This window comes from Pandoraea faecigallinarum (assembly GCF_001029105.3).
In the GTDB taxonomy this organism is placed as follows: domain Bacteria; phylum Pseudomonadota; class Gammaproteobacteria; order Burkholderiales; family Burkholderiaceae; genus Pandoraea; species Pandoraea faecigallinarum.
On sequence record NZ_CP011807.3, the window covers coordinates 807,403 to 1,726,438 of the forward strand.

The following is a 919,036-nucleotide window of genomic DNA, read 5'->3' on the forward strand; positions in this document are numbered from 1 at the left end:
GGGCGAGCGCCTGCACCTGCTCGCCGGGACGCCGGCCGGGATACACGACGCTGACGTCGTTGACGATGAGTTGTTCCATGAAGCCCTTCTCCAGACGATGCAGCGATCGAGGAGGGGTACCGCGCCGCAGACGTCCGGCGCGACGGCCCCGGTACGGCTTACTTCAACTTCAGTGCGGCGTCGACGTAGCGCGACGTAACGTACGGCGTGTAGTCCGCCTTGACGGCGTTGATCTTCTGCTGACCCTTCAGGAAGTCGGCCGTGTCCTTGAGCGCCTTGGCCGCACGGCTGTCCTTGCCGCCGCCCAGCCATTCGGCCGACGCCTGTTGCTGTGCCGACGGATACGCATACAGCGAGAGCGCGCCGGGCACGTCTTCGGGCTTGCCGCCGATCATCTTCACGATGGCTTTGACCTGCGGCGAGGTGGCCGTCCAGGCAGCCTGATTGCCCCGGTAGGCGGCATCGGCGTCGGCGATCACCTTGACGAACTTCGCCATGAAGTCGGCGTTGGCCTCTCCCCACTTGCGGTCGACGGCGATGCCATCGAACGTGGGCTTGCCCTGCTTCGACAATTCGCCGGAGGTGATCAGCACGTGCCCGCTTTGCTTGATCTGCGCGAGCGCCGGGTCCCATACGTAAGCGGCGTCGATGTCGCCACGCTCCCAAGCGGCCACGATCTGGTTCGGCTGCATGTTGAGAACTTGCACTTCCGTGGGCTTGATACCCCACTGTTGCAGCGCAAACATCGTGTGGTAGTGGGTCGTCGAGACGAACGGCACGCCGATCTTCTTGCCCTTCAGGTCGGCGGGCGTCTTGATGTTCGACGCATTGCGCACGACCATCGCCTCGGCCTTGTTGATGTCGTCCAGGATCCAGAACAGTTGCAGATCCAACCCCTGCGAGACGGCGGCGGCCATTGGGCTGGAGCCAAGCACGCCGATCTTGATGTCCCCGGAGGCGAGCGCGGTGGCGACCTTTGCGCCGGATTCGAACTGACGCCAGTGAATCTTGTAACCCGTCGCCTTTTCGAACTCGCCGCTGGCGATGGCGGTCAGCCAGGGATCGACGATCTGCTGGTACGCGATCGTCACCTCCTTTTCCTGCGCCTGCGCCGTGGCAGGCAGCGTCAATCCGAGCGTTAGTGCTGCGGGGAGCGCGGCTGCCGCCAGCGCCGTGGCAGCGAACACCCGTCGCAGCCGGTTCGGAAGTCCAGTCATGGTTCACCTCTAATCGGAAAGTTTTCGGTGGAACACTCGGGTTGACGCATCCATCGAGACAAATCGGCGCCAAGTGACTGCATCATTGCCGCGCACATTTTTGTTCGTTAGAGCCAGTTGGCCGCATTTGATGATGCCAACTGGTCCAGTTACGGCGAAATCGCCTCGCAAGGCGCATGAATGCTCGAATCCGCCGCTTTCTCGCGCCTCTTCGGATAAACCCCAATTCGGAATTAACGTCACCGTCTCATGAGTAATAATTGACGTTCGAGAAGTGACATAGAAAAAGGGGACGCAATGTCGAGCCGGATTTCTGCGGCGATGTGGAACCAGTTGTTTTCCGTATCGGCGCGAGCGGGCATGAGTTTGCAGAGTCAGATTCGCCAGATGCTGGTGTCGGCGATTCTGGACGAGCGTCTGATGCGCGGTGCCGCGGTACCGTCGTCGCGCGAGTTGGCCGAAGGGCTGGGCGTGGCGCGCAACACGGTGGTACTGGCCTATCAGCAACTGGTCGACGAGGGGTATCTGATCGCGCGCGAGCGCCGGGGTTACTTCGTCAATGGCGACATCCTTGCGCCGCGCGTCGGGTCGCACGGTGCGACGAAGCCGGAGGCGCCTGCCGAACCGGTGGCCGCTGGCACCATCGCGCCGCTGGATCCGTCCACGCCGGACTGGGAAGGGCGCTACGTCGTGCGGCCTTCGGCGCAGCGCAACATCGTCAAGCCGATCGACTGGCAGCAGTATCAGTACCCGTTCATTTACGGACAGTTCGACCCAACCATGTTCCCGACGGCCGACTGGCGCGAGTGCTGCCAGAAGGCGCTGACCGTCATGGAGATTCGCGACTGGGCGCCGGACATGATTGCGCGCGACGACGAAACGCTGATCCAGCAAATTCGTACGCGCGTGCTGCCGCGCCGCGGCGTGTGGGCCGACGCCGATGAAATCGTGCTCACCAACGGCGCGCAGCAGGCGTTGTATCTGCTGGCCGACCTGCTCGTCGGTGCGCGAACGACCGTGGGCGTCGAGGATCCGGGCTATCCGGACGCCCGGAACATCTTCGCCATTCGCACCCCGAAACTCATCGGATTGCCCGTCGACGAACACGGCTTGCCGGTGGACGAACGTTTGTCGCAATGCGATTACGTGTACGTCACGCCGTCACATCAGTGTCCGACCACGACGACGATGCCGCTGGCGCATCGCGAGGCGTTGCTGCGTCGCGCCGAGGCCGACGACTTCGTGCTGATCGAAGACGACTACGAGAGCGAGAACAGCTATTCGGACATTCCGATTCCCGCGCTCAAGAGTCTCGATCGCAGCGATCGCGTGATCTATATCGGAAGTTTGTCGAAGTCGTTTGCGCCGGGGTTGCGGCTGGGCTACATCGTGGCGCCGGCGGTGCTCGTCAACGAGCTGCGCGCGCTGCGCAGGTTGATGATCCGCCACCCGTCGGCGTTCATCCAGCGTTCGTTTTCGATGTTCCTCGCGCTTGGCCACCACGACGCCCTGCTGCGTCGTCTGGCCGACACTTACGCGAAGCGTGCCGAGGTATTGAGCGCCGCCCTGAGCACGCATTTGCCGGAAGTCTCGTTCGTGCCGGTAAAGGGCGGAGCGTCGTGCTGGGTGCAGGGGCCGCCGCAGCTCAATGCCAATGTTCTGGCGGCGCGCGCTAAATCGCGCGGGATCCTGATCGAACCGGGCGACGTGTTCTTCATGGGCGATACGCCGCCGCGCAACATGTTCCGCCTCGGTTTTTCGTCGATACGGCTCGAACATATCGAGGCAGGCGTAATCGCACTGGCCGAAGTGCTGCGCGAGACCGTGGCGCACGCCTGAGCATCGTCGACCGTGCCGCCCCTGCTCAGGGCGTGCCGTTGCGGCCATGACGCCGGAAGCCTTCCCGTTCGGACAGACGTTCGTAGTAGGCCGACACGGCTTCCAGCGCAGGGCGTTCGATCGGCACGCTGAACCAGCGGTGCACCGACAGGCCGACAGGAATGTCGGCGAGCGTGAAGGTATCGCCAGCGACGAACCCCTGCGTGGTCTGCAACTGCCGGTCGAGCACCCGCATGAAGTCGTTCCAGCGTGCCGTGTTCGTGGCAACCGCTTGCGGGTCGTCGTAGCCGGGCGCGTGGCGCACGAGCGACAGGAACGGATATTTCCACGCCGGATTCAGATCGGACGATTGCCAGTCGATCCATTGATCGACACGGGCGCGCTCGTGCGGCGCGACGGGATAGAGGTCCGTGCGCTCGCGCGATGTGGCGAGATAGCGCAGGATGCTGTTCGATTCCCACATGACGAATCCGTCGTCGTCGATGACCGGCACCATCAGGTTCGGGTTGAGCGCGGCGAACACCGGGTCGTCGAGCTTGCGCGACGCGTCGCCGTCGCCCCAGGGTTCGTTGACGAACGGGACGCCGAGTTCATGGCCGAGCCACAGCACCTTGCGCACGTTGATGGAAGAGGGCCTGCCGAGAATGCGAAGCATGGGGATCCTTGGGGCAAAGGGAAGCGATGATCCGATTCTAGGCAGGGTTCCCGGTGGATAACAGATACAGATTCCGCGCATGAGGGGCGGAACAGTGGCATTGCGGCTCGCCCCGGCACCGGCGTCACGCAAATGTGGGCACGTGCGGGTGTTTCGTATAATCGCGCGCTGACGACTTTCATTGGCATCGCGCAGGGACACCGCATGAACAGCAGGAACAAGGCGACACTCATTGGCCTGAGCGCGGTGGTGCTCTGGGCGTCCATTGTGGCGTTGATTCGCGGGGTGAGCGAGAGTCTCGGGGCGACTGGCGGTGCGGCGGCAATTTACACGCTCGCGTCGATATTCCTGCTGCTCACGGTGGGATTCCCGAAGCTCGGCACGTTTGCGCGCAGCTATCTGCTGTGGGGCAGCCTGCTCTTCGTCGCCTACGAGCTGTGTCTGTCGCTGTCCATCGGTTATGCGAACACCGCGCGGCAGGCGATTGAAGTCGGCATGGTCAACTACCTGTGGCCGACGTTCACGCTCGTGTGCGCCATCCTCTTCAACCGGCAACGCGCGAACTGGCTGGTCGTGCCCGGCTTTGTGCTGTCGATGCTCGGCATCTGCTGGGTTCTCGGCGGCGATCAGGGGCTCGATCTGCCGGGTATGCTCGTGAACATTGCCGACAATCCGCTGAGCTATGGTCTTGCCTTCGCCGGTGCGATCATCTGGGCGGCGTACTGTACCGTGACCGCCAGAATTGCCGACGGCAAAAATGGCGTGACGCCGTTCTTCATGCTGGTTGCCGTCGCGCTGTGGATCAAGTTCTTCGCAGAAGGCGGCGGCGCGATGTCGCTCGACCTGCATTCGGGCATCTATCTCGTGCTCGGCGCTGCGGCGATGGGGTTCGGGTACGCGGCCTGGAACGTGGGCATTCTGCGCGGCAACGTGACGGTCCTCGTCGGGGCGTCGTATTTCATCCCCGTCCTCTCCGCGGCGCTCGCCGCGCTGGTACTTCGTACCCCGCTGTCCGCACCGTTCTGGTGGGGGGCGTGCATGGTCTGCGGCGGGTCGATCCTGTGCTGGTGCGCCACGCGCGCACGGTGCACGCCTGTCCCGGCGTCCGCGCGAAGAGGCGACAACGCCTGACGCGCCCCGTCCCGAGCGCTGGAGAACTGTCGTGTGCCCCCAAGGGCAACGCGTTGCCCGAAATCCCGATACCCTCGTTGCCGGTCCTGCGCAACACTGATGGGCCTGATCGTATGCCCATTAGCCCGGCAAGGAGACTGTCATGGTCAAGGGAGAGTCCACGTCGGACGATGTTCCGAACGTCGATTTGTCGCTGGTACAGGGCGATCCCGGCTTTCATCTTCAGCGACGGCTGCGGCTCATTCCGGAAACGGGGATGGGCACGGCACGGCGCGCGTTCATCTTCGCCGCCGTCAGTTGGCTGCCGCTCGCGATCTGGGCGCTCGTCACCGGACGCGCATTTTCGCACGGTAATCCCGACGACACGCTGGTCGCCCACTTCGGCATTCACGCCCGCTGCCTGATCGCCATCCCCCTGATGGTCGTCGCCGAAGGCGTCGCGCAAAAACTGATGCCGCCGCTATTTCGATACTTCGTCGAGAGCGGAATCGTGACGCCCGAGACACTCCCCGGCTTCCGCGACAGACTCGCCGCCATGGCGCGCCTGCGCGATCGCACGTTACCGTGGGTGGTGATCCTGGCCGCCACGATGGCGTGGTCCACGGTCGGCGCCGTGGTCGAGCGCGCGGAAGAGATGGCGTGGCTCAATCCGGGCGACGATATCGGCAGCATCACGTTCGGTGGATGGTGGTTCATCCTCGTCATTCGTCCGCTGTTCACGGCGCTGCTACTCGTGTGGCTGTGGCGCGCCTGTCTGTTGTTCGTCCTGCTGTGCAAGCTTGGCAGGATGCCGCTGGCACTGGTGCCGTCGCATCCGGACCGGGTCGGCGGTCTGAGCTTTGTCGAGCGTCTGGCGTTCGTCTTCAGTCCGGTGGCGTTCGCGGTCTCGGCGGTGGTGGCGGCATCGTTCGCCCACGAGGTCGTGTATCACGGCGCGAGCGCGGTGCAGATGAAGACGCTTCTGGTGGCGAGCGCAGCATTGATCTCGCTCGTCTTCCTCATCCCGCTGCTGCCGCTCGCGGTGCCGCTGGGGGCGCTCAAACGCCGCGCCATCTTCGACTACGGCAGTCTCGTTGCGCACCACGACCGGCTGGTGCATCAGCGCTGGATCCTGCATCGCGACATCGGTACGCCCGACATTCTGGACGCACCGGAGCTGGGTCCGGTCGCCGATATCCACGCGATCTATGAGGCGGTGCGCCGCATGCGGTCGATACCGTTTAGCAAGCTGTCCATCGTCGCCATCGTCGTTCCGGCAGCTGTGCCGATGCTCTACGTCGCAGCCATGCAATTGCCGTTGTCCGCCGTGCTGGGCAAGGTCCTCAAGGCATTGGTCTGACGGGGCATATCGTCGTCACGACGCTGGCGACATGGATTGCGGCAGCCGCTCCTCGGCGTTTCTCAGCAACTCCGCGAGCGACGATGCGTTCAGTTTTCGCATGAGGTCGGCCCGGCAGCTTTTGATCGTTCGCTCGCAGAGTCCGAGTTCCGCGGCGATCTGCTTGTTGCGCAATCCCTTCGCGATGCCTTGCAGCACGATGCGCTCGCGGCCGCTGAGTGCCGTATTCGCTTCCTCGCGCGTCTGCATACGCGTATCGACGTCGGTATTGTGCGTCGGCGGCGCTTTCGACGTCGCGATACCGATGGCTGTCTCCACGGCGCCCACGAGCGCGTCGCGTCCGAACGGCTTGACGAGAAAGTCCACGGCACCGGCTTTCATCGCCTCGACGGAACGGGCAACGTCGCCGTATCCGCTCATGAACACGATGGGCAAAGACGAATCCTGACGGCGCAGTGCGCGCTGCAAATCGAGCCCGCTGGGGCCGCCCAGTTCGAGATCGAGCAGCACACAGCCGGGACGCGCATCCGGTTCGCTCACGAGAAACTCTCCCGCGGACGCATATTCCCTCGTCTGATAACCGGACGCCGCAAGTAGACGCGTTAGTGCGGTACGCAGCGAGGCGTCGTCGTCGACGACATGCACCACCGAATCACGACACATGTTCATGGCATCTTCGCGTTGGACGCGCCTCCGTCAATTCCCCCGGGGTACCGATCTCCCACATGTCGATGCAGGAAACCGTCGTATCAAAGATTATTTAAATTATCAAAACGGATATTTGAATCATCGTATTCCGGTGTCAAACGACGAAATAAGCCGAAGTGACATGAAGTCTGGCGCGACTTCCGGAATATCTCGAATATCGAGCGTTGTTGAATTGATAGCACCTCTGAATAAGTTCGTAAAGGCCGTTTGTCGATGCAGTGCCGAGAGTCTTCTCGAAAGCCTTGTAACCGCTGGCCTTCATTCGATTCCCGTTTTATCGAAATCTTTGGGAACGCATTGCGAATGCACACAAACCGGTGTGTTAGAGGGTCATTCGCTTGCCCGAAGGGGCAAGCGTGGTTTGCCCCAAATACCAATATCAAAGGCAATAAGCGGAACGGAGAATAGCCTTCGTGGTTTTGGGGCCGCGATGTCACGCGGTTCACTCACGTTCTTGCGGAGAACCTCATGAAACGCCAGATAGTTGTTGCCCTGATTGCGCTCATTGCCGGGACCCTGACAGGGACTGCGGTGCGAGCGCAGTCCTCTCCCCCGCAGCCGGCTGACGCCACCGCGGCGACGCGAGACGCAAATCAGAAGTTGCTTAATTTTCTGCCCTTCGCGAACAAGCAAGACTTCGAGGATATTGCGCGCGGCTTCATCGCGGACCTGTCCAACCCCGTCATCAAGGGGGCGTCGGGCAACACCGTCATCGACCTCACCCAGTACGACTTCCTGAAGCAGAACATGGGCGGTGAGGCGCCGCCGACGGTCAATCCGAGTTTGTGGCGTCAGTCGCAATTGCTCTCGGCGCACGGCTTGTTCAAGGTGGTGGACGGCATCTATCAGGTGCGCAACGTCGATCTGGCCAACATCACGTTCGTGCGAGGGAAGACAGGCTGGATCGTGATCGATCCGCTGACCTCCGTCGAAACGGCGAAAGCGTCGCTCGATCTCGTGAACAGCAAAGTGGAAAATCTGCCGGTCACGGGCGTGATCTTCACGCACAGCCACGTCGATCACTTTGGCGGGGTGCGCGGTGTCGTCGACGAGAAGGACGTGCGCTCGGGCAAGGTGCCGCTCGTGGCGCCGGAAGGCTTCATGGAAGAGGCCGTCAGCGAGAACGTGTTTGCCGGCACGGTGATGAGCCGTCGCGCGTCGTACATGTACGGCAATCTGTTGCCGAAGAACCCGAAGGGCAATGTCGGGGGCGGTCTCGGGCTGACCACGGCGGCGGGAACGATCACGTTGTTCGAGCCGAGCAAGCTCATCAAGAAGACCGGCGAGACGCTGAACATCGACGGCATCGACATCGTTTTCCAGATGGCGCCGGGTACGGAGGCGCCAGCGGAAATGCTGTTCTATTTCCCGCAGTTCAAGGCAATCGATCTGGCGGAGGATGCCACGCACACGCTGCACAACATCCTGACGCTGCGCGGCGCAAAGGTTCGCAGCGCGCAGAAGTGGGCGCACTATCTCGACGAGACGCTTCGTCTGTGGGGCAAGGATGCCGTGGTGTCGTTCAGCAGCCACCATTGGCCGCAGTGGGGTAATGACCGGGTCGTGGAGCATCTGGAGAAGCAGCGCGATCTCTATCGCTACATCAACGACCAGACGCTGCGCATGGCCAATCAGGGCATGACGATGCATGAGATTGCGGACAAGTTCCAACTGCCCGATTCGCTCGCCAAGGAGTTCTACAGCCGTGGCTACTATGGCAACCTCAAGCACAACGTGCGCGCCACTTACCAGCTCTATCTTGGCTGGTGGGACGGCAATCCCGCGAACTTCGACCCATATCCACCGACCGACGAAGCGAAGCGTTACGTCGATCTGATCGGTGCGGACAAGATGCTCAAGGGCGCCAAGGCGGCATTCGACAAGGGGGATTACCGGTGGGCGGCGGAACTGACCAATAAGGTGGTCTTCGCCCAGCCGACGAATCAGGCGGCGCGCAACCTTGAAGCGGCATCGCTCGAACAACTCGGGTATCAGGCGGAATCCGGGCCGGCGCGCAACTTTTATCTGAGCGGCGCGCAGGAACTGCGTGGTGGCGTGCATAAAGTGGCAACACCGAACACGTCTTCACCCGACATCATTCGGGGTATGACGACCGAGATGTTCCTCGACTTCCTGGCCATCCATCTGAACGGGCCGAAGGCTGCGGGCAAGGCATACGCGTTCAACGTGACCTTCCCCGACACCAAAGAGAAGTATGCGCTGACGGTCAAGAACGGCGTGATGAACTACAGCAAGGACACCGTGCTGCAAAAGGCTGATGCCAACATCACGCTCGATCGTTCGACGCTGGACGACATTGCGCTGGGCAAGCTCAAGCTTGGCAATCTGGCGGACAGCGGTCAGGTGAAGTTCGACGGCGACCGCGCCAAGTTCAAGGAAATGCTGGGGCTGTACGACAAATTCGACTTCTGGTTCACGATTGCCGAGCCGTAAGTCGAACCGCGGTGTGACGCTCTCGACGATGCCCGTACGCGTGACCGCGTACGGGCATCGTTCGTTGCGCGGCGCTCGCGGTTCGTCGCGCCGAACCGTCGCTCACCGGCGCGTTGCAGGCGAGCGGGCCGCTGGGTCGACCGTCGTCAGGTAGTTCGCCGGTCCGCACGCGAACTGTTCGATATCGAGCGCGGACGATCAGTCGTCCCACCTGGCGGCCAGGCCGTCCGGACTGACTTCGCGCCCATTACGCTCAAGGACTGCGATTTGCGCCATGTCGCCGTCCGTCAGACGCAGCGTTTGCGCCAGCAGATTGCTCGCGAGGTTTTCGCGTCGGGTCGAGGACGGAATCACCGAGAAGCCGCGTCGCAGCGCCCATGCGAGTGCCACTTGCGCAGGCGTCGCCCGATGGCGCTGTGCGATGGCGCCGAGGGTGGCGTCGGCGAGTACCTTGCCGTACGCGAGCGTCATGTACGAGGTAACGTGGATGCCCTGCGCCTGCAGGAAGCCGACGAGCTTCGGGTTTTGCAGGTAGGGACTCAGTTCGATCTGATTTGTCGCGATGGCGTCTTTGCCCACCGCGGCAATCGCCTGTTTCGTCAGGTCGATATTGAAATTCGAAATACCGATCTGGCGCGTGAGGCCCCTGGCCCTGACGCCGGCCAGCGCCGTCATGTATTCATCGAGCGGCACGCCGTTGCCCGGGGCGGGCCAGTGAATCAGCGTGAGGTCGACATAATCGGTGCGAAGCTTCCTGAGGCTGTCTTCGAGGCTGGCGGCCAGCTTATCCTTGCGGTAGTTCTCGACCCAGACTTTCGTGGTGAGGAACAGATCCTCACGCGCCACGCCGGATTCGGCGACCGCCTGCCCGACTTCGGCTTCGTTGCCGTAGATCTGTGCGGTATCGATGGCGCGGTAGCCGAGTTCGAGGCCTGTGCGCACGGAATCGATGACGACCTGACCTTGCAGGCGGAACGTACCTAGACCAAATGCGGGAATGTTGCTCATCGTGAGCTCCTGAATGAGTGGGGTGAGTGGGATGAGTGGGTTCAATGGGATGGATGCCCGAGGAATCCCTGGGGGATTTGCACGACGGGCAGTGTGCGCCCTTTACTTTTGCGGAAAAAGTCGCCTATAAACGAAATTATTTTGATTTGAAGTCAACAATGAAGATCACGCTCGACGAATTGCAGGCCTTTGCGACCGTCGTGGACACCGGGTCGATCACGGCGGCGGCGCAGCAACTGGGCCTGACGGTATCGGCGACCAGCCGGACGCTCGCGCGGCTGGAGGAAAAGCTGAAGACAACGCTGCTGCGCCGCACGACCCGCCGGCTGGCGTTGACCGAGGAGGGCAAGGCGTTCTTGCAGAGCGCCCGGGCGATTATCGATTCGGTCGAAAGCGCGCAAGAGCAGATGCTCACGCGGCGCGAGACGCCGTCCGGGCGCCTGCGCATCGATGCGGCCACGCCGTTCATGCTCCACGTGATCGTGCCGCTGGTGCCTGGCTATCGGGAACGGTATCCGGAGGTCGAACTGGAACTGAACAGCAACGAGGGCATCATCGACTTGCTGGAGCGCCGCACGGACGTGGCGATTCGCATCGGCCGGCTCAAGGACTCGACGCTGCACAGCCGTCTGATCGGCAACAGCCGCGTGCGCATGTTCGCGAGCCCGGCGTATCTGGACCGGCACGGGCATCCACGCAAGGTGGAGGATCTCGCCAGGCACACCCTGCTGGGCTTCACACAACCCGATTCGCTGAATGTCTGGCCGATTCTCGGCGTGGACGGCGAGCCGCACCGCATCGAGCCGGACGTCATGTCGTCCAGCGGCGAGACGTTGCGTCAACTCGCGCTCGAAGGCGCGGGCATCGTGTGCCTGTCGGAGTTCATGACGGTGCGCGATTGCGAATCCGGACGTCTGGTGCAGGTGCTGGTGCGTCAGACGCAGGACGTGCGTCAGCCGATCAATGCGGTGTACTACCGCAATACGGCCATCTCGGCACGTATTGCGTCGTTCATCGACTATCTGGTGGCGGAGCTTCGCGCCCGTACGGGCAAGGGGCACGGCATGGGGTGGGTGGCGCGCTGAGGAACGCCCCCGCCAAAGCGCTCCGGACGCATCTTGTCCCTGCCGTTTCGTCAGTTCTTGTCTCTGGCCCGGCCACTACCCGGCGACTAAAGTCGTCGATGGACGACTGTCGGAGAGAACATGAATACACGGCTTACTTTCAAACACCTTGAGACGCCCGGCGAAGTGCGTGCAGCCTATCCCGTCATGAAGGAACTGCGCCCGCACCTGGCAAGCGCGGAGGCCTTCGCGGCGCAGGTGCAGGCCCAGCGCGACGAAGCGTACCGGCTGCTGGGCGCTTTCGATGGCGAACGCCTGCTTGGACTGGTCGGGTATCGTCACATGACGAACCTGATTTACGGGCCGTTCGTATACGTCGACGATCTCGTGGTGGCCGCCGGCAACAAGCGCGCTGGCGTGGGCTCGACGCTGTTGGGGGAAGTGAGGCAGATCGCGCGCGATACGGGATGTGCGCATCTTGTCCTCGACACGGGCCTGCACATGGCGCTCGCGCAGCGTTTTTACTTCCGCAACGGGCTGCTGGCGAAGGGCATGCACTTCCGGCAATCGCTGGATACGGCGCAGGAGACCGGCCAATGACAAGTCTGTTGCTCAACGCCAGCCCGCACGGGGCATCGAGCCGCACTTTCGGCATGGCGCAGACATTTCTCGACGAGCACGCGAAACTGTCCGGCGACGGGGAGATCATCGTGCGCGATCTGGCGACGTTTCCCCTGCCGGCGATTACCAGCGACTATGCGGCCGCTATCACGTCGCGCACGCCGGATCCCGCGCACTTCGCGCTCTCGGAGCATCTGATCGAAGAACTGGAGGCGACGTCGTTTCTCGCGATTGCAACGCCCATGCACAATTTCACGGTGCCGGCGTCGCTCAAGCTGTGGATCGACTACGTGGTGCGCATCGGCCGCTCGTTTGCCAGTACGCCGCAGGGCAAGGTGGGTTTGCTCAAGGACCGCCCGAGCGTTGTCATCGTGGGGTCCGGCGGGTTCCATACGGGAGAAAACGCGCGTCAGCCCGACTTCCTCACGCCATATCTGCGGCATGCGCTGGGTTGCATCGGCATCCACGATGTGACGTTCTTCCTGATGCAAGGTCTGGTCGCCGGTTCGGATGCGGGCGAGCGTGCCCTGGCGGCGTGCCGCAGCGATCTGGCTCGCTATCTGGGACGTTGCGTCGGGGAGCGTTAGAATCTGTCCCATACCGGCAAATCACTAGTATCGGAGGCAGACATGCCAGGATTGCTCCCCGAGGTGGACCGCGACGGACTCCTCGAATATTCCGTCGTCTATACCGACCGCTCCATCAACCATATGTCGCAGCGCTTCCAGGGCGTGATGCGCGACATTTCCAATGGCCTGAAAAAGGTCTACAACGCGAGATCGGTCGTCGTGGTGCCCGGCAGCGGCACGTTCGGCATGGAGGCCGTGGCCCGTCAGTTCGCCACGAACAGGAAATGTCTTGTCATCCGCAACGGCTGGTTCAGCTTCCGTTGGACCCAGATCTTCGACATGGGCGGCATTCCGTCCGAATCGATCGTGCTCAAGGCACGCCCCGTCGAGCAAGGAAGGCAAGCGGCCTTCGCTCCCCCACCGATCGACGAAGTCGTTGCCGCGATCAAGGAAAACAAGCCCGATCTGGTCTTCGCACCGCACGTCGAGACGGCCTCAGGCATGATGTTGCCCGACGCCTATCTGCGCGCGGTGGCCGATGCCGTGCATTCGGTCGGCGGGCTGTTCGTGCTCGACTGCATTGCGTCGGGCACGGTATGGGTCGACATGCACGCCAGCGGCGTCGACGTGCTGATCAGCGCGCCGCAAAAGGGCTGGAGCGCGTCGCCGTGCTGCGCGCTGGTGATGCTCAGCGCACTTGCGCGCGAACGCATCGAGTCGACGACGAGCACCAGCTTTGCCTGCGATCTTCGTCAGTGGCTTCAGATCATGGAAGCCTACGAAAAGGGCGGCTTCGCGTATCACGCCACCATGCCCACGGACAGTCTCGCGAAGCTGCGCGACGTCATCGGGGAGACCGAAGCCTATGGACTGGAAAAGGTACGCGCGCAGCAGATCGAACTCGGCCAGCGCATTCGTGCGTTGTTGAAAGCGAAGGGCTTTCGCAGCGTGGCGGCCGACGGGTTCGAAGCCCCGGGGGTGGTGGTGAGCTATACCGACGACGAGGGCATTCGCTCCGGCAAGAAGTTCGCCGAAGTGGGCGTGCAGACGGCCGCCGGCGTGCCCCTTCGCTGCGACGAACCCGAGGACTTCAAGACGTTCCGCATTGGCCTGTTCGGACTGGACAAGCTCAACGATGTGAACGCGGCAGTGGAGCGCTTCGCCAAGGCGCTGGACAAGGTGCTGTAACGCGCGCTTCGCCTGCGCCCGTTCTGCGCGCGTCCTGCGCCTGTCTTGGGCGCGGGAGACAAGCCTAACGAAGCGCGCGACTTGCTGGCGCCTCGCCGTGAACGTCCGCCTGAGCCGGCGTCTGCGTTTTGGGGAAGTGCATGTCGCGATACTTCACGAAGCGCGAGCCGCGCACCACCCGGTAGCCCGCCCAGATCAGCAGGAACAGCGGAATGCCGATGTAGGTCGCCACCACGCCGCCCCAATCGATCTTGTCCTGAAGAAACGCCTCGTAGTTCTGGCCCAGCGTGATGACGAGGCACAGCACGAACGCGAAGATGGGGCCGAACGGGAAGAACGGCGAGACATACGGCAGATTCGACAGATCGTGGCCCTGCCGCACGTAGCCGCGACGGAACCGGTAATGGCTGATCGCAATGCCGAGCCACGCGATGAAGCCGGTCATGCCGGAGGTGTTGAGCAGCCAGATGTACACGGCGTTCGGGCTGAACACGAACGTGAAGAAGCACAGCGCGGCAACGGCGGCTGTCGCGAGCAATGCCCACGTCGGCACACCGTTGCGCGAGACATGCCCGAACACGCGCGGCGCCTTGCCGTCGCGGGCGAGGCTGTAGAGCATGCGCGTGGCCGCGTACATGCCGGAATTGCCCGCCGAGAGCACAGAAGTCAGCACGACGGCGTTCATGACCGAGGCCGCGCCGAGGAGCCCCGCGCGCTCGAAGATCAGCGCGAACGGGCTGACGCTGATGTCGGTGACGTCGTTGCGCAGCAGATGCGGGTCCGTGTACGGAATGAGCAGGCCGATGACGAGGATTGCCGCCACATAGAACAGCAGAATGCGCCAGAACACCTGACGCACGGCGCGCGGCAGATTGCGCGCCGGATCCTTCGATTCGCCGGCGGCAATGCCGATGAGTTCGGTGCCCTGGAACGAAAACCCCACGACCATTGCCACGCCGATCAATGCCGCGAAGCCGCCGGCGAAGGGAGCGTCGCCAATCGCCCAGTTCGCCACGCCGCCAGTCTCACCGCCGCGAATGATGCCGAGCAGCATCAGCACGCCCATTGCGACGAAGGCCAGCACGGCGACTACCTTGATGAGCGCGAACCAGAATTCGGCCTCGCCGAAGCCGCGCGCCGACAGGGCATTCAGGCCGAACGTGATCGCAAGAAAGAGGGCGCTCCAGTAGACGCCGGGCACGTTCGGGAACCAGTAAGCCATGACGAGCTGGGCGGCAACCAGGTCCACCGCCACCGTGACGGCCCAGTTGTACCAGTAGTTCCAGCCCAGCGCGAACCCGAAGCCCTCGTCGACATAGCGCGCGCCGTACGTCGAGAACGAGCCGGAAACCGGCATGGCGGCGGCCAGCTCGCCGAGGCTGGTCATCAGAAAATAGACCATGAGGCCGATCAGCACATAGCCCAGCAGTGCGCCGCCGGGCCCCGCCTGCGCGACGGTGGCGCCGGAGGCCACGAACAGGCCGGTCCCGATGGAGCCGCCCACTGCGATCATCGTCAGGTGACGGGCGGACAGGGAGCGACGCAGTTCCGACGGGGCGGCGTTCCCCGCCCCGGTGTCCTCGCGCAGCGGGTCATGTTCCGATATTGCCAAAGTCGTGTTCCTCGATAGCCTTATGAGCGAATAGGAGTCCCCCGGGCCGCCTTCGGACCGCGGGCATCGAGCATGGTGGTGCTTCGCGCATCTCCCGGACACCGACCATCGACTTCTAGTTGTGGGTGCCGGGGAAATGGATGCCCGGTTCGCAGACGCCGAACAGGCCGTGGGGGAGGTAATTCAGAGTGGGGGGATTGTACTGCGGGTCTCCCCGGCGAGGCTACTTTCTGCCGATCCCGGCGCTTGCCGATGCCATGGCGCCGAAATTTGTGAGTATCAATGATTTCGCAAAGCCGCAACAACACGTAGAATGCGCGCTACCGACGGCCGGAAGCTGGTGCAAATCCAGCGCGGTCGCGCCACTGTAACTCGTCGTTTCGACGGGAAGTCAGACCTGGCCGTCGGGCTCACCGACCTTTTTTTGGGGCGCGAAACCCCAGGAGACCACGTATGACCCGCACGCTTCGCTTGCTGCGAATCTCCCCGTTCGTCGATTTCTCTCGTGCGCCAGTCGCCGCGCACGCTCGTCTCGCCTTGCCGTTGTCTGCCTGAGCCGGGCTCGCGGCAAGACACATCACCGGACCCGCCCGGCGCCCGGCCTTCCGCCAGTCGCACCGATTCCCGCAACGCCCGGGATGCGGGCGCGCGTCCGCACGAGAAACGCACGATATCGATAAGTCGTCGCCCAGGACGACAGGGGAAGACTCATGCATCGCTCATGCCCGGGGGCCTTCACCGGAGCCCCGGCCACGCGCGGCTTTGCACACAAGCAAACCGCACAGTTCCTCGTCGGCGCATGCTCGCTGTTCGGCGGCGCCTCTACCTGCGCGTTTGCGGACGAGGCGAAGCTGCCGCCCGTTACCGTCAGCGCCCGGCATTCGCGCGACGACGCGCCCCTCTCCACGCCGGGCGACACCGGCTCGCGCCTGAACCTGTCGAGCCTCGACACGCCGGCGAGCGTGGAGTCCGTTACCGCCGCGCAGATCGAAGCGCGCGGTGACCAGACCGTCAACGACGCCGTCACGCGTGCTACCGGCTTCACCAGCACCGCCACCCCCGGCAATGGGGGCACCGCACTCGCCGTGCGCGGCTTCGCCGGCCAGGAATCGGTGATGACGCTCTACGACGGTACGCGGCTCTATCCCGGGGCGGGCACGATGACATTCCCGTTCGACACCTGGCAAGTCGAGCGGATCGACGTGCTGAGAGGACCGGCGTCGGTGCTGTATGGCGAAGGCGCCATCGGCGGTGTGGTGAACGTCATTCCCCGGCAGCCGCAGCGCGAATCCGCCACGACGCTTCAGGCAGGCTTCGGCACGCAGGCACAGAAGCGCTTCGCCCTCGACACGACCGGCGCCCTCGGTCCGATGCTGTCGTATCGCTTCTACGTGAGCGATAACCGCAGCAACGGCTGGGTCGAGCGTGGCGATTCGCATACGACGTCGGTCGGCGGTGCGGTAAAGCTCGACGTCTCGCCGCGACTGTCGTTCACGCTTTCCTACGATTACGCACGCCAGATGCCCGCGACGTACTTCGGTGTGCCGCTCAATGGCGGTGCGCTCGATACCGCGCTGCGCGACAGGAACTACAACGTCGGCAACGCGCTGATTGCCTATTTCGATCAGTCGACCCGGCTCACGGGCGTCTACCGTGCTGGCGACGGCATCACGATCCGCGATCAGTTGTATTACCTGAACACGCACCGGCACTGGCGCAATAGCGAGTCGTACGAGATGGACCCGTCGACGCGTCTGGTCACGCGCAGCGACTACATCGAGATCCTTCAGCACGAGCAGCAGGCCGGCAACCGGCTCGATGCGACGATCGAGCGTAGTCTCGCGGGCCATGCGAACCGCTTCGTGATCGGCGTCGAAGCGAATCGGATTTCGTTCCGTCGCGACAGCAATACGCCATTCGGCGGGTCGTCCGTCGTGAGCGCAGACGGCTTCGATCCGGGCGTGTTCGCCAGCCCCGATCCCACCGTACCCGAGTTCCGGACGCTCACGCATCAGGTTGCGCTGTTCGCCGAAGACCGCTTCGACATCACCTCACGGCTCTCGGCCGTGGGCGGCCTGCGTTACGACTATCTCGACTATTCGCGCCGTCAGCTTGCATCCGGTACGGCCTTCGGAAAGGCGTTCTCGAACGTCGGCTGGCGTCTGGGCCTTGTCTATCAGGTCGGTCCGTCGGCATCGGTTTACGGCCAGTACACGCGCGGCGCAGATAGCGTCGGCTCGCTCGTCACGCTGTCGCAATCGCAGACACAGTTCGAGCTGGCAACCGGCGAACAGTGGGAGGCGGGCTTCAAACAGGAACTGCCGGAGGGACGCGGCTTCTGGACGCTCGCCGTCTATCAGATCGTGAAAAAACATCTGCTGACGAGCGATCCGCTGCATCCGGGCGTCACGCAGCAGGTCGGTCAGCAGTCGTCTCGTGGCGTCGAACTGTCGGGGGCGCTGACGCTGGGCTACGGTGTCTCGGTCGAGGCGAATGCCGCACTGCTGCGCGCCCGTTACGATCGTTTCGACGAAAACGTCGGCGGTATGGCCGTCTCGCGCAGCGGCAACGTGCCGAACAACATTGCGCAGCAAACCGCCAACGTGTGGCTGACCTGCTCGCCGATTCGCGATGTGGTGCTCGGCGCCGGGTTGCGCTACGTCGGCCGCCGCTACAGCGATAACGCGAACACCGCACCGATGCCGTCTTACACCGTATTCGACGCCTCGGTGTCGTGGCGGGCGACCCGGCATATCGATCTCGCGCTCTACCTGCGCAATCTGGGCAATCGCGCGTACGCGGTGACGTCGGAATCGCCCACCGAGTGGTTGCTCGGCCCGTCGCGCTCGGCGCAGGTCGTCGCGACGATGAAGTTCTGAGCCTGCCGTCCGACGATGCGCGGCGAACTTCACATTGCCCATCTCAGCTGGTCGCCCGAAGACCATGCCGAGCTCACGCCGGAGGGCGGAGCGCCACTGCTTCAGTCGATCTCGCTCGATGTCGCGCGCGGCGAATTCGTGGGGTTGATCGGGCCGAACGGCAGCGGCAAGACGAGCCTGCTGCGCTGTGCATTCCGCTACGCGAAGCCGCAGGCGGGCACGGTGACGCTCGACGGCATCGACGTGTGGCGCGAATCGCCGCGCTGGTCTGCGCAGCACATCGCCGTGCTGTTGCAGGAGTTGCCTGACGACTTCGGGCTCGACGTCGAACAGGTCGTGCGGATGGGGCGCACGCCGCACAAACGTCTGCTCGATGCCGATACGCTCGCCGATGCGGCCATTGTCGACAAAGCCCTGCGCGACGTCGACATGACGCTCGCGCGTGCGCGCCCCTTCGCCACCCTCTCGGGGGGAGAGAAGCAGCGCGTGTTGCTCGCGCGCGCTCTCGCGCAACAACCCGACGTATTGATGCTCGACGAGCCGACCAGCTTTCTCGATCTGCATCATCAGGTCGAACTCATGCGCCTGATCCGCGCATTGAAGGTGACGACGCTCGCGACGATTCACGACCTCAATCTGGCCGCGGCGTATTGCGACCGTCTGTATGTGCTGGTCCGCGGCGAGATCGTCGCCTGCGGGTCGCCCGCCGACGTGCTCACAGTCGAGCTGCTCGCGCGAGTGTTCAAGGTCGACGCGCTGGTCGACCGGCATCCCGTCACACGCCGTCCACGTATCACTCTCGTGCATCCGCTATGAAACGCCTTGTCCTGCTCGGCTGCGCGGCCTTCGGTCTGGTGGCGACGTCATCGAACGTCGCCGCCGGGCCGAAGGCCGCCGCTCACTATCCCGTCACGGTGCGAAGCTGCAATCGCACGGTGACCTTCGAGCGCGCCCCCGAACGGGCGGTCAGCAACGATGTCAACCTCACGGAAATGATGATTGCCCTTGGCCTGCGGCCGCGCATGATCGGCTTTACCGGCATCAGCGGATGGAAAACTGCCAACCCCGCGCTGCGCCGGCAACTCGCCGGGTTACCCGAGCTTGCGCAACGCTATCCCTCAATCGAAGTGCTGGTGCAGGCAGGGGCCGATTTCTACTTCGCGGGGTGGAACTACGGCGTGCATGTCGGCGGTCCGGTCACGCCGGCAATGCTCGCGCCCATGGGCATTCGGACGTACGAACTGAGCGAATCCTGCGCTCACGTGATGCCCCGTGGCGCAGCGTCGTTCGACGACGTCTACAACGATTTGCGAAACCTCGGACGCATCTTCGACGTCGAGTCCGCCGCGCACGCGCTCGTCGATCGCATGAAAACGCGGCTTGAGGCGTTGAAGCGCCGAGTGGACGGCGCGCGCGCGCCCGTGCGCACCTTCGTCTACGACAGCGGCGAGGACAGTCCCTTCACGGCGGGCCGTCTCGCCATGCCCACGGCGCTCATCGGCGCCGCGGGCGGACGCAATGTGATGGACGATGTTGCGCAGAGCTGGACGCGCGTGAGTTGGGAGACTGTCGTCGCGCGAAATCCGCAGGCGATTGTCATCGTCGATTACGGCGCCATCACGGCGGCGCAGAAGATCGCGTTCCTGCTCGACCAGCCGGCGCTGCGTCAGGTCGAGGCGATTCGCGCGCGCCGCTTCATCGTGGTGCCCTACGACGAAGCAACACCCGGCATTCGCAACGTGCAGGCCGTGGAGACGATTGCGCGCGGCTTGCATCCGCAGGCGTTCGCGAAGTGATGCGCATGAGACGGCATCGGGCGCGTTTCGCGACGCTCGTGCTGACGCTCGTGCTCATCGCGTCCATCGTGCTCGCGACCGGTTTCGGGCCGAGCGCCATCGCACCGTCGCTGACGCTGCGTATCGTCGTCGCGCATTTGACCGGCTGGGGCGTGGGAATTCCGGCGCAGGGCTGGAGCACGTCGCAGGATGCGGTGGTGTGGCTGATCCGCTTGCCGCGCGTACTGCTCGCGGCCATCGTCGGGGCGGCGCTGGCGATGGTCGGCGTGGCGTTGCAGGCCGTCACGGCAAACCGGCTCGCCGATCCGCACTTGCTCGGCGTGAGTGCGGGCGCCACGTTTGGCGCGGTCCTCGCGACGCTCTTTCTCGGCGCAGTTTTCGGGCCGTTCACGCTGTCGCTGCTCGCGTTCGCGGGAGCGGCGCTGGCGACGCTCGCGGTTATCGGACTCGCGCACCGGCACGGACGGCTCGAGCGCGACCGTCTGCTGCTTGCGGGTGTCGCCGTGTCGTTCGTGATGCTTGCGGCGGCCAATCTGTTGCTGTATCTCGGGGATCAGCGCGCGGCCTCGTCGGTGCTGTTCTGGACCCTCGGCGGACTCGGGCTCGCCCGCTGGGACATGCTCGCGATTCCCGCGGCGGTTGCTCTGGCGGGCGGGGTCGCATTGTTCGGGCGCCGCCGCGAACTGAACGCCCTGATGACGGGGGATCTCGCGGCAGTCACGCTGGGCGTCGATGTGCCGCGCGTGCGTGCCGAAGTGTTCCTGATCGGCGCATTCGTCACGGGCGCGATGGTCGCGGTAAGCGGCGCCATCGGCTTCGTCGGGCTGGTTACACCGCACGCCTGCCGTCCGGTAGTGGGGGCCGAGCACGCCCGCCTGCTGCCCGTCTCTGCCTTGCTCGGCGCCGTCTTGCTGATCTGGGCGGACGTGCTCGCCCGCACGGCGATTGCGCCGGAGGACCTGCCGATCGGTGTGGTGACGGCGCTCGCGGGTGGCGGATGCTTCGTGGTGTTGTTGCGAGCGAGCGCCCGCCGGAACTGAGGCGCGGCCGAACCGCTCGGACACCGCGCGCCCGGGCGCATTCGCCGGCCGGGCGACCCGGCACGAGCGGCCGCTTTTTTCGCGTGAGCGACTGGCCGCCGGGGACTACGCAAAGAACGTGCTAAAATCGTTGATCGATCAAAAATTGATCCATCCAGAAAATGACGCCCAGTCCTAGTACTCCGCATTCGGCGGGGCAGGTATTACCGTTCCGGCAATCGCTCGTGGCGATGCTCGGCCTGTGTTTCTGCACGATGATGGTGGCCCTGGACCAGACGGTCGTCGGCACGGCGCTGCCGACCATCGTCGCGGAACTCAAAGGGTTCGAGTACTACGCCTGGGTCGCAACGTCGTATCTCCTCACCTCCGTCATCACTGTGCCCATCTTCGGGCGCCTCGGCGATTTCTACGGCCGCAAACGCTTCGTGATGGCGGCCATCATCGTCTTTACCGCAGCGTCCGTGCTTTGCGGCGCGGCGAAGAGCATGCCGTTTCTCGTCATCGCCCGCGCCCTCCAGGGGATCGGAGGCGGCATGCTCGTCGGCACGGCATTCGCCTGCGTGCCCGAACTGTTTCCCGATCCTCACGTGCGTTTGCGCTGGCAGGTCATGCTCAGCTCCGCTTTCGGAATCGCAAACGCCATCGGTCCGTCGCTCGGCGGCTTCCTGACCGAGGCCTACGGCTGGCGCTCCGTGTTCTACGTCAACTTGCCGGTCGGGCTGCTCGGTGTCTGGTTCGTCGGGCGTCACCTGCCGCAAATGCGCGCCGAAGAGCACAGCAAGGCGAGCATCGACTGGCTCGGCGCCGTCCTCATCACTGCGGCGCTCGGCAGCTTGCAGATGCTCGTGGAATGGCTGCCCGCGGACGGGCTGTCGCGCGGTGTGGCGACGCTCTTCGTGGTGCTCGCCGTCTCCTCGTTTGCGCTGTATCGATGGGAGCAACGCACCTCGCATCCGATCCTGCCGTTCGAGATGTTTCGCGACAAATCGCTGGCGCCCCTGTTCGTGCTCTCGGTGTTCGCGGGCTTCTCGATGTTCGGCCTGCTGTTCTACGCGCCGCTGCTGTTGCAGGGCGGCTTCGGGCTCTCGCCGCGCGACACCGGTCTGCTCATTACGCCGCTGGTCGTGTGCATCACTGTGGGCAGCATCGTCAACGGACGCCTCATCACGCGTTTGCCGAACCCCAACGTCATGCTCTACGTGGGCTTTCTCCTGCTCGCGCTCGCGTGTGCGGGGGTGATTACCACGCATCGCGGCACGCCGCATCTGCTGATCGCCGCGTATATGTTCCTCGCCGGACTCGGGCTGGGGTTCGTCATGCCGAATCTCACCGTCTTCGCCCAGGAAGTCGCCGGGCGCGCCCACCTGGGGATCGCGACCGCGCTCATGCAATCGCTTCGCATGATCGGTGGCATGCTGGGGACGGCCATCGTGGGTACGCTCGTGAATCACAGCTACGTGGGACGTGTCACCGATGCCCTCGCCGCCAACGAAGGCACCCGCTGGGCGTCGCAGCTTGCCGACCCGCAGATTCTCGTCAACGCGCAGGCGCAGAGCGACTTCCTGACGACGCTCGCCCACATGGGCCAGAACGGGGCGCTGTTCATCGAGTCGGCGCGCACGTCGCTCGTGGCCGCGATTCACAACGGGCAAATGGTGTCGCTCGCGGCAGGTCTCGCCGGGTTGTGGTTCGTCAGACGTGTGCCGCTCATCCGTCTCACGCGAGGCGCGAAGCCGCGGCCGCCAGCAGGGGAGTGACACGATGCCGACGCCACAGAAACGTAACGTCATTCAGCAACTTAGCCTGACGTACCGCGCGATGATGCTCGCCTTCGACGCTCAGGTCGGGCACCCGCTGCCGCGCTGGCGTATCCTCCTCGCGCTGGCCGAGCGGGGCACCTGTTCGCAGAAGTTTCTCGCGGAGCATTGCCGGCTCGATCCGGCGTCGCTCACGCGTCAGTTGCAGTCCATGGAAGCGCTGGGCTGGCTCACGCGCGCGACCGACCCGGACGATAACCGTCTGACGAACGTCACGCTCACGCAGGCCGGGATGGCCGTGTACGACGAGGCGACACCGCGTCGTCAGGCATTTTTCGATGAGACGCTCGAAGGCATGACGCCCGCCGAAATCGCCACGCTGGAGAGCGCGCTCACGCATCTGGAAGCGCAGTTCAAGTCGGTGGCCTCGCGGGCGAAGGCGGGCGCTTCGAGCGACGCCGGCGGCGATGTCACCCCCTCACGCAAACGGCCGCCGCGAAGCCAGCCGTAGGTCTCTGGCCGCCCGCGACCAGCCTGCCATACGCCGCGCCGTCGCTCAGAAAAACGTCTGCACGATTTCGACGACGTTGTAATCGCCATCGACGATGGGCAGATGGCGCCACTTGTCGAACGTCAGGCACGGATGCGAGATGTCGAACGCGATCATGTCGCCCACGCGAATGTCGTCGCCCGGTGCGATGCGCAGATACGCGTGCTGATCCATCATGCCTGTGACTTCCCAGTGTCCGGGTGCCGCCCTGGGGATCCTGCTCTCGCCCGGACGGAATTGCTGCGCCGGTTCCGGCATGCCGGCATCGAAGGCGGCGTCGCGTTTGCCCAGCGCAATGATCGCGCGCTCGGGTTCCGGGATCGATTGCACGTAGGCCCACAGTTGCAGCGCCGGTTGCAGTTGCGAACGCATCTGCTTCGCAATCGGGTTGCGCGTTGCGATCTGCGCCTGCGCCGCCTTGTAGATCCCTACGTCGTGCGTCAGATAGCAGCCGGGGCGCAGCACCACGTCCAGCGGTGCGCCGACGTCCTTTTGCGCGAACTCGTCGGCCACCACGTCGTACCACGCCGACCCGGCACCCGAGAGCACGACCGGCGAGCGATCGACGCGACCCGCGGCGACCAGCTCGCGCGTGATACTCACCGCCCGTTGCAGGAAAGCGCGGATGTCCGCTTCCGTGCCGAGCACGCCCTCGTAGACTTCCACGCCCGCGAGCTTCACGGCGTCGTGGTACTGCGCAAGGGCATCGAGCACGGCTTGCTGTTGCGCCGCGTCGCGCACCCCCGTGCGGCCGCCCGCCACGCCCAGTTCGACCAGGACCTGAATCGTCTGAGCGCGCGCGCGGAAGAACTGGCCCAGATGTGCCACCGCAGCGGCGGAGTCCACCAGACAGAAAAACTCGAATCCGGGGTCTTGCAGCAGCTCGGCAATCATCGTCATGTTGCGCTTGCCGACGAGCTGGTTCGCCATCAGGACACGCCGCACCCCATGGTGGTACGCCGCGCAGGTCTGCTGGGCCGTTGCAAGCGTGATGCCCCACGCGCCGCCGTCGAGCTGACGACGGAACAGCTTCGGCGCCATCGTCGTCTTGCCGTGCGGAGCAAGCTTCACGCCGTACTCGTGCACGAAGCGCTGCATCCACGCGAGGTTGTGGCGGATCTTGTCCTCGTACAGCACCGCCGTGGGCAGGCTCAGGTCTTCATTGAGCAGATTCCAGCCCAGGCCGGTCGTCGACGACGGCGCGAGCGGGGCGTTCAGCGCACCCAGACCCTTGTTGAGGGTATCGATCATGCCATGTTGATAGTTTGTATCACTCATTGGAAATCCTCCACGGTTCAGTGCGCCTGAGACGGCCGGATGACGCCTATAATAGCGTTTAATTACCTGCATTTGACAGTTTTGTTATAAAGTAACAAATCTCGTAAAACTTTCGGAATTCGTTCGGGCGACGCCTCGCGACGCCGTACACACCGGAATATGGCCGAAACCTTCGATATCGTGACGCGCGTTGCCGAGCGCAGCGACGTGCTCAGTCAGGCGGAGCGCAAAGTCGCGCAGATTGTGCTGGAAGACGTGGCGGGCGCGGCGGCGGCGTCGATCAACGTGCTGGCCGAGCGTGCCGGCGTGAGCGAGGCGAGCGTGACGCGCTTCGCCAAAGCAATGGGCTGCCGTGACGTGCGCGACCTCAAGCTGCGGCTGGCGCAGGCGGCGGTCGTCGGCCAGCGCTTTTTCGGTGCCAATGCCGCCAACGGGCAGGACGCCGCCGTCGAGACCATCGACCGGATTGCCGACGATATTCAGACCACGCTGCAATTGCATCGTGGCCTCCTCAAGCCGGAGGTGGTGCAACGCGCGGCCACGCGGCTGCTCGCGGCCCGCATGACCTACGCGTTCGGCATGGGCGGTGGATCGTCGCTCATGGCCGACGAGGCGCGTTACCGGCTGGTGCGACTTGGGCGTCCCGTCGCGAGCTACCAGGACGCCGTGCTGGCGCGCATGGTCGCGGGCACGCTGGGGCGCGACGACGTCGTGCTCGCCTTCTCGGTGAGCGGCCACACGCCGGAGCTGGTGTCCGCGTGCGAAATCGCGCGGGAATACGGCGCTCAGGTGGTGGCCGTCACGGCAACGGGGTCGCCGCTGGCGGCGCTTGCCGACGAGGTGCTGCCGATCCGGGCGCTGGAAACGGATTTCATTTTCAAACCGTCGTCGTCGCGTTACGCGATGCTGCTTGCCATGGACGTGCTTGCCACGGAACTGGCGCTGCTTGCCAAGCCGCAAAGCCAGGCGCTGCTGCGACGGATCAAGTACGTGCTCGACACGCATCGGGGCGGCGGCGATCGCCAGCCTCTGGGAGACTGATATGACTGATCGCCTGGTAGACCGCACGGTCGATACGTTAATCGCCAACGTTCGTCTGGCAGACGGCTCCGGCGCCCCCATGACGGACGATCGCTTCGATGTCGCCGTGCGCGACGGCCGGATCCACACGATTGCGCCGGCCGGTGCGCTCTCGGGCTGGCAAGCGGCGCACCGTGTCGACGGTGAGGGCAACGTGCTGAGTCCCGGTTTCATCGACGTGCACACCCACGACGACACGAACGTCGTGCGTGCACCGGAAATGACGCCGAAGCTCTCGCAGGGCGTGACGACGGTCGTTGTGGGCAACTGCGGCATCAGCGCGTCGCCGGTCACCCTCAAGGGCGAACCGCCCGATCCGATGAACCTGCTCGGCGAGGCGGCCGCGTTTCGGTACCCCACGTTCAAGGCATACGTCGACGCGCTGGAAAAAGCCCAGCCCGCGATCAACGTGGCCGCACTCATCGGTCACACGGCGTTGCGCAACAACCATATGGATCGGCTCGACCGCGCCGCGACCGGCGCGGAAATCGAAGGCATGCGCGCTCAGTTGCGCGAGGCGCTGGCGCATGGCGCGCTGGGGTTGTCGACGGGACTCGCCTACGCCAACGCGAATGCCGCCCCCACCGAGGAAGTCCTGGCGCTGGCCAAACCGCTGGCCGAGGCCGGGGGGCTGTACGCGACTCACTTGCGTACCGAATTCGCGGAGATTCTCGAAGCACTCGACGAAGCGTTTCGCATTGGACGCCACGCACGCGTGCCGGTCGTCGTCTCGCATCTGAAGTGCGCGGGTGTCGACAACTGGGGGCGCAGCACCGAGATTCTCGACGCGCTGGACAAGGCGCGACGCTTTCAGCCCGTGGGCTGCGACTGCTATCCGTATACGGCAAGTTCATCGACGCTCGATCTCAAACAGGTCACCGACGACTTCGACATTCTCGTGACGTGGTCGCAACCGCACCCCGATCAAGGCGGCAAGCTGCTTGCGACGATTGCGGCCGAGTGGGGCGTCGACCTCATGGAGGCGGCAACGCGCCTGCAACCGGCCGGGGCGGTGTATCACTGCATGGAGGAAGATGACGTGCGACGCATCTTGCGCCACCCGGCGACTGTCGTCGGCTCGGACGGCCTGCCGAACGATCCGCTGCCGCACCCGCGTCTGTGGGGCGCGTTCCCGCGCGTGCTGGGCCGCTACAGCCGGGAGCAGGCGCTCTTTCCGCTGGCCGAGGCCGTCCACAAGATGACGGGGCTGTCTGCCGAGCGGTTCGGCTTGAATGAGCGCGGTTTCGTGCGCGAAGGCTACTGGGCCGATCTCGTACTGTTCGATCCGGCCACCGTGGGAGACGCCGCAACCTTTACCGATCCGATGCAACCGGCGTATGGCATTTCGGCGGTGTGGGTGAACGGTGTGCTGTCCTGGCAGGACCGCGGGCCGACGCAGAACGCGCGTGCCGGACGCTTCGTGCGTCGCGGCACGCCCCAGCCGGTGCTTTGAGCCGGTGTTGTCGAGTACGATTCGTTGAAAGGAGCGATGATGAGCATCAAACGATATGGCGTGGAGGGCGGGCAGGGAACGGGCGGTCAGCGCATGCCCTTCGCCCGCGCAACCGAGGCGGACGGCTTCCTGTTCGTGTCCGGCCAGACCCCGATGAAAGACGGCGAAGTGATCGACGGCGGCATCGTCGCCCAGTCGCATCAGGCTATCCGGAACATGATCGCCATCCTGACGGAAGCCGGTTACGGCACCGAGCATGTGATGCGCATCGGCGTGTGGCTCGACGATCCGCGCGACTTCGCGTCGTTCAACAAGGTCTTCAAGGAGTACTTCGGCGATCATCCGCCCGCGCGCGCCTGCGTCGTGTCGAGCATGGTCATCGACTGCAAGGTCGAAGTGGACTGCGTGGCTTACAGGAAACCCGCCGCATAATCCCGAAGCGGGAGGGGCAACACGGCGAGGTCGCCGGCATGATGGCGGGGACCACCGGAATGTGCGTGTGAAGAAGCCGGCGATCCTCGTCGGCTTTTTCGTTTTCAGGCCGCGCGCCGGCGTTGACGGGCACGGCGGTGCCCGTTTCGCGAAGTCTGCGGTTTGCCTTCGATGGCAGGGCAGTTTTGGCGCGCGCAGTCTTGCGCTTCCCAACCTGACAGGAGGCGATGGTGCGACATGACCCTATTGATGGCGCAGGACCGAGTGCGCCGGTGTACCGCGCGGCGATCGAATCGGCCGAGGACGCTCATATCACGATCGATTTTCCGGCTACGCCGGACGATGTGCGGCTGCGCTCGCAGACCATGAGCCGCCTGTCGCAGGCGGGCCGTGTCACCGGCCTCACCGGGCTTGCGGTCACGATCCTCGGACTGGTGGGCGTTGCAGGAAGCGCCTATCTCTGTCTGGAGGCGGCGGCCGAAATCGAGGACACCGATGCTGCCGATCGCAACCGCTGGATCGGTTTCGGTCTGGGCGGTGGCATGGGGACCCTCTCGGCCCTGGCGGTGACGTTCGGCCTCAGTCAGGTGTGTGCGTGCCTGAAGGCGCGCAGGCGTGCCGAGCGGGAAATGGAGACGATGAGCACCCACGTGCACTTTACGACGCCGGGAGGGGGCAGGCGTTATGGTCGCGCATGAGATGACGTTTGATATGAGTCTGAGCGCTGTGCCGTCGTCGGCATCCGTGGCGAAGGAGATCGAGGTGGCGCTGGGGTTGTTGCGCGAGGCGTACGCGCAACGCGAGGCGCTGGGCATGCCGCGTCCCGGCGCGTGGGACGCCAGCCAATGCGACGCCGCTTATCGCTGCGGCTACGGCGCGTTCGAGCGAGGCGACTTCCTGCACGCCATCGAGTGCTTCGCGCCGCTGCTCTCGGCGTGTCCGCTCGAAGCCGACTATGCGGTGGCATTGGCGCTGTCGATGCAACGTCACGGGGAGCCGAAGGCGGCGCTGCCGCTCTTCATGGCGGCGGCGCTCATGGACGAGCAGGCGCCGGGGCCGATGTACCGCGTCGGCGAATGTCTCGTGGAACTCGGGCAATTCGATGCGGCATGCCGCGCCATGAAGGAAACGCTGCATCGCTGCGACGGCGCGCCGGGATACGCCCACGTAAGAGACGCCGCGCTACGGACGATGGCGCGGGTGGGCTACGGCTGACGAGGTCGACGGGAGGGGCGTTCGCCGGCTGTTTCCAGCGTGCGAACGCACTGCGATCGCTACTGACGTGCGGTACGGGCGTTATCCGGCATCGGCAACGTGAAGTTCGTGCGGAAGGGATTGATGTCGAGGCCGCCGCGGCGTGTGTAGCGTGCATACACGGCGAGCTGGCTCGGTTTGCATTGACGCAGCAGGTCCATGAAGATCCCCTCCACACATTGCTCGTGAAAGCCGGTGTGCCGGCGGTACGAAATGACGTACTTGAGCAGGCCTTCCTGATCGATGGGCGGGCCGACATACCGAATCTGCAGGCTGCCCCAGTCCGGCTGACCGGTGACCGGGCAGTTCGACTTGAGCAGATTGGAGACCAGTGTCTCTTCCACGTGCGGCTCGTCGAAGGCGGCGCTCAGCAGCGAGGCGTCCGGCACGTAGACGTCGGTGTCGATGTCCAGACGGTCCACGAGCAGGCCATCGAGTTCGTCGAGCCGGAGCTTGCCGAACCCGCTGGGATCCGTGAGTCGCACCTGCACCGGCGCACCGGCCGCTTCCGACAGATCCTGCTGGATGAGGGCGCGCGCGGCCTCCGGATTGGCCAGCTTCGTTTGCGCAAACGAGCCGAGATACAGCTTGAACGACTTCGACTCGATGATGAACGGGGAGTCGGCGGGCACGACGGCGGTGAGCAGGGCGATCTGCGGCTTGCCCTTTTCGTTGAGCCACGAGAGTTCGTAGCCGTTCCAGATGTCCGCGCCGAAGAACGGCAACGTGTCCGGCACGCCGATTTGCGCGCGCGCCGGCGCACGGGCGATCGGGAAAAGTTGAGACGGGTCGTAGTGCTCGGTGTAGGCAACTTCCTTGCCGAGCGTGGATTGTTCAGGCGTGGTCATGATTGGCGATGCCACTGATGACGTGACCGGTCGGGCTCACCCGGGCGGCCGATTCGCAGTGGCGTGTCTGATCGTCGAAGAAGAAATCGGGCTCGAACTCGCGCAGGAATGCGCCCTTGTCCAGCCCACCCAAAAACATCGCCTCGTTGATGTCGATTTTCCAGTCCATCAGCGTGCGGATCGCGCGCTCGTGTGCCGGGGCGGAGCGCGCCGTCACGAGCGCGGTGCGGATCTTGACCGGCACTTCGTGGCCCGCGAGGGTCTGCAACCGGTGCAGCGCGAGCAGCAACGGCTTGAACGGGCCGGGCGGCAGCGGCGTTGCGGCGCGCTCGATCTCGTGGCGCTGGAAGGCGTCGAGGCCGTTGCGCTGGAACACCTGTTCGGCCTCGTCGGAGAAGAGCACCGCGTCGCCGTCGAAGGCGATGCGAATTTCGTCCGGATGCAGTTCGGCCTTTTTCGCGGAGTCGGGATACACGCGCGCGGCCGGGAAACCGGCGGCCAGTGCGCTGCGCACGTCGCGCTCGTTCGCGGAGAGGAACAGATGCGCGCCCAGCGCGTTCAGGTAGCCGAACGGATCGCGTCCGCGCGTGAATACGCCGCGCTCGATCCTGAGATCGACTTGCCGTGCCGAACGGAACACGCGCATGCCGCTCACGGGATCGTTACGCGAGAGGACGACGACTTCCACGCGGTGCCGGTCATTCGAACCGTTCAGGCCGTTGGTATGGGCCGTACTGCCGCCGCCCCGATTGAACGCGAGCAACTTTTGCACGAGCGGGAAGGCGACGCCCGGCGGCGCGGGCTTGTCGAGGCGGTCGAGCTGGTACTGCATGTACGACCGGTCGTCGCCGCTCGCCACGCCAGCCTCGTACACGCGGTTCTCTTCTTCGAAGTCGAACAGCGCACGCGAGGATATCGCGACAACGAGTTTGTTCTCGAGCGTGATCGGCATGGTAGCGGCGTTTTCCTGTCTGTGGAGGTCGGGTCGGGGGCGGCGACTTACCCGAGGAACAGCTTGTACACGGGGTTGTCGCTCTCATCCCAGTAAGGATAGCCGAGCGTTGCGAGGAAGTCGCGAAACGCGGCCTTCTCGTCGTCCGGTACCTGAATGCCCACGAGAATGTTGCTGTAGTCCGCGCCCTGATTGCGGTAATGGAACAGGCTGATGTTCCAGTTAGGGCTCATGGCCGAGAGGAATTTCATCAGCGCGCCCGGGCGTTCCGGAAATTCGAAGCGGTACAGCACTTCATGGCTGGCGAGTGCCGAGCGTCCGCCGACCATATAGCGGATGTGCTGCTTCGACAGTTCGTCGTTGGACAGATCGAGCGTGGGGAAACCGTGACGCTCGAAACCCGACTTGATGCGCTCACCCTCGTCGCGGTTATGCATCTGGATGCCCACGAAGATGTGAGCGCTGGAGGCTTCGCTAATTCGATAGTTGAACTCGGTCACGTTGCGGCTGCCCACCACTTCGGTAAAGCGCCGGAAGCTACCGCGCGCCTCCGGAATGGTGACGGCGAACACCGCTTCGCGCGCTTCCCCGACTTCGGCACGTTCCGCGACGAAGCGCAGCCGGTCGAAGTTCATGTTCGCGCCCGAGGTGATTGCGACGAGTGTTTCGCCCTTGAGTTTTTCACGTTCGGCATAGAGCTTGGCGCCCGCCACGGACAACGCGCCCGACGGCTCCAGCACGCTGCGCGTGTCCTGGAAAACGTCCTTGATCGCGGCACAAAGCTGGTCGGTGTCGACGCGCACGACTTCGTCGAGATACTCGCTGCACAGGCGGAAAGTCTCTTCGCCGACGTATTTGACGGCGGTGCCGTCCGCGAACAGGCCGACGTCGTTCAGCAGAATGCGCTCACCCGCGTGAATGGACTGCGCCATCGCGTCGGAATCGACGGATTGCACGCCGATGACCTTGATCTCGGGACGCACCGCCTTGACGTACGCGGCCACGCCGGCGGCCAGTCCGCCACCGCCGATCGGCACGAAGATGGCGTGCAGCGGTCCCTGATGCTGGCGCAGGATCTCCATGCCGATGGTGCCCTGACCGGCGATGACGTCGGGATCGTCGAACGGCGGCACGAACGTGAGGCCGCGTTCGGCCTGCAGTGTCATGGCATGTGCGAAGGCATCGCTGTACGAGTCGCCCGCGAGCACGACTTCGACGGCGCGCCCGCCATGCGTTCTGACGGCGTCGATCTTGACCTGTGGCGTGGTCACCGGCATGACGATGACCGCCTTGCAGCCCAGTCGTGCCGCCGAGTACGCCACCCCCTGCGCGTGATTGCCGGCGGACGCGGTGAGCACACCCCGCTCGCGCTCGGCATCGCTGAGGTTCGCCATCTTGTTGTACGCGCCCCGAATCTTGAAGGAGAACACCGTCTGGTTGTCTTCGCGCTTGAGATAAATTCGATTGTGCAGCCGCATGGAGAGCGTGCGGGCCTGTTCGAGTTCGCTCTCGTGGGCGACGTCGTAGACTTTGGCGGTCAGGATCTTCTTCAGGTAATCGGGAGCTGCGTCGGACATGATTTAGGGTTTCTTCAGGTTAGGCACATCAAGGAACGAAAAGGACAATGATAGACCAGCACGTTCGCCGGGGCGGTCGCGCTGGTCTTCCGGGAAAAACGGGAAAGGGGGAGTGCGCGCCCTAGCGTAGGTCGTCGGGGGTGTCGATGTCGCGCACGATTCCGGCGTCGTCGACATCGACGATCGTAATGTGCTCGCTAATCAACAGGTCGCGCGCGCCAACGTCGCCGTCGAGGGCGGCCAGACGCGAGGTATAGGCGGAACCGAACGCGACGGGGTGGCCACGCTGTCCGCGATAGCCCGGGGCGACGATGGCTTCGGGCGACGTGAGGCCGTTCGCGACCGCGCGCAGGGTATTCGGATGAATATAGGGCATGTCGGCCAGCGCAATGAGCCAGCCGTCCAGATGTTCGAGCCCCGGGGGCGGGTCTTCGTCGACGGCGGCATTGATGCCGGCCGCGAGTGTCGCGCCCATGCCGCGCCTGGTGGCGTGGCTCATGACGACTTCGCAACCCGCTTGCAGCAACACGTTCTCCAACTCCGCCGAATCGGGGCGCACCACGGCGATCACGCGCGGCAACGCAGCCAGCAGCGCGTGGGCGCTGGCAAGGGCAACGGGCCGGTTCAGGGGATCGCCGGGCAGCGGCGCGAGCAGCTTGTTCCGGCGCCCCGCCGCGTCGAAGCGGGTACCGAGTCCGCCTGCCAGTAGAATGGCCACGGGCGGCGTCGAGGGTCGGGTCATGGTCCCGCATTATGCGCCAGACTTTTCGTTTCTGCCAAACACGGGTGAACGCCGTCGTAGCGACATTGGCCGACCGTCCGGCCGGTCCGCAATGAGGGCGCCTGTGGCATCTTTCCATCGTTTTTCGCATTTCTTCGGAGTGGCATGACGTCGTTCATCACCTGGCTGCTGGGCGTGTTGGCACTGCCCGGCGTTGGCTTGCCCGCGATTTTCCTCGTGTCGTTTCTGTCCGCCACACTGCTGCCGATGGGCTCGGAGCCGGCGCTCTTCGGCTATGTCGCGCTCAACCCCCACATGTTTTGGGCGGCGGTCGCCGTCGCGAGCGTCGGCAATACGCTCGGCGGCATGCTGGACTGGTGGATGGGGTTCGCGGCACGGCGGGCTTACGTGCGTCTCAAGGCGCGGCGGCGGGCGCACGCGCGGACCATGGCGTCTGCCAGCGGCGTTTCGATGACGATGGAGGCGCCCGCGGGCCGGGAGAGCGGCGAGGCCAACGAACACAAGGCACCGATGAGCGAGCGCTACCGCCGATGGATGCGTCGCTTCGGACCGCCGTTGCTGCTGTTGTCGTGGTTGCCGGTGGTGGGCGATCCGCTATGCACGCTCGCCGGATGGCTGCGCCTGTCCTGGCGCGCCTGTCTCCTCTACATCGCTATCGGCAAGACGCTGCGCTACATCGCCATCACCTATCTGATGCTGTGTGTGCCCGAGTCGTTCTGGCAAGGCATCTTTGCGCCGTTCAAACACTTGCTCGTGGGGTGACAATGCTGCTTTCGCTATACCCGCCAAGGCTCTCATGAAGTGCGCGGGGTTCCGGCACCCCTTTGCGCTGCCGGAACCCCGGCCCGGTTCGGAAAGGGGCCCGATCCGGCATACGGTCATGCTTTCCCGGGACCCCTCTTTCTTACTCTTACGCCGACGTCTTACGCCTGCGCCGTCGTCATATCGAACGGCAACGCGCGCAGACGCTTGCCTGTCAATGCAGCAAGGGCGTTCGCATAGGCCGGTGCCAACGGCGGCAAACCCGGTTCTCCCATGCCCGTGGGCGCGTCGCCCGACGCCACGATATGCACACTGATCGCGGGCATGTCCGTCAAACGCGCCACCGTGTACTGATGGAAGTTGCTCTGCTCGATCTCGCCATCCTTCATGGTGATGGCCGCGCCCGGCAAGGTCGTGCCCAACCCCATCAGCGCCGCACCTTCGACCTGCGCGGCAACCGTCAAAGGATTGACGGCGAAATTGCAATGCACGCCTGCGACCGCACTCACGAGTCGCGGCGCGTTGTTGCGCATCTCCGCGACGACGACGTAAGCGACCACCGAGTCGAACGATTCATGCACGGCCACGCCCCATGCCTGTCCTTCCGGAAGTTTGGTCTTGCCATACCCCGAGCGCTCGACGGCCAGCGCCAACGCTTCACGATGGCGCGGGTGCTTCTCGCCCAGCAACGCGTAACGATAGGCCACGGGATCCTGACCGGCATTCTTCGCCAGTTCGTCGATCAGCGTCTCCATGACGAAGGCCGTATGGGTGTTGCCCACCGAGCGCCACCACAGCACCGGGACGTTGACCTGCGGGCTGTGCAGCGTCAGACGCAGCGGCACCGCGTACGGGGTGCCCGACACGCCTTCCACGCTCGTGCCGTCGATACCGTTCTTGACCAACATCTTTTCGAACGGCGTGCCTTGCAGAATCGACTGACCGACGATGGTGTGATTCCACGCGAGCACGTTGCCCCTGGCGTCGACGCCAATCTCGGCGCGATGCACGTACATCGGACGGTAGTAGCCGCCATGGATGTCGTCTTCCCGGCTCCAGATGACCTTGACCGGCTCACGATGGCCGGCACGACGCCAGGCCTTCGCGACCTGCGCCGCCTCGATACCGTAGTCGGAGGTCGGCACCGCCCGTCGGCCAAAACCGCCACCGGCCATCAGCGTGTGCAACCGGACCTGCTCCGGCTTGAGGTCGAGCGTACGCGCGATGGCGGCCTGATCGACGGTCTGGAACTGGGTGCCGGTCCAGACTTCCGCGCCTTTGTCCGAAAGTTGGACAGTGCAGTTCAGCGGTTCCATCGGCGCGTGCGCCAGATACGGGAAGCTGTACTCGGCCACGATGGTCTTCGGCGCACCCTTGAGCCCGGAGACGTCCGCGTCGATGGCGACGACGCCCGGGGTCCTGGCCAGTTCCCTGAATTTGGCCAGTTGCTTCGTCGTGTCGACGTGTTCGACGCCGCTTGTGTCCCACTCGGCCTTGAGGGCGTCGCGCCCGGTCTTGGCCTGCCAGTAGCCGTCTGCGACGACAGCCACGGCGGTGCCGCCACGATCGTCCGGAATTTCGAGGACGTCGCGCACGCCCTTGACGGCTTTCGCCGCCCTGGCGTCGAACGATTTCACCTTGGCGCCGAACACCGGCGGCCGGGCCACGACGGCCACTTTCATGTTTGGCAGCTTGAAATCCATGCCGTACATCGGCGTGCCGGTGGACTTGGCTTTGGCGTCGAGGCGGCGTGTCGGCTTGCCCAGCAGGCGGAAGGCGGACGGGTCCTTGAGCGCGACGTTCGCCGGCACCGGCAGGGCCTGCGCGCGCGCGGCAAGGCTGCCATACGTGGCGCGCTTGCCGTTCGGACCGATCACGACGCCGTTTTCGGTGCGCAACTGGTCGGCCGGCACCTTCCATTGCTGTGCCGCCGCGGCGATCAGCATGGCGCGTGCGGACGCGCCGATGCGCCGGTATTGCATCCACGAGTGCGCAACGGAGCCCGAACCGCCCGTCATCTGGATGCCGAACATGGGGTCTTTGTACGCATCGCCCGCCGGCGCGAGCTCACCCCGCACCTTGGCCCAGTCGCAATCGAGTTCTTCGGCGACGAGCATCGGCAGCGCGGTCTGCACGCCCTGACCGAAATCGAGACGGTTGACCTGAATGGTGACGGTGTCGTCCGGCGCGATGTGAACGAACGCGGACGGCACGACCGGGACTGCGGTGGCACCCTGTGCGCCGGCGGTGCGCATCATGCCAGGCAGCGACATTTCCAGCATCAGGCCGCCGGCGGCGATGGCGGATGTCTTGAGGAAGCCGCGACGGCTCACGCCTGCGAAGTCGCCCACGGCTACGCCGGGACGTTGGGAGAAGCGAAGTTCACGCATGTCGGTGTCTCCTCGTCTCAGGCAAGCGACGACGCAGCGTCTTTGATGGCCGCGCGAATGCGGGCATACGTGCCGCAACGGCAGATGTTGCCGGCCATGGCCGCGTCGATCTGTTCGTCGTTGGGCGTCTTGTTCTCGCGCAGCAGGGCGGTGGCGGACATGATCTGGCCGCTCTGGCAGTAACCGCACTGGGGCACGTCGTGCTTGACCCATGCGTCCTGCACGGCGCGTCCGACCGGATCGGCGCCCACGTTTTCGATGGTGGTGATCTTCTTGCCCTCGACGGCGGATACAGGGGTCACGCAACTGCGGATGGGGGCGCCGTCCAAGTGCACGGTGCAGGCGCCGCACAGCGCCATGCCGCAACCGAATTTCGTGCCCGTCATGTCGAGCGCGTCGCGCAGGGTCCAGAGCAGTGGCGTGGCGGGATCGACGTCGACCTTCACCGGTTTGCCGTTCAGTTGGAACGAAGCCATAAGTGCACCTCTTGATGGGTGGATGGGGCGGGGGACGGCTAAACATACTCCCATTCCACGGAAATTTCAGTTCAGAAGTGCGTCGCAAGTCGTTGTATCTAAACGGATATAGCGCTCCAACTTGTGATGTGAAAGTGACGAGGCGGGGCGGGAGGGCGGCAGGTCGTGAAGGTGTTGTCAACGCGGCGATGAGGCGCGCGCGATGCCCGGGCAGAGCGGATTTGCGCGTCTGAGCGGCGATTTCGGTGCGGCACCAACGTGTTGCGGTGCAATGAAGTACAATTCGGCCTACATTCCCCTACCAACACTTTCCCAAGCCGGAAGAAAGATCTGGGCATGCGCAACAACGGCCTCACCCCTCTGTGCTTCTGCTCGATGACCGGACACGATTCGTCGTCGACTTCCTTGCACGGCAGTCGTCGATCTCGTTGATCGCAGATCGTCCGTTGCCTGCCCGCGCGCGTCTCACGCGCCAGCGGCCGGCATCTCCAGCGCATACCCGATTTTGACTTTCGGCGCGTCCCGCGAGACGAACGCCGACGGCGGATGCACCGCCGCACTGACGAGCCCGACAAGATGAACGCACCCTTGCCTGCCTTCGAGCCGCACGACGCAAAACATGCCGTAGCCGCCCACCCGCCGCGCCTGCGCGAAATACCCTACAACTACACATCGTTTTCGGATCGCGAAATCGTCATGCGCCTGCTTGGCGCAGATGCGTGGGCCATCCTCGACGAACTGCGCGCCGAACGCCGCACCGGCCGCTCGGCACGCATGCTGTACGAAGTGCTTGGCGACATCTGGGTGGTCCGCCGCAATCCTTATCTGCAAGACGACCTGCTGGACAACCCGAAGCGCCGCAAACTGCTGATCGACGCGCTCGACCATCGTCTGAACGAAATCGACAAGCGCCGGCGTGCCGACGTCGCACAGCACGCCGACGCGCATGGCCGCGAGCGTGCGGCCCGCGTCGAGCAACTCGAAGTGGCCGCGCGCCGCGCCGTGGCGGATTTTGCCGCGGAGTTCGACAAGATGGCGGAACTGCGCCGCCGCGCGAAGAAGGTGCTCGGTCGCACGACGGCCAGCGACAACATCAAGTTCGATGGGCTGTCGCGTGTCTCGCACGTGACGGACGCGACCGACTGGCGCGTGGAATACCCGTTCGTCGTGCTCACACCGGACAGCGAACTGGAAATGGCCTCGCTGGTGAAGGGCTGCTTCGAACTTGGTCTGACGGTGATCCCGCGCGGCGGTGGCACCGGCTACACGGGCGGCGCGATTCCGCTCACGCCGTTTTCGGCCGTCATCAATACGGAAAAGCTCGAACAGCTCGACGAGGTCGAGTTCGTGCCGCTGCCGGGCGTCGACAAGCCGGTCGCCACGATTTTCTCGGGCGCCGGCGTGGTAACGCGCCGCGTGGCGGAAGCCGCCGAGCGCGCCGGGCTGGTGTTCGCCGTGGATCCGACGTCGATCGACGCGTCGTGCATCGGCGGCAACGTGGCCATGAACGCCGGCGGCAAGAAGGCGGTGTTGTGGGGCACGGCGCTGGATAACCTCGCCTGGTGGCGCATGGTCGATCCGCGGGGCAACTGGCTCGAAGTCACGCGTCTCGATCACAACCTTGGCAAGATTCACGACATTCCGGTGGCCCGCTTCGAACTGAAGTGGTACGACGGCAATCAGGCGCCGGGCGCGTCGCTGCTCAAGACCGAACTGCTGGAGATCGAAGGCAAGCGTTTTCGCAAGGAAGGTCTGGGCAAGGACGTCACGGACAAGTTCCTCGCCGGTCTGCCGGGCATCCAGAAAGAAGGCTGCGACGGTCTCATCACCAGCGCGCGCTGGATTCTGCACAAGATGCCCGCGCACACGCGCACCGTGTGTCTGGAGTTCTTCGGTCAGGCGAAGGAAGCGATTCCGAGCATCGTCGAAATCAAGGACTACATGTTCGCGCAGACGGCCGCGGGCGGCGCGATTCTGGCCGGTCTGGAGCATCTGGACGAGCGCTATCTGCGCGCCGTGGGCTATGCCACGAAGTCGAAGCGCAACGCGTTTCCGAAAATGGTGCTGATCGGCGACATCGTCGGCGACGACGACAATGCCGTTGCGCAGGCCACCTCGGAAGTGATTCGCATGGCCAACGGCAAGAGCGGCGAGGGTTTCGTCGCCGTGTCGGCCGAGGCGCGCAAGAAGTTCTGGCTGGACCGCTCGCGCACGGCCGCGATTGCGCGTCACACGAACGCCTTCAAGATCAACGAAGACGTGGTGATTCCGCTGCATCGCATGGGCGAGTACACGGATCACATCGAGCGCATCAACATCGAGCTGTCGCTCAAGAACAAACTGCAACTCGTGGACGCGCTCGAAACGTTCTTCGAGTCGGGAAATCTGCCGCTCGGCAGGACGGACGACGCGAACGAGATTGCGTCGGCCGAACTGCTCGAAGACCGTGTGCAGACGGCGCTCACGATGTTGCGCGAGGTCCGCGCGCGCTGGGAGTTCCTGCGCGATCACTTCGAAATGCCGCTCGCCGAAGCGATTCCGCTGCTCAACCGTCACGGCATTCGCGATCTCGACGTTGCGCTGAACGACCGTCTGAACAAGCAGCCCGAGACGCGCCTCATCGATCTGCTTCAGGACCGCACGGTGCGCGTGTCGTGGAAGCTGGAGATTCGCGCGGAATTGCGCAAGATCTTCATGGGCGGCGAATTCAAGCCGATTCTCGACGAAGCTCAGGCAATCCACAAGCGCGTGCTGCACGGCCGTGTGTTCGTCGCCCTGCACATGCACGCGGGCGACGGCAACGTGCACACGAATATCCCGGTGAACTCGGACAACTACGAGATGCTCCAGGATGCGCACAAGGCGGTCGCCCGCATCATGGACATCGCCCGCTCGCTCGACGGCGTGATCTCGGGCGAACACGGTATCGGCATTACCAAGCTGGAGTTCCTGACGGACGCCGAAATCGGCGAGTTCCGCGCCTACAAGCTGCGCGTGGACCCGGAAGGACGCTTCAACAAGGGCAAGCTTCTCAATCTGCCCGAATTGCCGGCCGACCTGCGTAACGCCTATACGCCCAGCTTCGGGCTGATGGGGTACGAGTCGCTCATCATGCAGCAGTCGGACATCGGCGCCATTGCGGACAGCGTGAAGGACTGCCTGCGCTGCGGCAAGTGCAAACCGGTGTGCGCCACGCACGTGCCGCGAGCGAATTTGCTGTATAGCCCGCGCAACAAGATTCTCGCGACGTCGCTGCTCATCGAGGCCTTCCTCTACGAAGAGCAGACGCGCCGTGGTGTCTCGATCAAGCACTGGGACGAGTTCAACGACGTGGCCGACCACTGCACGGTCTGCCACAAGTGTGTCACGCCCTGCCCGGTGAAGATCGACTTCGGCGACGTGACGATGAACATGCGCAACCTGCTGCGCAAGATGGGCAAAAAGAAATTCAATCCGGGGGCCGCGGCCGGAATGTTCTTCCTGAACGCCACCAACCCGGAGACGATCAACATCACCCGCAAGGTGATGATCGACTGGGGCTACAAGGCCCAGCGCTTCGGTGCCGACGTCTTCAGGAAGATCGCGAAGAAGCAGACGGCGCACCCGCCGGCAACGGTCGGCAAGCCGCCGCTGCGCGAGGAAGTGATCCACTTCGTCAACAAGAAGATGCCGGGCAATCTGCCGAAGAAGACGGCGCGTGCGCTGCTTGACATCGAAGACAACAAGGTGGTGCCGATCATTCGCAACCCGAAGGCCACTACGGTGGACTCGGAAGCGGTGTTCTACTTCCCGGGCTGCGGCTCGGAGCGCCTGTTCTCGCAGGTCGGTCTCGCCACGCAGGCGATGCTCTGGCACGTGGGCGTGCAGACGGTGCTGCCACCGGGCTATCTGTGCTGCGGCTATCCGCAACGCGGGTCGGGCCAGGGCGAGAAGGCCGAGAAGATCGTGACGGACAACCGCGTGTTGTTCCACCGCATGGCCAACACGCTGAACTACCTGGACATCAAGACGGTCGTGGTGTCGTGCGGCACTTGTTACGATCAGCTCGCCGGGTACGAATTCGAGAAGATCTTTCCAGGCTGCCGCATCGTGGACATCCACGAATATCTGCTCGAAAAGAACGTGAAACTCGAAGGGGTGAGCGGCACGCGCTATATGTATCACGATCCGTGCCACACGCCGATCAAGACGATGGACCCGGTCAAGCTCGTGAACCAGTTGATGGGCAGCGAGCACGACGGCTACAAGATCGAGAAGAACGATCGTTGCTGCGGCGAATCGGGTACGCTGGCGGTCACGCGTCCGGACATCTCGACGCAGATCCGTTTCCGCAAGGAAGAGGAGATGCGCAAGGGCGCGGCGAAACTGCGCGCGCACGGCAAGGTGGAGGACGTCAAGATCCTGACGAGCTGCCCGTCGTGCCTGCAGGGTCTGTCGCGCTATAACGACGACACGGATGTCACCGCCGACTACATCGTCGTCGAGATCGCCCGGCACGTGCTGGGCGACCAGTGGCTGGTGGACTACGTGAGGGATGCGAACAACGGCGGTATCGAACGCGTGCTCGTCTGATGTACCTGCTGCCCCAACTGCGCCTGGCGGAGAACGCGGCCGATGCCTGACCGACGGACCACGGAGGTGACATGGAGGTAGTGTACACAGCGCTGATCCTGCTGTTCGTGGTGGCGCTGACCGGCGTGCTGGTCAGCTTCGTCAGATTCCTGCCCGTTCCGCTTGTGCAGATCTCCGTGGGCGCCGCGCTCGCTTATCCGGGCGCGGGGCTGCACATCGATCTCGACCCCGAGATCTTCTTCCTGCTGTTCATTCCGCCACTGCTCTTTGCCGACGGCTGGCGCATGCCCAAACGCGAGTTCTGGCACCTGCGGGTGCCGATCATCGCGATGGCCCTGGGGCTCGTGATCTTCACGGTGCTGGGGGTGGGCTACTTCATTCACTGGATGATCCCGTCGATTCCGCTGGCCGTCGCCTTCGCGCTCGGCGGCGTGCTCTCGCCGACCGACGCCGTGGCCGTGTCCGCGCTCACCGGACGCATGCGCATGCCCACGCGGCTCATGCACGTGCTCGAAGGTGAGGCGATGATGAACGATGCGTCCGGCCTCGTCGCATTCAAGTTCGCGCTGGTGGCCGCGACGACTGGGCTCTTCTCCATCGGCAATGCGACGTTCTCGTTCTTCGTGATTGCGCTGGGCGGCCTGCTTGCCGGGTGGGCGGTGACGTGGCTGTTCACGCAATTCCATCGCCGCGTGATGGACGCCTCGACCGAAGAGCCCGCGACCATTGTGCTGCTCCTGCTGCTCATGCCGTTCGCGGCCTATCTGCTCGCCGAGCATTTCGGCTTTTCCGGCATTCTCGCGGCGGTGGCGGCGGGCATGACGGTCAGTTCCACGGATCTGCTCAATACGCGTACGGCCACGCGCATTCTCGGCAACGGCGTGTGGTCGATGCTGGAATTCGTTTTCAACGGTGCGGTATTCGTGCTGCTCGGCCTGCAATTGCCGGACATTGTGCGCGCGGCGTTGCGTCCGAGCGAGCATCTGTGGGGCACCCTCGTCAATCTGGGCGAGCTGATGTTCTACGTGGGCGCGATTTCGGCGGTGCTCATCGTGCTGCGCTTTTGCTGGGTGTGGGTGGCCTGGCGCGTCATGTACTTCCTCGGCATGCGACGCGGCGAAATCACCATGAAGCCCGGTATGCGGTTCACCGGCGTGACGGCGCTCTCCGGCGTGCGCGGCGCGGTTACGCTGGCCGGTGCGCTCTCCGTGCCGCTGGCGCTGCCCGGCGGTGCGCCGTTCCCAGGGCGGGATCTGCTGATTTTCCTCGCTGCCGGCGTGATCCTGTTGTCGCTGATCGGCGGCAGCCTGGGGTTGCCCGTGCTGCTGCGCGGCGTGCGCTGGCCGGTCGAAGATCCGCGTAACCGCGAGATGGACGAGGCCCGGGTGGCGGCCTCCGAGGCGGCGATTCGCGCCGTCGAGTCGTTGCAGAAAGTGATCGCCAGGTCGGGCGACGAACTCGATACTGCCGTGTGCGCGGAAGCCGCCGCCCGGGTGATGGGACGGTATCGCCGCTCGCTCAACGCGTCGACGGCCACGGACGAGATGCGCGAGCGGGCAGTGCGCGAAGTGGAGGTCGAGCGCCGTTTGCGCGCGGCGGCCTTGCAGGCGGAGCGCGTGGAGTTGTCGCGCTTGCGCATCACCCATCGTATCAACGACGAAACGCTGCGCGAACTGCTCAGCGAAATCGATTTTGCGGAACTGGCGCTGGGGCCGGTCGATCCGGCCACCGGCAAGCGCCGAAAGGGCAGGAAGCACTGACGCGAACCGTCCGCCGGACGATGGGGGCGGTATGCGACAGGCCAATGGAGGGGAGAACGAGCATGGAATGTCCGTTTTGCGCCGGTGACGGCGGTGAGGTCGTGTGGCGTGATCCGGTGCTGCGGGTCGTGCTGGCGAGCGAAGCCGGTTATCCGGGTTTTGCCCGCGTAATCTGGCACGCCCACGTGGCCGAGATGAGCGATCTGCCGCAAGCGGCGCGCGAGCATGTGATGCGCGCGGTGTTTGCCGTGGAGACGGCGCAACGCACGGTGATGTCGCCGCACAAGGTCAATGTGGCGAGCCTGGGCAACATGGTGCCGCACGTGCATTGGCACGTGATTCCGCGTTATCGCGACGACATTCACTTCCCCGGCTCGGTCTGGAGCGCGCGGCAACGCGAGTTGCCGGAGGCCGTGATTGCCGGGCGTACCGCCTGGCTGCCGGCGTTGCGCGAGGCCATCGTGGCAGAATTGGCACGAATCCCGGGGTGGCCGGCGTAGCGGTGGGGGAGGCCCGGCGCGGATCGATGTTCAATCGCTGGCCGTGGCGCGCGGCGCCGGCATGACCGCTCGCGCCCGAGGGGCTATACTGCCGGCCGATGTGCCGCAAGATGTGCCGCCGACAGGCACGCGGCGAATTTTCTGGAGCAAGACCATGGCTGGGCTGGAGAAAGACACGCCGATTCCCGTTTCCCTGACGTTGCATCGCACTTCGAAGGTGCTGGAACTCGGTTATGAAGACGGCAAGACCTACCGCCTGCCGTTCGAATTGCTGCGCGTGCTCTCGCCTTCGGCGGAGGTGCGAGGCCATGGGCCGGGGCAGGAGACGCTGCAAACCGGCAAGCGCGACGTCACGCTCAACGGTCTGGAGCCGATAGGCAATTACGCGGTGCGCCCCGTCTTCTCGGACGGTCACGATACCGGCATCTATTCGTGGGACTTCCTGTATGAGTTGTGCGTGCGCCAGGACGCGCTGTGGCAGGAATACCTCGACAAGCTCGCCGCAGCGGGTGTCGATCGCGACACGCCGATGCCGTCGCCCGCTGCCGGTGGCTGCCACCACCATTGAGCTCCCGGCGAGGCGCCCGCCCGGCGCGCCCGAGGGTGCGCCCGCTTACCTGATTTTGGAGATGTGCAATGGGTGATCAGACCCACTTCGGTTATCAAACCGTCGACGAGAAGGAGAAGGCCGGCAAGGTTGCCGAGGTGTTCCATTCCGTCGCGAGCAAGTACGACATCATGAACGACCTGATGTCGGGCGGCCTGCACCGCATCTGGAAGGCCTTCACGATCGGACGCGCCGCCGTGCGCCCCGGCTTCAAGGTGCTTGACATCGCCGGCGGCACGGGCGATCTCTCGAAGGCGTTCGCCCGTGCGGCGGGCCCGACCGGCGAAGTGTGGCACACCGACATCAACGAATCGATGCTGCGCGTGGGGCGCGACCGCCTGCTCGACGACGGGATCCTCACGCCGTCGCTGCTTTGCGACGCCGAGAAGCTGCCGTTCCCGTCCAACTATTTCGACGTGGTGAGCGTGGCGTTCGGTCTGCGCAACATGACGCACAAGGATGCGGCCCTCGCGGAGATGCGTCGCGTGATCAAGCCGGGCGGCAAGGTCATGGTGCTGGAGTTCTCGAAGGTCTGGCAGCCGCTCGAAAAGGCATACGACGCCTATTCGTTCAAGGTGTTGCCATGGCTCGGTTCGCGTATCGCGGGCGATGCCGACAGCTATCGCTATCTGGCGGAGTCCATCCGCATGCATCCGGACCAGGAAACGCTCAAGTCGATGATGGAAGACGCCGGCCTCGAACGGGTCGAGTATCACAACATGACTGCCGGTGTGGTGGCCCTGCACATCGGCCGGAAATTCTGAGTACGCGCTCACTACGTTTCGCGCAAGTCGCCCCTGACGCCCCGGATCGCGGTATTTCCGCGTCGGGGCGTTTGTCCGATGCCCTAAGTACAAGCTAATTTTGCTGTGGCAGAATCGCCATCGCCTTATCTGGTTTCAGTACGTAAAAAACGGCTGAACCATTTGGGTTGACGTCTGTCAGTAGACAGCAACCTAACACTCCACGGAGAGACCAGAACGATGTTCCAGTTCCTGAAAAACAAGCTGTTGTTGGGCGTTGTGGCCGGCGTAATGGCGGTCGGCATGACGATCGCGGACGCTGACGCCAAGCGCGTTGGCGGCGGCCGGAGCATCGGCAAGCAGTCCAACACCGTGACGCAACGTCAGGCAACACCGCAACAGCCGGCACAAGCCGCCCCGGGCGCCGCCCCGGCTCAGGCAGCGCCGGCTGCCGCAGGCGCCGGTGCCGCCGGCGCGGCCGCAGCCGCCAAACCGGCCAACCGCTGGCTTGGACCGATCGCCGGTCTGGCTGCCGGTCTGGGTATTGCAGCCCTGCTGTCGCACTTCGGCATGGGCGGTGCGTTCGCGAGCATGATGGCCAACGTCATCGTCATCGCGCTGATCGCTTTCGCCGTGATGTGGCTCATTCGCCGTTTCCGTGGCAATAAGTCGCAGTCGCAAACGCCGGCGTATGCCGGGGCGGGCGGCGACGCGTCGAATTCGTTGCGTCAGTCGTGGGATAGCGCACAGGCGGGTCAGTCGCAGCCGGTCCAGCCGGCTCAGCCGGGCGCGTCGGCGCTGCCGCTTGCCGCGGGCGCCGCAGCCGGTGCCGCCACCGAATCGTTCGGCGTGCCGGCCGGCTTCGACACGGAAGGCTTCCTGCGCAGCGCGAAGGTGTACTTCAACCGCCTGCAAGCCGCGTGGGACAAGGGCGATCAGGCCGACATCAACGAGTTCACCACGCCGCAGATGTTCGCGGAAATCAAGATGGACCTCGAAGAGCGCGGCAAGTCGGCCAACCGTACCGATGTCGTGCAACTTGACGCCGAACTCCTCGGTATCGAGCAGTCGGCCAGCGAGTACATGGCAAGCGTTCGCTTCTCGGGCCTGATCCGTGAAACGGAAGGCGGCGCCGCCGAGCCGTTCAACGAAGTGTGGAACCTGACCAAGCCGGTGACCGGTAACGGCGGCTGGGTGCTCGCCGGGATTCAGCAGCTCAACTAAGCTGGCGACGTTTTTGCCGTAACCTGCCTTACAATGAGAGCCCGCGTTTGAAGCGCGGGCTCTTTTGTTTTTGCCGTCCGAAGGTTGTTGCCGGGCGGCGTCTTTCGGTGCGACCGGTGTTCTGCGCCGGCCGGCCGCCTAGCTCATGACCGTAGCCGCCAAAGCCTTTGCCGCCACCGTGAACCATCTGCTTGCCCGCGAACCGTGGGCGCGCGACCGCCTGCGCCATCACATCGGTGCGTCCGCCCGGCTGGCTATGGCGGCAATTGACCTGCGCCTGCGCGTGGGCGAGGACGGCTACCTGGCCGCTGCCGGGGCCGATTACCCGTGCGACGTCAGCATATCGGTGCCGCCGGCGGCGCTGGCCGACTTCGCGGGCGGCGGACAAGCCGCGGTGATGCGTCACGTCAAGATCGAAGGCGACGCCGAGTTCGCCAACACGGTGTCGTATCTGGCGCAGCATCTGCGCTGGGAAGTGGCCGAAGATCTCAGCAAGGTGATCGGCGACGCCGCTGCCCATCGTGTCACCGAGACCGGCAAGGCTGCGGTGGCCGGCGCACGCCGCACGGGCGGCACGCTCGCGCGCACGCTGACCGACTACCTCGTGCAAGAGAATCCGATGCTCGTGGCGCGCCCGCGACTCGATGCGATGCGCGCCGATATCGGCACGCTGCGCGACGACCTCGCACGGCTGGAAAAGCGCCTCGAGAAGCTCGAGCGTCAGGCGGGTTCCGCGACGGCGGTATCCCGCACCAACGGAGGCCGTTGACCGATGCGTCTTCTGCGTCTCATCAAGATTTTCTTCGTCTGCTACCGGTACGGTCTCGACGAGCTGGTGCTCTCGAGCATTCCCCATCCTTTCACGCGCGTACTGCTGCGCGTGCTCACGTTCGGGCGCAGCGGCCTGAAGGCGCCGCGCGGCGAGCGCCTGCGTCTGGCGCTCGAATCGCTGGGGCCGATTTTCGTGAAGTTCGGGCAGGTGTTGTCGACGCGCCGCGATCTGATGCCGCCGGACATCGCTCAGGAACTCGCGCGCTTGCAGGACCAGGTGCCGCCGTTCGATCCGCAGGTGGCACACGCGAGCATCGAGCGCTCGCTGGGGCGCCCGCTCGACGACGTTTTCGTGGAATTCGAGCGCATTCCGGTGGCCAGCGCGTCGATCGCCCAGGTGCATTTCGCGCGGGTGCGCAATGGCGAACATGCGGGCAAGGAGGTTGCGGTCAAGGTGCTGCGCCCGAACATGCTCGGTGTGATCGACAGCGATCTCGCGCTCATGCGCGATCTGGCGGGCTGGGTGGAGCGCCTGTGGCCGGATGGCAAACGACTGAAGCCGCGGGAAGTCGTCGCGGAGTTCGACAAGTATCTGCACGACGAACTGGACCTGATGCGCGAGGCCGCCAACGCGGCGCAGCTTCGCCGTAACTTCATCGATTCCGGCATGTTGATGGTGCCGGAGATCTATTGGGAGTTCAGCTCCAGTTCGGTGCTCGTGATGGAGCGCATGCGCGGCGTGCCGATCAGCCAGATCGACGTGCTTCGCGAAGCGGGGGTCGATCTGAAGAAGCTCGCGCGCGAAGGTGTCGAGATTTTCTTCACGCAGTTCCTGCGCGACGGTTTCTTCCACGCCGACATGCATCCGGGCAACATTCTCGTCAGCCTCGAGCCCGCAACGTTCGGCCGCTATATTGCGCTCGATTGCGGCATCGTGGGGGCGTTGTCCGAATTCGACAAGAATTACCTTGCGCAGAACTTCCTTGCGTTCTTCCGTCGCGACTATCACCGGGTGGCGTCGCTGCATCTGGAGTCGGGCTGGGTGCCGCCCGATACGCGCGTGGAGGAACTGGAGGGCGCGATTCGCGCGGTATGCGAGCCGTACTTCGACCGGCCGCTCAAGGAGATTTCGCTGGGGCTGGTGCTAATGCGCCTGTTCCAGACGTCGCGCCGCTTCAACGTCGAGATTCAGCCGCAACTCGTGCTGTTGCAGAAGACGCTGCTCAACATCGAAGGGCTAGGCCGTCAGCTCGATCCGGATCTGGACCTTTGGAAGACCGCCAAGCCGTTTCTCGAGCGCTGGATGGCCGAGCAGATCGGGCCGCGCGGCTGGCTGGAGCGTCTGAAGGCCGAGGTGCCGCAGTGGAGCAAGACGATGCCGCAGTTGCCGCGTCTCATCCATCAGGCGCTGGCGGCGCATGCGCGCCCTCAGGACGACATGCTGCTGCTGGCATTGCTGCAGGAGCAGCGCCGCACCAACCGTCTCCTGACGGGGGCGTTCTGTCTGGTGGGCGGCATCGCCATTGGCGTGCTGACGGCCTTCGTCTGGCTGTATGGCTGATACGGCAAAATTTGCAAAGGAGCGGCGGTGGTAGACATTCGCAAGCATCGCGTGTTGCATGCGCCGCACGGGCGACGTGAGGCAAGCGGGGGCCACGAGGGCATGACGGGGGATTTGCCGGCACCGTCGACGCCGGCGATGCCGCAGTTCGCGCATCGCGATCCGTCGCAAGCCGCGTTCTGGGACGAGCGCTTTGCGCACGCGTTCATGCCCTGGGATGCCGCCGGCGTGCCGCGCGCGCTGCGCGAGTTCGTCGCTGCCGACAGCGCGCCGCGCGCCACGCTGATCCCGGGCTGCGGCGCTGCGTACGAAGCGGCATGGCTCGACGCGCAAGGCTGGCCGGTGCGGGCCATCGACTTCTCGCCGGTCGCCGTCGAATCGGCCAAGGCGCAGTTGGGGCCGCGCGCCGGACTTGTCGAACAGGCCGACTTCTTCACCTATACGCCCGCGTTCGCGCTCGACATGATTTACGAGCGGGCGTTTCTCTGCGCGCTGCCGCGCAACCTCTGGCAGGACTACGCTGGCCGCATGGCGCAACTGCTGCCGTCGGGCGGCTGTCTGGCCGGGTACTTCTTCCTCAAGGAAACCCCCAAGGGGCCGCCGTTCGGTATCGCGCGCGAAGCGCTCGACGCGCTGCTGACGCCCGGTTTCGTCTGCGAAGACGACCGTCTCGTCGACGACTCGGTGCCGGTCTTTGCGGGTGCGGAACACTGGATGGTCTGGCGGCGACGCTGATCCGGGCCGTTTCGACCCCCCTTGGCGGAGCACGCGACATGCGGGGACTGACGCCAATTGCGCCTAACGTCCGTGCAGTCACCGGGTATTTCCCGATATTTGCCACGAATCCTCGGGGGAATTGTGATTTTTCCCCCGCGCGCCTCCCACGCCGCTATAATCGGCCCAAAATTTTTTCGCCAGGTGGCAAGAACGGGCGCCCCCGAGCGCTGAATCGCATCAGCCCCGTCATGCACGACCTGTGATTTTCTGTTGCCCGGAAGGCTGCGGCCCAAGGCTAGGTTTCGTTGGCTTGCGCGGCGGCTTCATGCGGCCGAATCACGTCCGCCACCGACGATTCCGGCCCGAGACCACCGCCCTGGGGCTTGGCTGGGGCCGCGTTATGCTGATCTGGTTTGTCATTCTGTATTGGGTCATTTCGGTGGCCATCGGGCTGGTGGCCGCCCTCAAGGTCCGCAATACCAAGGATTTCACCGTTGCTGGCCGCCGTCTGCCCTACGGCATGGTCGTGGCGGTGGTGTTCGCCACATGGTTCGGCTCGGAGGCTGTGCTCGGCATTCCGGCCACTTTCATCGGCGAAGGCCTGCGCGGCGTGGTTGCCGACCCGTTCGGCTCGTCGATGTGTCTCGTCCTCGTGGGCATGTTCTTCGCCCGCAAGCTGTATCGCATGAACCTCATGACGATCGGCGACTTCTACAGGCTCAAATACAACCGCACGGTCGAAGTGGTGACGTCGATCGCCATCGTGATCTCGTACCTCGGCTGGGTCGGGGCGCAGATCAAGGCGCTGGGGCTGGTGTTTCATACGGTGTCCGGCGGCGCGATGTCGGAGCCCACGGGCATGATCATCGGCGCGGTCTCGGTGCTCGCCTACACGCTGCTCGGTGGCATGATTTCGGTCGCGGTGACCGACTTCATTCAGATGATCATCATCGTCGTGGGACTGGTGTATATCGCGGTGGTCGTGTCAGGCATGGTGCCGGGCGGAGCGCAAGCCGTGATCGCGCATGCGGCCGAAGCCGGCAAGTTCGTGTTCCTGCCCGAGATGAACCCGGCGGACGTTCTGGCCTTCATAGCGGCGGGCGTGACGATGATGTTCGGATCGATTCCGCAGCAGGACGTGTTCCAGCGCGTGATGTCGTCGAAATCCGAAAACATCGCCGTCTCCGGCTCCGTGACGGGCGGCGTGCTGTACTTCTTCTTCACGTTCATTCCGATCTTCCTCGCATACTCGGCGCTGCTGATCGCGCCGTCGATGGTGCAGAAGTACATCGGCACCGACCCGCAACAGATCCTGCCGCAGTTGGTGCTCACCAGCGTGCCGATCGTCGCGCAGGTGATGTTCTTCGGCGCGCTGCTCTCCGCCATCAAGAGCTGCGCATCGGCGACGTTGCTCGCCCCGTCGGTGACGTTTGCGGAGAACATCATTCGTCCGACGCTCAAAGGCCGCATCGACGACAAGCACCTGCTGCGTCTGATGCGTATCGTCGTGCTCTGCTTCACGGCGCTGGTGCTCGTCTATGCGCTGAACTCGAAGGCGTCGATCTTCCAGATGGTCGAGAGCGCTTACAAGGTCACGCTGGTTTGCTGCTTCGTGCCGCTGACCTTCGGCTTGTACTGGAAGCGTTCGAGCTCGCTGGGCGGCACGCTCGCCGTGTTTTTCGGCTTGATCGTGTGGATCGTCTGCGAAGCCATGGCGCCCGAGGCGCTGGTGCCGCCGCAACTTGCCGGTCTGCTGGCGTCGATTGCGGGGATGGTCGTCGGCTCGCTGCTGCAACCGGCCGCTGAGCGCGGCCAGCCGCCGGAGCAACAGGTCTCCACGATCTGACGCACCCCGGCCTTGATCTTGCGCGAGCGCGGCCCCATATACCACCGGACAAATCCCGAAAGCCTTGTGAAGCGGTTATAATTCAAGGCTTTGCGCGCCTTTTTTCGTCTGAAAGAATCATGCCTATCTATGCCTATCGTTGCGAAACATGCGGTTTCGCGAAGGATGTGCTGCAAAAAATGAGCGATGATCCGCTCTCCCAGTGCCCTGAATGCGGCAAGGACACGTTTCGCAAGCAGGTCACTGCGGCCGGGTTCCAGCTCAAGGGCTCGGGATGGTATGTGACCGATTTCCGGGGCGGGTCGGGCGGTGCCAGCGCAACGGCTTCCGGCCCTGCGGCATCGTCGGCACCTGAGGCGGCCGCAGCCGCCTCAGGTGATGGCGCTTCGTCTTCCCCGGCCGCGTCGGCTTCGGGGGAATCGTCGAGCGCCCCGGCAGCCGGTTGCGGTGGCGGCTGCGCCTGCCATTGAGCGGTTCGCGCCGCGGCGCGAACGCTGCACGGAACCGAATTGCAGGATCCGGCGTGTTGCGCGCACCGCCCGACACGTCGACAGTCGCCGGTAGTATTGAGTACCGCTTTCACGTTTCGCCCCGCTGACCCCAGTAGCCGCCCACATTCGCGAGTCCCTGCCATGAGCGTCAAAAAACCCGCGTTGAAGACGATTTTCCTCACCGGCCTGCTGGTGCTGGTGCCCCTCGCGATCACGCTTTGGGTGCTGGGCCTGATCATCGGCACGATGGATCAGACCTTGCTGCTGCTGCCCGACGAGTGGCAGCCGTCGCGCCTGCTCGGCATGCGCGTGCCGGGCTTCGGGGTCGTGGTCACGCTCGCGTTCGTGTTCGTGGTCGGCCTTCTGGCGCATAATTTCATTGGCCAGAAGCTGGTCGGCTGGTGGGAAGCCATTCTGACGCGCATTCCCATTGTTGGACCCTTGTACGGCAGCGTCAAGCAGGTCTCCGACACCTTGCTCTCGAGCAGCGGCAACGCGTTTCGCAAGGCGTTGCTGGTGCGTTATCCGCATGGAGAATCCTGGACCATCGCCTTCCTGACCGGCGCGCCGGGCGGCGATGTGGTCAATCACTTGCAGGGCGAGTACGTGAGCGTCTATGTCCCGACGACGCCGAACCCGACCTCAGGTTTCTTCCTGATGATGAAGGCGAGCGACGTCATCGAACTCGACATGACGGTCGATGCCGCACTGAAGTACATCGTATCGATGGGCGTGGTGGCGCCCGCCCACAACCCGCGCCAGCAACGTCCCGGCCCGCTCCTGTGAGCCACCGGAATCTGTCGACGCCATTTTTTGAAAATCGGAACAGCAAAATGTCCATGCGTACCTCCTACTGCGGTCTGGTGACCGAGCAACAACTGGGCCAGACGGTCAAGCTTTGTGGCTGGGTCAATCGCCGCCGTGATCACGGCGGGGTCATCTTCATCGACCTGCGCGATCGCGAGGGTCTGGTGCAGGTCGTGTGCGATCCGGACCGTGCGGAGATGTTCAAGGCCGCCGAAGGCCTGCGCAACGAGTTCTGCGTGCAGATCACGGGCCTCGTGCGCAGCCGTCCGGCCGGCACCGAGAACGCAAACCTGACGAGCGGCAAGATCGAAGTGCTGTGCCACGAGCTCCAGGTGCTCAACCCGTCGGTCACGCCCCCGTTCCAGCTCGACGACGAAAACCTGTCGGAAACCACGCGCCTCACGCATCGCGTGCTGGATCTGCGTCGTCCGCAGATGCAATACAACCTGCGCCTGCGTTACAAGGTCGCGATGGAAGTGCGCAAGTATCTCGACGCGCAAGGCTTCATCGACATCGAAACGCCGATGCTCACGAAGAGCACCCCGGAAGGCGCGCGCGACTATCTGGTGCCGTCGCGTGTGAATGCCGGCATGTTCTTTGCGCTGCCGCAGTCGCCGCAGTTGTTCAAGCAGTTGCTGATGGTCGCCGGCTTCGATCGTTACTACCAGATCACCAAGTGCTTCCGCGACGAAGACCTGCGTGCCGACCGTCAGCCCGAATTCACGCAGATCGACTGCGAAACCTCGTTCCTCTCGGAGCAGGAAATTCGCGACCTGTTCGAAAACATGGTGCGTCACGTGTTCAAGGAAGCCATCGGCGTCGAGCTCGACGCGAAGGTGCCGGTGATGGAATACGCCGAAGCGATGCGTCGTTTCGGCTCGGACAAGCCGGACCTGCGCGTGAAGCTCGAATTCACCGAGCTGACCGACGTGATGGCCGATGTGGACTTCAAGGTGTTCTCGGTGCCGGCAACGACCGAGGGCGGCCGTGTGGTCGCACTGCGCGTGCCGGGCGGTGCAGAGATCTCGCGCAGCGAAATCGACGCCTACACCGACTTCGTGAAGATCTACGGCGCGAAGGGGCTGGCCTGGATCAAGGTCAATGAAGTGGCCAAAGGCCGCGACGGTCTGCAAAGCCCGATCGTCAAGAACCTGCACGATGCCGCCATCGCCTCGATTCTCGAGCGTACCGGTGCGCAGGACGGCGACATCATCTTCTTCGGCGCGGACAAGGCCAAGGTCGTCAACGACGGGATCGGCGCGCTGCGTCTGAAGATCGGTCACTCGGAATTCGGCAAGGCCCACGGTCTGTTCGAAGCCGGCTGGCGTCCGCTGTGGGTCGTCGACTTTCCGATGTTCGAATACGACGAGGAAGACGCCCGCTGGGTGGCCTGCCACCATCCGTTCACGAGCCCGAAGGACGAGCACATCGACTACCTCGAGACCGACCCGGGCAAGTGCCTGGCGAAGGCCTACGACATGGTGCTCAACGGTTGGGAAATCGGCGGCGGTTCGGTCCGTATCTTCCAGGAAGAAGTGCAGAGCAAGGTGTTCCGTGCACTCAAGCTGGGTGAGGAAGAAGCCCGTGCGAAGTTCGGCTTCCTGCTCGACGCGCTGCAATACGGCGCGCCCCCGCATGGCGGTATCGCGTTCGGTCTGGACCGCGTCATCACGATGATGGCCGGCGCCGATTCGATTCGCGACGTGATCGCCTTCCCGAAGACGCAACGTGCGCAGGATCTGCTCACGCAGGCGCCGTCGGCGGTGGATGAGCGTCAGCTGCGCGATCTGCACATCCGTCTGCGTCAGACCGAAGCGCCGAAGGCGTAAGACGCTCCGGCGCGGCCGGCTGGATCGACGGGGTTCGTCGGTCTGGTCGGCATGGTCGGCATGGTCGATAGGGTTGGATCCGAAACCCCCTCAGCCGTCAGGCGAGGGGGTTCGTTTTTTGAGGGGCCGTGTGCCGACGGGCAATCATGTCGCGGGTCGATGCCGGACGCAACGTCGGGCGTCGAGACTCCGCAACGCCGCGTGTGCCCTATACAATGCATCATCGCCGCTGTCGAAGCTATCGCCGTCATGAGTCCGCTCTTCGCATGAAGCCCTTCAAGATTCCCGAATCCGTGCTCGTCGTGATCTACACGCCGGCGCTCGACGTGTTGCTCATCGAGCGCGCCGACGCCGGGAATTTCTGGCAATCCGTGACCGGCAGCAAGGACCGGCTCGACGAACCGCTGGCCGAGACGGCCATGCGCGAAGTCTTCGAAGAGACGGGTATCCGCGTCGCGAACGGCACGCCGGTGCCCGAGTCGGCGCTCACCGACTGGCACCATCGGATTGAATACACCATCTATGAGCGATGGGCGCATCGCTACGCCCCCGGCGTGACGCGCAACACGGAGCATTGGTTCGGTCTGTGCGTGCCCGGGAACACGGTCGTGACCCTGTCGCCGCGCGAGCATGTCAATCACATCTGGCTACCGTGGGAGGAGGCCGCCGCACGTTGTTTCTCTCCGTCGAACGGCGACGCCATCCGGCAATTACCTCAGCGCGTTCGTTAGCCATTCATCAGGGCTCCAAATCAGCGTCGATGAGCAAGTACCTGCCGTTCTCGCACGATAACCAGCTGGCGCTGCTCTATCTCGGTGAAAACTACTTCACCGCGCTCGTCGACGCCATCGACAACGCCACTCACGACGTGGCGCTCGAGACGTACATCTTCGAGGCGGACGAGGCGGGAGAGAACGTGTCGGCAGCGCTGCGGCGCGCGGCCGAGCGCGGCGTCAAGGTGCGGGTCATCACGGACGGCGTAGGGACGAGCCGGCGTTTGCCGTACATCGAGGCATGGCACGGGAGCGGCGTAATGCATCGCGTCTACAACCCGCATCTGTTCGGCAAGTTCGGTTTCTCGCGCACGCATCGCAAGATTGCCGTCGTCGATCATGAGGTGGCATTTGTCGGCGGGATCAACATCATCGACGACTACAACGGTGGCGGCGGCCTGCGCATGGACGATCCCCGCTGGGACTTCGCGGTGCAATGCCGGGGGCCTGTCGTCGCCGAGATCGTGATGGCATTTCACATTCAGTGGCTGCGCCTCGCGCCTGGGTATCTGGGCACGCCGTTTCGCCACCGGAGGCGCGGCCAGCGCGCGCGGTTGCACGCGCCTTATGCCGGGCAGGCGGCGTTCGTCGCGCGGGACAATCTCCATAACCGTCGTGCGGTCGAAAAGGCGTATCTGATGGCGCTTGGACGGGCGCGGCACGAGGTCTGGCTCGCCAATCCATATTTCGTGCCCGGACGGCGGCTGCGACGCGCGCTCACGCAGGCGGCCCGGCGCGGGGTCGCGGTGCATCTGCTCATCGGTCGCAAGGAATTCCGCCTGCTCGATACGGCCGTGCCGTGGTTGTACGCCAAACTGCTCGACGCCGGGGTGCGCATCGGCGAGTACGACATGCGGCAACTGCACGGCAAGGTGGCTGTCGTCGACGATGTCTGGGCAACCGTCGGTTCGTCGAATCTCGATGCCTTGTCCCTTTTTCTGAACCACGAAGCGAATGTGGTCGTACTCGATGACCCCGTCGTCATCCAGTTGCGCGATCACATCCGGGCCGCCTTTGCGCAAGCGCGCCGGATCGACCCCGCCCGGTACGGCGAACGCTCGCGGTGGCGGCGCTTCCGGCAGTGGGCCGCTTACCGCCTGTATCGTCTCGTGATGAAGGTCCTCACGCGCGGTACCTACGACTGAGCGGCGTTCGGCCGACGGCTGGCCGCACGTCCGCACGCCCGTAAACCCTCGCCTCCCCCCAATACCGATTAGGTATTCCGGTCTAATAAATTCCTTGTTACCCCATGGACGTTTCTCAATAATAGGACGGCCGTTCGATTTTTTGGTTAGCATCGAAGAACGGATAACCAAAGCGATGCGGAACATATGCGAAAGGGTGAACAGACACGTGCCGCGATCCTGAACGCCGCGCTGGAACTGGCGGGACGCGACGGGCTCGAGGGGCTGACGATCGGCTTGCTGGCCGATCGTATGCAAATGAGCAAAAGCGGCGTCTTCGCGCACTTCGGCTCGCGTGAGGATTTGCAGATCGAAGTGCTGAGGGAATACCACCGGCGGTTCGAGGAAGAAGTGTTTGCTCCGAGCATGGAAGCGCCGCGCGGCCTGCCGCGACTCAGAGCGCTGGTGGATCGCTGGATGGACAAGCGTATTCGCGAAGTCACGACGGGCTGCATCTACATCAGCGGTGCCGTCGAGTACGACGACCGCGCGGCCAGTCCGGTGCGCGAAGCCTTGGTCAAGAGTGTGCGGTTGTGGCGCTCCGCCCTGCTGCGCGCGATCACGCAAGCGAAGGAGGAGGGGCATTTGCGTGCGGACACCGATCCGCGTCTGATGCTCTTCGAAATGTACAGCCTGACACTCGGCCTGCATCACGACGCGCGTTTCCTTCGGGAGCCCGGCGCCGTCGACATGACCCGGGTGGCACTGGAAAAACTGATTTCGTCTTATCAGCGCGGGTGAGGCACGAGCCGCCCGCGATTCGATTCGATTTGTTCGGAGGAGTAGGTCATGGGACAGTACAACGCGCCGCTGCGCGACATGCAATTCGTCATGCACGAACTGCTGGGCGTGGAAAACGAATTGAAGGCGATGCCGAAGCACGCGGACATCGATGCCGACACCATCAATCAGGTGCTCGAAGAAGCCGGCAAGTTCTGTAGCGAAGTGGTGTTCCCGCTGAACCAGGTGGGCGACCGCGAAGGCTGCAAATACGAAGGCGACGGCGTCGTCACCACGCCCACGGGCTTCAAGGAAGCTTACCGGCAATACGTCGAAGCCGGCTGGCCCTCGCTGGCCTGCGATCCGGAATTCGGCGGCCAGGGCCTGCCGCAGGTCGTGAACAACGCCCTGTACGAAATGCTGAACTCGGCCAATCAGGCATGGACGATGTACCCCGGGCTGTCGCACGGCGCCTACGAGTGTCTGCATGCGCATGGCACCCCCGAACAACAAGCCACGTATCTGCCGAAAATCGTCTCGGGCGAATGGACGGGCACGATGTGCCTGACCGAGCCGCATTGCGGCACCGACCTCGGCATGCTTCGCACGAAAGCCGAACCCAACGGCGACGGCTCGTACGCCCTGTCCGGCACCAAGATATTCATTTCCGCGGGCGAGCATGACATGGCCGCCAACATCGTTCACCTCGTGCTGGCGCGCCTGCCGGATGCGCCGCCGGGAACCAAGGGCATCTCGCTGTTCGTCGTGCCGAAGTTCCTCCCGGACGCCAACGGCGCGCCCGGCGAGCGCAACGGTATCAAGTGCGGCTCGATCGAGCACAAGATGGGCATTCACGGCAATGCAACCTGCGTGATGAATCTCGATGGCGCGAAGGGCTGGCTCGTCGGTGAACCGAACAAGGGCCTGAACGCCATGTTCGTGATGATGAACGCCGCGCGTCAGGGCGTTGGCATGCAGGGCATGGGCCTGACGGAAGTGGCTTACCAGAACTCGCTGGTGTACGCGAAGGAGCGTATCCAGATGCGCTCGCTCACCGGCCCGAAGGCACCTGACAAGCCGGCCGATCCGATCATCGTGCACCCGGACGTGCGTCGCATGTTGCTCACGCAAAAAGCCTACGTGGAAGGCGGTCGCGCATTCTCGTACTGGACTGCGCTGCACATCGACAAGGAACTGTCGCATGGCGACGAAGCCGAGCGTAAGGAGGCCGCCGATCTCGTCGCGCTGCTCACGCCGATCATCAAGGCTTTCCTGACGGACAACGCCTTCGAATGCACGAATCACGCCTTGCAGATCTATGGCGGGCACGGTTTCATCTCCGAATGGGGCATGGAGCAGTACGTGCGCGACGCGCGCATCAATATGATCTACGAAGGCACGAACTCGATTCAGGCGCTCGACCTGCTCGGGCGCAAGGTGCTCGGTGACATGGGGGCCAAGCTCAAGAAGTTCGGCAAACTGGTGCAGGACTTCGTCGAAGCCGAAGGCACGAAGGAAGAGATGCAGGAGTTCATCAACCCGCTCGCGGACATCGGTGACAAGGTCCAGAAGCTGACGATGGAAATCGGCATGAAGGCGATGGCCAATCCGGACGAAGTCGGTGCGGCGTGCGTGCCGTATCAGCGCGTGGTCGGCCATCTCGTGTTCGCCTACTTCTGGGCGCGCATGGCACGTATCGCGCTCGACAAGCAAGACAGCGGCGACAGGTTCTACGCGTCGAAGCTCGCCACGGCGCGCTTCTACTTCGCGAAGCTGCTGCCGGAGACCGCGTCGCAAATCCGTATGGCGCGTGCCGGTGCGAAGACGCTGATGGAAGTCGACGTCGACCTGTTCTGAGAGCGGAGGAGATCATTGTGAGCCAAACCAACAAACCCCTGGTCGTACGCAAGGTCGCCGTGCTCGGCGCCGGCGTGATGGGCGCGCAGATCGCGGCGCATCTCGTCAATGCGAAAGTGCCCGTCGTGCTGTTCGATCTGCCGGCCAAGGAAGGCCCGAAGAACGGCATTGTCACGCGCGCCATCGACAGCCTGAAGAAGCTGAGCCCCGCGCCGTTCGCCGACAAGGCAGACGCACAATTCATCGAGGCTGCGAATTACGAGGACGACCTCGAGAAACTCTCCGGCTGCGACATGGTGATCGAAGCGATCGCGGAGCGCATGGACTGGAAACACGACCTGTACAAGAAGGTCTCGCCGCATCTGGCCAAGCATGCGATTTTCGCGTCGAACACCTCGGGGCTGTCGATTACCGAACTCTCGGAAGGCTTCGATGCCGATCTGAAGTCGCGCTTTTGCGGGGTGCACTTCTTCAATCCGCCGCGTTACATGCATCTGGTCGAGCTGATCCCGACCGCGGCGACCGAACCGGCCATTCTCGATCAACTCGAAATGTTCCTCACGTCCACGCTCGGCAAGGGTGTCGTGCGTGCGAAGGACACGCCGAATTTCATCGCCAACCGGGTGGGCGTCTTCTCGATTCTGGCGGTGTTCGCCGAGGCGCAGAAGTACGGCATTCCGTTTGACGTCGTCGACGACCTGACAGGTAGCAAGCTCGGCCGCGCGAAGTCGGCCACGTTCCGCACGGCCGACGTGGTCGGTCTGGACACGATGGCGCACGTCATCAAGACGATGCAGGACGGCCTGAAGGACGATCCGTTCGCCGCGACGTATGCCACGCCGCCCGTTCTCAAGGCGCTGGTGGAGAAGGGCGCGCTGGGTCAGAAGACGGGGGCGGGCTTCTACAAGAAGGAAGGCAAGGTCATCAAGGTGCTCGATCCGAACTCGGGCGAGTACGTCGAATCGGGCAGGAAGGCCGACGAAATGGTCGTGCGTATTCTGAAGAAGGCGCCCGCCGAGCGTCTGCGCCTGCTGCGCGAATCGACCAATCCGCAGGCGCAGTTCCTGTGGGCCGTGTTCCGCGACGTCTTCCATTACATCGGTGTCTATCTGGAGCAGATCGCCGACAACGCCCGCGAAGTCGACTTCGCGATCCGTTGGGGCTTCGGCTGGACGACCGGGCCGTTCGAAGACTGGCAGGCTGCCGGCTGGAAGGACATCGCGCAGTGGGTGCAGGAAGACATCGACGCCGGCAAGGCATTGTCGGGTGTGCCGCTGCCCAAGTGGGTCACGAGCGGTAAGGTCGCGGAGGCCGGTGGCGTTCATACGGCGCAAGGCTCGTACAACCCGGCCACGGACGCGTTCGTGCCGCGCAGCACGCTGGCCGTGTATCAGCGTCAGGTGTTCCCGGCCTCGCTCGTGGGCGACGCCAGCGCCGATCCGCGCAAGTTCGGCAAGACCATCGAAGAGAACGATGCCGTGCGTTTGTGGGTCGACGAGACCCCGGGGCAGGACGACGTGCTGATCGTGTCGTTCAAGACGAAGATGAATACCATCGGGCCGGACGTCATCGACGGCCTGACCCGCGCCATCGACCTGGCCGAACAGCAGTATCGCGGCGTGGTCGTGTGGCAGCCGACGTCGCTCAAGCTCGGCGCCCCGGGCGGCCCGTTCTCGGCCGGTGCCGATCTGGAGGCGGCCATGCCCGCGTTCATGATGGGCGGCGCCAAGGGGATCGAGCCGTTCATCAAGAAGTTCCAGGACGGCATGATGCGCGTGAAGTATGCGCAGGTGCCGGTCGTGTCCGCAGTGTCCGGCATTGCGCTGGGCGGCGGCTGCGAACTGCTGTTGCATAGCGCCAAGCGGGTGGCGGCGCTCGAGAGCTACATCGGTCTCGTGGAAGTCGGCGTCGGCCTCGTGCCGGGCGGCGGCGGCCTGAAGGAAGCGGCGATTCGCGCCGCCGAAGCGGCCACCGCCGCCGGCAGCGTGCAGTACCTCCAGTTCGTGACGAAGTCGTTCACCAACGCCGCGATGGCGAAGGTTTCCGGCTCGGCGCTCGACGCCCGCGACATGGGCTACCTCAAGGCGTCGGACACCATCGTCTACAACGTGCACGAGTTGCTGTCGGTCGCCCGTAACGAAGCGCGTGCGCTGTCGCTGGCCGGTTACCGTCCGCCGCTCAAACCCGCGGGCATTCCGGTCGCGGGCCGCTCTGGCGTGTCGACCATCAAGGCTTCGCTTGTGAACATGCGCGACGGCAACTTCATCTCGGCCCACGATTTCCTGATCGCCTCGCGCATCGCCGAAGCCGTGTGCGGCGGTGACGTGGAGGCGGGCAGCCTTGTGAACGAAGAGTGGCTGCTGGCGCTCGAGCGCCGCGCCTTCATCGAACTGCTGGGCACGTCGAAGACCCAGGAACGCATCATGGGCATGCTGCAAACCGGCAAGCCGGTGCGCAACTAAGCCGATCGGAGACTGACATGAGCAAACAACTGCAAGACGCCTATATCGTTGCCGCCACGCGTGCCCCGATCGGCAAGGCGCCCAAGGGCAGCTACAAGAACACCCGGCCGGACGATCTGCTCGCGACCATCCTCAGGAGCACGCTGTCGCAGGTGCCCGATTTCGATCCGAAGGTCATCGAAGACGCGATCATCGGCTGCGCCATTCCCGAAGCCCAGCAGGGCCTGAACGTCGCTCGTATCGGCGCGCTGCTCTCCGGTTTGCCGAACACGGTGGGCGGTGTGACCGTCAACCGCTTCTGCGCGTCGGGGCTGACGGCGCTCGCGATGGCCGCCGACCGCATTCGTGTGGGCGAAGCCGATGCGATGATCGCCGGCGGTATCGAGAGCATGAGCATGGTGCCGATGATGGGCAACACGCCGTCGCTCTCGCCGTCGATCTTCGAGCGGGACGAGAACGTGGGCATTGCCTACGGCATGGGGCTGACCGCCGAGAAGGTCGCGCAGCAGTGGGGCGTGAGCCGCGAAGCGCAGGATGCCTTTGCGCTGGCTTCGCACCAGAAGGCCATCAAGGCTCAGCAAGCCGGTGAGTTCACGAACGAGATCACGCCCATCGAGGTCGTCGAGCGCTTCCCGGATCTGGCGACGGGCGAAGTGTCGGTCAAGACGCGCACGCTCTCGCTCGACGAAGGCCCGCGTCCCGACACGTCGATCGAAGGGCTGGCAAAGTTGCGCCCGGTGTTCGCCAACAAGGGATCGGTCACGGCGGGCAACAGCTCGCAGACGTCGGATGGCGCGGGTGCGCTGCTTGTCGTCAGTGAAAAGGTCCTCAAGCAGTTCAATCTCACCCCGCTCGCCCGTTTCGTGTCGTTTGCCGTGCGCGGTGTGCCGCCCGAGATCATGGGTATCGGTCCGAAGGAAGCGATTCCGGCGGCGTTGCGCGCTGCGGGCCTGAGCCAGCAGGACATGGACTGGATCGAACTGAACGAGGCGTTCGCGGCGCAGGCGCTCGCCGTCATCAAGGATCTCGATCTGGATACCAGCAAGGTCAACCCGATGGGCGGCGCGATAGCGCTGGGCCACCCGCTGGGCGCCACCGGTGCGATCCGCGCCGCCACCGTGGTGCATGCGCTGCGCCGTCACAACCTGAAGTACGGCATGGTGACGATGTGCGTGGGCACCGGCATGGGGGCGGCAGGCATTATCGAGCGCATGTAACTGGGCGGCCGCCTGCGCGCGGGGCTCGCGTCCGGGCGAATTTCGCGCGGACGCGGCGAACGTGAGCAGGCGAGCGGATCGCGAGGAGACACAAACGATGGAAGACGTATTGGTGCAGCGTCAGGGAGCGGTACAGGTGCTGACGTTCAACCGCGCTCATAAGAAGAACGCGATCACGGCAGACATGTATCAGGCGCTTGCCGACGGCATTGCGCAAGCCGAGGACGATGCGTCGTTGCGCGTGATTCTGATTCAGGGGCAACCCGATGTCTTCTCGGCCGGCAACGACCTCGAAGACTTTCTGAAGCATCCGCCGAAGGACGAAAGCGCGCCGGTATTCCAGTTTCTGCGTGCCATCAGTCAGGCCAGCAAGCCGATCGTCGCGGCCGTGGCGGGTAACGCCGTTGGTGTCGGCACGACGTTGCTGCTGCACTGCGACGTGGTCTATGCTGCCGATTCCGCCCGCTTTTCGCTGCCGTTCTCGCAACTGGCACTTTGCCCTGAAGCCGCATCGAGCTGGCTGCTGCCGCGTGTGGCGGGCTATCAGCGCGCGGCGGAAAAGCTGCTGTTCGGCGAGCCGTTCGACGTGAACGAAGCGGTGGCGATGGGGTTCGTCAACCGCGTGCTGCCCGCCGCAGAGGTTTTCGACTACGCCGCGAAGCGCGCAGCGCAACTCGCCGCCATGCCCGCGGGTTCGCTACGGGTGACGAAGCAACTGATGAAGGCGGACGGCGCGCGCGACGTGCAGGCACGTATCGGCGAGGAAGGCTTGGAGTTCGCGAAACGTCTGCTGTCTCCGGAGGCGCGCGAGGCGTTCACCGCGTTCTTCGAAAAGCGCAAGCCGGATTTCGGCCAGTTCTCATAACTCAGCACCGGGAACTCGGCACGCACCGGCAGCCGGATCGTTCATCGGACTCGCGAGAGAACCAACGCCGCACGCCTCGCTCGGAGGCTGCGGCGTTTTCATTGCGGCGTACGGCGCGAACCGGGCTGTCACCGGTCCCTCCGTCGACCCGCCATCGGCCTCCCTTCAATTCGCCGCTTCGAGCTTGGGCAACGGACGCGGGCGGCGGTCTTCGTCGGTCGCCACATACGTGACCATGGCTTCGGTCACTTTGACGATCTCGTGCGACAGACGCATGCGTTGGGCATAGGCCTCGACGTACACGGTGATCGAGGTATTGCCCGTTTTCACGATAGTCGCGTAGAAGCTCAGCAGATCGCCCACGAACACCGGTTCCTTGAACAGGAACGAGTTCACCGCAATGGTCGCCACCCGGCCGTTGGCCCGTTGAGCGGCGGGGATCGAGCCGGCGATGTCGACCTGCGACATGATCCAGCCGCCGAACACGTCGCCATGGGCATTGGCGTCGGCGGGCATCGGCATCACGCGCAATGCCAGTTCTTTTTCTTCGGGCAGGGCCGTGAGGGCCGGGGTCGGGGTACTCATGATGATCCTTGGTAGAGCGGAAAAGCCAACCGGCGCCGGTCAGGTCGGGAATTCGGCCGAAGATCGTGCCGAAGATTCCGCCGGGCTTTGACCGAGGTTCGGTCAGGCCCTAACGGGCTTCAACTGACCTTCGATCGGCCTTCAGCCGGGCTTCAATCGGGCTTCAATCGGGCTTCAGCATTAGACGCCGGGTTCTGCGAAAATACGCCATCACCGATTCTAGCGGAAAGCCCTCATTCGAGCCGGACGCCGCCACACCCCATCATGAGACGTTTCACTCCGGCCGAGCCTGCGCCGGCGGCATCCGGCGCGCCAAACGGCGGCAAACCCGCACGTGGCGACTGGCAGGTCATCAAGTCCCTGTTCCCGTATCTGCTCGAATTCAAGGGCCGCGTCGCGCTGGCCCTGTCGTGCCTGATCCTGGCGAAGGTCGCCAACCTCGGTGTGCCGGTCATCATGAAGCACATCGTCGACGCGCTCGGCCCGGTGGCATCGCTCTCGGCCACGGCACGCGCCACGAACGATCCGAGCCTGATCGTGGTGGGCGGGCTGGGTCTGCTCGTTATCGCATACGGGCTGGTGCGGTTGTCCACGTCGCTTTTCACCGAACTGCGTGAAATCCTGTTCTCGAAGGTGACGGAAAGCGCTGTGCGCCAGATTGCGCTCAAGGTCTTCCGCCATTTGCATGCCTTGTCGCTGCGCTTCCATCTGGAGCGTCAGACGGGCGGAATGAGCCGCGACATCGAGCGCGGCACACGAGGCATCCAGTCGATGATCTCGTACTCGCTCTACAGCATTCTTCCCACGCTCATCGAAGTGGGGCTCGTGCTGGGCTTTTTCGTCGTGCGTTACGAGGCCTTCTACGCCATCGTGACGCTCGTCGCCCTCGTGTTCTACATTGTGTTCACGGTGAAGGTCACCGAGTGGCGAACGCACTTTCGCCGCACGATGAACGAACTCGACTCGAAGGCCAATGCGCGCGCCATCGATTCGCTCATCAACTACGAGACGGTCAAGTACTTCGGCAACGAGGCGTTCGAGACGCAGCGCTACGACGAGAACCTGAAGCGCTATCGTGCGGCGGCGATCCGCTCGCAGAACTCGCTCTCGATACTGAATTTCGGTCAGCAGGTCATCATCGCCAGTGGTCTGATTCTGATTCTCTGGCACGCCACGCAAGGTGTGATGAGCGGTCGCATGACGCTGGGCGACCTGGTGCTCGTCAACACGTTCATGTTGCAGCTCTACATTCCGTTGAACTTTCTCGGCGTGATCTATCGTGAGCTCAAGCAGGCGATGACGGACATGGACCGCATGTTCACGCTGCTCGACGTCAATCGCGAAGTGGCCGATCCCCCGGGCGCGCAACCGCTCGTGTGCCGTGGCGGCACGGTGCGCTTCGAGCACGTGAACTTCGGTTACGAGCCGTCGCGCCAGATTCTGCACGACGTCGATTTCAGCATCGCGGCCGGAACGACCACGGCGGTCGTGGGACACAGCGGCTCGGGAAAGTCGACGCTTTCACGCTTGCTGTTCCGCTTCTACGATGTCGGCTTTCCGGGTCTCGACGGCGGACGTATCTCCATCGACGCACAGGACATTCGCGACGTCACGCAGGACTCGTTGCGCGCGGCGATCGGCATCGTTCCGCAGGACACGGTGCTCTTCAACGACACGATTTACTACAACATCGCCTACGGGAATCCGTCGGCCTCGCGCGACCAGGTCATCGCGGCAGCGCGCGCCGCGCACATCCATGACTTCATCGAAAGTCTGCCGGCCGGCTACGAATCGATGGTCGGCGAGCGCGGGTTGAAGCTCTCGGGGGGCGAGAAGCAGCGTGTGGCGATTGCGCGGACCCTCCTCAAGAATCCGCATATTCTGATTTTCGACGAAGCGACCTCGGCGCTCGATTCGCGCTCCGAGCAGGCGATTCAGACGGAATTGCGCAATATCGCCCGCGAGCGCACGACACTCGTCATCGCGCACCGGCTCTCGACGGTCGTGCATGCCGCGCAGATCATCGTGCTCGACAAGGGGCGGATCGTGGAGCGCGGCACGCACGAACAGTTGCTGCATGCCGAAGGCCTTTACGCGCAGATGTGGGCGCTGCAACAGCAGCGTCGCGGCGGGGAGGGCGACGCCGAGGCATCGCACTTCGCGACGGTAGTATCCTGATCCCGCTCTGATCCCGCTCTGATTCCGCTGTTTCGCCTTCATCGACCAACGCTGCGCTGGAGCACCGCATGGAAATCAAATGGCTTGAAGACTTCGTGTCGCTCGCCAAGACGAACAGTTTCAGCCGCTCGGCCGAGTTGCGGCATGTGACGCAGCCGGCGTTTTCGCGGCGCATTCAGTCGCTCGAAGCGTGGCTGGGCAGCGAACTCATCGACCGTTCCAGCTATCCGACCCGTCTGACGCCGGCGGGCGAAGTGTTCTACGAGCAGGCGCTGACGCTGCTCGCGCAGGCGCAGGAAGCCCGTTCGCTGTTGCGCGAGCAGCGCTCCGCGGACCACTCGGTGATCGATTTCGCCGTGCCGCATACGCTCTCGATGACGTTCTTCCCGCGCTGGCTCAAGTTGCTGGAAAAGCGTATGGGACTGCTGCGAACGCGTCTGCGCGCGCTCAACGTGCACGACGCCGCCATGTCGCTCACCGACGGCGGCTGCGACTTGCTGATGTGCTACTACCATCCGAGCCAGCCGCTGCAACTCGACGCCGCGCGCTACGAAATGATCGTGCTCGGCAGCGAGCGCTTCAGTCCCTACAGCGCCCCCACACCGCAAAAACGGGGGCGTTTCAAGCTGCCGGGCACGTCAGACACCCCCGTACCGTATCTGGCCTACACGTCGAATGCCTACCTCGGCCGTATGGCGGATCTGCTGATAGGCGACGGGGCCAGTCGGCTGTATCTGGACAAGGTCTACGAGACCGACATGGCCGAGGCGCTCAAGGCGATGGTGCTCGCCGGACACGGCGTAGCGTTCCTGCCGGAGAGCGCCGTGGTGGACTCGGTGGCGCGCGGCGAGCTCATCGATCTGGTGACGGCGGGAAAGGCCGCAGCGCCGTGGCATCTGGACATGGAAATCCGTCTGTACCGCGACCGGCTGGCTTATACGGACGCCAGCAACCGGCGCGAGCGCACCAAGCGCGACGTGGTCGAAGCCTTCTGGCAAGCCGTGCGGGATCAGGTGAAGGGCTGAATGCCGTCGGACGGACCGTTTCAATAGACCGGATATGCGGTAGGGCCTTCACCGCCGCCGCGCAATTCGCAGCGTGCGGGGATTGCGTCATTGACCGGCGATCATGGCGCAATCAAGGCGCAATCGCTGACGTAACGGCGAAAAGCCGGGTCTCTCAAAACTATGCGGGAAATGCATAGATGCATGTTTATTCGGCATTGGATTGTTGTTTGCGGTTCTTTGTAAAGTGCGAGCCATTCGTGTCGCCGGCGCGGTGTGTGCCGGCGGTGCAGATTGAAGCCGGAGAATCCAACGATGTCTCAAACGTCACATGCCTTGCCTTCCTACCTCGACGCCGAGCACCTCGGTCCGTGGGGTAACTACCTCCAACAGGTCGACCGCGTCACCCCCTACCTCGGTTCGCTCTCGCGCTGGGTCGAAACGCTCAAGCGCCCGAAGCGCATTCTCGTGGTCGATTGCCCGATCGAACTCGACAACGGCACCATCGCCCACTTCGAGGGCTATCGCGTGCAGCACAACACGTCGCGCGGCCCGGGCAAGGGCGGCGTGCGCTTCCACCAGGACGTGACGCTGTCCGAGGTCATGGCCCTGTCGGCATGGATGTCGGTCAAGAACGCCGCGGTGAACGTGCCATACGGCGGCGCCAAGGGCGGTATCCGAGTCGATCCGCGCAAGCTCTCGCGTGGCGAACTTGAGCGTCTGACGCGTCGTTACACCAGCGAAATCAACATCATCATCGGGCCGACGAAGGACATTCCGGCACCGGACGTCAACACCAATGAGCAGATCATGGCGTGGATGATGGACACCTATTCGATGAACGAGGGTTCCACCGCCACCGGCGTCGTGACCGGCAAGCCGATCTCGCTCGGAGGCTCGCTGGGCCGCCGCGAAGCGACCGGCCGCGGGGTGTTCGTGGTGAGCTGCGAAGCGGCCCGCCGTCTGGGGATGGACGTGCGCGGCGCGCGCGTGATCGTGCAGGGCTTCGGCAACGTGGGCGGTATTGCGGCCCGTCTGTTCGCGGAGGCCGGCGCGCATGTCGTTGGCGTGCAGGATCACACGGGCACGATCTACAAGCCGGACGGCCTCGATGTGCCGAACCTGCTCAAGCATGTGGCGGAGACAGGCGGCGTGGGCGGCTTTCCTGCCGCCGAGGCCATCAAGGACGACGAATTCTGGTCGCTCGACTGTGAATTCCTGATCCCCGCGGCCCTGGAAAACCAGATCACCGAGAAAAACGCCGACAAGATCCGCGCGAAGGTCGTGGTCGAAGGCGCGAACGGCCCGACGACGACGGCGGCGGACGACATTCTGCGCAGCAAGAACATTCTCGTGGTGCCGGACGTGGTGGCCAACGCAGGCGGCGTGACCGTGTCGTACTTCGAGTGGGTGCAGGATTTCTCGAGCTTCTTCTGGACCGAGGAAGAGATCAACCATCGTCTGGAGCGCATCATGCGCGAGGCGTTCGACGGGGTGTGGCACGTTGCACAGGAACATCAGGTCTCCCTGCGTACGGCGGCGTTCATTGTGGCGTGTACCCGTATCCTGCAAGCGCGTGAAATGCGTGGTCTGTACCCCTGATCGGGCAACGCGCCGAGGCTAAGTAGTAATACGCATTAGTGCGTAAAACGGAATGTTCGGGGCGAGTTACGTTAAAAAAGACGTCCGTTCCGAACATTCGAGAATAAAAAAATAGGCAAATGCAGTGCTAAAATGCACTCGTTTTTGCCAAGGAGACCAAGGAATGACCCTCTCGAAAATTGCGTTGGCGATGTGCTGTGTTGGCCTGATGGCGGGTGCTGCTCAGGCTCAGGAAGCTGGGACGCTCAAGAAGATCAAGGATACGGGCGTCATCGCGCTGGGTAATCGCGAATCCTCCGTGCCGTTCTCGTTCTACGACAACCAACACAATGTTGTCGGTTATGCCAATGACGTGGCTCAGGCCATCGTCGCAGAAGTCAAGAAAGAACTGAAGATGCCGAACCTGAAGGTGACGCAGACCCCGATCACCTCGCAAAACCGTATTCCGTTGCTGACGAACGGTACGATCGATCTCGAATGCGGTTCTACCACCAACAACGCCGAACGTCAGAAGCAGGCCGCTTTCTCGAATACATTCTTCGTCATCGGCACCCGACTGCTTACCAAGAACGATTCGGGCGTGAAGGACTTTGCCGATCTCAAGGGCAAGAACGTTGTGACGACGGCAGGTACGACGTCAGAGCGCCTGCTTCGCAAGATGAATCAGGACGAAAAGATGGGCATGAACATCATCAGCGCCAAGGATCATGGTGAAGCGGCGAATATGCTGCATATCGGCCGCGCTGTCGCGTTCATGATGGACGACGCACTGCTCGCCGGGGAGCGTGCGAAGTTCAAGGACCCCAAGGACTACAGCATCGTTGGCAAGCCGCAATCGTACGAAGCGTATGGCTGCATGCTCCGCAAGGACGATCCGGCATTCAAGAAGCTGGTCGACAAGGCTGTCGCGGATTATCAGAAGTCGGGTCAGGCGCAGAAGGATTACGCCAAGTGGTTCCAGCAACCGATCAAGGCCATCTCCGGTGAACCCAACATGGACTTCCCGCCGTCGGCCGAAATGGCTGCACTGTGGAAGGCGCCGAACGACAATGCCGACGTCCAGGGCGCTGCCAAGTAAGCCGACTGGCTTAGTGGTTTGCCAGACGTAAGTGCATAAATGCGTAATGCTGAAGCGGAAGGAGTCGATCCTTCCGCTTCTTTTTAAGCAAGACAAGTAGAAAAGGGGAGATCATGGCTCTCGGTCTCGATTTCAGTTTTTTCTTCCAGCCGGTGGCTACCGGCGAGAACACCACCTACTTCGGATGGGTGCTCTCGGGCCTCAAGCTCACGCTTGAAGTCGGCCTCGGCGGCTGGATCATCGCGCTCATCGTGGGCTCCGTGCTCGGGGTGATGCGTACCATTCCAAACAAATGGATTTCCGGATTTGCCGCGGCTTACGTCGAGCTTTTCCGGAACATCCCGCTGCTCGTGCAGCTGTTCTTCTGGTACTACGTAGCACCCGATTTCCTGCCGGAATCGATTCGTCAGTGGCTGTTCTCGCTCAATCCGTCGAATGTCTCGCTGCTCACCGGTGTGATAGGCCTGGGCCTCTTCACGGCAGCGCGGGTGTGCGAACAGGTTCGCTCAGGGATCAATTCCCTGCCCAAGGGACAGAAGAACGCGGGTCTGGCGATGGGCCTCACGCTCCCGCAGACCTATCGTTTCGTGTTGCTGCCGGTGGCCTTCCGCGTCGTGATCCCGCCGATCACGTCGGAGTTCGTCAACATCTTCAAGAACTCGGCCGTGATCTCGACCGTGAACTTGCTGGAACTGACGGGCCAGGGCAAGCAGCTCATCGATTACACGGCACATAGCTACGAGTCGTTCATTGTTGTGACGATCGCGTACATGATCATCAACGTCGCGGTGCTGGTGCTCATGCGCTTCATCGAAGCCAAGACCCGCCTGCCGGGCTACATCGGGGGCAAATAATGGGTGAGATCTTCGCATGGGGCGGCGCGCTCGACGCAATGCCGCTGCTCGTCAAGGGCATGGTCACCACGTTGCAGATCACGGCGCTGGCCGTGGTCGTGGGCATCGTCTGGGGCACGTTGCTCGCGATGATGCGTCTGTCGGGCGTGGCGCCGCTGAAGTGGTTCGCGGATATGTACGTGAACGTGTTCCGCTCGATCCCGCTGCTCATGGTGCTGCTGTGGTTCTTCCTGATCGTGCCGCAGGTGCTGCGTTCGCTGCTGGACGTGCCGCCGACCTGGGACATCCGGATGGTCTCGGCGCTCGTGGCCTTTTCGCTGTTCGAAGCGGCGTATTATTCGGAAATCATCCGCGCCGGTATCCAGAGCGTGTCGCGTGGCCAGATGTCCGCGGCATTCGCGCTGGGTATGTCGTACTGGCAGGCGATGGGCCTCGTGGTGCTGCCGCAGGCGTTCCGCAACATGGTGCCGCTGCTGCTCACGCAGGGCATCATCCTGTTCCAGGATACCTCGCTCGTGTACGCGATCGCCTTGTCCGACTTCTTCGGCATGGCGTACTCGGTCGGTCAGCGTGACGGCACGCTGCCTGCCATGATTGTGTTTGCCGGAGCCGTCTACTTCGTGATCTGCTTCACGGTTTCGATGTTGGTTAAACGTCTTCAAAAGAGGTTGGCGAAATGATTACCCTGAAAAACGTCTCCAAGTGGTACGGCCAGTTCCAGGTGCTCACGGACTGCTCCACTGAAGTCAAGAAGGGGGAAGTCGTGGTGGTGTGCGGGCCGTCGGGTTCGGGCAAGTCCACGCTCATCAAGACCGTGAACGGTCTGGAGCCGATCCAGCAAGGCGAGATCATCGTCGATGGCACCTCGGTGGCGGACCCGAAGACGAACCTGGCCAAGCTGCGCTCGCGTGTGGGCATGGTGTTCCAGCACTTCGAACTCTTCCCGCACCTGTCGATCACCGAAAACCTGACGCTCGCGCAGGTCAAGGTGCTCGGTCGCAGCAAGGAAGCCGCGCGCGACAAGGGGCTCAAGCTGCTGGAGCGCGTGGGCCTGAAGGCGCATGCTCACAAGTTCCCGGGCCAGCTCTCGGGCGGTCAGCAGCAGCGCGTGGCCATCGCCCGTGCCCTGTGCATGGACCCGATCGCCATGTTGTTCGACGAGCCAACCTCGGCGCTCGACCCGGAAATGATCAACGAAGTGCTCGACGTGATGGTCGAACTGGCTCAGGAAGGTATGACCATGATGGTGGTCACGCACGAAATGGGCTTCGCCAAGAAGGTCGCGAACCGCGTGATCTTCATGGACCAGGGCATCATCGTCGAAGACGATCAGAAGGACGAGTTCTTTGCGAATCCGAAGTCGGACCGCGCCAAGGACTTCCTGGCCAAGATCCTGCACTGATCGTTGTCATCGACGTCATCGATTGCTGATGTAACCGGCGTCGGAATGAAAAAGCGTGCCGTCGGGCACGCTTTTTTTATGGGCCGCGGCGGCCTCGTCAGGCTTGACGCCGGCGTTACTGGCAGGCCGTGTTCTGTGCGTTGCGCAAACGCACGGCTTCCGGAATCGGCACCACGGTACGCAGCGTCGGTGCGCCCTTCTCGAACAGGATCAGTTCGCCCGGCTCGAACGTCGTCCAGACTTCGTTGTCGGTCAGCGGTGCGGTCGCGATCACGGCGACACGGTCCGCCGGTGTGGTGAACTTGGCGAAGTCGATCTCCCAGTCGGCGTCGATCAGATGGGCCTTGGTGAACGGCCACTGGCGGGCGATGAAGTGCAGACGCGTGGAGCAGTGCGCGATCAGCGCCTGACCGTTCGACAGCACGAAGTTGAACACCCCGTGGCGGGTGATCGTGCGCGTGATGTCCTCGACGGCGTGAAAGAGTTCGTCCAACGGCGGTTGCGAACCGGGGAAGCGCTTGCGCAGGCCCTGCATGATGTCGCAGAAGGCGCGCTCGCTGTCCGTGGTCCCCACAGGTTGATAGACGCCGGAGAGAAACGGGTCGTAATCGTGCAGATCGCCGTTGTGGGCGAAGATCCAGTGACGTCCCCACAACTCGCGCTGGAACGGGTGGCAGTTCTCCAGCTCAACGATGCCTTGCGTCGCTTTGCGGATGTGGGCGATGACGTTCTTCGACTTGATCGGGTACTTCTTGACCAGTTCGGCAATGGGCGAGTTCGCCGCTGCCTGATGATCGATGAACAGACGGCAGGCCTTGTCCTCGAAAAATGCAATGCCCCAACCGTCGGCATGGTGATCCGTGCCGCCACCACGCGCCGCGAAACCGGTAAATGAGAACGTGATGTCGGTCGGTTCCGCGCAATTCATTGCGAGCAGTTGGCACATGGGACAGGCAAATCGATGATTGGCTGCGCACGTCGTGTCGGAGCGCCGCAACCGTTACAATGTGGGGTTACAGAAGCATAGCACCGGCCTCTGTGCACGTACATTCCCGCCCAGGCAGTCCGTCGCGTCGACGCGTCACTACGCCGCATCCCGCAACCACGCTCGCATGGGCCAGCCGTCCCCCAGCCCCGGAAAACGCCATGACCACCGAACTGACCATTACCCGCCCCGATGACTGGCACCTGCACGTGCGCGATGGCGCTGTGCTAGGGAGTGTGCTGCCCGACAGCGCCCGCCAGTTCGGCCGCGCGATCATCATGCCGAACCTGAAGCCGCCGGTTACCACGACCGAACACGCGGCGGCATATCGCGAGCGCATCCTCGCGGCGCGTCCGGCGGGCAATACGTTCGAACCGCTCATGACGCTGTACCTCACCGACAATACGCCTGCCGAGGAGATTCGTCGCGCAAAGGCGTCGGGCTTCGTGCATGCCGTGAAGCTTTATCCGGCGGGCGCGACCACGAACTCGGACGCCGGCGTGACCGATCTGGCCAAATGCCGCGGCGCACTCGAAGCGATGCAGGAAGTGGGGATGCCGCTGCTCGTACACGGTGAAGTGACGAGCGCGGACATCGACATTTTCGACCGTGAAAAAGTGTTCATCGACAAGGTGATGTCGCCGCTGCGCCGCGATTTCCCGGGGCTGAAGGTCGTGTTCGAGCACATCACGACGAAGGACGCCGCCGAGTACGTTGCCGAGGCGGCAGGCCCCATCGCTGCCACGATTACGCCGCATCATCTGCTGTACAACCGCAATGCAATCTTCACGGGCGGCATCCGTCCGCATTACTACTGCCTGCCGGTGCTCAAGCGCGAAACGCATCGCGAAGCCCTCGTGAGGGCGGCCACGTCGGGCAGCCCGCGCTTTTTCCTTGGCACCGATAGCGCACCGCACGCGCGCGGCGTGAAGGAAGCCGCCTGCGGCTGTGCGGGTTGCTACACGGCGTTGCATGCCGTGGAGTTGTACGCGGAGGCGTTCGACAAGGCGGGCGCGCTCGACAAGTTGGAGGCGTTCGCCAGCTTCCATGGTCCGGACTTTTACGAACTCCCGCGCAACGCCGGCAAGGTCACGCTGGTTCGCGAGGACTGGGAATTGCCCGCCGAACTGCCGATGGGCGACGCCACGGTGGTGCCGCTGCGCGCCGGCGAAGTCATCGGCTGGAAGCTCAGGGGCTGAGGTCGCATCGCGTCCTGCCGCGCCGTTGTCGTCCGTGCCGCCGGTGCTGTCCCCCCGAACGCCCGTGAGCGTGCTTCGCGCGGCGTGCAGCCTGCCGGAGATCGACTGGCGCGCGCCATGGTTCGAGGCGGTGGCGGCGCGCGGGCAAGCCGCGCTGGCCGGTCGCGACTGGCGGCATGCCTTGTCGGTGCAGGCGTCGGCCGCGGCTTTGGTGAGCGAGCAGGGACAGGCGCTGCGCTTCGTCGCGCAAGAGGCTCTGCCCGTGGCGACCGCCTACGAGGTGTTCATCGCGGCGACGGGTAGTGTCCCGACGCGCCCCAATCTCCACGACTTCTTCAACGCGCTGATCTGGCTGACGTATCCGCGCGGCAAGGCGGCGCTCAATGCGCGTCAGGCGGGCGCGATTGCGCTCGATGGAGTGCAGGCCACCCGCGGCGCCACGCGCGACGCCGCCACGCTTTTCGACGAAAACGCAGTGCTGTTCGCGTGTAGCGACCCTTCGCTGGGCGCAGCCTTGCGGGCGTTCGACTGGCATACGCTTTTCGTGGGCCGGCGCGCCGATTGGGGGCTCGCCTGCGAAGTCCAGCCATTCGGGCACGCGTTGCTGGAGAAACTGGTCGCGCCGTACAAATCGGTGACGGCGCATGCCTGGATCGTCGACGTTCCCCCGGACTATTTCCTCTGGCACCCGGCGCAGCGCCGTACGTGGCTCGACGCACGGATTGCGCCGGCACTGGCGAGTGCACCGCTCACGACGCGCGATTTCGCCCCGTTGCCCGTGCTCGGCGTGCCGGGATGGTGGCCTGCGAACGAGGATCCGGCTTTCTATCGGGACACCTCGGTGTTCCGGGCGGGGCGTCGGCAAAAGAAGTAAGCGGATGGGGCTGGCGAGCAGGCGTCGGCGTCGATGCGAGGCCCCGTGATACACTGCGGCCCGCAGAGTCGGCCAGACAATCGCCGCCTCCTTTCGGGGAGGGGGAGGAAAGTCCGGACTCCATAGGGCAGGGTGATGGCTAACGGCCATCCGTCGCGAGACGCGGAACAGGGCAACAGAGAACAGACCGCCGATGGCCCCTGGCGCAAGCCGGGGGATCAGGTAAGGGTGAAACGGTGCGGTAAGAGCGCACCGCGGCGTGCGGCAACGCACACGGCACGGTAACCTCCACCCGGAGCAATTCCAAATAGGCAGGTGAGCGGCATGCGCCTCGCGCGTGTGCCGGCAACGGGGCCCCCGGGAGCCTGCGGGTAGGAAGCTTGAGCGGCGTAGCGATGCGTCGCCTAGAGGAATGATTGTCAGGCGCGGCGCGAGTCGCGTTCACAGAATCCGGCTTATCGGCCGGCTCTGCATCCCAACAGCATGCAAAAGGCTCCCATCGGGAGCCTTTTGTGTTTTCGCAACCGGCACGGCCATCGCAATAGGCCCGGGCCGCGCGATCAGCCTTCCACGATTTCCACGGTATGTGTGATCTCGGCCGTCTTGGCGAGCATGATCGAGGCCGAGCAGTACTTGTCGTGAGACAGATTGACGGCACGCTCCACGGCCGTCGGGTTCAGGTTGCGGCCCGTCACGGTGAAGTGGAAGTGAACCTTCGTGAAGACCTTGGGGTCCTCGCTGGCGCGCTCGGCCTTGAGCGTGACACTGCAATCCTTGATGTCGGCACGGCTCTTCTGGAGGATCATCACCACGTCGTACGCGGTGCAACCACCGGTGCCGACCAGCACCATCTCCATCGGACGCGGCGCCAGATTGTTGCCGCCGCCTTCCGGGGCACCGTCCATCGCGACAATGTGTCCGCTACCCGTCTGCGCGACGAAGGACATGCCGCCCGGACCCATCCAGCTAACCTTGCATTCCATATTTCAAAACCCCGATATCACGTTCAAGCGAAAATTGTAGCGGCTTCCGCGAACCTGCGTACGATGCCGCCGCGAACCTGGGGGACCCACGATCTGGGACCCCGGTTGCTGCATCGCAATATTGGCGCTTTTTTGATCGCGTTTTCAGCGGGATAAACCCTAAATTTAGGTGGCTGGCTCTAACCGAGCAGGATCCTGGAAAGCGGTGTTTTCGATAAGCATTTGATTTTTAATAAATTTATTCTTCGATGATAATCTTGCCTGCTTTTCATATTATGGTGTTGCATTTCGCACTATAAATTTTCTTGCGTCGCAGCATTCGGTTTGCTACACTGCAGTCATTGGTTGTTGTGCTTCACAGCAACGCTGCAAGTGTCTCCTCCACCCTCCTCCTTTGGTGGATTTAACCCGGACCCATTGAGGTTCGGGTTTTTTTTTGTGCCGCCGGAAACGCCGTTTACCGGCGGGGCGTTTTTTCTGTATAATCAACGGCTTTTCCGGAAATGCCCACGGAAAAAGCATCAGGGAGAGCCTGCAAGCACAGGACTGCGCTATGTGACCTTGAGTCACCGGGACGCGGCCGGCAGACAAGCAGGAAGTTGGTGTCAATGGGGCAAATGCATTTTATTTGGATCGATCATGAAGACGTTTTCCGCTAAGCCGGCAGAGGTGACGCGCGAATGGTTTGTGATTGACGCGACGGACAAAGTCCTCGGCCGTGTCGCCAGCGAAGTGGCACGCCGTCTGCGCGGCAAGCACAAGCCTGAATTCACGCCGCACGTTGATACTGGTGACTACATCATCATCGTCAATGCTGCCAAGCTGAAAGTCACGGGCGCAAAGCAAACTGACAAGAAGTACTACCGTCACACGGGTTACCCGGGCGGTATCTACGAGACCACGTTTGGCAAGATGCAAGAGCGTTTCCCGGGCCGTGCGCTCGAGAAGGCTGTCAAGGGCATGCTGCCGAAGGGTCCGCTGGGCTACGCGATGATCAAGAAGCTGAAGGTGTATGCCGACGGCAATCATCCGCACGAAGCGCAGCAACCGAAGTCGCTCGAGATCTAAGGGCCACGCCATGTTCAAAAACGATTGGAATTACGGCACCGGCCGTCGCAAGAGCGCTGTTGCTCGCGTGTTCATCAAGGCTGGCAAGGGCGACATCGTCGTCAATGGCAAGCCGATCAAAGAGTATTTTGCTCGTGAAACGTCGCTGATGATCGTTCGTCAGCCGCTCGAGCTGACCAACCACGGCGAAACGTTCGACATCAAGGTCAACGTTTCGGGCGGCGGTGAAACGGGTCAGGCCGGTGCGGTTCGCCACGGCATCACCCGCGCACTGATCGACTACGACGCGACGCTCAAGCCGACGCTGTCGAACGCTGGCTTCGTCACGCGCGATGCCCGTGAAGTCGAACGTAAGAAGGTTGGCTTCCACAAAGCCCGCCGTCGCAAGCAATTCTCGAAGCGTTAATCGTCCGAGTGCTTGTGGGCGTCCACTTCGGTGGATGCAGGGAAAGGCCGCCTCGCGCGGCCTTTTCTCATTTTGGGACACTGCGGGGCACCCTTCGCGGCGCTTTGCGCCGGGGGCGTGGCCGTCCCACAAGTGTCGTCGAAGCTTGATAGAATCGCGGTTCCGATTGAAAGGGGTAGGACATGGTCAAGGTAGGTATCGTAGGCGGCACCGGCTATACCGGTGTGGAGCTGCTCCGCTTGCTGGCGCAGCATCCGGAAGTGAAGTTGACGGCAATTACCTCGCGCAAGGAAGCGGGTACGCCGGTCGCCGACATGTATCCGAACCTGCGAGGCCGTGTCGACCTGGCGTTCTGCACGCCCGACGACGCCCGTCTCACCGACTGCGACGTGGTCTTTTTCGCCACGCCGCACGGTGTGGCCATGGCGCAGGCCCGCGAACTGCTGGCCGCCGGAGTGCGTGTGATCGACCTCGCGGCCGACTTCCGTCTGAAGGACACGGCGACGTTCGAGAAGTGGTACGGCATGCCGCACGCGTGCCCGGACATCCTTGAGGAAGCGGTCTACGGTCTGCCCGAAATCAACCGCGAGAAGATCAAGAGCGCGCGTGTCATCGGCCTGCCGGGGTGTTATCCGACGTCCGTGCAACTGGGTTACGCGCCGTTGTTCGCCGGTGGCCGCAAGCTGGTCGATCCGAAGCATCTGATCGCCGACGCCAAGTCGGGCGCGAGCGGGGCCGGACGCAAGGGCGAGACATCGCTGATCCTCGCGGAGACGGCCGACAACTTCAAGGCGTATGGCGTGAAGGGCCATCGCCATCACCCGGAAATCAAACAGGGACTCGAAGCGATCGCCGGTTACGACGTCGGTCTGACGTTCGTACCGCATCTGCTGCCCACGATTCGCGGCATCCATTCGACGCTGTACGCAACGATCCTGCCCGAAGCACGCGATACCGATTTCCAGGCGCTGTTCGAAACGTATTACGCCGGCGAACCATTCGTGGACGTGCTGCCGGCAGGTTCGATGCCGGAAACGCGCTGGGTGCGCGCGTCGAACTACGTGCGCTTGGCCGTGCACCGTCCAAACGATGGCGACACACTGGTGATCCTCGTAGTCGAGGACAATCTGGTCAAGGGCGCATCCGGCCAGGGCGTGCAATGTATGAACCTGATGTTCGGCTTGCCGGAGAACATGGGGCTGACCCATATTCCCGTACTGCCGTAACGGTATTTATCGTCACTAAACCCTTGATTTTTCGGCCATCGGCACGATTTGGGGAATAGGGCTAGAATGACACCAAACCGATTTATGGAGATTTGCGATGAGCGCACTGCTTGAGGACGCCGTCACGGAAATGCCCGCATTCCTGGTCTTTACCGACAGCGCGGCGGACAAGGTCAAGCAATTGATCGACGAAGAAGGCAACCCGGACCTGAAACTGCGCGTGTTCGTGCAGGGTGGCGGTTGCTCGGGCTTCCAGTATGGTTTCACTTTCGATGAAGACGTCAACGAAGACGATACCGTGCTCGACAAGAACGGCGTGTCGCTGCTGATCGACTCGATGAGCTATCAATACCTCGTCGGCGCGGAAATCGACTACAAGGAAGACATCAACGGCGCACAGTTCGTGATCAAGAACCCGAACGCAACCACGACCTGTGGCTGCGGTTCCTCGTTCTCGGTCTGATCGACGACGCGGCGAGCGCTGCGAACCGAACGGGCGGCCCCAAACGCGTTTGACTCGTTTCGCGGTGGTTGCATGCGCTTCGGTGTCGCGCTGGCCGCCAGAGACAAAAAAACCCCTCATAGCGAGGGGTTTTTTGTGCCGTTGATTGTGCTGATCGCCCGCTTCTGTCCAGTGCGTCCAACAGATCGTTCCTGAGGTCGTCGATGTGCTCGATGCCGACGGCGTAGCGCACCAGATCGTCCGGGATGGTGTCGGCGCCGGCGGTTTGCGCTCTTGTGCCGCCCCACATCGTCGCCACGTGGATGGCGAGGGAGTTCACGCCCCCCAGACTGCCGGCAATCTGCGGGATGCGCAGCCCGGCGACGAGGCGTCTGGCGGCGTGGGCGCCGGCTTTCACCCGGAAGGTCAGTACGCCGCCAAACCCGCGCATCTGCGTGCGCGCGAGTGCGAACTGCGGATGACACGTGAGCCCCGGATATCTCACCTCGCCGACACCCGGATGCTCGCAAAGGCAGCGCGCCAGCGCCAGCGCGTTCCGGTTGATCCGTTCCATTCTCAGCGGGAACGTGCGAATGCCGCGCAACAGTAGCCAGGCATCCATGGGCGAGAGGACCGATCCCACGCCTACGTGTGTGCGCCAGATGCGTTCGACCAACACTTCGCTAGTGCAGATGATGCCGCCCGTCAGGTCGTGATGCCCGCCCAAATACTTCGTGGCGCTGTGAACGACGATATCGACACCCAATGCGTGGGGCTGCTGATTCAGGGGCGACGCGAAGGTGTTGTCCGCGACAGTGAGAATGCCGTGCGACTTCGCCACGAGCGCAACGCCCGCAACGTCGGTCAGTTCGAGCAAGGGGTTGGCGGGCGATTCGAGCACGATGAGTTTTGTGTTTTTCCGAATTGCCCGGACGAAGGCCGCCGTATCCGTCTGGTCCACCAGCGACACTTCGACACCGAAGCGTTTGAGCATGCCGTCCAGCAGATTGGCCGTGCTCATGTAATGCCGCCGCTGGGCGACCACATGGTCGCCGGCGCCGAGCAGCGCGAGCAGCGTCGTGGTGAGTGCGCCCATGCCCGATCCGGTGACGAGGGCGGTCTGCGTGCCTTCGAGCCTGGCCATCACAGCCTTGACCCGTTCATGCACCGGATTGCCGTAGCGTGTGTAATTCCTGGGATGCTGCGGCAGCGTCGACATTTCGAGGAAATCGCGTTCGCACGATGCGGCGAAGACAGCGCTGTAATGAATGGCAGGCGCGACGCCCGGTTCTTCCGTGACGCCGCGATCGCTGACGATGGATGCGGTCTCGATGCGGAGCATATCGGCGCACCCTATCGTTTCGCGCCTTCGATCTTCCCATTGCCGATGAGTGTAGCGAGGTACGCCATTCCCTCGCGGTTGGGCAATTCCTTGTAGCCGGTGATCCACCGGCGACAGCCTTCGGCGCCGCACACGCATCTGAACTGCCGGGCCAGCGTCTCTTCGGTGGACGCGTAGTCCATGGTGAGGAACTCTCCCGCCTCGATATCGCGTAGTGCATAAATATCGAGGCGGTGCATGTCCAACACTACGGAAGGCGAGCATGAGTGCAGCAGCATGCCCGCAAAGTTCGGATCGTAAAGATGGGTTGTCTCGCTGACCTGCAACGTGTGCAACCTGCGCTGATTGCCGAGCAAGCCGGTCATGCGGCTCACGAGTTCTGCGCGAACGAACGGGACCAATGCCCGCACGCCCCGATCTTCTCCCGCGCCATATCGGCAGACCTCGAACTTCGATGGCGACGGATATTCGTCTTCCAGTGATTCGAACAGATAAGAAAAGTGCATTTCGCCCATGATGAATTCCCACTGAGAAACGTCTTAAGAAGCGCAGCGAGGCGCGGAGTCGACGTCGAAACAGTGGCACACGAGCCGATGGCCCGTGACCGAATTCGGTGCGTTTTGGGGGCGGTCCTGCGTATCGCCGTGGATGGAGGTCGCGGCGTAGGCCGACGCCCGCGTGGGACGCGACGCGCTGATTGCCGAGGGAAAGGGGGCGATAGCGGCGTTAAGGGGCGTTAGGTGGCGTTAAGGGCTTGAGGGGCTTGAGGGGCTTAGGGGCTTAAGGGGCGTTCACCCGCTGGGAGGTGCCGTTCAGCGCGGGTAGATTGCGCCCAGAATGCGAGGCCCTCTCGCGCCGGTGACCGATGGCAAATTGCCCGGCTCGCGCGCGACGCAGCGCTCGGCAAGCCACGCGAAAGCGCGTGCCTCGACCTGATGCGGCGGCACGCCGAGCGCTTCGGTCGTCGCCACCGTCACGCCCGGCAGCCGGGCGGCGATGGCCTGCATGAGGGTGCTGTTACGTGTGCCACCGCCACAGGCGTAGAAACCCCGGCAGCCGGGCGCGTAGCGCAGAACGTCGTCGACAACGCACTGCGCGGTGAGTGCGACGAGTGTTGCCTGCACATCCACAGGGCTGACATGCGGGAATGCGCGCAGACGGGCGTCGAGCCACGCCGCGTGAAAGAGGTCGCGCCCCGTGCTTTTCGGCGGCGCTTGCCGGAAGTAGGGCTCACTCAACAACGCGGCGAGCAGGCCGTCGTCGATGTGTCCGGTGGCGCCCCATGCGCCGCCGTCGTCGTAGGGCATTCCGAGATGCCGCGCCGCCCAGCCGTCGAGCAAGGCATTGCCCGGGCCGCAATCGAAGCCGAACACGGGACTGGCGGGATGGGCCGTTTGGGAATCCGGATCGGTTCCGGGCTGGAACGGGGCCGTCGCCGGCAGGATCGTGATGTTGCTGATGCCGCCGAGATTGCAGACGACGCGGGTCTCGTCCACCGCCGCGAACACCGCCTGATGGAAGGCGGGCACGAGCGGTGCGCCCTGGCCGCCGGCGGCGACATCGCGGCTGCGGATATCGGCGACGACGTCGATGCCGGTCAGCTCGGCAAGAAGGGCGGGGGCGTTGAGTTGGCGCGTGTAACCGACGCCGTCGAATTCGCCCGGCCGGTGACGGATCGTTTGCCCGTGCGCGCCGATGGCGGCCACGGCCGTCGCCGGCAAGCTCGCCGACGCGAGCATTTGCGCCACGCACGCCGCGTAGATGCGCACCAGCGCATTGGCCGCCAGTGCTTCCTTGTGCAACTCGTTTTCCGACGGCGCCTGAAGCGCCATCAGCGTCTCGCGCAGCTCGGCCGGGAACGGGAGGTAGGCTTCGGCAAGCACCCGGCCGCCGGCAGACGCCACGAGTACCCCGTCGACCCCGTCCAGACTCGTGCCGGACATCAGACCGATGTAGTGAGCGCGGGCGGGCGTAACCGGATCGGTAGCAGCAGACGTAACCGACGTGATAGACGTAACAGCGGGCGGGCGGATGTCGGTCATGGGCGCAGTGCGGACTCCAGCATGCCTCAATCGCGTTCGGCGACTTGCACGGTGCGCATCAAATCGATGCGCTTGAGCAGGTTTTCGGCGTACATGTCGAACAGCTTCAGGCGATTGCCCGAGAGCGGTGCGACGGCTGCCACGTCCGTGGAGAACGGGTTGCGCGGCACGCCATTCAGGCGCAGTTCGTAGTGCAGATGCGGGCCGGTGGCCCAGCCTGTCTGACCGACGAAACCGATGACCTGGCCTTGCGTCACGCGTGTGCCGGGCTTCATGCCGGGACCGAAGCCGGACAGGTGGGCGTAGCGCGTCTGATAGTTGCCCGCGTGATCGATTTCGACCAGATTGCCGTAACCGCTCTGCATGCCGACGAATTTGACCACGCCGTCGCCTGCCGCGAACACGCGGGTGCCGACAGGGGCTGCCAGATCCACGCCTTCGTGCTTCTTCCACTTGTGCTGGAACGGGTGCTCGCGCCCGCCGAACGCCGACGAAATACGCGAGAACTCGACCGGCGTGCGCAGAAACGCCTGCTTCAGGTTGCGGCCGTCGAAGCCGTAATAAGCGCCTTCGGGCGCCCCTTGCGGGTCAGCGTACCAGATCGCCTGATGCGTCTTGCCCTGATTGATGAACTCGATGGCGAGTACGCGGCCGGTGCGCACCGTGCGGTCCTGCTGCTTGATCACTTCGTATACGAGGCGGAAGCGGTCGCCACGACGCACGTCGCGCTGGAAGTTGATCACGCCGGAGAAAATGTTCACCATCTGCGCGACGACCGCGTCGGGCACGCCCGCATCGTCCATTGCGGTGAAGAAATTGCCGGCGATTGCGCCGGAGCGCATGGCCCATTCGGTGTCGTTCGCCAACTGCTCCATGCGTGCGCGCAGACGACCGTCGTCGTTACGCTCGATGACCAGTTGCTGCGCGGCGGCGCTGCTGGTCGAGAGCACCGTGGAGAGCGTGACGAGCTTGCCGTCGTCGTCGGTTTCGGCCTGCACGACCTGCCCGGCGGGCACGCCGATCAGGCGACGGGCGACGGCATTCTCGCGGATGAACTTCTCGGCGGCGGGGTCCTGAATCGACAGTCGCGAGAGCATGTCGCCGAGAGTCTCGCCGCGGCGCAGCGCCACTTGATGGATAAAGGTCTGGGACTGCGCGTCGAGCTGCTGGATCTGTCGGGCCAGGTCGGGGAAGGTGAGCGGTAAAGTCACGCTCGCGCCGTTGCGTGCCGAATCCGGCACCATCGGTGCCACGCCGAAAGCGGTCACCATTCCCAACGTCAGGGCCGAACCGACCGTTGCCACGATTTGCACCTTTCTGCGACGGTGCTTCGGCTGCGTGGGATCGATCAGGGTCAGCAGTTCACGCGCAAAAAAATCACGGAGTTTTGGCCACATCACGTAAAATTCTGCGCAACTTACGAAAACGCCCGGGCGGAGCGACACGCTTCGTGATTGCCTGCCGGAATTTCCGGGGCAACCCGGCGTCGCTTCGGCCCGAGCCGAGAATTGAGCGGCGATTATAGCAGACCCGCCGCTGCCTCCGCCTTTACTGACTGGATAAGGGGAAACCCCTGAAGCAGTCTGGACAATGATGTTATGACAAGTGAACACGCACTCACCTCGGAAAGGAAGTACCCCGTGACCGATGCCGCCCGTGCTGCGCTGGCCATCGCCAAGCGCGGTTGCGACGAGTTGCTCGTCGAAGAGGAGTTCCTGCAAAAGCTGGCGCGCAGCGAAGCGACGGGCAAGCCGTTGCGCATCAAGCTGGGTCTGGATCCGACCGCGCCCGACATCCACATCGGTCACACGGTGGTGCTCAACAAGATGCGCCAGTTGCAGGATATGGGGCACACCGTCATCTTCCTGATCGGTGATTTCACCTCGCTGATCGGCGACCCCTCGGGTCGTAACAGCACGCGCCCGCCGCTCACGCGCGAGCAGATCGAGGCAAACGCCCGGACCTATTTCGAGCAGGCGGCGCTGGTGCTCGATCGCGAGAAGACCGAAATTCGCTACAACAGCGAATGGTCGATGAAGCTGGGCGCCGACGGCATGATCAAGCTCGCGTCGCGTTACACCATGGCGCGCATGCTCGAGCGCGAAGACTTCACGAAGCGTTTCCAGGGGGGCGTGCCCATCGCCATCCACGAATTCCTCTATCCGCTCATGCAGGGCTACGACTCGGTGGCGCTGGAGTCCGATCTGGAACTCGGCGGCACGGACCAGAAGTTCAACCTGCTCGTGGGCCGCGAATTGCAGAAGCAATACGGTCAGGAGCCGCAGTGCATCCTGACAATGCCGCTGCTCGAAGGGCTGGATGGCGTCGAGAAGATGTCGAAGTCCAAGAACAACTACATCGGGATCAGCGAGAAGCCGAGCGAGATGTTCGGCAAGCTGATGAGCATTTCGGACGACCTGATGTGGCGGTACTACGAGCTGCTGTCGTTCCGTACGCTCGAAGAGATCGCGCAGCTGCGCAGGGATGTCGAAGGCGGTCGCAATCCGCGCGATGTGAAGGTGCTGCTCGGTCAGGAAATCGTGGCGCGCTTCCACTCGCAAGCCGACGCCGAGCGCGCGCTCGAGGACTTCAACGCACGCGCCAAGGGCGGCGTGCCGGACGATATTCCGGAAGTTTCCCTCGACGGCGCACCGTTGGGCATTGCGCAGCTACTCAAGCAGGCGGGGCTGGTGCCCTCCACGTCGGAAGCCAACCGCAACATCGAACAGGGCGGCGTGCGTATCGATGGCGAAGTCGTGTCCGACAAGGGCGCGAAGATCGGCGCCGGCACTTACGTCGTGCAGGTCGGCAAGCGCCGCTTTGCGCGCGTGACGCTCGCCTGAGCGTTGTCTGCGTTCATGGCATTCCTGCCCTTTGCGGTCTTTGTCGCGCGATACCGATGATTGCCCTCATTCAGCGTGTGCTCGAAGCGGCGGTGACGGTCGATGGCCGCACCGTCGGTGCTATTGGACCGGGCCTGCTCGCCCTCGTGTGCGCGGAGCGCGGCGACACCGAGGCGAGTGCGGACAGGCTGCTCGCGAAGCTGCTCGGCTACCGCGTGTTTTCGGATGAAGCGGGCAAGATGAACCGCAGCGTGGCGAGTCTCGACGGCAAGACCGACGGCACCGGCGCCGCGGGCGGCCTTCTGCTCGTCTCGCAGTTCACGCTGGCCGCCGACACCAACAGCGGCACCCGGCCGAGCTTCACGCCGGCGGCCAGTCCGGCCGACGGCAAGCGTCTGTTCGATCATTTCGTCGCGCAGGCGCGAATGCGCCATCCTGTCGTGGAAACCGGCGAGTTCGGCGCACACATGCGTGTCTCGCTCGTCAACGACGGGCCGGTGACGTTCTGGTTGCAGACGCGGCCCGAAGCTGGCTAGGGCCTGCGGGCCGGTGCCCTGCGCCGGTGAGATCGGAATCGTCCTGAAGTGCATGGGCGGCCGCACGCGATTCGCACTGGTGTGATACCGTCGTCGGGTTCTGAATTCACAGCTTGGGAGAATCTGATGAAAGTCTGGAGTGACTCGTTTGCCGACAATGCCGCAATGGACGTGCAATTCGCCTTCGGCAAACCGGATGCACAATCGCACGTTGCGCTGTCGCAGAACAAGAATCCCCATCTGGCCTGGTCGGACGTGCCCGCCGGCACGCGCTCGTTTGTCGTGATCTGTACCGACAGCGACGTGCCGAGCCGGGGCGACGACGTGAACAAGGAAGGCCGCGAAGTGCCCGCGGATCTGCCGCGCGTCGACTTCTTCCACTGGGTGCTGGTCGACGTGCCGGCATCGGTTGGCGAAATTCCGGCGGCCAGCCACAGCAATCACGTCACGCCGCGCGGCAAGTTCGGCCCGGACGCGCTCGACGGCATGCGTCATGGTGTGAACGACTACACCGCGTGGTTCGCCGGCGACGAGTCCATGAAGGGCGACTACTACGGCTATGACGGGCCGTGCCCGCCGTGGAACGACACGATCGTCCACCACTATCACTTCACCGTGTATGCGCTGGACGTCGCGCGCGTGCCGCTCGATGGCCGCTTCGACGGCAACGACGTGCTCGCCGCGATCAAGCCGCACGTGCTGGGCAGCGCGACCGTGACCGGCACTTACTCGCTCAATCCGAAGGTGCGCTGAGCGGCAGGCGGCGGCGCCGCCCGTGTTCCCCATTCCTCCGTAATCGCCATTGCTTCGATGACCCGCACGACCACCACCCTGACCCTGATTCGCCACGGCGAGACCGACTGGAACCGCATCAAACGGATTCAGGGGCATACGGACATTCCGCTGTCGAGCGAGGGGGAGCGTCAGGCGATGTTGCTGGGCGAGCGCATTGCGCGCGAGGTGGCGGCGCATGGCAGCGCGTTCGATCATGTGTTGACGAGCGACTTGCGGCGCGCGGTGCAGACGGCGCAGCCCGTTGCGCATGCGTGCGGGTTGCCGCTCGTACGAACGGAGCGCCTTCGGGAGCGTCACTACGGCGCTTTCGAGACGCGCGTGCCCGACGAGATTCAGGCGGCGTTCCCGCAGGACTATGCGCGCTGGCAGACACGCGATCCGGACTTCGTGATCCCGGGGGGCGAGTCGATGCGTGGCTTCTACACGCGTATTACCGGTTTCATCGCGCAGGTGCTGCGCGACTATGCCGGGCAGCGTGTGGCGCTCGTCGCGCACGGGGGCGTGCTCGACTGCTGCTATCGACTCGCGACGAATCTCGCACTGGCCGAGCCGCGCGCGTACCCGCTGCTCAATGCCAGCGTGAACCGTCTCTCGTACGACGGCGAGCGTTGGCAGGTGCTGAGTTGGGCAGACGTCGGGCATCTGGACGATGCTGTGCGCGACGAAAGCAACGACAAACCGGCGGACGTTGCCGCCGGCGATCGCGTCGATCCGCGCGTGGTGTAACCGACGGCGCGGGTTCGGCCGTGGCCCGACGCCTTTAGCGCTCCCACGAAGGTTCCGTCACGACGACGGCGGGCGTCGCCAATGCGCGGCGTCGTGCGCGATGCGCCACACTGTTGCGCATCGACCAGCGTGCGACCCGAGCCATGTGACGCACGGCAGGACGCACCGTCAGACGACGAATCGTCGCCCTGTCGTCGAAGCCTAGCATCGTCTGCGCCCATTCGGGCAGCAGGTCGACGCCGGCGCGGAACAACAACCCGCTGAACACGCGCGCGCCGGCGAACGGCGCCGGTAAATTGCGCAGCACACGCACCACTTCCCCGGTGCGCTCGCTCGCGCTCAAGGCCGGGCGCATCGCGTCGAGATAGTCGTCGATCTGCGCTACGCTCGTGGGCACCTCGCGGGCACCGAGCGCGACCGCAATGCGTGCGACTTCCGCGTAATAACGATCCTGATCGCTGCGCGAGAACGCAGGTTGTTTGTAGACGAGATAGCTGCGCAGGAAGCTCGATGTTTCGGCGACGTGCACCCACGTGAGCAGATCGGGATCGTAAGCGGCATACGGACGCCCGTCGGGCGCGGTGCCCGTGACCTGACGATGGATACGCCGCACGCGCTCGAGCAGGGCTTGCGCGTCGGCGGTATTGCCGAAGGTCGTGCCGCCGATGAACGTGGCGGTACGGCGCAACCGGCCCATGACGTCCTGCCGGAACGTCGAGTGGTCCCAGACGCCGGCCATGGCCAGCGGATGCAACGATTGCAGCAGCAATGCGCTCACGCCGCCGATCATCATCGAGGTGAAATCGCCGTGAACATGCCAGCACGCGGCATCGGGGCCGAACAGGCCGGGGTCGCCGTCAGGGGTATCGTAGTTCAGACGCGGCGCTCCGGGGCCTGACGTCAGGCTCACGAGCCGCATGGCGATGGCGTGACGCAGACGGCCCGAGACACCCACCACCGGCCCGGCGGGACGCAAGGGCGTTGCCGGGGGCGGTGTGGGGAGATCGTCGTGCGATGCCATTTCGGAGAATCCAGGTATCTGAGTATCGGGGGACCAACCGGGGAGCAACCGGGGACCAACGAGTGGCCAACGGAGGACCAACGTCCCGGCGGGGCCGTGACGCGGTACGCCGCACGCGCGCGGCTACTTGCCGGTCGCGTCCGGCGACCAGAGCGATCCGCTTTCCGGCACGCTGCCGGGCGCCGCAAGACCGAAGTGACGGTAGGCGGCGAGCGTGGCGACACGCCCGCGCGGCGTACGTTGCAGGAAGCCCTGCTGAATCAGGTACGGCTCGATCACGTCCTCGATGGTGTCGCGCTCTTCGCCGATCGCGGCGGCGAGGTTGTCGACGCCGACCGGGCCACCGTCGAACTTGTGCAGTACCGCTTCAAGCAGCTTGCGGTCCATGACGTCGAAGCCGACCGGATCGACGTCGAGCATCGACAGCGCGGCGTCGGCCACCGCGGCCGTAATGCGGCCATCGGCCTTCACTTCGGCGAAGTCGCGCACACGGCGCAGCAGACGGTTGGCGATGCGCGGCGTGCCGCGGGCGCGGCGCGCAATCTCATATGCGCCGTCCTCGGCAATGGCGGCGCCGAGCAGTCCTGCCGAGCGCCGCACGATGCCCGCGAGTTCTTCCGCCGTATAAAACTCGAGGCGAGCCACGATCCCGAAGCGGTCGCGCAGCGGATTGGTCAACATGCCGGCGCGGGTCGTGGCGCCCACGAGCGTGAACGGCTGGAGATCGAGCTTGACGCTGCGCGCGGCCGGACCTTCGCCGATCATGATGTCGATCTGATAGTCCTCGAGCGCCGGATACAGAATTTCCTCGACGACCGGCGAGAGTCGGTGGATTTCGTCGATGAACAGGACGTCGTTCGCTTCGAGATTGGTCAGCAGCGCGGCGAGATCGCCCGGGCGTTCCAGCACCGGCCCGGACGTCTGGCGCAGATGCACGCCCATTTCGCGGGCGATGATGTGGGCGAGCGTCGTCTTGCCCAGACCCGGCGGGCCGAAGAGCAGCACGTGGTCGAGCGGTTCCGAGCGCTTGCGGGCCGCCTCGATGAAGATTTCGAGCTGTTCGCGCACCTTGCGCTGGCCGACGTATTCGTCGAGCAGCTTGGGGCGCAGCGCGCGCTCGAAGGCTTCTTCGTTGGGCGAGACCGGGGTCGGTGCGATGATGCGCTCGGCGGCGAGTTTGTCGGTTTCTATCATGGCTGCATTGTAGCGCTTCGGGCGTCGCTTGCCGGGGCAGTGAGAGCCCGGCAAACGGGGGAGTCCGGCTCAAAATCCGACTCAGCCCACCAGACGCCCGCGTTTCACACGCAGGCCCCTGGTGGCCAGCGCCGCGGAGACCTCGGCCAGCGCCGCGTATGTTTCGCCGTTGTGCGCATGGCAGATAGCCACGCCGAGCGCGTCGGAGGCGTCCTTGCCGGGCGTGCCGGTGAGCGTGAGCAGGCGGGTCACCATCTCCTGCACCTGCTCCTTGCGGGCGCGTCCGTAACCGACGACGGCCTGTTTCAACTGCATGGGTGTGTATTCGAAGACTTCCAGCCCGCCCACCGACAGCGCCGTGATGGCCGCTCCGCGCGCCTGACCGAGCAGCAGCGTGGACTGCGGGTTGACGTTGACGAACACCTTTTCGATAGCGGCCTGATCGGGCCGGTAGGTGTCGACCAGTTCCGCCACGCTCTCGAAGATGATGCGCAACCGGGCGGGCAGGGAGCCTTCGCCGGTACGGATGACGCCGCTCGTCACGTATTGCAGGCGGTTGCCGTGCTTTTCGAGCACGCCGAAGCCGGTGACGCGCAGGCCGGGGTCGATACCAAGGATTCTCATGCGGGGGCCAATGACCGGCGCGCTGCGCCGATGCGGGCAAAAAAGCCAATATGGCCCGTATTCTGGCATACCCGCGCCGGGTCGCGTCGATTTGCCGCAGGCCGCGCGGCATCGGGCGCGCGGTGCTGCGCGTCGCGAGACGGCGGATTGTTGTACATTGCTTGTTGTTCAAGATATTCGACGGCCTGCTGCCGGGCCACCCCTTCCCGATGCTCTGGATCAAAGCGCTTCACATCGTTTTCGTCGCCTCGTGGTTTGCCGGTCTGTTCTATCTGCCGCGCATTTTCGTCAACCTGGCGATGGAAAGCGATCCCCGCGCGACGCAACGTCTGCTGCTCATGGCGCGCAAGCTCTACCGCTTCATGACGATCCTCGCCGTGCCCGCACTCGCTTTCGGACTGATTCTCTGGCTGTACTATGGCATCGGCCGCCACGGCGGCTGGTTGCACGCCAAGCTGCTGATCGTCGTGCTGCTCATCGGTTACCACCACGCGTGCGCAAGCCTGCTGCGCAAATTCGAGAATGGACGCAACACGCGTTCGCACCGCTGGTATCGCTATTTCAACGAGATTCCGGTGCTGGGTCTGCTCGGAGCGGTCATTCTCGCGGTGGTCAAACCGTTCTGACCGAATCGATTGACGAAGGCCCGAATGCCGGGCCATCGCCGTTTCGCGAACGCCACATCGTCATGCATCCATAGCGCCGGTCATCGAGCGCCAACCATCGATAGCAAGAGGAGTTTGCCGTGAGTCTGAGCTGCGAGTATTTCCTGGCGACGCAGTCGCCCTACGTCTACCTGGGGCACGCGCGTTTCGTCGAACTGGCGCGTCGATACGACGTCCGGATCCAGCTCAAGCCGATGGATCTCGGGCGTGTCTTCAACGGTTCGGGCGGTCTGCCGCTCGCCAAGCGCGCGCCGCAGCGTCAGGCGTATCGTCTGGTGGAACTGGCGCGCTGGTCGAAGTACCTCGGTGTGCCGCTCACGCTGGAACCGAAATTTTTTCCCGTGGCGGGCGATCCGTCCGCACGTCTGGTCGTCGCAACACAACTCGCACATGGCACGGACAAGGCGCTCGAACTGATCGGCGCCATCTCGAAGGCGCTGTGGGTCGAAGAGCGCAACATTGCCGACGACGCAACGCTGCAAGCCATCGCCAATGGATTGTCGCTCGACGGCAAGTCGCTGCTCGCGGCATCGGGCGGGCCGAGCGTGCAGGCCGCCTACGATGCGAATACCGATGACGCCGAGCGCGCAGGCGTGTACGGCGCGCCCTGGTTCGTCTTCGAAGGCGAGCCGTATTGGGGGCAGGACCGTCTCGATTTTCTCGAGCGGGCATTTGCCGAAGCCCGCGCGAAAAAGGGTTGAGCCCGCGAGTCCCCATAGCGGAGCGTTTCGGCCGCTGCCCCGCGTTGAGCGCCGCGGCGGCAATCCCGCAGGAGCGAAGAGCATGAGTCGTCCGGAAGTTGTGTTGTACAAGGGCGTGCCGCCGGATGTGCGCGCACGCTTGGCAGAGCATTTTTCCCTGATCGAATTCGACGGGGTGAACGACGGCAATCGCGCCGAGTTCGCCGCGGCGCTCGGCCGTGCCGATGGTGCCATCGGCGTTGGCGTGAACGTCACGCCCGCACTGCTCGACGGTGCGCCGAAGCTCAGGGCATGGGCCACCATCTCGGTGGGTTACGACCAGTTCGACGTGCCCGAGCTTACGCGTCGCGGCATCAAACTGATGAACACGCCCGACGTGCTCACGCAAACCACGGCGGACACAGTGTTCGCGCTGGTGCTCTCGAGCGCGCGCCGTGTCGTCGAACTGGCCGAACTGGTGAAAGCCGGTGGCTGGAAGGCGAGTCTCGGCGAAGAACACTTCGGGACCGACGTGCAAGGCAAGACGCTCGGCATCGTCGGCATGGGCCGCATCGGCGGTGCGGTGGCCCGTCGTGCGGCACTCGGCTTCGGCATGAAAGTGCTGTACAGCAACCGCTCGCGCAACGAGGCGGCGGAGAAGGCGTACGGTGCGCAACACCGTACGCTGCCCGAACTGCTCGCGCAGTCGGATTTCGTCGTGACGCTCGTGCCGCTGTCGCCGGCGACCGAACGTCTGATCGGTGCGGCCGAGTTCGCGCAAATGAAGCGGGGCGCGATCTTCATCAACGCGGCGCGTGGCAAGGTGATCGACGAAGCGGCGCTGGTCGACGCGCTGGCGCGCGGCCATTTGCGCGCTGCCGGTCTGGATGTGTTCGAGCGCGAGCCGGTCCCGGTCGACTCGCCGCTGCTCAGGATGAAGAACGTGGTGGCCCTGCCGCATATCGGTTCGGCCACGCATGAAACGCGTCATGCGATGGCGTCGTGTGCTGCCGACAATCTCATTGCCGCACTCACCGGCAAACCGCTGCAAAACGTCGTGAATCCCTAGTGCCGCATCACTTCCCGTCGTTCGCAGTACGACGGCGATTGATGACTTCCTTCGCGCGCGCGAGTTGCGAAGGAAGCCGGTCCCCGAGCCGTAGCGCCATGCCCACGGCGAGCACGTCGCCGATGGCCAGATGGGCGATACGGGAAGTGAGCGGCGAGTAGACGTCGGTATCTTCGTCGACGTCGGCATACAGCGCGACCGTCGCCTGACGCGCCAGTGGCGAGTTGCTGTGCGTGATGGCAATGACGCTCGCCCCGGCCGAGCGCGCAAGCATGGCGGCTTCCAACAAGTCCTGCGTGCGCCCCGTATTCGAGATCGCAACGACCACATCCCCTCGTCCGAGCAGTGCAGCGGACATGCCATAGACGTGCGGATCGTTGTATGCCACGGCAGGCACGCCGAGCCGGAAGAACTTGTGCTGCATGTCCTGCGCGGCGATGCCGGATGCCCCGGCGCCGTAAAACTCGATGCGATGCGCACGGGCGAGCAGGTCGATGGCCTGTCCGATGCTGTCGGGCGAGAGGTTGTTGCGCACCTGCATGAGGCTGCCGATGGTGCGGTCGAGCACCTTGCTGGCGATGCCGGGCACGGGTTCGTCCGGGCGCACGTCGCGGTGCACGAACGGCACACCCTGGGCGATGCCCTGCGCCAGACGGATCTTGAACTCGCGATAGCCGCTGCATCCGACCGCCTGACAGAAGCGGGCAATCGTCGGCTGGCTCACGTTGGCACGCTCGGCGAGTTCGTTCATCGACAAATCGACGACTTCGCGTGGTGCATCCAGGACATAGGTCGCAAGCTTGCGCTCCGAGGGGCGCAACTGGGTCAGCGTGGCTTCGATTCGGTTAAGCATGGGCAGGCAGGCACCAACAAAAGCAGACGCGCCGCGATGGCCGCAACGCGTCGTTCCCCGTATTGCCGTCGTGACGCGTCGTCGGCCCATGGCCGAAAGCGCGTGACGGACCGGCTTGTCAGGCGCCCACTATAGCACCCGCGTGCGGTATCGCAGGGGCCGTTCACCCGCTTGCCGGACATCGGTAAGTCATCAGAAATGTACAAAAACTACAAAAATACAGTATTTCATATTATGGTGCGGTGTTTCTTGATGCGACATGAATTCGCGTAAGTGACGGAAACAACTCGGTAAAATCCCGAGGGGAGTCGCCTTTCGATTGATGGGATGTAGAATTTCTACTAAACTCCGCTCCCAATTGCCTTATGCGGCATCTCTCCGGAGGCGCCGCCATCCCATTACCGGCGTGACCTTTTCCGCATGATGTCCGAGCCAACGAAGCCCCTGCACCCGACCGTAATGGCCGTCACCGCGCGCATTGTTGCGCGCAGCCGCGACACGCGTGCCGCCTACCTCGCTCGCATCGACGCCAGTGCCGGACGGTTTCCGCAGCGCGGCGCGCTCTCCTGCGCCAATCTCGCGCATGGCTTCGCCGCCATGCCGGTCAACGACAAGTTGATTTTGCGCGAGCAGCGCCGGCCGAACGTCGGCATCGTCACCGCGTACAACGACATGCTCTCGGCGCACCAACCGTACGAGCAGTACCCCGCGCGCCTGCGTGAAGCGGCACGCAGGCTTGGCGCGACGGCGCAGGTGGCGGGCGGCGTGCCGGCAATGTGCGACGGCGTGACGCAAGGCAACGCGGGCATGGAGTTGTCGCTGTTTTCGCGTGAAATCATTGCGATGAGCACGGCCGTCGCGCTCTCGCACAACATGTTCGACGCGGCGCTCATGCTTGGCGTGTGCGACAAGATCGTGCCTGGGCTCGTGATCGGCGCGTTGCAGTTCGGGCATCTGCCGACGATCTTCGTGCCCGCCGGACCGATGGCGAGCGGCTTGTCGAACGACGAGAAGGCGAAGATCCGCCAGTGGTACGCCACGGGCAAAGTGGGCCGCGACGCCCTGCTCGAATCCGAGTCGCAGGCGTATCACAGCGCCGGCACGTGCACGTTCTACGGCACGGCCAACAGCAACCAGTTGCTCATGGAAATCATGGGCTTGCATCTGCCCGGCGCGGCTTTCGTGCATCCGCACACGCCGCTGCGCGACGCGCTGACCGACGCAGCGCTCGCGCGCGTGCTGGCCATCGGCGCGGATACCCCCGATTACACCCCTGTCGGCCATGTGGTCGACGAACGTGCGGTCGTCAATGGCATCGTGGGCCTGCTGGCGACCGGCGGCTCCACCAATCACACGCTGCATCTGGTGGCGATGGCGCGCGCCGCGGGCGTTGTCATCGACTGGGACGATTTCGATGCGCTCTCGGCCATCGTGCCGCTCATGGCGCGCGTGTATCCGAACGGCAAGGCGGACGTGAACCATTTCCACGCGGCGGGCGGCATGGGCTTTCTGATCGGCGAGTTGCTCGATGCCGGTCTGCTGCACGACGATGTGAAGACGGTGGCCGGCCCGGGCCTTGCCCGTTACCGCGCCGAGCCGTGGTTGTCGCCCGAAGGGCTGGCGTGGCGCGCAGGGAGCGCCTACAGTGGTGATCGTGACGTCCTGCGCGGCCATGCCGAACCGTTCGCCCCCGATGGCGGGCTGCGGCTCATGCACGGCAATCTCGGGCGCGGCGTCATCAAGGTGTCGGCGGTCAAGCCGGAACATCGGCGCGTGGCTGCAACGGCACGCGTATTTACTTCGCAGGAAGCGGTCCAGGCCGCGTTCGACGCGGGCGAGCTGCGTCGCGACGTGATCGTGGTGTTGCGTGGCCAGGGGCCGCGCGCCAATGGCATGCCCGAGCTGCATCGCCTCACCCCGCTGCTCGGTGTCTTGCAGGACGAAGGGTTTGCCGTGGCGCTCGTGACGGACGGCCGGATGTCCGGCGCATCGGGCAAGGTGCCCGCCGTGATTCATGTGTCGCCCGAGGCCGCTGGCGGCGGGCCGCTCGCCCGCGTGCGCGACGGCGATCCGATCGTGCTCGACGCGAACGCCGGCATGTTGCACGCCGAAGTCTCGCCGGACGAATGGGCCAGGCGCGAGATAGCGCTGGTGCCGGTTTCGGGCGACGACACCGGGCGTGGGCTCTTCGGCCACATGCGTGCGGCCGTGGGTGCAGCGGAAACGGGCGCTTCCGTGTTCTTCGGTACCGAGTGACGAACCGTCGTCCGCCATCGGCAATCGTCACTGCATTCAAGGAAAACGTAATGAACATCAATGACATCGTTCGTGCCGGCCCCGTGGTTCCGGTGCTCCAGTTCGACAACGTCGAGCAGGGCGAGCAAGTCTCGCGCGCACTGCTCGCGGGCGGCGTGCGAGTTCTCGAAATCACGCTGCGCACCCCGGCGGCGATGGACGTCATCCGTCATGTGGCTGGCCTGTCCGACGAGCTGATCGTGGGGGTGGGCACGCTCACGCACCCTGAAGAAATGGCGCAGGCCGTCGCGGCCGGTGCGCGCTTCGGGGTGTCGCCCGGCTACACGCCTGCGCTGGGCGCGGCCGCGAAGGCCGCCGGTCTGCCGCTGCTGCCGGGCGTGGTCACGCCGTCGGACATTCTCATGGCGCTGGCCGACGGCTTCGATACCGTGAAATTTTTCCCGGCCGAGCCCTCGGGCGGCGTGCCGATGCTCAAGGCGCTGTACGGCCCGTTCCGCAGCGTGCGTTTCTGCCCGACGGGCGGCATCAGCGCGGAGTCGGCGCCGTCGTATCTGGCACAGCCGAACGTGGTGTGCGTGGGCGGTTCGTGGCTGACGCCCAAGGCGCTGGTCGATGCGAAGGACTGGGACGGCATCACGCGTCTGGCGCGCGCGGCGAGTGCGCTGCCGCGCGGCTGAACGCGCTGCGTCGCCGGCTTCATCGAAAAACAGGATTCCAATAAACGGGCGCGAGCCCAACGGGCATCCGCCCATCTAGCCAAACGAGGAGACCCCCATGGTCGCGGTGCAAGGCAACTTGTTGCTGGTGTACGCGCTTGTCGCGGTAATCGCGCTGATCCTGATGATCGCGCGTTTCAAACTGAATCCGTTCATCACGCTGATCGTCGTCTCGCTCGTGCTCGGGCTGGCGGTGGGCATGCCGATGGGCGGCATCGTCAAGGCATTCGAGACAGGCGTGGGCAACACGCTGGGCCATATCGCGCTCGTGGTGGGGCTTGGCACCATGCTCGGCAAGATGATGGCCGAGTCTGGCGGCGCCGAACGTATCGCGCGTACGCTGATCGGGTTCTTCGGTGAGAAGAACGTGCACTGGGCGATGGTCGTGATCGCGTTCATCGTGGGTTTGCCGGTGTTCTTCGAAGTCGGCTTCGTGCTGCTGATCCCGATTGCGTTCAATGTCGCCAAGCGCACCGGAACGTCGATGGTGCTCGTGGGCATTCCGATGGTGGCCGGTCTGTCGGTCGTGCACGGGCTGATTCCGCCGCACCCGGCGGCGCTGCTCGCGGTGACCGCCTACAACGCGGACATTGGACACACCATCATGTATGCGCTGATCGTGGGCATTCCGACAGCCGCCATCGCCGGCCCGCTGTTCGCCCGGCTCATGGCGCGTCACGTGGTGCCCAATCCGGACAACCCGCTGCTCTCGCAGTTCGTGGAAGCCGACCGTCCGATGGACAAGCTGCCGGGCTTCGGCGTTACGCTGTTCACGATCTTGCTGCCGGTCATTCTGATGCTCATCGGCAGCTGGGCCGATCTGTTCTTCGCACCGAAGACGTTCGCCAACGACTTCCTGCGCCTGATCGGCAACTCGGTGATGGCGCTGCTCATCGCCACACTCGTGAGCTTTTTCACCTTCGGCAAGCAGCGCGGATTCAACCGCGAGCAGATTCTGAAGTTCACGAACGAGTGTCTGGCGCCGATTGCCACGATCACGCTGGTCGTGGGCGCCGGTGGCGGTTTCGGGCGTATCCTGATGGATAGCGGCGTCTCGAAGGCCATCGTCGACGTGGCGAACAACGCTCACCTCTCGCCGCTGCTGCTGGGCTGGCTGGTGGCGGTGCTGATTCGCATCGCCACGGGATCGGCCACGGTGGCCATGACCACGGCTTGCGGCATCGTCGCGCCGATTGCGGCGGCCGCCGGCTCGACGGTCAAGCCCGAACTGATGGTGCTGGCCACGGGCGCGGGCTCGCTGATCCTGTCGCACGTGAACGACGGCGGCTTCTGGCTGGTCAAGGAATACTTCAACATGACCGTGCCGCAGACCTTCAAGACCTGGACGGTGTGCGAGACGATCATTTCGGTCGTCGCCCTGTTGCTCACGCTCGGCCTCGCAACGGTGGTCTGAGGCGGCGGAGGCGGGGATGCAGGGCGCACGGCAAGAGCAACACGTCGACGCAGGTCGGCACGGAACAAGGAGACGAGCCATGATCGTCGTGGTAATGGGCGTATCGGGCAGCGGCAAAAGCACGGTCGGGCAGATGCTCGCCAGCCGGCTGGGCTGCGGGTTTTCCGACGCGGATTCGTTTCACAGTCCCGCGAACATCGAGAAGATGCGTCGCGGCGAAGCGCTCAACGACGCGGACCGTGCCCCGTGGCTTGCCGCGATTCGCGAGGCCATCGTCGCGCGCCGTGCGGCGGGGCGTCACCATGTGTTCGCCTGTTCGGCGTTGCGCGCCCGTTATCGCGATGTGCTCGGCGAGCATGACGGCGATGTCGTGTTCGTCTACCTCAAGGGCGCTCCGGAAGTGATCGGCGAGCGCCTGGCGTCCCGTTCGGGGCACTTCTTCGACCCGGCGTTGCTGCAAAGCCAGTTCGATACGCTCGAAGAACCGCGTGACGCACTCGTCATCGACATTCGTGAATCGCCCGACGCCATCGTCGACACGCTTTTGCACAAACTTGCCGCCTGCCCCGGCGGCGCGCCGCTGACGTCCGCAGGGTCGGCACGCGTACAATAGCGGTTTATTCTTCTGCGCCGGCGCTTCGTGCGCCGGTCGTACGCATCAACATGGCCTCCTTCGAATTCTTTGCGCCCTGTCCTCGCGGACTGGAAGAGGCGCTCGCCGCCGAGCTTGCGGAACTGGGGCGCCTGGCCCCGATCTCGGTCGGCAAACAGGTGCCCGGCGGGGTGCATTTCGCTGGTCCGTGGGCGGCCGGCATGGCGGCCAACCTGCATTCGCGCATTGCCAGCCGTGTGCTGCTTCGCGTGGCACAGCAGAGCTACCGCACCGAACAGGACATCTACGAATTCGCCCTGCGCCAGCGCTGGGAAGAGTGGTTCGGCTATCAGCAGACGCTGCGGGTCGACGTCACCGGCATCAAGGCGCCGGTGCGCAGTCTCGAATTCGTGACGTTGCGCATCAAGGACGCCGTGTGCGATCGGCTGCGCGAGAAGACCGGCGCGCGTCCGAACGTCGATACGATGCAACCGGACGTGCGCGTGTTCGCTTTCCTGACAGCCACCGACGTCACGATCTATCTCGATACCTCCGGCGAGCCGCTGTTCAAGCGCGGCTGGCGTCTGGACAAAGGCGCAGCCCCGCTGCGCGAGAACCTTGCGGCGGGTATTTTGCGCCTGGCGGGCTGGCGCGCCGATACGGCGGCCGACATGGTGCTTTACGATCCGATGTGCGGCAGCGGCACGTTCCTGGCGGAAGCGGCGCAGATCGCGCTGGGCATTCCGGCGGGCGCGGGGCGCCGCTTCGGTTTCGAGAAACTCAAGGGCTACGACATCACCGCATGGCAGTCGCTGAAGGTGCAGGCGAGCGACGCGCAGCGCGACGCCCGTGTGCGCGGCGTGCCCAACTCGATCTTCGGCAGCGACATTTCCGGTGACATGCTGGTCAAGTCGCGCGCCAATCTTGAGCGCGCCGGTGTGGGCGACATCGGCCTCAAACAGGTGGATGCCCGCGATATGTCGCCGCCGGTGGATCGTCCGGGGATCATCGTCGCGAATCCGCCCTATGGCGAACGTATCGAAGTGAGGGGCCGTCGCGCGCCGCGCGATGCGCACGACAGTTATTCGCCCGACGTACAGGGCAATCGCGGCGGATTCCAGCGCAACCAGCCCGATGGTGTCGATGCCGAGTTCTTCCGTGCGTTCGGCGATGTGCTCAAGCAGCGCTTCACCGGCTGGAGCGCGTTTCTGCTCACCGCGGACATGAGCCTGCCGGGCCAGATGCGCCTGCGCGAGTCGCGTCGCACGCCGCTGTACAACGGCGCGCTCGAATGCCGTCTGTTCCGTTTCGACCTGATTGCGGGTTCCGTGAGAAAGCGCGGCGGTGATGGTGAGGGCAAACGCGAAGGCGGCGAAGCGTAGGCACGCCGCGCGTATTGTCCGATGTCACGCAAGAAGACCGGCCATGGCCGGTCTTCAGATTGCTGACGAACCCCTCGTTTTTCGGAGCGAGGGGTTTTTGGCTTTTAGGCAAGGGCGAATGGGCAGCGTAAGGGCGCGCACATTGAGAGACAAGCCCTCAGGACGCTCATGAGCCACCGAAACGGGCGCCAGAGGTACGAACGCTCGCCTAAACGCGCCCGTAGGCGCGCCACCAGCATCGCAATTTTCTTGATGTTCTGCGCCGCCGCAGCCAACAAGCACTGCTCGGCCACCTTGCGCAGCCCGCGCATGCGCGCATAGCGATGCCCATGCAGTTGCTTGGCATCGGCGAAGCTGCGTTCCACCGTCTCCTTGCGCCGCGCGTAAATGCGTCGCCCCCACTCGCTCAGCCGCCTCGCATCCACCCGCTCCTTGGCGCGCTCCCAGACATGGCGCGTCACCACCTTCACCGCGTTGGCACTGTTCGTGCACTGTGCTCGTACCGGGCAGCACCGGCATATCCGAGCATCGGATTTGTATTCCCGATAGCCGAGCCGGTTAGTCGTGCTGTACGGCAGCGCCTGTCCCTGCGGGCACACGTACTCGTTGCGGTACGCGTCGTACTGGAACTGCCGTTTGTAGAACAGCCCCGGCTTGTGGTTCGGCGTGCGATAGCCCATCACCCCGGCAATCTCCCGCTCCTCGAGCCCCTGGCACACCGCCGGCGTGAAGTAGCCAGCATCCAGCCCCACCGCTTCCACCTTGAACTCGAAGCGCTCGCGCTGTCGATCCAGCCGCTCCAGATACGGCTGGCTGTCGTGCACCGAGGCCGGCGTCACATGCGTATCGGTGATGATCGCGTGCTTCGCGTCCACCGTGCGGTGGTCCAGATAGAAGAACCCCTTCGGCTTGTCGTCCCGCACCATGTAGCCGCTGTCCGGATCGGTCCGGCTAATCTTGGTGTCCTTGCTCGACGGCGGCTCATCGCCGTCGCGATTCAGCGGCTTCTTGCCATGCGCGGCCCGGTCCGCATCCACTGCCGCATTGAGCTTCTCCAGATAGGCCGCAGGCGTCTGTTCCAGCTTTACCACGTCGAATTTGTTCTTGTTCGCGTTGGCTTTCAGGTGCGTGCTGTCGGTGTACAGCACCCGGCCATCGACCAGACCACGGCCCATCGCCTGGCGCACGATCTCGTCGAAGATCTCCTGATACACCGTCGTGTCCGTGAAGCGTCGGCGGCGATTCTGTGAGAACGTCGACGCATCCGGCACCTTGTCGGTCAGCCGAAACCGGGCGAACCACCGATAGGCGACGTTGACCTGGACCTCGCGCATCAACTGCCGCTCACTGCGCACTCCAAACAGGTAGCCGATGAACAGCAGCTTGAACATCACCACCGGATCGAGCGCCGGACGACCGTTGTCTGCGCAGTACAGATGCGCGACCTTTTCGCGGATGAATTCGAAATCCACTGCCGCGTCGATCTGGCGCAGCAGGTGGTCCTTCGGCACGAGTTCCTCGAGCGTCACCATCTCGAGTTCGTGCTGCGTGGGCGTCGGGATCTTTAGCATCCTGCTATTAAAAAACAAAACCCTCGCACTTGGCGAGGGTTTGTCAGCAATCTGAAGACCGGCCATGGCCGGTCTTTTGCTTTGGCGACGCATGCCGGGTGCGGGGGGCAACGTCCGTCAGCGCTCGGTGGCAGGGGAAGAGGGGCCGGCGCCCGGCGCCCGCGTGGCGGACGGTGCGACGGGCGGCGGCGGTGGGGGTGGCGGCGGTGGCAGGGCGGCGCGCTGCGCTGCGCGCCGATGCGCCGCGGTGACGGCGAGGCGCTCGCGAAGCTCGCCAGGCGCGACGCGGGCGCGGCGCGGATCGCACGTCACATTCTCCGGGTCGGACAGATCGCTCTCGTAGTCGGGGCCGGTGCGTGGCGAACAGCCCGTGACGTTCAGCGCCCCGACCGTCGTCACGTCCCGCAGCCACCGCTCGGTGTCGCAGGTGACGGCGCAATGGCTCACGATATCGTCGATTACCGCACCTTCGCGCGGATCGGGATGAATTTGCCAGATGTCGCGTGTCGCCTCCCAATGCGGCCAGATCTGGCCGCCTGCGCCGTAGTGGCAATACGCCAGCGCCTGATAGGCCTTGCGACAGGCGTCGCGCATCGCATAGCACGCGGGCCGGTCGAGCGTCGCGATGTCGAGCATCCGTCCCAGACTGCCATTGCGATCCGCCACGGCGCTGTAGAAAGACACCCGCTTGTTGACCGTGTCGAACGACCACGGCACGGCAATGCCGTGACCGAAGGTTTGCAGTATGCGCAGCGTCAGGATGTCGTCGGCGACGTGTGCTTCGCCCTCGCGCGTGAGCACGGATTGCGCCCATATATCGAGTGTCGGCGTGCCGGCGATGCGCTCGAAGATCGTCCAGCCGGTCGCGCGCGGGAGCAAGCGACGCACCACATCCACCGCGAGCGCTTCGGGCAGGCCGGTGTCCCTGAGTGCGTCGATCGTCACTTCGTGGTCTTCCAGCGTCGAGAGCCGACGCAGCGCCGCGGCCTGTTGCGCATTGCGCGCGGGTTCGCCGGTCGTCGTTCTGCCGATGTAGGTCTCGACCTCGCGCCCGAACACGCTGTCCGGATGCAGGGCGGCACGCGCCATGGCTTCCTTCGTCGGATTGCACTTCGGATTGAGCGCCCGGATATTCACGACATCCACCCAGCAAAGCGACCGGTAGACCGGTTCGAGGACGGGCGTGCTCGGATGCTGCGGCGGCGATGTCGATGCGCTCGCGGCCTGCTGGTCGACGTTCATCGAATGTTCCCTTCGGACAATGTGAGAGGCGACATTGTCGGGAAGGAGGCCGGCGCCGGATGTCGAGTTCGTTCGCCGGAATATCCAAACGGGGATGCCGGGCGTTCGCGCTCGCCGCGTTACACGCGGCGCGACGCCAGGAACCGGCGCAGGATGCCGTGCGAATAGTGACTGGCGACATCGCGCAGGAAGCGCGGGAAGTCGACGTGCGCCATGTCGTCGGCGGCGTCGGAGAGCGTGCGCATCACCGCGAAGGGAATGCCGTACTCGTGACACACCTGAGCGACGGCCGCCCCTTCCATTTCGACGGCAAGCGCCTGCGGCAGACTGCCGCGCAAACGGGTGACTTCGTTGGCGCTGGAGATGAAGCGGTCGCCGCTGGCGATTTGACCGATGTGCACGCACGGCGCCGCCATGCGCAGTTCGCTGCGCAACGCCGCATCGATGCGCGCGGGCATCTCCTCGGCGAGCCAGTCGCGCGCGGCTTGCGCGAGCGCGTCGCGCAGGATGCGCTCGGTGTCGAACGACGCACGTCCGAGCAGCGGGACTTCGTAACGGGGAAAGAGCGGACTGGCGTCCATGTCGTGCTGCGTGAGCGTGTCCGCGATGACGACGTCGCCGACGTGCAGGCCATGCGCGAGACCACCGGCCACACCGGTGAAGACGATCTCCCTGACGTCGAAACGGTGGATGAGCGCAGCGGTGGTCGCGGCGGCCGCCACTTTTCCAATGCGCGCAAGCACGATGACGCAGTCATGGCCGTGCAATCTGCCCACGTGGTAGTCGCGCATGCCGACATGCTCGACGTGAGCACCGGGCGCCATCTCCGCGAGCAGATCGGCGATTTCTTCGTGGAGTGCGGCGACGATGCCTAGGGTCATGATGCGGGACTCACTTTGCTTGTGGGACGCGCGCATTGTAGCGCGGGGCCGCACCCCGGGATGGCGTGCGGCCCCGCGTGGCGACGCAACCTGCGTCAAGCCAGCGTCGATGTCGATTATTCGACCGCCTTGACCATTTCTTCGATCACCTTCTTGGCGTCGCCAAAGACCATCATGGTCTTGTCGAGGTAGAAGAGATCGTTGTCCAGCCCGGCGTAACCCGCCGACATCGAACGCTTGTTGACGATGATCGTCTTGGCCTTGTACGCCTCGATGATCGGCATGCCGGCAATCGGCGAGGCCGGGTCGTTCTTCGCGGCCGGGTTCACCACGTCGTTCGCGCCGAGCACCAGCACCACGTCCGTCTGACCGAACTCGCCGTTGATCTCGTCCATTTCCAGCACCTGATCGTAGGGCACTTCGGCTTCCGCGAGCAGCACGTTCATGTGACCCGGCATGCGTCCCGCCACCGGGTGAATGGCGTAGCGAACGCTCACCCCCTTCTCCACGAGCTTGTCGGTCAGTTCCTTGAGGGCATGCTGCGCACGCGCGACGGCCAGACCGTAACCGGGCACGATCACCAGCGATTCGGCGTTGCTCATCAGGAACGCGGCATCGTCGGGCGAGCCGGACTTCACCGGGCGCTGCTGCTGCTCGCCGCCCGCCGCGCCAGCCCCCGGCGTGGCACCGAAGCCGCCGAGAATCACGTTGAAGAACGAGCGGTTCATCGCCTTGCACATGATGTACGACAGGATCGCCCCGGACGAGCCGACCAGCGAACCCGCGATAATGAGCATCGGGTTGTTCAGCGAGAAGCCGATACCGGCGGCCGCCCAGCCCGAGTACGAGTTCAGCATGGAGACCACGACGGGCATGTCCGCGCCGCCGATCGGGATGATGATGAGCACCCCGAGCACGAACGCGATGGCGGTCATCAGAATGAACGGCAGCCAGCTTTGCGAGAGGAAGAAGATCACGCCGAAGCCGAGCATGGCGATGGCGAGCAGCAGGTTGATCGTGTGCTGCCCCGTGAACTGCACCGGCGCGCCCTGGAACAGGCGAAACCTGTACTTGCCCGAGAGCTTGCCGAAGGCGATGACCGAACCCGAGAACGTGATTGCACCGACGAACGTGCCGATGAACAGTTCGATGCGGTTGCCCGGTGGCAGGAAGGTTTCCCCGGCCGGGACGATCCCGAACGCGGCAGGTTCCGCCACGGCGGCCACCGCGATGCACACGGCCGCCAAGCCGATCAGCGAGTGCATGGCGGCGACAAGCTCGGGCATCTTCGTCATCTCGACCTTGCGAGCGACGAAGGCGCCGATACCGCCGCCGACGACGAGCCCTGCCAGGATCAGGGCGAGGCCCGAATAGTTGCCGCCCGTCAGGCGGCGCAACTCGTAGATCAGCGCAATCGTGGTCACGGCCGCGATGGCCATGCCGATCATGCCGAACGCGTTACCGCGCCGCGCCATGCGCGGATTCGACAGTCCCTTGAGCGCCTGAATGAAACAGATCGACGCGACCAGATACAACAGCGTCACAAGATTCATGCTCATGTCAGTGCGCTCCCTTTGCTGCCGTTTCGTCGTTGGCCGCCGTCTTTGCGGGGGCCTTGTCCTTTTTCTTGAACATCTCCAGCATGCGCTGCGTGACGAGGAAGCCCCCGAACACGTTCACCGCAGCGAGCGCCACGGCGACGACACCCATCGTCTTGCCGAGATTGCCTTCGGTAAGACCGGCCGCGAGCATCGCGCCCACGATCACGATGGCCGAGATCGCGTTGGTCACCGCCATGAGGGGCGTGTGAAGCGCGGGCGTGACATTCCACACCACGTGATAGCCGACGTACACCGCCAGCACGAAGATGATCAGGTTGATCACCGTGTGATTGATCATTTCCATGGTTGAGCCTCTCCCTTATGCCGCACGCAGGACCTGGCCGTCGCGGCACATCAGGCACGCGGCGACGATGTCGTCGTTGGTATCGATGACGAGCTTGCCTTCCTTGTCGATCACGAGCTTGAGGAAGTCCAGCACGTTACGGGCATAAAGCGCGGAGGCATCGGCCGCGACCATGCCGGCGAGGTTGGTGTAGCCGGCAATCGTCACGCCATGCACCTTCACCACTTCGTCGGCGACCGACAGCGGACAGTTGCCGCCGCCGTTCGCGCCGCGACCTGCCGCCAGATCGATGATGACCGAGCCCGGCTTCATCGCCTTGACGGTGTCTTCGCTGATGAGCGTTGGTGCTGCGCGCCCCGGAATCAGGGCAGTGGAGATGACGATGTCCGCCTGCGTGAGACGCGCGTGAACGAGTTGCGCCTGACGGGCAAGCCACGCGGCGGGCATGGGGCGCGCATAGCCGCCCACGCCCTTGGCGATCTCGCGCTCTTCGTCGGTCTCGAAGGGCACGTCGATGAACTTGGCGCCGAGCGATTCGATCTGCTCGCGCACCGCCGGACGCACGTCCGACGCTTCGATCACCGCCCCGAGACGCTTGGCCGTCGCGATGGCCTGAAGCCCGGCGACACCGGCGCCGAGCACCACCAGACGGGCGGCTTTCACCGTACCGGCGGCCGTCATGAGCATCGGCATGAAGCGTTGATAGAGGTTCGCGGCGAGCATCACCGCCTTGTAGCCGGCGATGTTGGCCTGCGAGGAGAGCACGTCCATGCTTTGCGCGCGCGTGGTGCGCGGCGCGGCTTCCAGCGCGAAGGCCGTCACACCGGCCGCCGCCATGCGGGCATTGTTTTCCGTGTCGAAGGGATTGAGCATGCCCACGACCACGCTGCCGCGCGGAATCTGCGCGAGTTCTTCGGGGGAGGGGGCGCGTACCTTGAGCACGAGTTCCGCGCCCAGTGCGTCGGCGGGGCTGCCGAGCGTGGCGCCCGCAGCTTCGAAGGCGGCGTCGGGAACGCTTGCGGCGTCTCCCGCGCCGCGCCCGATCACGATCCGATGTCCTGACGCGACCAGCTTCTTTACCGTCTCGGGCGTGGCCGCGACACGGGATTCGCCGGCATGCGTTTCGGCGGGAATGCCGATTTTCATTGCGTATCTCCTTAGGTTTGTGAACTGATCTCATCAGAGGCCAAACCTGTAGGCCACATGCCGTGGGCCAGGGAGCCGCAGCGTCTGCGCTGCCGGGGCAGACGCACTACCTGTTTCGCCGCTGATGACATTAGTCCTGCACAAACCACTGCGTTCGAACTACTGCAAAAACCGGTGATGCGGTACTGCACCTGCACATTGCACTTCGCTAGTGCTCGAAGCTTACCCGAAGATTACAAACGCGCCTATTGCACGAAATGACATATGAACATGAACGAACCGGTATGAATCGGGCGACGTTGCGCAAGCATTCGTCACCAGGCAGCCGACCGACCGGTCGGTCACGAAAGCCGGCGTCTTCAGCGCCAAACCCCGCCAGACGGTAAAATGTCGCTTTTATCGAGGCGCTTTCGTCGCAATGCCGACCCCGCGTCCCGCAAGGATCCGCCATGAATGCACGCTGGAAGCCCAACGTGACGGTTGCAGCGGTCGTCGAACGCGACGGCCGTTTTCTGTTTGTCGAAGAGCAAAAGCGTGCCGGTCTGTTGATCAATCAACCGGCCGGTCATCTGGAACCGGGCGAATCGATCGTCGATGCCGTGCGTCGCGAGGTACTCGAAGAGACGGCGCATACGTTCGAGCCGAAGCATCTGCTCGGCATCTATCTCGCCCCGGGACCGGACGACATCGCGTATCTGCGTTTCACCTTCACCGGTACGCTGGGCGCGTTCGATGCTACGCGCCCGTTGGACGAGGGCATCGTCGGCACCCTCTGGCTCGCGCCGGAGGAAGTGCGCGCGCAGCGGGCGCGGCATCGCTCTCCCATTCTGGAGCGATGCATGGACGATTACCTGCGAGGGGTCCGTTATGACCTCGACATACTTCAGACCCATCCGGCACTGACCGGCGGGCAAGGCAACACATGAGTCAAAAACGCGTAGTAGTGGGCATGTCGGGCGGCGTGGATTCGTCGGTCACGGCGTGGCTGCTCAAACAACAGGGCTACGACGTCGTCGGTCTGTTCATGAAGAACTGGGAAGACGATGACGACAGCGAATACTGTTCGACCCGCCAAGACTGGATCGACGTGGTGTCGGTCGCGGATCTGATCGGCATCGATGTCGAAGCGGTGAACTTTGCCGCCGAGTACAAGGACCGTGTTTTCGCGGAATTTCTGCGTGAGTACTCGGCCGGGCGCACGCCGAATCCGGATGTCCTGTGCAACGCCGAGATCAAGTTCAAGGCGTTCCTCGACCATGCCGTGGCGCTTGGCGGCGAGACCATCGCCACCGGCCACTACGCGCGCGTGCGTGAGCGCGAGGGGCGTTTCGAACTGCTCAAGGCATTCGATCACACGAAGGATCAGAGCTACTTTCTGCACCGCCTGAACCAGAAGCAACTCTCGCGCACGATGTTCCCGCTCGGCGAAATGCCGAAGACGAAGGTGCGCGAGATCGCCGCGCAAATTGGTCTGCCGAACGCGAAGAAGAAAGATTCGACAGGGATCTGCTTCATTGGCGAGCGTCCGTTTCGCGACTTCCTCAATCGTTATCTGCCGACGAAACCGGGTCCGATGAAGACACCGGACGGCACGGTGGTAGGCGAGCATGTGGGGCTGGCGTTCTATACGTTGGGCCAGCGCAAGGGGATCGGCCTGGGCGGCAGCCGCGACGGCTCCGGTGAGCCGTGGTTCGTCGCACGCAAGGACATGACGAGCAACACGCTGTATGTCGTGCAGGGGCACGATCACCCGTGGCTGCTCTCGGGCACGCTCGATGCCGAAGACCTTTCGTGGGTGGCGGGCGAGGCACCGGCCGAGGGCACCCGCTGCGGTGCGAAAACCCGCTATCGCCAGGCGGACGCCGCGTGCGAAGTCGTGCGTGCCAACGCCAGCCTGACCCTATCGTTCCGGGACGCCCAGTGGGCCGTCACGCCCGGTCAGTCCGCCGTGTTGTACGACGGCGAAGTGTGTCTGGGAGGCGGGATCATCGCGTCCACGACGCCCGCGGCTGACGGTGACACCGGCACGCGTGCAGATGCATCGGGCGCCGCCTCGAAACACACCATCCTCAATACGCATTGAAGCCGCCGGCGCTCGCCGGGGGGGACACCCGGCAGCGTGCCGGCGCGTGTCCCCCCGCAAAAGCCCAGGAGGTTTCATGTTTTCGCGCCGATTTCTGGCTCTCTGGATCACCGTGGCGTTGCTCGTCGCAACGCTCGTGCTGGTACTCGTCGACGGATGGAATCCGCTCTGGCCAATACCCTTCGCTGCATTGGTCGTGCTCGGGGTGTGGGACGTCGTGCAGCAGCGTCACGCGGTGTTGCGCAATTATCCGCTCTGGGGACACTTCCGATTTCTGTTCGAGTTCATCCGTCCGGAAATCCGCCAGTATTTTGTGGAGGACGATACCTCCGAGACGCCTTTCTCGCGCGCGCAGCGCAGCATCGTCTATCAGCGCGCCAAGGGTGACGTCGACAGCCGTCCGTTCGGCACCGAAATCGACGTCAAGGCGACCGGCTACGAGTGGATTGCCCACTCGCTTGCACCGACCGTGCTGAAAGATCACGACTTCCGCATCACCATCGGGCCGGATCGCGCGCAGCCATATTCGGCGTCGATCTTCAACATCTCCGCCATGAGCTTCGGTGCGTTGTCCGCCAACGCGATTCGCGCCCTAAATCGGGGCGCCAGACTCGGCAACTTCATCCATGACACGGGCGAAGGTTCGATCTCGCCGCATCACCGTGAACAGGGTGGCGATCTGATATGGGAAGTGGCGTCGGGTTACTTCGGTTGCCGCAACGACGACGGCACGTTCAACGCCGGGAAATTCGCCGCGCAGGCCACCACGCCGCAGGTGAAGATGATCGAGGTGAAGCTCTCGCAAGGCGCGAAGCCCGGCCACGGCGGTGTGTTGCCCGCGGCCAAGATCACGCCGGAAATCTCCGCGACGCGCGGTGTGCCGATGGGGCAGGACTGCATCTCGCCGTCGCGCCACAGCGAGTTCTCCACGCCGCTTGGGCTGCTGCAATTCGTCGACCGCCTGCGCACGCTCTCCGGGGGGAAACCGACCGGCTTCAAGCTTTGTATCGGCCATCCGTGGGAGTTCTTCGGCATCGTGAAGGCAATGCTCGAGAGCGGCATTCTGCCCGACTTCATCGTCGTCGACGGCTCGGAAGGCGGCACCGGCGCCGCCCCGCTGGAGTTCACCGATCACGTGGGCGCGCCGTTGCAGGAGGGACTGCTGCTGGTGCACAACACGCTCGTGGGCGCGGGGCTGCGCGACAGGATCCGCATCGGGGCATCGGGCAAGATCGTCACGGCGTTCGATATCGCACGCACGCTTGCGATTGGTGCGGACTGGTGCAACTCGGCGCGCGGTTTCATGTTCGCCATCGGTTGTATCCAGTCGCAGAAGTGCCATACGGACCGTTGTCCGACGGGCGTGGCAACGCAGGATGCGTTGCGCCAGCGTGCGTTGGTCGTGCCGGACAAGGCGCAGCGCGTCCACCAGTTCCATTCGCACACGCTGCACGCCTTGAGGGAGTTGATTCAGGCGGCCGGTTTGTCGCATCCTTCGGACCTGCGCGCACATCACATCGTCAGGCGTGTGTCGTCCAACGAGATTCGTCTGATGTCCGAGTCGCTCAAGTATCTCGAACCCGGCGATTTGCTGCGCGGCCAGTTCCGCTATCAACTGTATGAGAAGTATTGGCCGATGGCGCGGGCCGACAGTTTTTCGCCGACGGAAGTCGCCTGACCGGAACACGGCGCGGCCGACGGATCGGTTTTCGAAAGACGACCCGACGCGATAGGGCGTCGGGTCTTTTCGTTTACCGATAGTTTTCTTCCCAAATACCAAAATCGCGGGCGGTGGCGGCTCACATTAAGGTCTCCACCGGATGATGCTCGCGCGCGTACTCGCCTATCGTGTGGCCTTCGACTTTGTCATCCCGCCGACGGATTGTCGTCAGAGGAGGAGCCTATGAGTACGGTGCGATTTCTGATCAGCCGCCACGACGTCAAACTCGATGTGAACGGTCTCGTGCACACGTTGCCCGCGGGCAGCATGACGGCGACCAGTTCGGACGCGACGATCGATGCCCCCGGGCCTGTGGTGTCTCACGATTTTCATGCCTGCGATTTGCAGGCGCTGTATCCGGACGTCGTCGATCTGCTCGACCGGCGTCCGTTGGGTGTCTTCCATCGGCAAGCGGCGCGCACGCTGATTCTCGAGCCCACGATGGTGGACGTGGCGATGACATTGCAGAACGTCGACCGAATGGCGATGCTGCGCTTTTTCTACGTCTACTGTCTGTGCCGCGACCAGCGCTACTTCTCGGCGATGTTGCGCCAGACGATCGCGGGCAGTCACTCGCTGTTCGATTTCGTCGAAGCGAACTTCCACCGGCCGTGGCCGGTGGGCCGGCTCGCCGAGGAGTTCGGTATGCCGTTGCGCAAGTTCCGTTATCTGTTTCAGCAGACGTACGGCATGCCGGCCAAGCAGTGGTTGCTCGAGCGCCGGTTGCGGCTCGCCCGGGATCTGTTGCTGTCGACGCGTCACAAGGTGCTCGACATTGCGCTCGAGTGCGGCTTCACCAATCACGCCCATTTCACCGATACGTTTCGCAAGCGCTTCGATTGCGCGCCCACGGAGATTCGTCTGGGCACCCCGCCGCAGCGAGGCGGCCGCCGTGTCGCCATGCCGCGCGCCGATGCCTACGCCGCCATGCGAGCCGATCTGGTGGCCGGACACGGCGCGATCACCGACGCGGGGGTCGTATGAACGTCGAAGAGATCCACCGCGGCATGGGCGAGGGCGTGCGTCAGTTGTCGGACGAAGCGACGCAGGCCGTTCGCACCCAGGAAGTCAACGACCCGCGACACATGCTCGACGTGCAGTTCAAATTGCAGCAGTTCTCCACGGCCGTGGGGTTGCATAGCGCCACGATTAAGCTCATCAAGGACACCGTGATGGGCATCATCGCCAAGATTGCCTGAGTTGTTGCCTGCGTTGCCCGAGTCCCGAACTTTCGGGACGGCGAGGGGCGAGGCGACACGACGGCGAGACGACCTCGACATGACGACGAACGCGTTTCAGTCCCCAGCGACAAGCGACACCTCCCAGTGGCTCGACGCCGCTACGCGTCAGCACATTGTCGAGTTGGCGCTCGCCGGGGCGCAGCACGGCCTGGCGACGCAGGCACGCGTGATACTCGGCGCGCTGCCGTCGCTCGTTCCGCACGAGGAAGCGTGTCTCGGTCTGCACGCCGCGCTGCTCATCGCGCTGGGCGATACCTCCGCCGCGCGTGTCTGCCTGACCGAACTCGCCGCGCGAGGACAGGCCGACGCCCCCACGGCCAACGTGCTACGGCATTGGCTTGAGGCGACCGAGGCCGATCCGACGCGGCGCGGGGTGATGCAGCCTTCGCCTGTACCGCTCATGTCTGCCATGCCGCCCTTGTTGTCGATGCCGTGCGCGTCCCCGGTTTGCGCTGCGCCGGCGCCCTCGCACGCGTCATCCTCATCATCCTCATCATCCTCATCCTCCACATCTTCCCTTCCTTCGTTATGACGACTCCTTCTCCTTCCCCTTCTCCGGTGACGGGATACCCGTGTGCTGCTGCGGTATCGGCGACAGTCCCTCCGGCCTCGCCGGCCGGTGCCTGTCCCGGCGCCGACGCTGCCCGCTTCGATCAGGCGCTCGCCAGCGCGCCATCGTTGCCGGAGCACCATCTGCTCAACGCGGCGGGCAAGCTGGCGAGTCACACCGAATATCTCGCGCAGCGCGCCACGCTGGACGAACGGGCGCTCGACGACCCGGCTCGGTTGCTCGATACGCAGCGCGAAATCACCGAACGGGTGCTCGCGCTTGAATTCGTCGCAAAGGTGGCGGGTGCGGCGACGCAAGGGGTAAACAAGCTGGTTCACATGCAATGACGCACGGCGTTCGTTTCGTGAGCACCGTGATGTCCCGTCTGCGGCGATGTGTGCACGTACGGCACTGGCTCGTATGCGGGTGTCTGCTCGTCCTGACCGGTTGCAAGGTCGAACTGCATCGCGCGCTGAGCGAGACCGAGGCCAACCAGATGCTCGCGTTGTTGCTTGTCTCCGGGCTTCAGGCGGACAAGCGCGCGGATACGGCGGGCATGACGATCCGGATCGAACGCGCCGATTTCGTCCGTGGCGTGGAAGTGCTTCGTCAACATGGCCTCCCGCGTCAAAAGCGCGCATCGGTCGAAGACGTTTTTCCGTCGGGACAACTGGTCAGTTCGCCCGTGCAGGAGCAGGCCAAGCTCATCTTCCTCAAGGAACAGCGTCTGGAGCGCATGCTCGCGGCGCTCGATGGTGTGATGGTCGCCGAGGTGTCCATCGCGCAGGTGCCCACGGACTCGGCGGGCCGCGCGACGCTTCCGCCCGGCGTGGCCGTCTTCGTCAAGTACAGTCCGGAGATCAACATGACGCAGCACATGACCGATATTCGGAGTCTCGTGCACGACAGCGTGCCCGGCGTGTCGCCCGAGCGAATCAGTATCGTGTTGCAGCCCGCCGACTATCGGCTGCCGCGCGCGGCGATCGAAGCGGCGGCGCAGACCGATGGCGCGGCGGCCGGTGTGAGGTGGCGGCCGCTGTTGGGGTGGGCGATGCTCGCGGCGGCGACGGTGGCGCTGGGGCTTTTGGGCGTCGTGGCGTGGCGTCGACGCGGCGCGTGGGTGGGCCGCTTGCGTCAGCGCGTCGCGAAAGCGACGTAGTGGGGGACGCACTGCTGGCGAGCCTCATCTGGCGACCGGGCCGGCACATGGACGATGGGTGGTGGGACGCATTCGGGTTGGCGGCATGGCGGGCGTCCTACCGTAAGCATCCGGCATGCCGTGCGAGCGTCGATCGACTGCTGATCGAACGGCGCGGATGGCCGGACGCGACGCGCCCCGGCGATTGCGCACCTGCGATGAGTGACGCCGCTCACGCCATGCTGCGTTCCGTGGCGAACCTGCGTCGAATGGCAATCGCTTATGGTCTGCGCTCGTTCGGTTGCCCGGATTACCTCCTGCTCGGCAATTACCGCAGGGCGCTGTCGCCGTGGCTCGACGCATGGCAGTGCGATCGTCTGCTGCTGACTCGGCAGGACTGGCCGGAGATCCGGGCATTGTCACCGGACGCGATCGTCTCGGCGGCGCTGGCGCATACGGGCGAATGTCTCGACGCCGCGCAGCCTACGGGCAGCGTCTCCGATGATGGTGTCGCGACGGTTCGTGTCGCGGCCCGCCTGTTGCTGCCCCCGCCGCCGCGGACGTCGTCAACGCTGATGGACAGTCCCGTTGCGGACGACATATGGCCGCGGCTCGCGGCGTTGGAGAGAATGCTATGTATGTCATCGACTACGCATTGACCCCCATGGAATCGATCGACGGCCCCGCTCCGGCGGGGCCGGTGCTTTCCCGCGAGGTGCTGGAGACGCTGCGCCAGCAGGCAGGCGAGCGCGCGCGTTGGATGGAAGCGGCTCGCACTGCGCGGGATGCGGCCAGCGCCGAGCACGCGCAAGCGCTGCGCGACATCGAGGCGCAGCGAAACGCATGGCAGGAAGCGGCGCGGGCGCAGGCGAAGCAGGACGCGCAGACACTGGCCGAAGCGGCTCGCCAGGCGGCCGTCGTGCAGGCGGTGGAGTGGCTCGTCGACGAGGCTTCGATGGAGCGGGAGATCATGCGTTCACTGGAACGCCGCATCGCCGACGCGCTGACGGTGGCGTTGTCGAATTTCGTCGACAAGCTCGATATCGGTGAGCGTTTTGCGCACCGAGTCTGCCGTACATTGCCCAGCCTGGTGCGCGACGGCGCGCTTGTGCTGCGCGTGCCGCCCATGCAGCAACGCGCAATCGCCGACGCACTGCGCGAGGCGGACATCGTGCTGGCGTGTTCCGCGGACGCGACGCTCGCGGGGCGGCAGGCGCGTCTCGAAAGCGAATGGGTGACCGTCTGCCTGGATCTCGATGCGGACCTGGCGGCAGTCATCGACCGTTTGCGCGTCGGTCCGAGTCTGGAGGTCGCTTATGGTTGAACGTCTGCCGTCCTCGAACAATCCGCGTGTGGGGGGCACGCAGGAGAATGCGGCCCTCGAACGAATGCTTGACGACGAATGGCAGGCGCTCGAAGCCGACGCCATGTCGGCCCGCGGCACGTTCGCCGATGTGCCAGGCCATGTGGCCCTGATCGAAGCGACCATCGCGCAAAACGAGGAGGCGGCGTTTGCGGAGTCGCAGGAGAATCTCAGCTTCGCACTCGGGGTACGTTTTCGCCGCACGGGCGAGCGTGATGTGCGCGACGACAGGCAGCGTGCGCGCGCCCTGTTCGAGCAACAGATGCACCGATTTGCGCGCGTCAACGGGGCGCAGTTCGAACGGCTGCGCGGGCAGTTGCGCGACTTACCCTTCGTTCCGGATCCGCTTCAGCTTATTCGGCAGGCGCAGTTGTCGGCGGGACACGCTGCGCTGGTTGTTGCCGCATGGCTAGCGGACAGCGGACTCGACGTCGGTACGCGACACCGGTTGCGGCGCGTGTTGGACACGCTGACCGCGTCGCAAACGTGGAGCATCGAAGCGTTCGCCGCGCTTGAATGCGGCGATGGCGCGGCCCCGGGCATGGCCTTGATGCAGCAACTCAAATCGCTCTTTCGCCAGGCGCAAGGACCGCAACGCACACTTACGCAATGGTTCGACGAGTGCCGTCGATTCAGCCAGCGCCGTGCGCGCTTGCGGGCGCTTATGCAGGCGCTGGGTCTGGAACTGGGAGCGCAGCAGGCGGATGCCGATACGCAGCGTCTATCGGCCGTGATCGACGACTTGCGCCGCGTGGTGTTGTTCCTCACGCTCGAGTCGGCCTGCGAGTCGTCGGCGCGTGCGGTGCGTGAAGCGGGCTGCCGGGCGTTCGATACGGACGCGATGATTGCCGAGGTCCTCACACTGCTCGATCAGCCGTGGGTCGGTGCGCAGTGGCTCACGCAGCGGGCTTCGCACCTTGGAATGACGACGGTCGACGTTCGCTACGCCTTCGCGCGCGGTCTGACGCACCTCGTCAAGTCGGCCGATGAAGGGTGTTTCCGCGACGACACGCAGCGCGAGGCGCTTGAAGAGGCGCTGGACACCTGGCGCACGGAAATCGCGCAGGAAGGCGATGCCATGAGAGGGTGACGGGCGCATGCTCCATGCGCCGCGCGCAAGCGATGCTAAAAGGGAAGGGACGGAGGGCGAGGCGGGGTGACGACGGGTCAGGCGCGCAAATGCTCCCGGCAGAGCTTGATGCGATCGTAGAAATCGGTGAGCGCCTGCGCGAAGGGTTCCGGTTCGGCGGCCGAGTCTTCCTTGACTTGCGCGTGAAGGATCAGACGGTTGTCATGCTCGCGCAATTGCACGTGCCCTGTGACCGCCCACTCCGCGGGTTCTATCAGAAATTGCAACAGGCGTTCGCTGTTCGCTCTGTGCAATCGTGCCGCTTCGTCGGTCGCCACTACGGCGTGAATGCTGCACACCTGATTGTCCAGCGTCTCCACGATGATGCTGGGCGACGCGTTGAACGTCAGTTCGATAGGCGAGTGGTTGTCGACGGCGTCGATCTTGCCAGGGTCGCAGCCGATCAGTTTCAGAGCTTCGACGAGAGTTTGCGCTAGATCGTAACTGGGCATGATAAACGTGGAGAGTGGAAGGTTTCGATGGCGCGCCCGGTACGAAGCCCGTGCCAGAAGACCGGGGACGATGGCAGAGGTTCCCACGTTTGGCCGCCCCTAACTTTGGTGGCGTGAACCGCGTTGTGGCTTCCGGGCACGTGCATGCGGCGATGTGGGGACTCATGGGGACGACGGTCTGCATGGCATGCGTGATTGTCCGCGGCATTGTCGGTTCGGCGAGTTTTTCGACAACGGATACGCTGTCGCCTGCCGCTTTCGCGATATCTCCCGGCGTCTCCGGCCGTCTCCGTTGGTTCCCGGCTGCACCGCAGCGACGCGTCAGGGTAGCTTTCCATACGATGTGCTGTAGCGGCGCGAGAGACTTTCAAGAATTGCCTGCGCCGCCGTCACCGCCTGCTTTTGTGTCCGCGCCCGTGCATGTTGCGGCGGCGTGAGCGGCGTACGCAACACGGCGTCGAGCGTGCGGCCAGCACGATCGAGTTTGGCCGCAACGTCGCGAGATACCGTATCGGGCGACACCGCGAGGGCATCCTCAAGTCGGGTCAGACGAAGCGTCATGGGACGTCTCCGGGGTGAGTGGCAGGTAAAAGAGCCGGTCATGTGCGCTGATCGACACACCATCGGGATGGATCGCGACGATCCGTGTCCCGCCGGGTAATCGCACGCCTTGCGCGAGGCGGGTGCCGTCGGCAAGCGTGATCTGCGGTGCGCCGGGCGATCCGCCGATGCTGACCAGCGGCGCGGAAAAGCCCGTTTCGCCGAGTGTGGGAATCGGCGACGGAAGCGGCTCGATGCGCAACGGCATGGCGTTCGTTGGCCGGTTCCATGTGTCTGCAATGCCTTTTAGCGATGCCTGCCTGCCCGGCGATAGTGCGCCGGTGAGCCGCCATCCGCTGCGATCGCGCGAGATACCGATGCCGCGCAGTTGTCCCGCGTCGCGTAACGTTTTCACCAGTCGCTCGAAGCTGTTCGCGGCGCTGTCGGCGATCCGCCATCCGTGCGGCAGCGAGAGGGCGTCAAGCGCATCGGACGCCGCCCGCCATCGTGCATCGGCAATCAGCGGTCCGCCTACGAGCAGTGCGCCATCCTGCGCCACGCTCACCTGTGCCGCGCCGAAGCCATGGAGCCGCAGCAATGTGCCGACGGTTTGCACGGCAGTCTCCGGACACCATGTCTCGTCGCTCAGTGCCGTGCCCAGCCAGCGCGCTTCGGCACGCAATCGCGCGCGTGTGTCGTCGTCGAGACAGCCGCCAGACAACCGGACGGTGCCCTCCATGGTGCTGAGCTGGACATTCGGCGCGATGCGCGCCGCCAGGGTTTTCAACGCGTCCGGCTGCGGCGCACGGGAGATGACGTTGGCGGTGCCCGTTCGCCACATCGCAACGCCGGCACCGGCAATCAGCAACGAAAAACCGGTGGCGGCGAGCCAGGCGATGGTCGAGCGGCGCCGGGAGCCGTCGCCCGCCGATACGTCGGCGGACGCCGCCGCCGGGGAGGCCGCACGGCGAACGGGGCGTTTCGGCGACGGCGAAGGGAACGGCTGACTCCCGTCGCCGAGCCATAACCCGAGGCCCGCCAGATCGATGACGGTGTGCAGGGGCAGGGCAGGCGCGTTCTCCGATGCGAACGGCTCACCGTCCACCCAGACGGGGGCCGTGGTGGCGAGACGTACCTCATCGTCGCCGATGGACAGCGTCACCGGCCCGTCGTGTTCGAGCGTCATTGCAATGTCGGCGTCGGCATGGCCGAGGGTGAGCGCGCCGACCGGCAGCGGCATGGGACGCCCGGCGAGCGGGCCGTCGAGGAGCGTCAGGGTGAGCATCGTCAGGCGCTCGGGAGAACGGCCGCCGGTTCGGCCTTGATCAGAAACAGACGCATTACGCTGTCGTTGCGGTTGCTCGTCGAACTGAACAGCCGGCCGATGATCGGCAGATCGCCCAACAACGGGATCTTGCGCTCGTGCTCGTGCTGCGCATCCTGCACGAAGCCGCCGAGAAGCAGCGACTGTCCGGCCTGCAGCGTGGCGTGGGTCGAAATCGACGAGTTGCGTATCGTCGGGACTTCGTTGCGGACGTTGCGCTCGCTGCGCACTTCACCACCGTCTTCGATATTGAGCGTGAGCATGACCTGCTCGCGTGTGCCGTCCTCCTCCGGCTCGCCCTCCTTCGGCACGAGCCGCGGCGTGACCCGAAGCAACGATCCCGACGTGACGCTCTCCAGCTTCGCGACCTTCTCCCCCGAGACTTTCGTGTAGAACGTCACGCTGCGATCGAGCACGGCCTGCATGTTGTCGAGCGTCACGATCGATGGCCGCGACAGGACACGTGCCTTTGAGTTACGCTCCAGCGCGCTCAGATTGAGCATGAACTTGTTGGTGTCGCCGACCAGCGTGGTGAACGTTCCCGAGTCGCCGTCGTTCATCTGGCTCGACTGCCCATTGAGCGACACGGTGCCGAAGCCGCCGAGCCGGGCGCTACCGGAAATGTCGACGCCGAGCTCGGCGATGTCGCTGGCATTCACGTCGATGATGGCAACGGAGATGTCGACCAGCCGCGGGCGAACGTCGAGTTGGGCGATGAGATCGCCGTAGATCGGCAGATTGCGACGCCTCTCGCGCACGATCACGGCATTGCGGCGCGGATCGGCGGAAAAGCGCGGCGTGCCGCCGGTGCCGGTCCGTGCGACGTTGGCGATGCCAACGTCACGTGCGGCGTCGGGACGGCCGACCGAACCCGCCGGGCGGGTTGACGTTGCGGTGGCGACGAGCGGACCGGCGCCGAGTATCAAGTCTTTCAATACGCTGACTACGCCTGGCACGACCACTTCCTGCCCGCGATAAAAGTACCTCGTATCGTCGGCCGTTGCGAATTTCAAAGGAAATATCTTGATGGTCTCTTCGCTCTCCTGCTGATCGCGGGCGTCGCGCTCGACGTATTCGGCGAGCATTGCGACGGTGTCGAGGCAGGCCGGCACACCCGCGATTTCAAGCGCGTGTGTCGCCGGAATCGCCCGTGCCACGCAGTGTTTCGGATGAAGCACCCCGGCGTCGCGCAGGTGACTCAGGAGGGCGCCAGGCGACGCGTACCGCAACGGCATGACACGTCGTGAGGTCTCGCTGGCCTTGTAGACGTTCAGCGTCTGACCGTCGAAGTACCACGAAAGCCGATAACGTTCCGACAATGCGTCGAGTGTTTCCTGAGCGTTGCCTGCGGGCAGCGTTCCAATGAAGCGGTCGTTGACTTGCGGGCTCACGACGGTCGGAACGCCGTGATGTGCGCCGAAGTCGCGTAGCAGTTCCGCCAGCGGCGTGCCGGCACTCTGGAAGACGAACGGACCGCCGTGCCAGACGGGGACGGACGCGACGAGGGGCGCATTCATCGGGGAGGCGAATGCCGGGAGTGCGGCCGAGGCGGCAAGGACCGCCGCGACCCCGAACCCGGATGTCGTCAGCGCCGCGAGCGAGCGCAGGAACCGCGGCAGGCGGCGGGCGAGATGGGTCGGACGCGCGAAGCGACGAAAGGAGGGCAGACACACTGCCCACACGAACCACATGCAGTGGAAGGAGGGGACGGACGGTACGGAAGATACGAGCGAGTACCGCATGTCAGCCACGTCGTAGTGCTTGAAGGCGTTCGGCGGCACCGGCCGCCGTGCGACCGGGATCGAGGCGTACGCCGTGGGGGGTGAGCGAGGCCGGAAACGTCGACCGGACAGCCGGCGGGCGCAGGTCTTGCGACGAAAGCATCTCGCAGGCGAGCAACTGACGGCGCAATTGCGCCTCCACTTGCGCTGCCGGCGTGTCGGCGTCGAAACGGTGTACCCACCAGACGACCTTATCCGCGATGCACAGGCTGTCGTCGCGCAGCGACGGCTGCCCGGCGAGCGCAAGCGAAATGCGGGTCAGCCAGCGCGACAACATCGCTTCCGTCGCACCTGCCGCCGTCGCGTCCATGGCGTTCGCTGCGTCGTTTGCATTCGTCGACATTGCCGCAACCGGTATATCCGCCGCGTCTGCCGGTGTGCCGAGACCGCTCGCTTCGGCGGACGGTCGCATTGACGGCGAGCCGGGAACAGGAAGTGCCACTGACGTTGCCACGCAGTAGCCGCCGGCGGCTAGGCACGTCCATGCGCGACGACCGTCGAGGTCGAGCAGGGTACGGGTGCCTTGAACCTCGCACGGGGTAATCCAGTCGAGAGCGGCAAGCGCAAATGGCAAACGCATAGGCTGATGTCGGAGAGGGTGCCCGCGCACCAAAGGCGAATGAAGGGTTTGATCCGGCGCACGTTCGGTGCGGTGAGCCAACGTTCGGTGCGATGCCGCCAATGTCGCAGTGGCATGGGTGACCGGTGCGCCGTCCGGCGTGCAACGCGACGCTGATCCGGCGCGCCCTACGGGATGCGCTTCGGTACGCCATGCCGGTCCCGCGCCTGCTGTCGCCGACCGTTCGGCTGCACGGACAAGGACCGTCATTATCGAGCGCTGTGTCGCGGACACCATCCGGCACAGACCTGATCTCACTGTCGAATCCTTAAATTCGCGGTGTTTTCCTACGCCGGCGATCAGGCGAATACACAAGATTCGCCGAGTTGGCCCGAAGTCGAAAGAGAGTGAACAAAAATCCGTATGAATGCTACTGACTAACTGCTGAGGAGTTGCGCATGACGGGGTGTACGGGTGTCATCGTTGTCGAGGACCACGAGTTGCTGGCCGACGGGCTGTGCCGTTTGATAGAGGGCGAACTGGGATGGTGTGTGCTGGCCAGAGTCGCCAATGGGCTCGACGTGTATCGCGCCTGCGTGATGCATCGGCCGGCGCTGGTCGTGCTGGATCTGGGGCTGCCGGGAATGGACGGCATCGACGTCATCAGGCAGTGCGTTCAGCGCTGGCCCGAGTTGCGAATCGTCGTGCATTCCGCGAGCGACGACGGCGAGCGCGCACGGCAATCGCTCGAAGCCGGCGCCGGGGCGTTCGTTCTCAAAAGCAGTTCGCGTGAGACGCTGATCCACGCGATCGATGTGGTCATGCGCGGCGAACGGTTCGTCGATCCCGCCGTATTCGGCATCGTGCACGACCCGACGGGCGCGCAGCCGGCGCTCGATCCGCAGACCGTCGAAGTACCGGAGAAGCTGCTGACATTGCGCGAGCGGCAAGTGCTCAAGCTGGTCGCGGAAGGGCTGCGCAATCGTGACATCGCGGCGCTGCTGTCGATCAGCGTGAAGACGGTGGAGACGCACCGTCTGAACATGATGCGCAAGCTCGACGCACATAACGTTATCGATATCGTGAAATGGGCACGCCGGCTGCGCATGATGGTGTGATGCGCGCCCTCGGCCGGTACTGTCACATCGACGCCGTGCCGGGGGAATTTCAGGTCTGTGCCGGATAGCCGGCGCTGCTCCGGATGCGCGACCATCTTCGCTGCCGTTTTCTCCGTGCACAGTATTGAGCGCAAACTGTTCAACGCCGGCGTTTCAATACCGGCTTGTCAACGCCGGCTTGTCAACGTCGACTTATCAAGGTCAACTTCTCGGCGCCAACCGCGCCTTACGTATCGCTTAGCCGCTTCCGACAATACGCCATCGATGGACACTCAGACGCAGCGCAAGCTCGAACACCTTTTCGAATTGCTGGCCTTGCCGCCGCAGCGCGTTACGCCGCGCATGCGCGTTGCGCTTGGTCCCTGCGTATTGATGACGGATGTCGATGCGAACGGTGTCACGTTGGCGCTGACACTGTTTCGGCGCGTCTCGGGTGCACAGCGATGCCTACCGCTATTGCTGCAAACCTGCGTGCCGGAGTGGAGCCTCGGTATTCCGGTGCGTGCCTGTGTGGCGCAGGGCAGGCCGATGCTGATCGCTACGCCGCCGATACGTGGAAATTCGCAGGCCCTCGAATGGGTGTCGTGTCTCAGGCGCATGCGGCGACTTCTGGAACGAATCGATGCGCAACGACAGCGGGAGACGCGTTCATGACACGCCTGCCCATTTGGCTGCGCGTGGCCGCCGGACGTCAGGACATCGTCCTCGCGGGGCTGCTGCTCGTAACCGTGCTGATGATCATCATCCCGATGCCGCCGTCGGTGATGGACCTGCTCATTGCACTCAATCTCGGAGTCTCGCTGCTGTTACTGATGGTCGCGCTGTATATCAATGAGCCGCTCGACTTCTCAGCCTTTCCTTCCGTGCTGCTGATGACCACGTTGTTCCGGCTGGGACTCACGATCAGCACCAGCCGGCTCATCCTGCTGCATGCCGACGCGGGCGACATCGTCTACACGTTCGGCGATTTCGCCGCGGGCGGAAACATTGTGGTCGGAATGATCGTGTTTCTGATTATCACCATCGTCAACTTCATCGTCATTACGAAGGGCTCGGAGCGTGTTGCCGAGGTCGGCGCGCGTTTCTCGCTCGACGGCATGCCGGGTAAGCAGATGAGTATCGACGGCGACCTGCGCGCCGGCACGATCGACGCCGCGGAGGCGAAGCGCCTGCGACGCGTCGTGCAAAAGGAGAGTCAGTTCTACGGCGCCATGGACGGCGCGATGAAATTCGTGAAGGGCGACGCGATTGCGGGGCTCGTCATTATCGTCGTGAATCTGCTCGGCGGCATTGGCGTCGGTGTGTTCATGCGGGGCATGAGCGCTGGAGACGCGGCGGCTATTTACGCCATTCTGTCCATCGGCGACGGGCTCGTGTCGCAAATTCCGGCGCTGCTGATTTCCGTCACGGCGGGGATCATCGTCACGCGCGTGCCCGGTGAGCATCGTCGCAATCTGGCGCGTGAGCTGACCGATCAGCTCGCGGCGCAGCCACGTTCGTTGACGCTGGCGGCCGTGGTGCTCGTGCTGTTCGGGTTGATCCCGGGATTTCCGATGCATTACTTTCTGCTGCTGGGCGGACTGGCCGGCGGGGCTGCATGGTGGGTAAAACGCCTCGCGGCGCAGGGTACGGGAGCAAAGGATGCCACTATGGAGGACGGTGCACAGTCCAAAAGCGAGCGCCCCGGCGCACAGCCTTTGCTCGCGAAGATCGGCGTGGCGCTGGCGGACGGCTGCGGTGGCATCGACGCAGTTTCGGCATGCGTCGACGCGCTGCGCCATCAGAAATTCGAACATTTCGGTGTGCCGATGCCGGAAGTGCAGGTTGTCGTCGATGCTGCGCTGCCGAGCGGCACGCTGGACATCCAGCTGTATCACGAGAGTGTCCTGACCGTGGATGTCGCGCTCGACGCCGCGCTGGCTTCCTGCGACGTGGCACATCCGGTGACCGCGTTGCGAAGCCTGAGTGCGGGGGCACCGCGCGAGACGCCGTTACCGTTCGGCGGACAGACGCTTTTCTGGCTCGATGACGCACAACGCCGCGAATGGACAGCGTCCGGCGGCACCGTCGCCGAAGGCGCGGATCGCGTGGCGCATTGCATCTCGCTGGTCATCGACGCGCACGCCGCCGACTTCCTGGGGGTGCAGGAGGCGCGATTCCTGATGGACGCGATGGAGGACCGCTATGGCGAACTCGTCAAGGAGCTGCAGCGGCAGCTACCGATCAGCCGCACGGCCGAAGTGCTGCAAAGGCTGGTCGCGGAAGGCGTGTCGATTCGCGATCTGCGCCGGGTGTTCGAAGCACTGATCGAATGTGCGCCGCGCGAGCGGGACCAGATCATGCTGACCGAGTATGTGCGGCTGAGTTTGCGTCGTCACATTACGCGGCGCTTTCGTCGCGGCACGGCACACATCACCGGATGGAATGTGGGACGAGGCATCGAAGATGCCGTTCGCGCGGCGGTCCGGCAGACCGCTTCCGGGTCGTATGCCGATCTTAACCCGGCACAGACCGATGCGATCCTCAATGCCATCGATGGGGCAGTGAATGCGCATGACGGTACGCCTGCCGTCCTGTTCACGGCGATGGACGTACGCCGCTTCGTTCGCAAGCTGGTCGAGCGTGAGCGAGCCGACTTGCCGGTGTTGTCGTTTCAGGAGGTCGCCGACGAGCCGCATGTGCGTGTGCTCGGCACAATCGACGTGCAGGGAGCGGTCTGATATGCGACGCCCCGATACCGCCCGAATTGCCAACGGACTGCGCCGCACGCTCGATGCGCAACGCAAGGCTTGCGAGGACTTGCGGCGCAGCGCGAACCGTGACGTCCGTTATGGCCGCATCGACAAGATCACGCCCAACGCCATGCGCGCGTGCCTGCCGGGCGCGGCACTCGGCGAGCAATGCCGCGTGGTGTCGCCGGCGCTTGACGCAGAGGTTATCGCGGTGGAAGGGCGGCACGTCTGGCTTGCACCGTATGCGGAACCGAATGGCGTGGCGAACGGGGCGCTGGTGCAGGCGATGGGAACGGCGTCGCGCGTGGCGGTAGGCGAGCACCTCGCGGGCGACGTGCTGGACGGGTTGGGACGTCCGCTGGGCACGGACCAGGCAGCGAACGGTGTGGTGAGGCCAAGCGCATCGCAGGCCACCGCATGGCGGCCCCTGGATGCGCCGCCGCCGCCCGCCATGAGCCGTGCCCTCGTCTCGACGTGTTTGCCCATCGGCATTCGCGCCATCGACGGGATGCTGACATGCGGTCGCGGTCAGCGGCTCGGAATTTTTGCGGCGGCCGGCGGTGGCAAGAGCACCTTGCTCGCGATGATGTGTCAGGGCGCGGCAGCGGACGTCATCGTGTTGGCACTGATCGGCGAGCGCGGCCGCGAGGTGCGCGAGTTCATCGAGCAGGGACTCTCACCGCAGGCACGTGCACGCACGGTGTGCGTGGTGGCGACCTCCGATCGCCCTGCGTTGGAACGTATGAAAGCGGCCTATACCGCGACAGCCATTGCCGAGGCGTTTCGGGACGAAGGCAAGGACGTGCTGCTGCTCATGGATTCGCTGACCCGCTTCGGGCGCGCGGTGCGGGACATCGGCATGGCGGCGGGCGAACCGTTGGGGGCGACGAGCGGATTGCCGCCGAGCTTCTATGCGCGTCTGCCGCGTCTTCTCGAACGTGCGGGCACCGGCGAGCGCGGCAGCATCACGGCGTTTTACACGGTGCTCGTGGAAGGCGACAACCTCGACGAACCGCTGGCCGACGAAGTGCGCTCGATCGTCGACGGCCACATCGTGCTGTCGCGGCGACTCGCGCAGGAGAATCACTATCCCGCCATCGATGTGCCGAGGAGTCTTTCCCGTGTGATGTCGCAGGTGACGAGCGCGCAGCACGTCGAATGTGCCGCGCGCGTGCGACGCGCGATGGCGCTGGCGGCGGACGTCGAACTGCTCGTCCGCGTCGGCGAGTATCAGGCCGGACACGATCCGGATACGGACGATGCGCTTGCCCGTGCGCCGGACATTCGCGCATTCCTGTGCCAGGCGCAGCATGACGTCGCGCCTTTCGACGACACCCTTGCATGGCTGGAACATCTCGCGAACTGAAAGACCGCGAGGGCATCGACTCGCTGGCGAAGCTTGCACGTCGCCGCGAGACCGGCATGCGGGCCGCGTTGGCGCGTCTGACGGCGGCGGCGAACGAGGCGGACGCCGCCGCGGCGGCGTATGAGCGCGCGTGCGCGGCGCAGCGTCGCGTATGGCAGGAAGCGCTGTCTCGCGGCGGTATCTACGGCCCGCGCGAAGCGGCGGGCGCGTCGCTTGCGGTGGAGGTGCAGCGCATGGCCCTTGGCGAAGCCGCGGCCCGGCACCGCGACGCACTTGCCCGCGCGCGGCAGGCCCGGGCCGACTTGCAGGAGCAGCGCGAGCGTCTTCGGCAAAACGCCCGCAAGCAGGAAAAGTTGCGCGAATTGCTGACGTTGTATCCGCGCTGACGCCGCAGTGGCGCTGTGGCATCGGCGCGTTTTCCCAACCATCGCCATCAGGAGGAGTACACGATGAGTACCATCCGCCACAGCAGTCAGTCTGCCGGGGTTTTCGGCGCACTCACCGACAGGTTGTCATCGCATGGGACGCCCCAGGCAGATGCTGCATCACGTCGCTTCGGTCACTGCGCAGCGCGAGGGGAGCGTGGCGCGCGTGGTGAACGTGACGGGCGTGGCGAGCGCACCGAGCGGGCCTTCGCGCTGACGTGCGGACCGGCCGCCTGCGTGACGGGACCGGCCGACGTGCTTCGCTGGCTACGTGTGTGGCACGCGCGCCAGGATGCGAACTGGGACGGCGCGAGCGTGTTGCGGGTCGTCGTGCACGGCGGCGCCCTCGACGCACTGGTGGTCGAAGCCCGTCGAGGATTGCAGGGCATTACGGTCAGTCTCCTGTGCGTTCAACTCACAATGTACCGCCGTCTGCTCGCCCACCGCGGACAACTCGCCCGAGCGCTGACCTCGCGTCTTGCGTTGCCCGTCACCATTGAAGTCGAGGCTCGCTATGTCCCATGACGTGCCTGAGGAAGCCTTCCGGGAAGCGTCTCCTGCGGAATTCCCCGAGGCATTGCGGCAGACGAACGGAGATGCGCTCACGGCGGATGCCCGGATACCGCTGGAAGACTTGCTCACGGGGGCCGGCTGTATGACATTCGCGCAAGGTGACACGGAGGTTCGCGTCGGCTGGATTTACGCCGGAGGCGACGGGCTCGTCGTGACGGCGAATGTCGACGACGGCGTGGCGGGCCGGATTCGGCTCTGGTGCGATGCCCGTCAATGGGTCGACTGGCTCGCAGACGATTTGCCGGTGCCGTCGTGGGAGGCTTTGCCTGCGGCGTGGCAGGCAAGCGCTGCATCCCTCACGCTGGCGATCGGTGCCGGGCCGGTCGACGGCGAGACGCCGGCGGACTCACCCCTGCGATCCTCGTGGCCCAAAGCGGAATCGCTGGCGCCGGAACGCATCGCGCTGGCCTGGCGCATGGGCATCGTGCTCCAACGCGGGGGACGTCGGTTGGCACTGCCGTATCTCGACGGCGCGACCTCATGGTTGCGCGAGCGCTGCCGGCGAGCCACCCGGTGCGATACACCGCTCGATCCGAAGGGCTATCCGATGCGCCGTTGTGCAATGGCGGTCGGATGGACCGATCTGCCTGCGTCGCTATGCGACAACCTCCGCGAGGGAGGCGCTGTGCTGCTCGACGTCGCGGCGGACGTTTCCACTGGTGAGTATTGGCTGATCGACGGCCTTCACGCCATCGCGATGAGAGACGGACAACCGGCCGAGCGCCGTACCGTCTCGCTGGAGGCGGCGAGGATGGAGGCGGACGATGCCAACGGTGACGCAACGCGATGCGCAAGGTTGCTCGCCGTGATCGCCGAAAGGGAAATTCCCATTCCGTGGCTGATCGCGTGGCGCGCCGGGCAGGAGACGCCGCCGGAGACGACGGCGCGAAACACTACGGCCGCCGGCCATATCACGCTGTGGCGCGACGGCGCGCCATGGGCGGGCGGACGTCTGCTGCGATTCGGCGACGGACGTCTCGCGGTGCAGCTTGAGCCCACGCCCGGAACGTCGACCGATACACCGCACGCCCCCGAAGCGATTTCGGGTCGTGACCGGATGGGCGGGCATTCCGCATCGCCCTAACATTTCCCCGATTTTGACGTACCTGACGTGCCTGGGGGTGTAGCGAAGGCGTGGGCCGCAGGCACGCGGTCCGCGAGAGTCCGTGCGTCGCTGCGCCCCCTCCGGCTTCGCCGCGCGCCTGCGTTGTCCCCCTGCGTAGTCCCACTGCCTGGTCTCTCGTCAGCGCCGAACCGTGAAATTTTCCGGCTGCCGATGACCCGCGTTGGCGTTCCCCGACTGGAGTTGATATGTCCCTGCTCGACCACCCGGTGCAGCTTGTCGTCGTACTGTCGCTGCTCTCGATCCTGCCATTGCTGGTAGTGCTGGGGACGGCATTTCTGAAGCTCGCCGTGGTGTTCGCGCTACTGCGCAATGCGCTCGGCACACAACAAATTCCTCCGAACATCGCGATCTACGGACTGTCGCTGGTTCTCACGTGCTTCATCATGGCGCCGGTCGCCTTCGACATCGAGGACAACCTCGGCAGGCGTCCGGTATCGCTGTCGTCCAGGAATTTCGTCGCCGACGTCGATGCCAGCGTGCTGTCTCCGTACCGCGCGTTTCTTACGCGCCACACGGACGCGAGACAACGCGACTTCTTCGCCGGACTGGGTAACGAGACATGGCCGCAAGCCCATCGCGACCGGCTCGGTGCGGATTCGCTGCTTGTGCTGATGCCGGCGTTCGCGTTGAGTCAACTCGCCGAGGCCTTCAAGATCGGCCTGCTGCTGTACCTCCCCTTCGTCGTGATCGATCTCGTGATCTCGAACATTCTGCTGGCAATGGGAATGATGATGGTCTCGCCGATGACCATCGCACTGCCGTTCAAGTTGCTTATCTTCGTGATGATGAACGGCTGGGAGCAGTTGGTTCGGCAGTTGATGCTGTCTTACGCATGATGGCGCATGGAGCCCCGGCATGAGCGAAGCCATCGTCGTCAATCTCACGAGCGAAATGCTCTGGCTCACCTTGCTGATGTCGCTGCCGACCGTGGTGGTCGCCTCGGCCGTGGGCGTGCTCGTCTCGCTAGTGCAGGCGCTGACCCAGGTGCAGGACCAGACCGTGCAGTTCCTCATCAAGCTCATCGCCGTGTCGGTCACACTGGCCGCGACCTATGCATGGATGGGCCACGTGCTGCTCAACTACGCCGGCAACGCCTTCGAGCAGATCAGCCGGATGGGGTGATGCAGATGACGATGTCTTCCGGAATTCCGGCCTCGTCGCTCTGGACCGAGATGTTCGGATGGGCGCTCGCGTGGGGTGTGGCGATGCTGCGTCCGCTGGGGATCGCGATGCTGCTGCCCGTGCTGTCCGTCGGCATGCTCGGCGCGGGCATGTTGCGCAACGCACTGGCGCTCGCGCTCGCATTGCCGGTCGTCCCGCTGGTGCACGCGAGCCCGGAGATGCCGGTGCATTGGGGCGAGTGGGCCCTGCTGATCGTGCGCGAGTTGTTCCTCGGCGGTTTGCTCGGTCTGGTGGCGACGCTGCCGTTTTGGGCCGCGGACATGACCGGATACGTGATCGACACGATGCGCGGCGCATCGATGGCGAGTGTGCTCAATCCCTTGATGGGCGCGCAATCGTCGATTTTCGGTATCGCGTTGACACAGATGCTCTGCGTTCTGTTCTTCGTCACGCCGGCGGCGCACGCGTTGCTCACGGCGCTGTACGACTCGTACGTCGCGCTGCCCATCGGGCGTGGCTGGCGATGGGACGATACGTCGGGTGTTGCCTGGCTGTTGTCGCTCTGGCAGGCCATGCAGGTTATGTGCGTGGCCGTTGCGTTGCCGGCGATGGTCGTGATGGTGCTCGTCGACATGTCGATGGGCTTCATCAACCGCGCGGCACAGCAACTCAACGTGTTCTTTCTCGCCATGCCGGTCAAGAGCGCGATGGCGTTGCTCGTGACCGTCGCGAGTCTGCCGTTCGCGATTGCCGTGCCGCTCGCGCACTGGTATCGGCTGCCCGAACTGTTGCGTGCGTGGACCGTGATGACGCAGCCTGCTTCGTGAGCGACGTATGAGCGAGAAAAACCTCCCCCCCACCCCCAAGAAAATCGAAGACGCGCGCAAGAAAGGCCGCGTCGCGAAGAGCGCCGATCTGTCCGTTTGCATGCAGCTCGGGGCGGTACTCGCATGGCTGGTGTTCGAAGGACCGGCGCTTTACGACGCCCTGCAAGCGCTCGTCGCCCGCATGCTGCTGGTGCTTCGCGATCCGGTCGACGAAGCGGTGCAGGGCATGCTTGGTCCGTCGGTGCTGATCTTCGTTCGATTCGCCGGCGGACTCGCAGTGTTGCTGATCGTCACCACGTGGCTTGCGATGGTGTTGCAAGTGGGAGCGCTGGTGGCACCGGAAGTGATTCGTCCGAAGTACGAGCGCATCGATCCCGTTGCCAAGGCAAAGCAACTGTTCTCCATGCAGTCGCTCTTCGAGTTTGGCAAATCGCTCGTCAAGGTCGCTGTGCTCGGCGTGGTGTTCTTCTATCTGATCCGGCAGTACACGCCGTCGTTTGCCGCGCTGCCGCAGTGCGGGCCGTCGTGCGGACTCGCGTTGACGATCAGACTGCTGTTCTGGTTGATGGCGGTGCTCGTGGTGGCCTACGTGGTATTCGGTGGACTCGACTTTGCGTATCAGAAGTATCAATTGCGCAAGCAGTTGATGATGTCTCACGACGAAATCAAGCGCGAGTCCAAGGAGATCGAAGGCAATCGCGAGATCAAGAACCGGCGGCGAGATATTCACCGCGAGACGATCGAGAGCGGCAGTCTCTCGAACAACGTCAAACGTTCGACGGCGGTCGTGCGCAATCCTACGCGCCTCGCGGTCTGTCTTCGCTATGTTCCCGGCGAGACGGCCGTGCCTTTGGTCATCGAGAAGGGGCGTAACGAACGGGCACGAACCATCGTGCGCCTGGCGCTGCGCGAGGGTATTCCGGTTGTCGAACACGTGCCCGTGGCCCGCCGGCTGATGGACGACGTAGCGATCGATGCACCGATTCCACCCGATCTCTTTGACGCCGTGGCGGCAATTCTGCGTCTCGCCCTCGACCTGCCGTACGAGGTACAGGCGATGCCGACGCAGGCGTCTGACGCGCCCGATGTGCCCGATGTGCCCGATGTGCCCGATGTGCCCGATGCGCCTCATGCGCCTCATGTGCCTCATGTGCCTCATGTGCCTTATGCGTCCGATGCGTCCGATGCGTCCGATGCGCCGACCGGCGGCGGCACGCCATGAGGGCGCTGGCCATGGTGTTTTCCGGTTCGTCGCGACGGTTCGGATTGTCCCGATTGTCCCGATGGTTCCGATGGTTCCGATGGTTCCGATGGTTCCGATGGGGCAGGCGGTCGTGGCGTCTTGCCGTCCTCGTTTCAGCGGGGCTGACGCTGGGCGGGCTGCCGACCATGGCGGCGGACCGGGGGCTGTTGCCTCATCACCCGCGCGTGGCCGATGCGCAGATTGCCGTACCGGTGGCGAACGCTTTCGCCGCCGCCAGCGGCAAACCGAAGCGCGTGGGCGATGTCATGGGCGACGCCGCCGATCCGCGCGAGGCGGCACGGCGTCTGGTGTCGCCATTTCGCGAGCCGGAGGTGGCGCCGCGCATTCCGATTGCGTCGGCGCGATCGGCGTCCGCCCCGGCACCCGGCGCCGAGCCGACGAACGCACGGGCCGCCGCACAAGCCGCCGCGCGGGTCGAGGGGCCCCCCGGGTACGCAGGGGGTACATCCACGGTAAATCCGAGTCCGGTGAAGCTTCCGTATGACGCACTGGTGCGGCGAACGGCGCATGCCACGTCCCTCGACGCCGCGCTGCTGCATGCGATTATCGACACGGAGTCGGGATACGACCCGCAAGCGGTGTCGGAGCGCGGCGCCATTGGGCTGATGCAGATTCTGCCGCGCACGGGACAGCGCTTCGGCGTGCGGCGTCTGGAGGATCCGGCCGAGAATTTGCGTGCCGGGGCGTCATATCTGCGCTGGCTGCTCTCGCGCTTCGACGGCGACGTCAGTCTGGCGCTTGCTGCCTATAACGCTGGCGAAGGTGCGGTGCTCCGTTACGGGAGGCAGGTGCCACCGTTTCCCGAGACGCAAAATTATGTGCGCAAGGTCATGGCGGGTTACGCGCGCCTGCGTGACGCGGGCATGCCCGGCGCCCCCGATGCACCCGATGCACCCGATGCACCCGATGCACCCGGTGCGGGTGACGGCGGGATCGCAGCCTCACCTGCACAGGCGGCCCCCTCCGCGGTCGGGGCGGCGGCCGCGCTCACCGGTGCGCCGGCCGAACGAACAAAGGAAAAGGGCGTTGCCGGGACCGACGAGAAAGCCGCGCGGGCGTGGCGGCTCTTACAGGGGCTGGGGGAGTTGATGACGCATAGTCCGTCCGCCGACGCGGCGAAGCGCGCCGGACGCGCCACCGCCCGGGACCGCGACCGGCCGGCGGTCGCGATGCCGCCACGGATTCCGGAGCGTACGGCGGGCACGCTCGTGCGTCCCGCAGGGCGGGACGGCTAGGCGTTGGACGCCGGGGCGATCAGAGGGCGGGAACAGCGGGCGCCGCGGGCGCGGCCGGATCGGAAACGGTATCCGTGGGGACCGTGTCGGCGACCGAGGGACGGGCGGACATGCGTTCGAAATGGCGGGCGAGATTGGGATGCGCGTCGCGCCAGTCGATCTCCGGATAGCGAAAATCGAGATAGCCGAGCGAACACACCACGGCGACGTCGGCCAGCGTCAGGCGATTGCTTGCGCACCACTGGCGCTCGTCGAGCCCGCGCGCCATGGCCCGAAGGCTTTCCCGGATCTTGCCCAGTTGGCGGTCGATGAACTTCTGCGAGCGCGATGCTTCGTCGTGGTACATGGTTTCGACACGGATCTGCACGGCGGCGTCCGTCAGCCCGTCGGCCAGCGCTTCCCAGCAACGCACTTCGGCGCGCTCGCGGCCCGACGGGGGAATGAGCTTGCCGACCGGCGACAGGGTGTCGAGGTATTCGCAGATGACCCGGGAGTCGAACACGGCTTCGCCGTCCTCCATCACGAGGCAAGGCACCTTGCCGATCGGGTTCGACTGCTGGATGCGGGTGTCGTCGGCCCAGACGTTCTCCAGTTCGAGCTTGTAGTCGAGCTTCTTCTCGGCCAGCACGATGCGGACTTTACGAACGTAGGGACTGGCGAGGGCACCGATCAACTTCATGTGAATCCTTGATAAATCGCTGTAGCGCGGGGAAGAGTATAACGTGCGGGATGGCCGTTGCCGGGGAATGGTAAAATACTGGCCTTTCCGAGTTGGCACATCGCCGGCTCCCCCGGTTTTCTTTTTCGGTGCCTAGTGCCATGTCCGACGAATTCTCCCCATTGACCGCGCTCTCCCCGCTCGACGGCCGCTACGCCAGCAAGACCGACGCCCTGCGCCCGTGGCTGTCCGAGGCGGCGTTCATGCGCAATCGCGTGAAGGTCGAAATCCATTGGCTGATCGCCCTGTCCAAGGCCGGTTTCGCCGAAATCGCCCCGTTCTCGAGCGCGGCGGAGACGTTCCTCCTGAATCTGGCCGCCAACTTCTCGAATGCCGACGCCCAACGCATCAAGGACATCGAGAAAGTCACGAACCACGACGTGAAGGCCGTGGAGTATTGGCTCAAGGAGAAGGTGCAGGGGCAGGCGGAACTCGAAAAGGCGAGCGAATTCATCCACTTCGCCTGCACCTCGGAGGACATCAACAATACGTCGCACGGCATGATGCTCAAGGGCGCGCGCGACGAAGTGATTGTGCCGGCGCTCGAATCGCTGGTCACCAAGCTGAGCGAACTGGCGCGTGAACACGCTGCCCAGCCGATGCTCTCGCGCACGCACGGTCAGCCGGCCTCGCCGACCACGCTCGGCAAGGAAATCGCCAATGTGGCGGTGCGTCTGGCCCGCGCGCTCGAACGCATTCGCCGCGTGGAACTGCTCGCCAAGATGAACGGCGCCGTCGGCAACTACAACGCGCACCTCTCAGCCTATCCGGAATACGACTGGGAGACGTTCTCGAAGACCGTCATCGAACAGCGTCTGGGCCTGACGTTCAACCCGTACACGATCCAGATCGAGCCGCACGATTACATGGCCGAACTGTTCGACGCGGTGGCCCGTGCCAACACGATCCTGCTCGACCTGAACCGCGACGTGTGGGGTTACATCTCCGTCGGCTACTTCAAGCAAAAGACGAAGGCCGGCGAAATCGGTTCGTCGACCATGCCGCACAAGGTCAACCCGATCGACTTCGAGAACTCGGAAGGCAACCTCGGTCTGGCCAACGCCGTGCTGCGCCATCTGGCCGACAAGCTGCCGGTCTCGCGCTGGCAGCGTGATCTGACGGACTCGACCGTGCTGCGCAATATCGGCGTGGCATTCGGCTACAGCCTCCTCGCGTACGATTCGTGCCTGCGTGGTCTGGGCAAGCTCGAAGTCAATCCGCAACGTCTGGACGAAGATCTCGACAATACGTGGGAAGTGCTGGCCGAGCCGGTGCAGACCGTAATGCGCCGCTTCGGTGTGCCGAACCCGTACGAACAGTTGAAGGAACTCACGCGCGGCAAGGGCATCACCCGCGAAGCGCTGCAAACGTTCATCAAGCAACTGGCGATTCCCGAAGACGCCAAGGCGCGTCTGCTCGAAATGACCCCGGCGAACTACGTCGGCATCGCCGAATCGCTTGCCAGGCGCGTTTGATCGCGTCCGCGTGAAGTCGGGAGATCAAGACGTAGACAGCCCACCGCTTTACCGGCAGCAAACAGGACGGGCCGCTTTTGCGGCCCGTTTTGCATGGCGCTTGCGTGCCGCCGGGCCGCCCCGTCCCGGCCTTGTCTGGGGGTTCTGTCCTTATGACAACCGTGTCATACCAGTAGTGTCATATCCATCGTCATATCAATACGCAAGTTGGTGTGTATCATAGCGGCACAAACCATAAGGAGAATCCCACAGATGAAGTTCACTCTCGCAGTTGCCGCGCTTGCCGCAGCCGTCGTTCCGGCCCTTGCTCACGCGCAGTTCGCCAAGGCCGATGACGCCGTGGAATACCGTCAGTCGGCCCTCTTCCTGCTGGGCAATCACTTCGGCCGGATCGGGGCGGTCGTGAAGGGCGACGCACCGTTCAACAAGGATGACGTTGCGAAGAACGCCGAACTCGTCGCCACGCTCTCGAAGCTGCCGTGGCCTGCCTTCGAAGGCGGTCAGACGAACGGCAAGAGCAAGGCCAAGCCGGAAGTCTTCTCTGACAAGGCGAAGTTCAAGGACGCCGCGGAGAAGATGGAAACGGCCGTCGCCAAGCTCAACACCGTGGCCAAGGGCGGCGACCTCGCGTCGATCAATACCGCTTTCGGCGAAGCTGCGCAGACCTGCAAGAGCTGCCACGATAACTTCCGCGCCAAGTAAGCGGCGGCGGCCTCCGGGCGCGTCGACGTTCCAAAAGAAGCCGGTCGTCTGCCTGCGACCGGCTTTTTTTCTGGGCGACGCCGCCGTCAATACGCGGGCAGTGCCGCGACCGCGGGCGCCAGATTCACCAACCGGTACACCAGCGCCGAGGCCAGTACGATCAGCACCAGGGCACCGATGCGCACGCGCCAGTCGTCACGTGCCGGACGCGCCGGCACGGACAAGTGCTTGTCGCCCAGGATCATCGGTTTGATGAGATCGGTCTTGCGCACGACCCGGTAATACACGATGGCGAGCACGTGTAACGCGACGAGCGCGACGAGCACCCACTGATTGCGCAGATGCCAGCCGGTAAGCATGTCGCTCGTATCCTTGTCGATGAACTTCACGAGCGGCCCGTCGTTGAAGATGTCGTCGTTCGAGAACAGGCCCAGTCCGACCTGAATGCCAAAGAAGACCAGCATGGCGATGACCGATAGGCCGCCCAGCGGGGTGTGCCCGGCAAAGCGGACCGCGGGCTCGGCGGCGCTGGCGCTGTCGTGGCTGGTGCGCCCCTCATGCCCCGTGCCGGCATCACCGGCACCGCGCAGTGAGCGCCAGACGGTGCGCGGACCTGTAACGAATGCCGAGAAACGCGCATAGCGCGGACCGGTAATGCCCCAGACCACACGAAAGATCAGCAATGCGAGTACGGCGTAGCCGCACCAGAAGTGGTAGATCATCGCGTTGCCGCCGGTCTTGGCCGTCACATACGCCGCGACGGCGAGCACGACAAACGACCAGTGGAACAAACGAGTGGGCAAGTCCCAGATGCGGATCGGCTTCATTGGCGTGAAATATCGTAAATGTCGTAAAGGGGCGAATGCCGCGAGATTACCGCAAGCCCATGGCGTGCGCACGTTCGGACGAGCGGGTTGTGCAGGTTGGGTGGTTGCCCACCGCTCGTGGCACGCGTTCGCTGGCAGGCTGGCGGACATCCTCGACGCCTGTCCCGCATGCGCCCGCGCACGTGGCCGCTCGCTCATGAATCCTCTGCCCGCCGACCGCCCGATCCCGGTACACGCGCTCAAGACATCGTACCGGCTTCCTTGCCTGCTGCGTCTGAGCGCCATCGTCATGCTCGCGACATGGGCCGGCAATCTGCTGATTCGTCTGCTGGGCGTGGCGACACTCGCGCCCGCAGCATGGACGCACACCAATGCGCATGAATGGCTGTCCTGGCTCTGGTACGGCCTGCGTTACGACGCGTTGCTCGTCAGTTGGGGGATGCTCGCGTGGCTGCTGCCGCTTGCGATATGGCGTGCGCGGGGCGCGGCCAAACCAATGGCACATACCGCCTTCGCGGCTGGCGTGATCGCGTGGTTCATCGTGGCGAACGGGCTGGCCTTGGCGGAGCATTGCCATCTGCGCGACTTCGGTGCGCCGTTCGGCCCGAGCCTCTTCGGGGCGCTCGACGGATTCGGCGCACGCAGTGAAGATGCCGCGTTCGCGATGCACGGGGCGACGCATCTGCCGTGCGCCGGTCTGGCCGCGGTATGTGCCGTCTGTCTGGGCGCGGCGCAGGCGTGGTGCACACTCCGCTTCGCGCTGGTATCCGCGCGCGAGGCGACCTGGCAGGACGCGGTCGTACAGGGGTTGGTGATCTCGACACTGCTGGTCGTCGGGTGGGGACGGCCAGCCGCCCGTCTCATGGAGGAGGAGGGAATCAGCGTGGCGCGCGAGGCAACGCTGGACGACCTGCTCGTCAACACGCCCGTGCGGCTGATCCTCGCGCTCAAGGCGTACCGGGCAACCCGCGTCGACGGGGACGGGGACTCGCCCGAACAGGCCGCTGCCGATGCATTGCGATCCCGGGGTTTTGCCGATGCCGCTGCACTCGTCAAGGCGCTGAAGAACGACGGTGAGCTGGCGTCCGACCAAGGCGAGCCGCCGGGCGACGATGCCACGGCCGTCCTGCTGCGCGCGCCATGGCATCGCACGCCCGTCAACGATTTGCTCGCCGCGCATCCGCCACACGTCGTATTCGGCCTGATGCAGGGATGGGGCGGTTATGGCCTGTCGCTCGACGCCGACGCTTTTCCCATAGCGGGTGCCATGCGCAGGCATCTCGACGCGGGATGGTGGTATCGGCACGCTGTCGCGTCGCGCCCGGATACATTCTCCACCCTCGAACATTTGCTGCTCAACAGCGGCAATCCCGGCTCGCTGCGGCCGGACATTGCCGCGAGCACAACGTTCATCGGCGCTGCCGCACGGCCGTTTCGGCGACGTGGCTATCGAACCGTGTTCGTGTACGGCGGTGCGCGCACATGGCGCGACGTCGGCCGCATCGCGCGTCGACAGGGATTTGACGGCGTCGTGACGCAAGCGGAGATCGTCGCACGCTATGCGCAGGCCGACGCGCGCGGCTACGGCGTCTACGACGGCTATCTTTGGCGCTACGTGCACGACATGCTCGAAGACGCCGACGCGAAAGGGCAGCCGCTGTTCGTTTTCGTGCTGACGGCGGGCAATCGTTGGCCCTACAACGTCCCCGACGACGCCGCCACCGGCCCGTTCGATCTCACGAAGGGATGGCGTGCATCGCCCGTGGACGATGCCGAGCGCGAAACGCGCCAGCGTGGTGTGCGGGCGTATCGCTATGCGATGGACGCGCTGGGCGACTTCATCGACCGTCTCAAATATTCGCCGATGAGTTCGCGCACGATTCTGGCGGCGACCGGCGATCATCGCGCGCCGCAGTGGCGCGACGGGGAGAACGCGTCCTTGTCGCCTTTCGAGCAGTATCACGTGCCGATCTATCTGCGGGTGCCGGCTGCCTATGTGCCCGCAGGTCGGCCGCGACTCGACGACTTCGTCGGTCATCGCGACATATTTCCGACGCTGTACCACCTCGCGCTATCGGATACGCCCTACGTCGGATTCGGCGAGCCGTTGTTCGGCGAAGTCCCGTCCGGGCGGCGCTACGCCGTGGCGCAGCAGCGCTACCTCTTTTCGACGGCGGGCGCGCAGGATCTGCGCAGCGGTGTGACTTATGCGCACGCCGGGGCGGGCGATGCCGAACGGCTGGCGCAGCAGGTCGCCGATGCGAATGCATCGCTCGCGCTGACGAACTGGTTTGGCGAAATGCAGCGGCGCGTGAGACAGACGCCGAACCCGGCGCCGGCATCGACACCGGCCCAGACGCCCGGCGTCGCTCAGGACGTGACACCGGACGTGACACGGGCCGCGGCACCGGTTCAATAACGTTGGCCAACGTCGGACGGATGGGCAAAAAAACCGCCGGACATGCCGGCGGTTTTTCAATGCTTCTTCGATGTTTCGCAGCGAGTCGATCAGACGCGCGCGCCGAAGTTGGGGTCGTTGCGATCGACACCTTCCTCGCCATCCTTGTTGCTGTGCTTGATGAGGTCCTCGCGCTTCACGCCGAGCCACATGGCGAGTGCTGCGGCCACGAACACCGACGAGTAGATGCCGAACAGAATCCCCACAGTCAGTGCGAGTGCGAAGTAGTGCAGCGTCTGGCCGCCGAAGAAGAACATCGACAGCACCATCATTTCCGTACTGGCGTGGGTGATGATGGTACGCGACATGGTCGTCGTAATCGCGTGATCGATGACTTCCTGCACCGTCGCCTTGCGCATTTTGCGGAACGTCTCACGAATCCGGTCGAAGATAACGACCGATTCGTTCACCGAGTAGCCCAGCACCGCAAGCACCCCCGCGAGCACCGCCAGCGAGAACTCCCACTGGAAGTAGGCGAAAAAGCCCAGAATGATCACCACGTCGTGCAGGTTGGCGATTACGCCGGCCACCGCGAATTTCCATTCGAAGCGGAACGACAGATAGATGATGATGCCCACGACCACGAAGGTCAGCGCCAGCAGACCGTCGGTGAACAGTTCGTGGCCGATCTGCGGACCAACGAATTCCACGCGACGCAGGGATACGTCGGGCGTGTCGGCCTTGAGCGCGGTCATCACGGCGTCGCTTTGCTGCGCGCTGGTGACCTGCTTGCCGTCCGGACCGTTCTGGATCGGCAGCCGGATCATCACGTCGCGCGAGGTGCCGAAGCTTTGCACCTGCACGTCGCGATAGCCCAGCTTGCCGACTTCACCACGGATCTTCTCGAGATCGGCTGCCTGCGTGTAGGCCACTTCCATGACCGTACCGCCGGTGAACTCGATCGACAGGTGCAGCCCCCGCGTGAGCAGGAAGAAGACCGCCGCCACGAAGGTCAGCGCCGAGATAACGTTGAAGATCAGGGCGTGCCGCATGAACGGCACGTCTTTCTTGATGCGGAAAAATTCCATGACTGTTTCCTCTCGCGCCTGCGGTTATTGCTCGCCCGCGTCGGGTGCGCCCGTCGCACCGTCGGGGCGCCAGACCTGACCGATCGCCAGCGACTTGAGCTTGCGACGGCCGCCGTACCACAGGTTGACCAGACCGCGCGAGAAGAACACGGCGGAGAACATCGAGGTCAGGATACCCAGGCAGTGAACCACGGCGAACGCCCGCACCGGACCCGAGCCGAACGCCAGCAGCGCCAGACCGGCGATGAGCGTGGTCACGTTCGAGTCCAGAATCGTCGCCCATGCATGTTCGAAGCCCAGCGAAATCGCTTTCTGGGCCGATGCGCCGGCGCGCAATTCTTCACGGATACGTTCGTTGATCAGCACGTTCGCGTCGATGGCCATACCGAGCGTGAGCGCGATAGCGGCGATACCCGGCAACGTCAGCGTGGCCTGCATCATCGAGAGCACGGCCACGAGCAGCAGCAGGTTGAACAGCAGGGCGATGACCGAGAACACGCCGAACAGCATGTAGTACATCATCATGAACACGGCGATGGCGATCAGGCCGTACAGCACCGAATCCACCCCCTTTTGCACGTTGTCGGCGCCAAGGCTCGGGCCGATCGTGCGTTCTTCGATGATTTCCATCGGCGCGGCGAGCGAACCGGCGCGCAGCAGCAGCGCGAGATCGTTGGCGTTCTGCGCCGAGCCCATGCCGGTGATCTGGAAACTCTGGCCCAGTTCGCTGCGGATATTCGCCACCGTCAGCACTTCGCCCTTGCCCTTTTCGAACAGCACGATGGCCATCGGCTTGCCGATGTTGTCTCGCGAGACGTCGCGCAGCACACGGCCGCCCGCAGCGTCGAGCTTGATGTTGACCGACGGTTGCTGGTGATCGTCGAAGCCCGCGGAAGCGCTGGTGATGCGATCGCCGCTGAAGATCACCTGACGCTTGAGCAGTACCGGCGCACCGTTGCCGTGCAGGAACAGTTCGTCCTGCGGCGGCACCGGCGTGTCGGCCGAGACGATGCGCGGGGCGTCCGGGTCGGCCAGACGCGCTTCGAGCGTTGCCGTACGACCGATGATGTCCTTGGCCTTGGCCGTGTCCTGCACGCCGGGCAGTTGCACCACGATACGGTCCGGCCCTTCCTGCTGGATCACCGGTTCGGCCACGCCGAGTTCGTTCACCCGGTTATGCAGCGTGACGATGTTTTGCTTGACGGCGTTGTCCTGCACTGCGCGGCGAGCCGCTTCCGTGAACGCGCCCACGACCTTGAACGTGCCGTTCGCAGCGGCTTGCGTGGTGTAGGCGAGGTCGGGCAGGCCGTCGGTCAGCGCACCGCGAGCGCGCTCGGCGTCTTCCTGCGAGCCGAACGCCGCTTCGATGCCGTTGTCCGTGCGCGTCACGCCGTTGTGGCGGATGTTCTTGTCCCGCAGCAACGTGCGGGCATCGGCGGCGGCCGCATCCAGACGCTTCGTGATCGCGCCGGCCATGTCGACTTGCAGCAGGAAGTGCACACCGCCACGCAGGTCGAGACCGAGGTACATCGGCAGCGCGTGGATCGAGGTGAGCCAGCCCGGCGAGGCGGACAGCAGGTTGAGTGCCACGACATAGGTCGGGTCGGTCGCGTCGGTATTGAGCGACGACTGGAGAAGGTCCTTGGCGCGCAGTTGTGTGTCGGTATCGGCAAAGCGAATACGCACGCTCGGGTTGTTGCCCGTGCCGTCGAACACGGCGCCGTTGTAGGCGATGTTCTGTGCCTTGAGCGCGTCTTCTGCGCGCGAAAGCGTCGAGGGATCGACCTTGACGGTCGCCTTGACGCTGGAAATCTGTACCGCCGGCGTTTCACCGAACAGGTTCGGCAGCGTGTAGAGCACCCCGATGGCGAGAGCCACCAGAATGACGATGTATTTCCAGAGAGGATAGCGATTCATAGCGGCGGGCTAGGGTGATGCCTCGTGGCAGACCGGACTTCAGACCGTCTTGCAGGGCGGTCGCGGCCGTGTGGACCGGCGCCGCCATGCACTGCGGCCGCCGGTAAGGGCGGCCGCAAGCGGTTGTGCGAAGGATCAGAGCGCCTTGATGGTGCCCTTCGGCAGCAGCGTGGTGATTGCGCCCTTCTGCACGTTGATTTCGACGTTCTCGGCGATCTCAATGGTCACGAAAGTCTCGCCGACCTTCGAAATACGACCGGCCAGACCGCCCGAGGTCACGACCTCGTCGCCCTTGGTCAGTGCGGCCAGCATATTGCGCGTCTCTTTCTGACGCTTCATTTGCGGACGGATCATGATGAAGTACAGCACCACGAACATCAGCACGAGCGGCAGGAAGCTCATCAGGTTGCTGGTCGGGCTGGCGGCGCCTGCCGTCTGAGCGAAGGCTTCGGAAATCAGCACGTTCGGTTCTCCTTATGTAAGACGTGTAAAAGCCGCGTGTGCCGGTCTGACGGACACGCGCGGCGTGTGTTTCGGTGCGAGGATGCAGCATCCAAGCCCGGCATTTTACCACTGCCCGACCCCGTTCCCCGGGGGATTCGGTGCCCGATGCAAGCGCGTCGGGCCTCGGCCATCTCAGTGCACGCCGCGCGCGCGATCGGCCTTGAACCCGGCGACGAACGCGTCGAACCGGTGCGCTTCGATGGCATCCCGGATTTCCTGCATCAGCGTGAGATAGTAATGCAGGTTGTGGATGGTGTTGAGCCGCGCACCCAGAATCTCCCCGGCTCGCTGCAAGTGGTGCAGATAGGCGCGCGAGAAGTTTCGACAGGTGTAACATCCGCAAGTTTCGTCCACGGGACGGGTATCCGCCTTGTGCGACGCGTTGCGCACCTTCAGATCGCCGAAGCGCGTGAAGAGCCAGCCGTTACGCGCGTTGCGGGTCGGCATCACGCAGTCGAACATGTCGACGCCTGCGGCCACCCCGGCCACCAGGTCTTCCGGCGTGCCCACGCCCATCAGATAGTGCGGCTTGTTCGCCGGCAGACGCGGCGCCACGTGTTCCAGCACGCGCATCATGTCTTCCTTCGGCTCTCCGACCGACAGCCCGCCGATGGCGTAGCCGTGGAAATCGAGCTCGGACAGGCCGGCGAGCGACTCGTCGCGCAGATGTTCGTACATGCCGCCCTGAACGATGCCGAACAGCGCGTTCGGGTTCTCAAGGCGGTTGAATTCGTCGATGGAGCGCCGGGCCCAGCGCAGCGACATGCGCATGGACTGCCCGGCTTCCACTTCCGTGGCCGGACGGCCGTCGATCTCGTACGGCGTGCACTCGTCGAATTGCATGACGATGTCCGAATTGAGCACGCGCTGGATCTGCATCGAGATTTCGGGCGAGAGAAAGAGACGGTCGCCGTTGACCGGAGACGCGAATTTCACACCGTCTTCGCTGATCTTGCGCAGATCGCCCAGACTGAACACCTGAAAACCGCCGGAATCCGTGAGAATCGGGCGGTCCCAACCCATGAAGCGGTGCAGGCCGCCATGCGCGGCGATCGTCTCCAGCCCGGGGCGCAGCCACAGGTGGAAGGTGTTGCCGAGGATGATCTGGGCGTTGTTCTCGACCAGTTCGGCCGGCGACATCGCCTTGACCGAGCCGTAAGTGCCGACCGGCATGAAGATGGGCGTCTCGACCACGCCATGGTTGAGCGTGACGCGTCCCCGGCGGGCTTGCCCGTCGGTGGTGATGAGTTCGAACTTGAGCATGTGTCGTGCGCCCCGGCACCACCGGCAAAACAAGCCGGCGCCCGCGCGGGACGTCAAAAAAGCGGCCAGCGCCCCATGCGCGGCCAAGGCGGTATTGTACTGGGTCGCACGGCCGCGGTTCGCGCGGCCAGGCGGATTCAGGCGGCGGCTTTCGGCGGGTGCCGGATTTCGACGCGTGAGAGGATCATCGCGTCGCCATAGCTGAAGAAGCGGTACCGCTGTTCGATGGCGTGGCGGTAGGCCGCGCGGATCGTCTCCATGCCCGAGAACGCCGACACGAGCATGAGCAACGTCGATTTGGGCAAGTGGAAGTTGGTAATCAGACGATCCACAATCTGGAAGCGGTAGCCCGGCGTGATGAAGATGTCCGTCTCGGCGCTGCCCGCGCGCAGTGCGCCCGGGGCGCCGCCGTTGGCCAGCGCGGCCTGAGCGCCCGACTCCAGGGCGCGCATGGACGTCGTGCCCACGGCGATCACGCGGCCGCCTCGGGCACGGGTGGCTGCGATGGCGTCGACCAGTGCCGGCGTGATTTCGTACCACTCCGAGTGCATCTTGTGCTCGCCGATGTTATCCACCCGCACCGGCTGGAACGTGCCCGCACCGACGTGCAACGTCAGCGCGGCGCGCTCGACGCCCAGTGCATCGAGACGAGCGAACAGGCCGTCGTCGAAGTGCAGGCCGGCGGTCGGCGCGGCCACGGCGCCCGGGTTGCGGGCGTAGACGGTCTGGTAACGGGTTTCGTCGGCGGCGTCGGCATCGTGCTCGATGTATGGCGGCAGCGGCAGACGTCCGTACGTTTCGAGCAGCGTGTAACAGTCGGCGGGGAAATGCAGCGTGTAGAACGGCTCCACGCGTTCGCCGACCGTGACCTCGAAGGCATCGGCCAGACGCAGCACGGTGCCCGGCGCGGGGCTCTTGCTGGCGCGGATCTGGGCGAGGACGGTGCGCGTGCCGACGACGCGCTCGACCAGCACTTCGATCTTGCCGCAGCTTGCCTTCTGGCCGAACAGACGCGCCTTGATGACGCGCGTGTCGTTGAACACGAGCAGATCGCCAGGGGCGAGCAGGCCGGGCAGGTCGGCGAAGTGCCGGTCGTACAGATGGGGCGGCGTGACGCTGCCGTCGACCTCCAGCAGGCGGCTGGCGGTGCGCTCCGCGAGCGCGGTCTGCGCGATCAGTTCGGGCGGCAGGTCGAAATCGAAATCGGAAAGGGTATACATCAGCGTTTACAATGCGTAGCAACCGCCATTTTACTTGGTCCGCACGAAAGCCTCCCAAGCTCCCGACACCGCGACTGCATGACCGAACGCAGAATGCCAGCCTCCGTGCCTGACGACGCCTCCGCCGACCTCGTGGACTTTGCCGACGCCGCGAGCCCGCGGGCGGGCGCCCCCGCCCGTCCCGCGGGGAAAACGGCCGGACGCGGTGCAAAGGACAGTGCCCAAAGCGCAGCCACGGCAGTCACCGCGCCAGCCACGCAAGCCGGTGCGGACGTTGCCGCAGCGCAGACCTCCAAAGCCTCCAAGGCCTCCAAAGCCGCCGGCAAAGGCAAGGACGGCAGGCCTGCCGCAAAAAAAGCCGCGGGCAGCGCCGACAAGCTCGCGAAGCTCGGCCTCAAGCGCGACATCGATCTGATCCTGCATCTGCCGATGCGCTACGAGGACGAGACCACGTTGCGCAAGATCGGCGAAGTGCTGCCGAGCGAACTCGCGCAGGTCGAAGGCGTGGTGACGTCGAGCGAAGTCGCCTATCGTCCGCGACGCCAATGGGTGGTACGCATTGCCGACGACGGTCACGAATTGGTACTGCGTTTTCTGAAATTTTACGGCAGTCAGCAAAAGCAGCTCGCCATCGGTACCCGGGTGCGCGTGCGCGGCGAAGTCCGTGGCGGCTTCTTCGGACTGGAGATGGTGCATCCTGCATATCGCGTGGTGCAGGACGCCGCCGCGCCGCTGCCCGAATCGCTCACGCCGGTGTACCCGAGCGTGGCCGGTCTGTCGCAGGCCTACCTGCGCAAAGCCATCCACAACGCGATGGATCGCACGCCGTTGCCCGAATTACTGCCCCCCGGATTGCTGCAAGACGCGATCGGGCCGGACCATCCGCTGCCCGCGCTCGCGGACGCGGTCCGGCTGCTCCACGCGCCGCCGCCCAACGTCTCCGAGACGGCGCTCATGGAGCGCTCGCATCCGGCGTGGTTACGCATCAAGTGCGAGGAGTTGCTCGCGCAGCAGCTCTCGCTCAAACGGGCGCAGGCAGCACGTCGGCGCCTGCGCGCGCCTGCGCTTGGCGAACATGTGCCGGGTGGCCTGCTCGAACGCTTCGAAGCTGCGCTGCCGTTCCGTCTGACGGGCGCCCAGCAACGCGTGTGGACCGAGATCCGGGCCGATCTGGCCGAGGCGCATCCGATGCAGCGGTTGTTGCAGGGTGACGTCGGCAGCGGCAAGACGATCATCGCGGCGCTTGCGGCGGCACAGGCCATCGACGCCGGTTTTCAGGCGGCGATCATGGCGCCGACGGAAATTCTCGCGGAGCAGCATCTGCGCAAGCTCTCGGCGTGGCTCACGCCGCTGGGCGTGCAAGTGGCGTGGCTCGCGGGCAGCATGAAGGTGAAGGAAAAGCGCGAAGCGCTTGCGCGCGTGGCCAGCGGCGAAGCGCAACTGATCATCGGCACGCACGCCATCATTCAGGACACGGTCACGTTCGCCCGTCTGGGCATGGCGGTCGTGGACGAGCAGCATCGCTTCGGCGTGGCGCAGCGTCTCGCGCTGCGCAGCAAGATGCAGACGGCGGGCATGGGGCCGGAGGCGATGCCGCATCAGTTGATGATGAGCGCCACGCCGATTCCGCGCACGCTCGCGATGACGTACTACGCCGATCTCGACGTCTCCGTCATCGACGAACTGCCCCCGGGGCGCAGTCCGGTCGTGACGAAGCTGATCAGCGACACGCGGCGTCCGGAAGTGATCGACCGCGTGCGCGCAGCGGCGCTCGCCGGGCGGCAGGTGTACTGGGTGTGCCCGCTGATCGAGGAGAGCGAAGCGCTGCAATTGCAGACCGCCGTCGATACGCACGCGCAATTGGTTGCGGCGTTGCCGGAGCTGCGTGTCGGTCTCGTGCACGGGCGTTTGTCGCCGGCCGAGAAAGCTGCGGTGATGGAGGACTTCACGCGCGGCGACACGCATCTTCTCGTCGCGACGACGGTGATCGAAGTCGGCGTGGACGTCCCCAACGCATCGCTGATGGTGATCGAACACGCCGAGCGCTTCGGTCTCGCGCAGTTGCACCAATTGCGCGGACGTGTGGGGCGTGGCTCGGCCGAGTCCGTCTGCCTGCTGATGTACGCCTCGCCGTTGTCGATCGGTGCGAAGGCCCGCTTGCAGACGATGCGCGAGACCACCGACGGCTTTGTCATCGCGCGCCGCGATCTCGAGATCCGTGGCCCAGGCGAGTTTCTGGGGGCGCGCCAGTCGGGCGCGGCCATGCTGCGATTCGTTGATCTGAACGAAGACGCCTGGCTGATCCCGGGCGCGCAAGACGCTGCCCAGGCGTTGCTCAAGTCGCACCCGGGCGCGGTAGCCGCGCATCTGGAGCGATGGCTCGGGGCGCGGGAAGACTATCTGAAAGCCTGAGGTGGGCTTGACCCATGCATGATCCTCGCCGCGCTCGCCGCGGCGGGGCGGGAAGATGACGGCAAGGACGTCGTCCGAAAACGGGCAATTGCCGTCCGATTGTGCTATAAAAAACAAAATCTATCGATTGCAGTGATTCGATTAATTTACACAGGTTAGGACGACATGACCCTCACGGAACTCAAGTACATCGTGGCGGTGGCGCGGGAGCGCCATTTCGGTCGCGCGGCGGAAGCCTGTTTCGTCAGCCAGCCGACGCTATCGGTGGCCATCAAGAAGCTTGAAGACGAGCTGAACGTACAAATTTTCGAGCGCGGCGCCGCCGAAGTCAGCGTGACGCCCCTCGGCGAGCAGATCGTCGCTCAGGCGCAGCGAGTGCTCGAACAGACCATCGCCATCAAGGAAATCGCCAAGCAGGGCCGCGATCCGCTCGCCGGACCGCTGCGGCTTGGCGTGATTTACACCATCGGGCCGTATCTGCTGCCGGCGCTCGTCAAACAGATGATCGAGACCACGCCGCAGATGCCGCTGATGCTGCAAGAGAACTACACGCTCAAGCTCATCGAGTTGCTCAAGCAAGGCGAGATCGATGCGGCCATCATGGCGCTGCCGTTCCCGGAGAGCGGGCTGATGGTGCGTCCGCTGTACGACGAGCCGTTTGTCGTGGCGCTCCCGCGCTCGCACCCGTGGGCCGGTCGCGAGCAAATCGACGCCGGCGATCTGAAGCAGGAAACGATGTTGCTGCTCGGCAGCGGCCACTGCTTCCGCGATCACGTGCTCGGCGTGTGCCCGGAGTTGATGCGCTTCTCGCAAAATGCGGACGGCATTCAGAAGACTTTCGAAGGCTCGTCGCTCGAAACGATTCGCCACATGGTCGCCAGCGGCGTGGGCATTACCGTGTTGCCGAAGACCTCGGTCCCCGAGACGCAGGCGCCGGACAGCCTGTTGAGCTACGTGCCGTTCTCGGCGCCGGTGCCCGACCGCCGTGTGGTGCTGGCCTGGCGCAAAAGCTTCACGCGGCTGCCCGCCATCGAAGCCGTTGCGCAGGCCATCGCCCGATGCGATCTGCCGGGCGTGATTCCGCTCGATCTGCCCGCCACCTCCAACTGATCGCGGGCGGGATCGGCCGGTCGGGCCGGCCTCGCCTCGGTCGCCCGTGTCAGGACGTCCTCTGGCCGTACTCCGAGTGCAGTCGGGCCCAAGCAAAGCCATCTTGAAGCCATACGCCGCCGCCTCGTGCCGCGGCGTATTGTTTTTGCCTATTTGATATATAAAAACGATTAATTCGACTGTTTTAATTGAAATTATTAATATTGCCATGCGTGTCTGCCACCGCCGTTGCCGATAGGCAGGGTCGTCAGATACCGATGACCGCCCCGCAATCAGACGCATTCGAAGGTGCCCGCGATGCCCCGACTCAAAGCCTACTTGCACGACATCGAAACCACGCTGGAACACGTACTTGCCGACTTCGCCCTGATGGGGGCGTAAGCCGGGAACGATTGCCCGATCAGGAACCAGGAAACAGGAGAGCGTCACATGTCCGACTCGAAGAAACTCACCACCGCCGCCGGTGCGCCGGTTACCGACAACCAGAACACGCTCACGGCAGGTCCGCGGGGGCCGGCGCTGTTGCAGGACGTCTGGCTGATCGAGAAGCTCGCCCACTTCGACCGCGAAGTGATCCCGGAGCGCCGCGTGCACGCGAAAGGCTCGGGCGCGTTCGGCAAACTCACCATCACCCACGACATCACGAAGTACACCCGCGCCCGTGTGTTCGAGTCCGTGGGCAAGGAAACGCCGGTGTTTCTGCGCTTCTCGACGGTGGCCGGAGAGCGCGGCGCTGCCGACGCCGAGCGCGACGTGCGCGGCTTCGCCCTGAAGTTCTACACGGATGAGGGCAACTGGGACCTCGTTGGCAACAATACGCCGGTGTTTTTTATTCGCGACCCGCTCAAGTTTCCCGACTTCATCCACACGCAAAAGCGCGATCCGAAGACCAACATGCGCAGCCCCACCGCGGCGTGGGACTTCTGGTCGCGTTCGCCCGAATCGCTGCACCAGATCACGATCCTCATGAGCGATCGCGGAATTCCGAAGAACCTTCGCCAGCAGCACGGTTTCGGCTCGCATACGTTCAGTTTCATCAACGCCGCCAACGAGCGCTTCTGGGTGAAATTCCACTTCAAGTCGATGCAGGGTATCGAGAACATGACGAACGCGCAGGCAGCGCAGGTCGTCGGTCACGACCGCGAGAGCCATCAGCGCGATTTGTTCGAGGCCATCGAGGCGGGCAACTTTCCGCGCTGGCGCATGCAGGTGCAGGTGATGCCGGAGGCGGATGCCGCCACTTATCGCTTCAATCCGTTCGACGTGACGAAGGTGTGGCCGCACGGCGACTACCCGCTGATCGACGTGGGCGTGCTGGAGCTCAACCGCAATCCGGAGAACTATTTCGCGGACGTGGAACAGGCGGCGTTCAATCCGGGCAATGTGGTGCCGGGCATTGGCTTCTCGCCGGACCGTCTGTTGCAGGGACGCCTGTTCTCGTACGGCGACACGCAGCGTTACCGCCTTGGCGTGAATCACAGCGCGATTCCGGTCAACGCACCGAAGTGCCCGTTCCACAACAGTTTCCATCGTGACGGTGCGATGCGCGTGGACGGCAACCTCGGCAGCGCGCCGAACTACGAGCCGAACCGCTACGGCGCGTTTGCGGAGCAGCCTGCGTATCGCGATCCGCAACTGGCGGTAGGCGCCGTGGCTGACCGTTTCGATCATCGCGACGACGATGACTATTACTCGCAGCCGCGCGCGCTCTTCCGCCTGTTCGACGATGCCCAGAAGGCGCGCCTGTTCGGCAACATCGCCGCGTCGATGCAAGGGGTGCCCGACGACGTGGCCGATCGTCAGATCGGTCACTTCGCGAAAATCGATCCGGCGTATGCGCAGGGCGTAATTGCCGCTCGCCGGGCGCTGGCGGAGTAATGCGTCGGGCAGGACGTGCGGCGAGAGGTCAGGCCGCAGGCCAGAAGGCGCGAATCGCGCCGATGCCGTAAGCGCCCGCATTGCGCGCGGTGGAAAGTGTCTCGGCGCGCATGCCGCCGAGCGCAAACACCGGCACGGACGTTTGCTCGGCGAGCGCGGTGAACGCCGGCCAGCCGAGCGGCGGGGCGTCGGGATGGGTTGTCGTGGCGAGCACCGGCGACAGGGTCACGAAGTCGAGACCGAGGCGCGTGGCCTGTGCGAGTTGTGCGGCGTCGTGACAGGCGGCGCTCACGAGACGCCAATGCGCGGGACGCGTGTCGCAGGCCATCAGACGTTCGCTGGTCAGGTGCCAGCCGTCTGCTTGCGGCACCGTTGCGGCGAGGGCGCCGCCGGTGACATCCAGCCAGCGATCCGCAACGTCGTGCGGGGGGTTGAGGATGAGCTGCGCACCAGCGGCGTGCGTGAGTGCCAGCGCGCTTTCGGCCAGCGCCCGGTAGCCGTCCGCATCGAGCGAGCGATTGCGAAGCTGCACCAGACGGGTGCCGCGGGCGAGCGCCTGCGCCAGTTGCGAAGCGAACGCGGCGATTTGCGTGCGCGATGCGACGTCCGGGGTGACCAGAAGCTGGCGTGGCAGGGGCTGGCCGTGGAGCGAAGCGTCGTGATCGACGGCACTCGCGCGCGACGTTCCGGCAGGACGTATGGGCATCGGCGGGCGGTAGGCGGCGCGACTGGCGTGCGCGCACTCGTTGGCGGAATCGTTCGGAATGTGCGAAGTGTAACCGGAATGATGCGCCGAACGTCTTGAGGAAAGTACGGAGGTCGATTCGCTCGCGCCCCCTTGTGCCCATTGTGCCCATTGTGCCCTTTGTGCCCTTTGTGCCCGGGCATCGATCGGGCGGCATTTTCATTTCTGCGCGTCTGCGGATGCCTCGCAGGACCGCACGACAAAAGGAGTCAATCATGGCAAAGCAACATCAGGCAAGCCACGTCGCGAGCGTGAATATCGGCATCAGCGACAAGGATCGCAAGCGTATCGTGGAGGGACTGAGCCGTCTCTTGGCGGACACCTACACGCTGTATCTGAAGACCCACAATTTCCACTGGAACGTGACCGGTCCCATGTTCAACACGCTGCATCTGATGTTCGAAGGGCAGTACAACGAACTTGCCGCGGCGGTGGACCAGATCGCCGAACGCATTCGTGCGCTCGGTTACCCGGCGCCGGGCACTTACAAGGAATTCGCGAAGCTGTCGTCGATTCCCGAAGCCGAGGGCGTGCCGGCGGCCGAAGACATGATCCGTCAGCTGGTCGAGGCGCAGGAGGCCGTGACGCGAACGGCACGCGCGATCTTCCCGGTCGTGGACGCCGCCTCGGACGAACCGACCGCCGACCTGCTCACGCAGCGCATGCAGATCCATGAAAAAAATGCCTGGATGCTGCGCAGCCTGCTCGCATGAATCGGGGAGGGCGCCGGAGCGTCCTCCCCCGCTATCGCATGCGAAGCATCATAGAGAAAGGGTGCGTTCTGCGATGCACTCCAGTACACTCGCCGGATGCCTTTCGACTGGCTCACCCGAAACCTCCTTGTCAGCCTGTTTCTGCCGCCGGCCAATGTGCTGGTGCTCGCAGGGCTGGCGTTCGTCTTCTGGCGGCGCTGTCCTCGCATCGGTCGCACGCTGGCAGTCGTTGCCGTGCTGGGCCTGTGGGCGCAGGCGATGCCATGGGTCGGCCAACAGCTTTCGCGTCCGCTCGAAGTCGGCAACGCTGTCGATCCGAAGACCCTCGACGTTGCGCCGCGGGTGCCCGGCAGGGCCTCCACGCGCGCGCAGGCCGTCGTGATACTGGGTGGCGGCGCCAGCTTCGGTGCACCGGAGTTCGGACGCGAGAAGGACGTGGATCTGAGCGACGCCACGCTGGGCCGGGTACGCTATGGGGCGTTTCTGGCGCGTCACGCGCAGTTGCCGGTGCTGGTCTCCGGCGGTAGTCCGAGCGGCCGCACGGCAGAGGCGCCGATCATGGCGCAGGTGGTGACCGAGGAGTTCGGCGTACCGGTACGCTGGGTCGAGGGACAATCGTTGAACACGGCGCAAAACGCCATTTTCAGTGCGCGCATGCTGACCAACGTCGGCGTGTCGCGTGTCTATCTGGTCACGAGCGCCTGGCACATGCGCCGCGCTCGGGAACAGTTCGAGCGCGCCGGCCTGACGGTGATACCCGCACCGTGCTGCCACGCCAACACGCTCGAACCGGACGCCGTTCCCGGCTGGTGGCCCACCCTCGACGGCATGCGCGCGACCCGTGCGGCGCTGCGCGAGTGGATGGCGTTGAGCGTGGGACATTGAGCGTGGGATATAGAGCGGCCGGCTGCCGGCGGGATGTCACGACGCTCCGGCATCGTGAGCGGAACGCAGGCGGATTTTTCCGGAGCCGGCACACATCGAAGCAGGCTTCATGAGTTGCCAACCCTAATCGAGAGAGACGTATGAAGACGAAAGCTGTCCTGAGTGCCGAAGACGTGCAGAAGATCAACGCCGCCGCTGTGGCGGAAGCCACCTCGAACGGCTGGAACGTGTGCATCACCATCGTCGACGATGGAGGGCACGCCCTGTCGCTGCATCGTATGGACGGCGCTGCCCCCAGCACGGCCATGATGTCGTTGGGCAAGGCGCAGACCTCGGCCGTCGGCCGTCGCGAGAGCGGTGCCTTCGAAGAGATGATCAATGGTGGCCGCTATGCGTTCCTGAGCGCACCGAACACCGCCATGCTCGAAGGTGGCGTGCCCATCGTCGTTGACGGCAATGTGATCGGTGCGGTCGGCGTGTCGGGCGTGAAGTCGGCACAAGATGCGCAGATCGCCCGTGCAGGCATCGCCGCTGTGACCGGCGCGTAACTACCTAACCACCGGCCGCGCGCCGGGCGTTTGCCGCCAAGCTCGCGTCGCATGTGAAAAAGCATCGCCAACGGACGTTGAGCGATGCTTTTTTATGCGCGTCGATTGCATGGGCACAAAAGAAAAACCCGTCCTGTCGAACGGGTTAAAGGCTTGTCAGGCCGGATGGCTCAACCTGAGGCTTGGCAGGCTGGGCCACGAGGAGAACATCAATGAAACCTGAGTGGATGGACAAAAAAGCGGCTTGGCTGGCGCGCAACGCAGGTAGAGAGGGGCTTGCCGTAACTACATGGGATCGCGTTGCGTTCGCTGGCTACTGCCAAACACCTCTTAGGCGAGGTGGTCCCCACAAAACTCGGTGAAGGTGGTGGTAAGGTCGTGGTCTTGCCGCCGCCAAAATCCTTTGCTTCCGTTGCTTGTTGCTTGCGTAAGTCCTTCGAACTCGACGGCTTACTTCGTCAGGATCAGCTTGCCGTAACGCGTGACGCGCAACTGATAAGTCTGCCCGTTGTGCAGGATGTTCAAGCACTGCGTGCCCTGGAACAGGTGATCGCTCGTCAGCACGCGGCCATTGGCCGGGCTGACCGGCTTCTCTGCCGCCGGGATTGCCACTTGCGTGCGCGACACCGAAAGGGTCCGGCGCGGTGCGGTGGCAGGCGTGGTCTGGCGGGCAGGGGGGTGGCTTGCGGTCATCTCGCTCATCCGTGTGGCTGACTGTGAGAAGAATCTTAAATGAGAATCATTCCCATTTAAATTTGAATTTGGCTATTGTGTTTTTCGATACGGTAGATTTTGGCTAAATCAAGAGTGCCGGACGGTGGAGATCGCCGTCCGGCAAACGGTTCGCAAACGATGTGCCGGCGGCACTGCGCTGAGCCTGTGCCCGGTCCGAAGCGCCGAATCAGCATCAAATCAGCGCCCAATCAGCCCGCAATCAGCCGAGTTCGCCTTGTTCGGCAAGCTCGCGGATCCGGCGAACGGTGTCGATGTCGGCTTCGCGGTAAGCCGATTTCACAAACTCGCTATAGCGGGTGTCGGCAGTCGCGGCATCTTCCGGCAGCGTCGTGCTGTATGTGAATCGTACGAAATAATGCGTCGGATTCGGTTCCTCGATACGCATGGTAAGGGTGCCACCGGCGTGAGCGTCGGTGGCTGCCGTCTCATAGCGCACGGACTGCTGAGCTTCGAAAACGACGCGGTCGAGCACCACCGTCTGCCCGAAGCGCAACTCGCGGTTGAGCGTCGTTTCGGTGCGCTCGTGCATGACGCACTCATCGAGCCCCAGCACGAAAGCCTCCGGCTGCTCGGCGCGCAGCACGAGGCCACGCCACAATTGATCGCGCGTGAGCGCGAGGGCCAGTGGGTTCAGGAGGTCGTTGACCTCGATCAGGTGTTCGTACTGCAAGACTATTTCCCCTTAAATCTCTTGAATCGCTTCGGTCCGGAGCGGACGGCGTGTGTATGACGCGCCGGCACCGCATCGGACATTATTCGACAAGCGAACTCTCGATGGCGACGGTGCCCGACAACACCTTGTGAATTGGGCACGCGTTCGCGATTTCCAAGAGGCGCTGGCGTTGTTCCTCCGACAAATCACCGGCCAGTTCGATCTTGCGCGTAATCTGCGTGGTCCCCGCGGGGGGCTTGCCATCGGGGTTCATCGCGAGCGTCACCTTCACGTCCTTGAGCGGCCACTCTTTGCGCCGCGCATACATATGCAGCGTGATCGACGTACACGCCCCCAGACTCGACAGCAGTAGCGCCGACGGCGCGGGACCCAAGTCACCGCCGCCGAGCAATTCGGGTTCGTCCGCGATCCATTCATGCTTTCCGTCCGATAGATGGGTGGTATATCCGGCGGCGCCCAGGTGGGCGGTGACAATCGCTTCTGCGGCCATAGTGGCTCCTGTAGGTCCTGAAAGTCGTGATCGGCTTCAATGAAAATGACCCGGCGAAGCACTGGGCCACAATGTACTCTGCTCACTCTGAGTATCATTGTGACCCAATTTCGCCGGGCCGTCGGGAATGATGCGAACCGCTGGCTCACGCCGTCGCGGCAGAAGTCGTTGCCACGAAATGCCGGACGTCGCGCACTCAGGTGCGCGACACCGAAGCGGGAATGTGCCCCATGCGTCCGGCCTGGAAATCGAGAATCGCCTGACGGATCTCACTCTCCGTGTTCATCACGAACGGGCCGTAACGCGCCACCGGCTCACCCAGCGGCTTGCCGCCGATGAGCAGGAACGACAGCGGCGTGTCGCCGTCGTTGCGCACGGTCACGCCTTCGCCCTCATTGCCGAACACGACCATCTGATGCGCCTTGGCGGCGGCGCCCTCAGCACCGAAGTGCCCTTGGCCGTCGATCACGTAAGCGAACACGTTGAAGTCGGTCGGTACCGGATGATCGAGCAGGGCCTGCGGCTGCAAGGTGAAGTGCTGATACAGGATCGGCGTACGCGTTTCGATGGCTGCGCGCGTTCCCAGCGCCTCACCGCCGATCACGCGCACGCTGACCTTGCCGTCGCCGCTTGTCGCCGTCGGAATACCCGATGCCGGGAGTTCCTGATAACGCGGCGTCATCATCTTGTCGGCGCTCGGCAGGTTCACCCACAACTGGAAGCCATGCATCTCGCCGCCGCGCTGCTGGAACGCATGCGAAGGTTCTTCCGAATGAATCACCCCGGCACCGGCGGTCATCCACTGCACGTCGCCGGGCGTGAGCTTGCCGGCGTGACCTTGCGAGTCGCGGTGCTCCATCTCACCGGCGAGCAGATAGGTGACGGTTTCGAAGCCGCGGTGCGGATGATCGGGCGCGCCCTTGGCATCGCCGGGGGCGACTTGCATCGGGCCCATCTCATCGAGCAGCAGGAACGGATCGAAGTCCATCATCATGCGCGTCGGGAACGGACGGTTGACGTGAAAACCGGCGCCTTCCTGCGTTTGTGCAGCCGTGAAGACGCGGGTGACCGGACGGGCATAAGTGGTGCTCATGGGGAAACCTCCTGTAGGGATGCGCGTCGCCACGGGAATGGACGGCATTGCGGCATCCGTTGTCATGTGCTCACTATATCGGGGCAGACGCCAACGGGAGTAGCCCATAACGCAGGAAGGATTGTTACCGGATTGGAACAGTGCGCGAAAATTCCCGCGTAATGCGGGCATTTTCGGATCGTGTGGACGAAAAAAAGCGCGGTGACCGGCACCGCGCCCGAGCTTCTGCGACTCGTGGATCCGCCGGGCCTATTTGGCCGGTTCGGTCACGAAGCCGAGTTTGGTCACGCCTGCCGTCTGTGCCTCCGAGAGCACCTTGGCGACGCTTTCGTAACGCACGCTCTTGTCGGCGAACAGGTGCAGTTCCGGCTGCGGCTGCGCTTCGGCCGCCTGTGCCAGACGCGCCTTGAGCGTGTCGTCGTCGATCTGCTGCTTGTCCCAGAAGACACTGCCGTCCGCCTGGATCGACAGATCGACCTTGGCGGGCTTCGTGTCCTCCGGCTGGCTGCTTGCCTGCGGCAAGTCGAGCTTGACCGCATGATTGAGCACCGGCAGCGTCACGATGAAGATGATCAGCAACACCAGCATGACGTCGACGAGCGGCGTCATGTTGATTTCACTCATCATGGCATCATCGGCACCGTCGTCGCTGCTGTATGAACCCATGGCCATAGCGAACTCCTTCTCTTGCGCGGCGGCTTAGCTGGCGCTGGCCGACGTGGACTTGCGCACCGGCGTGACGTTGCTGGCGAACTGCGTCGAATGCACGCTCGCACCGGTCAGGAAGTAACCGTGCAGGCTGTGTGCAAAGCGATTGAGCTTCGAGACGATGCCCTTGTTGGCGCGCGTCAGGGCGTTGAAGCCGAGCACGGCCGGGATGGCGACGAACAGACCGAAGGCCGTCATGATGAGCGCCTCGCCCACGGGGCCGGCCACCTTGTCGATGGTCGTCTGGCCCGAAGCACCGATGGCCAGCAGCGCGTGGTAGATCCCCCACACCGTGCCGAACAGACCGACGAACGGCGAGGTCGAGCCGATCGAGGCGAGCATCGCCAGGCCGCTTTGCAGGCGCGAAACGGTATCGTCCACCGAGTTCTTCAACGCACGCGTGATCCAGTCGCTCACGTCCATCTTGTCGTGCAGATGCGGCTGGCTCTGGCGGTGGTGTTCGGCGGCGTCCTGACCGGCGAGGGCCAGCGCGAGGAACGGATTGTTCTGACCCGATTCGCCGAGCTTTTGCAGGCCGGCCGAGAAATTCTCCGAGTGCCAGAAGTCCGGCTCGGCGGTGCGCGTGAGGCGGCTCAGACGGAAGACTTGCGTGCCCTTGATGATGATGACCGTCCAGGACAGCACCGACATCACCAGCAGCACGATCGCGATGGCGCGGGTGACGAAATCGCCCTGCGACCAGACATGGCTCAAACCATACTCTTGCATTTTTCGTTCCTCGGAAGATCCAGGTAGATCGTTAATCGTTCAGATTGAAGTTAAACGGTTTGGTCGCCGCGGCTTCGACCGCGCGGCCGTTTTGCATCGGCGGCGCACAGCGCATCGCCAGTGCGGCGGTGCGTGCAGCCTGATCGAGACGGGAAAAGCCGCTCGACTTGACGACATTGGCGCTCGAGACCACCCCGCGGGTGTCGATCACGAGGCGCAGCGTAACGGTGCCTTCTTCGCCCACGCGACGCGATTGCGTCGGGTAGACCACGCGCGGGTCGTCGCATTTCACTGCCAGACCTTCGATCGGGCCGGACGGCGCCGGAGCCGGTGCCGGCGCGGGCGGTGCTGGCGGCGTCGGCGCGGCTTGCTGCACCGGCTCGGGCGCCGTTTGCTGCGGCGGCGCAACCGGTTCCGCTTTTTGCGTGATGGCGTTCCTGGGCTGCTCGCGCGGCTTCGGCGGCGGCGGGGCGACCTTCGGCTTGGGCGGCTCCGGCTGTGGTTTCGGTGGCGCGGGTTGCGGCGGCGTCGGGGCCGGCGTGAGCGGAATGATCGTGGCGGTAAACGTCGTCGGCTCGATCGTCGCCTTTTCGGGATCGTTGCGCAGGTGCGCCAGACCGACCAGCGCGGCAATGTGAACGATGACGATGGCTGCGGCAATCGCGATGGCGCGCGGCGACGTCAGCGGATCGCGGAATTGTGTGAGCGCAAGATCGGACGATGGCACAGCGGGGGACACGGCGGTCGACATGATAACGGCTAGGGTACGCTAAATTGCGGCCATGAACGGTGAGTGAAGCGCGGTGCGCGAAGTCTCGGGTTCGGAACGGGCCGGACGTACGATCAAAGGAAAACCGCGCCAGGGGGCGCGGTCGGCGAACGCGGTGACGAACACAGTGAGTCGTACCCCGTGCTCAAACTTACTTTCGAAACAGGAAAAACGATAAACATAGCGTCGAAACAAAGCCAATCAGGAGTTCCATCCGACACCTCCAGGGTGACAGGTCGCTGGCTGGCGCATGGCGCCGTTAGACGCCTGGCTGGCTCCGTTGCCCCGTGATCCGCAAGGCGATCACGCTGGCGAAATTCCAAAGCGTTCGAAACCGGAAATGCAAAGCAAGGCCGCGCTTTGCCGACGAACTGCAAGCGCTCAGGCCGCGAGCGCGAGTTCCTGACGCACCACCACGACTTCCGTCGTCGTCTCAATGCCGGCGGACTGGCAGCAGCCACCGCATGCGCGGCCACAGCAGGGCGTGGCGCCGGTCACCATTTCCTGGACATACGGACCGCACTTGCCGCAGCACAACGCAACACCGAGGTCGATCTGAAGATCTTCCATGGTGGTGGCGCCGGCGTCGAGACAAGCCTTGATCTGACGGTCGGAGACGGATTTACATACGCAGACGATCATGATGGAAACGTCAAAATGTAACACTAATGAGAATAATTATTATTTAAGTTGACGTCTTTTGCAAGCGCCTTCGACCTATCCCCATGGCACGCGCAGGGATATACGGCAAAGGTGTCAATGTTTCCGTGATCTCGACCGTGGCTACGCGGGGTGCGTTCACGAGCAGACGGTCCGCCATCGTTTGCAGCGCGCTGGCGTTTGCGGTGGAGAACAACTGGAGACCGCCGCTGTTGCCGGGAAGCGACGGTCCGGATGACGCTGACGGCGTGGCCGGTGCGGCCAGATCGCCGGCTTCGAGCCGGCGTTGCAACTGGCGGGCGATGGCCGCGCCGGTATCGATGAGGGTCAGCGCCGTACCGAAATGCCCCTCGATGGCGGGAATCAGGAAGGGGTAATGGGTGCAGCCGAGCACGAGCGTGTCGGCGCCCTGCGCCACCATCGGCGCGATGTACCTGTCCAGCAATGCCATCACGGCTGGAGAGTCGACGTCGCCCGCTTCGATGTGCTCGACCAGTCCATGGCCAGGCTGACACAGAAACCGTTGTCCTTGCGCCGTGTGGCGGGCGAGCAGGTCAGCGAAGCGCGTGCTGCGCAGGGTTGCCGCCGTGGCGAGTACACCGATGACACCGCTGCGTGAGGCTGAGGCGGCCGGTTTGATGCCCGGCTCGACACCAATCACGGGCCAGGAATCGTCGGCGCGCAGCGCTGCTACACCGTGTGCCGTTGCCGTATTGCAGGCGACGACGAACGCCTTCGCGCCGCGTTCCCGGACCCAGCGGCCGATGGCGAGGCTGCGTTGTTCGATGAATGCGTCGGGGCGCTCGCCGTAGGGCGCGTAGCGGGAGTCGGCGACGTACAGCAGCGACTCGTGCGGAAGCAGGGCGCGGACAGCCTGCAAGACCGAGAGGCCACCGAGGCCGGAATCGAAAACGCCAATCGGCGCGTTGGAGGGCATGGCAAATGAAAAAGGGCCGGCAAGCGGCCGGCCCCGAAATTCTAGCGCAAAGGCTGCATTCCCCTATCGTTGCCACGCAGGGCAGTGCGGCGATGCGCGTTTCTTATCTGGGTTTTGCCGGGTGTCGGGCTTATTCTTCGAACGACGCCATGCCCGACTGCTGGTAGTTCTGGAGACCGACCTTGCCGATGAGTTCGATCTGCGTTTCCAGCCAGTCGATGTGCTCTTCGGTGTCGTGCAGGATTTCGTTGAAAAGCTCACGGGAGACGAAGTCCTTCACGCTTTCGCAGTGCGCGATGCCTTCTTTACAGGTCTTCTGCGAAAGGTATTCGAGCTTCAGATCGCACTGAAGAATTTCTTCGGTGTTCTCACCGATGAGCAGCTTGTGCAGGTCTTGCAGGTTCGGCAGGCCGTCGAGCATGAAGATGCGCTCGATCAGCTTGTCGGCGTGCTTCATCTCGCCGATCGACTCGTCGTACTCGTGCTTGCCGAGTTTCGTCAGGCCCCAATGGTTATACATGCGGGCGTGCAGAAAGTACTGGTTGATCGCCGTCAGCTCGTTGGTGAGCTGGGAGTTGAGGAGGTCGATGACTTTCTTGTCGCCTTTCATTTCGGATCCCTGTTTTATGCAGTTTTGCAAGCGGTTGAAGAGTAGCCTGAAAAGCTCGGAAAGCCAAGCCCTGCAAGGCTTTTCGTGAACCGAGGTGCGAATGGTAATGCGATCCATTCGCGCTCTGCACTCACGCGATTCCCGCCATGGCGGGGGCATCGGGGAGGCGAAAAAAAGCCCGGACCAGGCCGGGCTTTCTTTGGCGGGGCAACGGTGCGAAAACCGTCGCCCCGACGGCAACGCGCACCTACGACGTTGGGCGCGCCGTCGAACGGAACGCGACTTATTGCGCTGCGACCGGAATCTTGCCGATCCTGGCCTGCCATTCCTTCGGGCCGGTCTGGTGCACGGAGACACCGGTCGAGTCCACCGCCACCGTCACCGGCATGTCCTTGACGTCGAACTCATAGATCGCTTCCATGCCGAGGTCTTCGAAGGCCAGCACGCGTGCGGCGCGAATCGCCTTGGACACGAGGTACGCTGCACCACCGACGGCCATCAGATACGCTGCTTTCTGTTGCTTGATGGCTTCGATGGCGGCAGGGCCGCGTTCCGACTTGCCGATCATCACGGACAGACCGAGCTTGCCGAGCATCAGGTCGGAGAACTTGTCCATGCGGGTCGACGTGGTCGGGCCTGCGGGACCGACGACTTCGTCGCGCACCGGATCGACCGGGCCGACGTAGTAGATGGCGCGGCCCTTGAAGTCCACCGGCAGCGGTTCGCCCTTGGCGACCATGTCGGCGATGCGCTTGTGCGCGGCGTCACGGCCGGTGAGCATCTTGCCCGAGAGCAGCAGGGTCTGGCCCGGCTTCCAGCTCGTGATTTCTTCCGGCGTGAGGTTGTCCAGATCGACGCGCTTGCTGGTTTCCGTGTTCGGCGCCCAGTGCACGTTCGGCCATGCGTCGAGCGACGGAGCCGCGAGGAACGACGGGCCCGAGCCGTCCAGCGTGAAGTGCGCGTGACGCGTGGCGGCGCAGTTCGGAATCATGGCGACCGGCTTCGAGGCGGCGTGCGTCGGGTAATCGAGGATCTTCACGTCGAGCACGGTGGCCAGACCGCCGAGGCCTTGCGCGCCGATGCCCAGCGCGTTGACCTTCTCGAACAACTCGATACGCAGCTCTTCATTCCAGTTTTGCGGACCGCGCTTGATCACGTCATGGATGTCGATCGGATCCATGAGCGATTCCTTGGCGAGGACCATGGCCTTCTCGGCGGTGCCGCCGATCCCGATGCCGAGCATGCCGGGCGGGCACCAGCCGGCGCCCATCGTCGGCACGGTCTTCACCACCCAGTCGACGATCGAGTCGGACGGGTTGAGCATCACGAACTTCGACTTGTTCTCGGAGCCGCCGCCCTTGGCTGCGACCGTGATGTCCACCTTGTCGCCTTCCACGATCTCGTAGTGGATGACGGCCGGCGTGTTGTCCTTCGTGTTCTTGCGGCCGGCTTCCGGCGGGGCCACGATCGAGGCGCGCAGCACGTTGTCCGGGTGCAGGTAAGCCTGACGCACGCCTTCGTTGATCATGTCGGTGAGGCTGCGCTTGGCGTCCCAGCGCACGTTCATGCCGACCTTCACGAACACGGTCACGATACCGGTGTCCTGGCACAGCGGACGGCGGCCTTCGGCGCACATGCGGCTGTTGGTCAGGATCTGGGCGATGGCGTCCTTGGCAGCGGGGCTTTCTTCGGCCTCGTAGGCGCGGCCCAGTGCCTGAATGTAATCGTCCGGATGGTAGTAGCTGATGTACTGAAGGGCACCGGCGACGCTCTGAATGACGTCGTCTTCTTTAATGACGGTAGACATGAAACGGCTCTCGACTTAGTGGGGACTGGTGTTTGTAATGACTGACTAATGCGGGGTGGCGTACGCCGGCGCGTGGCTGTCGTTCGTCATCTTGTTGACGTAGGCCATGACGACGGCGGAAAGCAGGAACGCGCAGTGAATGATCACTTGCCACATGATGGTGTGCGGCGTCTGCTGGGACGCATCGATGAACGTCTTGAGCAGATGGATCGACGAGATGCTGATGAGCGCCATCGACAGCTTCACCTTGAGCACACCGGCATTCACATGATCGAGCCATTCCGGCTCGTCGGGGTGCCCTTCGACGCCCAGACGGGAGACGAAGGTCTCATAACCGCCGATGATGACCATGATGAGCAGGTTCGAAATCATCACCACGTCGATCAGGCCGAGCACGACGAGCATGATCTGCGTTTCGTCGAATGTCGCGGCATGCGAGACGAGGTGGAAAAGCTCGACGAGGAATTTGTAGACGTAGACGGCCTGCGCGGCGATCAGTCCGAGATAGAGCGGCAGTTGCAGCCAGCGGCTGAAGAAAATGACGCGGGGCAAAGGACGCATGGGGCGCGAGGAGCGCGCCGGCGTATCAGACGTATCAGACGTATCCGACGTGGCGGACGGTCGGCCGGGAGTCGACATGGCGGTATTGACGAAGTAAGGACGCTGGCCCGCGCCTCGGGACACGGGCTGTAGTTTTCAGTGAAATCGGGTTCGGGAATCGGGGGGCCGGATATCGCGTCGCGAAATCCGGCATGGCGGGCATTTTACAACGTCTTGGCGGCGGGGCAGTGTCCGATTCAGTCGCGTGCGGGCAATAACGTCTTTCGCGAACCGGCACCGGGCACGGCGGCCAGCACGATCCCGGCGACCGTGAGCGCCAGGGCGCCGCCCTGCGCGATGGACAGCCGCTCGTCGAGGAAGATCACGCCGTAGGCGGTCGCGGCCACGGGGACCATCGCCGTGAAAACCCCGGCAAGCTGGGCGCTGACGTGGCGTATGCCGCGCATCCACAGGAAAAACGAGAAAACGCTCGCGGCAAGGCCGTACCAGACGATCAGCGCCCAATGGCCGGGCATCAACGCCGCGTAGTCCACCGCCATCAGGCCCGCAATCCCGAAGGGCAGCATCAGCGCGCCGCCGATCAGATGCGTATAGGCACAGATGTCGATGGCGGGCAACTCGGCCGAGAGCCGTTTCGAGACGATGACGTAAATGGCTTCGCAGAAGACGGCGCCGAGCACCAGCGCGTTGCCGAGCCAGGCGTTGGCGGCCGCATCGAATGTGGCGGAGGTGGCGCCATGGCTGTCGCCGCGAGAGACGTTGAGCAGCGCCACGCCCGCAATCGCCAGCCCGATGCTCACAAGCGTGCGGCGCGACGGGTGTTCGCGCAGCACGGCCCATGAGAGCAGGGCAACGCAGGCGGGCAGGGTGGCGGTAATGACGCCGGCGGCGGTGGCCGTCGTCATGCGTACGCCGAACAGGATCAGCAAGGTGAAGAGGAAAGTGCCGAAAAACGTCTGCACGAACAAGTGGCCCCATTGGCGGCGCGTCACGCGTCGCATGACCGACGGCCGGTAGCGCGGCGAGAGGGCCACGATGGCGATGACGAAGCGCCACAAGGCGAAGGCAGCCACCGGCATGACGGCAACCATGGTCTTGCCGATGCCGACGTTGGTCCCGACGATGGTCATAGCCAGCGCGAGGGCGAAGCTTGGAAATCGGGCGAACAGACGGTCCGTGGCGGACGCGGTGCCGGTACTTTGGGCGGACGATTGCGGCGTAGATGTCGAATTCACGGGCGCTGCGGGCGATTCCGGGGTGGCGGGAAGGGGGTGATAAGCGTAGGATTGTAGCGAATACGCCACAGCTTGCTGCAACGCGACAACGCGCAATGCGTGAGTCCCGCACCTGCCGCGCGGCGGTCGAATGCACCAGTGTAAGGCGTTAGTAAGTCGCTCGTCTTAATGTGACGTTAGCGATTTGTTTAAGCTTGATTGCAATCGTATCTGCATATCCATAAGAGGGGACAACTCATGGCAGCAATCGAATCGGTATTGCAGGAGCAGCGCGTGTTCGCGCCGCCGCAGGCGCTTGTCGCCAAAGCGAACATTTCCGGCATGCCAGCCTATGAGGCGCTTTGCGCCGAGGCCGAGAAGGATTACGAGGGATTCTGGGCGCGTCAGGCGCGTCAGAATCTGGCCTGGCACAAGCCGTTCACCAAAGTCCTCGACGAGACCAACGCCCCGTTCTATACGTGGTTCGAAGACGGTCAGATCAACGCCTCCTACAACTGCCTGGACCGCCAGATCGAAGCCGGCCTGGGTGATAAACCCGCCATCCTTTTCGAAGCCGACGACGGCACGGTGACGCCCGTCACCTATCGCGACCTGCTCGCACGCGTGAACCGCTTTGCGAACGCGCTCAAGGCAAAGGGCGTGAAAAAAGGTGACCGCGTGGTCATTTACATGCCGATGTCCATCGAAGGCGTGGTCGCGATGCAGGCGTGCGCCCGGATTGGCGCGACCCATTCGGTCGTGTTCGGCGGCTTCTCGGCCAAATCGCTCAACGAGCGCGTGATCGACGCTGGCGCTGTCGCCATCGTCACTGCCGACGAGCAAATGCGTGGCGGCAAGGCGCTGCCGCTCAAGGCCATCGTCGACGAAGCCCTCGCCATGGGCGGCTGCGAGCATGTGACGTCGGTGATCGTCTACCGTCGCACGGGCGGCAATGTCACGATGCAGGCCGGTCGCGACGAAGTGCTGCAAGACCTCGTCGCCGGTCAATCGGACCAGTGCGAGCCGGAATGGGTGAGCGCCGAGCACCCGCTCTTCATCCTTTACACGTCGGGCTCCACGGGCAAGCCGAAGGGCGTGCAGCACAGCACGGGCGGCTATCTGCTGTGGGCGTCGCTCACGATGCAGTGGACGTTCGACATCAAGCCGGACGACGTTTTCTGGTGCACGGCCGACATCGGCTGGATTACCGGTCATACGTACATTGCCTACGGTCCGCTGGCCGTGGGCGCGACCCAGGTGGTGTTCGAAGGCGTGCCGACGTATCCGAATGCCGGCCGCTTCTGGGAAATGATCGGCCGTCACAAGGTGACTGTGTTCTATACGGCGCCGACGGCGATCCGTTCGCTGATCAAGGCCGCCGAGCAGACGCCCGAAGTGCATCCCAAGCAATACGACCTGTCGTCTCTACGTATCCTCGGATCGGTCGGCGAGCCGATCAATCCGGAAGCGTGGATGTGGTACTACGAGAACGTGGGCGGCGGGCGCTGTCCCATCGTCGACACGTGGTGGCAGACGGAAACCGGCGGTCACGTGATCACGCCGCTGCCGGGCGCCACGCCGCTGGTGCCGGGTTCGTGCACGCTGGGCCTGCCGGGCGTGGCGGTGGCCATTGTCGACGAGACGGGACAGGACGTGCCGAACGGACAGGGCGGCATGCTGGTGATCAAGCGTCCCTGGCCGTCGATGATTCGCACGATCTGGGGCGATCCGGAGCGTTACAAGTCGAGCTACTTCCCGTCGGAGTTGGGCGGCAAGATCTATCTGGCGGGTGACGGTTCGATTCGCGATGCGAAGACCGGCTACTTCACGATCATGGGTCGTATCGACGACGTGCTGAATGTCTCCGGTCACCGCATGGGCACGATGGAAATCGAGTCGGCGCTGGTGGCGAACCCGATCGTGGCGGAGGCGGCGGTGGTGGGGCGTCCGGACGACACGACGGGCGAGGCGATCGTCGCGTTCGTGGTGCTCAAGCGCGCGCGTCCGACGGGGGACGAGGCGAGGCAGCTGGCCCTCGAACTGCGCAATTGGGTCGGCAAGGAAATCGGTCCGATTGCGAAGCCGAAGGACATCCGTTTCGGCGACAACCTGCCGAAGACGCGTTCGGGCAAGATCATGCGCCGTTTGCTGCGTGTGATCGCCAAGGGCGAAGAAATCACGCAGGACACGTCGACGCTTGAGAATCCGGCCATTCTGGACCAGCTCAAGCAGGCGCAGTGAGAGGCCGGGGCGATATCCCCATCCGTTAGCGGCCTGCGATGGCGAACCGCATGCGCTCTGGCGCCGCCGGCAACGGCGATGCGCCGCACGCTGCCAATGTCGGCGACACGCCGTCGGACCCGGTGTCTGACGGCGTGTTTGCGTTGCCGGGTGGCCCCGGCAAGCGAGGGGTGTTGTACCGCTCATCCCGTTCGCAACATTGCAGCAGCTTCCATCATGTCCGTTCGGCGCAAATCGACGGTGTTGGCAAACCGCGGCGTCGCGGCGATTTCGCCCGTGGTTTGCATTTGCCCGTTTCGTTCGTTTCGTCCATTTCGTCCATTTCGTCCGATTTTGCCGATTTCGTTGACTTCGTTCACTTCGTCGAGGACCAGTGATGTCGACCGGTCGCGTTGAATCCCCTCGTCTGCCGCCCGACGTCGACTGGCACGGTGAAGCGGCTGCCATTGCCGCGGGTCACTGGCGGTGCACGCTGTGGCTGGTGGCCGCACTGATGGCGATCGGTTTCGTCGTCACATTCGTGCCGCAGTTCTGGGCGCGCGAGTGGGCCTCCACGCGATTTGCCGGTTGGCCGTTGCCGTTCTACATGGGCGCGCAGGGCGCGATCCTGATCGACATTGTTTTGATCGTTGTTTACGCCTTCATGCAGCGTCGCAACGATTCGCGGTATCGCGAGGCGTTGCACAGGTTGCGTGACGCGCGTCGGGACAGCCTGGGGCTTTCCGGCGACATTCCCGGCGACATTTCTGGTGTTACGCCGGAGGGCGCGATGGCGCCTGCCACTTCGCGGAGCGCCACGGCGAGTGCGGCTTCCGGTACATCGTCGCGCGCCGTGTCGGCGCACCTCTACCGATGAGTTTCACGCGCAGGCTGCTGCGCTACTACCTGTATTACACGGCAGGCTTTCTCGCGTTCGTGTTGATGATCGGCCTGCTCGAGAAGGTCAATGGGCCGGGCGTATGGATCGGGTACGCGTTCCTCTTCGTAACGATCGCCGTCTACGCCGTGATCGGTCTGATTTCGCGCACCTCGGACGCCACCGAATACTACGTCGCCGGACGTCGGGTGCCGCCGATGTTCAACGGCATGGCCTGCGCGGCCGACTGGATGAGCGCGGCGTCGTTCATGGGGCTGGCGGGGTCGCTGTACGTTTCCGGGTACGACGGCCTCGCCTACGTCATGGGGTGGACGGGCGGCTACTGCCTGGTGGCGTTTCTGCTTGCGCCCTACCTGCGCAAGATGGGGCGATACACCGTGCCCGACTTCCTCGGCACGCGTTACGACAGCAATCTGGTGCGGGCGTTGGGTGTCTTCTCGACGATTCTGTGTTCGTTCGTCTATCTGGTCGCGCAGATTCAGGGCGTGGGATTGATTGCGTCGCGCTTCATCGGTGTCGAGTTCACGATCGGCATCTTCTTCGGACTGGCGGGCATTCTCGTGTGTTCGTTCCTGGGCGGGATGCGCGCGGTGACTTGGACGCAGGTTGCGCAGTACATCATCATGATTACCGCATTTCTGGTGCCAACCGCGATGATCGGCCATCAGACCGGCAACGGCTGGTTTCCGCAGTTCACGTATGGCGAGGCGTTGGCGAAGGTCGAGGCGCTGGAGAAGGATCTCAAAAAATCGGTATCTGAGCAGGAGGTGCGCGATTACTACCGCGATCAGGCGGACCAGATGCAGCGTCGGCTGGACGGGTTGCCGGACACGTTCTACAGCGAGCGGGCGGAGCTGGAGCGTCAGTTGTTGGATACGAAGCGTCGCAATGGTCCGCTGCGGGACGTGAAGGTGCTCGAAACGAAGTTGGAGGCGTTTCCGCGCGATGTGGGTGAGGCGCAGAACCAGTGGCTGGAGATGCGCAATCAGTACGTCGAGCGCAGTGAGCCGCCGAGGGCGATGACCGAACCGTTCCCGGCGCGCGACGACACGACGCGCAGTTCGCAGCGTCTGAATTTCCTGTTATTGATGGTTTGCCTGATGATCGGGACGGCGAGCTTGCCGCACATTCTGACGCGTTACGGTACGACGGCAACGGTGCAGGGCGCACGAAGTTCGGTCGGATGGACATTGTTCTTCGTCGCGTTGTTGTATGTGAGTGCGCCTGCGCTGGCGGTGATGCTCAAGTACGACGTGCTGTTGCATCTGGTGGGGGCGCGGTACGAGAATTTGCCGGGTTGGGTGACGCAATGGCGGCACGCGACGCCGGTGCAGTTGGACATTGCGGACGTCTACCGGGATGGAGTGGTGCAGTGGGGTGAGATCTGGATGCAGCCGGACATGCTGGTGCTGGCGGGGCCGGAGATTGCTGGGCTGCCGTATGTGATTTCGGGCCTGGTGGCGGCGGGGGCGTTGGCGGCGGTGTTGTCGACGGCGGACGGGTTGTTGCTGACGATTGCGAATGCGTTGTCGCACGACGTCTATTTCCACATGGTGGACAGGAATGCGTCGAGTCAGAAGCGGGTGACGACGTCGAAGATCTTGCTGTTGTGCGTGGCGATGTTTGCGTCGTATGTGACGTCGTTGAAGCTGGGGAACATTTTGTTTTTGGTCGGGGCGGCGTTTTCGTTGGCGGCGTCGTGCTTGTTTCCGGCGTTGGTGCTGGGGGTATTCTGGAAGCGCACGACGCGTCTGGGCGCGACGGCCGGGATGGTGAGCGGGTTGTTGGTGTGCGTGTACTACATTACGACGACGTATCCGTTTTTCACCCGCCTCACGGGTTTTGCCGGCTCGCGCTGGTGGGGCGTGGACCCGATCTCGGCGGGCGCGTTCGGCGTGCCGGTGGGGTTCGCGGTGGCGATCGCGTTCAGTCTGCTGGGCGCACGTCCAAGCGAGCGCGACCGCCATCTGGTGGACCATCTGAGGCGCCCATGAACGTTCATGATGCGGGACATCGCAAAGGATTTTTGCCCCGGCTGATACGAAAGGTATGAGATGTTGCCGCCGACCTGCTATAATGCTCGACCATTCAGGAGAGATGGATGAGTGGTTTAAGTCGCACGCCTGGAAAGCGTGTATAGGTTAATAGCCTATCGGGGGTTCGAATCCCCCTCTCTCCGCCACCGACACATAAGGCTTTGCGCGATAGTACCCGTTCCGCTTGGGCGATAGATGCCAAGTTGGGCAATAGAGCGGGCTTCGCAGAGTTCACTTCAGCGGCATCACTTTCCCGGCTTTACGGCGATACACGCGACGCTTGGTCCGGCTATCCGTGTGCGATAGCAGCGCTTGGGCATGCTCCAACGTCTCTGCGTCACTTGCTGCTTTGGCACGCAAGTCGTGCTCTGAGAATCGCTCGGAGACATCCGTCTCCTCCAAAACTCTGTTCATGAAATCGCGCCAAAGCGAGTCCTATCCTCCCGCGCGTCCGGTCCGTTCGTTGATGTACGGCACTGCCCGGCGATTGCAAAATAGATGCGCTGGGTTCTGAGCGGATCTGGCGTCGATGGCTTCCTTCACCGCAACGACGTAATTCGTCGGTCCATTGATAGAGCGTTCGTTTCCCTGTCTTCTTTGCCGTCTTGTTTCGCTCGATCAGAATTCCATCGTCGGTAAAGTGCCTCTCCGGTTGAAGGCGCAGCAAGTCATCGCGCGCCATGCCGGTCATGCCCTTAAGTCGAATGTAGGCCTGCACCATTTCCACGCCGCCACGTGGCCGCTTGGGCTTGATCGAAATACAGGCATCAACCTCCCGGTCCTCCACATATTGGGTCCGTGCGTCTTCACCCTTAAGACGGACTTCGAATTTGAACGGGTGCCAATCTAGGTATCCCCATTCAACCGCTTTGGTAACCCGGACGTACGTCGGTCAACGTCCCCCCGCACACACTCAAGGTTCGTTGCCAGCTCACAACATTTTCGACGCGGACGCTATTCCGCCGAGGGCCGGTCACAGCCCTGCCATTCGAGGTTCAACCGTACACGCCTTCTGGCCCCTCCGATTTCTCCAACGCCTGTTTCACAATCCTCTGCGATTTTTGCGAAAACCAACGCGATATCGAATGGGCTAGTCTTCGAGCCATCCTCAGATTCCGAATTTAACGTTCAGTTTCAGAACTGAGGCGAGGGGGCCCTCAGTTTCAGGTCGGCGCGGCGACGCTAAATAGCCCGTATTTGCAGTGAACTCCAAAGGTATCTGCACCCGGGGCCCACTCGCCTGAGTTCTGATACCCCCTCGATTGAGTGGAAACAGAACCCACCTTAAATTTGCTTCCCAACACGGAGTTCTCTAATGAAGAAGTCGCTTCTCGCTCTAGCATCACTTTGTGCATTTGCTGGTGTAGCGCATGCGCAAAGCAATGTCACCCTGTATGGCATCGTTGACGCCGGCCTCACGTACGTCAGCAACGCAGGGGGCAGCAAAAACTTCAAACTCGGTAGCGGCAACCTGCAGGGTAGCCGCTGGGGCCTGAGAGGTGCCGAAGATCTGGGCGGTGGACTGAAAGCCATATTCGTGCTTGAAAATGGTTTCTCGTTGAATAACGGCACGCTGGGTCAAGGTGGTCGCATGTTCGGCCGTCAAGCCTACATCGGTCTGAGCAGCGCAACGGCGGGTACGGTCACGATCGGTCGTCAGTACGACTCCGTCGTTGACTTTGTGGGACCCCTTGCCTCAGGCAGTCAATGGGCGACGTTCTCGGGTGCGCACGTTCTCGATAACGACAACCTTAACAATTCGTTCCGGATCAACAACTCGATCAAGTACACCACCGCCAACTACAACGGCTTCAGTGCCAGTGCTTTGTACGGCTTCTCGAACCAGGCTAACACCGGTGGCGGTACCGGTTTTGCCAATAATCGCGCATGGTCGGTTGGTGCGGGCTACTCAAATGGTCCGTTGACCTTGGGTGCGGGGTATTTGTACTTGGGGGCGCCCAACGCACTGAATAATTCTGGTGGCAACGGCACGGTGCCGGGTATTGGCGGTGGGGCGGTGTCGGGCGATTTCAATAGTGTTGCCGGAGGAGTGAACATTGATCGGGTCCAAATTTACGCGTTGGGCGGATCGTACGCAATTGGTCCGGCAACGCTCGGAGCCGTATATTCCCACAGCAAGTACGATTACGACGGTGCGTCTGCAAAGTTTGACAATATCGAATTGAACGGTAAGTACATGCTGACGCCTGCCATGCAACTGGGTGCCGCGTACACATACACTCGCTTGAATGATGAGCAAGACGGTAAGGTCAGCTACCATCAGATCGCGCTTGGTGCCAACTATTGGCTTTCGAAACGCACGGACGCGTATCTGGTCGGACTTTGGCAGCATGTGAGTGGCGACACGTTCGCGGCGTCGTTGAACGGTCAAACTCCATCGCTCACTGGCAATCAATTGGCGGTTACCGCTGGGATCCGCCACAAATTCTAAACGGAACATCATGTTAGGGCCGCGACAAGGCCCTTTAGCCCATCCCCCATGCGGGCTTACTGTTGCCAGTCGTCGCACATTGGGCCTTGCTGCGCGACCAGGGTGCCAAGCTGGGCCTACTTGCTGGCTGCCCACCGCCCCGAGACGATACGCAGCTCTTGTCTGTCGAGCAGCGTAATCACGCATGTTTCGGCAGTCCTGGTCGGGTAATGGGCCCGCTTCGTGCGGGTTTTTTTCGCCATTTCTGAATAATCACGAAAAATTGGGGGATTCTCGTGTGAGACGGGAATCAAATGCCCCAAGGCACGATGCCTTTCCTCCGAGGCGTTCTCGTTGCGAGCATGGGGGCGCTCAATGCCGCCATTCGGACATATGGCCGGATGGCTCTCTTTTTATCGTCCTGACGACTGCTCCCTTCTTTCTCAAAATGCGTGCCTTCGCGCAACGCCATCCGTCTGCGTTGATTGTGCGGCTCGACTCCTGCTCCTCGCAACGTCGGCCACGTTGGTTGACCCTTCCTCATTTCCGCGAACCGACACGGTTATCGCACGTGCGACAATTGACCGCGGTGCGACCAAGAATTCCGAGCAACTTGTTGGGCTGCTGTTGCGCGATAAGCATCTTCCCGAAGTTCTTCTTAACGCGCTTGCACTATCTCCGACCAAGCAGAATTCTTCACCGCAATCTCCGCCGGAGTTTCATTTGGAGAATCATGACAAAAACGGCGCAGAGGTCATCGAACCCAAATTCAGAAACTGAAAGGCATGCAGCTGGATAGGCAGCGCGCCGAAGAGCAAGTTGGGGACCGAACGCCTGCGTCAGGCGGCCTATGGCTCAAGATCGACGAGACAAGAAGGTAGTGCAGTTGCCGTGGCAGCAGGTACAAGGAGCGCGGCGATTATCTCCGCAATTATTGGGGCGGACCGTGTTGGATTATGAGTATTGCCATTGTCTCGCCGGGACGGATGTGTGTGGGCTACGACTGAAGGTCGTCCGGGGATGGAGGGACACATCCGGATGGCTTTGGGGGGATTTCCAGTGAAGGGACAACACCGGAGAATTCGTGGTGACTCCGCGCCTTCGGCATTCGGCAAGGTCGGACATGGAGAAACCCGTTCGAAAATCTACCGGATTTTGATCGACGAAGAATCGATTTCCCGACGCGGCGTGAAATCCAGTGTGGTCGACGGTCATGCCGTTCGTCGTTGTAAAACCCGGTGAGGGAAGAGCTTGGACGCCATTCCGGTGAATTTCAAGCCGTGACCGACTTTTCCGCTTGAGGCGCGGGCATCCCGGCGTGAACCGGCGGTACGTGGGTAGGCGGTACGTGGGTATACCGGCATCTCTTCGAGTTGCACCAAAGGCACAATTTTTCTTCCTGACAGTATCCGCTAGATGGCGAGAGGGAGGTCGAGGCGGTAAAGATGCGGGCTAATACGAACATCGTGCTGCACCATTGCTATCCTATACTGGGCCGCTGCATGAGGGGGGTAGGCGGGAGGGAGCATGCCGATTGCGAAGATTCATGAGTTTCACAGCAACGATCCAGATCAGGTATCCGAATTTATCGGACGAATCTATGCCGACAATGAATTTCGACCCCAGCGAGCGGTCCGACGCGATGTCGTAATGGGCGGAGTGGAATGGCGGGGCATCGGCGTGTATGACGTCGACTACAGGATGCCATTCCGCTTTCGCTCGGAAGTGAGTCGACCTAACTATCTGTTTCTGAGAGCCGGTTTACGATCTCCTGAGCAGCAGTGCCAAAAAGGCGAGATGGACAAACTGCAAGCTGGTGTTGAGCAAACGCTCACAGTTCTTCCATAAGCGCCGGTTCTTCTCCAGCCAGGCGAAACTGCGCTCGACGACCCAACGCTGCGGCAGGACCTTGAAAGTATGCAGTTCGCTGCGTTTGGCGATCTGCACCGTGACCCGCTCGCCCAAGATCTCGCGCACGCCCTGCGCGAAGGGTTCGCCCACGTAACCGCCATCGACCAGCACACTTTGCACCTGTCCCAAGCGAGGCTTGCCGTGCTCGAACGCCAGCAACGCTCCTTTGCGATCGGTCACCTCGGCAGTGGTTACCGCCACGGCGTGCGGCAAGCCCTGCGTGTCTACGGCAATATGACGCTTGATGCCCGACACCTTCTTGCCCGCGTCATAACCCTTATGCGCTGCCGTGTCAGTGTTCTTCACGCTCTGCGCGTCCACGATCAAGAACGTCGTGCTGGCGCTGCGTCCCTGTCTTGTGCGCGCCGCGCCAACCTGATTTTTTGAGTGCCTGCTCCAGCACGCTCACGCCGTGCTGGTCAGGCTGACTCCATTTGCTGAAATACGCGTAGACGGTTTGCCACTTGGGAAACTCGCTGGGCAAGAAGCGCCATTGGCAACCTGTACGCAACAGATACAGCACCGCGCAAAACACCTCGTACAAGTCCACCGTCGTGGGCTTCGTGCGCCGGCGCACGCTGCGCAACAGCGGCTCGATCTCCGAGAACTTCTCTCGGCTTATGTCACTCGCGTATTTCTTTCTCGTCATCCTCGAATTATCAGGGATGACCAGAAGATCGCAAACACGTTCTGACGTGCAGGCGGGGTGGGGCGACCTATGCGGCCCGGAAAGGGTCCGAAGTACAGTGCGCGCTTGGCGATGTGATGCCGATTTCGAATGCGGGCGTCTCCGATTGCGTAACCCAACCGGAGGGGTTTGGGCACCTCTCGGTCATTCTTGAGGCTGCTGCGTTAAGCGAATTCGTGACGTGTTGGCTCGGACGCCCTGTTGTTACTCCGGTTATTTTTGCCATGAAGCCGTTAAATCCGGCGACCGCGACGCAATGGAATGTTGCTGCGGAATGTCTTCGACAAATGATCTCGATGTCCCCCGTTCCCGAGTTTGCAATCAGGTCAATGTATGAGCATATGATTCGGCTTGTCGCGACCGGGCATGAGAGTAACTACAGTGCTTTAATTGCGGACAGTCGGTGCGCTACTGAGGCTCAAGCGCGTAAGGCAATAGCGTTGATCGAGCACGATCCCATGCAATGGCAGACTTCGACCATTCTGGGGTATGCCATGGGATGCGCATCGAGCGCGCTCGAGAACGCCATTCTCAGGTTGACGGGAAAGTCCTTCCAGACGTTATCGCTGGATGCTCGCATGAGGTGGGTGAGGCGCGCGCTTGCTTCTGGCGATACTGACAGCTATGTCGGTACGTTACGCGCATATGGATTTCGTCCCTCCTCACGGTTCGTGTCGGAATATTGCAGACGCTTCGGCGAATATCCAAGTGCAACCTATCGACGAAATCCGCATTCCACCGGTGCTTACGACGGCGGGGAAGCGGCTTTTTTCGATCCTCTGTCTGTGTCTGCGCTAGATGAGTTCATTGCGCAGCGATTGACAGAGGCAATTAGCTTGAAAGACGTTGCTCAGCATGTCGGGCTAAGTGAATTCGAAACGATCGCTACGTTCAAGGAACGATTCTCCCGAACACCAATGCAATATGTGAGCGAACGTAAGCTTGAGAAGGCGCGATGGATGCTCCGCCATACTTCCGAGAGCCTTGCGTCAATTGCGATTGAATGTGGTTTCGGTAGTCAGAGTTATCTGACTACGCAAATCAAGAGATACTACGGTGTGACGCCTCGCCAATTGCGCCTTTCGGCCGGATCTCACGCGGCGTAGGCATTGGCGCCCATTCTGCGTGAGCGGGCGCGTCAACGGCGAGTCGGCGGGTCTATCGATTCTCCCGATGCAGCTGGGTAATTAATTCGCCAACTGACATTGCTCGGGCATAGTGCCAGCCCTGAGCATAGGTTATGCCCTTTGAGCGAAGATAGTGAGCCTGTTCCTCCGTCTCAACGCCTTCTGCGACGATAAGCAAGTCGAGTGTTTGCGCCATCGCGGCGATGTGGGTGACAAGAAGATCGGCGGCCGCCTCTCGGTTGGCTTTCCCAACGAACGACTTGTCGACCTTCAGGCCATCGATCTTGAAGTGATTCAGGTAGCTCAGGTTCGAATATCCAGTGCCGAAGTCATCGATTAGCACGGCGTAGCCGGCATCGCGGAGGGCATCTATTGCCGATCTTGCCCGTGCTTTACTCATAAGGCGCCGCTCCGTGGCCTCGACCTTGACTTGGTCTCGAGAAATGGCGTGCTTCGCGCAGCACTCATTTAGCATTTTCAAAAATCGCTGCGTTTGCAATTCCTCCACGCTCACATTGATGGATACGTACAACGAGCGCGATGTCCTTAATAGCGGCGCGAGCTCATCGAGCGCCGTGCGCATGACAAGTTCTGTCAGTGGTTGAATCAGGTTGTGTTGTTCTGCAATAGGAACGAACACAGCGGGTGAGACGGTTTCGTGTTCGCGATACCAACGAACGAGCGCCTCGATGCCGACGGTCTTGCGTGTCGACATGTCGACGATTGGTTGGTAGTGAACGTCGAGTCGATTGCGTCGGATCGCGGTGCGCAGCGCGAAGGGAAGGGATTGGTGTCGTCGAAACATTCGGCGTGCAACCCACGCCGCGGTGCCGCCCGCAGAAGCGCCGGCGCATCCCCAAAGCAACAGCAGATCGATGCCCTCGATCAGGAGACCCGGCGTCTGGGATCGAACAACAATGGAGAGCGGGTATGCCGTCGAGTGAGTAACCAGGTTGCGCCACGCCCGTGGCGTCGGCGGGCCATCACTCGGTGATCTCGAACGAAACGGGGAGGGCATTCGGCGGGTGTCCGCGCGAGGTGTTATAGCCAACAGGCGTTGAGTGTCTGAGTCGAATACGGCAATCTCACGGCCTCGGAGGTCGACGAGGTCCACATACATTGCTGGATCAACCGCTACGAAACGTCCGCGATGATCAAATAGCGCTGCCTTGTTCGGGATGTCCTTGCTCTGGTGCCAAAAGATCCAGGTGTATGGACCGGAGGTCGCCTTGCTGTGGGAGAAATGAACTTTGTCGGCCTGCGTGACGCCTTGTCTCGACGTGCATAGGTACCTCCCATTGCCCAAGGCGCCAACGTCACTCACATACCGATAAGTCATGGCAATGCGACGGATTGCTTCCAGGAAAGTGCCTGAACACGGATCACCAGGAATCGCTTCCACGTCTCGCATAGCGTTCAGAACCTGGCCATGCACCATGTCCGCTTGTCGTACTGCCCGTGCGGCGAACTCGGCAAGACTTCGTTCGTCTCTGGCCTGATTCATCTCACTTGCCACAAAAATGCCCGCGAGTACCGGGATCGCGCCAACGGTTAGGAGGACGATCGCCTGTGTCCAAGTGCCGATGGTTCGGTCCAAACTGAAGATGCTTGATAGTTGCTGATTCATCGGCTGGACGGTCGTTGCGCGAAACAGAAGAAATGCCGGTGGCCCTGTTGGTTCCGCAGTTCCGGATGTGTCCACATAGCAGACATGGCGCCCCGTCGACTGAATCCTCGCACAAACCGTCGCGTCTTGGAGCGATATCACGGAATTGTCCCAGCAACGCGAAACGGGCGAGAGGGATATTCATGTGAAATGACTCCCCAGAAATAGGCAGCTAAGTTGCTGTACATGCAGGAGGCAGGGTGACATTGGTCCCCCTCAAGCTCCTCACTGACCTGCGGGGGAAGCATATGTCATGTCCAGATTGTTCTGAGATGTACCGAACCTCGCCGACGGACGTCGGAGAAATTGGGTTGACCGAGGTGATTGCCGCAACGCGGGCGCGCTTTTGGTTAGTTATAGCGGCATCTGCGGTGGTGCTCACGATTGGGGTCGTCTTCCTGGATAGGTACGTTTACCAATACAAGACTGAAGCATTTCTGGATCTGCGTCGAGACCTACTGGTATACAACACTCAGCGATATGCTTTCTATGACAAGAAGCAACTCGCGCTGTATCTCGAATCTCAGCCAGGGCCCGACTCTGAAAAGGAGCGCCTGTTGAACGAGATATCGGAGAACCTTATTCGCCGAAACGTGAAGCCGTTGTTAAATAGCTCGCAAAAGGGGGGCGATGGTTCTGTGGTTGTGGGCCTGGAATTACACTCGCAGAGCCGTGACTCGGCCGAGAGCGCGGTTGGTCGGCTTAGACTGCTGGCGGGGTACATCATAGACACCCAGTTGATGCAATCCATGCGCAATACGCTGCGCGACGGCTACTTGGCGTCGATGGCGCGGAGCCGGCAACTCGATACGCAGATCATCGACAAGTCCACGCGCCTGCGGGACATGGAACTATCGCTCAAAGAGATGAGCGGGATTGCGGCCCGCACTCCTCCCTCGCGGGAATTGAGTGAGCAACGGTTGATATCCAACGTAGGAGAAGCTGGCCGGTATCTACCTCCGAGAGTGCAGGTCATCGGCATTGAATCTTCGATGTCTAGCCTGCGTGGAGAATTGCGAGAGCTAACAGTAGAACGGGAGCGCAATGGCATTCGGCTGGGCTTCTATCGCAAGCTGTATGAAGTTCTGCCCGAATTTCGTTCGGGCGCGCAGATGTTTGAGTTCTTCAGTACGTTCGTTCACGACTATTTCGCCAAATCCGGCGAATCCGAAAATGTTCAAGCGGTTCGTAACGAACTGATGGCTGCTGTCGTGGACCATTTGCGCGCGCAACGTCTGGACCGCCTCTATTTCACTGCGGGACCGTCGGTTCCAATATCGCGTTCTGGCCCGATCCCGCTTTTCGGCGCCATCGTTCTGCTCGCCTCGCTCAGTGTCGCTTTCGGCATTGTGCTTGCCCTCCTCGTGAACGCCGTAAGCGTCCGTTGGAAGGGGGCACGAGCGATCAACTCGTCAACTCGGCCGAGTATGCCGGACCGTCTGAGCGTTGCGAGCGGTCCTGTCGAATGATGTTCTTGAATTCATGTGGTTTTGCGCAGCATTGACTCTGCAGGTGAAAGGGTGCACGGATGGGCCGCAAGTTTGTTTCGTTTGGAGTGCCGTATCGCGCCCGGACTGATACACATCGATGGCGCTCGCACGCCATGTTGGTAGTTATGTCGCTGGCATTCGCGGCGTTGGTTGGCCGGGCATTCTGGATTCAGGTAGCCAATTCGGATTTTTATATTGCGCAGGGGCGGGCGCGTTATCAGCGGCGCGAGTCTCTGCGTGTGCCCAGGGCAAAGATCGTCGACCGCAATGGAAACATACTCGCGATTGGCGAGCCGATTTACGACCTTTGGGTCGACCCGAATCGCTTTGCCGGAGCCTCTACTGCGCAGCTCGAAATCGTATCGTCAGCGTTGGACGTTCCGGTGGAACGGCTCAAGCGTTACAGGCTTGCGAGCAGTCGGTTCATCTATCTGAAGCGCTTGGTCGACGTCGACACGGCTGAGCTTCTACTGGCAAAGGAGATCCCGGGCCTCTACGGTGTGCGTGGCGAGAAGCGGTACTTCCCGGAAGGGGCCTTAGCCGCGCAAATTATCGGACTTGCCGGCCGTGCGGGGCAGGGCGTGGAAGGTATAGAACTCGCTGCCAACAAATGGCTGAAGGGATCTGTTGAGCGCCGGGTCGTTGTTGTTGACCGGCTCGGGAGGGTTGTCGAGGATCCCGAGTACGCCGGAATCCCCGAGCCGTCCGCGAACGTCGTGCTTTCCATCGATCGGAATATCCAGCGCATGGCTTTTGATGCGCTCAAACAAGGCATCGAGCGCTCGGAAGCCAAGGCGGGCTGTGCGATCGTGGTGGACGTCGTGTCAGGTGAGATATTGGCTCTGGTCAACATGCCGACATTCGACCCGAACGATGGTGCAGGTAAGCAAATGACGCCAACCAGAAATCGGGCACTCACCGACGCTTTCGAGCCTGGCTCGACCATTAAGCCGATTGTCGTGGCGCTCGCCCTTGAAAAGGGGGTGATCAGTGAAAGGACGAGGTTCGATACCGCACCGGGAACACTAAGATTCCACGGCAAAGTTGTGCATGACACATCGAATCACGGATGTATCGACACCACAGAGATCATCTCCAAATCGAGCAATGTTGGAATGGTCAAGATATCGGAGCTGTTGTCTGCGACAGAGATGTGGCGGAATTTCAGAGCATTCGGACTTGGTGGCCTGCCCCTCTCCGGATTTCCGGGGGTCACTGCCGGAGTACTGCACCCGCCAACGCGGTGGCGTCCGATAGAAAAGGGAACGATGGCGTATGGGTATGGACTCTCCGTTTCGATCGCCCAACTGGCAAGGGCATATCAGGTGCTCGCCAATGACGGGGTCATCATGCCGCTCTCGCTCTACCATTCAGAGGGCGGGCATCTTCCAGGGACTCGCGTCATTTCCTCCGCGACCGCCAGGTCGGTTCGTTGGATGCTGGAAAAGACGGTTGAACCCGGTGGGACTGCAACGATGGCGAGCGTGCCTAGCTATCGGGTCGGCGCCAAGACGGGCACCGCCAGGAAGAACGATGGCAATGGATACCGCAGCGGACAATACCTCGGTATCATGGCTGGCATCGCGCCCATGTCAAATCCTCGCATCGTTGTCGCTGTGATGATCGACACTCCCACAAGGGGGACGTTCTATGGCGGACCGGTAGCCGGGCCTATCTTTGCCCGCATTCTAAAGGGAGTGCTTCCCTATTTGGGCGTCGTGCCCGACAAGGCGTTGATTGCCGTCGGGCGGTGATCAAAAGGGAGCGCTGTTATCTCACACAGGCCGCCAGAATGATCAAGAAAAATTATGATAAACGTTGGAGTGCTAGCAAATAACCATGTAGTAATGACGGCGGTGCGCGGAGTGCTTGCGTCGTCCGCTGATGTCAATGTAATGTACTTGCACGATCTCGCTTTCGCGGGAGCGGCGATAAAGCACAGCGATGACGTCGATGTGTTGCTTTGTGAACCTGTTTCTCTCCGCGTCTTGAACAAGGTGCGTGCGAAATTTCACCGCGCGGGTAGTAAAAATATTATGCGAGTATTGTTTCTGGGCATGCCGCCGGCGGAACGTACGCTGAGAAAACTCATTCAGAGCGGGGTGTTCGGCTTCGTGGGAATTACCGCCGCCGACTTCGTCGCTATGCCGGAGGCAATTCGGGCGGTCGCGTCGGGCGAATTCTATTTTCCATCAACGGCGCGCATTGGTGATTGCTCGATCGGTGGATGCCAGTGAGCCGGACGTCGGAGCAACTTTGATGTGAGGAATGAATGGAGAAAATCCGTGTAGGTGTCGCGGACGATCACGAGGTAATTCTGGTCGGGGTGGAAAGTGCATTGGGTCAATGCGCTGACATTGACTTGTGCTTTAGCGTGAGCACTATCTCCGATCTGCTGGAAAAGCTGGCATCGGAGACGATCGACGTCTTATTGTGCGACTACGAGTTTGCCGGCGATCCTCATGCCGACGGAATATCCCTGCTAAGGCGCATCATTCGCATTGCACCTCAAACGAAAGTGGTTTTTTTGAGCATGCACACGGCGCCGCATATTCTTGCGGAAGCCATGAGTGCCGGGGCTGCTGGTTATATCGGGAAAAGCAGACAGGACTTTGTAGACCTATGTCATGCGGTGAGAAGCGCTAATCGACAAGCCGGATTTCTTCCCGAATCGTTGGCGAGCCAGTTGCTGGCCACGGTGTATTCGGGCGGAAGGAAGGGGAGTGGACTCGCGTCGCTATCGGTGAAAGAGGCGGCCGTCGTGCGCATGATCTGCAGTGGTCTATCGATCACTGAGGTCGCTCAGCGTTTGAATCGAAGTCCCAAGACCATCAGCAATCAAAAGAATGCTGCCATGCAAAAGCTTGGGGCCAAGAATGACGTTGAGCTGGCGAATATCGTGAGAGATTTGTACCGGTGAAGCGTTGGGGTCGGTTGCAGCCACCAACGAGATGGAACCTCAGATGCCAAAGTCACCGCTGCGCAAAGTCCTGCGTTACAACAAATCGGTTCTGCTCACATGTCTCGGCATTCTTTCATTCGTCATTCTGGCGGCGAGTGTACTTATCGCACTTCGCGGCGTTCGGGACGCGGAAGAAGACAGAATCGCTGAATTTGTCGAAAGACGCGAGCGCCTGGAATTGGTGGCGGACCAAGTGTCATCGCGTCTGATGCAATTGGTCGACCTCTACGAAGGTCTTTGGACGTTCCACGAGGGAGAGTCTGTACCGTCCGAGAGGTATCGTCGGGCATTGTTGCTCCAACAAGGTGTTGTGCAAAGCGCTGACGATCTGACTGCGGTGCCATTCACCATCGTAAGTAATCTGGTCGGAACCGCAGATTCAGACCGATTATCTCTCTATCTAAGATTGGTGCGAGCCGTTTCCGCTGCGCCGTCGATAGACGCACAACGGCTTGCGGGGATCCGGTTGACGGCCGTATTGTACGCGCCCGATGGCGCATTTGCCGCAGCCAGTCCATCCTATTCCGACGCAGCGTTACGAGCAATGCGGTTGTGCAAACCGCGCGACGTAGTCGCGCGGCTCATCGACGGCGTGGAGGCGGCCTACGCCGGGGCCAAGGCGGGGAAACGACCGCTTTGGATCGCTGCGCCCGGCAACGACGCGGGGGCCACGGCGATGATCGTCATCCCCATCATCAAGGACGGAGAACGCGTTGCCATGCTCGCCGTCAATGTGCCGAGCGTGCAGTTTGTCCAGTATTTTCGCAACCTTGAAAATTTGCCTGGCTTCCATGTGCTGTCCGAAAACGGATATCCGTTGCACTACGGTGTCGAGACAGACGAGGAGCGGCGAGTGTTCGGCGTGGTGAGTGCTGAAAGGCAGCGAATCGTCAATCATGACTCGAAAATCCTGACGTTCTGGCGAGCTGGCACCCTTGTCATCTCTCAGCGTGTGAAAGGGCCGGAATGGATCGCAGTATATGCAATCCCGTTGAGCGCCTTTTTGGCAGGCATATCCCCCTTGTACTGGGCCTCTGTAGCATTAACGCTCCTTGCATTGTCCTTGTTATGGCTCTTGTACTTCTTCTATCGCCGATGGGTTGCCGCGCCGATGGAGAGTGAAGTCGCACGGGCTTCCGAGCTCGAAGCATTTCGACGTAGCGTACTGCAGACCTTGCCTGTCGGCGTCGTCGTTTTTTCCATGGGGTCCCGTCGTGTGCTGTACGTCAACACGCTCGCGTGCGAGTTGCTCGGTACCGCATCGCTCACGCGCATCAAGCAGTTTTGCGACGATGTGTTGGCCCAAAGTGGATATTGCGGGGAGGTTGAAGCCAAGGCATTGATGGAGTGTTCGTGGGCGCAAGACGGAAGCGAGGAGGTGGCGCTGGGGGTCTCGATCGGAGCATCCAGGTTCGACGGAAACGATGTGGTGCTGATTGGCATGCTCGATTTGTCGGACAGAAAGGAAAAGGAGGCACTGCTGCAAGCAGCAAAGTTGGCAGCGGAGGCTGAAAATCGAGCGAAATCACTTTTCGTTGCGGCGATAAGTCACGAGATTCGGACGCCTTTGCACGGTGCGATGGGCAATCTGGAGCTACTAGCGGCACAGGACATCCCACCGGAACATCTTCAACGTGTTGCGGTAATTCGCAGCGCCTTTGATGGTCTGTTGACATTGGTTAACGACATTCTTGACGCGACGAAGATCGAATCGGGGGCGATGCGTATTTGTGCGCGGGAGGCCGTCGTCAGCCAGTCCGTCACACGAGCTATCCAGAACTTTGCACCGGCGATTCTTGCGAGGGGGTTGACGTTGTCCTACGCGGCAGATGAGGCGCTCGATCACCCCTTGAGCGTCGACGATCTGCGCCTCGGGCAGATCTTGCAGAATCTCCTGAGCAATGCGGTGAAGTTCACAACAAGAGGAGGTATTTCGGTTCGTTCCCGTTGGGAGACGGCACAGGGGAACGGGGGAACGCTTGTTATCGACGTCCAGGATACCGGCATAGGCATCTCTTCAGACGTACAACGCCGATTATTTCAGGCACTCGACCAAGGCGATGATGGCATTGAGCGGAGGTTCGGAGGTACAGGGCTAGGCTTGTATCTATGCAGGCAACTCGCGTCGCTGATGGGGGGCACGGTCGATGTCGACAGTGATCTCGGTACGGGGGCCCGATTCCGTTTGCGTATTCCTGCGACGAAGGTGGATGCCGCCCTCGATGCCTGGCCGTCACTGGCTGGAATGAAAGTTGCCATTCGACGTACCGGGGCGGCGGCGAACGCTGCACTCGTCACCTGGATGGAAGCGATTGGCGTGACGGTCTGTGAGGAAGGCGCGGCTCACGTTGACTTGACCATCGCGTTGTTCGACGTTTGTGATCGCGACGCCCGGTTGCTAGACGCGTCGCAAAGCAACAACACGGCTTGCTTACTAAGGTTAACCCCGGACGGCCCGTTGTTGCCGACGCACGACGATGTGTCAATGCATTTGACATCGCTTGATTGGCTTGCGTTACGTAGATTTCTGCATGAGCATCACAGCGGATTACGCCATTCCGAAGCCACAGAAGCGTTGGCGATCGAAGCGGTGGAGGGCGGAGCGGTTATCGTTGCCGATGATGATGAGGTCAGTCGCACTCTGCTGTGCGAGCAACTCCGAATGCTGGGTGTTTCGGACGTGCGGGCCTATGGCGACGGTGAACGTGCCGTTGCCGCACATCGGAGTCGTCCGGCGGACCTGCTTTTTGTCGACCTGAATATGCCGAAGCTTGACGGACGAGGGGTGGTCCGGCGTTTGAGGGCGATGAAAGACGGGGTAAAAGTGGTCGTGGTCACCGCGGGTGGCGATGCGGAAATTGATGGATTCCCCAGCTATTTCGACGACTCTCTGCAGAAACCGGTGACATTGTCACAGGTATCACGAGCGCTCGTTCGACATCTCGTCCCCGATGCCGGCGACGCCCCCGCAACTCGGCATGCTAAGAAGGGTTTGCCCGACGCGACAATCGCCGATCCCATCTTGTTGCGTATGCAACGGGCATTTGTCAATTCGTGGAGCGAGGACCGCCCACATTTGACGATTTCTGTTGAGCGTAAGGACGTTACGACGCTGCGACGCCTGTTGCATCGAGTAGGGGGGGCTCTGAGCGCGCTTGGCGAAGATGCAATGGTGAGTGAGGTGAATATGTTGCAGGTTCGCGCTTCCAAAGGTTGGAGTCCCGACATGGCGTCGAGCGTGACGGCGCTGTTGGCTCGTCTTGATGGCCTTGTGCGAACTTATGCCACTGAAAACGTGGCAAGCAACGATACCACGCGCTAAGACGGTACTTGCGCCGCTCGGGTCCGGTGCCTGTTGCCGTGCTCAGCCTATTCTCGTGCCAGCTTGTCGCGCAGCGCTACGTTGTCGAGTAAGCTCAGTGCGAGCAACTTTCGGAGCTCGTTGTTCTCCTTCTCCAGCGCTTTCAAGCGAAGCTCGATCTCCTGGCGCTTTTCGCCGAACTTGGTGCGCCAATTGTAATAAGTGGCTTCTGAAATACCGTACTTCAGGCAGAGTTCAGCCGTCGTTTGACAGCCCCGGGTCTCGCGCAGGATGTCGATGATTTGTTCATCCGTGTAGCGCTTTTTCATATCGTGTTCCTCGCGGATTTTTGGTCACGAGACTTTGACCTGCGAACAGAATCGAGATTTCCTCGTCCGGTTCCGGGTGCATCTCAAATCCAAAAAAAAGCCCGCATATCCATGCGGGCCCTAAAAACGCTTCGTCGTTGAGAGCGTTTCATGATCAATCTCTGCATTATTTCATTATCGTACTAGCTCGTCCAATCCCTGCTTTCGCGGTTCCGTGGTTTATGTGGAGGTCATTCGAGCGTGCGTTCATGACCGAGCAGCTTTCGACGACGCTTCAGACCATCGGCCACATTTCCGGTTGATTCCAAAAATATCGCGAAATTTCGCGTTCAATTTTAGGCATATCGTGGTCGGGCAGCTAAGTCTCAGGAGAAATCTGAATTGCGTAAACGTGTTTGGACTGAAGCCCGCCTTGCGACGCTCAAGGAGCGTTGGGAAGCCGGAATGTCTGCAACCGACCTCGCCAAACTCTATCCGGAGCACACATGGCGTGCGTTGGAGACGCAGGCGATGAAAGCTGGGGCCATACGCCCCAAACGAACGTCCTTACTTCGGAACCAGATGTTGCGCCACCTCGGGAGCGTCGAGGGCGCGACCATTGTCGAGATCGCCACAAGCGTTGCAGCCTCGACGGACCGGGTCCGTTCGATCATGGCCTCACTGCACCGCGACGAGACCGTGCATATCGCCGGGTATCACCGCGCGGCAGCAATTTATTGTCTCGGGCGCGGGGAAGATATTTCCCGCAAGGCGTGGTCCCAAAAAAACAAAAAGAACGGACTGAGTTCGGTTAAGCGTTCCGAATCGCATATCCGTCGCGTAGTGCATACGGACGGCTTAGTGAAGGTGCTTACGATCGAGCCGAATGGAGACGCCGACAGACCGTCGCGCGACCCTCTGATTTCTGCCTTGTTTGGCAAGCAAGTTCCGCGCTGATTTTTTGGGGGTTCGCCCATTTTTAGGCGGGTTTCCATGTAGGAAACTGGATTGAATATGGTTTGGGCGCCCTCCTATGTGCGGGCGGCCGATGCAGTCTCAATTCGTTTCTCATGGATCTGAAATGTCAATGCCCGGTGTACTCATGATTCACGGTCTAGGAGGTACGATTTCCGATTTCGGTCCGCTTCGCTCGTGCCTGGAAGCGGAGGGGTTTTGCGTGGAGACGGTGACTCTCCCAGGCCATGGAGGAAGTCCGGAAGATCTTCTGGGGATAAGCGTCGCGGACTGGACGGATGCCGTGCGTCTTTCGTACCTGGCGATGAAGCAGCGGCACGACGTAGTTCATATCGTCGGCATGTGTATGGGCGCACTCCTCGCCGTCGAAGTGGTAAAAAGCGAAGGCCACCTATCCGGCGGCCTTGTTATGCTGGCTCCGCCGATGTTCGTCGACGGTTGGTCCTTGCCCTGGTACAAGGTGGTGAGGCATCTTGCCTATCTCATACCCTCGCTAGCCCGTCGCATCAAGGTTCGCGAGTCCGCGCCGTACGGAGTCAAGAACGAGAAAATTCGATCGATCGTGCGTGCGAGACTTAAGCGAGGAGATGCCTTTCACTATAGCTGGATTCCGCTCAAGAGCTTGCGGGAGTTCGACTCACTCCGCGTAAGAGCGCGCAGAAATCTGCACCAAGTGCGATGTAGCACGCTAGTTGTCCATGCGCGTTACGATGAACTGACGAGTCCCCGCTCCGCGGCGCTGCTTATGCGCAAGATCGGCCGGGGGCAGCAAGCATGCGACGTTCGTGTTGTACAGCTGGAAAACAGCTATCACATGATCTGCGTCGATAACGACCGGGATCACGTTGTCAACAGCGTCATCGAGTTCCTTTCGTCAATGTCGTCGGCCAGCAGTTGAGCGGCGATGAAACGACAGGATCTTTTGCTCGATCGCCCGATAGTTCCCGTCGAAGTGATGACCACCATCGGTCCTTACCACTTCTGCGAGCGTGTCGAGCAAAGATGGACACAGGGATTGTGATTCTTCCGCCCCATAGAAGCACTGAACGTTCTTGGTAGGCAACGTCGCTATTTGTTCACGGACATTTTTTGCGAGCGCTTCCTGATGCAATCCGAGCCAGCCGGAGACTCGAATCTGAAAGTCGGCCGAAGGCTCCGGTGCCAGGAGAACGAGTTGATCTACTTTAGCCTTCAGGCGATCCGGGAGGCGATTGTATGCGAATGGAAGCACATTCGCCCCGAACGAATAACCGATCAATGTTATTTTCGGCGTGTGCCACATGTTCGCGTAGTGATCCAGCACTTGTTTGAGCGCCCCCGCAGTCTGGTCGGGAGTCTTCTCAGTCCAGAAATACCGAAGGCTATCCCAACCGACCACTGAAACGCCATCGCTTCTCAGGTGCTCGGAGATTTCTTTGTCGAGATCGCGCCATCCGCCATCGCCGGACATGACGACCGCGAGCCTACCCGATGCCCCTGACGCCGGTAGCTCGATGAGCGGCAGTGTCGAGAAATTAGGCTGCGTAGCCTCATCAGCTCGCTCTGACGCGCGGCGGCGGATGGTGTCAACGAACGCGCGGGTGTCGTCTGGTGGTAACCGGTCCACGAATTCCCGCCGTTCGAGGTTGACACCCGGGGCGGGGGCGTCGCATAGCGCAATAGGCAGTTGCGGCTCTGAACCTGTCGACGACACGACGGCGCCCTTGACCGTGTTCGCTGCAGCCTGATCGCGAATCACCTGAGCGATGCGTCCGCCGATGCCGAAGCCCGCGACGACGGGTGTGTGATAGATCGGTGTTGATAGGTCTCTTTGAAGTTGTTGGCTGACGAACTCGGCATCTCCGGGAAGATACTGGCAGTCGGCTTTTTCCTTGGACAAGTTTGCGAGATAGCGACGGCTATCGATGCCAACCGTCAGGATTCCGCGATCCGCCAGTTCCCTCGCGATGGCCCGATCTCGCTCGGTCCAACCTTCGGCCGATGAAAACAGCAGAGTGACTCCTGCAACGGGGCCATCGACCGACGCGATACGCAGTTTTCCAAATCGCCCTCCGTCGATCTTGCTGGCTGCGGGCATGAGGGACAGGCCGACGGCCAGCAGGCCGGCAGCGACGGGAAACCAGTATCTGAACTTCATGATCGTTTACCTGCGGTGAGGCCTGGAAGTGCAGCAAGTGCCTTGTATAGCCCGAGACGCCCGCTTGCCGCGAGATAGCGAGGCGTCCAGCGCGGCGAGAACTTTTCTTTAAACGAACGCAAGCCACGGAAGTTGTACGCACTGCCGCCATGGCGTGAAATGACGTATCCAATGCGGTTGCATGACGTCGATATCGACGATCGTTTGATCCCTGAGAACGGGGCGACGCCGAGGCTGAAGCGAGAGAATCCCGCAGCTTTCAGTTCGAGTGACAGATGAGTAAAGAGGTATTCCATCGTGCAGGCCGGCGCACTCGGGATGACACGCATGACCCCGGTCGTTGCCTCGCTGCCGTCGCTCGATGTCATGTATGTTGCGAAAGCCAGGGTGTCGCTCCCTCTACTTACGACAATCGCCGAGTGCCTTTTCACGAAGCTCTCGTCAAACGCCGCTATAGAAAAGCACCTCTCGGACGCCTTTCTGTGGTGCAGCCAGGCATTTGACGCTGCCCGCAATGACGGTAGAGCGCTCGATATCTCGCCGGGCGACACCAACCGATAGGTCAACCCTTCTCGTTCCCCTCTCTTCAATGCATATCTGAGATGGGCTCTGCGGGCACCGCTGACAGAGAACGTGTCCAGATCGAGCCACGCTTCCTCTCCGACTTTCATGAGTGCCAAACCCGCGTCTACATACATCTGGATCGACTCGGGGCGTACCTGATAGAACGCAGCGGTACCTGAATGCTCTTTCGCCAGTTCGATAAAGGCGTCAAGCAACGCGGGCCATTCATTGCGCGGGCCGACAGGGTCGTAAAGTGCCACCCAGGTCCTTCCGTACTTGGCATACGCGAGAAACGACGATCTCGACGCGGAGAATAGGAGACTCTTGTCGCCCATGAGCATGAGCCCGGCGTCGCTACGCGGAAATCGATGGGCGATCAGCTGCGCGTCACGAATATCGTCCGCGCTTGGCGTGAGACCTCTGCCCGATGCTGGTCGAAGAAGACGCCACGCAGAGAATGTGAGGAGCAGCAATATGCTCGCCGACCGGGTGTCGGGTGCTTGTAAGCTCACCTGTGCCCGGGATACGTGCGTCAGAAGAAGCAGCCCGAACGGTGCAGATGTCGCAAGCGTGGCGAACGAGCGAAAAGCGAATCGCCTTGTGAGCGATCGGTGCGAGCGACGGAGCACAATCGTCAGGACAACCACTGCCGACGTCGATAGGCCTGGCGCGAGTAGGAGTGCCCACAGCGGAGCTCCGGCTTGGATAGCGGAGAACGAGGCGCATCCCGCGAGCGTCGCGCCCCAGTGGGACAGATCTCTTGCGCCGAGGGTAAGCAAGAAGACGAACGTGGTAAGAGGTGCAACCGCTAGCCACACCAAATCGCCATTAATCAGAATGTCCATCAGACCTTCGACGGCGGGCGACGATGCTAGCGCATCGGAGATGACGGCAATTGCGGCGATCGCGCCGCACACAGGAGTCCCAATACGCGCGAGGACGTACCCGCTTGGTAGAGACAACCGCGAAAAAGAATATGACTTCGACTGCGATCTCAGTAGGTATTGAATAAACCAAGGCATGTTTCGTTTTCGGCTTGTCGCCGTTTTTGAAAACCTGATTCGCAGTTTGTTGCCGGAGGCGTGCCCTTGGGTATGGGGGCTCGCCCATATTGCCGCCGGGGTCCATGCGTTCGGGGTCCAGCCTTTCCGGGGCCAGTCTGATAAGCGAGGTAGGTTTTTTAAAATTTTTTGAAAATTTTGCGGAATATTTTTCTGGGGTTGCCACTTATTGTTGTAGTGCGTAGCCACGTATTTCATAGTCTCTGAAGGGGGCATGTGATTCTGGTGGTGAGCTAACGAGGTGTTTTTATGGGCGCTCGCCCATTCTTGATCGTGTTGGCCTGGGGCATCATCCGCCTCGCTGGTTCGCGAGTGGTGGCTGGCGGAATGGGCGAGGCAAAGGGAAGTGGATGGCGCTCGATGTCGATTCCGGTCACATGCAAATAGGCGAGAAAGCTAGAGCAAGCTTGGCCGCGAAAGCGCAGCGATTCTCAGGGCTGCCAATAGAACAAGAGGCGCGGTCTTATCAAAAAAATCGGGGTAAGGGGTTTATGTGCAAGTGCAGACGAGAAATCAAAGAGTTCAGGCACATCGATTTCGCAGTGGTGATCCTTCTGTGGTTTCGGCGCACATCGAAAAGATGTATGCGCGTAATCAGTTCGTTGTGCATGATGTCGAAAGTCGCAGTCCGACCAGTGTTGTCGGGTTTGATCTGGGCGGTGTTGGAGTCCATCTGTTCGATTGTCGCGTGCCATTCACGTTTTGCGCGTCAGGTGCAAGGACGAGGCATCTCCTGGTGTCAGGGGAAAGCGGCGCGCTCGCATACTCGGCACGTCGCCGAGCGCGGATTTGCTCGGCCGGAGATGTCATGTCGCTGCCGTTGTTCGGTGATTTTTCGTGTATAGGCGGCGGAGGAGCTTCCGGCGTTGCGGTAACGATCAGCGCCGAGCGTGTCGATAGCTTCGTTGCTCGCTGGATAGGCGGTCATCTCGTCGAGTCGGTCAGTTTCGCATTCGAGCCGCTAGCGCGGGACGTTGCCGTGCAATGGAATCTGGCAACCAACTGTTTGCTGAAGATGATGAGACTGAAGCAGTTGCCGGAGCTCGCGGTGAAGTCGTTGATCGAGCACATAATTCGACTGCTTGTCACCGGGCACAGAAACAACTACACGCACCTGCTCGATCGTCCTCAGCATATCGAGGCGCAGGCGCGCGCCGCAATCGCGCTAATCCAGTCAGATCCGTTGGGCTGGCGAACGCTCTCGGCCGTGGCGCTGAAGCTCGGTTGTGCGACTGCGGCACTTGACAAGGGGATTCGACGCCTGGCGGGAAAGGGCTTCTCCGAACTTCACTACGAGGCGCGCCTGGATGGTGTTCATCAGGCGTTGGCCAACGGTGAGGGGAAGGGGTTTGTGGGGACGTTGCGAGCCTTTGGATTTTCCATCTCCGAGCGGTTTGTGCTCGCGTATAGCCGCCGATTCGGAGAGCCGCCCAGTTCGACTTATCGAAATAACCCTAACGCAGAGGGCGTTGCGACGCTCGTTGAGCGGCGCGAAGGCGGATTCAGCGAAGAGGTAATCAACAGGTTCATCGACGAGTCGATCAAAAAACCGATTTCGCTTGCGGATCTGGCGCGACTTGTCGGTATGAGCGAGCACGCGACGATCGCTGCATTCAAGTCCCAGTTTTCGAGGACACCAATTCAATACGTCATAGAGCGAAAACTGGACCGCGCTGGCGATATGTTGAGACGCGGGTCTGAAAGCATTCTCGCGATTGCGTTGGAGTGTGGCTTTGGAACACAAAGCTACTTGACGTCGAAGATGAAGCGGCACTGGGGTGTTACGCCCGGTCAGGTTCGTGCGGCATCGAGGCAAAGCGATAGGGGAGGGGCGGTCGCTCTTCGGTAATTGGGCTGAGTCGGTGTCGGTGGTTTGTCGATTTATTTGAAGAATTTGCCGACAGATGTTCTGCGCTCTTGTTGTTATATTTGTTGCGGTGGGAAGTCGATAGAAATTCTTTGGTGTCCGAAGAATATTTTCGTTATTTATATGCTCAGGGATGATGAATATGGTGAGTCAGACGAGTAGTGTCGAGAATTTTCCCGTGAAGATCGGCGGTGGGGTTTTGAAAGATCAATCCGGCTTTACGCTGATTGAGGCGCTGGTGGTCATGGTGGTCGGTGTGGCGGTCTTGGCCGGCGCCGCTGCGGGGATTGGTCGGCTATTTGCGGCAAGTAACGTCTCCACCGAGGCGCAAAATATTACGCTAATTGCCGCAAATATCCAAAGCATGAAAGACGGACCTCAGGGCTACAAGGCCCTTAGCATGGCGACAGCGAAGGCGTTCAATGTTATTCCCGGGAATATGACGGTTTCTGGCGACGACAAGTCGCCGGTCGTCACAAATGTCTGGAATGGCACGGTCACGTTCGCGCCGGTCTCAGGTGACAAGTCTTTCGATATCACATATGAGGGGGTCCCGGCTGAAGCGTGCAACCAACTTGCCTTGAAGCTTAAAGGCGGCGGCTGGGAAGCCATGCAGGCCGGAAGTGCTTCTATCAAGGCAGAATCGAGTTTAGCTGATATCGATAAGGCATGTAAGGCGGCGGGCGGCAAGATGGTCTTTCGGTCGCGCTAAGTGAGTCTTGGTTCGTAGCTCGATCTTTTGGCCGCGGAGATGAATGGCATGAATGTTATATAAACCAAACATTTCGAATGACTAATGAATTGACTGCCGGGTTGATTGGGCTGGTTGTTGGGAGTTTCGTCAATGTGGTCGTTTTTCGCCTTCCCGATCTGTTGCGTGTCGAGGTTCAAAGTGTTTGGGCGGTGCTCAAGGGGCTTTCTTTTCCGGGGTCCTCGTGCCCGTGTTGTGCGAAGCGACTGGTGTGGTGGGAGAACGTGCCTGTAGTGAGTTACGTGATCCTCCACGGGAAGTGTAGGACCTGTGGGTATGCAATCCCGATCCGGTATGTCGGGATCGAGCTTCTGGTGTGCCTTGAGTACCTAGCGTTGGCGATTATTGGGCAGTGGAGCGTCTTTCCGATCTTTCTGATCACGACGCTCACGATCCTGGCCTTCCTCGATCTCGAACATCGCCTGCTGCCGGATTTATTGACGCTTCCGTTGCTCGCTGTTGGGATTCTGGGGGCTGCGTTAAGTGAGAGCCGGTCGATAGCCGGTGCTTGCGCGGCCGCCGCACTGGCATTCGGGTATTTCTTTCTTGTTTGCTTTGCAAGCAAGCGGATTGCCGGCCGCGACGCGCTTGGCGGGGGTGACGCAAAGCTTGCCGCCGCGCTTGGCGCCTGGTTTGGAGTAGCTGGTGTCGGAATGATCGTGTTTCTGTCGGGAATCATATCGTTGGTCATTGCGTTAGCGCGCAGAGCCGATGGCAAAGAAGGCGTCGGCGAGAAATTTCCGTTTGGGACGGCGCTTTGTGCTGTTGCTGTAGGCGAATTCTTCCTTTCTGCGTCGTTGCGTGATGTTGGATCGTTGTGGCCTGCGTTGACGGGAAGCGTGTTTTGATCCTCTGCGATGTTGTTCACACGCGCGCGGACGTTGGGGTTTCGCTGCAGCTTTAGAGGATGCCGGCATGTATGCATTGGCAATTGCGATGCTGATAATTCAGGTCATCTCGTTCGAGGTTTACCAGGTTTGGTATTTCCAATACACCTCGGAATTTTCGAGGAAAGAAGGGCTCAACGATCTGGCCTCGTTTGCCGGGGCAATCCGCGCCGTCTCGGACGAGCTTTGCACAAAGGTCGAGCGGCGTAGCCCAGGAGGGTACGAAGTGACGCGGAGCAACGTCGATAAAGGACTGACGAAGACATCGCAGCTTTGGGTGGAGCATGCGGGATGGTGCGATTCGAACGACAAGAGCGCATGCCTTTGGGGGGCAATCGTCAAAGGAAACACGCTTTGGACCTATCGCCTACCTCGCTACAAATCACCGGACAAGCAGTACGCTGAACTGATCAATCGCGGTCGGCGTGAAGCTTTCTTTGTGTCATGGTTGTCGGAAAAAGGATTCGGCGTCGGCGTTTGGCCTCTCCCCCAATCCTCGATGCCCGATTTTTGGCGCGATGTGCCGGAGCAACGCATACCTAATGGTTCGATTGTGCGCTACGAAACGATATGTGTAGAAAAATAATGAACCGCGTTGCGACGCTTTTCGTGTTCGGTTACTGCGTTGTGCCGTTGTCGTCTGGTGCGCAGGGCCGGGTGGCCAATGGTCCCGTCATCTCGTCTCCCTTGATGAGCGCCGCGTCTTCGTGGGGTGAGCAAAAGGTCGAACGTGTTGGCACTGGGCAGATTCCTCCTGCTCAGGACGTTGTGTCCACCGCGCGCGAGGCGTTGCCTAGCGAGGGGAATGCGGATGTTTCTGTATCCCACATCACAATGTCGTCGTCTGATGCGCCCGTTCCAATGGAACGTGGGGGCATGGTTCGTGAAAACGAAGCGCTAAACGGAAGAATGACCGGCGATACACCTGCTCATTCGCTGTCCTCCGCCGAAGTGGCGACTTCGAAGTGGGAAGTCCTGCAAGGCGCGTCGTTGCAAGACGGCTTGAAACGCTGGGCCGATGCCATGGGTTACGAGCTTGTGTGGGACGCACCTTACGATTTTCCGATTCGCGCCAGTCTGGTGTTCGACGGCGATTTCGTCGCAGCAGTAACGAAGCTCTTCGACGCGTATCGGGACGCGGGACGACCTTTGCAGGTCGATATATATAAGGAGCAACGTCTGGTGCGTGTGTTCCCTCAGGACGATGTGGCCTATGAATAAGACCTTACAGATCGCGATGGCGGTGGTCCTCACGCTTGGCGCGAGCGCGTGCTCGTTCAGACGAGGCGTCGAGACCCGGAGCGAAGAAGTACTTCGCGCGGCCACCGCGAATGTGGACACGCTGCGCAACGCGTCGCTGCCTAGCGCGGTGACCGTGCACGACAAGGGTTTTTGGGTGTCGACCCGCGAGGTGCCATTGAAGCGCGGCACTGTCGACGTTTCCTGCAACATCACGCTTATGCAGACTTCGCCGATTTCGCTCTTCGAACTCGGCTCCCGGATCGAAAGCATTTGCGGAATTCCGGTCGACGTCGACGTGAGTCAACCTGTTAAACAAGCCAACGGCAGCCAGTCGGACCGTGAATCGGGCCGTGAAGCTCAGTCGCTGCCAACGCTCTTGAGTCGTCCAGACGCGCAGCGAGCCATGGGAGCGTCTGTGCCCATGCTCGCGGAGCTCAAGTGGTCGGGGGCACTATCCGGGTTGCTGGGCCAGGTAACGTCGCAGACTGGCACGCACTGGGAAGCCACCGGGGGGAGAATTCGGATATTCAAGTTCGCCACCAAGGTTTTCAGGATATACGCGTTACCTGGTACCGAGGCATTGTCCACGTCCATGGGAACCGCAGGCTCGCTTACCAGTGGTAGCGCGTCGTCCGGCGGAGGTGGTGGCATGTCAGGTGGTGGCATGTCGGGCGGGGCATCCGGAGGGAGCATGGGCGGTGGCACGGTAGGCACGTCGACGCAGAACGTTCAGATATCGGTGAAGCAGTCGATCATGAGCGACGTTGAGAAGGCCGTCACCGGCATGCTCTCGCGCGATGGATCGATGGTGCTGTCGCCGTCGACCGCCTCAGTCGCTGTCACGGACACACCTGCAGTGCTTGCCCGCGTTCGTGATTACGTCGAGCAGCAAAACCGAATTCTCACGACACAAGTTGTTCTGAACGTCAAGATTCTGAGCGTGACGTTTGACCGAGCCGATCAGTATGCGATCGATTGGAACAAGCTGGCTTACGCCTCGTCTCGCTTTGGACTGTCATTGGCGTCGCAAGCGGCGCTGGAACAAAACACCAAGGCACGGCATGGCGAGGTCCAAATTCTTCGAGGTCCATTCAAGGATACCAAGCTCTTGGTAGACGCCCTCTCGACGCAAGGAAAGGTTTCCGTGGTGACGCAGCCTTCGGTCACAACTTTGAACCTCCAAGCCGTACCTATGCAGGTTGCGACGCAGACGGCTTACGCTGCGGCGGTGACAAACACGGTGACACCGCAGGTGGGGACCAGCACTGGCATCACCCCAGGAACCGTGACGACCGGTTTCAACATGCTGCTGCTACCTTACGCCATGCCGGATGGGCGGGTGCTGCTCAAGTACGACATCGGCATCAGCAACCTTAAACATATTGACAAGTTCGGTGATGCAGCCAGGGGACAGGTGCAGTTACCCACCGTCGACCAGTGGGCTTTCAGCCAGAAGGTTCGACTTCGTTCAGGCGAAACGCTTGTCCTCTCTGGATACGATCAGGATCAGAACAGTACCGATGACAGTGGAACATTCGTTCCACAGAACATCTTGATGGGCGGCTCCAATGCGGCACAGCGCCGGCACACAGTCATTGTCATCTTGATCAATCCTGTAGTCATATCGTAGTGAGAAGCCAATGTCGCTGAACGCGCCGATGCACATCCGCATTCTGGGCAATGACGTGGTAGCGGGATTGCTTTGGCAGCCACCACAGCGTCAGTACAACGCCGGACAGATCCGTGCAGCAGCCAAGGAACTTCACTGTTCCGGGTATGTGCAATTGAAGCTCGGGAACAAGCAGCTTCAATTTGCACTTGCCCAAAGAGGAGGATCGTCATCCGGGCAGTATTCGCTAGCCGCGATGCTGTCGCAACGGGTGCCGCACGCCAATTGGGCTGGTGTTTTCGAGCTTCCAGGCGGGAAGTACACGTTCGTGTGCGTGCTTGGTGGCGCAATCATGCCGGGGACCGATCTCGTCGGCGATCTCGATGACATCCGTCTGCGATTTACAGAGACACTCGACCTGATCGCCGGGGCGAACAAGACGCTCGGCATAGTCTACGCGCCTGAGGCGTTGGGTGCGGGTGAATGGACGAATGAGCGACTCGAGAACCTGATCACGAAGTCTACCTTCGTTCGATCCGTGAAGGTTAGGGCGCTGCCCGGCAACGTGAGCCGAAGGGGAATCCTGATGGCGTTGGGAGCCGCTTCGACCGTTGCAGTGGTTGCCGGGGGTGGTATCTGGTGGCGAGGAAAGCGTCGCGATCGACAAATGGGGGATATCAAGCCCGCGCCGCGGATCGTCGAAGTTCCTCCGCCCAAATCCTGGACGCTGAGTCCCGACGCCCGCACATTGTCGCAGTACTGGATCGACACGCTCGACAATATTCCCTACTCAGTGGCCGGATGGACGATTTCACGAGTGCATCTCGCCGCGTCGGAGCTGCTTTGCGAATACACACGCGGTATCGACGGCTTTCCTGAGGATGAGTTCCTGGAGGGATTTAGAAGGCAGGGTGGCTTTCAAGTCGACGTGGATTCGGACGGTAAGGCAGTGGTCAGGCGTGCGCTGTCCATTCCCAAACACTTGCCTCGCGCAGTTGCGACAGTGCTGACCTCGAAGGAACTCTTGTCGAAGTGGGCGTCGCGGTTTCAACGCTTCGGTGTTGTTCCCCCGAAGCTGGAAAGTGTCCCTCCCAAAGTTCCGGAGGAAGGGCCGGCAGGCGGTAACGAGCGCGTGCGTTTGCGTTGGGCGACGCCAGATTGGCAGGTATTCGGTTGGTCATTCCAAACCCGCATATCACCGAACATTCTTTTCAGTGATTTTGGGATTCCAGGGATCGAACTGGTGTCGTTGGACGTGACGGGTTTCTCCGATAGTGGAATGGATTGGAAGTTGGAGGGAATGGTTTATGCAACAGCAGCTTAATGTCGTTTTTCTCGCCAGTGCGATTCTGGCTGCTACTACCTGTCACGCAGACGAACAGGCGCTTCCGGGGGACAACGGGAAGGCCGGCGTGGAGCGGACGAATGCGTCGGGATTTGTCGACCGCCTCGGACGACTGCAGACGGAGGTGGTGTTGCTCAAGGCAGAGGCCGCGCGGGCTCAGGCGCAGCTCAGCCTGGAACAGGCGCGGGCACCGCTTGACGCTAACAGGCGCCAGGGGGTGGCCGCGATCACCAGCATTTACGGTCGTGATCAGAATCTTTATGCAGTGGCCCAGTTTAAGGATGGCCGCACGCAAACAGTGAGAGCTGGCGACCACCTGTCGAACGGATACGTTGTGAAACGGGTGTCGATTTCGTCCGTGACGCTCGTGAGGAAAGGCGACGAGATTCATATCGACCTCGCCCCTGTACGTCCGCCGAGCCTCGTGTATGGCAATGCGGGGGGCGCGCTGGATACGCCTCCGCTCCCGGATCGCATGTATCGATGAGCAAGATGACCTACGAGGACATTCTCGAACTGGTCCGGTCCGGGGCGCAAGTTCTGTCCGACAGCGCGGATGCGCTCGGCGTTGACGTCGAAAATCGTTCGCTGATGTGTTGCATTAAAGTGCAGGCCAAGGTGGCCGTCCTTGTGGTGTCAGCATCGCACGTGCTTGAGCCGCATGTGCTTTCCTACCAGGAGACACTCCGACGAAGAGGGTATACGTTCTCTCGCATCCAATGTTCGATGCAGGAAATACAGGAGTTGTACCGCGTTTCCCGGCGCGATCTCGACGCGGAGGCGGGCAACGAGACGGAGTGGCAATCCCGAGTCGTCCGGCTAATCGAGAAAGGGGCGGGATTGCGAGCCTCTGACGTGCACATTACGGTGCGGCGTGACCATTGTGACGTGAGGTGCCGCATCAACGGGGAACTTGTTCTACTGGAGCAACTGCGTCCTGCCGACGGGCTTCGTGTGTGCGCGACCATCTACCAGAGCATGTGCGACGTTGCCGAGCCGACATTCAAGCCGCATCAAGCGCAGCGCGCACGCATGAAGGAGGAGTTCCTCTCGGAATGCGGGCTGAATGGTGCACGCGTCAATACCCGGCCATTGGTACGTGGAATGCTCATGGTCATCCGTTTGTTGTACGCCGACAGCGGAAGATCCAGCAAGTCGCTTGGCGATCTTGGGTACTTTCCCGAGCAGCAGGCGATGCTCAAAAGCATGACGCGTCTACGTTCCGGCATTGTCCTGTTCTCGGGAGCAACAGGGAGCGGGAAAAGTACGACATTGAAGGTCGTTCTCGAAGAGAGCATTAAAGCGCGTCCGACGGACCACATTCTCACACTCGAAGATCCTCCCGAATATGAAATCGGCGGAGCTAACCAGTCTCCCGTGATGGGCGACCGTGGCGACGCCAAGGACGAGGAACATGTTTGGGCCATGGCAATTTCCGATGCGATGCGTCTGGATCCGGATGTGATCATGATCGGGGAAGTTCGCGATGCCATTACCGCCAAGATGGCAATTAGAGCCGCCATGACAGGGCACTTCGTGTGGACAACGATTCACGCCAACGACGCGCTTGCCACGCTGTCCCGGCTGGAGGACGAAGGCACGCCGAAGACACTTCTTACCGATCACAAGCTGATCGTCGGCCTTGTTAATCAGTCGCTGGTTCAGGTCCTCTGCGACCAATGCAAGATCCCCCTGATTGGGAACGAACATTGCCTTGATGCAGAAACGCTAGAGCGCGTCCGCAGATTCTGCGTCGAGCGGGGTGTGTTCTTGCAGGGGCCCGGCTGTGGCGGCTGCGATCACACCGGTGTAGCGGGGCGGACAGTCGTTGCTGAGATCATAAGGACCTCTGCTGGCCTGATGCAGGCGTTCGGATCGGGGCATCACTATCAGGCCCTGCAGTACTGGTTGGAGCAAATGGATGGCATGAGCAAAATGCGCTCGTTAATACGCAAGATCGACGCGGGACACGTCGATCCGCGCGCCGGCGAGCGCGTTCTAGGCCCTCTTGCTGACGACTGCTAATCGCGAGCTTATGAATACTAACAGCCTGATCGCATCGTTGAATCTATGGTTCGCCAAGACCCAGTTTGGCACGAGTTCTCGCATTGAATTTTACGAGACGCTTGCCCTGATGCTGGAGAATCGCGTGCTCGTCGCAGAGGCACTATCGGAGATGTGCGCGGTTGCGAGTCGCAACGGAAAGAACATGAATCAGCCAATGGCGATCATCATGAATGACTGCCTGGAGTCGATCAATCAGGGTGCTTCCCTCGCAGATGCCCTCGGTCCGTGGGTCGATTCGAACGAAGTTGGGGTTTTGGCCGCAGGCGAGCGCTCGGGCGATCTGTCGCGCGCTGTCTATGACGTCATCGCCCTGCTTAAGGCGCAGCAGCGAATCATGGCGGCTGTGGTGGGCGCTTCGATGTATCCCCTGGTGCTGCTGGCCATGCTGGCGATGCTTTTGCATATTGTCGCGACCAGCCTTGTGCCGAAACTGTCGTCGGTATCGAAGCCGGAGACGTGGGAGGGGCCGGCATATCTACTGTATTTGATCTCGAATTTCGTCAACTCATACGGTACTACCGTGGTGGTGTCGCTTGTCATGATCGTGGTCTTAATTTGGATATCGTTGCCGAGACTGGGTGGCGGTATTCGAGTTGCGCTCGATGGAGTACCTCCCTGGTCCATTTACAGGGACATTCACGGTGCGATTTTCATGCTTAACGTCTCGCTTCTGATCGGTTCGGGGCTGATGTTGCAGCAAGCGCTTGAACTGCTAAGGGATCGTGCTGCTTCGTCGTGGCTGCGCGTTCGAATCGAAGCAACGCTGGAGCGTATCGCGGCCGGTCGTGATCTGGGCCAAGCCTTGGAAGATTCCAATCTTAACTTCCCGAGCGCACGCGCTATTTCCTATCTGAAACTATTTTCGAAGCGTTCCGGTTTCGACGCCTCGATGTCGAACTTCGCCAAGAAGTGGCTGGACAAGACGATTGACGGCGTTCAAGGGGCCTCGAAGATTTTCTTGTTAGCCACAATTATCTTGATGGGTGGAATGTTGACGCTGGTGGTCGGAGCGGTTTCCAGTATAGAAAGCGCAATCGAGCAATCGACCGTTCAGTAATTTCCAATTTGCACCGACTTATGAAAAATCCGGTACACGGCACGCCGCGCGGCGATAGCGTCGCACTTGGTGGGCTTTCGGAAAGCGGGAGGGCTCTAGTTTCCCGGCTCCTGAGTAACCCACAGGTGATGGAGGTCATGCGTAACGCAGATGGAACGGTGTGGGTTGAATCGGCCGATAAGGGCATGCATCTCACCAACGAGTCGATTTCAGAGCAGGATGCTATTGGAATATTGCGTGCGAGCATGAATCCTTCGACTTCGGGCCGCGAGATTCCGGACACCCGGAATCTCATCGAAGGGGTTTTGGGCGAACAGCGCGCCCGTGTCGTTGGTCTTCTTCCGCCGATTTCGACCAGCCCCGTTTTTGCGATCCGGAAGCATGCTCGCGCGATGTTCTCGTTGGACGACTATCGAGATATGGGAATCATAGATTCCCTCCGAAGTAATTTTGTTGCCGATCGCAATACCGATGAGTTGGCAGAAATGAGTTTCGAACATCCCGTTGACGCCATCAAGTATTTGGTTCGTGAGCGAAAGAATATTCTTATTGTGGGGCCTGCCGGCAGCGGAAAGACAACATTGGCAAACACTCTGCTCAACGAAATTGCAGAGCAGACCCCAGGCAATCGCCTCATTATCCTCGAAGACGCTGCCGAACTTCAGACGCGAATACCTAATAAAGTTGCACTGACGACTTCGCTCGATATTGATATGCGAGCGCTGCTTCGCATTACGATGAGATTGCGCCCGGACCGAATCATCATCGGAGAGATACGTGGTTGGGAAGCCTACACGCTACTGAAGGGATGGACATCGGGCCATCCCGGCGGCGTCGCGACGCTGCACGCAAGTGATTCTCAGGAAGCGTTGTCCAAACTATCCCACTACATCTTCGAAGAACCCGCAGCACAGTGTTTTACATCCGAATCCATAGGCTGGATGATTTCTCAGGCCGTTGATGTTGTGATGGTGATCGGAAAGTCAAACAACTCGGCGGGGCGACGCGTCAAAGAGATATGCGAAGTCAGAAACTACATGAATGGCAGGTTCAACTTCAACATTTTGCGATATCAGCCCAATACCGGTGCCTACGCGTTCAAGAGTCATATGTGAAGCGACGCATGAACGGTTGACCTTGGGACGCCGGTCGTCTGATCAAGATGGACATGAATGTGCTTCTTTCTCACGCAAGAGCTCTTCTCGCTGCCTCGTTGCTTTGGTTGGTTGCGCCTCAGGCGGTACTTGGGCAGAACAGTGCGAAGGCAAGCGAGCCCGCAGAGCCCTTCAAAGGTGCTCCGGATCCCGATGAGCGATTCAGATGCTCCGTGATTGCCGCATATGAGTTTGCGCTTCCTGTGGACGTAATGCTGGCAGTTGCAGAGCAGGAGGGAGGTGCCATAGGCCAATGGAAGAAAAATAGGAACGGTACCTATGACATTGGCGTGATGCAGTTCAACACCCAATACCTGAAAGAGCTGTCGAGATTCGGCGTCTCGGCCGCAGATGTTTCCGGGCCTGGCTGCTATCCGTATCGATTGGCCGCATGGAGAATTCGCCGCCATATTTCTCTCGATGACGGAGATGTGTGGGAGCGGATTGCGAACTATCACTCCCGGACCCCGGCACTAAATATGAAGTACAGGGTGGCGATCATGTCACGGAGCGCCAAGTGGGCGCAGAGATTGATCGGGATGGGAATATTTTGAACGAACTGGCGAGAGCCAGGCGTGCGGGGGTTATGGACAAACTGAAGAAGAGAGTCGATATTCGCGCAGGGCTATTGGGCATCTATATCTGCGTGGTCGTTGCGCCACTTTACTGGCGTCGCCTTCCCTTTCGTTCCGATTTGTGTGGCAATCTGCCGGGCATTATTGCCGGTGTCGTTCTCTTCACCTCCGCTGTCATCGCCGTGCTGATGGCCCCCCGCTTGGCTCGTCGAGATCCGTCGCTAAAGTCGGTCATGATTGCCGTTGTTGCGGCGTTCGTTTTTTTTGGAGGGGCAATCGCCGATTTTGCATCGGTTCTCGACAGCTTCATGCCGAGTCGTCCATCTTTGCAAAATGGTCAAAAGCACTGCCACTTCAGATGGCGGTCTGCATCTTCGTGGCGACCTGGTGTTTGAGTCAAAGAGCGCTCTGGCAATCACGCACGCATTTTGCAGAAGTCGAGAAATATAACGAAAATGACTTTCGCAAGCATCGCGTAAATTCCCCCGGAGGCGTCGGAAAATGCCCCGGTAGAGTTTTACCGGCCAGGCGAACGCGATGGCCGCGTTGCTTAAAGAACTCCAGTCGGAAACAGGAGTGTGGAACGGATGAAGTTCAATGATTTTCGCGGATGGCGTCTTTGCAGATGTGCCGTCGTTGCTGGGCTGTTCGCTTGGGGCAACGCGGCAGACGCGGGGCAAAACGAGGTCGATCTTTCGGCGGCTGCCTCGAGGCGAGAGGCGCTGGCATCCGCTCAAGGTTCGAATTCCGCTGCTTCCGGCACGATTCAGGAACTCGGTTCACTTATCCGAAACAAGAAAGTGACAGAGCTCCGCACGGCCTATAACGGGCGCCATGGTGCGAGTCTGCTGCTCGACCCGGGTGACATGACCTACTACGTTACGCTGTTCACAGGCGAGCATTTCTGGCGGGCCGCTAAATTAAGCGACGAGAGAGCTGCCGAGAATTTGTATGAAGAATTTGTGCGCAGAACGCGGGCACTCGCCGAGATTGAAATTCGCAGACTCACGCTCGAAGCCGAGAAAGCCGTAGTGGAACATGAGTTGGGCGACGCCGAGGCGCGTTTGCTCGCAGCACGGAACGACCTGGCGATTCAGCGTCAACAGGAGCTGCGCCTGGATGCGGACCAACAAGCCGAGAGAAATCAGGTTTCCGCGCTCAAGAAAGAATATACCGCTGCGCGTCACCATTTGAGGGAACTAGAGGCGCGGATTCTGGCGGTGGAAGCGGCGCAGCATGGTACTAAATCAGGGGCGATCGACTGCGTTGACAGATCAGCAGAAAGTGGGGCAGTTGTCGGTTGCACGCGGTAGTGCTCGGTGAGTTGTGATTGCGCCTTCCCGGTTTGAGTCCCCGCCCTATTTTCCTTGATCCGCTTGGGTTTTCTGTGCCAAATCCGGAGCGAGTTTTTCGGCGTATGATCCGCTTGGGTTTTCTGTGCCAAATCCGGAGCGAGTTTTTCGGCGTATTGATCCGCTTGGGTTTTCTGTGCCAAATCCGGAGCGAGTTTTTCGGCGTATTGATCCGCTTGGGTTTTCTGTGCCAAATCCGGAGCGAGTTTTTCGGCGTATTGATCCGCTTGGGTTTTCTGTGCCAAATCCGGAGCGAGTTTTTCGGCGTATCGGGTCAAGTCGGCCCGGGTAAAAACACCAATTGTCGGGCGAATTCGGCCGGCGCCAGCTCTTTGAGAGCTGAGTGAGGCCGACTCTCGTTGTAGTCCCCGCGCCATGCCTCGATAGTCGCTTTCGCTTCGCCCAGCGTCTGGAACCAATGCAAGTTCAAACACTCATCACGGAATGATCCGTTAAATGTCTCAATGTGGCAATTGTCCGTGGGCTTTCCTGGGCGACTGAAATCGATTTTCGACTTGTTGTGATATGCCCACATGTCAAGCAATCGCCCGGAAAACTCACTGCCGTTGTCTACGAAAATATGCCGAGGAGCACCGCGTCTGGCCGCGATACGATTGAGCGCCGACACCACATGTTCTCCCCTCAACCGTTGACCAACTTCGATGGCCAGAGCTTCTTTCGTGAATACATCGACAATTGTCAGCGCGCGAAACTTCGAGCCATCTGCGAGTTGATCGGCGACGAAATCCATACTCCAGGCATCATTCGGTTTGCGCGGCATGATTTTCTGCACGCGCGTGACGACCGTCTTGCGGCGCTTGGGAAGTTTCGATCGTAATTGCAATTGCTCTTCGCAATACAGCCGATATGCTTGATCCCTGCCCAACTGCCAGCCTTCACGCCGCAGCAGTACATGCACGCGCCGATAGCCATAGCGCACCCGCGTATAGGCAATTTCGCGCATGCGGGCACGAAGCTCGGCGCGAGGATCTTTCACGCTTTGGTAGTACTGCGTGCTGCGAGGTTGCTTCACCAAACGACAGGCCCGCCTCATTGTCAATCCATAGTGGCTTATCACGTAATCCACCACGTCTTTCCTCAGCGCGGGCCGGGCCACTTTTTTGAAGCAACATCCTGCAGAATGGCCTTGTCCAGGCTTAGCTCGGCCACTAGCTTCTTGAGCCGTGCGTTCTCGTCTTGCAACTGTTTGAGCTCACGTACCTGATCTGACTGCATACCGGCGTATTGCTTCTTCCAGCGATAAAACGTCTGCTCCGAAATACCGACGTGACGGATGAGATCGGCCACCGGCATACCCAACTCGGCCTGCTTCAGTACCGCCACGATCTGCTCGACTGAAAAGCGCTTACGTTTCATAGCAAACTCCTCCTTTTTCCAAGGGGAAAGTTTGCCGAAAAACTAACGTCCTAGGTGGTCCAGTTTTCTCATTGCAGATCAGGCGGCCTTTAGACTTTTTTTCGCACCACCTCTTGCAGGATCTGCTTATCGAGCGTCAGGTCGGCGACGATACGCCGCAGGCGTGCGTTCTCGTCTTCGAGTTGCTTGAGCTTGCGCATCTCGCTAATGCCGAAATCGGCGTACTTCTTCTTCCACGTGTAGAAGGTTGCCTCCGACACGCCAAGCTGCCGACAAACGTCGACCACCGGCGTGCCGCTCTCGGCCAGTCGCAGTGCAAAGGCGATCTGCTCTTCGGAAAATCTCGAGCGTTTCATGGCGACTCCTCGCCCCGTTTGGGGCGCCGAGAAGCAACTTTACCTCTAGTTTTGACCTGTACCGATATTCCGGGGACACGTCAGTGGACTATTCGCGTGGTGACGCTATTGCAGCCGCTTACCCATGCGTCGACCGGCACGGCGCAGATTTGAGCAATGCGCAGCGTTTCCGGAGCCGGGGAATAGGCGTGTTCTGGATAGCGATGAGAAACCTGACAATTGGAGTCTAAGTTTCGCGGTAAAGCAACTTAGGATACGGACGAAGCCATTGAGACCATCCTGCAATAAAATGGGCGATCACCCATTCGAAAAAGCTAACTACGCAAGCATTCTGCATGTCGTTCTCAACGATAGGTCTTTTCGATCATGCAGAAAATCTCAAATCGCACCCAAAACGAATTCACTAGCACTTCGGTTGCGTTAGCGCAGGAAGTATTTCGCAAACACATATTCTGTATTGCAGCTGCACTTGCATTCTCGACGATGGGCTCCGTTTCGTTTGCTGCCACCGGGACGAAAGACAACTCGTGGACGCCGATTGGCGTCGACGCAGCAAGAGCTGGAGAGACCGATGTAGCAAAGGTGATTGCGGATGGTCACCGTCGCTCCGCAACCGCAATGCCGTCGCCGGCGGATCTCTTGAAAAAGCAGAATGAGGATATCCGGCAGGCAACAGTCAGGAATGAGCGGGCCGGCGTCGAGGCGCGGGCGAAGGAGCGCGAAGAGGCGGCAGCTGAACGTTTGCGCCAAACTGTCTACACCGGTAAGCGAAACGCTCAGGCTCTAAGAGCTGCGGTAAGTGTTCTTTCTCCTACGGATCAAGTGATCGCTCGTGCAGCAATTGACCGCGGTGAGATTAAGAATGCCGAGCAAATTCCTGAAACGCTATTGCGTGATAAGCGTGCTCTAGAAGTTCTTCTCAAGGCGCTTGTACTGTCTCCGATGGAGAAGCATTCTTCTCCTCAATCTCTGCCGGATGCCGATATGGAGAATCGAGGCGAGAACGGCGCACGCGCTATTGAAACCCTGATTCAGAAGCTACAACTTGCGAAGAACAAACAAGAACAAGCGGTTACGGATGGTCACCGGCGCTCTGCAACTGCAATGCCGTCGCCGGCAGATCTCTTGAAGCAGCAGAATGAGGATATCCGGCAGGCAACAGTCAGGAACGAGCGGGCCGGCGTCGAGGCGCGGGCGAAGCAACGCGAAGAGGCGGCAGTTGAACGTTTGCGCCAAACTGTCTACACCGGTAAGCGAAACGCTCAGGCTCTAAGAGCGGCGGTAAGTGTTCTTTCTCCTGCGGATCAAGTGATCGCTCGTGCAGCAATTGACCGCGGTGAGATTAAGAATGCCGAGCAAATTCCTGAAACGCTATTGCGCGATAAGCGTGCTCTAGAAGTTCTTCTCAAGGCGCTTGTACTGTCTCCGATGGAGAAGCATTCTTCTCCTCAATCTCTGCCGGATGCCGATATGGAGAATCGAGGCGAGAACGGCGCACGCGCTATTGAAACCCTGATTCAGAAGCTACAAATTGCGAAGATCAAACAAGAACAAGCGGTTGCGGATGGTCACCGGCGCTCTGCAACCGCAATGCCGTCGCCGGCGGATCTCTTGAAGCAGCAGAATGAGGATATCCGGCAGGCAACAGTCAGGAACGAGCGGGCCGGCGTCGAGGCGCGGGCGAAGCAACGCGAAGAGGCGGCAGCCGAACGTTTGCGCCAAACTGTCTACACCGGTAAGCGAAACGCTCAGGCTCTAAGAGCGGCGGTAAGTGTTCTTTCTCCTGCGGATCAAGTGATCGCTCGTGCAGCAATTGACCGCGGCGAAATCAAGAACGCGGCCCAAATCCCGGGGTTTCTGCTAAAAGTCCGCGCAGAGGTCAAGGCGAGGGTTGAGTTGAACAACGCATTAGCCAAGTTGTCGAATGCTCATCAAGTACTTGTGCGTGAAGCGCTCGCCGCTGGGAAAATTGATGTGTATCAGGCGATCGCGTCCGCTAACAAGTTAGCTTTGGCTGAGGCATTTGCTTCGTTACCCAAAGAGATTCAGGAAAAGCTTCTGACGCAGTATGCTTCGGGGCAATTCACCGATGCGGCTCAGTTGAAGGCCCAGGCAACACTGGTGCAAACCCAACTGATCGATCAAGACCGTCGTGCCGCGCTTGTGCTGCCCCAGATGGGATTTGCTGCCGAGCAAAACGCCGCGCGTTTGCAGCAGGGGATGCGTGATCGTCTGGCCGGTGATAACGCCTTCATGCAGAACAGCGGCACTCAGTCCGATATCACCTCCGGCCGAAGGAATGTCTGGGCACAAGCCTCCGGTGACCAAAGCAACGGCAATGGTAGCGCAGGTGCGCCGGGCTTCTCAATGCGTGGCGCGGGGGTCAATGTGGGGGCGGACACCACTTTCGACAATAGCCGTGTCGGTATCGCACTTGGCTACGCCAACGCGACTATCGATGCGAGCGGCAAGCACGCCAAGTCAAAGGTCGACACGTTCGGCGTAGGCCTCTATGGCTCGCACAGCATCAACGACTGGTTTGCCAATGCCGGTGTTTCGTACTCGGCACACTCCATCAAGAGTGATCGAAATGCACTAGTAGGCGGCACCAGCTATGGCATGTCTGCCAAAACACACGGCGATACAGTGGGTGGCTTCGTAGAATTTGGCAAGAAGATTGAGACGTCGCTGGTCAATATCACACCAAGCGTGACGGCGCGGGTCAACAACACGTCGATCAAAGGTTTTACGGAAAGCGGTATTGGCTCAGCCACCGTAGACAAGAACGAATATCTCTCTGCCCGCGTCGGTTTCGGCGTGCGTCTCTGGAAAGACTTTGGCGACGCAAACCATCACATTACGCCGTCGCTTCGCATCGCTTATGAACGAGAAGTTGCCGACAGCGCACCGTCGATGAACGTCGTACTACACGGTATTAATGGCCTCCCTCCGACGCGCGCGAGCCTTTCAGGTTTGAAGCTTGGCCGTGACATCATCAGCGCACAGGCGGGCGTGACGATGCAACTGAGCAAACGACTGTCGGCAAACGCGGCAGTCAATACGAGCTGGAGGCAGCACGAAACCCAGGTCGGCGCCAGTGGCTCCATCGTGTATCACTGGTAAGGCACGGAAGCTAAGCGGGACTGTCTACGGGCATGTTCCCCGCTCATGAACCGGAAAAAGCTCTAACAATAGCCAACAAAAAGAACGTCGCTGAGAACGACCTTCGCCCGTTTGAGGACTCAAATGGGCTTTTTTGGCGTTAGGGGGCACCAAATCCCGCGAGCGACCTGTTCAGCCGCAGGCTTGCGGTTCCACGAAATCGATGGCTTATCGCGAAATGGGCATGACATATGTGTCGCTAAGATTACCCGCCTTGGATCATGCGATTATCCCGTTCGCACATTCCCGCCTATGTCCGGTATTTCTAATTCAGCTAAATCACGACCTAGCCCAGCGAGAAGGTCAATCGGCCATCAGGGCGGTTTCACACTTATCGAGATGCTTGTGGCACTAACGGTAGCGATTTCGCTTCTCGCCGTCGCTGCAACGTTAATAAAGCGGGAAAGTACCGATATTGCGGCGACGAATACGGCTGAGCAGCTCCGAGTGCTCGGCGACGCGGCGTTGCTGGCGATAGGCGCGACAGGTGAATACCGGTATTCGACGGATATGTCTAAGTCTGCGGATGCCGCACCGATTGCAAAATTCCTTCCTCCGAATCTCGCGTCGTTGACGGTTAGCCCGTTTGACCACCCTTACTTTGTATTTGTTAAGGGACAGGGGAGCGGTGAGGGGGTTCTTGCGTGCACCAGAGTGCCGTCCCTCGGCGTGGGGGCGAAGATTGCATCGTTATTGGGCGTCAATGGTCTATACGTTTCAGTTCGCCGTGATGGCACTTATGCGTTTTCCGGAGTCGCTGGCACCTTGGGACAGGAGTCGCCTTTTAGCATTCGATATCTGGGGATGGTCAGGTCCGAGCTCGACTTGGAGCCAGGGGGCCAGCCTAAGAACGTGTTTGCGATCTTCTGGTCATCCCTGATAATTCGAGGATGACGAGAAAGAAATACGCGAGTGACATAAGCCGAGAGAAGTTCTCGGAGATCGAGCCGCTGTTGCGCAGCGTGCGCCGGCGCACGAAGCCCACGACGGTGGACTTGTACGAGGTGTTTTGCGCGGTGCTGTATCTGTTGCGTACAGGTTGCCAATGGCGCTTCTTGCCCAGCGAGTTTCCCAAGTGGCAAACCGTCTACGCGTATTTCAGCAAATGGAGTCAGCCTGACCAGCACGGCGTGAGCGTGCTGGAGCAGGCACTCAAAAAATCAGGTTGGCGCGGCGCGCACAAGACAGGGACGCAGCGCCAGCACGACGTTCTTGATCGTGGACGCGCAGAGCGTGAAGAACACTGACACGGCAGCGCATAAGGGTTATGACGCGGGCAAGAAGGTGTCGGGCATCAAGCGTCATATTGCCGTAGACACGCAGGGCTTGCCGCACGCCGTGGCGGTAACCACTGCCGAGGTGACCGATCGCAAAGGAGCGTTGCTGGCGTTCGAGCACGGCAAGCCTCGCTTGGGACAGGTGCAAAGTGTGCTGGTCGATGGCGGTTACGTGGGCGAACCCTTCGCGCAGGGCGTGCGCGAGATCTTGGGCGAGCGGGTCACGGTGCAGATCGCCAAACGCAGCGAACTGCATACTTTCAAGGTCCTGCCGCAGCGTTGGGTCGTCGAGCGCAGTTTCGCCTGGCTGGAGAAGAACCGGCGCTTATGGAAGAACTGTGAGCGTTTGCTCAACACCAGCTTGCAGTTTGTCCATCTCGCCTTTTTGGCACTGCTGCTCAGGAGATCGTAAACCGGCTCTAAGGGGGGCCAGACTGCGGGGCGTCCAAGCGCGGTTTGCTACGCGACGTCGACTACGCAAGCAGAAATGCACAAAGATAAAGATGCATGGTTGCATCGAGCCAGCGAGCCAGGTCATGAAGACTGGAACAGAATGAATGCCGATATTGACATGAATGGTCGTAATTTAACGCATGTGAGGCAGATGTCGATCAGTTTGGACGATGCGGCGGGAGGAGGGAAGAGTAGCGGGGCGACGCTCGGTGCTTGCACTTCAATGCCAGAATCGATCGACGCAATCCTCTTTGCGGGGAAGGGTATTTGCTTGACGCTGCCGAAAGACTCTTATCTTGCCGTCGGTGGCTTGAAATTGTTTGAAAAAGGATTTTTGGGCTTCTCGTCTCCGGGGACTATTAGTGTTGGCGGCAAATGCTCGGCGCTAGGTCAAATGACGATGGGAGTCGGCAACAAAGTCCTGACATGCAGGAGATTCGACAACGGAACGGCGCTGAAGTGGGCTGATTCGAGTGGCAGCCCCCCAGTGAGGTTGGGGAATGCCATGACGAATGAATCTTTCATGTTCAATGGTGGGGTTGGGCCGAACCGTTTGGCTTTGGAGGATATTGAGACATCGATTCTATTGCTAGGGAATACGTCCCCTGCTACAGGCTCTTCGCTTCCACTCCGCCCCGACATTCCTAACGAGGACCGAACGTTTCAGGTAGAGAAAACCATTCCTGCGAACGGAGCTGCGCGCAACATTACTGTCGGCTTGAATCTTTATGCGTACGCTCAGTCTGATCACCCGGAGGAGCTTATTAATGTGTTGGACGGTGCAGCAAAGCATCCCTCTGTTGGTAACGCTGTCCTGCTTTATGCGATTGAAAGTTCGCCGGGAAATGGACTTGTATATGAACGTGTGCTTAACTACCAGCAATGCCACTTTCCTCTCGGTTTCGGAACGTGCCATATGACTGTTCGCATGTCCCCTGGCGGAAGCACAATAATCCGCGGAGTTTGGGGGGGCATATCGAGTGCGAATGGTGATCTCTACCGCAGCGATTCTGAGCTGGTCGCGATCCGCCAAAAGACTCGCGCGAAGTTCTATTTCGCCATGGACGAGCCGTTCTGCAATCAGGAGGGGGTTGTGAGTGGGAGTTGTGAGTCAAATGTGCCACCCTGATTGGCAGTGAAGTGCCCTCGGAAACTGGACAGTTTAAAACTGGAGAGGGGCTGCCTCTTTGGGTTGTACTGACCACTTTTGGACGAACTCGCTTGGGGTCAGATGGCCGAGCGAGCTGTGGGGACGATGATGGTTGTAGTCGTGCTGCCAAGCCGTCATTTTTTCTCGGAGGTCGTATAGCGTGACGAATTCATGCACGTTAAGTGTATCAGCCGGTACTTGACCTGACGGACAATGTGCGAAGTGTTGCCGTCCGGTGTGGTGCTCGAGTTGTCCTATCCTGACGACCCTGGGCCGGTTTTGAACGGCGAGAAACAGTCTGCACGGAAAAGTGGTTAACGAACCCGAGCGCAGAACTATCGGACACTGTCGGTCAGGTCAAATCCAGTCTCTTTCACGTTAAGGAATTCATCACGCAATCGACCATTGAAAGACTCGATCAGTCCATTATCGGTCGGCTTACCGGGGCGTGTGTAGTCGAGTTTCACCCCACGCCGGTATGCCCAGTCGTCTAGAGCGCGGGAGGTGAACTCTGTGCCGTTGTCACAAAACAGCGTGCGGGGCGCTCCGCGTTTGCTCCTCAGCTCATCCAGTGCACGCACGACATCTGAAGCGCTCAGTCGCTGGCCGATATCGATCGCTAGTGCTTCGCGCGTAAAGACGTCGGTGATGATCAGCGCGCGGAACCTCTGCCCGTTCGAAAGCTGGTCGGCGACAAAGTCCAAACTCCACGCCTGATTTGCCGCCGTCGACTTTGCACGTGCCGGGCGGCTCTTCTGTGCCCGTCGCTTGCGATTTGGTCTGTAGCGCAGCGACAGCCCTTCCTCACGATACAGACGGTACAGCCGATTCATGCTGACCTGATAGCCCCCCGGAGCGGCAGCACACGTATCTTGCGATAACGATGGCGCACACGCGTCGCCGCGATTTCACACATGCGCTGCCGCAATGCAGTCTGCGGGTCGCGGTGGCTGCGATACTGGTACACCGAGCGCGATATGGCCACCCGGCGGCAGGCACACCGTGCTGCTACTCCATAGGCGGCCTTTAGATAATCCACGCCGTGGTGCCTCGGCGAGGCTTCACCACTTTTCTCTCAATACGTCGATCAGCATTGCCTTGTCCAACGTCAGCGCCGTGCCCGCCTTCTTCAGTTGGGCGTTCTCGTCTTGAAGCTGCTTGAGCTGCCGCACCTGGCCCGTCTGCAAACCGGCATATACCTTCTTCCAGCGATAGAAGGTTTGCTCCGAAATGTCTATGTGACGAATCAGTTCGCTACCGGCAGGCCCGCTTCGGCCTGTTTCAACACCGCCACAATCTGCTCCACACTGAAGCGCTTGCGTTTCATCGTACGGCCCCTTTCATACTGAAAAAGTCCGCCGAAAACTCGTTTACGTCATGGCACTGTCTACTGGGGGCCGCTCACTCAGGTAAAGACCCGAAGTCATGACCACCCACTCCCCATCGCACCCGCCGTCGCGTGGCTGCTGTCGCCACTGCGCGTGGATCGCTAACGTTGGCCGGCAGGCGTGACGACTCGGGCGGCGTATACCCAACGGCGTAACGAAGGCGCTGATCGACCGGGACGCGACGGCGCCCCTATACCAGTGAAATGTCAGTGGAATGCATCGAATTGCGAACGCCAGACTCCGCCTGAATATTCGAACTTTGTTGTCGTGGCACGCAAATCGCCGATAGCGGGGCATTTGCCAGCGAGATTGCTCGGCATACGGCGACATGCGCCAGCGCAACGCCCCGCGCATCGATGCGACGGGGCGTCGTTCTTCAAGGGCTTAGAGTTCCGGCGCTTTGGCCGGTTGCTGGTTGGGCGCCGTGGCCGCTGGCGTGCCCGTTTGCGCAGCTTGCGGCGGACGCGGCATGTCGAGCGTGTCGTCAACGTGCAGATGGCCGCCATCCTTGGCCGAAGCGAAACCGTTGGTAAAACGCATCACGACATCGTCACCTTCGATACCCGCCGACTTCGGATTGCCGATGCCGAACGGCGGTGTTACCAGCGTCGAATTCGATTGCGTGCCTTGCCACACGATGCGGTACTTCGGCACTGCACAGCGGCTGGCGTCCGCGCATTCGGCGGTGATGGCCGCGGTGCCATGCGGCATCTCGTAGACCGCAACCACTTCCAGGCGCTGCGGCGCGATCTGCGCCTGATACACGTCGGTGGAAATCGTCTGGTTGGTCGCACCCACCAGACGCAGTTTCTGCACGCCGTTCTCCACCATGCTCACCACGCGCAGTCGGCGAGCGGCTTCCTCTGCCGGCAACCGACGTACCGAACCGCTCGCGGCCGGCGCGTCACCTGCCGAGGTAGCCGGGGCCACCTGAGCGGCAGAGGTCTGGGCTTCGGCGGTTGCCGCCGCCGCAGCCGCCGCGGCGGCATTGCGTGCGTTGATACGGTCGATGATGGCTTGCGACTCCTTGGCCGCCGCCTCGGCGCCGGCCATGGCGATGGCGGCGTCGAGGTCCGGCTGCGCGCCGGCGCCGATGCCGCGCTCGGCCGCGCCCGGCAGCAGGGCGTGCCTGGCGTCGAAGTCCATGGTGGCTTCCGGCAGGCCACGTGACTTTTCCGCGGTTTGCTTGGGCGCAGGGAAACTCGTCGGGTGGTTCTTGCTGGCCCGCGAGTTGTAGTACAGGTCGACGTCGCCGTTGCGCGAGAAGTGGCAACTGAAGGTCGGGATGCCCGGGATCGGGCGACCCTCATAGGCCATGTGGACCTCGACGTCGGCGCCGAACGGCTGGTAATTCGAGAACAGCCGGACGTCGTCGTCGTTGCTCAGGACGTAGCTGTCGCCGAACTTCCTGTTAAGCGCGGCCATGCAGCGACCTACCCAATAGGCGCGTGTGGCAACGAGGCGTCGGCCAGTGCCGATATGCGATTCGTAGGCCACGATCTGCGGATTGTCGAATTTGACGGTCCAGTCGTCGCCACCGTCCTTCACGTAACCGCTGAACTTGACCATCGTGCCTGGAACCAGAGGCCCAGTGTCGAAACCGTCGGGAATCTTCACGCGAATGTGGTCGATGCTCGCGGCTTGCAGCACGAGATCACCGTCGTCGATCTTCTGGAAGGAGGCTTGCCAGATGACGGCCTTGCCCTTGCAGTTGTCGTTGACGCGCTGGCTACATCCGGCGGCTTCGAATTGTTCGAGGGACATCTGGGACTGAGTGACCGGTGGACGCTTGTCGGTACAGCCGGACAGTGCTGCGGCGAGCGCCGCGGCGGCAGTGACACAAAAAATCGACTTCATCGTGAGAGGGGCGTTGTGTTCTATGTGATGGCGTGTGCGTATGCTCGGTCGTTGCACACCGGTCTCACAGACCCCGCATGCAAGGCTTAGCCGATGGATTAACGGCTTGCCTTGCGCGTTCTTTAACGCGCTGACGGCCTTTGACGGCAAGGGCGTCAGCGCGTCGTGTTGCGTGTTTCGTTACGTGAATCAGAGTCCCGGGGGCGCGAGTCCGAACCATTCAAATCCGGCCAATGTCGTGTTGCAGGCAAACATCAGCCACCTCTTGAAACGAGCATTATCCGGTGGCAAGCCCGCGTCGCGCCGCAACGTTGACCTGAGCCGAATCCAGGCACGTTCACTTGACTTTCACGAGCGGGGGCGGATAGTACGTGCCGTTGGCTACGCCATCGACCGGACCGTAGTATCTGAATGTCAGCCTGTATTTCGCGCCACGGGGTGTCGGAAGCCAGTTGGCTGCGGGCGCGTCTGCCGGCTTTTCCGCCGCGAAATAGAGCGTCAGCGAACCGTCGGCGCCATAGGTAAGACCGGCAGCCTCATTGAGAAGATATTTCTTCTGCTCGTTCGGCAGCACCCGGAAACGGGCACTGTCCACCGCGATCACCGACCAGAAATACGTGGCAAATCGTGACGGTAGCGCCCCCTTGGGAAAGGTCAGCGTGTATACATTGTCGCCATTCAACTCATTCCCATTGGCGTCCTTCGACGAACGATAGTAAAGCACCTCCGGCTTGATATTGGCCCAGATGCCACCGCGGTTCACCAGTGTGCGCGTCAGGTAATCGGTACTGTACTCGCCCACCACTGACGGTCTTGCCCACCCGTTGCGCAAACTGCCATGTCCAATGATGTCGCCGGCGCTGACCAATTCCTTGAATGCGCGCGAACGGATGACCCGGTCGATACGGGCACGCTCTGCCGGCATCTGTGCCGCGCCTGCGACCCGGCGTGCGAGCGCCTGAATTTCCCGAAAGCCGGGATTGCGATCGGTCTCGCTGTCCAGGGCGGAATTCGCCGAGTCAAATGCCTCGACGCCCGGGAACACCGTTTCGTCGAACATGAGCGTGCGTGGCACGTCAGGCGTGCGCACCGTTCCCGTGGAGGAAAGCGCGAACCGATGCTGGAGCGCGATCGCACCCTCCCAGTCGTTACCGAGGGCAACACGCGTGAGCATGCGCGCCTGCTTGACCGGTATGTCGATGCGTCGCGTGCCGTCGGGTAGACGGACATCGGCGTCGAAGTGGCAAAACGCGAAGTCGCCGGAAGATCTGCCCGGGTACAACCGTTCGTTGATATTGGCGAGCGTTTCACCCCACCCGTCCAAAAGCTGCACGGTAAAGTATCTGCCCTCGATTTTCGGCACGGAGATGACCGCGCAATGGCTGTCGTCGACAGCAATCCACGCCTCCGAATAAGCGACGTCCAGGTTCGGGTTCGGCCAGTCCACCGCGCCAGGCGCCCGGTGCACCAGTTCATTCCAGTGAAAGCCGTTACGGAAATCCAGTTGCTCCTGTCGCGCGATCAGAAGACGCCCAAGCAGGTAGATGTAGGCCTGGCTGATTTGCTCGTCAGTGAGCGTGGTTGACGCCGGAGCCGCTCTCGAACTCTGCGCAGCCGTTGTCGTGGGACTCTGCGCAGCGGCATGCGGCACCGTACCGACGCATATGGCGAAAGCGAGAACAGCGTGGCGAACTTTCATGACATCGCACTCCGGGTGAGGAAACCGTATTTGATCCTGGGGAAATGCAAGTGCAATTCTAACCAGTCTTCTTTCCGGCACAAGCGTGTCGCCACACAAAGTAATTTATATTATTCGAAGGAATGCGCTTTTCGTCATTTTGAATCCCGGCTGTCACTGTTCGCGTTACTAGAACACGTACCTCGCTCCCGCGTTAAACAACCACCCGCGCATGCCGGCATTGCCCCGATCGTGGGACCACGAAACACGGCCATACAGTGACATCCGCGCTGTCATTGTTGCGTTGGCGCCGAGCGACAGGCGAATCGCGTCTCCCAACTTTCCACTTGTGAACGCGATCCCGCCCACGTTGACATTCGTTCCATCCGAAAACGCGTGCAGGTAATCGATTGCCGCATAGGGTGTTACCCGGCCGTTCGCAATGTCGAACGGCCGTACAAGCCTGACGCCAAGCCGGCCCAGCACCTGGTTGCCAAACGGCAATACGTTGTCGGCATACCAGCCGGCGGTGCTCTGATAGGTCGCATATCCGGATACCCGGTAGGTGTTTCCGGCTGTCGCGCGATAGCCGTCGATCGCTTCGGGTTCGACATGAAGCCAACCCGCCGATCCCGTCAGGCCGAAGCGCCACACGCCTTCCTCGCTCCGGCGCTTGAAAAGGTTGCCCCTTCAGTACAAACGAACACCGCACGACATGCGTTTCGGTGCGACATAAGGTTCCCGCTGCATGATGCGAATGCCACGGCATGTTCGCGAGAAGCAGGACGTAAGCAATATCAATTTCCGCATGGAAATCTCGTCTGCGCATTCGGGAATGATGAGGGTTTTAAATAGTGAGGCTTGGAATTAAATTAAAAAACGTTCGGCGTTTTTGATAAATACAATAATTATCAATGGCGGATATATTAATAAATGGGTGTCGCGTGAGAGGGGTGTTTCATTGGGGGTGGTGCATGGCGCGATCTCTGTTTTTTCGGGGTGATGGTAAATTCTCGTCATCATTTTCGGTAATTTAAATAACTCCAATAAACTGCCGGCCGAGAAGTTGTTGTATTTGTCATTTCTTAACGATTATATTTATCCGACCAACCATGCCCCGATCATTGAAGGATGCCCCTGAGGTTGGGACCTGGAGCGATGCTTATGAACGACCCTTATGAAGGCAAACGCCTGCACATGTGCGAGACAAGACCTCATGGCCGTTTTCGCCTGCATGGCTCGCAAGCGCTGGTCAGGGCGTCTATTGGCATTTTTGTTGCGGCAGGCGTTTTTCTGCTTCAGCCCGACGCGTCAGCGACTGAGGGGGCGTTGGGTCGCCCGGTTGCCGGCACGAGCGTATTGTCGAGCGCCGGGATTGTGCCGCCCGAACCCATGACGTTGTTCAGCCTTCAGCAGGTTTATCTGGACGGAAGCATCGGCGGGAATCGTCAGGTTCCGGTAGCGGGAACGACGTCATTGGGCATCGAGGCCAAGGTCGCCTTTACCCTGGCGTCGGTATTGCGGGTTTGGGGAAGTCGCGGGGGCTGGAGCTTGGCGAGCGGCGTGACGCTTCCCTATGTCTGGACTGAAGCCAGAGCGACGTTTGCGGCCGGAGGACTGAATCGTGCCAACGGTGATCGCGCTTCCTCGCTGTTCGATATGTATTTCACACCGGTCCTCGCGGGATATCACTTTTCGCAAACCGACCATATCGCCCTGAGCTTCAATTTCTGGGCACCCACGGGGCACTACGACCCCAATGTACTGGCCAACGCGAGCCTCAATAACTGGACGTTTGTCCCGCAGATCGCCTATACGAAGCTCCTTCCCGAGCACGGACTGGAGTTCGACGCGGTGCTTGGATTGCAGTTCTACACGAGAAATACGGCAACCAACTATCAAAATGCCCCGCTGATGACGCTCGATCTGATGGGGCTCAAGAAATTCGCAAACGGACTTGGCGTCGGGCTCGTGATGGGGACCGTTCAGCAACTGGGGCGCGACAGCGGCCCGCTCGCCGACCGCCTGAACGGATTCATCGGCCGGGACTTCACGCTCGGTCCCATTCTCACGTTCGATACGAAGATTGGGGGCAAGCATCTGCTCTCGGCAAGTCTGAGATGGGTGCCAAGCATTGCGAGTACCAATCGATTGAAGAGCACCGGTACTGTCCAGGCGAGCGCGACGCTTTCGTTCTAGCGCCTCTGCCGTGGTTCCATGGCGGTCGGGTGGACGGTGTCGTCCGAACTTGAGCGGAGGCAGGCGGTGGCGCGAATCGAGGGTTTTAGAGAAGGTGGTGGCGAACGTAAACCGCACGCGGCGGTGAGGCGGCTGACGTCGGGTCTTTGCGCCGGAATATTACTGCTGGTTCTTTCGACGGGTGGAAATGCGGTCGCGCAGACGAGCGCCGATGATGCAAACAAAAGCAACAATCCGTTAAATCTCGCCGCGTCGTTCAATATCCAGAATTTTTACACGCCAAGCCTCTTCGGCACGGGAGGGCACACCAACGATCTGCTGCTTCGTCCAACGATTCCTTTCGGGCCAAACGGTTTCGTTCCGGTGCCTCAAATATTTCGCGTCACCGTTCCGGTAAGCACTCGCCCTGACCCCAATGGCGGATATAACACCGGGCTGGGCGACGTCAACCTCTTCGACATATTTCTCGTTCACTCCGGGGAAACCGAGATTGGCATCGGTCCGCTCGTCACACTTCCCACGGCAACAGACCGGACGCTTGGCTCCGGAAAGTGGCAGGCCGGGCTGTCTGCCGTCGTCGTCAACGCAAACAAACAACGGCTCTTGGGCGCCCTCGTGCAATGGCAGCATTCCTTTGCCGGCCAAAGCGACCGGCCGACGGTTCAGTCGCTCACTACCCAGCCGTTTCTCATCTGGAACCTTCCCGAGGGCTGGTATCTGCGCTCCACCGCGACGTGGACGTTCGACCTTCAACACGGCAACTACTACATCCCTGTCGGATTCGGGGCGGGCAAGGCGTGGAAGAGCGGCACCACTATTCTTAATCTCTTCGTCGAACCACAGTATTCCGTCGCACACTCGGGCAGCGTGCCGAAGTGGCAGATTTTCGCGGGACTTAACATGACGTTTGGGCGGTGAGGGGGGCGAACGAACCCGAGGCCAGCTTGCCTCCGGATCTCACGCCCGCATTGAGACGCCTTATCCGTCGCGCCTCGCAGCGAAGTCAGATATGGGGCGTGACGCACTCGCCGTGTCTGGCCACCGCGCTTGAAGAAGACCCCGCTTGCAACGTGATCCGGCTCGCCAAATCCTTTTCGGTGACGGCCATTCTCGGTTAGCGTCCGCTTGTGCGCCCCGCGTGGCGATGGGCGGACAACGGCAAGTGACGCGATGGGCCGATGCGAGGCGCTTCTCCGGAACCGTCAAGCCGCCGGCGCAATCGCAAAGTCGTCCGGGCATGCGCTGTCAGGATGCGGTCTCCCACCATTGACGGAGATCGAAGATGTCTTCTATGAGCGCAGCGACGACGGGCACGGTGTCTGCGATGCGGGTGGCGCCGACCCCAAACCATCACCCTGATGCGAACCATCCCTACGAACACTTCCGGGCCGATCTCGCGACTGTCATGCTGCGGCCCGTTGCGCAGCTCGCGCCGGCTTCCAGCGCCCGGGCGATACCGCTTCCTCGCAATTGCGCGTACCGGCAACTGCCGATTCTCTCGGTTACGGGGCTGTTGTCCCGGGGGCTTCCGTCGCCGGCGACCGACTTCCTGTTCTTTCGGGAACCGTTGCAGCGCAGCCAGGCGTTGATCGGACAGTGGGGCGCCGCCGCAAAGGCGGGAAGCCAGTCCGAGGCGTGGTCGCAATTCGTGGGCGAGATCGGCGAACGGTTCTTCCCCGGCAGCCGGAGGCAGCGGATCATGGACGCGCTGGTGTTGAGCCTCGATATTCTGCCGCCGCACGACAGGGCCGATGCGCTGGCGTGTCTGCTCGGGGACGGCATCGAGGGCCAGGCTGCCCTGGAGGAATTCTGGAAATACGTCGGTATGCATCGCATCCCGGAGCCGGACAGACCGCGCGTTGCCCAGTTGATCCGGCAGTACGGGATCGGCCAGTAACTCAGGCCTTCGGCGCTTCGGTTTTCTCCTCATCCGCGGCGGCTTTCGCCGCGGGCGCCGGCACCCCGGTAATCTTCGGTACGCATTCGCGATGAAACCACACCAGATTGACCGGCTCCCCCGCCAGCAGGCGCTTGACCGGCGGCACGGCCTGTTCGCCAATCAGCATGCCGAGCAGACCGATGAGCGCGACGGCCGGCGGCGCCGGCGAGCGCACGCCCAGGCCGCCGTAGATGATGCCGACGAGCACGCCGACGGCCAGCGATACGAGATATAGCTTCATGGAAGTCTCCGAACCGCCAGTGTGTTCAGAATGCCCAGCACGAACAGCCGAGCGCACCCCAGAAGCCGCTCTCGTCGGACGCCGGCACGTTCGACGACCACGCTTTCGCATGGGCATGACCATGCACGCCGCACGACGTCGCGCACGCACAACTCACGCTCACGTTCAGCGCCTGCTGTCCACGTGGCCGGTACCCCACGCCATGACGCGCGGGCGACCAGTCCGGCATCGCGGGCGGGAGTTCCGGCGAATAGCCGCTGAAGTCACCGTCTGCGTACACCACCGTGCCGCCGAGCATCGTCAGTACCGAGGTGATGTCCTGAATCTCGTCTTCCGGCACGCTGAAATAGTCCTCGGAGAGCACCGCCAGATCGGCGAGTTGCCCGACCTTGATCTGCCCCTTCTTGCCCGCTTCGGACGAGAACCACGTATTCGCTTCCGTCCACAGGCGCAGCGCCTCGTCGCGATCGAGCAGGCTGCCCGGTGCGGCCATGCGCAGCCCGCCCACGGTCTTGCCGGTGACGAGCCAGTAAAGCGAGACCCACGGGTTGTACGACGCGACGCGTGTCGCATCGGTGCCAGCACCGACCTTCACGCCGCGCTCGAGCATGCGGCGCACCGGAGGCGTGGCTTCGGCCGCCTTCGCGCCGTAACGCGCCACGAAGTACTCGCCTTGATAGGCCATGCGGTGCTGCACGGCGATGCCGCCGCCCAGCGCTGCGATACGGTCGATATTGCGCTCGCTGATGGTCTCCGCGTGGTCGAAGAACCAGTGCAGGCCGTCGAACGGGATGTCCTTCGCGACTTTTTCGTAGACATCGAGCGCGCGGGAGATGGTTTCGTCGTAGGTGGCATGCAGCCGCCACGGCCAGCGATGCTCCGCGAGCAGCCGCACGACCGGCTCCAGATCGCTTTCCATCGATGGCGGCATCTCGGGACGCTCGACGCGGAAGTCCTCGAAATCGGCCGCCGTGTACACCAGCATTTCGCCCGCGCCGTTGTGACGGTAGAGATCGTCCCCCTGACCGGGACTGACCTGCTTCACCCATTGGCTGAAGTCGGCAAGCTCGGCCTTGGGCTTCTGCGTGAAGAGGTTGTACGCCAGACGCACCGTCAGCTGCCCCTCGCGGTGCAGTTCCTCGATGATGTTGTAATCCTCCGGGTAATTCTGGAAGCCGCCGCCCGCGTCGACCACACCCGTCACGCCGAGCCGGTTCACCTCGCGCATGAAGTGGCGCGTCGAGTTCTTCTGATATTCGGGCGGCAGCTTCGGGCCCTTTGCCAGGGTGGCGTAGAGAATCGTGGCATTCGGTTTGGCCAGCAACAGGCCGGTCGGGTTTCCCGAGGCGTCGCGCACGATCTCGCCGCCCGGCGGGTTCGGCGTGTCTTTGGTATAGCCGACCGTGCGCAATGCCGCGCCGTTGAGGATCGCCCGATCGTACAGATGAAGAATGAAGACCGGCGTATCCGGGGCGATGGCGTTCAGTTCGTCGATGGTGGGCAGGCGCTTCTCCGCAAACTGATGCTCCGTGAAGCCGCCGACCACGCGCACCCATTGCGGCGCGGGCGTGCGATCGACCTGTGCCTTGAGCATGCGCATGGCGTCGGCCAGCGAGCGCACGCCGTCCCAGCGAAGCTCCATGTTGTAGTTCAGGCCGCCACGGATGATGTGCATGTGGCTGTCGATCAGCCCCGGAATGACGCGGCGGCCTTTCAGGTCAATGACTCGCGTGTGCACGCCAGCCAAACGCATCACGTCGTCGCGCGTTCCGACCGCGCTGAACGCACCGCCGGTAAGGGCGACGGCGTCGGCCTGCGGATTGGCGCGGTCGAGCGTCGTGAACTTGCCGTTGACCAGAATGAGGTCGGGATTCGACATGGGAGACTCCGGAGGAAACAGGTGAGGGGCGAAATCAGCGACCATCGGCGGCCACCCGCGCTCAACGATAACGATCCATGAGCGTATGCCGTCTGCCAGCCACCCACTATCGTCTTTTCGTATTAGCGCCGGTGTCCCTTGCCAGTTCTGGCGGTGAACGTTCGATGGCGCGTGTGCCAGCGCAGATTTGTCCGCACGGCCGTGCCTTTTTGCGATGCTATGCGTCACACGACTGACGTATACTCAGGCTCACCGAATCCCTACATCGCTCTTGCATGAATCCGCTTCCGGACAGCGACATCGCGACCGTCTACGTGGTCGATCACGACGCGGCCGAGAACGACACGCTTTGCGCGCACCTGATCGATGCGGGATGGCGTGCACGCGCTTTTGTCTGCGCTGCATCGTTTCTCGCCGCCGCGCGCAGCACCGGGCCGGGTTGCCTGGTGCTGGACGCCGATCTCGGCACGCCGGGGGCGGGCCTCGCCCTACAGAGCACCCTCGCCGCCATGCAAGACCCGATTCCCGTCGTGCTCATTGCAGCGCGGGCCGATGTCACGGCCAGCGTGCGCGCCATGAAGGCCGGCGCGGTCGATTTCCTCACCAAGCCGTTGCCGGCCGGCGCACTGCTCGATGCTGTGGGCACGGCGCTCGCGCAGGACCGTCGGCGGCTGGGGCGCGAACGGGCCAGCATCGACGTGATCGAGCGTGCCCAGCGCCTGTCCCAGCGTGAGCGCGAAGTCATGGCGCTCGTCGCTGCCGGCCGCATGAACAAGCACATTGCCGATGAACTCGGCATCAGCGAAGTGACCGTCAAGATCCATCGCGGCAATGCGATGCGCAAGATGGAAGCGCGCTCGTTCGCGGATCTGGTCATCATGGCCCACAAACTCGGCATGACTTCGCCCGCGCTCTATCACGGCGGCATCGGACGCCATCGCCGCGAGACGGCATAAATACCCGCCATCGTCGCCATCGTCGCCATAGCGGGCTTGCCGATGCGATACCGGTTGCGGGCGGCGAACCGTCGTTTCAGCGCCCCGGACGCACAACCGGTACCGGTGGCGGCGGCGCTTCCGGACGCTGCGGTGTCGCGGCGTTGCCGAAGTTGTTTCCTATGTGCTGAGACGTGCCGCTCCAATTGAACCGGCCGCCGATCTGGTTGCCGGGCCGGTTCGCAATGTCCTCCGATTCGAGTCCGGGTGCACGACCCGTCCCCGGTGCGGAGGCCGGCTGCAACCGGTTCGTCAGGCAGTCGTAGGGCGGTGAGCGCTGAGCGTTCACTTCGACGTCCACGCAACCGGCACGCGAAGCCGGTGGCGACGCCGCGCCACTCACGCGAGGCGAGTCCCCGGCGGCGGCTGCGAATTGCCATGCCGCACCGAGCAACAACCCTGCGGCGATCCTCACGGCGCACTTCCTGCTGCGCTCGCCTCTTCGAAAAACTTCGCTGCGCTCTCTCGCTATCGCACGTCTCCCTGTCGATATGGATCGTCATTAATTAGGACTCCGACCGAACAAGCATACGTCAGTCCATGTGTTTTTCGAGAAAGATGAATTTCTCGTGACAAACGCTAGTTGGCTGCGATCCCGAACGTCTAGGCATCCGTATTCGAGAGAAATGTCGACACGGATTGCGTGCGGCCAGGCGATTCCACAGGCGTAGCGGCAGGCGCGGGTAGTCGTCGGTAAGCCAGGCCACCGGGGGCACTGCATCGGGCGCTCGACGAGGCGCAGCAGCAACTGGCCGCCCACCGGCAGGCGCGTGAGCGTCTTGCGCAGGACGCCCGTGCGTCGCAATCGGAGGTGAAGACGATTGCCGATAAGGCCAACGCGCAGATCGCGCAGTATCGCAATGCGTACGACGAGCTGCTCAGGCCCGCACGTCAGGCCGACGCCCAGCGCAAACAACTCGCGCACGAGGTGGAAGTGCAACGCGCTGCGCTCAAGCTCGCGAGCGAGAAGAACGATCGGTTGTACGCCGTCGGCCAGGAAATGCTGACGGCTTACGAGACGATGGACGTGGCGACCGTCGTGGCGGCGCGTCAGCCGTTCGCCACGCAGGCCCGTGTGAAGTACGGGCAAATCGCGCAGCAGTACGGCGACAGGCTTTACGAGGGCAAGTTCGACGAGCAGCAGGCCATCGCGGCCGCTTCCGCAAAGCCGGAACCGGTTGCGGTGCCCGCGCCGGCAGACGCCACGGCATCGGCTCCGGCGGCAACGAAGTAACACCGTGCGACGGGGCATGACGAGTGCATCCCCCGTCGCGGATTTTGCAAAAACGCAAGGACAGGACGTTGAGGACCACTGGCATGAACGAAGAAAACACGATGCAACAAGGCAACCACGACGCAGCGCAGGCCGCGCCGGCGACGTCGGATGAGTCGTCGCCCTCGGATGCCATCACTTTCTCATGACGTCCGCACAGGTGGCCGACGCCATTCGCGCCGCCGGGTGTGCCGTCTCCGTGCAACAGGACGATCTGGTCACGCGCCTGCACAGCGCGAGCCACGGTATCGGCTATCAGGTGCATTGGGGCAATCAGGCGGGGGCGGACCAGTATCTGGACCTCACGCTGAGCTGCCCGCTGCCCGCTGCCCGCTGCCCGCTGCCCGCTGCGCGTGCAGGGCGGCGAACTGCCGGAAGGGCTGATCAACGAACGGCATCGCTCGCGGCGCTTCGCGCGTGTGGCCGCGCATGGCGAGTTCCTCGTGCTGGAGATGGACGTTTTCGTGGCGGGCGGCGTGAGGCCCGAGTTCCTGCGCTTCTCGATGGGGCTGTGGGTCGAGATGATGGGGCAGTTCTTCCTGCATCTGCGAAACTTCACGCAGCAGGCCGCCGGGCAATCCGCCGGCCACGCCGTGCAACGTGACGACACGCTCGCGCCGGGCAATAGGCTCGGCGCCGACGAGCCGGCGGACAAGCAGGCACCGATGACGCTCAACTGAAGAAGCGTCGTCGCACTGCGTCGGCCACTAGCGAAGATTCCGTGCCGACGATTGGCCGAATGCCGGTAATCGTTGCCCCCGAACTGGCCAGTTCGTTGCTCGGGCGGGCACGCTGGATGTCGGCGCGACCGAAATGATCGCGGGCCCGCCGTTGTATGGTGGCGGGAACCCGATCACCACAGCCACAGCCCGCCCGTGGTTCGAGCCCGTGGCGGCACAGTTCGTTTTAAGCGAAGCGGCAAGCAAACACGGAAGCTTCTTCCCCTCGTCAAAATAGTTTCACAAAGGACTTGCGCGATGGGGCGAAGGTCATTAATATCTCGTCTCTCGCAACGACGGCGGCGCAGCGAAAGCGGCGGCGAGGTTGAGGCGACGGGCCGAAAAGCCCGGTGGTTGGCGGTTTTGGGGCTGGTGAGTTGCGAGAGCGACGAGCGATGAAGGCGAAAAAAACTGTTGACGACGACGAGAAGCTGCGACATAATCTCACTTCTCTGCTGCTGATGCAGCGACGCAGAAAACGAAGCGACGGCGCGGTAAGTTGGCGACGAAGCGAAGTTCGATGCGATTGATCTTTAAAAATTGAACAACCGATAAGTGTGGGCACTCGATGAATGGTGCGTCTGCTTCGGCAGATAAGCTTTAAATTTATTGAGGCTCACATAGTAATAGGTAAGTTAAGAAATTAACTTGTCAGCATACTTTGAGAGCGACCGGTTCTAGCGATGTATCGCGAAAGACCGAAAACAGTAACAGGTTTAAACTGAAGAGTTTGATCCTGGCTCAGATTGAACGCTGGCGGCATGCCTTACACATGCAAGTCGAACGGCAGCACGGGTGCTTGCACCTGGTGGCGAGTGGCGAACGGGTGAGTAACATATCGGAACGTACCTTGTAGTGGGGGATAGCTCGGCGAAAGCCGGATTAATACCGCATACGCTCTGAGGAGGAAAGCGGGGGACCTTTGGGCCTCGCGCTACAAGAGCGGCCGATATCAGATTAGCTAGTTGGTGAGGTAAAAGCTCACCAAGGCGACGATCTGTAGCTGGTCTGAGAGGACGACCAGCCACACTGGGACTGAGACACGGCCCAGACTCCTACGGGAGGCAGCAGTGGGGAATTTTGGACAATGGGCGCAAGCCTGATCCAGCAATGCCGCGTGTGTGAAGAAGGCCTTCGGGTTGTAAAGCACTTTTGTCCGGAAAGAAATCCTCTGGGTTAATACCTCGGGGGGATGACGGTACCGGAAGAATAAGCACCGGCTAACTACGTGCCAGCAGCCGCGGTAATACGTAGGGTGCGAGCGTTAATCGGAATTACTGGGCGTAAAGCGTGCGCAGGCGGTTTTGTAAGACGGATGTGAAATCCCCGGGCTCAACCTGGGAACTGCATTCGTGACTGCAAGGCTAGAGTATGGCAGAGGGGGGTAGAATTCCACGTGTAGCAGTGAAATGCGTAGAGATGTGGAGGAATACCGATGGCGAAGGCAGCCCCCTGGGCCAATACTGACGCTCATGCACGAAAGCGTGGGGAGCAAACAGGATTAGATACCCTGGTAGTCCACGCCCTAAACGATGTCAACTAGTTGTTGGGGATTCATTTCCTTAGTAACGTAGCTAACGCGTGAAGTTGACCGCCTGGGGAGTACGGTCGCAAGATTAAAACTCAAAGGAATTGACGGGGACCCGCACAAGCGGTGGATGATGTGGATTAATTCGATGCAACGCGAAAAACCTTACCTACCCTTGACATGTACGGAATCCTGCTGAGAGGCGGGAGTGCTCGAAAGAGAGCCGTAACACAGGTGCTGCATGGCTGTCGTCAGCTCGTGTCGTGAGATGTTGGGTTAAGTCCCGCAACGAGCGCAACCCTTGTCCTTAGTTGCTACGCAAGAGCACTCTAAGGAGACTGCCGGTGACAAACCGGAGGAAGGTGGGGATGACGTCAAGTCCTCATGGCCCTTATGGGTAGGGCTTCACACGTCATACAATGGTCGGTACAGAGGGCTGCCAAACCGCGAGGTGGAGCTAACCCCAGAAAACCGATCGTAGTCCGGATCGCAGTCTGCAACTCGACTGCGTGAAGCTGGAATCGCTAGTAATCGCGGATCAGCATGTCGCGGTGAATACGTTCCCGGGTCTTGTACACACCGCCCGTCACACCATGGGAGTGGGTTTTGCCAGAAGTAGGTAGCCTAACCGCAAGGAGGGCGCTTACCACGGCAGGATTCATGACTGGGGTGAAGTCGTAACAAGGTAGCCGTAGGGGAACCTGCGGCTGGATCACCTCCTTTCTAGAGCATGCACTGGAAGTTGAGTGCTCACGCTTATCGGTTGTTGACTGCGTAGATCTAAGTCGGGTCTGTAGCTCAGGTGGTTAGAGCACCGTCTTGATAAGGCGGGGGTCGAAGGTTCAAGTCCTTCCAGACCCACCAACTCTTTCCACCGATGTCTGGTAGAAAGAAATCTGGCTGAGGCAAGGCACAAAAAGCCGCGGCATACACCGGTATGCAAGGTTTTTTGTAACGCCGCATCAGACTGATTTGGGGGGCATAGCTCAGCTGGGAGAGCACCTGCTTTGCAAGCAGGGGGTCGTCGGTTCGATCCCGTCTGCCTCCACCAACACCTTGGATCTCACATCGATGTCAGTCAAAAGCGCTTTACGTCTGTAGTCAATCCCCCTGTGGTGAGTACGCGTTCTGTGAATGCTTTTGAATGACAGCAATGTCATGCAGTATTTGTTCTTTAACAATTTGGAAGAAGAAGTAGTACAACGGAAGCGCGTTAGAGATGGCGCGTGGAAATTGTACGGGTTGTGATTGTATCAACCAGTATTTAAAGTGATCGAAAGATGACTTGGAATACGGCACAACGCGAATACTCAACCTATGAAGGATGTGTCGAGAGACGCACTCGTTATAGGGTCAAGCGAATAAGTGCATGTGGTGGATGCCTTGGCGATTACAGGCGATGAAGGACGCGATAGCCTGCGAAAAGTTGTGGGGAGCTGGCAAATAAGCATTGATCCACAAATGTCCGAATGGGGAAACCCGGCCTTTTAGGTCATCCTAGACTGAATCCATAGGTCTAGCGAAGCGAACGCGGCGAACTGAAACATCTAAGTAGCTGCAGGAAAAGAAATCAACCGAGATTCCCAAAGTAGTGGCGAGCGAAATGGGACCAGCCTTCAAGATTTAGCACCGGTGTTATCAGAACGGAATGGAAAGTCCGGCCATAGTGGGTGATAGCCCCGTATGAGAAAACCCTGGTGTGGAACTAAGCTTGAGAAAAGTAGGGCGGGACACGTGAAATCCTGTCTGAAGATGGGGGGACCATCCTCCAAGGCTAAATACTCGTAATCGACCGATAGTGAACCAGTACCGTGAGGGAAAGGCGAAAAGAACCCCGGGAGGGGAGTGAAATAGATCCTGAAACCGCATGCATACAAACAGTCGGAGCCTCGTAAGGGGTGACGGCGTACCTTTTGTATAATGGGTCAGCGACTTACATTCAGTGGCGAGCTTAACCGAATAGGGAAGGCGTAGCGAAAGCGAGTCCGAATAGGGCGTCCAGTCGCTGGGTGTAGACCCGAAACCAAGTGATCTATCCATGGCCAGGTTGAAGGTGCGGTAACACGTACTGGAGGACCGAACCCACTAACGTTGAAAAGTTAGGGGATGAGCTGTGGATAGGGGTGAAAGGCTAAACAAACTTGGAAATAGCTGGTTCTCTCCGAAAACTATTTAGGTAGTGCCTCGTGTATCACCTTCGGGGGTAGAGCACTGTCATGGTTGAGGGGTCCATTGCGGATTACCTCGCCATAGCAAACTCCGAATACCGAAGAGTGCAATCACGGGAGACAGACATCGGGTGCTAACGTCCGGTGTCAAGAGGGAAACAACCCAGACCGCCAGCTAAGGTCCCTAAATATTGCTAAGTGGGAAACGAAGTGGGAAGGCTAAAACAGTCAGGAGGTTGGCTTAGAAGCAGCCACCCTTTAAAGAAAGCGTAATAGCTCACTGATCGAGTCGTCCTGCGCGGAAGATGTAACGGGGCTAAGCAATATACCGAAGCTGCGGATGCGAGCTTGCTCGCATGGTAGGAGAGCGTTCTGTAAGCCTGTGAAGGTGTCTTGTAAAGGATGCTGGAGGTATCAGAAGTGCGAATGCTGACATGAGTAGCGATAAAGGGGGTGAAAGGCCCCCTCGCCGTAAGCCCAAGGTTTCCTACGCAACGTTCATCGGCGTAGGGTGAGTCGGCCCCTAAGGCGAGGCAGAGATGCGTAGCTGATGGGAAGCAGGTTAATATTCCTGCACCGTCGTATGATGCGATGGGGGGACGGATCGCGGAAGGTTGTCCGGGTGTTGGAAGTCCCGGTCCCTGCAGTGGAGAAGGCGCTTAGGCAAATCCGGGCGCGTAATTCAAGGCTGTGGGGCGAGCGAACTTGTTCGCGAAGCAATTGGAAGTGGTTCCAAGAAAAGCCTCTAAGCTTCAGTCATACGAGACCGTACCGCAAACCGACACAGGTGGGCGAGATGAGTATTCTAAGGCGCTTGAGAGAACTCGGGAGAAGGAACTCGGCAAATTGGTACCGTAACTTCGGGATAAGGTACGCCCTTGTAGCTTGACTGGCCTGCGCCAGAAGGGTGAAGGGGTTGCAATAAACTGGTGGCTGCGACTGTTTAATAAAAACACAGCACTCTGCAAACACGAAAGTGGACGTATAGGGTGTGACGCCTGCCCGGTGCCGGAAGATTAAATGATGGGGTGCAAGCTCTTGATTGAAGTCCCGGTAAACGGCGGCCGTAACTATAACGGTCCTAAGGTAGCGAAATTCCTTGTCGGGTAAGTTCCGACCTGCACGAATGGCGTAACGATGGCCACACTGTCTCCTCCCGAGACTCAGCGAAGTTGAAGTGTTTGTGATGATGCAATCTACCCGCGGCTAGACGGAAAGACCCCATGAACCTTTACTGTAGCTTTGCATTGGACTTTGAACCGGTCTGTGTAGGATAGGTGGGAGGCTTTGAAGCAGGAACGCTAGTTTCTGTGGAGCCGTCCTTGAAATACCACCCTGGCTTGTTTGAGGTTCTAACCTAGGTCCGTAATCCGGATCGGGGACAGTGCATGGTAGGCAGTTTGACTGGGGCGGTCTCCTCCCAAAGTGTAACGGAGGAGTACGAAGGTACGCTAGGTACGGTCGGAAATCGTGCTGATAGTGCAATGGCAAAAGCGTGCTTAACTGCGAGACTGACAAGTCGAGCAGGTGCGAAAGCAGGTCATAGTGATCCGGTGGTTCTGTATGGAAGGGCCATCGCTCAACGGATAAAAGGTACTCTGGGGATAACAGGCTGATACCGCCCAAGAGTTCATATCGACGGCGGTGTTTGGCACCTCGATGTCGGCTCATCTCATCCTGGGGCTGTAGCCGGTCCCAAGGGTATGGCTGTTCGCCATTTAAAGAGGTACGTGAGCTGGGTTTAAAACGTCGTGAGACAGTTTGGTCCCTATCTGCCGTGGGCGTTGGAAGTTTGAAGGGGGCTGCTCCTAGTACGAGAGGACCGGAGTGGACGAACCTCTGGTGTACCGGTTGTCACGCCAGTGGCATCGCCGGGTAGCTATGTTCGGAAGAGATAACCGCTGAAAGCATCTAAGCGGGAAACTCGCCTTAAGATGAGACTTCCCTGGGAACTCGATTCCCCTTAAGGGTCGTTCAAGACCAGGACGTTGATAGGTCAGGTGTGGAAGCGCAGTAATGCGTTAAGCTAACTGATACTAATTGCCCGTGAGGCTTGATCCTATAACCAGTGTGTTTTTCCTGGTGTGAGTATCGATGTGCCGATACAACTCACAACCCACATGTGTTGTACTACGCTTCTTCCGAATTGGTTTTGTTGGCCCCAGGCCAGCAGAACATACAAGTTATGCCTGATGACCATAGCGAGTTGGAACCACCCCTTCCCATCCCGAACAGGACCGTGAAACGACTCCACGCCGATGATAGTGCGGATTCCCGTGTGAAAGTAGGTAATCGTCAGGCTCCCCTTAAAAACCCCTTGCTACTCCCGTAGCAAGGGGTTTTTGCTTTGCGACATCCCTTCTTCTTACGTCATCGCTAGGCGCCTGTTGTTGGGGGGGCGTCATGAGGGGATTCTCAGCGAGTCCTGCGGGAGTGTGTGGCTGGGGCCAGTAAATGGCGCCGGGCGCTTGAAATGCCATTCTCTTTGCGAGGCTGGCGTGAGAGATTCGCTTTAGCCGAGCAAGCGATCATTTCTCCCGAGATCCAGTGTTTCGGAGGAGGTCATGGGTGCCCCGCGCTTAAGACGTCGTTGTATTCGCGAGGTCAGTGCGGGCAGTGCGCTTTGGTCGTGCAAGCGACTATTTCCAACGAGATCCAGTGTTTCCGAGGCAGTGAGTGATTTCGGAGGCAGTGAGTGATACCTCGCGCTTGAGATGTCGTTCTCTTTACGAGGCCTGCTCGGGACACTCGCTTTAGCCATATGAGGGAGGGGGAGAGGCGGGATGATGATCCCGTGCGAGCCGATGTTACCTTTACGCCGCTCATCGGTTCGGCCGCAGACCTGAACCACGACAGATTCGAACCACGACAGACCTGAACCACGACAGACCTGCACCACGCCGGCCCCGAATCAAGCGAGATCGGGATTTCGCAAGATCGGAACCCCACCAGCGCCAAGACGAGTCAAACCCGAACCGCACGAAATCCAAATCTCGCAAGATCCGAACCGTACCGGCCTCCAGCCACGCCAGGCCCAAACCGCGCGAGATCCGAATCTTGCAAGGCCCGGGTCACATCGACCTGCACCATGCCAAACCCGAATCGCGCAAGATGGGAGTGACGTCAGCTCTTATCCGCATCGGCTCCAGCCTGCGCGCCGGATTCCGGATCACAGCCTGCGTCATCGCGCCGCGGCCAATACGCGGCGGACGATCGCTGTGCAGATGCCGGCGAACACCAGCAAGGCCAGCCATTCGGATGTCGGAACGAAACTGCTGCCGACGATGGCCAGTGGTGCGTCGGAGCCGGTGAAACCCACGACCATCGCCATCGCCACGCCCACCAGACTCTCACCCACGATCAAACCCGACGCCAGCAACACCCCACGTCGTTCCGCGGCTTCGGCGAACGGAGCGTAGTCCTTGCCCCGTGCTTTCGCGCGCCTCTTCAACACTCGCTGTGCAACCCATCCCAGCACCGCGCCGATCACCAGCACGGAACCGATCGTCGGTGGCAGATAGATGCCGATACCGACCGCGATCACCGGTACGCGAGCCACGCCGCCACGCCTTGCCAGCACGGCGTCGATGCCAATCAACGCAAGACCCAGTACGGCGCCGATCCCAAGCATCGACCAATCGAGCTGGTGCGTGAAGATGCCCTTGGCAATCGCCGTCATCAGAATCGCCTGCGGTGCCGATAATGCCTGCGACGGATCGATGCCGGGACGCGGCAACGCATCCGTAAATCCGTAAGCGTTGTAAAGCAGGTTCAATACCGGCGGAATCACCGCCGCGCCCACAACACACCCCACAAGCAACGCAACCTGTTGACGCCACGGCGTCGCGCCCACCAACCACCCCGTCTTCAGGTCCTGAAGGTTATCGTTCGAGATCGTGGCAATTGCGATGACCGCGGCCGTCGTGAACAGCGCCAACGCAATCGCCAACTTGCTACCGCCGCTCGTATCGAGCAATCCGCTCGCCTGGCTGACGCTCAAAATCAGCAGCGAAACCAGGACGACCGCCACAATGCCGATGCCGGAGATCGGGCTCGCAGACGACCCCACCAGCCCCGCCATATAACCACACGCGGCAGCCACCAGAAAACCGAAGACGACAGCGAATACCACGCTGCATACCACCAGCGTCGCGACTGCGCCGAACGAGAGTGGCGCGTCCGCCAGGAATACGCCGAACGTCACGACCCACACCGCAACGCACAGCAACGTGAGCCCGATCACCCAGTACGGCGACAGATCCTGCTCCGTGCGTCCCAGCGCATAGTTCGTATCTCCCTTGGCGCGCCCGCGCGCCTTGCCCAAGGCGGCAAACGACGTCTTCACGCCATCGACCATCGGTTTGGCCAGCGTAATCAACGTCCAGACGGCCGCGACACCGATCACGCCGGCGCCGATAAAGCGCACCTTGTGCTGCCACAGTCCATTGGCGAATGCAGCCATCGCCACGCCGTCGGGATTGGGCGTGACGGACGTCAGCACCGGCACCGCTATCCCCCAAGTCAACACGACGCCGAGCAGGATCGCCAGTCCCGACACGATGCCGATGAGATACCCGGCGCCGATCAATGCCAGCGAGAACCCGGTCGTCAGACGGAAAACCGCCGTGCCCGCCGGGACCCACGCCGTGATGCTTTCGCCGAGCACTTTCAGACCCGCCGTCGCGAACGCGAAGAGCGCCGACACAACGCCACCGAACGCAATCTCGCGCACACCGCTCGATTCGTTGCCGGAGGCCGCGGTCTTACCCGCCGAGGCCGTGCCTTCGTCGCCCTCGCTGCCGACACGCAGAATCTCCGCCGCCGCCACGCCCTCGGGATACGGCAATTCGCTGTCAACGACCATCGCACGACGCAAGGGGATGGTAAACAGCACACCGAGAATGCCACCGGAAGCGCAGATCGCGAGCGTCAGGCCGAATGGAAAACCTTGCCAATGCCCGATCATCAGCAACCCCGGTAACACGAAGATGATCGACGAGAGCGTGCCGGCCGCAGACGCTTGCGTCTGCACCATATTGTTCTCCAGGATGTTGCCGCCGCGCAGCGCGCGCAACACCGCCATGGAGATGACGGCCGCGGGAATCGAGGACGAAAACGTCAGGCCGACCTTGAGGCCGAGATAGACGTTGGAAGCGGTGAACACCACGGTGATCAGCGCGCCGAGGATCATGCCGCGCACCGTTAGTTCGGGGAGCGAGACGGCGTCGGGAATTCGGGTCGGATGGGATGCCATGTACGAATAGGGGGATTTTTTCGCCCAATGGGAATGTGGCGCAGATTGTATGCGCCTGTGTGGTGCGCCGCCAGTCTTGACGGCCGCCCTAGAACGACCGTTCGAATCTGACCCCAAGGACCGACAACCTGTCGGTGTCCCCGCCTCACCGCCGTTATACGCCCAATGCCCACCAACTCCATCTGCATTTCAGATGGAATCCAACTTTTCTCAATAGATTTATTGATGGATGATGCGGGTTTTCCCTAAAGTGAAGCGAGTGCCCAAATGTCGTGCGTGAGCCGTTATCGCGAGCGGGACGACGGGTACAGGAAGGAAAGGAGCTCTCCGATGTCCAGTCTGCACATCTCAACACATCCGGCCCCTCATACCCGTGGCGCACGCCGCTGGTTGGTGCTGGCCATCGTGTCCGTGGCGCTGCTGCTCATCGTGATCGACATGACGGTGCTCTACACGGCACTGCCTCGTCTGACCCACGATCTGGCGGCGACGGCCTCTGCCAAGCTGTGGATCGTCAACGCTTATGCCCTGGTGGTATCGGGCCTGTTGCTCGGCATGGGCACACTCGGCGACCGCCTCGGTCACAAGCAGCTCTTCCTCGCCGGTCTCGTCGTGTTCGGCGCGGCGTCGCTCGCGGCCGCCTTTGCGCCGAGCGCGAACGTGCTGATCGCTGCGCGAGGTTTTCTCGGCGTGGGGGCCGCCATGATGATGCCGGCGACGCTCTCGCTGATTCGCCTCACGTTCGCCGACCCGCACGAGCAGGCGCTCGCCATCGGCATCTGGGCATCGGTCGCATCGGGCGGCGCGGCGTTCGGTCAGGCGCGTTGCTCGAACACTTCTGGTGGGGATCCGTCTTCCTCATCAACGTGCCGATCGTGCTGATTGCCTTGCCCATCGCCTGGTGGTTGATTCCGAACAGCGGCGCAACGTCGAAGCAACCGTGGGACTGGCTAGGTTCGTTGCTGTTCATGATCGGGCTGATCGGTGTGACGTACGCGATCAAAAGCGCGGGCAAGATGTCGCCCGACTGGCCGGCAGTTGGCGTTGCCGTCATCGTCGGTGCACTCTTTCTGTGGGCGTTCGCCAAACGTCAGCAGCGCAGCGCACATCCGTTGCTCGACTTCTCGTTGTTCCGGAATCCGGTGTTCGCCGGTGCAGTTGCTGCCGCGCTCATGGCCGCCGCTGCGCTGATCGGCATGCAACTGGTGTTCAGTCAGCGTCTGCAACTGGTGATGGGCTACTCGCCGCTCGAAGCCGGGCTGGCCGGTATGCCGTTATCGCTCGCGGCTTTCGTCGCCGGCCCGATCGCCGGACGGATGCTGCCGCGCATGGGAAGCACGCGCCTGCTGTCGATTGCGCTGACGATGTCGGCTGCCGGCATGGCGGGTTATCTGTTCCTTCGCGATGCGCACTTCGTTCTGTGGGCGCTTGCGCTGGCGGTCCTTGGCCTCGGCGTCGGGGCCACGATGACGGCGGCATCGAGCACCATCATGCAGAGCGCCCCGCCGGAGCGCGCAGGCATGGCGGCGTCGGTCGAGGAAGTGTCGTACGAACTCGGCGGCGCGCTGGGGGTGACGTTCATGGGCAGCCTGCTGACGTTCGTCTACGGCCGCGCCATGGATACCCCCCAGATCGCCACGCTGCCGGACACCGTACGCGACAGTCTCGACGAAGCGCAAATCGTTGCCGAACGTTTGTCACCGGAGGTGGCGGATGCGCTCACCGCGCTCTCCAACGCGGCTTTCAATCACGGCTTCGACGCCGTGATCGGCGCGGGGGCGCTCTTGCTTCTTGCGACGGCCATCTGGGGACGCTGGCACGCGCGCAAGCGTTGATTCGCATCAAGGAACGCCGGCACGCCCGCAAGCGTCCATTCGCGCTCGCGGGCATCGCGACCTCCTGGCCTCAGCCTCACCGGACGTGCATTCACGCGCATCCGCGCCCGTCAAACCCACGCCGCCCCAACATCGACGCCATGGCGTGCAGCGCAAGCGGATAGCCGACTGGACGAAGCGCCCATGGCACGGCTCGGTCCGGCGTTGCTCGCCGCCGCATCGGAGTCGGCGGCAGCGAGTCAGGCATCGCCGTTGTTCGACCGGATTCGATAGACCGTACGCCGTGTCGTGCCGGTGCTGCGCGATGCCGCGCACCGGTCGGCGCTACGGCTTCGATGCCGGCCATCACGCTGCCTGTCACAGCGCTCAGCGCAGCGAGCATGACAGCCAGTGCGCAATGCGAACCCCGTCGAGCCGCGAGCCTTCCGGCGTGTCGCTGCCGAGCATCGTCACGATGACAGGGCGTTGCTTGTGCACCATCACCCGCATCACCATGTTGTGGCCGGATTCGTTGATGAAGCCTGTCTTCTGAACACTCGCGTGTACCTTGCCGTAACGCACGAGCCGGTTCGAATTGACATACTGCAACTGCCCCTTGCCCGTGTGCATCAGTTGCTGGTGATCCACGGAGTAGCGGCGAATGAGCGGATAGCGGTTCGACGCGCGCACCAGCCGGGCCAGTTCACGCGCGGTCGACACGTTGCGCGGCGAAAGTCCCGTGGCGTTCTCGAAGCGCGTGTTCGGCATATTGAGCAGGCGCGCCTTGGCGTTCATTGCGGAAATGAACGCCGGGCGTCCGCCGGGATAGTCGCGGCTCATCGCGGCGGCGGCACGGTTCTCCGAGGCCATCAGCGAGATGTGCAGCATTTGCGCGCGCGAGAGAGTCGAGCCGACGGCCAGTCGCGAATGCGTGAATTTGAGGGTATCGAGATCCGCGTTGGTGACCGTGAGCCGCCCGCGCATGGCGGGGCCACTATCGAGCCAGACCATCGCCGTCATCAACTTCGAGAGCGACGCGATGGGGCGCACCTGATCCGCATTGCGCGCGAATAGCGGCGTATGCGTCTTCTCGTCCACGATGTAGACGGCCTTCGAGAACAGACGTTTTCGCGATGCCGGTGTAAAACCGCAGCGCGCGAGCAGTCGCGGTTTCGTGTCGGTACTGACCTGATGCGACGCCGCTACGGCAGCACCTCCCGCCGCAGCCGCCCCTTTCGGCGCGACCTTGCGTGCGCTCACCGTCGGCGCGCGTCTGGCCAACGGTTTCGCCGTCGATTTCGCCACTGATTTCGCCACCGATTTTGCCCCCCTGGCATGACGCGGCGGTGCGGCCTTCTTCGCCGTACGTCCCGTTCGTGTCTTCGCCGAATGACCCGCTGCGCGCTTGCGCGTGGTGCTTGCGACTGCCTTGCGCTGCGGCGCCCCGGCTTTCCTTGCGACCGGTTTTTTCTTCTTGATGGCGTCGTGGCGACGCTTGCCCGTACTCGCGTGAGGCGCACTGGCGGCCAGCGCGTCGCTCACCGGCAAGCCCGCCATCAGCAGCATGACGCCGAACATTACCAGTCGGGCGAATGCGATCGCGCGCGGCGACATGCGGTAAAGGCGGGGCAGGGACGGGCTGAGCGGCGGGCACCACAGGACAGACATCTTCGCGCGAATCCGTAGAAGGAGATGACGAGGAACGCTCGGCGTCTGCACAAAACAAGCCGCGCCGCGCAGCGCAAATCGCTACACGGCACGCAAACGCCATACGCGGGGAAACCTGTTGGACGATGTGAGGCCGAGGAGTTCCGGATTTTCCCGGGCGCGTATTACAAAAATTTACAAGTACAAAAAGTCTCAAGCACAAAAAGTTACCAGCAGATCGTTCGGTCTGCGAATGCTCTGCGTGGCGTTGCAGATTAGCTTTGCGCATTTGGTTATTGGACGGTACAGCTCGCCGCTACCTAGACTGTGCGTTCGCCTGATTCGTCGTCACCCATACCAACATTCAAAGGGGGAATTCTCCATGCAACGCCGCCAATGGTTTCGTTTGCCCGGCAGTCTCTTGCTCGCATTTGCCATCGGCTCGCTTGGCACGATGAGCGCTCAAGCGGCGGACAAGCCGCTCAAGGTCGGCGTGCGCGGGGGCGTCGACGAGGAGATATGGGAAGTGGTCGCGAAGGTCGCGAAATCGCGCGGCCTGAACGTCGAGCCGATCGTGGTGAGCGGCACCGCCAGCCCCAACGAAGCGCTCAACAACGGCGATCTCGATGCGAACTCGTTTCAGCACATCCCGTTCCTGCGCGACCAGATCAAGCAGCGCGGCTACAAGCTCGTGTCCGTGGGCGACACGCTGATTTCGCCCATTGCGTTCTATTCGAAGAAGTACAAGTCGCTCGAATCGCTGCCCGAGGGCGCGAAGATCGGCCTGCCGAACGATCCGAGCAACCAGACGCGTGCGCTTGTGATTCTGCGAGATCATGGCCTGATCAAATTGCGCGACGGCTTCGATCCGTACACCGGCACGGCCACACTGTCCGACGTGACGGCGAACCCGCGCAAGCTCCAGTTCGTGGAGAGCGCCTCCGTCGTGCTGGCGCGCTCGCTGCCGGACGTCGACGCGTCGGCCATCGTCAACAGCTTCGCCTATCAGGCAGGGCTGATCGCCACGCGCGACGGTATCGCTGTGGAAAAGCGCGAGAACAATCCGTACGTGAACATCATCGCCGTTCGCGAGAAGGACCGGAACGCGCCGTGGGTCGCGCCGCTGGTGCGGGCGTATCAGTCGGAGGAAGTGCGCAGGTTCATCGAGACGAAGTATCAGGGCTCGGTGGTCCCGGCGTTCTGATGCGGCCCGCCGATCCACCTTCGATGCATCTGTGCGACTCTTGAGGACACCTCGATGACGACAAGACACACTGCCACGGCACCCGTTACCCGTCTGCCCACGGCGGCGGCACGCGAGGTTGCCCACATCACGTTCGACGGACTCGGCAAGCGATACCCGGGGGCGTCGAGTGCGGCGCTGCAAGACATCTCTTTCGCGGTGCAACGCGGCGAGAGTTTCGGCATTATCGGACGCAGCGGAGCGGGCAAATCGACGCTGCTGCGTACGATCAATGCGCTGGAGTTGCCGAGCGCGGGACACATCAAGGTGGATGGCGTCGACGTCGCCTCGCTCGACGAAAATGCGCTGGTTGGCCTGCGCCGTCGCGTGGGCATGATCTTCCAGCACTTCAATCTGTTGTCCGCGAAGACGGTGTTCGAGAACGTTGCGCTGCCGCTGCGCGTTGCCGGCGTGCCGAAGCCGGAGATCGCACCGCGCGTGAACGAACTGCTCTCGCTGGTGGGCCTCACGGGCAAGGCCGGCGCTTATCCCGCCATGCTCTCCGGCGGTCAGAAGCAACGCGTGGGCATCGCGCGCGCCCTCGTGCATCGCCCTGAAATCCTGTTGTGCGACGAAGCGACGTCCGCCCTCGATCCCGAGACGACCGACGCCATCCTTGCGTTGCTAAGCGACGTTCAGCGCGAATTCGGCCTGACGGTCGTGCTTATTACGCATGACATGGGCGTGATTCATCAGGCTTGCGACCGCGTACTGGTGCTCGATCAGGGGCGCATCGCCGAACTCGGGCCGGTCGACGAAGTCTTCGCCAATCCGCTGGCCGAGGCGACGCGTGCGTTGCTGCGTCCGCTGCAACACGCATGGCAGGGCCGTCCCGTGCAAGGCACGACGCGCCTGCACCACCACGCCCACGCCGTTTGACGTTTCAGGAACGCTCATGCTCGATAAATATCTGCGCGCGTTCGGCGAGACCTTGCTGATGGTCACGAGCGCGTGCGCCATCGTGTTTGCGGTGGGCCTGTTGCTCGCCGTCGTCCTCGTCATTACCGCGCCCGGCGGGCTCGCCCCGCGTCCGCGCTTCAACCGCGCGTTGTCGGTGGCCGTGAACCTGTTTCGCGCGGTGCCGTTCATCATTCTGCTGGTGGCATTGCTGCCGGTCACACGCTGGATTGTCGGAACGACGATGGGGACGTGGGCTGCCGTGGTGCCGCTCGCGGTCCATCTGATTCCGTTCTTCGCGCGCGTGACTCAGGTCGGCCTGCGCGAGATCGATCCAGGGCTGATCGAAGCGGCGCGCGCGATGGGATGCCGGCGCTGGCATATCGTGCGACACGTGCTGCTGCCCGAAGCCCTGCCGGCGATTCTCGGCGGCGCTACGGTGACGGTGATCGCGATGGTGGGGGCATCGGCCATGGCGGGTGCCGTGGGGGCGGGCGGCCTTGGCGATCTTGCCATTCGCTACGGTTACGAGCGCTACGAGACGAGCGTCATGTTCAACGTGATCGTCATTCTCGTGGCATTGGTCACGCTGGTGCAGTTCGCCGGGGAGCGGCTGGCGCGGCGCGTGGACCATCGCCGCTGAGACTCGGGGCGCGCATGAGCGCAGCCTGCACGACGCCCGAAAGCGGACAGGGCCGCACAATGTGCGGCCCTGCGTCATGCGCTGCCGGTGTCCGGATGTCTTCGGGACCGGGTCAGGCACGAGGCATCACGCGAGGCATCAATACCCGAGCGCGAGACCCGTGTTGCGACGCGGATCGTTGGCGCCATAGAAGCGGTTCTTGCCGATCGGCTTGCCACCGAGCGACGGGGCGCCGACGAGAATCGCAGCGATGTGGTTGGCCGGTTGCGGGCCCGCGAACTTCTGGCCCCAGCTCTCCAGGATCTTCTGCGTGTCGGGGCTGAGCGCGAACGGCTCGATGTTGGTCGCCTCCGGCATCCACTGCTGGTGGAAGCGCGGCGCATCGACGGCTTCTTGCAGATTCATGCCGTAGTCGATCACGTTGAGCATCGTGAGCAGCGTAGCGGTAATGATGCGGCTGCCCCCCGGCGTACCCACGACCATGACCGGCTTGCCGTCCTTCGTGACGATGGTCGGGCTCATCGACGAGAGCGGACGACGGCCCGGGCCAATGGCGTTCGCCTCGCCCTGGATCAGGCCGTACATGTTCGGCACGCCCACCTTGGCGGTGAAGTCGTCCATTTCGTCGTTGAGCAGCACGCCGGTGCCGTTGGCCATGACCTTCGCGCCGAACCAGTCGTTGAGCGTATAGGTAACGGACACGGCATTGCCGTCCTTGTCGATGATGGAGTAGTGCGTGGTGTTGCTGCCTTCATGCGGCGGCACGCCCGGCTTGATTTCCTGCGAGATGCCCGCCTTTTGCGGCTGAATCGCCGCGCGAATCTTCGCGGCGTAGTTCTTGTCGAGCAATTGTGCGATCGGGTTCTTCACGAAATCCGGGTCGCCCAGATAGCTGTTGCGGTCGACGTACGCGTGACGCATCGCTTCGATCGTGTAATGCACACCCTGCGCCGAGTGATAACCCAGATCCTTCATCGGGTAACCCTCGAGAATGTTCATGATCTCGCAGATCACCACGCCACCCGAACTCGGCGGCGGAGCCGACACCACGTGATAGCCGCGATAGTCGCACTCGACCGGGGCCAGTTCGCGCGTTTTGTACTGGTCGAGGTCGGCCTGCGTGATGATCCCGCCGCCGGCCTTCACCGACGCCACGAGCTTGTCGGCGACCTCACCCTTGTAGAACCCGTCGGTGCCTTTGGCGCTGATCAGCTTGAGCGTGCGCGCGAGGTCTTTCTGCACGAGGCGCTCGCCGGGCTGGAACGGCTTGCCCTTGTTCAGAAAGATGGCGCCCGAGTTGGCGTGGTCCTTCTCGAAGTCCCTGGTCGAAGTCCACAGCATGTCGACGTCGCCCTGATCGAGCACGAAACCCTTCTCGGCGAGCGTGATCGCCGGCGCAAGCAGTTGCTGACGCGTCTTCGTGCCGTACTTCTCGCGAGCGTATTCCATGCCCGACACGCTGCCCGGCACGCCGACCGCCAGATAGCCGGTGGTCGAGGCGCCCTTGATGACGTTGCCGTCCTTGTCCAGATACATGTTGGCCGTCGCCGCGAGGGGGGCCTTTTCACGGAAGTCGAGGAAGGTCTTGCGGCCGTCGGCCAGCTGAATCGTCATGAAGCCGCCGCCGCCGATATTGCCCGCTGCCGGGTACACCACGGCGAGCGCGTAACCCACGGCGACGGCCGCGTCCACGGCGTTGCCGCCCGCCTTGAGCACATCGACGCCGACTTTCGACGCGAGATGCTGGGCCGTGACGACCATGCCGTTTTCGGCGCCGACCGGCGCCTGCGATGCCGCATGAACGTTCAATAGCGCGCAGCTCAGGGCCGAGGCCAGGAGCGCTTTGGTGAAGGTTGGGTTTTTCATCGTCTTTCTGTGGTTCTTGTCGTGAGCGAGATAAAAGGGAGAACTTCCACTGCGCGAAACTTCAACTGCGCATTCGACGGACGCCCGACAGGCAACTCACCCTCGTTGCGTGCCTGAGCGAGTGGCACGCTGGCGGGGTGACGTCTCCGCTGCCCGAATGTCGCACTTTGGGAAATATCCGTCGACCATCGAACGGTAACGCATAACGGGTAATTGGGGAAAGATGTGCCAAAAGTCCGGAGGACGGGCCGCAACGTGCGGCCGGGTGGCGCTGGACAGTTGCGCGAAAGGCGTGTGCGCCTTGCACGGCGTGCGCTGAACGCGATATGGGGTCAGATGCCGGGCGCGATTTTTCCGTCGAAATGGAGGAGAACGCGAAGCGAAACGTCGAAAAAGTTCGGAATCGACCCGGCGATGTTGCGTTATCACTACGTTGCTGCGCGCGTAGTGCCGCAGCGGGGCGGCGCTACGCTGCGGCCGCCGCCGCGAAGCGTCCCGGATGATTGCCGCCCGGTCGTCAGACCAGCAGGTCTTCGTAAAACGCGCCGAAGGCACGCGTGGGGTGTGCGATCTGAATCTCAAGGATCCACAGCCCGCCATTCGGCGTATCCGCAAGATCGCCGAGCTTTCCGCCCTTGTAGATCGCATGCGGGAAATCGCTCACGCGGTGCCCCTTGATGTCCAGATTGAGCACCCAGCCCAGCGCTTCGGCCTGCGCCTTCGCAAATTCGTACAACGCCTGACCGGTCACCTTTTCCGTGCGCCAGTGAGTGTGGACGATGTCGAACAGGCGCTTCGCATCGTCGGCACAGCGTTGCATCTCGGGATCGGTTCCGGTAGTGCGCGTGAAACCGCAATCGCCTTCATGTGCGCCGAACACCACACCGATGTCGATGAAATAGATGTCGTCGTCGCCCAGCACCGGGTCGTTTTCGCTGCGCTCGCTGAAGGTGCGCAACGTGTTTTCGCCGAAGCGAATCAGCACCGGGTGCCAGATGCGGTCCATGCCGAGCGTGCCGAGCAGCGCCTTGCTCGCAGCAATGGCTTCGGATTCGCGCATGCCCGGCTTGATGATCGCGGCAATCTTCCCGGTCGCGTCCCACGTGAGGGCCTGCGCCCGCTTCATGGCTTCGGCGCTGAACTTCGCACCGACGGCCTCTCGCCGCGCCAGATCCATCGACTCCATCGAATTTCTCCACTGATGTTGATTGGGGGGAACGGCCCTGCGCGTTGCAGTCCGCGCAACAGACGTCGCGGCGTCAAGGATAAAGCCTGACCTGTATAATTCGAAGCGCCATTTATCGCGTCATGCGTTGGGCCACTTTGACGCCGCCATGCTGCTGTGCGGGGACGCCGCAACAGAGGCGGACCTTCTACCTCTTCGATCCCGTCGCCTCATGCGCCGACGTCACCTCAGCCAAGCCCTGGAACTGCCGCTCTCGGAGCGCCATGAGAAGGAGACGCGTCAGACGTGGGTCTACCGCTGCGTGCGCGAGCGGATCGTGGCGGGGGAGTTGCGCCGTGGCGACCGTCTGCCGTCGACGCGCACCCTGGCCGAGCGATGGGGCGTTTCGCGCGGCATCGTCGAGCGGGCGTTCGAACAACTCACGCTGGAAGGCTATGTGGCGAGCCGCGTGGGGGCGGGCACGGAAGTCGTGGCCGATCTGCCGGGCGCTGGTGCGTCGTTGATGCCTGCCAGCCACGCCGTCGCGTTGGCCGCGCCGCTGCCGGAAAACGCGGCATCGCTCGCCGCGAAGACGGGGCGCTCACCCGACGCCACCCTGTTTTCGCTTCCCGTGTGGCGCAAGCACATGAATCGCGCGCTGCGCACGGTCACGTCCGGGATGCTCGCCGACACCGATCCGCGCGGCTATCTGCCGTTGCGCGAGAGCATTGCCCGGTACGTGCGCATGACGCGCGGCATCGCATGCGAGGCGGCCGAGATCGTGGTCACGACGGGGATCCGCCACGCCATCGATCTGGTGACCGAAGTGCTCGCGGACGCGTCCACGGCGTTCTATCTCGAAGATCCCGGCTACAAGAATCTGTCGACGCTCGTGCGCGCGCCGTCGCACCGCTGCGTGAGCGTGCCGGTCGACGACGAAGGGTTCGTCGTGGGGGCCGCCGATCGCCTGGGCGCCGGGCGGCGGGGCATTGCCTACGTCACCCCGGCGCACCAGGCGCCGCTGGGGACCACGATGTCCATCAACCGCCGGATGCAACTGCTGGAATGGGCAGCCGCGCGCGACGTGTGGATCGTGGAAGACGATTACGACAGCGAGTTCAGCTACGGCAGCGCGCCATTGCCCGCACTCAAGGCCATCGACACGCAAGCACGCGTGATCCATTGCAGCAGCTTCAACAAGTCGCTTTTTCCGTCGTTGCGCATCGGCTATCTGCTGGCCCCGCCGACGTTGCTCGCGCGCATTGCGGCGCAGCGCTGCGCATCGGGACGCGCAAATAGCCTCATCGAACAGATGGCGCTGGCGAGCTACATCGATGCCGGAGACTTTGCGCGTCATCTGCGGGCGTCGCGCAGCGTCTACCTGCGACGCCGCAATCTGCTGCTCGAAGCGCTGCGTGAGCGGCTGCCGGCACCCTGCCGCGTGAGCGGCGAACACGCGGGTTTCCACTTCGTGCTCTGGCTGCCGTCACGAACGGACGAGGCGGCGCTCGTCGCGACGTTGCGCGAGCGCGGCGTATTCGTGGAGGGGCTTGCGGAGTTCAGGCGTGAGTCCGCGCGGGCGCAGCCCCCGGCGCTGGTGCTGGGCTACGCCGCGCTTGACGACACGCGGCTGCCGGAGATCGCGACGCGAATCGCTGCCGCCGTCGCCGGCAATGCGGCAGGCTGACTTTGCGCCGTCAGCCGGGGTGCGGGGAGGTCAGTCCGGGCGCTTGCGCATCTCCAACCGGATGACGAACCCCCCGGCGACGGCCGACATGATCGCCAGCGCGTACCACGTCAGCAGATAACTCATGTGGTTGTTCGGGAACTGCACGACGGTCAGTCCGCCCACCGGGTAGTCGCGATCCTGCGATTGCGCCTTGCCGGTCAGCGCTTCGGCATCGCCCGGGATGGCATTTGCGCCCGCATTCGCGCCGGGCCTGGCATCGGCATCGACGAAATACGGGGCGACGTCGGCCCCGGCGAGCCCACGCGCCGCCGCAATGGCGAGCACGTCGCGCGAATACCAGAGGTTCTCCGATGGCACGTTCTTGCGCAGGAAGCCGCCGGCCGGCTCCGGCATGCGCAGCAGCCCCGTCACGGTGACTTCGCCCGCCGGCGCGGCCGGTACCGATTCTCTCCAGCCCGGCGGCACGAAGCCACGATTGATCAGCACTTCGCTGCCGTCGGCCGTGCGCAGGGGCGTAAGCACCCAATAGCCGCCGCCCAGATCGGTGACGGCTTGCACGAGCGTGTCCTTGTCGAACCGGTACGTGCCGGTGAGCGAAACGTGACGGTATTCGTCGGTTTCCGCATTGACGGCAGGCCACTGCGCGCGCGCCGGTGCGGGCGACGGCGGTGCATGAATGCGCGAATTGACGCGCTCGATCAGGTCCAGCTTCCACGCGCGGCGATGCCATTGCCACGTGCCCAGGGAAGCGAACACGCTCACGAGCACCAGCGTAATGACGCCGAGGACGACCAGCCGGAGGGGGGAGGGACGGGAAGGGGCGCCACAAGCGCGCGGGGGACGCCGAGCGTCCCCCGAGGGATGAAGTCGATCGCTGCTCAAGGGGAAATGCCGTTCAAGGGAGGTTTTTCGTATCCTGCATCATACCCGGCATCATGTTCTGGTTCAGGTGATACATCACCCACAGCGAGCCCGAGAGCGTAATCACGACCAGCACGATCGTGAAGATCAGCGAGAGCATGTTCCAGCCGCCTTCGGACTTCGCGTTCATGTGCAGGAAGTAGATCATGTGCACCACGATCTGCACTGCCGCGAGGAACAGGATCATGATGGCGGTCGTGCTCGACTTGTCGAAGACACCGCCCATCACGAACCAGAAGGGAATCGCGGTGAGGATTACCGACAGGATGAACCCCGTCGCATAGCCGCGCAGCGTACTGTGCGGTCCTTCGTTGCCGTGATCGTGGTCGTGGTCGTGATCGTGGGCGTCATGCAGGGTCGTGTCCTGGCTCACGGCAGCACCCCCATCAGATAGACGAACGTGAAGACGCCGATCCACACGACGTCCAGAAAGTGCCAGAACATCGACAGGCACATCAGGCGGCGGCGGTTCGGCGCGTTCAGCCCGTGCTTGTTGATCTGTACCAGCAGCGTAACCAGCCAGATGATGCCGAACGTGACGTGCAGCCCGTGCGTGCCGACCAGCGTGAAGAACGACGACAGGAAGGCACTGCGCCACGGGCCGGCGCCTTCGTGAATCAGGTTGGCGAACTCGTACAGTTCCAGCGAGAGGAATGCCGCACCGAGAACGCCCGTCACGACGAGCCAGCCCGTCACGGCGCTCTGGCGGCGCCGTTGCATCTCCAGCATCGCAAACCCATACGTGATCGAGGAGAGCAGCAGGAACGTGGTGTTCACCGCGACGAGCGGCAGTTCGAACAATTCCGCGCCGGTCGGCCCGCCCGCGTAATTGCGTCCGAGCACGCCGTATGCCGCGAACAGGCAGGCGAAGACGAGACAGTCGCTCATCAGATAAATCCAGAAGCCGAGCAACGTGCCACCCGGCGGGTGGTAGTCGCTCGTCATCATGAATTGCAATTCGCCCTCGCGCGGCGGCGCGCAGGCCGGGGCGTGGGCGCCGCCGCCGAGCGGGGCGCCGCCAGCCGGGAAGGTTGCGGTCGTATCAGACATGCTGGGCGAGCAGTCGCGTGCGCGCTGCCTCCGTGTGTTCGACCTGATCGGCCGGGATGTAGTAGTCGCGGTGATAGTTGAACGTGTGCCCGATGGCCACGGCAAGCAGCGCAACGAACGCCACGATCACCACCAGCCACATGTGCCAGATGAGCCCGAAGCCGCACACCGTTGCGAGCCCGGCGAGGACGATGCCCGCCCCGGTATTCTTTGGCATGTGAATCGGGATGAAACCGTCCATCGGCCGCTTGAAGCCATGCTGCTTCATCTGCCACCAGGCATCGTTGTCATGGACGAGCGGCGTGAACGCGAAGTTGTAGACCGGCGGCGGCGAGGACGTCGACCATTCCAGCGTACGGCCGCCCCACGGGTCGCCGGTGTCGTCGCGCAATTGCTCGCGGCGCATGAAGCTCACCACCAACTGGATGATGAAGCAGCCGATGCCGATCGCGATGAGCAACGCGCCTACGGCGGCGACCTGGAACCAGATCTGCAAGGACATGTCGTCGAAGTGGCTCACACGGCGCGTCACACCCATCAGGCCAAGCAGGTAAAGCGGCATGAACGCGACGTAAAAGCCGATGAACCAGAACCAGAACGAGCACTTGCCCCAGAACGGATCGAGCTTGTAACCGAAGGTCTTCGGGAACCAGTACGTAATGGCCGCCATGATCCCGAAGATCACGCCGCCGATGATGACGTTGTGGAAGTGGGCGATGAGAAACAGACCGTTGTGCAGCGAGAAGTCCGCGGGCGGCACGGCGAGCAGCACGCCGGTCATGCCGCCGATCACGAACGTGACCATGAAGCCGACCGTCCAGAGCATCGGCACTTCGAAGTGGATCCGCCCGCGATACATCGTGAACAGCCAGTTGAACATTTTCGCCCCGGTCGGTATCGAGATGATCATCGTCGTGATACCGAAGAACGAGTTCACGCTGGCGCCCGAGCCCATCGTGAAGAAGTGGTGCAGCCACACGAGATACGACAGCACCGTGATCACGACCGTGGCGTACACCATCGAGGCATAACCGAACAGCCGCTTGCCGGAGAACGTGGCGACGACTTCCGAGAACACGCCGAACACCGGCAGCACGAGAATATAGACCTCCGGGTGGCCCCAGATCCAGATCAGGTTCACGTACATCATGGCGTTGCCGCCGAGATCGTTCGTGAAGAAGTTGGTGCCGGCGTAGCGGTCGAGCGCAAGCAGTGCGAGCACGGCGGTGAGCACCGGGAAGGCGGCGACGATCAGCACATTGGTGCACAGCGACGTCCACGTGAACACCGGCATGCGCATCATCGTCATGCCCGGTGCGCGCATCTTCACGATGGTCACAAGCAGGTTGATGCCCGAGAGCAGCGTGCCGACCCCGGCGATCTGCAACGCCCATATGTAGTAATCGACGCCCACGTCGGGGCTTTGCAGCACGCCGGACAATGGTGGATAGGCCAGCCAGCCGGTACGGGCGAATTCGCCGACGAAGAGCGACATCATCACGAGCACCGCGCCGCTCGTGGTCATCCAGAAGCTGAAGTTGTTGAGGAACGGGAAGGCCACGTCCCGCGCGCCGATCTGCAACGGCACCACGAAGTTCATGAGGCCGGTGACGAGCGGCATCGCCACGAAGAAGATCATGATCACGCCGTGGGCGGTGAAGATCTGATCGTAGTGGTGCGGCGGCAGATAGCCCATGTTGTCGCCGAACGACACCGCCTGCTGCATGCGCATCATGGCGGCGTCGGCAAAGCCGCGCAGCAACATGACGATGCCCAGAATCACGTACATGATGCCGATCTTCTTGTGATCGATGCTCGTGAACCACTCGCGCCAGAGGTAACCCCACAACTTGAAGTAAGTGATGGCGCCCAGCACGACGATGCCCCCGATCGCCACCCCCGCAAAGGTCGCGATGAGGATCGGTTCGTGGTACGGGATCGCCTCTAGCGTGAGGCGGCCGAAGATCAGCTTGACGATATCCATAAGCTCGAACCTGGGATCATTCGCGCACAAGGCGCGTCATTGTCGAGGGTGGGCGCGGCGTGCCGTAGCGCACTCGTGCCTCACTGCGCAAGCGCGGCACCGGGCGCGCGCTGCGTGTCCGCCGCGAATTGCACGGTGTTGCGCGCCGTGCACATGGCGTCCGAGAGCAGGGCTGCGGCGGCATCGGTGGCGCCGGGAGTGCGCGACCGCGCCCGGCTGGCATGCGAGTGATTGGGCTGCCCCATCATGTCCTTAAGACAGGGTTGCCCCGATTGCACGCAACGGTTCAGAATCGCGTCGTAGAGGTCGGGGGCGACATCGGCGTAGTACTTCACCGGGACCCATTCGCTCGGTTTCGCGAGCGCCTCGTACTTGTCACGCGAGAGATTTTCACCCTTCGCTCTGACCTGCTTCACCCACGCGTCGAATTCGTCTGCGGTCATGCCACGGAACTTGAAGCGCATGCCCGAGAAACCGGCACCGCTGTAGTTCGCGGAGAAGCCGTCGTAGACGCCTGGCTTGTTCACGACCGCATGCAGCTTCGTCTCCATGCCCGGCATGGCATAGATCTGACCGGCCAGTGCGGGGACGAAGAACGAATTCATCATCGTCGTCGACGTGAGTTCGAAACGGATCGGCCGGTCCACGGGCGCGGCGAGTTCGTTCACCGTCGCGATGCCCTGATCGGGATAGAAAAACAGCCACTTCCAGTCCATGGCCACTACCTGCACGGTGAGCGGGCGGGTGTCGGGCGGCACGTCGCGCTTGGCGTCGATGCGTTCAAGCGGCCGGTAAGGGTCGAGCTTGTGCGTGCTGACCCAGGTGAGCGCGCCGAGCGCGATGATGATGAGTAGCGGCGCGGCCCAGATCAGCAGTTCGAGCAGCGTCGAGTGATCCCACTCGGGGGTATAGACGGCGTTCTTGTTCGAGGCCCGGTATCGCCAGGCGAACAGCAATGTCAGCACGATCACCGGAACGATGATCAGCAACATCAGAATGGTGGAAATGATGATGATGTCCCGCTGCCTTACCGCGAGATCTCCCGAGGGCGACATCAAGACGGTATTGCAGCCGGACAGCAGCGCGAGGGCGGGGAGCAAAAGTACCCCGCGAAGGAACTTGGGGGAAGTCATGCTGCGATCGATGGAACCGTAGCCTCAGACCGTACCCATCATGGACTCCCCCTTCCCATGCATCAATTTAGGGTAAACCCTATGGCGGCGACTCGCGATACCTGCGATGCTTTTCTGGCACGAGTGTGATCGTCATCCCGATCCGCGAGGGGGTCCGACAATGTCAAGCAGTGCTCATCATTCGCCGACGCCGCCAGGCGTACCCGCCGCGCCGACGGCGCACGATCACGGTAGCAAGTCCCGTATCGCGCCGGAGGAAATCGCGGTTGGCGTCGTCGTCGGACGCGCCTCGGAGTACTTCGACTTCTTTGTGTTCGGCATCGCAGCGGTTCTGGTCTTCCCGCACGTTTTCTTCCCGTTCGCCGACGGCCTGCATGGCCTGCTGTACTCCTTCACGATCTTCTCCTTCGCCTTCATTTCACGCCCGTTCGGCACCGCGCTCTTCATGAATGTGCAGCGCCGCTGGGGGCGCAGCGTGAAGCTGACCGCCGCGTTGTTCGTGCTGGGCACGGCAACGGCCGGTATGGCTTTCCTGCCGGGGCATGCGGTGCTCGGCGACCGTGCGATCTGGCTGCTCGCGTTCTTCCGTTTGTTGCAGGGCATCGGTTTCGGCGGTTCGTGGGACGGTTTGCCGTCGCTGCTTGCGATGAACGCGCCGCCGCAGCGGCGTGGCTGGTATTCGATGATGGGGCAGTTGGGCGCACCCATCGGTTTCATCATCGCCGCCTCGCTGTTCCTGTTCCTTCACTGGAGTCTGGAGCCGGACGACTTCCTGACGTGGGGCTGGCGCTATCCGTTCTACGTCGCATTTGCCGTGAACGTGGTGGCGCTCTTCGCGCGGCTGCGGCTGGTGGTCACGCACGAATACACAGCCATGCTCGAAGAGGGGCAACTGGAGCCGATCAGCACGCGTGAAATGGTGCGCTCGCAGGGCTACAACATCTTTCTCGGGGCCTTCGCCGCGCTCGCGAGCTATGCGCTCTTTCACCTGGTGACGGTGTTCCCGCTGTCGTGGGTTTCGCTGCAAAACACGCAGGACCTGAACAGTGTGCTCATCGTGCAACTATGCGGTGCGGTGATCGCGATCGTCTGCACCGTGATTTCCGGGCGCATTGCGGACCGCATCGGCCGCCGGACCACGTTGGGACTGTTCGCCATCTTCATCGCCATCTTCGCCCTGTTTGCGCCGGTGCTCATGGGCGGCGGATCGGCAGGGCAGGACATCTTCATTCTGGTCGGCTTCGGATTGCTCGGCCTGTCGTACGGGCAGGCGGCGGGCACCGTGACGTCGAATTTCGAGCAACGCTTTCGCTACACGGGGGCGGCGCTCACCACCGACTTCGCGTGGCTGCTGGGGGCCGCGTTCGCTCCGCTCGTCGCTCTGGGCTTGTCGGCGGAGTTCGGTCTGATCGCCGTGAGCGGCTATCTTCTGTCCGGCGCCGTGTGCACCTTGCTGGCACTGCGCATCAACAAGGCACTGGAAACGCGAGACTGACGTCACGCGTCGTTGAGCATGTCGGCGATGGCCGAGGTGATGTTGTGCGTGCGCGAGTCGTGTTCGCGGTGAATCATGCCGACATGGCGCAACAACGGCGGCTCGGCAATCGGCACGATGCGCAGCAGCGGGTCCGACAGCCAGTCGCCACGGTGCAATAGCGGCAGCACGCACACGCCGACGTTCTTGCGCACGAGTGCGACGATCGTCTCAATGGAGTTGAGTTCCAGATACTCCGTCACGCTCAGTCTGGCTGCGCGCAATGCCTGCTCCACGACGAGACCCGTACGTACGCGGCGATCGAAGCGCAGAAACGGGTGCGCGTCGAGAATGCGCTGCGGATCCGCCTCGGTGACGTCGCGGTTCACGACCATGACCATCGGCTCGGTGTACAGCGGTGTCCACACCAGCCCGTCGGCGCGGGCATCGTCGGCGCGGGCGACCACGGCCGCAATGTCCACTTCACCCTGCTCGACGAGTTCGGTCAGTTCGTCCGAACGCGCGGAGGTCAGCCGCACGTCCAGACGCGGATGCGCCGTCTTGAGCTCGGCAACGACCAGCGACAACGCGCCGATGACCGACACCACGGCGCCAATGGTCACGGGACCCTGCATGGCGTCGATGGGCGCGGCGGTCAACTCTGCGGTCAGCGCCAGTATCTGTTCGACGCGAGGAAACAGCTCACGCCCCTGACGCGTGAGCGCGACCTGTCGTCCCCGCCGGTCGAACAATCGCTGCCCGACAGCGTCTTCCAGACCGCGCATCTGCAAACTCACAGCCGCCTGCGTGAGCGCGGCGCGCTCCGCGGCGGCGGCGAACGAGCCGGTTTGCGCTACCAGCCGGAACGTCTTCAACATGCGCAGGGTCAGCATTTGGGGCGTAAAAATAATTTAAGCTTGAAAAAGAAATATTAATATTTCTTTTCGGTGCGCGGGAGACATAATCGTGTCATGCACATCCCTCATGACCGGATGGCTTACCACACAACGCGCCCATGACCATGCCCGCAGACGCAGGACCGGTGCTCGATGTCGCCGGACTGTCGCTGAAATTCTCGAAGGCGCCCCACGCGCCCAACCTGATCGACGGCGTCTCGTTCGCCGTGCATCCCGGCAAGACGCTGTGCATCGTCGGCGAATCGGGCTGCGGCAAGAGCGTGACCTCGCTTGCCCTCATGGGGCTGCTGCCCAGCCCGCCGGCCAATGTGGTGGCCGGTCGCGCCATGTTCGAGGGCAAAGACCTGCTCGCGCTTGGCGAGCGCGACTTTGCCGATCTGCGCGGCAACCGGCTGGCGATGATTTTCCAGGAGCCGATGACCTCGCTTAATCCGTCGTTCACCACCGGACATCAGATCGAGGAGGGGATCCGGCGGCATCGCGGTCTGGATCGGCGTGCGGCGCGTGCGCAGGCGCTGGACATGCTCAAACTCGTGCGTATTCCCGCGCCCGAGACACGGCTGAACAACTACCCGCACGAACTTTCGGGCGGCATGCGCCAGCGCGTGATGATCGCCATGGCGCTCGCCAATCGCCCCGCGCTGCTCATTGCCGACGAACCGACCACGGCGCTCGACGTCACGATTCAGGCGCAGGTCCTCGCCCTCATTCAGGCGCTGCAACGCGAGACCGGCACCGCCGTCGTGCTCATTACGCACGATCTGGGCGTGGTGGCCGAAGTGGCGGACGATGTCGCGGTGATGTACGCCGGGCGCATCGTCGAGTACGGTCCCGTGTGCGACATCTTCGACGACCCGCAGCATCCCTATACCATCGGTCTGATGGGCGCGATTCCGTCCATCGGCAAGCGCGAAGGCACGCTGGCGACGATACGGGGCGCCGTGCCGTCGCCAGAACACATGCCCGCCGGGTGCCGCTTTGCGCCGCGATGTCCGTTCGCTCAGGCGCGTTGCATGCGCGACGCGCCGCCTGAACGGACGCTATCCGGCGCGCATCGCGTGGCGTGCTGGCTCGCACCGGTCGAAGCGCCGGCGCCGCCGTCGGTCCACGAGGCGGTGACGGCATGAATCATCCCACGCCCATTCTGGAAGCCCGCGATCTGACGAAGCACTTCGGCGGGCGTCGCGTCGGCTTTTCGCGCGCCCCGACCGTGTATGCGGTCAACGGCGTGTCGTTCGCGGTGCAGGCGGGTGAGACATTCGCCATCGTGGGCGAGTCCGGCTGCGGCAAGTCGACTCTTGGTCGCCTGTTGCTGCGCCTGCTCGACGCCACGCGCGGTCAGGTGCGCTATCGGGGTGAAGACATCATGACGCTGAGCGCGGGCGCGATGCGGCGTCTGCGGCGCGAACTTCAGATCATCTTCCAGGACCCGTTCGCATCGCTCAATCCGAGCATGACCGTGGGCGGTCTCATCGGCGAGCCGATTGCGCTGCATGGTCTCGCGCATGGACGCGCCAAAGACGAACGTGTCGCGCAGTTGCTGCGCACCGTAGGCCTGCAACCCGATTACGCCCAGCGTTTTCCTCACGAGTTCTCCGGTGGTCAGCGTCAGCGCATCGGTATTGCCCGTGCTCTGGCCGGGGAGCCGAGCGTCATCATCGGCGACGAACCGGTCTCGGCGCTAGACGTTTCCGTGCAAGCTCAGGTCATCAATCTGCTCGAACGGCTCAAACACGACTTCGGCCTGACGCTCGTCATGGTCGCGCACGATCTGGCGGTGATCCGTCACATGAGCGACCGCGTGGCGGTGATGTACCTCGGCGAAATCGTCGAACTGGCCAGCGCCGACGCGCTCTTCGACAATCCATTGCATCCGTATACGCAGGCGTTGCTTCAGGCGATTCCCGCGAGCCGCCCGCACCTTCGCCGCGAGCGTGCGCCGCTCGGTGGCGAACTGCCGAGTCCGACCGCGCCGCCGCCCGGATGCCGCTTCCATCCGCGTTGTCCGCACGCGCGCGACGCGTGCCGGAAACAGGCGCCGATCACCGAAGTGCTGCCCGGCGCTCGCCAGATCGCCTGCCATTTCTGGCGCGAGATTCAGAACGCCGGGGCCAGTCCCGCACGGGCCGCCGCGCCGAGCGAAAAACTGGGCGAGCGTCTCGCGTTGTATCGCGCACGGCAGGCACGGACCGGCGCCGACGCCAGCCCGGCCGGCGCATAAGAGCATTCTCACAACACCTTCACACAGACAAGGGATCACACGCATGCGCAACGTTCTGCTCGATCTTGTAGTGGCGGCGGCTTTGAGCACCGGCACGGCTTCTGCGATGGCGCAAACCACGCTGCGCATCGGTTTGCAGGAAGACATCGGTTCGCTCGATCCCGCGCGCAGTTCGCAGGTCGTCGACCGCATGGTGCTGCGCTCGCTGTGCAGCTCGCTCGTGGACATCGGCACCGATCTGAAGTTCGTGCCGATGCTCGCCACCGCCTGGAACGTGAGTTCGGACAACAAGACGTGGACGTTCAAGCTGCGCAAGGGGGTGAAGTTCCACGACGACGAACCGTTCAACGCGGCCGCGGTGAAGGCCAACCTCGACCGGGCGCGCAGTATGCCCGCGAGCAACCGCAAGAGCGAGCTTTCGTCCATCGACCACATCGACGTCGTGGACGATACGACCGTCAACATCGTGCTCAAGACGCCGGACTCGGCCCTGCTCGCCACGCTATCCGACCGCGCAGGCATGATGCTCGCGCCGAAGTCGCTGAAGGACGACGCTGCCGTGCAGTCGCATCCGGTGTGCTCGGGCCCGTACAAATTCGTGCAGCGCGTGCAGAACGACCGCGTGGTGCTGGAGAAATTCGCCGGCTTCTGGGAAGCCGACAAGTACCCGATCCAGAAGGTCGTTTATCTGCCGATTCCCGACACCACGGTGCGATTGGCGAACGTACGCTCGGGCTCGCTCGACATGCTGGAACGCCTCTCGCCGTCCGACGTGAAGTCCGTCAAGCGCGACACCAACCTCACGTTCATTTCGATGGACGGGCTGGGCTATTACGGCCTGACGTTCAACGTTGCGGCCAACGCCAACAAGGCGCTGCGCGACAAGCGCGTGCGTCAGGCCTTCGATCTGTCGATCGATCGCGAGGCCATCAATCAGGTGATCGGCGGCGGCATCTTCACGCCGGCGAATCAGGCGCTGCCGCGTTCGGGCCAGTACTACGACACGTCGATCAAGACGACGAAGCGCGACGTCGCCAAAGCGAAAGCACTCCTCAAGTCGGCCGGGTTCGAGAAAGTCGACGTGACGCTGAGCTTCGGCAACAACACTGTCTCGAACCAGATGGCGCAGATGTTGCAGGCGATGCTCGCCGATTCGGGCATCACGCTCAAGCTGCGTCCGATGGACTACGCGGCGGCGCTCGACGCGGCGCATCGCGGCGACTTCGACGTGCTGTACAACGGCTGGTCGGGCCGTGTGGACCCGGACGGCAATCTGCATCAGTTCGTCTCGTGCAAGGGCAATCTGAATTACGGCCAGTACTGCAACGCCGAAGTCGACAGGCTGCTGGGCGAGGCGCGCGTGAAATCGACGGTGGCCGAGCGCAAGCCGCTGTACGACGCCGCGAACAAGATCCTCTCCGAAGACGATCCGATCCTGTATCTGTACGTGCAGCCGTGGCCGTACGTGCTCACGAAGAAGGTGCAGGGTTTCGTCGCCTATCCGGACGGCCTCATCCGCCTGCGTGGCGTGAGCCTCAAGGGCTGAGGGAGCGGCCGTCATGTTGCGCCTCGTCGCCCATCGTGCACTGGTCGCGATTCCCACGCTCGTCATTGTGTCGATGATGATCTTCGGGCTTCAGAAGATGTTGCCCGGCGATCCCGTGCTCGCGATGGCGGGCGAGGATCAGAATCCGCAAGTCATCGCCGCGCTTCGCGAAAAGTACCACCTCGACAAGCCGTTGCCCACACAGTATGCGCTGTGGATCGGCAATGTGCTGCACGGTGATCTCGGCAACTCGCTGCGCACGGGCGAGCCCGTCACGTCGCTCATCGCGCAAAAATTACCCGTCACGCTGCAACTGGCGACATTCGGGCTGGCGATCGCGATCGGCATCGGCATTCCGCTGGGCATTCTGTCGGCGGCCAATCGCGGCCGCGCCATCGACTATGGATCGAACGTGCTGGCGCTCTCGGGCATGTCGATCCCCAACTTCTGGTTGGGCATTCTGCTGATCTTTCTGGTGTCGGTCCGTTGGCAGTTGCTGCCGTCGTCGGGCTACGTGCCGCCGGGCGAGGATTTGTGGATGAGCTTCAAGACGATGGTGATGCCTGCGTTCGTGCTGGGCGCGGCGCTGGGCGCGCAACTGATGCGTCACACGCGCAGCGCGATGCTCGGCGTGCTGCGCACCGATTACATCCGGACCGCGCGTGCGAAGGGGCTGCTGCGCGGCACAGTGGTGCTCAAACATGCCTTTCGCAATGCCCTGATTCCGATCGTCACGGTGCTGGCCCTGCTGTTCGGCGAGTTGCTTGCCGGCGCCGTGCTCACGGAGCAGGTTTTCACGATTCCGGGTTTCGGCAAGCTGGTGGTCGACGCGGTGTTCAACCGCGACTATGCCGTGGTGCAGGGAGTCGTGCTGGTTACCGCCGTGAGCTTCATCGTGCTGAATCTGCTGGCCGACGTGCTGTACGTCCTGCTCAACCCGCGCCTGCGCCGCGCCTGAAACTTCTTAGAACATGGCAGCCATTCAGACGTCATCGACACCGGCCACCGCAGCGCCCGAGTCCGGAGCGCGGTCCCCGTCACCCGTGGCAAGCGCGGAGCGCCTGCCGCGCCGGCGCTTTCGCGGCCTGCGCAAGTTCGCGCGCAACAGGGCGGCGGTCGCGGGGGCGATCATCGTGGCGTTCGCGGTATTCGTTGCGCTGCTCGCACCATGGATCTCGCCGTACGATCCGGTCGCGACGAGCTTCATGACCGTGCGTCAGGCGCCGGGCGCGCTGCACTGGTTCGGCACCGACGAACTGGGGCGCGACATTCTGGCGCGCATGATCTACGGCGCGCGTGCATCGCTGGCGGCAGGCGTGGTGTCGGTGGGCATCGCCGTTATCGTGGGCGTGCCGCTGGGTCTGCTCGCGGGGTACTTCGGCCGCTGGGTCGACGCCATCGTCTCGCGTCTGGCCGACGCGCTGCTCTCCATCCCGTTCCTGATCCTTGCGATTGCCATGGCGGCGTTTCTCGGGGCGAGTCTCACCAACGCGATGATCGCCATCGGCGTATCGGCCATGCCGCGCTTCGTGCGTCTCGCGCGAGCCCAGGCGCTGAGCGTCAAAGCGGAAGAGTACGTCGAAGGCGCGCGCGCCATCGGTCTGACCGACGCGCGCATCATCGTGCGCTACATCTTGCCGAATGTGCTGCCGCCGATCATCGTGCAGGCGAGCCTGACAGTCGCCACCGCAATCATCGCCGAGGCGAGTCTGTCGTTTCTCGGACTGGGGCAACTGCCGCCGCTGCCGTCATGGGGCTCCATGCTCAACACGGCCAAGGACTTCGTCGAGCAAGCGCCCTGGATGTCCATTTTTCCCGGTATCGCCATTTTTCTGACGGTACTCGGTTTCAACCTGCTGGGTGACGGTCTGCGCGACGCGCTCGATCCGCGCGAGGCATGACCCCGTTGTCAATGGCAGAATCATTCCAACCACGATAAATAAAGGACAGCAGCGACTCCCATGACGCAATTCAACTGGCAAAACCCGTACCCGACGCCGCGCCTGCCGGTGTTCGCCCGTAACATCGTATCGACGTCGCACCCACTCGCGGCGCAGGCCGGTCTGCGCATTCTGTGGCAGGGCGGCAACGCCGTCGATGCCGCGATTGCCGCCGCGGCGTGCATGACCATCGTCGAGCCGGTTTCCAACGGGCTGGGCGGGGATTGCTTCGCACTGGTGTGGGACGGCAAGCAGGTCCACGGCCTGAACGCGTCGGGCACGGCGCCCGGCGCGTGGAACGTCGACTACTTCCGCAAGAAGTACGGCGAAGCGCATGGCATCGCCCGGCAACCGGTCCGGGGACTCGACACGGTGACCGTCCCCGGCGTCATCGCCGGGTGGGAAGCGCTGCACACCAAGTTCGGCAAGCTGCCGTTCGCGGACCTGATGGCCCCGGCCATCGAGATCGCCGAACGTGGTCATGCCGTTGCCCATATCGTCGCGCGCAAGTGGGCCGCCGCCGTGCCTGAACTCAAGAACCAGCCGGGTTACGCGCAAACGTTCATGCCGAACGGCCGCGCGCCCACGACCAGCGAGATGATGCGCATGCCGGGTCACGCGCGAACGCTGCGCCTGCTCGCCAGGGAGGGCCCGCGTGCGTTCTACGAAGGCGAGATCGCCGAGCGCATCGCGGCGTGGAACGTCGAGCATGGCGGTGCCATGACGACCGACGATCTGCGCCGCTATCGGGCCGATTGGGTCAAACCCATCTCGAAGGACTATCGCGGTTACACCGTGCACGAGATTCCGCCGAACGGGCAGGGCATCGCCGCCCTGATCGCGCTGGGCATTCTCGACAAGTTCGACGTCTCCAGCCATGCAGTGGATCGCGTGCATTCGCAGCACTTGCAGATTGAAGCGATGAAGCTGGCTTTCGCCGATCTGTACAAGTACGTGGCGGACCCGCGCTCGATGGAAGTCACGCCGGAGCAGATGCTCGACGACGGTTACCTGAGCGAGCGCGCCAAACTGATCGACCCGGCGCGTGCGACGCACTTCGACTTCGGCATGCCGAAGTCCGGCGGCACGATCTATCTGAGCGCGGCCGACGAGCAGGGCATGATGGTCAGCTTCATCCAGTCCAATTACATGGGCTTCGGCTCGGGCGTCGTGGTGCCGGATTACGGCATTGCCTTGCAAAACCGCGGCTGCGGCTTCTCGATGGATCCGAAGTCGGCCAACGTGGTCGAGGGCGGCAAGCGTCCGTTCCACACAATTATTCCGGCATTCCTCACGCAGAAGGTCAACGGCCGGCACGAAGCCGTGATGAGCTTCGGGGTGATGGGCGGCGACATGCAACCGCAGGGTCACGTGCAATCGATCGTGCGCATGCTCGACTACGGTCAGCAGCCGCAGGCGGCTTGCGACGCGCCGCGCTGGAAGGTCAATCGCGATTTCACCGTCGATATCGAGTCGACGATGAATCGCGAGACGGTCGAGGGACTCGTTGCACTGGGCCACCAGCTGAAGTCCATCGACGATCCGTATATGGACTTCGGCTCGGGGCAGTACATCTGGCGGCTGGATCGCAACGACCCGGAGCGTGGCTACGTGGCCGCGAGCGACAGCCGCCGCGACGGCCTTGCCGCCGGATACTGATCAGGCGATCTCGCCCGGCGTGTGGGCGGCGTGACGCGCTTCGCGTCGCGCCCCCGCACTGATCGCAAAGGCTGCCACGCTGGCGAAGAACACCGGCACGGCGGCGATCATGAACAGGTGCTGCGGGTCCCAATGCAGGGCCAGCAGCACGCCGCCGACCATCGGTCCGGCGATGGAGCCGATCCGTCCGATGCCCAACGCCCACCCCACGCCCGTGCCGCGAATCGCCGTGGGATACGTGCGTGCCGCGAGCGCGTTCGCGCCGATCTGTGCACCGATCACGCAGAACCCTGCGCCGAAGATCGTCGCCGCCAACACCGGTACGGAAGTCCCTGCGAGACCCACGAGCACGATGCAGACGGCCGCGCACAGGTAGACCGCGCCGAGTACCCTGAACGGCGGCACGCGGTCGAATACGCGCCCCAGCGTCAGCGTGCCGAGCGTGCCCCCGATTTGCAGCATCGACGTGATGATGGCCGCCGTGTCGAGGGCGATGCCCGCGTCGTGAATCACCGTGGGCAGCCAGCTCGACAGGAAGTAGAGATCCAACAGGCTCATGAAGAAGATCACCCAGAGCAACAGGGTAATACGCGAACGTTTGTCCGCGAACAGCGCGCTCACGCCCGCATGTCGCCTCGCATGGACGTCGACACCGCTGTCGATGCGCGCATCGTCCGGCAGATCCGGGGCGAGCTTGCGCAGCACCGCACGCAGGCGCGCCGGGTGCTTCGCCTGCACGATCAGGAAGCGGGGCGATTCCGGCAGGCAGCGCCACGCGAGCAGCGCGGCGGCCAGCGGCAACAGACCGCCGGCGACGAACACCGACTGCCAGCCGAAGTCGCGAATCAGACTGGCGGCGGCAAGCCCGCCCAGTGCCGCACCCAAGGAAAAACCGCAGAACATCACCATGATGGCTGTCGAGCGCACGCGCTCGGGCGAGAACTCGCCCGTCAGGGCGATGGCGTTGGGCATCACGCAGCCAAGGCCGATACCGGTGACGAGCCGCAGGAACAGCAACGGCGTGACGGACGACGCGAGGGCCGTCGCGAGCGACATCGCGCCGAAGATCAGCATGCCCGCAATCAGCACGGGGCGGCGTCCCACGCGGTCGGACATCGGCCCGCCGGCGAGCGCGCCGAGCGTCAGGCCCACGAGGCTGGCCGAGAAAACCGGACTGAGCGCCGAGCGCTCGATACCGAGGGCATGCACGATGGCGGGCGCGACGTAGCCGATGGCCTGCGTGTCGAATCCGTCGAGAAACACGATCAGGGCGCACAGCGCCGTGACGAAAATCTGGTAACGACCGAAGGGCCGCTCGTCGATGAGCGCGCGCAGATCGATGCTTGGGATGGGCATGGCACTGTCTCCGTGATCGGCCCCGTTGGCGAGGCTCTGTCGCATTCGTGCGCCGCGTCAGTGCGTGGCATTGAGCGTGTCGCGGTTCAGCCCCGCAACGTTCTTGTAGCGGTTCGAGATCTCCGCGAGTTCGGCTGCGCTGATGACATCGTCGATGCTGGCAAACGGCTTGTCGCCGCTGCGTTCGTGCACCGTCTGCAAGATCGCGTCGGGCGGCGCCTTGCGGTTCATCAGCACCACGTCGGCGGTCGCTTTGCCGCGAATGCGCTCGTACGCGTCGAGCGCGGCGGGTGTGAGGCCGTGATCGCGCAATTGTGCGGCAAGACACGGGGCGTCGAGAATGGCCTGGCCCGCGCCGTTCGAGCCGCGCGGCACCATCGGATGTGCCGCGTCGCCGAGCAGAGTCACACGCCCGAAGCTCCAGCGCGGCAGAGGGTCCTGATCGACCATCGGATATTCGAGGATAGTCTGGGTCGCTTCGATCATGCCGGCCACGTCGAGCCAGTCGAAGCGCCAGTTCGCGAACGCCGGGAAGAAGTCTTCGAGACGTCCCACGCCGTTCCAGTCGCGCCGCGCGGGCCGCGGTGCTTCGATCTCCGCGACCCAGTTCACCAGTTGATTGCCCCGAGCGTCGACGTTGTTGCGAATCGGATAGATGACCATCTTGCCGACGGACAGCCAGCCCGCGCGCACCATCGAGGCCCCTGTGAGGAACGGCGGCAGCACGACGCTGCCGCGCCACATGTTCACTCCCGAGTAGCGCGGCGCACCTTCGGACGGATAGCACTGCTTGCGCACGACCGAGTGAATGCCGTCGGCAGCGATGAGCAGGCGTGCGGTGACCGGTGGCAGCGCCTCGCCCTGCGGCGACTCGAACGATACCGTGACGGCATCGTCGTCCTGCGAGAAGCCGGTGCAACGATGACCTTCGAGCACGGCGTCATCGCCAAGGCGCTCACGAACCGCCGCGAGCAGCACGCCCTGAAGGTCGCCTCGATGGATCGAGAACTGCGGCCACGCATAACCTGCGTGCTCGCCGGCCGGCTCGCGATATACGAGCTGACCGAAACGGTTGAAGAACGCCGACTCCTGCGTCGTGACCGCGACCTCGCGCAGGGATGCGCTCAGGCCGAGTCCGTCGAGCACGCGCGAGGCGTGCGGCAGGATGTTCACGCCCACGCCCAGCGGTCGAATTTCGGAGACGGCCTCATACACGCGGCACGCGATGCCGGCGTCATGCAGGCTCAGAGCAAGCGTCAGACCGCCGATACCGGCGCCGACGATGGCGACATCGATGGATGTGGACATGAATGGGTCTCCTGAGCGGCAATGCGCTAATGGTTCTGAATGACGACCATTAAAGCGCGTCGTCAGTCATTAGGGAATTTTGACTATCATATGAATTGATATGGACGAGTTATGAGTTTTAACCATGAACCTCTCACTGCGCCAGCTCAAGGCATTCGTGCTGGTGGCCACACTGGGCAATTTCACGCGTGCCGCCGAGCGGCTTCATATCACGCAGGCAGGCCTGTCGGTGATGATGCGCGAGATCGAGACGCAACTGGGCAGCCGTCTGTTCGACCGCACGACACGCAGCGTGACGCTCACCGAAGCCGGCCATGCGCTGCTGCCGGTGGCGAGTGCGGCGGTGGGGCAACTGGACGCCGTGGCGAGTCGGATCGCCGCCGCCGGGCGCGCGTCGCGCAAGACGCTGCGCATCGCGGCGACGCCGCTCGTGTCGTCGCATCTCATCCCCGAATGGTTCGCCACGTTTGCGAGTGCTCACCCGGATGTCGATCTGCGGTTGCACGAGGCGGAAATCGCGCAGGTGCATGCGCTCGTCGAGCAGGGCGACGCCGATATCGGATTCGGTTTTTTCACGAAGGCCTCGCACGGCATCGAGCGGACATTGCTGCAATCGTTTCGTTTGATGAAGGTCACGGCGGCAGGCGGGCGGCACGCCCGCCAGGCGGGAAACGGGGCGCGCGCCAGGGACAGCCGCGGGGACGGCAACCGTACCGGCACGTCGTGGCGCGGATTGCGTGACGAAACGTTGATCGGGCTGCCACCGGACAATCCGATCCAGCAACTGGTGGACACGCAACTGGCGCGCATCGAACGGGCGCATTCCGGCGGCACTGGCGGCCCCGGCAGCAGCGACGACAAGCGCACCGTCTTTCGCCGCTTCGAAACGCTCATCGGCATGGCGGAGGCGGGCATCGGCACGGCGATCATGCCAACGTTCGCGCTGCCCGCGTGCCGTCATCGTGCGGTACGTTGGGAGGTGCTCACTCACCCCGAGGTCACGCTGGGCTTTCATCGCATCGTCAAGCGCGGGCGTGCCAAGCCCGAACTCTGGCGGCAATTCACGGATCTGGCGGCGGCGTCGCTGCAACGGATCGATGCGATGGCCGACGAGCACCGACGTGAGCGCTAACTGGGGCGGGCAGCGCGCCGCCGAGGAAACGTGAAGCTTCCGTTAGTTCATCGAATCGTCACAGTTCGCCCGCAATAATCACGTCGCACGAGGAATCTACAAACTAATTCGGCGGCCGATCTACTGCGTCAAATCACGCGTGGCACCGGGCGCCGGTGCGACCCGGGGAAATGACGCAATGACCATCCGTCATCGAATTACGCTATTGGTGATCCTGACGTTCGTCGCGCTCTCGATCATTGGTGGCTACGCCGTCTATCAGACACGCGCCAGCGCTCAGAAAGTTCGTCAGGTCACGGAAGGCGTGGTACCCAGCGCTCTCGCTTCCGCCGATCTCGTCTCGCAAGTCAAGGCGGTGCAGATCGCCACGATGACGCTGGTCTACGCGCCGGACGACACCGTCGTCGAGCAGGCGCTCGGCGATCTCCGGAAGCTGCATGGCGAGATCGACCGGTCGCTCGCGCGTCAGGCCGAGGGTGCCGCCGGCGACGCCCAGAAGGGGCTGGTGACGCAGGCGCGCGAGAGCGTCGAGAACTACTTCAACGCGATCAACGACACCGCCAAGCTCAAGCAGGCGGGCAAGACGGAGATGGCGCAGGCGTTCCTCTTCGCCATGGTGGCGCAGTATCGCGACGAACTCGAAGGCGTGGTCAACACGCTGCGTGTCGAGAAGAACCGCCAGAAGGACTCGGCGATCACCACCCTCAACGACACACTCGCGACCACCACGACCGCCATCGGCATCGTGACCGGTCTGGCCATCGTGCTGCTTACCGCCATTGGGGCGCTGCTGTACCGGCAGATCACGCGCCCGCTCTCGCGCATGCAGGCGATGATGAGCGAGATCGCGAACAGCCAGGACTTCACCCGCCGCGTGCCGGTCGGCCGCATGGACGAAATCGGGCACTCCATCGTGGCGTTCAACGGCATGATCGAGAAGATTCAGGAGCGCTCCGCGCAACTCAAGCAGAAGACGGCCGACATTCAGGCAATGTTGCAGAACATGCAGCAGGGCATTCTGACGGTGGTCGACGGCTCGAAGGTGCACGGCGAGTATTCGGCCTACCTCGAAGCGATCTTCGAGACGCAGGACGTTGCCGGACGCGGTGTGATGGAGCTGGTCTTCGGCCAGAGCGATCTGGGCTCCGATGCCCTCTCGCAGGTCGAAGCGGCCATCGACGCGTGTATCGGGCAGGACGCCATCAACTTCGCATTCAACGAACATCTGCTGGTCGGCGAGATCGGCAAGCGCATGCCGGACGGTCGCGTGAAGCAGCTCGATCTTACGTGGTCCGCGATCACCGACGAGAGCGACACGATTCTGCGCCTGATGCTGTGCGTGCGCGACGTGACCGAATTGCGCGAACTCGCCGCGGAAGCCAACGAGCAAAAGCAGCGGCTGGAGATGATCGGCGAAATTCTCGCAGTGAGTCAGGAAAAGTTCCACCACTTCATCGAAAGCTCGTCGGATTTCATTCGCGAGAACGAACGCATCATCCGCAAGCATTCGCAAGCCGACAGCGCCGCCATTGCCGAGTTGTTCCGCAACATGCACACGATCAAGGGCAACGCGCGCACGTACAACCTGCAATACCTGACGAACGTCGTGCACGAGACGGAGCAGAGCTATCACGAGTTGCGCCAGCCGGACGTGGCGCGCGTGTGGGATCAGGACGGCATGATGCGCGAACTCGAACGGGTACGCGAAGCCGTCGACGCGTACGCGTACATCAACGAAATCAGTCTCGGCCGCAAGGGGCCCGGACGTGCGGCCGACGAGCAGTCGATGGTCGTCGATCGTGCCCATATCCGCGCCAGCCTGCGCATGCTCGAAGCGGCCGACCCGAACGACCTGCATCAACTGGTCGCCATGCGTGACGCCGTACATCAGACGCTGCGCCTGCTCGGCACCGAGGGCGTGGGCGAAGCGCTGGGCGCTGTGCTCGATTCGTTGCCGTCGCTCGCGCGCGAACTCGGCAAGCCGGCGCCGGTGGTGCGTATCGACGACAACGGTTACCGCCTGCGTGCGCCGGCCGTGCGGATTCTGCGCGATGTGTTCATGCACCTGCTGCGCAACTCGATGGACCACGGACTGGAAGGCGCGGACGAGCGTCGCGCCAAGGGCAAACCGGCGGCGGGCACGATCGATATCGAAGTCGGTCTGGATCACAACATGCTTCAGGTCACGCTGACCGACGACGGTCGCGGTCTCGCGCTGCACCGCATCCGCAGTATCGCTGTGCAACGCGGCTGGATTACGGCCGAGACGTACGTGACGGACGAACAGATCGCGCAGTTCATCTTCCGTCCCGGCTTCTCCACGGCATCGGAAGTGACCGAAGTCTCGGGGCGCGGTGTCGGGATGGACGCCGTGCAGGACTTCGTGCGCCGCGAGCATGGCCGTATCGAACTGCGTTTCACCGACGAGCGAAAAGGCGCGGAATTCCGCCAGTTCCAGACGGTGGTGTGCCTGCCGGACAACCTTGTCGTGGATGGCTTCGATCTGAACAGCGTGGCGGCGGACGCCGTCGATCTGCCGGCGCTGGACGCCGTGGTGCCGCGTGTGGCGCAGGACGCCGGCGCGGGCAGCCGGGCGGACATGCCCGGCCTGTCGCACGACGGCCAGTCCCAAACCGGCAAGGTCTGACGCACGGATCCCCGGCAAAAGCATGATGGGGCGAGGCGGCGCAGACTTCGACGGTCTGCCGCCGCCGCGCCGCTTTCGGAGATGGATGTATGGAAGCAGTTCAATGGCTGGTGATCGGCGCGCTTGCCGGTGTCGTCAGCGCGGGCGCGGCAGGCGTCGTCGTACACCGCTGGCGCATGGCACGGGCCACGGCCCACTGGCGCGCGCTTACGAAGACGCACGACGACGCATTGGCGCAGGCGCTGGCGCGTGAGCGCGCGGCCGTCGCGGGCCGGGACGAACTCACGCAGGCGCACGACGAGGCCATTGCGGCATGGCAGGCGCGGCTCGCGCAGGCGGAGCACGACTTGCAGGCCGCGCTCAAGTCCGAGGCGTCGGTCCTCGAAGCCAAGGCGATGTGGCAGGGCGAAGCGCAGCGCATTGCCGGCGAGGCGGCGCGCCTGCGAGGTCTGGCAGCCACGTTCGAGCGCTGGCACGAACAGATGATTTCGCTGATGACGCAGAATCAGGACATGCACGCGAAGAACCACGAACTGGCGTCGATCGTGCGCCATGTGCTGATCGTGTCGCTCAATGCGTCCATCGAAGCGGCACGTGCGGGCACGGCGGGCCGTGGTTTCGGCATCGTGGCGAGCGAAGTGCGGGCCCTTGCCACGCGCTCCGAAGAATTGTCCAAGAGTTATCGCGACAGCCTGCATCGCAACGACGTGACGACCACCGCGACCTTCCAGGACATTCAGGCGGGCGGCAAGATGATCGCCGCGTCGCTGTCCAGCGTCGAAGCGCTGGCGCAGCAACTGCACGCCCGTCTCCATTAAGCCCGACTCACCCGACAGGTTTCGTTGTGATCAGCGCCCACGCACGCGAGAGTTTCGAACGCATTCTTCACAAGGCAGCGCGCACGCGGCTCGCCCGCTCGCCCGACGCCGCATGCGACATGGTGCCGCTCGGCGCATACCTGAGCGCGGCGGGCGATGCATCGCCGTCACCTGTCGCCGATACTGCCGGCAGTGCGAGCACCGGTGTCGATCTGGCGGCGCGCCACGCGAACGTGGTCGTGCTCACGATTTCGGGCATCGACTTTCGCCTGTTGCTCCTGCTGCATTTCGACGACGACGACGCCACGAAGTCGTACTTCGTCGGCGACGATCAGGACAAGTCGTTCCGTGAGGCGTTTCTCGAAATCAGCAATCTATGTTGCGGTGCCATCAATCAGGCGTTGCTGGGCGATTTCCCCGATCTGGGCATGTCGACGCCGTATGTGCTGAGCGCCCGCTGCGTGCCGCACCTCATGCAACTCAAGCCGAATTATCTGGCGTCGTGGGAAATCGCGCTTGACGGCGGGGTGCGTCTTGCCGCCACGCTGTGCGTGTGTGCGCACGCACCGCTGGATTTCCATGCCGAGGTCAGCGAGATGCAGGACAGCGGCGGCGAACTCGAACTGTTCTGACGGCCTTGCCCGCCTCGCGAAACCGTCCCCATCGCCCATATCGTTTCCATCGCATTTTACGAATTACGCCCTAGGAAATTACGACAATGAACCGAAGCACCCCCCGCGAGTCGGTCAGCCAGTTCCTGATCCTCGAAGATAGCGTCGAGCACGAGTATCCGGAAGCCCTCGTTCGCGGCATGATCGACATCACCGACGGCGTGTTTCGCGGCCTGTTCGGTGACATCGAAGTGACCTGCGATTCGCCCGGTGTGGTGCGCGATCGCATCATTTTCGGCGAGGTGTTCAGTCTGATCCCGCTCGAGAGCGCATGGTGCCGCGGCTACATGATGATGCAGGCCGAGCAGGTGCCGTTCATGCAGTTGCTCGAACACACCGGCCGCTGCGAAGGGCAGGCGGGGTTTCGCGAACTCAACGGCATGCTGGGCGAACTGACGAACCTTGTCTGGGGGGCATTCAAGAACCGCTACATGGGCGATCCGCTGGCCGTCGATCGCACGCAGGTGCAGGTGCCGCTGCTCATCAACCACAAGCAGAAGTACATTACCTTCGGCACCGACAATCCGCAGTTGTGCTTCGTCTACCGTCTGACCGATCCGGTGACCGGGCGGATCGTCACGCTGCATCAGCATTTCGTTTTCAGCCTGAACTGGTCGCCCGAAGCGTTTCGCGAAGCGGCACAGAGCGTGGCCGAGCCAGTCGAGACCGGGGCGCTGGAACTGTTCTGAGATCCCGGCTCATCCACACATTTCCACTCACACACAAGGACAACACCATGTCGAAGATTCTCGTGGTCGACGATTCGAGCACCGTGCGCGACGAAGTCGCCGGATTTCTGCGCAAGAACGGCCTGGACGTGGACACGGCCGTCGACGGTCGCGACGGTCTCGCCAAGGTCAAGGCAAGCCCCGGCGTGCGTCTGGTCATCAGCGACGTGAACATGCCGAACATGGACGGCCTGACGATGGTCGAAAAGATTCGTGGCGAACTGGCGAACACGTCCGTCAATGTGGTGATGCTCACCACGGAAAGCAGCCCGGCGATGAAGGAGCGCGGCAAGGCCGCCGGCGTGAAGGGCTGGATCGTCAAGCCGTTCAAGGGCGACGCCGTGCTCGAGACGTTCCGAAAGCTCGCCGGTTGACGCGACCCGCTTGCCTGCCGGCTGTGCCGCCGGGCCCGGGGCGCCGCGGCACAGCCGGGAGCGTGGCTCATCGATGGGATGAATCTGGGGCGGACCATCGCCACCGTTCGGTGGCGGCGTTACACTGCTGACTTTCCCGCAATACGCGAAAATCTGCGCATTCTCGCTGACCCATCATGAGCGTCGTACCCCAGAAAAAGAAGTCTGTCGCCGCTGCTTCGGCGAGCGCCACCGTGTCGCCCGGGGCCGCCGGGCCGGAGTCGGGGGACGATCCGGCGTATTCGGCTCAGGGGGCGCAGGGGAATCAGGACACGGCAGAGGCATCCGCTGACGCGCGTCCTCGCCGCTCGAAGCTGCGGCTCACGTACGTCATCGCCAGTCTCGACCGTTTGCTGCGCCGCCACATGTCCGAAGCGCTTGCGCCGCTCGGCCTCACGCTGGCCCAGTTCACCGCGCTGTCTGTGCTGGACGCGCGAGGCAAGCTCTCCAACGCGCAGCTCGCGCAACGCTCGTTCATTACCCCGCAGTCCGCCAACGAAGTCGTGAGCATCATGGCGTCGCGCCAATGGATCACGCGCGAGCCGGATCCGAATCACGGCCGGATCGTGTTGCTGCAATTGACGGACGAAGGTCGTCGCGTACTTGCCCAATGCGAGGCGGTCGCCAAGGACATCGATGCGCGCATGCGTGCCGGTGTGCCGCGCGAAGACGCTGCGGCGATCCAGCGCCATCTCGAAATGTTCGTGCGCAATCTGCGTGACTGAGCTGCGAGACTGAGCGGCGGGACCCACCCGCGCTCCGGGTTTGTCCTGACCTGCCGATTGCTTGTATTGTCAGGTTGCTTGATATTAAATGGAGTCCGTCACCCCGGCCGGTAACCGCACGATGCCAGCCGGCGGCTAACCGGATCGCGCCCCGTCGCCCGTCTTGCACGTGCGCACGAGAAACGCGCGACCGACTTCCAGTGACCCGGTAAGACGAACGCGACACCCCGTTCCCGGAGCGTTGTCGCGTGCGCGGCCCGTTCGTCTTTAATATCAGGTTTCCTGATTAAATATGGGCGCTCGGGCACGTCGTTCCGGCTGCCGGCCGAGCGTGCAGGGTGGCGACCGAAACTTATAAAGAAGATCACAGGAGACACCATGGAATCGAATCGGGAAGGCAACGTTCAGGCGTTGCCGATAGGGGCGGACGGCGCGGGAAGCACGGCCAGTCCGGTCGCGCTCACCCTGGCGCTGTGCTTCGCCGTGGCACTGCTCGAAGGGCTCGATCTGCAATCGGTCGGGGTCGCCGCGCGCGGCATGGCCAAGGAGTTCGGGCTGAGCGTTGCGCAAATGGGCATCGCGTTCTCGGCGGGCACGTTCGGTCTGCTGCCGGGGGCGATGGTCGGCGGGCGTCTGGCCGACAGCATCGGCCGCAAGCGGGTGCTCATGCTCTCGGCGGCGTTATTCGGCGTGTTGTCGATCGCCACGGCGTTCGTCTCGGACTTCTGGATGCTGGTGATCGTGCGGGTGCTCACCGGTATCGGCCTAGGGGGGGCGATGCCGAACCTGATCGCGCTGTCGTCCGAAGCGGTGGCCCCACGCTCGCGCGGCACGGCCGTGAGCATCATGTATTGCGGGATTCCGCTCGGCGGGGGCATTGCTGCCGCGATCGGCATGCTGGCCGTGAGCGATGCCGATTGGCGTCACATCTTCTATGTCGGCGGCGTCGGTCCGTTGTTGCTGCTGCCGTTGCTTGCGTGGTTCCTGCCCGAGTCGCGCGCATTCGCGGCGGCGACACGGCAAGGTCAGCGCGCCACCCCCGCGCCGATGTCCGCCGTGCTGTTCTCGCAGGGGCGCGGCATGTCCACCGTACAGCTCTGGGTGTCCTATTTCTGCACGCTCATCGTGCTGTACTTCCTGCTGAACTGGTTGCCGTCGCTGATGGGCTCGCGAGGGCTGGCGCGCGGCGAGATCGGTTGGGTGCAAATCCTGTTCAACGTGGGCAGCGCCGTCGGCGTGCTGGTGCTGGGCTATCTGATGGACCGTGCCCGCATGTCGTTCGTGATCGGCGGAATGTACCTCGGCATGATCGCGTCGCTCGTCGGGCTGGCCGCCGCGCACGGCTTTGGCGTGCTGGCCGCCGCCGCGTTCTTCGCGGGCATGTTCATCATCGGCGGTCAATCGGTGCTTTACGCGCTGGCCGCCGCCTATTACCCGACGGCGATGCGCGGCACCGGGGTGGGTGCCGCCGTGGCGGTCGGTCGCATCGGTTCGGTTGTCGGGCCGCTGGCGGCGGGCATGTTGCTCGCCGTGGGCAGCAGCGCGGCCGTGGTGATCGGCGCGAGCATTCCCGTCACCGTCGTCGCAGCGCTCGCCGCGTTGATGCTGATCCGTCGTCCCCGCGCGGCTGACTGAACCTGCGTCGTCGCCGTCGTCATGTTCGACGGCGGTCCGGTCGGCTTCGCTTGCGCGCGACGGATGGCATGAGATTGCCGCCGTCGCGTTTTTTCCCGTTCCGCAGATGTAACCCATAGACGCAACCCACACATAACGACATCAATAATCAGGAGACACTCATGGCATTTCGTATTTCTCGCCCCATGCAGATGGCGCTCGTGGCCGCGGCAGGACTCGCGGCATGCGGCGTCGCCAGCGCGCAATCGAACGTCACGCTGTACGGCATCGTCGATACCGGTATCGAGTACGTTTCGCACGCGAGCGCGAATGGCGCGGTCGTTCGCATGCCCGGCGTGACCGGTGAACTGCCCTCGCGCTGGGGGTTGCGTGGTACGGAAGATCTCGGGGGCGGTCTGGCCGCCATCTTCCAGCTGGAGAGCGGCTTCAACATCCGTGGCGGCGACCTCGGGCAGGGCGGGCGTCTGTTCGGCCGCCAGGCGTTCGTCGGCGTGAAGGGACCTTACGGCACGCTGTCGTTCGGCCGCCAGTACACCATGACGTATTACGCCCTGCTGGGATCCGATGTCCTCGGCCCCGATATCTACGGCATGGGCTCGTTCGATGCCTACATTCCCAACGCCCGCACGGACAACTCGGTGACGTATCAGGTGGGCTGGCAGGGCCTGACCTTCGGTGCGGGCTACTCGTTCGGACGCGACTCGGCCGGCACGGGCAATTCGCCGGGACAAGGCACCTGCGCCGGGCAAGTGCCGGGCCAATCGGTGCAATGCCGCGACTGGTCGGTCATGCTCAAGTACGACGCCAGCAACTTCGGCGTGGCAGCGTCGTACGAAGAGCAGCGCGGCGGCACCAACGCGGCGGCCAACTTCTTCGACGGACTGGCCCCCGCGGCATTCGCCAGCAGCGGCGACAAGGACACCCGTACGACCCTCGGGGCGTATTACAAGTACGGTGCATTCAAGGTCGGGGGTGGCTGGCTTGGCCGCCATGTGTCGACGTCTGCCGTCAACACGCATTCGAACCTGTTCTATCTCGGCGCGGCGTACAACGTCACGCCTGCATGGCTCGTCGACGGTGAGGTCTATCGCATCATCAACAGCGACCACAACACGCGCGGCACCATGACCACGCTGCGCGCCACGTACTCGCTCTCCGTGCGCACGGCCGTCTACGCGCAAGCCGCTTACCTCTTCAACAGCGCGCATGCGGCGTATTCGGTCAGCGGCGGTGGCGGCGGCACTACGCCGCCCACCGGCGAAGGCCAGGCCGGCGTCATGCTCGGCATGCGCCACACGTTCTGACGGCCAGCGCGGGGCGTATTCAGGGTTTCCCCTGAAAACGCCGCGCTTGCAATGTAAGGTTGCCTGATATTAAATGGTGTCTGTCGGCAACGCCGCGCGTCACTCCCGGCGCGCGGGCAGGTTGCCCCGGACATTTGGGAATTACGCAAAATGAATGCATACGAAGGACGCTGGAAGACGATCGACGTGAAGGTGGAGGGCGGTATTGGGTGGGTCACCTTCAATCGCCCGGAAAAGCGCAACGCGATGAGCCCGACGCTGAACACCGAAATGAATCAGGTGCTCGACGCGCTCGAACTCGATGCCGACGCCAAGGTTGTCGTGCTCACCGGTGCGGGCGCCGCATGGACTGCCGGCATGGACCTGAAGGAGTACTTCCGCGAGATCGACGGCGGTCCGGAAATCGTGCAGGAACGCATCCGCCGCGACGCCTCCGACTGGCAATGGCGCCGCCTGCGCATGTACGGCAAGCCGACCATCGCCATGGTCAACGGCTGGTGCTTCGGCGGTGGCTTCTCGCCGCTGGTGGCCTGCGATCTGGCGATTGCCGCCGACGACGCGGTCTTCGGCCTGTCGGAAATCAACTGGGGCATTCCGCCGGGCAATCTCGTGAGCAAGGCGATGGCGGATACGGTCGGTCACCGTCGCGCACTGCACTACATCATGACGGGCGACACCTTCACCGGCCGGGAAGCGGCGGACATGGGCCTGGTCAATCAAAGCGTGCCGCTTGCCCAACTGCGCGAGGCTACGCTGGCGCTTGCCGCCAAGCTGCTGGAAAAGAATCCGGTGGTGTTGCGTGCCGCCAAGCATGGCTTCAAGCGCTCGCGCGAACTCACGTGGGAGCAATGCGAAGATTACCTGTATGCCAAGCTCGATCAGGCACAACTGCGCGACCCTGAGCATGGCCGCGAACAGGGTCTCAAGCAGTTCCTCGACGAAAAGTCGATCAAGCCGGGCCTGCAAGCCTACAAGCGCTGAGGCGCAGCGGCGTTCCGTGACCGAATGAATGAGTGAGGAATAGCGCAATGCATGAAGTGCAGATGCTGATCGGCGGCCAGTGGCGCGACGCACGGGGAGGCGCAACGTTCGAGCGCACCGATCCCGTGACGGGCGAAATTGCAACGCGTGCACCGGCGGCAACGCCGGCCGATGCCGACGCAGCCGTGGAAGCCGCGCAGGCCGCGTTTCCCGCATGGGCGGCGCTCTCGCCGACCGCCCGCCGTCAGCGTTTGCTTGCGGCGGCAGAGCGCATGGATGCGCGTGCGGCGGAGTTCATCGCCATCGGGGCGGCCGAGACCGGGGCGATGGCGAACTGGTATGGCTTTAACGTCATGCTCGCGGCGAACATGCTGCGCGAAGCGGCGGCCATGACCACGCAGATCGACGGCAGCGTGATCCCGAGCGACGTGCCCGGCAGTCTCGCGATGGCCGTACGTTCGCCCGTCGGTGTGGTGCTCGGCATCGCGCCGTGGAATGCGCCGGTGATCCTCGCCACGCGCGCGCTCGCCATGCCGCTTGCCTGCGGCAATACGGTGGTGCTCAAGGCGTCGGAGCAATGTCCCGGCGTGCACGCGCTCATTGGTGCATGTCTGCACGAAGCCGGGCTGGGCGACGGCGTCGTGAACGTCGTGACGAATGCGCCGGAGGATGCCGGCGAGATCGTTGCGCGACTCATCGCGCATCCGGCCGTGCGGCGCGTGAACTTCACCGGCTCGACCCATGTCGGGCGCATCGTCGCGCGTTTGGCCGCCGAGCATCTCAAGCCCGCGCTGCTGGAATTGGGTGGCAAGGCGCCGGTGCTGGTGCTCGACGACGCCGACCTCGATGCCGCGGTCGATGGCGTGGCTTTCGGCGCGTTCTTCAATCAGGGGCAGATTTGCATGTCGACGGAGCGGGTCATCGTCGACGCGCGCATCGCCGAGGCGTTCGTGGAGAGGCTTACGGCCAAGGCAGCGAAGCTCCGCGCCGGATCGCCCACCTCACCCGAGAGCGTGCTGGGCGCGATGGTCAGCGCGCAAGCGGCGTCGCGCGTGGCGGCGCTGGTCGAGGACGCTCGCGAGCATGGTGCGCGCTTGCCGCTCGGCAATCGTGTCGAAGGCGCGATCATGCAGGCGACGATCGTCGATGGCGTGACACCCGCGATGCGGCTGTATCGCGAGGAATCGTTCGGCCCTGTCGTGACGATCCAGCGCGTGAGCGGCGACGACGAAGCCATACGTGTTGCGAACGACAGCGAATTCGGTCTGTCCGCCGCGATCTTCAGCCGCGACGTGCCGCGCGCATTGCAATTGGCCCGGCGTATCGAGTCGGGCATCTGCCACATCAACGGGCCGACGGTGCATGACGAGGCGCAGATGCCGTTCGGCGGCGTGAAGGCCAGCGGCTACGGACGCTTCGGCAGCAAGGCGTCGATCGGCGAGTTCACCGAACTGCGCTGGATTACCGTGCAGACCACGCCGCGCCACTACCCGATCTGATCCCGTCCATTGGCGGACGAGGTGGGGCCCGCACGCGAACGCTACCGAGAGAGCGTCGCGGCGGGCCGAAGCAGGAGACAGTTTTGTGAACCAAGGCAACAACATGGCCGGGCATCGCTATCGCCACGTCGCCATCGGCAATCCTGGCGTCGAAGTGCTGCGCGAGGGCGAGTTCTGGTATCTGCGCTCGCGCGAGACGCTCGGCGACTTCCCCGAGCGCCTGACGGACCGGCTCGTCTCGGGGGCCGCCAGGCATCCCGAGCGCCTGCTCGTGGCGCGTCGCGGCACGCACGGCGCATGGATCGGCATTACCTACGCACAGATGCTGCTGCGCGTGCGCGCCATTGCTCAGGCGCTGCGCGATCGCGGTCTGTCGCCGGAGCGGCCGCTGGCGATTCTCTCCGGCAACGACCTCGAACACTTCCAGCTCGGGCTGGCCGCGATGTATGCCGGTGTGCCGTTCGCCCCGATTTCGCCCGCGTATTCCATCGTGTCGACGGATTACGGCAAGCTGCGCCATACGCTCGGGCTGCTGCGCCCGGGTCTCGTCTACGCCAGCGACGCCGCCGCGTACGGCCGTGCGATGGACGCTGTGCTCGATGCCGGCGTAATTCGTGTGACGGCTGGCGGCGAGAACGGCACGCTGGCCTTCGACGCGTTGCTCGACACGGTTCCCCGCAACATCGACGCCACGCATGCGCAGGTGAGTGGCGACACCATCGCCAAGATCCTGTTCACGTCCGGTTCGACGCGTTTGCCCAAAGCGGTGCCGACCACACAGCGCATGCTGTGCAGCAACCAGCAGATGCTGCTGCAGACCTTTCCGACGTTCGGTGAGGCGCCGCCCGTACTCGTCGACTGGTTGCCATGGAATCACACGTATGGCGGCAGTCACAACGTGGGCATCGCGCTCTATAACGGCGGCACGCTGTACATCGACGACGGCAAGCCCGTGGCGGGCAAGTTCGAAGAGACGCTGCGCAACCTGCGTGAGATTTCGCCCACCGTGTACTTCAACGTGCCCAAAGGCTGGGAAGATCTCGCCATCGCACTGGAGAGCGACGCCGCGTTGCGCGAGCGCTTCTTCGCGAAAGTGAACCTCTACTTCTTCGGTGGCGCGGGGCTGTCGCAGGCGGCGTGGGACCGGCTGGAGCGCGTGACGGAAACGCATTGCGGCGAGCGGATTCGCATCATGTCCGGGCTGGGCATGACGGAGACCTCGCCGAGCTGCATGTTCACCACGGGGCCGGTCATGCGGGCGGGCTACATCGGCCTGCCCGCCCCGGGCTGCGAGGTGAAGCTCGCGCCGGTCGGCGGCAAGCTCGAAGTGCGCTTTCGCGGCCCGAACGTCATGGCGGGGTACTGGCGACATGAATCGACCGACCCGGTGTTCGACGAAGAGGGTTATTACCGCACGGGCGACGCCGCGACGTTCGTCGATCCGCACCATCCCGAGGCGGGTCTGCAATTCGACGGACGCATCACGGAAGACTTCAAACTGAGTTCCGGGACGTTCGTCAGCGTGGGGCCGCTGCGCGCGCGCGTGATCTCGGAAGGGGCGCCATACGTGCAGGACGCCGTCGTTACCGGGATCAATCGCGACGACATCGGACTGATGATCTTTCCGCGCGTGGACGATTGCCGCCGGTTGAGCGGCTTGCCGAAAGAGGCCCCACTGACCGACGTGCTGGCCTCGCCGCCGGTGCGCGAGGTGTTCGCGTCGCTGCTGGCGAAACTCAACGCCAATGCCAGCGGCAGCGCCACGAGCGTGGCGCGGCTGTTGCTGCTCGACACGCCGCCGTCGCTCGACCGGGGCGAAGTCACCGACAAGGGATCGATCAACCAGCGTGCGGTGCAGGACCATCGGGCGGCCCTCGTCGACATGCTGCATGGCGCAAGCGAAGGCGACGCACGCGTGATCCTCGCACCGGCGAGGCGCTGACATGGGGCATCCGGAATTGCGCGCAGCGGCCGAGGATATTGCGTTCGTGTTCGACACGCTCGGCGTGGGCGACGCTCTGACACGTCTTGCGCCATATCGCGACTTCGACACGGCGACGTTCGTCCAGGTGGTCGACGAAGCGGCGCGTTTCTCGCGCGAGGTGCTCGCGCCGCTGAACGCCGCCGGCGACCGCGAGGGGTGCACGTTTCACGACGGCCAAGTGCGAACGCCAGCGGGCTTCGCCGACGCCTACGGCCGGTATCGCGATGCCGGCTGGCCGTCGCTGCCTTGCGAGCCGTCGCTGGGCGGGCAGGGACTGCCGCTCGCCGTGCAGATCGCCGTTCAGGAACTGACAGCCGGCGCGAATCTCGCATGGACGATGTATCCCGGCATTCTGCACGGGGCATACGAGTGCATCCACCGCTTCGGCAGCGAAGCGCTGCGAGACGCGTGGCTCGGTCCGCTGGTGAGCGGCGAATGGCTCGCCACGATGTGCCTGACCGAGCCGGGCGCGGGCAGCGATCTCGGCCAGATTCGCACGCGCGCCGAATGGGTCGATGCGAGCGACGCAACCGCGCGCGTGACCGGCGAGAAAATCTTCATCTCGGGCGGCGATCAGGATCTGACACCGAACATCCTCCATCTCGTTCTGGCGCGCACGCCCGATGCAAGCGCGGGCAGCGGCGGCCTGTCGCTCTTTCTCGTGCCCAAGGTGCTCGCGAACGGCGAGCGCAACGCGGTCTATTGCACCGGTATCGAACACAAGATGGGGATTCGCGGCAGTGCGACCTGCTCCATGGCTTTCGAAGGGGCGACGGGGTATCTCGTCGGGGCGCCGCATCGCGGCCTGGAAGCAATGTTCGCGATGATGAATTCGGCCCGGCTCCATGTGGGAGCGTCGGCCGTGGGGCTGGCGCAAAGCGCGTGCGAGCTGGCAACGCAGCACGCGCACACGCGTGTCCAGTCACGCGTGCCCGGCACGCAGGCGGGCACGCCTATTGCGGGGCACCCGGCGGTTTGGCGTTTGCTCGAAGGGCAGCGTGTCGCGGTGGAGGGGGCGCGCTTGCTGCTGTATCGCGCCGCGCTAGCCATCGACGAAGGGCATCACGCCGATACCCCGGACGCCCGGGATCGCGCCGAAGCGCTGGCCGCCCTGCTAACGCCCATCGTCAAAGCGATGCTGACGGCGCAGGCGTTTCAGGGCGCGAGCGATGCGCTGCAAGTCTTCGGCGGCTACGGCTACGTCGAGGAAACCGGTATTTCGCAGTTTGTGCGCGACGCCCGCATTCCGATGATCTACGAGGGCACGAACGAGATTCAGGCCATTGACCTGCTCATGCGCAAGATCGTCAGGGACGAAGGCGCCGCGCTGGGGCAATGGCTGACGTGGGTGAGGGCGCGGGTGAACGAGGCGAAGGCGCTCGACGCGCTGCACGGATTCGCCGACGCTCTCACATGCCTGGACGACTGGATGGCGCTCACGCCGTCGCTCGTCGCGCTCGCGCGCACCTCGCCGCGCGCGGCGTTGTGTGTCGCGGGGGACGTGATGCAGGCTGTGCACGGCCTGTCGATGGCGGGGCTCTGGGCCCATGCGGCGCACGCGGTGCACTCGGTGCATGGCGTGCAAGCGATGCAGGGCGACGGCGCGGGCAGCGGCAAGCTCCGCGCTGCGCGTCACTGGCTGAGGTACGAACTGCCCCAAACGCGTCGCGCCATCACGATCGTCGCCGCACAAATCAACGATCCGGAGACGGCCCAATGAATCTCGACAAACTCGTCGCGATCGATACGCATGTGCACGCCGAGGTGTCGTGCTGTCAGCCGCCCGATCTGTTCGGCAAGGCCTTCGACGATGCCGCGGACAAGTACTTCGGCACGGTGCTCAAACAGAACCGCCGTCCGACGATCCCCGAGACCATCGCCCATTACCGCGAACGCAACATCGGATTCGTCATGTTCACGGTGGACTGCGAGGCGAACATCGGCCGCCGGCGGATTCCCAACGAAGAGATTGCGGGCTTTGCGCAGGAGAATGCGGATATCATGATCGCGTTCGCGAGCATCGATCCGCACAAGGGGCGCATGGGGGTACGCGAGGCGCGGCGGCTGGTCGAAGCGTTCGGCGTGCGCGGCTTCAAGTTTCACCCGACGATGCAGGGCTTCTTCGCCAACGATCGCATGGCATATCCCATGTACGAACTCATTGCCGAGTTCGGGCTCACGGCGGTATTTCACAGCGGACATTCGGGCATCGGTTCGGGCATGCCGGGCGGGGGCGGGCTGCGGTTGAAGTACTCGGAGCCGATCCATCTCGACGACGTGGCGACCGACTTTCCCGGCATGAACATCGTGATCGCGCATCCGTCCTGGCCATGGCAGTCGCAGGCGCTGTCCATCGCGCTGCACAAGCCGAACGTGTATATCGATCTGTCGGGCTGGTCGCCGAAGTACTTTGCGCCGGAGTTGATTCAGTACGCGAACTCGCTGCTGCGCGAGAAGATGCTGTTCGGCTCCGACTTTCCGCTCATTGCGCCGGATCGTTGGCTCAAGGACTTCGAGACGGCCGGGTTTCGCGACGAGGTGAAGCCGCTGCTGCTCAGGGACAACGCCGTGCGGATGCTCGGCCTCGCGCCGGCGGCAGCGGACGTTGCCGCCAGTGCACCCATTGCCCCTGCGTCCCCCATTGTCGCCGCCTGACGTCCCGTGCCGTTCTCCTCATCCTCAATGGACGCCGGGCCCGCCGTAGCGCACCCGTGCAGCTTCGCGCATGGCGCTGATGAGGGTCTGCTCCGGCGGTGTGGGCACCGTGTCGTTGCGCCACAGAATGCCGATGGACTCCTCGGTGCCTTTCGTCGCGAAGGGCAGGGCGCACAGCGCGCCGTCGGCGAGATCGTCCTGCACGGTGATCTCCGAGGCGATCCATACGATATCGTCGCGCAGCGTCATGGCGCGTGCGAGCGACATCGACAGCAGTTCGGAATAGTCGTTGAGCGTGCCGACGCCGTGCGCGCGCAGAAAGCTGTCCGCCGTGTGACGCAGGATCGTGCCGTGCGGCGGCAACGCCACGTGATAGTTCACGATGTCGGCCATCGACACGCTGCGCTGCTGCACGAGCGGATGCCCGGGGCGCACGACCACGCACAGCGGCGTTGCACACAGATGCTCGAAGGTGAGGCCGGCCATGCCTTCGGGGTCGGACATCCGGCCCAGCGCCAGTGCGACCTGCCCCGATTTCAGTTGTGTGAGCAGTTGCTGATTCGCGCCGGTGTGCACCTGCACGACGATGCCGGGCCATTCGCGTCGAAAGGCTTCGAGAACGCCGGGCATCATTGCCGCGGCCAGCGTGGGAAGTACCGCGATCTCAATCACGCCGCCGGTCTGGCCGACCGCGCGGGACAGCACGTCGATGCCCTGACGCAGTGCGCTCACGCTTGCGCCAGCGTGGCGCAGGAACAGTTCGGCCTGCGCCGTGGGCCGGGCGCCATTGCGGCCCCGGTCGAACAGGTGCACGCCCAGCAGGCCCTCAAGCTCGGCAATCGTCTTGCTTACCGCCGGCTGGGTAATGGACAGCGCTTGGGCTGCGCGCTGCAAGCTGCCGTGCTGGGCGACCGCCAGCAGACATTGCAGATGGCGCAGTTTGATCCGTCCGTCGAGTAGGTGTCTTTCCATGCCGGGAAGTTATGAAAAGCCTAAGAAAATGTCAATAAATATATCCATTGATTATGGATATAGTGTCGAAAACAAGCTGGCGACCGGCCATCGCGCCTGCCAGATCAGTCAACACAAAATGGAGTGAGACCATGTCGAAGACGACGACCGTCCTGCGCCCCCGCGACTGGGATTCCCATCCCAAACTCATCGACAGCGGGTACAAGTCCACGGCGCTGCGCGGCCCCAAACAATGGCTCGTGCCCGTCAAGCAGAACCTCGCGGATCTGCGCTCGCCCGTCTACGGAAACGGCATCATCGGCGCTCTCGACGGCGATCTGACGCGCAATGCGGTGCGCAACGGCGAACCGCTGGGCGAGCGCATGATCGTGACGGGGCGCGTGCTCGACGAAGGCGGCCGTCCGGTGCCGAACACGCTCGTGGAACTCTGGCAAGCCAACGCGTGCGGACGCTACGTTCACAAGGTCGATCAGCACGACGCGCCGCTCGATCCCAACTTCCTCGGTGCGGGCCGCGCGCTCACCGATGCCGAAGGGCGCTACAAATTCCTGACGATCAAGCCGGGCGCGTATCCGTGGAAGAACCACCACAACGCGTGGCGTCCACAGCATTTGCACTTCTCGGTGTTCGGTCATTACTTCGCGACCCGTCTGGTCACGCAGATGTATTTCCCGGGCGACCCGCTGCTCGCCTACGATCCGATCTTCCAGGCCACGCCGGCACAGGCGCGCGAGCGTCTGATCGCGCGCTTCTCGATGGATATCACCGAGCCGGAATACGCACTGGGTTACGAATTCGACATCGTCTTGCGCGGTGCCGACCAAACGCCGATGGAGTCCTGATTCATGTCCCACACTCCCGATCTCAAGCAAACGCCGTCGCAGACCGTCGGACCGTACTTCGCCTACGGCCTGTCGCCGGAGCAGTACCTGTACGACTTCAAGAGCGCATTCACGCCGGTGGCCGCCTCCGATCGCGCCGAAGGCGAGCATATCCGGCTGATCGGCCAGGTGCTCGACGGTGCCGGCCACCCGGTCAACGACGCGCTCATCGAAATCGTGCAGGCCGACGCGCATGGCCGCTATGTCGAAACGGCCGAGGACATCGAGCGCACCGGCTTTGCGGGCGCGGCCCGATGTGGCACGGGCACCGACGCCGAGAACCGCTTTATTATCGAGACGGTCAAGCCGGGCGCGGCTGCGCCGGGCGATGCACCCCGCATCGATGTCATTCTGACGATGCGGGGCTTGCTCAATCACCTGTTTACGCGTATCTATTTCGACGACGAGGCAGCGGCCAATGCGGCGGATCCTGTGCTGCAACAAGTGCCGGCCGAGCGTCGCCACACGCTGATCGCGCGCCGCGAGGTGAGCGGCGCTCGCGTGTCGTACCGGTTCGACATCCGCATGCAGGGCGACGAGGAGACGGTATTCCTCGATCTCTGATGCCGGACATGTAAGGCTGAAACTGGCGCGGCTGCGGGCTGCCGGCATGAAAATGCCGGTGGCCTGCCGCCGTATCCGCATTTTGCAACGCACCAAACGTCGATTCTCCGATGACGGAACTGCTTGACTCCTTGCTGCGCGGCGCTGCCGTGACGGCGCGTTTTTCTCGCGACGCCACGCTTCAGGGCATGCTCGACTTCGAAGTGGCGCTGGCGGCCGCCGAAGCCGAGGCCGGTTTGATTCCGGCTGCCGCCGTCGCCCCGATTACCGCCGCCGCGCGCGCCGGCGAACTCGACTGGACTGCCCTGCGCGACGACGCGGCCTGCGCGGGCAACCTCGCCATCCCTCTGGTCAAGCAACTCACCGCGCGTGTGAAGACGCTCGATGCCGACGCCGCCCGTTTCGTCCATTGGGGCGCGACGAGCCAGGACGCCATCGACACCGGCCTCATGTTGCAGGTGCGCGGCGCGCTCGACGATCTCGGCGCCGATCTCGATGGCCTCATCCACCAGCTCGCGGCGCAAGCGAGACAACATCGTGCGAGCGTGATGATCGGGCGCACGTGGCTCCAGCATGCGTTGCCGATCACGTTCGGCCTGAAGCTCGCGGGCACACTCGACGCGTTGCTGCGCGCGCGGGCCGACCTTGCAGGCGTTCGTGAACAGGCGCTGTACGTGCAGTTCGGCGGCGCGGCGGGCACGCTCGCGTCGCTCGGCGCACAAGGCCCCGAGGTCGCCGCGGCGCTGGCACGCCGTCTCGGTCTGTCGGACGCCGACACGCCCTGGCACGCGCAGCGCGATCGCATCGTACGGGTCGGCAGTTGGGCGGCGTCGCTCACGGGGACCCTCGGCAAGTTCGCTCGCGACACGGCCTTGCTCACGCAAACGGAAGTCGGCGAGATTGCCGAGGCGTCCGGCGCGGGACGTGGCGGTTCGTCGACCATGCCGCACAAGCGCAATCCGGTCGGCTGCGCCGCCATGCTGGCGGCTGCGGCACGCACGCCGCAACTCGTTGCCACGCTGCTCGGGGCCATGCAACAGGACCACGAGCGCGGACTGGGCACGTGGCATGCCGAGTGGGAGACGCTGCCCGAACTGCTGATGCTGTGCGGCGGCGCACTGGCCACGGCGCGTACGCTCGTGCAGGACTGGGCCGTCGACGTGGCGCGCATGCGCGCGAATCTCGACCTCACGCACGGCCTCATCATGGCCGAGGCCGTGACGATGGCGCTCGGCGAGTCGATGGGCAGGCTCGAAGCGCACCGGCGTGTCGAGGCACGTTGCCGCGACGCCATCGCGCAGCAACGTCACCTGCTTGACGTGTTGCGCGAGGACAGCGAGATCACCCGCATTCTGTCCGCGCAGGCGCTCGAACGCCTCACGGACCCCCAACACTACCTTGGCGCCGCCGACACGTTCGTGAGCCGCGTGCTCGCGCTTGCCGACGCTGCGGCGCCTCCCTCACAAACCGGCAGAACATCCCAATGAACGATCAGGAACGCTACGACAACGGCATGCAGGTGCGCCGCAGCGTGCTCGGCGACGCGCACGTGGATCGCACGCTCACGCGCCGCAACGAATTCAACGACGATTTCCAGAACTTCATCACGCGCTTCGCCTGGGGCGATATCTGGACGCGCCCCGGTCTCACGCGTCACATGCGAAGCATGATCACGCTCTCACTGCTCATCGCCCTCAATCGCGGCGACGAATTCCGCATGCACGTGCGCGCCGCGTTCAACAACGGCGTGACGCGCGAAGAGATGAAGGAGCTGTTCATGCACGCGGCGCTGTACGCCGGGCTGCCGGCGGCCAATCAGGCCATTCACGACGCGGAAAAGGTCTTCGCGGAGATGGAAGCCGCCGAACCGGGGTCGACGACGCGCGCTCGCGACGTCCGGCCACACGACACGCAAGGTTAAGGAGGCCGGACTCATGACCGTGGAACGACTGATCGACGTGGGCGACGCCCAGTTGCGTGTGGCCATCGACGGCGACGACGATGCGCCTGCACTCGTCCTTTCCAATTCGCTGGGGACGACGCTCGAGATGTGGGCACCGCAGTTGGCCGCGCTCGCGCGCGAGTTTCGCGTGATTCGTTACGATACGCGCGGCCATGGCGGCTCGTCCGTCACGCCCGGGCCGTACGTCATCGACCAATTGGGGCGCGATGTCGTGGCGCTGCTCGATACGCTCGACATCCAGCGGGCGAGTCTCGCCGGCGTGTCGATGGGCGGCATGACGGGCATGTGGCTGGGCATTCATGCGCCCCGGCGTCTGAACCGTCTCGCCATCGTTTGTTCTTCGGCGCATATCGGGGCCGAAGCGGTGTGGAACGCGAGGATTCAGGCCGTGCTGGCCGAGGGCATGGGCGCAGTGACGGACGCTGTCGTGTCGCGCTGGTTCACGCCGGAGTATGCCGAGCGCGAGGCCGCCACCGTCGAGCGTATGAAAGCGATGTTCCGTTCGCTTGCACCGCAAGGCTATGCGGCGGCGTGCGCTGCCGTGCGCGACATGAATCAGTTGGACGAGATCGCCGCGATCACCGCGCCGACGCTGATCATCACCGGTGCGGGCGATCTGGCGACGCCGCCTGCCATGTCGAGCGCGATGGTCGAGCGGATTCCCGGTGCGACGCAGGTCGTCGTGCCCGGTGCGCATCTGTCGAACATCGAGTGCGCGCCAGCGGTGACGCAGGCGCTGTTGGACTTCCTGAAGGCGTAGTCCGTCCGGCCCGGGGCCCGGTAGCGGGCGTCAGGCGAGGTCTGACACCGGTTCGACCGTTGCGCCCGGGGTGGTCGTTCCGAGCGCAACGGCGCCACCGGGCGCATCGCATCCTGGTGCATCTTCGCCCAGATGCGCGTGCTGCGCCGTTCGCCGGAACGCGGACGGCGTGACGCCGACATGCCGCTTGAATACGCGGCAGAAATACGCGGGGTCCTGAAATCCGAGCTCGTAAGCGACGTGAGACACCGGCGCGGGGATATAGATGAGCTTGCGTCGCGCTTCGAGCATCAACCGGTCCTGCACCAGATCGAACGCCGATTTCCCGGCAATACGACGGCACAGACGATTGAGCTTGCTCTCCGTGACGTGCAGACGTTCGGCATACGCGGGAACGGCCCACGCTTCGGTGTAATGAGTCTCCACCAGCGCCCGAAATCGCGCAAACAGATCCAGTTCGGTGCGTCCCGTGCGCGAGGCCGAATCGTGATGCGCGTGCAGACGGGCGAGCAGCAGCAACACGCTGCGTGTGAGCCACCCCACCATTTCCGCATGCCCCAGCTGGGGGCGCGAGAACTCGTCCATGATGAGCCCGAGCAGCGTGTACAAGCGGTCGCGCGTTTGCGGTGCCTCGGCCAGCGGGAACAGCCACGGTTTGCGCAGCAGCGACGTCATGTCGGCATCCGCGCCGATGGCGGTATCGAACGGCACGCTTTGCGCCATCGTCAGCACGAAGCCGTGGGCGCCGCGCGAGAACCGGAAGTTGTGTACCGCGGACGGGTGCACCGTGATGACCGCCGGTCCTTCGACTTCCCAGGTCGCCTCGTCGACGTTTGCTTCGACCGTCCCCTCGAATATCGCCAGTACCTGAAACAGGCCGAGATGCCGATGCGTATCGATATGCCAGTTGTAGAGGCGGCTGCGTGTCTCGATCCACTCGATATGGACGAAATCGCCGCTGTCGGTTTCCGTTAACTCGCCGTACAACGAGAATTCAGGGATTGTCTCGCGCACCGCGCGCTGCCGGGATGACGCGCCTGACATACTGGTTTTCCCTTGGTCGAAGTTGTCGAAAAAGTACAAGAAAGTTATCGATTCATCCATTCAACGCGACGTGCGCGCTCCATAAGATATGACGCATTCGCCCCTCGTGACAAGGCGTCAAAAACACGATCGACATGCTCGTTTACGCGCAGTCCGCAAGCGGATGCGGCGAGCGTGAAGCATCCAAGAAATGCAATCCGCTCACCTGTCGATACAGACGCGCACATGCCGAACGAGGGCGGCGCCATTACAGGAGACAACCCATGCGCACCCATTATCCCGTCGTCATCGTCGGTGCCGGCCCCGCCGGCCTGCTGCTTTCCCATCTGCTGCATCTCAGGGGCATCGACTCGATCGTGCTCGAATCGCGCTCGCGCGAATCGGTGGAGTCGACCATTCGCGCCGGCGTGCTGGAGCAGGGCACGATGGACATCCTCAACGAGACGGGCGTCGGCGAGCGCATGCGCCGCGAGGGCGCGGTGCACCACGGGGTCGAGCTGGCGTTCGGCGGCCAGCGTCATCGGATCCCGCTCACGGAACTTACCGGCCGCTCCATTACGGTCTATGCGCAGCATGAAGTCATCAAGGATCTGATCGCCGCGCGCGAAGCGGCACAGGGTGAAATTCTGTTCGATGTCGCGAACGTTTCCGTGCACGATGTCGATAGCACCCAACCGAGCGTGCAATTCACGGTGGACGGGCAGACGCGCCGTCTGACGTGCGACTTTATCGCGGGTTGCGACGGCTTTCACGGCGTATGCCGGCCGGCCATGCCGGCGTCGGTGCGCAAGGAGTATCAGCGCGTGTATCCGTTCGGCTGGTTCGGTGTGCTGGTAGAAGCGCCCGCGTCGTCGGACGAACTGATCTACGCGGCGCACGAGCGGGGGTTCGCGCTCATCAGCACGCGCTCGCCGAGCGTGCAGCGCATGTACTTCCAGTGCGACCCCGGCGAGCGTGCCGAGCAATGGAGCGACGCACGCATCTGGGAGGAACTGCACACGCGCACCGAAAGCGGCGACGGCTGGCGTCTCAAGGAGGGGCCGATCTTTCAGAAGAACGTGGTGGCAATGCGCAGCTTCGTTGCCACGCCGATGCAGCACGGTCGCTTGTTTCTCGCGGGTGATGCGGCCCACATCGTGCCACCGACCGGCGCGAAGGGAATGAACCTCGCCGTGGCCGACGTGTGGCGTCTGTCGCGCGCGCTCGACGACTTCTATCGTCGCGACAGTGAAACCGCATTGCAGGGATACTCGGAGGCGGCGCTCAAGCGAATCTGGCGCGCGGAGCACTTCTCATACTGGATGACGCGCCTGCTGCACCGTCTGGACGATACCACGCCGTTCGAGCAGCAGATGCAACGCTCGGAGCTGGAGTACGTGGTCGGTTCGCGCGCCGCGTCGCTGATGCTCGCGGAGAACTACGTCGGCTTGCCGCTCGTCTGAGTTTGCCCTCGCCGACACGCAACCACCGGTGTGCTATAACCGGCCCGGTGGCATATGAACAACGGGGCGCCCGAGCCCCGAGGAGACAGCGTCATGAATCATCCACGCACGGTGGACGTGCCCGCCTATATCAACACACAACCGTTTTCCGGCTATCAATGGCTGGTGCTGACCCTGTGTTTCTTCGTCGTGGCCATCGACGGCTTCGATACCGCGGCGATCGGCTACATTGCGCCGTCGCTGGTCGCGCAGTGGCATATCGACAAGGGCTCGCTCGGTCCGGTGCTGTCGGCGGCGCTGTTCGGTCTGGCGGGCGGGGCAATCTTCGCCGGGCCCATGGCCGACAGGGCCGGTCGCAAGACGGTGCTGGTGCTCTCCGTGGTGTTCTTCGGCGTGGCGAGCCTCGCGACCGCCTTCGCGCAGGATCTCCAGACGCTGACCATACTGCGCTTTCTCACGGGCCTCGGCCTGGGCGCCGCCATGCCGAACGCCGTCACGCTTATCTCCGAGTACGCGCCTGAAGCGCGCCGCGCGGTGATCGTCAACACGATGTTCTGCGGCTTCCCGCTCGGTGCATCGGTCGGTGGCTTCGTGGCGTCGTGGCTGATACCGCACTTCGGCTGGCACAGCGTGCTGGTGCTCGGCGGCGTGCTGCCGCTGGTGCTGTCGGTGCTGCTGATTGCCTGCCTGCCGGAGTCGGTGAAATTTCTTGTGGTGAAGCAAAAGCCGGTGGCGCGCGTGCGTCGCATTCTGTCGCGAATTTCGGGCGAGCCGCTCGACGACGTCGGCACGTTCACAGTCAACGAAGCGGCCCCGAAGCACAACGGGTCGGCCATCGGTGTGGTGCTCTCGAAGCCATACGGCTTCGGTTCGCTGATGCTTTGGGTGACCTACTTCATGGGTCTCGTGATCTTCTATCTGCTCACGAGCTGGATGCCGATTCTGTTCAAGGACGCCGGCTTCACCATCGAGCGCGCGGCTCTCGTTACGGCGCTGTTCCCGCTCGGCGGCGGCATCGGTACGATTCTCTCGGGCTGGCTGATGGACAAGTTCAATGCGCAGAAGGTGGTGGCGCTGGGCTACGCGCTCACCGCGGTGCTGGTGTACGCGGTCGGGCAGGCGATCGGTAACATCGGCATGCTGGTCACGCTGATTTTCCTCGCAGGCACGGCGATGAACGGCGCGCAGTCCTCGATGCCGTCGCTCGCCGCCATGTTCTACCCGACCAACGGTCGCGCCACGGGCGTGGCGTGGATGCTTGGCATCGGCCGTTTCGGCGGTATTGCCGGGGCATTGCTCGGTGCCGAACTGGTGCGCCGTCATCTGGGCTTTTCCGCGACGTTCTCGTTGCTGGCGATTCCGGCAGTGATCGCGACCGTGGCGCTGCTCGCAAAGCATGCGTGGGAGCGCGCTCGGGGCGACCTTCCGGCGCTCAACGCCGGCGAAGCCCGCAATTCCGCCGCCACGCACTGACATGCGGTGCGTCGATCGACGGTAGTTCCGGCGGGTTACGGTACCGGAGGCGGCACCCCGTGCCCCGCGTTTTTCATCGCGATGCGCGGGCGTTCGTCTCAGCGTTCGGCAAGGGCGTCGATCATCGCCATGGCGGCGGCCGGATTACGTTCCTTGAAGCCGCTGATGACATAGAGAAACACATCGCGATGTTCGGCTTTGGGCGGCGCGTCGGCGAGCACGTCGAGATCGCCGGGAACGCCGCCGTCGGCGAACGTTCGCGCGCGTGCGATCCAGTGGGTTATCGCCTTGGGCGCGTAGCCGAGTTTGTAGCGCGCCTCGGTGCCCATCAGGCGCGCATAGACGAACGGCGCGGTGACGTCGGCAATGCACGGGAACCTGGCGTCACCGGCGAGCACGATAGCCATCTCGTACTTGCGCGCCAGCGCAATGAACTCGGGCACCGCAAAACTCTCATGACGCACTTCGAGTGCGTGGCGGATCGCATGTCCGCCTGCCGTCGTGGGCAACAGACTCAGGAAGTGCTCGAAGTCCTGTGCGTCGAATGTCTTCGACGGGGCAAACTGCCAGTTGACCGGGCCGAGCTTGCGGCCCAGTTCCAGCACACCGCTGTCGAAAAACCGCGCGATGGAATCGCCCGCTTCGCCCAGCACACGACGATGCGTGGCATAGCGCGAGGCCTTGACCGAGAACACGAAGTCGTCCGGCGTTTGCGCGAACCAGTTGCGGAACGTCGTGGGCTTTTGCGAGCCGTAGAACGTGCTGTTGATCTCGATGGAGGTGAGGTGCTGGCTGGCGTATTCGAGTTCGCGGTGCCTGGGCCACTTCTCGGGATAGAACGTGCCTTGCCACGGTGCGAAGTTCCAGCCGCCCACACCAATGCGAATGCGCGTGTCCCGCTCGCGCGCTGCCGGGGGGGATGTACGGGGGGATCGGGTCGTCGCCATCGGGCAGTGGCGCACGCGGCGGTGCGCGGTCGGTGGGATCAAGTCCCCGATGGTGGCGCAACGACGTGGCGCGCGTCAACCGTTGTGCACCGACTGTGCACACGGCGCGAACGCGTGCCCTGGACCAACGGCGCGCCGGGTGCTCAGCGGCGCCTGCGCCCCAGATGCAGCATGCGCTCGCGTACCTCCTCTTCCGAGCGCCAATGCTCCGCCGGTTTGACCAGATCGCTGCGGCTGATGATGCCGACAAGCTTGCGCGACGTCGCATCGCTCACCACCGGAAGACGCTCCAGATGATGCGCGGCAAAGCGTGCCGATACGATGCGTCCTGTCTCGGAAGGCAGGGCGACGAGCGGCGGGTTCACGCCGTACAACTGCCGGAGCGTCTGCAGTCCCTGTTCCCGGGCTCGCGTCAGCGCCTGACGATCGACTATGCCGAGCACCGCGTGCGAGGCGTCCACCACCGGGTAGGCGCGATGGCGCTGTCCCATGCCGAACGCCTGACGGGCGGCCTGCTCGATCGACAAATCGCCGCCGAGCGACTCCGGCTCGCGGGTCATCAGTTCGCCCACGTGCAGACGTTCCAGCGGATCGACGCCGTATTCGCGATGGATGTGACGTCCGCGACGGGCGATTTTCTCCGTCATGATGGAGCGCGGCATGATCCGGATGGCGACACCGTAGGACACGCCGCACGTCAACAGCAAGGGCAGCAGGGCATTCACGTCATGCGTGAGACCCAGCGCGAACACGATGGCCGTGAGCGGGGCGCCGAGCACGCCGGCGAGCGTTGCCGCCATGCATACGAGTGCCCACAGCGTGATGTCGCCGCCCGGAAGCATCGGGGCGAGCAAGGTGCCGAGGCCCGCGCCGATCATGAGCAGCGGGGCGAGCACGCCGCCGGACGTGCATGAGCCCAGGGCAATCGCCCAGATGAGCGCCTTGACGAGCAGCAGCGCGAGCGCGGCATGCATCGTGAAGTGACCGGCGAGCAGGTCGGCGATGACGTCGTAGCCCACGCCCAGCGCGCGCGGTTCGAGATAGCCCCCGATGCCGACCGCGAGGCCGCCGATGGCCGGCCACCACATCCAGTGCACCGGGAGTTTGTGGAAGGTGTCTTCGATGGCATACAGCGCCCGCGACATGCCGGCCGAGAGCAGGCCGGCGCACACGCCCGCGATCAGGCAGGAGATCAGCGCAATCGGCGAGACGGCGGGCGTCGTCATCGGGAAAAGGGGGCCGGCTTCGAGCAGCAGTGGACGGGCAAAACCCGCGACGGCGCAGGCGACGATCACCGGCAGCAGACTACGCGGACGCCATTCGAAGAGCAGTAGTTCGACGGCGAGCAGGACCGCCGCAACGGGGGTGCCGAACACGGCCGTCATGCCGGCCGTGGCGCCGGCGACCAGCAGGGTCTTGCGTTCTGCGGCGCTCAGGTGGAAGTACTGTGCGATGAGCGAGCCGATGGCCCCGCCCGTCATGATGATCGGACCCTCGGCGCCGAACGGCCCGCCGCTGCCGATCACGATGCCCGACGAGAGCGGCTTGAGGACGGCCACGCGCGGCGACATCTTGCTCTTGCCGAACAGGATCGCTTCGATGGCTTCGGGAATGCCATGACCGCGAATCTTGTCGCTGCCCAAACGTGCCATCGCGCCAACGATCAGCCCGCCGACGACCGGCAGGGCGATGACCGCGACGCCGAGTGTGTTTTGCGCGGTCGGGCGCGGCGCGAACGAGAGTGTCTGGTAGAAGAACAGGTTGGTGAAGCCCTGAATCAGGTTGAGCAGCAGCCAGGCGGCCGGCACGCCGCACAAGCCGATGATGGCGGCAAGCGCGATGACTCGCGGCAGCCCCGGCGCGCGAGCGAAATCGCGCGCATGTTCGGGCAAGGCCATTGGCGTGTGCGTCGGAGGCGACGCTTGCGCGTGAGTGTTGGGCGGAACGGAAGGCATAACAGTACCGGTGTTACAGATGAACGCCACGAATGTGAAAGATGTCGGCGAAGGTGCTCAACTCGTTGCGATGCTGGGCGGCGAGGTTCGCGAGGCATGCCTCGCCGGCCGGCGACAGATGGATTTCCACCACGCGCCGGTCGCTCTCGTTCTGACGGCGGGTCACAAGCCCGGCCTTCTCGCATCGGGCGACGAGCGCCACCACGCTGTGATGCACCGCCTGAAGCCGTTCGGCCAATTCGCTGATGGACGCCCAGTTACGTCCCGGGATACCTTTGACGTGCAGCAACAACAGGTACTGCTGCGGCGTGATGCCACCTTCGCGCGCGGCGGTCTCGCTTAAATTGAGAAAGCGGCGCAGGCGATAGCGGAATTCGGAGAGCGCTTCGAAATCGCTCTTGGTCAGCGCGTCGGCGCCGATCGGCGTGTGGGCGGCCGGCGAGCCTTGCGGAGTATCCGGCGGTGTCGATGCAGTCATAAGTCGGCAGCTGTGGATATGGGAAAGGTCGGAAAACGGAAAAATATATCATGTCACGATATATTTGATCGTCTTAGGGATACCCGGGGTGACAAATTGCGCGCCTCACGTGCAGAATCGCGAAAAAACGAGACTCAGTAGTGACTGGAAACTCGATCCCCGCCAGGACGCAGCAGTGCCGCAGTACTGTTTGCCGTGAACCGGTGACAGGCGTCTTCCGGGCGGGCCGACCTCTGACAGGGAGGAGACATGGCTTCCACGGTCCGACGCCGCTGGCGTACGGGAACGTTGTTGTTGCTATCGGTGGCACTCGGTTCGACCGTTGCCGCCTATCACTACGCCACCGGTTTCGAGATCGGCGGCGGTGTCTTTGAGCAGATCGGCGTCGGACGTCAGGGCACGGCGTCCGGGCAGGCCGCGCGTGCGCGCGGTACGCCGTCTCGCTGTCCCGCAGGCGATTGCCGCGACGACGGGGCGTCGCCGGCGCGCTGAACGATCAACGTACCTCTTTGCGAAAAAGCGCAGCATTTTCCGATTTCCGCTTCGGACCGGTAACGCGGGCCGACGGACATTGAGCGGCCTGCGGGCCGTCGTTGCTGGCTGACGCCAGACCCGCGCAATTCTCATGAGCGAATCCTGTGTCGCGCGCTTTCGTGCGTCCCGTACGCTTGCGTCTTCTTTAGACCACCGGCATCGCAACGTCCCGCACGGCGGCCGCTGCGAGTGGAGGTCGTCCCCTTCACGGTGCGGGAGGAGTGCGAAGGGGAGTATGAGGTCCCGGGCCGGAAAATCTGGAGCGATGACGTTCTGCTTGCCAAGCTGGTTCCGATTGCGTCGAAGGTTATTGCCGCGGATGGCCGCGTGGATGTTGTCGGGTGGTTGGGATCGCATGCCCTTCTGTTTCAGGGCGAGGCGGTACTTGGTCCCAAGTCGGCGACCATCGTGACTCATCGCCCGGGGCGTGCATCGACCGCACGTATTGTGCGCAATATCGAAGTGGACGGCTGGTATTGGTTCGAGGCGAGAGTCCGCCGGCCGGTGTTTATTGACGAAGCGCTGTTTCTGGACTTGCTCACCGATGTATCCAACTATGAATTTTGACGATCCGCTACATGCGGTCTACGACGCGTTCCGCGTGTCACATGAAAGTCTTAATGCGGCGAAACTTGCCGTGCTCAACCAGCACAAGGCAATCGGTCCGCGCATCGAGTTCGGCGGGGCCTCGTGGGAAGACGCGGAAACGGCCTTGCAGCAAGCGGAACAGCAGTCGTCCGATCTCGCGGTCTTCGCCCTCTTTGTGACATTCGAGCGCTACGTGATCGACAGCAAGCCCGCGCCACCGCGCGCGACGCCTGAGGAGGCGTTCAACCTGTTGAGCGCCGTCGCCGGACAGATTGGCCAATTGCACGCCGGTTCAGGCAGAAGGAGGGAAACGCTGCCCGTTCACGTCGACCCGCTAACGTTTGCCGCGCCGCACGGGTGGTTTGCCCACGGTCTTACGTGAGCCAGGCGTTGTCGTGCCGGTCGGTTGCCCCGTCTTCCTGCGACCGCCGAAAAGAGGATGACTCGACGCGCGTTTCCCATTGAAAGCGGTATTTTGCGCGCCGGTGTTTCGTTGGACGTCGGCTGACATGGCCTGCGCCACCTTCGGCTTCTTCGGTTTTTTCGGTTTCCTGACGATCTGGCCCGCCGCGTTCGTCTCCGGCACGCGGTGTTCGGCTTCGAATCCCGGCTCTTCTTCGCGAGGCAGCGTTTGGCGGATCAGCGCCTCGATGGCGGCCAACTGCGGGGCCTCGTCGGCGCACACGAGCGAGATGGCGGCGCCGCTCGCCCCTGCGCGTCCGGTACGACCGATCCGGTGCACGTAGTCCTGCGCGACGATAGGCAGATCCACGTTGATGACCAACGGCAGGTCATCGATATCCAGACCGCGCGCGGCCACGTCGGTGGCGACCAGCATCTGGACTTCGCCCGCTTTGAAGCGTTCCAGCGCGCGTAGGCGCGCCGGTTGCGGCTTATCGCCGTGAATGGTGTCGATCGCATAACCCGCTTCATCGAGCAAGGCCGCCAGATACTCCACGCCGTTACGTGTTTTGACGAACACGAGCGCATGTGTCCACTTGTTCGCTGCCACGAGATGCATGAACAGGTCGGGCTTGTTGCGCTTGTCCACCGGAATCACCCACTGCTTGATCCTGCTTGCTGCGGCATTGGGTTGACTGACGCTGATGTCGACGGGGTCGCGAAGTATCTTCGCCGCCATCGTGCGGATATCGTCGCTGAACGTGGCGGAGAACAGCAAGGTCTGGCGCTGCGCCGGCAAGGCGGCGAAGATCGCGTTGAGTTCGCGCGCGAAACCCAGATCGAGCATGCGGTCGGCTTCGTCCAGCACCAACGCGCGGACCTGGTCGAATTGCACGGCGTTCTGCCGGTTCAGGTCGAGCAGGCGCCCGGGCGTGGCGACGAGCACGTCCACGCCTTTGCGCAACTTCATCATCTGCGGATTGATGCTCACGCCGCCGTACGCAGCCAGAAATCGCAAATCGAGGCCCCGGCCGTACTCGACAAAGCTTTGCAGCACTTGCTCGGCCAGTTCACGCGTGGGCACCAGTACCAGAACGCGGACACGGTTGCTCGATACGGCGGGGCCGTGTTGCACCAGCCGTTGCAGCAACGGCAGCGCGAAGCCCGCCGTCTTGCCTGTGCCGGTCTGTGCTGCCGCCACGACGTCCTTGCCGCCGAGCACGGCGGGAATGGCTTTGACCTGCACCGGTGTCGGTGTCTGGTAATCGAGCGCCTGCACGTTACGCAACAACGGTGCAATGAGGCCAAGCGAGGCAAAGGACATGGACGTATTTCCGGCTAAAACCGCAATTCTAGCGGGTGCCGCACGGCGTGACCTTCGACGGACGGCAGGTGTGGGCGGCAACCGGTGAATCCCTCCTCGCCTTCGACCCGGCGAACGGGAACGTCACTCGCACGCTCGATGTGTCGAGCGACGCCGGTACCGCCTTCGACGGCAAGCATCTCTATCAAATCGCAGAGTCGCGCATCGACAGGATCGATCCGGCGACGGGACGTGTGCTGGACTCCATTCCCGCCCCCGCGGACCGTGGCAGCAATTCGGGGCTGACGTGGGCCGAGGGTAGCCTGTGGATCGGGCAATACCGCGACCGCCGCATCCTGCAAATCGATCCGAAGGACGGGCGCGTGTTGCGTACCATCGAATCCGACCGCTTCGTCACCGGTGTGACATGGGCGAACGACGAACTGTGGCACGGCACGCGGGAAAACGACGAGTGCGAACTGCGTCAAGTGGACGCGGTAAGTGGGGAAGTCCTCACGCGAGTGCAGATGCCCGGCGGTCTGGTCGTCAGCGGCCTGGAGTATGACGGCGCCGGCACGTTCTATTGCGGCGGCGCAGCCAGCGGTAAGGTGCGTGCCGTGCGTTATCCCAAAGCCTGAGTCTTCGGAATAAAACCCGGCATGCCGCGCAGGTGCCGCATTCATCGTCCGCGGCGTGCCGTCAGTGCGCGGCGGACGCCATTGCCGCCAGCCTATCGCCTTCGATAGTCTGGCTTAATTGCATAGATTTCAATAATCAATTTCTATTTATCGATAGCATTCGGCATACTGGCAACACTTTCCACCCAGTCAGAGAGACAACGACATGCCGATCATCAACACCCAGATCAAGCCGTTCAAAGCCAATGCCTACCAAAATGGCGACTTCATCACCGTGACCGACGAAACCCTCAAGGGCAAGTGGTCGGTGGTGGTGTTCTACCCGGCGGACTTCACTTTCGTGTGCCCGACCGAACTGGGCGATCTGGCCGACCACTACGAAGAATTCAAGAAGCTGGGCGTTGAGATCTACAGTGTCTCGACCGACACGCATTTCACGCACAAGGCCTGGCACGACACGTCGGACACGATCCGGAAGATCCAATATCCGATGGTTGCCGACCCGACGCTGGCGATCTCGCGCAACTTCGACGTGCTGATCGAAGAAGAGGGCCTGGCCCTGCGCGGGACGTTCGTCATCAACCCGGAAGGCGAGATCAAGTTGTGTGAAATTCACGACAACGGTATCGGCCGCGACGCCAAGGAACTGCTGCGCAAGGTGCAGGCCGCTCAGTACATCGCCGCTCACCCGGGTGAAGTCTGTCCCGCGAAGTGGACGCCGGGCGCCGAAACGCTCAGCCCGTCGCTCGACCTGATCGGCAAGATCTAAGGTTCACGGTTTCACCGCAGCTTCGTTGCTGCAAGCGCCGCTCGGGTCACGCAGCGGCGTCTCCTGCCGGCGCGCGGGCCCCCCTAAACCCCGTTGCGCCGGCACCCACCCCGAATTCCCCGACGCTTACCTGCGCCAGCCACCGGCCGACGCGGTGGACCTCGCTCACCCTTTCGAGACGGAAAACAAGCCATGTTGGACGCGAACCTCAAAGCCCAGTTGCAAACGTATCTCCAGAAAGTCACGCGCCCCATCGAGATCGCCGTGTGGCTGGACGATAGCCCCAAGTCCGCCGAAATGAAGTCGCTGATCGACGAGATCGCACCGCTCTCCGACAAGATCACCGTCGTCTCGCGCGACGACGCCCGCGAGCGTCGTCCCTCGTTCGCGATCGGCACGCCGGGTGAGGCACCGCGCATCCGTTTTGCCGGTCTGCCGATGGGGCACGAGTTCACGTCGCTGGTGCTGGCGTTGCTGCAAGTCGGCGGTCATCCGCTCAAGCTCGACGACGACACCATTGCGCAAATTCGCGCGCTCGATGGCGACTTCCGTTTCGAGACGTACATTTCGCTGTCGTGCCAGAACTGCCCGGAAGTCGTGCAGGCGCTCAACGTCATGGCGCTCATCAACCCGCGCATCCAGCAAATCACCATCGACGGGGCGCTATTCCAGAGTGAAGTCGAAGCGCGACAGGTGATGGCGGTGCCGACCGTGTTTCTCAACGGCGAATCGTTCACCCAGGGCCGCACCAGCGTGAAGGAACTGCTGGCCAAACTCGACACGGGCGCAACGGCCCGCGCCGCGAAGGCGCTCGAGAACCGGCCGGTCTACGACATGCTGATTGTGGGGGGCGGGCCGGCCGGTGCTGCGGCCGCGATTTACGCGGCGCGAAAGGGCATCGTGACGGGCGTCGTCGCCGAGCGTTTTGGCGGTCAGGTGCTCGACACGATGGCCATCGAGAACTTCGTCTCGGTCACGCACACCGAAGGGCCGAAGTTCGCCACCGCGCTGGAGCAGCACGTAAGGACGTACGACGTGGACGTGATCGACACGCAGCGTGCCCAAGCGTTGATTCCGGGCAAGATTCACGAAGTGCATCTGGCCAGCGGCGCCGTTCTCAAGGCCCGCGCCGTGGTGCTGGCCACGGGTGCCCGCTGGCGCGAAATCGGCGCCCCGGGCGAGCGCGAATACCGCAACCGTGGCGTGGCGTACTGCCCGCACTGCGATGGTCCGTTGTTCAAAGGCAAGCGCGTTGCGGTGGTCGGCGGCGGCAACTCGGGCGTGGAAGCGGCTATCGACCTGGCGGGCATCGTCAAGGAAGTCACGCTAATCGAATACGGCACGCAGTTGCGCGCCGACGAAGTGCTCCAGCGCAAGCTGCGCAGTCTGTCGAACGTGCGGGTACTGACGAACGCGCAGACCACCGAGATCGTCGGTGACGGCCAGAAGGTGAACGCTCTGGTGTACCGTGACCGCTCGACGGGCGAGACTGCGACGATTGCCCTCGAAGGCGTGTTCGTGCAGATCGGTCTGGTGCCGAATACCGAATGGTTGGGGAGCACGGTGTCGCTCTCGCGTCATGGCGAGATCGAAGTCGATGCGAAGGGGGCAACATCCGTGCCGGGCGTATTCGCCGCGGGCGACGTCACGACCGTGCCGTTCAAGCAGATCGTGATTGCGGTCGGTGAAGGGGCCAAGGCATCGCTCGGCGCCTTCGAACATCTGATGCTCGGCTCGGTGGAAGATGACGTCGTCGCCACCCAGCGCGAAGCCGCTGTCGCCTGAGGGCATCGCAAGGCAGCGTTGGCTACCATGAAACAGGCCGCCCCCCAGGCCGCCCCCCGGGGCGGCTTGCTTTTTTGCCACCTCGAACGCGATGCGACTGGACGACGGGAGCGACGGGAGCGACGGACGCCGCAGCCCGGCACGCTGTCTCATTGCGATCGCGCCGGCGCATCGATCCGTTCGAGGCTCACGCGGGCGAGACTCGACACCGTCCCCGTCACGCGCAACGCCGGATCCAGCCAGTCCGTCATCGCCCACATGCCGTGCGAGACGCGCCGTTGCCACGCGCGCAGCGGCGCTTCGCTCATCGGCAGAGCGGACATATCGATGCCGCTCATGTCCGCCAGTGTCGCGGCGCCGATCTTGACGAGACTCTCCTTGCGCGTCCACAGACGCAGCCAGGCCAGTGCGCGAGGCGACGGCGCGCGATGGTTTGGCGCCACGCCCGCAAAGGCACCGAGCCGGATTCGCTCGCGCTCGTTGAGGCCGGGCAGATCGGCATCGACGGCGAGCGCTTCATCCCAGTGTTCGACGTCGATGCCCACCGGCGATATGGCACAGGCGGCGGCGACCGCGCCGCGCGCGTGGCTCAGGCTCACGTGCAGGCCGGGATGCGCCGGCAGGCGAGGGCGCCCGTGTGCGCCCCCGCAACGTTCGCAACGCTGCATCAGCACATAGGTTCGTGCTGTGGCGCCGGGCATGTCCGGGCTGCCGATCACGCGTGCGGCGGCCACGCGCGCGAGGATATGCGCCGCCACATAATCCTCCCGATCGTCCGGTCGGGAAAAGGCATCGGCGCGCCGGCGTTCGTCGGAGCTGAGATGATCGGACCACGCTCCGAAGCGTGCCAGAACATTGCCCGACGCCCCGTATAACGCAACCCCCAGCGCCAGTTCCGATACCCCCGGGTCGAGCCTGCCTTCGGCACGTACAGCCATGTTGTCGTTTGTCATCGTGTGTCGAGCGCCTGGTGCGGGGCGAAGACAAATGATGGACTCCAAGCAATTTGAATGCCATCGGCGTGCGGGACTTGCTTTGCCCTGCCGAGCGAGTCGGGCGTTCGTTTCGCTGCGCGAACACCTGTCGCAGGTTGCGACAGGTGTCGCATTGCCGGACAGATGATTCGGTCGCGGATTTCCCGGCAAACGGCAACCTTTAGCACGACGAAGTACGCCGTGGAAAAACGATTCCGGCAGGCATCGCGTGCAGGCATGCGGGTTGAAAGACCGTCGTACCGGTCGGTGAATGAAACCGAAGACTTCGTCGGGAGATCATGCCCGGCAATGGTTCGAAACTTGCATGAGGAAGGCGACGCGCCGGTGTCGCGCTTCGCTTCTCACTGCCTGCGCCAGGATGGCGTGGCGAGGATTGGGCGACCCGCGATGCCGGCGCTCCCACCACAACAAAGGAGTCTTCGCGATGCTGCCAACACGCCGGCTAGGCAATCAAGGACTGGAAGTCCCCGCTATGGGTCTCGGTTGTATGGGCATGAGCTATGCCTACGGACCGTCCGACGACACCGAATCGGTTCGTGTGCTGGAACGGGCGTTGGCGCTGGGGTGCAATTTCTTCGATACGGCTGAAGTGTACGGACCGTTCGCGAACGAACGGTTGCTTGGGCGGGTGCTCAAGGGCCGTCGCGACCAGGCGATAATCGCGACCAAGTTCGGATTCCGTTTCGAGAACGGCACCGTGACCGGCGCCGACAGCCGTCCCGAGCACATCAGGGAAGTCGTCGACGCGAGCCTGGCGCGGCTGGGCACCGACTACATCGATCTGCTGTACCAGCACCGCGTCGATCCCAACGTGCCGATCGAAGACGTGGCAGGCACGGTCGGCGAACTCGTGAAGGCTGGCAAGGTGCGCTACTTCGGACTGTCGGAAGCCAGCGAGCGGACGATTCGCCGAGCACACGCCGTCCATCCCGTCAGTGCATTGCAAAGCGAATACTCGCTCTGGCATCGCGACATCGAAGCGTCGATCCTGCCTTGCCTGCGCGAGCTTGGGGTGGGACTCGTGCCGTTCGCACCGCTCGGGCGGGGATTCCTCACCGGGACGGCGCGGCGCGCGGAGGAGTTTCCGGAAGGCGACTCGCGCCGCACGTCCGACCCGCGCTTGCAGGGCGAAAATTTCGAAGCCAACGTGCGGCTGGCCAAAACGCTCGCCGGCCATGCCGCGCAAATCGGCGTGACGCCCGCGCAACTGGCCCTTGCATGGCTGCTGTCGCGCGGCGACGACATTGTGCCGATTCCGGGCACGCGCCGCGTGAACCGTCTGGAGGAGAACCTCGGTGCCGCGAGCCTGCACATCGACGCCGCGATGGGCGCAGCCCTCGATACGCACTTCTTCGCAGGGACGACGACCGGGGCACGCTACAAGGCCACGGCGATGATGGCGTTGCTGGCGGACCCCGCCTGATCCACGCGTCGTGAAACGGGCGGGCGGCATGGCGTGCCGCCCGCTTGCGGGTTCAGCGATCCGGCCCGAGCAGCACGTCGCTGCCCATATCGCGCACGTGAGGAATGTGCAGTTCGCGCAGCTTGCGATAGAGCGACGTGCGGCAGATGCCGAGTTCGCGCGAAGCGGCAGAGATGTTCCAGCGTCGCGAGGACAGCACGCGAATGATGATTTCACGCTCGCCGTTGGCGATGGCCGACAGCGATGCGAGCGGCGCCACCTGAATATTGCCGGAAGCGCCTGCGGCCTGCGATGGCGGCCTGGCAGACGCGATCGTCGGCACGGCGGAAGAAGGGGCCGATGCGGCCATCGACGTCGCACTTTGCACGAGATTCGCAGGCAGATCCGGAATCCGGATCGTATCGTCGCCTTTGACGGCACACGCGTACTGGACCGCGGCGCGCATCTGACGCAGGTTGCCTGGCCATGCGTACGACAGCAGCAACTCGCGTGTTTCGCTGTCGAGGGAATCGAAATTGGCGTTGCCGTGCGACTCCGCGACGATCATCGCGTCGAGCAACCAGGCACGGTCCTGCCGTAGCCGTAGGGGGGGTAGATGCACGATGCCCACGGCGACCCGATAGTAAAGGTCTTCGCGAAACGCACCGGCCTGAACGCGCGATTCGAGATTCTGGTGCGTTGCACAAATGAGTTGCAGGTCGACGGGCACGGGGGTGGCCGAGCCGATGGGCGTGACTTCCCGCTCGGAGAGTACGCGCAGCAAGCGCGTTTGCTGTGCGAACGGCATGTCGCCGATTTCGTCGAGAAAGAGCGTGCCGCCATCGGCCTGCACGACTTTGCCTTTCATGCCGGTATTGAGCGCGCCGGAGAAGGCGCCGCGCTGGTAGCCGAACAATTCGCTTTCAATCAGGTTTTCGGGGATCGAGCCACAGTTGACCGACACCATGTTCGCGTGGCGGCGGGCGCTGTAATTGTGCAGTGCCCGCGAGAGATATTCCTTGCCGGTTCCGGTTTCTCCAAGGATCAGAATGGGAAGCTGACGATCGATGAGCAGGCGGGCGCGGGCAAGGGTCGCCAGCATCGAGGGGTCGTTGCCGCAGAGCCGGTCGAGCGATGGCCCGGAGGAAGACTGAAAGTTTGCGTTTGAACGGTCCAGCGGATCGTGGGCGTACATAGCGTCTCTCATTGACTTTATTGGAATTGGCGGGCGCCGCGTTTGGCGGCGCGAGTTCGCATCGTGGCGAATGCCTTGGGGGGTGCTCCATAAAGCAAGACCAAGGATAGTTCGATTCGCGAGCGGTCTCCAATACCATATGATGCGATGACTGATACCGGTTCGCTATGAATAGAAACCGATGTTCTTTCAAGGGGAAAAAGCTCCATGGAACTGAGGCAACTTCGTTATTTCGTAGTACTGGCTGAAACGCTCCACTTCGGGCGGGCAGCAAATCTGCTGCACATTTCGCAACCACCGTTGTCGCGCCAGATCGCGATGCTCGAAGAGGAGCTGGGGGTGGTGCTGTTTCAGCGCACGCAGCGCAGCGTGGCGCTCACGGCCGCGGGGCAGCGCTTCTATCGGGACGCACGCTCCGTGCTCGCCACACTCGATCAGGCACGCTCTCACGCGCGCGCGGCCGAAGTGGGAGACTCGGGCATGCTCTGCGCGGGTTTCATGTTCGCCGTTGCATGCAGCGTGCTGCCGGTGCTCACACGCGCTTTCGCCGCGGCATTCCCGCGCATCGAAGTCAAACTCAAGGAAAAGATCCCGACCGAACTGGCCGATGAGTTGCGCTGCGGCAAAGTGGACGTCGGCATCATGTACTCGTCCGATGCTTCCGATGAGCTATGCACGGAAACCATCTTTCGCGAACCGCTGGTCGCGGCGCTGCCCGCCGGTCATCGGCTCGCCGCGCGCACCGCGATTTCCATCGGCGAGCTGCGCGACGACGCCTTCATCATTTCTCCCCGCGAAGCCTCGCCGTTCATCTACAACACGATCACCGAGCATTGCCGTCAGGCCGGCTTCGCACCGCGCGTGCGCCTGGAGACGAACTTTCAGCAGACCATCGTGAACCTGGTCGCGCAGCGCCTTGGAGTTGCGCTGGTGCACAGCTCGATGCGCAGCACGCGGGCGGAGAACGTTCAGTTCGTGCCGTTGCTGCACGCACCGTACATCGACGTGGCGCTGGTATGGAACGAGAGGAGCCGCAATCCCTGCGTGCCGCGCTTCGTGCAGACGGCGCAGAACCTCGGGCTCTTCGAGCCGTCGGACGCCGCGCTTCAGGTGTGCGCGTAAGATGCCGCCGCGCGGGCGACGCCGGCGGCTGCGGCGTCGTGTTCGCCGCAGCGGGCTAAGAGACGGAGAGGCAGGCTTCCGTGTTTCGCAGACGTGCCTTGATGGCCTGCGCCAGACGTGCGATGCCGGTTTCGATTTGCGACGGCGTGGCGGTCGTGAACGTCAGCCGCATCGTGTTCGCCTTCGGTGCGACCGCATGGAACGACGCGCCTGGAATGAACGCGACGCCGCGCGCGAGTGCATCGTCGAACAGACTTGCGCTGTCGATGTGCGCCGGCAACGTCACCCAGAGGAACATTCCGCCGCTCGGGCGCGTCCACGAAACGCCCTCGGGCATGTGCTGCGCGAGGCATTCGAGCATGAGGGCGCATTGCGCGCGGTAGCGCTGGCGAATCGCGTCGAGATGTGCGTCGTACTCGCCGTCGGTCAGCAGCGCATGCGCCAGTCGCTGCGTGATGCCGGTCGTATGCAGATCGCTGGCCTGCTTGGCTTGCAGCAGCTTGAGCATGAGTTCGTCGGGCGCGACGACATAGCCGACGCGCAGACCCGGCGCGATAACTTTCGAGAACGAGCCGAGATGCACGACACCCTGCGGCGCCATCGACAGCAGCGAAGGCGGTGTAGCGCCGCTGTAGACGAGTTCGCCGTAAGGGTCGTCTTCCACGAGCAGCAGGCCGTTGCGCATGGCTTTCGACACCAGCGCGATGCGCCGCTCATGGGCGAGGGTGCGTCCCGTGGGGTTCTGAAAGTTGGGCTGGGTGTAGAGCAGCCGGGCATGGCGCATCGATGCCTCGTCCAGACGCTCGGGCAGCAGACCCGCAGCGTCGGCAGGCACTTCCTCGAAGACGGGTTCGTACTGCGCCAGTGCCTGGACCGCACCGAGGTACGTCGGGGTTTCGATCAGCACGCGCGAGCCGGGATCGATCAGCACGCGGGCCACGAGGTCGAGCGCTTGCTGCGAGCCGGTGGTGACGAGTACCTGTGCAGGGCTGATGCCGGCGCCCTGGCGCGTCAGGCGCGACGCAATGGCTTCGCGCAACGGCAGGTAGCCTTCCGATGGGCCATATTGCAGTGCGCCTGACGCGTCGTGACGCAAAATGCGCTCCACCGACGCCTGAAGCCGTTCGACCGGCAGCGCGTAAGGTGAGGGCAGGCCGCCCGCGAACGAGATGATGTCGGGGCGTTCGGCGACCTTGAGGAGTTCGCGCAGCGCCGAGGGCTGCATGCGCTGCGCGCGCGCCGCGAGTTGCCAGCGACCGGCGGGCGGGAGATGTCTGTCCATGGGGCGGTCCGTGACGAAGCGAAGTCGGGACGCCCCCACGTGGCGACACGCGGGGGCGGGGGCGCGTCGATGACGCGGGCTGTACTCAACGGGTATTCAGCCGGTATTCAGCCGGTGTTCAGCGGCGACTCAGGCGCCGTTGAACATCTTGCGCAGATTGTCCATCGCCATCTTGAGGAAACCGACGGCGAAGGCGTCGAACGCCGGTTGGTCCTTCGGATTGCCCGAGCGGGCTTCCCCGACGATGCGATAGGTCGCCGTACACGCTTTGTCGCCGCGCGGCACGACTTCCATCGACGCCCACATGTTGCCGATGTCGAACGTGGTGTAGATCAGCGTCCAGCTCATCGTCATGGCGTCGTCGTCGCGCGTGTTGAGTTGCTCGACGACCAGATCGCCACCGGTGAAGTGTTTGTGGCGCAGTGAGCGCGGGCCGGTCGCCGTTCCCGTCATCTGAATGTATTCGAGACCAGTGACGAAGCGGTTGTAGCCGTCGAAGCGCCCCACGATGTTCCAGACGTCGCGCGCCGGGGCATCGAGCTCGGCAACCCCGGCGTGAACGGTCGTCGTGAGGTTGTGGATCAGCGTATCGGGTTGCAGTTCGGTGCGGACTTTTTGCAGCATGATGAACTCCTCGATAGAAAAAATGGACTGCGCGAAAAATCGGATCGTGCAAAGGTGTGACGCCATTCGGACGTTCGGCTCGACGCTCAGGCGACCGAAGCCGCTTCCGTCTCGCGTTCGTTGCGCCGGGTACCGCTGCCGCCCGGCTCGGGCAGGAATCCGCTGTCGATGAGATAGCGGAAGTGATGTGTGAGAAGCTCGGCATCCTTGCGCGGATACGCGAGACCGAGGCGCGCGAGGGTCTGTGCGGTTTGCCGGTGCGCAATGCGCGCCATGTCGCCGATGTCTTCCTGGCTGTCGTCGAGGTAGAACGCGACGACGTCGAACAGCGCGTTGCTCTCGTCGATGGAGGTGAGCCGGTTGCGCCAGTCTGCCGGCTCTTCGAGGGCGAGCGAGTAGCCGCATTGGGCGAGCGCGCCGAGGTAGTCCTCCCATGTCAGCGGCTGTGGGTTTTGAAGATGGAACACGCGCAGTTCGCGCTGCGGATCGGTCGTGCAGCGCACGATCGCACGCGCCAGGAAGTCGACCGGCGTGAAGTCGAATTCCGTGTCGCCGGCGGGCGCGGCGCCCAGTTGCAGCGAGCCCTTCACCAGCAGCAGGATCCGGTTGCGCGCCGGTTGGCACAGGCCGGTGGCGGCCACGCCCGTGATATTGCCCGGACGCAGGATCGTCGCGTCGATGCCCCGCTGCGCGGCCTCCCACACCAGATGCTCGGCGACCCACTTGGTCACGTTGTAACCGTTGTTCACGAAGGCGGGCGCGTTGCGGGCCGGGCCCTGCTCCAGCACGTGCCCGTTGGCGTCGACAGCGCTTGCGGCGGACAGCGTCGAGACGAAGTGCATCGACTTGTTGCGGAACTCGCAGGCGAGGCGCAACAGTTCGAGCGTCGCGCCGACGTTGGCGTCGTAGAGATACGGATAGTCGTAGACGTGGTTGACGTGCGCACCGTTGTGATAGATCGCGTCGATGTCGCGGGCGAGCGTTCGCCAGGTCTGCGGCGGCAGCCCGAGCCGGGGCTGCGCCAGATCGCCGAGGACGACTTTCAGCCGCGGATGTCCGGCAAGGGACGCGAGCCCGTTGGCCTGCAACGCCTGAGCCAGCCGCGCTTCGCCTTCCTTCTGGCTGGCCGCCCGCACCATGCAATGCACGGTTGCCGGCGTTTGCGCGATCAGCTCGGCAGCGATGAACGTGCCGAGAAAGCCGTTCGCACCGGTGAGCAGAATCGCGCGCGCACCGTCGGCGACCGGACGCAACCCGTCGACCGGACGGATGTCCTCGGGCAGCGCCATGTCGTCGAAGACCCGCTGAGGAATCCGCTCGCCTTTGTCCACGTCGTCGTTCGCCAGCAGCGAGGCCAGCGCGGCGATGGTGGGCCGCTCCATGAAGCGTGCGAGCGGGGCATTGCCGCCGAACTCCTTCTTGACGGCGAGCATCAGACGCGAGACCAGCAGCGAATGGCCGCCGAGATTGAAGAACGAGTCGTCCTTGCCGATCTCGAACGGTTCGAGATCCAACAGGCGCGCCCACAACGCGCGAAGGTCGGATTCGGTCTGCGTGAGCGGTTCCTGTGCCTTCGCTTCATCGGGCAGGACACGTTGCACGGACAGCCGCGCAAGCGCGCCGCGGTCGATCTTGCCGTTGTGAGTGGCGGGCAGCGCATCGAGTGCCACGATCTCGTACGGCACCATGTAATCCGGCAGGCGCGCCACCAGCAGGTCCCGCAGCGCGTCGCCCGTGGCCCCGGCAATCAGCGCGCGGGCGACGAAGCCGCGAATACGCTTGCGCTCGTCGACCACGCACGCGCATTGACCGAACAATCCCGTGGCCAGCGCGGCGGACTCGATCTCGCCGAGTTCCACACGAAAACCGCGGATCTTGACCTGCGCGTCGCGCCGGCCGACGAAGTGAAGTGCACCGTCTTCATCCCACTGCACGATGTCGCCGGTGCGATAGAGGTGCTCGTCATGCGCGTGCGGCCATGCGCCGTTCGGGTCGGCGAACGGATTCGGCACGAAGCTCCGCCCGGTCAGATCGGTCCGGTGCAGATAGCCGTCCGCCACACCGGCGCCGGCCACGCACAACTCGCCCTGTTCGCCGGTCAGCGCCGGTTGCCCGGTTTGCGTCAGAACATAGCAACGCGTGTTTGCCATCGGACGGCCGACCATCCGGTTGCTGTCACCTTCCCTGAGCCGCGCGATGGTCACGAGGACGGTGCATTCCGCCGGGCCGAAGATGTTGTGGAAATCGCGCCCCCGGCTCCAGCGCGCAATCGTTTCCGGAAAGCAGACATCGCCGCCGGTGAGCAGATGCCGCAGCGCCGGCCACCTGGCGTCGGGCATCACGCCGAGCAGGGCTGGCGGCAAGAACGCGTGCGTGACGGCTTCGCGCTCGATCAGCGCGCTGAGTTCGTCCAGGGCGTGGCGCTGCGCTTCGGTCGGAATCACCAGCATCGCCCCGGCGAGGAACGTCGGAAAAATGTCGAGCAGCGAGACGTCGAACGCCACCGTGCAGAACTGCAATGCCCGCGAACTGGCGTCCATGCCGATGTAATCGCGATACCAGTGGCAGAAGTGCACGATGTTGCGGTGGGTGAGCATCACGCCCTTGGGCGTGCCGGTGGACCCGGAGGTGAAGATCGTAATGGCGCAGCGGCTCGCGCGCTCCGCAAAGCGTTCCACCGGCCATGCCGTCACGCCGATGGCAACTTCCGCGACATCCTCGGCATTCAGCGAACGCAGGCGCACGACTTTGACGTCAAGCCCGTCGAGCGCGCTGGCATCGAAGTCGTCGCCGGTAATCAGACAGGTGGCGCGGCTTTGCTCGACGGTCTGGCGCACCCGCTCGGGCGGAAACGACGGATCGAGCGGGGCGTACGCCGCCCCCGCGCCGATGGCCCCCAGAATCGCTGTGTAAAGCAGGCGGGATTTCGGCAGGCGCACGGCGATGACGTGCGGCGAGTCATCCGCCGGCAGCGTCGCCGGAAGCAAGGCGGCGAGGTCGTTGGCAAGTTTCATCGACGCGGCGACGAATGTGCGGTAATCGACGTCGCCATGTTCGTCGCGCAATGCGATGGCCGTGGGCGTTGCGATCGCGCGGCGGGACACCATCTCGGGCAGCGACGGCTCCAGCGCGACGGTACGCGCCGTCTCGTTGCTCGCATGCCAGCCGGACAGGCGGTGCAGGTCCAGCAGCACACTGCCGGGCATGGGCGCCGCGATGCCACGCGCGGCGAGCGCCTGCGGCGTGAGAATGTCGCGCCCGAGCTGGCTGACGATGTCCACGAGCATCCCTTCGGCCTCGGCGTCGATCTGCGCGACCAGATCGGCCCCGCAGCGCGGCGTGCCGAATTCGCAGGCGGCGGTGGCGACATCGACCGCCCCGCGCACGCCTTGCCATTGCCATGTCAGCGTCGCGGCGGACGGCGGAAAGGCGGGGGCGTAGGCGCGAAACGTCAGCACGTGTGCGGCGTGGCAGGCGATTTCCGCGGGCTTGTCGTGCACGCCTTCGCCACAATCGATGCGCCACTCGACCGTCACCGGCGCAGCTCCCGGCGACGGCACCGCTGCCCCCAATTGGGCGGCCATCTCCGCGAGCGGCCCGCCCGTATGGCACAACGGGACCACATCGTGTCCCATGTCGTGAAGGGCCGCGAACAGACGCGCCCCGAGACGGTTGTTCCCTGCGATGGCGAAGGAAATCGCTCTCATGGCTCGTTCCTCACAGATATTGCGCGATGGCCGCGCGAGTGGGTTCGTGGTCGAGCAGCCCCGCCATCTTCAGGAACTTGCGGATGTTGACGATCATCGGGTGCTGGTTCGTGATGGGATACGCGCCGACCATGTCGTTCGCGATCTGTTCGCGCGTGGCGGCGGGCAGATCGAGCGTGCCGATCAGGCGCCGGTCGAATTCGAGCTGTAGCTCGTTGGTCAGGTATTCGCGCAGGAAAAATGGCAGGCCGCGGCCGAGTTCCACGCGTGCCGCCTCGTCGATCTCGGACCAGTAGAGCTTGACCAGATTGATCCAGAACACCGAGTGACGGCCTTCGTCGGCCAGGTGATCGGCCATCACGCCCTTGACCGAGCGCTTGAGCGTGTTGTCGCGCGAGAAAGCCGCGACCTCCGCCGTCACGGTGTTCTCGGAGATGGCGACGCCGAGCAGTTCCATGCCAGCGGCGTATTGCGGCGGCACGTATTCCATCGCTCGTGGAATCGCACGCGAGAGTTCGATTTCCCGGTTCTGTTCGATGGGGCCGATGCCGGTGCTGCGCTCGACCTGATCGAGGTAATCCATCGCCACGTAGGCGTGGTAGTTCTCGTCGATCACGACCGACATGGCGTCGCTGCGGCAGGCGAACGGAAACTCGAACGGGAAGCGCGACTTCGCGATGGCCAGCGCGGTGCGGTTGACGATTTCCGTCTCGAAGATGATGACGTCGTTGATGTACTTGTAAAAGCTCTGCAGCAGGATGTAGTCCTGCACGTCACGGCCGGCGTCGATGACGGCGGGATGCGCATACAATGGCTGGCGCTCGACGGGGTAGTAGCTCAGATCGTCGTCTTCGACGATGCGGCGCGGGCGCGACCGGATCGTGGCGCGTTGTTCCCATTGGTCAGCGTGGCTGACGTAACTCTGCAATGACATGGCGTTGCCTCGGAAAATGGGGGGACGGCAGTAAGCCTTCGACCAGTGTCGGCCGGCGCACGGTGAGACGGATGGCGGATGGCGGGCGTGTCCGGCGCGCGATGGGCAGGGTGTCGCCCGATCGCTTACGCCGTGACGGCCCGCCCGGCCGACGCCGGCCGCCTCACGCAGCGACGGCTTCCTTCTGCGTCGCCACGATATGCTCGTGCAGGCCGTCCCACAAACGCAGGCGCTCGTCGATGGCGCGCAGGCCGGCTTCGAGCGCTTCGACGAGCAGGCGTTCGTCGTTGTTGGCGGCTTCGACGATCATGGCGCGCGCGGCCGGGCCGTGTTCGCCGGAGTCCACCTCGATGTGGCGTTCGAGATAGAAGGTGAGCAGCGGCACGCTCTTCGGATCGATCTGCCAGCCGTCAAGCAGCGTGCGGAACATGTCGGGGATCACATTCTCGCGGCCGTAGAAGAAGTTGCCGAGCACCTGATGTGTCTTGCCTTCGTAACAGGTCGCAAAGGTCGAATTGACGAAACGAAGCACGGGGGCGGGGGCTTCGACGGCAGCCAGTGCGGCGCTCACGCTGTGACCGGCGACCAGCAGGTCGATGAGTTTTTCGATCTGACGCGTATCGGCGCCGACATCGCGCATCGCCGCAAGGTACAGATCGAAGTGGCTCATCGGGCCTTGTGGCGTCTCGTCGCATTCTTCGCCGAGTACGATCTCGTTGATCAGACGCGCGGCATGAATGTTACGCGGGGCGATCCACGGCAGCGTGATCGTCGTGAGGTCCGCCTGAAGGCGCTTGACCAGTGACATGAAATCCCAGACGGCGAAAACGTGCCACTCCATGAACGTCTGCAAGCCCTGCATCGATTCGATGGAGTGGAATACGGGGTGATGTGCAAGCGTCGCGTGATGTTCCTTGATCTGACGTTCGAGATGTTCGATCTTGTCCACGATAGGCATCCTTGTGATAACGAAATGAAATCAACCTGTGCGAGGGGGAATGCGGCGCGACTTTCACGTCGTCGCTCACAGGGATCAGCAAGTTCGATGCCAGCGTCTCGAAACGCAAGAATCTCGATGGAAAAGGGAGTTTTCGGGGGCGAACGGGGGGGGGCGAGGCGATGACACCTGTACAACTAATGGACAGGTGTGCGCGCGGGTGTCGCGTGCCGGGGCTGAGTGCCGGGGCTGAATGCCGGGACTGAATGAGGAGGGTCGGCGCTGCGGATGAGTTGCCGCTGCGCTCAGGGCAGATTTTCGCGAAAAATGACCTGGCTTCGGTTGGCTTCGATCCCCGCGCAAAGGTCACGCTTCTCGCGCAAGTTGGCGAAGATGCGAACGCAATTCATGATGGCGCTCTGCGGGCTTTGCGTGATGACGGCGTCCATCGAGCCGTCGATGAGCAGCGCGCGCGTATCGGGCGTGAGCCCATGGCCGATGAAGACGACCTTGTGTTGCTTGCCGAGCGACTTGAGCGCCTGCCCGACACCCTGCGAGCCACCGCCGATGTTGTAGATGGCGGCGAGATCGGGATGCTGTTCGAGCAATGCCCGCGTCTGCCGATAGTTGACGGCTTCGTCGTCGTACCCCTCGCGCAAGCCCACGACCTGCATGTGCGGATACTGCTCGGCAAACAGTTGCAGAAAGCCCGCCTCGCGCTCGACATGCGCCTTGTAGCTGAGCGAGCCGGCGATGAGCGCGACCTTCGCGGCGCGCTCCGTGCCCACGAACCGTGCGATGAGATACGCCGCCGTTCTGCCCGCCGAGCCGTTGTCGAGTCCGACGTAGGCGATGCGCCGCGAGTGTGACAAATCGGAGACGAGCGTGACGGCGGCGACGCCCTCGTCGGCGAGCGTGTCCACCGCCTCGCGCACCTTGGGGTGTTCGAGCGGCATGAAGGCCACGCCGTGACACTCGCGCCCGCGCTTGAGCAGCGCGCTGGAGAGCGCATCGGGGTCGAAGCCCTGAATGAACTGCACGCGGCAGCTCACGTGATACGGCGCCCACTGCGTCTGTGAGCATTGCACCCATTCGCCGAGCATGCGCAGGAACTTGCTGCTGCGCCCGGGCAGCACGAACAGCACCTGCGTGGCGGGCGTTGCCCGCACTGCCTCCAGGTCCGGCTCGGGCAGGTACTTGAGTTCGCCGGCGGCCTGCAACACGCGCTGGACCGTCGTTTGCCGAACGCCTTCGCGACGATGCAGCACGCGGTCAACCGTGGCCGTCGACACGCCCGCGAGTCGCGCGATGTCGGCCAGATTCGGCATGTTTCGTCTCATCCGTCTTTCCCCTTGCCGTTCCCTTTGCGCTGTCGATGTGTTGCCGTGGGGCAGCGGTTTGCGCCACGTCCACGACAGCATACTTCATCAAAACACATCAAAACACATCATGAAATGAGGTTGGAAGATCGCACGGTTGGGCCCTATCGTACGACCTCAACAGACGTGTCGCGATGCCGGCACGCGACTTCAGGAGACAAGGGTCATGGCACGAGCAGGTGAGCCGGCGCCGCGCAGGCTGGAGGGCCGGGTCGCGCTGGTGTTCGGCGCGGGATCGATCGGTGACGGATGGGGCAATGGCAAGGCGGCGGCCGTGGCCTATGCCCGGCATGGCGCGAAGGTCGTGGCCGTCGATCTCCACCAGGCCGCGGCGCACGCGACCCGCGAAGTGATCGCCGTGCAAGGCGACGAGGCCATTGCGGTGGCCGCCGACGTGACGAACCGGGCGCACGTCGAGCGCGCCGTCGCTGCTGCCATCGAGACCTATGGCCGCATCGACATTCTGCACAACAACGTGGGCATCACCTCTCAGGGCGGCCCGGTGGAGACCACCGAGGACATGTGGGATCGCGTGATGACGGTCAACGTCAAGAGCATGTTCCTCACGTGCAAGGCCGTGCTGCCGGTCATGGAGGCGCAGGGCAACGGCGCGATCGTCAACATCGGCGCGCTCGGTGGCGTGCGCTGGACGGGTTACGCCTATTGCGCGTATGCGGCGTCCAAGGGCGCCGTCAATTCGTTCACGCAAAGCGTAGCGCTGCAATATGCGTCGCGCGGCATTCGGGCGAACTGCATTCTTCCGGGCGTGATGGACACGCCGCATATCTATCAACAGATTTCCGGCTTCTACAAGAGCGCGCAGGAGATGGTGGATGCGCGCAACCGGTTATCCCCGACAGGCCGCATGGGAGATGGCTGGGACGTTGCGAATGCGGCTGTGTTTCTCGCGTCGGACGAGGCGCGCTACATCAATGGTGTGGAACTGCTCGTCGACGGCGGAATGCATGCTCGCTGCAACTGACGTCACACCGTCAGGCCAACCGCCGCGCAAATGCCCGCGCCGAGAACCAAAATATCAGGAGACAAGCAGATGACCCGTCCGACCTCTCAAAGCCGTCGCAGTGTGCTGCGCGCGCTGTCCGCCCTGCCCGCCCTGGGCGTCACCGGCATGACTGGCGCGCTGCCCGGTGCGGCACGTGCCGCAGCACCGGAATACGTGTTCAAGTACGGCAACAATCTGCCGGTGAGCCATCCGTTGAATGTGCGCGCGCAGGAAGTCGCCGCGCGCATCGCCGCCGAAAGCAAGGGCCGGATGGAACTGCGCGTGTTTCCGAACAACCAGCTGGGCGGTGACACCGACATGCTTGCTCAGGTGCGCAATGGCGGCATCGACATCTTCAACGCGGGCACGATGGTGATCGCCACGCTCGCACCGATCAGCGCGATCACGGCCGTCGGTTTCGCGTTTTCGAGTTACGACCAGGTGTGGCAGGCGGTCGACGGGCAACTGGGCAACAGCATTCGCGAGGCCTTCGCGAAGACCGGTCTCTACACCTTCGAGAAGATGTGGGACAACGGCTTTCGTCAGATCACGAGCGGCAACAAGCCGATTGCGAAGGCAGGCGATCTGTCGGGCATGAAGATCCGCGTGCCGGTCAGCCCGATGGGCATCTCGCTGTTCAAGTCGTTGCAGGCGTCGCCGACGAGCCTTCAGTTCAGCGAGGTCTATTCGGCACTGCAAACGCGCGTCGTCGACGCGCAGGAGAATCCGCTCGCCATCGTGCAGACGGCCAAGCTCTACGAAGTGCAGAAGTATTGCGCGATCACGAATCACAGCTGGGACGGCTATCACCTCGTGGTCAACGGCCGCTCGTGGCGTGCCCTGCCGGACGACCTCAAGGTTATCGTCGCGCGCGCGTTCAACGAAGCCGCCATCAAGCAACGCGAAGACGTCTACAGACTCAACACGGGGCTGCAAAGCGAACTCGCGGGCAAGGGCCTGGCGTTCAACACCGCCCCCCCTGAGACGTTCCGCGCCCAGTTGCAGAAGTCCGGCTACTACGCCGAGTGGCAGAAGAAGTTCGGTGCACAGGCGTGGGCGCTGCTTGAAGCCACCGCCGGCAAGGTGGCCTGAGATGAACCCGCGCCCCGCGCATTCGCCGGACGGTGTGCACGCCGGGGGCACCCTGGCGAGCGACGCACCGGCGCACGGCTGGCACGCCTTCCTCGGGGCATTGGACCGTGCCATCGGCTGGCTCACCGAGATTCCGGCGGCGCTGCTTGTGCTTGCGGACATCGTCGTGATGCTTGCCGGGGTGATTGCCCGGTATGCGTTTCACGCGCCGCTCGTCTGGGGCGACGAACTGGCCGGCATCCTGTTCCTGTGGATGTCGATGCTCGGCGCCGTGGTCGCGCTGCGGCGCGGCGAACATATGCGCATGACGGCGTTCGTCGGGAAGGCCAAACCCGCGACGCGCGCATTCCTCGACGTACTCGCGATTGCCGCGGCACTGGCGTTCCTGCTGCTGATCGTGCATCCGGCGTACGAATACGCGTCGGAAGAGTCGTTCGTCGTCACCCCCGCACTGGAGATCAGCAACGCGTGGCGTGCCGCGGCATTGCCCGCCGGTGTGGCGCTGATGCTGGCCGTCAGCGTGTTGCGGCTGCTGCGTACGGCGCCGACGATGCGTGCCGTGCACGCCGCTGCGGTCGTGGCGGCGGTGTGTCTGGCGTTCTGGCTGCTCGGGCCGATGCTCGCGCCGCTCGGACGCTGGAATCTCGTCATCTTCTTCGCGGGCGTCGTCGGCGCGTGCGTCTTCGCCGGCGTGCCGATTGCATTTTCGTTCGCGCTTGCCACGTTCGGTTTTCTCGCGCTGACGACACGCACGCCGCTCGTCGTCCTCGTGGGGCGCATGGACGAAGGCATGTCGCATCTGATCCTGCTGGCCGTGCCGCTGTTCGTCTTTCTCGGGTTGCTGATCGAGATGACAGGGATGGCGCGTGCAATGGTGCAGTTTCTGGCCAGCATGCTCGGGCACGTGCGCGGCGGGTTGAGTTATGTACTCATCGGCGGAATGTATCTGGTGTCGGGCATCTCCGGCTCGAAGGCCGCCGACATGGCCGCTATTGCGCCGGTGCTGTTCCCCGAGATGAAAAAGCGTGGTGCCGACCCCGGCGATCTCGTCGCGCTGCTCTCGACTACCGGCGCACAGACCGAGACCATTCCGCCGTCGATTGTGCTGATTACCATCGGATCGGTGACGGGCGTCTCGATTGCCGCGCTGTTCACGGGCGGTTTGCTGCCCGGTGTCGTGCTGGGCATTGCGCTGTGCTGTGTGGTGTGGTGGCGCTACCGTCACGAAGATCTGTCGGGCGTCGTGAAGGCGAAAAAAGGCGAAGTGCTGCGCGCTTTCGTGTACGCGCTGCCTGCGGTGGCATTGCCTTTCGTGATCCGTGCAGCGGTCGTCGAGGGCATTGCCACGGCAACCGAAGTTTCCACGATCGGGATCGCTTATTCGGTGATCGCGGGGCTGCTGATCTATCGACAGTTCGATACGCGTCGCCTGCTGCCGATGCTCATCGAGACGGCAGCGCTCTCGGGCGCCATCATCTTCATCATCGGTGCCGCGACGGGCATGGCGTGGGGGCTGACGCAGTCGGGCTTCGCGCAGGATCTCGCCGCGGCGATGGAACGTATGCCGGGCGGCAGCGCGGGTTTCATCTTCGTGTCCGTCATCGCGTTCATCGTGCTCGGCAGCGTACTCGAAGGCATTCCCGCCATCGTGCTGTTCGGCCCGCTGATGTTTCCGATTGCGCGGGCCGTGGGCGTGCACGAAGTGCATTACGCCATGGTTGTCGTGCTCTCGATGGGGCTGGGGTTGTTCGCGCCGCCGTTCGGTGTGGGTTATTACGCCGCCTGCGCCATCGGCAAGGTGGACCCGGCCAGGGGCATGCGCGCGATCTGGGGCTATCTCGTGGCACTCATCGTCGGACTGATCTGCGTGGCCGCGATTCCCTGGATTTCCACCGGCTTTCTTCACTGATCCAACAACAAGACGATCCATGAGCAGATTCTTCGGCGAGATTCGCCAGGTGGCCTACCTGGTGCCCGATATCGAGGCGGCGATGACCTACTGGTCGAGCGTGCTCGGCGTGGGGCCGTGGTACTACAACCCCAAGGTGCCGATTCGCAATTACATGTATCGCGGCAAGGCGTTCGAGCCGCACAATTCCGTGGCGTTGGCCAACGCCGGCGGCTTGCAGATCGAGTTGCTCCAGATTCGCAACGACGTGCCGTCGATGTATCGGGATTTTCTCGAAGCGGGCCGCTCCGGTGCGCAACACGTTGCCTACTGGACGGAAGACTTCGAAACGGATCTCGCCCGCGCACGTGCAGCCGGTTTCGAAGTCTGCATGAGCGGAGAAGTCGGCGAGAACGGCCGCTTCGTCTATTTCGAGGATCGCAACGCCGAGCCGGGATGTCATCCCGGCACTACCGTCGAGCTCTCGGAAGTCGCCGGCCCGAAAGGACGGCTGTTCACGCTGATTCGCGAGGCTGCCGCCAACTGGGACGGCACCGATCCCATTCGTCCTTTCCCGGATCTGTCGAAGCTATGACCGCGACCCTTCGCGCAACCTATCTGATCGAGACACCGCTCGACCCGCGCAAGGTGGCGGAGGTCATGGCGGGCGAACAGTCCTGCGGCACCTTCACGCGCGTCGAAGGCGAGACGGACGCCTTGCGCGAGCGCGCGCGCGCCGTGGTGGAAGCTGTCGATGCGCTCGAAGACGTCGCGCAGCCTGGCCTGCCGAACGCGTTTCTCGAGCGAACCGGCATCAGCGGCACTGGCGGCACTGGCGGCACCGGCGGCATCTGGCACCGTGCACGTGTGCGCATCGCGTTCCCCTGCGGGAACATCGGCATCAATCTGCCCACGCTTGCCGCCACGCTCGCGGGAAATCTCTACGATCTCGGCGAAGTGACGGGGATGCGGCTGGAGCGCATTGCCTTGCCGTGGGCTTACCGCAATCATTTCGAATTGCCGCGCTACGGCATTGCCGGTACGCGCCGCGCCACCGGCGTGCCGGTGGGGGCGCTGGTCGGCACGATTCTCAAGCCGAACGTTGGCATGAGCGCCGAGGACACGGCTGCGCTGGTCGCACGGTTGTGCGCTGCCGGTGTCGACTTCATCAAGGATGACGAAGTCTGCGCCAACCCGGTCCACGCCCCGCTTGCGCAGCGGGTGCCCGCGGTGATGGCGGCCGTGCGCTCCCACCGCGAGCGCACCGGCAAGCAGGTGATGGTGGCATTCAATATCACCGACGAGACGGATGCCATGCGGGGTCATGCCGATCTCGTTGAGCGCGAAGGCGGCAACTGTGTGATGGTGAGCCTGAACTGGTGCGGGTTCTCCGCCGTGCAGACACTGCGCCGTCACACCGGACTGGCGATCCACGCCCATCGAAACGGCTATGGCGCGATGTCGCGCGCGCCGTTGCTCGGCATCGGCTTTCAGGCCTATCAGACGCTCTGGCGACTCGCCGGTGTCGACCATATGCATGTGCACGGATTGCAGGGAAAGTTCGCGCAACCCGACGCTGAAGTGATCGAGTCGGCGCACGACTGTTACACCGCGCTGGCCAGCGATGCGCCGGCCAGCGCGCCGGACGATCTGGTGATGCCTGCGTTTTCGTCCGGCCAGTGGGCCGGCACGGTACCTGCGACATGGGAGGCGGTGGGCCGCGACGATCTGCTTTTCATGGCCGGCGGCGGCATTCTGGCGCATCCGGACGGGCCCGCGGCCGGCGTGCAGAGCCTGCGCGACGCGTGGCAGGCCGTTCGCGAAGGCGAGTCGCTGGCGTTAGCTGCATTGCATGCCCCGGCGCTTGCCGCCGCCCTCCGGTTCTTTGGCCGTTGACCGGGGCCTCGCGATGGCTGTCCACACACAGACCGGGATGACCGGCATGGCCGACGTGGCTGACGTGGGCGGCCGTCCACGCCTGCTGTATTACGGCGACGATTTCACGGGGGCGACCGATACGCTCGCGACGGCTGCGCGGGCGGGTCTGCGAAGCATCCTGTTGTTCGCGCCGCCGGACGATGCGCGTCTCGATTCGCTGGGAGCGCTCGATTGTCTTGGCATCGCGGGGGTGTCGCGCTCCCTCGCGCCCGCGGCGATGCGCGACGAACTGCGGCCGATTGCCGATCTGGCGCGCCGTCTGAAACCAGCGGTGCTGCATTACAAGACATGCTCGACGTTCGACAGCGCGCCGGACGTGGGCAGCATCGGCGAGGCGGTGCGCACCCTCGCGCCGTCCATGCCCGGTGCGTGGACGGCCATTGTTGGCGGGCAACCGAATCTTGGTCGGTATTGTCTGTTCGGCAATCTGTTCGCTGCGGCGGGGCCGGGGGCCGAAGTGCATCGCATCGACCGGCATCCGACGATGAGCCGTCATCCGGTCACGCCCATGCACGAAGCGGACCTGCGGCGGCATCTGGCGGCGCAAGGCATGACCGGCATCGCGTCGATGCCGTGGACCAGCTACGCGAATCCGTCGGCCACGCCGGCATCGGATGCGCCGTCTCGCGTCGCCCGCTTGATGACGCAATTAGACGCCTTGCTCACTGCCGGCGCCGCTTATGTGCTTTGGGATGTCGCCACCCAGTCCAATCTTCCGGCAATCGGCGCGGCGCTCTGGGCGCATGCCGGACGCACGCCGCTGCTGGCGGTAGGGCCGAGCAGCGTGACGCAGGCGCTGTCGAGCGCGATGGTGCAGCGCCCCGCGTCGCCGCCAGCGCGGATTGCGCCGGCGAACGGCCCGGTGCTGGCGCTCGCAGGCAGTCTGTCTCCGGTCACGGCAAAGCAGGTGAGCGCGGCGCGGTCATTCGAGGTCGTGCGTCTCGATCCGGCGCGACTCATCGAAGCAGATGGGCGCTACTGCGCGTCTGTTGCCGGGACGCTGGGACAACATTTACGCGCCGGGCGGCATACGCTGGCGTGTACGGTGCCCGCGGCCGGTCGTGGTGCGGCGCAAGCGCCGGTGTCCTCGCTGGCATTGGCGCAGGCCGGCGGACGACTGCTGCGACAGGTGTTACGGGACACGCCGGTGTCGCGCGCCGCCATTGCCGGGGGAGACACGTCGAGCCACGGCGTGCGGGCGCTCGACGCATGGGGACTATCCTATGCCGGCACGCTGTCGGCGGGCGCGCCGCTTTGCCGTCTTCACAGCGATCACACCCCGCTCGACGGCATGGAGATCCTGCTCAAGGGCGGGCAGATGGGCGACGAGGATCTGTTCGAGCGGCTGGTGCACGGCACCTGAGAGCCACGCGCCGATTCTCGGATTTCCAGATGCTCAGCGCCTGAACGTCCGTGCCGTCTCTTCGGCGGCCACGCGCAACTCCGGCTCGAATGCGAGCAGATCGTCGAGCGTGAGTCGCCCGATCGGCGCTTGCACGGCGATCGCGGCGCACGCGCGGTTGCGATTGAGCATGACCGGCACGGCAATCGCGATCAGTCCCTGCAAATGTTCCTGATTGTTGATGCCCATCTTGCGACGGCGCGTCTGTCGCAGTTCGGTGCGCAATTCGTCGCGGTCCGTGAAGGTTCGATCGGAAAAGCGCCGCAGCGGTAGCGTGTCGATGAGATGTTCGCGACGCTCCCTGGGCAGAAAACTCAGCAGCAGCTTGCCGCTCGCGGAGCAGTGCAGCGGCACGTGCGAGCCGGGTTGCAAATGCATGCGCAGCGGCCATTCGGTCTCTACCCGGTCCACATAGATCACGTCGTTGCCCGAGAGCATAGTGAGGTTGCACGTCTCGCCGATGCTGGCGACGAGTTGTTCCAGCAACCCGTGACGGGCCGCCGCCGGGCCGGTCTGCATCAGAACGTTGACGGCGAGCGCCCGCACACGCGGCGAGCATTCGTAGCGGCGGTCGTCGTCGCTGCGTGTGATGAGCCACGCGTGTCTGAGTTGGGTCAGTATGCGGTGCACCGTCTGCTTGGGCAGACCCAGTGCGTTCACCAGATCCATCATCGACAGCGGGCCGCCTGCATCGGCCAGCGTTTCGAGCACACGAAACGCACGCACTGCGGCGGCGTTCGACTGATTCGATGCTGCCATGTCGCCTCCTGAGATTTCCCCGCGCTCTCGCCCGTTGTCTCGTTTGGCCGCCGGCGTCTTCAGCGGCGTGCATTTTTGCTATCCCGCGCGGCGATACGTTGCGGTTGACCGGCGTTGTGTCGTTATTGGGATTTTGCATCGGTTTCATCGATTTTGCGGACTTTCCGAGTCCCGAATATCGCGGCACCCTTTACACCCTGGCGCGGTGTCCGGGTTGAGCGGGAATTTGAGACCGGCGGCGCACCTGCGGTTGACTAGATTGGTTACGCGAACCCAATCGAAAAAACCTCAGGAGGCGTCTCATGAATTCACGGGCTCCCGGAGCGGTCCTGTCGCCGTCGAACCGCGGTACGTCGCCATGCGGCGTGCGAGCCGATGCGTCGGATGTCGACACGCAAGTCGGGCAACTGATCGCCCGAGCGCGCGTGGCGCAGCGCGACTTCGCCGCAGCCGGGCAGGGCGCGCTGGATACGGCGGCAAGTGCGGCGGCGTGGGCGATCATGGAGCCGTCGCGCAACCGCCGGCTGGCGGAACTCGCCGTGCGCGATACCGGCCTCGGCAACGTCGACGACAAGATTCAGAAGAACTTCCGCAAGACGCTCGGCCTGTTGCGCGACCTGCATGGCCGCAAGACCACCGGTGTGATTGCCGAAGTGGCGGGCAGGGGCATCGTGGAGATCGCGCGCCCGGTCGGCGTGGTGGCTGCCGTTACCCCGTCGACCAACCCGGCGGCCACGCCGGCGAACAAGATCGTCAATGCGCTCAAGTGCGGTAATGCGGTCATCGTCGCGCCCTCGCCCAAGGGGTATGGCGCGTGCGCGTTACTGCTGCGATTCGTTCACGCGGAACTGGCCAGGGCCGGACTGTCTCCGGATCTCGTGCAGATGCTGCCCGCGCCGATCGGCAAGGCGGCGACGGCGGCATTGATGCGTCAGGCCGACCTCATCGTGGCGACCGGATCGCAGGCGAACGTGCGCATGGCCTACACGAGCGGGACACCGGCGTTCGGCGTGGGGGCGGGCAATGTCGCGTCGATTGTGACGGGCAGCGCGGATCTGGACGACGCTGCGGCGAAGATCGCACGCTCGAAGACCTTCGATAACGCGACGAGTTGTTCGTCGGAGAACAGCGTGGTGATCGAGAGCGGCGTTTACGACGCGATGCTCGGCGCGCTGCATCGCGCCGGCGGCGTGTTGCTCGATGCCCGTCAGGCGCGTGCGCTGGCCAACGTCATGTGGGTGGGCGGCAAGCTCTCGGGGGAGTGCACCGCCAAGCCGGCACAACGGATCGCGCAGCTCGCGGGTCTGGACGACGTAGCGCAGCGGCGTCCCGCATTCCTGATGGTCGAGGAGTCGGGCACCGGCGCGGACTATCCGTTCTCCGGTGAAAAGCTCTCGCCCGTGCTGACCGTCTATCGCGCCCGGGATTTCGACGATGCGATGTCGCTCGTCGCGCGCATCTACGCGTACATGGGGGCGGGACATTCGGTCGGACTGCATGGCGCGGACAGGGCACAGGCGGTACGGCTGGGCGAGACATTGCCGGTCGCTCGCGTGATCGTGAATCAGGCGCATTGCTTCGCTACTGGCGGCAACTTCGACAACGGACTGCCGTTCTCCCTCTCGATGGGCTGCGGCACGTGGGGGAAGAACAACTTCACCGACAACCTTGGCTTTCGCCAGTATCTCAACGTGACGCGCGTGGCGTATCCCATTGCCGCCGACGTGCCCGACGCCGATGCATTGCTCGCCGACTACTTCGGGAGGTTCGGACGATGAACGCGCCCATGAATCCCGCTTCCGTTGCGAGCGCCGCAGCTCAAGAATCGCTTGCCACCGGCGCCGACGTCGGTACGTTGCGCGATCTGATCGAGCGGCAGGCCGAGACACTGGGCGAGCGCCCGTACCTGCTGGCGCTCGGCGAAGACGAGGCGCATGCCGTCGCCCTGACCTTTCACACCTTGCGCGAGGACTGCCGCGAACTGGCGCGGCGTTTCGCCGATGCCGGTCTGCGCCCGGGCGACATCGTGTCCGTGTGCATGGGCAACGGGGCGCAGTCGGCGCGCGTGATTCTCGCCGCGATGTACAGCGGTCTGATCGTCAATCCCATCAATCTGCTCTGTCAGCCGGCGCAGATGCGCTACATCGTCGAGCACTCCGATACGCGGCTCATCGTCGTATCCGAGGCAATGTTGCCCACCGTCACGCAAGCACTCGAAACCGCGCGGGAACAGGGCATGACGCGACCGGTCGCGATCGCGTGCACGTCGCCGGACGCGACCGCGGCGCCCGAAATTCCGCCCATACCGTCCGTACCGCCCATGACGTCCATGACCACCATGTCGCCGGCGCCGCAGCCGATGGCGGACGTCGCCCTGCTCATGTACACATCGGGCACGACCGGCGTGCCCAAGGGCGTGCTGCTCACTCATCGCAATCTGCTCGCCAATGCGGCATTCATCAGCGCGGAGCACCGGTTGACCAAAGATGACCGCGTGCTGGCGTCGTTGCCGCTGTATCACATCAACGGCCTGGTCGTGACGCTGCTCGCCCCGCTGTTCCATGGCGGATCGGTGGTCATGCCGCCCCGGTTCTCGGCCCGTACGTTCTGGCGCGATGTCGCGGCGACGCGGTGCTCGTGGATCAATGTCGTGCCGACCATTGTCGCCTACCTGCTCGAAGGCGGCGTGCCAGACCGTGCCGCGCTGACCGGTCTGCGCTTTTGCCGCAGCGCATCGGCGGCGCTGCCGGCCGATCACCATCGGGCGTTCGAGGCGCGCTTCGGCGTGGGCATCATCGAGACGATGGGCATGACGGAGACCGCCGCGCCCGTCTTCAGCAATCCGTTCGACCCATCGAAGCGGCGCATCGGCAGCATTGGCGTGCCGTCGGGCGGGCAAGCCCGCGTGATACGCCGGGACGGATCGCAAGCCGGTCCCGGCGAGACAGGCGAACTGGTGTTGCGCGGCGCGCAGGTCATGCGCGGCTACTACAAGCGGCCGGACGACACCGCCGACGCGTTCACCGCCGATGGCTGGCTGCGCACCGGCGACCTGGGCTATTGCGACAGCGAGGGGTACTTCTACATTACCGGCCGCGCCAAGGAACTCATCATCAAAGGCGGCGAGAACATTGCGCCGCGCGAAATCGACGAGGCGTTGCTGCGACATCCGGACGTGCTCGAAGCGGCAGCCGTCGGTGTCCCGGACCCGGCCTACGGGCAGGAGATCGTGGCGTTCGTGGTGCTGCGCACCACACAGGCACAGGGAGACGGCACGCGCGAGTGTGCCGATGAGCGGGTGTTGCGCGATCACTGTCTGCAAACGCTGGGGCGCTACAAGACACCGAAGGAATTCCGCTTCGTCACCGAGTTGCCACGCGGACCGTCGGGCAAGGTGCAACGACTGGACCTCCTGCAACGGTAGCGGCTCGGGGGGGGGGGCTGCCGTCCCCCCTCGTGCCGGGCGTTCCTCCGTTGCCGGCCGGCAGGACACGATCGCGTGCGCACGACGTGTGCGACGTCAATACATAGGAGACAGCATGGACAAGCGCATCGGTCGCGTGAAAACGCGCCACATCATTCTTGCGGTCATGTGCCTGATGTACTTCATCTCGTACATCGATCGCGTCAATATTGCCGTTGCCGGCCCGTTCATCCGGCAGGAGATGGGGCTGACAACGGTGCAACTCGGTCTGGTGTTCTCGGCCTTCGCCTACCCGTATGCCGCGATGCAGATCTTCGGCGGATGGCTTGCCGACCGGTTCGGCCCGAAGCTCGTGCTGACCGTGCTCTCGCTGATCTGGGGCGCTGCCACGCTGGCCACGGGCTTCGCCGGGAGCGTTGCGGTGCTGGTGGCCATGCGCTTCCTGCTCGGCGTGGGCGAGGGCGGTGCGTTCCCGACGGCCACGCGCGCCTTCACGTACTGGATGCCCGTTGGCGAGCGCGGTTTCGCGCAAGGCATAACCCACAGCTTCGCCCGTCTGGGCGGGGCGATCACGCCGCCCGTGGTGCTTGCCATCGTCGTCGCCTTCGGCTGGCGGGAGGCGTTCATCGTGCTGGGTGTCGTGAGTCTCGCGTGGACCGTGCTGTACGCGCGGGTGTACACGAACACGCCCGAACAGCACCGTCGTGTGACACCCGAGGAGGTTGCAGAGATCGGCTACCGGTCCGGTGATTGCGAACGCGCCAGGTGTGCCGCGACGCCATGGCGCAAACTCATTCGACGCATGTGGCTCGTGACGTTCGTCGACTTCTGCTACGGCTGGCTGCTCTGGGTCTACCTCACCTGGATGCCCTCGTACCTGCGCGAATCGCAGGGCTTCGATCTGAAGCAACTGGCGTTGTTTACGGCATTGCCGTTGCTCGCCGGCGTGCTCGGCGATACGTTGGGCGGGGTCGTCTCGGACAAGCTCTACAAGGTGACGGGAAGGCTGCGTTTCGCGCGCGTGTCCGTGTTGGTGGCGGGCATGGGCGGATCGCTCGCCTTCCTGCTGCCCATGACGATGGTGTCCGATCCGATGGTCGCGGTGCTGCTGCTCTCGTCGTCGTTCTTCTTCCTCGAGATCACCAATCCGGTGCTGTGGACGCTGCCGCTCGATATCGCGGGTAAATATGCCGGCACGGCGGGCGGAATGATGAACACGGGGTTCGGTCTGGCGGGGATGATCTCGCCCGTGGCGTTCGGCTATCTCATCGAGACAAGCGGCAGCTATAACGTGCCGTTCGCCATCTCGGCGGCGTTGCTGGGGGCGGGCGTCGTCGCGGCCTTGTTCATCGACACGAGCAAAACCGTCGACAGGGATGAGGAACGCGAGGCAGCACTGAGTTCGGGCGAGCGCGCCGCAATGGCGGCGGCCGCCGCGCCGGCGTGGATGACGACGGGCCTGCAACGGCACCCGCTGCGGCGGCCGTTGCGCTGGCGTCGATGACGCCACGCTGGCCGCTCAACGAAAAAAAGGGCGCACCGGCCGGCGTAGGGCGGTGCGCCCCTCGCGCAAGGCGCGACGCGAGAGCAATATCAGCCGGCGCTGCCGCGCTTGCCGCCAAGGTGCGATGCCAGCATGAGCAACGTGCCGCTCACCGCCATCGACACCACACCCATCGCCATCCCCTGACCGATCGAACCCTGTTCGAACTGACGCCACACGAAGATCGATACGGTCTGCACGCCGCTCGGCGCGAGCAGGAGCGACGTGACCAGTTCGCGCGAGGCAATGGCGAACACAATCATCAGCGACGCGCCGAGCGCGGGCATGACGAGCGGCAACGTAATGCGCCGCAGCACGACCCCCGTCGGTGCGCCGTGTACGCGTGCGGCCGCTTCGAGGGAGGCCGCCACCTGGCGCAGCGCGGCGCTGGTGTAGCGCACCGGGTACGGCAGCAGCAGGCAACTGTACGACAGCAGCAGGATGCCCCACGTGTCGTAGGGCGTTACCGGCCAGAACGGCAGGTTCCACGCGAGGATCAGACCCACGCCGACGACAATGCCGGGCAGGGCATGCGGCAACAGGGAGAGGCCGTCGATCAGCACGCGGGCGCGCATCGTCGATTTCACGACACACCAGGCGCACAGAAAGCCCAGCACGCCTGTCGCGAGCGACGTGCCCAGCGCCAGCGACAGACTTGTCACCAGCGCCTGCAGCCCTTCGGCGCCCTGACCGAGCAACGCGGTGAAATGCGCCGTCGTCAGATTGGCGAGGGTCAGCCCGCCCGAGAGCGTGCCGGAGAACGCCGTTGCCAGAATCGAAAGCAGCGGTGCGAGCGTTGCGACGAGCGTCACGAGCCCGAAGCCGATCACGGCGGGCGCTTTCCAGCGTCCGAGGTCGCGTGGTGGCGAGGCGATGGGTTTGCCCGTCTGGGTCTCGAAGTCCTTGCCCGCGGCGAGACGGTGCTGCAATACGAACGCAAACAGCGCAAGCGCGGCCAGTACGACCGACAGTATCGACGCACCGGGAAGATCGATCGGCCAATCGGCAAAGCGGCCTTCGATGGAAGTCACCAGCACCGAAAACCCGGCGCGTGCGCCGAGCGCGGCCGGCGCGCCGAACTCTTCGATCGCCATCGTGAACGCCAGCAGCAGACTGGCCGCGAACGCGGGCAGCGCGAGCGGCAGCGTTACCCGTGCGAATGCACGCCACGCGGTAGCGCCATGCACGCGGGCAACGTCCGCCAGTCGCGAACCGGTGGTGGTGAGTGCACGGGACACGGCGAAGTAGACGACCGGAAAGATGTTGAGCGTCATCACGAAGACGAGGCCGGGCAACGAGAACAGGAACCGTCCGGCGTCCAGCCCTGTGAGTTGCTGGGCGTAGCCGCCCGTTTGCAACAACAGCATCCAGCCCAGCGCCGCGAGGTACGGCGGCACGAGAAACGGCAGCAGGAAGCACAGGTCCCAGAACCGCGCGCCCGGTACGTGAAACAGGCCGCGCACCGCGCCGAGCGCACCGCCGACCAGTGCCGTGCCGAGCGCCACCGACACGCCCAGGCGCAGCGTGTTGGCGACGAGCGGTAGCGTGTCGCCATGCGACAGCGTGGACCGGACGGCGGAGAATGGGGCGGTGAACGATCCCCGCGCGAGATGGGGAAAGACGGCCTGCAACAGGACGAACGCGACCGGCAACGCCACCACGATGGCGAGCGCTGCAACGGTCGCCACGGGCAGTAGGCGGAGCGATTTCACCGTCAGTGCTGGCCGTTGAGTTTGGAAAAACGTGCCAGGACTTCGGCGCGCGAAGCGCTCGACGATTGCGCGTCGCCCTGCGGCAGCAGACGCAGATCCTTGAACGACGCGCGCTTGATGGCGATGTCTTCGCGTGCCGGAATCAGCCATGCTTCGGCAACCATCTGCTGGCCTTCTTCCGAGAGCACGTAGTCGATGAAGCGACGCGCTTCGTTCTGCTGCTTCGACGTGTTGAGAATCATCATCGGACGCGGCGCGATGACCGTGCCGCTCGCCGGGAAGATGACCTTCACGGCTTCGCCCTGTGCGGCGGCAGCGTAGGCCACGTAATCGACCGCACCGAACACGGCAGCCTTCGCCCCTTGCAGTACCGGGTTGAGCGCTTGCGCGTTCGGGCCGGAGACGACCATGCCGTTGTGCTTCAGATCGTCGAAGAGCTTCCACGCTTCGCCGCCCAGACGTGCTTGCAGCCCGAGCAGCAGATCGGCCGAGGCGCCCGAGAGGGCCGGATCGGGCATCGTCACGAGATTGCGATAGGCGGGTTTGGTCAGATCTCGCCAGTCCTGCGGCTCCGGCGTGCCCGATCTGGCGTTCCAGACGATGCCGAGCGCCGAGAGGCCTTGTGCGACGTAGTGGCTCGTTTTGAACGGCGCCGGCACGCGCGAGGCGTTGGCGCTCTGGAACGGGGCGAGCCAACCGCGCTTTTCGAGATCCTGCGCAGTGTCCCATGACGCCGAGATGAGGACGTCGGCACGCGGGTTGGCCTGTTCGGCTTCGATGCGCGCCATGACCTTGCCGGTCGTGGCCTGAAAGACATCGACTTTGATACCGGTCTTCTTCTCGAAACCCGCAGCGAGTTTCTTGCTGAGGTTGCCGGGGCCGGCGGTATAGACGGTCAGCGCATGCGCATGTTGCGCGCCGACACTAGCAGCAAAGGCCATGGTGAGTGTCGCGATAATTTTGCGGTGGAGCATTATGGGCTACCTCGTAATACGTTTGTCAACGCGCCCGTGGGCGAGGATCACGATCTGGTCGGCCAGGGTCTCGGCTTCTTCGCGGTCATGCGTGACATAGACGGCGGTCGTGCCAAGGCGCGCGAGCAGCGCGCCGATGTCGGCGCACAGACGCGTGCGCAGATCGCGGTCGAGGTTGGAGAGCGGTTCGTCGAAGAGCAGCAGCCGTGGGGCCGACACGATGGCGCGCGCGAGCGCTACGCGTTGTTGCTGACCGCCGGAGAGCGCTTGCGGGCGTCTCGCGCCCAGACCGGTGAGTCCCACGAGCGACAGGGCGTCTTCGACACGTTCGGCGCGCTCGGCCCGTTTCACGCCGCGCATTTCCAGCGGGAACGCCACGTTGGCGGCCACGCTCATGTGCGGCCACAGGGCATAGTCCTGAAAGACCATGCCCAGCGAGCGGCGCTCCGGAGCGTGGCACACGCAAGCGCTGGCGACCACAGTGTCGTCGAAACGGATTTCGCCCCCGGTCGGGGCGAGCAGGCCGGCGAGCAGCTTGAGCAAGGTGCTCTTGCCGCACCCTGAGGGGCCGAGCAGCGCAGTCGTGGTGCCGGCCGGGACATCGATGTCGATGCCGTCGAGCACGCGCGCCGCGCCGAACGTCTGGTGCAGCGCGCGCAGCGACACGCACACGCCACCGCGCGACGGCGTGGCGCCGCCTTGCGAAGTGCGAGTGTCGCTCGTCATCAGAAGGTGTGCTTGATGCCGGCCATGGTGCCGAACTGGTTCTTGCCGGCGACCACGTTGGTGCCGAAACCGTTCAGACCAAGGTCGGAGCCGTTGCGGTTCACGACATAGCCCAAATTGACGTAGACGTCGGTACGCTTAGAGAAGCTGTAGTCGGCACTGATCTGGAACGACAGCGGATCGCGGTTCGTGCCGTAGAAGTCCTGATACATGGCGGTGGCCGACAGATCGAGGGCGGGCAGTGCGTGCCACGTCGAGCCGATCCAGTAATAGCTCGAAGCTTCGACCGGACTCTTGTTGAGCGCCGAGAGGTGGATGGCCTTGGCGTTCAGGTAGCGGTAGCCGGCATACAGATCGACGCTTTGCAGCGAGTATTGCACCGCGGCGGCGATGCGGCGGTCCATGTTGCCTTCGTAGCCGCCGACCTTCGAGGTCATGGCGGCGTTCGGCAGGGTCGAGCCGCCGTTCTTCTGGTCGTAGGCGATGACGAACGACAGCGGCCCGCTGGCGTAGCGGATACCGGCGTCGACGACCTGCGCCCGGCGGTTGTCGCCCGGCGTGGTGCTCGCGGCACCGAAGCTCACGTCGTCATACCCCTTGGAGTACTGGATCATGCCTTCGAAGGCGCCCAGTCTGGCGGTGTAACGGAAGCTGTTGTCGAGCCGGTCGGAGAATGCCGTGTCCTGCATCTTGATCGCGTAGACGGCGTTGTTGAGCGGGTTGAACTTGCTCACCCAGTCCAGGAATACGCCGCCCTGACGGCCGATGCTCAAGGCGCCGATGGACGGGTTCGACACACCGACGTAGGCCAGACGCCCGAACTCACGGCTACCCTGTAGCGATTGGCCGTTACCGAGATTGAAGCCGTTTTCGAGCAGGAAGAAGGCCTTGTTGCCGCCGCCGAGGTCTTCGGTGCCCTTGATACCCCAGCGCGAACCGGCGAGATTGCCCGAAGTGACGCGCGTGAGGTTGACGGTATTGCCGGCGGCGTTCGTGTCGGCGTTGGTGAGGAATTCGACACCCGAGTCGATCAGCCCGTAGAGCTGAACGTTCGACTGGGCAAGCGCGGGCGTGGGCAGACTGCTGGCGAATGCCAGACAGCACCCGGCCGCCGCAATGCGGAGGTTGGGTTTCATGACAAGGTCCTCTTTGGGATTAAATTGAGCGGCCAATGTAAGCGGTCAACATGTCGCGAACATGACAATGCGTCGTTATCCGAAAGAGGCGGGAAAGCGCCGTACGTCCGTGAGACAGGACGTACGGCGCGAGCATCACGGCGGCAAACCGCTCGCCTATGACGCCGAGCCCGTCTGAGCCGCGGGAGCGGCCGGCAACGTGATCGTGAACCTGGCTCCGCCGAGCGGCGAGGTGTCGACGCCGACGCGGCCACCGTGGAGCAGGGCGATGCGGCGTACGATGGCGAGGCCCAGACCGAAGCCGCCGGTCGCGCGGTTGCGGCTGCTGTCGAGCCGGTGGAACGGCTCGAAAATGCGGGTGCGCTCCGGTGCCGGCACCCCCTCGCCGTCGTCGTCGACGTAGATCACGATCTCGCCGTTATTGCCGTTATTGCTGCCACCGCCATTGTCGCCGGGCTTCGCGCCGCAAACGATGCGTCGCGTGGCATGGCGCATCGCATTATTGAGCAGGTTCTGTACCGCGCGCGCCAGCAGCTTCGGCTCCACCTCCACGCGATCCGCTCCAGGCTCGGTGGCGATGTCGAGCGCGATGGCGCGCGTGGCCAGCACCTCCGTGCAGTTCGCCGCCAGACTGTCGAACATCAGGCGCAACGAGACCGCCTGGCGCGTGGGCGGCGCCGTGATCTGATCCAGACGGGCCAGCGACAACAGTTCGGTCACCAGGTCGTCCAGTTCGCGGATATCGCCCTTGAGCGCGTTGATCCGGTCGTGCGCATCGGGATCGTGACGGCGCTGCTGCAAGATCTCCAACCCGAAATCCAACCGCGCGATCGGCGTTCGCAACTCGTGCGACACGGCATTGATCATGTCCTTCTGCGCCTTGATGGAGCGCTCGATCCGGTCGGCCATCGTGTTGAACACGCGCACCAGCGCCGTCAGATTCGAGAAACTCGACACCTTCGCGCGCGAACTGAAATCGCCCTCGCCGAAGCGGATGGCCGCGCGATTGAGCGACTTCAGGTCGGACCAGTACCAACGCACCCACGTGAGCACCGCGATGAGCATCAGTAGCGCGACCACCGCATAGGCAAGGTAGTTGATCTGCTTCATGCTCAGGTCGGTGCCGTTCTCGGAAGTCAGCACCCATTGGGAGTCGCGCAGGCGCATGGCGTAGTGTTCGCCATCCGTGCCGTTGACGATCGGCAAGCCGGCTTCGAGATCCTTGCGCAGGTACTCGCGCACGACCGGGAAATTCTCGAGCGGCTCGATTCCGATCTTGTCCTGCGTCCTGGCGGCGAACTCGGCGACGAACTTCGGCCATTCGGATTGCGGGATGTCGCCCAGCTTTTCGTTGATGAGCCACGCGTAGCCGCCGAGTTGCGTCTGCGCCGAGCGATTCATCGTGTCGAAAAACAGATGCCCGAACGTGTAGGTGATGATCAGAATCGAAGCGACGACCGAAACGCCTACCAGCGCATACAGCTTCAGGAGCACACGAAACATGGGTCAACTCTCCCAGGCCGACGGGCTGAACAGATAGCCACGGCCCCAAACGGTCTTGATCCGCTGCGGCTCTCCGTCCGTGTCCTCGAACCGCTTGCGCAACCGGTAAATGCCTACATCCACGGTGCGATCGATGCCGTCGAATTCGATGCCGCGCAATTGCTGAAGGATTTCATCGCGCGTGACGACGCGTCCCGCGCCGCGCGCCAGAATCAGCAGCAAACTGAATTCGTTGGACTTGAGTTCGATGGGCGCGCCGCGCCAGAACACCATGCGGTCGCGCGGCACGATGCGCAACTGGCCGAACGCCAGTGCGTCGCCGCTCTCGACTTCCACCTCGGCCATCGGCATGGCGCGGCGCAGGAGCGCGCGCAGACGAGCGAGCAGCAGGCGTGGCTCGACCGGCTTGACGACGTAATCGTCCGCCCCGACCTCCAGTCCCGCGACCTGATCGTAGGTGTCCTCACGGGCGGTGAGAATCAGAATCGGCGTGGCGCTGAGTGCACGCAACTGGCGGCAGATTTCCATGCCGTCCATGCCCGGAAGCATCAGATCGAGGACCACGATGTCCGGGGAAAACGCACGAAAGCGTTCCAACGCGCGCGCCCCGTCGCTCACTACCGTCACTTCGAAGCGGTAGGCGTGCAGATATTCGGTAACGAGCGCGGCCAGACGCGCATCGTCCTCGACCAGCAAGACACGGTACATGGCCGTCTTTCCTTTTGCGTTGTGCTGTGCCGCACACCACCGGCGGCACTCCCGTGATGCGCATTCTACTTCCCCGAAGCCCCGTCGGGCGGGCGTTTCAAACCTGCGAACAAATGAAAACATTTGTTCACAACTCTCCTAAATCGCGTAACAGCCATCGGCGGCCTTCTTACCTACCATGCGATCACCCTGCGATCGCTGTGCGGTTCGCACTTCCGTCTCACGACAGTTATTCACCGGAACTTGTAGGAGTCCCATGAAAAGCCGCTATTCCCGCCCGGTCAGCACCGCGCGCCTTCTTCGCACCGAGCGAAGCCTTCGCGGGCGTCGTCCGATGCAACGCATCGCGATGGCCGGGGCGGCCGGATTGCTGTTCGTCGGCGCCGCTTCGCAAGTCCATGCCGCCGAGCCGGCGCGTTACAGCGGCATTCAGCAGGATCAGAGCCTGCCCACGAACGCGACGGATGGCGGCTACGAGTTCACCATCGGCGGCGGTATCGGTTATTCGCCGCGCTACATGGGAAGCGACGAATACCGCGCAACGCCTGCGCTGAACCTTGCCCTGCAAACTCCCATCGGGGTGTTCGTCGGACTGGGCGGCATTGGTTACCGCCTGTCGTTGCCCGCGGGCTTCTTCCTGTCGGCCGCGCTGTCGTACGACGGGGGCCGCAAGGACCGCGCGAAGGGGCTCGATTCGGGCTCGGACAAGCTGCGTGGCATGGGCGACATCAAGGGTTCCGTCTTCACCACGCTGCAAGCCGGCTATGCCATCGGCGATGTGGCGGTCGTGAGCGTGGCCACCGACATTCCCTTGACCAACCGGGATCGCGGCAATGTCTATCGATTCGCCGTGGACGGCGTTATCTACAAGTCCGCCGCGGATTCGGTCGGCATCGGCGCGACGGCGCACTTCGCGAGCGGCAAATACGCCCAGACCTATTTCGGCGTGAGCGCCAATCAGAGCCTGAATTCTGGCTACCGGCAGTACGCCCCCGGCGGTGGCCTGTACGGCGTAAGCCTGACGGCGAACTGGACGCACAAGTTCACCAAGCACTGGAGCACCACGGTTGCGGGTGGCGTCATGCGCTATACCGGCAATGCCTCCAGGAGTCCCATCGTTTTCAACAAGACCAACTATCAGGCGGCCGCGACGCTCGACTACACGTTCTGAGCCTGTCGCAGTTCCGTTCCCCAGCGTTGCGAGGCAAAAGCCATGCGAATTCTCGTCACCGGCGGTACCGGTTTTGTGGGCGGCGCCGTTGTCGCCCAACTTCTCAAGGACGGGTTCGGACCGTCGTTGTTGCTGCTCGTGCGTGCGCGCACCAGCGGTGACGGTCTGGCCCGGGTGTGCGCCGCAATGGACCGCTTTCGCGTGGCGCCGGTGCATCGCCTCACGCTCACCGAAGCGAACATCGTGTGCGGCGATCTTGCGCAGCCGGTGACGTTCGAGGACGACCCGCGCATGCGCCGCGTCACGCACGTGATTCACGCAGGTGCGATCGCGAGTTTCTCTGCGCACCCGCAACTCGATGCCGTCAACGTGAGCGGCACGCTGGCATTGGCGCGCGCGGTTGCCGCATCACCGGTGCTGGAGCGCTTCGTGCACGTGGGCACGGCAATGGCCTGCGGCGACTCCCTGTCCGGGCTCGTGCCGGAGTCGCATGAACTTGCGCTCGCCGACCATCAGGTGGTGGCATACACGGCGTCGAAGGCCGAGGCCGAGCGCCGGCTGCGACGCGAGTGGCCCGGTCTGCCGCTGGTGATTGCGCGCCCGTCTATCGTGGTGGGGCATACGCGTCTGGGGTGCGAGCCGTCGGGCAGTATCTTCTGGATGTTCCGGATGGTCCAGCTCCTGGGTGCATTCACTTGCAGCCTCGACGATCGGCTCGACGTTGTACCGGTCGATTTCTGTGCCGATGCGCTCATCGACCTCGCCTTTCTGCCGCGCTTGCGTCACGACCTGTACCACGTCTCGGCAGGCGAGGGCAGCGCGCGCACGATTCGCGAGATCGAGGCGGCACTCGCCCGCGCGCGTGGCGTGGCGCCGCTCGGCGAGCGCTTCCGGCATATCGGCGAGGCGGACATCGACCGTCTGACGCCCGCATTGGCGCGTGAGCTGGGGCGTGGCAACAGTCGACTGATGGCGAAGGCGTTGCGTCGCTACGGGGCGTTCGCGGCGCTCGATTACATCTTCGATAACCGGCGTTTGCTGGGCGAAGGCACGCCGCCGCCACCGCCCGTTACCGACTATCTGGGCGTGTGCGTGCGCACGTCCGAATCCACGTCGGTTGCCGAACAGATGGCATGGGATTTCAAGTGAGACCGTAGGAGACCGGTCCGACGCGCCGGTCCGGTTCGCGGTGCGACGAGTGCCGTGCGGCGTACGATGGGGTCGTCGTCACGTGTCACCGTATCGCGGCCGGATCGGCGGCGTCTTTCGCGAAGCATTGCGCGAGAAAGCGCTCGGTGGGGCGCGATAGCGCATCGGCGTGCGGCACGAGCGCGGTGAGCAGACGCTTGAGACCGTGCGGCGGGTCGATTCGTACCGTGGCGAGCGCGGCGTCTTCATGACGCATCGACATTGCCGAGACGAAGCCCACCCCCATTCCGGCGCGCACCGCCTCCTTGATACTCTCGACCCCCGCGAGTTCGAGCGCTATGCGCGGTTCGAGCCCCGACACCGAGAATGCGCGCGCCACCAACGCCCGCACCCCGGAGCCCGGCTCGCGCATGATGAGCGGATACGCGGCGATGGCCTGCAACGATGCCCCGTCGGGCTGCCGAGCGAGTGGATGATCGGCGCGGGCGATGGCGACGATCTCGTCGTCGCGCCACGGTCGCACGGCGATCTCAGGCGACAGGCCCGGCGGCACCGCGCCTTCGATGAACGCCACGTCCAGCCGGTCGAGCTGCGCCACGATCTCGCTCGTGTTGCCGTCGATGATGTGCAGCGCCACGGCCGGGTAGCGTTGATGAAATTCCGCAATAACGTACGGCAGGAGATAGCTCGCCGGCGTCGTACTGGCCCCGATGCGCAAGGCACCCGTTTCCAGTCCGCGCAGGCTATCGCGCAGGGCAAGCGCCTGACGGTAATCCTGACGTAGCTTGTTGGCGTACACGGCAACCTGTTCGCCCACGGCGGTCAGACGGATGCCACGGCCGTCGCGACGATACAGCGGCTCGCCGAACGATTCCTGTAACAGGCGCAACTGGCCCGACACGGCGGGCTGCGACAGATGCAGCGCCTGCGCCGCGTGGCTGATGTTGCCCAGTTCGGCCACTGTCGCGAACGTGAGCAATTGGTCCGGTGTCATATCGTCAAATCCATCGGCAATGGTGATGATTGGTTCTCATCATAGCCATTATTCGGATGATTAACTTGACGGCAGGCACTTCAGGCCGTCGGCTCACCGGCTGCGAAGCAGCAGCGCGATACCGGCGCCAAGCACCACCAGATTCACGGCGTTGACGAACTGCCGGCGCGAGAGCCGCAGCGTGATGTGCTTGCCGAGCCACATCCCGGCGATCATCGCGGGCAGGAGCGAGGCGGCCGTCGCCAGCATCGACACGTCGGCATAGACGCCGGCGAACAGAAACAGTCCGGCGCGGGCCAGCGTGCTGAAGCCGATCAGCGTCGCCTGCGTCACGCGCATGGCTTCGACTCGCTCCAGGCGGCTCGTCAGATAGATGGCGAAGACGAAGCCGCCGCTGCCGAACATCGCCCCGAACATGCCGCCGGCAACACCGAACGGAACGGCCCAGCCCTGAGCCAGACGCGATTTCGCGCGTGGTCCCATCAGCGAAAACACGGCATAGCCGCAAACGAACCACGCGAGGGCGCGCAGCAGGATCTCGGGTCGCATGTGCAGCAGCAACGCGCCGCCCGCGATGCTTCCCGCCAGAATGGCAGGCAGCAGGCGACGGAGTTCGCTCGTGTCGGCCGCCCGGGCATTGCGCACGACATTGCCGGACGCGGCGCCGAAGTCCAGCAGCGCGAGCATCGGCACGATCTGCGCGACGGGCATCGCATAGGCGAGGATCGGGCTGGCGACGAGCGCAGTGCCGAAGCCTGCGACGCCGAAGATCACATACGCGACGACGAGCGCGGCGCTCATCAGAAGCCAGTGACCCGGTGACGGAAGCGCGGCGCACAGTGCGTCGAACGAGGTGATGGGCAGTATGGGCAGCATGGTGACGGACGAGGGATTCGATGCGGGTGCGGCCGTAGCTGGCACGCGGTTTTTCCGTCAGCATAGGGCCGCGTGCAGGCGAGGCGCCAATATAGAATGTGGCGATGTTCGATCTCGAAATGGCATGGTCATGGTGTCGCTGCGGCAGTTGCGTTATTTCCTGGAAGTGGTCGACGCGGGCGGATTCAGCGCGGCGGCCGAGCGTTTGTTCATTGCGCAGTCGGCGTTGAGCCGCCAAATCTCCGAGCTTGAACGCGAGTTGCAGGCCGTGCTGCTCGAACGCTCGTCGAAAGGCGTGACGCTCACCCCCGCCGGGCGCACGTTCGTCGACGAGGCGCGACGCGTGCTCACCACGTTGGAGGGCTCCGTCGCGCTCACGCGCAGCGTGGCGCGCGGCGAGCAGGGTACCGTGCGGCTGGCGCACTCCAGTTCGGTACCATTTGCCGGCGCGCTGCCCTCGGCGCTGTTTGCGCATCTGCAAGCGAATCCCGGCGTGAGCGTCGACATCTCGACGCTGTCGTCGGAACAGCAGCAGGACGAAATCGAGGCGGGGCGTATCGACGTGGGATTGGTGCGGCTGCCGGTGCTGCGCCCCGCGCCGTCGCTCCTTTGCGAGACGATTGCGCAGGAGCGCCTGCTCTTGCTCGTGCCCGCCGGACATGCGCTTGCGAGCCGCACATCGGTGAGCGTGGCGGCGCTGGCGCCGGTGCCGTTCGTGTCGCTGCCGCACCGCGAGCGTGGCGGACTGAGTTATCGCGTCGCACAACTGTGCCAGCAGCACGGCTTTTTCCCGCGCGCGGCGGTCGCGACCTCGCGCAAGACCACACTCGTCAACCTTGTCGCCGCGGGATTCGGTGTGGCGATCGTGCCGGAAAGTCTGGCGGCGCTGGCGGGGCCGAACGTGCGCCGTGTCGTGCTCGACGACGCGAATGCCGACAGCGAAATTGCGTTGCTGCGCCGCCGCGACGCCAGCGCGCTCGCGGTTTCGCTGAGCGAGGCCATGCGCCGGGCGACGGACATGGCGCGACCGACCATGTCGCAGTAAGTCCCGCGTAAGCCGTGCGTGAGAGTGTGGCTGCACAACGATCGGAAAGTGGCCTCGGCGCGAGGCATCGAAGCGGGCGCCAAAGCCGGGAAAACGGAGCGGAAACACGCGAGGAAACCCTCAAGTCCGCCGTTTTTTCTCCCGTTATACTTTTCGGCACAGGCTGAAGACAGCCAACGTGTGGCGCAGACGTCTACCCGGCGTTTTACGTTTCCTGGCAGTTCCGGCGACCGTCCCGCCCTCGTCATAACAAGCAGATCAGAGACGCGAGGAGACTGACGATGGGGCTATTGATGGGGCTATTTGCGCGCTCAAGGGGAGCCGCGCAGACCAACATCATGAGCGAGGTGGCCGGCAGCGCGGGCACCCTCGGTGTGGAGTTGTGCGATATCGCCGGCAACGTCGATGAAATCGCCGTGCGTATCAAGCGTCAGGCGGAAGTGTTTCAGGCGCTTCGCCGCGCCGCCACCGATACCAGCGAAGGCAATCAGCGTATCGCCGGCGCCGCCCGCGACGCCCGCGACGTGGCCGACCGGGCCAGCGCGGAAATTGCGGCGTCGCGCAGTACGGCCGACGCCTCGCTGGCTTCCATTCACGGACTGGTCGAAGGGGTTTCCGGCATGGCCGACGAGATCTCGGGACTGCGCGAAGCCCTCGATCACGTGGGCAAAGTCGCCGAGGGAATTTCCGTCATCGCCCGGCAGACCAATCTGCTCGCGCTCAATGCCGCCATCGAAGCCGCGCGCGCAGGTGCTGCGGGCCGCAGCTTCGCTGTCGTGGCGACGGAAGTGAAACTGCTCGCGAGCAAGACGGCCGAGGCCACGCAGCAAATCGAGCACACGCTCGCCGCACTGAGCGAGCGCACCGAGCGGCTCATGCGCGAGAGCAATGCGAACGTCGCGCGCGCCAACGACGCCCGCGAAGGCACCCGCGCCATTGCCAGCGTGATCGAGACCGCCGCAAGTGCGCTCGACACGTTCGACCAGCAGGCCGGGCAGATTGCGCAGGCGAGCGAAGCCATCGAAAACGAATGCAATACGCTCGCCGCACACGTCGACGAAATGGCCGACGGCGTGACACATTCCGCCGATCACGTTGAAAGTGCGCGCGAGCGCATCAACGGCTTGTTATCGGTGTCGGAGCATCTGATTGGCCTGATCGCCGAGGCGGACGTCGAAACGGAAGACACGCCGTTCATTCGCGCGGTGCGCCGTGCCGCCAAGCAGGTCGGCGAGAGCTTCGAAGCCGCGCTGGCGAAGGGCAAGATCAGCGAACAGGAGTTGTTCGACCGGCGCTACGAACCCATTCCGGGGTCGAATCCGCAGCAATTGATGGCGCGCTTCACGCGCTTTACCGACGAGACGCTGCCGGCGATTCAGGAGCCGTTGCTAAACATGAACGAGCGCATCGCGTTCTGCGCGGCGGTCGACGAAAACGGCTACCTGCCCACGCACAATCGCAAGTTCTCGCAGGCGCCGACCAACGACCCGGTATGGAACGCGGCGCACTGCCGCAACCGCCGGCTCTTCAACGACCGCACCGGCGCGGCTGCCGGGCGCAATACCAAACCGCTGCTGCTGCAAACTTATCGCCGGGATATGGGCGGCGGGGAGTTCGTGGTGATGAAGGATGCGTCTGCGCCCATTTACGTGAACGGGCGTCACTGGGGAGGCTTCCGTATCGCCTATCGCGTGGCGCGCTAAGAGAGACAGAGACGGCATGAGAAACGCGCCGCCGACCTTGCCGTCGGCGGCGCGTTTCGTTTCTACCCGGGAGTGCGGCGTGGATCAGTAGCCGTGGCGGTAGTAGCCCCGGCCATAGTAGCCGCCGTAATAGCCCCGGTACGGGCGGCCGTAGTAGACCGGCGGCGGGCCGTAATAGACCGGTGCCGGTGCCACGTACACGGGCGGCGGGGCGACATAGACCGGCGGGGGCGGCGCCACGTAGACCGGTGCCGGTGCATAGACCGGCGCCGGCGCGATCAACGGTACGCCAATACCGATCCCGACCGAGACGTGCGCCTGCGCCGTACCGATCGCACCCGCGGCGAGCGCGATCCCGGCGATGGCAAGGGCGGCAAACTTGGTTTTCATGACATTTCTCCTGCGGACTTGGCAGCGTACTGATGACAGCGCCCGGACGGCACCATGCCGTTCGACGCGCCCGGTGCCCGCCGGCACCCTGGTTCGTCAGATTCCTTGACTTTACTTTACTGAAGTTCCGGTACGCGGTCCTGTCGCAATTGTTGCAAAGTATGCGCACTTGACCGGTATGGGGAACGTTCGGGCGTAGAAAAGGGGCCGCCAAACGTATAAATCAGACCCCTATTCTATGCAGAATCAACGCTTTGCGCTGGTTTCGGTTGACATCGTGCGGGCCCCCGCCTCAAAGGGATGGCGCGCGGCAAGCGACACTTGTTACATTCATTTACATGCGGCGCGCGCGGTGTGGGGCAAAAACAGCGGGCGAATGCCACTTCCGCGGCATTCGCCCGTTGCCGGCGTCCAGCGTTCACGATGTCTACGACGTCGTATACGCGTGCAACGCCTTCTCCTCCCTGCTAAATCGTATTTCCCGTGTTTCCGCGAAATCCTCGCGCGAGCCTCGCGGCGCACGGCGGTGCTTTATTGGTGGAAGCGCGCCCTGGCGTCTGCCACGCAACTGTCCTTGCTGCTGCCCGAGAGCGCGTCGCAGCGTTCCATCGCGGCCTTGTACTCGGCCTTGTTGGCGTCGGCATTGGCGTCCTGACGGGCGGCCGCGGTGTCCTTGGACGATTCGCGGCTCGTGCGCATCACCTTGGCGTCGCCGTAGGCCTTGGTCTTGGCCGCCTTGGCGTCCTTCATGCACACGTCTTTGTCGTTGCCCTTCTTGTCATCGCAGCGCAGCTTGGCGACGTCATAGTCGGCGTCGGCCTTGGCAATGGCAGCGTCGTAGCGGGCCTTGGGCGTTTGCTTGTAGTCCGCTTCGGCGTTGGCCTTGGCGATCTTTTCCTTGCCCTTCGCGTCCTCGACGCAGATTTTCTTCGCATTGTCCTTCATGCTGTCGCAGCGCGCGGAAGCCGCCTTGTAATCCGCTTCGGCGGATTTCTGCGCAGCGTCGTAACGGTCCTTGGCAGCCGCATCGGCGGCGCTCGCCGCAGTGGTGCTCAGCATGCCTGCTGCCGCGATACAGGCACAGGTCAGGACATTCATGGCGATTCGATGTGACATCTCGGAGTCCTCCTTGGCTAGGATGGTAGCGAGCATGAGGCGCGCCGCCGAAGCGCCGCGCGTCGACTTTCGGGGGGATACCGGTCGGCGGTGGGCCGCGAGTACCTCGGGCAACTGGGCCGATCACGCGGTATTACTTGTTCCGGTCGGCTGCGCCCTGAATGGCTTCACCTCCCTTCTCGACGTCCTTGCCCGCGCCGTGGATGGTGTTGCAGCCGGCGAGGCCCAGGGCGAAGCTCGAGAGCAGAGCGATGGCGATCAATCGTTTCATTTTGATTTCTCCTTGGTGAGAGGATGTCGTCCGAGGCGCAATGGAAGCGCGAAGGGGGGAGGTCATTGCCCGCCTCCCGGCGGGCAATGACCTGCGTGAGCCTGCGTGAACCTGCGTGAGCGAAAGCGCGATCGCGCAATGCTGACTTACCAGAGCTTGTGCTGGTTATTCCAGGTGTCGACTTCGCGTTCGGCGTCGGCCTTCGCCTTGCCGTAGCGCTCCTGGATCACACCGACGAACTTGTCGCGATTGCCCTCGATCTTGAGCAGATCGTCGTCGGTCAGGTTGCCCCACTGCTTCTTCGCTTCGCCCTTGAGCTGGTTCCACTTGCCCTTGATCAGATCCGAGTTCATAGCAACTCCTCAGTGTTGGGTTGGATTCACGTCCTCTGACCCGCCCGTGGGGGCGGCGGGAGGTGATTCCATGGTAGGGAGTGCGAAGTGTTTGCGCTGTCAGCCGCGTTGTCGTCGCGGTGTAGGCGGAGTCGGGTTGCGCTGTCAGTGCATTCCGACCGGCGGACGTGGAGGCTGCTCGGGCGGAGACGATTGTGGCGATTGTGGCGATTGTGCCGACTGGGAGGACCGGTCTGACTGAGAAGACGCCGGCGGCTCGTCTGGCCGGCCGTCGGCCACGGTGGGACCTGTCTGCGCGGCCACGGTACTCTCGGTGATTTCCGTGGCGATTTCGGGGGCGTCTGCCGGATTGCAAAGCGGCAGCACCACCTGAATTTCCGTGCCGAGACGTTGCGGAAGCGAATGAATGTCGATGCGCCCGCCCTTGGCCGAGACGCGCTGGCGCATGCCGAACAATCCATGCGTCTTGGGCTTGTTGAACTGATCGTGCGTGAGGCCGATACCGTTGTCGATCACTTCGAGCCGCACACGCTGGCCGTCGCACGCGAGCGCCACGCGCACCGCCGTCGCGCGCGCGTACTTGCCCGCGTTCGTCAGCGCTTCCTGCGCCACACAAAACAGCACGATGGCGGTCGATTCGGGCAGCGCGAAGTCTTCTTCCGGCAAATCGAGATCGAGTTGCCAGTGTTGCTGATCGGCGGCTTCCTCGGCCAGCGAGCGCAGCGCCGTGACCAGGCCGAAGTTGATCAGCACGGTCGGGCGCAGGTTCTCGATGATGCGACGCTTGGTCTGAATACCGGAGTCGAGGTTGCGCTGCGCGCGTGCGAGCTTCTCGGAAATCACAGGGTCGACGTTGCGCAATTTGTGGTGAGCCCACGTCACGTCCATCTTGCACGCCGTGAGAATCGCACCGAGTTCGTCGTGCAGTTCACGCGACAGACGTGTTTTTTCGTCCTCGCTGACGTTCTGCAAGTGCGTCGCCAGTTCGTCGAGTTGCTCGGTGCGCTCGCGCACGAGCCGGTCCAGATGCGCCTGCTGCTCGTGCAGCTGATCTCGGGCGAGTTGTTCCTGCCGCATTTGTTTGCCGAGCGTGCGAAACAGCAAAATGAACAGCAGGATCGTGAGCACCGACAACGCGCCGGCGCTGATGGCGGAGATCGCCTGATCGAAGCGGCCGTCGTCCTGGGCCGTGCGCGCACGGGCCAGTTCGCGGTTGTAGAGATCGGTGATACCGGTCTGCACCGGTTCCATCGTCCCGAGGCCGAGATTCGACGGGGCGAGCGCCTCCTCCAGTGTCATTTCTCCTTGCATAACGGCCAGGCGTGCGGTGTCCATCGCCGTGATGCGCTGCGAGAACAGTTGCATGACGCGCGCGAACTCATGCGTCGCCTGATCGTCGTGCACATTCTGATAGTGCTGGATGATCAGGGCGGAAAGGTCGCGAATGCGCCGCACGGCCGACAGGTACGGATCGAGATAGGCCGGATCGCTCGTGAGCAGATACCCGCGCTGGCTTGCCACGACGGTAGACGTACGCGCAATGATCTCGTTGAGCTCGTTGGCGGTCATCATGTTTTGCAGCGCCGCTTCGTAGGTGGACGCGAGCCGCCGATGCGCCGATTCCAGCCCGATCAGGCTGCCGACCGTAATCACGATCGCGGCGATCATGGCGATGATCCAGCTTCTGCGACGTAACCAGGACGTGAACAATCGGGGCATGGGGAACAGTAGGCCTTGCGCGGCGTTGATACGACGGTGGAGGGGCCTTTCGGCGCGATGCGCTTCGATCATACGGCGAAAATCAAGCCATCCGGGCAATTGTCAGCCAATTCCTACGCAAAAACCAGCGTCGCGCGGGCAGTTCCGTGAGCGGCGTTTTTCTACTATTCACTCAGCAACCTGAGGTCCGCATTGCGGGATGTGCCTTCGGCAGTGTCGCCGCGCCGGCCACGGGGAGCAGAGAAAGTCTCCGGGAAATGTCGTTTCAAACCAAGGAGAACGCCATGCTGAAGTGGGCTTTGTTGTTTGCATTGATCTCGATCGTGGCCGGCCTGTTGGGCTTTACCGGGATTGCTGCCGGTGCCGCCGGGATTGCGAAGATTCTGTTCGTGCTGTTCCTGGTGCTGTTCGTGATCTTCCTGCTGCTCGGTCTGACCGTCGCCAAGAAGATCGTCGACTAGATACCCGACCACATACGAGGAGGTTGCGATGCTTCACTACGCTGTCGTTTTTTTCGTGATCGCGCTGATCGCCGCCGTTTTCGGCTTCACCGGAATTGCCGCGGGCGCCGCCGAGATCGCGAAGATTCTGTTCTTCATCTTCCTGGTGATCTTCCTGGTCACGCTGCTCTTCGGGGTGTTCCGACGATAGACGCCATCAGGGAGGCAGGGCGGCTTGTGCCGCCCTTTTTGCCATATCTGCATAGCCGTGTCGCCGTCCACTCGCCCGATCCGAAGCACCGAAGCACCGAAGCACCCAATGGCGTCGACAGGACCGGCGCCTCCCGAAACCCCGTCCAACTCGCATAACCGCTACAGGAGGATTCGCCAATGCACACCGCCAAGCAAGCCAAGCAGCACGCCAACGAGCACGGCAAGCACGCGATGACCGGCAATGGTCACAGCCAGCACGCGGGTGGAGATTTCGAAATCGACGTTCGTGCGCTGCGCGAGCGTGCCCGGGAGCACCTCGACGACGGTGCCGTCACGGAAGACTACCGTGCCGATCGCGATGCGGTCGTGCACATGCTCAACGACGCGCTCGCGACCGAACTCGTGTGCGTGCTGCGCTACAAGCGTCACCATTTCATGGCCACGGGCATTCACGCCGAGCCCGTGGCGGCGGAATTCGCCGAGCATGCGGCCCAGGAGCAGGATCACGCGGATCGCATCGCGGCGCGTATCGTGCAACTGGGCGGCGAGCCCGATTTCTCGCCGGACAGCCTCTCCTCGCGCAGCCACGCCGAATACGTCACCGGTAGCAATCTGCGCGACATGATTCGCGAAAATCTCGTCGCCGAGCGTATTGCGATTGAGAGTTACCGCGAGATGATTCATTATTTGGGCGATCGGGATACCACGACCCGTCGCATGCTCGAAGAAATTCTCGCCGTCGAGGAGGAGCACGCCGACGATATGCGGGATCTGCTCGACCGGGAGTGACGGCCATGGCGCGCGCATCGAGATCACGCAAGCGCGGCCAGCCGGCCGACGGGGACAGTCTCTGGAGCTTAGATGTCACTGACAATAAAAATCCTCATTGCCGACGACCATGCCATCGTTCGTACGGGCTTCAAGCAGTTCATTGCCGACGAGTCGGACATGGAAGTGCTGGGCGAGGCCGCGAGCGGGGACGAAGTGATTCGTGCCGTACGCGAGACCAAATTCGATGTCGTGTTGCTGGATATCGCCATGCCTGACAAGAACGGCATCGACACCCTGCGCGTGATCAAGCAGCTCAGGCCCGAGCAGGGCGTGTTGTTCCTCTCCACGTATCCGGAAGCGCAGTATGCCGTGAATCTGCTGCGCGCCGGGGCCGACGGCTATCTGATGAAGGACGCCGCGCCCGAGGAGATCATCCGGGCAATCCGCACCGTGGCGCGCGGTCATCGCTACGTCAGTGAGGTGACGGCGGATCTGCTTGCGCAAAAGCTCGACAAACCGGTCGACGAACCGATGCACGAGCAACTCTCGGAGCGCGAGTTCCAGGTGTTCTGCAAGCTGGCGCAGGGGCGCACGCCCACCGAGATTGCCGACGAGCTGCATCTGTCGGTGAAGACTGTCAGCACATATCGTGCGCGGGTGCTGGAGAAGATGCATTTGAAAACCAATGCCGACCTGACGCTTTATGCGCTCAAGAACGGCTTGATTAGTTGAGAGAGAGGCTGTCATGTCAACCGGGAACGCGGCAACGCTTACGGGGTCCCGTTTGCCCCTGAAGGTGCTGCTGATCGAAGACTCGGCGGTGATTCGCGAGAGCCTGTCCGAAGCGCTCGGGTCGACCGGGATGCTGGAAGTGACAGGGGTGGCGGAGACGGCCGACGACGCGGTTCGCACCCTGGAAAACGATTCCTTCGACGCGGTGATCGTCGATATTCAATTGCGGCGCGGCTCCGGCATGGACGTGCTGTCTTACCTGCACAGCAAGGGCATGCTGGAAAAGCTCATGGCCATCGTGCTGACCAATTACGCGTTGGCGACCTACCGTAAGCGTTGCCAGCAACTGGGCGTGCAGCACTTCTTCGACAAATCGCTGGAGTTCGACCGGGTCATCGAGGTGCTCGACGAGTTCGCGACCGGTCGTCAGGCGTGAATCCGGCGGCTGCGGCGCACACGACAGACCCCGGAGACTCCCTCTGCCCATAACCCTCACAATTCGGCATAAAGAGATCAAATTTTATTATTTTCAACTATTTAGGCGCATGGGCTAGAATGTCGCCTTTGCGCTAAATAGAGTCTTGGCGGCGGCACTGCGGGCGTTTTCGGCAGTGGGGCTGCTATTTTTTTGCATGATCGAACTCCAGAACATCACCCAGCGCTTTGCTGGACCCAAGGGGCCGATCGACGCGCTTTCCAATATCAGCCTGTCGATCGAGCGCGGCGAAGTCTTCGGCATCATCGGCCGAAGCGGCGCCGGAAAGAGCACGCTCGTGCGTGTCATCAACTTGCTGAACCGTCCCAGCGATGGCACGGTGCGGGTCGACGGTCAGGATCTGACCTCGTTGTCGTCGGACGAATTGCGTCAGGCGCGCCGCCGCATCGGCATGATCTTCCAGCATTTCAACCTCCTGAGCTCGCGTACCGTCTACCAGAACGTGGCGCTGCCGCTCGAACTCGCCGGCGTGAGCGCGGCAGAGATTCGCGCGAAGGTGTTGCCGTTGCTCGAACTCGTGGGCCTGACGGCACAGAAGGACCGCTATCCGTCGCAGATCTCCGGCGGCCAGAAGCAGCGCGTGGGGATCGCCCGCGCCTTGGCGAGCGAGCCGCAGGTGCTGCTCTCGGACGAAGCCACCTCGGCGCTCGATCCGGAGACGACCCGCTCGATCCTCGACCTGCTCAAGCGCATCAACCGCGAACTGGGGCTGACGGTCGTGCTGATTACGCACCAGATGGAAGTGATCAAGCAGGTCTGCGATCGCGTGGCGGTACTCGATGCCGGACGCGTGGTCGAGCAGGGGGCGGTGATCGACGTGTTCCTGCGTCCCCGGCACGACGTCACACGCGCGCTGATCGGCGACGTGATCGCGCAGGAGCTGCCCGCCGGTGTGCGCGAGCGCGTGGCATCGCGCATCGGCAACGGCCACGATCATCTGTACCGTCTCGCGTTTTCGGGCGCGGGCGTGGACCAGCCGCTGCTCTCCGAAGCCATTCGCCGCTACGAACTCGATTTCAACATCCTGCACGGCCAGATCGACGAGATTCAGGGGCAGGCATTCGGATCGCTCGCCGTGATGGCGGGCGGCACACCGGCCCGCGTGGCCGAAGCCATGGCGTTCCTCGCCAGTGAAGGCGTCGTCGTCGAGGAGTTGAGCCATGTGGAGTGAAATGTTCGATCTGTTCGTCTCCTCGTTCTGGGAGACGCTCATCATGGTCGGGATTTCCGGCCTGATCGGCGCCGTGGTCGGCGTGCCTCTGGGCGTGCTGTTGTATCTGACGGATCGTAACGGCGTGTTGCAGAACCTGCCGACCAACCGGGTCGTCGGGATCATCGTCAACGCCGTGCGCTCGACGCCGTTCATCATTCTGCTCGTGGCCGTGATTCCGTTCACGCGCCTGATCGTGGGCTCATCCATCGGTACGATGGCCGCCGTGGTGCCGCTTACCATCGCTGCCGCGCCGTTCGTCGCCCGTCTGGTGGAGACCGCGCTGCGTGAGGTCGACCGCGGGCTGATCGAAGCCGCGCAGTCGATGGGTGCGACGACTGGCCAGATCGTCATGAAGGTGTTGCTGCCCGAGGCGCTGCCCGGGATCGTTGCCGGTCTGACGATCACGTTCGTGAGTCTGGTGGGTTATTCGGCCATGGCTGGCGCCATCGGCGGCGGCGGACTGGGCGACCTGGGAATCCGCTACGGCTATCAGCGCTTCCTGCCGGAAGTCATGATTACCGTCGTACTGATCCTGATCGTTTTCGTGCAACTGGTGCAGACGTTCGGGGACTGGCTGGTGCGCCGTCTCAGTCATAAGTAAGACAAGTCGGGCGAGTTTGCCGACGCAGTACCCAAAAGCAGACATAGGGTCTTTTCGCCGGCCAGCCGGCACGCTACTCAAACACGGGGTTTTCCATGCAACGTCGTACGCTTTTCAAGCTGTTGGCCGGTGTCGGTGCCGCCACGGTTTTCGCCACGCAATTCGCGGCTCCGGCTGCGGCGGCTGACGCCGTCAACCTGAAAGTCGGTGTGACAGGCGGCCCGCACGCCCAGATCTTCGACGAAGTGAAGAAGGTCGCCGCCAAGGACGGACTGAACATCAAGGTCATCGAATTCAGCGACTACGTGCAGCCGAACGCCGCACTGTCGTCGGGCGATCTGGACGTGAACAGCTACCAGCACCAGCCGTACCTCGACGCGCAGATCAAGGATCGCGGCTACAAGCTCGAATCCATCGCCAAGACCGTGATCTTCCCGATGGGCGTCTATTCGAAGAAGCTCAAGTCGCTGGCCGATCTGAAGACGGGCGACAAGGTTTCGCTGCCGAACGACCCGACCAACGGCGGCCGCGCGCTGCTGTTGCTGCAAAAGCAGGGGCTGATCAAGCTGCGCGCCGACGCGGGTCTGAAGGCCACGCCGATCGACGTGGCAGAAAACCCGAAGAAGCTGAAGTTCGTGGAACTGGACGCCGCGCAACTGCCGCGCTCGCTCGACGACGTGGCTGTGGCCGTTATCAACACCAACTTCGCAATGGAAGCCGGTCTGAACCCGAAGAAGGATTCGATCGCCATCGAAGACGCCAACGGCCCGTACGCCAACGTGCTGGTGATCCGCACGGCAGACAAGAACAAGCCGTGGGTGGCCAAGCTCATCAAGGCATACCACTCGCCGGAAGTGAAGGCCTTCATCGAGCAGAAGTTCGGTGGATCTGTCGTGACCGCCTGGTAAGCCCGGCGATGTGCCGGGACGGTTCACCGCACGACGGTGACCGGCGCCGAGGAACGGCAACGCCTTGCGGCGTTGCCCAGATTGCTGACGAACCCCTCGTTTTTCGGAGCGAGGGGTTTTTGGCTTTTAGGCAAGGGCGAATGGGCAGCGTAAGGGCGCGCACATTGAGAGACAAGCCCTCAGGACGCTCATGAGCCACCGAAACGGGCGCCAGAGGTACGAACGCTCGCCTAAACGCGCCCGTAGGCGCGCCACCAGCATCGCAATTTTCTTGATGTTCTGCGCCGCCGCAGCCAACAAGCACTGCTCGGCCACCTTGCGCAGCCCGCGCATGCGCGCATAGCGATGCCCATGCAGTTGCTTGGCATCGGCGAAGCTGCGTTCCACCGTCTCCTTGCGCCGCGCGTAAATGCGTCGCCCCCACTCGCTCAGCCGCCTCGCATCCACCCGCTCCTTGGCGCGCTCCCAGACATGGCGCGTCACCACCTTCACCGCGTTGGCACTGTTCGTGCACTGTGCTCGTACCGGGCAGCACCGGCATATCCGAGCATCGGATTTGTATTCCCGATAGCCGAGCCGGTTAGTCGTGCTGTACGGCAGCGCCTGTCCCTGCGGGCACACGTACTCGTTGCGGTACGCGTCGTACTGGAACTGCCGTTTGTAGAACAGCCCCGGCTTGTGGTTCGGCGTGCGATAGCCCATCACCCCGGCAATCTCCCGCTCCTCGAGCCCCTGGCACACCGCCGGCGTGAAGTAGCCAGCATCCAGCCCCACCGCTTCCACCTTGAACTCGAAGCGCTCGCGCTGTCGATCCAGCCGCTCCAGATACGGCTGGCTGTCGTGCACCGAGGCCGGCGTCACATGCGTATCGGTGATGATCGCGTGCTTCGCGTCCACCGTGCGGTGGTCCAGATAGAAGAACCCCTTCGGCTTGTCGTCCCGCACCATGTAGCCGCTGTCCGGATCGGTCCGGCTAATCTTGGTGTCCTTGCTCGACGGCGGCTCATCGCCGTCGCGATTCAGCGGCTTCTTGCCATGCGCGGCCCGGTCCGCATCCACTGCCGCATTGAGCTTCTCCAGATAGGCCGCAGGCGTCTGTTCCAGCTTTACCACGTCGAATTTGTTCTTGTTCGCGTTGGCTTTCAGGTGCGTGCTGTCGGTGTACAGCACCCGGCCATCGACCAGACCACGGCCCATCGCCTGGCGCACGATCTCGTCGAAGATCTCCTGATACACCGTCGTGTCCGTGAAGCGTCGGCGGCGATTCTGTGAGAACGTCGACGCATCCGGCACCTTGTCGGTCAGCCGAAACCGGGCGAACCACCGATAGGCGACGTTGACCTGGACCTCGCGCATCAACTGCCGCTCACTGCGCACTCCAAACAGGTAGCCGATGAACAGCAGCTTGAACATCACCACCGGATCGAGCGCCGGACGACCGTTGTCTGCGCAGTACAGATGCGCGACCTTTTCGCGGATGAATTCGAAATCCACTGCCGCGTCGATCTGGCGCAGCAGGTGGTCCTTCGGCACGAGTTCCTCGAGCGTCACCATCTCGAGTTCGTGCTGCGTGGGCGTCGGGATCTTTAGCATCCTGCTATTAAAAAACAAAACCCTCGCACTTGGCGAGGGTTTGTCAGCAATCTGGGCAACGCCTTGCGGCGTTGCCGTTTTTTTTCGTCCTTGTGCGGCGCGGAGAATGCGGCAAGGCTGTGGGTCCCCACGCGACGGCGGGCCGAAGGCCGTGGGGGCCCGACGTTTGTGGCATTTCCGATGCTGTCACGGTTTTGTCAAATAACGGCGATAGCCTGATTGCCAAGTAAAAGAGGGTGCCCGCGGGCACCGTCACAAGACGCGGATATGGGCCGAAGAGCAGCGACCGCACGCGAAGCACGGGGAACGGGTGAGACTCCATCGGAGCGTACGACCGCCGGTGCGCGCGATGGCGCCCGACACATGCCCGCACGACGTATAGCGGTTGGCATGATGCCGGCGCACCGCACCGACTTACGGAGTCTCAGTTGAACCCTCTCCCGCCTGCCGCCTCTGCCGCAGCTGTCGCGACCGTAGGCATACGTCCGCAGGAACGCTTCGGCGCCCTCGCGCGCGACGCGCAACCACCTTCCCCGATTTCACCGTTTGCCGAACCCGACGAAGCGTCGTTGCTCGCGGAACTCTGCGAAGGCATCGGCCTGACGTGCGTGTTCCAGCCGATTCTCGATTTTCGAACCTCCGAAGTGGCCGGCTACGAAGGGCTGGTGCGCGGACCGGCGGGCACGACGATTCACTCGCCGATGGCGCTCTTTGCCGCCGCGCGTCGACACGGGCTGCTCGGCCCGCTCGAACTCGCGTGCCGGCGAACGGTGCTGCGCGGGTTCGTCGAGCAGGACCTGCCGGAACGTCTCTTCCTGAATATCGGCCCGGTCACGCGGGCGCAACCCGGCGGCGGCGTAAGCGAGTCGCTCGGGCTCGACGAAACCTTCGCGATGCTCCAGTCGTTTCACCTGCCGCCCGAGCGCGTGGTGCTCGAACTGACCGAGCATGCGCCTGCGCTCGATCTGGCGAGCACGCGTGCTTCGCTCGCGGCGTATCGCGCGCTGGGGTTCGAGGTGGCGCTCGACGACATGGGCGAGGGCTATGCAAGCTTGCGCCTCTGGTCGGAACTGCGACCGGATTACGTCAAGATCGACCGGCACTTCGTCGACGGTATCGACACGGACACGGTCAAGCTTCAGTTCGTGCGCTCGATGCGTCAGATCGCCGAGACGAGCGGTACGCGCGTGATCGCCGAAGGCATCGAACACGCTGAGGAGCTTCAGGTCGTGCGCGATCTGGGTATTTTTCTCGGCCAGGGATATTTCATTGCCCGGCCCGAGGCGCAGCCGCAACGGGCGATCACGGCGAACGTGCAGGATGTCGTGAACGAGCGTCGCGCCTATGTGCATCAGCAGCCGAGTCAGCTGGGCGCGGGCAACGTGACGCTGGAGCGCATCGCGTCGTACGTCGCGCCGGTGTCGCCGGACACGCGCAGCGAGGATGTCGTCGCACGTTTCGAAAGCGACCCCGCGCTGGAGGTGTTGCCCGTCGTCGAGCGCGAGCGTGCTGTCGGGCTGATCGGGCGGGCGTCGTTGATCGGGCGGTTTGCGCGTCCGTTCACGCGCGAACTCTACGGACGCAAGCCATGCTCGGCGGTAATGGAGCCGCGCCCGCTGACGTTCGACAAGGCCGCGCGGGTCGAAGACCTGAGCCGGATGATCGCCGAAGGCGCCAGTCGTCAGATCGCAGCCGGCTTCATCGTGACCGATCAGGGACGCTATTTCGGTGTAGCGCAGGGGCATGCGCTGATGCGGCACATCACCGACATGCAACTCGATGCTGCGCGTTACGCCAATCCGCTCACGCTGCTGCCGGGCAACGTGCCGATCGACGATTACATGGATCGCATGATCGGCGAGCGGCAGTCCTTTCACGCGTGCTACGTCGATCTGGACAACTTCAAGCCGTTCAACGACGTGTTCGGCTATCGCCGTGGCGACGACCTGATTCAACTGGTCGCACGCGTGTTGATGGCCGTGCGAAACCCCGAATGTGATTTTCTCGGGCACATCGGCGGCGACGACTTTCTGATCCTGTTCCGCAGTCCCGACTGGGAAGCGCGCTGTCGCGAAGCGCTCACGCGTTTCGGCGAAGCGGTCACGGAGTACTTCCATCCCGACCAGATTGCCGCGGGGGGATTCGAAGCGGAGGACCGTCGCGGGATGGTCATCTTCCATCCGATCACGAGCCTGTCGATCGGGGTGGTCGCGGTCACCCCCGAGAGTTTCCCGTCGCACGTGGAAGTGTCGGCCGCGGCGGCCGACGCCAAGAAGATGGCCAAACGCGCGCTCGGCAACAGCCTGTTCGTCGAGCGGCGCAGGGCGCATCGATAAGTGTGGCGGCAGGCGGACCGAAGACGCGCCGCCGGCAACGAAAAAGCCCGCCGACCGGCGGGCTTTCCCTTGCGCGATGTTCAGTGCGTACGCGTTGGTGCGTCAGTGCGTCAGTGTGACAGCGCAGGCATGCCTTCCATGCTCGCGGCGTCCTGCTCGCGCTCTTCCGAAAGATACGGCGTGCGCCACCCTGCCCTGACCCCCCAGTGATAGAACGCCAGCGAGAGCACGGCCACGAGGCCCATGTCCCAGCCATAAGGCAGCAGGCCGAGGCCGCCGAATTCCTTGCTGCCGATGTACGAGCACAGCGCCATGCACGGCAAATAACCGATGAGCCACCACGACGCCTTGAGGTCGCGGCCGAAGCCTTGCCAATTGTCTTTCGCCTGATAGTAGAAATAGACCGGCAGCGCCACGATCACCAGCACGATGATCTGGCCGGTCAGCGGCCAGCGTGCCCAGTAAAGAATCAGCGACGCGCACACGAACGCGAACGGGGCGATCAGCGACAGGCCGCGAAGGCGCAGCGGGCGATGCATCTCGGGCGCCGAGCGGCGCAGGGCCATCACGCTGATCGGACCCGTCAGGTACGAAATCACGGTCGCCACCGAGATCACGGCAGCCAGCGAATCCCAGCCGCGGAAGAAGAACATGAAGATGAACGAGATCGCGAGGTTGAACCACATTGCCGGGCGCGGCACGCCGTACAGCGGGTGCACGCGACCCAGGATCGCCGGCAGCGTGCGGTTGCGCTCCATCGCGTAGATCATGCGGCTCGTCGTGGCCATGTACGTGGTGCCGGTGCCGCTCGGGCTCAGGAAAGCGTCGAAGTACAGCACGATGGCCAGCCAGTTCAGGCCGAGCGCAATCGCGAGTTCGGCGAACGGCGAGCTGAAGCTCACCATGTGCCAGCCGCCGGCCAGTTGCTCCGGCGAGAGCGCGCCGATGTAGGCTATTTGCAGCAATAGATAGATGACCGTGGCGAGCAGGATCGAGCCGACGACCGCGAACGGAATGCTGCGGCCGGGATCCCGGGCTTCGCCTGCCAGATTGACCGGGCTTTGGAACCCGTTGAAGGCGAACACAATGCCGGACGTGGCGACCGCCGTCAGGACGGCCGACATGCCGTTCGGCGCGAAGCCGCCATGCTCGGCGATGTTGAAGTTGCCCGGATGAAAGCCGGCAATCATCAGTCCGGCAATGGTCAGCGCGGGAATGGCGAACTTGAACAGCGTAATGGCCGTGTTGGCGCGTGCAAACAGCTTGACGCCCCAGTAATTCAGCATGAAGTAGACAATCACGAGCAAGGCGGACAACGCCAGTCCGCTCGTGGTGAGCGTGCCGTCCACGAACAGGGCGTGCGCCCAGTCGTATGGCCATGTGCTCATGTACTGAATCGACGCTTCGGCTTCGATGGGAATCACCGAGACGATGGCGATCCAGTTGGCCCAGGCGGCGATGAAGCCGACCAGACTGCCATGCGAGTAGCGGGAGTAGCGCACCATGCCGCCCGACTCGGGGAACATGGCGCCCAGTTCGGCGTAAGTCAGCGCGATGGCGAGAATCACGACGGCGCCGATGAGCCAGGCGAAGAGGGCGGCGGGGCCGGCGATCTTGGCGGCCTTCCATGCGCCGAAGAGCCAGCCGGAGCCGATGATCGAACCGAGACCGGTCAACATCAGGGCGAACGGCCCGATGTTGCGCATGAGGGATTGGTTGTTGTCCATACGTTGTCTTCTCCACGCCCGGGGGGGAGCAAGCCGGCCGTCCCGTGGGGCAAGGGCGGCACGTTGCGCGAGGGCGGACACGTCGGCAGGCCGGTCGCCGTCACAACGAGCATGACGGCGCGGGGGCGGCGCTGACGAACGCGATTTCTGTTGATCGGCTTCGCAAAACCTCACCGGTATCCGGGACCGCACCGCGGGGTGGGCGTGCAGCGCCCGAATTGGGGTCGGGGTGAGCGTTTCGTGAAAAAAGCGCGATTCTACCCGAGCCGCCCCGCGCGTGTGGGACTTTGTAACACTTTCGGGATGCCCTCAGGTTCGACGATGATAAGGAGAAATGGGCGAAAGCCAGTCACGGCGCACCTCGCACCGTGGGAAACGGACTATTACAAACTGTTAAAGGGTCAGATGCCCATCACATCCCGGCAAGGCAGAGATACTTCGTTTCAAGGTACTCGTCGATACCGTACTTCGACCCTTCACGGCCCAGTCCCGACTGCTTTACACCGCCGAATGGCGCGACCTCGTTCGAGATCGGGCCGGTATTGATGCCGACCATGCCCGCTTCGATGCCCTCGGCCACACGCCAGACACGCCCGACGTCGCGTGCAAAGAAATAGGACGCCAGTCCGAAGTCCGAGGCGTTGGCCAGGCGGATGCCATCCGCTTCGTCCTTGAAACGGAAGACTGGGGCCACCGGCCCGAAGGTTTCCTCCTGCGCGACGAGCATGTCGGCGCTCGCGTCGGCGACCACGGTCGGTTCGAAAAAGCGGCCGTGCATCACCTTCCCGCCGACGGTCACGCGTCCGCCTTTGGCGATGGCGTCTTCCACGTGACGCTCCACTTTGGCGATGGCCGCGTCTTCGATCAGCGGACCGATCGCGACACCCGTCTCGAAACCGTTGCCCACGCGCAGTTTGCCGACGGCCGCGGTGAGCTTTTCCACGAACGTGTCGTAAATGCCGTCCTGCGCGTAGATCCGATTGGCGCACACGCACGTCTGGCCGGCATTGCGAAACTTGGAGGCGATGCATCCTTCGACGGCGGCGTCCACGTCGGCGTCGTCGAACACCAGAAACGGCGCGAGGCCGCCGAGTTCGAGCGCGACTTTCTTGATCGTCGACGCGCATTGCGCCATGAGCCCGGCGCCCACGGGCGTGGAGCCGGTGAAGGAGAAATGCCGCACGCGCGGGCTGGACGTCAGGACGTTGCCGACGTCCGACGAGTGTTTCGACGTCACGACATTGAACACGCCTTTCGGCAAGCCGGCGCGCTCGGCAAGTTCTGCAAGCGCCAGCGCGCTCAACGGCGTGAGGCGGGCTGGTTTGACGACGATGGTGCAGCCCGCCGCGATGGCCGGGGCGATCTTGCGGGTAATCATGGCAATGGGGAAGTTCCAGGGCGTGATCGACGCGCACACGCCGATGGGCTGCTTGAGCACCAGCATGCGTTTGCCGCCTTCGGGCGAGGCGAGCACGTCGCCGTCCACCCGCTTGGCTTCTTCGGCGAACCATTCGATGAACGAGGCGCCGTAAGCGACCTCACCCTTGGCTTCGGCCAGCGGTTTGCCCTGCTCGGCGGTCATGATGGCGCCGAGGTCGTCCTGCGCCTGCATGATGAGATCGAACCAATGGCGCATGATGCGCGCACGTTCCTTGCCGGTCTTGCCGCGCCACTCCGGCAACGCGGTTTCGGCCGCGACCAGCGCGCGTTCCGTCTCTTTGGCGCCAAGGTCGGCGACTTGCGCGATTTCTGCATCGGTCGCCGGATCGTTGACGGCAAAAGTCGCGTGGGAGTCGGCTTGCGTCCATGCGCCGTCGATGTAGGCGTCGGTGCGCAGCAGTTCGGGGTCTTTCAGGCGGGCCTGCACCGGGTGTGCCTTGGCCGGGGCGCGAGCTGGCCGCGAATGCGGCGACGATCGGGTCGTGTGGGACGCTGGGGCGGCATGCGAGGGGCCGGAGGGGTGGCCGGAGGGGCGGGAGGTGCGGGATGACGACACGATCAGCTCCTTTCGATGACCGGGCGGCGCGCGCGGGGGGAGCAACGCCGCTCAGGGGATGGAAATGGATACGGATACGGCTTATCTGTCTGCCGGGTGCCAGCTTACGCCAGGACGATGCACAGCGGATCGCCACAAATGCAAACGCCGGCAGCCCGACGGGCCACCGGCGTTCGGAATGACTGGGGAAGCGCGGGCTGGTTTTACAACCCGAGATCCCGATACAGCACAGCCATGCGCGCGTCCACGTCGGCGGTCATTTCGATGGGACGCCCCCACTCGCGCGAAGTTTCGCCCGGCCACTTATTGGTCGCGTCGATCCCCATTTTCGAGCCCAACCCGGCTTTGGGCGAAGCGAAGTCGAGATAGTCGATGGGTGTCTGGTCGACGAGCGTGGTGTCACGGGTCGGGTCCACACGTGTAGTGATCGCCCAGATGACCTCTTTCCAGTCGCGAATGGCGACGTCTTCGTCCACCACGACGATGAACTTCGTATACATGAACTGGCGCAGGAAACTCCATACCCCGAACATCACCCGTTTCGCATGTCCCGGATATGCCTTCTTCATCTGTACGATAGCCATCCGGTAACTGCAACCCTCGGGAGGCAAATAGAAGTCGGTGATTTCGGGAAACTGCTTTTGCAACAGCGGCACGAAGACTTCGTTGAGCGCAACGCCGAGCACAGCCGGCTCGTCGGGCGGTTTGCCGGTGTAGGTCGAGTGATAAACGGCATTGCGGCGCATCGTGATGCGCTCGATCTTGAAGACCGGGAACCACTCCTGCTCGTTGTAATAGCCGGTGTGATCGCCGTATGGACCTTCGAGGGCATGGTCGTAACCGGCTGTCGCACCACGCGACGGCGGCGGGGGCGCCCCTTCCGGAACGACGCGCGGTTGCCCGGCCGGATAAATGAAACCCTCCAGCACGATCTCGGCGCGCGCCGGTACGCGCAGCGACTCCAGTCCCGGCGTGACGCACTTTGCCAGTTCAGTACGGCTGCCGCGCAGCAGACCGGCAAACTGGTACTCGGAGAGGGTGTCGGGCACGGGTGTCACCGCGCCGAGCATGGTGGCGGGATCGGCGCCCAGGGCCACGGCGATCGGGAACGGCTTGCCCGGGTTCGCCTGGGCAAACTCGCGGAAATCCAGCGCGCCGCCGCGATGGGCAAGCCAACGCATGATGACCTCGTTGCGGCTGATCACTTGCTGACGGTAGATGCCCAGGTTCTGACGCTTGCGGTGCGGCCCCTTCGTAATCACCAGGCCCCAGGTAATCAGCGGGGCGGCGTCGCCGGGCCAGCATGTCTGAATCGGCAGGCGGGAGAGATCGACGTCGTCGCCCTCCCATACGATCTCCTGACACACCGGACTGCCGACTTCCTTCGGCGCCATGTCCCACACCGCTTTGGCCATGCCGAACAGCTTGCCGGCATCCTTCAGCCCGCGCGGCGGCTCGGGTTCCTTGAGTGTCGAGAGAAGACGGCCGATATCGCGCAGCGAGCCCAGCGCGTTCCCCCCGTCTTCGACGCCCATCCCCAACGCCACGCGTTCAGGGGTGCCAAACAAGTTGGCAAGCACCGGCATGTCGTAACCCGCCGGCCGCTCGAACCACAAGGCCGGCCCTCCCGCATTGAGCACGCGATCGGCGAGCGCGGTCATCTCCAACACCGGCGAGACCGGCACGTCTACGCGACGAAGCTGGCCGGATCGCTCCAGTTGCGCGGTGAAGTCACGAAGATCGAGATATTTCATGAAACAAACCGTTACGAAAAATTTTACGAAATTCATACGTCCGGGGTAAACGGCCGTTTGAATCGCGCGAATGTCGGAGTGACACCCTTGTAAACGCGGGGTGAGGCAGGGCATTTTAACGGTCAAGCCCGCCGGACGTCACGGCAAAACGGGGGTTGCAAATTACTTTTAGTAATTATTTGTCTGAATAATAGTATTGACGGATTATATATCGCTGCTACAATCCGCCCGTTGAATCCAGAAAGGCGGCTTCGAGGACGGGTAGGCCGACCCGCTCAAGCTTAGCGACAACTACAACATCGACGTGGATTTTCAGTGGCTGGTTTTCTCACCGAGGTCGGGAAGCCAGTGTTTTAGGAAGCAGCGCGAGCGATAGCTCGTCAGCGCCAGAGACCTGAACAGGTCGGCGCGCTGCGGCGGTAGCGGCATCGTCAATGACAAACACGATGCACCGCCTCGTTCCATATGCCGTAAGTAAGCGTTTCACGGGATGCCTGGCGGGCATACCGGCTTACTTCCTTACGCCCCGGGGCCACCCCGTGGTGACGGCGTAACCGGAGTACGTAGTATGAAGAAGTCTGGTTTATCACCGTGGCTGCTGGCCGTGTTGGGTGCGCTTCGCGCGCGCGGCGCGGCAACGGTAGCCGTGGCTCGCCGCGATTGGCGTCGTCTGGCATGGCACGGCGGTCGTGCAGGACTGTATGCGTCCAGCGCGGTCGGTCTGGTCGCCGTGGTCGGCACGCTGGCGTTGTGGGCCCGACCGACGTGGCGCGCGGATCTGGCGTCGCGCGTAGGTCCGCTGCTCGAGGCGGCCACCGGTTCGGCCAACGCGGCCAGCCAGGGCGCCAACGGCGGCATGGTCGCTCGAGGCACGCCGTCCGACTCGACGATGATGGCGCAAGCCGCGCAGCACGTGCCGTCGGCCGCTGTGCTTGCCGCCTATATTCCGAACCAGCGTGTGGCGGCCGATGCGCGCGCCACCAAGGTGCTCGATACGCGCGAGCAGATCGCCGTGGCCGACTATCTCGCACGCCGCTATCGCGTGGCGGGTGACGTGACGGGCAATCTCGTGCGTGCTGCTTATTCGACCGGCAAGGAAGTCGGCCTCGATCCGCTGTTGCTGCTCGCCGTGATGGCGATCGAATCGGGCTTCAACCCGTATGCGGAGAGCACGGTCGGCGCGCAGGGCCTCATGCAGGTCATGTCGAAGGTGCATCAGGACAAGCTCGAATACTTCGGCGGTCCGGAAGCGGCCCTCCACCCGCTCGCCAACATCAAGGTGGGTGCATTGATTCTGAAGGAATGCATCGCGCGCGGCGGTTCGCTCGCCGGCGGTTTGCGTCTGTATGTGGGATCGACCAGTGCCGGCGACGGCGGCTACGGTGCCAAGGTGCTTGCCGAGCGCGATCGTCTGCGCGGCGTGTCCATGGGACGCAAGGTCTCGCCCAACGAGCCGCAGTCGCCGGTGATCGTCAGCTCGGCCAAGCCGGTGGCGAAGCCGGTCTCGGCGGGCAAGTCGGAAGACACCGCGGAATCGGCGCCTTCGCCGGCAGCATCGACGTCGGCCGGCAAGGCCGCGTCGACCGGCAAGCTCGAGGCGGACGACAGTACGGCGGCCTGAACGGCCCGTGACCTCGCACGATGTGCCACGGCCGGCGTATCCGACGGTTCGCGATGCTATCTATATAGTAGAGACGTGGCAGCAGCCAATAAAAAACCCATCGAAGCGATTCGATGGGTTTTTTGTTTGGACGCCGCAGAACGGCAACGCCAATGTGCCGATCCCGCTGATCCCGCTGATCCCCCCGATCCCGCCGATTCGCTCAACCAGCGGCGAACACGTTACCGATCCGGTCCATCGCTTCGCGCAACTGCGCGAGGGACGTTGCGTACGACAGGCGAATGTACTGATGCGGTTCGGCAAAGCCGAAGTCCAGCCCCGGCACCAGCACGACATCCGCCTGCTGAAGCAGCGATTGCGTGAGCCGGTCGCTGTCGCAGGCATCCGGGTGGGGGATGCCCGTGCAGTCTGCGTAGACGTAGAACGCGCCGTCCGGCATGACCGGCACCTTGAAGCCCAGTTGCTCCAGGGCCGGCACGACGTAATCGCGGCGTTGGCGGAAGGCTTCCTTGCGTTGCTCGTAGATCGCGATCGTTTCCGGCAGGAAGCACGCCGTTGCCGCATGCTGAGCGACGGCGGACGGACAGATGAACAGATTCTGCGCGAGCTTCTCGAATGTCGGCACCATCGTGGGCGGTACGACCAGCCAGCCCAGACGCCAGCCCGTCATGTTGAAGTACTTCGAGAAGCTGCTCACGACCAGCACGTCGTCGCCGAAGCTCAGGGCCGTGGTGGGTTTGCCGTCGTACGACAGACCTTGATAGATCTCGTCGACGAGGGTGAATCCCCCGCGGGCGCGTACCGCCTTGACGATGCGCGAGAGTTCGTCCGTCTCGATGGAGGTGCCTGTCGGATTCGACGGCGATGCAAGCAGCACGCCCTTCGTCTTCGCTGCCCAATGGGACTCGATGCGCTCGGCGGTCAACTGAAAACGCTCCGCCGGGCCGGACGGAATCAGCACCGGCTTGCCGTCGAACGTCGATACGAAGTGACGGTTGCACGGATAGCAGGGATCCGGCATCAGCACTTCGTCGCCCACACCCACGAGCGCCGCGCAGGCCAGCACGAGCGCTGCCGAAGCGCCCGCCGTCACAACGATACGCGACGGATCGACGTCCACCCCGTAAAAACTACGGTAGTAGCCGGAGATCGCCTCGCGCAACGCGGGAATCCCCATCGCGCCGGTGTATTGGGTGCGGCCATCGCGCATGGCCTTCGCCGCCGCTTCGATCACCGCCTCGGGCGCCGTGAAGTCCGGCTCGCCAATGCCCATATGAATCACCCGGTGTCCCGCCTTCTCCCGTAGCGCGGCCTGCTTGGCCAGTTCCATCACGTGGAAGGGAGCGATATCGTCGACACGTTGCGCGAGTGTCAGTGCGGGAGCGAGGTTAGGCGTGCGGTCCATGGGCGGGGGGAGGGTTATCGGAAAAGCGGCAAGGCCAGCCGGACGTCAGGTGCCCTTGCCGCGACCGCCACTGCGGTTGGCTGCGACTTCCGCCGGGCGCACTTCGGCCGCGAACTTGTCGAGCACACCGTTCACGAAGCGGTGGCCGTCCGGGCCGCCGAACGTTTTCACGACTTCGACCGCTTCGTTGATCACCACGCGGTACGGCACATCCTGAAGATGGATCAGTTCGTACGCACCGGCGATCAGCGCGGCGTGTTCGATGGGCGACAGTTGGGCCGCCGGCCGGTCGAGATGGGGCTGGAGTTGCTTCGACAAGGCATCGGCCTCGCGGATGCTGCCGTACAGCACAGCCTCCAGCAAGGCCTGGTCAGCCTTGTCGTATCCGGGGGTGGAGCGCAGGTGAGCATCGATCTCACTCGCGTGGCCGCGCGAAATCAGCCATTGATACACTCCTTGCAGCGCAAATTCGCGCGCGCGGCGCCGTGCACTCTTCATTACCGATCTTCCTCTTCTTCATCTTCGTCTTCATCCGATCCGTCGTCGCCACCGAGCACGTCGAGGGCTTCAAGCAGATTGGCCATTTCCACCGCCACGCGGGCAGCATCGCGGCCCTTCTCGGCGGCGCGCACTTCGGCCTGTTCGTCGTTTTCGGTCGTGAGCACCGCATTGGCGATCGGAATGCCGAAATCGAGGCCGATGCGCGTAATACCGGCACCGCTTTCGTTCGACACCAATTCAAAGTGGTATGTCTCGCCGCGAATCACCGCGCCGAGCGCGATGAGCGCGTCGAACTGGCCGCATTCGGCCATCTTTTGCAATGCCAGCGGGATTTCCAGCGCGCCGGGCACCGTCACGAGCAATACGTCTTCGCCGTCGACGCCCAGGCGTTCGAGTTCAGCCACCGCGGCTTCGCGCAGGGCGGCGCAAATGGCGTCGTTGAAGCGGGCTTGCACGATACCGATGCGCAGGCCTACACCGTCGAGTTCCGGCTGGTATTGTCCGATTTTCATAATGGTCTTCCTCAAAAAAGTACCGTCCAGGCGGTGCGGCCAACGTAGTACCGGCACGCCCGAGACAGGCGATGCCCGGCAATATCACGCCCGGCCTGCATGGGGCGGGGCGGCGATATGGGGATACTCAGGCAGCTTCGGCGCCGGGCATCGGCTGGAAGCCGGTCACCTCAAGGCCATAACCCGCCATGTTGGGAATCTTACGCGGGCTCGACAGCACTCGCATTTTACCGACGCCAAGCTCGCGCAGGATCTGCGCGCCAACGCCGTGCGTGCGGAAGTCCACCGGGCGGCGCTTCGCACGTGCCGCCTTCTCGGTTTCGTCGAGGGCTTCGAACTGATTGAACAGATGCTCTGGCGTTTCCACGCAGTTCAGCAGCACGACCACGCCCTTGCCGGCCTCGGCAATTGCCTGCATCGCGCCGGCCAGCGTCCACGAGTGCGTGGACACACCGGTTTCGAGCAGATCCATGACCGACAGCGGCTCGTGCACGCGCACCAGTGTTTCTTCTTCCGGGGCAGGGGTGCCGCGAACGAGCGCCAAATGCGGGTTGCCGCTCGGCTTGTCGCGATACAGCGTTGCCTGGAACGGACCCCATGCGGTTTGCATTTCGCGCGACGCCACCGTCTCGATCATCGACTCGGTGCGGCTGCGGTAGTGAATCAGATCGACGATCGTGCCGATCTTGATGTTGTGCTGCTCGGCGAATTCCATCAACTGCGGCAAACGCGCCATCGTGCCGTCGTCGTTCATGATTTCGCAGATGACGGCGGCCGGCGTGAGCCCGGCCATCGCAGTCAGGTCGCATCCGGCTTCCGTGTGACCGGCGCGCACAAGAACGCCGCCGGGCTGCGCCATGATCGGGAACACGTGACCCGGCTGGACGATGTCTTCGGGGCGGGCATCGCGCGAAATCGCCGTTTTCACCGTATGCGCACGGTCGGCGGCGGAAATGCCCGTCGTCACGCCTTCGGCCGCTTCGATCGACAGCGTGAACGCCGTGCCGTATTGCGTACCGTTGCGATACGTCATCAGCGGCAGATTCAGTTGCTTGCAGCGGGCTTGCGTGAGCGTGAGGCAAATCAGACCCCGACCATACTTCGCCATGAAATTAATGGCTTCGGGCGTGGCAAATTCGGCTGCCATGACCAGGTCGCCTTCGTTCTCACGATCTTCCTCGTCGACGAGGACTACCATGCGGCCGGCCTTCAGCTCGGCAATGATTTCTTCTGTAGTGGCCAACGGCATAGCGACAACGCGGGGCTGAATTTGGAAAGGCTCTATTCTACGCCAAGCCGGTGCGCGCCAGCGTCCGATCTCGCGCGACGGCACATGGAAATGCGGCAATACAAAGGTATTGACCTAAGTATTTGCTGCGACTATAGTCAGGCACATGGCTAACCAATCCATCCCTCTCGACCGAATCTTTCAGGCGTTGTCCGATCCGACACGGCGCGCGGTCGTCGAACGCCTGACGATGGGCCCGGCGTCCGTGAGCGAGTTGGCGCGTCCGTTTTCGATGGCGTTGCCGTCGTTCTCGCAGCATCTGAGCGTGCTGGAAGACAGCGGGCTCGTCGTCTCACGCAAGACCGGGCGCGTGCGGACCTACGCACTGGAGACGCGAACGTTGGCAGGCGCGCAGGATTGGCTCCAATTGCAGCGCGACAAGTGGACGCGCCGCCTCGATCAACTTGATGACTATCTGTTGCAAATGAAGGAGACGTGACCATGAGCCTTGCCAAGCCGTCGAATCAAGCCGCCCTTTTCTCCGTCGATCCGAAGCTCGATCTCGTGCTCGAACGGTACGTCGACGTGCCATGCGAGCGTGTCTGGGCCGCGTGGACGCAGGCCGAGCATCTCAAGAAGTGGTTCACGCCCGCGCCGTGGCAAACGATCGAATGCGAAATCGATCTCCGCCCGGGCGGGTTGTTTCGCACGGTAATGCGCTCGCCGCAAGGGCAGCAATTCCCGAACGTCGGCTGCTATCTGGAAGTGGTGGAAAACTCGCGGCTCGTATGGACGAATGCGGTACTGCCCGGCTTTCGTCCGGCACCCGCGCCGCAGGCCGAACATGGTGGCTTCCAATTTACGGCAGCCGTGCTCATGGAGGCCCAGGGCAAAGGCACCCGCTACACGGCGATTGCGATTCACGGCAACGAAGCCACGCGTGCCCAGCACGAGGCCATGGGCTTCCACGACGGCTGGGGCAAGGCGCTCGACCAGTTGGTCGATTTGATGAAGTGATGCGGTGGCCGGCGCGGCGCCCCGCCCGGTCCGGTCGGATTGTCCGTTCTGTCCGCACTGTCCGGCCGGCGAGAACCGTTGTTGCACCGCGCGACCGTGGATGTGAAAAAAGGGGGGATGTGCCCGAAGGCGCATCCCCCTTTTCGTCGCCGGACGGCGATCGCTGCGTTACGTGACGTTCATGCGCCGAGATAGGCGCGCTTGATGTCGTCGTTGGCAAGCAGGTTGTCCGCCGAATCGGCGAGCACGACACGGCCGGTTTCGAGCACGTAACCGCGGTCGGCCACATGCAGCGCCTTGTTCGCGTTCTGCTCCACCAGAAACACCGTCACGCCTTCCTCGCGGATCACGCGAATGATGTCGAAAATCTGCGCGATCACTAGCGGCGCCAGTCCGAGCGTCGGTTCGTCAAGCAACAGCAGGCGCGGACGGCTCATCAGCGCGCGACCGATCGCCAGCATCTGCTGCTCGCCGCCGGACATGGTGCCTGCGCGCTGTTTGCCGCGTTGCGCGAGTCGCGGGAACAACTTGAAGACGTGGTCCATACCGGCATCGATTTCGTCGCTGGAGGCGAAGAAGCCGCCCATCTTCAGGTTCTCGATCACGGTCAGGCTCGGAAACACGCGACGGCCTTCCGGCGAGATCGCCAGGCCCATGCGCATGATTTCGTGCGTGGGACGCGCGGTGATGTCGTTGCCCTCGAACATCACGCGGCCGCTCGACGCGCGAGGGGTGCCGCACACGGTCATCATCAGTGTGGTCTTGCCTGCGCCGTTACTGCCGATGAGCGTGACGATTTCACCCTTGTTCACTTCGATCGACACGCCCGAGAGCGCTTCGACGGCCCCGTAATGGGTGTGGATCTGTTCCAGCTTGAGCATTATTCCTCCCCGAGGTAGGCCTTGATGACGCGCGGGTCGTTGCGCACCTCGTCGGGCTTGCCGGTCATGATCGGCTTGCCGTGTTCCATCACGAGAATACGGTCGGACACCCCCATCACGAGACTCATGTCGTGCTCGATGAGCAGCACCGAAATACCGAACTCGTGACGCAGGTTGTCGACCAGTTGCTGCAACTCGACCTTTTCCTGCGGGTTGAGACCGGCCGCGGGTTCGTCGAGCATGAGCAGACGCGGCTCGGTAATCATGCAGCGCGCGATCTCCAGCCGGCGCTGATGCCCGTACGACAGCGTGCCCGCCTCGCGGTTGGCAACCGGTGTGAGGCCGAGGCGGTCGAGCCACATCTTGGCGCGCTCAAGCGCCTTGCGCTCCGCCTGACGGAACGACCCCGTCGAGAACAGCCCTTGCAGGAAGCCGCTGTGCACGCTCATATGCTGCGCGACGAGCAGGTTTTCCACGACCGTCAACTGACGGAACAGGCGGATGTTCTGGAAGGTGCGGACCAGGCCGCGCCGGGCGACCATGTGACTCGGCAGGCCGGTGATGTCGTCGCCGTCGAGCGTGATCGAACCGCCGGTCGGGCGATAGAACCCGCCCACGCAGTTGAAGACGGTCGTCTTGCCGGCGCCGTTCGGACCGATGATCGCCAAGACTTCGTTCTTGCGGACGTCGAATTCGACGCCGTCGACGGCGAGCAGACCGCCGAAGCGCATCTGAAGGCCGGAGAGTTTCAACAGTTCTGCACTCATTGCGGCAACTCCACATGCGGGCGGGTGGCGGGCAGCAGGCCTTGCGGACGCCACATCATCAGCAGCACCATCACCAGACCGAAGATCAGCATGCGGTACTCGGCGAAATCCCGCGCGACTTCCGGCAGGATCGTGAGCAGAATCGCCGCAAGGATCACACCGATCTGTGAGCCCATGCCGCCCAGCACCACCACGGCGAGAATCAGTGCCGATTCGATGAAGGTGAACGACTCCGGCGTCACCAGACCCTGACGCGCCGCGAAGAACGCGCCCGCCAGTCCGGCGAACGACGCGCCCAGCGTAAAGGCCGAGAGCTTGATGCGGGTGGGGTTAAGGCCGAGCGAGCGGCAGGCGATTTCGTCTTCGCGCAGGGCCTCCCAGGCACGGCCGATCGGCATGCGAATCAGGCGGCTCGTCACGAACAGCGTGAAGCCGACCAGCGCAAACGCGAGCAGGTACAGGAAGATCACCATATGCGAGCCGCTGTACGGCAGGCCGATGAGTTCGTGGAACGTCGTGGCCCCCTCGACACTGGCCGAGCGGGCCATCTCGAAGCCGAACACGCTCGGCTTCGGAATGCCCGACACGCCGTCCGGACCGCCGGTGAGGGTCGTCAGGTTGTTGAGCAGCAGACGAATGATTTCACCGAAGCCCAAGGTCACGATGGCGAGGTAGTCGCCACGCAGGCGCAGCACGGGGAAGCCCAGGAGAAAGCCGAACGTGGCCGACATGAGCGCGGCGAGCGGCAGGCATTCCCAAAAGGTCAGGCCGAAGTATTGGTTGAGCAGGGCGTACGTGTAACCGCCCACGGCGTAGAAACCGACGTAGCCCAGATCGAGCAGGCCGGCGAAGCCCACCACGATGTTCAGGCCGAGACCGAGCACGCAATAGATGAGCGCGAGCGTGGCCACGTCCACCGCGCCGCGCGAGCCGACGAACGGCCACACGAGCCCGACGGCGAGCAACACCCACATCGCGGTCAGTTGCTGACGGCGGCCCATTGCGGGCATCGTCGGCAATTTCACCGCGCGCTTCGTACGCAGCAGGAACGGCTTGATCAACTGGAACACGAACACGATGGCGGTCGCGATCCACACCGGCCGCCAGTGTTGTTCGAGCACCACCTTGTAGCCGTCGAGCTTCAGTTGCAGGCCCAGGATGGGGGCCGTGAGGATGATCGTCACGATTGCGGCGATGACCGCACCCTTGAGCGTCTCTCCTGCCGGCGCACGGTTGGCGGCGCCGGACTTCATGGTGAGTTGTTGTGTCATGGTCGACCTCAGACTTTCTCGACGTCGGGCTTGCCCAGCAGGCCGGTCGGGCGGAACAGCAGCACCAGTACCAGCAGGCAGAACGCCACGATGTCCTTGTACTCGGAGGGCATGTAGCCCGAGGCAAGCGTTTCCGCCAGGCCCAGCAGCACACCGCCCAGCATGGCGCCGGGAATGCTGCCGATACCGCCCAGCACCGCTGCCGTGAAGGCTTTGATGCCGGCGATGAAACCGATGTACGGATTGAGCTTGCCGATGGTCAGGCCGATCAGCACGCCGCCCACGGCCGCGAGCATGGCGCCGAGAACGAACGTGAACGAGATCACGCGATTCGTGTCGATGCCGAGCAGGTTGGCCATGCGCATGTCTTCGGCGCAGGCACGGCAGGCGCGGCCCATGCGCGAGTTGGCGATGAAGAGCGTGAGCAGAATCATCAACGCTACCGTCACGCCCACGATCAACATGCGAGCGTAGGGAATCGTCACGGTGAAGTCGCCCATCGGAATATCGATGGCACCGGAGATCAGCATCGGCACGGACACGTCACGCGCGCCCTGACCGATCTGCACGTAGTTCTGCAAGAAGATGGACATACCGATCGCGGAGATCAGCGGTCCGAGACGAGGTCCGCCGCGCAGCGGGCGATACGCCACCCGCTCGATCGCGAAGCCGTACAGGCCCGTGACCAGCACCGATACCAGCAGCGCTGCGCCCAGCACGAGAGGCAAGGGGTAGCCCGCCGCCGTTCCGATTGCAGTCAGTGTGACAAGCCCGACATAGGCACCGATCATGTAGATCTCGCCGTGGGCAAAGTTGATCATGCCGATGATGCCGTAGACCATTGTGTAGCCGATGGCAATCAACGCGTAGATCGCGCCCAGCGTCAGGCCATTGACCAGTTGCTGGGCGAGCTGTGGGAAAAATTCGTTCATGCGGGAAGCCTCGCGACTAGCGGGGGCCGAGCGCGAATGCGAGCCGCCCGCCGGGGGCGGCGGGCGGCTGGGGGTGATTCGCTGGCCGGTAAAGCGTCAGGGAATCAGTTGGCAGCGGTCTTGGTAGCGTCCTTGTGCCACGTGAAAACCACGAACTTGAACGACTTCAGATCGCCGGCTGCGTCATACGAAACCTTGCCGATCGGCGTGTCGAACGTGTTGGCGTGGAGGTATTTGGCAACCTTTTCCGAGTCCGTGCTCTTGGCGCCGGCGATGCTGTCGGCGATCAGCTTCACGCCGGTGTAGGCGGGCATCTGGAACGGGCCGTTCGGATCACGCTTGGCGTCGGCGAATGCCTTCACCAGCTTGGCGTTGGCCGGGTCGGCGGCGAAGTCGGCGGGCAGCGTGACGAGCATGCCTTCCGAGGCCGGGCCGGCGATAGCCGTCACGTCCTTGTTGCCCACGCCTTCCGGTCCCATGAACGTGGCCTTCACGCCTTGCTCGCGCGCCTGACGCAGCAGCAGACCCATTTCCGGGTGGTAGCCGCCGAAGTACACGAAGTCCACGCCTTGCGACTTGAGCTTGGTGATGACCGCCGAGTAGTCCGAGTCACCGGCGTTGATACCTTCGAACAGCACGACCGGCACCTTGGCGGCGTCCAGATCCTTCTTCACCGAGGTGGCGATGCCCTGGCCGTACGACTGCTTGTCATGCACCACGGCGACCTTCTTCGGCTTGACCTTGTTGATGATGTACTGAGCGGCTGCCGGACCTTGCTGGTCGTCACGGCCGATCGTACGGAAGATGAAGTGACGCTTCTTACCTTCGGTGAGTTGCGGTGCGGTGGCCGACGGCGTAATCATCACGACGCCTTCGTTTTCGTAGATGTCCGATGCCGGGATCGTCGAGCCCGAGCACACGTGACCGATCACGTACTTGATCTTCTGGCTGACGATCTTGTTGGCGACGGCGACAGCCTGCTTCGGCTCGCATGCGTCGTCCATGAACACGGCTTCGAGCTTGTTGCCGTTGGCGCCGCCAGCGGCGTTGACCTGTTCGATGGCGGTCAGCGCACCGGCCTTGACCATGTCGCCGTACTGGGCAACCGAACCACTGAACGGTCCGGCGATGGCGATCTTGACGGTCTCGGCGTTGGCAGCCGTTCCGAGGAGGGCGAGAGCAGCGGCGACGAACAGGGATTTGTGACGGAACTGCATTGTAGACATCTCCTTGATTTGTATTTTTTGACTACCCGGGCATGCGGTGGTCTTGATCGACTGCTGAACCTGGTCGGTATTGGATCATTCTGCCGTTGCCGGCTCGAACGATGCGCCATAGTAGCGTAATACGCTGCTCAATAGAAACAGGTATCCTGAGTCCATCCGAAACCCGCATGGATAAACGTTTTCAAAAGGGTCAAAAGAAAAAAATAAGAGTCGTCACAGTAATGCTCCGTAGTACTACGCAGATCAAAAATGTGGCGCTCGTGTCCGAATCCGGCAAATCGGGGTCACGTTGACGGATGCCGCCGGCTTGTCCATCAGGACATTTTGGATACAATCCGCGGGGCATTGAAATCCAATTTTCTTGTTTTGCTTTCAGGCGCGATATTCCGGGCGATGGTATGCGCGCGAATATATCGCCGGAATTGGCTGCATCGCCGGAATCGCCGGAATTGCCGGGATCGCCGGGATCGCCGGAATCAACGGAGTAACGAGGTAACGGAGTAACGAGGTAACGGAGTAACGGGGGAACGTGGTAACGGAATCAACGAACCCGTTCACATCGACAGCGCATGACGCTGGTTGCGCGCGCGCCGGATCAGCGCGAGAAACGCGGCGAGAATCGGTGAATCGTCGTCGCGCCGGTACATGCAGTTCAGCTCGATCAAGCGTAGGCGCTGCGACTTCAACGGCCGATACACCACGCCGGGCAGCCGCAGGTTGGCGGCCGACTCCGTCGTCACGCAAACGCCGAAGCGGCTTGCCACCAGCGCAATCGACGTCACCACGTCCTCCACCTCCTGTTCCACCCGCAACGTCACGCCCTCGGCGCGAAAGGCCGCCGCCACTTCTTCCGCAAGCCCGGGGACCGGTGCATTCGGATAGAGGATCATCCGCTCGTTATCGAGATCGGCGAGCGTGAGCGACGCGCGCTCGCACAGCGGATGTCCTTCGTAAAGCGCGACGAGAAACGGCTCCCGGTGTATCCAGTCGACCACCAGATCGGGCTCGTCCGGAATCAGCCGGTTGAAGCCAATGGCGATGCGTCGCTCGCGCAGCGCCGCGATCTGCTCGGTTTTCGACAGATTGTGCAGGCCGATCTTCACCGCCGGCCGTTCGGTATGAAAGCCCGCCAGCAAGCGTGGAATCACATTCAGAATGCCGGAGCTGAAGATGCCGACGTCGAGCCGCCCGATATACCCCTCGCCGGCCAGCCGCGTCTGCTCCTCGGCGCGGCGTGCGAGCGCCAGAATGTTGGGGACCTCGGCGAGCAGTGTCTGCCCCGCGGCGGTCAGTGTCGCGCCCTTGGGCGTGCGCACGAACAACGGCGTGCCCAGTTGCGCTTCGAGCGCGTGGATGTGGCGCGTGAGCGGCGGCTGCGCCATGTTCAGGCGCTCGGCCGCGCGTCCGAAGTGACCTTCCTGCGCCACAGCGAGGAAGTAGCGCATTTGTTTGATGTCCATGAGCCGTCCTATGGCCGTCGTTCGATCGGCCGATGTCACACCTTGATACCGAAATGGTATCGGAATTTCGAAAATCGGTATTGGACGGTATCTCGTCGCGCGCGCATCATGAGCGCACGAAGCATGAGCGCATTCGTGCTCGCATTCGCATTCGTTTGGGCATTCTGAGGGGACACCAACATGCCGATCGTACATATCAATCTGGTGGAAGGTCGCGACGACGCCACCGTGAAGGCCTGCGTGAAGGCCGTGGCCCGCACCGTGCACGAAACGCTCGGCGCGCCGCTCGAATCGATTCGCGTCTACGCCACGCAAGTGCCCGCTGCGCACTGGGCGGTGGGCGAGCGCACCAAGGATGAGCCGGCCGCGCCGGCCAAGGCAGGCGCGTGATGGGCACGACACCTCGCGACGCCGCCACGCAGGCGCGCCTGCAACAGGCCGCCGACGCGCTGCTGGAAGCCGAACGCTCGCATCGCTTCATCGCCCCGCTGCGCGACACGTTCGCGCCGCTCACCATCGACGACGCCTACGCCATCCAGCGCATCAACACCGAGCGCCGTCTGGCTGCCGGGCGCCGTATCGTCGGCTGCAAGATCGGCCTGACATCGGTCGCCGTGCAAAAGCAGCTCGGCGTCGATCAGCCCGACTTCGGCATGCTCTTCGACGACATGGGCTATGGCGACGGTGAACCGATTCCCGCGTCGATCCTCATGCAACCGAAGATCGAGGCTGAGATCGCCTTTGTGATCGGTCGCGATCTGAGCGTGGAAAATCCGGGCCAGCTGGATGTGCTCAACGCCATCGATTACGCGTTGCCTGCGCTGGAAATCGTCGGCAGCCGCGTTGCCGACTGGAACATTCGCATTACCGACACGATTGCCGACAACGCCTCGTCGTCCGCTTATGTGATTGGCAATACGCCGAAGAAGCTGTCCGAATTCGATGTGCGCATGTGCGGCATGGTCATGGAGCGTCGCGGCGAGCCGGTGTCCGTGGGGGCGGGCGCCGCCTGTCTGGGCAGACCGATCAACGCCGTGGTGTGGCTCGCCCGCACGATGGCGGCCGTGGGCACACCGCTCAAGGCGGGCGATCTGGTGCTCTCCGGCGCGCTCGGCCCAATGGCCGCCGTCACGCCGGGCGACATCTTCGAGACCCGCATCAACGGCCTGGGCTCGGTCCGAGCCGTCTTTGAACCTGCCAGCGAGGCTGCACGATGAGCCACATCCACGACTACGCCAAGCTGCTGGACGATGCAGCGCACTTCGCCCACGAAGTTGAACAGTTCGACACCGATAACCGCCTCTCGCTGGACGACGCCTACGCCATTCAGGCCGCGTCGCTCGCACGCCGCGCCGAACGCGGGGAGACGCGTGTCGGCGTGAAGATGGGGTTCACCAGCCGCGCCAAGATGATTCAGATGGGCCTCTCGGACGTGATCTGGGGCCGGCTGACGTCCGGCATGCAGGTCGAAGAGGGCACGTCCATCGACTTCAAGCGCTACGTGCATCCGCGCGTCGAGCCGGAAATCGCCTTCATTCTGAAAAAGCCGCTCGAAGGCAACGTCACGGGGCCGCAGGCGCTCGCGGCGGTGGAGGCAATTGCACCGGCCATCGAGATCATCGATTCGCGTTACAAGGACTTCAAGTTCACGCTGCCGGAGGTGATTGCCGACAACGCGTCGTCGAGCGGTTTCGTGATCGGTGCCTGGCACGACCCGCGCATCGACTTCTCGAATCTGGGGCTGGCGATGACGATCGACGGCCGCACCGTGCAGGTCGGTTCGACGGCGGCGCTGCTGGGCCATCCGCTGCGCTCGCTGGTTGCGGCGGCGCGTCTGTCGGCTGCCGCGGGCGAGCCGTTGCAGGCGGGCTGGATCGTGATGGCGGGCGGCGCGACGCCGGCCGAATACATCAAGCCGGGGCAGTACGTGTCGGTGGAAATGGAGTCGCTCGGCCGCGTGGGCTTCCACGTCTGAGCCGGATGCCGGGCGGCGGAACTTGCCGCCCGGCGTATCCTCAGCGCTTTACGCGCGCCATGACCCGCAGATCGCTCTCGATCATGCGCACGTCGGTGAATGCCAGCGCAAGCTTGTCGTCGAGCGACGTCAACGCGGGCAGATGGAACATTCCCTGGGCGTCGCCGACGATGGACGGCGCAAAGTACGTCAGCAACTCGTCCACACAACCCTCGCGCAGCATCGAGCCGTTGAGCTTGTACCCGGCTTCCACATGAATTTCGTTGAACTGGCGCTCGCCGAGCGCTCGCATCAGCGCGGGCAGTTCGACCTTGCCGTTCGCATTGGGCAGATCGAGCACGTCCACCCCCAGGTCGCGCAGACGCGACGCGCGATCCGCGTCGCCGTTGGCGCATACCACCAGCGCGTTGCCGTGGGCGAGCACCTTTGCTGTCGGCGAGATGTCCAGCCGCGAGTCCACGACGATACGTAGCGGCTGGCGGGTCGTTTCCACCTCGCGCACCGTCAGCGACGGATCGTCCTCACGTACCGTGCCGATGCCCGTGAGAATCGCGCACGCGCGCGCGCGCCACGCATGGCCGTCGGCGCGGGCGGCAGGCCCCGTCAACCACTGGCTCACGCCGTTGTTGAGCGCAGTCTTGCCGTCGAGACTGGCGGCGACCTTCATGCGCACCCACGGCGTGCCACGCGTCATGCGGGCGATGAAGCCGATGTTCATTTCGCGCGCCTCGCTCTCCAGCAAGCCGCAGCGCACCTCGATACCGGCCTCGCGCAGCATGCCCAGACCACGGCCGGCCACGAGCGGGTTCGGATCTTCCATCGCAGCGATAACGCGTTTGACGCCCGCCTCGATGAGACCCTTGGCACACGGCGGGGTGCGTCCGTAATGGCTGCACGGCTCCAGCGTGACGTAGGCGGTCGCCCCGCGAACCGATTCGCCGCGCGACCGGGCGTCTTTCATCGCCTGCACTTCGGCGTGGTCCTGACCGGCGGGCTGGGTGAAGCCTTCGCCGATCACACGCCCTTCCTGCACGAGCACGCAGCCCACGCGCGGGTTCGGCGTGGTGGTGAACATCGCGCGCTCGGCCAAAGCGAGCGCGCGGCGCATGTGAGCAAAATCCTGTTCGGAAAACATGAGGCGTCGAATCGTCAGATCATCAGCGGCCGGTCGGTCAGGGCATTGTCCGGTGCTGCGCCGGCATGGGCCGGCAGAGATTCGCGCGCAATGCCGCGCAGGGTGTTCAGTGCGTCGAGCACGCTCTGGACATAGCGTTCATCGCGAAAACCGGCGCTCATCCGGGTCACGACAGCGTCCCATCGGTGCGCAGCCACCAGCGCATTGACGCCCTTGTCGGCGATCAGCTCGATGTCGTGATCGGCGATGTTGATGTACAGCAGTATGCCTGTGCGCTCGCTCGTGTGCGCGACCCCCAACTGATGAAACAGTTGAACGGCCCGTTGACGGCACGTCTGACCCTGCCAGACGCTCGCCAGCGGCATCGCCGCTTCGATCACCAGGCGGATCTCGCAACGATGCTCGCGCTCGGATTCGCGGATCGACGTCTCGAGCAGATCGAGCGCGCGTTCGGGAAACAGCCAGCGGGCGTGGGCGCGCCACGTGCCGGCATGACGCAGCCAGCGCGAGATGTCGTGAGGCTTCGCTTGCATTGCGATGTCCTTGTCGTGTGCTCTCGCCATGGCGCTCACCAGTTCCCCGACGAGCCGCCGCCGTCGAATCCGCCGCCACCGCCGCCGCCGAATCCACCACCACCGCCCCCAAATCCGCCGCCGTCGCTGCGTCCCCAGCTCCCGCCGAGGCCTCCACCAATGCCCCCGCCGATGCCGCCCCAGCCGCCGGGGCCGATGCGCCCGCGCTGCCCGGTGAGCACGCGCGAGCGCGGATCGTTGGGGCCGGCGCCGGGCAGTCCGGCGCCCTGGAACCGCCTGCGGCTCTCCATGAGCACCACCATCGCGATGATGAACACGATGAAGAGCAACGGCAGGAAGTCGGACAGATCGGAGTGCGGTGCGCGCGTGGAAGGCAGGTTCGGCGCAGGCAGCGCTTCGTTGTTCATGGCGGCTTGTACGGCGGCCACGCCCGCGGCCAGACCACCGAAGAAGTCGCCCTGACGAAAGTACGGCGCCATGACGTCGCGCAGGATGCGTCCGGAGACGGCATCCGTGAGTGAGCCTTGCACGCCGCGTCCGACTTCGATTCGCATTTTGCGCAAGTCGTTCGGATTGTCTTTGGCGATGAGGAGAATCACGCCGTCGTCGATGCCCTTGCGCCCGGCTTTCCACGCGTCGGCCACGCGAATGCTGTATTGATCGATGGTCTCGGGTGCGGTGCTCGGCAGCATCAGAATGAAGATCTGACTGCCACGCTGTTGCTCATACTGCGCGAGTTGATTTTCAAGCGCGCCGCGCTGATCGGGCGTGAGCGTGCCGGTCAGATCGGTCACCCGCGCGGTGAGCGCGGGCACGGCGACCGGCGCCTCGGCGCCGGCCGGCAGCGCGAGCCAGCACAGACTGGCCAGCGCAAGCGCCCGAAGCGTTTGCAGCAAACGCTTCGACCGGGCAAACCCGACCCATGCAGCAGCCATTGCAGCAGCCATTGCGGGGCCCTCAGAACTTGACGGCCGGGGCCGTGGAGATGGCCTTCTCGTTGTCCACCGTGAAATTCGGCTTCGTGGCGTAGCCGAACACCTTGGCCGTCAGATTGTTCGGGAACTGACGCACGTAGACGTTGTAGTCCTGCACCGCCTGAATGTAACGGTTACGCGCGACGGTGATGCGGTTTTCCGTGCCTTCGAGCTGCGATTGCAGATCGCGGAACAGGCCGTCCGCCTTCAGGTTCGGATAGTTCTCCGAGACCGCCATCAAACGCGACAGCGCACCGGACAACTCCCCCTGCGCCTGCTGGAAGCGCTTGAAAGCCTCGGGGTCGTTGAGCGTTTCGGGCGTTACCGTGATGCTCGTCGCCTTGGCGCGGGCATTGATGACCTCGGTGAGCGTGGCCTGTTCGTGCGAGGCGTAGCCCTTCACGGTGTTCACCAGATTCGGCACCAGATCGGCGCGCCGCTGGTACTGGTTGACGACTTCGCTCCAGGACGCCTTGACCGCCTCGTCCTTCACCTGAATTTCGTTGTATCCGCAGGCGGACAGCAATGACGTAAGCAGCCCCAGCGCGAGCCAGCGCAAGAGTGACTGACGGAGCGTGATCGGCAGCATCTGCATAATGTTTCCCCTTGTTATGGCCGGACGAATGTCCAATGAGTCGAACGGTTCCTGCGGACTGAGCAATTGTTGGAGCGCCCTGCCTGCCAGAGAGTAGGCGAGCGCTCCGTGGGGTTACGCAATCGTCCCAAACGCCTCCCGCGCGGCGTCGATCGTCGCGTCGAGAATCGCGTCGTCATGCGCGGCGGAGACGAAGCCCGCTTCGAACGCGCTCGGCGCGAGGTAGACACCGCGATCGAGCATGGCGTGGAAAAACCTGTTGAAGCGCGCAACGTCCGACGTCGTGACTTCGGCAAAGCTTTGCGGCACGCTGGCGCGGAAGTACAGACCGAACATGCCGCCGACGCTGTCGCCCGAGAACGGCACGCCGGCCGCCTGAGCAGCCTCGACCAGCCCCGTCACGAGCTTCGACGTGCGCCTGGCCAGAGCTTCGTAGAAGCCCGGCGCCTGAATCAGCCTGAGTGTCGCGAGCCCGGCTGCCACGGCCAGCGGGTTGCCCGAGAGCGTGCCGGCCTGATAGACGCCGCCCAGCGGCGCCAGATGCGACATGATGTCGCGGCGTCCGCCGAAGGCCGCCGCGGGCATTCCGCCGCCGATGACCTTGCCCAGACACGTGAGGTCGGCCGTGATTCCGTACAGCGCCTGTGCGCCGCCGAGACCGACGCGAAAACCGCACATCACTTCGTCGAAGATCAGCACGGCGCCGTGCGCGGTGCACAACTCGCGCAACGTCTGGAGGAAGTTGCGCGAAGCGCGCACGAGGTTCATGTTCCCGGCGACCGGCTCGACGATGACCGCGGCGATTTCGCTGCCCTGGCCGGCAAACAGTTCGCGAAGCTGCTCGACGTTGTTGTATTCGAGAACGAGCGTGTCGCGTGTGACTTCGACCGGCACGCCGGCCGAGGAGGGCGCATTGCGCGTCGAATCGGCAAAGGTCAGCAGGCCCGACCCCGCTTTCACGAGCAGGCTGTCGGCATGGCCGTGATAGCAGCCTTCGAACTTGACGATCTTGTTGCGGCCCGTGAAGCCGCGCGCCAGCCGCAGGGCGCTCATCGTCGCTTCCGTTCCGGAGGACACCAGACGCACCTGCTCGATGGACGGCACGAGACGGCAGATTTCCTCGGCCATCACCACTTCCGCCTCGGTCGGAGCGCCGAAGCTGAAGCCTTGCGACATGGCCGCTTGCACGGCGGCAACGACATCCGGATGCAGATGGCCGACGATCATCGGGCCCCAGGAGCCGATGTAGTCGATGTAGCGCACACCTTCGGCATCCCACATGTAGGGGCCTTGCGCGCGGGCGATGAAGCGCGGCGTGCCGCCGACCGAGCGGAACGCGCGTACGGGCGAATTTACACCGCCGGGAATGGTTTGCTGGGCGCGCTCGAACAGCGCGGTATTCGTCGTGTTTTCGGACATGGGTTCAGCTTCGCGGCGCATCGGCCTATTCACCTTAATGCGTCGATTCTAGCGGATGGCGCCGAAGTCCGGGACTTCTCCCCGCGCGGGGCTTCTGTTAGATTGGGGGCACCTTTACTCAATGCCAAGGAAATTCAAGGCCCGTCGACATGTCCACCGTCCACTCGCAACGTCCTTCGATCACTGTCTCGTCTCTCGACCTCGATCGTCTGTATTCGGTCATCGAGAATGCACCGCGCACGGCCCTGCCGTATGTGGAGGCACTCGAAACAGAGCTCGCCCGTGCGAGCGTCGTCGAGCCGGAGCAAATGCCGGCCGACGTCGCCACGATGAATTCGGTGGTGCGCTATCGCGACCTCGCCACGCAGCAGGAGCATCGCGTGACGCTGGTGTATCCGCAGCATCCGGCTGCCGCGCACAACGGTATTTCGGTGCTTGCGCCGGTCGGCAGCGCGCTGCTGGGCCTGCGCGTCGGTCAGTCGATCCACTGGCAAGTGCCGGGCGGCCATCTGATCGAGCTCGAACTGCTCGGCCTCGACTACCAGCCCGAAGCCGCTGGCGAATATCACCGCTGAATCTCACCTCTGCGCAACACCATTGGGAGATTCGGATCTCCCGAGTCTTCCAAGCCTTCTCCTCAACGCTTTTTGCAATTCCGCGATCCCGCAATCCGGCAGCCCACGCCATCCCCCATCTTGCGCCGCGCAGGCAATCCCGGTTTTCCCGAGACGCCACGTTTCGCCTCGATCAGCGACGTAGCCAGCCGCGCGCGATCGGCCACGCCATCAATCGACGATAGACACCTTCGAGGATCGCCGCGACGATACGGCTCGTCTCGCGGGCGCTCGCCGTGCGCATGATGAGCGCGACGACGACCGAGACGGCCAGCGCGCCGAACATGTCCACCGGCCAGTGCACGCCGAGATAGATGCGCGCCCAGCACACCGGCAGTGCGCAGATCAGCAGCAACTTGCCCAGCAGGCGCGGGGTGCGTGCGACGGTGCCCATCAGCACGAATGCGGAAGTGAACAGGATCGACCCGTGATTGCTTGGAAAGGCGCTCGTGGGCGCATGCGCCAGCAGATTCGTGCCGAGACCGGCGACGAACGGGCGCGGCTCGAACCACGCAAGACCGATGACGAAGTTGATCAGCAGCACGAGCCCCACGCCCAGCAGGCCGTGAACGGCGCCTTCACGGTCCCGTCCGCCAGCCAACCACAGCGTCGCGAGTCCTACCGGCAACAGCAGGATCAGATATTTGGCAAGAAAGACGGCGACGGCCAGTTCGCCCTCGCTGACGTTCGGCGAGGCGTTGATGGCCAGAAAGAGGGCGCGATTGAGCGAATCCATGAACTCCGGGGGGATCGAATGCCTGCCGGAGGTTCGGGCACTGCCGGGCGACGGTATTACCGGTGCAACAGCGGGCCGTCGGCCGCCGGCGGGCGGTTTGTGACGAACGGATGACAGATTCTGGCCGAGCCGGCGCCCGGAGGAAAGTGGCGATTGTCATCATTTTGTAACACCTTGAATTGTCACTTTTCTTTCGACGCTCCCGGAGGTAGAATCGCGCCGTCATAGCTCTCAGGAGGTCCTTCCGTGGACAGTAGTTCTAGTGGTAGTTGCCGGTCGACCGAAGTCGACACCACCACCGCGAGTTAGTCCCCGGGATCTTCCCAGCCGCTAACTCGCATTGCCGGGTTGGCGCGCACCTCAGACGTCCGTTTCGTTTGTCCCCGTCCTTGGGTCGCGGTTGTCGTGCGACGCAGGGTTTCGTTGGGTCGTAGCGATAGCGTCCGTCTTTCGTAGCACGCTCCCTTATTGGTTTTACGTCTGCCGTTCGGGCTGTTCCGCCGTGCGTGTGCGTTCGCGTGGTCGTCATCGACGACGCGTGAGCGGCACCTGCGCCGCAGGGATGCCGTGCGGCCGGGAGATTCATCGTGTTCCGTTACTCCATGACCCTGCGCGGAGGCAATCCGCAAGCCCTGATGCTGCCGTCCCAGTGCCTGCATCACTATCACGTCGATCCGCATGCCGATGCTGGCGAGGCCCGTGCCGAGGCCACACGTCGGCGTGCGCTCGCGCGCGTGGGACAGTGGCTGCGCGCGTTCGTGCACCGCCGCGAACCGGTTCGTCGCGGCTGATCCCGCGCCTCCTCTTCACTCCGGGGTGCGGGCCTGACGGGTCACGCCCGCGTCCCATCAGCATTTTCAGGATGTCTCCGATGCAACAAGCTCTCACGCTCAGCGAGCGACTGGTGGCGGTGCTTGGCGCGCGCCTCGGCCTGCGTTTCTTCCGTCGCCGCGACATGCTCGAAACCCTCGATGCGCCTGCGCACGGCCATGAGGCACCACCGGGTCTGCCGGGGTTGCTTCAGGCCGCGCGCGACACCGGTCCAGATCTGCTCGCACGTTTGCGCACCACGCGCAACGGCCTGTCCGACGAGGAAGCCGCCACGGTGCGTGCCCATGTCGGTCCCAACGAAGTCGAGCATGAAAAACCGCTGCCCTGGTGGCGTCACCTGTTCAACTGCTATCGCAACCCGTTCAACCTGCTGCTCACTGCGCTGGCCGCCGTGTCTTATGCGACCGACGACACCGAGGGAACGATCATCATCGCGTCGATGGTGATCGTCTCCACGGTGTTGCGATTTGTGCAGGAAGCCCGTTCGAACAAGGCGGCGGAAAAGCTCAAGGCCATGGTGAGCACAACGGCCACCGTGCTGCGCCGCGAATCGCCGGGCGACGAAGCGAGCGAGCCGGACAAGGTGCGGCGTCCCGGACGCCAGGGCCGCGAAGTCGCGCTGGCCGAACTCGTGCCGGGCGACGTCGTCCTGCTCGCCGCGGGCGACATGATTCCGGCGGATGTGCGCATTCTCGCGGCAAAAGACCTGTTCGTCTCGCAGTCGGCGCTTACGGGCGAGGCGTTGCCAGTCGAGAAGTTCGCGCAGCCTTGCGAGACCGGGGGCACCAATCCGCTCGCGTACGACAATCTCGCCTTCATGGGCACGAACGTCGTGAGCGGCTCGGCCACCGCGGTCGTGGTGGCCACGGGCGCGAGCACGTTTTTCGGCTCGCTCGCCGAACGTGTAACCGCGCAGCAGCCCACGCTCACGTCCTTCCAGCAGGGGGTGAACCGTGTGTCGTGGGTGCTCATCCGTTTCATGCTCGTGATGACCCCCATCGTCCTGCTCATCAACGGCTTCACGAAGCACGACTGGCTCGAAGCGTCGCTCTTCGCGCTGTCGGTCGCGGTCGGACTGACACCCGAAATGCTGCCGATGATCGTCACGGCAACGCTCGCCAAAGGCGCGGTCGTGCTCTCGCGCAAGAAGGTCATCGTCAAGCGGCTCGACGCGATCCAGAATTTCGGCGCCATGGACGTGCTGTGCACCGACAAGACCGGCACCCTCACGCAAGACAGGATTTGTCTGGAGCGTCACACCGATGTGTGGGGCAACGCCTGCGAGGCCGTTCTGGAGCACGCCTACCTCAACAGCTTCTATCAAACGGGCCTGAAGAATCTGCTCGACGTGGCCGTGCTCGACCATGCGGAGATGCACCAGCGTCTGGACGTGGTCAATCGCTACCGCAAGATCGACGAAATTCCGTTCGACTTTCAGCGTCGGCGCATGTCGGTGGTCGTGAGCGAGAACGGCGATCACCACGAACTCATCTGCAAGGGCGCGGTGGAAGAGGTGATGTCCGCGTGCAACCGCGTGCAGCACGGCGCGAACGTCGAGCCGCTCACGCCCGACGTGCTCGCACGTTTGCGGCGCGTCACGGCCGATCTCAACGCCGAGGGATTGCGTGTGGTTGCCGTGGCGACACGTGAGCTGCCGCCCGCGCGCGAGCGCTACACCGTCGCCGACGAAAACGAACTGGTGCTCGTTGGCTACATTGCCTTTCTGGACCCGCCCAAGGAGTCGACGGCCCCCGCACTCCGGGCGCTTGCTGCCTCGGGCGTGGACGTCAAGGTGCTCACCGGAGACAACGATCTCGTGAGCATCAAGGTCTGCCGGGAAGTCGGACTGACCGTAACGGGTTGTGTGCTGGGCGACGACATCGAAGCCATGAGCGACGCCGAACTCGCGCAAACGGTGGAGCGTGCGAACGTCTTCGCGAAGCTCACGCCCGCGCACAAGGAGCGACTCGTTCGCATGTTGCGTGCGAACGGTCACGTCGTCGGTTTCATGGGCGACGGCATCAACGACGCTCCGGCGTTGCGCGCCGCCGATATCGGTATTTCCGTCGACACGGCCGTGGACATCGCGAAGGAAGCCGCCGATCTGATTCTGCTGGAAAAGAGCCTGATGGTGCTGGAGCAAGGCGTGATCGAAGGGCGCCGCACGTTCGCGAACATGCTCAAGTACATCAAGATGACGGCCAGCTCGAACTTCGGCAATGTCTTTTCGGTGCTGATCGCGAGCGCCTTCCTGCCATTTCTGCCGATGCTCCCGTTGCAATTGCTCACGCAAAATCTGCTCTACGATCTGTCGCAAACGACGATTCCGTTCGATAACGTCGACAGCGAGCAACTGACGCAGCCGCAGCGCTGGAACCCGGCGGATCTGTCGCGCTTCATGGTGTTCTTCGGCCCGATCAGTTCGATCTTCGATGTGCTGACGTTCGTGGCGATGTGGCACCTCTTCGGGGCAAACAGCGCGGCACATCAAACGTTGTTCCAGTCGGGCTGGTTCGTCGAAGGGCTGCTCTCGCAGACGCTCATCGTCCACCTCATTCGCACGCGCCGGCTGCCGTTCATCCAGAGCCGCGCCGCATGGCCGCTGCTGTTGATGACGGGCGCAGTGATGCTGATCGGCATCATGCTGCCGATGTCGCCGTTCGCCGAGACGTTCCGCATGCAGGCGCTGCCGCTCGCGTACTTCCCGATGCTCGCTGCGATCTTGCTGGCCTACGCCGTGCTCACCCAATTGATGAAGGGCATGTTCGCGCGTCGATTCGGATGGCAGTGACGCCGCGTCTGCCGGAGTGAAAGGCAAAGCCAGCGGCGCATCGTCCACCGCTGGCTTGTTTCATATCCGGCCATTCGACCCGTTCAGCCCGTTCAGCCCATTCAGCATCGCGGACCGGTGCTCAATCGTCGACCCAGCGTCCCGACGGACGGTCGAAGTGCTGCGGGCGCGGGGCGAAGACGTCGCGTGCGTCGTCGAGTTCGAACGTGACGTCGAGCGCGCCGTCGTTATCGCGCCGGGCGCTGTCGATGGGGTCGTTGCAACACAACCACAGCGAGACGTCCTTGGGCATGCCTTCCACGCGGAACGACTTCTGATTGCCGATGAGGAAGGGCTCGCCGGTTTCGCCAAAGCGTCCGACCAGTTGGCCCATGAGGGCGTCGTGACCGTGATACGGATAGTTCTTGTCGCCGGAAACCTTGTGCAGGTACGTCGCGCCGGAGTTCGGGGTTCGGCCGTTGGCGTCGCGGCGTCCGAACTTGCGGTCGTCGGTGCGGGTACACCATTCTCCCTGGGCTCTCAGGATGACTTTCGGTGCGCTTTGCGCGCCGATCTTGTATCCCGTGTCCTGCCAACCTTCCGTGGCATACACCTTCATGCGTTTGTTGATGCGATCTGTCGTCATGACACGCTCCATCGTTGACGGGGGGCCAAAAATGGATCGCCGGGATGTCGGAACACGACAGCGCCGGCCTTCGTCGATACGCGAATTGCGGTCAGTTCGAGTGTAGCCGTCCGGCTTCGCCAACCGAAGCACCAGCGCGGAGGCCCGACTCCAAACACGCTTCCGAACGCGCTTCCGGACGTCGCTTCGGCGAGACCGAAATGCCCAGCTCGGCGTACAGCTCGTCGAGCGCTTCGCGCGTGCCGAGGAGCAGCGCCGTCGTTTGCCCGCTGATGTCCGTCACGATGCTTACGAGCGTTTGCCCCTGGCACGTCTCGCGTGCCGCGACGAACCGGGTGGAGGTCAGCGCGGCGAGCGTGGCAAACCGTTCCGCCTGTACGAGTCCGCTGATCTGGAAGACCGGTTGTGTGGCGCCGGTGGCGCGATGTGCGAAGCGCACGTTCACGCCGTCGCTGCGAACACCGAGCGCCGCGAACAGCCTGTCTCGCCCCTGCGCACCGAGCGCGCAGCGATCGCCGTGCACCCATCGGGAGATCGTGTTACCCGTAATGCCGGTCGCATACGCGAGCCGGGCGAGCGTGGTGCCCGAGAGTTTGATGAGCAGACGGGCGACAGTGCGGTGACGTTGTTCGATGTCATCCATAACGGGTGTCCTGTCCTGAAGGGCCGGGAAGGGCTGAAAAGCGGCGCGAGCGTAGCAGGAATGGCGCGACGCGCTGGCTCAAAACGCCATCGTCACTTCCAGCTGCGCGTCGATGTCCTTGTGAAGCGCGGTGGAACACGGCATGAGCGGACGGCGGACCGTCGGCGTGCACAATCCCAGCGACGCAAGCGCGGCCTTGATGGCGACGGGATTCGGCTCGGAGAACAGGCGCCGGATCAAGGGCTTCATGCCGTTGAACAGTGTGCTCGCGTGGTCCATATCGCCTTCGCGCACGTAGCGGATCAGCTTCAGATACAGGTCCGGGCGTACGTGCGCCGCCGCCGATATGCAACCGGCGGCACCGGCACGCAGCGCAGGCAGGATTTGCATGTCGTCGCCGCACAGCACGCGTATCGTCACTTGCGACGGCAAGCGGGTGAGCGGATGTGCGTCGCACTCCTTGATGGCGGCGAACGATTCATGCGACGCCAGCTCGCGGATCGTCTCGACACCGAGCGTGACGCCCGTGCGCAGCGGCACGTTGTAGAGCACCAACGGCCTGCGTGTGCCGGCAGCCAGCGAGCGGTAGTGCCAGAGAATGCCCTCCTGCGACGGGCGCAGGTAGTACGGCGGCGGCACGAGATACCCGGCGAGCGGCAGGTCGTCCAGCGCGCGGATCTGACGCGCGGCATTCGCCGTGTCGGATGCACCGACACCGGCGAGCACCGGCGCATGGCCGCGAGCGAGATGGCAGGCGACCTCGGCGAGCCAGCGGCGCTCGTCGTCGCTCAGGAGCGTGCCCTCGCCTGTGGTGCCGGCAACGACGAGGCCGTTCACGCCGGCCGCGAGGTAGTAGTCGACCAGACGCGCAAACGCATTGCGGTCGATCTCGGCGCCGTTGGCGCCGGTCATGGGCGTGACGAGCGGGACCCACACGCCTTCGAAGATGGCTGTGTTCATAAGCGGAAAAACCAGGTTTGACGAGGCGCGCGCGGCTCAGACGGCGGGGCGCAGGCGGAGCACGCCGAATTCGGCTTCGGGGAGCGACTGCATGACGACATCCATCGCACGCGCCGCCTCGACGCGCGGCAACGCGATCGATACGACTGCTGCCGTATCGCGACGGATGGCGCGAATGGTCTCCACGCGCCATGGCAGTGGCAGACTCATCGCCAGTGTGACGGCCAGCGACGAGACGGCGGCACGGTTGAGCGTGATGTCGAGTGTGGCGTCGAGGCGCGTGCGCCGGGTGCATCGATTGGGTTGCCGCGCGAATGCGAAGGTCTCGGCAAAGGAAGGTGAAACGGAGTTCGCACCGGGAGGTTCGAGACTGGCGCGCTGAGCGATGGCAGGCATGGCAACGTGTCGTTTGGCGACGGAAGTGACAACGAGGCCAGTCTAGGCAGACGCAGGTAAAAAAGGCGTCAAGATTTCGACGCCGTCATGCAACCGCGTTCATGACACTACGCCGCTGCGCCACGACGGTCATCGCGGTGCGGCGGCGCGCTATCTCAGTCCTGCTTCGGATATTGCGCGTCGTCGAACAGCACGCACGCCCCATGGGGTGCGGCGCCGACGTTGTTGCGAAACAGCGCGAACACGTTGCGCCACGGATCGAATGGCCGTTGCGGTGCCGGCTCGGGCTGGCGTGCCGCGAGTGTGGCGTTGTCGACTTCGCAATGAAGCGTGTTCGTCTCGCAGTCGATGGTGATGATGTCGCCGTCCCGCACGCGTGCGAGCATGCCGCCCTGTTCCGCTTCCGGCGACAGGTGAATGGCGGCAGGCACCTTGCCGGAGGCGCCCGACATACGTCCGTCGGTCACCAGCGCCACATGGTGACCTTCGTCCTGTAGCAGACCGAGCATCGGCATGAGCTTGTGCAACTCGGGCATGCCGTTGGCGCGCGGCCCCTGAAAGCGCACGACGACGACCACGTCGCGTGTCAGTTCGCCGGCCTTGAACGCGGCCTGCGCCGACTCCTGATCGGAGAAGACCCGGGCCGGCGCGCGTACCTTCTGGTGTTCGGGCTTGACGGCGGAGGACTTGATCACCGCACGGCCGAGATTGCCCGCGAGCATGCGCAGACCGCCCTCCGGCGCAAAGGGGCGCGAGGCCGGGCGCACGATGTTCTCATCGAGGCTTTGCGTCGGCGCTTCCTGCCACGACAGCACGTCGTCGCGCAGGAAGGCTTCCTGCGTGTAGGTGCGCAGACCATGTCCCATGACGGTGGTCACGTCGTTGTGCAGGAACCCGGCGTCGAGCAGTTCACGGATGAGAAAGCTCAGGCCGCCCGCCGCCTGAAACTGATTCACATCAGCCTTGCCGCTCGGGTAGACGTGTGCCAGCAGCGGCGTGACGTCCGACAGGTCGGCGAAGTCCTGCCAGTCGAGCAGAATGCCACCCGCGTGCGCCATCGCCACGAGGTGCAGCGTGTGGTTCGTGGAGCCGCCGGTGGCGAGCAGGCCGACCACGCCGTTGACGAAGGCGCGCTCGTCGAGAATCTGCGAGGTGTTGATGCCCGACTTGGCGAGTGCCACGGCGCGTGCTGTCGCGGCTTGCGTCAACGCGTGGCGCAGCGGCGTGTGCGGGTTGACGAAGGATGATCCGGGCAGGTGCAGTCCCATGAACTCCATGAGCATCTGGTTGCTGTTGGCCGTGCCGTAGAACGTGCAGGTGCCCTCGGTGTGATAGGCCGCGAGTTCGGCGTCCAGTAGCGCTGCGCGCGTGACACGCCCGGCGGCATATTCCTGCCGGATGCGCGACTTCTCGTCGTTCGGCAGGCCCGAAGGCATCGGCCCAGCCGGGCTGAACACTGCGGGCAAATGCCCGAACGCCTGTGCGGCGATCACGAGTCCCGGAACGATCTTGTCGCACACGCCGAGGAACATGGCCGCGTCGAACATCTGGTGCGAGAGCGCGACGACGGACGCCATCGCGATCACGTCGCGCGAGAACAGCGAGAGCTCCATGCCCGCGTAGCCTTGCGTGACCCCGTCGCACATGGCGGGCACGCCGCCGGCGACCTGAGCGCTCGCGCCATGCGCGCGTGCGGCGGACTTGATGATGTCGGGGAATTCGGCGAACGGTGCGTGCGCCGAGAGCATGTCGTTGTAGGCGGTGACGATGCCGATATTCGGTATCCGCTCCGAGCGGATCTTGAGACGATCGTCGGCGGGGGCGGCGGCCAGCGCGTGGGCGAGGTTGGCGCATCCGATCTTCTCGCGCCCGGGCTGGCCTCCGGCCGCACGGGCGACGCCTTCGAGATAGGCCTGACGGGACGACCGGCTACGCTCGATGAGGCGCTCGGTCACACGTTGTACTACCGGATGCAGCGACACGTTATGTGAAGACTGAGTCATGGTGATTCCAGGACATTGTGCATGCCCTGACCCATATCGGTGACCTGCCGCGAGACGCGGTCGATGTAGTCAAAGCACGAGATTCTGTTGATTTCGAGTGTAGTTAAACTACAATGCAGTGTCAAAGTTGCGCTTTCCCAGTGACACGTGGACGTCTTGTCATGAACACGCCTTCACCCTATACCTTTGTGTTGTTCGGCGCTACCGGCGATTTGTCGTTGCGCAAGGTCCTCCCGTCGTTGTTCCGCGCTTTTCGCACCGGGCAATTGGGTCCGGAGCACGCATCGGACGCCGGTCGCATTCTCGCCGTCGCGCGCAAACCGATGGATGCTGCCGAATATCACGCATGGTGCGAGGAGCACGTGCGCAAGCACATCAAGCCCGATGTCTGGGACGAGGGCACCTGGACCCGCTTTCTCGCGACCATCGATTACATGCCGCTCGACCTTGGCCGCGAGGCGGAATTCGGCGTGCTGGCCGAACGGCTGGCGAAGCGTCCGGGCGTGCGCATCTTCTATCTGGCCACCGGCCCCTCGCTGTTCATTCCCATCTGTGAAGGGCTTCGCAGCGCCGCGCTCAACGAGAACAGCCGGATCGTGCTGGAAAAGCCGCTGGGTCACGACCTCGCGTCGTCCGAGGCGATCAACGATGCGGTCGGTGCGATCTTCCGCGAGGACCAGATCTACCGGATCGATCACTATCTCGGAAAGGAGGCGGTGCAGAATCTTCTGGCGCTGCGCTTTGGCAATGCGATCTTCGAGCCGTTGTGGCGGCGCGAGCTGATCGACAGCATTCAGATCACCATTGCCGAGGAGATCGGCGTCGAAGGCCGCGGCGAGTTTTACGAACAGACCGGCGCGCTGCGCGACATGGTGCAGAACCACCTGCTGCAACTGCTCGCCATCGTCGCCATGGAGCCGCCGCTGTCGATGGACGCAGACGCCGTGCGCGACGAGAAGATGCGTGTGTTGCGCTCGCTGCGTCATCTGGACGACGAGAGCGTCGCGCGCAACGTGGTGCGTGGTCAGTACGGCGGCGGCGCGATCGGCAAATCGGCCGTACCCGCCTACGGGGACGAGCCGGGCGTGCCTGCCGACAGCCAGACGGAAACTTTCGTCGCGCTCAAGGCCGATATCGACAACTGGCGCTGGGCCGATGTGCCGTTCTTCCTGCGCACGGGCAAACGTCTGGGCGAGCGCGTGGCGGAGATCGTCGTCAACTACCGCGCAACGCCATACCCGCTGCTCGGCGAGGCGACCGCGCAACCCGGCGTGAATCGTCTGGTCATTCGACTGCAACCGAACGAGTCGATTCGTCTGTACTGTCTGGCAAAGCAGCCGGGCGAAGGAATGAACCTGCAATCCGTGCATCTCGATCTGGCCTTCGACCAGTTTTTCAAGGGGCACCGGATGGACGCCTACGAGCGCTTGCTGCTCGATGTCATCAACGGCCGCCTCGCCCTTTTCGTGCGGCGCGACGAGCAGGAGCAGGCGTGGCGGTGGGTCGCGCCGATTCAGGCGTACTGGTCGCGTCAGCACAAGGGGCCGAAGCGCTATGCCGCCGGCACCTGGGGGCCGCCCGCCGCGAGCGCCTTGCTCGCGCAGTACGGCAGGAGTTGGGTCGAAGAAGACAACTGATCCGCCTGCACGCTATTCCTGGCAGGAACGAGACGCAGCGCACGGAACGGCGGGACGGCGCAAAGGCGTTCCGAGCGCTCCGTCCCCTACTTAGCAACGGAGGCAGACACGCATGATTCACTGGCGAACCTTCCCCACGCGCGACGCGCAGGCATACGCGCTGGCGAACGCCGTCGTCGCCGGGATCGACGAAGCGCTGACGATCCGCCGGCGCGCGTTGCTGGCCGTCTCGGGCGGCACCAGCCCCAAAGCTTTTCTCGCCCAGCTTGCCCGTCTGCCGGTCGCGTGGCGTGACGTCGACATCACGCTGGTCGACGACCGCTGGCTGCCCGCCGATCATGCCGACAGCAATGCCCGGCTCGTTGCCGAGACGCTGCTGCCCGGCGCGAAGGAGGCATGCTGGCTGCCGCTCGTCGACACCGCCACGGCCGCAGACTTGCAGGTGCGCACGCTCAACAGCACGTGGACGCACGGCGTGCCGCAGGTCTGCGTGCTGGGCATGGGCGAGGACGGTCACACGGCGTCGCTCTTCGCCGACGCGCCGCAATGGCACGAAGCCATTACCACCCACGACAAGTTCGTTCTCGTGCAGCCGCAGCGCGCGCCGTATCAGCGCGTGTCGTGGTCGCTCGCCGCGCTCGCGGCCTGCGACCGGCTCATCCTGCAAATTCAGGGCCCGGCCAAGCGGGCCGTGCTCGAAGCCGCGCAGGCGAACGAACAGGACAACGCCATCTCGCGGCTGATCCACCGTGAAGGAGTCAAGATCGATGTCTTCTGGAGTGAGGAATAACCCGCCGCACCCGGGCGGCCCGCGACTGCTGGCCGACATTGGAGGCACCAATGCCCGTTTCGCGCTGGAAATCGCGCCGGGCGATCTCGTCGAGATCCGCGACTATCCCTGCGACAATTACGCGGGCGTGCCCGAGGTCATTCGCGCCTATCTCGACGAAGCCGATCACGCCGAACCGGTGCAGCATGCGGCGATCGCCATTGCCAACCCGATCGAGGGCGACGAGATTCGCATGACGAATCGCGACTGGCACTTCTCCATTGATGCCACGCGCCGGGCGCTGCGTTTCGAGACGCTGCTGGTCGTCAACGATTTCACCGCGCTGGCCATGGCGCTGCCTTATCTGTCCGAGGATCAGAAGTATCGGGTCGGAGGTGGCGAGCCGCGTCCGAACGGTGTGCTGGGCTTGCTGGGACCGGGTACCGGCGTGGGCGTCTCGGGCCTGATTCCCGCCGGCGACCGGTGGATCGCACTTGGCAGCGAGGGCGGGCACACCACGTTCGCCCCCGCCGACGAGCGCGAAATCGATGTCCTGCGCTACGCCTGGAAGCATTTTCCGCACGTGTCGTTCGAACGGCTTGTGGCGGGGCCGGGCATGGCGCTGGTGTATCAGGCGCTGGCCGGGCGCGGCGGCAAGCGTGTGGCATCGTTGGAAACGCCGGCCATCGTCAAGCTGGCACAGGCGGGCGACAAGCTCGCGCGCGAGACCGTCGAGTGCTTTTGCGCGATGCTCGGCACCCTGGCGGGTAACGTTGCGGTGTCGCTTGGCGCTGTCGGCGGCGTGTACCTCGGCGGGGGCGTCATCCCGAAGCTGGGCAAGTTGTTCGAAGACTCGCCGTTTCGCCAGCGCTTCGAGGCGAAGGGGCGCTTCGAAGCCTATCTCAAGAAGATTCCGACGTACGTCATCACCGCCGATCATCCGGCGTTTCTTGGCACGTCCGCGATTCTGGCCGAACAGCTCGGTACGCATGCCGCCGGGGCCGGGGCGCTCATCGACCGTCTGCATCGATTGCGCGACCGTCTGAGTCCGGCGGAGCAGCGCGTCGCCGAACTGACGCTCAAGCAACCGCGCGCATTGCTCGCCGAGCCGGTGGCCGAGATCTCACGTCTGGCGCGCGTGAGCCAGCCGACGGTGATTCGCTTCTGCCGCAAGCTCGGCTGTCAGGGGTTGTCGGACTTCAAGCTCAAACTCGCGAGCGCGCTCACGGGGACGTTGCCGGTGCGTCACGGGCAGGTGCACGTGGGTGATACCGCCGCGGAGTTCAGCGCAAAGGTGCTCGACAATACCGTGTCGTCGATTCTGCAAATGCGCGAGCATCTCGATGCGCGCACCGTCGATGCGGCGGTAACGCTGCTCGACGGCGCGCGCCGCATCGAGTTCTACGGCCTGGGCAATTCGGGGGTGATCGCGCAGGACGCGCACTACAAGTTCTTCCGCTTCGGCAAGCCGACCATCGCATACGGCGATCCGTATTTGTTGCAGGCGTCGGCCGGACTGCTTGGCGAACAGGACGTGGTCGTTGCGATCTCCGCGTCGGGGCGTTCCTCGGACCTGAACCGCGCCGTCGACATTGCGCTCGGGCGCGGCGCGAAGGTCATTGCACTCACGGCGCGCAATTCGCCGCTCGCCCGCAAGGCGACGCTCGTGCTGCCCAACGATCACGTCGAAACGATGGGAGCCCACGTCACGATGATCACCCGCATTCTGCATCTCGCTGCCATCGATGTGCTGGCAGTGGGCGTTGCGATTCGTCGCGCCGGCCCGGGCGCGGAGACGGCGGGCGAGGGCGCACTCGACTGGCTCGGCCACGGCAGCGGTCGGGACACCGAATCGCCGGTCGCTTGATAACCCTAAACATGTTTAGCATAATGCGGGATATGAAAGTGACCGATTCCGCCCAACGTTTCGGCTTTCTCGTAGCAGACATCCAACGTCTGTTCGGACGCCGCTTCGAGCAGTTTGCACAGCGTACGCTGCCGATGACGCGTGCCCAGTGCCGTGTGCTTGCCTACCTCAGCGCCAATCGCGGCGTGAGTCAGGCCGTGCTCGCGGACATTCTCGAAACCCCGCAGCAGACCCTCGCGCGCATACTGGAGCGCATGGAGGAGGCCGGTTGGGTGCGTCGCCGTCTGGATGCCCGCGACCCGCGCATCGAACGCCTGTTCGTCACGCGCGCGGCAGCTGCCCAATTGCAGATCGCCCGCAAGCTTTCCGACGACGTGCGCGACGAAGCGTTGCACGGCCTGACCGCGTTCGAAGCCGTGCAGCTCACCCAGTTGCTGCAAAAGGTGCGGCGCAATCTCAGCAATGTCGTGCCCACGCCGCTCGACACCGTCGTCCCGGCGGTTCTGCGCCGGGAGTCCCATGACCACGTGCTCTGCGCGAACGGCGCTGACCGGACAACCCCGCCCGCTGACGCGCCCGGCGACGACTTGTCGGACATCTCCGACTTGCGGCCTCAGTAGGACGCGCCTAGCATGGGAAGTCTCCAAATTCACCCCCGGAGACTGACATGACGAATCACGTGTACAAGCAAATCGAGCTGACCGGCTCGTCGACCCGGTCCATCGACGATGCAGTGAGCAGTGCCATCGCGCGCGCAAGCAAGACATTGCGCAATCTGAACTGGTTCGAAATCACGGAAACGCGCGGTCATATCGAGGACGGCAAGGTCGCTCACTGGCAGGTCACGCTCAAGGTCGGGATGCGGCTGGAAGACTAATCGTCGGGGCGCTTCGGCGCCCCGCAATCGCCGTACAGTCGTGTCACAATAAGCGCATACTCGAGATCATGAAAAAGACAGAAGAGGTTTGCGCATGTCCGAACAAGAACCGGTCCACGCCACCCGATCGATCACGGATCCGGTGGAGGCCGTCGCCTACCTGAAGACGATTTACGACGCCAACACGGCGTATCTTCGCGCCGCTTTCGAACACTTCTCCAGACAGAAAGATCAGGCGCGCCGCGTGAGTGCGCATTACCCGTTCATCCGCATCACCACGGAAGACATCACCCAACTCGACAAGCGCCTGTCGTACGGCTTCGTTTCGGGCCCGGGCAGCTATCAGACCACAGTCACCCGTCCCGATCTGTTCGAGAACTATTACATCGAGCAGCTTCGCCGTCTCGCACATAACCACGGCGTGGCGTTCGAAGTCGGTGTCTCAGACGAACCGATTCCCGTGCACTTCGCGTATCAGGACGGCGTGTACCTCGAAGGCGATCTCGATCAGACTCACCTGCGCGCCATGCGCACCGTGTTCGACGTGCCCGATCTGGCCAAAATGGACGATAGCATCGTCAACGGCACGCGCGACCCGCTGCCGGGCGAAGTCCTGCCGCTTGCACTGTTTACGGCGCCGCGCGTCGATTACTCGCTGCATCGCCTGCGTCACTACACCGCCACGTCGCCCGAGAATTTCCAGAATTACGTTCTCTTCACCAACTACCAGTTCTATATTGACGAGTTCGTCGAGCTGGGACGTGAGTTGATGAGCGCCACCGACGACCCCGCACTGCGTGAGTATCGCAGTCAGTACACGGCGTTCGTGGAGCCGGGCAACGTCATTCACTGGAACCAGAACGTCGATGCGCGCGCGGCGCAGGGCACTTCGCCGCCGCGGCTGCCGCAGATGCCGGCGTATCACCTCGTGCGGCCGGACAATACCGGTATCACGATGGTGAACATTGGCGTGGGGCCGTCCAACGCCAAGACCATTACCGACCACATTGCCGTGCTGCGCCCGCACGCATGGGTGATGCTGGGACACTGCGCCGGACTGCGTAACTCCCAGCGTCTGGGCGATTACTGTCTGGCCCATGGCTATGTGCGCGAAGATCACGTGCTGGACGACGACCTGCCGCTGTGGGTGCCGGTGCCGCCGCTGGCCGAAGTCCAGGTCGCGCTGGAGCGCGCGGTGGCCGACGTCACCCAACTGGACGATTTCGAACTCAAGCGCGTGATGCGTACGGGCACGGTCGTGACGGTCGACAACCGTAACTGGGAATTGCGCGACCATCGGGAACCGGTGCAGCGCATGAGCCAGAGCCGTGCGATTGCTCTCGATATGGAGAGCGCAACGATTGCCGCGAACGGATTCCGGTTCCGCGTGCCGTACGGCACGCTGCTGTGCGTGAGCGACAAGCCGCTGCATGGCGAACTGAAACTGCCGGGCATGGCCGACCGGTTCTATCGCGAGCGTGTCGACCAGCATCTGAAGATCGGCGTGAAGGCGATGGAATTGCTGCGCGATAACGGTCTGGACCGTCTGCACAGTCGCAAACTGCGCAGTTTCAACGAAGTCGCGTTCCAGTAACGCACGCCGATCGCCGCGATATTTCGTCGACTGAAACTTGCGGCTGTCCGGTGAGCGAGACGGTGAACGTGCGGCCGATGGGCCGCAAGGCGATCAGGAAAATACGCGCTTCGCGTGAATGCCGAGGCCGAGCGCCACGCTGGCGAGGCGATCGCCGAACACCGGCGTCGCCTTGGGGAATGCGGCGCACATCGCATTCGACAGGCAGCGCAGTCCGGTCGAGCCGCCGGTGAAGTACAGCGCATCGACGTCTTCCGGACGCAGCCCCGCGAGCGATGCCGTATGCACGGCGCCTGCCGTGATGCTCGCGATCTCGTCGCTCACGGCATCCACCAGACGGGCTTCCGAGAACGCAACGCTCAGGTCGCGCTCGATCACCGAGAGGTCGATGCGCGTCTCGCCACCGGCCGATACGGCGATCTTGGCGTCTTCGGCGTGCCCGACCAGCGCGTGGCCGAGGCGTTGCTCGACGGTGCGCATGAGGCGGCGGTGATGTGCCGGATCGGCGTACAGATGAGCGGTGAGCGCCAGTTCGCCCACACGCCTGGGCGTGTACACGGTGTTGATGAGGTGCCACGTGGCCAGATCGAAATAGATGCGGTTCGGGACTTCCTTGCCGTCCGGGCCGAGCGCCTTGTAGCCAAGTTCGCGCAGGATCGTCGTCAGTTCGATGCGACGGTCGAAGTCCGTACCCGCGATGTGCACCCCGTGGTGCGCGAGCACATCGTCCCTGCGATCCAGGCGCCGCGCACGCTCGGGGCCGACACGCACCAGCGAAAAGTCCGACGTACCGCCGCCGATGTCGACGACCAGCACCTGCTGTTCCTGCGTGAGACGCGACTCGTAGTCGAACGCGGCGGCAATCGGTTCGAACTGGAACTGTATGTCCTCGAAGCCCACGTCGCGTGCGCTTTGTTCGAGCGAGCGTTGGGCCGCGGTGTCCGCTTTCGGATCGTCGTCGACGAAGAACACCGGACGGCCCATGACCACCTGACGCAGATCACCGCCATCGGCCTTCAGGGCGTGAGTGCGCAGGTGACGCAGGAATGTGGCGATGATGTCGATGTAGCGCATCGCCGAGCCGTTGCCGAGGTCGGTGGTGCTTTCGATGAGGGAGGAGCCGAGCAGACTCTTGAGCGAGCGCATGAGACGCCCGTCATAGCCATCGACGTAATCGGCGACGGCCTGGCGGCCAAAGGACGCGCGGCCGCCTTCGTCCGCGTTGAAAAAGACGGCCGTGGGCAGCGTGCCGTAGCCGGCCTCAAGTTCGACCAGACGCATGGCGGCGCCGTCTTGCACGGCGACGGCAGAATTCGAAGTGCCGAAATCGATGGCGCAGAAACTCATGGCATTTGCGACCCGCAAAGGCGAGCCGTAAAAGGTCGGCAGTGTAGCATGGCCGGACGGTCGGCCGGACGAATGCGCCCTGCTTGCTCGAATCGCCGCGTCATTGCGCACGCACGGCATGGCCCGCCACCGCGTTCATCCGCGCGACGAGTCCGCGTTCGGCTGTGCGGAGGGCAGCGTGCGCAGGCTGCTCACCACTGCGGCAACGGCGGCGAATGCCGCGGCGACATACAGCGACGCTCGCGTGCCGAATCCGTCCGGCGCGACGCTGAACACGAGTGCCACGAGTGCGGCGCCCGTCGTCTGCCCGGTCAGACGCGCCGTGCCCAGCATGCCGCTCGCGCCGCCGCTGCGATGCTTCGGCGCTGACATGAGCATCGCGTAGTTGTTGGGCGACTGGAACAGACCGAAGCCGAAGCCGCACATCGCCATGCGCCAGACGATATCGAGGGTCGTCGGGCGCTCGGGCAACAAACCGAGCGCGAGCAGACCGAGGGCAAACGACGCCAGCCCGATGGCCCCGAGCAGTCCCGGCTTGTAATACTCCAGCAGACGCCCGGCGAGCGGCGCGACGACTACGATGGTGAGCGGCCACGCAGTCATCAGCAGGCCGGTCTGCACGTGATCGAAGCCGAGCGTGTCCTGAAGGAAGAAGGGCAGGGAGACGAACGCCAGCATCTGCGCGCAGAACGACGCCATCGAGGTACAGATCGACAGCCCGAAAATCGGGATGCGAAGCAGATCGACCGGCAGCAGCGGTACCGGCTGACTGCGCTGGCGGCGCACGAAAATCGTACCGATGGCGACGGCTGCCACGAGTTCGAGCGCTACGAGCCAGCGCTCCTGTCCGTGGCCGAAGGAATCGATGCCGGAGATGAGCAGACCGAACGTCAGCGCGCTCAACATCGCCCCCGTCCAGTCGAATGGATGCGAGGCGCGCGTGCTGTCCGGCAGCGAGCGCACCGCGATGACGAACGCGACGATGCCCAGCGGCACGTTGATCGCGAAGAGCCACGGCCAATGGGCGACGGACAGCACCCCGGCGGCGATCGTCGGCCCCGCGGCGGACGACACGGCGACGATCAGCGAATTGAGGGCGACGCCGCGCCCCAGCCAGCGTGATGGGTAGATGGTCTTCACCAGCGCGGTATTCACGCTCATGATCCCGGCCGCGCCGAAACCCTGGGCCACGCGCGCGAGCGTCAGCGTGGCGAGAGAGTCCGACAGCGCGCAGCCCAGCGATGCCACGGTGAACAGCGCGAGGCCCACGGTGTAGACGCGCCGGTAGCTCACGATTTCGCCGAGTGCGGCGAGCGGCAGCAGCGAGATCGTGATGGCGAGTTGGTAAGCGTTGACGATCCAGATCGAGGTTGCCGGACTGGCATTCAGATCGCGCGCGATGGTGGGTAGCGCTACGTTGGCGATGGCGCTGTCGAGCACCGAAAGCGAAATCGAGAGCATGACGGTGACAACGGCCCACAGCCGTGCAGGCATGGGCATACCGTCAGTAAATGTGTCGGACATGAGAGCGGCGAGAGGGACGATCGCGTATCGGTCGCGTGCCGGAAGCCGGAATGGCGCGACAGAATGGGCGATGACGAAAGCGCCATCCTGCCCGAAATCACGGTGTGCCGCCGCGCCTTCACGCAAACCCTTGTGTTTACGGCATTTTCGATTCGGTCTCGCGGTTTTGTCTGATGAAATATATGTTTTGTCAGATGAAACTTGAATAAGCGTGTCGATGCCACCCGTCGATTTGGCGCATGGCTAGTCGGCGAATCTGGCGATGCGTGCGTTCGCCAGCGGGTGGTACGCCGTGCTTTGCGCGACCGAGGCCAGATCGGCATCGCTGCTGAGAATCGCGTGTACGCCGGCGATTGCGAGCGTAGTGGCGGGGGAACGTCCGGGACAGGCATGCGCGCCTAGCCCGAAGGTCCACGCGATGCCGTCCGCAGAGGTGCCGGACGGTGCGCTCGCCAGCACGGCAAGAATGGTGTCTCCCTTGGCCAGTTTCCGGTCGTAGATGACCGCAGACGCGTGGAGAAACCGGCGCGTATTCTGCACCGGCGGATCGAAGCGGATCACGTCGCTCACCAGCCGGATGGCGACCGAACGCTCGACAAGGGGCGGGGGCGCACACAGACTTTGCGCGAACCGCCGCACGCTGTTGGCGACAAGGCCGGCGCAGGCGTCGTGCGTCTGCGTGAACAGGCCGACGATGTTCGCGATCAGGGCGCCGAAGTCGATGCGCTCGTCGCGCGCCGCACTGCGGGCGGTGTCGCGCAGCCAGGTGCCCGTGGCTGCGTCGGCGTTCAGCCAGCGCGTGGCGCGAACGCGCAGCGCCGTTGCCGCGTGGTGAGCGCGTGTCAGGACATCTTCGACAGGTGCCGGTTTGCCCGCCTCGGCCATGGCAGCGACCAGCGCATGAACGTCCTCGTACACCTCGGTCCATTGCGTGGACGGCACCCCGAGCCAGGCAGCCAGCGCGTACACCGGCTGACGAAAGACAAAGTCGTCCAGCCGGGCGGCGGGGGTATTTCCGCATACAAGGTAAGCATCCGCGCAGGCCGCCTGACTGGCCTCGTCCAGCATCGCGAGCGAGTCGCGGCCGGCTTGTAACGCAGCGAGCCGCGCCTTGAGCCAGGGCTTCATGGCAGCGTGCGCGGCGCCGTCGTTCATCCGCACGAGCGCTGCGAACCACTCGCCCGCAGGGCCATGCGCCAGAGCCGGAGGGACCACCGCACCGGAAGGGCGCACGCCGCATGCCGGATGCCGCAGTACCTGGGCGAGTGCATCGGGCCCCGCGGCGACCCACATGCCGAGCGACGCGTCGAAATCGAACGGACGCCGCGCCGCGAGCGATGCGTAATAGGAATACGGATTGGGGTGCACGACGGCGTCGAGCGCATGGCGGGGAGCACGCGAGGCGCGCAGCGCTGCGGCGGATTCGGGGACGGCGACTGACATGGCGGAGGACCTCAAAACGTATCTCGATGGTATCCATCATGCGCCGTGTGCCGCCCGGCACGTTTCATTGCATGATGAAGTATCGATCACAGCATGCGGCCTATACTGCGAGGCATGTTCTTCACAGGAGTCCTGCCGTGGATACCGCACGAGATCCGGCCCCTGGCGTGAGTTCGCTCGCCGCCCTTCTGGCCGATGCCGGCCGCATGACCATGCTTTGGGCGTTGATGGACGGCTCCGCGCGTCCCGCGGGGGAACTTGCGCTGGTCGCGGGCCTTTCGCCGTCAGGTGCGAGCGGGCACCTCGCGCGACTGGTCGACGGGGGTGTGCTCGCGCAGGAGTCGCGCGGGCGCCATCGCTATTTCCGGATCGCTACCCCGGAGACGGCCGCCGCCATCGAAGCACTCGCCAGCGCGGTGCTTGCCACGCGCGAGCTTCGGCCGCGGCCGGTGCCGGCGAGTCGTGCGACGCCGGTCCCGCTGCGTCATGCCCGCACGTGCTACGACCATCTCGCCGGCGAGATCGCCGTCGACCTTTTCGCGCGGATGCACGACCGTCGCTGGATTCGGATAGAAGGTAGCGAAGTGACGCTCACCGAGGCCGGCACCGAAGGTCTTACCGGCCTTGGCGTCGACCTCGCCACCGTGCACGCCCGACGCCGTCGTTTCGCCTGCACCTGCCCCGACTGGAGCGAGCGCAAGCCGCATCTGGGCGGCGCTTTGGGCGCTGCGCTTCTCAGCACCTGTCTCCAGGCCAAATGGCTGGAACCCACGCGTGAGGCACGCGCGTTACGCGTCACGCCGCTGGGCGATCGGAAGCTCTCCGCCATCGCCGTCTGATCCAACGATGCGCAACAAATCCCGCCGCCAAAAAGAAACACCCCGCCAGACCGGCGGGGTGTGAACGACTTCAAATATTCAGTACGTTAGTGCGCGACGGCAATCCGAGCCGCCGCACCGGATCGACTCACCGAAATCAAGCGATCCGAATCAATTACCCCGATACGTCGAGTTCATCAACACGGTCGAGCCTTGCACGTGCCCGGCGACCGGGGTGCCGTAGGCCTTCAGGACCGGGTACCGACTATCGGTCTGCACGAGCGATCCCTGCGCTTCGATCAGTTCCTGACGCACTTGAGCGCGTGGCACTGCGAGCTTTTCGCTATACACGCTCGATTGCCAGAAGAAGTTTTCGTTCGGATAACCGTTACCGCCAGTGCCTGCGAAAGCGGCCGGAACAGCGGCCAGCCCAAGCGTTGCGGCGATCATCAGATGGGAAAGGGTGCGGGTCATGATTTTTCTCCTGTCATTGCTTTTTTCTGGTGGTCGGCCGGCTCGCTGTTGAGTCCGGCACCGCCTACGCCTCTAAGGTAGGACGACCACGTCGCAGGAGTAACCGCGCGGGGCGCAACAATGAATTGCGAAGAATGTAGCGGCCCGAAAACCCTGTGAATACACGGGTTCCGGGCCGGCGCGATGCGCCGCGGGAGTCGAGCGACGACTCTAATGAACGGGATAAATGCTCCGCCGCCCTCAGGCGCGCTCTGCCGCCGCGAGGAATGCCGGTGCGTCTGCGAGCAGGACTGCGAGATCGGCTGCGCCTGACTTGACAACGCCTGCCGTGCGCTCGCGCGTGGCGGCGTCCGTGCCGACCAGCGTGCGCGGCCCGGCGACGCTCAGGGCCGCCAGTGGTCTGCCGTGGTCGTCGAGGACTGCGGCGGCGCAGGCGTCGATGCCTGCTTCGAAACCGTCCTGACTCCACGCGCATCCGGCGTCGCGGTCGCGCACGAGTTGGGCGTCGAGCGCTGCGTACGTCCGCGCGCTTTGTGCCGTGGCCGCCGCGAGCGGTTCGGAACCCAGCAATGCGCGACGGCGCTCAGGGCTGAGATGCGCCAGCAATGCCCGGCCCGGTGCGGTCAGGTGCGCCGTGACGCGGCTGCCCGCGCGAATGTTGCTCACCAGCGGCAGCGCGGGCGTCTCGCACAGCAGGTAACGCACCTGTGCGCCGTCGAGCACCGTGAGGTAGCTCGACAAGCCCGTCTCGCTCGTCACGCGTGTGAGCACACGCCGCGCGGTCGCCAGGTGATCTTCGCCAGCGAGGGCACTCGCAGCGAGGGTAAGGAAGCCCAACCCGAGTCGATGACCGCCCTGCGGCAATGGCTCCAGCACGCCCTCGAATTGCAGCGTCTCGATCAGACGCATGACGGTCACGCGGTTCACGCCGATGCGCCGGCCGACCTCGCTCATGTTCGCCGTCGATCCGCCGTCCGCCACGAACCTCAGCAGCTTGAGGGCGCGCATGACCGGCGTCACGAGGCCCGCTTGCGCGGTGTCCTGGACATCGGGCTGCGTAGTGCCGGTGGCTCGCGCGTTGGCGGACGTAGCTTTTGTCATGCGTTCAAATCCATTCGTCGAAATCGGGCATCGTCCGGGGCGTCCTTCAAGCCGCCAGCGGCACTTGCCACGCGTCGTATTCGTAGACCCAGTCGGCGTTGCCGCCTTCCTTGAGCCACTGATTACCGCGCGAGCCGATCTGCACACGGGCCGTGCGCTCGCGGCGCGCGGCTTCGTACTTTGCCAGTGCGTCGGCGAGCGCTGCCGCATCCGCCGCCGGACCGGCCTGCGCCAGGTGGCGAGACAGTACCACAGCATCTTCAATGGCCATGCCGGCACCCTGCGCCATGAAGGGCATCATCGGATGGCAGGCGTCGCCGAGCAACGACACACGATCGCGCGACCACTGCGGCAGCGGATCACGCACGTACAGCGCCGACTTCAGCACGCTCTCGCACGCGTCGAGCAACGCGCGCGCTTCGGCGTGGTAGTCCGCGTACATGGCGCGCAACTCCGCCACGTCGCCCGGCGCCGTCCACGATTCGAGCGTCCAGCTGTCTTGCGGCGTGGTCGCGAACACGAAGATGTCGCGGCCGAGATTGAGCGGGAACGTCACGATCTGGCTCGACGGATTCGGTCCCCACCATTTCGTGAACGCGCCGAGGTTCGGCACGCCGCGGAGCTTGTCCGCGGGGACGACGGCGCGATACGCGACAACACCCGTGAACTCCGGGGATTCCTTTCCGAACAGCCCCGTGCGCACCACGGAGTGGATGCCGTCCGCGCCGATGAGCACCTCGACGTCTTCATGCGTGCCGTCCGCGAAGGTCAGCCGGATGCTGCCCGGCTGACCTTCGCCCGGCGCCTCGAACGACACGAGCTTCTTGCCCAACGCAATCGACTCGGCCGGAACCGCCTGTTCCAGCGCCTGCAACAGATCGGCGCGATGCATGGTGAGTTGCGGTGCGCCGTATTTGGTCTGCGCCGTCTGCGCCATCTCGAGACGCGACGTCTCCTCGCCGGAGTCCCAGGTGCGGCTGATGCGATGGCTCGGCTGGGCGGCGGTCTTGCGCAACTCGTCGCCAACGCCGAGACCATCGAGCGCACGCACGGCGTTCGGCGTCAGGTTGATGTCCGCGCCGACCCGGGCGAACTGCGACGCCTGCTCATACACACGCACGCGAAAACCGGCGCGCAGCAAACCGATGGCGGCGGCCAGACCGCCGATGCCGGCACCGTTGATGCCGATGAGAGGAGCTTGCATGGGGACATCCTTTGACAAAAGAGACGATGGAGCGAAAAAATAAAACGTTCAAATATGAACAAGATGTTCAAATATTATTGTTTTTGATTCGATCGTTCGCAAGCCTTCCTCGGGTAAATCCCGAGCGGCATGTTTCTCGCGGGATGTCGAGCCACCGGGACTTCCGGCAACGTCGGCGGGACGTTCGGTGTGCCGTCATGCCTCGAAAATACGTCCACCTGTGAACCGGCGCGCACGCGTTATCACGCCAATTTGCCGCCATCAATTCGTGCATCTCCGCTGCGAGCGCTGCGCGTCTCCTGTCCTAAGCTCTGCACAGTTGGTTTCATAAGTAATCCAACGTTTCACAGATGGAACGTCAAAAATGACAAGTGCATGCGAGGTGTCGCGAGCCGGGCTTGGCCGGTGAATGTCGGGGCCGCGTGTGGTGTCGGACGTATCCATCGTTCTCGAATCATCGAACGACAGGAGTACACAGATGAAGCGGTTTCCGATGGGGCGGATCCCGGGCATGACGACGCTGGCAGCGGCAGTGCTGCTCGCTGCGGGCGTGCCGGTCGCAGCGAACGCACAGAGCAACGTGACGCTGTACGGCAGTCTGGATGCCGGGCTGGCATTCGTGAACAATCAGGGCGGCAGCGCGAACTGGCTCGCGCAACAGGGCGGTTCGCAGCCGGACCGCTGGGGCTTGCGTGGCGTGGAAGATCTGGGCGGCGGCAATCGCGCCATCTTCCTGCTGGAGAACGGCTTCTCCACCCTTACCGGCAACACGATCAAGGCCGGTGCGATGTTCAATCGTCAGTCATGGGTCGGGCTGCAATCGGACAAGATGGGCACGGTCACCATCGGCCACATGACCACGTTCAACTTCGATTGGCTGGGTCCGTTCAGCACCGCCTATCTCGGCATGAACTGGTACATGTTCCACCCGGGCAACCTCGACGAGCTGGCCAACACGTCCGTTGTGCAGACCGACAACTCGGTGCGCTACGTCACGCCGGACTTCCGGGGTTTCAAGGCCGGCGCAATGATCTCGTTCGGCAACAACGCGAACTTCGCGAACGGGCGCAAGTGGAGCGTGGCCGCGAACTACACGAACGGCGGCTTCAAGGCCTCGGCCGTCTACTCGAACGAAAACAACCGCACGCCGAACGTTGCCGTGCTCGGTGGCGCCACGTTCCAGGGGCAACCTGTGGCGACGTACGCCGCGTCGAATGTCGAGAACATGGGCGCCGGTGTGTCGTACGGTTTCGGCCCGTGGTTGCTGCATGCGCTGTACACGCGCGTGAAGCTTCAGTCGCCAGGCTACAGCGATACGTATCAGTCTTTCGACGGCGGCGTGAACTATGCGACGGGCGTTGCCAACACGATCACCTTCGGCGCTGCCACGACCAACATGTCCGGCAAACGCTGGACGCAGGTGAGCCTGGGCGATGTCTATGCGTTCTCGAAACGCACTCAGGTGTATGTCAGCGGCGCTTATCAACATGCGAGCGGCAATGGTGCTGTCACGGCGATCAACACGATCAGCCCGTCGTCGACTTCGAATCAGCTCGTCATCATGTCGGGCGTGCATCACTCGTTCTGACACTACCCGTTTCACCCAGTGGTCTCTCTTGACGCGCCGGCCGGGCATTCGCCCCCCGGCGTTTTTTTCGTCCATACCGGCCCGTCGGCATCCCCCAAGCCTGCTCAACGCCTGTGGATACGGGTTTCCCCTAGGCAAAAAACAATTTTGACCGCGCTTTTCACTCCCTATAATTGATCCATAAGTAAATCAACGTTTCACCAATGAAACGTTGGGCGAAAGAGAAAGACAGGCTGGCAAGCCGTGCACGCGAAGTCACGACTTGTCCGAGGCAAGTTGAACATCCAGGAACACGGTGGTTTCCCATGCTCAGGTCGATTCAGTTGAAGGACGCAAACGTAGCCGAAGCGTATGCCGACGCACGTCAGTCGCAGCCGGCGGCAACGCCGTTGCCGTTCGCTATCGAATATCGCGGCGTCACGCGTCGGTTCAAAAATCGCCAGGGCAAGGGCGAAATGACGGCCGTCACGGACGTGTCCATCGGCATCAAGGCCGGTGAGTTCGTCTCGCTGATCGGCCCGAGCGGTTGCGGCAAGAGCACGCTGCTCAATATGGGGGCTGGTCTCTACGCGCCGAGCGAAGGGCAGGTGACGCTTGCGGGCAAGCCGGTGCGCGGCCCCTCGCAACAGGTCGCGTTCATGCTGCAAAAGGATTTGCTCATGCCGTGGCGCTCGATTCAGAAGAACGTCGAACTGGGCATGCAGATTCGCGGCCGCAGCAAGGCGGAGCGTGCGGAAGTCGCCAGGGCGCTGCTGGCGCGCTGTCACCTCAAAGGTTTCGAGAATCACTATCCGCACCAGCTCTCGGGCGGCATGCGCCAGCGCGCCGCGCTCGCGCGCACGCTCGCTGTCGAGCCGGACGTGCTGCTCATGGACGAGCCGTTCTCCGCGCTCGATGCGCAGACCAAGATGGTGCTTCAGCAGGACCTCGCGCAAATGCTCGCGGCAGAAGGCAAGACCGCGCTGATGATTACGCACGACCTCGCGGAAGCGATTGCGCTCTCGGACCGTGTGTTCGTGATGAGCGAGCGTCCGGGCACGATCATCGAAGAGATCGTCGTCGATTTGCCGCACCGCGATAACCCCATCGAGCGACGCAAGCAGGCGGGCATGAACGAGTACGTCGCCCATCTGATGGAACTGCTCAAGGTCGGTCGCGACGACCACCTCGGCTGATCGCCACGCGCGCGCTGAAACTGGTGCGCCGAGTTACGCACAAGACACTGGAATCCTTGCTATGAAAACCCTTTCGAAAACGCAACTGACCGTCGGCAGCTTCGTGCTGCTGCTGATCTTCGCGGCCGTGTGGCAATGGGGCCCGACGGCATTCGGTGTGCCCGAATTCGTGCTGCCGAAACTGTCGTCGACCGTGGTCGAAGGCGCGCGCATGTTCGAAGTCGAGAACCTGTGGCTGCACATTGGCGTGACGGCGCTCGAAGTGATCGCGGGCTTCGTGATCGGCTCGGCGCTCGGCGTGATGATCGGCGTGATCCTCGGCTTGTCGCCGTCGACCGAAGCCATGCTTTCGCCGTACATCCTCGCCTTGCAGATCGCCCCGAAGGTGGCCTTCGCGCCGCTGTTCGTGATGTGGATGGGCTACACGATCTACCCGAAGATCCTCGTCGCGGTGCTGATCGTGTTCTTCCCCGTGATGATCAACGTGCTCGGCGCGGTGCGCTCCGTCGATCCGGACATGGTCAATTTAGTACGCGCGCTGTGCGGCCGCCGTTGGCAGATCTTCCGCTTCGTCGAGTTCCCGTCGGCCATGCAGGCGCTGTTCGCCGGCCTGCGCATCGCCTCGACGCTGGCCGTGATCGGTGTGACGGTCGGTGAGCTCGTGGGCGGGGACCGTGGGCTGGGCTATCTGCTCGTGTACGGCGAAGGGCAGGGCAATACCGCGATGGTGTTCGTCGCCATCGCCGGGCTGACCGCCATTGGTATTGCCGCCTACGCCGCCGTGGTCTGGCTTGAGCGCCGTGCACTGCACTACGTGCCGCGCGCCTCCATGAACATCGCCTGAGCGCGCGGCGTCGCAAGGATCCGATCGTGAACGAACTGCACACTCTCCCGCTCCTCCCGCTCGACGTCGCCACGCTCGCCCCGCTCGACGGCAAGAAACTGCTGATTACCGGAGGCGCCCGCGGACTCGGCGAAGGCTTCGTGCGCGCGGCCGCCGCTCGCGGCGCGCAAGTGACGATTGCCGACATTGCCGCGCAGGCCGGCGAAGCGCTTGCGGCGCAATTGCACGGCGATGGCTTTGCCGTGTCGTTCGTGCGTGTGGATCTTTCGGATCCGGCCTCGGTGGAGGCCGCCGCGCAAGCCGCGGGCGAGCGGATGGGCGGCATCGACGGTCTGGTCAACAACGGCGCCATTACCAACTCGGGCGGCAAGATCGCCAGCGAGTTGAGCATCGAGACGTGGGACGCCGTCATGAACGTGAACGTGCGCGGCACGTGGCTCATGACGATGGCGGCGCTGCCGTTCCTGCGCGCGTCGGGGCAGGGGCGCGTGGTGAACATCGCGTCGGACACTGCCTTGTGGGGCGCGCCGCGTTTGCTCGCCTACACGGCGAGCAAGGGGGCCGTGATGTCGATGACACGCTCGCTGGCGCGCGAACTCGGCTCGTACGGCATTACCGTCAACGCCGTCGCGCCGGGACTCGTCGAAGTCGAGGCCACCGCGTACGTGCCGGCCGAGCGCCATCGCCATTATCTGGAAGGTCGCGCGCTGCCGCGCGCCCAGGTGCCCGACGACGTCATCGGCCCGGTGCTGTTCCTGCTCTCCGATGCCTCCCGATTCGTGACAGGTCAGGTTCTTCCGGTCAACGGCGGCTTCGTCATGCCCTGACGAACCGCTGCATTTCGCTCTTATTCGCAACGCCTTCAAGGAGTTACACCATGGCGCAAGCCGAAGCTAAAAACACCGCCACGCCGCAGGCTGTCGAAAGCTGGACACAGGCCGAAGGCCAGACGTTCGGCGACTGGCTGGATACGCGTGTCGCCCGTTTCTCGACGCGCAAGTACGACTGGGATGCCCTCAAGTTCCAGGCCGACTACGACCCGAAGTACCGCCGTGCGCAGATGCGCTACGTCGGCACGGGCGGCACCGGTGTGGCCAAGGACAGCAACACCGTGCCCGCTGGTCACTTCACGTTCTCCACGATGGTGATTCCGGCCGGCAACATCGGCCCGAGCCACATCCACATGGACGTCGAGGAAATCTTCTTCGTCATGCGCGGGAAGATGAAGGTGATCTGCGAGCGCGACGGTGAAACGTGGGAAGCCATTCTCGGCGAGCGCGACCTGATCTCGGTGCCGCCGGGTGTGTACCGCACGGAAATCAATATCGGCGACGAAGACGCGCTGATGTGCGTGATGCTCGGCTCGCAAAAGCCGGTCACCCCGACGTATCCGCCGGATTCGCCGCTCGCGAAAATCAAGCGCGACCTGAAGTAAGCCAGTCCGGGACGACGCCGCGAAGTTGTCCCGAAACCGTCCGGTGCGAGGCGCGCAGTCATGCGCCGGCACCGGCAGAAATTCACGCAGCCAGACGTTCAGCCACAAGCCCATGCAAGCCGAAGTCATACAGTCCGAAGTGCCCGAAGACGATGCCGCCGTAGCGCCGTTGCGTGCGCGGCTCGACGTCTTCCCCTATCGCACCGTCGCCACGCGCGCAGGGACCGTCGGCTATCGCTGCGCGGGGACCGGGAACGACGCCGCGCTGCCGGTTGTGATGCAGCACGGTATCGGCTCCGGCGCGGCGTCGTGGGTCGCGCAATTCGACGCGACCGGCCTGGACGCCAAGTTGTACGCGTGGGACGCGCCCGGCTATGGCGCGACGTCCAACGTCGCCGACGCCGAGCCGCATGCCGATGCCTACGCCGATGCGCTCGAAGCGTGGCTCGACGCGCTGGGGCTGGATCGCGTCGCCCTGGTCGGCCATTCGCTGGGCGCGATCATGGCGACGAAATTGGCAAGCCGCGCACCGCATCGCGTGCGCGGTGTCTTTCTTTGCTCGCCCGCCAACGGTTACGGCAAAGCGCACGGCGACGTGCGTGCATCGAAGCGCGACAACCGTCTGGCGATGCTCGACAAGCTCGGTCCGGCGGGCATGGCGCGCGAGCGCAGCGACAACCTCGTCGCACCGCAGGCCGCCGAACTGCCGCGGGCCTGGGTCAAATGGAACATGGCGCGCGTGCTGCCCGCCGGCTACCGTCAGGCGACGCATCTGCTCTCGAATGGCGATGTCGCGGGCGAACTCGCGCAATACGTGCGCGCCGCAGCCGGTGCCGCCGTCGTGGCGGTGGCCGTGGGCGCGCAGGACGGCATCACGCCGCCTGCGGCGTGTGAGGAGATTGCCCGGGTCGCCGGCGTGCCGCTGCAAATCATCGAAGGCGCGGGCCACGCGTCCTACATCGAAACGCCGGACGTTCTGAATGCCGCGCTGGCCGCGTGGCTCGAACGTATTGCGGCAGGGGAGCGTTGAGATGGCACCGGCGATCCCGAAGCGTACCGCGCGCGTCGAAGACGAAGCGCCCGGCCGGCAGGATTTGCCGGCCGATGGCGACGACCTCGCCGAAGCCGCACCTGCCGAATCCCGCTATCTCGTGCCGGGGCTCGAACGCGGCCTGCGCATCCTGACGCAATTCTCGCCGCGCGAGCCGGTGTTCAGCGCGCCGGAACTGTCGCAGCGTCTGGGCATTCCGCGCACGACGGTCTTTCGCCTGTTGCAGACGCTCGAAGCCATGGGGTTCCTGGAGCGCGCCGGCAGCGAAAAAAACTTCCGTCTGGGTGTGGCCGTGCTGCGTCTGGGCTTCGAGTACCTCAGTTCGCTGGAATTGACCGATCTGGGCATTCCCATCATCGAGCGTCTGCGCGACGCCACGCAACTGACCTCGCACATTGTGATCCGCGACGGCCGCGACATCGTGTTCGTGGCGAAGGCGCAGAGCGTGGCGGGCGTCTTCAATTCGATCAAGGTCAACGTCGGCACGCGCCTGCCGGCGCATGCCACCGTGCACGGTCACGTGCTGATGGGCGATCTGACGCTCGCCGAAATGCGTGCCCTGTACCCGGAAAAGACACTGGAGAAATTCACGCCGCAAACCCCCGAGTCGCTGGGCGAACTGTTCGAGCGCGTGCGAGAAGATGCCGAGCGCGGCTACGCGGTGTCGGCGTCGTCGTTCGAGCGCGGCATCAGCGTGGTGAGCGCACCGGTGCGCAACGACGCGGGGCGCATTTGCGCCGCGATCACCGTCACGATTCCGCGCGCCAACATCGATACGTCGATGCTCGACGCGGGATTGATCGGCCAGGTGCGCGAGGCGGCGGATGCGCTCTCGCATCGCCTGAACTACCGGCCCGGCACCGACGGCCAGACCACCCCCTACATGAAGTCACTGGGATTGAAATGATCAAGATCGACCTTTCCTCGCGTGCGGCGCTGGTGACAGGCGGCACGTCCGGCATTGGCCTCGCCACCGCCGAGCGCCTGCTCGACGCCGGTGCCGCAGTCGCGATTTGCGGGCGCGACACCGACCGGCTGACGCAGGCCGAAACGCATCTTCGCGAGCGCCATCCCGAGGCGCGCCTCATCGCCGCGCAATGCAACGTGCTCGACGAGAGCGACGTCGCGGCGCTGACCGAACGCATTCGCCGCGAATTCGGCCGTCTCGACATGCTCGTCAACAACGCCGGGCAGGGCCGCGTGTCGACGTTCGCCGACACGACCGACGATGCATGGCGCGAAGAACTCGAACTGAAGTACTTCAGCGTGATCCGTACGACGCGCGCCTGCCTGCCGATGCTGCGCGACGCGGCGCGCGAGACGGGCGACGCGGCGATCGTGTGCGTCAACTCGCTGCTCGCGCTGCAACCGGAGCCGCACATGGTGGCGACGTCCTCCGCGCGTGCGGGCGTGCAGAACCTCGTGCGTTCGATGGCGAGCGAATTCGCGCCGCACGGCGTGCGCGTCAATTCGATCCTCATCGGTCTGGTGGAGTCGGGCCAGTGGCGACGCCGCTTCGCGGCGGCGCAGGCGGCGGGCGAGCGCACGACGTGGCAGGAGTGGACCGGAGAACTCGCCCGCAAGAAGCAAATCCAGTTGCAACGTCTGGGCAGGCCTGAAGAGGCGGCCGCAGCGATCTTTTTCCTGGCGAGCCCGCAATCGTCCTACACGACGGGCAGTCATATCGATGTTTCCGGAGGCCTGGCAAGACATGTCTAACAAAACCACCGTCGGCGAAGTCATCGCGGCGTTCCTCGAACAGTGCGGCGTGCAGACCGCATTCGGCGTGATCTCGATTCACAACATGCCGATTCTCGATGCCATTGCACGTCGCGAAAAAATCCGTTACGTCGGTGCGCGCGGCGAAGCCGGCGCGCTGAACATGGCAGACGGCCTGTCGCGTGTGTCGGGCGGTCTGGGCGTGGCGTTCACGAGCACGGGCACGGCAGCGGGCAACGCGGCCGGCGCGATGGTCGAGGCCCTCACGGCGGGTACGCCGGTGCTGCACATCACGGGCCAGATCGAAACCGAATTCCTCGACCGCGATCTCGCGTACATCCACGAAGCCCCGGATCAGCTGAGCATGCTCAACGCGATTTCGAAGGCGGCGTACCGCGTGCGTTGCGTCGATACGGCACTCTCCACCGTGCGCGAAGCGGTGCGTGCCGCGCTGACGGCCCCGACCGGCCCGGTGAGCGTCGAGATCCCCATCGATATTCAGGCCGCCGAAATCGAATGGCCGGCCGATCTGGCCGCACCTCACATTCCGGTGCCGACGCACGACGACGCGCGCGTGAGCGCATTGGCCGACAAGCTGGCGTCGGCGCATCGCCCGCTGCTGTGGCTGGGCGGGGGCGCACGCGGTGCGCAGGCCGCCGTCAAGCGTCTGGTCGACATGGGCTTCGGTGTGGTGACGAGCGTGCAAGGCCGCGGCATCGTGCCGGAAGACCACGCCGCGACGCTGGGCGCGTTCAACATTCACCCGACGGTCGAGAAGTTCTACAAGACGTGCGACGCCATCGTGGTCGTCGGCTCACGTCTGCGCGGCAACGAAACGCTCAAGTACAAGCTCGCGCTGCCGCGTGCGCTGTATCGCGTGGATGCCGACGGCCTGGCCGACAACCGCGGCTATCGCAACGACCTGTTCATTCAGGGCGACGCCGCGAGCGTGCTCAATGCGCTGGCCGACAAGCTGCAAGGCCGTCTGTCGGTCGACCCGGCTTTTCACGCCGATCTCGCCGCCGCACGCGAGGCCGCCGTCAAGCAAGTGGCCGAAGGTCTCGGACCGTACCGCCAGCTCGTGGCCGCGCTGCAAGGCGCGCTGGGCCGCGACTTCAACTGGGTGCGCGATGTCACGATCTCGAACAGCACGTGGGGCAACCGCCTGCTGAAGATCTTCTCGCCGCGTGCCGGTGTGCACGCGCTGGGCGGCGGTATCGGTCAGGGCATGCAGATGGGTATCGGCGCGGCGCTCGCGGGCAACGCGAAAAAAACCGTCGCGCTGTGCGGCGACGGCGGGCTGATGGTCAACGTCGGCGAGCTCGCCACTGCCGTACAGGAGAAGGCTCCGCTCGTGATTCTGCTGATGAACGACCAGTGCTATGGCGTGATCCGCAACATCCAGGACGCGCAATACGGCGGGCGCCGCCACTACGTTCAGTTGCATCAACCGGACTTCGCCGCGTTTTGCGCAAGCCTGCAACTCAAGCATGAGCGCATCACGTCCATCGATCAGGCCGAAGGCGCCGTGAAGCGCGCCGTCGAACACGACGGTCCGGTACTGCTCGAAGTCGACATGCTGTCGGTCGGCAACTTCGCGTCGCATTTCGCCGGTCCGCCGGTACGGGAGCCTGCGAATGCATGAACTGAATCATCGTCCCGTGGACGTCGCGCTGATCGGCTTCGGCGCGATCGGCTCGAAGGTCTATGAGGCGTGCGCGAGCGATCCGTATCTGCGTGTGGGCCATGTGATCGTGCCCGAGGACGCCGCCGAGCGCGTGCGCAGCAGCGTGCGCGCCGGTACCGAAGTGGTGTCGTCGGCGCAGGCACTCACGAGCCGCCCCGACTTCGTGCTCGAGTGCGCCGGTCATAGCGCGCTGTCGGGACACGTCGTGCCGCTGCTCAAGTCGGGCGTGGACTGCGCGGTTGCCTCCATCGGTGCGCTTTCGGACACGGATCTGCTCGCCGCGCTGGAGCAGGCCGCGAAGGACGGCGCGTCGACCGTCACGTTGCTCTCGGGGGCGATCGGCGGCATCGACGCGATTGCCGCCGCCCGCGAAGGCGGCCTTGACGAAGTGCTGTACACGGGGCGCAAGCCGCCGATGGGCTGGCACGGTACCCCCGCCGAGCAGGTCTGCGACCTGGCGACGCTCACGACGGCCACGGTGATCTTCGAAGGCAGCGCCCGCGATGCGGCGCGTCTGTATCCGAAGAACGCCAACGTGGCGGCGACCGTCGCCATTGCGGGCCTCGGTCTGGATGCCACGCGCGTGCGTCTCATTGCCGACCCGGCGACCACACGCAACGTGCATCACATCGCGGCGCGCGGTGCGTTCGGCGAGATGTCGCTGGAAATGTGCGGCAAGCCGTTGCCGGACAACCCCAAGACGTCGGCACTGACCGCGTACTCGGCCATTCGCGCGCTGCGCAATCGCGTTGCGAACTGTGTGATCTAGCAGGAACAGCCTCATGAGCCATCAAGATTTGCTGCAAGGGTTTTCGAGCGACATTCTGGTCGGCGGCGAATGGCGTGCCGGGACCGGCAAGCGCTACCAAAGCCTGTATCCGGCGGACGAAAGCGTGAATGCCGAGATCGCCGCCGCCGGTGCCGACGACGCCGTCGAAGCGGTCGAAGCCGCCGATGCCGCGTGGCGTCGCGCCGACTGGGCCGGTCTCAAGCCGCACCAGCGTGCTGCCGTGCTGCACCGCGTGGCCGACGGCATCACGCAACGCGCCGAAGCACTCGCGCATCTGCAACGCCGCGACAACGGCAAGCCGATCAGCGAGACGCGTGCTCTCGTGGCCAGCGCGGCGGGCACGTTCCGTTACTTCGCGGCGTGTCTCGAAACGCTGGAAGAGACGCTCACGCCGTCGCGCGGCGATTATTTGACGATGAGCGTGCACGAGCCATTGGGCGTCGTGGCCGCGATCACGCCCTGGAACTCGCCGATTGCGTCGGACGCGCAGAAGCTCGCACCGGCACTTGCCGCGGGCAACGCCGTGGTCCTGAAGCCGGCGGAAGTCACGCCGCTTGCGTCGCTCGAACTCGGTCGCATCTGCGAGGCCGCCGGCGTGCCTCGCGGTGTGCTCTCGGTGCTGCCGGGCAAGGGGTCGGTCATTGGCGACATTCTGGTGCGTCACCCGAAGGTCAGGAAGGTGGCGTTCACCGGAGGCACCGAAGTCGGTCGCGGCATTGCGCGTCTCGCAGCGGAGAAGCTCATGCCCGTGTCGCTCGAACTCGGCGGCAAATCGCCGACCATCGTATTCGAGGACGCCGACGTCGACCATGCCGTGGCCGGCGTGCTCTACGGCATTTTCAGTTCGTCGGGCGAATCGTGCATCGCGGGCTCGCGTCTGTTCGTGCACAAGAAGATTTTCGACACGTTCGTCGAACGTCTCGTCGCCGGGGCGAAGCAATTGCGCGTGGGCGATCCGTTGCGTGAAGACACGCAGATGGGACCGCTCGTTAGCTCGGCGCATCGCGAGTCCATCGAGCGCTACGTCGCCATCGGACTGGAAGAGGGCGGCCGTCTTCTGTGTGGCGGTGAGCGCCCGGCCGGCGACGGCCGTGAGAAAGGCTACTTCTACCAGCCGACGATCATCGCGGGCCTCACGAACGGCGCGCGCATGGTGCAGGAGGAGATCTTCGGGCCGGTGCTGGCGGTGCTGCCGTTCGAGAACGAAGACGATCTGCTGCGCGAAGCCAACGACAGCGTCTACGGACTGGCCGCCGGTATCTGGACACGCGACTACAAGCGCGCCTGGCGCGTCGGCCGTGCGTTGGAGACAGGCACCGTCTGGATCAACACCTACAAGCAGTTCTCGATCTCCACGCCCTTCGGTGGCTGGAAGGAGAGCGGCATGGGGCGTGAGAAGGGGCGTCTGGGACTGCTGGAGTACACGAACCAGAAGAGCCTGTATTGGGGCATGAACGACAGCCCGCTCGCGTGGGCGGGGCAGGTCTGACGGGCGTACGCGTGAAACGCATGTGGCAAGCCGCGGTGCACGGGGCATCGCGGTCATCCGAAACTTGAGCGAGGCAAACATATGTTGTCGATTTTCCGTGCATCGTTGGCGCGTCGCGCCTTTCTGACGGCCGGCCTGTGCGCCGCAGCCGGACTCTCGGGCATGGCCGCACCGGTCATGGCGCAGCCGGCTGCGCAACCCGCTCAGCAGATGACCTATCTGCTGCCCGCGCCGGCCAACCTGCCGGCGTTCGCGCCGCTGATGCTCGCCGAAAAGAAAGGGTACTACGCCGCGGAGGGGTTGTCGGTGCGTTGGCTGACGGTGCAGGGCGGTGCCGACGTCGGCAAGCAGCTCGCGTCGGGCAACGGCGATCTGGGCGGCGGACTTGGCGACACGCCGATCGTACTGCGCCCGAACGGCATTCCGATCAAGGGCGTCGCGCTGCTCGGCGGCCGTACGCTGCACCAGCTGGTCGTGCGCGATGACGCGAACATCAAGTCGCCCGCCGATCTGAAGGGCAAGACGATTACCGTGCTGGCCTACCAGGACACCGGTTTCTACGCGACGCTGGGTCTGCTGGCTTCGGCGGGCCTCACGCGTAACGACGCACGCATTCAGGGCGCAGGCCCGGCCGGTGTGTGGCAGCAAGTCGCGACGGGCAAGGCCGAAGTGATGGTCGGCACGCCGGAGTGGGCGCAGAACATCGAAGACGCCGGAGTGAAGATCACCATGACGTCGACCGACAAGTACTTCCCGGGCATGGCGCAGGCGATTCTGGCGTCCGACAAGACCATTGCCGAGAAGCCGGAGATGATCCGCAAGTTCGTGCGCGCAACGGTCAAGTCGGTCGCGGAAATCATGCGTGACCCAGCGGGCGCGGCGAAGGAATACTGCGCGGCTGTGCCGGGCTACAAGGGCAAGGAAGCCGAGATCGAGAAAATCCTCACGTACTACGCCCGCAATGTGTATCCGGGGCAGCAGCGTCTGGGCGCCTTCGATCCGGCGCGTGTGACCAAATTGCAGGACTTCTACGCGCAGGAGAAGGTCATTCGCGAGAAGTCGAAGGTGGACGACCTGTTCACCAACCAGTTCGTGCAGTAAGGCGAGGTGAAGAATGAGTGAAACCGCACCGGGCGCGGCCCAGCCCGAAACGCTGTTGCTGACGGTGTTTCTGCGGCACGATCAGTCGAACAATCTCGACGATTTCCAGGAGCGGCTGAAGGCGGCCGAGTGGTGGGAGCGTTTCCCGCCCGCCGGCGTGAAGGTCGTGTCGTGGACGGTGGCGATGGGCTTCGGCCAGATCGTCACGCTGGAACTGCCGCCGCATCTGCTGCCCGTCGTGAACGTGGAACTGGAGCGCTCGGCCTGGGGCGTGTTCCGCACCGAATGCTATCCGACTTACGACTTTGTTCCCGTGCACGCGCGTATTCGCGAACGGGTTCGCAACGGAGGGAAATGATGGACCGTTATCTGGAACCGCATCAAGCGCGTCGCCACGAGCCGACGCAGTACGAAAGCCTGCTGGGCGACGCCATCGAGCGCGCTTATGCGGCCGGCACGCACGACCTGGCAGGACTCGTCGCCTACCTGAACCGCACCGGCCCCGGCCCGCAGGACGGCGAAGTGTGGACCGAAGAGATCTACAAAGCGCAGATCGCCAAACTGGCCGAAGAGTAACAACATCACATAGCGCGATTGCCGCTCGACGCCACGACATCACGACGTGACGAGCGCGCGGCGACCGCGATGGAGACGTCCCCCATGACTACCCAACAGCCTATCCTCACCGCCGATGCCATCCTCGAGCGCGGCCTGAAGAATCTCTGGTATCCGATTTGCCCGTCGCACATGGTTGGCCGCGAGCCGGTCTCACTGCGCCGTTTGGGCAAGAAACTGGTGTTCTGGCGCGATCACGACAACCAGGTGCATGCACTCGACGATCATTGCCCGCACCGCGGCGCACCGCTCTCGAAAGGTATCGTGATGGGCGATCGCATCGCCTGCGGTTATCACGGCGTGCAGGTGCGCTGCGACGGCACGGTGACGCGCGTGCCGGGCAGTCCGGGTTGCAAGCTCGAAGGCTCGCGTCCGACGCAGGCGTATCACATCGTCGAGCGCAACGACGCGATCTGGCTGTACAACGCCACCGGGAATATCGACACGCCGCCGCCGCTCGTGCTGCCGGACGAGCTCGACGCCGACGGCGAATTCTCGTCGTTCCTGTGCTACACGGAGTGGAAGGGCGACTACCGTTACGTACTCGACAACGTGATGGATCCGATGCACGGCACGTACCTGCACAAGCAATCGCACTCGATGGCCGAGGGCGACAACACGGCCGCGTTCCGGATTCGCGACACCGACCGTGGCTTCATCTTCGAGAAGGAAGGCCAGCGCGATGTGAACTTCGACTGGACAGAGTGGGCCGACACCGGCACGCACTGGATGCGTCTGGAGATTCCGTACCCGAAGACGGGCGGCCCCGGCGGCAACTTCGTGATCGTGGGGAGCTACACGCCGATCTCGCCCACGCTCGCCGCCGTGTTCCACTGGCGTTGCCGCAAGCTCGACGGCTGGCAGCGCGACACGTGGCGCTTCCTGTATCGCAACCGTCTCGAAGCACGCCACTGGGCCGTGTTGGAACAGGACCGCGTGATGCTCGAAGACATGGAAGCCGATGCCAACCAGAACGAGCATCTGTATCAGCACGATATGGGCATTGTGCGTCTGCGCCGCCATTTGAAGAATCTGGCAAAGGCGGAACTCGAACGCATGCAGCAGGGCAAGGCGTAAATCGCGAAACGCAGAACGCAGAACGCAGAACGCAGAACCATACGGAACGACACAGGGCGACTTCACCGATGCAGATCGACTCACCCATCAAAGCCGAGCGTATTCGCGCGCAAGCCGTGCCCGATCTGGGCACGGCGACCTGGACCAACGGCATTCGGTTCGGCAACGAAATCCTGATGTCGGGCATGACGGCGCATCCGGCGACGCGCGACGCGCAAAAGCCGCTTACGGCCTACGAGCAGACGCTCGTGGTGCTGGGCAAGATCCGTGCGCTGGTCGAGGCGGGCGGCGGCAGCCTCGCGAACATCTACAAGCTGGTGGTGTACGTCACCGACATTGCCGACAAGGATGAAGTCGGTCGTGCGCGCCGCGAGTTTTTCGCGGGCGTGGCGGCCGGCGGCGGGGCGTATCCGTGCTCGACGCTCGTGGAAGTCAGCGCGCTCGTGTTCCCGGAATTGCGCGTGGAAATCGAGGCGTTCGCGCGTCTCGACATCGATTTGTCCGTGGCGTGAGCGGCGCGGGCATCAGGAAAAATCAGCGACATCAGCAACAGAGAGCGGCGTTATGAGCAAGTCAAACCTGTCGGCCATGGTGCGCACGCTTCGCTTCGAGGCGGCGGGCATCATGAGCATCGAACTCGTGCCTGTGGCAGGCAGCAGCACGGCATTCCCGGACTTCTTACCGGGCGCGCACATCGATCTGCACTTGCCGAGCGGGCTGGTGCGCAGCTATTCGCTGGTCAACGCGCCCGGCGAGCCGAACCGTTATGTGCTCGGCATTCTGGCCGATCCGAAGAGCCGGGGTGGTTCGCGTTTCATCCACGACAATTTCCGTGTCGGCATGACGCTCGACATCTCGGCACCGCGCAATCACTTCGCGCTGGACGAAACCGCTGCACACACGGTGCTGGTCGCGGGCGGCATCGGCATCACGCCGATTCTGTGTATGTATCGCCGTCTGCGCTCGCTGGGCCGTAGCGTCAAGCTGATGTATTGCGCGCGCACCGCGCAGCAGGCCGCGTTCGTCGATGAACTGAACGTGCTTGGCGGCGACCTCACCTATCACTTCGACGACCAGCACGACGGAAAACCGGCGTCGCTCGCCGCGTTTCTGGCGGATCAGCCGGCAGGCACGCATGCGTACTGCTGCGGTCCGGGCGTGATGCTCGACGCGTTCGAAGCCGCCTGCGCCGGCGCCGGAATCGACAATGTCCACATCGAGCGGTTCGCCGCAGCGCCCGACGCACCGCCGCCCGCCACCTCGGAAGGCTATGTCGTGACGCTCGCGAAGTCCGGCAAGGAAGTCACGGTGCCGGCCGGTGCGACGTTGCTCGCCACGCTGATCGCCGCGGGCATCGACGCCGAACATAGCTGCATGGAGGGCGTGTGCGGCGCCTGCGAGACGCGTGTGCTCGAGGGCTGTCCCGATCATCGCGACTCGGTGCTCAGTGCGTCCGAGCGCGCGTCGAACAAGGTCATGATGATCTGTGTGTCGGGTTGCAAGGGCGACCGTCTGACGCTGGATCTGTAAACGCCCGACTCCGAACTTATTCCCGAGACTGTCATGACGATTCTTGGCATCGAACAAATCACCTACGGGGTCACCGACCTCGACACCTGCCGCCGGTTTCTCGCCGACTGGGGCCTGACAGAGGTCACGGCCGACGCCAACGGCGCGCGCTTCGAGACGCTCAACGGCTGCCGCGTGCTGGCCGTGCGCCACGACGATCCGTCGCTGCCGCCGGCCATGGAGGAAGGGCCGACGCTGCGCGAAGTCACCTGGGGCGTGGCGAGTGCCGGGGAAGTGGCCGCCATCGCGGACCGCCTCGCCGGTCAACCCGGCTATTACTGTCAGGACGGCGCGACGGGCTGCATCGATCCGAACGGTCTGGCGGTGCGCGTCGAGGTCACGGCCAAGCGCACACTGGACGTGCAAGGCGCGCCGACCAATCCGTGGGGGCTGCCCGCGCAGCGCGTCAATACGCCAAGCCCCGTGTATGAACGCGCGCAGCCGATCGAAGTCGGTCACGTCGTGTTCTTCACCAACGCACTCGCGGCCACGCAGAAGTTCTACGAGGACAAACTCGGATTCGAGTTGTCGGATCGCTACCCGGATCGCGGCGCGTTCATGCGCTGCGCCCCGCACGGCGGGCACCACGACCTGTTCCTGCTGGCGCTGCCCAATGGCAAGCGTGGCCTGAACCACGTGGCGTTTACCGTGCGCGACATTCACGAAGTCTTCGGCGGCGGCATGCACATCGACCGCTGCGGCTGGGAAACACAATTGGGGCCGGGGCGTCACCCGATCTCGTCGGCGTATTTCTGGTACTTCAAGAACCCGTGCGGCGCGCTCATCGAGTATTACGCGGACGAGGACATCCTCACCCCGGAATGGCAGCCGCGCGATTTCGAGCCGGGGCCGACAGTGTTCGCGGAATGGGCGGTGGACGGTGGACTGGACGGCAACACGCGCCGTCAGAAGAAGGGAGGCGAGGCGCCGACCGGAAAGTTCATGACAGACACGGCCAAGCGGTAAGCCGCACGGCGGTTCACGAGTCGTAGCGAGCGCGGCGAACCCCGGGGGGAACGACGCGGCATGAGGGGGCATGCGTTATGAGCGTAGCGCATCGCCCCCTTTTGCATCCGGCCCAATGCAATGGACCGCTTGTCCTTATTTCGCGAGTTCGGCGTCGATGGCGGCGACCAGACGCGGATCGTCGGCTTTCACGTCCGGCGAGAAACGGCCCACCACCTGACCGTTGCGGCCGATCAGAAACTTCTCGAAGTTCCACAGCACATCGGCCGGATTGTCGCGCTCCACACCGAAGCCCTTGAGGCGTTCGCGGAACGGGCCTTCGCCGGTGGCTTCGGGCCTGGCCTTGACGAGTGCGCTGTACAGCGGGTGGCGGTCCTCGCCCAGGACGGAGATTTTGGCGAACAGGGGGAAGGTGACGTTGTACTGCGTGGTGCAAAAGTCGAGAATTTCGGCGTCCGTGCCCGGTTCCTGACCCTTGAAGTTGTTCGCGGGAAACGCCAGCACTTCGAGGCCGGCGTCGCGTTTGTCTCGATACAGACGCTCCAGCCCTTCATATTGCGGCGTCAGACCGCACTTCGATGCGACGTTCACGATCAGACGCACTTTGCCGGCGTACTCGCCCAGCGTGGCAGCCGTGCCGTCGATGCGATTCACGTCAATGGTTTCGATGTCGGTGCTCATGGATATTTCCTGTCGTTGAGGTGGCCCGGGAAGCGGCGCCCGGGTCGTTCGGCGAGTGTAGCGCAAGTCCTCGCCCCACCACTGGCCATCATCGGGCCATCACCGGACCATCACTTGGCCGAATTGTCGAGCAGATCGCGCGTGCGCTGACCGAACGCGCTGGGGGTGTCGCCGGACCAGCGTTTGAAGGCTCGCGAGAATGCCTTCTCGGACGTGTATCCAACCTTGTCCGCGACTTCCGCCACGCGCAGGCTGCGCGTGCTCAGCGCCTCTGCGGCCAGATGCATGCGTACGCCGCTCAGGTGAGTCATCGGTGCGGTGCCCACGAGCGACGTGAAGCGTGCGACGAAGCGCGAGCGGGACATGCCGGCCACCTCGGCCAGTTTGCGCACGTCCCAGGGGGCGGCCGGATCGCGATGGATCGCCAGTACCGCGCGTCCGACCTGTTTGTCGAGCAGGCCCTTGAGCCAGTGTGCGCCGACGCGTTCGTTCTGCAGGACATGGGCGCGCACCATCTGCACGCACAGCACGTCGGAGAGCCGTGCGGCCGCGATCATCCAGCCCGGTTTGCATTCCATCGATTCTTCGATGAAGTTCTGCAACGTCGCCTTCAACCAGGGGACCACGGCAGGATCGTCATGCCGGATGTGAATCACCGGGGGCAGGATCGCGAAGATCGGATGCCGGTGCGCGGCCGCGAATCCCACGATGGCGGTGTGCAGCTCGCACGCCGGTCCGCCGGTGCCGACGACCATCGCCAGCGGTGTGTCGGAGCGCGGCGTGATGCCCCGCTCGGCGAGCAGATCGTTGAACGGCACGGGCGAGACTTCCGGTGTGCTCGACATGCGGTGCGCGCTGCCCTGCGGCAGCAGCACGACATCCCCCTCGCGTACCAGCACAGGGGCTTCTCCTTCGACATGCAGCCAGCAGGAGGCCCCCCGGCAGATCCGGAACGGGATGCCCTGCACGGCTTCCTTGTCGAACGCCCACGGCGCGTGCAGCGTGAAATGGCCCGTGACGACGGCTGTGGCGTGCACATCCGCCAAAACTTCGCTCAGTTGATCCATGGCGTCTCGCTTGTTTTTGTGGGGCTGCCTCGCGCATAGCGACCGAACCGGCATGAATCCATGCGGATGGGACGAGCGGCAACGCAATTGAATTTTGCGGTAGTTCCTTGCGCGCGTCTCGCGATCAAAAATCGTGGCATTCCCCAGCCATAGGTGAATCGATCATGCTTAGTCAAGAAAAGAACAAACTCCTCACCGAAGTCGGCCCCGGCACGGCGATGGGCGACTACCTGCGACGCTACTGGCATCCCATTGCCGGTGTCTCGGAATTCGACGCCAGGGCGGTGCGTCCGATCCGCCTGTTCGGCGAAGACCTCGTGCTCTACAAGGACCTGTCCGGCCATTACGGACTGGTGCAGCGGCGTTGTCCGCACCGCAACGCCGATCTGGCGTTCGGCATCGTGGAGAAATGCGGGTTGCGCTGTGCGTATCACGGATGGGAGTTCGGCCGTGACGGCGCGTGCACCCATCAGCCGTTCGAGGAGATCGTCGATCCGTCGGCACGCCTGCGTCAGAAGACACGCATTACCGCCTACGAAGTGCGCGCGAAGGCCGGCTTGCTGTGGGCCTACATGGGGCCATTACCCGCGCCGGAGCTGCCCGACTGGGAGCCTTTCAGCTACGAGCACGGCTTCGCGCAGGTGGTGATGGCCGAGATTCCCTGCAACTGGTTCCAGTGCCAGGAAAATTCCATCGACCCCGTGCATTTCGAATGGACGCACAACAACTGGACGGCGCGTCAGCAGGACGCCGAAGCCGGGTATGTGCCAACGCACCTGAAGACCGCATACGAAGAGTTCGAGCATGGTTTCGTCTACAAGCGTTTGCGCGCCGCGGAAACGCCGGAAAACGTCATGTGGACGGTCGGACGCGTGACGCTCTGGCCGAACGGTTTCTATCTCGGCCATCACTTCGAATGGCGCGTGCCCATCGACGACGAGAACACGCTGTCGGTGTTCTGGGTTTTCAATCGCGTGCCCAAGGAGCAGGAGCCCTATGTTCAGGCGCGTATTCCGACGTGGTACGGCCCGCTGTACGACGAGAACGGCGACTGGATTACCTCGCACGTTGCGAATCAGGACTTCGCCGCGTGGGTCGGGCAGGGGCGCATTACCGATCGCACGAAGGAGACGCTGGGCGCGAGCGACCGGGGCATCGTGATGCTGCGCCGACGGTTCTTCGAGGAACTCGAAGCCGTGGCTGGCGGTGCCACGCCGAAGGGGCTGATTACCGATCCCGCCAGTAACGAACGAGTGTATTTGCCGTCCGCGTGCCGCGAGGAAATGCTAACCGGGCTGACCCGCGAGGCGTTGTCGGCGCATCCGCTTCTCGGGCCGTACCTACATGACTTTTTCGGACAGGCGGGGCAGCCGGACGACGTGCGCGAAGCCTATGAGCAGGCTGTCGGCCAGAAGATGCGCGGCGCGAAATTCTTCACGGTCCACGGCGGGGGCAACGGGCACGGCACGAGCGACGGGCAGCAGAGCAAGGCGTAGCGCGGCACGTTGCGCGCGAGGGGCGTGGTTCGTCCGGGGTGGTGGATTCGAAGCAGGACTTCAATAACGCGAGGACAAGGTGAACGTGAAACGAAACGGTGGGATGGCGGGTGGTTGGCGGGTGTTGCGCGACGCATGTGTGGCCGGGGCGTTCGCAGCAATGGCGTGGTCGGCGCAGGCGCAGGGCACGGCGCCGCTCAAGGAGGTGACATTCCTGCTGGCCGCGCCGCCAGGCGAGCTGGCCTTCGCGCCCTTCATGCTTGCGCAGACCAGGGGATATTACGCGCAGGAGGGGCTGAAGGTTCGCTGGATCGCCGTGCATGGCGGGGCGGCGGTCGGCAAGCAGTTGGCGGCTGGCAACGGCGACATCGGCGACGCGCTCGGCGACACCCCCATCCTGCTGCGCAACAACGGCGTCAATGTGAAAGGGGTGGCATTGCTGGGCGGGCATCCGCTGCATCAGTTCATTACGCGCGCGGATCGCACCATCGCGCAGGCGAGCGATCTCAGGGGCAGGACGTTGTCGGTCATGTCGTATGAAGACACTTCGTATTACGTCACGCTCGGGATTCTTGCGGCAGGCAAATTGAACAAGAGCGATGTGACGATTTACGCGGGCGGGCCGAACGGCGTGTGGCAGGACGTCGCGAATGGCCGCTCGGACGGTCTGGTCGGCACGCCGGAGTGGGGCGCGCGCGTGGAGGAAACCGGCGTCAAGGTGCACTACCGGCCGACGGATCAGCTCACGCCGGGCATGGGGCAGGCGATTATCGCCTCGGACAAGAAGATCGCATCCGACCCCGAGATGATCTCGAAGTTCGTCAGAGCGACGATGAAAGCAATGACGGAGATCGAAGCCGACCCGGTCGCGGCGTCCAGGGCCTACGTGGGGGCGGTGCCCTCCTACGCCGACAAGCTGGATTTCGTGACGAAGGTGCTGACCTACTACGCGAAATATGTGTTCCCGAGCCGGTTGCGCCCGGGTGAGTTCGATCCGGCCATTGTGGCGCACGTGCAGAAGTCCTACGTCGACAAAAAAGTCGTCCGTGCCGCGCAACCCGTGGAATCGCTATATACGAATCAGTTTATTCCGGGGAAGTAGCACGGCGAAGCAAGCGGCCGCAGCCATTGACACGGCTGCGGCCGCCGTGAAAGTATCGCGGTGCCCGTGGCTTTCCAAGTCCCTCCGATTTCGTCCGATGTGCTCCGCTTCTTCCTCTTCGACAGACCCGTCTGCCCCGCGCACCGGCGCGCCGTCGAGCGCTTCGCAGACGCTGACGTTTGCTCAGGCGATGGCGTTGGCCAATTCCCACTGGCAGGCAGGACAGGCGGCGCAGGCCGAAGCGTTGTGCCGGCGCGTGCTGGAGGTTGTTCCCGATCATCCGGACGCGCACTACCTGCTCGGGTTGATGGCACATGCCTACGGCAAGCAGGATATGGCGATCGGTCATCTGGAGACGACTTGCCGGGCGCCGCATGTGCATGCGGCCTGCTGGTCGGATCTGGCCGAGATGTATCGTCAGGCGGGGCGGTTGGACGAGGCGGTGCGCGCCGGGGAGCGGGCGGTCGGGATCGATTCCGCGTTCGCCGCGGGATGGAACAATCTCGGCATCGCATTGCAGGAAGCCGGGCAACTCGAAAAGAGCATGGCCTGCCTCATGCGAGTCGGCGAGTTGCAACCTGACTCGGCCGATGCGCAGAACAATCTCGGCAACACGGCGCGATTGCTGCACCGCTTCGATGCGGCCGAAACGCATTACCGCAAGGCATTGGCGCTCGATCCGCAGCGCGCCGACACGCACAGCAATCTGGCGGCCCTGTTGAGCGCGTTGCGGCGTTTCGACGAGGCCGAGACGCTGGCCCGGCGTGCCATCGAACTCGCGCCCAATTTCGTCGACGCATATCGCAATCTGGCCGACCTCGAACTGTCGCGAGGCAAGGTGGGCTCGGCATTGCAGGTCGTCGAAGTGATGTCGGCATTCGCCGCGCAGCATCCGTCGACCCTCGTCGCGCGCGCGACCGTTCTCCGTCTGGTGGGACGTCTGGATGAGGCGCTGTCCAGCGCGCGCGCCGCCGTCGCGCTGTTACCGCAAAACGACAACGCGCGTGCGTCGCTCGCGGCGGTGGAAGCCGACATCGCCGCGCGAAATGCTGCCGCTTCGGGGGCCTCGGGAGCTTCGGAGGCTTTGGGGGCTGGCGGTGCTTCCGTCGCTGCCGTGACCTGTGTCGCGTGCCCCGCCGAAGCGCAGCCATTCCACGCGCCGCGGGATCTGGCCGCCGTACACGACGCGGCGGCCCGGTGCATCGAATCGCAGGATTTCGAAGGCGCTCAGGCGCTGTTGCAGGACGTTGTGTCGGCCGGCGCGGCGCCGATGCCCATTTGGCGGTTGCTCGCGGTAGCCTTGCGCGCACAAGGCAAGGCGGAAGAGGGGCGCGATATTCTCGCCATGCTCGCGCGTCAGGTGCCCGGCGATTTGTCCAACCGCTTCGATCTGGCCGAAACGTTGCTGTTACTCGGCGATTTCGAGCGCGGTTGGCAGGAGTACCGCTACCGCTACAGTCTGGCGCACACGCGATCCATCGAACGCAAGGTGCAACGCCCGCGCTGGGACGGCCAGCCGATCCCCGGCCAGACGCTGCTCATCCACGACGAACAGGGCTACGGCGACACGTTCCAGTTCATGCGCATGGCGCGTTGGGCGCGAGCGCGCAGTCAGGCACGCGTGATCTTCGAGGTGAACCCTGAGACGCTGACGATTGCGCGGCGTATGTGGGGCGACGAGGATCTCGTTGCGCGGGGGACCCTGCCGGTGACGTTCGACCGGCACTGCGAACTGATGAGCCTGCCGATGGCGATGGGCCTGACGCTGGCCGACCTGCCGGGAGACGTTGCGTATCTGAGCGCCGATCCCGAGCGCGTGGCGTATTGGCGTGCCCGATTGGCCGATGTGCCGAAGCCGTGGGTGGCGATCGTGTGGGCGGGGCGTCCCGAGCATGTGAACGACCGAAACCGGTCGGTGACGCTGGCGCAGCTCGCGCCGTTGGGGGCAAGCGGTGCAACGTTCCTTGCGATCCAGAAAGGCCCGGCGGCGGCGCAGGCCGGCACACCGCCCGCGGGCATGACGATGGTTTCGCTGAGCGACGGCATTCGCGATTTCGAAGACACTGCGGCGATTCTTCATCTGGCCGACTTGCTGGTGTCGGTGGATTCGTCTCCGGTGCATCTGGCAGGGGCGATGGGGCGGCCGGTGTGGGTGATGCTCCCGTTCGTACCCGACTGGCGCTGGTTGCTCGACCGGGACGATTCGCCGTGGTATCCCGGCATGCGGCTGTTCCGTCAGCCGGCGCGCTCGCAATGGACGCCGGTCATCGAGCGAATGGCGAGCGAGTTGACGACGTTCGTCGCGCAGTGGAGGCGCAATGTCGAATGACCGGCTTCGCTGGCGCGTTGTTGAGGGACGACGGGCAGTGTGCGCCCTGATGTCGGGCGTCGCGGTGCTGATTTCCGGTTGCGCGAGTCCGGATCGCAATGCGCATGCCGACGCGCTGGCGACGCCGGCCGGGTTGAAGCGCGAAGTACTGACGGCGGGCGACTTCCGTCTCACGGCATTTTCGCGAATTACGCGCGCGGATCGGCCGCTGCGCGTCTACATCGAGGGCGACGGGCTGGCCTGGGTGTCGCGCACCGAGCCGTCGCTCGATCCGACACCCGTTGCGGCGACGGGATTGGCGCTGGCGGCGGCCGACACGTCAGCCAATGTCGTGTATCTCGCGCGGCCCTGTCAGTTCATGCCGATGGACGGCGATCCGCGTTGCAGTGTCGTCTACTGGACCGGCAAGCGCTTCGCCCCCGAGGTGATCGAGGCAATGGACGCGGAGATCGGCCAGTTCGCGGCTCGCGCGCCCGGTCAGCCGGTGGAACTGGTCGGCTATTCCGGCGGCGGCGCGATTGCCGTGCTGATTGCCGCGCGCCGTCGCGATGTGGCGTCGCTCAGAACGGTAGCCGGCAATCTCGACGTCGAGTACGTCAACCGGCTGCATCGGGTGTCGGCGATGCCGGCATCGCGTAATCCCGTCGACGTCGCCCGTCAGACCGCCCGCATTCCGCAGATACATTTCAGCAGCGCGCAGGATATCGTGGTGCCGCCGGACGTCGCGATACGTTTCGCCGCGGCGGTCGGGGGCCACTGTGTGAAAACGCGGGTGGTCAGCGGGCTTGCGCACGACGGCGATTGGGCGGCGAAGTGGAAAGACCTGCTCGCGATGACGCCGGTTTGCGACGCGTCGCACTGAGTGTCGATGACCTCCGATGACGATCCGATGACGATCCGATGACGATCCGATGCGAAATTGGATCGTGCCGTGTCAGGTTTCGCGAACCAGCGCGGCTATCGCATCGAGCAGTGTGATCTCACCGCGCAACGTATGCTTGCCGTCGTCGAGGAAGCGGAACGTGCCGTCGTTGAAGGCATCCAGCATTTGAATGCGCGGTAACGGATTGCGCATGCCTTGCGCGCGGAACAGCGGGTCCCAGCCGGCACGGGGGACGGCTTCCGCGCGCACGTCCCGCACCAGCGCGCGTGCCAGTGCGGCGGCGATGTCGTCGGGCGAGTAGCGCTCCGGGCCTTCGATTTCCCAAATGCGCTCGCCGCTGAAGTCTTCCTGCATGGCGCGCGCGGCGAAATGACCGACGTCGTTTGTCGACACCATGGGAATGGCGCGGTCCACCGGCGCCAGATAGCTGGGGAATTCGCCACGCTCGCGCGCCGGCGCGATGTCCCAGGCGAAGTTCTCCATCAACCAGGCCGGTCGCAGGAACGTGACCGGCAGATGCAGTGACCCCATCGCCGTCTCGAACATGTGCAATGCCGTGAGCAGGCTGGGGACTTCAGCGTCCGCGCCGATGCTCGAGAGGCACACCACGCGCTTCGGACGTGTGGCAGCGAGGGCCTGCCGCACGACATCGATCAGATACCGCGCATGCGAGAAGTCCGGCTCGGGGTCGGCGTTCGGCGGCAGCATGACGAATACGGCTTCACTGCCGCGAAAGGCATTGGTGAGCGCATCGACGTCACCGTTCTCGGCGACGGCGATTTCACCGCCCAGCGTCGCCCATCGGCTCGACTTGACGGGGTCCTGAACGATGGCCCGCAACGGCAAACCCGCCGTGAGCAGATCGTGGCCGATGACGCCGCCGACGCGTCCCGTGATACCCATTACGGTGTACATGGTCACTCCTCGCGCTGAGTCCGTTTAGTCACGTTGGCATAAAAGTATCACGGCGGCGTGGGGCATCTCACAAATGCATGGCGTCCGACGCGCTTCGCGATGAAGGGGGCGACGTGTGGCGACGTGCGGCAAGCAGCGCGGCACCCGCATCGGCCAGACGAACCGCTTCTCTCGCACGCTCGCACATGTCGCGCTCGTAGGCTGCGATGGCTTGGGGAAGCGGTAGGTGTCCCCTGGCGACGGACTGCAAATGGTAGGCCAGCCGGGCGGCGTCGCGCAAAGCCGTGTTGGCGCCCAGGCCACCTGCCGGACTCATGGTGTGGACGGCGTCGCCCAGGCCCGTGACGTTGTCGATTTGCCACGGCAACGGGCTGGTCGTGCTGCGTACGGGCATCGTGCGAATGGTCTCGGGCACCGCATGCGCAAACAGCGAGCCGAGGTGCGGGTGCCATCCCTGCGTGAGCGTCTCGATGCGCGCGAGCGCCGCGGCGCCTGACATCTCGGTTCCTGCGTGGCGGGTGCCCAGTAACCGGTGCGAGGGGCCGATGAACGCCCAATACAGATAGTCCGCGACGGGCGAGAGCGGCATCCGCGCCGGATCGGTGCCCTCGGGGGGCGGGCGGTTCGCGGCGGGCGCGCGACGGAACAGCATCGCTTGCACGATCACGGCGAATCCGTCGGCGAAAACGACGGTGCTGCCCTCCATGGTGGCCGCTTCGCCATGAGCGTCCATCAGGACGAGCAGCGCAGTCGACAACGGCGTCAGGCCGTAGATGCAGACGTCGCCGGTGTCGCGCGGGGTCATACCCGGCAGCACGTATTCCCGCACACGGGAGTGGGTGCCGTCCGCGGCGACGATCAGCCCCGGCGCGCCGTGCGAACCGTCTTCGAAATGGGCGACGCGGCGGCCGTCGTCCGTGGTGGTGGTGCGGGCGAAGGACTTTCCGAAATGCACCCGGTCGCGAATGCCGTCGAGCAGAATCTCGCGAAGGGTTTGGCGGTGGACGCTGACGTCGCCCGGAATGTCGGGCGCGTGCGGTTCGGGATGTCCGGTCGCCGGGCACGTCCGGCGACGGTGTTCCGTGACGCTCTCGTCCGTATGGGCGTCGTGCCAGCTGGGCGGCAGGATGACATCGGCATTGGCGAGTTGCGGGGTGACGAAGCGCCCGCCGGTGCGCGCAACGGCGGCGCGCTCGCGCACGCGTTCGACGTGGGCGGCGGGCAGGCATTGCGCGAGGGCGTCGAGGCCGTCGGCATCGATGCGAAGGCGGTATCCCTGGAAGCGGGCTTCGGGCGCGGTGTCGCGTTCGTAGACGTCGAATGCGACGCCGGCGCGACGCAGGCCCTGGGCGAGGCACAGGCCGCCCAGACCCGCGCCGATGATGGTGACATGCATGGCAGACATGATCTTGAATGGGCCGCCGGGAGGCGGCAGTGTGTGGCACTTCGCTCATTGTCTGCGTGTCCTGCGTTGACCTGATAACATCGTTTGGTCATAAAACAATGCAAATCGGACAAAGGTATGCGCATCGATCCAACAGGCCTGTCTCGCAAGCCCTCGGATGTACCGATGACGAAGCTGGAGGATTCGCCGTTCGCGCGTTACCGGCCCAACGACCGGCCTGACGGCCCGCCCGTGTGGGCTTTCGGTGGACGCGATCACGAACGCAGCCTGTTCAGGGTTGGCACGCGCGAGCTGGATTGGCACTCGCATGTGCGCGGGCAACTGTTCTGTATCCACTCGGGGTTGGTGCATGTGCATACGCCTTTTGGCGCGTGGGTACTGCCGCCGTACCGCGCCGGGTGGATTCCGCCCACCGTAACGCATCGCGTGTCGTTCTCGGGCGTTGTGAGCGGATGGATCGTGCTGGTGGCGCCGGGCGCGGTGACCAAGCTGCCGTCGACGCCATGTGTCGTGGGCGTGTCGGAGTTGCTGGCGGCGCTCGTGAAGCGGGCGGTGTCGTGGGCGTCGCGCGAGGTGCTGACAGACGACGAGGCGCGTCTGGCGCAGGTGCTGATCGACGAGATCGCGCGTGCGCCCGCGGAACCCCTCGGCTTGCCCATGCCGACGGACGCGCGAGCGGTGCGCGTGGCGCGCGCGGTGCTGGGGGATCTCGGCGGACAGGCGTCGCTCGACATGCTCGCGCAGCGTGCCGGCGTGTCGTCGCGTACGGCACGCCGGCTCTTCGTCGCCGAGACCGGGATGGGCTTCACCCAGTGGCGGCAGCAGGCGCGGCTCGTGAGCGCGCTGGAGCGGCTGGTCAACGGCGAGGCGGTCGGCACCATCGCAGACTCCCTCGGGTATTCCACGCCAAGCAACTTCATCGCGATGTTCCGGCGTGCCTTCGGTGAATCGCCAGGGCGCTACTTCCGTCAGGTCGGCCCGCGCACGTCACCGGACGAGAGAGGCGATGTGGACGGCGCTCACCGGTCCGGCGAAAGCGAGGAGGCGAGCGAAGCGGGCCAAGCGGACCAAGCGGACCAAGCGGACCAAGCGGACCAAGCGGACCAAGCGGACCAGGCGGACCAGGCGGACCAGGCGGACCAGGCGGACCAGGCGGACCAGGCGAACCAGGCGGACCAGGCGGACCAGGCGAACCAGGCGGACCAGGCGAACGACGCAAACGACGCAAACGACGCAAACGCGGCGGGTCAAACGAACGGCGCGGACGAAGCGGGGGCCGTATGAGTCGGGACGAGACGGCGTCGCCTCGCGAATCGCCGCGATACATCGACACGCTGGTCGTCGGCGGTGGCCAGTCTGCGCTGGCCACCGCGTATTTCCTGCGGCGCTGGAAAGTGAACTACGTCGTGTTGGACGATCAGGCGACGGCGGGCGGTGCGTGGCAACGCGCATGGCCGTCGCTGCAACTTTTCTCGCCCGCGCAGTGGAGCTCACTTCCGGGCTGGCCGATGCGAGGCGGCGAGGCGCACTATCCGTCGCGTGACGATGTCGTGACCTATTTGCGCGAGTACGAGGCGCGCTACGAGGTGCCGGTGGAGCGCCCGGTTCATGTGACGGGCGTTGTCTCGCAGGTCGACGGATTTCTCGTGAGCACGGACAGCGGCGACTGGTTGGCGCGCACCGTGATCAGCGCCACGGGATCGTGGCGCTCGCCGTACGTGCCGTGCTATCCCGGGCAGGCGTCGTTTCGCGGGCGTCAGGTGCATTCTGCGGACTATGGTGGCGCACAGGCGGTGCGCGGGCAACGCGTGCTGGTCGTCGGGGGCGGTAATTCGGGCGCGCAGATCTACGCCGAAGTCTCACATGTGAGCGAGGCGACGTGGGTCGCGTTGCGTGCGCCGTCGTTCCTGCCCGATGACATCGACGGGCGCGTGCTTTTCGAGCGTGCGACGGCACGGTGGCAAGCCGCACAACGCGGGTTGCCCGATCCGTACCCCGACAGCGGCCTGGGGCATATCGTCATGGTGCCCTCGGTGCGGGATGCGAGAGAGCGCGGGGTTTTGCACGCGGTGCGTCCGTTTGCGCGCTTTGTGGACGATGGTGTGGTGTGGGATGACGGCAGGCACTCGGCGGTGGATGTCGTCATCTGGTGTACGGGATTCCGGCCGTCGCTCGGTCACTTGCAGCCGCTCTCGATCGCGCAGGATGATGGGCGGATCCGTGTCGAGGGAACGCGATGTATCGATGCGCCGGGGCTTTGGCTCGTGGGCTATGGCGAATGGACGGGGTATGCGTCGGCGACACTGATCGGCGTGATGCGCAGCGCGCGTGCGACGGCACAGGAAGTCGTGGCGTTCCTCGGTGCGCGTTCGACGGCGACTACGCAGCGCTGCAACGACGATTAACGAGATAAAGTGGCTTTCATGCGGCGGCGAGCGGTTGCCATGACGGCATCGAAAGTCGCGAAAATTCGCGTGGCCTCCGCGCCAAATGTTCGCGCCGCAATTTGTTTATCCACGCGTTGGGCGCCTGCCGTTGCGGGAGGTGAAAATGCGATAGATGGTGCTAATAGAGATGGGAACACTCCGGAAAGTTGACTCGCGCATCACACGTTTCAAAGTGCACGTCGAGGGCAAACACAAACATGACGACATGAGGCTGCATGAACGCATGACGGCAGCCGAGGCAGTACTGCCGGCGCTTGCCACCAAAGAGGATCTGGCCAAAGAAATTGGCGCAGTCCGTGCCGAGATGCATCAGGGATTCACGGCGGTGCACAAGGAACTGCACGCGCTAACGTGGCGACTGGTCTGCACGATGGTGACCGTTGGCACGGCGCTGGTCGCCGCGACCCATTTCATTTTGAAATCGGGTTGATGTCCGGCGCCGCAGGCCGCTCCTGGCCGCTCCCTGCCGTTGTCCGGTCCGACCCTCATACGACTCGTAAGCGACAGGCGCACCGGTTCCCGACAGGGTTCGCCTCTTCCGCTTACCCCATAAGCTTCGGTGGCTTGCCCGGTCCCGGAGAATGCAGCACCCGGCATGGGCTGACAAACTTGTCGCACGCGACTGCTGCCTGTGCGAACGTTTCGAAGTAAATGGCGTGATCGTCGTTGGTGACGTGCGCCTTTTCGATTTCCGACATTGCCTCGTTCCAGGCCAGTCCCAGATACTTGCCGTGGTCATGGAACCACACCACATAGCCCTGCCTTGCCAACGACTTGGGCACCTCGGGCGTGGCGTTCGCCTTCCTGATTTTCTTCTTCCCGATCCTGTCGGATTTCTCGCGTTGGGCGTCTTTTGAAGCATTCATGATGGTCTCCGGTGATTTGCATGAGTCGTTGCTTTGGGGGCGCATTCATGATGTCAGGAGTGAAGTGACTTGCGTTTCAGCAACGTCCGAATAGGCGGATCGATGCGTTCAGGTACGGAAGGTTTCGGTGTTTTTCACAAATGGAAACGAATGCGCGACGGATGTGCGGATCCATGTGCTAAGCGCGTTCCGGCAGCGCGTAGTCAATTTGACGGGCATCGTGGCGTCTAGATGAGGGTGCGAGGTTGAACGGCCGGTTGTTTAAGAAAATACGTAACCCGTGCGCCAAGGATGCACGCGGGGCTTCCCGTAAAGAGCGGTCATATTGACGAGCTATTACCTGCGTGGCGTTGGGCATGTTGGGAGGACAAACGATGCGCGGACGGTCGCAACTTCGGCGATATGTGCTAACGGGCACGTTGTTGCGGGACGATGCCCGACGCAAGATCGCCGCTTGGCGGCGGCACTATAACGAGAGTCGTCCCCACTTCGCATTGCAGTGGAAGACAACCGTCGAATTCGCCCGTGGGGCGAGGCAGCGCACCCCGACCGACGAAACCCCGAAGCCGGAAATTTCTAGTTCTGATCGGTGCTAATGTTGGTATAGGGTCAGTCTTACTGCATCTTCGCGGTCAGGCGGTCGCGGCATGCTCTAACGTTTCCGCTACCCATTGATTGAGACTTTGACCGTGCGAGGCTGCTGCAATTGCAGCAGCCTCGTGAGGTTTAGGCGCTTGCAATTGATGCGACAGCACCCTTGTCCACATCGGGAGGATTCCATGCGACAAATAGTATTGAAAGAACTGGCGGGGCATACGCCATGAACGTTTTCGATGTCTGCCGACACATTTCGAGAGTCGACGCATCGGACGATTTATTCGGAAGTTGCTGAAACTCAGGGACCGATGCTGCTGCGATGATGGACATAGCCGACTTATCGGCTAGATCCACTCAAATCACAGGAGGCCTTGATGAGCATTGCAAATGACGAAAAGGGCTGTGCAAATGGAGGAGAAGGTGGATTCGACATCCCCGAGATGCTGGCACGCGAAGGGCATGTCGTTTGGTTCTACGAACAGAGGAAGTACCTGGGGTTCGAGTGGGGTGAGTTCGCGAAGGAGATAAAGAAAGCACCGGTTACCGATCCCGAGCATGCGAACTACTTCGACACGTTCGCGCACGCCGTAGTCTCGTCTGAGCGCTTGGCCGGTCCCAGTGTCATTCTTTATTCGCGCGGCAAAGGATTGCCGCCCGAGGTGAAGGGGTAAGTTCTACGGGGCCGTCAAGAACGGCGGTCCCCGCACGCCACTCCGGTAAGCAAGGAGACGCTCGCGAACGTTGTGAATGCAGCGTGGCGGCAAGCGACAGGATTGACGTCGGACTATAAGGGCCTACCGTATAGCGTAAGTGGTGGAGTTGGCCGGGTAATGCCCCCGCCGAAGCAAACACGGTTCTTGGTCGGGAGAGGGCACTTCAGAAGCAACTTTACCTCTAGTTTTGACCTGTACCGATATTCCGGGGACACGTCAATCTAAGGCATCCCCGACGTGATGCCTGAATATTTTTCCGTGACGACGGGTCAAACTTGCACTACCGGCATGCTTGTCAATGTCGACGGTAACAAAGCGAGTAGACGTCCATCGTTTCGACGCCTCTTGCACGAGTGCGCCATCACCCGCCCCGAGATCAATCGCTAGGGATGGACTAAAGTTAGGCATCGCCTCGAGAAGTAGCGAGGCGATAGTGGTATCGGTGTAGTAACGGCCTAGGGGGGCGGATGTCTTGGCGAAGCGCATATTTTCGTGCAATGACGAGCAATTCTTTGCGAGCGAGTGTAGCAAGAATGTTGCTGGCCCACCTTGTCTTTATGATTGGAAAGCCTGCAAAACGCGCTTCGACGCGCTTTGGACCCAACGGGGGGCATTGAGGCGTGACGTTTCGTCATCAAGCTGAGCATTCAACGCTTGCAGCGCTCCGATCATCGCATGTGATGGCGACTGACGTTCGCTGGTCCAGAGGCCGGCCACGCCCGCACTGGCCCGTGCGATTACCACTCGTTTTCCAATGCGAGTCTTGCGCAACGAAAGAAGTCTTCGGAAGGGCATTGAAATGCGAGGGTCTCTTGCTCCCATTGTGCATTACCGCGACGCGAGATGAAATGAAGGTGTGCACGGGCGCGCTCCCAATCAAAAGCCATTGCCTTAAGAGTGATTGTTTGTCCTTCTATGATCACATCCTGGTTGATTTCGATGTCGCTGGGTTGGCGATTTATCCAGCGTTGCGTGGAAGCAGCAAACAGGCTTGTCACATCAATAAATGTTTCAACTTCTGATCGGTGGGGAGCAAGGTATTCATGCTCGACTTGATTGCGAAGTTGATTTAGCCGGTTAAGTATCCTTGGAGCGGTAACACCTACTTTGGATAGGAATTCGACCATGCGCGGAAATGAGCGTCGTTCCCCAAAGCTTGCAAAGCCGAAGCCAAGGCAGACATCTTCCATGCGCAGGTGAAGGGCTCGTTTCGCATTGGTTAGGGCGTTCACTAGGTGACGTTCCGACTCGCCTTCCGACAAGTCACTTTCTGCGAATTTCAGATACTGCGCCGCTGAGATTGGCTCATCTCGAGTCCTGATCCAGGACCATGTGTAGATCCAATCCCCGTCCGGCTTGAATGTTCGAAGATCGAACTTCGTTACCAAATCTTTTATCGCTAGCACGAGCCGCCCCATCTTGCTGATGTCGAAATATTCTAACGTGTTCCCGGGGGTGCGAGCAGCATGAGCAGGCGGGGCGACCGATCTAACCCGAGGCAACAGAGTGCGTGATTCGCCGCTACGAGTGTTGTCGGATGTGAAGGTGACCCAACTCGAACTTCAGTCCGCCGAGGCGGGTGAGCAGGTTCAATCGCCAACGCGCTGATCGCGTGGAGGATCTATGGGGGGAGAAGCGATCATTACGCCAAAATTACGCCAAACCACCGGGGAAGTCTTGCCAGATAAGGCTGTTGTGGTGCCCAGGGCCGGTAACGCTACGCAACTCTCAGCCCGCAAGGCTATATCTGGCCTGAAGGGGATTCGTGGGGTAGGTTGAATTACCCCGCGATGTTACCCCACCCTAGGCCTTGCGTCGAGGCAGTCCCCGCCGTGAATCAGATGAATCCGGCTTTAGCTGCTGCCTTCACGTTCATCCACTTCCCGTCGATGCGCACAAGATTTCCGTTGACCTCGTAGCCATTTGCTTGGAGTGCTCCGAGGTTCGGGGCAACACCACGCATAAACCCAGCGATGAGTGGCTTCCACGCGCTCATATCTCGCCCGTATGCCTGTTGCTGGATGGCAGTTGTGAGCATTGCCTTCTGTCCGCTCTGCTTGGCCCAATCGTAGAAAGCGGGAAGTTCATCAGCGTTGAGGCCATTCTTCGTGAGGAAGTTATCGGTCTGCGCCTGATACGCGTCCATCACGAATTGAACACGCTCGCCTGCTTGCGACGGGTCCATGCCAGACCGCTGTGCCACGCCTAAGACGACATCCTCAATTGCCATATCGCCGGTAGCGGCTGCGATGGCATGGGCTAGACCAACATCCAGTGTCGATTGGTCGAACGGCTCCACTGCGGCATCTACCGCTGAGGCCACTTCTTCGGGCATCGTGGCGGCGTCCGGGCTTGTCTCTTCGGTGCCCTCGTCGGTGTCACCCGCGCTATCGCTAGATGCCAGTGCGAAGCCATCCGCAGTCTCTCGCAGTACACCCGCCTTAATGAAGTCGCCAACCTTGGCATTCATGCCTGAGATTTCAACTACGCTATCAGAGGTGATGTTGTTGGTGGGGAAACCCATTGAGTTTCGGGCTGTGCTGCGCCAGTCATCAGCGGAATACGGAGAGAGGTCACTAGCGGAAACCTCGGCATGCTGACTAAAGTTAGATTTGGCCTCATTGCCGTTCAACGTAATCGAAGTCGTTCCGCCAGTAACGCGGGTTGTGGGGCCGGTGGTCGGGGCTGCTGTTTCGTCGGTAGGGACGTAGGTGGAGTAGCTGTTGTAGTCGCTCATGGTCGTAGTCTTGGTTTGAAGTGGTGGGTTAGATGAGGCCGTGTTTCCGTGCCTCGGTGATGCGGTAATAGCCCCCGTCGATCATCACGCGGTCTTGGTCGAAGGTTTCCCCTCGCAACACGTTATAGCCCCGCCGGGTCAATCCCTCGGGGCTGTATGGGTCTGGGGCAGGTGCTGAGGAGAAGTCTGGGGGAGCCGCCGGGATGGGCCGATGGGGAAATTTGCCGGTGGTCAGAAAGGCACCTTGAGGGTCACGCTGGAGTAATCCAAGGCGGATCAACGCGGACGCTGACGCTGTGATGCCGGAGACGGTGAATACTTCGTCGTCACTTTGCATCGACCAATCTCCGTAGCCTCGCCTCTAGCTCCCATCCAATGAGTAACGAGATCAGAATTTCCATGTGCTCATCACGGGTGGGGTTATCAAGGAGGAGGTCCAATCGAGCATGGATTGCTTGGCGGCGCTCATTCTCAGCGGCAATGTTGGTCACGCGCTTCGACGGTTTGCGCTTCTTCAACGCTGATGCGGAGGCTTCTGGTTCGATAGTCATGAGAATGGTTTCAAGTGCCGGAGGCGTAGATTTGTGCGAGGTGTTTTGCCTTCTTCATTCGCCTGAGAAGGTCCTTTCGGAAGTAATGCCGGTAGACGCGAGGAACAAAGCGCTCATACCGGTCTCGCATCGTTGTCAGCAGTTCGAGTGCAACGGTGGGGGATTCAGAGGGGCTCATGGGAATATGGGATGAGTGGTATAGGTCGGTGTCGGGCGGCGGCTGTTAGGTGCCTACCGGTGCCCTCAGAATCGATTTTTGAGGGCGTAGACTGCTGACCCAGAATCCATCCTTATTAATTGCCATGCCCTTCGCTTTCATCTCGGGGACAGTCATACATCGACGGTCTTTCCCGAATACGCCTATTCGGTGCTTGTCGAAAGCGTGAGAGGAATTGAAATGCTGGTGACATCCGGGGCATTGGTTGCGGTCTCCGGTTAGTCGTTTGCTCATGATGTTGTTTGCAGACAAAAAGAAGCCCGCTCAATGGCGGGCGTGGATAAGCATCTAAAGGGGGGAACTGAGAGGGAGACGTGTAGCGGCGCTCAGCTTCGCTTCGCTTGGAGACCGAGTCTCTCTGAGGGGGAGACACCCTTCACGGTCAACCTCCACATTGAATCAGGATATGTGGTCTCCCACGGCGAAGCCGTATCAGAGATGGCACGGAGGTAAAGAGTCCTTGTTGTGGTCTCTTCCTGTTCTTGTTACTGTTCCTGTTGCCTTAGCGGGGCGCTAACCGGTGGGTTTCTCCCAAGCCCTTAAAAATCAGCCTCTGCGGCCTCGGGTTTCAACGTCGAAGGTCTGCCGCCTTTCCTCCCGTTGACTCTGTTCGTTTCAATCTTGGCGATTGCCTTCGCTCGGTCTTGATCGAGATGGGGTGCTTTACGCTTGGGAAAATACGTTTTGAGGACCTTAGCGAGAACTGCTGGGTCCCCGCCTCGGGCAACGTAGGTTGTCTCAAGCGCCGACTTGGGCGGAAGCTCGCCCGTTCGCCAATATAGGTCTTCGAGAAACGTCAGCGTGCCAATCTCGGCTATGCTGAGGTGAAGCGTTCGCTCAATCCGCTCCCCGATGTCGAGTTGTCGGAACGGCAGTTTCATGAGTCGCTTACGCCCGCTCGAAGGTGACGATTACCTCATCGTCTTGTGCGCAGGGGGTGGTGAGGAAGACCCCGCTAGCCAATGAAGTTAGTGGAGCATCTTCGCCATTCACGGTGGCGGTGGGAGTACCTACAAACTCAGGGAGTCCGAAGAACTGTTGTCCTGAAAATGCCTTGTCAGTAATGGTTGTCATGGTCAGTGGTTGTGTTGATTGGTTTAGGTGAGGCGATGGAGTTCGGCGTTCTCGCGATCAGCGGCATCACCACTCAGGCCCCGGACATACTTGTCATAGACCTGAATGGCGCGCCGCATAATCAGACTGCGAGACGGGATGAGGTTGCCCTTGATGACACATGTAGGATGCTCTTGAAGAGCCTGAATGGTGTCCGCTAGCGGTCGCTCAAGGCGAACTCGGAGGACATCACTAGTCTCGGGATCAAGCCGCCGTTGATACTGGATGCGTTGTTCTTTTTTCATTTCGAGGAAGAGGAATTGCGCAGAAACAGAGCCGACCCTCACGGGTGACTCTCGGGGATGAACTGCCAGGGGAACTGAGGGGGCACTGCTGGTGACGCGAACCGATAGCCAGAAACAAGAATGGCTATGGTGACGTGTGACGAATGGACTCTATCGAGGGCAATGGGACCGGTGCGCCGTAGTCACACACCGGCCCATGCACACACAAGGCTATGAGCAATGCCTTGCCTTGTTGCCTAGGGTGTCGCCCGCCTCCCTCTACAGAGAGCGCGACACAGCAGCAAGGCGGAAGGAGACGGCCACGCAATTCCGAGGCGTGGCTTCTTCCTACTATCGGACATAATTCGGTCGGACGGCAGGATCCTCCTAGTATGCTACCTATCGAAGGGTCTCCTATTGTGTGCCCTAATTCGATCTGCCCTATGCCGCTTCGCGGCCACGGACCCGCATGATGGTCTGCCGGGTAGTCCCGAAGTCCCGCGCTAGCTGCGCCACTGGGACACCCTCGGCCAACTTCCGGCGCACCTCCTGCTGCTGCTCAGGGGAAAGCGCTGAAGGCCTGCCGAATGCCTTGCCATCGGCCTTGGCTCTGCGGATACCTGCATTGGTCCGCTCAATCAACAGGTCCCGCTCGAACTCTGCTACTGCTGCAAGGACCTGCATCGTCATCCGTCCTGCTGCGCTAGTCAGGTCAACACCACCGAGAGCGAGGCAGTGAACCCGGACACCTTCAGCGGCGAGGGCTTCCACCGTAGCACGGACATCCATCGCATTACGTCCAAGGCGGTCTAACTTCGTCACCACCAGAACATCACCGTATTCAAGCTTCTCACTTAGAGCCCTGAACTTCGGGCGATCCATTGCCGTGACGGACCCGGAGATATGTTCCGTGATGGTGCGTCGAGGCGTGAGCGCGAAGCCTGCGGCCTCAATCTCTCGGACTTGATTGTCTGTGGTCTGGTCGGTAGTGGACACGCGGCAGTAAGCGAAGACACGGGACATGATGATCTCTATGTACCAAAGGGATGTACGAATTATAGGTGGTGTACGAAATAATGCAAACCTTAGTTTCGTACATATGCCGCAAGGGGAGTACGCAAGTGATCCTCTTCGGACAGACCCGGCTTGGGTAGAATGCTCGAAACTTGGGGGATATAGGCGTGACAAATACAACGTGGTCGGTACTGCCTGAAGATTATTTAAAGTGCTTGGGTGAAATGATCTCCGTTCATTCGTTTGTGGAGATGCTCGTGTACACACTCTTTATGGATTGCTGCGGTCTCGATGAGGACTCTGCAAAGGTACTCATTGACAAAGGCAACCTAAAGCCTGCGCAGATGAAGGAAATCATATCGGCATTGCTAGAGCTTCGGCCATCCGACGATCCAGACGCGGACCGGGCTCTAAAGGCTGCGCTAGGTGATTACAAGCTCTTAACCGAAAAGCGCAATCAATTCGCCCACTGGCAATGGGGCATATCAAATCAAGGGCCTTCGGTAACCAATTTTCTGAAGCAGCGTCCCGGCGCTCAACCGACGATGCAACAGGTCTCTACCGAAGACTTGAAGTTTGTCATTGACGGACTTCGTTCGGTGGCGAATCGAATCATCGTGAATACGCCATCGGCACGCGCGGCAATGCCTAAGGAAATGAGGCAGATATTTGGGGGTATGGGGGGAGGTTCGCCTAGGTAAGGTCGAAGGGGAAGGTCTCACATTTTTTTTTGTCAAAATTTTGGACATGCAAAAAATGGAATCGGACGAGTCTACAAGGTCACTAATGAACTCCGCATTTGTTCGGACCATGCTGAATGACGCCGACCATCATGAGCAATGTGTGGCTGCGTTCAATGGCGAGTACCTTGCCTATTTGGGAAAGGACCGGGAGTTGATCGGCCAGATTTTGCTATCGCATCTGATAATTGAGAGATTTTTAGATCGGTACTTGGAGATTGCAAACCCTAATCTCAGCGTAAAACAAAGGGAGCGCATGGGGTTCGCAAAGAAGTGGGAGATAAAACGGTTGCCGCCTGGCAGCCTTCTTGAGTTGCATGGTGCTGGGGTGGTTGCCCTTAACGCGCTCCGAAATAAGGTTGCGCACGATCTGAGCGCCCATGTTGAGCCGTCTGATGTTGAACCAATTAAATCGTGCTTTGGCCCGTGGCATTTTGCCTCAGGAAGGCCAGAGCCACTCAGCGACATTCATTGGCTCGTCGCCTTCACACAGCATATTGCCTTTGTCCTTGATTCCCTCACGAAAGGTATTGTTCGCTACGGTGGTGCTGATGGATTGGATGGTTACGAAGCTTGGCTAATCGAGGCGGTAAGAACACCTGCCCGCTGACGAAAAGTGCTTAGGATGGAAAACCACAAATCCCATTGCCCTCCAATCCTTTGTCTTAGGATGGTCATATTGCCCTCACTTTGGCTAGCCACTCAGCCATCACTTTTAGGCTGTAGCCCTTCCCGTACTTAGATGCGATGTCTCTCGTAGCCCATCCCCCGATGGCCTGCCGTATGTCCTCGGGACACTGCACATCCCGGAGACGATCCGCCATCGTGTGGCGTAGCTCATGGGCTGTGTGATTCATGGCCTTACCGTCTACCTCCAGACTCCGAATCCACTTTGCAATGGTGTTGCTTGCATGCGTGGCCTTGGTCCCATCCGCCGAGGTGTAGCGGGGGAATGCGAATATCTGGCCCCTACGTGCGGCCTGCTTGACCCTCTGGGCGGCCCATAGCGCCATGCCCGCTAGGGGCACTGAACGGGCACTAGATGCGTTCTTGAGGGAGCGCCAAGGGTGAGGCTGAATAACGACGTGCGGGGTCTCAGCGTCCAACACGAGGTCATCCAAAGCTAGCCCAGTGATTTCCGCTAGACGTGCTCCGGTGTCACCCAGAATGGCAGTCAACCACCGGACATCATCATCCTTGGTCTTGCACGCATCGAAGAGCGTCCGCAGTTCTGCCCCTGTAAACGGCTCCCGCTTCTTCGCATCGCCACCATTCTCCGGGATCGGGATGCGGGTGAAGGGGTTAGGCTTGTCCGATTCTTTCTCGCGTAACCAAGTGCCGATGATTGCCCGGATCGTATTCATGTAGCGATTGACGGTGCCGGTCTTCACCCCACGGGCTATCTCAGCCGCGACATACTTATGCGCATCACTTCGTGACAGGTCTGCAATTGGCTTGTCTCCGACGACATCCGTCAGTGTCTTGAACACGAGCCGCGTATGTCCCTCAAAACGCTCGTCGGAGCGCTTCGGGTGGACCTGAAGATACAACTCAAGAGCATCCGTGAGGACAGGCTTCACGGTACCGGCAATGATTTGCGCTGCTTTGATTTCGACCGGGCTTAGGTACTCGCTGCCATCGGCATCCCGATAGGTCGCTTCGTCCCCGTCTGCGTAGCGCTCCCGCTTCTCATCGAGATGGTCGCGAAACAGTTCAACGGCATCAGCATCGTCTGGAGTCGGATCGGGAGACAGGCCCCACTTACGGAGCAACTCTATCGCTTGCCCTTGGATACTCTTCGGGGTCGCTTCGGGGTGGCCGCGCATGAGCGCCCATTCCGCTTCGAGTTCGCGATTAATCTGTTCGATCTTCCGTTTGGCGATCAGGACATCGCTAGTCCCTAGGCTGGTCTTCACCAGCTTGGCGGAGTAGCGGCCCTGTAAGTCTTTCGGGATTGCTCGCTGGTAGTAAATGACACCACCACGGAGGAAGGCATTTTTCAGAGACACGCGTAGGACACCGAGAGTCAACTTCATGAGGAGTATATCCCATAGGATTACCCCACAAACCTCATCGGTGCTGGCGTTAAGTTGCTGGAAACCCGCATGGATACTGGGATTTCGTGGTGCCCCTGGCCGGGATTGTGGTGCCCAGGGCCGGAATCGAACCGGCACGCCTTGCGGCGGGGGATTTTGAGTCCCCTGCGTCTACCAATTTCACCACCTGGGCAGGTGTGCGTGCACCGAACGGTGCCGCAGCGTGAGTCGTTCGAAGAACCTAGGGTTCACCGGACGAAGGCGAGATTATGACCGATATTTCCGTCGGCCACAAGCCCGCCGCGTTCGCCTGACATGGCCGCCGCTATCGGGCCCGCCGCGCCCCGGTTCGCCACGCCAATGTCAGGCATCGGGCGTCAGTCCGAGACGAACACGAACTTGCCGTTCTGAATCTGCCCCATCACACCGGCACGTTGATCCAGACCGACGTGGTCCTGCGCACTCAGGTTCATGATGCCGTTGGGAATCGCCAGGTTACGCGTCGACTCCAATGCGTCACGCAACGCCACACGGAACGCCGGGGTGCCCGGCGCCGCCAGCTTCGCAGCGCGCGGCACGGCGTCGTTGAGCAGATCCCATACGCCATATGCATCGGCCGCAAACTGTGTCACGGTGTCCGCGCCGTACTTCGCCTCGTACTTCTTCGTAAACGCCAGTGCCGCCGTGCGTGCCGGATGTCCGGCCGGCAGCGTCTTGGCGACGACGCCTGGTTGCGTCGGGAAGAGGGTGCCTTCGACGTCCTTGCCGCCGACACGCACGAAGTCGTACGTTGCGATGCCGTGCGTCTGGTAAATCTTGCCCGGATAACCTCGCTCCTGAAGCGTACGCTGCGGTAATGCCGCCGGCGTGCCCGAGCCCGCGACCAGAATCGCGTCCGGTCTGGCCGACATCAATTTCAGCGCCTGCCCCGTCACGCTCGTGTCCGTGCGGTTAAAGCGCTCCTGCGCGACGATCGTCAATTTACGCAACGCCGCGAACTTCGAGAACTCCTTGAGCCAACTGTCGCCGTACGCATCGGCGAAACCGATGAAGCCGACGGTCTTGACGCCATGGTTCGCCATATAACGCGTCATCACGTCGGCCATCGCGGAATCGTTGGCAGCCATCTTGAACGCCCAGCGACGCTTCGCGTCCTGCGGCTCCACGGCAACTGCCGATCCGATCAGCGTGATCATCGGCGTTTCCGCTTCGGAAATCGGGTCCAGCATGGCCAGCGCGCTCGGTGTGATGTTCGGGCCGACAATGACGTCCACCTTGTTCTCGCTGATGAGCTTGCGCGTGTTCTTCACGGCTGTGCCGGGATCGGAGGCGTCGTCCAGAAAGATGTAATGCGCCTTCTGGCCGCCGATCTGGTCAGGCCAGAGTTGCATGGCGTTCTTGCTGGCAATGCCGATGGCCGCTGCCGGTCCCGTCGACGACAGATCGATACCGACGGTCAGATCGGCTCTGGCGGCCGTCACAACACCGGTCAGGGTCAGAGCGAGCAGCACGCCCGACAGGCGAATGCCGCGAAGAGGTGAGCGCATGGGGTCTCCTTTGGGTCGAATCGCGTAAGCATACCGCACCGCCCGCATCTTACCCGCCGGAAAAAATACTTACCGTTTACCTCGGCCTCCCAGCCATCGGGCCCCGACCCTCGCCGTCTGTCCCATACGCTGCTCCCCACGTCGGATGAGTTCGATGAATTAAAAATTAATTTTGACGAAGCCTTACCATCTGATTTAGTGTTTTGTCGTTATTGATGTTTAATGAATAATGAAATGACAATTCAAGGGTAATTTAAATTACTTTTGTCTGGCTTTTGGGTGATGGATGCGGATTTAAATATCGTCGATTTCATTTTCGCGCCCCGGAGAGCGAACCGCCAATGCAGAGACTGTCGTGGGGGAAGGGCAGGGCAACGGCCTCCGGCAAACTGATGCCGCCGGCGCGAATCGCGAGTCGCCAAGCGCTGAAGCGTGCCGCTGGCTGCTGCCACATCCTGACACGAAGCACCGCCTGGCGGGGCTTTGCCGCGACCGTCGCGTTGTGCTGCGCCGTGCCGACGAGCGTCGCCTACGCCCAGACGGCGGATGCAACGTCCGCGGCTGCATCGTCCGATGTGCGCACTGCCACGAGCGCGAAATCGGATGCCATTGCGACACAGACGTCACGAAAGGTCGCCTGGCGCTCGCCCGACGATGGTGATTTCGATGCCAGCGATTTTCTGCTTAATCACCGCGGCGCATTGCCCGTGCCGATGATCATTACGGAGCCGGCTATCGGTTATGGCGGCGGCGTGGCGTTGATGTTCTTTTCCGAATCGATGGCCGATGTGGCGAGAAACGCCAAAGAAACCGGCGTCATGTCGCCGCCCAACATTACGGCAGTCGGAGGCCTGTATACGGAAAACGGCACGTGGGGCGCCGGGCTGATGCATTTTCATACGTGGGGCGGCGATTCGATCCGGTATCTCGGTGGCCTAGCCAAGGTGAACATGAAGACGGACTACTACGGTTTGTCGAATTCGCCGCGCTCTTATCAACTCAACGGTTGGCTGCTCGTGCAACAGGTGTTGTTTCGCATCGGCAAATCGCACTGGTTCGTCGGCCCGCGCTACACCTACTTCGATTCGAATACTCATTTCACAGGACAAATTGCGCAGGAGGTTGGCTTACCCGGCGTCCAGCGGCGCATCGGCAAGGTCGGTCTCGTGATCGACTACGACAGCCGCGACAACATGTTTTTCCCGGACAAGGGCAGTTATCTGGAGCTCGAGATCCAGGCGGCGCGTCCGTGGGCGGGCAGCTCACAGTCGTTCGAGACATACAACGGACGCGGCTACACATGGCTGCCGCTCGCGCGTGACTGGATTCTCGGCCTGCGACTGGACGGCCGCTTCTCGGCCGGCGACACACCGTTCTACGCACAGCCCTACGTGAAGCTGCGCGGCGTGCAGCAGGGCCGGTATCAGGACCAGAACGCCGCAATGGTGGAAGCCGAATTGCGCTGGAACGTCACGCCGCGCTGGGCCGTGCTCGGGTTCAGCGGGGCGGGGCGCGCATGGGGCAAATGGAAATCCTTCTCCGAAGCGGATGCCGTGGTTAGCGTCGGCGCGGGCTTTCGCTATCTGATTGCCGCCAAACTCGGGCTGGCCGTGGGTGTGGACGTGGCGCACAGCAAGGGTGAGAACGCTTTCTACATCCAGGTCGGCAGTGCGTGGCGCTGACGCCCGCTCGCCATCCATTCAACCGGTTAACGAGAACAAGGCGAGAACAAGGCTCCCTTATGCGGACGTTATTGCAGCCACGGCAGACCCGGCGGATGTGGCGAACTTCCGGCCGGACCGGTATCTGGTGCCTCATGGCCGGCGCGTTGGCGTGCCTGATCGCGGCACCTCGCGACGCCGCCGCCTGGGGGGCCGCCACGACGGGCGCCACGATGATCGCGCCGACGTCGATGGACGGCGGTGACGTCACGGCGCGTCGCGGCTGGTATCGCGGTGTGATCGGGCCGACGGCCACGCCCTCTCCCACTCCGGAACAAGAGGGTGCACCGTCGGCATCCGGCGCGCCGGATGACAGGGCGACGGCCAATGCCTCGGCATCGTCGAGCGGGGCGGCATCGCCCGATGCGGCAGTGCCGCCGCCCGCCACGCCGAAACATTGGGACCGCGCGTTGCCCTTCTTTGCGCAGCGTGTCATTGACCGAGGATACGATCTGCCCAACCCGTATGACGTCGGCTACTCGTATTTCAACGGCACCCAGCGCTATCAACTGAGCCATCTGATGGTCGGCGCGAACGGCAATGGACTGCACTCGGCCGACTTCGTCCAGTTCGAGCCGTCGCGCATTCGCAGCGAGTCGAACCAGTTCCAGTTGGGCGCGTGGCTGTTCCCCTTCATGAACGTCTACGCCATTGTGGGCAACGTGCGCGGCGGCGGCGACATCAACATCAATTTTTCGTCGCTCACCGCGCTCGAACAGTTCTTCGGGCTGAACATCGGCTGCGCAGGCAGGCGTCCCGCGCCCAATTGCGCCAATCCGATCAAGCTCCCCACAGCGCATGCCGATTACAGCGGCCATACGTATGGGGGCGGCTTCACGCTGGTCGGCACCTATGGCGACCTGTTCTTTTCACTGCCGGTGACCTACACCGTCTCCGACATTTCGATGTCGGAGTCGCTGATTCATTCGTGGAATATCTCGCCGCGCATCGGCTGGAACGTGCATCTCGGCTCGGCCGGTATTCTTACCCCCTATGTCGGCGCGAGGTGGTTTCGCACGAAGGCGGTCATAACCGGCCACTTCGATATCCCGATCGAGGCGGCTGGCGCTTCGAGTTCAAGCCGCGCGTGAACGTCCGGTTCGACGTGGGCTTCGGACGTCAGACGCGCGGCGTCTACTTTCAGATCAACGAGGCGTTCTAGCGCATCGTCCGCAAAGACCGGTACGCGTGCCTGCCGGCCCATCGGCCGGCAACCTCAAAGCTCGTAACTCTCGTGTTCGCCGCGCAATGCCTGTTCCACCAGCTTGCGGGTGAGGATCGGTGAAAGCAGCTCAACCATCGTGAACACGTAGCCGCGCAAATAGGCGCCCTGCTTGAGGGCGACGCGTGTCACGTTGGTGCCGAAGAGATGGCCCACCTGAATGGCCCGGAGATTGCGGTCGCGCTCCGGATCGAACGCCACGCCCGCCAGAATGCCCACCCCCAGCCCCAGTTCGACGTAGGTCTTGATGACGTCGGCGTCGATCGCTTCGAGCACGATGTCCGGCTGGACGTGACGCAGCGCGAAGGCCTGATCGATCTTGGCGCGCCCGGCGAACTGCGGGTCGTAAGTGATCATCGGGTACTTCGCCAGATCTTCAAGACCGACCGACGGCAGTTGCAGCAGGGGATGATCGGGGGGCACCACGGCCACGTGCTGCCACTGGTAGCACGGCAGCGACACGAGATCCTTATACCCGGCGATGGCCTCCGTGGCGATGGCCAGGTCCGCCTGATCGTGCAGCACCATCTCGGCGATCTGCGTCGGGCTGCCTTGCAGGATCGACAGGCGCACCTTCGGATAACGCTTCTTGAATTCGGCCACGGCATGAGGCAGCGAATAGCGCGCCTGCGTATGCGTGGTGGCGATGGTCAGGCTGCCCTGATCCTGGGCCGCGTAGTCCTTGCCGATCCGCTTGAGGCTTTCCACCTCCATGAGGATCCGCTCGACGGACTCGAAGATGATGCGCCCGGGCTCCGTCAGATTACGGATGCGCTTGCCATGACGGGCGAAGATGTCCACGCCGAGCTCTTCTTCAAGCTCGATGATGGCTTTGGATACGCCCGGCTGGGAGGTGAACAGTGCCTTGGCGGCCTCCGTCAGGTTGAAATTCTGACGGACGGCCTCGCGCACGAAACGGAACTGGTGCAGGTTCATTTGTATAACTTTAGAAAATATACAAACAATTTTTAATTCGTTTGAAGTATATAGCCTTTTCATTACAGTGGGGGCCACTGTTTCGATAACGTTATTCCCTACAGGCATTTAGGACCCACCAGGAACGTCATCCATGTCGCTGTGGCTCGAACCCCTTTCCGGATTTGGCGTCGGCCTGCTGGTCGGCATGACCGGTGTCGGCGGGGGCTCTCTGATGACGCCGCTGCTCACGCTCCTTCTGGGGTATGCCGCACCCGTCGCGGTAGGCACTGACCTGGCTTTTGCCGCCGTCACGAAGAGTTTCGGGACGGTGGCGCACCGCTCGCATGGCCATGTGAAATGGCACATCGTGCGACGGCTCACGCTCGGCGCATTGCCCGGGGCGCTGGTGACCATCCTGTTTCTGAAGCGCCTTGGCGGTATCGACGAAGCGGCGCTGCACGTCATCAAGCTGACGATTGCCGCTTCGGTGTTGCTTACGGTGCTCTCGCTGCTGTTCCGCGCCAGACTGCTGGCGACACTTCGTGCGCATCCCAACTGGCAACTGACGGGCCGTACGCAGGCGCTGGCCACCGTGCTGGTGGGAGCGGTCATTGGCGTGCTGGTCACGATTTCCTCGATTGGCGCCGGTGCCGTTGGCGCGACGCTGATCCTGATGCTTTACCCGCAGTTGGAACCGGCCGAAGTCGCCGGCACCGATATTGCCTACGCGGTACCGCTCACGGCGATTGCCGCGCTGGGCCATATCTGGCTCGAGACGGTGCACTGGGCACTGCTCGGCAGTCTGTTGATCGGCTCTCTGCCCGGAATCTGGCTGGGCGCGAAGCTCACCCGTCATCTGCCCGAGCGCATCGTGCGCGGGGCGCTGGCGGCGACGCTCACGCTCGCGGCAGTCAAGCTGGCCGGCTGACGCCCCACATAAACCAAGGAGTTCGCGAGATGCGAAACGAATCCCGCCGGGACCCCACCCCGGCTGCCGTGCCGTCGAACGTTGCCGATGCCGAGCATCAGGACATGGCGCTGCTCGACGAAATGGAAGCGGTGCTGGCCGAGCGTCTTGCCCGCATCGCCGGTTCGCATCGCCATGTGAAGTTCGCGAGCAGCCTCGCCGCGGAAGACATGCTGCTCACGCACATGATCCTGCGTCAGCGACTGCCGATCACCATCTTCACCCTCAATACCGGGCGTCTGCATGACGAGACGCTCGGCATGATCGACAAGATCAAGGCGCGCTACGGGTACGACGTCGTGCAGTACGCACCGCAAGCCGACGCGGTCGAGAAGTATGTCGCCGAACACGGCGCGAACGCGTTTTACGAAAGCGTCGATCTGCGCAAGGCCTGCTGTCAGATCCGCAAGGTCGAACCGCTGGGCCGCGCGCTCGCCGACGCCGATGCCTGGCTCACCGGCCAGCGCCGCGAACAATCGGTCACGCGTGGCGAACTCGCCTTTGCGGAGCAAGACGACGCGCGCGGTATCGCCAAGTACAACCCGCTGTTCGACTGGACCGAAGCCCAAGTGTGGGCCTACCTGACCGCACGCGACGTGCCGGTCAACCCGCTGCATGCGCGCGGCTATCCGAGCATCGGCTGCGAGCCGTGCACGCGCGCCATTCGCCCCGGCGAAGACAGCCGGGCGGGACGCTGGTGGTGGGAGTCGCGCGACAGCAAGGAGTGCGGATTGCACGCGAGCAATCTGAGCAAGATCCCCGTCTCGGTGCAGCCGGGCTGACGCAGGGGAGCGCGGTGGCGGACACGGGCCCGTCTGCCGCACAACAAGACGGAACGCGGTGTGCCCGCCGGTCGAATGCGGCGGCGGGGCATCGAAGCCAATCGAATCTCGGAACAACTCGGAATCGTCAAGGAAGGGAACACTATGGGTGCGATGCACGAAGTCGCGCAGGCCAATGGCTCGCGAATGGATCATCTGGACTGGCTCGAAGCCGAATCGATGTACATCCTGCGTGAGGTCGTGGCGGAGTGCCGCAAGCCCGCGCTGTTGTTCTCGGGCGGCAAGGATTCGGTCGTGGTGCTGCATCTGGCGCTCAAGGCGTTCGGTCTCGGCCCGAATCGCAAGACCGAACTGCCGTTCCCGCTGGTGCACATCGACACCGGCCACAACTATCCGGAAGTGATCGAGTTCCGTGACCGTCACGCCAGGGCGCTCGGCGCCGAGCTGGTTGTGGGCCATGTGGAGGATTCGATTGCGCGCGGCACCGTGCGTCTGCGTCGGGAGAACGATTCGCGTAACGCCGCACAGGCGGTCACGTTGCTCGAAACCATCGACGAACACGGTTACGACGCGATGATCGGCGGCGCCCGCCGCGACGAGGAAAAGGCGCGTGCGAAGGAGCGCATCTTCTCGTTTCGCGACGAATTCGGTCAGTGGGACCCGAAGGCCCAGCGCCCCGAACTGTGGCACCTGTTCAACGCCCGTCTGCACAAGGGCGAGCATCTGCGCGTGTTCCCGATCTCGAACTGGACCGAACTGGACGTGTGGCAATACATCGCTCGCGAAAACCTCGATCTGCCGTCGATCTACTACTCGCACGAGCGCGAAATCGTGCGCCGCAACGGCCTGCTCGTGCCGGTCACGCCGCTTACGCCGAAGCTGGAGGGCGAGTCGAGCGAACTGGCGCACGTGCGCTTCCGTACGGTCGGCGACATCAGCTGCACATGCCCGGTGGCCAGCGTTGCGTCGAGCCCGGTGGAGATCATCGCCGAGACGGCGGTGACGGACATCACCGAGCGCGGCGCCACCCGCATGGACGATCAGACGTCGGAGGCGGCGATGGAGCAGCGCAAGAAGCAAGGGTATTTCTGATTCGCTACTTCGGGTAGCCATCGGAGCCACGTTCAGAGACACCGGCCCCGCGGGCGACGCAACATCGTCGCTCCGGGCCACGCAATCGAGTTGAAAAGATCATGAGCCTCACCCCGCATCAGGAAGACCTCGGCGTGCTGCGTTTCATCACGGCAGGTAGCGTCGACGACGGCAAGAGCACGCTGATCGGCCGTCTGCTGTACGACAGCAAGTCGGTGCTGACCGACCAGCTTTCCGCACTGGCGCGTGCCAAGAACAAGCGCACCGCCGGCGAGGACATCGATTTCTCGCTGCTCACCGATGGCCTCGAAGCCGAGCGCGAGCAGGGCATCACCATCGACGTCGCCTATCGCTACTTCACCACGGCGCGCCGCAAGTTCATCATTGCCGACACGCCAGGCCACGAGCAGTACACGCGCAACATGGTCACGGGTGCATCGACTGCGCACGCCGCCATCATTCTGGTCGATGCCACGCGCGTGACCGAAGTCGACGGCCGCACCGAACTGCTCGCACAGACCAAGCGCCACAGCGCCATCGTGAAACTGCTCGGCCTGCAGCACGTGATCGTCGCCATCAACAAGATGGATCTGGTCGATTACAGCGAGACGGTGTTCGACAATATTCGCGCCGCGTATCTGGAGCTCTCGCAGCGCCTCGGTCTGCAAGACGTGCGCTTCGTGCCGGTGTCCGCGCTCAAGGGCGACAACATCGTGTACGCGAGCGAGCGTATGCCCTGGTATCAGGACGAACCCCTGCTCGACGTGCTCGAATCGCTGCCGGTCGCGCAAACGGGCGGCGAACTTCGCTTCCCGGTGCAACTGGTCGCGCGTCAGGACGGCTCGCACGCCGACGATTTTCGCGGCTACATGGGCCGCGTGGAATCGGGCTCCGTGCGCGTCGGTCAGTCGCTGCGCGTGCTGCCCGCGGGCCGCACGGCGACCGTGGCGGAAATCATCGGTCCGCATGGCCTGCTCGAAGAGGCGTTCGCGGGCCAGTGCGTGACGATCCGTCTGAGCGAAGACGTGGACGTGTCGCGCGGCGACACCCTTGTCGGTGCGGACTCGGTGCTGGAGCCGTCGCGCAAACTCACGGCGGACGTGTGCTGGTTCGACGAAGATGCCCTTGCGCCCCAGCGCAAGTACCTGCTCAAGCAAGCCACCAGCACGGTGTACGTGAAGGTCGGCGGCGTGGATACGGTGCTCGACGTGAGCACGCTTTTGCACGGCACGGACAAGACGACGCTTGCCATGAACGACATCGGCCGCGTGCAACTGACCCTGCAAAAGCCGGTGGCCGCCGATACGTACGACGTCAACCCGGCCACGGGCGCCTTCGTGCTGATCGATGAAGCGACGCATCACACCGTCGCCGCTGGCATGATTCGCGCACTGGCGGCCTGACGATGCCGGGCAAGGTCTATCTGGTAGGCGCCGGACCGGGCGCCGTCGATCTGATCACGGTGCGCGGTGCCCGCTTGCTCGCGCAGGCGGATGTGGTGCTTCACGACGCACTGGTCGAGCCGGAAATGCTCGCACTGTGCCCGCAAGCGAAGCTCGTCGCGGTGGGCAAGCGCTGCGGCAAGCTCTCCAGCGCGCAGCAGTTCATCAACAAGCAACTGATCGATCATGCCCGCACGCATTCGCTTGTCGTGCGTTTGAAGGGCGGCGACCCGATGCTGTTCGGCCGCGCCGACGAAGAACTGCGGGCGCTCGAAGCGGCGGGCATCGAGGTCGAAGTCGTGCCGGGCATTACGGCGGCACTGGCCAGCGCCGCAACGCTTGGGCGCTCGCTCACGCTGCGCGGCGTGTCGCGAAGCGTCGCATTCGCCACGCAAAGCCGTGCGCCCGAATCGGCCGACATCACAACGCAGGCGCGCGCCGATTCGCTCGTCTACTACATGGGCCGCGATGCGGCACAACGCATCGCTGCGGACCTGATCGCGGCGGGCAAGCCCGCGTCGACGCCTGTGGCCATCGTGGAGGCGGCGACCACGCCCCGCGAGCGCCGGCTGTTCCTCACGCTCGGCGACCTGAGCGAAGGGCGCGCCGCCGCGTGGTTCGACGCGTCGCAACCGAGTGTTCTGCTCATCGGTGAAGTCTTCGCCGGCGCGCGCGCCGAGGGGCTCGCGCGCAGTGCACAGCACGCGGCCTGAGGCGGGACTCGCGGGCGTTTGCCGCGCACCCGCCAACATCGCACCCGGCACTCCCGATACTTCTCTCGCGCTGTTTCGGTGCCGGTTGCGTCGCTTCATCACACGTCGAACGCTTCGCGCAGCGGGATGATTTCCTCGACGTTGTTCAGCCAGTTCATGTTCGCCAGATAGTCGATGTCCAGTTCTGCGGCTTCGATCGCCAGTGTCGTGGTGGGGCGCGCAATGCCATACGTCTGCGCCATGGCGTCCAGATGCGTTTTCACGATGCCGATGAGAGCTTCGAGGTCGTTGTGGATCACCAGCCCGACGTTGGGGTCCATGAAGTAGTACTGCGCGACACCCGATTCGTCGAAGCTGCGGCCGAGCAACAAGGTGCGGGTGCCGGCGGTCAGCTCAAAGGCGCGGCGGGTGTCGGACGGTCCTTCGAAGACATCGATCAGTCTTCGGCTCGGGGCGATCCCGAACGGCTTCGGCAGGTATGGCACCGAGGCTTCGCCCAGTTCTCCCAGGTCCTGCATGAAACTCTCCGAGACAATCGGCGGCAGCCGCGCCATGCCATTGAAGCGCGTGGCGATGGTGTGGACCGGACCATAATGGGCGGCCAGGGCGGTGGCGCGTGTCAACCCCGTGCGGACGTGACTGAAATACGTGCGCGGACGCTGCGTGATCGCGAGATAGCGCGCGCCAATGTTATGCGCCTCTTCGGCGAGCGCACTGATCGCGCTGCACAGGCCGGCCTCCACGGCGTTCTCGACTTCATCGATACGGCCCGCGAGCGTGCCCAACCGTTCGCGGTCCTGCTCGGCGCTGTCCATGAATTCGAGCTTGAGCAGACGCAGATACCATTGGCGCGCTGCCGCCGCTTCGGGCAGCGCAGCGGCGGGGCCGGCTGCCACCGCCCGGCGAGCCTGCTGGAACAGCGCGTCGCGCGAGTCGCGCAGGGCGTCGTGCCGCGCGCGAAACCCCTGATCGATCCGCCACGCGATAAAGGGATCGTCCAGCGGTGGCGTCGTCCCGGCCGGTTGCGTTACCGTACGCCAGTGTCCGCCGGACGTGAGCCGCATGAGCGGGCCGGGCTTGGCCGGCCGCCGCGCGTCGGCCCGGGGCGAAACCGCACGGAAGAACCCGGTCTGCATGTCGAACTCGACGTAGGCACGCGTCATGCGATCGACGCCCGCATACAGTTGTCCATTTCCTCGGTAGAGCCCCGGGATGAGCGACTCCGACGCGATCGGCTTGTCCATCACGAAGTAGCGATATTTGGCGTCGCCGGTGAGCAGGCCAAGCGTGCGGTACTGTGCTGCCGCGATGCCTTGTGCGCCGATGGCCGACAGTAACGATTGCCATCCCTGATTCCTCAGTTCGGAATCTCCGTCCGCTGCCGCGACCGCCAAGCCAAGCACGCCCACGCCCGCGTCGGCGACGGACAGCCCGAGACTCGCCATGCGCGCGCCCGGCACGAACCAGGTCGCCACCCCGAATGCAAGATCGATATGCGACAACGTGCGCATGAGCAGCAGGGCGGTGCGCGAGCGCGAGGCAGGCGTGGGGGTCTCCGTGGCCGTATGCCGCTGGGATTCGTAGGCGGCTTCGAGCAGCGTGAAGGTGTCGACGGGGGCGGTTTCGCTTCTGGTGTCCGCATCGATCCGGGAGCCGGCAAGATCGTCCGCCGTCATTGTTGCGTTGGTGTGCAGCGCGCCGAGCAGCCGTTTTCGCCCCGCGGCGTTCTGAGTCTGCGCGGCGTACCAGCGAACGAGCGCGCCGCGGTCGTTGAAGCCATGCACGGTGAGCCCGTCGTCGTACAGCGCAATGAGCAACAACGGATCGCGGCCGTCGACCGATACCGTCATGAGGTTGGTGTCGTGTCCCATTACGCGCAGCCATTCGCGCCGTGCGTTCGGCGCGTCGATCTCGAGAGAGAGCGAGGCATCCGCCAGACGCCGCAGTTCGATCGGCCCGGCGACTCTGGCAGCCAGGTTGACCTGTTCGACGGACATGTGGCGCGTGGCGCGTTGCCACCACACCTGTGCGAGGAATTCGGACTTGACGACCTTGCGAACGTCGGCGCGGGCGTGGTGCCAGAACGTGTCGTAGGCTCGTATCAGCCTGCCGATGAACGCTTCGTTGGACTCCGCATTTAACAGGGTGCTCGCACTGAGCGGCCGCGCGTGCGGAAAGGTCCTCAGCGTCATGGAGCGCAATTTGCCGTCGGCGTCGCGCTCGAACAGGCCCTGGCCGTCGTCGACCCGAGCGCCGGGGACTTCGAGCATATGCACCACGGCGTCGGTGACCGGCAAGGCCGAGTGCTTGCCCTCGATCATCACGTAGACGCGCTCGGGGTCCGCGTGGATGTACCCCAATTGCGCCAGTCGTTCGGCGGCGAACCCATTGGCTTCATGCCGAAGCCGGGGCACTGCCGCGGAGACCCGGTTACGGAGGGACTGGAGATGGGTGACGTCGTGAACTTCGGTCGCCGACATCAGCGTCGCTGCCCCGGGCAGGCGCCGGCCAAGCACCGCATAGGTACTGCGCAACTCGCGAACGCCGGCTTCGGTCTGCGCGGCGTCGGCGCCGGCGAGCCAGCGCCGCTATGCCGCGATACGCGCCCCGGTGCCGGCGGCTGCAGCGGACAGGGGCGTGTCCGCGCGCACGACGTCGAGAATCGTATGGCTTGTCAGCTCCGCGAGGCTGGCGCCTCTGCCGTCCTGCAGTGCCGCAGAGACGGCCCCGATCCGTGCGCGCTGCGCGGCGACTGCCGGCAGCCGCTGGGCCAGTCGATCGCCAAGGCCCGCGACGTTGTTACGCACGTCCTCCAGCAAGGCCTGGGGGGAGTCGAATCCTCGCCATGCCATCGGATCGCCTCGCATGTAGAGCAACGTCGTGCCGTTCATCGGCCGTTCGCACAGAACGGCGACGCCCGCGGCGGCTTCGCGGTGCGCCTTGCCGGCATCCGTGAACGCGAGCGTCAGCCGATAGGCGCGCGGCGCGGCTGGCGAGTTGGCATGAGCGGACGAAGCAGACGATGCCGACGAAGCAGCCCCGGCCCTGCTCAACTCGCGCATGCCCAGCAGCAGCGCACGCCGTGTGAGCAAACCATTGTCATAGGCAAGCGCAAGATCGCTCGCGGCGAGCCCTGTCACCAGCCGGGTCGTGAGCGGGGAAACGGCAAGTTCCGCCACAGACCCGGGGAGTGTCCACTGCACGCGGGTCGCGTTCCGGCAGGCGTCGCGCTAGTCCGTGACCAGTGCGTGAAAGCGCTCGGCGCCCATGAGCGAGGGCGTCTCGTATATGGCGCCGGCCGGTGTGGGCAGGCAGACGTCGAAGCTAACGCCATCGCGAGGGCTCACAATATCGAGTTTGCCCTCGGCGATCTCGCGTGCGGCAACGAGTAACGGCCAGTATCTGACTTTCACGAGGCGCTGGTGGTTTGCCGTACGTGAGTGCCGTCTCAGCGTCAGCTCGGACAGATTGACGCCCGCGAGTTCCGGCCGCGACGCGAGACGCGCTTCGAACAACGCTTCTTCGGAGACGGGCGGCTCGAAGTGAAGCAGGGCTTCGAACCGGTGACTCAGTTCCCCGTGAAGCGCGGCGCGTTGCCGCCAGACGTTGGCCGATTCGGTGAGCCGCTTGATTTCCGGCGACGGCCGGGGCAGGGCGGTCGTGGTGTTCGACTGCGCCGGTAAGGACGAGACGAGCGTCGTCCAGATTTCCCGGTCTGCCGGGAGCGATGCCCCTTGCGCACCGGGCAGCAAAGGTATCTGCACGTACGTGCTCACATACTCCAGCACGCTGAGAATGCGCCCCGGCAAGCCGGCGCCCATGGCGCTCATCTGCCGGGATATCTCCGCAAGCACGTGGCCTGCGGTATGCAGCGAGGTCTCGATTCGCCCGCGAGAGCCGGTCGATGAGACGCCGCGCGAGAGGTCTGCGCCTTGGGACGTGGCGCCGCGCGGTGTGGACCCCGGCTCGAATGGCGTAGCGAGACGCGGGCAGAGCGGCGCGGGCAGGGCATTATACAGCGAGCCGGCATACACCATGGCGAGCAGCCACCCGGTCTTTCCCGACCGGGTGAAGTTCAGGGCGGGCGTCGCCATGGCGGATTCCCGCATGATGGCGGGATCGACATCGTAGGCCGGAAGGCCGCGCGCATCATGTCCGGAGCCGAGCCAGCGAAAGTCCTGCAACGCGCGGAGGATGCTGTCACGCCACCGGCGAAAGTCATGACGCCATTCGCCGCCCACCCGGCATGTGCCGGGGGCCCGCACGCCGGCCCGCACCAGAGACCTTTCGAGGCTGCGCAGGGTCGAATTTCTGAACAGATAGTCGAAAATGTCCTCGACAGTCTCGGAAGGCGCGAGCGCGCCCAGTCTTTCGGCCAGCATGGTGAGGCAGCAGGCGCCGAGCACTGGCTGGGATTCGGTCAGCTGGGCCAGACGATCGATTCTCTCGATGTCCAGACAGGCGAGCACTTCGGGGGGCACGCCCCGCTCGGCGAGCGACAGCAACAAACCCAGGGCGGGGCCGGACTCGACCGGTTCGTCGAGTATGCCGCACGCTGTCTCGGCGAGGTCGCCGAACTGCTGGATCGTGTGCGCACGTATCGCTTCATGTCTTGCTTCGTCGCCGCCAGTGCGGTCGACGAACACCATTCCCGGTGAAGGGGCAACAATGTTGAGCATGGGAGACGCTCCAGTGGACGCCGGAATCGACGGCGGGACGTGCGGGATCGATCAGCGCATGGCACAAGGCCGTTCCTGCACCGCCAGTCTGTTCGGGACAGAGGTGCAACAGCTTGCAGAATGTGTTCAACGTGCGGGCGGCAAGCGACGTCAGGACAGGGAGGGAACGTCGCCGCGACGCGGAGGCGGTGGTGGAGGAAGCGGTGGAGGAAGCGGTGGAGGAAGCGGTGGAGGAAGCGGACGGGGCGGGCGGCGTGGCACGAGGCCGGCTCGTCCAGGTGTTCAGGTGCGGTCGAGTTCGTTCGCGCAGTAGGTCGCGAGCGCATGCAGCACGGCGTCGTCTTCGCCGATAGCGGCGCTTACGCGAATCTTCACGCCGGGCCAGGCCGCGCGGCACGCGTCGGCGAGCGCCGGCAGATCGCGCCGGACATGACCGCCCTGACCGAGAAACACCGGTACGACGGTAATCGTCTCGCTACCCTGACGCACGAGGCCCGCTATGGCGTCGCCGAGATTCGGCGTCATGAGTTCGAGAAACGCGAGGCTCACGTCGGCGTCCGGGCGCTGCGCGCGCAGCTTGTCGCGCAGGCGCTCGAACGGTTCGGCCCAGCGCGGGTCGCGCGAGCCGTGAGCGAAGAGAACGATGCCGGGTTTGCCGCTCATCGGCATGGCCTCAATGCTTATCTACCCAGCGCAACGCCCCGATGGCGAGCACCAGATAGAGCAACGACGGTAACGCCGCCGTGAACCACGCCGGCCAGGTGTTGAGCAGCCCCAGATGCGAGAACAGATTGTTGAGCAACTGGAAGCTCATGCCGAGCATGATGCCGCCGAACACCTTCAGGCCGATGGCCCCGGCACGGGCGTGCAGATAGGCGAACGGCAATGCCAGCGCCATCATCACGAACACGGCGAACGGATATAGCAGCTTTTGCCAGAGCGCGAGATTGTAGCGGTCCGTGTTCTGCTGGTTTTCCTTCAGGTGGCCGATGTAGCGATAGAGGCTGCCGATTGCCATGTTGTCGGGCGAGACCATCAGCACGGACAGGATCTGGGGCGTGAGCTCCGAGCGCATCTGCACCGAGTCGATGTGCACCTGCTTGCTCTGCACAAGGGCGCGCAGCGGGTCGTCGCTGGTTGTGGCGTCTGCCGTTGCGGTGAAGACCGTCTCGGACACATCGGTCAACTTCCAGAAATTCGGGGCGTCGAACTGTCCCAGCTTGGCCAGGCGCACACTGTCGAGTCGCAACTTGTCGTCGAACTCGTAGATGCGCACGTTCGCGATGGAGTTATCGGGGTTGAGCGTGCCCACGTTGATGAAGCGGGTGACGCGCTGGCCGTCCTGATCCACGGTGTCCTTGACCCAGACACCTGAGCGAAAGCCCGCCGACACCGAACTGCCCAGCGCTTCGAGACGGATCTTCTGGGCGAGCTGTTCGGCGTTCGGGGCGATGTACTCGCCGATGACGAACGTAATGAGCACCACAGGGAAACCGATCTTGAGCAGCGAGCGCAACGCCTGTCCCGTCGACAGACCGGAGACGCGGAAGATCGTGAATTCCGAATTGCCGGCCAGTTGCGCGCAGACGTAGATGGCGGCAATCAGCGAGGCGACCGGAATGATTTCATACATGCGCTGCGGTGCGAACAGCAGCACATAGGCCAGCGCATGCTGGAAGCGGTAGCCGCCCCGGCCGACGTCGCCGAGTTCGCTCACCAGATCGAAGAAGACGAACAGGCCGACGAAGGCGAGCAAAACGAAGAGGAACGCCAGATAGATCTGGCGCGCAAAGTATTTCTCGTAGACGCGCATCAGCGAACCCCTCCCGATGCGCGCATGCCGTCGGCGCCGTTGTTACGGCGCCGCCCGAACAGTCCGCGAAAGCGCACGCGGCGCACGTAAAGCAGCACGATGATCGTCAACGCGAGCGCGTGAAGCAGCCAGACGCCGATGGCCAGCGGCAGACGCTCCTGCGCCACCCAGGCCTGCGAGAGGCTCAACAGGTTGGTGTACGCGAGATAGATGAGCACGGCCATCACGAGGTTGACGGTGCGGCCATGACGCGGGTTCTGATACGCCAGCGGCACCGCGAGCAGCACCAGGGCGAGGGCGAGCAGCGGCAGGCCGACACGCCAGACGATTTCGCCGCGGAAGATCGGGTTCTGAATTTCACGGAACAGACGCGCCGTGGGCACCCCCTTGGTCGGCGTATTGTCGACATCGGTCGCCGTCGGATTGTCGATCTTCACACCGTAGCGCTCGAACTCCATCACACGGTAGTCGGGCTGGCCGGGCACCCCGTCGTAGCGGCGGCCTTTTTCCAGCACGATGTAGCGATTGCCGTCCTTGGCGGTTTCGATGTGGCCGTCTTTCGAGACGACGACGTTGACCTTGCCGTTTTCCGTGCCGGAGACGAACACGTTATGGACTTTGGTGGCGTCGCCCGAAACCGTCTCGACGAAGAACACGCGATGGCTCGCCGCGCTCTCGCGAAACTGGCCGGGGGAGATCATGGAGACATCGTCGCGCTGGGCGAAGCGGGCTTCGAGCGCCGAAATCTGCTGGTTCGCCCATGGCCATGCGACCAGTGCGCAGAACGTTACGACAGCCAGATACGGCGCGGCGAAGCGCAACACCGGCTTGATGAAATCGGTGATCGACAGACCCGAGGCGAACCACACGACCATTTCGGAGTCGCGGTACCACCGGGTGAGCACGAACAGAATCGAGACGAACAGCGTCACGATCAGAATGACGGCGAGGTAGCCGATCACGGCCAGGCCGATGAGCACGAGCACGTCGCGCGGATCGGCTTTCCCCGACGCGGCGAAGCCCAGGATGCGGATCATCATGGTGGTGAGCATGACGGTGATCAGCACCATGAAGACGGCCCCGGCGGTGTAGTTCAGCTCGCGCTGCAGGGAACGCTGAAAAATCATGTGATGACGGTTGGGTGCTCTCGCGGTTGGGCGAGCGCGGAAAAAAGCGGATAATTGCGGCTCGTACGAATTTTACCCGAGGAAAGCGCGATGGACTTTAGCACAAAAGCCTTCGATTCGACCAAGGCGGGCCAAGCCGGTCTCGCCAACGCAAAGACCGAATGTCTGGTGGTTGGCGTGTTCGAGCAGCAGCCGCTCGCAGGACTCGCCAAGGCGCTCGACGCCGCGAGCAAGGGCCTGCTCGCGCGCATGGTCAAGCGCGGCGAACTCGACGGCAAGCTCGGCAGCACCCTGATGCTGCACGAAGTCGCCGGATGGAGCCCGGCACGTGTGCTGTTCGTCGGTCTGGGGCGCGAAGACCAGCTCTCGCAGAAGCACTTCAACGAAGCCTCGCGCGCCGCCGTGCGCGCCGTGCTGGCCTCGCGCGCGACGGATGCCCTGTGGACCCTGCCGCAGGCGAAGGTCGTCAACCAGGACGCCGCCTGGGCCGTGCGAGCCTCGGTACTCGCCCTGCGCGACGCGACCTACCGCTTCACCCAGATGAAGAGCAAGGTCGACGCCGCCAATACGGCGCTGCGCAAGGTCGTCTTCCCGGTCGCACCGGACGACCTGAAAGCGGTCAGGCTGGCCACAAAGCAAGGCGAAGCGATCGCCAACGGCATGACGCTCACCAAGGACCTCGGCAACCTGCCGGGCAACGTGTGCACGCCGACCTACCTGGCCGACACGGCGCGCAAGCTCGCCCGCGAGTTCAAGCTCAAGTCGGAAATCCTCGGCCCGAAGCAGATCGAAGCGCTCAAGATGGGATCGTTCCTGTCGGTGGCGCGCGGCTCGGTTCAGCCGCCGCAGTTCATCGTCCTCAAATATGAAGGCGGCAGCGCCAAGCAGGCGCCGATCGTGCTCGTGGGCAAGGGCGTGACGTTCGACACCGGCGGTATCTCGCTCAAGCCGGGCCAGGGCATGGACGAGATGAAGTACGACATGTGCGGCGCGGGCTCCGTGCTCGGCACGATCCGTGCGGTGGCCGAGATGGGCCTCAAGCTCAATGTCGTCGCCATTGTGCCGGCGACCGAGAACATGCCGAGCGGCCAGGCGACGAAGCCCGGCGATGTGGTCACGAGCATGTCCGGCCAGACCATCGAGGTGCTCAATACCGACGCGGAAGGCCGCCTGATTCTGTGCGATGCGCTCACCTACGCGGAACGCTTCAAGCCGGCGGCGGTGATCGACGTCGCCACGCTCACCGGCGCCTGCATCATCGCGCTCGGCCATGTTAACTCGGGGCTGTTCTCGAAGAGCGATGCGCTGGCCGACGAACTGCTGGCAGCGGGCCGTACGACGGGCGACACTGCCTGGCGTCTGCCGGTCGAAGACGAATATCAGGAACAGCTCAAGTCGAACTTCGCGGATGTGGCGAACATCGGCGGACGTCCGGCCGGCAGCGTGACGGCGGCTTGCTTCCTGTCGCGCTTCACCGAGAAGTACGAATGGGCGCACCTGGACATTGCGGGTACGGCATGGAAGAGCGGTGCGGCCAAGGGCGCGACGGGCCGTCCGGTGCCGTTGCTCACGCAATTCCTGATCGATCGCGAAGCCCGGTGACCCGCGTCGACTTCCATACGCATGTGGCGAACCGGCTCCAATACGCGTGCCGGTTCGCGCGCAAGGTCTACGGGGCCGGGCAGACGCTCGTGGTCGTGGGCGAGCTCGACGTGCTGCGCGCGTTCGACCAGACCTTGTGGACGTTTTCACCATTGGAGTTCGTGCCGCATTGCTTCACCGGCGACGCGCTTGCCGCGAAGACGCCGGTCGTGCTCGCCGCACCGCACGAGGAGGCGCAGCATCATCAGGTGCTGCTCAATCTCGCCGCCAGCATTCCAACGCACTTCGCGCGTTTCGAGCGCGTGGTGGAGATCGTCGGCGACTCGCCGCAGGATCTGGCGGGCGCGCGCGAGCGCTATCGCTTCTACCGCGACCGCGGTTACACCCTGAACAATTACGACCAACGAGGTTGACCGTGACGAACGAGTCCGAGCGCAACGACCCCGGCATTCCCACGCTGACCGAAGTGCTCGTGACCGGCGAAGCGCCGCCCGGCGTGTCTTCGGACGAGGCTGCGCCTGCGGCCGCCCAGGGCGTGCCGGCCGACGTGGCGGTGTTCGCCGAGCGCGTGAGCGCCCGGCTCACGCTGCAACTGGCCGACGAGATTACGACGATGGTCGAGCGCCGTTGTCACGACGCGTTGATCGATCAGACATCGTGGCTGGTGCAACTGATCGGCAAGCAGGTCGCCGACGCCTTGCAGGCCCAACTGCCGGCGCGCATCCGGCAGGCGGTCATCGAAGAGGTTGCGAAGCAGGTTCGCAGTCAGGGGTGACGGCGGGTCAGGACCGCGTCGGGCGCGCCATTCCCAGAATCCATTCCGCCAGACGGCTGGCCTCGCCCGGGGCCAGTTGCGGACTCGCCGGCATCGGAATTTTTCCCCATTTGCCCAGACTGCCGTTAGCGATGGCGCGCGCCAGTTCGTCGGCGGCGCCCGGTTGCCCGGCATAGCGCCTGGCGATATCCCGATATGACGGGGCGAGCAGCGTCCGGTCGGGCGCGTGACACGTCATGCAATTGCGGGCGCGGGCAAAGCTTTCCATCGCCCGTGCATCCGGCACGTCGGACGCCGGGGCCGCCGGCGCACGCGTTTGCGCGAGGGCAGCGCCTGCCGCGAGCGCCAGGTATACGCTCAACATCATCCCGGCATGGGTGCCGGCAAATCCCTTCATTCGATACTCCCCGACCGTTGACGGAATTCCGAGGCGATGCGGCGCGCGGACATCTGTGGACGACGACTTCGGCGAACGCATCGACGCGCCATTATACGGTGGCGAAAGACACCCCGAGCGCGTCACGCGCGCATGTAAAAACGGCACGTCCGCCCCGGCGAACGTGCCGCTGTGCCCATCGGGCATGCCGCTTCAAGCGTGTGCCGAGGCGTTCGATGCGCCCGGCCGGGCCTCGATGCCCGACGCTCAACCCTCAGCCCTCAATCCTCAACCTGTCACGCCGCCCTTGTTGGCCGGCTGTGCGAGCGCGGCGTACTTGGCCAGCACCCCGCGCGTATAGCGCGGTGCCGGGGCTTTCCATGCCGCGCGGCGTTTGGCGAGTTCGGCATCGGCCACGTTCAGTTGCAGCAACAGTTTGTGTGCGTCGATGGTGATCGAATCGCCTTCCTGCACGAGCGCGATCGTGCCGCCAACGAACGCCTCCGGCGCCACGTGGCCGACCACCATGCCCCACGTTCCGCCCGAGAACCGTCCGGCGGTGATGAACCCGACCGATTCGCCAAGCCCTTTGCCGATGATCGCCGACGTCGGCGCCAGCATCTCCGGCATGCCGGGCCCTCCCTTGGGACCAAGATAGCGCAGCACCAAAATGTCGCCCGCCTGAATCCTGTCGCCAAGAATCGCCTCCATCGCGCTTTGCTCGTCGTCGAACACGCGCGCCGGGCCGGTAATGACGGGATTTTTCAGGCCGGTAATCTTCGCCACGGCGCCGTCTTCGGCCAGATTGCCCTTCAGGATGGCGAGATGGCCCTCCTTGTACAAGGCCTTGTCGATGGGGAAGATCACATGCTGATCGGCGCGCGGCACCGACGGTACGTCCGCCAGTTCTTCGGCGAGGGTGCGTCCGGTGATGGTCATGCACTCGCCATGCAGCAGGCCCGCGTCGAGCAGAATCCTGAGCACTTGCGGAATGCCGCCGGCCTTGTGCAGATCGGTTGCCACATACTTGCCCGACGGCTTCAGGTCGCAGATGACCGGCACGCGCGCGCGAATGCGCTCGAAGTCCTCGATGCTCCACTCGACTTCGGCGGCGTGCGCGATGGCGAGATAGTGCAGCACGGCGTTGGTCGAGCCGCCGGTCGCCATGATGAGCGCGACGGCGTTCTCGATAGACTTGCGCGTGATGATGTCGCGGGGTTTGAGGTCTTTCTTGACGGCCTCGATCAGCACGCGGGCCGATTCGGCGGCCGAGTCGACCTTTTCCTGATCGGGGTTCGCCATCGTCGACGAGTAGAGCAGAGACATGCCCAGCGCCTCGAACGACGAACTCATCGTGTTGGCCGTGTACATGCCGCCGCAGGAGCCCGTGGACGGGCAGGCATGCTTCTCGATGCCCTTGAAGTCGGCCTCGGTCATGCGCCCGGCAGTGAATTCGCCCACGGCTTCGAAGGAGGAGACGATGGTGAGGTCCTTGCCCTTCCAGTTGCCGGGCTTGATGGTGCCGCCGTAGACGTAGATCCCCGGCACGTTGATGCGCGCCAGTGCGATCATGCCGCCCGGCATGTTCTTGTCGCAGCCGCCGATGACGAGCACGCCGTCCATCCACTGACCCTGAACAGCCGTCTCGATACAGTCGGCAATGACCTCGCGCGAGACGAGCGAATACTTCATGCCCTCCGTGCCCATCGACATGCCGTCGGAAATGGTGGGGGTGCCGAAAATCTGCGGATTGGCCCGATGGGTCTTGATGGCGTCGACGGCGGCGTCGGCAAGACGCTGCAACCCCGCGTTGCACGGGGTGATCGTCGAATGGCCGTTGGCCACGCCGATCATCGGATTGTCGAAATCTTCTTCCTTGTAGCCCAGCGCGTAGTACATCGAGCGGTTGGGCGAGCGTGCCACGCCCTGCGTGACATTGCGCGAACGACGATTGAATGCCATGACGTCTGTCTCCTGTGAGAATGCGCCACGCCACGGGTTGAGCGCAGCGTCGCACATAGGCGTTGTTGTATCACGCTGTCTTGCTGTGCGGGAGCGGCGCTGGCCTCGATGCCGGCCGCCGCTGCGCGACGTCGGGCGAGGACCGCCCGACACGACGTTCCTGCGACGCCTTACCCGCGCTTGGCGGGCTTCAGTTGCGACAGGTCGCGCACGGCGCCCCGGTCGGCCGAGGTGGCCAGCGCGGCATAGGCTTGCAGCGCCTGCGACACCACGCGCTCGCGGTTGACGGGCTGCCATGCCTGATCGCCACGCGCTTGCATGGCGGCGCGGCGGCTGGCCAGCACTTCGTCCGGCACGGCCAGATGCATCTTGCGCTGCGTGATGTCGATCTCGATCACGTCACCGTCTTCCACCAGACCGATGGTGCCGCCTTCGGCCGCTTCCGGCGAGGCGTGACCGATCACGAGACCCGACGAGCCGCCCGAGAAGCGGCCGTCCGTGAACAGGGCGCACGTCTTGCCCAGTCCCTTCGACTTCAGGTACGACGTCGGGTACAGCATTTCCTGCATGCCCGGGCCGCCCTTCGGGCCTTCGTAGCGGATCACCACCACGTCGCCCGGCTGCACCTTGTCGCCGAGAATGCCTTCGACGGCGTCGTCCTGGCTCTCGAACACGCGTGCGCGGCCCGTGAAGACCCATTGCGATTCGTCGACCCCGGCCGTCTTCACGATACAGCCCTTCTCGGCGAGGTTGCCGTAAAGCACGGCCAGACCGCCATCTTTCGTGTAGGCGTGTTCCTTGTCGCGGATACAGCCGGTTTCACGATTCAGATCGAGCGACGGGTAGGTCGATGACTGACTGAAGGCGATGGTCGTGGGCACGCCGCCCGGAGCGGCGCTGTAGAACGTCTGCGCGCGATCGTTGGCACTGTCCTTCACGTCCCATCTGGCGATGGCTTCGCCGAGCGTACCGCTGTGAACATTGCCGCACGACGTATCGAGCAGTCCGCCGCGGGCGAGTTCGCCCAGAATGCCGATGATGCCGCCCGCGCGGTGCACGTCTTCGATGTGGTACTTGTCGGTCGCCGGTGCCGCCTTGCACAGGCACGGCACCTTGCGCGAGATGCGGTCGATGTCGGCCATCTTGAAGTCGACGCCGGCTTCCTGCGCCGCGGCGAGCAGGTGCAGCACGGTGTTGGTCGAGCCACCCATGGCGACGTCGAGCGCCATGGCGTTTTCGAACGCGGCCTTGGTGGCGATGTTGCGCGGCAGGACCGAAGCGTCGTCTTCCTGATAGTAGCGACGGCACAGATCGACCACGAGGCGGCCAGCCTGCTCGAACAGGCCGCGTCGCCAGGCGTGCGTGGCGACGATCGTGCCGTTACCCGGCAGCGCCAGACCGATGGCTTCGGTCAGGCAGTTCATCGAGTTGGCGGTAAACATGCCCGAGCACGAACCGCACGTCGGGCAGGCGCTGCGCTCGACTTCCGCGACTTCGGCGTCGCTGACCTTGGGGTCGGCCGCCTTGATCATGGCGTCGATCAGATCGATCTTGGCAATGACCTGGCCGTCGCTCGACTTCACCTTGCCGGCTTCCATCGGACCGCCCGAGACGAACACGACCGGGATATTCAGGCGCATGGCGGCCATGAGCATGCCCGGGGTGATCTTGTCGCAGTTCGAGATGCAGACCATGGCGTCGGCGCAGTGCGCGTTGACCATGTATTCCACCGAGTCGGCGATCAGTTCGCGCGAAGGCAGCGAGTAGAGCATGCCCCCATGGCCCATGGCGATACCGTCGTCCACGGCGATGGTATTGAATTCCTTGGCCACACCGCCGGCCGCCTCGATCTCCTTGGCCACAATGGCGCCCAGATCGCGCAGGTGCACGTGCCCCGGCACGAACTGCGTGAAGGAGTTGACCACGGCGATGATCGGCTTGCCGAAGTCGGCGTCGGTCATGCCGGTGGCGCGCCACAGGGCGCGGGCGCCGGCCATGTTGCGGCCGTGGGTCGAAGTGCGGGAACGGTATTGAGGCATGGTCGTCTCTAAAGCGTGTGGTTTTATGGGGTGAACCGCGGGGGATTACGGGTGAACGCGGGTGAATGCGGGTGCAATCCGGACGTCAAGATTCGTCTTTCCTTGAATGCTTGTCAAATATATTATTTGACTCGGATTGAGTCGAAAAACATATCATGGACCTACGCCAATTCCGATACTTCGTCGCCGTGGCCGAGGAACGTCACTTCGGGCGCGCCGCGCAACGCCTCTCGATGACCCAGCCGCCGCTCTCGCAGCAGATCCGGGCGCTGGAGGCGTCGCTGGGCGCGCCCCTGTTCGTGCGCAACAACCGTTCGGTGGAGCTGACCGCCGTGGGACGGCAACTGCTTCCCGAAGTCCGGCGGATTCTGGCGGATGCCGAGGCGCTGCCCGCCCTTGCGCAGGGATTGGCGCACGGCGAGGTCGGCACGCTGTCGCTGGGCTTCGTTTCCACCGCGGATTACGGCATTCTGCCGCCGTTGCTGCGCGAGTTCGGCGAGCGCTACCCGCGCGTTCGGCTGCAACTGCTCGAAGCCACGAGCGACGTGCAGGTCGAAGCCCTCATGGACGGGCGCATCGACGCGGGGCTGTTCATTCCACCGGTGCCCGCGCGCTTCGCGAACGAGTTGTCTTACCTGCCGATCATCCGTGAACCGCTGATGCTGGCCTTGCCCGCCGGGCGGCGCGATATTGCGGGCAATGGCATGGCGCACGGCGAAGACCGGCGTGACGAGAAGGACAATGCCGTCGACGGCCAGCCCGGCGCCGCGCTCAGTCTGGCCGATTTCGCCGACGAGCCGCTCGTCATTTTCCCGCGCCGCGTGGCCCCGGCCTTCTACGACACCATCATGGGGTGCTACGCGGCGCTGGGGCTCACGCCGCGTGTGGGGCAGGAAGCCATCCAGATGCAGACGATCGTGAGTCTGGTCTCGGCGGGAATGGGCGTAGCACTCGTGCCGCAGTCGCTGTGTCATTTGCGACGTACCGGCGTGACCTACCGCGCGTTGCGCGAGACGAGCGCGCTTATCGAGACGGGGCTGCTCTGGCGAACGGCGGAGGTCACGCCGGTGCTCGAAGGCTTTCTGGAGACGGCGCGCGGCGTAGCCCATACACCGCCCGGGGCCACGCTCGTCGCCTGAGCGGATGCGGGCTCGGCGACGCGAACGCGAAGAGGTCCCGCGCGCGTGTTGCAGCGGCGTGTGCTCGTGGTATTGTGCTGCCCATCCCGCCGCTCGCGGCGCGTTCGCGGAACTTTCGTTCACGAATCCATTCTTCTGATCCATGCTGATTCATCCTCAATTCGACCCGGTCGCGATTCATCTCGGCCCGCTCGCCATCCGCTGGTACGGCCTGATGTATCTGGTGGGCTTCATTCTTTTCCTGCTCGTGGGACGTCTGCGCGTACGTCAGCCATCCATGGCCGCGCAAGGCTGGAAGGCGCAGGATCTCGACGACATGCTCTTCTATGGCGTGCTCGGCGTGATTCTCGGCGGACGTCTGGGCTATGTGATCTTCTACAAGCTGTCGTTCTATGTGGCGAATCCGCTCGATATCTTCAAAGTGTGGGAAGGCGGTATGTCGTTCCACGGCGGTTTCCTCGGAGTGCTTGTGGCGATGTGGCTGTTCACGCGGCGCCGCGGGCATTCGCTGCTCGAGGGCACCGATCTGATTGCGCCGATGATTCCGCTGGGATTGGCCGCGGGGCGTCTGGGCAACTTCATCAACGGCGAATTGTGGGGGCGCGTGACGTCGCCCGATTCGCGTTTCGCGATGCTCTTCCCGCAAGCCGCCGCCGAAGACGCGCAATGGGTGTTGGCGCATCCGCAGGCGACGTCCGACCATGCATTGGCGATGGTCTTCGCGCAGTTTCACGGCTTGCCCCGCTACCCGTCGCAACTGTTCGAGTTCGCGCTCGAAGGCGTGGCGTTGTTCCTGCTGCTGTGGTGCTTTGCACGCCGCGCGCGTCCCGTGGGTGCAGTATCGGGCATGTTCCTCGTCGGATATGGCCTGTTCCGTTTCCTCGCCGAATTCACGCGCGAACCCGACGCCTTCCTCGGCCTGTTGTCGTTCGGTCTGTCGATGGGGCAGTGGCTCTCCCTGCCGATGATCGTGGCGGGCATCATCATGCTCGTGTGGTCGTACCGGCGCGCGCGGGTAACGTCCGCGGCGTAAGCCTCGTAAGCCTCGTAAGCCTCATAAGCCTCGTAAGCGAGGCGAGCGAGGTGAGCGCTGCAAGCGCCACGACGCTGATCTTCACCCTGTCTTGCGCGCCAGCGCGTGCAATGACGCCATCAGATCCGCAAACCGTTCGCCCTGCACGGTGACGTGAGCGCGCAGGTGCTCGGAGGCGGCCTCGGCATCGCCCGCCTCGATGGCCCGGAACACGGCGTCGTGTTCCGCGAACGACTGTTGGGGCCGGTCGCGCACCCGCAATTGCAGACGTCGATACACGCGCAGGCGCCGGTGCAGCTGCAATGCGGTTTCCTGAAGATAAGCGTTGTGACTGGCCTGATAGATGAGCGCGTGAAAATGCGCGTTCACTTCGTAATAGGTATCGATGTCGCGCGCTTCGGCCGCCGCCCGGCTGGCCTCATGGGTCTGACGCAACGCCTCGAGTTCGTCTTCCGTGATGCGACGCGCCGCGAGCCGTCCGCACATCGATTCCAGCTCCGCCATGACCTCGAACATCTCGCATAGCCGTTGCGGGTCGATCTGCGAGACGACGGCACCCCGCCGCGGCCGGATCTCGATCACGCCCGAGGACGCCAACTGAATCAATGCCTCGCGCAACGGCGTGCGCGACACGCCGAATGCGGTGGCGAGTTCGACCTCGTCGAGTCGCATGCCCGGCGGATACTCGCCAACGGCGATCTTCTCCTCGATTGCCTGACGCAGCGCTTCCGATCGCTTCGGTTTTACGGTCATGACGCTCTCGCTCGGTCGGATCTCGATCCCGTCTGACGGGACTGTATGGGGTTCATGGTTACCAAAGTAGCGTGCGAATTCCCTATTGAAGATCGGGGTAAACGCCAGAAGTGTATTTTTTATGGGGCCGATTTGTATACACCGTGACGGATTGACTATACGATTTCAATCCGAGAGCGGCAACTCGCGCACTCGAAACATCAAAACAAAGCAGTCATCCGTACATGCAGTGCCGGCGTGCCGGCGGTGCACCCGGCGCGGGGCCTCCTGAGTTCAGGCAACCTGCGGCGGGCGATGTCAGGCACCGGGCTTCGCTGGTTCATCGCTGACAGAAGTGACAGGAGACGCCATGGAGACAACCCCTTCCCCGCTGCGGCGGCAACTCATGCTCGGTGCCGCATCGGCGCTGGTGACCGGTGGGCTGGCCAGCCCGTGGGGCGGCGCATTCGCGCAAACCGGCCCGCTCAAGATTTCCCATCAATTTCCCGGCGGTACGCTTACCGAAGGCGACTTTCGCGACCGGCTGTGCCGCAAGTTCGCGCAGGAAGTCGAGAAGCGCACCAACGGCGCGCTGAAATTCCAGGTCTACCCGGGCAGTTCGCTCATGAAGACCAATGCGCAGTTCTCGGCGTTGCGCCGTGGCGCGCTCGACCTCTCGCTCTATCCGCTGCCGTACGCGGGTGGCGAGGTCCGCGAACTCAATATCGGTTTGATGCCGGGGCTGGTGACGTCGTACGCGCAAGGCGCCGCCTGGCGCAATGGCGAAATCGGCAAGGTGCTTACCGACGTGCTCGCCGAGAAAAACATCGTGATCGTGAGCTGGGTCTGGCAGGCGGGCGGCGTGGCCAGCCGGGCCAAACCGCTCGTGGCACCGGAAGACGCCAAGGGCCTGAAGGTGCGCGGCGGCAGCCGCGAGATGGACATGATGCTCAAGGAGGCGGGCGCGGCCGTGATTTCGCTGCCGTCCAACGAGCTGTACGCGGCGATGCAGACCGGCGCCATGGATGCCGCGATGACCTCGTCGACCAGTCTCATGTCGTTCCGTCTCGAAGAGGTTTCCAGGCATCTGACCACTGGCCGTAACAAGTCCTACTGGTTCATGCTGGAGCCGCTGCTCATGTCCAGGCAGATCTTCGACAAACTGCCCAAGGATCAGCAGCAGGTGATCCTGCAAGTCGGCGCGGAGCTGGAGTCGTTCGGCACCGAAGCGGCCAAGGCCGACGACGCGCAGATCGCCAGCGTTTATACCAAAGCCGGCGCGAAGGTCTACGACCTCGACGAAGCGACCGTGACGAAGTGGCGCGACATTGCCCGGCGCACCGCGTGGAAGGATTACGCAAGCAAGTCGGACACGTGTGCCAGGCTGCTCGCGCTCGCCGAGAAGGTGCCTGCATGAGCGGGGCTGTCGCGAGCGCGGAACCGGTAGCGCACTCGCGCGTGCTGCGGCGGCTCGACGCTCTTTTGCAGGGCGTGAGCCGTTTGCTCATGGTCGTGTGCATGCTCGCACTGGTGGGCGCCGCGCTGGTGCTCAGCTACAGCGTGTTCGCGCGCCACGTGCTCAAGCTCGCCACCGACTGGCAGGACGAGGCGGCGGTGTTCATGCTGGTGGGCGCGACTTTCGTGTCGGGCGCTCACGTGCAGCACTTGCGCGGACACATCGGTATCGAAGCGATCACCACCTTGCTCTCGCCGCGCGTGAACCGCGTGCGGCGCTGGATCGTCGATGTGCTGACGTTGCTGTTCTGCGGTTTCTTCGCCTGGAAATCGTGGACGCTCTTTGGGGAAGCCTACGTCGACGGCCAGACGAGCAGCTCGACGTGGGGGCCGCCGCTCTCGATTCCCTACGGTCTGATGGCGTTCGGCATGACGCTGCTCACGGTGCAGTTGTTGCTGCAAGTCGCGATCGGCGCCTGCGAGATGCGCGGCGGGACCGGTGCGGGCGCGGGACATGACACAGACGGGGGGAACGCCCCGGACCGCACGGGAGGGCACGCATGAGCGAGCTTAGTATCGGGTTGCTGTACGGGGGAGCCACGCTCGTCGCCATGTTCTCGGGCATGCCCATCGCATTCGCTCTCGGAGCGGTGGCGGTCGCGTTCATGTTCGGGTTCATGCCGGCGTCGTCGCTCGATACGGTGACGCAGAATGTCTACGAGGAGATGGCCAGCATCACGCTGCTGTCGTTTCCGCTCTTCATCCTGAAGGGGGCAGCCATCGGCAAGTCGCGTGCCGGGCAGGATCTGTATCTCGCGCTGCACGCGTGGATGCGCCGAATTCCGGGGGGACTCGGCATCGCCAACGTCTTCGCCTGCGGGCTGTTTGCGGCGATGGCGGGATCGAGTCCGGCGACCTGTTCTGCGATCGGCAGCGCAGGGATTCCCGAGATGCGCCAGCGCGGTTATTCGCCGGGCTTCGCCGCCGGGATCATTGCGGCAGGGGGCACGCTCGGCATTCTGCTGCCGCCGTCGATCACGATGATTCTCTATGCAGTGGCGGCGGAACAATCTCTGGGGCGGCTGTTCCTGGCGGGGATCGTGCCGGCGATTCTGCTCGTGGCGCTGTTCTCGTGCTACGCCGCATGGCGCTACCGGAAGGAGTACGCCGGCGCGCAGGTCGCACTCGCGCGTGACGGCACGCCGTCTCCGTTTCCCATCGAGCCGCCGGCCACGATGCGCGAGAAGCTGGCCCTGTTGCCACGCGTGCTGCCGTTCGTCACGTTGCTCATCGGGGTAATGGCGGCGCTGTACGGCGGTTACGCGACACCGTCCGAGACGGCGGGACTGGGCGGCCTGCTGGCGCTCGCGCTCATTGCAGCGATCTACCGCATGTGGAGCCCGCGTCAGCTCGCGCCGATTCTGACCGGCACGCTGCGCGAATCCACGATGCTGATGTTCATCATCGGCATGTCGCTGCTCTATTCATACGTGATGAGCTATCTGCACATCAGCCAGTCGGCCGCGCAATGGATTGTCGGGCTGCATCTGTCGCGCTGGGTGCTGCTCGCGGCGATTTTGGCAATGGTGGTCGTGCTGGGCTTCTTTCTCCCTCCGGTGAGCATCATTCTCATGACTGCGCCGATCATCCTGCCACCGCTGCGCGCGGCGGGCTTCGACCTGGTGTGGTTCGGTGTCGTCATGACCATCGTCATGGAACTGGGGTTGATTCACCCGCCCGTCGGTCTCAACATATTCGTTATCAAGAACACCGCGCCCGATATCGCGTTGCGCGACATCGTGTGGGGCGTGATGCCGTTTGTCGTGCTGATGGTCGTCGCCGTCGTGCTCATCTGCCTGTTGCCCGGTCTGTCGCTGTGGCTGCCGGATCAGTTGATGGGGTGAGGGCGCCGAGAGCAACGTCTTGAGAGGAAGCCATGAAGGATGAGCCGATCATGTCCGCAATGCCTGCCACGTCCGTGCCGGTATCGATGAGTTTGTCGATGCCGTCGTCCTCGTCATCCTCGCCGTCCTTGCCGTCGCCCTCGTCCGCGCACGGCGCGCCCGGGAGCGTGGCGGAGGTGAGCGCGCCGGTGCCGTCGCCGAAGCCGTCGCTGGGCGAGCGGCTCGGTCAGTGGTTCGGGCGCGGCGGCAAGTCCGGCGGACCCGGTGGCGCGCCGAGCGACGGTAACGACAGGAAGGACGGCAAGGGTGACGGCAAGCTCGTCGCGGCAACGCTGTCGACGCGTACCGAGAACGCCTTGCGCCGCCAACTGACGCAATGCCTGTCGGCGCGCTTGACCGATTCGTCGGCCAACGAGGCGGCGCGCGAGTTCATGGCGCGGTACGGTGCCGCCTCGGCCGCGGAGCAATTGGCGTTGCTCGCGATCGTCGCCGACATCTGCGCGAGTGACGGCGAAGCTGGCGCGGATCCCAAAGCGGGCAGGGACGGCAAGGACGTCAAAGACGCAAAAGAGACCCGCCGCGCCGCCACCGGACTGGCCGGTGCGCTGGGCAGCGCACGGGTGAGATTTCTCAAGCGCTTTAACGCGCTGCCCGACGGCTTGCCTTTCCTCGTGCGCTGGCGGGCGGACATGCTGCACCATCGTGCGGCGCTGCCCGGACTCGCAGCGCTCGAGGAGGATCTGGGCAGCCTTTTCTCGACGTGGTTCGACGTCGGCCTGCTGGAACTGCATCCGATTACGTGGGACTCGCCGGCGTCGCTGTTCGAAAAGCTCATGCGCTACGAAGCCGTACACGAGATTTCGTCGTGGGCGGATTTGCGCAACCGGCTCGACTCCGACCGGCGTTGCTACGCGTTCTTCCATCCGCGCATGCCGCGCGAGCCGTTGATCTTCGTCGAAGTGGCATTCGTGCCGGACATGGCCGCCGACGTGCATTCGCTGCTCGATGAGAAGGCGCCGCTGGAGGATCTGCGCCGTGTGCGATGGGCCATCTTCTATTCCATCTCGAATACGCAACCCGGGCTGCGTGGCGTGAGCTTCGGTAACTTCCTGCTCAAACGCGTGATCGACGAATTGCACGTCGACTTCCCGAAGTTGCGCAATTTCGCCACGCTCTCGCCAATACCCGGATTCAACGACTGGCTGCGGCAACTCGGCGCGCAAACGCTTGCCGAGGTGCTCGGACCCAAGCGCGCGAAGCTGCTCGCGCAGGAGCCGTCGCTGACGGCACAGGCCACCGGCGCGCAGGTCATGGCGTGGTTGCAGACCTCGCCCGAGCGCAAGAGCGTTCAGGCCTTGCAGCGCACGCTGGGCGAAGCACTGGCGGCGTACTATCTCGCGCGCGAGTCCGTGCGCGGGCAGCCCCGCGACCCGGTGGCAAGGTTTCACCTGGGCAATGGCGCGCGCGTGGAGCGTATCAACTGGCATGCCGATCTCTCGAAAAAGGGCGCGAAGCAGTCGTGCGGCATGATGGTCAACTATCTCTATGAGCCCGACGAACTCGACGCCAACCTGCAACGCCTCATCGACGGCCAACCGGCACTGGGTCGCGCCGTCGCGCGCCTGCTGTAAGCCTCGGACCACAACATCATGAAGACACATGTGAGCGAAGTCTTGCGCGACGACAGCTTGCTCGACGAGGGATTGGTCACGCTCACGTTGTCCAATCCCGGCAAGCTCAATGCCATTTCGGTGACGATGTGGCAGGCGCTGCGCACCCATGTGCAGGCGCTCGACGGCGACGCGCGCGTGCGGGCGATCGTGCTTCGCGGCGCGCAGGGCAACTTCGCCGCCGGCGCCGATATCGAGGAATTTCCCGCCGAACGCGGCAGTTACGACACGCTGCGCCGCTACCACGGGGAGGTGATCGGTCCGACACTCGATGCACTGGCGCGCTGCCGGCATCCAAGCGTGGCGCTGATCGAGGGCGTGTGCGTGGGCGGTGGACTGGAGATCGCCGCGCATTGCGACCTGCGCATCGCCGCGGCGGGCGCGCGTTTCGGGGTGCCCATCAACAAGCTCGGTTTTCCGATGGCGCCGGGGGAATTGCGCGGTGTGCTGGCGTTGGCCGGGCGCGCGCTCACGCTGGAAATCCTGCTCGAAGGCCGCGTGTTCGGTGCAGCCGAGGCGAAGGAGAAGGGATTGCTCACGCGTGTCGTCGACGACGAAGGCGTGGAAGAAGCCGGCTACACTTGCGCCCGGCGCATCGCCGCCGGCGCGCCGCTTGCCGCGCAACTGAACAAGTGGCTGATTGCCCGGCTGGCGTCGAGCGTGCCGCCGCTGTCCGAAGCCGAGTGGCAAATGGCGTTCTCCTATTGGGACTCGCACGATCACCGTGAGGGGGTGGCCGCGTTCCTCGAGAAACGTCCCCCCGACTTCCGGGGACGCTAAGCGCCGCGTGCACTGCCCCTTTTTTTGCCGACACCTCCATTGTTCTGAATCCGGTTCTGTTTATGACGCAAGACGCCAACCTCTACCGACTCTTTGCCGAACGTTTTCCTGCCGACAAGACGGCCTGCGCCATCGAGACACCCGACGGGCTCTATTACAGTTGGGACGACCTTGAGCGCGCCAGTGCACGTATCGCGAATCTGCTCGCAAGCCTGGACCTGACGCCGGGCGCTCGCGTGGCGGTGCAGGTCGAGAAGTCGCCCGAGGCGCTGTTGCTGTATCTCGCCACGCTGCGCGCGGGGCTCGTCTACCTGCCGCTCAATACCGCCTATCGCGAAGCCGAGATCGCGTATTTCGTGGAGAACGCGGAGCCGGATGTCGTGGTATGCAGCCCGTCGAATTTCGGCTGGGTGTCGAAAATCGCCTTCACCAACGGTGCGAAGCACGTCTATACGTTGGGCGACGACCGCACGGGCTCGCTGATCGAGCGCGCCGCGTGGTTCGGCGACACCTTCGAGACGGTGCCGCGGGCACCGGACGACCTCGCGGCCATCCTTTACACGTCGGGCACGACCGGACGCAGCAAGGGGGCGATGCTCTCGCATGGCAATCTGGCGAGCAATACGCGCGTGCTGCACGCGTTCTGGGGCTGGGGCGAGCGCGAGGGCGGTGACGTGCTGCTGCACGCGCTGCCGATCTTCCACGTGCACGGGTTATTCGTGGCGAGCCATGCGGCGCTGTACTCGGGCAGCAAGATGATCTGGCTGTCGAAGTTCGAGGCGCGTGAAGTGCTGCATCAACTGCCGCGTGCCACGGTCTTCATGGGGGTGCCGACGTATTATGTCCGCCTGCTCGCGGAGCCGGGCCTGGATCGGGAGGTATGCCGTCATGTGCGCCTGTTCATTTCCGGCTCCGCACCGTTGTTGCGCGAGACGTTCGACGCGTTCCGGGAGCGCACGGGCCACACGATTCTCGAGCGCTATGGCATGTCGGAGACCGTGATGCTCGTGTCCAATCCGTATCACGGCGACGCGGCGAAGGTGCGTCGTGCCGGCACGGTCGGTGTGCCGCTGCCGGAAGTGTCGGTGCGTGTCGTCGGCGACGACGGCCGCCCGAGCGCGCAAGGCGACATCGGTCACATTCAGGTCAAGGGGCCGAACGTGTTCGCCGGATATTGGCGCATGCCGGAGAAGACAGCGGAGGAATTTACCGACGACGGTTTCTTCAAGACGGGCGACGTCGGAAAGTTCGACGAAGACGGGTACGTGCATATCGTCGGGCGCTCCAAGGATCTCATCATCTCCGGCGGTTACAACGTCTACCCGAAGGAAATCGAAGGCTTCATCGACGAGATGGACGGCGTGGCCGAGTCGGCGGTGATCGGCGTGCCGCATCCCGATTTCGGCGAAGCGGTCGTCGCCGTCATCGTGCCGCGCGACGGCGCGCAGGCCCCCGACGAGCGCACCGTGATCGACGCGCTCAAGCAACGCATCGCCAATTTCAAAGTGCCCAAGCGGGTGCACGTCGTGAACGAATTGCCTCGCAACACGATGGGCAAGGTGCAGAAGAACCTGCTGCGGGACCGGTTCAAATAACGGCGTGGTATCCCGTTGAGACGGGCCGCGACGCGTTGCCGCATGACGGCGCGCGGGCATGCGACGATGTGTCGCGACGATAGGGGTGCGTCGTTGCCGTCTCGCGACAGCGCGATGCCGACCATAAAAAATGCCGCCTTTTCGACATTTCGAGGCGGCATTTTCGTGGGGGCTTGTAACATCGTCCGCGCGCGGCGGACGATGACGCGTTACTTCATCTGCACCGTGCCCGAGACCGTCACGGTCACTTGCGTCTTGCCGCCTTCGAGTTGCATCGGCGGTGCCGCGTCGGCGCTTGCGCTCATGGCCATCGCCTTCATGGCGTACGGGCGCGGCATGACCGGCGCGTTCGTGCCGACCTGTACCTGACGGATTGTGTAGCCGCTATAGCCGAACGCCTTCACGTTGTTCTGCGCCTGATCGCGAAATGCCTGAATGGCCTGATGGGTCAACTCGGCCTGGGTCTTCTCCTGCGCTTCGCGCGAGAGCGAGAAGGACACGCCGTCCATTTGCATCGAGTCCGAAATCTGGCTGGCCAGACGCGACGCTGCGCCGAAATCCTTCGACTTCATTTGCAATTCGGTGCGGCCACGCCACGCCGTGATCTTGCCGTCGCGATTGGTCGTCGGATAGAGCGAGACGTTGCCCGTCTGCACTTCGACGACGCTTTGGCTCTTCGCGACGGACATCGCCTTGTTAGCCTTTTGCGTGAGGTTGCGCGACACGGTCGCGGCATCCGGGCCCTGCTCCTGTGCCGACATGGTGATGTGAACGGTGTCCTGTTCGACCTCCTTCGTGGCGTGGGCCTCGAGACCCAGTACGCCCGAGAGCTGGCGGTTCGACTCGTCGCCCGATTGCGCGTAGGCGGCGTTGGCGGCAGTCGCGATCAACAGAGCAGCGGCGAGAGACTTGCGCATAGTGTTGTCCTTTTTCGAATGTGAGTTCGCATCTTGGCGGCGAACGTTTGACCGGCTGCCGGCATCAGCAGTGGGTACGCACTATGCGTGTGCCGGCAACGTTATACAGACGCTATCGCAACAAATTTGGTTCCCTGAGGGACCCTTCCTGCATTTCATGCTCTAAGTAAGTGCTTGCTGATGAATTTCCAATGTTCAGGGGCAACCGGGGTGATGGACAGGCGGTTGCCGCGGGCGAGAACCAACATGCCGTCAAGTTCCGGCGTCGCACGCATTTCCGTGAGCGGCACGAGCCGTGTCTTGCGATCGAGCTTGACGTCCACGAGCAACCACCGCGGTGCGTCGGGCCGCGATTTGGGATCGAAGTACGGACTCTTTGGGTCGAACTGCGTAGGATCGGGGTAGGGGGCTGAGGCAACGGTTGCGAGTCCCGCAATGCCGGGGACTGCGCAACTCGAATGGTAGAAGAGTACGCCGTCACCCACGCGCATGTCGTCGCGCATGAAATTACGCGCCTGATAGTTGCGTACGCCTGTCCAGGGCAGCGTCTGATGTTTGGCGTTGGCGAGGTCGTCGATACTCGCTTCATCGGGTTCGGACTTCATCAGCCAGTAGCGTTGCGTCATGACGTTTCAATATTGGGTTGGCTTTAGATGGAGGTAACGCGGGCAAACGTCGCTCAAAAGACCGGAAGGCGGAGGCATTTGTCACAGAATGTTTGCCGCACTGCGATATTGGGCCAATTCCTATACTATGCCTTTGTGACCTTTGCGTGACGTTTCATCGACATGTTCAACCGCCTATGCCGATAGGAGAGTGAGTCATGGCAGCAGAGCCGTCTGTTCGTAGCAACGCGTTCATCTTTTATTCTCTCGCCACGGTGTCGTTCATCGAGACCAGTGTCCCGGAATTCGTCTCCACGCTCAATCAGATGTATGGTGAGGACGACGAAATGCGCGTCTGGCTTCAGGAAACCTGGCTGCCCGAGGAGGTCGAGCACGGGCGGCTTGCCAAGGACTATATCGCGCGCGTCTGGCCGGAGTTCGAGTGGCAAGCGGCCTACGATGCGTTTCTGGCGCGCTACAAACCCCGCTGTGACGTGCAATATATGCGGCCCTCGCTCGCGCTCGAGGCGTTGTCGCGATGCGTCACGGAGACGCAGACGGCCATGATCTACCGCTGCCTCGAATCGTATATGCCGGTCGAGGAACTCAAGCAGATGATGCACAAGCTCAGCAGCGAGGAGGTCGGTCACTACCGGTATTTTCGCAAGACCTTCGACCGGTACAACGCTGTCGAGCAGCACGGCGTCATCAGCCGGTTGCGCACCATGGTGGCGCGCAGCGAGCTGGTCCGTGACGAGGACATCGCGTTCGCCTTCGAGCCGCTCAACAACTTCTGGCGCTCGCCGCCGCCGTTCGAGACGATGACGTGGGAGGCATTTCTCGAGATGTCGGGCGACATCATGAAGCGGTACATGCCGGTGGAGGCCGCAACGCGCATGATGTTCAAGCCGCTGGAGACCGGCTCGTGGTGGCGGGACCGTCCGGTCAAGGCGCTGATGTCCTTCATGGTGAAGCGCCAGTATCCCCAGTTGGGAAGCGAGGCCTGAGGGCATCCTGTCGGACGCCCTTTGCACGGCCAGTGTGCGACAGGCGTAAAAAAACCCCGCCGAGGCGGGGTTTTTTCGTAGTCGGCGAACCGTATTACTTGTTCGTGCCGACGACTTCGACTTCCACGCGACGATCCGGTGCCAGGCACTTGATCAGCTGAGCGCGGTTCTTCTGGTTGCAACCCGTCGTGACCGGGTTACGCTTGCCCTTGCCTTCGGTGTACACGCGGTTGGCTTCGACGCCCTTGCTGACCAGGTAAGCCTTCACAGCTTGCGCACGGCGCAGCGACAGACGGTCGTTGTACTTGTCCGAACCGATGCGGTCGGTGTAGCCCGTAGCAACCACGACTTCCAGGTTCAGGGCCTGGACCTTGCCAGCCAGGTCGTCCAGCTTCTGCTTGCCTTCCGGCTTCAGGACAGCCTTGTCGAAGTCGAACAGTGCGTCAGCCTGGTACGTGACCTTTTGCGAGACCGGAGCCACCGGAGCGACCGGAGCCGGTGCCGGAGCCGGTGCCTGGGCGATGATCGAGCCATCGCACTTGGCGTTGGCCGTGGCCGGGGTCCAGTAGGCATCGCGCCAGCACAGTTCGTCCGAGCCGTTCTTCCAAACCCACTCGCCGCTGCCGTTCACCCAGTTGTCGTTGACGGCTTGCTTCGAGGCCGCGATCGGGCCCGGAGCGGTCTGGACGTAGTTTTGGGCCATAGCCGAAGCAGCCATCACTGCGGTAGCTGCAACGATCGCGAGCTTAGCGAATTTATTCATATTTCTCCTCTCGAAATGAGATTACCGCAGGTTTACTGCGAGCCTAGACGACAGAACCAAAGTCTTACATCGCTCGAAGTATAACATCGGCAAGTGCGCGAAAGCATGGCCCATGCACTTCGAATAATGTCTAACTTATGCCACGGCATTTTGCCATAGCGATTCAGACGGTCGCGAGAAAAACCCTAGCTTTGCCGCCCGTCGTGGCGCAGTTGTGGTTTGAGCGCAACACCTTTTGAGGCCCCTCGCCAACCGTTCCATTTCTTTCCGTTGTTTGGCGTTTTGGCGTGCCAGACATCTCTTGTGCATCGCATCACGCGCGTTTCGGATGCCAATGACGGGCATGTTAGAATCGCACGATCATATCGCCGGCAGCCGCCTATCGCGATTAGGGCTTGATAGACACGGATAATGGATCAGTTCGCCAAAGAAACTCTCCCGATTTCGCTCGAAGAAGAAATGCGGCGGTCGTACCTCGATTACGCCATGAGCGTGATCGTCGGCCGCGCTTTGCCGGATGTGCGCGATGGCCTGAAGCCAGTTCACCGCCGCGCGCTGTTCGCCATGCACGAGCTGAACAACGACTGGAACCGTGCTTACAAGAAGTCGGCACGTATCGTCGGTGACGTCATCGGTAAATACCACCCGCACGGCGACGCCTCGGTGTACGACACCATTGTTCGCATGGCACAGCCGTTCTCGCTGCGTTACATGCTGGTCGACGGCCAGGGTAACTTCGGCTCGGTCGACGGCGACAACGCCGCCGCCATGCGATACACCGAAGTTCGTATGGCCAAGATCGGCCACGAACTGCTCGCGGACATCGACAAGGAAACCGTCGACTTCGGTCCGAACTACGACGGCAGCGAAAAGGAACCGCTGATTCTGCCGGCGCGCATTCCGAACCTGTTGCTCAACGGTTCGTCGGGGATCGCGGTCGGTATGGCGACCAACATTCCGCCGCATAACCTCAACGAAGTCGTTGAGGGCTGCCTGTACGTGCTCAAGAACCCGGAAGCGACGGTCGACGAACTGATCGAGATCATTCCGGCGCCGGACTTCCCGACGGCCGGCATCATCTACGGTATCTCCGGCGTGCGCGAAGGCTATCGCACCGGTCGAGGCCGTGTGGTGATGCGCGCCAAGACTCACTTCGAAGACATCGATCGCGGCCAGCGCGTGGCGATCATCGTCGACGAACTGCCTTATCAGGTGAACAAGCGCTCACTGCTCGAACGTATTGCGGAACTCGTCAACGAGAAGCGTCTGGAAGGTATTTCGGACATTCGCGACGAATCCGACAAGAGCGGCATGCGTGTCGTGATCGAACTCAAGCGCGGCGAAGTGCCGGAGGTTGTGCTGAACAATCTCTATAAGCACACGCAATTGCAGGATACGTTCGGCATGAACATGGTGGCGCTGGTCGACGGCCAGCCCAAGCTGCTGAACCTGCGCGAAATGCTGGTCCACTTCCTGGCACACCGCCGCGAAGTGATTACTCGTCGCACCATCTACGAACTGCGCCGTGCCCGCGAACGTGGCCACGTGCTCGAAGGTCTGGCAGTCGCGCTGGCTAACATCGACGACTTCATCGCGATCATCAAGGCCGCTCCGACGCCGCCGCTCGCGAAGGCCGCGTTGATGGAGAAGTCCTGGGATTCGGCGGTCGTGCGCGAGATGCTGGCACGTGCCGAGAGCGAAACGCAGGGCGGCCTGGCCGCCTACCGACCGGACGGGCTCGACGCCGCGGTCGGTGTGCAGCCGGACGGCCTCTATCGTCTGTCGGAGACGCAGGCTCAGGAAATCCTGCAGATGCGTCTGCAACGCCTGACCGGCCTGGAACAGGACAAGATCGTCTCCGAGTATAAGGAAGTGATGGCGCAGATTGCCGACCTGCTCGACATTCTGGCCAGCCCGCCGCGCGTGACGGCGATCATCAGCGAAGAGCTGACGGCCGTGCGCGCCGAGTTCGGAGACGCACGCCGCTCGACCATCGAACACAACGCTACGGAACTCGATACCGAAGACCTCATCACGCCGCAGGACATGGTCGTGACGCTGTCGCACTCGGGTTACATCAAATCGATGCCGCTCTCGGAGTACCGCGCCCAGAAGCGTGGCGGCCGGGGCAAGCAGGCCGCGGCGACGAAGGACGACGACTGGATCGACACGCTGTTCATTGCGAACACGCACGACACGATCCTGTGCTTCTCGAACCGCGGTCGCGTGTATTGGATCAAGGTTTATGAGGTGCCGCAGGGTTCGCGGAACTCGCGTGGCCGTCCGATCGTCAATATGTTCCCGTTGCAGGAAGGCGAGAAGATCAACGTGGTGCTGCCGGTCAAGGAGTACACGGAAGATCGCTTCGTGTTCATGGCAACGAGCTTGGGGACGGTCAAGAAGACGCCGCTCGCGGCCTTCAGCCGTCCGCTCAAGAAGGGCATCATCGCCGTGAATCTGGACGACGGCGACGTGCTGATCGGTGCGGCCATTACCGACGGCGCTCACGACGTCATGCTGTTCTCCGACGCGGGCAAGGCGGTGCGCTTCGACGAGAACGACGTGCGTCCGATGGGGCGCGAGGCGCGTGGCGTTCGCGGCATGCAGCTCGAAGACGGCCAAACGGTGATTGCGCTGCTGGTCGCCGAGAACGAGCAGCAATCGGTGCTTACGGCGACTTTGAACGGCTACGGCAAACGCACGTCGATCACCGAATATACCCGCCACGGCCGTGGCACTAAGGGTATGATTGCGATCCAGACGAGCGAGCGCAACGGCCGTGTGGTCGCGGCAACGCTGGTTGAGCCGGATGATGAGATCATGCTGATCACGACCGGCGGGGTGCTGATCCGCACGCGTGTCTCCGAGATTCGCGAAATGGGCCGGGCCACGCAGGGGGTGACACTGATAAGCCTGGATGAAGGCACGACGCTCTCGGGCCTGCAGCGCATCGTCGAGTCCGATGCCGAAGTCGCCGAAAACGGTGACGCGCAGAGTGACGACGAAGCGCCAGAGACGGGTGTCACGGAGTGATACCGGCGTAACTCGATGTAATCTAGGGGCGCATTGCCCTGAAAAGCCAGTAGAATCTGGCCCGATGCAGTGAAGTGCCCAGGCGAGGATGCATCTATTTATCGTCGGCGAAAGCCGACGGACTTTGGAGTGACTATTACTATGCAACGCAACGTCAAGAAGTGGATGTGGCTGCTGCTCGCAGCACCGGCAATGGCAATGGCTCAGCAGAGCGCTCCGCTTGACGCGGACAAGAAGGCAGCGATCAAGGAGTTGCTGGAAGCCATCGACGCAAACAAGCTTGTCCAGGCTATCGGCGAAGGCGCGCAACAGCAAGCCAAGCAACTGGCCCCGCAAGTGCTTGAGCGCCAACTGGTCGAAAACAAGACGTTGAGCGACGCCCAGAAGCAAGCGATCGTGCCGACCCTGCAGCAGAACTCGGTGCAGAAGCTGGTTGACGGCGCCGGCAAGGTGTTCACGACCGACGCGTTCAAGAACGACGCGGTGCAAGCGCAGTACACTGCATACGGCAAGAACTACACGACGGACGAAATCAAGGGTCTGACGGCGTTCTACAAGAGCCCGGTCGGCCAGAAGTACATCAAGGTGCAGGACCAGGTCGGCCAGGAAGTGGTTGGCGGTCTAATGCAGAAGTACATGCCGCAATCGATCGACGCGACCAGCAAGCAAGCTGACGCCGAAATCGCCGCGGCTGCCAAATCGGCCCCGAAGGCGCCGGCCAAGAAGTAATTTCGGCCGATCCCGCAGGGATTGACCGGTAATGGCCGTTTGCGAGACATCGCGAACGGCCATTTTGCATTGTTGGGCCTGGACGGCAGAGGCCGTTCGGAATATTCCAGGAAGCGATCGTCCCATGCCCTAATTGCGCCGAACGCCCGCACGTCAGGGCGAACTGGCGGTATAGTTGGTCTTTGCCGCCGCCGCTCAACCGGGATAGCCCGGTCAATCGCGAGTCCTCGCAAGATGTGAAACGCAAGCCGCACGGGTCGATGTCCGCCGGCTTGCGTTTCACTTTTACTGCTGCAAAACCAATATGACGCGCGCATTCAATTTTTCCGCCGGCCCGGCGGCACTGCCCGAGGAAGTGCTTCGACAGGCGGCCGACGAAATGCTCGACTGGCACGGATCCGGCATGGGCGTGATGGAGATGAGCCATCGCGGCCGTGAGTTCATGAGCATTCTGGCGCAGGCGCAAGCCGACCTGCGCGAGCTGCTCGCCGTGCCGGACAACTATCGCATTCTCTTCATGCAGGGCGGCGCGCTTGCCGAGAACGCCATCATCCCGATGAACTTGCTGGGGGGCGAGCGGGGAGGGGAGCGTCGCACGGCGGACTATGTCGTGACCGGTTCGTGGTCCGTCAAATCGCAGAAGGAAGCGCGGAAGTACTGCGACGTCAATATTGCCGCCACGACCGAAACGGAACAGTTCACGCGAGTGCCGCAGGTCGCCGAATGGAAGTTGTCGAAGGACCCGGCGTACGTGCATATCTGCACGAACGAAACCATTCATGGCGTCGAGTATTTCTGGACGCCCGACATGGCTGCTGCCGGTCTGCCTGACGTGCCGCTGGTTGCCGACGTCTCCTCGCACATCCTGTCGCGTCCGATGGACGTGTCGAAGTTCGGTGTGATGTACGGCGGTGCGCAAAAGAACATCGGACCGTCGGGGTTGACAGTGGTGATCGTGCGTGAGGATTTGCTGGGCCGTGCGCTGCCGTTCACGCCGAGTGCGTTCGACTGGAAGACGGTCACCGACAACGATTCGATGTATAACACGCCGCCGACGTATGCGATTTATATCGCGGGTCTGGTGTTCCAGTGGCTCAAGCGCCGCGGCGGGCTGTCGGCGATGGAAGCGGTGAACAAGCAGAAGGCCGAGTTGCTGTACGGCTTCCTCGATGACAGCGACTTCTACCGCACGTCGGTCGCCCCGGACTGCCGCTCGCGAATGAACGTGCCGTTCTTCCTGAACGACGACGCACTGAACGAAACATTCCTGGCCGGCGCTCGCGAGCGCGGCCTGCTGCAACTCAAGGGCCACAAGTCCGTGGGAGGCATGCGCGCCTCGATCTACAACGCAATGCCGCTTGCCGGCGTCGAGGCACTGGTCGACTACCTGCGCGAATTCGAGCGCAGCCACGGCTGACGAGCGCGAACTGGCGTCGCGACGGGCCTGTCCCGAATCCTCGAGGAGATCGCGCCGCGAATCGCCGATCATGTCACATCGCAAGAAGACAAAAAGCTCCATGGAAGACGATCTGAACGCATCGCTGCGCCCATTGCGCGAGAAAATCGATGCAATCGACGCGCAACTGCTCAAGCTGCTCAATCAACGTGCGGCCATCGCCCTTGAAGTCGGCGAGGTCAAGAAGCGCTTCGGTGCGCCGGTGTTCCGGCCCGAGCGCGAATTGCAGGTCATTTCCCGACTGCAACAAGCCAACGACGGCCCTTTGTACGGCGACAATCTGGCGTCGATCTGGCGTGAAATCATGTCGGCCAGCCGTGCGCTGGAAAAAGTCATGACCGTCGCGTATCTCGGTCCGGCGGGCACGTACAGCGAGCAGGCCTCGCTGGCTTACTTTGGCCAAAGCGTGAAGGGCTTGCCGTGTCCCTCGCTCGACGAGGTATTCCGCGCCGTCGAGGCGGGGAGCGCCGATTTCGGCGTTGTACCGGTTGAGAACTCCACCGAAGGCGTTGTGTCCCGTACGCTGGACCTGCTGCTGCAAAGTCCCCTGACCATTGGCGGCGAAGTGGCATTGCCGATTCACCACAACCTGATGTCACGCTCCGGCACGCTCGACGGCGTGACGCGAATCTGCTCGCACGCGCAGTCGCTTGCACAGTGTCAGCACTGGCTCACGGCGCACTTCCCCAATCTCGAACGCCAGGCCGTGTCGAGCAACGCCGAAGCCGCGCGCCTGGCGGCAGCCGATCCTGCCATCGCTGCCATCGCAGGGGAGTCTGCGGCGACTCAGTACGGCCTGCAAATCGCGTTCTCGCATGTACAGGACGACCCGCACAACCGCACACGCTTCGTTGTGATCGGCACGCAAGATCCGGCGCCCAGCGGCCGCGATCAGACGTCGCTGATCCTGTCGGTGCCGAATCGCGCCGGCGCCGTGGTCGCGTTGCTTGAGCCGTTGGCCAGCAATGGCGTATCGATGACGCGCTTCGAGTCGCGTCCGGCCAAGAGCGGCGCCTGGGAGTATTACTTCTACGTCGACTTCGAAGGCCACCGGGACGATCCGAACGTTGCAAAGGCCCTTGAGGCGCTTCGTCAGAACGCCGCCTACTGCAAGGTGCTCGGGTCCTACCCGCGCTCCGCCTGACAAGCGGCGGTCAAACACCATGAGTGTGAACAAACTCGTTATCTGCGGCGTCGGCCTGATCGGTGGCTCCCTCGCGCGTGCGCTCAAGGCGGCGGGCGCGGTAAAGGAGGTCGTGGGCGTGGGGCGCACGCAGGCGTCGCTCGTGCGCGCCTGCGAGCTTGGCGTGATCGACCGGGCTGCCACGTCGATGGCGGAAGCGCTCGCCGGGGCGGACATCGTCCTGCTTGCCGCGCCGGTCGCGCAGACGCCGGCGTTACTCGCTGCCATTCGTCCGCACGTTGGCGGACAAACCATCCTGACCGATGCGGGCAGTACGAAGACGGATGCCGTAGCAGCCGCCCGGGCCGCGCTTGGCGACGAGGTGTGGCGCTTTGTGCCGGGGCATCCGATTGCGGGTGCGGAATTGTCTGGTGTCGATGCCGCGAAGGCCGACCTGTATCGCGACCGCCGCGTCGTACTGTGCCCGCAGCAGGGCAATCGCAGCGACGATGTGGCGCGCGTGAGGGCGATGTGGGAGGCGACAGGCGCTCGGGTCTCGGAGATGACCGAAACCCAGCATGATCGTGTGTTCGCTTCCGTGAGCCATTTGCCTCATGTGTTGTCATACGCATTGATCGCACAGATTCTCGAGGCCCCGGATGCGGCATTGAAGTTCGGATTTGCCGGTGGCGGGTTTCGAGATTTCACGCGCATCGCGGCATCGAACCCGGAGATGTGGCGCGACATCTGCGTGGCAAACCGCGAGGCCCTGCTTGCCGAACTCGATGGCTACGTCGCCACGCTCGGCATGCTGCGTCAATTGATCGATGCCGGTGACGGCGCCGGTCTGGAGGCTGTGTTCGCTCGTACCAGTCAGGCGCGAACGGATTGGGCCAAGCAACAGGAAAAGTAAGGAATGGAAACGCTCGATCTCGGCCCGTACGGCCACGCCGAAGGCACGCTCCGACTGCCCGGCTCGAAAAGCATCTCGAACCGGGTGCTGCTGCTCGCTGCGCTCTCGCGCGGCACGACGCGCGTGCGCGAACTGCTGGCGTCGGACGATACGCAGGTCATGCTCGACGCACTGGCGGTGCTCGGAGTCAAGTGCACGCAAGTCGGCGACTCGCGCGACTTCATCGTCGAAGGTTGTGGCGGTGTATTTCCCGTAAAGGCGGCGAAGCTGTTCATGGGCAATGCCGGTACGGCGATCCGCCCGCTTACGGCCGCGCTGTCGTTGAGCCACGGGAATTACGAAGTCTCCGGCGTGGCGCGCATGCATGAGCGTCCCATCGGCGATCTGGTCGACGGCCTGCGCCAACTCGGTGCGCAAATCGATTATCTCGGCAATGCCGGGTATCCGCCGCTCCACATCAAGCCCGCCGACGTGGCCGCACCGCTCGCGCCCATTCGCGTGCGTGGCGACGTGTCGAGCCAGTTTCTGACCGCACTGTTGCTGACGCTGCCGCTGCTGCCCTCTGCAACGGGCGAGATCGTCGTGGAAGTGGAAGGTGAACTGATTTCAAAGCCGTACATCGACATTACGCTGCGACTGCTGCGCCGGTTCGGTATCGACGTGCAACAGGACGGCTGGTCGCGCTTCACGCTGCCGGCCGCCGGTGCGGATGGCGCCAGGTACCGCAGTCCAGGCGAGATCCGTGTGGAAGGCGACGCGTCGTCGGCCTCGTACTTTTTGGCGGCCGGCGCGATCGGGGGCGGTCCGATACGTGTGGAAGGGGTGGGGCGCGACAGCATTCAGGGCGACGTGCGCTTCGTCGACGCACTGGCTGCGATGGGCGCTCGGGTGAGGTGGTATGACGATGCCATTGAAGTGCACGGCGTCGATACGCCGAGCGGCAAGCTGCGTGCGCTGGACATGGACTTCAATCACATTCCCGACGCCGCGATGACCATCGCCGTCGCCGCGCTTTTCGCCGATGGGACGACCACACTGCGAAACGTGGCGAGCTGGCGGGTGAAGGAAACGGATCGACTCGCGGCCATGGCAATCGAGTTGCGTAAGGTCGGGGCAACGGTGGAGGAGGGTGCGGATTATCTGCGCGTGACACCGCCCGCGGCGCTGACGCCAAATGCGGCCATCGACACCTACGACGATCACCGCATGGCGATGTGTTTCTCGTTGGTCAGTTTGGGCGGTGTGCCGGTGACGATCAACGATCCGAAATGCGTCGCAAAGACGTTCCCGACCTATTTCTCTGAATTTGTGCGCGTCGCGTCGTAATCGACGGATGTGACCGGCCCGGGCTCATGGGGCCGGGCTCATATCGTCCGCCTCGGCGACGGTGGGGGCTCCGGGCGCCATCGCGCTATCGTTTTCGGGTCATGGCATTAGCGCTGAGCGGTCATCGTTTGCCAGAGCAGTACACCGTTGAGTACGACGATGGCGGCGGCAATGCCCCATGCCGCGGCGAGCCATGTTCCTCGCACGCGCCATTGGCCCATGAGTTTCGCGTCGCTGGCAAAACGGACTAGCGGAATCACGGCGAACGGTAATTGCAGACTCAGCACAACCTGACTGAACACGAGCAAATGCGTGGTTTGCGCCTCGCCGCCGTGGCCAACGATCAGCAGCGCGGGAATCAACGCCAGTCCACGTGTGAACAGGGCGCGTTGCCACGGCTTCATGCGCAGGTTCAGAAATCCCTCCATCGTGACCTGGCCCGCCAGCGTAGCAGTCACCGTCGAATTCAGCCCGCAGGCGAGCAGCGCGACTGCGAACATGATGCTCGCCCATTGATTGCCCAGCAGCGGAGCGAGCAGCTTGTGTGCGTCGCCAAGAGATTCCACCGAAGTGTTTCCGCTCGCGTGAAACACGGCGGCGGCGAGAGTCAGCAGGGCGGCGTTGATGAGGAACGCAAAGCCGAGCGACAGGGTGGTATCCCACTGTGTCGTGCGCAGCGCCCGGTGCATCGCAGCGGGTGTCCGTTCCGGCATCGCTTCACCGCGCGCGCGAAGCAGCGCCGAATGAAGATAGAGGTTGTGAGGCATGACCGTCGCGCCGAGAATGCCGACCGCCAGCCACAACATGCCGGCTTGGGCAACGATTTCACTGCGCGGGCGCAGACCGGACACGGCGGCACCCCAATCCGGATTGGCCAGAGCGAGCTGCGCGGCGAAGCATCCTGCCGTCAGGAGGATCAAGGCGGCGACGGTACCCTCCAGGCGTCGCTGCCCGAAACCCTGCAGGCTCAGCATGGCAAAGGCGAGGGCGCCGGCAAGTACGATGCCCACCGGCAGTGACAGGCCGAAAAGCAATTGCAGGGCGACCGCGCTGCCGATGATCTCGGCAAGGTCGCAGGCGATGATGGCCACCTCGCAAAGCCCCCATAACGCCACCGAAATGCGACGGCTATACTGGGTACGTGAGAGTTGAGCGAGATCGCGTCCCGTTATCAGGCCCACGCGCGCCGCCAGCCATTGCAGCAACAACGCCATGACGCTCGAGAGCAACACGACGCTCAGTAGCGTGTAGCCATAGCGGGCCCCGCCGGCAATCGCCGTGGCCCAGTTTCCCGGATCCATGTAGCCGACGGCGATGAGCGTGCCCGCTCCGGCGAACCCCATCCACCGCTGCGCGCGGCGTGGCGTCGGGCTTTGCGGATTGGGAGGTGGCACCCATTCGGGGCCGGTTAAGGGATAATCGCGGCTTTGCATGGCAGTCACATTTTCCGGCGGCACAAATAGCGTATACATAGCGCATACATCTAAATGATAATCATTATCGTTTATATGGGAAGTTTTATTTTTTCATGTGTTGGATAGACAGAGACGAAGGAATGCCTGATTTGACGGTGGTGGACGACTCGATTCCAGTCATTACGGTGGATGGCCCGACAGCCTCCGGCAAAGGTACGGTGGCACACCGTGTGGCCGACGAACTGGGCTTTCATTATCTCGACAGCGGGGCCCTTTACCGTCTGACTGCGCTGGCGAGTGCCCGGCACGGGATCGACCCTGACGATGTGGGGGCGCTGGCTGTGCTGGCCGAGACGTTGGATGTCCGTTTCCGCGATCAGCGCGTCTGGCTGGCGGGCGAGGACGTGACCGACGCCATTCGCGCCGAAGCCATTGGCAACCGCGCCTCGACGATTGCCGTGCACAAAGCGGTCCGCCAGGCCCTCGTGGCGCTCCAGCGCGGCTTCAAGACCGCGCCGGGACTGGTTGCGGACGGCCGTGACATGGGGACGGTGATCTTCCCGGAAGCCGATTTGAAGGTGTTTTTGACCGCATCGCCGCAGGCGCGTGCCGAGAGGCGGTATAAGCAATTGATAGAAAAAGGATTTTCTGCTAACATTGACAGTCTCATGCTTGATCTTGAGGCGCGCGATGCGCGGGATCGTACCCGCGCCGAGGCGCCGCTAAGGCCGGCAGAGGGTGCGCGGGTACTCGACACATCGGGGCTCAACGTCGATCAGGCGGTGGCTCAGGTGCTCGAATGGTTCGCGCAAGTGCAGTACCCGCAAGGCGCCTGACCGGATGTTTCATGCAGTCATTCGGTGTGGCTTTGTTTAACCTTTAACCCAACCGTTGCACGTTATCGTCAGCCCCCTCGGGAGATGGACGTCAGCGGCGTAATCCACTTTTATGTCCGACCTGCAAACCTCGACCAACGAATCTTTCGCGGCGCTTTTCGAAGAGTCGCTCTCCCGTCAAGACATGCGTGCTGGTGAAGTCATCAGCGCTGAAGTCGTTCGGGTTGACCACAACTTCGTGGTCGTCAACGCCGGCCTCAAGTCCGAAGCGTACATCCCCATCGAAGAATTCCTGAATGATCAGGGCGAGGTCGAAGTTCAGGCCGGCGATTTCGTTTCCGTGGCGATCGACGCCCTGGAAAACGGCTACGGCGACACCGTGCTGTCGCGCGACAAGGCCAAGCGTCTGGCTTCGTGGCTGCAACTGGAAAAGGCCCTCGAATCGGGCGACCTCGTGACCGGTACGATCACCGGCAAGGTCAAGGGCGGCCTGACCGTGATGGTCAACGGCATCCGCGCATTCCTGCCGGGTTCGCTGGTTGACACGCGTCCGGTCAAGGACACGACCCCGTACGAAGGCAAGACCCTCGAATTCAAGGTGATCAAGCTCGATCGCAAGCGCAACAACGTCGTGCTGTCGCGCCGTGCCGTGATCGAAGCCACCCAGGGTGAAGAGCGCGCCAAGCTGCTCGAAACGCTCAAGGAAGGTGCGATCGTCAAGGGCGTGGTCAAGAACATCACCGACTACGGCGCGTTCGTCGACCTCGGCGGTATCGATGGCCTGCTGCACATCACCGACATCGCATGGCGTCGTGTGCGTCACCCGAGCGAAGTGCTGTCGGTTGGCCAGGAAGTCACCGCCAAGATTCTCAAGTTCGACCAGGAGAAGGGTCGTGTCTCGCTGGGTGTCAAGCAGCTCGGCGAAGATCCGTGGGAAGGCATCGCACGCCGCTACCCGCAAGGCACGCGCCTGTTCGGCAAGGTCACCAACATCACCGACTACGGCGCATTCGTCGAAGTGGAATCGGGCATCGAAGGCCTGGTTCACGTGTCGGAAATGGATTGGACCAACAAGAACGTTGCGCCGACCAAGGTTGTCCAGCTGGGCGACGAAGTCGAAGTCATGGTGCTCGAGATCGACGAAGACCGTCGTCGTATCAGCCTCGGCATGAAGCAGTGCAAGCCGAACCCGTGGGATGACTTCTCGCGCAACTTCAAGAAGGGCGACAAGATCAAGGGCGCAATCAAGTCGATCACCGACTTCGGCGTGTTCATCGGTCTGCCGGGTGGCATCGACGGCCTGGTCCACCTGTCGGACCTGTCGTGGAGCGAAGCCGGCGAAGAAGCCGTGCGCAAGTACAAGAAGGGCGACGAAGTCGAGGCCGTGGTTCTGGGCATCGACGTCGAGAAGGAACGCATCTCGCTGGGTATCAAGCAGCTCGAAGGCGACCCGTTCAACACCTTCGTGGCAATCCACGACAAGGGCTCGATCGTTGACGGCACCATCAAGGCCGTTGACCCGAAGGGTGCTGTCGTGTCGCTGGGCGATGACGTTGAAGGCTACCTGCGCGCTTCGGAAATCTCGCACGACCGTGTGGAAGATGCCCGTAACGTGCTGAAGGAAGGCGAAGCCGTCAACGCAATGATCGTCAACATCGATCGCAAGTCGCGCAACATCAACCTGTCGATCAAGGCCAAGGATTCGGCTGAACAACAGGAAGCGATGAGCAAGATGTCGTCGGATAGCTCGGCAGCGAGCGGCACCACGAACCTCGGTGCCCTGCTCAAGGCCAAGCTGGACAGCCAGAATCAGTAAGGTCCAAGGCCTATGACCAAGTCTGAATTGGTCAACCAGTTGGCGGCGCGGTTTCCCCAGTTGGTGCTCAAGGATGCCGATTTCGCGGTGAAGACGATTCTCGACGCGATGGCCGATGCGCTTGCGCGCGGTCATCGAATCGAAATCCGCGGCTTTGGCAGCTTCGGGCTCAACCGTCGGCCTCCGCGCGTCGGCCGTAACCCTAAGTCGGGCGAGAAAGTGATGGTGCCGGAGAAATTCGTACCGCACTTCAAGCCAGGCAAGGAGTTGCGAGAGCGGGTTGATCACAAGGCGTCGGACCAATAAGGCCCTTTGGGATCTACTACGCAAGAAAAGCGCCTTCGGGCGCTTTTTTGTCTCTGATGCCCGGCAACGGACCGCACGTGCGGGCAATTGCCGGAAATGTGAAGCCCTTTGCAGGAACGACGCCTCACAGAGCACATCGGGTACAATACGCCCACGTGCCGGCCCGGCGCGTCGGGGGCTCCGGTGTTCCATGCGGGCGGCCCAAGTCGCAAAACATACGGCAATCCTGCCGCAGGAGCCTTTCGGCATGAAGCTGATTGTTTGGATCGTTCGTCTGATCGTATTCGTGGTGTTGCTGTGTCTCGCGCTCGCCAACACCGGCGAGGTCACGTTGAACCTGTTCCTGGGACATACGTGGACGGCGCCGCTCATCATGATCGGCCTGGCGTTTTTTGTGGTCGGCGGCGTCATTGGCGTACTCGCCACGTTGCCGAGCCTGATGCGGCAGCGCCTTGAGTTGCGTCGCGCGCGACGCGATCTGGCGCGCGCCCAGCGTGACCCCGAGGCGAGCGATCAGCCGCCGATGCTGCCGCCGGTCTGACGCGGCGCCGCGCACGACACTCGCCATCTTCATCGACTGTTTCAACGACAACACGCATTCATGGAATTCGAGGTCTGGTGGCTTCTTGCCATCCCCGTGATCTTCGGCTGTGGCTGGGTGGCTGCGCGACTGGATTTGCGCAGCCTGCTCTCGGAGAGCCGCAATCTGCCGGCATCCTATTTCCGCGGTCTGAATTTCCTGCTGAACGAACAGCCGGACAAGGCCATCGACGCCTTTATCGAAGTCGCCAAGCTCGACCCCGAAACGACCGAGTTGCACTTCGCGCTCGGCAGTCTGTTTCGCCGTCGCGGCGAGACGGAGCGAGCCATTCGCGTGCATCAGAATCTGCTTTCGCGCGACGATCTCCCGCAAGCCGATCAAGAGCATGCACTCTATGAACTCGGTCACGACTTTCTCAAGGCCGGATTGCTCGACCGCGCGGAAGACGCCTTCAGCCGCCTGCATACCGGTGCTTATGCGAAGGCGGCGCAGCACGCGAAGCTGACCATTTATCAGATCGAGAAGGAGTGGCGCAAGGCGCTCGCGGAGGCCGAAACGCTGAGCGATCTCGACCCGGCGGTCTCGTATCGCAAAGAGATCGCCCAGTTCCATTGCGAACTGGCGCAGGAAGCCCTGCAACGTAAGGATGTCGAAGCGGTGGGCCACGAGCTGGACGCCGCACTGGCAGTCAATCCGGCCAATGTGCGCGCACCGCTGTTGCGTGGCGACATGCTGCTCGCCGCCGGCGACGCCGAAGGGGCACTACGCGTGCTGCGCACGATCGAAGCGCAAAATCCGATGTATCTCGGTTTGGCCGCCAAGCGCGTCATGAAGGCGTATGAGGCGCTTGGCCGGGCATCGGAAGGGGTGACGATGTTGCGCGACGCGTTGCGCAAGAATCCGTCGGACGATCTGCTGGAAATCGTCTACGAGAAGACCCTCTCGCTCGAAGGGCCGGAAGCGGCGCTTCAGTTGATGCGCGAGCAGATGCACCGCGCGCCGAGCGCACCGGGCATGGCGCGCCTGCTCGAAGCGCATGCCGCAACGGCGCATGGCGACACGCAGTCGGATCTGCAACTCATGGGCAAGCTCATCACGCAGCGGACCAAGTCGTTGCCACGCTATGTCTGCGATCAATGTGGCTTTCGCGCACGACTTTTCTACTGGCAGTGCCCCGGCTGTAACGGCTGGGAGACGTACACGCCGCGCCGCGCCGATGTGCCGGCAGCAACATAAGTTTCATAACATCGCAAAATCATGAAGATCACCATCATCGGTTCCGGCTACGTCGGCCTTGTTACGGGTGCCTGTCTCGCAGACGTCGGCAATGACGTGTTCTGTCTCGACGTCGATCCGCGCAAGATCGAGATCCTGAACAACGGCGGCGTGCCGATTCACGAACCGGGTCTCCAGGAAGTCATCGCACGCAACCGCGAAGCCGGTCGTCTGCAATTCTCGACGGACGTCGAGGCCTCCGTCGCGCACGGCGACGTGCAATTCATTGCGGTCGGCACGCCGCCGGACGAGGATGGCTCGGCCGACCTGCAATACGTCGTGGCCGCCGCACGCAATATCGGCCGGTATGCCAAGAGCTTCAAGGTCATCGTCGACAAATCGACGGTACCGGTCGGCACGGCCGACAAGGTGCGCGTGGCGGTGGCCGAAGAGCTTGCCAGGCGCGGTGAAGACGTGAAGTTCTCCGTCGTCTCCAATCCCGAATTCCTGAAAGAAGGGGCGGCGGTGGACGATTTCATGCGTCCGGATCGCATCGTGATCGGGGTGGACGACGATGCGAACGGTCAGCAGGCGCGCGCGATGATGAAGCGCCTGTATTCGCCGTTCAACCGCAATCACGAGCGCACGCTGTACATGGATGTCCGCTCGGCGGAATTCACGAAGTACGCCGCCAATGCCATGCTGGCGACGCGTATTTCGTTCATGAACGAACTGGCCAATCTGGCGGATCGCGTCGGTGTCGACATCGAGGACGTGCGCCAGGGCATCGGCTCGGACCCGCGTATCGGCTATCACTTCCTTTACGCTGGCTGCGGCTATGGTGGCTCGTGCTTCCCCAAGGACGTGCAGGCGCTCGTACGCACAGCCGAAGACTACGGCCTGCCGCTGCGGATTCTTAACGCCGTGGAAGCCGTCAATGAAACGCAAAAGACGGTGCTCATCGACAAGATCGTGTCGCGCCTCGGCGACGATCTCAAGGACAAGACGTTCGCCCTGTGGGGGCTGGCCTTCAAGCCGAACACGGACGACATGCGCGAAGCGCCGAGCCGTCGCGTGATCGCGGAACTGGTGCGCCGTGGCGCGCGCGTGCGTGCATATGACCCGGTGGCGCTCGATGAGGCGCGCCGCGTCGTGGCGCTGGATTTCGCCGACGATGCTCAGGCGCACGGTCGCATCGAATTCTGCGCATCGCAGAACGATACGCTGACCGGTGCGGACGCGCTGGTCATCGTGACGGAATGGAAGGCTTTCCGCAGCCCGGATTTCGCCAAGGTCAAGTCGGCCTTGTCGCTGCCGCTGATCTTCGACGGTCGTAACCTGTACGATCCCGAGGCCATGCAGGAACTGGGCATCGAGTACCACGGCATCGGCCGCGGTCTGAGCGAGTCCGCTTGAATTTCGAGGAACGACGGATGACTTCGACAGCAACTTCGTTGACGCGTACGGTTCAGGCGCCCGGCGTGCCCAAGGTGCCCCGCGAGGCGCTCACCCGTGCGCGCGTGCTGATCGTTGGCGACGTGATGCTCGATCGCTACTGGTTCGGCGACGTCAATCGCATTTCGCCGGAAGCGCCGGTGCCGGTGGTGCACGTCAAGCGCAACGAGGAACGGCTCGGCGGCGCGGCCAACGTGGCGCTCAACGCGACGTCGCTGGGCGCACAGGCCGGTCTGCTTTGTGTGCTCGGCGAGGACGAGCCGGCCGAGCGCGTAGTCGACATGCTCGACGCGAGCGGTGTGACGGCGTTCGTGACGCGCGATGCCGATCTGGCGACGACCATCAAGCTTCGCATCGTTTCGCGCCAGCAGCAGTTGCTGCGTATCGATTTCGAGAATCAACCGGCGCGCGAAGTGCTGCTTGCCGTACTCGATCAGTATCGTCAATTGCTCGCCAGCTACGATGTCGTGCTGCTCTCGGACTATGCCAAGGGCGGTCTCACGCACGTACAGCCGATGATCGAAGCGGCACGCGCGGCGGGCAAGGCCGTGCTCGTCGACCCCAAGGGCAGCGACTACGAGCGCTATCGCGGCGCGACGATCCTGACGCCGAACCGCGCAGAGTTGCAGCAGGTTGTGGGCGAGTGGCGTTCCGAAGACGATCTGACCTCGCGCGCGCAGAATTTGCGCGAGTCGCTGGGGCTGGAGGCGCTGCTGCTTACCCGCTCGGAAGAGGGCATGACGCTCTTCACCGGCGGGGGGGCGCTGCACGTGCCGGCGCAGGCGCGCGAAGTGTATGACGTCTCGGGCGCGGGCGATACCGTGATCGCAACGTTGGCGGCAGCGCTCTCCGCCGGTCTGCCGCTGCCGCAGGCCGTCGTGCTTGCCAACCGTGCAGGCAGCATCGTCGTGGGCAAACTGGGCACGGCGACCGTCGACTACAACGAACTCTTTTCCGAGCTGACATGACCATCATCGTGACGGGCGCTGCGGGCTTCATCGGCGCCAACATCGTCAAAGCCCTCAACGAGCGCGGAGAGACCGACATCGTGGCGGTCGATAACCTCACGCGCGCCGACAAATTCCGTAATCTGGTCGATTGCGAGATTAGCGATTACCTCGACAAGACGGATTTCGTTGCGCGATTCCAGCGCCGGGAATTCGGTCGCGTGCGCGCGATTTTCCACGAAGGCGCCTGCTCCGACACCATGGAGACGGACGGCCGCTACATGATGGAGAACAACTTCCGCTATACCCGCGCGTTGTTCGAGGCGTGTCAGTCGCAGGCAGTGCCGTTCCTTTACGCGTCGTCGGCCGCAACGTATGGGGCGTCGGAGACGTTCGTGGAGACGCGCGAGTACGAGAAACCGCTGAACGTCTACGGCTATTCGAAATTCCTGTTCGACCAGATCGTGCGTCGTGCGATGCGCGATGCGGGGGGCAAGCTGCCGAGCCAGGTGGCGGGTTTCCGCTACTTCAACGTGTACGGGCCGCGCGAGGCGCACAAGGGACGCATGGCGTCGGTGGCGTTTCACAACTTCAACGAGTTCCGCGCCAACGGCCGCGTGAAGCTCTTCGGCGAGTACAACGGCTACGCCGCGGGAACGCAAAGCCGCGACTTCGTTTCGGTGGAAGACGTCGTGAAGGTCAACCTGCACTTCTTCGATCATCCGGAGCGCAGTGGCATTTTCAACCTCGGCACGGGACGTGCCCAGCCGTTCAACGATATTGCCATCGCCGTCATCAACACTTTGCGTGAAGAGGCGGGCGAAGCGCCGCTCACCCTGGACGAGATGGTCAGGCAGGGCATCGTCGAGTACATCCCGTTCCCGGATGCGCTGCGAGGCAAGTATCAATGCTTCACGCAGGCGAGCATCGATCATCTGCGTTCGGCAGGCGGGTATCAGCAGCCGTTCTTCACGGTGGGCGAGGGCGTTGCGCGCTACGTGCGCTGGCTGCTCGCACAATAAGCGAGCGGCGGCAGGCACGGTAGACATAAGCGGCGGCGGCTACCTCTGGTGGTCCGGTATCGCCTGACGGGTGGGAAGTCAAACGGGGAGCCGGCCGGCTCCCCGTTTCGTTTGGACGTTGGGGGGGTGACCCGGTCGTCGTGTCATCCGGCGGGCGACTGGGGCGTTAAGGAGGTATCGGGGGTATCCGGTTGCGGCGGTAGCGTTGATAGCGGTGATAGCGATGGTGTTGGCAGTATCAGGGATATCGGCCCGAGCGACCTTTCAAGGAGCAGATCATGCTGCGCAAATACCTGCTGGCGGTGGTTACCTCGGTTGTGACCTTTTTCATGCTGTGCGGTCTGGCGACGGCCGCCGTCGACATCAATACCGCCGATCAGGCCCAGCTTGAGACGCTCAAGGGCATCGGGCCGGTCAAATCCAAGGCCATCATCGACGAACGCAATGCCCACGGACCTTACAAGGATGCCGCCGACGTCGCCAAACGGGTCAAGGGGCTGGGCGCCAAGTCCGTCTCGTCGCTCCAGTCCGAGGGCATGACGATCGGCGGGAAGGGCGGTGGCGCGGCCCCGGCCAGCCCCACGACCCCCGCGGCGGCCGCACCCGCGCCCGCCACGCCGGCCCCGGCCCCGGCCCCGTCCACCGCGACGCAAAAGATACCGACGCCGACACCCGCCGCGGGCAAGACGATGACGCCGGCGTCCCCGGGGCCGACCGCCGTTCCGGCCAGGCCGGGCGTGCCGCTTCCGTCGGCAGCGTCCGCAGCGGGGGTGCCGGATGCCAAGGCGACGAAGACCAAGAAGTCGAAGGATGCCAAGGCGGCCGACACGTCCGCACGCGCTGCCGCAACCCCGGCCGCCCCGTCGTCTGGCACGCCGCAGGCGAATGCCGTCGCCCCGACAGCCCCGGCCGACCCTGCCGCATCGAAGTCTTCCAAATCGAAGAAGGCCAAGGCCCCGGCACCCGCCAGCGCACCGAAGCTCTGAAGCCCCTCGGCCGGGCATTCGCCAATGTCATGCCCGGCCGCGCGACCTCACCCCCGAGCGCGGTCATGGCCGGTGGATTAGAATGTTTCGATTCCCGACCGAAAAAAGCTTAGCGCAATGGCCTATAAGACTATCGAAGACACCATCGGCAATACCCCGCTGGTGCAACTGGTGCGTTTGCCCGACGACGAAATCCGCCGCCGCAACAACGTGATTCTCGGCAAGCTGGAGGGCAACAACCCGGCGGGGTCGGTGAAGGACCGTCCGGCGCTGTCGATGATCAAGCATGCGGAGCTGCGTGGCCGCATCAAGCCGGGCGATACGCTGATCGAGGCGACGTCGGGCAACACCGGCATTGCGCTGGCCATGGCAGCGGCTATCCGTGGTTACAAGATGGTGCTGATCATGCCGGAAGACCTCTCCATCGAGCGTCGTCAGAGCATGGGCGCGTATGGCGCCGAGATCATCCTCACACCGGTCAAGGGCGGCATGGAGTATGCGCGCGACCTCGCCGAGCAGATGCAGCGCGATGGCCGCGGCATCATCCTCGACCAGTTTGCCAATCCGGATAACCCGCTCGCGCACTATGAGGCCACTGGTCCGGAAATCTGGCGCGACACCGAAGGCCGTGTCACGCACTTCGTCTCCGCGATGGGCACGACGGGCACGATCATGGGGGTTTCGCAGTATCTGAAAGAGCAGAGCGAGGCCGTGCAGATCATCGGTGCCGAACCGGCCGAAGGTTCGCGCATTCCGGGGATCCGCAAATGGCCGGAAGCGTATCTGCCGAAGATTTTCGACCGGGCCCGGGTGGATCGCACCATCTCCGTGACGCAGGCGGACGCGGAAATCATGGCGCGCCGTCTGGCGGCCGAGGAAGGAATCTTCTGCGGTATTTCGGCTGCCGGCGCATGCCACATCGCGTTGAACCTGGCCCATGAAGTCGAGAACGCGACCATCGTGTTTGTCGTATGCGATCGCGGCGACCGTTACCTGTCGACGGGCGTGTTTCCGGCATAATCGCCACGCGCGAAGCCGCTAGCGAAAACGGGACCGAAAGGTCCCGTTTGTCGTGGCGACGCCTACCCGAGCGGCATATCAGGGCGCGCGTGCCGCCTTGATGGCATCGGCCAGGTCATACACCGACATTGCGTAGAAGAAGCTGCGGTTGTAGCGCGTGAGCACGTAGAAGTTCGTGAGGCCCATGCGGTACTGCGTGGCTTGCCCCGGCGTCGGCAGGTCGACGATCAGCACCGGCGTGTCGAGCGCCGAGCCCACGTCGAGCTTCGGCTCGTTCATCAGCATGCCGGCCTTGATGAAGTCGCCGAGCTTCCAGTGCGGCTCCGGTTGACCGTCGGCACCGGCTTCGGCCAGCCCCTGACTGCCCCGGTCGCCGGCGATGTTCCACACGACCGGCTGGCCCGCCTGCCATCCGTGCTGCTTGAGGAAGTTGGCGACGCTGCCGATGGCGTCAGCCACATCGCTGGTCAGATTGATCTTGCCGTCGCCGCTGTAGTCGACTGCGTAATTGCGAATCGACGACGGCATGAATTGCGGAATGCCGATCGCACCGGCGTAAGAGCCGTAGATGCTGAACGGATCGACACCACGCTCACGTGCGTAGAGCAGCAGGTTTTCGAGCTCCTTGCGGAACAGGGCCATTCGCTCCGAGCGATTGCGCGCGGGCGGATAGTCGAACGCGAGCGTCGTGAGCGCATCGATGGTGCGGAAGTTGCCCATGTTGCGCCCGTAGATCGTCTCGACACCGATGATGGCGACGATGATCTCCTCGGGCACGCCGTATGCCTTGGCGGCACGCGCGAGTGTGGCGGCGTTCTGATTCCAGAAACGCACACCGCCGTTGATGCGGGTGTTGTCGAGAAAACGCTTCTCGTAGTTCGTCCAGTTCTTCTGACCCGGTGTGGCGGGCGGCGCAGCCAGACGCGCGGCGGTTTGCGAGAACACGACGCGCGAGAAGACCTTCTGCAACTCGGTGCGATCGAAGCCGTCGCGCGCCACGATGTCGTTGATGAACGCATCGACCTCAGGGTTGGCCGCATAGCGCTGCGGCACCACCTCTTCCTCGAACTCGGTCTGCGCGGCCTGCCTGGCGCGTGCCTGCGCATGCACGCCGACGCTCGTCACGGCGAGCGCGCCGATACACAGGGCAATGCCGAGTTTGCCAAGCGCGGCCACCGTGGGATGACGGCCATTGTCCGGTCGATGAGTAAGGCGCGTGCGCGCCGGCGGGAAAGAATCGTACATCCGTACCGGTGATGTCATGCTGTCTGTCAGGCCTGTATGAAGTCCAAATGCGGCACGGCCCCTCGGGGGGACGTAACCACGTTAGTCGCGTTGAGGCTCTCGTCGGTATGCGCAGATCTGCATCGATATGCGTCAATGCACATCCCTTATCGGTGACGATTGCGAATGTCACTCGACGTGCGTTGTTACCTTGAGCGTCAACCATTCATGCCAGTTCCTGCCGTCCCGAATTTCGGGAGAACGGCCCTTACCGGCTGACACGGGTCTGCTGGGAGACTGCCTGGCAGTATAACCGAGTGCACCTGTGATACCTTAAGGCCTGTGCACTGTCTGTGACAGTGTTCATGGGGGATGCCGGCCATCGGCGCGCGTTTGCGAGTGACCTGAACTCCTTCAGGTGTCCCGCCATCGACGCGAGCCAGGTTCCGCATCCGGCCGCTACCGGATGTGGAGACCACGGCGCGGCGGGCATCCCCCGCCCGTCCCAATATAACGATTCGAAGCGATAGGCGACACAACGAATGGCTACCGGGTTCTATACACATCCCGATTGCGTCCGTCATGAAATGGGCGAGTGGCATCCGGAATGCCCCGAGCGGCTGCGCGCCATCGAGGACCAATTGATTGCCGGTCGCATCGACGGTCTGCTCGAACGACGTGAAGCGCCGGTGGCGGACGAAGCCAGCCTGCGGCTCGTGCACACGCAGGATCACATCGACTTCGTACGCGAGAGCATTCCCGAGTCCGGTTACTTCCCGATCGATCCCGATACGCTGCTCAACCCGTACTCCTGGCGCGCGGCCACGCGCGCGGCCGGTGCGGCCGTGGCCGCGACGGACGCGGTGATGCGCGGCGAACTCGACAATGCGTTTTGCAGCGTGCGTCCGCCGGGTCACCATGCCACGCCGACGCGCGCCATGGGCTTCTGTCTGTTCAACAACGTCGCGATCGCCGCCGCGCATGCGCTCGAAGTCCACGGACTGTCGCGCGTGGCCATCGTCGACTTCGACGTACACCACGGCAACGGTACGGAAGCGGCGTTCGGCAACGACGAGCGCGTGCTGATGTGCGGCATCTTCCAGCATCCGTTCTACCCGTTCTCCGGCGCAAACGATCCCGCGCCGAACATGCTCAACATCCCGCTCGAAGCGCGCACGTCCGGCATGGCCGCGCGTGAAGCCATCGAGTACGGGTGGCTGGGGCGCCTGAACGCGTTCCGTCCCGAGATGATCTTCTTCTCGGCCGGCTTCGACGCGCACCGCGAAGACGATCTCGGTGGGCTGGGGCTTACGGAAGCGGACTTCGCGTGGATCACCAAGGAAGTGAAGGCCATTGCGGACCGTCACGCCAAGGGGCGCATCGTGAGCTGCCTGGAAGGCGGCTACAACCTCTCGGCGCTCGGGCGCAGCGTCGTGGCGCATCTGAAGGTGCTTGCCGACGTTTGATGTCGCAGGGCCGGCGCCGCTCCATGCCCGGCTCCGCCGGGGCGTCGCGTGACACGACGGGCGGTTGCGCCGAACGAGACTGCGAACATGAAATGCCGCGCGTTGTCGAGACCGGGCCGGCACAGGAGACAACATGACGTCATCGGAAGCGACGGCGGCCCCGCAGCCGCTGGTTCTCGTCTCACGCGGCGACGGCGAGCAGTCGGGGGTGGTGACGCTCACGCTCAATCGCCCGCGTCATTTCAATGCCCTCTCGGAGGCCATGCTCGATGCGCTGCAACGCGCGCTCGACGATGTCTCGCGGGACGACAGCGTGCGCGTGGTCGTGCTCGCCGCCGCCGGTGCGGCGTTCTGTGCGGGACACGATCTCAAGGAGATGCGCGCGCAGCCGTCGCTCGACTATTACCGCACGTTGTTCAACCAGTGCACACGGGTGATGCTGACGATGCAACGCATGCCGCAACCGGTCATCGCGCGGGTGCACGGCATTGCGACGGCGGCGGGCTGTCAATTGGTCGCGATGTGCGATCTCGCGGTGGCAACGTCGGCGGCACGTTTCGCCGTCTCCGGCATCAATGTGGGGCTGTTCTGTGCGACGCCCGGCGTTGCGCTGTCGCGCAATCTTTCGCGTAAGCAGGCGATGGAGATGCTGTTGACGGGCGACTTCATCGACGCGCAGACCGCCCGTGAGCGCGGACTGGTCAATCGCGTGGTGCCGATGGAGCGACTCGATGCCGAAGTCGCGACCCTGTGCCAGGCTATCGTTGCGAAGCCCGCGGCGGCAGTGGCCGCAGGCAAGGGACTCTTCTATCGGCAGGCCGAGACAGGCATCGAAGCCGCGTATCAGATGGCCGGACAGACGATGGCCTGCAACATGATGGAGGCGTGTGCGCTTGAAGGCGTGCAGGCGTTTATCGAGAAACGTGCGCCGGACTGGGCAAAGCCCGGCAACTGACGCCGCGCCAGCGCCGGCATCCGGCGGCCTACCACTGCTTTTCCAGCACCAACGGCCCCGGCGTCGCGGTACGACTGACCGCGTAGCCGTTGCCGGTGAACCATGCCCGCAGTTCCTTGATCATGTCGGGGTTGCCGCAAACCATGATGCGCGACGTTGCGGGATCGAGCGTGGCCCCCAACGCCTTCTCCAGTGCTCCCGATGCCAGCAACGAGGTGATGCGTCCATACAGCGCGCCGGGCGTTCGCTCGCGCGTCACGCTCACGGCGAAGTGAAGCTTGTCGACCAGCGCAGGGTCGACGTCCGGGTGAGAGAAGTGTTTGATCTCTTCGTAATAGGCGAGATCGCGCTCCCAGCGCACGCTGTGCACGACGAAGATGCGTTTGAATCGCTGCCACACAGCGGGGTCTCGCAGAATCGAGACGAATGGGGCGAGGCCGGTCCCGGTGGCGAGCAGCCAGAGATCGTCGCCGCCGATGAAGCGATCGAGCGTGAGGAAGCCGTACGCGGTGTGATCGACGAACAATTCGTCGCCGACCTTGAGTTGCGCCAGACGCGGTGTGAGAAGTCCTTCAGGAATCGTAATTACGTAGAACTCCAATGTATCTTCGGCAGGCGAATTCACGAAGGAGTACGCGCGCCAGATCAGTTCGCCGTCGTCGCCCGGCAGGCCGAGTCGCACGAACTGCCCGGCCGTGAATTGCAGGCCGGGCGGGCGAGTGGTCTTGATGCTGAAGATCGTCGGCGTCCAGAAATGCATGCCGGTGACCATTTGCGGCGAGTATTTCGTCTGCGCTTGCATGCCGGAGGCTCCTCGCAAATCCACACGGCTTCAGTGTAACGCGCAGCACGGTACTGCGCCGCGAGACCCTGTTCGCGAGGCGGGTTCCGCATGGGCGGGCGGCGCGCTTGCCCTGCACCTCACGGCTCACCCGCACTCAGGTGCGATCAGGTGCGATCAGGCATTGGGATGAGCGCCATGCGCGGGCTGCGGTGCTCGCGTCGGCGGGGCGAACCATTGGGATTCGGCGCTCGTCACGGTGCGCATTTCCGGCAAATGCGCCACCAGCCACCGTGTCAATTCGTCGATGACTTTTTCGCGGTCGAGGTCGTTGAGCGTTTCATGGAAGTGACCTGGGTAGAGGCGCAGGGTCTTGTCCTTCGAGCCCGCGTTGCCGTGAAACTGCTCGCTCGCCCACGGCGCGGTGAGCCGGTCCGCGGTGCCGTGGAAGATGTAGAGCGGCAGGTGCAGGGCATCGGCATTGGCGTGAATGCGGGCCATGGCGTCGAGCAATTCGGCGGCGGTGCGCGCCGGTGTGCCGCGATAGGCGTTGAGCGGATCCTTTTTGGCCGCGTCGACCACGGCGTTGTCGCGGGCGATGGCCGCCGGGTCGATCTTGAACACGGGCACCCTAGGCAGCCAGCGCGATACCCAGCGCCCGGCTTTCACCATCCATGGGGCGACGGGTTCCCCCGGTGCGAGCGCTGGGCTGCTCAACATCAGTCCGCTGACGTTGGCCGGCGCGCGCGTGATCGTATAGAGCGCAGCGATGGCGCCGCCCATGCTGTGCCCGAGCAGGAACAGCGGGGCCGGTCCGAACGTGGTGCGCACGTGCGTGAGAAAAATCTCGGTGTCGTCGAGGTAGTCGTCGAAGTGCTCGACGTAGACGCGCGCGCCGCCCGAGCGGCCGTGCCCGCGCAAATCGTAGGTCACGGTGGCGATCCCGAGCGAGGCGAAATGGGTGGCGAGACGGGCGTAGCGGCCGCCATGCTCGCCCATCCCGTGCACGATGGCGACGACCGCGCGTAATGCGGGTGACGCCGGTGATGCCGGTGATGCCGCGTCGGATGCGTTGGCTGTGTTGGCAGTGTCCGCCGCGTGATCGGCGACGGGGCGCCAGGTGTGGACGTGGAGCGTGAGACCGTCGCTGGCGTGCAGTTGCGATTCAGAGTGCGTAATCATGTCTCCTCCGGGCGTCATGCCGAGATGGCCGGGCGGCCGTCGCGCACGGCGGCGCGGCGAATGCCGGTGCGCCATTCGATCATAGGCGTGCGCGCGCCGGTGTGATTTCTCTAGAGGAAACGCACCACGAGGAAAGTGGCTGCGCGCCACGATTTGCATAAAAATAGCACGATCGTTCGGGGGTGAGCGGCGGCGCACAAGCGCGCCCTGTCCGGCGCCAACGCCGTTTTTTGGCAGGGTCGTGCATCTGTGGCAAATCGAAAGGGCATCGTGAAATTTCGCCACAAAATGCCTCAAATATGCAATTAATGCGTCATGTGCCGTGTGGTTATAATGGCAGCGGATTGACGTAAACGTAACTTTGGAGCGAGTTCATGAAGGTCCTGGTACCGGTCAAACGGGTGGTGGATTACAACGTAAAGGTTCGCGTGAAGAGCGATGGCACGGGCGTGGACATTGCGAACGTGAAGATGTCGATGAATCCGTTCGACGAAATCGCGGTGGAAGAGGCGGTGCGGCTCAAGGAGGCGGGCATTGCGACGGAAGTGATCGCGGTGTCGGCGGGTGTGGCGCAGTCGCAGGAGACGCTGCGCACGGCGCTGGCAATCGGGGCGGATCGCGCGATCCTCATCGAGTCGGACGACGAGTTGCAGCCGCTGGCGGTGGCCAAGCTGCTCAAGGCCATTGTCGAGAAGGAGCAGCCGCAACTGGTGATTCTTGGCAAACAGGCCATCGACGACGATTCGAATCAAACCGGTCAGATGCTCGCGGCGCTGGCGAAGCTGCCGCAGGCGACGTTCGCCTCGAAGGTGACGATTGCCGGCAACCGTGCGCAGGTCACGCGCGAGGTGGACGGCGGTCTGGAGACCGTGTCGCTGTCGCTGCCGGCGGTGATCACGACGGATCTGCGTCTGAACGAGCCGCGTTACGTGACGCTGCCCAACATCATGAAGGCGAAGAAGAAGCCGCTGGAGAGCGTCAAGCCTGCGGATCTGGGCGTTGACGTGAGCCCGCGCCTGAAGACGCTGAAGGTGGCCGAGCCGCCCAAGCGCAGCGCGGGTGTGAAGGTGGCGGACGTGGCAACGCTCGTCGAAAAGCTCAAGACCGAAGCGAAGGTCATTTAAGGGAGACGGCGAGATGAGCATTCTTGTCATTGCGGAACACGACAACCAGGCCCTCAAGGCGGCGACCCTCAATACGGTGACGGCGGCGCTGCAATGCGGCGAGGACGTGCACGTGCTGGTCGCGGGCAGCAACGCGAAGGAAGCGGCGCAAGCGGCGGCGCAAATTGCCGGTGTGAAGAAGGTGCTGCTGGCCGAGGCGGCTTACTTCGGGGAAGGCCTCGCGGAGAACATTGCCGACGAGGTGGTGTCGATTGCGGGCGCTTACTCGCACATCCTCGCGCCGGCCACGGCGTACGGCAAGAACATCGCGCCGCGCGTGGCGGCGCTGCTGGACGTGGCGCAGATCTCGGACATCACGAAGGTCGAGAGCGCGGACACGTTCGAGCGTCCGATCTACGCGGGCAACGCGATTGCCACGGTGCAAAGCTCGGACAAGGTGAAGGTCATCACGGTGCGCTCGACGGGTTTCGATCCGGCAGCGGCCACGGGCGGCAGTGCGGCGGTGGAAAGTGTGGCGGCCACGCCGGACGCGGGGGTGTCGCAGTTCGTGGGCCGTGAGGTGACGAAGCTCGACCGTCCGGAGCTGACCTCGGCGAAGATCATCGTCTCGGGCGGGCGGGGACTGGGCAGCGGCGAGAACTACACGAAGGTGCTCGAGCCGCTGGCGGACAAGCTGGGCGCGGCGCTGGGCGCATCGCGTGCGGCGGTCGATGCGGGTTACGTGCCGAACGACTATCAGGTCGGGCAGACGGGCAAGATCGTGGCGCCGCAACTGTACGTGGCGGTGGGGATCTCGGGTGCGATCCAGCACCTGGCTGGGATGAAGGATTCGAAGGTGATCGTGGCGATCAACAAGGATCCGGAAGCGCCGATCTTCTCGGTGGCGGACTACGGCCTGGTGGGCGATCTGTTCACGGTCGTGCCGGAACTCACGGGCGCGCTGTAAGCGTGCCGAAGCGGTAACGACACCGCAAGGCAGCAAGGCTGCGGGAGCCGATCCCGCAGCCGATTCGTATGGGGAGGCGGCTGGCAACGGTGCGCGTCCTCATCCGAATCGGTCGAACAGCAAAAATAATCAGAACAACAACCATCCCGGCATTCGCCACCATCCGAAGGCAATCGGAATCCCTTGGAGGAACGACATGAGTTATCAGGCCCCGATCAAGGACATGCAGTTCGTCATGAACGAACTGGCGGACCTGAAGAGCATTGCTGCGCTGCCGGGCTATGAGGATGCCTCGCCCGATGTCGCGCAGGCCGTGCTCGAAGAAGCGGCCCGCTTCAATCAGGAAGTGCTTGCGCCGCTGAACGTCATCGGCGATCAGCAGCCGAGTACGTGGAAGGACGGCGTGGTCACCACCACGCCCGGTTTCAAGGAAGCCTTCCGCCAGTTCTCCGAAGCCGGCTGGCAGGGCGTGCAGCATCCGCAGGCATTCGGCGGTCAGGGACTGCCCAAGCTCGTCGCCACGCCTTGCACGGAAATGCTCAACGCCGCGAACCTGTCGTTCGCGCTGTGTCCGCTGCTCACCGACGGTGCCGTCGAAGCGCTGCTCACCGCAGGCACCGATGAACAACGTAAGCTCTACGTGCCCAAGCTCCTCTCGGGCGAGTGGACCGGCACGATGAACCTGACCGAGCCGCAGGCGGGCTCAGATCTCGCGATGGTGCGCACGCGCGCGGAGCGCGAAGCCGATGGCACCTATCGCTTGTTCGGCACGAAGATTTTCATCACGTTCGGCGAACACGACATGGCCGAGAACATCGTCCACCTCGTGCTTGCCCGCACGCCTGATGCGCCCCCGGGCGTGAAAGGCATTTCGCTGTTCATCGTACCCAAGTTCCATGTCGACGCCCAGGGCAACCTTGGTGCGCGCAACGACGTGCATTGCGTGTCGATCGAACACAAGCTGGGCATCAAGGCGAGCCCGACGGCGGTGTTGCAATTCGGCGATCACGGCGGCGCGACGGGCTACCTCGTCGGGGAAGAAAACCGTGGCCTGGAATACATGTTCATCATGATGAACGCGGCGCGTTTCGCCGTGGGCATGCAGGGCGTGGCCATCGCCGAGCGTTCGTATCAGCATGCGGTGGCGTATGCACGTGATCGTCTGCAAAGCCGTCCCGTGGACGGTTCGTCGCGCGACGCCGTGACCATCATTCATCACCCCGACGTCAAACGCATGCTCATGACGATGCGTTCGCTCACCGAAGGTGCGCGCGCGCTTGCCTATGTGGCGGCGGCGCAGGCCGACATCGCCCACCACGCGGCCGATGCCGACGCATGCAAGCGCGCGCAAGCGGTCTACGAGTTCCTCGTGCCGATCGTGAAGGGCTGGAGCACGGAAATGTCGCTCGAAGTCACCAGCCTCGGCGTGCAGGTGCACGGCGGCATGGGGTTCATCGAAGAGACGGGCGCGGCACAGTACTATCGCGACGCACGCATTCTGCCGATTTACGAAGGCACGACGGCAATTCAGGCAAACGATCTGATCGGACGCAAGACGTTGCGCGATCGCGGTGCCGTGGCCAACGCGCTATGCGAGCAGATTGCGGCGACGGAGCGCGAACTGCGTGCGGCGGGCGGCGTGGCGACGTCGGTGGCGGACCGCCTCGCGAAGGGCCGCGAAGCGCTGTCCATCGTGGTGGACTACGTTGTGGCGAATACGCAGGACAATGCCAACGCGGTGTTCGCCGGCAGCGTGCCGTATCTGAAACTCGCGGGCATCGTGCTGGGGGGCTGGCAAATGGGACGTGCGCTGCTCGCCGCGCAGGCGCTGCGCGATCGGGACCCATCCTTCTACGACGCCAAGATTGGCACGGCACGCTTCTTCGCGGACCACATTCTGACGCAGGCCCCGGGACTTGCGCAGGCCATCACCGAAGGCGCGGACTCGGCGCTCTCGCTCGACGAAGCCCAGTTCTGATCGCAGTACGTCAAATGAAAAAAGGCGACCCTCGGGTCGCCATTCTTTTGGGCGGTGCTCCGGCGTCGAGATGAAGCGCGCAACGACGCCGGACGAAAAAAACGGCACTGCGCGAACGCAGTGCCGTGTATCGGGTCCCCGCCTCAGCCGCTAAGCCGGCATCCTGAACCGAAGGTTCAAGGTGGTCGCGGTTAGTAGCGCTTTGGGTTCATCAGACAGAGTGACGCTCACGCCAGCACTACAAACTTCCGCAACCTGCAACAGATCATTGGTTCAAGGAATCTATGACTTTCGCGAACCAGGCAGGGAAAACTAACCTTTTGGACCGGACGGCCCGCGCGCTCTTCAGCTTTGATACTGATCGATTACCGCGCTCAGCCGTTCGTCCATGGCTTGCATTCTACGCTGAATTTCTTCGGCGGGGAATGCTTGTCCGGCAGCAATACTCTTTTCCAACGCAAGCAATTCGGATGCCAGACTCAACGCTGCCATGACGGCAATCCGGTCGGTGCCACGCACGCTGCTTTGCGCGCGAACCTTGCTCATTTCCGCGTCCACGCGCGAGACGGACGCGAGCAGGTCGGCTTCGTGTTCCGGCGGGCAGGCGAGGCGGTAAGACTGTTCGAGAATATGAACTTCAAGCTGCTTGATCGTCATGCGTGTTCTCCACCGGGGGTGCCGAGCAGATCCATCTGACCCTCAGCGGGGTTTTGCGTCGGAAGCTTTTCAAGGATCGCGTTCAGGCGAACCTGAGCCTCGTCGATCTTGGCGGCGAGTTGATCGCGTTGCACTCGCAACGCGTCGCGTTCCGTGCGCAATTGCTCAATGGCGGCGCGGGTTTCTTCACATTCGGCACGCGCGCGGTCGAGTTCCGCAAGCAGCGCCTGATTGTGTTGGTGAAAGCGTTGGCTGATGACAACCAACTGTTCCATTTTGTCGGTGAGATTGTCGAGATCGGTGAGCATCGGGCTGCGTCCTCTTGATTGCCCTACATTCTAACGGAATCGGCGGCCAATGCCCGACGAACGAGCATTGACGCTCATTCGAATGGCCCCTACACTTGCGGCACTTCGGTGCTCGCGCACGCCCTCCCGGCATGCGCAGTTAAACGGGAAACAGGGAGCCGCGTCCCCACACGGGCTGGCCAACCTGTGCTGCCCCCGCAACGGTAAGTCATTCTTTCGACCCGAAAGGTTTCCGAAAACGCGCTTCGCCTCCAACGCCACTGTGTCCTCACCGTGCACGGGAAGGCCGGTCAGGCGCGACGATGACCAGCCCGGATACCGGCCCAAGTGAGTGGGGAATTCAGCATGCCGCCCAGCGCAAGCCGCAGGCGGCATGCCGTCGTTTTCAAGTGTCGATGCTGCCTGTGATGCTCGCATGCCGACGTGTCCGCGACGCTCCCCTTTCGTCGGCGGCCTGCGGGGGAACGGGCCAAGGCAATAAGAAAACTACGGAAGTTACACTCGACCATGCGCACCCACGTTCGCGCGATGACGCCGCACGCGTCTGCTTTTTCACGTCGCCCCCCGGCCAGCGCTGCCCTGACGCCTTTCCCACCGTCTGCGCTGTCTGCACCATTTGCACCGCTCGCGCAGACGCCATATCGTCTCGCGCTCGGCGCCGCCTTGCTGGCCGCCTGCGCTTGCAATGCACGAGCCGCCGACGGCGCGCCCACCCTCAATACGACCGTCGTCACGGCCTCGCGCACCGAGCAAAAGCTCGTGGACACGCTCGCTTCCACCTCGGTCATCACGCGCGAACAAATCGAGCAAAGTCAGGCCCAGGATTTGCCGACGCTGCTGCGCGGTCAGGCCGGCGTGGAGATCGCACAGAACGGCGGCTTTGGCGCGTCGGCCAGCATTTTCATGCGCGGCGCGGCGTCGAACGCATCGCTCGTGCTGATCGACGGCGTGCCCGTCAACTCCGCCACGACCGGCACGACCAACATCGCGCAAATTCCAGTGTCGCAGATCGACCACATCGAAATCGTGCGCGGCAATGTGTCCGCGCTGTACGGCTCCCAGGCGGTCGGCGGCGTGATCCAGATCTTCACGCGCCACGGCGACGGCGGTCCGCCCAGAGCCTACGCCGAACTGGGCTACAGCACGAACAACACCACGCAGGCGAACGCCGGTATTGCCGGGTCCTTCGAAGACGGCAAGACGCGCTTCTCGCTCGACATCTCGCGCTTTCACACCAACGGCATCTCGGCCCAGGACCCGCGCTTCGCGCCCAAGGTCAATCCGAACCGAAATGGCGACGACAACACGAGCGTCACGGCCACGCTGTCGCGCAAGTTCGGCTCCACGTGGGAAGCCGGCGTACGCCTGTTCCAGAGCGACGGCAGCATCAGCTACGACAACGCATTCGGCAAGCCCTCCGATCTGAACGACACCGATGCCCGGGTGCGTCAGATATCGGCCTATGCCAAAGGCAAGATCACCGACAAGTGGAGCACGCGCCTTACCGTCACGCAGGGCGACGATTACAACTATAACTACCTGAACGGCGCGGGCAACGGCAATTACCATACGTCTAGCCATCAGATCGACTGGGCGAACGAATACGCCTTCATGCCGGATCAGAAGTTGATTGCCGGTTACACGCGTCAGGAACAGACGGTCGAGAGCAGCACGAAGTACGACCGCAATAACCGCCATCTCGACTCGTTCTACGTCGGCTACGAAGGCGTGATTGCAGACAGACACGAGGTACAGGCGACGGTGCGCCGCGACATGTATTCCGACTTCGGCGGTGCCAACAGCTACTGGGTCGGCTACGGCTACCGGCTGACCGACCAGTGGAAGCTGATGGCGAACGCGTCCGACGGTTTTCGCGCGCCGACCTTCAACGAACTGTTCTACCCGGGCTTCGGCAACCCGAATCTGCAACCGGAACGCTCGATCTCGAAAGAACTTGCCGTGCAGTTCTACGACGCGCGCTTCGGTTTGGCGAAGCTTGCGCTGTTTCGCACGAACTACACCAATCTGATCCAGTCGCTCACGGTGTACCCGTATACCGCGGCGAACGTGGCAAACGCCCGCGTCGAAGGGCTTGAACTGACGTATCAGGGCAAGATTCAGTGGACGGGGACGGACGTGCGCGCGTCGTTCACGCGTCAGAATCCGACCGATCTGGACGCCGGCAAGGTCCTTGCCCGTCGCGCCAGGCAGTACGGCTCGTTCGGCGTGACGCAGTCGCTTTTCGGCAAGTTCAGTGTCGGCGGCGATGTCTTCTATAGCGGCGAGCGTTACGATACGGGAGGCCAGCATCTTGGCGCCTACGCACTCTTCAACCTTCAGGCACGGTACGACATCGACAAATCCTGGTATGTCTCGGCGCATCTGGACAACGTGTTCAACAAGCAATACCAGACGGTCTATGGCTACAACACCCTTGGACGCGCAATCTATGTCTCACTCGGCTGGAAGCAGTTCTAAGCACACGGACGGTGCCCGACGGACATACGTCGCGCCCGGTGCGGCCGCCCGGGCAAGAGGCGCCGCCGCATGACGCTGCGTCGCGCCTTCGCCATCTGGACGGGGTTGGCCAGCGTTGCGCTGCTCACGCTCATCGCGTCGCTCAGGCTGGGGAGCGTGCCGGTTTCGCTGCGCGAGATCGGTGCCATGGCATTGGGGCACGACGTGGGCCTCGCGGGTGACGTGATCTGGCGTTTGCGTTTGCCGCGCGCGCTGGCGGCATTTGCCTGCGGCGGCCTGCTCGCCGTCGCCGGCACGCTCATGCAGACGTTGCTGCGCAATCCGCTGGCCGATCCCTATGTGCTGGGCATCTCCGGCGGTGCGAGTGTCGCGGCGCTTGTCTCGCTCGCACTCATGTTGCCGTTTTTCTGGGTGCAGACGAGCGCCTTTCTCGGTGCGCTCGCCGCCATCGCTATCGTGATGGGACTCTCGCGCCGCAGTTTCCTGCGTCCCGGCGATCAGGACAGCAGCGCCAAGCTGTTACTCACCGGCGTGATGATGGCCGCCGGATTCGGCGCGCTCGCCACGCTCATTCTCACGCTTGCCCCCGACGCGAGCCTGCGCGGCATGTTGTTCTGGCTGACCGGCGATCTGAACGGCGTGGACCGTGCCGCGCTGCCGGTGATCGCGCTCCTCGTGACGCTGCTCATCGTTTGTCCCGTTGCGCACCGGCTGAACGTGCTGCTGCGTGGCGACGCCGTCGCCCAGGCCGTCGGTGTGGCCGTCGGACCGTTGCGCATGCGGGTCTATCTGGCGGCGTCGCTCGCGACGGCGGTGGCGGTTACCACGGCGGGCAGCATCGGTTTCGTGGGGCTCGTCGTGCCGCACATCCTGCGCCTGCGCTTCGGCAACGATCAGCGCATGCTGCTGCCCGCGGCAGCGCTCGGCGGCGGGGCGTTGCTGATGGTGGCGGACCTGGTGGCGCGCACCGTCATCGCCCCGACGCAACTGCCCGTGGGCGTGATCACGGCGATGATCGGCGTGCCCGTATTCCTGTGGTTGTTGTCGCACCGGGTGATCCGATGACAAGGTCCGCAAACCTTTCCGTGAATACCTCCGGCAATACGCCGTCGCCCACGCCGGAATCGGCGCGCGACCCATTGCTGCAAACGCATGCGCTGACATTGCATGCGGACGAGCGCGTGCTCGTCGATCGGCTCGATCTTGCCGTCGCGCCGGGCGAGTGCTGGTGTCTTGCCGGACCGAACGGCGCGGGCAAGACGACGCTGCTGGGCACACTCGCGGGCCTGCGTCCCGTCGAGGAAAATCCGGCGCGCGATGCAGCGATTACCGCAAGCGGTCGTGTGATGATCGGCGGCAAGAGGCTGGCGCAGTGGCGTGCGGCGCCGCTGGCCCGGGTGCGAGCCCTGATGCCGCAACAGACGCGGGATGCCTTCGGTGCGACGGCCCTCGAAGTGGTGCTGGCCGGTCGTCACCCCTATCTCGCCCAAGGCCGGTGGGGGGCGTGGGAGGCTGACGACGATGTCGCCCTTGCGCACGCCGCGCTCGCGAAGGTTGGTCTCGAAGACTTCGCGGCGCGCGACGTCATGACCCTGTCGGGCGGTGAACGTCAGCGGGTGTCGCTCGCGGCGGCGCTCGCGCAGGCCACGCCGTTGCTGCTGCTCGACGAACCCCTGTCGCACCTCGATCTGCATCATCAGATCGACGCCCTCGAACTGCTCGCAGGCCATGCCGGATCCGGTTGCCAGCGGGATCATGGCAATGGCGCTGCTGTCGTGTTCTCGTGCCACGATCTCAATCTCTCGCGACGCTTCGCCACGCATGCCTTGTTGCTCGACGGTCGCGGCGGTTGGCGCGCGGGGCCGGTGCGGGAGGTGCTGTCGGCCGAGCATTGCAGCGAGGCATTCGGTTATCCGCTGCGCCTGATTCGCGATGGTGAGAACGAGGCTCTAGTGCCCGTGCGACGCTCATGACGGCACATGTGACCGCACGCATGATGCCCCTCATGATGGCGCGCCCGAGGCGTGCATGGGGCGGCGTACACTCACATCCGCGTGCAATGCCGTACCGTGCCGTGCGCCGGGCTTCACCGCCTTCGTCCCAGATTCAGTCACAGATTCAGTCACAGATTCAGCCATCGATTCAGGACGTTCCCGAATGACCGCTTTCCCCCCGTTGCTGGCAGAACTCTTCGACATCCGCTCGCCGTCGACGGCGATGGATGCCGCGCTCGCGCACGCCATCGACAGCAAGACGAAACCGCCCGGCAGCCTCGGCGCACTGGAGCGCGTGGCGCATCGTATCGGCCGCATTCAGCAGAGCACGATGCCCGAACTCACACGGGCGGCCATGCTCGTATTCGCGGGCGATCATGGCATTGTGGCCGAGGGCGTGAGCCCGTATCCGCAGGCCGTCACGGCCCAGATGGTGCTCAATTTCCTGCGCGGCGGTGCGGCCATCAATGTCTTTTGCCGTGCCAACGGAATCGAGATGGAAGTTATCAACGCCGGTGTGGCGTGGGACTTTCCGCCTCACGCTTCGCTCGTCGATATACCGGTCGCGCGCGGGACCCGAAACTTCCTCGAAGCGCCCGCCATGACCCGTGAGCAACTGGAGGCGGCGCTCACGGCCGGCGCGGCGCGCGTGGTGACGCATGCCTCGCGCGGCACGCGCATGATCGGCTTCGGAGAAATGGGCATTGGCAACACATCGTCGGCGGCGTGTCTTATGCAGCGTCTGACGGGGCTGCCACTGTCCGTGTGTGTGGGGCGTGGCACCGGGGTCGACGACGCCGGGCTGGCCCGCAAGACCGCCATCCTCGAACGCGCGCTGGCCGCGCATCCGTCCGGCGGCGGCTCGCCTGCGGGAGGCGACGCGCCGCACGCGCCCGATGCACTGGACACGCTTGCGACCTTCGGCGGCTTCGAGATCGCGATGATGACGGGCGCCTACCTTGCCGCTGCAAAGCTCGGACTCGTGATCGTGGTGGACGGCTTCATCAGCACGGCGGCCCTGTTGGTGGCATCGCGCGTGTCGCCCGCGGTACTCGACTACTGCGTGTTCGCGCATGCGTCCGGCGAAGCCGGGCATCGCGCAATGCTCGACTCGCTCGGTGCCGAGCCGATCCTGCAACTGGGACTGCGTCTGGGCGAAGGCACGGGCGCGGCGCTGGCAATGCCGCTGATCCAGGCCGCCGCCGCATTCCTGCGCGAGATGGCGACATTCGAGGGCGCGGGCGTGAGCGATCGCGGGGCGGCAGGCGCATGACGACGTCCGTCCCGGAGCCTTCGCACGACGCTGCGCGCGACACGCGTGACACCCGTGACACGCGTGATGACACGCGCGATCTCGTCGCGACCGATTGTCCCGCGCCATCGCCGGGAGCATGGGAAACCCCCGAGGCATGCGAGGCATCTCTGTGCGGGTGCCGCGGGCAACTGCGGCTTTTTCTGACCGCGCTCGGCTACTTCACGCGCGTGCCGATCCCGCAATGGGTGGGCTACTCCCCGGCGCAACTCAATGCCGCGACGCGTTTCTTCCCGCTCGTCGGTGTTTTCGTCGGCGCGCTGGTCGCTTTGTTGACGCTCGCCATGAGCCACGTCTGGTCGCCGCCTCTCGCGATTGCGCTGGGTCTCGGCGTGAGCGTGCTGCTCACGGGCGCATTTCACGAAGACGGGCTGGCCGATTCGGTCGATGCGCTCGGCGGTGCATTCGAGCGTGAGCGCGTGCTGGAGATCATGCACGATTCGCGCATCGGCACCTACGGCGCCGTCGCCTTATGGCTGGCGTTGGCGATCAAGTGGCAGGCGCTTGTCGACATTCAGGCGTCGCATGGATGGGGAGGCTTCGCTGTCGTCCTCATCGGCGCGCACGCCGCGAGCCGCAGCATGGCCATCAGTTTGCTGCGCGCGCTCGATTACGTTCGCTCGCAAGGCAAGGCCAAGCCGGTCGCACAGCGTCTGGGTCTTCCCGGTTTGCTGTTCGGCGTGGCATGCAGCGTACCGTGGTGGGTGTGGCCCGACTGGCGCGCGGGCGTGACGGGGGCTGTCGTGCTGATGGCGTTGCGCGCGGGGTTCATCCGCTATCTGCGCCGCCGGCTGGGTGGCTACACCGGCGACACGCTTGGTTTCGCACAGCAACTCGCCGAACTCGCGCTGTATCTGACGGTGTGCGCATGGACCTGATCCTGATGCGTCACCCGCGACCGGATGTGCCCGGCAACGTCTGTTACGGCAGGGCCGACGTGTTGCCCAAGGAGGACACGCTGGAGGCGGCGACGCGGCAAATGTGTTCGCGCGTGCTCGCGACCCTGAGCGGCGCGCGTCGCCCGGTCGCGATCCATACCAGTGCGCTGCTGCGGGCACAACGGGCGGCCGAGCGTATGGCGTTCGAATTTCAAGTGCCACTGCTCGTGGACGAACGTCTCGCGGAAATGAATTTCGGCGCATGGGAAATGCGTTGCTGGGACGATATCGCGCGCGACGATCTGGATGCCTGGGCGCAGGATGTCTGCGGGTTTTCACCGCCCGGTGGCGAGTCCGCGCGCGAAGTCGTGTTGCGAATGAACGCGTGGGCGAGAGCGCTTCGCTCGCGGGTGTCGAGCGCCAGCGAGGTCCATGTCGCGATCGCCCATGCCGGACCGATCCGTTTGCACACGGCGACGGCCCTGGGCCTGCCGACGACGACATGTCTGACGTGGCCACTCGAATTCGGCCACCTCTGCCATCTTCATGTCGCCGATGACGGCCGGGCGCGCCTGATTCGCTGGAATGCCTAGCGTGTGACACGCTGGCCCGGCCGCACTCGCCACGCTCACTTCGCCGTCGTCGGACGCCGCGAGCGCGCCAGGTCGAGGTCTTCGCAAAGGGTGCGCGCGCCCTCCAGAATGCGCGGGCTGGGGCGGTTGATGAGATCGCCGTCGATACCGAACAGGTTGTTGCGGGCCACCGCGGGCAACTGCGGCCATTGGCGCCAGTTGTCGAGCGTGGCGAGCGGCTTGTCGGACTTCGTTGCCCCCTGCGTGGCGGTGAACATCGCTTCGGGCGCTTTCGCGAGCACGGCTTCGATGGATACGCGCGGCACGAGCGGTGTCTCGTTGGCGAACACGTTCACGCCGCCGCACAGCCGGATCACGTCGCTCACCATATGCGTGCCGTTCAGCGTCATGAGCGGTTGCGCCCAGACCTGATAGAAGACCGGCACGGGGGCGCGCGAGGCGTATTGTATGCGCAGCGCTTCGTAGCGGGCGCGAAAAGCGTCGGCCGAGGCCTGCGCCTTCGCAGGCGTGCCCATCAACGTGCCGAGCGTTTCGATGGCCGAAGGCAAGTCGGTCAGATGCTTCGGTTCCGAGTAGAACACCGGCAATTTCAGCTGACGCAGCGCTTCGACCTGACGCTGCGAGTTGCCGTGCATCCATACGACGAGCACATCCGGCTTGAGTGCAAGAATGCGTTCGAGATCGAGCGCGCCGTTGTCACCCACTTGCGGCAGGCGCTGCGCGGCCTGCGGATAGTCCGAATACTTGACCACGCCCACGACCTTGTCGCCCGCGCCAGCGGCAAACAGCAGCTCCGTCGCATGCGGAGCCAGACTCACCACGCGTTGGGCCGGGGCGGGCAGGGTGACGGTCGCACCGGTGTCGTCCTTGACCGTAACGCTCGCATGCGAGAACGAGGCAGAGGCGGCGAACGCGATGGCGCACGCGACGGCAAACGCTGGGGAGAGGGAGAGGGCAAAGCGACGATGCTGACGAGGGATCATGACCGGAACGATGGGTGACGAACCTGCAAGGCGGTGTAAGGCGTCGTAGGAGATACCGGCGGCCTGGGGGCTTGTGGACGGCGAATTGCGTCGGATATTCGAGACAATTCACAACGTGCGACGATTACCGCCACGAACGCGCCATTTTCGGCGGGTTATCGCGTAACGACAAGCGTTTGCCGCGCAAGGCATCGAACCGATGTCACGCGACGGCTGTCGAACGGTGCGTGACGCTGGCGTTCCGATGGCCGCGCCCTCGATATGTGCGGGATCGCGCCACTGGCGCGGGTGCCGGGCAGCGAAACGATGGCGGTGAGAGACGGAACGCAAGCGCGGAAAGCATACGCAATGGATCTGGCGTACGAAGCCTGAAGGAGTTCGAGTGGTGAAACGAAATATTGCTGTCGTCGGCGCATTGGCGCTTGCACTGGTCACGTTGCTGGGGGCGTGCGCTGCTCCGGGCGGGGGAAATGGGCCGGGTGCGAGCACCGGCGGCACCGGCAAGGTCGAGGCCTACGGTGTGATCGACGGGGGTGTGAGGGTGGTCAGATAAGCCGCATCGTCCAAAGCTGCATCGTCCGGAGCGACGTGCAAAAACCACCACGCCCCCTGCCTCGCGAAAGTTCAGGGGGCGTGGTGTCGTGCGGCGTGCCGAACGTAAGTGGAACGTTACTGGAACGTTACCGGAGCATGACAGCGGCACTTGACGGACCGCACCGTAGCACCGGACCGGAACCCGGGCCAGCGTGCGGCCAGCCGGTCCGGGTCAGTTCGAGGCCGGTGCCGGAGCCGCAGCACCGGCGTCCGATGCCGGGGCGCTCATGGCGGCACCTGCATCGCTGGCCGGCGCCGAGTTATCTGCCGGAGCAGCGGCCGGAGCCGATGCCGTCGTGTCGGCACCCGGAGCGGCCGATTGGTCTTCCTTTTTCGAGCAACCCACCGTCACGATGGTGGCGGTCAGAAGCGTGGCGAGCAACAGCGGCAGTTTTTTCATTTGGTCGTCCTTTTAATTGGGGAAAGCCCTTGCGAAAGAACCTTCAGTCTAGCGGCGCCCTTCGGCGATGACTGTGTGCATTTGTTGCAGAAATGCTTCAATTTGTAACGAAAACGGCGGGATCGCCCGTCTTCTAATGCCGCGTAAGCGATACGGGCACGTTAAGTCGGAGCGCTCCGACGGGCGTACGCGCACCCCCCGCCGCATCCGTTTTGAAGCATAACGAAAAAATTGGATGGCAGCGTTCTTCAGCAGTTCCCGAAAAGTGCGTTCGGGAAGAAATCCGGGGCCCCGGTAGAGAGCAACGGGACCGCTACGCGGCCGAGGCAACCGCTATTGCCGTGCGCAAGCGCTGCCATCCGTCTTCCGAAGGCGGCAGCCCCAGCCGGAGGCTGGGTAACGACTGTACGGTCGATTGTGCGGTCGATTGTGCCGTCGTTTGCGCCATTCCCTGCGGGCATGGGACCGGACGCGGGTCGAACAACCGGGTCCACACCCCTTGCGCGGCCAACCGTTCGTGCCAGAGCGCTGCCGAGACATGCGGTGTCCATGCGAAGAGCGGAGTGCCGAACGCCGGCCAGCCGTGCTCGCGCAACAGCGATAACAAACGTTCACCATCGCGCAACAAACGTTCGCGAGCCGCCATTTGCCAGGCCGTGTCGGTCAAGGCCGTTCGCACGGCGAATCTTGCCGGGCCGCTGACGGTCCACGCTCCCAGACGTTCGGCCAATCGTATGCCGAACGGTTGGGGGCACAGCGCGAATCCCGCGCGAATGCCCGCCAGGCCGAAGAATTTGCCGACCGAGCGCAGCACGACGAGGCCGCCCTGCCCGACATCCGTGGTCATCGACGCGTGTGGCGCAACGTCCGCGAACGCCTCGTCGACGATGAGCATGCCGTCTCGCGCCGCCAACAGCGCGTGCCAACGGCGCAGCGTTTCGCGTTCGACGCAGCGTGTCGTCGGATTATCGGGATTCACCCAAACGAGGTAGTCGACGTCGGGCAACCCGGCTTCCGGGCCGAGCCACGGCACGAGCGTATGGCCCGCCTGTGCGAAGGCCGGGGCGTACTCGCTGTAGGTGAGCGACGCGATGGCGACGCGCCCGGGTCGCAGCAGCGCAGGGATCGTACGGATGACCGCTTGCGATCCCGCGCATGGCACCACCGTTTCGACGGGCACACCGTAATAGCTTGCTGCCACGTCGCGCAGGTCGTCGAACGCATCCGGCAGGTCGCGCCACGCACTCGGCGGTGGCATCGGCACGGGATAGCCGAGCGGGTTGATGCCTGTCGACAGGTCCAGCCAGTCCTCCCGCAGCCGCCCGTAGCGGCGGATGGCTTCCCCCAGATTGCCCCCGTGGCGGGGCGCGGCCTGCCCGGGAGCCGGGGGGGGCGACGATGTCGAGGGGCTCGTTGCACCGGGCAGATCAGGCGATTCGGGGAGGTCGGGCGAGCCAATGGCGCCGGAGAATGCGGTCGAAGCGGGCATGGGGGTTACAGCAGCGTGGCGGGCATGGCGTCGGCCTGAGAGGCCGCGTACAGCGCCAGCGCGCCGCTCACGATCAGCCACATCCACATGGAACGGGAAATAAGCCGCCACGCGGCCCGGATGTGCTGGGCGGACGGAGCCATGCCGCAACCCAGCGGCGGCCGCGTTTCCCATTCGCCGTGATAACGCGCCGGGCCGCCCAACTGGACGTTGAGGCTGCCGGCGCCTGCGGCCATTACCGGACCGGCGTTGGGACTCGACCATGCGCCGGCCTGCGTTCGCCAGCAAGCGATGGCACGGGCCACGTCACCGAAGATCGCGTAGCTTGCCGCCGTCAGGCGGGCGGGGATCCAGTTCAGCACGTCGTCGATACGCGCCGCCGGGCGGCCGAAGTACAGAAACTTGTCGGTGCGATAGCCCCACATCGCGTCGAGCGTGTTGGCCAGACGGAACAGCACCACGCCGGGGGCGCCAGCAATGGCGAACCAGAAGAGGGCGCCGAAGATGGCATCGTTGCCGTTCTCCAGCGTCGATTCGACGGCGGCGCGCGCGAGATCGGACGCGTTTGCCTCGTCGGTATCGCGCGAGACGATGCGCCCGGTCAGCTCACGCGCCCGGGCGAGGTCGCCATCACGCAGCGCGCGCGCGATCGGCATCACGTGTTCGCGCAGACTGCGTGCCCCCAACGCAGCGTACAGGGCCAGCGCCTGCCACAGAATGCCGCCCCAACCGGGCAGGAACGTCAGCGCCCACGCGATCAGCACGGGAATCAGGAGCATGAGTGTCCACGCCCAGGCGCCGCGCGTCATGGCGTTGAACGGTTTGTCGCGCACTGCGGGATCGTTGAGCCACGCTTCGACGCCGTTGGCGATGTAGCCGAAGCCGACCAGCGGGTGCCATCGGCGAGGCTCACCGAGCCAGGCGTCGAGCAGCACGCCGATCAGCGCGGCGAGCCAGAGCGATTCGGGGGCGAGTCCAGTGAGCATCGGCCTGTCCTCTTATCCCTTGATGGCCATCGGCAGGCCGGCGACGACAAAACGCACACGCGGTGCGAGCGCGGCGACCCGCTGGTTGAGACGTCCGAGTTCATCGACGTAGCGACGCGTGAGCGAGCCCATCGGAATCACGCCAAGGCCGATTTCATTGCTGACGACCACGATCTTGCCGGGCAGCGCCACAAGGGTGGCAGCCAGCGCGTCGACCACGCCTTGCCACTGCGTGTCGGTCGCGGGCCCCTGCGGATCGTCGTCGGGCGGGCACAGCCAGCCCGCGAGCCATAACGGCAGACAGTCGACCAGCACGCAACGCCCGTCGCGCGCAACGTCGCGAAGCGCTCCGGCGAGATCGCGGCCCACTTCCACCGTCTCCCAACGTGCGGGACGGCTGGCCCGGTGACGGGCGATACGCGCAAGCATTTCGGGCTCCTCGCCCAGCGCGGCGGTGGCCACATAGGTGACAGGCATGCCGGTTTGGGCGGCGAGTCCTTCGGCGAATGCGCTCTTGCCGGAGCGTGCGCCGCCGAGAACGAAGGTCAGGTCAGGGGAAGTCGTGACGAGGTCGGTCATGGACGATATTGTACGAGCGCCCGATGCGATAATCCGCCTCATGAGTGAAATCCCTGTCAAATTCCAGGCCCGCACGGGCGGCCGGCGCGGCACCCTGATGATCCAGGGCACGACGTCCGACGCAGGCAAGAGCACGGTCGTCGCAGGCCTTTGTCGTTTGCTGTATCGCGAGGGCGTGCGCGTCGCGCCGTTCAAGCCGCAGAACATGGCGCTCAACAGCGCGGTGACGTCCGATGGCGGGGAGATCGGCCGTGCACAGGCGCTGCAAGCGCAGGCGGCCGGCATCGCGCCGCACACCGACTTCAATCCGGTGCTGCTCAAGCCAAGCAGCGACCGGGGCGCGCAGGTCATCATCGGCGGCAAGGTCATGGCCGATCTCGATGCGCGCGCCTATCACGAGTACAAGCCGCGGGCGATGGCGGCGGTGCTGGCCGCCTACGAGCGCCTGCGCACCGGCTACGAGGCCGTGCTGGTAGAGGGCGCGGGCAGTCCGGCCGAAGTGAATCTGCGCTCGCGCGACATCGCCAACATGGGGTTCGCGGAAGCGGTCGACGTCCCTGTGCTGCTCGTCGCGGACATCGACCGGGGCGGCGTCTTCGCGCAGATGATCGGCACGCTCGCGTGTCTTTCCGAGAGTGAGCGCGCGCGCATCAGGGGTTTCATCATCAACCGGTTTCGTGGCGATCCGTCGTTGCTCACGAGCGGGCTGACATGGCTGGAGGAGAAGACGGGCATTCCCGTGCTCGGCGTGCTGCCTTATCTCCATGGGCTGCATCTGGATGGCGAGGACATGTTGCCCGCGCAACGTCACAAGGCGGCCGGCGACGCCGCGCGCCTGCGGGTCGCAGTGCCGGTCCTGCCGCGCATCAGCAATCATACGGACTTCGACGCACTGCGAGCGCATCCGCAGGTCGACTTCCGCTACGTGGGGCCGGGCGAAGTGTGGCCGGCGAGCGATCTGGTGATTCTGCCCGGCAGCAAGCATGTGCGCGCCGATCTGGCCTGGCTGCGAGCGCAGGGCTGGGAGCCGGCGATTGCGCGGCATCTGCGCTACGGCGGCAAAGTGCTGGGTATCTGTGGCGGTTTGCAGATGCTGGGCGCGGCGATTCACGACCCGCTCGGGCTGGAAGGCGAGGCGGGCATGACGCCCGGCCTGGGCTGGCTGGAAATCGAAACCACGATGCAGGCGCAAAAGCAGTTGCGCGTGGTGACGGGGCGCCTCACTGCCGGAGATGCGCCGGTGACCGGATACGAGATTCATATGGGCGTCACGTGCGGGGCGGCGCTCGGGCGTCCCGCCGTCTGGCTGGAAGGGGGCATCGCAGACGGCGCCCGCTCTGCCGACGATCAGGTGATGGGCACGTACCTGCACGGTCTGTTCGACACCCCCGAGGCGTTGCACGCATTGCTTACCTGGGCGGGCGCGCGCGATCTGGCGCGGCAGGACTACAACGCGCTTCGCGAGGCGTCACTCGACCGGCTGGCTGACTCGTTTGCCGAGCATCTCGATCTGGCGCGTGTCTGGGCGTGTCTGCGCCAGGGGGGCTGACGCGAGTCGTCGATGGCCGGGACGGGACAGTCAAGGGCAGCTAAGGACAGCTAAGGGCAGCTAAGGGCAGGCGTGGAGGCAAGGATGAGAGGCTCCGGGAGCGACCGGACCAGAATCCGAAGCGTCATCCAGCCGTTGTAAGATGTGCGGCAAATCGACCTCGGGGAGTCAGCAATGCCGGTGATTGTGGTGGCGAATCCAAAGGGTGGCGTGGGCAAAAGCACGCTGGCGACGAATCTGGCCGGCTATCTCGCGGCGCAGGGCCATGCCGTGATGCTTGGGGACACGGACCGTCAGCAGTCTTCACGGGCGTGGCTGGAGTTGCGTGCGCCGGCGTTGCGCCCGATTGCCACCTGGGACGTCGATCACAACGACATCGCCCGTCCGCCCAAGGGCACGACACATGCGGTTCTCGATACCCCGGCCGGGCTGCACGGCAAGCGTCTCGATTCGATTCTGAGGCTCGCCGACCATATTCTCGTGCCGTTGCAGCCGTCGATCTTCGACATTCTCGCAACGCGCGATTTTCTTCAGAAGCTGGGGGAAGAGAAGGCGGTGCGTCAGGGCGCCGTGCGCATCGGCGTCGTAGGCATGCGGGTGGACGCCAGAACGCGCGCGGCGGATCAACTCTCGCGCTACTGCGAGGAGGCGGGGTTGCCGGTGCTGGGCATGCTGCGCAATACCCAGAACTATGTCCAGCTTGCCGCGCACGGCCTGACGTTGTGGGATGTGGCGCCGGGGCGTGTCGAACGCGACCTGACCCAATGGGACGGGATTACCGCGTTCGTGACGAAGTGACCCGCGCAGCGCTGCCTTACTTGGCGGCCTGAGCGGCTTCGAAGGCGCGCGTTTCTTCCCATGCCTGGAGCGGCACGTGATCGCGTTCGCCCTTTTGCACGTTCTTCTCGTCGACGAACACCAGCTTCGGCTTGAAGCCGGCCAGAACTTCCTTTTCCTCGACCTGGGCGTACGACACGATGATGACGATATCGCCGAGTTGCGCGCGACGCGCTGCCGCACCGTTGAGCGAAATCATGCCGCTGCCACGCTCGCCACGGATGGCGTAGGTGGTGAAGCGTTCGCCGTTGTTGACGTTGAAGATGTCGATTTGCTCATTTTCGACAAGGCCCGACGCTTCGAGCAGATTTTCGTCGATCGCGCACGAGCCTTCGTAATGCAATTCGCAATGTGTTACGGTGGCGCGGTGGATCTTCGACTTGAGCATGGTGCGGTACATGGCGTGCCTCTTGTGTTGCGATGTCGCGCGCGTGGCGCGACGAAAGATGCGAGCGCAATCGGCCATCGGCAGACGACCGACACGCGCGCGGCTTGGCGCCCGGGCGCACGCGGCATCGGTTCGACCCGAGGCCACGCGCCCGGCGCTCAGATTTCGAGATTGTCGATCAGACGCGTCGACCCCAGTTTTGCGGCGGCGAGCACCACCAGGCTGTCTGCCGGTGCCGCGCCGGGTGCCGGCACGCGCAGATTGGCGCGCTGGCGAATCGACACATAGTCCGGCTTCCAGCCACGCTCGACGAGCGTCTTCATGGCTGCGGCTTCGAGCGCCGCGTAGTCCGTCTTGCCGGCGTTCACCTCGTGACGGATCTCGTTGAGCAGACGATAGAGCTGGGGCGCTTCGGCGCGCTCGGCGTCCGAGAGATAGCGGTTACGCGAGGACAGCGCCAGGCCGTCGTCGGCACGCACCGTCTCGGCGGCAATGATCTCGATGGGCAGCGCGAATTGACGGCACATGCTGCGCACGATCATCAGTTGCTGGTAATCCTTCTTGCCGAACACGGCCACGCGCGGCTGCACGCACGAGAACAGCTTGGTGACGACCGTGCAAACGCCCTTGAAGAAACCGGGGCGGAACTCGCCTTCGAGAATGTCGCCCAGATCGTGCGGCGGCTCGACACGGTATTCCTGCGGCTCGGGGTACATCTCCTTTTCGTCCGGTGCGAACAGCACGTAGACGTTCTCGCGCGTGAGCTTTTCGACGTCGTCGGCCATCGTGCGCGGATACTTGTCGAAGTCCTCGTTCGGACCGAATTGCAGACGATTCACGAAGATGCTGGCCACGACCGGATCGCCGTGCTGGCGCGCGAGTCGCATCAGCGAGAGGTGACCTTCGTGCAAATTGCCCATCGTGGGCACGAAGGCGACGCGATTCTGTCCGCGCAACTGGTCGCGCAGTTCGTGAATCGAGGGAATGACTTTCATGGGGCGCTCAGTTTGGGGTGTAGGTCAGGCGGACGTAGATCGGCGCGAACGGCTCGGCCTGCGTGATCTCCAGCAGGGACTCTCGCGTGAGTTCGAGCATGGCGATGAAGTTGACCACGACGACCGGCACGCCGCGCGTGACGTCGAACAGTTCGGTGAACTCCATGAATCGCGCGCCCTGCAGGCGTCGCAGAATCTGGCTCATGTGCTCGCGCACCGACAGTTCTTCGCGGGAAATCTTGTGATGCTGCACGAGTTTGGCCCGGCGCAGTACCTCGGCCCATGCCGCGCGCAGATCTTCGGCGTCGACATCGGGGAAGCGCGGTTGCAGGCTCTGCTCGATGTAGACCTGCGAGCGCAGGAAGTCGCGGCCGAGCACCGGGAGCGTATCGAGCTTCTGCGCGGCGAGTTTCATCTGCTCGTACTCCAGCAGTCGACGCACCAGCTCGGCGCGCGGATCCTCGGCTTCTTCGCCCGTGTCCGCCTTCTTGACCGGCAGCAGCATGCGCGACTTGATCTCGATGAGCATCGCGGCCATCAGCAAATATTCGGACGCGAGTTCGAGATTGGAACGGCGGATCTGTTCGACGTAGAGCAGGTACTGCTTCGTGACCTGCGCCATCGGAATGTCGAGTACGTTGAAGTTCTGCTTGCGGATCAGATACAGCAACAGGTCCAGCGGGCCTTCGAAGGCTTCGAGGAAGACTTCGAGCGCGTCCGGCGGGATGTACAGATCGTTCGGCAGCGCGAAGAGCGGCTCGCCGTATAGACGGGCGCGCGCTACACCGTCGACCGTGTCGGGCGTGGAATCGTGCCCGTGCTGCGGCGCCGGAAGCTCCGTGGCCGTGCCGCCGGCGCTCGCCGGGCGGGCAGTTGCCGCCGTTGGGGAGGGCGCCGCCGTCGCTGCCATCGCTGCCATCGAGTCCGGCGCGCCGGTCTGCTGTTCGGATGGCTCGGCCGGCGGAGCGGACGTGTCGGCCGGTGTGCCGGGGGGGGCGTCCGCGATGTCGCCCGGCGTGTCGTTCCGGCCATCGCCGACGACCTCGCCCGCGGCGTCCGGGCCGCCCGCTCCCTCTGCTCCTCCCGCCGTCGCGTCGACGTGCTCGGGCACCGGCGCGGTCTCTGCGCTCGGGGCGGGCATGTCAGGCGTACCGGTCGTATCGGCCGTATCGGTCGTGCCGGGCGTGACAGCCGCGGACGACGCAGGGGACACGGAAGACACGGAAGACGTAACCGAAGTCAGCGCCGGATCGTCGGGAGGACTCGGGTTCAATGGAGAACTCGGCGGGAAGGCTGGGAATTACTCGCCCTGATAGACGTAGGGCTGCTGCGCCACACGCGACTGCTGGGCACGGCTACGTTCGTCCAGATCGATCGGCTGCTTGTCCCACAGCAGGGCACGGCCCTTGCGTTGCTCCGCTTCCAGCGTCGGCTTTTCGGCCTTGAGTTGCTTGATGAATTGGGTGATGTCGGACTCATACATGGTCGATTGCTTCAAAAATAGGCAAAAGCGGCGCCGTCGCGACAGCGCCAATCGACGCAGATTCTACCGCAAACCCGCCGATATTCCCCGTTTTGGGCGTTTTGGCCAATTTGCCCGATTTTGGGACGCAGCGGTGAACTACCCGAAGGGATATGTTCAAATACGCTTCATATACGCATCGCGCGTTGTCTTGTTATGCCATGCTGGCGGGCATCGTGCGTTCGAGCGTTCGCTTGCGCAATATTTACGGCACGCCGGACCACCGGCGGCGATATTTTCAAGGAAGGTTTTGACCGTCTCGCAGATCAAATCCGGACACGACGCTGGCCGTCGCTTCGGCGCGCACCTCTTGTGCCGCCAACTTTGCCGCCAATTTGGCCGTCACCTGCGCCATGTGCGTCGACCGCCCGCCAACCGGGGAGCGCTGGTCGCGCTGGCCTGTGGCCTTCTCTGGCTGCCCGGCCTCGCACACGCGGACTACCGGGTGCGGGTCGACGCGCCCAAAGACGTCGCCAAACTCCTCCGGGACAACCTCGACGCCGTGCGTTACGCCGAACGCGACGACATCGGCGACGCGCAGTTCGAACACATCATCGCCACGATCGGCGAGCAGGTGCAGGAACTGACGTCCACCGAGGGCTACTTTTCTCCCGTCACTCACGTGGACGTCGCCACCATCAATGGCAAGCGCGACGTCGACATCAAGGTAGACCCGGGGCCGCGCACGCATATCAAGGACGTCGATCTGAAATTCACCGGTCCGGTCGCGGATCAGGACCCGCAGCGTGTGACGCAGTTGCGCAACGCCTGGGAACTGCCCGTGAACGCGCCGTTTCGTCAATCGGACTGGGACAAGGCCAAGAACGACACGCTGTTCCAACTGGGGCAAAAACGCTATCACGCCGCGAAGATGACCTTCTCGCGCGCCGTGGTGGACGCCGACCGCGACAGCGCGTCGCTCGCGGCGACGTATGAGAGCGGACCGCCTTTTACTCTCGGGCCGCTCGTTATCTCGGGCACGCGCCGCTATCCCGAGCAGATCATTCGCAACGTCAATCCGCTGTCCGAAGGAGAGCCGTTCGACGCGGACCGTCTTCAGGAACTGCAACGCCAGATTCAGGCCACGCCGTATTTTTCGAACGTCATCATTTCGGTGACGGAAGATCCGGCGAAAGCCGAGAATGCGCCCATCGACGTGAAGGTGCGTGAATTCCCCGAGCATCGCGTGCAAAGCGGCGTCGGCTACACGACGGACACCGGGGCGAGCGTCAATGGCCGTTACTCCTACTACAACCTGTTCGGCAAGGCGTGGACGTTCGATTTGCAGGCGCGTCTGGAACAGTACCGCCAGGGGGGGTATGCCGAAATCGGCATGCCGCCCGACACAAGCGCGTACACCAACAGCATGCGTGGCTCGTTTGATCGCACGTATCTGAACGGCCTCGATCAGCGCTCCACGCAAATCGGCATCAAGCGCGCCTGCTCGCGCGAACGTTACGACTGGGCCTATACGCTGGATTTCTATCGTACGGACGAGCGTCCCGATGGCGGCGTGCGCTTTCTCAACAAGGCGCTCGTGCCGGCGTTTTCGTGGAACCGTCGCGACGTGGACGACCTGATCTTCCCGCGCAAAGGCAACATCATCAACACGCAGATCGGCTTCGCGGCCAAGCCGCTGCTGACCGATCAGAGCTTCGCGCGTCTTTATGGCCGTATCCGTCAGTACTTCCCCGTAGGCGAGCGCGATCTCGTGCTGGCGCGTCTGGAGATCGGCGCGGTGCTCACGAACGGCAACAGCAACCGGATTCCGTCGTCGTTGCTGTTCTTCGCGGGCGGTACGTCGTCGATTCGCGGCTATACCTATCAGAGCATCGGACGTCAGCAAAACGGCACCACGTTCCCGACGAAGTACCTCGGCACCGCGAGTCTCGAGTATCAGCGCTGGTTCACCCGCGACTGGGGCGCGGCCGTGTTCTGGGATGTTGGCACCGCGACGGACGACTATCGTCACCCGACACCGCTCTACCACGGTGTGGGCGTGGGCGTGCGCTGGCGCAGCCCGGTCGGCCCGGTGAACCTCGACCTCGGCTACGGCGTGCACGACAGGCAGTTCCGTCCGGCCATCTCGCTCGGGGTGGCGTTCTGATGATGACGACACAACTTCCTGCCGCCACGCTATCTGGCGTACGCATCCCACCGCGCACAATGCGATCCATGGGCGCTATGGGCGCTATGGGCGCTACGGGCGCCACGGGCTCGGCCTCCATGCCCGCTGCCGTCGCGGCAGCGCACGTTCGCGACGACGCGCGCGAGCCGACCATGACGCGTCCGGACGCGCAGGGCGGCGATGTGCCGCCGTCCTCGCCGTCCTCGGGAAACGATCAGGCGCCACCGCCGCCGCCACGCCGCAGGCGTTGGGTCCGCACGCTGCTGAGCGTGCTGCTCGCGCTCGTGTTCCTCGTGGTGTTGGCGCTCGGTGCGCTGCTCTGGGCGATGTCCAGCGAGCGCGGCAGTCGATGGCTGTGGCAGACAGCCGTGTCCACGCTGGGCGGCAAGCTCGGCGGCGAGTGGCGAAGCGGCAGTGTCTTGCATGGCTTCACGCTCAACGACATACGCTACCTCGACGGCGCGACGCGCATCACCATCAGCCGGCTCGATAGCCGCTGGGACCTGCGCCTGCGTGGGCTGCACTTCACCGTCGACAAACTGCATGCGGGCGACGTCGAACTGGCGTTCGCGCCGTCGCCTCCGTCGAACACGCCCGCGACAATGCCGACGAGCCTGCGGTTGCCGCTCGGCCTGACACTGAACGACGTGCGCGTAGCGAAACTCACGATGCATTCGCCGGCCCTCGTGCTGGAGGACATTCGCGTGAATGCGCGAAGCGATGGTACGCAGCATACGGTGCAGATCGAACATCTCGGCACGCCGTACGGCGAGGCGGTCGCCAACCTGCAACTCAACGGTCTGCGTCCGTTTGTGTTGGGCGGCAACGTTGGCTTGCAAGCGAAGGCGGGCGGCATTCCGGTGGCATTGAAGGCCGATCTGTCGGGCTCGCTCGACGCCCTTGTCGTCGATCTGCGTGCGAGCGGCGAGAAGCTGAACGGCACGGCGCATATCGCGGCGTCGCCATTCGGTGCGGTACCGCTCTCGCGGGCGCAGATTGCGCTCGACCACATCAATCCCCGCGATTTCGCGCCGGATGCGCCGCAGGCGGACCTTGCCGTGCAGGCCGACCTGCGCCCGGCGCCGGGCGCCACGACCTTCCGTGTTCTGGGGCCGGTGTCGATCGTCAATGCCAAACCGGGCGCGATCGACGCCGGCTCGCTGCCCGTCGAGAGTCTGCGCACGCAGGTCCTGCTCGACGCGACGCGGCAGGCGTTGACCGGCATCGAATTGAAGCTCGCGGGCCGCGCGGTGCTCACGGGAAGCGGCGAGTTGCGACGCGAGCCCGTGAGCGCGGCCGCAGCGGCCGCGAAACCGGAAGCGCCGGCGTCAGCTTCGGCGGCTTCCGTTGCCTCGGCGTCAACCGCGCTGAGCGGCGCGGGCGCGGCAAGCGGGGCGAGCGCCACGGCACCGCCAGCGGCGGCGCTCGCCGAAGCCACGGTCGGCGGATTCGCCCTGACCATGCGCGAACTCGATCTGCATGCCCTGTACGGCAAGCTGCCCGCGACCAAACTCGGCGGTCCGCTCGACATCAAGCTCGATGCCGCGGGGCAACGTATCGCACTCGACTGGCGCGACGCCGCACACCGCGTGCTCGCCGACATCGGACTCGACGCCAGGGGCACCACGATCCATGCGCTATCCCTGGACGCGGGGGCCGGCAACGTCGCCGCCACGGGCGTGCTCGAAAACGGCGACGCAGGCGCGTACAAGGCACAGATCCGTCTCACGCGCTTCGACCCGGCCGCTTGGTACGACCTTTACGGCCTTTACGACGTTTCCGGTCGGCAAAAGCGGGGTGTGAAAACGCCGGCGGCAAGCGTTACGGGACAGTTCGATGCGCAGGGGGCGTTGCGTCCCGAATTCGGTCTGACGTTGAGATTCGCGCTACAGGACAGCGTCTACGCGGATCTGCCGATGAGCGGCGCCGGGACGGTGAAGCTCGCGGGCACGCGTTTGCTGCCGAGCGATGCGAATCTGCTCGTTGCGGGCAACAAGGTGCTGCTGCGCGGCAGCTTCGGCGCGCCGGGCGACAAGATGGCGGTGAATGTCGACGCGCCGTCGCTCGACAAGCTGGGTTTCGGCCTCGCGGGCCGTCTGCAAATGGACGCTCAGGTGTCGGGCACGATGGAGCGTCCGGCGGTGGTCGCGACGCTTGCGGCCGACAAACTCGTCTTCGGCGCCCAGAAGCTCGACCATCTGGCAGGCAAAGTGGATGTGAGCGGCGGGTTGCCCGGCGCGGCAGCCGATCGTTTGAACGTGACGCTAGACGGGCAGGGTTTCATCAGCGACGTCGTGCGCCTGGACACGCTTTCGCTGGCGTTGGCAGGCACGCGCGGCGCGCATACGTTGCATCTCAAAGCGCGCGGCAAGTTGCGCGAAGCGCCGCTGGATATGAACCTCGACGCGGCGGGCGCCGTCACGAACAGTCGAGGCAAGCCGGGCTGGAAAGGCACGATTCAGACGCTGACGAACCGCGGCGTGCCGAAGCTCGATCTGGCCGCGCCGTGGCAGCTCGAGGCGAGTGCCGAGCGCGTGCATCTTGGGCCGGCCAGGCTCGTCACGGGCGCGGGTGCGCTCTCGCTTGCAAACTTCGATTACGGCGAAGGCCAACTCAAGACGGCGGGCACGATCGACACGCTCGACATCGCCCAGGTGCTGCATGTGGTGCAGTCGTTTACCGGCGAGCCGTCGTCCGTTGCGAGCGATCTGATCCTCGATGGCAAATGGAACGTCAATGCGGGGCAACGTGCGGACGGCTTCGTGGAAATCGTTCGCCGCAGCGGCGACGTCACCCTGCGCCGCGGCGGCGTGAACGATAGCGTCAAGGTGACGGTCACGGGCATACCCGGCCTGAGCGCGGAGAAGGGCGGCGTGGGTGCGCGCGTGCCACTGGGTATTTCGGCGTTACGCACGCGCGTCGACCTGTCGGCGCAGACCGCGCGTGCCACGGTGACGGCGGTGTCGTCGCTGGTCGGCACTCTCGATGCCGATGTGCAGGCCGGTCTGCGCGTGCAGGGCGGTATGCCGAGCGTGCCCGATGACGCGCCGCTCACCGGCCGCATCGCCGTCGCCATTCCGAACCTGTCGAAGTTCGAAGACCTGGCCGGCGCGCAATTCAGTTTCAAGGGACGGGCGAACCTCAACGTGACGCTGGCGGGGACGCTTGCGAAACCGCGGCCCACGGGGCAACTGACCGCCGACGATCTGTCCGTGCAGATGTTCGATACCGGCGTGAGCGTGAAGGACGGCAAGGTTCGCATCGACCTGACGCCGACCGAGATCGTCCTGCGCGACGTGGTCGTGACGGGCGGTGGCGGCGGCACGGCGCGCGCGACGGGCAATATCCGTCTCGACACACCGGAGCCCACGCTCGGCATCGCGCTGGTTGCGGACAGGTTGCAGTTGTTCGCGGCCCCCGACCGTCAGCTCTCGCTGACTGGCGAGGCGAAGGCGACCGGAAGTGGCGATGCGATGGCGGTCAATGGCAAATTCACCGTCGACCGTGCGCGTTTTGCGTTGCCGCCGACGAGCGCACCGAGGCTCGGCGACGACGTCGTCGTCGTGCGTGGCGGCGCTCAGGCGCGCACCAGGCCACTCGACCCGAAGGATGAAGCGGCACGCATCGGCGCGCAGCCGACCAGCCGCTTCTCACCGCACATCAACGTCGAGGTCAATCTCGGCCGAGACTTCCGCTTCGTCGGGGCCGGCGCGGACCTGTTGCTGCGCGGCAGCATGCGTGTGCAGAGCGATCCGCTCACGCCGATGCGTGCGACGGGGACCATCACCGTCGCCGAAGGAACGTATGAGGCCTTCGATCGCAAGCTCGCGATCGAACGCGGCGAGATCAACTTCGTCGGTCCGCTCGACAATCCCAACATCTACATTCAGGCCATGCGGCGCAATCAGGAGGTGGCTGCCGGCGTGCTCGTGACGGGCACGGTGCGGCAACCGCGTGTGTCGCTCGTGTCCGAGCCGAGCGTATCGGATGAGGAAAAGCTGTCGTGGCTGATGTTCGGTCACGGGCCGGATGGGGCAGGCCTGGGGCAGCGTCAGGCGATGGCGGGCGCGGCGACCGCATTGCTCGGCGCGACCGGCGGCAAGCGCATCATCAAGGATCTGGGCATCGACGAGTTCAGCATCGGCACCAGCGATTCGGGGCTGGCGGACGACGAGCAGGTCGTGAAGGTGGGCAAGGCGATCTCGGACAACTTCGCGCTGGGATACGAGCAGAGTCTGACGAGCGCGGCCAGTATCGTGAAGATCACATGGCAGGTGTCGCGTCGCTGGCAGCTTGCCTTGCGTACCGGTTCGCTCTCGGGCTTCGATGTGCTGTTCAATCGTCGCTTCGATTGACGGCGGGTTTGCCGGGCCTTCGGGCATTTGCGCATCCGGGGGCGGGCATGCCGTCGTGAAACGTGAAGAGGAGAAGGTAACGATGAAAATGTCGCTTGATCTTGAGCGCGGCGCGCATGATGCGCGCCGGGGCCTTCGCTGGGGAGTCGCTATGGGATTGTTCGCCAGTCTGTTGGGATTGTTCGGCTGCGATCAGCAGCAGATCGACAAAGTGCATGAAAAGGCGCGCGATACGTTCAATGCCGTCAAACCGGACGACATGCTGCTGCGCGATCTCAAGCCGGGGGTGAGCACCGAGGCGCAGGTGCGCGACCAGATGGGTAAGCCGGAAATCGTGTGGGAGAACGACGACGGCTCGCGACGTCTCGAATATCCGCGCGCGCCGGGCGGCCTGAAGACCTATATGGTCGACATCGGCGCCGACGGCAAACTGCGCCGTGTGACGCAGGCCCTGTCGGCCGAGAACTTCCAGCAGGTGCAGCCGGGGATGTCGCAAGACGAGGTACGGCGGCTGCTCGGCAAGCCGACCACGGTGGAGGAATACCGCCTGAAGAAGGAGACGGTGTGGAGCTGGCGGTGGCTCGAAGACGGCGTGAACTCGCCGGGCATGTTCAATGCCCACTTCGGGCCGGACGGCCGGGTGACGGTGACGTCGCGCTCGCCCGACCCGGCATCGGAGCGTCCCTGACGTATCTGCGGTGCGTGTGGCGCACCGGGCGGGGGACGTTCATTGCGGCGTCGCGCCCGTCACCTTGGTCGACGGCGACGTCTGTGCCGATTGTGCGTGCGCTGCCGAATGGCGGTGACGGTTCGTCACCATCCGGTCATGCAGGCGCACGATGATCCGGCTTCCCGTTTTCTCGAAGGCGAACGGCAGCACCGCATGCACCAGGCAGGCGAGCAAAGCGCCCAGCAAGGGAAGGGCGAACGACAGCGCGGAACCCATGTGCTGGAGATAGCTTTCGCCGACAGAGGCAGGATGGCGAGTGAAGACTTTCATAAGGACCTCTGTTTCAGGAATGTTTCCAAAGTCTACCTGCGTGCATGAGGTAAAGGCTTTCAAATGTCCTCCCAAATCGGGTAGGATTTGGAAAAGTTTTTCCTTTCGGGGGCCATGGTGGACAAAACCGATCTCGCAATTCTCGAAAATCTGCAAGCCGATGCCTCGCGCTCGCTTGGCGAACTGGCCGAGGCCGTGCATCTGTCACCCACACCGTGCTGGCGCCGCGTGCAGCGGCTGCGCGAAAACGGCGTCATTACCGGACAGGTGACGCTGTGTGATCCGCAGCAACTCGATCTGCGAGTGACGGCCTTCGTCTTCATCAAGGCGGCCACCCACAGTGAGGACTGGATGCTCCGTTTCGTGGCCGGGGCGCGGGAATTGCCGGAGATCGTCGAAATTCACCGTATGGCGGGCGATATCGACTATTTGCTCAAGGTCTATCTGCCGGACATCGCGGCTTATGACCGCTTTTACAAAAAACTCATCCGCGTGGCCGATTTACAAGACATCAGCGCCAGCTTCTCGATGGAGACGGTGAAGTTCACCACGGCGCTGCCGGTGGATCATCTGCGATGACCGTGGCATCCGGGCACCGGTAAGACGCCGTCGAATCGTCGTCACAAAATCAAACACCCCGAGGCCGGCTGGGCGGCACTCGGGGTGTTGAGCGTGCAACGCGTGTGTCTTACTTCACACGCATGCCCGGCTTGGCGCCGTTATGCGGCTCGAGAATGTAGATACCCGGTTCGGCCTTCTCGTCAGCGGCCGACGCCGCCAGCACCATCCCTTCCGACATGCCGAACTTCATCTTGCGCGGCGCGAGGTTGGCGACCATCACCGTGAGCTTGCCGACCAGCACTTCGGGCCGGGGATAAGCCGACTTGATGCCCGAGAAAACGTTGCGGGTTTGCGCTTCGCCCACGTCGAGGGTGAGTTGCAGGAGCTTGTCCGATCCGTCGACTGCCTTGCAATCGACGATGCGCGCAATGCGCAGGTCGATTTTCGCGAAATCGTCGATGGTGACGATCCCGTCGTCGGTCTTGCCGGTCGTCGCGGCGGCCTTTTCCGTCTTTTCCGTCTTTTCGGCCTTCGCGGTCCCCGCGGTCCCCGCGGTCTCCGCGGTTTTCGCCGATTTGTCCTTGCCCTTGGCCGCCGCGGCGTCGCTCGCCGGCGCGCCCGCTTGCAACGAGTCGCGGTTGGCCGCGAGCAGCGCCTCGATCTGCTTGCCTTCGACGCGCGTCATCAGATGTTTGTAGGCCGAGATGGCGGTATCGGCGCTGAGCGCACGCCCGATGTCCTGCCACGTTTGCGGTGCGATGTTCAGGAACTGTTCCACCGCCTGCGCCGTGGCCGGCAACACCGGCTTGAGATACAGGGTGAGCAGGCGGAAGGCTTCCAGGCACACCGAGCAGGCCTCGTGCAGCGCGCCGGCCTGTGCCGGATCCTTGGCCAGATCCCACGGCTTGACCGTGTCGACGTAACCGTTGATCGCGTCGGCCTGCTCCATCACCAGACGCAGCGCCTTGCCGAACTCGCGGCCTTCGTAATAGACGGCGATTTGCTGGGCGGCGGCGCGCACCTGTTCGAGCAACGGTGCCTGCATGGCGTGCGCCGACACACGGCCGTCGAAACGCTTGATGAGGAAACCCGCCGCGCGGCTGGCGATGTTGACATACTTGCCGACCAGATCGCTGTTCACGCGCGCGACGAAGTCGTCGAGATTCAGGTCGAGGTCTTCCATCGTGTTGCCGAGCTTGGCGCCGATGTAATAGCGCAGCCATTCCGGATTCAGACCCGTGTCGATGAAGCTCTGTGCCGTAATGAACGTACCGCGCGACTTCGACATTTTCTGGCCGTCCACGGTCAGGAAACCGTGCGCGTACACGTTGGTCGGCGTGCGGTGGCCCGAGAATTCGAGCATCGCCGGCCAGAACAGCGTGTGGAAGTACAGGATGTCCTTCCCGATGAAGTGGTACTGCTCGGTGGTCGAACCGGGCTTGACCCATTCCTCGAAGTTCAGGCCGCGCCTGGCGCACAGATTCTTGAAGCTGGCGTAGTAGCCGACCGGTGCGTCGAGCCACACATAGAAATACTTGCCCGGCGCGCCCGGAATCTCGAAGCCGAAGTACGGCGCGTCGCGCGAGATGTCCCAGTCGGCGAGCGTCGATTCGCCGTCTTCGCCGAGCCATTCCTTCATCTTGTTGGCGGCTTCCGGCTGGGCGAGTCCGGACACCCACTGGCGCAGGAACTGCTCGCAGCGCTTGTCCGAGAGTTTGAAGAAGTAGTGCGTGGACGTCTTGCGGACCGGCGTGGCGCCCGAGACGACCGAGTACGGGTTGAGCAGGTCGGTCGGCGCGTAGGTCGAGCCGCAGACTTCGCACGAGTCGCCATATTGGTCCTTGGCGCCGCACTTCGGGCATTCGCCCTTGATAAAGCGGTCCGGCAGGAACATCTCCTTGACCGGGTCGTACGCCTGCTCGATGTCGCGCGCTTCGATCAGGCCCCGTTCCTTGAGGGCGATATAGACGCTCTCGGACAATTCGCGGTTTTCTTCCGAGTCCGTCGAATAGTAGTTGTCGAACGAGATGTTGAAACTGTCGAAGTCGCGCTTGTGTTCCGTCCAGACGCGATCGATCAGCTGTTTCGGCGTCAGGCCTTCCTTCTCCGCGCGCAGCATGACCGGCGTGCCGTGTGTGTCGTCCGCCCCGACGTAGTACACCTCATGGCCCTGCATTCGCATGAACCGTACCCAGATGTCGGTCTGGATGTACTCCACCAGGTGGCCGATGTGGATCTGGCCATTGGCGTACGGCAATGCGGATGTAACGAGAATGCGGCGGGACATGGGGATTGACTGTGGTGGGTTGAGAGATACACGAAAGGACGATTCTAGCAGGCGGGGCGGGTTGACGCCCAAACGGGCGTCCCGGACGGCGAATCGGTGCCGGGTTGGCACGCCGTCGGGCAAGCGGCCAAAAAAAAAGCCGGAACCAGGTTCCGGCATAACTAGGCACACGTAACGTCAATAACAAAGAGGAGATGAAAGCGCCCACGGTAGGCACTTCCGAAGGGTCTGAGCGATCACGCGGGGGATTAGTTCAACCGATGTGCCGACTTTCGATGTTGCGTTGCAGCATGCGTGGCGGACGGTGAAGCGGACGGTGAAACGGAGGGGAGCGGCGAGGGGGCATGCAAACGCACACCCGCCGGAGCGGGCATGCGCTTGGACCTGGCGGGTCAGCCGCGCGGCGCTTGCTGTTGCTGCGGGGCTTGCAGCAGGATTTCGACGCGACGGTTCTGGGCGCGGCCTTCGGCGGTGTTATCGGGCGCCACCGGCTGGCTCGAACCGACGCCGACGCCTTGCAGACGACGGGCGTCGACACCGCGGCTCGTCAGGAACTGGATCACGCTGTTCGCACGGTTTTGCGACAGCGGAATGTTGATCTTGTCCCCACCGGTGCTGTCGGTGTGACCGATCACGCGAGCGGTGATGCCCGGGTTCTGATTGAGCGAATTGGCCAGATCCGTGAGCACGGCTGCGAAATTCGGCTTGATGGCGTACTGATTGGTATCGAAGGTCACGTCGCTGGGCACGTTGACCTGAAGCTGCCCGTCCGGACGCTCGGAGATCTGCGTGCCCGTACCGGCCGTGTGGCCGCCCAGTGCATTCTTGATCGATTGCCAGTTGTAACCGGTGGCGCCGCCGGCGGCTGCGCCTACCGCGGCCCCGATCAGGGTGCCCGTAGTGTTGCCACCGATGAGGTTGCCCAGACCTGCCCCGACCGCCGCGCCGACACCGGTGCCGACCGCCGTGTTCGTGCCCTGCTGCGTCTGGCACCCGGCGAGCATGGCAGCGGCAACCAGTACGAGCGCGGAAGCGCGCAGAGTGTTCTTCTTCATTTGAGGCTCCTTATCGATTAGCTAGCTGTGATGAAACACGCGTAAGCACTTCGTCGAAGCACGCGCGCGCCGCAGGGGTTTTGAACCTGACGGCGCGACGTCTTTTACAATAGCGCTGAGCTTCAACCGCAGGCAAGGACAAATTGCCGCGACGGCTGGTTCCCCATAACACGCGCGCCTCGAATGCTAGTCGAGAGCGTGCGCCACGGTTGTTACAAGTTGTTAGCGCAACGCCGGGCTTTCCCGGCGCGCCTCGACAGAGCGAGAGACCCACATGGAAGTCGCCCAAATCAATGAAGTGCTGCGTGGCATCGTCGTCCCGGACACAGGCCTCGACCTGATCGCCGGAAAGTATGTCAAGGAAGTCGCGGCCGAGCACGGTCACGTCGCTATCACGATCGAATTCGGCTATCCCGCGAAAAGTCAGTTCGAAGCGATGCGCACGCGAATCGCCGAGGCCGTCGGCAAACTCCCCGGTGTCGAGCGTGTGGCCGTCGACGTCGGCCAGAAGATCGTATCGCACGCCGTTCAACGCCGGGTGAAGCTCCTTCCCAATGTCAGGAACATCGTGGCCGTCGCGTCCGGCAAGGGCGGGGTCGGCAAGAGCACCACGGCGGTGAATCTGGCGCTCGCGCTGGCCGCCGAGGGCGCCAGTGTCGGTATTCTCGATGCCGACATCTACGGCCCGTCGCTGCCGACGCTGCTGGGCATTCACGGCAAGCCGGAATCGAAAGACGGCAAGACGCTCGAACCGATGATCGGCCATGGCCTGCAAACCAGTTCCATCGGCTTTCTGATCGAGCCGGACAACCCGATGGTCTGGCGCGGCCCGATGGTCACGCAGGCGCTCGAACAATTGCTCAATCAGACCAACTGGCGCGACCTCGATTACCTGATCGTCGATATGCCGCCTGGCACGGGCGACGTCCAGCTCACGCTCGCCCAGAAGGTGCCTGTCACCGGCGCGGTCATCGTCACGACGCCGCAGGACCTGGCGTTGCTCGACGCGCGCAAGGGCCTGAAGATGTTCGAGAAGGTCGGCGTGCCGATCCTCGGTCTGATCGAGAACATGAGCCTGCACATCTGCTCGAACTGCGGCCACGAAGAGCCGATCTTCGGCGTGGGCGGCGGCGAGCGCATGAGCCATGATTTCGACGTCGACCTGCTTGGCAAGCTGCCGTTGGAGATGAGCATTCGCGTGCATGCCGATGCCGGCATGCCGAGCGTGGTGGGCGACCCGGACGGCCGTGTGGCCGAGCTTTACAAGGCCATCGCCCGCAAGGTCGCCGTCAAGGTCGCGGCCAGGCAGAAGGACATGACCAGCAAGTTCCCGTCCATCGTCGTCCAGAACACGTAAGGGCAAGGGGATCGGGCCGGTGCGGGTGAAAACATCACCGCACCGCAACAATCGCGTAAAATACGCCCACTTTTTACGTACCACCCCAATTCAGGCCCAGACATGAGCATCAAGTCCGACAAATGGATCCGGCGTATGGCCGAAGAGCACGGCATGATCGAGCCCTTCGAGCCGTCGCAGATCCGGTATTCCCAGGACGGGCAAAAGATCGTCAGCTACGGCACGTCGAGCTACGGCTACGACATCCGCTGTGCGCCTGAATTCAAGGTCTTCACGAACATCAACTCGACCATCGTCGATCCGAAGAACTTCGACGAGAAGTCCTTCGTCGATGTCGAGAGCGATGTCTGCATCATTCCGCCGAACTCGTTCGCACTCGCACGCACCGTCGAGTACTTCCGCATTCCGCGAAGCGTGCTCACCGTGTGTCTGGGCAAGTCGACGTACGCCCGCTGCGGCATCATCGTGAACGTGACGCCGTTCGAACCCGAATGGGAGGGCTACGTGACCCTGGAATTCTCCAACACGACGCCGCTGCCGGCGAAGATCTACGCCAACGAAGGCGTCGCTCAGGTCCTGTTCTTCGAATCCGACGAAGTCTGCGAGACGTCGTACAAGGATCGCGGTGGCAAGTATCAGGGACAGCGTGGTGTCACGCTGCCGAAAACCTAGCCTGCCAGACTCGCACTCGCCGCCGGTGAGCACCCCACATTTCGCAATGCCCCAGAGCCACGGCCATGTCGGACCGTGGCTCGTTCTTTTGTCGAAGGAACGCCAATGAAATTCCGTTTTCCGATCGTCATCATCGACGAGGACTTCCGCTCCGAAAATATCTCGGGATCCGGGATTCGCTCCTTGGCGGAGGCTATCGAAGCCGAGGGCATGGAGGTCAACGGTCTCACCAGCTACGGTGATCTGACCTCGTTCGCGCAGCAGGCGAGCCGTGCGTCGAGCTTCATTCTGTCCATCGACGACGATGAGTTCGGCACGTTCTCCAGCGAGGCGGGCGGCGAAGGCGAGGGCGAACTGGCGCTGGCCATCATCAACCTGCGTGCCTTCGTGCAGGAAGTGCGTCGTCGCAATCCGGATATTCCGATTTTCCTGTACGGTGAGACGCGCACGTCGCGCCATATCCCGAACGACATTCTGCGCGAGCTGCACGGCTTCATTCACATGTTCGAAGACACGCCGGAGTTCGTGGCGCGTCACATCATTCGTGAGGCCAAGTCATACCTCGACTCGCTGCCGCCGCCGTTCTTCCGCTCGCTCACGCATTACGCCGCCGACGGCTCGTACTCGTGGCATTGCCCGGGGCACTCGGGCGGCGTGGCGTTCCTGAAGAGTCCGGTCGGTCAGATGTTCCACCAGTTCTTCGGTGAAAACATGCTGCGCGCGGACGTTTGCAACGCCGTGGAAGAACTCGGCCAGCTGCTCGACCACAATGGGCCGGTGGGGGCGTCGGAGCGCAACGCGGCGCGCATTTTCAATGCCGATCACCTCTTCTTCGTGACGAACGGCACGTCGACGTCGAACAAGATCGTCTGGCATGCGACCGTTGCGCCGGGCGACATCGTCGTGGTCGACCGCAACTGCCACAAGTCGATCCTGCACGCGATCACCATGACGGGCGCGGTGCCGGTGTTCCTCACGCCGACGCGCAACCACCTCGGCATCATCGGCCCGATCCCGAAGTCGGAATTCGAGCCGGAAGTCATTCGCGCCAAGATCGAAGCGAACCCGTTCGCGCGTGAAGTGCTGGAGCGCGACCCGAACGCCAAGCCGCGTATTCTGACGATCACGCAGAGCACGTATGACGGCGTGATTTACAACGTCGAAATGATCAAGGACGTGCTGGGCAACAACATCGATACGCTGCATTTCGACGAAGCCTGGCTGCCGCACGCCGCGTTCCACGAGTTTTACCGCGACATGCATGCCATCGGCGAAGGCCGTCCGCGCTCGTCGGAAGCGACGATTTACGCCACGCACTCCACGCACAAGCTGCTCGCCGGTATTTCGCAGGCGTCGCAGATCGTGGTGCAGGACTCGGACGCCCGCACGTTCGACACGTACCGATTCAATGAGGCGTATCTGATGCACACGTCGACCTCGCCACAGTACGCGATCATCGCGTCCTGCGACGTGGCCGCGGCCATGATGGAGCCGCCGGGCGGCACGGCGCTGGTCGAAGAGTCCATCGTCGAAGCGCTCGACTTCCGCCGCGCCATGCGCAAGGTGGATCAGGAATACGGCGACTCCTGGTGGTTCTCGGTCTGGGGCCCGGAGAATCTGGGCGACGAGGGCACGATTCAGCGCGAAGACTGGGTGCTGCGGGCCAACGACCGCTGGCACGGCTTCGGCGATCTGGCCGACGGCTTCAACATGCTCGACCCGATCAAGGCGACGATCATCACGCCGGGACTCGACGTGGACGGCGAGTTCGGCGAGAGCGGCATCCCGGCGGCGATCGTCACCAAGTATCTGGCCGAGCACGGCATCATCGTGGAGAAGACGGGGCTGTATTCGTTCTTCATCATGTTCACCATCGGCATCACCAAGGGCCGCTGGAACTCGATGCTGACCGAGTTGCAGCAGTTCAAGGACGACTACGATCACAATCGTCCGCTGTGGCGTGTGCTGCCGGAGTTCGTGGCGCAATTCCCGCGCTACGAGCGTATCGGCCTGCGTGACCTGTGCGATCAGATCCACAGTGTCTACAAGGCGAACGACGTGGCGCGCGTAACGACCGAGATGTACCTCTCGGACATGCAGCCCGCCATGAAGCCGACGGACGCTTTCTCGAAGCTCGCGCACCGCCAGATCGACCGGGTGCCGATCGACGAACTGGAAGGCCGCGTGACGAGCGTGCTCCTCACGCCGTACCCCCCGGGCATTCCGCTGCTGATTCCGGGCGAGCGTTTCAATGCCGCGATCATCGAGTACCTGCGCTTTGCACGCGACTTCAACGAGCGCTTCCCTGGCTTCCATACCGACATCCACGGTCTGGTGGTCGAAGAGGTCGACGGGCGTCCCGAGTACTTCGTGGACTGCGTGCGTCAGTAACCTCCAGTAACGGCGGCATGGCAGGCGTGAGGCGGGCGGCTCGTGCCGCTCGTGCCGCTGCGGTCGCGCGGCGATCGGGCTCATCGGACGGCCCCGTGTGAATGCACGGGGCCGTTTTGTTTTCGCGGCATCGTGAGGCGGAGGCGGCCGGGCGCCGCGCGAGGCGGTATATACGCGCTTTGCCGATGTCGGTATTTCAATTCGCGCTCATACGCGCGCTGCGTTGTCCGACGTATTCACCGTGGCGACCCACGATCTCCGGTGAAAACACGCCAACATCGTTGAAATCGAAGTGGTGCGACGCAAAGCGCAAGTTTTGTGTTGCGGCTCGATTTAGATAAAGTTGGGATATTTCCCACGGATTCGCGGGATGCCGATTGCTACACTCATCGCACTTTTTGTCGCGGGGAAATGCATGGAAATCACCAGAGAATTGGCGTTCGGCACGTACGGCACGCTCGTATGCGCCACGCTGGTGCTGTTGCTCGGACGCAAGCTGGTCGAATGGTTTGGGCCGTTGCGCACGTACAGCATCCCGGAACCGGTGGCCGCCGGGTTGCTGGTCGCCCTGGGGGCGCTCACCCTGCGTGAGTTTGCCGGCGTCGAATTGAAGTTCGACACGACGTTGCAGGGGCCGCTGATGCTGGCGTTCTTCGCGACCATTGGCTTGTCGGCCAATCTCGCGAGCCTGAAGGCCGGCGGCAAGCGGCTGGTGCTGTTTCTGGGCATCGTGGCCGCGATGCTCGTCATGCAGAACGCGATCGGGCTGGGACTGGCGATGTCGATGGGACTGCCGCCGGGCGTCGGGTTGCTCGGCGGGTCGATCACGCTCGCGGGCGGGCATGGCACGGGCGCCGCGTGGGGGGAGACGCTCACGTCGCGCTACGGCGTGCAGTCGGCGCTCGAAATCGCGATGGCCTGCGCAACGTTCGGGCTGGTGCTTGGCGGCCTGCTGGGCGGGCCGGTGGCGCGTTATCTGGTCGGCCGCCTGGCACGTGCGGGCGACGGTGCGCCCGGCGCCCATGCCGCCGGCGACGCAGCCCCGGAAGGCTTCGAGCAACCGCACACGGTGCGCCTCATCACGGCGCAGGCGCTGATCGAGACGGTGGCAATGATCGCCATCTGCCTGCTCGGCGGAGAAATCGTCGCGCGCATGCTCTCGGAATCTGCATTCGAATTGCCGACGTTCGTCTGTGTGCTCTTCACTGGCGTGGTCGTGCGTAACGTGTTGTCGCTGGTCGGCTACGAGGTCTTCGAGCGCTCGCTCTCGGTGCTTGGCAACGTCAGCCTGTCGCTCTTTCTCGCGATGGCACTCATGGCACTGCGACTGTGGGATCTCTCGACGCTCGCCTTGCCCATCATCGTGATTCTGGTCGTGCAGGCGGTGGCGATGGCTGCATTCGCGATCTTCGTGACGTTCAGGGTGATGGGGCGCAACTACGATGCGGCGGTGCTGGCCGCGGGGCACTGCGGCTTCGGACTGGGCGCGACGCCCACGGCGATTGCCAACATGCAGGCGGTGACCGAGCGTTTCGGCCCGTCGCATATCGCGTTCCTGATCGTGCCGATGGTCGGCGCGTTCTTCATCGACATTCTCAACGCGCTGGTCATCAAGGGATTTCTGTCGCTGCCGGTGTTCTGAGCGCCTGAACGCAACGGTGCCTGCCGCAGGTCGATCACATGAAAATTGCCACCCGAGGGTGGCAATTTTCATTGGCGGGGACGACGCGAGCGCGCTTACTTCGCGAGCTTGGCGCGTGCGGCCGCGATGGCGCGCTGTACTTGCGCGGGCGCCGTACCGCCGATGTGGTTACGGCTGGCGACCGAGCCTTCGAGCGTGAGGTATTCGAAGACGTCTTCGCCGACGAGCGGCGAGAACTTCTGCAACTCGGCCAGCGACAGGTCGGCCAGATCGATGTCGCGATCCGAGCAGATCTTCACGGCGTGTGCGACGATCTCGTGGGCGTCGCGAAACGGCAGGCCTTTCTTCACCAGATAGTCGGCCAGATCGGTGGCCGTCGAGAAACCTTGCAGCGCGGCGTTGCGCATGTTGGCTTCGCGCACCTTGATGCCTGGCACCATGTCGGCGAAGATCCGCAGCGTGTCGATCACGGTGTCGACCGTATCGAACAACGGTTCCTTGTCTTCCTGATTGTCCTTGTTGTACGCGAGCGGCTGGCCTTTCATCAGCGTGAGCAGGGCGATCAGATGGCCGTTCACGCGGCCGGTCTTGCCCCGCGCGAGCTCGGGCACGTCCGGGTTCTTCTTTTGCGGCATGATCGAGCTGCCCGTGCAGAAACGGTCGGCCAGATCGATGAATCCCACGCGCGGGCTCATCCACAGCACCAGTTCTTCCGAGAAGCGGGAGACGTGCGTCATCACGAGTGCGGCGGCGGCGGTGAATTCGATGGCGAAGTCGCGATCCGAAACGGCGTCGAGCGAATTCGTGCAGACCTCTTCAAAGCCGAGCGTGGCGGCCACGCGCTCGCGATCGATCGAGTAGCTGGTGCCGGCCAGCGCCGCGGCGCCCAAGGGCAGACGGTTCACGCGGCGGCGCACGTCGAGCATGCGCTCGGCATCGCGGCTGAACATCTCGAAGTACGCCATCAGGTGATGGCCGAACGTCACCGGCTGGGCGACCTGAAGGTGGGTAAAGCCGGGCAGGATTGTCGCGCTGTGCTGGTCGGCCAGATCGAGCAGCGCACGGCGCAGGTCGCCGAGATGTCTGCCGATGCGGTCGATTTCGCTGCGCAGCCACAGGCGGATGTCGGTGGCCACCTGATCGTTGCGCGAGCGGCCGGTATGCAGACGCTTGCCGGCGTCGCCGATCAGCGCGGTCAGGCGCGCTTCGATGTTGAGGTGAACGTCTTCGAGATCCAGTTGCCACTCGAACTGACCGCCTTCGATCTCGCTGCGGATCTGCGCCATGCCGCGCTGAATGTCGGCCAGGTCCTGGGCACTGATGATGCCCTGTGCGGCCAGCATGTCGGCGTGAGCGAGCGAACCCTCGATGTCGAACAGCGCGAGTCGCTTGTCGAAGAACACCGACGCGGTATAGCGCTTGACGAGATCGGAAACGGGTTCGGAAAAGCGTGCCGACCAGGCTTCGCCTTTCTTGTGGAGTTGGGAGGTCATTTTCGTAGCGTGGCTAGTCGTGGGGCCCGTTCAGGCCCGTTGGCGCAAACCGTGGCAGAGCACGGCAAACCGCAATTATACAACCCCGGCGAGTGCGCCATGACTGCCCGCGGGCCGGGGGGCGGCAGGCGGCAAGCGTCGTTACCGCCCCCCGGTTCACCTGGAAGCCATGGAAAGTGTCCAGACGCGCGGCGGCGCCGACAGACATAGCCCGGAAGTCGCTTCGTCGAATGCCGCGCGTTGCAGCGCTTCCAGCTTGGCCGTTCGGGCGATGCGCTCGCGTGCCTGATGGATGCGCGCCAATCGCGATGGATCGTCGGGCAGCGCGCACAGACGCCCGAGATCGTGCATCAGCGACGTGCCCAGTTTGTCGAGCGCGGGACGCAACCGGGTCACCAGATCGACGGGTTCGCCCGGTGCACTGCCATCGCGCATCCAGCGAGCCAGCAAGGCCGTCTGCACCAGCTTGCCCGCCTCGATCTGGAGACGGAAGAAGGTGCGCGCCTGCGCGGGCGTCAGGCCGAACTGGGCTGCGCGCTCGCCCACGCTGTCGAGCAGCGCCTGCTCGCGAGGCGTGTCCTGCACCGGTTTGCCCGATGCAAACTTGTTGCGCGCCACCGCCTCGCTGATCGCCAGCCGCTCGAGAATGCCGTTCATCAGCGGGTCCAGCACGGGATCGACGACGGGCCGCGGTTTCGCGGGATGGGCAGGCGCGCCGGCCATCGCCTGAGATACGAGACGTACCGCGAAGCCGCGCACACCGTGAGGCGCTGCGGCCAGCGGATGAACGATGGAAGCGCCTGTCGTACCGATGTCCCGATCCGGCAAGGCGGTGTCCCCCGGGCCTGCACGCGCGCCCACGCAGAACGTAAGAAGCGTGGAGGTGACGAGTAGCGCTATCCGTCGTGTGAAGGTTGTGCGTCCAGTGCGTGTGTTGGCATCGGCTTGCATGATGGATTGGCCCCCGGCAGCCATCGTGTCGAATGCGTCGAAATATACCGTCCTATCCGTCGACTGTCGTTGGGCAGATTCCCAAGGGGGCGATGGAACGCCCCTTGGAAGCCCGCCTGCCGGCGCGTTCAGCCCGTATTGCGCAAGCCCGCGGCAATGCCGTTGATGGACAGATGGATGCCGCGGCGCGCACGCTCGTCCGACTCACCGGCGCGATGCCGGCGCAGCAACTCGACTTGCAAGTGGTTGAGCGGGTCGAGGTACGGGAAGCGGTTCTTGATGGACCGGGCGAGCAGCGGATTGTCCGCCAAACGCTCTTCGTGACCGGTGATCATCGCGAGCGCCTGCGACGTGCTTTGCCACTCGGCGACGATGCGATCGAACACGCGCTTGCGCAACTTTTCGTCCGGCACCAGTTCGGCGTAACGCGACGCCACCGCCAGATCCGTCTTGGCAAGCACCATGTCCATGTTCGAGAGCAGGTTCGCGAAGAACGGCCAGCGCTTGACCATCTGACGCAGCGTATCGAGTCGCTTGTCGCGATCGGCCTCATCCGCCTTGTTCGCCTTCTTTGCGTTGCTGCCATCGCCTTTGAGATAAGCGCTCACCGCACTGCCGAAGCCATACCAGCCGGTCAGCAGCAAACGGCACTGGCCCCACGAGAAGCCCCACGGAATGGCGCGCAGGTCTTCGATACGGCGATGCTTCGGATCGGAGAACTTGCGCGATGCCGGACGCGAGCCGATGTTGAGCTCCGCGATCTCCGCAATCGGCGTGGCCGAGAAGAAGTAGTCGGTGAAGCCGGGTGTCTCGTACACGAGGTCGCGATACGCGGCAAATGCCGTATCGGAGAGCGACTGCATGACGGCCTCGTAGGCGGCCAGACGCGGCGGTTGATTGCGGCTCGGCAGCAGCGTCGCTTCAAGCGTCGCAGCGACGATGGTCTCCAGATTGCGGCGTCCGATTTCCGGGTTGGCAAACTTGCTCGCGATGATTTCGCCTTGCTCCGTGAGACGGATCTGGCCGTTCACCGTGCCCGGCGGCTGCGACAGAATCGCTTGATAGGTCGGGCCGCCGCCGCGTCCGACGGTGCCGCCCCGGCCGTGGAACAGGCGCAGGCGAATGCCCTTTTCCTCGAACAGGCGCACCAGCGCGAGTTCGGCCTTGTAAAGCTCCCAGTTGGACGTGAGGAAGCCGCCGTCCTTGTTGCTGTCGGAGTAGCCGAGCATGACCTCCTGCTCGCCGCCCTGCGCGGTCACGACGCCGGACATGCCCGGAATGTCGAAGAACTCGCGCATGATGACCGGCGCGTTGCGCAAGTCGGCAATCGTCTCGAACAGCGGAATGACCATCGCGCCGACCTTCGGCTCGACAGCCTTGTTGCCCGCGCCGCTCTCATGTTCGAGGGCGCCCCGAAAGAGTCCGGTCTCCTTTTGCAGCAGCATCACTTCGACCAGATCGCTCACCGTTTCCGTGTGCGAAATGATGTAGTTGCGTACCGCCCGCGTGCCGAAGCGCGCGCGGATGTCGCGCGCCGCCGCGAATACGGCGAGTTCATCGCGCGTACGCTGCGAGTAATCGAGGTACGGCGAGAAGAGCGGTCGCGCCTCGCGCAGTTCGCGCAGCAGCAACGCGAGCTTCTCATGCTCGTCGAGCTTCGCGTAATTCGCTTCGACGCCGGCCTTGGCGAACAACTCCGCGATGACCGCTTCGTGAACGTCCGAGCTTTGACGCAGGTCGATGCTCGCGAGGTGAAAGCCGAACACTTCGGCTGCCCGCACGAGCGGTCCCAGGCGCTGCGAAACCAGCGCGCCGCCGTGGTGCGCCATGAGCGACGCAACGACCGTATTCAGGTCGGAAATGAACTCGCTGACATCCAGATACGGCGTGGCATCGCCCACGGCGCCGCGATGTGGCACATGGCCGACCCATTCGCGCGCGGTCGCCGCCAGTCGCGCGTACACGCCGATGAGTGCGCGTCGATAGGGTTCGTCGGTACGGTGCGGGGAGTCGTCGGGCGAGCGCCGCGCGAGCGTGAGCAACGCGTCGCTGGCCCCGGCGAGCAGTTGCGAGACCGATAGTTCCGCGCCCAGCAAGTGCACTTGTTCGAGGTAGTGCGCGAAGATTTCCGTCGCCTGGCGCGTAATTGCCAGTTGCAGCGTCTGCGCAGTCACGTTCGGGTTGCCGTCGCGATCGCCGCCGATCCAGCTGCCCATTTGCAGGAAGCGCCCGAGGCCTTCGGAGCGTACGCTGGGTACGGCGTCGTGCAGTTCGGCGGCGACGTCGTCGTACAGCGCGGGAATTTCGGAAAGGAACGTGCTGCGGTAGTACGACAGCGCGTTCTCGATTTCGTCTGCCACCGTCAGGCGCGAACTGCGCAGCATGCGCGTTTGCCATAGCGTGGTGACGTAGGCGCGCATCGATTCGGTGTTGCGTGACGATTCGCGCTCGGTGAGGGCGTCGTCGCGATGTTCCAGCAGGCGCGCGATTTCGCGCTCGGCGTCGAGAATGCTCTTGCGCTGGACTTCGGTCGGGTGCGCGGTGAGCACCGGCACGATGAGAGCGCTGGCGAAGAAGGCTTGCAGCGTGGCGGGATCGTCGCGGCCGGCATCCTTCAGGCTTTGCAGGGCGGCGCTCAGGCTGCCGGGCTGGGGGCGGCTGCCCGCGAGCGCGTGCACGCGGCGGCGGCGGTTGTGATGACGATCCTCGGCGATGTTCGCCAGATGCGAGAAGTAGCTGAACGCCCGCACGACCTGGATGGCGTGCTCGTTGGTCAGGCCGTTGAGCAGTTTGTCCAGTGCCCTCGCGGCGCTGCGGTCGCCTTCGCGGTGAAAGCGCACGGCGTTCTGGCGAATCGTCTCGACCAGATCGAAGGCGTCGCTGCCTTGTTGCTCGCGCAGCACGTCTCCGAGCAGACGGCCGAGGAAGCGGATGTCCTCGCGCAGCGGGGCGTCCTTGTCTTCACGCGAGCGGCGGGGCCGGGACTGGAGCGCCGCAACGGCCGATGCGGACTTGTCCGCCCCGTTGGGCGTCGCCCCGGGCCGCGACTGACGGGCAGTACGCGACGGGATGGACGGTGTGGATGGGGGGGCTGTCACCGCGGCTGCTGCTTTCGCGGGTGACGTCTTGCCGACCGACTTGGCCAGACCCTCTTTCGGGGCTTTTGCCTTTGCGCTGCTCTTCATGTCGCTCCTCTCGCGACCCGCCGTTCGGGCCGGTCAAGCGTGTTACCATTTTTTCTTTTGGTCTTCACGCGGTTGCTGAATGAACTTCGCTTCTCCTGAAACCCTGGTGATCGCATCGCGCGAGAGCCGCCTTGCCATGTGGCAAGCCGAACACGTGCGTGACGCGCTGCACAAATTATATCCGCAGTGTCACGTGAGTATTCTCGGAATGACCACTCGTGGTGACCAGATTCTCGACCGGTCGCTCGCCAAGGTCGGCGGCAAGGGGTTGTTCGTCAAGGAACTCGAACTGGCGCTGGCCGACGGCCGTGCCGATCTCGCCGTCCATTCCCTGAAAGACGTGCCGATGCAGTTGCCCGACGGTTTCGCGCTGGCCGCCGTGATGGAGCGTGAAGACCCGTGCGACGCTTTCGTCAGCAACGACTACGACAGCCTGGATGCCTTGCCGGCCGGGGCGGTCGTCGGGACGTCGAGCCTGCGCCGCGAAGTCAGCCTGCGCGAGCGCTATCCGCATCTGAAAGTCGCCCCGTTGCGCGGCAATCTCGACACACGTCTGGGCAAGCTCGACCGGGGCGATTTCGCCGCCATCATTCTGGCTGCAGCGGGCCTCAAGCGCCTTGGGCTGGGCTCGCGCATCCGCGCCGTGATTCCGGCCGATGCGAGCCTGCCGGCCGCCGGGCAGGGCGCCCTCGGCATCGAGGTGCGCGCCGGGCGTCCCGAAATCCTGCAATGGCTCGCACCGTTGCAGGATGCCAACACTACGCTGGCCGTTAGCGCCGAACGGGCGGTCTCGCGAGCCTTGGGCGGATCGTGTCAGGTGCCGCTGGGCGCCTACGCCGAATTTTCCGCGCAAGGCGATCTGGCGCTGCGCGCTTTCATCGCGTCGACGGACGGTGCCACGGTACTCCGCGCACAGGGCGCCGCCCGGGTCGCGCCGGGCGATGTGGCCGGTGCCGAGGCGCTGGGCCGGCAGGTGGCGCAGGAACTGATCGATGCCGGCGGGCTGGCATTGGTGCCGCCGTCCGCGCCGAAGGACGCCGTTTGACGCCGCGCGTGCCCACTTCACCGGATCCTGCGGACTCACCGGACTCATCGAACGCTCCGGCCGTCCCGGAGGCCCCGGCTGCCCCGGACGTTGCGGCGCGTGCGGTGGCCGCACCGGTCGCGCCGTGCGCGATCCTCACGCGTCCGGAGGGGCAGGCCGACTCGCTCGCCCGTGCGCTGAACGCCGAGGGCATCGACGCCCTCGAATTCCCCTTGCTGGATATCGCACCGCAAGCCGATCCTGCGGCATTGGCGGCGCTCGACGGCGCCTTGCGTTCGCTCCCCGCGTATGCGCTGGCAATATTCGTCTCGCCCAACGCCGTGGCGCATGCTTTGGCGCGGCTGGTGCATCTGCATTCGCCGGACAATGCCGCGGCGGGAGACGATCCCGATGCCGAAGTCACCGGGGGCAGTGCTGGCGCACATTGGCCCGGTAGGCTGCCCGTTGCGGTGGTCGGCCCAGGAAGCGCCCAGGCGTTGGCGCACGCGGGGATCGCACCGCCGTCGCACCGTGTGATCGCGCCGCCGGGCGGGCCGCAGGCGCGCTTCGACTCCGAAGCGCTGCTGGCGCAACTCGATCTGCCCTCGCTTGCCGGCCGGCGTGTGCTGCTCGTGCGTGGCGACGGCGGGCGGGAGCTGCTGGCCGACACGCTACGCGCCAACGGCGCGCAACTCGACATCGTGAGTGCCTACACACGTCGCGCCCCGGTCCCGGACACGGCCGCCTGGGCGGCGCTCGAAGCCCGGCTTGCATTGCCGGAGCGCTGTGCATGGGTGCTGACGAGTTCCGAAGCGGTGCGCCATCTCGCCACGCTGCTCGCGGCACGCTACGGCACCCGCGAAGGCGTCCACACCCCGGGCACCCCGCAGGTGCTCGCACAAATCCTCGCGGCACCGTGCTTTACTTCGCATACCCGCATCGCGGATGCCGCGCGTTGCGCGGGGTTTGATAGGATTACGCAGTGCGCGCCCGGTGACGAGAACTTGCTGGCCGCACTCAAAACATGGGCGGATCCCATTCAAGTCAAGCATGACGACAGATAATCGCGTTCCAGAGTCTTCCCAGAACCCGTCGGCGTCGACCGGCCCGACGGCGAATTCAACCGCGGCCGGTGGTGCGACGTACAGCACCGCAGGCAGCCCGCCCGCGTGGCAACCGCCCGAACCGCCGCAGAAGCGCCGCGGCTCGGGCGCGGCGCTGCCATGGCTGCTCTTCGTACTTGTGTCGGCGGGGGCCGGCATCGGCGGCTGGTCGCTCAACCAGAAGCTCGACCGCGTGCAGCAGGAAATGGCGCGCCGTCAGCAGGCGGGCGACTCGCAGGTCATGCAGGCACAGGTCCGTACCGCGCAGGCGCTCGACAACCAACGCGACCTTCAGAACCGGCTCACGGCGCTCGAGGGCCGTGTGTCCGACTCGCGCAGCCAGCAGGCCGCGCTCGAACAGCTCTATCAGGAACTCGCGCACAACCGCGACGAATGGGTGCTGGCCGAGACCGAACAGATCGTCACAAGCGCCAATCAACAGTTGCAATTGACGGGTAACGTTCGTGGCGCGCTGATCGCGCTCGAAGGGGCGGACGCCCGGCTCGCACGCACTGGCGCGCCGCAGCTCGCCGGTGTGCGCGACGCACTCAAAAAGGACATCGACCGTCTGAAGGCCGTGCCGGCCGCCGATTTGCCGCAACTCACGGGCAAGCTCGATCAGGCCATTGCCATGATCGACACGCTGCCGTTGCAGGCCGAAGAGCAACGCGCGGTGCCGAAGAGCGACGCGAGCGGGCCGAGCGGTGCGGGCGAAACCGGCTGGGCTGCCACGTGGCACCGCCTGTCCGGGGAGATGCTCGGCAGCCTCAGGCAACTGGTGCAGGTGCGGCGTCTGGACGATCCGGACGTCATGCTCGTGGCGCCCGAGCAGGGGGCCTTCCTGCGCGCGAACCTGAAGTTGCGCCTGCTCAACGCGCGTCTCGCGCTGCTCGCGCGCAACGCGTCGGCGGTGCATAGCGACGTGCAGGTCGCCGAGGCGGCGCTCGACAAGTACTTCGATACCAGGTCGCGCCGTATCGCTGCCGTCAAAACGTTGCTCGATCAGGTCGATTCGGGCTCGCGCACCATCGAACTGCCGACCCTTGACGCCAGCCTGACCGCCATCGGTCGGGTCAAGGACGTCAAGGAAAAGCCGTAAGGAGCCGGGCATGCGAGGACTGATCTGGTTGACGCTCCTGTTCGCGGTGGCGGCCGGCTTCGCCGTGCTGGCCACGTTCAATCACGGACAGGTGGTGATGCTGGTGCCGCCTTACCGGGTGGACGTGTCGCTGAACCTCTTCGTGCTGGCGCTGCTGGCCTTGTTCGTTGCGCTGTACGTCATCATTCGCGTGCTGCGCAACATCTACAAGATGCCGGAGCGCGTGGCAGCCTACCGCAACCGCCAACGCAGCCGCCGCGCAAACATCGCGCTGCGCGACGCGGTGGCGAACCTCTTCGCGGGACGTTACACGCGCGCCGAGAAGGCCGCGCGCGAAGCCGCCGAGCAGGATGACAATCGTGGTGTTGCCGCGATCATCGGCGCGCGTGCGGCGCACCGGATGCGCGAGTTTGCGCGCCGCGACGCCTGGCTGGCCGAGGCGCAGGGAGCCAATCTCGAAGAAGCTCGCCTGTTGCAGACGGCGGAGCTGCGTGTCGATACGCGCGACGCGGAAGGCGCGCTTGAAGCGCTGACCGAAATGCGGGCGCAGGGCGCACGTCGCATGCAGGCGCAACTGGTCGCACTGCGCGCCCATCAGCATCTCAAGCACTGGCCCGAGGTGCTGAACCTGCTCAAGATGCTGGAAAAGCGTGAGGCGCTGCATCCGGCGCTGGCGGCAAAGCTCAAGCAGACGGCCAGCGAAGGCATTTTGCGCGATCATCGTCACGATGCCGATGCGTTGCTCAAGTGCTGGCAAGAATTGCCTGCGGATGCCCGCACGTCGGCACGCATCGCCGATGTCGCGGCCGAATTGCTGATCTCGCTCGACCGCCCGCGCGAAGCGCGCGATATCGTCGAGGCCGCGCTGGCCGAGCATTGGGATGCGCGTTTGCTGCGTCGCTATGCCGACTGCGCGGGCGGCGATGCGTTGCCGCTCATCCAGAAGGCGGAAGCGTGGCAACAGCGTCATCCGAACGATCCCGATCTGCTCTATGCGCTGGGCAAGCTATGTCAGCACCAGCGTCTGTGGGGCAAGGCGCAGACGTTCCTCGAAGGGGCGTTGCGGCACACCGACGACCGCCATCTGCAACAGCGCCTGCATCTGGCGCTGGCGCAACTCTTCGAGGGGCTTGGGCAGATGGATCAGGCCAACCGTCACTACCGGGCCTGCGCAACGGCATAAGCCACAGGCCCCGGCGTACGACCCACGGCACCCGCGCAAGGCGGGTGTCGTCGTGTGCGGGATGCAGATCGTGGCGCAAAGGTAGCCCAAAGGTAGCCCAAATGGCGGCGCCGGCGCACGCCGTCACGCACACACGTCAATCGATCATCGTCGCCTTGTACTCGTCGCAGACTTCGGCCAACGTGCCGTCCAGTTCGCCCGCGAGGTCGTCGAACCCGCAGCGACGGCAGGCCGAACGCAGATCGTCGATCAACTGCGCACACTCGTCCGGGGCGAATGTCAGATAGTCGAAATCGCCACGCATCATGACGATTTCCGTGAGGTGGGCGACGAGAAGGCGCGCCTCCCGTTCGGGCATTCGATCGATGCATCCGGAAACGGTCTCGACGATCTCCTTCATGTCGTCGCCGTACAGCCGCCGCCCGGGGCTGGCAATCGCACGTGCAATCGGCGCGAGATCGTTCACCGGCACTGCGCCGAGCAAAAGCGACGTCAGCTCGCGCCAGCCGCCATGCGGAGCGAACGCGCACGACGCTTCGACGACGGCGGTCGCGGCAGCCATCTGCTCGTCACTCGCCAGCAGACCGATGAAACGGGCGAGCGGCGCGAGGCGCCCGGCGGTGGTGCACACGGTCGAGCGGCACATGCTGTCGAGCAATGCACGCCATGCCGTGGCGCGTTGTTCGCCGGGCATGTCGGCGATGGCGTGAAGCCGGTGTCCGATCAGATGCTCGATGCTCGCATTCGTCGAGGCGCGCGCGAGCGCCCGCGCGGCGTCGCCCGACGTCTTGTCCGAAGTGAGCAGCATCGACCGGGCGGCAAGCGCCGTGCGGGACTCGAAGCGCAACACGAGCGCGACGACGCGCTCGAACGCCGTCGTCCAGTGCGCGTGCGATGGCTCGGCCTCAAGTCGCCGGAGCAGCCCTTCGAGTAGACGATGCGCCTCGGCATACGCGCCTTTCTCGAGCACGGCGTCGAGCGCGCGCGACTCCAGCGTGGCGAACCAGTCCGGCGCCTGTGCGCGCGGATCGCCCAGCGTCAGCAATGCGCTGCGCAGCACGTTGTCCGGGACCGACACTGCGGTGCGGTCCATCACGCCCGAGGTCGACGGCTTCGGTTCGAGCACCGGAATTTCGCGCAACGCGGAAAGACGTTTCCAGCGTGCGACGTTGGCGGCCTCGTCCTCACCTGCACGCGCCTCGCCGAACGCCGCCGCGAAGTCGCGCTTGCCCGCGGTATGGGGCGCCACGCTCACCGAGGTGTCCGGCGGCACGGACAGCGTAAAAATGCCGGAGAAGTCCGCGCGCCACGCGCCTGGCGCAATGGCGGATGAGGGCGCCGCGGGCATCGTTGGGACTGTTTCGTCGGCGGGCGCCGGCGGCGATCGCGGGACCAGTGTGGGAGGGCTGAGCGACGCTTGCGACGTTTGCCAGAAGTCGTTGAGGAAGGCTGTACGCGATTGTTGGGATTGCGGCGTCGATTGCGATGTCGATTGTGCCGTCAGTTGCGGCGCGAGTGTCTGCGTTGCCGCGGTGGGAGAAGGCGCGCAGGGCGGAGGGCTCCCCGATGAAGCCGTCGAAGGGTGACGCGAGGAAGGGAACAAGGCGGACTCCTGAACGAGAAAAGGAGTCCGCACTTTGCCGTGATCGTCAGCGGCGAACTTCGTCCGGCGGGCCGGCGCTTTGCAGACCGGGCGCATCGTTTGACGCCGCACCGGCGCACCGTACCGCCGCTACGACACCTCACTCGATGGACGTCGCTTCGTTGCCTGAACTCTGACGCAGCGGCAACTCCGGCAGTCGCGCGAGCGCGACGATGGCCAGTGCGGCGATCAGCGCACTCCCGCCGAAAAACGCGCCGAAGGCCACTCGCAGATGCTCGGCCATCCCGGGCGGGGCGCCACCCGGGCGCAGGAAGTCGGTCAGTTCGCGCGGTGCGTTGCCATCGTCGCCCGAGACGAGCAGACCGACGATCAGCGCGCCGAACATCGCCACGCCGATCATGCCGCCCAGCGCACGGAAGAACGCATGCGCCGCCGTCGCAATGCCGATATCGCGTGGCGCCACGGCATTCTGCGTGGCCACCGTCATCACGGGCATGGCCGAACCGAACCCGATGCCCACGAGGCCCAGACAACTCCCGATCACCACCAGCGGCAGCGACTGCACGCCAAGGGCAATGATCGCCAGTCCGGCAAGGGCCACTGGCAGACCGATCTGCGGCGGGCGCTTGTAGTGCCCCGTCATGCGCATGTAATGCCCGGAACTCAGGGCGCCGACCACGATACCGAGCAGCGGCAGAATCAGCATCAGCCCGGAACTGCTGGCGGACTCGCCGCGCTGCAATTGCAAATAAAGCGGCACGTAGATGCCGATGCTGATGTTGACCATCATCACCAGCACGGCCATCGTCGAGGTCATCCGGAATACCGGATTGGCGAGCAGCGCGAGCGGCAGCAGCGGCTCGCGTACCGTACGCTGATGCCGCAAAAACACCGCGCCGATTGCCACGGTCGCCGCAACGAGGCCGCCGATCTCCGGCGACATCCATGCGTAACGATGCCCGCCCCAGGTAAGGGCGAGCAGCAGGCAGACGGTGGCGGCGATCAGCAGCAGCGAGCCGAGATAGTCGATGCTCGGCTTGCCGGCGCGACGCGGCAGACGTCGCAGTGCGCGGTCGCTCAGATAAATGGCGAGCAGGCCGAGCGGGAGATTGATCCAGAAGATGAGCGTCCAGTTCAGATACTGGGCGAACACGCCGCCGGTGACCGGCCCCGCGACACCGGAGACGGCGAACATCCCCGAGATGTACCCCTGGTAGCGGCCACGCTCGCGCGGCGAGACGATATCGGCGATCACCGTGTTCGACAGTGCGATCAGTCCGCCGCCGCCGAGTCCCTGCACGCCGCGCGCGACGATCAGCGCCAGCATGCTCGGCGCGAGGGCGCACAATACCGATCCCACGAGAAAGACGGCCACGCTCACGGCGATGACGACGCGTCGCCCGAGCAGATCCGAGAGCTTGCCGACGATGGGCGTGATCGCCGTGGACGACAGCAGATAGGCCGTGACGACCCAGGACACGGCGTCGAAGCTGCCGAGGTCGCGCGCGATGGTCGGCAGGGCGGGCGCGACGATAGTCTGGTCGAGCGAGCCGAGAAACATGATGAGCAGCAGGCCGGTGAGGATCGACTTGACCTCCGCGGGCGTGAGCGAGACACCGGCGGGCGTCGTCTGTGAGTCGTTGGCGGGCATGCGATTGTGCAAAACGTTTCGGGGAGCAAAAAACAGGCCGTCCCCGAAAGAGACGGCCTGGTGCGTGCGAAACATGTTACTCCCGCTGTGCCGCCCCGGCCAACCGGCCCGTGGGCGCCGGGTCGCGGCGATCGGGACGAGGTTTCGTCAGGCGATCCGATGCCGGACAGCCGGGCAGCCGGACCGTTGGACGAAGGCGTCGGCGATCACCGGTTTACCAGTCGCGCCGGTACCGCGAGCGTCAGCAATCCGCCCAGGATCATGAACACCGTGAGCAGGAACATGCCGCTGTTGGTGCTCTGGGTCGCGTCCTTCAGGAAGCCGATCAGATACGGACCGACGAATCCGGCCAGATTTCCCAGCGAGTTGATCATCGCGATACCGGCTGCGGCGGCGGTGCCGCCGAGAAACGCCGTGGGCAGGCTCCAGAACAGGGGCAGCACGATCATGATGCCCATCGTGGCGAGCGTGAGCGCCACCATGGCAAGTTGGGTGTTGTGACTCCACACCGTCGACAGGAACAGGCCGGCGGCGCCGGCGAACGCCGGAATCGCAATGTGCCAGCGGCGTTCCCCGCGCAGGTCCGAGCGGCGGCCCACCAGCACCATCGCAATCACGGCGAAGAAGTACGGAATGGCGGTCAGCAGGCCGATCTGCAACGGATCGGTCACGCCGGTGCTCTTGATGATGGTCGGCAGCCAGAAGCCCACGCCGTACAGACCGATCACGAACGAGAAGTAGATCAGGCTCATCATCCACACGCGCGGGCTGGAGAAGACGTGGCGCAGCGGCAGGTCTTCCTCGGCGAGCACGTCGCTTGCAATGTTGCGCTCGAGCAGCGACTTTTCGTCGTCGTTCAGCCACTTGGCATCGCGAATGCGATCGTCGAGCACGAACAGCACCGCAATGCCGATGACGACCGACGGAATGGCTTCGATCAGGAACATCCATTGCCAGCCGGCGAGGCCGCTCACGCCGCTCATATCCTTCAGAATCCAGCCAGAGATCGGTCCGCCGATGAGGCCCGAGAGGGCGACGGCCGTCATGAACCACGCTGTCATGCGCCCGCGACGCGACGCCGGATACCAATATGTGATGTAGAGAATGATGCCGGGAAAGAACCCCGCTTCGGCCACACCGAGCAGGAAGCGCATGACATAGAACATCGACGGCGTGGTGACGAACATTGTCGCCCCCGAGATGATGCCCCACGAAATCATGATGCGCGCGATCCACACACGCGCGCCCACGCGATGCAGGATCACGTTGCTGGGCACCTCGAAGATGAAGTACCCGATGAAGAAGATGCCCGCGCCGAGACCGAACACCGTCTCGGAGAATTGCAGGTCGCCGACCATCTGCAACTTGGCGAAGCCCACGTTCACGCGATCGAGATAGGCGACCACGTAGCACAGCAGCAGAAACGGAATGAGCCGCCAGCCGACCTTGCGATAGGTGGCCGCTTCAAAGTCGGCCGAGGGCGTGCCGGTCATGGGCGAGGGGGGCGTCGGAACGCTGTTCATACGGAATCTCCTCCGGTTTGACGTTGTGTTGTCTAGTTATCGTGTGTTTGGGACAACTACGGTGCTACGGACCACGGAAACAGCAGATGCTCAGATGCAACGGCCGCCGTCGACTTCGAGGCATACGCCGGTGATGAATGCCGCGTCGTCGCTGGCGAGATACAGACACGCGTTCGCAATGTCCTGCGGGGTGGAGAAGCGCCCGAGCGGAATGCCGGCGAGAAACCTGGCGCGGTTCTCGGGGGTGTTGGGCACACCCATGAATTCGGCGGTCAGGCCGGTGTCGCCAATGACCGGGTTGACGCAGTTCACGCGAATGTTCTGCGCACCGAATTCGGCGGCCATCGCTTTGCTCGCGGTGATCACGGCCCCTTTGCTGCCGTTGTACCAGACAAGGCCCGGGCGCGGACGCACGCCCGCCGTCGACGCGATGTTGATCATCACGCCGCCGCCGCGTTGCTGGAAATACGGAATGACGGCGCGCGCGCTCCAGAAGATGCTCTTGACGTTGACCGCATACACGCGGTCGAACTCGGCCTCGGTGACTTCGAGCAATGGCTTGTTGCGATGTGTCGTGCCCGCGTTGTTCACGACCACATCGAGATGCCCGAAGCGCGTGACGGCTTCGTGGAGCAGCGTGACGTGGTCGTCCTCGCGGCAGACGTCGCCATACACGAACGCTGCGCGGCCACCGGCGCCGACGATCTCACCGGCCACGCGCTCACCCGCCTCGCGGTTCAGATCGTTGACGATGACCGCCGCGCCCTCGCGCGCGAACGTCTTCGCGATTCCTTCGCCGAAGCCCGATCCGGCGCCCGTCACGATGGCCACTTTCTCTTGCAAACGCATGCCTTGTCTCCGAAGGTCCGTGCCGCTGCGAATCAACCGTGCCGGATGGCGACAGTCTTGAGTACCGTGAATCCGTAAAGCGCTTCGAAACCCTTCTCGCGGCCGTGCCCGGAGTGCTTCATGCCGCCGAAGGGCAATTCCACGCCACCGCCGGCGCCATAATTGTTGATGAAGACCTGTCCCGCGCGAATGTTGCGCGCCAAACGCATCTGCCGTGCGCCGTCGCGTGTCCATACACCGGCGGCAAGGCCGTAGAGCGTGCCGTTGGCCAGACGTACCGCATCGGCTTCGTCCGTGAACGGCATGGCGGCGAGTACCGGGCCGAACACTTCGTCGCGCGCAAGACGGTGCGTGTGAGGCACGTCGCGCAGCAGCGTCGGTGCCTGATAGAAGCCCGCTTCCGGCGCACTGCCGACGACTTCGCCTTGCGACATCACGGCAATGCCGTCGTGCTGCGCTTCGGACAGGAAGTCCCACACACGCTGCTGCTGACGCGCGTTGATGAGCGGGCCGAGGTCGAGATCGTCGTGCGAGGGCCCCACGCGCAGCCGTGCGAAGGCATCGGCGAGATGGGCAAGCACCGTTTCGTAGGCGTCGCGCTGCACCAGCAGACGGCTGCCGGCCGAGCACGTCTGCCCGGCGTTTTGCACGATGGCGTTGACCACCACGGGGAGCACGGCGTCCATGTCGGCATCCGCAAAGACGATTTGAGGCGATTTGCCGCCGAGTTCCAGTGTGACCGGTGTGTGGTTCGCCGCCGCCATCTGCGAGATCAGCGTGCCGGTCGCGGGCGAGCCTGTGAACGAGATGTGGTCGACGCCGGGGTGTCTGGCAAGTGCCGCCCCGGCCTCCGCCCCGTATCCCGTGACGACGTTGAGCGCCCCCGGCGGCAACCCGGCTTCCTTCGAGAGTTCCGCCACGCGCAGCAGCGACAGGCAGGCATCTTCGGCCGGTTTGACGACGCACGCATTACCCGTGGCGAGTGCGGCGGCCACGCTGCGTCCGAAGATCTGCAACGGGTAATTCCAGGGAATGATGTGTCCGGTGACACCGTGCGGCTCCCGCACCGTGAAGACGGTGAAGCCTTGCTGATAAGGGATGGTCTCGCCGTGCAGTTTGTCCGCCGCCCCCGCGTAGAACTCGAAGTACCGGACGATGGCGGCGGCGTCTGCCCGGGCTTGTTTGAGCGGCTTGCCGGTGTCGCGCGCCTCAAGCTGCGCCAGGGCTTCCTGATGCTTCGCGAGAATCGCGGCGAAGGCGTAAAGCATGCGGCCGCGCTCGGCTGCCGCCATGCGGCCCCAGTCGCCTTCGAAGGCCGCGCGGGCTGCGCCGACGGCGCGATCGATGTCTTCGGCGTCGCCGCGTGCGATTTCGGTAAACGGTTGTCCGTCGGAAGGATCGATGACGGCGATGACGGTGTTCGCAGCGTTGGCGGAAGTGGACAGCGGACCCGTGCGCCTGGCCGGGGCAACCCACTGATTGCCGATGAAGTGTGTAGCTTCTGGCATGTCGACTGCACCTCGTGTGAAGGGTGGAGCCATTATCACTTAACTCACGGGAGCGTTGACCGCCGTATCGGTCACATCCGCATAAACACCTAAAATGAGTGCATTGCAATTAAAGATATTTTATTGCAATTTTTTCTCGCCTATCCTTGATTACAACGAATCGCCAGACGGGCGTCTGGCACGGCACTGCTGCTCGTTGCGCACTTCCTGAGACGATTCTCGGACGCGCCGGGCGCCAGTCGACGCGAAGCCTTCAGGAGCAGGCAGGCAATGAACGATGCAGTCACGCACGACACGCTGTTGAACCGGTTGCGGGATGCGCTCGGCGCAGACGCGGTGCTCACCGGCGAGACCGACACCGCCGGTTACACGGAAGACTGGCGCGCGCGCTATCGGGGCGAAGCCCTGTGCGTGGTGCTGCCGTCCTCCACGGCGCAGGTCAGCGATATTGTGAAGTTGTGCGCGGCGGCCGGGGTGCCGATCCTCCCGCAGGGTGGTAATACGAGCCTGTGCGGCGGCGCGGTCCCGCAGACCCAGGGGCCCGCTCCGGTCATTCTCAATCTCGCGCGCATGCGCCATATCCGTCAGGTCGATGCCGCGAACGGTTCGATGGTCGTTGAAGCCGGGTGCATTCTGAAAACGGTCCAGGATGCGGCGGCCGACGTCGGACGTCTCTATCCCGTCAGTCTCGGTGCCGAAGGCTCCTGCCAGATCGGCGGCACGCTCTCGACCAACGCGGGCGGCACGAGCGTGCTGCGTTACGGCAACACCCGGGAGAACGTGCTTGGCCTGGAAGTGGTGCTGGCCGACGGCACGGTCTGGGACGGTCTGCGTGCGCTGCGCAAGGACAATACCGGTATCGACCTCAAGCATCTTTTCATTGGGGCGGAAGGCACGCTGGGCATCATCACGGCGGCCGCGCTCAAGCTGCATCCGCTGCCCACGCATCACGCGCTTGCCTGGTTCGCGCCGCGCGATCCGGGCGCGGCGCAACAGATTCTCGGCATGTTCCAGAACGCCTGCGGCTCACGCCTGTCCGCGTTCGAAATCATGAATCGCCACCAGCTCGATCTGGTGCTGGCCCATGTGCCGAATCGCCGCAACCCGCTCACCGGTGCGCATGACTGGCACGTGCTTGTCGAACTGGGCGACACGCGCGATGCCGAAGGGCTCGAAGCGGTACTCACCGAAACGCTGGGCGAAGCCATCGAGAAGGGGCTGGTGGAGGACGCCGTCATTGCCGCGAACGAGACGCAGCGCGCCGACCTCTGGGAGGTGCGTCACAGCGTGAGCGAGGCGAACAAGAAGGCCGCCGTCGGGCTCACGACCGATTGCGCCGTGCCCGTGTCGAGCGTGCCGGAGTTCATCGAGGCTTCCACCCGCGCGGTACACGCCATCGTGCCAGGACTCGACATCGCCATCGTCGGCCATATGGGCGACGGCAACGTGCACTTCATTCCGATGTTCTCGTTCGCCGACTGGGCGGCGCTTGCCGACAGCGCCGCGATGGGCGATGCGATGCGCGCGTGCGTCAACGACGTGGCCGCGCGTCTGTCCGGCACCTTCAGTGCCGAGCACGGCGTGGGACAAACGGGCTTGCCGCTGATGCGGCGCTACAAGGCGCCGGCCGAGCTGGCACTCATGCGTACGGTGAAGGCCGCACTCGATCCGAATCGGCTGTTCAACCCGGGGCGCCTCGTGCCCTGAGTCGCGGTGTCGTGCGACGTTCCGAAACGCTTCGCACCGATTCCGCTTTTCTGGTTTGTTGTTTGTTTTGCCATAACTGCGCGCGCGGCGGCTGTGCCGAAATCGCGTCCGTCGCCGCGCCCACCCTCCCAGTCAAGACCGGAGACCATGATGAAACGCAAGACCTCCGCAGGTTCGCTCGACACCACCGGCAACAACGCAGCGATGCTCGCACAACCGGGCCGCCGCACGGCCATGAAGACGGCGATCGCCGGGGCGGCCGCCGTCGCCTTCCCGTTCGTGTGGACGCCCTCGCGCGCCGCGACCAAGCGCATCGTAGTGCGCGACGACGGCGGTATCTACACGAAGGCGTACGACGCCGTGTACTACAAGCCGTTCGCCAAGGCGACGGGTATCGAAGTGGTCGGCGTGCAGGCCAACGCCGAGCCGACCGCCCAGATCAAGAGCATGGTCGAAGCCGGCAGCTACACGTGGGACATGGCCAAGATCAGCCAGCCCGCCATTTTGCTGCTGACTTCGGGCGGCAAGGAATATCTGGAGCGTCACGGTCTCGAGTCGGATCCGACCATCGCCAGGATCCCGAAGCAATACATGTCGCCGTTCGGCGTGGGCACCAACGTCTACTCGACCGTGCTTGCCTATCGCACCGATGCGTTCAAGGGCCGCAAGGCGCCGTCGTCCTGGGCTGATCTGTGGAATGTGAAGGACTTCCCGGGCCGTCGCTCGATTCGCAAGTATCCGTTCGACACCATCGAAGAAGCGTTGCTGGCCGACGGCGTTGCTCCGGGTTCGGTCTATCCGTGCGACTTCGACCGCGCTTTCAGGAGCCTCGACAAGATCGCCAAGCAAGTCGCCGTGTGGTGGACGACCGGTGCGCAGGTCGAGCAGATGCTGGGCTCGGGCGAAGTGGACATGGTCGCCACGTGGGCCTCGCGTGCGCAGTCGGCGCAAGCCAACGGTGTGCCGGTCGAGATCGTGTGGAACCAGAATATCTGGGGCTGCGATAACTGGTCGATTCTGAAGGGCACACCGAACGCCGCCGCGTGCCGCGAGTTCATCAAGTTCGCGAGCGACCCGAAGCGTCAGGCGGAACTGGTCAAGTACTTCCCGGCCGGTATGACGCAACCGGAAGCGTTCAACTACGTGAAGCCGGAAATCGCCAGGCACTGCCCGACGTTCCCGGAAAACATGAAGAGCGGTGTGCACATCAACGCGCAGTTCTGGCAGCAGAATCAGAGCGTTGCGCTCGAACGCTTCAACCGCTGGATCCTGACCTGATCCTCACCTGCTGTTCCGTTTCACGTTTTTTGGGGTGCTGATCTCATGACCGTTGCCAATCTTCAAGTCTCGGGCCTGTCCAAACGCTACGGCGATTTTGTGGCGCTGGCGCCGACCGACCTCGATGTCGCTCAGGGCGAATTCCTGACCTTGCTCGGCCCCAGCGGCTCGGGCAAGACCACGTTGCTCTCGCTCATCGCCGGCCTGTCGCAGCCCGATGCGGGTGCGATCCGCATCAACGGGACCGATGTCACGTACGGCGCGCCGTACGAGCGCGATATCGGGATGGTGTTTCAGAACTACGCGCTGTTCCCCCACATGACGGTCGCGGAGAACATCGCTTTCCCGTTGCAGATGCGTCGCATCGACGCACAGGCCGCTCGCAAGATGGTCATGAACGCGCTGGAAATGGTGCATCTGCCGCATGTGGCGCAGCGCTATCCGCGCGAACTCTCGGGTGGTCAGCAGCAGCGCATCGCGCTTGCGCGCTGCATGGTCTACCGGCCGTCGATCATTCTGATGGACGAGCCGCTGGGCGCGCTCGACAAGAAGCTGCGCGATCACATGCAGCTCGAGATCAAGCGCATTCACCGCGAACTCGGCACGACCATCGTGTACGTGACGCACGATCAGGAAGAGGCGATGACGATGTCCGATCGCATTTGCCTGATGAACGCGGGGGAGATCGCGCAACTGGGCACGCCGGACGACCTGTACTTCCGTCCGAAAAGCGTGTTCGTGGCCGACTTCCTCGGCGAGTCCAACCTGCTCGACGCCACCGTGCTCGAGCGCACGGGCGACCGGGTGCGTGTGGCGATGCCGGGCGTGGACGCGGCCAACGGTGCGCTTGCGATGGTCTACGACGCGCAGGTCGAGCGTGGCCGTCCCGTCAAGCTGATGCTGCGTCCGCAAAACCTGCATGTCCATGACGGGCCGAATACGCCCGGCGGCGTGGCGACGATCTCCGCCAAACTGACCGACATCATGGTCACGGGCGGCATGACGAAGCTGTATCTGCAATCGCCGGTGACCGGCGCCAGGGACTCCGACGCGGGCAAGTCACTCGTGGCGGCCTTCCCGACACATCGTCAGGGCAACCGTTACGAAATCGGTCAGACGCTGGGCCTTGCCTGGCATGCCGACGACGCCGTGGCGATTGCGGGGTAAGCCATGAGTGCATCTGCCGTGGTCCGTCCTTCGCCCTCCCAGCCGTCCCAGCCGACGCAGCCGGCGCCGCACCGCCCGCGCTGGCATGTACGCATGCGTCCGCTGCTCATGGCCGCGCCCATCGTCATTCTTCTCGCCGTGATGCTGATCTATCCGGTCGGCCAGCTGTTGCTGCTGAGCATTCGCGGCGAGGCAGGCTTCACGCTCGCCGAATATCAGCGTCTATTCGCCTCGTCGGTGTACGTCGAGGTCGTGCTCATCACACTCAAGGTCTCGCTGTACACGACCTTCTTCGCGGTGCTGACCGGCTATCCGATTGCCTACCGGCTGTCCACGCTGTCCGGCGCGCGCAAGCAGCGACTGCTGTTCTGGCTGCTGCTCTCGTTCTGGACCAGCTTCCTCGTGCGCACCTTCGCGTGGGTGGTGCTGCTCGGCCGTAATGGCGTCGTCAACCGCACGCTGCTCGATCTCGGTCTGATCGATCAGCCGCTCTCGCTGCTGTACAGCTTTCCCGCAGTGGTGCTGGGCATGGTGCACGCGCTCATGCCGCTTGCCGTGCTCACGATGCTCTCCGTCATGGAGAACATCGACCGCCGTTTGCCGAGCGCCGCGTCGACCCTGGGTGCGCGTCCCGGCACGGTGTTCTGGCGTGTGTACTTCCCTCTGTCGTTGCCCGGCGTGGCGGCCGGTGCGCTGATGGTTTTCGTCACCGCCATCGGCTTTTTCATCACGCCGACGCTGTTGGGCGGGCGTCACGAAACGATGATTACGCAGCTCATCATCGATCAGGTCATGCAGGCGCTGAACTGGGGCTTTGCCGGTGCGATCTCCGTGCTGTTGCTCGCGGTGGTGCTGGTGGTGTTCTTCGTCTACGACCGCATGGTCGGCCTGTCGACGATGGCCGGCGGCGCGGGCGACGTGAAGGCGGGCAAACGCCGTGGCGGCTGGACCCGCACGCTGGGCGAGAAGGTCCTCGCCACGCTGGGCAGTGCGACCGATGTGCTATTGCGCGTGCTGCCGCGTCACAAGGGCGAGCAGGGCGACGGGCCGCTCTTGCGCGTGATCGTTTTCCTGCTGGTGGTGTTCCTCGCCGCGCCCGCGTTGCTGATGATTCCGATGTCGGTCGACGCCGCGTCGGGGCTGGCATGGCCGCCGAAGGGCTTCTCGCTCCAGTGGTATCAGCAGATCTGGGATTCGCCGCTGTGGATGCAGGCCGTGACGCGATCGATGCTCGTGGGTATCGGCGCCGGGTTGCTGTCGATGCTGATCGGCACGCCTGCGGCATTCCTGCTGGTGCGCGGCGGCATGCGCGGCAAGTCGGCGATGCTCGCCTTCGTGCTCGCACCGATTGTGGTGCCGCGCATGATTCTCGCCGTCGGCGTGTTCTATTTCTTCGCGAAGATCGGTCTGGTCGGCTCCAGCGTGGGCCTGACCCTCGCCCACACCGTGGTGGCCGTGCCGTATGTCGTCATCACGATGATGGCGGTGCTGCGCAACTACGACACGCGTCTCGATCTGGCGGCCTACAGCCTGGGGGCTCGCCCCTGGGCGACGCTGCGCCGTGTGACGTTCCCGATCCTCGGCGCGGGCCTGCTGTCGTCGTTCCTGTTCGCGTTCGCCACGTCGTTCGACGAACTCACGATTGCACTGTTCACCTCGGGCGGTCTGTCGACCACGCTGCCCAAGCAGTTCTGGGACGAAATCACGATGCAGATCTCGCCGGTCATTGCCGCGGTCTCCACGTGTCTGTTCCTTTTCATCGCCGCACTGATCTGGGTGGCCGAGCGTCTGCGCACTCGCAGCCTTCGCAGCCTCGCCGCCTGACGCGGTATCCGATTTCAACGAACTCACGATTCACGGACGTTTAACTCATGCTTCGCTCCGCACAACTCAAGGGCATCTTCCCGGCGATCCCCACGCCGGTGAATGCCGACGATTCGATTCACACCGACGCCGCACGCGCGCTCATGCGCTACCTGCTCGCGCAGGGCATCGACGGTGTGGTGCCGCTGGGCGGCACCGGCGAGTACGGTGCGCTCTCGCGCGCCGAGCGCGTGCGCATGGCCGAACTCGCGGCACAGGAAGTCGAGGCACACGGGCGCGACGTGCCGGTGATCGCCGGCGTGCTCGACCCGGGATATCACGACGCCATCGAGGCAGGCCGCGACTTCGCCGCCGCGGGTGCGCACGGTCTGCTGGTGCTCACGCCGTATTACACGAACCCGACGCAAGCGGGTATTCGCGACTATTTCCTGCGCTATGCCGACGAGTCGCCGCTGCCCATCCTGATCTACGAAATTCCGTATCGCACACGTATCGCGATTGCCCCCGAAGTGCTGCATGAACTCTCGCGCCATGAAAACATCATCGGCATGAAAGCGTGCAATACCGACATGTGGCATTTCCTGCGCACGATCGCCGGTGTCGACGAATCGTTTGCCGTGCTCAGCGGCGAAGACACGCTGTTCCCGCTGCACGTGGCGGCGGGTGCGCGCGGCGGGATCGTGGTGACGGCATCGCTGCTGCCCACGGCCTGGCAACGCATCTTCTCGCTCGCGCGCGACGGCAGAACGGCCGAGGCGCTGGCACTTCATCGCTCGCTGATTCCGCTGATGAATCTGGCGTTCGCCGAGACGAACCCCGGCCCGATGAAGTCGGTGATGGATCTGATCGGGGTGAACGCGCCCGCGATGCTGGCGCCGCTCGTGCCGCCCGCGCCTGCGTTGTCGGCCGAGCTGCGCGAAGAGCTGAAGCGCCAGCTCGCGATTTTCGAAGGGCGCTGACCCGCTGCCCCGCTGCCCCGCTGACCGCGCGTTGGCGGCGGGGGGGACGAATGTCGCCGGTTGGCGGTTCGAACGAACCGCCGGGCCGCCGAAGCGCCGCGGCGCGCGATGGCCGGGCGGCTTATCGCCGGAACGTCGATAGGCGTGACTTCGAGATCGAGGTCGCGGCAACCTGAATGTGCGGTGCGAGTTCGGCTTCGGCGCGCTCGCGTGTCCAGCGCGAGGTCGGGACCGAAATGTTGATGGCAGCGACGGCATGGCCGTCGTGATCGGTGATGGGGGCGGCGACCGAGATGTCGCCCATCACGGTTTCGTTCTCGACGATTGCATAGCCGCGACGTGTGGTCGTCTGAATCCGTTCGAGCAACTTCTTTTCGTCGATGAGCGTGTACGGCGTCATCGGTTCGAGGGCCGTGCCGGAGAGGATCTCGCGCACCCGCGTGTCGGGCAGCCGCGACAGGATGGCGATGCCCGAGGCCGTAAACATCGCGGGCAGACGCGCGCCGACCACGATGTCGATATTCACCAGATGCTGGCCGGGGAAGCGGGCGACGAACACGATCTCGTGACCGTCGAGTTCCTGAAGGTTGGTGGTCTCGCCCACGCGGCGGCTGATGTCGAGCAGGTACGGCGACGCCTTGTCGACCAGCTCGTTCGCGCGGATGTAGTTGTACGAGAACTGCAACACCTTGGTCGTCAGGCCATACGTGCGGGTCTCGGGCACGCGGTAGAGATAGCCCAGCGCTTCGAGCGTATGCACGAGCCGCTGCGTGGCGCTACGGTCGAGGTCCGCCGCCTTGGCGATGTCGCCTAGCGTCATGTAGCGCGCAGGGCCGTCGAACGCATGCAGGACCTGAAAGGTCTTCTCGGTCGAGCCGACGAAAAGCGAAGAACGCGGCGAGCGTGACGGGTTCGCTGCGCCGCGCTCCGATGGCACGGAACCGGAAGCGGAGAGGTCCGCTGAAGAGCGCGACGGCCCGGTGGATGAGCGCGGCATGGCGTGAGTGAGTATGTTCGGATTGTAATGATTGTGATTGTAATGCAATTGTTTGTGCCCAAGTAGCGAACTTACCCTGACGGGACGGTGAGCGGCACCGCCGCGATATAGCCGCATAGAGACATAGACAGACGTAGCGACGCGGCAACGCATCGACGACAACTCGGCAATTTCGATAGGACCGGAACAGGGGGAGCAATGCACGCGTTTTCCTGCGTGGAGGATTACCGTCTGGCGGCGCGCCGCCGACTGACGAAGCTGGCGTTCGATTACCTGGAAGGCGGGGCGGAGGACGGCGATGCCCTGCGCCGCAACCGTGCGGCGTTCGGGCAGTGGGGGTTCGCGCCGCGCGTGATGATCGACACGTCGCAAACGTCGAGCCGCACGACGTTCTGGGGGCGCGACGCCGCCGCGCCGATGGTGGTCGGGCCGACCGGCCTGAACGGCCTGTTCTGGCCCCGAGCCGACGAATTGCTCGCGCGCGCGGCGGCCGACGCCGGCCTGCCGTTCGTTCTGTCGACGGCCTCCACCTCGTTACTCGAAGACGTTCGCGCGGCCGTTCCCGAGGGTGAACTCTGGCTCCAGCTCTACGTGCAACAGGACCGCCGTATTGCCGAGAGTATGATGCGCCGGGCGCGCGAGGCGGGGTTTCGCACGCTGATGCTGACCGTCGACACACCGGTGCACGGCAAGCGCGATCACGACACGCGCAACGGTTTCAAGCTGCCGCTGCGTTTTACGCCGCGTCTGGTGGCGGATTGCGTGCGGCACCCGCACTGGAGCTGGCAAATGCTGGTGGGCGGCGCGCCGCAACTGCGCAACATCGCAAAGAGCGTGGGCGAGCGGGCGGATCTGGCGCGGCATGCCGCGATGCTCAGCCGTCAGATGGACCTGTCGATGAGCTGGGACGATCTGGCGTGGGTGCGACGCCACTGGCCGGGCGAAGTGCTGGTGAAGGGTATTCTGACGGTCGAGGACGCGCGCCGCGCGCAGACACATGGCGCAGACGGCATCATCGTTTCCAACCATGGCGGACGTCAGTTGGGCAGTACGCTGGCACCCGTCGAAGCCTTGCCGATGATCGTCGACGCGCTGAGTGCCGGCGGCCCGGCGATGTCCGTCTTTCTCGACGGCGGTGTGCGCCGCGGTGCGGACGTGGCGAAAGCCGTTGCCCTTGGCGCGAAGGGCGTGCTGCTCGGACGGGCCCCGCTGTACGGCGTGGCGTCGCGAGGCGCACCGGGCGTGGCCGGCGTGCTGGCGTTATTGCTGGGCGAGTTGCGCACCACGATGCAACTGCTCGGCTGTACGAACGTGACCGATCTTACGCCGCAGCGGCTGGTGCCGTTGCCGTCGCTTCGGGCATAGCGTCGTGCATCGCCGTCTACCGGCATCGGCCGTCGGGCGAAACATGGGGAACCGGGCAAACCCGCTATAATGTTCCGCGCCCGATTGCCGTCGGGCGGCGTGGCATCCGGCAGTCTGGCGGGCGTGCGCGCCGTGCGGCGGCATGCCATTTTCTACACACAGGAATGCCATCATGAGCTTCAACCACGTGCCTGCCGGCAAGGACATCCCCAACGATTTCAACGTCATCATCGAGATCCCGGCGCAAAGCGACCCGGTGAAGTACGAAGCCGACAAGGATCTGGGCCTGCTGGTCGTTGACCGCTTCATCGGCACGGGCATGCGCTACCCGGCCAACTACGGCTTCATTCCGCAAACGCTCGCCGGCGACGGCGACCCCGTCGACGCGCTGGTCGTCACCCCGTTCCCGCTGCTGGCCGGCTCGGTGGTTCGCTGCCGCGCGCTGGGCATGCTCAACATGACGGACGAATCGGGGGTGGACGCCAAGCTCGTCGTCGTGCCGGTCGACAAGATCTGCCCGATGACGGCACATATGAAGTCCATCGACGACGTGCCGGGTTACCTGAAGGACCAGATCAAGCACTTCTTCGAGCAATACAAGGCGCTGGAGAAGGGCAAGTGGGTCAAGGTCGAAGGCTGGGAAGGTATCGACGCCGCCCACAAGGAAATCGTCGACGGCGTGGCCAACGCCAAGAAGTGAGCAGTTTCCCGCGAGTGCAATTGCGCCTGACGTCGCGCGTCGACGTCGATGAAAAACCCGGCTCGAAGCCGGGTTTTTTGTTCGGCGACAATGACGGCCAATGGGGATGTTTCATGCCGGCGCGCGGCAGGCGGTGGCGCTCGCCGGTTTGCAAACGAGGTGAGAAGTGAGCAGCGACGTAGTCATCCGTGTAGTGCAATCGATCGAAGACGTACCGGCCGACGCGTGGAACGCGCTCGCGGGCGACAACCCGTTCGTGCAGCACGCGTTCCTGCATGCGATGCATGAGACGGGGTGCGCCTCGAAGCGCACGGGCTGGCAGCCGGCCTATCTGTTGATGCAGGCGGATGACGTCCTCGTGGGCGCCATGCCCCTTTATGTCAAATCGCACTCCCGCGGCGAGTACGTCTTCGATCACGCCTGGGCCGATGCATTTGTGCGACACGGCCTGGCGTACTACCCGAAGCTGCTTTGCGCGGTGCCGTTCTCGCCGGTGACGGGGCCCCGTCTGCTGGCGCGCACGCAGGCGGATCGCGTGGCGTTGGCGCGCGGGGCGATCGCCTTCGCGAAACAGCTTGAGTTGTCGTCCATTCATGTGCTCTTCACCCACGACGACGATCTGGCCGCGCTCACCGAAGCGGGCTACATGCTGCGTGAAGGCGTGCAGTTCCACTGGGAGAATGCGGGTTTCGCGACGTTCGACGACTTCCTCGCGCAGATGAATCAGGAAAAGCGCAAGAAGCTCAGGCAGGACCGTCGCCGCGTGCGCGAGGCAGGCGTGACGTACCGGTGGCTGCGCGGTGCGCAGATCGACGATGCCGCGCTCGATTTCTTTTACCGGTGCTACGAGAACACCTACCGCGAGCACTGGAACGCGCCTTACCTGAGCCGGGAATTCTTCGGGCGGCTCCATGCCACGATGCCCGAAGCATTGCTGATCGTCATGGCCGAGCGCGAGGGCGCGCCGCTGGCCTGCGCACTGAACGTGGTAAGCGGCGACACGATGTACGGGCGATATTGGGGGACGACGGATTTTGTCTCCGGCATGCACTTCGAAACCTGCTATGCGCAGGGCATCGAGTACTGCATCGCCAACGGGTTGCGCAGCTTCGAGGGCGGCGCGCAGGGCGTGCACAAGATGTCGCGCGGGCTGTTGCCGACTCCCACCTGGTCGGCACACTGGATCGCCGATGCGCGCTTCGCGCAGGCCATCGAGGATTTTCTGGACAGGGAGACTTCGGCGATGGACGAGCATATCGGCGAACTTGAGGCGCACACGCCATTCAAGCGTCCCGCGCCCTGATCGCAGTGCGTTCCGGCGACAGGCATGACCGGCCCGCGGCGCCCCACCGCCGCGCGTGGCGACATGTAAGCCCCGACGGGCGCCGGCACGGCAAGGTCCCGCGTAATATACTGGCGGTTCTTACGCCCGCCGTTCGCGGGCGGGCGCGCCAGCCGGGCAAACGACGGTTGTCATGCCTGCCGGCGTTGCGGCACCCGGGCGATGCATGGTAGCCGCCGACATGACCAACCGATTTCTCAATCTCTACAATCACGATTTCGCGCGTGTGGCCGTCGGAGTGCCGCAATGCCGCGTCGCCGATCCCGCTTTCAACGCTGCGCAGACCATAGCGCTCGCCAGACAGGCCGACGCGCAGGGCGCGGTGCTCGTCGCCTTTCCCGAACTCGGCATTCCCGCCTATAGCTGCGAAGACCTGTTCCAGCAGCGCGCCTTGCACGATGCGTGCGACGCCGCGCTCGCCGATATCGTGGCCGCGAGCCGCGAACTGGGACCGGCGCTGATCGTCGGCATGCCGGTGCGCGTGCAGCAGCGTCTGTTCAACTGCGCCGTGGTGATCGCGCGCGGACGCATTCACGGTGTCGTGCCCAAGACCTATCTGCCGAACTACAGCGAGTTCTACGAGGCGCGTCAGTTCAACGCGGCCGACGATGCGGGTGTGGATACGGTGACGCTGCTCGGTGTCGATGTCCCGTTCGGCTCGCTCATCTTCGAAGCGGCCGATCAGCCACTGCTGCGCTTTCATTGCGAGATCTGCGAAGACGTATGGGTGCCGGTGCCGCCGTCGTCGTTTGCGGCGCTGGCCGGGGCCACGGTGCTCGTCAACCTGTCGGCGTCGAACGTTGTGGTCGGCAAGTCGGCATATCGCCATCAACTGGTCGGTCAGCAGTCGGCGCGCTGCCTGGCCGCGTATCTGTACACCTCGGCCGGTCAGGGCGAATCGACCACCGATCTCGCGTGGGACGGTCAGGCGCTCATCTACGAGAACGGCGACATGCTGGCCGAATCCGAGCGCTTTGCCAGCGAATCGCATCTGATTTTCGCGGACGTGGATCTGGAGCGCCTTGCCCGCGAGCGCATGCATCAGACGACGTTCGGCGTGTCGGTGCGCCGGCATGCCGATGAGGTCGCACGCTTTCGTACGATCCGGGTGGACGTCACGGTGCCGCGCGACGTCGAACTGCCGCTCGCGCGCGCCATCGCGCGCTTCCCTTACGTGCCGTCCGATGCGCAACGTCGCGACGAGCGCTGCCACGAGGTGTACAACATTCAGGTGCAGGCGTTGATGCAGCGCCTTGCGTCGTCGAAGATTCAGAAGGTCGTGATCGGCGTGTCCGGCGGGCTGGACTCGACGCATGCGCTGCTCGTATGCGCCAAGGTCATGGACCGGCTCGGCCTGCCGCGCACGAATATTCTGGCGTACACGATGCCGGGGTTCGCCACGAGCGAGCGCACGCTGCGTCAGGCGCGCGAACTGATGGAGGCGGTCGGCTGCACGGCTCGCGAGATCGACATTCGTCCGAGTTGCATGCAGATGCTCAAGGACCTCGATCATCCGTTCTCAAGGGGGGAAGACGTCTACGACGTCACCTTCGAGAACGTGCAGGCGGGCGAGCGGACCAATCATCTGTTCCGTCTGGCGAATCATCTCGGTGCCATCGTGATCGGCACCGGCGATCTGAGCGAACTGGCGCTGGGCTGGTGCACCTATGGTGTGGGCGACCACATGTCGCACTACAACGTGAACGCCAGTGTGCCCAAAACGCTCATCATGCACCTCGTGCGCTGGGTGGCGGAGACCGGCCAGCTTGGCGGCGCAGCGTCCGCGAAGCCGGGCAAGGCGGACAAGGTCGATAGGGCGGAAAAGGCTGATAGGGCGGATAGGGCCGACAAGCCGGACAGGGGCGCGAAGGATGCCGCGCAGCGTCGCAACGTCCTGATCGACATTCTGGAAACGGAGATCAGCCCCGAACTGGTGCCGGGCAAGGCCAACGGCGCGCCCGAGCAGCGCACCGAGCATTTCATCGGACCGTACGAATTGCAGGACTTCAACCTCTACTACACGCTGCGCTTTGGGTACGCGCCACGCAAGGTGGCGTTCCTGTCGTGGAGCGCCTGGCATGATGCCTCGCAAGGGCGCTGGCCGGAGGAGGGCCATCTGTCGCGCAACGCTTACGATCTGGTCGCGATCAAGCGCAACCTGCGCATCTTTCTGGACCGCTTCTTCCGAACCAGCCAGTTCAAGCGTTCGTGCATTCCGAACGCGCCGAAGGTCGGCACGGGCGGCTCGCTCTCGCCGCGCGGCGACTGGCGTGCACCGAGCGACTCGGAGTCGGTGGTGTGGCTCGCAGATCTGGATACGGTGTCGGACGATCCTCACGCGTGAGCCGCGGGCGCGCGGATCGTCCGACTCGCGGGCATGCGGTCCCGGCCCGGTACAATAGCCCGGCGAAATGACAGAACCATCCAACCAAGATATCGAGGCGACAATGAAACGCGTAACTGCCATCATCAAACCCTTCAAGCTCGACGAAGTGCGCGAGGCGCTGGCCGAAGTCGGCGTGACCGGTCTCACCGTCACGGAAGTGAAGGGCTTCGGCCGTCAGAAGGGACACACCGAGCTGTATCGCGGCGCCGAATACGTGGTCGACTTCCTGCCGAAGATCAAAATCGAAGTCGTGGTGAGCGCGGCACAGGCGGAGCAGGTCATCGACGCTGTACTGGGCGCTGCGCGCACCGGCAAGATCGGCGACGGCAAGATCTTCGTGACGGACGTCGAGCGCGTGATCCGCATTCGTACGGGCGAAGAGGGTGAGCAGGCGGTCTGAGGCCGCCTGAACGGCATAGCCGCCACAGCCGATGCTGTGGCGATGTGGCGCCGGGCGATGCCGTGAGCTACGCGGTACAACGAAGGGCGACGGCTGCGAGCGAGCGGCGTCGCCCTTCGGCGTTTCGGGTTGTGTGCCGTTGTGCCATTGTGCCGGTGTACCGGCAAGTGGACGATGGCGCGAAGACGCCCGTGCTTACGATTTGAGCCGGACGTCGAACGCCACGGTAATCAAGCGCACGAAAATCACCGAAAACGAACTGATCGAGAGCGTGTATACGGGATCGAGATCGGCGTAAGTGAGCGCGATGTAGATCCATCCCCCGATGAAGGCGCATACGGCATAGGGACGCGTGTCGCGCAGCACCAGCGGCACCTCGTTGCAGAGAATGTCGCGAAGCACGCCACCACCCACGCCGGTGATGACCCCCATCATCACTGACATGAACGCCGACATGTCGGTCTGCAACGCCAGCGACGTGCCCGATGCACTGAAGAACCCCAGCCCGATCGCATCCGTAATCAGGAGCACGCGCTCGGTCGCCACGCGCGAGACGAGCTTGAGCACGGCGGAGGTGGACAGCGACAACACGAGAATGATGACCGAGTACCACTGATGCTGGACCCAGTAGAAGGGACGGTGATCGAGCAGCACGTCGCGCAGCGTGCCGCCGCCGAAAGCGGTCGCGAAGGCCAGGACGAAGGCGCCGACCGGGTCGAGGTGCTGCTTGCGGGCTTCGGCAAAGCCGGAGATGGCGCACGACAATACGGCGATGGCCTCCATGATGGCCAGGATCGTATGTAGCTGGGCGCTCATCTCGTTAATCATCGGCGAATCCTGTCAGGGGAGCCGCATGTGGCAACGCCGTCCGGGCGTCAGCCGGCCAGGCGAGATGCTCTGGGTTACGAAGCCTGGAGCAATACTACCAGCGCACCGCCCCCGCCGTCGCGTCCCTGTGCCTGCGCCCACGCCAGCACCTCGTTCTTCTGGGCGAGCCAGCCGCGCACCTTGTCCTTGAGTACCGGTTCGCGATTCACCGAGCCGAGGCCCTTGCCGTGGATGACGCGAATGCAGCGCAGGCCGCGCTTGACGGCGTCGTGCAGGAACGCCGACAGCGCTTCGCGGGCTTCGTCGCGGCGCATGCCGTGCAGATCGATCTGCGCCTGCACCACCCAGTCGCCGCGCTGCAGCTTGAGTACGGCGTCGTGGCTGATGCCGGGGCGCCGGTATGACAGGCGGTCGTCCGTGTCGAGCAGGGCTTCGGGATCGAATTCGTCCGAGAGGGACTCATGCAACACGGCCGCTTCGTCTTCCTTCGTTTGACGCGCCACCGGCTCGGGCGCAAGGCGCGGATGCTCGACACGGTTGGTCGAGCCCTTACTGGTGAGCGGGGCGATGTCGCCGATGCTGTCGCGAAATACGTTGGCGTCGCGCCGGGCCTGGGCGGCCCGCTCGGCCGCGGCAATGCGTTCGGCTTCGCGGGCGGCGCTCTGTCTGGCAAGCGTGTCGCGCAGGCCGTGGAGATCGCTGAGACTGAGTTTCGGTGGCTTCTTGCTCATGGTCGTGCGCGGCAAACGACGGCGGCGCCCGAGCGCGTGAGACGTCACACAGCCGGGGCGCCGCCGCAGGGCGGGCGAGCGCTTACTGATCGAGGTTTTCGAGGTAACGCTGGGCGTCGAGCGCGGCCATGCAGCCCGTGCCGGCGCTGGTGATCGCCTGACGGTAGATGTGATCCTGCACGTCGCCGGCGGCGAAAACACCGGGCACGCTGGTGGCCGTGGCGTTGCCGTTCAGGCCGCTGTGGGTGACGATGTAGCCGTTCTTCATTTCCAGCTGGCCCTCGAAGATGTCGGTATTCGGCTTGTGGCCGATAGCGATGAACACCCCATGCAGCGAGATGTCTTCGTGTGCGCCCGTCTTCGTATTCCTGATGCGAACGCCGGTCACACCGCTGTCGTCGCCCGTCACTTCGTCGAGCACGCTGTCGTACTTCAGTTCGACCACGCCTTGCTTGGCCTTTTCCAGCAGACGGTCGATCAGGATCGGCTCGGCGCGGAACTTGTCGCGACGGTGGATTACCGTGACCTTGCTGGCGATGTTCGAAAGGTAGAGCGCTTCTTCGACGGCCGTATTGCCGCCGCCGACCACGCAGACTTCCTTGCCGCGATAGAAGAACCCGTCGCATGTGGCGCAGGCGGAAACGCCGCGGCCCGAAAACGCCTCTTCGGACGGCAGGCCGAGATACTGGGCCGAGGCGCCGGTCGCGATGATGAGGGCATCGGCCGTATATTCGCCGGAGTCGCCGATCAGGCGCAGCGGGCGCTCGTTCAGGTGCACCGTGTGAATGTGATCGAAGATCATCTCGGTGTTGAAGTGCTCGGCATGGGCCTGCATGCGGGCCATCAGTTCGGGGCCTTGCACACCGGTGGGGTCGCCGGGCCAGTTCTCGACGTCGGTGGTGGTCATCAGCTGACCGCCCTGAGCGATGCCCGTAATCAGCACGGGATTGAGGTTGGCGCGCGCGGCATACACGGCGGCGCTATAGCCGGCAGGGCCGGAACCGAGAATCAGGACTTTGGCGTGCTTGGCAGCAGACATGGAACTCACCGGAAAGGGGATGGGTGCTCGCGACGCCGGCCGCACCCGGATGCCCGCAGGCGCGGTCGCGGGCAGACGACGCAAACCGTCATTATAAGGGGGGCGCATCGTTTCGTTGATGGAGCCTCACAATCGGCGCGATAGCCTGCGATCCCCGCCGACGTTCACGAACGGCGGGCCGCGACGGGCCGGAACCGGCCGGCGCCCCGGAAGCCCCGGCGTTACTGCTTGTCACCTTTTCCTGCAAATATGGAGGTAATAGTTGTTTACAATGGAGTCTTGCCGCGCGGCAGGCCGCCCGTCTGCCCGCCCAACCGCATGGCTTGATGACGACGAAATCTTCCTACTCTGCTGGTGCCGGATCGTCGTTGCCCAATCGGGTGACGCACCTCTTCCATGAAATCCGCTGGATGGCGCAGGTCGCGCTGATGGTGTTCCTGTTGATGGCGCTGTTCTCGTACAGCCGTCTGGACCCCAGCTGGACACATGCGGCGCACGTGGAGCGTATCTCCAACTGGGCAGGACGCGTTGGCGCATGGGTCGCCGACATGCTGCTGCTCATGCTCGGCCTGTCCGCTTACTGGCTGGTGGTGTTCATCGCCCGCCGGGTGATCTCGGGCTACCGCCGGATCTCCGCGAAGCGCGAAGCGCCTCCGTTGCGCGAGCGCCTGGCGAGCGGCGGCTGGGTGGAGATCGTCTCCTCCCTGATGGTGCTGCTCTCGAGCGCGGGCATCGAATCCCTGCGTCTTTACCGTTTCAAGGCCCAACTGCCGCGGGCCTCGGGCGGTGTCATCGGTGAGACGGTCGGCGGCTTCTTCCAGCATGCGCTCGGTTTTACGGGCGGCACACTGGCGTTGCTGCTGATCTTTGCCTTCGGCCTCTCGCTGCTGTTCCATTTCTCCTGGCTGTCGGCCGCCGAGAAAGTTGGCGCGCTGATTCTCGACACGGGCACCGTGATCCGCCGCCGCCGCGAGGCGCGTCGGGACCGGCGCCTGGGCGAGGAGGCGGCCATCGCCCGTGAAGGCGCGGTCGTGCAGAACCGCGTGCGCGCGGAAGTCCATGAGCCGGTGCAGATCGTCCCGCCGGTCAAGGTCGTGCCCAAGAGCGAGCGGGTCGAGAAGGAGAAGCAGGCACCGTTGTTCGCCGATCTGCCGGACTCCATCCTCCCGCCGCTGGCACTACTCGATGCCGCGCCAGTGGCGCAGGAAACCGTGTCGGCCGAGACGCTGGAATTCACGTCGCGCCTGATTGAGAAGAAACTCAAGGATTTCGGTGTCGAAGTGAGTGTGGTGGCCGCTTATCCCGGCCCCGTCATCACGCGCTACGAGATCGAACCGGCGACCGGCGTGAAGGGCAGCCAGATCGTGAATCTCGCGAAGGATCTGGCACGTTCGCTGTCGCTGGTGTCGATCCGCGTGGTCGAGACTATCCCCGGCAAGAATTACATGGGGCTGGAATTGCCGAACCCGCGTCGTCAGACGGTGCGCATGACCGAAATTCTCGGCTCGGAGGTGTACAACAGTTCGTCGTCGCTGCTCACGCTGGCGCTCGGCAAGGATATCGGCGGCAAACCGGTCGTGGCCGATCTGGCGAAGATGCCTCACTTACTGGTCGCGGGCACCACGGGCTCGGGCAAGTCGGTGGGGATCAACGCGATGATCCTGTCCTTGCTGTACAAGGCGACGGCGGAGCAGGTGCGGCTCATCCTGATCGACCCGAAGATGCTCGAAATGAGCATGTACGAAGGTATCCAGCATTTGCTGTGTCCGGTAGTGACGGACATGCGCCAGGCGGGCCATGCGCTGAACTGGGTCGTCGCCGAGATGGAACGTCGCTACAAATTGATGAGCAAGCTCGGCGTTCGCAATCTGGCGGGCTACAACAACAAGATCGACGATGCGGCCAAGCGCGAAGAGCATATTCCGAATCCGTTCTCGCTGACGCCGGAAGCGCCCGAGCCATTGCAGCGCCTGCCGTACATCGTCGTGGTGATCGACGAGTTGGCCGACCTCATGATGGTCGTCGGCAAGAAGGTCGAGGAATTGATTGCACGCATTGCACAGAAGGCGCGCGCGGCCGGTATTCATCTGATTCTGGCGACACAGCGTCCGTCGGTCGACGTGATTACGGGGCTTATCAAGGCGAACGTGCCAACGCGTGTGGCCTTCCAGGTGTCCTCGAAGATCGATTCGCGCACGATTCTGGACCAGCAGGGGGCGGAGACGCTCCTTGGCATGGGCGACATGCTCTACATGCCGCCGGGCACCGGTTTGCCGTTGCGCGTGCATGGGGCGTTCGTCTCCGATGACGAAGTGCATCGTGTGGTCGAGCGGCTCAAGGAGCAGGGCGAGGCGAATTACGTCGAGGGCATTCTGGAAGGCGGAACGGAAGGCGAAGACGGCGGTATCGACGGCGCGGGCGGCGGAACCGGCGAGGGGGGCGGCGAGTCCGACCCTCTGTACGATCAGGCGGTGGCCGTGGTGCTCAAGCAGCGGCGTGCGTCGATCTCGCTGGTGCAGCGCCATTTGCGCATCGGCTACAACCGGGCGGCGCGACTGCTCGAACAGATGGAACAGTCCGGCGTGGTGTCGGCGATGGCGAGCAACGGCAACCGGGAAATTCTGGTGCCGAATCGCGAGGGAGAATAAGGAACATGCTGGGATTCAAGCGCGGTTTGCCGCTCATGGTGGGTGCCGCCGGTGTGACGCTGGCGGCGTTGGTCGCGCCGGCGTATGCCAGCGGTACGGCACAACTCAAGGCGTTCGCGGCGCAAGTGAAATCGGCGCGTGGCGAGTTCGAGCAGAAACAGGTCAAGGGCCAGCAGGACGGCGCGATGAAGGTGACCAACAATGCCTCGGGCACGTTCGAGTTCTCGCGTCCCGGTCAGTTCGTCTGGCATTACACGAAGCCTTACGACCAATTGTTGCAGGCGGACGGTACTACGCTTTACGTCTACGACAAGGATCTGAATCAGGTCACCGAGCGCAAGCTCGGCGACTCGTTGGGCGCGAGCCCGGCGGCGATTCTCTTCGGCAGCAACGATATTGAAAAGAGCTTTTCGCTCAAGGACGCCGGCGTAAAGAACGGTATCGACTGGGTGGAACTGAAGCCGAAGTCGCAGGACACGCAATTCCAGCGTGTCGGCATCGGGTTTCGCGACGGCAATCTTGCCGCGATGGAACTGTACGATGCGTTCGGCAACGTGACCTTGCTCACGTTCAGCAACATGCAGAAGAACCCATCGCTGCCGGCGGGCAACTTCAAGTTCACCGTGCCCAAGGGGGCCGACGTGATCAAGGGGTGAGCCCGGGCGGCGTCTGCTCCGTCCCCGTCGCCCGGCAAACGCATTACGGGCGAGCTGGCCGAGGGGCTGGCATAATGGGACATCCGATTATCTGACTGCGACCGGGGATTCCCCGGCCGTGTTGCTTGAGAACATGCCAAACGACGCCCCTTTGTCGGCTTCGGTGCCTTTGGCCGAGCGCCTTCGCCCCCACACCATCGACGACGTGATTGGCCAGCGCCACTTGCTGGGCAAGGGCAAGCCGTTGCGCGTCGCATTCGAGGCGGGCCGCCCGCATTCGATGATTCTGTGGGGGCCGCCCGGTGTCGGCAAGACGACGCTCGCGCGCCTCATGGCGGACGCCTTCAAGGCGTACTTCATCGCACTCTCGGCGGTGCTCTCCGGCGTGAAGGACATTCGGGATGCCGTGGAGGCGGCGCAGATCCAGCGCGCGCAGGGCAAGCAGACAGTCGTGTTCGTCGACGAGGTGCATCGCTTCAACAAAGCTGTCAACCACTATATAAATCAATTGGTTAGGAAGGTGATTGTGCAAATTTTTGGGCTTCCCCATTGTTCTGAGGTGGGAAACCATGCCTGATTTGTTCGCACAAGAGCCTGCTGCACCACTCGCTGAAGCCCTTCGCCCCAAGACCTTGGACGAGGTCATTGGGCAGTCTCACTTGCTGGGTGAAGGCAAGCCATTGAGACTGGCTTTCCAGTCGGGAAAACCTCACTCCATGATCTTCTGGGGGCCGCCGGGTGTTGGTAAAACCACCTTGGCGCGGCTCACAGCTACAGCCTTCAAGTGTGAGTTCATAGCACTGTCTGCGGTCTTGTCTGGTGTCAAAGACATCAGAGAGGCAATGGATCAGGCAAGGCAATATCTTGCTCAGGGCAAGAACACCATCTTGTTCGTAGACGAAATTCACAGGTTCAATAAGTCTCAACAAGATGCCTTGTTGCCTCACGTGGAATCAGGGCTGTTCACCTTCATTGGTGCCACCACTGAGAACCCTTCTTTTGAGGTTAATTCTGCTCTTCTGTCTCGTGCTCAAGTCTATGTGCTGAAGTCACTAACAGAAGAAGAATTGAAGCTGCTCTTGAAGCGTGTCCAAGAAGAAGGTGCTCTTGGTGACTTGGAGTTTGAAGATAAAACAGTAGATACCATCATTGGCTATGCAGATGGTGATGCAAGAAGGTTCTTAAACCTGCTTGAACAGTGCAAAACGGCTGCTGGTGCTGCTGGTATCCACAAGGTTGATACAGACTTCATCCAGAACGCCTTGACCTTGAATTCAAGGCGTTTTGATAAAGGTGGAGACAACTTCTATGACCAGATTTCTGCCTTGCACAAGTCTGTTCGTGGCTCCAATCCAGATGCGGCCCTCTACTGGCTGACACGCATGTTGGACGGTGGCGCTGATCCAAGGTATCTATCAAGGCGGATTGTTCGCATGGCTTGGGAAGACATTGGCTTGGCTGATCCGAGAGCCATGCAGATAGCCAACGATGCAGCACTGACCTATGAGCGGTTGGGAAGCCCTGAAGGTGAATTGGCACTTGGTCAAGCTGTCATCTATCTAGCTGTAGCTGCTAAGAGCAATGCTGGATACAACGCATACAACCAAGCAAGAGCCTTCGTGAAACAGGATAAATCAAGAGAGGTTCCTGTTCATCTTCGCAATGCACCTACGAAGCTCATGAAGGAGCTAGGATATGGGCATGAATACCGATATGCTCATGATGAACCTAATGCTTATGCTGCTGGTGAAACCTATCTGCCTGACGGTATAGAAGAACCTGGTTGGTATCAACCTGTTCCTAGAGGCTTGGAAATCAAGATTGGTGAGAAGCTGTCCATGCTGAAGAAGTGGGATGAAGAAGCTGGAAAAAAATAGACTCTACTAAAAAGTAGCTTTGAACTGAGGGGGATGCATGGCTGATCAGAAATTCATGATCGCAACTAGAAATAAGAAGGGGCAGATTGGCTACCTTTCTGAAGGACTCTCACTTCCTGAGTTTGCTGATCTTTTCAAGCCAAAAGGTGAGGTCCAGGTCTTGGTGGACTACTCGCCGGTCATTGAAGAGCTGCATAGGCTGCATAGAACGGCGAGTGATGAGGATATCCTCAATAAATACAATGCCATGTTCAACTTTTGGCAGGATGCGAAGACCTATACAAAAGAGTCATTGAAGGTATCCAAGAGCGAAGAATTGAGCAAGCAAGCCAATTCCTTGATTAATGAGCTTCAGCTTAAGCTTCAAAAGGTTGGTAGGGAGTTGAGTTCAAAATGGAGTTCTCCGTTGCATGAGTGGCGGGATGTGGTGAGCTTCATTAAGAGGGATTCGGATATTTACATTGATACCCTGTTGTGCTTTATTCACTCAAAGGCTTCTCTAGATATTAATTCGTTCAAGGGCGAAACGGTACTGTCCAGTTATGGAAAGTTTCTCCACGACTTCGTATCTAATATTTATACTCGGCTTTTGAGGGAGGGCTGGCAACAAGATTCCTTTCTTAAGTTCATAGCCTTTGAGCAGCCTGAAAAACTACAGCACTATCTGAGCCTTGAAGGTAAAGGTGAGACTTCCGATCAGTTCCTGCTGCGAGTTCTGAAAGAGCAAGACACCTATGGTGGGCATGATGAGCGCCAGGGCTATTATCGTGAAGTGTCCATTCGTTTCACTAGCTTCTCCAACGAATTCGTTTCGATAGTAGATGTGTTCAGGGACCTGCTGTATAAGATCTCATCGGTGAATGCTTTCTTGGAGAAGCTGAGAAAGGGAAGCCATGAGTGGGACGACAGTTCTGATTCGGTAGATGAACTTCGGGAAGAAATCCGCCTGCTTAAATGAGACGGTATACCTCGTAAAGAGCAAAAATAATTTGGAGGGGGCTGTGCAACAAGAAGATATTTTCTACGAAGACCGCTTTCTTGAAAGCTGGGCCGGCTCCATCATCACCAATCCCAGCACGGCAATCGTAGAGTTGGTTGCAAACTGCTGGGATGCATACGCCACTGAAGTAAAAATAGACTGGGCCGATCCGAAGAAGAACAAGCAATTCTCTATCTCGGACAACGGCAAAGGCATGACCAAGGATGAGTTTGACTACATCTGGCGTGCCATGTCCTATGACCGTATCAGCAAAACGGGTCCAACCACTGCACCGCCACCAGATGTAGAGGGGCTTCCACGGTTCGTCTTCGGGAAGAATGGCAAAGGGCGCTTTGCCAGCTTCTGCTTGAGCCAGAGTTACTTCATTACATCCATAAAGGACGGCCAAAAATTCGTTTATAAGGTCAGTAGAACATCAAACAAGCCTTTGATCACTGAGCTTGTTGAGTACGTTGAATCTGGCGTGGAAGGACATGGCACCACAATCACTGGTGAAGGTGAAATTCGTCAAACCAACTTGTCCGTAGAGCAGGCTAGAGAATTGCTCGGTAGTCGGTTTCTAGCTAACCCTTCGTTCAAGGTCATCCTGAATGGAAGCCCCATCACCTTCAGCGATATCAGCAAGTCCTCATTATCTATCGTTGATGTTGACGTTCCTGGCTACGGTACGGTTAAGATTTACCACATAGATACTCTGAAGGCGGACAAGACCACTAAGCAGCATGGGATTGCATGGTGGGTAACGAATCGAGCCGTGGGTGATTGCAAGTGGCGTGGCACTGACGTTGAACGCATTCTTGATGGTCGGACGGAGAAGGCGAAGCGATATACCTTTATCGTTCAGGCCGATTTCTTGAACAAGGAAAATGCGGTCAAGGAGGATTGGTCCGGCTTCAATGATAATAATGTTGCTTGGCAGACGACTAGGCCGATTGTTCAGGACAAGATCCGAGAGATAATCTCCAACACAAGCTCTGCGGAACGGGAAGGTAAGAGGACTGCCGTCCTCGAAAGGGTGGGCGAATCGGTCAACCTGCTTCCCCTTTTGAGCAAGGATCGTGTTACTACCTTCGTTAATGAGGTTGTAGATACATGCCCTAACTGTTGATTTTCACCAAATATTGACCCGGGGTTTTCATCGAAATTTGACCCACCCCAAACAGCGTAGTACATCTACTTCTGTGTGGATAAGTCGTCGGTTTCCGTGCCCTTGAGGGCCGTTTTCCGCGATACCCGAGACTTTGCCGAACTGGTCTTGAAACGCCAGGACTCATTGCCCGTTTCTACGATGTGGCAGTGATGCGTCACCCGGTCGAGCAGCGCAGTTGTCATCTTCGCATCCCCGAATACGCTGGCCCATTCGCCAAAGCTCAGGTTCGTTGTTATTGCCACGCTGGTGTGCTCGTACAGTTTCGAGAGCAGGTGAAATAGCAGCGCGCCGCCCGTCTGACTGAATGGCAGATAGCCCAGCTCGTCGAGGATCACCATATCCACGTACATCAACTTGTGTGCTATTTGGCCTTGCTTACCGATAGCCTTCTCCTGCTCCAGCGCGTTCGTCAGTTCCACTGTCGAGAAGTACCTAACTCGCTTGCCCTGGCGCTGCACCGCTTGGATCCCTATGGCGGTGGCCAAGTGCGTCTTGCCCGTACCTGGCCCGCCGATAAAGACGACGTTGTGTGCACTCGAGAGAAACGTCAGATCGTGCAGTTCGCGCACCAACACTTCATCTACGTGCGCTTGGCCAAAATCGAATCCCGTGAGATCTCGATGCGCAGGGAAACGAGCTGCAGTCATCTGATAAGCAATAGATCGGACCTGGCGCTCTGCCGTCTCGGCCATCAGTAGTTGCTTCATGAAACGCTCAGGATCAAACTCCGTGTGCCTGGATTGCGCGAGCAACTCTGGCCAACTGCTTGCCATGCCATGCAACTTCAAACCTTTAAGCTGGGCGGTGATGTCGTTAGACATGGCGATTCTCCGGAGCATTGGGCCGCAGGCGCTCATAGCGATCGACATCCGCTAAGGGCTCTTCGGTCAGATGCAGTTTGGTCGGGGTGGGCAATAACGGCCCAACTGGCGTTTTGAGTCGACTCAGCACATTGATGACATGCTCCGCACTCGGCCGGCCGGATTCCAGGGTAATTTTTACGGCAGTCAGCACGGCGTCTAAGCCATGGTCACGCACTGCCGCCAGCACTTGAGTCATAACCCGGTCACCACCAGGCTGTTTGAGCAAGTAGTGCTGTAAGCGCTGCAGCGGCACCGGCATCGTCGCAAATGGTGCTCCGTTGCGCAGTGCACCGGGCTTGCGCTCCACCAGGTCGATGTAGTGGCGCCAATCGTAAAAGGTGAGATATCGTTCAAAGCTACGCTCATGTCGGGCAACTTCTTGCCCTTCGGAAACGATGCTCAGATATGTCGGGTAGCTGCGCACGCTAACGACCTGATTGGTCAGACTCGACGGCACACTGTAGCGATTGCGTTGGAAGTGGATCAGGCTCGTTGAGGAGACGCGTAGCGTCTGCTCAACATATCCATCAAATGGCTTGGGGTTGGGCATCAACTTCGTTCGTTCATCTTGCAACGCGTCAGCGATGGTGATCTCGGGCCACTGCGGGTGTTTGCCTTGCCACGCGCATAGGCATTGGTCAGCCACCCACTCGTTGAGCGTCGCCAAAGTTTCCCATCGACGCTCGGCAGCTTCATGCCAAATCTGTCGCCGTCGATCTTGCACATTCTTCTCAACGATCCCTTTTTCCCAACCGGCGGCACGATTGCAGAACTCTGGCTCGAAGAGGTAGTGGCCACACATTGCCTCAAAACGAGCGTTGATCGCTCGCTCTTTGCCTCGGCCGACCTTGTCGACCGCCGTCTTCATGTTGTCGTAGATGCCTCGGCGAGGCACGCCACCAAATGCCGCAAAAGCTCGAGCATGTGCGTCGAATAGCATCTCGTGGCTCTGCGTGGGATAGGCGACTAACCAGAAAGCGCGGCTGGCGTTGAGTTTGACGTGAGCGACTTCAAGCCGTCGGCGCAAGCCTCCCACGAAGGCATACTCACAGCTCCAGTCAAACTGGAAGGCCTCTCCGGGATCGAATGCCAACGGCACATAAGCTTTGGTGCGTGGCGCCTGAGATTGCGCCTCGTGCCAGTGCCGCACAAACGCGCTCACTCGCGCGTAGCTGCCGGCATAACCCTGTGAACGTATCGCCTCAAACATGAAGCGAGCCGTACGCCGATCGCGCTTCGGCCGATGGCTGTCGGTACATAACCAGCCACTCAGTTGTTCGGCCCACTCGTCGACGACGCTGAGGCCGTTTCGCTTGGGGTAATGTGGCTCGACCGCATCGGGCTGGCGCAGCCAGCTGCGTATCGTGTTTCGGGACAGGCCCGTGCGTCGCGCGATCTCTCGCAGCGGTACCTTCTCGCGGATATACATCCGCCTGATCTTGGCTAGCATGCCCACCGTGATCACCTTGGTATCTCCTGCTCAAAGGTTGAGCAGGACATTGAATCACGTGGGTCAATTTTCGATGAAAACTACACCCCTCAAAGGGTCAGTTCTTGGTGCACATCAACAGGAAGTTGCCTGATCCGCAAGCAGGGTCAAAAATCTTCAGGTGTTCCAACCTGAGAAGCAGTTGCTCCAGCTTCGTCTTGCTGTCAGAGTGTTTCTCAAATTCTTCCTTCAGTTCGTTGAGGAAGAGGGGTTCAATCACCTTCATGATATTGGGCACAGACGTGTAGTGCATGCCCATGTTGCCCCGTTGGCTGGGGTCGACCACTGCCTGAATCATGGACCCGAAGATGTCAGGGTTGATTTCAGACCAGTCCAAATCTGAACCACACTCAATGAGCATGGCACGTGACTTCCGATTGAATTTCGGAACAGGCAGCTTGTCAGCGAACAAGCCACCGTTCACATAGGGGAAGTCTGCAAGATAGTCAGGAACACCCTCACGGCCTTCCTGGTTCATGACATCAAAGGCACGACTCAAGTAGTCGGCCAAGTCGCTACCGTCTTCAGCGGTGTGTGATGCTATATGGTTGGTGAACAGCTTGGTCTTGAAGATGCCAGTGTCTTCAGCAAAATAGCAGAACAAAATCCTGGACAGGAATACGTTCTGCCAATGAATTTCCCGCGTGGTGTTGGCTGGATTGTTATCCCGAAGCAAGTCAAACAGCTTCGCCATTTTTTCGGCGGCTTTGACATCGGCGGGGTTTTCGCCTTGAACTTGAGTTTTCTCTAGACCTGCCCACGGAAGGAAGAAGTCAAACTTCTTGCTCAGTTCAGCTAACGGAATATCTAGTGTATCTTCTGTCTTGGTATCAATCGCCAGAAGGTGAGTACTATTGATTGCGATGACGAAGCGAGGTAGGTGCTTTTCAACCACATCCGCATTCTTCATTTCGTCAATAATGGACAAAAGCTGATCACTACCCGTTTTCTTGAAGTAGACCTGCTTTTTCCAAAGAACTTCATCGGCATTCTTGGAAAGGTTATAGCTCCCTTTGCCAACCATTCTCAAGCGAGTGATGGAGGCTTTAGGCTTACCATAGCACTCCAACAATCCATATAAGAATTCGGCCTGATTGATGTCCCCCACAAGGGCCTTAACTTTTTCTTCTACTTGAGCAATATTCATGGGAAAGCTGGCCTACTGGTAATTCTGTGGTCAACGGCAAAAAGCACCCCGTAGGGTGCTTTCTCTGAGGTTCGGTAAGTTTAAGCTGCTTTGAACTCAGCTTCGGTGATTTCACCAAGTTGTTCCTTGGTGGGAACCTTGCCTTCACGGCTTGCCAGCTTCTTCAGGAAGTTGGTCTTGGCCTTCTTGTCAGAAGGAGTCACCAGCCATGCATCAACAGGCTTGCCGCTCTTGTAGGTGGTGAAGGCACCTTCAGCCTCCAAGAACTTGGGCGGGTGAGCCAGCCACACGCTGGTTTCGTCGGTCTTGGTGGACTTCAGCGGCTTGCTCATGTTGCGGGTAGCACCAGCACCACCTTTGCCAGCAGTGGAAACCTTGGCAGGAGCAGCATGGAAACCAAGCTCTTCAGCAGTGAAGTTGAAGAGGCTGATTTGCTCCAACATAGCTGCCAGAGCGGCAGGGCGTTCAGATTCCAACTGAGCAGCCACCATGTCTTCAAACTCTTTGCGCTTGGCAAGGATTTCAGCGATCGTCAGCTTCTTGGTTTCGGCCATGTAGATTTCTCCAGTAGATGAGGTAAGAGTGAACTGTAGTTGCTTGAGGGTTCTCAACAAGCTTCTACAGTTCTTCTTGCTTGTTGATGGTTGTACTGTAAGTTCAAGAACAAGAGGCGTCAACTAGATTTATCGCTTCTTGAACAAAAAAATCTTCAAGATAGATGGCTTCCTCTTGGCGTGGCGAAAGAACCACATCTATCTGGTGATGAGCAACACCAGAATGCTTGCTGGTGGTTCTTGACTTAATTTTCTCTTCTGTTATGGATGTTTGGTAACAGGAGAAAAATATGAGTGTAATTCAAGCTAGAGGTGAAAATAAAACTACCTTCAACATTATTATGGAGAACGGCCTTCCCTACAAGCCGATCATTCGATGTGAAACAACATTATTCAGGCAAAAGGGAAATGATAATGCTGGAATCATTCATTTGGAACTTCCTGATCCTTCACCCATTGATGATAGATTGGATGAGGCATTGAGTGTGTTTCAAAAAATCAGGCTAGATGAAGAGCAGGTTTTCATCGATATAGGTGACTATTATATTGCTGGAGCCCACTTCAGTGAGTTCATTATGAAATCAGCAGAGGAAAAAACACTTTATGTCACCATATATAAAGATGGGAAATTCATTTCGGGAGCACATTTCAGATGACGGTATTCAACTTCGTCACTGTGGGGAAGACATTGGATGTTGATTTGCCATTTGTCGAAAAAGTACAGTCTGAGCAAGAGACAGATGCTGTTGAGCTTGGCGAAGGAATCAAGTCCTTCCAAAGCACGTCTTTGCAAGATAGGCTTTACGTTCACACAAGCCAAGCTATCCAGTTCCTTCAATATAACTACCTGGTGCCACCTCTGGCACCACAAGTTGATGTGGTCTTCACCAATGTGAGCCTCAAGGAGAAGATAGGTAAAGTCATAAATTCTCTTCTTGGCAGAGGGCTGGAGCAGTACCAACACAATGCCTGTGCTGATCCTGAAACCTCCACCATCTACTTTTCAAGTGCCTACCTGGCGCTGAAAGAGAAGCTTCCTGCTGAAATACAAATTCTTGCTCTTGAGCTTGGCACTGTGCAGAAGGTTGTGGAGCGTGAGTTATTTCATGAAATAGGCCATCTGGCAATTAGAAAGCATCTCAGAAGAAAAGAGGTGGATAGCTCCATCCATCCGTTTGAACAGCGCATTAGAGAGAACATTGAAGAAGGATTTGCTGACTCTTTCTCCCTTCACATGATGGCTATCAAATATCCTGATCAGCAGTCGTTTCCTGTGCTAAGAAGGCACATTCAAGAGCAGGTGAAAAACGATCCGTTTCAGGTCATCAACGTGTATAGAGCCTATGACGACATACCTCTAAAAGACAGCAATGGTGCCGTTCTTAAGGATGTAAATCAGATTGTGGCTGGGTGCTTGGAAGTGGCACTGAAGAACAACAAGGCCATGCTTTTGGAGTGTCTTGCAGATAACTTCTACAGACCTCAAATCAAAGGATCACTAAACCTAATGCTGAGTGATTCTATTGATGACGGTGCCTATGTTGACCACTTCCACAATCATTACAGGAAGGAAGGCATTGTGGTCAATATCAAGGATGCGAGAGCCAAGCACTTTGGTAGCAACGCAAATACTGCGAAGAAGAAGGTGTAAAAAAAGCCCCATTGATGGGGCTTATATTTTGGATTTATGTTGGCTAGTTCCTATCGCCATAGTAGATATTGGTCGTGGCAGAAGAGCTATGACCGGCAAGCAGCATGATCTCTTGTTCGTTGAGTGCTTGACCAGAACGAAGCTTTGCAAACACCTCTGCAAGCCTGTCAGGCATGTTCTGAATGGTTTGCTCAACAGTCTGTGGTGAGACTCCCATCTCTTTGGCAATCTGGAAGTTGTTGGATCGCTTCTGACGAATCAGCTTGGTCAGTACTGTGCGGCGAGTGTCGTGGAAGTGAAGCCTTGTGTCTGGATCATCATAAAGACCCAGTGCCTTCAAAGCATCAACCCAGTATTGACGAAAGTTCCATGCAGTCAGCTTGAAGATAGGTCCTTTAGCAAGCCTGTTCTCTTTGAGCCATGCACGGAAGTCATCATCTTCAGGGATCATAATATCCCTCGGCTTACCATTCTTTGTTTTAGGAATGTGGATAGACCAAAGCTGAAGATTGACATTTTCCCATTGGGCGCCAAGAACTTCACTTTTCCGTGCCCCTGATTCCAAGCAAGTAACGAACAGAAAGTAGGGTTCTTGATTGGCTTTAAGCTTCATCCACTCTGCAATCTGAACGGCTTCATCATCTGACAGAACCCGTTTCCTGCCAAGATAAGCTTTAGGCTTCTCACCTTTAGGCAGCATCTTGACTGGGTTCATGATGCTGTTGGGGAATTGTTCAGGATAGAGCTTGTAGACTTTTTCAAAGGCTGAACTGATAGTGGAAATTTCACGAAGAATGGTATTGTCTTTAATGCCTGATTTCCTTCGTGAATCCATGTAGGCAATCAAGAGCCAGAAATCAACAGTATCAATCTTGAAGTTGCCAAACTCAATATGGTCTTTGTTGAAGGTCCTGCCCATCATGGCATCAACAATCGTGTTTTTATAACGATAGTTGTCAATCTTGGGACCCATATCCTTGAAGTAGATAGGAATGGAAGGAATGGCACTCAGGCAACGGTTCTGGTTGGTCTTCAGTGAAGACGCTGCCTGCTTGCTCATGTATTGCTGGAAGTAGTCCTTGAGAAGTGTCCGCATGTCGGGCATCTCAAGTTGATACTTCATGTCAAAAATGAGATTCTGAGGGACACCAGTGTTGATACGGTGAAGCTCTTGTTCTTCCCATGACTTGGCGGTACTTTCATCATCAAAGAGCTTGCTAATATTCTCGCCGTTCTTGCGAATCTGAACACGCCACCTGGTGACGCTGACCTTGCGGCCAGTTTCTTTGTTCAAAACCTTGTACTTGATTGGGTAGACCGACACAGTGACTCCTTCCTATTTTTGTGAGTCCCAAGCACCTAACTTTGGGGGAGTGTGCAGCCCAAGGCGGTCCTTGTTCAGTGAGGTCCGTGGGGACCGGCACAAGCGAAGAGGCCGTTCCTTTGCACAATCAAAATCCGTGGTGCAAAAAATTGTGCATGAAAACGGGTTGTTTGTGCGAAAAATCCGTAGGCGTGCACGCCAAGCTATTGATTTTCAACAGGTGCATTGCATCGTACTTGTCTTCAACAAGGCGCAGCAGGACGCCTTCCTGCCGCACGTCGAATCGGGCCTTTTCATCTTCGTCGGCGCAACGACGGAAAACCCGTCGTTCGAGGTCAACGGTGCATTGCTCTCGCGCGCGGCGGTCTACGTGCTCAAGAGCCTGAATGACGACGAACTCGGCGAGATGGTCGCGCGTGCGGCGCATGAATTGGGCGGTATCGGTTTTACCGACGAAGCGCGCCAGGGGCTGATCGACTCGGCCGACGGCGACGGCCGCAAGCTGTTGAACAACGTCGAGATCGTGGCGCAGGCTGCGATGGCGCAGGATCTGGCGATCATCGACGAGGCGCTGCTCGCCAGTGTGCTCGCGGAGAATCTGCGTCGCTTCGACAAGGGCGGCGATGCGTTCTACGATCAGATCAGCGCGCTGCACAAGTCGGTGCGCGGCAGTTCGCCGGATGGCGCGCTGTATTGGTTCTGCCGCATGCTGGACGGCGGCGCCGATCCGCGTTATCTGTCGCGACGGATCGTGCGCATGGCATGGGAGGACATCGGTCTGGCCGACCCCCGTGCGGCGCGCATCGCGCTCGATGCCGCGGAGACGTACGAGCGTCTGGGCACGCCGGAGGGTGAACTCGCGTTGGCGCAGGCGATTCTTTACCTCGCGTCGGCGCCGAAGTCGAACGCGGGGTACAACGCGTACAACCAGGCGCGGGCGTTCGTCGGCAAGGACAAGACGCGGGCGGTGCCGATTCATCTGCGTAATGCGCCAACGAAGCTGATGAAAGAACTCGGCTACGGCCATGAGTATCGTTACGCGCACGACGAACCCGATGCCTACGCCGCCGGCGAGACGTATTTCCCGGACGATCTGCGGGCACAGAACTGGTACCGCCCGGTGCCGCGCGGTCTGGAGGGCAAGATCGGCGAGAAGCTCAACTGGTTGAAGTCGCTCGATGCCGAATGGCGTCGCACGAACGCCAGGGGGCGCAAGAGTGCCGAGACACCGGCGAAGGCGGCGGGCGTGCAAGGCAAGTCATCATCGTCGCCATCGTCGTCATCCGCCACGACGGCACCGCCTGCCGAGACCGGGGACGACGAGTCTGCGTGATTTCGTCACGGCGCTGCGCGTTTGGTAAAATCCCGCCATTACCGTTTTGCGCGACGTGAAGCTGCGTCGGCGGCGGCCAACACGCAATCATGGCCCACGGACGTGGGTCGCTCACCAAAGATTTCCCACCATGCTCGACATTCAACTTCTTCGCAAGGATCTCGACGGCGTTGCAGCGCGACTCAAGACGCGCGGCTATTCGCTGGACGTGGCGGCGTTTGCCGCGCTCGAGGTGGAGCGCAAGCAGATTCAGACGCAAACCGAGGAGCTTCAGGCGCGTCGCAATGCGTTGTCGAAGCAAGTGGGCATGAAGAAGGGCAAGGGCGAGGACGCCTCGGCCGAGATTGCCAAAGTTGGCGGGATTGCCGATACGCTCAAGGCGTCGTCGGTACGTCTGGAGGAGATTCAGACGCGTTTGTCGGATTTGTTGCTGGGCGTGCCGAACCTGCCGCATGAGAGCGTACCCATCGGCTCGGACGAGACGCAGAACGTGGAAGTGCGTCGTTGGGGAACGCCACGCGAATTCGATTTCACGCCGCGCGATCACGTCGATCTGGGCGCTGCGCTGGGGCTGGATTTCGATGCTGCTGCGAAGCTGGCCGGTGCGCGTTTTTCGGTGATGCGCGGCGGTATTGCGCGTTTGCATCGTGCGTTGGCGCAGTTCATGCTCGACACGCACACGAGCGAGCACGGGTATACGGAAACGTATGTGCCGTACATCGTGAACGCCGCGTCGATGCGTGGCACGGGGCAACTGCCGAAGTTCGAGGACGATCTGTTCAAGGTGCCGCGCAAGGTCGGCGGTGGCGACGAAGGGGAGCGCGTCGAGAACTTCTATCTGATTCCGACTGCGGAAGTGTCGTTGACGAATCTGGTGCGTGACGAGTTGCTGCCGAACGATGCGTTGCCGATGAAGATGGTGGCACACACGCCGTGTTTCCGTTCGGAGGCGGGCAGCTATGGCAAGGACACGCGCGGCATGATTCGCCAGCATCAGTTCGACAAGGTCGAGTTGGTGCATGTGGTGCGGCCCGAGGCATCGTACGAAGCGCTCGAAACGCTCGTCGGCCATGCCGAGACGATTCTGAAAAAGCTGGGTTTGCCGTTCCGCACGCTGGTGCTGTGTACGGGCGACATGGGATTCGGCAGCGCAAAGACCTACGACATGGAAGTCTGGATTCCGGCGCAGAACACGTACCGCGAGATTTCGTCGTGCTCGAACATGGAGAGCTTCCAGGCGCGCCGGATGCAGGCACGTTTTCGCAATGCGCAGGGCAAGCCGGAGCTGGTGCACACGCTCAACGGTTCGGGGCTGGCTGTGGGACGCGCCCTGGTGGCCGTGCTGGAGAACTATCAGAACGCCGACGGTTCGGTGACGGTGCCCGAGGTGCTGCGTCCTTACATGGGCGGCATCGAACGTCTCGAACCGGTGACGGAAGGGGCGAAGTAAAAACTTCGAAAAAAGAGTTGCCGAAAAAAGAAATTCGGCTATAATCTCTTCCTCGCTGCTTGAGGCCACTCAGGCAGCGAACCAAAGCAGCAAGAACGCTTGGAGAGGTGGCAGAGTGGTCGAATGCGCCGGACTCGAAATCCGGTATACGGTTATACCGTATCGTGGGTTCGAATCCCACCCTCTCCGCCAAGCATGATGCTTTGCAAAGAAGTGCCCGCTAATACTAGCGGGCATTTTTTTTGGCCAGGCTCAGCAAATATTAGACATTCATCCAATATTTTTCGAGTCACGACGCGTTTTGCATGGCGCGATTCGGATGGACAACGCTGCGCCTGTGCAACTTCACATAGATCTTCGCCGTAGGCCATCTTGGCCGTAGAGCGCCTGGAATGCGCTTGATTGGCACGCTGGCGAGCCGTATGTCGGTTGTCTCTTTTTTCCTTTTAGGTCGTGAAGCGCGAAGCCAGCCACCCCGGCCCGAGTGCTTGCCGCGCGGAACATAGTGCTCAAGCGCTTCTCGGGGCTTGACTCACCAATCGATGGCTACGACCGAACCACGCGTCGACGCGGGGCAACGCCAGTGTCGCGATCTGGAACCGCCCCGCACTTCGGCTCAACCGGCTATGCCCTTCAGACCCCGAAGCACTGGGCGCCCATTTCCGCGATCGGTTGCGCGACATCAATCATCGCGAGACCGAAGTCCCTGCCTTGCCCGAGCGGGTTCATCTTCACAAAGTCGATGAAGTCCTGAATGAACTCGCTTCCTCTCGTGATCCAAAAGGACATGGTGATTCCTCTCAATTTGATATTTGTTTCGATCAATCTCGCTGCCGTGGATTTCGGCACCGAGACCCTGTCGCGGCAATGCGTCAGCCACTGAGTGAAGTATTGTCCTCACGGCGGCGGCCGGCCTCAGGTAAAGACCTGAAGTTATGACCGGCCGCTCTCCATCGCACCCGCCGTCGTGTCGCCGCTGTCGCGCAGCGTCGTCGCGCCGATCATTATGTGGGTCGCCATCATCGTCGCGCACTTGCGTTTCTGCTTGGTGCCCGCTGATCTCGCTCAGCCCTGCATGATCGCCTCGATCCGCGCGACGGCGTTGGCCAGCCCGGTCTCGGCGCGCATTTGCTCTCCCAGTTCGCGCGCGCGCGATTTCGTTGCGGCACGTTCGGCGAACGCGATTCGCTCTGCCAGCGCCGATGCAAGCAATTTACGCCGCGAGAGCGCAGGTCCTGCCACGCCGATGCGCTGCAATCTGTCCGCCCAGAACGCCTGATCGCCCGCGAAGGGCACGACTACCGACGGCACCCCGGCGCGCGTCGCCGAATGCGACGTGCCCGACCCGCCATGATGGATCGCGAGCGATGTCTGCGGGAATAGCCAGTCATGCGGCGTATCGCCGATGACGTGGAAGTTCGTGGGCAAGATGCCCGTATCGGCATCGCTCCATCCTGGGAAGAACAACGCGCGACGTCCCGCGACGGCCGTAACGACCTCGTCAAGCAGCGCCCGCGCATCGAAGCCCGCCATGCTGCCGAAGCCGATATACATCGGCGCTTCGCCAGACGCCAGAAAATTGACAAGCGCCGGCGGCGCCGACCATTGCGCATCTGGCGTCGTCCATTGTCCGCACACGTAGGCGTTATGCGGCCAGTCCTCCGGCTGGCCGACCAACGTCGGGGAAATGCCATACAGCATCGGATGCTGCGTCCATAACGTTCGTCTGGGAGGCAGGCCGCAGACGGACGCGCGCGCCGCGTTGGTCGCATTGCGAAATGCGTGCCACAGCATCTGGTTCACGAAACGCTGACTGGCCGCATGCAGGACACGCGGGATGCCTTGCGGCAGAAAGGGAGACGCAAAATCTGCCGTCGGCGTAATCGGAATGAGTCCCGTACCGATGGCTTTGACGCCGAGTGCCTCGGCGGCCGACAAACCGACGAATGCCGCCAGCCCGGACACGATCACGGCGTCGCCGTCCCTGCCCGCCTCGACGATGTCGCGAAGCCACGCCTGCGCGTGCGTGTTGGCGATGTGCGCGAGCGCGCCGGCCATGCTCGAGAACCGGCGCCGGCCGGACACCGCGCTGCCGATACCCTGTGCAGGATTCATGATGCCCCTGATGTCGCCCGCCAACGCCGCTGACGGCACGCCGAGCGCACGGGCAGCGCCAAGCGTGGAGCCATCGGCAAGCAATGTCGCGTCGTGTCCGGCATCGATGAGCGCGCGAGCGAGCGCTGCCAATGGGCGAGTGTCGCCCTCTGTTCCGTAGGTCGCGATGACGAATTTCATGATGTCCTGCGTTTCTTGCGTGGAGACGGCGCGCGCGGCAGCGATGCGCCGTCCTGTGCGAGCTTTTCGATCAGGGTGTCGCGCACCAATGCTACCGGGCGAGCGAGCCGGCTCGGTAACGCGCCGTGCACGAGCCACACGTTCAGACCGCTGCGAAACTCCGGTACGTCGAGAATTTGCAGCGACTTGGCGTGGGGGCTTCGCGCGAGCACCTCCGGCGAAGCGAGCCCGACACCGAGACCGCGTGCGACGAGCGAGAGCTGCAGCGCCGAATCAAACGCTTCCACGGCGACATTGAACGGTAGGCCCGCCATCGACATCGCACGGCTCAGGGCAGAGCGCATGCCGCAGTCGTCCTGATTCAGCGCCCACGGATGGGCGGCGAGCTCGGCGAGCGATGTCGGCTTGTCGGGCGGTCCGAATGCCTTAGGTGCGACGACTACCGTTGGCTTGTGCCCCATGCGTGTCGACGCCACACCGTCAGGCAGGGGGACGCCTTCGGGCAACAACACGACTGCGGCGTCCATCTTCGCCTGTTCGAGGCCTTGCAACAACCCGGAATCTGGCGGAAAAGCAGTTACATTAACCCCCGGCCTCTGAAGCCCAACGCTACTGGAGACGGGGGGATGTCGGAGGATATCCATAGCGGCGTCAGCGTGGTCTACATGCGAGCCATATTCGCATGCTTCCTGCTTATGGGTTTGACGTCATTTGCGCACAGCCTCGTCTTCAAGGACAAGTCGTGGCCGTGGCTGTTCAGTACTGGTGCATTGGCTTTCGTCGGGGGATTCGGTCTTGCGTGCAGCTTCGGCCCTTTTTGAATGGGCCTCGTGAAAGGGAGTTCGGAGGCGCATGGCATTTCGACCCGAGCGCTTACGGAGATTCGAACGTATGCCGCGACATAGTCTCCGCAAAGAATCTGTGGACTGATTCGCCGCCTTGCTACCCACATTCCTTCCCCGAAGGGAGGATGGCCCATTCGGTTGGAAGAAAATTCTTATAGGTAATTTTAATTACGATTGGGCGCTTCAATGAACATGGTGTCGCGCAGATTTGCCATTCGTTGATCGTAAAAAAAGAAATCGAATTCTGCGTAACGAATGGCGCCTTCTACAAGGTCGGCAAAGATTCGCTGACACGGGATAGTCCGGACGGCCTTTAAATCGGACCGTCGATCCATGGCGAAGGTTGATGCGACAGTAGCCGGAGTCGCGATAGGGAGACATTCATAAGCGAATTGCCCTTCGGGGCAATGCGATTGCCCTTCATACCGATTGCGCCGCCATGGTTGCGAAAACATCATGCATTTATCGAAGCGGTGACGCTGCTCGTCAACTCACCCAAGAGGTATTGTATGAAGTCCTGCACCGGCACGCCCCGGCCGAGTCGTATCAAGTCGACCCGGACCTTTCATAGCGCTCTTACCAGGCGCCGTCTCACGTTGGCTGTTCTGATTCTGACAATCGGTGTTTCCGGCGCGATTGTCTCGGTTTGGAAGATGCGCGCGGCGGCGCCCTCTACGCCCGTCGTGGAGCGTGGAGATGGCGTGCGCGGGCCGCTAGGAATGGTGCATATCCCCGGCGGTCAATTCCTGATGGGCAGCGACAGCCGGCTCGCACAAGCCAACGAGCGTCCGGCGCACCAGGTGCGCGTGCATGGCTTCTGGATGGACACGCACCACGTCACGAACGCCGAGTTCCGCAAATTTGTCGAGGCGACCGGATACGTCACCACGGCGGAACGCAAACCCGACTGGGAAACGCTGCGCGTACAACTCCCGCCCGGAACGCCGCGCCCACCCGACAGTGCGTTGGTGGCCGGTGGCATGGTGTTCGTCGGCACGTCGGCCCCGGTGCCGCTACAGGACTACTCGCGCTGGTGGCGCTACGTGCCCGGTGCCGACTGGAAACATCCGGGCGGCCCGCATACCTCTATCGCGGGCAAAGACAATCACCCGGTCGTGCAGGTCTCCTACGAGGACGCGCAAGCCTATGCCAAGTGGGTCGGCAAACGCTTGCCGACCGAGGCAGAGTGGGAATTTGCCGCGCGTGGCGGACTAGAACAAGCCACCTACGCATGGGGCGACCAGTTCGCCCCCGATGGCAAGCAGATGGCCAACGTTTGGCAGGGACAGCAGAACCGGCCGTTCCCCGTCGTCAGCCCGAAGGCCGGCGGCGCCGTGGACACGAGTCCGGTGGGCACGTTTCCCCCGAACGGCTACGGGCTCTCCGATATGACGGGCAACGCATGGCAGTGGGTCGCCGATTGGTATCGCGCCGACCAATTCCGGCGCGAGGCGGGGCAGAAGCAGGCCATCGTCGACCCCGCGGGACCGGCCGCGTCGTGGGATCCCAGTGAGCCCGGCGTCCCGGTGGACGCCCCCAAGCGCGTCACGCGCGGTGGCTCGTTTCTCTGCAACGTCGACTACTGCCTGAGCTATCGCCCAAGCGCCCGGCGAGGCACCGACCCCTATAACAGCATGTCGCATCTGGGTTTTCGCCTCGTCATGGACGACGCGCAGTGGGCTATCGTGCGCCGCGGCATGTCCGTGGCGAACCGCAGCAGCGGCCCGGTCAACTAGCACCGCCCACGAGCAGGGCAGGCGAGCGCAGTGGGCAAAGTCAGCACGTTCCGGCGGCCAATGGCTGTCACAACTCCTGTGGAGACGGTAATGATTCCAATGCGAAGCTTCAGTGGGCGCGCGCGTATTCCACGCAGTGCTCTGGCCGTACTGGCGCTGGCAGTTGCAGTGCTGGCCGGCTGCGGAAAGTCGGATGAACCCAAAACACAGGCACCGCAGGCCTCGGCAGCCCCGGCGCCAGCGGCAGCGCCTGACACGTCGGCGAACGCCAACGCGGCACCAGCCCAGCCTCCCGCCGAATCCCACTTGCCTGCGGCGGCAGGCCAGACGTCCGGCGCAGCAGCATCGACCACCACGGCGAGCAGCAACGGCGCGAAGCCCAACATTCTGGTGATCTTCGGCGACGACATTGGCCAGACGAACATCAGTGCGTACAGCATGGGGCTCGTGGGCTACCGCACGCCGAACATCGACCGGATTGCCCGCGAAGGGATGATGTTCACCGACTACTATGCCGAGAACAGTTGCACGGCAGGCCGCTCGTCGTTCATCACCGGTCAATCGCCGCTGCGCACCGGCTTGTCGAAGGTCGGCGTACCGGGGGCTACCGTTGGCTTGCAGGACCGTGACGTCACCATGGCGCAAGTGCTTAAATCCATGGGCTATGCCACCGGTCAATTCGGCAAGAACCACCTTGGCGACCGCGACGAGTACCTGCCGACCAAACACGGCTTCGACGAGTTCTTCGGCAATCTGTACCACCTCAACGCCGAAGAAGAGCCTCAGCGTCCGTATTGGCCGAAGGACAAGAACGACCCGTTGGTCAAAGCGATGACGCCTCGCGGCGTACTGCACAGCACCGCCGACGGGAAGATCGAGGACACCGGCCCGCTGACCACCAAGCGCATGGAGACCATCGACGACGAGACGACCGCCGCCGCGCAGAACTTCATCACGAAGCAGGTGCAGGCGAACAAGCCGTTCTTCGTCTGGATGAACACCACGCGTATGCACATGTATACGCACGTGCGCGATTCGATGAAGGGGCAAAGCGGCATGCCCGGCAACGAGTACGCCGACGGGATGATCGAACATGACGGCGACGTCGGCAAACTGCTCAAGACGCTCGACGACCTGAAAATCGCGGATAACACGATCGTCGTGTACACCACCGACAACGGTCCGAACCAGTTCTCCTGGCCTGATGCGGCGACGACGCCGTTCCGCAGCGAAAAAGATTCGAACTGGGAAGGCGCGTTCCGCGTGCCGGCCATCGTCCGGTGGCCGGGCAGGATCAAGCCGGGCACGGTCAGCAACGAAATGTTCTCGGGTTTGGACTGGTTCCCGACGCTGGTAGCCGCCGCGGGTGACACCGGCATCAAGGACAAACTGCTCAAGGGGACATCGGTGGGCAGCGCAACGTTCAAGGTTCATTTGGACGGCTACAACCAGTTGCCCTATCTCACCGGTCAGACGAACAAAGGGGCGCGTAACGAGTTTTATTACTTCAACGACGACGGCGTGCTCGTAGCATCACGCTTCGGCGACTGGAAACTCGTGTACTGCGAGATGAAACACCCCGGCGGATTCGCCGTGTGGCAGGAGCCGTTCACTTGCCTACGTGTACCGAAAATATTCAACTTGCGTATGGATCCTTACGAACGCGCGGACATCGTCTCCAATCAGTACGATGATTGGCTCGTGAAGAATGACTATATGGCATTCCTCGGCACGGCCAAGGCGGCAGCGTTCCTCCAGACGTTCGTCGACTATCCGCCGAGCCAGCGGCCGGCCAGCTTCAGCATCGATCAGGTGCGAGAGCAGGTCGACAAGCAGATCGCGGCGGCGATGAGCAAAAAGGCGTCGAAGTAACACGGTAGACGTCAGGCAACGCATCACTTCGTAGTTCCCGAGCGGACGGCCGATTGTCCCGATTGTCCCGATTGTCCCGATTGTCCCGATCGTCCGCCGCTCTACCAAGGCAGACCTATGCGAAGCACCCCGGCAGTTCCTTCATTGCCTAACCCGTCCAAAGCGGCATCGAAGACCGCTATGTGCTCACAAGAGAATGCCCGGCGCAAGGCCGCACTCGTCGCCGCGACGTTGCTCTTCATGTCCGGCGCAGCGGGTTTGATCTATCAGATTGTCTGGATTCGACAACTCTCCCTTGTCGTTGGCGTCGATGTTCATGCCGTCGCGCTCGTCGTGGGAGCGTTCTTCGGCGGATTGGCGCTGGGCGGATGGTACTTCGGCCGCATTGCCGATCGTTTGCCCAATCCGCTTCGGCTATACGCGCAACTCGAATGCGCCGTCCTGCTGCTGGGTCTGGCCGCAACATTTGCCCTCCCGCATGCCGCCGCGCCCTTTGCCTGGATGGACGCTCACCTTGGCGCGCTCGCGTGGGGACTTCCGCTCGCGCTGGTGATCGTCCCGGCTATCGGCATGGGCGGCACCTTGCCGGCCGTTATGCGAATGGTGACATTGCCGTCCGACGGGATCGGACGCTCGGGCGGGCGATGCTACGCGGCGAATACCCTCGGCGCCATCGCCGGCACGCTTCTCGTGGGCTTCGTACTGATTCCATCGCTCGGCATGACGGGCAGCGCGCTGGCGGCGGGCGGACTGAATGGCCTGGCCGCGTTGCTGGCCTGGCGACTGGCACCCCGCTTTGCCTGGGCGCGTGCCCGGCCGGAATTGTCGGACACCGCGACTACGCTCGCTCAGGACGGCACCGCCGTGACTCAGGCACGCCTCGCACTCGCGTTGTATGCCGTCGCCGGGGGCATCGCGTTGGGTTACGAAGTGGTCTGGTCGCAAAGCATCGTGCAGTTCATGAGCACCCGAACCTTCGCATTTTCGGTGGTGCTTGCGACCTATCTCGCCGGTTTGGCGCTCGGCAGCGCCGTGGCGGCGCGCTGTGCCGACAGGGTACGAGATCCGTGGAGCGCGTTCGGTGCGCTCGTGAGCGCCGCCGGACTCGTGGCATTGCTGGAGACTGTGCTGCTTGGCGGATGGCTGACGCGCATGCAACTGGCGCTTCAGGCGTGGGTGCTGGCAGAAACGTCGCAGACTTCGTGGGCCATGTATGGGAGCTTCGCGCTCGCTGCCGTCTGCATCGTCTTCGTGCCAACGTTGCTGCTGGGCTCGGCGTTCCCATTTGTGCTGCGCATCGGTGTCGTCCGCTCCCGCCTCGGGGCAGATGTAGGACGCGTCGTTGCGTGGAACACCATTGGCGGCATTGCGGGTTCGGCGCTGGCCGGGTTCGTGCTGGTACCGTCGATCGGGCTCGTGCGGACGCTCGCAGTGCTCGCCGATGCTGCATGCGCCATCGGCCTGCTGGCCGTGTGGCGAGGCCAGGGATTGCGCACGCGCTCGCGCTGGCTCGTACCGGCGCTGACGGCCGCCGTGGTCGCGGCGTCCCTGGGGGCGTCGCCCGAGCGCTTCGCCTCACTGTTGACCCAGTCGCGTGGCGGCGACGCGGTGTTCTACGAGGAAGGCAGAGGGGCGACTGTCGCGGTGCTCGAACAACCCTCGTCGTCAAACACCTTCCGCCGTCTCTATATTCAGGGCGTATCCAACTCCGGCGACGCGATGACCTCGCTTCGCTACATGCGATTGCAGACGTTGCTTCCGTTGATCGTGCACAACGGCGAGCCGAAGTCCGCGCTGGTGATCGGACTCGGCACGGGTATCACGGCAGGCGCCATGCTGGCCTACCCGGGTCTTCAATACCGGGTTGTCGCAGAACTGCTGCCTGCGGTGGTGCGGGCCGCGCCGAACTTTTCCGGCAATTTCGGCGTCGCCGCCAGCAAGCGCGTCGACATTCGACTGCGCGACGGCCGCCGCGAGTTACTGCAAAGCGAGCAGACCTATGACCTGATCACGCTGGAGCCGCCACCGCCATCTGCTGCCGGCGTCGCGAGCCTGTACTCGACGGACTTCTATCGTCTGGCCGCCAAACGCCTGCAACCCGGCGGTTTGGTCGCGCAGTGGCTGCCGCTGCCCACACAAAACGACGAGGACACGCGCTCGCTTGTGCGTAGCTTTCTCGACGTCTTTCCCTATGCCTCGCTGTGGACGACCGAGTTGCACGAGACCATGCTGATCGGCTCTCTCGCGCCGTTGGGCTTCGACGTGCAGCGCATTCGGCGCCGCTTTGCCGAGCCGGCGACGCGAGATGCGCTTCAGGCAGCCGGCGTGCGCTCGGCCGAGGCGTTGCTCGCCACCTGGGTGACGGATCGCGCAGGGCTGGAGTGGTACGCGGCCGATGCGCTGCCAGTGACCGACGACCGCCCACGCATCGAATACGCCGGATGGGTCAAGCGTGACGCCTTTCCTCAAACGCTGGCCAATCTGATGGCGCTTCAGAACGACCCGCCGTTGCGCGGGGCGGACGATGCGACGTGGCGTAGCATCCGGGCGGAGCGGGAAGTGCTCCATACGTTCTACCGCGCGGGGCTCGACGCCTATCGCGGCGATCGTCAGGCGTGGGCGGAACATATCGCGGCCGCCGTGGGCGCCGATCCGGAAAACCCGTACTACATGTGGTTCATCGGCCGCTCGGCGCAACGGCCGGCCGAACGTCAGGTCACCTCCTCGCAGAGTTCCGGCACATGAGCTATCACGACGACGTTCTCGCGCTTGAGCAAGCCATGGGCGAAGCCATCGTCGGCCAGCACGCCATGATCGAACGCCTGCTGCTTGGCATGCTCGCCAACGGGCATCTGCTGGTCGAGGGATTGCCCGGGCTGGCAAAGACGCGTGCGATCAAGGTGCTGGCGCGGCATCTCGACGCGCGCCTCTCGCGCATTCAGTTCACGCCGGACTTGCTGCCCTCGGACATCACCGGCTCGGAAGTCTATTTCTCGGAGGGTGGCAAAGGCGAGTTCCGGTTTCAGGCGGGGCCGATCTTCGCCAATCTCGTGCTCGCCGATGAAGTCAACCGTTCACCGGCCAAGGTGCAGGCCGCCTTGCTCGAAGCGATGGAGGAGCGGCAGGTAACGGTAGGCGGGGTGACGCACAAGCTCGATCCGCTGTTTCTCGTCATGGCGACGCAGAATCCGATCGAACAAGAAGGCACCTATCCGTTGCCCGAAGCGCAAATGGACCGCTTTCTCATGCATGTCAGCGTGAGCTACCCGCAGCAAGACGCCGAACAAGCCATCGTCCGGCTGGCGCGCTCGGAAGAGCGCGAGGTGCCGGGCCCGGTAAATCCCCTGCGGCTCGCCTCGGCGGTTATTCTTGGCGCGCGCCGCGAAGTCCATGAGATCCATGTGAGCGAGCCGGTCGAGCGTTACCTCGTTGCGTTGGTGCAGGCCACGCGCGTTGCCAGCACGCTGGACGACGAATTGGGCCGGTGGATTCAGGTGGGGGTCAGCCCGCGCGGCGCCATCGGACTGGACAAGGTGGCGCGTGCCCATGCGTGGCTGCGCGGCCGCGATTATGTGACACCCGAAGACGTGCAAGCCATCGTGCACGATGTGTTCCGTCATCGCCTGATCCTCTCGTATGAAGCGCACGCCGCGGGCATCAACGCCGACGCAGCGATCGACCGGCTCGTCGAGCGTGTCGCGGTCGCTTGACCGCCGGTCCCCCCACACACATGGCCTCGGACATTGGCTCGGACATGACATCGAATACGGCACCGGCTGGCGTGACCATCGACGTCGCGGCCCTCAATGCGCTGGAGGGCGCCGCGCGCGACTTTCACTTCCAGCCCGGCCAGCCGGTCCACAGCGTATTGGCGGGTCGACATGGCTCGCGCGTGCGAGGCCGCGGTCTGGCTTTCGAGGAACTGCGGCGGTACGTGCCGGGCGACGACATCCGCAGCATGGATTGGCGCGTCACGGCGCGAACCGGCAAGCCCTACGTGCGGGTGTACACCGAGGAGAAGGACCGGCCGGTGGTACTCGTCGTCGATCAGCGCATCAATATGTTCTTCGGCAGCCGCCGCGCCATGAAGTCGGTCACGGCGGCCGAAGCGGCGGCCTTGGCCGCGTGGCGCGTGCTGGCCGACGGCGATCGCGTCGGGGGTGTTGTCTTCGGCGACACGGCCATCGATACCTTCCCCCCGAAACGCAGCCGCGCGGCCGTCGAACAATTGCTCGGCGGTATCGCGCGGCACAATGGCGCCTTGCGTGCCGGCACGAAGGCGCGGCGCGCGGCGGGGCAACTGAATCTGGCACTGGAACGGTGCGCGCGCATGGTGACGCACGGCGGCCTCGTCGTCGTCATCAGCGATTTCGACGGGCACGACAAGACCACACGAGAACGGCTGCTCGGCATCTCCGCACGCAACGACGTGCTGACGGTGCTGGTGCACGACCCGTTTCTGAGTGCGCTGCCGACATCGGGCAATCTTGTCGTGAGCGACGGGGAATTGCAGGTCGAACTCGCCTTCGGCAAGACGTCGCTCAGACGCAGCATCGCCGACTTCTTCACGGCGCACGGTAAGCATCTCGTGGATTGGCACGAGGCGATTGGCGTGCCGATGCTGCCGCTCTCGGCGGCAGAAGAAACAACGGCGCAGGTGCGCCGTCTGCTGGGGGGCCCCCCCACGTCCGGCAGTGCCTTCAGGCGTGCCAGGGCGGGAGCCGCACGATGACGGCCGTCGCCGCCACGGCCGCACCAGCCGCCGATATGCCCACGCTGGGGGCGCTGGTCGATATCGTGACACCGCCTGCGCCCTCATGGACACCGCAGACAATCGGCTGGCCTGTCGCCGCGGTATTGGTGGCCGCCGGGCTACTCTGGTTCGCATGGCGAACCTGGCGGCGCTATCGCGCCAACCGGTATCGGCGGGAAGCTCTGGCGCAGTTGCAGCAATGGGCCGCCGCTTTGGGCGAGCCGACACCGAACGTCTCGGCAGATATCGGTGCCGCGAAGCGCGCACGTGCGTTGCGCGAGATTGCAGCGCTGCTCAAGCGTGTGGCCCTGAGCGCGTGGCCGCGCGAGGTTGTCGCCAGCCTCACGGGCAATGCTTGGGCGGCCTTCTTGCGCGCGAGTCATGACAACCGGGGCAGCGCGGCCGACACGCTCGCCGCGCTCGTGAGCGACGCCGAGTATCAGTCCGACGAACGCCTTTGCCGCGAGTGGGATTGCGTGCGTGCAGCCATGCTGATACGCGCTTGCCGTGACTGGATCGAGCGCCATCATGTTCCAGTTTGAATATCCTTGGGCCTTTGTCCTGCTGCCGCTGCCCGTGTTCATGTGGTGGTGGTTGCCGCCGTACCGGGAAGAAAGCCCGTCGGTACGGCTGCCGTTCTTCGGCGAAGTGGCCGAGGCCGCAGGTCTGCGCCCCGCAGCGGGCGCCGTGGTGCCGCGTCGCAACTGGCTGCAACATGTGCTCGCCCCGGCGGCATGGGTGTTGATCGTCACCGCGCTAGCACGCCCGCAACTGCTGGAAGCCCCCATCGAGAAGCTGCAACCGTCGCGCGACATCCTGCTCGCGTTAGATCTTTCCCAGTCGATGGATACGCCGGATTTTCCGGATCCGTCGGGAAAGCGTATCGCCCGCGTGCAGGCGGTGAAACGGGTAGTCAGCGACTTCGTGACACAGCGCCCGGACGACCGCATCGGTCTGGTTGTCTTCGGCGACGCGGCCTATCCGCTTGCCCCGTTCACGCAAGACCACGATCTCGTGCATACGCTGCTCGACGAGATGTTGCCGGGCATGGCGGGCAACAGCACGGCACTGGGCGATGCGATCGGACTCGGCGTGCGCATGTTCGAGCACAGCGACGCGTCCGGAAAAGTCATGATCGTACTCACCGATGGCAACGACACCGCGAGCCGCATGCCGCCCGAGCGCGCAGCCGAGGTCGCCCACGGGCAATCGGTGATCGTGCATACCGTAGGCATCGGCGACCCGGCTGCGCAAGGCGAAGCCCGTGTCGATCTCGCCCTGTTACAGCACATGGCCAGGATTACCGGAGGGCAGTACTTCTTCGGCGCCGACCAGTCGGCGCTGGCCGGCATCTACGACACCCTCGATCGCATCATGCCTCACGATCGCAAGACACTCTCGTGGCGCCCTCAACGAGAGCTGTTCATGTGGCCGTTGGGCGCGGCGCTCATCATCGTGCTGCTGTACGAAATTGTGCTCGCAACGTATGCCGCCTACGTGACGCGCGCCACAACCGCCGCGACGCAGAGGGCGTCATGACGGGCTTCTTCTCGAGCCTTGCCGGCTTTCACTTTCTTCGCCCGCTTTGGCTGTGCCTGTTGCCGGTGGCCGCGTGGCTGCTCTGGGCCGTGGGACGCCGCACGGATGTGCGCAGGCAGTGGCGCAAGACCATTGCACCGCACCTGCTCGATGCGCTGATGATTCACGAGCGGCGCGGGCTTCGGCTGCGGCCGGTGCATGTGATCGCACTCGCGCTCGTGCTGGGAGGTATCGGCATGGCGGGGCCGGCATGGAAGCGCGAGCTGCCGCCGTTTCTCGACGACAAGGCGCCGCTGGCCATTGCCATCGACCTCTCGCCCACGATGGACGCCGTGGATGTCACACCCTCCCGGCTGGAACGCGCCAAGCTGAAAGTCAAGGCACTGCTCGCGCGGCGTGACGGTGCACATACCGCAATTTATGCCTATGCGGGCTCGGCCCATCGGGTCATTCCGCTCACTGACGACCGCGCGTTGCTGCAAACCTACGTCGACGCGCTGCAAACCCGCATCATGCCCGTGCCCGGCCGGGACATGCGCCAAGCCTTGACGGTCATCGAGAACGACCTGCGGCGCGAACCGGTTCCCGGCACCATCCTGTTCATCACCGATGCGCTCGACCCGGGAGCGGCTCGCGCGTTTCACGACCACGCCGACGCGCGCACTTCGAGTCAGCCCATCGTGCTTGCCATTGGCACGCCGCAAGGCGGGCCCCTGCGCAACCCGGACGGCAGCTACGTGGAGCGCGACGGTGCGCGCATTTTCGCACGGCTGGACGAGGCAGCGCTGAAGCGGTTTTCTCAGGACAGCGACGTGCCGGTCGCCACCTTTACGGCCGACAGCGACGCCGATATCGACTGGGTGCAACGTCATGTGCAATCGCACCTGGAGCAATCACAAGCCGGAACAACGGCGCGCTGGCGCGACGAGGGCTGGTGGCTCACATTGCCATTGGCCGTGCTGGGAGCCCTATGGTTTCGCAAGGGGGGAACGGTTCGGTGGGTTGTCGGGCTGCTGCTGGCGATCTCGCTGCACGTGCCGGTCGCACCGGCGTATGCGCAACCGCTCACTGGCGCCACCGCTTCGCAAGATACGCCGGACACAGCAGACCCGCACCGGCGATCGCGCTTTGCCGACCTCTGGCTTACGCATGACCAGCAAGGACGGCTGGCTTTCGAGCGTGGAGACTACACAACCGCCGCCGAGCGCTTCGACGATCCGATGTGGCGTGGCGTAGCGCAGTATCGGGCCGGGCAATACGCGCAGGCGGCGCAGAGTTTCGCACTCGTGGATTCCGCGCAAGCCGACTTCAATCAGGGCAATGCGCTGGCCCGCATGGGCAAGTACGAAGCCGCGCAAGCCCGCTATCTCCAGGCGCTCAAGCGCGTGCCCGACTGGACAGCGGCACGGGCCAATCTGACATTGATGGGCAAGCTCATCGCCGCATTGCCGAAATCGCCGGAAAAGCCGGGCGACGACGAGATTCCACCGGATATCTCGCCCGACGAGATCAAGTACGACGCGAAAAAGCCGGCCGGCCCCGGCGAGCGCTCGACGAAAGCCGGCTCGTCGATTGAGGCGCAAGCATGGATGCGCACGATCCAGACAACGCCGACTGCCCTGTTGCAGAGGGAGTTCGCGTTACAGCAAGGGCGCGGCACGGGGGGAGGGCGCTCACCGTGAATTCGGCATCGTATGACTTCGCTGCGATACGCTTCGCCGCTCAATGGCGGTGCAGCTTGCGAATCATGCAGCGGGTGGTATTCGCAATGTGGCTGCTGATGCTCGGACATGCGATTGCGTCGCCCGCGCCGATGGCGCGCGTCGAAGTGACGGCCCGGCAGCCGATACGCGCAGGGCAGCAGGTCGGTATCGATGTAACGGTGCTGGTCCCTAATTTTTTCATGTCCGCACCGGCATTTCCGGCGCTGGAGGTGCCCGGTGCCATCGTGACGATGCCAGACGCGCGGGCGTTGAATGGCAACCAGACGCTCGACGGCGTGACATACGCCACGATCAGCAAGACCTATGCGTTCGTCGCCGCGCAAGACGGCGATTTCGATCTGCCGCAGGCAACGATTGCGCTCACCTACGCTGGCAACGACGGTGCGCCGCAACAGGCCACAGTCACGCTCCCGGCCACGCGGATCCGGGTCGGGGCGGGGGGCGTACCCGATGCCTCGTCGCATGGCGCATCGAGTGGCGGCGCGCTGCTGCCGGTGGCAGCACTGAACGTCACCCAGACCCTCTCGCCGCCCATCGATCACGATGCGGTGCAACTTCGGGTCGGCGACACGCTGGTTCGCAAGGTGGCCACGTTCGCGCCGGGCACGCAGGCCATGCTGATCCTGCCACCGAAATCGAATGCGCCTCGGGGCGTGCGTGTGTTCGCTGCCGATCCGACGTTATCGGACGGCGTATTGCCGGCCCCCGGGAGTGCCACGGCAGGCGGGCTGCGTATCGATACCTTCTCGTACGTGTTCGAGCGCAAGGGCACTTACACCCTGCCGGCGATCACACTCTCCTGGACCGACCCTGCCACGGGCCGCGCGTCCCATTCCGATGCGCCGCCAATACGCGTCGTCGTGGCACCGGGGGCACCAGCCGGCGACCTCGCGCCGGGCAAAAGTGGATTCTTCGTACCTCAGGACGCCGAATCCATCGGTGCCGTGTTGGCCGGCGTGGCCGGGCTCAGTGGACTGGCGCTCGTGATCTGGCGAACCTTGCCGTTATGGCGCGCGCTGCGTCATCGGCTCCATGAGCGCCGCGCAAGTGCACGAGCGGGCGCGAAGTCGCTGCGCGCCGAAGTCATTCGGGCATGCCGGTCGAACGACGCGGCAGCGGCGTATCGTCTGGCGAACCGGTGGGGCCGGTGTGTCCGCACGGTTGGCCTCGTAACGTGGGCGCTGACGACGGGAGACGATGAACTGATCGACGCCATCGAGACGTTGGAGAGACAACTTTTCGCTCGCGAATCGGGCGGACCATGGGACGGCAGATCGTTCGCGTCGGCATTCGAGCGATGCGCCGGTGCAGCACCGAAATCAGACGTTGGCGCGAGAACGGCTTCGACGATCCCGGCGCTTAACCCGTTCTAATGGCGGACTGTGCGCGACCGGCTGGTCATCAATTCCCTTACTGGTTGCCAAACTTCGATATCGGGCTCGATCCGGTATCCTTGACACTGAACCAACCAACTAGTAGATTGGCGAACATTGCGCGCCGCCGACCACCCCGCCATTGAGCGCATGAGGTTTGCGTGCATTGGTTTCCGACGCATGGCGTTTGGCTTCATGCGTTTTCCCATCCACCGGGCAAAGGATCATGAGCATTGAACTGTCTCCCCGGGCAACCGAAATTGCCGAGTACACGAAGCAGTTGCTGGCCGCGGGCGGCTATCACGGTTTCAGTTATGCCGACCTGTCGGCGCGTGTGAATATCGGCAAGGCCAGCATCCATCACCATTTCCCAAGCAAGGCGGATCTGGTGCGGACGGTCGTGAGGCGGCACCGCGAGCAGGCTCGGGAAGGTTTGACGGCGCTCGATCAGCACGTGGCCGACCCGGCAGGGCGTCTCACCGCTTATACGAACTACTGGGCGGAATGCATTCGCGACGGCTCCATGCCCATGTGCATTTGCGCAATGCTCGCCGCCGAGTTACCCATGATTCCGGCCGAGATCGCCGATGAGGTCCGCGGTTACTTCGACGATCTGACGGCATGGGTCGCAGGTGTGCTGGACGCGGGCGTGACGCAGGAGCATTTCGCGTTGTGCGGCAGTTTGCGGGTCGAGGCGCAAATGTTCATGTCCACGGTGCACGGCGCCATGCTGACGGCGAGGGCGTTGGGCAATGCCGAGGCGTTTCAGGTGATTTCGCAGGCGGCGATCGACCGGTTGCGTTCGATGGCCTGAGCCGCGTTCGACTGGTTCGACTGGTTCGGCTCGGGAGCAGGAGAGGCGCGATGGCGCCTCTTTTTCGAGTTGTTTTGCCAACCAACTAGTTGGTTGTTGTTGGGTGCAAGTGAAATCCCCGGATGTCTTGCCGTGCATCGTTGCGATGGCGAATCGGGGCGATCCATTCATTAAGACGGAGTTTTCCATGCCTCATCCCATATCCGCGTTGGGCGCGGCGCACACCGCCGTGAGTCTCGTGACGTTTGCCGCAGGGCTTGTCAGTTACGTTCGCTACAAGACGATCGAGCGCCACACCGGCGCCGGCCGGCTGTATCTGCTCGGCATGCTCGTATCGGTGCTGACTTCGTTCGGCTTGTCGAGTACCGGCGGATTCAACGCCGGTCACGCGCTGGGCATTCTCGCGTTGCTCGCCACGTTTGGCGGGCTTGTCGTTCCGGCGCTCGATTTCCTCGGACGTGCGCGTCTTTACCTGTCGGCGCTGGCTTTCGCGTTCAGCTTTTTCCTGCTGCTCGTGCCCGGCATCAACGAGACGCTCACGCGCTTGCCGGTCGGTCGTCCACTGGCGAGCGGCCCGGATTCGCCGCTGGTGCGCGTCTCGCTCGCTGTCTGGCTGGGCATCTTCGTCATCGGGGCGCTCGTGCAGTGCCTGTGGCTGCGTTCGACGCGTAGTCGCACCGCGGTACCGGTAGACGCGCCCTGACCTTACCGTCGCACTAACGCCACGACATACACACACGGCTGCTTGCCCGGGTTACGGAAGGTGCAGGGGGCAGGCGGCCCCAACTGAAGGCAGTCGCCTTCCTTGAGGTCGTACGTCAGTTCCCCTTCCTCGAACGCCAGCGTGCCTTGTCGCACCCAGATCTGCTGATGCTGGAATGTGAATGCCGACGAGGGATACGACACGCTCACGCCAGGCGGCAGCGTCACTTCCAGCAATTCCAGCATCCCGCCATTGCGCGGCGACACTGCCCGCCGCAGATACCCCGTCTCCGGATCCTGCCAGACGAGTTGCTCATCGGCACGGCTCAACCGTTCTCCGGATTGCTCCGCGAGCGATAACAGCATCGACAGTTGCAGGCCGAACGCGCCGGAGAGGCGGCCGAGCAACGCGGCCGTGGGGCTGGCCGCGCCCCGCTCGATCTTGCTGATCATCGCCTTCGATACGCCGGAACGCTCGGCGAGATCGCCCAACGACCAGCCGCGAGACTCGCGTTCGATACGGATGCGATGCGAAATCGCCGGCGTCGGATCAACCATCGGGGGAGCCATGCTGTGTTTCCAGGGTTTCGAGTTGCGAAATTATACAAAGCGCGGGGCACGTGCTCGCCGGCATTACGCGTTTACCCCCAGCTGAAACATTTTTGATCGTAGTCAAACGTCTACTATAGTAAACGGCAACGACGATTCGACAGCAGTCGATTGCGCCATCAAATCTGTTGCAGACAAGGAGTCAGCATGCCCCGTGAAATTCGACTGAACGCTTTCGAGATGAACTGCGTGGGTCATATTCAGCAAGGTCTCTGGACGCACCCGCGCGACCAATCCACGCGCTACGGCGAACTCGGGTATTGGGTCGATTACGCGAAGAAGCTGGAGAAGGGACTCTTCGACGGCATGTTCTTTGCGGACGTCGTCGGTGTGTACGACGTCTATGGCGGCAGCGCCGACGCCGCGCTGCGCAACGCCGTGCAGGTGCCGGTCAACGATCCGCTGATGCTCATCCCCGCGATGGCGGCCGCGACGCGGCATCTCGGCTTCGGCGTGACGGCGAACCTCACCTATGAGCAGCCGTTCCTGTTCGCGCGCCGGATGTCCACGCTCGATCACCTGACCGGCGGACGCATCGGCTGGAATATCGTCACCGGCTATCTGGACAGCGCCGCGCGCGCCATCGGCATCGACGGCCAGATCGCGCACGACGACCGCTACGACCTCGCCGACGAATACATGTCGCTCGTCTACAAGCTGTGGGAAGGCAGTTGGGACGACGACGCCGTGCGCGCCGACCGTGCGGGCGGCGTGTATGCCGATCCCTCGAAAGTGCGTGCGATTCATCACCACGGAAAGCAATACAAGGTCGACGCCATGCATCTGAGCGCACCGTCGCCGCAACGCACGCCGGTGCTTTATCAGGCAGGTTCGTCGCCGCGCGGCTGCCGGTTCGCCGCAACGCATGCCGAGTGCGTGTTCGTGAACGGGCAGAAGGTGGAAGGCGTGAAGGAGATCGTGGACACGATTCGCGCGCAGGCCGTGCAGCACGGGCGCAACGCGGCCGATATCAAGGTCTTCATGGGCGCGACGCCCATCGTGGGTCGTACCGATACGGAGGCGAAAGAGAAGTTCGAGGACTATCGTCGTTATGTGAGCTCTGAAGGGGCGCTGGCCCACGCGGCGGCGTCGCTCGGCATCGACTTCGCCAGGTACGACATCGACGAGCCCATCGACACCGGCAAGAGCCAGGCGATCGTATCGAACGTGACGGCCATGACCCGTGCGGCCGGCCCGCAATGGACACGCCGCAAGCTGCTCGAACAGATGGTGCTCGGCAGTCGCCAGACGCCTTGGGTCGGGTCCGCCGAGCGCATCGCCGATCAGATGATGACGTGGAGCGAGGCGACGGGCATCGACGGTTTCAACCTGTCGCGCACGGTGGTGCCGGAATGCTTCGAGGACATCATCGATCTGGTGGTGCCGCTGTTACAGGAGCGCGGCGCGTACAAGACCTCGTACGGGGAGGGCACCTACCGCAAGAAGCTCTTCGGCCACGACCGCCTGCCGCACACGCACAACGCCGCGCAGTACCGCTCGGGTGCGAAGTAAGCCGCCGTGAATCCGAACCGTCACATTTTGCAAGAGGTGAACGACATGAGCGAAGTGGATAAGCGCACGGTGGACAAAGCCATCTTCCGCGAAGCGATGGCGGGCCTCGGGGCTGCCGTCAACGTGATTACGACCGACGGCCCCGGCGGTCTCGCCGGCTGCACGGCGTCGGCCGTGTGCGCCGTGACCGACGAGCCGCCCACGTTGCTCGTGTGCATCAACCGGGCGAGCCGCAACAACGCCGTCATGCGCGAGAACGCGCGCCTGTGCGTGAACGTGCTCTGCGCCGATCAGCGCGACATCGCCATGCGGTTCGCGACGAAGGACCTCGCCATCGAGACGCGCTTCGCCAGCGGCGACTGGGACGTTCTGGAAACCGGCGCCCCCGCGTTGCGCGGCGCGGTAAGTGTGCTTGATTGCGAGGTGACGTCGATCACCGAAGTCGGGACACACACCGTCTTTTTCTGTGAAGTGAAAGCGGCGCGCGCCACCAGTGCGCTCGATGGCCTGATCTATTTCGCACGCGGGTTCCATCGCGTCGGTATGGTCGCGCCAACGCACGCGGCCTGAGGACGCACGTGTCATGGAATCATTGTCCACCCTGCGCGATCACGGCGCGCCACGCGGCAAGCTCGCCTCGCTGGTGATCGTGCTGCTTGCGCAAGTGGCCGCGATGGGCGTCTGGTTTTCGTCGACGACCGCTGTCGCGCTCATCAAGCGTACGCAGGCGATTGCGTCCGGCGACGAGGCGATGCTCACGGGCGCGGTGCAACTGGGCTTTGTCGCCGGTACCGTCGTGTCGGCGACGCTCGCGCTGCCGGATCGGTACGACTTGCGCAAGATCTTTGCGGCGTCGGCGCTGGTGGCGGCGCTCACGACCGGCGCGCTCGCCGTGTTGCCGCCGACGGGGCCGGTCGCCATCGGCCTGCGGCTGCTCACGGGGATTTGCATGGCTGGCGTCTACCCTGTCGGCATCCGGCTGGTGGCGACGTGGGCGAATGCCGATCTCGGATTGCTGATCGGTCTGTTGGTGGCGGCGCTGACGCTGGGCTCGGCCAGCCCGCACCTGGTCGGCGGCTTGCCGGATCTCGACTGGCGCTGGGTCTATCTCGCCGCGGCAACGCTCGCCGTGCTCTCCGGCGTCGCCATTGGCTTTGCCCGCATCGGCCCGAACATCAAGCGCGCCTCGCGCGTCGATTTCTCGAAGGTCACGCAGGCATGGCGCAACCCGGCCGTGCGTCTGGCGAATCTCGGTTATCTCGGTCACATGTGGGAGCTATACGCCATGTGGGCGTGGCTCGGCCTGTTTCTGCAATACACGCTCGGTGCGCATGGCGTCGCGAATTTCCACGAGACGGCGGAAGTGCTGACTTTCGCGGTTATCGCGTTCGGTGCGCTCGGCGCCTGGGCCGGTGGTCTGCTGGCGGACCGGATCGGCAGAACGCGGGTCACCATCGGCGCGATGGCGCTCAGTGCGACGTGCGCCGCCGTGATCGGATGGTTGCCCGGTGCGCCGCTTGTCGTCGTGGTGGGCGTGGCGTTCGTGTGGGGTTTCTCGGTGATCGCGGATTCGGCGCAGTTCTCCGCTGCCGTTGCCGAGCTGGCGGACCCGACCTCGGTCGGCACGCTTCTCACCGCGCAAACCTGCGTGGGCTTTCTGCTCACACTCGTGAGCATCCGGCTCGTGCCGGTGATCGTAGCGCATCTCGGCTGGGGCGCCGGCATGAGCGTGCTGGCCATCGGTCCGGCGCTGGGCTGCGTCGCGATGTGGCGCTTGCGCCAGCGCCCCGAATCGCAGCGCATGGCCGGCGGCAAACGATAGTGCGTTCGTCCTTTTCTTCAAGTTTCTCGAGACGTTGACATGAATTCCTACCCAGACATCAAGATGCTGATCGGCGGACGGTGGCGCACTGCGCCCGGCCAGCCGGTGATGAATCCCTCCGAGGATACGACTCTCGGCACGGTGCCGGCAGCAACGCTCGCCGACCTCGACGATGCCCTCGCCGCGGCCCAGCAAGGTTTTCGCGTGTGGCGGCGTACGTCGCCTGCGCAGCGCGCGGAAATCATGCTGCGCGCCATCGCATTGCTCAGGGAGCGGGTGCAGAGCATTGCCTTCGCCATATCGCTGGAGCAGGGCAAGACGCTCGCGCAGGCGCACGCCGAAGTGCTGCGCGGCTGCGATCTGATGACGTGGGACGCCAACGAAGGCAAGCGGTTGTACGGGCGGGTGATTCCGGCCGAACCGGGCATGCGTCACACTGTCGTGCGCGAACCGGTGGGGGTCATTGCGGCGTTCACGCCGTGGAATTTTCCGATGAGTTCCCCTGCCCGCAAGGTCGGCGGGGCGCTCGCTGCCGGTTGCGCGATCATTCTGAAGGCGGCGGAAGAGACGCCCGCCGGTGCTGTACTGATGGCTCAGGCGTTCCAGGACGCGGGACTGCCGGACGGCGTGTTCAATCTCGTGTTCGGCGATCCGGCAACGATTTCGTCGCATCTGATCGCCAGCCCGGTCGTGCGGGGTATCACATTCACCGGCTCGACCCCGGTCGGCAAGCATCTCGCCGGACTTGCGGCACAGCATATGAAGCCCGCCATTCTTGAGTTGGGCGGGCATGCCCCGGTCATCGTGTGCGACGATGCCGACCCGGAGGCAGCGGCGCTTGCCTGCGTCAAAGGCAAGCTCAACAACGCCGGACAGGTCTGTGTGGCGCCCACGCGCTTCTTCGTGCACCGAGATGTCTACGACGCCTTCGTGGCCTCGTTCGCGCGTCATGGCGGGGCCGTTCGCGCCGGGCATGCGCTAGCGCCCTCCAGCGACATCGGACCGGTCGTGAATCGACGTCGTTTGGACGCACTGCACGCGTTGGTCGACGACGCCGTGGCGCGTGGCGCACGGGTCGTGTGCGGCGGCGAGCGTTCGGCGGGACCCGGCTACGTTTTTCCGTTCACCGCACTGGCCGACGTGCCGGCCGACGCGCGCGCCATGCAAGAAGAGCCGTTCGGACCGCTGTCGCTCATCGTGCCGGTGGACAGCCTCGACGACGCCATCGCGCGCGCCAACGGCGTGCCCTATGGTCTGGCAGGCTACGCCTTCACGCGCTCGGCCGCGAACGCCTATCGCCTTGGCGACGAACTCGAAATCGGCAATCTCGGCATCAACCATCTGGTCTCGGCGGTCTCGGAGACACCGTTCGGCGGCGTGAAGGAAAGCGGCTACGGCCGGGAAGGGGGCACCGAGGGGCTGGAGTGCTACACGCACGTCAAGAGCATCTCTCACCTGATGGATCCGGCGTAACCCGACGACGGATCTGGCGCGGGGAATTGTGCGTGACACGCTTCGCCGCAGTCGTGACGAGCCGCATGGCGACGGTTTATCGATAAGCCATACGGCCCGACAAGCAAACGGGAACAACCTGGAGACGTACATGCGGTCCATTTATGTTTTAGCACTCCTACCTGTATTGGCGGTTCTGGTAGGACCGTTTTTCGTCAATCGAGTCACGCCCTATGTGCTGGGCATGCCGTTCTTGCTGGCATGGCTGGCCGGTGCGCTGGTGCTGACGTCGGTCGTGATGGCGATCATTTTTTACGCCGATCAGGCGCGCCTTGCGACGGCCAAACACAGCGCCGAAGGAGTCTGAGCATGAATAGTGCATTGATCTTCATCTTTCTGGCCGTGGCGCTCGCGCTGTTTCTCGGCATTCGGGCAAGGCGCGGCAAGGACATGAGTCTTGAGCAGTGGGCCGTCGGCGGCCGGGGGTTCGGCGCAGCCATCGTTTTCCTGCTCATGGCAGGCGAGATCTACACGACGTTCGTGTTTCTCGGTGGCAGCGGCTACGCATACGGCCATGGCGCAGGGGCGTATTACCTGCTCGGCTACGGCAGTCTGCCGTTCATCCTGTCGTACTTCCTGCTGCCGCCGATCTGGCGCTACGCAAAGGAACACGGCCTGATATCGCAGCCGGACTTTTTCGCGTCGAAGTTCAACAGCCGATGGCTCGGTGTGCTGGTCGCCGTTGTGGGCTTCGCCGCCCTCGTGCCTTATCTCGTGCTGCAACTCAAGGGTCTGGGCATCATTGTCAGCGTGTCGTCTTACTCGGCGATTTCCTCGAATCAGGGCGTGCTGATCGGCGCGATCGTGGTCGCGGTGTACGTGGCGCTGTCCGGCGTGCATGGCTCGGCGTGGACCTCGGTCGTGAAGGACGCGCTAGTCATGTTCGTCGCGGTGTTCCTCGGGCTGTATCTGCCGTATCACTACTACGGCGGCGTGGGCGACATGTTCGCGGCCATCGAGAAGGCGAAGCCCGGTTTCCTGGCATTGCGCGATGTCGGGGAAAGCCCCGTATGGATGGTCTCGACCGTGATTCTGTCGACGCTGGGTTTTTATATGTGGCCGCACATGTTCATGGCGACCTACACCGCCAAGCGTGAGGAAGTACTGCGTCGCAATGCCTTCGTGCTGCCGATCTATCAGCTCATGCTGTTGTTCATCCTGTTCGTCGGCTTCTCGGCGGTGCTCGCGGTGCCGGGTCTCACCGGCGGCGACATCGACCTGGCGCTGTTCAAGGTGTCGCTCAAGACGTTCGATCCGTGGTTCGTCGGCGTGATCGGTGCGGCGGGTATTCTCACGGCGCTCGTGCCGGGCTCGATGATTCTGATGACGGCGGCCACGCTGCTCGCGAACAATGTGTATCGCCCGCTGCGTCCGCACTCGAGCGACGCGCACGTGGCCCGCGTCGCCAAGTGGCTGGCCCCGGCAATCATGGCGCTCGCCGTGCTGTTCACGCTGGGCGGCGGGCAGACCATCGTTGCGTTGCTGCTCATGGCCTACGCATTGGTCACGCAGCTCTTCCCGGTGCTGTTGGCCAGTCTCATCGGCAAGCACCTCGTCACGCGTACGGCGGCGTTCGCCAGCATCATCGTCGGCGAAGCGACGGTCGCGTGGGTGTCGCTCACCAGGAAGTCGGTGGCCGCGCTGTTCCCGTTCCTGCCGGACGCCCTCAAGGACCTGAACGTCGGCATCGTGGCGCTGGTGTTCAACGTGGTGACGCTGGTGGCCGTGACCTTGCTCACGCGCCGCACGGCGGGCGCTGCGCAATTGTCGACCGACGCTTCCTGAGGCGTCCAGTCGCCTGGACGGCTTTTGTAACGAAGTGCGCGAGCGCCGGAGACCGGGGCTCGCGCGAAAGACAAGTCATGACGAATTCCCTAGATATTCACCGCATTGCCTTTGTGCAGGCGGGTTGGCACGCCGACTTGCTCGACGGCGCGCGCGATGCCTTCCAGACACGGATGACGGAACTCGGCGTCCCCGCCGCGTGCATCCGTCATTTCGACGTGCCCGGCGCATTCGAAATTCCATTGTTTGCCAGACGTCTCGCGCAAAGCGGGGAATACGACGCCATCGTCGGTGCCGCGTTCGTCGTCGATGGCGGCATCTATCGTCACGAGTTCGTGGCGCAGGCCGTCGTCGATGGTCTGATGCGCGTGCAGCTCGACACCGATGTGCCGGTCTTCTCGATGTCGCTCACGCCGCATCGCTTTCACGGGCACGACGAGCATTACGCCTTTTTCGACGAACACCTGCGCCACAAGGGGCGTGAGGTCGCCGACGCCTGCGTCGGCATGCTGCTTGCACTGGCGAATCTCGCTTCGCCGTGCGCCACCGGAGGATCTCCGACATGACGCATCCGATCGACCTCGACACCTGGCTTGCCGATAACGAAACGGCCCTGCGCACCTTGCGCCGGGACTTGCACGCGCACCCCGAACTGCGCTTCGAAGAACGTCGCACGGCCGACATCGTAGCGGGCTATCTGACGTCGCTCGGCTACACCGTCGAGCGCGGCATGGCGGGCACCGGTGTCGTCGCAAGTCTGCCGGGCAAGGATCCGTCGCGAGGCATCGTGCTGCGCGCCGATATGGACGCGTTGCCGATTCAGGAAGCGAACACGTTCGCGCATGCGTCGTGTCACCATGGCGTGATGCACGCGTGCGGGCATGACGGCCACACGACGATGTTGCTTGGCGCGGCGCACGCGTTGCGCCAGTTGCCGCAACTGCCGGGCTCGGTGCACTTCGTCTTTCAGCCCGGCGAAGAGGGCGGGGCCGGAGCGCAGAAGATGATCGACGACGGCCTGTTCGAGCGCTTTCCCACGCAGGCGGTGTTCGGCATGCATAACTGGCCGACGCTGCCCGCGGGAGAATTCGGCTTGCGCAGCGGTCCGATCATGGCGGCGGGGGTGCGTTTTCGCATTACGATTCGCGGTAAGGGCGCACATGCGGCCCAGCCGCACCTCGGACTCGATCCGATCCCGCTTGCGTGCTCGATGGTGCTTCAGTTTCAGACGCTTGCCGCCCGGCACAAGGATCCGGTGTCTGCCGCGGTGGTCTCCGTGTGCATGGTGCATGCGGGCGACACCGACAACGTCATTCCGGATACCGCCGAACTGCGCGGCACGATCCGCACGCTGTGCTCGACGGTGCTGGGGCAGTTGCAGAACGACATGTGCCGCATCGGCGACGGCCTGGCTGCCGCGTACGGCGCGAGCATCGAGTCCGAGTTCTTCCAGTACTACCCGGCAACGGTCAATACGCGCGAGGAGACGGCGCTGTGCGAGCGGGTCATGCGCGAGACGTTCGGCGACGCCGCCACCCATGCCGACGTGCCGCCGAACATGACATCGGAAGATTTCGGATTCATGCTCGAAGCGAAACCGGGCGCGTACGTACTCATCGGCAACGCGCCGCGCGGCGAGACGGGCGCCGGTTTGCATCATCCCGCTTACGACTTCAACGACGGGATCATCGGCGACGGCATTCGCTATTGGGTTGCGCTGGCACAGGCGTATTACCAGTCGAAATAAATCACCTGTATTTTTTGCTAGATTAACTTCGTTCATTTCGCCGATTGAAACGAAAATAAAGCGAATGAAATTCGGTATTTAGTTTTAATACGCGCAACATCGCTTCGAATCCCCGGAGCCCTTGATACTGCGGGCTTTCGGGGTGCTCCGGCAAATCCCGCATCGTTCGGCTAGAGTGTATTTACGCGTGATTTACATGCGCTTTCGTCGAATCAAAAATGAGGAGATCTGCTGAGATGCGGTTATTGCTATCGCTGCCGTTCATCGGCTTGTTGTGGGTGCCGTTTTACAATCGCGAATTGCCGTCGCTCTGGGGATTCCCGTTCTTTTACTGGTACCAGTTTGCCTGGGTGCCGCTGACCTCGCTGCTGATCTGGATCGTGTTTCGCGATGGTCTGAAGAAAGGGGAAGAGTAAATGGGCGCCGGCATCAACTGGACCGCGCTGGCGGTTTTCGTGTTTTTCTTCGTCCTGGTAACCGTCATGGGGTTCTGGGCGTCGCGCTGGATGGCGGGGCCTTCCCACAAGGGGGCGCATCTGGACGAGTGGGGGCTGGGCGGCCGTAACTTCGGCGCGTGGATCACGTGGTTCCTCGTCGGTGGCGATTTCTACACTGCCTACACCGTGATCGCCGTGCCGGCGCTCGTCTATGCCGTCGGGGCTTATGGCTTCTTCGCGCTGCCGTACACGATTCTCGTGTATCCCATCGTTTTCCTCATCATGCCGAAGCTGTGGCACGCGGCGCACAAGGCCGGTCACGTGACGGCCGCCGACGTTGTCTACGGCCGGTATCAATCGCGTCCGCTGGAATTTGCGATTGCGCTCACCGGCGTGGTGGCGACGATGCCGTACATCGCACTGCAGCTTATCGGCATGGAAGTCGTGATCAGGGCGCTGGGTCTGAGCGGCGAGTTGCCGCTGCTCGCGGCGTTCGTGATTCTTGCGCTGTACACGTATTCGGCGGGGCTGCGTGCACCGGCACTGATCGCCTTCGTCAAGGATCTGATGATCTACATCGTTGTCCTCGTGGCCGTGGTCGTCGTACCCGCGAAGCTGGGCGGCTACGGTGCCGTGTTCGATTCGGCGCGCGACGTGTTTGCGAACAAGGGCGGTGCGACCGGGCTGACGCTCAAGCCCGCACAGTTCCTGCCGTTCGCCACGCTGGCGCTGGGCTCGGCCATGGCGGCGTTCATGTATCCGCACACGCTCACGGGCATCTTCGCCGCGAAGGACGCCAACACGATCCGCAAGAACGCGGTGTTTCTGCCGGCCTACACCGTATTGCTCGGGTTGATCGCGCTGCTGGGTTTCATGGCCTACGCCGCGGGTGTGAAGGTACAGACCAATAACGATGTCGTGCCGGCGCTGTTCAACGGCCTGTTTCCGAGCTGGTTCGCGGGCTTCGCGTTTGCGGCTATCGCGATCGGCGCCCTGGTGCCGGCGGCGGTGATGTCCATCGGGGCGTCGAACCTGTTCACGCGCAACTTCTGGAAGCCTTACGTCAACCCGAATATTTCCAACGAAGGGGAAGCGAAGGTTGCCAAGGTCGTGTCGCTCGTGGTCAAGCTCGGCGCGCTGGTGTTCATCCTGTTCTTGCCGACGCAGTTCGCGCTGGACCTGCAATTGCTCGGCGGCGTCTGGATTCTGCAAACGTTCCCTGCGCTGGTGTTCGGCCTGTTCGTGGGCTGGTTCGGCGCTCGCGCGCTGCTCACCGGCTGGGCGTTCGGCATCGTATACGGCAGTTGGCTGGCGTTCGCCGACGGCATCAAGCCGGTGCACACGTTCACGCTCGGCGGCGACAGGTACTCGATGTACACCGGGCTGATCGCGCTGGCAGTGAACATCGTCGTTGCCGTGCTGGCCAATCTCGTACTCGGCAAGGGTTCGCGCCCGGCGCTGCGCAGCGCATGATCGCGCCTGTTCGGGTTCGAGCGTGATGCGTTACCGGACCCGCAGTCCCCACAGCGCGTCGAGTACGTGCCGGGTCGAGCGTTCGAGCGGCCCGGCGGCGTGCGCAATGCCCAGCTCACGCCACAACGCGGGGCGCAACGCGCGCATGGCGATGCGTTCGTCGTTGTGGGGCGTCGTGGCCTCGTGCGGCAGCAGCGCCGCGCCGTAGCCCGCCGCGACGAGGCTCTTGATCGCGTCGTTGTAGTTCAGTTCGATTCGCGGTGCCGGATGATGGCCGGCCGCGGCGAACCATTCGGTGGTCTGCCGTGACAGGCGCGTCGTACTGTCGTTGAGGATGAGCGGCTGTGCCGCCAGCCAGTCGGGCGTGACGCTTTTCGGGATGGACCAATGCGCCGGCAGGAACGCTCTGACCGGATCGCGACGCCACTGACGGATCGTCAGCCCTTTGACCGGAGGCTGCGGCAGCGCCACCAGACCGAGGTCCAGCGCGCCGCGATGCAACCGGCTCAGTGTCTCCTGAGAGGTGAGAATCGCGACCTGCACATCGATATCCGGGTGGTCGAGACGCAGCGCTTCGAGCGCCTGCGGCAGGATGTGAGCGATGGCGCCTGTCGATGCCCCGAGCCGCACCCGTCCGGCCAGTCCCTGAGCGTGACGTTCGATGTCCTCCAGCGTACGCTCCGCGTCCGCGAGCAGGCGCCGTGCGCGCTCCACGAGCGCTTCGCCCACGGAGGTCGGTCGCACATGTCCGCGCTTGCGCGAGAGCAATTGCGCGCCCACGCGTGTTTCCAGATCCGAGACATGCAGACTGACCGTCGGCGGCGAGAGGTGCAACGCCTGCGCCGCGTCGGCAAACGAACCGCTGTCTGCCACCGCGACAAGGGTCTTCAAACGGTCAAGGCTGATCTCTCTCATAGCGTCGTGTCGATTCAGAAAAATGGAATTTCAGCTTCATGAAATTCAACTTTTTTTATTTTAATCGTGGCGCGAAGATACCACCTCGACAGGTTCTCGACCGATTGATGAGGGTTTCGACATGGCTTCTCCGCTGATTTTTATCGATGGCGATCAGGGCACCACGGGCTTGCAGATTCATGAAAGGCTGTGCGCTCGCACCGACATTGGGCTGATCACGCTGCCGCACGCGCACCGGAAGGATCCGCAGCGCCGCGCCGAAGCCATCAACGATTGCGACATCGCGATTCTGTGCCTGCCGGATGCCGCCGCGCGCGAGGCAGCGGCGTCCGTCGTCAATCCGCGTGTGCGAGTCATCGACGCGAGTTCCGCGCATCGCACGCATGCGGATTGGGTGTACGGTTTTCCCGAAATGGTGAAAGGGCAGGCCGCGCGCGTGGCGAGCGCGAGGCGCGTCTCCAATCCCGGCTGTTATCCGACGGGCGCCGTGGGACTGCTGCGGCCGCTGATCGACGCCGGGCTGATCCCGCGCGACTACCCGATCAGTATCAACGCCGTGTCGGGGTATTCCGGTCGCGGACGCGCCGGTGTCGAGGAGCACGAAGGGCCGAATGCGTCGGGCCGGTCGCAGCATCGCGTGTACGGGCTGGAACTGACGCACAAGCACACGACGGAAATCGAGGCGCATTCGGGCCTGACGTTCCGGCCGATGTTCGTGCCCTCGTATGGCTCGTATCGGCAAGGGATCGTGCTGACGGTTCCCATCGAGACACGTCTGCTCGCGCTGGGCGTCGACGGTGCGACGCTGCACCGCTGTCTATCGGCCCACTATGCCGGTCAAGAGCATGTACAGGTCATGCCGATGGAAGCGCCCGGCGTTGTGAATCAGCTCGATCCGCAAGCTTTGAACGGGACCAGCCTGATGCAACTGAGCGTCTTCTCGCATAAGGGAAACGGCCAGGTTCTGCTCGCAGCGGTGCTCGACAATCTCGGTAAGGGTGCGTCGGGCGCGGCGATTCAGAATCTGGAACTGATGCTCACGCGCTGAGCATCCGGACAGGGTGCGGTGGGCGGGCGACGTTGTTCGGCTACGGCCGGAGCGGGAACGTATCGGCGAAGCTCGACACTACGCGAGAGTGGTCAGTCGCCCCGCAACGCGGCGGTCTGACGTTTCCACAGCGTCCACGGGCGCTCCATCACACCGAGATTGGTTTGCGTGGAGCGCCGGCCTTCCTCCTCATCCAGATAGGTGACTTCGCCGCCGAGTGCGATGGCCTTCGACTGCATGTCCGCATTCAGTTCGGTATAGATCGCGCGGTAGACGGCCGCGGGCAACGACGGCGCCGTGGCCACGAACCCATGCCCGCGCATGAGCGCGACGTCCGAGTCGCCCAGCGACTGCGCGAGCGCCTTGCCTTGTTCGCCGTTGCGCACGAGCATGTCCGTGCAACCGAAGCAGTGCCGGATGTCAAACACCGGCGCGCCGCTGCCGAGAAAGCCCGCCATGTGATACACCGGGCGCAGCCGCACTGACGACGCGGCAAACGGAATGACCGACGGCGAATGGCTATGCACGATGGCATTGACGTCCGGCCGCGCCCGATAGATCTCGCTGTGAATCCACGTCTCCAGATAGCGCTTGCGCGTATCGCCGTCGACCGGCTGGCAGTCGAGGTCGAGCGTGAGGATATCGTCCGGAGAGACGAGTTCGGGAGCCATTGACTGGGCGATGAGGAAATGCGCCGGGTTGCGCGGGTCGCGCACGCTGACGTGGCCGAAGCCGTCGAGGACTTCGTGATGCGCGAGCACGTGGTTCGCCGCGGCGAGGTCTTCGCGCAGTTGCGAGATCGTCATCGCGTCGTGTTCGGTAGCGGCGGGAACATAGGGGGTGTGGGGAGCGTTGGCTTGCATGATGTCGTTGGCTAAGGGGAATCGATGGGAACGTCGAAAAAAAGTGGCGCAGCGCTCGTCACACCCGCACGGCCGCGGCGACTTCCGGCGGGAACAGATCGTCGGCCTGCATTGCGCGATGGCACACGCCCTGCTCGAATGCAAAGCGCAGAAAGGCGTCGAGCGTGACGCGGTTGGGCGCCACGCCGTACGGCCACGGATCGCCGCCGAACATGTCTCGTGCCTGCGCGGCGCGCTGGCTCATCCACGGCAAGGGAAAGTGTGAGCAGGTGATGTCTTCGAGCCGCGCAAGACTCGCGTCTTTCGCCTGCGTGAAAGCCTTCACGAGGTTGTTTGCGATCCATCGGTTTGCGGTGAAGACCTCGCGGCGCATCACGATCAGATGCATGATCGGGAAGATGCCGGTGCGCGCGAAATAGTCACGCTCGGCCGTCTCGAAGTCCGGCAGCAGACGCACGATCGCCGATTCGCGACCGGCCGGCGGTGCGGGCGGACGTGCGCTCAGGATCGCGTCGATCTCGCCGTCGAGCAGCATGGCCGTGAGCGACCTCTCGGGCGATGGGCGGTAGCGCACGCCTTGCGGCACTCGCACGGCGACCTTCTCGCGGCGTCCCGCCTGATTCACACCGCCTTGCACCCACTCGACGTCGGTCAGCGCCACACCGTGATCCTGCGCGAGCCAGCCGCGCGAGTAGACGGACGCTGTCTGCGCCCATTCAGGCACGCCCATGCGCTTGCCGCGCAGGTCCGCGGGCGACGACATGGACGTGTCCGAGCGCACGTAGAGCGACGACAACCGGAAGACACGCGAAGGAAACACCGGCAAACCGATCAGCCGGTCGTCGCCTTGCGAGCGCAGCGACGCGTACTTGGCGAGCGACATCTCCGAGAGATCCCACTCCTGAAAATGCGTCGTGCGGTAAAAGATCTCTTCGACCGGTAGCACGGACGGCACGAGGTCGATGCCTTGCGCCGCGACGCGACCGTCGAGCAGATCGCGCACGTGGTCGTAATCGTTCACCGCGAGTGAAAGGGTCAGTCTGTTCATGAAGCGTTCCGATGCGAACGAGGAAGATCAATGGCCGAACGCGGGCGCTTTCGGCAGGTTTTCGGGGCGTGCGACGAGGAACACGAGCGCGGCGGCCGTCACGAGCGCGGCGCCGAGCACGAAGAACATGGTGCCGGCGCCGCCCGTCGCCTGTTGCAGCACGCCCGCAATGGCCGGGCCGCACATCGCGCCGACACGCGCGATGCCGAGATACAGACCGACGCCCGTGCTGCGGATCTCGGTGGGATAACTCACTGCGACGAGATTGTTGAGCACTGTCTGTGTGCCGATGACGAACATGCCTGCCACCACGATGCCCACGAACGTCACCGAGCCGCCTGTGATGGTGGCGAGCACGCCGATGGCGGCCGCACCGCACAACCACGCGAGCGACATGGCCAGACGCCGGTTGCCGATGCGGTCGGCGAGCACGCCCGTGAGCAGGCTGCCGAACGCCGACGCGAAGACGAGCAACGACCCGTACGCGAAGCTCGTCGAGAGGTTTTCACCGCGCTTGAGCATGATGGTCGGCAGCCAGCCGGACAGGCCGTACGACGAGAAGAGCGAGAGCGCGCCCATCGACCAGAGGCAGATCGTCTGGCGACGGAACTCGGGCGAGAAGAGAGCGGCGACGGACCCGGCTTTCACGCCCGCGTCCGGCGATGTGAAGGCCGCATTCGCAAACTCGGCGGCACGCGCGGGCCATAGGCGGCTCAGTTGGGCTCGCACCGCTTCCTGGCGTCCCCGGCTGGCGAGAAACGACACCGACTCCGGTAGCGCGAATTGCAATGCGAGCGCCAGCACGACCGACAGGGCGCCCACGTAGTACATGCTCTGCCAGCCGTATTGCGGGATCAGCCACGCGGCGATGAAGCCGGAAGCCGTCGCGCCGCCGATCCAGCCGCACGAGAAGAACACGATGGTGAAGACATTGGCGCTGCGCCTGGGTGCGATCTCGTTGATGTACGTGACGGCCACCGGCATGAGCAATCCCAGCGAGATACCCATCACGAAACGCAATCCGATGAAGGTGCGCAGGTCGTGTGCGAACAGGGCGATGGCGAGGCTCATCCCCCCCGAGAGCCAGATACCCGCGAGCAGAACGCGACGGCGTCCGATGCGATCGCTGAACGGACCCGAGACGGCCGAACCGGCGGCGAATCCCGCGAGTCCGCATGACAGCAGCACGCCGATCCGGCTCGGCGAGAGACGCCACAGCGCGCTCACGTCATGCACGATGTACGCGGCATTGTAGAGATCGAAGCCGTCGAACAGCAGGATCAGCGCAAGCAATGTTGCGAGACGGTAATGGAACGCCCCGAGCGGGGCGGATTGCAGCGCGTCGCGAACGTCGATGTGTCCGGACGCCCGCGAAGAGGGGGCCTGAGTCATGCGTTGTCTCCGAAGGGGCGACCTGTCGAGCGCGGGCCGGACCCGGTTCGCAGTGTCTTTGTGATGTACGCGGAGACGACTTTACTGAGCGATTTTTCATTTATCAATATTGATTTTTAAAGTCAATATGAATGTGGCATGATGTGCCGCAAAGCCGTCGCACGGCGACCCAATCGACCTGGGAGATCCACGAGAGAGACGATGACGCAGCAAACCGATCTGATGACACGCGAGGAGGTGCTCGCGCTACTCGACATCAAACCGGCCACCCTCTACGCCTATGTGAGCCGGGGATTGATACGCGCGCGACCTCACGAGGATGGGCGCAAGCGTCTTTATCTGCGTCGCGACGTGGAGCGCCTTGCGACGCGCAAGCGCGGGCGCGCACCGACCGGTGCGGTGGCGGAGTCGACGATGCGCTTCGGCGATCCGGTACTGCACTCGGCCATCACGCAAATCACGCCGCATGGCCCGCGCTATCGCAACCGGTTGGCCATCGAGCTGGCAAGCGGCGGGGCATCGTTCGAATCGGTCGTGCATTTGCTGATGACGGGCATCTGGCAGGACAGCATTGCCGACTGGCCGATGCAGGAGACACCGGCAGACGTGTTGCGTTTCCTCTCGACGTACGAGGGCGAAGTCGCGAGCGCGGACATCGGCAATCTGCTCGGCATGGTGCCCTTTGCGCTGGCCATGCACGGGCGCGGCGCCCGTGAGCTGGCGGACGGCACCGCTGTGCAGGCCGCACGGGCGATGCTGCATTGCATGGTCGGATGTGTGGGGTTTCTCGGACCGCAGCAACGGTTCGTCGCGCGCGGGCGCAACGAGAACGTCGCTGCGCATTTGCTGCGCGCGGCCGGCAGTGCCGTCACGCCCGCGAGGCTGCGCGCGATGAATGCGGCGCTCGTCGTGCTGGCGGATAACGAGTTGGCCCCGGCGACATTCTCGGCGCGCGTGGCGGCGTCCACCAATGCGGATCTGTTCGGCTGCGTGGCGGCGGCCATCGGCTCGCACATCGGCTTCACGACCGGCACCAGCACGGAGAAAATCGAGACGCTGCTGTTCTGCGAGCCGTTCGACGCGCTCGACACGCGCATCGGCCGCGTGCGCGAGTACGGTGCGAGCCTGCTCGGCTTCAATCATCCCCTGTATCCGGGCGGCGACGCGCGGGCCGACCTGATGATGCAGATCGCGGGCGAACTCATGAACGATACCGGCGACGACACGATTGACGACGCATTGCGGGAACGCACACGTCTGACGCTCGACTTTCTCGAGCGCATGCGCACCGAACTCAATGCCCATGCGGGTCTGGCCACGGGGCTGGTGGCGCTCGCCCGCGCGCTGCGCCTGCCGGACGGCACCTCGACGGCCATGTGGATCATCGGGCGCTCGGCCGGCTGGGTCGCCCATGTCATGGAGCAGCGCACGCAAGCCTTCATGCTGCGCCCGCGCGCCAAGTACGGGCTCGGCGCGTAACAAAAAACTCACGTAAGACTGCTGGCCTGCCAGGAGCGACGTCTTTGCTCACACCGGCCGAACGGGCGCAATTGCGAGCGGACCGCTAAGCGGCGACGGGCCGCCTGCGGCCCGTCGTCAATGCATCGGCTCGGACGGCGTTTCGTTCTCGAACGTGCGAAAACGCCAGCCGAACCACACCGCCAGCATCCGGATGACGAAGCCTGCCACGAACCCGACGCCCGTCGCCACACCGTTCGGCACCCCGAAATGCAGCATGGCGACATACATCGCCCCGCCAATGACGGCCACGCTCGCATACATCTCCCGGCGCAGCACCAGCGGCACCTGCCCGCACAGCAGGTCGCGCAGCATGCCGCCGCCGACGCCCGTGAGCACCCCGGCGAGCACCACGATGACCGGACTCGTGCTCACGGTCATGCCGATGTCGCACCCCAGAATCGTGAAGGCGGCCAGCCCGATGGCGTCCACGGTGATGAACGTCATGCGCAGCTTGTGAACGTGGCGCGCCACGATGGAGGCCAGCGTCGCCGCACCCAGCGTGAGCAGCAGGTATTCCGGATGCGCAATCCATACGAGCGGATGGCGCCCGAACAGCACGTCGCGGATGGTGCCACCGCCGAGCGCCGTCACCATGCCGACGAACGCCAGCCCGAAGCGGTCCATGCCACGCTGCATCCCCATGATGGCCCCCGACATCGCTTCCGTGACGATCGCGATCAGGTATAGCGCGTAGAAGATTTCCGTTTTCATGATGTTCCTTGCAGTGCCGGGCGAATATATCACTTCAGGCGTTTTGGACGCCGTTTTGCCGCGTCTTCCCGCCTCGGCCTGTCATTTGTACAAGTTCTCGCGGCCTGCGCGCGATGCGACACTGCTGTCGACGAAACGACAAATGGGGAGAAGCGGCCCCGAATGCCGCTCAAACCCCTTAAACTCTCAACCTCTCAAGATCTTGCGGGTATCGCCAAATTCGTTCCATGGTCCAGTTCATTCGCCGCCGGCCGTATCTGGTCACGAGCCTCGCCGTGCTCGTCGTTCTCGTGGCGCTCGGCATCCGCAGTCTCACAGCCCCGAAGCCGCCCCAGTACCTGAGCGCCAAGGTCGAGCGCAGCGATCTCGAGAACACCGTTCTTGCCACGGGCACGCTTCAGGCGTTCCAGCAAGTCGACGTCGGCGCGCAGGTCAGCGGGCAGTTGAAGACGCTCAAGGTCAAGCTCGGCGATAAGGTGACGAAGGGCCAGTGGCTCGCGCAGATCGATCCGGTGCTCGCACAAAATGCCTTGCGCCAGGCCGAAGCCGACGAGCAGAACCTTCAGGCGCAAAAGCGTTCGACGGCAGCGCAGTTGAAGCAGGCGGAACTGGCGTTCGCGCGGCAGCGTCAGATGCTGCCCGACGACGCGACGTCCCGGCAGGACTACGAATCGGCGCAAGCCACGCTCGACATGCAGCGCGCCACGCTCGCCGGTCTCGACGCGCAGATCCGCCGCGCCGGGGTGGCCATCGAGTCGGCGCGTGCCAACGTCGGGTACACGCGCATCGTCGCGCCCATCGACGGGCAGGTCGTCGCCATCGTCACGCAGGAAGGCCAGACCGTGATCGCGCAGCAACAGGCCCCGGTGATTCTGAAGCTCGCCGACATGGACACCATCACGGTGAAAGCGCAGGTTTCCGAAGCGGATGTGATTCGCATCTCGCCGGGCCAGACCGCTTACTTCACGATCCTCGGCGATCCGGACAAGCGCTACTACGGCAAGCTGCGCGCCATCGAGCCCGCGCCACAGAACTTCCTGGACACGCAGAGCGCGCTTGGCGGCGGCGCAACGCGCAACAACACTGCCGTGTTCTACAACGCGCTGTTCGAGGTGCCGAACACGGACCATCGCCTGCGCATCTCCATGACCGCGCAGGTCAATGTGCTGCTGGGCACGGCGAAGCAGGCGCTGAGCGTGCCGGTGGCGGCGCTGGGCAAGAAGATCGGCCCGGATCGTTACGAAGTTCGCGTGCTGAGCAAGGACGCCAGGGACGGCCGTGCCGTGACGCGTCAGATCGTCACCGGCCTGAACAACAACGTGCGCGTCGAAGTGCGTGAAGGACTCACGGCGGACGAGCGCGTCGTCATCGGCGAGGCGGGCGATGCTGCGCCGGCGCAGGCGGAAGCCTCATCCGGCTCCGCCCGATAATTGCCGTCGAGGATGTCGAGCGTCATGACCCACGCCTCTCACACCACGCCCCCGCAGGGGTATTCGCACGATGCGCCGCCATCCGGGGGCACCGTCGGCGACGGCCCGCACCCGATGCTCGAACTCGCGGGCGTTACCCGGCGCTTCCCGGCGGGCGAGCACGACGTCACGGTCTTGCGCGACGTGCATCTGAGCATCGAGGCGGGGGAGATTGTCGCGATCATGGGGGCGTCGGGCTCGGGCAAGTCGACGCTGATGAACATTCTCGGATGCCTCGATCATCCGAGCGAGGGCAGCTACCGGGTGGCCGGGCGCGAGACTCGCGATCTGGATGCCGACGCGCTGGCGCAATTGCGTCGAGAGCACTTCGGCTTCATCTTCCAGCGCTATCACCTGCTGCCGCACCTCGACGCCGCATCGAACGTCGAAATGCCTGCCGTGTACACGGGCACGCCGCATGCGGCACGTCGCGAGCGTTCGGCCATGCTGCTCGAGCGGCTTGGGCTCGCGCAGCGCACGGCGCATCGTCCCAACCAGTTATCGGGCGGCCAGCAGCAGCGCGTGAGTATTGCGCGAGCGCTCATGAATGGCGGTGACGTCATTTTGGCGGACGAGCCGACTGGCGCACTCGACACGCGCAGCGGCCGCGAAGTGATCCGCATTCTCAAGGAACTCAACGCGCTGGGGCACACCGTCATCATCGTGACGCACGACGAACAGGTGGCGGCGCACGCGCGCCGCATCATCGAGATTCGCGACGGCGAGATCGTGGCCGACCGGACCAACACGCCGGCGGAAGTCGAGCCGGACACGGCGCCTCCTGACGAGAGCGCCGAGGAAGTGGCCGGGGCAGCGGCATCGGCCGCATCGGCGAACGATTCGGCGTCGGTGGACGCGAGCCATGGCGGGGCGATTGCGCCGCGCCGCTGGACAGGCGGCATCGACCGGTTCGCCGAGGCATTTCGCATGGCGTGGATCGCGTTGATCTCGCACCGCCTGCGCACGTTCCTCACGATGCTCGGGATCATCATCGGCATTACTTCGGTGGTCTCCATCGTGGCTATCGGTGAAGGCGCGAAGCGATACATGCTAGCCGAAATCGGCAGCATCGGCACGAACACGATCAACATCTACCCCGGCAAGGACTGGGGCGACAATCGGGCGACGGCCATTCAGACGCTTGTGCCGGAAGATGTCCACGCGCTCTCGGAGCAGATCTATGTGGACAGCGCAACGCCGGAAACCGCGCGCAGTCTGCTGCTGCGCTACCGCAACATCGATGCAAGTGCCATGGTCACGGGCGTGGGCGAGCATTTCTTTCAGGTGCGCGGCCTGAAGATCGGGCAGGGCATCGCGTTCGGGCCGGACGAGGTGCGTCGTCAGGCGCAGGTGGCCGTCATCGACCAGAACACGCGGCGCAAGCTGTTCGGCGCCAACCCGAATCCGCTGGGCGAAGTGATATTCGTGGGCAATCTGCCGTGCGTGGTGATCGGGGTGACGGTCGAGAAGAAGAGCGCATTCGGCGACACGAAGAGCCTGAACATCTGGGTGCCTTACACGACGGCGGCGGGGCGTCTGTTCGGTCAGCGCAACGTCGACAGCATTACGGTCCGGGTGCGCGACGGTCAGCCGAGCAAGGCAGCCGAGAAGAGTCTCGAGACGTTGATGACGCAGCGTCACGGACGCAAGGACTTCTTCACGTACAACATGGATAGCGTGGTGAAGACGGTGGAGACGACCAGTCAGTCGCTCACGCTGCTGCTCTCGCTGATCGCCGTGATCTCGCTCGTGGTGGGCGGCATCGGCGTGATGAACATCATGATCGTGTCAGTTACCGAGCGTACGCGGGAAATTGGGATTCGGATGGCGGTCGGCGCGCGACAGAGCGACATCATGCAGCAATTTCTCGTGGAAGCCGTGATGGTGTGTCTGATGGGCGGCGCGATCGGGATTGCACTGTCCTTCGGGGCAAGCTTCCTGTTCTCGCTGTTCGTCGAGAAATGGAAGATGGTGTTTTCGATGGGATCCGTCGTCACGGCGTTTCTGTGTTCGACGCTCATTGGCGTGGTGTTCGGATTCATGCCCGCACGAAATGCGGCGCGGCTGGATCCGGTCGAAGCGCTTGCTCGCGATTGAGGGATGGCTAGATGACCCGAAAGATTTTCACTGCTCGCAGATTGTCCGACTCGATGGCTTCGTCTGCTTGCTCCGCTTCGTTCGCGGCTTGTGCGCCCTCGGCCTCGCCCGTGTTGTCGCGCGTCTTGTCGCCCGGCCGCTGCGTGCTCGCGCTGGCGAGCGCGGCGGCGCTGCTTGCCGGGTGTGCCGGCGTGCGTCACGACCCGCTGCCGGCGATGTTTGTGCCGGCGCAATGGGCAGGCGCGCCGGCGGCCGGTGGCGCGTCCGGTACGACGGCCGATGCCGGCGCTGGCGCCGCGATTGCGCCCGAGTTCTGGCGGGCCTTCGGCGATCCGGTGCTCGACAAGCTCATTGCCGATGCGCTGGCGCTCAACAACAATCTCGCCGCGGCGGGGATTCGCGTCTATCGCGCGCAATTGCAGGCCGGGCTGGCGGATACGAATCTGACACCGTCAGTGACGGTGGGCGGCACCGGCACCGTGTCCCGCACGCTCGATAAGCACGTAATGGGACGCAATGCCACCTTGCAGGCAACGGCCTCTTACGAGCTGGACCTGTGGGGCAAGCTCGCCGCGCAACGCGACGCGGCGCGCTGGGAGTACGAGGCGACCGGCGCCGACCGCGAGGCCGCGCGTCTGTCGTTGATCGGCACGACGGCGCAGCTTTACTGGACGATCGGTTTCCTCAACGAGCAGATCGCCAACACGCAGAGCAACATCGTCTACACGGAACGCATTCTGGCGCTGGTGCGCTCGCGCTACGCGGCGGGGGCCGTCTCGGGACTGGACGTCGCGCAGACCGAGGGAAATCTGGCGGACCAGCGCGCCACCCTGACACAACTGGTGCAGCAGCGCACCGAGAACCGTAACGCGTTGGCGATTCTGTTCGACCGTGCGCCGGAGCAGGCGGCCGCCGAACCGTCCGAATTGCCGAGGCAGGCCCTGCCGGTCGTGCCGCCCGGGTTGCCGGCCGCTTTGCTGGGCCGCCGCCCGGACTTGCGTGCGTCGGAATGGCGTCTGCGCGGCACGCTCGCCAACGTCGACGTCACTCGCACGAGCTTCTATCCGACGTTCACGCTCACGGGCCAGTTGGGGACGACGAGTACGTCGCTGGAGCGTGTCTTGCAGAACCCCGTAGGATCGCTCGGTCTGGGTCTGGCGCTGCCCTTCATCCAATGGAATACGATGCAGTTGCAGATCAAGGTGTCGCAGACGCAGTACGAGGAGGCGGTCGTGAACTTCCGCCAGAGTCTCTACACGGCGCTGAGTGAAGTCGAAAATGCGCTGTCCGCACGGGAGCAACTTACGCGCGAAAGCGAACAGCGCGCCTTGTCGTTAGCGCAGGCGCAGCGTGCCGAGACGCTGTTGCGCTCGCGCTACCGGGCGGGGGCCATTGGGGTGCAGCCGTGGTTGGAGCAGCTTCGCCTGTTGCGTGCGGCGCAGACCGCCGAGGCGCAGACGCGTTTGAATCGCCTGAACAATCGCATGGCGCTGTACAAGGCGCTCGGCGGAGCGGGGAGTATGTCGGACCTGACCCCGGCCCGCGCGGGCTGAAGCTGCCGGGGCAGCGCTTCGGATTGCGCGATGACAAAACCTCGTCTGACGTTCTTCGACCGGAGTGCGTGCGAAGACTGGGTTAAAATCGCGGTTCCTTCGAAAGAACCGTCATGGCCGCAGCCATGGAAGGCTTTCATTCTTGCAACCCAGTGTGGCGAAGATGAGCGAGCCTTTCATTTCTCTGTGCCCGGAGATCACGCGGGCAAATGCATTCCATTTGATCGACTGGCTGGAAGACGAGAGCGTGGTTCGCTATCTGAGCGATTCGCGTCATGTTTCCCGATCCATCGAGCAAGTCGTGAGCCGGGTGCAGCTGCCGATCCTTACCCATCTGTTCAATCAGGGCGGCCGCTTCTTCATGGCGTACGACCGCAACGACGAGCCTGTCGGGTTTGTCCGCCTCGTGAAGACAGGGCAGGACTGCGAGATCGTCCTCGTCATCGGTAACCGCGACAACTGGGGCCGAAAGCTCGGCGCGAGCGCGCTTCGCGAAGGCATGAAGTTCGCCTTCTTCGATATGCGGGCCGAAAAGCTCATCGCCAAAATCCACGTCGACAACGCACGTTCGCTCAAGGCCTTCCTTCGCTGCGGTTTCGTGCTCGATAGCGAAACGTCCGCGATGAAGTCCTTTGCCATGACCTCGGACCGGTATCTCCAACGTCTGCGGGACGGCAGGCTGGGCAATCTCTCCGAAATCCACATCACCGAAATCGATCAGACCCGGCTCAGGAATCTCGTGGCGCTCGAACAAGGTGCCGACGTCGTGGATCTCGAGCATGAGATCGAGCGCGCCATCGCCGTCGATTCGCGACATGTGGGCGAGGACGTGGTCACGATGAACTCCAGAACCTTGCTGCGACTGGACGACGACGCCATGGAGGTGGATCTCGTCTATCCGGGCGACGCCGACGGCAGCGCCGAAAAGCTGTCGGTCTTTTCGGATGTCGGCTCGGCGATCATCGGTTATCGGGAAGGGGACGCGATCGACTGGCGAATCCGCAACCGCACCCGCCGCATCCGCATCGAGAAGGTGCTGTATCAGCCGGAAGCCGCCGGCGATTTCCATCTGTAGCCGTCGCGACATGCGTCGCTGCCCACAACCCTCGTCAGGCGGTCGCTGCCTCGAGCGCCGGCGCCTTCGGCAACGTAATCGTGAAGGTCGTCCCCACACCGACGTGGCTGGCGACGTCGATGGTGCCCTTGTGGAACTCGATAGCGGCGTATACCACAGCCAGGCCTACCCCCGAACCGTCTTCAAGCACGGCATTGCTTCGCGAGCGGAACGACATCTGGAAGATTTCCTTGAGTTCGGCTTCGGGAATGCCCGTGCCGTTGTCGCGCAGCGTCACCTCGAACGCTTCGCCCTTGTCCGAGAGGCTCATGTCGATGGTGGGCGGCGCTATCGTGTACTTCGTGGCGTTGCTCACCAGATTGATGAACGCGTGAAACAGCACGTTGCTGTCGCCGATCATGCGGCTGTCAATGCCTTCGGGCGCCTGAACAGTGATCGTCGCGTTGGGAAACATGTCCGACCCGACCCCGCGGACCTCCTCCAGCAGCGCGACGAGCGACAGTTCCGCCCGTTTGCCGAACTTCGGATCGTCCAGCGACGCGCTTTGGGCCGCCTCCAGCCAATTCTGAATCAGGTTGTTCAATTTGGCGACCGCTTCGCGAATCTTGATGTAGCGGGGGCTGGCGTCCGTCTCCTCGTTGCGCGGGCTCAATAGCCGCTGCGCGTGCCCGTCGATCACATTGAGCAGCGTGCGGAACTCGTGTGTTGCCATCGAGCGGAACGTCTTCTGGAAGTTGTTCAGACGTTCCTCGTTCGCCAACGCGCGTTGCAGGATCGTATTCTTTGCCGTGGCGAGCTTCTGATTGCGCACCAGAGAGGCCGTGCTTTCCTGAATTTTCTCCAGCGTGCGAGAAAGCGTTCCGATCTCGTCGCCACGCGAGAGCCACGGCAGACGAAGGTTGTCCTTGCCCGCCACCGCGTTACCCGCCATGCGGATCAGGTGCGTCAGCGGCCGGAGAATCACGGTGTCCACATAAATCAGGCAAAGCAATGTCACGACGATCATCGCGACGATCAGCGCATCGATTTTCAGCAGATGTTTGCGAGCGTCGGTGTTCTTCGCCTCCACATCCCGGATCAGCGACTCGGTGCTGCGAAATACCAGCGTCCCGAAGGTGCTGTTGGCCTGCGCGTATTTGGCACCCGACTCGCCGCGATAGAGCTTCGCGGCATCGTGCAGCTTGCCGCTTTGCGCCAGTTGGAAAACCTGATTCGCGGCCCGGCGGTACTGCGCCCACTGTGACTCGAATTTCGAGAAGGCCAGACGGTATTCGTCGTGCACCAGGACCTTCTGATAGCGCTCGGACGCAGCCTTGATCTTGTCGTCGAACTCGGCGGCGGCCGTCCGGATGTCGGCCAGCGCGTCAGGCGACATCGGCGTGAGCGCTTCGGACTCCACCGTGCGGAAATCCGAAATGTAATCGTTGAGCGCTTCGAGCACGCTCAGGTTCTCGATCTGCGCGCGTTCGGCGGCGATGGCGCGTTGCTGCGCGGAATCGACCTGATAGTGCACCGCAATGCCTACGGCGATCATCGCCGCGAGGCACAGCGCGAGCAGGAGATACATCCGTCCCCGAATCGGGAGCGGCTTGCCGACGGACGGCACCGAGGAGGTTGAAGACGTTTTCGGCATGCGAGAGGAGTCCGGCGCGAGAGCGCTCAGAGCTGAATGATGTTGAGCAGAGCGGCGCGAACCACGGCTTCCGTGCGCGTGGCGACGTTCAGTTTTTCGCGCGCGTTATCGATATGGAAGTCCACCGTGCGTTTGCCGAGTTCGAGAATGATCGAAATTTCGGCGGACGTCTTGCCGCGCGCCGACCATTGCAGGACTTCCACCTCGCGCCTCGTGAGGCCGAAGGGCAGCGGCGTGCCATCGAGTGCCTCCTCGTGCTCGGTGTATTTACGGATAACGGTATCCAGCACGTCGAAATCCACCGGCTTGAGCATGTACTCGTCGGCACCGGTGCTGTGCCCGCGCATGATCGATGCCTTGTCGGCGTTGCCCGTCAGGAAGATAAAGGGAATCTTGCGCTCGCCCTGAATGATGCCGCGCGCGCTTTCCAGGAATTCGAAGCCCGTCATGCCGGGCACGTTGACGTCGCAAACGATGATGTCCGGCATGAACGCGGCAAGCGTGGCCAACGCGGCGGAAAAATCGTATGCCACTTTCACCACATAACCCCGATCCGTCAGATCTTCACGAATCAGGTCTGCCGAATCACGGTCGTCCTCGATGCAGAAAACTTTGGTGGGAGATGACATCCCGTTGACCCCGGTTTTTTTAATGGAATAGTGAAATCGTACTAAAAATATCGCGGGACGACGAAATTTCGCAGAAATCCACACGGGTGACACGTCCCGTGCGCGCGTTAAGCCCGGAATTGCCGTAGGCGAGGGCTCGGGTCATGTTGCGTTCCCGGCACCCGGCGCAAAACCCCGTATAAATCGCGGCGACGTCGCGCGCGATGCTACTATTCGCTCCAAATTACAAATTCTTACAAAAGCGAAAAAGAGATACGGAATACTGAATGGGGACAGTTCGCATGACCTGCGTCGCGTTTGCGGCGCTTTGCACGATCACATCGGCCGCGCAGGCTTACACGCCAATCGACATCGCGGACCGCAACGGCACGCCGTTCATACAGGCGCGGCTCTTTTCTCTGGGGGACGGCGTCTACGCGACCGACGAGCACCGCCAGGACCAGATTTCATCGGGCACGCTGTCGCCGCTGCAAACCGATCAGGTGCGCGCGGCGTTGAGCTATTGGGCGGAAGTCATCAAGGTCACGCCCGGCCGCTCGCCGGCGATCATCAACGTCGGCATGAGTACAAGTGATGGCGCCCACGCGTACAGCCCCCACGCGCTCGACGCGGGCCTCTTGCCCGCGGGCGAGGACTATAATCCGACGCTCGTTCAGGCGGCGTTGCAGAACAGCCCGCTTGAGCGCCCTGTCTATCACGATGCGCACGGCGAGATTACCCTCGGCCGGATGGCGTTTTCCACGGCGCCCCACGTGGCGTCGCAGATTCCGCTCAACAGTCAGGCCGACCTGCCTGCGGTGATGCTGCACGAGGTCGCGCATGCGCTGGGCGTCGTGGCGAACGTTGCCGTAACCAAGATTTCGCCCACCCTGCATACGAACCGGTTCGCAACGGTACTCGACACCTGGTCGGCGCACCTCTACGACGACAACGACCGTCGTGCCCAGCCGGGGCAGAACATTCTCACGCCGGAGAACGTGGGGACCGTTGATCCGACGGCCTTCGACGCTCGGAAAGACACGGCGTACTTCGCCGGCGATCACGTCAGGGAAGTGCTCGGCAATGCCATGAAAGGCATACCTGTCAAGGCCATGTTCGATGGGCGCACCTTCGATTCGCCGATCTTCTCGCACATCGAGTTGAAGAACAGCCTAATGAGCCACCAGACGTATCGCAATTACACGGCGTTCATGGAGGCGGAACTCGCGGCGCTGCAAGACATCGGCTATGACATCGACCGGCGCAACTTCTTCGGTCGCCCGGTCTACGACGACGGCCTGACGCTGACCAACGACCGGCCCTTTTTCGGCCGAAACGCCGACGGTACGGACTATGTCCCGAACACCTACAACACGGCAACGCTCGGGCTCGGCCTGCACGTGTATGGCAGTCACAACACGATTGCACAGCGTGCCGACCTGCTGAGCATCGGCGACGGCGGCGCCGGCATCCGTGTGGATGGTGTAGGCAACAACGTGAGCGTGCTGCCCGGCACGCGCGTCTACGCGGACGGCAGTAACGGGCGCGGCGTAATGTTCGCGTACGGCAAGGGCCATACCTTCGTCCAGCAAGGCGACGTGCAGGCGCTTGGCGCGAACGGTATCGCGGCAAGCTTCGACTTCGGGCACAACGCGCTGGGCGACGGTGGCGACTATCGCGGGTCGTACATCTTCACGAAACGCGACGGGACCACGGGGCAGCCCCTGCCGCTGCCCGACGAACTGGACGGGCCTCTCGTTGCCCGTGCGGACATCACCGGCCGGCTCGCGGGCAGATATGCATCGCTGTACATGTCGGAGAACGGCTACGTCGGCCAGATCAACATCATGCGCGGAGCCGCCCTTTACGGCGACATTCTGTCGAAGTACGCCGAGCGCGACAGCCAGGGCGCGCTACGTCTGACGCAACTGACCTTCGGATTGACGCCCGATGCCGGTGGCGTCGCCATGAATCAGGCGGATCCGACGTTCATTCTGCGTTATGACGGCAACATTGTCGGTAGCAATCTGGCGCTAACGATGGCGGGCGGCACGACGCAGATCAACGGCGATCATACGGTGCACGACGTGACCGTGAATGCCGGCGCCACCCTCACGGGCAACAGCCGCTATGCACTCGATCCCGCGGGCGGCGGCTTCGTGAACGCGGGCACCGTCGCACCGTTGCTGGCGGGCGGTTTCATCAGTGTTGCCGGCGACTACGCGCAGACGGGTACCGGGCGTCTTCTGCTCTCGATGGCGGACAGCGGGGCGTTCAGCAAGCTGCTGGTGAGCGGTCATGCGGCGCTCGACGGCACACTTGCCATTGCGCCGCAACGCGGCTGGTACGCAAACGGCATGACGGTAACGTCGGATCAGTGGCTGAACGCGTCGAGTATCGGCGGCGCGTTCGCCAACGTGACGACGCTGCTGTCCTCACCGACGCTGGCGGCGAGCGTGAGCTCGCTCGGCGCGAACACCTATCGCGTTCAGATCGCGCGGGTGGCGAACGCCTATTCGCAATACGCCACCGACGGCAACAGCCGCCGGGTGGGGGCGGCGCTCGATCGCATTGCCGACAGCGCCGGCGCCGATCTGCAACCGCTTGTCGCCGCCCTCGACTTTTCGGCAGCGGACGGCAGCGGCATTGCAAAAGCCTTGCCGCAGCTCACGCCGGCGGCCTACGGCGCGATGTTCACGGGTGCCTTGCTGCGCGAGCGCCAACTGACCGACATGGTCGCGACGGCGGTGGGCGCGGCGAGTTCCGGGGCAGGCGGCGACGGTGCACACGCGGGCAACTGGCGCGGGTTTGCGATGCCGTTCGGCAGCGGGTACTGGCGTGCGCGCAGTGGCGACATGGCGGGCGCGAGCGGTAACACGTACGGCGTCGTGTTCGGTGTGGAACGGCTAACGGGCGACGGGCGCGACTGGGCGCTCGGCGCTCATGGCGCGATCAGCGGCCAGTCGACGCGGCTCGATGCGCAGACGCCAGGGTCGGGCAAGACCACGGCACTCGACATCGGCGTGCATGCGCGCTACGCCCCGAGCGCGAACGCCGGTCCGCACGCGTTTGCGCTGGCGCGTATCGGCGTCGAAGACGGTCGTGTCGACCGGAGCATCGCCGTGAACGGCTACACCGCGACGCCGCGTGGCACATGGACCGGCGCGACGGCAACGGTGAGCGTCGGTGGCGGCTGGCGCTGGCAGTTGAGCAGCACGACGAGCGCAGGCCCCGTGGCGGCGCTCGATTACACCGGGCTGTACCGTCCGAACCTGACGGAAGACGGCGCCGACGGCGCGCGTCTGCAACTCGAGAGCAAGACGTTCAACTCGTTGCGCACACGCGTGGGCGGCGAACTGCGCTTCGACCTGCCGATGATCGCGGGCAACGCGCTCACCGCCAATTTGCAGGCGACGTGGAACCACGAGCTGACGGGCGGGGCGGTGACCCAGAGCGCCAGCTTCGCCGGGTATCCGGGGATTCCGTTCACGACGCGCAGCGAAGTCGTCGGTCGCGACAGCCTCGGACTGCAAGCCGGGGTGTCATATCGGATGGCGCGGAAGATCGTCTTCGGCGCCGCAGTGTCGAGCAACGTCTACAAGGCTGGAAACGCGGACATCGCAGGATCGGTGTCGGCAACGTGGAGGTTCTGATGTATGCATAACGCCAACGAAAACTTGATGCCGACGCACCAGGCGCCGGAGGGGCAACTTCGGCTAAGATGCTGCCATCGACGTCGTGGCCGATGCGATACCTCCAAGAGCGTGCCGCCCGAGCACGCCATCCCTTCGATCCGGCAATCATGCAATCTGGCAACGCATTGCGACGCCTCTTCGTGTTCACGTGCACGGGCGCGGCGCTGGCTGGGGCGGCGTTGACCTTCGCGCAGCCGCCGCAATACAAAAACGACGCCGAACTGATGGGCGCGGCGATGGCGTCGCCCGAAGGCGTCGGACAGGTGCTGGAGCGGCTCGTGCAGAAGTGCGGGCTGTTCGGCGACGCGACGCGGGCGCACGGCAATACCGCGTTGCGCGCGTGGCAAGTGCGGCATCGGGAATATTTGGCCGAAGGACAGCGCGTTCGCGCCGAACTGAAGGCCGTCTACACCGATCCCGAGGCCAGGCAGCGCTACGACGATCTCCTCTCGAACCAGTTTCCGAAGCTCGTCGAGCGTCAGTTCGTGGTGTATGCGAACACCATCGACGACCAGCCGACGCAAGCCGCCAAAGCGGATCTGTGCGACGGATATTTCAAGGCCGTCGACGACCGTCAGTTCGATCTCACGGTGAACGATCCGGCACTGGCGGCGTTCTTCGACAATCGCATTGCGGCGCGCAGATCCGCGGGCAACGCTCACGGCCGGTGAGGCATGGCGTCGCAGGCCGCTGTACGGTGCCCAATGCAATCCCGCCGACGATCAGGACGAGCGCGCCCCAGACATCCGCCCCGAGCGATTCGCGCAGCATCAGCGCCGACGCCAGCGTGCCGACCACCGGCACGCCGAGCAGGCCGAGCGACGTCACGCCCGCCGGCAACCGGCGTGTGACCACGCCGGCCAGCCAGTACGCGATACCGCCCCCGAGCACGCCGCCATACGCGAGCAGGCCCGAGAATACGACCCATCCGCGCACGTGCGGCACGCCGTCTACCGCGAACGCGATCGTGCACAGCATGGCGCTGGCGAGAAGCAATTGCCATGGGCTGAGTTCGAATGGACCGTTGACCCAGCGGTGCGCCCGCATATGGACGATGGCCACGGCCCATACGAACGCCGAGAGCAGCACGAGCGCGTTGCCGGCGAGGGCGTCGTGGTCATGCCAGTCAAATGCGAGCGGGTTGAACATGACCGCCAGACCGAGCAGGCCGCAGGCGAGTCCGAGCAAACGTCGCAGCGTGAGCGCCTCGCCGAGCCACAGCCGCGCGGCGGGCATCACCCACAGCGGGGTGGTATAGGCGAGCACGGCGGAGCGTCCCGCACTCACGTATTGCAGGCTGAGCGCCACGAGCAGCGAGAACACCGTCATGTGCAACAGACCGACGCTCAGAATCACCGGCAGATCGCCCCGTTTGGGCACGACGAGCCGCCGGGTGAGCGCGCAGATGACGAACAACGTCGTCATGCCGATGGCCGAGCGAAGCGCCGCGCTCCACCATGGCGAGACATGGGCGAGCAGCGCCTTGCTGACCGGCCAGTTCACGCCCCACGTCACGATGACGATGGCGAAGAGCAGCCCGGCGTGCGAGCGCCCGCGCGCGCCCTTCGGGGTGAGACGTTGCAGGCCGGCCGGCAGGTTCACGTGTCCGGACTCCGTGACGGGGGTGAGAAAGCGCAAAGCGCTCCCCGGCGGGATGCCGCCTGGCGGAACGCGCTATCCCATTACGGTAAGGCAGTCGTGTGAGGTGGAGAAGCGCCAGGAGCCGGGCAAACGATGGTGCCATGGGGCCGGGCACGCATGTCCCGCGGTGTTGGCATCACGGGACATGGCGGGGGCAGGGGAGGACAGCGGTGCGGGGCGCCGGCTAGACGTCACGCCTTGGGCGGTGTGCCGCCGAGTTTCATACCAAGACCACGCAGGAAGACGCGGATGCCGTCCATCTTGCCCAGTTGAGGGCGGCGACGGAAGACATCGTAGTCCGCGGCCTCGATCATGTCGAGAATGCGCAGGCCACCGTGCACCACGCAGCATAGCTCAAGCCCGAAGCGGCCCGGCACGCGGTTGGCGAGCGGTGCGCCGCGCAGCATCATCCTGCGTGCGAAGTCGACCTCGTGGCGCATGAGGGCGCGCCAGTTGTCGTCGTACTTCTGCGCGCCGATGTCGGCGTCGGTCACGCCGAAGCGGGCCATGTCGTCCTGCGGCAGGTAGACGCGCGCCTTGCGCCAGTCGACTTCCACGTCCTGCCAGAAGTTGATCAGTTGCAGGGCCGAGCAGATGTCGTCCGAGCACGCGATGTTCTCGGGCGTGTCGAGCTTGAACAGGCCGAGCATGATGCGCCCGACCGGATCGGCGGAGCGTCGCGTGTAGTCGCGCAACTCGGCAAAGGTGGCGTAGCGCTTTTTCTCGATGTCCTGATCGAAGGCCGAGAGCAGGTCGGAGAACGGTTGCACCGGCAACCGATGCCCGGCGATCACCCGCGCAAGGGCGGCGAAGAGCGGCTTGTCGGGTGACGTTGGCCGGCCGGCGGCAATCTTGTCGAGTTCGGCCTGATAGGCGGCCAGCCCGGCGTGGCGTTCGGCGTTGGTGGCGTCGCCCTCGTCGGCAATGTCGTCGGCCGTGCGCGCGAAGTTGTAGATCACGCCTACCGGCGCGCGCATTTCGCGCGGCAGCAGGACACTGGCGACCGGGAAGTTCTCGTAGTGCTCGATCTTGGCGTCGGAAGTCATCAGGCGGATGAGGCAAAGGAAGGCAATGCCGCCCGGATGACGGGTCACGGATACCGGGACACCGCGAAGCGAACCCCGGGGCGGCGCTGAGTGCCCCGAGATTCTATGTCATCGTCCCGCATCCTGTCGGGAAAGTCGTGCCAATCCCCGGTATACTTCTGCCTTTGTCAGAATTTTCTGGCTTTTTTGCATTGTCACCCTGTTCCCCTGTACGACGAGGAGCCTCGTGAGCGTCGCCGAACCGATCGAAATTTCGCCTGAGCAAAGCAGCGCACGCGTGGCGTCGGGCAGCAGTTTCTATGCTGCCATGCGCATTCTGCCGCCCGCGCAGCGCGAAGGCATGTTCGAGATCTACGCCTTTTGCCGCGCGGTGGACGATATCGCCGACGACGGCGACGACACGTCGGCGAACCGCATGGCGCGTCTGGCCGTATGGCGGCGCGATCTGGCCGATCTGTACGACGGCCGCGCGGCGCCGTCGCTCGCGAACCTGGCCCGCGTCGTCAAGCAGTTCGGCCTGAAGCACGAGGACTTCCTCGCCGTCATCGAAGGCATGGAGATGGATGCCTGCGGCCCCATCGTCGCCCCGGACCTTTCCACGCTCGATCTGTATTGCGATCGCGTCGCGAGCGCCGTCGGGCGTTTGTCCGTCAAGGTGTTCGGCATGCCGGAGCAGGAGGGCATCGATCTGTCGTATCACCTCGGCCGTGCGCTCCAGTTGACCAATATTTTGCGCGACATCGACGAAGATGCCGGGATTGCGCGTGTCTATCTGCCGCGTGAGACGCTGGCGGACGCCGGGATTGTGAACGTCACGCCCGAGGCGGTCGCCGCCGCCGATCTCGACCGCGCGTGTGCGCCGCTCGTGGCGCAGGCGCGCGAGCATTACGCCCGTGCGCGCGCGATCATGGCGCGCCACCCGCGCCGTGTGGTCGTTGCCCCGGCGGTGATGGCAAAGGCCTACGGTGCGATTCTCGACAAACTGATTGCGCGCGGCTTTGCCGTGCCACGCGAGCGCGTGCGGGTTCCGCGCTGGCGTCTCATTCTGATGCTGCTGCGGCAGATGATTCTCTGATGGCGGGCACGGTTCACGTCATCGGCGCGGGCCTCGCGGGGCTGGCTGCCGCGGTCCGGCTCGCCACGCGCGGTGTGGCCGTCGTGCTGCATGAAGCGGCGCCGCAAGCGGGCGGACGTTGCCGTTCGTACTTCGACCGGCAACTGAACGCCGTCATCGATAACGGCAATCATCTGGTGCTCTCGGGCAATTCGACGATGCGCGAGTTCACGCGCCTCATCGGCTCGGAACACACGCTCACCGGCCCGGGGCGCGCGGAGTTCGCCTTCGTGGATCTCGAGAGCGACGAGCGCTGGACGGTGCGCCTGTCGGAAGGGCGTCTGCCCTGGTGGATCTTCGACAAGCGCGCGCGCGTGCCGGGTACGAAGTGGTCGGACTATCTGTCGCTCGCGCCGCTGCTGCGTGCCGGTCCGCACGCCACGATGACCGACGCCATGCATTGCCCGCCCGCGCTGTACAAGCGGCTGATCCATCCGCTGTTTCTCGCGGTGCTCAATGCCGATCCGGCCGAAGGCTCGGCGCAGATGGCCGGTGCCGTGATTCGCGAGACGCTGGTGCCTGGCGGCAAGGCCTGCCATCCGCTGATCGCAAGCGAAGGTCTCGACGTGACGTTCGTGACGCCTGCGCTGGCCTATCTGGAAGCGAAGGGCGCGCGCGTAATGATGCAGCACCGCGTGCGGGCGCTGCATTACGCCGCCGATGACAGCCGCGTCGAAGCGATCGATTTCGGCGATGGGCCCCAGGCGCTGGCCGCGGACGATGCCGTCGTGCTTGCGGTGCCGCCGAACGTGGCGGCGTCGCTGGTGCCGGGTCTGACGACGCCGGACGAATACCGCGCCATCGTCAACGCGCATTATCAAGTGGCGCCGCCGCCGGGCTGCCCGCCGATGATCGGCGTGGTGAACGGCGTGAGCGACTGGATCTTCGCGTTCGACACACGTCTGTCGGTCACGATCAGCGGCGCGGACCATCTGCTCGACGAATCGCGGGAATCGCTCGCGATGCGCATCTGGGAAGAGGTCGCGAAGGCCTGCAAGATTGCGTCCACACCGATGCCGGTGTGGCAATTGGTGCGCGAGAAGCGCGCCACGTTTGCGGCGACGCCCGCGCAGGACCGGCGCCGCCCGGGGGCGAAGACACGCTGGCGTAACCTCGTGCTCGCCGGGGATTGGACGGCCACGGGGCTGCCCGCCACCATTGAAGGCGCGCTGCGCAGCGGGAACCGGGCTGCCGACCTGCTGTGAACGCTGCGGCGAATGCCGCCGTCATTGCCGCTACACATGTTTAACCGGCGCGTACCGCGCCGCTCTATCGCCTTTGGATAGGCAAGAACGCCATGGATACGATACGCGAGGCTTCCGACAAGGAAGCGCGACGCACGGCCACTGCCACGGCCGTGGACCTCAAACTGCACACCGAACTCGCGCAAAAGGTGAGTACCGCGATGGCCACGCAGACGCTGGAGACCGGCATCGAACGCTCGATCGCCGCACTGCTCGACCTACAACATGACGACGGCCACTGGCTTTTCGAACTGGAAGCCGACGCGACGATCCCGGCCGAGTATGTGTTGCTGCGCCACCACCTGGGCGAGAAGGTCGATGCCGAACTCGAAGCGAAAGTTGCCGCGTATTTGCGCCGCATTCAGGGCGAGCATGGCGGCTGGCCGCTGTTCTACAACGGCAAGTTCGACATGAGTGCGAGCGTGAAGGCGTACTTCGCGCTCAAGATGATCGGCGATCCGGTCGACGCCCCGCACATGGTGCGCGCCCGCGAGGCGATCCTCTCGCGCGGCGGTGCGCAGAACGCGAACGTCTTCACGCGTATCCTGCTCGCGCTGTACGGCGTGCTGGAGTGGAAGGCCGTGCCGATGATGCCCGTCGAGATCATGCTGCTGCCGCAGTGGTTCCCGTTCCACCTCTCGAAGGTGTCGTACTGGGCACGCACGGTGATCGTGCCGTTGCTCGTGTTGCAGGCCAGACGCCCGCGTGCGCGCAACCCGAAGGGCATCGGCATCGACGAATTGTTCATCGGCAGCCCCAAGGATGTCGGTCCGCCCAGACGCGCGCCACATCAGAGCCGCTTCTGGTTCACGTTCTTCTCGGGCGTCGATCATGTGCTGCGCGCCCTCGATCCGTTTTTCCCGAAGAAGCTGCGCGAAAAGTCGATCAGGCGCGCTGTCGAGTTCGTGGAGGAGCGTCTGAACGGCGAAGACGGCCTGGGCGCCATCTATCCGGCCATGGCCAACGCCGTCATGATGTACGACGTGCTCGGCTATCCCGAAGATCATCCGAGCCGTGCCATTGCGCGCCGGTCGGTCGAGAAGCTGGTGACGCCGGCCGATCATGAAACGTACGTGCAGCCATGCCTGTCGCCGGTGTGGGACACCGCACTGTCGGCGCATGCGCTGCTGGAGACGGGCGACAAGCGCGCCATCGAACTGGCGGGCAAGGGCCTCGAATGGCTGATTCCGTTGCAGATTCTGGACGTGAGGGGCGACTGGATTTCCCGGCGCCCGAACGTGCGTCCCGGGGGCTGGGCGTTCCAGTTCGCCAACCCGCACTATCCGGACGTGGACGACACGGCGGTCGTCGCCATGGCGATGGATCGCTACGAAAAGCTCGCCGGCAAGTTCGAGAATCTCAAGATCGACGGGGCCGACCCGAAGACCCATGCGATGCGCTACGCCATCGACCGGGGAACGGAATGGGTGATCGGCATGCAGAGCAGTAATGGCGGCTGGGGCGCATTCGAGCCCGAGAACACCCATCTGTATCTGAACAGCATCCCGTTCTCGGACCATGGGGCGCTGCTCGATCCGCCGACGGTCGACGTCTCCGCACGCTGCCTGTCGATGCTGGCGCAATTGCCGCAGTCGCCCGAGCGCAAGGCGTCGGCCGATCTGGCGTTGAAGTACATTCTCGACGATCAGGAGGCCGACGGCAGCTGGTATGGCCGCTGGGGCATGAATTTCGTGTACGGCACGTGGTCGGCGATGTGCGGTCTCGCCGCGGCGGGTATTTTGCCCGAGCACCCGGCGATGGCGCGTGCCGCGCAGTGGCTCATCTCGATCCAGAATGCCGATGGCGGCTGGGGCGAAGACGGCGAGAGCTACAAGCTCGAATACAAGGGCTACGAAGCGGCGCCGAGCACGTCGTCGCAAACGGCGTGGGCGCTGCTGGGGCTGATGGCCGCAGGCAAGGCCGAACACCCGGCGGTCAGGCGAGGCGTCGACTACCTGCTCAATACACAGAACGATGAAGGTCTGTGGGACGAGGAACGCTACACGGCGACGGGCTTCCCGCGTGTGTTCTATCTTCGCTACCACGGCTATCGCAAGTTTTTCCCGCTGTGGGCGCTCGCGCGCTACCGCAACCTGACCGTGCGCAACGATTGCCCGGTGCCGTGCGGGATGTAACAAGGAAGTGCATGAGCCCGCCCATCATCGTCGTGACCGGTATGCCGTTCGAGGCGCGTATTGCCAAGGGCGACGGCGTGCACGTCGTCTGTGCGCAGAATCACACACTTGCCGATGCACTGGAGGCGGCGATTGCCCGTGAAGGCGCACGCGGTCTCGTGAGTTTCGGCACGGCAGGCGGCCTGATTCCCGGCGTGAAACCGGGCCAGTGGGTCGTTGCGCACACGGTGCTCGACATGCCGCAGCAGGCGCGTGAGTGCGCAACGTCGCTCGCGTGGGCGGATGCACTGCGCCGCGCGATGCCGGGGGCGCTGCTTGCCGATGTGGCGGGAGTGAGCGCCCCCGTGGTGAGCGCCGGTGACAAGGCGGCGTTGTTCCGCGAGAGCGGGGCGGCGGCGGCGGATATGGAGTCGCATATCGTCGCTCGCGTGGCGCAGGCACATGGTTTGCCGTTCGTGGTCGCGCGCGTGGTGATCGACCCGGCGGAGCGCTCGCTCCCGCCGGCGGCGCTCGCCGGCATGCGCAGCGATGGCTCGACCGACATTCTCGGTGTACTGCGCTCGCTCGCGGGCAATCCGCTTCAGTTGCCTGCGTTGCTGCGCGTGGGACAAGACGCCGGCCGCGCACGGCAAGCGATGAAGCATGGCCGTCGAATCGTTTCGCTCGAACTCGGCGATGGGTTCGGGGCGAGGGCCGTGGGAATCTGAGCGTCGCGTCGATCGTTTCGGTGTTTCGTGAAGGGCAGTGACGGCTCAAACGTCCGGCGACTGTTGCCCGCGCGCCTGCGCACGACCTTTCCACATGCCGCCGCGACCGCGCCAGTGTTGCAGCGCCGAGTCGAACGTGAAGACGGTGTAGAGCGCGGCGACGAGCGGCAGCATCGGGCCGAAACTCGACGGCTGATGATAGAAGCGCAGCATCGGCAGATACGAAATCGTCATGGCGATCCACGCGAACAGGCCCAGCCACTGGCCGATGCCTGACCCGAAGATCGTCATGACCGGCGGCACGATGAACGTGAGCAGCAACGAGACGATCGTGCTCGTGAGCAACACCGGTGAGTACTGCAACTGCGCGTACGCCGTGCGCGACACCATCTTGCGGATCTCGCCGAGGTTGTCGTACGGACGCATGCTGACCGCACGCTCCGTCAGTCCCAGCCAGATCGGCCCTTGCTTCTTGAGCATGCGTCCCATCGCGCAATCGTCGATGATTTCATCGCGAATCGCTTCGATGCCGCCACCCGCTTCGAGCGACGCCCGATGAATCAGCATGCACCCGCCGGCGGCGGCGGCCATCTTCTTCTTCGGATCGTTGACCCATGAGAAGGGGTAGAGCATCTGGAAGAACAGCACGAAGGCCGGGATCAGCGTGCGCTCGAACCACGCCGTGCAGCGCAGTTTCGCCATGAGCGAGACGAGCACGCGGTTTTCGCCCGTTGCCCGCGTGACCAGGCGGCGCACGTTCTCGGGCGAATGCGCGATGTCCGCATCGGTGTGCAGAAGGTATTCGGGCGCGACACCGTCGTCGTTCGTCGACGGATCGCTGGCGAACGCCACCCCCTGGCGCACCGCCCACATCTTGCCGGTCCAGCCACGAGGCAGTGGTTGGCCGCTCAGCACGTCGACGCGGCGCGTCAGGCCATCAGCGGCGGCGCGCGCCGCAGCGTCGCGCGCGAGGTCGGCCGTGCCGTCGCTGCTCTGATCGTCCACGACGACGATACGCAGGCGTCCCGGGTAGTCCTGACGGCAGAGCGACTCCACGACCTGACCGATCGATTCGGCTTCGTTACGTGCAGGGATGACAACGGCCACAGGCGGCCAGAGCGCCGGTGCGGGCAGACGGTCTTCGTCCAGATCGTCGCGCTCGCGTGCGCGCCAGAAGCCGCCTTGCGAGCTGAGCAGATAGATCCAGATGGCCAGCGACAGGCCGGCGATCCAGGCCAAAACAGTCATGAGAGGTATCCGGCAGAACCAAACCAGGTGAGCGCGTCGCGCAGACCCTCGGGATAGGCGCGGGCGGCGTAACCCAGCTCGCGCTTTGCCTTCTCCGAGGAGAAGAACATGTGATAACGCGACATCTTCAGGCCATCGACCGTCACGAACGGCTCTTTGCCTGTGAAGCGCGCCACGCCTTGCGCCGCCATCGCGAGCGGATAGAGGGGCCAGCGCGGCAACGCCACTTTCGGTGCCTTGCGCCCGACCATGCCGGCGATGCTCGCGAGCATGTCGCGCAGCAGGACATCGTCGCCGCCGAGAATGTAGCGCTCGCCTACACGGCCGCGCTCCAGCGCCAGCAAGTGGCCTTCGGCGCAATCGTCGACGTGCACGAGATTCAGGCCCGTATCGACGAACGCGGGAATCTTGCCTTGCGCCGCCTCGACGATGATGCGCCCGGTCGGCGTCGGCTTGATGTCGCGCGGCCCGATGGGCGTGGACGGGTTGACGATGACCGCGGGCAGACCGTCGTTGGCGATCATGCGCTCGACCAGACGCTCGGCCGCGACCTTGCTGCGCTTGTACACGCCGATGGTCGTGGCTTCTTCGTTCGGGGAGGTTTCGTCCACGGGGCCGGTGGCGTCGTGCACCCGCAGCGTGGCAACGCTGCTCGTGTACACCACACGCTCCACGCCTGCCCGCAGCGCGGCTTCCATTACCGTGCGCGTGCCGTCGATATTGGCCCGCATGATGTCGTTGGGATCTTTTGCCCAGAGGCGATAGTCGGCGGCGACATGGAGCAGGGCGTCCATGCCGGTGAGCGCGCGCCGCATCGAGTCGGCGTCGCGCATGTCGCCTTCCACGACCTCGACAGGCAGGTCGGCGAGGTTCGCGCGGGGGCTGGTGCCACGCACCAGCAGGCGAACCTCGTGACCGCGCGCGAGCGCCGTACGTGCTACCGCAGAACCGACGAACCCGGAGGCGCCGGTGACCAGCACTCGCGACGGCATTTACGCCTTGGCCCGGCGCAGTTCGTCGAGCTTGATCTCGACGTGCTTGGAGAATACGAACTCGGCAGGACGCTGCTTGGCGAACGAGATGTCGTCGGCCATTTTGCCTTCGGTCCGAACGCCCTTGATCGCCACACCCAGTGCACGCAGCGGATGCGAGATCGTCTCGTTCACGGCCGTGGCTTCGAAGCCACTGTGCACCATGCAGTCGGCGCACTTCTCATAGTTGCCCACACCGTACTTGTCCCAGTCGGTGGTGTTCATCAGCTCCGTATACGTCTTGGCATAGCCTTCGCCGAGCAGGTAGCACGGACGCTGCCAGCCGAACACGGTACGCGTCGGGTTGCCCCATGGCGTGCAGTGGTAAGAACGGTTGCCGGCGAGGAAGTCAAGGAACAGGCTCGACTGGCTGAACGTCCATTTCTTGCCGCCATTGCCGCGCTTGAGAATGTCGCGGAACAGTTGCTTGGTCTTCGAACGGTTCAGGAAGTGCTGCTGGTCCGGCGCGCGCTCGTAGGCATAGCCCGGCGAGACGGTAATGCCGTCGAGGCCCAGATCCTTCGTCGAATCGAAGAACCTGGCGACCTTTTCCGGATCGGCGTTGTTGAACAGCGTGCAGTTGATGTTCACACGGAAGCCGCGCGACTTCGCCAGCTTGATGGCGGCCACGGCGCGGTCGTACACACCTTCCTGCGACACGGCGGCGTCGTGCATTTCACGGTCGCCGTCGAGGTGGATCGACCAGACGAAGAACGGGCTCGGCTCGTAGTCGTCGATCTTCTTCTCGAGCAGCAGCGCGTTCGTGCACAGATAGACGAACTTCTTGCGCGCGATAATGCCCTTGACGATCTGCGGCATTTCCTTGTGCAGCAGCGGCTCGCCCCCGGCGATCGAGACCACCGGCGCGCCGCATTCGTCCACGGCGTCGAGCGACTCCTGGAGCGAGACGCGCTGGTTCAGGATCGGATCCGGATAGTCGATCTTGCCGCAGCCCGAGCAGGCGAGGTTGCAGCGAAAGAGCGGTTCGAGCATCAGCACCAGCGGGTAGCGCTTGACGCCCTTGAAGCGTTGCTTCATCAGATAGGCGCCAACATACGCCTGTTGCAGGAAGGGGATGGCCAAGTTCGGCTCCTGTTCGTATAGCGTTAGCCGGCGACCGCGTGGCGTGCGGCGACCGGCTCGTCTTTGGTCAATTCCGACGGCAAGCGGAACTGGATGGTTTCCTCGATGCCGTCCATGAGAGTCACTTCGACCGTGTCGATGCGACGCAGCGCTTCGATCACGTCTTCGACCATGCGCTCGGGCGCGGACGCCCCTGCGGTGATGCCGATGCGGGCCATGCCGCGCACCCACTCCGGATTCACTTCGGAGCCGTCGGCCACGAGATAGCTCGGCAGGCCCATTTCGGAGCCGATTTCACGCAGGCGGTTCGAGTTCGAGCTGTTCGTCGCCCCGACGACGAGCAGAACGTCCACACGCTCGCACAGTTCGCGCACGGCGGTCTGGCGATTTTGCGTGGCGTAGCAGATGTCTTTGGTATTCGGGCCGACGATATTGGTAAAGCGACGTTGCAGCGCAGCAATGATACCCCGAGTCTCGTCGACCGACAGCGTGGTCTGCGTCACGTACGAGACCGGCGTATCGATGGCGAGCGGCAAAGCCTCGACATCCGCTTCGGTTTGCACGAGATGCACGGGGCCGTCGATCTGCCCCATCGTCCCTTCGACTTCCGGATGGCCGGCGTGCCCGATCAGAATGACTTCGCGCCCGGCGGAGACATAATTCTTGCCTTGAATATGTACCTTGGTGACGAGCGGGCAGGTGGCATTGAGTACCTTGAGGCCGCGAATTTCCGCTTCCTGCTCGACGACGCGCGCGACACCGTGGGCGCTGAAAATGGTCACCGCGCCCGCCGGGGCCTCGGACAACTCGGCAATGAAGCGCGCGCCCTTGGCCTTGAGCGAATCGACCACATGCTTGTTATGGACGATTTCATGGCGAACGTAGACGGGAGCGCCGTATTTTTCCAGCGCACGCTCTACGATCTCGATGGCACGTATGACACCCGCACAAAACCCGCGGGGTTGGGCAAGTAGGACTTGCATTCAGCTCTCCGGCTCAGGTCGGCCGGGATGGCGGTGTCTATCGGGTGCCCATGGATGCCACCTCGGGTGGAAGTGGCTTCATGGAGCACGCGAGGCCAGTTTCGATGGCAAATCGCGTGCACCCTCGGGGGAACCGCCGTCCGGTCGTTTGACAAGCAGCGATTGTAACCGCCGCGGCCAAATATTGCAGACGACCCCTTGTCCCGAGGCATCGGCAACTGTTGCGAAAATGTTGACGAATCGGCGCCTAACTGGCGGCGATCTTCGCCGATTCCGTGGCGTTTCCGGTAAAACGCCGCCGAATGCCCGCCGCAGACGCCCGCGGGTCGCGACCTGGGTCGCCAAGTCGTTGATTTTATTTGCCGAAACGCTCGTTCTTCTCTTGCAGGTAGGCGATGAGGCTGTCGATGCCGCCCTGCGCGATGCGTGCCTTGAACTGGGGCTGATACAACTGGATGAGCCAGGCGTTGGCCACGTTCTCGCCCATCATGTTGATGTCGTAGATCTTCCAGCCCTTGTCCGTCTTGGCCAGGCGGTAGGCGACCGACAGGTTGTCGCCCGGGCCGCTGACCGTGGCGCCGACCACGACGTCGCTGCTGTTCGCCGTCAGCTTGGCCGGCTCGAACTTGAACTTGATGTCGTTGCCGCGCACCTGCGAGAGTTGCAGCGCGAATGTGTTGACGAGCAGTTGCTGGAATGCTTCGAAGACCTTCTTTTGCTGCTCGGGCGTTGCGGCGTCGAACACCTTCGGGCCGACGGCATAGCGCGTGGTGCGCAGGAAATCGGCATACGGCAGGAAATCGCGCGCGACGACGCGCGCCGTGGCGTTCACGTCGCCGGTTTTGGCAGCCGCATCGGCCTTCACGCCCTTGACGACCGTCTCGACGGCTGTCTTCACCATGTCGTTCGGATTGGCGCTGGCCTGAGCCCAGGCGGCCGATGCGCCACCGATGCCGCTCAGGGCGACGGCGGCAACCGTCATCAGAAATTTGTTCATGCCAGATTGTCTTGATCGATTGAATTCGGAGCAGGCCGTAGTGTAGTCCACGTGATGCCCATGCGGCCCCTGTATACTGCTGCGATTTTGTAAATTCACTATTGCCATCGCTCTTGTCGCATTCCCTGGGCTGATCGACGGGCATCGGTCCCGATTGGTTCCTGATTGCAGCGAACGTTTAACCTTTCGTTACGTCTTTCGTTTTCGTCGCGCCTGGTATCGTTTGGTGTCGTCCGGTATCGTTTCGGCCCCGCCCGGCCGGGCGGCAGGAAAATGCGCCGGGCCCGACGGTGAGACTTCCACTTTCTTCCGGAACCGCTACATGCTGACTTCGCTCGTGGTGCGCATCGTCCGATTTTCGGCGAAGCACGCGTACCCGGTCATCTTCGCCTCGCTGCTGCTCGTGGTGGCCAGTTGCGTGTACGTTGCGAAGCACTTCGCGATCAACACCGACATTTCCAGCCTGATCGACCTGAACACGCCGGCCGCCGAGCGCGGCCGCGAGATCGATCGCGCTTTCCCGCAGAAGACCGATCTGACGCTCGCTGTCGTGCAGGCGCCGGCCGCCGAATTCGCCGACAGGGCGGCCGCCGAACTGGCGAAGCGGCTGGAGACGGAGACGGACGTATTTCGTAGCGTGAGCCGTCCCGGCGCGGGCGATTTTTTCGCCCACAACGCCTTGCTCTTCGCCTCGACCGACGACGTCAGGTCGCTCACCGGCAAGCTTGAAGACGCCAGGCCGCTGCTCAACCGTCTGGCTCAGGATCCGAGCCTCGCCGGTCTGTCGAACCTGCTGTCGGTGACGCTGCAAACACCGCTTCTTACCGGTCAGGTAAAGCTCGCGGACATGACGCGTCTGCTGGAGAACGCGGCGCAGACTTCGGAAGCGGTTCTGGCGAACCGCCCGGCAGGCATGTCGTGGCGCGCGCTGGCCGCCCCGGATACCGTGGCGCGCAGCTACGTGCAGGTGCAGCCGGTGCTCGATTATGCGGCGCTCGAAGCGGGCGCGAACGCGGCCACACGCATTCGCGATGCCGTCGCCGATCTGAAGCTTGCCGAGCGCTACGGTGCGACGGTGCGCCTCACGGGCCCGCGCCCCCTGTCGGACGAGGAATTCGCGTCGGTGCGTGAGGATGCCGGCCCGAATGCCGCCATCACGCTGCTTGCCGTGCTGGTGGTGCTGTGGCTGGCCGTGCGCTCCGGCAAGATGATTCTCGCGGTGTTCATCACGCTGCTTGCCGGGCTGGCAGTGACGTTTGCGCTGGGTCTGATGATGGTGGGGGCGCTCAACATGATTTCCGTGGCTTTTGCGGTGCTGTTCGTTGGCATCGGCGTGGACTTCGGCATTCAGTTCGGCGTGCGCTACCGCGAGGAGCGGCACCGTCTGGAGCACGGCGAGGCGACACCCGCGGACGACGTGCTGCGCGGCGCGCTGGCCGGCGCGGGCAAGGCGATTGCGATGCCGCTGTCGCTGGCCGCTGCGGCGACCGCCGCGAGCTTCTTCTCGTTCCTGCCGACCGACTATCGCGGCGTGTCGGAGCTGGGGCTGATCGCCGGTGTGGGCATTCTGTGCGTGGCGTTCCCGTCGGCGATCACGTTGCTGCCGGCGCTCATCAGTGTATTCAAGCCCAAGGGCGAAGCGAGTCCGCCGGGGTTTCGCAGCCTCGGGCCGGTCGACGAATTCACCGAGAAGCATCGCAAGCCGTTGCTTTACGGCACGCTGGCGTTGGTCGTTGCCGGGCTGCCGCTGCTCGCGCATCTGCATTTCGACTTCAATCCACTGCATTTGAAGGACCCGCACACGGAGTCGATGGCAACGCTCATCGATCTGTCGAATTCGCCTGAAGCGGGCGTGAACGACGTGCAGTGGCTTGCACCGGACCTCGCCGCGGCCGACGCCGAAGCCGCCAGGCTTCGCGCCGTCCCGGAGGTGGGCCGTGTCGTGACGCTCACGACCTTCCTTCCCTCCGACCAGCCGGCCAAGCTGGCGATGATCGCCACCTCGGCGAAATCGTTGCTGCCGGTGCTCACGCAAACGCCGCTCGCCCCGGTGCCCGATGCGACGCGCGTCTCCGCGCTCAAGACGGCGGCGGGCCAACTGGAAGACGCGGCCCTCGACTATCCGGGCGAAGGCGCGAAGCAGGCGCAACGTCTTGCCGCGGCGCTGCGTAAGCTTGCGGCGGCGGATTCCGCCACGCGCGATCGCGCCGAGCGCGCGTTTGCCGGCCCGCTGAAGCTGGTGCTCGGCCAATTGCGCGACGCACTGCAACCGCAGCGGGTGACGCGCGAGTCGCTGCCGAAGGACATTGCCTCCCAATGGGTGGCCGCCGACGGACGCGCGCTCGTGAACATTTCCCCGCGTGTGGCGAAGGGCGCGGATCCAAGCGACGACGTGATGCTGCGCAAGTTCACCGAGGCCGTATTGCGCACGACGCCGGACGCGGTCGGCGGTCCGATCTCCATCCTGCGCTCGGCCAACACCATCATCCGGGCATTCATCGAAGCCGGCGTGTGGGCGTTGCTGTCGATCACCGTGCTGCTGTGGCTCGCGTTGCGCAATTTCGGCGACGTGCTGCGAACGCTCGTGCCGCTGCTGGTCTCGGCGGCCGTGACGCTCGAAGTGACGGTGCTGATCGGCTTGCCGCTGAACTTCGCGAACATCATCGCGCTGCCGTTGCTGCTGGGCGTGGGCGTGGCGTTCAAGATCTACTACGTGATCGCCTGGCGTCACGGTCAATATCGTTTGCTGGCTTCCGGGCTGACGCAGGCGATCGTGCTGTCCGCGGCGACGACCGGGATTGCGTTCGGCAGTCTGTGGCTGTCGCATCATCCGGGCACATCGAGCATGGGCAAGCTGTTGGCCCTGTCGCTCGTCTGCACGCTGATCGGCGCGGTGTTCTTCCAGCAGGTACTCATGGGCAAGCCGAAGACGCACGAGGACGAGGGGGCGATGCCGCCAAAACAGCCCTGACGTCCGGCATGGCGCGCGGGCAACAAAAAAACGGCACCGGGAGGTGCCGTCTTGCTTTCCTGCCCCGCTGGAGGACCGGATGACTTACACGGACTCGACCTTGCCTCCCAGCCGCTCGGCCATTGCGCGGCGAATCGAGGCGGTGATACCCGATGCGTCGAGACCGACGGACGCCAGTTGTTGCGCGGGTGTGCCCTGATCGATGTACGTGTCGGGCAATCCCAGTTGCAGCACCGGAATCGCAACCCCGTTCGCGTTGAGCGCTTCGATGCATGCCGTGCCCGCACCGCCCATCACGGCACCTTCTTCCAGCGTGACGATCAGGTCATGCGTACGCGCCATGTCGAGCACCGTCGCTTCGTCGAGCGGCTTCACGAACCGCATGTTGACCACACTGGCGTCGAATTCGTCGGCGATCTGCTCGGCCAGCGCCACCATCGAGCCGAACGCGAGCATCGCCACGCGGCGCCCGGCGGGGGCGGTGCTCTGGCGGCGCGTCTGCGCATGCCCCACGGGCAGCGTCGACAGACCGGCTTCGGTCGCCACGCCCGGACCCGTGCCGCGCGGATAGCGCACCGCACTGGGACCGTCGATGCCAAGCGCCGTTTGCAACATCAGACGGCATTCGTTCTCGTCGGCCGGCGCCATCACCACCATGTTCGGAATGCAGCGCAGGTAGGCCATGTCGTAGGCGCCCGCATGCGTCGCCCCGTCGGCGCCCACCAGACCGCCGCGGTCGATGGCCAAAAGCACCGGCAGATTCTGCAAGGCGACATCGTGAATCAGCTGATCGTAGCCGCGTTGCAGGAACGTCGAATAGATCGCGACGACAGGCCGCAGGCCTTCGGTTGCCAGGCCGCCCGCGAAAGTCACCGCGTGTTGCTCGGCGATGCCGACGTCGTAATAGCGCTCCGGAAAACGCTTCTCGAACTCCACCAACCCGGAGCCCTCGCGCATCGCCGGCGTGATGCCGACGACACGCTTGTCCGCCGCTGCCGCATCGCACAGCCATTGCCCGAACACCTGCGTATAAGTCTTGGCCGAGACGGTGCCCGGTGCGGCCGGACGAATGCCTTCGCTGGGATTGAATTTGCCCGGGCCGTGATACAGCACCGGATCGGCTTCGGCAAGCTTGTAGCCGCGGCCCTTGCGCGTGACGACGTGCAGGAACTGCGGCCCCCTGAGCGCCTTGATGTTCTCCAGTGCGGGAATCAGGGCGTCGAGATCGTGCCCGTCGATGGGGCCGAGATAATTGAAGCCGAACTCCTCGAACATCGTGCCCGTCGGCGAGACGATGGCCTTGGCGTGTTCTTCGAGCTTGTGGGCGAGTTCGCGCATCGGCGCCGGGGCGTTGCGCAGCAGATTGCGCACGCTTTCCTTGCCCGCCGAGTAGAACTGGCCGGACATCAGCCGCGTGAGGTACTGGTTGAGCGCGCCCACCGGCGGTGAGATCGACATGTCGTTGTCGTTGAGCACGACGAGAAACGGCAGATCGTCATACACCCCGGCATTGTTCAGGGCTTCGAACGCTTCGCCCGCGGTCATCGCGCCATCGCCGATCACGGCAATCGCGTGACGCTTCTCACCCTTGACCTTGCTCGCCAGCGCCATGCCTAGTGCCGCCGAGATCGACGTGCTCGAATGCGCTGTGCCGAACGTGTCGTACGGCGACTCGTCGCGCTTCGGAAACCCCGACAGGCCTTGCCACTGACGCAGCGTCGGCATGGCCTCACGCCGCCCCGTCAGGATCTTGTGCGGGTAGGTCTGGTGACCCACGTCCCACACGATCCGGTCGTTGGGCGTATCGAAGACGTAGTGCAGGGCAATCGTCAGTTCGACGGTGCCCAGATTCGACGACAGATGCCCGCCCGTGCGCGAGACGTTCTCGAGCACGCAGGCGCGCAGCTCGTCGGCCACGCGTCGCAGTTCGGCGCGCGAGAGGGCGCGCAATTCGGCCGGGGATGGGATGCTGGCTAACAAATCGGTCATGGCTGAACGTCCGTCCCCGGGGCTTAGTTCACCAGTCTGGCGAAGGAAGCCAGCAGGCGATCGATGTCGGCCGCGCTGAGATTGCCCATCGTCGAGATGCGGAACAGTTCCTTCGACAGGCCGCCCTGACCGGCATAAATCACAAAGCCGTCGGCCTTGAGCCAGTCGTGCAGACGCGGGTAGTCGACGCCCGCCGGCAGCTTGTACGCGCGCAACACGACCGAGGATTCCCCCGGCGGCAACACGCTGTCGATACCGAGCGCGGCCAGGCCGGCACGCGCCTGCTCGGCGAGCGCGCCGTAGTGGGCGTGGCGCTTTTGCCAACCGCCCGCATCCTCGAGCTCGCGCAGCGCTTCGACCAGTGCGTAGTACGCTTGCACGGACGGCGTGAACGGTGTGTTGCGCTCGGCTTGCAGCTTTGCCAGGCGCGCAATGTCGAGGTAGTACGTACGGCTGTGGGCCTTGGCGAGCGCGTCCCTGCGCACCAGCACGAAAGACACGCCCGGCACGCCATGTACGCATTTGTTGGCCGTCGCGGCGACCGCGACGATGCCCGAGTCGTCGAAGTCGATGGCTTCGGCGGCAAAACTGCTCACACCGTCGACCAGCAGATCGATGCCGCGCTCGCGGCAAACGCGGGAAATGCCGCTCAGATCGTTCAAACGGCCCGTCGTCGTTTCGTGATGAATGATCGCCACGTTCGTGTACGGGCGATCCCCGGCGGCGTCGAGCTTCGCGACGATCTGCGCCAGATCCGGGGCCTGCATCCATTCGAAGTGAATGACGTCGTGATCGACGCGATATTGCTTGGCGATCTGCGAAATACGCTCACCGTACACACCGTTCTCGACGATCAGCAGGCGGCCGTTTTCCGGCACGAGACCCGCGGTCATGCTCTCGACGGCAGCCGTGCCCGAGCCGGTCATCAGCACCGGTGTCCACACAGCCGGATCGAGGCCGTAGACGGCCGTCAGGCGTGCGCGAGCTTCGTCCTGCAAGTCGAAAAACTCGGGTTCTCGGTGGCACAGATCGGGTTGCAGCAGACTTTTGCGAACACGCTCGGTCAGGGTAACGGGGCCCGGGTTCAGTAACAGCATGGCGAAGCTTCCTCGGCAGATGTCGTGCGAATAAGGGGGGGACGCTCAGGCCGATACCTGTGCGCGTCGTGCAATATGGTTTATCAGGCGCGACTTGACCGCTTCCGGTGTGACCTTCGGCCGCGGCAATCCGTCCGGCGTGCCCGGGCGCGTGCTCAGGCAGGCGAAGCGCGGGCCGTCGTTCAGGCTGGCGCTGCTGCCATCGAACAGTTGCTCGATGACCTCCAGCGTATCGCCTTCGAGCGCCAGCGCGTAACCGCTCGCGGCGGCGATGCCCGCGAAGGACACCGTCGGCGATACCGTCGCCTGTGCGCCGGTCGAGTCGTGCGAGGCGTTGTCGAGCAAAAGATGCACGAGGTTCGACGGGCCGTAAGCGCCCAGCGTGGCAAAGGCGCCCATACGCATGAGCGCCGCACCGTCGCCATCGAGTGCCACCACACGAAGATCGGGACGTGCCAGGGCAAGACCCAGCGCGAGGGTTGTGACGCAACCCATCGAGCCGACCATGTAGAGCTGGTTGGCGCGATCGTCGAGGGCGTACAGTTCACGGCCGCAGAAGCCGGTCGACGCCAGCACCACGGTGCTGTCCAGCGGTGTGTGGGCGATCACGCGGGAGAGGGCGTCGCGACGTGTCGGCATCTCCGACGGTGCCACGCCCTTCGTGACGGAGACGGGCGCGGGCTGCGCCGGTCGCGCCGGACGCTCGCCGGGCTGCAACGGGAACGGCGCCACGCTGCCCTTTTGCATCACGAGCGCGTAAGGGCGGCCGGTTTCGTCCATATGCCGTACGGCACGCGCGAGCGCCGGGCCGATGGCTTCGGGCGAGGTCGGGAACAACTCCCACGGCACTTCCATCAGGTCGAGCATGGCCGGCGTGATCGGACCCATGAGCGCGTGCTGCGGCTCATCGGTGATGCCCGGCTGGCCGCGCCATGTCACGATCAGCAATTGCGGCAGACGGAACGTCCAGGTCAGCGACGTGAGCGGGCTCACCGCGTTGCCAAGGCCCGAGTTCTGCATCATCGTGACGGCACGTGCGCCACGGCCTTCTCCGAGGGTCGCACCGGCCGCAATGGCAACCGCATCGCCCTCGTTGGCCGCCGACAGGTAATGCAGCGTGGGGTCTTGCAGCACGTAGTTGATGAACGGCGTGAGAAACGAGCATGGCACGCCGGTGTACCACGTAAAGCCGTGCCGGCGCGCGGCCTCGACAAACTGTCCTGCCTCAATCACCATGCGTCTCCGAAGCGGCGGCGGACAGCGGCGTCTGGCCATGAGCGAAGTCGGCCGCGCGGCGGAATTCGTCCATGTCGTTCACACCGCGCCAGTGACCGTGTACGTACTGCACTTCGATCCGGGCGCCGTCGGCGGCCAGTGCGTTGATGAGTTCCGGCATGCCGAGCCGGTCGAAGTCGGGGCGCGTTTGCAGCGCGGCGAAAACACGTTGCAATTGCGCACGGCCGGCGTCGCCGCGCACGCCCAGCAGACCGATCCAGCGGCCGTTCGGGGTACGCCCGGCATCCGGGGCTTCGCCGCTGATTTTCTCGAGCAGCACCTGCTGCCCGAACAGACCGCGGTCGTCGCCCGCCGAGCAATACGCGAAGTCGCGCACGCTGGCGTTGGCCGCATTGGCCGCATTGGCCGCGGCGGTGGAGTCGACCACGACGGTAAAGTCGGCGTCGCTCTCGACAAGATCGCGCACGATGTAGCTGCGGAACAGCAGGTCGCCATATGAGATGACGGTGTCTTGCGTGAAGGCGTTCGTCACGCAGGCGAGCGAGGCCAGTTCACCCGTTTCGGCGTGGCGTTCGTTGATCGCGAGCGTGATGCCGGCGGTGTCGATGGCGTCGGCGCGATAGCCGCCCACGACCGTGATGTCGTTCACCCCCTGCTTTTTGAAGCCGTCGACCAGCCAGCGCAGCAGCGGCTTGCCGGCGACCGGCAGCATGACCTTCGGCCGGTCCGTCGTCACGCTCTCGAGGTTCTTGCCACGGCTCGCGGCCAGCACGATGGCCGAGCGCGGCGCGTTGGCGGCGGACAGATAGCGGTCTTCGGCCCGCGAGTATTCGTCGGCGTCCTGCAGGCGGAAGATCTCGTCGACCGTGGCCACGCGGTCTTCCACATTGATCAGCGTTTCGTTGCGATGGATCTCGGCCGCGACGGACTGCATGGCCGAAGTCGCCGCACGCAGCAGATGGTTCGCCCAGATCACGAGGCTGATATTGGCTTCGCGAAACACGTCGGTCGGCGTGCTGTAGTACTTCGTCGGCACGATTCCCAGCGGGCAGCGGTTGCCCCACTCGCGCGCGAATTGCACGATTTCGTCGGCGCGCTTGAGCTTGCTGTGAATCAGGATGGCGTCCGCGCCTGCCTGGCGATAGGCCTCGGCACGGCGCAGGGCTTCTTCCATGCCCCAGCCGGCGATCAGCGCTTCGACACGGGCAACGATGGAGAAGTCGTCGTCGGCCTGCGAATCCTTGCCAGCCTTGATCTTGCCGCAGAACTCGTCGATATCGGCCAGCGGCTGGCGTTCGCCGCCAATGAAGCTGTTCGTCTTGGGGAAGACCTTGTCTTCGATGCACACGCCCGCAATGCCGCGTTGCTCCAACTTGCGCACCAGACGCCGCATGTTGTTGAAGTTGCCGTAGCCGGTGTCGCCGTCGAGCAGGATCGGCAGATCGCTGGCGTCGGCCATGAATTCGAGGTTGTCGACGACCTGTGTCCAACTGGCTTCGTTGTTGTCGCGAACACCGAACTGCGCCGAGATGGTCAGACCGGACGCCCAGATTCCCTTGAAGCCGGCTTCGCGCACGATGCGCGCGGAAATGCCGTTATGCGCTTCCATCAGGAATTCGAGCTGGTTGCTGCGCAGCATGGCGCGCAGCTGCGCCGCGCGCGTGGCGCCCGGCGGTAGGGAGATTGCGTCGGGAGCGTTCATTCGGACACCATCGTGAGCGGTTCAAGTTGCGGCAGCACCTCGTCGGCGGCGCGCTTCACATCTTCAGGGTAGTCGATTTCGATCCACGGGAAGCCCGTGACATCCGCCGTTTCGAATTGTGCACCACGCTCGAGCAGCAAGTCGCGCACCGCCTCTTCGTGCGGCATCCTGGCGCGGCCGGATTCGACGTAATCACGCGTGATGTCGGCCAGACGCGCCGCCGTCGCTTCATTGAAACGGAAGAAGCCGACCGATTCGCCCACGGTGTCGTATTCCAGACCGACCATGACCTGCTTGCGCAGTTCGACAGGAACGCCGTCGCGCAGGCACAGCTTGACCGGCTCGTCGCCCACTTCGAAGTCGCGGTCGATGAGCAGACGGTTGGCCGTCTCGCCGGCAACCAGCGCGTTGAAAATGCGCTGGTCGTACAGCACGTCGGCATCCATGACGAGGACATCGCCACCGGCGGTCATGGCCTCTGCCGTCACGTGCAGCGTCAGCACACTGCCCAGATTGAATTCCGGGTTGAGATAAATCCTGGGACGCGGCGTCCAGTTCAGGCGGTCGAGCTCCTGGCTCACCTGTTCGTGATGAAAACCGAGCGCGAGCACGACATCGGTGATACCGGCAGCGGCCAGCATGCGAAGGTGGCGCTCGAGCAGCGACATGCCGTCGAACTTCAGCAAGCACTTGGGCGACTGCTTGTCTTCGGGCTGGAGCAAACGCAGGCCCATGCCTGCTGCGAGAATGATGGCCCGCATGGTGGATTTCCTTCTTTAGAGCGGTGCAGTATCCGTGGCGGTCGGCAGCGACACGCTTTGTTGCGCGGCGCGTTGGCGGCGCCAGCCACGTTCGGAGAAATGCAGATACACGAGGCCGGGCACGCCGAGCAGCAGCTCGCGCGTACGCTTGGCTAGCGACAGGGCCAGCGCGGCGTCGGCCGGCAGACCCACGAGCGGGGCGAGCAGCAGATAGCCGCCTTCCTGCACGCCGAGCGAGCCCGGTACGAAGAACGCCGCGCCGCGAATCGCCTGTCCGAGGCTCTCGAGCAGCAGGGCGTCGACCCAACTGACCGGATGCCCGATGAATTGCAGGATCAGCCAGACTTCGGCGGTACCGACGATCCAGCCCACCAGACTGAACAGGAAGCTCGCGAGCACCTGACGGCGGTGGCCGTACATGCGCTGCACGATTTCATCGACGGCATCCGCGCGATCGAGCAGCGAGGACCAGTCACGCTTGGACGACATCTTCGAGAGCATGCGGAATGCCCAACCGAAAATGCCGCGGCGTTGCGCCACATAGAACGCATAGAGCAGGGCGGAGACGAGCGCTGTCGCGAGCAGCATCGGCAGCCACAGGCTGTCGCCCGCGCTGTGCGACGCGCCGATGCCGAACACCGCCAGACCCAGCAGCGCAAAGACGATCTGCGCCACGGCTTGCAGCGTGGTGCTTACGGTGATGGCGGCGGCGGCCTCGCGACCGGCCATGCCGCGCTGCTTCATCTGGCGCACCATCGCGATCGGACCGCCGATCTGACCGGCCGGCAGCAGGCTGTTGACCGACTCGCCGACCCAGCGGGTCAGGGTGGCGCGCCCGAGCGTGCACGACTTCGATACCAGCACCTGAATGGCGGCCGCGTCGAGCACCAGCGGTAAGAGGTGGAAGGCGGCGATGGGCAGCAGGCCCCAGCCGGCGACGGCCAGCGTGGACATCACCGATCCCGCGCCCTGCCAGATCAACAGGGCGACGAAAAGGGCGAAACCGAGAGTGAGTGAGACGATAGCGGTCCGGTTCATTTAGCGTTTCGTCCGTCCCAGAAACTGACGAAACACTTGCCGGAAACCGAAATAGGCGATGGCGTCCTTCATATTCGAGATGAAGCGCTGCCAGGTGCCCATGCGCGGGTCGGTCACGTACTCGAACGTGAGCGAGATTCGCTCCTCGTTGTCGCCGAGCGGCGTGATCCGGTGGTGCAGTTTGTCCCCGTCGAAGAACACCAGCGCACCCGGCGGATAGGCCACGGCGCCATCGATTTGCGGCACGCCCGGATTGCGCGTGTGCAGCCGGTATTCGAGCTTGCAGCTCGACTGGTCCACTACGCCGAGCAGCAGCGTGTAGCGGCGACCCTTGTAGTAGGAAGTGTCATAGTGCCAGCCAATGTGATCGCCCGGACGCGTGTAGTAATACAGCGCATACGCATGCGGGTCGTCCTGTGGCGACGGCAGCAGCTTTTCCCCCGCCAGACGCTCCAGAAAACGCATCAGGGCCGGCGAGCGGTACAACTCGGCCACGAACGGCGCAAGCTCGTCGAGCGTATGACGGCTGACGCTGCCACCCTGCTTGTGACCGGGCAGGTAATTGCGGTTCACGTTCGGGGTGACCGCCCGCGCCGCGGCGATCAGCTGCTCGGTGACCGATGCCGACAGGAACGTCTCCATATAGATGAAGGCGTCCTGCGACTTGAATTCACGTGTGGCGCCGTCGATGTCCACTGTGCCGAGCGCGCGCTCGATCTCGGCGTCGGCGGCAAAGGCGGCCGGCGCCACCGGTGCCACCGGTGCCACCGGCTCAGCGGCTTCGCCAGGCTGCGCTGGCGCAGCGGCGGCGGTGGCCGCCGCGTGTCCGGTCTCGAAGGCCGGGGCGGAGGGCGACGCAGTGGCTGGCAGCGGTCGACGCATCACGCGAACATAATCGGCGATCACGAGCAGCGCGAACAGCGGGGCGCCGATGGCCGCGGCAATCAGGAACCCGCGCGTGCCGTCGAACAGCGTGACGAGCGGCATCAGGTACAGCACGTCTTCCGTCTCGAAACCGCCGACCGAGGCCTGTTTCGTGCCCGACTTGCCCACGCGGTCCTCGATGCGCATGCGCAGGAAGAAGATCAGCGCCACGGCAAAGCCGGCGATCCAGCCCAGCGTGGACGCCGACAACGGCACCGGAAGCGGGTATTGGCCGGGCGCGGCGGCGGCCACACCCATGCCGATGCCGCCGAAGAGCAGCACGGTGACGAGGGCGTCGGAGGCCAGGTCGTACAAATGGCCGATACGGCTGGTCTTGCCGCTGATGCGGGCAAGCTCGCCGTCCGTATGATCGATGAAGTTCGAGAGCACGAGCAGGATGGCACCGAGGTTGGCCATCGCGTAGTTGCCCTGCGCGAATGCCCAGGTGCATGCGAGTCCAATAATCAGGCGGACCGTCGTGAGATGGTTTGGCGTGACCGGCGTATTGACGAGCGGCGTCACCAGCCAGCGCGCCAGACGAGCGTCGTATTGACGCGGGCGCGGTGGCACGGGGCGTGCGGTTTTGCTTGTGGCCGACGCAGCACCTGGCGCCGAAATAATTTTCGGTATCGTTTCCATGAGGGGGGAATATATACCCATAAGGCGGTAATGTGCAGTGCACCTAAAACACCTGTCTTTACCGCGACAACCTTGGTAATTCAGGGCATTGACGCGCGAGAAACTTGCGCTGCGCTGCGAACTGACCGTACCGAAGTCCCCGCCATCTGCCTCTGTTAACAGGCTAGGTGATAGGCGTTCCGAGTTCGCGATTATATTCCGCAATAGTCTATTTCGCCCTGAAGGCGCCCGGCGTCGTTTCGACGCACGGCGCGCACCCGATGTGGCGGGATTTCGCGGGTTTTGCCCTAAAAAACGACTTTTGTTCGATATAGCGGCGTTTGGGGGATACGCGGATAATGGCGGTCCCGTTTGCCAATTTTGCGGTGTTGTCCGACCGCTCTTCTCCTCATGTCCCAAACGATTGCCATTCTTACCGGCGCCTCCCGTGGTCTTGGCGCCGCGCTCGCCCGCGCTTTGCTTGCTCCCGGCACCCGTCTCGTCACGCTGGCACGTCGCACGGACGATGAACTTGCCGCGCTTGCGAGCGCGCAGGGCGTCACGCTCGATCAGATCGCCGTCGATCTGGCCGACACCGAAGCCGCCGCGCAAACAGCCGAGCGCATTTTTGCCTCGCTGCCGCGCGATGCCGGCCGCTATCTGCTCATCAATAACGCCGGGACCGTCAGCCCGGTTGCCAATTCGGCGGCGCTCACGGAGCCGGCGGCCATCGATGCGGCCTTCGCCCTGAACGTCACGTCCGTGATGTTGCTCACGGCGCGCTTTCTCGCGGCGACGCAGGGCCTCGCCGCCAAACGTCAGATCGTGAACATTTCGTCGGGCGCCGGACGCAATCCGAACGCGGGCTGGGCCGTCTATTGCTCCACCAAGGCAGCACTGGATATGTATACGCGCGTGATCAACGCGGAGCATCGCGACCATGGCGTGCAGGCGGTCTCGCTCGCGCCGGGTGTGGTCGACACCGGCATGCAGGAAGCGATTCGCAGCAGCAGCGCCGAGAGCTTTCCCGCGCTGGCGCGCTTTCAGGAACTCAAGTCGAGCGGCAAATTGTCGTCTCCCGAAGACGTCGCGCGCCGTATTCTGGCGCTTACCGAGCGTGACGATTTCGGTCGGACCGAGATCGACGACATTCGCAATTACGCGTAAAAATGCACCGGCCGGCGAGTTCGCCGGCCGGTGCCTATCCCCCTGAACCTGCGCCGCCTATTGCTCCGTACTGGTGATGAAGACGCTGCCATTGCGCTCAGGTGCATACAGGATCAGCGTGGGCGCATGAATATCGAAGGCGCGCTCGCAGGCTTCACCGAACGAGTCGAACTGCACCGCCCACGCGCCGTTGCGCACGTAGCAGTGCGTGATGGTGTCGGTGCGCCGGTCGAATTCCTGGCCCAGAAATACACCCTGCGTGTAACACCAGACGACGAACCCGTGAAAGTCTGCTTGCTCCGGCGCGCGAAATACGCGCCAGCGGGCATCGTCCCGCCCCGCCAGACGCGCCGTCGCGCCCGCGGCCCAACGTTCGAATCCGTCGTGTCGTTTGCGTTGCTCCATGTCGTCGTACCCCCTATGGGTGAACCGCCCTCCGGGTGCCGAAATTCGACATCCCCGGGCGCGTTTTCATAGTCGGAATTTGTTCCCGGCATTTCTATCAGGCAATTCCGAAAGACGGCAGGGAATTTCTCCAAAGGAACAACGCATGGCACGAAAAGCGGGACGCGTCGCGAGTCGACCGGGCGGTCTCAGTCGTAGTGGATCGCCAGCCAGACGGTGGTTTCGCCTTGGGCGGTCCATTCCACGCGATGACGCCGGCCTGCATCGATCGTGACCGTATCGCCCGGCCTCATGACGAGTGTCCGGCCGGGCGTGTCGTCGAACGCCAGCCCGGCACTTCCCGCAAGCAGCAGTACCCATTCGTGCTGCGGCTGGTCGTACCAGAACCCGGCGGGCGACGCTTGTCCGGTCGAGACGATGCGCTCGACGCGCATGCCCGTGCGGGCAATCAACGTGTCGAACTGTTCGGCGGCGGCCGGATCGGGGCGCGAAGGCAGACCTGCAAACAGGTTCGCGTCGGGCAGCAGTGGCTTGTTCATTCGTGGCAAGCGTTCTTTCTTCAATGGCGGATAGAAAGCATACACGTGCAGCCTCGCGTGGTTTGCTCGTCCGGATCAGTCGTCGAGATTTTCGTGGACGGCCGCGTCACCGCGTCGCCAGTAGGCTGCGGCCTTGACCCATTTCGGATTCAGGCCCCGTGTTTCGACCAGATGACGTCGAACGGCCTTCGCGACGCCGGCTTCGGCGGCGACCCACGCGTGCAGATCGCCCGCGGGCAGCGTCGCGACCTGAAGGGCGTCGATCAGCGCGGCGCTCTGGCCCGCGGGCGTGCCTTCGCGATAGATCCATTCGACCACGACATCGGCCTTGCTCGTGAAGCGCAGGCGGTCCGCCGGGCTGTCGATTTCCACGAACACGAAAACGAGCGCCCCGGCCGGCAGTTCGGCCAGACGTCGCGAGATCGCGGGCAGCGCCGTGTCGTCGCCGATCAGCACGTAACCGTCGAAGTTCATCGGCACGAGGAACGAGCCACGCGGGCCGCCCACGCCGATCCTGTCGCCCGGCCTGGCCGAGCGCGCCCACTGCGTGGCAGGGCCTGACTCGTGCATGGCGAAGTCGATGACGAGGGTCTTCGACACGGCGTCGAATTGACGCGGCGTGTAGTCGCGCATCAGACGCGGGGCTTCGCCCGGTGCAGGTTTGGACATCCCGTCGGGCCCGACCTGCGGCACGGCCAGTTCGCCGGTCTCCGGATTCGGGAAGAAGAGTTTGACGTGATCGTCGAAGCCGGGGCTGTGAAAGCCATCCAGGTCGTCGCCGCCGAGCGTCACGCGCAGCATGTGCTGGGTGAGGGCCTCGACACTGCGCACTTCCAGCGTGCGCAGGCGCAGTTCGTGGCGCACGCGCACAGGCGTGCGATCGGGGATGGCGTTCGGTGCAGCGTTGTCTTGCATCAGATTCGCTCCAGTTGTTGCGCCGCCGCGTCGAGAATCGCGGCGAACGTATTGGCTTGTTCGGTCGTGAGCGGTTCGCCGCCCAGACGCAGATGCACGGCGTATTTGAAGTTGTGCAGCGCGCGCATGACTTGCGGCGGCATGTCTTCCGAGCGCTCGCGACGCGACGCGAGACGCGCCAGCAATTCGGTGACGGAATCGTCGTTTTCGGCCAGATATTCGCGGCCGGGCTCGGTGATTTCGTACGACTTGCGCTGACTGTCCCCCGTGTTTTCCTGCACGCGGATGTAGCCCATTTCTTCGAGCAGCGTGAGCGTCGGATAGACCACGCCCGCGCTCGGACTGTATGTGCCGTTCACGCTGTCTTCGATGGCCTTGATGAGTTCGTACCCGTGACGCGGTTGCTGCGCGATCAGGTGCAACAGTACGAGACGCAGGCCGCCGTGACTGAATAGACGGCCGCCACCGCGTCCGCCTCTTCCACCACGCTCGCCACGCTCGCCACGCCCGTCGCGACTCTCACCGTGGCCGTCGCCACCGCCGCGCCGTCCATGACGCGCACCGCGCCGTTCGTCGCCAAAATCCATTTTGTCCAGGTCCAGCGGGCCCCGGCCCATGAAATCGCCACTTGATCCACGCATGATGCGACCCCTTATCGTTGGTTAAGACATGTTTACGATATATCTAAATTGAATCGAAAGCAAAACTATTTTGCCGTAACCCCGCGGGCGGAAGGGAAAATGACCGGGATATGAGCATTTCAGCGCGACTCGCAACAACGGGCGGTGTATCGAATTCGACGGAAAGCTATATCGAAATGAGCATTTCGATAGGATGACACAAGGAGATGTTGAAGATGCGGGAACGCGCGGGAGCGAGCGGGAGGAGGCGGGAGGAAGCGGGAGGAAGCGGGAGGAAGCGGGAGCGGGCGGGAGCGGGCGGGAGCGGGCGGGAGCGGGCGGGAGGCGCTGGGACGTGCGGTAAGGGAAGCGAACCGCTAGTGCGCCGCGACCGAAAGGCCTGCGGCGCGGGCGGCGCTGACGGCTTGGGCGTCGAAGCTTATTGCAGTGGCGGCAAATCGGTCTGAAGCCACTTGCGATAGCGCTTGTTCAACTCGCCATTGGCCGTGTTGCGTGTGACGAAGTCGTTCACGCTGGCGAGCAGTTCGGGTTGGTTCGGCCGAATGGCGATACCCATCGCCTGTTGCAGCAAATTGAACTTCGGCTCGAACTGGCCCGGCGCGCGGGCGTTGATGACGTTCGCGACCGTCACGGAACAGCCGATGGCATCCACCTGTGCGGAGAGCAGCGCCTGCATGGCGGCAGCGTCGTCGTCGAAGCGGCGAATTTCCGTGCCGTTGGGCGCCATTTTCGTCACGGCGGTGTCCTGCGTACTCGCGCGCGCCACACTCACCCGCAATCCTTTCAGATCGGCCGCCGATTTGATCGACGTGCCTTTCTTACCGAGCAGAAGAATCGTCGCGGCCGCATACGGTTTGGAAAACTGCACCTGTTTGGCGCGCTCGGGCGTGATCGCGAGCGAGGCGACGAGCACGTCGACCTTGCCAGAGAGGAGGTACGGAATGCGGTTCGGTCCTGTCACCGGCACGAGGTTCAACTTCACGCCGAGATCCTGCGCCAACAATCTTGCGACGTCGGCGTCGTAACCATCGGGCTGCGCTTGCGCGTTGGTCATGCCGTAAGGCGGAAAATCGATGAGCATGCCGACGTTGATCGCGCCCTTCTTCTTGATGTCCGCGACCGTCTGCGCGTGTGCTGGCGTGACGAACAGCGAAGCCGTGCCCGTGAGCAGACTGCCAAGCGTGCCGCCCAGCGAACCGATGAATCCGGCGGGCATGGCGGCGACGCCGAGCGTGGCGAGGAAGTGGCGACGCTCGTGTACGTTCGTGCCATGGGTTTGCGTTTGCTGCCGCGCGGGATGCACAGGCGACGACTCGACGTGAGCCGGATGACGCGAAAACTTACGGGTCATGCGCAATCTCCTGAGTTCGCGAAAACGTCGCCAGCGGCGTGCATGCCATGCGTGTTCTCGAAGGCGCATGACATGCCTGAGACCGAGGGAAGCTGGGGGGGGCGCCGGGCGACGCGAGGGTGTCCCGAGCGATGGTAGCGGGCAGTGGGGGAGGCGTGCACTCCGCACAAACCCCAGAGAAAACCCTGAGTCGGGGAGGGGGCGAAGGCGGCGAACGGAGGTGGCGATTCGATGCGCGCGCGTTGCTGAGGACCACGAAATCAATCCGCGGTGCGCGCGAATTCGAGGCCTACGGGCGAAAAAAAACGGTGCCGAAACATCGGCACCGTCTTCCGGTACGGCCTTCAGATTTCAGCCCATCGCGCGGCCATGACGCTTGCGGCGGCGCGTTGGCGAAACTTACTGAGCGGCGTCCTTCACCTTCTTCAGCGGGCGAACCTTCACGCGCACCGAAGCCGGCTTTGCCGGGAACCAACGCTCCTCACCCGTGAACGGGTCCTTGCCGAAACGCTTCGCCTTGGCAGCGATTTGTTGCGACGTGACCTTGAACAGGCCGTGCAGCGTGAATTCGCCGGCGCCCTTCTTGTGCAGGGAGTTGATGATCGTGGTTTCGAGAGCGGCGAGCACAGCCTTGACGTCCTTGACGGCGACTGCCGAGGTTTCGGCGATGTGTGCTGCGAGCTGGGTCTTGTTGAGTGCTTCCTTGATCGGCGAAACCTTGGCGGCTGCCTTCGGGGCCGCCTTCGCGGCTGCCTTCGGTGCTGCTGCCTTTTTCGCTGCCGGAGCCTTCTTGGCTGCCGGAGCTTTCTTCGCCACAGGGGCCTTCTTTGCTGCTGCTTTCTTTGCCGTTGCCATATCGATCCAATCGATGAGAATAAGAAAGTGCCGTCGGAGAACGGCCACCCGAATGATACGTCTTGCTGCGCCGACGATTCTACCTAAGAAATCGCTTTGTGCGAGTGGTGCGCGCATTATGTTGCGCGCTTGCCGCACAAGGCTTCGCGGCGTTCATGCGGTATTTTCAGGCGTTTCGGTCGCAACGTGACGGGTTCGTCGCTTCGCGAAGATTCCGTCTCTCGATGTCGCACCGCCTTTCCACGCATTTTTCGACGTGCGGTTCGTCATCGTTCTTGACACGTTTTATTGCGGATTCTGACGCTCTCGCGCATCGTGCCGCGAGATTGCCGTCGCCCGAAAACCCTCAGAAACGCTGCATTTCGCAAGTTTCGCAACGGCCGTCGCTATTGCACCATGCGTCGGTGAGCGTCGTGCCGTCGGCGCCGAAAGTGATGTCGTGCTTCGCGCCATAGCTGCCCGCGAGTTGCAAACGCTCGCCCGCGAGCGTGCCCTGCACGGTGGTGTGGACGTTCGGTTCCACGTCGTCGACGCTGCCGGTCACCTGCGAGCCGTTGAGCGCGAGCGCCATGAGGCGCGTCATCGGCTTACCGAAAAGTCCCCACCACGGTGGTGCGTTCGTGCACATGCCACGCCAGCGTCCCGACGGATTCACCAGGCGCGAGGGCGTCGACGCACTCGCCTGAATACCGTTGCCCGGCGCAGCGGGAGGGATCGGGGGCGTGACGATGGTGGTCCCGGCCGGTGCGGGGGCATTGATGGCGGCGACGTCGCGCGCCACCTCGGGCGACCCGGCATGGGCCGCGCTCGTGGCGTTGACGGCATTGAGTCCGGCCGTGTCGCCGATGGTGCTCGGCAGCGGCGTATCCGATGTATTCGAGGTATTCGGCGCGACGGTCGCGGCGAGGTTCGCGTTTTGGGTGGCCGCCACGGACGGGGCATAGGTGCTGAGCGCAGGCGCCCCTGCGGGCGTCGGCATCGCCGCGGCAGGCGCTACGCTGAACGTGCCGGGTGCGCCGTCGACGCGCGCCATGTCGGCAGGCAGCCCTTCGTTGGGCACCGGGGCGGACGCCGCGGCACACACGTGGCAGGACATGCGCGAGAGACTGTTGCTCGTGAGCGGGCGCGTGCCGTACAGACGCTGACTGCCCTGCGTGCCGTCGCGAAGAATCGTGACGTAAGGCGTGTCGTCCAGCAGGTAATCGACCTTGGCGCACGAAGGCGCGTTGGTCCGCAAGGTGACGTCGGCGGAAAACACGCCGCCCAGCGCGCGTGTCGGAAGTACCGATACGGACGCCGAGCAGTCCGCGACGATCTGCGCACAGTTACATGCGGCGATGGGCGCGCGTGCCGGCCCCGACGCGGACCCCGGCGCGCCCGCCGGCTGTGCCTGTGCGTGTCCGGCGATGCCGAGCATGCCGGCGGCGAGCCAGCTCGTCGCCATTCCCAAAATCTTGAAACCCCGCATGATGTTTTCCCGAATGTTGCGGCATGTCCTATGCTGCGGATAGTCGATCAAAAGACGTCGGCTGACAAGAGCCGAAAGCGGCGAAAAGCAAGGAAGAACCGGCTCTTTTCGAGGCATGCCGATGTGCCCGCGAGCATCGTGGCGTCACCGGAAATTCGGAATCCTCTCGTATCCCGGCATCGATAGTGAGGTCTACACTGTGCTTCTTGCGACGCACCCACGTCGTTGTTCACATGGAGCCGCACATGCCTGTCGACCGCACACGTGACCTTGGTTCTCCTGCTTCCTCCACTTCCCCGGCTTCCGCTCGCGTCGCGGCTTCCTCCAATTCCTCCAGTTCCTCCAGTTCCTCCAGCCCCTCCATGGCTTCCCCGCACGATGCCCCGTCGCCCCCCGAGCCTTCCGCTAATCGCGTACTCGCGATGCTGGCGACGCTTTTTTTCGCGATGGGGCTCATCACGTCGCTGAACGACATTCTGGTGCCTCACTTCAAGGCCGCCTTCGATCTGACGTACCGCGACGCGGCGCTCATCCAGTCGAGCTTCTTCGCCGCCTATTTCGTCGTGTCGTTCCCCGCGGGCCAGTACACCGCCCGGGTCGGTTACCGGCGTGCCCTGGCGAGTTCGCTCTGGCTCGCGGGCCTGGGCTGTGCGCTGTTTTTCCCGGCGGCGGCGCTTGTGTCCTACCCGTGCTTTCTCGCGGCGCTATTCGTGCTGGCGAGCGGCATTACGTTGCTTCAGGTCTCGGTCAACGCCTATGTCGAGACGCTCGGCACGCGCGGCGCGGCGGCCAGCCGTCTCACACTGGTGCAGGCTTTCAACTCGCTCGGCACCACCGTCGGGCCGCCGCTCGCGGCGCTCTGGATTCTGGCGCCGCACGTAACGTCGGCGACGCCGGGCGGTGCGCATGCCGTCGACTCGGTGCGGGGGCCTTACGGGTTGATCGCCGCGGTACTGGTGCTCGGCGGTGCTGTCCTGTGGCGCCTCACGCTGCCCGAGCAACGCGCAGGCGATGCGTCGCCGCACGGAATGCTCGGCAACGTCCGCAGCCTGTTGGCGCACCGTCCATTGCGTTACGGCATCGTGGCGCTATTTCTTTATGTTGGCGCGGAAGTGAGTATCGGAAGTTTTCTGATCGTCTATCTGACGCAGACGGCTACGGGCATCGCCGGGCATGCGCACGCGAGCCGCTATCTGGCCTTCTACTGGGGTGGGGCGATGGTGGGGCGATTCATCGGGGCGTGGCTGCTGCGCAAGGTGTCGCCGGGCCGGATGCTGAGCCTGTGTGCGTTGTACAACGTGTTGTTGCTTCTCGCGTCTCTGGCGCTACCGGCATCTCTCGCCATGTGGTTATTGCTGGCTTGCGGTCTGGGCAACGCGATCATGTTTCCAACGATTTTCTCGCTCTCGGTGGGAGGCCTCGGCGCACGGGTGAGCGAAGGCGGCGGGCTCATCTGTATGGCGATCGTGGGCGGTGCGGTGCTGCCTTATCTGCAAGGCGCGTTGGCGGACGGACTGGGCATCGTGCTGTCGTTTCTCGTGCCGGCAGGGGCGTACTGCTATATCGCCGGGTTCGGCGCATGGTGTGCGCGCACTATGCCCGAGTCCGAGGCAACGCATGCGACCCCGGGCAAGACCTAGGCCGCGCATCAGCCCGGATTGCCGAACGTGTAGCGCCCGAAGATGAAAAGCACGTTGCCGTTGCCCTTGCCGCCGGGCACGTAGGCGGTGGCGACGGCCGCCCGTCCCAGCCCGATTTCGGCCAACGGTAGCGCGGCGGGGAAGGGCACACCGCCGAGCGTGTCGGAGCGGGACATCAGGAAGACCGTATAGCCGAGGCCGAAGCGCACGGGGCCGGCGTTCGCCATATTCCAGATGCGTCCGTAGCCCGCCATTGGCGACCAGTCGTTGTGCGAATCCTTGAACGCCATCGCGTACAGCATGCGCGAGCCATTCCTGCCATCGGACAGTACGCGTCCGTATCCGAGGCCCCACGGGTTTTCGTTGAATTGCGAGATCTTTTTGCTCGTGTACACGAATCGCAGGTGATGCGTGTGCAGCGGCACGTAAAGATCGCTCGCGCCTTGCGTGGCGATATCGCGAAACTCGTCCGCAACCGCGCCCGCCCACGCGGAGACGACACCGGGGGCGTCGTTCGCCTGTGCGCCGACAGGCGACAGCATTGTCAGCGCGCCCACGGCGGACATCAGCGCGAAGCGAGCGCTGTGCATGATGCGCGCGATGCGGCCGTTCGGCGTAATGCGGTCGATGGGACCGAAGGGAGCGATGGGACCGATGGGGGCGAATTGTGCGTCAGGTATTCCGGCAGGGCGGCGACGAGAGGGTATGGCCGGCGATGCGAGTGAAATCGATGGCGCGAGCCGCCCGGTGAACTGGGGGGTCGTAGTCATGGTGGCGTCAGTGGCGTTGCAAGAAACGTGTCGAGCGCGAGTGCCGACAGCGTGCGTGCTCATGAGATATCCATGCCCCAAATGCGCCGGCGACAGGCTACGCCGGCGGCGCCGTCTGCATGGTAATCAAAGAGCGTCTACTAGACCGAGGGGCGTGCGAAAAAGTTCGTGCGGCGGGGCGTTTTGCGTGTTACCTCGAAGCATGCCCCCACGCATGCTTCCGGAAGCGCGCATTGACCGTAGCGGCTGCGCGACAATGAAGTCCTTTCGCGTCAACGACATACCGAGGATATCGACGCGTTATTCACCGGGTTGTGAACATTTTCTGTGGATAAATATGCGCCACGACAAACGCGCGGGCCGCCCGGTGGCATCCACACGCGCGCGGCCATGAGTCCGCCTTACCAATCCCTCAGTACGCCCCAAGTACGCCCCCAGTACGCCCTCGTGGCGCAGCAAATGCGCGCGACATCTTTTCCCCTTCCGATCAAGCACTTGAGATAGCTATCCGCGAGTTGTCCACTGGCTTGCAAACAGATTCTGTGGATAACGAAGGGACTTGCAAACCCGCGCCCCGCCTTGTTTTGCAGCACTCGGCACAACTTTCGCGCGCGGGAAATCTTGCCTGCCGGATCAGTGACTTGCGATGCTTTTCCGCAAGTTATCAACGGGCTTGTGAACAAAAAATGTGGATAAAGCGGCGATTTTTAAAATCTCAATATATGAGATCAATGTTTACATATTGACATTTAAGCTGTCGCGGAATTACGATGCGCCTCATACCGGTGGACGGACACGTTCAGGAGACGACAGTGACGGAACGACGCAAACAGAAAGTGGCGATCATTGGCTCGGGCAACATCGGCACCGACCTGATGATCAAGGTGATGCGCAACAGCGAGCATCTGGAAATGGGCGCGATGGTCGGTATCGACCCCGCCTCGGACGGTCTGGCGCGCGCCGAGCGCTTGGGCGTGCCAGTGACGGCAGGTGGCATCGACGGCCTGCTGGCCATGCCCGGCTTCGAAGACATTCGCATCGCTTTCGACGCGACGTCGGCAAAAGCGCACGCGCATCACAACGAAATGCTGCAAGCGCGCGGCGTGCAGGTGATCGACCTGACGCCGGCGGCCATCGGCCCGTACGTGATCCCGTCGATCAACCTCGACGCGCATCTCGACGCGCGCAATATCAACATGGTGACGTGCGGCGGTCAGGCCACGATTCCGATGGTTGCGGCCATCTCGCAGGTGGCCAAGGTGCACTACGCCGAGATCGTCGCGTCGATTTCGAGCAAGTCGGCCGGCCCGGGCACGCGCGCCAACATCGACGAATTCACGGAAACGACGTCCAAGGCCATCGAGGTGCTGGGCGGCGCATCGCGCGGCAAGGCGATCATCGTGCTCAATCCGGCGGAGCCGCCGCTGATCATGCGCGATACGGTTTTCGTGCTGTCGGAGCCGGGCGATCAGGCTGCGATCGAAGCGAGCATTCAGGCCATGGTCGAGAAGGTGCACGCTTACGTGCCGGGCTATCGTCTCAAGCAAAAGGTGCAGTTCGAGTTGTTCGACGCGTCGCGTCCGCTCAACGTGCCGGGGCTGGGCAAGCTCACGGGGCTGAAGACCTCGGTGTTCCTCGAAGTGGAGGGCGCCGCGCACTACCTGCCGGCCTACGCGGGCAACCTCGACATCATGACCAGCGCCGCGCTGGCCTGTGCCGACCGTATCGCCGCCACCCGTCTGGCGCTTGCGGCCTGAACGTCGCACGCGCTAACAGGAGACACACCTCATCATGACGCAGAAAAAGCTCTATATCTCCGACGTGACGCTGCGCGACGGCAGCCACGCGATTCGTCACCAGTACAGCATCGCCAACGTGAAGGCGATTGCCGCGGCGCTCGACAAGGCGAAAGTCGATTCCATCGAAGTGGCGCATGGCGACGGTCTCGCCGGGTCCAGCTTCAACTACGGTTTTGGCGCGCATACCGATCTCGAATGGATCGCTGCGGTCGCCGAGACGGTCACGCATGCGAAGGTCGCGACGCTGCTGCTGCCGGGCGTGGGCACGGTGCACGACCTGCGCGAAGCCTATGACGCCGGCGCGCGCGTAGTGCGTATCGCCACGCACTGCACGGAAGCCGACGTCTCACGCCAGCACATTGCGTATGCCCGTGAGCTGGGCATGGACACCGTGGGCTTCTTGATGATGAGCCACATGACCACGCCGCAGCATCTGGCCGAGCAGGCCAAGCTGATGGAGTCGTACGGTGCCGAGTGCATCTACGTGGTCGACTCGGGCGGTGCGCTGGGCATGAACGACGTGCGTGAGCGGTTCCGCGCGTTCAAGGACGTGCTCAAACCCGAGACGCTGACCGGCATGCATGCTCACCACAACCTGAGCCTCGGTGTGGCGAACTCCATCGTTGCGGTGGAAGAAGGGTGCGACCGTATCGACGCCAGCCTCGCGGGCATGGGCGCCGGCGCCGGCAATGCGCCGCTGGAAGTGTTCATCGCGGCGGCGTCGCGACTGGGCTGGAACCACGGCTGCGATCTGTACACGCTGATGGACGCGGCCGACGACATCGTGCGTCCGTTGCAGGATCGCGCCGTGCGCGTGGACCGCGAGACGCTGGCGCTCGGTTACGCCGGGGTGTATTCGAGCTTCCTGCGCCACGCGGAAGCGGCGGCAGCGCGTTACGACCTGAAGACGGTGGACATTCTCGTGGAACTGGGCCAGCGTCGCATGGTGGGCGGTCAGGAAGACATGATCGTGGACGTGGCGCTCGACCTGCTCAAACGTCGCGCCGCATAATCCATCGCGATTCATCGCGAGCGTTGCGGGCATCGCCGCAACGGCACCGGCCCATCGTCAGACGGGCCGGTTTTTTTCATTCACGCGAGTTGCCCGACCAGCCGAGCTGACGGCTGATCCGGGCCGCCGCCTGCTTCACGCTCGGCACCAGTTCCTGCATGCGCTCGCGGCTCATGTACTTGGTCGTGCTCGACACGCTGATGGCGGCGACGATGCGCTGACTCGCGTCGTAGACCGGCGCGGCCACGCAGCGGATCTGCGGCGTGTCGTCTTCCAGATCCAGTGCGTATCCGTGGCGCGCGTAGTCGTGCATGCGTGCGAGCCATGCCGCATCGTCGACCGGGTGCGAGGGCGCCTGCGCCCGATAGTGCTCAAGCTGCGCCCGCCATTGCGTTTCATCCTGATCGAGCAACAGTGCCTTGCCGACGCCTGTCACACAAATCGGTTTGCGCCCGCCGATACGCGAGCTGATTTCCACGGCGCGTTGCCCTGGCAGTTTGTCGAGATACATGACCTCCCAGCCGTCGGCGACAGCCAGATGCACTGTGTCCTGCGTTTCGCTGGCGAGCATTTCCAAGGTTGGGCGCGCGACGCGCGGCAGATCGATCTGGCGATAGGCAAGAAAGCCGAGTTCGATGAGCTTGTTGCCGAGCCGGTAGCCGCGACGCGGCTCGAAGCGCAGATAGCCGGCGTGAACGAGCGCGGATGCGATGCGGTGCGTGGTCGACGGCGTGATCCCCGTGTGTGCGGAAAGCGCGGGCACCGTGTCGATGCCGGCGGCGACCGCCTCCACGATGTCGAGCCCGCGAAACAGTGTCTGACTGGCGAGCGCGCGCGGGCGCTCGGCGTCGGGGGCTTTCGTTCTGGCCATCAGGCACTCCCGAGCGCAAGCAGCCGCTCATAGACATAGCACTTGAGCGCCACGTAATGCGACGGTTCGAGCACGGGCAGTTCTATGCCGTGCAAGTGTCCGTCGTCGCCTTGTTGCACACCGCGAATCGTGCCCATGGCTTCGATGGGCATGTCGATGCCGCCAACACGCACGCGAAAGGCCAGATGCACGCTGTCGCCGGGTGCGCCGAGCGGCGTGTCGGCGAGCAGCGAGACGCCCTCTGCGCTGACATCCTGCAACAACGCCAGATGGCGCGCTTGCCCGGCGCCGGCGGCGCTGTTCGCGTCTTGCCCATCGGCTTCGCTTCCCGTGCTGTTCCTGCCGACCGAGACAACCAGCTTTGCCGGCACACGCTGGGAGCGGCGCAGTACTTTGCGGCGAATCTGCGCCGGTGCCGACAGCACGGCGTAATCGAACGGCACGCGCTCGACACGCTCGACCGTGCAGACGAAGTGAAAGATGTCTTCGCCCGAGAACGTCCACAGTTCGAGCCGTTCGCTCGCTCGCAGGGTAGGGGGCGCGGCGCGCCCGGCCGGGGCCGTGACGAACAGCATCTGATTCGGCGCATGACCGATCACGCGCGTGCGCACGCGCTGCGAACCCGCGCCGGGCGGCAACTGAATTTGCAGCCAGTCGCCGGGGCGCAGATTCAGGTCGGTGAGTCCATACTGCGGCGATGCCGCATTTGTGGTGGCTGCGGTGGCGGTGTCAGTGGGCGCTTGCGTCGACGCGTGGGCACCGGTCGCCACGACGTTGTCTTCCCCAAGACTGGCGACGCGATGCGGGGTGAACGACGTGAATAGCCAGTCGCGTCCGGCCTGCGTCGGGACGATGTCACCTGCGCTCAGCAGTGGCTCGCCGTTTCGGTCGACGATGGCCCAGGGCAGCGCTTCGCCCAGCGGAATCTCTTCGGGCGCGAGCGCGACAAGCGGAAGCCCCGGCGCGGGTGCCGAATGTGCAGAGAGGGCAGGGGGTGCAGAGGGCGCAGCGGGTGGTTGAGCAGGTGTATTGGCAGACATAACGATTGAGCGAAGTGGGCGCTCGCCGGAGCGCCTGAGACGCCCGCAGACGTCAGATGTGGCGAAAGTCTACCGCGACGCGTTGGCACTTGGCGAGAGGGGACGCGATCATGCGGCGTGCCGGCATTGCGCAAGCTGCGTAAGTGGGCACTTGCTGGGGCGCGGTGGCCGGGGGCCGTCGCGCGTGCGCGCATGCCGGCGCATGGCCGCTCGCGCGCGTATCCGCCCGAAAGGACGCCGCGCGTGGTATGCCGCTTGCCTATAGTCGACGGTTTGCCGGCGAGCCCGGCGACGTTCTGGCAGGGGGATGCAATGTGGTACCAACAGTGTGCAGGCGCAAGCGGCTGGGGACCGGACTGGGGGATGGGCGTGAGGGACCGTCCGGATGTTGCCGTCGAATTGGCTGGCATGCGCGAGGCGGCAGCGTACCGGCGTGCCGAACGCTGCGATCTGGGCACCCGGCTGGCGCACGTATCGAATTCCCTGAGCAATGCGCAGCGCAATGGCGTGGCGCGGGCATCGGCAACGCGTCGCGTGGCGCCGGAGCTCGCGCGCGCGTTTGCCGCTGCGTGGGCGCAACTGTGGGTGACGACCGGGTCCTGCCAGCACTTCTATCGGAATGAGTTCGAACTGGCGCATGCGCGGGATGCGCGTCTGGCGCAGGGGCGGACGGCAGCGGCGGCGATGTTGGCACCCACTTGCGCAGCGCGGGCAGCTTCGCGGCAGAATGCGCACGATGTGCAGGAAGCGTCCAATACACCCGATGCTCCCGATGTGCCCGATACCTCTGATCTTTGCGTCGAGCGGATTTGCGCCGAGGTGGCGTCCTGGCTGGAGACAATTGCCGCGACCGGCCGCCGGGGATGGCACTTTCGCGCAGCGCGCGACGCGATGTCGCTCGTCGGCAACCTATCGCTGCTGGGCATCGTTGCCGCGTATTTCCATCACGCGAGCGAAGGCACCGCAGACACCGAGCACGATCGCGTTCACGACATGGCCGCGGTCAATACGCCCTTCGGCATTGCGTGGGCCGACTGGACGCTGCTGGGCTTCGAAGGGCTCAAGGGGCTGCTGACGCAGTCGCTGGGCTCACCGACGCTTATCCGGCACCACGCCGTGGACGAAGTGCTCAAACGCATGGATGCGGGCTGCCGGTTGCTGGAGGCGTGCGTGATGCTGCCGTCGGCGGCGGACACCTCGTCATGGCGCGGCACGCTGGGCCGGCTGACGCACTCGCGCGACGTCGCGACGCTGTTCACGTTCGCCAACTCCGCCGTGCCGCCGGCGCGCCTGGGGTTGTGGATGCCGTCGTGGTTCTCGGAGGCTTCGACGACGTTCGACGGATACCGCGGCATTCTGCGTGTCGCCGGACTGATGCTCGATTCGTGCCGCGCCGTGACGAGCCTGCTCGGCACGTGGGCGCGCAACGAGGCGTTCGCACATGACGCGGACCGCCTCGCGCACCGGTGGGAAGCGCTCTACGCAAGATTGGCGCTCGTGCCGGCGCAAGACGTCGCGAAGATACTCGAACGTGTGGCACACGTGACGCAGCTCGCTCGCCATTGCGATACGCCGCTGCTGGCAAAAATCGCGTCCCATCGCACCCTATGCGAGTGCCTGCTCGCTTCTCACCGGTCGTTGACGGCCAGCCAGATTGCCGTGGTGTGCGACGAGTTCGACCTCTCGTGTCACGCGTCGTGTGTCGATGGGCTGAACTACCTCAGTCTGGATCCCGCAGAAAATCCGTGGGGGCAACGCTGGATTGGCGACGCGTGGCGCAGCGATGGCGCAACACCGGCGCGCGTGTCGTATCGCCTGTTGCTGATGTATCAGCACTGGAGCGCGGCGTTGCTCGAACGCGTGCTGGGTGCGGCCCCCGGCGAGGCAAGCGCCGATACCGATGCGACATCCGTGGACCTCCAGTCGACCTGGATCTGAGCGCGACAGCGGCGGCTGCCCGCGCACGGGTTTCGATATCCGGCAGTGCCAACTGTCATGCATTTGCCATGAACGGACGGTAACTTTCAAGCCGACTCACGTTCTGTTTTCACCGGAAGGCGGCGCGCCGCGCTATGGCGCGAGCTATCGGTACGACGCGTCGAGTCCGGTGCAGATTATCGGTATGAGCGGCAAGGTCGATCCGGCCCTGTGGCGCGAGCTGAGCGAGACCGAACGCAGGCAGATGCAGAGCGCCGCGCGGAGCCAGTGACCGCCTGTCGTCCCCATGTCACGGTGCACCGCGACATCGCGGTGCACCACCCATCTTCCCGCCGGGTTCCTGTGTGAGCCGCGCATTTGCGGCCTGACGGGCGGTGCTAGGACCGGTGTCGATACCATTGCCGGGAGGCGTTCACCACCTTCACGACGGCGAGCATGAGCGGCACCTCGATCAGAACACCCACGACGGTAGCCAGAGCAGCTCCGGACTTAAGGCCAAACAGGCTAATCGCTGTCGCCACTGCCAGTTCGAAGAAGTTCGAGGCAGCGATCAAGCAGGACGGCGCGGCAACCTCGTGCGCGACACCAAGCTTGCGGTTGGCCAGATAAGCCAGCGTAGCGTTGATGATGACCTGAATCAGGATGGGCACGGCGAGAAGCACGATAACGCCTGGCTGCTCAATGATTTGCTCACCTTGGAAGGCAAAGAGCAGCACCAGCGTAAGCAACAGCGCAGCAATGGAAAACGGACCAATCTTCGCGAGTGCGCGCTGGAAACCAGCGTCTCCATTTGCCAACAGCACCTTGCGAAGGTACTGCGCAATGATGACCGGGATGATGATGTAAAGCACCACCGATGTCAGAAGCGTGTCCCAGGGAACCGCAATGTTCGAGATGCCCAGCAGCAAGCCGACAACCGGCGCAAACGCGAAAACCATAATCACGTCGTTTAGCGCTACCTGCGAGAGCGTGAAATACGGGTCACCCTTCGTCAGTTGGCTCCATACGAACACCATGGCGGTACACGGCGCAGCGGCCAGAAGAATCAGGCCGGCAACGTAGCTGTCCAACTGGTCAGCAGGCAACATCGACGCGAACACGTGCCGCACGAACACCCAGGCGAGGAACGCCATCGTGAACGGTTTCACCGCCCAGTTGATGACGAGCGTGACGCCAATGCCCCTGACCTGACTGCGAACCTTGCCCAGCGAAGCAAAGTCGATTCGCAGGAGCATCGGGATAATCATCACCCAGATGAGGATGCCCACGGGCAGGTTGACGTGTGCGACCTCAAGTGCGGAAATCGACTGCACGGCACCTGGCATCAGTTTGCCGAGCCCGATACCTGCAACGATGCACAAGGCGACCCACACGGACAGGTATCGCTCAAAGAACCCGATACCCCCGGCGGGTTTCTCCGACGGCGTATCGACGGTTTGACTGTCCGACATCTTCACTCCCCTTTCTCGCGTAGCGACGTGCCGATGTTCTGCATTTCCTTCTGAACCGCCATACGGTCGAGCTTATCGAGCGACAGCCGGGTGAACAATTCGATGCGCTTTTTTAGTCGTACGAAGGTATCTAGAAAAGCCCGGCGCTTTTCCTCTTCGGTACCGTCGACCTGCGACGGGTCGGGCACACCCCAGTGCGCCTTGGCCGGATGACCGGGCCAAATCGGGCAGACCTCCCCGGCGGCGTCGTCACAAACGGTGACGATGAAGTCGATGCGCGGTGCGCCGTCGACCGCAAATTCGTCCCAGCTCTTGCTGCGCAGCCCTTCAACCGAGATCTCCCGCGAGCGCAGCAACTCGATGCCGAGCGGATTCGGTGCCGTCCCGGGATGGCTGCCAGCACTGTAGGCGGCGAATCTGTCGCCGGCCAGTGCGTTCAACGCGGCCTCTGCCAGAATCGAGCGCGCCGAGTTGTGCGTGCACAGGAAGAGGACGTTGTATTTGCGTTGTTCGGTCACGAAAATTCTCCGCTTGACGGGCATGGTCGAGTTAAATCGACATTTCCAATATAATAGAAATGTTGATGCCCGACAAGCGCCGTTCGGACAGCAGGGTATAGGGCTGACTGAACACCAGATCCCCAAGGTGGGATTGTGGGATACACGCCTCACAGGTGAGGAATGGCTGCTCACGCGCCACATCCATCTCGATAGGCTTAGAATAGTTGCTTAACCATTGCGACCAAGCACCATGAAGGAAAACGACGCAGTCAAAGCGCTTGCCGCCTTGGCGCAGCCCACCCGCCTCGCGGTTTTTCGCCTGCTCGTCACGGCCGCGCCGGACGGGCTCAGCGTTGGTGTGATTCAGGAAGCCCTCGGTCTCGCGAGCGCTACGTTGTCCTTCCATTTGAAGGAATTGACTCACTCCGGCCTTGTCACTGCGCGCCAGGAGGGGCGATTCATCTATTACGCACCGGCAATTGACCACATGAACAGTCTCATCGACTTCCTGACGGAGAATTGCTGTCAGGGTGCCGAGGCCTGCACGCCGAAGAAAGCGGTCAAGTGCAAACCGAAGACGGTTGCAGCCTGACCTCGCTGCCTGTCCCTACATCCCCCCATTCCCACATCCATTCAGGTACGAGCACGAACAAGATGGCCGCCTGATTTGCCAAGGCACGCCAGCGGAGCCCTTCGCCCGTGCCGGCCACCTTCGATGATTCACCTTCATCACCAGTTCGTCTCGCGCTCCGGCGTCGCCGTGATCTTATGGATCGAGAGATCGGCGCCGTAGTACTCCTGCTCGTCGTCCAGCCGCAATCCGCTCACGCGTTTGATGACCCCGTAGACGATGTAGCCGCCGGCAAAGGCGATCGCCACGCCCATCAGCGTGCCGGTCAACTGCGCGACGAAGCTCACGCCGCCCAGCCCGCCGAGCCACGTCTGACCGAAGATGCCCGCTGCCAGACCGCCCCAGACGCCGCACACGCCGTGAAGCGGCCACACGCCAAGGACGTCGTCGATGCGCAGCCGGTTCTGGGTCACGGTAAAGAGCCACACGAACAGGCCGCCCGCCATCGCCCCCACGACCAGCGCACCGAGCGGATGCATGACGTCCGAGCCGGCGCAGACTGCGACGAGGCCCGCCAGCGGGCCGTTGTGGATGAAGCCCGGATCGTCCTTGCCGACCCACATCGCCACCAGTGTGCCGCCGACCATCGCCATCAACGAGTTCACCGCCACCAACCCCGAAATGCCGCCCACACGCTGGGCGCTCATCACGTTAAAGCCGAACCAGCCGACGATCAGTATCCACGCGCCGAGCGCCAGAAACGGAATCGACGACGGTGGATGCGCGGCTACCTGACCCTGACCGTTATAGCGCCCGCGCCGCGCACCCAGATGCAGCACGGCGGCGAGTCCGATCCATCCGCCCACGGCATGTACGACCACCGACCCGGCGAAATCGTGGAACGGAGCACCGAGCGCTCGCGTGAGCCAGTCCTGAATGCCGAGATGCCCGTTCCACGCAATGCCTTCGAAGAACGGATAGATCACGCCCACGAGGAAGAACGTCGCCACCGACTGCGGGTGGAACCGGGCACGTTCCGCAATCCCGCCGGACACGATGGCCGGAATCGCCGCCGCAAACGTCAGCAGAAAAAAGAACTTGATCAGCGCATAACCGTTGTGCTCGGACAGCACGGCCGCACTCGACCAGAAATCGACGCCGTACGCGAGCGGATAACCGATGAAGAAGTACGCAAGTCCCGAGACGGCAAAGTCCGTCAGGATCTTGACCAGCGCATTGACCTGATTTTTCTTGCGGACGGTGCCTAGTTCGAGGAACGCAAAACCGGCGTGCATGGCCAGCACAAGGATCGCGCCGAGCAGCAGGAACAGCACGTCGCCGGGTGTATTGGAATTGGGCATGAATGTGCTCTTTTGGTGCAAACGTGAGGAGAGATGACCACATGCAAGACCGATGCCAGAGATCATCATCGCCTTGATTTGCATAGGAGTTTTACCTGTCGATCCATCTTTGCGTGGAGCATGTTGCACGTTCGTGGTGCTGCAACCAAGCGGCGTGGGTGATCCGCGTGCACGCAAGTGCGTGCATGTGCGCCGGGACAGCCATGTGCCCGGCGCCCGGACGGGCCGAAGCCATGGGGCGGCCGGGCAGGGATCGGGCCTGACAGGAATCGATAGGAATCGACAGCGATCGGCCTGGCTCACGCGGTGCATCCCACGAATGTGCGGTATAGAATCAGGCGTTCATCGGCATGCGCATCATCACGAATCCATCACTGAGGAAAACCATGATTTTTGAAATCGCCCAGATCGAAGTGAAGCCCGGCAAGGAAGCCGAATTCGAACAAGGTGTCGTCAAGGCGGCGCCGCTGTTCAAGGGCTCGAAGGGCTGCCACGGCATGCGTCTGCTCAAGTCCATCGAGCAGCCGGCACACTACAGTCTTGTCGTGACCTGGGAAACGCTCGAAGATCACACCGTGCACTTCCGCAATTCGGATGCCTTCCAGCAATGGCGCGCGCTGGTAAGCGAGTGCTTCGCGGCACCGCCGAATGTCGGTCACGTGACGGAAGCTTTGATCGGCTTCTGAACATGGCGCGCATCGCGTGCGCGCGGATCTCGGTTGAATCAATAGGCGGCGACGGGACGAGCCTCCCTCGCCGCTTCTGTTTTGTGCGACGGGAAATAAGGGTTAACACGATATCAGTTACGAAAAGTTTTCAGATAACATGCAAACCAGAAAAGCACGAGACTCCGTAAGCGCATGACGACCAGGCCCAAGACCCTGACCGAACAGGTCGCGCAACAGTTGCTCGACGCGATCCGGCAGGGCGTCTATCCCGTCGGCACGAAGTTGCCGACCGGCAAGCAGCTTGCCGAAACGTACGGTGTGAGTTCCGCGGTGATTCGCGAGGTCACCGAACGCCTGCGCGCGCAGGGAATGATCGACAGCCGGCAGGGCGCGGGGGTAACGGTGAAGGCACGCACGCCGCAAAGCGGCTTTCAGGTGCCGGTCGGACAGGACGCGGCAGATCTCGCCAGCGTCTACGAACTTCGTCTGGATCTGGAGAGCACCGCCGCCGCACTGGCCGCCGTGCGCCACACGGACGAAGACATCCGGCGACTCGAAGACATTCTGGCCGGGCTCGAAACGAACCTGTATCACCCCGAGAACGGTGTCGAGTTCGACACCGCTTTTCACGCCGCCATTGCGCGCGCCACGCACAACCGCTATTACGCGGACTTGCTGCAATACCTGAACCTGCAAATCCGGCAGGTCGTGCAGGCCGCACGTACGAATACGTTGCGCCATGAAGGTCTGGCGGCGCAGGTGCATCAGGAGCACGTCGCCGTCTTCAATGCGATCAAGGCGCGCGATCCGCTGCTTGCCAAGGCGGCGGCACTCTCGCATCTGCTGCGCGCGTCGGCCCGGCTCGGGCTGACCTTGCCCGGACGCGACATCATCACCGGCGCCATTGCGCCGACGCGTGCCTGACATCCCACCCCGTTTCCCCGACGTCCCCGACGCGTACCGCCATGACCCTCACTGCTTTCGCTCAACGTCTCATCGATGCCGTCGGCGCCGACAGCGTTCTCACTTGCGCAGACGACATTGCGCCCTGGCTCGCCGACTGGCGCGGCATGTATCGCGGCTGCGCGCAGGCCGTCGTGCGTCCGCGCTCGACGGAGGATGTCGCGCGGATCCTCGCGCTGTGCCAGAGCACCGCCACGCCCGTCGTGCCGCGCGGCGGCAACACGGGGCTGTGCGGCGGCGCCACGCCCGACAAGTCGGCGCACAACGTGGTGTTGAGCCTCGATCGCATGAACGCCGTGCGCAGTCTGGACACCATCGCCAACACGCTGGTGGCCGAAGCCGGCTGCATTCTCGAAGACCTGCAACGTACGGCGCGTGACGCGAACCGCCTGCTGCCGCTCAGTCTGGCGGCCGAGGGTTCGTGTCAACTCGGTGGCAATCTCGCCACGAACGCCGGCGGCGTGAACGTCGTGCGCTATGGCATGACGCGCGAACTCGTGCTGGGAGTGGAAGCCGTGCTGCCGAACGGCGAGATCCTCCACGGCCTGCGTACACTGCGCAAGGACAATACCGGTTACGACCTCAAGCAGTTGCTCATCGGCTCGGAGGGCACGCTGGGCGTCATCACGGCGGCGGCGCTGCGCCTGTATGCGCCCACGCCGGTGCGCCAGGTCGTGATTGCGGCGGTCACGTCGCCGCGTCAGGCGCTGGAACTCTACGAACTGCTGTTCGCCGAGTGCGGCCCGCGCATGCAGGCATTCGAATTCTTCACGGGCGAGTGCGTCGATCTGGTCATGGCCCATGTGCCCGGCGTACGCGCGCCGTTCGGCGAGCGTCATCCCGGTTACGTGCTGGTCGAACTGGCCGATACGGCCGACGAGCAGGCGCTGGGGGCGTTGCTCGAACGCGTGATCGAGACGGCTATCGAGCGCGATCTGTGTGCGGACGCCGTGGTGTCGTCCACGCTGGCCCAGGTCGAGGAGATGTGGAAGCTTCGAGAGGAAATTTCCGAGGCGCAACGTGCCGACGGTCCGCATCTGAAGCACGACATCTCGCTGCCGATCGAATCGATTCCGGCGTTCATGACGAGCGCCGAAGCGCGCGTACGAGGCGTGTGTCCGCAGGTGCGCCCATTCATCTTCGGCCATTTCGGCGACGGCAATCTGCACTACAACCTGTCGCGTCCGGCAGGCGCGCCGGCCGATTTCATGGCCCGGCAGGGCGAAGCGATCACGGCCGAAGTGCTCGACGAAGTGGCGCGTTTCGGCGGCAGCATCAGCGCCGAGCATGGCATTGGTCAACTCAAGCGGGACTACTTCGTAAAGTACAAGTCACCGCTGGAGTTGCGTCTGATGCGCGAGATCAAGGCCGTGTTCGACCCGGCCGGCATCATGAACCCTGGGAAACTGATCTAACTGAGGAGTCGACATGTCCGCAAGTTCCACCTCTGGCGCGCCGCTGTGTCTCGGGCCGCTGCCGGAGATCGATCCGCCCACGTTCGACGTGCCGTTCGGCGCTGTCGACACGCATGCTCACGTGGTCGCCGCCAGCGAGGCCTACCCGATGGTGCCCGAGCGCAGCTATACGCCGCCGCCCGCGCCTGAGGACAAATACCTCGCGATGCTCGACGCCACGGGCATGACCTACGGCGTGCTGGTGCAAATCAGCGTGTACGGCACAGACAACCGCTACATGCTCGAGACGCTGCGCCGTCACCCGGATCGGCTGCGCGGCATTGCCGTCGTATCGCCAGATGTGACCGACGCGCAACTCGAAGCGATGCACGCGGCGGGCGTTCGGGGGCTGCGCATCAACGTTCTGTTCGGCGGCGGCATCGGCTTTGCCGCAATGGAAACGCTCGCACATCGCATCAAGGATCTGGGCTGGCACATGCAGTTTCTGATGGACGTGAATACCTTGCCCGAATTGATGCCGCGCATGACGTCGTTGCCCGTGCCGGGCATCGTCGATCACATGGGGCACACGCCCGTAGCGCAAGGACTCGATTCGCCGGGCTTCTCCGCGCTTCGCTCGCTCGTGCGCGATCACGGCTACTGGGTCAAGCTCTCGGGCGCCTATCGCATCAGCGAACGGTTTCCGGCGTTCGACGATGTCACGCCGTTCGCACAGGCGCTGATCGAAGACGCTCCCGATCGCATGGTGTGGGGCAGCGACTGGCCGCATGTCTCGCTCACGCGCATGCCGAACACCGGCGCGCTGCGCAATCTGCTGCCGCAGTGGGCGCCGGACGCCGATATGCGCCGCCGCATTCTGGTGGACAACCCGGCGCGCCTGTATGGGTTCTGAATTTCACCCGATCCGGGCGCGTCGCGCGCTCTCGTAGTTCCAGAGGTACAGGAGGAGACAAGATGAATTGGTATCGCCAGATGAACAAGACCGAGCGGCATACGTTTGTCGCCGCGTTCGGCGGATGGGCGCTGGATGCGCTCGATTTCATGGTGTTCACGTTTGTGATTTCGACACTGATCACCGTGTTCAGCATCGACAAGGGACAGGCCGGCATGCTGGCGACCGTGACGCTGCTGTTCTCCGCTATCGGTGGGTGGCTTGCGGGGGTGCTGGCCGACCGCTTCGGGCGTGTGCGCATCCTTCAGGTCACGATTTTGTGGTTCTCCGTGTGCACGGTGCTCATCGGCTTCGCGCAGAACTTCGAGCAGATTTTCATCCTCCGGGCGCTGCAAGGACTGGGCTTCGGCGGTGAGTGGGCCGTCGGTTCGGTGCTCATGGGGGAGATCGTGCGCACCGAGTATCGCGGACGCGCCGTGGGCACGGTGCAAAGCGGCTGGGCCATCGGCTGGGCGGTGGCGGCGCTGTGCTACACGGCGTCGTTCTCGCTCCTGCCCGAAGCCTATGCCTGGCGCGTGCTGTTCTGGATCGGCGTGATTCCGGCGCTGTTCGTGCTCTTCATCCGAAAGAACGTGCCGGAGCCGGAACTGTTCGAACGCACGCGCAAACGCGAGGAGTCCGCAGCGAAACGCACGTCGGCATGGGCGATTTTCTCGCCCTCGCTCATCAAGACCACCGCACTCGCGGCGCTGCTGTGCACGGGCGTGCAGGGCGGGTACTATGCCGTGACGACCTGGCTGCCAACGTTCCTGAAGACGGAGCGGCACCTGTCGGTGATCGGCACCGGCGGCTACCTGCTCGTCATCATTCTGGGATCGTTCATCGGCTACCTGACGGGCGCGTATCTGACAGACCGTCTGGGACGCCGCGCGAACCTGCTGGTTTTCGCCGTGCTCTCGGGGGCGAGCATCTACGTGTACACGCAGATCCAGTTGAGCAACGATCAGATGCTGATCCTCGGCTTCCCGTTGGGCTTCGCGGCTTCGGGCATTTTCAGCGGCATGGGGGCGTACCTCACGGAGCTGTTTCCCTCGGCGGTGCGTGCGAACGCGCAGGGCTTCGCGTATAACTTCGGACGCGGCATCGGAGCCCTGTTCCCGAGTCTGGTCGGCTATCTGGCCAAGACGAGTGGCCTGGGCACCGCGATCGGCATGTTTGCCGGCGGCGCCTATCTCGTTGTCTTGGTTACCGCTTTCATGTTGCCCGAGACGAAAGGGCGGGAAATCGAGTAAGGTCGCAAGCCGGTTCGTATATTCGAGGGCGGCGCATGCCGGAGTGACGGCAGGCCGCCCGGTTTTTTGAGTCAAGGAGTTCCGCATGAAGATCCTGGTACCGGTCAAACGGGTGGTGGATTACAACGTAAAGGTTCGCGTGAAGAGCGATGGCACGGGTGTGGACATTGCGAACGTGAAGATGTCGATGAATCCGTTCGACGAAATCGCGGTGGAAGAGGCGGTGCGGCTCAAGGAGGCGGGCATTGCGACGGAAGTGATCGCGGTGTCGGCGGGTGTGGCGCAGTCGCAGGAGACGCTGCGCACGGCGCTGGCAATCGGGGCGGATCGCGCGATCCTCATCGAGTCGGACGACGAGTTGCAGCCGCTGGCGGTGGCCAAGCTGCTCAAGGCCATTGTCGAGAAGGAGCAGCCGCAACTGGTGATTCTTGGCAAACAGGCCATCGACGACGATTCGAATCAAACCGGTCAGATGCTCGCGGCGCTGGCGAAGCTGCCGCAGGCGACGTTCGCCTCGAAGGTGACGATTGCCGGCAACCGTGCGCAGGTCACGCGCGAGGTGGACGGCGGTCTGGAGACCGTGTCGCTGTCGCTGCCGGCGGTGATCACGACGGATCTGCGTCTGAACGAGCCGCGTTACGTGACGCTGCCCAACATCATGAAGGCGAAGAAGAAGCCGCTGGAGAGCGTCAAGCCTGCGGATCTGGGCGTTGACGTGAGCCCGCGCCTGAAGACGCTGAAGGTGGCCGAGCCGCCCAAGCGCAGCGCGGGTGTGAAGGTGGCGGACGTGGCAACGCTCGTCGAAAAGCTCAAGACCGAAGCGAAGGTCATTTAAGGGAGACGGCGAGATGAGCATTCTTGTCATTGCGGAACACGACAACCAGGCCCTCAAGGCGGCGACCCTCAATACGGTGACGGCGGCGCTGCAATGCGGCGAGGACGTGCACGTGCTGGTCGCGGGCAGCAACGCGAAGGAAGCGGCGCAAGCGGCGGCGCAAATTGCCGGTGTGAAGAAGGTGCTGCTGGCCGAGGCGGCTTACTTCGGGGAAGGCCTCGCGGAGAACATTGCCGACGAGGTGGTGTCGATTGCGGGCGCTTACTCGCACATCCTCGCGCCGGCCACGGCGTACGGCAAGAACATCGCGCCGCGCGTGGCGGCGCTGCTGGACGTGGCGCAGATCTCGGACATCACGAAGGTCGAGAGCGCGGACACGTTCGAGCGTCCGATCTACGCGGGCAACGCGATTGCCACGGTGCAAAGCTCGGACAAGGTGAAGGTCATCACGGTGCGCTCGACGGGTTTCGATCCGGCAGCGGCCACGGGCGGCAGTGCGGCGGTGGAAAGTGTGGCGGCCACGCCGGACGCGGGGGTGTCGCAGTTCGTGGGCCGTGAGGTGACGAAGCTCGACCGTCCGGAGCTGACCTCGGCGAAGATCATCGTCTCGGGCGGGCGGGGACTGGGCAGCGGCGAGAACTACACGAAGGTGCTCGAGCCGCTGGCGGACAAGCTGGGCGCGGCGCTGGGCGCATCGCGTGCGGCGGTCGATGCGGGTTACGTGCCGAACGACTATCAGGTCGGGCAGACGGGCAAGATCGTGGCGCCGCAACTGTACGTGGCGGTGGGGATCTCGGGTGCGATCCAGCACCTGGCTGGGATGAAGGATTCGAAGGTGATCGTGGCGATCAACAAGGATCCGGAAGCGCCGATCTTCTCGGTGGCGGACTACGGCCTGGTGGGCGATCTGTTCACGGTCGTGCCGGAACTCACGGGCGCGCTGTAAGCGTGCCGAAGCGGTAACGACACCGCAAGGCAGCAAGGCTGCGGGAGCCGATCCCGCAGCCGATTCGTATGGGGAGGCGGCTGGCAACGGTGCGCGTCCTCATCCGAATCGGGCATTCTCGAATGGCAAACGGGGAATAGCGATGGACAAAGTCGATTGCGTCGTGATCGGCGCGGGCGTGGTGGGACTGGCCGTTGCGCGAACGATGGCGATGGCAGGGCGTGAAGTGGTGGTGCTGGAGTCCGAGCGCGCCATCGGCACCGGTACGAGTTCGCGCAACAGCGAAGTCATTCACGGTGGCATCTACTATCCGCCGGGCTCGCTCAAAGCGAAGCTTTGTGTCGAGGGCAAACACCGTCTGTATGCGTTTTGCGAGACGCATGGCGTGGAGCATCGCCGGTGCGGCAAGTTGATCGTTGCGACCACGGATCATCAGCTCGCCCAGCTTGAGGCTATCGCTGCCAACGCACGTGCGAGCGGCGTCGATGATCTTCAATGGCTCAGTGCCGCCGAGGTTAGGCGACGCGAACCGGATTTGCACACGTTTGGTGCGTTGCTATCGCCGTCGACGGGCATCGTGGACAGTCACGGGCTCATGCTTGCGTTGCAGGGCGATGCGGAGAACGCCGGCGCCATGCTCGCGTTCGACGCGCGCGTCACGGGCGCCCATGTTGGCGGCAGTGGCGGCATCGAACTGCACGTCGAGACGCAGGGCGTCACCTCCATGCTGCTCGCCAACACCGTGATCAATAGCGCAGGCCTTCATGCCGTCGACATCGCACGCCGGTTCGAGGGGCTGCCGTCCGAACACATTCCGCCACGGTATTTCGCGAAGGGCAGCTACTTCTCGTGCGCGCAGCGTGCGCCGTTCACGCACCTCATCTATCCGGTGCCCGAGCCGGGCGGGCTGGGGGTGCATCTGACGCTCGATCTGGGCGGGCAGGCGCGGTTCGGTCCGAACGTCCAGTGGATCGACGAGATCGATTACACGGTCGATCCATCCGACGCCGACGGTTTCTACGCGGCAGTGCGGCGGTACTGGCCGGCGCTCGCGCACGGGGCATTGCAACCGGGCTATGCGGGAATCAGGCCGAAGATCAGCGCTCCGGGCGAGCCGGCGGCCGATTTTCGTATCGATGGACCAGCGGTGCATGGCGTGGCGGGACTCGTGAACCTGTTCGGTATCGAGTCGCCCGGCCTGACGGCGTCGCTGGCGATTGCGGAGGCGGTGAGCGCAGCGCTTTCCTGACGCGACACATCAAGCATGGCGCGAGTTGCGACTGGCGAATATGGCGAGATGGACCGCCCGGTCACATCTCGCGCATGGACGTTCTGCAAACGGCTATCCGGCTAACCCCGCAATACCCCCCGAGAGGGCGCGGACCGGCGTGCGGGCCGGGGGCATCAACGCACAGCGACCGGCGGCTTCCACGAAGCCGGGTTCGTCCAGAACACACCACGCAGGCGATCGGTGTCGCCGCACGGCGTGCTGCGGGCCGGTTTGCTGATCTGGCCTGCACAGGCGCTGATATCGCGGCCCGATTGTTGCAGGCGTTTCAGGATCGTATCGAGCATGCCCGATTCGCGCCATTCATTCAGTTTGCGACGGCAGGTCGGCACGGAAGGGTACTGCATGGGCAGTTTGGACCAGCTCTCACCGGTGAACAGCACCCACAAGACAGCATTGGTCAGCGTGCGCTGCTCGACTTGAGGGCGGCCGCGTCGTTCCGTACGGACCGGACGGTCGCAAATCAGATCACGCAGGGCGTGCCATTCAACGTCGCTCAGTTCATTAAACATAACACCTCGACCCAAAACAAACGGAGGCGCCGCAGGGGGCGAGTCCGGGTTTCGCGATCCGGCACGTCCGGTGCAATCTGGTGCGTGCTTATCGTCAAAACTCGGCCAAGGCGGCGTCGATCCCCGATGCTGGAAATACAAGCAACAAGCATGCCAGGACATCGGGTTCTCTTTTGAAGAACGCCGCGCTCGGGTCGAACCACACTGCGAAGGGAGCGTTTGACCAGCAAAAAAACGCCCACTTGGCAGGTGGGCGCAGCTCCTGAGTGGCAATTGGGATAGGCAATCGCAAAAGCGTCAGGAGAAAAGGAATACGTGCCTTTGGGTCTGTCCGGATCGTTTGTTTTTCTCGGATCAAACCACGGTGTCTCGCTCCACATGCGCCAGCTTGTCAAGCTTGCAGGCGCAATAATGACAAAAACCGCAAGTCGACGCGCTTCGGAATTACCCCCATTGCGGTGCATGGGTGGCGCCGCAGGCGAAGTGGCCCCGAATGGCGCAAAGCCAATGGGGGCCTGCCCTACATGGGTGCCCGCCTGCGCCCCGATAGGGCAACGTGACACGAGAACGGGCGCAACCTGTCGCAACCGGATCGCCCCGCGCGGCGCAACCCGGTCTCACCTGATGAGAAAGTGGCCCGGTAGCGTCGTGGTCTTCCGTCATGGCCGTGCGGCAGGACCGTAGCCTATAATGTGCGCCTTCCATGAATATCGTCTATCGGCTGCGCGGAACCGCCGCACACCGGTCGGCGCCTCAGTGCGCAAACGGCATGAGCAACGACAGCGATAACAAATACTCGGTCCCGGGCCTGGAGCGCGGCCTGCGCATTCTGATGACGTTCTCGGCGCGTGAGCCGGTACTCGCGGGCGCGGATCTGGCGCGGCGTCTGGATATTCCACGCTCAACGGTTTTCCGCCTGCTGCAAACGCTGGAAGCGGAGGGCTTCATCGAGAAGGCGGGCGATGACCGTCATTACCGGCTCGGCGTGGCCGTGCTGCGGCTGGGTTTCGAGTATCTCAACTCCCTCGAACTGACCGATCTGGGAACACCGGTCATCGAAAAGCTGCGCGATGCGACAGGCTTTTCCAGCCACATCCTGATCCTCGATCAGCGCGACGCCGTGTTCGTCGCCAAGGCCGCGAGCCGCGAACTGGTCTTCGGGACGGTACGGGTCGGCACACGTCTGCCTGCGCATGCGACAGCCGTCGGCCACATTCTGCTCGGCGATTACTCGTTGCCGTCGCTCAAGCAGCTTTACCCGGAGCGCAAGCTGGAAGCCTATACGGCCCATACGCCGACCACGGTCGAGGCGCTGTATCGCATCGTGCAGGAAGATGTCGCACGCGGCTACAGCATGAGTCAGGCGTTCTTCGAGCAGAACATTTCCACGATCGCCGCCCCGGTGCGCAACCATCGAGGACAGATCGCAGCCGTCATCAGCGTGACCATCCCTCAGGCCCGTGTCGAAGCCGACTTGCTCGAAAACGGTATCGTCGAAAAGGTGGTCTCGGCCGCCGACGAACTTTCCCACAAGCTGAACTACCGCGCCGAACGGGCAGGGGTCTCGGGCTGAGGCCCGGCATGCGCTTTTACGCAACCCCGCACAGACCAGCCAGAGCACCTCGCGCTGGCGCGGCGTGATCGATGCGAGCCACCGCATCAGCGTGATGTCGCCGCCCGTCGGCTCGCCGGCCTGGTGTCCATCTCCATGCGCGATGCCCCGTGGCGCCTCGACCGGTCCCTCACTGTGATCGTCCCTCGATGACAGATAGCGCTCGCCGCGCATCGGCGTCTGAAGCTCACCTATTTCCTTTCCTGCCTGCGTTGCGCCATGTGCGCGCCCCGTTCGGCGTCGCTATGCACGTCCGAGCCGTCTCGCAATTTTTTCCGCAGACGCGCGACAGCTTTCTCTTTAGCATCTGCGCAACATCAATAAATGCTTACTTATTTTCTGCTTGTCTCGCTGGAATCACTTCGCCATAATTGTCTCACCTATTAATCGTTGATTCATAGGTGAGACAATAACGATGCATCGGCCGGGACGTCGCACTGAATATCGACAGTGCCGGTACAGGGCGCAGACGGCCCTCGAAGCGTCAGGAAGTGAAACAGGAGTGGATGGTGAAGAGACGCAGTATCGGCGCAGCCTGCCTTCTGGTATGCGCTGGCGCGGCACATGCCGCAGGGGACTCGTTGCAGATTTACGGCACGGTCGACGACGGCCTCACTTACGTGAGCAATCAGGGTGGGGGACGTCTGTTCAAGATGGACGCCGGTATCGGTCAGCCCGATCGTTTCGGCCTCAAGGGACGCGAGGATCTGGGCGGTGGCCTTGCCGCGGTGTTTCAGCTGGAGCAGGGCTTCAATACGAGTTCGGGTGCACTGATCAACAGCGGCGTGGAGTGGAATCGGCAGGCGTGGGTCGGTCTGGCGAGCGATCGCTTCGGTACGGTGTCCATCGGGCATCAGACGGACTTCATGCAAGATGTCTCGATTCGCTATTCGAACGGATTTTGGCAGCACAATCTGTATGCCTATCACCCGGGCAACCTCGACAATCTGGCGAACTCGTCGCAGATCGACAACGCGGTGAAGTGGAACAGCACGAGCTTTCACGGGGTGACCGGCGGTCTGATGTATGGCTTCGCCGGAGCAAACGCGCTCGGGCGCACGGTCGGCGGCTACCTGAAGTACGACAATGGGCCGCTGTCGGTCGCCGCGACATACGTCAGCATCAACAAGCGGACGTTCGATTTCGCGTCGCGCTTCGGCGTCACGTCGATCTTCGGGCAGTCGGGGCTTTCGGCGACGAACGTATTCAGGTCGGACGCCGTCGACAACACCGGCATTGGCGCTTCGTACCGCATCTCGTCGCGCTGGAATGTCCACGCGCTCTATACCCGCAGCGAAGTTCGCGCGCCGGGCGGTTCGGGCAATATGTTCAACTACGACGTCGGCATGGAGTATCGCGTGACGGAGGCGAACGCGCTGACGCTGGGCTATTCCTATTCGTCGTTCAATCACACCCACTACAACCAGATCGAAGCGGGCGATCTTTTTTCGTTCTCGAAACGCACGCAATTGCAGGCGCAGGTGACGTACATCGCTGCCACGGGCAACAACCCGGCGGCGTCGTATCCGATCGGAGCGTCGAGCAATCACGATCAGATGTTGCTGCGCGTCGGGATGTATCACAGCTTCTAACTCGCGATGTCGTCGGGGCGGTCCGGTGCCGCCACGACGACGCCGGTGATGGCAGGTTCGCGGCGGCGCATACGAACGCCCCCGCACATTACGAGATTCAATATGTCAGTTTCTCTGCCCCCGTCGTCCACGCAGCGCCCGTCGAAGGTGCGCTACTGGATGCTTTTTCTGGTCTTCGTCGGCACGGTCATCAATTATGTCGACCGCGCCAATCTCTCGGTTGCCGCCCCGATGCTCAAGCAGGAGTTCGGCCTCGGCCCGGTCGAACTCGGCTTCATCTTTTCCGCTTACGCGTGGACGTACGTGATCGCCAATATTCCCGGCGGCTGGGTCATCGACCGTTTCGGCACGCGCGCCATCTACGGCGTGGCCATTCTCAGTTGGTCGGTGCTGACGTTCATGCAGGGATTCACATCGCGCTTCGCAACGCTCTTTGGCATGCGCCTGGGCGTGGGTGTCGCGGAAGCGCCGACTTTTCCGGTGAACAATCGTGTGGTCTCCATCTGGTTCGCGCAACGCGAGCGGGGTGTGGCCACGAGTGTCTATCTCGTGGGGCAATACATCGGCATGGCCGCGCTCACGCCGGTGCTGTTCTGGATTGCCCATACCTGGGGCTGGCGTGAAATTTTCTACGCGACCGGGTTGTTGGGCATCGTGTGGGCTGGCGTGTGGTTCCTCGGCTATCGAGATCCGGACAAGTGTTCGTGGGTGAATGCCGCCGAGCTTGCGCATATTCGCAGCGGCGGGGCGCTCGTCGAGGTCAAGTCGCCGCAAGGCGCCGCCGACGCGGCGTCGCAGAAATTCCCGTGGCGCAAACTGATGGTGCTGTTCCGCAACCGCCAGATCATCGCCATCTGCGTGGGTAAGTTTGCGTCGCTCTCGTCGCTGTACTTCTTCCTGACCTGGTTCCCGACGTATCTGATCTCCGAGCGTCACATGACGGTGCTCAAGGCTGGCGGCATGACGTCGGTGCCGTTCGTGGCGGCGTCCATCGGTGTGGTTTGCGGAGGCTTGCTCTCCGACTGGCTGCTGCGCCGCGGTGTTGCGGTCGGTACGGCACGCAAGACGCCGATCGTCACGGGTCTTCTGCTGGTGCCGACGATGTCGCTCACGGTCCTGACCGACGCCAACTGGCTCGTGATCGCCATCATGTCGTTCGCGTTCTTCGCTCAGGGCGTGGCATCGGCGTCGTGGTCGCTCGTCGCGGATATTGCCCCCCGGGGCATGGTCGGTATCACCGGCGGTGCGGTGAACTTCGCCGGGAATCTCTCGGGCATCATCACGCCGATTGCTATCGGCTTCATCGTGAAAGCGACGGGCTCGTTCGGCTGGGCGCTGGGCCTCATCAGCATTTTCGCCATCGCGGGCGTGCTGTGCTACTTGCTGCTGCTCGGCGAGGTGAAGCGCATCGAACTGGACGACGACGAGCGCGGCGGGCGCCACGTGGTCGGGACCAAGGCACGTACCATTTGACACGTTCGACACGTTCGACATGTTCGACATGTTCGACTGCGCGGTTGCCGTGCGTCAGGCCTCCACGGCCTGACGGCGGTAATCGCCGGGACGCGCGCCCGTCCATTTGCGGAAGGCCCGGAAGAAAGCGCTCGGATCCGCGAAGCCGAGCGAGAGCGCAATCTCCAGCATCGGCTTGGACGTGTGGCACAACGCGTGAATCGCGAGGTCGCGTCGCAGTTGGTCCTTGATCGACTGGTACGACTGGCCTTCGTCCTCTAGCCGACGGCGCAACGTCGAGGGTGTCGTATGGAATTCCTCCGCCAGCGCTTCGAACGCTGGCCAGCTATCCGTCGGCAGGGTCTTCAGCCGCCGCCGTACGCGCGCCACCATTCCCTTGGTGTTCTTGTATTTGAGAATGATGTTGCCGGGGGCCGCTCGCAGGAAGTCCTTCACACTCACCTCGTTTTGCACGACCGGCAGATCCAGACATGCCGCGTCGAACGCGATGGCCGTATGCGCGGCATTGAATACCAGGCGCGCCGAATACATCGTCCGGTATTCGTCGCTATAGACCGGTTCGTCGAAGGCGAAATAAGCGGTACTCAATGTGACGCGGCGGGCGATCAGCCAGCAGGTCAGCGCGTAGAAAAGGATCAACAGCGTTTCGTGCCCGAAGATGCGCGGCGCCTGAGCGTCCGCTCGCTCATGGATTTCGAGCCGGGCGAGCGCGCCGTCGCGCACGAGATGCATCTCCAGATCGTCGAGCAACAATCCGAAGAAACGCGAGGCGCGCTGCAACGCCTGCTCCAGCGTGCGGCAGGTAACGACGCTGTAACAGAGCATCGCAAAGCTGCCGACCTTCATACGACGCGAATCCTGACCGAAGAATTCGTCGTCCAGCGCGTGGCTGATGAGTTGCCACAGACGCGCATATCGATCGGCCGATACGCGACCTTGCGGATGCATCAGCAGCGATGGCGCAATGTCGGCAGCGCGCAACAATGCTGCCGGGTCGCCGCCGAGTCGCTCGACGTGCGCCAATGCGTTGATGACGAAATGTATCGAAATGCTGCCTTTTTCCATGCGTCGCGAATCGGAACCAGCGGAGTGCCGTAGCAAGGGAACGCAGGAATTCTAGCAGTGCGGTCCCTGACGGCGCTTCCGGTGCCATCCGAAAATCGGATCGGATGGTTCCGAATTCGCGTGTCTTGCGTGTTTCGTTTGTCACGTTGCCCAAAAAAGTGATGCTGGCAGTGCCATTCGCGACGCGATGCCGATACGGTGGACGGGATTACTTCGGTGCCATGCGCAATGCCCCGTCGAGGCGAATCACTTCGCCGTTGATCATGGTGTTCTCCACGATATGACGGACCAGTGCGGCATATTCGGACGGACGTCCAAGGCGAGGCGGGAACGGGACCGAGGCTCCCAGCGCTGCCTGAACTTCCGGGGTCATGCCTGCCATCATCGGTGTCTCGAAAATGCCGGGGGCAATCGTTACGACGCGCACGCCCACGCGGGCCAACTCGCGCGCCGCCGGCAACGTCAGGGCGGCAACGCCCCCCTTCGACGCCGCGTAGGCGGCCTGACCTATCTGCCCGTCGAACGCCGCAACGGACGCGGTGTTCACAACCACGCCGCGCTCGCCTTCGGCGTCGGCTGTGCCCTCCGCCATGGCAGACGCCGCAATGCGCAGCACATTGAACGTGCCGATCAGATTCACATTGACGATTCGCGCAAAGCTATCGAGCCGATGCGGACCCTGTTTGCCGAGAATACGTTCCCCGATCACGAGGCCGGCGCAATTGACGACACCGTTAAGCGCGCCAAATGCGTGCTTCGCGGTCTCGACCAGGCGCTGAACGTCGTCTTCGCGGGTGATGTCGGTAGCGACGAAGCGAGCGGCGGCACCCAGGGCGTCCGCCTGTTTCGCGCCCGCCTCGGCGTTGATGTCGCCGAGTACGACCCTGGCGCCCGCGTCGACGAACATGCGAGCGGTTGCGGCGCCGAGGCCGGACGAGGCGCCGGTAACGAGAAAGACACGGTCCTTGATTTGCATGATCTGCCTATTCCGAAAGAGTCCCGAAAGAGTCGACAAATGGTGTTCAGGCCACGTTGGCCGACGCTTGCGCAGCCTTCGCGATTTCCTGGTTGCGCAGAATGAAACGCTGGAGTTTTCCGCTCGGCGTCTTGGGCAGTTCCGTGACGAATTCCACTTCGCGCGGATAGGCATGCGTCGACAAACGGCGCCGCACGTGTTCTTGCAATTCGCAGGCGAGTGCATCGGACGGCGCGTATTGCGCGTGCAGTACCACGAACGCCTTCACCAGCTCCGTGCGCTCCGGATCCGGCTTGCCCACGACGGCCGTCTCGATCACTGCCGGATGTTCGATCAGGGCGCTCTCGACATCGAATGGGCCGATGCGATAGCCCGACGATGTGATCACGTCGTCGTTGCGTCCGACGAAACTGATGCTCCCGTCGGCGTTGCGCTCCACGGTGTCGCCGGACAGGTAATAGTCGCCCACGAACGCGGGCGTTTCGCGCTCCCAGTAGCCACCGAACCACATCAGCGGCGAGCGCTTGCGATCCAGTGCGAGCACGCCCGGCACCCCCACGGGACACTCCCGGCCTTCGTCGTCGAGTACGACGACGCGATGCCCCGGCGACGCAAAGCCCGCGGCCCCGGCCTGCACCGGGTGGGCGAGCGCATGGTGATTGCATACGACCATGCCGAGTTCCGTCTGCCCGTAATGGTCGTGGATGGTCACGCCCAGGTGCTCCGAGAACCAGCGAATGACTTCGGGGTTGAGCGGTTCGCCGGCGCTCGACACGGCCCGCAGGCGCCCCTTTACCGGCGCTGCGGCCTTCTCGCCCCCTGCAATTAACAGGCGGAATGCCGTGGGCGAACCGGCAAGATTGGTGATGCCGAGCTTGCGGATGATGCGATAGGTGCTCTCGACGTTGAAAGGACCGTCGTAGAAGGTTGTGGGAACGCCCATGGCGAGCGGTCCCGTGACCGCGTAATAGAGCCCGTAGGCCCAGCCCGGATCGGCAATGTTCCAGAAGGTGTCATGCGGCGTGAGATCGACGGCGTCGCGCATGTAACCGACGAAGGCCATGATGGCGCGCAGCGGCACCATGACCGGTTTGGCGGCGCCCGTCGTGCCCGAGGTGAACATCATCATGAAAGGATCGTCGCCGCGACGCATGACCGGTGCGAATTCCGCGTCATGCTGCTCCACCTCATGCCAGAAACTGAAGTCACCGCGTTGCACGCCTTGCCCCTTCGGCGCACTGACGGTCACTACAGGCGGGCAGTTCGTCACTTCGTCGAGCTTCACGCGGTTCGTCGCGTCGGTCACTACGAGCTTGCTCTGCGCGCTGTGCAAACGGTGCTCGATCGCCTTCGGTCCGAACGCGGTGAAGAGCGGCTGATAGACCGCGCCGGCCCGCCACGTGCCGAGAATCGTCACGAGCAATTCCGGGGTGCGCGGCAACAGGCCGCTGACACGGTCGCCAGGCTGCACCCCCTGCTCGCGCAGAAAGTTGGCGAAGCGTGCGCTGAGCGTTTGCAGTTGCCTGAACGTCAACGTCTGGCTCGTGCCGTCCTTTCCTTCCCAGAAAAGCGCGATGCGCCCGGGGAGGGCGTGACGGTCGCAACACTCGACGCAGGCATTCATTGCGTCAAGGTTGCCGTCCAGCGTGGCGCGTACCGTGGCGTCCAGATCGAACGCCGCGTAGGCCTGGGCATAGTCCGCGGTCATGGGCTGTCTCCTGTTGTGAAATCCATCCTAATGCGCGGCGCTTACGACAGGCAATGTCCAAACGGGTCAGAGTGCGTGAGGGATTTATCCACTCCGCAAATAGGGGGTTGCGCGGTGCAGCAATGCTGCCGCGGGCGTTGCGGTGCAATGGCGGCCGGGGGCAATCGGCCGCGGCAAGGGTTTGTCCTGATCGGAATTCGGAGGATTCCGATGGCAATTTCCCTCATCCAATTTGCCGTTTTTGGCTATGGTGCCAAGACGCCGCGATCCCTACACTGGAGCCCATCGACATGGCGCAGGAGGCCGACATGGATTTCTTTACCGAAGACCAACGCATGATTCGCGACATGGCGCGCGCTTTTTCCCGCGAGCAACTCGCACCGAACGCCTCGCAGTGGGACAAGGACTGCGCGCTGCCCGACGCCATGGTCGCGCAGATGGGCGAACTGGGATTGCTCGGCATGATGGTGCCCGAGCAATACGGCGGCTCGTACACGGACTACACCGCATATGCTCTCGCGATGGAGGAGATCGCGGCCGGTTGCGCATCGACGGCCACCATGATGTCCGTTCACAACTCTGTCGGATGTGCGCCGATCCTGAAATTCGGTACGGATGCGCAACGCGGGCACTGGCTGCCGGATCTGGCGGCGGGCCGGAAGATCGGCGCGTTCTGTCTGACCGAGCCGCAGGCGGGCTCCGAGGCGAGTAATCTGAAAACGCGGGCCGAGCGCCGGGGCGGCAAGTGGGTGCTCAACGGCAGCAAGCAATTCGTGACGAACGGCAAACGCGCGGCGGTCGCCATCGTGTTTGCCGTGACGGACCCCGCTGCCGGCAAGCGCGGCATTTCGGCGTTCATCGTGCCCACGGACACCCCGGGGTTCGAAGTCGGGCCTCCCGAGCACAAGCTGGGTATCCGCGCGTCGGACACGTGTCCGATTACGCTCGTCGACTGTGAGCTCGGCGACGACGCCATGCTCGGCGAACCGGGGCAGGGACTGAAGATCGCGCTGTCGAACCTGGAGGGCGGGCGCATCGGCATTGCGGCGCTCGCGCTCGGCGTGGCGCGTGCGGCATTCGAAGCGGCGTTGCAATATGCGAACGAGCGACAGCAATTCGGCAAGCCGATTCGTGAGCATCAAAGCGTCGCGAACATGCTCGCCGACATGACGACACGGATCAATGCGGCGCGCTTTCTCATTCTTCACGCAGCGGCGTTGCGCACGCAGGGATTGCCGTGCCTGTCGGAGGCGTCGCAGGCGAAGCTCTTCGCGTCCGAACTGGCCGAGTGGGTGTGCACCCATGCGATCCAGATTCACGGGGGGTACGGTTATCTCGAAGATTATCCGGTCGAGCGCTACTACCGCGATGCACGCATCACGCAGATCTACGAAGGCACCAGCGAGATCCAGCGTCAGGTCATCGCGCGTGCACTCGATTGAACGCCAGTCGCATCTCTCGTTTCTCCCCTCTCGTTTTCGCATCAGGAGAAAGGCCAGTGAACTTGCACGACAGCGCGCGCGAAACGCAGGACGAAGTGTTGTTCGAGGTGACGAACGGCTTCGGTGTGATCACGCTCAACCGGCCGAAAGCGCTTAACGCGATAACGCACGGGATGGTGCGGGCCATGTGGCAACAACTCGGTGCATGGGCCGAGGATCCTGCGGTGCTGGCCGTGCTGATCGAGGGCGCGGGCGAAAAGGCATTTTGCGCCGGCGGCGACGTTCGGGCGCTGTACGAAAGCCGGGTGAATCATGCCGATCGCCATCAGGCGTTCTTCATCGACGAATATCGGCTCGACTATTTGATTCACCGATATCCGAAGCCGTATATCGCGCTGATGGATGGCATCGTGATGGGCGGGGGGATGGGCGTGGCGCAGGGGGCGGCGCTGCGCATCGTGACGGACCGCACGCGTCTGGCCATGCCCGAGACCGGCATCGGGCTGTTCCCGGATGTCGGTGCCAGCTGGTTCCTTGGGCACCTCGCGCCCACGCTCGCGCGCTATCTTGGTCTTTGTGGCACAACGATCACCGCCGCCGATGCGCTGTACTGTGGTCTGGCAGATGTCTGGCTCGACGGCGAGGGCTGCGCGCGATTGCGTGAGATGCTGCGTCGGTTCGACTGGTGCGAGGTGACGGCTGAGGCGGTGGCTGGGGCAGCGGGCGAGACCAGCGCAACAAGGGATGCGAGGGATGTAAGGGACGTGAGGGAAGCGAGCAATGCGATGCGCCGGAACGATCGCAATCGCGTTATCGACGCCACGCGTGTGCTCGATGCCCTGCGCGCTGCGATTCTGCCGCTTGGCCGGACGTCGACGGACGCGGCGCCGCTGGCCGGTGTCAGGGCCACGCTCGACAAACATTTCAGCGCGCTGGATGTGCCGGGTATCGTGGCGTCACTACGCGCAGACACGGACGACCCGTGGGCCGCCGAGACCCTCGCCCTGCTGCAACAGCGCTCGCCACTCAGTCTGTGCGTGACCGACCGGCAGTTGCAGAAGGGGCGACGCCTCGATCTGGCCGACGCGTTCCGCATGGAACTGGTGCTGGGCCATCACGCATTTGCGTCGGGCGATTTCGTCGAAGGCGTTCGCGCGCTGCTGATCGACAAGGACAAACAGCCGCGCTGGCGCTATCGCACGCTCGCCGACGTTCCCGTTGCGCAAGTCGATGCGTTCTTCGTCTCGCCGTGGGCCGAAGGGGCGCATCCGCTCGAAGCCTTGGGCAGCGGCGGGCGGTAGCGGCGGCATGGGCCGTCGGGCACGAACAGGCACGGCGAGACCGGCGAAGCATCGGCGCATCGATGCTTCGAGGCATCGGGGCACGACGGCACCACGGCACCACGGCATCGGGGCATCGGGGCATCGGGGCATCACGGCATTACGGCATCACGGCACCACGGCCCCACGGCCCCACGGCATCACGGCATCACGGCATCACGGCACCACGGCACCACGGCATCACGGCACCACGGCACCACGGCACCACGGCATCAAGACAGCCCGGCATTCAAGGCATCAAGGCATCGTCACGTGTGGCAACGCCTGTGACGGAACGACAGGCCAACAGGCCGACAGGCGCAACGGGATGCGACGCAAGGGAGATTGAACTCGGCCCAACGCATGCGACAATGCCGGTTTTGCGGGGGACCGCACAATCCGTTGGAGTCCAGATGCTCGTCGAAATTGCCCGTCTGCTGCTAGACCTCGTCTTCTCGCTATTCGGCGCCTTGTTGCTATTACGTGTGTGGATGCAGGCGACTCGGCTGCCCCCGCGTAATCCGCTCTCGCAAGGCGTGTTCCAGTTCACCAACTGGATCGTGTTGCCACTGCGGCGTATCGTGCCGGGCGTGGGGGGAATCGACTGGGCTTGCGTGATCGGCGCATGGCTTGCGGCCATTGCCTATCTGGTGCTCATCACTGCGGTGGTGGGGGTGTCGCCGGTCTCGGTGTTCCCGCGTGGCTTGCTCGTGGCGCTGGTACTGGTGGCCAAGTGGGGCGCGAATCTGGTGATGTGGCTCACGCTGCTCATGGCGGTGCTGTCATGGGTGAATCCCCGTGCGACCGCCATGCCGATTCTCCAACACCTGCTCGATCCGCTGCTGCGTCCCATCCGCCGTGTCATTCCGATGGTCGGCGGCTTCGATCTGTCGCCGCTGGGACTCTTCCTGCTGATGCAGATTCTGCTGATCGTGCTCGCGCGCTTAAGCCTGTTTTTCGCGACCCTCTGAGGCATCGGCAGGCAGCGCGGCTGCCTGCTCCAACCCGGAGGCGTCCTGAACCCGTCCGGAAGTCCGACCCGATGCAGCCTGTCTCGGCGCCCCGGCAACTTCCATCTGTCCGGCAGCCGGACTTCTCATCTCGTGGCCCACGCTCCCCGTGGGCCTCATCGACAGGCGCGGCGCCTTCACGCGCTCGCCGCCCGAACGCTCCAGTCCCAGACGTTGCAATACACGATGACCGTCTTCGGTCACGCTCACTTTCGTTTGTCCCTTATCCACCGCCACATCGACGAGGCGCGCTTGCGCCAGCGCGGCGAGATCGGGCGATTCGAGCGCATCGGCGTCGATAGGGCCAAGGGAGGCGGCCGCCAGCAGCAGCGTGGCGATTTCATGCGGGCTCAGCATGGTCATGCTCCTTGAGGCGAATTGCGTTCACGTCGACGTAATCAGGGTAGTGGGCAGATGTAAGCCCACGACTACGCCATGTTTACTGCCCGTTACGACTCACCTCCGACCAAGCCTCCCCAGGCGGTCCTGTCACTGTCCTGTGAATCTGTTGTTGCCCGACGTGTTTCCTGACGCATTGCTTCGTGCGACGCGCCGGTCCGACATCCACCGGCAGCGAAACAGTACTTCGGCGTACTTCAGCATCGGATCGCAACGCCTCCGGCAAGTTCGTGCATTCGGGTTTCCCCTAGTATGCCCGCTCATGACGTATGGCGGTCGCCCATCCCCCTTGTTTTGACAGGGTTTGTCGCGCACGGATGGGAAGTCGCGCGCCGTGCCGCGCGTCTCGTGGCGTTTGAACTATTTTTTTTCTTTTGACGGGGTGCTGATGAAAATATACTTTCCTTCACTCTGAAGGATTACCGCCATCCATGATCGACGCCGACTCGTTGCCCGCCGATTTGCCGCTCACTGAGCGGATCGTGCGCGCCATGCCCGAACTGACGCCTGCGCAACAACGCATGGCGGCGTTTGTGCTCGACAACACGTTTCGTGCGGCGACCATGCGTATCGATGAGTTTGCCGATGCCGTCGGCGTCTCGCTCGCGACGGTCAACCGGTTCGCACGCGCGCTCGGGTTCGACGGTTACCCGCAATGCCGCGCGGCGATGGTGCGCGGTTACGAGGCGACGCTCGCGCCGATCGAAAGTCTGCGCACGAGCAAGGCTCAGGCGAGCGCCAGTGCCGACGTGATGGCGGCCTCGCTGGCGCAGGCCGTCGAGAATCTGGACTGGACGCGTCGTGCGCTTGACGCCGGGACATGCGAGCGCGCCATCGAATCGATCTTGCAGGCCCACCGCATCTACGTGCTGGGCCTTGGCGCCAGCGGTTACCTCGCGGGTCTGTTGCATCACGGCCTCGATCCGTATTGCGAAAACGTGCAATCGGTTGTCGGGGCGGGCGGCTCGACGCATGCCGCACGTCAGCTTTTCAAGCTGCGTGAGGGCGATCTCGTGATCGCGCTGGGCTTCCCGCGCTATGTGTCCGACACTGTGACCCTGTGTCGCCGTCTGCGCGGACGCGGCGTTTCCGTGATGGTGCTCACCGACAGTCCCACATCGCCATTGGCCCCACTGGGCGACATTGTGATCTTCGTGCGTAGCAAGCCGCGTCTGTCGAGCAATTCCGAAGCAAGTGTGCTGGCAATGATCGACGCGATTTGCGACGCCGTCGCCCAACGTGCCAAACACGCCGTCGATCGCGCGACCGAACTGACCGATTTCCTGTTGCCGTGGCTGGACTCGGCGTCGTTGAGCGCCCCCGGTGCGCCGAACGCGCCAGCCAATGCGGCGGCCTCGGGGCGTGTGGTCACACCGCGACGCAGCGTCGGGACGGCGGCGGCCAGTGCCACCGCAACGGCACTCTCGAGTGCGGCGGCTGCGGCGACGGCCGCCATACCAGGAATCCCGAACCCGGCCCATCAGGGCGCCCCCCGTCATGTAGCGAGCACGGCGTCCGGCACATCGTTTGCCGGTATGGCCGGGCAGGACAGAAAGGACAAAGCATCATGAGTCACGCCCCACGCGCGGTCATCGCCATTCACGGCGGCGCCGGAACGATCAGTCGCGATACGTCGCCCGAAGAGCTCAAGGCTTATCACGAGGCCCTCGCCGACGTGCTGCGCGCCGCTCAGGCGGTGCTCGCCGCAGGCGGCTCGGCGCTGGACGCGGTGACCGAAGCCGTGCGCCACCTCGAAGACTGTCCGCGCTTTAATGCCGGACGCGGCGCCGTGTTCACACACGAAGGTACGCACGAACTCGATGCCGCCATCATGGACGGCGCCACGCTCGACGCCGGTGCCATCGCGTGCGTGCATCGTGTGCGCAACCCGATTCTCGCTGCCCGCTCGGTGCTCGAGCGCAGCGCGCACGTGCTGCTCGTGGGCGAAGGCGCGGAAGCGTTTGCCGCCGCGAACGGTGCGCAACTCGTGGAGCCCGAGTACTTTTTCACCGAGGCGCGATACGCGCAGTTGCAGCGCGCGCTTGCCGATGCTGCCGTCGCACTCGATCACGACATGCCGCTCAGGAAGGAGCCGATCGATCCGGACAGCAAGTTCGGCACGGTCGGCGCGGTGGCGTGCGACATGCACGGGCACGTGGCCGCGGCGACCTCAACGGGGGGGATGACGAACAAGGCCGTTGGTCGCGTGGGCGATTCGCCGCTGATCGGCGCCGGCTGCTATGCGAACGACGCAACGGCTGCCGTCTCGGCGACGGGCACGGGCGAGGCGTTCATCCGGGCTGTCGCCTGCTACGAAGTGAGCGCGTTGATGGCGTACGCCGGCTTGTCGCTGAACGACGCCGCCGAGCGCGTGATCCGCGAGCGGTTGCCGCGCGTGAACGGCCGCGGCGGCCTGATCGCGGTGGACGCGCAGGGCAATGTGGCGCTGCCGTTCAACACCGAAGGGATGTATCGCGGCGTGGCCCGCGTGGGCGAGACGCCGGTGACGGCCATTCACGAGTGAGCCAGGGCGCCCCCGGTACCGGATTGTGCAAGTGAAGATGAGTGAGGACAGGCGTGGCTGAGCGTAAGACAACCCCTACGATTTCGTTGCCCGACGAGCGCGTGCTCGACGTGAGCGGTATGACCGTGCAGTTCGCGACGTCCGAGCGCGTGGTCACGGCCGTGCGCGACCTGTCCTTCCATGTGGATCGTGGCGAGACGCTCGCCATCGTGGGCGAATCGGGCTCCGGCAAGTCCGTTACCTCCCTCGCGGCCATGCGGCTCGTCGAGAACGGTGGCGGCCGCATCACCCAGGGCTCGATGATCATGCGCCGCCGCAACGGCAAGCTCGTCGATCTCACGCGCGCGAGCGGCAGCACCATGCGCAGCATTCGCGGCGCCGACATGGCGATGATCTTCCAGGAACCGATGACCTCGCTCAACCCGGTGTTTCCGGTCGGCGAGCAGATCGCGGAATCCATTCGTCTGCACCAGGGCAAGGACGTTGCCGCGGCGCGCGCCGAGGCCCTGCGCATGCTCGAACTCGTACGCATTCCCGAAGCGCGGCGCGTGCTCGGGCGCTTTCCGCACCAGCTCTCGGGCGGCATGCGCCAGCGCGTGATGATCGCAATGGCGCTCTCGTGCAAGCCGGGGTTGCTGATCGCCGACGAGCCGACCACGGCCCTCGACGTCACGATTCAGGCGCAGATTCTGCAACTGATTCGCGCGCTGCAAGACGAGATGCACATGGGCGTCGTGTTCATCACGCACGACATGGGCGTGGTGGCCGAAGTGGCCGATCGCGTGCTGGTCATGCACCGCGGCGACAAGGTCGAAGAGGGCCGGTCGGCGGACATCTTCGCCGCGCCGCGCGAGCGCTACACGCAGGCGCTGCTCTCGGCGGTTCCCCGTCTCGGCTCGATGCAGGGCACGGATCTGCCGGCGCGCTTCCCGTTGCTGCGCTACGACGCCCCGGCCGACGCCGCGCCTGCCGACGAAACGCCGCAGCCCACTGTCAGGACCGACGCGGGCCCGATCCTGCGCGTCAAGGACCTCGTTGCGCGCTTTGACGTGCCCTCGGGCTTCTTCGGTCGCGTAAAGCAGCGCGTGCACGCGGTCGAGCGCGTGAGCTTCGATCTCTATCCGGGCGAGACACTTGGCCTGGTGGGCGAATCCGGTTGCGGCAAATCGACTACCGGCCGCGCACTGCTGCGTCTGGTCGCGAGCCAGGGCGGCTCCATCGAGTTCGGCGGCAAGCCGATTCACGACCTCGCCGGTCGCGCATTGCAGACCCTGCGCCGCGATATTCAGTTCATCTTCCAGGACCCGTTCGCCTCGCTGGATCCGCGCCTGACGGTCGGCTTCTCGATCATGGAGCCGTTGCTGGTGCACGGTGTCGCGAGTGGCGCCGAAGCCGAAAAACGCGTGGCCGAATTGCTCGAGCGTGTGGGGCTGCCCGCCGAATACGCGCAACGTTATCCGCATGAGTTCTCGGGCGGGCAGCGTCAGCGTATTGCCATTGCGCGGGCGCTGGCGCTCAAGCCGAAGGTCGTGATCGCCGACGAATCCGTCTCGGCGCTCGACGTCTCCGTGCAGGCCCAGATCATCAACCTGATGCTGGACCTGCAAAAGGAGTTCGGCATCGCGTTCCTGTTCATTTCGCACGACATGGCGGTCGTGGAGCGCATCAGCCACCGTGTGGCGGTGATGTTTCTCGGCCAGATCGTCGAGATCGGGCCGCGCCGCGCGATCTTCGAAAACCCGCAACATCCGTACACGAAGAAGTTGATGTCGGCCGTGCCGATTGCCGATCCCGCGCGCCGCCATGCCAAACGGGAATTGCTGACGGAAGAGATTCCGAGCCCCATTCGCCTGGTCGGCGACGAGCCGCAGGTGCAGCCGCTGGTGGAAGTCGGCGCGGGGCACTTCGTGGCGCGTCACCGCGTGGCCGGCGCGTACTGATGGACGAAGGCATCCGGTGTCCCCGCGGCACGAAAGGCCGGGCAGGTTTCATGCAGTGTCAGGCAGTCATTAGCAGTTTGCGCAGTTGCAAGTCTTTGTAGTCACCATAATGCCCGCCAAGTGGCGCAGTCGAACGACTCGCCCGCGGCGACCCCGTCAGACCAGAAGGAGAAAGACAGATGTCGAAAAACGTTTTGTTGGGCGCTCGCTGGAAAACCGCGCTTGCGTCCGTCGCTGTGGCGTCCGCCGTGTTCGGCGCCGCCCCGGCGTTCGCCGCCAAGGATGTCGTGATGGCCGTGCAGTCGACCTTCACGACGATGGACCCGTACGACGCGAACGACACGCTGTCGCAGGCTGTCGCGAAGTCGTTCTACGAAGGCATGTTCGGTTTCGACAAGGACATGAAGCTCGTGAACGTGCTGGCCGAAAGCTACACGGTCTCGCCGGACGGTCTCGTCTACACGATCAAGCTCAAGCCGGGGGTGAAGTTCCAGGATGGCACGAACTTCGACGCCGCCGCCGTGAAGGCAAACTTCGACCGCGTGACGAATCCGGACAACAAGCTCAAGCGCTACAACCTGTACAAGGAAATCGCCAAGACGGAAGTCGTCGATCCGCACACGGTGAAATTCACGTTGAAGGAAGCGTTCTCGCCGTTCATCAACACGCTGGCCCACCCGTCGGCCGTAATCATTTCGCCCGAAGCGCTCAAGAAGTACGGCAAGGACATCGCCTCGCATCCGGTCGGCACCGGCCCGTTCGAGTTCGTCGAATGGAACCGTACCGATTACGTGAAGGTGAAGAAGTTCGACGGCTACTGGAAGAAGGGCTATCCGAAGGTGGACACGATCACCTTCAAGCCGGTCGTGGACAACAACACGCGTGCAGCCGTCATGCAGACGGGCGAAGCGGGCTTCGCCTTCCCTGTGCCGTATGAACAGGCCGACGGCCTGAAGGCCAGCGGCAAGGTCGACGTGATCGCCGGTCCGTCGATCATTCAGCGCTACGTGAGCTTCAACACGAAGCAAAAGCCGTTCGACGACGTCCGTGTGCGTCAGGCCATCAACTACGCCATCAACAAGGAAGCGCTGGTGAAGGTGGCTTTCGCGGGCTACGCCACGCCGGCCGACGGTGTGGTGCCCAAGGGTGTGGACTACGCGGTCAAGACCGGGCCGTGGCCGTACAACCCGGCCAAGGCCCGGGAATTGCTCAAGGAAGCCGGTTACCCGAACGGTTTCGAGACCACGCTGTGGTCGGCCTACACGTACACCACGGCCCAGAAGGTGATTCAGTTCGTGCAGCAGCAACTGGCGCAGGTCGGCATCAAGGCGCAGGTTCGCGCCCTGGAAGCCGGTCAGCGTGTCGAACTCGTCGAGTCGGCCCCGGACCCCGAGAAGGCCCCGGTGCGCATGTACTACGTGGGCTGGTCGTCCTCGACGGGCGAAGCCGACTGGGCGCTGCGCCCGCTGCTGAGCTCGGAGTCGTTCCCGCCGAAGCTCTTCAACACCGCGTACTACAAGAACGAGGCGGTCGACGCCGACTTCAGCAAGGCGCTGCTCACGACCGACCGTGCCGAGAAGACGAAGCTGTACACCGACGCACAACAGAAGATCTGGAACGACGCGCCGTGGGCGTTCCTCGTGACGGAAAAGCTGCTGTACGCACGTAACAAGAACCTGACGGGCGTGTACACGATGCCCGACGGCTCGTTCAACTTTACCGACATCTCGATGAAGTGATCGACGGCGCCATCGGCGAAGTCGATGTTCCTCGCGCCGCCGGCTCCGGCTGGCGGCGCGCTCTACCGCAAGACATGGTTTTGGCAAGACGTTCGGCAAGATTGCGATGCTCAATTACTTTCTCAAACGGCTGCTCGGCCTGATCCCCACGCTGCTCATCGTGGCCGTGCTGGTGTTCGCGTTCGTGCACATGTTGCCGGGCGATCCGGCGCGTCTGGCGGCAGGGCCGCAGGCGGACGAGGCGACCGTTGCACTCGTGCGTCAGGATCTCGGCCTCGACAAGCCGTTGCTCACCCAGTTCACGACGTTCATCACGCACGCGGTGCGCGGTAACTTCGGGCTGTCGATGCGCAGCAAGCAACCGGTGTCGGAAGAAATTGCCAGCCGTTTCCTGCCCACGCTGTGGCTTACGCTGGTCAGCATGATCTGGTCGGTGCTGATCGGCATGGGCCTTGGGGTGGCGTCCGCCGTGTGGCGCAACCGCTGGCCCGACCGGCTGGGCATGACGTTCGCGGTCTCGGGGATCTCGTTCCCGGCATTCGCTCTGGGCATGCTGCTCATGCAGATTTTCTCGGTGCAGCTCGGCTGGTTGCCGACCATCGGCGCCGATTCGTGGAAGAGTTACATCCTGCCCTCGATCACGCTGGGCGCGGCCGTGGCCGCCGTGATGGCGCGCTTTACCCGCTCGGCGTTCGTCGAAGTGCTGCACGAGGACTTCGTGCGCACCGCGCGGGCGAAAGGCCTGAACGAGATGCACGTGGTGTTCAAGCATGCCCTGCGCAACGCCATGATCCCCGTGGTCACCATGATGGGCTTGCAGTTCGGTTTTCTGCTCGGCGGCTCGATCGTCGTCGAGGTGGTGTTCAACTGGCCCGGGCTCGGACGCCTGCTGATCGACTCGGTCGAGATGCGCGACTATCCGGTGATTCAGGCGCTGGTGCTCCTGTTCTCGCTTGAGTTCATTCTGATCAACCTCGTGGTCGACGTGCTGTATGCCGTCATCAACCCGACCATTCGCTACAAGTGAGGCAAAGCACAATGAGCGCAAGCCAACCCTCCACGCCGCCGGCCACGGTCAATGCGACGGCGGCCGCCAGCGGCAATCGCGTGCGTACGCCGTGGCGCGAATTCTGGCGCAAATTCAAAAAGCAGCACATCGCGATGGTCGCCGGCGTATTCGTGCTGCTGCTGGTCGTTCTCGCGGTCCTCGCGCCGCACCTCGTGCCGTTCGATCCCGAGAATTTCTTCGACTACGACGCCCTGAACGCCGGTCCGTCGGCGAAGCACTGGTTCGGCGTGGATTCGCTCGGCCGGGACATTTTCAGCCGTGTGCTCGCCGGCACGCGTATCTCGCTGGCGGCCGGCTTCGGCTCCGTGGCGTTGGGCGCCGTCATCGGTACGGTGCTCGGCCTGCTCGCCGGGTACTACGAAGGCTGGTGGGATCGCATCGTCATGCGCATCTCCGACGTGCTCTTCGCGTTTCCCGGCATTCTGCTCGCCATCGGTGTGGTAGCGGTGCTGGGCAACGGCATGATCAACGTGATCGTGGCCGTGGCCATCTTCTCGATTCCGGCATTCGCCCGCCTCGTGCGCGGCAACACGCTGGTGCTCAAGCATCTGACGTATATCGAAGCAGCGCGCTCCATCGGTGCGTCTGACTGGACGATCATCATGCGGCACATTCTGCCGGGCACGGTGTCGTCCATCGTGGTGTACTTCTCGATGCGTATCGGCACGTCGATCATCACGGCCGCGAGCCTGTCGTTCCTCGGGCTGGGCGCACAGCCGCCCACGCCGGAATGGGGTGCGATGCTCAACGAGGCGCGCGCCGACATGGTCAACGCGCCGCACATCGCCATCTTCCCGAGTCTGGCCATTTTCCTGACCGTGCTCGCCTTCAATCTGCTCGGCGACGGCCTGCGCGACGCGCTCGATCCGAAGCTCGACAGGCACTGATGCCCCCGCAGGAGCGAGACATGACCTCCCTGCCGGATTTTCGCGAAGCGTCGTACGGCGCTCCCTACATCGGATTGCTGCCCGCGGGGCCGCGCGATGCGATCACCGACGTGCCCGGGGTCTTCGTGGGACATGTCACGCTCGCCGACGGGCCGGTGCAAACGGGGGTGACGGTCGTCTGCCCGACACCGGCCACCGCCGCGGATACCGGCGCCGTATCGCCAGATGCGCAGTGGGATCCTTTTCGCACCAGGATTCCCGCGGGGGCCGCGGTGATCAACGGCTTCGGCAAGAGCGTCGGTCTGATGCAGATCGACGAACTCGGCGTCGTCGAAGCCCCCATCGCGCTCACCAATACGTTCTCCGTCAGCCACGTCGTCCTCGGCCAGTTGCGTGCCGCGATTGCCGCCAACCCGGAGATCGGTCGCGGCAGCCCGTCGCTCAATCCGGCGGTGTTCGAATGCAACGACGGGTATCTGAACGACATGCAGGCGTTCTCCGTCACCGAGGCGCACTATGCGCAAGCGCTGGCGAATGCAGCGTCCGACTTCGCGCAAGGGGCCGTCGGCGCGGGGCGCGGCATGTCCAGCTTCGGTCTCAAGGGCGGGATCGGCTCGGCGTCGCGCGTGGTGGAAACGGCTGGGGCGACGTATGCGGTGGGCGTGCTGGTGTTGTCGAACTTCGGCCGGGCGTCGCAATTGACGATTGCCGGACGCCACGTCGGCCCGGTACTCGACGCACGCCTCGCGCAGCCCGAACAAAGCGCCGCACCCGAACGTGGGTCTATCATCATGCTTGTCGCCACCGACGCACCGCTCGATGCGCGTCAGTTGCGCCGGGTGGCCACGCGTACCGCGGCGGGCCTCGCGCGTACCGGCTCGGTCTACGGCCACGGCAGCGGCGACGTCGCACTGGCTTTCACCACGGGCTACACCATGCCGCACGATGCCATGGGACGCGTCGCCCCGGCTGCGCTGGTCCCCGATGCGCAACTCGATCCCATTTTTCAGGCGACGGCCGACGCCACCGAGCAGGCGATCCTGCACGCGCTTTTTGCCGCGGAATCCGTGCTCGGGCGCGACGCCCACGTGCGACGTGCGCTCGCCGACGTGTTGCCCGACTGGGCCACGCTCTGAGCCGGGCGCTCAGGCCCGGCGCGGTAGTCCGGCCGGCCGTCATCGATGAGATTACCGACACTATGCGAATCCTGATTTCCACCGACATCGAAGGCGTCGCCGGCGTCTTCCACGCCGAACAGACGCGGGCCGGCAACGGCGAATACGAACGTGCGCGCCGTTGGATGACGCGCGAAGCCAACGCCGCCGTCCAAGGCGCCTTTGCGGGGGGCGCGACCGAGGTGTTGGTCAACGACTCGCACGGCGGCTTCCGTAATTTGCTGCCCGACGAACTCGATCCGCGCGCCCGCCTCGTGCTGGGCAAGCCGCGCTATCTCGGCATGGTCGCCGGCGTGGAAGCCGGCTGCGACGCGCTGTTCATGATTGGGTACCACGGCAAGGCTCAGAGCGCCGGCATATTGGCGCACACGATCAACAGCTTCGCGTTCGCGCGCGTCTGGCTGGGCGGTGCCGAGGCGAGCGAAGCGATGCTGTATGGGGCGCTCGCCGGGGAGCGCGGCGTCCCGATGGTCATGGCCAGCGGTGACGACGTCTTCTGCGAAGAAACGCAACTCCTCTTTCCGTCCGCGCAGTTCGTTCAGACGAAGGCCGCGTGGGGGCAGGGCAGCGGCATGACGCTAAGTCCCTCGCAGTCCTGCGATTTGATTCGCGAGGCGGCGAAGGCGGCCCTGGAAGACAGGCGCAAATGGCACACGTACAAGGTACAGACGCCTGTCGAAGTCCGTTTGCAGGCACAGACGACGGCGCTCGCCGATCTCTTCTGCCAATGGCCGGCGCTCGAACGTATCGACGGCGTGAACCTGCAATTCGAAGCGCCAAGCGTGGAGGCGGCGGTTCGCATGCTGAACTGCCTGTCCGCGATGTCCTTCATGCTGCGCTGACGATGTGCCGGGTTTCGTGAAGTCCCGTCACCGGTTTTTCCCTGTCGACCGATCCGGTATTGCCCGCGAAGGCGCGCCAGCGTTGAATCGGCATTTGCCATGTTGCGAAGGCGCGACTCTCTAAGGGTTCGCCGCGCCTAAACGTCAAGGCCGGACGTGCGATAATCCGTAATATTTTGTAACAGCTGTGCCGCTAACGGGCAGCGACGGTTTATCGAGCGTCGGCAAGCGCCGGCGGGGAATCATGGAAATCAGAAACGCCCGACGCTGGGCGGAGCCCGGCGCGAAGCGCTACGTCGGCGCACTCATGGTGGTATTTGCTGCGTTTCTTGTTCGCAGCCTGCTGCATCCGGTCCTGGATCATTCGATGCCGGGGCTCTTTTTCGTTTGCGCGGCCATCATCGTCGAATTCACCTGGGGACTGGGGCCGGCCATCATGGCCATGATCATCAGCATTCCGATTTTCGACTTCTTCTTCGTACCGCCGTTTCGCGATATCGCCGAGCTGGACCGGCGCGATGTGATGATCGTCGCCGGATTCCTGATGATTACGCCGCTCGCGGTCGCGCTTATCGAGCGCCTGCGCCGCGCGCAGTACCGCGCCGAGCTCATCGCGGAAGTCGCCCAGACACGCTATGAGATGCTGTTGCGCGCCGAGAACGAACGCATGGTGCTGTCCGATTCGGTGCAGTTGGGTAACGCGTTGATGACGTATCTGACGAAGCACCTCGACTCCATTGTCTACCTGGCCAACCGCGCCACGCATTACGAATTCATCGACGAGCATTTCCGCCGCGAGACGGGCGTCGCACCGGAGGCGATCAAGCGCGACGGGTTGCGTGCGCTGCTGCATCCGGATGACGCCCAGCGCATGGCCGGACTTTTCTCGGCCGAGGGCGAGCCGCCCCAGCCGGGTGCGTACAATCTGCGCGTGCGCACGCGCGACGGCGGCTTCGAAACGATCCACTGCGAATTGCAGCACTTCCGCGCCCATGTCGGCACGTACGTGATTCTGCGCGTGCACACGGGACCGGCCGTGCGGGCGGTGACGCCGTTGCATGGCATCACGCCCGCATCGGGCGCTTCCCATACGGTTTGCACGACCAATACGCCGACGAGGCCCGAAGCACCGCGCATGAGCGGTACGCCCGTCGTCTCCGGCGGGGTTTGACTATGTTCGACCAAGACATTTTCTACAAGGGCGGCGAGCATGCCGTGCTGCTGTTGCCGGGCCTGTCGAGCACGCCGCTCGAAATGCGTCCGGTCGCCAAGGCGTTGCATCGCGACGGTTACACCGTGTCGGTGCCGCATATCGAAGGCTATGGCCTCGGTTCGCCGTGCACGCATTGGCGTGAATGGATCGCGGCCGCCCGCGCGAAGTATCGCGAACTGCGCGACACGCATCGGACCGTGTCCTTGTGCGGCCTGAGCATGGGCGCGACGCTGGCGCTGGCCGTGGCCGAAGAGGAGCCGGATGTGGCGGCGATCTCGGTGCTGGCTGTCACGCTCGTCTACGACGGATGGAGCATTCCGCTGGCATATCCGTTGCTCGATTTGCTGTACCACCTGCCGTTCGGCCATCGCTATCGCTACTACGAGAAGGCCCCCTTCGGTCTGAAGAACGAAGCGCTGCGTGCGCGGGTGGAGAAATCGATGTCGTTGCACGACGCCTCCGAGATCGGCTCGGCCTCGCTTCCCATCGCACATCTGTACAACGCGCGCCGCCTGGCGTCTTACGTGCGCAACCGGCTCGATCGTGTGACGGCGGACTGCCTCATCGTGCACGCGGTGGACGACGATACCGCCAGCCCGCACAACGCGCGCATCGTCTACAACGGCGTGTCTTCGGAGGTAAGGCAAAAGTGTCTGCTCGGCGAGAGCTATCACATCCTGACGATGGACAACGAGCGTGAAACGGTTGCCGACGAAACGCGCCGATTCTTCCGCGACGCCGTGGCGCGCCGCACCGGTGCCGCCGCGTCCGAGACGCGCATCATCTCCAAGGCGCTGCTGCGCGCCAAGCGCCGTCAGGCTGCTGCCTGATACCGGCAGCCTCGCGAGCCGCGCCGGCGGCGATGCGCGCGATGTCATCAAACTGCCATCGATGGCCGGTTAAGGTCGGGTTTTTCCGATCCGGTCGCCCGTTTTTCCGGGGCGACGCAGCGCAAATTCAACCATGTCATCGCTCGTCATCGAATCCGTCAGCAAGCAGTGGGGCGATACACATGCGCTTCAGGATGTGAGTTTCGCGGTTGACGCGGGCTCGCTCGTGGTGCTGCTCGGCCCCTCGGGTTGCGGCAAGTCGACGCTGCTGCGCATGATCGCGGGCCTGGACACGCCGACCCGCGGTCGCATTCTGCTCGGCGGCGAAGACGTGACGGCCTTGCCGCCGGCGCGTCGCAAGTTGTCCATGGTGTTCCAGTCGTACGCGCTGTTCCCGCATCTGTCCGTGCGCGAGAACCTGTTGTTCGGCCTGCGGGTGCGCCGGGAGCCGGCACGCGACTATCCGCAGCGCCTCGCGCGCGTGGCGTCGCTGCTCGGACTGGCACCGTATCTGGAGCGCAAGCCGTCGCAACTCTCGGGCGGCCAGCAGCAGCGCGTAGCGCTTGGGCGTGCCGTGATCGCCGAGACGCCGGTGTGTCTGATGGACGAGCCGCTCTCGAACCTCGACGCGCAACTGCGTCAGGAGATGCGGCGCGAGATCCGTGCGCTGCAACAGCAACTCGGCATGACGCTCGTTTATGTGACTCACGATCAGACCGAAGCGATGAGCATGGCCGACCAGGTCGTGCTGCTGCGCGGCGGGCGCATCGAACAACACGGCGCGCCGCATACGCTTTACGCCGCGCCGTCCACGCGCTTTGCGGCCAGCTTCATCGGCACGCCGCCGATGCAGTTACTGCGCCTAGTGCGTCATGGCGATGCGTTGGTGCCTGCCGGACAGACGGGGCCGGCGCTCGCGAAGGCCGGTCCGCTTGACGAAGCCCTGCTGGGTCTGCGCCCGGAGCATGTGCGCGCCGTGCCGCCCATGTCCGCCAGCGCTGTGCTTGCGACGGTCAGTGCCGTCGAATATCTGGGCGCCGATACGCTCGTGGCCTGCACGCTGGGCGAGGCGGGCGAGATCGCAACGCGCGTGCCGGGACATCGTCCCTTCCTGCCGGGCGACGCCATCGGCTTGCGATGGGACGCCGCCGACCAGCATCTGTTCGACGCCACATCGGGCGCGCGGATAGCGGACGCCGCGCTGACGGTGACGCGGCTCGGCGGTGCGCCGCAGACGCCAGCCCCAGCCCCGGTCCCGGCCTCGTTGCTTGCGCACGAAGGCATGACGAACGCCGCCCCGCCTGTCGCCGTCGCGTCGCACGCGTCGGCTGGGGTCTGCGAACCACACGCCTGAGCGCGGGGCCGTCGCTGCGAGCGCCTTCGTCATGGCGCGGCGGGGCGCCTGGGACGGCCGCGATCGATCATCCGTCACCTCACCACTACGCTTACATGGGGAATCCAGAGAAATGCGACGCACGATGCTGAAAACGTTTGCGGCCGGTCTGGCCGCAGTGGCAATGAGCGGCCTGACCGGCTCGGCCTTCGCGCAACAAAAGCCGGTCGAGCTTCAGTTCTACTACCCGGTCGCCATCGGCGGCCCGGTCACGGAGATCATCAACGATCTGGTCGCGGACTTCGAGAAGGACCATCCGAACATCAAGGTCAAGCCGGTGTACGCCGGGTCGTACCAGGATTCCGTCGTCAAGGCGCTCACCGCGGCAAAGGCCGGTACGCCGCCGCAACTGGCCGTGCTCGCGGCGGCCGACGTCTTCACGCTCATCGACGAGGATGCCGTCGTGCCCATCGACAGCATCGCCAACACGCCAGCCGACAAGCAGTGGCTCGACGGCTTCTATCCGGCGCTGATGCTGAACTCGCGTATCAACGGCCACACGTGGGGCGTGCCGTTCCAACGTTCGACCATCGTCATGTACTGGAACAAGGATGCGTTCCGTGAGGCCGGCCTCGACCCGGAGCACGCGCCGGCGAACTGGGACGAACTCGTGAGCGCCGCGCAGAAGCTCACCAGGCGCGACGCCTCGGGCAACGTGACGCAGTGGGGCATCAAGGTGCCGTCCGTGGGCTTTGCCTACTGGCTGTTCCAGGCATTCACCACACCGGCGGGCATCGAACTGATGAATCCGGCCGGCACGAAAACGTTCCTCAACGCACCGCAGGCCGTGCAGTCGCTGCAATACTGGGTCGACCTGACGACTCGATACAAGGTCATGCCGACGGGCGCGATCGAATGGGGCACCACGCCGAAAGACTTCCTCGAGAAGAAGGCCGCCATCATCTATACGACCACGGGCAACCTGACCAACATCCGTACCAACGCCTCGTTCCCGTTCGGCGTGGGCAAGATGCCGGCCAAGGTGCGCGGCGGCAGCCCGACGGGCGGTGGCAATTTCTACGTCTTCAAGAAGTCGACGCCGGAGGAAAAGCAGGCGGCGATGACGTTCATCAAGTGGGCCACCACGCCCGAGCGCGCGGCACAGTTCGGCATTGACACGGGTTATGTCGCCGTGACGCCGGCCGCGTGGGAAACCCCCGCGATGAAGCAGTACGTGCAGAAGGTGCCTGCCGCCGCGGTGGCGCGCGATCAACTGAGCGTGAGCGTTGCCGAGTTCTCGACGCACGACAATCAGCGCGTGACGAAGTCGCTCAACGACGCCATTCAGGCCGCCGTGACCGGCACCAAGTCGCCGAAGCAAGCGCTCGACGACGCGCAACGCGAAGCCGATCGCATTCTGCGTCCGTATGCGCGTTGACGCCGGCGGGCATCGGCGCTGCCGTTCGGCATGCGCCGGGCGCCGCCGTAGTGAATCAGTCTTGTAGTACCTCGACGCCGGGCACCCGTACGGGCACCGGCGTCGAGTGCAGAATCGATGGACCGTCGATGAACCGTACCTCCGCTTCCTGGGTGCCCTGGCTGCTGCTGTTGCCGGCGCTGGTGTTGCTTGTCGCCTTCACCCACTATCCGGCTGTCGCCACGCTGTGGCACAGCGTTTTTTCGACGGCGCGCGCCGGCGCGTCGTCCGTGTTCGTCGGCGCCGAGAACTACCGGTTGCTGCTCGACGATCCCGTCTTCTGGCAGGCACTGCGCAACAATCTGCTGTTCGCGCTCGTCACCGTGCCGGCCGCCATCGTGCTTTCCATCGTGATGGCGCTTTGGGTGCATCGTCAGGTGCCGGGGCGCGCGTTGCTGCGCCTCGCGTACTTCACGCCCGCCATCCTGCCGATGATTGCCGTGGCGAACATCTGGCTCTTTTTCTATACGCCGCAGTACGGTCTCATCGCCCAGGTTTCGCAGGCGTTCGGCTGGGGCGATCACAATTGGCTCGGCCAGCCGGGCACGGCGCTGGCCGCGCTGATGATCGTGACGATCTGGAAAGAGGCGGGCTTTTTCATGATTTTCTATCTGGCCGCGTTGCAGCAGATCTCGCCGACGCTCGCCGAAGCGGCGTCCCTCGAAGGGGCGTCGCGCTGGCAGTTCTTCCGCCGTGTCCAATGGCCGCTGCTCATGCCGACGACCGTGTTCGTGGTCATCAATGCGGTGATCAACGCGTTTCGTCTGGTCGATCACGTGGTCGTGATGACGCGCGGCGGGCCCGATAACGCGACGCAACTGCTGTTGTATTACGTCTATCAGGTGGCTTTCAGTTTCTGGGATACATCGTATGCAGCGGCGCTCACGGTGGTGCTGCTCACGTTGCTCGCCATCGTCGCTTTCGTGAAATTCCGTTTGCTCGACTCACGTACGCACTACCAATGACGACTTCCGCCAGCCCGAGTTCGGTTTCCGAGGGTACGACCTCGTCCGCTTCGTCTTCTGCGTCATCTCCGTCTTCTTCGTCTTCTTCGTCTTCTTCGTCTTCTTCGTCCGCGCCTGTTACCACGCCGGCGAGCGCGGCAAAGGCGCGCGCGTCGCTTCCGGCCTTCCATGCGACAGGGCACGCGGGGCGGCTCGACGTCGCCGGGGCATGGCTGCTCGGCCTGCTGTGGCTGCTGCCGCTGCTTTACGCCGTGTGGAGCGCGGCCCATCCGTCGGCATACGCCACGCGCTTCGCGCTGGGCGCGCCGCTCACGCTGGAGAACTTCGTGCACGCATGGCAGGCTGCGCCGTTCGGCCGCTATCTCGTCAATACGTTCGTGCTGGTGACGGTGATTCTCGCGGCGCAACTCGTGCTCGCAACGCTTGCGGCTTACGCGTTCGCGCGCTTCACCTTCCGGGGCAGCGAAGTGGCGTTCATGACCGTGCTGCTGCAACTGATGGTCATGCCCGACGTGCTGATCGTCGAGAATTACCGCACCATCGCATGGATGGGATTGCGCGACACCATTCTCGGCATCGCGCTGCCGTACTTCGCATCCGCGTTCGGCATCTTCCTGTTGCGTCAGGCGTTCAAGACGGTGCCGCGCGAACTGGACGACGCCGCGCGCGTGGAAGGGGCGAGTGCGTGGCAGGTGCTGTGGCGGGTGTACGTGCCGCTGGCACGGCCGATTTATGTCGCCTACGCGCTCGTGTCCATCAGTCACCACTGGAACAACTTCCTGTGGCCGCTGATCGTGACGAATTCGGTCGAAACGCGTCCGCTCACCGTCGGCCTGCAAGTCTTTGCCGCGACGGATCAGGGCATCGACTGGTCGTTGATTACGGCGGCCACGCTGATGACGGCCGCACCGCTGTTCATCGCATTTCTGCTGTTCCAGCGTCAGTTCGTGCAGTCGTTCATGCGTGCGGGCATTCGCTGACTCGTTACGGGCCGCCGGACAAAAGCAAAACGGCACGCGGGAGAGCGTGCCGTTCCTGTGTTGCGTTGCATTGCGTGGCCGTCAACGCCGCCTGACGTAGCGGCCTTTTCTTGGCGCACCGGCCGGGCGGGGTGGGCAGGGTGCCGTCATACCCTTGCGCCGGGCGGGCGAGTGTCGATGGACTTACTTGCCGGCGGCCTTCACCAACAGGACCGGCACGGTGGTGATGCGCAGCAGCGTTTCGGCCACGCTGCCCAGCAGCAGGCGGTTGATGCCGCGGCGCCCATGCGTGCCGAGCACGATCACGTCGGCATTCCACTCCTGCGCTTCGCGCAGCACCGCATCGGCGATTTCGTCGGTCCCGGCTTCGAGCGTGATCATCTTCGTCTCGGCATCGACGCCGCGCTTTTTCAGATCGGCCTGCGCGGTGGCAAGAATTTCGTCCGTTTCCTTCTCGTACGACTCCTGGCTCTCCAGCGGCACGAAGCCACTGTAGGCGCCCGCGGCGTAGGCGTTGGCAAGGGAGGGGACGACCGACACCAGACGGATCTTGCCGTGGCTGAGCGCTACGAGCTTGACCGCTTCGTCGATGGCCCGGTTCGAAGGTGTGCTGCCGTCGATCGATACCAGAATGCGTTCATACATGATGGTGTCCTCTTGGGGCTGGAAAGTACGTTTCCATTCTCGCACTGCGTGCCCGGAAAGTCATCTCGCGCGGGACAGGGATTCGACCGGCATTTGACCGTGCGCAATAACGCATCGTCGTGCCAACGGCCGGCGCGTGCACGCGAGGGTGTACGGTGCCGGCAGGCGGAACACGGGGCGGGCGGATCAGTCCGGATGGCAGGCGATCACGAGATTGGCGACGTTGCCGTTCACGTCGCGCGTGAGCACGTCGTAGCCCTTTTGGGCACATTGCGTGCGCGCGCGCTGCTCGCAGTCGCCGGCGCTCGCGGCGGAGCACTGGATTTGCTGGGTCGCGCGACCATCGGAGGTGAACAGCGGGGCAGACGAGCCGCAGGCGGACAGCGTGACAGTGAGAAGCCCCGGGGAAAGCAGAATGGCGATCTTGGCGAGATTTTTCATAGTGGTCGTCTTACAGGCTTTTGCGAGTATAGCGCGCCCTTATGACGCCAGCCGCTGACGGCGCAATGTGCGCAAGCTGTCGAACACGATGAGCGCGACCCCGATCCAGATCGGGACATAGGTCCACAGTCCGCGGGCGGTGAACGGCTCGCCGAGCAAAACGATGGAGACGGCGAACAGCAGCACGGGTTCCACGTAGCCGAGGATGCCGTACAGCCCGATGGGCAGCACGCGCGCCGCCGCGAACGTACTGGCCAGCGCACTTGCGCTGAGCAGCCCCAACGCCGGCAGCCAGAACCAGAATCGCGGCTCGCCGAGCACCGGTGCGTTCTGCGCCCACGCCGACCAGACCAGAAAAACGGCGACCGGCGCCATCGCCAGCATCTCCATGATGAAGGCGCTCAGTGCGTCGAGCTGCAATCGGCGGCGCAGCAGGAAGTAGGGCGGGTAGCCGAACATGATGAGCGCGGTGACCCACGACAGTGCACGCGTGACCCAGAGTTCATGCGCCACGCCCACGGCGGCGCAGACGACGGCGGCGGTTTGCAGGGCGCTCAGGCGCTCCTTGTAGACGGTGCGGCCGGCCAGCACCATGGTGAGCGGCAGGAGGAAGTAACCGAGCGAGACGTCGAGCATGCGTTGTTGCAGCGGCGCCCAGACGAAGAGCCAGAGCTGTATGCCGAGCATGGCCGCGCACAGCAGGACCGCACCGAGCAGCGCGGGGCGGTGCAGAACATGCGAGAGCGTGCGGCCGAGCACGTGCCAGCGGCGCAGGGCCGCCACGATGACGAGGGTGCCCGGCAAGGTGAGCAGAATGCGCCAGGCGAAGACATCGAGCCCGGAGAGGGGGGAGAGCTGCGCTACTAGCGCTGGCATGATGGAGAACATGACCGACGCCGATACGGAAAGCATCACGCCGCGACCGGAAAGCATGGGTGTACCTATGGTTGTTCGTTGTTGTCCGCTGTGGCTCGAGAATCGAGTCAGGCCGCGAGCATAGCAAACTTGCACCACCTTCGGGCGCGCGTCGGCGCGGGCGGGAACCGCCTGCTGCCGCAACGTGAGTCGCAACGATAGTCGCAACGATAGTCGCAACGTCACCGGCGAGCGCGTATCATCGCCAGTCATCGGGTGTTTTCCCTTTTGCCGCGCCGAGCGGCGCCTTTGCAGGAGATTCGTGCATGTCGTCTTCCCCCGCCGCTACCGTCACCGCGCTTGCCGACTATGCCGCTTTCGCGGCTTCGCTGGCCGACGCCGTCAGGCCGCTGTCGCTGGGCTGGTTCCGCCGGCGTCTGGCCGTCGACGACAAGGCCGACGAAAGCCCCGTGACGATTGCCGACCGCGAAGTCGAGACGGCGCTGCGCGAGAAAATCGCCGCGCGCTACCCGTCGCATGGGATTTGGGGCGAGGAGTTCGGCAAGCAAGGTTTGGATGCGCAATTCGTCTGGTCGGTCGATCCCATCGACGGCACGCGCAGTTTCATCACGGGACATCCGCTGTGGGGCACGCTGCTCGCCCTGTTGCGAGACGGCCAGCCGGTCGTCGGGCTGATCGACATTCCGGCCACGGGCGAGCGCTGGCTTGGCATTCACGATCCCGCCAATGGCGTGCGCGAAGCCCGCTTCGGTGGACAAGTGTGTGCGACCAGCCCGGTGACGTCGCTCGCGCAGGCGACGGTCTATGCGACGTCGCCCGATATTTTCGACGCGGTGGAATACGCCCGGTTCGAACGTCTGACGAAGGCGGTGAGCCGGCGTCGATTCGGTGGCGACTGCTACGCCTACGGGCTGCTGGCGAGCGGGCACATCGAACTGGTGATGGAAGCCGGTTTGCAGACGTACGACTATCTGGCCGTTGCGCCGGTGGTCGAGGCGGCCGGCGGCGTGATTACCGACTGGGAGGGCAAACCGCTGACGCTGACGTCGCAAGGGCAGGTGCTTGCCGCCGCCAACGCCGAACTGCACGCGGCAGCGCTGGCCTGCATCCGCGGCGCTTGACTCCCAAGGCGGCGCTTCGCCGCGTCACGCGGCCTGGCGGGGCAGGCCTCGCCAGATGCGCGGCAGCAGCACGCCGAGCACGATGCCGCGCGTCGCCAGAAACGCCATGAGCGCGACCCACAGCCCGTGATTGCCCCACGCATCGAGCGTGAGCGGCATCACGGCGCCGAACACCAGCAGGCCGATGAGCGACGACGTGAGCAATTCACGCGTGCGCGTCGCGCCGATGAACACACCGTCGAGCTGAAAACACCACACCGCCACGATGGGCGAGAGCACGGCCCACGGCAGGAACTCCCGGGCGGTCTCGCGCAGCACTGGCTGATCGGTCAGTGCGTCGATGATCGCGCCACCCGCAAGAGCATAGACCAGCGCAAATGCCAGGGCACAGCCCAGCGCCCAACCCAGCGACAAACGAATCGCATGCAGCAGCGCCTGCCGCTGACGTGCCCCGACGTATGCGCCGACGAGCGCTTCGGCTGCGTGCGCGAAGCCGTCGAGCCCGTAGGCCATGAACGTCTGAAAATTCAGCAGCAGCGCATTGGCGGCGAGCGTGGTGTCGCCGAGCCGCGCTCCCACGCGCGCGAACCACGCGAAGGCGAGTTGCAAAAACAGCGTGCGCAGGAAGATGTCGAGATTGAGCCGCAGCAAACGCCACAGCGCGCTGCGCTCGACCAGCGTTGCGAATCGCAGCGGCGGCAGGCCGGGGGTGCGGGCAAGCCACAGCAGCCAGGCACCGAGGCCAAAGCCGAGCGCGTCGGCCAGCGCCGTCGCCCTGGCGATCCCGGACACGCCCCAGCCGAAGCCGCTCACGAACGCGAGCACCGCGACGATGTTCACGACATTGATGAACACCTGAACCGCCAGCCCCTGCCGCACACGCTGGCACGCCAGCAAGTAGCCGAGCACCACGTAGTTTCCCAAAGCGAAAGGGGCGGCGAGTATGCGGATGCTGGCGTATTCGCGCCCAAGCGCCTGCACCTGGTCGCTGCCGCCGAGCCACGAGACGCCGAGCGACACCAGCGGCACGCGCAACACGAGCAGCACCGTGCCAATGGCGAACGCCAGCGCCAGTGCGCGCGCGAGCGTGTCGCGCAACCGTTCGGCATCGCGTGCGCCATAGGCCTGCGCGGCCAGCCCGGTCGTGCCCATGCGCAGAAAGGAAAAACCCCAGAAAATCAGATTGAGCAATAGCCCGCCGAGCGCCACGCCGCCCAAATAGGCAGGGCCCGGCAGATGACCGGCCACGGCGGTATCGACGGCCGAGAGCAGCGGCTGGGTGAGATTGGCGAGCACGATAGGCACGGCCAGACGGAGCAATTGCCGGTGACCGGCGACCGCGGGGGCAGGGTTCATGAGTCGGTGTTGCGGCGGCCGTTCATGGCGGCGCCGTCGGATTGCGCACGTGGCGGCAGGTTGTGAGTCCGCCGATTATAAGGTTTCAGGTTTCGTGACGTCGGCATCGTGGCGCAGTGGCCGCACCGCTCAATCACCGACGGTACAATGTGTCACTTGTCTGTCTTCACTGAAAGTCCACGCATGCTGTCCCCGTCGCTTTCAAGGGTCTCGTCGCTGGCGACCTTCCTTTTCGCGCATCGCCGCCATGCGCTCGCCGCCATCCTGTGTCTTGCCAGCCTGCCCGCGTTGGCCGACGTGACGCTGCAACGCGGCCCGCCGCCGCCGCGCTTCGAAGACCCGCACACGGCTCCGAAGGGGGAGTTCTGGGTGCCGGGCTACTGGCAGTGGAAAGACGGCCGTTACGATTGGGTCGACGGTCATTTTGAGGCGAAGCGCCCCGGCATGCGATACACGCCACCGCACTGGGAAGAGACCGGCGCGCACGAATGGACCCTGCGCGACGGCAAATGGGATGCGACGGGCTGGGGCCCGGGCACCGTTCACGAAATACGCGCACCGAAGTCTTCCCCGGCGACCCGATAACCTCATCCGGCGCCCCCTCTGCGTCCGGTCGTGCCACCCCCCGGCGGGGTTCGCGATTTTTTATCAGGACTCCAACGCAGTAGGGGAAATTGAGGGGTTGACGCGCACAGGGTCGAAACCGTACGCGAAACCAGTTGACACGTCCGGAACGTTGAACAACACTATGCCCACGCCGCGTTGCCATGAAACGCGGATAAGTCGCAGATGGCGTAATTTTAATTACTTGTGCGGCCAAATTGCGCGACGTTGGCATGTGTTTGCATAAGTCATTAGTGCGCCGTGTGCGCCCCTCCACTCAAACGCCCGGCGGCTTGTGCACGGGTGCAAAACCTAGGACCGGGATACGGTCTGCCGTCTTTCGATCCGCGTGGCCGATACCACGAAGATCAGTCGTTTCCTGAAGTCTCGTATGCCGGACGTCGGCCGCCCCCAAACGGTGAAGGTGGCCAGCCCATCGCCGAAGTGTGACATGTGGCAGGAGCCTGTATGCAGTGTTCAGTTCCGCTGTTCGATGCAGTGCCGTTGATCACGGTGTTCGTATGTGTCGTGCTGGGCCAGTTGCTCGGTCGCATCAGATTCGGCCCGATTCAACTGGGCGGCGTGTGCGGTGCGCTGCTTGTCGCGTTGCTCGTCGGGCAGACGGGATGCATGGTCGAAGGCTCGCTCAAGGATTTCGCGTTTGCGTTGTTCATCTTCGCGATGGGCTTTTCTGCCGGACCGCAGTTCGTTGAAAACCTGAACCTGCGCGGTCTGCGCTTCGGTGTGCTGTCCATCATCGAAGTGGTCTTCGTATTCGGCATCGTCATGCTGGCCGTGAACGTTCTCGGACTCGATCCGGGTACGGCAGGCGGTCTGGCGGCGGGCGCGGCGACCGAGTCCGCCATGGTCGGCACGGCCATCGAGGCGCTGAGTCGACTGGGGCTCGATCCGGCGGCGTTCAAGGCGTGGCAGGCGAACGTCGTGACGGCATACACGCTGACCTACGTCTTCGGTCTGATCACCATCGTCTTGTTCACCAATCTGCTCGCCCCGCGCCTTCTCGGTATCGATCTCAGGGCGGACAGCGCGCGTCTTGCGAAGGAAATGGAAGACGACAACGGCGAGGAGATCGGGGCGCCGGCCGCGCCGGATCTGGTCGGACGCAGCTATCGTGTTGCTCACCCCGGACTCACCGTTGCGGCGCTTGAGGCGGCGCTCGACGCCCGTGTGGCTGTCGAGCGCGTGCGGCGCGCGTCGACGGCGGTGGCAGTCGCCCAGACCCTCGCGCTCGAGCCGAACGACGAATTGCTGCTCGTGGGCCGGCGCGACGCCATGCTGGACGCTCACGCGCTCGTCGGCCCGGAAGTCGCGGGCACCGAAACGGGCGACATCGTGCTCGTCGAGCGCGATTACATTCTGACGAACAAGGAAGCCGAAGGCCGCACCGTCGCCGACCTGCGCCGCGAGGCGCCGGTCGAGCTGCGCCATGGCGTGTTCGTCAAATCGGTCAGGCGCATGGGCATGCAGTTGCCAACGCTGAACAAGATCGCACTGCAACGGGGCGATGTCCTGACCCTGCAAGGTCTGCAAGACGACGTCGAACGTGCAGGTGCCGTCATGGGCAAGCCGGTGCCGTACGGCAATAAGACGAGCCTCGTTTTCGTCGGTCTCGCGCTGATCGTGGGGCTGTGCATCGGCCATCTGTCCGTACACATCGGCGGCGCGCCGATGACACTGGGCTCGGGCGGCGGTGCGCTGGTCTCGGGGCTGGCCAGCGGCTGGCTGCTCTCGCGCCGCCCGGCCTGGGGCACCTTTCCGCCAGCGGCCTACGAATTGCTCAAGGACCTCGGACTCGCTGTCTTCGTCGTATGTGTCGGGCTCTCGGCTGGCCCGCAGGCGGCCGTGCTGCTGCGCGAACACGGCATGGCGCTGCCGGTCGTGGGGATTTGCGTCTCGCTCGTCCCGGCGCTGGTGTCGCTGTGGGTGGGTCACAAATTGCTGCGTATCGACGGCCCGATTCTCATTGGCGCCATCGCCGGTCAACAGGCGAGTACGCCTGCGATCAGCGCAGTGGTGCAAACGGCGAACAGCGCATTGCCGGTCGTGGGGTACACGGTGACGTACGCCCTGTCGAACGTGCTGCTGCCGCTGATGGGCCCCGCGGTCGTTTTCGTCGCCCATCAGTTTTCGCGTTGATTGGCTTTGAATCGTCGCGTACCGGCTCCCCCGCCGGTCGCTGCATTTTCTCTTAGACGGAGGTTCTGCCGTGGAACTGGTGCATACGATACTCAACCATGTCCCGGAGGTCGCGATTTTTCTGTCGCTTGCCATCGGGTATGCCATCGGGGCGATCAAGTTCGGCTCGTTCCAGCTGGGCGGTGTGGGCGGTTCGCTGTTGGTTGCCGTGGTGGTTTCGCAAATCGGAATCTCGGTCGATGCCGGCGTGAAGAGCATCATGTTCGCGCTGTTCATCTACGCTGTGGGCTACGAAAGCGGTCCGCAATTCTTCAGCTCGCTCTCACGCAAAACGCTGCGTGAAATCGGCATGGCGCTGTTTCTGGCGGCCTCGGGCCTCGTCACGGTGCTGATCTGCGCGAAGATCTTCGGCTTCGACAAGGGGCTGGCGGCGGGGGTGGCGGGTGGCGGTCTCACGCAGTCCGCCATCATCGGTACGGCAGGCGACGCGATTTCGCGTCTGGGCTTGCCGGCCGACGAGGTCAAGCGTCTGCAATCCGAAGTGGCGATCGGTTACGCCGTGACGTACATTTTCGGCAGTCTCGGCGCCATTATCGTGTGCGCCTCGCTGGTGCCCAAGCTCATGGGACGCACGCTCAAGGACGACGCGAAGAAGGCCGAACTCGAGATGGCGGGCGGTCGCGCCGTGCTCAGCGCCGATCAGGTCGATTCGCTGCCGGCGCTCGTGGGCCGCGTGTACCGGGTGACGACCGGGGCGGGCAAACGCGTGGTCGACGTCGAGAAGCAACTGACCGACGGTGTGACCATCGAACGCCTGCGTCGCAACGGCAAGATCATCATCGCCACCGACGATCTGGTGCTGGAGGCGGGTGACGACGTCATGCTCATCGGACGCCGCGAAGCCGCCACCGACGCGTGGCGCCTGCTCGGCGACGAGCAACGCCCCTCTGCCGATCTCGACATCGCCCTGCGCATGCAGGAGGTGGTCTTCGCCCGCAAGGGCGGCAATGGCAAGACGCTCGGCGAGCTGAAGGCGGGCGTGACGCGCGACGTCAAGCACGGCGTGTACATCGCCAGGATCACGCGCATGGGGCAGCCCGTGCCGGTGCTTGACGATACCGTGGTCTATCACGGCGACGTCGTGACGCTGTACGGCGCGGACAGCGACGTGCAACGCGCCGCCAAGGAGGCCGGTTACCCGGTCGCGTACTCGGTGAAGACCGATTACGTCTACATGGGCATCGGCATCGTGGTCGGTCTGCTCATCGGCTATGTCGTGGTCAAGGTCGGGGGGATTCCGCTCACGTTGGGCAGTGGCGGCGGCGCACTGCTCGCGGGCCTGGTCTTCGGCTGGCTGCGGGGCAAGCATCCGACCTTCGGCGCGATGCCGCTCGCCGCGAGTTCGCTGCTCAAGGAACTCGGACTTGCGACGTTCGTGACCTGCGTGGGATTGTCCGCCGGCGCACAGGCATGGCAGACGTTGCAGCAAAGCGGCATCTCGATCTTCGTCGCCGGGGTGATCGTCACCATCGTGCCGCTTTTGCTCACCTACTTGTTCGGACGTTACGTGCTGCGCTACGACAACGTGGCCATTCTGGCCGGCGCCCTGTCGGGCTCGCGCAGCGCCAACCCGGCATTCGGCGAGATTCTCGACAAGGCCGAGAGCAATGTGCCGACCGTGCCGTTCGCCATCACGTACGCGATCGCCAACGTGCTGCTCACGCTGCTGGGCCCGCTGGTGGTCTCGCTCACCTGAGGAGGTGAGGACACGATCCGTCTCGCAACGTTATTGAAGCATTCGCCCCGATCGCCCGTCGTTGCCCCCTTGCAGGACGGAATCGACATGGCTTGTCAGTGGTTGTTCATGGAGAACTCGCTATGAAATCGAAGGAACTCGACGCACTCGCCAAACTCAGCCCGTTCGAATTCAAGGACACGCTTATCGAACTCGCTCAGGACAATGGCGCCCAGCGCTCGATGCTTAACGCCGGTCGTGGCAACCCGAACTTCCTCGCGCTCGAACCGCGGCACGGGTTCTTCCAGTTAGGCCTGTTCGCGCTGTCCGAAGCCGAGCGCCAGTTCACATACATGCCGGAGGGCGTGGGTGGCATTCCGCCGGGCAAGGGCGTGGAAGCCCGCTGGCAGGATTACGCGCGCGAACATCATCAGGAGCAGGGCGTCAAGTTCCTGGAGAAGTCGATTTCGTACATTCGCGACCAGATGGGCCTGAACGTCGAAGACTTTCTCACGGAGATGGTGCACGGCATTCTCGGTTGCAACTATCCGGTGCCGGATCGCATGTTGCGCAACACGGAGAAGATCGCGGCGAAGTACCTGCGCCGGGAGATGGTCGGCCGTCAACCGTTCGTGGGCGACTTCGACCTGTTCGCCGTCGAAGGCGGCACGGCGGCCATGACGTATCTGTTCAACACGCTCAAGACGAACCATCTGCTCCAGGCGGGCGATTCGATTGCGTTGGGCATGCCGATCTTCACGCCGTACATCGAAATTCCGGAACTGGCCGATTACCAGCTTCACGAAGTGAACCTGAACGCCGATCCGGCGCTTGGCTGGCAGTACTCGAAGAAGGAACTCGACAAACTGCTCGACCCGAAGATCAAGGCGTTCTTCCTCGTGAACCCGAGCAATCCGCCGTCGGTCAAGCTCGATGACGCCTCGCTCGAACACCTTGGCGCGATCGTCAAGAAGCGCCCGGACCTCATCATTCTCACCGACGACGTCTACGGCACCTTCGCCGACGACTTCCGCTCGCTGTTCGCGATTGCGCCGTACAACACGATCCTCGTCTACTCGTACTCGAAATACTTCGGTGCGACGGGCTGGCGTCTGGGCGCCATCGCCACGCATGAGAAGAACGTGTTCGACGACAAGATCGCCAAACTGCCCAAGGCGCAGCGCGAAGGCCTCAATGCGCGCTATTCGTCGATCACGACGGAGCCGGAAAAGCTCAAGTTCATCGACCGTCTCGTGGCAGATAGCCGCGCCGTGGCGCTGAACCACACGGCCGGTCTGTCCACGCCGCAACAGGTGCAGATGGCGCTCTTCTCGCTGTTCTGCCTGATGGACGAACCGGACGCGTACAAGCACGCCGTCAAGCGCATCATCCGTCGCCGCAAGGCTGCGATGTACCGCTCGGCGGGCATTTCCGAAGAGGTCGGGCCGACCGCCGTCGATTACTACAACATTCTCGACCTCGAGGTGCTTGGCACGAAGATCTACGGCAAAGCCTTCGTCGACTGGTTCATGAAGACCGTCGATCCGTCGGAAGTGCTGTTCCGTCTGGCCAAGGAAAGCGGCGTGGTGCTGCTGCCGGGCCGTGGCTTCGGCACGCTGCACCCGTCGGGCCGCGTCTCGCTCGCCAACCTCAACGAACCGGATTACATCCAGATCGGCGCGACGGTGCGCAAGCTCATGGATGAGTACAACGAACGCTTCCTGGCGGGCGGCAGCAAGGGCGGCAAGAAGAAGTAACGCCCGCGCCACGTTGTTCGAGTAGGCGATGCCGCGTCATGTCCCTCCCCGCTGTCCCCGCTGTCCCCGCATCGCCCGCATTAGCCGGAGGATGCGAAGGGACGCCGGAGGGGGGGCGGCATCGGCAAGCCCCCCTAGGTCGCCCCTCCATGGCGATCGACCATTGCCCGGGAATCCGCTTCCCGGGCTTTTTTTGTCATGTGAAATCCCAAAATAAAATGCCCGCACGAGGCGGGCAAAAATCACTACAGGGGAAGTCACGCGGTATGAGTGGCAATCTCAGGAAAGAGTTCCCAATGCGCCGATGTGTTTCTTGACTGGCAGAGCGTCATCCGAACGACGTAAAATAGTCGCTTGTCGCTAAGCCCCCTCATGTCGAGCGCGGCCCACGACGCCAGCGGATGGCATCGGCGGGGGCGGGATTTTCGGGTGTCGAATGTCGGTAAAGCCGGTCGTGCGGAGTCGCCTCCTGCTGGCCGCGTGCCTGAGTGCCGGGATACCGGCGGGCGCGCACGCACAATCTTTGTTCACGGATCCTAATCCGCCCTGTTTCACTGAGCGCAACGCTGTGTCCTACGGCCTGTGGGAACGCGGGCTGGCACCTCAGTACTTCGAGCCGCCGCCTGCGCCACCTGCACCGCCGGTGACACCGGCCGGGCAGGACCCCGGTGGGTCGACCGATCCCATCGCCCTGTTTGCCGGCGCCGATCCGAGTGCGGTCGCGGCGGCCGTCGAGCGCGAAGCGGCGCAGCGAACGGCGGCTGCGGCTTCCGGCACAGAGGCCGGGGATGGCGTGCTTTCCCCGTCTTCCGGTCCTTCCGATACGTTGCATCTCCCGGCGAACGCCGACGGCGCGACGAGCGCCACATCTCCCGAAGCTGCGCCGTCCTCGCCCCCGGCACCTCCCTTGCCAGCGGCGGACTTTGCCGTCGCGCCCGAGTTGAGCGCGGACGGCACCGCGATTTCCGCTGTCGATATCGACGCGGCGTCCGCAGCCACGGCCGCCGATCAACCCGCGCCGGTCGCCCCCGACATCGCCCCGCCGAATGCTTTCCTCGCGCGTGCGTCGTGCCTGCGCGGCATGCCACACCGCGAGAGTCTGGCCGACCGTAACATCCGCATGCTCATGCGCCGGGGGCTGGCGGTGCGCGACGACGCATTGCCGTTCGTCGCCACTCGCAGCCGTACGCCCGGCGAAGGGGCTATCGGCTTGCAGGTGCTCAACGAGCGACCGTACCAGTTCAGTGTCGGCATGAACAACAGCGGCATGACGACGACGGGCAAGATGCAGGGCACGGCGAATTTGCTGATGAACAACCCGCTCGGCATGTACGGCAAATTCAATACGACCCTCAGTCAGGACTTGCAGAACGCGCGTCGCGATGCGACCAACCGCGACCTGACGGCCAACTATTCGGTGCCGCTCGACGCTGCATGGACGGTCGGCATCACCGGCAAGACCAACGCCGCGACGGACCAGATCGCCGCCGGCACGACACAGACGCAGACGCTGCAATGGCGAGTGCGTCGGGCCTTCGACGTGACCTCCAACGGCACGACGGGCGTGGAATTGCGCTACAACCGCAGCCGTACCGAAGACCCCAGCGCGGTTCACACCTACGACAGCTACGCCGAAGTGGGACTGAGCCATACCCACTATCTGGGGACGTCGAAACTCGACCTGTCGGTCATGCAGCGCCTGAACGCGCCATGGATGCCGGCGTCGAGCGGACCTCCGGGATGGTCCTACCGCTTCCAGTCGATCGACGCCAAACTCACCGTGCCGTTCTGACGGGCAAAAAAAACCCGCCGGGTCGGCGGGTGAGGAAGCAGGCCTCCCACGGGGAAGTGAAAGCCTGGTCTCGCGAGGTGTTTGCGAGACCCGTGTAGTATCGTGATCCAGACGCCTGTTGGCTATGGGCCAAGTCCTAAAGTGCGTGTAAGACGCTTTCCAATTCCGTTTCCTAACCTTTCTGACGTTACCTGGGGCGATAGATGACCGAACCGACCGAAACCACGCCGGCCAGTGCCGCCCAGATAGCCGCCATGAAGGCGTTGCGCGCTGCGCTTCTCGCCCAGCACAAGGTGCTGATCGACTATGACCGTCAGCAATACGAAGCGGTTTTCGGTGCGGTGCCGACCGGTCGTTTCGTCCAGTTGTTCACGGAAGATCCGTGGTTCCGCTGGCTCGATCCGCTCTCGCGGCTGATCGTCGCGCTCGACGAATGGCTGGAGCAGGAACCGCCGCAGGCCGATGCCGGCATCGCGCTCGCCGACGAGGCCGCAAAACTGTTCCGCCAGTCCGACGAGGAATTCGGCGAGCGTTATCTGCTGGCCTTGCAGAAAGCACCCGAGGCCGTACTCGGCCAGAGTCAGGTCGTGGCGGCACTGCGTGCGGTGCCGCAATCGCCGCCGCCTGCCGAGGCCTGACGGCACATCAGGGAACATCACGGAACATCATGGCTATCCCTGTGCATCACGGTGGCCGGCAATGTCCGGCGCGCCGGTTCCGTACGAAGTACGAAGGAGCCCGATGCGTCGGTAATCGAACGCGCGCGCCATTGAGCAGGGAGGGGGCTGACCGTCAAGCCGAATATTTGTTCCGGGGCTGATCGTTTTTTGAGCAAGGCTCTTGACAGCCACTGTTCACGGGGCATTCGGGAGGGCGGCATCAGGTTATCCAGTGGGTTATCCACAAAGGGTGTGGACAACTTCCGGCGAGCTTGGCCGGCGGCGGCAAAATTCTCACGTGCGATGGCGTTTCGTTGCCCAATGGAACCGTTGGTTCGTCTCGCCTGAAGGTGGCCCGATGCGATTCGACGCGGCTGGCTCTATGTCGATGCGGCGCGCGCTGCGACAATAGCGTCTTTTCCTTCTGCCGGGCGCGGGCTTGCACAGTCGTTTTCCGACACACCGCTGCCGCGTCCGATCGACATGACCACCACGCCCATCGTGTTACTGGTGCTGCTCTCAGCGCTGATGCACGCCACCTGGAACGCATTCCTCCACGCAAGTCCCGATCGTCTCTGGCAAGTGGGCATGATGGCGGTGCCGCAGTTGCTCGCTGCGGTAACTGGCATTGCGTTGCTGCCGCTGCCGCCTGCGCAGGTGTGGCCGCTCGTGCTGTTGTCGGCGTGCGCTCAGGTCGCGTACACGGCAGCGCTCATTCGTGCGTATCGTGTGGGCGAGTTCGGACAGATCTATCCCATCGCGCGCGGTATCTCGCCGCTGCTGATCTCGGGCGCGGCGCTGCTGATCGCGGGGGAGTCGCCGCGATGGTTGGCGGTGATCGGCATCGCGTGCATTTGTGCCGGCATTCTGTCGCTCGCCCTTCGCGGGCGGCATCTATCCGGCGATAGCGTGCCGGCCGCCTTGCTGACCGGCGTGTTCATCGCGGCTTATACGATCGTCGACGGCTTCGGTGTGCGCATGTCGAACGGCAACGGCTTTGCGTACCTCGCCTGGGCGTATCTGTTCGCGAGCGTGCCGCTCGTCGGTGCGGTATGGCGGTGGCGGGGCGGATGGCGGGGCATGTTCTGTGCGCCACCTCGCCGGGTGGTAGAGGCGTTGGGCGCGGGTGTGGTGGCGCAATGCGCTTACGGCATGGTGGTTCTGGCGCTGCAATACCTGCCGATGGGCGTGGTGTCGGCGTTGCGCGAATCGAGCGCCATTTTCGCGGTGTTGCTCGGCTGGTTGTTCCTGCGGGAAAAACTGAACGCCCGCCGGCTCGTGGCTTGCAGCCTCGTGGTCGGCGGAGCGGTCCTCATCAAGCTCGGTGCATGAGCGGCGTCGCGACGTGGCGACGTGGCGACCGACGGTGTTGCGCCGTCAGCCGCGCGGCCAGAGTTCGGCGCGATGCGCCGTGATCGCTGCGACGACGATTTCACGCATGCCGTGTCCGTCCGTGGTCTCGAGATGTTCGAGGATCGTCATACGCATGCGCGGCGCCCAGAAGCGGCGCAGATGACCTGCGATGTTCTCGAGCGCTTCGCTGCGGTCGGGCATCGTCTCGAAGAAATCCCCGATCTGATTGGCCATCTTGACCAGATTGTCGGTGTCCATGATCTGTCCTGTCCCCTGTTGTCTCTGTTGTCCCTGCTATCCCGGCTGTCCCTGCTATCCCGGCAGTTTCCGCAATCGTGCTGCATCGCCCGCTGCTGCACCGGCGCGCATGGCCAATCTCGCGTCCGCCGCACCGTCTGTTGGCGATCGACGGCGAGGCCCGCCGGCACTGTGCAGCACTCCCGGCGCCGGACGCGGATTGTTCCTTGTCATACGCGGTCCGATCGACTGACCGGGCCGCGCACATCGCTTTTTGCTACCCCTTGATACCCCTTGCCGTAGCCTAACTCGCGCTGGCTGGCGTCGCGTCGTGGGCGTGTCCGAGAAACGCCTCCTGCTGACGGTTGAAGTCGGAGTACTGACGCTGCCACTCCGAGGGCTGCGCCACCGGTGAGACCTGCACGGCGGTCACTTTGTACTCGGGGCAGTTTGTCGCCCAGTCCGAGTTGTCGGTGGTAATCACGTTCGCGCCCGATTCGGGGAAGTGGAACGTGGTGTACACCACACCCGGCTGCACGCGTTCGCTGATGATTGCCCGAAGCACGGTTTCGCCGGCGCGGCTCTGAATGCCGACCCAGTCGCCATCCTTGATGCCGCGCTCCTGCGCGTCGTGCGGATGGATTTCGAGGCGGTCTTCGCTGTGCCAGTGATTGTTCTGCGTACGACGCGTCTGCGCACCGACGTTGTACTGCGACAGAATTCGCCCGGTCGTGAGAATGAGCGGAAAGCGGCGTGTGACCTTTTCGTCCGTCGGCACGTATTGCGTGATGAGGAACTTGCCCTTGCCGCGCACGAATTCGTCGATGTGCATGACCGGGGTGCCTTCCGGCGCGTCTTCGTTACACGGCCATTGCACGCTGCCCATGCGGTCGAGCTTCTCGTAGCTCACGCCCGCGAAGGTCGGTGTGAGACGTGCGATCTCGTCCATGATTTCCGACGGGTGCGAGTAGTTCATTTCGTAACCCAGACGCTTCGCCAGTTGAATCGTCACTTCCCAGTCGGCGTAACCGGCGCGCGGCGGCATGACCTGACGCACACGCGAGATACGGCGCTCCGCGTTGGTGAAGGTGCCGTCCTTCTCCAGGAACGACGAGCCCGGCAGCAACACATGCGCGTACTTTGCGGTTTCGTTCAGGAAGATGTCCTGCACGACGATGCACTCCATCTGCTCCAGGGCGTGCGTGACGTGCTGCGTGTTCGGATCGGACTGAACAATGTCTTCTCCCTGGCAGTACAGCCCCATGAAGGTGCCGGCGAGTGCCGCGTCGAACATGTTCGGAATGCGCAGACCCGGTTCGGCTTGCAGCTCAACGCCCCATTCGGCTTCGAACAGCGCACGCGCGCTCGAATCGGAGACGTGGCGATAGCCCGGCAGTTCGTGCGGGAATGCGCCCATGTCGCACGAGCCCTGCACGTTGTTCTGCCCCCGCAGCGGGTTCACCCCGACGCCTTCGCGGCCGACGTTACCGGTCGCCATCGCGAGGTTGGCGATGCCGATCACCGTTGTCGAGCCCTGTGCATGTTCCGTCACGCCCAGACCGTAGTAGATCGCTGCGTTACCACCGGTGGCGTACAGACGCGCGGCACCGCGCACGAGGTGGGCCGGCACACCGGTGTGTGCTTCGGTCGCTTCCGGCGAGTTCTCCGCGCGCGCGATGAAGTCGCGCCATTGCGCGAAGGCGCGATCTTCACAGCGCTCGGCGATGAACTCGTCGGCCATCAGGCCTTCGGTGACGATCACGTGCGCCAGCGCGTTGATCATCGCGACGTTCGTGCCCGGGCGCAGTTGAAGGTGATAGTCGGCGTTGATGTGCGGGCTCTTCACCAGATCGATACGGCGCGGGTCGATCACGATCAGCTTTGCGCCCTGACGCAGACGCTTCTTCATGCGCGAGCCGAACACCGGGTGACCGTCGGTCGGGTTCGCTCCCATCACGAGAATGACGTCCGAATGCTCGACCGACTTGAACGTCTGCGTGCCGGCCGATTCACCGAGCGTCGCCTTCAGGCCGTAACCGGTCGGCGAGTGGCATACGCGCGCGCAGGTGTCCACGTTGTTGTTACCGAACGCGGCGCGCACCAGCTTCTGCACGAGGTAGTCCTCTTCGTTCGTGCAACGCGACGATACCAGCCCGCCGATGGAGTCACGGCCGTACTTGGCCTGAATGCGCCTGAATTCCGACGCGGCGTAGTCGAGCGCCTCGTCCCACGACACTTCCTGCCACGGGTCGGTGATCTTCTTGCGGATCTTCGGCGTGAGGATACGGTCCTTGTGCGTGGCGTAGCCCCAGGCGAAGCGGCCTTTCACGCAGGCGTGGCCTTCGTTGGCCTGACCGTCCTTGTGCGGCACCATGCGCACGACTTCGTTGCCCTTCATCTCTGCCTTGAACGAACAACCCACGCCGCAGTAGGCGCAGGTCGTGATCTTGGCGTGCTCGGCCTGACCCAGATGGATGACCGACTTTTCCTGCAGCGTCGCGGTCGGACACGCGGCAACGCAGGCGCCGCACGATACGCATTCCGAGTCCATGAACGCCTGATCCTGCCCCGCCGAGACACGCGCTTCGAAGCCGCGGCCCGAGATGGTCAGGGCGAACGTGCCCTGCGTTTCCTCGCAGGCGCGCACGCAACGGTTGCACACGATGCACTTCGAGGCGTCGTAGGTGAAGTAGGGGTTCGACTCGTCCTTCTCGCTGTCGAAGTGGTTTGCGCCGTCGAAGCCGTAGCGCACTTCGCGCAGGCCCGTCACGCCGGCCATGTCCTGCAATTCGCAGTCCCCGTTCGCGGCGCACGTCAGACAGTCCAGCGGGTGATCGGAGATGTACAGCTCCATTACGCCCTTGCGCAGTTCTTGCAGCTTCGGCGACTGCGTGCGGACTTTCATGCCGGGCTCGACCGGCGTGGTGCACGATGCCGGGAAGCCGCGACGGCCTTCGATCTCGACCAGACACAGACGGCACGAGCCAAACGGCTCCAGCGAATCGGTGGCGCACAGCTTCGGCACGTTCACGCCGCCTTCGGAGGCGGCGCGCATGATCGATGTGCCCGCGGGCACGGTGACCTGTTCGCCGTCGATCTCCAGCGTGACTTCCTGGGTGGATTCGCGGCGCGGTGTGCCGTAATCCTTCTCAAACATCGGGTCCATCATGATCGGGGTCTCCTAGGCGGCCTTGGTCGGCAGATTCGACGGTTCGGCCGCGCCGAAGTCTTCCGGGAAATGATTCAGCGCAGACAGCACGGGGTAGGGCGTCATGCCGCCCATGGCGCACAACGAGCCATTGAGCATCGTGTCGCACAGATCGCGCAGCAGCTTGATCTGCTTGGGACGGTCCCGCCCGCCGATGATCTTGTCCATCACTTCGACGCCGCGCGTCGATCCGATACGGCACGGCGTGCACTTACCGCAGGATTCGATGGCGCAGAACTCCATCGCATAGCGCGCGAGCCTCGCGAGGTCGACCGTGTCGTCGTGGGCGACGATGCCGCCGTGACCGAGCACGGCCCAGTGCGCGGCGAACGCTTCGTAGTCGAGCGGCGTGTCCCACTGCGATTCCGGCAGATACGAGCCCAGCGGGCCGCCGACCTGCACCGCACGCAAGGGACGTCCGGTCATGGCGCCGCCGCCGTAGTCGTACAGAATCTCGCGCAGCGTCACGCCGAAGGCCTTCTCGATGAGACCGCCGTACTTGATGTTGCCGGCGAGCTGAATGGGCAGGGTGCCGCGCGAGCGTCCCATGCCGAAGTTCTTGTAGAAGTCCGCCCCGCGATCCATGATGATCGGCACCGAGGCGAGGGAGATCACGTTGTTGATGACCGTGGGCAAACCGAAGAGGCCTTCGATGGCCGGCAGCGGCGGCTTGGCGCGTACCACGCCGCGCTTGCCTTCGAGACTTTCGAGCAGGGCGGTTTCTTCGCCGCAGACATACGCGCCGGCCGCCTTGCGCACTTCGAGGTGGAACGTCTGGCCCGAGCCGAGAATGTTCTCGCCGAGGTAGCCCGCCCGATTGGCGTTCGTGATGGCTTCGTTGAGTACGTCGATGGAATGCGGGTACTCGCTGCGCACGTAGATGTAACCGCGCGTCGCGCCCACGGCGATGCCGGCAATCGTCATGCCTTCGACGAGGACAAGCGGATCGCCTTCCATGAGCATACGGTCGGCAAACGTACCCGAGTCGCCTTCGTCCGCGTTGCAGACGATGTACTTTTGTGCGGCGGGGGTGTTCAGAACCGTTTTCCACTTGATGCCGGTCGGGAAGGCAGCACCGCCGCGTCCGCGCAGACCGGACTCGGTCACCTGCGCAACGATGGCGGCACCGTCGAGCGCGAGTGCGTTGCGCAGGCCGCGGTAACCGTCGTGTGCGACATAGTCGTCGACCGAGACGGGATCGGTGACGCCCACGCGGGCAAACGTCAGACGTTCCTGCTTCTTGAAATACGGAATCTCCTCGGTCAGGCCGAGGGCGAGCGGGTGATCGCCCCCGGCAGTAACGTTCGCGTCGAACAGGCTCGCGACGTCGTCGACGTCGACCGGCCCGTAGGCGACGCGACCCGCCGGCGTGACGACTTCGAGCAGCGGTTCGAGCCAGAGCATGCCGCGCGTGCCGTTGCGAACGAGTTCGATGTCGATGCCGCGCTCGGCGGCTTGGGCGGTGATGGCTTCGGCGACTTCGTCGGCGCCCAGCGCGAGGGCGGCGGAGTCACGCGGAAGATAGAGACGCACCTTGCTGGGGTTGGCGGACTGGCTCATACGGCATCCTTGGCGCGGGCGACCAGACGGTCGAATTTCTCGGGGGTGACGCGCGCGTGCAGCTTGTCGTCGATGGTAATGGCGGGGGAGGTCGCACACTGCCCCAGGCAATACACCGGTTCGAGGGCGACGTCGCCGCTGTGGCTGTGCATTGCGCAGCCCAGCACGCGCTCGGCATGCGCCACGAGCGCATCGGCGCCCATGCTCTGACACGCTTCGGCGCGACAGATCTGAACGACGTGTCGCGGCGGCGGGCTGGTACGGAAATGGTGATAGAACGTGATCACGCCATGGATTTCGGCGCGTGACAGGTTGAGGGCGTCGGCGATGACGGGCACGGCATCCGGGGGAACGTAGCCGAAGGCTTCCTGAACGTCATGGAGGATCGGCAGAAGGGGGCCTTCCTGAGCTGCATGAGTGTCCAGAATCGCTTGCACCGTCGCGATGGAAAAAGCCTCGCGCATGGCTGATGTCTCCTGTTTGGCGCACCGTGGGGAACGGCGCTCCTGAGGGTGGTGATATGTTCTTGTCCTGCCCCGGGGCGAGAGACCCATTGGTCACATACGGCGACGCTGCTCGGGTCTAGCGATCAGCGCGGCGCCGTATGAGCGTGCGGCACATAGCCCCCACCATATGCCGCACGGGCTCGGCCTCTCGCCCGTTGCTTTACTTCGTCAACTTACGGTCAGTATGTGAAACACGATATATCATATACGGTATACGTGCAATAGCGTGGCGAGCGGTTTCGCGGGATCGTTTACCCCAATTCGGAAAGCGGCTTCCGATGAGAAGCCGGGGCGCAGGGGCGAATAGCGCGATGCAATGGGAAAAGTGGAGGGGCGGGAAAGAAAAAAGCCAGCGGCATTTTCATGTCGCTGGCCTTTCGTCAACGCGCGAAGCGCGCACTGTGCGGATGACGATGGCGTTATTCGAGGAAGTCGCAGTACTCTTCGACGAATGCGGCCAGACCGAGGGTATGGTCGCGTGCCAGTTTCTCGGCGAGTTCCGTATCGCGTTTTTCGAGCGCGGTAATGATCTTCAGGTGATCGACGATCGAGCGCGCGGCCCGGTCGTGCTTGGCAATCGTCACCTTGCGGATGGCGCGCACGTGAATGAACAGGTTCTTGATCGTATTGGCGATCGCCTGCGAGCCGCCGAGGTTGATCAGCGCCTGATGGAAGTCGATGTTCGCGTCGGAATACTCTTCGATATGATCCGTCGGCGGCTCATTGACGAACTGGTCGAACAGATGACGCAGCTTGGCGATATCCTCGTCGCTCGCATTTTGTGTGGCCAGGCGGGCGGACATCCCTTCGAGGGCGGCCCACATCTGAATCATCTCGACGATTTCACGCTTGGTCTTGCGGATGATGAAGATGCCCCGTCGCGGCACCGTACGCAGAAAGCCTTCCTGTTCCAGCAGGGTCATGGCTTCGCGAATCGGCGTGCGCGAAACGCCAAGCACCTGGATGAGCTGACGCTCGTCCAGGCGAATCTCTTCCTTCTGGTTATAGATGTCGGCGTCGGCGATGGCCTTCTTCAGCAGCGCATACGCCTGATTACGAAAACTCGTTGTGGTGTCGATCGGCTCCAGCGCGAGTGGCGTCACGCGCGCCGGAGTTGGGGTGATCAGGGACATGCAATAGTCTCCTAGGTATTACGGCCCCTTCAGAGGCGCAATGCTTGCTGCCCCACGATGGTTGCCGGCTTTGTGACGAGTTTACCCGATTCGTTTGCCTGCGTGGTTTCCGCCAGGTAGGCGAAACGGCCATTGCTTTCGGCCTTTTCGAGCATTTTGGCGGGCAGGGCGACGAACAGGTGAACCATCGCAACACCGGCGGCGAGGGCGGAAGCCAGGGCAAGCAGAGTAAGCGCAGCGACTAACATAATGACACTCCAGATAAAGTTTGACGGGTCGTGTAGTGGGGGAGAACTTGCTTTGCATTGTATGTCGCGCCGCAACAAGTCTCAAGATATACCACATACCGAATATCAAAATTTACCGTTTTTCGGGACGTTTTTCAGGTCGCACTGCTCTCACACGGCTCGGATTTGTCTCTTTTTCCGATACTGCGAATGAACTGGGTAATGGCGATGAACCTCCTCGGATGTCCGTCTGGCTTGCAATGGTGCGGATTTCGGGACGCCACTGGCGCACGCAGTTTCCAATGATTCGGTCGATGCTTTTGGGTGGGGCAAATACGCGTTATTGCGTTGCCGCGAAACCACATGCGCAATTGCCTGCATGCCGCGGACAAGACGCCGACTCCCGGCAAGAATCGGCCACGACCGGAGTTTCGGCGGCGGCATGTTCAAGTCACCGCGGGACAGGCGCCGGCGTCTCGACGAGCGCCCGCCGCGTTCATCGCCTTGCCCTCTCTCTCTATATATATATGTCAGTGAGTAAACCCGCGAAGCGCAGCGACTTGTCTCACGGGTTTACCTCGCGTTGCCCTCGTTGCCTTGTCGCTGGGATACACGCCAGCCTGGACCGACGTCGTGTCGGTCCACGACGTCGATCCGGTGCCGCTATCAGGCGGCCTTGGCCAGACGTTCCTGCGCCGCTGCCACTGCCTCGGGTTTGGTCATGAACTCGCGCTGTTTTATCAGGGCGAGCACGACGTCGAGCGTGGGCGTGGGCACGTTGGCCAGGCGCCCCATTTCCTGCACCACGGAGACGAGTGGGTCGATTTCCATCGCACGATCGCGCTCCAGATCCTGGAGCATCGATGTCTTGTGCGCGCCGACTGCGCCCGCACCATTGATGCGGCGCTCGACGTCCACGCGGAAATGCACGCCGAACTTGTCGCCGATGGCTTTGGCTTCGAGCATCATGGCGCGTGCCACGGCCCGGGTGCCCGGATCGCTGGCAATGATGTCGAGCGTGGCGTGTGTGAGGGCCGAGATGGGGTTGAAGCAGAGGTTACCCCAGAGCTTGAGCCAGATCTCGTCGCGAATGTTCTCGCGAATCGGGGCATCGAGGCCGCCGGCGATCATCATCTGCGAGAGCTTTTCCACGCGCTCGGTGCGCTCGCCGCTCGCTTCGCCGAGCGGGAACTTGTTGCCGTAGACGTGCTGAATCACACCCGGCGCAACGACTTCCGTGGCCGGATAAACCACGCACCCGATGGCGCGCTCGGGGCCGAGTTCGCGCCACTGACGACCGCCCGGATCGATGCTCTCGAGCGTTCTTCCTTCGAGCGCACCGCCATGCTTGTAGAAGTACCAGTAGGGAATGCCGTTCACGGCTGTGACTACGGCCGTATCCGGGCCGATCAACGGTTGCATCGCGTCGAGTACCGACGGTACCGAGTGGGCCTTGAGGGCGATGATCACGTAATCCTGATGCCCGAGTTCGCGCGCGTCGTCGGTGCAGCGCAGATGGGCGACGCGTTCTTCGCCGTCGATGAGCAACTTGAGCCCGTTCTCGCGCATGGCCGCCAGATGCGGTCCACGTGCCACCAGACTGACATCGGCGTCGGCGCGCGCGAGTTGCACGCCGAGATAACCGCCGATGGCTCCAGCGCCATAGATGCAAATCTTCATGAAGTCTCTCCCTCCAAAGGTCAATCGAAACCCGGGCCTGGTACTGGCCGCTTTATTCTTCTGATTCTTCTAATACCAAATGTTGTATATCGTATATCACAAGGAGAATAGCGCCAAGCCTTCCAGGGTTATTTGGTCTCATGGTTTCCCCGCAGATACCGGAAAAACGGACATTCCGAGGCATTGGGATGTGTGAGCGCCGCGGGCATGAATTGCACTTGTGAAATGCCCGGGGGCGCGCGTCGAGTGAATTATTACGGTGTGTTACAGCGACAGCGCCGACGAAGGGGAGACGATATTTTGTGAGTGAAATTCACATAAATATCGCCTTGTGCCCGTTTTAAAAAATCGCAAGGAGCCCGATATAAAAGGCCTGAGCGCCTTGTCGGGCAAGGTTCGCGGATCAGGTTAACTCCTTAGAGCCGGTTTACGATCTCCTGAGCAGCAGTGCCAAAAAGGGGTTCCGTCGCAATAGGGGTAGTCAGGTAGACTCCTAGGTTTCGAGCGCCGGGAACCCAGTCGATGAAGTGCGCAGCCAAACCGCCGAGAAAGCCCTTGCCCGCAGGCATCGCCAAGGTCCTGAAGCGGTTGCACTACCCGTTGGGGGTTATGTTGCAGTGCGTGCGCTGGTACGTGGCCTATTCGCTGAGCTCGCGAGATCTGGAGGAAATGATGGCCGAGCGAGGCGTGGCGGTGGACCACTCGACGATCCATCGCTGGGTGATCAAGTTGCTGCCGGTTTTCGAGAAAGCGATGCGTGGCCGCCTGCGCCCAGTCGGTGACAGCTGGCGCATGGACGAGACCTATATTCGGGTCAGAGGCCAGTGGAAATACCTCTACCGGGCGGTGGATAAGGCGGGCCACACCATTGATTTTCTGCTATGCGCACGCCGCGATACCGCCGCCGCGCGCCGGTTCTTCGAAAAAGCCCTCGCCGGGCGGGGCACGCCGAAGACCGTCACCGTTGACAAAAGCGGGGCGAACCGCGCCGCGCTGCAGGCGCTGGGCGCCCAGCGCGAGATACCCGTCGAAATCCGCCAGAATAAATACCTGAACAACCTTGTCGAGCAGGACCACCGCGCGATCAAACGGCGCGTCAGACCGATGCTGGGTTTCCAGAATTTCCGTTGTGCCCGCATTGTCCTGGGCGGCATCGAGACCATGCACATGATTCGCAAGGGGCAAATGCTTGCCCCAAAGGGACGCCGTGCGTCCCCTGCTGAGCAATTCTATGCACTGGCCGCGTAAAAACCAACCTGCCCCTGGCTTCGCTTCGGCGTAACTTCGTTATCGCGACAGAACCCGAAAACGCGCTCGCAGCCTGCCTTGCGTAACGCATCCGTCTGCAAGGCGGTGTCCTGCTCCGCCGTCGATACCCGAGCATAGCCGATCAATGCCATTTACCGCCCTCTTGTCCGTCATTCCGTCCGTCTATCTTAATGTCCGAAAACCCGTCGAACGAGCATTTGCCGGACATTGTCCGGGTTGACCGACTAACGATCGTTTGACGGACAGCTCGGCACCGTAGCTTCATTACCACATATGTGCTAATGTGGGTTTGTACATTTTAGAGGAGATAACTCTATGAGTCGCCTTACCATCGACATCACCGAACAGCAGCACCAAAGCCTCAAAGCGTTGGCTGCGCTACAGGGTAAGACCATCAAACAATACGCGCTCGAGCGTTTGTTCCCCGGCGATGCCGATGCCGATCAGGCATGGCGAGAACTGAAAACCCTGCTAGCGAACCGCATCGACGACGGGCTTGCGGGGAACGTGTCCACCAAGGGCATCGGCGAAATTCTGGATGAAGAACTCGGCGGGGATCGCGCTTGACGGCCTACGTTCTCACGGCGCAGGCGGAAGCCGATCTACGCGATATCATTCGCTACACGCGTCAGCAGTGGGGCACTGAGCAGGCACGCCGCTATATCGCCAAGCTGGAACATGACATTGCCAGCCTTGCAGCCGGACGAGGCACTTTCAAGGATATGAGCGAACTCTTTCCTGAGCTACGGATGGCGCATTGCGAACATCACTATGTCTTCTGTCTGCCGCGGGGGAGCGCGCCCGCTTTAATCGTAGCGATTCTTCATGAACGCATGGACCTCATGGCGCGCCTGACGGACAGGATCAGCAGGGAAAGTTAGACGCTCGTGGGTTCTTACTGCCAAGGCTGGTGGGAGGGCCCCTGCCTCACACATTCCACATGACCGCGCTTCAGGGCCAAGCCCGCTCCCCTGCCGAAGGTTGGCCGCTGCGCCCCGGGTGGAGCCTTCGCGGCACTCTATTTTGCAGAAAGGGCGGGCGCGAATCACTTGTCGTCGGCGTATCGGCTTGAAACTTTTGCAGGCTTCCTCACGCGCGACGTCCTGCTTGAGCTGCTGCCCCTGCCCTGCCTTCGCCGCCCGTCCATGGTCGCGGCGTTCAATGTTTCGCAGGAAAATTCAAAAAATACTGTACGAATAAACAGTGCTCGCCCGTCCTCGCTACTGCTGCACAACCGACACACCTGCTCATGCCATGCTAGCGGCCTCGAGCTTCCCTGACGAAGCCATGGCCACGATGTCCCCTGACGCGGCGTAAGAGCCGGTTTACGATCTCCTGAGCAGCAGTGCCAAAAAGGCGAGATGGACAAACTGCAAGCTGGTGTTGAGCAAACGCTCACAGTTCTTCCATAAGCGCCGGTTCTTCTCCAGCCAGGCGAAACTGCGCTCGACGACCCAACGCTGCGGCAGGACCTTGAAAGTATGCAGTTCGCTGCGTTTGGCGATCTGCACCGTGACCCGCTCGCCCAAGATCTCGCGCACGCCCTGCGCGAAGGGTTCGCCCACGTAACCGCCATCGACCAGCACACTTTGCACCTGTCCCAAGCGAGGCTTGCCGTGCTCGAACGCCAGCAACGCTCCTTTGCGATCGTTCACCTCGGCAGTGGTTACCGCCACGGCGTGCGGTAAGCCCTGCGTGTCTACGGCAATATGACGCTTGATGCCCGACACCTTCTTGCCCGCGTCATAACCCTTATGCGCTGCCGTGTCAGTGTTCTTCACGCTCTGCGCGTCCACGATCAAGAACGTCGTGCTGGCGCTGCGTCCCTGTCTTGTGCGCGCCGCGCCAACCTGATTTTTTGAGTGCCTGCTCCAGCACGCTCACGCCGTGCTGGTCAGGCTGACTCCATTTGCTGAAATACGCGTAGACGGTTTGCCACTTGGGAAACTCGCTGGGCAAGAAGCGCCATTGGCAACCGGTACGCAACAGATACAGCACCGCGCAAAACACCTCGTACAAGTCCACCGTCGTGGGCTTCGTGCGCCGGCGCACGCTGCGCAACAGCGGCTCGATCTCCGAGAACTTCTCTCGGCTTATGTCACTCGCGTATTTCTTTCTCGTCATCCTCGAATTATCAGGGATGACCAGAAGATCGCAAACACGTTCTTAGTGTTTTCGCATTGCGTTGTTGCGCCGCTCCGTCCTACAGTTGCGTTACTGTATCTAGCCGCCACTTAGGACAGTGCCTCGCGTGCCGTGGTTGTTTTCGCTGCAATGGACGAAAACGACTTCGGCACGCGAGGGGAAAACGAGGACAGCAATAAATTAGTGTTGACTTATATCTGATATATCGTATATTTCGTTCGGTATATTTGCGGAAGACGCAATGGATTCCGCGAGCATCAGAGAACAAGTCGACGAGGCTAAGACCTCGTAAAGCATACCCAGGGGGCGTAGACCCCATCCGGAAGGTGTTGTTGTTGTGAAGCTGCCAAACAACTGAAAACCGATGGAGGAGGTACAAGTGGAGACGACAAAGCAACACGGTAAACAATCACCGTTCGCGAGCCCGTGGGTCCAGCTCGTGTTCGGCGTGATCTGTATGGCGATGATCGCCAACTTGCAATATGGGTGGACGCTGTTCGTCAACCCGATCGACGAGAAGTATGGTTGGGGCCGCACGGCGATCCAGATTGCGTTCACGATTTTCGTCGTGACGGAAACCTGGCTGGTGCCGATCGAAGGGTATCTGGTCGACAAGTTCGGCCCGCGCCCGGTGGTGGTCGGTGGTGGTCTGTTGTGCGGTATTGCATGGGTGATGAACGCCTATGCGTCGTCGCTGCCGATGTTGTATGTCGCAGCGGCAGTCGGCGGTGTCGGCGCCGGTGCGGTATATGGCACCTGCGTGGGTAACGCGCTGAAGTGGTTCCCGGACCGCCGCGGCCTTGCCGCTGGCCTCACCGCCGCCGGTTTCGGCGCCGGTTCGGCGCTGACCGTGGTGCCGATCGCCAACATGATCAAGTCGAGCGGCTACGAGAACACCTTCCTGACCTTCGGTCTGGGCCAGGGGATCATCGTGCTGGTGCTGGGTCTGGCGCTTGCCAATCCGCCGGCCTCGATCGAAGCGCTCAAGAAGCTGGCACCGGGCGCAATGCGCTACAACGCCAAGCCGACGGAAGTCATGCGCTCCCCGGTGTTCTGGCTGATGTATCTGATGTTCGTGCTGATGGCCGCTGGCGGCCTGATGGCTACGGCTCAGCTCGGCCCGATCGCCAAGGACTACGGTCTCGATCAGGCACCGGTCTCGATTCTCGGCCTCACGCTGCCCGCACTCACCTTCGCACTGGCCATCGACCGTGTGCTCAACGGGGTGACGCGTCCGGTGTTCGGCTGGATCTCGGACAAGATCGGGCGCGAAAACACGATGTTCATCGCCTTCGCGATGGAAGCCGCGGGGATTTACGCGCTGGCGAAGTTCGGTCAGCACCCGGTCGCCTTCGTGATCCTGACCGGTCTGGTGTTCTTCGCCTGGGGTGAGATCTACAGTCTGTTCCCGGCGACGTGTGCCGATACGTATGGTTCGAAGTACGCCGCTACCAACGCGGGGATGCTGTACACCGCGAAGGGGACCGCCGCGTTGCTGGTGCCGTTCTCGAGCATCATCACCACGTCGACCGGCAGCTGGCAGGCAGTGTTCATGATCGCTTGCGCCATGAACGCCTTCGCCGCCTTCCTCGCCTTGTTTGTCCTCAAGCCGATGCGTGCCCGTCTGGCACAGCGTTACGCCAACGACTACAAGGCGGAGTCGAGCGAACCGGTCGTGAAGGCTGCGGACCTGAGCCGCAGCACCACGTAAGGCGAGCTGGATACGTCATCAAGACGTTAAGCACTACTAAGTAGAACGCAGACTGGCTGGCCTGATTAGCGACATGTTTGACCGGCGTGCCTCCCGAACCTTCGCAGGTTCGGGTGCACGACCGGATGAGCAAGTAGAGAAGCAGTACAGGAATACCCACTAATCGTCAGACAAGACGACGCAACACTGAAACCGGAAAAACTGGAGGAGAGAATTATGTCCATTGCGATGACCGTGCCAGTCGGCAAGGCGGAAAACGAGACGCTCGAAGACAATAGCCGACACGCGAACATCGTGTCCGAGGCAGCAACGACCGATGGCTTCCATTTGGTCATCGATGCCCTGAAAGCGAACGACATCGACACCATCTTCGGTCTGGTGGGGATTCCCATCACCGATCTGGCGCGTCTTGCACAGGCCGAAGGCCTTCGTTTCATCGGCTTCCGCCACGAACAACATGCAGGTCATGCCGCCGCAATCGCCGGCTACATGACGCAAAAGCCGGGCATCTGCCTGACGGTGTCCGCACCGGGCTTCCTGAATGGCCTGACGGCACTTGCCAACGCGACCACCAACTGCTTCCCGATGATTCTCATCAGCGGCTCCAGCGAGCGCGAGATCGTCGACTTGCAGCAGGGTGACTACGAAGAAATGGATCAGCTCAATGCGGCCAAGCCGTATTGCAAGGCAGCTTACCGCGTGCTGCACGCCGAAGACATCGGTGTGGGCCTGGCCCGTGCCATTCGCGCGGCCGTGTCGGGCCGCCCGGGCGGTGTCTATCTGGACCTGCCGGCCAAGCTGCTGTCGCAGACCATCGACGCACAGAAGGCCAAGGATTCGCTGATTCGCGTGATCGACGCCGCGCCGCGCCAGATCCCCGCGCAGGACGCCGTGCAGCGCGCGCTCGACGTCATCAAGGGCGCCAAGCGTCCGCTGATTCTGCTGGGCAAGGGCGCTTCGTACGCTCAGGCCGACGAAGACATCCGTGCGCTCATCGAAAAAACAGGCATTCCGTACCTGCCGATGTCGATGGCCAAGGGCCTGCTGCCCGACACGCACGAACAATCGGCCGCTGCCGCACGCTCGTTCGTGTTGCAGGAAGCCGACGTCGTGGTGCTGATCGGCGCGCGTCTGAACTGGCTGCTCGCGCACGGCAAGGGCAAGACCTGGGGTGCCGCGCCCAAGAAGTTCGTGCAGATCGACATCTCGCCGACGGAAATCGACAGCAACGTGGCGATCGCCGCACCGGTGATCGGCGATATCGGTTCGTGCGTCAAGGCACTGCTCGGCGGCATCGACGCCAACTTCGGCAAGCCGTCGGCCGAATGGATCGGCGCCATTGCGGAGCGCAAGAACAAGAACCTGACGAAGATGGCGGCAACGCTGGCGCAGAACCCGTCGCCGATGAACTTCCACAGCGCACTCGGCGCGATCCGCGACGTGCTCAAGAAGCATCCGGACATCAACCTCGTCAACGAAGGCGCGAACACGCTCGACCACGCACGCAGCATCATCGACCAGTACCAGCCGCGCAAGCGCTTCGACTCGGGCACGTGGGGCGTGATGGGCATCGGCATGGGCTTCGCCATCGGCGCTGCCGTGACGAGCGGCCTGCCGGTCGTGGCCATCGAAGGCGACAGCGCTTTCGGCTTCAGCGGCATGGAACTCGAAACCATTTGCCGTTACGACCTGCCGGTCACCACCATCATCTTCAATAACAACGGCGTGTATCGCGGCACCGACGTCAACCCGACGGGCGGCAAGGACGTGGCACCGACCGTGTTCGTCAAGGGGGCGCGCTACGACAAGATGATCGAAGCGTTCGGCGGCATTGGTTACAACGTGACCACGCCGGCCGAGCTGACCAAGGCGCTGGAGGAATCCATCGCTTCGGGCAAGCCGACGCTGATCAACGCTGTGATCGACGAATCCGCAGGTACGGAAAGCGGCCGTCTGACGAATCTGAATCCGCAAAGCGCGGCGATGAAAAAGTAAGTGCTGAGTCAATCAAGGAGACATGACATGAGCAAACCCCTCGAAGGAATCAAGATCATCGACTTCACGCACGTGCAGGCCGGCCCGGCCTGTACCCAGCTGCTGGCGTGGTTCGGCGCCGACGTGATCAAGGTGGAACGCCCGGGCTCGGGCGACGTCACGCGTAGCCAGCTGCGCGACATTCCCGATGCCGATGCCTTGTACTTCACGATGCTCAACAGCAACAAGCGCTCGCTGACGCTGGACACGAAAACGCCGGAAGGCAAGGAAGTGCTCGAGAAGCTGGTGAAGGAATCCGACGTTCTCGTCGAGAACTTTGCCCCGGGCGCGCTGGACCGCATGGGCTTCACGTGGGAGCGCCTGAGCGAACTGAACCCGAAGCTCATCGTGGCATCGGTCAAGGGCTTCTCGGACGGACACCACTACGATGACCTGAAGGTCTACGAAAACGTGGCGCAGTGCGCAGGCGGCGCCGCTTCGACGACCGGTTTCTGGGACGGTCCCCCGACGGTGTCGGCCGCAGCGCTGGGCGACAGCAACACCGGCATGCACCTGGCGATCGGTATTCTGACGGCCCTCATCGGCCGTGGTCAGACGGGCCGCGGCCAGAAGGTGGCCGTCTCGATGCAGGACTCGGTCATCAACCTGTGCCGCGTGAAGCTGCGCGACCAACAGCGTCTGGACCGCGTGGGCTACCTCGAAGAGTATCCGCAGTACCCGCATGGCGAGTTCACCGATGTCGTGCCGCGCGGCGGTAACGCCGGCGGCGGCGGTCAGCCGGGCTGGGTGCTCAAGTGCAAGGGCTGGGAGACGGATCCGAACGCGTACATCTACTTCACGATTCAGGGTCACGCCTGGGAGCCGATCTGCCGTGCACTGGGCAAGCCGGAGTGGATCGACGATCCGAATTACGCTACGCCGCAAGCCCGTCAGCCGCACATCTTCGACATCTTCGCGACCATCGAAGAGTGGCTGGCCGACAAGACGAAGTACGAAGCCGTGGACATCCTGCGCAAGTTCGACATCCCGTGCGCTCCTGTGCTCTCGATGAAGGAAATCGCCAACGATCCGTCGCTGCGTGCTTCGGGCACGATCGTCGAAGTGCCGCACAAGGAACGTGGTTCGTACCTGACCGTCGGCAGCCCGATCAAGTTCTCGGGTCTGAAGCCGGAAATCACGGGTTCGCCGCTGCTGGGTGAGCACACCGACGAGATCCTGGCCGAGCTGGGCTACAGCAAGGACCAGATCGCCCACCTGCACGCAGCCCGTTCGGTCTAAGTTCGCTTGGCTTCGGCTGCCATGCCGCACGCGCGGTTGCCGTCTCGGGCGGCGACGGTGCGTGCGGCGGCAGGCAAGGTGTTCATGGGTGCGGCTCCGTGCGGGGCGCGCCCATTTTTATTTTCGGGACCGTGTTGTCCTTTAATTGATGTACTTTAACGGCATGTTTGGCCATCGTGCCCGTCATACCGTTGGCATTTCCCACAAGACTCTGGAGACATCATGAGTGCATCCGTCGACGTCAAGCAGTTGGTCGAGGTCGTAGGCGACGCTATCGTCGTGGCCGACCCGTCGAACGTCATTACGCTTTGGAATTCCGGCGCGGAAAAGATGTTCGGTTTCTCGGCGGCCGAAGCGCTCGGGCAACCCCTCGACATCATCATCCCCGAACGTTTGCGCGCGCGTCACAACGAAGGCTACGCCAAGACGATGAAGACAGGGCAGACGAAGTACGGTAGCGATCTGCTCAAGGTCCCCGCCACGCACAAGGATGGCCGTGCCATGTCGATTGCCTTCACGGTTGCGCTGCTGCATGGCGCAAACGGTGAAGTGACCGGCATCGTCGCCGTGATCCGCGACGAGACCGCGCGCTTCCAGGAGGACCGTCAGTTGCGCAAGCGCGTGACGGAACTCGAAGCGAAGCTGGCTGCCACGGCGAACTGATCTACGCCATAGCGATCGTTGCGCGACGCTTGTCGCGACCCCGGCGAAGGCGTCGACCTGGGCGCTCGCCGGTAAGAGACGTCGCCTCCCCGAAGAAGCACCGATGCGTAAAGCGCGCCGGTGCTTTTTTCATTTCCGCCGGGATTTCGACGCGTGGGAAAGCCTTCGCAAAGCATGAAAGTATTTTGTATTCAATATATTTAAAAATCATTCATGAGGAGACCTGATCGGTGGGGTGGCGTTCATCGAGCTGACACATGCCTGTAAACCCGTAGCCCGGCCACACGGCGCCTAGCTTGTTGCAGTGCGGAGGCCCTTATTCCGTGGGCCTTTGCGGGATTCTGCAGGGGAATTGACGCGACACAGCAAATGACATCGGCAACAAAAAGCCGTTGATAAAATATCGTGTATGAAATACCGTATATCACAAGATTGAATCGACGAAAGGAATGGCGCCCGAAGAGGCGACAACTGCCGTCGCATCCGGCGAGGCCTGCGACATTGCCGTAATCGAAAGAAACGCCCGAGCGTTCACCGGCCCTTCGCCCACCTATTACATAAACGCCGTCGCATCAGGAGGAGACAAACCATGGGAAAGGCACTCGAAGGTGTGCGCATTCTCGACTTCACGCATGTGCAGTCCGGTCCAACGTGTACGCAATTGCTGGCCTGGTTCGGTGCAGACGTCATCAAGATCGAACGTGCCGGACACGGCGACGTGACGCGCGAACAACTGCGTGACATTCCCGACGCCGACAGCCTGTACTTCACGATGCTCAACAGCAACAAGCGTTCCATCACGCTCGATACGAAGCATCCGGAAGGCAAGGCGGTGCTCGAGCGCATGATTCGCGACTGCGACGTGCTCGTGGAGAATTTCGCACCGGGCGCCCTCGATCGCATGGGTTTCACCTGGGAACATATCCATTCGCTCAACCCGCGCATGATCGTCGCGTCGGTGAAGGGCTTCGGTCCCGGTCCGTATCAGGACTGCAAGGTGTACGAGAACGTGGCGCAGTGCGTGGGCGGTGCGGCCTCGACGACCGGTTTCGACGACGGCCCACCCATGGTGACCGGCGCGCAGATCGGTGACTCCGGCACGGGCCTGCATCTGGCGCTCGGCATCGTCACGGCGCTTTACCAGCGCACGATGACCGGGCAGGGCCAGCGCGTGCTGGCGGCCATGCAGGACGGCGTGCTCAACCTGTGCCGCGTGAAGCTGCGCGATCAGCAGCGTCTCGAGCGCGCGCGCGTGATGGAAGAGTATCCGCAGTACCCGAACGGCGAGTTCGGCGACGCCGTGCCGCGTGCCGGCAATGCGTCGGGCGGTGGTCAGCCCGGCTGGATTCTGAAGTGCAAGGGCTGGGAAACCGATCCAAATGCCTATATCTACTTCATCGCGCAGGCGCCCGTGTGGGGTTCGATCTGCAAGGTGATCGGCAAGCCCGAGTGGGTGGAGCATCCGGACTACGCCACGCCGCGCGCGCGTCTGCCGCGCCTGCGCGAAATCTTCGACACCGTGGAGCAGTGGACGGTGACGAAGACCAAGTTCGAGGTCATGGCCATCCTCAACGAATACGACATTCCTTGCGGCCCGATTCTGTCGATGAAGGAGATCGCCGAAGACATGTCGCTGCGTGAGACCGGCACCATCGTCGAGGTGGATCACCCGAAGCGCGGCAAGTACCTCACCGTCGGCAACCCGATCAAGCTCTCCGACAGCCCCACGCACGTGGAGCGCTCGCCGCTGCTCGGCGAGCACACGGACGACGTGCTCTCGGAGTTCGGTTACAGCATGCAGCAGATCGCTGCGCTGCGCGAAGTCGGCGCGATCTGACGCGCCGGAAGACCGTTAGCGGGCGCGAACACGAAATATGGCGCGCCCGGGTGTCTGCGAATACATGCCCGATTTGTGCATAAGGCAGATGTGAATGACTTCAAGACATCGCGTGAGGCGCGCTGCCGGCGAACGTTGCCGCGCCGCCTCACCGCTACAGGAATGGCAAACGCATGAAGCTCTGGACCCGTTTCAAGACCGCGCATGGCCGCATCGGCTTTGGCCTGTTGCAGGGCGATCACATTCTGGAACATCGCGGCGACCTCTACGATCAGCCGGTCGCCACGGGCGCCACGATTGCCCGCGACGCGGTCGATCTGCTGTGCCCCTGCGAACCATCGAAGATCGTGGCGCTGTGGAACAACTATCACGCGCTCGGCGCGAAGCTCGGCAAAGCCGCGCCTTCGCATCCGCTGTTTCTCATCAAACCTGCGACCACGCTCAACGGTCCCGGCGCCGTGATCCGGCGTCCGGCCTCGTATGCCGGAAAGATCGTCTTCGAGGGAGAGCTGGGCATCGTCATCGGCAAGCAGGCGAGCAACGTGAGCGAGGCCTCGGCGCGCGATTACATCCTCGGCTACACGTTGGTCAACGACGTCACGGCCGCTGAGATCATCGAGCAGGACGGCAACTTCGCGCAGTGGACGCGTGCCAAGGGCTTCGACACGTTCGGCTGCCTCGGCCCGTTCATCGCAGAAGACTTCGACTGGCGCGAAGCCGAACTCGTCACGACGCTCGACGGCACGCAGCGTCAGCGCTACCCGCTAGCCGACATGATCTTCAATCCTTGGCAGCTTGTGGCGCGCTTGTCGCAGGACATGACGCTGCTGCCCGGCGACGTGATCGCGGTGGGCACGTCGATCGGCGTGGGCTCGATGAAAGAGGGCGCGCTGGTCGAGGTCAGCATCGACGGACTGGGAACGCTCGCGAACCGCATGGGCGGGTGAGCGTCGCCCGAAGCAACCGATTTCACGGTGGTCGGCCGGGGTGGCAATGGCCTGAGTCGATCGCCCTTTTTCATTCGGCGGACCGGAACGGTCGGCCCAGGCCAAGCCCGCCCTGAAGGCCTATTTCGTGCCGCTGCCCGTGAGCGGCGGCACAGCGCTTTTGTAGGCCATCATGCCGTCGATCAGCGCAGCGCCTTCCGAGAGCAGGAATTGACGGAAGGCCAATGCGACCGGCGGCAAGCGCTTGCTGCGACGATGCACGACGTACCAGCTTTGCCATGCCGGAAAGCCCTGTACGTCGAGCACCGTCAACTGGCCCGTGCGCAACTCCATGCCGACGGTGTGGGCAGACAGGAAGCTGATCCCCATGCCTGCGATCACCGCCTGCTTGATGGTTTCCGTGCTGGCGATCTCCATCGCGATTCTCAGTTGCTGCGTGCGATGGCCGAAAGCGTCCTGCAAGGAATTCCAGGTGTCCGACCCGCGCTCGCGACTGATGAACGGTTCTTCCGTGAGACGCGAAAACGGAATCTGTTTCTGTCCGGCCAGCGGATGGCCGGGCGGCGCCACGATGATGTACGGGTGGGGCGCGAAGGCTTCGTTGATCGTGTCGATCTCGTGCGGCGGACGCACCATCACGGCCAGATCGGTGAGGTTCTCGGTCAGCTGATGAAGCAGTTCCTCACGGTTATGCACCGTGAGATTGAGCGTTACGCCGGGATGGCGTGCCGTGAAGGCGGCGAGCAGCCGGGGAAAGAAGTAGTCGCCGGCGCTAATGACGGCGACGTTGAGTTTGCCGCCGGTAATGCCCTTGAGGTGGTCCATCGCCTCCTCGGTTTCGCGAAAGAGCGCGATGATCGCGCGGCTGTAATGGAGCATTTCGCTGCCTGCCGGCGTGAGGAAGATCTTCTTGCCCAGTTGCTCGAAGAGCGGCAGTCCGGCATGTGTCTCAAGTTGCTTGACCTGTGTCGAGACGGCCGGTTGCGTGAGATGAAGTTCTTCGGCGGCGCGCGAAAAGCTCAGATGGCGCGCTACCGCTTCGAAGACCTTCAATTGACGGAGCGTGGCGTGTCGCATGCGGCGGGCATCCGGTAAGAACGGGCGGTGGAGGGCGAACGAAAGGCGGCGACGCGGCGACGCGCAGACGTATCGCGCGTGCGCCGAATGACGTTTCAGAAGTATAAGTAATTGTTGATGGTTTGCATAATTAACTTTAACTGTCTTTTATATGTCGGGCTGCGTAATCTGCAATGGCAGCCCGCATGAAAGTGGTGTGACAGCAAAGCGAAAAGTGGAAAGCGAAAAAGCGAAGGCGCGCAGACAGCAGGCGTCGGGCCGCGCGGTCACGTCAGGAGTTAAGCGGGTTTGGACGATCACTATTTTGGGAGACGCCATCATGTCGGTCATCGAATCGCATATCAAACCTGCCGCCCTGGCTCCGGTTGCCAACGCTCATCTGCATGCGTTCAACAACGCGTTCGTCGAACTGGGTCTGGACTGGTATTGGGATAACCACACCTACACCCGTTTGCTGCACACCACCGGTAACCAGGATTTGCCGCTGGCGTATCTCGAAGGCGCTTCGGCGCAGGCGTTGCGCATGGCCGAGCTGTTGATGATCGGGGCCTACCTCGACGGACACCAGCCGCACCTGCTTCGCGCCTACGAGCCGGAATTCCTTTGCGACCTGATTCACTGCACGAAGGTGCGTTGCTTCGAAGCGGCCAACGAAGGGCGTTCGATGCAAGCGCCGCGAGCCGCTTCGGCCTGAGTTTCACAACACGACAGGGGCTCAGACCCCGAGACAATAACTATGCATATTGGCATTCCAAAGGAGACGGCCGGCGGCGAATCCCGCGTCGCGGCCACACCGGAAACGGTGAAAAAGCTGGTGAGCGCGGGTCATCGCGTCACTGTGGAGCATGACGCCGGTGTGGCGGCGAGCGTACCCGATGCGGCGTATGTCGCGGCGGGCGCGTCGAGCGGAACCGCCGCCGAGGTGTTCGGCGCGGAGATGGTGCTGAAGGTGCGCGCACCGTCGGTCGCCGAGATCGCACAGATGCGCCGCGGCGCAGTGGTCGTCGGCATGCTCAATCCGTTCGATGCCGAGAACAATGCTCGTATGGCGGCGGCCGGTGTGACGGCCTTCGCGCTGGAAGCCGCGCCGCGCACCACGCGCGCGCAGAGCATGGACGTGCTCTCCTCGCAGGCCAACATCGCCGGCTACAAGGCGGTGATGCTCGCCGCGAACCTCTATCAACGCTTCATGCCGATGCTCATGACGGCCGCCGGTACGGTGAAAGCCGCCCGTCTGGTGGTGCTCGGCGCCGGTGTCGCCGGGCTTCAGGCCATCGCGACGGCCAAGCGTCTCGGGGCGGTGATCGAAGCGTCGGACGTGCGTCCGGCGGTGCGCGAGCAGATCGAATCGCTCGGCGCCAAGTTCATCGACGTGCCCTTCGAGACCGACGAAGAGCGCGAGATCGCCAAGGGCGTGGGCGGCTATGCGCGCCCGATGCCCGCCGCGTGGCTTGCCCGTCAGGCGCAACTCGTTCACACGCGTCTCACGCAGGCGGACATCGTCATCTCCACTGCCCTGATTCCGGGGCGCGCCGCACCAACGCTCATCAGCGAAGACACCGTCAAGGCGATGAAGCCGGGCTCGGTCATCATCGATCTGGCGGCAGGTCGCGGCGCGAACGGCGGCGGCAACTGTCCGCTGTCGGTCGCCGACGAAGTGGTGAAGGTGCATGGCGTGACGATTGCCGGCTACACCAACCTCGCCGGCATGGTCGCGGCCGATGCCTCCGCGCTTTATGCCCGTAACGTGCTGGACTTCCTCAAGCTCGTGATCGACAAGGAAGGCAAGCTCGTCATCGATACCAACGACGACATCGTCGCCGCGTGCCTGATGTGCCGCGACGGTCAGGTCCTGCGTGCGGCATAAGGGAGAGGCTCAACCATGGAAATGATCAATCACACGGTGATCAACCTGATCATCTTCGTGCTGGCGGTGTACGTCGGCTATCACGTGGTATGGAATGTCACGCCCGCGCTTCACACGCCGCTCATGGCGGTGACCAACGCGATCTCGGCCATCGTGATCGTGGGCGCGATGCTCGCGGCCGGTCTTACCGAAGGCAATCTCGGCAAGACGATGGGTGTCGTTGCCGTGGCGCTCGCTGCGGTGAACGTGTTCGGGGGCTTCCTCGTCACGCAGCGCATGCTGGAGATGTTCAAGAAAAAGGACAAGGCCCCCGCAAAGACGGCGGCCAACGACGAAACGGCAGCAAAGGGAGCGCACTGACATGAGCATGAATCTTGTGACGCTGTTGTATCTGGTCGCGTCGATCTGTTTTATTCAGGCGCTCAAGGGACTGTCGAATCCGCGCATGGCGCGGCGCGGTAACGCGTTCGGCATGATCGGCATGGCCATCGCGGCCGTGACCACGATCGCGCTGATTTTCGAACTGCGCAAACTCTCTGGCGGCAACTTCTCGGGGCTGGGCCTGATTCTCGCGGGTCTCGTCGCCGGCGGCGGTATCGGCGCCTTCGTCGCTCGCAAGGTCGAGATGACGAAGATGCCCGAGCTTGTCGCCGCCATGCACTCGCTGATCGGCCTGGCGGCCGTGTGCATCGCGGTGGCCGCCGTGGCGGAACCTGCCGCGTTCGGCATCGTCGCCGCAGGCGAGGCGCTGCCGCCGGGCAACCGTATCGAACTGTTCATCGGCACGTTCGTCGGTGCAATCACGTTCTCGGGGTCGGTCATCGCCTTCGGCAAGCTCTCGGGCAAGTACAAGTTTCGCCTGTTCCAGGGCGCGCCGGTCGTGTTCAAGGGCCAGCACATGGTGAACCTGGCGCTCGCGATTGCGATGATCGGCTTCGGCATTGCATTCTTCACGACGTTGAGCTGGACGCCGTTCGTCATCATGACCGCCATTGCGTTCGTGCTCGGGGTGCTCATCATCATCCCGATCGGCGGCGCGGACATGCCGGTCGTGGTCTCCATGCTGAACTCGTACTCGGGCTGGGCGGCCGCCGGTATCGGCTTCTCGCTGAACAACCCGATGCTCATTATCGCGGGTTCGCTGGTCGGCTCGTCCGGGGCGATCCTGTCGTACATCATGTGCAAGGCGATGAACCGCTCGTTCTTCAACGTGATTCTCGGCGGCTTCGGTGCCACGCCGGGGGCTGGCGCGGCGGGCGGCGAGCAGCAGCAGCGCCCGGTGAAGTCCGGCTCGCCCGACGACGCCGCGTTCCTGATGAGCAACGCCGAATCGCTGGTGATCGTGCCCGGTTACGGTCTGGCCGTCGCGCGTGCGCAGCATGCCCTCAAGGAACTGACCGACAAGCTCGTGGAGAAGGGGGTGAGCGTTCGCTACGCCATTCACCCGGTGGCGGGACGCATGCCGGGTCACATGAACGTGCTGCTCGCGGAAGCCGAAGTGCCCTACGATCAGGTGCTGGAAATGGACGAGATCAACGGCGAGTTCGGTCAGACGGACGTGGTGCTGGTGCTTGGCGCGAACGACGTGGTGAACCCGGCCGCGAAGAACGACCCGGCCTCGCCGATTGCCGGCATGCCGATCATCGAGGCGTACAAGGCCAAGACGATCATCGTCAACAAGCGTTCGATGGCGGCGGGTTACGCCGGGCTGGACAACGATCTCTTCTACCTCGACAAGACCATGATGGTCTTTGGCGACGCCAAGAAGGTGATCGAAGAAATGGTCAAGGCCGCGGCCTGATCGACAAGTGTACGGGGCGCGCCGCACCGCGCGGCGCGCCTTGGCCATTTCGGTGGCTCACTCTCTCTTCTGACAGGGCCCTGTATGAACGTATCGCTGAGACAACTCAAGGTCTTCATGGTCGTGGCGCGCAGCAAGAACTTTAGCCGCGCGGGCGCCGAAATCGGTCTGACACAACCGGCCATCAGCCGCTGCATCAACGAACTCGAAGGGCAGCTCGGCCTGCGTCTGGTGGATCGCACGACGCGCGAGGTTGCACTCACGGACGCCGGTGTCACGCTCCCGGGCAATCTCGATCGTGTGCTCGACGAACTTGAAATCGCATTGCTTCAGACACACGGTGCCGAAGCCCGCACCACGGGGCGGGTTCGCATCGGTGCGGCCCCGACGATCTCCGCGACGCTCATGCCGCGGGTGCTGCTCGCCTCGCACGCGACCTATCCCGACATCGCGCTCGCTCTCGTCGACCAGATGCAGCGCGCCGTGCTCGACAGTGTGCGGGCGGGCGACGTGGATTTCGGCATCGTGGTCGCGCCGCAAGGGGCCGACGATCTGACGACCGAACATCTGATGAGTGAGCCGTTCTGTCTCGTTTGCCGCAGCGACCACCCGCTGGCCTCGCAGGCAGCGGTGCACTGGTCGGAACTGTCGGGCGAGAATCTGGTGCTGCTCAATCAGAGTTCGGGCAGCCGCCCGCTGATCGATCGCGCACTCACCACGCAAAAAGTGCAGGGCACCATCACGCAGGAACTGGGGCATGTGAGCACTATCTTCCGCATGGTGCAGGAAGGTCTCGGCGTAAGTGTGCTGCCGCCGCTCGCGTTGCCGCTGCCGGAGAATTCGACGCTCGCGGTGCGGCCGCTATTGCCCGCCTTCGAGCGCAACATCGTGCTGGTCCGTCGCAAGAACCGTTCTCTCTCGCCGGTCGCCCATACCGTTTGGGAACTGATTCATCGTGTCGTGCGTGAGCGCAACAAGGGGTTCGCGATGGCGATGGAGCCCGCTGCTGCGACGCTCCCCGCCAACTGAATCTCCGATTCGAATCAATGACTTGTGCCCTCTCATCAAGGACTTGTCCACAGACTTGAACACAAAATCTGTGGATAAACCGGCGGCTCCTTCGGGCGATTTGCCTGCGCGGGCCGCCGTCTGATGCCCTCCGTCGAAAACGCTATACCGATCAAGCGCTTGGCACGCTGCCCCGCGTCGTTGTCCACAGCGTTGTGAACAAAAACGGTGGATAACTTGTGCGCCGACGCGGTGCCGCGCTTCGTTCATCGCAACGTTGACGTGCCGTCCGACGTGATTTTTGCGGGATGTTGCGCAAGAAGCCCTTTACTGTCACGTAGAGTGCGCTAGAATTCTCAACATCGATTGCAAGTCCCACAACACCGGGATTTTGCGCATCCCGCTTCAAACGGCACCGCGGCGCTCCGTGCGGTGTGATTCCCGCCGTTCTCCAATTTCCATGATTTCTGAAATAGCGAAGCCGCGCACGGGCTTTTGGCCTGCGCGCGCGGCAACGATGGCATTGCTGTTTTGCAGTGGCTTTCTTTATGCGACTTGGGGCGTGCACGTGCCGACCGTCAAGGCGATGTTCGATCTTAACGACGCGAGCCTGTCGGTCGCCATGTTCGCTGTGGCCGGCGGCGCCATCGTCACGATGTCGCGCATGGCGCGCTGGGTCGGACGCGCCGGCAGTCAACGCGCGAGCCTGCACTCAGGGATCGCGCTGGCGCTGACCAGCGCTTTCATTCTGTCGGTGCCTGACTATTGGGGCCTCGTGGGATGGCTCGCGCTCTATGGCGCAGCGAATGCGACCTACGACGTCGCTGTCAATGCGCAGGCCGCCACGCTCGAAGCGCGTTACCGCCAGCCCATCATGGCGTCGCTGCACGGCTGCTTCAGCCTCGGCGGAATGGCCGGTGCACTCGTCGGCGGTGCGTGGCTCGCGCACCACGGATCGCCGCAATGGCACGTTGGCCTGGCTGCGCTCGGTTGTGCCGTCGTCATTGTCGTCGGCGCGCGCTTCATGCAACCGGACATGTTGCCCGGCGAGGCGCCGGTCGCGCGCAACGCTGACGAGGCGTCGGCGAACATCCATACGCCTCCCCCGGCGCTGAACGATGCGATGCGCCGCAAACTCAACCGCAAGCTGATGGGCTTCGGCATGCTGGCGTTTCTCGGACTGGTGGTGGAGGGTGCGATGTATGACTGGACGGCGGTGTATATGCGCGAAATCGTCTCGGCGCAAGGCGCATGGATCGGCGCAGGCTATGCGGCATTTTCCGTGGGCATGGCCGCGGGGCGTTTTAGCGGAGACCCGGTTCGCGCCCGCATGGGCGGTGCACGCCTGTTGCGCCTGAGCAGCCTGCTTTGCGTGGGCGGCGTGCTGCTCGCGCTGCTCTGGCGCGAACCGTTGGCGGCGGTGCTCGGATTTGCCCTGGCCGGACTCGGCTTGTCGAACGTCATGCCGGTGATGTTCGCCGCGTCGGGCGAAGTGGCGCGCCGTGCCGGCATGGCAAGCGCGGAAGCGATTGCGGTGATGGCGCGTCTGGCCTATCTCGGCCTTCTGATCGGGCCGGTGCTGATCGGGGCGATCGCGCACGGCATCGATCTGCCGGTGGCGCTGGGTGCCGGGCTGCTTTGCATCGTGCCGATCGCCGTGCTCGCACCGAAGATGCTCGCGGGCGTAGACGGGCGCGCCGCGAAGCCCGCCGGGGACTGAGCTTCGGTGCGCACCGTTCGGTCCTCCAGGTCCTCTAGGTTCTCTAGGTCCTTTACTTCAATGTGACAGCCACTTCCCCCACGCCATCGATCACGCCGCGCAATTCGCCGGTGCCGCTCGCGGGGATCATGCCGACGTACGAGCCGCACGTAATGATCGCACCGGCGCGCATGGTGATGCCGCGCTTGCCGTTGTGATTGACTAGCCATGTCAGCAGCGCACGCGGATCGCCCCCGGTATTGAAGACCCTGGCCGGGGTGATGTCGTGGCCGTCGAGCGTGAACACGGCCTTCGGCGCGAGGTAGTCGTAACCGGCGTCGTAGCTTCGGCCGCTGCCGATCACCAGCGCGCCGTTGTTCTGGAGATCGGCCAGCGCGAAGCGGCTGTCGAGGCCCTTGCCCGCGAACCGGCTGTCGGTGATCTCGATGGTGGCAAGCATGTCGTCCACGAACATCATGGCTTCGCGCTCGTCGTAACTGCCTGGCTTGATGTCGCGCGCCAGACGGAAGGCGATTTCGAGTTCGAGACCGGGACGGAAAAAATCGTCGAGCACGAGCGCGCCGCCCGCACGGCTCACGACGGACGCCGGAATCGGCGCGCAATTCGGCATATCTGTCGGTGTTTTCGCGCCGACTTTCCAGGCGGCAATGGTCTCGCCGAGCAGATCGAGCGTGCGCAGTTGCACGGCATACGCCGCGTCGGCGTCGGCCGGGAGCAACGCCTCGGCGGGCGAGTCGATCGGCGTGTCGCCCCGGCGGGTATCGGCAAGCAGACGGGCGAGCGATTCGACGGCGGGTTGGGTCTCGAACATTCTTGTGAATCTCCTGGGGAAAAGGCGATGGGCCGGCCGGCCGCCGACGCCATGTCGCTCACATCGTATACAAAATTCGGGCGATGTTGCGCTGCGGCGCGAACGTGTCGTTTTCTCAGTGAAAACACCACATAACGTAGTCAAAACGGCATCGATCTGCGAGAATCGGACTTCGTAATATTTCGTAATGGTTGGTAATATTTCGATAATTATTCAGAGGTTTTTCAGGCGGCGCGCTTCGGTGTGATTGCCGTCGCTTGCGCAAGTGCTGTGCATGCAGTCGCTGTCTTTCTTCCTGTAACGAATGACCAAGGCAAGCCTATGCACTCCGTGACACTGAACGCCGTTCGCCATCAGGCCGCCCCTCCGCCAGGCACCGGCGCGAGTCAGCCGATCAGCCGTCAGGCGCTGCATCTTGCCGTGATGGATCGCCTGCGCAAGATGATTACCGAAGGGGTGCTGCCGCCCGGTTCGCATTTGAACGAACGGGCGTTGTGCGAGCAACTGGGCGTGTCGCGCACGCCGCTGCGCGAGGCGCTGAAGATGCTCGCGGTAGAGCGTCTGATCGATCTTTTACCCAATCGCGGTGCCCGTGTGGTGACGCTCTCCGCCAGCGATATTGCCGACGCCTTCGAACTGCTCAGCGGCCTTGAGGCGCTGGCCGGGGAGTTGGCTTGCCAACGCATCACACAGGCGGAAGTCGACGAGATCGACGAACTGCACAGCGCCATGGAAGCCTGCCATGCGAACGGCGATCTGTCCGGCTACTTCGATTGCAATCAGCGGATTCACGACCGGATCAACGCGGCGGCACGCAATCCCGCGCTCTCGCAAATGTATCAGTCGGTCAATCAGCGTCTTCAGGCGCTGCGTTTTCGCTCCAACCTGCACGCTGGCAAGTGGGAGCGTGCCATCGACGAGCATGTCGAGATGTTGCACGCGCTGCATCGGCGCGACGGCGCAACGCTGGGCCGGCTGCTCCGCGCCCATTTGATGGCCAAGTGTGCCGCCGTGCTCGCGAACGTACGTGTTGCTGCATAAGTCGCTGAACTCACTCAGCTCGTTCAGCTCGTTCAACTCGCTCAACTCGCTCAACTCGCTCAACTCGCTCAACTCGCTCAACTCGCTCAGCTCGCTCAGCTCGCTCAAGCCGGCCTCGCGGCTCATGCCGCATCCGCGGCGAGCTGGGTGCCCTTGCGCGCGATATCAGGCCGCGCGGCTCATGCTGACCAGTCCTTCGTTGAGCATCGCCGCGACGTAAGCGTCCGTTTTGCTGCGCAGGTGCGCCTCCATCAGCGCACGCAGGCGTTTGCCGTCGCGCTTGCGCATCAACGCCAGCATCTGCGCATGTTCGTCCACGGCCTGACGCCAGCGCTCCGGCGTCGGCGTGAGGCGCTCGCGCACATGCCGCAGGCGGGCGTTGAGATTGTGAAAGTATTCGGCCAGCGGGCCGTTGTCCGCCATGCGCAGAATGCCTAGATGGATCTGCTGATTGAGCGCAAAGTAGGCGGCATGATCGGTGCGCGCATAGGCGGCTTCCATCAGGTCTTGCAGGCGGGCCAGTTCGGTCAGGTCGTCATCCGTCGCCTTCTCGCAGGCCTGTTCGCCCGAGAGTCCTTCCAATACCGCCATCACGGCGAGCAGATTCACCACCTCATCGACGCTCACGCGCGCCACACGCGCCCGGCGCGTCTGCGAAATCTCCACGAGCCCTTCGTTCGCGAGCCGTTTGAGCGCCTCGCGCAACGGCGTGCGCGATACCGCAAGCTCGTCGCACAACGCGCGCTCCGACAGCGGTGCGCCGGGCCGCAAGTCGCCGCGCACGATGCGCGCCTTGAGGGCTTCGTACGCCGCGGCGTTGAGCGAGGCGGAAGTGGTCATGCTTATCGATGTCAAAAATTGGAGTGCCAATTTTGATGGCGATGCCGCCGAGCGTCAATCCGTAAAGTACTGGAAAGTTGAATGGATTCCACGTTAACCCTGATTCAGGCAATTGCCGCTTGCCAACGACACGCAGTCGATTCTATCGTTTACAAAAAATTGGTATACCAAAAAACTAACCCAGCCGACATCCGATGCGTGCCGGCGATCAAAGGAGGCAATGTGACGTCGACTGTTCTGACCGAGTTCACCGGACGAAATGGTGCCATTGCGCTGGTCACGCTCAACCGTCCCGAGAAGCTCAATGCGTTGACCAGGCCGATGTGGCAGGCCTTGGGCGACGCCATTCTGACGTTGTCCGAATCGCCCGGCGTGCGGTGCATCGTGCTGCGCGGGGCGGGCGAAAAGTCGTTCGCCCCGGGCAACGACATCGCCGAGTTCGAGACGGACCGCGCCAATGTGGAGCAGGCGCGCGCGTACGGCGCCCTCATGCACCGCACGCTCGACGCGCTCACGAATTGCCCGATACCACTCGTGGCGATGATTCATGGCATTTGCGTGGGCGGCGGCATGGAAATTGCGGCGTCGTGCGATGTGAGGATATGCGGGGAGTCGAGCCGCTTCGGCGCACCCATCAACAAACTCGGGCTGGTGATGGCGCATGCGGAGTTGTCCGGCCTCGTGCAGTTGCTCGGTCCGGCAAAGGCGCTGGAAATCCTGCTGGAAGGCCGAATTTTCGATGCGCAGGAAGCGCTGCGCATCGGGCTTGTCACGCGCGTGGTGTCCGATGCGAACGTGACGAGTGAAGCGCTCGCGAGCGCGGATCGCATCGCCGCCGGGGCCCCGCTCGTAGCGCGCTGGCACAAGCGCTTCGTGCGCGAGCTGGCGAGCGGCAAGCCGCTCACGCCGGCGCAGCTCGACGAAGGATTCGCCTGCTTCGGCACGGCCGATTTCCAGACCGGCTACCGCGCTTTCCTCGCCAAGACGACACCCGTGTTCGAGGGGCGCTGACATGACGGATACCCGTAAAGACGGCGCACACGCGGCGGGCCCGTTGCAGGGCGTCAAGGTGATCGAGCTTTCGCACATCATGTCCGGCCCGGTGTGCGGGATGATGCTTGCCGACATGGGGGCCGACGTCATCAAGGTCGAGAAGATGGAAGGCGACGACGCGCGCCGTTTCGCGCCGATCCTCGCGCATGGCGAGTCGGCCTCGTTCATGATGCTCAATCGCAACAAGCGCGGCATTGCCCTCGATCTGAAGACGGAAGGCGGCAAGACCGTGTTGCGCAGGATGCTTGCCACGGCGGACGTCGTCACCGAGAACTATCGCAAGGGCACGATGGAGAAGTTGGGGCTGGGCTACGAGACGCTGCGCGAGGCGAACCCGGGACTGATCTATTGCTCCATCTCGGGCTATGGGCGCACCGGTCCGTATGCCGATAAAGGCGGCTTCGACCTCATCGCGCAGGGACTCTCGGGGTTGATGAGCGTGACGGGCGAGCCGGGGCAGGCGCCTATCAAGGCGGGTTCGCCGATTGCCGACATCAATGCGGGCATTCTGGCCGCACTCGGCATTTCGGCCGCGTACGCACATCGTCTGCGCACGGGGCAGGGGCAGATCGTCGACACATCGCTGCTCGAAGCCGGTTTCCAGCAGATGTACTGGGCGGCCGCGAACTTCTTCGCCAGCGGCGAGAACCCGCCGAAGTTAGGTTCCGCCAACCCCACGAGCACCCCCTATCAGGCGTTTCGCACACAGGACGGGTGGATCAACATCGGCGCCGCGAATCAGGCGAATTACGAGCGTTTGCTGCAAGTGCTCGACGCGCCGGAGATCGCCGGTGACGCGCGGTTCGCGACGAACGCCGGCCGTACCGCGCATCGCGAGGAACTCGTTGAGCGTCTGACCGCCTATCTGACCCGCGACACCACGCAGAACTGGGTCGAACGGCTCGACGCCGTCGGCCTGCCCGTGGGCCCGGTGCTGCCGATTTCGGAGGCCGTCACGCATCCGCAGATCGTGGCCCGCGAAATGGTGGTGGAAACGGTCCATCCGCTCGGCGGCCCGACGCGCAGCATCGGTCTGCCGATCCGGTTCTCGCAGACGCCGAAGTGCACCGGCGGCCCCGCCCCACGGCTCGGCGAGCATACGCTCGATGTCCTGACCGAGTACGGCTTCGACACGGCGCAGATCCGCGATCTGGTCGCGAAAGGAGCCGTACGTGCGCTGGAAGGCGCTGCCGCGGTGACGACCTGACGTACATGAAGCGCCGGACATGCGGATTCTCCGCGTGTTGACGCTTCCCACGTGAATTTGTCAGAACTTCCCCCCCGGTGGCCGGTCGGTTTTGAAGCTGGGCCGTAGAAGTGTCGCGCCATGCGGCATGCATCATGCGTCATGCGCAGTACGTCACGCGCATCGCGACCGGCCCGATCGATCCGGCTCCACGTCAAGTCGTAAGGAGGGAAGGCATGACCCTTGGCAGCATCTCCGGCAACTCACCTAATTCGTGGCCTTCGCGATGGCCGTGTGTCCGCGACGCGCGTACCATAGGACTTCATTCGCTTGCGTTCGTCCGCCCGTCGACGACGGCGCCGGGCGAAATCGTTCTTCTCCCGATCGCGAGGTGAGCATGCCGGCACGCATTGAGGATTACGCCATGATCGGCGATTGCCGCAGCGCTGCGCTGGTGGCGCGCGACGGCTCCATCGACTGGCTCTGCTGGCCGTACTTCGATTCTCCGGCGTGTTTCGCCGCCTTGCTCGGCAGCGCCGAGCATGGTCGCTGGAAAATTGCCCCCGAAGACCCGCGCGCGACGTGCTCGCGCCGCTATCACGACGACACGCTGATTCTCGAGACGCGTTTCGAGACCGTCGAAGGGTGCGTTGCGGTCATCGACTTCATGCCATTGCGTGACGGCGCCGCCGAACTGGTTCGTCTCGTCAAGGGCGTGCATGGGAGCGTGTCGATGTCGATGGAGTTGATTCTCCGCTTCGATTACGGCGCGTCGGTGCCATGGTCGCGCCCGCTGGACGCCGACGACCCGACGGGGCCGGGCATGCGACTCATCGCGGGACCCGACAAGGTAGTCATGCGCACACCGGTGGAGATCCAGGACGTACCGGGCAGCCTGCGCGCGCGCTTCGACGTGAAGGCGGGCGACACCGTGCCCTTCGTCCTCTCGCGAGTGCCGTCGCACCACCCCGATCCTCGCGAGATCGATCCATTCGCTGCGCTGACCGATACCGAACGTTACTGGCGCACGTGGGCCAATCGTTGTCAGCTCGACGGGCGATGGTCCGAAGCGATTCGCCGCTCGCTCATTGTGCTCAAGGCGCTCACGTTCGTGCCGACCGGCGGTGTGGTCGCGGCACCGACCACGTCGTTGCCCGAGCAACTGGGCGGCGAGCGTAACTGGGACTATCGCTACTGCTGGCTGCGCGACGCCACACTGACATTGCAGGCGCTCATGCTCGGCGGTTACTACACCGAGGCGAGCGACTGGAGCCACTGGCTGGTGCGCGCCGTGGCCGGTGCGCCCTCGCAGGTGCAGATCATGTACGGGCTGTCCGGCGAGCGGCGTTTGCCGGAGTGGGAAGTCGACTGGCTGCCCGGTTACGAAGGCGCGAAGCCCGTGCGCGTGGGCAACGGCGCCGTGGGACAGTTGCAGCTCGACGTCTATGGCGAGGTGATGGATGCGCTGCATCAATCGCGTCTGGGCGGTCTGCCGCCGGACGATGCCACTTGGGAGGTGCAAACGAAGCTCGTGGCGCATCTCGAAACGGTGTGGCGCGAACCGGACGAAGGCATTTGGGAAGTGCGCGGCGGCCGCCAGCACTTCACGTATTCGAAGGTGATGGCGTGGGTGGCGTTCGACCGGGCCATCAAATCGGCCGAGCGTTTCGGTCTGCCGGGGCCGGTGGATCACTGGCGGCGCTTGTGCAGGGAGATTCACGCGGATGTCTGCGCGAACGGTTTCGACCAGGCACGCAATGCCTTCATGCAGGCGTACGGCTCGCCCGAGATGGACGCGAGCGTGCTGATGATCCCGCTCGTGGGGTTCTTGCCGCCAGACGACCCGCGCGTGATCGGCACGGTGGAGGCGGTGGAGCGCGAACTGATGCACGACGGCCTGGTGCAGCGGTATCGCACGAGTCGGGTGGACGACGGTTTGCCGGCAGGCGAGGGCGCATTCCTTGCGTGCAGCTTCTGGATGGTCGATTGTCTGGTGATGATCGGCCGTCAGCGCGACGCGCGCGAGTTGTTCGAGCGCCTGCTGTCGCTGCGCAACGATGTCGGGCTGCTGGCCGAGGAGTACGACACGACGCACGAGCGTCAGGTCGGCAACTTCCCGCAGGCGTTTTCGCATATCGCGCTCGTGCATGCGGCGATACGGCTCGATTCGCTCGCCAACGACGACCGTGCCGACGAGGCGGCCGACGACCTCGCTGCCGATGACGACGCCCATCTGGAGCATGTGGGGTATCGCGCGATCCGCGCGTGACGCCAAGGGGGGGCCACGAACCCGATGTGCGGGCCGTGTCCCCCGGGGATTAAGGAACTCGTGAAATATGCCGTAATACTTTCGTATCCTTACTTTTCCTTCTCGCGGAGACCTTTCGCTCCATGACCATCATCGTTCCGGCCACGGGCAGCGCAACGTCCGGCATGCTCGACATCTGGCAGGCGCATATTCAGCAACAGCAGGCGCAGACAGCGCAAACGGGCGCAAACGCCAGCAGCAACGCATCGAACGACACGACTCCCCAGAGCGACGGCGACAAGGTTCTGTCCAGCCTGCGCAGTGTGAGCGAAGGCGCCCGGCAAGCGGGCAAAGCGATGACGAGCGCGGCGTCCGACACCGGCAGCGCCGGCAATTCTGTCGTCCAGGAGGCGATCAGGAAACTCAAGGAAATGCTCGCCAGGGTACTGGCGCAACTCGAGGCCGTGCGCAACAATGACCGTCTGCCGCCGCAGGAGAAGTTGCAGCAGGTCGGCGCGCTCTCGGCCGAGGCCATGGCCATTCAGGCGCAGATTACCGCGCTGATGGATCCCACCTGGACGACCGGCACGCGTATCAGCACGACAGCCTGACGCGCCTCCGACGCGCCTGTATCGCATCACGTCGCATCACGTCGCATCGCGTCGATGCACTGCGTTCATCGATCTTCGCGAAAAGCGCATCAATGTACGGGCGCGAAGCGCGCTAGAATTCTGCTTTCGCTTAATTCTTCCAGCGACCCGGTCGAGCTCCGGGTCTCGTCCCGTGCGCCGCATGAAGCAAGACAAGACACTCACCGCCCTGCTATGGATCGTTGCGGCGGGCTTTTTCATGCAGGCGCTCGACACGACCATCGTCAACACGGCGCTGCCCGCGATGGCCGCGAGCCTGGGCGAGAATCCGTTGCGCATGCAGCCGGTCGTCGTTTCCTATTCGCTGACGATGGCCATGCTCACTCCCGCCTCGGGATGGCTGGCCGACCGGTTCGGCACGCGCCGCGTCTACTTCGTCGCCATTGTGCTGTTCGTGCTCGGCTCCATTGCTTGCGCCATGGCGCACACGCTTGCGCAACTCGTCGTCGCGCGTGTGCTGCAAGGTGCGGGCGGTTCGATGCTCTTGCCCATCGGGCGCCTTGCCGTGCTTCGCACCTTCCCGGCGGGCGAGTATCTGGCGGCGCTCGCCTTCGTCTCGATTGCGGGGCAGGTCGGACCGATGATCGGCCCGGTGCTCGGCGGCTGGCTCGTGCAGGTCGCATCGTGGCATTGGATTTTCCTCATCAACGTGCCCGTCGGACTGATCGGCAGTTTCGCCGTGCGGCATTACCTTCCACGGCCCGCGAAGGACGAAGTGATCGACACCGGCTTCGACTGGATCGGCTTCGCCCTGTTATCGGTCGCGATGGTTTCATTCACGCTCGCGCTCGATCACCCGTTCTCCGGCGCGGGCTGGGGGCCGTCGGTTGGACTCGCGCTGCTTTGCATCGCGACGGCCGCCGGTTACTGGCCGTATGCCCGGCGCCGTGCGGCACCGCTGTTCCCGCTGGAACTGTTCGAGACGCGCAGCTTCAGTCTCGGCCTGTTGGGCAATCTCGTTGCCCGTATCGGCAGCAGCGCCGTGCCGTTCCTGTTGCCGCTGTTGCTTCAGGTAGCGATGGGGTACAGCCCGCTGGCGTCGGGGTTGATGATGCTGCCCGTCGCGCTCGCCGGGATCGTCGTCAAACGAATGGTCACACCGCTGGTGGTCCGTTTCGGCTACACGCGTTTCCTGATGGTCAATACGGCGGTCGTCGGCGGATCGATTGCGAGTTTCGCACTCTTCGGGCCGGGCTGGCCGATCTGGCTGGGACTGGCGCAACTGGCCGTGTTCGGCGGCGCGAACTCGATGCAGTTCGCGGCGATGAACAGCGTCACGCTAAAGGATCTGGGCACGCGCCGGGCCAGCGCGGGCAACGGACTGTTCTCGATGGCACAAATGCTCGCGCTGGGACTGGGAGTGACCATCGGCGGCCAACTGCTGGCGCTGTTCGGTCATCTCGGTCATCTCGCCGGGCAGGCGGGTGAGGCGGGTGAGATGGGGGCAGGCGGCACGGTGGCCGGGTTCCGGATGACGTTCGTGTGCGTGGGGCTCATTACACTGGCCTCGGCGCTGATCTTCCGTCGCGTGGAAGATCCCGCGGCAGGCTCGGATCGCACGGCGGATGGCGGTGGCCAAACCCCGGCCGCGTCCGCCACCGACCCCGGACGGTAAGTCCGGGTCGCGCATCGAAGCCGACGTCGGCACCGGCGCCCGCACCGAAACTCGCGCCTCAGCCGGTGGCGACGCGGGGCACGGTACGCGCCGTGCCCGGGCCGTTCACTTCCTGACCAGCGCGCACTTCGATTCGGCCAGCGGGGCGAACGCCTTGTCGGCCGGAATCGTCTCAAGGATCTTGTACAGATCCCATTCCGACTTCGATTCCGCCGGCGTTTTCACCTGCACCAGCAGCATGTCGTGCACCAGCTTGCCGTCGGCGCGAATCTGGCCGTTGCGGATCACCGGATCGTCGATCTTCATCGACTTGAGCTTCGCCATCACGGCGTCGGCTTCGTCCGTGCCGGCCGCCTGGACCGCCTTCAGATAATTCAGCACCGCCGAATAGACCGCCGCCTGCATCATCGTCGGCATCTTCTTGTGCTGCGCATGAAAGCGTTGCGCGAAGGCGCGCGAGCGGTCGTCCTGGTCCCAGTAGAATCCGTTCGTCAGGATCATGCCCTGTGCATTCTTCAGGCCCATGCCGTGGATTTCGGTGATGAGCGAGAGCAAGGGCGTGAACACCTGCTTACCGCCCTGGACGATGTTGAACTGCGCGGCCTGCTTGACCGTGTTGAGCGTGTCCGTACCGGAGTTGGCCAGTGCGATGACCTGCGCGCCGGACGTTTGCGCCCGCAGCAGATACGACGACAGGTCGGGCGAATTCACCGGATGCTTCACCGAGCCGGCGACCTTGCCGCCCTGACGCGTCAGAATCTCGCTCGCATCCTTCTCCAGCGCCTGACCGAACGCGTAATCGGCCGTGATGAAGTACCACGACTTCAGGCCGCGGCGCAGCAGCGCCTGCGAGGTCGAGTTCGCCAGCGCATAGGTGTCGTACATCCACTGCACGCTGTGCGCCGTGCATTGTTCGTTGCTGATGGCGGACGAGCCCGCGCCGGTGACGAGCGCGATCTTCTTCTTTTCATCCGCGATACGGTCGACGGCGAGGGCGACGTTGGAGAAGGTGAGGTCGGTAATCATGTCGACCTTGCCCCGGTCGTACCACTCGCGCGCGATGGTCGCGCCGGTGTCGGTCTTGCCCTGCGAGTCGGCCGAGACCAGTTCGATGGGCGCGCCAAGAACCTTGTGCTCGCGAGAGAAATCGTCGATGGCCATGGTGGCGGCGAGCACGCTGCCTTTGCCTGCGTTGTCGCTCGACACGCCCGACAGGTCGGTCAGCACGCCGATCTTCACGACGCCATCGGAGACCGCCGCCGCATGGGCCGGCGTGGTGCAGGATAAGGTGAATGCGAGCGAGGAAAAGGCAAATGAAGCGGCGACGGCAATCGTACGGCGCAGGTGGCCGGTGAGGCTGGGCATGGCGTGTCTCCAATGTTCGAGTTATGACGACCCGCCGCCGGTGTCTCTCGCGGACGGCGCGTGCGGCGGGTCTCGAACATCTTAAACATCTCGTAATCGATTGCGCAATCCGTAATGCGCTCGACACGCATCGGGATTTCCCGACCTCCGGGGGGCAGGGCGTCAGTTCGGGCAGCGGGGCGTGGCCGTGCCCTGTGCGCTGGCGGCGCTGGCGGCGATGGCGTTGCCGATGCCTTCGGCGAGCCGATCGACGAGTTTTCGCTGTGCGGCCACGACCCCGGCAATACCGCCCGACGCGGGTTCGGTGCCCGTAAACCGGCACGTGAGCACAAGCTCGCCCGGGACCTTTCGCACGCTCCAGACGGCGCTTAGCGCGGCTTGTTCGTCGGGTGCCGACTCGAAGCGTTGCACGGACGTCGAGACGCGATACACCGCGAGGCCGTCCGCACGCGGCAGACCGTAGACGTCCATCGCCCCCAGCTGCCGCGTGAGGTCGCGCGAAATCGTCGACGTCAGCTCGGTCCTCAGCGGTGCGGACCAGCGGGACGCTTCCAGAATGTCGACGCGCCCGCCGCCACGGGTAACGACGATCTGCGGCCGGTCGACCTGCTCGGGCACCGCGACGGGCGACACTTCGAGCGCATACGGGGTGGCGGGTGCGCCTGTGCCGGTCGTGGCATTGCCGGGGGCGTTGGCCGGCGCCTGCCCGGCCGCGCCGGTGAGCGTGTAGAACGTCGGTTGCGGCGAGGCGCAGCCGGCCAGCAGCAGCGCAAGGGTCGCGGTGGCGGCGAGTCCCGCCAGCGGCGTTGCGCGCGGATGCGGGCTACGGGTCATCTCGGTCGGCCTCGTCATGGTTGCGGATCCTTCGGTTTGCCGCGCAGCAGCGCTTCGGGATGCTGCTGCAAATAGTCGGCGAGTGTATTGAGCGAGCGAAGCGTCTTCGTCAGTTCCTGCATGGCCTGACGGACATCCTGCTGGACCGGCGCGTCTTCGGAGAGCGTACGCTCGGCCGCGCCGAAGCTCTTTTTCGCCTCGCCCAGCGTGGCTTTCGCCTCGGGTGCGATTTCGTTGTCCAGTTGACGGAACAGCCCTTGCGCGCTCTCCAGCGTCTTGTCCAGCCTGCGCAGCGACGAATCGAGGTTCTGGCCGATGCTGTCGAACGGCACCTTGTCGAGCTTGCTCGCAATGTCGGCGATCTGAAGCTGCAACTGGTCGAGCGTGTTGGGCACGGTCGGCATGTACAGCATGCCGTCGACCATCTCCGCCTTGGCCGGCTTGGCATTCGGGAAGAAGTCGAGCGCCACGTACAACTGGCCGGTCAGCAGGTTGCCGGTGCGCAACTGGCCGCGCAGGCCGCGCTGCACGAGGGCATCGAGAATCCTGTGACTGTTGATTTCGGTCGGCGGCACGCTGTTCTTCGGATCGCGACGGCGCAGGCGGTCCGGATAGACTTCGACCGTCACCGGCATATTGATCTGCTTGGTGGCCTGATCGAACTCCACGCCGATCGACGTGACTTCACCCAGCGTGATGCCACGGAAGTCGACCGGTGCGCCGACGACCAGCCCGCGCAGCGATTGCTGGAAACGGAACACCACGCGCACCGGATGCGTGTCGGGGGCCTTCATGGCCGTGGCTTCGTCCGGCGCCAGGCGGAATTCCTGCCCGGGTTTGGCGATCACGCCCGCGCCCGAATCGTTCGGTGCCTGAAAGGCGATACCGCCGATGACCACCGAGGCCAGCGATTGCGTATTGACCTGGAAGCCGCTCGAATCGAGCCGCAGATCGATCCCACTCGCGTGCCAGAAGCGCGTGTTGGTGCCGACGTACTGGTCGTACGGCGCCTGCACGAACACACGCAGCGTGACGCCCTTGCCGTCGGGGTCCAGAGAGAACGCTTCGACCTGACCGACCTGAATGCGCCGATAGTAGATAGGCGAGCCGATGTCGAGCGAACCGATGTCGGCGGCCTGCAGCACGAACGGCTTGCCCGGCTGACCGCTGGAGACGACCGGCGGCACTTCGAGCCCCACGAAATGATCGACGGACGTTTTCGACTTGCCGGCATCCGCACCGATGTATGCGCCGGAGAGCAGCGTCGATAGTCCCGACACACTGCCGCCGGCCACGCGCGGGCGCACCACCCACCAACGCGAATCCTTGACCGCGAAGTTCTTCGCGTTCTTGGTGAGATCGACCGTCACCCGGACGTGCGAGAGGTCGTCCGACAGTTCGATGCTCTTGACCGTCCCGATGTCGACTTCCTTGTACTTGACCTTGGTCTTGCCGGCTTCGAGTCCTTCGGCCGTCTTGAAGTCGATGGTCACGCTCGGCCCGCGTTCGACCAGAACCTTGACCACGAGCGACAGCCCGATGAGCGCGGCGACCAGCGGGATCAGCCAGACGAGTGAGGGCGCCCAGCGCTTGCGCGGCTCGATGGCGGGCGTCGGCAGTTCGTCGGCGCCAGGCGGGGGCACCGCTTTGGGGGCTTGCGAGTCTTTCGGGGCGTTCGGGTCAGTCATGATCGTCCTGTTCGGTATCGTCGTCGCGGATCTGATCCCAGATCAGGCGAGGGTCGAACTGCATGGAAGCCAACATCGTGAGCACGACCACGGACCCGAAAGCCACGATGCCCGGCCCGGCCTGAATGACGGCCAGCGACTGGATGTTCACGAGCGCCACCATCAGCGCGACGACGAAGACATCGAGCATCGACCAGCGGCCGATGAACTCGACCATGTGATACAGCCTGGTGCGTTGATGCGGTTTCCAGCGGGTGCCTCGCTGCGCCGTAACGCACAGCAGGGACAGCGCGATGAGCTTGAGCATCGGGACGAGGATGCTGGCGGTGAACACGACGATGGCCAGGTCGTACTCGCCGCTCGTCCAGAAGTAGATCACGCCGCTCATGATCGTGTCGCTGCTGTTACCGAGCAGCGAGCGGGTCTGCATCATGGGCAGGACGTTGGCGGGAATGTACAGGATCGCCGCGGCAATCAGCAAGGCCCAGGTGCGCGTGAGGCTGTCGACCTTGCGCTGGTGAAGTACCGCGCCGCATCGCGGGCAGCGCGCCTTTTCGACGGTCCTGACCTCGCGCGACAGGCGTCCGCACACGTGGCATGCGACAAGTCCTGCCGCTTTGGCGGAAAGGTATTTCATCGCGACGCGGTCCCGGGCCCATGGGTCGACGCGCCTGGCGGCGCGGCGGGCGGCTCGTCCGTCAAACCGTTCGCCGCCGCGTTGCGCTTCGCGGCCTGCAATGCCTGCACCGCCGGATCGGGCGTACGGTCGATCACGATCCAGAGGTTGCGCAGATCGTACGAGAGCACCGTGGCGAGCAGCATGGTGAGCGCGCCGAACGCCCAGAGCGCAATGCCGGGCAGCACGCTCGCCATGGCGGACAGTTTGACCAGCGAGACCAGCACGCCAAGCATGAAGACCTCGATCATGCCCCACGGCCGGCAGAATTCGATGGCGCGCATGACATGGAAGACGGCGTAGGGGCGACGGCCGAGCGCGAGCGGTGTGATCAGGTGAATCAGCGCAAGCAGTTGCGACAGGGGAAACAGCACGGTCGTGGCGAAGACGAGCAGGGCGACGAGCCACATGCCTTCCCGGTAGAGCGCCCAGGCGGCACCCACCAGCGTGGTTTCCGTATAGATGCCCTGCACCTCGATCTCGACGATCGGAAACGCGTTCGCGATGGCGAACACGATCAGGCAGGTCAGGGTCAGCGCCAGCACGCGCGACAGACGCAAATCGGGGGAGCGATAAAGAACCGAGTGGCAACGCACGCAGCGAGCTGTCTCGCGCGGCGGCAGGACCGTGCGACGGTGCAGGGTGTCGCAATTCGGACATGCCATCAGGTTCGTCACGTCATCTTCTGGGGGCAATGTGTCCATTACCGGGGGACGGTGACCAAAGTGACGCTCAGAATACCAAAATGTCAAGGAAGTTCCCACGTAATAAGGCGCCATCGAAGCTCAACGCAACATACGGCATGGTTTGTGCTAAGTCACGGAAATCGTTACTTCTTTGCTCTATACTCAACGCACTCCCGCAAAGTTTCTCAAAATTTGAGGAGAATTCCCCCATGCTTAATATGTCCAGGCGCCAGTTCCTCAAAGTGAGTGGCGCAACGCTGGCCGGGTCCAGCCTGGCAATGCTCGGGTTCGCGCCCGACGCGGCGCTGGCGGAAGTCCGTCAGTTCAAGCTGGCGCGAGCGACCGAGACCCGTAACACCTGTCCGTACTGTTCGGTGGCCTGCGGGCTGCTCATGTACAGCTACGGCGACGGTGCGAAGAATGCGAAGAAGAGCATTTTCCACATCGAAGGCGACCCCGACCATCCGGTCAACCGGGGCACGTTGTGCCCGAAGGGCGCCAGCCTCATCGATTTCATCCACAGCCCGAACCGCCTCACCCATCCGGAATACCGCAAGCCCGGTTCCGACAAGTGGGAACGGATTTCGTGGGACGACGCGCTCGATCGCATTGCCAAGCTGATGAAGGCCGACCGCGACGCCAACTTCGTCGAGAAGACGGACGACGGCCTGACGGTCAACCGCTGGACGACGACCGGCATGCTCGCCGCGTCGGCATCGAGCAACGAAGTCGGATATATCACGCACAAAGTCATCCGCAGCACCGGGATGCTGGGATTCGATAACCAGGCACGTGTCTGACACGGCCCGACGGTGGCAGGTCTTGCCCCGACGTTTGGCCGTGGTGCGATGACGAACCATTGGGTCGACATCAAGAACGCGGATCTGGTACTCATCATGGGCGGCAACGCTGCCGAGGCGCACCCGTGCGGCTTCAAATGGGTGACCGAGGCGAAGGCGCACAACAAGGCGCGCCTGATTGTGGTCGACCCGCGCTTCAACCGCTCGGCATCGGTCGCGGATTATTACGCGCCGATCCGTACCGGCACGGATATCGCCTTTCTCGGCGGGTTGATCAACTACCTGCTCACGAACGACAGGATCCAGCACGAGTACGTCAAGAACTACACCGATTTCACCTTCCTGGTGAAAGACGAGTTCGCGTTCGAAGACGGGATCTACTCCGGGTACAACGCCGAGAAGCACACCTACGACAAGTCCTCCTGGGATTACCAGAAGGGACCGGACGGTTACGTCCTCACCGACCCGACACTGCAACACCCGCGCACGGTGTTCCAGTTGATGAAGCAGCACTACTCGCGCTATACCATCGAGATGGTCGAGCGCGTGTGCGGTACACCGGCCGACAAGATCGAGTACATCTACAAGCAGATCGCCGAGTGTTCCACCCCCACGCGCACCATGACGATCCTGTACGCGCTGGGCTGGACGCAGCACTCGATCGGCTCGCAGATCATTCGTACCGGGGCGATGGTGCAGCTGTTGCTGGGCAACATCGGCGCGGTGGGCGGCGGCATGAACGCACTGCGCGGTCACTCGAACATTCAGGGGCTGACCGATCTCGGGCTGATGACCGACTTGCTGCCGGGTTACATGTCGTTGCCCAAGCAGGCCGAGCAGACCGTCGAGCAATACCTGACGGCGCGCACGCAAAAGCCGTTGCGTCCGAATCAGCTCAGCTACTGGCAGAACTATCCGAAGTTCTACGTGAGCCTGATGAAGGCGTAGTGGGGCGACGCGGCGACTGCCGAGAACAACTGGGGCTACGACTATCTGCCCAAGCTCGACAAGCCGTACGACATGCTGCAAGTGCAGGAACTGATGAGCAAGGGCAAGATGACCGGCTACATCGCGCAGGGTTTCAACCCGCTCGCGGCGACGCCGGCCAAGGTCAAGTGGGACAAGGCGCTCGCCCAGCTCAAGTTCCTTGTCGTCATGGACCCGCTCGCGACGGAGACGTCGGAGTTCTGGAAGAACTTCGGCGAGCACAACAACGTCGATTCCAGCAAGATCCAGACGGAAGTGTTCCGTTTGCCGACAACCTGTTTCGCAGAGGAAGACGGCGCGCTGGTCAACTCGGGCCGCTGGTTGCAATGGCACTGGAAGGGCGCCGAGCCGCCGGGCGAGGCGCGCACCGACATCGACATCATGGCGGGCCTGTTCCTGCGCCTTCGCGAGATGTACAAGACGCAGGGCGGCAAGTATCCGGACCCGATCGTCAATCTCAACTGGCCGTATGCTCAGCCTGAAAGTCCGACGCCCGAAGAACTGGCGAAGGAGTACAACGGTCGTGCGCTCAAGGACATCGTCGATCCGAAGGACCCGACCAAGGTCACGCGCAAGGCAGGCGAGCAGTTGTCCGGGTTTGCCGAACTCAAGGACGACGGCAGCACCTCGTCGGGTTGCTGGATCTTTGCCGGCGCCTGGACGCAGGCCGGCAACCAGATGGCGCGGCGCGACAACAGCGATCCGACCGGTATCGGCCAGACGCTGAACTGGGCGTGGGCCTGGCCGGCGAACCGTCGCATTCTGTATAACCGCGCCTCGTCCGACGTTGCCGGCAAGCCGTTCGATCCGAAGCGCAAGCTGGTCTACTGGAACGGCAAGGCGTGGACCGGCGCCGACGTGCCCGACTTCAAGGTCGACGAAGATCCGGCCGGTGGCATGAGTCCGTTCATCATGAACCCCGAGGGCGTGGCGCGTTTCTTCGCCAAGGGCGCCATGGCGGAAGGCCCGTTCCCCGAGCACTACGAGCCGTTCGAGACGCCGCTGGGCTACAACCCGCTGCATCCGAAGCAACCGAAGGCCACGAGCAATCCGGGCGCACGTGTCTTCCCGGACGATCGGGTCACGATGGGCACGGCGGACAAGTTCCCCCACGTGGCCACGACGTATCGTCTCACTGAGCATTTCCACTACTGGACCAAGCACGCGCTGCTGAACTCGATCATCCAGCCCGAGCAGTTCGTCGAAATCGGCGAAGCGCTCGCGAAGGAAATCGGGATCGTGGCAGGCGACACGGTCAAGGTGTCGTCCAACCGCGGCTACATCAAGGCCAAGGCGGTCGTCACCAAGCGTCTGCGTGCGCTCAAGGTGGACGGCAAGACGATTCACCACGTCGGGATACCGATCCACTGGGGCTTCAAGGGGCTGACCAAACCCGGGTTCCTCGCGAATACGCTTACCCCCATCGTGGGCGACGCCAATTCGCAGACCCCCGAGGTGAAGTCGTTCCTCGTGAAGGTCGAGAAGGCATAAGGGGGCGCCATGGCATTGCAATCACTGGATATCAAACGGCGCTCGGCAACGACCTTGCCGTCGCCCTCGGTGCGCGAGGCGCACACGGGCGACGTCGCCAAACTCATCGACGTCTCGAAGTGCATCGGCTGCAAGGCATGTCAGACAGCCTGCATGGAGTGGAACGACCTGCGCGACGAAGTCGGGACCAATGTCGGCGTGTACGACAACCCGGCCGATCTGACGGCGGACTCGTGGACGCTCATGCGTTTTACCGAGTACGAAAACCCGAAGGGCGACCTGGAGTGGCTCATCCGCAAGGACGGCTGCATGCATTGCGAGGACCCGGGCTGCCTGAAGGCCTGCCCGTCGCCCGGCGCGATCGTGCAGTACGCCAACGGTATCGTCGATTTCCACGAAGAAGCGTGTATCGGCTGCGGGTACTGCATTACCGGGTGCCCGTTCAACATCCCGCGTATCTCGCAGAAGGATCACAAGGCATACAAGTGCACGCTGTGTTCCGATCGCGTGTCCGTCGGGTTGGAGCCGGCATGCGTGAAGACGTGTCCGACCGGCGCGATCATGTTCGGCACCAAAGACGCCATGAAGGATCAGGCGGCCGAGCGTATCGAAGACCTGAAGTCGCGGGGCTTCGACAACGCGGGGCTGTACGATCCGGCCGGCGTGGGCGGCACGCACGTCATGTATGTGCTGCATCACGCCGACAAGCCGTCGCTGTATCACGGTCTGCCGGACAATCCGCGCATCAGCCCGATGGTGACGTTCTGGAAGGGCATCGCCAAACCGCTGGGCGTGGCAGCGATGGCGCTCACCGCGCTTGCCGGCTTCTTCCACTACATCAAGACCGGTCCGAACGAAACGACCGGGGAAGATGAAGAAGAAGCCCGCCGGTACGATGCATCCCGCAAGGGTAACGGTCCCGACGGTGAGAAGGGCGTTGTGACGCACGAGGAGGTCTGACCATGGCGCATGAATCTTGCGATGGCGCGCGCGGCAAGGACGAACTGATCGAGCGGTACAACGCCGCGGAGCGCATCAACCACTGGATCGTTGCGGGAACGTTCATCCTGCTTGCACTGTCCGGGCTGGCGCTGTTCCATCCGTCGATGTTCTGGCTCACCAACCTGTTCGGCGGCGGGCCGTGGACACGGATTCTCCATCCGTTCGTCGGCCTTGTGATGTTCGTCGCGTTTCTCTGGCTGGCGTTGCGGCTCGGCCGCTACAACAAGTTCGAGCCGCGCGACACCGAGTGGATGAAGAACATCGGCGACGTGCTCAACAATCGCGAAGAACATCTGCCTGAAGTCGGGCGTTACAACGCCGGGCAGAAGCTGCTGTTCTACGTGATGGTGCTGTGCATGATCGGCCTGTTGCTCTCGGGCATCGTGATCTGGCGCGCGTATTTCGCGTTCTACTTCCCGATCTGGGTGATTCGTCTGGCCTCGGACGTGCACGCGGTGTGTGCATTCGTATTGATTTGCGGCATCATTACGCACATCTACGCGGCGATCTGGATCAAGGGCTCCGTGCGCGCCATGACGCGTGGTACCGTCACCCGCGGCTGGGCGTGGAAACACCATCGCGCCTGGTACAAGCAGCTCAACAAATAAGTCCGGCCGTGTGCGGTGGCCGGACACTCTTACGAGGCCGGCCACCTTGCAACGCATTCTCGAACCCGGGCAGATCGAGTCTCTCGATCGCACCTCCATTCCCCGCCTGCGCATGCCGCAACGCGCCGAAGTCTTTTCGGCGCGCGCGGCGCGTTTGCGCCAACTGGCCGACGCTCATCCGCTGGGCGATTACCTGCGGCTCATGGCCGCACTTGTCGACGCGCAGCAACGTGTGCTCGACAACTTTCAGGCCGAGCGTCCCTCTGCCGGCTCGATCGAACAGGCGCAGCGGCACTGCATGCCGCTGGTGCCCGCCACCGGCGGTTACGACGCGGGCCGCTGGCAGCCGTTGCTCACGCCGCTGCTCGACGCGGTGGCTGCGCAGCCCGGCCTGCCCACGGCCGTGAAGGGCGTGATCGAGCGCGTTCGCGCGGCCGATCCGGCGGCGCTCGAAGCCGGTGCGCAAGCGTTGCTCGCCGGGCATGGCAAGGGCGTGGATGCCGCGAGCGCACCGTTCCTGATGGCGGCGCTGCAAGTGCTCTGGACCGGCGTGGCGAGCACGTTCGATGCCGGTGAAGTGCCGATGCTCGACGTGCCCAATGTCTGCCCGGTGTGCGGGACACTGCCTGTGGCGAGCGTCGTTCGCATCGGCGGCGCGCACGAGGGCTATCGTTATCTGTGTTGTGGCCTGTGCGCGACCGAGTGGCACATGGTGCGGGTGAAATGCACGCACTGCGAAGCGAGCGAGCACGTCGCGTATCACGTCGTCGACACGGCAGGCGATGCCGCCGCCTCGGGCGAGGAAGTCGCTGCGCTCGACGGCGGCATTCTCAAGGGCGCGGACGGGCGTCCGAAACTCGACGGGGCGGCCAAGCGAGTTGCCTCATCGCCGATTCGCGCCGAGTCGTGCGACGACTGCCATAGCTATCGCAAGATCTTCTATCAGGACAAGGACCCGTTCGTGGAACCGGTCGCCGACGACCTCGCCAGCCTCGCACTCGATGTGCTCATGGGCGAAGCGGGTTACGCGCGGGCCAACGGGAATCCGTTGCTCTGGCAAAACGCCGAAGACGCCTGATGGGCAAGGAGACGGCGATGTCCGGGTACGAGGGGGCGCGGGCGGGTGCGGCGGATTTGCCGTCGCTCGATCGTTTGCTGGGAATGCCCGAATTTCAGGCGGCGCTGGCCGACTTCGGCCGCACGCAGGTCACAGCGGCCTTGCGACGCGACCTCGACGTGCGCCGTGCGGCGGCGCTTGCGGGCACGCTCACGCACGATGCGCTCACGCCATCGGCGTTCGGCGCACGTGTCCTGAGCGCATTGACCGAACGCAACCGCGCGACGCTGCGTCCCGTCTTCAATCTCACCGGCACGGTGCTGCACACCAATCTCGGGCGGGCGATGTTGCCCGAGGCGGCCATCGAGTCGGTGTTGCAGGCGCTCACGTCGCCGGCCAATCTCGAATTCGATCTGGCGACGGGCGGCCGCGGCGATCGCGACGATCTCGTCGCGCCGCTGCTGTGCGAGTTGACGGGCGGGGAGGCGGCGACCGTCGTCAACAACAATGCGGCCGCCGTGCTGCTGATGCTCGCTACCCTGGCCCGGCGCCGCGAGGTCGTGGTCTCGCGCGGCGAACTGGTGGAGATCGGCGGCGCGTTCCGCATTCCCGACATCATGACGCACGCGGGCGCAAAGCTTGTGGAGGTCGGCACGACCAATCGTACCCACGCGGCCGACTATCGCAATGCCATCGGCGACCGGACGGCGCTGCTCATGAAGGTGCATTGCAGCAACTACGAAGTGACGGGCTTCACCAAGAGCGTGGACGTAGCCGAAGTCGTGGCCATTGCGAAGCCGCATGGCGTGCCGGTGGCCGTGGACCTCGGCAGCGGCACGCTCGCGCCGATGGAGCGATGGGGCCTGCCGCACGAGACGACCGTGCAGGAGACGATTGCCGCCGGCGCGGATCTCGTCACGTTCTCCGGCGACAAGCTGCTCGGTGGCCCGCAGGCGGGCATGATCGTCGGGCGTAAGGATCTCGTCGCCAGGATCAAGAAGCATCCCCTCAAACGCGCACTTCGGGTAGGCAAGCTCACGCTCGCGGCGCTGGAGCCGGTGCTGCGCCTCTATCGCGATCCCGAGCACTTGAGCGAACGGCTCACGACGCTGCGTCTGCTCACACGCACGCGTGCCGACATGGCGGCGCAGGCCGAACGTCTGGTGCCGGTGCTGGCGAACGCGCTTGGTGAGGACTACACCGTGAGCGCTGCGCCGATGGTCAGCCAGATCGGCAGCGGCGCGTTGCCGGTCGAGCAACTCCCGAGCTACGGACTGGCCATTACGCCGGCCGGTGGCGGCAAACGCGGCGCCGGACGCGCGCTCGCGAGGCTGGAGGCGGCGCTGCGCGGGCTGCCGTATCCGGTGATCGGACGCATCGCCGAGCAGACGCTCTGGCTCGACCTGCGCTGCCTGGAGGCGCACGACGAAGCCCGTCTATCGTTGCAGTTCGCGGAGCTTCGCGCATGATCGTCGGCACGGCGGGACACATCGACCACGGCAAAACGAGCCTCGTTCGCGCGCTGACCGGTGTCGACACGGATCGGCTCAAGGAGGAAAAGGCGCGCGGCATTTCCATCGAACTGGGCTATGCCTATACCCCGTTGCCCGATGGCGAAGTGCTCGGCTTCATCGATGTGCCCGGGCACGAGAAGCTGATTCACACGATGGCGGCCGGGGCGGCCGGCATCGACTTCGCACTGCTCGTGGTCGCGGCGGACGACGGCATCATGCCGCAGACACGCGAGCATCTTGCCATTCTGACGATGCTCGGCGTGAAGCGCGGTGTCGTTGCGTTGTCGAAGGCCGACCGTGTGGATGCGGCGCGTCTTGCCGCGGTGACGCAGGAGATCGGGCACTGGCTCGCCGGCACACCGCTCGCGCAATCGGACGTGATACCGGTGTCGGCGACGACGCCCGGCGACGCCGGCGTATCGGCGTTGCGCGAGCATCTGACGCGGGCGGCGGGGGCGTTGCTGGCCTCGGGCAATGCGGCGCGTCGCGACGGCGCGCTGTTCCGTCTGGCCGTCGACCGTGTCTTCACGCTTGCCGGACACGGCACGGTGGTGACGGGCACGGCGTTCGCGGGCACAGTGCGCGTGGGGGATACGTTGACGGTCATGCCGCAGGGGCTGCCGGTGCGTGTGCGTAGCATCCACGCACAGAATCGCGCTGTCGAAGCGGGCAGGGCGGGCGAGCGTTGCGCGCTGAATCTGGCCGGCATCGAGCGCGATCAGTTGCGCCGGGGCGACTGGATCGCCGCCTCGGGCCTGTGTGCGCCGTCGACCCATGTGGACGTCGAACTGCATTGGCTCGAAGGCAGCGCACCGCTCACGCAATGGTTCCCGCTGCACGTGCATCTGGGCACGACGCACGTGCAGGCGCGCACGGTGTTGCTGGACGGCGATACGCTCGCGCCCGGCGAATCGATGCGTGTGCAACTGGTATTCGACACGCCTGTGTGTACGATGCCCGGCGATCGCTTCATCGTGCGCAACCCGCAGGCGACGGCGACCGTGGGCGGCGGGCGCGTGCTCGATCCGGCTGCCCCCGAGCGCAAGCGCCGGTCGGCGGCGCGGCTCGCGTGGCTCGACGCGCTCGCACACTCCCTCGACGACGGCGGGCTGGAAGCCTTGCTCGCACAATCGCCATTCGGTCTGACGAGCGCGCAGGTCGTCGCATTGACGGGGTTGCCGGCAGCGCAATGGGCGTGGCCGTCCGACGCCGTGGTGCATGCGCTCACGGACGGCGAATCGCTGGCGTTTGCACGACACGCGTGGGAGGTCATGCGCACGCGCGTGCTTGCGTCGCTGGGCGACTATCACGCTCGCATGCCCGATGAGCCGGGGCTCGACGCCGCCCGTCTGGGGCGTATGATCTGGCCCTCGCTGGACGCCGGGCGCTGGCGTGCGATCGTGCAGGCATTGTTGAGCGAAGGTTCGCTCGCGCGCACGGGGGCGTGGTGGCACCTGCCCACCCACCGCGTGGAGATGACACAGGAAGAGCAGGCGCTGGCCGAGGCGCTGTTGCCGAAGGTGGCACAGGGGCGCTTCGATCCGCCGTGGGTGCGCGACATGGGGCGTGAGTTGAACGTGCCGGAAGATCGGGTGCGCTCGGTGCTGCGCAAGCTTGCGCGACAGGGCCGCGTGCATCAGATCGTCAAGGATCTGTTCTACGACGACGCGTGCGTGCAGACGTTGGCCGCAATGATCGCGCACGCAAGCGGCAAGGTGGAGGCCGGTGCCTTTCGGGATGCGACGGGACTGGGCCGCAAGCGCGCGATTCAGATTCTGGAGTTCTTCGATCGCGCGGGATATACTCGCCGCGTTGGCGATTTGCACGTTCGCCGTCCCGGCGTGGAATGGGGTGCGGCGTAGTCCGAATCACAGCATCGAAGGCAAGGCTTCGCGCGGTGCGCGCACGCTTGTCCCACCCTCGAGCAAATGAATTTGCTTCGTCCGAAGGAAGGCATCCGTATCCGGTGATGCGGCCGGGCTTCAAACCCGGTTGGGGGCGTCAGACGCTCCCAGGTCGGTTCGACTCCGGCTGCTTTCCGCCACGACATTCAAACGCGCCCGACGGCGCCGCGCAACGATGCGCTCAAGCACGCCCCAACGCATGTCACCCATGCATGCCATCAACGCACGCTAAGTACTAACGCTAATATCCGAAGCTATAACACGCATATAGTATGGTCGTTATGGTGGCGGGCGAGCCAAGTGCGACGGCAAGCAAGCATACCCGATTCCCTTGAGCAGGATTGGCTCCGCAGTGCAGTGCCGGCGTGATTCCCATTCGACCGGCCGCATTCCCCCCGGAGCACGCAATCGGCCGGCTCTGTGGGAGACGTTTCACGAGAAGACAAGAACCCGGCGTTACGACGGCACAAGACCGTCGGGCTTGCCCAGGATTTCGCGCTTAAGGAGACATCATGCAGTCCTCTGGTCACTCCCCCTGAGCCTTCTCACTATCCCCCGTTTTCGTTCGCTGAGGCGCTGCATGCGCTTGCCGGTTGCGCTCGTCCGTAAGGTCGTGGCGCGCCGTGGCACATCAGGCGCACGGCGTTGGCATTCGCGACAGGTTGCATCATCCAAGAGTGAGGAGAGTCATGTCAGACGCGCAACAAACCACGGGTAAGTCGTTCGGTTCGATGGATTCGATTGCAGGCGCAGGTACACGGGGCGGCGGGCGCGCTTTGCGGCGCCGGGATTTCCTGATGCGCACGCTGGCGATCGGCGGCAGTGGCCTCATGCTGGCCACGATGAAGGCATGGGGCGTCGACCTTGCGTCGGTACGTACGTCCCCGCCGCGATTGTCCGGCAGCGGACGCGGCAAGCGCGTCGTCATTCTGGGCGCGGGTCTTGCCGGCATGACCGCGGCGTACGAGCTCTCGAAGCTGGGCTACCAGTGCGAGATCGTCGAAGCGCGCGGCTTTGCCGGTGGGCGTTGTCAGACGGCACGCCGCGGCTTCGAGCTCACCGAGTTGGGCGGCGAGCGTCAGGTCTGCAACTTCGACGAAGGTCAATACATCAACCACGGCCCGTGGCGCATTCCGTTCTGCCAGCAGTCCACGCTGCACTACACGCGCGAATTCGGCGTGCCGCTCGAACTCTTCAACAACGACAACGACGCGGCCTACGTCTATAAGGAAAACATCGACGGTCCCCTGGCGGGTAAGCGCCTGCGCCAGTTCGAGATCAAAGCGGACATGCGCGGCTACACCGACGAACTTTTCGCCAAGACGTTGCGCGCGGGCAAGCTCAACGACCAGATCAGCGAGGGCGACAAGGCGCTGCTGCTCGACTACCTCGTGCACGAAGGCTATCTGAACAAGAAAGACCTCGACTATAAGGGCACGTCGGCACGCGGCTACAAGACATACCCGGGCGTGCAGGCCGGTGAGCTCACCGATCCGCTGCAATTCGGCGATCTGCTCAAGTCGAAGCTCGGCAACATCTACCGCTCCGCCAACGGTATCGAACAACAACAGACGATGCTTCAGGCCGTGGGCGGCATGGATCACATCGCCAAGGCGTTCGAAGCCCGCACGAAGAAGATGATCCGCTACAACACCGAGGTCGTGAGCCTGCGCAACACCGAGAGCGGCGTGACGTTGCAGTGCAAGGATACGCGCACCGGTGCCGCCCGCACGGTCAACGGCGATTTCTGTCTTTGCACGATCCCGCTGTCGGTGCTCAAACAGATCGACACCGACTTCTCCGACGGCTTCAAGGACGCCATGCAAGTGGCGTACGAGCCCGTCGGCAAGCTGGGTGTGCAGATGAAGCGGCGATTTTGGGAAGAGGATCACTTCATCTACGGCGGTCACATTCAGACCGACATCAAGGGCGCCACGCTCATCTCGCTGCCGTCGACCAATTGGCAGGGGAAGAAAGGCACGCTGCTGGCCTACTACAACTTCGGCGCGACGGCTGCGCAGATCAGCGCGATGTCACAGAAGGAGCGCACCGAGTTCGGTCTGGCCGCGGGCGAAAAGGTGTTTCCGGGACAGTATCGCGACTCGGCCGAATCGTCGTTCTCGGTGGCCTGGCATCGCGTGAAGTACAACCTCGGGGGCTGGGCCGACTGGAGCGAAGCCGCACGCCGCACCGCCTATCCCCGTCTGCTAAAGGGAGAGGGCCGCACGCTGCTGGCGGGCGAACACATGAGCCATCTGAATGGCTGGCAGGCCGGTGCGATCGAATCGGCCAGGCATCAAATCGAGCAGTTGCACGCCCGCCTGAGCACGTGAGTGCGAGGCGACGCTCAGGGCGTTGGAGCGAAGTCAGTGGTAGTCAGAAAAAGTACAGGAGTGAGGCAATGAAAAAGTTGTGGTCGATCGCGTTGTTCGGTTTGGTGACGGGTATTTCGCACGCGCAGACACCGTCGGGCAAAACCCTCTTCGGTAACAACTGCGCGGCTTGCCATCAGGCCGGCGGTCAAGGCATTCCCGGCGCGTTTCCCGCCCTCAAGGGCGACAAGTTCGTGCTGGGCGATCCCGACAAAGTCGTCGAGACCGTGATTGGCGGACGTGGCGGCATGCCGACGTTCAATTCGTCGCTCAACGATACGCAGATCGCAGCCGTCGTGACCTTTATTCGCGGCGAATGGGGCAACAACGCGGCGCCGGTGTCGGTCGAGCAGGTCGCGGCCGTGCGCAAGACCGTCGCGGCGAAGGAAGGGGAAGGCGGCACCAAGGGCAATTGATGCTCCCGGCGTGCCGCGCCGTTGGGCGGCACGCCGGATACCGGTCGCAGCATCGACAGTCTCGCGCCGGGAATGTCGGCGCGCGTGCAAGACGTGCGCGCCATCAATTCAACCATTTCAGGAACCCATATGACGAAGTCAACGAAAGGATGGTGGAAAGTCGCGGCGCTCGGCGCTGCCCTTTGTCTGGCACACCCGGCCGGTGCCCAGGAAATCGTGCGCCATTTGCCGAAAACGCCGGGGCCGCTCGCCCTCGCGGTCGAGGTGCCCGCGAACGCCTCCACCGTCTATCTGAGCGGTCAGGTCCCCGAAAAACTGGAAAGCGGCGGCTACGGCAATACCGAGCAGCAGACGGTGAGCGTGCTCAGGCGGATTCAGGCGCTGCTCGCCACGATGAATCTCGGCATGAAGGACGTGGTCAAGATGCAGGTGTTTCTGGTGGGGGATCCGGCAAAGAACAACGTCATGGACTTCGGCGGCTTCATGAACGGCTACTACCAGTTCTTCGACAAAAACGGTCCGAATCTGCCGGCGCGCTCCGTGCTGCAAGCCGCCCGTCTCGTGGACCCGGGCTGGATGGTGGAAATCGAGGTGATCGCGGTGAAACCGGCCGACGCCAGGTCGTCATCCGGACGATAGCGGTATCGCGGACGAAGTGTGGGACGAAGTGCTGAACGAAGTGCGCCCACGGCGGACATCGTCCAGGAAGGGAAGTCGGGATTTGGGAGTTCGGGAAATTGCGACGCTCCGGGCAGGGAGCGTCGCGCCTCCGGACCACGTTAACGGCGTGTGCAACGCTTGCCATTGAGGAGGTGACTACGACGGAGAGTATAAATCAAAATAATTAGGTATACAAATTTATGTTCGCGGCAAGGGAGACCGCCGGCGCCAGAGGCGCCGGGCGGGTTGGGTATCGTCACCTTTCTGGTTTGGCTTCGCCGGCGCCTTGGAGGCGGATGAGGCCCCGGTGCATCCGCAGGTGCACGGCATTTAATTAGTTATGCGAAATATATTGCCGATGCCTGAGGACACGTGAGGCGGTGACGAATGCCGCGGCGGTGCTACTATGGCCGGCCGCTGCAGGGCGGTTGGCGCATTGGGGAAGGCATTAAATGAAGACATGGGCATTTCCTCTGGCCGCCGGGGCGCTGATCGCCTCGCCGGTGTTCGCGCAATCGAGCGTGACGATGTTCGGCGTGGCGGATGCGAGCCTTCGCTATCTGTCCGGCGCAACCAGTGACAACAAGAGCAGTTTTGCGCTCACCGACGGCGCCATCTCGCAAAGCCGTTGGGGCATCTATGGCAAGGAAGACCTCGGCCAGGGCATGAAGGCTCTCTTCATGCTCGAGGGCGGCTATCACCTGAACAACGGTACGTCGCAGCGAAGCGGAAAAATCTTCAACCGCAAAGCGTACGTCGGTCTCGAAGGGGACTACGGCAAGCTCACGCTCGGTACGCAGGACAACCCGCTCTGGGAACTTCTGATCGAAGGCTGGGATCCGCTCACGGTGGGCAATTACGACCAGAACGAATGGATGCCTGTCGTGTTCGGTACGAACGGTCCGAACGGTGCGAACAACGCCGTCAAGTACATGAAGCGGTACCAGGACATCCAGGTCGGTCTGGAATATATCGTCGGCGGCGTGGCAGGCAGCACGGCACGCAATTCGGGCTATGTCCTTTCGGTGGCGTACGTGGGCAAGCCGTTCGGCATTGCCGCGAACGTGCTGCAAAACCGGGACATTCAGGCCAACACGCAGATGATCTACAACCTGGATCTCAAGTACGAATGGGGCCCGGCCACGCTGACTCTCGGCTATTACAACAGCAACGACAAGACCGGCTTCGTCGACGGCTTCCTGTCGGGCCGCGGGGTGACAGGCGGTCCGAATCCGCGCAAGGACAATGCGTTCTTCGCCGGTGTGGCCTATCAGGTGTCGAAGCCCCTCACGCTGTCGGCCGCCGTGTACTACGACCGGGCCAGTAACGTGAACGGTGTGAGCGGCGACGCAGGCGATGGATCGCGCGAGACCTATGTGCTGCTCGCCGAGTACGGCTTCTCACGCCGCACCACGCTGTACGGCACGGTGGACTACAGCGTCGGTCACGGGGCGCAGCGTGCCGAGTTTCCGAACGGCCGGGACCAGACGGGGGTAGGTATCGGCCTGCGGCACCGTTTTTGAATCGTATCCTCTGAAGGCTTCGTGCGTTGTACCCTTTGCCACCGCCCCTCGTTGCGGTGGCTTTTTTATGGGCGTGTTATTCGAAGGTCCGGCGACGAACCTGCGCGGCGACCAGTGCGTACATGACGCCGGCAATCGCCGTACAGCCGCAGAAGGTCGTGATGATCGCGTACCCCATCGCCAGCGGGCCGCTGAAGAACAGATGCGAGATCGTGGCGGCCACTGTCGGTCCAAGCGCGAGGCCGAGCAGGTTCTGCACGAGGAAGAAGAGCGACGAGAGTTTGCCCATCATGCGCCCCGGTGTGATCTGGGCCATCGTGGCGCCGGCGGACGACGGAATCGGGCTGGCAAAGAACGTGTGACACACGTACAGCACGACCGCCAGCAGGTGGTTATCCGTGAAGGCGAGGAACAGCGTGGCGAGACAGGAAAGGAGCGTCGAGACCATCGCCACTTCGAGCGGAGCGGCACGGCGCCCGCGGTGCGACAGCCGGTCCATGACAGCACCGAGCAATACCAGACCCGCGGGGACCGACACCATCATCAGCGGCCCGAGCATGCGCCCGATACTCGGCAGCGGCAATTGCCAGGCGCGCGCGATCACAGTGGGCAGCCATGCGTTGAACCCCGAAATCGCCATGGCGTACAGCGTGGCCGCGCTCCACAGCGGCACGTACAGGCGCCACTCGCTGCGAATGAAGCGCAGGGCGTCGCGATAGCCCGCCGCATCCGTGGTTTGTTGTTTCGCGGCGCGCGCCGGCTCTCTCAACGTCAACATCAGCAGGGCCAGGGGAATGCCCAACAGCCCCGGCACCACGATCACGAACTGCCACGGCCGCAGCGAACCGAGAATCGGCCAGTGGGCGACGTCCCCGCTTTGGGCCAGACTGAGCAGCGTGCCGCCCACGAAAAGCGAGAAACCCACGCCGAGCATGGGTCCCATGTGATAGATGCCGAAAGCGCGCCCGCGCCGGTCCGGCGGAAACGTGTCGCGAATCATCGAATAGGCGGCGGGCTGCAATGCGCCCTCGCCGATACCGATGCCCGTGCGTCCGAGAAAGAGCTGAACGTAGTTCGACGCAAAGCCGCACAGCACCGTCATCGAGGACCACACGAACACCGCCCAGCCAATGATGCCGCGACGGCTGAACCGGTCGGCGAGATAACCGGCCGGAATGCTGAACGTACTGTAGAGCACCACGAACGAGAGGCCGAGCAGCAGGCTCATCTGGAAGTCGCTCACCCCCAGCTCCTGCTTGAGCGGGCCGACGACAAGCGAGAGCGACGAACGATCGATGAACGACAGCACGAAGATGGCCGTGAGCACGATCAGCATGTACCAGTCGCGCAGACCGACACGGCGCGTGTCGCTGGCGCACGGCTGCGCGGGGGCCGCTGCGGACAGTGCCGGCGGCGGGGCGTGCGCGGAATCTTGCGGGCGCGCGTGCGCCGGGCTGGCGTCCATCGCGGAATGAGTCATGTCTGCCTCCAGTATCGTTATCGTCATGAGTGTTGCGCACGATTTGCGGCTTGTGAACGGGGATCGAGCCGCATTACGACGCACCATAACACGCATACTATATGTCCGTTATGGGCAGTGTCAAACCCAACGAAAAAATAGTCGGATGAGCGTTGACAACCCAAATACAACCCGCCTATTCTTCGATAAACACGCATACAGTAATACTAATTTGGCGTGTTCGGCATCGCACGATTTTCCGCGGATGCCGCCCAAAGGAGACATACATGAGACAAACAAGCGTTGTGCGCCGGCGTGAAGCACCGGCGCGGCGGCGGGAGGCGTACTGATGGCACGGATCGTTTTTGCGATGGGCTGCTCGCATGGACCGATGCTCGCGACGCCACCCGAGATGTGGGATTTGCGCGCCGGGGCGGATCGAAAGCATGCGCAGCACTGGTTCCGCGGTGAGTCGATGTCCTACGATGCGCTGCTCGCCGCGCGTGCCGATGAGTCGCCGCGCTTCGCGCAGGCCATCGAACCCGGTGCGCGTCAGGCGCGCTTCGACGCCTGCCAGCGCGCGCTCGACACGCTCGCGGACCGGTTCGCCGCCGCGCGGCCCGAGGTGGTGATTCTGCTGGGCAACGATCAGCGCGAAGTCTTCAAGGAAGATCTGACCCCCTCCATCACGGTCTACGCGGGCGAACGCATCGAGAACATTCCTCTCACCGAAGCGCAAATTGCGCGCTTGCCGCCGGGGGTGGCAGTGGCCGAAGCGGGGCACTGTCCGCCGCAAGGGGCAACGTATCCCGGATCGCCGGAAGTGGCCGATGCGCTCATCCGGTCGCTATGCGACGCGCACTTCGACGTCGCGCGTTCGGTGCGTCTGCCGGGCGGCGACGACCGCCAGCATGGTATTCCGCACGCATTCGGATTCCTCTACCGGCGCATCATGCGCGACATGCCTGCGCCGAGTGTGCCGATCTTTCTGAATGTGGGCGTGGCGCCGAACCAGCCGCGCGCGGCAAGGTGCCTGGCGTTCGGCCACGCCTTGCGCGCCGCCATCGCGCATCTGCCGCACGACATGCGGGTGGCGGTTCTCGCCTCCGGCGGCATGACCCACTTCGTCATCGACGAGGCACTCGACCGGCGTGTGCTGGATGCTTTTGCCGCGCGCGACGAGGCGGCTCTGGCCGAAATTCCCGAGTCGTACTTCAACGGCAATACCGCGGAAATCAAGAGTTGGTATCCGCTGGCCGCCGCCATGCACGACATCGACTGGCACATGACGCTCGTGGATTACGTGCCCTGCTATCGCACCGAAGCGGGCACCGGCAATGCGATGGCGTTCGCTTACTGGGCACCGGCATGAGTTCGACGGCCTGTCTCCGACACCTCACACCACTTAGCAAGGACATGTCATGAACACTTCTGCGCACACGGTCTCGCGACTGCGAAAACTCGATGCCTGCGCCGTTTCGGACGCGCCCGACAAACTTGGCCTGCGCAGCACCGTCAGCCATTTGCCCCAGCGCTCGGGCTCGCGACGCATCGCCGGGCGCGCGATCACCGTGAAGCTCATCGCCGCCGCCGATGCGCCGCCCGTTACCGGCACGCCGCGTCATCTCGGCACCACCGCCGTGATGCTCGCGGGGGCTGACGATGTCATCGTCATCGAGCAGCACACAGGGCTCGACGCCGGAAGCTGGGGAGGCATTCTGTCGCTCGCGGCGGTCCAGCGCGGTGTCGCAGGCGTGGTCGCCGATGGGCCCGTGCGCGATATCGACGAGGCGCGGGACTACGACCTGCCGGTGTTCTGCCGCGAACTGACGGCGCGCACCGCTCGCGCGCGCGTCGCTGAAGCGGGCACCAACATTCCGATTGAGGTGGAGGGCTTCGCCGTCGCCCCGGGTGACTTCGTCATCGCCGACAACAGTGGCGTGGTTTTCGTCGGCGCGGCGGACATCGATCGCGTACTCGACGCCGCGGAACAGATTGCCGCGCGCGAAGCCGCCATGGCCAAGGCGCTGCTGGCCGGGCAGCCCGTCACCGAAGTGATGGGCGCGAACTACGAACACATGCTGCGCGACAGCGCTGCATAAGCACGCTACAGGCGCCGGTGCGACCGGCGCGCCGGAACATCGATCAGGAGACATCTCATGAACCAAGCGCAGGACCCCAACGTCGCCCGTGCGGCGGCACTCGACACCGCCACGCTCAGCGATGCGCTCGACCGGCTCGGCATCGCCGGGCAATGCCACCAGGTCAAAGCGCGCGACAGCCGCTATCGCATGGCCGGGCGTGCCTACACGTTGCAATACGGCCCCGCGAGCACGCCGCCGGGCACCGTTGGCGATTACATCGACGATATCGCGCCGGGCACGGTGCTGGTGCTCGATAACGGCGGGCGCGAAGACTGCACCGTGTGGGGCGACATCCTCACCGAAATCGCCCATCGGCGGGGTATCGCCGGCACGGTGATCGACGGCATCTGCCGCGACGTGTCGCTCGCGCTCGACCTCGGCTATCCGATTTTCAGCCGGGGCAACTGGATGCGCACCGGCAAGGACCGCGTGCAGGTCGAAGCCGTGGAGGTGCCCGTGAATATCGGCAACGCCCGCGTCAATCCCGGCGACATCGTGCGCGGCGATGCCGACGGCGTGATCGTGATTCCGAAAGCCCACGAAGCCGCCGTCCTCGATGCGGCGGAAGCCATCGATGCCGCGGAGCGCCATATCCGCGAAGCGGTGCGCGGGGGCAAGCGTCTGGACGATGCCCGCAGGGGTCTGGGCTATCACCAGTTGCAAACGCGCCAGCGCTAAGGGGGCAACCAATGGACGCCACTTCGCACGCAGCGACGCTCAGGTCGCAATATCCGTTCGCCCGTCTGCCCACCGTCAATCTCGATTTCGAACGCCCGGACCCGGCGCTTGTCGCGCGCGTGGCGGCCCTGCCCGTCGCTACGCTGCACGAGGCGGCGGGCAAGGTCGGCGCGCTGCCTGCCGCCATCAAACCGATGGCCCCGTCGTTTCACGTGTGCGGTCCGGCGCTGACCGTGGACGCGCCGCCGGGCGACAACCTCTGGCTGCATCGCGCACTGGCGTTGGCCAGCGCGGGCGATGTGCTGGTCGTGCGTGTCGCCGGGCATTACGACGCGGGCTACTGGGGCGAAGTGATGTCGACCATGGGGCGCGCGCGCAAGCTCGGTGGCCTTGTGATCGACGGCTGCGTACGCGACGGGGCCATTCTGGAGCGCTTCGGCTTTCCCGTCTTCGCGCGCGGGTTGTGCATTCGCGGCACGGGTAAGGATTTCGACGCGCGAGGGTGGATCGGCTATCCGGTGCGTATGGAGGATATCGTCATTGCACCGGGCGACCTCGTGGTGGGGGATGCCGACGGTGTCGTGGTGCTACCCCAGGCGTCGCTCGAGACCGTGGTGGGGGCCGCTCACGAGCGCGAGGCGAAGGAGGCCGAGATCATCCGGCGTCTCGAAGCCGGTGAGGCGTCGCTCGACATCTACGGCTGGAATCGCTGAGGCGGTAGGCGCACAGGCGGGTAGCGGCGGCGCTTCGCGCGTTGTCGCACCCGATATGAGGTAGTGCTGGTCCGCTTGGGGGTGGGCCGGTTTTACGAACCGCGTCGGGGGACGCGGTTCTTTTTTTGCCCGGCCCGTTCCGGATATCAGCGTTTGGCGGCGGCATCGCGCGCCGCGAGATACTTCTCGCGCAGCACCGTGAGGTTCTGCGAGACCACCTGACGAGCGGCCTCGTCGTTACGCGCGCGAATCGCGTTGAGCAGCTCTTGATGGCGCTTGATGACGCCTTTGGCGACCGTCTCGGTGGTGTACGGCGTGAGCGAGCGATACAGCACGTGCACGATGGCCTGCATCATCGCTTCGAGGAAGTGGTTGTGCGAAGCGTGCGCGACGGCGTTGCGAAACGTCATCGACGCCTGCGTGAACTCGTGCTGCGTGCCCACCAGCGCCTGGGCGTTCTCCAACGCCAATTCGAGCGCTTCGATGTCTTGCGCCGTGGCGGCCTGCGCGGCGAGTCCCGCGACGGCGACTTCTATGGTGAACTGCGCGTCGAAGATTTCCTCGGCCGACATGCCCACCAGCTTGAGCTGAATCGCCAGCGCTTCGGAGAAGAGCGCCGGATTTCCCTGGGCGATGCGCGCTCCGCCGCCAGCGCCCGTGCGGATATCGACGACTCCCAGCGCTTGCAGACGGCCCAACGCCTCGCGAATCGGCAGACGGCTCACGCCGAACTGCGTTGCCAGGTCGTTTTCCGAACCGAGGAAATCACCCGGGGCGAAGTGCCCGTCGAGCAATGCCTCCTTGATCTGACGCTCGACACGCATGGCGGTCGATTCGGCGCGGCCGAGTTTCCAGACGGGTGTTTCTGCTTTTTCTCGTGGCATGGGATTCCTGGTCGTTTTGTCGGCAACAAGATACTACATTGCGCATAGCCTATGTCGGTACGCGTTGCGCTTCGGTCAGATGCCCCAGCAGGGCCTCGCGTGACACGTTGCGCGTGATGAAGACGAAGCGTGAGCGCCGTTCGTTATTGGCGGCGCCAGCACGCGCCGGCCATGTTGGCAGCACCTCGGGCGGATGCAGACGATGTTGCACGCCATGCACGACGACCGGGCCGGTTTCGCCCGATACGTCGACCAATCCCTTCAGTCGCAGCAGGCCGTCGCCGTGATGGAACGCAACGGCGCCAAGCCATCCGCTCAGTACGTCCCATTCGATGGGTGTCTCCAGTGTGATGCAATGGGCCGCGACGTCCCCGCGATGCGGCGCATCGCCGCCGGGCAATAGCTTGAGCGGTGTGCCATCGGCGCAATCGGCGCATCCTTGCATGCCATGCATGCCACATACGGATCGATAGCGCGGCAACGCGGTGCCGTGCCAGCGCAGCGTCGCGTTCGCCACGCTATCGGCCTCATGCATGCCGAGGCCAAGAACCTCCGATGGTGCGATGCGGCCGTGTTCGCACAGGTGCTGGGAGGCGGCCGGATTTCGCTGCGTGAGCGCCGCGCGAAGCGTGTCGAGTGCGTCGTCGTCGACGAGATCCGCCTTCGTGATGAGCAACCGGTCGGCCAGCAGTACCTGACGCTCGGCTTCCGGTTGCTCCCCAAGCTGGGACATCGCGTGCGCGGCGTCCACCGTCACGATGACCGCATCGAGCACGAAGCGCTTCGATAGCGCCGGGTCGCCCAGCAATGTCGCCACGACGGCGCTGGGGTCCGCCAGGCCGCTGGTCTCGACCACGACGCGCGAGAACGGCGCGACACCGCCACCGGCGAGCCGCGCATGCAGGGTCAATAACGTCTCGCTCAACTCGTCGCGCACGGCACAGCATACGCAGCCGCTATCGAGCAGCACGGTATGGGCGTCGAGCGTCTCGACGAGCAAATGATCCAGTCCCACTTCGCCGAACTCGTTGACGATCACCGCGGTGTCGCTCATGCCGGGGTGCGCGAGCAACGCCCGCAACAGCGTGGTTTTGCCGCTTCCGAGAAAGCCGGTGAGAAGCGTGACCGGCAGGCGCGTGCCGGTGGCGGATAGGGGCGCGCCGGTACGGGGTGATGACGATGAGTCGGGTAGGAAATCGGAGGTTCGGAACATGGTCGTCGCAGCGTAGGGCACGTTCTGCCGGGAGACTTTGACGCGGATCAAGCAGGAGATGCGTCGAAGTATACTGCGCATACAGTATGTTTGTAATCGTATCCCGTCAATAGGCGAAACCGCCTAAATTCGCGGCTTGCGAGAGGTTGCCGGGCAACGGCAGGGGCATCGAGAGCCCCCGGGGAATGGCAAATGGCATGACAAAGGGCGTTGACATGTCGATATAACACGCATACAGTATGCGCAAATGCACTGTTTGAAACGGTGCGCATCCCACAAAAAACGGACGGAGACATCCATGCTCAGCGAGGCAAAGAACCAGTTGTTGACGCAGGTCGGGCCAGGCACGCCGATGGGCGATTTGCTGCGGCGTTACTGGCATCCGATCGGCGCTGAGAGCGAATTCGACGACATCTCGGTACGCCCGGCGCGGCTGTTCGGCGAAGACCTTGTGCTCTATAAGGACCTGTCGGGGAACTATGGGCTGGTGGACCGCCAATGCCCGCACCGTCGCGCGGATCTGGCCTTCGGCTTCGTGGAGAAGTGCGGGTTGCGTTGCAACTATCACGGCTGGCTGTACGACGAGAAGGGGCAATGCACGGAGCAGCCGTATGAGGACATCGCCAACCCGCAGGCGGGGCTCAAGGATCGCATCAAGATCAAGTCGTACCCGGTGCAGGTCAAGGCTGGAATGATCTGGGCCTACATGGGGCCGCTGCCCGCACCGCTGGTGCCGACTTGGGAGCCCTTCACGTGGGCCAACGGCTTCCGTCAGGTCGTGATCTCGGAAGTGCCCTGCAACTGGTTCCAGTGCCAGGAAAACTCCATCGATCCCGTGCATTTCGAATGGATGCATTCGAACTGGAGCGTCCGGTTGCGCGGCGACACCGGTCCGTACGCTCCAACGCACACGAAGCTCGGCTTCGAGGAGTTCGAGTACGGCCTGGTGTACAAGCGGGTTCGGGAAGATACCGACGAGACGCATCCGCTGTGGGCGGTCGGTCGTCTGGCGCTGTGGCCGAACGTCTTCTGTCTGGGCGACCATTTCGAATGGCGCGTGCCCATCGACGACGAAAACACGCTGTCGATCACTTGGGCCTTCAACCGCGTGCCACGCGAGCGCGAGCCGTATGTGCAGGAAAAGATCCCGGCGTGGTACGGCCCGGTCAAGGACGAGGCGACGGGCCAGTGGATCTCCAGCCACGTGATGAATCAGGACTTCGTGGCATGGGTCGGGCAGGGGCGCATTGCCGACCGAACGAAGGAGAATCTCGGTGCGAGCGACCGGGGTATCGCGATGTTGCGTCGACACTTCTTCGACGAACTCGATGCTGTCGCGCAAGGCCGCGATCCGAAAGGACTGGTACGCGACGCCGCCAGGAACGCATGCATCGAACTGCCGGTTGCCGCACGCCGCCTGTTCGTCGACGGACTCACGCGCGAGGAGCTCAAGGCGCACCCGATCATCGGCAAGCATCTCAAGGAGTACGCATTTCAGGCCGGGCAGCCCGAGGCGGTCAAGCGCCAGTTTCACGAGGCGATGGGCGTGCGCATCGACGCGCAGGGCAACGTGGTCGATGCCGATCCGGCGGGGCAGCACAACGTGCCGCACGTGCCGCACGCGCCGGGCCGACAGACATACCCGATCCATCCGGTCCGGGATGAGCGCCATGACTAAGATCGTGCTGGCCATGGGGACGTCCCACGGGCCGATGCTCTCCACGCCGCCTGCCGACTGGGATCTGCGCGTGCGCGCCGACCGCGCCGAGCCAGCGCATCCGTTTCGCGGCCGGACCTACGACTTCGAGGCGCTGATGGCGCTGCGCGCGAGCGAAGGCCTCGAAGCACAGGTCGCGCTCGCGGCGCGCGAGGCGCATGCGGCGCGCTGTCATGCGGCGCTCGAAGTGCTTGCGCAGGCATTGCACGACGCGGCGCCCGACGTCGTCGTGATCGTCGGTAACGATCAGCGCGAAGTTTTCGGGCCGGCGATTACACCGGCGCTGTGGCTCTACGGTGGCGAGTCGGTCTTCGACGAACCGGTGAGCGCGGCACGGCTGGCGAAGATGCCGCCCGGCATCTCGATCTCGTCGGCGGCGATCAAGCCGGAGGCGCGCACCGAATACCCGGCCCACGCCGCGCTCGCGCGGCATCTCGCCACGGCATTCACCGACCGGGGCCACGACATCACGTTCTCGACCGAAGTCCCGCAACGTGGCAACGACGGCCCGACCGGCATGCCGCACGCGTTCGGTTTCGTCTATCAACGGCTCATGCATGGCCGTGTGCCACCGCATGTGCCGATCATGCTCAACACGTTCTATGCGCCGAATCAGCCGCGCGCCACGCGTTGCGTCGACCTCGGGCTCGCATTGCGCGACGCCCTGAGCGCGTGGCCGCAGGAGGTTCGTGTGGCACTGATCGCCTCCGGCGGGCTGAGCCATTTCGTTATCGACGAAGCCTTCGACCGGGCGTTGCTCGACGCGATGGCGCGCGCCGATAACGCGTATTTGCGCGGCATCGACGAGGCGCTGCTGCAATCAGGCACTTCGGAAGTGAAGAACTGGCTGCCCGTCATTGCCGCGGCGAATGCCGAAGCGATGACGATGCAACTGGTCGACTACGTGCCGTGCTACCGCTCGGCGGCCGGCACCGGCAATGCCATGGGCTTCGTGCTCTGGCACCCGTCCAACTGAGGCCATCCGCCGCGCACACCCCGCGCAGGGTGATGCGCCGGCCCCACCTGCAAGGAGGCAGGCATGCTTTCGAGGCAAGACAACGAAACCCTCACACGGGTCGGACCCGGCACGCCCATGGGCGAACTGTTCCGCCGCTTCTGGCTGCCCGCGTTGCTCTCCGAGGAGATCGCCGAGCGCGACGGCGCACCCGTGCGTTTGCGTCTGTTGTGCGAGGACCTCGTCGCGTTTCGCGATACCGAAGGGCGCGTGGGCATCGTGGACGCCTACTGCGCGCACCGCCGCGCCGGGCTCTTCTTCGGTCGAAACGAAGACTGCGGCCTGCGTTGCGTCTATCACGGCTGGAAGTTCGACGTGAACGGACAGTGCGTCGAGATGCCATCCGAGCCGCACGAGAATCCGCAAACGCACAATGTACGCATCAAGGCGTATCTCACGGCCGAGCGCAACGGTGTGGTGTGGGTGTACATGGGGCCGCGCGAGTCGGTGCCCGCGCTGCCGGACTTCGAATGGTCGCGACTGCCCGCGCGTCAGCACACGGCGACCAAGCGTATGCAATCGTGCAACTGGGCGCAGGCCGTCGAAGGCGGCATCGATTCGAGCCACATTTCGTTCCTGCACAGTCGCACGGCGCCGGTGGCGGGCGCCCCGAGCAATCCCTATCACGCGTCCGACCGTCATCCGGTATTCGAGGTGAGCGACGCCGGGCACGGCCTCGTGATCGCCGCGCGCCGCCATGCCGAGCCCGGCACGTACTACTGGCGCGTGACGCAGTTCCTGCTGCCTTGCTACACGATGATTCCGCCCGTGGGGAATTTCGCCGAATCCAGTCAGGAGCCGTATGACGGCCATGCATGGGTGCCCATCGATGACGAGACCACCTGGACGTGGTCGTTCAGCGCGAGTCCCGCACGCGCGTATCGCGACGAGGAGATCGCGTTTCGCGGGGGACGCGAGGGCTTCTGGGGACCGGTCGGCGAGGACTACCGGCCGTTGCTGCACCGGGGTAACGACTATGGCATCGACCGGGCGCGCCAGCGCACTTCCAACTTCACCGGTATCGAGGGCATCCCGAATCAGGATGCCGCCGTGCAGGAAAGCATGGGCCCCATCGTGGACCGCTCGCAGGAACGGCTCGGTGCGTCGGACCGCGGCATCGTGCGCTTTCGCCGGCTGATGCTGGGGCTGGCGCGCGATCTTGCGCAGGGGCAGGTGCCCGCCTGCGCGACGGACGGCACGCTCTACAACGTGCGCCCCGCGTCGATGTTGCTGCCGCAGGGTGTGCCCGTGCTCGACGGTGCGGCAGCGCTGCTGCGCGGCGCATCGGCGCCGGCGTCATGACGACGCGTCGCGAAACGCGTTTCCGTTTTCACTTCCATTGCAAAACCGCCTCAACCTGATACCGGAGTTCAGCATGATCATCGATTGCCATGCCCACGTAAGCGCACCGACCGAACTGTGGGCCTACAAGGCCAGCCTGCTGGCGAGCCGCGGCTCGCACGGGCGCGGGCGCATCAATGTGTCCGACGACGAGATCCGCGCCGCCGCCAACCGTGCGGAAACCTGGCCGAAGGGCCATCTCGATTACATCCGCGATCACGGCACCGACCTGCAACTGGTCTCGCCGCGCCCGTTCCAGTTGATGCAGTCGGAGAAGCCCGCGAAGCTGGTGCACTGGTTCACCGAAGAGTGCAACAACATCATCTATCGCCAGACGCAACTGTTTCCCCAAACGTTTGCGGGGGTCGCGGGTCTGCCGCAAACGGCGGGGGACCCGATCGAACAGGCGTTGCCCGAGCTTGAGCGGTGCATCAACGAACTGGGCTTCGCGGGGTGTCTGCTCAATCCCGATCCGTTCGAGAACGGCATTGCCGAGGCCCCGCCGCTGGGCGACCGTTACTGGTATCCGCTGTACGAAAAGCTGTGCGAGCTGGATGTGCCCGCGCACATCCACGGCACCGGCTCTCGCTCCGAGCGCGTGCCGTACTCGCTGCACTTCATCAACGAGGAAACGATTGCCGTGTTCGGTCTGGTGAACTCGGACGTTTTCAAGGACTTCCCGAACCTGAAGATCGTCGTCAGCCACGGCGGAGGCGCCGTGCCTTACCAGATCGGCCGCTTCGATGCTCCGACGCTGCGCCGCCCGAACGGTCAGCGGTTTTCGGAGCGTCTGCGCAATCTGTACTTCGATACCGTGCTGTATACCGAAGAGGCGCTGTCGCTGCTGATCAAGACCGTCGGGGTCGACCGCTGCCTGTTCGGCACGGAATGCCCGGGGGTCGGCTCGGCCGTCAATCCGGCGACGGGCCGCTCGATGGACGACGTACGCTCGCTCATCGACAACCTCGACTGGCTGAGCGCAGACGATCGTCGCAAGATCTTCGAAGACAACGCGCGTCACGTCTTCCGTCTGCCCGCCAAGGTGGCGGCATAACCGGTTGCGGGCGACGCCATGAACCTGTCCGACTTCACCGACACGCTAATCGTCAATGTCGCGCGACGTGAACGGGAGACGGCCGCCATTGCCGTCTTCGAACTACGTGCGTGCGATGGCGGTCCGCTGCCGCCGTTCACTGCCGGGGCTCACATCGAGTTGTTCCTGCGCGAAGGGTTGTCGCGATGCTATTCGCTGCTCAACGATCCGGGGGAGCGGGACCGCTACGTGATCGCCGTGAACCGCGATCCGGCCAGCCGTGGCGGTTCCGCCTTCGTGCACGAACATCTGCACGAAGGCGGGACGCTCAGGATCGGTGCGCCGCGCAACCACTTCCCGCTCGATGAAACGGCCGCGCGCAACGGGCTCACCGTACTCGTTGCCGGGGGCATCGGCGTCACACCGCTGCTGTCGATGGCCGCCCGTCTGGAAGCCATGCAGCGTCCGTGGACATTGCATTACTGTGCGCGCAACCGCGATACGGCGGCGTTCGCAGCGCGTCTGACGGGCGAGGCGTTCGCCCACGGACGGGTCGAATGGCACTTTGACCGGGCGCCGGGGCAGGGCTCGCTCGATCTCGGGCGGCTCGTCGACGAAGCGGCGCCCGGCACGCATTTGTACTGCTGCGGACCGTCGCCGATGTTGCAGGCGTTCGAAGCGCAGGTGGCGCGCCGCGCGGACTGCCATGGACATGTGGAGTATTTCGCAGGCGCCGGCAGCCCCGAAAGTGCCGACGGGGCCTACGACGTGGTGCTCGCGAAGTCCGGGAAGACGGTCAGGGTCAACCCGGGAAAAACCATGCTCGATGCGTTGCTCGACGCCAGTGTGCACGCCCCGTATTCTTGTCGCGAAGGCGTTTGCGGGACATGCGAAGTCGCTGTGCTCGAAGGCACGCCCGAGCATCGCGACCTCGTGTTGAGTCAGGAGGAGCGGGCGAGCGGTCGCACCGTCATGATCTGCTGCTCCGGATGCCGGGGCGAGCGGCTGGTGCTCGATCTTTAATAACGCCTATCACTATCAGTGCGTCCGGGACAGGGCGCGGGAGGAGACGTCATGCAAAGCGGTTTCACTCATACCATCGACGGTCGCGGCGAGTCGGGCGACACATCGTTCGATGTCGTCAATCCGGGCACAGGCACACCGTTCGCCGTGTGTCCGGAGGCGTCTCGCGATCAGCTGGACCGGGCCGTGGCCGGCGCGCGCCGTGCGTTCGAGTCCTGGCGCGAGACTACCCCGGCCGAGCGGCGCGAGCGGCTGCGCGGCTTCGCCGAGGCGCTCAAAGCGCGCAGCAAGGAAATCGCCACGTTGCTCACGCGCGAGCAGGGCAAGCCGTTCGCGCGCGCGCAGGATGAAATCAATCGCGCATTCGCCAATCTCGAAGGACTGCTGGCACTGGAGCTGAAGCCCGAGTTGTTGCGCGATAACGAACGCGGTCACGTCGAGCTGCAGTATCACCCGCTCGGTGTCGTGGGGGCGATTACCCCATGGAACGTGCCCGTATTGCTCGCGTTGCCGAAGATCACGCAATCGCTCTACACGGGCAATACCATCGTACTCAAGCCGTCACCCTACACGCCGCTCACGACGCTGCTCATCGGGGAGATTGCGCGCGAGCATTTCCCGCCCGGCGTGGTGAACGTGGTCGCCGGAGGCAACGATCTGGGGGCGTGGATGACCGAGCATCCCGGCATCGACAAGATTTCGTTTACCGGCTCGGTCGCTACCGGCAAGCGCGTCATGGCGAGCGCGGCGAGCACGCTCAAGCGCGTGACGCTGGAGCTTGGCGGCAACGATGCCGCCATCGTGCTCGATGATGTCGACGTGACGGCCATTGCACCGCGGCTGTTCTGGGCATCCTTCGGCAACAGTGGGCAGATATGCATGGCGATCAAGCGTCTGTATGTCCACGAGAAGGTGTACGACGCCATGTGCGAAGCGCTGGCCGGGATTGCCCGCCGGGTGAAGGTGGGCGAAGGGTTCGAAGAGGGCGTGCTGATGGGGCCGGTGCAGAACCGCATGCAGTACGAGCGTGTGCTGGCGCTTATCGAGGACACGCGACGCGAGAACGCGCGCATTCTGTGTGGCGGCGAAGCGTTGCCGCGCCCGGGCTATTTCATTGCGCCGACTATCGTGGCCGACATCGCCGAGGGCACGCGGCTCGTGGACGAAGAGCCGTTCGGGCCGGTGCTGCCGGTGATTCGATTCAGCGATGTGGACGACGTCGTGCAGCGTGCCAACCGCACGCGTTTCGGCCTGTCGGGTTCGGTCTGGAGCGCCGACCCCGGGCGCGCTCGGGCGATTGCGCAACGGCTCGAAGTGGGCACGGCATGGATCAATCACCACGTGGGCGTGGAATACGACGTGCCGTTCGGCGGCACGAAGGAGTCGGGCATCGGCCGTGAGTACGGCATCCAGGGCCTGAAGCACTACACGGAGACGCGCGCGGTGAGCGTTCCGATTCTGCCGCCCGTGCCCCCCATGCCCGCCATGTCGCCTGCGGCGCCTATTGCGCCGGCGGCGCCGTCCGCCAACACGCCGCAGCGCTGAGCGCGCGCACGAATCGTTCAGGAGAGACGACATGTCCACCACGAATGCGCCGGGACATCCCGGCATGAGTCTGTCGGCACGCGCCGACGCGTTGGAACACCGGATGATCGAGGAGCTCGACCGCAAGATCGTTCGCTCGGTGCTGTTCACGTCGGGCGATCGCGACCCGACGGCGCCGATCATGCCGCCGCCGGGCGGAAAACCCGATCCGCGGCATTTCCTGATGGGCGACGACCCGCGTTTGCAGAAGATGCCGGCGCGCCCCACGTTGCTCGACTTCTTCCGTCACCGCTTCGCGCCCGCGAACCACCTGCTGCAAAGCGCAACGCACGCGCTCAAGGCCGGGCACGACGAGAAGACGGTCCTCGCCTGTTTGCTGCACGACATCAGCGTGTCGGGGTTCATCCGCGCCGATCACGGCTATTGGGGGGCGCAGTTGATTGCGCCGTACGTGGACGAGGAAGTCAGCTGGGCCATCCGTTACCATCAGGCGCTGCGGTTCTTTCCGGATGCCTCGGTCGGCTACGACTACCCCGAGGCGTATATCCGCTACTTCGGTGCGGACTATGAGCCCGAGGACTACGTCAAGGCCGACTGGGAGTACGCCCGGAATCACAAGTGGTACATGACGAGCCGGCTGATCACACTCAACGACATTTATTCGTTCGACCCGAACGCGCAGGTGAGCTGGGATCCGTTCATCGACATCATCGGCCGGCATTTCAGGCAGCCGAAGGAGGGACTCGGCTTCGACGGATCGCCGTGCGCTCACATGTGGCGCACCATCATCTGGCCGACGAAGTTCCTGTAACCCCACGTGAGGGCGGCGCAAGTTCCGGACGTCCTTCATGTCCTTTCCCGCATTGCCTGCCGCGTCGACGGCCGGCAGGATTCGAGCGACAACGCCTGCCGCGCCGGTTCGCGACGCGGTGTCGGGGGGCCGGGTTCCAGTAAAATGGCGCCAAAATGGCACGCAGATGCCGCTCGCCATCGGGGGATATGGAGGTCATCCACAATGAAAAAACTCACTTTCCTGCTTCTCGCCGCGTCGGCGCTGCTGACCGGTTGTGCGGTCTACCTTCCGGACGACGGTCCGCACGGCGGCCGTGGCGGGCCCGGCAACGGGTTCTGCCCGCCGGGCCAGGCCAAGAAGGGGAATTGCTGAAGTGGGACAGGTGCAGCGCTCGCCGTGCGTGTCACCGGCACCGATGGCGGCCGATGCCTTGCTAGCGGACTGAGAGGCGGCCGTTCGACGCCGGGCGTAATGCGCGCGATTCCCGAACGTCGGCGCGCTTTGATTGTGAGTGCTCTTTGCGGCGGATTGGAAATTTATGGCACTGAGCCGATTGAATGCGCGGCAGCTCGAAACATTTCTCGCGATTGCCGATTGTGCAAGCATTGCGCGCGCGGCGGACCGGGTCTGCCTGACGCCCTCCGCCGTGAGCCAACTGCTCGGCGAACTGGAGCGCGAAGTCGGCTTCCGGCTTTTCGACCGGACCACCCGGCGTGTGTCGCTGACGGTCGCCGGTGCCGACTTTCTGCCGGCGGCGATGGCCGCCATGACGCAACTTTACGCCGCGCAGCGCGCGGCCAAAAATATCCGGGACCGGGCGTCGGGCGTCATTCGTGTCGGCGCGCCGCTCGTGCTGTGCGCTGGCGTCCTGCCCGACGCCATTGCCGCCTATCGCGACCTGCATCCGAACGTGACGATTCGCCCCTTGGACGTCGAGGTCGAGCAACTCGTGCCATCGGTCGCCGACGCGCGAATCGACATCGCCCTGGGGCCGAATCAGCCGTTGGGCGAACGGGTCGGTGCGACGCCGCTGTTCGATAGCCCGTGGGTGGTCTGGTGTTCGCCCCGGCATGCGCTCGCGCGCTACGATGTCGTGCCGTGGGAGGCACTGCGCGAAACCGCCGTGGTCGCCACCGGGCGCGATCACGAGTACAGCGTGACGCGCATGCTCAGCGACCAGCCGGACAGCCACCGGGTCCTGCCTGTCGAGATCGTGGAGAACGTGACGACCGCGTTCGGGTTGGCGCGCGCGGGGCTGTCGGTCACGCTTGCCCCCGATTACGTTCAGGGCTTCGCGCGCAGTCAGGGACTGGTGATGCGACGAACGGGAAAGCCAGAGACGATCCGGCAGATTTGCCTCTATCACTCGAAAGAACGCGAACTTTCGCCGGCGGCAGCCGAATTTCATTCCTTTCTCGTTCGCTGGTCCTGCGAATGGTATCGCGCATTGGTGTGCGCATCGGTGTGATAGCCCTCGGCGGGTATTCGTAAGCGTTATTAAGGAATCGTTTAGCAGAAATCGCGATAGGCGATGCGGGGCCGCGTAGACTCTTTCCGAGTATTGAGGAGACACGCAAAATGACAACGATTTTCGAGCGCCCCGCCTTCGCGTCGCTAAACCAGCCCGACGGCATGAGCGATAGCGAGTGGGCGGCACGATGCGAACTCGCGGCCTGCTACCGGGTATTCGATTACCTTGGCTGGACAGAGCTGATTTACAACCACATCACGCTTCGTTTGGGCGACGCCGATCCGCCCGCATTTCTCATCAACCCTTTCGGGTTGCACTATTCGGAAGTCACGCCCCTGAATCTTGTCAAAGTGGACGCGGCGGGCAATATCCTCGGACACAGCGATTACCCGATCAATCCCGCTGGATTCACGGTGCATGCCGCGTTGCATAACGGGTTGCCGGGGGCGCATTGCGTGATGCACACGCATACGACGGCGGGCGTCGCCGTTGCCTGTTCCGCCGCGGGTTTGCGAAGCGATAACTTTTACAGCGCGCAGTTGCAGGAACGCGTCGCGTATCACGACTTCGAAGGCGTGACCGTCAATCCGGAGGAGGGGCCGCGGCTCATTCGTAACATCGCCGGAAAGCGGGCGGTCATTCTCCGGAATCACGGACTGCTCTCGTGGGGCGGGAGCATTCCCGAAGCGTTCACTTATCTATGGACGTTGAATCGCGCCTGCGAAATCCAGCTTGCGACGAGCGCCATGGGACCGTCGCTGGCCATCGGTCCCGAGATTACGGCGAAATGCGCGCGCGATGCACTGCAATTCGATCCGGCATTCGGCGCCGGACGGGACGTATTCGACGCATTGGTGCGAATGGCCTTTCGTCGTGATTCGTCGATGTAAGACGGCAGGAACCGGGCGTCTGGACGCCTTCGGAGCCGGTCCATTGGACAGGCCCGTGCAACAGTGTGTTGCATGCGTGCGTCTGTTGAAATTCGCAAATGGCGGTACACTCCGAGCACACGCCATCGCTGTGAGGTGGCACGCGACTCCCATTTCAGCCGGTCTTAACGTCAACATGAAGTCCCCTGGTACTGCCTCTGCCACGCTCAATTGCGATGCAGGCGAATGCGTCGAGCTTGTTGCCACGGCAACGCTGCCCACCCGCTACGGCACTTTCACTTCCCACGCGTTTCGCGTCAAAGACAGCAGCAACGAACATCTTGCTCTGGTCATGGGCGACGTGACCGGGGCGAGCGCCGACGCGCGTGCGCCGCTGGTGCGCCTGCATTCGGAATGTCTGACGGGGGACGTTTTCGGCTCCTACCGCTGCGATTGCGGTGAGCAACTCGATGCGGGCATGCGCAAGATCGCCGAAGAAGGCCGTGGCGTGATGCTGTATCTGCGCGGTCATGAAGGACGCGGCATCGGCCTGAGCAACAAGATTCGTGCATATCTGCTGCAAGAGCAGGGCCGCGACACGGTCGAGGCAAATCTCGATCTCGGCTTGCCCGACGACGCCCGCGAATACGATTCCGCTGCCGCCATCCTGCGCATTCTCGGTGTGGGTTCGGTGCGCCTCATGAGCAACAATCCGAAGAAGTTCGACACGCTGATCAAACACGGCATCCCCGTGAGTGAACGGGTGGCGCTCGATATTCCGATGCGCGAAGAGAACGAACGCTATATCCGGACCAAGCAGGCCAAGTTCGGGCACTACTTCGAAGAGAACGAGTAAGCATCGGGCCGCGTCGCGTCAGCCGGGCAACGAGAGGCCGGTGAAGTCGTAGGGCTGCAAGGCTTCGGCCAGATTGCGCCCGATCGCCGGCAGATGTTGCGACGAAGGCGCGCAGGGCCGCCGGCCGGGCGCGTGCGGGCAGGACGGCGTGGTTTTCGAGCAAATTCTGAAGATGGTTGCGATGCAGCAATTTTCGCTTGACGCTCCAAATTCGCCTCAGTTACCATCCGCCCTGTCTTCAATTTAAGGGGTAAGTCCGTGAATTCCGATGCCAGTAGTCCTCGATCTTTGATCGATTGATTGCCTGAGGATCCACAGCCTTCCCTGTGCCGCATCCTCATGCAGGATGCGGTGTCTGGCGCCAACCGAACGCTCTATCTGAGCGTGCCCTCCCAGGGCTCCCCGGCGCAATTCCCGCAAAAGTTTCCACCGCCGCGCCCGTAACGGGTGCCGTCGTTCTGCGCGTGTGCTTTGGCTCGTGCGCTTTGCGACGACATGTCCTCACGAGCGCGCCGTTCATGCCGCATGTCTGCATGCGGCAAGGACACTTCGCTGTCATGCGAGGGGAAATCATGCGAGCTTTTCAAACGTTTCAGGCTTTCCAGAGCCAACCGACGCGCACCACGCCGGTGTCGCACCTCACCATCGTCTGCCTGGCCGAGGCACTCGGCGCCTTGCGCAAGCAGATGTTCATCGACCTCACCGCGCTCGGTCTGCGCGCCACGCACGTCAGCATTACGCGCTGGAGCGACCGCAACGAGGCGTCGGCCACCGTCACGCTCGATTGCCCGCAATCGTCGCGCGCATCGCTCACGTCGCTCGTCATGCGACTGTCGGGCGAGCACAGCGTGCGCCGCGTGTTCTGGTCCGACGACACCTCGCGTCGCGCCACGCCCGGTCCGGCATCCGCCTGAGCGCGTCGACCTAACGTTGCCCGCGCGCACGCCTTCGCCCGCGGGTTCGCCTAATACCATAAATAAGGAGTCCGAAAATGGAAGACGGAAGTAGCCGAATGTGGCCCGTCGGGACCTCGTGCACCATGCATGGCTTCCCGACGGGCGATCCGATGCCATCCCACAATCGTTTTGCTTTCACCGACCGCGCGCCGCGCGGCGCGGCTGGGTGCGCTCGCGCTGTTTTCCGGAGAAAGGATCTCCGTTAGCGTCTGACGAATCCGGCCGGCCGCCATGCCATGGGCATGTCAGCGTAAGCCGCGCCAGGAAATCGTCATGACCCATAACCACCGCTCCCGCCACAAGCAGCGCGGCTTCGTCGACAACGCGACCTCGACCGGTCTGCCTCTCTCCGGTCCCGATGTCGTTGCCCGTCTGGCAACCGAGCCGCTGCACCATGTGCTCCACACGCTCGGCACAGACACCGGTGGGCTGCCGCTCGCCGACGTGGGGCAACGCCAGACCCGCTACGGTCCCAACGAGATCGCGCACGACAAACCGCCACACTGGGCGCGTCAACTCGCCGGCGCCTTCAACAACCCGTTCGTATTCGTGCTGCTCGCGCTCGTCACGATCAGCTTCTTTACCGACGTCTACTTCGCCGACCCGGGCGATCAGGACTTCAAGAGCATCATCATCCTGATGACGATGGTGACGATCAGTGGCTTGTTGCGCTTCTTCTCGGAGTTTCGCTCGCTGCGTGCGGCCGAGAAACTCAAGGCGATGGTGCGTACGACGGCCAGTGTCCGCCGCCGCCCGTCGGCGTCGGGCAAGTCCGAGCGTCACGAGGTCGCCATGCGCGAGCTGGTCGTGGGCGACATCGTGACGCTTCAGGCCGGCGACATGATTCCCGCCGATCTGCGCTTGATCGAGTCGCGCGATCTGTTCATCAGCCAGGCCGTGCTGACGGGCGAGGCGCTGCCCGTCGAGAAGTACGACACGCTGGGCGCCGTCGCACAGAAGTCCGCTACGGTCGCGGCGGGGCAGGGCAACGCCAATCTGCTCGACTTGTCCAACATCTGCTTCATGGGCACCAACGTGGTGAGCGGCACGGCCGTGGGGGTGGTCGTCGCCACCGGCGCCGATACGTATTTCGGTGCGCTGGCGAAGAACGTGGTGAGCCACAAACGGGTGGAGACGAGCTTCGACCGGGGCGTGAACAGCGTGAGCTGGTTGCTCATCCGCTTCATGCTGGTGATGGTGCCGGTCGTGTTCATGATCAACGGTCTGACCAAGGGCGACTGGTTGAGTGCGCTCACCTTTGCGCTGGCGGTGGCGGTCGGTCTCACGCCGGAAATGTTGCCGATGATCGTGAGCGCCAACCTCGCCCGCGGTGCTCTGGCGATGGCGCGCCGCAAGGTCGTCGTCAAGCGCCTGAACTCGGTGCAGAACTTCGGCGCCATGGACGTGTTGTGCACCGACAAGACCGGCACGCTCACGCAGGACCGCATCATTCTCGAACAGCATCTGGATGTGGCCGGCGACGAGCAGGAAGACGTGCTGCGTCTGGGCTGGCTCAACAGCTACCACCAGAGCGGTCAGCGTAACCTGATCGACGTCGCGATCATCCGCCGTGCCAACGAAATCGGCGAATCAGTCCAGCCTCGCACCTTCGCCAAGGTCGACGAATTGCCGTTCGACTTCGTGCGCCGCCGCCTGTCGGTGGTTGTCGAGAACGAGCGTCACGAGCATCTGATGATTACCAAGGGCGCCGTCGAGGAGATGCTGTCCGTCGCCACGCATGTGAAGACGCCGCAGGGAATTCGCACGCTCGACGACACCGCGCGCGCCATGCTCATCGCCCGTGCGCAGGCCTACAACGAAGACGGATTCCGCGTGCTGGTCGTGGCGACCCGCGATATCCCGGCCGGCGAGACGAAGACGCAATACAAGACTTCGGACGAGCATGGCCTCACGGTTTGCGGCTTCCTGACATTCCTCGATCCGCCGAAGGACTCGGCAGCCCCCGCCATTGCCGCCCTGCGCGAACACGGGGTGAGCGTGAAGGTGCTCACGGGCGACAACCCGATCGTCACGATGAAGGTATGTCGTCAGGTCGGGATCGAACCGGGCACGCCGCTGCTGGGCGCCGACATCGAATCGATGGACGACACCACGCTGCGCGAGGCAGCCGCACGCACGACCGTGTTCGCCAAGCTCGCGCCATTGCACAAGGCGCGTGTGGTCAAGGCGCTGCAAGCCAACGGTCATACCGTGGGATTCCTCGGCGACGGCATCAACGACGCTCCGGCGCTGCGCGATGCCGACGTCGGAATCTCGGTGGACACCGGCGCGGACATTGCCAAGGAGACGGCCGACATCATCCTGCTGGAAAAGAGTCTGATGGTGCTCGAAGCCGGGGTCATCAAAGGCCGCGAGACGTTCGGCAACATCCTCAAGTACCTGAACATGACGGCCAGTTCCAACTTCGGCAACGTGTTCTCGGTGCTGGTGGCGAGCGCGTTCCTGCCCTGGGAGCCGATGCTGGCGGTGCAACTGCTCGTGCAGAACCTCGTGTACGACATCTCGCAGATGTTCCTGCCGTGGGACCGCATGGATCCGGAGTTCCTCAAGAAGCCGCGCAAGTGGGATGCCGGCAACATCCGGCGCTTCATGCTGTGGATCGGGCCGACCTCGTCGGTGTTCGATATCACGACGTATGCGCTGATGTGGACCGTTTTCGGAGCGGGGGCGCTGTATCACCTGCACGGCGGCACCGGCGGTCAGGCCATCATGAACTCGGGCTGGTTCATCGAAGGACTCGTGTCCCAGACGCTGGTGGTGCATTTGCTGCGCACGCAGAAGATTCCCTTCCTGCAAAGCACGCCGGCGCTGCCGATCATGCTCTCCACGTCCGTCGCGATTGCCATCGCCTGCTGGCTGCCGTACTCGCCGTTTGCAGACGCCATGGGTTTCGTGAGCCTGCCGGGATCGTACTTCTACTGGCTCGTGGCAACCATGCTCGGTTACATCGCGCTTGCCCAGACGGTCAAGACGATCTACATCCGCCGCTTCGGCCGCTGGTTCTGAGCGAAGCCTGATTGGCACATCGGCAACTGAAGCATCAATCGCTGGTGCGCTCCCGCCTCTGACGGCGGGAGCCGATGCCCGCACCCCTGTCTCCTGTCCCGTGTTTCATGTCCTTTTTCCTTTGTCCTTTTCTGGCGCCATTGGCGCGCGACACGGGGCGGCACACGCATCGAGAGAGAACGCCTTATGAAGAAGCAACTGATGTATCTCGCGCTGGCCTGCCCGCTCAGCGCATTCGCCGCACATCCGCTCACGTCGGACGACACCGGCACGCAGGGCGACGGCAACTGGCAATTCGAGACGAACGGCGAAGTTACCTCGAAACAGCAGGACATCGGGCGTCAGACCCTCTGGAACAGCACGCTCACGCGAGGTTTCGGCGAGGCGCTCGATCTTTACGTCAATGTTCCCTACACGAATGTCCAGCAACGCTCGGAGAGCGCCGGCAGCGGTATCGGCGACGTCGAAACCGGTGCCAAATGGCGCATGTACGACGATGGGGCGTTCAGTGTCGGCCTCAAGCCGTTTCTGACGTTGCCGTCCGGCAACGACCAGCGCGGACTCGGCACCGGACGGATGAACGCCGGCGCGACATTACTGCTCCAGTATCAGATCGACAACTGGACGTTGCTCGCCAACGCGGGCGCCGCCTATCAGGCCAATCGCCAGGCGCAGCGTCAGGGCGTGTGGAAGGCGTCCGCCGCCGTGCTCTATCGTGTGCTGCCGTCCACGCAACTGATTCTGGACGTCGGCACAGCGCAGAACCCCGATTTCGCGCAGAAGACGAACCCCGCGTTCATGATCGTGGGCGCCATCTACAGCCCGGCATCGTGGATCGATCTCGACGTTGGCTATCGGCGCGGCCTGAACCCACAGACCTACGACTATTCGTGGATGGGCGGATTGACCATGCGCTGGTAAGTACGGCTGAGTAAGTACGGCCGGTAGTGTGGCCGGTAAGTATGGCCGGTAAGTGCAGCAGGTAAGTACGGCAGGTAAGAGCGGTTGGTAAGAGCAGTTGGTAGGTGCCGCTGGTAAGTACTTGTGCCAGCACGATTTTGTCGCTTCGGACGTTGCCGGGCATCCGGTAAGGCAGCGGGGTAGCGCACGGTGCAGGCAGGGCATAAGATGCATGTCGCGGCCATGTTAAACTGCCTCGCAAATCATCCGGGGCGGCACGACGTGCCGTCCGCCTTCGTTTCTGCCGTCGCATGCGACTTACCGACCATACCGATTACAGCCTGCGCACCCTGATCTACGTCGCGGTTCATCCCGACGAACTCGTGCACGTGCAGTCCGTGGCGGACGCATTCGACATTCCCAAGAACCACCTCGTGAAGATCGTGCAGAAGCTCGGTCAACTGGGCTTTCTGCACACGGTGCGCGGACGCGCAGGGGGGATTCGTCTGGGACGCCCGCCGGAGCGTATCGGTCTTGGGGAAGTGGTGCGGGCGATGGAGCCTGATTTCGCGATGGTCGAGTGCTTCCATCAGGGCGACAACGCCTGTGTCATCACGTCGGCGTGCAATTTGCGCGGTGTGCTCGGCGAGGCGCTGCGTTCGTACTTTGCCGTGCTCGATCGCTACACGCTCGCCGATCTCGTCAGTCAGCCCGCAACGCTGCGCCGCCTGCTGGGCGATGCCGCCGCTGCCGTTCCCGTCTCGGACATCAAGCGCAGGAAGCCCCTTCCGCTGTCGTAATCCCCACTTTTCCGGCCATTCCATCGACGTACGCTATCGTCGCCATAGCGAGCACTCATCGGTGTCGCCAGAACTGGACGAATGGTCGCATCTTGCAGACGTCCTGCCGCGCGTAACGCGCTGTCCTTTCGTAATCTTGAGTCGTACCCGATAGCGTTCCTCCCATCCCCCCGGGCGCGACGCCAAGCGGAAAACCGACATCCGGCAATTGATGCCGACCGAAAGGAGTTTCACCATGAACACACGTATTTTTGCCGCCGCGCTCACCGCCACCCTCGCCGCCACCGTTTCGCTGGCTTGCGCCCCGGCGTTTGCCGACACGCAAACGGCCGACGCCGGCCAGTCCGTGGTTTCGCAAGGCCTCACTCGCGCGCAAGTTGTCGAGGAACTGCGTCAGGCGCGCGCTTCGGGCCGGCTCGATCAATCGCTCGAAACGTACCCGTCGCTGCTGCAACAAGGCCCGTCCGCCGGCCGTTCGCGTGCCGATGTTCGCTCGGAGATCGGGACGGCCGCAACCGTTGCCGACAACCGTGCCTGAGGCTTGAGCTGCACCACAGCGTTCAAGCGTTCAAGGCCGTTGACAAAGAATGGGCCGGTCCAAGCAACGGTCTTACAAATCCTCCATAATCGGCGCACCGGGTTATTTCGATGAGTGCACCATGGACCGGCTCTCCACCCTGATTTCGAATTTCGGCGTTCGCGCCGGTGTGTTCCATAGCGGCGGCATGTGCGGCATCGCCAGCTATGGTGTCGACGCCCACGATGGCGGTCATCTCCACTTGCTGCGCTCCGGCGAAGTGGCGCTTGTCACGGAAGACGGTGCGCGACAGCGGATCACCGAGCCGTCGCTGATCTTCTTCCCGCGCCGCAACCATCACCAATTGCTCTCCGGCGAAGCGGACCGCACCGAACTGGTGTGCGGCTCGTTGTCGTTCGACGGCGGTCACAACAATCCGCTCGTGGCCGCGCTGCCCGATTTCCTTGTCCTGCCGACGAAGTCGCTCTCCACGCTGGAACTCACGCTGAACTGGTTGTTTGCCGAAGCGTTCGGCCAGCATTGCGGGCGTCTGGCGGTGATGGACCGGCTGTTCGAGTTGCTGGTGATTCAACTGCTGCGGCACGTGCTGGAGCATCGACTGGTGAGCTTCGGCATGCTGGCCGGGCTGGGCGATCCGCGACTCGCGCGCGCGTTGAACGCCATTCACAATCAGCCGGGCGAGCCGTGGACAGTCGAGTCGCTGGCGAGCACCGCCAACATGTCGCGTGCGAACTTCGCCGCGCAGTTCCGTGAAGTGGTGGGGCAGTCGCCCGCGGACTATCTGCTGGATTGGCGCATTGGCCTGGCACAGAAGCGCCTGCGCGACGGTCAGCCGATTGCGCGCGTGGCCGACGAGGTGGGTTACGACAGCGCGTCGGCGCTGGCCCGCGCTTTCCGGCGCAAGACAGGCAGCAGTCCGCGCGACTGGCTTCGCGCGCAAATGCACGCGGTCACCACGTTGCCGCGGCCGCGCGTGCAGTTCGAACCGGCGTTGCCCGCACAGGCGGCGTAGCCTAGAACACGTGGCTCACCCCCAGACGCACGACCGTTTGCGACTGGGTTGCGGAAGACATGCCGTTGGCGGCGTCGCCTACCGAAGCCGTGGCGTCGATCACGTTGCCATAGGCGTCGAGGGTATTGCCCGATGCCTTCTGGTACCCGGCCAATGCATACAGCTCCGTGCGCCTGGACAGGTTATAGAACGCGGCGAGGTTGAACTGATGGTATTTCGCGCCGGATGCATTGGCCGCCGGGGCATTCACGTTCGTGAAGCTGTAACCGCCGCCCAGCCGGAAGGCTGGCGCGAAGCGATACATCGCGAGCACGCCGGCCGTGTCGAACCTGGCCGTACGCGTGAAGCGCGAGTACGTGCCCGTCGAGTACTCGGTGTGGCTGTAGTTGGCGCCGAGCGTCGTGTTACCGAACTGGTACGTCATTGCGGTGGCGATGATGTCGCGCGATTTGGCGCTCGCGTAGCCCGCATTGATGGACGATGCAAAGGCCGATTCCGACGAGCCCGCCCAAGTGCCGATGGTCGTGTCCGTGGCGCTGGCCTTGTCGTTATTGGCGTGCGAATAGCCCACGCCCCACGTCAGCGGACCGTTGGCGTACTGGCCCGCAAGGCCCCAGGTGTTCTGACGCCCCATCGTGCCGGGCTGACCGCCGAAGCCGTACATCGTCCCGAACGTGAAACCGCTCCATGTCGGTGAGCGGTACTTCACGCTGTTGTTCACACGCGAGCTGTGATCGAGGTTGTCGACGTCGCCGGGGTGCGCCCCCACGCCCGAGAGCAGCGCTGTGCCGCCCACCGAGCCGACGAGATCGATCAGCGGATCGTACTGACGGCCCAGCGTAACGGTGCCATAGGTCTTGTCCTGCAAGCCGACGTAGGCGTGGCGGCCGAACTCCGCGCCGCCCTGGCTGGCAGTGCCGTTGCCGATGTTGAAGCCGTTCTCGAGGCGGAACAGCGCCTTGCGTCCGCCCCCCAGGTCTTCCGTCCCCTGAATTCCCCAGCGGCTGCCTTGCCACGTGCCGCTCTGGAACGCGTAGCTCGTCGCGCCGGTAAGAACCGCGGGGCGTCCTGCCGTGCCGGCGCGTGTGACGGACGCCACATTGCTGGCATAGCCCACGCCGCCGTCCACAATCCCGTAAAGCGTGACGTTGGACTGGGCGTGGGCGAGCGCGGCGGCGCCGCTTCCGATGAGTATCGCGACGGCGCGCGCCAGAGACGCGTAAGGGGGCGGCTTCACGAAAGATTTCGCGAGAGACTTCGCGGAAGATGTCATGGTGTGTTTCCTCGGTGAGTTCGTGTGGACTAGTTGAAAATGGCGACCGGTGTCTCGGTGTCTCGGTGTCTTGGTGTCTCGGTGTCCCGGTGTCCCCGTGTCCCCGTGTCCCCGTGTCCCCGTGTCCCCGTGTCATGTCCCGGGTCGACGGATCGTGAAACTGGTCAGTAATGTAAGGACTACTAAAAATAAAGCTCAGAACTTGCGCGGCGAGATGTTCGTCTGCCGGCCGCAGATCCGGCTTCAGGCCGGTTGCGTCTAGGGACTTGCCCTCGGCGCGACTTCCCTGCGGCGAGGCGTCGCTGTGCGTTATCTGGCGGTGTTCTTGTCTTGCTCGTCGAGAGCGGCGCGCAAACGTGCGGGCGAATCGGTCATCACGGCATCGAAGCCCAGTTGCGACGCGGCGTCGAAGTCCTGCGGCGTTTCGATCCCGAAGGCGACGAGGTGCACGTCGCCACGCGATTTGAAGCACCGTACGGCGGCGGGCGTCCACCAGTTGGCGACGACTGTGGAGGTGCCTTCGCCGAGCGTGAAGCGCTCCACGACTTCCACCTGACGATGAAACTCGATGCCGGCCCACGTGCCCGGCGCGGGCGGCGTGGTGCATTGGCCTGCGAGCGCGGCGGCCACGAGCCGGTTGCGCGTGGCGTCGCGCGATTCGAAAAGTTGCGCCTGCGGGCGCCGTGCTCGCAGGCGGTCGGTCGCCTCGGCCTGGGTCGAATAGATGCGGACGCGCGACCATGCATTCATGTCGTCGAGCACCTTGATGACCGCTTCGACCAGCGGTGCAGCAGGCGTTTGCTTCATGTCGAGCAGGACAGGGACGTCAGCGGGCACGGCGGCCAGCGCTTCGCGCAGCGTCGGGACCGGCAGCGGATCGTCCCGGTACGGGTAGACGGTCTGCCCCGTCGGGCCCTTGCGCGAAAACGCGTAACCGGCGTTGAGCCTTTTTACGTCGGCATAGTCGACGTCGGCCAGCTTGCCTCGTCCGTCCGTCAGGGCGGAAAGATCGGCGGGGCGATACATTACGGGCACGCCATCGCGCGTGACCTGGACGGTCATCCACAATGCCTGCGCGCCGTTTTGCAGCGCGGTGGTGAACGCTTGCACCGTGTTTTCCGGTGTGTCGCCCGTGCCGCCGCGATGCGCGACGATCAGCGGTGCGGCGCTGGCGGCGGGCGCTGTCGTCGCACCCGAAGCGCAGGCGATGACGGCCATGCCGATGGCGGCCAGTCGGACGGTGGAGGAGCGAAACGAAGCGGGTGACATGATGGGCGGTCTCAGGGAGAAGGCGTGAGCGGTAGTGGGGCCAAATGACGGTGAGATCAGGCAACGAGAATTTCCGGGGACGTGACGGGCAGCCGTTGGCGCAGCGCGCCGGGCAGCGGCGCATCGGTGACGACGAGATCCTGCTCGTCGAGCTGGCCGCCGCGCACGCTGGGTTTGCGCGTGAACTTGTATGCGTCGGCCACGAGGATCCGGTAACGGCTCGCATCGCGCAGCGCTTCACGCGAGGCTGCTTCGTGGCGGTCGTAATCGAGCAGGGTGCCGTCGTCGTCGATGCCGCCCACGCTGTACACGCCGACATCGGCCCGATAGGCGCGAAACAGGCGGTCGGCTTCGTCGCCGAGGATCTCGGGATTGGGCGAGCGCAGTTCGCCACCGGGCACGATCACGCGGTGTTCCGGGTTGCTGGCGAGCGCGAGCGCTGCGCGCAGGTTGTTCGTAATGACGCAAAGCCGCTTGCGATGTATGAGCGCCACGGCGACCTGCTCGGGTGTGGTGCCGATGCCCAGCAGGACGGTCGCGCCATCGGGAATGCGTTCGGCGGCGGCTTGTCCGATGCGCACCTTGCCTTCGAGATTGCGTACGCGCCTCACGTCGTACGGCTGGTTCGTTCCGGGCGTCATTAGCCGCGCGCCGCCGTGATAGCGGCGCAGCACGTTAGCGTCGCACAACGTATTGACGTCGCGGCGAATGGTTTGCGTCGCCACACCGAAGTGTTCGGCGAGCGCGTCGACACTCATTTCGCCGTGCTGGCGAAAGAGAGCGACGATACGGGTCTGACGTTCGGAGAGATCCATCGGGCGGTCGTATGGTCCACATTCGTTCTGGAATGGGCGCCACTTTGACAGCCGAGAATGACATTCAAATGACGATTGAAAATGTTCAAATGAACATTGTCGTTCGTCACCACGCAGTGGGTGCCGCTTTTTGTTCTGGCGCTCACGCTCGCGCGGACCGGCAAGCGCCTGCCGGCTTTCTCGCGGGCGGCGCCGGCTCTCCGGCATCCGCCAGATTTGCCAGCGCTTTTTCCACGATGACCTGCTTCAGACATGCGAGCGCGGGCGGTATGTCCTGCTGGGCGGTGTGCAGGCAAAGCTCGACGCTCGGCAGTGGCGGCAGACCGTCTTTCTCGCCGAGCCGTCGCAATGCCGCGGGCAGGCCCGCGGCGGTTCTCAATGTGATGCCAAGCCCGGCGGCGACGCCGGACCACAGACTTTGCAGGCTCGCTGTCGTGTAGGCGACGCGCCACGAGATGCCGGCACCGTCGAGTGCCGCCAGGCCCGCCCGGCGAAAGAAGCACGGGGCGTGGTAAAGCGCGAGATCGAGCGGGGCGTCGCGACGCAATGCCACCTCCGCGTGCGCCGGGCCGATCCATGTCATGGGCAGCGTGAGCAGCCGTTCGGCGTCAGCCCGCGTTTCATACCCCATCGCCAGCGCCAGATCCAGTTCTCCCCGGTCCAGGCGTTCGAGCAGCACGCCATTGCGCTCGACCGCCACTTCCACGCGAACGCCCGGGTGCGTCGTCCTGAACTGACCCAGAGCCGAGGGAAGCCATGTCTCCGCAAAATCGCCGGGCAGCCCAAAGCGCACCACACCCTGCACCGATGCACCGCGCACGGCACGAACGGCTTCGTCGTTGAGTTCGAGAATGCGCTGTGCATACGAGAGGATCTGCTCGCCGGATTCCGTCAGCACGAGTCCGCGCCCCTTGCGCCGGAACAGCGGCATGCCGACCTGTTCTTCGAGCTTTCGCATTTGCTGACTCACGGCGGATTGCGACCGCCCGATGCGCTCCGCCGCCCGGTTCAGGCTACCCAGCTTCTGCGTGGCGACCAGCGTGCGAAGGGCATCCATATCGAGGTTGGGATGCAGCATTGTGCAGTTATTCGGAATTGATCGTGCCGAATTATCGCATCTACTTAACATTGGCGCGGGTAGCATCGATGGCAGCCAATTGGCGCAACAAGGGTGCGGTGCGGGTTGGCCGCGCGTTCGAAGGTTCGAATCCGGTCATAACCGGTCATAACCCGTCATAAAGGAATTCAGACAATGAAGCAGCAACTGATGAGACGTGGTGCGCGCGGCGTTGCAGGTGCGCTCGGTGGGGTTGCGGTCGTTGCAGTGTGCGTGTGGCTGTGCGGCGAGGTGCGGGCGCAAACGCATGAAGTGCAGGTCGGAACCCGGGACGTGCCAAATAATGTGGCGAAAGCCACGGGCGAAGGCGCGCGCGTGCTCGCCGGCACGTGGACGTTGGTTGCAGCCGACGTGCAGCATCCGGATGGCTCACGTGCGCGCGACTACGGCGCTGACCCGAAGGGGATGCTCGTCATCGATGCAGCCGGCCATTACTCGCTGCAAATCTTCAAATCGGAGCGTCCCGGATTTGCCTCGGGCGACAAGGCGGTCGCGACGCCGGACGAATACAAGGCCGCCGTCATGGGGTCGAGCACGCACTTCGGCACGCTAAGCGTGGACCCGGTTGCGGGAACGCTCACCTTCCACATTCAGAACGCTTCGTTTCCGAACTGGCAGGGGTTGGCGCAAAAACGCAGCTATGAGTTGACGGGCGACGTGTTGAGCTATCGTGTGACACCGCGTCCGAACGGGGATGTGCCGATTTCGATCTGGCGGCGCATCGACTAGATTGCCAGTCGCGCCAGCCAGACCTTAGCGCCCATCATCGGCCGACGCGAAAATGACAAAGCCCAGCACAGTGACGTGTCACCGGACGCCGCCCTCAATGGGGGCGTTTGCCGACCAGTCGCATGCCGCTTGCGAGACACCCGGCCGCAGCAAACGCCGCGCCCCACGCCAGCGCCAATGTCGAGCCGTGCGTGCCGGACAGGCCGAGCGCCAGTGCGACCAGCGCCGCGCCCGTCGCCTGACCCAGCAGACGCGACGTGCCGACCATCCCGCTCGCCCCACCGCTGCGCTCCGGCGGCGCGCTGTGCATGAAGGCCTTCAGGTTCGGCGACTGGAAAAAACCGAAACCAAGACCGCACAACGCCATGCGCCAGCCAATGTCCCACAACTGCGCATGCTCCGGCATGATCGCCAGCAAGGTCATGCCCGCGCTCAACATCGCCAGCCCGATCGCACCGAGCGCGCCCGGTGGATATTTATCCGACAGGCGTCCGGCGACCGGGGCAATCGCTGCCACGAAGAACGGCCACGGCGTCATCAGGAAGCCCGTCTCGATCGGGCTGCGATGCAGTACGTTCTCGAAGTAGAACGGCAACGACACCAGTCCCAACCCCTGCGTTGCGAACGCGCAGATCGCAGTGAGCGTGGACAGCGCGAACGCCGGCAACCGCAGCAGATCCACCGGCAGCATCGGCGCGCGATGGCCGCGCTCACGCCGGATCAACGCCCATCCAAAGACGAGGGCGCCGGTGAAGCAGGCGAGCGTGAGATGCCAGTCGGCCCGCTGCGCACTCTGACTCAGCGCAAAGATCAGCAGTGAGAACGTCAGCACGTTGAGCAATGCGGCGACCATGTCCGGCTTGTGCTCGCTGCGCGGCGTATCCGGCAGATTGCGGCGCGAAAATGCGAGCGCGAGCAAACCCGTCGGCACATTGATGAGGAACAGCCACGGCCAGCTCGCGAGCGCCAGGACCAGCGACGCCACGGTCGGCCCGACGGCGAACGAGATGCCGACGATCAACGCATTGAGTCCGACGCCGCGTCCCAGTTGTGCCGCCGGATACAGGAAGCGAATCAGCGCGATGTTCACGCTCATCACCGCCGCCGCGCCCACGCCTTGCAGCACGCGCGCACCCGCGAGGAACCCTAGCGAAGGGGAGAGCGCGCACAGCAATGAAGCGACCAGAAACACCGCCACGCCCCACATGAACACACGCTTGTGTCCGACGCGCTCGCCCAGCGAGGCGAACGGCAGCAGCGTTGCGACCATTGCCAATTGATAAGCGTTCACGATCCACACCGACGCCGACGGCGTCGTGTTCAGATCGAGCGCCATTTGCGGCAGGGCCGTATTGGCGATGGCGGTATCCAGGCTGGCCAGCGAGACGGCGAGCAGGATCGCCGTCATGGCGAGGCCGCGTCCGGCAGCTGGCGGCTCGTGAGCTTGCGCCGCGGGGGCGCTCACCGTCGACGTATCGGCGCTTGGAGGTAACGATGACATGACGGATCAGCCCTCGGCCAGAATCTGACGGATGGCTTGCTCGAAAACCTCGGGCGGCTGACCACCACTGACGAGATGACGATTGTTGAAGATGATCGCGGGTACCGAGCTGATGCCGAGGTTCTGATAGTGACGCTCCAGCGCACGCACCTGCTCCGCGTACTCCTGCGAGGACAGAATTTCTCTCGCGCGTGCGCCATCGAGTCCGGCTTGCTCGGCGGCGGCGGCCAGCACCTCCGGATCGCTGGTTCGTTTGCCCTCGACGAAATACGCGCGAAACAGCGCTTCCTTGAGGGCGAGTTGCTTGTCGTTGCCGATGGTTTGTGCCCAGTGCAGCAAACGATGTGCGTCGAACGTGTTGTACGCGTGCGTGCGCAAGTCCATGCGCATCGGGAAACCTTCCGCGGCCGCGCGCGCACCGATGTTCGCCTGATTCTGCGCGAGTTGCTCCGGCGACAGCCCGTACTTGCGCGACATGTAATCTGCGAGCGGCACGCCGTGCACCGGCATGTCGGGGTTCAGCTCGAAGGGGCTGAAGTGCAGGTCGGCTTCGACCTCGTTGCCCAGGCGGCCGAGTGCCGTTTTCAACGAAGCGAGGCCGATGGCGCACCAGGGGCAGGCGACATCGGAAACAAAATCAATCTTGAGGGTGGCAGGCATGATCTGACGGCGCCCAAAAGGGCGCGTGCAATGAAAAACGCGTCGCCCCGGGCGACGCAACATGGCAATCGTCGCACAAATCGGTAAATCTCGCCGGCTCCGGCTGTCCCGCGAGCTGGGGCTTTGCGCGGTGCCGTGTGCGGGGCGAATGCGGCGGCCGGAGACATTTATGGGGTGTTTTACCGGATGAAATGAATGTATCGCCTGACGAATCGATGCGGCCATCTCGTGAGCGGCGACGCGCGGCAATGCGGTATCGTTTGATTCTCGTGTGATCGCGTGCGATTCCGCCGGAAATTCTCAGGGAGCCCGTTATGCCGTCTGCTGCCGATCTGATCACCTCGCTGGGGCTGCTGCCGCATCCCGAGGGCGGCCATTATCGGGAAACCTATCGAGCGTCGGAGACGATTGCCGCCGACGCACTGCCGAACGGTTTCCCCGGCCCGCGCAGTCTCTCGACCGCCATTCTGTATCTGCTTGAAGCAGGGGACTTCTCGGCGTTTCATCGCATCCGCAGCGACGAAGTCTGGCATTTTCATCTTGGCGGCACGCTCTGGATTCACGAGATCGATCCGTGCGGCAAGCGTGCGAGCACGCCTCTCGGACCTGGCGTGGGCCGCGGCGAGCAGCTTCAGTACGTGGTTCGCGCGGGACACTGGTTCGCGGCACAACCGGCGCCGTCGACCCGCTTCTCGCTGGTGGGTTGCACCGTGTCGCCGGGCTTCGCGTTCGAAGATTTCGAAATGGCCGACGCGGCGGCGCTCGCGGCGCAGTGGCCGGCGCATCGCGAACTGGTTCAGGCGCTGGGACGGCGCACGTCTGTCTGAGCGCGTGCGCGCGGCAATCGCACGGCGGGGGAGCGGGAGCGCCAACGCAACTTGCCAGAGTGCGATAGCATCGACGCCATACCCCACAACTGTCGGCCGGTTGTCCCGGCCCATGTCCATGTCTCACTCCGGCGATGTTCATTTCTACGACCCGGCCAAAGGCCACGGTCTGTCCCACGACCCGTTCAAGGCCATTGTCGCGCCTCGCGTGATCGGCTGGATTTCAAGCCGCGATACCGAAGGCCGCGTGAATCTCGCGCCCTACAGCTTCTTCGGTGCGTTCGCCACGTTCCCGCCGATCATCGGATTTTGCAGCGAGGGGTACAAAGACTCCATTGCCAACATCGAATCGACGCGGGAATTCGTCTGGAATCTGACGAGCAAGTCGCTCGTCGAACAGATGAACCGGTCGTCGGCGCCTGTGGCGCACGACGTCGACGAATTCGAACTGGCCGGGTTGACCAAAGCGCCGGGCATCAATGTGAACGTGCCGCACGTGGGCGAATCGCCTGCGTCGCTCGAATGCAAGTTGCTGCAAGTCGTGCGCATGCACGATCTGGAGGGCAAGCCGATGAACAACTGGCTCGCGCTCGGACAGGTGGTCGGCGTGCATATCCGTCGCGAGTTCCTGCGTGAAGACGGACTGTTCGATACGGCGAAGGCGCATCCGGTAATGCGCGCGGGGTACCTCGGCGACTACGCCGAGATCGGTGCGATGTTCGATCTGCGTCGTCCGAAGGCGTGAGCGGCACTCGCTTCGCTGGCCTCGTCCGCTTCCATCTTCCGCTTCCGGAATCCGCAATGCGCTATTGACGGATTCGATGCGCGCCGCGATCGACTTCGTCGCATGAGCGGCGCGTCATACCGCGATGCGTTGCCGCGCAAGGCGGCAACGCAAACGACAATCGCCGACCGGACGGTCGGGCAATGCACTCGCAATCGTTTGTAAAATTTGCTGCGATGCAAAATGTTTTCCGTGCGCGTATGCTTGCCACCTTCGTTGACGCCTTCGCGCCCGGCGTCCCCTCCCGCAGACATTGACATGTCTTGATTTGCGCGTGTCACACATCGTGGCGCGCGCGGGGCAGGTTCGTCCCTGGTCGCGTCAACGTCGCGCGTTTGCGCTCGTTTTTTGTTGCAGCACACCAGGACCCTCAATGTTTCCCATCCTGTCCCTCCTCATCTGGCTGCCTATCGTGGCTGGCGCGCTCGTCATGCTGCTCGGCCGCGATCGTCACCCCAACGCCGTACGCTGGTCATCGCTTGCCGCCGCCGTGATTTCGGCCGCGCCGATCGTGCCGCTCGTGCGCGGTTTTCGGACGACCGTCGCCGATTTGCAATTCGTCGAGCGTTTTCGCTGGATCGATTCGTTCGACGCGTCGTGGCACGTCGGTATCGACGGCATTTCGCTGTGGCTCGTGGCACTCACCGGTGTGACGACGATTGTCGTCGTACTCGCATCATGGCGTGCAGTCACCACGCGCATGAGTTCGTACTTCGGCAGTTTTCTGGTCCTCTCCGGATTGATGCAGGGCGTATTCACCGCGCAGGATGGCATGCTGTTCTTCGTATTTTTCGAAGCGACGCTGCTGCCGCTGTATTTGCTCATCGGCGTGTACGGTCGCGCGAACAGGACGCGCGCCGCGGTGAAGTTCTTCTTCTTCTCGCTGACGGGCTCGCTCATGATGCTCGTCTCGATGCTGTATCTGTACATGCAGACGCAGAGCTTCGACATCGCCCGCTGGCAGGCGCTTCACTTGCCACTCGCCGTGCAGGTGATGCTCTTCGCCGGCTTTCTCGCCGCGTTCTCCGTCAAAGTCCCGATGTGGCCCGTGCACACCTGGCTGCCAGAAGTGCACCTCGACGGGCCGACGGGCGCGGCCGTCATGCTCGGCATGCTCAAGCTGGGCGGCTACGGACTGCTGCGTTTCAACCTGCCGTTGCTGCCGGACGCCAGCCACTTTCTCGCGCCGCTGATGGTGGTGTTGTCGCTGGTTGCCGTGATCTATGCGAGTCTGGTGGCGCTGGTGCAGACGGATCTGCGCAAGCTGCTGGCGTATTCCGCGGTCGCGCACATGGGGTTGGTAACGCTCGGGCTGTTTCTCTTTTCCGAGATGGGCACCGACGGCGCCGTCATGCAGATGATTTCGTACGGTATCGTCTCGGGCGCCATGCTGCTGTGCACGGGCATGCTGTACGAGCGCACCGGCAGTGCGTCGATCGACGCCTATGGCGGTGTGGCGAGCACCATGCCGCGCTTTGCGGCCTTCGCAATGCTGTTCTCGATGGCGAACGTCGGCATGCCGGGCACGTCGGGCTTCGTCGGCGAGTTCCTGGTGTTGATGGGGGCGATCAAGGCGAATTTCTGGATCGGCGCGTTGGCGTCGCTCACGCTGGTACTGAGCGCGGCCTATACGCTGTGGATGTACAAGCGGGTGATTTTCGGTCGCGTCGGGAATGCGCGTGTGGCGTTGCTCAGGGATCTGAGCCGCCGCGAGTTCGCGTTGCTTTGTGCCATGGCGGTGATGGTGCTCGGCATCGGCGTCGATCCGAAGCCGCTGACCGATGGCATCGACGCCACGGCGATTCAGGTCGTGCATGACATCGAGAGCCATCGTCTGCCCGCGGGCGATCCGGGCAGCGCCGAGATGGCGGGGCGTCGTCATGGCGATGCGACCGGACATGCGGCGGTGACGGTGAACGGCGCTCGTCCGCACGCCTGAACCGTTCACATCGAACTACGTTGCGACGCAGGCGTGGCGATATCCGAAACAGCGGGTAGGCCTCTCGAAAGTGGCGTCAGCCGCGCACGCACCGGCCGCTCAAGCCGTTGGCAGTGGCTGTCACACGCGGTGTGGCGCCATCTTTGCACGCGTACCAGTGACTCGCGTACTGCGCTCGTCCTTCGATCATCGGACCGGCAATCGTACTGCGCCCGTTGGGCGGTGCCCATTCGAGCCCAAGCTCGCCGCGCGCGCAATTTCCCGAGCGAACGGCCGCACCCGTAAAGCAGAATTGCACCGCTATCTTGTATGCGCATCGATTCACGAGATACAGGAACGTGCTGTCGCCGGCGAATTCCACGCATTGATTGACATTTGCCTCTTCGGTCGGCCCGGACGTGCCAACGGCGGCGGCAGTCGTTGCCGCGGGTTGCGCTGAGGCATTTCTTGCCGACGCTGCCTGGCTCGGCGCCGGTCTGGCCGCCACGCTTGCGGCGGCCACCTGGGCGGTCGAAGGCGCCTGCCGCTGCATTGCGCTGCCCAACGCCTGAAGCTGTGCGGCGTTCTTGCCTCCGGCAGCGCCCGCCAGTTGGGCAACGGCGCCCAAAACGCCAAGCCAGCCGCTCCCCGTGTCATCGGAAGTACTGCCGGCCATCTCGTTGGATGGCTCGTTCGGGACGCTTCCGATCAGGTTGCCCGATGCGTCCCATATCGTTCCGGCGACGAACGCATCTTCGACCCAGGTGCCGCTCTTGCGCATTCCGCTTGCGAACGTAAAGGTGCCGTCGCCGTGCAGCTTGCCCTCTTTGAAAGTGCCCTCGTAACGATTGCCGCTACTCCCCCATGTGAACGTCCCGGGCCCCGAGCGCAGACCAGCGGCGTAATATCCATCGTATGCGCTGCCCGTCTTGAGCCAGCGATAGGTACCGTGGCCTTCCTTCAACCCCTCGCGCATCGTGCCGTTGAACACCTCGATGGGATCGTCGTGGACGCTCAGCGTCAGGCGACCCGTGCCCGATGCCATGCCGCCAATGCATTGCCCTGTCCACACAGCCGTTTGACCGGGGGTAGGGCCCGCATCACCGTATAGACAACCCTTGTCGTCTTTCAGGTATGTGATCGGGCCACCTACCGCGGGGCCGCAGGCGATGAGTGTTGCGGCCGTAAGTGCCGCGATGGAAACGAATTTCCGTTTCATGCTTCCCCCTGAGTTTTCGCGTGTTCCTGTGAACGGGGCTTGGTCGGCCAGGGCGCACCTGTCCAACGCCCGATGGGAAACGAAGGTAGCAACTCCCGAAAAGGCGGGGAATCCTCAATATGGGGGATATCGCGCTGACGGCGACGTGAGCAGGGCGCAGGCGTAACACCTCACGCCGCAAAAACGAAAAGGGGTTGCGATTTCTCGCAACCCCTTCTGTATTCTGGTAGGCCGTGCAGGATTCGAACCTGCGACCAACGGATTAAAAGTCCGCTGCTCTACCAACTGAGCTAACGACCCAACGAAGAAAAAGATTATAGCGTGGAGGGCGTTATAGTGTCAACACTCCCGCGGCGCGGATATGCCTGTTCAGGGGCTTTTTCACCCTATTGCATGCGAATTACGCTCAAACGCTGCGCTCGATGCGCCACATCTGATATTTGAACGCGCAGACGCCGCCCGCCAGAATGGCGGCGATGGCAACGAACGATCCCAAGGCGAGCGTCGATACGCCCGAGAGTCCCTGACCTACCGTGCAACCGAGTGCCGTCACACCGCCGAACCCCATCAGGACACCACCCGCCATGTGATTGGCCGTATCTTCCGTGCCCTGAAAACCTTCCCAACGGAAATTGCGCGACACCAGCGCATACACGAACGAGCCGGCAATCACACCCAGCACGCTCGAAATCCCGAGCGTGACGACATTGCTCGTATCGCTCCACATCATCAGCCAATACAGCGTATAGGCGAGCGGCGAGACGAACGACAATGCTTCCATCTTGCCGGAGTTCGTTGCAACGAAGCTCTCTTCGAGCGTGTTCGGATTCTCGGCTACGTACCCGACTTTGCCCGAGACGTACCACAGCGCCACGATGATCGCGCCGACGACCAGACCGCCGAGCAGGTTGTCGAACGTCCAGAACTCGCGGCGGTAAATTGCCGCGAGCACAAACGCACCGCCGATCAGCAGACCGAGGATGAGTTGTGCGCGATGCACGTCGCCGCCGAACATACCGCCGAGCAGCGTGGGCAGATCCTGCGACGTCGCGAAGGTCGTTTGCACGCTGTCGAGCGCCGTAACGCGCAGCACGGCGAACAGGCCCTTGAGCGTCATGTACGCCGACACGCCGATCATCACGAACACCAGCAGCGACTTCAGATTGCCGCCACCGATGCGCACCAGCGTCTTGCTGCCGCAACCGGAGGCCAGCACCATGCCCACGCCGAAACACCACCCGCCGACGAGATACGACAGCCATGTGAAGCGCGGCGTCGTGTAAATCGCCTTGATCGGATCGACGATGCCCTGCGAGGCCAGCACGCCCGTGCCGATCGTTGCGACGCCAATGGCGAGCCACCACATGCGCATGCGGTTCCAGTCGCCAATGTTGACGATGTCGGAGAGTGCGCCCATGGTGCAGAAGTGCGTGCGCTGGAGCACGGCACCGAACACGAAGGCCAGGCCGAAGGTAAGCCACACGACAGTGTGGGAGAGGGCGGTGAGATCGACGTCGGTCATGAGGCGAGAAGACGATAGCGGCCGTGCCCGGCCGTTCGATGCATTGACGCGGGCTACGGGGCGCAGCCGGCTTTGTTGTATCAAACGTGATCGCGCCGCAGGTGCGCGATCACGTCGCGGGTGCGGTCGTCATGCCGTGGCGGCCCCGCCCCTTACTCTTTACCGAGTGGGTGGTCCGCCCGCATCCCCTGAGACGCCGCGCCTCGAACGTTTGCAAAGTCGGTATTCTACTTGAGGTCTCGTGTGTCACCGGCAAAGCGCGCAATCGTCATGCAAACGAAGCCTGCAAGCGCCGGAAACGACAACGCCGCCCAGAGGCGGCGTCGTTCGTCCGACGAGTGACCTGCGCGGAAGGACCGGTTCGCACAATCCCCCGCGGCAGGTCTTACTTCGGATTGGGCCAGCGCTTCCTGGCATCCGCGGCCGATTGGCTATTGGGATACTTCGCCAACAGGTCGTTGTATGCCTTTTTCGACACCGCCACTTGCCCGGCGGCGGCCGCGTTGCTGGCAATTGCCATCAGCGCTTCGGCAGCCTTGGGGCTATCCGGGTACTTCGTCACGATGCTTTGCAGCGTCGCGGTCGAACCCTTCAGATCGTTGTTGGCGTACTGTGAGTTGCCAAGCCAGAACAGCGCTTCGGGTTGATACGGGCTGCCAGGGTACTTCGCTGTGAAGGTCCGGAAATCCGTTTGCGCACCCTTGTAGTCACCCTTGCGGAATTTGTCGAGCGCGGCGTCGAAAACTTCCTTCTCGCCCGGTTGGACGGTGCCGGTCACGCCGCCGACGGTCATCTGCTGGGGTTCGAATTTCTTCAACCGGCCGTCGAGGTCGGTGTAGAAATCCTTCTGACTTTGTTGCAGGTTCGCAAGCTGGTTTTTCAGATCTTCGTTCTGACCGCGCTGGTCGGCCAGATCACGCTGCAACTGCTGGATCTGGTTGTTCAAATCCAGCACGTTGCGCGTGAGCCCCTCAATCCGTTGCCTGTCCGAATCCAGACGGCTGCGGATATCGAGGATCGCTTTGCGCGCCTCGTCGTCGTCGAACAGTCCGGCATGCGCGAGCGGACTCAGCACCGAAGTGCCGAGCGTCACCGCGCAGATCATGTTTTTTAGCAAACGAGACGTCATGACGATTTAATCAATAAGCCAGATCGACGCGACGGTCCTGGGCCCAGGTGGCTTCGTCGGTACCCGTGGCCTTTTCCTTGCCCAGCGACACGGCTTCCATCTGGCTGGCGTTGGCGCCCAGTGCCGTCATGGTCTTCAGCACGGCTTCGGCACGCTTCTGACCCAGTGCCAGGTTGTATTCGCTCGTACCGCGCGGGTCGGTGTTGCCTTGCAGCAGCACACGGCGTTGCGAGTACTTCGTCAGGAAGTTCGCGTGTGCCTGGAGCAGCGGGGTGTATTGCGAATCGACGCTGTACGAATCGAAGCCGAAGTACACGCTGCGCTTGGCGAGCGGGCCGTTCGGGTTGTTCAGTTCGTCGGCCGAAGCGTCGACGGGGGCGACGGCGCGAGCGTCGGTCGTGGTTTGACCCTTGTTGGCGTTAGCCTGGTCGTCGAGCTTCACGCCCGAAGAGCAAGCGGCCAGAGCGGCCAGCGAAGAGATGGCGAGGATATTACGAAGCAGGGAACTCATATGAGCCTCCGATTGATGTTGCTGTTGATGTTATTGCATGAAAGGGCCCCAGGAGGGTTCGCGAACTTCCCCTCCCCGAACCTGAAGAATCTGCCGGGTTTGCCCGTCCACCGAGACTGCCGCGAGGACCTTGCGGCCCCCCGACTGCGTTGCGTAAAGAATGTACTTGCCGTTCGCGGCAAAACTCGGTGACTCGTCGTGGCTGGTGTCGGTCAGAGCCGTAACATCGCCAGTACTCATATCCTGCACGCTCAGCTTGAATCCGCCACCCTGACGCGCGATGAACGCGAGCAATTTGCCGTCGGGACTGATTCGCGGGCTGACGTTGTAACTCCCCTTGAAAGTGACGCGCTGCGCGCCGCCTTCGCTCTCGCCACCAGCAGGCATCTTGTAGATTTGCGGACCACCGCCACGATCGCTCGTGAAGAAAATCCATTTGCCGTCCGGGGAATACTGCGGTTCGGTATCGATCGCACCGCTGCGTGACAGACGCTTGAGGCCGCCGCCGTTGGCGTTGACCTGATAGATCTGCGTGTTGCCGTCGCGCGACAGGGCCACGGCGAGCTTGGTGCCGTCCGGCGACCACGACGGCGCCGAGTTGTTTCCCTTCTCATTGGCAAGCACGGCGCGGCGGCCGCTCGGCAGATCGTGGATGTACACGACCGGCTTGCGCTTCTCGAACGAAACGTACGCGACCTTGGTGCCGTCCGGCGACCACGCCGGCGAGATGATCGGCTCGCGGCTGTTCAGGGCGACGCGTGCGTCCTGACCGTCCGAGTCCGAAATCTGCAACTGGTAGTTCGGGCCGTTATGCAGCACATAGGACAGACGCGTGGCGAACACACCGCGGTCACCCAGCAGTTTCTGATAGATGTAATCGGCGATCTTGTGCGCGGTCAGGCGCAGGTTCGCCTGCGAAGAGGTGAGGGCCAGACCGCCGAGCGGCTGACCGTTCACGGCGTCATAAAGGCGGAAGCTGACCTGGAACGTGCCGTTGCCTTGCGCAACGATGGTGCCGGAGACGAACGCATTCGCGCCCTTTGCGCGCCACGTGCCGAGATCGACCGAATCGTCCACGCCGACGGTCGCGCCGCCCGCGTCGATCTGGTTGAAGCGGCCGCTGTTGCTCAGGTCCGCCTTGATGACGGCAACGATGTCCGTGGGCGCGGTGCCCTTGAAGTTCGACACGGCGATCGGGTAGCGGTTACTACCGACGCCGGTAATGTCGACGGTCAGCGGTGTCTGCGCATGGGCGATCGTGCAAGCCGCGGTGAGCCAGGTGGCCACCAGCGCACGCCATGCATATTGACTGGAGATTCGCATGCGTTCGATTGGTCAGTTACGCGGTGCAAGGGCCATTTTTACCACATTCGAGTGAAAATGGACTTGCATCGCTCGGTTTTCGTTCCCGTTTGACAACATCCTCAACCCTTCGGGCTGAAACGGAGGTTGACGCTCGGGGGGCTTTGCCGTTCGTGTCGCGCGGCAACGGGTCGGATTTGGTGATGGCGGCCTGCACGGCGGCGTCCCAGGCGGGATTGCCACTGGACTTGACCAACTGCATCGAAAGTACGCTGCCATCCGGAGCGAGGCGTACCGCAACGACCGCCGTGGGATTGCCCTCGGTGTCGCCGCCATAGGCGATGTTCGGCTTGACCTTGGCGCGAACGCGGTCGGCGTAGCCCGCCGATGCCGTGCCGCCAGCGCCCGAGCCGGTACCGCCCGCTTGCGAACCCAGACCGTTGCCGGTTGCGCCCGCAGTTCCGCCAGCCATGCCGCGCAACGAGGCCAGCCGGTCGGCCTTCGCAGCCTCCGCCGCCTTCTGCGCTGCCGCTTCCTTCGCGGCCTTGGCCCTGGCTGCCTTGTCTTCCGCCGCCTTCTTTTCGGCGTCGGCTTTTTTCTGCGCGTCCGCCAGTTGCTGCTGCTTGAGTTGTTCGGCCTTCCTCGCGTCTTCTTCCTTCTGACGTTTCTGTTCGTCGGCCTTCTTCTGATCGGCCAGTTTCTGCTGACGTGCGGCTTCGTCCGCCGCCGCCTTCTTGCGCGCCAGTTCGGCTGCTGCCTGCTGCTCGGCGAGTTGCTTTTGCCTGAGCGCTTCCTGGCGCGCCTTTTCCTGCTGCGCTTCGAGCAGTCGCGCCTGTTCGGCGGCCTGCTGTTCCTGTTTGCGCTTCTTTTGCTGGAGGGCGATGTCGGCGTCTTCTTCCGGCGGCGTGGGCGCGGCCACGGCCGGCGGTGCCGGTGTGGGCGGCGGTGTCACCACCGGCGGGGTCGGCTCGGCCACTTCGGCTGGCGTCCACAATTCCGCTTCGGAACCCGCGGGCGAGCTGTTCTGCCAGCGCATGCCGTAGAAGAGCAGCGCGAACAGCAGCGCATGCATGAGCAACGCGAGGAGGAATGCCCGCCCCGTGCCGTGCTCGCTGTTGCGCGGACCGATGGGGCGCTCGGAACGGCCCGGCTGGGCGACGGTGCGACTCATTTCTGCTTGACGAGCAGGCCCACGCGCTTCACGCCCTGAGCCTTGAGATCGGACATTACGTTCATGACGATTTCGTACTTCACCGATTTATCGGCGGCGATGACGACCGGCTGATCCGGATTCGCCGCCTGACGGCCTTGCAGGAAACCGGTCAGATCGCCCGCGCTCATGCGCTGTTCGATGGTGTTCTCGCCATCCTTGTAGCGCACCAGCATGCGATTGTCCGCTTCGATATTGACGACCACCGGCGGTGTCTGTTGCTGCGGGCTGGCGTTGGCCACGCTCGGCAGATTGACGATCGACGGCGCGACCAGCGGGGCGGCCACCATGAAAATGACGAGCAGCACCAGCATCACGTCGATGTACGGTACGACGTTGATGTCCGCCATGGCGCGACGGCCGCGGCGAGCGTTGCGCATAGAACCTGCCATGTCTCGGCGCTCCCGGAGTGCTTAGTGAATCTGCCGTTGCAGGATGTTGGAGAACTCTTCGATGAAGCTTTCGAAGCGAATCGACAGCCGGTCGATGTCGGTGGCGAAGCGGTTGTAGGCAACCACGGCAGGGATAGCGGCGAACAGACCGATGGCCGTGGCCACCAGCGCTTCCGCGATACCCGGCGCCACATTGGCGAGCGTGGCCTGTTGCACGTTCGAGAGGCCGCGGAATGCGTTCATGATACCCCACACCGTACCGAACAGACCAATGTACGGACTCACCGAGCCAACCGATGCGAGGAACGGCAGATTGGCTTCGAGCGCGTCCATTTCACGTTGATAGCAAGCGCGCATGGCACGGCGTGCGCCGTCCAGGATCGCATGCGGATCGTTCAGCCCTTTTTCGCTCGCCTTGATGTACTCGCGCATGCCCGATTCGAAGATACGTTCGAGCGAGCCTGTCTGATGACGGTTGTTCAGCGCGCTTTGATACAGCGCCTGAAGGTCGCCGCCCGACCAGAAGTCGCGCTCGAAGCGCTCGGTCTGAGTGCGGGCGCGGCGGATCGCGAAGATCTTGCGGAAGATGTGCGTCCACGAGAGCAGCGAGAGCAGCAGCAGCAGGCCCATGACTGCCTGGGCGAGCAAGCTGGCGTGCATGACCAGCGAAATGATGGAAAGGTCTTGATCGGGCATGGTGTGGTTATTGACTGACCGGAATTCTTGTCCCTGACTTCACGCGGCTGCCGCGGGCGCAGACGCAGTCGCCGAGGTGCTGGCCGCCTTGGCAGCCGATTGCATGGCGAGCCGAACGTGCGCCGGAATCTTGCCTGGACGCATCGTTTGCGCGCTCACGCAGCCGATTTTGATGCTGCCGCGCGCCAACAGTTCGCCCGTGCCGTCCGGCGCATCGCGCCAGGCTTCCTGGAGAAAATCGACGGAGGCACCGCCGAGACGCTCGATGCGGCTCTTGATGACGACGAGATCGTCGAGCCGGGCGGGACTCAGATAGTCGAGTGCCGTGGCGCGCACAATAAAGATCATTCCGGTATTGCGGGCCAGTTCGAGTTGTTCGATGCCGAGCGAACGGAGCCACTCGGTTCGGGCCCGTTCGAAGAATTTTAAATAGTTGGCGTAGAAGACGACGCCTCCGGCGTCCGTGTCCTCGTAGTAAACGCGAATTGACCAACTGGTATCAAAATCAGCCATGCCGCGCATTGTATCGGAACGCAGCGGTAACGCCAGTCACGGAAACAGAATTTTTCAATCAAGCCCGATGTCGGCCTGTTTTCGAGCGATTATTGCAACCGATCCGGCGCACCAAACCGGGGCAAGAGGGCGCCGATGCCCCGCGTGGCGGGGGATTGCGCTGGCGCGCCGGCATGGCCGGTCTCTATAATGATGGCTCGCAAGCCCCCTGTATTTCAGACTGGGCCGCCATGTGCGCACGTCTGCGCGTATGCTCCGCGGTCCCTCTTAGCGAATCAACCTGCGAGGCCCTTGAATTGACTTCCCCCACAACGCAATCTTCCCCGCTTCGCGTCGCCTTCCTCGGTCTGGGCGTGATGGGTTACCCGATGGCGGGTCACCTGCAACGCGCCGGTCACGCGGTGACCGTCTATAACCGTACGGCAGCCAAGGCACGGCAATGGGCGGCGGAATATGGCGGCTCAAGCGCCGCAACGCCTGCCGAAGCCGTGCGCGGTGCGGACATTGTTGCCGCCTGCGTGGGTAACGATGACGACCTGCGCAGTGTCGTGCTGGGCGAACAGGGCGCGTTCGCCGGCATGAAGGCCGACGCCGTTTTCGTCGACCACACCACGGCCTCCGCCGACGTCGCACGCGAGCTGTACGCCGTCGCCCGTGAGAAGGGACTGCATTTCGTCGATGCGCCTGTCTCGGGCGGCGAAGCGGGCGCCAGGAACGGGGTGCTGACGATCATGTGCGGCGGCGATGCCCCGGCGTTCGATCGTGTCTGCGCGACACTCGGCGCCTACGGCCGTGCCGTCACCCGCATCGGCGAGGCCGGCGCGGGCCAGTTGGCCAAGATGGTCAACCAGATCTGCATCGCGGGTCTCGTGCAGGGACTCTCCGAGGCCATCAACTTCGGCCAGCTTGCCGGGCTCGACATGCCGCTCGTGCTCGACGTCATCAACAAGGGCGCGGCGGCCAGCTGGCAGATGGACAATCGCGGTCAGACGATGATCGACGGGAAGTTCGACTATGGCTTTGCCGTGGACTGGATGCGCAAGGATCTGGGCCTGTGTCTGGCCGAAGCGCAGCGCAATGGCGTGTCGCTGCCGGTGACGGCGCTCGTCGACCAGTTCTACGGCGACGTTCAGGCGCTGGGCGGTTCGCGTTGGGATACGTCCAGCCTGATCCACCGGTTGCGCGTGCTGTCGGGCAAGGCGTAAGCCGTTCGAGGCAGTCCGGAGGGACGACCGGCGCAGGTCCGGCGCGGATCGAATCGTCCATGCGTCCGGTGGGTGGTTTCGATATCAAATATTCGGAATATCTCCGGGTTTGTCTGCAATCGTCGGAACAGACGATTCGCACTAAAATGATGCGGAAAACGGGACGTCGCGGCGCGACGGCACGGCGGCGTGGCAGCTTGGGAGCGGGCTGGGGCGGCGGCGTGTCGACGTAGCAATACAGGGAGACCGCCGCGATCGATAACGATCAGGAACACAACTCGACCCCGAGATCCAACCGACATGAGCAATCAGTCGAACGCCGCGGCCGTCCGCGCATTTCGCATCCTGGAAATTCTCAGCGCCGCCGGCGCGCCGATGACCCTCGCGGAAATCGTCGCCGCCATTGGTCTGCCCAAGCAGACGGTGCATCGCATTCTCAAGCAGCTCGAAGCGGCATGGCTCGTCACGCGCGAGGCCGGCAGCCGGCACTATGAGCCGTCGTCGAGAGTGCGGGCAATGGCCGTCAATGCGTTGATGCACGTGGGCCCGGCAGCGGCGCGTCACGCCATCCTCCAGCAACTGGTCGACAAACTGGGCGAGACCTGCAACCTGTCGATGCTCTCGGGCGACGACCTCGTGTATCTCGACCGGGTGGAAACCGACTGGTCGCGCCAGCTCAAGCTGTCGCCCGGCTCGCGCGTTCCGCTGCATTGCACGGCAAGCGGCAAGCTGCTGCTCGCCTTCCTGCCGAGGGCGCGGCGCGAGAAGCTGATCGCGCATCTGCCGTTGCGTCCCCGTGCGGAGAACACCATTACCGACCTGGAGGATTTGCGCGAGGAACTGGTCGAGACACGCAAGCGCCGGGTCGGGACCAACAACGAAGAGCATGTCCCCGGCATGATCGCGGTCGCGGTGCCGGTCATGCTCGACCGCAATCGGGCGTGCGCCGCCATCGCGGTGCAGGCGAGCGCGCGGCACTGCACGCTCGAAAAGCTCACGACATTCCTGCCGGAACTTCGGCACGCCGCCGAGACGATGGCGGCGACGTTCAATGAGTGAGCGAGGGAGCGCGGCAGGCCTCTACCGCCCCTGAGCGCTGCTCGCGGCGCTGGCCGTGCCGGGCATTTCCGCGGCAGCCGGCGCGGACACGGCCGGCGCCGGCGCCAGCGCTTCGAACACCTGCTGGAGCTGCTTTGCGCCCTGCGCCGATTCCGCACGCACGCGCGGCCCGATGAAGAGCGGGTCGAGGATCAGGAAAAGCAGGTTGGGCGTACGGTACATGAAGTCGCGCTCGAAGCGCGTGCCGGTGCCGTCCGGGGTGAGCTTGTAGCGCACCTCGCCCGACGGCCGGCGGTTGACTTCCCCTTCGATGCGCCATTCGTACGGCGGCTTCGCCTCCGCGACCTTCCAGTGCAGAATGCCGTGACGGCCAGCGAGCCGGAACTCTTCGGCGACTTCCTCCCCGACCTTTAGCGGATGATCGGTCATGCCCTGCACCGCGAGCGAGGCCGGGTGCCACTTCGGCCAGTTCGCCGGTGTGGTGGCGTAGTCGTAGACGGCCTGCGGCGGCGCCCGTAGCGTCACCACGCTCACCACGTGGGTCGTGCGCTCGAACGGCAGGGGCAACAGCGAGAGCAGGGCGACGATGGCCACTGCCCCGAGCAGGAACAGGAAGGCGCGCTTCATCGGTGCGCGCTCACGCACCGGCAGGCGAATCGAGTTCGACATCGACCATCAGATCGTCGGCAAGGCTTTCCAGGACTTCTCGCAGTGACTCGGTGCTCACGCTCGCAGGCACGCGCAGCCGTGCCGTCGCGCGAAAGAGCGTGCCGCCCGACATGGAGCCTTCGACACATTCGGTCGCCAGCTCGTCGATGGAAATGCCGCGAGAAAAGAGCACGTGCGAGATTTCCTTGACGATGCCGGGGTGGTCCTGTCCCACGAGATCGAGTTCGAGCGTGCGGGCGGCGGGATCGGCGGCGGCGCTCTGCGCGCGGGTGACGGAGATTTGCAGGCCCTGCGTCTGCAGCCCGTGCATGGCATGCGTGAGCGCTTCGGCCCGGTCGTCGGAGACTTGCAGATGGATGATGCCGGCGAACTGGCCGGCAAGATTGGCGAGACGGCTCTCCAGCCAGTTGGCGCCGGCAGCGGTAGCGCGATCGGCAATCGCATTGACCAGCCCCGGGCGATCCGGGCCAATCACGTTGAGAATCAGGGACGTCGTCATCACAGGCTCCGTCGAAACTGAGGGGCAAGAGGCGGCGCGGGCAGCGCGCTCGTTCCCCGGCGTGGACCGTCGCGCACAGCAGGCTCAAGTGTAGTGCAATCGCGGGGTGCGCCGCTACGCCGGGCAATGCCGGATGTGCTGGCGGCGCGCGGCGCGCTCGCGCGATCAGCGCTTCACGGCCGGTCCGCGGCCATGGCGAGCAAGGCGATCACGGTGGTGTCGTCGGTCTCTGCGAAATCGCTATAGGCCACGCTTACGGCGTAGAACGGTTGCGGCGTTTCCAGACAGACCACGGCGTCTGCCAGTTCGCTCAGGCGTCCGATGGCCTCACGCGCGCCCACCGGTGCACAAGCGACCAGCGGTGTCGCGCCCAGGCGCCGCATCGCCCGCAGCGCCGCTGTCATGGTCGCACCTGTGGCGATGCCGTCGTCGACCACCACGACCGGACGTCCCGCGACGTGGGGCGCGCCTCGCCCCGGGGTGTAAGCCTGACGTCGCTGTTGAATCAGTGCGCGCTGCCGGGCGGTTTCATGAGAGAGATAGGTGCCGGTCGCGCCGAGCGACAGCGCGTGATCCGCAAGGAAGATCCCGCCGAACTCGTCGACCGCCCCGACGGCGAGTTCCGCATGATGCGGCGCGCGCAGCTTGTGCGCGAGCAGGACATCGAGCGTGCCGTTCAGCTGACGGGCGATGGGCATGGCCACGGGCACCCCGCCGCGCGGGATGGCAAGCACCAGCGGCGGCGCACAGCGAGCGAGCAGTTCATGCGCGGCGAGGACTTCGGCCAGCGCATTGCCTGCGGCGGCACGGTCGAGAAATGACGCAGCGGGTGGTGGCATGGCGGACATGGCGAGTGGGCGGGACAAGCCCGGCGAGTCAGCGAGGGAAGAATCCCATCCGGTCCCACCATCGTAACGCCGTGCGCTGATGCTCGTTTTCGCGGATTATCGTCGCTGGCCGTCGGCCCGTGGCGGTTCAGCGTGCGAGCAGTTCCGGCACCGTGCCGACGAGCAGCGTCACCCCGGAGCAGGCCAGGAGCGCGAGCACCATGCGGCGGAACGCATGATCGGAGAGAAACCGATAGGCCCACGCGCCTGCGAGTGTGGGCAGGATCATCGAAGGCACGGCGATGGCGAACACATGCAGCGTCTGCGTGGTGATGACGCCGTGCACGGCGTACAGCGTGATGGTGAGCGTGTGCATGACGATGAAGAAGATCTGCATGACAGCGCGCTGCATGTCCTTGTCCCAGCCCCGCAGCGTGCACCACAGGGTCGGCACGACACCCACGAGCCCGCCGATACCGCCCATCACCCCGCCGACGAAGCCGACCACACCGTCGGCCGCGCGTCCGCCATGGTGTATCCGTGGCAGTCTCGCCGCGAGCAGCAGGATCGTGCAGTAGACGACGAGGATCGCTCCGATACCCGCGCGGAACCACACCGGGTCGAGGTAACGCAGAATCCACACGCCGACGGGCACGCCCACCAGCCCGCAGAGCACGAACGGCGCGAGGCGGCCGAGCGGCACGGCACGACGCGCCGCCCGCAAGCCCAGCACCTGACCGATGAGCGAGCAGAAGGCGGCAAGCGGGCCGGCGAGCGTCGGCGGCAGCGACCACGCCCAGAAGGAGAGGGCGACCAGACTGAAAGCGAAGCCGGACAGGCCTTGGACGAAGCCGGCGACGCACGCGCCGGCAATGAGCGGGATGAGAGGAAGCGAAGGATCGACGGTCATGGTTTCTTGTTTTCCGCCGACATTATGCTGCGTTCCCGTCGCGAGATGGAACGAGGATGAACGGCGCATGACATCCCGGGCGCCACCCGGGCGCCACCCGGGCGCGCTACGCCGCGCGATTCGACTGCCACCACCGCCATGCCGCCACGAACGCCGAACCGATGGCGATGCCCAGCGCAGCACCCGCCAGCGCATCGCTCGTCCAGTGATAGGCGGACGCGAGCTGGCCGAAGGCCGTCAACGCAATGGCAATGGCACAGGGCACCCGAAGCCGGCGATGACGCAGCGCCAACACGGTCGTGAAGGCAAGCATTACCGTGAGGTGGCCCGACGGGAAGGACGCATAGGCGGCGTTGCCGCCGCCGAAGAACTTGAACGTAAATACGCCGTCGCGCAGATACGACGGGTTTTCATGAATCCAGGTGGCGGGCCAGGTCCGTCCGAAGACGAATTTCAGCGCCTGCTTGGCCAGACTGCCGACGCCAACCGCCCCGGCAGCCAGCCATAACGTGATGGCCCATGCCGGCAGTGTGCGGCGCAGCAGCCACACGGCGCCGACGATCAGAAATGCCGGCCAGGCCAGTATGAACAGCGGCGCCGGCAGCTCGGCAACGTGCTGAATCCATGGCGTGCCTTGCGTGTGCGCGTGCGCGAAGTCCACCACCGGCCGGTCGATCCACGCAATGCACACGAGCGCGAGCACCACGCAGCCCATCGCACTCCACAGGGCGATGCGTACGCCGGGTGTGGCGCCCGGGGTGCCGGCAGAGGACGCCGGCGTGGCGTTCGGAGACAGTTCGGTCATGACATGAGTTCGGGAAAAAGGGATTCGGCGCATCCATGTGACGCTGCACATGCGTCGGCGGGTTTCGGTTCGCGAACCGGCGACGCGTGCGGCACCCAAGACTGCGCTGGCGCGATGGCGATTTGATGACGGTCAGTGTTGCCGCACCGCGAGTGTGACATGCTCCGACGGCTTGAGAATCAACGATATTTTGGCGACAAAGCGAGGGCAACGTCCTACAATCGTCCCCTACGTAAATCTCGAAAAGTGTTGCAGGATTCATCAGACGTCCAGGCATCCAGGCGTCCGGGCGTCGACCAACAAAACAAAATCAATATCGCATGCGGGGGGCAGTAGTGAACCGGGGATTCGAAAGCATCATCGATCGGCTGGCGCGCGAGTTCTGGCGCGCCGCGCACACGCGCGAGGAGCAACACGCGCAATCGCAGGCGCGCTCGTTGCCGGAAGTCCGGGCGCTGGAGCAGGCGCAACGTGCATGGGAGGACGCCCCGGCGGGCGACGCCGCCGCGAGCGAGCGCCTGCATCTGGCGTGGCGGCAGGCGGAGGCGGCGGCACAAGGCGCGCGGGCCAAACTGGAGGTGGCGCGCCTGGAGCGATTGCTGGCCGACGGCCTTGCCCGCGATCTGCGCATCCCGCCGGCGGACCTGCGCGCTCGCAACACGCCGCCGGTGCTCGACACCCGCCATCTTCCGAAGATTCTGCCCAAGCCCGAGTGGGAAACCTTTGCGCCGGAAAAGCCCGGACGGCTGGCGCTCGCCATGCCGGGGGCGTCCGGACGCTACGAGCAGGCGCTCGCCAAGGCGCGCAGCGAGTTCGTGCATGCCGAGCGCGAGTACGAGGCCTCGAAGATCCGCCGCACGCAAGGGTCGATGATTCTTCAGATCGCGCAGCAAAAGGCGACGGAGGCCGCGCGTGCCGAAAGTGCGCGTCATAACGCAGCGGTAGCCGACTTCGAGGGCGCATTGCTGCGTGGCGAAGCGGCGGCCGTGACCGGCTACGCGCGTATCGTCCTCAGCCGCAGTCCGTATCCGGCTGCGTTCGAGCAAACGCTTGCGGCGCACTACGTCGAAAATCACAAGCTGCTCGCGATCGGCTACGACGTTCCCACGCTCGACGCCGCCGTTCCCACCGCGCTCGAATACCACTACAACGCTGCGCAGGCGGCGGTGCAGGCCGTGCCCGCGGGCGACGCGATGCGTGCGCAGGTCTATGCCAACGCCCTTCGCCAGATCGTGCTGCGCTCGCTTCACGAGTTGTTCGCTGCGGACCCGCTGCGTCACGTGAATGCCATCGTCTTCAACGCGTATGCCAGCGATGGCAGTGCGCGTGTGTGTCTGGCAAGCGTGCACGTGTCGCGCGCCGATTTCGCGGCGCTCGTGCTGAGCGAAGGCGATGCCGCAACGCATCTGGCGGCGCTGGGCGCGCGAGTGTCCTCACGCCCCGGCGCGCTGGAGGCGGTCGCCCCGGTCGCGGGTGTGGACATGACGCAGGTCGTCACGGACGCCGACGTCGCCGTGGATCGCCGTTTCAACCTGATGACGCTCAGCGACAAGGACTTCACGCAGGTGATGTTCCACCTGCTGCGCTCGCATGGGTTTGAAGGGCCGCCGCTATTGCCGGGCGAGCAGGAGGGCATGCTCACGTGCCGCGCGTGGGACCCGCACCCCATTTTCGGGGGCGACGTCGTCGTTCACATTTTCCGTGTGATGGACCGCGCCGCCCGGCTCGAACTGTCGGCAGCCCGCGCGGTGCTCGCGCAGATGCAGCAGATCGGCGCCGCACGCGGCATGCTGATTACGACCGGCGAATTCGACGATGGGGTGGAGGAGTTTGCGCGCGATCGCCGGATCGAACTGCTTTCCGGGCATCATCTCGTGTTCCTGCTCAAGGAAAACGCCGGGGTCGACGCCAGCGTCGTCGTGCCGGAAACGACGGATACGGCCGCTGTCATGTTGTGACACGCCGGACCGGCGCGCGAGGATGCACGAAGGTGCATGCCCCTTCCCGTGCAGGTGAATGAAGACGCGAGCGGCCGTGACATGTACAACGCGAATGAGAGCGGCGAGGCGGGCCTGTTATAGTGACTCGACCTGACCCCACGTCATTCACATCACGGAGGATCGTATGTCCCGACGCATGGAATGCAAGGCCTGCACGGCAAGTTCGGCCGAGGCAGCGGAACTGGCGCAAGCACGCTTCAAGGGATGGGGGAGGCTGCGCGCGGCAAGGGTTGCGAACGTCGCGACGCTCGCAGGTGTCGCGCTGCTGCTCGCGGTCTTGGTGCCGATACCGGCGCACGCGCAACTCGATCTGCTCAAGAACGCTGTGGGTGGCGGCAACGCGGGCGGCGGCGATTCCGGGGGGCTGGCCGGCGGTCTTGGCGGGCTTGCCTCGTCGGGCTCGCTTACGTCGCTTACGTCGATTACGTCGAGCAGTATCGGCAACACGACAGGGGTGCTCCAGTTCTGCATCAAGAACAATTATCTGGGTAGCAACAACCTCAGTTCGGCGACCGACGTCAAGGACAAGCTGCTCGGCAAGATCGGTACGCAGTCCGGCACGGCCGCCGCAAGTCCCGGCTATCTCGATGGCGTGAAGGGGCTGCTTTCGTCGCCGGACGGCAAGACCGTCGACCTCAATGGCGGTGGCGTCAAGGAACAACTCACGCGCAAGGTCTGCGACAAGGTACTCGAACAGGCCAGGTCGTTTCTCTGAGCGCCAACGCCCGGCGCCGGGTCCGGCAGAACGGGCGCCGGGCACAGTCTCCCTCGTGAGGGCAGGCGGCATCCGGCCACACCAATACCGTGGCATCAAAAAAATATTCGATTTTGGGTCTTTGCCGGGCGCCACGCATGGCCGTACGCTATGCGTCGTTCCTACTCGCCGCTTTTGCCTGGAGTCATCGATGTATCAGCCCGCCGCCTTCACAGAGAATCGCCCCGAGGTTCTGCACGATCTGATTCGCTCGCATCCGCTCGGTCTGCTGGTGAGCGCAGGCTCACAAGGGCTGATCGCCGACGCCATTCCGTTTCTGGTGTACGCCGGCGAAGGCGAGTTCGGTACGCTGCGCGGACATCTGGCGCGCGCCAATCCGCATGGCGAGGCGTTACGTGACGTCGACGATTGTCTGATCGCCTTCACCGGGCCGCAGGGGTACATCACACCGTCGTGGTACGTCGCCAAGGCCGAGCACGGCAAGGTGGTGCCCACCTGGAACTATGCTGCGGTGCACGTGTGGGGTAAGCCGCGCGTGATCGACGACGCTGCATGGTTGCGCCGGCTCGTCGGCGATCTCACACAATCGCAGGAGCAGGGGCGCGCCGCACCGTGGGCCGTCGAGGACGCCCCGGAAGACTACGTGAACGGCATGCTTCGCGCCATTGTCGGTGTGGAGATTCCGATTCGACGCATCGAAGGCAAATTCAAGATGTCGCAGAACCGGCCGATGCCCGATCGCGTCGGTGTCGTGGACGGTCTGCGTGCGCAAGGACCGCAAAGCGAGGCGCTGGCGGCGCTCGTCGCCCGGCGAGGCGACGTCCCGGCAGCATGAGCGGCATGGGCGGTGCCATCCCCGGGCGCACCGTGCGACGGTAACGAAACGAAACATTTTCGTCCGCCCGGGGTCGCTCGCTGGCCGTTGTCCCCGCATACAATGCGGCAACCCAACTCGGATGCCGCAATGAAAACGCTGCTCCTCATGCTCGCGCTGATGCTGTGTCTGCTGTTTCTCGGGCAGGCGTGGATGCCGAGCGCGCAGGCTGACGAGTGCGACAACCTCGGCCCGGCCCAGACATTGCAATGCGCCGCGTATGGCGCGGGGAATGTCGTCCCCGAATAGCCGTTCATCCGCTACAATCGCACCCCCTTACGTCTTACCCCAAGCAGTGCGATGAAGCAGTCTCGTTGGACGGTCACCGCAGGGCGCGCAAGCCGCATGCGCGCGATGGCCGGGCAGTTGGCAATTTCCCTTTCCTTTTCTTTTTCCGCTTCCACTGCGCCCGGTGTCGCGACGCTCTCCACCGCCTCGCTAGCCACGGTCGTCGCCGTCGCTGCATGGCCGGGGGGGACGTTCGCGGCCCCCACCGCGTGCGGCAATCACTACTGGGCCGGTACGGCCCCCGATATCACCAATAGCGCCATGACGCGCGCCGCGCGCGAGGTGTGCTTCGGCGCATTCGGTGTCATGCACTCAGGGGTTACGCGCACCCCGCTGTGGTCCGCCGAGCACCTGACTCGTGCCGGGTTGAGCGACGCCCGCCAGATCTCGCGGGTGAACAACTTCCACGCGGAATCCCGGCTGCCGCCGGGCGAGCGCGCCGAGTTGCGCGACTACGTACGCTCCGGGTACGACCGCGGCCACATGGCGCCGTCGGCGGACATGCCGGATGCGCAAGCGCAGTCCGAGAGTTTTTCGCTGTCGAACATGGTGCCGCAGAACAGCGAGAACAACCGCTATCTGTGGGCGGGCATCGAGTCGAGCGTGCGCAAGCTCGCACAGGACCGTGGCGAACTTTTCGTGATTTCGGGCCCGCTTTTCAAGGGGAAAACGATCACGCAGGTCGGTAACCGGGTGATGGTGCCCACGCAGCTCTTCAAGGTCGTCTACGATCCAAAGCGCAAACAGGCGGGCGCCTACCTTGTGGCGAACGAAGCGACCGGCGACTATTCCGTGGTAAGCGTGGCCGAACTCGAGACGCTGGCCGGGATCGATTTCTTCCCCGGCATGCCCGCGAGCGTGAAGCAAACGGCAATGTCGCTGCCCCGCCCCAAAGCCGCCGGTGGCGGCAGCAAGCGCAAGCGCGATCAGGAAGTGCCGACGTATCGAGAAGTCCAGACGGTGCTCGAATTCTTGCGTACGATCATCCGCTGAGCGCGTTGGCGGCGTCCCGGGTGGCTGACCCGGACGCCGAGCCGATCACTTCCTGATCGCTTCCCAAACGACTGATTTCCCCCGATTCAGGAGTCCAGAATGTCGAATCTGTCTTCCGCCGAAACCTCGTTCTCACCGTTCGCCAACGACGTCGACGCGCTCACGCTCGGCGAACTCAACGTCGAAAATCACAGGGATCACGTTGCCATCTTCGGCAATCTGACGCTGCGCCGCGACGCCGATGGGCTACGTCAGGCGCAAGCGCTCAAAACGGTGCTCGATGCCGTAGTGGCGGCGCTGTCCGGTACGGATCTGCCAGCCCACTCCGAAATGCCGTCCGGTACGACAGCCAGGTCTGTGAAAAATCCTTTCGAGTGACGGCCGGGCAAACCGCGCCTCCGGATTTACCCCACATTTGTCGACTAATTGAAAAATCGATGTTGCGCCGCACGAAACCCTTTTTGCGGGGCCTTCTTCCGTTGCGTTTCGATTCAGTAGCCGCTTTACAGGTGAGCGTACGCCGTGCGAGATGTGCGCGCGTGTCCTGCGGCCAGGTATCCGTCATTCCACGGTTCATGCGGGTTGCGCGACAACTTGTCGCACCTGCGACATTGTGTCGCATTGACACGCAGCGCATCAAAATGGGAATCGCGTCACCCTGACGGTATTCGGTGCCGCACTCTCCCGTCTCGAAAACCATCCGGATCAGCCCTCTTGCTTGCGGCGACGCAGCACGGATGAGGGGGTTTACCGTTGCCGGACAAAGCGCATACTAGCCCTGCGTCTCGTCGATTCCGATAGCGAGAATCGATGACCGGCAAGGCTACGAACACTAAACAACGCGAGGTAACTTATGCACATCCGTTGGAAAAAAGTGTATTCGAGTGGTTGGGGAACGATTCATCACGATGCACCCCGTTCCCATCGCAGCGCGAGCGAGCGCGAGCAGCTCTTTCAACGCCTGTTGGCAATTGCGATCGCCTGTAGCGTCGGCGGTTTCGTCCTGTTGTCAGTAGGTGCGGCCTTCCTGGGACGCTAACGTCACACCTCCTCCGTTTTTCGTGCGCGGCACCGCCCCCGGCGGATCGCCGCGCCACGTTGCCTATTGGCGAATCTCACGAATCGCCGTCCTGCTTCGACCCGCCTTGTCGGCTTCGACCCGCTTCAACCTCGGCGGCATCCCGAATTGTGCCTTTCGCTAGCCGGATCGACTCGCCATTTCAATCGGCCGATTCGAACGGTCGTGTGTCCCGTATTTGAAACGTTTCGTTACAGATACATTCGCCGTCCGTAATTGCCGTTACGGCACAATTTCAGCGACGGAGTGCAATCCTTCGTTAAAGACGCGTTGCGTCTGACGAGAAAGCGCGCATTACGCGTCGATAGCCCTCGTCGATGACGGGGTCTTTTCATGGTCTTGGCGTCGCATTCTACGCGTTCACGCTATTGCAATTCCGGACGAATAGTGCGATCTTGAAGCGACGGTGCGGTGTCGGAATTTCGGGAAGTTTTCGGGTGTTTTCACACGACGGAAGCTGCCCGGATTTATCCGAATTGTCTTGCGCATCGAAACTTTCGATAAAGAAGAAAAGAACAGTTTGTGCGGGCCGGTTTGATTGATTTGTGAGGTGCGCCATGGAAATTCGCTGGGAAAAGCTGTACTCGGGCGGATTGGGTCGTTTCTACGACACTTCGGAATCCAGTCGCCGTCGTGCGCGGCGCGCGCAGTTGGCGTGGTTCGGTGTGGTCATTTCCATCGGTGTGGCCATCGGCGCCATTGCCATTGCATGGCGCTGGATCTGATGGCTGCCGTCGCCGGACGTCATTCGGGGATATCGGGATTGCTGGTGCTTCTCGCTTTCGTGGCGAGCAGCGCTGCGCATGCGCAGGCGTCATCCGCGCCCGCCGAGCCGGTCGACAACGGTGGCCAGCCGTGTGGCGCCATTCGTGCACTGCCTGCGAATGTCACGGACTATCGCTACGAAGTGACGAACCGGTGCGAGCGGCCGGTCACGTTCTACTGGCGCTGTAACGCGGCCGACCCGGAGCATGCGGTGGATGTGGCCGCGAAGGGGCAGCAATCGACCACATGCGTGAAGGCCAGCGGCGCGGCCGGTGAGATCGTATTTCGCTTCGGGCCGCCCGGCGCCGGCAACTGAGCCGTCTTTCTCCCGGCGTATTCCGACCGATGCCATGCGACGTGCGGCGACGCGGCTGCGTTTCGTCCGGTGCATCTCGCGCGAACCGGGTAAGGCGATCCGGCGCATTCACACATTCGCGCATCGGTGATCTCGCCTTTGCGGCCGGCCGGTCGCCATGGGCCGCCGGAATGGCTATCATGACGCCATATCGGCGTGCCATCCGACGCTGCCATCCCGACACCCCGCAAAGCACACTCCCGAGGTTTTCCGAATGAACGACACCGTCACTTCGACTCAGCCGTCGCTCGACACGGCGGCATTGCGTGAATTCGTCGAACGCAAGTGGAACGACGAAATCCTGCATGCTCTGACCGATTACATTGCCGTGCCCGCCAAGAGTCCCGGCTTCGATGCCGACTGGGCCCGCAACGGCTACATCGATCGTGTGGTGCGCGACGCGGCACAGTGGGCCGAGCGTCAGCCGGTGAAGGGGCTCAGGCTCGAAGTGATTCGTCTCGAAGGCCGCACACCGGTCATCTTCTTCGAAGCACCGGCCACCCGCTCGGGCAGCACGGAGACGATCGTGCTCTACGGCCACCTCGACAAGCAGCCGGAATTCGACGGCTGGCGCAAGGACCTCGGTCCGTGGACGCCCAGGTTCGAGGACGGCAAGCTCTACGGACGTGGTGGCGCCGACGATGGTTACGCCATCTATTCGAGCGTGACGGCGCTCGCCGCGCTCGATGCGCAGGGCGTGGAGCGTCCTCGCTGTGTCGGGCTCATCGAAACTTGCGAGGAGTCGGGCAGCTACGATCTATTGCCGTACGTCGACGCGCTGCGAGACCGGCTCGGTCGCGTGAGCCTCGTCGTCTGTCTCGATTCGGGAGCGGGCAATTACGATCAACTCTGGCTGACCACGTCGCTGCGCGGTCTGATCTCCGGCAGCCTCGAAGTGCAGGTGCTCGACGAGGGCATTCACTCGGGCGGCTACGGCGGTATTGCGCCGTCGAGTTTTCGCATCATGCGTCAGTTGTTCGAGCGTCTGGAAGATGCGGGCAGCGGCAACGTGCTGCCGAAGGGCTTCCACAGCCCGATTCCGTTGCAGCGGCTGAAGGAAGCGGAAGCCACGGCGCAGATTCTCGGCGACGACGTCTGGAAGAAGATGCCCTGGGCATGCGGGCAGGACGGTCTGTCGGTGCTGCCGACCACGACCGATCCGAAGGAAGCATTGCTCAATTCGACGTGGCGTCCGTCGCTGTCGGTCACGGGAGCTGCCGGGCTGCCGGCGCTGGCCGACGCCGGCAACGTGCTGCGTCCGCGCACGGCGTTCAAGCTGTCGCTGCGCTTGCCGCCGCTCGTCGACGCCGCGCAGGCCGTGCAGGAACTCAAGGCGCTGCTCGAAGTCGACCCGCCGTACAACGCGAAGGTCACGTTCAAGTCCGATGTGGGGGCCGCGTCCGGCTGGAATGCGCCGGACGTCGCGCCGTGGCTCACGTCGGCGCTCAACACGGCTTCGCAACGGCACTACGGAGCGGATGTCGCGTACATCGGGCAGGGCGGTACGATTCCGCTGATGAATACCCTGCAAGCCGGATTCCCGACGGCGCAGTTCATGGTGTGCGGTGTGCTCGGCCCGAAGTCGAACGCCCACGGGCCGAACGAGTTCCTGCACGTGCCATACGCGAAGAAGCTGACCGCGGCCGTTGCCGAAGTCATTGCGCTTGCGCCGTAAGGTGTCAGTCACAGGCTACCGCTAGGGGAAACGCAAAACGGACCGCATGGCCGCGGTCCGTTTTGCGTTGGTGCCGGAGGCGAAAGCGCTCAGACGCTCAGAGCCGGTGTGTCGCCGCTTCGATGACCCGCACGCCGCGCATGAAGTCGTCCAGTTCCATATGCTCGGCGGGGTTGTGCGAGCCGTTCGCGTTGCGCACGAACACCATACCGCTCGGAATGCCGGCGTTGGCGAAGATCGCGGCGTCGTGTCCCGCGCCGCTCGGCACGCGCTCCTTCGGCAGATCGAGGGAACCGCAGACATCCTCCAGTACCGACGACACATGCCTGTCCATGATCGCGGGCGCCGAAGCGAGCCGGCGATCGAACACGAACCTGACGCCGCGGTCGCGCTCGATGGCGCGGCATTCGGTGCGCATGAGTTCGTAGAAGACGTCGAGCGTGTCGGGGCTCTGGCTGCGCACTTCCAGGCTGAAATCGACCTTGCCCGGAATACGCGAGATCGCGTGCTCGGCGGGATCGGTGCCGACGATGCCCGTCGTCACCACCATGTCGATGCCCCGTTCGAGCAGCGCTCGCCAGTGCTCGTCCAGACGCGTAATCAGGTCCGCCACGGCGAACATTGCATCGTGACGCAACCATCGCGGCACGGCGCCCGAGTGCCCCGCTTCGCCGACACACGACACCCGGTTGTGACGCACATTGCCGCGAATGCCGGGCACGATCGCCACGGGCATATTGCGCGCGATCATCACCGGCCCCTGCTCGATGTGAAGCTCCAGCCATGCCTTCGCGCGCGACACGTCGAAGAGCGTCTCGCCCGCACGAATCGCCTCGATGTCCGCACCGGCTTCGGCCATGCACTCGCCAAGCGCGCGCCCGTGCGTGCGGTGCGGCATGGCGAGATCGGCCTCGCTCAGTTTGCCGAATAGCGCGCCCGAGCCCATGTAGGCGCGGCCGAACCAGGCACTTTCTTCGCCGCGCAGCGCGAGCACGCGTACAGGCGTCGACGTGGGGCGCTCGCGGCGCCGCTGCTCGACCAGACACAGCAACCCGGCGACGATGCCTGCCAGGCCGTCGTAATTGCCGCCCTGCGGGACGGAATCGAGATGCGAGCCGATCCAGGTGGCGGGGGCGTCGCCAGAGTCCTCCGGCAGCGTGAAGACGAGGTTGGCCGCGCGGTCGCGTGCGACCGACAGGCCTTGCCGTTCGGCCCATTGCGTCAGATACGACGCGGCGGCGTTTTCGCCGTCGCCATAGCTGTCGCGGGTGATGCCGACGCCGTCGCTGCCCAAGCGGCGCAGGTCGGCGAAGAGTTGCTCGGCCATCGGGGCCAGCGCGTTCGGTTCCATGTGTGCTTCTTTTCGCGTGAGGCGGTGCGAGGGTTGCGGATAATGCTGCGCGAGGTACCTGAGGTCTTAGCCCGACTGTTGCGCGAAGCGCAGCCAGCGGTCGGTCAGTTGTGCGTCGAGGGCGACGGCGCCGGTCAGCGTCGAGATCCTGTCGATCGCGTGGACGTTGCAATACGCCGCGAGACCGTCGACGATGTGCCCCATGACAGCGGGATCGCGGAACGACGCCGTGCCGACCTGCACGGCGCTCGCCCCGGCGAGCATGAATTCGAGGGCGTCGTCGGCGGTTTCGATACCGCCGCAGCCGATGATCGGAATACGTACCGCGCGGTGGCACTGGTGCACGAGGCGCACGGCGAGCGGCTTGATCGCCGGACCGGACAGGCCACCCATCACGTTGCCCAGCTTGGGCTTGCGGGTGCGCACGTCGATGGCCATGCCGAGCACGGTGTTGCCCATGACGATAGCGTCTGCGCCGGCGTCTTCCGCCGCGCGGGCGATCTGGGCAATCTGCCCGGCGTTGGGCGTGAGCTTGACCCACAGCGGGTGCGACGTGCGACGGCGGATCGCGCTCACGGCCTTGTAGGTGCTCTCGGGCAGCATCGCGAAGGCCATGCCGTCCGCTTCGAGATTCGGGCACGAGATGTTCGCTTCGATGGCGGCGACTTCCGGCAACGAAAGCGTTTCGCACGCTTGCGCGAACGACTCCGCCGTATCGGCCGATACGGAGACGACGACAGGGGTGTCGAAGCGCGTGTAGGCGGGCAGCACGTCGCGGCGGTAAACATCGAGTCCCTTGCTGGGGATGCCGATGGAATTGAGCATGCCGCTGGCGGTCTCGGCCACGCGCGGCGTTGGATTGCCCGCACGCGCGTTGGGCGAAACGCTCTTGACGACGAGTGCCCCGAGCCGGCGCAGGTCGAGCGCCTCGGCGTATTCGACGGCGAAGCAGCCCGAGGCGGGCATGACGGGATTGCGCAGCGTGAGCGCCCCGATACGAACGGAAAGATCAGCCAAAGTCCACCTCGCCTACGACATCACGAATCGGAAACACGGGGCCTTCGCGGCACACCCGCAAAAATTGCTTGTCGCCGTTGCAATCGAACAGGCGCACGCACGACAGGCAAACGCCCATGCCGCACGCCATGCGCTGTTCCATCGCCACTTCGCCGACCACATGCGGATGCGATTCCAGCACGCGCTGGAGCAGCATCAGCAGACGGTGCGAGCCGCAGGTGTACACGGCGTCGTGCGGTGTGGCGTCGAGCAGGGCGCGCAAGCGCGGTGCGAGGGCATCGACGGCGGACGAGCCGTCGCTATCGAACACACAATGCACGTCGGCCAACGCGCGGGCCTGCGGCGAGCGCAGGAATTCGTCGCGCATCAGATCGGCTTCGCTTCGCGCCGACATCACGACTGTCAATCGCAAGCCGGCGGCCGCGGCGCGTTGGACCAGCGGTGCCATCGTCGCCAGCCCCACGCCGCGCGCAACGACCATCACGCGCTTCCATCGCGTATCGAGCGTGAAAGTATTGCCGAGCGGGCCGACGATATCGAGCGTCGCGCCTTCGGCGAGCGTGGCGAGCGCGCGCGTGCCGACACCCGTGACGTTGTAGAGAAACTCGATGGTGTCCGGCTCGGGACCGGTGCCGTAGACGCTCATCGGACGCAGCAGGAACGGCGCTTCGCTGCCCGTGACAGGGCACTTGAGCTGGTAGAACTGGCCGGGGTGCGTGGTCACGGCGACGGGCGCGTCCGCTTGCAGCCGCAGATAGCGATAACGCGCGTTCACGGCATGGTGGGCGAGCACGCGGCAGCGATGCGTGGCGACACTCGGTGCCGTGGTTTCGCAACCAGGGGACGGGGCGAGGCGATCGTGCGCGGGCGGCGCATCGCACGCCTGCGCGGGCGCCGACGCCGGGGGGCGCGTAACAATGTTGGACGTCGGAGAGGTGACTGACATGGGGACTCCGAATAGAGGGACGAGAACGAGGAGCGGGCGAGGAGCGGGCGAGCGGAGACGACGGGGCGATCAGAAAAACGAACAGGCAGCGGGCAGCGGGATGGGAAGCGTCGCGGCGCGACGCACCGGGCGTTCGCGTCTCGTCATTCGAGTTCGGCACCTTTGAGTTCGGGGATGAGGAAACGCGTGGCGATCATGTCGAGCACGTACAGGCTCGCAAGCAGTGCAATCGCGAACTGAAACGAGTAACGCGTGGCGAGCGCGCCGACGACGAGCGGGCCGAGACCGCCGATGGCGCGTCCGATGTTCCACAGCACGTTCTGGGCAGTGGCGCGCGCCGCGGTGGGGTACGCCTCGGACATGAGCGTGCCGTACCCCCCGACCATGCCGTTGACGAACATCCCCATGAAGGCGCCCGCGAAAAGCATGACCGCCGGGTCGGTCAACTGCGAGTAGACGATCACCATCACGACTGCGCCCGCCTGATACAGCAAGAACGTGGGGCGGCGCCCGATACGGTCCGCCAGCTGTCCGAAGGCCCAGACGCCGAACATCATGCCGATGACCGTGGCGGCCGTCCAAAGGCCGGACTTCGTCAGCGAGAAGCCGAGCTTCTGAGACAGGAACGTCGGCAGCCAGATCATGATCCCGTAGTAGCCGAAGTTCTGGACCGAACACAGAATCACGATGCCCAGACTCACGCGCGTGGTGCGTGCGTCCTTCACCAGCAGACGAAACGCATTCGAGCTGCCACGTTGCGGCGCCCTGTCCGTGCGGCGCACGAAGACTTCCGGTTCGTGCAGCTTGTTGCGCAGCACCCAGGCGACGAGCGCCGGCAGCACCCCCACGAGGAACATGCCGCGCCAGCCGATGGACATCAGCAGCAACGGCGTGAGCAGCGCGGCGGCCAGCACGCCCGTCTGCCACCCGAGGGCGACGTAGGACGAGACACGTGCCCGCCTGGAGGCAGGCCATGCTTCCGCGGCGAGCGCCATACCGATGCCGAATTCGCCGCCCAGTCCGATTCCCGCAATGGTGCGATAGACAAGCAGATCCCAGAAACCCTGCGCCAGTGCGCAAAGACCGGTGAAGACGGCAAACAGCAGGATCGTCCACGTGAGCATGCGCACGCGGCCGAAACGGTCCGAGAGCGCGCCGAAGATGATGCCGCCCGCGACCGCGCCGATCAGTGTCCACGTCACGAGTGCGCCCGCTTGTCCCGCCGTGAGATGCAGACCGATCGTGATCGCGGGCAGCATGAAGCCGAGAATCAGCAGATCGAAACCGTCCATCGCATAACCGATGGCGGAGCCGGCGAGCGCCTTCCATGCGTACGGCGTGACGACGTCGTCACCCGCTTTGCCCGAGGCGCCCGCGCGTTGCGCGCTCGATGTCTTCAGATTGGCTTCCATGATCGGTTTCCGTGGGAGGCGAGTGGGTTCGCAACGACGTTCGTTGCCGCACTCGATCAATTGTCTATTTTTTTAGACAATCAAGTGAAAAAAACGCGTGGCGTCACGCGTAGACCTCGGTCGTCAACTGAGCGGCGAATTGGTTGAGCGTGGCGAGAAAGCGGGCGTCGGAGTCGGCGGCGGCATCGCGCAGCATCGTGGCGTAAGTCCTGGTGCGCGCAAGAAACGCGTGAAACGTCTCTCCGCTGGTCGCTACGCCGGACTGGCGCTCGGCGAACGTCTGCGCCGCCTGCGCGAGCAGCAGAAGGGCGGCGGATTCGCGCGTGGCGGTGCGCGAGGCGTTCAGGCAGCGCGCCGAGAAATCTTCGATGTCGGACAGACCGACGGTGTCGCGCTGTAACCAGGCGCATGCGAGTTGCAGATCCATCGTGAACTCCATCTGTCTAAATATTTAGACTAAACGAACCCGCCAGGGCAGGCAAGACGAAAATTATCGGGGCTAACCCTGATGTCCGGAACGCCGGCGGGCGACGGGCACTCGCCGGCGCGTGCTGCGGCGTACCGGGCGGGAAGCGATTCCGGACGCAGGCCTAGAAGCGCACGCGCATGCCCGCGCCGTACGTCTGCCCTGTCGACATGTCGCTCATGTGGTCGTACTTGTAGGCCACATAGACGTCGGTTCGCTTGGAGAGCGGATAGTCGTAGCCGAGCGCCCACGTGGTACGGCGCTGATTGTCGCCCGAGCCGTTCGAGCCGGTGTACGCGACCGATGCCAGCACGCTGCCCGGACCGGCCGGCACCGACGCGCCGAGCTGCCCCGTATTGGCGTGGAAGTTGCCGCTGGCCGCCTGACTGGCGACGAGCATGTACTGTGCGAAGAATTTCACCACGCGCAGGTCGTACGAGAGACCGAGTTGCACCGTGTTCTGGTTCGTCAGTCCGGTCACGCCCGGCAGTTGCGCACCGAAGTCGCCCGGCGTCGCGCTGAAGTTGACGTATTGATAGTTCACGGCCGCCGCGAACGGGCCGTTGGCGTACGTCAGCGCGGCGGCCCACTTCTTGGCGCTATGGTCGGTTGCGCTGTTGCCGGTGGCATACAGCAGCGTGCCTGCGAGGCCGGCGTAGGCCGGTGTCGTATACGCGACCGCGTTGTTCCATGCCGAATCGCCCACCACGCCTTGCGTCCCCAGACCCTTGTAGGTGTGGAAGATCATCGGCGAGAAAGTGTACGAGTTGTTGAACGGGTTGAACTGGATCGTCGCGAGGTACATCGGCGTGGTGATGCGACCCAGACGGAACGTGCCCAGGCGCGTATTGGACAGACCGACATAAGCATTGCGCGAGAAGAAGCTGTCGCCGGCGAAGCGTCCGTAAGTGCCGTTGTTCGGCTGGAAGTAGCTCTCCAGGACGAACAGGGCGCTGTTGCCGCCGCCGAGATCTTCGGTGCCCGACAGCCCCCAGTACGAAGTCGTCATGCCGCCGCCTTGCTGTACGGTCGCCGCGTTGCCGCCAGGGTTTTTCACGGAGCCCACGTAAGCGTCTGCCAGACCGTAGAAGCTCACGCTCGATTGCGCATGTGCCGTGCTTGCGAGTGCGGCCGTGCCCAATGCGGCAGCGCCAGCCACCTTGTGCCAGGTTTTCATCATTCCCTCGTTTATCTTGTATAAATTTATGGACGGCGCGCAGGCTATCACCCCCTACGCGTTGGGTCATCCCCCTGCGTGCGTTTCGCCCGCCTGCGAGTGGCGGCATTCTCACGCGATGGGGTGACGTGTCCGGCATCGTGCGTAAGTCTAAAAAATTAGACAATCGGAAAAATATTCGACGGACGAAAGTGTGGTTTGAGAGGCACGGCAAGGTGGGACGAGCGCTGGAAGCCGGCACGCGACACGGAGGCTCGGGCAGTCCGTCGGATGCGGCGGGCGACCGGTATAATCCGGGCACCGGAACGCACCGGAACGCGCCGGGACGCACCGGAACGCCCACGCGAGGCGCACGGCTCGGGACATGGTCCGCCGCCCGGCCCGCGGCCGTGGCGCGCCGGCATGCGGTATCCAAGAGGTTTTCGACAGGGGGCGATTTGACTCGAGCTGCAACGACATCCCGGGCGCCGCGAGGTGCGCGCTTCAATTTCCGAGCCATTGGCGAGCGCTTGCGCGCCTATCGTCTGGCGGCGGAGTTACGCAGTGAGGATGTCGCGGAGCAACTCGATATCTCGCGCGCGGCGATTTACAAGCTGGAGCGCGGCGAGATCGTCAAGATCGACACGTTGGAGCGGCTTGCGGCGTTGCTTGGCGTGTCGCTGGCCAATCTGCTCGGCGTGGAAGTCGAATACCACGACTCGGCGGTGAGCTATTTCGAGCGCATGCGCCAGTTGGAAAGCCGTTCCGAGCGCATCGTCGCGCACTTCGACCCCATTTCGTTTCTGCTGACGTCGGAGGATTACGACGTCTGGCTTCGTCACATGCTCGACGAGAGCATTCCGCCGACGCTCGCCGACCGGCACTGGGAAAACACGATCGATCGCGTATTGGGGATCTTGCAGGAGCGAAAATCGAGCTTTTCGCGTCAGCGGCTCGCGGTAACGAGCCTGATCGGACTGCGGCAGATCGAACAGTTCCTGCATCACGGACTAGTCGGCCGTCTGGGACTGCCGCCGGGGGTGCAACTCGAACGCAAGATGGCGGCGCGGCGCGAAGTCGCGCGCATCGTGGAGTTTCTCGAGGCCGACACCGCCGGGGTGCAGATCGGTATCGTCAGCGACAACATGCCCAACGAGACGTTTCAGATTTTCGAAGCGCAGGGGGAAGCCTACGTCGCCGTCTCGCCGTTCCGGCTCGGCGAGTTGCCGAATCTGCGCACCGGTATCGCTACCATCACGACGTCGCCGGACGGCGTCGGCATGTATCGCGCGATGATCGACCGTCTGTGGGCCGACTCCGCGAAAGGCAAGGAAGGGGCCGCCTTGCTCGGCCAACTGCTCGCGCGCTTTTGAGCGGGCGTCGGGTGCGGATCGGGGGCGCAGCCCCCGTGTAATGCCATGACCTTAGCCGGTGCCACAAAACGAAGCTGTCCCCCACAATCGAAATCCGTCTGCGCCAATCCTGTCTAGTCTGCGTGCCCGAAGGCCGTCCGGCCTTGCTAACAGGAGATGAACGATGGGAACAATATTCGGGGGCATCGACGGGACATCGGCACCGGTCCTCGTCGGCGCCACGCGGGCACCATGCGAGCACCGGCATAGCTTCGGCTCGGACTTCACGCGGCTGGGCGCCGTGCCGACGTCGTCCGCGCTTGCGTGCGGCAAGCCATGGCAGACGTATCCGTCGCGTCGGCAAAGCCCGCAAGACAGCAAGGGCCTCTCGTTCGGACAATGGCAGGCGCAACGCGTGCGGGATCAACTCGTGGCCGACGCGCTGATCGGCAAACCGCTGATTCCCGGACAGGTCAGGCAGCATGTCGAGCGCTGGCATACCTCGTTTCAAGCGGCTATCGAGCGCGACGTCGTGTTCGAGGACCGTCGCACCGAAGCCATGCGGCAGGCGCGTTACGGCGTGCCGCCGACCGATGCGCCGTTCGTTCGTACGTTCGGCAACGAGGCGGTGCTCGATCAGCTTGAGCGGATCGCGCATGTGAACGACGAGATCGAGCGCGTCGAGGCGGCGGTGGAGCAGTTGCCCAAGGGCCCGGCCCGGGCGATGGGGCAGCAGAACCTCGACGAACTGGTCTCGATGCGGGACACCATGCTGTCGCTCACGACCGGCCTGCACGAGCGGAAATTTCACGAACTCAAGGTCGAGCTGAACCTGCTCGTCGCGCTCAACGACATGGCGCGCGAAGCGCGTCAGGCGCTATCGAACGGCGGCGCCGGCACGCCGCTTCGTCTGAAGGTCCGCGGCGGCAAACTGGTGCTCAAGCCCGCGGTATCGAAGTCGCGCTTTCAGAAGAACCGGATACGCGCACGCAACGATGCCGCACGTCTGGCATTGCTGTTGGGGGAGCCCGCGGGCACCCCGGTGACGCTGTCGGATATTCACGCCAAGGGGTTCGGCAAGTACGAGTATTCGATGGTACTGGCCGGGGCCAGAACGGCGACACCCGGACAAGCGTCGACGTGGTTAGCCGAGCGGGCTCTGGAGATCGATGGGTGCAAGTGCGCCTCGCGCGCGCTGGAGTCCGACCTCCGGGAGACGAACGGCGGCAGGCTGATCGGTGCGCTGCCGACGCACCGGCATGACGACAGCCAGTTCGACGAAACCGGGGCTGGCGAGATCGATGAGATCGATGCGACCGATGCGACCGATGATATCGACGGGCCCGAGGCGCCGGCAGTCATGCCGGGTGCGCGGACGATCGACGAGGCCTGTCTGCGGACGGTGCCGAAGCACGTCGGCGTCGCGGGCGTTCCGGCCGTCATCCTCGGGACCTTCGATGTGCTGGCCGACGGCTCGCTCGTGCCCGAGCGCAAAGGCGGGCGCGCCGGTGGACATGAGACTGCGAGTGACGCGACATCGACGGCGAGTGCGGCAGCGGCGTCGCGGGCTCGTCAGCCTACGTCGTCGACGCGCCGCAGCCGTCTTGCGGACGAGTTCATTGCCGTGCGCCCGGGAAGGGCAGGGCGCCTGAGCATGATCCTGGAGCGGCCCACGGCCGTCGAGCGCATGCACGAAGGCCCGGCACCGGAGCGCGCGCCGCTGCCGGCCGGACAGACGCACGCGGGGGGCCCGGAAACGCTTGAGGCGCGGTGGCAGCGAGAAGGGGCTCGCCCCAAGACGTATCGCGTGTTGCCCATCTCCGATGAGGACTCGCCGCCGGCGCTGCCGCGCACTGCGCCGCCCGAGCGCGCCTGAACGTGCCCGAGCGTGCCTGAGTCGGCCATCGGCGCCTTGGGCGCTGGCCGATGCACCGACGCACCGACAGACCGGCGTACGAACCGAGCCGCCACGCTTTGCGTGGCGGTCTTTTTCATGGCGCCGCACATCGAATTCGCTGGATTCCCGGCGGGCCGAACATGAAAAAACGCTGACCGGAAATCCCGCATATTTTACGTGGCGAAACCCTTCGCGCACGCGTAATAGTAAATATTTTAATTATCTGCAAGCCTTTTCAATCAACAAGTTGCGTAATTCACGCAACAATCTCTTTCTTTGCCATGTACGGAACTTGTCAGTAGAATGGCCGCGTTGTTAATAGCGCTACGCGAGGTGAATAGCCTGTCAGGTTTTCTTCACGCATGGCGAGCCACCGCCTGACTGTCATGCGTGATTCGTCCCCCATAAAACGGAGAACTCCATGTCACAGGACAAGGAACCGCGCCGGCGCTTTTTGCGTCAGGTGCTGGCGATCGTGCCTGCCACGACTCTCGCCACCGGTGCGACGCTTACGCAGACCGCCTGTAGCAGCGATTCCGCTGCCCCCGCCGCTTCCGGCAAATCCTACGAGCCCAAATACTTCACTGCCGACGAATGGCGTTTCGTGAACGCTGCCGTCGACCGTCTGATCCCCGCCGACGACCTCGGCCCGGGGGCGCTGAAAGCCGACGTGCCGCAATTCATCGATCGTCAGATGGAAACGCCGTTCGGCCACGGCAAGCTCTGGTACATGCAAGGGCCGTTTCATACCGACCAGCCGCCCGAGAGGGGCTATCAGCTGAGCCTCGTGCCGCGCGACATCTACCGTCACGGCATTGCGGCGTGCGACGCGCATTGCAAGAAGCAGTACAACAAAGTGTTCGCCGATCTCGATCACGCCACGCAGGAAGCCGTGCTGGCCGATCTCGAGCACGCCAAGATCGAGTTCGACGCGGTGCCTGCGCGCACCTTCTTTTCGTATCTGCTGGCCAACACGAAGGAAGGATTCCTCTCGGATCCGATCCACGGTGGCAACAAGGACATGGTCGGCTGGAAACTCGTCGGCTTTCCCGGCGCACGCGCCGACTTCATGGATTGGGCCGATCAGCCCAACGTCAAATACCCGTACGGGCCCGTGTCGATTTCCGGAAAGCGGGGCTAAGTCATGGCAATCAAAAAAGACAAGGTCGACGCCGTCATCGTGGGCTTCGGCTGGACCGGGGCGATCCTCGGCCAGGAACTCACCGACGCCGGTCTGAACGTCGTGGCGCTCGAACGTGGCGCGATGCGCGACACGCCCACCGACGCGCAGTACCCCAAGGTCATCGACGAGCTGGAGTATTCCGTGCGCGGCAAGCTGTTTCAGGAACTGGCACGCGAGACCGTCACGATTCGGCATACGCCGGACGACCTCGCCGTGCCGTACCGTCAGAACGGTTCGTTCCTGCTCGGCAACGGGGTCGGCGGCGCGGGCTTTCACTGGAACGGCATGCACTACCGCATTCTTCCCGAAGAGCTGAAGCTGCGCAGCCACTACGAGGAGCGCTACGGCAAGAAATTCATTCCGGAAGGCATGACGATCCAGGATTTCGGCGTGAGCTACGAAGAACTGGAGCCGCATTTCGATTTCGCCGAGAAGGTCTTCGGGACGTCGGGCAAGGCGGGGAATCTGAACGGCAAGATCGTGCCTGGCGGCAATCCGCGCGAGGGCGCGCGCTCGAGCGAATATCCCACGCCGCCGCTGCAAAATACCTACGGTGCACAACTCTTCGAGAAGGCGGCGCGCGAGGTCGGTTTCAATCCGTATCCGGCGCCGGCGGCGAACACCTCGGCGCCGTACACGAACCCGTACGGTGTTCGCCTTGGGCCGTGCAACTTCTGCGGCTTTTGCGAGAACTACGGTTGCTACATGTATTCGAAGGCCTCGCCGCAGACGACCATCCTGCCGGTATTGCTCAAGAAGCCGAACTTCGAACTGCGCACGCATTCGTACGTTGTAAAGGTCAATCTCGACAGCGACGGCAAGAAGGCCACCGGTGTGACATACATCGACGCGCAGGGGCGGGAAGTCGAGCAACCGGCCGATCTGGTCATCATGGCCGCGTACCAGTTGCACAACGTGCGTTTGCTGCTGCTCTCGGGCATCGGCAAGCCGTACGACCCGAAGACGGGCGAGGGTGTCGTCGGCAAGAACTACGCGTATCAGATGAACGGCGCCATCAACGTGCTGCTGCCCAAAGGCACGCAACTCAATCCGTTCGTCGGCACGGGCGCGGGCGGGGTCTCGATGGACGACCTGAACGGCGACCAGTTCGATCACGGCCCGCTCGGGTTCGTTGGCGGGGCGAGCATTCGTCACATTCGTTACGGCGGACGCCCGATCAAGATGACGCCGACCGTGCCGGGCACGCCCGCGTGGGGCAGCAAATGGAAGGCAGGCATTGCCGACGCCTATCAGCGTTACATGACCATCGGCATTTCCGGCTCGGTCATGTCGTATCGCGACGCATGTCTCGATCTCGATCCGACGTACAAGGATGCCTACGGCGTGCCGCTGCTGCGCATGACGTTCGACTGGCATGACAACGAGTACGAGATGCTCGGCTACATGGGCGACCGCATGGAAGAGGTCGGCCGCGCGATGAACCCCGAGAAGGTGTTCCGCGCCATTCGCAAGAAAGGCACGCGATACGACACGCGGATCTATCAGAGCACGCACACCACGGGCGGCGCCATCATGGGCACCAATCCGTCGAACAGTGTGGTCAACAGGTATCTCCAAAGCTGGGATGTGTCGAACGTGTTCGTGATGGGCGCATCGGCGTTCCCGCAGAACATGGGTTACAACCCCACGGGCGTGGTGGCGGCGCTGGCGTACTGGTCCGCGAAGGCGATTCGCGAGCAGTACCTCAAGAACGCTGGCCCGCTGGTGCAAGCCTGAGGAGTGCAACCATGATCCGCAAAACGATGATGAAACGCTCCGCCGGCGTGCTCGCGGCCGGTGCGCTCGCTCTCGCGGTTGCCGCCGCATGGGCGCAGAACGCAGCCGCGCCCTCCGGCGCTGCCGTCTCACCGGTCCCGACGCCTGCGGTGCCCGCAACGACCGTAGACGCCACGCATCCTGCGCAGGCGGCGCAGACACCCGCGGCCAACGATCCGCAAGCGCAGCTCGTCAGGCAAGGGGAGTACCTCGCGCGCGCCGCCGACTGCGCCGCGTGTCATACGGCGCCCAAGGGCAAGCCGTTCGCCGGCGGCCTGCCCATCGCGTCGCCCATCGGTACGATCTACTCGACGAACATCACGCCGGACAAGGACACCGGCATCGGCAACTACAGCCTTGAAGATTTCGACAAGGCGGTGCGTCACGGGATTGCCAGGAATGGCTCGACGCTGTATCCGGCCATGCCGTACACGTCGTACGCAAAGGTGCGTCCGGCCGACGTGAAGGCCCTCTATGCGTACTTCATGAATGGTGTTCAACCGGTTGCGCAGCCGAATAAGGCGACGGACATTCCGTGGCCGTTGTCCATGCGCTGGCCGTTGTCGATCTGGCGCAAGATGTTCGCCCCTGCCGTGGTTGCCGATGCCGCCTCGACCGATAACGACCCGATCTCGCGCGGGCGCTATCTCGTCGAAGGGCTGGGCCATTGCAGTGCGTGCCACACGCCGCGCGGCTTCGCGTTGCAGGAGAAGGCGCTCACCGACGACAGCACGGCGTTTCTGTCCGGCGGCGTGGTCGAGAACTTCCTCGCGAAGAACTTGCGTGGCGACGCCACCGACGGTCTGGGCAACTGGAGCGAAGGCGACATCACCGCGTTTCTCAAGGGCGGGCGCAACGACCATTCCGCAGCCTTCGGCGGCATGTCGGACGTAGTGCGGCATAGCACGCAGCACATGAACGACGACGATCTCGCGGCGATAGCGAAGTACCTCAAGACGCTCAAGCCGGTCGATCCGAACGCCAAGGCGCTCGCCTATGACGACACTGTTGCCAAGGCGTTGCGCACGGGGGCCGACAAGAGCAACGGGGCGCTCACGTTCCTCGACAACTGCGCCGCCTGCCACCGCAGTACGGGCAAGGGCTACACGCAGACCTTCCCGACGCTCGCGTTGAGCTCGACGGTGAACTCGGCCGATCCGACCTCGCTCATCCATATCGTGCTGCGTGGCGCGGAAATGCCATCGACGAAATCGGCGCCGACGCACTACGCGATGCCGGGCTTCGACGACCGTCTGACCGATCAGGATGTGGCCGATGTGCTGACGTTCGTGCGTTCGAGCTGGGGCAACAAGGCGGCAGCCGTGACGGCCTCGCAAGTGGCCAAGGTGCGCAAGAACGTGGGCGCGGCGCCTCAGCCGCAGCGGTGATCCGATCGTCCGGGTGTCGCGTGCGGTGCCTGTGATGACCGTGTGATGAAATGGAACTCCGCCTGTCATCTCGACGGGCGGAGTTTTTTTTGACGCCCACAAGCTGCCGGGCCAGCTCAGGCGCTGGCCGCCACGGGCCGGTGCATCGGCGGCACGGCACATTCGTCGTCGATAGGGAAATGCAGGGCGGCAGCGACCGCGCCGAGAATCGCCGTGGCAGCCCAGATCAGGTTGTACGACCCGGTGACGTCGAGCACGAACCCGCCCAGCCAGGCGCCGAGAAACGAACCGACCTGATGGCTCATGAAGCACACACCGAATAGCGTGCCGAGATGCCGTGTGCCGAAAACCTTCGCCACCAGAGCACTTGTGAGCGGCACCGTCCCGAGCCACGTCAGCCCCATGACCGCCGCGAAGATCACAACGCCTGCGTTCGACTTCGGCAGCAGGAAGAACAGGGCAATGGCCGCACCGCGCAGCAGATAGAGCCAACCGAGGACGTGATGCTGGCGGTAGCGTCCGCCGAGCCAGCCGCAGGCCCAACTGCCGATCATGTTGAACAGTCCGATCAGTGCGAGCGCCGTGGCGCCCAGCCCGACGGGCATGTGACACATCAGCAGGTAACCGGGCAGGTGTGTGGCGATGAAGGCGAGCTGGAAGCCGCACGTGAAGAAGCCGAGCGTGAGCAATTGGTAGCCGCGATGGGCGCTGGCCTGCCGCAGGATGTCGCGAAGGCGAACGTGGTCGCCATCCTCGGGCTTGCGCGGCACGGACGACGTCGATGCGAGTCCGGTCCCGCCCGTGCGGCGGCGGTGCATCGTCATGAACAGGCCAAGCGGCGCGGCGCAGCAAAGCACCAGCGCGAGAACGAAGAGAGAGGTCGAGACGCCGTATGTTTCGCGCAGCCCCTGCGCGACGGGTACGAGCGCCACCTGTCCGAGCGAGCCGCCCGCGCTTACCAGACCCATCGCCATTGTGCGCTTCTCCGGGGTGACGGCGCGACTCACGGCAGGCAGAACGACGCCGAACGTCGTGCAACTGATGCCCAGCCCGACGAGAACGCCCAGACCGATCACGAGCCACATGCCGGACGGTGCGAGGGCCGCCATCGCCAGCCCGCCCGCGAAGGCGAACGCGCCGGCCGCGACGACCGGGGCCGGACCGTAACGGTCGGCCATCGCGCCCGCAAACGGCTGCGCGAAACCCCACACGAGGTTATGCAGCGCGATGGCGAACGCCACGAGCGTGACGGGAACGCCACGGTCGTAGGAGAACGGATTGATGAACAGACCGAACGTCTGGCGGGTGCCCATTGCCGCGCTGAGCACGAGCGCGCCGGCCAGAATGATGAGCGTGACACGGCCCTGAAGCGAGGGCGATGCGGAAATCGGGTTTCGTGACATGATGGTGAGTCCTCCTCACCGAAGTCTCGCAACGAAATTCCCGTCTGGCAAAGGAGTTGTGTGTGGTCTCAGGTGAATTTTATTCACCCTGATGCGTGCCGGCCTGCTCGATGACCCAGTCGCGGAATGCCACGCATTCGGGGTGCGGCTCGATGTCCGGTGCGCTGATGAGCCAATAGGCCCCTTGCGATTGGGTCGTGACGTCGTGCGCCGGCACGAGAGCGCCTGTGGCGAGATAGTCGTCCGCGAGCGGCCGGCGGCCGATAACGACGCCGAGGCCCGCCATGGCGGCCTCGAATGCCATCTGAATGCTGTCGAAGCTCAGTCCGCCGCGGGTGTCGAAGTCGTCGATGCCTGCGCCCTCGGCCCACATCTGCCAGTCCTCGCTGGCGCTGCTGACGTGGATGCGGGTCGCCGCGCGCAGATCGAGATGACCGTCCTCATCCGCATGCATCGCGTGATAAGCCGGGCTGCATACGGGGACGAAACGCTCGCCGAAGAGGCGGTGCCAGGCGTCGCTTGCCATGGGGGCGCGCGACAGGCGGATGGCGAAGTCGAAGCCATCGGTCGGGAAGCCGACCTGACGGCGCGACGTGTCGACCGTGATGTCGATGCCCGGCATGCGTCGCACGAACATGTCCAGACGCGGCAGGAGCCAGCGCGAGGCGAGCGTCGGCGCACAGGTAATGGCGATGGCTCGCGAGGCGTCCGGAGTGGGCAAGCGCCGCGTGCCGGTGAGCAGCAGCGAGAACGCTTCGGTAACGTACGCCAGATAGTCCATGCCTTCCGGCGTGAGCGTGAGGCCCTGCGGCGAGCGTGTGAAGAGCGCCACGCCCAGCGTCTGCTCCAATCCGACGATGCCGTGACTCACCGCGCTCGGCGTGAGATGCAGCTCGGCGGCAGCACGTTTGAAGCTCTGGTGACGTCCCGCAGCCTCGAACAGGCGCAGGGCGGACAGCGGTGGCAGACGGGGCGGCATGGGATGGAATGGGCGAATCAGGCGGATTGGGCTGGCAGCCGTCAGACGACGGCCACGTTCGGATGCTGTCGATTTTCGCACGATGGCGTTATGCGCGGAAATGACCGGGCGGTGCCGTCGTGCGGCGTTGGCCGGCCTGCGCAAGCGGCAACTGTCATGGCTGGGCGCCGGTACAGGCCTGTCGGGATTCGGTGAACTGTACCGGGCTTCGGGCGATACGCATGCCTATGCTGTGGCTCCGCGTCTTTCAAGCGCTCGCCGTCGGCGGCGCTGGCGCGGCGTTTTCCGACCCACGATCATGACGACCGAACAATTACTGGCCTTCTGCGCTTTCGCTGTCATCACCCTGGTGACGCCGGGGCCGAACAACATGATGATTCTGGCCTCCGGGCTGAACTACGGATTCGTGCGCACGTTGCCGCATCTGGCCGGCATTGCCTTCGGCTTCGCGTTGATGGTGTTCCTCACGGGCGCCGGTCTGCATACGGTGTTCGTGCGCTTTCCGGTGATCCATACCTTGCTGAAGTACGTAGGGGCGGCCTATCTGCTGCGGCTGGCGTGGCATCTGGCACGCTCGGGACCGATGGACGGCGAGCGCCGTGGCCGCGAGCGCCCGATGGGATTCGTCGGCGCGGCGGCATTCCAGTGGGTCAATCCGAAGGCATGGGTGATGGCCGTTGGGGCGATCAGCACGTACCTGCCGAACGCGTCGCATTTGCCGGACGTCGCCGTGCTCGCGATTGTCTACGGTGCGCTTGGTGCGCCATGCATCGGTTTGTGGGCCGGGTTCGGCGTGGCGATGCGGCGTGTGCTGACCGACGCGCGTTCGGTGCGCATTTTCAACGGCGTGGCCGCGGTATTGCTCGTCGCATCGCTGTACCCGATCCTGGTGGAGTGAGCGATGGCCGCGCGGCGATGCCTGTCGTCGCGGATTGGGCGCGCGAAACTTCCATCGTTATACTGATGGTCATTGCGAATCCTTCCGCCCACCGTGAGATATCGCCATGCCTTCGACTCGTTCCCAAGCGCTTACGTCATTGCTTTTGCGTGCCCGGCGTACCTGGCGTCCTTCGTTCCGTTTCCTTCCCGCGCTCTCCTGCCTCGTTGCGGCCGCTACGCTCGCCGTGTCGCCGCTGACTTCGCTCGCCTGCACCCGCGTTGTCTACCTTGGCGCGAACGGCGACGTCATCACCGCGCGCTCGATGGACTGGCAGCTCGACGTGGCGACCAACCTCTACGTGTTGCCGCGAGGCATCGCGCGCACCGGCGAAGCGGGGCCGAACTCCATTCGCTGGACGGCGAAGTACGGCAGCGTGGTCGCCACCGGCTACGACGTGTCGACGACGGATGGCGTCAACGAGAAGGGGTTGTCCGCACAACTGCTTTGGCTCGTGGAATCGCAATATCCGAAGTTCGACAAGGACGCGAAGCCCGGCCTGACGATTGCCGCCTGGGCGCAATATGTGCTCGATAACTTTTCGACGGTGGCCGAGGCCGTCGCGGCGCTGGAAAAGGAGCCGTTCACGGTCGTGACGGATAACGTTCCGGGGGAGGACCGGCTCACGACGTTGCATCTGTCGATGTCGGACAAGTCGGGCGACAGCGCCATCGTCGAGTACATCGGGGGGCGGCAGGTGATTCACCACGGCAGGCAATATCAGGTGATGACCAACTCGCCGACATTCGATGAGCAACTCGCTCTGAATGCGTACTGGAAACAGATCGGAGGCACGACGTTCCTGCCGGGCACCAACCGGGCGTCGGACCGGTTCGCGCGCGCTTCGTTTTACATCAACGCGATCCCGAAGAGCGAGGACCCGGTGCAGGCGCTCGCGAGCGTGTTCAGCGTGATTCGCAATGCGTCGGTGCCGTATGGAATCACGACACCCGATCAGCCGAACATTTCGTCGACGCGCTGGCGTACCGTGGTCGACCACAAGCGAATGCTCTACTTTTTCGAGTCGGCGCTCACGCCCAACACCTTTTGGGTAGACCTGAACAAGGTCGATTTTTCGGCGGGTGCACCGGTCAGGCGGCTGGCGCTCGGCAAGGATCAGCGCAACACGTTCAGCGGCGAAGTGTCCGGCGAATTCAAGGTGGCACCGCCGTTTCCGTTTCTTGGACTGAAGACAAAAACGGCGGGTTGAGAGGGGGGACGCGGGGATTATTGGACGGGCGGCGTCAGGCGTCGCGGGCGGGCAGCGCAATGCCCAGCGCCTGCAACTGGCGCCTCAGGTCGTCGGGATCCTTGAAATGGATGGCCGCCAGTCCTTCCCGCGCGGCTGCGTCGACATTGCGAATGCTGTCGTCGATGAAAGCGGTTGTCTCGGGGCGAAGGGCGTAGCGCTCGATGAGAAGGCGGAAGATCGCCGGATCGGGCTTGATGATGCGCTCGCGTCCCGACACGACGATACCTTCGAACCAACCGAGAAACGGGAAGCGTTCCTCTGCGATGTGGAAGGTTTCCGCCGACCAGTTCGTGAGGGCCAGCAGCCGAAAATTGCGCTCGCGCAGCTGCGTCAGAATCTCGACCGTCCCCGCAATCTCGCCGGGAATCATTTCGGCCCAACGCTCGAAATATGCCCGGATGTTCGCTTCGTGGGCAGGATGCCGTTCGATGGCCTCGGCCACGGCGTCCTTCCAGAGACGCCCACGGTCCTGCTGCTCGTTCCACTCGGTGTGGCAGACTTCCGCGAGAAATTGTTCCATTGCCGCTTCATCCGGCCCGAAGAGTTTTCGGTAGAGGTTTCGCGGGTCCCATCGAATCAGAACGTTGCCGAGATCGAAGACGACGGTGTCGATATCGCGCGAGAGAGTGGCGGATTGGGAGTGGTGCATGCTTCCTTTCGGGGGATGTGAACGTACTTCGAAGACTACGTGGCCCCGGCCCGCAGGGCAAGGTGGGGCACGTCGCCCGTCAGGGCCGGGGGCGGATCGTGGGCGTTAGCTGGCCCCGCGCGTGGCCGATCTGCGCGATAGGGAGTGACATGGAAAACGGTACGCCGATTGGGACGTTAAAGACATGGGCGCGAACGATCAGGCGCGACGCTCGCGTGCTTTATCTGGCCGCGCGCGATCCTCGCATTCCGTGGTACGTGAAGGCGTTGGCGTTGTTCGTAGCCGGTTACGCGCTGTCGCCCATCGATCTGATCCCGGACTTTATTCCGGTGATCGGGCTGCTCGATGACGTCGTTCTCGTGCCTTTGGGCATTCTCGTCGTGGTCAAGCTGATTCCACCGGACGTGCTCGCGGAGCTCCGCGCGACGGCCACCGCAATGCAAAAGCCCGTGAGCCGCCTTGCGGCGACGGTCATCGCCGCTGTGTGGGGTGCTGCCGTTGTTGTGGGCGTGTGGCTCGCCTTTCGACATTGCGTTGCGAAATGACGCGCCTGTGCGGGAAGTGCGAACGGGCATAACCGATGGCGGAAAAGAAAAACCCCGAAGAGGCGTGCTCTATCGGGGTTTTGCGGAAAAGTGCGAACCGCTTGGGAGAGGTGTTTGGTGGAGCCGGCGGGGATCGAACCCGCGTCCGCAAGTACTCCACGACCAGTTCTACATACTTAGTTCTGTCATTTGATTTAACCGTTTTGTCGCGGACGAACACGCTACGCAACAGCGATTCACTAAGTTTTCGACCTTGGCGTCGTGACGCCACCAAGGCTTAACTGACGTATATGACCTCTGGCGGTATTGCTACCGGTCTTGCGACACTAGTCCGTCAGTGAACTAGGCAGAGGACGGCGGCCCTTAGGCTGCCAGTACAAACTTTTCGTCGTTTGCAGTTACGTTTTTCCCATTGATTAACGAGGTGACGGGTCCTCGGTATGCCCTGAGTCGCTTCGCTACCCACGTCGAAACCATGTCGGCCCCTGTGGGATGTGAATTATGACACAAATGTCTCACTTGAGTGCGAAGTCCACCCGCGTCGTCGCCCCCTTGTCCTTGATGCCGTCCGCATTGAGTTTCGGTGCCACCACGAACAGGCGGTCCGCCGCGATCTTGCCGTCCAGCCACGACCGGACCCGCTGAGCCCGACGTTCCGCCAACGCCCGCAGATCGTCGTCGTCGACCTTGACGTTCGTCGCCATGAGCTTCTCCATCTCGTCGTCGGGCAGCGACTTGGTAAAGCCGATCATGTTGCGGGGCTTGGCAAAGTCCGCCGCCTTGTACGCAGCGCTCAGGTACTTGCTGCGCTCCTCCGGCGCGACCTTCACGCTGTCCACGTCCACGCTTTCGCCCTTGCCGACCATCGCCTTGACCTTCTGGGCCTTGATCGCGCGCTCCACAGCCACGCTACGCAGGCCGTCGGTGTCCTTGGCCGGATCCACGCGGCCCACGATGTCCAGCTTGAGGGCTTCACGGTCGTTGAGCGCCTTGACCAGCGTTTCCAGACGCTTCTCGTCTTCCGGCGTCAGACGTGCGCTGCCGGGAGCGAATTCGACGTAGCCCAATTCCTGATCGCCGCCGCCGAACGCGGACGCCAGCAAACTGAACGGTGCCGTCACTGCCTTGACGATCAGGTTCACGAAGGCGCGGAAAATCACGCCGCCGAGACTGAACTGCGGATCGTCCAGCGAGCCGGAAATCGGAATATCCACGTCGATCTCGCCGCGCGAGTTCTTCAGCAACGACACTGCCAGCCGTACCGGCAGGTTGGTCGCCGTCGGGCTTTCCACGTGGTCGCCGAACGTCAACTGATCAATGAAGATGTGATTGTTCGCCGTGAGCTTCGCCTGATCGAGCAGATAGTGCACGTCGACCGTGAGCTTGCCTTTTTCGATGGGATAGCCCGCGTATTTCGTCGAATACGGCGTGAGGTTGGTCAGTTCGATGCCGTCCGCCTTGGCGCCGAGATCCACGAACGCCATCGAGGCGAGCGGATTGATCTTGCCATTGATATTAATCGGCGCGTTGCGGTTGACCTTGCCCTGCAAGGCAACTTCGGCAGGCTCGGTCGTCGCAGTGCCGAAGGCGCCGATACGGCCGCCGATATCCGTCAAGTTGGCGGTGTAGTTCGGCTTGACGAAATTGTCCGTGAAGTTGATGTTGCCGCCTTGCAGCGTGATACGTCCGATGTGGACGTCCGCAGGCAGCGCCTTGCCGGTGCCATAGCCCGGCCCACGTTCTGCCGTCGTCTTGCCCGGCGATTGCTCCTTCTTCTCGACTTCGGTGGGCTGCCCGGCTTCGACGGCCGAGGCGGCCGCATCGAGCGGAGGCTTCGCCGCAGACGCCGCATCCAGCGGTATGCCCTCGTTTGCGCGCGTCAACGAACGTGGCGCTTCCTTGCCGCCCACCACGTCGGCCAGATTCAGGCGGCCGTTGGCGTTGATGATGAGGCGCGCGTAGAAGCGCGACAGCGCAATGCTGCCCAACTGAACGTTCGGTTTGCCGCTGCCCACCGCCAGATTGATCTGCTGCACCGACAAGGCGTTCCAGCGCACGAAATCGTCGGTGGTGACCTTGTCGAGCAAACGTACGCTGCCCAGGGTGGCATCGCCACGATACGTTGCCTGCGTCGTGTCGCCCCTCATGGCGAACGTGGCACGGCCATTGCTGGAGAGCAGGGCGCTCGCAATGCTCGCGTTCAATTCGTCGCTCATGTAGGAGTCGAACGCGGCGAGATCGAGTTGCTGGGTCTTCAACTGGATATCGCCGGACAACGGTTGCGGCGTCACGTTGCCGCTGGCGTTAAGCGAGCCCTTCTTGTTGAGCGTGCCGCTGACTTCCAGCTGCAACGGCTTGCTCATGTCCTGCGACGCGCCTTGCACCTTGATGTTGAGCGGGGCGAATTTCGCGTTGATCGGACGGCCTTTGACCGCGCGGTCCTCGAAGCCGATGCTGGCGTTCTCCACGGCGACCTTGCCGACTTTCCACTGCCATGCGCCGGCGGCATCCGGTGCGCCGGGCGCCACCGCCCTGACCGAGGTGCGGCGTCCGCGCTCGGTGCCGACGCGTGCGTTGATGCCCTTGCCGTTACCCGTGGACGCCTTGGGCTGAGCGTCGCCGGTCAGGGCGAGCAGGTTGATCTTGCCGTCCTTGTCCCGGCGGGCTGCAAGGTCGAGTCCGGTGACCGTCACCTCGTCGACGACCGCCTGTCGCGCGCCGAGATCGAAGTGCGAGAGCCGGGCTTGCGCCTTCGCCAGCCTGACCGGCGCGTCGCCTTTGTGACCTGTGAACCATTCGACCTTCTCGAGCGTTGCCGTGGCCGGGTCGATCTGGACGTTCGGCTGCTTGTCCGGCGCGAACGCCGCGTTGAACCTGGCCTGCGCGCCGATCGTGCCGCTCTTCAAATCACCGGCGAGCGCTCCTTGCGCGAAGGGCAGTAATGGGGCGAGGGCGATGGCCTGGGCATCGAGTTCGCCACTGGCGTTGTACGCCGGCAGGCTGAACTGTCCATGAGCTTTGAGGGAGCCGCCGCTCTGGATGCCAAGCGACGCGTCGTATGACGCCGGATCCTTGCCCAGCGTCGAGAATTGCTTCACACCGAGCTGGATGTTCTCAAAGGAGAGGCTCGCGGGTTTCGCGCCACGCTCGTCGGTGAAACGCAGCTTGCTGTTCACGAGCGACGCTTCACCGACCAACAGGTCGAGTGGCGAAGACTGCACCGCAGCAGCGGCTTTCGTCTGCGCTGCCTCGGCGGCCGAAGCGGGCGTTGCCGGTCGAGCCGTCTGCTCGGCGGCGACCTTCGGCGCGGACCTGGCGGCTTCACTGGCCTTCGGCGACGCTGCGGCTTCGTCGACCGCCTTGCCTACGGCCTTGAGCACCGGACGCTGCGGCAGCAACGCCTTCGCCACGTTGACCGAGCCGTCCTTCTCCATCCTGACGTGTTGATCGAGCCCGTCGATCCGTACGCTGTCGATGTGATAGACATTGTTCAGCGGCTCGACCTTGCCGAGCTTGACGTCAACCTGTTTGACCGCAACGAGCGGGGATCCGTCAGCTTCGTTGACCACTGCGTCCGCCAATCCCGCAGTGCCGGTCAGCAGTACGTGATTGCCGTCCTTGTCGCGCGTGAATCGAAGCTTCAGATCGGTGCTGATCGCACCGCTCTTGATCTGCGCGGGAAAGGTGACTGGCGAGTACCCGAGATACTTCGGCACGTCGAGCCGATCGAGCTTGATGTCGACGGTCGATTCCAGCGAATCGGCGAATGGCTTCGTCTGCCCCGAGATATGGAGCGGTGCTCCATCGACGGATGCCTGAAGCAGCGGCTGCACGAAGATATCCGTGTCGGCCGGGAGATTCGCGATGAATGGCACGCCGACTTGCAGGTTGTCGACGACGTGCTTTTCGTCCTGATAGGCGTCGTCGATGCGGATCGTGCCGTTCTTGATCTGCACGTTGTTCAGCGCAAAGCGTGCCGGTTTCGACGGCTCCGGGGACGGCGGTCCCGACGTGGCGCGATCGATGATGTCCGAAAAATTGAAGCGCTGAGGCGCTGTGCGAACGATGTTGACGACCGGCGTATCGATATACAGCTCGCCGATCACCGGGGCGAATCGGAACAGCGAGCTCCACGATGCATTGAGACGCAATTCGCCGATATCCACGAATGGCTGGCCGGGTGCCTTGTCGCCGATGTGGACCTTGTGCAGGTCGAGACGCAGCGTGTACGGGTTGAAGCTGACGTCGCCCACGCTCACCGGCCGTTCGAGATAGGCGGACAGCTTGTCGACGGCATAGTGCTTGAGCGCTGCCGGTACGGTGAAGTAACCCACCACGCCGAACACGGCAATGATGCCCGCGGCCCACAGGCCGGTTTTGCGCGCGCGGCGGCGCACGTCGGGATCTCGTCCGAGCGCTTGTGCGCGGGCAAGACTCTGCTGCAAGCGGGTGCCGCCCGCGGAGGATTTCATTGAAGATTCGCGATCGTTCGCTTGCTCGGCCATGCGGTCTCCCGTAAGTAGCCAGTGAAGCATACGCCGCGCCACTGAAGCGCGGCGGGACAGTCCCGGAGCGCGGCCGCGAGACTTGCGGCACGGCTGCGGCAGGCAATGGTCAGCGTGCTATGCCGTTGACATCACCAGCGGGGCGATCGCGCCCGCGCGTTCGACGACGGCGTCGGCCTGCCATTGGGCAGGCGCGAGCAAGTCGCCGCAATAACCGTAGGCCGCAGCCACCGTTGCCATACCTGCCGCTTTACCGGCCTGCACGTCACGCAGGTCGTCACCTACATACACAATTTGCGCTGGCGCAATGCCGATGCACTCGGCGGCGTACAGCAAGGGCGCAGGGTGCGGTTTGCTATGCGGCGTGGTATCGCCGGACACCACGCAGGCCGCGCCGTCGGCAAGGCCGAGCAGTTTGACGAGCGGATTGGTCAGGCGAGCCGCCTTGTTGGTCACGATGCCCCACGGCATGCCGCGCTCGGACAGGGCCGCAAGCAGTGCGGGAATGCCGTCGAACAAATGGCTTTTCACGCACAATGCGGCTTCGTAGTTGGCCAGGAAAGCGTCTCTGAGCGACGCAAAGGCCGCATCTTCGGGCGCGACACCGAACGCACTGCCAATCAATCCGCGCGCGCCATGCGAGGCCTGCAAGCGCAGTGTTTCGTATGGGCCGGGCGGCAAGCCGCGATCCGTACGTACCTTATTGACCGCGGCAACCAGATCGGGCGCGGTGTCGGCAAGCGTGCCGTCCAGATCGAACAGGACGGCACGGATGTTGCCATGCAACGGCGTCGACACGGTGTGCTCGACAGCGGAGAGCGGGACTCGGGCGGGGGGCTCGAACATATCAGGCGTCGCGTGTGCACGCGACCATGTAGTTGACGTCGGTATCGCGATTGATCGAGTAACGCTTGCTGATCGGATTGTAGGTCATGCCGCGCATGTCGCGAACGGCGAGACCGCTGGCGCGGGCAAACGATGCCAGCTCCGACGGACGAATGAATTTCGCGTAATCGTGGGTACCGCGCGGCAACATCCGCAGCACGTATTCGGCACCGACCACGGCCAGCAGCCAGGCTTTCGGTTTCCGATTGAGCGTGGAGAAGAACACATGGCCGCCCGGTTTCACCAGCGTGGCGCAAGCGGCGACGATCGACGCGGGCGACGGCACGTGTTCGAGCATCTCCATGCAGGTGACGACATCGTATGTCCCTGCTTCACGTGCGGCGAGCGCCTCCGCAGCGATTTCTTCGTACTCGATGTGGAGACCGGCTTCGAGACTGTGCAGGTCGGCGACGCCGAGGGCTTTCTTCGAAAGGTCGATGCCCTTCACGCGGGCGCCCTGACGCGCCATCGATTCCGAGAGGATGCCGCCTCCGCAGCCGATATCGAGCACGCGTTTGCCTTGCAGCGGCACGTGTTGTTCGATCCAGTCGAGGCGCAGCGGGTTGATCTCGTGCAGCGGCTTGAATTCGCTGTGCGGATCCCACCAGCGGTGGGCCAGTTCACTGAATTTATTGAGTTCTTGCGGATCGGCGTTCATCACTTGCTCATGGACATTGACGGATTGGCGCAGGCGGGATGCGGCATGGCTGCGTGCCCTGTGTACCTGATGGTCGGCGGGCGCCGTCGAGATGGGGCAAGTATAACGAAGTGAGTATGCCCATGTCCAAAGCACGAGGCCCGGCGGGGCCTGTCCGGTCGGGAGCCGGCGAGCGTGCGGAAGGCGGCGTCCATTGGCGGGGCGTCGCCGCGGCGTGGACCGGCACCGCACGGCCACGCCGCTCCGACCCGACCTTCTGCCCGGTCGTCTTGGTCGTCCTGGTCGTCTCAAATGACAGGTCCGAAGACCTGGCTACGTAAGACGCATCGTCACCGCTAGGCCGCGGCCGGCAGATTCGCGAGCACCGCATGCGGGTCGTGATAGACGAGCCCGAGCGCGTCGGCAACGCCACGGTTCGTCACCATGCCGCGCGCGACGTTAAGACCCGCAAGAAGATGTGCATCGGCGCGCATCGCTGCCGCGGCACCGTGGTCGGCCAATTGCAGGATGAATGGCAGCGTCACGTTGTTCAGGGCAAACGTCGACGTGCGGGGCACGCCACCGGGCATGTTGGCTACGCAGTAATGCACGACGCCGTCGACAACGTAGACGGGGTCGGCGTGCGTAGTCGGATGCGATGTCTCGCAGCATCCGCCCTGATCGATCGCGACGTCGACGATGACCGAACCCTTGCGCATGAGGCCGAGCATCGGGCGGGTGATGAGTTTCGGCGCTGCGGCGCCCGGAATCAACACGCCGCCAATAACGAGGTCGGCCTCGCGCAAATGCATCTCGATGGCGTGTTGCGTCGAATGGACGGTTTGCACGCGCGCGCCGAACTGGGCGCTGATGCGTCGCAGTGCGTCGACCGACTTGTCGATGACCGTGACCTGCGCCCCAATGCCCGCCGCCACCGTCGCGGCATTGGTGCCGACGACACCGCCGCCCAGAATCACGACCTTGCCCGCTTCCACGCCGGGCACGCCGGAGAGCAGCAGGCCGAGTCCGCCATGCGATTTTTCCAACGCCGTTGCACCGGCCTGAATCGACATGCGCCCGGCAACTTCCGACATCGGCGCAAGCAGCGGCAGACCGCCGTTCGCGGACGTTACGGTTTCGTACGCAATGCACGTGGCGCCACTCTTGATGAGGTCGCGGGTTTGGTCGGCGTCGGGGGCAAGATGCAGGTAGGTGAACAGGGTGTGATGGGGCCGCAAACGGGCCCGCTCCACGGCTTGAGGCTCCTTGACCTTGACGATCAGCTCGGCGCGGTCGAAAACGTCGACGGCATTGGCAGCGATGCGTGCACCGGCGGCGGCGTAGACCGTGTCGTCCATGCCGATGCCTTCACCGGCCTGCGTCTCGACCCACACCTCGTGCCCGCGCGCCACCACTTCGCGTACGGCTGCGGGCGTCATGCCTACGCGATATTCGTGGTTCTTGATCTCCTTGGGTACACCGATCTTCATGATGCGTCTCCTTTGTTGTGATGTGACAGCAAACAGCAGGAACGGCAATGAGGCGGCTCAAAACAAAAACGGCACCCGAAGGTGCCGTTTCGTGAATCAGGCGAAGGCCGGTTGGGCCTGCGCATCGGACGCGCCACTGTAGCGCGCCACGGACAGGTCGTCGGCAAGAATGGCAGGCCGGCGGCCAGACATCAGATCTGCCAGAAGTTGCCCCGAGCCGCACGACATCGTCCAGCCCAGCGTGCCGTGGCCGGTGTTCAGGAACAGGTTGCGCAGCGCCGTGGCGCCCACGATAGGCGTGCCGTCCGGCGTCATGGGGCGCAGGCCGGTCCAGAACGATGCTTCGGCCGTATTGCCCGCACCTGGATACAGGTCGTTGACCACCATTTCCAGCGTGGCGCGCCGCGCGGGGTTGAGCGCCTTGTTGTACCCCACGACTTCGGCCATACCGCCCACGCGGATCCGATTCTCGAAACGCGTGACCGCGATTTTGTAGGTTTCGTCCAGAATCGTCGAAACCGGTGCGCGGGACGCGTCGATGATCGGCACGGTGATCGAATACCCCTTGAGTGGATACACCGGAATATCGACGATACCGCGCAGGAATGGCGTCGAGTACGAGCCGAGTGCGACGACATAGGCATCCGCACGTTGCAGCGATCCGGCGCAAACGACGCCTTCGATCTTGTCGCCGGCCACGTTAAGTCCGTCAATCGGCATGTCGTACCGGAATTTCACGCCAAGCGCCTCGGCCATGGCAGCCAGGCGCGTCGTGAACATCTGGCAATCGCCGGTTTCGTCGTTCGGCAGGCGCAGGCCGCCCGTCAACTTGTGCGAGACCGCGCCCAGAGCCGGTTCCGCGCTGGCGAGCGCCTGGCTATCGAGCAACTCGAACGGCACGCCGGCGTCTTCGAGCACGGCGATATCACGCGCGGCATTCGCCAATTGCTCTTCCGTACGGAAGAGTTGCAGCGTGCCAGCCTGACGGCCTTCGTACGCGATTCCCGTTTCTGCACGCAGTTCGCGGAAGCAATCGCGGCTGTATTCCGCAATCCGCACCATGCGCTCCTTATTGACGGCGTAACGCTCGGGCGTGCAATTGCGCAGCATCTGATAGAGCCACTTCAATTGCGTTAGCGTGCCGTCCGGGCGGATCGCGAGCGGAGCGTGCTTTTGGAAAAGCCACTTGAGGGCCTTCGTCGGAATTCCCGGCGCGGCCCAGGGCGACGCATAGCCCGGGGAAATCTGGCCGGCGTTGCCGAAGCTGGTTTCGAGCGCCGGGCCAGCCCGGCGATCGAGCACCGTGACGTCGTGCCCGGCCTTGGCCAGATAGTAGGCGCTGGTAACGCCGATGACGCCGCTGCCGAGAACGATGACCTTCATTGCGTTGACTCCTGTAAAACCATAGTTATGCAGTAATAATTCGCATGCTATTCTCGGAATGTCAGGTTTAGTTAATGTATATTGGCTGAATTCAGGAAAAAATCATGAGAGTGCAGCAGCAATCGGTTCGTACGCTGGATCGGCTCGACCGGCGCATCCTCGGGCTGCTTCAGCAAGATGGCCGGATATCCATGAAAGATCTGTCGGAGCAGGTCGGTTTATCGATCACGCCTTGCATCGAGCGGGTGAAGCGCATGGAGCGAGACGGGGTCATCATGGGCTACTTCGCCCGCGTGAATCCGGCCGCGCTTGGGGCGGCGCTGCTGGTGTTCGTCGAGATCACGCTCGATCACAAGTCGGGCAACATGTTCGACCAGTTCCGCCGGGAGGTTCTGCGAATTCCCGAGGTGATGGAGTGTCATCTGATTTCCGGCGACTTCGACTACCTCATCAAGGCGCGGATTCGCGAGATGTCCGAGTACCGCAAGTTGCTGGGAGACATTCTTCTGCAACTGCCGGGGGCCGTGCAGTCGAAGAGCTACGTGGTGATGGAGGAGATCAAGGAGACGCTCACCATCCACGTGGAAGAGTGAGTGCAGCGCGGTGCCTGCCGGTTTGCCTAAAAGAGGGGCATTTGCGGGTCGACCTTGCCGGTCGGATCCGACGCGGACGTGTGCGGTGTGTGTGTCGCGCGTCGTTGGGCGCGTACGCCGTCGCTAGCGCCGAAGCTGTCCGGCCGCACGGGATCGGGCACACGAAACTGATCGTTTCTTAATGGAGGCCGGGCCTGATTGAGGCCCAATTTGCGGGCGGCCAGATGAAACCGCTGTCGAATCAGTTCCGCGTGTAGCCCAGTACCTCGCATGCGCGTACCGAACTCGGCGCTGTTGTGTTTCCCATCCCGAACCTGTTCGATCAGGCTCATGACGTGGCGGGCCCGCATCGGGTAATTCGCTTCGAGCCAGTCGACGAACACGTCATGGACTTCCCGCGGCAATCGGAGCATCACGTAAGCGGCGTATGTCGCGCCGGCTTCGGCGGCCGTCGTCAATACCCGTTCGATATCGAAGTCGGTAAGTGCCGGCACGATCGGCGCCACGATGACACCGGTCGGAATGCCGGCGTCCGTCAGCTTGCGAATCGCTTCGATGCGCTTCGGCGGGGTGTTCGCGCGAGGTTCCATTTTGCGCGCGATCTCCGCGTCGAGCGTGCCTACCGATATGAATACTCTGGCGAGCCCACGTTTGGCCATACGCGACAGGATGTCGATGTCGCGGGTCACAAGCGCCGATTTGGTCGTGATGCCCACCGGGTGACCAAAGCGCTCGAGCACTTCGAGCACGCTTCGTGTAATACCGTATTCACGCTCGATCGGTTGGTAGGGGTCGGTGTTGGCGCCCAGCGCGAGCAAAGCTGGCTGGTACCCGCGTTTGCGTAGTTCGGCATCCAGACGCTCGGCGGCGTTGTGCTTTGCGTAGAGGCGCGTCTCGAAGTCCAGTCCTGGCGAGAGTCCCAGATAGGCGTGTGTCGGACGGGCATAACAGTATGTGCATCCGTGTTCGCATCCCCGATAGGGGTTGATCGAGCGATCGAACGGGATGTCGGCGGAGGTGTTCCGGGAGATGATGGTGCGCGCATTTTCCAGAGCGACCTGAGTCACGAATTTGACCTCGCATTCCTGGGCGATGTCCGATTCGTGGCGGCTCTCGTCGCTTTCGCGGCGGAATTCGGAGAAGCGGGATTCGAGATTGGCCGTAGCGCCTCGGCCCTTACGCGACGGGGGCGGCGCGAATGAGGATGCCATGGTTCGTCTCCTGGATGGCTGACCCTGTCACGCATGAGGAGCAGTCGCAGGGAATGAAGCTCATTATACTGTGTTTTTGTACAGTATTTGGGCGGAGGCGAAAGATGGCAAATGGACGCGCGGCGGTTGCCGCAACGAGATCGATGGGGGCGGCAACGTACTGGAAGGGATGGGCGTCGTGGCTATCGTTATGCGTCGCGTTCGGGCGTTGCTGGTGGAATGTAAGGGGCTACGGTGCGGGCGATGGCGTCGAGGGCTGCGTTGTCGGCGTTCGGGCGCTGGCGGGCAAGGTGAATGGCGCGAAGCGTCAACAACGAGTACAGGGTGGCGTGGTTGCCGCCCATCGCCGCAAGCGCTTCGGTATGGCGGGTGACGATGCCGGCGTCGCCGCGCGACACCGGCCCGGCAAGGGCGCCGGAGAGCCCGCGCTCGCGCGCCGCATTGAGCGTTCCCATGACGAGCGGCCACATGGCCTCACGGGCGTCGCTCTCAGGCAAGCCGACGGCTTTCCAGAGGTGAGTCGCCTCGTCCAGCAGGCAAAGCAGAAAGCTGGCCGCATAGTTCGCGCCAGCGTGATAACGCATGCGCTCGCCCGCCGGAATCGACAAGGGACGGCACCCTATGTCGCTTGCGAAACGTTGAAGGATTTCGTTCAACGGCGCTTCGGCCTCGATGGTGATCGCGCTGCCGGACAGGCGGGCGGCATCGTCGTCGAGTCCGGCGAAAAGAAAAAGCGGATGGAAACCGCCAATTTGCCCGCCGCTTCTTGTCGCAGGCGCGAGCAGCCCGACTTCGGACGCGCCGCTGCAATGCACCAGCGCCTGACCGGCTTGGGGGGCGAGGTGGGCGGCGCAGTCGGCAAGGGCGTCGTCGGAAACGGTGAGAAAGATCAGATCGGCGCGCGAAAAGATGGCGTGCATGTCACCGGGGCGTTCGAGGGGCAATACCGCGCATTCCGGCAACGTGCTCGCGATGTGCTGCGCGCTCTCGATGCGCCGGCTTGCGACGACCTCGACTCGATATCCCGCATCGCTCGCTGCCTTGGCCAACGCGCGAGCCACACGCCCGGCGCCAATGAAGCCGAGCGTCGGCCGAGCGGGAAGGGAATTGGCGGTGGGTATCACCATCGGCGATTACTGCGACAGGCGGTTCGGGGTGTCGTGAATTTCGAAATAAGTCTGGAACGCGACGGCAAGACCGACCATCATCAGCATGGCGCCCACAAACAACGACACACTGACGATGATCACGGCGATCCAGCCGGAGCGGGACTTGTTCGCAACGTGGGTATTGAACTGGGCGTTCCAGCGCTCGTCGGGGCGCAGTCCGTAGACGATCGCCGCGAGAAAGGCGGAAAACAGCGAGATGGCGCCCAGAATCGTCAATACCCAGCCCGCGAGGGAATGCAGTTCGCTCGTTACCAGAAGACCCCAGCCGGCCACGCCGCATGCCGAACCCACAATGTGGGCCCAGCCGAAGCGATCGCGCAGGCCATACAAATAGAAGCGATGCAGGCCGAGTGTGCCGAACAGCATGGCCAGGCCGGCGGTCAGGGTCTTGGATTTATAAGCGACTGCGTTCATTTGGAATCGTTATCGGGCAGGCGTTTCGCGAAGGACTTCGACAAGCGTCCAGCGCATGTTCGACGCGTCGGCGGGCGGATTGGCGACCGGTTCGCCGTGAATTTTCACGCGATATTCTACGCCGGGCTTCCACTCGAAGCCATCGATGTGGGCGTACCACAGTTCCCATTGCGATTTTCCGGTGTCATCGGCAGGGCGCACGCGCAAGCACTTGCGCGGAGCGACGCCCATGCAATCCGCCATCTGCGAGTCGATATCGAGAATGCGGTCCTCCGTCTTCGTTGCCCGGCTCGTGTCTGCCACCGTACGGTTGAGCAGCGTTTGCGAGGCATAAGTCAGCGTCTCGCCGTTCGGTGCACTCAGAATCAACTGCGTGTCGCGGCGCTCAAAGCGAGTCACGCTCGGAAGGGTTTTCAGATAGCGGGTCTCGAATGCCATGGAATCCGCGCATGCCATTCGCGTCGCGGCAGGGGCCTGGATGGTGACTTGCCCCTTGGCCGGACCGATCGTGTACTGGCCGAAAATTCGATTGCAGCCGCCGGTGCCGGAGAAGGCGCCCTTGTCGTTGAACGTCAGATTGATCACGCGGCCTTCGGGCATGCTCGGCGCATCGCTTGCGCCCTCCCATTTCACCAGTTGCCAAGTGCCGAGAATGTCGGCGGGTGCCGTCGCGGCAGCCGTGCTATCGGTCTCTGAGGGTGGTTTTGCACCACCTCCCGACGGCGCAGCGCACCCCGCAAGCATGGCGGCGGGAATTAGCAGGGTCGCCAACGACGTGGCGAACGAGGAAGGCAGGAACGAGAGCAGGCGTTGAGTCATGATTTTGTCTGGGCGTAGTTGCGGAGAGGGCAGGGACGGCCGAAATATCTCGTTGAACAGCGGGTGGTTTGTTCCAACGGTGCCGTGAGTACCATGACCCGTTGACCGAGGGCACAGCGGGACAGTTCCTTGCGTAGGGCTGAGGACATTTCCCAATGGGGCGCATGGACTCTCATGGATGGCCTCAGGGCTTGCGGTACGTAATGCGATATATCGCACCGGCGTAGTCATCACTAATTAGCAGTGAGCCGTCCGGTAACGTCAACAGGTCGAGGGGGCGGCCCCACACGGCATCGTCGTCACTCAGCCAGCCCTGTGCAAAGACATCTTGCTTCGCCACTTCGCCCTTTGCATCCAGCGTAATGCGCACAACCCGATAACCGACCTTGCTGCTGCGATTCCATGAACCGTGCTCCGCAATAAAGATACTCCCCTGATATTCCGCGGGGAATTGCTTTCCTATATAGAAGCGCATGCCGAGGGCCGCGACGTGCGCGCCAAGTTTCGCTTTTGGGGGTGCGAAGCTGCGGCATGCCTTCTCGCGACCGAAGTCGGGGTCCGCGATGTCGCCCGCGTGGCAGTAGGGAAACCCAAAGTGCTCGCCGACGGTGCTCAGCCGGTTCAACTCGTCGTCGGGGACGTCGTCGCCCAGCGAATCGCGGCCGTTGTCGGTGAACCATAGACTGCGTGTGCCCGGCTGCCAGTCGAATCCCACGGTATTGCGCACGCCACGGGCGACGACGCGCCAATCGGTGCCATCCGGTTTCATGCTCCCGATTATCGCGTAGCGATTTTCGTCTCGTTGGCATGCATTACAGGGCGCGCCCACGCCCACATACAGGCGCTGATCGGGACCGAAAGAGATGTACCGCCAGCCGTGGTGCGTGTCGGACGGAAGTTTGTCGTAGACCGTTGCCGGCTTACCGGGATTGTCCAGGTGCGCTTCGATATCGTCGAGTTTGACGATGCGCGACACGGCCGAAATATATAGTGTCCCGTTACGCATGGCGACGCCGACAGGCATGTCGAGGCCCGAGGCAACCGTGCGAACCTTGGCGGCATAGGCCCGTGAGGGGTCGAGGGTGATGGCGTAGACATTGCCCTGGGCGCGGCTTCCGACAAATAGCGTGCCCTTGGGGCCTAGCACCATGCCTCGCGCGCCGGGCACCTGATCGGAGAGAACTTCGACGTGAAAACCCGGCAGCAGGGACAGCCGTTCGATCGGAAGGGCGTCGCGTGCGGCAGTGAGTTGAGCGGCGCACAGGAGTGTCGCGCCGAGAAGGAGTCGCCATCCATCGGGAAATCGTCGCATTCAGGACTCGCTTCACGCAAAAGGATGCGTGCATTGTAGACCAGCGCTTGCTGGGGCGTGGCGCCGCCGCACAAGTGGCCCAATACTGGCGCGGCTCGGCGGGACGTCCTTCCCATTTGGCGAAGTGTTTGTTTTGACGAGGATTTTGCGCTATAATCACGCGTTTTCTGTCCGAACACTTCTGGATTCACAAGGATTTAATATGGTCGTTATCCGCCTGGCTCGCGGCGGCGCGAAGAAGCGCCCGTTCTACAACATCGTTGCAACCGACTCGCGTAACCGCCGCGATGGCCGCTTCATCGAGCGTATCGGCTTCTACAATCCGGTCGCTGCCGAAGGCACGGAAGGTCTGCGTATTGCTCAAGACCGTCTGACGTACTGGCAAGGCGTTGGCGCACAACTGTCGCCGACCGTGGCTCGTCTGATCAAGCAAGGCGCCAAGGCGGCTGCCTAAGCTTTCAGATAGTCGAGTTGTACGCATTGCTGTCGGTTTGCCGATGGCATGAGAATTGAACGGCGGTGCCTGTTCCTGAGTGATCCGGAGCAGGCACCGCCGTGTGTACGTCACAAGGTTGGATTGGCATGGTTCGTTCCGCACGTGAGCGGGTACCGCTGAAGATCGGTGCTGAAGCGCGTCGCGCCTCCGGCATGCGCGCGGAGCAGGTGCTCGCCCCGGTAACCGAGGTTCCGGACGATCTCGTCGAGCTTGGTTACATCGGCGATGCCTACGGGATTCGCGGTTGGATCAAGGTGCAGCCGCACACGGGAGAGGGCGAAGGCCTTTTGTCCGCAGACTGCTGGTACTTCCGTCGTCCCGGCGAATCGGCCTATACCAAGGCCAACGTGCTTTATAGCCGAGGGCACTCAGGGACCGTTGTTGCGCAATTGCGCGGCAGCGAGAACCGTACTGCTGCCGAAGCGCTCAAGGGCCTTCAGGTCTGGGTGCCGCGCAGTGCATTTCCGACTGCCGGGGAAGACGAGTTCTACTGGGTCGACCTTATTGGTGCTCAGGTGACGAATTTGCAGGACGAACGGCTTGGCAAGGTCGTGGGGCTGCTCGATAACGGCGTGCACACGGTGTTGCGTGTGGCGTACGACGTGCCCGCCATCGACGACAAGCCGGCGAAAACCGCCGAGCGGTTGATTCCGTTCGTTGGCCAGTATATCCAGATCGTTGACACCAAAGCCGGGCGCATTGTGGCCGACTGGGGGCTCGATTACTGAAGTGCCGATTGTACCGATTGACCGCCCGGTCGTTATTGCGTCCGGGCTCCACTGGACGGAACCGGTTTGATGCAGTTCGACGTCGTCACGCTCTTTCCCGAAATGTTTCGGGCACTGACCGACTGGGGCGTCACCAGCCGGGCGCTCAAGCAGTCGCGCTACGGTTTGCGGTTTTGGAATCCGCGTGATTTCACGCACAACAACTACCGCACGATCGACGATCGGCCGTATGGTGGAGGCCCTGGCATGGTGATGCTTGCCAAGCCGCTGGACGACGCGATTGCCGCCGCAAAGGCCGCTCAGGCGCAAGCCGGTGTGCCGCGTGGCCGGGTGCTGTTGATGTCGCCGCAAGGCAAACCGCTGACGCATCGCCGGGTGGTGGAGTTGCGTGAGCAGGAGCAGGGGCTGATTCTGCTCTGCGGCCGTTATGAAGCCATCGATCAGCGTTTGATCGATCGTGTCGTGGATGAAGAGATCAGCGTCGGCGATTTCGTGCTGTCCGGCGGTGAGTTGCCGGCGATGGCGCTGATGGATTCGCTGATTCGACTGCTGCCAGGCGCGCTCAACGACGAGCAGTCCGCGGAGCAGGACAGTTTCGTCAACGGTTTGCTCGACTGCCCGCATTACACGCGGCCGGAAGAATACGAAGGCGTGCGCGTGCCCGATGTCTTGTTAGGCGGGCACCACGCGGAGATTGAAAAATGGCGGCGCCGCGAGGCGTTGGCCAATACCTGGCGCAAGCGTCCCGACTTGATCGAGAGCGCACGCGCCAACGGATTGCTCAGTCGTGCCGATGAGGCATGGTTGGCAAGCCTGCGGGCCGATACGTCGGCCAAGTAGGTTCGGATGTCGTCATGGGGACGGCATTCGGTTTGACCCCATCCTCTGTCGGGGCCGGCTCGCCGGTATATAACGTCGACACGATGGCACAAGGAGTGGTAAATGAATCTGATCGCCAAGATCGAGCAAGAAGAAATCGCGCGTCTGACCGCGAACAAGACGATCCCCGAATTCGCCCCGGGCGACACCGTGATCGTCAACGTGAACGTGGTTGAAGGTAACCGCAAGCGCGTTCAGGCCTACGAAGGCGTCGTGATCGCCAAGCGTAACCGCGGCCTGAACTCGGGCTTCATCGTTCGCAAGATTTCGTCGGGTGAAGGCGTTGAGCGTACGTTCCAGACGTACTCGCCGCTGATCGCCAGCATCGAAGTCAAGCGTCGTGGTGACGTTCGTCGCGCCAAGCTGTACTACCTGCGCGAGCGTTCGGGCAAGTCGGCACGTATCAAGGAAAAGCTCACGTTCAAGAGCAAGCCTGCCGCCGCCGAGTAAGTCGGACGCTGCTACGCTTGGCGACCTGTGGCCGGGCGCAGCAAAAGCTGCATGGAAAAGCACCCTTCGGGGTGCTTTTTTCGTTCTGCTATATCGCGCTTCGTCGCATTACATCGTGCGGCATCGCTTCGATACCGATGCCGCAGCGCGTCATGAATCGGGTATGCCGCGAATTGCCATGGGAATCGCATTTTCTTCGCGTGTACGCGTTTTCAGCTTCCTCGCTAAAATAGTGAGGTTTTCTACCTTGCAAAGGTCTACGTGGCCCCACCCCTCATCCTGCATCCTGAAGCGTTACCCATCGTCGCGACGGGCGAGGGTGAGCCTGCGGTGCCGGCAGAGCGGTTGACTCCCGCAGCGCTGCGAGACCGTTTGGCCAGTCCCCCGATCTGGACGCCGGAGTCGGGCGTCGTAGAACCGGCTTCCCCCTCGATGTTCACCCCACGCGCCGCCGCGGTCCTCGTACCTCTGGTGATGCGGCCGCATGGTACGACAGTGCTCCTCACGAAGCGGACCCAGCATCTGAGCACGCACGCCGGCCAGGTGAGCTTTCCCGGTGGTAGCCGCGAGCCCGACGACCCCACGCCGGTTGCGACCGCCTTGCGCGAATCGAACGAGGAAATCGGGCTGGATGCGGGGGCCGTGGAAGTCATCGGCAGTTTGCCCGACTACGTCACGGGCACGGGGTTTCGGGTGGCGCCGGTCGTCGGACTGGTCAAGCCGCCGTTCGATCTCGTCGCCGATACTGGCGAGGTGGATGAGATATTCGAAGTGCCACTGGATTTTCTGATGAATCCGGCGCACCACCAGATTCGCGTCTTCAACTATCAGGTCGGGGAGCGCCGCTTTTACGCGATGCCCTATCCGAAGCCGGCCGGTGGCGAGTATTTCATTTGGGGTGCGACGGCCGGCATGCTGCGTAATTTCTACCAGCTTTTGCGGGCCTGACGCAAAACACCATCCAATCCCGCGGACTGCACGCCCCAACGATGCAGTGAGCGCGTCGCTGAGGCGCATGGGGCGGGCATTTGCGAGAAGCTGTGCTATCGTTACACCATTCCGTCTGGCGATCCGATAGCACGCATGACATTCTTCTCGGTACTCCTCGCGCTGATCCTCGAGCAGGTGCGTGCCCTCTCCACGCAAAACCCGGTCTACAACCTGATTCGCTCCCACGCGACACACACTTCGCAGTCGTTTGACGCCGGTGCACCGCGTCATGGCGTGCTCGCCTGGCTGGTCGTCGTCGTGCCGTTCGTGCTCGCTGTCGGCGTTATCTATTATCTGCTGATGCGGATCAACATCTTCCTGGGTTTCGCCTGGAACGTGCTGATCGTCTATCTGACGATGGGTTTTCGCCAGTTCAGCCACTATTTCACCGACATTCACGTTGCGTTGAATAACGACAACGTCAACGAAGCGCGGGAAATCCTCCGCCAATGGATTGGCATCGACACTGTCGACATGCCGGTGGACGAAATCGTGCGCCATACGCTGTTGCATGCCGTGATTGCCTCGCATCGTCACGTTTTCGGTGTGTTTTTCTGGTTCTTGATGCCGATCGGTCCGGCGGGGGCGGTGTTGTATCGGCTTGCGGAATACCTCTCGCGCCGGTGGACGGAAGCCGTACCGGATCGCAGCCCCGCATTCGGCGCGTTCGCGCGAAAGGCGTTCTACGTGATCGATTGGGTACCGGCACGACTCACCGCGATTGGCTTTGCGATCGTCGGCAATTTCGAGGATGCGATCTACGCGTGGCGTCACTACGCGAAGCAATGGCCGAACGAGAACGAGGGCATTCTGCTGGCGGCCGGCAGCGGTGCGTTGGGCGCACGCCTCACCGGGCCGTTGGCTGAAGTTTCCAGCGTCGACGCGCTCAACCAGGGTGATGATGCAGTACTGCCCGTGGGAAGCGAATGCACGCCGCGTACCTTGCAAGCCGCGGTGGGGCTGGTTTGGCGCGCGGTACTGCTGTGGATGCTGCTTTTGCTCCTGCTGACCCTGGCGGTCTGGCTCGGCTAACGCACCCGTCGCGCCATTACAAAGAAAAACCCCGCAAACGCGGGGTCAGATTGCTGACAAACCCTCGCCAAGTGCGAGGGTTTTGTTTTTTAATAGCAGGATGCTAAAGATCCCGACGCCCACGCAGCACGAACTCGAGATGGTGACGCTCGAGGAACTCGTGCCGAAGGACCACCTGCTGCGCCAGATCGACGCGGCAGTGGATTTCGAATTCATCCGCGAAAAGGTCGCGCATCTGTACTGCGCAGACAACGGTCGTCCGGCGCTCGATCCGGTGGTGATGTTCAAGCTGCTGTTCATCGGCTACCTGTTTGGAGTGCGCAGTGAGCGGCAGTTGATGCGCGAGGTCCAGGTCAACGTCGCCTATCGGTGGTTCGCCCGGTTTCGGCTGACCGACAAGGTGCCGGATGCGTCGACGTTCTCACAGAATCGCCGCCGACGCTTCACGGACACGACGGTGTATCAGGAGATCTTCGACGAGATCGTGCGCCAGGCGATGGGCCGTGGTCTGGTCGATGGCCGGGTGCTGTACACCGACAGCACGCACCTGAAAGCCAACGCGAACAAGAACAAATTCGACGTGGTAAAGCTGGAACAGACGCCTGCGGCCTATCTGGAGAAGCTCAATGCGGCAGTGGATGCGGACCGGGCCGCGCATGGCAAGAAGCCGCTGAATCGCGACGGCGATGAGCCGCCGTCGAGCAAGGACACCAAGATTAGCCGGACCGATCCGGACAGCGGCTACATGGTGCGGGACGACAAGCCGAAGGGGTTCTTCTATCTGGACCACCGCACGGTGGACGCGAAGCACGCGATCATCACCGATACGCATGTGACGCCGGCCTCGGTGCACGACAGCCAGCCGTATCTGGAGCGGCTGGATCGACAGCGCGAGCGCTTCGAGTTCAAGGTGGAAGCGGTGGGGCTGGATGCTGGCTACTTCACGCCGGCGGTGTGCCAGGGGCTCGAGGAGCGGGAGATTGCCGGGGTGATGGGCTATCGCACGCCGAACCACAAGCCGGGGCTGTTCTACAAACGGCAGTTCCAGTACGACGCGTACCGCAACGAGTACGTGTGCCCGCAGGGACAGGCGCTGCCGTACAGCACGACTAACCGGCTCGGCTATCGGGAATACAAATCCGATGCTCGGATATGCCGGTGCTGCCCGGTACGAGCACAGTGCACGAACAGTGCCAACGCGGTGAAGGTGGTGACGCGCCATGTCTGGGAGCGCGCCAAGGAGCGGGTGGATGCGAGGCGGCTGAGCGAGTGGGGGCGACGCATTTACGCGCGGCGCAAGGAGACGGTGGAACGCAGCTTCGCCGATGCCAAGCAACTGCATGGGCATCGCTATGCGCGCATGCGCGGGCTGCGCAAGGTGGCCGAGCAGTGCTTGTTGGCTGCGGCGGCGCAGAACATCAAGAAAATTGCGATGCTGGTGGCGCGCCTACGGGCGCGTTTAGGCGAGCGTTCGTACCTCTGGCGCCCGTTTCGGTGGCTCATGAGCGTCCTGAGGGCTTGTCTCTCAATGTGCGCGCCCTTACGCTGCCCATTCGCCCTTGCCTAAAAGCCAAAAACCCCTCGCTCCGAAAAACGAGGGGTTCGTCAGCAATCTGACCCCGCAAACGCGGGGTTTTTTGTTGCCCGATGCCGCAACCTCTCACCACTCAATACGGAATCTGCTGTTCCGACTCGTGAACGAGCTGCGCGTAGAGCGCGTGGCGCTGCTGAGAAATTCGTCCGTCGGCGACAGCCTCGAGAATGGCGCAGCCTGGCTCCCTCAGGTGATGGCAATTGTAGAACCGGCATCCGGTGAGTAGAGGACGAAACTCGGGAAACGCCCGCTCCAGCGCACCTTCCTTCAAGTGATGCAGTCCGAACTCCTGGAAGCCCGGGGAATCGATGAGCAAGCCGCCGTCGGGAAGATGGAAAATCCGCGTGAAGGTCGTCGTATGCTTACCGGAATTCAGGACAGTGGAGATTTCGCGTGTTGCGGCATCGGCATTGGGCACCACGAGATTCACCAGACTCGATTTCCCCATCCCGGACTGACCGAGCAACAGCGATGCCTGATCGGCCAGGCGAGGGAACAGCAACGCCTTTGCCGCGTCGGGATCTGCACGCACTGACAATTCGAGTACTTCATATCCCAGCGCCCGGTACGGGGAAAGGCGCTCGCGGGCGGCGGGCAGTGCGTCAGTCACATCCGTCTTGTTGAGCACGATCAGCGGGCGCAGTGCATTGGCCTCCGAGGCCACGAGCGCCCGGCCGAGCAGGTCCTCGCTGAAATACGGCTCGGTCGCCAGCATGATGACCAACTGATCGATGTTGGCCGCGAAAAGTTTGCTTTTGAACTGATCCGACCGATAGAGCAGATTGCGGCGCGGCAGAATTTCCTCGATGACACCCTGGTCGCCCGTGCGTGCCCAAGCGACTTCGTCGCCGACGGCGATCTCGCTCTTCTTGCCGCGAGGGAAGCACAGCACGGTCTCGCCGTCGTCGGCTTCAACGACATAGTGACGTCCGTGGGCGGCGGCGACGCGGCCGTGGCGTCGTTCCTGTGCGGTCGTCTCGATACCGGCTGCCTTAGCTTTGGCGCCGCGCTTCATGCGTGCCCCAGCAGACGGTCTATGCGCTGCGAAGCGGGCGGATGCGAATAATAGAACGCGGTGTAGACGGGGTCGGGCGTCAATGTGGACGCGTTGTCCTGATAAAGCTTGACTAGTGCGTTTACCAGGTCGCTGGCCTGCGTCTGGCTGGCGGCGAACGCATCGGCTTCGAACTCGTGTTTGCGCGAGCTCAGGCTGCTGAGCGGGCTCGCAAAGAACCCGAACACAGGCAACACCAGGAAGAAGAGCACCAGCGCGAGCGCGTTGTTGCTACCCGTCATCGATGGCATTACCCCCAATTCCGTGTAGAACCATGTCCGGCCGGTAAGCCAGCCCAGCAGGGCGAGAAACGCCAGCGACAGCGCAAAGGCGACGGCCAGGCGCTTCGTGATGTGGCGGCGCTTGAAGTGGCCCAGTTCATGCGCCAATACGGCTTCGATCTCGGCGGGCGAGAGCCGCTCGATCAGCGTATCGAAGAACACGATGCGCTTGGCCCGCCCGAATCCGCTGAAATAGGCGTTGCCGTGTGCTGAGCGCTTCGAGCCGTCCATCACGAAAAGCCCGCGCGCCGCGAAGCCACAGCGCTGCATCAGCCCTTCGATGCGCTGGGCCAGGGACGCGTCCGAGAGCGGTTCAAACTTGTTGAACATCGGCGCGATCACGTGGGGGAAGATGAACTGGACGAACAGGTTGAACGCGACCCACACGACCCATGTGTAAATCCACCACAGCGGTCCGGCGCGATCCATCAACCACAGCACGACGAACAATAGCGGCAATCCCAGCACTATGCCCACGGCCGTGCCCTTGACCATGTCGGCGACGAACAGCCCCAGCGACATGCGATTGAAGCCGAAACGCTGTTCAATGACAAATTGCCGGATATAGGTAAAGGGCAGGTCGACGGCACCTGAAATCAGCAGCACGGCGGCGATCAGTGCGATTTGACCGACGTAGCCTTCGCCCAGCCACCCGGAGATGCCGATGTGCAGCACGTTCAGACCGCCGAGCAGCGTGAAGGCGACGAGCAGCACCGCTTGCGCAAAGACTTCGGCCATGCCGAGCCGTGTGCGGGCCACGGTGTAGTCGGCCGCGCGCTGATGATCGGTCAGCGTGATCGTGCCGGCAAAACGCTCGGGAACGGCGGCCCGGTGGGCGACGACGTGGCGGACCTGACGGGCGGCCAGCCAGAGCTTGGTCATGACCATTGCCAGCAGGAAGATCACGAAGAGATAAGTGAACATGCGCTTTAGGAGAATCCGAAATATGCGAGAATTATAAGTTCTTTCGACCGGTGAGGCGCCGTGCCGGTCGCCTACCGACGCGTTTTCCAGAGTCTTCCGATCATGTCTTCCATTCCATCCCAAAATCCCACGCTTGCCGAGGCCGAAACCACGCTCGCACGCGCCGAGTTCAATTTGGTCTGGCTCGACATGGAAATGACGGGCTTGCAGCCCGATAGCGACCGCATCATCGAGGTGGCAGTCGTCGTTACCGACTCCGCGCTCACGCGTCGCATCGAAGGCCCGGTGTTCGCGATCCATCAGTCGGACGCGGTGCTCGATGGCATGGACGACTGGAACAAGTCGACGCATGGCCGCTCAGGCCTGATCGACCGTGTGAAGGCGTCGGCTGTGGATGAGGCGTCCGCAGAGACGCAACTGATCGAGTTCCTGAGCCAGTACGTGCCGCCCAACAAGTCGCCGATGTGCGGCAATTCGATTTGCCAGGATCGTCGCTTCATGGCGCGCTATATGCCGAAGCTCGAAGCGTTCTTCCATTACCGGAATCTGGACGTCAGCACCCTCAAGGAACTTTGCCGCCGATGGGAACCCACCGTCTACAAGGGCTTCACCAAGCGCGCTGCCCATACGGCACTGGCCGACATTCACGAGTCGATCGACGAGTTGGTGTATTACCGCGAACACTTCCTCAAGACCGAGGTGCCGGCGACTACCGTCTGAGGTGTGCGCGAGCCCATGTACAAACGCCAGCGATGTCGCTGGCGTTTTGTTTTGGCGCGGCAATACGGTCCAATACCATCCAATACGGTCCCATGACGGGGCCACCCGTCATGCGTGTCAGCCAGGTTTCGGCGCTCGAATCGCGTTCTTGGGACGGAAGGCTTTGCACACGGCGTCGTTCGTCTCGATGTACGGGCCGCCGATCAGATCGATGCAATACGGCACCGCCGCAAAGATCCCCGGTACGATCGATTGACCATCGGCATCGCGCAGTCCTTCGAGGGTTTCCTTGATGGACTTCGGCTGGCCCGGGAGATTGATGATGAGCGCCGCGTGATCCGCGGTTTCGCGAATCACCGCTACCTGACGCGACAGAATCGCCGTCGGCACGAAACGCAGGCTGATCTGGCGCATCTGCTCGCCGAAGCCTGGCATTTCCCGGGTGCCCGCGCGAAGCGTGGCTTCGGGCGTCACGTCGCGTCGGGCAGGGCCGGTGCCTCCGGTCGTCAGCACCAGATCGCACCGAAGGGTGTCGACGAGCTCGATCAGGGTCGCGGTAATGCCTTCGGCCACGTCGGGGATCAGGCGCGTTTGCGTCACCCACGGCGAGGCGAGCGCGCCGCCCAGCCACGCCTCGAGTGCTGGAATGCCTTGATCCTCGTAGGTGCCCTGGCTGGCTCTGTCGCTGATCGACACGAGGCCTACGCGAAGTTCGTCAGGATGTGAGCGCGCGACCATCAATAATCCTCACGCGTTGGGAATTCCGGCAGACCGTCATCGGCATCGTCCGAACTTTCGGCCTCTGCCGCGCCGGTGCCCAGCAGGTCCTTGAGCACCTGAAACAATTCTCGAAAGGCCTTTGGCGGCTTCTGCGCCGCCTGCTCGCGGCGGGCGTTGCGAATCAGCGTGCGCAATTGCTGAGCGTCCGCGCCCGGATGCTGAGTGACCAGTTCGGTGAGGGCTTCGTCCTTGGCCAACAGGCGTTCACGCCAGCGCTCCAGTGCGTGGAGCTTGGCGGTTTCCGCCTTGGAGACGCCCTTGATGACGTCCAGCGCGCGTCGAATGGCCTCGATTTCCTTCTCGTCGAGCGTGCGCATCTGCTTGCCCACGTACTGCAATTGACGGCGGCGGCCTTCGTGCGCGGTGATGGTGCGGCAATCGCGAACGGCGCGTTCGAGGTTCTCGGGCATCGGCACGCGGGCGAGCGCGTCCTTGGCCAGATTGACCAGTTCTTCGCCCAGATCCTGAAGGGCATGCGACTCGCGCTTGCGTTGGGATTTGCTCGGGCCTTCGTCGGAAAGCTCGCTGTGGGCGATACGGTTAAAGCGTTGAATGTGCGTCATAGCCGCTATTGTAACGCGGCGCGCGGCGTCCAAATAGTTGCCAGGGCGGCGCACGACGGCGGGCAAGTCGCGCTAAGATGGCGGTTCCTAATCAGCCACTGACCGAATCGCGCCGATGTCCCAAGCGACCCAGCACTTCACGCATACCCAGGACCAACTCAAGGAAATCGTCAGCGACGTGTTGCAGTACGCCCGCTCGCTCGGCGCAACCGACGCGGCGGCCGAGATATCCGAAGGCGACGGCCTGTCGGTCTCGGTGCGGCGCGGAAAGGTCGAGACCATCGAGCGTAACCGTGACAAGCTGGTCGGCGTCACCGTATTCATCGGTCAGCGACGCGGGAATGCCAGCACCTCCGACTTTTCACGCAAGGCGCTGCATGACACGGTCGACGCTGCCTACAACATCGCCCGCTTCACCGCGGAAGACGATTGTGCCGGCCTCGCAGAATCCGAATTGCTCGAAATGCATCCGCAGGATCTGTCCCTGTTCCACCCGTGGAGCATCACGGCGGACGAGGCGGTCGAACTGGCGCGCCGTGCCGAGAAAGCTGCGCTCGACGTGAGTCCGGTCATCCGCAACTCCGAAGGCGCGGCCGTTTCCGCCCAGCATTCGCAGTTCCTTCTCGGCACCACCCGCGGTTTCCTCTCCGGCTATCCGTATTCGCGTCACTACCTGTCGGTGTCGCCGATTGCAGGCTCCGGCAGTCATATGCAGCGTGACGATTGGTACTCCTCCAAGCGCGCCGCCGCCGATCTGGCGTCGCCCGAGGCGGTCGGCCGATATGCGGCCGAGCGTGCCCTGGCACGTCTGAATGCCCGCAAGCTGTCTACGCGCAAGTGTGCGGTCCTGTTCGAAGCACCATTGGCAGCGGGCTTGCTCGGTGCGTTCGTTCAGGGAGTGAGCGGTGGTGCGCTCTACCGCAAGGCGACATTCCTGGTGGACACGCTCGGCAAGCCGGTGTTCGCTGATCACGTCGGCATCCATGAAGATCCGCACGTGCCCCGTGCGATGGGCAGCGCCCCGTACGATGAGGAGGGTGTGAAGACCCGTGCCCGCCACGTGGTGAGCGACGGTGTGGTCCAGGGCTACTTCCTGTCGACCTATTCCGCACGCAAGCTCGGCATGCAAACGACCGGTAACGCCGGCGGGTCGCACAACCTGCGCATGTACAGCAAGCTCACGGCGCCGACCGACGACTTCCGTGCCATGTTGCGCAAGCTCGGCACCGGTCTGCTGGTGACCGAATTGATGGGGCAGGGCGTGAACTATGTCACTGGCGACTATTCGCGCGGCGCGTCGGGTTTCTGGGTCGAAAATGGCGAAATTCAGTACCCGGTCGAGGAAATCACGCTGGCGGGCAATCTGAACGACATGTTCAGGCAGATCGTCGCGATCGGCGCGGACACGCTGGTACGCGGTACGAAGGAAGTCGGGTCAGTCCTGATTGAACAAATGACCATTGCCGGTCATTGATGCTGCGAAACGCCGTCGTGGCGCCACAAACGCGTTGCATTTGTGCGCCATTGCGGGGCAAATGCTCAATTATCGTGTCCGGACGAGGCAGTTTGCGATATGCTTAGGAGTTTTCTTAAGCCGTGGCTTAAGAACAGATACGGTAGTTAGGGTAATGGGCGCGCTCATAAGGCGCGCCTTCTCATAACTAGAGACTAGGTATTGGAGGAAGAGGACTCATGAAAAGCACCATGACCAAGTTGCTGAGCGCGCTTGTCGCTACGGGGATGGTGGCTGCGGCCCACGCAGCCGATCTGAAGATCGGTGTGGCCGAAGCACTGTCGGGCGGTGCTGCACAATACGGTGCGGCCATCAAGAACGGTTTCCAGCTCGCTGCTGACGAAATCAACGCCGCCGGCGGCATCAACGGCAACAAGCTCGTGCTTCAGATCGAAGACGAGCAGGGCAAGAAGGAAGAGGCGATCAACGTTTTCAAGAAGCTGATCTTCCAGGACAAGGTGCTCATGGTCTTCGGCCCGACGTTGTCGAACTCGGCTCAGGCAGCCGACCCCATCGCTCAGGCCGGCAAGACGGTGGCTTTCGGCACGTCGAACACGGCCGATGGCATTACGTCGATTGGCGACTACATCTTCCGTAATTCGGTGACCGAAGCCGACGTGCTGCCGGAGACCATCAAGGTCGCGGCCAAGCACACCGGTATCAAGAAGGTGGCCGTGCTGTACGGCAACGACGACGTGTTCACCAAGAGCGGCTACGACAACTTCAAGAAGGCGCTCGAAGACCTGAAGATCCCGGTTACCACGACCGAAACGTTCGCCAAGGGCGACGTCGACTTCAAGGCTCAGCTCACGAAGATCAAGGCCACCAACCCGGACGCCATCGTGCTCTCGGCGCTGATTGCCGAAGGCGCACCGATCATGGTGCAGGCGCGTCAGCTCGGCATCAATGTGCCGTTCATCGGCGGCAACGGCATGAACTCGGTCAAGATTTTCGACCTGGCCAAGGGCAGCTCGGACGGCCTGTGGGTGGGTAGCCCGTGGTCGATCGAGAACAACACGCCGGCCAACACGAAGTTCATCGCGGCTTACAAGGCGAAGTACAACGTGGCGCCCGACCAGTTCGCCGCGCAGTCGTACGACGCGATGTACATCGCGGCGGGGGCGATCAAGAACGTGAAGATCTCCGGCAATCTCGACGCAGACCGCAAGGCACTGCGCGACGCGCTGCCGAAGGTCACGCATGACGGCGCGACCGGCAAGTTCGCCTTCCGTCAGGCGACGGGCAAGGGCGGCAAGCCGGCCGGCTACGATGCGCAGCAGGCGCCGATCGTCAGCGTGACGAAGGGTGGCAAGTACGTCATCGAGAAGTAAGCAGCCCGGCAGTACTTGAAGAAGTCCGCATGGGCGTAGGGCCGAAAGGCGCTACGCCCATCGGCGTTTCTGGCGCACGTCGCACCCCCTGGTGGCGCGTGCCTCCGTCCCTCAGGCTGGAATACACACCATGCTGGAACAGCAACTCGTCAACGCGCTCTCCCTCGGGTGCGTGTACGCCTTGTTCGCGCTCGGGTTCACACTCGTGTTCGGCATCCTCGGCGTTATCAACCTCTCGCACGGCGCGGTTTTCATGGTCGGTGCCTATGCGGCGCTGCAAGCGGTCGTGCATCTGCATCTGCCGCTGTGGGCAGCGATCGTCACGGCCGTCGTCGCCTCAGGTCTGCTCGGTCTGGTCATCGACGTGCTCATACTCAAGCCGTTGCGCAAGCGCGGCGCGCCTCACCTGATTCCGATGATTGCGACCATCGGCGTGGGCATTTTGCTCAACAACGGTGTGCAAGGTGTGTTCGGCGCAGAGAATCTGCGCTTCCCGTACGACGTCGTCTCGCAAGACACCATCACGGTGGCCGGCGTGCACATGACGGTGCTCGAACTCGCGATCATCTTCATCTCGTTTGCGCTCATGGCCGTGCTCATCGCCACGATCAAGAAGACGCAATTGGGACGCGCATTGCGTGCCATCGCCGAGTCGCCGAAGGCGGCATACCTGCTCGGCATCAACGTCGAAGGCCTGTTCCTTGCCACGTCGTTTGCCGCAGCCGGGCTGGGCGGCATGGCCGGCGTGCTGATCGGTCTGTACTCCAACGCCGTGTTCCCGCTCATGGGGCAGCCGATGCTGCACAAGGGCATCGCCGTGATCATTCTTGGCGGTATGGGCGACATTCGCGGCGCGATGATCGGCGGCTTGTTCCTCGGCTTTGCCGAAGTGTTGTCGGTGGCGTACATCGGCTCGAACATGCGCGACGCCGTCGCCTTCGGCTTGTTGTTCCTGATCCTGTTGGTGCGTCCGCAGGGGTTGTTCGGCAAAGTGCTCGAGCGCAAAGCGTAATCACGGGGGCGCAATGGACTGGTTCAATAATTTCTGGGCGGTTTACAGCAATCTGGTACTGACTCTCGGCACCAACGCGCTGCTGGCCCTGTCGATTTATCTCACGCTCTCGTGCGGCATGCTGGCGATGGCCAACGCCGCTTTCATGGGGATCGGCGCCTACACCGCGGCGTTGCTGACGATGAATTACGAAACACCGTTCGCGGTGTCGCTCGCGGGCGGCATGGTGGCGCCCGCGCTCGTGGCGTTCATCATCGGCAAGCCGACGCTGCGTCTGTCGGGCGTGTATCTCGCGATGGCGACGCTCGGCTTCGGCGAAGTCGTGCGCGTGCTGATTCTCAACACCGAAGACATGACGGGCGGCGCGCTCGGTCTGAACGGCATTCCGCAGCTCACGCAATGGTGGCATGTCGCCGCGGCCGTCGCGATCGTGCTGGCGGTACTGTGGCGTCTGCGTCGCTCCAAGGTCGGCCGTGCGTTCGAAGCCATCAAGGAAGACGAGACGGCGGCGGGCCTCATGGGCATCAACGTCACCGGCTACAAGATGCTGGCGTTCGTGCTGGGCGCTGTGCTGGCGGGGCTTGCCGGCGCGCTCAATGCGCATCTGACGTTCTTCATCGGGCCGAACGAGTTCGGGTTCGATCGCGGTGTCGAAATTCTGACGATGGCGATTCTCGGCGGTATCAACGGATTGGTCGGGCCGGTGCTCGGCAGCACGATCCTGACGTTGTTGCCGGAGTTGCTGCGTGCGTTCAACGATTTCCGTCTGGTGGTCAACGGCCTGATTCTGGTGCTGATCGTGCTGTTCCTGCCCAAGGGCATCTGGGATCCGATGCGTTTTCGCCGCTGGTTCCGTGCCGGCAAGGCGCGCTCGGCCTCTTCCACGTAAGCGGACGGAGGACACGACATGCTCAAGCTTTCCAATATTTCCAAGCGATTCGGCGGCCTTCACGTGCTTCAGGACGTGAACATCGAGGTGCCGCAAGGCACGATCTTCGGGCTGATCGGCCCGAATGGCGCCGGCAAGACGACGGTCTTCAATCTGATCACCGGCCTGTTGCAGCCGACGGGCGGCAGCATCACGTTCGGCGGCGAGAGCCTGGTGGGGGAAAAACCTCACCGGATTACGCAACGCGGCGTCGCCCGTACGTTCCAGAATATCCGCATCTTCAAGGAGATGACGCTGATCGAGAACGTGGTGGTCGGGATGCACCGTCATCTCGCCTATGGGCCGGCGGGTCTTTTGCTTTCGCTGCCGGGCTTCCGCGACATGGAGAAACGCTCGCGCGAACGTGCGCATGAATTGCTTTCGTGGGTCAAGCTCGATCACAAGGCTTACGACATCGCCGACAACCTGTCGTATGGCGACCAGCGCAAGCTCGAACTGGCGCGTGCGCTGGCGACGGAGCCCAAGCTGCTGTTGCTCGACGAGCCGGTCGCCGGCATGAACACAGGTGAGAAGGTCGATCTCATGAGCGAGATCGAGAACATCAAGGCGCGCGGTTACACGATCTTCATGATCGAGCACGATATGCGTTTCGTGATGGGCTTGTGCGAGCGCATTGCGGTACTGAACTTCGGCCGCATCATCGCCGAAGGCAAACCGGACGAAATCAAGCACAACCCGCAGGTCATCGAAGCCTATCTTGGCCGTGATGACGACGATGATGAGGCCGCCCTCGCGGCTGGCGCGGAGGACAAGGCATGAGCGCGCTGCTCGAAGTGAAGGGCCTGAAAGTGGCTTATGGGCATATCGAGGCCGTGAAAGGCGTCGACTTTGCGCTGCGGGAGCACGAGATCACCTCGCTCGTGGGCGCGAACGGTGCGGGCAAGTCCACGACGTTGCTCGCGCTGTCCGGCCTCATCAGGAAGCAGGCTGGCACCATCCTTTTCGAAGGCGAGGACATCGGCGGGCTGGCGCCCAACAAGATCGTGCAGCGCGGACTGGTGCAGGTGGCCGAAGGCCGTGCCACGCTCACGACCATGTCGGTGCGGGAAAATCTTGAACTGGGGGCGTACACGCGACGCGACAAGCAGAACGTGAAGGCCGATCTGGACAAGGTGCTGCAACGTTTCCCGCGGCTTGCGGAGCGTATCGACCAGATGGCCGGGAACTTGTCCGGTGGCGAGCAGCAGATGCTGGCCATTGGGCGTGCGCTGATGGCCCGCCCGCGCCTGTTGCTGCTCGACGAGCCGTCGATGGGGCTCGCGCCGATCATCGTGCAGGGCATTTTCGCCACGCTCAAGGAAATCAACGCCGATGGCCTGACCATCTTCCTGGTGGAACAAAACGTCCGTCAGGCGCTCAAGATTGCGCAACATGGCTACGTGCTCGAGACCGGCAAGGTCGTGCTCGACGATACCGGCCGGAATCTGTTGGGGAATCCGCGCGTGCTGGAGGCGTATTTGGGTGGTTGATCGCCGCGGCGCGGCCGCCAGATCCATGAGTGCCGCAAACCGAGGAACCGGTGCCGACAGGTAACGAAAGCGCATGAGGGGGGACTAAGGCAGACCGGGCGGACGAAGAAGACGTTCAAAACGAGCGTTTCCCTTCGCCGTGATCGTCGAGTTCGCGGCCGGCAAATGTTGTCTCCGTGCGACGCCGACGGCGTCGACAGGTTATCCGAAGGTAGCCCGTCGACGCCGTTTTTCGTTTGTGCGACGAACCAGTGCCACGTTGGCAGACGGCGGGTTTTGGTGCATGCTGCGGCTAATTGGTCGCCGGTGTTTGCGGTGATCGTCGTGGATGGCACCGTCGAATCCGGGTCACGCTCACCGAAGCGAAAGGGGCGACATGGACGGTTTTCTCATGGAGCGGGCTTCGCGCGGACAGCGGGCTTTTGCCGGCTGTCTGGCGATCGCGATCCTCGCCTCCCTGCTATTGGCGGCGCCGCAGGCGACGGCCAGGTTACCGGCTATCGCCCCATTCCTGCCGATGTGCGGGCTGACGGTGTTTACGACTGCAACGATTGCGTCGTATCTGCTTTGCGCGCAGTTCCAGGTGAGCCGCTTACCTGTCTTCGGGTTGCTCGCCGGGGCTTACGCATTCACGGCGCTGACCGTCGCAATGCAACTGCTGACGTTTCCCGGGCTTTTCGCGCCAACGGGATTGTTCGGCGCCCATCCGGGCACCTCGGGCTGGATCTGGGTTTTCTGGCATGCCGGTTTTCCTGCGCTCGTTCTGATCGCCATGACCGCGCGGCGTCTTTTCGCACCGCAATCCGTCGCGCACCTCCCTTCGCCGGGGCGAGGCCTGTGGCTGTTCGTCGGTGTCCCACTCGCTGCGGGCGTACTGCTTTGTCTGATTGCGTTGACTGTCCCGTTGCCGCCGGCGCTGGCCCCGGCAACGGCACCGGGCGATTTCTCCACAAGCGGTGCCGGTATCGTGCTGCTTGTCCTGAATCTCGTCGCGCTGGGCGTCGTGCTTGGCATGGGGCGGGCGCGTACTGTCCTCGACCTGTGGGTGGCGCTGGCCGTTCTTGCCTGCGTGACGGACACCGTGCTCAGTCTGATGAGTACGATCCGGTTTTCGCTTGGCTGGTATCTCGCCCGCTTTTTCAGCATGTCCGCGCCGGGATTGCTCGTTTGCGTGCTGGTGTGGGAAGTGACGCGTCTGTACCGGGAACTCACTCGCGCTCACTTGCGGCTCATCGAATACAGCAATCGCGATGCGCTCACCGGCATCTACAACCGTCGCTATTTCAACGACCGTTTCCCCGGGGATTTCGAACAGGCGCGTCGCACGGGGCGGGCGCTGTCACTGTTGATGATCGACGTCGATCACTTCAAGCGGTACAACGACGAGTATGGACACCCCGCGGGCGACGAGTGTCTGGAGCACGTCGCCCTTGCGCTGATGCGCGCCACGCATCGGCCGACCGATCTGGTGGCGCGTTATGGGGGCGAGGAGTTCGTCATCGTGCTGCCAGACACCAACGAGAAGGGAGCGCAATTCGTGGCAACGCGCGTTACGGACAGCGTTCGCGCGTTGGCGAAACCCGGTCCGGGGCCGCACGGACTGGTCACTGTCAGTGTTGGATGCGCGACTCATGTCCCGCAGCAAGGGGACGTACGCGACACCCCGGATCGACTGATCGCGTGGGCCGACGAAGCGCTCTACGCTGCCAAGCGGCTCGGCCGCGACCGCGTGCATGTCGCGAGAAGCGCGGTGTCTGCGATGCGCAGCGATGAGCAGGCGCAAAGCGACGCGGCAACCGACGTGCCGCGCGCCAATCTGAGCGCCTGAGAAACGCTCGGGCATCCAAGCGTGCCGGATCAGACCCGTTCGTAGGTAACGAACGAATAGTCGAAATCGTTCGGGGCGGGGGAGTGGTGCGTCTCGCGTGCCGTCTCGCGCCACTGGGCGGGAGAAAGTGCGGGGAAATGCGCGTCACCCTCGAAGGCTTTGGCGATCTCCGTCACCACGACCTTGTCCGCGCTCGCCAGCGATTCCGCGTACAACTGTGCGCCGCCGATCAGACAGATCTCCTCGACACCGACGCACAGCCGCATCGCATCCACCAGCGAGCCCGCCACCTCGCAACCCTCGATCTTCAAATCGGGATTGCGCGACACGACGATGTTGCGGCGGCCCGGCAGCGGACGTCCGATCGAATCGTATGTCTTGCGGCCCATCACGACCGGTTTGCCCAGCGTCGTGCGCTTGAAGTGGGCGAGGTCTTCCGGCAAACGCCACGGTAATTGATTGTCGCGCCCGATCACGCCGTTTTCGGCGCGGGCGACCACCAGCGTAAGAATCGTCATACGGCCACCGGTGCCTTGATGTGCGGATGCGCCTCGTAGCCGGCGATGTGGAAGTCTTCGAACTTGTAGTCGAAGATCGAATCGGGCTTGCGGGTGATCTCCAGCTTCGGCAGGGGGAACGGCTCGCGTTCGAGTTGCGTACGCACTTGTTCGAGGTGATTGTTGTACAGATGACAGTCGCCGCCTGTCCAGACGAAATCACCGACATGCAGGTCGGTTTGCTGCGCCATCATGTGCGTGAGCAATGCATAGCTCGCGATGTTGAACGGCACACCCAGGAAAATATCCGCGCTGCGTTGATAAAGCTGGCACGAGAGCTTGCCGTCGGCAACGTAGAACTGGAAAAACGCATGGCACGGCGGCAACGCCATGCGCGGAATTTCGCCGACGTTCCACGCGGAGACGATCAGGCGTCGCGAATCCGGCGTCGAGCGGATCTGGTCTACAAGCTGCGTAATCTGATCGATATGGCCGCCGTCAGGCGTCGGCCAGGAACGCCATTGCGCACCGTAGACGGGGCCGAGTTCACCGTCGGCATCGGCCCATTCGTTCCAGATGGACACGCCGTTTTCCTGCAAGTAGCGCACGTTGGTGCTGCCCTGGAGAAACCAGAGGAGTTCGTGCACGATCGACTTGATGTGCACTTTTTTCGTGGTGACGAGCGGGAACCCCTCCTGCAGGTCGAAGCGCATCTGATAGCCGAACACCGAACGCGTGCCAGTGCCCGTGCGGTCGGTCTTGTCGGTGCCATGTTCGAGTACATGGCGCATGAAGTCGAGGTACTGTTTCATAGGCCCATCCGTTTTGCCGGATTTTACCAGCCTCCGGGTGACGGTGCGTTTCGCGCGGCTCAGATGGAGACCGGGCTCGCGGCAAACGCCACGGGATGCCGCACCGTCAGGCGCAGCCCCACGCGTTCGCCCGCCTCGTGAGCCAGGTCGCCGTCGACTCTGGCCACGACTTCCCTGCCGGAGGCCAGGCGCAGCGTGTAGAGCTGATCGGCGCCGCGAAATGCGCGCCGCACCAGCGTGGCTTCGAACGGGCTGGCGGGGTCGTGCGAGATGTCGTCCGCGCGCAGGAGCACCTCGACACTCAGCGGGTACGCACCCTTGTCGGCGTTGCGCAGGAGCTTGTCGGCCAGCGCCGCCGATACGGAAATTTCTCCGAGTTCGAGCGAGATGCCCCCGCCATCCGCATTGCCCCGGAAGGTGCCTGGGATCAGCGCGCCGCGCCCGATGAAGTCGGCGACCACCCGGTTGGCCGGCGTGCGCCACAGTTCGCGCGCCGGCGACCATTGCGCGATCGCGCCGGCATGCATCACGCCGATGCGGTCGGCCATGGCGAAGGCTTCATGTTGGTCATGCGTGACGAGAATTGCGGTCGCGCCGCTTGCGCGGATGATGTCGCGCACTTCCACGGCCAGACGCTCGCGCAGGTCGAGGTCTAGGTTCGAGAAGGGCTCGTCGAGCAGCAATAGTGCAGGGGCGGGCGCCAGCGCTCGGGCGAGAGCGACACGTTGCTGCTGGCCCCCGGAGAGCTCGTGCGGATACTTTCGCAGCGCGCCCGCCAGGCCGACGCGCTGCGCGAGCATCTCGATACGCTCCCGTCGCTCGGCTCGCGCCATGCGGGCCAGACCGAAGCCGATGTTCTGGGCAACGTTCAGATGAGGAAAGAGGGCGTAGTCCTGGAACACCACGCCGACATGCCGACGCTCCGGCGGCTCGCTCAGTTGCGCGTTGGCGACTTCGCGGCCGTCGAGCACGATCCTGCCGCCGCCCAACGGCTCGAAGCCGCACACGGCCCGAAGCACAGTCGTCTTGCCACAACCCGAAGGACCGAGCAGGCATCCGATCTCTCCGCGTGCCAATGACAGCGACAGATCGCGTACGGCAGTGTGGACGTGACCGGCGGTGTCGTAAGTGACCGAGATATGGTCGAGCAGCAGATAGGGCAGGGGCATCGGTGTCGGGAGCGGCGATGTCGGCGCGAGGCCGCAGGCAGGTTTTGGGGCGTTTATCTGTCCGCGCGATGGCGCGGGGGCACTTTCCGTGCGGGGCCACGTCAGAGACGTGGTTGCGAATGCGTATAATTTACAACGCTTTAGACCGGGGAGTGTCATTCGGTTCCTTCAGGCGATACGCAATATGCGGTTAGCGACCGGAGTCGATCAAGTTGTTTGCCGCTTTCCGCAGGTCACGTATTTGCGTCGTATCTGACGGTATTGGGGCGATTGTTCTGCCGCTTGATTCGCCCATAGCGCCTGCGCGCCCACCCATTCGCCCATCCACCTGTTTACCGGTTCCGCTCACGAATTGCCGATGTCATCGACGCCTCAGTCTCACACCGCAGCCGATTCCCCTGCCGCCGATTTGTCGTCCGATGCCATCGGGGCGCGGCGGCTGTCCTTTGCCCCGGCGACCGGGGCGAACGAGACTGCGGCGGACGCCACCGGTCATGCACCGTATCGGCCCGGGCGCGATCGGCACCGGCGTCGTCTGCGTCATGCCGGTGCCTGGGGCTGGGGGATGGTCGCCTGGATACCGGCATTGATTGTTCTGGTGCCGATGTTCGGGATTTTTGCGGCATTGGCCGCGGGCGACGCACAAACTCGCGAAGTCCTTTCGCACATGCTCGAGACGGTGCTGCCCGAGTACGCGCTCAATTCGTTGCGCATTTCACTCGCAGTCACCGGCGGTGTGCTGATCATGGGCGTGATGAGCGCGTGGCTGGTCGTGCACTACGCATTTCCGGGGCGGCGTGTGCTGGAGTGGGCGCTGATTCTCCCGCTCGCGATGCCGGCCTACGTGACGGCCTATGCCTATACCGATTTCCTGCAATTCGCCGGGCCGGTGCAGAGCGCGCTGCGTCGCCTGCTTGCCGTCGACCGGGTAACGTGGTTTCCGGAAGTTCGGTCGTGGTATGGCGCCGCGTGGGTTTTTGCGGGGGCGTTCTACCCATACGTCTATCTGCTCGCCCGTACCGCGTTTGCGGACCACAGCCAGCGCTTTTTCGAAGCCGCACGCACGTTGGGGTGCACGCCGCCGCAAGCCTTCGTCCGGGTGGCGCTGCCGCTGGCGCGACCGGCGTTGGTGGCGGGGGTGGCACTCGTTCTCATGGAGACGCTGGCGGACTATGGCGCAGTCGCCTACTTCGGGGTACCCACTTTTACGACCGGCATCTACCGCGCATGGCTTTCCATGGGAGATCGCGTGGCGGCGGCACAGCTGTGCGCATGTCTGCTGTTCGCCGTGCTCCTCCTGTTGATCGCCGAGGCACGTAGTCGCTCGCGACTGCGTTATTACGGCGCTCCCGGGCGGGCGCGGACAACGTCTCGCCGTACGCGGCTTACGGGTTTTCGGGCCATGCTCGCGACGGTAGGCTGTGCGGTGCCGCTCATCGTCGGCTTTGTGCTGCCGGCACTCATCATGCTGCGCCTGGCGGTTTCCGAACTGGATCAGGTGCCCTGGCCCCGTTATGGCGAATGGGTGTACAACACCGTTCGCCTCGCTGCGGTGGCGGCCGCCGTTGCGTGCGTATTTGCCGTTGTGCTCGGCTACGCGCAACGCCTGGCGCCGGGACGCGTAACGCGTATTGCCGTACGACTCGTCGGTGTCGGATACGCGATTCCCGGCGCGGTGATTGCGTTGGGCATTCTCACGCCCGTATTGCATCTCGATACCTGGCTGGGGAACCGGTTCGGCGCCAACGGTCTCGTGCTCGCCGGGACCGGAGGCGTATTGATCTACGCCTATCTCGTAAGATTCCTTCCGGCAGCGCTGCAGAGCGTGGACGCCGGCTTCGCGCGAATCGCACCCAATCTCGACGCCAGCGCCCGCAGTCTTGGTGTCGGTGGCTGGTCGATGTTGCGCCGTGTTCACTTGCCGCTGCTGCGTCGCAGCGTGTTGACGGCGGCGCTGCTGGTCTTCGTCGACGTCATGAAGGAACTGCCGGCCACGCTCGCGTTGCGGCCGTTCAACATGGACACGCTTGCCGTCGTCACCAGTCATCTTGCGGCCGACGAACGGCTCGCCGAAGCGGCGGTGCCTGCCTTGACGCTGGTGCTGGTCGGCCTGTTGCCCGTACTCGTGCTGGCGCGCGCCATTTCGCGTCGCGCCTGACAGCCGCCTGGATCGCGGTGCGCCCCGATGGCCGCGCCGGTGCTCGGCTTCCCCACCCGCCCACCTGCGCACCCCCTTCAACCTGCATGCGCGCCACCACGTCTTTTGAAAAACTAGAAACGTTTCACAGTTGCCGCGCCGATAGCGTCGCACTATAGTCAAATCAGACCCGGCAACGAAGCCGGGATGATTGAGCGTCAACAAAATGATTGCGATCATCATTTGCAAATGTTGGCTGTTCATGGCCTTGGCGACGGCACCACCGCCCGAGGCGCCGCTCAACGCAGCTGACGGCGGTTGGACTGCCGTCTTGCTGGCGGGGGCGATGCGCTAGGCGGCTGTCCGGGGAGGGATCGGCGCAAGGACATTTCTCCGGACGCGAGACGTCCGACGGCGGCCTGCAACCATTTTGGACGATGTCGCTTTCGTGTCGATCGTTGCCTTCGGACACGCTTCCGAGTCTGTTGCGGACAATGGAACGGCATGGCCGGTTCCGACATGCCCGAAATGCCCGAAATGCCCGAAATGCCCGAAATGCCCGAAATGCCCGAAATGCCCGAAATGCCCGAAATGGCCGAAATGGCCGAAATGGCCGAAATGGCCGAAATGGCCGAAATGGCCGAAATGGCCGACACGCCGACGGCGATTCATGACCGACGACATACCGGTGTTGTATTCACGCAGGGTCAGGGGCGGTCCCAAGTGGCGTTTTCGCCACATGCGCCGCAAAATCGCGGTCAATGCAGTGCCTCCGGGAGACAGGCATGGCGCTTTGGCGGATCGATCTCGTCTCGTTGCGGTTATTCGTCGCCGTTTGTGAAGAGAGCAGCATTGCGCGTGCAGCCGAGCGGGAGTTCATCGCGCCGTCGGCCGTCAGCAAGCGAATCAACGACCTCGAATCGCTGGTCGGCTCGGCGCTCCTGCAACGGCACAAGTGGGGCGTGCGGGCGACCCCGGCGGGGGAGGCGTTGCTGCATCACGCACGCAACGTGCTCCGCAGTCTTGAGAAGATGCAGGGCGACTTGTCCGAGTACACAAGTGGCGTACGCGGCCACATTCGCATCTTCGCCAACGTTTCCTCGATTGTCGAAACATTGCCCGACGAACTCGGTGCTTTCCTGCGCCGGCACGAAGGCGTCAAGGTCGACCTCGAAGAGCACACCAGCGCCCAGGTCGTGCGCGGTGTGGCCGACGGCGCGACGGACATCGGTATCTGCTGGGATGCCGTCGACACCCGCGACGTCGAAGTGTTCCCCTATCGTCTCGATCGGATCGTGGCGGTGCTGCACCGTGACCATCCGTTGGCTGGCGCGGCACAACTGGCGTTTATC

806 protein-coding genes, 7 tRNA genes, 3 rRNA genes, 3 other RNA genes, 12 pseudogenes and 2 riboswitches (2 of these 833 running past the window's edge) are annotated in these 919,036 nt (G+C 63.5%); of the genes and pseudogenes, 501 read left to right on the plus strand and 330 right to left on the minus strand.

Annotated features, from left to right (window positions below; genetic code table 11):
- A protein-coding gene (locus AB870_RS03650) for a taurine ABC transporter ATP-binding protein (RefSeq protein WP_047906981.1) crosses the window boundary here: on the minus strand, positions 1-79 show its beginning. It extends 740 nt beyond the left edge of the window; the window shows 79 of its 819 coding nt (coding positions 1-79); it begins with the start codon at positions 77-79; its stop codon lies beyond the left edge, outside the window.
- 79 nt (positions 80-158) lie between these two features.
- Positions 159-1,217 (minus strand): taurine ABC transporter substrate-binding protein, encoded by a 1,059-nt coding sequence (gene tauA, locus AB870_RS03655; RefSeq protein WP_157112222.1) that lies wholly within the window; start codon positions 1,215-1,217, stop codon positions 159-161.
- A 297-nt stretch (positions 1,218-1,514) separates the two neighbouring features.
- On the opposite strand from tauA, the gene pdxR (AB870_RS03660) reads away from it, so the two are divergent.
- Positions 1,515-3,056 (plus strand): MocR-like pyridoxine biosynthesis transcription factor PdxR, encoded by a 1,542-nt coding sequence (gene pdxR / locus AB870_RS03660; RefSeq protein WP_047906982.1) that lies wholly within the window; start codon positions 1,515-1,517, stop codon positions 3,054-3,056.
- A gap of 25 nt (positions 3,057-3,081) precedes the next feature.
- Here the strand turns inward: pdxR (AB870_RS03660) and AB870_RS03665 are convergent, their stop codons facing one another.
- Positions 3,082-3,711 carry a glutathione S-transferase family protein gene (locus AB870_RS03665; protein ID WP_047906983.1) on the minus strand — a complete coding sequence of 210 codons (630 nt, stop codon included), beginning with the start codon at positions 3,709-3,711 and terminating at the stop codon, positions 3,082-3,084.
- Positions 3,712-3,915: 204 nt separating this feature from the next.
- Here AB870_RS03665 and yddG point away from each other — a divergent pair, with 204 nt between their 5' ends.
- Both yddG and AB870_RS03675 read left to right on the plus strand, forming a co-directional pair.
- Positions 3,916-4,842 (plus strand): aromatic amino acid DMT transporter YddG, encoded by a 927-nt coding sequence (yddG, locus tag AB870_RS03670; RefSeq protein ID WP_047908762.1) that lies wholly within the window; start codon positions 3,916-3,918, stop codon positions 4,840-4,842.
- Between the two features lie 142 nt (positions 4,843-4,984).
- Entirely contained in the window at positions 4,985-6,181 is a 1,197-nt protein-coding gene (locus AB870_RS03675; protein ID WP_047906984.1) for a hypothetical protein, read from the plus strand.
- 15 nt (positions 6,182-6,196) lie between these two features.
- Here the strand turns inward: AB870_RS03675 and AB870_RS03680 are convergent, their stop codons facing one another.
- Positions 6,197-6,850: a response regulator transcription factor gene (locus AB870_RS03680; protein ID WP_053059547.1), complete on the minus strand. Its 654-nt coding sequence runs from the start codon at positions 6,848-6,850 to the stop codon at positions 6,197-6,199.
- A gap of 507 nt (positions 6,851-7,357) precedes the next feature.
- Here AB870_RS03680 and AB870_RS03685 point away from each other — a divergent pair.
- Complete coding sequence (locus AB870_RS03685; protein WP_047906985.1) at positions 7,358-9,343, plus strand: alkyl/aryl-sulfatase; 1,986 nt, start codon at positions 7,358-7,360, stop codon at positions 9,341-9,343.
- A 198-nt stretch (positions 9,344-9,541) separates the two neighbouring features.
- Here AB870_RS03685 and dkgB read toward each other — a convergent pair whose 3' ends face one another.
- Complete coding sequence (gene dkgB, locus AB870_RS03690) at positions 9,542-10,351, minus strand: 2,5-didehydrogluconate reductase DkgB (RefSeq protein ID WP_047906986.1); 810 nt, start codon at positions 10,349-10,351, stop codon at positions 9,542-9,544.
- A 158-nt stretch (positions 10,352-10,509) separates the two neighbouring features.
- On the opposite strand from dkgB, the gene AB870_RS03695 reads away from it, so the two are divergent.
- From AB870_RS03695 to AB870_RS03710, 4 genes are all read left to right on the plus strand, one after another.
- Positions 10,510-11,436, plus strand: a complete 927-nt coding sequence (locus tag AB870_RS03695) for a LysR family transcriptional regulator (RefSeq protein ID WP_047906987.1) — start codon at positions 10,510-10,512, stop codon at positions 11,434-11,436.
- A gap of 120 nt (positions 11,437-11,556) precedes the next feature.
- Entirely contained in the window at positions 11,557-12,015 is a 459-nt protein-coding gene (locus tag AB870_RS03700) for a GNAT family N-acetyltransferase (protein WP_047906988.1), read from the plus strand.
- Complete coding sequence (locus AB870_RS03705; protein ID WP_047906989.1) at positions 12,012-12,623, plus strand: FMN-dependent NADH-azoreductase; 612 nt, start codon at positions 12,012-12,014, stop codon at positions 12,621-12,623. The genes AB870_RS03700 and AB870_RS03705 overlap by 4 nt, the downstream gene beginning before the upstream one ends.
- Before the next feature lie 42 nt (positions 12,624-12,665).
- Positions 12,666-13,793 (plus strand): aminotransferase class V-fold PLP-dependent enzyme, encoded by a 1,128-nt coding sequence (locus tag AB870_RS03710; protein WP_047906990.1) that lies wholly within the window; start codon positions 12,666-12,668, stop codon positions 13,791-13,793.
- Between the two features lie 64 nt (positions 13,794-13,857).
- Here the strand turns inward: AB870_RS03710 and AB870_RS03715 are convergent, their stop codons facing one another.
- Positions 13,858-15,405: an amino acid permease gene (locus AB870_RS03715; protein ID WP_047906991.1), complete on the minus strand. Its 1,548-nt coding sequence runs from the start codon at positions 15,403-15,405 to the stop codon at positions 13,858-13,860.
- Positions 15,406-15,710: 305 nt separating this feature from the next.
- A riboswitch (adenosylcobalamin (AdoCbl) riboswitch) is annotated at positions 15,711-15,858 on the plus strand.
- A 257-nt stretch (positions 15,859-16,115) separates the two neighbouring features.
- Here AB870_RS03715 and AB870_RS03720 point away from each other — a divergent pair.
- From AB870_RS03720 to AB870_RS03745, 6 genes are all read left to right on the plus strand, one after another.
- Positions 16,116-18,284 (plus strand): TonB-dependent receptor, encoded by a 2,169-nt coding sequence (locus AB870_RS03720; RefSeq protein WP_084663296.1) that lies wholly within the window; start codon positions 16,116-16,118, stop codon positions 18,282-18,284.
- 15 nt (positions 18,285-18,299) lie between these two features.
- Positions 18,300-19,100 carry an ABC transporter ATP-binding protein gene (locus AB870_RS03725; RefSeq protein WP_084663298.1) on the plus strand — a complete coding sequence of 267 codons (801 nt, stop codon included), beginning with the start codon at positions 18,300-18,302 and terminating at the stop codon, positions 19,098-19,100.
- On the plus strand, positions 19,097-20,080 hold the full coding sequence (locus AB870_RS03730; protein ID WP_047906992.1) for an ABC transporter substrate-binding protein: 984 nt from the start codon (positions 19,097-19,099) through the stop codon (positions 20,078-20,080). The genes AB870_RS03725 and AB870_RS03730 overlap by 4 nt, the downstream gene beginning before the upstream one ends.
- Complete coding sequence (locus AB870_RS03735; protein ID WP_047906993.1) at positions 20,080-21,120, plus strand: FecCD family ABC transporter permease; 1,041 nt, start codon at positions 20,080-20,082, stop codon at positions 21,118-21,120. The genes AB870_RS03730 and AB870_RS03735 overlap by 1 nt, the downstream gene beginning before the upstream one ends.
- Before the next feature lie 161 nt (positions 21,121-21,281).
- Positions 21,282-22,877: an MDR family MFS transporter gene (locus tag AB870_RS03740; protein WP_047906994.1), complete on the plus strand. Its 1,596-nt coding sequence runs from the start codon at positions 21,282-21,284 to the stop codon at positions 22,875-22,877.
- A gap of 4 nt (positions 22,878-22,881) precedes the next feature.
- A complete protein-coding gene (locus AB870_RS03745) occupies positions 22,882-23,388 on the plus strand; it encodes a MarR family winged helix-turn-helix transcriptional regulator (protein ID WP_047906995.1) in 507 nt (168 codons plus the stop codon).
- 45 nt (positions 23,389-23,433) lie between these two features.
- Here the strand turns inward: AB870_RS03745 and AB870_RS03750 are convergent, their stop codons facing one another.
- Complete coding sequence (locus AB870_RS03750) at positions 23,434-24,705, minus strand: amino acid deaminase (RefSeq protein ID WP_047906996.1); 1,272 nt, start codon at positions 24,703-24,705, stop codon at positions 23,434-23,436.
- 159 nt (positions 24,706-24,864) lie between these two features.
- Between AB870_RS03750 and AB870_RS03755 the strand changes: the two genes are divergently transcribed.
- The 5 genes from AB870_RS03755 (at position 24,865) to AB870_RS03775 (ending at position 28,885) form a co-directional block, all read left to right on the plus strand.
- Positions 24,865-25,746, plus strand: coding sequence for a MurR/RpiR family transcriptional regulator (locus AB870_RS03755; RefSeq protein WP_047906997.1), 882 nt, complete (start codon positions 24,865-24,867; stop codon positions 25,744-25,746).
- A 1-nt stretch (position 25,747) separates the two neighbouring features.
- Positions 25,748-27,238, plus strand: coding sequence for an N-acyl-D-amino-acid deacylase family protein (locus AB870_RS03760; RefSeq protein WP_047906998.1), 1,491 nt, complete (start codon positions 25,748-25,750; stop codon positions 27,236-27,238).
- Positions 27,239-27,283: 45 nt separating this feature from the next.
- Positions 27,284-27,670 (plus strand): RidA family protein, encoded by a 387-nt coding sequence (locus AB870_RS03765; RefSeq protein WP_047908766.1) that lies wholly within the window; start codon positions 27,284-27,286, stop codon positions 27,668-27,670.
- Positions 27,671-27,897: 227 nt separating this feature from the next.
- Positions 27,898-28,368 (plus strand): hypothetical protein, encoded by a 471-nt coding sequence (locus AB870_RS03770; RefSeq protein WP_064674761.1) that lies wholly within the window; start codon positions 27,898-27,900, stop codon positions 28,366-28,368.
- Positions 28,369-28,381: 13 nt separating this feature from the next.
- The gene (locus AB870_RS03775; protein ID WP_157112223.1) at positions 28,382-28,885 is read left to right on the plus strand and encodes a hypothetical protein; all 504 of its coding nucleotides are present in this window, start codon (positions 28,382-28,384) and stop codon (positions 28,883-28,885) included.
- Between the two features lie 59 nt (positions 28,886-28,944).
- Here AB870_RS03775 and queF read toward each other — a convergent pair whose 3' ends face one another.
- From queF to AB870_RS03795, 4 genes are all read right to left on the minus strand, one after another.
- The gene (gene queF / locus AB870_RS03780) at positions 28,945-29,772 is read right to left on the minus strand and encodes an NADPH-dependent 7-cyano-7-deazaguanine reductase QueF (protein WP_047907001.1); all 828 of its coding nucleotides are present in this window, start codon (positions 29,770-29,772) and stop codon (positions 28,945-28,947) included.
- Entirely contained in the window at positions 29,759-30,724 is a 966-nt protein-coding gene (locus AB870_RS03785) for a 5'-nucleotidase (protein WP_047907002.1), read from the minus strand. The genes queF and AB870_RS03785 overlap by 14 nt, the downstream gene beginning before the upstream one ends.
- Positions 30,725-30,771: 47 nt before the next feature.
- Positions 30,772-32,301: a threonine ammonia-lyase, biosynthetic gene (gene ilvA / locus AB870_RS03790; RefSeq protein ID WP_047907003.1), complete on the minus strand. Its 1,530-nt coding sequence runs from the start codon at positions 32,299-32,301 to the stop codon at positions 30,772-30,774.
- A 121-nt stretch (positions 32,302-32,422) separates the two neighbouring features.
- Positions 32,423-33,043, minus strand: coding sequence for a nucleotidyltransferase family protein (locus tag AB870_RS03795; protein WP_047907004.1), 621 nt, complete (start codon positions 33,041-33,043; stop codon positions 32,423-32,425).
- A 144-nt stretch (positions 33,044-33,187) separates the two neighbouring features.
- Between AB870_RS03795 and AB870_RS03800 the strand changes: the two genes are divergently transcribed.
- A complete protein-coding gene (locus AB870_RS03800) occupies positions 33,188-33,805 on the plus strand; it encodes a YqaA family protein (RefSeq protein WP_047907005.1) in 618 nt (205 codons plus the stop codon).
- 161 nt (positions 33,806-33,966) lie between these two features.
- On the opposite strand, the gene AB870_RS03805 is transcribed toward AB870_RS03800, so the two are convergent.
- Both AB870_RS03805 and AB870_RS03810 read right to left on the minus strand, forming a co-directional pair.
- Positions 33,967-36,195 (minus strand): xanthine dehydrogenase family protein molybdopterin-binding subunit, encoded by a 2,229-nt coding sequence (locus AB870_RS03805; protein WP_047907006.1) that lies wholly within the window; start codon positions 36,193-36,195, stop codon positions 33,967-33,969.
- A 17-nt stretch (positions 36,196-36,212) separates the two neighbouring features.
- Positions 36,213-36,671, minus strand: coding sequence for a (2Fe-2S)-binding protein (locus AB870_RS03810; protein ID WP_047907007.1), 459 nt, complete (start codon positions 36,669-36,671; stop codon positions 36,213-36,215).
- Positions 36,672-37,247: 576 nt separating this feature from the next.
- On the opposite strand from AB870_RS03810, the gene AB870_RS03815 reads away from it, so the two are divergent.
- From AB870_RS03815 to AB870_RS03905, 20 genes are all read left to right on the plus strand, one after another.
- A complete protein-coding gene (locus AB870_RS03815; RefSeq protein WP_047908767.1) occupies positions 37,248-41,243 on the plus strand; it encodes a DUF3683 domain-containing protein in 3,996 nt (1,331 codons plus the stop codon).
- A 71-nt stretch (positions 41,244-41,314) separates the two neighbouring features.
- Positions 41,315-43,003: a Na+/H+ antiporter gene (locus tag AB870_RS03820; protein WP_047907008.1), complete on the plus strand. Its 1,689-nt coding sequence runs from the start codon at positions 41,315-41,317 to the stop codon at positions 43,001-43,003.
- A 62-nt stretch (positions 43,004-43,065) separates the two neighbouring features.
- Complete coding sequence (locus tag AB870_RS03825; RefSeq protein WP_047907009.1) at positions 43,066-43,503, plus strand: HIT family protein; 438 nt, start codon at positions 43,066-43,068, stop codon at positions 43,501-43,503.
- Between the two features lie 154 nt (positions 43,504-43,657).
- A complete protein-coding gene (locus tag AB870_RS03830) occupies positions 43,658-44,071 on the plus strand; it encodes a gamma-butyrobetaine hydroxylase family protein (protein WP_047908768.1) in 414 nt (137 codons plus the stop codon).
- Between the two features lie 68 nt (positions 44,072-44,139).
- Entirely contained in the window at positions 44,140-44,874 is a 735-nt protein-coding gene (gene ubiE, locus AB870_RS03835) for a bifunctional demethylmenaquinone methyltransferase/2-methoxy-6-polyprenyl-1,4-benzoquinol methylase UbiE (protein WP_047907010.1), read from the plus strand.
- A gap of 219 nt (positions 44,875-45,093) precedes the next feature.
- Positions 45,094-46,077: a Tim44 domain-containing protein gene (locus tag AB870_RS03840; protein ID WP_047907011.1), complete on the plus strand. Its 984-nt coding sequence runs from the start codon at positions 45,094-45,096 to the stop codon at positions 46,075-46,077.
- A 145-nt stretch (positions 46,078-46,222) separates the two neighbouring features.
- Positions 46,223-46,846 (plus strand): ubiquinone biosynthesis accessory factor UbiJ, encoded by a 624-nt coding sequence (locus AB870_RS03845; protein WP_047907012.1) that lies wholly within the window; start codon positions 46,223-46,225, stop codon positions 46,844-46,846.
- A gap of 3 nt (positions 46,847-46,849) precedes the next feature.
- Positions 46,850-48,409, plus strand: coding sequence for a ubiquinone biosynthesis regulatory protein kinase UbiB (gene ubiB, locus AB870_RS03850; RefSeq protein ID WP_047907013.1), 1,560 nt, complete (start codon positions 46,850-46,852; stop codon positions 48,407-48,409).
- A gap of 102 nt (positions 48,410-48,511) precedes the next feature.
- The gene (locus AB870_RS03855; RefSeq protein WP_047908769.1) at positions 48,512-49,144 is read left to right on the plus strand and encodes a methyltransferase domain-containing protein; all 633 of its coding nucleotides are present in this window, start codon (positions 48,512-48,514) and stop codon (positions 49,142-49,144) included.
- Positions 49,145-49,526: 382 nt separating this feature from the next.
- Positions 49,527-50,972, plus strand: coding sequence for a high affinity choline transporter 1 (locus AB870_RS03860; RefSeq protein ID WP_047907014.1), 1,446 nt, complete (start codon positions 49,527-49,529; stop codon positions 50,970-50,972).
- Between the two features lie 119 nt (positions 50,973-51,091).
- Complete coding sequence (locus AB870_RS25470; protein WP_084663300.1) at positions 51,092-51,442, plus strand: FmdB family zinc ribbon protein; 351 nt, start codon at positions 51,092-51,094, stop codon at positions 51,440-51,442.
- A gap of 162 nt (positions 51,443-51,604) precedes the next feature.
- A complete protein-coding gene (locus tag AB870_RS03865) occupies positions 51,605-52,249 on the plus strand; it encodes a DUF502 domain-containing protein (RefSeq protein WP_044454192.1) in 645 nt (214 codons plus the stop codon).
- A gap of 47 nt (positions 52,250-52,296) precedes the next feature.
- On the plus strand, positions 52,297-54,099 hold the full coding sequence (aspS, locus tag AB870_RS03870) for an aspartate--tRNA ligase (RefSeq protein WP_047907015.1): 1,803 nt from the start codon (positions 52,297-52,299) through the stop codon (positions 54,097-54,099).
- Positions 54,100-54,365: 266 nt separating this feature from the next.
- Positions 54,366-54,830, plus strand: a complete 465-nt coding sequence (gene nudB, locus AB870_RS03875; protein WP_047907016.1) for a dihydroneopterin triphosphate diphosphatase — start codon at positions 54,366-54,368, stop codon at positions 54,828-54,830.
- A 29-nt stretch (positions 54,831-54,859) separates the two neighbouring features.
- Positions 54,860-56,017, plus strand: a complete 1,158-nt coding sequence (clsB, locus tag AB870_RS03880; RefSeq protein ID WP_047907017.1) for a cardiolipin synthase ClsB — start codon at positions 54,860-54,862, stop codon at positions 56,015-56,017.
- A 186-nt stretch (positions 56,018-56,203) separates the two neighbouring features.
- Complete coding sequence (locus AB870_RS03885) at positions 56,204-56,797, plus strand: TetR/AcrR family transcriptional regulator (protein ID WP_047907018.1); 594 nt, start codon at positions 56,204-56,206, stop codon at positions 56,795-56,797.
- 48 nt (positions 56,798-56,845) lie between these two features.
- A complete protein-coding gene (locus AB870_RS03890; protein WP_047907019.1) occupies positions 56,846-58,633 on the plus strand; it encodes an acyl-CoA dehydrogenase C-terminal domain-containing protein in 1,788 nt (595 codons plus the stop codon).
- Between the two features lie 77 nt (positions 58,634-58,710).
- Positions 58,711-61,095: a 3-hydroxyacyl-CoA dehydrogenase/enoyl-CoA hydratase family protein gene (locus AB870_RS03895; protein ID WP_047908770.1), complete on the plus strand. Its 2,385-nt coding sequence runs from the start codon at positions 58,711-58,713 to the stop codon at positions 61,093-61,095.
- Positions 61,096-61,112: 17 nt separating this feature from the next.
- Complete coding sequence (locus AB870_RS03900; RefSeq protein ID WP_047907020.1) at positions 61,113-62,312, plus strand: acetyl-CoA C-acyltransferase; 1,200 nt, start codon at positions 61,113-61,115, stop codon at positions 62,310-62,312.
- A gap of 97 nt (positions 62,313-62,409) precedes the next feature.
- On the plus strand, positions 62,410-63,177 hold the full coding sequence (locus AB870_RS03905; protein WP_047907021.1) for an enoyl-CoA hydratase: 768 nt from the start codon (positions 62,410-62,412) through the stop codon (positions 63,175-63,177).
- A 165-nt stretch (positions 63,178-63,342) separates the two neighbouring features.
- On the opposite strand, the gene AB870_RS03910 is transcribed toward AB870_RS03905, so the two are convergent.
- Complete coding sequence (locus AB870_RS03910) at positions 63,343-63,762, minus strand: acyl-CoA thioesterase (RefSeq protein ID WP_047907022.1); 420 nt, start codon at positions 63,760-63,762, stop codon at positions 63,343-63,345.
- Between the two features lie 264 nt (positions 63,763-64,026).
- Between AB870_RS03910 and AB870_RS03915 the strand changes: the two genes are divergently transcribed.
- The 7 genes from AB870_RS03915 (at position 64,027) to AB870_RS03945 (ending at position 71,880) form a co-directional block, all read left to right on the plus strand.
- A complete protein-coding gene (locus tag AB870_RS03915) occupies positions 64,027-65,940 on the plus strand; it encodes an ABCB family ABC transporter ATP-binding protein/permease (RefSeq protein ID WP_047907023.1) in 1,914 nt (637 codons plus the stop codon).
- A 68-nt stretch (positions 65,941-66,008) separates the two neighbouring features.
- Entirely contained in the window at positions 66,009-66,965 is a 957-nt protein-coding gene (locus tag AB870_RS03920) for a LysR family transcriptional regulator (protein WP_047907024.1), read from the plus strand.
- Between the two features lie 294 nt (positions 66,966-67,259).
- Positions 67,260-68,546 (plus strand): Glu/Leu/Phe/Val family dehydrogenase, encoded by a 1,287-nt coding sequence (locus AB870_RS03925; protein ID WP_047907025.1) that lies wholly within the window; start codon positions 67,260-67,262, stop codon positions 68,544-68,546.
- A 163-nt stretch (positions 68,547-68,709) separates the two neighbouring features.
- Positions 68,710-69,624, plus strand: coding sequence for a glutamate/aspartate ABC transporter substrate-binding protein (locus tag AB870_RS03930; RefSeq protein ID WP_047907026.1), 915 nt, complete (start codon positions 68,710-68,712; stop codon positions 69,622-69,624).
- Positions 69,625-69,737: 113 nt separating this feature from the next.
- The gene (locus AB870_RS03935) at positions 69,738-70,478 is read left to right on the plus strand and encodes an amino acid ABC transporter permease (RefSeq protein WP_047907027.1); all 741 of its coding nucleotides are present in this window, start codon (positions 69,738-69,740) and stop codon (positions 70,476-70,478) included.
- On the plus strand, positions 70,478-71,158 hold the full coding sequence (gene gltK / locus AB870_RS03940) for a glutamate/aspartate ABC transporter permease GltK (protein WP_047907028.1): 681 nt from the start codon (positions 70,478-70,480) through the stop codon (positions 71,156-71,158). The genes AB870_RS03935 and gltK overlap by 1 nt, the downstream gene beginning before the upstream one ends.
- A complete protein-coding gene (locus AB870_RS03945) occupies positions 71,155-71,880 on the plus strand; it encodes an amino acid ABC transporter ATP-binding protein (RefSeq protein ID WP_039396149.1) in 726 nt (241 codons plus the stop codon). The genes gltK and AB870_RS03945 overlap by 4 nt, the downstream gene beginning before the upstream one ends.
- A 115-nt stretch (positions 71,881-71,995) precedes the next feature.
- Here the strand turns inward: AB870_RS03945 and AB870_RS03950 are convergent, their stop codons facing one another.
- Positions 71,996-72,826, minus strand: coding sequence for a class II glutamine amidotransferase (locus AB870_RS03950; RefSeq protein ID WP_039396153.1), 831 nt, complete (start codon positions 72,824-72,826; stop codon positions 71,996-71,998).
- Between the two features lie 200 nt (positions 72,827-73,026).
- Here AB870_RS03950 and pyrC point away from each other — a divergent pair, with 200 nt between their 5' ends.
- From pyrC to rnpB, 3 genes are all read left to right on the plus strand, one after another.
- Positions 73,027-74,064, plus strand: coding sequence for a dihydroorotase (gene pyrC / locus AB870_RS03955; protein WP_047907029.1), 1,038 nt, complete (start codon positions 73,027-73,029; stop codon positions 74,062-74,064).
- 64 nt (positions 74,065-74,128) lie between these two features.
- On the plus strand, positions 74,129-74,938 hold the full coding sequence (locus AB870_RS03960) for a DUF3025 domain-containing protein (protein ID WP_335645728.1): 810 nt from the start codon (positions 74,129-74,131) through the stop codon (positions 74,936-74,938).
- Positions 74,939-75,002: 64 nt separating this feature from the next.
- An RNA gene (gene rnpB / locus AB870_RS03965) (RNase P RNA component class A) lies at positions 75,003-75,412 on the plus strand.
- Positions 75,413-75,498: 86 nt separating this feature from the next.
- On the opposite strand, the gene AB870_RS03970 is transcribed toward rnpB, so the two are convergent.
- Positions 75,499-75,921, minus strand: coding sequence for an OsmC family protein (locus AB870_RS03970; protein WP_047907030.1), 423 nt, complete (start codon positions 75,919-75,921; stop codon positions 75,499-75,501).
- 639 nt (positions 75,922-76,560) lie between these two features.
- Between AB870_RS03970 and rplM the strand changes: the two genes are divergently transcribed.
- The 4 genes from rplM (at position 76,561) to erpA (ending at position 79,084) form a co-directional block, all read left to right on the plus strand.
- Entirely contained in the window at positions 76,561-76,989 is a 429-nt protein-coding gene (rplM, locus tag AB870_RS03975; RefSeq protein WP_010805091.1) for a 50S ribosomal protein L13, read from the plus strand.
- A gap of 10 nt (positions 76,990-76,999) precedes the next feature.
- Entirely contained in the window at positions 77,000-77,395 is a 396-nt protein-coding gene (rpsI, locus tag AB870_RS03980) for a 30S ribosomal protein S9 (RefSeq protein WP_044454227.1), read from the plus strand.
- A 182-nt stretch (positions 77,396-77,577) separates the two neighbouring features.
- The gene (argC, locus tag AB870_RS03985) at positions 77,578-78,621 is read left to right on the plus strand and encodes an N-acetyl-gamma-glutamyl-phosphate reductase (protein ID WP_047907031.1); all 1,044 of its coding nucleotides are present in this window, start codon (positions 77,578-77,580) and stop codon (positions 78,619-78,621) included.
- 97 nt (positions 78,622-78,718) lie between these two features.
- Entirely contained in the window at positions 78,719-79,084 is a 366-nt protein-coding gene (erpA, locus tag AB870_RS03990; RefSeq protein WP_044454229.1) for an iron-sulfur cluster insertion protein ErpA, read from the plus strand.
- On the opposite strand, the gene AB870_RS03995 is transcribed toward erpA, so the two are convergent.
- From AB870_RS03995 to AB870_RS04010, 4 genes are all read right to left on the minus strand, one after another.
- The gene (locus tag AB870_RS03995; protein WP_064674762.1) at positions 79,029-80,405 is read right to left on the minus strand and encodes a trans-sulfuration enzyme family protein; all 1,377 of its coding nucleotides are present in this window, start codon (positions 80,403-80,405) and stop codon (positions 79,029-79,031) included. The two genes, erpA and AB870_RS03995, sit on opposite strands and share 56 nt — an antisense overlap.
- An 11-nt stretch (positions 80,406-80,416) precedes the next feature.
- On the minus strand, positions 80,417-80,920 hold the full coding sequence (locus AB870_RS04000) for an SET domain-containing protein-lysine N-methyltransferase (RefSeq protein ID WP_047907032.1): 504 nt from the start codon (positions 80,918-80,920) through the stop codon (positions 80,417-80,419).
- Between the two features lie 297 nt (positions 80,921-81,217).
- Positions 81,218-82,348: an anhydro-N-acetylmuramic acid kinase gene (locus tag AB870_RS04005; protein WP_047907033.1), complete on the minus strand. Its 1,131-nt coding sequence runs from the start codon at positions 82,346-82,348 to the stop codon at positions 81,218-81,220.
- Positions 82,349-82,473: 125 nt separating this feature from the next.
- The gene (locus AB870_RS04010; protein WP_047907034.1) at positions 82,474-83,844 is read right to left on the minus strand and encodes a M23 family metallopeptidase; all 1,371 of its coding nucleotides are present in this window, start codon (positions 83,842-83,844) and stop codon (positions 82,474-82,476) included.
- A gap of 201 nt (positions 83,845-84,045) precedes the next feature.
- Between AB870_RS04010 and tyrS the strand changes: the two genes are divergently transcribed.
- The 4 genes from tyrS to AB870_RS04030 all read left to right on the plus strand — a co-directional run bounded on the left by tyrS (position 84,046) and on the right by AB870_RS04030 (position 87,347).
- Complete coding sequence (tyrS, locus tag AB870_RS04015) at positions 84,046-85,290, plus strand: tyrosine--tRNA ligase (RefSeq protein WP_047907035.1); 1,245 nt, start codon at positions 84,046-84,048, stop codon at positions 85,288-85,290.
- A 56-nt stretch (positions 85,291-85,346) separates the two neighbouring features.
- On the plus strand, positions 85,347-85,826 hold the full coding sequence (dtd, locus tag AB870_RS04020) for a D-aminoacyl-tRNA deacylase (protein ID WP_047907036.1): 480 nt from the start codon (positions 85,347-85,349) through the stop codon (positions 85,824-85,826).
- A gap of 126 nt (positions 85,827-85,952) precedes the next feature.
- On the plus strand, positions 85,953-86,579 hold the full coding sequence (locus AB870_RS04025; RefSeq protein ID WP_047907037.1) for a YbhB/YbcL family Raf kinase inhibitor-like protein: 627 nt from the start codon (positions 85,953-85,955) through the stop codon (positions 86,577-86,579).
- 57 nt (positions 86,580-86,636) lie between these two features.
- Positions 86,637-87,347, plus strand: a complete 711-nt coding sequence (locus AB870_RS04030; RefSeq protein WP_047907038.1) for a histidine phosphatase family protein — start codon at positions 86,637-86,639, stop codon at positions 87,345-87,347.
- A gap of 34 nt (positions 87,348-87,381) precedes the next feature.
- Here AB870_RS04030 and AB870_RS04035 read toward each other — a convergent pair whose 3' ends face one another.
- From AB870_RS04035 to ruvC, 3 genes are all read right to left on the minus strand, one after another.
- The gene (locus AB870_RS04035) at positions 87,382-88,368 is read right to left on the minus strand and encodes an oxygenase MpaB family protein (RefSeq protein WP_053059548.1); all 987 of its coding nucleotides are present in this window, start codon (positions 88,366-88,368) and stop codon (positions 87,382-87,384) included.
- 123 nt (positions 88,369-88,491) lie between these two features.
- Entirely contained in the window at positions 88,492-89,562 is a 1,071-nt protein-coding gene (gene ruvB / locus AB870_RS04040) for a Holliday junction branch migration DNA helicase RuvB (RefSeq protein ID WP_047907039.1), read from the minus strand.
- A gap of 81 nt (positions 89,563-89,643) precedes the next feature.
- Positions 89,644-90,186, minus strand: a complete 543-nt coding sequence (ruvC, locus tag AB870_RS04045; protein ID WP_047907040.1) for a crossover junction endodeoxyribonuclease RuvC — start codon at positions 90,184-90,186, stop codon at positions 89,644-89,646.
- 209 nt (positions 90,187-90,395) lie between these two features.
- Between ruvC and AB870_RS04050 the strand changes: the two genes are divergently transcribed.
- The 3 genes from AB870_RS04050 to AB870_RS04060 all read left to right on the plus strand — a co-directional run bounded on the left by AB870_RS04050 (position 90,396) and on the right by AB870_RS04060 (position 92,600).
- Positions 90,396-90,812, plus strand: a complete 417-nt coding sequence (locus tag AB870_RS04050; RefSeq protein ID WP_047908774.1) for a CopD family protein — start codon at positions 90,396-90,398, stop codon at positions 90,810-90,812.
- A 119-nt stretch (positions 90,813-90,931) separates the two neighbouring features.
- Positions 90,932-91,552, plus strand: coding sequence for a 2-hydroxychromene-2-carboxylate isomerase (locus AB870_RS04055; RefSeq protein ID WP_047907041.1), 621 nt, complete (start codon positions 90,932-90,934; stop codon positions 91,550-91,552).
- Positions 91,553-91,634: 82 nt separating this feature from the next.
- Positions 91,635-92,600 carry an NAD(P)-dependent oxidoreductase gene (locus AB870_RS04060; protein ID WP_047907042.1) on the plus strand — a complete coding sequence of 322 codons (966 nt, stop codon included), beginning with the start codon at positions 91,635-91,637 and terminating at the stop codon, positions 92,598-92,600.
- Positions 92,601-92,607: 7 nt separating this feature from the next.
- On the opposite strand, the gene AB870_RS04065 is transcribed toward AB870_RS04060, so the two are convergent.
- Entirely contained in the window at positions 92,608-93,453 is an 846-nt protein-coding gene (locus AB870_RS04065; RefSeq protein WP_047907043.1) for a MurR/RpiR family transcriptional regulator, read from the minus strand.
- Between the two features lie 423 nt (positions 93,454-93,876).
- On the opposite strand from AB870_RS04065, the gene edd (AB870_RS04070) reads away from it, so the two are divergent.
- The 5 genes from edd (AB870_RS04070) (at position 93,877) to AB870_RS04090 (ending at position 99,813) form a co-directional block, all read left to right on the plus strand.
- On the plus strand, positions 93,877-95,709 hold the full coding sequence (gene edd / locus AB870_RS04070) for a phosphogluconate dehydratase (protein ID WP_047908775.1): 1,833 nt from the start codon (positions 93,877-93,879) through the stop codon (positions 95,707-95,709).
- A 50-nt stretch (positions 95,710-95,759) separates the two neighbouring features.
- Positions 95,760-96,386, plus strand: coding sequence for a bifunctional 4-hydroxy-2-oxoglutarate aldolase/2-dehydro-3-deoxy-phosphogluconate aldolase (eda, locus tag AB870_RS04075; RefSeq protein WP_047907044.1), 627 nt, complete (start codon positions 95,760-95,762; stop codon positions 96,384-96,386).
- Between the two features lie 97 nt (positions 96,387-96,483).
- Positions 96,484-97,839 (plus strand): GntP family permease, encoded by a 1,356-nt coding sequence (locus tag AB870_RS04080; protein WP_047907045.1) that lies wholly within the window; start codon positions 96,484-96,486, stop codon positions 97,837-97,839.
- 79 nt (positions 97,840-97,918) lie between these two features.
- The gene (locus AB870_RS04085; RefSeq protein ID WP_047907046.1) at positions 97,919-98,452 is read left to right on the plus strand and encodes a gluconokinase; all 534 of its coding nucleotides are present in this window, start codon (positions 97,919-97,921) and stop codon (positions 98,450-98,452) included.
- Positions 98,453-98,502: 50 nt separating this feature from the next.
- On the plus strand, positions 98,503-99,813 hold the full coding sequence (locus tag AB870_RS04090; protein ID WP_047907047.1) for a THUMP domain-containing class I SAM-dependent RNA methyltransferase: 1,311 nt from the start codon (positions 98,503-98,505) through the stop codon (positions 99,811-99,813).
- A gap of 104 nt (positions 99,814-99,917) precedes the next feature.
- Here AB870_RS04090 and AB870_RS04095 read toward each other — a convergent pair whose 3' ends face one another.
- From AB870_RS04095 to AB870_RS04120, 6 genes are all read right to left on the minus strand, one after another.
- Positions 99,918-101,384, minus strand: coding sequence for an IS1182 family transposase (locus AB870_RS04095; protein WP_157112225.1), 1,467 nt, complete (start codon positions 101,382-101,384; stop codon positions 99,918-99,920).
- Positions 101,385-101,501: 117 nt separating this feature from the next.
- On the minus strand, positions 101,502-102,626 hold the full coding sequence (locus AB870_RS04100; protein ID WP_047907048.1) for a hypothetical protein: 1,125 nt from the start codon (positions 102,624-102,626) through the stop codon (positions 101,502-101,504).
- Between the two features lie 119 nt (positions 102,627-102,745).
- On the minus strand, positions 102,746-103,507 hold the full coding sequence (locus AB870_RS04105; RefSeq protein WP_047908776.1) for a 5'-methylthioadenosine/adenosylhomocysteine nucleosidase: 762 nt from the start codon (positions 103,505-103,507) through the stop codon (positions 102,746-102,748).
- 116 nt (positions 103,508-103,623) lie between these two features.
- A complete protein-coding gene (locus tag AB870_RS04110; RefSeq protein ID WP_047907049.1) occupies positions 103,624-105,066 on the minus strand; it encodes an NAD(P)(+) transhydrogenase (Re/Si-specific) subunit beta in 1,443 nt (480 codons plus the stop codon).
- A 1-nt stretch (position 105,067) separates the two neighbouring features.
- Positions 105,068-105,412, minus strand: a complete 345-nt coding sequence (locus AB870_RS04115) for an NAD(P) transhydrogenase subunit alpha part 2 (protein WP_047907050.1) — start codon at positions 105,410-105,412, stop codon at positions 105,068-105,070.
- A gap of 15 nt (positions 105,413-105,427) precedes the next feature.
- A complete protein-coding gene (locus AB870_RS04120; RefSeq protein ID WP_047907051.1) occupies positions 105,428-106,558 on the minus strand; it encodes a Re/Si-specific NAD(P)(+) transhydrogenase subunit alpha in 1,131 nt (376 codons plus the stop codon).
- 449 nt (positions 106,559-107,007) lie between these two features.
- Between AB870_RS04120 and AB870_RS04125 the strand changes: the two genes are divergently transcribed.
- The 11 genes from AB870_RS04125 to AB870_RS04175 all read left to right on the plus strand — a co-directional run bounded on the left by AB870_RS04125 (position 107,008) and on the right by AB870_RS04175 (position 115,743).
- Complete coding sequence (locus AB870_RS04125) at positions 107,008-107,484, plus strand: NUDIX hydrolase (protein ID WP_047907052.1); 477 nt, start codon at positions 107,008-107,010, stop codon at positions 107,482-107,484.
- Positions 107,481-108,641, plus strand: coding sequence for a tRNA 2-thiouridine(34) synthase MnmA (mnmA, locus tag AB870_RS04130; protein WP_047907053.1), 1,161 nt, complete (start codon positions 107,481-107,483; stop codon positions 108,639-108,641). The genes AB870_RS04125 and mnmA overlap by 4 nt, the downstream gene beginning before the upstream one ends.
- 76 nt (positions 108,642-108,717) lie before the next feature.
- A complete protein-coding gene (locus AB870_RS04135; RefSeq protein ID WP_047907054.1) occupies positions 108,718-110,319 on the plus strand; it encodes an FMN-binding glutamate synthase family protein in 1,602 nt (533 codons plus the stop codon).
- Between the two features lie 225 nt (positions 110,320-110,544).
- The gene (locus tag AB870_RS04140; RefSeq protein WP_053059549.1) at positions 110,545-111,345 is read left to right on the plus strand and encodes a helix-turn-helix transcriptional regulator; all 801 of its coding nucleotides are present in this window, start codon (positions 110,545-110,547) and stop codon (positions 111,343-111,345) included.
- Positions 111,342-111,560, plus strand: a complete 219-nt coding sequence (gene sctF / locus AB870_RS04145; RefSeq protein WP_047907055.1) for a type III secretion system needle filament subunit SctF — start codon at positions 111,342-111,344, stop codon at positions 111,558-111,560. Before AB870_RS04140 ends, sctF begins: the two co-directional genes overlap by 4 nt.
- 79 nt (positions 111,561-111,639) lie before the next feature.
- Positions 111,640-112,134: a DUF1039 domain-containing protein gene (locus tag AB870_RS04150; RefSeq protein WP_157112226.1), complete on the plus strand. Its 495-nt coding sequence runs from the start codon at positions 111,640-111,642 to the stop codon at positions 112,132-112,134.
- A complete protein-coding gene (gene sctI / locus AB870_RS04155; RefSeq protein WP_084663306.1) occupies positions 112,131-112,499 on the plus strand; it encodes a type III secretion system inner rod subunit SctI in 369 nt (122 codons plus the stop codon). Before AB870_RS04150 ends, sctI begins: the two co-directional genes overlap by 4 nt.
- 17 nt (positions 112,500-112,516) lie before the next feature.
- Complete coding sequence (sctJ, locus tag AB870_RS04160) at positions 112,517-113,311, plus strand: type III secretion system inner membrane ring lipoprotein SctJ (RefSeq protein WP_167362670.1); 795 nt, start codon at positions 112,517-112,519, stop codon at positions 113,309-113,311.
- Positions 113,312-113,358: 47 nt separating this feature from the next.
- A complete protein-coding gene (locus AB870_RS04165; RefSeq protein WP_167362671.1) occupies positions 113,359-113,949 on the plus strand; it encodes a type III secretion system domain-containing protein in 591 nt (196 codons plus the stop codon).
- Positions 113,925-114,614: a hypothetical protein gene (locus AB870_RS04170; RefSeq protein ID WP_071386830.1), complete on the plus strand. Its 690-nt coding sequence runs from the start codon at positions 113,925-113,927 to the stop codon at positions 114,612-114,614. The genes AB870_RS04165 and AB870_RS04170 overlap by 25 nt, the downstream gene beginning before the upstream one ends.
- Positions 114,607-115,743 (plus strand): TyeA family type III secretion system gatekeeper subunit, encoded by a 1,137-nt coding sequence (locus tag AB870_RS04175; protein WP_047907058.1) that lies wholly within the window; start codon positions 114,607-114,609, stop codon positions 115,741-115,743. The genes AB870_RS04170 and AB870_RS04175 overlap by 8 nt, the downstream gene beginning before the upstream one ends.
- A gap of 77 nt (positions 115,744-115,820) precedes the next feature.
- Here AB870_RS04175 and AB870_RS04180 read toward each other — a convergent pair whose 3' ends face one another.
- From AB870_RS04180 to AB870_RS04200, 5 genes are all read right to left on the minus strand, one after another.
- Positions 115,821-116,234 (minus strand): InvB/SpaK family type III secretion system chaperone, encoded by a 414-nt coding sequence (locus AB870_RS04180; protein WP_047907059.1) that lies wholly within the window; start codon positions 116,232-116,234, stop codon positions 115,821-115,823.
- Between the two features lie 321 nt (positions 116,235-116,555).
- Positions 116,556-116,795, minus strand: a complete 240-nt coding sequence (locus AB870_RS04185) for an EscE/YscE/SsaE family type III secretion system needle protein co-chaperone (RefSeq protein ID WP_047907060.1) — start codon at positions 116,793-116,795, stop codon at positions 116,556-116,558.
- Entirely contained in the window at positions 116,770-118,059 is a 1,290-nt protein-coding gene (gene sctD, locus AB870_RS04190; RefSeq protein ID WP_047907061.1) for a type III secretion system inner membrane ring subunit SctD, read from the minus strand. Before sctD ends, AB870_RS04185 begins: the two co-directional genes overlap by 26 nt.
- A 2-nt stretch (positions 118,060-118,061) precedes the next feature.
- A complete protein-coding gene (locus AB870_RS04195; RefSeq protein ID WP_237170042.1) occupies positions 118,062-119,771 on the minus strand; it encodes an EscC/YscC/HrcC family type III secretion system outer membrane ring protein in 1,710 nt (569 codons plus the stop codon).
- 70 nt (positions 119,772-119,841) lie between these two features.
- Positions 119,842-120,459 carry a hypothetical protein gene (locus AB870_RS04200; RefSeq protein WP_071386831.1) on the minus strand — a complete coding sequence of 206 codons (618 nt, stop codon included), beginning with the start codon at positions 120,457-120,459 and terminating at the stop codon, positions 119,842-119,844.
- A gap of 437 nt (positions 120,460-120,896) precedes the next feature.
- On the opposite strand from AB870_RS04200, the gene AB870_RS04205 reads away from it, so the two are divergent.
- From AB870_RS04205 to AB870_RS04260, 12 genes are all read left to right on the plus strand, one after another.
- Entirely contained in the window at positions 120,897-121,556 is a 660-nt protein-coding gene (locus AB870_RS04205) for a two component system response regulator (protein WP_047907063.1), read from the plus strand.
- A gap of 264 nt (positions 121,557-121,820) precedes the next feature.
- Positions 121,821-122,210, plus strand: coding sequence for a hypothetical protein (locus AB870_RS04210; RefSeq protein ID WP_047907064.1), 390 nt, complete (start codon positions 121,821-121,823; stop codon positions 122,208-122,210).
- The gene (gene sctV, locus AB870_RS04215; protein WP_047907065.1) at positions 122,207-124,276 is read left to right on the plus strand and encodes a type III secretion system export apparatus subunit SctV; all 2,070 of its coding nucleotides are present in this window, start codon (positions 122,207-122,209) and stop codon (positions 124,274-124,276) included. The genes AB870_RS04210 and sctV overlap by 4 nt, the downstream gene beginning before the upstream one ends.
- A 1-nt stretch (position 124,277) precedes the next feature.
- The gene (locus tag AB870_RS04220) at positions 124,278-125,654 is read left to right on the plus strand and encodes a FliI/YscN family ATPase (RefSeq protein ID WP_047907066.1); all 1,377 of its coding nucleotides are present in this window, start codon (positions 124,278-124,280) and stop codon (positions 125,652-125,654) included.
- Complete coding sequence (locus AB870_RS04225; protein WP_047907067.1) at positions 125,630-126,040, plus strand: hypothetical protein; 411 nt, start codon at positions 125,630-125,632, stop codon at positions 126,038-126,040. Before AB870_RS04220 ends, AB870_RS04225 begins: the two co-directional genes overlap by 25 nt.
- 63 nt (positions 126,041-126,103) lie before the next feature.
- A complete protein-coding gene (locus AB870_RS04230) occupies positions 126,104-126,604 on the plus strand; it encodes a hypothetical protein (RefSeq protein WP_071386832.1) in 501 nt (166 codons plus the stop codon).
- Positions 126,594-127,736 carry a hypothetical protein gene (locus AB870_RS04235; protein WP_047907069.1) on the plus strand — a complete coding sequence of 381 codons (1,143 nt, stop codon included), beginning with the start codon at positions 126,594-126,596 and terminating at the stop codon, positions 127,734-127,736. The genes AB870_RS04230 and AB870_RS04235 overlap by 11 nt, the downstream gene beginning before the upstream one ends.
- 227 nt (positions 127,737-127,963) lie before the next feature.
- Positions 127,964-128,614 carry a type III secretion system export apparatus subunit SctR gene (gene sctR / locus AB870_RS04240; RefSeq protein ID WP_047907070.1) on the plus strand — a complete coding sequence of 217 codons (651 nt, stop codon included), beginning with the start codon at positions 127,964-127,966 and terminating at the stop codon, positions 128,612-128,614.
- Positions 128,615-128,633: 19 nt separating this feature from the next.
- Positions 128,634-128,900: a type III secretion system export apparatus subunit SctS gene (sctS, locus tag AB870_RS04245; RefSeq protein ID WP_047907071.1), complete on the plus strand. Its 267-nt coding sequence runs from the start codon at positions 128,634-128,636 to the stop codon at positions 128,898-128,900.
- 5 nt (positions 128,901-128,905) lie between these two features.
- Positions 128,906-129,727, plus strand: a complete 822-nt coding sequence (gene sctT / locus AB870_RS04250; protein ID WP_084664067.1) for a type III secretion system export apparatus subunit SctT — start codon at positions 128,906-128,908, stop codon at positions 129,725-129,727.
- Between the two features lie 7 nt (positions 129,728-129,734).
- Positions 129,735-130,949: an EscU/YscU/HrcU family type III secretion system export apparatus switch protein gene (locus AB870_RS04255; protein ID WP_179949730.1), complete on the plus strand. Its 1,215-nt coding sequence runs from the start codon at positions 129,735-129,737 to the stop codon at positions 130,947-130,949.
- A gap of 167 nt (positions 130,950-131,116) precedes the next feature.
- Positions 131,117-132,226 carry a lytic transglycosylase domain-containing protein gene (locus tag AB870_RS04260; protein ID WP_053059554.1) on the plus strand — a complete coding sequence of 370 codons (1,110 nt, stop codon included), beginning with the start codon at positions 131,117-131,119 and terminating at the stop codon, positions 132,224-132,226.
- Between the two features lie 19 nt (positions 132,227-132,245).
- On the opposite strand, the gene AB870_RS04265 is transcribed toward AB870_RS04260, so the two are convergent.
- Positions 132,246-132,905 carry a glutathione S-transferase family protein gene (locus AB870_RS04265; protein WP_047907072.1) on the minus strand — a complete coding sequence of 220 codons (660 nt, stop codon included), beginning with the start codon at positions 132,903-132,905 and terminating at the stop codon, positions 132,246-132,248.
- A 140-nt stretch (positions 132,906-133,045) separates the two neighbouring features.
- On the opposite strand from AB870_RS04265, the gene purB reads away from it, so the two are divergent.
- Together purB and AB870_RS04275 are read left to right on the plus strand one after the other, a co-directional pair.
- A complete protein-coding gene (purB, locus tag AB870_RS04270; RefSeq protein WP_047907073.1) occupies positions 133,046-134,419 on the plus strand; it encodes an adenylosuccinate lyase in 1,374 nt (457 codons plus the stop codon).
- A 252-nt stretch (positions 134,420-134,671) separates the two neighbouring features.
- A complete protein-coding gene (locus AB870_RS04275; RefSeq protein ID WP_047907074.1) occupies positions 134,672-135,121 on the plus strand; it encodes a c-type cytochrome in 450 nt (149 codons plus the stop codon).
- Between the two features lie 86 nt (positions 135,122-135,207).
- Here AB870_RS04275 and AB870_RS04280 read toward each other — a convergent pair whose 3' ends face one another.
- A complete protein-coding gene (locus tag AB870_RS04280; protein ID WP_047907075.1) occupies positions 135,208-135,948 on the minus strand; it encodes a cytochrome b/b6 domain-containing protein in 741 nt (246 codons plus the stop codon).
- Between the two features lie 196 nt (positions 135,949-136,144).
- On the opposite strand from AB870_RS04280, the gene AB870_RS04285 reads away from it, so the two are divergent.
- Positions 136,145-138,367 carry an LTA synthase family protein gene (locus AB870_RS04285; RefSeq protein ID WP_047907076.1) on the plus strand — a complete coding sequence of 741 codons (2,223 nt, stop codon included), beginning with the start codon at positions 136,145-136,147 and terminating at the stop codon, positions 138,365-138,367.
- An 89-nt stretch (positions 138,368-138,456) separates the two neighbouring features.
- Here AB870_RS04285 and secF read toward each other — a convergent pair whose 3' ends face one another.
- The 5 genes from secF to queA all read right to left on the minus strand — a co-directional run bounded on the left by secF (position 138,457) and on the right by queA (position 144,338).
- Positions 138,457-139,434, minus strand: a complete 978-nt coding sequence (secF, locus tag AB870_RS04290) for a protein translocase subunit SecF (protein WP_047907077.1) — start codon at positions 139,432-139,434, stop codon at positions 138,457-138,459.
- 24 nt (positions 139,435-139,458) lie between these two features.
- Complete coding sequence (gene secD, locus AB870_RS04295; protein ID WP_047907078.1) at positions 139,459-141,351, minus strand: protein translocase subunit SecD; 1,893 nt, start codon at positions 141,349-141,351, stop codon at positions 139,459-139,461.
- A gap of 135 nt (positions 141,352-141,486) precedes the next feature.
- A complete protein-coding gene (gene yajC, locus AB870_RS04300; protein WP_237170112.1) occupies positions 141,487-141,753 on the minus strand; it encodes a preprotein translocase subunit YajC in 267 nt (88 codons plus the stop codon).
- A 234-nt stretch (positions 141,754-141,987) separates the two neighbouring features.
- Positions 141,988-143,118, minus strand: coding sequence for a tRNA guanosine(34) transglycosylase Tgt (gene tgt / locus AB870_RS04305; protein WP_047907080.1), 1,131 nt, complete (start codon positions 143,116-143,118; stop codon positions 141,988-141,990).
- Positions 143,119-143,255: 137 nt separating this feature from the next.
- Positions 143,256-144,338 carry a tRNA preQ1(34) S-adenosylmethionine ribosyltransferase-isomerase QueA gene (gene queA / locus AB870_RS04310; protein WP_047907081.1) on the minus strand — a complete coding sequence of 361 codons (1,083 nt, stop codon included), beginning with the start codon at positions 144,336-144,338 and terminating at the stop codon, positions 143,256-143,258.
- Between the two features lie 78 nt (positions 144,339-144,416).
- On the opposite strand from queA, the gene recG reads away from it, so the two are divergent.
- The 3 genes from recG (at position 144,417) to AB870_RS04325 (ending at position 149,738) form a co-directional block, all read left to right on the plus strand.
- Entirely contained in the window at positions 144,417-146,750 is a 2,334-nt protein-coding gene (recG, locus tag AB870_RS04315) for an ATP-dependent DNA helicase RecG (protein WP_047907082.1), read from the plus strand.
- Between the two features lie 165 nt (positions 146,751-146,915).
- The gene (locus AB870_RS04320) at positions 146,916-147,860 is read left to right on the plus strand and encodes a LysR substrate-binding domain-containing protein (protein ID WP_047907083.1); all 945 of its coding nucleotides are present in this window, start codon (positions 146,916-146,918) and stop codon (positions 147,858-147,860) included.
- Between the two features lie 429 nt (positions 147,861-148,289).
- Positions 148,290-149,738 carry a catalase gene (locus AB870_RS04325; protein ID WP_047907084.1) on the plus strand — a complete coding sequence of 483 codons (1,449 nt, stop codon included), beginning with the start codon at positions 148,290-148,292 and terminating at the stop codon, positions 149,736-149,738.
- 28 nt (positions 149,739-149,766) lie between these two features.
- On the opposite strand, the gene AB870_RS04330 is transcribed toward AB870_RS04325, so the two are convergent.
- Complete coding sequence (locus AB870_RS04330; protein ID WP_084663314.1) at positions 149,767-150,444, minus strand: thiamine phosphate synthase; 678 nt, start codon at positions 150,442-150,444, stop codon at positions 149,767-149,769.
- A gap of 254 nt (positions 150,445-150,698) precedes the next feature.
- Between AB870_RS04330 and AB870_RS04335 the strand changes: the two genes are divergently transcribed.
- The 3 genes from AB870_RS04335 to AB870_RS04345 all read left to right on the plus strand — a co-directional run bounded on the left by AB870_RS04335 (position 150,699) and on the right by AB870_RS04345 (position 152,629).
- Positions 150,699-151,196 (plus strand): Dps family protein, encoded by a 498-nt coding sequence (locus AB870_RS04335; RefSeq protein ID WP_047907085.1) that lies wholly within the window; start codon positions 150,699-150,701, stop codon positions 151,194-151,196.
- 96 nt (positions 151,197-151,292) lie between these two features.
- Positions 151,293-152,081, plus strand: coding sequence for a YdcF family protein (locus AB870_RS04340; protein WP_047907086.1), 789 nt, complete (start codon positions 151,293-151,295; stop codon positions 152,079-152,081).
- A 140-nt stretch (positions 152,082-152,221) separates the two neighbouring features.
- Positions 152,222-152,629 (plus strand): GlcG/HbpS family heme-binding protein, encoded by a 408-nt coding sequence (locus AB870_RS04345; RefSeq protein WP_047907087.1) that lies wholly within the window; start codon positions 152,222-152,224, stop codon positions 152,627-152,629.
- 450 nt (positions 152,630-153,079) lie between these two features.
- Here AB870_RS04345 and hemP read toward each other — a convergent pair whose 3' ends face one another.
- The 13 genes from hemP to AB870_RS04410 form a co-directional block, all read right to left on the minus strand.
- Positions 153,080-153,322 (minus strand): hemin uptake protein HemP, encoded by a 243-nt coding sequence (gene hemP / locus AB870_RS04350; protein WP_047908786.1) that lies wholly within the window; start codon positions 153,320-153,322, stop codon positions 153,080-153,082.
- A gap of 241 nt (positions 153,323-153,563) precedes the next feature.
- Positions 153,564-154,034: an SRPBCC family protein gene (locus tag AB870_RS04355; protein ID WP_047907088.1), complete on the minus strand. Its 471-nt coding sequence runs from the start codon at positions 154,032-154,034 to the stop codon at positions 153,564-153,566.
- 82 nt (positions 154,035-154,116) lie between these two features.
- On the minus strand, positions 154,117-154,527 hold the full coding sequence (locus AB870_RS04360) for an OsmC family protein (protein ID WP_047907089.1): 411 nt from the start codon (positions 154,525-154,527) through the stop codon (positions 154,117-154,119).
- Between the two features lie 196 nt (positions 154,528-154,723).
- Positions 154,724-155,620, minus strand: coding sequence for a pirin family protein (locus tag AB870_RS04365; RefSeq protein ID WP_047907090.1), 897 nt, complete (start codon positions 155,618-155,620; stop codon positions 154,724-154,726).
- A 249-nt stretch (positions 155,621-155,869) separates the two neighbouring features.
- Positions 155,870-156,292 carry an ExbD/TolR family protein gene (locus AB870_RS04370; protein WP_039396348.1) on the minus strand — a complete coding sequence of 141 codons (423 nt, stop codon included), beginning with the start codon at positions 156,290-156,292 and terminating at the stop codon, positions 155,870-155,872.
- Between the two features lie 27 nt (positions 156,293-156,319).
- The gene (locus AB870_RS04375; RefSeq protein WP_044454348.1) at positions 156,320-157,057 is read right to left on the minus strand and encodes a MotA/TolQ/ExbB proton channel family protein; all 738 of its coding nucleotides are present in this window, start codon (positions 157,055-157,057) and stop codon (positions 156,320-156,322) included.
- 31 nt (positions 157,058-157,088) lie between these two features.
- Positions 157,089-157,808 (minus strand): energy transducer TonB, encoded by a 720-nt coding sequence (locus AB870_RS04380; protein WP_053059556.1) that lies wholly within the window; start codon positions 157,806-157,808, stop codon positions 157,089-157,091.
- A 399-nt stretch (positions 157,809-158,207) separates the two neighbouring features.
- Positions 158,208-158,468, minus strand: coding sequence for a (2Fe-2S)-binding protein (locus AB870_RS04385; protein WP_047907091.1), 261 nt, complete (start codon positions 158,466-158,468; stop codon positions 158,208-158,210).
- A 43-nt stretch (positions 158,469-158,511) separates the two neighbouring features.
- On the minus strand, positions 158,512-159,423 hold the full coding sequence (gene murI / locus AB870_RS04390) for a glutamate racemase (protein ID WP_084663316.1): 912 nt from the start codon (positions 159,421-159,423) through the stop codon (positions 158,512-158,514).
- A gap of 130 nt (positions 159,424-159,553) precedes the next feature.
- Positions 159,554-160,033 carry a bacterioferritin gene (gene bfr, locus AB870_RS04395; protein ID WP_047907092.1) on the minus strand — a complete coding sequence of 160 codons (480 nt, stop codon included), beginning with the start codon at positions 160,031-160,033 and terminating at the stop codon, positions 159,554-159,556.
- Positions 160,034-160,316: 283 nt separating this feature from the next.
- A complete protein-coding gene (locus tag AB870_RS04400) occupies positions 160,317-161,840 on the minus strand; it encodes a fumarate hydratase (protein WP_047907093.1) in 1,524 nt (507 codons plus the stop codon).
- 45 nt (positions 161,841-161,885) lie between these two features.
- Positions 161,886-162,401, minus strand: coding sequence for a TIGR00645 family protein (locus AB870_RS04405; RefSeq protein ID WP_047907094.1), 516 nt, complete (start codon positions 162,399-162,401; stop codon positions 161,886-161,888).
- Positions 162,402-162,637: 236 nt separating this feature from the next.
- Positions 162,638-163,531: a DMT family transporter gene (locus AB870_RS04410; RefSeq protein WP_047907095.1), complete on the minus strand. Its 894-nt coding sequence runs from the start codon at positions 163,529-163,531 to the stop codon at positions 162,638-162,640.
- A gap of 342 nt (positions 163,532-163,873) precedes the next feature.
- Here AB870_RS04410 and acs point away from each other — a divergent pair, with 342 nt between their 5' ends.
- Entirely contained in the window at positions 163,874-165,856 is a 1,983-nt protein-coding gene (gene acs, locus AB870_RS04415) for an acetate--CoA ligase (protein WP_047907096.1), read from the plus strand.
- A 182-nt stretch (positions 165,857-166,038) separates the two neighbouring features.
- On the opposite strand, the gene AB870_RS26265 is transcribed toward acs, so the two are convergent.
- Positions 166,039-166,215, minus strand: coding sequence for a hypothetical protein (locus AB870_RS26265; RefSeq protein WP_157112228.1), 177 nt, complete (start codon positions 166,213-166,215; stop codon positions 166,039-166,041).
- 122 nt (positions 166,216-166,337) lie between these two features.
- On the opposite strand from AB870_RS26265, the gene AB870_RS04425 reads away from it, so the two are divergent.
- The 4 genes from AB870_RS04425 to AB870_RS04445 all read left to right on the plus strand — a co-directional run bounded on the left by AB870_RS04425 (position 166,338) and on the right by AB870_RS04445 (position 171,221).
- Positions 166,338-166,712 carry a DUF4212 domain-containing protein gene (locus AB870_RS04425; RefSeq protein ID WP_167362672.1) on the plus strand — a complete coding sequence of 125 codons (375 nt, stop codon included), beginning with the start codon at positions 166,338-166,340 and terminating at the stop codon, positions 166,710-166,712.
- A complete protein-coding gene (locus AB870_RS04430) occupies positions 166,709-168,727 on the plus strand; it encodes a sodium:solute symporter family protein (protein WP_047907098.1) in 2,019 nt (672 codons plus the stop codon). Before AB870_RS04425 ends, AB870_RS04430 begins: the two co-directional genes overlap by 4 nt.
- 97 nt (positions 168,728-168,824) lie before the next feature.
- A tRNA-Ser gene (locus tag AB870_RS04435) sits at positions 168,825-168,915 on the plus strand.
- A 1,169-nt stretch (positions 168,916-170,084) separates the two neighbouring features.
- Positions 170,085-171,221 (plus strand): porin, encoded by a 1,137-nt coding sequence (locus AB870_RS04445; protein WP_047907100.1) that lies wholly within the window; start codon positions 170,085-170,087, stop codon positions 171,219-171,221.
- A gap of 1,740 nt (positions 171,222-172,961) precedes the next feature.
- Here the strand turns inward: AB870_RS04445 and AB870_RS25475 are convergent.
- A protein-coding gene (locus tag AB870_RS25475) for an IS5 family transposase (protein WP_418303967.1) occupies positions 172,962-173,760 on the minus strand; the annotation gives its coding sequence in 2 pieces (ribosomal slippage) (positions 172,962-173,490 and positions 173,489-173,760; 801 coding nt in all).
- 116 nt (positions 173,761-173,876) lie between these two features.
- Between AB870_RS25475 and AB870_RS04460 the strand changes: the two genes are divergently transcribed.
- Positions 173,877-174,905, plus strand: a complete 1,029-nt coding sequence (locus AB870_RS04460; protein WP_084663320.1) for a helix-turn-helix domain-containing protein — start codon at positions 173,877-173,879, stop codon at positions 174,903-174,905.
- 52 nt (positions 174,906-174,957) lie between these two features.
- Here AB870_RS04460 and AB870_RS04465 read toward each other — a convergent pair whose 3' ends face one another.
- Entirely contained in the window at positions 174,958-176,553 is a 1,596-nt protein-coding gene (locus tag AB870_RS04465) for an EAL domain-containing protein (protein WP_047907101.1), read from the minus strand.
- A 350-nt stretch (positions 176,554-176,903) separates the two neighbouring features.
- Between AB870_RS04465 and AB870_RS04470 the strand changes: the two genes are divergently transcribed.
- The 5 genes from AB870_RS04470 to AB870_RS04490 all read left to right on the plus strand — a co-directional run bounded on the left by AB870_RS04470 (position 176,904) and on the right by AB870_RS04490 (position 184,366).
- Positions 176,904-178,061, plus strand: a complete 1,158-nt coding sequence (locus AB870_RS04470; RefSeq protein WP_157112229.1) for a hypothetical protein — start codon at positions 176,904-176,906, stop codon at positions 178,059-178,061.
- A 146-nt stretch (positions 178,062-178,207) separates the two neighbouring features.
- Positions 178,208-179,836 carry a peptidoglycan D,D-transpeptidase FtsI family protein gene (locus AB870_RS04475; protein WP_237170043.1) on the plus strand — a complete coding sequence of 543 codons (1,629 nt, stop codon included), beginning with the start codon at positions 178,208-178,210 and terminating at the stop codon, positions 179,834-179,836.
- Between the two features lie 69 nt (positions 179,837-179,905).
- Entirely contained in the window at positions 179,906-180,319 is a 414-nt protein-coding gene (locus AB870_RS04480; protein ID WP_167362673.1) for a response regulator transcription factor, read from the plus strand.
- A gap of 35 nt (positions 180,320-180,354) precedes the next feature.
- Positions 180,355-181,002, plus strand: coding sequence for a response regulator (locus AB870_RS04485; protein ID WP_047907105.1), 648 nt, complete (start codon positions 180,355-180,357; stop codon positions 181,000-181,002).
- A gap of 43 nt (positions 181,003-181,045) precedes the next feature.
- Positions 181,046-184,366 (plus strand): ATP-binding protein, encoded by a 3,321-nt coding sequence (locus tag AB870_RS04490; protein WP_071386833.1) that lies wholly within the window; start codon positions 181,046-181,048, stop codon positions 184,364-184,366.
- Positions 184,367-184,413: 47 nt separating this feature from the next.
- On the opposite strand, the gene AB870_RS04495 is transcribed toward AB870_RS04490, so the two are convergent.
- Positions 184,414-184,674, minus strand: coding sequence for a transposase (locus AB870_RS04495; RefSeq protein WP_047907107.1), 261 nt, complete (start codon positions 184,672-184,674; stop codon positions 184,414-184,416).
- Positions 184,675-185,055: 381 nt separating this feature from the next.
- Between AB870_RS04495 and AB870_RS04500 the strand changes: the two genes are divergently transcribed.
- Together AB870_RS04500 and AB870_RS04505 are read left to right on the plus strand one after the other, a co-directional pair.
- On the plus strand, positions 185,056-185,610 hold the full coding sequence (locus AB870_RS04500; RefSeq protein ID WP_071386834.1) for a hypothetical protein: 555 nt from the start codon (positions 185,056-185,058) through the stop codon (positions 185,608-185,610).
- 145 nt (positions 185,611-185,755) lie between these two features.
- A complete protein-coding gene (locus AB870_RS04505) occupies positions 185,756-186,526 on the plus strand; it encodes an alpha/beta hydrolase (protein ID WP_237170044.1) in 771 nt (256 codons plus the stop codon).
- Here AB870_RS04505 and AB870_RS04510 read toward each other — a convergent pair.
- Positions 186,503-187,765, minus strand: a complete 1,263-nt coding sequence (locus tag AB870_RS04510; RefSeq protein WP_047907110.1) for a virulence factor family protein — start codon at positions 187,763-187,765, stop codon at positions 186,503-186,505. The genes AB870_RS04505 and AB870_RS04510 overlap by 24 nt on opposite strands.
- Positions 187,762-189,588, minus strand: coding sequence for a phosphatidylglycerol lysyltransferase domain-containing protein (locus AB870_RS04515; protein WP_167362674.1), 1,827 nt, complete (start codon positions 189,586-189,588; stop codon positions 187,762-187,764). The genes AB870_RS04510 and AB870_RS04515 overlap by 4 nt, the downstream gene beginning before the upstream one ends.
- Positions 189,589-190,198: 610 nt before the next feature.
- Between AB870_RS04515 and AB870_RS04520 the strand changes: the two genes are divergently transcribed.
- The 14 genes from AB870_RS04520 (at position 190,199) to AB870_RS04580 (ending at position 203,257) form a co-directional block, all read left to right on the plus strand.
- Positions 190,199-191,239, plus strand: a complete 1,041-nt coding sequence (locus AB870_RS04520) for a helix-turn-helix domain-containing protein (RefSeq protein WP_053059561.1) — start codon at positions 190,199-190,201, stop codon at positions 191,237-191,239.
- 160 nt (positions 191,240-191,399) lie between these two features.
- A complete protein-coding gene (locus AB870_RS04525; protein ID WP_053059739.1) occupies positions 191,400-191,969 on the plus strand; it encodes a type 4 pilus major pilin in 570 nt (189 codons plus the stop codon).
- Between the two features lie 77 nt (positions 191,970-192,046).
- Positions 192,047-192,856 (plus strand): prepilin peptidase, encoded by an 810-nt coding sequence (locus AB870_RS04530; protein ID WP_047907113.1) that lies wholly within the window; start codon positions 192,047-192,049, stop codon positions 192,854-192,856.
- Positions 192,857-192,923: 67 nt separating this feature from the next.
- Positions 192,924-193,481, plus strand: coding sequence for a hypothetical protein (locus AB870_RS04535; protein ID WP_047907114.1), 558 nt, complete (start codon positions 192,924-192,926; stop codon positions 193,479-193,481).
- Positions 193,481-194,116, plus strand: coding sequence for a toxin co-regulated pilus biosynthesis Q family protein (locus AB870_RS26970; RefSeq protein WP_197683854.1), 636 nt, complete (start codon positions 193,481-193,483; stop codon positions 194,114-194,116). Before AB870_RS04535 ends, AB870_RS26970 begins: the two co-directional genes overlap by 1 nt.
- On the plus strand, positions 194,109-195,767 hold the full coding sequence (gene pilN, locus AB870_RS04545) for a PilN family type IVB pilus formation outer membrane protein (RefSeq protein WP_053059563.1): 1,659 nt from the start codon (positions 194,109-194,111) through the stop codon (positions 195,765-195,767). Before AB870_RS26970 ends, pilN begins: the two co-directional genes overlap by 8 nt.
- Before the next feature lie 10 nt (positions 195,768-195,777).
- Positions 195,778-197,070, plus strand: coding sequence for a type 4b pilus protein PilO2 (gene pilO2 / locus AB870_RS04550; protein ID WP_047907115.1), 1,293 nt, complete (start codon positions 195,778-195,780; stop codon positions 197,068-197,070).
- The gene (pilP, locus tag AB870_RS04555; protein ID WP_047907116.1) at positions 197,054-197,578 is read left to right on the plus strand and encodes a type IV pilus biogenesis protein PilP; all 525 of its coding nucleotides are present in this window, start codon (positions 197,054-197,056) and stop codon (positions 197,576-197,578) included. The genes pilO2 and pilP overlap by 17 nt, the downstream gene beginning before the upstream one ends.
- Positions 197,575-199,116 (plus strand): GspE/PulE family protein, encoded by a 1,542-nt coding sequence (locus AB870_RS04560; RefSeq protein ID WP_053059564.1) that lies wholly within the window; start codon positions 197,575-197,577, stop codon positions 199,114-199,116. The genes pilP and AB870_RS04560 overlap by 4 nt, the downstream gene beginning before the upstream one ends.
- Before the next feature lie 10 nt (positions 199,117-199,126).
- Positions 199,127-200,215, plus strand: coding sequence for a type II secretion system F family protein (locus AB870_RS04565; RefSeq protein WP_047907117.1), 1,089 nt, complete (start codon positions 199,127-199,129; stop codon positions 200,213-200,215).
- 137 nt (positions 200,216-200,352) lie between these two features.
- Positions 200,353-201,330, plus strand: coding sequence for an ATPase, T2SS/T4P/T4SS family (locus AB870_RS04570; RefSeq protein WP_237170045.1), 978 nt, complete (start codon positions 200,353-200,355; stop codon positions 201,328-201,330).
- Positions 201,331-201,383: 53 nt separating this feature from the next.
- Entirely contained in the window at positions 201,384-201,923 is a 540-nt protein-coding gene (locus AB870_RS04575; protein ID WP_197683855.1) for a lysozyme family protein, read from the plus strand.
- Positions 201,924-201,955: 32 nt separating this feature from the next.
- Positions 201,956-202,339 (plus strand): hypothetical protein, encoded by a 384-nt coding sequence (locus AB870_RS26270; RefSeq protein WP_157112231.1) that lies wholly within the window; start codon positions 201,956-201,958, stop codon positions 202,337-202,339.
- A 192-nt stretch (positions 202,340-202,531) separates the two neighbouring features.
- Positions 202,532-203,257: a DUF2968 domain-containing protein gene (locus AB870_RS04580; protein ID WP_064674770.1), complete on the plus strand. Its 726-nt coding sequence runs from the start codon at positions 202,532-202,534 to the stop codon at positions 203,255-203,257.
- 313 nt (positions 203,258-203,570) lie between these two features.
- Here the strand turns inward: AB870_RS04580 and AB870_RS04585 are convergent.
- Positions 203,571-204,673, minus strand: a protein-coding gene (locus AB870_RS04585; protein ID WP_157112232.1) for an IS3 family transposase whose coding sequence is annotated in 2 segments (ribosomal slippage) — positions 203,571-204,421 and positions 204,421-204,673 — 1,104 coding nt in all. Because the reading frame shifts where the segments join, the coding sequence is not laid out codon by codon here.
- Positions 204,674-204,768: 95 nt separating this feature from the next.
- Positions 204,769-205,029 (minus strand): annotated as a pseudogene (locus AB870_RS04595) (transposase); the annotation flags it as partial.
- A gap of 366 nt (positions 205,030-205,395) precedes the next feature.
- On the opposite strand from AB870_RS04595, the gene AB870_RS04600 reads away from it, so the two are divergent.
- The 4 genes from AB870_RS04600 (at position 205,396) to AB870_RS04620 (ending at position 211,050) form a co-directional block, all read left to right on the plus strand.
- A complete protein-coding gene (locus AB870_RS04600) occupies positions 205,396-208,152 on the plus strand; it encodes an autotransporter outer membrane beta-barrel domain-containing protein (protein WP_084663328.1) in 2,757 nt (918 codons plus the stop codon).
- Between the two features lie 384 nt (positions 208,153-208,536).
- The gene (locus tag AB870_RS27030) at positions 208,537-209,085 is read left to right on the plus strand and encodes a hypothetical protein (protein WP_071386837.1); all 549 of its coding nucleotides are present in this window, start codon (positions 208,537-208,539) and stop codon (positions 209,083-209,085) included.
- A protein-coding gene (locus AB870_RS25480) for an IS5 family transposase (RefSeq protein ID WP_418303967.1) occupies positions 209,082-209,880 on the plus strand; the annotation gives its coding sequence in 2 pieces (ribosomal slippage) (positions 209,082-209,353 and positions 209,352-209,880; 801 coding nt in all). The genes AB870_RS27030 and AB870_RS25480 overlap by 4 nt, the downstream gene beginning before the upstream one ends.
- A gap of 75 nt (positions 209,881-209,955) precedes the next feature.
- Positions 209,956-211,050, plus strand: coding sequence for a hypothetical protein (locus tag AB870_RS04620; protein WP_071386838.1), 1,095 nt, complete (start codon positions 209,956-209,958; stop codon positions 211,048-211,050).
- Positions 211,051-211,083: 33 nt separating this feature from the next.
- Here AB870_RS04620 and AB870_RS27495 read toward each other — a convergent pair whose 3' ends face one another.
- The 5 genes and pseudogenes from AB870_RS27495 to AB870_RS04645 form a co-directional block, all read right to left on the minus strand.
- Positions 211,084-211,209: an integrase core domain-containing protein gene (locus AB870_RS27495; protein WP_084664311.1), complete on the minus strand. Its 126-nt coding sequence runs from the start codon at positions 211,207-211,209 to the stop codon at positions 211,084-211,086.
- Between the two features lie 236 nt (positions 211,210-211,445).
- A pseudogene (locus AB870_RS04625) lies at positions 211,446-212,398 on the minus strand (IS3 family transposase); the annotation flags it as partial.
- Between the two features lie 445 nt (positions 212,399-212,843).
- Complete coding sequence (locus tag AB870_RS04635) at positions 212,844-214,223, minus strand: hypothetical protein (RefSeq protein WP_157112234.1); 1,380 nt, start codon at positions 214,221-214,223, stop codon at positions 212,844-212,846.
- Between the two features lie 430 nt (positions 214,224-214,653).
- Positions 214,654-216,114, minus strand: a complete 1,461-nt coding sequence (locus AB870_RS04640; protein WP_237170046.1) for a DUF1214 domain-containing protein — start codon at positions 216,112-216,114, stop codon at positions 214,654-214,656.
- Positions 216,115-216,183: 69 nt separating this feature from the next.
- Positions 216,184-216,648, minus strand: a complete 465-nt coding sequence (locus AB870_RS04645) for an autotransporter outer membrane beta-barrel domain-containing protein (RefSeq protein ID WP_047907124.1) — start codon at positions 216,646-216,648, stop codon at positions 216,184-216,186.
- Between the two features lie 477 nt (positions 216,649-217,125).
- On the opposite strand from AB870_RS04645, the gene AB870_RS04650 reads away from it, so the two are divergent.
- The 3 genes from AB870_RS04650 to AB870_RS04660 all read left to right on the plus strand — a co-directional run bounded on the left by AB870_RS04650 (position 217,126) and on the right by AB870_RS04660 (position 220,090).
- The gene (locus tag AB870_RS04650) at positions 217,126-218,193 is read left to right on the plus strand and encodes a SphA family protein (protein WP_237170047.1); all 1,068 of its coding nucleotides are present in this window, start codon (positions 217,126-217,128) and stop codon (positions 218,191-218,193) included.
- Positions 218,194-218,259: 66 nt separating this feature from the next.
- Positions 218,260-219,111 (plus strand): hypothetical protein, encoded by an 852-nt coding sequence (locus tag AB870_RS04655; protein ID WP_237170048.1) that lies wholly within the window; start codon positions 218,260-218,262, stop codon positions 219,109-219,111.
- Between the two features lie 373 nt (positions 219,112-219,484).
- Positions 219,485-220,090, plus strand: coding sequence for a hypothetical protein (locus tag AB870_RS04660; protein ID WP_047907125.1), 606 nt, complete (start codon positions 219,485-219,487; stop codon positions 220,088-220,090).
- Position 220,091: 1 nt separating this feature from the next.
- On the opposite strand, the gene AB870_RS04665 is transcribed toward AB870_RS04660, so the two are convergent.
- A complete protein-coding gene (locus tag AB870_RS04665; RefSeq protein WP_047907126.1) occupies positions 220,092-220,373 on the minus strand; it encodes a XapX domain-containing protein in 282 nt (93 codons plus the stop codon).
- A 25-nt stretch (positions 220,374-220,398) separates the two neighbouring features.
- Complete coding sequence (locus AB870_RS04670; protein ID WP_157112235.1) at positions 220,399-222,252, minus strand: amidohydrolase; 1,854 nt, start codon at positions 222,250-222,252, stop codon at positions 220,399-220,401.
- 275 nt (positions 222,253-222,527) lie between these two features.
- On the opposite strand from AB870_RS04670, the gene AB870_RS04675 reads away from it, so the two are divergent.
- Positions 222,528-223,208: a response regulator transcription factor gene (locus AB870_RS04675; protein WP_047907128.1), complete on the plus strand. Its 681-nt coding sequence runs from the start codon at positions 222,528-222,530 to the stop codon at positions 223,206-223,208.
- A gap of 76 nt (positions 223,209-223,284) precedes the next feature.
- On the opposite strand, the gene AB870_RS04680 is transcribed toward AB870_RS04675, so the two are convergent.
- Entirely contained in the window at positions 223,285-223,662 is a 378-nt protein-coding gene (locus AB870_RS04680) for a hypothetical protein (RefSeq protein WP_053059567.1), read from the minus strand.
- A 396-nt stretch (positions 223,663-224,058) separates the two neighbouring features.
- Between AB870_RS04680 and AB870_RS04685 the strand changes: the two genes are divergently transcribed.
- The 7 genes from AB870_RS04685 to rrf all read left to right on the plus strand — a co-directional run bounded on the left by AB870_RS04685 (position 224,059) and on the right by rrf (position 231,236).
- Entirely contained in the window at positions 224,059-224,481 is a 423-nt protein-coding gene (locus AB870_RS04685) for a hypothetical protein (RefSeq protein WP_053059568.1), read from the plus strand.
- 392 nt (positions 224,482-224,873) lie between these two features.
- Positions 224,874-225,200: a type III secretion system chaperone family protein gene (locus AB870_RS26280; protein WP_053059569.1), complete on the plus strand. Its 327-nt coding sequence runs from the start codon at positions 224,874-224,876 to the stop codon at positions 225,198-225,200.
- A gap of 757 nt (positions 225,201-225,957) precedes the next feature.
- Positions 225,958-227,490: ribosomal RNA gene (locus AB870_RS04695) — 16S ribosomal RNA — on the plus strand.
- A gap of 64 nt (positions 227,491-227,554) precedes the next feature.
- A tRNA-Ile gene (locus AB870_RS04700) sits at positions 227,555-227,631 on the plus strand.
- Positions 227,632-227,742: 111 nt separating this feature from the next.
- Positions 227,743-227,818: transfer RNA gene (locus AB870_RS04705), tRNA-Ala, on the plus strand.
- 300 nt (positions 227,819-228,118) lie between these two features.
- A 23S ribosomal RNA gene (locus AB870_RS04710) occupies positions 228,119-230,996 on the plus strand.
- A 127-nt stretch (positions 230,997-231,123) separates the two neighbouring features.
- Positions 231,124-231,236 (plus strand): 5S ribosomal RNA (gene rrf, locus AB870_RS04715).
- The 16S, 23S and 5S rRNA genes sit together here with 2 tRNA genes alongside, the layout of an rRNA operon.
- A gap of 880 nt (positions 231,237-232,116) precedes the next feature.
- Here rrf and AB870_RS04720 read toward each other — a convergent pair.
- Positions 232,117-234,189: an OPT family oligopeptide transporter gene (locus AB870_RS04720; protein WP_047907129.1), complete on the minus strand. Its 2,073-nt coding sequence runs from the start codon at positions 234,187-234,189 to the stop codon at positions 232,117-232,119.
- A gap of 330 nt (positions 234,190-234,519) precedes the next feature.
- Between AB870_RS04720 and AB870_RS04725 the strand changes: the two are divergent.
- Positions 234,520-236,024: pseudogene (locus AB870_RS04725) on the plus strand (MFS transporter).
- Between the two features lie 366 nt (positions 236,025-236,390).
- Here the strand turns inward: AB870_RS04725 and AB870_RS04730 are convergent.
- Complete coding sequence (locus tag AB870_RS04730; protein WP_157112236.1) at positions 236,391-237,671, minus strand: serine hydrolase; 1,281 nt, start codon at positions 237,669-237,671, stop codon at positions 236,391-236,393.
- Positions 237,672-238,032: 361 nt separating this feature from the next.
- On the opposite strand from AB870_RS04730, the gene AB870_RS04735 reads away from it, so the two are divergent.
- From AB870_RS04735 to AB870_RS04745, 3 genes and pseudogenes are all read left to right on the plus strand, one after another.
- Entirely contained in the window at positions 238,033-238,854 is an 822-nt protein-coding gene (locus AB870_RS04735) for a MetQ/NlpA family ABC transporter substrate-binding protein (RefSeq protein WP_047907130.1), read from the plus strand.
- 54 nt (positions 238,855-238,908) lie between these two features.
- Positions 238,909-239,709, plus strand: a pseudogene (locus tag AB870_RS04740) (methionine ABC transporter ATP-binding protein); the annotation flags it as partial.
- A 79-nt stretch (positions 239,710-239,788) separates the two neighbouring features.
- Positions 239,789-240,433 (plus strand): methionine ABC transporter permease, encoded by a 645-nt coding sequence (locus AB870_RS04745; protein ID WP_047907131.1) that lies wholly within the window; start codon positions 239,789-239,791, stop codon positions 240,431-240,433.
- 138 nt (positions 240,434-240,571) lie between these two features.
- Here AB870_RS04745 and ggt read toward each other — a convergent pair whose 3' ends face one another.
- Positions 240,572-242,194 (minus strand): gamma-glutamyltransferase, encoded by a 1,623-nt coding sequence (gene ggt / locus AB870_RS04750; RefSeq protein WP_418303994.1) that lies wholly within the window; start codon positions 242,192-242,194, stop codon positions 240,572-240,574.
- 622 nt (positions 242,195-242,816) lie between these two features.
- Positions 242,817-243,485, minus strand: coding sequence for a M24 family metallopeptidase (locus AB870_RS04755; protein WP_237170049.1), 669 nt, complete (start codon positions 243,483-243,485; stop codon positions 242,817-242,819).
- A 211-nt stretch (positions 243,486-243,696) separates the two neighbouring features.
- On the opposite strand from AB870_RS04755, the gene pdxR (AB870_RS04760) reads away from it, so the two are divergent.
- Positions 243,697-245,151 carry a MocR-like pyridoxine biosynthesis transcription factor PdxR gene (pdxR, locus tag AB870_RS04760; protein WP_047907133.1) on the plus strand — a complete coding sequence of 485 codons (1,455 nt, stop codon included), beginning with the start codon at positions 243,697-243,699 and terminating at the stop codon, positions 245,149-245,151.
- Between the two features lie 30 nt (positions 245,152-245,181).
- On the opposite strand, the gene AB870_RS04765 is transcribed toward pdxR (AB870_RS04760), so the two are convergent.
- From AB870_RS04765 to cyoA, 5 genes are all read right to left on the minus strand, one after another.
- The gene (locus AB870_RS04765) at positions 245,182-245,910 is read right to left on the minus strand and encodes an SURF1 family protein (RefSeq protein ID WP_335645729.1); all 729 of its coding nucleotides are present in this window, start codon (positions 245,908-245,910) and stop codon (positions 245,182-245,184) included.
- A 139-nt stretch (positions 245,911-246,049) separates the two neighbouring features.
- Positions 246,050-246,448, minus strand: a complete 399-nt coding sequence (gene cyoD, locus AB870_RS04770; RefSeq protein ID WP_047907134.1) for a cytochrome o ubiquinol oxidase subunit IV — start codon at positions 246,446-246,448, stop codon at positions 246,050-246,052.
- Positions 246,445-247,125, minus strand: coding sequence for a cytochrome o ubiquinol oxidase subunit III (gene cyoC / locus AB870_RS04775; protein ID WP_047907135.1), 681 nt, complete (start codon positions 247,123-247,125; stop codon positions 246,445-246,447). The genes cyoD and cyoC overlap by 4 nt, the downstream gene beginning before the upstream one ends.
- The gene (gene cyoB, locus AB870_RS04780) at positions 247,118-249,109 is read right to left on the minus strand and encodes a cytochrome o ubiquinol oxidase subunit I (protein ID WP_047907136.1); all 1,992 of its coding nucleotides are present in this window, start codon (positions 249,107-249,109) and stop codon (positions 247,118-247,120) included. Before cyoB ends, cyoC begins: the two co-directional genes overlap by 8 nt.
- An 80-nt stretch (positions 249,110-249,189) precedes the next feature.
- Entirely contained in the window at positions 249,190-250,242 is a 1,053-nt protein-coding gene (gene cyoA / locus AB870_RS04785; RefSeq protein WP_047907137.1) for a ubiquinol oxidase subunit II, read from the minus strand.
- Between the two features lie 160 nt (positions 250,243-250,402).
- Between cyoA and AB870_RS04790 the strand changes: the two genes are divergently transcribed.
- A complete protein-coding gene (locus tag AB870_RS04790) occupies positions 250,403-251,737 on the plus strand; it encodes an MFS transporter (protein ID WP_047907138.1) in 1,335 nt (444 codons plus the stop codon).
- Between the two features lie 2 nt (positions 251,738-251,739).
- On the opposite strand, the gene AB870_RS04795 is transcribed toward AB870_RS04790, so the two are convergent.
- The gene (locus AB870_RS04795; protein ID WP_047907139.1) at positions 251,740-252,609 is read right to left on the minus strand and encodes a LysR substrate-binding domain-containing protein; all 870 of its coding nucleotides are present in this window, start codon (positions 252,607-252,609) and stop codon (positions 251,740-251,742) included.
- A 128-nt stretch (positions 252,610-252,737) separates the two neighbouring features.
- On the opposite strand from AB870_RS04795, the gene AB870_RS04800 reads away from it, so the two are divergent.
- From AB870_RS04800 to AB870_RS04825, 6 genes are read left to right on the plus strand one after another with little or no spacing between them, the layout of a single operon-like run.
- The gene (locus AB870_RS04800; protein WP_197683860.1) at positions 252,738-253,760 is read left to right on the plus strand and encodes an ABC transporter ATP-binding protein; all 1,023 of its coding nucleotides are present in this window, start codon (positions 252,738-252,740) and stop codon (positions 253,758-253,760) included.
- Positions 253,757-254,854, plus strand: a complete 1,098-nt coding sequence (locus AB870_RS04805; RefSeq protein WP_047907141.1) for an ABC transporter ATP-binding protein — start codon at positions 253,757-253,759, stop codon at positions 254,852-254,854. The genes AB870_RS04800 and AB870_RS04805 overlap by 4 nt, the downstream gene beginning before the upstream one ends.
- Before the next feature lie 43 nt (positions 254,855-254,897).
- Entirely contained in the window at positions 254,898-256,400 is a 1,503-nt protein-coding gene (locus tag AB870_RS04810; protein WP_047907142.1) for an ABC transporter substrate-binding protein, read from the plus strand.
- A gap of 13 nt (positions 256,401-256,413) precedes the next feature.
- Positions 256,414-257,358, plus strand: a complete 945-nt coding sequence (locus tag AB870_RS04815; protein ID WP_047907143.1) for an ABC transporter permease — start codon at positions 256,414-256,416, stop codon at positions 257,356-257,358.
- A 13-nt stretch (positions 257,359-257,371) separates the two neighbouring features.
- Positions 257,372-258,301, plus strand: coding sequence for an ABC transporter permease (locus AB870_RS04820; RefSeq protein ID WP_237170050.1), 930 nt, complete (start codon positions 257,372-257,374; stop codon positions 258,299-258,301).
- A gap of 60 nt (positions 258,302-258,361) precedes the next feature.
- Positions 258,362-259,999, plus strand: coding sequence for a gamma-glutamyltransferase family protein (locus tag AB870_RS04825; RefSeq protein WP_047907145.1), 1,638 nt, complete (start codon positions 258,362-258,364; stop codon positions 259,997-259,999).
- Here AB870_RS04825 and AB870_RS04830 read toward each other — a convergent pair whose 3' ends face one another.
- Both AB870_RS04830 and AB870_RS04835 read right to left on the minus strand, forming a co-directional pair.
- Positions 260,000-261,355, minus strand: coding sequence for an MFS transporter (locus AB870_RS04830; RefSeq protein WP_053059742.1), 1,356 nt, complete (start codon positions 261,353-261,355; stop codon positions 260,000-260,002). It abuts the gene before it with no gap.
- A gap of 57 nt (positions 261,356-261,412) precedes the next feature.
- Positions 261,413-262,663, minus strand: coding sequence for a flavin-dependent oxidoreductase (locus AB870_RS04835; protein ID WP_047907147.1), 1,251 nt, complete (start codon positions 262,661-262,663; stop codon positions 261,413-261,415).
- A 124-nt stretch (positions 262,664-262,787) separates the two neighbouring features.
- On the opposite strand from AB870_RS04835, the gene AB870_RS04840 reads away from it, so the two are divergent.
- The 14 genes from AB870_RS04840 (at position 262,788) to AB870_RS04905 (ending at position 279,855) form a co-directional block, all read left to right on the plus strand.
- Positions 262,788-263,795: a LysR family transcriptional regulator gene (locus AB870_RS04840; protein WP_064674773.1), complete on the plus strand. Its 1,008-nt coding sequence runs from the start codon at positions 262,788-262,790 to the stop codon at positions 263,793-263,795.
- Between the two features lie 178 nt (positions 263,796-263,973).
- Positions 263,974-266,442 carry an MCP four helix bundle domain-containing protein gene (locus AB870_RS04845; protein ID WP_237170051.1) on the plus strand — a complete coding sequence of 823 codons (2,469 nt, stop codon included), beginning with the start codon at positions 263,974-263,976 and terminating at the stop codon, positions 266,440-266,442.
- A gap of 89 nt (positions 266,443-266,531) precedes the next feature.
- Positions 266,532-267,260, plus strand: a complete 729-nt coding sequence (locus AB870_RS04850) for a methyl-accepting chemotaxis protein (RefSeq protein ID WP_047907148.1) — start codon at positions 266,532-266,534, stop codon at positions 267,258-267,260.
- Between the two features lie 26 nt (positions 267,261-267,286).
- Complete coding sequence (locus AB870_RS04855; RefSeq protein WP_047907149.1) at positions 267,287-267,892, plus strand: hypothetical protein; 606 nt, start codon at positions 267,287-267,289, stop codon at positions 267,890-267,892.
- 86 nt (positions 267,893-267,978) lie between these two features.
- Positions 267,979-268,620 carry a chemotaxis protein CheX gene (locus AB870_RS04860; protein ID WP_053059570.1) on the plus strand — a complete coding sequence of 214 codons (642 nt, stop codon included), beginning with the start codon at positions 267,979-267,981 and terminating at the stop codon, positions 268,618-268,620.
- A gap of 47 nt (positions 268,621-268,667) precedes the next feature.
- On the plus strand, positions 268,668-269,033 hold the full coding sequence (locus AB870_RS04865) for a response regulator (protein WP_047907150.1): 366 nt from the start codon (positions 268,668-268,670) through the stop codon (positions 269,031-269,033).
- 176 nt (positions 269,034-269,209) lie between these two features.
- Positions 269,210-269,797, plus strand: a complete 588-nt coding sequence (locus AB870_RS04870; RefSeq protein ID WP_084663336.1) for a MarR family winged helix-turn-helix transcriptional regulator — start codon at positions 269,210-269,212, stop codon at positions 269,795-269,797.
- Positions 269,798-270,175: 378 nt separating this feature from the next.
- Positions 270,176-271,432, plus strand: coding sequence for a 3-(3-hydroxy-phenyl)propionate transporter MhpT (mhpT, locus tag AB870_RS04875; RefSeq protein ID WP_237170052.1), 1,257 nt, complete (start codon positions 270,176-270,178; stop codon positions 271,430-271,432).
- A gap of 161 nt (positions 271,433-271,593) precedes the next feature.
- Positions 271,594-272,736 carry a porin gene (locus tag AB870_RS04880; RefSeq protein WP_047907151.1) on the plus strand — a complete coding sequence of 381 codons (1,143 nt, stop codon included), beginning with the start codon at positions 271,594-271,596 and terminating at the stop codon, positions 272,734-272,736.
- Between the two features lie 150 nt (positions 272,737-272,886).
- Positions 272,887-273,717, plus strand: a complete 831-nt coding sequence (locus AB870_RS04885) for a p-hydroxycinnamoyl CoA hydratase/lyase (RefSeq protein WP_047907152.1) — start codon at positions 272,887-272,889, stop codon at positions 273,715-273,717.
- A gap of 47 nt (positions 273,718-273,764) precedes the next feature.
- Entirely contained in the window at positions 273,765-275,216 is a 1,452-nt protein-coding gene (locus AB870_RS04890; RefSeq protein WP_047907153.1) for an aldehyde dehydrogenase, read from the plus strand.
- A gap of 103 nt (positions 275,217-275,319) precedes the next feature.
- Positions 275,320-277,158, plus strand: coding sequence for a feruloyl-CoA synthase (locus tag AB870_RS04895; protein WP_047908811.1), 1,839 nt, complete (start codon positions 275,320-275,322; stop codon positions 277,156-277,158).
- A 1-nt stretch (position 277,159) separates the two neighbouring features.
- Positions 277,160-278,920: an acyl-CoA dehydrogenase family protein gene (locus tag AB870_RS04900; protein WP_047907154.1), complete on the plus strand. Its 1,761-nt coding sequence runs from the start codon at positions 277,160-277,162 to the stop codon at positions 278,918-278,920.
- Complete coding sequence (locus AB870_RS04905) at positions 278,917-279,855, plus strand: amidohydrolase family protein (RefSeq protein ID WP_047907155.1); 939 nt, start codon at positions 278,917-278,919, stop codon at positions 279,853-279,855. The genes AB870_RS04900 and AB870_RS04905 overlap by 4 nt, the downstream gene beginning before the upstream one ends.
- 24 nt (positions 279,856-279,879) lie before the next feature.
- Here AB870_RS04905 and pcaQ read toward each other — a convergent pair whose 3' ends face one another.
- Complete coding sequence (gene pcaQ, locus AB870_RS04910) at positions 279,880-280,827, minus strand: pca operon transcription factor PcaQ (protein WP_047907156.1); 948 nt, start codon at positions 280,825-280,827, stop codon at positions 279,880-279,882.
- A 131-nt stretch (positions 280,828-280,958) separates the two neighbouring features.
- Here pcaQ and pcaH point away from each other — a divergent pair, with 131 nt between their 5' ends.
- The 5 genes from pcaH (at position 280,959) to pcaD (ending at position 284,995) form a co-directional block, all read left to right on the plus strand.
- Positions 280,959-281,669 carry a protocatechuate 3,4-dioxygenase subunit beta gene (gene pcaH / locus AB870_RS04915; protein ID WP_047907157.1) on the plus strand — a complete coding sequence of 237 codons (711 nt, stop codon included), beginning with the start codon at positions 280,959-280,961 and terminating at the stop codon, positions 281,667-281,669.
- 3 nt (positions 281,670-281,672) lie between these two features.
- Complete coding sequence (gene pcaG, locus AB870_RS04920; RefSeq protein WP_047907158.1) at positions 281,673-282,272, plus strand: protocatechuate 3,4-dioxygenase subunit alpha; 600 nt, start codon at positions 281,673-281,675, stop codon at positions 282,270-282,272.
- Between the two features lie 110 nt (positions 282,273-282,382).
- A complete protein-coding gene (locus AB870_RS04925) occupies positions 282,383-283,759 on the plus strand; it encodes a 3-carboxy-cis,cis-muconate cycloisomerase (RefSeq protein ID WP_047907159.1) in 1,377 nt (458 codons plus the stop codon).
- Positions 283,756-284,193: a 4-carboxymuconolactone decarboxylase gene (pcaC, locus tag AB870_RS04930; RefSeq protein WP_047907160.1), complete on the plus strand. Its 438-nt coding sequence runs from the start codon at positions 283,756-283,758 to the stop codon at positions 284,191-284,193. The genes AB870_RS04925 and pcaC overlap by 4 nt, the downstream gene beginning before the upstream one ends.
- A 13-nt stretch (positions 284,194-284,206) precedes the next feature.
- Entirely contained in the window at positions 284,207-284,995 is a 789-nt protein-coding gene (gene pcaD / locus AB870_RS04935; RefSeq protein ID WP_047907161.1) for a 3-oxoadipate enol-lactonase, read from the plus strand.
- A 30-nt stretch (positions 284,996-285,025) separates the two neighbouring features.
- Here pcaD and AB870_RS04940 read toward each other — a convergent pair whose 3' ends face one another.
- Positions 285,026-286,039 (minus strand): helix-turn-helix domain-containing protein, encoded by a 1,014-nt coding sequence (locus AB870_RS04940; RefSeq protein WP_237170053.1) that lies wholly within the window; start codon positions 286,037-286,039, stop codon positions 285,026-285,028.
- A gap of 263 nt (positions 286,040-286,302) precedes the next feature.
- Between AB870_RS04940 and pobA the strand changes: the two genes are divergently transcribed.
- Together pobA and AB870_RS04950 are read left to right on the plus strand one after the other, a co-directional pair.
- Positions 286,303-287,481, plus strand: coding sequence for a 4-hydroxybenzoate 3-monooxygenase (pobA, locus tag AB870_RS04945; RefSeq protein WP_047907162.1), 1,179 nt, complete (start codon positions 286,303-286,305; stop codon positions 287,479-287,481).
- 93 nt (positions 287,482-287,574) lie between these two features.
- Positions 287,575-288,954 carry an MFS transporter gene (locus AB870_RS04950; protein WP_047907163.1) on the plus strand — a complete coding sequence of 460 codons (1,380 nt, stop codon included), beginning with the start codon at positions 287,575-287,577 and terminating at the stop codon, positions 288,952-288,954.
- A gap of 98 nt (positions 288,955-289,052) precedes the next feature.
- On the opposite strand, the gene AB870_RS04955 is transcribed toward AB870_RS04950, so the two are convergent.
- From AB870_RS04955 to AB870_RS04965, 3 genes are all read right to left on the minus strand, one after another.
- Positions 289,053-289,901 carry a DUF72 domain-containing protein gene (locus AB870_RS04955; RefSeq protein ID WP_053059571.1) on the minus strand — a complete coding sequence of 283 codons (849 nt, stop codon included), beginning with the start codon at positions 289,899-289,901 and terminating at the stop codon, positions 289,053-289,055.
- A 143-nt stretch (positions 289,902-290,044) separates the two neighbouring features.
- Positions 290,045-291,799: a chloride channel protein gene (locus AB870_RS04960; RefSeq protein WP_047907165.1), complete on the minus strand. Its 1,755-nt coding sequence runs from the start codon at positions 291,797-291,799 to the stop codon at positions 290,045-290,047.
- A 70-nt stretch (positions 291,800-291,869) separates the two neighbouring features.
- A complete protein-coding gene (locus AB870_RS04965; protein ID WP_084663338.1) occupies positions 291,870-292,334 on the minus strand; it encodes a MarR family winged helix-turn-helix transcriptional regulator in 465 nt (154 codons plus the stop codon).
- Positions 292,335-292,583: 249 nt separating this feature from the next.
- Between AB870_RS04965 and AB870_RS04970 the strand changes: the two genes are divergently transcribed.
- The 3 genes from AB870_RS04970 (at position 292,584) to AB870_RS04980 (ending at position 293,838) form a co-directional block, all read left to right on the plus strand.
- The gene (locus AB870_RS04970) at positions 292,584-292,826 is read left to right on the plus strand and encodes a hypothetical protein (RefSeq protein ID WP_047907166.1); all 243 of its coding nucleotides are present in this window, start codon (positions 292,584-292,586) and stop codon (positions 292,824-292,826) included.
- A gap of 231 nt (positions 292,827-293,057) precedes the next feature.
- Entirely contained in the window at positions 293,058-293,435 is a 378-nt protein-coding gene (locus tag AB870_RS04975; protein WP_047907167.1) for a hypothetical protein, read from the plus strand.
- Positions 293,425-293,838 (plus strand): hypothetical protein, encoded by a 414-nt coding sequence (locus AB870_RS04980; protein ID WP_047907168.1) that lies wholly within the window; start codon positions 293,425-293,427, stop codon positions 293,836-293,838. Before AB870_RS04975 ends, AB870_RS04980 begins: the two co-directional genes overlap by 11 nt.
- On the opposite strand, the gene AB870_RS04985 is transcribed toward AB870_RS04980, so the two are convergent.
- Positions 293,791-295,182, minus strand: a complete 1,392-nt coding sequence (locus AB870_RS04985) for a DEAD/DEAH box helicase (protein WP_047907169.1) — start codon at positions 295,180-295,182, stop codon at positions 293,791-293,793. The genes AB870_RS04980 and AB870_RS04985 overlap by 48 nt on opposite strands.
- Positions 295,183-295,223: 41 nt before the next feature.
- Here AB870_RS04985 and AB870_RS04990 point away from each other — a divergent pair.
- The 3 genes and pseudogenes from AB870_RS04990 to ahpF all read left to right on the plus strand — a co-directional run.
- A pseudogene (locus tag AB870_RS04990) lies at positions 295,224-295,799 on the plus strand (Vgb family protein); the annotation flags it as partial.
- 205 nt (positions 295,800-296,004) lie between these two features.
- Positions 296,005-296,568: an alkyl hydroperoxide reductase subunit C gene (gene ahpC / locus AB870_RS04995; protein WP_010804507.1), complete on the plus strand. Its 564-nt coding sequence runs from the start codon at positions 296,005-296,007 to the stop codon at positions 296,566-296,568.
- Positions 296,569-296,760: 192 nt separating this feature from the next.
- Positions 296,761-298,353 carry an alkyl hydroperoxide reductase subunit F gene (gene ahpF, locus AB870_RS05000; protein WP_047907171.1) on the plus strand — a complete coding sequence of 531 codons (1,593 nt, stop codon included), beginning with the start codon at positions 296,761-296,763 and terminating at the stop codon, positions 298,351-298,353.
- A gap of 149 nt (positions 298,354-298,502) precedes the next feature.
- Here ahpF and AB870_RS05005 read toward each other — a convergent pair whose 3' ends face one another.
- Entirely contained in the window at positions 298,503-299,306 is an 804-nt protein-coding gene (locus tag AB870_RS05005; RefSeq protein ID WP_053059572.1) for a 4'-phosphopantetheinyl transferase family protein, read from the minus strand.
- Between the two features lie 466 nt (positions 299,307-299,772).
- Here AB870_RS05005 and AB870_RS05010 point away from each other — a divergent pair, with 466 nt between their 5' ends.
- A complete protein-coding gene (locus AB870_RS05010) occupies positions 299,773-300,771 on the plus strand; it encodes an aldo/keto reductase (RefSeq protein ID WP_047907172.1) in 999 nt (332 codons plus the stop codon).
- Positions 300,772-300,823: 52 nt separating this feature from the next.
- Here AB870_RS05010 and AB870_RS05015 read toward each other — a convergent pair whose 3' ends face one another.
- Complete coding sequence (locus AB870_RS05015) at positions 300,824-301,852, minus strand: sigma-54-dependent Fis family transcriptional regulator (protein WP_237170054.1); 1,029 nt, start codon at positions 301,850-301,852, stop codon at positions 300,824-300,826.
- 300 nt (positions 301,853-302,152) lie between these two features.
- Here AB870_RS05015 and AB870_RS05020 point away from each other — a divergent pair, with 300 nt between their 5' ends.
- Positions 302,153-303,067 (plus strand): LysR family transcriptional regulator, encoded by a 915-nt coding sequence (locus AB870_RS05020; protein ID WP_047907174.1) that lies wholly within the window; start codon positions 302,153-302,155, stop codon positions 303,065-303,067.
- Positions 303,068-303,122: 55 nt separating this feature from the next.
- Here AB870_RS05020 and AB870_RS05025 read toward each other — a convergent pair whose 3' ends face one another.
- From AB870_RS05025 to AB870_RS05050, 6 genes are all read right to left on the minus strand, one after another.
- On the minus strand, positions 303,123-304,349 hold the full coding sequence (locus AB870_RS05025) for an aminotransferase-like domain-containing protein (RefSeq protein ID WP_047907175.1): 1,227 nt from the start codon (positions 304,347-304,349) through the stop codon (positions 303,123-303,125).
- A 129-nt stretch (positions 304,350-304,478) separates the two neighbouring features.
- Positions 304,479-304,973, minus strand: a complete 495-nt coding sequence (locus tag AB870_RS05030; protein ID WP_047908815.1) for an SRPBCC family protein — start codon at positions 304,971-304,973, stop codon at positions 304,479-304,481.
- 86 nt (positions 304,974-305,059) lie between these two features.
- A complete protein-coding gene (locus AB870_RS05035; RefSeq protein ID WP_047907176.1) occupies positions 305,060-308,680 on the minus strand; it encodes an amino acid adenylation domain-containing protein in 3,621 nt (1,206 codons plus the stop codon).
- A 10-nt stretch (positions 308,681-308,690) separates the two neighbouring features.
- Positions 308,691-309,614, minus strand: a complete 924-nt coding sequence (locus AB870_RS05040) for a diiron oxygenase (protein WP_047907177.1) — start codon at positions 309,612-309,614, stop codon at positions 308,691-308,693.
- A 163-nt stretch (positions 309,615-309,777) separates the two neighbouring features.
- Positions 309,778-310,563, minus strand: coding sequence for a DUF3050 domain-containing protein (locus tag AB870_RS05045; RefSeq protein ID WP_047908816.1), 786 nt, complete (start codon positions 310,561-310,563; stop codon positions 309,778-309,780).
- A 293-nt stretch (positions 310,564-310,856) separates the two neighbouring features.
- Positions 310,857-311,879 carry a LacI family DNA-binding transcriptional regulator gene (locus AB870_RS05050; RefSeq protein WP_084663340.1) on the minus strand — a complete coding sequence of 341 codons (1,023 nt, stop codon included), beginning with the start codon at positions 311,877-311,879 and terminating at the stop codon, positions 310,857-310,859.
- A 217-nt stretch (positions 311,880-312,096) separates the two neighbouring features.
- Between AB870_RS05050 and AB870_RS05055 the strand changes: the two genes are divergently transcribed.
- From AB870_RS05055 to AB870_RS05080, 6 genes are all read left to right on the plus strand, one after another.
- Positions 312,097-312,912 (plus strand): SDR family NAD(P)-dependent oxidoreductase, encoded by an 816-nt coding sequence (locus AB870_RS05055; protein ID WP_047907179.1) that lies wholly within the window; start codon positions 312,097-312,099, stop codon positions 312,910-312,912.
- 69 nt (positions 312,913-312,981) lie between these two features.
- Positions 312,982-314,025, plus strand: a complete 1,044-nt coding sequence (locus AB870_RS05060) for a TRAP transporter substrate-binding protein (RefSeq protein ID WP_047907180.1) — start codon at positions 312,982-312,984, stop codon at positions 314,023-314,025.
- 1 nt (position 314,026) lies between these two features.
- Positions 314,027-315,934 (plus strand): TRAP transporter large permease, encoded by a 1,908-nt coding sequence (locus AB870_RS05065; RefSeq protein ID WP_157112240.1) that lies wholly within the window; start codon positions 314,027-314,029, stop codon positions 315,932-315,934.
- Positions 315,935-315,953: 19 nt separating this feature from the next.
- Positions 315,954-316,508: a VOC family protein gene (locus AB870_RS05070; RefSeq protein ID WP_047907181.1), complete on the plus strand. Its 555-nt coding sequence runs from the start codon at positions 315,954-315,956 to the stop codon at positions 316,506-316,508.
- Entirely contained in the window at positions 316,505-317,809 is a 1,305-nt protein-coding gene (locus tag AB870_RS05075) for a ribulose-bisphosphate carboxylase large subunit family protein (protein WP_047907182.1), read from the plus strand. The genes AB870_RS05070 and AB870_RS05075 overlap by 4 nt, the downstream gene beginning before the upstream one ends.
- Positions 317,810-317,855: 46 nt before the next feature.
- Positions 317,856-319,214 carry a four-carbon acid sugar kinase family protein gene (locus tag AB870_RS05080; RefSeq protein ID WP_047908818.1) on the plus strand — a complete coding sequence of 453 codons (1,359 nt, stop codon included), beginning with the start codon at positions 317,856-317,858 and terminating at the stop codon, positions 319,212-319,214.
- 33 nt (positions 319,215-319,247) lie between these two features.
- On the opposite strand, the gene AB870_RS05085 is transcribed toward AB870_RS05080, so the two are convergent.
- A complete protein-coding gene (locus AB870_RS05085; protein ID WP_047907183.1) occupies positions 319,248-320,012 on the minus strand; it encodes an IclR family transcriptional regulator in 765 nt (254 codons plus the stop codon).
- A 302-nt stretch (positions 320,013-320,314) separates the two neighbouring features.
- Between AB870_RS05085 and sauS the strand changes: the two genes are divergently transcribed.
- The 3 genes from sauS (at position 320,315) to AB870_RS05100 (ending at position 324,940) form a co-directional block, all read left to right on the plus strand.
- On the plus strand, positions 320,315-321,790 hold the full coding sequence (gene sauS, locus AB870_RS05090) for an acylating sulfoacetaldehyde dehydrogenase (protein WP_047907184.1): 1,476 nt from the start codon (positions 320,315-320,317) through the stop codon (positions 321,788-321,790).
- Positions 321,791-321,798: 8 nt separating this feature from the next.
- Positions 321,799-323,436 (plus strand): AMP-binding protein, encoded by a 1,638-nt coding sequence (locus AB870_RS05095; RefSeq protein WP_237170056.1) that lies wholly within the window; start codon positions 321,799-321,801, stop codon positions 323,434-323,436.
- Between the two features lie 115 nt (positions 323,437-323,551).
- Positions 323,552-324,940 (plus strand): MFS transporter, encoded by a 1,389-nt coding sequence (locus tag AB870_RS05100; protein WP_047907185.1) that lies wholly within the window; start codon positions 323,552-323,554, stop codon positions 324,938-324,940.
- A gap of 89 nt (positions 324,941-325,029) precedes the next feature.
- On the opposite strand, the gene AB870_RS05105 is transcribed toward AB870_RS05100, so the two are convergent.
- The 6 genes from AB870_RS05105 to AB870_RS05130 form a co-directional block, all read right to left on the minus strand.
- Positions 325,030-326,691 carry an ABC transporter permease gene (locus AB870_RS05105; protein ID WP_047907186.1) on the minus strand — a complete coding sequence of 554 codons (1,662 nt, stop codon included), beginning with the start codon at positions 326,689-326,691 and terminating at the stop codon, positions 325,030-325,032.
- 2 nt (positions 326,692-326,693) lie between these two features.
- The gene (locus tag AB870_RS05110) at positions 326,694-327,632 is read right to left on the minus strand and encodes an ABC transporter substrate-binding protein (protein ID WP_237170057.1); all 939 of its coding nucleotides are present in this window, start codon (positions 327,630-327,632) and stop codon (positions 326,694-326,696) included.
- A 39-nt stretch (positions 327,633-327,671) separates the two neighbouring features.
- The gene (locus AB870_RS05115) at positions 327,672-328,391 is read right to left on the minus strand and encodes an ABC transporter ATP-binding protein (protein ID WP_047907188.1); all 720 of its coding nucleotides are present in this window, start codon (positions 328,389-328,391) and stop codon (positions 327,672-327,674) included.
- On the minus strand, positions 328,391-329,527 hold the full coding sequence (locus AB870_RS05120; protein WP_047907189.1) for a porin: 1,137 nt from the start codon (positions 329,525-329,527) through the stop codon (positions 328,391-328,393). The genes AB870_RS05115 and AB870_RS05120 overlap by 1 nt, the downstream gene beginning before the upstream one ends.
- Before the next feature lie 156 nt (positions 329,528-329,683).
- Entirely contained in the window at positions 329,684-331,030 is a 1,347-nt protein-coding gene (locus AB870_RS05125) for an ATP-binding protein (protein WP_047907190.1), read from the minus strand.
- A 3-nt stretch (positions 331,031-331,033) separates the two neighbouring features.
- Entirely contained in the window at positions 331,034-331,738 is a 705-nt protein-coding gene (locus AB870_RS05130) for a response regulator (protein WP_047907191.1), read from the minus strand.
- A gap of 334 nt (positions 331,739-332,072) precedes the next feature.
- Here AB870_RS05130 and AB870_RS05135 point away from each other — a divergent pair, with 334 nt between their 5' ends.
- Positions 332,073-332,909, plus strand: a complete 837-nt coding sequence (locus AB870_RS05135) for a MipA/OmpV family protein (RefSeq protein ID WP_053059573.1) — start codon at positions 332,073-332,075, stop codon at positions 332,907-332,909.
- 42 nt (positions 332,910-332,951) lie between these two features.
- On the plus strand, positions 332,952-334,058 hold the full coding sequence (locus AB870_RS05140) for an SDR family oxidoreductase (protein WP_047907192.1): 1,107 nt from the start codon (positions 332,952-332,954) through the stop codon (positions 334,056-334,058).
- 85 nt (positions 334,059-334,143) lie between these two features.
- Here the strand turns inward: AB870_RS05140 and AB870_RS05145 are convergent, their stop codons facing one another.
- Together AB870_RS05145 and AB870_RS05150 are read right to left on the minus strand one after the other, a co-directional pair.
- Positions 334,144-335,052 carry a LysR family transcriptional regulator gene (locus AB870_RS05145; protein WP_047907193.1) on the minus strand — a complete coding sequence of 303 codons (909 nt, stop codon included), beginning with the start codon at positions 335,050-335,052 and terminating at the stop codon, positions 334,144-334,146.
- Positions 335,053-335,145: 93 nt separating this feature from the next.
- Positions 335,146-335,973, minus strand: a complete 828-nt coding sequence (locus tag AB870_RS05150; protein ID WP_237170058.1) for a sulfite exporter TauE/SafE family protein — start codon at positions 335,971-335,973, stop codon at positions 335,146-335,148.
- Positions 335,974-336,052: 79 nt separating this feature from the next.
- Here AB870_RS05150 and AB870_RS05155 point away from each other — a divergent pair, with 79 nt between their 5' ends.
- Positions 336,053-336,973 carry a LysR family transcriptional regulator gene (locus AB870_RS05155; RefSeq protein WP_197683856.1) on the plus strand — a complete coding sequence of 307 codons (921 nt, stop codon included), beginning with the start codon at positions 336,053-336,055 and terminating at the stop codon, positions 336,971-336,973.
- 293 nt (positions 336,974-337,266) lie between these two features.
- Positions 337,267-338,676, plus strand: a complete 1,410-nt coding sequence (locus AB870_RS05160; RefSeq protein WP_047907194.1) for a methyl-accepting chemotaxis protein — start codon at positions 337,267-337,269, stop codon at positions 338,674-338,676.
- An 84-nt stretch (positions 338,677-338,760) separates the two neighbouring features.
- On the opposite strand, the gene AB870_RS05165 is transcribed toward AB870_RS05160, so the two are convergent.
- From AB870_RS05165 to AB870_RS05180, 5 genes are all read right to left on the minus strand, one after another.
- Positions 338,761-339,066 carry a hypothetical protein gene (locus AB870_RS05165; protein WP_047907195.1) on the minus strand — a complete coding sequence of 102 codons (306 nt, stop codon included), beginning with the start codon at positions 339,064-339,066 and terminating at the stop codon, positions 338,761-338,763.
- Between the two features lie 531 nt (positions 339,067-339,597).
- Positions 339,598-340,182 (minus strand): hypothetical protein, encoded by a 585-nt coding sequence (locus tag AB870_RS05170; RefSeq protein WP_053059743.1) that lies wholly within the window; start codon positions 340,180-340,182, stop codon positions 339,598-339,600.
- 133 nt (positions 340,183-340,315) lie between these two features.
- Entirely contained in the window at positions 340,316-340,453 is a 138-nt protein-coding gene (locus AB870_RS25495; RefSeq protein WP_047907197.1) for an entericidin A/B family lipoprotein, read from the minus strand.
- A 146-nt stretch (positions 340,454-340,599) separates the two neighbouring features.
- Complete coding sequence (locus AB870_RS05175; RefSeq protein ID WP_039374866.1) at positions 340,600-340,806, minus strand: CsbD family protein; 207 nt, start codon at positions 340,804-340,806, stop codon at positions 340,600-340,602.
- A gap of 144 nt (positions 340,807-340,950) precedes the next feature.
- Entirely contained in the window at positions 340,951-342,474 is a 1,524-nt protein-coding gene (locus AB870_RS05180) for a sensor histidine kinase (protein ID WP_167362676.1), read from the minus strand.
- Positions 342,475-342,809: 335 nt separating this feature from the next.
- Between AB870_RS05180 and AB870_RS05185 the strand changes: the two genes are divergently transcribed.
- The 8 genes from AB870_RS05185 (at position 342,810) to AB870_RS05220 (ending at position 347,899) form a co-directional block, all read left to right on the plus strand.
- Complete coding sequence (locus AB870_RS05185; RefSeq protein ID WP_042114863.1) at positions 342,810-342,986, plus strand: DUF1328 family protein; 177 nt, start codon at positions 342,810-342,812, stop codon at positions 342,984-342,986.
- A 28-nt stretch (positions 342,987-343,014) separates the two neighbouring features.
- A complete protein-coding gene (locus tag AB870_RS05190) occupies positions 343,015-343,176 on the plus strand; it encodes a DUF1328 domain-containing protein (RefSeq protein WP_039414459.1) in 162 nt (53 codons plus the stop codon).
- 233 nt (positions 343,177-343,409) lie between these two features.
- Positions 343,410-343,967 (plus strand): ferritin-like domain-containing protein, encoded by a 558-nt coding sequence (locus tag AB870_RS05195; RefSeq protein WP_047908824.1) that lies wholly within the window; start codon positions 343,410-343,412, stop codon positions 343,965-343,967.
- Positions 343,968-344,039: 72 nt separating this feature from the next.
- Positions 344,040-344,681, plus strand: coding sequence for a response regulator (locus AB870_RS05200; protein ID WP_047907198.1), 642 nt, complete (start codon positions 344,040-344,042; stop codon positions 344,679-344,681).
- Positions 344,682-344,694: 13 nt separating this feature from the next.
- The gene (locus AB870_RS05205) at positions 344,695-345,117 is read left to right on the plus strand and encodes a response regulator (protein ID WP_047907199.1); all 423 of its coding nucleotides are present in this window, start codon (positions 344,695-344,697) and stop codon (positions 345,115-345,117) included.
- 196 nt (positions 345,118-345,313) lie between these two features.
- Entirely contained in the window at positions 345,314-346,348 is a 1,035-nt protein-coding gene (locus tag AB870_RS05210) for a methionine ABC transporter ATP-binding protein (protein ID WP_047908825.1), read from the plus strand.
- Positions 346,338-346,991 (plus strand): methionine ABC transporter permease, encoded by a 654-nt coding sequence (locus tag AB870_RS05215; RefSeq protein WP_042114871.1) that lies wholly within the window; start codon positions 346,338-346,340, stop codon positions 346,989-346,991. Before AB870_RS05210 ends, AB870_RS05215 begins: the two co-directional genes overlap by 11 nt.
- A 95-nt stretch (positions 346,992-347,086) precedes the next feature.
- A complete protein-coding gene (locus tag AB870_RS05220) occupies positions 347,087-347,899 on the plus strand; it encodes a MetQ/NlpA family ABC transporter substrate-binding protein (RefSeq protein ID WP_047907200.1) in 813 nt (270 codons plus the stop codon).
- Positions 347,900-348,025: 126 nt separating this feature from the next.
- Here AB870_RS05220 and AB870_RS05225 read toward each other — a convergent pair whose 3' ends face one another.
- The gene (locus AB870_RS05225) at positions 348,026-349,492 is read right to left on the minus strand and encodes an IS1182 family transposase (RefSeq protein WP_157112225.1); all 1,467 of its coding nucleotides are present in this window, start codon (positions 349,490-349,492) and stop codon (positions 348,026-348,028) included.
- A gap of 428 nt (positions 349,493-349,920) precedes the next feature.
- Between AB870_RS05225 and AB870_RS05230 the strand changes: the two genes are divergently transcribed.
- On the plus strand, positions 349,921-351,828 hold the full coding sequence (locus AB870_RS05230; protein WP_053059576.1) for a GGDEF domain-containing protein: 1,908 nt from the start codon (positions 349,921-349,923) through the stop codon (positions 351,826-351,828).
- Between the two features lie 110 nt (positions 351,829-351,938).
- Here the strand turns inward: AB870_RS05230 and AB870_RS05235 are convergent, their stop codons facing one another.
- The 3 genes from AB870_RS05235 to AB870_RS05245 form a co-directional block, all read right to left on the minus strand.
- Entirely contained in the window at positions 351,939-353,555 is a 1,617-nt protein-coding gene (locus AB870_RS05235; RefSeq protein WP_047907201.1) for an APC family permease, read from the minus strand.
- Between the two features lie 412 nt (positions 353,556-353,967).
- Entirely contained in the window at positions 353,968-355,422 is a 1,455-nt protein-coding gene (locus tag AB870_RS05240; RefSeq protein ID WP_047907202.1) for an NAD-dependent succinate-semialdehyde dehydrogenase, read from the minus strand.
- Positions 355,423-355,754: 332 nt separating this feature from the next.
- A complete protein-coding gene (locus tag AB870_RS05245; protein WP_047908827.1) occupies positions 355,755-357,305 on the minus strand; it encodes a UbiD family decarboxylase in 1,551 nt (516 codons plus the stop codon).
- 568 nt (positions 357,306-357,873) lie between these two features.
- On the opposite strand from AB870_RS05245, the gene AB870_RS05250 reads away from it, so the two are divergent.
- Positions 357,874-358,926 carry a lytic transglycosylase domain-containing protein gene (locus AB870_RS05250; protein WP_064674774.1) on the plus strand — a complete coding sequence of 351 codons (1,053 nt, stop codon included), beginning with the start codon at positions 357,874-357,876 and terminating at the stop codon, positions 358,924-358,926.
- 202 nt (positions 358,927-359,128) lie between these two features.
- Here the strand turns inward: AB870_RS05250 and AB870_RS05255 are convergent, their stop codons facing one another.
- From AB870_RS05255 to ribBA, 4 genes are all read right to left on the minus strand, one after another.
- Complete coding sequence (locus AB870_RS05255) at positions 359,129-360,331, minus strand: pyridoxal phosphate-dependent aminotransferase (protein ID WP_047907203.1); 1,203 nt, start codon at positions 360,329-360,331, stop codon at positions 359,129-359,131.
- A gap of 45 nt (positions 360,332-360,376) precedes the next feature.
- Positions 360,377-360,829, minus strand: a complete 453-nt coding sequence (gene nusB / locus AB870_RS05260; RefSeq protein ID WP_047907204.1) for a transcription antitermination factor NusB — start codon at positions 360,827-360,829, stop codon at positions 360,377-360,379.
- A complete protein-coding gene (gene ribH, locus AB870_RS05265; RefSeq protein WP_047907205.1) occupies positions 360,829-361,344 on the minus strand; it encodes a 6,7-dimethyl-8-ribityllumazine synthase in 516 nt (171 codons plus the stop codon). Before ribH ends, nusB begins: the two co-directional genes overlap by 1 nt.
- Before the next feature lie 127 nt (positions 361,345-361,471).
- Complete coding sequence (gene ribBA, locus AB870_RS05270) at positions 361,472-362,593, minus strand: bifunctional 3,4-dihydroxy-2-butanone-4-phosphate synthase/GTP cyclohydrolase II (protein WP_047907206.1); 1,122 nt, start codon at positions 362,591-362,593, stop codon at positions 361,472-361,474.
- Between the two features lie 145 nt (positions 362,594-362,738).
- Here ribBA and AB870_RS05275 point away from each other — a divergent pair, with 145 nt between their 5' ends.
- Both AB870_RS05275 and AB870_RS05280 read left to right on the plus strand, forming a co-directional pair.
- A complete protein-coding gene (locus AB870_RS05275; protein ID WP_047907207.1) occupies positions 362,739-363,071 on the plus strand; it encodes an ArsR/SmtB family transcription factor in 333 nt (110 codons plus the stop codon).
- A 2-nt stretch (positions 363,072-363,073) separates the two neighbouring features.
- A complete protein-coding gene (locus AB870_RS05280; protein WP_047907208.1) occupies positions 363,074-363,589 on the plus strand; it encodes an SRPBCC family protein in 516 nt (171 codons plus the stop codon).
- A gap of 179 nt (positions 363,590-363,768) precedes the next feature.
- Here AB870_RS05280 and AB870_RS05285 read toward each other — a convergent pair whose 3' ends face one another.
- The 6 genes from AB870_RS05285 to AB870_RS05310 form a co-directional block, all read right to left on the minus strand.
- On the minus strand, positions 363,769-364,470 hold the full coding sequence (locus AB870_RS05285; RefSeq protein WP_047907209.1) for an ABC transporter ATP-binding protein: 702 nt from the start codon (positions 364,468-364,470) through the stop codon (positions 363,769-363,771).
- Positions 364,470-365,237, minus strand: coding sequence for a high-affinity branched-chain amino acid ABC transporter ATP-binding protein LivG (gene livG / locus AB870_RS05290; RefSeq protein WP_047907210.1), 768 nt, complete (start codon positions 365,235-365,237; stop codon positions 364,470-364,472). Before livG ends, AB870_RS05285 begins: the two co-directional genes overlap by 1 nt.
- Positions 365,234-366,508, minus strand: coding sequence for a high-affinity branched-chain amino acid ABC transporter permease LivM (locus AB870_RS05295; protein WP_047907211.1), 1,275 nt, complete (start codon positions 366,506-366,508; stop codon positions 365,234-365,236). The genes livG and AB870_RS05295 overlap by 4 nt, the downstream gene beginning before the upstream one ends.
- An 8-nt stretch (positions 366,509-366,516) precedes the next feature.
- Positions 366,517-367,440: a high-affinity branched-chain amino acid ABC transporter permease LivH gene (livH, locus tag AB870_RS05300; protein ID WP_047907212.1), complete on the minus strand. Its 924-nt coding sequence runs from the start codon at positions 367,438-367,440 to the stop codon at positions 366,517-366,519.
- Positions 367,441-367,544: 104 nt separating this feature from the next.
- Entirely contained in the window at positions 367,545-368,657 is a 1,113-nt protein-coding gene (locus AB870_RS05305; protein WP_157112241.1) for a branched-chain amino acid ABC transporter substrate-binding protein, read from the minus strand.
- Positions 368,658-369,220: 563 nt separating this feature from the next.
- Positions 369,221-370,126 carry a LysR family transcriptional regulator gene (locus tag AB870_RS05310; RefSeq protein WP_047907214.1) on the minus strand — a complete coding sequence of 302 codons (906 nt, stop codon included), beginning with the start codon at positions 370,124-370,126 and terminating at the stop codon, positions 369,221-369,223.
- Positions 370,127-370,306: 180 nt separating this feature from the next.
- Here AB870_RS05310 and AB870_RS05315 point away from each other — a divergent pair, with 180 nt between their 5' ends.
- From AB870_RS05315 to AB870_RS05325, 3 genes are read left to right on the plus strand one after another with little or no spacing between them, the layout of a single operon-like run.
- Positions 370,307-370,516 carry a tautomerase family protein gene (locus tag AB870_RS05315; protein ID WP_023597244.1) on the plus strand — a complete coding sequence of 70 codons (210 nt, stop codon included), beginning with the start codon at positions 370,307-370,309 and terminating at the stop codon, positions 370,514-370,516.
- Positions 370,516-371,343: a 2-keto-4-pentenoate hydratase gene (locus AB870_RS05320; protein ID WP_047907215.1), complete on the plus strand. Its 828-nt coding sequence runs from the start codon at positions 370,516-370,518 to the stop codon at positions 371,341-371,343. Before AB870_RS05315 ends, AB870_RS05320 begins: the two co-directional genes overlap by 1 nt.
- Positions 371,340-372,101: a 2-keto-4-pentenoate hydratase gene (locus AB870_RS05325; protein WP_047907216.1), complete on the plus strand. Its 762-nt coding sequence runs from the start codon at positions 371,340-371,342 to the stop codon at positions 372,099-372,101. The genes AB870_RS05320 and AB870_RS05325 overlap by 4 nt, the downstream gene beginning before the upstream one ends.
- 40 nt (positions 372,102-372,141) lie before the next feature.
- Here the strand turns inward: AB870_RS05325 and ribD are convergent, their stop codons facing one another.
- The 5 genes from ribD to hemL all read right to left on the minus strand — a co-directional run bounded on the left by ribD (position 372,142) and on the right by hemL (position 376,757).
- The gene (gene ribD, locus AB870_RS05330; protein ID WP_047907217.1) at positions 372,142-373,236 is read right to left on the minus strand and encodes a bifunctional diaminohydroxyphosphoribosylaminopyrimidine deaminase/5-amino-6-(5-phosphoribosylamino)uracil reductase RibD; all 1,095 of its coding nucleotides are present in this window, start codon (positions 373,234-373,236) and stop codon (positions 372,142-372,144) included.
- A 14-nt stretch (positions 373,237-373,250) separates the two neighbouring features.
- On the minus strand, positions 373,251-373,799 hold the full coding sequence (locus AB870_RS05335; protein ID WP_053059578.1) for a TPM domain-containing protein: 549 nt from the start codon (positions 373,797-373,799) through the stop codon (positions 373,251-373,253).
- Positions 373,800-373,804: 5 nt separating this feature from the next.
- Positions 373,805-374,704 (minus strand): TPM domain-containing protein, encoded by a 900-nt coding sequence (locus AB870_RS05340; protein WP_047907218.1) that lies wholly within the window; start codon positions 374,702-374,704, stop codon positions 373,805-373,807.
- 22 nt (positions 374,705-374,726) lie between these two features.
- A complete protein-coding gene (locus tag AB870_RS05345; RefSeq protein WP_047907219.1) occupies positions 374,727-375,338 on the minus strand; it encodes a LemA family protein in 612 nt (203 codons plus the stop codon).
- 114 nt (positions 375,339-375,452) lie between these two features.
- Positions 375,453-376,757 carry a glutamate-1-semialdehyde 2,1-aminomutase gene (gene hemL, locus AB870_RS05350; protein ID WP_047908830.1) on the minus strand — a complete coding sequence of 435 codons (1,305 nt, stop codon included), beginning with the start codon at positions 376,755-376,757 and terminating at the stop codon, positions 375,453-375,455.
- A 149-nt stretch (positions 376,758-376,906) separates the two neighbouring features.
- Between hemL and rnk the strand changes: the two genes are divergently transcribed.
- Positions 376,907-377,332 (plus strand): nucleoside diphosphate kinase regulator, encoded by a 426-nt coding sequence (rnk, locus tag AB870_RS05355; RefSeq protein WP_047907220.1) that lies wholly within the window; start codon positions 376,907-376,909, stop codon positions 377,330-377,332.
- Positions 377,333-377,504: 172 nt separating this feature from the next.
- On the opposite strand, the gene AB870_RS05360 is transcribed toward rnk, so the two are convergent.
- On the minus strand, positions 377,505-378,107 hold the full coding sequence (locus AB870_RS05360) for a phosphatase PAP2 family protein (protein ID WP_047907221.1): 603 nt from the start codon (positions 378,105-378,107) through the stop codon (positions 377,505-377,507).
- Between the two features lie 587 nt (positions 378,108-378,694).
- Between AB870_RS05360 and AB870_RS05365 the strand changes: the two genes are divergently transcribed.
- Both AB870_RS05365 and mgtA (AB870_RS05370) read left to right on the plus strand, forming a co-directional pair.
- Positions 378,695-378,898, plus strand: a complete 204-nt coding sequence (locus tag AB870_RS05365; RefSeq protein ID WP_157112242.1) for a hypothetical protein — start codon at positions 378,695-378,697, stop codon at positions 378,896-378,898.
- Between the two features lie 80 nt (positions 378,899-378,978).
- Positions 378,979-381,729, plus strand: coding sequence for a magnesium-translocating P-type ATPase (gene mgtA, locus AB870_RS05370; protein WP_047907223.1), 2,751 nt, complete (start codon positions 378,979-378,981; stop codon positions 381,727-381,729).
- Between the two features lie 121 nt (positions 381,730-381,850).
- On the opposite strand, the gene AB870_RS05375 is transcribed toward mgtA (AB870_RS05370), so the two are convergent.
- The 5 genes from AB870_RS05375 to edd (AB870_RS05395) form a co-directional block, all read right to left on the minus strand.
- On the minus strand, positions 381,851-382,354 hold the full coding sequence (locus AB870_RS05375; protein WP_157112243.1) for a hypothetical protein: 504 nt from the start codon (positions 382,352-382,354) through the stop codon (positions 381,851-381,853).
- Between the two features lie 91 nt (positions 382,355-382,445).
- Positions 382,446-382,997, minus strand: coding sequence for a hypothetical protein (locus AB870_RS05380; RefSeq protein ID WP_047907225.1), 552 nt, complete (start codon positions 382,995-382,997; stop codon positions 382,446-382,448).
- Positions 382,998-383,075: 78 nt separating this feature from the next.
- Positions 383,076-383,957: a 4-hydroxy-tetrahydrodipicolinate synthase gene (gene dapA, locus AB870_RS05385; RefSeq protein ID WP_047907226.1), complete on the minus strand. Its 882-nt coding sequence runs from the start codon at positions 383,955-383,957 to the stop codon at positions 383,076-383,078.
- A 36-nt stretch (positions 383,958-383,993) separates the two neighbouring features.
- Positions 383,994-384,353: a hypothetical protein gene (locus tag AB870_RS05390; RefSeq protein ID WP_047907227.1), complete on the minus strand. Its 360-nt coding sequence runs from the start codon at positions 384,351-384,353 to the stop codon at positions 383,994-383,996.
- Between the two features lie 155 nt (positions 384,354-384,508).
- A complete protein-coding gene (gene edd / locus AB870_RS05395; protein WP_237170060.1) occupies positions 384,509-386,356 on the minus strand; it encodes a phosphogluconate dehydratase in 1,848 nt (615 codons plus the stop codon).
- 161 nt (positions 386,357-386,517) lie between these two features.
- Here edd (AB870_RS05395) and zwf point away from each other — a divergent pair, with 161 nt between their 5' ends.
- The 6 genes from zwf (at position 386,518) to AB870_RS05425 (ending at position 393,100) form a co-directional block, all read left to right on the plus strand.
- A complete protein-coding gene (zwf, locus tag AB870_RS05400; protein ID WP_047907229.1) occupies positions 386,518-387,993 on the plus strand; it encodes a glucose-6-phosphate dehydrogenase in 1,476 nt (491 codons plus the stop codon).
- A 112-nt stretch (positions 387,994-388,105) separates the two neighbouring features.
- Positions 388,106-388,783: a 6-phosphogluconolactonase gene (gene pgl, locus AB870_RS05405; RefSeq protein WP_047907230.1), complete on the plus strand. Its 678-nt coding sequence runs from the start codon at positions 388,106-388,108 to the stop codon at positions 388,781-388,783.
- A complete protein-coding gene (locus AB870_RS05410) occupies positions 388,761-390,629 on the plus strand; it encodes a bifunctional transcriptional regulator/glucokinase (RefSeq protein WP_047907231.1) in 1,869 nt (622 codons plus the stop codon). Before pgl ends, AB870_RS05410 begins: the two co-directional genes overlap by 23 nt.
- Before the next feature lie 38 nt (positions 390,630-390,667).
- The gene (locus AB870_RS05415) at positions 390,668-391,249 is read left to right on the plus strand and encodes a MarR family winged helix-turn-helix transcriptional regulator (RefSeq protein ID WP_237170061.1); all 582 of its coding nucleotides are present in this window, start codon (positions 390,668-390,670) and stop codon (positions 391,247-391,249) included.
- Positions 391,250-391,296: 47 nt separating this feature from the next.
- Positions 391,297-391,506, plus strand: coding sequence for a dodecin (locus AB870_RS05420; RefSeq protein ID WP_047907232.1), 210 nt, complete (start codon positions 391,297-391,299; stop codon positions 391,504-391,506).
- Between the two features lie 94 nt (positions 391,507-391,600).
- Positions 391,601-393,100, plus strand: coding sequence for an AMP nucleosidase (locus AB870_RS05425; protein WP_047907233.1), 1,500 nt, complete (start codon positions 391,601-391,603; stop codon positions 393,098-393,100).
- A gap of 93 nt (positions 393,101-393,193) precedes the next feature.
- Here the strand turns inward: AB870_RS05425 and AB870_RS05430 are convergent, their stop codons facing one another.
- The 3 genes from AB870_RS05430 to AB870_RS05440 all read right to left on the minus strand — a co-directional run bounded on the left by AB870_RS05430 (position 393,194) and on the right by AB870_RS05440 (position 397,414).
- Positions 393,194-394,447 carry an Hsp70 family protein gene (locus AB870_RS05430; protein WP_047907234.1) on the minus strand — a complete coding sequence of 418 codons (1,254 nt, stop codon included), beginning with the start codon at positions 394,445-394,447 and terminating at the stop codon, positions 393,194-393,196.
- 135 nt (positions 394,448-394,582) lie between these two features.
- The gene (locus AB870_RS05435) at positions 394,583-395,941 is read right to left on the minus strand and encodes an MFS transporter (RefSeq protein WP_418303984.1); all 1,359 of its coding nucleotides are present in this window, start codon (positions 395,939-395,941) and stop codon (positions 394,583-394,585) included.
- 273 nt (positions 395,942-396,214) lie between these two features.
- Positions 396,215-397,414 (minus strand): cytochrome P450 family protein, encoded by a 1,200-nt coding sequence (locus AB870_RS05440; RefSeq protein ID WP_053059581.1) that lies wholly within the window; start codon positions 397,412-397,414, stop codon positions 396,215-396,217.
- A gap of 74 nt (positions 397,415-397,488) precedes the next feature.
- Between AB870_RS05440 and AB870_RS05445 the strand changes: the two genes are divergently transcribed.
- A complete protein-coding gene (locus tag AB870_RS05445; RefSeq protein WP_418303995.1) occupies positions 397,489-398,253 on the plus strand; it encodes an ArsR/SmtB family transcription factor in 765 nt (254 codons plus the stop codon).
- 150 nt (positions 398,254-398,403) lie between these two features.
- Here the strand turns inward: AB870_RS05445 and AB870_RS05450 are convergent, their stop codons facing one another.
- The 3 genes from AB870_RS05450 to AB870_RS05460 form a co-directional block, all read right to left on the minus strand.
- Complete coding sequence (locus AB870_RS05450) at positions 398,404-398,706, minus strand: DUF4148 domain-containing protein (RefSeq protein ID WP_071386841.1); 303 nt, start codon at positions 398,704-398,706, stop codon at positions 398,404-398,406.
- Positions 398,707-398,946: 240 nt separating this feature from the next.
- Complete coding sequence (locus tag AB870_RS05455; protein ID WP_047907236.1) at positions 398,947-399,807, minus strand: IclR family transcriptional regulator; 861 nt, start codon at positions 399,805-399,807, stop codon at positions 398,947-398,949.
- A gap of 46 nt (positions 399,808-399,853) precedes the next feature.
- Entirely contained in the window at positions 399,854-401,011 is a 1,158-nt protein-coding gene (locus tag AB870_RS05460; RefSeq protein WP_047907237.1) for an FAD-dependent monooxygenase, read from the minus strand.
- Positions 401,012-401,522: 511 nt separating this feature from the next.
- On the opposite strand from AB870_RS05460, the gene AB870_RS05465 reads away from it, so the two are divergent.
- The 18 genes from AB870_RS05465 to AB870_RS05550 all read left to right on the plus strand — a co-directional run bounded on the left by AB870_RS05465 (position 401,523) and on the right by AB870_RS05550 (position 418,117).
- Positions 401,523-402,599, plus strand: coding sequence for a porin (locus AB870_RS05465; RefSeq protein ID WP_047908835.1), 1,077 nt, complete (start codon positions 401,523-401,525; stop codon positions 402,597-402,599).
- Positions 402,600-402,904: 305 nt separating this feature from the next.
- Entirely contained in the window at positions 402,905-403,774 is an 870-nt protein-coding gene (locus AB870_RS05470; RefSeq protein ID WP_157112246.1) for an ABC transporter ATP-binding protein, read from the plus strand.
- 61 nt (positions 403,775-403,835) lie between these two features.
- A complete protein-coding gene (locus AB870_RS05475) occupies positions 403,836-404,618 on the plus strand; it encodes an ABC transporter permease (RefSeq protein WP_047907238.1) in 783 nt (260 codons plus the stop codon).
- A 35-nt stretch (positions 404,619-404,653) separates the two neighbouring features.
- A complete protein-coding gene (locus AB870_RS05480; RefSeq protein ID WP_047908837.1) occupies positions 404,654-405,445 on the plus strand; it encodes an SDR family oxidoreductase in 792 nt (263 codons plus the stop codon).
- 50 nt (positions 405,446-405,495) lie between these two features.
- Positions 405,496-406,053 (plus strand): cupin domain-containing protein, encoded by a 558-nt coding sequence (locus tag AB870_RS05485; protein WP_047907239.1) that lies wholly within the window; start codon positions 405,496-405,498, stop codon positions 406,051-406,053.
- A 112-nt stretch (positions 406,054-406,165) separates the two neighbouring features.
- A complete protein-coding gene (locus AB870_RS05490; protein ID WP_047907240.1) occupies positions 406,166-407,083 on the plus strand; it encodes an alpha/beta fold hydrolase in 918 nt (305 codons plus the stop codon).
- Between the two features lies 1 nt (position 407,084).
- Entirely contained in the window at positions 407,085-408,011 is a 927-nt protein-coding gene (locus AB870_RS05495) for an IclR family transcriptional regulator (RefSeq protein ID WP_084663350.1), read from the plus strand.
- Positions 408,008-408,823: an SDR family oxidoreductase gene (locus AB870_RS05500; protein ID WP_047907241.1), complete on the plus strand. Its 816-nt coding sequence runs from the start codon at positions 408,008-408,010 to the stop codon at positions 408,821-408,823. The genes AB870_RS05495 and AB870_RS05500 overlap by 4 nt, the downstream gene beginning before the upstream one ends.
- Positions 408,816-410,468 (plus strand): thiamine pyrophosphate-binding protein, encoded by a 1,653-nt coding sequence (locus AB870_RS05505; RefSeq protein WP_047908839.1) that lies wholly within the window; start codon positions 408,816-408,818, stop codon positions 410,466-410,468. Before AB870_RS05500 ends, AB870_RS05505 begins: the two co-directional genes overlap by 8 nt.
- Positions 410,461-411,279 (plus strand): aspartate dehydrogenase, encoded by an 819-nt coding sequence (locus tag AB870_RS05510; protein WP_047907242.1) that lies wholly within the window; start codon positions 410,461-410,463, stop codon positions 411,277-411,279. Before AB870_RS05505 ends, AB870_RS05510 begins: the two co-directional genes overlap by 8 nt.
- A gap of 13 nt (positions 411,280-411,292) precedes the next feature.
- Positions 411,293-412,789 (plus strand): aldehyde dehydrogenase, encoded by a 1,497-nt coding sequence (locus tag AB870_RS05515; protein WP_047907243.1) that lies wholly within the window; start codon positions 411,293-411,295, stop codon positions 412,787-412,789.
- A gap of 81 nt (positions 412,790-412,870) precedes the next feature.
- A complete protein-coding gene (locus AB870_RS05520) occupies positions 412,871-413,890 on the plus strand; it encodes an ABC transporter substrate-binding protein (RefSeq protein ID WP_053059582.1) in 1,020 nt (339 codons plus the stop codon).
- A gap of 13 nt (positions 413,891-413,903) precedes the next feature.
- Positions 413,904-414,248, plus strand: coding sequence for a hypothetical protein (locus AB870_RS05525; RefSeq protein WP_047907244.1), 345 nt, complete (start codon positions 413,904-413,906; stop codon positions 414,246-414,248).
- On the plus strand, positions 414,248-414,466 hold the full coding sequence (locus AB870_RS05530) for a recombinase-like helix-turn-helix domain-containing protein (protein ID WP_157112435.1): 219 nt from the start codon (positions 414,248-414,250) through the stop codon (positions 414,464-414,466). Before AB870_RS05525 ends, AB870_RS05530 begins: the two co-directional genes overlap by 1 nt.
- A gap of 84 nt (positions 414,467-414,550) precedes the next feature.
- On the plus strand, positions 414,551-415,582 hold the full coding sequence (locus AB870_RS05535; protein ID WP_047908841.1) for an aromatic ring-hydroxylating oxygenase subunit alpha: 1,032 nt from the start codon (positions 414,551-414,553) through the stop codon (positions 415,580-415,582).
- A 68-nt stretch (positions 415,583-415,650) separates the two neighbouring features.
- Positions 415,651-416,094, plus strand: a complete 444-nt coding sequence (locus AB870_RS05540; RefSeq protein ID WP_047907246.1) for a RidA family protein — start codon at positions 415,651-415,653, stop codon at positions 416,092-416,094.
- Positions 416,095-416,146: 52 nt separating this feature from the next.
- Positions 416,147-417,112, plus strand: coding sequence for a PDR/VanB family oxidoreductase (locus AB870_RS05545; protein ID WP_047907247.1), 966 nt, complete (start codon positions 416,147-416,149; stop codon positions 417,110-417,112).
- Positions 417,113-417,145: 33 nt separating this feature from the next.
- Complete coding sequence (locus AB870_RS05550) at positions 417,146-418,117, plus strand: VOC family protein (RefSeq protein ID WP_047907248.1); 972 nt, start codon at positions 417,146-417,148, stop codon at positions 418,115-418,117.
- A 135-nt stretch (positions 418,118-418,252) separates the two neighbouring features.
- On the opposite strand, the gene AB870_RS05555 is transcribed toward AB870_RS05550, so the two are convergent.
- Together AB870_RS05555 and AB870_RS05560 are read right to left on the minus strand one after the other, a co-directional pair.
- A complete protein-coding gene (locus AB870_RS05555; protein ID WP_047907249.1) occupies positions 418,253-418,798 on the minus strand; it encodes a glutathione peroxidase in 546 nt (181 codons plus the stop codon).
- Positions 418,799-418,908: 110 nt separating this feature from the next.
- Positions 418,909-419,865 (minus strand): AraC family transcriptional regulator, encoded by a 957-nt coding sequence (locus tag AB870_RS05560; RefSeq protein WP_047907250.1) that lies wholly within the window; start codon positions 419,863-419,865, stop codon positions 418,909-418,911.
- A gap of 164 nt (positions 419,866-420,029) precedes the next feature.
- Between AB870_RS05560 and AB870_RS05565 the strand changes: the two genes are divergently transcribed.
- The 5 genes and pseudogenes from AB870_RS05565 to AB870_RS05580 all read left to right on the plus strand — a co-directional run bounded on the left by AB870_RS05565 (position 420,030) and on the right by AB870_RS05580 (position 425,654).
- Positions 420,030-421,361 carry an aromatic ring-hydroxylating dioxygenase subunit alpha gene (locus tag AB870_RS05565; RefSeq protein WP_047907251.1) on the plus strand — a complete coding sequence of 444 codons (1,332 nt, stop codon included), beginning with the start codon at positions 420,030-420,032 and terminating at the stop codon, positions 421,359-421,361.
- Between the two features lie 85 nt (positions 421,362-421,446).
- On the plus strand, positions 421,447-422,463 hold the full coding sequence (locus AB870_RS05570) for an ABC transporter substrate-binding protein (protein WP_157112247.1): 1,017 nt from the start codon (positions 421,447-421,449) through the stop codon (positions 422,461-422,463).
- A gap of 190 nt (positions 422,464-422,653) precedes the next feature.
- Positions 422,654-423,268, plus strand: a pseudogene (locus AB870_RS27500) (tetratricopeptide repeat protein); the annotation flags it as partial.
- 363 nt (positions 423,269-423,631) lie between these two features.
- Positions 423,632-424,792: a glycosyl transferase family 8 gene (locus tag AB870_RS27505; RefSeq protein ID WP_047908842.1), complete on the plus strand. Its 1,161-nt coding sequence runs from the start codon at positions 423,632-423,634 to the stop codon at positions 424,790-424,792.
- Positions 424,782-425,654 (plus strand): alpha/beta fold hydrolase, encoded by an 873-nt coding sequence (locus AB870_RS05580; RefSeq protein WP_047907253.1) that lies wholly within the window; start codon positions 424,782-424,784, stop codon positions 425,652-425,654. The genes AB870_RS27505 and AB870_RS05580 overlap by 11 nt, the downstream gene beginning before the upstream one ends.
- A gap of 72 nt (positions 425,655-425,726) precedes the next feature.
- Here AB870_RS05580 and AB870_RS05585 read toward each other — a convergent pair whose 3' ends face one another.
- On the minus strand, positions 425,727-426,590 hold the full coding sequence (locus AB870_RS05585; RefSeq protein WP_047907254.1) for an NmrA family NAD(P)-binding protein: 864 nt from the start codon (positions 426,588-426,590) through the stop codon (positions 425,727-425,729).
- A gap of 67 nt (positions 426,591-426,657) precedes the next feature.
- Complete coding sequence (locus AB870_RS05590) at positions 426,658-427,995, minus strand: FAD-dependent oxidoreductase (protein WP_047907255.1); 1,338 nt, start codon at positions 427,993-427,995, stop codon at positions 426,658-426,660.
- Positions 427,996-428,160: 165 nt separating this feature from the next.
- Here AB870_RS05590 and AB870_RS05595 point away from each other — a divergent pair, with 165 nt between their 5' ends.
- The 3 genes from AB870_RS05595 to AB870_RS05605 all read left to right on the plus strand — a co-directional run bounded on the left by AB870_RS05595 (position 428,161) and on the right by AB870_RS05605 (position 430,872).
- Positions 428,161-429,279: an AraC family transcriptional regulator gene (locus tag AB870_RS05595; protein WP_071386842.1), complete on the plus strand. Its 1,119-nt coding sequence runs from the start codon at positions 428,161-428,163 to the stop codon at positions 429,277-429,279.
- Entirely contained in the window at positions 429,276-430,400 is a 1,125-nt protein-coding gene (locus AB870_RS05600) for an ArsO family NAD(P)H-dependent flavin-containing monooxygenase (protein ID WP_047907256.1), read from the plus strand. Before AB870_RS05595 ends, AB870_RS05600 begins: the two co-directional genes overlap by 4 nt.
- Positions 430,401-430,554: 154 nt before the next feature.
- A complete protein-coding gene (locus AB870_RS05605) occupies positions 430,555-430,872 on the plus strand; it encodes a hypothetical protein (protein ID WP_157112248.1) in 318 nt (105 codons plus the stop codon).
- A gap of 112 nt (positions 430,873-430,984) precedes the next feature.
- On the opposite strand, the gene AB870_RS05610 is transcribed toward AB870_RS05605, so the two are convergent.
- On the minus strand, positions 430,985-431,308 hold the full coding sequence (locus tag AB870_RS05610) for a hypothetical protein (RefSeq protein WP_047907258.1): 324 nt from the start codon (positions 431,306-431,308) through the stop codon (positions 430,985-430,987).
- A 431-nt stretch (positions 431,309-431,739) separates the two neighbouring features.
- Between AB870_RS05610 and AB870_RS25510 the strand changes: the two are divergent.
- Positions 431,740-431,904, plus strand: a pseudogene (locus AB870_RS25510) (integrase core domain-containing protein); the annotation flags it as partial.
- Between the two features lie 36 nt (positions 431,905-431,940).
- On the opposite strand, the gene AB870_RS27450 reads toward AB870_RS25510, so the two are convergent.
- Entirely contained in the window at positions 431,941-432,174 is a 234-nt protein-coding gene (locus AB870_RS27450; protein ID WP_084663356.1) for a toxin-antitoxin system HicB family antitoxin, read from the minus strand.
- A 105-nt stretch (positions 432,175-432,279) separates the two neighbouring features.
- Between AB870_RS27450 and AB870_RS05615 the strand changes: the two genes are divergently transcribed.
- A complete protein-coding gene (locus tag AB870_RS05615) occupies positions 432,280-432,576 on the plus strand; it encodes a hypothetical protein (RefSeq protein ID WP_064674777.1) in 297 nt (98 codons plus the stop codon).
- A gap of 779 nt (positions 432,577-433,355) precedes the next feature.
- Here AB870_RS05615 and AB870_RS05620 read toward each other — a convergent pair.
- The 9 genes from AB870_RS05620 to AB870_RS05650 all read right to left on the minus strand — a co-directional run bounded on the left by AB870_RS05620 (position 433,356) and on the right by AB870_RS05650 (position 438,483).
- A complete protein-coding gene (locus tag AB870_RS05620) occupies positions 433,356-434,036 on the minus strand; it encodes a hypothetical protein (RefSeq protein ID WP_047907260.1) in 681 nt (226 codons plus the stop codon).
- A 419-nt stretch (positions 434,037-434,455) separates the two neighbouring features.
- On the minus strand, positions 434,456-435,355 hold the full coding sequence (locus AB870_RS05625; protein WP_157112250.1) for a hypothetical protein: 900 nt from the start codon (positions 435,353-435,355) through the stop codon (positions 434,456-434,458).
- A 28-nt stretch (positions 435,356-435,383) separates the two neighbouring features.
- Positions 435,384-435,692 (minus strand): hypothetical protein, encoded by a 309-nt coding sequence (locus AB870_RS05630; protein ID WP_047907262.1) that lies wholly within the window; start codon positions 435,690-435,692, stop codon positions 435,384-435,386.
- Positions 435,682-435,906, minus strand: coding sequence for a hypothetical protein (locus tag AB870_RS05635; protein ID WP_047907263.1), 225 nt, complete (start codon positions 435,904-435,906; stop codon positions 435,682-435,684). Before AB870_RS05635 ends, AB870_RS05630 begins: the two co-directional genes overlap by 11 nt.
- A 223-nt stretch (positions 435,907-436,129) precedes the next feature.
- Positions 436,130-436,357: an FDXHR family putative zinc-binding protein gene (locus AB870_RS27510; RefSeq protein ID WP_047907264.1), complete on the minus strand. Its 228-nt coding sequence runs from the start codon at positions 436,355-436,357 to the stop codon at positions 436,130-436,132.
- 305 nt (positions 436,358-436,662) lie between these two features.
- Complete coding sequence (locus AB870_RS05640) at positions 436,663-437,004, minus strand: hypothetical protein (RefSeq protein ID WP_047907265.1); 342 nt, start codon at positions 437,002-437,004, stop codon at positions 436,663-436,665.
- A 7-nt stretch (positions 437,005-437,011) separates the two neighbouring features.
- On the minus strand, positions 437,012-437,197 hold the full coding sequence (locus AB870_RS25520) for a hypothetical protein (protein ID WP_047907266.1): 186 nt from the start codon (positions 437,195-437,197) through the stop codon (positions 437,012-437,014).
- A gap of 23 nt (positions 437,198-437,220) precedes the next feature.
- Positions 437,221-437,481, minus strand: coding sequence for a hypothetical protein (locus AB870_RS26745; protein ID WP_167362678.1), 261 nt, complete (start codon positions 437,479-437,481; stop codon positions 437,221-437,223).
- A 420-nt stretch (positions 437,482-437,901) separates the two neighbouring features.
- A complete protein-coding gene (locus AB870_RS05650; protein WP_047907268.1) occupies positions 437,902-438,483 on the minus strand; it encodes a recombinase family protein in 582 nt (193 codons plus the stop codon).
- A gap of 158 nt (positions 438,484-438,641) precedes the next feature.
- Here AB870_RS05650 and AB870_RS05655 point away from each other — a divergent pair, with 158 nt between their 5' ends.
- Positions 438,642-439,175 carry a hypothetical protein gene (locus AB870_RS05655; protein WP_147291614.1) on the plus strand — a complete coding sequence of 178 codons (534 nt, stop codon included), beginning with the start codon at positions 438,642-438,644 and terminating at the stop codon, positions 439,173-439,175.
- An 85-nt stretch (positions 439,176-439,260) separates the two neighbouring features.
- The gene (locus tag AB870_RS05660) at positions 439,261-439,824 is read left to right on the plus strand and encodes a hypothetical protein (protein WP_167362679.1); all 564 of its coding nucleotides are present in this window, start codon (positions 439,261-439,263) and stop codon (positions 439,822-439,824) included.
- A 64-nt stretch (positions 439,825-439,888) separates the two neighbouring features.
- On the opposite strand, the gene AB870_RS05665 is transcribed toward AB870_RS05660, so the two are convergent.
- The 3 genes from AB870_RS05665 to AB870_RS05675 form a co-directional block, all read right to left on the minus strand.
- Positions 439,889-441,250: a DUF6538 domain-containing protein gene (locus AB870_RS05665; RefSeq protein ID WP_047907270.1), complete on the minus strand. Its 1,362-nt coding sequence runs from the start codon at positions 441,248-441,250 to the stop codon at positions 439,889-439,891.
- Positions 441,251-441,358: 108 nt separating this feature from the next.
- A tRNA-Leu gene (locus AB870_RS05670) sits at positions 441,359-441,443 on the minus strand.
- A gap of 184 nt (positions 441,444-441,627) precedes the next feature.
- The gene (locus tag AB870_RS05675) at positions 441,628-442,797 is read right to left on the minus strand and encodes an ABC transporter substrate-binding protein (protein ID WP_174554714.1); all 1,170 of its coding nucleotides are present in this window, start codon (positions 442,795-442,797) and stop codon (positions 441,628-441,630) included.
- A 341-nt stretch (positions 442,798-443,138) separates the two neighbouring features.
- Here AB870_RS05675 and AB870_RS05680 point away from each other — a divergent pair, with 341 nt between their 5' ends.
- Positions 443,139-444,479 (plus strand): BamA/TamA family outer membrane protein, encoded by a 1,341-nt coding sequence (locus AB870_RS05680; protein WP_237170063.1) that lies wholly within the window; start codon positions 443,139-443,141, stop codon positions 444,477-444,479.
- 95 nt (positions 444,480-444,574) lie between these two features.
- Complete coding sequence (locus AB870_RS05685; protein WP_157112252.1) at positions 444,575-445,609, plus strand: hypothetical protein; 1,035 nt, start codon at positions 444,575-444,577, stop codon at positions 445,607-445,609.
- Between the two features lie 125 nt (positions 445,610-445,734).
- Here AB870_RS05685 and AB870_RS05690 read toward each other — a convergent pair whose 3' ends face one another.
- Complete coding sequence (locus AB870_RS05690; RefSeq protein WP_047907271.1) at positions 445,735-446,676, minus strand: CysB family HTH-type transcriptional regulator; 942 nt, start codon at positions 446,674-446,676, stop codon at positions 445,735-445,737.
- A gap of 133 nt (positions 446,677-446,809) precedes the next feature.
- Here AB870_RS05690 and AB870_RS05695 point away from each other — a divergent pair, with 133 nt between their 5' ends.
- From AB870_RS05695 to cobA, 5 genes are all read left to right on the plus strand, one after another.
- Positions 446,810-447,586, plus strand: a complete 777-nt coding sequence (locus AB870_RS05695; protein ID WP_047907272.1) for a sulfite exporter TauE/SafE family protein — start codon at positions 446,810-446,812, stop codon at positions 447,584-447,586.
- A gap of 104 nt (positions 447,587-447,690) precedes the next feature.
- Entirely contained in the window at positions 447,691-448,407 is a 717-nt protein-coding gene (locus AB870_RS05700) for a phosphoadenylyl-sulfate reductase (RefSeq protein WP_047908846.1), read from the plus strand.
- Positions 448,408-448,551: 144 nt separating this feature from the next.
- Entirely contained in the window at positions 448,552-449,499 is a 948-nt protein-coding gene (gene cysD, locus AB870_RS05705) for a sulfate adenylyltransferase subunit CysD (RefSeq protein ID WP_047907273.1), read from the plus strand.
- A 101-nt stretch (positions 449,500-449,600) separates the two neighbouring features.
- Entirely contained in the window at positions 449,601-450,902 is a 1,302-nt protein-coding gene (locus AB870_RS05710; protein ID WP_047907274.1) for a sulfate adenylyltransferase subunit 1, read from the plus strand.
- Between the two features lie 2 nt (positions 450,903-450,904).
- Positions 450,905-451,654 carry a uroporphyrinogen-III C-methyltransferase gene (gene cobA / locus AB870_RS05715; protein ID WP_047907275.1) on the plus strand — a complete coding sequence of 250 codons (750 nt, stop codon included), beginning with the start codon at positions 450,905-450,907 and terminating at the stop codon, positions 451,652-451,654.
- Between the two features lie 98 nt (positions 451,655-451,752).
- Here the strand turns inward: cobA and AB870_RS05720 are convergent, their stop codons facing one another.
- From AB870_RS05720 to lptF, 6 genes are all read right to left on the minus strand, one after another.
- The gene (locus tag AB870_RS05720; protein ID WP_047907276.1) at positions 451,753-454,188 is read right to left on the minus strand and encodes a dermonecrotic toxin domain-containing protein; all 2,436 of its coding nucleotides are present in this window, start codon (positions 454,186-454,188) and stop codon (positions 451,753-451,755) included.
- Between the two features lie 54 nt (positions 454,189-454,242).
- Positions 454,243-454,857 (minus strand): dermonecrotic toxin domain-containing protein, encoded by a 615-nt coding sequence (locus AB870_RS05725; protein ID WP_157112253.1) that lies wholly within the window; start codon positions 454,855-454,857, stop codon positions 454,243-454,245.
- Between the two features lie 27 nt (positions 454,858-454,884).
- On the minus strand, positions 454,885-456,333 hold the full coding sequence (locus AB870_RS05730) for a hypothetical protein (RefSeq protein ID WP_071386844.1): 1,449 nt from the start codon (positions 456,331-456,333) through the stop codon (positions 454,885-454,887).
- Positions 456,334-456,615: 282 nt separating this feature from the next.
- The gene (locus tag AB870_RS05735) at positions 456,616-456,996 is read right to left on the minus strand and encodes a sirohydrochlorin chelatase (RefSeq protein WP_047908847.1); all 381 of its coding nucleotides are present in this window, start codon (positions 456,994-456,996) and stop codon (positions 456,616-456,618) included.
- A 10-nt stretch (positions 456,997-457,006) separates the two neighbouring features.
- Positions 457,007-458,146 carry an LPS export ABC transporter permease LptG gene (lptG, locus tag AB870_RS05740; RefSeq protein ID WP_047907279.1) on the minus strand — a complete coding sequence of 380 codons (1,140 nt, stop codon included), beginning with the start codon at positions 458,144-458,146 and terminating at the stop codon, positions 457,007-457,009.
- Entirely contained in the window at positions 458,146-459,273 is a 1,128-nt protein-coding gene (gene lptF / locus AB870_RS05745; protein WP_047907280.1) for an LPS export ABC transporter permease LptF, read from the minus strand. Before lptF ends, lptG begins: the two co-directional genes overlap by 1 nt.
- A gap of 90 nt (positions 459,274-459,363) precedes the next feature.
- Between lptF and AB870_RS05750 the strand changes: the two genes are divergently transcribed.
- Genes AB870_RS05750 through AB870_RS05760 form a run of 3 tightly spaced genes read left to right on the plus strand, consistent with a single transcriptional unit; the run spans position 459,364 to position 461,650 of the window.
- Positions 459,364-460,875 carry a leucyl aminopeptidase gene (locus AB870_RS05750; protein WP_047907281.1) on the plus strand — a complete coding sequence of 504 codons (1,512 nt, stop codon included), beginning with the start codon at positions 459,364-459,366 and terminating at the stop codon, positions 460,873-460,875.
- Positions 460,872-461,288, plus strand: coding sequence for a DNA polymerase III subunit chi (locus AB870_RS05755; protein WP_047907282.1), 417 nt, complete (start codon positions 460,872-460,874; stop codon positions 461,286-461,288). Before AB870_RS05750 ends, AB870_RS05755 begins: the two co-directional genes overlap by 4 nt.
- Before the next feature lie 2 nt (positions 461,289-461,290).
- Positions 461,291-461,650: a DUF2486 family protein gene (locus AB870_RS05760; protein ID WP_053059586.1), complete on the plus strand. Its 360-nt coding sequence runs from the start codon at positions 461,291-461,293 to the stop codon at positions 461,648-461,650.
- 7 nt (positions 461,651-461,657) lie between these two features.
- On the opposite strand, the gene AB870_RS05765 is transcribed toward AB870_RS05760, so the two are convergent.
- The 3 genes from AB870_RS05765 to ilvD (AB870_RS05775) all read right to left on the minus strand — a co-directional run bounded on the left by AB870_RS05765 (position 461,658) and on the right by ilvD (AB870_RS05775) (position 466,027).
- A complete protein-coding gene (locus AB870_RS05765) occupies positions 461,658-462,047 on the minus strand; it encodes a c-type cytochrome (RefSeq protein ID WP_237170064.1) in 390 nt (129 codons plus the stop codon).
- A 267-nt stretch (positions 462,048-462,314) separates the two neighbouring features.
- Entirely contained in the window at positions 462,315-463,988 is a 1,674-nt protein-coding gene (ilvD, locus tag AB870_RS05770) for a dihydroxy-acid dehydratase (RefSeq protein WP_047908850.1), read from the minus strand.
- A gap of 170 nt (positions 463,989-464,158) precedes the next feature.
- The gene (ilvD, locus tag AB870_RS05775) at positions 464,159-466,027 is read right to left on the minus strand and encodes a dihydroxy-acid dehydratase (RefSeq protein ID WP_047907283.1); all 1,869 of its coding nucleotides are present in this window, start codon (positions 466,025-466,027) and stop codon (positions 464,159-464,161) included.
- 155 nt (positions 466,028-466,182) lie between these two features.
- On the opposite strand from ilvD (AB870_RS05775), the gene AB870_RS05780 reads away from it, so the two are divergent.
- Positions 466,183-467,166: a LysR family transcriptional regulator gene (locus AB870_RS05780; RefSeq protein WP_047907284.1), complete on the plus strand. Its 984-nt coding sequence runs from the start codon at positions 466,183-466,185 to the stop codon at positions 467,164-467,166.
- A 142-nt stretch (positions 467,167-467,308) separates the two neighbouring features.
- On the plus strand, positions 467,309-468,199 hold the full coding sequence (lgt, locus tag AB870_RS05785) for a prolipoprotein diacylglyceryl transferase (protein WP_047907285.1): 891 nt from the start codon (positions 467,309-467,311) through the stop codon (positions 468,197-468,199).
- 81 nt (positions 468,200-468,280) lie between these two features.
- Here the strand turns inward: lgt and AB870_RS05790 are convergent, their stop codons facing one another.
- The gene (locus tag AB870_RS05790) at positions 468,281-468,952 is read right to left on the minus strand and encodes a GntR family transcriptional regulator (protein WP_047907286.1); all 672 of its coding nucleotides are present in this window, start codon (positions 468,950-468,952) and stop codon (positions 468,281-468,283) included.
- Between the two features lie 349 nt (positions 468,953-469,301).
- On the opposite strand from AB870_RS05790, the gene dctP reads away from it, so the two are divergent.
- The 6 genes from dctP to AB870_RS05820 all read left to right on the plus strand — a co-directional run bounded on the left by dctP (position 469,302) and on the right by AB870_RS05820 (position 476,335).
- Positions 469,302-470,348, plus strand: a complete 1,047-nt coding sequence (gene dctP / locus AB870_RS05795) for a TRAP transporter substrate-binding protein DctP (RefSeq protein WP_047907287.1) — start codon at positions 469,302-469,304, stop codon at positions 470,346-470,348.
- Positions 470,345-470,950 (plus strand): TRAP transporter small permease, encoded by a 606-nt coding sequence (locus AB870_RS05800; RefSeq protein ID WP_047907288.1) that lies wholly within the window; start codon positions 470,345-470,347, stop codon positions 470,948-470,950. Before dctP ends, AB870_RS05800 begins: the two co-directional genes overlap by 4 nt.
- A complete protein-coding gene (locus AB870_RS05805) occupies positions 470,947-472,290 on the plus strand; it encodes a TRAP transporter large permease (protein ID WP_047907289.1) in 1,344 nt (447 codons plus the stop codon). Before AB870_RS05800 ends, AB870_RS05805 begins: the two co-directional genes overlap by 4 nt.
- 50 nt (positions 472,291-472,340) lie before the next feature.
- Positions 472,341-473,921, plus strand: a complete 1,581-nt coding sequence (locus AB870_RS05810) for a malonyl-CoA decarboxylase domain-containing protein (RefSeq protein WP_237170065.1) — start codon at positions 472,341-472,343, stop codon at positions 473,919-473,921.
- An 18-nt stretch (positions 473,922-473,939) separates the two neighbouring features.
- Complete coding sequence (locus tag AB870_RS05815; protein WP_084663360.1) at positions 473,940-474,740, plus strand: enoyl-CoA hydratase/isomerase family protein; 801 nt, start codon at positions 473,940-473,942, stop codon at positions 474,738-474,740.
- 62 nt (positions 474,741-474,802) lie between these two features.
- Positions 474,803-476,335 (plus strand): malonate--CoA ligase, encoded by a 1,533-nt coding sequence (locus AB870_RS05820; RefSeq protein WP_047907290.1) that lies wholly within the window; start codon positions 474,803-474,805, stop codon positions 476,333-476,335.
- 209 nt (positions 476,336-476,544) lie between these two features.
- Here the strand turns inward: AB870_RS05820 and AB870_RS05825 are convergent, their stop codons facing one another.
- Complete coding sequence (locus AB870_RS05825) at positions 476,545-477,252, minus strand: SIMPL domain-containing protein (protein ID WP_047907291.1); 708 nt, start codon at positions 477,250-477,252, stop codon at positions 476,545-476,547.
- A 155-nt stretch (positions 477,253-477,407) separates the two neighbouring features.
- On the minus strand, positions 477,408-477,878 hold the full coding sequence (locus AB870_RS05830; RefSeq protein WP_047907292.1) for an EVE domain-containing protein: 471 nt from the start codon (positions 477,876-477,878) through the stop codon (positions 477,408-477,410).
- 197 nt (positions 477,879-478,075) lie between these two features.
- Between AB870_RS05830 and AB870_RS05835 the strand changes: the two genes are divergently transcribed.
- Positions 478,076-478,864 carry a hypothetical protein gene (locus AB870_RS05835; RefSeq protein WP_047907293.1) on the plus strand — a complete coding sequence of 263 codons (789 nt, stop codon included), beginning with the start codon at positions 478,076-478,078 and terminating at the stop codon, positions 478,862-478,864.
- A gap of 94 nt (positions 478,865-478,958) precedes the next feature.
- Here the strand turns inward: AB870_RS05835 and ompA are convergent, their stop codons facing one another.
- Positions 478,959-479,627 (minus strand): outer membrane protein OmpA, encoded by a 669-nt coding sequence (gene ompA / locus AB870_RS05840; RefSeq protein ID WP_047907294.1) that lies wholly within the window; start codon positions 479,625-479,627, stop codon positions 478,959-478,961.
- Positions 479,628-480,038: 411 nt separating this feature from the next.
- On the opposite strand from ompA, the gene gyrA reads away from it, so the two are divergent.
- The 6 genes from gyrA to aroA all read left to right on the plus strand — a co-directional run bounded on the left by gyrA (position 480,039) and on the right by aroA (position 488,207).
- Positions 480,039-482,660 carry a DNA gyrase subunit A gene (gene gyrA / locus AB870_RS05845; protein WP_047907295.1) on the plus strand — a complete coding sequence of 874 codons (2,622 nt, stop codon included), beginning with the start codon at positions 480,039-480,041 and terminating at the stop codon, positions 482,658-482,660.
- 141 nt (positions 482,661-482,801) lie between these two features.
- Positions 482,802-483,389 (plus strand): DUF2059 domain-containing protein, encoded by a 588-nt coding sequence (locus tag AB870_RS05850; RefSeq protein WP_047907296.1) that lies wholly within the window; start codon positions 482,802-482,804, stop codon positions 483,387-483,389.
- Between the two features lie 304 nt (positions 483,390-483,693).
- Positions 483,694-484,806, plus strand: coding sequence for a 3-phosphoserine/phosphohydroxythreonine transaminase (gene serC / locus AB870_RS05855; protein WP_047907297.1), 1,113 nt, complete (start codon positions 483,694-483,696; stop codon positions 484,804-484,806).
- Positions 484,807-484,906: 100 nt separating this feature from the next.
- Entirely contained in the window at positions 484,907-485,989 is a 1,083-nt protein-coding gene (gene pheA, locus AB870_RS05860) for a prephenate dehydratase (protein WP_047907298.1), read from the plus strand.
- A 19-nt stretch (positions 485,990-486,008) separates the two neighbouring features.
- Positions 486,009-486,881: a prephenate dehydrogenase gene (locus tag AB870_RS05865; RefSeq protein WP_047907299.1), complete on the plus strand. Its 873-nt coding sequence runs from the start codon at positions 486,009-486,011 to the stop codon at positions 486,879-486,881.
- 3 nt (positions 486,882-486,884) lie between these two features.
- Positions 486,885-488,207 carry a 3-phosphoshikimate 1-carboxyvinyltransferase gene (aroA, locus tag AB870_RS05870; RefSeq protein WP_047907300.1) on the plus strand — a complete coding sequence of 441 codons (1,323 nt, stop codon included), beginning with the start codon at positions 486,885-486,887 and terminating at the stop codon, positions 488,205-488,207.
- A gap of 107 nt (positions 488,208-488,314) precedes the next feature.
- Here the strand turns inward: aroA and AB870_RS05875 are convergent, their stop codons facing one another.
- Positions 488,315-489,640 (minus strand): Nramp family divalent metal transporter, encoded by a 1,326-nt coding sequence (locus tag AB870_RS05875; RefSeq protein WP_053059746.1) that lies wholly within the window; start codon positions 489,638-489,640, stop codon positions 488,315-488,317.
- Positions 489,641-489,762: 122 nt separating this feature from the next.
- On the opposite strand from AB870_RS05875, the gene cmk reads away from it, so the two are divergent.
- The 10 genes from cmk to cysM all read left to right on the plus strand — a co-directional run bounded on the left by cmk (position 489,763) and on the right by cysM (position 499,766).
- Positions 489,763-490,458, plus strand: a complete 696-nt coding sequence (cmk, locus tag AB870_RS05880; RefSeq protein WP_237170066.1) for a (d)CMP kinase — start codon at positions 489,763-489,765, stop codon at positions 490,456-490,458.
- Between the two features lie 112 nt (positions 490,459-490,570).
- Complete coding sequence (gene rpsA / locus AB870_RS05885) at positions 490,571-492,274, plus strand: 30S ribosomal protein S1 (protein ID WP_044454718.1); 1,704 nt, start codon at positions 490,571-490,573, stop codon at positions 492,272-492,274.
- Between the two features lie 12 nt (positions 492,275-492,286).
- On the plus strand, positions 492,287-492,580 hold the full coding sequence (locus tag AB870_RS05890) for an integration host factor subunit beta (RefSeq protein ID WP_017232087.1): 294 nt from the start codon (positions 492,287-492,289) through the stop codon (positions 492,578-492,580).
- Positions 492,581-492,827: 247 nt separating this feature from the next.
- The gene (locus AB870_RS05895) at positions 492,828-493,121 is read left to right on the plus strand and encodes a LapA family protein (protein WP_047908855.1); all 294 of its coding nucleotides are present in this window, start codon (positions 492,828-492,830) and stop codon (positions 493,119-493,121) included.
- A gap of 60 nt (positions 493,122-493,181) precedes the next feature.
- Positions 493,182-494,357, plus strand: coding sequence for a lipopolysaccharide assembly protein LapB (gene lapB, locus AB870_RS05900; RefSeq protein WP_047907301.1), 1,176 nt, complete (start codon positions 493,182-493,184; stop codon positions 494,355-494,357).
- A gap of 21 nt (positions 494,358-494,378) precedes the next feature.
- Positions 494,379-495,752, plus strand: coding sequence for a UDP-glucose dehydrogenase family protein (locus AB870_RS05905; RefSeq protein WP_047907302.1), 1,374 nt, complete (start codon positions 494,379-494,381; stop codon positions 495,750-495,752).
- A gap of 17 nt (positions 495,753-495,769) precedes the next feature.
- A complete protein-coding gene (gene rfaE1 / locus AB870_RS05910; RefSeq protein WP_064674779.1) occupies positions 495,770-496,759 on the plus strand; it encodes a D-glycero-beta-D-manno-heptose-7-phosphate kinase in 990 nt (329 codons plus the stop codon).
- Complete coding sequence (gene rfaD, locus AB870_RS05915; RefSeq protein ID WP_047907303.1) at positions 496,756-497,760, plus strand: ADP-glyceromanno-heptose 6-epimerase; 1,005 nt, start codon at positions 496,756-496,758, stop codon at positions 497,758-497,760. The genes rfaE1 and rfaD overlap by 4 nt, the downstream gene beginning before the upstream one ends.
- A 278-nt stretch (positions 497,761-498,038) precedes the next feature.
- Entirely contained in the window at positions 498,039-498,746 is a 708-nt protein-coding gene (locus tag AB870_RS05920; RefSeq protein ID WP_047907304.1) for a ComEA family DNA-binding protein, read from the plus strand.
- A gap of 117 nt (positions 498,747-498,863) precedes the next feature.
- Entirely contained in the window at positions 498,864-499,766 is a 903-nt protein-coding gene (gene cysM / locus AB870_RS05925; RefSeq protein ID WP_047907305.1) for a cysteine synthase CysM, read from the plus strand.
- 78 nt (positions 499,767-499,844) lie between these two features.
- Here the strand turns inward: cysM and mltB are convergent, their stop codons facing one another.
- Positions 499,845-501,029 carry a lytic murein transglycosylase B gene (gene mltB / locus AB870_RS05930; RefSeq protein WP_237170067.1) on the minus strand — a complete coding sequence of 395 codons (1,185 nt, stop codon included), beginning with the start codon at positions 501,027-501,029 and terminating at the stop codon, positions 499,845-499,847.
- A gap of 503 nt (positions 501,030-501,532) precedes the next feature.
- On the opposite strand from mltB, the gene AB870_RS05935 reads away from it, so the two are divergent.
- Both AB870_RS05935 and AB870_RS05940 read left to right on the plus strand, forming a co-directional pair.
- Complete coding sequence (locus tag AB870_RS05935; protein ID WP_047907306.1) at positions 501,533-502,456, plus strand: histone deacetylase family protein; 924 nt, start codon at positions 501,533-501,535, stop codon at positions 502,454-502,456.
- A 133-nt stretch (positions 502,457-502,589) separates the two neighbouring features.
- Positions 502,590-503,411: an enoyl-CoA hydratase gene (locus AB870_RS05940; RefSeq protein ID WP_047907307.1), complete on the plus strand. Its 822-nt coding sequence runs from the start codon at positions 502,590-502,592 to the stop codon at positions 503,409-503,411.
- 28 nt (positions 503,412-503,439) lie between these two features.
- Here the strand turns inward: AB870_RS05940 and AB870_RS05945 are convergent, their stop codons facing one another.
- Together AB870_RS05945 and AB870_RS05950 are read right to left on the minus strand one after the other, a co-directional pair.
- The gene (locus AB870_RS05945) at positions 503,440-504,213 is read right to left on the minus strand and encodes a ferredoxin--NADP reductase (RefSeq protein WP_047907308.1); all 774 of its coding nucleotides are present in this window, start codon (positions 504,211-504,213) and stop codon (positions 503,440-503,442) included.
- Positions 504,214-504,369: 156 nt separating this feature from the next.
- The gene (locus tag AB870_RS05950; protein ID WP_418303996.1) at positions 504,370-505,350 is read right to left on the minus strand and encodes an alpha/beta hydrolase; all 981 of its coding nucleotides are present in this window, start codon (positions 505,348-505,350) and stop codon (positions 504,370-504,372) included.
- A gap of 398 nt (positions 505,351-505,748) precedes the next feature.
- On the opposite strand from AB870_RS05950, the gene AB870_RS05955 reads away from it, so the two are divergent.
- The 3 genes from AB870_RS05955 to AB870_RS05965 all read left to right on the plus strand — a co-directional run bounded on the left by AB870_RS05955 (position 505,749) and on the right by AB870_RS05965 (position 509,422).
- Entirely contained in the window at positions 505,749-506,498 is a 750-nt protein-coding gene (locus AB870_RS05955; RefSeq protein ID WP_047907309.1) for an electron transfer flavoprotein subunit beta/FixA family protein, read from the plus strand.
- 13 nt (positions 506,499-506,511) lie between these two features.
- Complete coding sequence (locus tag AB870_RS05960) at positions 506,512-507,444, plus strand: electron transfer flavoprotein subunit alpha/FixB family protein (RefSeq protein ID WP_047907310.1); 933 nt, start codon at positions 506,512-506,514, stop codon at positions 507,442-507,444.
- Between the two features lie 196 nt (positions 507,445-507,640).
- Entirely contained in the window at positions 507,641-509,422 is a 1,782-nt protein-coding gene (locus tag AB870_RS05965) for an acyl-CoA dehydrogenase (protein WP_047907311.1), read from the plus strand.
- 131 nt (positions 509,423-509,553) lie between these two features.
- Here the strand turns inward: AB870_RS05965 and ssrS are convergent.
- From ssrS to AB870_RS05980, 3 genes are all read right to left on the minus strand, one after another.
- Positions 509,554-509,734: non-coding RNA, 6S RNA (gene ssrS / locus AB870_RS05970), on the minus strand.
- A 33-nt stretch (positions 509,735-509,767) separates the two neighbouring features.
- Positions 509,768-510,079 (minus strand): cell division protein ZapA, encoded by a 312-nt coding sequence (locus AB870_RS05975; protein ID WP_047907312.1) that lies wholly within the window; start codon positions 510,077-510,079, stop codon positions 509,768-509,770.
- Positions 510,076-510,387: a hypothetical protein gene (locus AB870_RS05980; RefSeq protein ID WP_047907313.1), complete on the minus strand. Its 312-nt coding sequence runs from the start codon at positions 510,385-510,387 to the stop codon at positions 510,076-510,078. The genes AB870_RS05975 and AB870_RS05980 overlap by 4 nt, the downstream gene beginning before the upstream one ends.
- A gap of 89 nt (positions 510,388-510,476) precedes the next feature.
- A riboswitch (cobalamin riboswitch) is annotated at positions 510,477-510,728 on the plus strand.
- A gap of 166 nt (positions 510,729-510,894) precedes the next feature.
- Here AB870_RS05980 and AB870_RS05985 point away from each other — a divergent pair.
- The 6 genes from AB870_RS05985 to AB870_RS06010 all read left to right on the plus strand — a co-directional run bounded on the left by AB870_RS05985 (position 510,895) and on the right by AB870_RS06010 (position 517,642).
- On the plus strand, positions 510,895-512,865 hold the full coding sequence (locus AB870_RS05985) for a TonB-dependent receptor plug domain-containing protein (protein ID WP_053059590.1): 1,971 nt from the start codon (positions 510,895-510,897) through the stop codon (positions 512,863-512,865).
- 69 nt (positions 512,866-512,934) lie between these two features.
- Positions 512,935-513,930 carry a FecCD family ABC transporter permease gene (locus AB870_RS05990; RefSeq protein WP_047907314.1) on the plus strand — a complete coding sequence of 332 codons (996 nt, stop codon included), beginning with the start codon at positions 512,935-512,937 and terminating at the stop codon, positions 513,928-513,930.
- On the plus strand, positions 513,927-514,838 hold the full coding sequence (locus AB870_RS05995) for an ABC transporter ATP-binding protein (RefSeq protein WP_084663362.1): 912 nt from the start codon (positions 513,927-513,929) through the stop codon (positions 514,836-514,838). The genes AB870_RS05990 and AB870_RS05995 overlap by 4 nt, the downstream gene beginning before the upstream one ends.
- Positions 514,839-515,022: 184 nt before the next feature.
- Entirely contained in the window at positions 515,023-516,132 is a 1,110-nt protein-coding gene (cobT, locus tag AB870_RS06000; protein ID WP_047907315.1) for a nicotinate-nucleotide--dimethylbenzimidazole phosphoribosyltransferase, read from the plus strand.
- Entirely contained in the window at positions 516,129-517,049 is a 921-nt protein-coding gene (locus AB870_RS06005) for an adenosylcobinamide-GDP ribazoletransferase (RefSeq protein WP_084663364.1), read from the plus strand. The genes cobT and AB870_RS06005 overlap by 4 nt, the downstream gene beginning before the upstream one ends.
- The gene (locus tag AB870_RS06010; protein ID WP_047907316.1) at positions 517,040-517,642 is read left to right on the plus strand and encodes a histidine phosphatase family protein; all 603 of its coding nucleotides are present in this window, start codon (positions 517,040-517,042) and stop codon (positions 517,640-517,642) included. Before AB870_RS06005 ends, AB870_RS06010 begins: the two co-directional genes overlap by 10 nt.
- 35 nt (positions 517,643-517,677) lie before the next feature.
- Here the strand turns inward: AB870_RS06010 and AB870_RS06015 are convergent, their stop codons facing one another.
- Positions 517,678-518,625 (minus strand): cobalamin-binding protein, encoded by a 948-nt coding sequence (locus AB870_RS06015; protein ID WP_047907317.1) that lies wholly within the window; start codon positions 518,623-518,625, stop codon positions 517,678-517,680.
- Between the two features lie 385 nt (positions 518,626-519,010).
- Here AB870_RS06015 and AB870_RS26290 point away from each other — a divergent pair, with 385 nt between their 5' ends.
- Complete coding sequence (locus AB870_RS26290; RefSeq protein ID WP_157112254.1) at positions 519,011-519,178, plus strand: hypothetical protein; 168 nt, start codon at positions 519,011-519,013, stop codon at positions 519,176-519,178.
- A gap of 213 nt (positions 519,179-519,391) precedes the next feature.
- On the opposite strand, the gene AB870_RS06020 is transcribed toward AB870_RS26290, so the two are convergent.
- From AB870_RS06020 to cobU, 4 genes are all read right to left on the minus strand, one after another.
- The gene (locus AB870_RS06020; protein WP_047907318.1) at positions 519,392-519,619 is read right to left on the minus strand and encodes a hypothetical protein; all 228 of its coding nucleotides are present in this window, start codon (positions 519,617-519,619) and stop codon (positions 519,392-519,394) included.
- A gap of 313 nt (positions 519,620-519,932) precedes the next feature.
- Entirely contained in the window at positions 519,933-521,108 is a 1,176-nt protein-coding gene (gene cobD, locus AB870_RS06025) for a threonine-phosphate decarboxylase CobD (RefSeq protein WP_084663366.1), read from the minus strand.
- Between the two features lie 5 nt (positions 521,109-521,113).
- Positions 521,114-522,094 carry an adenosylcobinamide-phosphate synthase CbiB gene (gene cbiB / locus AB870_RS06030; RefSeq protein ID WP_047907319.1) on the minus strand — a complete coding sequence of 327 codons (981 nt, stop codon included), beginning with the start codon at positions 522,092-522,094 and terminating at the stop codon, positions 521,114-521,116.
- A gap of 12 nt (positions 522,095-522,106) precedes the next feature.
- Positions 522,107-522,673: a bifunctional adenosylcobinamide kinase/adenosylcobinamide-phosphate guanylyltransferase gene (gene cobU / locus AB870_RS06035; RefSeq protein WP_047907320.1), complete on the minus strand. Its 567-nt coding sequence runs from the start codon at positions 522,671-522,673 to the stop codon at positions 522,107-522,109.
- Positions 522,674-522,713: 40 nt separating this feature from the next.
- On the opposite strand from cobU, the gene AB870_RS06040 reads away from it, so the two are divergent.
- Together AB870_RS06040 and AB870_RS06045 are read left to right on the plus strand one after the other, a co-directional pair.
- On the plus strand, positions 522,714-524,222 hold the full coding sequence (locus tag AB870_RS06040) for a cobyric acid synthase (protein ID WP_047907321.1): 1,509 nt from the start codon (positions 522,714-522,716) through the stop codon (positions 524,220-524,222).
- A gap of 174 nt (positions 524,223-524,396) precedes the next feature.
- Complete coding sequence (locus AB870_RS06045) at positions 524,397-525,020, plus strand: ParA family protein (RefSeq protein ID WP_047907322.1); 624 nt, start codon at positions 524,397-524,399, stop codon at positions 525,018-525,020.
- Between the two features lie 16 nt (positions 525,021-525,036).
- On the opposite strand, the gene panD is transcribed toward AB870_RS06045, so the two are convergent.
- The 4 genes from panD to AB870_RS06065 form a co-directional block, all read right to left on the minus strand.
- Positions 525,037-525,459, minus strand: a complete 423-nt coding sequence (gene panD, locus AB870_RS06050) for an aspartate 1-decarboxylase (protein WP_047907323.1) — start codon at positions 525,457-525,459, stop codon at positions 525,037-525,039.
- Positions 525,460-525,605: 146 nt separating this feature from the next.
- Complete coding sequence (gene panC, locus AB870_RS06055; protein ID WP_047907324.1) at positions 525,606-526,442, minus strand: pantoate--beta-alanine ligase; 837 nt, start codon at positions 526,440-526,442, stop codon at positions 525,606-525,608.
- Between the two features lie 7 nt (positions 526,443-526,449).
- Entirely contained in the window at positions 526,450-527,352 is a 903-nt protein-coding gene (locus AB870_RS06060) for a segregation and condensation protein A (protein ID WP_047908863.1), read from the minus strand.
- 390 nt (positions 527,353-527,742) lie between these two features.
- The gene (locus AB870_RS06065) at positions 527,743-527,925 is read right to left on the minus strand and encodes a DUF3460 family protein (protein ID WP_047907325.1); all 183 of its coding nucleotides are present in this window, start codon (positions 527,923-527,925) and stop codon (positions 527,743-527,745) included.
- 394 nt (positions 527,926-528,319) lie between these two features.
- Here AB870_RS06065 and AB870_RS06070 point away from each other — a divergent pair, with 394 nt between their 5' ends.
- The 3 genes from AB870_RS06070 (at position 528,320) to bamE (ending at position 535,135) form a co-directional block, all read left to right on the plus strand.
- Entirely contained in the window at positions 528,320-530,071 is a 1,752-nt protein-coding gene (locus AB870_RS06070; RefSeq protein ID WP_237170068.1) for an autotransporter assembly complex protein TamA, read from the plus strand.
- Positions 530,072-530,190: 119 nt separating this feature from the next.
- Positions 530,191-534,447 (plus strand): translocation/assembly module TamB domain-containing protein, encoded by a 4,257-nt coding sequence (locus AB870_RS06075; RefSeq protein WP_157112255.1) that lies wholly within the window; start codon positions 530,191-530,193, stop codon positions 534,445-534,447.
- Between the two features lie 151 nt (positions 534,448-534,598).
- Positions 534,599-535,135, plus strand: coding sequence for an outer membrane protein assembly factor BamE domain-containing protein (gene bamE / locus AB870_RS06080; RefSeq protein ID WP_047907326.1), 537 nt, complete (start codon positions 534,599-534,601; stop codon positions 535,133-535,135).
- Positions 535,136-535,174: 39 nt separating this feature from the next.
- Here the strand turns inward: bamE and AB870_RS06085 are convergent, their stop codons facing one another.
- Positions 535,175-535,447 carry a DUF6356 family protein gene (locus tag AB870_RS06085; RefSeq protein WP_047907327.1) on the minus strand — a complete coding sequence of 91 codons (273 nt, stop codon included), beginning with the start codon at positions 535,445-535,447 and terminating at the stop codon, positions 535,175-535,177.
- A gap of 117 nt (positions 535,448-535,564) precedes the next feature.
- Between AB870_RS06085 and AB870_RS06090 the strand changes: the two genes are divergently transcribed.
- Positions 535,565-536,026 (plus strand): Lrp/AsnC family transcriptional regulator, encoded by a 462-nt coding sequence (locus AB870_RS06090; protein ID WP_047908865.1) that lies wholly within the window; start codon positions 535,565-535,567, stop codon positions 536,024-536,026.
- 109 nt (positions 536,027-536,135) lie between these two features.
- Here AB870_RS06090 and metG read toward each other — a convergent pair whose 3' ends face one another.
- Positions 536,136-538,295: a methionine--tRNA ligase gene (gene metG / locus AB870_RS06095; protein ID WP_047907328.1), complete on the minus strand. Its 2,160-nt coding sequence runs from the start codon at positions 538,293-538,295 to the stop codon at positions 536,136-536,138.
- 392 nt (positions 538,296-538,687) lie between these two features.
- The gene (locus AB870_RS06100) at positions 538,688-539,350 is read right to left on the minus strand and encodes a YiaD family glycine zipper/OmpA-like lipoprotein (RefSeq protein ID WP_047907329.1); all 663 of its coding nucleotides are present in this window, start codon (positions 539,348-539,350) and stop codon (positions 538,688-538,690) included.
- 274 nt (positions 539,351-539,624) lie between these two features.
- Here AB870_RS06100 and apbC point away from each other — a divergent pair, with 274 nt between their 5' ends.
- The 4 genes from apbC (at position 539,625) to gltS (ending at position 545,412) form a co-directional block, all read left to right on the plus strand.
- The gene (gene apbC / locus AB870_RS06105) at positions 539,625-540,707 is read left to right on the plus strand and encodes an iron-sulfur cluster carrier protein ApbC (protein ID WP_047907330.1); all 1,083 of its coding nucleotides are present in this window, start codon (positions 539,625-539,627) and stop codon (positions 540,705-540,707) included.
- Positions 540,708-540,809: 102 nt separating this feature from the next.
- Positions 540,810-541,379, plus strand: a complete 570-nt coding sequence (gene dcd / locus AB870_RS06110; RefSeq protein WP_039373928.1) for a dCTP deaminase — start codon at positions 540,810-540,812, stop codon at positions 541,377-541,379.
- 105 nt (positions 541,380-541,484) lie between these two features.
- Positions 541,485-543,770, plus strand: coding sequence for an arginine/lysine/ornithine decarboxylase (locus AB870_RS06115; RefSeq protein ID WP_047907331.1), 2,286 nt, complete (start codon positions 541,485-541,487; stop codon positions 543,768-543,770).
- Positions 543,771-544,185: 415 nt separating this feature from the next.
- Positions 544,186-545,412: a sodium/glutamate symporter gene (gene gltS / locus AB870_RS06120; RefSeq protein WP_047908866.1), complete on the plus strand. Its 1,227-nt coding sequence runs from the start codon at positions 544,186-544,188 to the stop codon at positions 545,410-545,412.
- A gap of 95 nt (positions 545,413-545,507) precedes the next feature.
- On the opposite strand, the gene argH is transcribed toward gltS, so the two are convergent.
- From argH to ppc, 3 genes are all read right to left on the minus strand, one after another.
- A complete protein-coding gene (gene argH, locus AB870_RS06125; protein ID WP_047907332.1) occupies positions 545,508-546,905 on the minus strand; it encodes an argininosuccinate lyase in 1,398 nt (465 codons plus the stop codon).
- A 156-nt stretch (positions 546,906-547,061) separates the two neighbouring features.
- Entirely contained in the window at positions 547,062-547,733 is a 672-nt protein-coding gene (aroQ, locus tag AB870_RS06130; RefSeq protein ID WP_167362680.1) for a gamma subclass chorismate mutase AroQ, read from the minus strand.
- Between the two features lie 251 nt (positions 547,734-547,984).
- The gene (gene ppc / locus AB870_RS06135; protein ID WP_047907333.1) at positions 547,985-551,041 is read right to left on the minus strand and encodes a phosphoenolpyruvate carboxylase; all 3,057 of its coding nucleotides are present in this window, start codon (positions 551,039-551,041) and stop codon (positions 547,985-547,987) included.
- A 79-nt stretch (positions 551,042-551,120) separates the two neighbouring features.
- Here ppc and hemC point away from each other — a divergent pair, with 79 nt between their 5' ends.
- From hemC to AB870_RS06150, 4 genes are all read left to right on the plus strand, one after another.
- Complete coding sequence (gene hemC, locus AB870_RS06140; RefSeq protein ID WP_047907334.1) at positions 551,121-552,086, plus strand: hydroxymethylbilane synthase; 966 nt, start codon at positions 551,121-551,123, stop codon at positions 552,084-552,086.
- Positions 552,087-552,190: 104 nt separating this feature from the next.
- Positions 552,191-553,129: a uroporphyrinogen-III synthase gene (locus tag AB870_RS25525; RefSeq protein ID WP_053059593.1), complete on the plus strand. Its 939-nt coding sequence runs from the start codon at positions 552,191-552,193 to the stop codon at positions 553,127-553,129.
- On the plus strand, positions 553,116-554,267 hold the full coding sequence (locus tag AB870_RS25530; protein ID WP_053059594.1) for a uroporphyrinogen-III C-methyltransferase: 1,152 nt from the start codon (positions 553,116-553,118) through the stop codon (positions 554,265-554,267). The genes AB870_RS25525 and AB870_RS25530 overlap by 14 nt, the downstream gene beginning before the upstream one ends.
- A gap of 10 nt (positions 554,268-554,277) precedes the next feature.
- Entirely contained in the window at positions 554,278-555,450 is a 1,173-nt protein-coding gene (locus tag AB870_RS06150; protein WP_047907335.1) for a heme biosynthesis HemY N-terminal domain-containing protein, read from the plus strand.
- 136 nt (positions 555,451-555,586) lie between these two features.
- Here AB870_RS06150 and AB870_RS06155 read toward each other — a convergent pair whose 3' ends face one another.
- The 5 genes from AB870_RS06155 to AB870_RS06175 form a co-directional block, all read right to left on the minus strand.
- The gene (locus tag AB870_RS06155) at positions 555,587-556,798 is read right to left on the minus strand and encodes a hypothetical protein (protein ID WP_047907336.1); all 1,212 of its coding nucleotides are present in this window, start codon (positions 556,796-556,798) and stop codon (positions 555,587-555,589) included.
- A gap of 394 nt (positions 556,799-557,192) precedes the next feature.
- Complete coding sequence (locus tag AB870_RS06160) at positions 557,193-558,704, minus strand: MDR family MFS transporter (RefSeq protein WP_047907337.1); 1,512 nt, start codon at positions 558,702-558,704, stop codon at positions 557,193-557,195.
- Positions 558,705-558,910: 206 nt separating this feature from the next.
- Entirely contained in the window at positions 558,911-560,227 is a 1,317-nt protein-coding gene (locus AB870_RS06165; RefSeq protein WP_047907338.1) for an MFS transporter, read from the minus strand.
- Positions 560,228-560,317: 90 nt separating this feature from the next.
- Positions 560,318-561,076 carry an SDR family oxidoreductase gene (locus AB870_RS06170; RefSeq protein ID WP_047907339.1) on the minus strand — a complete coding sequence of 253 codons (759 nt, stop codon included), beginning with the start codon at positions 561,074-561,076 and terminating at the stop codon, positions 560,318-560,320.
- A gap of 32 nt (positions 561,077-561,108) precedes the next feature.
- Positions 561,109-562,584 (minus strand): aldehyde dehydrogenase family protein, encoded by a 1,476-nt coding sequence (locus AB870_RS06175; RefSeq protein ID WP_047907340.1) that lies wholly within the window; start codon positions 562,582-562,584, stop codon positions 561,109-561,111.
- Positions 562,585-562,854: 270 nt separating this feature from the next.
- On the opposite strand from AB870_RS06175, the gene AB870_RS06180 reads away from it, so the two are divergent.
- From AB870_RS06180 to AB870_RS06200, 5 genes are all read left to right on the plus strand, one after another.
- Positions 562,855-564,291, plus strand: a complete 1,437-nt coding sequence (locus AB870_RS06180; protein WP_047907341.1) for an FAD-binding oxidoreductase — start codon at positions 562,855-562,857, stop codon at positions 564,289-564,291.
- A gap of 204 nt (positions 564,292-564,495) precedes the next feature.
- Positions 564,496-565,569, plus strand: a complete 1,074-nt coding sequence (locus AB870_RS06185; protein WP_047908868.1) for an ABC transporter substrate-binding protein — start codon at positions 564,496-564,498, stop codon at positions 565,567-565,569.
- A gap of 45 nt (positions 565,570-565,614) precedes the next feature.
- Positions 565,615-566,736, plus strand: a complete 1,122-nt coding sequence (locus AB870_RS06190) for an ABC transporter ATP-binding protein (RefSeq protein ID WP_047907342.1) — start codon at positions 565,615-565,617, stop codon at positions 566,734-566,736.
- Between the two features lie 93 nt (positions 566,737-566,829).
- Complete coding sequence (locus AB870_RS06195) at positions 566,830-568,560, plus strand: ABC transporter permease subunit (protein WP_047908869.1); 1,731 nt, start codon at positions 566,830-566,832, stop codon at positions 568,558-568,560.
- A 47-nt stretch (positions 568,561-568,607) separates the two neighbouring features.
- A complete protein-coding gene (locus AB870_RS06200) occupies positions 568,608-569,519 on the plus strand; it encodes a dihydrodipicolinate synthase family protein (protein WP_047907343.1) in 912 nt (303 codons plus the stop codon).
- A 121-nt stretch (positions 569,520-569,640) separates the two neighbouring features.
- Here the strand turns inward: AB870_RS06200 and AB870_RS06205 are convergent, their stop codons facing one another.
- Positions 569,641-570,456, minus strand: a complete 816-nt coding sequence (locus tag AB870_RS06205) for an IclR family transcriptional regulator (protein ID WP_047907344.1) — start codon at positions 570,454-570,456, stop codon at positions 569,641-569,643.
- 258 nt (positions 570,457-570,714) lie between these two features.
- On the opposite strand from AB870_RS06205, the gene AB870_RS06210 reads away from it, so the two are divergent.
- From AB870_RS06210 to AB870_RS06230, 5 genes are all read left to right on the plus strand, one after another.
- Positions 570,715-571,881 (plus strand): alpha-hydroxy acid oxidase, encoded by a 1,167-nt coding sequence (locus AB870_RS06210; RefSeq protein ID WP_047907345.1) that lies wholly within the window; start codon positions 570,715-570,717, stop codon positions 571,879-571,881.
- Positions 571,882-572,053: 172 nt separating this feature from the next.
- Entirely contained in the window at positions 572,054-572,581 is a 528-nt protein-coding gene (ppa, locus tag AB870_RS06215) for an inorganic diphosphatase (RefSeq protein ID WP_047907346.1), read from the plus strand.
- Between the two features lie 166 nt (positions 572,582-572,747).
- Positions 572,748-573,884, plus strand: coding sequence for a GNAT family N-acetyltransferase (locus tag AB870_RS06220; RefSeq protein WP_047907347.1), 1,137 nt, complete (start codon positions 572,748-572,750; stop codon positions 573,882-573,884).
- Positions 573,885-574,104: 220 nt separating this feature from the next.
- Complete coding sequence (locus AB870_RS06225; RefSeq protein ID WP_047908870.1) at positions 574,105-576,267, plus strand: NAD(+) synthase; 2,163 nt, start codon at positions 574,105-574,107, stop codon at positions 576,265-576,267.
- A 103-nt stretch (positions 576,268-576,370) separates the two neighbouring features.
- Complete coding sequence (locus AB870_RS06230) at positions 576,371-576,709, plus strand: P-II family nitrogen regulator (RefSeq protein WP_010805431.1); 339 nt, start codon at positions 576,371-576,373, stop codon at positions 576,707-576,709.
- Between the two features lie 195 nt (positions 576,710-576,904).
- Here AB870_RS06230 and AB870_RS06235 read toward each other — a convergent pair whose 3' ends face one another.
- From AB870_RS06235 to trxB, 3 genes are all read right to left on the minus strand, one after another.
- Positions 576,905-577,525, minus strand: coding sequence for a trimeric intracellular cation channel family protein (locus tag AB870_RS06235; RefSeq protein WP_047908871.1), 621 nt, complete (start codon positions 577,523-577,525; stop codon positions 576,905-576,907).
- 86 nt (positions 577,526-577,611) lie between these two features.
- Entirely contained in the window at positions 577,612-578,268 is a 657-nt protein-coding gene (locus AB870_RS06240) for a Smr/MutS family protein (RefSeq protein WP_047907348.1), read from the minus strand.
- Positions 578,269-578,350: 82 nt separating this feature from the next.
- Positions 578,351-579,307, minus strand: coding sequence for a thioredoxin-disulfide reductase (gene trxB, locus AB870_RS06245; RefSeq protein ID WP_047907349.1), 957 nt, complete (start codon positions 579,305-579,307; stop codon positions 578,351-578,353).
- Between the two features lie 326 nt (positions 579,308-579,633).
- Here trxB and AB870_RS06250 point away from each other — a divergent pair, with 326 nt between their 5' ends.
- The 6 genes and pseudogenes from AB870_RS06250 to AB870_RS06275 all read left to right on the plus strand — a co-directional run bounded on the left by AB870_RS06250 (position 579,634) and on the right by AB870_RS06275 (position 586,596).
- Positions 579,634-581,955, plus strand: a complete 2,322-nt coding sequence (locus AB870_RS06250; protein ID WP_047907350.1) for a DNA translocase FtsK — start codon at positions 579,634-579,636, stop codon at positions 581,953-581,955.
- A gap of 5 nt (positions 581,956-581,960) precedes the next feature.
- Entirely contained in the window at positions 581,961-582,611 is a 651-nt protein-coding gene (lolA, locus tag AB870_RS06255) for an outer membrane lipoprotein chaperone LolA (RefSeq protein ID WP_047907351.1), read from the plus strand.
- Positions 582,612-582,744: 133 nt separating this feature from the next.
- Positions 582,745-583,098 (plus strand): annotated as a pseudogene (locus AB870_RS06260) (AAA family ATPase); the annotation flags it as partial.
- Between the two features lie 82 nt (positions 583,099-583,180).
- Positions 583,181-584,488, plus strand: a complete 1,308-nt coding sequence (locus tag AB870_RS06265; protein WP_047907353.1) for a replication-associated recombination protein A — start codon at positions 583,181-583,183, stop codon at positions 584,486-584,488.
- A 37-nt stretch (positions 584,489-584,525) separates the two neighbouring features.
- Positions 584,526-585,446, plus strand: coding sequence for a hypothetical protein (locus AB870_RS06270; RefSeq protein WP_047907354.1), 921 nt, complete (start codon positions 584,526-584,528; stop codon positions 585,444-585,446).
- A 43-nt stretch (positions 585,447-585,489) separates the two neighbouring features.
- Positions 585,490-586,596, plus strand: coding sequence for an ATP-binding protein (locus AB870_RS06275; RefSeq protein ID WP_084664087.1), 1,107 nt, complete (start codon positions 585,490-585,492; stop codon positions 586,594-586,596).
- 65 nt (positions 586,597-586,661) lie between these two features.
- On the opposite strand, the gene istB is transcribed toward AB870_RS06275, so the two are convergent.
- The 4 genes from istB to AB870_RS06295 form a co-directional block, all read right to left on the minus strand.
- Entirely contained in the window at positions 586,662-587,459 is a 798-nt protein-coding gene (gene istB / locus AB870_RS06280; RefSeq protein ID WP_047907355.1) for an IS21-like element helper ATPase IstB, read from the minus strand.
- Positions 587,452-588,951: an IS21 family transposase gene (gene istA / locus AB870_RS06285; protein ID WP_418303997.1), complete on the minus strand. Its 1,500-nt coding sequence runs from the start codon at positions 588,949-588,951 to the stop codon at positions 587,452-587,454. Before istA ends, istB begins: the two co-directional genes overlap by 8 nt.
- A gap of 97 nt (positions 588,952-589,048) precedes the next feature.
- Entirely contained in the window at positions 589,049-590,137 is a 1,089-nt protein-coding gene (locus tag AB870_RS06290; protein ID WP_053059596.1) for a type IIL restriction-modification enzyme MmeI, read from the minus strand.
- A gap of 80 nt (positions 590,138-590,217) precedes the next feature.
- Entirely contained in the window at positions 590,218-590,691 is a 474-nt protein-coding gene (locus AB870_RS06295) for a hypothetical protein (RefSeq protein WP_047907356.1), read from the minus strand.
- 290 nt (positions 590,692-590,981) lie between these two features.
- On the opposite strand from AB870_RS06295, the gene AB870_RS06300 reads away from it, so the two are divergent.
- Entirely contained in the window at positions 590,982-591,347 is a 366-nt protein-coding gene (locus AB870_RS06300) for a hypothetical protein (RefSeq protein WP_071386847.1), read from the plus strand.
- Positions 591,344-592,342, plus strand: a complete 999-nt coding sequence (locus tag AB870_RS06305) for a hypothetical protein (RefSeq protein WP_047907358.1) — start codon at positions 591,344-591,346, stop codon at positions 592,340-592,342. Before AB870_RS06300 ends, AB870_RS06305 begins: the two co-directional genes overlap by 4 nt.
- 43 nt (positions 592,343-592,385) lie before the next feature.
- On the opposite strand, the gene AB870_RS06310 is transcribed toward AB870_RS06305, so the two are convergent.
- Positions 592,386-593,666, minus strand: coding sequence for a tyrosine-type recombinase/integrase (locus AB870_RS06310; protein ID WP_047907359.1), 1,281 nt, complete (start codon positions 593,664-593,666; stop codon positions 592,386-592,388).
- Positions 593,667-593,862: 196 nt separating this feature from the next.
- On the opposite strand from AB870_RS06310, the pseudogene AB870_RS06315 reads away from it, so the two are divergent.
- The 3 genes and pseudogenes from AB870_RS06315 to AB870_RS06325 form a co-directional block, all read left to right on the plus strand.
- Positions 593,863-594,999, plus strand: a pseudogene (locus tag AB870_RS06315) (replication-associated recombination protein A); the annotation flags it as partial.
- A gap of 130 nt (positions 595,000-595,129) precedes the next feature.
- Positions 595,130-596,449 (plus strand): serine--tRNA ligase, encoded by a 1,320-nt coding sequence (gene serS, locus AB870_RS06320; protein WP_047907360.1) that lies wholly within the window; start codon positions 595,130-595,132, stop codon positions 596,447-596,449.
- Positions 596,450-596,550: 101 nt separating this feature from the next.
- A tRNA-Ser gene (locus AB870_RS06325) sits at positions 596,551-596,641 on the plus strand.
- A gap of 441 nt (positions 596,642-597,082) precedes the next feature.
- On the opposite strand, the gene AB870_RS26295 is transcribed toward AB870_RS06325, so the two are convergent.
- The 4 genes from AB870_RS26295 to AB870_RS26300 all read right to left on the minus strand — a co-directional run bounded on the left by AB870_RS26295 (position 597,083) and on the right by AB870_RS26300 (position 600,047).
- Entirely contained in the window at positions 597,083-597,238 is a 156-nt protein-coding gene (locus tag AB870_RS26295; protein ID WP_157112256.1) for a hypothetical protein, read from the minus strand.
- 276 nt (positions 597,239-597,514) lie between these two features.
- Complete coding sequence (locus AB870_RS06330) at positions 597,515-598,744, minus strand: glycosyltransferase (protein WP_047907361.1); 1,230 nt, start codon at positions 598,742-598,744, stop codon at positions 597,515-597,517.
- The gene (locus AB870_RS06335; RefSeq protein ID WP_084663373.1) at positions 598,741-599,388 is read right to left on the minus strand and encodes a substrate-binding domain-containing protein; all 648 of its coding nucleotides are present in this window, start codon (positions 599,386-599,388) and stop codon (positions 598,741-598,743) included. Before AB870_RS06335 ends, AB870_RS06330 begins: the two co-directional genes overlap by 4 nt.
- Before the next feature lie 365 nt (positions 599,389-599,753).
- Positions 599,754-600,047 (minus strand): hypothetical protein, encoded by a 294-nt coding sequence (locus AB870_RS26300; RefSeq protein WP_157112257.1) that lies wholly within the window; start codon positions 600,045-600,047, stop codon positions 599,754-599,756.
- 195 nt (positions 600,048-600,242) lie between these two features.
- Between AB870_RS26300 and AB870_RS06345 the strand changes: the two genes are divergently transcribed.
- The 9 genes from AB870_RS06345 to AB870_RS06385 all read left to right on the plus strand — a co-directional run bounded on the left by AB870_RS06345 (position 600,243) and on the right by AB870_RS06385 (position 612,586).
- Complete coding sequence (locus AB870_RS06345) at positions 600,243-601,325, plus strand: formylglycine-generating enzyme family protein (RefSeq protein WP_157112444.1); 1,083 nt, start codon at positions 600,243-600,245, stop codon at positions 601,323-601,325.
- Positions 601,326-601,415: 90 nt separating this feature from the next.
- The gene (locus AB870_RS06350; RefSeq protein ID WP_237170070.1) at positions 601,416-603,197 is read left to right on the plus strand and encodes an arylsulfatase; all 1,782 of its coding nucleotides are present in this window, start codon (positions 601,416-601,418) and stop codon (positions 603,195-603,197) included.
- A 180-nt stretch (positions 603,198-603,377) separates the two neighbouring features.
- Positions 603,378-605,942: a fused MFS/spermidine synthase gene (locus AB870_RS06355; protein WP_047907364.1), complete on the plus strand. Its 2,565-nt coding sequence runs from the start codon at positions 603,378-603,380 to the stop codon at positions 605,940-605,942.
- A complete protein-coding gene (locus AB870_RS06360) occupies positions 605,939-606,907 on the plus strand; it encodes an AAA family ATPase (protein WP_047907365.1) in 969 nt (322 codons plus the stop codon). The genes AB870_RS06355 and AB870_RS06360 overlap by 4 nt, the downstream gene beginning before the upstream one ends.
- Positions 606,908-606,951: 44 nt before the next feature.
- Positions 606,952-607,929, plus strand: coding sequence for a DUF58 domain-containing protein (locus AB870_RS06365; protein ID WP_237170071.1), 978 nt, complete (start codon positions 606,952-606,954; stop codon positions 607,927-607,929).
- Positions 607,926-608,492 carry a DUF4381 domain-containing protein gene (locus tag AB870_RS06370; protein WP_047907367.1) on the plus strand — a complete coding sequence of 189 codons (567 nt, stop codon included), beginning with the start codon at positions 607,926-607,928 and terminating at the stop codon, positions 608,490-608,492. The genes AB870_RS06365 and AB870_RS06370 overlap by 4 nt, the downstream gene beginning before the upstream one ends.
- Positions 608,479-609,489: a vWA domain-containing protein gene (locus AB870_RS06375; protein ID WP_047907368.1), complete on the plus strand. Its 1,011-nt coding sequence runs from the start codon at positions 608,479-608,481 to the stop codon at positions 609,487-609,489. The genes AB870_RS06370 and AB870_RS06375 overlap by 14 nt, the downstream gene beginning before the upstream one ends.
- The gene (locus AB870_RS06380; RefSeq protein ID WP_047907369.1) at positions 609,486-611,171 is read left to right on the plus strand and encodes a VWA domain-containing protein; all 1,686 of its coding nucleotides are present in this window, start codon (positions 609,486-609,488) and stop codon (positions 611,169-611,171) included. Before AB870_RS06375 ends, AB870_RS06380 begins: the two co-directional genes overlap by 4 nt.
- 65 nt (positions 611,172-611,236) lie before the next feature.
- Entirely contained in the window at positions 611,237-612,586 is a 1,350-nt protein-coding gene (locus AB870_RS06385; protein WP_047907370.1) for a BatD family protein, read from the plus strand.
- 99 nt (positions 612,587-612,685) lie between these two features.
- Here AB870_RS06385 and AB870_RS27360 read toward each other — a convergent pair whose 3' ends face one another.
- Positions 612,686-612,820, minus strand: a complete 135-nt coding sequence (locus tag AB870_RS27360; protein WP_257786668.1) for a hypothetical protein — start codon at positions 612,818-612,820, stop codon at positions 612,686-612,688.
- On the opposite strand from AB870_RS27360, the gene AB870_RS06390 reads away from it, so the two are divergent.
- Positions 612,813-613,400: a TetR/AcrR family transcriptional regulator gene (locus AB870_RS06390; protein WP_047907371.1), complete on the plus strand. Its 588-nt coding sequence runs from the start codon at positions 612,813-612,815 to the stop codon at positions 613,398-613,400. The genes AB870_RS27360 and AB870_RS06390 overlap by 8 nt on opposite strands.
- 187 nt (positions 613,401-613,587) lie before the next feature.
- Complete coding sequence (locus AB870_RS06395) at positions 613,588-614,103, plus strand: hypothetical protein (RefSeq protein WP_047908877.1); 516 nt, start codon at positions 613,588-613,590, stop codon at positions 614,101-614,103.
- A gap of 2 nt (positions 614,104-614,105) precedes the next feature.
- On the opposite strand, the gene AB870_RS06400 is transcribed toward AB870_RS06395, so the two are convergent.
- Positions 614,106-614,672, minus strand: coding sequence for a helix-turn-helix domain-containing protein (locus AB870_RS06400; protein ID WP_047907372.1), 567 nt, complete (start codon positions 614,670-614,672; stop codon positions 614,106-614,108).
- A 186-nt stretch (positions 614,673-614,858) separates the two neighbouring features.
- On the opposite strand from AB870_RS06400, the gene AB870_RS06405 reads away from it, so the two are divergent.
- From AB870_RS06405 to mctP, 10 genes are all read left to right on the plus strand, one after another.
- A complete protein-coding gene (locus AB870_RS06405; RefSeq protein ID WP_047907373.1) occupies positions 614,859-616,223 on the plus strand; it encodes an LLM class flavin-dependent oxidoreductase in 1,365 nt (454 codons plus the stop codon).
- Between the two features lie 45 nt (positions 616,224-616,268).
- Entirely contained in the window at positions 616,269-616,793 is a 525-nt protein-coding gene (locus AB870_RS06410; RefSeq protein ID WP_047908878.1) for a flavin reductase, read from the plus strand.
- A gap of 13 nt (positions 616,794-616,806) precedes the next feature.
- The gene (locus AB870_RS06415) at positions 616,807-618,045 is read left to right on the plus strand and encodes an MFS transporter (RefSeq protein ID WP_047907374.1); all 1,239 of its coding nucleotides are present in this window, start codon (positions 616,807-616,809) and stop codon (positions 618,043-618,045) included.
- A gap of 39 nt (positions 618,046-618,084) precedes the next feature.
- Positions 618,085-619,518: an NAD-dependent succinate-semialdehyde dehydrogenase gene (locus tag AB870_RS06420; RefSeq protein ID WP_047907375.1), complete on the plus strand. Its 1,434-nt coding sequence runs from the start codon at positions 618,085-618,087 to the stop codon at positions 619,516-619,518.
- 130 nt (positions 619,519-619,648) lie between these two features.
- Entirely contained in the window at positions 619,649-619,864 is a 216-nt protein-coding gene (locus tag AB870_RS06425) for a DUF3311 domain-containing protein (RefSeq protein WP_047907376.1), read from the plus strand.
- A gap of 2 nt (positions 619,865-619,866) precedes the next feature.
- The gene (locus AB870_RS06430; RefSeq protein ID WP_047907377.1) at positions 619,867-621,342 is read left to right on the plus strand and encodes a sodium:solute symporter family protein; all 1,476 of its coding nucleotides are present in this window, start codon (positions 619,867-619,869) and stop codon (positions 621,340-621,342) included.
- Positions 621,343-621,419: 77 nt separating this feature from the next.
- The gene (locus tag AB870_RS06435) at positions 621,420-621,908 is read left to right on the plus strand and encodes a 6,7-dimethyl-8-ribityllumazine synthase (RefSeq protein WP_047907378.1); all 489 of its coding nucleotides are present in this window, start codon (positions 621,420-621,422) and stop codon (positions 621,906-621,908) included.
- A complete protein-coding gene (locus AB870_RS06440) occupies positions 621,905-623,089 on the plus strand; it encodes a M20 aminoacylase family protein (protein ID WP_047907379.1) in 1,185 nt (394 codons plus the stop codon). The genes AB870_RS06435 and AB870_RS06440 overlap by 4 nt, the downstream gene beginning before the upstream one ends.
- A gap of 236 nt (positions 623,090-623,325) precedes the next feature.
- Entirely contained in the window at positions 623,326-623,505 is a 180-nt protein-coding gene (locus AB870_RS06445) for a DUF3311 domain-containing protein (RefSeq protein WP_047907380.1), read from the plus strand.
- On the plus strand, positions 623,506-624,999 hold the full coding sequence (gene mctP, locus AB870_RS06450; protein WP_047907381.1) for a monocarboxylate uptake permease MctP: 1,494 nt from the start codon (positions 623,506-623,508) through the stop codon (positions 624,997-624,999). It abuts the gene before it with no gap.
- 30 nt (positions 625,000-625,029) lie between these two features.
- On the opposite strand, the gene AB870_RS06455 is transcribed toward mctP, so the two are convergent.
- Positions 625,030-625,914: a LysR family transcriptional regulator gene (locus tag AB870_RS06455; protein WP_047907382.1), complete on the minus strand. Its 885-nt coding sequence runs from the start codon at positions 625,912-625,914 to the stop codon at positions 625,030-625,032.
- 121 nt (positions 625,915-626,035) lie between these two features.
- Between AB870_RS06455 and argC (AB870_RS06460) the strand changes: the two genes are divergently transcribed.
- Positions 626,036-626,962, plus strand: a complete 927-nt coding sequence (gene argC / locus AB870_RS06460; RefSeq protein ID WP_047907383.1) for an N-acetyl-gamma-glutamyl-phosphate reductase — start codon at positions 626,036-626,038, stop codon at positions 626,960-626,962.
- A 92-nt stretch (positions 626,963-627,054) separates the two neighbouring features.
- On the opposite strand, the gene AB870_RS06465 is transcribed toward argC (AB870_RS06460), so the two are convergent.
- The 3 genes from AB870_RS06465 to AB870_RS06475 form a co-directional block, all read right to left on the minus strand.
- Positions 627,055-627,768 carry a class II aldolase/adducin family protein gene (locus AB870_RS06465; RefSeq protein WP_047908879.1) on the minus strand — a complete coding sequence of 238 codons (714 nt, stop codon included), beginning with the start codon at positions 627,766-627,768 and terminating at the stop codon, positions 627,055-627,057.
- A gap of 115 nt (positions 627,769-627,883) precedes the next feature.
- The gene (locus AB870_RS06470; RefSeq protein WP_047907384.1) at positions 627,884-628,873 is read right to left on the minus strand and encodes a substrate-binding domain-containing protein; all 990 of its coding nucleotides are present in this window, start codon (positions 628,871-628,873) and stop codon (positions 627,884-627,886) included.
- A 27-nt stretch (positions 628,874-628,900) separates the two neighbouring features.
- Positions 628,901-630,265 carry an MFS transporter gene (locus AB870_RS06475; RefSeq protein WP_047907385.1) on the minus strand — a complete coding sequence of 455 codons (1,365 nt, stop codon included), beginning with the start codon at positions 630,263-630,265 and terminating at the stop codon, positions 628,901-628,903.
- A 201-nt stretch (positions 630,266-630,466) separates the two neighbouring features.
- On the opposite strand from AB870_RS06475, the gene AB870_RS06480 reads away from it, so the two are divergent.
- Positions 630,467-631,744: a citrate synthase gene (locus AB870_RS06480; RefSeq protein WP_237170072.1), complete on the plus strand. Its 1,278-nt coding sequence runs from the start codon at positions 630,467-630,469 to the stop codon at positions 631,742-631,744.
- A 117-nt stretch (positions 631,745-631,861) separates the two neighbouring features.
- Here the strand turns inward: AB870_RS06480 and AB870_RS06485 are convergent, their stop codons facing one another.
- Positions 631,862-632,497 (minus strand): trimeric intracellular cation channel family protein, encoded by a 636-nt coding sequence (locus AB870_RS06485; protein ID WP_047907386.1) that lies wholly within the window; start codon positions 632,495-632,497, stop codon positions 631,862-631,864.
- Between the two features lie 227 nt (positions 632,498-632,724).
- Between AB870_RS06485 and macA the strand changes: the two genes are divergently transcribed.
- From macA to AB870_RS06505, 4 genes are all read left to right on the plus strand, one after another.
- Positions 632,725-633,927 carry a macrolide transporter subunit MacA gene (gene macA / locus AB870_RS06490; RefSeq protein ID WP_047907387.1) on the plus strand — a complete coding sequence of 401 codons (1,203 nt, stop codon included), beginning with the start codon at positions 632,725-632,727 and terminating at the stop codon, positions 633,925-633,927.
- Positions 633,928-634,041: 114 nt separating this feature from the next.
- Positions 634,042-636,063 carry a MacB family efflux pump subunit gene (locus AB870_RS06495; RefSeq protein WP_047908881.1) on the plus strand — a complete coding sequence of 674 codons (2,022 nt, stop codon included), beginning with the start codon at positions 634,042-634,044 and terminating at the stop codon, positions 636,061-636,063.
- A gap of 113 nt (positions 636,064-636,176) precedes the next feature.
- A complete protein-coding gene (locus AB870_RS06500; protein ID WP_418303998.1) occupies positions 636,177-637,616 on the plus strand; it encodes an efflux transporter outer membrane subunit in 1,440 nt (479 codons plus the stop codon).
- Positions 637,617-637,779: 163 nt separating this feature from the next.
- Positions 637,780-638,691, plus strand: coding sequence for a bifunctional GNAT family N-acetyltransferase/nucleoside diphosphate kinase regulator (locus tag AB870_RS06505; protein ID WP_047908882.1), 912 nt, complete (start codon positions 637,780-637,782; stop codon positions 638,689-638,691).
- 34 nt (positions 638,692-638,725) lie between these two features.
- Here the strand turns inward: AB870_RS06505 and AB870_RS06510 are convergent, their stop codons facing one another.
- Positions 638,726-640,324: a sensor histidine kinase gene (locus AB870_RS06510; protein WP_084663379.1), complete on the minus strand. Its 1,599-nt coding sequence runs from the start codon at positions 640,322-640,324 to the stop codon at positions 638,726-638,728.
- Positions 640,325-640,350: 26 nt separating this feature from the next.
- The gene (locus tag AB870_RS06515) at positions 640,351-640,953 is read right to left on the minus strand and encodes a response regulator transcription factor (RefSeq protein ID WP_047907390.1); all 603 of its coding nucleotides are present in this window, start codon (positions 640,951-640,953) and stop codon (positions 640,351-640,353) included.
- Positions 640,954-641,219: 266 nt separating this feature from the next.
- On the opposite strand from AB870_RS06515, the gene AB870_RS27395 reads away from it, so the two are divergent.
- Together AB870_RS27395 and AB870_RS06525 are read left to right on the plus strand one after the other, a co-directional pair.
- Positions 641,220-644,585: an autotransporter outer membrane beta-barrel domain-containing protein gene (locus AB870_RS27395; RefSeq protein ID WP_084663381.1), complete on the plus strand. Its 3,366-nt coding sequence runs from the start codon at positions 641,220-641,222 to the stop codon at positions 644,583-644,585.
- Between the two features lie 149 nt (positions 644,586-644,734).
- Positions 644,735-645,298: a hypothetical protein gene (locus AB870_RS06525; RefSeq protein ID WP_157112259.1), complete on the plus strand. Its 564-nt coding sequence runs from the start codon at positions 644,735-644,737 to the stop codon at positions 645,296-645,298.
- On the opposite strand, the gene AB870_RS06530 is transcribed toward AB870_RS06525, so the two are convergent.
- Both AB870_RS06530 and hpnC read right to left on the minus strand, forming a co-directional pair.
- Complete coding sequence (locus AB870_RS06530) at positions 645,213-646,229, minus strand: DMT family transporter (RefSeq protein WP_064674784.1); 1,017 nt, start codon at positions 646,227-646,229, stop codon at positions 645,213-645,215. The two genes, AB870_RS06525 and AB870_RS06530, sit on opposite strands and share 86 nt — an antisense overlap.
- A 230-nt stretch (positions 646,230-646,459) precedes the next feature.
- Positions 646,460-647,314 (minus strand): squalene synthase HpnC, encoded by an 855-nt coding sequence (gene hpnC / locus AB870_RS06535; RefSeq protein ID WP_047908884.1) that lies wholly within the window; start codon positions 647,312-647,314, stop codon positions 646,460-646,462.
- A 226-nt stretch (positions 647,315-647,540) separates the two neighbouring features.
- Here hpnC and hpnD point away from each other — a divergent pair, with 226 nt between their 5' ends.
- The 4 genes from hpnD to AB870_RS06555 all read left to right on the plus strand — a co-directional run bounded on the left by hpnD (position 647,541) and on the right by AB870_RS06555 (position 652,514).
- Positions 647,541-648,389 carry a presqualene diphosphate synthase HpnD gene (gene hpnD / locus AB870_RS06540; protein ID WP_084663383.1) on the plus strand — a complete coding sequence of 283 codons (849 nt, stop codon included), beginning with the start codon at positions 647,541-647,543 and terminating at the stop codon, positions 648,387-648,389.
- A complete protein-coding gene (gene hpnE, locus AB870_RS06545) occupies positions 648,389-649,633 on the plus strand; it encodes a hydroxysqualene dehydroxylase HpnE (protein WP_047907393.1) in 1,245 nt (414 codons plus the stop codon). Before hpnD ends, hpnE begins: the two co-directional genes overlap by 1 nt.
- A gap of 200 nt (positions 649,634-649,833) precedes the next feature.
- Positions 649,834-651,807: a squalene--hopene cyclase gene (gene shc / locus AB870_RS06550; protein ID WP_047908886.1), complete on the plus strand. Its 1,974-nt coding sequence runs from the start codon at positions 649,834-649,836 to the stop codon at positions 651,805-651,807.
- Positions 651,808-651,818: 11 nt separating this feature from the next.
- Positions 651,819-652,514: a phosphorylase gene (locus AB870_RS06555; RefSeq protein WP_047907394.1), complete on the plus strand. Its 696-nt coding sequence runs from the start codon at positions 651,819-651,821 to the stop codon at positions 652,512-652,514.
- Between the two features lie 45 nt (positions 652,515-652,559).
- On the opposite strand, the gene AB870_RS06560 is transcribed toward AB870_RS06555, so the two are convergent.
- The 5 genes from AB870_RS06560 to AB870_RS06580 all read right to left on the minus strand — a co-directional run bounded on the left by AB870_RS06560 (position 652,560) and on the right by AB870_RS06580 (position 657,856).
- On the minus strand, positions 652,560-653,762 hold the full coding sequence (locus AB870_RS06560) for a glycosyltransferase (protein ID WP_047907395.1): 1,203 nt from the start codon (positions 653,760-653,762) through the stop codon (positions 652,560-652,562).
- The gene (gene hpnA / locus AB870_RS06565) at positions 653,759-654,754 is read right to left on the minus strand and encodes a hopanoid-associated sugar epimerase (RefSeq protein WP_047907396.1); all 996 of its coding nucleotides are present in this window, start codon (positions 654,752-654,754) and stop codon (positions 653,759-653,761) included. Before hpnA ends, AB870_RS06560 begins: the two co-directional genes overlap by 4 nt.
- Positions 654,755-655,876, minus strand: a complete 1,122-nt coding sequence (gene hpnH / locus AB870_RS06570; protein ID WP_047907397.1) for an adenosyl-hopene transferase HpnH — start codon at positions 655,874-655,876, stop codon at positions 654,755-654,757. It lies immediately after the preceding gene.
- 23 nt (positions 655,877-655,899) lie between these two features.
- Positions 655,900-656,859, minus strand: coding sequence for a 4-hydroxy-3-methylbut-2-enyl diphosphate reductase (ispH, locus tag AB870_RS06575; protein WP_047907398.1), 960 nt, complete (start codon positions 656,857-656,859; stop codon positions 655,900-655,902).
- Positions 656,860-657,214: 355 nt separating this feature from the next.
- A complete protein-coding gene (locus AB870_RS06580) occupies positions 657,215-657,856 on the minus strand; it encodes an MlaC/ttg2D family ABC transporter substrate-binding protein (protein ID WP_047907399.1) in 642 nt (213 codons plus the stop codon).
- A 322-nt stretch (positions 657,857-658,178) separates the two neighbouring features.
- Here AB870_RS06580 and hpnN point away from each other — a divergent pair, with 322 nt between their 5' ends.
- Complete coding sequence (gene hpnN / locus AB870_RS06585; RefSeq protein ID WP_047907400.1) at positions 658,179-660,827, plus strand: hopanoid transporter HpnN; 2,649 nt, start codon at positions 658,179-658,181, stop codon at positions 660,825-660,827.
- Between the two features lie 84 nt (positions 660,828-660,911).
- Here the strand turns inward: hpnN and dxs are convergent, their stop codons facing one another.
- From dxs to AB870_RS27660, 8 genes and pseudogenes are all read right to left on the minus strand, one after another.
- Entirely contained in the window at positions 660,912-662,816 is a 1,905-nt protein-coding gene (dxs, locus tag AB870_RS06590) for a 1-deoxy-D-xylulose-5-phosphate synthase (RefSeq protein ID WP_047907401.1), read from the minus strand.
- A 23-nt stretch (positions 662,817-662,839) separates the two neighbouring features.
- Positions 662,840-663,913 carry a 2-aminoethylphosphonate aminotransferase gene (locus tag AB870_RS06595; RefSeq protein WP_047907402.1) on the minus strand — a complete coding sequence of 358 codons (1,074 nt, stop codon included), beginning with the start codon at positions 663,911-663,913 and terminating at the stop codon, positions 662,840-662,842.
- Between the two features lie 45 nt (positions 663,914-663,958).
- The gene (aepY, locus tag AB870_RS06600) at positions 663,959-665,146 is read right to left on the minus strand and encodes a phosphonopyruvate decarboxylase (protein WP_047908887.1); all 1,188 of its coding nucleotides are present in this window, start codon (positions 665,144-665,146) and stop codon (positions 663,959-663,961) included.
- Positions 665,139-666,851 carry a phosphoenolpyruvate mutase gene (aepX, locus tag AB870_RS06605; RefSeq protein ID WP_047907403.1) on the minus strand — a complete coding sequence of 571 codons (1,713 nt, stop codon included), beginning with the start codon at positions 666,849-666,851 and terminating at the stop codon, positions 665,139-665,141. Before aepX ends, aepY begins: the two co-directional genes overlap by 8 nt.
- Positions 666,848-667,612: a phosphocholine cytidylyltransferase family protein gene (locus AB870_RS06610; RefSeq protein WP_047907404.1), complete on the minus strand. Its 765-nt coding sequence runs from the start codon at positions 667,610-667,612 to the stop codon at positions 666,848-666,850. Before AB870_RS06610 ends, aepX begins: the two co-directional genes overlap by 4 nt.
- Before the next feature lie 15 nt (positions 667,613-667,627).
- The gene (locus AB870_RS06615; protein WP_047907405.1) at positions 667,628-668,650 is read right to left on the minus strand and encodes a flippase-like domain-containing protein; all 1,023 of its coding nucleotides are present in this window, start codon (positions 668,648-668,650) and stop codon (positions 667,628-667,630) included.
- Positions 668,651-669,418: a HalD/BesD family halogenase gene (locus tag AB870_RS26935; protein WP_047908888.1), complete on the minus strand. Its 768-nt coding sequence runs from the start codon at positions 669,416-669,418 to the stop codon at positions 668,651-668,653.
- 78 nt (positions 669,419-669,496) lie between these two features.
- Positions 669,497-670,213, minus strand: a pseudogene (locus tag AB870_RS27660) (CDP-alcohol phosphatidyltransferase family protein); the annotation flags it as partial.
- A 390-nt stretch (positions 670,214-670,603) separates the two neighbouring features.
- Between AB870_RS27660 and AB870_RS06625 the strand changes: the two are divergent.
- A complete protein-coding gene (locus AB870_RS06625; RefSeq protein WP_047907406.1) occupies positions 670,604-671,359 on the plus strand; it encodes an SDR family oxidoreductase in 756 nt (251 codons plus the stop codon).
- A 57-nt stretch (positions 671,360-671,416) separates the two neighbouring features.
- Here AB870_RS06625 and AB870_RS06630 read toward each other — a convergent pair whose 3' ends face one another.
- The 7 genes from AB870_RS06630 to AB870_RS06660 all read right to left on the minus strand — a co-directional run bounded on the left by AB870_RS06630 (position 671,417) and on the right by AB870_RS06660 (position 677,509).
- A complete protein-coding gene (locus AB870_RS06630; protein WP_047907407.1) occupies positions 671,417-671,764 on the minus strand; it encodes a hypothetical protein in 348 nt (115 codons plus the stop codon).
- A 188-nt stretch (positions 671,765-671,952) separates the two neighbouring features.
- Positions 671,953-672,303, minus strand: a complete 351-nt coding sequence (locus AB870_RS06635) for a cupin domain-containing protein (protein WP_047907408.1) — start codon at positions 672,301-672,303, stop codon at positions 671,953-671,955.
- Positions 672,304-672,378: 75 nt separating this feature from the next.
- Positions 672,379-673,218 carry a siderophore-interacting protein gene (locus AB870_RS06640; RefSeq protein WP_047907409.1) on the minus strand — a complete coding sequence of 280 codons (840 nt, stop codon included), beginning with the start codon at positions 673,216-673,218 and terminating at the stop codon, positions 672,379-672,381.
- Positions 673,218-673,859, minus strand: a complete 642-nt coding sequence (locus AB870_RS06645) for a PadR family transcriptional regulator (protein ID WP_053059599.1) — start codon at positions 673,857-673,859, stop codon at positions 673,218-673,220. Before AB870_RS06645 ends, AB870_RS06640 begins: the two co-directional genes overlap by 1 nt.
- Before the next feature lie 418 nt (positions 673,860-674,277).
- Positions 674,278-675,075 carry a transporter substrate-binding domain-containing protein gene (locus AB870_RS06650; RefSeq protein WP_047908889.1) on the minus strand — a complete coding sequence of 266 codons (798 nt, stop codon included), beginning with the start codon at positions 675,073-675,075 and terminating at the stop codon, positions 674,278-674,280.
- A 534-nt stretch (positions 675,076-675,609) separates the two neighbouring features.
- A complete protein-coding gene (locus AB870_RS06655; protein ID WP_047908890.1) occupies positions 675,610-676,065 on the minus strand; it encodes an HU family DNA-binding protein in 456 nt (151 codons plus the stop codon).
- Between the two features lie 346 nt (positions 676,066-676,411).
- Positions 676,412-677,509, minus strand: coding sequence for a hypothetical protein (locus AB870_RS06660; protein WP_157112261.1), 1,098 nt, complete (start codon positions 677,507-677,509; stop codon positions 676,412-676,414).
- A gap of 386 nt (positions 677,510-677,895) precedes the next feature.
- Between AB870_RS06660 and AB870_RS06665 the strand changes: the two genes are divergently transcribed.
- Positions 677,896-679,173, plus strand: coding sequence for a sugar MFS transporter (locus AB870_RS06665; protein ID WP_047907411.1), 1,278 nt, complete (start codon positions 677,896-677,898; stop codon positions 679,171-679,173).
- A gap of 8 nt (positions 679,174-679,181) precedes the next feature.
- Here AB870_RS06665 and pagP read toward each other — a convergent pair whose 3' ends face one another.
- Positions 679,182-679,943, minus strand: coding sequence for a lipid IV(A) palmitoyltransferase PagP (gene pagP / locus AB870_RS06670; RefSeq protein ID WP_167362683.1), 762 nt, complete (start codon positions 679,941-679,943; stop codon positions 679,182-679,184).
- Between the two features lie 770 nt (positions 679,944-680,713).
- Between pagP and AB870_RS06675 the strand changes: the two genes are divergently transcribed.
- Positions 680,714-681,700 (plus strand): acetaldehyde dehydrogenase (acetylating), encoded by a 987-nt coding sequence (locus AB870_RS06675; protein WP_174554716.1) that lies wholly within the window; start codon positions 680,714-680,716, stop codon positions 681,698-681,700.
- A 34-nt stretch (positions 681,701-681,734) separates the two neighbouring features.
- Positions 681,735-682,754 (plus strand): 4-hydroxy-2-oxovalerate aldolase, encoded by a 1,020-nt coding sequence (dmpG, locus tag AB870_RS06680; RefSeq protein WP_047907412.1) that lies wholly within the window; start codon positions 681,735-681,737, stop codon positions 682,752-682,754.
- 76 nt (positions 682,755-682,830) lie between these two features.
- Here dmpG and AB870_RS06685 read toward each other — a convergent pair whose 3' ends face one another.
- Both AB870_RS06685 and AB870_RS06690 read right to left on the minus strand, forming a co-directional pair.
- The gene (locus AB870_RS06685) at positions 682,831-683,625 is read right to left on the minus strand and encodes an IclR family transcriptional regulator (RefSeq protein WP_047907413.1); all 795 of its coding nucleotides are present in this window, start codon (positions 683,623-683,625) and stop codon (positions 682,831-682,833) included.
- A complete protein-coding gene (locus AB870_RS06690) occupies positions 683,625-684,665 on the minus strand; it encodes a flagellar brake protein (RefSeq protein WP_047907414.1) in 1,041 nt (346 codons plus the stop codon). Before AB870_RS06690 ends, AB870_RS06685 begins: the two co-directional genes overlap by 1 nt.
- Before the next feature lie 312 nt (positions 684,666-684,977).
- Here AB870_RS06690 and AB870_RS06695 point away from each other — a divergent pair, with 312 nt between their 5' ends.
- Positions 684,978-686,603 (plus strand): hypothetical protein, encoded by a 1,626-nt coding sequence (locus AB870_RS06695; protein WP_157112262.1) that lies wholly within the window; start codon positions 684,978-684,980, stop codon positions 686,601-686,603.
- A 377-nt stretch (positions 686,604-686,980) separates the two neighbouring features.
- Here the strand turns inward: AB870_RS06695 and arsB are convergent, their stop codons facing one another.
- Both arsB and AB870_RS06705 read right to left on the minus strand, forming a co-directional pair.
- Entirely contained in the window at positions 686,981-688,054 is a 1,074-nt protein-coding gene (gene arsB / locus AB870_RS06700; protein WP_047907416.1) for an ACR3 family arsenite efflux transporter, read from the minus strand.
- A gap of 2 nt (positions 688,055-688,056) precedes the next feature.
- Positions 688,057-688,572 (minus strand): arsenate reductase ArsC, encoded by a 516-nt coding sequence (locus tag AB870_RS06705; RefSeq protein ID WP_047908894.1) that lies wholly within the window; start codon positions 688,570-688,572, stop codon positions 688,057-688,059.
- 232 nt (positions 688,573-688,804) lie between these two features.
- Between AB870_RS06705 and AB870_RS06710 the strand changes: the two genes are divergently transcribed.
- Positions 688,805-689,146, plus strand: a complete 342-nt coding sequence (locus tag AB870_RS06710) for an ArsR/SmtB family transcription factor (protein ID WP_047907417.1) — start codon at positions 688,805-688,807, stop codon at positions 689,144-689,146.
- Between the two features lie 137 nt (positions 689,147-689,283).
- Here the strand turns inward: AB870_RS06710 and AB870_RS06715 are convergent, their stop codons facing one another.
- The gene (locus tag AB870_RS06715; RefSeq protein ID WP_047908895.1) at positions 689,284-690,486 is read right to left on the minus strand and encodes an ammonium transporter; all 1,203 of its coding nucleotides are present in this window, start codon (positions 690,484-690,486) and stop codon (positions 689,284-689,286) included.
- A gap of 386 nt (positions 690,487-690,872) precedes the next feature.
- Between AB870_RS06715 and AB870_RS06720 the strand changes: the two genes are divergently transcribed.
- From AB870_RS06720 to AB870_RS06755, 8 genes are all read left to right on the plus strand, one after another.
- Entirely contained in the window at positions 690,873-691,172 is a 300-nt protein-coding gene (locus tag AB870_RS06720) for an antibiotic biosynthesis monooxygenase family protein (protein WP_047908896.1), read from the plus strand.
- Positions 691,173-691,346: 174 nt separating this feature from the next.
- The gene (locus AB870_RS06725; protein ID WP_047907418.1) at positions 691,347-692,078 is read left to right on the plus strand and encodes a FadR/GntR family transcriptional regulator; all 732 of its coding nucleotides are present in this window, start codon (positions 691,347-691,349) and stop codon (positions 692,076-692,078) included.
- A gap of 41 nt (positions 692,079-692,119) precedes the next feature.
- A complete protein-coding gene (locus tag AB870_RS06730; RefSeq protein WP_047907419.1) occupies positions 692,120-693,532 on the plus strand; it encodes an FAD-binding oxidoreductase in 1,413 nt (470 codons plus the stop codon).
- Between the two features lie 13 nt (positions 693,533-693,545).
- Positions 693,546-694,424 (plus strand): amidohydrolase family protein, encoded by an 879-nt coding sequence (locus tag AB870_RS06735; RefSeq protein WP_047907420.1) that lies wholly within the window; start codon positions 693,546-693,548, stop codon positions 694,422-694,424.
- Positions 694,425-694,486: 62 nt separating this feature from the next.
- Entirely contained in the window at positions 694,487-695,716 is a 1,230-nt protein-coding gene (locus AB870_RS06740; protein ID WP_047907421.1) for an MFS transporter, read from the plus strand.
- A gap of 85 nt (positions 695,717-695,801) precedes the next feature.
- Positions 695,802-696,551, plus strand: coding sequence for an electron transfer flavoprotein subunit beta/FixA family protein (locus AB870_RS06745; protein WP_047907422.1), 750 nt, complete (start codon positions 695,802-695,804; stop codon positions 696,549-696,551).
- Positions 696,552-696,564: 13 nt separating this feature from the next.
- Positions 696,565-697,497, plus strand: coding sequence for an electron transfer flavoprotein subunit alpha/FixB family protein (locus AB870_RS06750; RefSeq protein ID WP_047907310.1), 933 nt, complete (start codon positions 696,565-696,567; stop codon positions 697,495-697,497).
- Between the two features lie 142 nt (positions 697,498-697,639).
- Positions 697,640-698,746, plus strand: a complete 1,107-nt coding sequence (locus AB870_RS06755; protein WP_047907423.1) for an NAD(P)/FAD-dependent oxidoreductase — start codon at positions 697,640-697,642, stop codon at positions 698,744-698,746.
- A 155-nt stretch (positions 698,747-698,901) separates the two neighbouring features.
- Here AB870_RS06755 and AB870_RS06760 read toward each other — a convergent pair whose 3' ends face one another.
- Positions 698,902-699,297, minus strand: a complete 396-nt coding sequence (locus AB870_RS06760) for a transposase (RefSeq protein WP_039399697.1) — start codon at positions 699,295-699,297, stop codon at positions 698,902-698,904.
- Between the two features lie 769 nt (positions 699,298-700,066).
- Here AB870_RS06760 and AB870_RS06765 point away from each other — a divergent pair.
- The 3 genes from AB870_RS06765 (at position 700,067) to AB870_RS06775 (ending at position 703,974) form a co-directional block, all read left to right on the plus strand.
- Positions 700,067-700,870 (plus strand): IclR family transcriptional regulator, encoded by an 804-nt coding sequence (locus AB870_RS06765; protein ID WP_047908897.1) that lies wholly within the window; start codon positions 700,067-700,069, stop codon positions 700,868-700,870.
- 545 nt (positions 700,871-701,415) lie between these two features.
- Positions 701,416-702,501: a porin gene (locus AB870_RS06770; RefSeq protein ID WP_047907424.1), complete on the plus strand. Its 1,086-nt coding sequence runs from the start codon at positions 701,416-701,418 to the stop codon at positions 702,499-702,501.
- A 102-nt stretch (positions 702,502-702,603) separates the two neighbouring features.
- Positions 702,604-703,974: an MFS transporter gene (locus tag AB870_RS06775; RefSeq protein WP_053059602.1), complete on the plus strand. Its 1,371-nt coding sequence runs from the start codon at positions 702,604-702,606 to the stop codon at positions 703,972-703,974.
- A 54-nt stretch (positions 703,975-704,028) separates the two neighbouring features.
- Here the strand turns inward: AB870_RS06775 and AB870_RS06780 are convergent, their stop codons facing one another.
- The 3 genes from AB870_RS06780 to AB870_RS06790 form a co-directional block, all read right to left on the minus strand.
- Positions 704,029-705,039: an AraC family transcriptional regulator gene (locus AB870_RS06780; protein WP_047907425.1), complete on the minus strand. Its 1,011-nt coding sequence runs from the start codon at positions 705,037-705,039 to the stop codon at positions 704,029-704,031.
- Positions 705,040-705,247: 208 nt separating this feature from the next.
- Complete coding sequence (locus AB870_RS06785) at positions 705,248-706,015, minus strand: SDR family NAD(P)-dependent oxidoreductase (protein WP_047907426.1); 768 nt, start codon at positions 706,013-706,015, stop codon at positions 705,248-705,250.
- 46 nt (positions 706,016-706,061) lie between these two features.
- Positions 706,062-707,723: an acyl-CoA synthetase gene (locus AB870_RS06790; RefSeq protein ID WP_047907427.1), complete on the minus strand. Its 1,662-nt coding sequence runs from the start codon at positions 707,721-707,723 to the stop codon at positions 706,062-706,064.
- Between the two features lie 308 nt (positions 707,724-708,031).
- Here AB870_RS06790 and AB870_RS06795 point away from each other — a divergent pair, with 308 nt between their 5' ends.
- From AB870_RS06795 to AB870_RS06805, 3 genes are all read left to right on the plus strand, one after another.
- Entirely contained in the window at positions 708,032-709,165 is a 1,134-nt protein-coding gene (locus AB870_RS06795; RefSeq protein WP_047908899.1) for an acyl-CoA dehydrogenase family protein, read from the plus strand.
- 56 nt (positions 709,166-709,221) lie between these two features.
- A complete protein-coding gene (locus AB870_RS06800; RefSeq protein WP_047907428.1) occupies positions 709,222-710,466 on the plus strand; it encodes an enoyl-CoA hydratase/isomerase family protein in 1,245 nt (414 codons plus the stop codon).
- A 431-nt stretch (positions 710,467-710,897) separates the two neighbouring features.
- Entirely contained in the window at positions 710,898-711,455 is a 558-nt protein-coding gene (locus tag AB870_RS06805; protein WP_047907429.1) for a YggT family protein, read from the plus strand.
- Here AB870_RS06805 and AB870_RS26890 read toward each other — a convergent pair.
- Positions 711,429-711,851 carry a hypothetical protein gene (locus AB870_RS26890; RefSeq protein WP_174554717.1) on the minus strand — a complete coding sequence of 141 codons (423 nt, stop codon included), beginning with the start codon at positions 711,849-711,851 and terminating at the stop codon, positions 711,429-711,431. The genes AB870_RS06805 and AB870_RS26890 overlap by 27 nt on opposite strands.
- Before the next feature lie 473 nt (positions 711,852-712,324).
- Here AB870_RS26890 and AB870_RS06815 point away from each other — a divergent pair, with 473 nt between their 5' ends.
- The 14 genes from AB870_RS06815 (at position 712,325) to AB870_RS06880 (ending at position 728,867) form a co-directional block, all read left to right on the plus strand.
- Complete coding sequence (locus AB870_RS06815; protein WP_047907431.1) at positions 712,325-713,464, plus strand: MurR/RpiR family transcriptional regulator; 1,140 nt, start codon at positions 712,325-712,327, stop codon at positions 713,462-713,464.
- Positions 713,461-714,417: an isoaspartyl peptidase/L-asparaginase family protein gene (locus AB870_RS06820; protein WP_047907432.1), complete on the plus strand. Its 957-nt coding sequence runs from the start codon at positions 713,461-713,463 to the stop codon at positions 714,415-714,417. Before AB870_RS06815 ends, AB870_RS06820 begins: the two co-directional genes overlap by 4 nt.
- Before the next feature lie 119 nt (positions 714,418-714,536).
- The gene (locus AB870_RS06825; RefSeq protein WP_047908900.1) at positions 714,537-716,357 is read left to right on the plus strand and encodes a dipeptide ABC transporter ATP-binding protein; all 1,821 of its coding nucleotides are present in this window, start codon (positions 714,537-714,539) and stop codon (positions 716,355-716,357) included.
- A gap of 179 nt (positions 716,358-716,536) precedes the next feature.
- The gene (gsiB, locus tag AB870_RS06830; protein ID WP_047907433.1) at positions 716,537-718,096 is read left to right on the plus strand and encodes a glutathione ABC transporter substrate-binding protein GsiB; all 1,560 of its coding nucleotides are present in this window, start codon (positions 716,537-716,539) and stop codon (positions 718,094-718,096) included.
- Positions 718,097-718,202: 106 nt separating this feature from the next.
- On the plus strand, positions 718,203-719,123 hold the full coding sequence (gene gsiC, locus AB870_RS06835) for a glutathione ABC transporter permease GsiC (protein ID WP_047907434.1): 921 nt from the start codon (positions 718,203-718,205) through the stop codon (positions 719,121-719,123).
- 11 nt (positions 719,124-719,134) lie between these two features.
- A complete protein-coding gene (gene gsiD, locus AB870_RS06840) occupies positions 719,135-720,052 on the plus strand; it encodes a glutathione ABC transporter permease GsiD (RefSeq protein WP_084663391.1) in 918 nt (305 codons plus the stop codon).
- A gap of 20 nt (positions 720,053-720,072) precedes the next feature.
- On the plus strand, positions 720,073-721,188 hold the full coding sequence (locus AB870_RS06845; RefSeq protein WP_047907435.1) for a DmpA family aminopeptidase: 1,116 nt from the start codon (positions 720,073-720,075) through the stop codon (positions 721,186-721,188).
- 62 nt (positions 721,189-721,250) lie between these two features.
- Complete coding sequence (locus tag AB870_RS06850; protein ID WP_047907436.1) at positions 721,251-722,069, plus strand: M55 family metallopeptidase; 819 nt, start codon at positions 721,251-721,253, stop codon at positions 722,067-722,069.
- Between the two features lie 244 nt (positions 722,070-722,313).
- Entirely contained in the window at positions 722,314-723,240 is a 927-nt protein-coding gene (locus tag AB870_RS06855; RefSeq protein ID WP_053059603.1) for a DUF4118 domain-containing protein, read from the plus strand.
- Positions 723,241-723,242: 2 nt separating this feature from the next.
- Entirely contained in the window at positions 723,243-724,112 is an 870-nt protein-coding gene (locus AB870_RS06860; RefSeq protein WP_047907437.1) for an alpha/beta hydrolase, read from the plus strand.
- Between the two features lie 133 nt (positions 724,113-724,245).
- Positions 724,246-725,466, plus strand: a complete 1,221-nt coding sequence (locus tag AB870_RS06865) for an ABC transporter ATP-binding protein (RefSeq protein WP_084663393.1) — start codon at positions 724,246-724,248, stop codon at positions 725,464-725,466.
- A 112-nt stretch (positions 725,467-725,578) separates the two neighbouring features.
- Positions 725,579-726,883 (plus strand): ABC transporter substrate-binding protein, encoded by a 1,305-nt coding sequence (locus AB870_RS06870; RefSeq protein ID WP_047907438.1) that lies wholly within the window; start codon positions 725,579-725,581, stop codon positions 726,881-726,883.
- Positions 726,884-727,011: 128 nt separating this feature from the next.
- Complete coding sequence (locus AB870_RS06875; RefSeq protein ID WP_047907439.1) at positions 727,012-727,887, plus strand: carbohydrate ABC transporter permease; 876 nt, start codon at positions 727,012-727,014, stop codon at positions 727,885-727,887.
- On the plus strand, positions 727,884-728,867 hold the full coding sequence (locus AB870_RS06880) for a carbohydrate ABC transporter permease (protein ID WP_237170073.1): 984 nt from the start codon (positions 727,884-727,886) through the stop codon (positions 728,865-728,867). Before AB870_RS06875 ends, AB870_RS06880 begins: the two co-directional genes overlap by 4 nt.
- 183 nt (positions 728,868-729,050) lie before the next feature.
- On the opposite strand, the gene AB870_RS06885 is transcribed toward AB870_RS06880, so the two are convergent.
- The 3 genes from AB870_RS06885 to rarD form a co-directional block, all read right to left on the minus strand.
- Positions 729,051-729,512 (minus strand): universal stress protein, encoded by a 462-nt coding sequence (locus tag AB870_RS06885; protein ID WP_047907440.1) that lies wholly within the window; start codon positions 729,510-729,512, stop codon positions 729,051-729,053.
- 186 nt (positions 729,513-729,698) lie between these two features.
- The gene (locus tag AB870_RS06890; RefSeq protein WP_053059604.1) at positions 729,699-729,953 is read right to left on the minus strand and encodes a hypothetical protein; all 255 of its coding nucleotides are present in this window, start codon (positions 729,951-729,953) and stop codon (positions 729,699-729,701) included.
- A 39-nt stretch (positions 729,954-729,992) separates the two neighbouring features.
- Positions 729,993-730,886 carry an EamA family transporter RarD gene (rarD, locus tag AB870_RS06895; RefSeq protein WP_047907441.1) on the minus strand — a complete coding sequence of 298 codons (894 nt, stop codon included), beginning with the start codon at positions 730,884-730,886 and terminating at the stop codon, positions 729,993-729,995.
- A gap of 248 nt (positions 730,887-731,134) precedes the next feature.
- Between rarD and hisN the strand changes: the two genes are divergently transcribed.
- On the plus strand, positions 731,135-731,950 hold the full coding sequence (gene hisN, locus AB870_RS06900) for a histidinol-phosphatase (protein WP_047907442.1): 816 nt from the start codon (positions 731,135-731,137) through the stop codon (positions 731,948-731,950).
- Between the two features lie 24 nt (positions 731,951-731,974).
- Here hisN and AB870_RS06905 read toward each other — a convergent pair whose 3' ends face one another.
- Positions 731,975-733,306 (minus strand): MATE family efflux transporter, encoded by a 1,332-nt coding sequence (locus AB870_RS06905; RefSeq protein WP_047907443.1) that lies wholly within the window; start codon positions 733,304-733,306, stop codon positions 731,975-731,977.
- Between the two features lie 183 nt (positions 733,307-733,489).
- Here AB870_RS06905 and AB870_RS06910 point away from each other — a divergent pair, with 183 nt between their 5' ends.
- The 7 genes from AB870_RS06910 (at position 733,490) to AB870_RS06940 (ending at position 743,341) form a co-directional block, all read left to right on the plus strand.
- Positions 733,490-733,891, plus strand: a complete 402-nt coding sequence (locus AB870_RS06910; protein WP_053059605.1) for a YXWGXW repeat-containing protein — start codon at positions 733,490-733,492, stop codon at positions 733,889-733,891.
- 486 nt (positions 733,892-734,377) lie between these two features.
- Positions 734,378-736,066 (plus strand): aspartate-alanine antiporter, encoded by a 1,689-nt coding sequence (gene aspT / locus AB870_RS06915; RefSeq protein ID WP_047907444.1) that lies wholly within the window; start codon positions 734,378-734,380, stop codon positions 736,064-736,066.
- Between the two features lie 70 nt (positions 736,067-736,136).
- Entirely contained in the window at positions 736,137-737,822 is a 1,686-nt protein-coding gene (gene aspT, locus AB870_RS06920) for an aspartate-alanine antiporter (RefSeq protein ID WP_047907445.1), read from the plus strand.
- 122 nt (positions 737,823-737,944) lie between these two features.
- On the plus strand, positions 737,945-739,558 hold the full coding sequence (locus AB870_RS06925; RefSeq protein ID WP_047907446.1) for a bifunctional aspartate transaminase/aspartate 4-decarboxylase: 1,614 nt from the start codon (positions 737,945-737,947) through the stop codon (positions 739,556-739,558).
- A gap of 568 nt (positions 739,559-740,126) precedes the next feature.
- On the plus strand, positions 740,127-741,350 hold the full coding sequence (locus AB870_RS06930; RefSeq protein ID WP_071386851.1) for a ShlB/FhaC/HecB family hemolysin secretion/activation protein: 1,224 nt from the start codon (positions 740,127-740,129) through the stop codon (positions 741,348-741,350).
- A 203-nt stretch (positions 741,351-741,553) separates the two neighbouring features.
- Complete coding sequence (locus AB870_RS06935; RefSeq protein WP_047907448.1) at positions 741,554-741,988, plus strand: hypothetical protein; 435 nt, start codon at positions 741,554-741,556, stop codon at positions 741,986-741,988.
- 504 nt (positions 741,989-742,492) lie between these two features.
- Positions 742,493-743,341 (plus strand): EamA family transporter, encoded by an 849-nt coding sequence (locus AB870_RS06940; RefSeq protein WP_047907449.1) that lies wholly within the window; start codon positions 742,493-742,495, stop codon positions 743,339-743,341.
- Between the two features lie 45 nt (positions 743,342-743,386).
- Here the strand turns inward: AB870_RS06940 and AB870_RS06945 are convergent, their stop codons facing one another.
- From AB870_RS06945 to AB870_RS06975, 7 genes are all read right to left on the minus strand, one after another.
- On the minus strand, positions 743,387-743,620 hold the full coding sequence (locus AB870_RS06945; RefSeq protein WP_047907450.1) for a formate dehydrogenase subunit delta: 234 nt from the start codon (positions 743,618-743,620) through the stop codon (positions 743,387-743,389).
- A 283-nt stretch (positions 743,621-743,903) separates the two neighbouring features.
- Positions 743,904-746,768, minus strand: a complete 2,865-nt coding sequence (gene fdhF / locus AB870_RS06950) for a formate dehydrogenase subunit alpha (protein WP_047907451.1) — start codon at positions 746,766-746,768, stop codon at positions 743,904-743,906.
- A 12-nt stretch (positions 746,769-746,780) separates the two neighbouring features.
- Entirely contained in the window at positions 746,781-748,367 is a 1,587-nt protein-coding gene (locus AB870_RS06955; protein ID WP_047907452.1) for a formate dehydrogenase beta subunit, read from the minus strand.
- Complete coding sequence (locus tag AB870_RS06960; protein WP_047907453.1) at positions 748,364-748,831, minus strand: formate dehydrogenase subunit gamma; 468 nt, start codon at positions 748,829-748,831, stop codon at positions 748,364-748,366. Before AB870_RS06960 ends, AB870_RS06955 begins: the two co-directional genes overlap by 4 nt.
- 461 nt (positions 748,832-749,292) lie before the next feature.
- On the minus strand, positions 749,293-750,006 hold the full coding sequence (locus tag AB870_RS06965) for a GntR family transcriptional regulator (RefSeq protein ID WP_047907454.1): 714 nt from the start codon (positions 750,004-750,006) through the stop codon (positions 749,293-749,295).
- A gap of 29 nt (positions 750,007-750,035) precedes the next feature.
- Positions 750,036-750,254 carry a hypothetical protein gene (locus AB870_RS06970; RefSeq protein WP_071386852.1) on the minus strand — a complete coding sequence of 73 codons (219 nt, stop codon included), beginning with the start codon at positions 750,252-750,254 and terminating at the stop codon, positions 750,036-750,038.
- A gap of 645 nt (positions 750,255-750,899) precedes the next feature.
- On the minus strand, positions 750,900-751,913 hold the full coding sequence (locus AB870_RS06975) for a 2-dehydropantoate 2-reductase (protein ID WP_047907455.1): 1,014 nt from the start codon (positions 751,911-751,913) through the stop codon (positions 750,900-750,902).
- Positions 751,914-752,435: 522 nt separating this feature from the next.
- Between AB870_RS06975 and AB870_RS06980 the strand changes: the two genes are divergently transcribed.
- On the plus strand, positions 752,436-753,161 hold the full coding sequence (locus tag AB870_RS06980; RefSeq protein WP_047907456.1) for an IS6 family transposase: 726 nt from the start codon (positions 752,436-752,438) through the stop codon (positions 753,159-753,161).
- Here the strand turns inward: AB870_RS06980 and AB870_RS27665 are convergent.
- Positions 753,143-753,313, minus strand: a complete 171-nt coding sequence (locus AB870_RS27665) for a recombinase family protein (protein ID WP_472462563.1) — start codon at positions 753,311-753,313, stop codon at positions 753,143-753,145. The two genes, AB870_RS06980 and AB870_RS27665, sit on opposite strands and share 19 nt — an antisense overlap.
- Positions 753,314-753,497: 184 nt before the next feature.
- Here AB870_RS27665 and AB870_RS06985 point away from each other — a divergent pair, with 184 nt between their 5' ends.
- Complete coding sequence (locus AB870_RS06985) at positions 753,498-753,749, plus strand: antitoxin (protein WP_047907457.1); 252 nt, start codon at positions 753,498-753,500, stop codon at positions 753,747-753,749.
- Positions 753,746-754,063 carry a type II toxin-antitoxin system RelE/ParE family toxin gene (locus tag AB870_RS06990; RefSeq protein WP_047907458.1) on the plus strand — a complete coding sequence of 106 codons (318 nt, stop codon included), beginning with the start codon at positions 753,746-753,748 and terminating at the stop codon, positions 754,061-754,063. The genes AB870_RS06985 and AB870_RS06990 overlap by 4 nt, the downstream gene beginning before the upstream one ends.
- A 444-nt stretch (positions 754,064-754,507) precedes the next feature.
- On the opposite strand, the gene AB870_RS25545 is transcribed toward AB870_RS06990, so the two are convergent.
- A protein-coding gene (locus AB870_RS25545) for an IS5 family transposase (RefSeq protein ID WP_418303969.1) occupies positions 754,508-755,306 on the minus strand; the annotation gives its coding sequence in 2 pieces (ribosomal slippage) (positions 754,508-755,036 and positions 755,035-755,306; 801 coding nt in all).
- A gap of 385 nt (positions 755,307-755,691) precedes the next feature.
- On the opposite strand from AB870_RS25545, the gene oxlT reads away from it, so the two are divergent.
- The 6 genes from oxlT to AB870_RS07030 all read left to right on the plus strand — a co-directional run bounded on the left by oxlT (position 755,692) and on the right by AB870_RS07030 (position 763,758).
- Positions 755,692-757,038 (plus strand): oxalate/formate MFS antiporter, encoded by a 1,347-nt coding sequence (gene oxlT, locus AB870_RS07005; protein WP_047907459.1) that lies wholly within the window; start codon positions 755,692-755,694, stop codon positions 757,036-757,038.
- A 216-nt stretch (positions 757,039-757,254) separates the two neighbouring features.
- Entirely contained in the window at positions 757,255-759,033 is a 1,779-nt protein-coding gene (oxc, locus tag AB870_RS07010; RefSeq protein ID WP_237170074.1) for an oxalyl-CoA decarboxylase, read from the plus strand.
- Positions 759,034-759,060: 27 nt separating this feature from the next.
- Positions 759,061-760,311, plus strand: a complete 1,251-nt coding sequence (gene frc, locus AB870_RS07015) for a formyl-CoA transferase (protein ID WP_047907460.1) — start codon at positions 759,061-759,063, stop codon at positions 760,309-760,311.
- Positions 760,312-760,533: 222 nt separating this feature from the next.
- Positions 760,534-760,974, plus strand: a complete 441-nt coding sequence (locus AB870_RS07020; RefSeq protein ID WP_047907461.1) for a PAS domain-containing protein — start codon at positions 760,534-760,536, stop codon at positions 760,972-760,974.
- A gap of 589 nt (positions 760,975-761,563) precedes the next feature.
- On the plus strand, positions 761,564-762,811 hold the full coding sequence (gene frc / locus AB870_RS07025; protein ID WP_047907462.1) for a formyl-CoA transferase: 1,248 nt from the start codon (positions 761,564-761,566) through the stop codon (positions 762,809-762,811).
- A 173-nt stretch (positions 762,812-762,984) separates the two neighbouring features.
- On the plus strand, positions 762,985-763,758 hold the full coding sequence (locus tag AB870_RS07030) for a fumarylacetoacetate hydrolase family protein (protein WP_047907463.1): 774 nt from the start codon (positions 762,985-762,987) through the stop codon (positions 763,756-763,758).
- A 120-nt stretch (positions 763,759-763,878) separates the two neighbouring features.
- Here the strand turns inward: AB870_RS07030 and AB870_RS07035 are convergent, their stop codons facing one another.
- Entirely contained in the window at positions 763,879-764,835 is a 957-nt protein-coding gene (locus AB870_RS07035; RefSeq protein ID WP_047907464.1) for a LysR family transcriptional regulator, read from the minus strand.
- A 319-nt stretch (positions 764,836-765,154) separates the two neighbouring features.
- Here AB870_RS07035 and AB870_RS07040 point away from each other — a divergent pair, with 319 nt between their 5' ends.
- The 6 genes from AB870_RS07040 to AB870_RS07065 all read left to right on the plus strand — a co-directional run bounded on the left by AB870_RS07040 (position 765,155) and on the right by AB870_RS07065 (position 771,231).
- Positions 765,155-765,529 (plus strand): HAD family hydrolase, encoded by a 375-nt coding sequence (locus AB870_RS07040; RefSeq protein ID WP_053059606.1) that lies wholly within the window; start codon positions 765,155-765,157, stop codon positions 765,527-765,529.
- Positions 765,530-765,571: 42 nt separating this feature from the next.
- Positions 765,572-766,702, plus strand: coding sequence for a Re/Si-specific NAD(P)(+) transhydrogenase subunit alpha (locus AB870_RS07045; protein ID WP_047907465.1), 1,131 nt, complete (start codon positions 765,572-765,574; stop codon positions 766,700-766,702).
- Between the two features lie 15 nt (positions 766,703-766,717).
- On the plus strand, positions 766,718-767,062 hold the full coding sequence (locus tag AB870_RS07050; protein ID WP_047907050.1) for an NAD(P) transhydrogenase subunit alpha part 2: 345 nt from the start codon (positions 766,718-766,720) through the stop codon (positions 767,060-767,062).
- Position 767,063: 1 nt separating this feature from the next.
- Positions 767,064-768,503: an NAD(P)(+) transhydrogenase (Re/Si-specific) subunit beta gene (locus tag AB870_RS07055; protein WP_047907466.1), complete on the plus strand. Its 1,440-nt coding sequence runs from the start codon at positions 767,064-767,066 to the stop codon at positions 768,501-768,503.
- Between the two features lie 84 nt (positions 768,504-768,587).
- A complete protein-coding gene (locus AB870_RS07060; RefSeq protein ID WP_047907467.1) occupies positions 768,588-769,532 on the plus strand; it encodes a LysR family transcriptional regulator in 945 nt (314 codons plus the stop codon).
- Between the two features lie 439 nt (positions 769,533-769,971).
- Complete coding sequence (locus tag AB870_RS07065) at positions 769,972-771,231, plus strand: MFS transporter (protein ID WP_047907468.1); 1,260 nt, start codon at positions 769,972-769,974, stop codon at positions 771,229-771,231.
- Positions 771,232-771,283: 52 nt separating this feature from the next.
- Here AB870_RS07065 and AB870_RS07070 read toward each other — a convergent pair whose 3' ends face one another.
- Positions 771,284-772,042 carry a 2-keto-4-pentenoate hydratase gene (locus tag AB870_RS07070; RefSeq protein ID WP_047907469.1) on the minus strand — a complete coding sequence of 253 codons (759 nt, stop codon included), beginning with the start codon at positions 772,040-772,042 and terminating at the stop codon, positions 771,284-771,286.
- Positions 772,043-772,363: 321 nt separating this feature from the next.
- Here AB870_RS07070 and AB870_RS07075 point away from each other — a divergent pair, with 321 nt between their 5' ends.
- On the plus strand, positions 772,364-773,083 hold the full coding sequence (locus tag AB870_RS07075; RefSeq protein WP_047907470.1) for a GntR family transcriptional regulator: 720 nt from the start codon (positions 772,364-772,366) through the stop codon (positions 773,081-773,083).
- 165 nt (positions 773,084-773,248) lie between these two features.
- On the opposite strand, the gene AB870_RS07085 is transcribed toward AB870_RS07075, so the two are convergent.
- Positions 773,249-773,923, minus strand: a complete 675-nt coding sequence (locus tag AB870_RS07085; protein ID WP_047907472.1) for a GntR family transcriptional regulator — start codon at positions 773,921-773,923, stop codon at positions 773,249-773,251.
- A gap of 222 nt (positions 773,924-774,145) precedes the next feature.
- Here AB870_RS07085 and AB870_RS07090 point away from each other — a divergent pair, with 222 nt between their 5' ends.
- The 5 genes from AB870_RS07090 (at position 774,146) to mdtD (ending at position 780,675) form a co-directional block, all read left to right on the plus strand.
- Positions 774,146-774,934 carry an enoyl-CoA hydratase/isomerase family protein gene (locus AB870_RS07090; protein ID WP_047908909.1) on the plus strand — a complete coding sequence of 263 codons (789 nt, stop codon included), beginning with the start codon at positions 774,146-774,148 and terminating at the stop codon, positions 774,932-774,934.
- Position 774,935: 1 nt separating this feature from the next.
- The gene (locus AB870_RS07095; RefSeq protein ID WP_047907473.1) at positions 774,936-776,183 is read left to right on the plus strand and encodes a CaiB/BaiF CoA transferase family protein; all 1,248 of its coding nucleotides are present in this window, start codon (positions 774,936-774,938) and stop codon (positions 776,181-776,183) included.
- Positions 776,184-776,559: 376 nt separating this feature from the next.
- Positions 776,560-778,431 (plus strand): glycoside hydrolase family 15 protein, encoded by a 1,872-nt coding sequence (locus AB870_RS07100; protein ID WP_047907474.1) that lies wholly within the window; start codon positions 776,560-776,562, stop codon positions 778,429-778,431.
- Positions 778,432-778,553: 122 nt separating this feature from the next.
- Positions 778,554-779,021 carry a hypothetical protein gene (locus AB870_RS07105; protein WP_047907475.1) on the plus strand — a complete coding sequence of 156 codons (468 nt, stop codon included), beginning with the start codon at positions 778,554-778,556 and terminating at the stop codon, positions 779,019-779,021.
- Between the two features lie 181 nt (positions 779,022-779,202).
- Entirely contained in the window at positions 779,203-780,675 is a 1,473-nt protein-coding gene (mdtD, locus tag AB870_RS07110; protein ID WP_047907476.1) for a multidrug transporter subunit MdtD, read from the plus strand.
- A gap of 105 nt (positions 780,676-780,780) precedes the next feature.
- On the opposite strand, the gene AB870_RS07115 is transcribed toward mdtD, so the two are convergent.
- From AB870_RS07115 to AB870_RS07135, 5 genes are all read right to left on the minus strand, one after another.
- Positions 780,781-782,040 carry an ABC transporter substrate-binding protein gene (locus AB870_RS07115; protein WP_047907477.1) on the minus strand — a complete coding sequence of 420 codons (1,260 nt, stop codon included), beginning with the start codon at positions 782,038-782,040 and terminating at the stop codon, positions 780,781-780,783.
- A 162-nt stretch (positions 782,041-782,202) separates the two neighbouring features.
- Positions 782,203-782,892 (minus strand): PqiC family protein, encoded by a 690-nt coding sequence (locus AB870_RS07120; protein ID WP_237170075.1) that lies wholly within the window; start codon positions 782,890-782,892, stop codon positions 782,203-782,205.
- Positions 782,889-784,562, minus strand: coding sequence for a PqiB family protein (locus tag AB870_RS07125; RefSeq protein WP_047907479.1), 1,674 nt, complete (start codon positions 784,560-784,562; stop codon positions 782,889-782,891). Before AB870_RS07125 ends, AB870_RS07120 begins: the two co-directional genes overlap by 4 nt.
- On the minus strand, positions 784,555-785,199 hold the full coding sequence (locus tag AB870_RS07130) for a paraquat-inducible protein A (RefSeq protein ID WP_047907480.1): 645 nt from the start codon (positions 785,197-785,199) through the stop codon (positions 784,555-784,557). Before AB870_RS07130 ends, AB870_RS07125 begins: the two co-directional genes overlap by 8 nt.
- On the minus strand, positions 785,196-785,915 hold the full coding sequence (locus tag AB870_RS07135; RefSeq protein ID WP_237170076.1) for a paraquat-inducible protein A: 720 nt from the start codon (positions 785,913-785,915) through the stop codon (positions 785,196-785,198). The genes AB870_RS07130 and AB870_RS07135 overlap by 4 nt, the downstream gene beginning before the upstream one ends.
- Positions 785,916-786,133: 218 nt before the next feature.
- On the opposite strand from AB870_RS07135, the pseudogene fdnG reads away from it, so the two are divergent.
- The 11 genes and pseudogenes from fdnG (at position 786,134) to AB870_RS07195 (ending at position 800,258) form a co-directional block, all read left to right on the plus strand.
- A pseudogene (gene fdnG, locus AB870_RS07145) lies at positions 786,134-789,202 on the plus strand (formate dehydrogenase-N subunit alpha).
- Positions 789,203-789,211: 9 nt separating this feature from the next.
- A complete protein-coding gene (gene fdxH, locus AB870_RS07150) occupies positions 789,212-790,162 on the plus strand; it encodes a formate dehydrogenase subunit beta (RefSeq protein WP_047907482.1) in 951 nt (316 codons plus the stop codon).
- 2 nt (positions 790,163-790,164) lie between these two features.
- Positions 790,165-790,812 carry a formate dehydrogenase subunit gamma gene (locus tag AB870_RS07155; protein ID WP_047907483.1) on the plus strand — a complete coding sequence of 216 codons (648 nt, stop codon included), beginning with the start codon at positions 790,165-790,167 and terminating at the stop codon, positions 790,810-790,812.
- Positions 790,813-790,858: 46 nt separating this feature from the next.
- Complete coding sequence (gene fdhE, locus AB870_RS07160) at positions 790,859-791,890, plus strand: formate dehydrogenase accessory protein FdhE (RefSeq protein WP_084663399.1); 1,032 nt, start codon at positions 790,859-790,861, stop codon at positions 791,888-791,890.
- A gap of 17 nt (positions 791,891-791,907) precedes the next feature.
- Positions 791,908-793,338 carry an L-seryl-tRNA(Sec) selenium transferase gene (gene selA / locus AB870_RS07165; RefSeq protein WP_047908911.1) on the plus strand — a complete coding sequence of 477 codons (1,431 nt, stop codon included), beginning with the start codon at positions 791,908-791,910 and terminating at the stop codon, positions 793,336-793,338.
- Positions 793,335-795,245 carry a selenocysteine-specific translation elongation factor gene (gene selB / locus AB870_RS07170; protein ID WP_047907485.1) on the plus strand — a complete coding sequence of 637 codons (1,911 nt, stop codon included), beginning with the start codon at positions 793,335-793,337 and terminating at the stop codon, positions 795,243-795,245. The genes selA and selB overlap by 4 nt, the downstream gene beginning before the upstream one ends.
- An 86-nt stretch (positions 795,246-795,331) precedes the next feature.
- Positions 795,332-795,427, plus strand: a tRNA-Sec gene (locus AB870_RS07175).
- Positions 795,428-795,976: 549 nt separating this feature from the next.
- Positions 795,977-797,620, plus strand: a complete 1,644-nt coding sequence (locus AB870_RS07180) for a flavin monoamine oxidase family protein (protein ID WP_237170077.1) — start codon at positions 795,977-795,979, stop codon at positions 797,618-797,620.
- Positions 797,621-797,688: 68 nt separating this feature from the next.
- Entirely contained in the window at positions 797,689-798,075 is a 387-nt protein-coding gene (locus tag AB870_RS07185; RefSeq protein WP_053059607.1) for a c-type cytochrome, read from the plus strand.
- 129 nt (positions 798,076-798,204) lie between these two features.
- Entirely contained in the window at positions 798,205-798,714 is a 510-nt protein-coding gene (locus tag AB870_RS07190) for a RidA family protein (RefSeq protein ID WP_047908914.1), read from the plus strand.
- A gap of 473 nt (positions 798,715-799,187) precedes the next feature.
- Entirely contained in the window at positions 799,188-800,258 is a 1,071-nt protein-coding gene (locus tag AB870_RS07195) for a porin (RefSeq protein WP_047907486.1), read from the plus strand.
- A 76-nt stretch (positions 800,259-800,334) separates the two neighbouring features.
- Here the strand turns inward: AB870_RS07195 and AB870_RS07200 are convergent, their stop codons facing one another.
- A complete protein-coding gene (locus tag AB870_RS07200) occupies positions 800,335-801,738 on the minus strand; it encodes an MFS transporter (protein ID WP_167362684.1) in 1,404 nt (467 codons plus the stop codon).
- A gap of 328 nt (positions 801,739-802,066) precedes the next feature.
- Between AB870_RS07200 and AB870_RS07205 the strand changes: the two genes are divergently transcribed.
- The 4 genes from AB870_RS07205 to AB870_RS07220 are packed head-to-tail and all read left to right on the plus strand — an operon-like array spanning position 802,067 to position 805,252.
- Complete coding sequence (locus tag AB870_RS07205; protein ID WP_047907487.1) at positions 802,067-803,089, plus strand: DODA-type extradiol aromatic ring-opening family dioxygenase; 1,023 nt, start codon at positions 802,067-802,069, stop codon at positions 803,087-803,089.
- Positions 803,090-803,138: 49 nt separating this feature from the next.
- Positions 803,139-803,819 carry an RraA family protein gene (locus tag AB870_RS07210; protein ID WP_047907488.1) on the plus strand — a complete coding sequence of 227 codons (681 nt, stop codon included), beginning with the start codon at positions 803,139-803,141 and terminating at the stop codon, positions 803,817-803,819.
- Between the two features lie 57 nt (positions 803,820-803,876).
- Entirely contained in the window at positions 803,877-804,539 is a 663-nt protein-coding gene (locus AB870_RS07215) for an RraA family protein (protein WP_047907489.1), read from the plus strand.
- A gap of 11 nt (positions 804,540-804,550) precedes the next feature.
- The gene (locus tag AB870_RS07220; protein WP_084663403.1) at positions 804,551-805,252 is read left to right on the plus strand and encodes a 4-carboxy-4-hydroxy-2-oxoadipate aldolase/oxaloacetate decarboxylase; all 702 of its coding nucleotides are present in this window, start codon (positions 804,551-804,553) and stop codon (positions 805,250-805,252) included.
- A 146-nt stretch (positions 805,253-805,398) separates the two neighbouring features.
- Here AB870_RS07220 and AB870_RS07225 read toward each other — a convergent pair whose 3' ends face one another.
- Together AB870_RS07225 and AB870_RS07230 are read right to left on the minus strand one after the other, a co-directional pair.
- Positions 805,399-806,136, minus strand: coding sequence for a FadR/GntR family transcriptional regulator (locus AB870_RS07225; RefSeq protein ID WP_053059610.1), 738 nt, complete (start codon positions 806,134-806,136; stop codon positions 805,399-805,401).
- A gap of 49 nt (positions 806,137-806,185) precedes the next feature.
- Positions 806,186-807,349 carry a CobW family GTP-binding protein gene (locus AB870_RS07230; protein WP_047908918.1) on the minus strand — a complete coding sequence of 388 codons (1,164 nt, stop codon included), beginning with the start codon at positions 807,347-807,349 and terminating at the stop codon, positions 806,186-806,188.
- A 298-nt stretch (positions 807,350-807,647) separates the two neighbouring features.
- Between AB870_RS07230 and AB870_RS07235 the strand changes: the two genes are divergently transcribed.
- The 17 genes from AB870_RS07235 to AB870_RS07310 all read left to right on the plus strand — a co-directional run bounded on the left by AB870_RS07235 (position 807,648) and on the right by AB870_RS07310 (position 826,245).
- Positions 807,648-809,027 carry an aromatic ring-hydroxylating dioxygenase subunit alpha gene (locus AB870_RS07235; protein ID WP_064674788.1) on the plus strand — a complete coding sequence of 460 codons (1,380 nt, stop codon included), beginning with the start codon at positions 807,648-807,650 and terminating at the stop codon, positions 809,025-809,027.
- On the plus strand, positions 809,020-810,042 hold the full coding sequence (locus tag AB870_RS07240) for a DODA-type extradiol aromatic ring-opening family dioxygenase (RefSeq protein ID WP_047908920.1): 1,023 nt from the start codon (positions 809,020-809,022) through the stop codon (positions 810,040-810,042). Before AB870_RS07235 ends, AB870_RS07240 begins: the two co-directional genes overlap by 8 nt.
- A gap of 63 nt (positions 810,043-810,105) precedes the next feature.
- A complete protein-coding gene (locus tag AB870_RS07245) occupies positions 810,106-811,383 on the plus strand; it encodes a Rieske 2Fe-2S domain-containing protein (RefSeq protein ID WP_047907490.1) in 1,278 nt (425 codons plus the stop codon).
- A gap of 73 nt (positions 811,384-811,456) precedes the next feature.
- A complete protein-coding gene (locus tag AB870_RS07250) occupies positions 811,457-812,476 on the plus strand; it encodes an amidohydrolase family protein (protein ID WP_047908921.1) in 1,020 nt (339 codons plus the stop codon).
- An 18-nt stretch (positions 812,477-812,494) separates the two neighbouring features.
- Complete coding sequence (locus tag AB870_RS07255) at positions 812,495-813,478, plus strand: PDR/VanB family oxidoreductase (protein WP_084663409.1); 984 nt, start codon at positions 812,495-812,497, stop codon at positions 813,476-813,478.
- Positions 813,479-813,529: 51 nt separating this feature from the next.
- Positions 813,530-815,023, plus strand: coding sequence for an aldehyde dehydrogenase family protein (locus AB870_RS07260; RefSeq protein ID WP_064674789.1), 1,494 nt, complete (start codon positions 813,530-813,532; stop codon positions 815,021-815,023).
- Between the two features lie 31 nt (positions 815,024-815,054).
- A complete protein-coding gene (locus AB870_RS07265) occupies positions 815,055-815,834 on the plus strand; it encodes an HD domain-containing protein (protein ID WP_197683857.1) in 780 nt (259 codons plus the stop codon).
- Positions 815,835-816,038: 204 nt separating this feature from the next.
- Positions 816,039-816,188: a hypothetical protein gene (locus AB870_RS26755; protein WP_167362685.1), complete on the plus strand. Its 150-nt coding sequence runs from the start codon at positions 816,039-816,041 to the stop codon at positions 816,186-816,188.
- A 166-nt stretch (positions 816,189-816,354) separates the two neighbouring features.
- Entirely contained in the window at positions 816,355-817,284 is a 930-nt protein-coding gene (locus tag AB870_RS07270; protein WP_047907491.1) for a LysR family transcriptional regulator, read from the plus strand.
- Between the two features lie 110 nt (positions 817,285-817,394).
- A complete protein-coding gene (locus tag AB870_RS07275; protein WP_047907492.1) occupies positions 817,395-818,177 on the plus strand; it encodes a class II aldolase/adducin family protein in 783 nt (260 codons plus the stop codon).
- A 175-nt stretch (positions 818,178-818,352) separates the two neighbouring features.
- Complete coding sequence (ribA, locus tag AB870_RS07280; RefSeq protein ID WP_047907493.1) at positions 818,353-819,012, plus strand: GTP cyclohydrolase II; 660 nt, start codon at positions 818,353-818,355, stop codon at positions 819,010-819,012.
- A gap of 572 nt (positions 819,013-819,584) precedes the next feature.
- On the plus strand, positions 819,585-819,926 hold the full coding sequence (locus tag AB870_RS07285) for a hypothetical protein (protein ID WP_047908925.1): 342 nt from the start codon (positions 819,585-819,587) through the stop codon (positions 819,924-819,926).
- Positions 819,927-820,241: 315 nt separating this feature from the next.
- Entirely contained in the window at positions 820,242-822,995 is a 2,754-nt protein-coding gene (gene mgtA, locus AB870_RS07290; RefSeq protein WP_053059615.1) for a magnesium-translocating P-type ATPase, read from the plus strand.
- Between the two features lie 186 nt (positions 822,996-823,181).
- On the plus strand, positions 823,182-823,916 hold the full coding sequence (locus tag AB870_RS07295) for a transporter family protein (protein WP_047907494.1): 735 nt from the start codon (positions 823,182-823,184) through the stop codon (positions 823,914-823,916).
- Positions 823,917-824,206: 290 nt separating this feature from the next.
- A complete protein-coding gene (locus AB870_RS07300) occupies positions 824,207-824,695 on the plus strand; it encodes an Rrf2 family transcriptional regulator (RefSeq protein ID WP_047907495.1) in 489 nt (162 codons plus the stop codon).
- A 235-nt stretch (positions 824,696-824,930) separates the two neighbouring features.
- Complete coding sequence (locus AB870_RS07305; RefSeq protein WP_047907496.1) at positions 824,931-825,233, plus strand: DUF4148 domain-containing protein; 303 nt, start codon at positions 824,931-824,933, stop codon at positions 825,231-825,233.
- 121 nt (positions 825,234-825,354) lie between these two features.
- Positions 825,355-826,245, plus strand: a complete 891-nt coding sequence (locus AB870_RS07310; protein ID WP_064674791.1) for an AraC family transcriptional regulator — start codon at positions 825,355-825,357, stop codon at positions 826,243-826,245.
- A 1-nt stretch (position 826,246) separates the two neighbouring features.
- Here the strand turns inward: AB870_RS07310 and AB870_RS07315 are convergent, their stop codons facing one another.
- The 4 genes from AB870_RS07315 to AB870_RS07330 all read right to left on the minus strand — a co-directional run bounded on the left by AB870_RS07315 (position 826,247) and on the right by AB870_RS07330 (position 830,680).
- Positions 826,247-827,518: a porin gene (locus tag AB870_RS07315; RefSeq protein WP_084663413.1), complete on the minus strand. Its 1,272-nt coding sequence runs from the start codon at positions 827,516-827,518 to the stop codon at positions 826,247-826,249.
- A 309-nt stretch (positions 827,519-827,827) separates the two neighbouring features.
- A complete protein-coding gene (locus tag AB870_RS07320) occupies positions 827,828-828,787 on the minus strand; it encodes a glycerophosphodiester phosphodiesterase family protein (protein WP_047907497.1) in 960 nt (319 codons plus the stop codon).
- A gap of 56 nt (positions 828,788-828,843) precedes the next feature.
- On the minus strand, positions 828,844-829,602 hold the full coding sequence (locus AB870_RS07325; RefSeq protein WP_047907498.1) for a DeoR/GlpR family DNA-binding transcription regulator: 759 nt from the start codon (positions 829,600-829,602) through the stop codon (positions 828,844-828,846).
- Between the two features lie 142 nt (positions 829,603-829,744).
- Positions 829,745-830,680 carry a LysR substrate-binding domain-containing protein gene (locus AB870_RS07330; RefSeq protein ID WP_047907499.1) on the minus strand — a complete coding sequence of 312 codons (936 nt, stop codon included), beginning with the start codon at positions 830,678-830,680 and terminating at the stop codon, positions 829,745-829,747.
- Positions 830,681-830,854: 174 nt separating this feature from the next.
- On the opposite strand from AB870_RS07330, the gene AB870_RS07335 reads away from it, so the two are divergent.
- A complete protein-coding gene (locus AB870_RS07335; protein ID WP_237170078.1) occupies positions 830,855-831,448 on the plus strand; it encodes a lipocalin-like domain-containing protein in 594 nt (197 codons plus the stop codon).
- A 94-nt stretch (positions 831,449-831,542) separates the two neighbouring features.
- Here the strand turns inward: AB870_RS07335 and AB870_RS07340 are convergent, their stop codons facing one another.
- The gene (locus AB870_RS07340; RefSeq protein WP_047907500.1) at positions 831,543-832,949 is read right to left on the minus strand and encodes an MFS transporter; all 1,407 of its coding nucleotides are present in this window, start codon (positions 832,947-832,949) and stop codon (positions 831,543-831,545) included.
- Between the two features lie 6 nt (positions 832,950-832,955).
- On the minus strand, positions 832,956-833,609 hold the full coding sequence (locus tag AB870_RS07345) for a DsbA family oxidoreductase (protein WP_047907501.1): 654 nt from the start codon (positions 833,607-833,609) through the stop codon (positions 832,956-832,958).
- A gap of 314 nt (positions 833,610-833,923) precedes the next feature.
- Between AB870_RS07345 and AB870_RS07350 the strand changes: the two genes are divergently transcribed.
- From AB870_RS07350 to AB870_RS07360, 3 genes are all read left to right on the plus strand, one after another.
- Positions 833,924-834,436: a cupin domain-containing protein gene (locus tag AB870_RS07350; RefSeq protein WP_047907502.1), complete on the plus strand. Its 513-nt coding sequence runs from the start codon at positions 833,924-833,926 to the stop codon at positions 834,434-834,436.
- Positions 834,437-834,548: 112 nt separating this feature from the next.
- Complete coding sequence (locus tag AB870_RS07355) at positions 834,549-835,181, plus strand: flavin reductase family protein (protein ID WP_418303985.1); 633 nt, start codon at positions 834,549-834,551, stop codon at positions 835,179-835,181.
- A gap of 412 nt (positions 835,182-835,593) precedes the next feature.
- Positions 835,594-837,159: a complex I subunit 4 family protein gene (locus tag AB870_RS07360; RefSeq protein WP_053059616.1), complete on the plus strand. Its 1,566-nt coding sequence runs from the start codon at positions 835,594-835,596 to the stop codon at positions 837,157-837,159.
- Positions 837,160-837,235: 76 nt separating this feature from the next.
- On the opposite strand, the gene AB870_RS07365 is transcribed toward AB870_RS07360, so the two are convergent.
- The 10 genes from AB870_RS07365 to ybgC form a co-directional block, all read right to left on the minus strand.
- Positions 837,236-838,183 (minus strand): MORN repeat-containing protein, encoded by a 948-nt coding sequence (locus AB870_RS07365; RefSeq protein ID WP_053059617.1) that lies wholly within the window; start codon positions 838,181-838,183, stop codon positions 837,236-837,238.
- Between the two features lie 398 nt (positions 838,184-838,581).
- Positions 838,582-838,657 (minus strand) — tRNA-Lys (locus tag AB870_RS07370).
- Between the two features lie 106 nt (positions 838,658-838,763).
- Entirely contained in the window at positions 838,764-839,879 is a 1,116-nt protein-coding gene (locus AB870_RS07375) for a YeeE/YedE family protein (protein ID WP_047907503.1), read from the minus strand.
- Positions 839,880-840,264: 385 nt separating this feature from the next.
- Complete coding sequence (ybgF, locus tag AB870_RS07380) at positions 840,265-841,008, minus strand: tol-pal system protein YbgF (protein WP_047907504.1); 744 nt, start codon at positions 841,006-841,008, stop codon at positions 840,265-840,267.
- A 10-nt stretch (positions 841,009-841,018) separates the two neighbouring features.
- The gene (locus tag AB870_RS07385) at positions 841,019-841,519 is read right to left on the minus strand and encodes an OmpA family protein (RefSeq protein ID WP_047907505.1); all 501 of its coding nucleotides are present in this window, start codon (positions 841,517-841,519) and stop codon (positions 841,019-841,021) included.
- A gap of 30 nt (positions 841,520-841,549) precedes the next feature.
- Complete coding sequence (gene tolB / locus AB870_RS07390) at positions 841,550-842,842, minus strand: Tol-Pal system beta propeller repeat protein TolB (protein WP_047907506.1); 1,293 nt, start codon at positions 842,840-842,842, stop codon at positions 841,550-841,552.
- A 16-nt stretch (positions 842,843-842,858) separates the two neighbouring features.
- Positions 842,859-843,992 carry a cell envelope integrity protein TolA gene (gene tolA / locus AB870_RS07395; protein ID WP_064674792.1) on the minus strand — a complete coding sequence of 378 codons (1,134 nt, stop codon included), beginning with the start codon at positions 843,990-843,992 and terminating at the stop codon, positions 842,859-842,861.
- Positions 843,989-844,423 (minus strand): protein TolR, encoded by a 435-nt coding sequence (gene tolR / locus AB870_RS07400; RefSeq protein WP_044455156.1) that lies wholly within the window; start codon positions 844,421-844,423, stop codon positions 843,989-843,991. The genes tolA and tolR overlap by 4 nt, the downstream gene beginning before the upstream one ends.
- A gap of 21 nt (positions 844,424-844,444) precedes the next feature.
- Entirely contained in the window at positions 844,445-845,119 is a 675-nt protein-coding gene (tolQ, locus tag AB870_RS07405; RefSeq protein ID WP_047907507.1) for a protein TolQ, read from the minus strand.
- 39 nt (positions 845,120-845,158) lie between these two features.
- A complete protein-coding gene (gene ybgC, locus AB870_RS07410) occupies positions 845,159-845,641 on the minus strand; it encodes a tol-pal system-associated acyl-CoA thioesterase (protein ID WP_047907508.1) in 483 nt (160 codons plus the stop codon).
- A gap of 347 nt (positions 845,642-845,988) precedes the next feature.
- On the opposite strand from ybgC, the gene AB870_RS07415 reads away from it, so the two are divergent.
- Both AB870_RS07415 and AB870_RS07420 read left to right on the plus strand, forming a co-directional pair.
- Positions 845,989-846,837: an NAD(P)-dependent oxidoreductase gene (locus AB870_RS07415; protein ID WP_237170122.1), complete on the plus strand. Its 849-nt coding sequence runs from the start codon at positions 845,989-845,991 to the stop codon at positions 846,835-846,837.
- A gap of 300 nt (positions 846,838-847,137) precedes the next feature.
- The gene (locus AB870_RS07420; RefSeq protein ID WP_047907510.1) at positions 847,138-847,896 is read left to right on the plus strand and encodes an IclR family transcriptional regulator; all 759 of its coding nucleotides are present in this window, start codon (positions 847,138-847,140) and stop codon (positions 847,894-847,896) included.
- Positions 847,897-847,917: 21 nt separating this feature from the next.
- On the opposite strand, the gene AB870_RS07425 is transcribed toward AB870_RS07420, so the two are convergent.
- The 5 genes from AB870_RS07425 to AB870_RS07445 all read right to left on the minus strand — a co-directional run bounded on the left by AB870_RS07425 (position 847,918) and on the right by AB870_RS07445 (position 851,606).
- Positions 847,918-848,565 (minus strand): SRPBCC family protein, encoded by a 648-nt coding sequence (locus tag AB870_RS07425; protein ID WP_064674793.1) that lies wholly within the window; start codon positions 848,563-848,565, stop codon positions 847,918-847,920.
- On the minus strand, positions 848,534-849,064 hold the full coding sequence (locus tag AB870_RS07430; RefSeq protein ID WP_047907511.1) for a glycine cleavage system transcriptional repressor: 531 nt from the start codon (positions 849,062-849,064) through the stop codon (positions 848,534-848,536). The genes AB870_RS07425 and AB870_RS07430 overlap by 32 nt, the downstream gene beginning before the upstream one ends.
- 173 nt (positions 849,065-849,237) lie before the next feature.
- A complete protein-coding gene (locus AB870_RS07435; RefSeq protein WP_167362686.1) occupies positions 849,238-849,903 on the minus strand; it encodes a phosphoribosyltransferase in 666 nt (221 codons plus the stop codon).
- A 136-nt stretch (positions 849,904-850,039) separates the two neighbouring features.
- Positions 850,040-850,801: a sulfite exporter TauE/SafE family protein gene (locus AB870_RS07440; RefSeq protein WP_047907513.1), complete on the minus strand. Its 762-nt coding sequence runs from the start codon at positions 850,799-850,801 to the stop codon at positions 850,040-850,042.
- Between the two features lie 106 nt (positions 850,802-850,907).
- Positions 850,908-851,606: a phosphatase PAP2 family protein gene (locus AB870_RS07445; RefSeq protein ID WP_053059619.1), complete on the minus strand. Its 699-nt coding sequence runs from the start codon at positions 851,604-851,606 to the stop codon at positions 850,908-850,910.
- A gap of 335 nt (positions 851,607-851,941) precedes the next feature.
- Here AB870_RS07445 and AB870_RS07450 point away from each other — a divergent pair, with 335 nt between their 5' ends.
- From AB870_RS07450 to AB870_RS07480, 9 genes are all read left to right on the plus strand, one after another.
- Positions 851,942-853,564, plus strand: a complete 1,623-nt coding sequence (locus AB870_RS07450; protein WP_047907514.1) for a restriction endonuclease — start codon at positions 851,942-851,944, stop codon at positions 853,562-853,564.
- A gap of 166 nt (positions 853,565-853,730) precedes the next feature.
- Positions 853,731-854,321, plus strand: a complete 591-nt coding sequence (locus tag AB870_RS07455) for a DUF2501 domain-containing protein (RefSeq protein WP_237170079.1) — start codon at positions 853,731-853,733, stop codon at positions 854,319-854,321.
- 190 nt (positions 854,322-854,511) lie between these two features.
- Complete coding sequence (locus AB870_RS07460; protein WP_047907515.1) at positions 854,512-855,156, plus strand: FMN-binding negative transcriptional regulator; 645 nt, start codon at positions 854,512-854,514, stop codon at positions 855,154-855,156.
- Between the two features lie 129 nt (positions 855,157-855,285).
- Positions 855,286-855,444 carry a hypothetical protein gene (locus AB870_RS26310; protein ID WP_157112268.1) on the plus strand — a complete coding sequence of 53 codons (159 nt, stop codon included), beginning with the start codon at positions 855,286-855,288 and terminating at the stop codon, positions 855,442-855,444.
- A 51-nt stretch (positions 855,445-855,495) separates the two neighbouring features.
- Positions 855,496-856,476, plus strand: coding sequence for a DNA/RNA non-specific endonuclease (locus AB870_RS07465; protein ID WP_237170080.1), 981 nt, complete (start codon positions 855,496-855,498; stop codon positions 856,474-856,476).
- A gap of 99 nt (positions 856,477-856,575) precedes the next feature.
- Entirely contained in the window at positions 856,576-856,854 is a 279-nt protein-coding gene (locus AB870_RS07470) for a hypothetical protein (RefSeq protein ID WP_047907517.1), read from the plus strand.
- A gap of 1,257 nt (positions 856,855-858,111) precedes the next feature.
- Positions 858,112-858,279, plus strand: coding sequence for a hypothetical protein (locus AB870_RS26315; protein WP_157112269.1), 168 nt, complete (start codon positions 858,112-858,114; stop codon positions 858,277-858,279).
- On the plus strand, positions 858,264-858,635 hold the full coding sequence (locus AB870_RS07475; protein ID WP_047907518.1) for a hypothetical protein: 372 nt from the start codon (positions 858,264-858,266) through the stop codon (positions 858,633-858,635). Before AB870_RS26315 ends, AB870_RS07475 begins: the two co-directional genes overlap by 16 nt.
- 253 nt (positions 858,636-858,888) lie before the next feature.
- Positions 858,889-860,349: a M20 family metallopeptidase gene (locus AB870_RS07480; RefSeq protein WP_047907519.1), complete on the plus strand. Its 1,461-nt coding sequence runs from the start codon at positions 858,889-858,891 to the stop codon at positions 860,347-860,349.
- A 97-nt stretch (positions 860,350-860,446) separates the two neighbouring features.
- Here the strand turns inward: AB870_RS07480 and AB870_RS07485 are convergent, their stop codons facing one another.
- From AB870_RS07485 to AB870_RS07510, 6 genes are all read right to left on the minus strand, one after another.
- Positions 860,447-861,700 (minus strand): hydantoinase/carbamoylase family amidase, encoded by a 1,254-nt coding sequence (locus AB870_RS07485; protein ID WP_047907520.1) that lies wholly within the window; start codon positions 861,698-861,700, stop codon positions 860,447-860,449.
- 66 nt (positions 861,701-861,766) lie between these two features.
- Positions 861,767-862,717 carry a dihydroorotate dehydrogenase gene (locus AB870_RS07490; protein WP_047907521.1) on the minus strand — a complete coding sequence of 317 codons (951 nt, stop codon included), beginning with the start codon at positions 862,715-862,717 and terminating at the stop codon, positions 861,767-861,769.
- Entirely contained in the window at positions 862,710-863,663 is a 954-nt protein-coding gene (locus tag AB870_RS07495) for a dihydroorotate dehydrogenase electron transfer subunit (protein WP_084663424.1), read from the minus strand. The genes AB870_RS07490 and AB870_RS07495 overlap by 8 nt, the downstream gene beginning before the upstream one ends.
- A gap of 143 nt (positions 863,664-863,806) precedes the next feature.
- The gene (locus AB870_RS07500) at positions 863,807-865,075 is read right to left on the minus strand and encodes an MFS transporter (protein WP_047907523.1); all 1,269 of its coding nucleotides are present in this window, start codon (positions 865,073-865,075) and stop codon (positions 863,807-863,809) included.
- A gap of 103 nt (positions 865,076-865,178) precedes the next feature.
- Positions 865,179-865,502, minus strand: a complete 324-nt coding sequence (locus tag AB870_RS07505; RefSeq protein WP_047908938.1) for a hypothetical protein — start codon at positions 865,500-865,502, stop codon at positions 865,179-865,181.
- Between the two features lie 163 nt (positions 865,503-865,665).
- Positions 865,666-866,721 carry a porin gene (locus tag AB870_RS07510; RefSeq protein WP_047907524.1) on the minus strand — a complete coding sequence of 352 codons (1,056 nt, stop codon included), beginning with the start codon at positions 866,719-866,721 and terminating at the stop codon, positions 865,666-865,668.
- Between the two features lie 434 nt (positions 866,722-867,155).
- Here AB870_RS07510 and AB870_RS07515 point away from each other — a divergent pair, with 434 nt between their 5' ends.
- The 5 genes from AB870_RS07515 to AB870_RS07535 all read left to right on the plus strand — a co-directional run bounded on the left by AB870_RS07515 (position 867,156) and on the right by AB870_RS07535 (position 874,293).
- Positions 867,156-868,070 carry a helix-turn-helix domain-containing protein gene (locus AB870_RS07515; protein ID WP_047907525.1) on the plus strand — a complete coding sequence of 305 codons (915 nt, stop codon included), beginning with the start codon at positions 867,156-867,158 and terminating at the stop codon, positions 868,068-868,070.
- A 163-nt stretch (positions 868,071-868,233) separates the two neighbouring features.
- Positions 868,234-869,925: a hypothetical protein gene (locus AB870_RS07520; RefSeq protein ID WP_047907526.1), complete on the plus strand. Its 1,692-nt coding sequence runs from the start codon at positions 868,234-868,236 to the stop codon at positions 869,923-869,925.
- Positions 869,926-870,367: 442 nt separating this feature from the next.
- Entirely contained in the window at positions 870,368-871,087 is a 720-nt protein-coding gene (locus AB870_RS07525) for a gluconate 2-dehydrogenase subunit 3 family protein (RefSeq protein WP_047907527.1), read from the plus strand.
- A 3-nt stretch (positions 871,088-871,090) separates the two neighbouring features.
- On the plus strand, positions 871,091-872,866 hold the full coding sequence (locus tag AB870_RS07530) for a GMC family oxidoreductase (RefSeq protein ID WP_047907528.1): 1,776 nt from the start codon (positions 871,091-871,093) through the stop codon (positions 872,864-872,866).
- 11 nt (positions 872,867-872,877) lie between these two features.
- On the plus strand, positions 872,878-874,293 hold the full coding sequence (locus AB870_RS07535) for a c-type cytochrome (RefSeq protein WP_237170081.1): 1,416 nt from the start codon (positions 872,878-872,880) through the stop codon (positions 874,291-874,293).
- A 116-nt stretch (positions 874,294-874,409) separates the two neighbouring features.
- On the opposite strand, the gene AB870_RS07540 is transcribed toward AB870_RS07535, so the two are convergent.
- Together AB870_RS07540 and AB870_RS07545 are read right to left on the minus strand one after the other, a co-directional pair.
- Complete coding sequence (locus AB870_RS07540) at positions 874,410-875,696, minus strand: MFS transporter (protein ID WP_047907529.1); 1,287 nt, start codon at positions 875,694-875,696, stop codon at positions 874,410-874,412.
- A gap of 79 nt (positions 875,697-875,775) precedes the next feature.
- Positions 875,776-876,675 (minus strand): LysR substrate-binding domain-containing protein, encoded by a 900-nt coding sequence (locus tag AB870_RS07545; protein WP_047907530.1) that lies wholly within the window; start codon positions 876,673-876,675, stop codon positions 875,776-875,778.
- Between the two features lie 298 nt (positions 876,676-876,973).
- Between AB870_RS07545 and AB870_RS07550 the strand changes: the two genes are divergently transcribed.
- Together AB870_RS07550 and AB870_RS07555 are read left to right on the plus strand one after the other, a co-directional pair.
- A complete protein-coding gene (locus tag AB870_RS07550) occupies positions 876,974-877,573 on the plus strand; it encodes a LysE family translocator (protein WP_047908940.1) in 600 nt (199 codons plus the stop codon).
- Between the two features lie 106 nt (positions 877,574-877,679).
- Entirely contained in the window at positions 877,680-878,822 is a 1,143-nt protein-coding gene (locus tag AB870_RS07555; protein ID WP_084663426.1) for a linear amide C-N hydrolase, read from the plus strand.
- Between the two features lie 34 nt (positions 878,823-878,856).
- Here AB870_RS07555 and AB870_RS07560 read toward each other — a convergent pair whose 3' ends face one another.
- Complete coding sequence (locus AB870_RS07560; protein WP_084663428.1) at positions 878,857-879,513, minus strand: HAD family hydrolase; 657 nt, start codon at positions 879,511-879,513, stop codon at positions 878,857-878,859.
- Positions 879,514-879,692: 179 nt separating this feature from the next.
- On the opposite strand from AB870_RS07560, the pseudogene AB870_RS07565 reads away from it, so the two are divergent.
- Positions 879,693-880,058: pseudogene (locus AB870_RS07565) on the plus strand (YkvA family protein); the annotation flags it as partial.
- A 115-nt stretch (positions 880,059-880,173) separates the two neighbouring features.
- Here the strand turns inward: AB870_RS07565 and ssrA are convergent.
- From ssrA to AB870_RS07595, 6 genes are all read right to left on the minus strand, one after another.
- Positions 880,174-880,544: a transfer-messenger RNA gene (ssrA, locus tag AB870_RS07570) on the minus strand.
- Positions 880,545-880,573: 29 nt separating this feature from the next.
- A complete protein-coding gene (locus AB870_RS07575) occupies positions 880,574-884,530 on the minus strand; it encodes a DUF748 domain-containing protein (RefSeq protein WP_167362687.1) in 3,957 nt (1,318 codons plus the stop codon).
- 150 nt (positions 884,531-884,680) lie between these two features.
- A complete protein-coding gene (gph, locus tag AB870_RS07580; RefSeq protein WP_084663432.1) occupies positions 884,681-885,409 on the minus strand; it encodes a phosphoglycolate phosphatase in 729 nt (242 codons plus the stop codon).
- A gap of 1 nt (position 885,410) precedes the next feature.
- Complete coding sequence (gene ubiG, locus AB870_RS07585) at positions 885,411-886,109, minus strand: bifunctional 2-polyprenyl-6-hydroxyphenol methylase/3-demethylubiquinol 3-O-methyltransferase UbiG (protein WP_047907532.1); 699 nt, start codon at positions 886,107-886,109, stop codon at positions 885,411-885,413.
- A gap of 332 nt (positions 886,110-886,441) precedes the next feature.
- Positions 886,442-887,575 (minus strand): alanine dehydrogenase, encoded by a 1,134-nt coding sequence (gene ald / locus AB870_RS07590; RefSeq protein ID WP_047907533.1) that lies wholly within the window; start codon positions 887,573-887,575, stop codon positions 886,442-886,444.
- A 96-nt stretch (positions 887,576-887,671) separates the two neighbouring features.
- Positions 887,672-888,958, minus strand: coding sequence for a D-amino acid dehydrogenase (locus AB870_RS07595; RefSeq protein WP_047907534.1), 1,287 nt, complete (start codon positions 888,956-888,958; stop codon positions 887,672-887,674).
- A 104-nt stretch (positions 888,959-889,062) separates the two neighbouring features.
- Here AB870_RS07595 and AB870_RS07600 point away from each other — a divergent pair, with 104 nt between their 5' ends.
- Positions 889,063-889,551: an Lrp/AsnC ligand binding domain-containing protein gene (locus tag AB870_RS07600; RefSeq protein WP_047907535.1), complete on the plus strand. Its 489-nt coding sequence runs from the start codon at positions 889,063-889,065 to the stop codon at positions 889,549-889,551.
- 26 nt (positions 889,552-889,577) lie between these two features.
- On the opposite strand, the gene AB870_RS07605 is transcribed toward AB870_RS07600, so the two are convergent.
- The 5 genes from AB870_RS07605 to AB870_RS07625 all read right to left on the minus strand — a co-directional run bounded on the left by AB870_RS07605 (position 889,578) and on the right by AB870_RS07625 (position 894,476).
- Positions 889,578-890,762 carry a PA0069 family radical SAM protein gene (locus tag AB870_RS07605; protein WP_237170082.1) on the minus strand — a complete coding sequence of 395 codons (1,185 nt, stop codon included), beginning with the start codon at positions 890,760-890,762 and terminating at the stop codon, positions 889,578-889,580.
- A 188-nt stretch (positions 890,763-890,950) separates the two neighbouring features.
- Positions 890,951-891,889, minus strand: a complete 939-nt coding sequence (locus AB870_RS07610; protein WP_047907536.1) for a Rossmann-like and DUF2520 domain-containing protein — start codon at positions 891,887-891,889, stop codon at positions 890,951-890,953.
- Between the two features lie 6 nt (positions 891,890-891,895).
- Positions 891,896-892,345 carry a TM2 domain-containing protein gene (locus AB870_RS07615; RefSeq protein WP_047907537.1) on the minus strand — a complete coding sequence of 150 codons (450 nt, stop codon included), beginning with the start codon at positions 892,343-892,345 and terminating at the stop codon, positions 891,896-891,898.
- A gap of 9 nt (positions 892,346-892,354) precedes the next feature.
- The gene (locus AB870_RS07620; RefSeq protein ID WP_047907538.1) at positions 892,355-893,164 is read right to left on the minus strand and encodes an META and DUF4377 domain-containing protein; all 810 of its coding nucleotides are present in this window, start codon (positions 893,162-893,164) and stop codon (positions 892,355-892,357) included.
- Positions 893,165-893,348: 184 nt separating this feature from the next.
- Complete coding sequence (locus AB870_RS07625) at positions 893,349-894,476, minus strand: PQQ-dependent sugar dehydrogenase (protein WP_053059621.1); 1,128 nt, start codon at positions 894,474-894,476, stop codon at positions 893,349-893,351.
- A gap of 202 nt (positions 894,477-894,678) precedes the next feature.
- On the opposite strand from AB870_RS07625, the gene rpsP reads away from it, so the two are divergent.
- The 7 genes from rpsP to AB870_RS07660 all read left to right on the plus strand — a co-directional run bounded on the left by rpsP (position 894,679) and on the right by AB870_RS07660 (position 900,618).
- Complete coding sequence (gene rpsP / locus AB870_RS07630) at positions 894,679-894,930, plus strand: 30S ribosomal protein S16 (RefSeq protein ID WP_017234865.1); 252 nt, start codon at positions 894,679-894,681, stop codon at positions 894,928-894,930.
- A 128-nt stretch (positions 894,931-895,058) separates the two neighbouring features.
- A complete protein-coding gene (gene rimM / locus AB870_RS07635) occupies positions 895,059-895,700 on the plus strand; it encodes a ribosome maturation factor RimM (RefSeq protein ID WP_047907539.1) in 642 nt (213 codons plus the stop codon).
- A 69-nt stretch (positions 895,701-895,769) separates the two neighbouring features.
- On the plus strand, positions 895,770-896,540 hold the full coding sequence (gene trmD, locus AB870_RS07640) for a tRNA (guanosine(37)-N1)-methyltransferase TrmD (RefSeq protein WP_047907540.1): 771 nt from the start codon (positions 895,770-895,772) through the stop codon (positions 896,538-896,540).
- A 102-nt stretch (positions 896,541-896,642) separates the two neighbouring features.
- Entirely contained in the window at positions 896,643-897,029 is a 387-nt protein-coding gene (rplS, locus tag AB870_RS07645) for a 50S ribosomal protein L19 (RefSeq protein WP_044455193.1), read from the plus strand.
- 261 nt (positions 897,030-897,290) lie between these two features.
- The gene (locus AB870_RS07650) at positions 897,291-897,977 is read left to right on the plus strand and encodes a CoA pyrophosphatase (RefSeq protein WP_047907541.1); all 687 of its coding nucleotides are present in this window, start codon (positions 897,291-897,293) and stop codon (positions 897,975-897,977) included.
- A 135-nt stretch (positions 897,978-898,112) separates the two neighbouring features.
- A complete protein-coding gene (locus AB870_RS07655) occupies positions 898,113-899,051 on the plus strand; it encodes a CobD/CbiB family protein (protein ID WP_047907542.1) in 939 nt (312 codons plus the stop codon).
- 100 nt (positions 899,052-899,151) lie between these two features.
- The gene (locus AB870_RS07660; RefSeq protein ID WP_157112225.1) at positions 899,152-900,618 is read left to right on the plus strand and encodes an IS1182 family transposase; all 1,467 of its coding nucleotides are present in this window, start codon (positions 899,152-899,154) and stop codon (positions 900,616-900,618) included.
- 100 nt (positions 900,619-900,718) lie between these two features.
- On the opposite strand, the gene rsgA is transcribed toward AB870_RS07660, so the two are convergent.
- Together rsgA and AB870_RS07670 are read right to left on the minus strand one after the other, a co-directional pair.
- Positions 900,719-901,660, minus strand: a complete 942-nt coding sequence (gene rsgA, locus AB870_RS07665; RefSeq protein WP_047907543.1) for a ribosome small subunit-dependent GTPase A — start codon at positions 901,658-901,660, stop codon at positions 900,719-900,721.
- Positions 901,657-902,904 (minus strand): M48 family metallopeptidase, encoded by a 1,248-nt coding sequence (locus AB870_RS07670; RefSeq protein WP_047907544.1) that lies wholly within the window; start codon positions 902,902-902,904, stop codon positions 901,657-901,659. Before AB870_RS07670 ends, rsgA begins: the two co-directional genes overlap by 4 nt.
- Positions 902,905-903,006: 102 nt before the next feature.
- Here AB870_RS07670 and orn point away from each other — a divergent pair, with 102 nt between their 5' ends.
- Positions 903,007-903,624 (plus strand): oligoribonuclease, encoded by a 618-nt coding sequence (gene orn, locus AB870_RS07675; RefSeq protein WP_047908947.1) that lies wholly within the window; start codon positions 903,007-903,009, stop codon positions 903,622-903,624.
- A 117-nt stretch (positions 903,625-903,741) separates the two neighbouring features.
- Here the strand turns inward: orn and mog are convergent, their stop codons facing one another.
- Positions 903,742-904,362, minus strand: a complete 621-nt coding sequence (gene mog, locus AB870_RS07680; protein WP_047907545.1) for a molybdopterin adenylyltransferase — start codon at positions 904,360-904,362, stop codon at positions 903,742-903,744.
- A complete protein-coding gene (yjgA, locus tag AB870_RS07685; RefSeq protein ID WP_047907546.1) occupies positions 904,362-904,967 on the minus strand; it encodes a ribosome biogenesis factor YjgA in 606 nt (201 codons plus the stop codon). The genes mog and yjgA overlap by 1 nt, the downstream gene beginning before the upstream one ends.
- A 115-nt stretch (positions 904,968-905,082) precedes the next feature.
- Between yjgA and pmbA the strand changes: the two genes are divergently transcribed.
- The 7 genes from pmbA (at position 905,083) to AB870_RS07720 (ending at position 913,069) form a co-directional block, all read left to right on the plus strand.
- On the plus strand, positions 905,083-906,441 hold the full coding sequence (gene pmbA, locus AB870_RS07690) for a metalloprotease PmbA (protein ID WP_157112270.1): 1,359 nt from the start codon (positions 905,083-905,085) through the stop codon (positions 906,439-906,441).
- 218 nt (positions 906,442-906,659) lie between these two features.
- Positions 906,660-907,811 carry an ABC transporter substrate-binding protein gene (locus AB870_RS07695; RefSeq protein ID WP_047907548.1) on the plus strand — a complete coding sequence of 384 codons (1,152 nt, stop codon included), beginning with the start codon at positions 906,660-906,662 and terminating at the stop codon, positions 907,809-907,811.
- Positions 907,812-907,941: 130 nt separating this feature from the next.
- A complete protein-coding gene (locus AB870_RS07700; RefSeq protein ID WP_047907549.1) occupies positions 907,942-908,823 on the plus strand; it encodes a branched-chain amino acid ABC transporter permease in 882 nt (293 codons plus the stop codon).
- A gap of 13 nt (positions 908,824-908,836) precedes the next feature.
- Positions 908,837-909,712 (plus strand): branched-chain amino acid ABC transporter permease, encoded by an 876-nt coding sequence (locus tag AB870_RS07705; RefSeq protein ID WP_047907550.1) that lies wholly within the window; start codon positions 908,837-908,839, stop codon positions 909,710-909,712.
- 18 nt (positions 909,713-909,730) lie between these two features.
- The gene (locus tag AB870_RS07710; RefSeq protein WP_047907551.1) at positions 909,731-910,531 is read left to right on the plus strand and encodes an ABC transporter ATP-binding protein; all 801 of its coding nucleotides are present in this window, start codon (positions 909,731-909,733) and stop codon (positions 910,529-910,531) included.
- Complete coding sequence (locus AB870_RS07715; protein ID WP_047907552.1) at positions 910,528-911,241, plus strand: ABC transporter ATP-binding protein; 714 nt, start codon at positions 910,528-910,530, stop codon at positions 911,239-911,241. Before AB870_RS07710 ends, AB870_RS07715 begins: the two co-directional genes overlap by 4 nt.
- Before the next feature lie 376 nt (positions 911,242-911,617).
- Positions 911,618-913,069: a sensor domain-containing diguanylate cyclase gene (locus tag AB870_RS07720; RefSeq protein ID WP_084663438.1), complete on the plus strand. Its 1,452-nt coding sequence runs from the start codon at positions 911,618-911,620 to the stop codon at positions 913,067-913,069.
- Positions 913,070-913,098: 29 nt separating this feature from the next.
- Here AB870_RS07720 and AB870_RS07725 read toward each other — a convergent pair whose 3' ends face one another.
- The 3 genes from AB870_RS07725 to AB870_RS07735 are packed head-to-tail and all read right to left on the minus strand — an operon-like array spanning position 913,099 to position 915,547.
- Positions 913,099-913,587 (minus strand): dihydrofolate reductase, encoded by a 489-nt coding sequence (locus tag AB870_RS07725; protein ID WP_047907553.1) that lies wholly within the window; start codon positions 913,585-913,587, stop codon positions 913,099-913,101.
- On the minus strand, positions 913,584-914,378 hold the full coding sequence (locus AB870_RS07730) for a thymidylate synthase (protein WP_047907554.1): 795 nt from the start codon (positions 914,376-914,378) through the stop codon (positions 913,584-913,586). The genes AB870_RS07725 and AB870_RS07730 overlap by 4 nt, the downstream gene beginning before the upstream one ends.
- Before the next feature lie 59 nt (positions 914,379-914,437).
- Entirely contained in the window at positions 914,438-915,547 is a 1,110-nt protein-coding gene (locus AB870_RS07735; RefSeq protein ID WP_047907555.1) for an ABC transporter ATP-binding protein, read from the minus strand.
- A gap of 358 nt (positions 915,548-915,905) precedes the next feature.
- On the opposite strand from AB870_RS07735, the gene AB870_RS07740 reads away from it, so the two are divergent.
- Entirely contained in the window at positions 915,906-917,705 is a 1,800-nt protein-coding gene (locus tag AB870_RS07740) for an ABC transporter permease (protein WP_174554718.1), read from the plus strand.
- A 330-nt stretch (positions 917,706-918,035) separates the two neighbouring features.
- Here the strand turns inward: AB870_RS07740 and AB870_RS26320 are convergent, their stop codons facing one another.
- Entirely contained in the window at positions 918,036-918,446 is a 411-nt protein-coding gene (locus AB870_RS26320; RefSeq protein ID WP_157112271.1) for a hypothetical protein, read from the minus strand.
- 23 nt (positions 918,447-918,469) lie between these two features.
- Here AB870_RS26320 and AB870_RS07745 point away from each other — a divergent pair, with 23 nt between their 5' ends.
- Positions 918,470-919,036: the 5' portion of a LysR family transcriptional regulator gene (locus AB870_RS07745; protein ID WP_047907557.1), read on the plus strand. It continues 378 nt past the right edge of the window; the window shows 567 of its 945 coding nt (coding positions 1-567); its start codon is at positions 918,470-918,472; its stop codon lies beyond the right edge, outside the window.

What these genes read in the sequence shown, in the direction of transcription:
- AB870_RS05875 (WP_053059746.1), bottom strand. Translation starts at nt 489,640, where the DNA reads ATGCAAAGCCGCGATTATCCCTTAACCGGCCCCGAATGGGTGCCACCT.
- pmbA (WP_157112270.1), top strand. Translation starts at nt 905,083, where the DNA reads ATGTCCCAAGCGACCCAGCACTTCACGCATACCCAGGACCAACTCAAG.
- AB870_RS05220 (WP_047907200.1), top strand. Translation starts at nt 347,087, where the DNA reads ATGCAACGTCGTACGCTTTTCAAGCTGTTGGCCGGTGTCGGTGCCGCC.
- sctV (WP_047907065.1), top strand. Translation starts at nt 122,207, where the DNA reads ATGACACGCCTGCCCATTTGGCTGCGCGTGGCCGCCGGACGTCAGGAC.
- AB870_RS07465 (WP_237170080.1), top strand. Translation starts at nt 855,496, where the DNA reads ATGAAGCAGTCTCGTTGGACGGTCACCGCAGGGCGCGCAAGCCGCATG.
- AB870_RS05065 (WP_157112240.1), top strand. Translation starts at nt 314,027, where the DNA reads ATGAACCCGCGCCCCGCGCATTCGCCGGACGGTGTGCACGCCGGGGGC.
- AB870_RS04835 (WP_047907147.1), bottom strand. Translation starts at nt 262,663, where the DNA reads ATGTCCACATCCATCGATGTCGCCATCGTCGGCGCCGGTATCGGCGGT.
- AB870_RS05460 (WP_047907237.1), bottom strand. Translation starts at nt 401,011, where the DNA reads ATGCAAGCTCCTCTCATCGGCATCAACGGTGCCGGCATCGGCGGTCTG.
- AB870_RS07320 (WP_047907497.1), bottom strand. Translation starts at nt 828,787, where the DNA reads ATGTCACCCGCTTCGTTTCGCTCCTCCACCGTCCGACTGGCCGCCATC.
- ubiE (WP_047907010.1), top strand. Translation starts at nt 44,140, where the DNA reads ATGGGTGATCAGACCCACTTCGGTTATCAAACCGTCGACGAGAAGGAG.
- AB870_RS05560 (WP_047907250.1), bottom strand. Translation starts at nt 419,865, where the DNA reads ATGGATCAACTGAGCGAAGTTTTGGCGGATGTGCACGCCACAGCCGTC.
- gltK (WP_047907028.1), top strand. Translation starts at nt 70,478, where the DNA reads ATGGGTGAGATCTTCGCATGGGGCGGCGCGCTCGACGCAATGCCGCTG.
- AB870_RS05175 (WP_039374866.1), bottom strand. Translation starts at nt 340,806, where the DNA reads ATGAACTCGGATCTGATCAAGGGCAAGTGGAACCAGCTCAAGGGCGAA.
- AB870_RS06430 (WP_047907377.1), top strand. Translation starts at nt 619,867, where the DNA reads ATGAATAGTGCATTGATCTTCATCTTTCTGGCCGTGGCGCTCGCGCTG.
- AB870_RS05620 (WP_047907260.1), bottom strand. Translation starts at nt 434,036, where the DNA reads ATGGGGCGGCTCGTGCTAGCGATAAAAGATTTGGTAACGAAGTTCGAT.
- AB870_RS04865 (WP_047907150.1), top strand. Translation starts at nt 268,668, where the DNA reads ATGTCGAAGATTCTCGTGGTCGACGATTCGAGCACCGTGCGCGACGAA.
- AB870_RS04330 (WP_084663314.1), bottom strand. Translation starts at nt 150,444, where the DNA reads ATGCCCATACGTCCTGCCGGAACGTCGCGCGCGAGTGCCGTCGATCAC.
- AB870_RS06825 (WP_047908900.1), top strand. Translation starts at nt 714,537, where the DNA reads ATGACCGTGCAGTTCGCGACGTCCGAGCGCGTGGTCACGGCCGTGCGC.
- AB870_RS05535 (WP_047908841.1), top strand. Translation starts at nt 414,551, where the DNA reads ATGACTACCCAACAGCCTATCCTCACCGCCGATGCCATCCTCGAGCGC.
- AB870_RS05195 (WP_047908824.1), top strand. Translation starts at nt 343,410, where the DNA reads ATGACCGGCAATGGTCACAGCCAGCACGCGGGTGGAGATTTCGAAATC.
- AB870_RS07730 (WP_047907554.1), bottom strand. Translation starts at nt 914,378, where the DNA reads ATGAAACAGTACCTCGACTTCATGCGCCATGTACTCGAACATGGCACC.
- AB870_RS27360 (WP_257786668.1), bottom strand. Translation starts at nt 612,820, where the DNA reads ATGCTCATGATCCTTTGCCCGGTGGATGGGAAAACGCATGAAGCCAAA.
- AB870_RS04065 (WP_047907043.1), bottom strand. Translation starts at nt 93,453, where the DNA reads ATGCTTAACCGAATCGAAGCCACGCTGACCCAGTTGCGCCCCTCGGAG.
- bamE (WP_047907326.1), top strand. Translation starts at nt 534,599, where the DNA reads ATGGGATTGTTCGCCAGTCTGTTGGGATTGTTCGGCTGCGATCAGCAG.
- selB (WP_047907485.1), top strand. Translation starts at nt 793,335, where the DNA reads ATGATCGTCGGCACGGCGGGACACATCGACCACGGCAAAACGAGCCTC.
- AB870_RS05540 (WP_047907246.1), top strand. Translation starts at nt 415,651, where the DNA reads ATGCAGATCGACTCACCCATCAAAGCCGAGCGTATTCGCGCGCAAGCC.
- AB870_RS07655 (WP_047907542.1), top strand. Translation starts at nt 898,113, where the DNA reads ATGACATTCTTCTCGGTACTCCTCGCGCTGATCCTCGAGCAGGTGCGT.
- AB870_RS04665 (WP_047907126.1), bottom strand. Translation starts at nt 220,373, where the DNA reads ATGAAGCTATATCTCGTATCGCTGGCCGTCGGCGTGCTCGTCGGCATC.
- apbC (WP_047907330.1), top strand. Translation starts at nt 539,625, where the DNA reads ATGGAAGTCGCCCAAATCAATGAAGTGCTGCGTGGCATCGTCGTCCCG.
- AB870_RS07260 (WP_064674789.1), top strand. Translation starts at nt 813,530, where the DNA reads ATGCAAAGCGGTTTCACTCATACCATCGACGGTCGCGGCGAGTCGGGC.
- AB870_RS03760 (WP_047906998.1), top strand. Translation starts at nt 25,748, where the DNA reads ATGACTGATCGCCTGGTAGACCGCACGGTCGATACGTTAATCGCCAAC.
- AB870_RS07230 (WP_047908918.1), bottom strand. Translation starts at nt 807,349, where the DNA reads ATGTTCCGAACCTCCGATTTCCTACCCGACTCATCGTCATCACCCCGT.
- AB870_RS04460 (WP_084663320.1), top strand. Translation starts at nt 173,877, where the DNA reads ATGCCGATTTCGAATGCGGGCGTCTCCGATTGCGTAACCCAACCGGAG.
- AB870_RS06305 (WP_047907358.1), top strand. Translation starts at nt 591,344, where the DNA reads ATGACGGTATTCAACTTCGTCACTGTGGGGAAGACATTGGATGTTGAT.
- AB870_RS05020 (WP_047907174.1), top strand. Translation starts at nt 302,153, where the DNA reads ATGGAACTGAGGCAACTTCGTTATTTCGTAGTACTGGCTGAAACGCTC.
- zwf (WP_047907229.1), top strand. Translation starts at nt 386,518, where the DNA reads ATGAACACGCCTTCACCCTATACCTTTGTGTTGTTCGGCGCTACCGGC.
- aroA (WP_047907300.1), top strand. Translation starts at nt 486,885, where the DNA reads ATGGAAACGCTCGATCTCGGCCCGTACGGCCACGCCGAAGGCACGCTC.
- AB870_RS06740 (WP_047907421.1), top strand. Translation starts at nt 694,487, where the DNA reads ATGAATTGGTATCGCCAGATGAACAAGACCGAGCGGCATACGTTTGTC.
- rpsI (WP_044454227.1), top strand. Translation starts at nt 77,000, where the DNA reads ATGTTCAAAAACGATTGGAATTACGGCACCGGCCGTCGCAAGAGCGCT.
- AB870_RS05285 (WP_047907209.1), bottom strand. Translation starts at nt 364,470, where the DNA reads ATGCTCAAGCTGGAACAGATCCACACCCATTACGGGGCCGTCGAAGCG.
- AB870_RS06815 (WP_047907431.1), top strand. Translation starts at nt 712,325, where the DNA reads ATGATCGACGCCGACTCGTTGCCCGCCGATTTGCCGCTCACTGAGCGG.
- pcaD (WP_047907161.1), top strand. Translation starts at nt 284,207, where the DNA reads ATGACCGTGGAACGACTGATCGACGTGGGCGACGCCCAGTTGCGTGTG.
- ilvD (WP_047907283.1), bottom strand. Translation starts at nt 466,027, where the DNA reads ATGCCTCAATACCGTTCCCGCACTTCGACCCACGGCCGCAACATGGCC.
- AB870_RS06265 (WP_047907353.1), top strand. Translation starts at nt 583,181, where the DNA reads ATGCCTGATTTGTTCGCACAAGAGCCTGCTGCACCACTCGCTGAAGCC.
- AB870_RS04790 (WP_047907138.1), top strand. Translation starts at nt 250,403, where the DNA reads ATGTCAAGCAGTGCTCATCATTCGCCGACGCCGCCAGGCGTACCCGCC.
- AB870_RS27665 (WP_472462563.1), bottom strand. Translation starts at nt 753,313, where the DNA reads ATGGCATTGATCGGCTATGCTCGGGTATCGACGGCGGAGCAGGACACC.
- AB870_RS07505 (WP_047908938.1), bottom strand. Translation starts at nt 865,502, where the DNA reads ATGGATCTGCAACTCGCATGCGCCTGGTTACAGCGCGACACCGTCGGT.
- AB870_RS06795 (WP_047908899.1), top strand. Translation starts at nt 708,032, where the DNA reads ATGGATTTCTTTACCGAAGACCAACGCATGATTCGCGACATGGCGCGC.
- AB870_RS06380 (WP_047907369.1), top strand. Translation starts at nt 609,486, where the DNA reads ATGACGGGCTTCTTCTCGAGCCTTGCCGGCTTTCACTTTCTTCGCCCG.
- AB870_RS05850 (WP_047907296.1), top strand. Translation starts at nt 482,802, where the DNA reads ATGCAACGCAACGTCAAGAAGTGGATGTGGCTGCTGCTCGCAGCACCG.
- AB870_RS06675 (WP_174554716.1), top strand. Translation starts at nt 680,714, where the DNA reads ATGCGCCTCATACCGGTGGACGGACACGTTCAGGAGACGACAGTGACG.
- trxB (WP_047907349.1), bottom strand. Translation starts at nt 579,307, where the DNA reads ATGTCTGCTGCCAAGCACGCCAAAGTCCTGATTCTCGGTTCCGGCCCT.
- AB870_RS06390 (WP_047907371.1), top strand. Translation starts at nt 612,813, where the DNA reads ATGAGCATTGAACTGTCTCCCCGGGCAACCGAAATTGCCGAGTACACG.
- AB870_RS07595 (WP_047907534.1), bottom strand. Translation starts at nt 888,958, where the DNA reads ATGAAGGTCATCGTTCTCGGCAGCGGCGTCATCGGCGTTACCAGCGCC.
- AB870_RS05545 (WP_047907247.1), top strand. Translation starts at nt 416,147, where the DNA reads ATGAGCAAGTCAAACCTGTCGGCCATGGTGCGCACGCTTCGCTTCGAG.
- AB870_RS07715 (WP_047907552.1), top strand. Translation starts at nt 910,528, where the DNA reads ATGAGCGCGCTGCTCGAAGTGAAGGGCCTGAAAGTGGCTTATGGGCAT.
- istB (WP_047907355.1), bottom strand. Translation starts at nt 587,459, where the DNA reads ATGTCTAACGACATCACCGCCCAGCTTAAAGGTTTGAAGTTGCATGGC.
- AB870_RS07180 (WP_237170077.1), top strand. Translation starts at nt 795,977, where the DNA reads ATGTCAGACGCGCAACAAACCACGGGTAAGTCGTTCGGTTCGATGGAT.
- AB870_RS07105 (WP_047907475.1), top strand. Translation starts at nt 778,554, where the DNA reads ATGACCATCATCGTTCCGGCCACGGGCAGCGCAACGTCCGGCATGCTC.
- tgt (WP_047907080.1), bottom strand. Translation starts at nt 143,118, where the DNA reads ATGCTCAAGTTCGAACTCATCACCACCGACGGGCAAGCCCGCCGGGGA.
- AB870_RS05635 (WP_047907263.1), bottom strand. Translation starts at nt 435,906, where the DNA reads ATGACTATCGAACCAGAAGCCTCCGCATCAGCGTTGAAGAAGCGCAAA.
- AB870_RS04880 (WP_047907151.1), top strand. Translation starts at nt 271,594, where the DNA reads ATGGCATTTCGTATTTCTCGCCCCATGCAGATGGCGCTCGTGGCCGCG.
- AB870_RS06515 (WP_047907390.1), bottom strand. Translation starts at nt 640,953, where the DNA reads ATGTCATCTCCCACCAAAGTTTTCTGCATCGAGGACGACCGTGATTCG.
- AB870_RS07460 (WP_047907515.1), top strand. Translation starts at nt 854,512, where the DNA reads ATGTATCAGCCCGCCGCCTTCACAGAGAATCGCCCCGAGGTTCTGCAC.
- AB870_RS07375 (WP_047907503.1), bottom strand. Translation starts at nt 839,879, where the DNA reads ATGACCGACGTCGATCTCACCGCCCTCTCCCACACTGTCGTGTGGCTT.
- frc (WP_047907460.1), top strand. Translation starts at nt 759,061, where the DNA reads ATGAGCAAACCCCTCGAAGGAATCAAGATCATCGACTTCACGCACGTG.
- AB870_RS06760 (WP_039399697.1), bottom strand. Translation starts at nt 699,297, where the DNA reads ATGTTTAATGAACTGAGCGACGTTGAATGGCACGCCCTGCGTGATCTG.
- AB870_RS07660 (WP_157112225.1), top strand. Translation starts at nt 899,152, where the DNA reads ATGCTAAAGATCCCGACGCCCACGCAGCACGAACTCGAGATGGTGACG.
- AB870_RS05995 (WP_084663362.1), top strand. Translation starts at nt 513,927, where the DNA reads ATGACAAGGTCCGCAAACCTTTCCGTGAATACCTCCGGCAATACGCCG.
- AB870_RS07275 (WP_047907492.1), top strand. Translation starts at nt 817,395, where the DNA reads ATGACAACGATTTTCGAGCGCCCCGCCTTCGCGTCGCTAAACCAGCCC.
- AB870_RS06975 (WP_047907455.1), bottom strand. Translation starts at nt 751,913, where the DNA reads ATGAAGATTTGCATCTATGGCGCTGGAGCCATCGGCGGTTATCTCGGC.
- ahpF (WP_047907171.1), top strand. Translation starts at nt 296,761, where the DNA reads ATGTTGGACGCGAACCTCAAAGCCCAGTTGCAAACGTATCTCCAGAAA.
- lapB (WP_047907301.1), top strand. Translation starts at nt 493,182, where the DNA reads ATGGAATTCGAGGTCTGGTGGCTTCTTGCCATCCCCGTGATCTTCGGC.
- lolA (WP_047907351.1), top strand. Translation starts at nt 581,961, where the DNA reads ATGCTGGGATTCAAGCGCGGTTTGCCGCTCATGGTGGGTGCCGCCGGT.
- AB870_RS26315 (WP_157112269.1), top strand. Translation starts at nt 858,112, where the DNA reads ATGGAAATTCGCTGGGAAAAGCTGTACTCGGGCGGATTGGGTCGTTTC.
- istA (WP_418303997.1), bottom strand. Translation starts at nt 588,951, where the DNA reads ATGCTAGCCAAGATCAGGCGGATGTATATCCGCGAGAAGGTACCGCTG.
- rnk (WP_047907220.1), top strand. Translation starts at nt 376,907, where the DNA reads ATGTCCACCGTCCACTCGCAACGTCCTTCGATCACTGTCTCGTCTCTC.
- AB870_RS03725 (WP_084663298.1), top strand. Translation starts at nt 18,300, where the DNA reads ATGCGCGGCGAACTTCACATTGCCCATCTCAGCTGGTCGCCCGAAGAC.
- AB870_RS05010 (WP_047907172.1), top strand. Translation starts at nt 299,773, where the DNA reads ATGCTGCCAACACGCCGGCTAGGCAATCAAGGACTGGAAGTCCCCGCT.
- AB870_RS06190 (WP_047907342.1), top strand. Translation starts at nt 565,615, where the DNA reads ATGACCGTTGCCAATCTTCAAGTCTCGGGCCTGTCCAAACGCTACGGC.
- gsiD (WP_084663391.1), top strand. Translation starts at nt 719,135, where the DNA reads ATGAGCGCAAGCCAACCCTCCACGCCGCCGGCCACGGTCAATGCGACG.
- AB870_RS05055 (WP_047907179.1), top strand. Translation starts at nt 312,097, where the DNA reads ATGGCACGAGCAGGTGAGCCGGCGCCGCGCAGGCTGGAGGGCCGGGTC.
- sctT (WP_084664067.1), top strand. Translation starts at nt 128,906, where the DNA reads ATGACGATGTCTTCCGGAATTCCGGCCTCGTCGCTCTGGACCGAGATG.
- AB870_RS06715 (WP_047908895.1), bottom strand. Translation starts at nt 690,486, where the DNA reads ATGCCCAATTCCAATACACCCGGCGACGTGCTGTTCCTGCTGCTCGGC.
- AB870_RS06690 (WP_047907414.1), bottom strand. Translation starts at nt 684,665, where the DNA reads ATGTCTGCCAATACACCTGCTCAACCACCCGCTGCGCCCTCTGCACCC.
- AB870_RS06685 (WP_047907413.1), bottom strand. Translation starts at nt 683,625, where the DNA reads ATGGCCAGAACGAAAGCCCCCGACGCCGAGCGCCCGCGCGCGCTCGCC.
- AB870_RS05335 (WP_053059578.1), bottom strand. Translation starts at nt 373,799, where the DNA reads ATGGCGAGAGCACACGACAAGGACATCGCAATGCAAGCGAAGCCTCAC.
- AB870_RS04720 (WP_047907129.1), bottom strand. Translation starts at nt 234,189, where the DNA reads ATGGCATCCCATCCGACCCGAATTCCCGACGCCGTCTCGCTCCCCGAA.
- AB870_RS04805 (WP_047907141.1), top strand. Translation starts at nt 253,757, where the DNA reads ATGAATCATCCCACGCCCATTCTGGAAGCCCGCGATCTGACGAAGCAC.
- AB870_RS06115 (WP_047907331.1), top strand. Translation starts at nt 541,485, where the DNA reads ATGAAATTCCGTTTTCCGATCGTCATCATCGACGAGGACTTCCGCTCC.
- mgtA (WP_047907223.1), top strand. Translation starts at nt 378,979, where the DNA reads ATGCAACAAGCTCTCACGCTCAGCGAGCGACTGGTGGCGGTGCTTGGC.
- AB870_RS04000 (WP_047907032.1), bottom strand. Translation starts at nt 80,920, where the DNA reads ATGGGCGAAATGCACTTTTCTTATCTGTTCGAATCACTGGAAGACGAA.
- AB870_RS06445 (WP_047907380.1), top strand. Translation starts at nt 623,326, where the DNA reads ATGCGGTTATTGCTATCGCTGCCGTTCATCGGCTTGTTGTGGGTGCCG.
- AB870_RS05735 (WP_047908847.1), bottom strand. Translation starts at nt 456,996, where the DNA reads ATGAGCGGCAAACCCGGCATCGTTCTCTTCGCTCACGGCTCGCGCGAC.
- AB870_RS03890 (WP_047907019.1), top strand. Translation starts at nt 56,846, where the DNA reads ATGGGACAGTACAACGCGCCGCTGCGCGACATGCAATTCGTCATGCAC.
- AB870_RS04335 (WP_047907085.1), top strand. Translation starts at nt 150,699, where the DNA reads ATGGCAAAGCAACATCAGGCAAGCCACGTCGCGAGCGTGAATATCGGC.
- panD (WP_047907323.1), bottom strand. Translation starts at nt 525,459, where the DNA reads ATGTACCGCACCATGCTCAAGTCGAAGATCCACCGCGCCACCGTAACA.
- cysM (WP_047907305.1), top strand. Translation starts at nt 498,864, where the DNA reads ATGGCCTATAAGACTATCGAAGACACCATCGGCAATACCCCGCTGGTG.
- AB870_RS04230 (WP_071386832.1), top strand. Translation starts at nt 126,104, where the DNA reads ATGAGTACCATCCGCCACAGCAGTCAGTCTGCCGGGGTTTTCGGCGCA.
- AB870_RS07130 (WP_047907480.1), bottom strand. Translation starts at nt 785,199, where the DNA reads ATGAAATACCTTTCCGCCAAAGCGGCAGGACTTGTCGCATGCCACGTG.
- AB870_RS05475 (WP_047907238.1), top strand. Translation starts at nt 403,836, where the DNA reads ATGAAAACCCTTTCGAAAACGCAACTGACCGTCGGCAGCTTCGTGCTG.
- AB870_RS06225 (WP_047908870.1), top strand. Translation starts at nt 574,105, where the DNA reads ATGACCAACCGATTTCTCAATCTCTACAATCACGATTTCGCGCGTGTG.
- ppc (WP_047907333.1), bottom strand. Translation starts at nt 551,041, where the DNA reads ATGAAGAGCAGCGCAAAGGCAAAAGCCCCGAAAGAGGGTCTGGCCAAG.
- cysD (WP_047907273.1), top strand. Translation starts at nt 448,552, where the DNA reads ATGGGTGCGATGCACGAAGTCGCGCAGGCCAATGGCTCGCGAATGGAT.
- rpsA (WP_044454718.1), top strand. Translation starts at nt 490,571, where the DNA reads ATGTCCGACCTGCAAACCTCGACCAACGAATCTTTCGCGGCGCTTTTC.
- AB870_RS03810 (WP_047907007.1), bottom strand. Translation starts at nt 36,671, where the DNA reads ATGGCTTCGTTCCAACTGAACGGCAAACCGGTGAAGGTCGACGTCGAT.
- AB870_RS07245 (WP_047907490.1), top strand. Translation starts at nt 810,106, where the DNA reads ATGCTTTCGAGGCAAGACAACGAAACCCTCACACGGGTCGGACCCGGC.
- AB870_RS07625 (WP_053059621.1), bottom strand. Translation starts at nt 894,476, where the DNA reads ATGCGACGATTTCCCGATGGATGGCGACTCCTTCTCGGCGCGACACTC.
- AB870_RS06475 (WP_047907385.1), bottom strand. Translation starts at nt 630,265, where the DNA reads ATGACTCAGGCCCCCTCTTCGCGGGCGTCCGGACACATCGACGTTCGC.
- AB870_RS07285 (WP_047908925.1), top strand. Translation starts at nt 819,585, where the DNA reads ATGCGAGCTTTTCAAACGTTTCAGGCTTTCCAGAGCCAACCGACGCGC.
- AB870_RS04900 (WP_047907154.1), top strand. Translation starts at nt 277,160, where the DNA reads ATGGGGCATCCGGAATTGCGCGCAGCGGCCGAGGATATTGCGTTCGTG.
- AB870_RS05990 (WP_047907314.1), top strand. Translation starts at nt 512,935, where the DNA reads ATGACGCTGCGTCGCGCCTTCGCCATCTGGACGGGGTTGGCCAGCGTT.
- AB870_RS06015 (WP_047907317.1), bottom strand. Translation starts at nt 518,625, where the DNA reads ATGATCCCTCGTCAGCATCGTCGCTTTGCCCTCTCCCTCTCCCCAGCG.
- AB870_RS04475 (WP_237170043.1), top strand. Translation starts at nt 178,208, where the DNA reads ATGTCGCTGGCATTCGCGGCGTTGGTTGGCCGGGCATTCTGGATTCAG.
- AB870_RS07620 (WP_047907538.1), bottom strand. Translation starts at nt 893,164, where the DNA reads ATGACTCAACGCCTGCTCTCGTTCCTGCCTTCCTCGTTCGCCACGTCG.
- AB870_RS07185 (WP_053059607.1), top strand. Translation starts at nt 797,689, where the DNA reads ATGAAAAAGTTGTGGTCGATCGCGTTGTTCGGTTTGGTGACGGGTATT.
- AB870_RS03755 (WP_047906997.1), top strand. Translation starts at nt 24,865, where the DNA reads ATGGCCGAAACCTTCGATATCGTGACGCGCGTTGCCGAGCGCAGCGAC.
- dkgB (WP_047906986.1), bottom strand. Translation starts at nt 10,351, where the DNA reads ATGAGCAACATTCCCGCATTTGGTCTAGGTACGTTCCGCCTGCAAGGT.
- AB870_RS04955 (WP_053059571.1), bottom strand. Translation starts at nt 289,901, where the DNA reads ATGGCGACGACCCGATCCCCCCGTACATCCCCCCCGGCAGCGCGCGAG.
- AB870_RS04795 (WP_047907139.1), bottom strand. Translation starts at nt 252,609, where the DNA reads ATGCTGACCCTGCGCATGTTGAAGACGTTCCGGCTGGTAGCGCAAACC.
- AB870_RS06370 (WP_047907367.1), top strand. Translation starts at nt 607,926, where the DNA reads ATGACGGCCGTCGCCGCCACGGCCGCACCAGCCGCCGATATGCCCACG.
- rimM (WP_047907539.1), top strand. Translation starts at nt 895,059, where the DNA reads ATGGTTCGTTCCGCACGTGAGCGGGTACCGCTGAAGATCGGTGCTGAA.
- mgtA (WP_053059615.1), top strand. Translation starts at nt 820,242, where the DNA reads ATGACCCATAACCACCGCTCCCGCCACAAGCAGCGCGGCTTCGTCGAC.
- AB870_RS05315 (WP_023597244.1), top strand. Translation starts at nt 370,307, where the DNA reads ATGCCGATCGTACATATCAATCTGGTGGAAGGTCGCGACGACGCCACC.
- AB870_RS05960 (WP_047907310.1), top strand. Translation starts at nt 506,512, where the DNA reads ATGAGCATTCTTGTCATTGCGGAACACGACAACCAGGCCCTCAAGGCG.
- AB870_RS03710 (WP_047906990.1), top strand. Translation starts at nt 12,666, where the DNA reads ATGCCAGGATTGCTCCCCGAGGTGGACCGCGACGGACTCCTCGAATAT.
- rsgA (WP_047907543.1), bottom strand. Translation starts at nt 901,660, where the DNA reads ATGAAGCGCGGCGCCAAAGCTAAGGCAGCCGGTATCGAGACGACCGCA.
- AB870_RS05490 (WP_047907240.1), top strand. Translation starts at nt 406,166, where the DNA reads ATGCAAGCCGAAGTCATACAGTCCGAAGTGCCCGAAGACGATGCCGCC.
- AB870_RS06710 (WP_047907417.1), top strand. Translation starts at nt 688,805, where the DNA reads ATGAAGGAAAACGACGCAGTCAAAGCGCTTGCCGCCTTGGCGCAGCCC.
- rfaD (WP_047907303.1), top strand. Translation starts at nt 496,756, where the DNA reads ATGACCATCATCGTGACGGGCGCTGCGGGCTTCATCGGCGCCAACATC.
- AB870_RS07455 (WP_237170079.1), top strand. Translation starts at nt 853,731, where the DNA reads ATGTCCCGACGCATGGAATGCAAGGCCTGCACGGCAAGTTCGGCCGAG.
- AB870_RS04840 (WP_064674773.1), top strand. Translation starts at nt 262,788, where the DNA reads ATGAACCTCTCACTGCGCCAGCTCAAGGCATTCGTGCTGGTGGCCACA.
- AB870_RS06375 (WP_047907368.1), top strand. Translation starts at nt 608,479, where the DNA reads ATGTTCCAGTTTGAATATCCTTGGGCCTTTGTCCTGCTGCCGCTGCCC.
- AB870_RS05700 (WP_047908846.1), top strand. Translation starts at nt 447,691, where the DNA reads ATGGCGCTGCTCGACGAAATGGAAGCGGTGCTGGCCGAGCGTCTTGCC.
- AB870_RS04650 (WP_237170047.1), top strand. Translation starts at nt 217,126, where the DNA reads ATGCCCCTGAGGTTGGGACCTGGAGCGATGCTTATGAACGACCCTTAT.
- AB870_RS05140 (WP_047907192.1), top strand. Translation starts at nt 332,952, where the DNA reads ATGCGAATTCTCGTCACCGGCGGTACCGGTTTTGTGGGCGGCGCCGTT.
- dcd (WP_039373928.1), top strand. Translation starts at nt 540,810, where the DNA reads ATGAGCATCAAGTCCGACAAATGGATCCGGCGTATGGCCGAAGAGCAC.
- AB870_RS05375 (WP_157112243.1), bottom strand. Translation starts at nt 382,354, where the DNA reads ATGACGACAGATCGCATCAACAAACGCATGAAGGTGTATGCCACGGAA.
- AB870_RS05360 (WP_047907221.1), bottom strand. Translation starts at nt 378,107, where the DNA reads ATGGATTCGCTCAATCGCGCCCTCTTTCTGGCCATCAACGCCTCGCCG.
- AB870_RS03705 (WP_047906989.1), top strand. Translation starts at nt 12,012, where the DNA reads ATGACAAGTCTGTTGCTCAACGCCAGCCCGCACGGGGCATCGAGCCGC.
- cobU (WP_047907320.1), bottom strand. Translation starts at nt 522,673, where the DNA reads ATGACCGACCTCGTCACGACTTCCCCTGACCTGACCTTCGTTCTCGGC.
- AB870_RS06365 (WP_237170071.1), top strand. Translation starts at nt 606,952, where the DNA reads ATGACATCGAATACGGCACCGGCTGGCGTGACCATCGACGTCGCGGCC.
- AB870_RS06185 (WP_047908868.1), top strand. Translation starts at nt 564,496, where the DNA reads ATGCTCGCACAACCGGGCCGCCGCACGGCCATGAAGACGGCGATCGCC.
- AB870_RS06645 (WP_053059599.1), bottom strand. Translation starts at nt 673,859, where the DNA reads ATGCGTGGATCAAGTGGCGATTTCATGGGCCGGGGCCCGCTGGACCTG.
- rpsP (WP_017234865.1), top strand. Translation starts at nt 894,679, where the DNA reads ATGGTCGTTATCCGCCTGGCTCGCGGCGGCGCGAAGAAGCGCCCGTTC.
- AB870_RS07075 (WP_047907470.1), top strand. Translation starts at nt 772,364, where the DNA reads ATGCACTCCGTGACACTGAACGCCGTTCGCCATCAGGCCGCCCCTCCG.
- AB870_RS04090 (WP_047907047.1), top strand. Translation starts at nt 98,503, where the DNA reads ATGGCCTCCTTCGAATTCTTTGCGCCCTGTCCTCGCGGACTGGAAGAG.
- yddG (WP_047908762.1), top strand. Translation starts at nt 3,916, where the DNA reads ATGAACAGCAGGAACAAGGCGACACTCATTGGCCTGAGCGCGGTGGTG.
- murI (WP_084663316.1), bottom strand. Translation starts at nt 159,423, where the DNA reads ATGCCCTCCAACGCGCCGATTGGCGTTTTCGATTCCGGCCTCGGTGGC.
- tauA (WP_157112222.1), bottom strand. Translation starts at nt 1,217, where the DNA reads ATGACTGGACTTCCGAACCGGCTGCGACGGGTGTTCGCTGCCACGGCG.
- cbiB (WP_047907319.1), bottom strand. Translation starts at nt 522,094, where the DNA reads ATGCTCACTGGACTCGCCCCCGAATCGCTCTGGCTCGCCGCGCTGATC.
- eda (WP_047907044.1), top strand. Translation starts at nt 95,760, where the DNA reads ATGAACATCAATGACATCGTTCGTGCCGGCCCCGTGGTTCCGGTGCTC.
- AB870_RS07615 (WP_047907537.1), bottom strand. Translation starts at nt 892,345, where the DNA reads ATGAACGCAGTCGCTTATAAATCCAAGACCCTGACCGCCGGCCTGGCC.
- ybgC (WP_047907508.1), bottom strand. Translation starts at nt 845,641, where the DNA reads ATGCGCGGCATGGCTGATTTTGATACCAGTTGGTCAATTCGCGTTTAC.
- AB870_RS05695 (WP_047907272.1), top strand. Translation starts at nt 446,810, where the DNA reads ATGTCGCTGTGGCTCGAACCCCTTTCCGGATTTGGCGTCGGCCTGCTG.
- AB870_RS04140 (WP_053059549.1), top strand. Translation starts at nt 110,545, where the DNA reads ATGAGTACGGTGCGATTTCTGATCAGCCGCCACGACGTCAAACTCGAT.
- AB870_RS03915 (WP_047907023.1), top strand. Translation starts at nt 64,027, where the DNA reads ATGAGACGTTTCACTCCGGCCGAGCCTGCGCCGGCGGCATCCGGCGCG.
- edd (WP_047908775.1), top strand. Translation starts at nt 93,877, where the DNA reads ATGTCCGAGCCAACGAAGCCCCTGCACCCGACCGTAATGGCCGTCACC.
- AB870_RS06295 (WP_047907356.1), bottom strand. Translation starts at nt 590,691, where the DNA reads ATGGCCGAAACCAAGAAGCTGACGATCGCTGAAATCCTTGCCAAGCGC.
- AB870_RS05665 (WP_047907270.1), bottom strand. Translation starts at nt 441,250, where the DNA reads ATGAAGTTGACTCTCGGTGTCCTACGCGTGTCTCTGAAAAATGCCTTC.
- AB870_RS06010 (WP_047907316.1), top strand. Translation starts at nt 517,040, where the DNA reads ATGGACCTGATCCTGATGCGTCACCCGCGACCGGATGTGCCCGGCAAC.
- dtd (WP_047907036.1), top strand. Translation starts at nt 85,347, where the DNA reads ATGATTGCCCTCATTCAGCGTGTGCTCGAAGCGGCGGTGACGGTCGAT.
- AB870_RS06755 (WP_047907423.1), top strand. Translation starts at nt 697,640, where the DNA reads ATGGACAAAGTCGATTGCGTCGTGATCGGCGCGGGCGTGGTGGGACTG.
- orn (WP_047908947.1), top strand. Translation starts at nt 903,007, where the DNA reads ATGTCTTCCATTCCATCCCAAAATCCCACGCTTGCCGAGGCCGAAACC.
- AB870_RS04825 (WP_047907145.1), top strand. Translation starts at nt 258,362, where the DNA reads ATGACGCAATTCAACTGGCAAAACCCGTACCCGACGCCGCGCCTGCCG.
- AB870_RS05590 (WP_047907255.1), bottom strand. Translation starts at nt 427,995, where the DNA reads ATGTCTGCCATGCATGTCACCATCATCGGCGCGGGTCTGGGCGGCCTG.
- AB870_RS05600 (WP_047907256.1), top strand. Translation starts at nt 429,276, where the DNA reads ATGAGTCGGGACGAGACGGCGTCGCCTCGCGAATCGCCGCGATACATC.
- AB870_RS04135 (WP_047907054.1), top strand. Translation starts at nt 108,718, where the DNA reads ATGTTTTCGCGCCGATTTCTGGCTCTCTGGATCACCGTGGCGTTGCTC.
- AB870_RS25495 (WP_047907197.1), bottom strand. Translation starts at nt 340,453, where the DNA reads ATGAAACGATTGATCGCCATCGCTCTGCTCTCGAGCTTCGCCCTGGGC.
- AB870_RS04860 (WP_053059570.1), top strand. Translation starts at nt 267,979, where the DNA reads ATGAACCGAAGCACCCCCCGCGAGTCGGTCAGCCAGTTCCTGATCCTC.
- AB870_RS05495 (WP_084663350.1), top strand. Translation starts at nt 407,085, where the DNA reads ATGGCACCGGCGATCCCGAAGCGTACCGCGCGCGTCGAAGACGAAGCG.
- AB870_RS05145 (WP_047907193.1), bottom strand. Translation starts at nt 335,052, where the DNA reads ATGACACCGGACCAATTGCTCACGTTCGCGACAGTGGCCGAACTGGGC.
- dmpG (WP_047907412.1), top strand. Translation starts at nt 681,735, where the DNA reads ATGACGCAGAAAAAGCTCTATATCTCCGACGTGACGCTGCGCGACGGC.
- AB870_RS03910 (WP_047907022.1), bottom strand. Translation starts at nt 63,762, where the DNA reads ATGAGTACCCCGACCCCGGCCCTCACGGCCCTGCCCGAAGAAAAAGAA.
- AB870_RS07205 (WP_047907487.1), top strand. Translation starts at nt 802,067, where the DNA reads ATGGCACGGATCGTTTTTGCGATGGGCTGCTCGCATGGACCGATGCTC.
- AB870_RS03840 (WP_047907011.1), top strand. Translation starts at nt 45,094, where the DNA reads ATGTTCCAGTTCCTGAAAAACAAGCTGTTGTTGGGCGTTGTGGCCGGC.
- hemP (WP_047908786.1), bottom strand. Translation starts at nt 153,322, where the DNA reads ATGACCGCAAGCCACCCCCCTGCCCGCCAGACCACGCCTGCCACCGCA.
- AB870_RS06850 (WP_047907436.1), top strand. Translation starts at nt 721,251, where the DNA reads ATGCGAATCCTGATTTCCACCGACATCGAAGGCGTCGCCGGCGTCTTC.
- pagP (WP_167362683.1), bottom strand. Translation starts at nt 679,943, where the DNA reads ATGACTACGACCCCCCAGTTCACCGGGCGGCTCGCGCCATCGATTTCA.
- AB870_RS05080 (WP_047908818.1), top strand. Translation starts at nt 317,856, where the DNA reads ATGGCCGACGTGGCTGACGTGGGCGGCCGTCCACGCCTGCTGTATTAC.
- AB870_RS05470 (WP_157112246.1), top strand. Translation starts at nt 402,905, where the DNA reads ATGCTCAGGTCGATTCAGTTGAAGGACGCAAACGTAGCCGAAGCGTAT.
- argH (WP_047907332.1), bottom strand. Translation starts at nt 546,905, where the DNA reads ATGACCTCCCAACTCCACAAGAAAGGCGAAGCCTGGTCGGCACGCTTT.
- serS (WP_047907360.1), top strand. Translation starts at nt 595,130, where the DNA reads ATGCTCGACATTCAACTTCTTCGCAAGGATCTCGACGGCGTTGCAGCG.
- AB870_RS05115 (WP_047907188.1), bottom strand. Translation starts at nt 328,391, where the DNA reads ATGACGAGCGACACTCGCACTTCGCAAGGCGGCGCCACGCCGTCGCGC.
- AB870_RS06360 (WP_047907365.1), top strand. Translation starts at nt 605,939, where the DNA reads ATGAGCTATCACGACGACGTTCTCGCGCTTGAGCAAGCCATGGGCGAA.
- AB870_RS06290 (WP_053059596.1), bottom strand. Translation starts at nt 590,137, where the DNA reads ATGAATATTGCTCAAGTAGAAGAAAAAGTTAAGGCCCTTGTGGGGGAC.
- AB870_RS05945 (WP_047907308.1), bottom strand. Translation starts at nt 504,213, where the DNA reads ATGCAAGCGCAGACGAAATACTCGCCGCAAATGGTCACCGGCATGCAT.
- AB870_RS03815 (WP_047908767.1), top strand. Translation starts at nt 37,248, where the DNA reads ATGAACGCACCCTTGCCTGCCTTCGAGCCGCACGACGCAAAACATGCC.
- AB870_RS05295 (WP_047907211.1), bottom strand. Translation starts at nt 366,508, where the DNA reads ATGACACAACAACTCACCATGAAGTCCGGCGCCGCCAACCGTGCGCCG.
- AB870_RS05520 (WP_053059582.1), top strand. Translation starts at nt 412,871, where the DNA reads ATGTTGTCGATTTTCCGTGCATCGTTGGCGCGTCGCGCCTTTCTGACG.
- AB870_RS05250 (WP_064674774.1), top strand. Translation starts at nt 357,874, where the DNA reads ATGAAGAAGTCTGGTTTATCACCGTGGCTGCTGGCCGTGTTGGGTGCG.
- AB870_RS06485 (WP_047907386.1), bottom strand. Translation starts at nt 632,497, where the DNA reads ATGAAAACGGAAATCTTCTACGCGCTATACCTGATCGCGATCGTCACG.
- AB870_RS03700 (WP_047906988.1), top strand. Translation starts at nt 11,557, where the DNA reads ATGAATACACGGCTTACTTTCAAACACCTTGAGACGCCCGGCGAAGTG.
- AB870_RS07085 (WP_047907472.1), bottom strand. Translation starts at nt 773,923, where the DNA reads ATGACCACTTCCGCCTCGCTCAACGCCGCGGCGTACGAAGCCCTCAAG.
- AB870_RS04925 (WP_047907159.1), top strand. Translation starts at nt 282,383, where the DNA reads ATGACGGAACTGCTTGACTCCTTGCTGCGCGGCGCTGCCGTGACGGCG.
- gyrA (WP_047907295.1), top strand. Translation starts at nt 480,039, where the DNA reads ATGGATCAGTTCGCCAAAGAAACTCTCCCGATTTCGCTCGAAGAAGAA.
- AB870_RS04800 (WP_197683860.1), top strand. Translation starts at nt 252,738, where the DNA reads ATGCCCGCAGACGCAGGACCGGTGCTCGATGTCGCCGGACTGTCGCTG.
- AB870_RS06985 (WP_047907457.1), top strand. Translation starts at nt 753,498, where the DNA reads ATGAGTCGCCTTACCATCGACATCACCGAACAGCAGCACCAAAGCCTC.
- AB870_RS07545 (WP_047907530.1), bottom strand. Translation starts at nt 876,675, where the DNA reads ATGCCGCCCCGTCTGCCACCGCTGTCCGCCCTGCGCCTGTTCGAGGCT.
- AB870_RS07445 (WP_053059619.1), bottom strand. Translation starts at nt 851,606, where the DNA reads ATGACCGAACTGTCTCCGAACGCCACGCCGGCGTCCTCTGCCGGCACC.
- AB870_RS05205 (WP_047907199.1), top strand. Translation starts at nt 344,695, where the DNA reads ATGTCAACCGGGAACGCGGCAACGCTTACGGGGTCCCGTTTGCCCCTG.
- AB870_RS04170 (WP_071386830.1), top strand. Translation starts at nt 113,925, where the DNA reads ATGTATGTCATCGACTACGCATTGACCCCCATGGAATCGATCGACGGC.
- hpnA (WP_047907396.1), bottom strand. Translation starts at nt 654,754, where the DNA reads ATGCCGTCGCGAGTGCTGGTCACCGGCGCCTCCGGGTTCGTCGGTTCT.
- AB870_RS05630 (WP_047907262.1), bottom strand. Translation starts at nt 435,692, where the DNA reads ATGCAAAGTGACGACGAAGTATTCACCGTCTCCGGCATCACAGCGTCA.
- ahpC (WP_010804507.1), top strand. Translation starts at nt 296,005, where the DNA reads ATGCCGATCATCAACACCCAGATCAAGCCGTTCAAAGCCAATGCCTAC.
- AB870_RS05165 (WP_047907195.1), bottom strand. Translation starts at nt 339,066, where the DNA reads ATGAAAACCAAGTTTGCCGCCCTTGCCATCGCCGGGATCGCGCTCGCC.
- AB870_RS05100 (WP_047907185.1), top strand. Translation starts at nt 323,552, where the DNA reads ATGGACAAGCGCATCGGTCGCGTGAAAACGCGCCACATCATTCTTGCG.
- AB870_RS04950 (WP_047907163.1), top strand. Translation starts at nt 287,575, where the DNA reads ATGAATCATCCACGCACGGTGGACGTGCCCGCCTATATCAACACACAA.
- hisN (WP_047907442.1), top strand. Translation starts at nt 731,135, where the DNA reads ATGTCGTCTTCCCCCGCCGCTACCGTCACCGCGCTTGCCGACTATGCC.
- cyoC (WP_047907135.1), bottom strand. Translation starts at nt 247,125, where the DNA reads ATGTCTGATACGACCGCAACCTTCCCGGCTGGCGGCGCCCCGCTCGGC.
- lptF (WP_047907280.1), bottom strand. Translation starts at nt 459,273, where the DNA reads ATGATTTTTCAGCGTTCCCTGCAGCGCGAGCTGAACTACACCGCCGGG.
- AB870_RS06580 (WP_047907399.1), bottom strand. Translation starts at nt 657,856, where the DNA reads ATGAACAAATTTCTGATGACGGTTGCCGCCGTCGCCCTGAGCGGCATC.
- AB870_RS26755 (WP_167362685.1), top strand. Translation starts at nt 816,039, where the DNA reads ATGAAAAAACTCACTTTCCTGCTTCTCGCCGCGTCGGCGCTGCTGACC.
- AB870_RS05920 (WP_047907304.1), top strand. Translation starts at nt 498,039, where the DNA reads ATGCTGCGCAAATACCTGCTGGCGGTGGTTACCTCGGTTGTGACCTTT.
- AB870_RS06435 (WP_047907378.1), top strand. Translation starts at nt 621,420, where the DNA reads ATGACGAATTCCCTAGATATTCACCGCATTGCCTTTGTGCAGGCGGGT.
- pdxR (WP_047907133.1), top strand. Translation starts at nt 243,697, where the DNA reads ATGCGCCGACGTCACCTCAGCCAAGCCCTGGAACTGCCGCTCTCGGAG.
- AB870_RS04490 (WP_071386833.1), top strand. Translation starts at nt 181,046, where the DNA reads ATGCCAAAGTCACCGCTGCGCAAAGTCCTGCGTTACAACAAATCGGTT.
- gsiC (WP_047907434.1), top strand. Translation starts at nt 718,203, where the DNA reads ATGCTCAATTACTTTCTCAAACGGCTGCTCGGCCTGATCCCCACGCTG.
- AB870_RS06470 (WP_047907384.1), bottom strand. Translation starts at nt 628,873, where the DNA reads ATGAACAGACTGACCCTTTCACTCGCGGTGAACGATTACGACCACGTG.
- AB870_RS07300 (WP_047907495.1), top strand. Translation starts at nt 824,207, where the DNA reads ATGCGACTTACCGACCATACCGATTACAGCCTGCGCACCCTGATCTAC.
- AB870_RS04175 (WP_047907058.1), top strand. Translation starts at nt 114,607, where the DNA reads ATGGTTGAACGTCTGCCGTCCTCGAACAATCCGCGTGTGGGGGGCACG.
- AB870_RS05025 (WP_047907175.1), bottom strand. Translation starts at nt 304,349, where the DNA reads ATGGACAGACATCTCCCGCCCGCCGGTCGCTGGCAACTCGCGGCGCGC.
- acs (WP_047907096.1), top strand. Translation starts at nt 163,874, where the DNA reads ATGGCAGCAATCGAATCGGTATTGCAGGAGCAGCGCGTGTTCGCGCCG.
- dxs (WP_047907401.1), bottom strand. Translation starts at nt 662,816, where the DNA reads ATGACCGATTTGTTAGCCAGCATCCCATCCCCGGCCGAATTGCGCGCC.
- AB870_RS07210 (WP_047907488.1), top strand. Translation starts at nt 803,139, where the DNA reads ATGAACACTTCTGCGCACACGGTCTCGCGACTGCGAAAACTCGATGCC.
- AB870_RS06790 (WP_047907427.1), bottom strand. Translation starts at nt 707,723, where the DNA reads ATGACCGCGGACTATGCCCAGGCCTACGCGGCGTTCGATCTGGACGCC.
- AB870_RS04205 (WP_047907063.1), top strand. Translation starts at nt 120,897, where the DNA reads ATGACGGGGTGTACGGGTGTCATCGTTGTCGAGGACCACGAGTTGCTG.
- AB870_RS06695 (WP_157112262.1), top strand. Translation starts at nt 684,978, where the DNA reads ATGTGGTACCAACAGTGTGCAGGCGCAAGCGGCTGGGGACCGGACTGG.
- AB870_RS07360 (WP_053059616.1), top strand. Translation starts at nt 835,594, where the DNA reads ATGTTTCCCATCCTGTCCCTCCTCATCTGGCTGCCTATCGTGGCTGGC.
- AB870_RS03865 (WP_044454192.1), top strand. Translation starts at nt 51,605, where the DNA reads ATGAGCGTCAAAAAACCCGCGTTGAAGACGATTTTCCTCACCGGCCTG.
- AB870_RS04050 (WP_047908774.1), top strand. Translation starts at nt 90,396, where the DNA reads ATGCTCTGGATCAAAGCGCTTCACATCGTTTTCGTCGCCTCGTGGTTT.
- AB870_RS07720 (WP_084663438.1), top strand. Translation starts at nt 911,618, where the DNA reads ATGGACGGTTTTCTCATGGAGCGGGCTTCGCGCGGACAGCGGGCTTTT.
- AB870_RS07200 (WP_167362684.1), bottom strand. Translation starts at nt 801,738, where the DNA reads ATGACTCATTCCGCGATGGACGCCAGCCCGGCGCACGCGCGCCCGCAA.
- AB870_RS05675 (WP_174554714.1), bottom strand. Translation starts at nt 442,797, where the DNA reads ATGCGCTCACCTCTTCGCGGCATTCGCCTGTCGGGCGTGCTGCTCGCT.
- AB870_RS07670 (WP_047907544.1), bottom strand. Translation starts at nt 902,904, where the DNA reads ATGTTCACTTATCTCTTCGTGATCTTCCTGCTGGCAATGGTCATGACC.
- sctF (WP_047907055.1), top strand. Translation starts at nt 111,342, where the DNA reads ATGAACGTCGAAGAGATCCACCGCGGCATGGGCGAGGGCGTGCGTCAG.
- pyrC (WP_047907029.1), top strand. Translation starts at nt 73,027, where the DNA reads ATGACCACCGAACTGACCATTACCCGCCCCGATGACTGGCACCTGCAC.
- AB870_RS06085 (WP_047907327.1), bottom strand. Translation starts at nt 535,447, where the DNA reads ATGAAAGTCTTCACTCGCCATCCTGCCTCTGTCGGCGAAAGCTATCTC.
- AB870_RS07340 (WP_047907500.1), bottom strand. Translation starts at nt 832,949, where the DNA reads ATGTCATCGTTACCTCCAAGCGCCGATACGTCGACGGTGAGCGCCCCC.
- AB870_RS03805 (WP_047907006.1), bottom strand. Translation starts at nt 36,195, where the DNA reads ATGCGTGAACTTCGCTTCTCCCAACGTCCCGGCGTAGCCGTGGGCGAC.
- AB870_RS04410 (WP_047907095.1), bottom strand. Translation starts at nt 163,531, where the DNA reads ATGACCATCGTCGGGACCAACGTCGGCATCGGCAAGACCATGGTTGCC.
- AB870_RS04505 (WP_237170044.1), top strand. Translation starts at nt 185,756, where the DNA reads ATGATTCACGGTCTAGGAGGTACGATTTCCGATTTCGGTCCGCTTCGC.
- mnmA (WP_047907053.1), top strand. Translation starts at nt 107,481, where the DNA reads ATGAGTCAAAAACGCGTAGTAGTGGGCATGTCGGGCGGCGTGGATTCG.
- AB870_RS07510 (WP_047907524.1), bottom strand. Translation starts at nt 866,721, where the DNA reads ATGATGAAAACCTGGCACAAGGTGGCTGGCGCTGCCGCATTGGGCACG.
- AB870_RS06820 (WP_047907432.1), top strand. Translation starts at nt 713,461, where the DNA reads ATGAGTCACGCCCCACGCGCGGTCATCGCCATTCACGGCGGCGCCGGA.
- ilvD (WP_047908850.1), bottom strand. Translation starts at nt 463,988, where the DNA reads ATGGCATTCAATCGTCGTTCGCGCAATGTCACGCAGGGCGTGGCACGC.
- AB870_RS07700 (WP_047907549.1), top strand. Translation starts at nt 907,942, where the DNA reads ATGCTGGAACAGCAACTCGTCAACGCGCTCTCCCTCGGGTGCGTGTAC.
- trmD (WP_047907540.1), top strand. Translation starts at nt 895,770, where the DNA reads ATGCAGTTCGACGTCGTCACGCTCTTTCCCGAAATGTTTCGGGCACTG.
- AB870_RS03935 (WP_047907027.1), top strand. Translation starts at nt 69,738, where the DNA reads ATGGCTCTCGGTCTCGATTTCAGTTTTTTCTTCCAGCCGGTGGCTACC.
- AB870_RS05040 (WP_047907177.1), bottom strand. Translation starts at nt 309,614, where the DNA reads ATGTCATTGCAGAGTTACGTCAGCCACGCTGACCAATGGGAACAACGC.
- AB870_RS04635 (WP_157112234.1), bottom strand. Translation starts at nt 214,223, where the DNA reads ATGTCCCTCGAACAATTCGAAGCCGCCGGATGTAGCCAGCGCGTCAAC.
- AB870_RS05730 (WP_071386844.1), bottom strand. Translation starts at nt 456,333, where the DNA reads ATGCTCAACATTGTTGCCCCTTCACCGGGAATGGTGTTCGTCGACCGC.
- AB870_RS05625 (WP_157112250.1), bottom strand. Translation starts at nt 435,355, where the DNA reads ATGAGCGACTACAACAGCTACTCCACCTACGTCCCTACCGACGAAACA.
- AB870_RS05085 (WP_047907183.1), bottom strand. Translation starts at nt 320,012, where the DNA reads ATGGCAGCATCGAATCAGTCGAACGCCGCCGCAGTGCGTGCGTTTCGT.
- AB870_RS05190 (WP_039414459.1), top strand. Translation starts at nt 343,015, where the DNA reads ATGCTTCACTACGCTGTCGTTTTTTTCGTGATCGCGCTGATCGCCGCC.
- AB870_RS04030 (WP_047907038.1), top strand. Translation starts at nt 86,637, where the DNA reads ATGACCCGCACGACCACCACCCTGACCCTGATTCGCCACGGCGAGACC.
- aspS (WP_047907015.1), top strand. Translation starts at nt 52,297, where the DNA reads ATGTCCATGCGTACCTCCTACTGCGGTCTGGTGACCGAGCAACAACTG.
- AB870_RS07480 (WP_047907519.1), top strand. Translation starts at nt 858,889, where the DNA reads ATGAACGACACCGTCACTTCGACTCAGCCGTCGCTCGACACGGCGGCA.
- AB870_RS07710 (WP_047907551.1), top strand. Translation starts at nt 909,731, where the DNA reads ATGCTCAAGCTTTCCAATATTTCCAAGCGATTCGGCGGCCTTCACGTG.
- AB870_RS07725 (WP_047907553.1), bottom strand. Translation starts at nt 913,587, where the DNA reads ATGACGATTCTTACGCTGGTGGTCGCCCGCGCCGAAAACGGCGTGATC.
- AB870_RS05555 (WP_047907249.1), bottom strand. Translation starts at nt 418,798, where the DNA reads ATGAGCACCGACATCGAAACCATTGACGTGAATCGCATCGACGGCACG.
- AB870_RS04365 (WP_047907090.1), bottom strand. Translation starts at nt 155,620, where the DNA reads ATGAGCACCACTTATGCCCGTCCGGTCACCCGCGTCTTCACGGCTGCA.
- AB870_RS06510 (WP_084663379.1), bottom strand. Translation starts at nt 640,324, where the DNA reads ATGCCGAAAACGTCTTCAACCTCCTCGGTGCCGTCCGTCGGCAAGCCG.
- AB870_RS04035 (WP_053059548.1), bottom strand. Translation starts at nt 88,368, where the DNA reads ATGGCATCGCACGACGATCTCCCCACACCGCCCCCGGCAACGCCCTTG.
- tolQ (WP_047907507.1), bottom strand. Translation starts at nt 845,119, where the DNA reads ATGCCCGATCAAGACCTTTCCATCATTTCGCTGGTCATGCACGCCAGC.
- AB870_RS05980 (WP_047907313.1), bottom strand. Translation starts at nt 510,387, where the DNA reads ATGCTCACCGATCTCGACAATCTCACCGACAAAATGGAACAGTTGGTT.
- clsB (WP_047907017.1), top strand. Translation starts at nt 54,860, where the DNA reads ATGAGCAAGTACCTGCCGTTCTCGCACGATAACCAGCTGGCGCTGCTC.
- recG (WP_047907082.1), top strand. Translation starts at nt 144,417, where the DNA reads ATGACCGAACGCAGAATGCCAGCCTCCGTGCCTGACGACGCCTCCGCC.
- AB870_RS03830 (WP_047908768.1), top strand. Translation starts at nt 43,658, where the DNA reads ATGGCTGGGCTGGAGAAAGACACGCCGATTCCCGTTTCCCTGACGTTG.
- AB870_RS04125 (WP_047907052.1), top strand. Translation starts at nt 107,008, where the DNA reads ATGAATGCACGCTGGAAGCCCAACGTGACGGTTGCAGCGGTCGTCGAA.
- AB870_RS04735 (WP_047907130.1), top strand. Translation starts at nt 238,033, where the DNA reads ATGCAACGCCGCCAATGGTTTCGTTTGCCCGGCAGTCTCTTGCTCGCA.
- tolB (WP_047907506.1), bottom strand. Translation starts at nt 842,842, where the DNA reads ATGCGAATCTCCAGTCAATATGCATGGCGTGCGCTGGTGGCCACCTGG.
- AB870_RS05070 (WP_047907181.1), top strand. Translation starts at nt 315,954, where the DNA reads ATGAGCAGATTCTTCGGCGAGATTCGCCAGGTGGCCTACCTGGTGCCC.
- AB870_RS05800 (WP_047907288.1), top strand. Translation starts at nt 470,345, where the DNA reads ATGAGCGGGGCTGTCGCGAGCGCGGAACCGGTAGCGCACTCGCGCGTG.
- AB870_RS03950 (WP_039396153.1), bottom strand. Translation starts at nt 72,826, where the DNA reads ATGTGCCAACTGCTCGCAATGAATTGCGCGGAACCGACCGACATCACG.
- AB870_RS03820 (WP_047907008.1), top strand. Translation starts at nt 41,315, where the DNA reads ATGGAGGTAGTGTACACAGCGCTGATCCTGCTGTTCGTGGTGGCGCTG.
- AB870_RS05485 (WP_047907239.1), top strand. Translation starts at nt 405,496, where the DNA reads ATGGCGCAAGCCGAAGCTAAAAACACCGCCACGCCGCAGGCTGTCGAA.
- mog (WP_047907545.1), bottom strand. Translation starts at nt 904,362, where the DNA reads ATGGTCGCGCGCTCACATCCTGACGAACTTCGCGTAGGCCTCGTGTCG.
- AB870_RS05420 (WP_047907232.1), top strand. Translation starts at nt 391,297, where the DNA reads ATGACGAATCACGTGTACAAGCAAATCGAGCTGACCGGCTCGTCGACC.
- AB870_RS03920 (WP_047907024.1), top strand. Translation starts at nt 66,009, where the DNA reads ATGGAAATCAAATGGCTTGAAGACTTCGTGTCGCTCGCCAAGACGAAC.
- aspT (WP_047907444.1), top strand. Translation starts at nt 734,378, where the DNA reads ATGCAGTGTTCAGTTCCGCTGTTCGATGCAGTGCCGTTGATCACGGTG.
- AB870_RS07190 (WP_047908914.1), top strand. Translation starts at nt 798,205, where the DNA reads ATGACGAAGTCAACGAAAGGATGGTGGAAAGTCGCGGCGCTCGGCGCT.
- AB870_RS06240 (WP_047907348.1), bottom strand. Translation starts at nt 578,268, where the DNA reads ATGAGCAAGAAGCCACCGAAACTCAGTCTCAGCGATCTCCACGGCCTG.
- AB870_RS07030 (WP_047907463.1), top strand. Translation starts at nt 762,985, where the DNA reads ATGAAGCTCTGGACCCGTTTCAAGACCGCGCATGGCCGCATCGGCTTT.
- AB870_RS05380 (WP_047907225.1), bottom strand. Translation starts at nt 382,997, where the DNA reads ATGGATGACATCGAACAACGTCACCGCACTGTCGCCCGTCTGCTCATC.
- AB870_RS06235 (WP_047908871.1), bottom strand. Translation starts at nt 577,525, where the DNA reads ATGAGCGCCCAGCTACATACGATCCTGGCCATCATGGAGGCCATCGCC.
- AB870_RS05435 (WP_418303984.1), bottom strand. Translation starts at nt 395,941, where the DNA reads ATGCCTGCACGGCTGTGGGCCGTTGTCACCGTCATGCTCTCGATTTCG.
- AB870_RS07325 (WP_047907498.1), bottom strand. Translation starts at nt 829,602, where the DNA reads ATGGATCTCTCCGAACGTCAGACCCGTATCGTCGCTCTCTTTCGCCAG.
- AB870_RS06885 (WP_047907440.1), bottom strand. Translation starts at nt 729,512, where the DNA reads ATGTATGAACGCATTCTGGTATCGATCGACGGCAGCACACCTTCGAAC.
- AB870_RS07115 (WP_047907477.1), bottom strand. Translation starts at nt 782,040, where the DNA reads ATGCCCAGCCTCACCGGCCACCTGCGCCGTACGATTGCCGTCGCCGCT.
- AB870_RS05235 (WP_047907201.1), bottom strand. Translation starts at nt 353,555, where the DNA reads ATGGACAACAACCAATCCCTCATGCGCAACATCGGGCCGTTCGCCCTG.
- AB870_RS07155 (WP_047907483.1), top strand. Translation starts at nt 790,165, where the DNA reads ATGGCGCATGAATCTTGCGATGGCGCGCGCGGCAAGGACGAACTGATC.
- AB870_RS06610 (WP_047907404.1), bottom strand. Translation starts at nt 667,612, where the DNA reads ATGCGGGCCATCATTCTCGCAGCAGGCATGGGCCTGCGTTTGCTCCAG.
- AB870_RS06330 (WP_047907361.1), bottom strand. Translation starts at nt 598,744, where the DNA reads ATGAAATTCGTCATCGCGACCTACGGAACAGAGGGCGACACTCGCCCA.
- AB870_RS05525 (WP_047907244.1), top strand. Translation starts at nt 413,904, where the DNA reads ATGAGTGAAACCGCACCGGGCGCGGCCCAGCCCGAAACGCTGTTGCTG.
- AB870_RS06660 (WP_157112261.1), bottom strand. Translation starts at nt 677,509, where the DNA reads ATGGCGACGAGCTGGCTCGCCGCCGGCATGCTCGGCATCGCCGGACAC.
- AB870_RS07440 (WP_047907513.1), bottom strand. Translation starts at nt 850,801, where the DNA reads ATGACCGTCGATCCTTCGCTTCCTCTCATCCCGCTCATTGCCGGCGCG.
- rplS (WP_044455193.1), top strand. Translation starts at nt 896,643, where the DNA reads ATGAATCTGATCGCCAAGATCGAGCAAGAAGAAATCGCGCGTCTGACC.
- AB870_RS07060 (WP_047907467.1), top strand. Translation starts at nt 768,588, where the DNA reads ATGAACGTATCGCTGAGACAACTCAAGGTCTTCATGGTCGTGGCGCGC.
- AB870_RS04560 (WP_053059564.1), top strand. Translation starts at nt 197,575, where the DNA reads ATGAGCAAGATGACCTACGAGGACATTCTCGAACTGGTCCGGTCCGGG.
- AB870_RS06100 (WP_047907329.1), bottom strand. Translation starts at nt 539,350, where the DNA reads ATGAAGAAGAACACTCTGCGCGCTTCCGCGCTCGTACTGGTTGCCGCT.
- AB870_RS04255 (WP_179949730.1), top strand. Translation starts at nt 129,735, where the DNA reads ATGAGCGAGAAAAACCTCCCCCCCACCCCCAAGAAAATCGAAGACGCG.
- AB870_RS06655 (WP_047908890.1), bottom strand. Translation starts at nt 676,065, where the DNA reads ATGGCAACGGCAAAGAAAGCAGCAGCAAAGAAGGCCCCTGTGGCGAAG.
- hpnE (WP_047907393.1), top strand. Translation starts at nt 648,389, where the DNA reads ATGGCGGGCACGGTTCACGTCATCGGCGCGGGCCTCGCGGGGCTGGCT.
- purB (WP_047907073.1), top strand. Translation starts at nt 133,046, where the DNA reads ATGTCCGACGAATTCTCCCCATTGACCGCGCTCTCCCCGCTCGACGGC.
- AB870_RS05680 (WP_237170063.1), top strand. Translation starts at nt 443,139, where the DNA reads ATGCAGAGACTGTCGTGGGGGAAGGGCAGGGCAACGGCCTCCGGCAAA.
- AB870_RS06405 (WP_047907373.1), top strand. Translation starts at nt 614,859, where the DNA reads ATGCCCCGTGAAATTCGACTGAACGCTTTCGAGATGAACTGCGTGGGT.
- AB870_RS04380 (WP_053059556.1), bottom strand. Translation starts at nt 157,808, where the DNA reads ATGTCGACCGCCGTGTCCCCCGCTGTGCCATCGTCCGATCTTGCGCTC.
- AB870_RS04620 (WP_071386838.1), top strand. Translation starts at nt 209,956, where the DNA reads ATGCACAAAGATAAAGATGCATGGTTGCATCGAGCCAGCGAGCCAGGT.
- AB870_RS04515 (WP_167362674.1), bottom strand. Translation starts at nt 189,588, where the DNA reads ATGAAATACGTGGCTACGCACTACAACAATAAGTGGCAACCCCAGAAA.
- AB870_RS07235 (WP_064674788.1), top strand. Translation starts at nt 807,648, where the DNA reads ATGCTCAGCGAGGCAAAGAACCAGTTGTTGACGCAGGTCGGGCCAGGC.
- AB870_RS04210 (WP_047907064.1), top strand. Translation starts at nt 121,821, where the DNA reads ATGGACACTCAGACGCAGCGCAAGCTCGAACACCTTTTCGAATTGCTG.
- AB870_RS27395 (WP_084663381.1), top strand. Translation starts at nt 641,220, where the DNA reads ATGGGGACAGTTCGCATGACCTGCGTCGCGTTTGCGGCGCTTTGCACG.
- AB870_RS05170 (WP_053059743.1), bottom strand. Translation starts at nt 340,182, where the DNA reads ATGTCACATCGAATCGCCATGAATGTCCTGACCTGTGCCTGTATCGCG.
- AB870_RS05320 (WP_047907215.1), top strand. Translation starts at nt 370,516, where the DNA reads ATGGGCACGACACCTCGCGACGCCGCCACGCAGGCGCGCCTGCAACAG.
- AB870_RS27450 (WP_084663356.1), bottom strand. Translation starts at nt 432,174, where the DNA reads ATGCGTCGACTCTCGAAATGTGTCGGCAGACATCGAAAACGTTCATGG.
- AB870_RS07225 (WP_053059610.1), bottom strand. Translation starts at nt 806,136, where the DNA reads ATGCCACGAGAAAAAGCAGAAACACCCGTCTGGAAACTCGGCCGCGCC.
- AB870_RS04370 (WP_039396348.1), bottom strand. Translation starts at nt 156,292, where the DNA reads ATGGCCATGGGTTCATACAGCAGCGACGACGGTGCCGATGATGCCATG.
- AB870_RS05125 (WP_047907190.1), bottom strand. Translation starts at nt 331,030, where the DNA reads ATGTTTCGTGTGCTCCTGAAGCTGTATGCGCTGGTAGGCGTTTCGGTC.
- AB870_RS03680 (WP_053059547.1), bottom strand. Translation starts at nt 6,850, where the DNA reads ATGAACATGTGTCGTGATTCGGTGGTGCATGTCGTCGACGACGACGCC.
- AB870_RS05200 (WP_047907198.1), top strand. Translation starts at nt 344,040, where the DNA reads ATGTCACTGACAATAAAAATCCTCATTGCCGACGACCATGCCATCGTT.
- AB870_RS05390 (WP_047907227.1), bottom strand. Translation starts at nt 384,353, where the DNA reads ATGCCTGCCATCGCTCAGCGCGCCAGTCTCGAACCTCCCGGTGCGAAC.
- AB870_RS07035 (WP_047907464.1), bottom strand. Translation starts at nt 764,835, where the DNA reads ATGCGACACGCCACGCTCCGTCAATTGAAGGTCTTCGAAGCGGTAGCG.
- AB870_RS07385 (WP_047907505.1), bottom strand. Translation starts at nt 841,519, where the DNA reads ATGAGTTCCCTGCTTCGTAATATCCTCGCCATCTCTTCGCTGGCCGCT.
- AB870_RS25520 (WP_047907266.1), bottom strand. Translation starts at nt 437,197, where the DNA reads ATGACAACCATTACTGACAAGGCATTTTCAGGACAACAGTTCTTCGGA.
- AB870_RS06495 (WP_047908881.1), top strand. Translation starts at nt 634,042, where the DNA reads ATGCTCGAACTCGCGGGCGTTACCCGGCGCTTCCCGGCGGGCGAGCAC.
- AB870_RS06940 (WP_047907449.1), top strand. Translation starts at nt 742,493, where the DNA reads ATGACCACCACGCCCATCGTGTTACTGGTGCTGCTCTCAGCGCTGATG.
- pheA (WP_047907298.1), top strand. Translation starts at nt 484,907, where the DNA reads ATGGAAGACGATCTGAACGCATCGCTGCGCCCATTGCGCGAGAAAATC.
- AB870_RS06440 (WP_047907379.1), top strand. Translation starts at nt 621,905, where the DNA reads ATGACGCATCCGATCGACCTCGACACCTGGCTTGCCGATAACGAAACG.
- AB870_RS04110 (WP_047907049.1), bottom strand. Translation starts at nt 105,066, where the DNA reads ATGAGCATGAATCTTGTGACGCTGTTGTATCTGGTCGCGTCGATCTGT.
- AB870_RS03795 (WP_047907004.1), bottom strand. Translation starts at nt 33,043, where the DNA reads ATGACCCGACCCTCGACGCCGCCCGTGGCCATTCTACTGGCAGGCGGA.
- AB870_RS06345 (WP_157112444.1), top strand. Translation starts at nt 600,243, where the DNA reads ATGCGCGCGGCGGCGCCCTCTACGCCCGTCGTGGAGCGTGGAGATGGC.
- AB870_RS07525 (WP_047907527.1), top strand. Translation starts at nt 870,368, where the DNA reads ATGTCACAGGACAAGGAACCGCGCCGGCGCTTTTTGCGTCAGGTGCTG.
- AB870_RS06730 (WP_047907419.1), top strand. Translation starts at nt 692,120, where the DNA reads ATGACCCTCACTGCTTTCGCTCAACGTCTCATCGATGCCGTCGGCGCC.
- AB870_RS06650 (WP_047908889.1), bottom strand. Translation starts at nt 675,075, where the DNA reads ATGCCCGCCGGATTCATCGGTTCGCTGGGCGGCACGCTTGGCAGTCTG.
- AB870_RS04580 (WP_064674770.1), top strand. Translation starts at nt 202,532, where the DNA reads ATGAAGTTCAATGATTTTCGCGGATGGCGTCTTTGCAGATGTGCCGTC.
- AB870_RS26890 (WP_174554717.1), bottom strand. Translation starts at nt 711,851, where the DNA reads ATGCTGAGCCCGCATGAAATCGCCACGCTGCTGCTGGCGGCCGCCTCC.
- AB870_RS03900 (WP_047907020.1), top strand. Translation starts at nt 61,113, where the DNA reads ATGAGCAAACAACTGCAAGACGCCTATATCGTTGCCGCCACGCGTGCC.
- AB870_RS04510 (WP_047907110.1), bottom strand. Translation starts at nt 187,765, where the DNA reads ATGAAGTTCAGATACTGGTTTCCCGTCGCTGCCGGCCTGCTGGCCGTC.
- AB870_RS04060 (WP_047907042.1), top strand. Translation starts at nt 91,635, where the DNA reads ATGAGTCGTCCGGAAGTTGTGTTGTACAAGGGCGTGCCGCCGGATGTG.
- sctS (WP_047907071.1), top strand. Translation starts at nt 128,634, where the DNA reads ATGAGCGAAGCCATCGTCGTCAATCTCACGAGCGAAATGCTCTGGCTC.
- AB870_RS06420 (WP_047907375.1), top strand. Translation starts at nt 618,085, where the DNA reads ATGAATTCCTACCCAGACATCAAGATGCTGATCGGCGGACGGTGGCGC.
- AB870_RS06165 (WP_047907338.1), bottom strand. Translation starts at nt 560,227, where the DNA reads ATGAACAGCGTTCCGACGCCCCCCTCGCCCATGACCGGCACGCCCTCG.
- AB870_RS03945 (WP_039396149.1), top strand. Translation starts at nt 71,155, where the DNA reads ATGATTACCCTGAAAAACGTCTCCAAGTGGTACGGCCAGTTCCAGGTG.
- AB870_RS05075 (WP_047907182.1), top strand. Translation starts at nt 316,505, where the DNA reads ATGACCGCGACCCTTCGCGCAACCTATCTGATCGAGACACCGCTCGAC.
- AB870_RS06905 (WP_047907443.1), bottom strand. Translation starts at nt 733,306, where the DNA reads ATGAACCCTGCCCCCGCGGTCGCCGGTCACCGGCAATTGCTCCGTCTG.
- AB870_RS05465 (WP_047908835.1), top strand. Translation starts at nt 401,523, where the DNA reads ATGACGACGCTGGCAGCGGCAGTGCTGCTCGCTGCGGGCGTGCCGGTC.
- AB870_RS06480 (WP_237170072.1), top strand. Translation starts at nt 630,467, where the DNA reads ATGACGCAGCAAACCGATCTGATGACACGCGAGGAGGTGCTCGCGCTA.
- AB870_RS03785 (WP_047907002.1), bottom strand. Translation starts at nt 30,724, where the DNA reads ATGCCGATCACGCTCGAGAACAAACTCGTTGTCGCGATATCCTCGCGT.
- AB870_RS06725 (WP_047907418.1), top strand. Translation starts at nt 691,347, where the DNA reads ATGACGACCAGGCCCAAGACCCTGACCGAACAGGTCGCGCAACAGTTG.
- AB870_RS25530 (WP_053059594.1), top strand. Translation starts at nt 553,116, where the DNA reads ATGACGACAGATAATCGCGTTCCAGAGTCTTCCCAGAACCCGTCGGCG.
- cyoB (WP_047907136.1), bottom strand. Translation starts at nt 249,109, where the DNA reads ATGGATATCGTCAAGCTGATCTTCGGCCGCCTCACGCTAGAGGCGATC.
- AB870_RS07600 (WP_047907535.1), top strand. Translation starts at nt 889,063, where the DNA reads ATGAGAGTGCAGCAGCAATCGGTTCGTACGCTGGATCGGCTCGACCGG.
- AB870_RS03735 (WP_047906993.1), top strand. Translation starts at nt 20,080, where the DNA reads ATGCGCATGAGACGGCATCGGGCGCGTTTCGCGACGCTCGTGCTGACG.
- AB870_RS07195 (WP_047907486.1), top strand. Translation starts at nt 799,188, where the DNA reads ATGAAGACATGGGCATTTCCTCTGGCCGCCGGGGCGCTGATCGCCTCG.
- AB870_RS06395 (WP_047908877.1), top strand. Translation starts at nt 613,588, where the DNA reads ATGCCTCATCCCATATCCGCGTTGGGCGCGGCGCACACCGCCGTGAGT.
- AB870_RS03930 (WP_047907026.1), top strand. Translation starts at nt 68,710, where the DNA reads ATGACCCTCTCGAAAATTGCGTTGGCGATGTGCTGTGTTGGCCTGATG.
- AB870_RS04670 (WP_157112235.1), bottom strand. Translation starts at nt 222,252, where the DNA reads ATGTCGAATCCCGACCTCATTCTGGTCAACGGCAAGTTCACGACGCTC.
- AB870_RS04535 (WP_047907114.1), top strand. Translation starts at nt 192,924, where the DNA reads ATGTATGCATTGGCAATTGCGATGCTGATAATTCAGGTCATCTCGTTC.
- pilP (WP_047907116.1), top strand. Translation starts at nt 197,054, where the DNA reads ATGCAACAGCAGCTTAATGTCGTTTTTCTCGCCAGTGCGATTCTGGCT.
- AB870_RS05865 (WP_047907299.1), top strand. Translation starts at nt 486,009, where the DNA reads ATGAGTGTGAACAAACTCGTTATCTGCGGCGTCGGCCTGATCGGTGGC.
- AB870_RS05710 (WP_047907274.1), top strand. Translation starts at nt 449,601, where the DNA reads ATGAGCCTCACCCCGCATCAGGAAGACCTCGGCGTGCTGCGTTTCATC.
- AB870_RS04890 (WP_047907153.1), top strand. Translation starts at nt 273,765, where the DNA reads ATGCATGAAGTGCAGATGCTGATCGGCGGCCAGTGGCGCGACGCACGG.
- AB870_RS03970 (WP_047907030.1), bottom strand. Translation starts at nt 75,921, where the DNA reads ATGGAATGCAAGGTTAGCTGGATGGGTCCGGGCGGCATGTCCTTCGTC.
- argC (WP_047907031.1), top strand. Translation starts at nt 77,578, where the DNA reads ATGGTCAAGGTAGGTATCGTAGGCGGCACCGGCTATACCGGTGTGGAG.
- AB870_RS06785 (WP_047907426.1), bottom strand. Translation starts at nt 706,015, where the DNA reads ATGCAAATCAAGGACCGTGTCTTTCTCGTTACCGGCGCCTCGTCCGGC.
- AB870_RS05650 (WP_047907268.1), bottom strand. Translation starts at nt 438,483, where the DNA reads ATGTCCCGTGTCTTCGCTTACTGCCGCGTGTCCACTACCGACCAGACC.
- AB870_RS07420 (WP_047907510.1), top strand. Translation starts at nt 847,138, where the DNA reads ATGAGCAATCAGTCGAACGCCGCGGCCGTCCGCGCATTTCGCATCCTG.
- AB870_RS04845 (WP_237170051.1), top strand. Translation starts at nt 263,974, where the DNA reads ATGACCATCCGTCATCGAATTACGCTATTGGTGATCCTGACGTTCGTC.
- AB870_RS27495 (WP_084664311.1), bottom strand. Translation starts at nt 211,209, where the DNA reads ATGACGGCTTGGCAGCACGACTACAACCATCATCGTCCCCACAGCTCG.
- dapA (WP_047907226.1), bottom strand. Translation starts at nt 383,957, where the DNA reads ATGAACACAGCCATCTTCGAAGGCGTGTGGGTCCCGCTCGTCACGCCC.
- AB870_RS05690 (WP_047907271.1), bottom strand. Translation starts at nt 446,676, where the DNA reads ATGAACCTGCACCAGTTCCGTTTCGTGCGCGAGGCCGTCCGTCAGAAT.
- AB870_RS05940 (WP_047907307.1), top strand. Translation starts at nt 502,590, where the DNA reads ATGACGTCATCGGAAGCGACGGCGGCCCCGCAGCCGCTGGTTCTCGTC.
- AB870_RS26310 (WP_157112268.1), top strand. Translation starts at nt 855,286, where the DNA reads ATGAAAACGCTGCTCCTCATGCTCGCGCTGATGCTGTGTCTGCTGTTT.
- AB870_RS07425 (WP_064674793.1), bottom strand. Translation starts at nt 848,565, where the DNA reads ATGTCGAACTCGATTCGCCTGCCGGTGCGTGAGCGCGCACCGATGAAG.
- AB870_RS05155 (WP_197683856.1), top strand. Translation starts at nt 336,053, where the DNA reads ATGGTCATGGTGTCGCTGCGGCAGTTGCGTTATTTCCTGGAAGTGGTC.
- AB870_RS06890 (WP_053059604.1), bottom strand. Translation starts at nt 729,953, where the DNA reads ATGAAAAATCTCGCCAAGATCGCCATTCTGCTTTCCCCGGGGCTTCTC.
- pilN (WP_053059563.1), top strand. Translation starts at nt 194,109, where the DNA reads ATGAATAAGACCTTACAGATCGCGATGGCGGTGGTCCTCACGCTTGGC.
- AB870_RS06875 (WP_047907439.1), top strand. Translation starts at nt 727,012, where the DNA reads ATGAACCGTACCTCCGCTTCCTGGGTGCCCTGGCTGCTGCTGTTGCCG.
- AB870_RS05660 (WP_167362679.1), top strand. Translation starts at nt 439,261, where the DNA reads ATGAACTCCGCATTTGTTCGGACCATGCTGAATGACGCCGACCATCAT.
- AB870_RS06250 (WP_047907350.1), top strand. Translation starts at nt 579,634, where the DNA reads ATGACGACGAAATCTTCCTACTCTGCTGGTGCCGGATCGTCGTTGCCC.
- AB870_RS06640 (WP_047907409.1), bottom strand. Translation starts at nt 673,218, where the DNA reads ATGCAAGACAACGCTGCACCGAACGCCATCCCCGATCGCACGCCTGTG.
- AB870_RS06455 (WP_047907382.1), bottom strand. Translation starts at nt 625,914, where the DNA reads ATGAGAGAGATCAGCCTTGACCGTTTGAAGACCCTTGTCGCGGTGGCA.
- AB870_RS06745 (WP_047907422.1), top strand. Translation starts at nt 695,802, where the DNA reads ATGAAGATCCTGGTACCGGTCAAACGGGTGGTGGATTACAACGTAAAG.
- AB870_RS07040 (WP_053059606.1), top strand. Translation starts at nt 765,155, where the DNA reads ATGTCGGTCATCGAATCGCATATCAAACCTGCCGCCCTGGCTCCGGTT.
- AB870_RS07240 (WP_047908920.1), top strand. Translation starts at nt 809,020, where the DNA reads ATGACTAAGATCGTGCTGGCCATGGGGACGTCCCACGGGCCGATGCTC.
- erpA (WP_044454229.1), top strand. Translation starts at nt 78,719, where the DNA reads ATGAGCGCACTGCTTGAGGACGCCGTCACGGAAATGCCCGCATTCCTG.
- AB870_RS05455 (WP_047907236.1), bottom strand. Translation starts at nt 399,807, where the DNA reads ATGACAAAAGCTACGTCCGCCAACGCGCGAGCCACCGGCACTACGCAG.
- AB870_RS04525 (WP_053059739.1), top strand. Translation starts at nt 191,400, where the DNA reads ATGGTGAGTCAGACGAGTAGTGTCGAGAATTTTCCCGTGAAGATCGGC.
- AB870_RS04340 (WP_047907086.1), top strand. Translation starts at nt 151,293, where the DNA reads ATGCCTTTCGACTGGCTCACCCGAAACCTCCTTGTCAGCCTGTTTCTG.
- AB870_RS04275 (WP_047907074.1), top strand. Translation starts at nt 134,672, where the DNA reads ATGAAGTTCACTCTCGCAGTTGCCGCGCTTGCCGCAGCCGTCGTTCCG.
- AB870_RS04115 (WP_047907050.1), bottom strand. Translation starts at nt 105,412, where the DNA reads ATGGAAATGATCAATCACACGGTGATCAACCTGATCATCTTCGTGCTG.
- AB870_RS05280 (WP_047907208.1), top strand. Translation starts at nt 363,074, where the DNA reads ATGAGCCTTGCCAAGCCGTCGAATCAAGCCGCCCTTTTCTCCGTCGAT.
- AB870_RS05325 (WP_047907216.1), top strand. Translation starts at nt 371,340, where the DNA reads ATGAGCCACATCCACGACTACGCCAAGCTGCTGGACGATGCAGCGCAC.
- aepX (WP_047907403.1), bottom strand. Translation starts at nt 666,851, where the DNA reads ATGAACGCTCCCGACGCAATCTCCCTACCGCCGGGCGCCACGCGCGCG.
- AB870_RS04235 (WP_047907069.1), top strand. Translation starts at nt 126,594, where the DNA reads ATGTCCCATGACGTGCCTGAGGAAGCCTTCCGGGAAGCGTCTCCTGCG.
- AB870_RS05640 (WP_047907265.1), bottom strand. Translation starts at nt 437,004, where the DNA reads ATGAAACTGCCGTTCCGACAACTCGACATCGGGGAGCGGATTGAGCGA.
- ompA (WP_047907294.1), bottom strand. Translation starts at nt 479,627, where the DNA reads ATGAATAAATTCGCTAAGCTCGCGATCGTTGCAGCTACCGCAGTGATG.
- AB870_RS04660 (WP_047907125.1), top strand. Translation starts at nt 219,485, where the DNA reads ATGAGCGCAGCGACGACGGGCACGGTGTCTGCGATGCGGGTGGCGCCG.
- AB870_RS05815 (WP_084663360.1), top strand. Translation starts at nt 473,940, where the DNA reads ATGAAGACACATGTGAGCGAAGTCTTGCGCGACGACAGCTTGCTCGAC.
- ubiB (WP_047907013.1), top strand. Translation starts at nt 46,850, where the DNA reads ATGCGTCTTCTGCGTCTCATCAAGATTTTCTTCGTCTGCTACCGGTAC.
- AB870_RS06960 (WP_047907453.1), bottom strand. Translation starts at nt 748,831, where the DNA reads ATGCGCGAGGCTTTTTCCATCGCGACGGTGCAAGCGATTCTGGACACT.
- AB870_RS04815 (WP_047907143.1), top strand. Translation starts at nt 256,414, where the DNA reads ATGTTGCGCCTCGTCGCCCATCGTGCACTGGTCGCGATTCCCACGCTC.
- AB870_RS05015 (WP_237170054.1), bottom strand. Translation starts at nt 301,852, where the DNA reads ATGCTGGCGACCCTTGCCCGCGCCCGCCTGCTCATCGATCGTCAGCTT.
- AB870_RS05225 (WP_157112225.1), bottom strand. Translation starts at nt 349,492, where the DNA reads ATGCTAAAGATCCCGACGCCCACGCAGCACGAACTCGAGATGGTGACG.
- cmk (WP_237170066.1), top strand. Translation starts at nt 489,763, where the DNA reads ATGCCTGATTTGACGGTGGTGGACGACTCGATTCCAGTCATTACGGTG.
- AB870_RS06945 (WP_047907450.1), bottom strand. Translation starts at nt 743,620, where the DNA reads ATGGACACCGACAATCTGGTCAAGATGGCCAATCAGATCGGGGATTTC.
- AB870_RS03860 (WP_047907014.1), top strand. Translation starts at nt 49,527, where the DNA reads ATGCTGATCTGGTTTGTCATTCTGTATTGGGTCATTTCGGTGGCCATC.
- AB870_RS07485 (WP_047907520.1), bottom strand. Translation starts at nt 861,700, where the DNA reads ATGGAACCGAACGCGCTGGCCCCGATGGCCGAGCAACTCTTCGCCGAC.
- AB870_RS04850 (WP_047907148.1), top strand. Translation starts at nt 266,532, where the DNA reads ATGGAAGCAGTTCAATGGCTGGTGATCGGCGCGCTTGCCGGTGTCGTC.
- AB870_RS04820 (WP_237170050.1), top strand. Translation starts at nt 257,372, where the DNA reads ATGGCAGCCATTCAGACGTCATCGACACCGGCCACCGCAGCGCCCGAG.
- AB870_RS04375 (WP_044454348.1), bottom strand. Translation starts at nt 157,057, where the DNA reads ATGCAAGAGTATGGTTTGAGCCATGTCTGGTCGCAGGGCGATTTCGTC.
- AB870_RS05595 (WP_071386842.1), top strand. Translation starts at nt 428,161, where the DNA reads ATGACGAAGCTGGAGGATTCGCCGTTCGCGCGTTACCGGCCCAACGAC.
- AB870_RS06525 (WP_157112259.1), top strand. Translation starts at nt 644,735, where the DNA reads ATGCAATCTGGCAACGCATTGCGACGCCTCTTCGTGTTCACGTGCACG.
- AB870_RS06595 (WP_047907402.1), bottom strand. Translation starts at nt 663,913, where the DNA reads ATGCTGTTACTGAACCCGGGCCCCGTTACCCTGACCGAGCGTGTTCGC.
- sauS (WP_047907184.1), top strand. Translation starts at nt 320,315, where the DNA reads ATGAATTCACGGGCTCCCGGAGCGGTCCTGTCGCCGTCGAACCGCGGT.
- AB870_RS04325 (WP_047907084.1), top strand. Translation starts at nt 148,290, where the DNA reads ATGTCCGACTCGAAGAAACTCACCACCGCCGCCGGTGCGCCGGTTACC.
- AB870_RS04100 (WP_047907048.1), bottom strand. Translation starts at nt 102,626, where the DNA reads ATGAACGTCGACCAGCAGGCCGCGAGCGCATCGACATCGCCGCCGCAG.
- AB870_RS07415 (WP_237170122.1), top strand. Translation starts at nt 845,989, where the DNA reads ATGGGTTACCCGATGGCGGGTCACCTGCAACGCGCCGGTCACGCGGTG.
- edd (WP_237170060.1), bottom strand. Translation starts at nt 386,356, where the DNA reads ATGACTCAGTCTTCACATAACGTGTCGCTGCATCCGGTAGTACAACGT.
- AB870_RS05830 (WP_047907292.1), bottom strand. Translation starts at nt 477,878, where the DNA reads ATGACGCAACGCTACTGGCTGATGAAGTCCGAACCCGATGAAGCGAGT.
- AB870_RS06635 (WP_047907408.1), bottom strand. Translation starts at nt 672,303, where the DNA reads ATGAACAAGCCACTGCTGCCCGACGCGAACCTGTTTGCAGGTCTGCCT.
- AB870_RS05425 (WP_047907233.1), top strand. Translation starts at nt 391,601, where the DNA reads ATGTCCGAACAAGAACCGGTCCACGCCACCCGATCGATCACGGATCCG.
- AB870_RS04870 (WP_084663336.1), top strand. Translation starts at nt 269,210, where the DNA reads ATGAGCGTCGTACCCCAGAAAAAGAAGTCTGTCGCCGCTGCTTCGGCG.
- AB870_RS03800 (WP_047907005.1), top strand. Translation starts at nt 33,188, where the DNA reads ATGACGTCGTTCATCACCTGGCTGCTGGGCGTGTTGGCACTGCCCGGC.
- AB870_RS06865 (WP_084663393.1), top strand. Translation starts at nt 724,246, where the DNA reads ATGTCATCGCTCGTCATCGAATCCGTCAGCAAGCAGTGGGGCGATACA.
- AB870_RS04150 (WP_157112226.1), top strand. Translation starts at nt 111,640, where the DNA reads ATGACGACGAACGCGTTTCAGTCCCCAGCGACAAGCGACACCTCCCAG.
- gltS (WP_047908866.1), top strand. Translation starts at nt 544,186, where the DNA reads ATGGAAATCACCAGAGAATTGGCGTTCGGCACGTACGGCACGCTCGTA.
- AB870_RS06200 (WP_047907343.1), top strand. Translation starts at nt 568,608, where the DNA reads ATGCTTCGCTCCGCACAACTCAAGGGCATCTTCCCGGCGATCCCCACG.
- ppa (WP_047907346.1), top strand. Translation starts at nt 572,054, where the DNA reads ATGAGCTTCAACCACGTGCCTGCCGGCAAGGACATCCCCAACGATTTC.
- serC (WP_047907297.1), top strand. Translation starts at nt 483,694, where the DNA reads ATGACGCGCGCATTCAATTTTTCCGCCGGCCCGGCGGCACTGCCCGAG.
- AB870_RS03750 (WP_047906996.1), bottom strand. Translation starts at nt 24,705, where the DNA reads ATGAGTGATACAAACTATCAACATGGCATGATCGATACCCTCAACAAG.
- AB870_RS06775 (WP_053059602.1), top strand. Translation starts at nt 702,604, where the DNA reads ATGTCAGTTTCTCTGCCCCCGTCGTCCACGCAGCGCCCGTCGAAGGTG.
- dctP (WP_047907287.1), top strand. Translation starts at nt 469,302, where the DNA reads ATGGAGACAACCCCTTCCCCGCTGCGGCGGCAACTCATGCTCGGTGCC.
- AB870_RS07220 (WP_084663403.1), top strand. Translation starts at nt 804,551, where the DNA reads ATGGACGCCACTTCGCACGCAGCGACGCTCAGGTCGCAATATCCGTTC.
- AB870_RS06735 (WP_047907420.1), top strand. Translation starts at nt 693,546, where the DNA reads ATGTCCGCAAGTTCCACCTCTGGCGCGCCGCTGTGTCTCGGGCCGCTG.
- AB870_RS06560 (WP_047907395.1), bottom strand. Translation starts at nt 653,762, where the DNA reads ATGACTGTTTTGGCCTGGATCGCCGGCCTGTCGCTGGCCATCTGGATC.
- AB870_RS04830 (WP_053059742.1), bottom strand. Translation starts at nt 261,355, where the DNA reads ATGCCCATCCCAAGCATCGATCTGCGCGCGCTCATCGACGAGCGGCCC.
- pgl (WP_047907230.1), top strand. Translation starts at nt 388,106, where the DNA reads ATGATTCACTGGCGAACCTTCCCCACGCGCGACGCGCAGGCATACGCG.
- AB870_RS05580 (WP_047907253.1), top strand. Translation starts at nt 424,782, where the DNA reads ATGTCGAATGACCGGCTTCGCTGGCGCGTTGTTGAGGGACGACGGGCA.
- AB870_RS07535 (WP_237170081.1), top strand. Translation starts at nt 872,878, where the DNA reads ATGATCCGCAAAACGATGATGAAACGCTCCGCCGGCGTGCTCGCGGCC.
- AB870_RS07270 (WP_047907491.1), top strand. Translation starts at nt 816,355, where the DNA reads ATGGCACTGAGCCGATTGAATGCGCGGCAGCTCGAAACATTTCTCGCG.
- AB870_RS06980 (WP_047907456.1), top strand. Translation starts at nt 752,436, where the DNA reads ATGAAGTGCGCAGCCAAACCGCCGAGAAAGCCCTTGCCCGCAGGCATC.
- AB870_RS03895 (WP_047908770.1), top strand. Translation starts at nt 58,711, where the DNA reads ATGGGCGCGCAGATCGCGGCGCATCTCGTCAATGCGAAAGTGCCCGTC.
- arsB (WP_047907416.1), bottom strand. Translation starts at nt 688,054, where the DNA reads ATGTCGGACAGTCAAACCGTCGATACGCCGTCGGAGAAACCCGCCGGG.
- AB870_RS06150 (WP_047907335.1), top strand. Translation starts at nt 554,278, where the DNA reads ATGCGAGGACTGATCTGGTTGACGCTCCTGTTCGCGGTGGCGGCCGGC.
- AB870_RS04285 (WP_047907076.1), top strand. Translation starts at nt 136,145, where the DNA reads ATGAATCCTCTGCCCGCCGACCGCCCGATCCCGGTACACGCGCTCAAG.
- AB870_RS07215 (WP_047907489.1), top strand. Translation starts at nt 803,877, where the DNA reads ATGAACCAAGCGCAGGACCCCAACGTCGCCCGTGCGGCGGCACTCGAC.
- panC (WP_047907324.1), bottom strand. Translation starts at nt 526,442, where the DNA reads ATGAAAGTCATTCCCTCGATTCACGAACTGCGCGACCAGTTGCGCGGA.
- AB870_RS07575 (WP_167362687.1), bottom strand. Translation starts at nt 884,530, where the DNA reads ATGAAATCCTCCGCGGGCGGCACCCGCTTGCAGCAGAGTCTTGCCCGC.
- AB870_RS06465 (WP_047908879.1), bottom strand. Translation starts at nt 627,768, where the DNA reads ATGACGATCTCGCAACTGCGCGAAGACCTCGCCGCGGCGAACCACGTG.
- AB870_RS06065 (WP_047907325.1), bottom strand. Translation starts at nt 527,925, where the DNA reads ATGTATGAGTCCGACATCACCCAATTCATCAAGCAACTCAAGGCCGAA.
- AB870_RS05245 (WP_047908827.1), bottom strand. Translation starts at nt 357,305, where the DNA reads ATGAAATATCTCGATCTTCGTGACTTCACCGCGCAACTGGAGCGATCC.
- selA (WP_047908911.1), top strand. Translation starts at nt 791,908, where the DNA reads ATGTCCGGGTACGAGGGGGCGCGGGCGGGTGCGGCGGATTTGCCGTCG.
- AB870_RS04430 (WP_047907098.1), top strand. Translation starts at nt 166,709, where the DNA reads ATGAGTTTCACGCGCAGGCTGCTGCGCTACTACCTGTATTACACGGCA.
- AB870_RS06410 (WP_047908878.1), top strand. Translation starts at nt 616,269, where the DNA reads ATGAGCGAAGTGGATAAGCGCACGGTGGACAAAGCCATCTTCCGCGAA.
- AB870_RS05305 (WP_157112241.1), bottom strand. Translation starts at nt 368,657, where the DNA reads ATGCAGTTCCGTCACAAATCCCTGTTCGTCGCCGCTGCTCTCGCCCTC.
- AB870_RS04465 (WP_047907101.1), bottom strand. Translation starts at nt 176,553, where the DNA reads ATGAATCAGCAACTATCAAGCATCTTCAGTTTGGACCGAACCATCGGC.
- AB870_RS07470 (WP_047907517.1), top strand. Translation starts at nt 856,576, where the DNA reads ATGTCGAATCTGTCTTCCGCCGAAACCTCGTTCTCACCGTTCGCCAAC.
- AB870_RS07055 (WP_047907466.1), top strand. Translation starts at nt 767,064, where the DNA reads ATGAGCATGAATCTTGTGACGCTGTTGTATCTGGTCGCGTCGATCTGT.
- pcaH (WP_047907157.1), top strand. Translation starts at nt 280,959, where the DNA reads ATGTCGAAGACGACGACCGTCCTGCGCCCCCGCGACTGGGATTCCCAT.
- AB870_RS07100 (WP_047907474.1), top strand. Translation starts at nt 776,560, where the DNA reads ATGCCGGCACGCATTGAGGATTACGCCATGATCGGCGATTGCCGCAGC.
- AB870_RS07500 (WP_047907523.1), bottom strand. Translation starts at nt 865,075, where the DNA reads ATGGAAGCCAATCTGAAGACATCGAGCGCGCAACGCGCGGGCGCCTCG.
- AB870_RS03885 (WP_047907018.1), top strand. Translation starts at nt 56,204, where the DNA reads ATGCGAAAGGGTGAACAGACACGTGCCGCGATCCTGAACGCCGCGCTG.
- cobA (WP_047907275.1), top strand. Translation starts at nt 450,905, where the DNA reads ATGCCGGGCAAGGTCTATCTGGTAGGCGCCGGACCGGGCGCCGTCGAT.
- AB870_RS07020 (WP_047907461.1), top strand. Translation starts at nt 760,534, where the DNA reads ATGAGTGCATCCGTCGACGTCAAGCAGTTGGTCGAGGTCGTAGGCGAC.
- AB870_RS05030 (WP_047908815.1), bottom strand. Translation starts at nt 304,973, where the DNA reads ATGCTGCAAAAAGTCCGCACCGAACTGCAACCCGATACGCTGATCCAC.
- AB870_RS05615 (WP_064674777.1), top strand. Translation starts at nt 432,280, where the DNA reads ATGAGCATTGCAAATGACGAAAAGGGCTGTGCAAATGGAGGAGAAGGT.
- AB870_RS04400 (WP_047907093.1), bottom strand. Translation starts at nt 161,840, where the DNA reads ATGTCTACCGTCATTAAAGAAGACGACGTCATTCAGAGCGTCGCCGGT.
- AB870_RS03740 (WP_047906994.1), top strand. Translation starts at nt 21,282, where the DNA reads ATGACGCCCAGTCCTAGTACTCCGCATTCGGCGGGGCAGGTATTACCG.
- AB870_RS04280 (WP_047907075.1), bottom strand. Translation starts at nt 135,948, where the DNA reads ATGAAGCCGATCCGCATCTGGGACTTGCCCACTCGTTTGTTCCACTGG.
- AB870_RS05060 (WP_047907180.1), top strand. Translation starts at nt 312,982, where the DNA reads ATGACCCGTCCGACCTCTCAAAGCCGTCGCAGTGTGCTGCGCGCGCTG.
- livG (WP_047907210.1), bottom strand. Translation starts at nt 365,237, where the DNA reads ATGAGTGCAGAACTGTTGAAACTCTCCGGCCTTCAGATGCGCTTCGGC.
- AB870_RS06555 (WP_047907394.1), top strand. Translation starts at nt 651,819, where the DNA reads ATGAGCCCGCCCATCATCGTCGTGACCGGTATGCCGTTCGAGGCGCGT.
- AB870_RS04575 (WP_197683855.1), top strand. Translation starts at nt 201,384, where the DNA reads ATGAATGTGCTTCTTTCTCACGCAAGAGCTCTTCTCGCTGCCTCGTTG.
- AB870_RS03685 (WP_047906985.1), top strand. Translation starts at nt 7,358, where the DNA reads ATGAAACGCCAGATAGTTGTTGCCCTGATTGCGCTCATTGCCGGGACC.
- AB870_RS07520 (WP_047907526.1), top strand. Translation starts at nt 868,234, where the DNA reads ATGGGAACAATATTCGGGGGCATCGACGGGACATCGGCACCGGTCCTC.
- AB870_RS04265 (WP_047907072.1), bottom strand. Translation starts at nt 132,905, where the DNA reads ATGAAGTTGATCGGTGCCCTCGCCAGTCCCTACGTTCGTAAAGTCCGC.
- fdhF (WP_047907451.1), bottom strand. Translation starts at nt 746,768, where the DNA reads ATGATGGACCCGATGTTTGAGAAGGATTACGGCACACCGCGCCGCGAA.
- AB870_RS06005 (WP_084663364.1), top strand. Translation starts at nt 516,129, where the DNA reads ATGACGACGTCCGTCCCGGAGCCTTCGCACGACGCTGCGCGCGACACG.
- AB870_RS05440 (WP_053059581.1), bottom strand. Translation starts at nt 397,414, where the DNA reads ATGTCAGTCGCCGTCCCCGAATCCGCCGCAGCGCTGCGCGCCTCGCGT.
- ald (WP_047907533.1), bottom strand. Translation starts at nt 887,575, where the DNA reads ATGAAGATCGGTGTACCCAAGGAGATCAAGAACCACGAATATCGCGTA.
- pcaG (WP_047907158.1), top strand. Translation starts at nt 281,673, where the DNA reads ATGTCCCACACTCCCGATCTCAAGCAAACGCCGTCGCAGACCGTCGGA.
- AB870_RS03905 (WP_047907021.1), top strand. Translation starts at nt 62,410, where the DNA reads ATGGAAGACGTATTGGTGCAGCGTCAGGGAGCGGTACAGGTGCTGACG.
- AB870_RS05445 (WP_418303995.1), top strand. Translation starts at nt 397,489, where the DNA reads ATGAAGTATCGATCACAGCATGCGGCCTATACTGCGAGGCATGTTCTT.
- AB870_RS04520 (WP_053059561.1), top strand. Translation starts at nt 190,199, where the DNA reads ATGTCGCTGCCGTTGTTCGGTGATTTTTCGTGTATAGGCGGCGGAGGA.
- AB870_RS07065 (WP_047907468.1), top strand. Translation starts at nt 769,972, where the DNA reads ATGATTTCTGAAATAGCGAAGCCGCGCACGGGCTTTTGGCCTGCGCGC.
- AB870_RS04405 (WP_047907094.1), bottom strand. Translation starts at nt 162,401, where the DNA reads ATGCGTCCTTTGCCCCGCGTCATTTTCTTCAGCCGCTGGCTGCAACTG.
- AB870_RS06425 (WP_047907376.1), top strand. Translation starts at nt 619,649, where the DNA reads ATGCGGTCCATTTATGTTTTAGCACTCCTACCTGTATTGGCGGTTCTG.
- AB870_RS05610 (WP_047907258.1), bottom strand. Translation starts at nt 431,308, where the DNA reads ATGAATGCTTCAAAAGACGCCCAACGCGAGAAATCCGACAGGATCGGG.
- tyrS (WP_047907035.1), top strand. Translation starts at nt 84,046, where the DNA reads ATGACAAGTGAACACGCACTCACCTCGGAAAGGAAGTACCCCGTGACC.
- AB870_RS06880 (WP_237170073.1), top strand. Translation starts at nt 727,884, where the DNA reads ATGACGACTTCCGCCAGCCCGAGTTCGGTTTCCGAGGGTACGACCTCG.
- rarD (WP_047907441.1), bottom strand. Translation starts at nt 730,886, where the DNA reads ATGCTTTCCGGTCGCGGCGTGATGCTTTCCGTATCGGCGTCGGTCATG.
- AB870_RS04960 (WP_047907165.1), bottom strand. Translation starts at nt 291,799, where the DNA reads ATGGCCTTGCCCGAACATGCGCGCGATTTCGCTCGCGCGCCGGGGCTG.
- hpnC (WP_047908884.1), bottom strand. Translation starts at nt 647,314, where the DNA reads ATGACTTCCGACGCCAAGATCGAGCACTACGAGAACTTCCCGGTCGCC.
- AB870_RS07050 (WP_047907050.1), top strand. Translation starts at nt 766,718, where the DNA reads ATGGAAATGATCAATCACACGGTGATCAACCTGATCATCTTCGTGCTG.
- tolR (WP_044455156.1), bottom strand. Translation starts at nt 844,423, where the DNA reads ATGGCAGGTTCTATGCGCAACGCTCGCCGCGGCCGTCGCGCCATGGCG.
- rfaE1 (WP_064674779.1), top strand. Translation starts at nt 495,770, where the DNA reads ATGACTTCGACAGCAACTTCGTTGACGCGTACGGTTCAGGCGCCCGGC.
- AB870_RS03695 (WP_047906987.1), top strand. Translation starts at nt 10,510, where the DNA reads ATGAAGATCACGCTCGACGAATTGCAGGCCTTTGCGACCGTCGTGGAC.
- AB870_RS05550 (WP_047907248.1), top strand. Translation starts at nt 417,146, where the DNA reads ATGACGATTCTTGGCATCGAACAAATCACCTACGGGGTCACCGACCTC.
- AB870_RS05530 (WP_157112435.1), top strand. Translation starts at nt 414,248, where the DNA reads ATGGACCGTTATCTGGAACCGCATCAAGCGCGTCGCCACGAGCCGACG.
- pcaQ (WP_047907156.1), bottom strand. Translation starts at nt 280,827, where the DNA reads ATGGAAAGACACCTACTCGACGGACGGATCAAACTGCGCCATCTGCAA.
- AB870_RS06505 (WP_047908882.1), top strand. Translation starts at nt 637,780, where the DNA reads ATGAGCGAGCCTTTCATTTCTCTGTGCCCGGAGATCACGCGGGCAAAT.
- AB870_RS04185 (WP_047907060.1), bottom strand. Translation starts at nt 116,795, where the DNA reads ATGACGCTTCGTCTGACCCGACTTGAGGATGCCCTCGCGGTGTCGCCC.
- AB870_RS06855 (WP_053059603.1), top strand. Translation starts at nt 722,314, where the DNA reads ATGGAAATCAGAAACGCCCGACGCTGGGCGGAGCCCGGCGCGAAGCGC.
- AB870_RS05975 (WP_047907312.1), bottom strand. Translation starts at nt 510,079, where the DNA reads ATGACGATCAAGCAGCTTGAAGTTCATATTCTCGAACAGTCTTACCGC.
- AB870_RS07495 (WP_084663424.1), bottom strand. Translation starts at nt 863,663, where the DNA reads ATGTCAGTCACCTCTCCGACGTCCAACATTGTTACGCGCCCCCCGGCG.
- AB870_RS06040 (WP_047907321.1), top strand. Translation starts at nt 522,714, where the DNA reads ATGAGTGAAATCCCTGTCAAATTCCAGGCCCGCACGGGCGGCCGGCGC.
- AB870_RS05450 (WP_071386841.1), bottom strand. Translation starts at nt 398,706, where the DNA reads ATGACCCGCACCCTTTCCCATCTGATGATCGCCGCAACGCTTGGGCTG.
- AB870_RS05810 (WP_237170065.1), top strand. Translation starts at nt 472,341, where the DNA reads ATGTCCGCAATGCCTGCCACGTCCGTGCCGGTATCGATGAGTTTGTCG.
- AB870_RS05035 (WP_047907176.1), bottom strand. Translation starts at nt 308,680, where the DNA reads ATGAGAGCGATTTCCTTCGCCATCGCAGGGAACAACCGTCTCGGGGCG.
- AB870_RS06195 (WP_047908869.1), top strand. Translation starts at nt 566,830, where the DNA reads ATGCGTCCGCTGCTCATGGCCGCGCCCATCGTCATTCTTCTCGCCGTG.
- AB870_RS05515 (WP_047907243.1), top strand. Translation starts at nt 411,293, where the DNA reads ATGAGCCATCAAGATTTGCTGCAAGGGTTTTCGAGCGACATTCTGGTC.
- AB870_RS07610 (WP_047907536.1), bottom strand. Translation starts at nt 891,889, where the DNA reads ATGGTGATACCCACCGCCAATTCCCTTCCCGCTCGGCCGACGCTCGGC.
- AB870_RS07530 (WP_047907528.1), top strand. Translation starts at nt 871,091, where the DNA reads ATGGCAATCAAAAAAGACAAGGTCGACGCCGTCATCGTGGGCTTCGGC.
- queA (WP_047907081.1), bottom strand. Translation starts at nt 144,338, where the DNA reads ATGTATACCCTTTCCGATTTCGATTTCGACCTGCCGCCCGAACTGATC.
- AB870_RS04095 (WP_157112225.1), bottom strand. Translation starts at nt 101,384, where the DNA reads ATGCTAAAGATCCCGACGCCCACGCAGCACGAACTCGAGATGGTGACG.
- AB870_RS06870 (WP_047907438.1), top strand. Translation starts at nt 725,579, where the DNA reads ATGCGACGCACGATGCTGAAAACGTTTGCGGCCGGTCTGGCCGCAGTG.
- nusB (WP_047907204.1), bottom strand. Translation starts at nt 360,829, where the DNA reads ATGAAGAGTGCACGGCGCCGCGCGCGCGAATTTGCGCTGCAAGGAGTG.
- AB870_RS05505 (WP_047908839.1), top strand. Translation starts at nt 408,816, where the DNA reads ATGTCTAACAAAACCACCGTCGGCGAAGTCATCGCGGCGTTCCTCGAA.
- AB870_RS05180 (WP_167362676.1), bottom strand. Translation starts at nt 342,474, where the DNA reads ATGATCGCCGCGATCGTGATTACGGTCGGCAGCCTGATCGGGCTGGAA.
- AB870_RS04675 (WP_047907128.1), top strand. Translation starts at nt 222,528, where the DNA reads ATGAATCCGCTTCCGGACAGCGACATCGCGACCGTCTACGTGGTCGAT.
- AB870_RS05185 (WP_042114863.1), top strand. Translation starts at nt 342,810, where the DNA reads ATGCTGAAGTGGGCTTTGTTGTTTGCATTGATCTCGATCGTGGCCGGC.
- AB870_RS03845 (WP_047907012.1), top strand. Translation starts at nt 46,223, where the DNA reads ATGACCGTAGCCGCCAAAGCCTTTGCCGCCACCGTGAACCATCTGCTT.
- pobA (WP_047907162.1), top strand. Translation starts at nt 286,303, where the DNA reads ATGCGCACCCATTATCCCGTCGTCATCGTCGGTGCCGGCCCCGCCGGC.
- AB870_RS04570 (WP_237170045.1), top strand. Translation starts at nt 200,353, where the DNA reads ATGCGTAACGCAGATGGAACGGTGTGGGTTGAATCGGCCGATAAGGGC.
- AB870_RS07740 (WP_174554718.1), top strand. Translation starts at nt 915,906, where the DNA reads ATGTCATCGACGCCTCAGTCTCACACCGCAGCCGATTCCCCTGCCGCC.
- yajC (WP_237170112.1), bottom strand. Translation starts at nt 141,753, where the DNA reads ATGAGCTTCCTGCCGCTCGTGCTGATGTTCGTGGTGCTGTACTTCATC.
- AB870_RS04225 (WP_047907067.1), top strand. Translation starts at nt 125,630, where the DNA reads ATGGCTGGAACATCTCGCGAACTGAAAGACCGCGAGGGCATCGACTCG.
- pilO2 (WP_047907115.1), top strand. Translation starts at nt 195,778, where the DNA reads ATGTCGCTGAACGCGCCGATGCACATCCGCATTCTGGGCAATGACGTG.
- AB870_RS06230 (WP_010805431.1), top strand. Translation starts at nt 576,371, where the DNA reads ATGAAACGCGTAACTGCCATCATCAAACCCTTCAAGCTCGACGAAGTG.
- AB870_RS06075 (WP_157112255.1), top strand. Translation starts at nt 530,191, where the DNA reads ATGCCCGCTGCCGTCGCGGCAGCGCACGTTCGCGACGACGCGCGCGAG.
- AB870_RS05500 (WP_047907241.1), top strand. Translation starts at nt 408,008, where the DNA reads ATGATCAAGATCGACCTTTCCTCGCGTGCGGCGCTGGTGACAGGCGGC.
- AB870_RS06750 (WP_047907310.1), top strand. Translation starts at nt 696,565, where the DNA reads ATGAGCATTCTTGTCATTGCGGAACACGACAACCAGGCCCTCAAGGCG.
- lgt (WP_047907285.1), top strand. Translation starts at nt 467,309, where the DNA reads ATGCTGATTCATCCTCAATTCGACCCGGTCGCGATTCATCTCGGCCCG.
- AB870_RS26970 (WP_197683854.1), top strand. Translation starts at nt 193,481, where the DNA reads ATGAACCGCGTTGCGACGCTTTTCGTGTTCGGTTACTGCGTTGTGCCG.
- AB870_RS06780 (WP_047907425.1), bottom strand. Translation starts at nt 705,039, where the DNA reads ATGGAAAAAGGCAGCATTTCGATACATTTCGTCATCAACGCATTGGCG.
- AB870_RS06400 (WP_047907372.1), bottom strand. Translation starts at nt 614,672, where the DNA reads ATGGCTCCCCCGATGGTTGATCCGACGCCGGCGATTTCGCATCGCATC.
- AB870_RS05120 (WP_047907189.1), bottom strand. Translation starts at nt 329,527, where the DNA reads ATGAAACCCAACCTCCGCATTGCGGCGGCCGGGTGCTGTCTGGCATTC.
- argC (WP_047907383.1), top strand. Translation starts at nt 626,036, where the DNA reads ATGGCTTCTCCGCTGATTTTTATCGATGGCGATCAGGGCACCACGGGC.
- AB870_RS06970 (WP_071386852.1), bottom strand. Translation starts at nt 750,254, where the DNA reads ATGTTAGTCGCTGCGCTTACTCTGCTTGCCCTGGCTTCCGCCCTCGCC.
- AB870_RS06350 (WP_237170070.1), top strand. Translation starts at nt 601,416, where the DNA reads ATGATTCCAATGCGAAGCTTCAGTGGGCGCGCGCGTATTCCACGCAGT.
- AB870_RS07475 (WP_047907518.1), top strand. Translation starts at nt 858,264, where the DNA reads ATGGCGCTGGATCTGATGGCTGCCGTCGCCGGACGTCATTCGGGGATA.
- secD (WP_047907078.1), bottom strand. Translation starts at nt 141,351, where the DNA reads ATGAATCGCTATCCTCTCTGGAAATACATCGTCATTCTGGTGGCTCTC.
- AB870_RS05605 (WP_157112248.1), top strand. Translation starts at nt 430,555, where the DNA reads ATGGTGCTAATAGAGATGGGAACACTCCGGAAAGTTGACTCGCGCATC.
- AB870_RS04360 (WP_047907089.1), bottom strand. Translation starts at nt 154,527, where the DNA reads ATGGCCGCAGAAGCGATTGTCACCGCCCACCTGGGCGCCGCCGGATAT.
- AB870_RS05890 (WP_017232087.1), top strand. Translation starts at nt 492,287, where the DNA reads ATGACCAAGTCTGAATTGGTCAACCAGTTGGCGGCGCGGTTTCCCCAG.
- AB870_RS04165 (WP_167362671.1), top strand. Translation starts at nt 113,359, where the DNA reads ATGGACGATGGGTGGTGGGACGCATTCGGGTTGGCGGCATGGCGGGCG.
- AB870_RS07350 (WP_047907502.1), top strand. Translation starts at nt 833,924, where the DNA reads ATGCCGTCTGCTGCCGATCTGATCACCTCGCTGGGGCTGCTGCCGCAT.
- AB870_RS05835 (WP_047907293.1), top strand. Translation starts at nt 478,076, where the DNA reads ATGGCAGCAGAGCCGTCTGTTCGTAGCAACGCGTTCATCTTTTATTCT.
- AB870_RS26300 (WP_157112257.1), bottom strand. Translation starts at nt 600,047, where the DNA reads ATGATGTTTTCGCAACCATGGCGGCGCAATCGGTATGAAGGGCAATCG.
- AB870_RS03925 (WP_047907025.1), top strand. Translation starts at nt 67,260, where the DNA reads ATGTCTCAAACGTCACATGCCTTGCCTTCCTACCTCGACGCCGAGCAC.
- AB870_RS04600 (WP_084663328.1), top strand. Translation starts at nt 205,396, where the DNA reads ATGCAGAAAATCTCAAATCGCACCCAAAACGAATTCACTAGCACTTCG.
- AB870_RS06270 (WP_047907354.1), top strand. Translation starts at nt 584,526, where the DNA reads ATGGCTGATCAGAAATTCATGATCGCAACTAGAAATAAGAAGGGGCAG.
- AB870_RS03665 (WP_047906983.1), bottom strand. Translation starts at nt 3,711, where the DNA reads ATGCTTCGCATTCTCGGCAGGCCCTCTTCCATCAACGTGCGCAAGGTG.
- metG (WP_047907328.1), bottom strand. Translation starts at nt 538,295, where the DNA reads ATGTCCCGCCGCATTCTCGTTACATCCGCATTGCCGTACGCCAATGGC.
- AB870_RS06355 (WP_047907364.1), top strand. Translation starts at nt 603,378, where the DNA reads ATGTGCTCACAAGAGAATGCCCGGCGCAAGGCCGCACTCGTCGCCGCG.
- ybgF (WP_047907504.1), bottom strand. Translation starts at nt 841,008, where the DNA reads ATGACGTCTCGTTTGCTAAAAAACATGATCTGCGCGGTGACGCTCGGC.
- AB870_RS04905 (WP_047907155.1), top strand. Translation starts at nt 278,917, where the DNA reads ATGAATCTCGACAAACTCGTCGCGATCGATACGCATGTGCACGCCGAG.
- AB870_RS06630 (WP_047907407.1), bottom strand. Translation starts at nt 671,764, where the DNA reads ATGGAGCAACGCAAACGACACGACGGATTCGAACGTTGGGCCGCGGGC.
- AB870_RS06860 (WP_047907437.1), top strand. Translation starts at nt 723,243, where the DNA reads ATGTTCGACCAAGACATTTTCTACAAGGGCGGCGAGCATGCCGTGCTG.
- AB870_RS06020 (WP_047907318.1), bottom strand. Translation starts at nt 519,619, where the DNA reads ATGAAAAAACTGCCGCTGTTGCTCGCCACGCTTCTGACCGCCACCATC.
- AB870_RS05805 (WP_047907289.1), top strand. Translation starts at nt 470,947, where the DNA reads ATGAGCGAGCTTAGTATCGGGTTGCTGTACGGGGGAGCCACGCTCGTC.
- AB870_RS05275 (WP_047907207.1), top strand. Translation starts at nt 362,739, where the DNA reads ATGGCTAACCAATCCATCCCTCTCGACCGAATCTTTCAGGCGTTGTCC.
- AB870_RS07695 (WP_047907548.1), top strand. Translation starts at nt 906,660, where the DNA reads ATGAAAAGCACCATGACCAAGTTGCTGAGCGCGCTTGTCGCTACGGGG.
- AB870_RS07335 (WP_237170078.1), top strand. Translation starts at nt 830,855, where the DNA reads ATGAAGCAGCAACTGATGAGACGTGGTGCGCGCGGCGTTGCAGGTGCG.
- mctP (WP_047907381.1), top strand. Translation starts at nt 623,506, where the DNA reads ATGGGCGCCGGCATCAACTGGACCGCGCTGGCGGTTTTCGTGTTTTTC.
- AB870_RS05130 (WP_047907191.1), bottom strand. Translation starts at nt 331,738, where the DNA reads ATGTACCGTGTCTTGCTGGTCGAGGACGATGCGCGTCTGGCCGCGCTC.
- AB870_RS04180 (WP_047907059.1), bottom strand. Translation starts at nt 116,234, where the DNA reads ATGCCCAGTTACGATCTAGCGCAAACTCTCGTCGAAGCTCTGAAACTG.
- AB870_RS05955 (WP_047907309.1), top strand. Translation starts at nt 505,749, where the DNA reads ATGAAGGTCCTGGTACCGGTCAAACGGGTGGTGGATTACAACGTAAAG.
- AB870_RS05780 (WP_047907284.1), top strand. Translation starts at nt 466,183, where the DNA reads ATGGACCTACGCCAATTCCGATACTTCGTCGCCGTGGCCGAGGAACGT.
- AB870_RS06805 (WP_047907429.1), top strand. Translation starts at nt 710,898, where the DNA reads ATGCTCGTCGAAATTGCCCGTCTGCTGCTAGACCTCGTCTTCTCGCTA.
- mltB (WP_237170067.1), bottom strand. Translation starts at nt 501,029, where the DNA reads ATGACATCACCGGTACGGATGTACGATTCTTTCCCGCCGGCGCGCACG.
- AB870_RS04970 (WP_047907166.1), top strand. Translation starts at nt 292,584, where the DNA reads ATGGCTTCCACGGTCCGACGCCGCTGGCGTACGGGAACGTTGTTGTTG.
- AB870_RS05820 (WP_047907290.1), top strand. Translation starts at nt 474,803, where the DNA reads ATGACGCAAGACGCCAACCTCTACCGACTCTTTGCCGAACGTTTTCCT.
- AB870_RS05825 (WP_047907291.1), bottom strand. Translation starts at nt 477,252, where the DNA reads ATGCGCAAGTCTCTCGCCGCTGCTCTGTTGATCGCGACTGCCGCCAAC.
- AB870_RS05585 (WP_047907254.1), bottom strand. Translation starts at nt 426,590, where the DNA reads ATGTACACCGTAATGGGTATCACGGGACGCGTCGGCGGCGTCATCGGC.
- AB870_RS06965 (WP_047907454.1), bottom strand. Translation starts at nt 750,006, where the DNA reads ATGTCCCTGATCACCCCAACTCCGGCGCGCGTGACGCCACTCGCGCTG.
- AB870_RS04495 (WP_047907107.1), bottom strand. Translation starts at nt 184,674, where the DNA reads ATGAAAAAGCGCTACACGGATGAACAAATCATCGACATCCTGCGCGAG.
- AB870_RS04895 (WP_047908811.1), top strand. Translation starts at nt 275,320, where the DNA reads ATGGCCGGGCATCGCTATCGCCACGTCGCCATCGGCAATCCTGGCGTC.
- AB870_RS26270 (WP_157112231.1), top strand. Translation starts at nt 201,956, where the DNA reads ATGGACAAACTGAAGAAGAGAGTCGATATTCGCGCAGGGCTATTGGGC.
- AB870_RS03775 (WP_157112223.1), top strand. Translation starts at nt 28,382, where the DNA reads ATGAGTCTGAGCGCTGTGCCGTCGTCGGCATCCGTGGCGAAGGAGATC.
- tolA (WP_064674792.1), bottom strand. Translation starts at nt 843,992, where the DNA reads ATGAGTCGCACCGTCGCCCAGCCGGGCCGTTCCGAGCGCCCCATCGGT.
- AB870_RS04105 (WP_047908776.1), bottom strand. Translation starts at nt 103,507, where the DNA reads ATGACCCTAGGCATCGTCGCCGCACTCCACGAAGAAATCGCCGATCTG.
- AB870_RS06615 (WP_047907405.1), bottom strand. Translation starts at nt 668,650, where the DNA reads ATGAACCGGACCGCTATCGTCTCACTCACTCTCGGTTTCGCCCTTTTC.
- AB870_RS03720 (WP_084663296.1), top strand. Translation starts at nt 16,116, where the DNA reads ATGCATCGCTCATGCCCGGGGGCCTTCACCGGAGCCCCGGCCACGCGC.
- yjgA (WP_047907546.1), bottom strand. Translation starts at nt 904,967, where the DNA reads ATGACGCACATTCAACGCTTTAACCGTATCGCCCACAGCGAGCTTTCC.
- ribBA (WP_047907206.1), bottom strand. Translation starts at nt 362,593, where the DNA reads ATGCCGTTGGCCACTACAGAAGAAATCATTGCCGAGCTGAAGGCCGGC.
- cyoA (WP_047907137.1), bottom strand. Translation starts at nt 250,242, where the DNA reads ATGACTTCCCCCAAGTTCCTTCGCGGGGTACTTTTGCTCCCCGCCCTC.
- AB870_RS05985 (WP_053059590.1), top strand. Translation starts at nt 510,895, where the DNA reads ATGCGCACCCACGTTCGCGCGATGACGCCGCACGCGTCTGCTTTTTCA.
- AB870_RS05050 (WP_084663340.1), bottom strand. Translation starts at nt 311,879, where the DNA reads ATGCCGAATCTGGCCGACATCGCGCGACTCGCGGGCGTGTCGACGGCC.
- AB870_RS04985 (WP_047907169.1), bottom strand. Translation starts at nt 295,182, where the DNA reads ATGTCCTTTGCCTCGCTTGGCCTCATTGCACCGTTGTTGCGTAACGTG.
- AB870_RS06925 (WP_047907446.1), top strand. Translation starts at nt 737,945, where the DNA reads ATGAAATCGAAGGAACTCGACGCACTCGCCAAACTCAGCCCGTTCGAA.
- ggt (WP_418303994.1), bottom strand. Translation starts at nt 242,194, where the DNA reads ATGGTCGTCACGGCCCAGCATCTCGCGTCGAAAGTCGGCGTCGATGTG.
- AB870_RS06300 (WP_071386847.1), top strand. Translation starts at nt 590,982, where the DNA reads ATGAGTGTAATTCAAGCTAGAGGTGAAAATAAAACTACCTTCAACATT.
- AB870_RS26745 (WP_167362678.1), bottom strand. Translation starts at nt 437,481, where the DNA reads ATGAAAAAAGAACAACGCATCCAGTATCAACGGCGGCTTGATCCCGAG.
- secF (WP_047907077.1), bottom strand. Translation starts at nt 139,434, where the DNA reads ATGGAATTTTTCCGCATCAAGAAAGACGTGCCGTTCATGCGGCACGCC.
- AB870_RS25470 (WP_084663300.1), top strand. Translation starts at nt 51,092, where the DNA reads ATGCCTATCTATGCCTATCGTTGCGAAACATGCGGTTTCGCGAAGGAT.
- AB870_RS04080 (WP_047907045.1), top strand. Translation starts at nt 96,484, where the DNA reads ATGGTCGCGGTGCAAGGCAACTTGTTGCTGGTGTACGCGCTTGTCGCG.
- livH (WP_047907212.1), bottom strand. Translation starts at nt 367,440, where the DNA reads ATGAACGAATTTTTCCCACAGCTCGCCCAGCAACTGGTCAATGGCCTG.
- AB870_RS05210 (WP_047908825.1), top strand. Translation starts at nt 345,314, where the DNA reads ATGATCGAACTCCAGAACATCACCCAGCGCTTTGCTGGACCCAAGGGG.
- sctD (WP_047907061.1), bottom strand. Translation starts at nt 118,059, where the DNA reads ATGCTCACCCTGACGCTCCTCGACGGCCCGCTCGCCGGGCGTCCCATG.
- AB870_RS05095 (WP_237170056.1), top strand. Translation starts at nt 321,799, where the DNA reads ATGAATCCCGCTTCCGTTGCGAGCGCCGCAGCTCAAGAATCGCTTGCC.
- AB870_RS07345 (WP_047907501.1), bottom strand. Translation starts at nt 833,609, where the DNA reads ATGCCTGCCACCCTCAAGATTGATTTTGTTTCCGATGTCGCCTGCCCC.
- ribD (WP_047907217.1), bottom strand. Translation starts at nt 373,236, where the DNA reads ATGTTTTCCGAACAGGATTTTGCTCACATGCGCCGCGCGCTCGCTTTG.
- AB870_RS06155 (WP_047907336.1), bottom strand. Translation starts at nt 556,798, where the DNA reads ATGCCCGCGGCGCCCTCATCCGCCATTGCGCCAGGCGCGTGGCGCGCG.
- AB870_RS07355 (WP_418303985.1), top strand. Translation starts at nt 834,549, where the DNA reads ATGTCCATGTCTCACTCCGGCGATGTTCATTTCTACGACCCGGCCAAA.
- AB870_RS04745 (WP_047907131.1), top strand. Translation starts at nt 239,789, where the DNA reads ATGCTCGATAAATATCTGCGCGCGTTCGGCGAGACCTTGCTGATGGTC.
- ruvB (WP_047907039.1), bottom strand. Translation starts at nt 89,562, where the DNA reads ATGATAGAAACCGACAAACTCGCCGCCGAGCGCATCATCGCACCGACC.
- ribH (WP_047907205.1), bottom strand. Translation starts at nt 361,344, where the DNA reads ATGAAAATCGGACAATACCAGCCGGAACTCGACGGTGTAGGCCTGCGC.
- AB870_RS06770 (WP_047907424.1), top strand. Translation starts at nt 701,416, where the DNA reads ATGGTGAAGAGACGCAGTATCGGCGCAGCCTGCCTTCTGGTATGCGCT.
- AB870_RS04025 (WP_047907037.1), top strand. Translation starts at nt 85,953, where the DNA reads ATGAAAGTCTGGAGTGACTCGTTTGCCGACAATGCCGCAATGGACGTG.
- AB870_RS03675 (WP_047906984.1), top strand. Translation starts at nt 4,985, where the DNA reads ATGGTCAAGGGAGAGTCCACGTCGGACGATGTTCCGAACGTCGATTTG.
- oxlT (WP_047907459.1), top strand. Translation starts at nt 755,692, where the DNA reads ATGGAGGAGGTACAAGTGGAGACGACAAAGCAACACGGTAAACAATCA.
- AB870_RS04005 (WP_047907033.1), bottom strand. Translation starts at nt 82,348, where the DNA reads ATGTCCGGCACGAGTCTGGACGGGGTCGACGGGGTACTCGTGGCGTCT.
- hemL (WP_047908830.1), bottom strand. Translation starts at nt 376,757, where the DNA reads ATGTCCGAAAACACGACGAATACCGCGCTGTTCGAGCGCGCCCAGCAA.
- fdxH (WP_047907482.1), top strand. Translation starts at nt 789,212, where the DNA reads ATGGCATTGCAATCACTGGATATCAAACGGCGCTCGGCAACGACCTTG.
- bfr (WP_047907092.1), bottom strand. Translation starts at nt 160,033, where the DNA reads ATGAAAGGCGACAAGAAAGTCATCGACCTCCTCAACTCCCAGCTCACC.
- AB870_RS06955 (WP_047907452.1), bottom strand. Translation starts at nt 748,367, where the DNA reads ATGAGCCAGTCCGCCAACCCCAGCAAGGTGCGTCTCTATCTTCCGCGT.
- AB870_RS07255 (WP_084663409.1), top strand. Translation starts at nt 812,495, where the DNA reads ATGAACCTGTCCGACTTCACCGACACGCTAATCGTCAATGTCGCGCGA.
- AB870_RS03770 (WP_064674761.1), top strand. Translation starts at nt 27,898, where the DNA reads ATGGTGCGACATGACCCTATTGATGGCGCAGGACCGAGTGCGCCGGTG.
- AB870_RS04385 (WP_047907091.1), bottom strand. Translation starts at nt 158,468, where the DNA reads ATGATCGTCTGCGTATGTAAATCCGTCTCCGACCGTCAGATCAAGGCT.
- lptG (WP_047907279.1), bottom strand. Translation starts at nt 458,146, where the DNA reads ATGCGCGTCTACGAGAAATACTTTGCGCGCCAGATCTATCTGGCGTTC.
- AB870_RS05790 (WP_047907286.1), bottom strand. Translation starts at nt 468,952, where the DNA reads ATGACCGTAAAACCGAAGCGATCGGAAGCGCTGCGTCAGGCAATCGAG.
- ilvA (WP_047907003.1), bottom strand. Translation starts at nt 32,301, where the DNA reads ATGTCCGACGCAGCTCCCGATTACCTGAAGAAGATCCTGACCGCCAAA.
- AB870_RS07120 (WP_237170075.1), bottom strand. Translation starts at nt 782,892, where the DNA reads ATGACGAGGCCGACCGAGATGACCCGTAGCCCGCATCCGCGCGCAACG.
- AB870_RS07435 (WP_167362686.1), bottom strand. Translation starts at nt 849,903, where the DNA reads ATGCCACCACCCGCTGCGTCATTTCTCGACCGTGCCGCCGCAGGCAAT.
- AB870_RS07330 (WP_047907499.1), bottom strand. Translation starts at nt 830,680, where the DNA reads ATGCTGCATCCCAACCTCGATATGGATGCCCTTCGCACGCTGGTCGCC.
- AB870_RS04220 (WP_047907066.1), top strand. Translation starts at nt 124,278, where the DNA reads ATGCGACGCCCCGATACCGCCCGAATTGCCAACGGACTGCGCCGCACG.
- AB870_RS04485 (WP_047907105.1), top strand. Translation starts at nt 180,355, where the DNA reads ATGGAGAAAATCCGTGTAGGTGTCGCGGACGATCACGAGGTAATTCTG.
- ruvC (WP_047907040.1), bottom strand. Translation starts at nt 90,186, where the DNA reads ATGAGAATCCTTGGTATCGACCCCGGCCTGCGCGTCACCGGCTTCGGC.
- AB870_RS06910 (WP_053059605.1), top strand. Translation starts at nt 733,490, where the DNA reads ATGCTGTCCCCGTCGCTTTCAAGGGTCTCGTCGCTGGCGACCTTCCTT.
- AB870_RS04445 (WP_047907100.1), top strand. Translation starts at nt 170,085, where the DNA reads ATGAAGAAGTCGCTTCTCGCTCTAGCATCACTTTGTGCATTTGCTGGT.
- AB870_RS05765 (WP_237170064.1), bottom strand. Translation starts at nt 462,047, where the DNA reads ATGAAGGGATTTGCCGGCACCCATGCCGGGATGATGTTGAGCGTATAC.
- AB870_RS05965 (WP_047907311.1), top strand. Translation starts at nt 507,641, where the DNA reads ATGAGTTATCAGGCCCCGATCAAGGACATGCAGTTCGTCATGAACGAA.
- AB870_RS03825 (WP_047907009.1), top strand. Translation starts at nt 43,066, where the DNA reads ATGGAATGTCCGTTTTGCGCCGGTGACGGCGGTGAGGTCGTGTGGCGT.
- AB870_RS06180 (WP_047907341.1), top strand. Translation starts at nt 562,855, where the DNA reads ATGAACGATGCAGTCACGCACGACACGCTGTTGAACCGGTTGCGGGAT.
- AB870_RS06335 (WP_084663373.1), bottom strand. Translation starts at nt 599,388, where the DNA reads ATGGATATCCTCCGACATCCCCCCGTCTCCAGTAGCGTTGGGCTTCAG.
- AB870_RS05310 (WP_047907214.1), bottom strand. Translation starts at nt 370,126, where the DNA reads ATGGACATCAAACAAATGCGCTACTTCCTCGCTGTGGCGCAGGAAGGT.
- AB870_RS07705 (WP_047907550.1), top strand. Translation starts at nt 908,837, where the DNA reads ATGGACTGGTTCAATAATTTCTGGGCGGTTTACAGCAATCTGGTACTG.
- cobD (WP_084663366.1), bottom strand. Translation starts at nt 521,108, where the DNA reads ATGCCCGCTTCGACCGCATTCTCCGGCGCCATTGGCTCGCCCGACCTC.
- AB870_RS27510 (WP_047907264.1), bottom strand. Translation starts at nt 436,357, where the DNA reads ATGAGCAAACGACTAACCGGAGACCGCAACCAATGCCCCGGATGTCAC.
- hemC (WP_047907334.1), top strand. Translation starts at nt 551,121, where the DNA reads ATGAACTTCGCTTCTCCTGAAACCCTGGTGATCGCATCGCGCGAGAGC.
- ribA (WP_047907493.1), top strand. Translation starts at nt 818,353, where the DNA reads ATGAAGTCCCCTGGTACTGCCTCTGCCACGCTCAATTGCGATGCAGGC.
- AB870_RS07045 (WP_047907465.1), top strand. Translation starts at nt 765,572, where the DNA reads ATGCATATTGGCATTCCAAAGGAGACGGCCGGCGGCGAATCCCGCGTC.
- gph (WP_084663432.1), bottom strand. Translation starts at nt 885,409, where the DNA reads ATGTTCGAGCCCCCCGCCCGAGTCCCGCTCTCCGCTGTCGAGCACACC.
- AB870_RS03995 (WP_064674762.1), bottom strand. Translation starts at nt 80,405, where the DNA reads ATGCTCCGCATCGAGACCGCATCCATCGTCAGCGATCGCGGCGTCACG.
- AB870_RS04345 (WP_047907087.1), top strand. Translation starts at nt 152,222, where the DNA reads ATGAAGACGAAAGCTGTCCTGAGTGCCGAAGACGTGCAGAAGATCAAC.
- gsiB (WP_047907433.1), top strand. Translation starts at nt 716,537, where the DNA reads ATGTCGAAAAACGTTTTGTTGGGCGCTCGCTGGAAAACCGCGCTTGCG.
- AB870_RS05135 (WP_053059573.1), top strand. Translation starts at nt 332,073, where the DNA reads ATGCAACGCATCGCGATGGCCGGGGCGGCCGGATTGCTGTTCGTCGGC.
- AB870_RS03730 (WP_047906992.1), top strand. Translation starts at nt 19,097, where the DNA reads ATGAAACGCCTTGTCCTGCTCGGCTGCGCGGCCTTCGGTCTGGTGGCG.
- AB870_RS06935 (WP_047907448.1), top strand. Translation starts at nt 741,554, where the DNA reads ATGACCGAACCGACCGAAACCACGCCGGCCAGTGCCGCCCAGATAGCC.
- AB870_RS05565 (WP_047907251.1), top strand. Translation starts at nt 420,030, where the DNA reads ATGCTTAGTCAAGAAAAGAACAAACTCCTCACCGAAGTCGGCCCCGGC.
- AB870_RS04200 (WP_071386831.1), bottom strand. Translation starts at nt 120,459, where the DNA reads ATGCGTTTGCCATTTGCGCTTGCCGCTCTCGACTGGATTACCCCGTGC.
- AB870_RS04010 (WP_047907034.1), bottom strand. Translation starts at nt 83,844, where the DNA reads ATGTGGCCAAAACTCCGTGATTTTTTTGCGCGTGAACTGCTGACCCTG.
- AB870_RS05005 (WP_053059572.1), bottom strand. Translation starts at nt 299,306, where the DNA reads ATGACAAACGACAACATGGCTGTACGTGCCGAAGGCAGGCTCGACCCG.
- AB870_RS07295 (WP_047907494.1), top strand. Translation starts at nt 823,182, where the DNA reads ATGAAGAAGCAACTGATGTATCTCGCGCTGGCCTGCCCGCTCAGCGCA.
- AB870_RS05935 (WP_047907306.1), top strand. Translation starts at nt 501,533, where the DNA reads ATGGCTACCGGGTTCTATACACATCCCGATTGCGTCCGTCATGAAATG.
- AB870_RS06210 (WP_047907345.1), top strand. Translation starts at nt 570,715, where the DNA reads ATGCACGCGTTTTCCTGCGTGGAGGATTACCGTCTGGCGGCGCGCCGC.
- AB870_RS05255 (WP_047907203.1), bottom strand. Translation starts at nt 360,331, where the DNA reads ATGGACCGCACGCCTAACCTCGCTCCCGCACTGACACTCGCGCAACGT.
- AB870_RS04755 (WP_237170049.1), bottom strand. Translation starts at nt 243,485, where the DNA reads ATGGAGTCGATGGATCTGGCGCGGCGAGAGGCCGTCGGTGCGAAGTTC.
- AB870_RS07735 (WP_047907555.1), bottom strand. Translation starts at nt 915,547, where the DNA reads ATGCCCCTGCCCTATCTGCTGCTCGACCATATCTCGGTCACTTACGAC.
- AB870_RS05345 (WP_047907219.1), bottom strand. Translation starts at nt 375,338, where the DNA reads ATGCAGATGCTGCCGATCACGCTCCGTCAGTCACTCTTGCGCTGGCTC.
- AB870_RS05750 (WP_047907281.1), top strand. Translation starts at nt 459,364, where the DNA reads ATGGACTTTAGCACAAAAGCCTTCGATTCGACCAAGGCGGGCCAAGCC.
- AB870_RS04885 (WP_047907152.1), top strand. Translation starts at nt 272,887, where the DNA reads ATGAATGCATACGAAGGACGCTGGAAGACGATCGACGTGAAGGTGGAG.
- AB870_RS07250 (WP_047908921.1), top strand. Translation starts at nt 811,457, where the DNA reads ATGATCATCGATTGCCATGCCCACGTAAGCGCACCGACCGAACTGTGG.
- AB870_RS04565 (WP_047907117.1), top strand. Translation starts at nt 199,127, where the DNA reads ATGAATACTAACAGCCTGATCGCATCGTTGAATCTATGGTTCGCCAAG.
- queF (WP_047907001.1), bottom strand. Translation starts at nt 29,772, where the DNA reads ATGACCACGCCTGAACAATCCACGCTCGGCAAGGAAGTTGCCTACACC.
- AB870_RS07095 (WP_047907473.1), top strand. Translation starts at nt 774,936, where the DNA reads ATGACGGATACCCGTAAAGACGGCGCACACGCGGCGGGCCCGTTGCAG.
- sctR (WP_047907070.1), top strand. Translation starts at nt 127,964, where the DNA reads ATGTCCCTGCTCGACCACCCGGTGCAGCTTGTCGTCGTACTGTCGCTG.
- AB870_RS06845 (WP_047907435.1), top strand. Translation starts at nt 720,073, where the DNA reads ATGACCTCCCTGCCGGATTTTCGCGAAGCGTCGTACGGCGCTCCCTAC.
- AB870_RS07070 (WP_047907469.1), bottom strand. Translation starts at nt 772,042, where the DNA reads ATGTTCGAGACCCAACCCGCCGTCGAATCGCTCGCCCGTCTGCTTGCC.
- AB870_RS07305 (WP_047907496.1), top strand. Translation starts at nt 824,931, where the DNA reads ATGAACACACGTATTTTTGCCGCCGCGCTCACCGCCACCCTCGCCGCC.
- AB870_RS05895 (WP_047908855.1), top strand. Translation starts at nt 492,828, where the DNA reads ATGAAGCTGATTGTTTGGATCGTTCGTCTGATCGTATTCGTGGTGTTG.
- AB870_RS06045 (WP_047907322.1), top strand. Translation starts at nt 524,397, where the DNA reads ATGCCGGTGATTGTGGTGGCGAATCCAAAGGGTGGCGTGGGCAAAAGC.
- mhpT (WP_237170052.1), top strand. Translation starts at nt 270,176, where the DNA reads ATGGAATCGAATCGGGAAGGCAACGTTCAGGCGTTGCCGATAGGGGCG.
- AB870_RS05215 (WP_042114871.1), top strand. Translation starts at nt 346,338, where the DNA reads ATGTGGAGTGAAATGTTCGATCTGTTCGTCTCCTCGTTCTGGGAGACG.
- hpnN (WP_047907400.1), top strand. Translation starts at nt 658,179, where the DNA reads ATGCTGACTTCGCTCGTGGTGCGCATCGTCCGATTTTCGGCGAAGCAC.
- AB870_RS06160 (WP_047907337.1), bottom strand. Translation starts at nt 558,704, where the DNA reads ATGCCCGCCAACGACTCACAGACGACGCCCGCCGGTGTCTCGCTCACG.
- AB870_RS05410 (WP_047907231.1), top strand. Translation starts at nt 388,761, where the DNA reads ATGTCTTCTGGAGTGAGGAATAACCCGCCGCACCCGGGCGGCCCGCGA.
- AB870_RS06720 (WP_047908896.1), top strand. Translation starts at nt 690,873, where the DNA reads ATGATTTTTGAAATCGCCCAGATCGAAGTGAAGCCCGGCAAGGAAGCC.
- AB870_RS04810 (WP_047907142.1), top strand. Translation starts at nt 254,898, where the DNA reads ATGCGCAACGTTCTGCTCGATCTTGTAGTGGCGGCGGCTTTGAGCACC.
- AB870_RS04940 (WP_237170053.1), bottom strand. Translation starts at nt 286,039, where the DNA reads ATGTCAGGCGCGTCATCCCGGCAGCGCGCGGTGCGCGAGACAATCCCT.
- AB870_RS07310 (WP_064674791.1), top strand. Translation starts at nt 825,355, where the DNA reads ATGGACCGGCTCTCCACCCTGATTTCGAATTTCGGCGTTCGCGCCGGT.
- AB870_RS07315 (WP_084663413.1), bottom strand. Translation starts at nt 827,518, where the DNA reads ATGACATCTTCCGCGAAGTCTCTCGCGAAATCTTTCGTGAAGCCGCCC.
- AB870_RS06665 (WP_047907411.1), top strand. Translation starts at nt 677,896, where the DNA reads ATGGCTTCCCCGCACGATGCCCCGTCGCCCCCCGAGCCTTCCGCTAAT.
- cobT (WP_047907315.1), top strand. Translation starts at nt 515,023, where the DNA reads ATGACCGCTTTCCCCCCGTTGCTGGCAGAACTCTTCGACATCCGCTCG.
- AB870_RS07555 (WP_084663426.1), top strand. Translation starts at nt 877,680, where the DNA reads ATGCCTTCGACTCGTTCCCAAGCGCTTACGTCATTGCTTTTGCGTGCC.
- AB870_RS04085 (WP_047907046.1), top strand. Translation starts at nt 97,919, where the DNA reads ATGATCGTCGTGGTAATGGGCGTATCGGGCAGCGGCAAAAGCACGGTC.
- oxc (WP_237170074.1), top strand. Translation starts at nt 757,255, where the DNA reads ATGTCCATTGCGATGACCGTGCCAGTCGGCAAGGCGGAAAACGAGACG.
- pcaC (WP_047907160.1), top strand. Translation starts at nt 283,756, where the DNA reads ATGAACGATCAGGAACGCTACGACAACGGCATGCAGGTGCGCCGCAGC.
- AB870_RS05110 (WP_237170057.1), bottom strand. Translation starts at nt 327,632, where the DNA reads ATGGCCTTTGCTGCTAGTGTCGGCGCGCAACATGCGCATGCGCTGACC.
- AB870_RS05685 (WP_157112252.1), top strand. Translation starts at nt 444,575, where the DNA reads ATGTGGCGAACTTCCGGCCGGACCGGTATCTGGTGCCTCATGGCCGGC.
- AB870_RS04730 (WP_157112236.1), bottom strand. Translation starts at nt 237,671, where the DNA reads ATGTCTGTCCTGTGGTGCCCGCCGCTCAGCCCGTCCCTGCCCCGCCTT.
- AB870_RS06765 (WP_047908897.1), top strand. Translation starts at nt 700,067, where the DNA reads ATGAGCAACGACAGCGATAACAAATACTCGGTCCCGGGCCTGGAGCGC.
- ispH (WP_047907398.1), bottom strand. Translation starts at nt 656,859, where the DNA reads ATGCAAGTCCTACTTGCCCAACCCCGCGGGTTTTGTGCGGGTGTCATA.
- AB870_RS06625 (WP_047907406.1), top strand. Translation starts at nt 670,604, where the DNA reads ATGTCCCAAACGATTGCCATTCTTACCGGCGCCTCCCGTGGTCTTGGC.
- AB870_RS04260 (WP_053059554.1), top strand. Translation starts at nt 131,117, where the DNA reads ATGGCGGCGGACCGGGGGCTGTTGCCTCATCACCCGCGCGTGGCCGAT.
- AB870_RS05340 (WP_047907218.1), bottom strand. Translation starts at nt 374,704, where the DNA reads ATGGCTGCTGCATGGGTCGGGTTTGCCCGGTCGAAGCGTTTGCTGCAA.
- AB870_RS03855 (WP_047908769.1), top strand. Translation starts at nt 48,512, where the DNA reads ATGACGGGGGATTTGCCGGCACCGTCGACGCCGGCGATGCCGCAGTTC.
- shc (WP_047908886.1), top strand. Translation starts at nt 649,834, where the DNA reads ATGGCCACGCAGACGCTGGAGACCGGCATCGAACGCTCGATCGCCGCA.
- AB870_RS26295 (WP_157112256.1), bottom strand. Translation starts at nt 597,238, where the DNA reads ATGTCCTTTTGGATCACGAGAGGAAGCGAGTTCATTCAGGACTTCATC.
- mdtD (WP_047907476.1), top strand. Translation starts at nt 779,203, where the DNA reads ATGAAGCAAGACAAGACACTCACCGCCCTGCTATGGATCGTTGCGGCG.
- AB870_RS05160 (WP_047907194.1), top strand. Translation starts at nt 337,267, where the DNA reads ATGGGGCTATTTGCGCGCTCAAGGGGAGCCGCGCAGACCAACATCATG.
- AB870_RS07365 (WP_053059617.1), bottom strand. Translation starts at nt 838,183, where the DNA reads ATGGCATCGGGCACGGGTCGCCTGACGCTGAGCGTCCACGACGATCCC.
- rplM (WP_010805091.1), top strand. Translation starts at nt 76,561, where the DNA reads ATGAAGACGTTTTCCGCTAAGCCGGCAGAGGTGACGCGCGAATGGTTT.
- AB870_RS07560 (WP_084663428.1), bottom strand. Translation starts at nt 879,513, where the DNA reads ATGCACCACTCCCAATCCGCCACTCTCTCGCGCGATATCGACACCGTC.
- AB870_RS05510 (WP_047907242.1), top strand. Translation starts at nt 410,461, where the DNA reads ATGCATGAACTGAATCATCGTCCCGTGGACGTCGCGCTGATCGGCTTC.
- AB870_RS06170 (WP_047907339.1), bottom strand. Translation starts at nt 561,076, where the DNA reads ATGCGTTTGCAAGAGAAAGTGGCCATCGTGACGGGCGCCGGATCGGGC.
- sctI (WP_084663306.1), top strand. Translation starts at nt 112,131, where the DNA reads ATGACGACTCCTTCTCCTTCCCCTTCTCCGGTGACGGGATACCCGTGT.
- AB870_RS04980 (WP_047907168.1), top strand. Translation starts at nt 293,425, where the DNA reads ATGAATTTTGACGATCCGCTACATGCGGTCTACGACGCGTTCCGCGTG.
- AB870_RS05430 (WP_047907234.1), bottom strand. Translation starts at nt 394,447, where the DNA reads ATGAGTTTCTGCGCCATCGATTTCGGCACTTCGAATTCTGCCGTCGCC.
- AB870_RS04320 (WP_047907083.1), top strand. Translation starts at nt 146,916, where the DNA reads ATGACCCTCACGGAACTCAAGTACATCGTGGCGGTGGCGCGGGAGCGC.
- AB870_RS07430 (WP_047907511.1), bottom strand. Translation starts at nt 849,064, where the DNA reads ATGACGACGTCCCTGATTCTCAACGTGATTGGCCCGGATCGCCCGGGG.
- AB870_RS04965 (WP_084663338.1), bottom strand. Translation starts at nt 292,334, where the DNA reads ATGACTGCATCGACACCGCCGGATACTCCGCAAGGCTCGCCGGCCGCC.
- AB870_RS06385 (WP_047907370.1), top strand. Translation starts at nt 611,237, where the DNA reads ATGCAGCGGGTGGTATTCGCAATGTGGCTGCTGATGCTCGGACATGCG.
- pdxR (WP_047906982.1), top strand. Translation starts at nt 1,515, where the DNA reads ATGTCGAGCCGGATTTCTGCGGCGATGTGGAACCAGTTGTTTTCCGTA.
- frc (WP_047907462.1), top strand. Translation starts at nt 761,564, where the DNA reads ATGGGAAAGGCACTCGAAGGTGTGCGCATTCTCGACTTCACGCATGTG.
- AB870_RS06415 (WP_047907374.1), top strand. Translation starts at nt 616,807, where the DNA reads ATGGAATCATTGTCCACCCTGCGCGATCACGGCGCGCCACGCGGCAAG.
- AB870_RS07265 (WP_197683857.1), top strand. Translation starts at nt 815,055, where the DNA reads ATGTCCACCACGAATGCGCCGGGACATCCCGGCATGAGTCTGTCGGCA.
- AB870_RS07605 (WP_237170082.1), bottom strand. Translation starts at nt 890,762, where the DNA reads ATGGCATCCTCATTCGCGCCGCCCCCGTCGCGTAAGGGCCGAGGCGCT.
- AB870_RS06175 (WP_047907340.1), bottom strand. Translation starts at nt 562,584, where the DNA reads ATGCCAGAAGCTACACACTTCATCGGCAATCAGTGGGTTGCCCCGGCC.
- AB870_RS07125 (WP_047907479.1), bottom strand. Translation starts at nt 784,562, where the DNA reads ATGACTGACCCGAACGCCCCGAAAGACTCGCAAGCCCCCAAAGCGGTG.
- AB870_RS05905 (WP_047907302.1), top strand. Translation starts at nt 494,379, where the DNA reads ATGAAGATCACCATCATCGGTTCCGGCTACGTCGGCCTTGTTACGGGT.
- AB870_RS06060 (WP_047908863.1), bottom strand. Translation starts at nt 527,352, where the DNA reads ATGGCAGCGACGGCGGCGCCCTCCCCAACGGCGGCAACTGCCCGCCCG.
- AB870_RS07550 (WP_047908940.1), top strand. Translation starts at nt 876,974, where the DNA reads ATGACGACCGAACAATTACTGGCCTTCTGCGCTTTCGCTGTCATCACC.
- AB870_RS04530 (WP_047907113.1), top strand. Translation starts at nt 192,047, where the DNA reads ATGACTAATGAATTGACTGCCGGGTTGATTGGGCTGGTTGTTGGGAGT.
- nudB (WP_047907016.1), top strand. Translation starts at nt 54,366, where the DNA reads ATGAAGCCCTTCAAGATTCCCGAATCCGTGCTCGTCGTGATCTACACG.
- AB870_RS04120 (WP_047907051.1), bottom strand. Translation starts at nt 106,558, where the DNA reads ATGAAAATCGGCATTCCCGCCGAAACGCATGCCGGCGAATCCCGTGTC.
- macA (WP_047907387.1), top strand. Translation starts at nt 632,725, where the DNA reads ATGGTCCAGTTCATTCGCCGCCGGCCGTATCTGGTCACGAGCCTCGCC.
- AB870_RS07540 (WP_047907529.1), bottom strand. Translation starts at nt 875,696, where the DNA reads ATGTCACGAAACCCGATTTCCGCATCGCCCTCGCTTCAGGGCCGTGTC.
- AB870_RS03745 (WP_047906995.1), top strand. Translation starts at nt 22,882, where the DNA reads ATGCCGACGCCACAGAAACGTAACGTCATTCAGCAACTTAGCCTGACG.